The following is an 898,954-nucleotide window of genomic DNA, read 5'->3' as shown; positions in this document are numbered from 1 at the left end:
GGTTGATAGGCCAGATGTGGAAGCCTCGTAAGGGGTGAAGCTGACTGGTACTAATAGGCCGAGGGCTTGTCCTCAGTTGCTCGCGTCCACTGTGTTGGTTCTGAAACCACGAACAACCGTTGTAGCCATGCCACGGCTCCGGTTTGACAGTTTCATAGTGTTTCGGTGGTCATAGCGTGAGGGAAACGCCCGGTTACATTCCGAACCCGGAAGCTAAGCCTCATAGCGCCGATGGTACTGCAGGGGGGACCCTGTGGGAGAGTAGGACGCCGCCGAACTAAACGTAGAGCTCCGGCTCTTGGGCACCAAACCCAAGAGCCGGAGCTTTTTTGTTTTCTGGCGTCGGCTCCACCCCTCCGCACAGCAGGATGTGTGCTGCGGGTAAGGTCAGGGGGCATCGTTGGCTCGTTTCCCACAGGAGGCCCCCGGGTGGAGGTCCAGGAGACCCGCGTCCAGACAGACCGGGTCCTCACCATCCCGAACATCCTCAGCATGGCTCGCCTCGTCGGCGTGCCCGTGTTCCTGTGGCTGATTCTCTGGCCCGAGTTCGGCGGCCCCAAGAGCGATGGATGGGCACTGCTGGTGCTCATGCTGAGCGGCATCAGTGACTATCTGGACGGGAAGCTCGCCCGTCGCTGGAACCAGATCAGCAACCTCGGCCGGCTGCTCGACCCCGCGGCCGACCGGCTCTACATTCTGTCCACCCTTGTGGGCCTCACCTGGCGCGAGATTCTCCCGCTGTGGTTGACCGCCGTACTACTGGCACGTGAGCTGGTCCTGCTGGTGATGGTGGGCATCCTCAGGCGCCACGACTATCCGCCGCCCCAGGTGAACTTCCTGGGGAAGGCAGCTACCTTCAACCTGATGTACGCCTTCCCGTTGTTGCTGCTCAGTGACGCAAGTGGGTGGATCGCGTCACTCGGTGCTATTTTCGGATGGGCGTTCGCTGGATGGGGTACAACCCTGTACTGGTGGGCAGGAGTCCTCTATGTGGTTCAGGTCCGCCGCCTAGTCAGGGCGGATGCCACGACCGATTGAGCTCGCCCATTACGTGGCTGTAGCGGCTCGCTGGCCCGCGGATGAGATGTGCGGGACAATTTGGACGGGTGAAGTCGGTTAGACCGTCGTCTCTTCAAGGAGGACGCTTCCGACATGAAGGCCGTCGTGATGGCCGGAGGCGAAGGCACGCGCCTTCGCCCAATGACCTCAAGCATGCCCAAGCCGCTCCTGCCGGTGGCCAACCGGCCGATCATGGAGCACGTGCTACGGCTGCTCAAAAGGCATGGGCTCAACGAGACCGTCGTTACTGTTCAGTTCTTGGCCTCCCTCGTCAAGAACTACTTCGGTGACGGCGAGGAGCTCGGCATGGAGCTCACTTATGCCAATGAGGAGAAGCCACTCGGTACTGCCGGGAGTGTCAAGAACGCCGAGGAGGCGTTGAAGGACGACACCTTCCTCGTGATCTCCGGTGATGCCCTGACCGACTTCGACCTCACCGATCTCATCAATTTCCACAAGGAGAAGGGCGGACTCGTCACCGTCTGCCTGACACGCGTACCGAACCCCCTGGAATTCGGCATCACCATCGTCGACGAAGAGGGCAAGGTCGAGCGCTTCCTGGAGAAGCCGACCTGGGGCCAGGTCTTCTCCGACACGGTGAACACCGGTATTTACGTCATGGAGCCCGAGGTCTTCGACTATGTCGACGCCGACGTCTCCGTCGACTGGTCCGGTGACGTCTTTCCTCAGCTGATGAAGGAAGGCAAGCCCATCTACGGCTATATCGCCGAGGGCTACTGGGAGGACGTCGGCACTCACGAGAGCTATGTGAAGGCGCAGGCGGACGTTCTGGAGGGCAAGGTCGACGTCGAACTCGACGGCTTCGAGATCTCGCCGGGCGTATGGGTCGCCGAGGGTGCCGAAGTGCACCCCGACGCCGTACTGCGCGGTCCGCTCTACATCGGTGACTACGCCAAGGTCGAGGCGGACGCCGAGATCCGCGAGCACACCGTCATCGGATCCAACGTCGTCGTCAAGACGGGCGCCTTCCTGCACCGGGCCGTCGTGCACGACAACGTGTACATCGGCCAGCACAGCAATCTGCGCGGGTGCGTGATCGGTAAGAACACCGACATCATGCGTGCCTCGCGCATCGAGGACGGCGCCGTCATCGGCGACGAGTGTCTCGTCGGCGAAGAATCGATCATTCAGGGAAACGTACGGGTCTACCCGTTCAAGACCATCGAGGCCGGCGCGTTCGTCAACACGTCGGTGATCTGGGAGTCCCGGGGTCAGGCGCATCTGTTCGGCGCTCGCGGAGTGTCCGGGATCCTGAACGTGGAGATCACTCCCGAACTCGCCGTACGGCTCGCGGGAGCGTACGCGACGACGCTCAAGAAGGGCTCCACCGTCACGACGGCGCGTGACCACTCCCGAGGCGCCCGTGCGCTGAAGCGGGCGGTCATCTCGGCGCTGCAGGCCAGCGCCATCGACGTACGAGACCTGGAGAACGTACCGCTGCCGGTTGCCAGGCAGCAGACGGCCAGAGGCAGCGCGGGCGGGATCATGATCCGGACGACGCCCGGTGTGCCGGACTCGGTCGACATCATGTTCTTCGACGGGCAGGGTGCGGATCTGTCGCAGGCGAGTCAGCGGAAGCTGGACCGGGTGTTCGCGCGGCAGGAGTACCGGCGTGCGTTCCCCGGCGAGATCGGGGACCTGCATTTCCCGGCCAGCGTGTTCGACTCGTACACCGGGTCTCTGCTGCGGAACGTGGACACGACCGGGATCGCCGAGTCGGGGCTCAAGGTCGTCGTGGACGCCTCGAACGGAAGCGCGGGTCTCGTGCTTCCCAGCCTGCTCGGCAAGCTCGGAGTCGACTCGCTGGTCATCAACCCCGGCCTGGACGAGTCCAGGCCGACGGAGACCGCGGATGCACGGCGGTCCGGGCTTGTGCGGCTCGGCGAGATCGTGGCGTCCGCGCGGGCGGCGTTCGGGGTGCGATTCGACCCTGTCGGTGAGCGGCTCTCGCTCGTCGACGAGAAGGGGCGGATCATCGAGGACGACCGGGCTCTGCTGGTGATGCTCGACCTGGTCGCCGCTGACCGGCGCAGTGGTCGGGTGGCGCTTCCGGTGACCACCACGCGGATCGCCGAGCAGGTGGCGGCGTACCACGGCACCCAGGTGGACTGGACGACGACCTCTCCGGACGACCTGACGCGGGTCGGGCGCGAGGACTCGACGATCTTCGGTGGCGACGGGCGGGGTGGGTTCATCATCCCGGAGTTCAGCGGCGTCTTCGACGGTGCGGCGGCGTTCGTGCGCCTCATCGGGCTGGTGGCGCGGACGCAGCTCACGCTCAGCCAGATCGACGCCCGGATTCCGCGGGCGCATGTCCTCAAGCGGGACCTCGCCACTCCCTGGGCCGTCAAGGGACTCGTCATGCGGCGGGTCGTGGAGGAGGCCGGTGACCGGTTCGTGGACACGACCGACGGCGTTCGGGTCGTGGAGACCGACGGGCGCTGGGTGATGGTTCTGCCGGATCCCGCCGAGGCGGTCACGCATCTGTGGGCAGAAGGGCCCGACGACGCCTCCGCGGAGGCGCTGCTCGACGAGTGGGCGGCGGTCGTGGACAGCGCCGGCCGCTGAAACGCACAACACGCGCGCGTGCCGGACAAGAGCCCCCAAGGGGGCCTGTCCGGCACGCCGGTGGGGCCATTCGGAGGTAGGGCCCGCGACGTGCGACGATGTGCGGCATGCCGCAGCAGCCCCCCGTTCGGAGCAGTCCTACGCGCCCTTCGCGCCCGGACGCCTCCATGTCGCTGCTCACCAATGTCATGGACCACAGCCTCGACGACGGGTACGCGGAGGCGACCGCCCGTAAGCAGGCAGAGGGCACCAGCGGTATGCCGAAGACGGTGCGGGCGAAGCTCGGGCTCGCGGTCGGGCTGGTTCTCGCCGCACTGGTGGTGACCCTGGGAGCGGCGAACGCGCGGATCTCGGCACCTGTCATCGCCAAGGAGCGCCAGGAACTGATCGACCGTATCGAGGGCGAGACCACCTCCGCCGACAAGCTCGAGGACGACGTCGACACCCTGCGAGCCGATGTGAGCGCGCGGCAGCGTGAGGCGCTGAAGGCCGACGGGGGCAGCGAACAGGCCGATCTGGTGGGCCTCCTGTCCGGTGCGACCGCCGTGCACGGCCCCGGCGTGAAACTCGTCGTCGACGACGCCGAGGAAGCGAGTCAGGGCGGCGACGGTGATCCGCGGGAGACCTCCGGGTTCTCCGACACCGGACGGGTCCGCGACCGTGACATGCAGCGGGTCGTCAACGGGATGTGGGAATCGGGCGCCGAGGCCATCTCCGTCAACGGCCAGCGGCTGACCGCCCTGTCGGCGATCCGGGCCGCGGGTGACGCGATACTGGTCGACAACAAACCGCTCGTGCCGCCGTACACGGTGCTCGCCGTGGGGGACGGCAAGCAGCTCAGCACCAGGTTCCAGAACAGTGCCGACGGGCTGTATCTGCATGCCCTCCAGGAGAACTACGGCGTCCGGACCAGCATCTCCGTCCAGGACGACGTCCGGTTGGCCGCCGCACCGAGCGTGATCGTACGTACAGCACAGCCGAGCACAGAGAAGGGCACATCGTGATCGCCGTACTGGGCCTCGTCGTGGGAGTCGTGGCCGGACTGCTGGTCCGGCCCGAGGTTCCGGCAGTCGTCGAGCCTTATCTCCCGATCGCCGTCGTGGCGGCACTCGACGCCGTCTTCGGAGGCTTCCGCGCGATGCTCGACGGCATCTTCGACGACAAGGTCTTCGTGGTGTCGTTCCTGTCCAACGTGGTCGTGGCCGCGCTGATCGTCTTCCTGGGCGACAAGCTGGGTGTGGGCGCCCAGCTCTCCACCGGTGTGGTGGTCGTCCTCGGCATCCGTATCTTCTCCAACGCCGCGGCGATCCGTCGGCACGTCTTCAGGGCGTGAGGCCGATGAGCAACGACCACGAGTCGTCGACGGGTTCCGGCAGTCCGGATCATCGGCTGCGCAAGGAACTTCCCCAAGAGGTCCCGGCGGCGCCCCCTGCGGCACCGCGGCCCGAGGAGCGGGAAGAAAGCGCCGAGCCGACGCTGTCCGGCCGTCAGAGGCTGGCTCAGGGGCTGTGGCCACCGCGTGTGTCCCGCGCGCAACTCATCGTCGCGCTGCTGCTGTTCGGCCTCGGATTCGGTCTCGCCGTCCAGGTGGCGTCCAACAGCGACAGCGGAAGTGCCCTGCGCGGCGCACGTCAGGAAGATCTCGTACGCATCCTCGATGAACTGGACAGCCGTACAAAGCGTCTTGAAGACGAGAAACAGGGTCTCGAAGACCAGCGCACCGAGTTGGAGAACAGCTCGGACCAGGCCGAGGAGGCTCGTAAGCAGACCGTCGAGAAGGAGAAGCAACTCGGCATTCTGGCGGGCACGGTGGCCGCGCAGGGGCCCGGTATCACTCTGACGGTCGACGACGTGAAGGGAACGGTCGAGGCGGACATGCTGCTGGACGCGATCCAGGAGCTCCGCGCGGCTGGTGCGGAGGCGATCCAGGTGAACGGTGTGCGGGTCGTGGCCAGCACGTATCTGACGGATTCGGACAACGGGGTGAGCGTGGACGGGAACAAGATCACCCAGCCCTACCGTTTCAAGGTCATCGGCAGGTCGCAGGACCTGGAGCCGGCGCTCAACATCCCCGGAGGCGTGGTGCAGACACTCGAGAAGGAGCAGGCCATCGTCACGGTGGAGTCCTCGACGAAGATCGTCGTGGACGCCTTGCGACCGGCGAAGCAGCCTGACTACGCTCGGTCGTCCCAGTGAGGCGGGGCCGCATGAGGGGTGCCCGGCCAGGGCAGGAGGTTGCGGGGGGTCGACGCACCGAATGGGTGGTGCGTGGTGGAAACTGTCAGGTGGATACGGACGTTGTGAGGATGTCCGGGTCGACCGGTGTGTTCAATCAGGGTTCGTCCTGCCCCACGGGCGGGTCTGTTTCGGTCAAGGGGAATCGCCCGTGAAGTTGTTTGCGAAGTTGTTCGGCAAGAGCGCACGAGGAGAGGGCGGCGACAACGCCACCGCCCGGCACCGTGCACCACGCCATGGAGACGCGGAGGAGCAGAGTGGCGAGCGCCCGCTGTTCCGGGACCAGCTCGGTGGTCCGGGCGGCGACATTCCCGGTGGTCAGGGCGCGCCGTCTGTTGACCCTGCCCAGTCCGGCCGCATAGGTTTCGGGGACCCGTCGACCTCAAGCGCGGGTGGAGGGTTCGCCCCCGACCCGTACGCTTCCCATGCCCCTGGAGGGCAGCCGCGGCAGGAGGATCCGTCCATGTCGGCCCTGGTGTGCACGAGGTGCGGTAACCGCAACGCGGAAAACAGCCGTTTCTGCTCGAACTGCGGTGCGCCGTTGCGAGCCGGAGCGACCCCGGAGCGTCCGTCCGAGACGACGTCCACGATCTCCATTTCGGGCCTTGAGGCCTACGACGCCGAGGTGACGGGCCAGACGGCCTCGCCGGCGCTCTCCCCGGAGGCGCAGGCGGCCGTCGACGCGCTGCCGCTCGGCTCGGCGCTCCTGGTGGTGCGCCGCGGTCCGAACTCGGGCAGCCGCTTCCTGCTGGACGGCGACCTGACCACGGCCGGGCGTCACCCGCAGAGCGACATCTTCCTGGACGACGTGACCGTGTCACGCCGCCATGTGGAGTTCCGTCGCGTCGGGGACGGCTCGTTCACCGTGGCGGACGTCGGCAGCCTCAACGGCACGTACGTCAACCGGGAGCGGATCGACTCGGTCGCCCTGTCGAACGGTGACGAGGTGCAGATCGGCAAGTACCGGCTGGTCTTCTACGCGAGCCAGCGGGGCATCTGACCCTCCCTCGGACGGCGTCCGGGGAGACCCTCAGGAAGGTCCATGCTTCGAACACCGAGCGGCGGTGCCGGCAACGGCACCGCCGCCGCGGACAGCGGGCTGATGAGCATCGGCTCGGTGCTGAACGCTCTGCGCGACGAGTTCCCCGAAGTGACGATCTCCAAGATCAGGTTCCTGGAGTCGGAGGGGCTCATCGAGCCGCGGCGGACCCCCTCGGGTTACCGCAAGTTCAGCGCCGACGACGTCGAGCGCCTCGGGCATGTGCTGAGGATGCAGCGGGACCACTATCTGCCGCTCAAGGTCATCCGTGAGTATCTGGACGCCTTGGAGCGCGGTGAGCCGGTGCGGTTGCCGACCGTGGGGCGCCAGCGCGACTCGGCCGAGGGAGAGCTGTTCGCCGAACCGGAGGTGCACAGCGCCGCCCGGGTCGGCCGCGCCGAGTTGCTGGCCGCCGCCGAGATCGGTGAGCGGGAACTCCAGGAGTGGGAGTCGTACGGCCTCATCGCGCCCTTGCAGGACGGGGCGTACGACGCCGAAGCGGTGACCGTCGCCGCGCTCGTCGTCGAGCTGGGCCGGTTCGGGATCGAGCCGCGCCATCTGCGGGCGATGAAGGCGGCGGCGGAGCGGGACGCGGGCCTGGTCGATCAGGTGGTGGCCCCGCTGCGGCGGCACCGCAATCCGCAGACCAGGGCGCACGCCGAGGCGCGGACGAAGGAGCTGGCGGGGCTCACGGTGAAGCTGCACGCCGCGCTGGTGCAGACGGCGCTCGGTGTGCGACTGCCCTGACCCCGGGACCTCACCGGATGTCGGATAGCCCACCCGTTCCGTGCCCGACTACCCAAACGTCCCGGGCACGGCCTAGGGTTGCTGTGTGAACGAGCTCGATGTCGTAGGTGTCCGGGTCGAAATGCCCTCCAACCAACCGATCGTGCTTCTGCGTGAAGTGGGAGGCGATCGCTACCTCCCCATCTGGATCGGACCGGGGGAGGCGACGGCGATCGCCTTCGCCCAGCAGGGCATGGCCCCGGCACGACCGCTGACCCACGACCTGTTCAAGGACGTGCTGGAGGCCGTCGGCCAGGAGCTCACCGAAGTGCGCATCACGGACCTCCGCGAGGGCGTCTTCTACGCGGAACTGGTGTTCGCCAGCGGGATCGAGGTGAGCGCCAGGCCGTCCGACGCCATAGCGCTGGCCCTGCGCACCGGGACGCCGATCTACGGCAGCGACGGTGTGCTCGACGACGCCGGCATCGCGATCCCGGACGAGCAGGAGGACGAGGTGGAGAAGTTCCGCGAGTTCCTCGACCAGATCTCGCCCGAGGACTTCGGCACCAACAGCCAGTGAGGGCGCCGGGCCACGGAGAGCTCCGGGCGGCAATTGCCAGCGGCCAGTGTGGTGTGCCGCGGCCCGCTCAGAGAGCATTCGGCTAGCCTTTCCCCGCGGTGGGGCACGGGAAACCACTCCTAGGGTGATTATCACTCGGCGTGCCGAGTGTGGCGATCGTTGACGCACCCCTGGTGACTGCCTACCGTCGAGAAGGCAGGTCAAGGACGGAGGTCGGCGTGAGAAGCAGCGGCGACGGTACGGCTGGGGGTGCCCCCGGACGCGGTCTGGGGGAGAGCGGCCCGTACCCTCCCCCAGGCTCTCGGCAACGCTCGAGCGGGGGGTATCCCCAACACGGCAACACGGCCGATCACGTTCCGCGGCGGCCGACGGCGGTGCCTGGTGAGGGAGACGGTGAGGCGGTTGCCGACGAGGTCGGCTACCGCGGTCCCACGGCGTGCGCGGCCGCGGGCATCACCTATCGGCAACTGGACTACTGGGCGAGGACCGGGCTGGTCGAGCCCAGCGTGCGGCCCGCCTACGGATCGGGGACACAGCGGCTCTACAGCTTCAGGGACGTCGTCGTCCTCAAGATCGTCAAGCGTTTCCTCGACACCGGGGTGTCGCTCCAGAACATCCGCACCACGGTCCAGCACCTCAGGGAGCGCGGTTTCAGGGATCTGGAGCGGATGACGCTGATGAGCGACGGCGCCACGGTCTACGAGTGCACCTCTCCCGACGAGGTCCACGCCCTGCTCCAGGGCGGTCAGGGGATCTTCGGGATCGCCGTGGGTGTGGTGTGGCGGGATGTGGAGGGCGCGCTCTCGCAGCTGCACGGGGAGCGCGTGGACACGGGCGAGACGCTCGTCGGGAACAACCCCACCGACGAGCTGGCGCGACGGCGTAATCGCGCGGTCTGACAAGCGCCGCGACGAGCGGATCGAACGGACAATGCCCCGGCTTGCCGGGGCATTGTCAGTGGCGTAGGGCAGCATCGGAGTCGTGAGAACCGCGCCCACGATCCTGCATCTCGACATGGATGCCTTCTTCGCCTCGGCGGAGCAGGCGGCCAAGCCGAGCCTGCGCGGGAAAGCGGTCGTGGTGGGCGGTCTCGGGCCGCGGGGAGTCGTCGCGACCTGTTCGTACGAGGCGCGGGTATTCGGGGTGCACTCGGCGATGCCCATGGCCCAGGCCCGCCGCCTCGCGCCGAACGCCGCGTATCTCGTGCCGCGCTTCGGGATCTACCGAGAGGTCAGCGAGCAGGTGATGGGGCTCCTGCGGGCCCTGTCGCCGCTGGTGGAGCCGCTGAGCCTGGACGAGGCGTTCGTCGACCTGGAGGTCGCCGGAGCGGCCTGGGACGAGGCCTCGGCGCGGCTGACCGGGGCGAAGCTGCGCGCGGACATCCGGGCCGTCACGGGGCTCACGGGATCGGTGGGTCTCGCCGCGTCCAAGATGCTGGCGAAGATCGCCTCGGAGCAGGCCAAGCCCGACGGTCTCGTGGTGATAGAGCCGGGGACCGAGCGCGCGCTGCTGGGGCCGATGTCGGTGCGGACCCTGCCGGGTGTCGGGCCCGCGACCGGGGACCATCTGCGGCGGGCCGGGATCACCACCGTCGAGGAGCTCGCCGAAGCGGGTGAGGACGAGCTCGTGCGGCTGGTCGGGAAGGCGCACGGGCACTCCCTGTACGCGATGGCGCTGGCGCACGACGACCGGCCCGTGGTGGCCGAGCGGGAGACGAAGTCGGTGTCCGTGGAGGACACCTACGACGTGGACATCCATGACCGGACGCGAGTCGGCCTGGAGGTGCAGCGGCTCGCCGACCGGTGTGTGCAGCGGTTGCGCGGAGCCGGGCTGTCGGGGCGGACCATCGTGCTGAAGGTCCGCAGGTACGACTTCTCGACGCTGACCCGCTCCGAGACGCTGCGGGGGCCCACGGACGATCCCGCGGTCGTGCGGGAGGCGGCCGCGCGGCTCCTGGAGGGGGTGGACACGACCGGTGGCGTACGACTGCTCGGTGTGGGTGTCACCGGGCTGGCCGACTACACGCAGGAGGACCTCTTCGCGCAGGCGCGGGCCGCTGCGGGGGAGCTCGCGGCGCTGGAGCACACCGAGGAGGAACCGGCGGAGGAGTCCTCCGAGGAGAAGGTGCCGCCGGCGGAGCGGCGGTGGCCCGCGGGGCACGATGTGCGGCACGCCGAGTTCGGGCACGGATGGGTGCAGGGCAGCGGGCTCGGGCGGGTGACCGTTCGGTTCGAGACGCCGTACTCCGGGCCCGGCCGGGTGCGGACGTTCCGTACCGACGATCCGGAGCTGGAGCCTGCGGAGCCGCTGCCGTTGGTGGCCGAGATCTTGAGCCAGGGCAGTGAGGGGTGAGGTCGGTTCGCCGCCGTGGTTCTTTGTGGGGAAGGGCTAGGGGGGTCAGTACGCGTACGGCGCCCCGCCCTTTGGATGGTTGGTCGTGGGCTCGGTTCAGGCCTCGTCCGTGCCCGCCAGGCGGCCGAAGTCGCGGTCGGGCGGGGGAGCGGGGGAGGCGATGTCGAGTCCGTAGTGGTGGTAGAGCTGGATTTCCTGTTCGGGTGAGAGGTGGCGGCCGACGCCGAAGTCGGGCGCGTCCTTGATCAGCGCCCGCTCGAAGGGGATGCGCAGGGTGCCTTCGACGAGTTCGCTGGGCTCCAGGGGCACGAAGGCGTCCCTGCTGAACAGACCCGTGCGTATGGCCGCCCACTCCGGGACCCCGGTCGCGTCGTCGAGGTAGATCTCGTCGATCGTGCCGATCTTGGCGCCGTTGCGGTCGAATGCCTTGCGGCCGATCAGGTTGCGCGGATCGAGGTCGGTCTGCACGGTGCCCTCCATTTGGTCGCAACTCATCCGTAAGCACTACAAAAGAGCAGTTTGAGGAAGGTGGCCACTCGAAGGCCCTGGTGTTGTCCTCGCTGGTAGGCTGGCGAACGGCTGCTGACCCTGTGCGGGAGAGTCCTCCGGGCAACACCGGAGGCGCCGAAGGAGCAAATCCTCCCCGGAATCTCTCAGGCCCACGTACCGCACGGACGAGGTCACTCTGGAAAGCAGGGCGGGTGCCGAAGGCGGCTCCCGCTCTCACCGACGGTGAAAGTCGGGTCGCAGCGGGCGGGCGGGCCGGTGAAGCTCTCAGGTTGAGATGACAGAGGGGGAGGCCGTCGGGGTACCCGTGCCGGGGTACCCCTCGAAGGTCGCGTCAGACCAGGAGGCCTCCGCCATGACCGCCCCTCGCATTCCGCTCTCCGAGCTCGAACAGGGAATCCCCTTCGAGCAACGCCATATAGGGCCCGACACCGAGGCACGGGCCAAGATGCTCGCGCAGGTCGGGTACGGCTCGCTGGACGAGCTCACCGCCACCGCCGTACCGGACGTGATCAAGAACGCCGAGGCGCTGGAGCTGCCGGAAGCGCGTACCGAGGCCGAGGTGCTGGCCGAGCTGCGTACTCTCGCGGACCGCAACCAGGTGCTCGACTCGATGATCGGGCTCGGCTACTACGGGACCTTCACTCCGCCGGTGATCCTGCGGAACGTCATGGAGAGCCCGGCCTGGTACACGGCGTACACGCCCTATCAGCCGGAGATCTCGCAGGGCCGGCTGGAGGCGCTGCTGAACTTCCAGACCGTCGTCGCCGAGCTGACCGGCCTGCCGACGTCCGGCGCCTCGCTGCTCGACGAGAGCACCGCCGCCGCCGAGGCGATGGCGCTGTCCCGGCGCATGGGCAAGAACAAGAAGGGCCTCTTCCTGGTCGACGCGGACGTGCTGCCGCAGACCGTCGCCGTCGTCGAGACCCGCGCCGAGCCGACCGGCGTCGAGGTCGTCGTCGCCGACCTGAGCGAGGGCATCCCGGCCGGGATCGCCGAGCGCGAGATCAACGGCGTGCTGATCCAGTACCCGGGCGCCTCCGGTGCCGTACGCGACATCAAGCCGCTCGTCGACCAGGCGCACGAGCTGGGAGCGGTCGTCACCGTCGCCGCCGACCTGCTCGCCCTGACCCTGCTGACCTCGCCGGGTGAGCTCGGCGCGGACATCGCGGTCGGTACGACGCAGCGGTTCGGGGTGCCGATGGCCTTCGGCGGGCCGCACGCCGGGTACATGGCGGTGCGCGAGAAGTTCGCGCGCAGCCTGCCGGGGCGGCTGGTGGGGGTGTCCGTCGACGCGGACGGGCACAAGGCGTACCGCCTCGCCCTGCAGACGCGGGAGCAGCACATCCGCCGTGAGAAGGCGACGAGCAACATCTGTACGGCGCAGGTGCTGCTCGCCGTGATGGCCGGCATGTACGCCGTCTACCACGGCCCCGAGGGGCTGCGGACGATCGCACGGCGTACCCACCGGTACGCGACGATCCTCGCCGAAGGGCTGAGGGCGGGCGGCGTCGACGTCGTGCACGGCGCGTACTTCGACACGCTGACCGTACGGGTCCCGGGCCGGGCCGCCGAGATGGTGGCGGGCGCGCGTGACCGCGGCGTCAACCTGTACCTCGTCGATGCCGACCTCGTGTCGATGTCCTGCGACGAGACGACCACGCGCGGGCAATTGGCCGCCGTATGGGACGCGTTCGGTGTCGGCGGCGACGTCGCCGCGCTGGACTCGACCGCCGAGGACACGCTGCCGGCGGCGCTGCTGCGCGACGACGAGTACCTCGCGCACCCGGTGTTCCACCAGTACCGCTCCGAGACGGCGATGCTGCGCTACCTGCGCAGGCTCTCCGACCGTGACTACGCGCTCGACCGCGGCATGATCCCGCTGGGCTCCTGCACGATGAAGCTCAACGCGACGACGGAGATGGAGCCGGTCACCTGGCCCGAGTTCGGGCAGCTGCACCCCTTCGCGCCCGCCGAGCAGGCGCAGGGCTACCTCACGCTCATCCGTGAGCTGGAGGAGCGGCTCGCCGAGGTCACCGGGTACGACAAGGTGTCGCTCCAGCCCAACGCCGGTTCGCAGGGTGAGCTGGCCGGTCTGCTCGCCGTACGGGGATACCACCGCGCGAACGGCGACGAGCAGCGGACCGTGTGTCTGATCCCGTCCTCCGCGCACGGCACGAACGCGGCGAGCGCCGTGATGGCCGGTATGAAGGTCGTCGTCGTGAAGACGGCGGACGACGGCGAGATCGACGTCGAGGACCTGCGGGCCAAGATCGAGCAGCACCGCGACGAACTGTCGGTGCTGATGATCACGTACCCCTCGACGCACGGTGTCTTCGAGGAGCACGTCGCCGACATCTGCGCCCAGGTGCACGAGGCGGGCGGCCAGGTGTACGTGGACGGTGCCAACCTGAACGCCCTGGTGGGACTTGCCAAGCCGGGGCATTTCGGGGGCGACGTCTCGCACCTGAACCTGCACAAGACGTTCTGCATCCCGCACGGCGGCGGTGGCCCCGGCGTCGGTCCGGTCGGGGTGCGCGCGCACCTGGCGCCGTACCTGCCGAACCACCCCTTGCAGCCGGCGGCCGGTCCCGAGACCGGTGTCGGCCCGATCTCGGCGGCTCCGTGGGGCTCCGCGGGCATCCTGCCGATCTCGTGGGCGTACGTCCGGCTCATGGGCGGTGAGGGGCTGAAGCGCGCCACGCAGGTGGCCGTGCTGTCCGCCAACTACATCGCCAAGCGCCTTGAGCCGCACTTCCCGGTGCTCTACACCGGTCCCGGCGGCCTCGTCGCGCACGAGTGCATCATCGACCTGCGGCCGCTGACCAAGGCGACCGGTGTGAGTGTCGACGACATCGCCAAGCGGCTCATCGACTACGGGTTCCACGCGCCGACGATGTCGTTCCCGGTGGCCGGCACGCTGATGATCGAGCCGACGGAGTCCGAGGACCTGATCGAACTCGACCGGTTCTGCGAGGCGATGATCGCCATTCGCGCGGAGATCGAGAAGGTCGGCTCGGGGGAGTGGGCGGCGGACGACAACCCGCTGCGCAACGCTCCGCACACCGCCGCCGCGCTCGGCGGGGAGTGGGAGCACGCCTACAGCCGGGACGAGGCCGTCTTCCCGGCCGGTGTCTCGGTCGCCGACAAGTACTGGCCGCCGGTGCGCCGGATCGACCAGGCGTACGGCGACCGGAACCTGGTCTGTTCCTGCCCGCCGCTGGACGCGTACGAGGACTGAGCAGCGCTCGGGACCTGGACGGCTACGGGGAGTGACCGCCCCCGGACGCGGGTCGGGGCCGGTTCGGAGATCACGTCTCCGGGCCGGCCCCTCTGGTGTCTGGGCGGCTCTGCCTGATCCGCCCGGTGTCGCGGTTCAGGCGGCCGTCATCACGTGCTCGCCGCCGAGCGGGCGGTGCGGGGCGATGATCTGGCCGTTCGGCAGGAGCTCACCGGTGTCCTCGAAAAGCAGAACGCCGTTGCACAGCAGGCTCCATCCCTGCTCCGGGTGGTGCGCCGCGAGGCGGGCGGACTCCCGGTCGGCGGATTCGGCTGACGGACACGACGGCTTGTGCTGGCACATGGGTGGGATCTTTCGCTGGGTGGTGCTGTGAGTGATGGTTGTGGTCTCTGTCTTGCGGCTTGATGTGCTCATGGCCGCCCCCCGTTGATGTGTGGTCTAAACCCAGTGTTGCCCTACGGGCGTGAATCCGCAGGGATTTGACGGCAGCACTCCTCACAGGTTGATGACGCATCACCCGTGCGGACGGTTCATCCCAACTCGGCTGTCTTTTCGGGTGGTTCGCAGTGGCCGAATGGGGCTAGTCCGGTCGGGCGCGGAAGGTGTTCTCCCTCGTACGAGCGCTGCGGGGCCCGAACGAGCGGCGCTCGCGTCGCTGTCGTGCGGGCGCTGCACACACGCGACGACGGCCACGGCGACGTGCCCCGCGACCGTGTGTACGGCGGCGGGGCACGGAGAGACGCGAGCGGGTGGCGCGGAGTTACGCGGGTGAGCTGAGCAGAGGCGTCGGGGTGAGCCGGTGGGTGAGGAGTGGCAGGAGTTCGGCGACGCGGTGCGGCCGGTGCGCGGCGATCCCCGGCGGGGCGGGTGCCAGCGGGACGAGGATGTCCGTGGCGGCGGGGTGTCCGTCGGCGCCGTCCGCGGTGGTGTCGCCGTGCAGCCAGAGCGTGAGCATGTACAGCTCCGGCACGGAGAGCAGTCTGGCCTGGTGCGACTGCTTCATGGTCTCGGCCTGGCGCAGGGCGCGTTCGGTGGCGGCGATGTACGGGCCCTCGAAGAAGCGCGAGAAGGCCCAGCCGTCGGGGGTCAGCATGGTGTCGGCGGCGGCGATGGCGCGGTCCCCGCAGTGGATCAGGAAGCGCCACCCGGTGAGGCGGGTCGCGGACGTGCCGGCGGGGGTGATCCGGTCCAGGACGTGCACGGGAAGCGGGAGTTCGGGAGTGACCGGTCCCTGGGCCAGGCGGAGGGACGGCGTGCGCGCCTCTCGGACGGCGGTGGGGGAACCGAGTGCCGTGAGGACGGAGCGCAGGGCGGGCGCGGGAGCCGGGGGCAGGTGCAGCGGCATGATGGGTCGCCTCTCGTTCGACAGGCACGGGGGCACGAGGCAGGGGGCGGACGGCGCTGTCAGCTCTCGGGGCCGAAGGGGCGAGGGATCTGGATCCGCCGACAGTTCGTCGCCTGCCGTACGTCATCTGGATGACAGGACCTAGGACCGCGAGCGCCAACTCTCTGCCTCGTTCGCGGAGTTTATACGAGGCGTGTTCGCGCAGTGTTTCCGCTAGCCGCGCCGAATATGAAAGGCAAGTCACTATTCGGTCAGGGAAAAGGGGGATTCATCCTGATTCTGCGCGAAAGAGCTGCGATGACCTCGGAATGCCCGCCCGGAGCGGTCGGCCGATTCTCGTCGGCGTTTTTCACGAGATCCCGGCGGGGCGAAACTGCGCTTCGCGTCATGCCTGGTGAATGTGCCTGTGGGTACTCGGGTCCAGAGTAGCGGGGGTGGCGTCGTTCCAGGACGTTATCGATCGCGTTGCCTGGGCATCATCCCACGTGACCCGGGACGTCAGGGGCCGGAGCTTCGGCCCGCCCATCCAAGGGAAGGACACTTCGATGGGAGAGAAGGTCGCCGCAGGGCCCTTCGGCCTGTCCGATCGCCACCAGTACCGCGACAAACTGCGGCAGTGTCTGGCGGGGCTGGCGCGGTTGCTGGAGGAGGAGCGGTTCGACCGCCCGAAGAACCTCATGGGCCTGGAGATCGAGCTGAATCTCGCGGGCACCGACGGCACGCCCAGAATGATGAATGCGCAAGTACTCGAAAGGATTGCGAGCCGGGACTTCCAAACAGAACTCGCCATGTTCAACCTGGAAGTCAACATAGCTCCACACCGACTTGGCGGCCGGGTATTCGACCAGCTCGCCGAGGAGCTGCGCATCTCCCTCGCGTACGCCCACCGGAAAGCGAAGGAAGTCGACGCCGGAATCGTGATGATCGGCATTCTGCCGACCCTCGGCCAGGAAGACCTGGTCTCCTCGAACCTGTCGGACGTCGACCGTTACACCCTGCTCAACGACCAGATCGTCGCCGCCCGCGGGGAGGACTTCGCGCTCGACATCGACGGGGTCGAGCGGCTGGTCTGCACGTCGAAGTCCATCGCGCCCGAAGCGGCTTGCACCTCCGTGCAGTTGCATCTCCAGGTCACGCCGGGGCGGTTCGCCGACGTGTGGAACGCCGCGCAGGCGGTCGCCGCGGCCCAGGTCGCGGTCGGTGCCAACTCGCCCTTCCTCTTCGGGCACGAGCTGTGGAGCGAGTCGCGGCCCCCGCTGTTCCAGCAGTCCACCGACACCCGGCCGCCGGAGTTGCAGGCGCAGGGGGTGCGGCCGCGCACGTGGTTCGGGGAACAGTGGATCTCGTCCGCGTACGACCTCTTCGAGGAGAACCTGCGCTTCTACCCGCCGCTCCTGCCGATCTGCGACGAGGAGGACCCGTTGGGTGTCCTCGACGCCGGCGGCGTCCCCAAGCTCGCCGAACTCGTGCTGCACAACGGCACGGTGTACCGCTGGAACCGGCCCGTGTACGGCGTCGCCGACGGCGTACCGCACCTGCGGGTCGAGAACCGCGTGCTGCCCGCCGGCCCCACCGTCACCGACGTCATCGCCAACGCGGCCTTCTACTACGGCCTCGTCCGCGCGCTCGCCGAGGAGCCGCGGCCCGTGTGGACGCGGCTGGCCTTCTCGTCCGCCGCCGCCAACTTCGACGCCGCGTGCCGCCACGGCATCGACGCGCGCCTGGAGTGGCCGAGGCGCGGCCGGTACGGCGGGACGCACGAGGTGGACGCCGTCACCCTCGTCCTGGACGAGCTGCTGCCGCTCGCCGCGGCGGGACTGGACGCGTGGGGGGTCGAGCCCGTCGACCGGGACCTCTACCTCGGAGTGATCGAGGAGCGGTGCCGGCTGCGCGTCAACGGGGCGAGCTGGCAGGCGGCGACGTTCCACCGCGCGCTGGACAAGGGACTCGACCGGGAGACCGCGCTCGCCGCCACCACGCGCCGCTATGGCGAACTGATGCATCTGGGGGAGCCCGTGCACACCTGGCCGGTGGAGTTCCCCGACCCGGTCTCCCTGAGGTGAGAGTTCCCGGAGGCGGGGAGGGGGGCGTCAGCCCTGGCTGCCCGCCTCCACGATCGCCTTGAGGATCACCGCGTGGATCTGCGAGGGGTCGTTGACCTGGTGGCCGGAGCCGCCGGTCGCCTTGGCGATCTCCTCGACCTCGTCCCTGTCGGCGTCCGGGCCGACGGCGATCGCGATCAGCAGCACCGGGCGCTCGGGGGTGGTGAGCTCCTGGAGCTTGGCGACCAGGGCCGAGCGGGAGATGCTTCCCGGGTCCTGGTTGACGCCGTCGGTCAGCAGGACCAGCGCGTTGAACTTCTCCTCCTCGTAGGAGGACGTCGCCGCCTGGTACGCGGCCAGCGTGGTGTCGTACAGGCCGGTCGCTCCGCCCGGGACGGGTTGCAGGCCGCTGAACGCCGCCGACAGTCTGTCCCGCTGGGTGCCGTTGCCCTTGGTGTCCCCGAGCCGTTCCGTCGGCACGACCACCCGGTAGTCACGGGGGCCGTCGAGACGGGTGGAGAACTTCCACAGTCCGATCTCGTCCTCCGGGGTGAAGGTGGCCAGGGCCTGGAGGAGAGACGCCTTGGTGACGTCCATACGGGACTGGTCGGTGCCGGGCACCGGCTCGGTCATGGACGCCGAGGCGTCGACGACCGTGGTGATCCGGGCGCTCTGCACCGTGATCGTCCACATGCCGAGGGCTTCCTGGAGCGCCTTCTCCGAGGCGGGCTCGTCGGCCGCGCGCGCGTAAGGCTGCGGGGTGCGTCCGCCCGCCTCGGAGACCAGCGCGGCCGAGGGCTGCTCGTCGTCGGTGCGGAAGCCGTGCTTCTCCAGGATCTTCTGGACCTCGGGAGCGCCGAGCAGCGCCATGAAGCGGAGGGCCGCACGGCTCTCGTCCGTGCTCAGCCGCACCTCGTCCACCAGCGTGAACGGGTAGTCGAGCCGCGGCGATCCGTCCTTAGGATAGAAGAGGTCGAGGCTCTCCGTGCTGTCCGCCGAGGAGTTGTGGGCGAAGGCCGCCTGCTCGGAGAGGATCAGCGCCTGGTTCCGCTTCGGGTTGCCCTGCTCGGTGCCGGAGGAGTCGCGGGGGAGGGTGTCCAGGACCTGGCTGTCGCTGTCCGAGGTGCGCTGTGAGAGAGCCTTCGCCATGGCGGCGGCCTGGGTGTCGCCGCCCGCGGTCTGCCCGGCCGTGGTACTCAACTGCGTCAGCGCGAGCAGGCCGGTCGCGCTGCGCGTCGGGTCGGCGGCGCCGAGCTTCAGCCGGTCGCTCGTCATCGCGGCGCCTGCCAGCTCCGTCCAGGTGTACGTCTTCTTCGGCCACCCCAGCGACTTGGCGGCGGTCGGGACCATGGCCACGCCGACCGGGGACGACGCGACGTTGCCGACGTCGCTCACCTGGGTCGCGTCGTTCTCCCCGGCGACCCGCTGGACCCACAGGTTCGAGTCGGGCACCCATGCCTGGACGTCGGACTCCTTGCCGGTCAGCAGGGCGTCCGCGACCTTGTACGACTCACGCGCGGTCACGCTGACGTCGAGGCACCGGCCGTCGGAGGTGATGTCGCGCTCACGGGCGTAGTCCGCCGCCTCGGTGAGAGCGGGGGCCAGGTCGGGTGAAGCGGCGATCCTCACGCGCACCGCGTTCTCCTGGCAGGAGGAGCCGAAGGAGAGAAGGCCACCGTTGACCGCGGCCGCTGTGCCTCCCGCCACCGTGAGTACGAGCGCCGTCGCGATGGCCACAGTGCGACGGCGCGCCCGTGGTCGGGGGTCGGCGGTGCCCGCCCCGTATCCGTCGGGCAAGCTGTGACGTCCCATGAGGGTGGTGCCTCCCTGTTGAGCCCTGTGCCGTGATCCGGTCACAGGGCAGACAAAAAAGGGGGAGGCACGCCCCGACGGCGTCCGTCCCCCAAACGGCCTGTCGCGCAGGATCTTCGCAACTTCTTTCGAGACCCTAGCGGGACGGGGATGGGGATGAGGCGCGATTACTCAACTGGAGGCGGGAGTGCAGGTGGAGGCGGGGTCGGTGGCCGATTCCCATCCGACGAAGGGGCAGAACCGGCGGATTCTCCGGGACGAGACGCTGCTCGTCCTAGGACTCTCGCTCGGCGCGAGCGGGGTCTCCGCGCTGATCAGCTTTGTCGGTTCGGTCACCAGACCAGGAGGGCTCAAGGACCAGGCGGCCACCCTCAACGCCTCGGCCGCGCCCGGGCGTCCCTGGCTTGATCTGGCCTGGCAGCTCTTCGGTATCGCGTCGGCGCTGGTGCCGGTCGCGCTCGTCGCGCACTTCCTGATGAGGGAGCGCGAGGGGCTGCGGGTGATCGGGTTCGACCGCACGCGCCCCTGGCCGGACCTCGGGCGCGGTGCCGTGATCGCCGCGGTCATCGGCAGTACGGGCATCGCCTTCTATCTGGCCGCCCGCGGGTTCGGCGCCAACCTCACGGTGGTGCCCGAGGCGCTGCCCGACGTGTGGTGGAAGTACCCCGTCCTGATCATGTCCGCGATCCAGAACGCGGTCCTCGAAGAGGTGATCGTCGTGGGGTATCTGCTGCGCCGCCTCGGCCAGTTGGGCTGGACCCCGGTCACCGCGTTGGCGGCGAGCGCGGTGCTCCGCGGCTCGTACCACCTCTACCAGGGCATCGGCGGGTTCGTCGGCAACATGGCGATGGGTGTGGTCTTCGTCTATCTCTACCGGCGCTGGGGGCGCGTCGGACCCCTGGTGGTCGCGCACTCGCTCCTCGACATCGGGGCGTTCGTCGGGTACGCGCTGCTGGCCGGGAAGGTGGGCTGGCTGCCCACGGCTTGAGCGGGCACAGAGAGGGCGCACGGGGTTCCCGTACGCCCTCTCAGTTGTGTCAGGCGAGCAGCTCGCCCTCGATGACCGTCACCGCGTTGCCCGTGAGGTGTGTGCGGGCGCCGCGCAGTTCGGTGCGGACGAGTCCGGAGCGTGCGGAGGCCTGGAGACCGGTGAGGGCGGGGCGGCCGAGGCGCTCCGACCAGAAGGGCGCGAGGGCCGTGTGGGCGCTGCCGGTGACCGGGTCCTCGTCGATGCCGATGTTCGGGAAGAAGCAGCGGGACACGAAGTCGTAGCCCCGGGAGGGATCCTCGGCGCGGGCGGTCGCGATGATCCCGCGCTCGGAGTACCGCGCGAGAGCCCCGTGATCGGGGGTGAGGCCGCGGACCGTCTTCTCGTCGGCGACCTCGATGATCAGGTCGCCGACGTTCGGGCCGGTGTCGAGGACGGCGAGCGGCTCGGCGCCGAGGGCTTCGGCGACACCGTCCGGGACCTCGACCGCGGTGAGCGGCGCCGTGGGAAAGTCGAGCGTGAGGGAACCGTCCTCGTGGGGCGTGGCGATGAGGACGCCGCTGCGGGTGGCGAACCGTACGGGTCCCTCGTGCGCGCCGGTGGTGTGCAGCACGTGGGCGGTCGCCAGCGTCGCGTGCCCGCACATCGCGACCTCGGCGACGGGGGTGAACCAGCGCAGCGCCCAGTCGGCCTCGCCGCCGGCCGGGAGGCGGTGCGCGAAGGCGGTCTCGGCGTGGTTGACCTCCAGCGCCACGTTCTGGAGCCAGGTGTCGTCCGGGAAGGACGGGGGCGACGTGGGCGGGGTGGAGGGGCCGAGGAGGAGGACCCCGGCCGGGTTGCCCGCGAAGGGGCGGTCGGTGAAGGCGTCGACGATTCGAATCCGCATGGTGCCGACGCTAGCCGCCCGGCGAAACGGCCGGCCAAGGCCAATTCGGGGGGACTGGACCGGTTGCGGGGTGGGGTCTGGCTGGGGTTGGAGGGGGGTGGGGCCTGGTTCGGGCCTGGGTCCCGGTTCGGGTCCGGGGCTGGCCTGTGTCCGCGTCCGGGCCTGGGTCCGGTTCCGGTTCCGACGGGTGGTGGAAGGCCGGTGTTCAGTGGTTGCCGGGCTGCTCGGTGGTCGTGTGAACGGTGCTTCACGCTTCGGCGTACGCCGGGTGACTCACCCATGGTGGGGGAGGCCAGGCGCGGCTCGGGGCGGCGAAGGTGGCAGGTGCGGGCGTACCTGCCCGGGTCTCGGTCCGGGTCTGGCCTGTGTCCGCGTCCGGTTCCAGGTCCGACGGGTGGTGGAAGGCCGGTGTTCAGTGGTTGCCGGGCTGTTCGGGGGTCGCGTGAACGGTGTTTCACGCCTTGGCGTGCGCCGGGTGACTCACCCGTGGTGGGGGAGGTCAGGCGCGGCTCGGGGCGGCGAAGGTGGCAGGTGCGGGGCGTACCGACCCCGGAACGCCTGGGATGTCCGGGCCGGAAGGGAGTACCGAGATGCGAGGCTATCCCCCGATCGCGGACCATGGGCTGATCGGCGACCTCCAGACCGCCGCGCTGGTCTCCTCGGACGGCACGGTCGACTGGATGTGCGCGCCCAGGTTCGACTCGCCCAGTGTGTTCGCCGCGCTCCTGGACCACGAACGCGGCGGACACCTCTCCGTGTCCGCCGACACCCAACGCCCGCCGGTACAGCTGTACTTGCAGGACACCGCCGTCCTGGTGACCCGCTTCCTCGGCGAGGCGGGGGTGGGTGAGGTGGTCGACTTCATGCCGGTGGACCGTCCGGAACGCCCGGCGGCCCGGCACCGGTTGGTCAGGATCCTGCGGGTGACCCGCGGCCGGGTGCGCTTCACCCTGGAGTGCCGGCCCCGCTTCGACTACGGTCGCGCCGCGCACGGCGTCGACGTGGGTGAGCACATGGTCCGGTTCGACGGCCCCGGCGCGCAGGGGTTCCTCCAGGGGCTCGGTCCGATCACCTGGACCCGGGACGGTGACGACGTACGGAGCGAACTGACCCTCGGTGAGGGCGAGTTCGCCGCCGTCGTGTTCACGGTGGGCGACGCGGACGACGCACCCGTACCACCGCTGACCGCCGCGGACGTCAGGACGCTGTTCGAGGGGACCCGGGACTTCTGGCACAGGTGGGTGCGCCGCAGCAGCTATCACGGACGCTGGCAGGACATGGTGAACCGGGCGGCCATCACCCTGAAACTGCTCACCTACGCGCCGACCGGAGCGCCCGTCGCGGCGCCCACCATGGGACTGCCCGAGCAGATCGGCGGCACCCGCAACTGGGACTACCGCTACACCTGGGTGCGTGACGGCTCGTTGTCGGTCGGCGCCCTGCTGGGACTCGGCTACATCGAGGAGGCCCACGCGTTCCGCAGCTGGCTCGGTGACCGGGTCCGGGCGGGCCGCACCGTGAGCGGCGAGCCCCTGCAGATCATGTACCGCGTCGACGGTGATCCGGAGCTGCCGGAGGAGATCCTCGACCACTTCGAGGGCTACCGCGGATCGGCGCCGGTCCGGGTGGGCAACGGGGCCGCCGGACAGCTCCAGCTCGACATCTACGGAGAGGTGGCGCTCGCACTGGCACAGGCCGTGGAGGATGCCGGTGAGGTGCCTCCGTACGACGGCTGGCAGGCCCTCTCCGGAGTGCTCGACTGGCTGGTGAAGGCCTGGGACCGGCCCGACGAGGGGATCTGGGAGACTCGGGGCGGCCAGAAGGACTTCACCTACAGCCGCGTCATGTGCTGGGCGGCCTTCGACCGGGGCATCCGGATGGCCCGGGACTTCTCCCGGCCGGCCGACACCGCCGCATGGGGCTCGGCGCGGGACGACATCATGCGCCAGGTCATGGAGCGTGGATGGGACCCGGCACGCCGGGCGTTCGTGCAGCAGTACGGGGACACCACTCTCGACGCCTCCCTGCTGCTCATGCCCTCCGTCGGATTCATCTCGCCGAAAGACCCGCGCTGGCTGTCCACACTGAAGGCGATGGAACAGGAACTGGTCTCCGACAGCCTGGTCCACCGGTACAACCCCCAGGCGTCCCCGGACGGGCTGCGCGGCAGCGAGGGCACCTTCTCCCTGTGCAGCTTCCTGTACGTCGACGCGCTCGCCCGGGCGGGGCAGCTCGGCCAGGCCCGGTACGCCTTCGACAAGATGCTCACCTACGCCAACCACGCGGGCCTGTTCGCCGAGGAGATCGGCCCGACGGGGGAGCAACTCGGGAACTTCCCGCAGGCCTTCACCCACCTGGCGCTGATCACGGCAGCCCTCTCGCTGGACCACCACATGGACGCCGCCCGCTGACGACGTACGGCTCTGAGCAGGCAAAAGGGCGTGCACCCGGGCCCCCGCGCGCGCGGGGACCCGGGCTCGGCGCGCACATGCGCGGGAACGCTGGGATGCTGAAATGAGCTTGCCCATCTCCTGACGAACAGCGGCGGTGAGCGTCATGAATGGGCTCGAAGCGAGCGGTCCCGCGACGGCCGCTCCGCACGCCGATCCCGACGGGGACCCCTTTCTGCGCACGCGGTTCGCCATTCCGACGCCTCCCGTGACGTTCCTGCGGCGGGAGCGGCTGGTCCACCATCTCGACCAGGCACTTCTGACTCCGCTGACCATGGTCAACGGCGCGGCGGGCGCGGGGAAGACCCTGCTGGTCGCCGACTGGACCGAGACACGTGAGGAGCCCGTCGCCTGGCTCACCGCCGAGGCGGACCAGGGCTGTGGCATGTTCTGGGCGTACCTGCTCCAGTCCCTGCGCGCCGCCGGTGTGCCGCTGTCCGCCGCGGTCGGGTTCCCCGCGGGCGCGAGCCTTGTGGACCGCACACTGCTGGCGCGGCTCGCCGCCGAGCTGAGCGAACGGGACCGGCCCGTCGTCGTGGTGCTCGACGAGTACGACCGGGTGACCGGTCCGGAGATCGCGGAACAGCTGGAGTTCGTCCTGCACCACTCGGGACGAGGCATGCGGCTGCTCCTCGTCACCCGCACCGAGCCGTTGCTGCCCCTGCACCGCTATCGGGCGGCCGGCGCCATGACGGAGATCAGGTGCGCGGAGCTGGCCTTCACCCCCGAGGAAGCCCACACGCTGCTGGCGGCGCACGGGCTGCACCTGCCCGTGCACACGGCACGCTCGCTCGTGGAGCGCACCCGCGGATGGGCCGCCGGTCTGCGACTGTGCGCGCTGGCCGCGCAGGGCAGCCCGGATCCAGAGACGTATCTGAAGGAGTTCGAGGCCGACCGCACGACAGTCGCCGACTTCCTGCTGGCGGAGGTGCTCAAACGGCAGAGCCCCGAGACACAGGACCTGCTCCTGCGGGTCAGCGTCCTGGAGCGTTTCTGCCCCGAACTCGCGGACGCGCTGACGGCGAGCGGCGACGCGGCCTCGATCCTCGCCGCCCTGCACCGCGAGAACGCGTTCGTCGAGGACCTCGGGCACGCCTGGTACCGCCTCCATCCGCTGTTCGGAGAGATCCTCCATGCCCACCTGCGGGTGTGGTCCCCCGGACTGGAGCCTGAGCTCCACCGGCGGGCCGCGGCATGGCTGCGGCGCTCCGGGTCCCTCGCGGAGTCCCTCGCTCACGGCGCCGCCGCGGGCGACTGGGAGTTCACCGCCGGCGCCCTCGTCGAGGAGCTCGCCATCGGCCGGCTCTTCACCGGCCCGCGCCGCGACGACCTGGCAGACCTGTTCGCACGGATGGGTCCCGAGGCCACGGGCCCCGCCACGGACCTCGTACGCGCGGCCCGCGACCTGTCCCGGGGCGATCTCGAACGCGGACAGACCCACCTGCGGCGCGCCGAACGGAGCCTGGCGGAGGAGCGGCCGCCGACAGAGGGCGCCGCACCCGGCCAGGTGGCCGCCCGGCTGAGCTGTGCCCTGCTGGAGACCCTGGCGGCCCGGCTGACCGGTTCGCCGGAGCGGGCGGAAAGGGCCGCGGAGGCGGCCGGGGAACTCCAGGAGCGGATGCCGGCCCGCCTGCTGGACGAGCATCCCGAACTCACCGTGCTTCTGATGACCCATCTCGGCTCGGCCCGACTGTGGGCCGGACGCTTCGACGACGCGCGTGCCGCCCTGGCCGTGGTGGCCGGCTGCCCCGGCGAAGCCTCGACGGCACTTCCGCGCGGGGAGTCCCTGGAGCATCTGGCGTTGATCGACTACCTGAACGGCTGGCTGAGCAGGGCGGAACGCAAGGCCCTGGCGGCGCAGAACACGGCGGAGCGCTTCGGGCTGTCTCCCGGGGCCGGTTCCGGCCTCGGGCCGCTGGTACTGGCCGCCGTCGCGGTCGAGCGGAACGAACTGGAGCGGGCCAGGTCCCTCCTCGACGCGGCGGCCGGCCCGCACCGTGCGACGCGTGATCCGGTGACCGAGGCAGGCCGGTCCATCGCCACCGCACGGCTGCGCCTGGCCGGCGGGCACCCGCGAGCCGCGCTCGCGGCGGCGGAACCCACGGTCGCCGCCGACATTGCCTCTCCCTGGGCGGCCGGGCACACCGCGCTGGTCGCCTCGGCCGTACACCTGGCGCAAGGCAGGCCGGAGGAGGCCGCCGAGCTGTTGCGAGCGGTGCCAACCGGGCAGGTGGCGTGCACCGTGGCCGCCGCGCGGGCGCAGCTCGCCGCGGGCAGGCCCGCCGCGGCGATCGATCTGCTCGACGGTCTGCGACCGCTGGGCCGCATCGGTCCCGCGATGACCGTCCGGGCCTCGCTGGTGAGGGCGGAGGCCGCCTTTACGGCGGGGGACCTCACCGCCTCGCGCAGGCTCGTCCTCCAGGCCCTCCACACGGCACGGCGCGAACGGTTGCGGCTTCCCTTCGTCGAGGCCGGACCGTGGATCAGGCCCCTGCTGGGCCTCGTACCCCTGCGCGGGGCGGCCGCGGGCTGGCTCATGCCCGGCCCGTCACCGTACGAGGCCTCGCCCCGGCCCCCCAACCGGTCGGCGGAGCCTCTGGTGGAGGAGCTGAGCGGACGCGAGCTCGACGTGCTGCGACGGCTGGCGCGGATGATGTCGACGGAGGAGATCGCCGCCGATCTGTACGTCTCGGTGAACACGGTCAAGACCCACCTCAAGAGCGTGTACCGGAAGCTGGCGGTGAGCCGGCGCCACGACGCGGTACGCCGGGCGCGCGAGCTGCGGCTGTTGTGACCTCGCGGGCAAGGTACGGGTCGCCCGGCTCGCCCGTGGCGGGTGACGCGCCGGGCGGTTCGGTCGGCTGCGATGGGAGGTGGCGGCTGGGAACGGACCCCGCCGCCACCCGGTCGACTCCGCCGGAGTCCCGAACCGAATCGGCGAGGTGGACACCGTGACGCGATGGCGGGCACTGATCGTCCTGGGTACCGCCCAGTTCCTGATGGTCCTCGACACGTCCGTCATGAACGTGTCGATCAGCCAGCTCGTCGAGGACTTCGACACCGAGGTCACCGCCATCCAGGCCGTCATCACGCTGTACGCGCTGGTCATGGCGGCATTCATGATCATCGGCGGCAGGCTCGGGGACATCTTCGGACGCCGCCGCCTGTTCCTGCTGGGCCTCGTCGTCTACGGCACGGGGTCCGCCCTGACCGCCGTGGCCCCGAACCTGTGGGTCCTCACGCTGGGCTGGTCGGTGATCGAGGGACTCGGTGCCGCGCTGGTGCTGCCCGCCATGGCGGCCCTCGTGGCCGAGTCCTACCGGGGCCGGGACCGGGCCGTCGCCTACGGCGTCATCGGCGGACTCGCCGGGGCCGGAATCGCGGTCGGCCCGCTGCTCGGCGGCTGGGTGACGACGTACCTCACCTGGCGGCTGGTGTTCGCGGGCGAGGCCGTGGTCGTCATCGCCGTCCTGTGCTTCCACGGGGCGATCAAGGAAACACCCCGGGCCGGTCCGCCGCCCCGGCTGGACGGCGTCGGCGCCGCGCTCTCGGCGGCCGGGCTGGCGCTGGGCGTGCTCGGTGTCCTGCAGAGCGGCACCTGGGGATGGGTGCGGCCCCAACCCGCCCTTCACCGTCCTGGGCTTCTCGCCGACCCTGTTCGTCATCGCCGCCGGGGTCGTCGTGCTGGCCGTCTTCCTGCACTGGGAGAGGTGGCGGGAGGCCCGCGGTGCCGAGCCCCTGGTGCATCTGCCTCTGCTGCGCAAGCCCGCGCTGCGTTCCGGCCTGATGTCGCTGCTGAGCCAGAACCTCATCCTGCTGGGACTGTTCTTCACCATCCCGCTGTACCTCCAGGTCGTTCAGGGGTTCGACGCCTTCCAGACCGGCCTGCGGCTGTTGCCGGTGTCCGTGACGATGCTCGCGGCCTCCATGTGCGCCGCCCGGCTGGGGCGGGTGGCCGGACCGCGCACGGTCGTCCGGCTGGCCCTGTCGACCCTGGCCGCCGCCATCGTGTGGCTGCTCGCCACCATCGACCCGGTCATCGACGACGCGCAATTCGCCGGCGCCATGGCCCTGCTGGGCGTGGGCATGGGCCTGCTCGCCTCGCAGCTGGGCAACGTCGTCCAGTCGAGCGTGGGCGAGGAGGAACGCAGCGAGGCCGGCGGGCTCCAGTTCACCGCCCAGAACCTGGGCTCCGCGCTGGGCACCGCCCTCATCGGCTCGCTGCTCATCGGCGCTCTGGCCCACGCGTTCACCTCGCAGGTGGAGGGCCATCCCGCGCTGTCGGAGGAGGCCCGTCAGCAGACGGGAGTCGCCCTCGAAGCGGGGATCACCTTCGTGCCGACCGACCAGGTGCGTTCGGCGGCCGAACGGGCCGGGTTGCCGCCGTCCGAGGTCGAGGCCGTAGCGGACTCCTACGCGTCGGCGCAGCTCGACGGTCTGAAGGCGGCGATCCTTGCCACCGGGGGAATCACCCTCGTCAGTTTCCTGGTCACACCGCATCTGCCGACGCGGCGGGCCGACCGTCCGAAGCCATCCGACACCGGTGGAACGGCCGGCGCGACCGGCCCGGCCCGCTGACTTCGAGAGAGGCCGCGATGTCCAAGACGGAGCACGCGAGGGACGGGGCGTCCGGCGCCGACGAACGGCGGGCCCAGGCCGATTACACCGGCGGCGTCTACGGTTCCATGCTTGCCGCCTCGGTGGTGGTCGGCGTCGGCAGTCTGGGCGACTTCCCGCGGCTGGAACTGGTGTTGCTGCTGTTGCTCACCGGCGTGGTGTTCTGGATCGCGCACGTGCACGCCCAGCTGTTCGGGGCGTGCCTGGTGGCGCACAGCCTGAACCGCCGGATCGTGTTCGACGTGTGCCGTGACGAGTGGCCGATCGTCAAGGCGGCCGTCCCGCCGGCCCTCGCCGTGGCAGTCAGTCCTGTTCTCGGCCTCGACGTGTCCGGAGCCCTCTGGCTCGCGCTCTCCGTCGCCGTGGCGGGCATGGTGGGCTGGTCGGCGGCGGCGGCACGGCGGGCCGGCGCCTCATGGCGCCTGGTGGCCGTCGCCGCCTCGGTGAATCTGCTGCTGGGCCTGCTGATCATCTCGTTCAAGATCTTCCTCAAGCACTGATCGCTCCGAGGCGTTCGCGCAGGTGGAACGGCATGCCTGGCGGCCACTCACCTCTGAGGGGTGAGGCCGGGCGGCGCCCCGCGCCGGACGATCGAGGGGAGAGTCGCGGCCCACCTGTCCCAGGCCACCCCCGGGAAGAGCAGCTCATGCGCTACGAGATCCGGATCGACGGACACATGTCGGAGACGTTGACCAGAGACTTTCCCGAACTCGACCACGTGGTCATGTCCGGTCAGACCGTCCTGTTCGGGCATGTCATCGATGAGGCGCACCTGTACGGACTGCTGGCCCGCTGCCAGTCGCTGGGGCTACGGGTCCTGGAGATGCGCCAGTTGCCGGAATGAGGCGGTCTGCGGGTACCGGGCATCGGGCACCGTTCGTACGGTGCTCCGTGGGAGACGTTCGTACGGTGGTCCGCGCGGGCACGGTGTCGCGCGTGCGTCTCAGAGGCTCTCGGTGCTGATCCGCCCGGACCTGGCCGCGGCGCCCAGTTCCTCGAAGTCCCGCTCGTTCCGGGCGGCGTAGGCCTGTGCGAAGTCGGTCAGCGCGCGGTCGAAGCGGTCGCTGCCGCCCAGGTAGGCGCCGATGGCCACGGGGTCGCCGGAGCGGGCGTGCGCCCGTGCAAGCGAGTTCCCGCACAGCCGCGCGAACATGCGCAGCATGCCGGGGTCCATGGTGTCCGGCCGCGCGATGCCCTTCCAGTCCCGGAGCTGGCGGACGTAGAAATCCCGGCCCTGTCCGTCGAGGCCCACGACGTGGGTCCAGCCCAGGAAGATGTCACTGGTCGTCTGGATCAGCCGCTGTCCCGTCACGACGCGGCGGCCCTGGTTGTCGTAGCGGTCGCCCTCCGTGTGGGCGGCGAGCACCGACTCCTGCGCCTCCTTCGCCTGGAGCAGCAGCGGGTCGCCGTCGTCCCTGCCCAGCAGGAGCAGGATCCAGCAGCGGGTTCCGACGCTGCCGACGCCCACCACCTTCCGGGCCATGTCGACCAGGCGGTAGTGGCGCAGCAGATGCCGGCGCTCGGAGGACAGGGTCCGCGCGTACCCGTCCACCACGGCCAGGAGTTCCTTCTCCTCCGCGTCCTGGGAGGAGTCCGTGAGGAGATCCCCGAGCGGGGTGATCAACGGCGGGTCCGGTGCGATGCGCCGTCCCTCCGCCGTGACCCGGGTGAGTTTCGCGAAGGCCTGGAGGTGCGTGCGGGTGCGGGCTCGCGAGGTCGCCTCGGCCGTACGGCGCCTGGTCTCCTTGTCCATCGAAGAGGCCAGCAGTTCGCGCATCCGGTCGGCGTCGTCCTGCGCGTACCAGATGTCAAGGGTGCGCATACCGGCGAACTCCCGCATGCGCTGCCGGTACGCCTGTACGCAGGCCCGCACGACGCCGTTCTGCTCGCGGGCCGGGAAGCCGTTGGCCCGGCCCGCGATGGCGAAGCTGGCCGCCAGCCGTTTGACGTCCCACTCGAACGGACCGGCCAGGGTCTCGTCGAAGTCGTTGATGTCGAAGACCAGATGGCGCTCGGGCGAGGCCAGCAGCCGGAAGTTGAGCAGATGGGCGTCTCCGCAGAGCTGCACCGTCAGGCCGGTGTTCGGGACGGATCCGAGGTCCATGGCCATGATCGAGGCCGCGCCACGGTAGAAGCGGAACGGGGATTCGAGCATGCGGCCATAGCGGATCGGCACCAACTCGGTAAGACGTGACTGGGACTGACGGTCTATCACCTCGACGGGGTCGGGCCGGTTCTCGTCGGCCTCGAAGTGGCCGTGGCACGAACGCGGGGCGCGCCCACGCGCGTTCCTGCCGTACGCCGCCCTCTCGGCCGGTGACCTGGAAGCCGTGAACGCGTTCGGGACAGCCATGGCTGGAACCTCCTGGACCGCTTTCCCACCGTGCGGTGCCGCTCCGGCGTCCGGCCTCGGCCGCGCCCCCGCGACCGCACCCGGACCGCCTCACGAGCGCCCTGGGGGTGAGCTCCGGGGGCAGCCCGCCCGCGATCCGACGCGCCGCGCGGCCCTCCGTACTCACCTCATCCTCACCTCATCGCTCCGGGGGTGGCCGCGGATCACCCTTCGAGGGTGACCCGGCGGCCGACGGAGGGAGGGACGCTTGCCGCGTGTGATCCCCGCGCACCGCCCCCTCGGCGGTCCGGGAGCGAATCGCCCGATCGCGTGAGGAGGAGCCATGACCGAGTCGCGTGCTCCGGCACCGCCCACCGGACCGGAACAACCCCGCGGGGTCGGCCCAGCGGCGGCGGCCGATCCCGCGGACGTGCTGTCCAGGCTCGGGCGCTCCTGGGAATGGATCCTGGGTTCGGCCGTCGCCACGCTCGTGCCGGGCGTACTGGTGCTGGTCTGGCCCGACGAGACCCTGCATGTCCTGGCGGTGCTGATCGGCCTGTACCTGCTGGTGACCGGGGCGTTCCGGTTCGTCGCGGCCTTCGCCCGGGACGGGCAGGGGGAGCGGCTGCCCGGACTGCTCCTGGCGGTGCTTTTCGTCCTGGCCGGGGTGCTGTGCCTGCGGAACCCCTTGCAGACCATCGCGGCGCTCTCGCTGATCGTCGGGATCGTCTGGCTGGTGTCCGGCATGCTCACCCTCTACACGGCCCTCGCCACCAAGGATCTGCCGCACCGCGGCTTCGTCGTCGGCGCCGCGGTGATCGCCATCCTCGCGGGGGTGGTGGTGCTGGCCCTGCCCACCGAGTCGGCCCGAGCCCTGACCCGGCTGCTGGGCCTGTGGCTCGTCCTCCTCGGCCTGGTGGAACTGGCCCTCGCCTTCGCCTGGCGAGCGGCACTTCGCCGGTCCGGTGTCACGGCGGGACCTAAGGGTTCCGATGAGCGGGTCTGACACCCGCACCGACCCGGGGTACGGGCGGCGGCGCGGTGTGGCCCAGAGGTTCCGGGCAGCCCAGCGGTGACGTACGCCGTCGGTGAGCGTGGCGACGGGAGGCTCGGCGTCCGCGACGGGGCGGGCCGCCGAAAGCTCGTACGAGATCCGTCCGCCAGAAGGCCGTGGGCGGACGGCGGGTCGGTGGGCGGGCCGACCGGCGGGTCGGTGGGCGATTCGGTCGGCCGACCCGGGCCGAGCGTGGAACGGACTCGGCCCGTCCGCTCACCCGTCTCGGGTGAGGCCACGGGGATCTCGCCGTGCGCAGGCTGGAAGTGGCAGAAATCGGCTGCCGGGCGGACGCCCGGGACGGAGGCAGGACATGAGTGGACAGATGTACCTGGCGTACGACTATCCGCTGCTGAGCGTCTTCTGGTCCATGCTGTGGTTCTTCCTGTGGATCATGTGGTTCATCCTGGTCTTCCGGATCGTCGTCGACATCTTCCGCGACGACGGCCTGAGCGGCTGGGCCAAGGCCGGCTGGCTGGTGTTCGTCCTCGTCCTGCCGTTCCTGGGAGTGCTGATCTACGTGATCGCCCGCGGTAAGAACATGGGCGGCCGGGAGGTGGCGCAGGCACGCGAACAGCAGGAGGCCTTCAGGAGTTACGTCCGGGAGACCGCCAGGGGAGCCGAGGGCCGGCCCAGCAGCGCCGACGAACTGGCCAAGCTGTCCGAGATCCGCGCCCGCGGCGACATCACGGACGAGGAGTTCCGCCGGGCGAAGGAACTGGTCCTCAGCGACCACCGCTCCACGGAACGTGCGGGCGCGGGCTCGTCCGCCTCCGCTCAGTAGAGGCACCGCGCGACACCGAAGTAAGGACACCGCGCGACACCGAAACGAGGTAGCACCATGACCGCGACACACACCGCGCACGTACAGAGGACCGAGCGGCCATGGGCCGAAGGCCTCACGGTCTTCGCGGCGGTCATGCTCATGATCGCCGGCATACTCGACATCTGCCGGGGCGTCATGGGGATCGCCGAGGACGACGTCTTCGTCTCGACACGCAACTACGTCTTCGAGTTCGACCTCACCAGCTGGGGCTGGATCCACCTCGTTCTCGGTGTCGTCGCCGTGATCGTCAGTCTCGGACTCTTCCAGAAGGCGCTGTGGGCGCGGGTCGCCGGAGTGGGCGTCGCCGGACTCGTCATCATCGCCAACTTCCTCTCCCTGCCGTACTCCCCTGTCTGGTCCATCGTGATGATCGCCTTCTCCGCGTTCATCATCTGGGCCCTGTGCGTGGTCCGGCCGGACGACTCCGCCGAGGTGTGAACGAGGTTCGTGCGGGCAGTGCCGGACCGGCTCGTCCGGCACTGCCCGCCCTTGCGTCGAGTGTGCTGGTCCCGTTCGTGTACGCGGGTCCGCGGAGCGTGTTCCGGGCGCTGGTCGGTGTCGCGGGGCTCGCTCTGGCCGCTGTCGGGGTCTGGTGGACGCTCGGGATGCTGTGCGTGCGGGTCGACAACGCCGCGCAGGCCGCGGGGGCTGTGCGCGGCTCCCGGTCCACGGGCTTCCTGCGGTTCACCGCGGCGGAGGCCGGCGTGGAGGCGGACACGGACTCGGTCCCGGTCGGCATCGACGGGGAACACGTGCTGCTGCCCGTGCCCGTGGTGTGCCGAAGCGCTCCCGGGGCGCTCCGGATCCGCGTGCCGCGTGACCGCCCGGGTGCGCGACCGAACAGGCCGGGGGCCGACTGGCGGCGCGTCACGCGGCTCGCGCTGAGGCGCCCTCCGCCCGGAGACCGGTTCGCCCCGTGACGCGGCGGGTCCGGCATCACGGCACCTACCGGTCGCGTACCAGTCGCATATCCGCCGCGCACCCGTCGTGGACCCGGCTCTTCGCCCGACCTGTCGGAAGGGGGTTGTCAGACGAGTGCTTCCGATATATCGTTGACGCATCGCGACCGATCAACGATGGAATGGAGTGATTGCGATGCGTTCCCACGGACAGGAATTCGGATACGAGCGTGGACAGGGACAAGGCGGGTCCGGCCATCGGGGTCGGGGCGGCTTCGAAGGGCGACGCGGGGCTTTCGGGCCCTTCGGGCCGGGTGGTCCCGGTGGCCCAGGTTTTGGTGGACCGGGCTTCGGCCCTGGCCCCTGGGGTGGACGTGGCGGCCGGGGTGGACCGAGGGGGAGGGCGAGGCGCGGTGACGTACGCGCGTCGATCCTGGCCCTGCTCAAGGACCGGCCCATGCATGGCTACGAGATGATCCAGGAGATCGCCGAGCGCAGCGGCGGGGCGTGGAAGCCCAGCCCGGGTTCGGTGTACCCGACCCTTCAGCTGCTGGAGGACGAGGGCCTGATCATCAGCGAGGCCGAGGGTGGCAAGAAGCTGTTCTCGCTCACCGACGACGGCCGCACCGCGGCCGACGACGGTCCCGACGCACCCTGGGAAGAGGCCGGGCGCGGGGTCGACTGGGAGACGCTGCACGAGATCCGCCAGGCCGGCTTCGGCCTCATGGAGGCCTTCGGCCAGGTCTGGAAGACCGGCAGCAAGGACCAGCGCGACAAGGCGCTGGCGGTCATCAACGAAACCCGCAAGAAGCTGTACCTGATCCTCGCTGACGAGGACTGAGCAAGGGTGACGGCGGCGTACCGCCGCCGTGCCCGAAGGCGCCCCGCGGACATGGTTCCGCGGGGCGCTTCTCCGTGTGCCGCGCTCAGGTCACCAGCCCGGCCAGCTTGCGCAGCGACTCGTCGAGGGCGGCCGTCGCCGAGTCCTTGAGCTTTCCCGCCATCAGGGAGACGGCGGCGCCGGTGAACGTTCCGTCGATCCGCACCTTCGTGGCGTCGCCGTCGGGGGTCAGGGTGTAGCGGGTGGTGACGTTCACCGCCATCGGGCCCTTGCCGTGGATGGCCAGGGTGCGGGCGGGTTCCAGCTCGTCGACGGTCCACTCGACCTCGGCCGGGAAGCCCATGAGCTTCATGTTCTCCGTGAAGGTGGCGCCGACTTCGAGTGAACTGGGGCCGCCCTTCGGGAAGTTGGTGTGGGTCGAGTTCCACTCGCCGTACGAGGAGAAGTCCGTGAGCTGCGCCCAGACCTTCTCGGCAGGCGCCTCGATACGTGCTTCCGCGCTGACTTCGGCCATGCGGCCACCCCTTTGTCTCGGGCGCTGCGCCCGGCGCAGCTACGGTGTCGCGGAACGTAGCCGCAGGCCCCTCAACATTCAATACTGATGAACCGTCAGAAGTAGTCGGGGAGTCGCCTTCTCGGCAGGGATCGTCGTCGGGCTGTCGCCGGCAATGGCTGTCGCGACGCGTCAGCCCACCCGCCGTATCACCGCGGCGTCGAACAGGTCGCACGCGCGCGGGAAGGGGCCTTCGTCGTGGCAGTGCCACGCCTCCCAGAACAGGTCGGCCGGCAGTGCGTCCTCGGGGGCGTACACCCGGTACACGTACTGCCTGCCGTCGACCGCAGGCAGGGCCACCAGCCAGCACCTGCTCTCCATGTCCCTGAGGGACGAGCGCCGGAGCATCGTGGTTTCCTGCGGGGCGTGCGGCAAGGCGGCGCGCGCCCCGGAGGACGAAACGGCGCGATGTCATCCGCAAGGAGGAGAACTCCCGTAGGTATGCCCACCTTGTGTCGGACGCGGAAATGGTGCCCTCCGGGGATGACCCGGTTCGCCGGGGCTGATGGGGTAGGGGTTGTGCCATCCCGTACCCCGCGACAGCCCGCCGCCGAGAGCGGCCCGGACCATGCCGACATCGATGCCGGGCTCAGTGACGAGCTGGCGGCGGTGGTCTCCGGTGCCCGCAGGAGAGCGCTGCGGGACGGGGACAGACAGATCGACACGGCCCATCTGCTGCACTCGCTGCTGGAGTCCGACCCCGAGGTGCGCGCGGCCTTCGACAGCGACCCGCAGGTCGCGCGGCTGCTCGGCTACCTCGTGCAGCGCAGCATCGGCTACGGACTGCGCTGGCAGGGCACCGTCGAGGACTCCAGGGCCGTAGCGCGGGTCGCCGAGGAGGGGTGGTCCCCGGCGGCGGCCGACGCCATGGAGGAGGCGGGCGAGCGGGCCGTTCTACGCGGTGACGCGCGGGCCCGCGGTGCCGATCTGCTCGCGGCGGTCGTCGCCGATCCCCGGTCACGGGCGTTCGAGGTGCTCGGGCGCGCGGGGGTGGACGCCGGAGCGCTGCTCGTCCGCATCGAGAACGGTGTCGAGACCGCTCTGGAGGCTCGTGCCGAGATCGGTGTCGATGTCGGCGTCGAGGACTACGTCAGCGGGGGCGGACCGGGGGACTGAGTGTTTGGGTCCGGGACGATTCGCCTCGGCTCGGCCATGCCTGCCTGATCAGTGCGGCAACACCCGCGTCGGCACCGCGCGCCTGCGTCCAGTCGTTGAGACAGGTGTCATCGGGGATGACGCTCATGTCGCCGCCTGTCATCATGTGCCCGTGCATACGTCTCAGGGGAGTCAGGGCAACCGCGGCAGGGGCGTCGGCCTCGGCCTCGCGCTGGCGTCGGCGGTCGCCTTCGGGGGATCCGGTGTCGCGGCGAAGCCGTTGATCGAGGCGGGTCTTGATCCGCTCCACGTGGTGTGGCTGCGGGTCGCCGGCGCCGCGCTGGTCATGCTGCCGCTGGCCGTACGCCACCGGAACCTGCTGCGCAGCCGCCCACTGCTGCTCGCCGGGTTCGGCCTGCTCGCGGTGGCCGGTGTGCAGGCCTGCTACTTCGCCGCGATCTCGCGGATCCCCGTCGGGGTCGCGCTGCTCGTCGAGTACCTCGCGCCGGCGCTCGTGCTCGGCTGGGTGCGGTTCGTGCAGCGGCGGCCCGTCACACGCGCCGCCGCCCTCGGGGTCGTCCTCGCGGCCGGCGGACTCGCCTGCGTGGTGGAGGTCTGGTCGGGGCTGAGTTTCGACGCCGTCGGCCTGCTGCTCGCACTGGGCGCCGCCTGCTGCCAGGTCGGCTACTTCGTCCTGTCCGACCAGGGCAGCGACGCGGGCGACGACGCTCCCGACCCGCTCGGTGTCATCGCGTACGGGCTGCTCATCGGCGCCCTCGTGCTGACCGTCGTCTCCCGCCCCTGGAACATGGACTGGTCCGTGCTCGGGGGCACCGCGGACATGGACGGCACCGCCGTCGCCGCCTCCCTGCTCCTCAGCTGGATCGTGCTGATCGCGACCGTCGTCGCCTACGTCACCGGCGTGCTCTCCGTACGCAGGCTGTCGCCGCAGGTCGCGGGCGTCGTGGCCTGCCTCGAAGCGGTCATCGCGACCGTTCTCGCCTGGGTGCTGCTCGGCGAGCACCTCTCGGCTCCGCAGATCGTCGGCGGCGCGGTGGTTCTGGTCGGCGCGTTCATCGCCCAGTCGTCGGCGCCGGCCAAGGCCTCGGCGGGCGCGGTCACCGGCGGTTCCCGAGAGGACGGTCCGGATGGCTCCGGAGGCCGGAAAGGCTCCGGAGAGGACGGGCCGGGCGGCTCCGAAAGGGAGTTGTCGGCCAGGGGAAGCGCCGTCTAGGGTGTCGATCATGCATTCGGACGCTCTCGTTCTTCCGCCTCCGGCCGCCTGAGGCGGGCTTTCCGGAATCCACGCCCCGCGTAGCCGCCGGGCGGAGCGGTGCTGCCCGCAGACGAAGTCCTGGGACCCTCACGTACGCCTGTGCCCTCGTGCACGGGCCGTGACGTGGTCCCTTCCCGAACTTCTGCACAGCTGCGGAGAGAACACGTGTCGAACGCTGCTTCCGGCCTGCCCATCGGGCGAGGCCTCCTCTATCTGACCGTCGCCGGTGCCGCCTGGGGCACCGCGGGTGCGGCGGCCTCGCTGGTCTACCGGGCCGGCGACATGGGGCCGATCGCCCTTTCCTTCTGGCGCTGCGCGGGCGGACTGCTCCTGCTGCTCGCCGTCCGCCTGCCGCGCCGCCGGGTCAGGCCCGCCGCGGGAGAGCCGGTCCGCCGCAAGCTCCTGCGGATCGGCGTCACGGGCCTGGGGCTCGCCGTCTTCCAGACCGCCTACTTCGCCGCCGTCGAGGCGACCGGCCTCGCCGTGGCGACCGTTGTCACGCTGGGCGCCGGGCCCGTACTCATCGCGCTCGGCGCGCGGCTGACCATGGGCGAGCGGCTCGGCGCCGGCGGGACGGCCGCTGTCGCCGGGGCGCTGGGCGGGCTCGCGGTGCTGGTGCTCGGCAGCGGGGGTGCGACGGTGCGCCCCTGGGGTGTGGCGCTCGCGCTGGTGTCCGCGGCCGGGTACTCCGTGATGACCCTGCTCACGCGCTGGTGGGGCCGGGACGGCGGGGCCGACGCGTCCAGTACGACCGTCTGGACTTTCGCGGTGACCACCGCCTGCCTGCTGCCCTTCGGCCTGGCGGAGGGACTGGTCCCGCACACCGCCCAACCCGCGTACGTACTGGCCCTGTTGGCGTACATCGCCGCCGTCCCCACCGCGCTGGCGTACGCCCTGTACTTCGCCGGCGCCGCGGTGGTGCGGTCCGCGACCGTCTCGGTGGTCATGCTCCTGGAGCCGGTGAGTGCGGCCGTGCTGGCTGTCGCGGTGCTCGGCGAGCGGCTCACCGCGGCAACGCTCGCGGGCACCCTGCTGATGCTCGGCTCGGTCGGCGGCCTCGCGGTCGCGGAGGCTCGCGGCGCGGCGGCCGAACGGCGTGAGCTGGAAGGGAGGTTGCGGGAGAAGGCGCTGATCTGACCTCGGCGGCCCTCGCCCCGCTCCCATCAGGGATCACTGTCACAGTGACGCGAGGTAGTCCGGAAGCTCGATGCCGGAGGCGAGGTCCGCGGCGGGGACGGGGGCGCCGTATCCCTTGGTCAGGGGGAGGACTCCGGTCCAGTACGGGAGGGAGAGGTCCTCGGGCTCGTCGTTCGGGCCGCCGGTGCGGAGCTTCGCGGAGACCTCGTCCAGGTCGAGGCGGATGACGGCGGTGGCCGCGAGTTCCTTGGTGTTGGCGGGGCGCGAGTCCGCGGAGCGGCCCGGGACGACGTGGTCGACCAGCGCGTCCAGAGCCGTCCGCCGCTCCTCGGGGTCCGTCACCTGGCGGGCGACGCCGTGCACCACCACCGAGCGGTAGTTGATCGAGTGGTGGAAGGCGGACCGGGCCAGCACCAGGCCGTCCACGTGCGTGACGGTCAGGCAGACCGCGAGCCCCGGGTCAGCCTGACCGGTCATCCGCAGAGGTCGCGAGCCGGTCGAACCGTGCACGTAAAGACGCTCGCCGACGCGGCCGTAGAGGGTCGGGAGCACGACCGGCGCGCCGTCGCGGACGAAGCCGAGGTGGCAGACGTAACCCTCGTCGAGGATCGAGTGCACCGTCTCCCGGTCGTACGCGGCGCGGTTCGCCGAGCGGGTGGGGACGGTGCGGTCGGTCGAGGTGTAGGCGGCGGGGTGCGGTATCCCGGGCTGAAGGCTGGTCTCCGGCATTGCGTCCTCCATTGCACTAGTGCATAATCTTGTTTGTGCTAGGAGAATATCGGATCGAAGGGCGTCGCGCAGCCGAGATCGCCGCGAGCGTCGAGCGTGCCGTGGGCTCGGGAGAGCTGGAGCCCGGCCGACTGCTGCCGCCCATGCGGGAGTTGGCGGCACAGCTCGGCGTGAATCCCAACACGGTCGCGGCCGCCTACCGCACCCTGCGCGAGCGCGGGGTGATCGAGACCGCCGGGCGCCGGGGCAGCCGTATCCGCTTCAAGCCGGCCACCACGGGCCGCGACTACATCCGGGTCGAGGTGCCGGACGGCGTACGGAACCTGGCCGATGGGAATCCCGATCGCGCCCTGCTGCCCGGCCTCGCCGAGGCGTTCGCCGCGGCGGCGCAGCGGTCGGACAGGGAGCCCGTGATGTACGGGGAGGCGGCTGTCGAGCCGGAGTTGGCGCGGCTCGCCCGCGTCGAGCTCGACGCCGACGCGGTGCCCGACGGCCCCGTCGTCGTCACCTCCGGATCGCTCGACGCGATCGAACGCGTGCTGGTGGCCCACCTCAAGCCCGGGGACGCGGTCGCCGTCGAGGACCCCGGCTGGGGCGGTCTGCTGGACCTCGTGCCGGCGCTCGGGCTGCGGGTCGTCGCCGTGGGTGTGGACGAGGAGGGCCCGGTCCCCGAGGACGTACGACGGGCCCTGGACGCCGGTGCGCGGGCGCTGGTCGTCACGGACCGCGCCCAGAACCCGACAGGGGCCGCCGTGAGCGCCACGCGCGCGCGTGCCCTGCGCGCCGTGCTCGGCGAGTACCCGGAGACCCTCCTTGTCGAGGACGACCACGGGCACCGGATCGTCGACCTGCCGCTGCATCCGCTGGCCGGTACGACCCGCCACTGGGCGCTGGTCCGTTCCGTCGCCAAGGCGTACGGGCCCGATCTGCGGCTCGCGGTGCTGACCGGCGATCCCGTCACCGTCGACCGTGTGCACGGGCGGCAGCGGCTGGGACCCGGCTGGGTCAGCCATCTGCTGCAGCGCACGGTCGTACACCTGTGGACCAGCGGCGCGGTGGACGTACCGGCCGTGGCGGCGTCCTACGAACGGCGCCGTGCCGCGCTGATCGGCACCCTCGGGGAACGGGGCATCGCGGCTCAGGGGCGCAGCGGGATGAACGTGTGGGTTCCGGTGCCGGACGAGACCGGGGCGGTCGCGCGGCTGCTGCACGCGGGCTGGGCGGTGGCGCCCGGAGCCCGCTTCCGGGTGAGCGCGCCGCCCGGCCTGCGGATCACCGTCTCCACGCTCACGCCGGGCGACATCGAGCCGTTGGCCGACGCGGTCGCCGCCGCCGTCGCACCGGCATCCGCGGCCCGCGACTACGTCTGAGCCCGACCGGGCGCGGCGTGTGCGCGAGATGCGTCACCGGCGTGCCCCGGCCTGGGTGAGCGCGGCGCCCAGCAGGACGACGACCGCGCCGACCGGTGTCGACCAGGTCAGTGACTCGCCGAGGATCGCGACGCCGGCCGCGGTGGCGATGACCGGGATGAAGTACGTGACCATCTGGGCCGTCGTCGGGCCGACCTCGGCGACCAGGCCGTACTGGATGAGGACGGCGAGGCCCGTGCCGAGCGTGCCCAGGGCGGCGACGGCGAGCAGCGGGACGAGCGGGAACCGGCTCGGCACGCTGGTGAACAGCGGTGTGACAAAAGCCAGTTGGACGGTCGCCAGCAGCAACTGGGCGCCGGTCATCGACAGATGCGAGTGGCCGGAGCCGGCCAGCGTGCGGCGGACGTAGATCCAGCCGATCGGGTAGCTCAGTGAGGCCAGCAGGGCCATCGCGGTGCCCGTGGCGTCCAGGCCGTGGAAGCCCTGCCAGGCGCCGAGGACCGTCAGCACGCCCAGGAAACCGAGGCCGAGGCCCGCGACCCTGCGCCGGGTCGGCCGGTCCTCGGAGAGGGCGACCAGGGAAAGGGCCATGCCCCACAGCGGCGAGGTCGCGTTGCAGATGCCCGCGAGCGTGGAGGGGATGGTCAGCTCGGAGTAGGCGAAGAGGGAGAACGGCAGCGCGTTGAGCAGCAGGGCCGCGACCGTGAGATGCCCCCAGGTCCGCGCGCCGCGCGGCAGCCGCTCCCGCTTCACCGCCATCGCCACCGCGAGGACCGCCGTCCCGAACACCAGCCGCCCCAGCGTGACTTGGAACGGCGCGTAGCCCTCCGTGCCGACCTTGATCAGCAGGAAGCTGAAGCCCCAGATCAGGGAGAGGACGCCGAAGCGGATCCGCCAGTCGAGGGCGGTGCGGCGGCGAGGACTCGGGTCGGTCGGCGTGAGGGTGCGAGAAGGGGTGACGGCGCTCATGGATCCCACGGTGAGGGAGATGGATCTCTTAGCACAAGCGAGATTTTCCGGCAGGTATCTCGTAGCATCCCTAACATGTTGAACCTTGAGCGCCTGCGTACCCTCGACGCCCTCGCCCGGCACGGCTCGGTGAGCGGCGCGGCGGACGGGCTGCACGTCACCACGTCGGCGGTCTCCCAGCAGATGGCCAAGCTGGAGCGCGAGGTGGGGCAGCGGCTGCTCGCCAAGAACGGGCGCGGGGTGCGCCTCACCGACGCCGGGCGGCTGCTCGCCGAGCATGCCGCGCGGATCCTGTCCCAGGTCGAGCTCGCGCGGTCCGATCTGGAGGCGCAGCGCGGGCAGGTGGTGGGCGAGCTGCGGATGTCCGCGTTCCCGACGGCCGCGCGCGGGCTGTTTCCCGCCGTGCTCGGCGCACTGCGGGCCGAGCACCCGGGGCTGCGGGTGCGCTCACGGGAGCTGGAACCCGAGCAGGGCGTCAGCGGTCTGATCCGCGGCGACCTCGACCTCGCCGTCGTGCTCGACTGGTACAACAAGCCGCTGCCCGTGCCGGAGGGGCTGGTCAAGGCCACGCTCCTCGACGACCCCGCGGACGTCGCGATGCCCGAGAAGCACCCGCTCGCCGACCGGGACGCCGTCGACCTGGAGGACTTCGCGGACGACGAGTGGATCTCCTGGCCCGAGGGGGAGTTCTGCCACGAGTGGCTGGTCTACACGCTGCGCGCGAAGGGGATCGAACCCCGGATCTCCCATCTCGCCGGTGAGCATCACACGCAACTCGCCCTGGTCGCCGCCGGGTTGGGTGTGTGCGTGGCGCCGCGCCTCGGCCGCGATCCGATGCCGGAGGGAGTGCGGGCCGTGCCGGTACGGCATCGCGTGCACCGGTACGTGCACGCGCTGTGGCGCGAGGACGCCGACCGGCGGCCCTCGATCAGGGCAGCGGTGGAGGCGCTGCGCGGGGCGGCGGAGGTTGTGGTGTGAGGTGGTCGATCGAGGGGCGGCGGAGGGGGTGGCCTGGGCTGGTCGACCGCGGGGCGGCGGAGGTCGTGGTCTGGGCTGGTCGACCGCGGGGCGGCGGAGGTGGTGGCCTGGGCTGGTCGACCGGGAGGCGGCGGCGGAGCGTGGTGGGGTGTGCGGGGGAGTCGGTGGGGGTTCGCGTGGTCGCACGCGAACGCGAACGCGAACGCGAACGCGAACGCGAACGCGAACGCGAACGCGAACGCGAACGCGAACGCGCACGCGCACGGGTCGGGCCGGCGGTCCTCGCGGAAGCCGGTCCGGCTCTACAGCCCGGCGAGTTTGCGGAAGTCCCAGGAGGCGACCGCGTCCGGCGTCAGCCGCATCCACGCGTGTCTGCCGTCGTGCGGCATCTCGTCGATGCCGAAGTTCTTGCGGGCGAACATCCGCTCCACCGTGCTGAGTTCGGGGAAATCCTCGCCGGTACGAGGCACCTCGCCGACGAACTCGACGGTGCCGGACAGTTCCGCGCCGCGCAGTTCGCCGTACTCCTCGCCGGTGTCGACGACCACGGCGACGCGCGGGTCACGGCGCAGGTCGGCCCAGCGCTTGCTGCGGGTGATCGAGTACAGCCAGAGCGAGGTGCCGTCCCAGACGAACCAGAGCGTGCTCGCGTGCGGGGCGCCCGTCGCGGAGACGGTCGCGACACGGCAGGTGCGCTGACCGCCCAGGAACTCGTCGAGCTCGTCCGGCGTCATCATGATCTTCCGGCCCCGGCGCTGAGTGTCGGCCATGCGGTCCCCTTCTCTGCCGCGCACCCGGAGCACATCTCCGGGACACCCGGCGGGATTTCGTGCCCGGACGTATCTGACGGTACGTCAGGAAAGCATGGGCTCTCTTCCGTCCTGGCGCAATGGTCGTTAGTCTCGCCCGCTCCACCGCCCGTGACCAGGGGGAGCCATGCCGTCGTTCGAACAGCTCAGTGAACTCCTCGACCCGGCCACAACGGTACTGCTCACCGTCGAGTGCCAGCAGGGTGTGGTGGGCCAGGACAGCGCGCTGCCCGAACTCGCCAAGGAGGCACGGTCGTCGGGGGCCCTGGTGAACGTCGCGAGGCTGGTCGCCGCCGCGCACGAGAGCGGGGTCCAGGTCATCCACGCGATAGCCGAACGCCGCCCGGACGGCCGGGGCGCGAACCGCAACGCCAGGCTGTTCCGCGCCGCCGAGCGGCTCCCCGTACAGCAGTTGACGGGGACCACGGCGGTACGGGTCGCGCCGCCCATCGAGGTCACCGAGGAGGACCTCGTGGTACGGCGGTTGCACGGGCTGTCGCCGATCGAGGGCACGGACGTCGACGCGCTGCTGCGCAACCTCGGCTGCCGCACCCTGATCGTGACCGGCGTCTCGGCCAACGTCGCCATTCCCAACGCCGTGTTCGACGCCGTGAACCGCGGCTACACGGCTGTGGTGCCCGCCGACGCCATCGCCGGGGTGCCCGCCGACTACACCCCCGCGATGGTCCGCAACACCCTCGCCCTGGTCGCCGTGATCACCTCGACCGACGACGTGCTGGCCTGCTTCAAGCGACCGCGCCGGGTCCCGCGGACCTGACGGCGGCCCCGGTTCACGCCAGCGTGATCGAGTCCCCGTCCACCGTGATCTCCGCGGCGGCCAGCGGCTGGGTCGCCGGGCCCTTCTGCACACTGCCGTCGGCGGCGGAGAACTGGCTGTTGTGGCACGGACAGGTGATGACGTTGTTCGCGATGCCCTTCACGGCACAGCCCTGGTGGGTGCACTTGGACGAGAACGCCTTGTACGTGCCCGCCTCCGGCTGGGTCACCACCACGCCCTGCGCCGCGAAGACCTTGCCGCCGCCCTCGGGAATGTCCGAGGTCTTCGCGAGAACGGTGCCCGCGTCCGCGGATTCGGAGGAGGGCTCGTCCTCCGACCCGCACGCGGTCAGCGCGACGGCGATGCCCGCCACGCCCACCGCCGCCACGACGGTGCGGCGGGACGGGGCCGAGATGGGCTGAAGCGATTCGCTGGTCATGCTGACTTCCCCTTCACCGTATGCAATGTTGATCCGTATAGGAGTACGGCCCCGCCGCGGGCACTGTTCACGGTGAGCGTCCAACTTGACGCGATCGAGATCCGGAGAGTCCGGCCTACAGCCTGTAGCCGCCCGACACCTCGATGTTCTGGGCCGTGACCCAGGCGCTCTCCTCGGACAACAGGTTGGCGATCAGCATGCCGATGTCGTCGGGCTCACCGAGCCGGCCGAAGGCGGTCTTCGCGGCGATGTCCGGGATGACCTCGGGGAAGCGGTCGAAGGCGTCGTCGGCGATCCGGGTACGGGTCGAGCCCGGCGAGACAGCGTTGACGCGGATGCCGCGGGTGCTGAACTCCTTCGCCATGTAGCGGGTCAGCACGTTCAGACCGCCTTTCATCGTCGCGTAGGCCGAGTAGCCGGGCTCCAGGCCGTATCCGGTCGAGTTGCTGCTCGTGTTGACGATGGCCCCGCCGTCCGCGATCAGCGGCAGCAGCCGCTGGGTGAGGAAGTACGGCCCCTTGAGCAGGACCCGCATCAACCGGTCGAAGTCCTCCTCGGTCGTCTCCTCGATCATCGACATGTGTCCGAAACCGGCGTTGTTGACCAGGTAGTCGAACGTGTCGCGCCGCCAGTTGTCGCGGAGCGCGGCGGCCACGGACTCCCGGAAGGCCGGGAAGGCGTCGCTGTCCCCGACGTCCAACGGCAGCGCGACGGCCGTGCTGCCCTCCTTCTCGATCGCGGCGGCTGTCTCCAGACCTCCTCGCGCGTTGTTGCCGTAGGTCAGGATGACGCCAGTTCCGCGCCTGCCGGTCTGAATCGCCGCGCTCCGCCCAATGCCGGAGCTGGCGCCGGTGATGACTGCGACCTTCATGATGTTCCTCCTGAGGGGTGATTCGTTGTACGAGTTGCAGGGTGCGGGAATGCTGGGTTGCGGGTTGCGGGTTGCGGGTTGCGGGTTGCCGGGGGGCGCCGCGTGCGCAACGTGGGTGCCGGGTGACGTGTACTGATCGTCGGCCGCGGAGCGCCGGGTTACGACCGACGTGTCCCGCCCAGGGCCAAGGGGCCAGGCGCGACCGGCGACGGAGAACCGTCCCGCCGACAGGCGGGACTCAGAACGTGGCCTCGCCGCGAACCGGTACGTGGTCCGTGTACTCGGACTCCTTGGCCAGCATCCCCGCGATCCGCGCCACGATCGCCTGGGCGGCCTCTCCGGCGAAGAGCCGGTGGTGGTCCTCCTCGCTGGTCCAGCCTTCAGTGATGGAGATGACGTCGGGGTCGGAGGCCGAACGGCAGACGAGGTAGACGACGCAGTGCTCGCTCGCGCCGGGGTTTCCCTCGTCCAGGCCCGTCAGCAGCAGGTCGACGAGCTCATCGCCCATGCCCGGCTTGGCGGTGAGGGTGGCGTTGAAACCGTGGTCGACGATCATGACTACCTTCTTCTGCGGGCGACGACAGCGAATGTGCGGTGGTTCCATTCAACTGCTCTGACCTGCGTAAACGGTAGAACGATGCTCGCTGAGCCTTGCACGATCCTCTTCGGTGCGGGAGTCGGGGACCGGTGGCATGCTGCAATGGGGGCATGTACCTGGACGAGCTGCGCACTCTGCTGGCCCGGCACGCGCGACCGGACTGGACGACCGCCATCGACGGCGTACTCATCTCGAAGGTCGAGCGGCCCCATCCGCCGGCGCCGTCGATGTCCGGCACGGTGCTGGCCGTCATCGCGCAGGGCGCCAAACACCTCGCGCTCGGCGAGAGGGTGTTCGAGTATCGCGCCGGGCAGTACCTCGTCGCGTCGGTGGACCTCCCGGTCACCGGCCACTTCACCGAGGCCAGTACCGAGCGCCCCGCGCTGGGCTTCGGACTCACGCTGGAACCGTCCGCCGTCGCGGAACTGCTCCTGCGGGCGGGGCCGGGAGACACACCCGCCGCCGGCAGGAGCGCGCCGTCCGGTATCGCGGTCAGCGACGCTCCGGTTCCGCTGCTCGACGCCGTCGTCCGGCTGCTGCGGCTGCTCGACGAGCCACGCGACCGGACGGTGCTCGCCCCGTTGGTGAAACGCGAGATCCTGTGGCGGCTGATCACCGGTGAACAGGGCGACAACGTCCGGCAGTTGGGCCTGGCCGACAGCGGGCTCAGCCACATCGCGCGAGCGGTGCGGTGGATCCGCGAGCACTACGCGCAGCCGTTCCGGGTCGAGGACGTGGCGAAGTTGTCCGGTATGAGCGTCTCCGCGTTCTACCGCAACTTCCAGTCGGTGACCGCGATGAGCCCCATCCAGTTCCAGAAGCAGATCCGGTTGCAGGAGGCCCGGTTGCTGCTGGCCACCCACCCCGGTGACATCACCGGAATCGGCCACCGCGTCGGCTACGACAGCCCGTCACAGTTCAGCCGTGAGTACCGCCGCCAGTTCGGGGCGCCGCCCAGCCAGGACGCCGCCGGTCTGCGCCACACCGCCCAGGTAACTGCCGTCGCCCTCCCGTGAGGTGACGTAGCGTCAGTCGGGTTGCCCCGCGTGCCCCTGGACCGCCTCCGGGACGATCGTCTCCGGAGCGCCTTCCGCGCCGGCCACCGTGATCGGCAGCGGCGCGGGCGGGTTGCGGCGCCCGGTGAACCAGGTGGCGACCGGCTCGGTGTAGCGGGCGGTGAGCGGGCCGACGACGACCAGGATCAGGACGTACGCCGTGGCCAGTGGGCCGAGGGAGGGTTCGATGCCGGCGGTGACGGCGAGCCCGGCGATGACGATGGAGAACTCGCCGCGGGCCACCAGCGTGCCGCCCGCCCGCCAGCGGCCCTTGACGGAGATCCCGGCGCGCCCGGCGGCCCAGTAGCCGGTGGCGATCTTCGTGCCGGCGGTGACGACCGCCAGGGCGAGGGCGGGCAGCAACACGGGCGGGATGCTCGCGGGATCGGTGTGCAGTCCGAAGAAGACGAAGAACACCGCGGCGAACAGGTCGCGCAGGGGGGAGAGCAGCCCGTGGGCGCCTTCGGCCGCCTCGCCGGACAGTGCGATGCCGACCAGGAACGCGCCCACCGCCGCCGAGACCTGGAGCTGCTGGGCCAGCCCGGCGACCAGCAGGGTCAGCCCGAGGACGACCAGCAACAGCTTCTCCGGGTCGTCGCTGGAGACGAACCGGGAGATGATCCGGCCGTAGCGGACCGCGACGAACAGCACGAGTCCGGCGACCGCCAGGGCCACGGCCAGGGTGACGCTGCCCGCCGCCAGCCCCGTACCGGCCAGCAGGGCGGTGACGATCGGCAGGTAGACGGCCATCGACAGGTCCTCCAGGACCAGGATGCTCAGGATGACCGGGGTCTCGCGGTTGCCGATCCGGCCCAGGTCGCCGAGGACCTTGGCGATGACGCCGGAGGAGGAGATCCAGGTGACACCGGCCAGCACCACGGCGGCCACCGGGCCCCAGCCGAGCAGCAGGGCCAGCGCGGCACCCGGCAGGGCGTTGAGGGCGGCGTCCACCAGGCCGGCCTTGTACTGCGTCTTGAGGTTGGAGACCAGGTCGGTCGCCGTGTACTCCAGGCCGAGCATGAGCAGCAGCAGGATGACGCCGATCTCGGCGCCGATCGCCACGAACTCCTCGCTGGTGCCCAGTGGCAGCAGACCGCCCTCGCCGAAGGCCAGCCCGGCCAGCAGGTACAGCGGGATGGGCGAGAACTGGAAGCGGCCGGCGAACCGGCCGAGCAGTCCCAGGCCCAGGATGATGGCGCCGAACTCGATCAGGAACATCGCGGAGGAGTGCACCGGGATCACTCCAGCCCGAGGATCGTCGCCGCGGCCTCGACGCCCTCACGGGTGCCGATCACGATGAGGGTGTCGCCGCCGGCCAGCCGGAAGTCCGGTGCCGGGGACGGGATGGCCTCCGCGCGGCGCAGCGCCGCGACGATCGAGGCGCCGGTCTCGGTCCGCATCCGGGTCTCGCCCAGCAGCCGGCCGTTCCAGTGCGAGACCGACGGCAGCTTGATCCGCTCGGCCACCAGTCCCAGTTCGGTGGTGGACAGCAGGTTCGGGCTCTTGTGGGCGGGCGACAGCGCGTTGATCAGCGAGGTCGTCTCCGGCTCCGTCAGGTGCATCGACTGGGCGCAGGCGTCGGGGTCGTCGGAGCGGTAGACGTTCACCGTCCGGGCGCCGTCCCGGTGGGCGATCACCGACAGGTGGCGGTGCTCCCGCGTGGTGAGGTCGTACTGGACGCCGATCCCCGGCAGGGGGGTGGCGCTCATCCGCGGAGCAGGCACGACCCCTCCCTCCATGTTCGTTGTGGTGGTGGTGCGGCGGGGCACCGGACCGAGCCGGTGACCAGGTACCGCGAAGGTTCATGTTGCCAGCCTCGAAAGGGCCGGGGATATGGGTGCCGGCACGGATGGACACGGCGTGCCCGCGGGGGTGAGAGTGGTGCGGGGTCGTGGGTCCCGCCGCAGGCCAGAGCCCTGAACGCGGTGGATCGGCGGCGACAGGAGACAGTGGAGGTGAGGACCGCCGGGAAAGGAGCACACCATCATGTCGCTGTACTGGAGGATCCTCCTCCTCAACGCGGCCGTGCTCGTGGTCGCGGTCCTGCTGCTCCTGGGCCCGGTCACGGTCTCCACCCCGGTGCTGTTCGGCGAGGCCCTGGTCCTGATCGCCGGGCTCGTGGTGATGCTGATCGCGAACGCCGTGCTGCTGCGGATCGGGCTCGCGCCGCTGGGCCGCCTGACCCGTGCCATGGCCGCCGTCGACCTCCTCAAGCCGGGCGGCCGCGCCCCCGTCACCGGACCCGGCGAGATCGCCGGACTGACCTCGACGTTCAACGCCATGCTCGCCCGTCTCGAAGCCGAACGTGCCACCAGCTCCGGCCGGGCACTGTCCGCGCAGGAAGCCGAACGGCAGCGCCTGGCCCGGGAGCTCCACGACGAGGTCGGCCAGACCCTCACCGCCGTCCTGCTCCAGCTGAAACACGCGGCCGACCGCGCTCCCCGGTCCGTACGGGAGGACCTTCGCCACGCGCAGGAAACCACCCGTGGCGGGCTGGAGGAGATCCGCCGCATCGCGCGTCGGCTGCGCCCCGGGGTCCTGGAGGAACTCGGCCTGCACAGCGCCCTGCGCGCCCTGACCGGGGAGTTCACCACCTCCCGGCTCAGCGCGACCGCGCACATCACCCCCGGCCTGTCCCGGCTCGCCCCGGCGACCGAGCTGGTTCTCTACCGCATCGCCCAGGAGGGGCTCACCAACACCGCGCGTCACGCCGGCGCCACCCGGGTCGAGGTCCACCTGCGCCCGCTGTCCGACGGCCGGGTGGGACTGCTGGTCCGCGACGACGGGCACGGCATCGGGGCCGTGCCCGAAGGCGCCGGGATCAGCGGGATGCGTGAACGTGCCCTTCTCATCGGCGCCGACCTCCACATCGGCACCGGGCCCCTCGGCGGAGCCGAGATTCGTCTGAACGTCGCCGGCGGCACAGCCGGTGCCCGCAGCCAGGAGAACGCGCGATGACCCGACCGGCCCGCATCCTGCTCGCCGACGACCACGCCCTCGTACGCCAGGGCGTCCGCCTCATCCTGGACGCCGAGCCGGACCTGACCGTCGTGGCCGAGGCCTCCGACGGCGCCGAGGCCATCGACCGGGCCCACGGCCAGGACGTCGACCTGGCGATCCTCGACATCGCCATGCCCCGCAGGACCGGACTACAGGCGGCCCGCGAACTCTCCCGCCTGCACCCCGGCCTGCGCACTCTGATGCTGACGATGTACGACAACGAGCAGTACTTCTTCGAGGCCCTGAAGGCCGGCGCCTCGGGCTACGTCCCGAAGTCCGTCGCCGACCGCGACCTGGTCGAGGCCTGCCGTGCCGCGCTGCGCGACGAACCCTTCATCTACCCCGGCGCCGAGACCACCGTCATCCGCGCCTACCTCGACCGCGCCAGCACCGGCGACAGGCTGTCCGCCCGTGTGATCACCGACCGCGAGGAGGAGATCCTCAAGCTCGTCGCCGAGGGCCACACCTCCAAGGAGATCGCCCGCCTCCTGGTCATCAGCGCCAAGACCGTCGAACGCCACCGCGCCAACCTCCTCCAGAAACTCGGCCTGCGCGACCGTCTGGAACTCACCCGCTACGCCATTCGCGTCGGCCTCATCGAGCCCTAGGGTCCCGGAACCGTCGCTCCGGGACCGTGTCGCGTCACGACCCCCAGGCGTCGGAGGCCGTCGTCGGAGGCAGGAAGGCCACCCGGGTCAGGAAGTCCCTGAGGAGGATGCGCCACACGTACCACTCGTGGCCGCCGTCGATGAAGTCGGTCTGGACGTGCACACCGGCCGCGGTGAGATCGCGCACGGCGCGGAAGGGGCCTCGGTGCAGTGTCGAGAAACCGACATTGATGGGGTCCTGCCATCCACAGCCGACGAAGACCGACACCTTTCTCATGGCGGTCGCCTGCTCGTTGGTGAGCGTGGTGCCGGTCGGCAGGCCGGCGCTCATCAGGCCGTAGTAGCCGAACTGCTCGGGGTTGTTGAGCAGCAGATAGGACGTGCGCATCCCGCCGGCCGACAGCCCGGAGTAGGCCCTGTCGGCGGCCGAGGCGGAGACGTTGTAGTGCTCCTCGACCCAGGGGATGATCCGCTCGATGAGGTCGGTGCGGTGCAACTGGTCGTACGTCGAGGCCGCGTAGCCCGTCGCGTTGGGCATGACGACGACCGTCGGCTGGATCTCACCGTCGTTGATGAGGTTGTCCATGATGTTCGCCAGGTCGCCCTGGGTGCTCCAGCCCATCTCGTTCTCGCCTCCGCCGTGGCTGAGGTAGAGGGTCGGATAGGGCTTGGCCCGCTTCGCGTTGTAACCGGGCGGTGTATACAGCACCAGGTAGTTCTTGCCGGCGGGCGTCACATGTCCGGGGGAGTCGTAGGTGACGTGGCGCAGCTTCCCGCGTTCGCGGCGGGCGGGGCCCTGCCAGGAGACGTCGACCGTGTCGAAGTCCGGGTCGGAGGGGACGTAGACCTGGCTCCTGTCGACGGCCGTCCCGTGCACCACCCCGTCCACGACGTTCCAGGCCGGGTTGCCGGGTTGCCGGGATCGGGCAACTGCCCTGCCGTCGTCGCGTCGTCGGCCTGCGCGTCGACGAAGAAGCCGTAGGTGTACGTGCCCCCGGGCAGTGGGGTGCTGTAGGTCCACAGGCCGTCGTGGCCCTTGGTCATGTCGGCGACGGGCCAGAGGGGACTCGTCGAGTTCGGGTGGGCGATCGGCACGTCGCCCGGCTTCCACTGACGCGGCAGCAGCCCAGGGGTCTCCACCAGCCCGTCCGGGCCGGTGAGACGTGACGCGAGGGCGCTGGGCCGCTCCAGATACCACTCGCCCTTGATCTGGACACGCGTGGCGGCGGGGTGTGTGTCCCTGTCGACCGGGTGCAGCGGTGAATTCGTCAAGGACCTGAAACGCAATCAATGAATTCACGGTGTGACGGGTGAACTCCGTTCCACGGGCGGCACGGTCTCCCGGCGCCCGTGCCCCCGGCGAAGCTCCTCGTCGGCTGTCACGCTCGGTTACTATGCCCAGGGCCGGTCAGGGCCGGTTCTCCGGTGCACGCGTTCTTGGAGTTGGTTGTGGATTGCAAGGTCGAAGAGTCGGGTGACCCGGGAAAATGCTGAACGAGGTCGTCGCCACCCGCTACATCACCCCGCTGCGCGAGGGTGGTTCGCTGCCGGGACTCGTCGAGGCCGATGATCTCGGCACGTACGTTATGAAGTTCAGCGGTGCCGGCCAGGGGCGCAAGACGCTGGTCGCGGAGGTCGTGTGCGGTGAACTCGCCCGGCGACTGGGCCTGCGGGTGCCCGGGCTGGTGACGATCGCCCTCGATCCGGTCCTGGGCCTCGGCGAACCGGACCAGGAGGTACAGGGACTGCTGAAGTCGAGCGGCGGCCTCAACCTCGGGATGGAGTTCCTCTCCCGCGCGATCGGCTTCGACTCGCTCGCCCACCGGGTGAGCCCCGAGGAGGCCGGGCGGATCGTCTGGTTCGACGCTCTGGTCAACAACGTCGACCGCTCCTGGCGCAACCCGAACATGCTGGTGTGGCACGGCGACCTGTGGCTCATCGACCACGGCGCCACGATGATCTGGCACCACAACTGGCCCGGCGCCCAGGCCTCCGCCGCCAAACCGTACGACGCCACCGATCACGCGCTCGCGCCCTTCGGCCCTGACCTCGCCTCCGCGGCGGCGGAACTGGCGCCGCTGGTCACCCCGGAGCTGCTCGCCGAGGCGACCGCTGCGATCCCGGACGAGTGGCTGGAGGGGGAGCCCGGTTTCGACACGACGGACGCCCTGAGGCGCGCGTACGCCGAACCGCTGCTCGCCCGCGCCGCCTCCGTCCACGAGCGGATCAAGGGCCTCGACGACACGGCACACCTCAAGGGCATCCAGGGCATCCAGGGCATCAAGGGGAGCAAGTGAGCGAGCGGGACGTCTTCGAGTACGCGCTGCTGCGTGTGGTCCCCCGGATCGAGCGCGGTGAGTGCTTCAACGCGGGCGTGCTGGTGTACTGCCGCGCCAAGTCCTTCGTCGCGGCCCGCACGCACCTGGACGAGGCGAAGCTGCGGGCACTGGATCCGGCGGCGGACGCGGCGGGCGTACGGGCCGCGCTGCGCGCTGTCGAGGGGGTCTGCGCCGGCGGGGAAGCGGCAGGTCAGGCAGCGCACGACGATGCCGGACGGCGTTTTCGCTGGCTGATCGCGCCGCGCTCCACGGTCGTCCAGCCCGGACCCGTGCACACGGGCCTCACCGTGGATCCGGAAGCCGAGGCGGAGCGGCTGCTCGCGCTGCTGGTCAGGTAATGGATCACACGGGCGCGGTGTGCCGTTGACACCGGGTGCCAGGGCTTCTAGCGTCACGTCTGCTGAAGGTACTAAGCGGTCGCTCACCGGACGGGCGTACCGTGTGAGCCGCAGGGCATGTCAGGCCGCAGGGCTTTTCAAGGGCGAGGAGAACCAGCAATGTCCACCACTGAGCAGCGCGTCGCCGTAGTCACCGGTGCCGCGCGCGGCATCGGTGCCGCGACCGCCGTACGACTGGCCGCCGAGGGCCGCGCCGTCGCGGTGATCGACCTCGACGAGGCCGCGTGCAAGGACACCGTCGAGAAGATCACCGCCGCGGGTGGCAAGGCCATCGCCGTCGGCTGCGACGTCTCCGACGAGGCCCAGGTCGAAGCCGCGGTCACGCGGATCGCCGAGGAGCTCGGTGCGCCGACGATCCTGGTGAACAACGCGGGTGTGCTCCGCGACAACCTGCTCTTCAAGATGAGCACGTCCGACTGGGACACGGTCATGAACGTGCACCTGCGCGGTGCGTTCCTGATGTCCAAGGCCGTCCAGAAGCACATGGTGGACGCGAAGTTCGGCCGGATCGTCAACCTGTCCTCGTCGTCCGCGCTCGGCAACCGCGGCCAGGCCAACTACGCCGCGGCCAAGGCCGGTCTCCAGGGCTTCACCAAGACGCTCGCCTTCGAGCTCGGCAAGTTCGGCGTCACCGCGAACGCCGTCGCCCCCGGCTTCATCGTCACCGACATGACCGCCGCGACAGCCGCCCGCATCGGCATGGGCTTCGAGGACTTCCAGGCCGCCGCGGCGACCCAGATCCCCGTGCAGCGCGTCGGCAACCCGGACGACATCGCCAACGCGATCGCCTTCTTCACCGGCGAGGCGGCCGGATTCGTCTCCGGCCAGGTGCTGTACGTCGCCGGCGGACCGCTCAACTGACCGCGGGAGACACGGACATGACCACACCTCCCGAACTCTCGGGCAAGGTCGCGCTCATCACGGGCGCGAGCCGCGGCATCGGCTACGGAGTCGCCGAGGCCCTGATCGCCCGCGGTGACCGCGTCTGCATCACCGGCCGCAACGAGGACACCCTCAAGGAAGCCGTCGAGGCACTGGGTGCCGACCGTGTCATCGGCGTCGCGGGCAAGGCGCACGACGAGGCCCACCAGGCCGTCGCCGTCGAGCGCACCATGCAGGCCTTCGGCCGCGTCGACTACCTGGTCAACAACGCCGGTACGAACCCGGTGTTCGGCCCCATCGCCGACCTCGACCTCAACGTGGCCCGCAAGGTCTTCGAGACCAACGTCGTCTCGGCGCTCGGCTTCGCCCAGCGGACCTGGCACGCCTGGCAGAAGGACAACGGCGGCGCGATCGTCAACATCGCCTCCCTCGCCGGTGTCTCCGCCTCGCCGTTCATCGGCGCGTACGGCATCAGCAAGGCCGCCATGGTCAACCTGACCCTGCAACTGGCCCACGAGTTCGCGCCCGGCGTACGGGTCAACTCGATCGCGCCCGCAGTCGTCAAGACCAAGTTCGCGCAGGCTCTCTACGAGGGCCGCGAGGAGGAGGTTGTCGCCTCCTACCCGCTCGGCAGGCTCGGCGTCCCCTCGGACATCGGCGGCGCCGCCGCGTTCCTCACCTCGCAGCAGTCGGACTGGATCACCGGCCAGACCCTGGTGATCGACGGCGGCATCTTCCTCAACGCCGGAGTGGGATGACATGAGTGCCGGGGGCGCCTCCCGCCGACACGGGCGACGCGTGTGTCGACGTACGAGTCGCCCCCGCGCCGGCGTACGCGATCACCCCCTCGCGCCGACACGCAAGTAGACAGAAATCGCCTCCGTGTCCAGCCGTGTTGGACGCACAGGCGCATGACAACGTAGTCACATACATGCTGATCAAGTGCCCTGCCGGGAACGCGCTTCCACCGGTGGGGCACTGCGGTATGGTCTGCCGTCCCTTGGTACGGCAGATCGAGGAGCGAGCGCGTGTCCAACCGGATCCGGAACCGATTTCTGCGGCAGTTGGCGGCGATCACGTCGATATCCATGGTGGCCGGCTGTGGCGTCCTCTCCTCGGGCTCGTCCGAGGACGAGGGGCCGATCGTCGTGGGCACCACCAGCGCTCCGAGCACGCTCGATCCGGCCGCCTCCTGGGACGGCTCCTGGGAGTTGTTCCGCAACATCTACCAAACGCTGCTGAGTTATCCCCACGGCGCGGTCGAACCCGGGCCCGACGCCGCCGAGAGCTGCGGGTTCACGGACTCCTCGAACCGCACCTACCGTTGCCTGCTGCGCGCGGACATGAGGTTCTCCGACGGGGATCCGCTCGACGCGCAGGCCGTGAAGCACTCGATCGACCGGATCAGGAAGATCGGTGTCGTCGGCGGTCCCGCCGGACTGCTGGGCAGTCTCGAACGGGTCCAGGCGCTGGGCGACCGCGAGATCGTCTTCCGGCTCAACAAGTCCGACGCGACCTTCCCCTTCGTACTGGCCACTCCCGCCATGTCGATCGTCGACCCCGACGACTACCCCGCCGACGCGCTGCGCAAGGACAGCAAGGTGTCCGGTTCCGGGCCCTACACGCTGCGCTCCTACGAGGAGGGCAAGCGGGCCGAACTCGTCAGGAACGACCGCTACAAGGGCTTCGCCGAACGCAGGAACGACGCGGTGACCATCCGCTACTTCCCGGACTCCGCCCAGATGGTCGGCGCCCTGCGCGACAAGGAGATCGACGTCACCTTCCGCGGCCTCGCCGCCTCGGACATCGTCTCCCTCCAGGGGCAGGACCCGGACGAGGGCATCCAGCTCCTCGAAGGCGCGGGCACCGAGATCAGCTATCTGGTGTTCAACCCGAAGGACCCGTGGGCGGCCAAGTCGGCCGTACGCAAGGCCGTCGCCCAGATCGTGGACCGGCCGGCGATCGCCCACAAGATCTACAAGGGCACCGTCGAGCCGCTGTACTCCATGGTCCCCAAGGGGCTGACCGGACACACGGTGGGCTTCTTCGACGACTACGGGTCCCCCAGTTCGTCCAAGGCTCGGAAACTCCTCCTGGAGGCGGGGATCACCGAGCGCGTGCCCCTCACCTTCTGGTACACGACCGACCGCTACGGCTCCGAGACCGCCCCCGAATTCCGCGAGCTCAAGAGCCAGTTGGAGGACTCGGGGCTGTTCAAGGTGACCCTCAGGAGCCGCCCCTGGAAGACCTACGAGGCGGGCTACCGCAAGGGTGAGTACCCGGTGTTCGGACGCGGCTGGTTCGCCGACTTCCCGGACGCCGAGAACTTCATCGCGCCCTTCGTGGGCGAGGAGAACGCGCTCGGTACGCCGTACGCGTCGCCGTACATCACCAACAACCTGCTTCCCGAGTCGCGCCGTGAGTCCGACCGGGGCGCGGTGGTCAAGCAGTTCGAGGAGGCCCAGCAGATCCTCGTGGACGATGCCCGGCTGCTGCCGTTGTGGCAGGGCAAGCAGTACGTGGCGGCGAGCGAGGACATCTCGGGCGGCGAGGCCGCGCTCGACCCGTCGACGATCATGACGATGTGGGAGCTGTACCGGAAGACGAGCTGGTAGCGCGGACTCCGGAGCCGGTTGTCAGTGGGCGGCGGTAGGTTCAGTGCTCCGGAAGTGACCGCACATCGGAGGAAGTTGACGTGACCGATATCGCCATGCTGCCCGAGTCCTGGCGCGACGTCCTGGGCGACGAGCTGCAGCAGCCCTACTTCAAGGAACTCACGGAGTTCGTCGAGGAGGAGCGTGCGAATGGCCCCGTCTATCCTCCGCGCGAGGAGGTCTTCGCCGCGCTCGACGCGACGCCGTACGAGCGGGTGAAGGTGCTGATCCTCGGCCAGGACCCCTACCACGGCGAAGGCCAGGGGCACGGCCTGTGCTTCTCCGTCCGCCCGGGTGTGAGGACCCCGCCCTCGCTGCGGAACATCTACAAGGAGATGAAGGAGGAGCTCGGCACCCCGATCCCGGACAACGGCTATCTGATGCCATGGGCCGAGCAGGGCGTGCTGCTGCTCAACGCGGTGCTGACCGTCCGCTCCGGCGAGGCCAACTCCCACAAGGGCAAGGGCTGGGAGAGGTTCACCGACGCGGTCATCCGGGCCGTCGCCGACCGGCCGGACCCGGCCGTCTTCGTCCTGTGGGGCAACTACGCGCAGAAGAAGCTCCCCCTGATCGACGAGGAGCGGCATGTGGTGGTGAAGGGGGCGCACCCCTCGCCGCTGTCCGCGAAGAAGTTCTTCGGCTCGCGCCCCTTCACCCAGATCGACGAGGCCGTGGCCCGGCAGGGCCACGAGGCCATCGACTGGCGGATTCCGGATCTGGGCTGACCCTGGGCTGCCGGGTCGGGCCGGGCCGGGCTGGGACGGGGTGGGGCTCGCGGGAGCGTGTCCGGTTCACCCGTCACCGGCCCGGTCGTCGGCCCGGTCGTCACCGGCCTGGCCCAGCGGGGTACGGAGGCGCCTGAGCGCGATTGTGAGTGGCTGCCGTTAGCGTCGTTGACGTCGTGAGGATCAGTGACGAGCCTTGGAGGACGCGGTGGCGGAGCAACAGGAGCAGGCGGCGCCGGACGCCATGATGACCCGGATCGGACAGGCCATCATGTTGCACCACGGCGGTGACCGCGAGGAGGCCCGGGACCGCTTCCTGGGCCTGTGGGCGGAGATCGGCGAGGACGGCGACGCCCTGCACCGCTGCACGCTGGCCCACTACATGGCCGACACCCAGGACGACCCCTCCGACGAACTCGCCTGGGACCTCAGGGCGTTGTCCGCCGCGGAGGAGCTCACCGACGGAAGGATCGCCGAGCACCACGAGTCGCTCGCGGTGCGCGCGTTCTACCCTTCGTTGCATCTGAACCTCGCCGCCGACTACGTGAAGCTCGGCCGCACCAGCGCCGCCCGCACCCATCTGCGCAGGGCGCGCGGAGCGGTCGGCTCCCTCGGGGACGACAGCTACGGGAACGGGATCCGGGCGGCGATCGGCCGGCTGGAGTTGCGGCTCGACGGCGAAGGGGACGGGACGCCGGGGTCAGGTGAGGGGCCCGGCTCATTGGGCGGCCCCGGTTCCTCGGGCGGACCCGGAGGAGAGACGCTGGGACCACCTCGACGGCGGTCTTGAGGCGGAGGAAGGGTTTGAGCAGGCTTCGTGGGGGCGGCTGCTGACCGGATGCCTGGCGGGGCTCGGCGGGGGTGTTGGACGGCCGCCGGGAGGCGTCGAGGGGTGTGGGTTTGGGCACCGGATGCCGGGTGCGTCCGCCCGGGGCGCCACGGGTGTCCACCGCACAGAGTGTTCGCGTGTGCGCGCGGTGACGCGAGGATCCCGGGTGCCCGGCTGAACGGAGTGACAACCGTACGGCCCGGCAGGGCGCGCTCGGCGCGATGCGCCCCGGCCACGGCGGAAGAAGCACGTGGCCGCTCGTCCGGCGCCCACATCGCGGCCCGGCGGGCGCCGACAGGCCGCCCCGGCTCCCGGCGGCCCCCGACAGGTTCCTGCCATCTCCGGCCGACGGCGACAGGTTCCGGCCCCCTCCGGCCAGCGGCGAGGGGATCCTGCCCCTCTCCGACCGGCGGTGATGGGATCCGGACCCTCCGTCCGCCCGCTCGGGCCCGACCCCCGTCCGCGCTCGCCCCGCTCGGGCTGACACCCCGCTTCCGCAGACACCGGGGACGTCCGCAGGCCGGGCGGGACGGGCGGTGATTGCGTCAGCGGGCGGCACGGCGGTAGCGGGCGGCGCCGTCAGCGGCCGTACGCCCCCTCGCAGATGACCGCCTCCGGGCTGTCCGAGGACCAGCCCCCGTACTTCCTGCCGAGGGCGCACAGGTCCGCGGCCGTCGGGATCTCCGGGACGGCGGGCGGGACGGAGACGCGTGGGGCGGGGCGTGGTCGCTCGGCACGCGGAACGGGGCGCGGGCGACGGGGGGCAGCCGGTGCGGCCGTGGCCGGCGGCGGGGGAGTCGCCCGGCCCGGTGCGGGCGCGTCGGCGGCGGGCTTCCGGGAGGGGCCGATCAGCGTCAGCGCCTCCCGTGCTGGTGCCTGCACGATCCGCGGCTCGGCCTCGCTGTCCGGACGTGGCACGGAGGGCCCGGACGGCACGGGCGGCAGGCCGGAGGCAGGGGGCCGCTGGACGCTCACACAACCGGAGAGGGCGGTGAGAGCCACGGTGACCATGAGCGTCGCGGTCGTGGTTGATCGATGCACGCGTGCAACTCTGCTGTGCCCGGCCCTCTTTGGGGAGCGGACAAGCGCAGGATGCCCCGCAGGGGTGATCCTTCCGCCCCTCCGGAGGGCTCCGGAGCCCCTGAGCTGACTCCGCCGACGCTTCCCCGACCTCCCGCGGATCGGGTGCGCCGTCGCGGCCCCGTCCCCGAGCCCGTCGGCGGCCGGTCGTATGCTTAATTGCGAGGTCAACACTCCGGAACGTGCCTCACCACCCGCGACGCACCCCATGAGGAGACCCACGTGAAGGTCGGCTGCATCGGACTCGGTGACATCGCGCGGAAGGCGTATCTGCCGGTACTGAGCGTGCGGCCGGGTGTCGAGCTGCATCTCCAGACGCGCACCGCGGCGACCCTCGCCGAGGAGGCCGACAGGCTCCACCTCCCCCCGGGACAGCGCCACACCGACCTGGGGGAGCTGCTGGCCCAGGATCTCGACGCGGCGTTCGTGCACGCGGCCACCGTGGCGCACCCCGAGATCGTCACGCGCCTGCTGGAGGCGGGTGTACCGACGTACGTCGACAAGCCCCTCGCGTACGAACTCGCCGACTCCGAGCGGCTGGTGCGGCTCGCGGAGGAGCGGAACGTCACTCTGGCGGTGGGGTTCAACCGGCGTCACGCGCCCGGGTACGCGCAGTGCGCCGACCATCCGCGGGAGCTGATCCTGATGCAGAAGAACCGCATCGGGCTGCCCGAGGCGCCGCGCACCATGATCCTCGACGACTTCATCCATGTCGTCGACACCCTGCGGTTCCTGGCGCCGGGCCCCATTGACGACGTGACCGTACGTGCCCGGGTGGAGAGCGGGCTGCTGCACCATGTGGTGCTCCAGCTCGCCGGTGACGGCTTCACCGCGCTCGGCGTGATGAACCGGCTGAGCGGTTCGGCGGAGGAGATCCTCGAGGTCTCGGGTCAGGACACCAAGCGGCAGGTGCTCAACCTCGCCGAGGTGATCGACCACAAGGGACAGCCGACCGTGCGGCGCCGCGGGGACTGGGTGCCGGTGGCCAGGCAGCGCGGTATCGAACAGGTGGTGCTCGGCTTCCTGGACTCCGTGCGCGCGGGCAAGGTGCTCAGCGCCCGGGACGCGCTGGCGACTCACGAACTGTGCGAGCGGGTGGTACGCGCGGTGGAGGAACAGTCCGCCGCGGCCTGAATACCCGGGTGCCCTCGACCGCGCCCAGGGCCGCCAGTATCAGCAGCGCCGCGTGCACCGGCCAGTCGCCGAACCGGACGTAGGGCGTGACACCCCGTGCCAGTGGCACCTCGTACACCATGGTCGTGCTCGCGTCGGTGCCGAGCCAGGAGCCGACGCGCTCGCCGCCGGGTCCGTAGACGCCCGAGACGCCGGTCAGTGTCGCGTGCACCATCGAGCGGCCGGTCTCGGCGGCCCGCAGCGCGGCGAGCGAGGCGTGCTGCTCGGGTGCCCAGCTCCGCTGGAAGCTGGAGGTGGAGGACTGCGCGAGGAGCACCTCGGCGCCGTCCTGGGCGAGGTGGCGGCTCATGTCGGGGAAGGCGGACTCGAAGCAGACCATCGGGCCGATCCGGAGTCCGTGCCCCACGTTCATCACGACCTGCTCGGTGCCCTGTCGGCGGTCCTCGCCCGCGGCCTTGCCGACGGATGTCGCCCAGCCGAGGACGCCGCGCGCGGGTATGTACTCGCCGAAGGGGACCAGCCGCATCTTGTCGTACCGGTCGCCGGTGGGGCCCTGGGGGCCGACCAGGACCGAGCTCTTGTAGATGCCGGGCCGGTCGGAGCGGCGCGCGTCGACGTTGACCAGGACGTCGGCGCCCGTGAGCCGTGACAGCGCGGCGATCCGGTTCGCGAGGTCGGGGCGGCTCGCGAGGTCGAACCCGACGCTGCTCTCGCCCCAGACGATCAGGTCGGGGTCCTGCCCGGCGAGCGTCCGGGTGAGCGCCTCCTCGCGCGCGAAGCGCTCGTCGATGCTGTCCGCGCCGTCTATGACGCCGGGCTGTACGACGGCGATCCGGACCCTGCCGTCCACGTCCGGGCGCGGCGACCAGGCCCAGGCCGCCGAGGTCGCGGCCGCGGTGGCCACCAGGCCGGCCACGGCGGGTATTCGGGCCTGGCGCACCGCGACGAGTACCGCGACGGCGACGTTCACCGCCACCACCAGGAAGCTGAGCAGCCACACCCCGCCCACCGAGGCGAGCCGAAGAGCGGGCTCCACCTGCCACTGGCTCGACCCGAGCAGACCCCACGGTCCGCCCAACCCCTGCCAGGACCGTACGAGTTCGACCATCAGCCAGCCGGACGGCAGCACCATGAGCGACGCCGTGACCTGCCCCGGCGAGGGCAGACCGCCGAGGAACCGCCGTACGAGCCAGCCCCAGGGCGCCCACAACGCGCCGAGGAGAGCCGCTATGACCAACGTGAACACGTGCAGGCTGGGCAGCAGCCAGTGATGCACCGCCAGCATGAAACCGAGCCCGCCGAGCCAGCCGTCGTACGCGGCCCGCTTCGCCGTTGGGGCCGAGCGGATCAGCAGTATCCAGGGCACGAGGGCGGCGTACGCGAACCACCACAGCGAGGGTGCGGGGAAGGCGAACACCGGCAGCGCGCCGGCCGCCACGGCGAGGACGCCCCGCCACCAGGGGGAGACGAGCCGTTGCTCGAACCTGTTCATACGGCGTCTCCCTCCTCTGCGCTTGCCTCCAGTGTGCGGGCTGCGGACGATCTCCGACAGGGGGTAAGGGATCAGGAGAGGGTTGTTCGCGGCCGGGTGCGTGGGCGGCGGCCGTCAGCAGGTGTCCCGGGTCGGGGCGTTCAGGTGGTCGCGGGCTCCTGGCGGGTCTGCGAGGTGCGGCGCCACTTCTCCTGGACGACCACTTCGCGCAGCCGCCAGCCGTCCTGCGTACGAAGCAGTCCGAAGGCGTAACGGCCGCCGCACACGAAGTCGGGGGAGGTGGAATCGTCTTCGGGCCCCGCGAACCTCATCGGGTTGATGTAGTCCGCCTGGATCCGGGCCGTGTCACCGGTGTCGTGCTCCAGCAGCCCGAACCGTACGCGCCGGTTGACGATCAGGTGCTGCCGCATCGAGAACAGCTCCAGGCTCTGGGAAAGCCACCCGGCGACCTCGCCGGCGTCTCCCTCGATCCCACCGGCCGAGCGGTAGTCCGCGCGTCCGTCCGGCGAGAACAGCTCGCGGTACCCCTCCCAGTCGCCGTCGTCCACCGCCACCGCGTATTCGGTGACTAGTCCATCCACGGCGAACCGGTCCATCACGGTCGCGAGCTCCACACGCTGCGTCATTGGATCAGTGTTCGCCATGGGGGGTCCCACGCCAAGGGGCTAAGCGGTGATATTCAGCGCGGTCGGACGCGAACAACCCGCTCGGCACCGGCCCCGGGCGTTCGCTACGCTTCCCGATCATGTCCACCCTCCCCAGCCTGCACAGCGCGACGATCGACGCGATGGTCGACAACGCCGGCCGCGCGACGCTTCCTTTCCAGCGAGCCAACCGGGAGGAGCACCATGCGACCGCGTTCTGGTTCAACGAACTCGTGGAGTCCACCGGCGAGGAAGAGGTCATCCGGCAGTACCTCGTGACTGCCGGCGAGTCGACGGAGATCAAGCTCGCCGAGTTCACCCTCCGCGCGGACCTGTGCGCACCCGTGATGAGCGCGGAGAAGCTGGTGATGGCCGACTTCGCCGAAGGGTGGACCCACCTCGACGATCTGGGCGTCGCCGTCATGCCCACCGCCGGGCTGCACGCGCACGCCGTCCGCAAGGGGTGGAGCTGGACGACCGACGAGATCACCGACGGTCTCGCGGCCACGGATGAGGACATCGCCGCCTTGGGGGAGAGCCCCGTCCCGGCCTACCTGCTGGGCCATGTCCTGGACACCGGAACCGGTGAGCGCGAGCAGGCCGTCGTGGTCGGCGAGGTCTCGCGGACCGGCGACGGCGGCGTCCGCTGGGCCGGAGAGCTTCCACAAGGGTGCGTCGGCGCACCGGTGTTCGTGGGCGCCCGGCTCGGCGGGGACCGGTTCAAGCTGGTCTGCGTGGGGGTGGCCCTTTCCGGCGAAGGTCATCATCCGATCGCGACTTTCGACCGCATCCGCACGTCCCTGCGCGCCCTCGCCGCCCACTCCGACTCCGACTCCGCCTTCGCGGAGGACTCCCGGTCGGTCGGGCCGGATCGTCGCGGGTGGCATTGGCGCGAATGGCGCCGGCGCGGGTGATGCGGGTGCGCGGGTGATGCGGGCGCGCCGGTGATGCCGGGCAGCGTCTTCGGGTGGACCTCGGGTGAACCGGACCCGGGAGGTTCGAGGTCGGGTGGACCCGAGGGTTTCGACCTCGCGTGGTTCTACTCGACCACTATGCCGAAGTCCTGTACGAGTTCTTCCAGGCCGCCGGGGTAGCCCTTGCCGCCGAGGACGAAGTCCCAGTCGCCGTTGGACCGTCGGCGGAAGGAGCCGAGGACCAGGGCGATTTCCCCTGGGCGGCCGTCGGAGACCTCCAGACGGCCCTGCTCGGTCATCGCGGGGTCGAGCAGCCGGATGCGGGCGTCGGTGAATCCGGAGAGGTCGGCGTCCGCGTCGGCCTCGGGGTCTACGGCGGCGACCAGGACGAACCGGTCGGCCTCCGAGGGCAACCCGTCGAAGGAGACACAGATCGCGGCCTTGTCGGGCGCGGTGGCCGGAAGGGCTCGCACGGAGCCGTCCGGGGTCCGGGAGTTGTTGTAGAAGACGAAGTGGTCGTCACTGAGGACCCGGTTGCCGTGGCAGACCAGGGCGCAGACGTCCAGGGCGACGTTTCCGGTCCACGACAGGCCCAGAACGTTGTAGTCGTCGGGCAGCCGGGTGTCCACGAGGGTGGGGGTCGGCTGTGCCGTGACCGTACGGCCGCCCTCGCCCAGCCGCCCGCGCAGCCCGTGGCGGTGCAGCAGGTCGACCAGCTCGGCGCCGGACACGAGTTCGAGCGGCTTGCCGTTGGCGAAGGTGTACGAGCCCGGCCCGAACCCTGAAGTCGTCACCAGGACGCCCTTGTTGGCGCCGGCGTCCTGCACGGTGCCGTAGAGGTCACGGACGGCGGTGGGCGGCACGGTGTTGCGGTAGCGCTTCACCTGCACGACGATCTTGCCGCCGCGGATGGGCGTCGGATCGAGCGCGTCGACGTCCACCCCGCCGTCGTTCGAACGCTGGGTCGTCACCGCCTGCATCCCCATGGCCCGGAAGAGTTCGGCGACGACGTTCTCGAACGCGACCGGATCCATCTCGTACAGGTCCGGGTCCTCGTCACTGCCGTGGGCGACCACCCGGTTCCCCACGTCCTGGGGCCGTCGGTCCGGCCGTACGGCAGTGAGCTGGTCGGGGCGCGCCGACAACCGCCCGCGCAGTCCGTCGGTAAGGCAGCTTCCCGCGTCCACCTGCGCCAGGTGGAGCTCACGGAACGCGGAGCGCCGTGCCGTGACCGTGGCGAGGAAGACGTGGGCCGGCCGGCCCGTCGCGGGGTCGTGTCCGTCCACGAAGCCGTTCAGGGACACGGACTCCAGCGCGCCCAACTCGTCGGCGGCGAACAGCTCGTGGAGTACGAGCAGCACGCACTGCGCGACGACCTCCGCGTACAGGGCCCGGCGCTGGCCGACCGGGCGCGGCGTCTCCTTGTCCTGCCCGGACCCGACCATGTACCGGACGGACTTGACCTCGGGGACGATGGAGAGCGCGGGCAACTCCCAGTCCAGTACGAGCTGTTGCGCGGCCGGGTCGTAGGCCGCCGCGACCTGGCGCGGGAAGCCCTCGGGCCATGCCGTGGACGCGTACAGAGCCGCGGAGAAGTACTCGACCACCGAATCGGGATCCCGGCGGCGCACCCCCTCGACCGTCGCGACGACCCCGGCGTTGTGACCGCGCACCTCGGCCAGCTGGGCATCGGCCCACTGCTGGTACTCCCGCTGGTACGAGGCGAGTTGCCGCTGGCGGTGGGCTTCCGCGGCCTGCGCGGCCTGCCAGTCCCGCTCGAAGCGCATCCGTGCTTCGGCCTGTGCCTGCGCCCGGCGACTCGCGGTCCAACCGGTCTGCGTCTGGTAATGGTGGAAATCCGGCATGGGCACGGGCTGCGCCAACGGGCCCGGCGCGAAGGGCTGGATGTCCTCCCGGCGGAACAGCGAGGAAGCCCGGAAAGGCGGGGCCTGACAACCCGAGGCGAGAAGGCCCCGCAACGACGCGACCTGGGCGTCCAGTTCCTCCGTGCGCTGCAGCGCCTCCGCCTGCCGGTACTCCCGCTGGTTCTGGGCGGTTCGTCGCTGATAGGCCCGCGCCTGCTGAGCCTCTTGTCTCCGCTGTCTGGATTCGGCTTCCAACTGGCGCTGCTGCTGCCGTTGCACCTCAGCCCATACGCCGACAAAACCAGTAGAGCGACGACTCATGTGCTGCAGGCCCTCCCCAGGACGTTGGCAGCCGAAAGGCAACTTGGCCGTCCCCACGACCAGATGTACGGAACCGACTCTATCCAGCAATCGACGTCTCGCACATCCGCTCGGCACGGGCAGCCGACGCGGGACATCGGAGCAGGTCAAGTGAGTGGGAGTCAGCCGAGGCCCGGACGCGGGCGCGGTGGTGCGTCTGCGATCGTAGGGTGTTCTCGTCGTGCCGCTAGGAGGCTCTCATGTCACGTCCTGTCACGGTTGTCACCGGCGGCAGCCGGGGAATCGGCGCCGCGACCTGTACCCGCCTCGCGGCGGACGGGCACGACATCGCGCTCGGATACGTCAGTGACGGCGCCGCCGCGGAATGGACCGCCTCCGCCGTCCGGGCCGCCGGGGCGCGTTGTGTCACGGTCCGCGGTGACACCTCCGACGAGGCCGACGTCGAGCGGCTGTTCGACACGGCGGTGGACCGGCTGGGACCGGTGACGGGCCTGGTGAACAACGCGGGGGTGACCGGGCCGCTCGGCAGGCTCGCGGACACGGACCCCGCCGACCTGCGGCGGGTGGTGGAGGTCAATCTGCTGGGCACACTGCTGTGTTCGCGTCGGGCGGCCCGCTCGATGGCGGCCTGGGGCAGCGGAGTCATCGTGAACGTCTCCTCGGCGGCGGCGACGCTCGGCAGTCCGGGGGAGTTCGTCCACTACGCGGCCAGCAAGGCGGCCGTCGACGCCCTGACGATCGGCCTGGCCAAGGAGCTCGGGCCCGACGGCATCCGTGTCAACGCGGTCGCGCCGGGAATGATCGACACCGAGATGCACGCGACGATGGGTGATCCGGGCCGGGCCGAGCGCGCCGCCTCCGGAATTCCGCTCCGCCGGGTCGGCCGGGCCGAGGAAGTCGCCGCGGCCATCGCCTGGTTGATGTCACCGGACGCCTCGTACGCGACGGGAACCGTGCTGCGGGTGTCGGGAGGGCGGTGAGGTTCCGCCGGGTGGGGTTCCGCCAGCGGCGGCTCAACCGTGGGAGCACCGGGGGCGGCCACGTCATCGTTGGCGTACGGCCGACCACATACAGGCGAGCTGGAATCTCGGAAGAGACGCTCGCCGGCCCGGCCCGCTCAGGTCTGTGATCTCACGCGGCCTCGATGATCTCGCCGCGTATCGCCTTGGCCCACTCCACGACCAACAGCTCGTACTCCGCGCGTTCCTGCGCCGAGAGGGAGCCGCCCGCGCGCATCCACAGCGCGCGGATCTGTTCGTTCACCGCGGCGGCAGACCGCACGGAACCAGAGGGCACGAAATCGGGGAACATGGAAGCAAGCCTAGGGGCAAGGACTGACAGTCCGCTACCAGACGGCTACTCAGACCGTATGTATTGGGTCACGGCCGCGGTGATCACCGGGGCTCGGCCCAGGTGCGGGACCAGTCGGTCAGCGGGCCCATCGCGCTGACCAAGTCGGCGCTGAGTGGGGTGAGTTGCCAGGTGGAGTCGGCCGTCGCCGCCGCGATGCCCGCCGCGATGCCCGCCTCGCGGCAACGCCGCTGGAGGTCGCGGAAGCCGATCGAGGCACCCTGCGAGCCCGACGTCGAACTCATGTACGAGTGAGGCGTCTACATGGCGGTGTTCGCCGAGGCGGCCGGTTTTGGCCAGGAACAGGCCACCCTCACCGCGGTCGGCGACCCCGGCCACCCCGCCTGCACCGCACGCCGGACCCGAACGGCACTGCTGCGTGCCGTGGACGAACTCCACGCCTCCGCACGGCTGAGCGGCGAGGCGCGGAGCGGACTGCGGGAGTATCTCGACGAAGACGAACAGGAGGCCCCGGAGCGGCTCGTCCTCGCGGGCTGGTACCGGTCGATCGCCTACGTCGCCTACGTCGCCTACGCCGCCAACGACGCGCGGATCGAGCCGGAACCCTGGGCGCTCGCCCTGCCGGAGAGTTGAGGCGAGCTCGGCGTCAACTCCCGTGCGGGCAGAGTCGTCAGCCCGCCGACTCCGCCGCGTGCGGGCTCAGCACACCCATCGTGACCAGCGCGATGATGACGATGCCGAGCGCGATGCGGTAGTAGACGAACGGCATGAAGCTCTTGTGTGAGATGAACTTCATGAACCATGCGATGACGGCGTACCCGACCAGGAACGCGATGACCGTCGCGAAGGCGGTGGGGCCCCAGGAGACATGACCGCCCTCGCTCGCGTCCTTGAGCTCGAAGAGTCCGGAGGCGAGTACCGCGGGCATGGCGAGAAGGAAGGAGTAACGGGCCGCCGCCTCACGGGTGTAGCCCATGAACAGGCCGCCGCTGATGGTCGCGCCGGACCGGGAGACGCCGGGGACCAGGGCCAACGCCTGGCAGAGGCCGTAGAGCAGGCCGTCCTTGGTGTTCAGGTCCTGAAGTGTCTTGCGTTCCCTGGCGGCCCGGTGCTTTCCGCCGGTCTCGTCACGGGCCGCGAGCCGGTCGGCGATACCGATCACGATGCCCATCACGATCAGCATCGTCGCGGTGATCCGCAGATCACGGAACGGCCCCTCGATCTGGTCCTTCAGCGTCACCCCGAGCACGCCGATCGGAATCGAGCCGACGATCACCAGCCAGCCCATCTGCGCGTCGTGGTCGCTGCGCATCGCCTTGTTGGTGAGCGAGCGGAACCACGCGGAGAGAATCCGCGCGACATCCTTGCGGAAGTAGATCAGTACCGCGGCCTCGGTGCCGAGCTGGGTGATCGCCGTGAAGGCCGCCCCCGGGTCCTCCCAGCCCGCGAACGCCGCCGTCAGACGCAGATGCGCGCTGGAGGACACGGGAAGGAACTCGGTCAGCCCCTGGACGAGTCCGAGGATGAGGGATTCAAACCAAGACATGAAGTTACGTGGTCCCAGTACTGATCGTGGAGGGGCGACGGGCGCACCGCGCCGAGGATCGAATTGATCACGGGAGGTGTTGGGGGCAGCGTAGCGTCCCCGTCCGACAGCCCCGCCACAGGGGTTTCGTAGACCGGCGCCGCGAGGGTGCGTGCGGAGTCCCGTGCGGGTGCCGAGTGACCACGTTCTCGGTGTTGACCTGCGGCTGGGCCGCCGCTTACGTTTCAGCGGAAGGGAAAGCGCTTGCTGTATCCGGAGATCATCCGGGTGCCGTCAGGCGTTGGCCAACGTCTGACGACCGCGTCCGATGGAGTGCTGATCACGCCCATGCCCACACCCCGCAACGCCACCAGCGCCGCGACCTCCACGAACCGCCTCCCCGCCCCGCCGGTCGGCCGACGCGTCAGGGCGGCCGTCATCGGTACGGGTGCCATCGCCCGCGGGAGCCATGTCCCCGCGCTCGCCCGCCTCGCCGAGGAGGGGGAGACGGAGATCGTCGCCGCGGTCGACATCGCGGAGGACGTCGTACGTGAGTTCTGTGCGGAGGCAGGCATTCCGCACGCGTACACCGATCTCGACCGCATGCTGGAGGAGCAGCGACCGGATCTGGTCGTCATCTGCACGCCGCCGACCCTGCACCGCGAGCAGACCGTCGCCGCGCTGCGCGCCGGTGCCTGGGTGTGGTGCGAGAAGCCGCCGGTCCCGACGCTCGCCGACTTCGACGCGGTGGAAGCGGAGGAAGGGCTCGACGGGGGGCCGTACGCCGCGATCGTGTTCCAGCACCGCTTCGGCTCGGGCGCGCGCCATGTGAAGCGCCTGATCGCCGAGGAGGCCATGGGCCGTCCGCTCGTGGCGCACTGCCAGACCACCTGGTACCGCAACGCCGACTACTACGCCGTGCCTTGGCGCGGGCGCTGGGAGACCGAGGGCGGCGGCCCCGCGATGGGGCACGGCATCCACCAGATGGATCTGCTGCTCGACCTGATGGGCCCGTGGAGCGAGGTGCGCGCCATGGCCGGACGCCTCGTGCATGACGTCGAAACGGAGGACGTGTCAACCGCCCTCGTCCGCTTCCGGAACGGCGCGCTGGCGACCGTCGTCAACAGCGTCCTGAGCCCGGACGAGGTCAGCCGCATCCGCGTCGACTGCGAACGCGCCACCGTCGAACTCACCCACCTCTACGGGCACAGCAACGACAACTGGCGCGTCACCCCGGTGCCGGGAACTCCGGAAGCGGATGTGGCGGCCTGGGAGGACTTCGGCGCGGACGTGCCGAGTTCGCACCTGGCGCAGCTACGGGACCTGGTCGCGAGCATGCGCGCGGGTGAACGGCCGCGCAGCAGCGGGGCCGACGGGCGGACCAGCCTGGAACTGATCACGGCGCTCTACAAGTCGGCGTTCACGGACACGACGGTCCGTGCCGGGGAGATCGGTCCGGGGGATCCGTACTACACGGCTCTGCACGGAGGTGCGGCCGGCTGGGCACCGCGAGTGTCCGAAGTGACCGAGGTGCCGGTAGTGCCCGAGGTGCCCGTGGTCCAGGGGGTGGAGGCGTGACCACGTCCGCGGAGAGCGGTCTGCGGATCGTCCACGCGCACGGCGAGCGCGTGACCGTCAACGAAGTCGGCACCGGCGTGGAGCTGTTGAGCTACGTCTACGGTCCCGAGGCGGCGTGGGAGGCACCGAAGCCGTATCTGCATCCGCTCAGGACGCTGGCGAACGACGTCGTCACCGACTACCGGCCCAATGACCACCGCTGGCACAAGGGCCTCCAGATGACGGCCTCCCATCTCTCCGGGCAGAACCTTTGGGGCGGCAACACGTACGTGCACGGCGAGGGATATCTCGAACTCCCCGAGCGCGTCGGGTCGATGGCCCACGTCGCCTTCGACCGGGTGGAGTCGGACGGCAGCGGCGCGGTCATCGTGGAACGGCTCACCTGGCACCCGTACGACGGTGAGTTGTGGGCGGAGGAGGAGCGCAGGATCGAGGTGCACGACGTCGATCCCGAGGCGGGTTCCTGGGCGCTGACCTGGACCACCGCGGTCACCAACCGGCGTGCGGAGCCGCTGCGTTTCGGCAGCCCGACCACCGCCGGCCGCGAAATGGCGGGCTACACCGGCCTGTTCTGGCGCGGGCCGCGGGGCTTCCGGGACGGGCGGATCCTCGGCCCCGACTCCGTAGGGCCCGGCCTGATGGGGCAGCAGGCGCCCTGGCTGGCGTACTCGGCGGAACACGACGGTTCCGACGGACACGCGACGCTCGTCTTCGCGCACGCTCCCGAGAACGACCACTCCGGGGAAGCGGGAGCCCACCCGGCCCACTGGTTCGTACGCAACGAACCCTTCGCCGCCGTCGCCCCCTCGCTCGCCTTCTTCGACGAACTGGAACTGGCACCCGGCGACACCCTCACCCGCCGTTACCGGGTCGTCGTGGCCGACGGGGCGTGGGAGCGCGAGCAGATCGCGAAGTACCTGGAGGAGCACCCGTGGTGAGCGTGCCGGTGCCCGGCGAGGCGGGTGCGGCGGCTGTGACGGGTGCGGCGGCCGAGGCGGGTGACCCTCCCGGACTCCAAAGTGGCTCCGCCGGACCCCAGGGTGGCTCAGATGGACCCGAGGGTGGTTCCGGCGAACCCGAGGGTGGTTCCGCCGGACCCCAGGATGGTTCCGCTGGACCCCAGGGTGGCTCAGATGGACCCGAGGGTGGTTCCGCCGGGCTTCAAGTCGGCTTCGCCGCGCTCCAGGCCGGCTTCGCCGGGCTACCGGGAGGCGTCGCCGTCTCGCACCTGCGGGTGTACGACTGGCCCGCGGCCGACGGCGGCTGCGGCGGAACTCCCCATATGCACCTGACCTGTTCGGAGGCGTACATCGTCACCGGGGGGCGGGGCGCGGTGCAGACGCTGACGGCGTCCGGGTACGAGGTGACGCCGCTGTCGCCCGGCACCGTCGCCTGGTTCACGCCGGGCACCATCCACCGGCTGGTCAACGAGGACGACCTGCGCATCACCGTCCTCATGCAGAACAGCGGTCTGCCGGAGGCGGGCGACGCCGTCCTCACCCTGCCGCCGTGCCACCTGACCGACCCCGAGACGTACGCCATCGCGACAGCCATCCCTGCCGACGCGCCCGAGGCGGAGCGGGAGCGGATCGCCCGAGCCCGGCGTGACCTCGCGGTCGAGGGCTACCGGGCGCTGCGCGACGCGGACGGACCCGAGCCGCTCGCCGAGTTCCACCGGGCCGCCGCCGCGCTGGTGCGCCCCCGCCTCGCCGAGTGGCGCGAGCGGTGGCGACGGGGCGCGCAGGCTGCCGCCGCGGCCACGGGCGAGCAGCTCGACCGGCTGGAGCGGGGTGACGCCTCCCATCTCCGCGAGGCGCAGGTGCGTGCGAAGCAGCCGTCCGCGCACGGGCGGTTCGGGATGTGCGGGCGGCTCGACGTCTATGACGTCGGCGAGGTGAATCCCTAGGTTGGCGTGGGCCCAGGTATGGGCGTCGGCGTCCGCGTGGCCAGAGCCAGAGCCAGAGCCGTGGCCAGAGCGGCGGCCGTCACCGCGCCCGGCGTCTCGCGGTAGCTCGCGATAGCCGTCCGTCACGCCAAGTCGCGCCAAGTCACGCCACCGCGGGACCGGTGACCGTCCAGCCCGGGTCCTGCGGGTGCGCCGTGAGGTCGGCGTGCTCGACTTCCTTGCCGCACTCCCGGCAGACGACCTGCGGAACCAGCTCACTGCCGCAGGTGTGCTCCAGCACCATGGGCCGGTAGCTGTCCTCCTGGAGGTGCCGGTCGCCCCACGCCATCAGCGTGAGCAGGACGGACTCCAGCTCCAGGCCGGCCTGGGTGGGCCGGTACTCGTACCGCTTGGGGCGGTCGTTGTACTGGACCTTCTCCAGCACGCCGGCGTCGACGAGCCGTTTCAGCCGGGCGGTCAGTACGTCGCGCGGGGCGCCGATGTTACGTACCAGCTGGTCGAAGCGCGTGGCGCCGAGCGACACCTCGCGCAGCACCAGCAGGGAGTACTTCTCGCCGACCAGGGCGAGTGTCGCGGCGATGGAACAGGGGCGGGCGTCCTTCATGGGACCAGTCTACGGGGGTGGGTTGGATGTTCCAACTCGCTGGGTTACTCTGGAGTCACTTGGTGGGTTGGAAAAGCAAACTCTATGAGTTTGGAGATCGGACATGCGTGACGCCGTGATCGTCGAAGCCGTACGCACCCCCGTCGGGAAGGGCAAGCCGACCGGCTCGCTCGCCCACGTCCACCCGGTGGAACTTCTCGCCCACACCCTGCGCACCCTCGTGGAGCGCACCGGAGTGGACCCGGCGCTGATCGACGACGTCATCGGCGGGACCGTCGACCAGGTCGGCGAGCAGGCCATGAACACCACGCGCTATGCCGTGCTCTCGGCGGGCTTCCCCGACACCGTGCCCGCGACCACGGTGGACCGCCAGTGCGGCTCGTCGCAGCAGGCCGCGCACTTCGCCGCGCAGGGCGTCATGTCGGGCGCCTACGACCTGGTCGTCGCCTGCGGTGTGGAGTCGATGAGCCGGGTCCCGATGTGGTCGAACGTGCCGGCGGGCAAGGATCCCTTCGGGCCCGGGGTCGCGGAGTGCTACCCGGAGGGGCTGGTGCCGCAGGGCATCAGCGCCGAACTCATCGCCGCCAAGTGGGGCATCTCGCGCGAGCGGATGGACGCGTTCTCGGTCGGCTCGCACCAGAAGGCGGCCGCGGCCTGGGACGGCGGGCTGTTCGACGCCGAGGTCGCGCCCCTTGAGGGGGCGGCCCGCGACGAGTGCGTGCGGCCCGCCAGCACCACGGAGATACTCGCCGGTCTGAAGCCCGCCTACTACGACCCCGGCTTCGGCGAGCGCTTCCCACAGATCGACTGGTCGGTCACCGCAGGCAACGCGAGCCCCGTCAACGACGGCGCCTCGGCCGTGCTCATCACGTCGAGCGAGACCGCCGCCCGCCTCGGTCTGCGCCCGATCGCCCGGCTGCACAGCTTCGCCGTCACCGGCTCCGACCCGCTGCTGATGCTCACCGGCGTCGTCCCGGCCACCGAGAAGGTGCTCCGCAGGGCGGGCCTGACCCTCGGCGACATCGACCTCTTCGAGGTGAACGAAGCCTTCGCCGCCGTCGTCCTCGCCTGGCAGCAGGAGACGGGAGCCGACCTGGCCAAGGTCAACGTGCACGGCGGAGCGATCGCGATCGGCCATCCCCTCGGCGCGAGCGGGACGCGCCTGACGACCACCCTCGTCCACGCCATGCGTGCCCGGGGAGCCCGCTACGCCCTCCAGACGATGTGCGAGGCGGGCGGACTGGCCAACGCGATGGTCCTGGAGTCGGTCTGACCCGGCCCCGCCGGCGACAGAAGTTCCGGCCCCGCTGGAGGTAGAAGTTCCGACCCCGGCTGGAGACGGTAGTTCCGGCCCCGGCTGGAGACCGAAGTCAACGAGTCCCGCGCAGATGGTGCCGCTTGCGCCAGGCGACCACGACGCCGACGAGGGCCGGTACGGCGATGAAGGCCATCGCGATGAGGAAGGCGGGCGAGGTCGGCGCCGAGGCCTGGGCACCGGCGACGACGTACGCGGCGGTGTTCGGGATCGTGCCGAGCCCCGTCGCGAGGAGGAACGGCAGCCAGCCCATCCGGGAGACGGCCGCGCAGTAGTTGGCGGCCCAGAACGGGATACCGGGGAACAGCCGGGCCGCCATCATCGAGCGGAAGCCGTGTCGGCTCAACTGCCCGTCAGCCGCCTTCAGCCAACGGCCCCGCAACAGCGGACGCAGCGCGTCCTGGCCGAGGAGCCGGCCGAGACCGAAGGACAGCGCACCGCCCAGCACCGTGCCTCCGATGGCGGCGGCGAGACCCAGTTGGGAACCGAAGAGGGCGCCCGCCGCGAGGCTGAGCAGCGGCCGGGGCACGAACGCGACCGTGACCAGCCCGTACGCCGCCGCGAAGGCGACGACCGCCGCCGCGCCGTTGAGCTGTGGTGGCCAGCCGTCGGAGAGGAGCCGCTGCGGTTCGAAGAGCAGCACGCTCGACGCGGCCCCGGCGAGCAGCACCAGCAGCAGGGAGAGCCGCGACCAGGGAGAGAGCAGTGCTCTCGTGCAGCGGGCGGCCAGGCCGGTGGGCGCGACGGTGAGGCCTGTCGGAGTGGCGACGGCGATCTCCGCGGCGAGAGCGAGTTCCTTCGCGGCGGCGAACTCCGTGCCGGCGGCCGGGGGAGTGGCCGTGGCGGTGCCCCCAGAACGGGTGGTGGCATCGAGCATCCGGTGACACTAACCGACCGGAGTGTGTGATCGCCGTATGGTTCGTCTCATGGGCGTCACAGCTTCGGGAACGTCAGGTGCGCGGCCGGAGGTGCCGAACAGCGTTCTGGCGGACACCCTGTTGGCACGGCTGACGGCCGCGTACGCCGCGGCGGCCGATCCTCAACGGGCAGCGTCGATGCGCGCGTACATGAAGGACGTCGCGCCCTTTCTCGGCCTGACCACCCCTGATCGCCGCGCCTTGTCCCGGACGGTCCTCCTGGACACACCGCCTCCGAAAGAGACGGACTGCACGGCGGTCGCGCTTCGCTGCTGGGCGCTGCCGGAGCGCGAGTACCGCTACTTCGCCGTCGACCACCTGCAACGTCACGTGAGGCAACTCACCTCCGGTTTCCTGCCGGTGGCGCGGTATCTCGTCTCCGACGTCCCCTGGTGGGACACCGTCGACGCACTCGCCGCCCACGTGGTGGGAGGCCTGGTGGCCGCCGACCCGAAGCTGAAGGCCGACATGGACGCGTGGATCGAGGACGACGACCTGTGGGTCGCGCGTACGGCCCTGCTCCACCAGCTCCGCCGCAAGGACGCCACTGACACCGAACGCCTCTTCGGATACTGCGTCCGGCAGGCCGGGCACCCGGACTTCTTCATCCGCAAGGCGATCGGGTGGTGCCTGCGCGAGTACGCGAAGACCGACCCGGAGGCGGTACGGGAGTTCGTGGCCCGGGAACGAACGCGCCTCTCGCCGCTCTCCGTGCGCGAGGCCCTGAAGAACATCGGTCCCTGAGAGTCGGTCCCTGAGAGTCGGCTCCTGGGAGTCGGCTCCTGGGAGTCGGGCCCCAAAGCCCCCCGGCACAACAGCGGACACATCCGACTCCACGGTGCGAAAAACCATTCGACGCGGGCGGAGGCGTCGGCGAAGATCTCCTCATGTTCCGGTACGCCTTCCTCCTCGCAGCAGCCGCAGTCGCGGATGCGCCGAAGGCTGCCGTCCCGATCATCGCGGCCGCATTCGACGGCGCCCGAAGCTGACCCTTCCCGGACAGTCCGGCGGACCCCGCAGGGGGAGGGTCGGCAAGTCCTCGGGGTCCCCGTCCCGGCCCGTTCGCGCCGGGGCCATCACTCAGCTCCGCTGACTCTGAAGAGGCTTCGAGGTACAGCCATGCCCAAGACGGCTTACGTGCGGACCAAGCCGCACCTGAACATCGGCACCATGGGGCACGTCGACCACGGCAAGACCACCCTGACCGCCGCCATCACCAAGGTTCTCGCCGACCGCGGCTCCGGAACCTTCGTCCCGTTCGACCGGATCGACCGGGCCCCGGAGGAGGCCGCGCGCGGTATCACCATCAACATCGCGCACGTCGAGTACGAGACCGACACCCGGCACTACGCGCACGTCGACATGCCCGGCCACGCCGACTACATCAAGAACATGGTCACGGGCGCGGCCCAGCTCGACGGGGCGATCCTCGTCGTCTCCGCGCTCGACGGGATCATGCCGCAGACCGCCGAACACGTGCTGCTCGCCCGGCAGGTGGGCGTCGACCACATCGTCGTCGCCCTTAACAAGGCCGACGCCCTCGACGACGGCGAGGACGCCGTGCTCATCGACCTGGTGGAGCTGGAGGTCCGCGAACTGCTCATCGCGCACGGGTACGGGGGCGACGCCGTACCGGTCGTACGGGTGTCCGGTCTCAAGGCCCTTGAGGGGGACCCGCGTTGGACGGCGGCGATCGGCGCGCTGCTCGACGCGGTGGACACCTATGTGCCCATTCCGGAGCGGTACCTGGACGCGCCGTTCCTGTTGCCGGTCGAGAACGTGCTCACGATCACCGGGCGCGGGACCGTCGTTACCGGAGCGGTCGAGCGCGGCACGATCCGGGTCGGGGACCGCGTCGAGGTGCTCGGCGCGGCCCTCGACACGGTCGTCACCGGCCTGGAGACCTTCGGAAAGCCCATGACGGAGGCGCAGGCCGGGGACAACGTGGCCCTGCTGCTGCGCGGTGTGCCACGCGACGCGGTCCGACGCGGGCACATCGTCGCGGCGCCCGACAGCGTCGTACCCGGCCGTCGGTTCTCGGCGCGGGTGTACGTCCTGTCGGCGCGTGAGGGCGGCCGTACGACGCCTGTGTCCACCGGGTACCGGCCGCAGTTCTACATCCGCACCGCGGACGTGGTCGGCGACGTCGACCTCGGGGAGACGGCCGTCGCCCGCCCCGGTGACACCGTCACGATGACGGTGGAACTGGGTCGGGACGTCCCCCTGGAGCCCGGCCTGGGCTTCGCCATCCGCGAGGGCGGCCGGACGGTCGGCGCGGGAACGGTGACGTCGGTCGGCTGACCGGCACCGGGACGCGGGTGCCCGCCCGTGACGGGGGGCACCCGCGTCGCGGGGGTTGTCGGTCCGCCGAGGGTCGTGCGTCCCGGCACCGCCGGCGTTGTTGGTCTGCAGGGGGCGGGGGCGCCTGCGTCGCTTGGGTTGTCGGTTTGCCGGGGGTGTCGGCCCCCGCGCCGCCGGGGGTGTCAGCCCATCGCGGCGTCGGCGCCCGCACCGCCGGGGCGTCGGCCCAGCGCGGTGTCGGCCCCCGCACCGCCGCGGCCGTCGGTCCGCAGGGCGCGTCGGCTCCCAACCACCGGGGGCGTCAGCCCACCGAGGCGTCGGCACCCGGGGTCACCGAGGGCGTCGGTCCGCCGGAGGCGTGGGCGCCCGCACCTCACCGGGGCCGTCCGCCACCCGGACGATCCGTCCGGGCGCCGGACGGAGCGGAGTCCGGCCGCACAATGGGACGGTGGACGAACCGATACCCGTGACACGTGATGTGGATCATGGGACCGCAAAACTGATGCCGGACGTCGACCGTGAGCGGGCGTGGCTGCTGACGGTCGACGGGGCACCGCAGTCGTACGTCGACCTGGACTCGCCGACGCACCTGGAGTTCGAGTACGCGCGCCGGCTCGGGCACGTGGTGGACACGGTCGCGGAACCGGGGCTGCCGCTGGACGTGCTGCACCTCGGCGGGGGCGCGCTCACCCTGCCCCGCTATGTCGCGGCGACCCGGGCGGGCTCGCGGCAGGACGTGGTGGAGGCCGACCGGGGCCTGCTCGCGCTCGTCGTCGAGCACCTGCCCGTTCCCGACGAGGGCATCGCGCTGCACGGCGCGGACGCCCGCGCCTGGATCGAGGCCGCCGCGCCCGACTCCGCCGACATCGTGATCGCGGACGTCTTCGGCGGCTCGCGGGTCCCGGCGCATCTGACCTCCGTGGCGTACGCGCGGGCGGCCGAACGGGTGCTCCGTACCGAGGGCGTCTACCTGGCGAACCTCGCCGACGCCGCGCCGTTCGCCTTCCTGCGGTCCCAACTCGCGACGTTCGCCGCCGTGTTCGAGGAGCTGGCGCTGATCGCCGAACCCGGCGTCCTGCGCGGGCGCCGCTTCGGCAACGCGGTGCTCGTGGCCTCCCACGGCCCCCTCGACACCGCCGCCCTGGCCCGCCGTACCGCCTCCGACGCCTTTCCGGCGCGGGTCGAACACGGCGCCGCGCTGCGGGAGTTCATCGGCGCCGCGCGGCCCGTACGCGACGAGGACGCGGTCCCCTCACCCGAGCCGCCCGACGGCGCCTTCAGCATCGGCTGAGCCCTGAGAGCTGAGCCGCGTTCGCGGTTCTGGGCCTGAGCCCGCGCGGGAATTCGTTCCGCGCGGGCCCTCCGAATTCACCCCGTCGGCTCGCCGCGCAGCCGTACCGTGCTGAGGATCTTCTGCACGGTGGCGTCCGAGACCTCGTCGGACACGCCCTTGGCTCCGTAGAAGGTCCAGGACACGAAGTCGCCCGCCGAGTTCTTGAAGGCGAAGGTGGTCGCCTTGCCGTCGGAGTCGCACTTGTCCTTCTTGGGGACGCCGGACGAGAACGTCGTCGCGACGCTGCCCGTGACGCCCGAAGTCGTCGTGTACGCCTTCGGCTTGCCGATGGTGAGCAGCTTCTTCGAGGCGTCCTTCTGGTCCGTGTAGCCGCCGAAGACCCACCAGGCCGAGTCGTTGGTCGCGACGTCGTCGGTGTTCTTGGCGCCGCTCTGCCCCTTGGTGCCCACGGCAGCCAGCGCCGACTCGTCCTCGTAGCCGTCCTTGTCGGCGTCGGACGTGCACCACTTCTCCTGGAGGAAGGCGGGAGCGGACATGCCGATCAGTACGGAGCCGTCGCCCTTCTGATCGTCCTCGAAGCCGATGAACGTACCCGGAGTCCGGACGTCCCAGTCCGCCGGTACGTCGAAGGCCGTGCCCCACTTGGGGTTCACGACGACCTTCCAGCCCGCGATCGTCGCCTTCTCGGTATCGCCGCCGCGCGGGTTGTCGTCACCGGTGCTCGCGCTCGGCGACGCGGACACGGACGCGGATGCGGATGCGGACGGCTTGGCGGACTTGGACGGCTCATCCGCCTGGTCGTCCTTGTCGCCGCCGAGGACGAGGAAGCCGGTGACACCGGCGGCGATCACGACGACCGTCGCCGCGACGATCGCCGTGAGCCTGGTCCTGTTCCCACCGCCGCCAGGACCGCCGGGCGCCTGTGGCGCCCCCAGCGGCACCGTCGGTGCGCCCCACGCCGGCTGTCCCGGCTGCTGCCCGTACGGATTGGGCTGCGGAGGGCCCGGCTGCTGATGTCCGGGCTGTTGGTACGGATTCGGCTGCTGGTACCCCGGCTGCTGGTACGGGTTCTGGTCCTGCGGGTTCTGCTCGCCCCCGGGCGGCTGCTGTCCTGGCCACATGGGCAGTCACCTTAGTGCTGCCTGTGACACGTTGAGGTCACCGCGGCTCGTCAACCGTGTACCGGATCGGACATCGGGCGGGACGTCGTGATAGCGGACGGTGATGAGGCTGCTTCCTACGGTCACATCTGAGGCGAAACGTTACTGCGGCGGCTGCGAGTTGCTGGTCCAGAACTGCTACTCGTGGGTAACATGTCGAACATGAGCGCAGACCAGATGTCGATAGGCGAGATGCTCGCCGCCACCGTGCCGATGGCCCGGACCCTGAACCTCCAGTTCGTGGAGACCACGCCGGAGAAGGCCGTTGTGGCCCTGCCGGACCAGAGCGACTACCACAACCACGTCGGCGGCCCGCACGCCGGAGCGATGTTCACGCTGGGGGAGTCGGCGAGCGGGGCGATCGTCCTTGCCGCGTTCGGGGACCAGCTGTCGCGCGCCGTGCCGCTCGCCGTCAGTGCCGAGATCGCCTACAAGAAGCTCGCGATGGGCCCGGTCACGGCCACCGCGACCCTCGGCCGCCCCGCCGTCGACGTCGTCGCCGAACTCGACGCCGGCAAGCGTCCCGAGTTCCCCGTCGCCATCGCCATCCAGCGTGAGGACGGCGCGGTGACCGGCGAGATGACGGTCGTCTGGACCCTGCGCCCGAACAGCTGAGCCGAGCCGCACGCTCGGGACCCTGGCCCGCCGGTGGCGCCCCCACCCGGGCCTCGGTCACGGCTCCACCCCGCGCTCGGCCGCATTGCCCCCGCTCTCGGTGACGGCGCCGCCCGCCCTCGGTCGCACTGTCGCCGCGCCCTCGGCCACGGCGCCGCCCGCTCTCGGTCGCAGCGCCGCCCCACCCCTCGGGCGCAGCGCGGCCCGCCCCCGGCCGGATCCCGCGCTCCTTCCACCCCCGGTTCCTCTCGCCCGACCCACCCCTTCGGTCCCTTTCCGTCCACTTCACTGACACGAGTCACCTCCAGTCATAGTTTTCGCGCCGTGTCCGTGGTGCCTGACGGCGTGTCAAGTCGGCTCTGACGCATAGTGCGTTCAAGGGCCGAACGTGGCTGTCGTTGGCACGTGTACACGCGGTCCACCATGACGTGCCCGTGTCCCGAAGGAGTGACGGCTCATGTCCCACGCCTTTCCCCGGCGGTCGGCGCTGCGGCTGCTGGGCGGCGCCGTCGCGGTCGCCGCGGCGGCCACCGGCGCCCGTCCCGTCTCCGTCGCCCATGCCGAGTCCAGAACCGGTGCGGGCACCCGCATCGAGGGTTTGATCGGCAAACTCACCATCGACGAGAAGGTCTCCCTGCTGCACGGGGCCACCGACCCCGCCCCACTCGGTCAGGCCGGACACGTGCCCGGAGTCCCCCGCCTGGGCATCCCGCCGCTCCGTCTCGCCGACGGCCCGGCCGGTGTCCGGGTGGCCCGGCACGCGACGGCGCTGCCGGCGCCCGTCCTGCTCGCCTCCGCCTTCGACCCCTCACTGGCCCACCGCTACGGCCAGGTCATCGGGCGTGAGGGCCGCGCCCTCGGCCAGGACGTGCTGCTCTCCCCGATGGTCAACCTCATCCGCACCCCCTACGCGGGCCGCAACTTCGAGACGTTCAGCGAGGACCCGCTGCTCTCCGCCGACCTGGTCGCGGCCGAGATCCGCGGCATCCAGGGCGAGGGGCTCATCGCCACCGTCAAGCACTTCGCGCTGAACAACCAGGAGAAGGACCGCATGTCCGTCGACGTGCGGGTCGACGAACAGACCATGCACGAGGTCGAACTGCGCGGCTTCGAGGCGGCCGTCGGCGCCGGCTCGGGCGCGGTCATGGGCGCCTACAACAAGGTCAACGGCACCTTCGTCTGTGAGAACGAGGCGCTGCTCACCGACATCCTGCGCGACCGGTGGGGCTTCGAGGGCTGGGTGATGACCGACTGGTCCGCCGCCCACAGCACGGTGGCCGCGCTCACCGCGGGCCTCGACATGGAGATGCCGGACGGCACGTATTTCGGGGACGCGCTGACGAAGGCCGTACGCGACGGAGCCGTCCCCGAGGCCCATGTCGACCGGGCCGTACGCCGTGTCCTTGCGGTGATGGACCGCTTCGGGCTGCTCGACCGCAGTGCGCCGGCCCGCCCTGCCCGTGACCCGGAGGCCGGCGCGGCCGTCGCCCTGGAGGTCGCCAAGGCGGGGGCGACGCTGCTGCGCAACGAGCGTCGCACCCTGCCCCTGACGGCGGGCGGCGGCATCGCGGTGATCGGGCCCACCGGCTCCCTGCCGTTCGTCAGCGGCGGCGGCAGCGCCCATGTCGTCCCCGACCGCGCCGACAGTCCCCTCGACGCCGTCAAGTCCCGTGCGGGGCGCGGCGCGCAGGTGTCGTACGCACTCGGCGAGGATGTCTTCGGCAAGGTGATTCCCCGCGGCGTGCTCTCCGCGGGGATCGACGCCGAGGCGCAGGGCGTGGCCGCCGGGCGGACGTGGACGTACGACGGCACGCTCACCGTCGCGGACGTCGACGAGTGGACCCTCGTCATCCACTACTCGGGCGAGCGCCCCAGAGTCTTCCTCGACGGGGAGGACCTCTACCCCGTGGTGCCCGGCTACGGCGAGTACTTCCAGGGCGGGCTGGTCACCGCCGCCCCCGACGGTCTGACCGTGCGCCGCAGGACGCTGAACCTGGCCAAGGGCGCGCACAGGCTTGAGATCACCGCGAAGGGCGGCGCCGACGGACAGCTGTTCCGGCTGCGGCGCGGCACCGGGACCACCCGGGCGCAGGACGTCGCCGAGGCGGTCAGGGCCGCGGGTGCCGCACGGAGCGTCGTCCTCTTCGCCTACGAGGACGCCACCGAGGGCCAGGACCGCACGACCCTCGCGCTCCCGGGCCACCAGGCCGAGCTGATCGAGGCGGTGACGGCGGCGAACCGCCGTACGACCGTGGTCCTCAACACCTCCTCCTCGACCTCCATGCCCTGGCTGGCGGGCACGGGCGCCGTGCTCCAGATGTACTACCCGGGCCAGCAGGGCGCGGCGGCCACCACCGCCGTCCTGTTCGGCGACTGCGATCCCGGCGGTCGCCTCACGCAGTCCTTCCCGGTCGACGACGACCACCATCCGGTCGCCGGCGACCCGCGCCGCTATCCGGGTGCCGACGGCACGGAGGAGTACTCGGAGGGCATCCACGCCGGCTACCGCTGGTACGACGCGGAGGGCGCGCGCCCGCTGTTCCCCTTCGGGCACGGACTCTCGTACACCTCCTTCGCGTACGACGATCCGCGCGCCCGCCCGTCCCCGCAGGGTGTCGAGGTGAGTTTCACCGTGCGCAACACCGGCCGACGCGACGGGGTGGAGGTCGCGCAGGTCTATGTCGGTCCTTCGCCGGATCTGCGACTGGAGCAAGCGGTAAGGGTGTTGGGCGGTTACCGCAGGCTGACGCTGGGGGCCGGGGAGTCGCGCCGGGTCACCGTGGTCGTCGAGCGGCGCACGCTCTCCTCGTGGGACGCGGAGAGGCACGACTGGGTGCTCGGTACCGGGCGCCGCGACTTCTGGGTCGGGGCCTCGTCGCGGGACCTGCGGCTGCGGACGGCCGCGCGGATCGGCAGGTGAGGCACCTCTCCTCGCCGGGCCGCGCATCGGGAACTCCCGGTGCGCGGCCGCCCGTCAGGACCACCGGTACGACCCGTCGGGCACGGCCCTGCTCCGCCGACCGGTAGGCTTCCCGGGGTGCGCTCCCAGGGAGCTGGTAGCGGCGGAGCGCACGCCGGAGAAGCAGCCACGCGAAACGGGAGGACCCGCGTTGCACGTCCAGGAATGGCTCGAGACGGTGCCCGCGGTCGCCATCTACGCGTTGGTGGGGCTGGTCATCGGCCTGGAGAGCCTGGGTATCCCGCTGCCCGGCGAGATCATCCTGGTCTCCGCGGCGCTGCTCTCCTCGCAGCACGGCGGGATCAACCCGGTCATCCTCGGCGCCTGCGCCACCGCGGGCGCGATCATCGGCGACTCGATCGGCTACGCCATCGGCCGCAAGGGCGGACGGCCCCTGCTCGCCTGGCTGGGCGCCAAGTTCCCCAGACACTTCGGTGAGGCGCACATCGCGACCGCCGAGCGGTCCTTCGAGAAGTGGGGCATGTGGGCCGTCTTCTTCGGCCGTTTCGTCGCCCTGCTGCGGATCTTCGCGGGTCCCCTCGCGGGCGTGCTGAAGATGCCGTACTGGAAGTTCCTGATCGCCAACGTCCTCGGCGGGATCATCTGGGCCGGTGGCACCACCGCCGTCATCTACTACGTGGGTGTCGTCGCCGAGGACTGGCTCAAGCGCTTCTCCTACCTCGGCCTGGTCGCCGCGGTGCTCATCGGGCTCACCTCGCTGCTGGTCGTGCGCCGCAAGGCGAAGAAGGCGGCGGCCGAGCATGAGGCGGCCGAACTCGCGACGGCTGGACTCGCGACGGCCGGACTCACGGGGGCCGACGTGCAGCCCGTCCCGGCGCCCGCCACCGACTGACCCACTTCGCCCGGCCCTGACGCACCGCCGCGAATCGGCGCGGCTGGACGCGTCGGACCGGGCGCGGATCACTCCGTCTCGTGCACCGCGCGGTGTGCCTTCGCCAGTTCGACGTACAGCGTGCCGTTCAGAGTGATGCCCTCGCGCTCCTCGTCGGTCAGCTCCCGCCTGACCTTGGCCGGTACGCCGGCGACCAGTGAGCCCGGGGGCACGCGCATCCCCTGCGGCACCAGCGCCTGAGCGGCCACCAGTGAACCGGCCCCGATCACCGCGCCGTTGAGCACCGTCGCGCCCATTCCGATCAGGCAGTCGTCCTCGACGGTGGCGCCGTGGATCACCGCGTTGTGCCCGACGGAGACGCGCTCGCCGATCGTGAGGGGGAAGCCAGGGTCGACGTGCAGCGTGCAGTTGTCCTGGACGTTGCTGTCCGCGCCGACGACGATCGGACCGACCTCGGCGCGCAGCACCGCGCCGTACCAGACGCTCGCCCCCGCGTGCAGGGTCACCTCGCCGATCACCACGGACATCGGCGCCGCGAACGCCTCCGGGTCCACCTTCGGATCCTTGCCGCCGATCCCCGCGATCAGCGCCCGCTGAGTCATCACCGTCTCCTTCTCGTCGGTCCACCGGCACCGTATGCCATCGGTGTGCGCCGGGGTGGGGCGAAGATCACAGGCGTACGGCCTCATCGGCGCACCGCGCGCTGAGTACCGTGAGCGGGTGCCCACGAGCAAGAACACGTTCTCATCATGGCGGCGCCGCCTCGCGCAGCGCGTCGTCCACGCGGGCTGGGCCTGGGTGCAGCGCACGGGCGCCGTCACCGCCGAACACCCCGGGCGGTTCCGCTTCGGCGCGATGGGAACAGGTACCAGACTGGCCTTCCCGCTGGGCACCGTGTTCGGCGAGCCCTGGATCCACCTCGGCTCCCACTGCATCGTCGGCGAACAGGTCACGCTGACGGCCGGGTTGATGCCCGACCTCGACCTCGGACCCGACCCGATCCTGCGCGTCGGCGACGGCGTCGTGCTCGGCCGCGGCAGCCATGTCATCGCGGACACGACGGTCACCATCGGCAGCGACTGCTACTTCGGCCCGTACGTCTACGTCACGTCCACCAACCACTCCTACGACGACCCGACGGTGCCCATCGGGAAGCAGTGGCCGCGGATGGAACCGGTGGAGATCGGCTCCGGCTGCTGGATCGGGACCGGGGCGGTGATCCTGCCGGGGGCGCGGATCGGGCGGAACGTGGTGGTGGCGGCCCACGCGGTGGTACGAGGTGAGGTGCCGGACCATGCCGTGGTGGCGGGGGCGCCCGCGCGGGTCGTACGGCGCTGGGACGCGGTGAGCGGGTGGCAGCCGCCGCTGCGGACGCCGGCACCGGTGCCGATCCCCGACGGAGTGACCTCGGAGCAGCTGTCCGCGCTGTCGGGGCTCGACGAGGAGTCGGCGGCGCGTCTGGCGGAGCTGGACGAGGAGGCCGAGGCGGCGGGCTTGGCGGAGCTGGACAAGGCGTCCGCGGCGGGTCTGGCGGAGCTGGGCCTGGAGACGCGGGGCGCGGCCGGGGACGTACGCGCCGAAAGCTGACTCAGCCTGTCGCGAGCAGGACCGTGCCGATCAGGGCGAGGCCCGCGCCCGCCGCCTGGATGCCGCGGAGCTGTTCGCTGAGCATGCCGCGCGCGGCCAGGGCCGTGACCACCGGATACAGCGAGGCGAGGACGGCGGCGACGGTGACCGGGCCGTGCTGGGCGGCGAGGGAGTACGTGCCGTTCGCGGCGACGTCGGCGAGGCCGACGAAGGCCAGTGCGGGGAGCAGACCCCAGGTGAATCCGCCCGCGGGGAGGGCTCTGGCGCCGTGCCTCACCGAGAGGCGGAGCGCCGTGCCGCCCGCCACCACGTTGGTGACACGCTGGACGAAGAGGGCGAGGAAGAGGCCGGTGAGGTTCGTCGAGGCCTCGGCGATCAGCGACATGACCGCGCCGAAGCCGAAGGCGGCGAGGAGGGTGAGCAGGACCGCCTGACGCTGGACGGCGGCCCCCTTGAACTGCGGCCCGCCCGCGAGAACCACCCCGATGACGGCGACCGCGATGCCCGCGAACTGGACCAGCCCCGGACGCTCTCCCAGCACGACGCCCACACCGACCGGAACGGCCACGCCCAGCGAACCGAGCGGCGAGACGACCCCCATCGGGCCGAGCGCCAGCGCCTTGTAGAAGGAGAGCATCGCTACCGGACCGACCAGGCCCGCCGCCACCGCGAACCACAGCCGCGGGCCGGCCTCGGTCCATGCGCCGGTGGCGAGCACGACCGTGCCCAGGACGGTGGCGGCGATGGTCTGCGAGGCGACGACCACCACGAGGGCGGACATACGCCGGGTCAGCAGGCCTCCGCCGAAGTCGGCCAGGCCCCACAGGAGGCTCGTGGCCAGGGCGAAGAGTGCTGTCATGAGACGCCTCGCAGTACAGTTTGGTGAACGATTTGGTGCACCACACCATAGTTCAGTGAATTGAACTCTGTCATTCAAAATATTGGACGGAATGTGTCGGACCTCGACCTGCTGACCCAGTCCCTGGCGCGCAACGTCAAGCGCTGGCGCACCGAGCGCGGCTTCACCCTGGACACGCTCGCCGCCCGCGCCGGGGTCAGCCGCGGCATGCTCATCCAGATCGAGCAGGCCAGGACCAACCCCAGCCTCGGCACGGTCGTCAAGATCGGTGACGCGCTCGGCATCAGCATCACGACCCTCCTCGACTACGAGCAGGGCCCCACGGTCCGGATCGTCCCGGCCGACCAGGCCGTCCGGCTCTGGCACACCGACGCGGGCAGCTACAACCGGCTGCTCGCCGGTACGGAGGCGCCGGGACCGCTGGAGATGTGGGACTGGCGGCTGATGCCCGGCGAGGGCAGCCCTTCCGACCCGCACCCCACCGGCACGGTCGAACTCATCCACGTCACCGCCGGTGAGCTGACCCTGACGGTCGACGGCGCCGAACACGTCGTGCCGGCCGGCGCCAGCGCCTCCTTCGAGGCCAACACCCCGCACACGTACGGGAACGACGGTGACGTGCCGGTAGAGATGATCATGACCGTGTCGGTGCCGGGTGTGCACCGGGACGCCTGACCGGAGGCTCACGCGCGGCTGTTAGCGTGCGGTCATGCGCGCACCCATCGGAGACTTCGACCACGCCACGCCCGCTCCCGAGTGCCTCGGCGACCTCACCGGCCCGGTCGCCGACGCCGTACGCGACTGGAGCGGTGACTACCCCGTCGACCGGATCGTCTACGTCGACACCGACCCCGAGTGGGCCGACACCGCGACCTTCGTCGAGCACTACGGCAAGGAACTGCTCGACCAGTCCGCCAACTGCGTGGTCGTCGCGGGCAAGCGCGGCGGCGAGACCACGCTCGCCGCCTGTGTGGTCCTCTCCGCGACCCGTGTCGACGTCAACGGCGCGGTCCGCCGCCAACTCGGCTCCCGCAAGGCCTCGTTCGCGCCGACGGACATCGCCACCGGCGAGACCGGAATGGAGTACGGCGGCATCACGCCCATCGGACTCCCCGCCGACTGGCCGGTGTTGGTGGACCCCGCTGTCGTCGCCCTGCCCTACGTCCTGGTGGGAAGCGGCCGTCGCCGCGGGAAACTGCTGGTACCGGGTGAGTTGTTCGCCGAACTGCCGAACGCGGTGGTGCTGGAGGGACTCGGGCTCGCCTGACGGCGTTCCGGCGGGGCGGGGTCGGGCCGCCGGTCAGGCTCGAGGGCTCGTGCGTTTCGTGGTCGGTTGACCGGGCGGGCTCCAAGCTGGTGGCGGCTCTCGCGGTCGGATTGGCGGTGGTCGGGCGACGGGCTTGTGCGTCGCGTGGCTGGTTCCGCCTGACGGCGTTCGGGCGCCGGGGTACGCGGCCGGTTCGCCGGGGAGGGTTCGGGGGCTGGTGGTCGGTTGGTCGGGCAGACCCCAAGTTCGGTGCTTTCGGGGCCGGTTGGCGGCAGTCAGGCGCCGGGGTTGTGCCTGCCAGGTCCGCGCGGTGCGTCACGCGGCCGTGTGATGGGCCAGGGCCACGTGGGCATCCGTCTCGCCCGGTGCCGGAGTCGGATCGGCGTGGACCAGGGCCGCGGTGAGCCTGGGAACGGCGTGCAGCAGAGCGTGTTCGGCCTCGACGGCGATGTCGTGGGCCCTGCGCACGCTCACCTCGCCGTCGACCACGACCGCCACCTCGGCGCGCAGCCGGTGCCCGATCCAGCGCAGCCGCAGCTCACCCACCCCGCGCACCCCCGGAACCCGCCGCAGCGCCTCCTCGGCCCGGTCGACCATCGCCGGGTCCACCGCGTCCATCACACGCCGGAACACCTCGCGCGCGGCGTCGCGCAGCACCAGCAGGATCGCCGCGGTGATCGCCAACCCCACCAGCGGGTCCGCGAGTTGCCAACCGAGGGCCGCGCCACCCGCTCCCACCAGTACGGCGAGTGAGGTGAATCCGTCCGTACGGGCATGGAGTCCGTCCGCGACCAGCGCGGCGGAGCCGATCTCGCGGCCGACCCGGATGCGGTGACGGGCGACCCACTCGTTGCCGAGGAAGCCGATGACCGCGGCGACGGCGACGACCGGGATGTGGTGCAGCGGGCGGGGGTTGAGCAGCCGGTCGAACGCCGTCCAGGCCGTGAAGGCGGCGGACGCGGCGATCGTCAGCACGATCACGATGCCCGCGAGGTCCTCCGCCCGGCCGTAGCCGTAGGTGAAGCGCCGGGTCGCCGCGCGGCGGCCCAGCACGAAGGCGATCCCGAGCGGCACGGCGGTGAGCGCGTCGGCCGCGTTGTGCACCGTGTCGCCGAGCAGCGCGACCGACCCCGAGAGCACGACGACGACCGCCTGTGCCAGGGCGGTGGCTCCGAGGACGAGGAGAGAGATCCACAGCGCGCGCATGCCCTTGGCCGACGACTCCAGAGCCGGGTCGAGCTTGTCGGCGGTCTCGTGCGAGTGCGGGGTGAGGAGATGACGCAGTCGGTGGGAGGGGGTCGGGGCGCGATCGAGGGCGTGATCATGACCACCCGGTTCCTCGGGCCCGTACGTCTGCTCATGACCGTGATCCACGCCGTGCGGCCGGTCGTGACCATGGCCGTGCGGCCCGTCGTGCCCCCGACTGTGTGGCCCGTCGTAACTCTTGCCATGCGGCCGGTCGTAACCCTGACCATGCGGGTGACCGTGACCGTGACCGTGACCGTGACCGTGACCGTGATCGTGATCGTGATCGTGATCGTGGCCGTGGGGGCGGCCGTGGTCGGGGGAGTGCTCGTCGCTCACGTGGGTCCCTCTCCGGTGCGCGGAGTGGACGCGGCACCGTCCACTCGGCCATTATGTGCGTATGAGCGCACGCATGCACCTGTCACCTGCGCATGATGCGCACCCGCACACCCCTGACGAGGAACAGTTCGCACTCGCGGCGGAACTCCTCGCCCTGCTGGGAGATCGCACGCGCCTCGCTCTACTGCACGCCCTGAGCGGCGGAGAAGCCGACGTCAGCACGCTCACGGAGGCGTGCGGGGCCGCCCGCCCGGCGGTCAGCCAGCACCTGGCCCGGCTCCGGCTGGCCGGTCTCGTGAGCACCCGGAAAGAGGGACGCCGAGTGATCTACTCACTCGGCGACGGCCATCTGCGCCGGGTGGTCGACGAGGCACTGAACCTCGCCGACCACCGGCTCAACGACCGGCCGGCGCACGACTGAGCGCGCGGCGGCCGCTCGGCACGCGGGTCAGAACACGTGGGCCGTGTCGTCCTCGCCCTCCTCCAGGAGGTTCGCTGCCGCGCCCACGACGCTCGGGTCCGGGCTGCCGACGACCTCCTCGTCCTTGCCGGTGTAGTCGAAACGGGCGAGGACACTGCGCATCGCCTCGACGCGGGCCCGCTTCTTGTCGTTGCTCTTCACCACGGTCCAGGGCGCCTGCTCGGTGTCCGTCTCGCGGAACACGGCGACCTTGGCGGCGGTGTAGTCGTCCCAGCGGTCCAGCGACGCCAGGTCCATGGGGCTCAGCTTCCACTGCCGTACGGGATCGACCTGGCGGATGGTGAAACGGGTGCGCTGTTCGCCCTGCGAGACCGAGAACCAGAACTTGATCAGGTCCACGCCGTCGTCCACGAGCATCCGCTCGAACGCGGGCGCCTGCCGCATGAAGCGCCGGTACTCGTCGTCACTGCAGAAGCCCATGACCCGCTCGACCCCGGCGCGGTTGTACCAGGACCGGTCGAACAGCACTATCTCGCCCGCGGTCGGCAGATGCTCCACGTAACGCTGGAAGTACCACTGTCCGCGCTCGCGCTCGGTCGGCTTCTCCAGGGCCACGACGCGGGCACCCCGCGGGTTGAGATGCTCGGTGAACCGTTTGATCGTGCCGCCCTTGCCGGCCGCGTCGCGTCCCTCGAAGACGACCACGAGCCGGCGTCCGGTCTCCTTTATCCAGCTCTGCAGCTTCAGCAGTTCTATCTGCTGGAGGCGCTTGTGCCAGTCGTACTCCTTGCGCTCCATACGCTGCGGGTACGGATAGTTCTCCCGCCAGGTGTCGACCGGGGTACCGTCAGGGCGGATCAGCACGGGGTCGTCGTGGTCGCTGTAGTCGACCCGCATCCCCGCCATCAGTGGCGTCATGTCAGCCTTCCCTTCTCCCGGTGCGTCGTCAGTGATCGGTATCGGTATCGGTATCGGTATCGGTGCAGATTCCGGCGCCCAGCTCTCAGTGTCGTGCCTCAGTGGAACTGCGGCACGATCAGATAGATTCCGTACGCCACCACGGCCGCGCAGGCCAGGAAACAGAGCCCGGCCTGGGCGAACCCCAGGGTGTCCGTGCCGCCGCCAGCTTCGCGCGCGGACTCGACCCTGGCGAGGCCCAGCACGCCGAGGGCGAAGACGACGACCACGCCGACGGTGACGCCGGTGCTCACCGCGGCGACCTCGCCGAGTGCGCTCCAGTCGAGATTCATGTCCAGAACTCCCCGTGGTTAGGCGGCGGCGCCGACATCGTTCGGCGTCGTGCCGCGGATGGTGACCTCGTGGCCGTCGTTGACGTTGTGGGCGCTCACCGGATTGCGGCGCGAGGCGATCACGATGACCGTGGCGACGGCCAGGGCGACGAGCGCGATCACCACGGTGCCGAAGGTGCCGCCGTGGGTCACCACGCTCGCGGAGACCCCGCCGACCAGCGCGGCGGCGGGCAGCGTGACCAGCCAGGCGATCACCATCCGGCCTGCGGTGCCCCAGCGGACCTCAGCCAGCCGCCTGCCCAGTCCGGCGCCGAGGATGCCGCCCGAGCAGACCTGGGTGGTGGAGAGCGCGAAACCGAGGTGGGCGGAGGTGAGGATCACGGTCGTGGAGGCCGCCTCGGCCGCGAAGCCCTGGGGCGACTGGATGTCGGTCAGGCCCTTGCCCATGGTGCGGATGATCCGCCAGCCGCCCAGGTAGGTGCCGAGCCCGATGGCGAGCCCGGCCGACGCGATCACCCACACCGGGGGGCCGGCGTCGTGGCCGAGGGCCCCCGCCGAGATCAGGGTCAGCGTGATCACGCCCATCGTCTTCTGGGCGTCGTTGGTGCCGTGGGCCAGCGAGACAAGGGAGGCCGAGGCGATCTGACCGAGCCGGAAGCCCTTGGTCACCGACTTCTCGCGGGACCGGGCCGTGATCCTGTAGGCGAGGTAGGTGGCCATCAGCGCGGCGATGCCCGCCACCAGGGGCGAGGCCACGGCCGGGATGAGGATCTTCTCGACGACCATGTCGAAGTGCACGCCGTGCTCGCCCGCACCGACCCACACCGCTCCGATCAGTCCGCCGAACAGGGCGTGCGAGGAACTGGAGGGAAGCCCGACGAGCCAGGTCATCAGGTTCCACAGGATCGCCCCGACCAGCCCGGCGAAGATCATCCCTGGTGTGACCAGCGAGTCGTCGACGATGCCGCCCGAGATGGTCTTGGCGACCTCGGTGGACAGGAAGGCCCCGACGACGTTCAGTACTCCGCTGATGAGGACCGCTGTTCTCGGTGCGAGCGCTCCGGTGGCGATGGACGTCGCCATCGCGTTCGCGGTGTCATGGAAGCCGTTGGTGAAATCGAATGCCAGCGCCGTGACGATGACGACCGCCACGAGGAACGTGATGTGGTCCATTCCTCGATGGAAGCAATCGCTCCTGTACACGCGGATAACCGAGGGTAAAGGCCGTGCAAGGGCGAGTAAAGCTGAACGTTTGTCCGCTGCCTGCTCCCTGCCCCCTGCTCTCTGCTGTCCGCGTCGGCCGGGCCGGTCAGCCCAGGCGCGGGATCTCGATCGCGGGGCAGCGGTCCATGACCATGTCGAGGCCCGCGGCGCGCGTCCGGTCGTACGCCGCCTCGTCGATGACGTCCAGCTGGAACCAGACCCCCTTGGCGCCGATGCGGACGGCTGCGTCGGCGACGGCGCCCGCGAGGTCGCTGTTGACGAACACGTCGACGACGTCGACCTCGAAGGGGATGTCCTCCAGGGAGGCGTACCCCTGTTCGCCGTGGACCGTCTCGGCCTTGGGGTGCACGGGCACGACGCGCTTCCCGAAGCGCTGGAGCACCTCCGCGACCCCGTAGGCGGCGCGCCGCCGGTTCGACGACAGGCCCACGACCGCCCAGGTGTCGCCGAGTTCGGTGAGGATCTTGTTGATCGATGCTGAGTCGCCGTACACGCTCGGCCTCCTGGAGATGGGTGTGAGGGCTACCGTCAGACAGATGTGAGGGCTGCCGTCAGACAGGTGTGAGGGCTGTCGTCTCTGACAACAGCGGGCACAGGGAGCCGATTCCCCGCGTCCGCCGCTCGGCCGCCGGCCTTTCCGGCCGGTGATCAGCGTACGGGCGCACGGCTTTCGCGGGGTTTCTTGCTCTTCCGGCCCGGTTTTTCGATGAGGGTCCGTCGTGGGGGTACTCGCGGCGGCATGACTGTCTATGGATTGCACGCCTCGCACGAGCAGATCCCGCCCGCGGATCTGCTCGACGCCGTGGTCCAGGCCGAACACGCCGGATTCACCGCCGCCATGTGCTCCGACCACTTCTCTCCGTGGAGCGTCCGTCAGGGGGAGTCCGGATTCGCCTGGTCGTGGCTCGGCGCCGCGCTCCAGGCCACCGAGCGGATGCCGTTCGGCGTGGTGAACGCGCCGGGCCAGCGCTATCACCCCGCGGTCATCGCCCAGGCGGTCGGCAGCCTGGCGTCCATGTATCCGGGCAGGTTCTGGGTGGCGCTCGGCAGCGGCGAGGCCTCCAACGAGCACATCACGGGGGCGCGTTGGCCCCGCAAGGACATCCGCAACGCACGCCTGCGGGAATGCGTCGACGTCATCCGCGCGCTGCTGGCCGGGGAGGAGGTCAGCCACGACGGGCTGGTCACCGTGGACCGGGCCCGGCTGTGGACCCTGCCGCCCGCCACACCGCCGCTCATCGGGGCCGCCTGCAGCACGGCCACCGCGGCCTGGTGCGCCGAGTGGGCCGACGGCTTGATCACGGTCAACGCCCCGCTGGAACGACTGCGTGAGATCGCCGACGCGTACCGCGACGCGGGCGGCCGTGGGCCGCTGCACCTCCAGGTGCACCTGAGCTGGGCACCCGACGAGGACCAGGCCCTCGCCCTGGCACACGACCAGTGGCGCACCAACGTGCACTCGCCGCCGGTCAGTTGGGACCTGGACACCGCCGAACTGTTCGACATCGTCAGCGAGCACGTCACGCCCGAACAGGTGGCGGGCACGGTCAACGTCTCCTCCGACCTCGGCCGGCACGCCGCCTGGCTGCAGGAGTACGCCGACCTCGGTTTCGACTCGGTGATGCTCCATCACGTGGGCCGTGAACAAGCCTCGTTCATCGACACGTTCGGCGCCGAGGTGCTGCCCCGGCTCGATGTCACCACCCCGCTTCCCGCCACGGCCAAGGAGTACCGATGCGTCTGACCCGTACGTCCGACCTGTGGTGGAAGAACGCGGTGGTGTACTGCCTGGACGTCGAGACGTACCAGGACGGGAACGGTGACGGGATCGGCGACTTCAAGGGGCTCACCCAGCGCATCGACCATCTGGTGCGGCTCGGCGTGACATGCGTGTGGCTGATGCCCTTCTATCCGACGCGCGAACGCGACGACGGATACGACATCACCGACTTCTACGGTGTCGACCCCCGCCTCGGCACCCTCGGCGACTTCACCGAGTTCGTCCGCACCGCCAAGGACCGCGGCATCCGCGTGATCGCCGACCTCGTCGTCAACCACACCTCCGAGGAACACCCCTGGTTCCGCGACGCCCGCTCCAGCCGGGACTCCACCTACCGCGACTGGTACGTCTGGCAGGACGAGCCCCCCAAGGACGGTCCCGAGGGCGTGGTCTTCCCCGACGTGGAGGACAGCCTGTGGGAGTACGACGAGGGCAGCGGCCAGTACTACCTGCACCGGTTCTACAAGCAGCAGCCCGACCTGAACGTCGCCAACCCGGAGGTGCGCGACGAGATAGCCCGCGTCATGGGCTTCTGGACGGAGCTCGGGCTGTCGGGTTTCCGGGTCGACGCCGTGCCCTTCCTGCTGGAGACGGACGGGCAGGACGACGCCGGCGGTCTGCCGGACCCGCACGACTACCTCGCCGACCTGCGTGCCTTCCTGGGCCGCCGCAACGGCGAGTCGGTGCTGCTCGGCGAGGTCAACCTGCCCTACGGAGACCTCGCCCGCTTCTTCGGCGACCCCGGCTCGGACCGCGGTGACGAGCTCACCATGTGCTTCGACTTCGTCGGAATGCAGCAGATGTACCTGTCGATGGCGCGCGAGGACGCGGGACCGCTGGCCGCCGCGCTGCGGGAGCGCCCGGCCGCTCCCCGGGACGCCCACTGGGCCACCTTCGTGCGCAACCACGACGAACTCACCCTCGACAAACTGAGCGAGGACGAACGCGCCGAGGTCTTCGCGTCCTTCGGACCGGACAAGGAGATGCAGCTGTACGACCGTGGGCTGCGCCGCAGGCTGCCCCCGATGGTCGGCGGCGACCGGCGCCGCGTCGAGCTCGCCTACAGCCTGCTCTTCACCCTGCCGGGCACCCCCGTGCTGTTCTACGGCGAGGAGATCGGCATGGGCGAGAACCTGGCCGCCGAGGGCAGGCAGGCCGTACGTACGCCCATGCAGTGGACCCCGGAGGAGGGCGCGGGGTTCTCCACCGCCGATCCGACGGCCTTCCCCAACCCGATGGTTGAAGGGGCGTTCGGGCCCCGGAAGGTCAACGTGTACGAGCAGAGCCGCGATCCCGCTTCGCTGCTGAGCCGCATCCGGCTGTTCGTCGAGCGCTACCGGGAGGCGCCCGAACTGGCTTGGGGCGAATACCACTTGGCGGACACGGGGGAGCGCTCCGTGCTGGCCCACGTCAGCCGCACCGGCGACGGGGCGGTGCTGGCCCTGCACAACTTCTCGGGAAGGCAGGTCACCGCACGGCTGCGGCTGCCCGAGGCGGGCCCCGGCGGCAAGCTGACGGATCTCCTCGACGACGGCCACGCCGGACTGACGGTGCCCGACGACGGTCTGCTCCCCGTCGAACTCCCCGCCTACGGATACCGGTGGCTGCGCGTCGGCACCACCGCGGACGACCCGGAAAGGGTGGCTACCGGCTGACAACACCTTCACCGCCGGACGGGCCGACGGCACGGCGAACCTCGGGAGCCGTCGGCCCGACTACGGGTGTCGGGTCGAGCACGGGCGTCGAACCGATCACGGGCGTCGAACCGATCACGGGCGTCGAACCGATCACCGGCGTCGAACCGACCACCGGCGTCGGGTCGATCACGGGCGTCGAACCGATCACCGGCGTCGAACCGATCACCGGCGTCGAACCGACCACCGGCGTCGGGTCGATCACGGGCGTCGAACCGATCACCGTGGTCGGCCCGATCACCCGCGTCGAACCCCTCACCGCCGTCGAACCGACCACCGCCGTCGGACCGACCACCGCCGTCGGACCCACCACCGATGCCGGACCGACCACCACTACCACCGCCGTCGAGTGCGACTCGGCGGCGGTGGAGTGCGTGGCCGGGTCCGGGAAAAGGCAGAGGTCGAGGCCGCCCGGTCGTCGGCTTCGCGCCCCGTGATAGCTTGCCGAGGCCAGTCGAACCCATGTACGTGGGTCAGGGAATCCGGTGCGAATCCGGAACTGACGCGCAGCGGTGAGGGTGACGGGCGGGGCATCGGCCACTGGACCGCGTGAGGTCCGGGAAGGCGCCTCGTCCGGGTGATCCCGAGTCCGAAGACCTGCTGGCGGCCTCCGCGGTCCTCAGAGCGCGGGGGAACTCCGTACGACCGGGCTCCGCGCTTGAGCCCTCGACGCCAAGGGATCGCCTTCCGTGCCTTTCGCACGCCTTGCCCGCCATGCCGCCCTGCTGTCCTCGGGGGCGCTGCTCCTGACCGGCTGCGGATCCGGTTCGTCCGCCACGACGGAAGCCGGTTCCGCCGTCACCCTCGACAACTGCGGGCAGGCGGTACGCGTCGACGCGCCGCCGCGGCGCGCGGTCTCCCTCAACCAGGGGACCACCGAGATCATGCTCTCGCTCGGACTCGCCGACCGGATGGTGGGGACCGCCACCTGGACCGACCCCGTGCTGAAGGGGCTGGAGAAGCAGAACGCCGAGGTCGAGCGGATCTCCGACAACAACCCCTCCTTCGAACGCGTCCTGGACGCCGAACCCGACTTCGTCGCCGCCTCCTTCGTCTCCACGCTCGGCAAGGGCGGGGTGGCGACACGCGAGCAGTTCGAGAAGCTCGGCGTACCGACGTACGTCTCGCCCTCCGACTGCGCCGGCAAGGACAACTCCGGTGACGGGGACGGCTCACGGAAACAGCCGCTCACGATGGACACCGTCTACGGCGAAGTGCGCGACCTCGCCCGGGTGTTCGGGGTGCGAGAGCGCGGTGAGAAGCTCGTCACCTCGCTCAAGAAGCGGGTGAAGACCGCCACGGCCGGGATCGACGCCTCCGACGTCACCCTCCTGTACTGGTTCGCCAACGCCGAGTCGCCCTACATGGCGGGCTGTTGCGGCGCCCCCGGCGCCATCACCCGCACCCTCGGCGCGCACAACGTCTTCGACGACACCCACGACGAATGGCCCCAGATCAACTGGGAGACCGTCGCCGACCGTGACCCCGACGTCCTCGTGATCGGCGATCTGACGCGCAAGTCGCAGACCGCCGAGTCCGCCGCGAAGAAGATCGAGTTCCTGGAGTCCGACCCGGTCACCAGGAACATGTCCGCCGTCAGGCACAAGCGGTACGTCCTGCTCAGCGGACAGGCCATGAACCCGACCATCCGCACCGTCGAGGGCGTGGAACAGGTCGCCGCGGGCCTGCGGGAGTTCGGGCTCGCCGGGTGAGCGTCAGAGGACTGCTGCTCGGGACCGCCGGAGCCGCCGCGCTCTGCGTCTCCGTCGCCGTCGCGATCACCATCGGGCCCGCCGAGATACGGGTCGGCGACGTCTGGGCGACGGTCGGAGCCCATCTCGGCTGGGGGAGTACGGGGCTCTCACCGATCAGGGACGGGATCGTGTGGCAGCTCAGGCTGCCGCGCACGCTGCTCGCCGCCGTCTGCGGGGCCGGACTCGCCGTCTGCGGCGTGGTGATGCAGTCGCTGCTGCGCAATCCGCTCGCCGATCCGTTCGTGCTGGGGGTGTCCTCCGGGGCGTCGACTGGCGCGGTCGCCGTGGTCGTGCTGGGAGTCGGCGGCGGCGTCGTGTCGGTGTCCGCCGGCGCCTTCGTGGGCGCCGTCCTGTCCTTCGCGCTCGTACTCCTGCTCAGCCACACGCTCGGCGGCACGACCGACCGCGTGGTCCTCGCGGGCGTCGCCGCCATGCAGCTCTTCTCCGCGCTCACCTCCTTCGTCGTGATGACGGCGGCCGACGCCGAGACGACCCGCGGCGTGCTGTTCTGGCTGCTCGGCTCGCTCAGCGGCGCCGACTGGACGGACGTGTGGGTCGGCTTCGGGGTTCTCGTCCTCGCGCTCGTGGTCTGTCTGGGGTACGCCCGGACGCTCGACGCCTTCGCCTTCGGGCAGGACGCGGCGGCCTCCCTCGGGGTCTCCGTCGCGCGCACCCGGCTGGTGCTGCTGAGCGTCACGGCGCTGCTCACCGCCGCGCTGGTCAGCTCCTCGGGCGCGATCGGCTTCGTCGGCCTGGTCCTGCCGCACGCGGCCCGCGCGCTGGTGGGACCGGGCCACGCCCGGCTGCTGCCGGTGTCCGCGCTCGCCGGAGCGGTGTTCCTGGTGTGGGTGGACACACTCGCCCGTACCGTTCTCGACCCGCAGGAGGTGCCGGTGGGCGTCGTGACCTCGCTCATCGGCGTACCGGTGTTCGTGCTGGTGCTCTACCGGTCGAAGACCACCTCGGGGAGGGCGGCCGGATGACCGGCAGAGGGACGACCGGCAGCCAGACGACCGGCAAAGGGACGCCTGGGACGGCCGTTAAAGGGCAGACCGGGACGCCCGGCGAGGGCATGCCCGGCAATGAGACGACCGGCGAAGGCATGCCCGGCAACGAGACGACCGCCGAGGCCATCACCGGTGACGTGACGGCCGACGGGCGGCAGGGCCACGAGGGACTGTGCGCCGACCGCGTCACCCGCGCGGCCGGCGGCCGGCTCATCCTCGACGGCGTCAGCCTGACCCCGGAGCCCGGATCCACCGTCGGACTCCTCGGCCCCAACGGCTCCGGCAAGTCCACCCTCCTGCGCCTGCTCTCCGGCGTGCTCACCCCGGCCTCGGGCGTCGTCACCCTCGACGGCGAACCCCTCGCCGGACTGCACCGCCGGGACCTCGCCCAACGCGTGGCTGTGGTCGAGCAACAGAGCGACACCCAGGTCGAGTTGACGGTCCTCGACGTCGTACGGCTCGGCCGCACCCCGCACCGCCGCGCCTGGACCCCCGCCTCGGCGGACGACGAGGCCGCCGTGCGCGCGGCCCTGGAACGTACGGGGCTGGCCGATCGCGCCCACCAGTCCTGGCACACCCTGTCGGGCGGCGAACGCCAGCGGGTGCAGATAGCCCGCGCGCTGGCCCAGGAACCGCGCGAACTCCTCCTGGACGAGCCGACCAACCACCTCGACATCCAGCACCAACTCGACCTGCTCACCCTGATCACCGGCCTCCCGGTCACCACCGTGGTCGCCCTGCACGACCTCAACCTCGCCGCGATGTACTGCGACCGGCTCGTCGTCCTGCGCGAGGGCCGCGTCGTGGCGTGCGGCGACCCGCGCGAGGTACTCACCGAGGAGCTGATCGCCGAGGTGTACGGGGTGCGGGCCGCCGTGACCGGCTCCGGGCCCGAAGGACGGCCGCACGTGCGGTACTTGGGGACGGTCGGTTGAAGGTGTTGCGCGCCGCCGGATGCCCCGGTGCTGTCCGGATCGGGCCCACCACCCTGCGCCCGGCCGCCCACCCGCCTACGCTCACCCCGTGCTGCGTATCACCGATGTCCGAACAGGCGAGTCCACCGACGCCGTCCGCGCCCGACGCGGCCCGGTCCGCGTCCAGGCCCATCCGGCGGGGGCCGACACCTCCGCACTGCGGGTGCTGCTGGTCGCCGACGTCCTGGCCCGGGCCCTGGAACTCGGCGGGACCCCCGCCCTCACCGCGGCCGACCCACCCGCCGACCTGCGGGCGCGCGCCGACGCGCTCGGCATCCGCCGCGCCGACGCGGGGACGGCGGGCCCGGGACCGGCCCTCCACGTCCTCGCGCCGGGCGACACCGTCACGGAGGGCATCCGGGTCGAGGTCGCCCCGGTCACCGGCACGGCCGATCCGGCACTGCTGCGTCTGCTCCTGCTCGCGACCCCGCGCCACGAACCCGTCGACCTCGACGCCGCCGACCTCGACGGCGCCCGCGAGACCCTCGCACGCTGGCGGACGGCGGTCGCCACCTGGGCCACCCGTCCGTCCAAGCCCGTCCCCGAAGCCGTGAAGCAGGAACTGCGGGCCGCGTGGGAGGACGACCTCGACGTGCCCGCCGTACTCGACGTGCTGCGACGTCTGGAGAGCGACGAGGAGGTGCCGTACGGCGCCCGCTTCGAGACGTACGCCTACGCGGACCGCCTCCTCGGGCTCGAACTCACCCGTGAGATCGGGTCGGTGCTGTGATCGCGCGCGCCGAAGCCGGCCCGGCGCGCAGGCTCGTCGTCCTGCGGCACGCCAAGTCCGCCTGGCCCCTCGGCGTGGCCGACCACGAACGGCCCCTGGCGCCCCGCGGGCTCCGCGACGCCCCGGCCGCCGGACGCGCCCTCGCCGAGGCCCGCTGTCTGCCGGACCTGACGCTGTGCTCCACCGCTGTACGGGCCCGGCGGACAGGGGGGTTGGCCGCCGCGCAGTGGGACACCGCGCCGCCGTTGCGACTGGACGGGCGGCTGTACGGGGCCGACGTGCCGGAGCTGCTGGCGGTCGTACGTGAAGTCCCGGAGGCGGTACGGACGTTGCTGCTGATCGGGCACAACCCCGGCCTGGAGGAGCTGGTGCTCGAACTGGCCGGGGACGGCCTCGGGGACGCGCTGGACGACGTACGGACGAAGTTCCCGACCTCGGCCGTCGCGATCCTCGACTGGTACGGCGCCGACTGGGGTGAACTCACTCCCGGCGCAGCGCTGTTGACCGACATGCTGGTGCCGAGGGGCAGGGTGCCGGACTAGCCGACGTGGACCCGGGGCCTGCGCTCCGGATCCGGTTCGGCGCGGCGGAGTACCTCGCGGGTGACCGGGGCGACCTCACCGTCGCCGAAGACGAGGAACCGTACGAGATGGCTCAGGGGGTTGCCCTCGGTCCAGTTGAAGTACGCGTCGGGAACCGAGCCGGTGCGCTCGCGCAACTGCATCAGGACGGCCGCGATGGTGTTGGGCACCGTCGCTCCCCGCACGCGGAGCCTGCGTACACCGTGCTTCTCCTCGCCGTGCACGGCCAGTTCGGTGGTGAAGTCCGAGGAGTCGGTGACGAAGACCTCCAGGAAGAGCACCGGGTGGCCGTCGGGGATGCGGGTGTGCTCGCGCTGACTCTGTTCCTTGGCGCGGTACTCCCGCGAACTGTGTTCCTGCGGCTCGTTGGCGATCAGCTGGAGGCGTCCGCTCGCCGCGGCCTCGTCGATGAGGCGGGCGGCCGTGTCGTCGAACGTGACGGCGGCGGCGCGGAGTTCGAAGGCGCGGTGCACCCGGGAGGCGAACGAGGTGAGCAGGATGGCCAGGATGAAGATCCCCGCGATCTTGATGCCGTCGGGCCGCTCGATCACATTGGTGACCAGGGTGTACGCGAACACCGCGGTGATCGCGCCGAAGCCCGCCGTCGCCCCCCGGTGACCCCGCTTGTGCACGGCGACCGTGGACGCGAAGGACGCGGACAGCATCAGGACCAGCACACCGGTCGCGTAGGCCCCGCTCTGGTCGTCGACGCTCGCGTTGAACCACAGCGTGATGAAGACCGCGGTCGCCATGAAGACAAGCACCAGCGGGCGCACGGCGCGGGTCCACTCGGGGGCCATGCCGTAGCGCGGCAGATAACGCGGGACGAGGTTGAGCAGCCCGGCGAGCGCGGAGGCGCCGGCGAACCAGAGGATCGCGATGGTCGCGACGTCGTAGACCGTCCCGAAGGCCTCGCCGAGATGTTCGTGCGCGAGATACGCCAGGGCACGGCCGTTCGCCGACCCGCCGCTCTCGAACTCCTTCTGCGGGATCAGGATCGTCGTGGCCAGGCTGGACAGCAGCAGGAAGCCGCTCATGATGACGGCGGCCGTGGTGAGCAGCTTCCGGGTGTCGCGGATCCGGCCCGCCGGCTTCTCGAACGTGTCCGACTCATCGCCCCTGACCTGCGGCATCACCGCCACGCCGGTCTCGAAGCCGGACATGCCGAGGGCCAGCTTCGGGAAGACGAGCAGCGCCACGCCGACCATCGCGAGCGGTGAGGAGTGCTCGGCCGTCATCGCGTCCGTCCAGTCGCCGACCTTGACCGGGTGGCTCAGCACCTCCCAGGCGGACGTGGCCAGCACGACGACGTTGAGCGCCAGATACGCCCCCACCAGCACCACGGCGATGCCGATGGCCTCCTTTGAAGCCCTTCAGGAAGACCGCGCCCAGCGCGGCGACCAGGACGAGCGTGATCCAGACGTTCCCGCCGTGCATCCAGTGCGGAGCGAAAGGATTCTCCACCACGTGCGCGGAGGCGTCCGCCGCCGACAGCGTGATGGTGATCATGAAGTCGGTGGCGGCGAACCCGAGCAGCACGAGGACGAAGATCTTCCCCGACCACCAGGGCAGCAGCCGCTCCAGCATCGCGATCGACCCCTCGCCGTGCGGACTCTCGTGCGCCACCCGGCGGTACACCGGCAGCGCGCCGAGCAGGGTCAGCGCGATGAGTACGAGCGTCGCGAGCGGCGAGAGCAGCCCGGCCGCGAGAGCGGCGATCCCGGGCTGGTAGCCGAGCGTGGAGAAGTAGTCGACGCCGGTCAGGCACATCACGCGCCACCATCGGTGGCCCTTCTGTTCGGCGTCCGGCGTGGCATGCGGGCCCGGGTGCCGTGCGGAGCGCTCGCTCAGGCCCTCCAGGAGCCACGCCCGCCAGCGGGGTGCCGCCGAGGGATGCCCGGAACGGCCGGGCGCGTCCGCGTCGGGGCTGTCCACCTGAGTGCCGGTCATGCTGCGATCTCCCTGCGATCGGTCGGGCCGGCGATCCGGCGTCGGTCGAGCTGTTCCCCCCGCCCGCCCCTCTCGGGCGCGACGACGAGCGAGTATCCACCACCTACTTGTGCACACGTTCGCCGGGGGCGGTCGCGCACGGGCACCGGAGTGCTCCATGTGGCCGCGGGGCACCTACGCTGGCCCGATGCAGGACAAGTACCGCACAGTGGCCCGCACGGGCGTGCACGAGACCGAGGTCAACCGCTCCCGATTCCTGTGCGCCCTCGCCCCGGCCGCGACCGAGCGGGAGGCCCAGGACTTCATCGCCACTGTCCGCAAGGAGCACGCCGACGCCAGCCACAACTGCTTCGCGTACGTCATCGGAGCCGACGCCGCCGTCCAGCGCGCGAGCGACGACGGTGAACCGGGCGGCACGGCGGGCGTTCCCATGCTCCAGATGCTGCTGCGCCGCGACATGCGGTACGTCGTCGCCGTCGTCACCCGCTACTACGGCGGGGTCAAGCTCGGCGCGGGCGGGCTGATCCGGGCGTACGGCGGCTCGGTGGGCGAGGCGCTGGACGCGCTGGGGACCCTCACCCGACGGAGGTTCCGGCTGGCCACGGTGACGGTCGACCACCAGCGCGCAGGCAAGGTGCAGAACGAACTGCGCTCGACGGGACGCGAGGTGCGCGCCGTCCACTACGGCGAGGCGGTCACGATCGAGATCGGGCTGCCCGACGCCGACGTCGAGTCGTTCCGGTCGTGGCTGGCCGACACCACCGCCGGGACGGCCGGACTGGAACTCGGCGGGGAGGCGTACGGGGAAGCGTGACCGGCGTGTTCGGCATCACTGGCCCCAATCCGGACATCCGGGGAAATTCAGTGCCGGATGCGGGTGGCATGCGGGCATCCGTGGTGGTTCAGGTGCTGACAGCGGCTAGCGTGGTCGGTGCTGACAGCGGGGCCCGTGCTGTTCAGCGCCGGGTCCAGGGGCGCACCAAGGGGGAACCATGCAGGTCGGAGCGGCTTCTTGAAACTGCTGCACACCTCCGACTGGCATCTCGGCCGGGCGTTCCACCGGGTGAACATGCTCGAAGCCCAGTCCGAGTTCATCGGCCACCTCGTTTCGACCGTGCGGGAGCGCGGGGTGGACGCGGTGGTCGTGTCGGGGGACGTGTACGACCGGGCGGTGCCCCCGCTGGCCGCGGTCGAACTCTTCGACGACGTCCTGCACCGGCTGGCCGACCTCGGCGTGCCGACGGTGATGATCTCCGGTAACCACGACTCCGCTCGCCGGCTCGGGGTCGGCGCCGGGCTCATCGGACGGGCCGGCATCCACCTGCGGACCGAGGCCTCGGCCTGCGGCATCCCGGTGGTGCTCCCCGACGCGCACGGCGACGTGGCCTTCTACGGGCTGCCCTACCTCGAACCGGCCCTGGTGAAGGACCAGTTCAGGGTGGAGAAGGCGGCCCACGAGACGGTGCTCGCCGCCGCCATGGACCGGGTCCGCGCCGACCTCGCCACCCGCCTGCCCGGCACCCGTTCCGTGGTCCTGGCGCACGCCTTCGTCACCGGCGGCCTGGCCAGCGACAGCGAGCGGGACATCACCGTCGGCGGGGTCTCCGCCGTGCCCGCCGGGGTCTTCGACGGTGTCGACTACACCGCGCTCGGACATGTGCACGGCAGCCAGACCATCACCGAGCACGTCCGCTACTCGGGCTCCCCGCTGGCGTACTCCTTCTCGGAGGCCGACCACCGCAAGAGCATGTGGCTCGTGGAGCTCGGACCCGAGGGCCTGCTCGGAGCGGAACGCGTCGACTGTCCCGTCCCCAGGGCACTCGCCCGCATCCGGGGCCGACTTGAGGATCTGCTCGCCGATCCCGGCCTCGCACGCCACGAGGATGCGTGGGTCGAGGCGACGCTCATCGACCCGGTGCGCCCGGCCGACCCGATGGCCCGGCTGGCCGAACGCTTCCCGCACACCATCAGCCTCGTCTTCGACCCGGAGCGGGCACCGGAGGACCCGGACCTCTCCTACGCCCGCCGCCTCGCCGGCCGCGGCGAACAGCAGATCGCGGAGGACTTCGTCGCCCACGTGCGCGGCGCAGGACCCGACCCACGTGAACAGGCCGTACTGCGCGACGCGTTCGACGCCGTCCGCGCCGACGAGTCCGTACGGGAGGGGGCACGGTGACGACACATCGCCCGGGGGTGTTGGGTTCTTCGGGTCCGGCTTTTGGGGTGGGTTCGGCAGGGGTGCGTCTGACGGTGACGCGTGTGCCGGGTCCGGCTTGTGGGGTGGGTTCGTACGGGGATCGCCCGAGGGCGACGCGTATCCCGGGAGCGGACTCCTCAGCGGGTGCGCACGGGGGCCGTCCGACGACCGCGCGTCCCGCCGCCCGTGCAGGAGCCGCCCGATGAGGCTGCACCGTTTGGACATCACCGCGTTCGGGCCGTTCGGGGGTGCGCAGCGGGTCGACTTCGACGAACTGTCGGCGGCCGGGCTCTTCCTGCTGCACGGTCCGACCGGCGCGGGCAAGACGTCCGTGCTCGACGCGGTCTGCTTTGCGCTGTACGGGGCGGTGCCGGGCGCCCGGCAGGGCGGTTCGCTGCGCAGCGACCACGCGACACCTGCGACCCGCACCGAGGTGACCCTCGAACTGACCGTCTCCGGGCGCCGGTTGGAGATCACCCGGCAGCCGCCCTTCGAGCGGGCCAAGAGGCGCGGCGTGGGCACCACGACGGAGAAGGCGCAGAGCTGGCTGCGCGAGTACGACGCGTCGGCCGGCTCCTGGAAGGACCTCAGCCGCACCCACCAGGAGATCGGCGAGGAGATCACCCAGCTGCTCGGAATGAGCCGCGAGCAGTTCTGCCAGGTCGTGCTGCTGCCCCAGGGCGACTTCGCACGTTTCCTGCGGGCGGACGCGGAGGCGCGCGGCAAGCTGCTCGGACGCCTCTTCGACACCCACCGGTTCGCCGAGGTGGAGAAGCGGCTCACCGAACGGCGACGCGCGGCCGAGGCCGAAGTGCGCGACGGGGACACGGAGTTGCTCGCCGACGCGCACCGCATGCAGCAGGCGGCGGGCGACACCATGGAGCTTCCCGACCTCGCGCCCGGAGACCCCGGTCTCGCCGACGCCATCCTGGGCGCGGCGGCCGTCGCCCGCAGCACCGCCCGCGAACGGCTCACCATCGCCCACTGCGCCCGTACGGCCGCGGAGTCGGCGCAGGCCACGGCGGACCGGGAACTGTCCGAGGTCCGGGAAGTGGCCCGGCTGCAGCGCCGGTTCGCCGAGGCGCGCGAGCGGGCCGAGCGCCTGGAGGAGCGGGCCGGCGCCCACCGGGAGGCCCAGGCCCGGATGGAACGCGGGCGCAAGGCCGAGGCGGTTGCTCCCGCCCTCGACCTGCGCGACGACGCCGAGGCCGAGCACCGGCGCGCGAGCAGCGACGAGGTACGCGCGCGTGCCGCTCTGCCGGAGACCTTCGCCGGAGCGGGCGTCGCCGGACTCGGGTCCGCCGCGCGCAGGTCGGCCGAGGAACTCGGTGGCCTGGAGTCGGCGCGTCGAGCCGAGCGCCGGCTGACCGAACTCGCCGCCGAACGCGCCGATCTGGACCGGCAGGAGCGCGCCGACGAGGACGTACTCCAGGACGCCGAGAGCTGGCTCGCCGACTGGGAGACGACCCGCGCCGCCTTCGAGGCACGCGTCGAGTCGGCGCAGGAGGCCGCGACCCGCGCCGAACAGCTCGCGGTGCAGCGCGACCCGGCACGGAACCGGCTCAACGCCGCCCGCCAGCGAGACACGTTCGCCCGCGACACGGACGACGCCCAGCAACAGGCCCTGGCCTGCCGCGAACGTGCGACGGACGCCCGCGCCCACTGGCTCGACCTGAAGGAACAGCGGCTCAGGGGCATCGCCGCGGAACTCGCCGCCGGCCTGGTCGACGGGGAACCCTGCGCCGTCTGCGGGGGCACCGAACACCCGGCCCCCGCACGGAAGGTCGCCGGCCACGTCGACCGGGAGGCCGAGGAACAGGCCCTCGCCGCCTACCAGTCGGCGGACGACCAGCGCACCGAGGCCGAACGACGGCTCGGCGTGGTCCGGGAGGCACTGGCCGCCGCGAGCGCGGAGGCGGGAGACGCGTCGACCGAGCAACTCGCCGAGCTGGCCGAGGAGTTGGAGCGGGAACACGCCGAGGCGCACCGCACCGCATCCGGGCTGCACACCGCACGTGAGCGCCTCGCGCAGGCCGGACTTGAACACGAACGACGGGTGGCCGCCCGGCAGCAGGCCGAACTCCGCGCGGCGGCCCGGGTGTCGTACCGCGACCGGAACGAGAAGGAAAAGGCCTCCCTGGAGGAGGAGTTGGACCGGGCCAGGGGCACCGCGAGCAGCGTGTCCGTGCGAGCCGCGCAGCTGGAGCGGCAGGTCGCGCTGCTCACCGAGGCCGCCGACGCGGTGCGCGCGGCCGAGGACACCGCGCAGCGGCTCAAGGACGCCGACGCGAGACTCGCCGACGCCGCCTTCCGTGCCGGGTTCGACACGCCGACGGCCGCCGCCGACGCGTTGCTGGACGCCGAGGCGCACCGCGAGCTCCAACGACGGCTCGACGCCTGGCAGTCGGAGGAGGCGGCGGTACGGGCCGTACTCGCCGAGACCGACACCGTGGCCGCCGCCCGGCAGCCGGCCGCCGACCTGGAGCGCGCCGAACGGGCCGCCGAGTCCGCCGACCTCAGGCTGCGGGACGCCGCTTCCGCGCAGGACGCGGCGGCCCGCAGCTGCGGAGAGCTCGACCGGCTGTCCGCGCGCGCGACCTCTTCCGCCCGTCGGCTCGCGCCGCTGCGCGAGGTGTACGACCGGGTGGCCCGCATGGCGGGTCTCGCGGCCGGCACCTCGGCGGACAACGAGCGCAAGATGCGTCTGGAGGCCTACGTTCTGGCCGCCCGCCTGGAACAGGTCGCCGCGGCGGCGACCGTACGGCTGCGGCGTATGTCCTCCGGGCGGTACACCCTCGTCCACTCCGACGACCGCGCCGGACGTGGCCGCAGCGGGCTGGGACTGCATGTCGTGGACGCCTGGACCGGCCGTGAGCGCGACACGGCGACACTGTCGGGCGGTGAGACGTTCTTCGCCTCCCTCGCGCTCGCCCTGGGCCTCGCCGACGTCGTCACGGACGAGGCGGGCGGAGTGCGGCTCGACACGCTCTTCATCGACGAGGGCTTCGGCAGCCTCGACGACCAGACCCTCGACGAGGTCCTCGACGTACTCGACTCCCTGCGCGAGCGTGACCGCAGCGTCGGCATCGTCAGCCATGTCGCGGACCTGCGGCGTCGCATCCACGCCCAGCTGGAGGTCGTGAAGGGGCGCACGGGTTCGGTCGTACGGCAGCGGGGCGACCAGGACTGAACCGACCACTCGCTCAGTGGCCCAGCGGGCGCCGGGGGAGTGGCGAGGAGTAGACGACGCTGGTGGTCACGGAACCCAGGGTGCCGATCTTGCCCGCCACCTCCTCCAGGTGGCTCATCGAGCGCGCGGCGACCTTGATGACGAAGCAGTCGTCGCCCGTGACGTGATGCGCCTCCAGAATCTCCGGCGTCGCCCCGACCAGGTCGTGGAAGGGCTTGTAGTTGCCGTTCGGATACCTGAGCCGTACGAACGCGAGGATCGGCAGGCCCAGGTTTTCCGGGGCGACGACGGCCGCGTACCCCTGGATGACACCGGCCTCCTCCAGCCGCCGGACCCGCTCGGTGACCGCGCTCGCGGACATGGAGACGGCACGGGCCAGCTCGGCGAAACTGGCCCGGCCCTCACGCTGGAGGACATCGAGGATGCGCCAGTCGGTGGCGTCCGGGGAATAAGCGGTCATGTGTGAGAGATACCAGGGAAATCCCCGGTAGATCAAGACCGAGGCCGTGGATCGCTACTTCAGGGCGGGGAGTGCCGGACGTAGATTTCTGGTCAGGAAGTCCCGAACGCCCGCTGCGGACAGCATCGGACCGGCGGGACCGGGAGGCAGGGCAGGACCATGACTGTGACCGCTGTGACCAGTACTTCGACCGCTGTGACGAGTACCTCTACCGCCGGGAACGCCGCTGTGAAGAGTACTACCGCAGGGAACGCCGTTCTGCGCGTCGCACCGGCGACTCCGGCCGCGGCAGCCGCCTACTTCGGCGCGAGTCTCGCCTTCCACGCCGACGTCTCCGATGTCGCCGCCGCTCTCGCCGCCGACGGCGACCCCGGGTTCGTCGTCCTCGACTCCCGCTCGACCGAGTCCTGGGACCAGGGCCACGTCCCCGGCGCGATCCACCTGCCGACCGCTCTCATCCCCGAGCAGGCCGGCGAACTCCTGGACAGGGCGGTTCCGGTCGTCACCTACTGCTGGGGCCCTGGCTGCAACGGCGCCACCCGCGCGGCCCTCGCCCTCGCCGAACTCGGCTTCCAGGTCAAGGAGATGCTGGGCGGCTTCGAGTACTGGGCCCGCGAGGGCTTCGAGTTCGAGACCTGGGAGGGGACCGGGCGGCGCGCCGTGGACCCGCTGACCGCTCCGGTGGACGCGGAGGACTGCGGCTGCTAACCCTGTAAGGGAGTTCGGGCGCGCAGGGTGCCGAGGGTGCCGAGGTGCCGAGGGTGCTGTTTCGGCCAGCGGAGGGGACGGCGAACTCCCCCTGGATCAACGCCGTGTAGCTTCTGCGCATGGCGAGAATCGACGACTTGGGCGCGGTCGAGTGGGTGGAGTCGGGCGGCGGCCCGCTCATAGCGATCCCGGAGATCGTGCTGCCGTTCTGGTCGGGTGCGGACGGCGACGAGATGTACTCCGACTACGACCGGGCATGCGACGTGGACGGCTCCATCGGCCTCGTTCCCGTCGGTGACACCCGGGCCCTGGTCCTCGGCGACGAACCGGCCTCGACCTCCTTCCTGCCCGAACACGGCACCTTCGTACGGTGGTGCGCGGCCGACTCCGAGGACGAACTGCTCAAGGGCGTTCCGGCGGCACTCGAAACGGCGGTCTGGGAGCCGGAGGTGCACTGGAACGTGCCCGGCCCCGTGATCCTCTTCGACGCCGCCTGGCCCGGGACCGCCTCGACCCGCACCGAGCACCTCAGGGTCGCGCTGGAGCCGGGCCGGTACGCGGTGCGCGCGACGTACGCCGAGCCGGGACCCGAGACGTGGATGGGCCTCGTACAACTGCTGCGGCTGCCTGCCTGAAGCGGGCCTCTCACAGCTTCGTCGGGAGCCCGGTTCCTCCTCGCACCAGGAGGAACCGGGCTCCCGGCGTGTTCAGAGCCGGGACAGCTCGTCCACCAGGTCGTCCAGGCCGAGCGAGCCCTGTGACAGGGCGGCCATGTGCCAGGCCTTGGCGTCGAAGGCGTCGCCGTGGCGCTTCCGCGCGTTCTCGCGGCCCAGCAGCCAGGCGCGTTCGCCGAGCTTGTAGCCGATGGCCTGACCCGGAATGGTCAGGTAACGGGTCAGCTCGCTCTCCACGAAGTCGGCGGGGCGGCTGCTGTGCGCGCCGAAGAACTCCTGCGCCAGTGCGGGAGTCCAGCGCTCACCCGGGTGGAAGGGCGAGTCCGCCGGGATCTCCAGTTCCAGGTGCATGCCGATGTCGACGATGACCCGCGTCGCGCGCATCATCTGCGCGTCCAGGTAGCCCAGGCGCTGCTCCGCGTCGGTGAGGAAGCCGAGTTCGTCCATCAGCCGCTCCGCGTACAGCGCCCAGCCCTCGGCGTTGGCGCTCACTCCGCCGACGGTTGCCTGGTAGCGGGAGAGGTCCGCCGCGACGTGCACCCACTGCGCGAGCTGGAGGTGGTGGCCGGGCACACCCTCGTGGTACCAGGTGGAGACCAGGTCGTACACGGGGAACCGGGTCTGGCCCATCGTCGGGAGCCAGGTGCGGCCGGGGCGCGAGAAGTCCTCCGACGGCGCGGTGTAGTAGGGGGCCGCGGCGCTGCCGGGCGGCGCGATGCGCGACTCCACCTTCCTCACCCGCTCGGCGAGTTCGAAGTGTGTCCCGTCCAGCGCCTCGATCGCCTGGTCCATCAGGTTCTGGAGCCAGGCCTGGACCTCGTCGACGCCCTCGATGTGCGTGCCGTGCTCGTCCAGGTGCGCGAGCGCCGCCCAGGGGGTCTCGGCGCCGGGCAGGACCTTTTCCGCCTCCTGCTTCATCTCGGTGAGCAGACGGTGGTATTCGGCCCAGCCGTACGCGTACGCCTCGTCGAGGTCGAGATCCGTGCCGTTGAAGTAGCGCGACCAACGGGCGTACCGCTCACGGCCGACCGTGTCCGGCGCGCCCTCGATGGCCGGCGCGTACACGTCGCGCATCCAGTCCCGGAAGGTCACCATGGCCTCGGTCGCCGTACGGGCGGCGGTGTCCAGCTCCGCGCGCAGCGCCTGCGGGCCCGGCGCCACGAAGTCCTCGTACCAGCCGCGGCCCTGCCCGTCGGAGTCGGTCCACTCGCCGAGCTGCCCGATGAACGTCGCGGTCGGGCGCGGGCTGCCGTACAGCTTGCGCTCCAGACCGAGGGCGAGGGACTCGCGGTAGCCCGCCAACGCGGCCGGCACCGCGCGCAGCCGCTCAGCGACCGCCGCCCAGTCCTCGTCCGTCGCGGTGGGCGTGATGGTGAAGACCTCGCGCACCGCGTGGGCGGGCGTGTGCATGTTGCCGACCAGGCGCAGGTTGTCGTCGGCGTCGTGGACGGCGAGTTCGGCGGTGAGGCGCTCGCGCAGCAGACGTCCGCAGCGCCGCTCGACGTCGCTGTCGGCCCCCGGCTGTCGTTCCGCCTCGTCGAGCCGCTCCAGCGTCCTGCGTGCCAGACCGGCCAGGGCGGCCTGGCCCGCGGGCGAGAAGTCCGGCAGCCTGCCGGAACTCGCCGTGTCGCCGAGATAGGTACCGGTGACCGGGTCGAGGGCGATGAGGTCGTCGACATACGCGTCGGCGACCTCGCGGGGCAGCGGGCTCTTCGTCTCTGACATGCGGCCATCCTCGTACGAGGAGACGGTTCGCGTCACCAGGGATTCGCCCTGGGCGTGGCCCTTCGGTCAGCCCTCGCGGCGCGGCGGCAGCAGGGGGCCGCAGTCCCACTGCTGGAAGATCAGCCGGGTCTCGACGCGGGCCACCTCACGCCGGGAGGTGAACTCGTCCAGCACCAGACGCTGCAGATCGGTCATGTCGGCGACCGCGACATGCACCAAGTAGTCGTCGGGCCCGGTGAGATGGAAGACGGTACGCGACCCGGGCAGCGCCCTGATCCGGTCGACGAACGGACCGACCAACTCCCGCCGGTGCGGCCTGACCTGCACGGACAACAGGGCCTCCAGGCCCCGTCCCAGCTTCGCCGGATCCAGCCGCAGCTGATGGCCGAGAATGACTCCCGCACGGCGCAGCCTGGTCACCCGGTCCAGGCACGTCGAGGGCGCGACACCGACCTGCGCGGCGAGATCGCGGTACGTCGTCCGGGCGTCGTTCTGCAACAGCCGCAGCAGGTGGAGATCCACCGGATCGAGTACGACGGAATCGGCCATGCGGCGAACGTAGCACGGGATCTACCGCCGTCTCCCCGGTGTCTGTTCAGGCTCAGGCCATGGACTCCGTCAGCTACGACACACGCGACCCGAGACCGACGACGACACGCTCCTCCCGTCACGGCGGCCGTGTCCGCGCGCTCGCCACCGAGGCCGTGCACGCCGGCCGCGAGGACCTCGCCGGGCAGGGCCTGCACGCGGCACCGATCGATCTCTCCACGACCTACCCGTCGTACGACAGCCGTGGCGAGGCCGCCCGGATCGACGCGTTCGCCACGGACGGCGCCGAACCGCAGGGCCCGCCCGTCTACGGCCGGCTCGGGAATCCGACCGTCGCGCGCTTCGAGACCGCCCTGGCCCGTCTCGAAGGCACCGAGAGCGCGGTCGCGTTCGCCAGTGGCATGGCTGCGCTGAGCGCCGTACTGCTGGTACGGAACGCGCTGGGCCTGCGCCATGTCGTCGCCGTACGGCCCCTGTACGGGTGCAGCGACCACCTGCTCACCGCCGGGCTGCTGGGCTCGGAGGTGACCTGGGTCGACCCGGCGGGCATAGCGGACGCGCTGCGCCCCGACACGGGGCTGGTGATGGTGGAGTCCCCGGCGAACCCGACGCTCGCCGAACTCGACCTGAGGGCCGTCGCGCACGCCTGCGGGTCCGTTCCCCTGCTCGCCGACAACACCTTCGCCACGCCGGTGCTGCAACGCCCCGTCGAGCAGGGGGCGCGGCTGGTGCTGCACAGTGCCACGAAGTACCTGGGCGGGCACGGCGACGTGATGGCCGGGGTGGTGGCCTGCGACGAGGAGTTCGCCGGGCGGCTGAGGCAGGTGCGGTTCGCCACGGGCGGCGTCCTGCATCCGCTGGCCGGCTATCTGCTGCTGCGCGGCCTGTCGACCCTGCCCGTTCGCGTACGGGCCGCGTCCTCGAACGCCGCGGAACTGGCCCGCCGCCTCACCGCCGACCCGCGGGTGGCCCGCGTCGCCTATCCGCGCGTCGGCGGCGCCATGATCGCCTTCGAGGTCCACGGCGACCCGCACGCCGTCATCGCCGGAGTCCGGCTGATCACCCCCGCCGTGAGCCTCGGCAGCGTCGACAGCCTCATCCAGCATCCGGCGTCCATCAGCCACCGGGTCGTCGACCCGGCCGACCGCCGCGACGCGGGGGTCAGCGACCGGCTGCTGCGGCTGTCGGTGGGCCTGGAGGACGTGGACGACCTGTGGGCCGACCTGGACGGGGCGCTGGGAGCGCCCGCGACTCGGGGCTGACCGTCCCGGGTCATCGGGCGCGCCGGCGACTCGGACCCGACCGGGGTGAGCCGGCTGGCCAGCGGCAACTCGGCGGTGTCGGCTCGCCGTCGAGTTCGCGGCCGTCGAGACAGCACAGGTCGGGGTCGTGGAGACAGCACAGGTGGGGGTCGTTGGCGGCCCAGCGCTTCAGATGCGGGAGAGATCGTCCCGGATGACGTCGAGCGTCAGCTTCCCGGCAGCTCGCTCCGCGGGGGTCCCCGGTCGCCGGAAGACCAGCTGTGCGCCGCACGGCCGGGTTTCCGGCCTGGCCAACTGCCCGTCCGTGAACTGAGCGTGGGCCTCGGCGGGTGGCCGGTGCGCCAGCACCCCGTGCGGGGTGCGCTCCAGGTCGAGCGCACCGCGCACGGGGTCGGTGGTGATGGGCGCGGGGGTCCGGTCGGGCTGATGGTTCCTGGTTCAGCGCGTCAAGGGGACAGCTGGTCCACGGTCCGCGAATGAACACCGCTGCGGCCGACGGCGATCTCCGGTGATCGTCGCGTGCCCTTGCCGTCGGCCCCGCTCCGGCTCGGGGTGACGGAAGACGGGCCCGGGACAGTGGGACTAGTCCCGTACGGCCCGTTCTCCGCGCTGCTCCTCGTCGTGCGGCAGCCCAGAGGTTACCGGAGTCGTGTCCAGGCGGGCCGTGATGACGAGGGTGCCCTCCTCGATCTGGTAGTCGAGGGGGAGGCCGAGACCGCGCATCGCGGCGACCATGCCGGTGTTGGAGGCCTGCGTGACGGCGTACACGCTCTCGCAGCCCGCCTCGACCGCCATGGCCACCAGCCGGCCGAGCAGTTCGGCGCCGATGCCGCGGCGCTGCCAGTCGTCCTCGACGAGGAGGGCGATCTCCGTCTCGTCGCCGTCCCACAGGAGGTGACCGAGTCCGACGACGCGCCCGGAGGCGGTCTGTACGGCGAGGGTGCGGCCGAAGCGCGGGCTGAGCAGGTGGTTGAGGTAGCGGTCCGCGTCGCCGACGGGACCGTGGTAGCGCATGCTCAGGGTGCGGGGCGAGCAGCGCTCGTGCATCGCCTTGGCGGCCTCGACGTCGGCGGCGTCCGCGCGCCGCACGCTGATGGCGTTGCCCTCCGGCAGCGTCAGTACGTCCTGGTTGCGCGGGATCCGCGGGCCCAGCCGCGCGTCCAGCTCGACCAGTGCCCGAGCCCGTGCGAACTCCGTCGGCGTGAACGGCAGATACGGCCGCTCCACCGTGATCACCCCGCCTTCCGGCGCCCGCAGGCGCATCACCGTGTCCTCAAGTGCCCCCTCCACGGGCGTGCCCTCCTCGGCGCGACCGGATCCCGGGGACCTGGCGGGCAGCGAACGGATGGTGCACCTGCCGAGCAACTGCCGCAGTGCGAGGGGGAGTTCGGCCGCGTCGAGGGCCGTACGGGTGGCCAGGCCAAGGACCCGTGTCGGCGCGTCCACCAGGTCGTGGGCGTCGGCCCGCTCGATCCAGGTCTCCGTGCCGCCCGCCAGCGAGACGGCGCGTGTCATGTCGGCCGCCGCCAGTTCACCAGGCGCGCGCAGCAGGAACTCGTCCACGGTGCCTTCCGCCAGCGGATGCGTCTGGAGGCTCAGGATGTCGACCTGGTGCTCGGCCAGTGCCGCGCACAGCACGGCCAGCGAGCCCGGCGCGTCCTGCACCGTCGTCCGCATCCGCCACAGGGTGGTCACCCCGGCGATCGCTTCCGGATGCGCCGTGGAGTCCTCGGACGGCCCGGCCCCGCGCCCGTCCGGCAACGGCCGGGCGCCGGTATGGTCCGCCGGGGGCGCGTGACCGTGGTGTCGTGCCCACCATGTGTGGAAGGCGGCGGTGGCGACCAGGACGACGGCCGAGATCATCAACAGGGCCGTGCCGTCGGGTCCGTGCCCGATCAGGTTGGCGACGCCGTCCGCGACCGCGACGGCCGTGAACAGGGCGGCGAGTTCCACGAGGTCCCGTCGCCAGTGGTGAACGGGGCGTCCGTGTCTGGTGCGCGTCACGTCAGTCATGTCTGGAGTCATACAGCCACTGTGAAGGAACCGTGTTGCGTGATCACGAACGGTCTGTGACTGATCGGTAAAGTGTCCTTCTGTACCTTTTGTTGTTCTTTTAACGACTTCCGTGCCTCAATGGGAGTGGTCGGGCCTCAGATCTCGAACAGGACCGCGCACGAGACCTCCCGTACCCTCGAACCGCCGACCGCGCACCGGAGTCATCCCCCGGTGCGCGGTCCCGTCCGAGCGGCTACTGCCCCACGCGCCCCGGCTGGAGCACCTGCGTGAACAGCGCGCTCCCGTCCTGCTCGCGCAACCGCACCGTCAGTTCGCCGCTGTGGCCGTCGATGTCGACCTCGCCGAAGAACTGGTAGCCGCCCGCGGGCGACACGTTCGAGGCGGTCGGCGCCTTCACGAACACCCGCTCCGGACCGAAGGTGTTGTCCAGCGCGCTCGCCGGGAAGGCCCCGGCGTTGAGCGGTCCCGAGACGAACTCCCAGAACGGCTCGAAGTCCTTGAAGGCGGCCCGCGAGGGCTGGTAGTGCTGCGCCGAGGTGTGGTGCACGTCGGCCGTCAGCCATACCGTGCCCGTGATCCGCCGGTGCTTGACGTACCGCAGCAGCTCCGCGATCTGCAGCTCGCGCCCGAGCGGCGCACCCGGGTCGCCCTGGGCGACGGCCTCGATGTTCGGCTGCCCCTCGGTGGTGTCCGGCACGACCAGGCCGATCGGCATGTCCGCGGCGATCACCTTCCACACCGCTCGCGACCGCGACAACTCCCGCTTCAGCCAGGCGAGTTGCTCGGCGCCGAGGATGCCCTGCGGGTCGGTGGTCTGGGTGCCGGGGGAGTTGGCGTTGCGGTAGGTCCGCATGTCCAGCACGAAGACGTCCAGGAGCGGCCCTTGGCGCAGGACCCGGTACACGCGGCCGTCCTGGTTGTCCGGCCGCAGCGTCGAGAGGGGGAAGTACTCGCTGAACGCGCGGCGTCCACGGGCGGCCAGGACGTCGACGCTCTTCTCGGTGTAGCGGGTGTCGGAGGCCGCGATCACCTCACCGGGGTACCAGTTGTTGCGCACCTCGTGGTCGTCCCACTGGATGATCGACGGAACCTGGGCGTTGAAGCGCTTGAGGTTCTCGTCCAGCAGGTTGTAGCGGAAGTTGCCGCGGAACTCGGCCAGCGTCTCGGCGACCTTGGACTTCTCCTCGGTGGTGATGTTGCGCCAGGTGCTGCCGTCCGGAAGCGCCGCCGTCGCCGTGATCGGGCCGTCGGCGTAGATGTTGTCGCCGCTGCACAGGAAGAAGTCCGGGTCGAGCTTGGCCATGGCGTCGTAGATCCGGTAGCCGCCGATGTCCGGGTTGATGCCCCAGCCCTGGCCCGCGAGGTCGCCCGACCACAGGAAACGTACCCCGCCGCGCCGCCCGGCCGGGGCCGTCCGGAAGGTGCCGGTCACCGGTTCGCCGGTGCGACGCGGGTCGTCGGGGTCCGAGAGCAGCACGCGGTAGTGGATCTGTTCGCCCGCGGGCAGCCCGCGCAGCCGGGTCGTTCCCGTGAAGTCGGTTCCCGCGCCGAGCAGCGGCCCCTGCCACCTGCGGGTGTGGCGGAACGACTCGGTCGCGGACGTCTCGACGATCATCCGGGCCGGCCGGTCGGACCGGACCCAGACCAGCCCGGAGTCGGCGGTCACCTCTCCGGTCTGGACGCCCCAGCCCGCTTTGGGACGCCCGGACAGGGCGAACGCCGGTGCCGCGCCGAGTGTGGTGGGCAGGGCCAGCGCGGCGGAGGCGGCGAGGGAGCCGCGCAGAACACCTCGGCGACCGGGGAACGGACTCTGCGGACGGTGTGACATGGAACGCGCCTCCAGGGACGGATTCGGCCATTGGGCAATGCCACAACTACTGGTGCGCCGCAGCGCGCACGGAAACCACGAGTGAACACCTGACCGTCGAAAGAGCGGATCCGGTGTGCGACCTGGCCGTCAGGGGGCGGATCCGGTGCGCGGCCTCCCCGTCAGAGGGGCGGATCCCGGCTGCGACATGGCCGGCGGCGGAAGAGTGGATCCGGGCTGCGACCTGGCCGACGGCGTAAGACTGGATCCGGTCTGCGACCTGGCCGGCGGAAGGGCGGATCCGGTAGGCGGCCTGACGTCAGCGGGACGGATCCGTTGGGCGGCCTGGTCGGCCGTATGCCCGGCGGAATCCGGTGTGCGACCGGGTCGGCCGTAAGATCGGCGGATCCGGTGTGCGACCTGGCCGGCCGTGTGAACGGCGCATCCGGTCCGCGACCTGACCGCAGAATGCCGGACCCGGTGCGCCCGGCGCTCAGGGAGTCGGTTCTCGGAGTCGGACGGCCTCCGCCATCAACCGCACCCCGTCGCGGATCCGCGCGGGGGCCAACTGCGCGTACCCCAGCACCAGCCGAACACGGCCGTCCGCCTCCCTGCCACCATCAGCCTCCCCGTCACCGTCCCCCTCCCCGCCCCCGTCCGACACCCGCCCCCGGCCCACCTCCTCCCCGGAGTCCACCGCCTCCCCACCGCTCACCGCCTCCCTGCCGCCCGCCATCCCCCCGTAGTGCGCCAGCGGACGGACGGCCACCCCCGCCGCCGCGGCCCGTTCCAGGAAGCGGTCCGTGGGTCCGTACCGCGCGGGCAGTACGGCGATCACGTGCAGGCCCGCCGCGATCCCGGACACCTCCGTGCCCGGAAAGTGCTCCCCCAGGGCGGACACGAGGGTGTCGCGCCGCTCCCGGTAGGCGCGCTGGCAGCGGCGCAACTGCCGGTCGTAGTCGCCCCGTTCGACGAAGCGGGCCAGCAGCGCCTGGTCGACCACGGGGTTCCCGAGATCCATGGTGCGCTTGCGCTCGACGACCTCCTCGGCCAGCGACTCCGGCACGAGCAGCCAGCCGAGCCGCAGCCCCGGCGCGAGGGACTTACTGACCGACCCCGTGTAGGCGACGCGCTCCGGGTCGAGCCCCTGGAGCGAGCCCACCGGGGCACGGTCGTAACGGAAGTCCCCGTCGTAGTCGTCCTCGACCACCAGACCGTCCGACGCCCGCGCCCAGTCCAGCAGTTCGGCCCGGCGCCGAGCCGAGTACGCGATCCCGGAGGGGAACTGGTGGGCGGGCGTCGTCACCACCGCCCCTACACCCGACGCCTCCAGCGGCCCGAGGGCCAGCCCTTCCCCGTCCAGCGGCAGCGGTACGGTGCCGACGCCGGCCGAGGCGAACAGCGCGCCGTGCTCGGGGCTGCCCGGGTCCTCCACGCCGACCTCGCGCACCCCGCGCGCGTGGAGCACGAATCCGAGCAGTGTCATCGCCTGCGCGACCCCGGAGACCACGACGATCCGCTCCGGTTCGGCGACGACACCACGGCGTCGCGCGAGGAGTTCGGCGAGGGCGGTACGCAGCCGGGGCAGCCCGCGCGGATCCGGGTAACCCAAGGCGTGGTGCGGGAGTTCGGCGAGCACCCCGCGCTGCGCGGCCGCCCACGCGGCGCGCGGGAACAGCGACAGGTCCGGCGTACCGGGAACGAAGTCGGCCCGCGCGTCGGAGGGTCGCGGAGCGAGGTCACGCGCGCGTGGACGGGCGGCCCGCGCGGCCTCACCGACCCAGGTCCCCGCGCCCCGGCCACTGCGCAGGTAGCCCTCCGCGGTCAACTGCTCGTACGCCTCCGTGACCAGTCCCCGGGAAACCGCCAGATCGGCCGCGAGTTCACGGCTCGACGGCAGCCGGGTGCCCGGCGCGAGCCGCCCCGAACGGACCGACTCGCGCAGCGCCTCCTGGAGCGTGCGCCCACGCGCGCGTGCCGGGGCCGACGCGGCGGGCAGGAGCAGCTCCCAGGCCGCGGCCCAGGGCGTCGGCGCCGACGCCTCCGGCCCGAGCGGCGGGCTGTCCCCCGCATTGGTCCCCGATGACGTCATGGAAGTGGACCTTAAACCGGACCGCGTCCGCTCATAGCGTCGCTGCCATGAACGTCACCCCCGTCCGGGGCGCCCTGCTCGCGGCCCTCGCCTGTGTCCTCGTCGGAGCCTCCTTCACCGCCAACAGCGTGCTGGGCCAATACCCGTACGCGGGCGGCCAGTTCCTGCGCTACGGCCTCGCCTGCGCGCTCCTGCTGCCACTGGTCGGCCGAGGCGGCGCGGCGCCGTTGCGCGGGCTCGTACCGCGCCAGTGGGGCCGCCTGGCGCTGCTCGCGGCGGTCGGCATGGTCGGCTTCAACCTCGCGGTGATCGCCGCCGAACGGACGGCGGAGCCCGCGGTTCCCGGCGTCTTCGTGGGCTGCGCCCCGGTGGTCGTGGCCGTCGTCATCCCCCTTCGCGACGGCCGCCGTCCCCGACGGCCGGTACTCGTGGGGGCGTTGACCGTGGCGGTGGGCGCCTTCGCCGTCCAGGGATGGGGCCGTACGGACGCCGCGGGGATCGCGTACTCCGTGGGCGCGCTCGTCGGAGAGGTGGGCTTCGCGGTCCTGGCCGTGCCCGTACTGCGGCCGTTGGGGCCGCGGTTGCTGTCCGCCACCGTGTGCGGGATCGCCGCGATCGAGTCGGCGGTCGCAGGCGTACTCGCCGACGGTGGGGCCTGGTTGCGGCGGCCGGACGCGACCGAGACCGCCGCGCTGCTGTGGCAGGCGGTGGTGGTCACGGTCGTCGGCTTCGTGTGCTGGTACACGGGCATGCGGCGGATCGGCGCCGAACGCGCCACGCTCTTCTCCGGGCTCATTCCCGTCGCGGCGGCCGCCACCGCGCCACTCGTCGGCACGGGTTCCTACGGCGCCGCGCAGGCCGTCGGGAGCGCGCTGGTCGGCGCGGGAGTCGCCCTGGGTTCGGGTGTGTTGACGCGCGCGGGACGCCGGTCAGCGGCTGCCGTCGAGGATGACGCGGGCGACGAGTGCCGGATCGTCGTTCATCGGGACGTGTCCGCAGCCGGGCAGCCTGACCAGCCGGGCGCGCGGAATGATCTGCTTCGCGCGGATCCCCTGGCGGCGCACCAGCAGCCGGTCCCTGGTGCCCCAGGCCACGGTGACCGGAAGCCCGGGGAGATCGTCGGTGAACTGGACGGAAGTGCCCGCCCTGAGCGTCGGGGTGAACCCCTCGGCGCGGGCCAGCGCGAGGGTCTCCGCGACGACGGCCTCGGGTGAACGGCGCGCCGGGCGGGCGTAGATGGTGCTCGTCAGCACCGCCCGCCCCGCCGCCGTACGCGAGAGCCGCTCGACCATCGGGACGGGCATACCCCGTGCGGCCTGCCGCATCGCGAGCAGCACGCCGAAGGCGTAACGCCGCTCGGCCTGCGACCAGAACCCGGCGGGCGAGAACGCCGTCACGGACCGTACGAGCTTCTCGCGGCCCAACTCCAGCGCCAGTAGGCCGCCCAGGGAGTTGCCGGCCACGTGCGGCCGCTCGATCCCCAGCGCCTCGCACAGCCCCGCGAGCGCGGGCACCATCGTCTCCAGGTCGTGCGAGAGCCCCTCGGGCAGCGCCGGTGACTCGCCGAAGCCGGGCAGGTCGACGGCTATGACATCGCGCTCGGACGCCAGCAGGTGGACGACCGGGTCCCAGGCCTGCCGGTGGTGGCCGATGCCGTGCAGCAGAAGCAGCGGCTCGCCGGTGCCCACGCGCGCGTAGGACAGGGTCACGGTCCGGGGGCCGCGCGGAGAGGGGAGGCTGAAGGAGGCCGTGGCGGACATGATGCTGCTCCTTGTCTGGGACACTGACGGGCCATCTCCTAGACAGCTTGTCAGCAACTGCTACCGGCGGGTAGCCCCCCGTCGTCACGAACCACGCACGCGTACGTCCGTCGGCCGTCCGTCGGCCTGTTCCGCCTGGACACGGGCATGGCGCGTCGGATGGGATGGAGCCGTGGCCAACGACACCGACACCGCGACCGACGTCTTCGAAGAGCACCGTTCCGTTCTGATGGGCGTCGCCTATCGCATGCTCGGCCGGGTGGCCGACGCGGAGGACGTGGTCCAGGAAGCCTGGCTGCGGTGGTCCGGCACCGACCGGTCCGAGGTGCGCGAACCTCGCGGCTATCTGGTGCGGGTCGCCACCAGGCTGGCCATCGACCGGCTGCGTCAGGTGCGGTCCCGGAAGGAGGCGTACGTGGGCCCGTGGCTCCCCGAGCCGTACGCCACCGACTTCGGCGACACCGTCCCCGACACCGCGGAGCGGGCCGTGCTCGCCGACTCCGTCTCCCTCGCCGTCCTCGTCGTCCTGGAGTCCCTCTCACCCCTGGAACGCGCGGTGTTCGTCCTCCGGGAGGCCTTCGGGTTCCCGTACGCGGAGATCGCCGCCATCCTCGAACGCGGCGAGCCCGCCGTACGCCAACTCGCCGGGAGAGCCCGCCGGCACGTCGACGAGGGACGTCCGCGCTACGAGGTCGACCCGGTCGAACGCCGCGAGCTCACCGAACGGTTCCTCGCCGCGGCGGCCGAGGGCGACCTGGCGGGTCTCATGTCCCTGCTGGCCCCCGACGTGCGCCTGATCGGCGACAGCGGCGGACTGTCCAAGGCGCCGTCGCGGGTCATCGAGTCCGCCGACAAGGTGGGCCGGTTCCTCAACGGGGTGGCCCGCAAGGGCGTCACCGACGTGTCGTTCCGCTTCCTGGAGCTCAACGGCGGCCCCGCGATCCTCATCCTCTCCGCAGGCAGGCCCGACAGCGTCTTCCAGCTGGACGTCGTGGACGGCCGGATCCAGCGTGTATACGTGATGCGCAACCCGGAGAAGCTGCTGTCGCTGGCAGGTGAGTGAACCGGTAGCAGGTCAGCGACGTTCCGGGAGCGGACTCCTGGCCCCCGCGGTCATGAAAGCCCCCGTCCCGGCGACGGGGGCTTTACGGCGTTGTGTCGGGAACATCGCCTCGCACGAACGCCCTGTGAACGCTCCGCGGCAACCCCTCTGTGCGTTCCGTAAGGGAATGAGGATTGGTCTTGACCAAGGGTGGGGGCGGACATATGGTCGCAGGGATAGTGCAGGAACCTTTAATAAACAAGGGCGCTAAAACGCCGCCGGGACACGGCGATTGCGGAGGACAGGGTGGGGACCCAGCAGCTGGAATCGGTGCCGGAACCGAAGTACTGGCATCTGAAGACCGTGCTCAGTGAGGCATTGGACTCCGAGTTCTCGGTGGGCGAGATCCTGCCGAACGAGCGTGACCTGGCGGCCCGGTTCGGGGTCGCCCGCGCCACGCTCAGGCAGGCTCTCGAACAGCTCGAACTGGAAGGCAGGCTGCAGCGCCGTCGCGGGGTGGGCACCACGGTCGCCCCGCCGCGCGTGGGCGTGGCCGTCGGATCCGAGCAGCACGCGTGGCCGGGCGCGGTCGGGGACGCCTGGCAGCCCGCCGACTGCACGGTGGCGGTGCCGCCGACAGCCGTCGTCGGCATCCTGGAGTCGGGGGAGTCCGAGCAGGTGCACACGGTGCGCCGCTCCCGGGTGACGCACGGTCAGCCGGTCGCCGCCGAACTGCTCTACATCCCGGCGGCCTCGGTGCCGGACCTGTCCGCCATCGACGCGCCCTCGGGCACCGCACGCGCGCGTGCGGTGCTGCGCGAGCTCCAGCGCCTGGACCTGGACGGTCAGGACAGCGCCGTGGAGCTCGGCTCCGCCCGCGCGGACGACGCCAAGGAACTCGACCGGCTTCCCGGCGCGCCCGTACTCGTCGTCACGACCCGCTTCTTCGCCGGAGGACGCACCGCGGCGGTCTCCGTGGCCACGTACCGCGCGGACACCTGCCGGCTGACCTTCGGCGACTCGGGCGGCGTGGAGATACACCACGACCCGGAGCGCAAGGCCTCCTGAGCCGCCGGCGACGCGGTCGCGACCCTCGTACGTCAACGTCCCGCCCCGGAGTCTCCGGGGCGGGACGTTCGCGTGAGCGGACAGGCGGGTCGTGCTCAGCGGCGCGCGGTCACGGTGCCCTCCACCGCGAACAACTGCTCCTCCACATGGTCCAGGGCCAGTCTCAGCGCGCCCGTCGCCACGGCGGCCTCGCCGAGGAGCGAGAGCGCCACCCTCGGCGGACGCAGGCAGTAACGCGCCAACTCGCGCCGCAACGGCTCCAGTACACCGTCGAGACCGGCTGCCCAGCCCCCGATGACGACGAGTTCGGGATCGAGCGCCAGCACCAGCGCCGCGACGTCGTGCACCAGACGCTGGATGAAGCGCTCGACCGCCGCCATGGCCCGCTGGTCGCCGCTCCTGGCGTACGCGAACACCTCGGCGACGGCCTGCTCGTCGAGTGGGTGCAACGGTTCGTCGGTGGTGGACAGGAGCGTCTCCGGCGTCACCTCGCGGCCCAGCAGATGCAGCGCGCCGATCTCGCCCGCCGCACCCCCGTAACCCCGGTGCAGCCTGCCGCCGATCAGTGAACCGGCGCCCGGACTCAGGCCGGCCAGCACGAACACGACGTCGTCCGACTCGGTGGCCGCGCCCTTCCAGTGCTCGGCGACCGCCGCCGTGTTGGCGTCGTTCTCGACCAGCACCGGGCACTTGAAGGAGCGGCTCAGCCGCTCGCCGAGGCGCAGGCCCGTCCACTCCGGCAGCGCGGTGCCCAGCCGTACGGTCCCGTCCGCCTCGACGATCCCCGGGCTGCCCACACCGACCGCGCGCAGCGAGCTGCGGGCGACACCGGCCCGGCGCAGCAGGTCGGCGACCGCCGTACGCAGCCGCTCCAGCCGCTCGTCGGCCGACGCCGTCTCCTCCACGTCCTTGGACATGGCGCCCAGCACCCGGCCGTCCAGATCCGCGAGGAGCGCGGAGACCCGGTGCGGGCCGATCTCCAGGCCCAGCAGGTGCCCCGCCTCGGCCCGGAAGCGGAACCTCCGCGCGGGCCGGCCCTGGCGCCGCGCGGCGCCCTCCTCGGCCGCCTTCTCGACGACGAGTCCGGCCTCCATCAGCCCCTCGACGACTCCCTCGACGGTGGGCCGGGACAGCCCGGTCACCCGGGTGATCTCGGTGAGGGTCGCGCAGTCCGTGCTGCGCAACGCGTGCAGCACCACCGCGGAATTGATCCTTCGCAGCAGAGAGGGGTCCCCGCCGGTCAACTGCCCCAACGTCCGTCCTCCCAGCTCGTGCGCGTGTTGGCCGGATCGTACTCGTCCGTGGCGGACCCCGGCGAGTGCCGGGGGCCTGTTGGTTACCGACGGGTCGGAATCATCCGGGCGCCACGAACCCCGACTCGTACGCCGCGATGACCGCCTGCGTACGGTCCCGGGCCCCCAGCTTGGTCAGTACGGCGCTGACATGGGACTTGACGGTCTCGCCCCCGACGACCAGCCGCACGGCGATCTCCGCGTTCGACAGCCCCCGGGCCATCAGCCGCAGCACCTCCGCCTCCCGCTCGGTCAGGGCGGCCCGCTCCATGACGGCACGCGCCGCCGGATTCCCGGCGCTGTCTCCGTACTCGGCGGCCAACTGCCTCACGGAGGCAGGGAACAGCAGCGACTCACCCTCCGCGACGAGCCGCACCGCGTGCACGATCTCGGCGGGCCGCGCCCGCTTCAGCAGAAACCCGTCGGCTCCCGCGCGCAGCGCCTCGTAGACGTACTCGTCGTTCTCGAACGTCGTCACCACCAGGATCTTCGGCGGATCGTCCACCGTCCGCAGCACCGCGCGGGTGGCCTCGATGCCGTCCATCAGCGGCATCCGTACGTCCATGGCGACCACGTCGGGCCGCAACCGCCGCACCAGGGGGATCACCGCGGCACCGTCGGCCGCCTCCCCGACGACCTCGATGTCGGGCTGCGCCTCCAGCACGGCACGCAGACCGGCCCGTACGAGGGGTTCGTCGTCGACGAGCAGAACGGTGACCGGCATCCGGCCAGCGTAGATCAACCCAGCGGCAGCTCTACATGCACCTGCCAGTCACCCTCCGCCGGACCAGTCCGAGCCCGCCCGCCGAGCAGCGCCGCCCGCTCCCGTATGCCCCGCAGCCCACTGCCACGGCCGGGCCCCGAAATACCGGCCGTGAGCGGATTGCGGACCTCCAGTACGAGGCTGTCGTCCCGGACCTCGATACGGACCCGGGCCGGAACGCTCCCGGCATGTCTCAGCACGTTCGTGAGCGACTCCTGGAGGATGCGGTACCCCTCGCGGGACACCGGTCCCGGCACGGTCTCCACCGGGCCCGTCACCTCAGCCTCGACCTTGGCGCCCGAGGAGCGGGCCGACTCCAGGAGCCGGTCCGCCTCCGCCAGCGTGGGACGGCCGCTCACCGGCCGCTCCGCCTCCCGCAGCACGCCGAGCACCCGCTCCAGGTCCTCCAGCGCGGCCCGTCCGGTGTCCTCGATGGCGGCCAGCGCACGGTCGGTGAACGCCGGGTCCCCGGCCGTCCTGGCCGCGCCCGCCTGCACCACCGCCACGGTCAGCGCGTGACCTATGGAGTCGTGGAGCTCGCGTGCGATCCGGGTGCGCTCAAGGAGCTGCTCGGTGCGCTCCTCAAGGGCGGCGAGCCGCTCGCCCGCGGAGGGGCCCAGCAGACGGCGCGCTGTCGCCGTGATCAGCTCGCCGAGGCCCACCACCGCGCCGTACAGGGCGAGCACCGGCAGCGGGAAGAGCAGGGCGTAGGCCCAGTGGGGGTGCGAGACCGGCACGAAGGGGTTGTCGGTCGCCGGATGGCCGGTTGCCACGTTGATCAGCTCGCCGGCGATCACCGGCAGCCAGACGGTGACCCCGCAGGCCACCCACCCGCACACCAGCCGGACCTCCAGCCAGAGGACGGTCCGCCACCGGTCCCGCCAGGTGGCCGAAGGCGCGACCGAGAAGGCCGCTTCCCCGCCACCGCGCGCCAGCATGAACTGCGCCTGTACACCCTCGCCCCGCCGCACGGCCGGAATCAGCCCCAGCGGAATCAGCAGCACCGCGGGCACCCAGGGCTTCGACATGTCGATGAACATCCACACGCTGACGAACAGCATCGGCACCCACAGGTGCAGCAGACGCGTGTACGTCGTCCCCCGGAGCAGCGGGCGCAGAAATCGGGCCATCGCGCCATCGTGACAGGCCCCACCGACAACGGGCTTCCCCCGGGCGGGGGAGACGGTTTCCACCCGCGGGGGAGGTGACGGCCCCTCACGAGCGGCCACGCTGAGGCCATGACCAGCATCGACGTCCAAGACCTCACCAAGGAGTACGGCCGCGAGCGTGCCGTGGACGGGCTCACCTTCAGCGTGCTCCCCGGCCGCGTCACCGGATTCCTCGGTCCCAACGGCGCAGGCAAGTCCACCACCATGCGGCTCGTGCTGGGCCTTGACCGGCCCACCTCCGGCACCGCCACCGTCGGCGGCCACGCCTACGCCACCCTTCGGGAACCCCTGCGCCACGTCGGCGCCCTGCTCGACGCGCAGGCCCCGCACGGGTCCAGGACCGCCCGGGACCATCTACGGGCACTGGCCGCGAGCAACCGCGTCCCGGAGCGCCGCGTGGACACGGTGCTGGAGGAGGTGGGGCTCGCCTCCGTCGCGCGGCGCCGGGTGAGGACGTACTCCCTGGGGATGCGTCAGCGGCTGGGCGTCGCCGGCGCGCTCCTCGGGGACCCGCCCGTGGTGCTGCTCGACGAGCCGGCGAACGGGCTGGACCCCGAAGGAATCATCTGGATGCGGGAGTTGATGCGCACCCTGGCCCGCGAGGGCCGCACCGTGTTCGTCTCCAGCCACCTCATGAACGAGACCGCGTCCTACGCCGACCACCTCGTCGTCCTGGGCCGGGGCCGGCTGCTCGTCGACACGCCCATGCGGGGCTTCATCGACACCCGTGTGCAGCCCCGCGTACGGGTGCGCACCACCGACGACGGAGCGCTGCGCCGCCTGTTCGCGGACCGCGGCATCGAGGCGGTCGAGGCGGTCGAGGCGGCCGGGGCGGTCGAGGGTGAGGGCGGACGCTGGACCGTCCTCCACGCGCGCGTGGAGGACATCGGGCGCCTCATGTCGGCCGCGGGACTGCCCGTACTCGAACTCGCAGCGGAGGAGGGCACCTTGGAGCAGGCCTATCTCGATCTGACGGCCGCCGAGACCGAGTTCGCCGGCACGCCGTCCCCGACGCAGCCTCAGGAGGCCTGACCATGACGTTCCTGCCCGCGCTCCACTCGGAGTCGATCAAGATCCGGACACTGCGGTCGCAGGTCGGAGGACTGTGCGGCGTCCTTCTCGCCACCGCGTTCTTCTCGGCGCTCGCCGGACTCGACAGCGAAGGCGAGGAGTTCGACCCGCTGTTCTCGGCGTTCTTCGGAGTCAGCTTCGGACAGATCGCCGCGATCACCTTCGGCGCGCAGGCCGTCTCCGCCGAGTTCCAGGGCGGTGCGCTGCGGGTGTCACTGGCCGCGGTGCCCGACCGGACGCGGTGGTTCGCGGCCAAGGCCGTGGCGATCGCGGTTCCCGTACTGCCCGTGGGCCTGCTCACGGGCGCAGTGAGCCTGGCCGTGGGGAGAGCGACCCTCGGGTCGAAGGCCGACGGGCTGACCTGGGGCGAGGGGCTGCGCGGCGTGCTCGGCTGCGGCATCTACCTGACGCTCATGGCCCTGTTCGCGGCGGGCCTCACGGCCGTCCTGCGCAGCGGCGTCGCCACGCTGAGCATCCTGATCCCGTTCCTCCTGATCGTCTCCTTCGTCGTCGGCAGCGCGTCGGCGGGCGTGGCCGACTTCCTGCCCGACAAGGCGGGCCAGGTCGTCTTCCACCAGACATGGGAGGGCCCCCTCGGAGCCTGGACGGGCCTCGCCGTGACCGCGGCCTGGTCGGCGACAGCCCTGGCGGCCGGCGCGTGGAGCATCCGCCGCCGCGACGCCTGACCTGCCGGGGGTGAGTCGATCGCCCCCGGGGCCGGGGTGACCGCCTCGCTCGTCCCGCGAGAGGCCCGCCCCGCTACCCCTCGGCGGCAGCCGCTCTCAGCCGCCCGTACTCCTGTGCCATCGTCGCAGCTGTCCAATGGGCGTTGAGGCCACTGGGGTTGGGCAGCACCCACACCCTGCTGGTGCCGATGAGCCGGTCCTGGGGGCCGATGACGGCCTTGCGGTCGTCGAAGGCCGCCCGGTACGCGGTCACCCCCACGACGGCCAGCCAACGGGGGCGCAGCAGTTCGACCTTGGCGGTCAGCAGCCGTCCGCCCTCGCGGTACTCCTCGGCGGTGAGTTCGTCGGCGCGGGCGGTGGCCCGGGCGACGACGTTCGTGATGCCGAGCCCGTACGACGGCAACTCGCCCTGCTCCGACGGCTTCAGCAGCCGTGGCGTGAACCCGGAGAGGTGCAGGACCGGCCAGAACCGGTTGCCGGGACGCGCGAAGTGGTGGCCCGTGGCCGCGGTCATCAAGCCCGGGTTGATGCCGCAGAAAAGAACGTGGAGGCCGTCCGCGACGACGTCCGGCACCAGCCGGTCGCGGGCGGCCTCCAGGTCCGCGGGGGTGAACCGCGTCAGAGGATCGCCCCCGGCGTGTATCCCGCGGCCTCCGGGTGCTGCTTCACGATCTCCTCGATCCGGCCGAGGACGACGGCGACCTGGTCGGCGGCGGCACCCGTGAAGGACAGCTTGTCGGCCATCAGCTCGTCGAGCCCGGCGCGGTCGAGCGGGATGCGCTCGTCGGCGGCGAGCCTGTCGAGGAGTTCGTTGCGCTCGGCGCCCTGCTCGCGCATGGCGAGGGCGGAGGCGACCGCGTGCTCCTTGATGGCCTCGTGCGCGACCTCCCGGCCGACCCCGGCACGGACCGCGGCCATCAGGACCTTGGTCGTCGCCAGGAACGGCAGGTAGCGGTCCAGCTCACGCGCCACGACGGCCGGGAACGCGCCGAACTCGTCGAGGACGGTCAGGAAGGTCTCCAGCAGACCGTCCAGCGCGAAGAACGCGTCGGGCAGCGCGACCCGGCGTACCACCGAGCACGACACGTCGCCCTCGTTCCACTGGTCGCCCGCCAGCTCCCCGGTCATCGACGCGTAGCCGCGCAGGATCACCATCAGGCCGTTGACGCGCTCGCAGGAACGGGTGTTCATCTTGTGCGGCATCGCGGAGGAGCCGACCTGGCCCGGCTTGAAGCCCTCGGTCACCAGCTCGTGTCCTGCCATCAGCCGGATCGTCTTGGCGGTGGAGGACGGGGCGGCCGCGAGCTGCACCAGCGCCGTCACCACCTCGTAGTCGAGCGAGCGCGGGTAGACCTGGCCGACGGAGGTGAACGCCTGCGAGAAGCCGAGGTGCGCCGCGATCCGCTGCTCCAGGTCCGCCAGCTTCGCCGCGTCACCGCCGAGCAGGTCCAGCATGTCCTGAGCTGTACCGACGGGGCCCTTGATACCGCGCAGCGGGTAACGGCCGAGCAGCTCCTCGACCCTGCCGTACGCCACCAGCAGCTCGTCGGCGGCGGTCGCGAAGCGCTTGCCGAGGGTGGTGGCCTGCGCGGCCACGTTGTGCGAACGGCCGGCGACGACCAGCTCGCCGTACTCACCCGCGAGCTTGCCCAGCCGCGCCAGCACGGCGACGGCCCGGTCGCGCACCAGCTCCAGCGAGAGCCGGATCTGCAACTGCTCGACGTTCTCCGTGAGGTCCCGGGACGTCATGCCCTTGTGGACCTGCTCGTGCCCGGCGAGGTCGTTGAACTCCTCGATCCGCGCCTTGACGTCGTGCCGGGTGACCTTCTCGCGCTCGGCGATCGACGCCAGGTCGACCTGGTCGAGAACCCGCTCGTAGTCGGCGATCGCGGTGTCCGGCACCTCGATCCCGAGGTCCTTCTGGGCCCGCAGCACGGCGACCCAGAGCTGACGCTCCAGCCTCACCTTCTGCTCGGGGGACCAGAGCGTGGCGAGCTCGGCGGAGGCGTAACGTCCGGCGAGGACGTTGGGGATACGGGGCTTTGCGGGCGCGGCAGTCACGTGTACGGATTCTACTGTCGATTCACGCAGGCCAGCGCCGCGGGTGGATTCGTCGGAACCTACGAGAGGGGGCCGGGGCCGGCCTCGCCGTGGACCTACGCCGGCGGATTCTCGTACGGATAGAGGTCGGGGCGCTTCGGCGGCAGACCGTCGCCCGAGGAGCGCCCCGTCAGACGGCGGCCGATCCACGGCAGTAGGTGCTGCCTGGCGAAGCGGACGTCGGCGGTGCGGCGGGAGATCCAGCCGGGTGGATCCGTGGGCGGCATCGGGGTGTGCCAGTCCGCGTCCTCCGGGTCGTAGCCGAGCACCTGCCAGACGGCCTCGGCGACGCGGCGGTGCCCCTCGCCCGTCAGGTGCAGCCGGTCCACGTCCCACATCCGGGGGTCGCCGAGCGAGGGCGCCCCGTACAGGTCGACCACGAGCGCGCCGTGCCGCTTCGCGAGGTCGTCGATGTGGGTGAAGAGCTCCTCCACGCGGGGCCGGAACCGTTCGAAGACCGGCCCGGTGCGGCCCGGGCTGCGCATCAGGACCAGTTGCTCGCAGGCGGGGGCGAGGCGCTCGACCGCCTCCTCCAGGAGCCCGCGGACGCGTCCCATGTCGACCTTGGGGCGCAGGGTGTCGTTGAGTCCGCCGACCAGCGTGATCACGTCGGGCGACATCGCCGCCGCCACGTCGACCTGCTCCTCGACGATCTGTCCGATCAGCTTCCCGCGGACCGCGAGGTTGGCGTACCGGAAGCCGGGCGTTCGTGCGGCCATCCGGCCCGCGAGGAGATCGGCCCAGCCGCGGTAGGTGCCGTCGGGCAGCATGTCCGACATGCCCTCGGTGAAGGAGTCGCCGACCGCGACAAGACTGGTGTAGTTGGCATTCATCTGCATGGCGAAAAAGATGTTAACCCGCTCGCGCGCCCGCCAGCAGGCCGGACCACAGCGTCGCCGCCGTACCCGGGCCTCGGCCTTCCGCGGCCCGGATGGACTCCTGCCGCCGCCCGCCGCGGCACTGCATGCCGCACGCCTCGACGCGGGGCGCCGCACGCCGGCCGGGGCGCCGCACGCCGGGGCGCCCCGCACACCGCCCGCCCGCCGCCCCGCGACGGACGGGCGGCCCTCACACCGGCTGTCCGAACAGCTCCTGGAGCACGTCCTCCATCGTCACCAGGCCCGCCAGCCGACCGTCGCTGCCCAGCACGGCGGCGAGATGCGTACGGCTGCGCCGCATCGCGGTGAGCACGTCGTCCAGCGGCGTGCTCTCACGGACGCTGGCGATGGACCGCATCTCCCGCACCTCGAACGGACGGTCGCGCGGCGTCGCGTCCAGGGCGTCCTTGACGTGCAGATAGCCGACGATGCGGCGCCCCTCGTCCACGACGGGGAAGCGCGAGAAACCGGACTGGGCGGACAGCCGCTCCAGCTCTTCCGGGGTGACGCCCACGCGCGCGTAGACCACGCTTTCCAGCGGCAGTACGACATCGCGGACGGGCCGCCTGCCCAGCTCCAGGGCGTCGTGCAGGCGCTCCTGCGCGCGGTCGTCGATGAGCCCCGCGGCGCTGGAGTCCTTGACGAGGCGGGCCAGCTCGTCGTCCGTGAAGGTCGCGGAGACCTCGTCCTTCACCTCGACCCTGAGCAGCTTCAGCAGCGCGTTGGCGAAGGCGTTGATGGTGAAGATCACCGGGCGCAGTGCCCGGGCGAGCCACACCAGCGGCGGTCCCAGCAGCAGGGCGGTGCGCACCGGCTCGGCCAGGGCGACGTTCTTGGGCACCATCTCGCCGAGCAGCATGTGCAGATAGGTCGCCACGGTGAGCGCGATCACGAACGAGACCGCGTGGCCCGCGCCGTCCGGGACCCCGACGGCGTGGAACAGCGGCTCCAGGAGGTGCGCGATCGCGGGTTCGGCGACGATGCCCAGGACCAGGGTGCACAGGGTGATGCCCAGCTGCGCCGCCGCCAGCAGCGCGGACACGTGTTCCAGCCCCCACACGACGCTGCGCGCCCGCCGGTCGCCGCTCTCGGCGTACGGCTCGATCTGGCTGCGGCGCACCGAGATCAGCGCGAACTCGGCGCCCACGAAGAAGGCGTTCACGACGAGCGTCGCGAGGCCGATCAGCAGTTGTACGACGGTCATCGTTCCCCCTCCTCCTTCTCGCCGAGCGGTGCGTGCAGCAGCAGGCGCGCGGCGCGCCGGCCGGAGGCGTCCACCACGTCGAGCCGCCAGCCGGCGACCTCGACGCTGTCCCCGACCGCCGGGATACGGCCGAGCTCGGTCGCGACCAGGCCCGCCAGCGTCTCGTACGGCCCGTCCGGCACCCTGAGTCCGACCCGCGCCAGCTGGTCGGTGCGGACGGATCCGTCGGCCGAGTACAGCGCCCGTCCGTCGTCGTCCGTGCCGGCCGGGGCCAGGTCGGACAGCTCGTGCGGGTCGTGCTCGTCGCGCACCTCGCCGACGACCTCCTCGACGATGTCCTCCAGGGTGGCGACCCCGGCGGTGCCGCCGTACTCGTCGATGACCACGGCCATCGTGCGCTTGCCGGACAGCCGGTCGAGCAGCCGGTCCACGGTCAGCGAGCCCGGTACGAACAGCGGTTCCCGCATGATCTGGGAGACGACGGTGCGGGCGCGGCGCTCGGCCGGCACGGCCAGCACGTCCTTGATGTGCACGACGCCGACGACCGAGTCGAGACCGCCGCGGTGGACGGGGAACCGGGACAGGCCCGTCGCCCGGGTCGCGTTCGCCACGTCCTCGCAGGTCGCCTGCGCTTCCAGCGCGATGACCTGGACGCGCGGCGTCATCACGTTCTCCGCGGTGAGGTCGGCGAGGTTCAGCGTCCGGACGAACAGCTCGGCGGTGTCCGCCTCAAGGGCGCCCTGCTTCGCGGAGTGCCGGGCGAGGGCCACCAGCTCCTGCGGCCCGCGCGCGGAGGCCAGCTCCTCGGCGGGTTCGAGGCCGAAGAGCCGTACGACCCGGTTCGCCGTGTTGTTGAGATGGGTGATGAACGGGCGGAACGCGGCGCTGAACCAGCGTTGCGGCGTGGCCACCCGTTTGGCCACCGCCACCGGTGAGGAGATGGCCCAGTTCTTGGGCACCAGCTCGCCGACGACCATCAGGAAGACCGTCGACAGCGCCGTACCGATGACCAGTGCCACCGAGTGCGACGCGGCGGCGGAGACACCGGCCGACTCCAGCGGGCCCGCGATCAGCTTCGCGATGGACGCCTCGGAGAGCATGCCGACGACCAGGTTGGTGACGGTGATGCCGAGCTGGGCGCCGGAGAGCTGGAAGGTCAGGTTGCGTACGGCTTTCAGGGCGCCGGAGGCGCCGACCTCGCCGCGCTCGACGGCCCGCTCCAGCTCGCTGCGCTCGACCGTGGTCAGCGAGAACTCCGCCGCGACGAACGCGCCGCAGGCCAGGGAGAGCAGGACCGCCACCAGAAGGAGGAGCAGTTCGGTCATCGGGTCACCTCCGTCCCATGATCGGCCAGGGTCGGGGGGACCGCGCGACGTCGGCCGGCGGCGCGCGGAGCACGGCGTCGGCGGTTGGGAGGCTCGCCCATGGGCGGACGCTCACGCACCTTTCAGAGGGCCGACTGGTCGGCCGATGGTAAAGGGTCGGTAAAGTCGGCTCAGGTGCCGAGGGGTTTCACCCAACGGCGCCACTGCTCCTGGGGCGCATACCCCGCCGCCCGCCACGCATGTTGGGCGCTCTCGTTGCGTTGGAGCACCATCGCGTCCGCGCGCCGCCCCCCGAGGGCGGCGAACCGCTCCTCGGCGGCGGCGAGCAGCGCCGAGCCGATCCCCAGCCGGCGCCGATCGGGATGCACCGCGAGCCGGTACAGATGGCAGCGCCAGCCGTCGAAACCCGCGATCACCGTGCCCACCACCTCGCCGTCGCGCTCGGCCAGGATCAGCGCCTCGGGGTCACGGGCGACGAGCCGCTCCACGCCGTCGCGGTCGTCGCTGATGCTCGTACCCTCGGCGGCCACCTTCCAGAAAGCCAGCACGATGTCCAGGTCGTCGGGCGTCGCGGCCCGTATCCGCAGCTCAGTCATGCCGTGATCCCATCACGCGCGGCGGCGGAGCACGCGGAATTCCGGCATCCGGACCGCGGGTTCACCGCCCGCGCAGCGCCTGGACCACCGTCCCGAACGCCTCCATGTACGGCTCCAGGACGGTCAGATACGAGAACCCGTACCGCTCACGCTGTGCCAGCACCTGCGTGACGATCCGCTCAGGCGCGCCGACCAGCAGGATGGGAAGGTCCAGAACCTGTTCCACCGTCAGATGAGGTAGGCGGGGAAGCAGTTCGCGTACGGCGGCCTCCCGGTCGTCGGTGGGGACGACGAGTTGGACGAGCAGGTTCAGCTCCGCGGGTTCCGCGCGGCCCGCCGCCAGTCGCCGGTACGCCGCCACCCGCTCGTCCAGCTCCTCCGCCGTGAGCGGCGCCAGTGAACCCGTCGTACTGCCCGGCACCGACCGCGCCCCCGTGAACCCCACGATGTCGGCGTGCTCGGCGGCAAGCCGCAGCAGGCGGTCGCCATTGGCGCCGATCAGCAACGGCACCCGCGTCGGCCGCTCGGCCGAGCGCAGCAGCCGGTCCACCTCCTCCACCGTGTACCGGAGATGGTCCACCCGCTCACGGGCCGAGCCGAACGGCAGTCCAGCCGTGTCGTGTTCCGACTGTACGTAGCCGGTGCCGAGACCGAGTTCGAGCCGGCCGCCGGTCAGCGCGTCCGTGGTGGCGACCTCGCGGGCCAGCAGGGTGGGGTTCCAGAAGCCCGCGTTGAGCACGAAGGTGCCGACCCGGGGCCGGCTCGTCGCCTCGGCGGCGGCCACCAGCGCGGGGAACGGCGCGGGCATGCCGAGATGGTCGGGGACCAGGATCACGTCGTAGCCGAGCTGTTCGGCCCGACGGCACTTCTTCCGCCACTCGTCGGCGGGCGCGGGATTCATCAGACTGACGCCGAAACGGAAGGGGCGCGGCATGAACTCTCCTCAGTCCTGATCGACTTGACCCGCGTGCCTGACCGGCGTGCCTGACCCGCCGGGTGGGACTCACTCGTGCGCGATCGCCGTCAGCACGTTCATCCGGGACGCGCGCAGCGCGGGCAGCAGGGCCGCCACGATGCCCACGACCGCCGAACCGACCACCACCGCGATGATCGTCGACCACGGAACGGCGAACGCCGTCATGCCCTGAAGCGCGAGCACCTGCTGTACGCAGACGCCCCAGATCAGCCCGAGCGCCAGGCCGAGGACCGCGCCGAACACGGCGATCACCACCGACTCCAGCCGGATCATCCGGCGCAGCTGACGCCGGGAGAGCCCGATCGCGCGGAGCAGACCGATCTCGCGGGTGCGCTCCACGACCGACAGGGCAAGGGTGTTGACCACGCCGAGCACCGCGATGACGATCGCCAGCCCGAGCAGCGCGTACACGAGGTAGAGCAGCACGGCGATCTGGTCGTGGACCAGTTCCTTGTAGTCGGCCAGGTCGCGCACCTGCACCTGCGGGTACGGGTCGAGCGCCGCGTCGAGGTTCGCGCGCAGCTCGTCCTCGCTCGTGCCGGAGGCCGCGTTCACGTACAGCACGGAGTCCTGGCCGCTCGGCACGTACTTCTCGATCGTGGCGAAGCCGAAGAAGAGGCCGCCCTGCGTGCCGAATCCGTCGGCGGACTCCAGGTCGGTGAGCGCGGCCACCGTCAGTTCGGTCTTGCGGCCGGCCGGGAACTCGACGGGGATCCTGTTGCCGAGGCGTACGCCGTGGTCCTTCGCGAAGTCCGCGTCCATGGCGATGTTTCCGTCGCCGAGCGCCGCCGCGGTGTTCCCCTGGGCGTAGGTGACGCGGGCGACGTCGTCGAGCCGCGGCTCGTAACCCGTGGCGGTCGTCTCGATCCGCTTGCCGTCCGGCAGCCGCACCGCGACAGCCGAGAAGCGCTGGCGGACCACGAGCCCGGCGCCCTCCGTGCCGCGCACCTTGTCGGTGACCTCCTGCGAGAACGGTACGAAGTTGCTGTTCTGGATCACGAAGTCGGCGCCCAGCGTCTTGTCGATCTGCTCGTCGAACGACTTGGACATGGACGCGCTGGCCACCGACATCCCGCCGACCAGGGCGAGGCCCACCATCAGGGCGGCGGCGGTGGCGCCCGTGCGGCGCGGATTGCGCAGGGCGTTGCGCTGGCTCATCCGGCCGACCGAGCCGAACAGCGCGGGGAAGGCCCCGCCGAGGACCCGGATGACCGGCCGCACCAGCAGTGGACCCGCGATCACCGTGGCGATCAGTGTCAGGACGACACCAAGTCCCAGCAGGGAGGCGGACGTCGAGGTGCTCGACGAGGCGACGCATCCCGCGAGCGCGGCGGCGCCGACGGCTCCGACCACCGCCCCGACCACCGCGCGCACCCGCAACGGCCGTCCCACACCGGCGACTTCGACGTCCGCGAGGGCCGCCATGGGGGAGACGCCCGAGGCCCGCCTGGCCGGGAGGAAAGCCGCGACGAAGGTGACGCCGACTCCGACGACGTACGCCGAGACGGGAGTCGCCACCCCGATCACCATCTCGGTGGAGTCGAGGTTCATGCCGAACGCGGCCATGAGCTCGATCAGTCCGGCCGCCAGCCCGATTCCCGCGGCGAGACCGAGCGTGGAGCCCACCAGGCCGAGGAGCAGGGCCTCGGTCAGCACCGACCGGCGCACCTGACGGCGGTCCGCGCCCAGGGCGCGCAACAGGCCCAGTTCGCGCGTGCGTTGGGCGATCAGCATCGAGAAGGTGTTGACGATCAGGAAGACGCCCACGAGCACGGCGATTCCGGCGAAGCCGAGCATGACGTACTTGATGACGTCCAGGAATCCGCCGAGCTGGGCGGCGGCGTCCTCGGCCTGCTCGTCCGCTGTCTTCAATTCGTATGCGCCCGAGCCGAGTTCGGCGGCGATGCGCTGCTTCAGCACGGCGTCGGTGACGCCGGGGGACGCGTCCACCGAGATGCTGGTGGCGGCGTCCGGGCTTCCGAGGAGCTGGTCGGGAGCGGTCGCGCTGTCCAGGAACACCAGCGCGGCGCCGGGGTTGGTGGTGGTGAAGGTGGCGATGCCGACGATCTCGACCTTGAAGGTGCCGGGCTGTGCCAGCACCGTCAGGTTGTCGCCGATTTCGACGTCCTTGCTCTCGGCGGTGTCCGCGTCGAGCAGCGCCTCGCTGGCACCCTTCGGCGCACGGCCGGAGGTCAGCTCCAGCGGGCTGCGGTCGGTGAGGTACCAGTCGGTGGCGACGGTGGGCGCGCCGGTGGTCGGCCCGACCGACTCGTTCCCGCTGTCGACGACCGTGATGTTCTCCACCGACACGTCCGCGTGGGAGGCCGCCACGCCGTCGAGTTCCGCGATGCGGGCGGCCAGGGCGGCCGGCACCGTCTCGGCGGCGCCGGAGGGTATCTGGGAGTTCAGATCGTCCTTCGGGCCCACCGTCACATCGGCGGAGGTGGAGGCGAAGAGCCGGTCGAAGGTGCGGGTGACCGTGTCCGAGAAGATGAGGCTGCCCGCGACGAAGGCCACGGACAGCACGACCGCGAGCGCCGAGAGGAGCAGCCGCCCCTTGTGCGCGAGAAAGCTCCGCAGTGTCGCCTTGAGCACGACCGCCCCCTCAGTCCTTGTCGGGGGTTACGTCGCGGGAGTCGCCTTCGGTGGATCCTGGGCCGGTGCCGGTGCCGGTGCCGGTGCCGGTGCCGGTGCCGGTGCCGGTGCCGGTGCCTGTGCTGGTTTCCCTGCCCGCGGCAGTGCCGGTGCCGGGGCCCGTGCCGGGTTGCCCGCCCGCGGCAGTGTCAATGTCCGCGCCGTCGGCGGAGCCGTCCCGCGTCGCGGCACCGGCGACGCCCTCGGCGGCGCGGGCCGCCGGGATCGGGCCGGACTCGGGGTTCTGCTGGTGCCCGGGTCGCCCGGTGGAGCGCCGTAACCGCTCAAGGACCGCGTCCGCCGTGGGCCGCTCGATCTCGTCCACGATCCGGCCGTCCCCGAGGAAGAGCACCAGGTCGGAGTGGGCGGCGGCGCTCGGGTCGTGGGTGACCATGACGACGGTCTGGCCCAGTTCGTCGACCGCCTCACCCAGGAAGCCGAGGACCTCGAGACCGGCGCGGGAGTCGAGGTTGCCGGTCGGCTCGTCCGCGAAGATCAGCTCGGGGCGGGAGGCGAGCGCGCGGGCGCAGGCCACGCGCTGCTGCTGGCCGCCGGAGAGCTGGGACGGCCGGTGCTTGAGCCGGTCCCGCAGGCCGAGCGTGTCGATCACCTGGTCCAGCCACTTCTGGTCGGGCTTCTGGCCCGCGATGTCCATGGGCAGCGTGATGTTCTCGACCGCGTTCAGCGTCGGGATCAGGTTGAACGACTGGAACATGAAGCCGATCCGGTCGCGCCGCAGCCGGGTCAGCTCGCGGTCCTTCAGACCGGTGATCTCGGTGTCCCCGAGCCACACCTGTCCGGCCGAGACGGTGTCGAGCCCGGCCAGGCAGTGCATGAGGGTGGACTTCCCTGAGCCCGAGGGCCCCATGACCGCGGTGAAACGGCCACGCGCGATGTCGACGTCGACCGCGTCGAGCGCGAGCACGGTGGTCTCGCCCGAGCCGTACGCCTTGGTCAGGCCGCGGGCGCGAGCGGCGGAACCCTCGGCCTCCGCCCGGCCGAGAACGTGCTCCGCAGCAGGTGTGGACAAGGCCGCCTCCTCAGTGATGGACGTCCCGACTCCCTTGTCGCGGCAGAGCCTAGTGTGATCCCGGGCACACCCGGTATCCCCCCGAGGTGCCGGGCCCTCTCCGCCCCAGGTCGTGCCCCTGATACCCGTGTAAGGGGCAATCTCCACCTTGAGGACCCCTCGCACGCGTGCACGCCCCCTTGCCGGTGCTAGCAATTCAGCGCTAGCTTCGAGGTATGGCGAAGACTCAGCTGAACGTACGGGTGGACGAGGGCACGGCCCGAGCCGCCCGAGAACGAGCCCTGGCACGCGGGATGAGCGTGAACCGCTACATCGAGGAGCTGGTCAGACAGGACACCGGGGAGGTGGGCCACACCTTCGTCGACGCCGCCGCCGACTTCATGAAGCAGTACGAGTCCGTCTTCGCCGAGGAGTTCGGCACGGACCGCGAGGGCGGCCGGGAGGGCGGCCGGGAGGCCGGGCCGGTGGGCGTCCGGACGGACAGTTTCGAAAGCGCGCGCGAAGGTCGTCGTTGATCCCTTGAGCAGTCTCAGAGTCGACCTTGCCTGGCTCCTCATGATCGCCGAACGGAAAACGCCCGGAGACCCCCAGGTCACCGACTGGGGAGCCCTCGTCGCCGCGGTCAGCCGGCACGAGGCGGAGATATTCGGCATTCCCGTCTACGACAGCCCGCACGCCCGCGCCGCCGCGCTGCTCCAGCTCCTCCTGCACGTACCGGCGCTCGAACGCTCCAACGCGATGTTCGCCTCGGCCGTCGCCTACGGCTATCTCGTCGCCAGCGGCCTCAAGGTCGTCACCTCTCCCGAGCAGGTGCGTGAGCTCGCCCGCCTGGTGAAGGGCGGCGACGCGAGCGTGCACGACATCGCCCAGGAACTCCGGCAGTGGAGCCTATGAAGCCTCGGCCGGGGCGTGGTCCCCTTCGGCTCCGGGGCGGCGGGCGGTGCCCAGCACGCAGTACGAGGTGGGCAGCCGGGGCCCCTTCTCGGGCATCAACAGCCGCCTGTACGGGCCCAGTTCGAACCCCGCGACCCGCAGCGCGGCGATCGGGTCGCGCGCCAGATGGCAGCCGCCGCTGATCCGCGGCCACAGCGTGCGGTCCAGCCCGCGCTGGGTGTACGACATCGCACGCCCGCCGCCCACGCCGTGCTCGAAGAACCGCAGGGTGCCCCCGGGCCGCAGCACGCGCCGCAGCTCGGCGAGGGTGCGCGGCACATCGCGCACGCTGCACAGCACCAGCGAGACCACGGCCCCGTCGAAGGCCTCGCTCTTGACCGGCAGCGCCTCCGCCGAGCCCGGCACCACGTCCACCGGCACCTCGGCGCGCAGGGCCGCCTCGACCGCCAACTGCCGCAGCAGCCGCTCGGGTTCGATGGCGACGACCTCAGAGACGGTGCTCGGATAGCGCCCGAAGTTCAGGCCGTTGCCCGCGCCGATCTCGATGACCCGCCCCGACAGTCCGGCGAGCAGCCGGTCTCGTACGCCCGCCATCCCCATCCGGGTCTCGGCCGCCACGCTGACACGGGCGTAGTAGCGGGCGAACACGGGATGGTGCACGGCGTCCCGTGACGTTCTGCCTGAGCTGCTGGACCGGAGCGGCATGACGGACCTCCAGGGAGGACGGGTCTTACCGCGATTGTCCCGCAAACAGGTCCGTCGCACCCCCGCCGCGCGGTCCCGTTCAGGCGGGGACCGGCACGGGCGGAGGTGCGACGGCGCTCGGGTGTGTCAGGCGATCTCGGGTGCGTCAGGCGATGAAGTCGCGCACCTGTGTGTATATGCCGGGATCGTTGTTCATGTCGGTGTGCGAGACGCAGCTGACCCCCACGTTCGTGGCCCCGTTCAGCAGCGCGGTGCTGTCCGGGTTGAGGTAGTCGTCGCAGTTCGACCAGTAGGCGGCGTAGGACACGCTGCCCGGCGTCTCGTCACCCGAGTTCAGCGCGGTGAGGAAGGAGCTGCCGGTGTACATCTCGGCGCAGGACGTGTAGAGCCAGGCGCACAGCCCGGCGACGCTCGTCCCGTGGTTCGTTCCGCCGATCGAGACGAAATCGTCCACGTACGCCGTGCCGCCGAGGTTCTTCAGGTAGTAGCGGCCGCTCATCGGGCCCATGGAGTGGGTGACCAGGTCGACCTTGGAGGCGCCGGTCTGCGCGAGCACGCTCTGGACCTTGGCGGAGAGCTGCTGGGCCGTCGTCACGTTCGACTGGCCCCAGCTGTACGACCACGCGTACAGCTCGGAATCGGTGTAGCCGTCCGCCTTGAAGTCGGCGATCCAGTCGTCCCAGCTGCTCGACGAACTGCTCAGGCCGTGGACGAAGATCACGGGGTTGTGGGTCGCCGCCTGTGCGGGCGCGGAGAGGGAGAGCGACAGAAGGAGCGCTGCGGCCACGGTCGAGAAGAACGCGGCGACGCGACGCATGCGGGGTTGCATGGTGCCTCCTGGGGCGGGTGGGGGTAGTCAGGAGTGTCAACCGGCGTCTACGCGCGCCGCATCGGTGAACTCGCCGGTCTTTACTTGTCAGTTAACTCACCAGTAACGTGATACTCGTGGTGACTCCGGTGAACCCCCCACCTCTCCCGCGCACTTCGCCACCACCGCTCACACCCGTGAGGCAGCACCCCGAACCGGCGCAGCCCCGGTTCACCTCGCGGTCCGGGCTCGGCGCCTCCCTCTCCGAAGGTGTGCGGGTACGGCTGTTGCGCGCCGCGCACGGTGACCGGCGTGCCGCCGCGGAGCTCGTCTCGGTGCTGACCGAGCGCCAGTTGACCGGCCTCGACCCGCTCCCGGCGCACCCGCCCGCGCTGCTGCGCGCGTACCGCCAGGAGGTCCGTGCCCTGCCGGACAGCACCCGCTTCCTCCTGCTCCTCGCGGCGGCCGACCAGCACCCGGTGACCACCCACGCCTACCTGCGCGCCGTCACCGCGGCCGGGCTCGACACCCGTTCCCTGGACGCCGCCGAGGCGGCCGGGCTGGCTCACGCAACCGCCGACGGGATCGCCTTCCGCGACCCGTGGACCCGGATCGCCGCGTACGAGACGGTCCGTCCGTCGGACCGGCGCGAGGTCCACCGACTGCTGGCCCGCGTCCTGCGCGGCGAGGGCGAGGAGCCGCGCCGCGCCTGGCACCACGGCGCCGCCGCGCTCGGCCCCAGCCGGCGACTGGCCGCGCGGCTCCGGGTGGCCGCCGACCTGGCCCGTGCCGCGCGCGAACACGCCCTGGCCTGTGCCCTCGTGGAACGCGCCGCCGCGCTGGCGACCGACCCGCGTGACCGGGCCGCCCTGCTCGCCCGCGCCGCCACCGACGCCTGGCACTCCGGCGACACCGACCGCGCTCGCCGCCTCACCGCGTCCACCGAAGCCGACGCGCTCAGCGGCCTGTTGGCCCTGCGGGCGGGTAACGCGACCGACGCGTTCGACGTGTTGCTTACGGCGGCGGCCCACGCGAGTGGAACGGGGGGTGGTTCCGGTGCCGCCACCAGCTCCGGTTCCGGCATCGGCTCCGGCTCCGGCGCCGACATGGGCACCGGCACCGACACGGGCTCCGGCGCCGACACGGGCACCGGCACCGGGACGAACGCCGACACGGACACCTGCGCCGACACGGGCACCGGCACCGGCCCCAGTGCCGACCGGCCCGCCGCAGCGGACCGTCCCGGCCCCCGTACCGCCCTCGACCTGCTCGCACGCGTCACCGAAGCCGCCATCTACACCGGAGACCTGCGCCGGTGCCGGGAGGCGGCAGGCGTCGCCGAGCGGCTTGGGATCGTGCCGCCCGGCACGCTGAGCGGGTTGGCCGCCGCGATCGAGGGGCGGTACGAGGACGCGCGGGACCTGCTCGAAGGGGCGGCCGCGCGGTGCGGGCCCGGCGGAGACCCCACTCTGCTCATCCACGCCGGGATCGCGGCGTTACTCCTCGGCGACCACACGCGAGCCGCCTCCGCCACCGCGCGGGCCGCCGCCTCGGCCCGCGCCAGGGGCGAGACGATGACCGTTCCGCAGGCGATGGAGTTCCGGGCGTACGCCGAATTCTGGACCGGCCGTTCCCGCTCCGCGGAGGCCGACACGCTCGACGCGCTGCGTCAGGCGTACGCCACCGGACAGGACAACGGGGCCTGCCATCTCCAGGCCGCCCTGGCCATGTTCGCCGCCCTCACCGGTGACGAGGAGGTGTGCCGGGCGCGCGCCGAGGCGGCCCGTTCATACGCCCTGGCCCGTGGGCTGGGGCTGCCCGCCGCGCTGGCCATGTTCGCCCTCGCCTTCCTGGACCTCGGTGCCGGCCGGTTCGCCGCCTCCGCGGCCCGGCTGCGAGCCCTCGCCGGATTCGGACCGGGGCACGGACACCGCGCCATCCGCCACATCGCGACCCCGCTCTACGTCGAGGCGGCCGTCCGCAGCGGTGACACCCGCGTCGCCCGGGTCGCTCACGCCGACTACGACCGCTGGGCCCGCACCATCCGCAGCCCCGACGACCTGGCCCTCAGCGCCCGCTGCCACGCCCTCCTCGCCTCCGGACCCGAAGCCGTCGATCACTACCGCGCCGCCCTCGACCTGCACGCCGTCGGCACCCGGGACTTCGAACGCGCCCGCACGGAGCTGCTGTTCGGCAGTGCGTTACGGCGGCTGAGGCACCGTACGGAGGCACGCGACCGGCTGCACAGCGCCCTGGCGGCGTTCGAGCACTTCGGGTCGCCGCAGTGCGCGACGCAGGCCCGCGCCGAACTCCGCGCCCTGGGGGAGGCGGCCACCCTCGCAGGCGGTGGGGCGGACCCCGCGTCCCGGCTGACCGCCCAGCAACTCGTGGTCGCCCGCATGGCCGCGGAGGGAGCCACGAACCGCGAGATCGGCGCCCGCCTCGCCCTCAGCCCACGGACGATCGACCACCATCTCCGCGGAGTCTTCACCCGGTTGGGAATCCGGTCACGGATCGAGCTGGTACGGGCCCTGGGCGACGACTGACGGGGCGGCCACGGCGGGAGGCGGAGCCGTCGACGTTACGGCTCCGGGCCCCGGAGTCCAGGCCGCACCGCTCACGACCCCGCACCCCTCACAGAGCGCACCCCTCACAAAGCGCACCCCGCGCTGAACGCCTCCGCGTCCCAGCTCCCGCCGAGGCCGGGTGCAAGCCAACTCGGCGCGGCCGCGCGGAAGTCGACCGGTGTACGCGACCCCGCGCCGGCCGGTACCGCCCCGAGCAGGGCGGTCGCCGCGACCACCGGCAGATCCGCGACGTTGCAACGGGACGCCAGGTCCGGATCGTCGGGCCAGCTGCCGATGACCAGACCGGCGAAGTCCAGCCCCCGGTGGCGTAGTTCACGTGCCGTCAGTTCCGTCGTGTTGAGGGTGCCGAGTCCCGCCGAGGCGACGACCAGCACCGGCGCCTCCAGCAGCCGGGCGGCGTCCGCCAGCGTGCCGCCCTCGTCGTCGAACCGTACGAGGAGCCCGCCCGCCCCCTCCACCAGCACCAGGTCGTGGTCGGTGGCCAGTTTGGCCGCCGCCTCCGCGACCTCGTGGGGCCGCACGGGCGCGAGACCCGCCCGCCGCGCGGCCGTCGCGGGCGCCAACGGCTCGGGGTACCGGGCGAGTTCGAGGGTGGTCACGGCACCCGCGAGCCGGGCCACTTCGTCGGCGTCGCCGCGCTCGTCCGGAGTCACGCCGGTCTGCGCGGGCTTGAGCACGGCCACGGACCGCCCGGCCGTGAGCGCCGTGGCGGCGACCGCGGCCGTGGTGATCGTCTTGCCGACCTCCGTGCCCGTCCCCGTGATGACCAGGATCGTCATGTCACCCCTCCCGTGCCGCCGCGCACACCGCGCGGGTGATCCGTGCCAGGTCCGCGTCGTCCGTGACGTACGGCGGCATCGTGTAGACGAGGTCGCGGAACGGCCGCAGCCAGACGCCCTCGCGGACGGCGGCCCGGGTGGCCGCCCCCATGTCCACTTCGTGGTCGAGCTGGACGACGCCGATCGCGCCCAGGACACGTACATCCCAAACACCCGGCAGTTCGAGCGCGGGGGCGAGCCCCTCCCGCAGCCCCGCCTCGATCCGCTTCACCTCGGTCCGCCAGTCCTGTTCGAGCAGCAGGTCGATCGAGGCGCAGGCCACGGCGGCGGCCAGCGGATTGCCCATGAAGGTGGGGCCGTGAGCCAGCACCGGGACCTCGCCGCGCGAGATCCCGTCGGCGACCCGCGCCGTGCACAACGTCGCCGCCATCGTCAGATAACCGCCGGTCAGCGCCTTGCCGACGCACATCACGTCGGGTGTCACACCCGCGTGCTCCGCCGCGAACAACTTGCCCGTACGGCCGAACCCGGTCGCGATCTCGTCGAAGACGAGCAGCACGTCGTGCGCGTCGCACGCCTCGCGCAGCACCTGGAGATAAGCGGGGGAGTGGAACCGCATCCCGCCCGCGCCCTGCACCACGGGCTCGACGATCACCGCGGCCAGTTCGTCGGCGTGCCGCTCGACGAGAGAGCGCAGCTGATCGGCGTACGACTCCTCGTAGGCGTCCGGCGGCGCGTCGGCGAAGACCTGCCGGGGCAGCACGCCCTGCCACAGTTCGTGCATCCCGCCCTCGGGATCGCACACGGACATCGGCTGCCAGGTGTCCCCGTGGTACCCACCGCGCCAGGTCAGCAGGCGTTGCTTGGCCGGGCGGCCCAGCGAGCGCCAGTGCTGGAGGCACATCTTGACGGCGACCTCGACCGAGACCGAACCGGAGTCGGCGAGGAAGACGTGCTCAAGCCCTTCCGGCGTGATGTCGACAAGTCGCTTCGCCAGCCGTACGGCGGGCTCGTGCGTGAGCCCGCCGAACATGACATGGCTCATCCGCTCCAACTGGCCGCGCGCCGCGTCGTTGAGCACCGGGTGGTTGTAGCCGTGGATGGCCGACCACCAGGACGACATGCCGTCGACCAGCTCGCCCGAGCCGTCCGCCATACGCAGCCGCACCCCGCTCGCCGACTCCACGACGAGCGGTTCCTGCCGTCCGGGCATCGGCCCGTACGGGTGCCACACATGCCGCCGGTCGAGGTCGAGCAGCTCGCGCACGGGCAGGTCAGGCATTCGGTGCGAGATCCGTTCCGGCACCCCGGCGGCGAACGGCGACCAGGTCCGTACGGGCCCCGGTCACCGGCTTACTCGAAGCCGACGTGGAAGCCGGAGCCGAAGCCGAAGCGGCCACGGGTGTGGACGTGGACGTGGGCGTAGACGCGCTGTCGGACTCGGCAGGGGACCCGCAAGCCCTGGCACCCCCGTGCGACCCGCACACCCCGCCGCCCTCGTGCGAGCCGCAAGCCCCGCCCGCCTCGTGCGAACCACAGGCGCCACCACCCTCGTGCGAACCGCAGCCCCCGCCACCCCCGTGTGAGCCACAGGCCCCGCCTTCGGCGGCCCGGTGCTCCGGCAGCGTCACCTCTCCCGCGCCCTCCACCTCGAAACCGGCGTCCGCGATCATGTCGAGGTCGGCCTTGCCTGCCTGGCCCTCGCTGGTGAGGTAGTCGCCGAGGAAGATCGAGTTGGCGAGGTGCAGGGCCAGCGGCTGCATCGTGCGGAGGTGGACCTCGCGGCCACCGGCGATACGGACCTCGACGTCCGGGCAGACGAACCGGACCATCGCCAGGATCCGCAGACACCGCTGCGGCGTCAGGTTCCACTCCTCGGCGAGCGGCGTCCCCTCGAACGGAATCAGGAAGTTCACCGGAACGGAGTCAGGGTCGAGCTCGCGCAGCGCGTAGACGACGTCGATCAGGTCCTCGTCGCTCTCGCCCATGCCCGCGATCAGACCGGAGCAGGCGGACAGACCGGCCGCGTGCGCCTTCTGGACGGTGTCCACCCGGTCCGCGTACGTGTGGGTGGTCGTGATGTCCCCGTACGTCGCCTCGGACGTGTTCAGGTTGTGGTTGTAGGCGTCCGCGCCCGCCGCGCGGAGCCGCTCGGCCTGGCCGTCGTTCAGCAGGCCGAGGCAGGCGCACACCTCGACGTTCTCGTTCTCGTCCTTGATCGCCTTGATCGTGTCGGAGACCCGGTCCACGTCACGGTCGGTCGGACCGCGTCCGCTGGCCACCAGGCAGACCCGCTTGGCGCCGCCGGCCAGGCCCGCCGCCGCGGCCCTGGACGCCTCGTCCGGCTTGAGCCAGGTGTACTTGAGGATCTCGGCCTTCGACCCCAGCCGCTGCGAGCAGTACGAGCAGTCCTCGGGGCACAGGCCCGACTTGAGGTTGACCAGGTAGTTGAGTTTCACCCGTCGGCCGAACCAGTGCCTGCGCACCTTCCCGGCCGCGGCCACCACGTCGAGCACGTCGTCGTCGGAGGTGGCCAGTACGGCCAGAGCTTCGTCCCGGGTCGGCAGCTCGCGCCGAAGCCCCTTGTCCACCAGCGTGTTCAGCAGGTCCATGAGGTCCGATCCTGGCGTATGCGACCGCTCACGGCCAAGGAGAGTTCACACAAGACGGAGGGTTCGACGTGTGGGTATCGCCACATCCTGGGCGGCTGGGCCGACGGTTAGGGTCTGTGCACTGCCTACAAAAACCACGGCCACGCGGGCACCGGGGCCGATCAGCGCACCGGCGGCACAACTCCCGTCCCTCCGGTCCGGAGGAGGACCCATGGCGTTCGGCTGGATCGACGAGCAGGCCCGCGCGCGGCGCGGCGCCGGACTGGTCCGCACGCTGCGTCCGCGCCCCGCCGAGTCGCCGCTGCTGGATCTCGCGAGCAACGACTACCTCGGACTGGCCCGCCATCCGGAGATCACCGAGGCCGCCGCCGCGGCGGCGCGGACGTGGGGCGGCGGGGCCACCGGTTCCCGGCTCGTCACCGGCAGCACCGAACTCCACGCCGAACTCGAAAGCGAACTGGCCGACTTCTGCGGCTTCGAGTCCGCGCTCGTCTTCTCCTCCGGCTACGCGGCCAACCTCGCCGCCCTCACCGCGCTCGCCCCGCACGGCTCCCTCGTCGTCTCGGACACGGGCAACCACGCCAGTCTGATCGACGGCTGCCGACTGGCCCGTGGCACCACACAGGTGGTGGCGCACACCGACGCGGACGCCGTTCGCAAGGCGCTCGGCACCCACGGGGGACCGGCCGTCGCGGTCTCGGACACGGTGTTCTCGGTGGACGGGGACGCGGCGCCGCTGGCAGAACTCGCAGCCGCCTGCCGTGAGTTCGGGGCCGGGCTGATCGTCGACGACGCGCACGGGCTCGGCGTACTGGGCGACGGCGGCCGGGGCGCTCCGCATGCGGCGGGCCTCGCGGGCGCCCCGGACGTCGTCGTGACACTCACGCTGTCCAAGTCGCTCGGCAGTCAGGGCGGCGCCGTCCTCGGCCCCGCCCCCGTCATCGACCATCTGGTCAACGCGGCGCGCACCTTCATCTTCGACACCGGACTCGCGCCCGCGGCCGCGGGCGCGGCTCTGGCGGCGCTGCGGCTGCTGCGACGGGAGCCGGAGCGCGCCGCACGGGCCCGCGCGGTGGCGACAGCACTGCACAGCGGCCTGACGGCGGAGGGTCTGGAAGCGGTACGACCGGACGCCGCGGTCGTCTCCGTACGCGCGCCGTCCCCCGAAGGTGCCGTGCGGTGGGCCGCCGACTGCCGTGAGGCGGGACTCGTGGTCGGCTGCTTCCGGCCCCCGTCGGTGCCCGACGGCATCTCCCGGCTGAGGCTGACCGCACGCGCGGACCTCACCGACGCACAGATCGAGCACGCCGTGCGGGTGATCAGCGCGACCCGATGATGCTCAGTCGGTGCTGCACAGGTCGGTGATGCCCGCTTGGTGATGCCCAGCTCGGTGGTGCTCAGATCGGTGGTGCTCAGCTCAGCGCGGTGATGAATCCCTCCCAGGCGGCAGGGGCGAACAGGAGGGCGGGGCCCGCCGTGTTCTTGGAGTCGCGGACGGCCACGAGTCCCGACCAGGTTCCCGGTCCGGGCCGCGCCGTCTCCACGCAGTTGTTCATTCCCGTACTACGGCTGCTGCGCAGCCAGCGCACACCGTGCAGCGAAGTACTGGAAGGTACGTACCGAGGCAGTGCAGACATTGGTGCCTCCTTACACGCCGTCACCTATCCCGGCGATGTAATCCATTGAGTCCTCGGGCGAAAGGGCTTGGATCTGAAGGGCGTTGAAGGCCTCGGTGTAGGCCTGAAGGTCTTCTTTCCGTTCGAGATAGAGGCTACTCGTCAAATGGTCGAGAACAACCACATCCAGATCAGATGTGTTCGGAAATGAGAAGATAACGAAAGGCCCGGTGACACCGATGTGTGCCCCGGCGGCGAACGGCAGTACCTGAAGCCGCACTTGGGGGAGGGTGGCGGCCTCTCGCAGCCGCTGTAACTGGCGTGCCATGAGCTCCGGGCCGCCGACGTCCCGGCGCAGGACCGCCTCGTCCAGAACCGCGCACAGTTTCAGCGGCGGATTCGAACGCAGCACGTCCTGCCGGGCCAGCCGCACCTCGACGAGCGCGTCGAGTTTGCCGTCCTCAAGTCCCCCCACGGCGGCCTGCGTCACCGCACGGGCGTACTCGGGAGTCTGAAGCAGGCCCGGTACGACGGACGTCTCCAGCGTGCGCATGCCGCTGGCCTGGGACTCCAGGCTGATGAAGTCGCGGTACGTCGGCGGCAGGACGCCTCGGTAGGCGTGCCACCAGTGGTGCCGCCCGTTGCCTTCCGAGCCCGCCAGGACGACCAGGAGGTCCCGTAACTCCGGTTCCTCGACGGCGTACGCGTCCAGTAGCCGTTCCACGTCGGCGGGTTTGACCCCGCTGGTGCCGGTCTCGATGCGGCTCACCTTCGACTGGTGCCAGCCGAGAAGGCGGGCCGCCTCCCCGCTCGTGAGAGCGGCGCCGAGCCGCAGGGCGCGCAGTTCGGCACCGAGTTTGCGGCGGCGCACCGCGGGACCGTACTCCATGGGCGTACTCCCTACTCCTTCCGAGCCACCCAAATACGGTCCTCCGTCGCAGAGTTCACCGCTTCGAGCGACAGATATATGCATATCTCGGTGGATCGCACCCGTGACCGGCCTGGTAATGGCAGTCTGGCGCGAAGCACCAGTCCGGGACCGTACTCGAACCATCCGCTCCGTGTCGGGCCCCGGTCCCGTGGGAAAGGGACGACCGCGCCATGGCAGACCATCAGGAAGCATCCGTCACTCTGCCGAGCGATCCAGCCTCGGTCTCCACGGCCCGGAATTTCGTCGCCGAAGTGCTGGCGGAATGGGGCGTGCCGGGGGACTCCGAAGTCGCCGACACCGTACGCCTGATCGTGTCCGAGCTGGCCACCAACGCCGTACAGCACACGTTCGGGCAGTCCCCCACCTTCCGAGTGGACGTCCGCCTCGAACGGGACGAACACCTGCGCCTCGGCGTCACGGACAGCCACCCGCGTTTCCCCAAACGACTGCCCGCGGCCGTCCAGCAGGACAACGGCCGCGGGATGGTGATCATCCGCTGGCTGACCGCCGAGTGCGGCGGCAGGCTCACCGTCCGGCCCACCCGTGAAGGCGGCAAGACGATCTCCGTGGAACTGCCCTGGACGGCACTGGTCGAGCCGGTGTCCGCCGGGGGGCCGCAGGAGTCCTGAGGCGTCGTCCGGCGGCGGCGGGAGTTCCGGGACGCGTCTCGGACGGGCCGCGCGGGGGGCCACGGCACTGGGCCTGGCTCACTCTCCGAGGGCTGTGAGGGCTGTGAGGGCGGGACGGGCCGCAGACGGCCGGTGTGCCCGCACCCTGATGAGGACGGCCGCCAGGAGCACGCGGGGGAGTGTGGCGACGTAGAGGGCGTGCTGTGCCGTGTGAAGAGGCTTCCCGTGGGGCGGCGGCGGCACAGCGCGCCGCCGCCGCCCCACGGACAGGTCAGCTGACCCGGCCGTACCAGACGCTCCTCGTCCAGATCTTCTGGAGCTTCACAACCTCCCCCGACTTCGGGGAGTGCCAGATCTTCCCTTTCCCGGCGTAGATGCCGACGTGGTACACGCTCCGGCCCGAGTGGAAGAAGACGAGGTCTCCGGCCTTGCGCTTCGACGCGGAGACATGGTGCGTCTTGTTGTACTGGGCCGCGGCCGTACGAGGCAGCTTCTTGCCCGCCTTCTTGAACGAGTAGAGCGTGAGCCCGGAGCAGTCGAAGCGGCGCGGGCCGGCGGCTCCGTACTTGTACGGGGCGCCCTTCTTGGAAGCCGCGACCTGAAGTGCCTTCGTCGCCGGGGTGGCCGCCGCGGCGTCGGAAGCGACACCGGGGACCACGAGGCTGCCGCCCACGGCGGCGATGGTGAGAGCCGAGGCCGTCCCGGCCCTCGTCCACAGCGACGGGACACGATTGAGCGCAGTCATGCGCAACCCTTCGTCAGCCGCCTGTGAAGGATGACCTGTCGGATTCGGGCTGGCGAAGTAGCCCGGCCGCGTACTGCGGCTTCACCCCAAGGACCGCCCGGATCGCTCCGGCGGACCGTCGTGCTGGGTCCTCCACTCCTGCCGATGCACATCTGTCGACCGGTCATCCGGGCGGCGGCAGGACTCGGCGTCCGCCCGGACCGCCCCGCCGCTGCGGCGGGGGCTTGTCGTCGGAAGGGATCTTCACGCATGGATGTCTGAAAATCCGAGCGGAAGCGGTGGTTTGTGGGCTTACTCACCACTCACCCGTTCGGGTGGACACCCGCCGTTCGAGCGAGTGTCCAGGGGCTCGACGACGCCCGTACCAGCGACGGAGGGCTCAAGTCGCCATCCGCGCTACGCGCGTTGCGCAACTTCTCCGGGTCGTCGGAAGGACCCGCGTCTACGCCAACCGGGGGTACGTCATCTGGTCCGTTTGAACCGCCGGGCGGACGTTTCGCGAGGGCGTCGAAACCGGGCGCTCAGGTGCCGGGGTGTCAGCGTTCCAGGTGCCGCCGGGCGATGGTCCAGCGGTCGGCAGGGCAACGGTCCACGTGCCGAGGTGTCAAGGGTCTCGGCGCGGGCGTGTCAGTCCTCGGAGCCCGGCGGCAGGGCGACCCGGGCCGCCCGCCGTTCGCCGTCGAGGACGCGCAGGGCCTGTGCCAGGGTCCGGGCGTGCACCTCGCTCTCGCCCCGCTGGTGCATCACCGTGAGGGCGTCCCGGAGTGCCGTCGCCTTGACCACCAGCGCCTGGGCGGCCCGCAGGCCCCGGTAGGTGTCCCCGGCGCGGGCCGGGTTGATGCGGCCGAGCAGGTCGACCACGTCCAGGTAACGGTCGATCAGCTCCGCTTCCGCGCGCGTCAGCGCGGGCAGCGGAGGGAGTTCGGGTGGGATCACCGGCCGCTCACCTCGCGCCGGGTGCGGGCCGGCGAGCCTTGCGGCTCGGGATGATCCCGTCGACCAGTCCGTACGCCAGCGCCGCCGGCGCGTCCAGCATCTTGTCCCGCTCGATGTCCGCGGCGACCCGCTCCGGGATCTGACCTGTGTGCCGCACGAGCATCTCCTCCAGCATCCTCCGAGTACGCGTCAACTCCTCGGCCCGGATGGCCAGATCAGAAGCCTGCCCGTGGATCGGCTCGGGAAACGAGGGCTGGTGGACCAGCACGCGGGCACCCGGCAGCGCGAACCGCTTGCCCGGGGTGCCTGCCGGCAGCACCGCCGCGGCCGACGCGGCCTGCCCCAGGCAGACCGTCTCCACCTCGCAACTGACGAAGCGCATCGTGTTCCTCGGGACGCCGATCGAGGACATCCCGGCGAACGACGTGATGGCGCAGGACCCTGGAGCGGAGGGGCTCCGCTCGCTCCGGGAGGCGTGTCCGGAGCCCGGTCTAAGCTGGATGGCATGGCCTACGAGATTCCGGTGACGCAAGCCAGGGCTGAGCTCGCCGATCTGATCAACCGCGTGGTGTACGGCGGCGAGCGCGTCGTCGTGACACGGCACGGAAAGCCTCTCGTCGCCCTGGTCTCCGCCGCCGACCTGGATCGCCTGGAGCAACTCCAGGACCCCGCCGAGGAGCAGGTGATCAGCTCCCTCTCCAAGGTCCGCGAGGCGGCCCCCGCCCCGCGCGAGCGCCAGAGGTTCGGCATCGCGGCCGAGCACCGGGGGCCCAACGCGTCGTAGCGGCGGAGTGGTTCGGGCGTGCTGCCAACGCCGCTCCCCGCGGCCGGGGTTGCGGCGACGAGTCTTCCGCGGCGGAAACAGCGGCCAGGAGATCCGCTACTCGTGGGCGAGCCCACCGTGAGGTGGCGCGCTTGCCATGGCGGGCTCAACCGTCAGGAGGCCCGCTTCTCGTGGGCGTGCCTGACCTGAGGCGACGCGCTGCCCGTGGCCGACCCGACCGCCAGGCAACCCGCTTCTCGTGGCGGCGCAACCGCTCCCCGACCCGCCTCAGTTCACCATCGCAGGCTCCCGCTCGACGACCCTCTCGCCGGGGGTCGCCGCGCGTCGGCGCAGCGTGGCGCCCAGCAGAACCGCACCAAGACCGAGCACCGCCCACCAGGTCAGGGTCAGCACGGGCCCGGTCGCGGCGGCGCCGTCGAAGAACGACACCGAGCGCAGCAGAGACGTACCCGCACCCGGCGGCAGCCACTGACCGATGACGCCGACCGGCTCGGGCAGCATCTCCGGCGCGGAGGACGCGCCGGAGAAAGAGTTGCCGAGCAGGACGACCAGGAGCGCGCCGACCCCGATACCGGGCGTGCCGACGAGCGCCGCGAGCCCCGCGACGGCGCCGCTCACCGCCAGCGTCGACAGGCTGAGCGCGCCGGCTTCGGCCCACCAGTCGCCCGACAGGATGCCCAGCCAGTTGTGCGTGAGCGCGGCGGCCACCACTCCGACGAACAGGGCCGCGCCCACCAGTGCGCCGACCGCGCGGAGGCCGCGCAGCCCGAGCAGCGTGACGACGGATCCCGCCGCCACCCCGGCAAGACCCATGGGAAGCACGCTCGACGTCAGGGCGGCGCCTCGCGGATCCTCGGCGGGGGCGGGAACGACGTCGACCGTCGTGACGCTCGTCCCCTCCGGTGCCTGGCCCGCCATCGACTGCTGGAGCGACTGGGCGACGAGCGGACTCGCCGCGGACGCGGTCAGCAGCTTCGGGCCCTGGGCGGTGGCGACGATCGCGCCGTATACGGTCCGGTCCTCGATGGCGTCACGGGCGGCGGCCTCGTCGGCGTACCGGTGGATCTCGAAAGCGCCGTCCTGCTGGGCCAGTCGTTGCTCGATCGGCGCGGTCGCGGACGCGGAACCCGCCACGCCCAGCGGTAGATCGCGGGGCGCGGTCCGCGCGGCGGGCCAGGCGAAGGCCCAGAGCGCGAGCGCCACCAGTACGGGGATCAGCAGGACCACGGCGGCCATGTCGCGGCGGTGCCGCGCGGGCGGCGAGGCGGTGTCGGACGGGGGAGCGGAGGAGAGGGAGGAGGACATGAGCGGTCTCCTTGGTGCGGATGTGGTGTGCGTGCGAGCCCTTGACGCCAAAAAGAAGGATCGTTCGTTTTAGCGGCGCCCCTACCGTCCTGCTCGACTGCCGTCTTGTCAAGAAGGAATGTTCGTTCTACGTTGAGCGCATGGCCCGTGTATCCCAGGAGCACCTCGACGCCCGCCGCCGTCAGATCCTCGACGGCGCGACCCGTTGTTTCGCGCGCAACGGGTTCCATGCCACGTCGATGCAGGACGTGCTGAAGGAGGTCGACCTCTCCGCCGGGGCCGTATACCGCTACTTCAGCGGCAAGGAGGAGCTGATCGGGGCCATCGTCACCGAGGTGCTCGACGAGGTCCGCGACGCGTTCGAGGAGGGCGCCCGGCAGAGCCCGCCGCCACCGCCGGACGTGCTCGTGGGATGGGTCATGAACAAGATGCTGAACCTGAAGCCGGAGCTGACCCCCGAGGGCGTGTCGATCCATCCCCGGCTGATCATCCAGGTGTGGGGCGAGACCCTGCGCAACCCGGAGCTCGCGGCCGTCATCAACGAGGGATACGCCAAGGTCAGCGGGGTGTGGGAGAAGGTCGTCGAGGCCTATCAGGAGGCGGGCATGATGCGCGACGACGTGTCGCCCGAGAGTCTCGCGCGCACCATGATCGCCCTGACCCAGGGGTTCCTGGCGCAGATGGCGCTGTTCGGCCCCATTCCCGTCGAGACGCTCCAGGACGGGCTGCGGGGGCTGATGAGCATGGGCGAGCCCGGCACGCGGTCGTGAGGGGGTCACTCATGGTTACGGCAGGGCTCGCGCGGTCATGAGTTGATCAAAGGCTGGTTAACGTCGTTGAAACTCCGTCCAACTAGCCTGCGCATCCACGCCACCAGGGGTTTTGGTGGCTACGGCCACCGGACCCCGCACGGTCCGGAGCGAGGACTGTGAGGTGGGACGCCGTGCAACTGACCCCGCACGAGCAAGAGAGGCTGCTGATTCACGTGGCCGCGGACGTGGCCGAGAAGCGCCGGGCGCGCGGGCTGAAACTGAACCATCCCGAGTCCGTCGCGCTCATCACGTCGCACATCCTCGAAGGCGCGCGAGACGGCCGTACGGTCGCCGAGCTGATGTCCTCCGGACGCAAGATCCTCACCCGGGACGACGTCATGGACGGTATCCCCGAGATGATCCACGACGTCCAGGTCGAGGCCACCTTCCCGGACGGCACCAAGCTCGTCACCGTCCACGATCCGATCGTCTGACGGGGGAGCGAGCGTCATGATTCCCGGAGAGATCCTGTTCGCCGACGGGCCCGTCGCCTTCAACGAAGGCCGTGAGGTCACCCGGATGACCGTCCTGAACGCCGCCGACCGGCCCGTGCAGGTCGGCTCCCACTACCACTTCGCCGAGGCCAACCCGGGCCTGGAGTTCGACCGCGCCGCCGCGCGCGGCAAGCGGCTGAACGTCGCCGCCGGCACCGCCGTGCGCTTCGAGCCCGGAATCCCCGTCGACGTCGAACTCGTTCCGCTCGCCGGTGCCCGTGTGGTGCCCGGCCTGCGCGGCGAGACCGGAGGTGCCCTCGATGCCTGAGATCTCGCGTGCCGCGTACGCCGATCTGTTCGGCCCGACCACCGGTGACCGTATCCGGCTCGCCGACACCGACCTGCTGATCGAGATCGAGGAGGACCGCAGCGGCGGTCCCGGACTCGCCGGTGACGAGGCGGTGTTCGGCGGCGGCAAGGTCATCCGCGAGTCCATGGGCCAGTCCCGCGCTACGCGCGCAGACGGCACCCCGGACACGGTCATCACCGGCGTGGTGATCGTCGACCACTGGGGGATCGTCAAGGCCGACCTCGGCATGCGCGACGGCCGGATCACCGGCATCGGCAAGGCGGGCAACCCGGACACCATGGACGGCGTGCACCCCGACCTGGTCATCGGCCCGGAGACCGAGATCATCGCGGGCAACGGGCGGATCCTGACGGCCGGTGCCATCGACGCGCACGTCCACCTGATCTGTCCGCAGATCGCCGACGAGGCGCTGGCCTCCGGCATCACGACCCTGGTCGGCGGCGGCACCGGTCCCGCCGAGGGGTCGAAGGCGACCACGGTCACCCCGGGCCCTTGGCATCTGGCGCGGATGCTGGAGGCGATGGAGGGGTATCCGCTCAACTTCGGTCTGCTGGGCAAGGGAAACACCGTCTCGCGGGACGCGATGATGTCGCAGATCCGCGGCGGAGCGCTCGGCCTCAAGATCCACGAGGACTGGGGTTCGACACCGGCCGCCATCGACGCGGCGCTGACCGTCGCGGACCGGACCGGCATCCAGGTCGCCATCCACACGGACACACTGAACGAGTCCGGCTTCGTCGGGGACACCCTCGCCGCCATCGCCGGACGCGGCATTCACGCCTACCACACCGAGGGCGCGGGCGGCGGGCACGCTCCCGACATCATGACCGTGGTCTCCGAGCCGCACGTGCTGCCCAGTTCCACCAACCCGACCCGGCCCTACACCGTCAACACCGCCGAGGAACACCTCGACATGCTGATGGTCTGCCACCACCTGAACGCGGCGGTGCCCGAGGACCTGGCCTTCGCCGAGTCCCGGATTCGGCCGTCGACGATCGGGGCCGAGGACATCCTGCACGACCTCGGCGCCATCTCGATCATCTCCTCGGACGCCCAGGCCATGGGCAGGGTCGGCGAGGTCATCATGCGGACCTGGCAGACCGCGCACGTGATGAAGCGCCGCCGCGGTGCCCTCCCCGGCGACGGCCAGGCGGACAACCACCGGGTGCGTCGCTATGTCGCCAAATACACGATCAACCCGGCGCTCGCGCAGGGCCTCGCCCGGGAGATCGGCTCCGTGGAGACCGGCAAGCTCGCCGACCTCGTGCTGTGGGAACCCGCCTTCTTCGGGGTGAAGCCGCACCTCGTCATCAAGGGCGGGCAGATCGCGTACGCGCAGATGGGCGACGCCAACGCCTCGATCCCCACCCCGCAGCCGATCCTGCCGCGGCCGATGTTCGGGGCGATCGGACGGGCGCCGGCGTCCAACTCGTTCAACTTCGTCGCCCCGCTCGCCATCGAGGACGGGCTGCCGGAGCGGCTCGACCTCGGCAAGCGCTTCGTCGCCATCGAGTCGACCCGGGGTGTCACCAAGGCCGACATGCGCGAGAACGACGCCAGGCCGGATGTGCGGATCGACCCGGACAGCTTCGCCGTGCACATCGACGGGGAACTGGTCGAGGCGACTCCGGCCGCCGAACTGCCCATGGCCCAGCGCTACTTCCTCTTCTGATGTCCAGGGCAGCGCTTCTCGTCCTGGCCGACGGCCGCTTTCCCGCCGGAGGGCACGCGCACTCCGGCGGGGCCGAGGCGGCCGTCAAGGCCGGGCGGATCACGGACGCGGCGAGCCTGGAGGACTTCTGCCGGGGGCGGCTGCACACCGCGGGACTCGTCGCGGCCTCACTGGCGGCGGCCGCCGCGATCGGCGTCGACCCGTCGGTGCTGGACGCGGCGGCGGACGCCCGTACGCCGTCGCCCGCCCTGCGTTCCGTCGCGCGTCGGCTCGGACGGCAACTGATGCGGGCCGCTCGGGCGACCTGGCCGTCCGCCGAACTCGACGCTCTGGCAAGGGAGTTCCCCAAGGGGGCGCATCAGCCGGTGGTGCTCGGGCTGGCGGCGCGGGCCGCCGGGCTCGGCCTGGAGGACGCCGCGTACTGCTCCGTGTACGAGGCGGTCAGTGGTCCGGCGTCGGCGGCGGTGCGGTTGCTGAGTCTGGACCCGTTCGACGCGACCGGGGCGCTGGCCCGGCTGGCGCCGGAGCTGGATCTGGTGGCCGGGCAGGCGGGTGACGCGGCTCGCCGGGTTCTCGCCGAGGGAGTGGACGCGTTGCCCGCGGCGTCGGCTCCGCTGCTGGAGATCGGTGCGGAGGTGCACGCCGGGTGGGCTGTGCGGCTCTTCGCTTCGTAGGGGGTGTTCATTCGCCCCCTCCGCCCCTTCCCGTCCCGTTTCCGGGGGCTGCGCCCCCAGACCCCCGCTTTCGCGCTTCGCGCTCGTCCTCAAACGCCGGACGGGCTGATTTTTCCCAACTACTGGAGCCGTAGTTATGCATCTTGACCACAGCCAGGACGGGCCCGCCGCCGTAAGTGCCGACGCCCACCGTCCCGACGGTGCTCGCCGGGCCCTCCGGATCGGGCTCGGTGGGCCCGTGGGGTCGGGGAAGACCGCGACCGTCGCCGCGCTCTGCCGGGAGTTGCGCGAGGAGTTGTCGCTCGCCGTCGTCACGAACGACATCTATACGCGGGAGGACGCCGAGTTCCTGTTGCGGGAGGCCGTGCTGCCGCCCGAGCGGATCACCGCCGTGGAGACCGGGGCCTGCCCGCACACCGCCATCCGGGACGACATCTCCGCCAACCTCGAAGCGGTCGAGGACCTGGAGGACGAGGTCGGGCCGCTGGACCTGATCCTCGTCGAGTCCGGGGGCGACAACCTCACCGCGACCTTCTCCAAGGGCCTGGTCGACGCGCAGATCTTCGTGATCGACGTGGCGGGCGGGGACGACATCCCGCGCAAGGGCGGACCCGGGGTCACCACCGCCGACCTGCTGGTCGTCAACAAGACCGACCTCGCGCCGTACGTCGGGTCCGACCTGGCGCGGATGGCGGCTGACGCCAAGGCGCAGCGGGCCGAACTGCCCGTGGTGTTCCAGTCGTTGCGGGCCGGCAGCGGAGTCACCGACGTGGCCGCCTGGGTGCGTGAGCGGCTCGCCGCGTGGACGGCATGACGGTGGGAGTGCGGGCCCACGCCCGGATCGCGGCACGGGACGACGGCCGGGGCGGTACCTCGCTGCCGGTGCTGGAGGGCGACGGGCCGCTCGCCCTGCGGCGCACCAGGGGGCTCGGATCCGAGGCGCGGGTCATGCTCGTCGGCGCGATGAGCGGCCCGCTCGGCGGTGACCACTTCACCGTGGAGGCGGCGGCGGGCGAGGGCGCCAGGCTGCACGTCGGATCCGCGGCCGCCACCATCGCCCTGCCGGGACAGGCCAAGGGCGAGTCGCGCTACGACGTACGCCTGACGGTGGCCGACGGCGCGGAACTGCACTGGCTGCCCGAGCAGTTGATCTCCGCCAACGGAAGCGACCTGTACGTCACCTCGCGCATCGACCTGGCGGCGGGCGCCCGTCTGGTCTTCCGGGAGGAGCAGGTGCTCGGTCGCGCGGGTGAGGAACCGGGGCGGCTCAGCAGCCGTCTCGCCGTGCGGCTCGACGGCAGGCCGTTGCTGGACCAGGAAGTGACCTGCGGACCGGGCGCCCCCGGCGGCTGGGACGGTCCCGCCGTCCTGTCGGGGCATCGCGCCCTGGGGCAACTCCTCGTCGTACGGCCTGAGTTCGTGAGCGAGCCGGTCCAGGCGCGGCTGCTGGGGGAGTGCGCCTCGCTCACCCCGCTCGCCGGGCCCGCCGCGCTCGTGACCGCGCTGGCGTCGGACGCACTGCGGCTTCGGCGGGTGCTGGACGAGGCACTGGACTCGCTCTGTCCCGGCAGATGATGTCGCTGTCTCCGCTCAACGGAACAACTCTCACCGGTTATCGGATTAGTAAAGAAACCGCCGCCGCATCTGTTCTCAGGTGCCTCACAGCCGAAAGGATCCCCGTACCAATCGAAACGATGTACGGGGAGGTCCCACTTGAGGGGCATCAGACCGACGAAACGGGTGACAGCGCTCGCTTCGGCCGGAGCGCTCGTCACGGCGACCCTGATAGCCGGAGCCATGGCGGCGCCGTCGGCTACCGCCGACACGGGCCGTGGCCAGGACCGTGAGGCGCGCGGCGCGGCCATCGCCGCCGCCAAGGCGGCCAAGGCCGGGATCGACTGGCAGGACTGCCCTGCCGACTGGGCCATCGCGAAGCCGATCCAGTGCGGCTGGGTCACCGTTCCGCTCGACTACGCCCGCCCGAACGGCAAGCAGATCAAGCTCGCCGTCGACCGCATCGGGAACACCGGCACGAAGGCGGAGCGCCAGGGCGCCCTCGTCTACAACCCGGGCGGTCCCGGCGGCTCCGGGCTGCGCTTCCCGACGCGGGTCACCAACAAGAACCCGATCTGGGCGAACACGGCCAAGGCGTACGACTTCGTGGGCTTCGACCCGCGCGGTGTCGGGCACTCGGCGCCCATCTCCTGCATCGACCCGCAGGAGTTCGTGAAGGCGCCCAAGGCCGATCCCGTACCGGACTCCGAGGCTGACAAGCGCGCCCAGCGCAAGCTCGCCGCCGAGTACGCGGACGGCTGTGCCGAGCGCAGCGGCGAGATGCTGCCGCAGATGACCACGCCGAACACCGTGCGCGACCTGGACGTCATCCGGGCGGCGCTCGGCGAGCGGAAGCTCAACTTCCTGGGTGTCTCCTACGGCACCTACATCGGCGCCGTCTACGGCACGATGTATCCGGGGCACGTCCGGCGCATGGTCGTCGACAGCGTGGTCAACCCGTCGCGCGAGAAGATCTGGTACGAGGCCAACCTCGACCAGGACATCGCCTTCGAGGGCCGCTGGAAGGACTGGGAGGACTGGGTCGCCAAGAACGACGCGACCTTCCACCTCGGCGACACCCGGGCCGAGGTGCAGGACCAGTGGCTGAAGCTGCGGGCCACCGCCAAGGCGAACCCGATCGGCGGGGTCGTCGGTCCGGCCGAGCTGATCGGCTTCTTCCAGAGCGCCCCGTACTACGACTCCTCGTGGGTGCCGGTCGCGACGGTCTTCAGCAAGTACGTCGCCGGTGACACCCAGGCGATCGTCGACGCCACCGCGCCCGACCTGTCGGACACCGCGGGCAACGCCTCCGCGGAGAACGGCAACGCCGTCTACACGGCCGTCGAGTGCACCGACGCCAAGTGGCCCACCAGTTGGCGGAAGTGGGACCGGGACAACACCCGGCTCCACAAGAACTACCCGTTCATGACCTGGGCCAACGCCTGGCTGAACCTGCCGTGCGCGACCTGGCCGGCCAAGCAGCAGACCCCGGTGAACGTCAGGACCGGCAAGGGTCTGCCCGCCGTCCTGATCGTGCAGTCCACCAATGACGCCGCCACCCCGTACGAGGGCGCCGTCGAGCTGCACAAGCGTTTCAAGGGCTCCCGCCTGATCACCGAGAAGGACGCGGGCTCGCACGGTGTGACCGGCCTGGTCAACCCGTGCGTCAACGAGCGGGTGGACACCTACCTGCTCACCGGGAAGACGGACGCGGCCGATGTGACGTGCGCGCCGCACGCCACACCCAAGCCGTAACCACGGATGAAGGAGGGGCGGCCGGTTCCCCCGGCCGCCCCTCGCTCATGACGCCGACCAGGCGTCCTCCGCCGCGTAGTCGAAGAGGTCCCCGTACGCCCTAAACATCTTGGGGTAGGCCTCCCGCCAGTCCCGTCCGGCCAGTCGGCGTTCGATCGAGGTGACCGTCTCGGGCAGCGACTCGGCGTACCGCACGACCGGGCGGTAGCCCAACTCCCGCTCGGCCGCCGACATGTCGCACACCACCGGCGCCGGGACGGTCCAGGGAGTGTCGCCCACGGTCGGAGCCGGCGGCGGGCCGTCCACCAGGACGCTCCGGGTCTGCACGCCCATCACGGCGTCGATGGCCGCGCAGATCTCCGCCACGGTGGGCGCCTGGGCATCGCAGGCATTGAGGACGCGCGACGCCGGCCGCCGCGCGGCCAGCCGGATCAGCTCGGCGAGGTTGTGGACGCTCACCGGATGAAAGCGGCTCGCGCCGCCGAAGGCGAGGATCCGCGCGGGCCGGCCGTCGAGGTTGCGCTTGACGACGTACAGCTCGCGAGGCGTGCGGCTGTACGGCCCGTGGACCGCGCCCGCGCGGAGCAGAGTGGTCGGCAACAGGCCCCCGGCGGCGAGGAGTTCGCGTTCCAGCGCGGCCTTGCGGCTGCTGTACGTGTCGTCGCCCGGCGCTACGGTGCGCAGGCTCTCCGGGATCGGCACCGGGTACTGGGGAAACCCGTCCGGCTCGGACTGGGTGTCGAAGCCGCGCCCCCGGTCGTCCTCGTACACCGACACGCTGGAGATCACCACGGCCGAGCCGACGCGGTCGGCCAGGCCCGTCAACTGCCGTGCGTGTGCGGCCCCGAAGGCGACCATGTCGACCAGTACGTCGCAGCCGTCCCCGACCACCGCGGCGAGCGCCGAGTCGTCCTCACGGTCGAGCCGCGCGGACCGCACCTCCTCGGGCCAGCCCTCGTCCCGGCCGCCGCCGCGTGAAGCGGCGGTCACCTCCCAGCCGTCCCGTGCGAGCGCTCCCACGGCCGCCCGCCCGATCTGCCCCGTCGCTCCGATCACCACAGCACGTCTCATACGTAAAAAATGTACAGGACGTACTGAGTGTGCGGCTCGTCTTTCAACTCAGCGGCAGCCGGGGGAACTTGCGGGCGTTCGCCGCGTGCTCGGCGGCCTCCTCGGCCTTGACGACGGCCGCGTACCGGTCGACGTACTCCTGTTCGGAGAGGGTGAGGATGGCGTACATGATCTCGTCGGTGATGGCGCGCAGGACGGCCTTCTCGTTCTCCATGCCCTCGTAGCGCGAGAAGTCGAGGGGCTTGCCGAAGCGGATGGAGACGGGGCGGATCCTGGGGAGCTTGCGGCCCGGGGGCTGCGCCTCGAAGGTGCCGATCATGGCGCAGGGGATGACGGGCGCCTGGGCCTTCAGGGCCATCACCGCGACGCCGACCTTGCCCTTGTAGAGGCGGCCGTCGTGGGAGCGGGTGCCCTCGGGGTAGATGCCGAGCAGTTCGTCCTTGCTCAGGACGCCGAGGCCTTCGCGGATCGCGGCCTGGCCCGCGTCCTTGCCGGAGCGGTCCACCGGGATCTGCCCGGCGCTGCGGAAGAAGAAGGCGATCAGGCGGCCCCTGACGCCGGGGCCGGTGAAGTACTCGGCCTTCGCGAGGAAGGTGATGCGGCGCTTGAGGATCGCGGGCATCAGGAAGTGGTCGGAGAACGACAGATGATTGCCCGCGATGATCGCCGCGCCCGACGACGGAATGTGCTCAAGACCCTCGATCCGGGGCCGGAAGGCCAGTCTCAACAGCGGACCCAGAAGGACGTATTTGAGCACGTAGTAGAACATCGGGGCGCTCCTCACTCCGGCGGATCGGCTCAACCGCGCCGTGTTCTAGCAGGTCAGCAGGCGTGCAGTGAGGTGTCAGTGTATGGGCATCCGCGGTCCTGTGGCACGGTGTCCGACGCGCTCCGCCGTAGCGATGTCCGACCGGACCTCCCGCGAGGCCCGGCCGCATTCCTGACGGTGTGTCACACCGGTCGGAGTGGGGCCGGTGAGGCGGGCGCACCGCACGCGCCCGGAGGGTGGGAGCGGCGCCAGAAGCTGTTGACCCAACCGTCCGGCGCCTTCGCTCGCAGGCCTGCTGAACGCTCTTGACGGGTGACCCGGAGACCGGGAGCCAAACGCTCTCCTGGCGGGTCGCCGGCCCGGCGCGGGACCGACCGTCGCGACGGTCACGCCCCGCACCGGGGCGGCCACTCTCAGACGCCCTGCCCGAGCACCTTCTCCAGCGATCCCAGGGCCGACCGCAGCTCCTCGCCGGTGATGGTCAGCGGCGGGGCGAGCCGGATCGTCGAACCGTGGGTGTCCTTGACCAGGACGCCTTCCCGCATCAGACCCTCGCTGATCTCACGGCCCGTGCCGATGGCGGGGTCGATGTCCACGCCCGCCCACAGCCCCCGCGCGCGGAAACCCTCGACACCCCGGCCCACCAGCGCGGCGAGGCCGTCCCGCAGGACCACGCCCAGCTCGGCCGCCCTGCGCTGGAACTCACCCGTCCCCAACAGCTCGACCACGGCCGATCCCACCGCCGCGGCCAGCGGATTGCCGCCGAACGTCGAGCCGTGCTCACCGGGGCGCAGCACGCCGAGCACGTCCCGCCGGCCGACCACCGCGGAGACCGGCACGATGCCGCCGCCGAGGGCCTTGCCGAGCAGGAGAAGGTCCGGGACGACGCCCTCGTGGTCGACGGCCAGGGTGGTGCCGGTCCGGCCCAGGCCCGACTGGATCTCGTCCGCGATGAACAGGCAGCCGTTGCGCCGGGTCAGCTCGCGGACCCCGGTGAGATAGCCGTCGTCCGGGATGACCACGCCCGCCTCGCCCTGGATGGGCTCGATCAGCACGGCCGCCGTCGTCTCGTCGACGGCCGCTTCGAGCGCGGCGAGGTCGTTGTACGGGACGATCCGGAAACCCGGCGTGAACGGACCGAAGCCGGCGCGGGCCGTCTCGTCGGTGGAGAAGCTGACGATGGTGGTCGTACGGCCGTGGAAGTTCTCGGCGGCCACGACGATCGTCGCCCGGTCCGGTGCGACGCCCTTCACCTCGTACGCCCACTTGCGGGCCACCTTGACGGCGCTCTCCACCGCCTCCGCGCCCGTGTTCATGGGCAGCACCATCTCCAGACCGGTCAACTCGGCCAGGGACCCGGCGAATTCGGCGAGGCGGTCGTTGTGGAAGGCGCGCGAGGTGAGCGTCAGCCGGTCGAGCTGACGGTGGGCCGCCTCGATCAACACCGGGTTGCGGTGGCCGAAGTTGAGGGCGGAGTAGCCCGCCAGCATGTCGAGATAGCGGCGGCCCTCGACGTCCTCGACCCAGGTGCCCTCCGCGCGGGCGACGACCACGGGAAGCGGGTGGTAGTTGTGCGCGAGGACGGGCCCCTCGGCGCGGATCAGTTCCTCGGACGTGTGCGCGAGCGCGGGAGCGGTCATGAACGGATCTCCTGAGTGCAGCACTTGATGCCGCCGCCGGCCTTGTGGAACTCCGAGAGGTCGACGGGGACGGGGATGTAGCCGTGGCCCGCGAGCCGTCCGGCGAGCGCCTCGGCCTGCGGCGAGACGAAGACGTGACGGCCGTCGGAGACGGAGTTGAGTCCGAAGGCCATGGCGTCGTCCCGGGTGGCGAGCACCGCGTCGGGGAAGAGCCGCGCGAGCACCTCGCGGCTGCCGGGAGTGAACGCCTCGGGGAAGTAGCAGATGTTGTCGTCGTCCAGGACGAACAGCGCGGTGTCCAGGTGGTAGAAGCGCGGGTCCACCAACTGGAGGCTGATCACCGGGACACCGAAGAACTCCTGCACCTCGTGATGGGCCTCGCGGGTCGTACGGAATCCGGTGCCGGCCAGGACGTACCGGCCCACGGGGATCAGGTCGCCCTCGCCCTCGCACACCGACTCGGGGCGGTAGACGTCGAAACCGGCCGCCTTGAACCAGGTCTCGTACGCGCTGGACTCGGGGCGCCGCTGCGGCGCGTGGAAGAACGAGCCGAAGACCCGGCCCGCCAGGACGAGCGCGGAGTTCGCCGCGAACACCATGTCCGGGAGATCCGCCACCGGCTCGACGGCGTCGACGGTGTGACCGTGGGTGCGATACGCGTGGATCAGCGCCTGCCATTGGTCACGGGCGAGATCCACGTCCACCGGGGTGTCCGGGTGCATCCAGGGGTTGATCGCGTACTGCACGGCGAAGTGTCTGGGTTCGCAGACGAGAAAGCGCCGAAGGCGCGGCACACGGTTGTCAGGCACAGAGAGGTTCCTCCGCTTCCCGCGGTGTGGGCTGGGGGTGCCTCCACGGTAGAAAACGGGAGATACGCGCGACAAGCGACGAGAGCTGCGTGTTGGCGCACGAATGCTGCGTGTTCATGCCCTTCAGTGCGTGTTCGTTGCGTCACCCGGCGCGGGATGCGTCGCCCCCGCCTCCGGAGCCTCCGGCAGCAGGTGGGACAGCACCATGTAACTGATCGTCTTCCGGATGAACGGCTCGGCCCGGATCCGCTCCAGCACCTCCTCGAAGTGCTCCACATCGGTCGCCCGCACATGCAGCAGCGCGTCCGCGCCACCGGTCACCGTCATGGCCGCGGCGATCTCGGGGTAGTCGCGCACCACCTCGGCGATCCGCCGGGGCGGGGCCGCGCCCTCGCAGTACACCTCGACGTACGCCTCGGTACGCCAGCCGAGCGCCGCCGGCTTCACCGTGGCCGTGAACCCGGTGATCACTCCGGTGTCGCGCAGCCGGTCGACCCGGCGCTTGACCGCCGTGGCCGACAGTCCGATCGCCGCTCCGATCTCCGCGAAACTGGTCCGCGCGTTCGCCATCAGTGCGGTGATGATCTTGCGGTCGAGATCGTCGAACGCCGCGGGCTTGCTGCTCATGGCCCGCACTGTATCCAGCGACACCCTCCGGGCCGGTGCGGCGGCGGTGACCACGCCCGGCCGACGAAAGCTCCTCGTCCCCGACATGTCCAGACGTGGGAATTCCTCCTACAATCCACCTTCATGCTGCGTGCCCTCGCCGTCGACGACGAGCAACCGTCCCTCGAGGAACTCCTGTATCTGCTGAACGCTGATGCCCGAGTCTCCAGCGCCGAGGGCGCGAGCGACGCGACCGAGGCACTGCGCCGGATCAACCGGGCGCTGGAGTCCGGCCCAGACGGTCCGGAGGCCATCGACGTCGTCTTCCTCGACATCCACATGCCCGGCCTCGACGGCCTCGACCTGGCCCGGCTGCTCACCGGGTTCGCACAGCCGCCGCTGGTCGTGTTCGTCACCGCCCACGAGGGCTTCGCCGTCCAGGCCTTCGACCTCAAGGCCGTCGACTACATCCTGAAGCCGGTACGCCGCGAGCGCCTCGCCGAAGCCGTACGCCGGGCCGCGCAGCTCATGGACGCCGCCCCGCTCATCCCGGTGCACGAACCCGACCCGGACCACATATCCGTCGAACTCGGCGGCGTGACCCGCTTCGTGGCCGTCGAGGACATCACCCACGTCGAGGCGCACGGCGACTACGCACGCCTGCACACCGCCCAGGGCACCCACCTCGTCCGCATCCCACTGTCCACCCTTGAGGAACGCTGGCGCTCCCGGGGCTTCGTCCGCATCCACCGCCGCCATCTCGTCGCCCTGCGCCACATCGGCGAACTCCGCCTGGACGCCGGCACGGTGAGCGTCCTGGTGGACTCCGTCGAACTCCAGGTCAGCCGTCGGCACGCCCGCGAACTGCGCGACCTGCTGCTGCGCCGGACCACGAGCTGAGGGGCCCGAGTGCCACAGGATCCGACCGAACGCCGTGTCACCGTCACCGGGGTGCCCCGGCGTACCCGCAGGACGTCCGGCTACTACCGGCCCAGAACCGAGATAGACGAGCAGACCACCCTCGGCCACACCTACGTACGCTCCCTGATGCGCAGTCAACTACGGGTGGCACTCGTGGTGTTCGCTGTCCTGGTGCTGCTCGTCGGGCCCCTGCCCCTGGTCTTCGCCGCGATGCCGGACGGCGCCGGCGTCGAGTGGGCCGTACTCGGATTCGGCATCTACCCCCCGCTCGTACTGCTCGCCCGCTGGTACGTACGGCGCGCCGAACGCAACGAGAGGGACTTCGTGCGCCTGGTCGAGGACCGCTGAACGTGGACCAGAACTACGCCGTCCCCGCGGTCGCCCTCGTGGTCGTGGCGACCGTCCTGGTGGGCGCGTTCGGCCTGCGCATCTCCCGGACCACCTCCGACTTCTACGTCGCCTCGCGCACCGTCGGACCACGGCTCAACGCCGCCGCGATCAGCGGTGAGTACCTCTCCGCGGCCTCCTTCCTGGGCATCGCGGGCCTGGTGCTCGTCCAGGGCCCGGACATGCTCTGGTACCCCGTCGGCTACACCGCCGGCTATCTCGTCCTGCTGCTCTTCGTCGCCGCCCCGCTGCGCCGCTCAGGCGCGTACACCCTGCCCGACTTCGCCGAGGCCCGGCTCGGCTCACAGGCCGTGCGACGCCTGGCGGGAGCCTTCGTCGTCGGCGTCGGCTGGCTGTATCTGCTGCCCCAGCTCCAGGGCGCGGGGCTGACCCTGGCGGTGCTGACGGACGCGCCCGACTGGTTCGGCGGCGTGCTCGTCGCGGTCGTCGTGGTCGCCACCGTCGCCGCCGGGGGCATGCGCAGCATCACCTTCGTCCAGGCCTTCCAGTACTGGCTGAAGCTCACCGCGCTGCTGGTCCCCGCGCTCTTCCTCGTCCTCGCCTGGCAGAGCGACGGCGCCCCGCGCGAGGCCTTCGACGAGCCGACGTCCTTCCGCGAGCGGAGCGTCGTCCGCGTCGACGACAGCCTCGACCTGAAGCTCTCCCGGCCCCTGGGCGTCACCGCGACCGGTACCGTCGACGGACGCCGCTACGACGACGAGCGCGTCGAACTCCCCGTGGGCGTCCACCACATCCAGCGCGGCACGAAGCTCACCTTCAGCGAGGGCGACCCGGTGCCGAAGGCCGACCGCGTCAGCAACGGCGGCATGTCGACCTCGCTGGCCTCGGGCCGCGAGGAACGCCCGCTGTACGCGACGTACGGACTGATCCTCGCCACCTTCCTCGGCACGATGGGACTGCCGCACGTGGTCGTCCGCTTCTACACCAGTCCGCACGGCGTCGCCGCCCGCCGCACCACCGTCGTCGTGCTCGGCCTGATCGGCGCCTTCTACCTCCTCCCGCCCGTCTACGGCGCGCTCGGCAGGCTGTACGCCCCCGAACTCACCCTCACCGGCGACGCGGACGCCGCCGTCCTGCTGCTGCCCGACCGGGTGATCGGGGGAGTTGGCGGCGACCTGCTCGGCGCGCTGGTCGCGGGCGGGGCCTTCGCGGCGTTCCTGTCGACGGCCTCGGGGCTGACCATGGCCGTGGCAGGCGTGCTCACCCAGGACGTGCTGCCCTCGCGCGGCGTGCGGCACTTCAGGCTCGGCACGGTGTTCGCCATGGCGGTGCCGGCCGCGGCCAGCATGCTGGTCGGCGGCCTGCCGGTCGCCGACGCCGTCGGGCTCGCCTTCGCCGTGTCCGCGTCCTCGTTCTGCCCGCTGCTCGTCCTCGGCATCTGGTGGCGGCGGCTGACCCCGCCGGGCGCGGCGGCCGGGATGCTCGTCGGTGGCGGCTCCGCGCTCGTCGCCGTCGGCGCGACCATGGCGGGCTATCCGGGCACGGGCTCCCTGCACGCCCTCCTCGCCTGGCCCGCCCTGTGGTCGGTGCCGCTGGGCTTCGTGACGATGGTGCTGGTGTCCCTCGCCACGCCGGGACGGGTCCCGGCGGGCACGGCCGCGATCCTGGCCCGCTTCCACCTGCCGGAGGAACTGGCGGAGGACCACGTGCGAGCGGAGGCCAAGGTATGACAGGCGCGTGGGCACGAGAGCGCGAGTGTGGCGCGTGGGCGCGAGCGTGCGAGTGCGCGGAGGCGAGCCCGTGAGCGGCTTCATCGCCGGGCTCTGTGTCGCGGTACTCCCGCTGCTCGCGGCCGGGTTCTGGCTCGGGAGACGGACGGCGCGGCCCGAGAGCCTCGGCGACCTCGGCACCCCCGTCGAGCACGCCACCTTCCAGACCCTGCACACCGCCTCGCTCGCGGCGCCCCCGCTGCGCGCGGGCCTCACCGAGGAGACGGCCGGCCGGTCCGCCCGCCGTCTGCGTACGCTCCTCGGCACCGACGCGCTCTGTCTGACCGACCAGGAGACCGTGCTCGCCTGGGACGGCGTGGGCGAGCACCACCGCACCGAGATCATGGCGCGGCTCGCGGGACCGCTGGAGACCGGCCGCGGCGAGGCCTTCCGGCTCACCTGCGAGGAGCCCGACTGCCCACTGCGCTGGGCCGTCGTCGCCCCCCTCACCGTCGACAAACGGGTGCACGGAGCGCTCGTGGCCTGCGCGCCCCGCGAGTCCGCGGTCCTGGTACGAGCCGCGGGCGAGGTGGCCCGCTGGGTCTCGGTGCAACTGGAACTCGCCGACCTCGACCAGTCCCGAACCCGGCTGATCGAGGCCGAGATCAAGGCACTTCGGGCTCAGATATCCCCGCACTTCATCTTCAACTCGCTCGCGGTGATCGCGTCCTTCGTCCGCACCGACCCCGAACGCGCCCGCGAACTGCTGCTGGAATTCGCCGACTTCACCCGCTACTCCTTCCGCAGGCACGGCGACTTCACCACCCTCGCCGACGAACTGCACGCCATCGACCACTACTTGGCGCTGGTCCGGGCCCGGTTCGGGGACCGCCTCTCGGTCACCCTCCAGATCGCGCCCGAGGTGCTGCCGGTGGCGCTGCCCTTCCTCTGCCTCCAGCCGCTCGTGGAGAACGCCGTCAAGCACGGACTGGAGGGCAAGACCGACAAGAGCCACATCAGCATCACCGCGCAGGACGCGGGCGCCGAGGCACTTGTCGTCATCGAGGACAACGGCACCGGAATGGACCCCGACCGGCTGCGCCGCATCCTGGCCGGTGAGGTCAGCCCCTCGGGCGGCATCGGGCTGTCCAACGTCGACGACCGGCTGCGCCAGGTGTACGGGGACGACTACGGCCTCGTCATCGAGACCGCGGTGGGAGCGGGCATGAAGATCACCGCCCGGCTGCCGAAATACCAGCCCGGGGTGCACTCCGCCGCCCGCCTGCCCAGGCAGTGAGCGTCAGGTGGCGCGCGAGGCGACCATCCCCAGCGTGATCAGGCCGAGCACGACCCAGCCGAACCACAGCCAGCCGTTGCTGCCGAGCGCCACCGTGTAGGCCGTCACCACGACGAGTCCGCCCACGGTGAGCACCCCCATCGCCTTCGTCGAACCAGGTGTCGAACCGGGCATCTGAGCACCCTCCTTCGGGCGGGGCGGCGACGTACGCCGTGACCTTGGCCCATTTTCACCCGACAGCGCTCGATTCGCCAGGGCCGGGCGGCCTACTCGCGTCCGCGCATCCGCTTCCTGTCCAGGCGCTCGATGCCGCAGACCACCAGGTAGTACTTCTTCTTCCACAGCCCGGTGCTGCGCAGACCGTGACTCCAGTGGGTCTCGGAGCTGTATCCGAACTCCTCGGGCCGGGCGTCCTTCGCGCACCGCGCGTCCGCCGCCCTGTCGGCGTCCTGGCCGGACGACGCTGCCCCGAGGTGGGTGATCTGCACGACCCGCACGGTGTGTTCCTTGTCGCAGGCGACCAGCTCGTAGTGCGTGCTCGCCCGCGCGTCCCCGTCGACGTGGCCGAGGCAGTCCCCCCGCTGTATCTGGGTGGCGTCCTGGAAGGTCATCCCGTACGGGCGGAGCTCGCCGAGCGGGCCGTACACCGGGCCGTGTCTCCCGACCAGCAGACAGGCGACCTCGCCGCCGGCCGCGTCGAAGCCCTCGCGGGTCGGCACCACCGCCATGCTCCGCACGTGCCACGCCAGTTTCCCCGCGGTCCTCTCCGTCAGCTCCGCGCAACGGGCCGCTCCCCGGCTCGTCGCCTCCTCGAACGAGGAAGCCCTGAACAGCGCCATGACCTGCCCGTCCGGGACCAGGTCCCCGCAACTCGGGTCCAGCGTGAGCGGCGGGACTCCGGCCACTTCGGCGGGAGGTGGATCGCCACGGACGCAGTCGCCCTTGCGGAGCGGTTCGGAGAGCCCGACCGTGGAGCCGTACGGCGTCACCGACCTGTTCGCCATGGCGTACCAGACCCCGCCCGTGGCGAGACACAGCGCGAGAAACAGCGCCGCCAGCCCCTGGAGCAGGACGGGACGTTTGCGGCGCCGCCTGCCCGAGGGGCCGAACGCCGGGGCGGGCGGGCCTCCGTACCAGGGCGGGCCGTAACCCTGGCCGGGCGCCGGGGTGTGGGCGGGCGGGGCGTAGGGGGAGGGGGTGCCCAGGGCGGTCGGCGTGTAGGTGCCGGGTGCCGCGAGACCCTGATCCTGGGCCGGACCGAAGGAGCCCTGACCGGGTGGTGTCCGTCCCGGGGCGCCGAGGCCCGCCGGGGTGCCGTCGGCGGTGACGAGCCCCGCCCAGGGTGGCTGCGATCCGCCGTCGACCTGGGTACGGGGATGAGGCTCGGGCGTGATGATCCGGGCCAGGGCCGCCGCCGTGTCCTCCGCGGAGATCCGCAGCGCGGGATCCTTGGCCAGCAGCGCCTCGATGACCGGACGCAGGGCTCCGGCCCGCTGCGGGGGCGGCGGCTCCTCCAGGACCACGGCGGTGACAGCGGCGAGATCGGTGTCGCGGTCGAACGGACCGAAACCCTCCACGCCGAAGTACAGGGTGCAGCCCAGTGAGAACAGATCGGCCGCCGCGGTCGGCGGCCCGCCCGTGGCGCGTTCCGGCGCCAGGTAACCGGCCGTGCCGACCAGGATGGACGTCAGGGTCCAGCGGGTCTCGGCGGAGTCCGGCTGGACCGAGATGCCGTAGTCGGTGAGCACGACCCTGGACCCCGGTACGCCGCTGCGGTCCGGAGCGAGCAGGATGTTGGCGGGCTTGACGTCCCGGTGCATGATGCCGCGCTCATGGCCCGCGGTCAGCGCGTCCAGGACCGCGAGGCCGACACGGGCACACTCGGCGGGGGCCAGCGGGCCGCGCCGGGCCAGCCGGTCACGCAGGTCCTCCGCGCCGGCCACGTACTCCATCACGATCCACGGCAGGCCCTCGTGCTCCAGGACGTCGTGCACGGTCACCACATGCGGATGCCCGCGCAGCACCGCCGCGTGCCGTGCCTCGGCGCGGGCCCGCGCGACCCGGGACTCATGCTCCTCACCCGTACCGGGCGCCGAGCGGAACCTGATCTCCTTGAGCGCGACGTGACAGTCGAGCCGCCTGTCGTGGGCGAGCCAGACCTGGCCCATCCCGCCGGAGCCCACCTGGTCCACGAGCTCGTACCGGCCGGCGATGATCCGGCCCACTCCCGACTGCGGTGATCCCTGTGCCATCCGGTCACTCCCGGGTTCTGCGCTGGTTCGGTACGCGGGTCAGGACGCGGCGCCGGACGCCGGCGGTGCGTCGCTCGGTACGGGCGCGGTCGATGTCGGGCCGGTCGATACCGGCCCGTCCGATGTCGGCCCGTCCGACGTCGGTCCGGCCGGAAGGGACTGCGTCTTCGTGGGACCGGCCGACTCGCTGGTCGGGGTGGTGGGTACAGGCGTACTCGGCGGAGGCGGGTTAGGTGGAGGCGTGTTCGGCGTCGGGCTCCGCTCCGGGGGCGAGGAGTCCGTGCCGCCGCCCGGAGCGGAGGTCCCCGAGGACCCGGTGGACGGCGGCGACTGTGATGGCGTACCGGGAGCGGTGCTGAGCTCGCCGGTGCCTGTACTGGACTCTCCTGTGCCGGTATCGGGTCCCCCAGGACCGCTACCGGACTCTCCGGGCGCGCTGCTCGATCCGCCAGGCCCCGTGCCCGCCCCGCCGGAGTCCGGGTCCGGGGGAGTGGTCAGCCCGCCCCCACCGTCCTCGGCCGGGCCCTCCACGAACAGGGTCACCGCCGCGCCCCACTCCAGCGTGCTGCCGGCGGTGGGCTGGGACGCGGTGACGAGGGAGTCGTCGGCCGGAGGGGTGTCGCCGTCGTAGGACGTCACGAGACCCGCGTCGGCCAGCCGCTGTGCCGCCGCGGCGAACGTCGTCCGCGTGACGGCCGGAACCCTGAGTTCCGTGTGCGTGTCGAAGGACTTGTCGTCCTCGCCCGCGGTGCCGATCGGACGGTTGATGCCGCGATCGGGGTCATGGACGTCGACGAGCTGGAGCCGCTCGACGCGGTGCGCCCCGGGTGGCGGTTCGACGACCACGATCCGGTCCTGCCGATAGCCGGACCACTGTTTGTTCCCGCCGGTGAACCGCACCGACGTCTTCCCGGCGTCCCCCTTGTAGGGAAGCAGCGGATTACCGCAGGAGCACTTCACCGCCGGAAGTCCCTGCGGGTCGACCAGAATCGCGATTCCCGCCTGTAGTAGAGCATCGAAAGGTACGGCCTTGCCATCCTCGTACTCGTGATTCGTCACGAGGGTGTCGTGGCGCAGAACAACGGGTGTGAGTCGATCGATATGCCCCGGGATCTCGCCGGTGCCGATATTCCGCACCCGTGCCCATTCCGCGGCCTTCGCGGAGTTCTTGTCGTCGGTGAGGAAGTCCTTGAGCTTGGCCATGTCACAGGTGCCGGGTTTCGTCGAGCCGCCGAACTCACCGGTGGCCCCACCGTCATCGCCCTGCCCCGAGGAGCCCTCGTCCCCGCCCGTGGCGCCGCCGTACAGCCCCGGACTGTTGCTGGCCTGCACGCCGCCGCTGGGCCGCGCCTCCGGGAGGCGCATGTCCTTGCCGAGGCGGCCGTCCTCCTCGAAAAAGGGATTGGCCTGCGAAATCCCCGCGGCCACGGCCCGAACCACGGACATCTGTTCGGACTTGCTGCATCCGCCGGCAATCAGCACGGCGACGAGTACCAAAGCGATCCTGCGGGCCGCTTTTAATCCCACCCTTTGCATGGACATGCGAATTGTCATGACCGCTCCCCCTGCGGTTTCCCCCTGGACCCCGCGTGCCGGACAAGAGAACGGACGCGAGGCTTCGCACCCATGCTACTGAATGGAAATGCCTTTCACGCAAGCGGAATAGAGAAGGTAATTCAGCGACCGCGTGCGTCGAGTGAGGCCAGATAGGCGTTGTACGCCTCGAGTTCCTTGTCCCCGTCGCGGTCCGCTGCCCGGTCAGCGCGGCGGGCCTGCCGGCTCTCGGAGGCGTGCCACTGGAAGAGCAGCGCGATCAGCACGAGGACGGAGGGGATCTCGCTGAACGCCCAGGCGATGCCGCCCGCCGCGGTCTGGTCCGCGAGCGCGTCGATGCCGAGCGACGCGGGCGGGTTCTCGTACGTCTCCACCATCGGCCCGGACGCCATCATCAGCGCGATGCCGAAGAACGCGTGGAACGGCATCCCCGCGAACAGTTCCAGCATCCGCATCAGATAGCCCGGCCGGTGCGGCCCCGGGTCCACGCCCATGATCGGCCAGAAGAACACCAGGCCGACGGCGAGGAAGTGACACATCATCGCGGTGTGCCCGACCTTGGAGCCCATCAGGAAGTCGAAGATCGGCGAGAAGTACAGCCCGTAGAGGCTCGCGATGAACAGCGGGATGGTGAACGCGGGGTGCGTGACGATCCGCATGAACCGGCTGTGCAGGAACATCAGCAGCAGTTCACGCGGGCCCTTGCCGCCCCGCCTGGACGCGACCGGCAGTGCCCGCAGCGCCAGCGTGATCGGCGCGCCCAGCAGGATCAGGATCGGCGACAGCATGCTGATCACCATGTGCTGAACCATGTGCACGCTGAACATGACCATGCCGTAGTCGTTGAGCCTGGTGCACATCACGAGCATCACGGTCAGCACGCCGACGACGAAGGAGGCCGTGCGGCCCACCGACCACTTGTCCCCGCGCCGGGCCAGCCGTACGACACCCCACCCGTACAGCCCGATGCCCGCCAGGCAGGCGATGAGGAAGAACGGGTCCGCCGACCACTCGAGCCCTCGCCCCAGCGTGAACGGCGGCAGATCCATGGTCATGCCGTGCCCGCTGTGATCCATCCGCCGGCTCCTGATTCGTACTGGTTGCGCGCTGTCTGTCCGCACCAGACTAGAACCGCCCCCGGTCGTCGCTGCGACCGGGGGCGGTTCTCGCTGTCTGTCTCACCTACGGCTCAGAGCACGCACTCCGCCTCGGCGTACCGCTCGTCCGGAACCGTCTTGAGCGTCTCGACGGCCTCCGCGAGGGACACCATCACGATGTCCGTACCGCGCAGCGCCGTCATCTTGCCGAAGTCACCGCGGTGCGCGGCCTCCACGGCGTGCCAGCCGAACCGGGTGGCGAGCACCCGGTCGTACGCCGTCGGGGTTCCGCCGCGCTGGACGTGCCCGAGGATCACCGGACGGGCCTCCTTGCCGAGGCGCTCCTCCAGCTCGATGGAGAGCTGGCGGGCTATCCCGGCGAACCGCTCGTGCCCGTAGACGTCCTTGCCGCCCTCGTCGTACTCCATCGAGCCCTCGCGGGGCTTGGCGCCCTCGGCGGCGACGACGATGGCGAACCGCTTGCCCGCGTCGAAGCGTTCGCCGACCTTGGCCGCCAACTCCTCGATGTCGAAGGGGCGTTCCGGTACGACGATGGCGTGCGCGCCCGCCGCCATGCCGGAGTGCAGCGCGATCCAGCCGGTGTGGCGGCCCATGACCTCCACGATCAGCACCCGCTGGTGGGACTCGGCGGTGGTCTTCAGCCGGTCCAGTGCCTCGGTCGCGACTCCGACGGCTGTGTCGAAGCCGAAGGTCACGTCCGTGACGGCGATGTCGTTGTCGATGGTCTTCGGTACGCCGACGATCGGCAGGCCGCTGTCCGACAGGAGGCGGGCCGCCTTGAGGGTGCCCTCGCCGCCGATCGGGATGATCGCGTCGAGTCCGAGCTCCTCGACATGGCCCCTGGCCCGCTCCACACCGTCACGCAGATGGGCGGGCTGGACGCGGGAGGAGCCGAGCATGGTGCCGCCGCGAGCCAGGATGCCGCTCACCGCGTCGAGGTCGAGTTTGAGGTAGTCGCACTCCAGGAGGCCTTTCCAGCCGTCGCGGAAGCCGATGACCTCGTCGCCGTGGTCGACGACGGCACGGTGCACCACGGACCGGATGACGGCGTTCAGACCGGGGCAGTCGCCGCCGGACGTGAGGACACCAATGCGCATAGCCCGAAATACCTTCTCAACGTGGGCCGGGTCCGGACCACGCTGTCCGGCTCGATCCCCGCCACCCTACCGGCGGGAGGGGGCGGGGACACACGGGGCGTCCGCCTGCTGGACGACCCCGCACACGTGAGCGGAGGCCCTGTCAGACGGGCTGCGCGGCGGTGCCCGGAAGGGCTTGTGCGGTTGTGCTCAGGCGGGCTGCGTCGCGGCCGTGATGCGCTCGCCCCGCAGCGCCTCGTACCACCGGTCGTCGACCGGCGGCAGTGCGTTCACGTCGAGCGCCAGCTTCAGCAGCAGGTCCGCGATCTGCGGGTTGCGGGCGAGGACGGGCCCGTGCATGTACGTACCGAAGACGGTGTCGTTGTACGCGCCCTCGGTGCCGTCGCCGGTGCCGTTGCCCTTGCCGAGCCGCACGTTCGCGAAGGGGCGTGCGGTGGGGCCGAGATGGGTGACGCCCTGGTGGTTCTCGAAGCCGGTGAGCTGCGGGAGACCGAGGCGCGGGTCGATGTCCGCGAGCACGTCACCGACGCACCGCTCGCCCTCGCCGCGCACGGACGTCACGTCGAGCAGGCCGAGGCCCGGCTCGCGCTGCCCGAGGTCGTTGATGAACTCGTGGCCGAGGATCTGGTAGCCGGCGCACACCGAGAAGACGATCGCGCCGTTGCCGACCGCGCGGTGCAGACCGCCGTCGCGGCGCAGCCGCTCCGCCGCGAGCCGCTGCGGCCGGTCCTCGCCTCCGCCGATCAGGTAGATGTCGCCGGAGGTCGGGATCGGCTGGTCGCTGCGTACGTCGAGACGGGCCACGTCGAGGCCGCGCTGACGGGCCCGGCGCTCCACGACCAGGGCGTTGCCCTGGTCGCCGTAGGTGCTCAGCAGGTCCGGGTAGATCCACACGAGACGCAGGCTGTTGTCACTCATCTTCTTCGTCCTTCGTGGCTCAGTTGCCGACACGACGCCTCAAGTCCTGGAAAGCGGTGTAGTTCGCGACGACCTCGATGCGTCCGGGCGGGGCCAGCTGTACGGCCTGGTCGAGGTTCTCGCAGACCTGGAACTGCTGGTTCGCCACCTCCAGACGTACGGCGAGGTCCAGCTTGCGATCGCCGAGAACGAAGATCGGGTGACCGGTGAGCTGTGTGTAGTCGACGTCCCACAGCCAGGACGTGTCGGTGCCGTCGGCGCCGCGCGCGTTCACCGAGAGGATGACCGGGGTCGGCGGCGGGTCGATCAGGGAGAACGTCTCCAGCCAGCCCGCGGGGTTCTTGGCGAGCAGCAGCCGCAGGTCGCGCTGCATGAACTGCACCACGTCGTAGCGGCCGGCCACCGCCTGCACCTGGTACATGCGCTCCAGGGCGACCTGCGGGGGCACGCCGAAGACGGCGGCGACGGCGGCCGAGGAGGCGGCGTTCGCCTTGTTGGCGCGGCCCGGCAGCTGGAGGTGGATCGGCCAGGCGGAGCCGTGCGGGTCCAGCACGTGGTCGCCGGTGAGCGCCCAGCTCGGGGTCGGACGGCGGAAGCCGCACTCGCCGCAGAACCAGTCGTCGCCGGGGCGCTGCATCACACCGCCGCAGGACGGGCAGGACCAGGCGTCGTCCTTCCACATCTGACCGGCCGCGACCCACACCACGTTGGGCGAGGAGGACGCGGCCCACACGACGAGCGGGTCGTCGGCGTTGGCGATCACGACGGCCTTGGAGCCGGCCAGGCCCTCGCGCCAGTGCTCGGCCATCATCCGGGTCTCCGCGGCCCGGTCGAGCTGGTCGCGCGAGAGGTTGAGCAGCGCGATGCACTTGGGGTCGGTGTCACGGGCGACACCGGAGAGGTACTTCTCGTCGACCTCGATGACCGCGTACCTGGCGTCCGAACCGCCGGCGAGCGCCGAGGTGATACCGGCCGGCATGTTCGCGCCGAGCGCGTTGGACACGACCGGGCCCGCGGCGCGCAGCGCCTCGGCGATCAGCCGGGTCGTGGTGGTCTTGCCGTTGGTGGCCGACACCAGGATGACGTCCAGGTGTGTGGCGAGCCGCGCGAGCAGGTCGGGGTCGAGTTTGAGTGCCACCCGGCCGCCGATCACCGATCCGCTGCCGCGTCCGGCGGCCCGCGAGACGGCCGCTGCCGCCTTGCCCGCCGTCACGGCCAGCTTGGCCCGCGGTGTCAGCGGGTCCGAGTTGCCTGACATCGTGTCCGATCCTCCTTGCGTACGCGCCGCGCCTCTGCCCCCGGCATCGTGTGGCCCTCAGCCTATCGAGATCCACTCACGTGCCCGAATCGCGGCACCGTGCCGGTGCCCGCGCGACATTCGCGCGCCTTCCAGGACCGTACCCTTGCGGCCATGCGACACGGCTTCATCCCGGGCTCCCGAGGGCGCGTCCGGCCCATCACCCTGCTCGGCGACCCCGTCCTGCACGCACCGTGCGCGGAGGTCACCGACTTCGGTCCCCAACTGGCCCGGCTGGTCGAGGACATGTTCGCGACGATGTACGCCGCTCAGGGCGTCGGCCTCGCCGCGAACCAGGTCGGCGAGTCCCTGCGGGTGTTCGTATACGACTGTCCCGACGGCGAGGACGTCCGTCACGTCGGTCATGTGGTGAACCCCCGTCTCGTCGAGGCGGACGGTGTCGTCCTGCGCGGTCCTGAGGGCTGTCTGTCCCTGCCGGGTCTGGAGGCGGGGACGGAGCGGTACGACCACGCGGTGGTCGAGGGGTTCACGGTGACCGGCGAGCCGGTGCGGGTGCACGGCACCGGCTGGTTCGCCCGCTGCCTCCAGCACGAGTGCGACCACCTCGACGGCAAGCTGTACGTGGACCGGCTCACCGGTTGGCGCCACCGCCGGGTGATGAGACAGGCGGCACGGGCGAACTGGCGCCGCTGAGCTGCGGGGGAGTGGCGCCACTCGGCGGTGACGACGCCGAAACCCCGGTGGGCGGTGCGGGCGGAGTCGTCGGGAACCGTGCGGGGCGAACCGCCGCTGCGGCCCGCCGTCAGAACCCCGGTCCGCCGACCTTGTCGCCCGCGGCGGCGAGCCGGCCCCAGAGGAGGTCGGCCAGGCTCCGTACCAACTCGGCGCGGGAGCAGGGTCGTTCGCCCATCCACCAGTCGCCGGCCGCGTGCATCATGCCGACGATGCCGTGCCCCCACACCCGGGCGAGCTGCTGGCTGCCGGGTCCGAGGTCCACCCGCTCCTCGATGACCTCGGCGAGTTCCTCGCCCATGCGGCGCAGCAGCGGAGCGGAGTGCCTGCCCACGTCGAACCCCGGGTCGCCCGGCTGGACGCCCTCGGTGGGATGCATCAGGAACCGGTAGACCTGAGGGTGCGCCTCGATGGCCGCCAAGTACGTGTCCAGCGTGGCCTCGACGCGTTCGCGGCGCCCGGCCGGCGCGTCGAGCGCGGCGCGCAGCGAACCGAGGAGGGCGTCCGTGTGCCGCTTGGCGAGGGCGGCGTAGAGTCCGCCCTTGTCGCCGAAGTGGCGATAGAGGATCGGCTTGGTGATCCCGGCCTCGGCGGCGATGGCGTTCATCGAGGCCCCTGGGCCGTCACGGAGCACCACTCTGTCGGCGGCCTCCAGCAGTTCCCGCCGACGGCGGTCGGCCGAGCTCTGCTGATCGGTCCGCTGTGTGGTGTCCATGGTTTCTCCCCACCCGTGCTGATTCGGTGACGCCTGCGCAAACTAACACCCACTGGCGCATGTGTATCGAACGGGCTGCCGAGCAGGGCTCGGGAGTTGACTTTTCCTACTGGTGAGTAACAGACTCCAGTTACCGCAAGTAACACTTTAGTGCACTGCTGGAGGGGTCATGGCCGAGTTCACGATGGAGCTCAACGACGATCAGAAGGAGGTGCGGGACTGGATCCACGGGTTCGCCGCGGATGTGATCCGCCCCGCGGCCGCCGAATGGGACGAGCGTGAAGAGACGCCGTGGCCGGTCATCCAGGAGGCCGCGAAGGTCGGCATCTACTCCCTGGACTTCTACGCGCAGCAGTACTTCGACCCCACCGGGCTCGGCATACCGATGGCCATGGAGGAACTGTTCTGGGGCGACGCGGGCATAGCCCTGTCGATCGTCGGCACCGGCCTCGCCGCCGTGGGCGTCCTCGCCAACGGCACCGAGGAGCAGATCGGCACCTGGATCCCCCAGATGTACGGCGATGCCAACGATGTCAAGGTCGCGGCCTTCTGCTCCTCCGAACCCGACGCCGGCTCCGACGTGGCCTCCATGCGTACCCGTGCCGTCTATGACGAGGCGAAGGACGAGTGGGTCCTCAACGGCACCAAGACCTGGGCGACCAACGGCGGCATAGCCAACGTCCACGTCGTGGTCGCGGTCGTGGACTCCGAGCTCGGCTCCAAGGGGCACGCCTCCTTCATCGTCCCGGCCGGCACCCCGGGTCTGTCCCAGGGACAGAAGTTCAAGAAGCACGGCATCCGCGCCTCGCACACCGCCGAGGTCGTCCTGGAGAACGCCCGCGTGCCCGGTTCCTGCCTGCTCGGCGGCAAGGAGAAGCTGGACGAGCGTCTGGCCCGCGCCCGTGAGCGCGCCAAGTCAGGCGGCGAGCGGGTGAAGAACGCGGCGATGGCCACGTTCGAGGCGTCCCGCCCGGCGGTCGGCGCCATGGCGGTGGGCACCGCGCGGGCCGCGTACGAGGTCGCCCTCGAATACGCCACCACGCGCGAGCAGTTCGGCCGCCCGATCATCGACAACCAGGGCGTCGCCTTCCAGCTCGCCGACATGCGTACGGCGATCGACGCGTCGCGTCTGCTGGTGTGGCGCGCGTCCTGGATGGCGGTCAACGGCAAGCCGTTCACCGCCGCCGAGGGCTCCATGTCGAAGCTGTTCGCCAGCGAGACCGCGAAGAAGGTCACCGGACAGGCCATCCAGATCCTCGGCGGCAACGGCTACACCCGGGAGTACCCGGTCGAGCGCATGCACCGCGACGCCGCGATCTACACGATCTTCGAGGGCACCAGCGAGATCCAGCGCCTGGTGATCGCCCGCACCCTGTCGGGGGTGCCGATCCGCTAGCGGACCCCCTCAGCGGTGCTTCAGCGGTGTCAGCTGCTCGATGTCGTACCTCGCCCGGAGTTCCTCGATCGCCGTGCGGTCCGGTGGGCCGCCGGCGCCGAGGATCTCCAGCAGCTCCTCGAAGTACCGCTCGTGGTCCGGCGGCGGAGACGCCTGGAAGAACATCTTCGCGGGCGTCTCGGTGGGGTTGGCGAACGCGTGCGGGCATCCCGGAGGTACGACGATGACCGTACCCGGGGTCGCCCGCACCACGCGGGTGCCCGAACTCGACTCCCACCGCTGCCAGTTGTCGGGTGTACGGATCCGCGGCTCGAAGGCGAGGACGTCCAGCTCGCCTTCGAGGACGTAGAACAACTCCTCGCTGCGCGTGTGCACATGAGCGCCCACGTCGAAGCCCGGAGGAACCACCACCTCGAAGGTGGACGCCATCCGCGAGTGCGAGCCCGTGACCTTGAACGTCACGTGCTGAGCGGGTGTCTGCACGACCCGACCGTGACCCGGCGGCACGAGCAGGCCCTCGGGCGCCGTCATCCGCCGTTCACCACGTCACGGGCAGGGCCTCGGGACCACGGATCAGCGCGCCCTTCCTGAAGGGAACCTGTTCCGGCGGCACCGCGAGCCGCAGCCCCGGCACCCGGTCGAGCAGCGCGTCGACGATCAGCTCGGACTCCAGCCTGGCGAGCATCCCGCCGGGGCAGTAGTGCGGGCCGAAGCCGAACGACACGTGCGGGTTCGGGTTGCGCGAGAAGTCGATCGTGTCCGGGTCCGGGAAGACCTTCGGGTCACGGTTGGCGGCCAGGTACGACACGTACACCGCGTCGCCCTCCCGGATCCGTACGCCCTTGATGTCGACGTCCTCCAGGGCGATCCGGGAGAGGCCGACGGCGCTGCGGTGCGGGATGTAGCGGAGCAGCTCGTCGATGGCCTGCGAGCGGATCGCCGGATCGGCACGGAGCTGTTCGGCAAGCTGGGGGCGGGTCAGCAGGATGTAGAGCATCTGCCCGCTGTTGTTGGTGACCGCCTCGCCGCCGATCTGGAGGAGCACCGCGAGGCCGACGGCCTCGTCCAGAGTGATCTCGTTCCGGCCCACGGCCGCGCCGAGCAGCGAACCGACGTCCTCGCCGGTGCTGCCGGCGCGCTCGCCGACGAGTTCCGCGAAGTACGCGCCCATCTCGTTCTTGGCCTTCTCGCTGACGTCGGCGCCGTGCGAGGAGGACAGGATCAGCTGGGTCCAGGTGTGCATGAGGTGCCGGTCGGCGGCCGGGACACCCATCAGCTCGCAGATGACGGCGATGGGGAACGGGCCCAGGACCGTCTCGGTCAGGTCGGCCGGCGGACCGGTTTCGAGCATCTCGTCGACGAGTTCGTCGAGCATCCGCCGGGCGCTGTCGCGCAGCCGCTCAACCCCGCGTGCCGTGAAGGCGGCGGCCACCGAGCGGCGCAACCGCGTGTGGTCGGGCGGGTCGAGGAATCCCACCGCTCCCGGGGAGGGGATGAAGTGCGGGGCGAGCCGGGTGACCTGCCGCCCCATGACCGCCTCACGGCTGAAGCGGGCGTCGTTCGTCACCATCCGGACGTCGTCGTACCGCGTCACCAGCCACGCCCAGCCGTCACCGTTGGGCAGCTGGATGCGGGTGACCGGGCCCTCGCGCATCAGCTCGGTCAGGACCGGGTCGAAGTCCACCCCGGTCAGGTTGAGCGCCGGCCAGTGCCGGACGGGAGGCAGGGCCTCGGTGATCACCTTCTCGGTCATCCAGGTCACGTCGTCTCGTTGGTTGCGTTGGTCCAGCGGCCCAGCGACATCTCGGCGGTGATACCGGGGCCGAAGCCCGCCAGCATTCCGCGAGCGGACTCCTCCGCGCCGCCCTCGTCGAACAGCCGGCGCAGCGCGTCCAGGACGACGGCACTGGCGATGTTCCCGTACTCGGTGAGGGTGGCCCGGCTGAAGCGGAAGGCCTCCGGCGGGACCTCCAGGTACTTGGTGAGGTCGTCCAGAATCCTGGGGCCGCCCGCGTGGATGATGTAGAAGTCCAGGTCGGAGGCGTTCCAGCCGTGCTGCCGTGCGAGGTTGTGGAGCGCGGGAGCGAGCGGCTCCATGGTGCCCGGCACCCGCTTGTCCAGCAGGAAGTGGAAGCCGGTGGCACGGACGTCGTACATGATCCAGTCCTCGGTCTTCGGGACCAGGTACGAGGCGTTGCGCTCAAGCCTGAGGCCGGTGCCGCCCTTGCCGCGGACGACCGCGGCGGCGATACCGTCGCCGAACAGTCCGTTGCAGAGCAGCGAGCCGACACCGAGGTCGGTGGGCTGGTAGCAGAGCGAGCAGAACTCGCAGGCGACGATCAGCGCGTTGGCCTCGGGGTAGGCCGTGCAGAAGTCGTGCGCCCGGTTGACCGCGGCGCCGCCGGCCGCGCAGCCCAGCTGGGCTATGGGTATCTGCCGGGTGTCGCTGCTGAAGTCCATCGCGTTGATCAGCCAGGCCGTCAGCGAGGGCATCATGAACCCGGTGCATGACACGTAGATGATCACGTCGATGTCGGTGGTGAGGAGCTCGGCGTCGTCCAGCGCCCGCTGCACGACAGCGGGGACCCTGGCCTTCGCCTCGTTGCCGTAGACCCTGTTGCGGTCCTCGAAGCCCGGGTGCTTCAGAGTCTCCTCGATGGGCTGCACGATGTGCCGGGTGAGCACGCCGGTGTTCTCGATCAGCCTGAGGGCGAGCGGGAGTTGAGGGTGGTCGGCGTGACGGGAGCGTGCCAGCTCCAGCGTCTCCTCCATTGTGATCACGTACTCGGGGACCGACACCGCGGGTCTGCACAAAGTCGCCATGAGGAAGCGCCTACTTTCGCCTTCCGGGAAACCGATCGTCGCCCGGCGCAAGGGTGGTTCACCCACGATCACCCGGGGGTGCGCGGATATCTCGTCGGATTACTCCAGATCGGGGACCCGCCCCTGAGCGAGTGCCCCTGGTCAGAGGCGCCCGGAGGCCGCGGAACCGAAGGGGCGCCCGGCTAACCGGACGGCCGCCGACCTGTGGAGAACGCGACGGGCTCGCGTCCGGCTCAGGGCCGTCGGGCGCCGCCCGCCGAGCGGCGCCCCCGCGCCGGCCGTCGTCCTCGCGGCAGCCGCGGAGGGTGTGGTGCCCGTGCCGGGCACCTACGGGGCTGGAAGGGCCGACGAGACTCGGGAGGCCGGGCATGAGTCGGACCGTCGGGCCCGGCCGGTTAGCAACGGCTCATCGCCCGACTCCGCGCTCGCACGGGTCGTCAACTTGACTGTGTGGCGCGGCTGTTGGGCGATGACAGCGGAGGCCGCGTGCCGCCCCTCGGCGCTTCGACGACAGGGCTCGCGGGTGTCATGGACCCCCTCGCGCGGAGCCGCGCCGCCGCGGACCGCCGCCCTCAGGCACCGACGGGGGAGTGCGGGCAGGGCCGGGCGCCGGACAGGTCGACGAGGTCGGGGCGCTCGGCGGGGCCGTCTGTCGCACGGCCGCGAGGTGAAGGTCCGGCACGCCCGGTGGGAGGCAGGCCGACGGCCCGGCCGGCCCCGCCGGCCGGGGGCTGGTCAGTCGGACGTCGTCCCGCTGCTGTGCGCGATGCAGGCCACGTCGATGCGGTCGGCGAGCTTGGCGAGTTCGATCGTGAGGGCCGCCACCGTGTCCTCGTCGAGCCCGTCCTGGCCGGCCTCCACCAGATGCAGCCACCGGCCGCCCACCGTGCGCAGCAGTTTGCTGACGTCGGCGGCCGCCACCTGCAACGTGCCGCGGTCGTCGACGATCAGAGGCAGGGTCACTTCGCGGTTCACAGGGGGGATCGTAACCGCGGAACGCTCACGCTCCGTGCCATACGGTGGTGATGTTGCAGAACTCGCGGATTCCGTGCCCCGACAGTTCACGCCCGTAGCCGGACCGCTTCACCCCGCCGAACGGGAAGGCGGGGTTCGACGCCGTCATCCCGTTGAAGAACACGCCGCCCGCCTCCAGGTCCCGTACGAACCGGTCCACCTCGGCCTCGTCACGCGTCCACACGTTCGAACTCAGTCCGAACGGCGTGTCGTTGGCGAGGGCCACCGCCTCGTCGAGGTCGGCCACCCGGTAGAGGGTGGCCACGGGGCCGAAGGCCTCCTCCTGGTGGATGCGCATCTCGGGAGTGATGTCCGCGAGGATCGTCGGCGCGTAGTACCAGCCGGGCCCCTCCGGACGCTCCCCGCCGCACAGGACCGTCGCGCCGGCCTCGACCGCGTCGTCGACCAGTTCCTCCAGGTCGTCGCGGCCCTGCTCGGTGGAGAGCGGCCCGACGTCCGTGGTCTCCTCCAGCGGGTCGCCGACCTTCAGGGCCTTCATGCCCGCGGTGAACCGCTCGGCGAAGGCGTCGAACACGTCCGTGTGCACGATGAACCGCTTGGCGGCGATGCACGACTGCCCGTTGTTCTGCACACGGGCCGTGACCGCGGTCTCGGCGGCCCGCTCGACGTCGGCGGACGACATGACGACGAACGGGTCGCTGCCGCCGAGCTCCAGCACCGTCTTCTTGATCTCGTCCCCGGCGACGGAGGCCACCGCCCGGCCCGCCGGTTCACTCCCCGTGAGGGTGGCCGCCTTGACCCGCGGGTCGCGCAGGATGTCCTCGACGGCGCCGGAACCGACGAGCAGCGTCTGGAAGCAGCCCTCGGGGTAGCCCGCGCGACGGAAGAGGTCCTCCAGGTAGAGGGCGGTCTGCGGCACGTTCGAGGCGTGCTTGAGCAGGCCCACGTTGCCGGCCATCAGGGCGGGCGCGGCGAACCGGATGACCTGCCAGAGCGGGAAGTTCCACGGCATGACGGCCAGCACCGGGCCCAGCGGGCGGTAGCGCACCAGCACCCGGGAGGCGCCGGAGTCCTTGGCGTCGGACGCGGCGGGCTCCTCGTCGGCGAGGAGCTCCTCGGCGTGGTCGGCGTACCAGTGCATCGTCTTCGCGCACTTCGCCGCCTCCGCGCGGGCCTGCCTGACCGGCTTGCCCATCTCGACGGTCATCACCCGGCCGATCTCGTCCTGATCCGCGTCCAGGAGGTCGGCGGCCCGGTGCAGGAGCCGCGCCCGCTCGGCGAAGGACGTGGTGCGATGGGTGTTGAACGCGGCCTCGGCGGTCGCGAGCCTGCGCTCGATCTCCTCGGCGCCGAGTGCGTCGTACGTCTTGAGCGTCTCGCCGTTCGCCGGGTTCACCGTGGCGATGGGCATGCCGACCTCCTGAAGCTCGCTGTTCCTCGACCCTCCCGCGCGGCGGGGTGCGGCGCAACGCGGAGGGTTCGCTCAAGAGCCGTCGCGGTCGGCGGCTCTCATCCCGTGTGCTCCGCCAGCCGGTCCAGAAACTCCGCCTGCGCCTTCACGATCAGCTCCCGTGCCCGGTCCGGTGCCAGCCACTCCACCCGGTCCAGCTCGGGGAACTCCTGTCTGCGGCCCGACTTCGGCGGCCACTCCATCTCGAAGGTGCCCGGGACCACGGTCGCCGGGTCGAGGTCCGCCTCCACCGCCCAGGCGGTGACGATCTTGCCGTTCGTCTGCCTGACCTCGCCCAGCGGCAGTGCCTCGCCGTCGGGCGGCGCGAGACCCAGCTCCTCCTGGAACTCGCGCCGCGCGGCGTCCCAGGCCGCCTCACCGGCCTCGTACTCACCCTTGGGCACGGTCCAGGCGCCGGCCTCGCGACGCGCGAAGAAGGGCCCGCCCATATGGCCGAGCAGCACCTCGAAACCCTCGTCCGTGCGCCGGAACAACAGCAGACCCGCGCTGCGCCTGGCGGTCGTCACGGTGTCACCTCGGGATGCGCGGCGAGCAGGGTCCCGACCGTGTCGGCCTCGGCCGGGGTCTTGTCCTCGCGGTAGCGCAGGACGCGGGCGAAGCGGAGGGTGACGCCGGCCGGGTAGCGGGTGGACCTCTGGAGACCGTCGTAGGCGATCTCGACGACGAGTTCGGGCCGTACGGTCACCACGTGCCCGTCGTCCTGAACGGCCAGCTCCCTCAGGTGCTCGGTCTGCCAGGTCAGCATGGCGTCCGTCATGCCCTTGAACGTCTTGCCCAGCATGACGAAGGACCCGTCCTCGGTCCGCGCGCCCAGATGCAGGTTGGACAGCTTCCCGGTGCGCCGCCCGTGCCCCCACTCGGCGGCGAGCACCACCAGGTCCAGGGTGTGTACGGGTTTGACCTTGAGCCAGGACGCGCCGCGCCGGCCGGCGCTGTAGGGAGCGTCCAGGGCCTTGCAGACGACGCCCTCGTGGCCGCGCGCGAGGGTGTCCGCGAGGAAACCCTCCGCCGCGGCGAGATCCTCGGGGCCCGCCACGAGCGTGCGCCGCACCCGCATCGGCTCGGGCACCAGCCTCGCCAGCTCCTCGTGCCGCTCGGTGAACGGCAGGTCCAGCAGGTCCCGCCCGTCGATGGACAGCGCGTCGAAGAAGACGGGGGAGACGGGCACGGCGGCGGCGGCCGTGGCCACGTCCACGCGTGAGCCCACCCGACCGGCGGTCTCCTGGAAGGAGCGTGGCCGCCCCTCCGCGTCCAGGGCGATGACCTCGCCGTCCAGGACGAACTCCGTCGGCTTCAACTCCAGTGCGGCGGCGGTCAGTTCCGGCAGCCGGTCGGTGATGTCGTCGAGGGTGCGGGTGTAGATCCGCACCTCGTCACCGTCGCGGTGGACCTGTACCCGGATGCCGTCGAGCTTCTCCTCGACCACGCAGGCGCCGAGCTTGCCGACCGCCTCGGAGACCGACGCGGCGCTGTGCGCCAGCATCGGCAGCACCGGGCGGCCGACGGTGAGCCGGAAGCCGTCCAGCGCCGCCGGACCTTCGGCGAGCAGCGCCCGCGCCACCGTCTGCAGCGACCCGGCGAGCATCACCGCCCGTCGTACGTCCGCCGCGGGCGCGTCGGTCGCCTGGGCGAGCCCCTCGGCCGCGACCGCGTCCAGCGCGCCCTGCCGCACCTCGCCGGTGAGGAGCCCGAACAGGAAGCGCTGCTCGTCCTCGGTGGCCGCCGCCATCAACTCGCTCACCAGGCGCGCTCGTTCGGCCTGCGACCCGGCGCCGGACACACCGCCGATCTCGGTGAGCCGGGCATCCACCTCGCGGACGGTCAGCGTCGGCTCCTCGGCGGGGGAGACGGGCGTACTGAGGATCTTCCAGCCGATGCCGAGGCGCCCCTGTGGGAGGCGGCCCGCCAGATACGGGATCACGATCGGCACGTCGTCCGGCCCGGCGTCCCGGAAGAGCCCGGCGAGCAGGGCGGTCTTCCGGGACCGCGCCGAGGTGGCGGCGACCTCCTGGGACACTTGGGCGAGCCGGCTCAACAGCATGCAGCCATGGTGCTACGGAGTCGGGCGCTCTACACCTGCGCGGGTGCGCGGCCTGCGTCCGTACGGCTCTGTCCGTGTTCGCCCCGGCGGGTGTCCTACGTCCGCGTGGCCGCGTCGAGGTCCGTGAAGAGCAGGTCCGCGTTGATCGTGGCGCCCGCCCGGTATCCGCCGCCGGCAGCGTTGATCACCTGCTCCGCGAACCCCATCGCGTTGCCGGCCGCCCAGACGCCGGGCACGGTCGTCTGCCCGGTCTCGTCGACCACGGGATACGCGCCGAAGGGGGTCTCCTTCAGCTCGGCTCCCAGGCGCTCCAGCAGACCGTTGCGCGGCACCGCGCGGGGCGCGACGAAGACCACGGCACGCTCGTGGACCGTGCCGTCCACGAGCCGCACCCCCGTGAGCCGGTCGTCCTGGACGACGAGCTCCGCGACCTCGCCGGGTACGACGGCGACCCCGGCCGTGGCGAGCCGGCGCAGGTCGTCATCGGTCAGCTCGGACTCGGCGACCGTGTGCAGGAACAGCGTCACGTCCTTCGACCACTGGCTGACGATCAGCGCCTGGTGCACGCTCAGGGGGGTCGTGGCCAGCACGCCGAACGTCTGGTCGCGCACCTCCCAGCCGTGGCAGTACGGGCAGTGCACGACATCCCGGCCGAACCGCTCGGCGACGCCGGGAACCGACGGCAGCTCGTCCGCCAGACCGGTGGCGAGGACCAGCCGCCGCGCGTGCGCGGTGCGCCCCCCGGCCAGGGTCACGTCGAACTCCCCGGCACCGTCGCGGACCACGTCCACCGCGCGGTCCCGGACCAGCTCCACGCCGTAGGCCTCGATCTCCCGCCGTCCCTCGGCGAGGAACTCCACGGGTGACATGCCGTCCCGGGTCAGATAGCCCTGCATGTGCGCGGCGGGCGCGTTGCGCGGCTCGCCCGCGTCGACGACCAGGGTGGAGCGCCGGGCGCGCCCCAGGACCAGCGCGGCCGACAGCCCTGCCGCGCCGCCGCCGATGACGATCGCTTCGTACCTCTCGGTCATGGTGACCACCTCCATGGAGAAGGTCCCTCGGAGAGGGCAGGATTGACAATTGGCTTTGCCGATTCTGCAATATGAGGATGAGCGATACCGATGCGAGCGACGGTGATGTGGGTGACGGCAACGTGAGCGGTGGCGATTCGAGCGGGGCGGAGGCGGGCGGCGACTCGGCGACGGACGAGGTGCTGGCCGAGGTCGGGCCGCGGCTGCGGCGGATCCGCAAGGAGCGGGGGGCGACGCTCGCCGGCCTGTCCGAGGTGACCGGTATCTCGGTGAGTACGCTGTCGCGCCTGGAGTCGGGGCTGCGCAGGCCCAGTCTGGAGCTGCTGCTGCCCATCGCCCGCGCCCACCAGGTGGCGCTGGACGAGCTGGTCGGAGCGCCGCCCGTCGACGACCCGCGGGTACGGGCGAAGCCGATCTCCATGCACGGCCGTACGTACTGGCCGCTCACCCGGCAGCCCGGCGGGCTCCAGGCCTACAAGGTGCTCGAACCCGTGCGCCGGATGGAGCCCGAACCGCGGACCCACGAAGGTTACGAATGGCTGTACGTGCTGGCCGGGCGGCTGCGGTTGGTTCTCGGCGAGCACGACGTGGTGCTGGGCCCGGGGGAGGCCGCGGAGTTCGACACCCGGGTTCCGCACTGGTTCGGGTCTACGGGCGAGGGGCCCGCGGAGTTCCTGAGCCTGTTCGGTCCGCAGGGCGAGCGGATGCACGTCAGGGCGCGGCCCACCCGGTCGTGACACGCGTGACTGTTCCCTGATCGGCAAGCGACCGCTTAGTATGCGATGGAGCCCGGTCAGACGAAGCAGTCCCGTGGAGGCCCCGCATGCAGGCATGGCAAGTGCACCAGAACGGTGAGCCGGGTGAGGTGATGCGCCTCGACGACCTGGAGCGGCCGGTGCCCGGCGAGGGGCAGGTCCTGCTCAGGGTGCGCGCGGCGAACATCAACTTCCCGGACGCGCTGATGTGCCGCGGTCTCTACCAGGTGAAGCCGCCGCTGCCGTTCACGCCCGGTGCGGAGATCTGCGGTGAGACGCAGGACGGCAGGCGCGTGCTCGCCAACCCCGCGCTGCCGTACGGCGGTTTCGCCGAGTACGCCGTCGCGGACGCCGGAGCCCTGCTGGCCGCGCCCGACTCCCTCGACGACGCCGAGGCGGCGGCCCTGCACATCGGCTACCAGACGGGCTGGTTCGCCCTGCACCGGCGCGCGGGCATCGAGGCGGGCGAGACCCTCCTCGTGCACGCGGCGGCCGGAGGTGTCGGCAGCGCCGCCGTGCAGCTCGGCAAGGCCGCGGGCGCCACGGTCATCGGCGTCGTGGGCGGCGCCGACAAGGCCGCCGTCGCCCGCGAGCTGGGCTGTGACGTCGTCGTCGACCGGCGGACGGAGAACGTCATCGGGGCCGTGAAGGAGGCGACCGGTGGCCGGGGCGCCGACGTGATCTACGACCCGGTGGGCGGTGACGCGTACACCCAGTCGACCAAGGTCGTCGCCTTCGAGGGCCGGATCGTCGTCGTGGGCTTCGCGAGCGGGACCATCCCCAGCGCGGCCCTGAACCACGCCCTCGTGAAGAACTACTCGATCCTCGGCCTCCATTGGGGCCTCTACAACACCAAGAACCCCAAGCTGGTCCAGCACTGCCACGAGCAGCTCACCGACCTGGCCGCGCGAGGCGCGATCAAGCCTCTGGTCAGCGAGCGCGTGCCGCTCGAAGGTGCCGCGGCGGCCGTGCAGCGGGTCGCCGACGGTGTCACGACGGGCCGCGTCGTCGTGGTCCCCACGCCCGGGAACGGAGCATCGGCATGACGGACGCCACCGAACTGCGCCGCCTCACACAGGAGTTGCTGGCCGCGCACCCGCCCCGCACGACGGACCGGACGGACTTCCTGAAGGCCCGCTTCGACGCCGGACTCGCCTGGGTGCACTACCCCGAGGGGCTCGGCGGACTCGGCGCCCCGCGCACCCTCCAGGCCGTGGTGGACGCCGAGTTGGAGGCCGCGGGCGCGCCCGACAACGACCCCCGCCGCATCGGTATCGGCCTCGGCATGGCCGCCCCGACGATCCTCGGGTTCGGCACGGAGGAGCAGAAGAGGCGGTTCCTGCGCCCGCTCTGGGTGGGGGAGGAGGTCTGGTGCCAGCTCTTCAGTGAGCCCGGCGCCGGGTCCGACCTCGCCGCGCTCGGCACCCGCGCCGTACGCGACGGCGACACCTGGGTGGTCAACGGGCAGAAGGTGTGGACGTCCAGCGCCCACGTGGCCCGCTGGGCGATCCTCATCGCCCGCACCGACCCGGACGCGCCCAAGCACCGCGGCATCACGTACTTCGTCTGTGACATGACCGACCCCGGCGTCGAGGTGCGGCCCCTGCGCCAGATCACCGGCGAGGCCGAGTTCAACGAGGTCTTCCTCACCGACGTGCGCATCCCCGACGCGCACCGCCTCGGCGAGATCGGCGACGGCTGGCGGGTCGCGCAGACCACGCTGATGAACGAGCGGGTCTCCATCGGCGGCATGCGCATCCCGCGCGAGGGCGGCATGATCGGCCCGGTCTCCAGGACCTGGCGCGAGCGCCCCGAACTGCGCACCCACGACCTCCACCAGCGGCTGCTGAAGCTGTGGGTCGAGGCCGAGGTCGCCCGGCTCACCGGCGAGCGGGTGCGCCAGCAGCTCGTCGCGGGCCAGCCGGGCCCCGAGGGTTCCGGACTGAAGCTCGCCTTCGCCCGCCTCAACCAGGAGATCAGCGGCCTGGAGGTCGAACTCCTCGGTGAGGAGGGCCTGTTGTACGACGACTGGACGATGCGCAGGCCGGAGCTGGTCGACTTCACGGGCCGTGACGCCGGATACCGCTACCTCCGTTCCAAGGGCAACAGCATCGAGGGCGGAACCAGCGAGGTCCTGCTGAACATCGTGGCCGAACGCGTACTCGGCCTGCCCTCCGAACCGCGCACCGACAAGGACGTCGCATGGAAGGATCTGGCGCGATGAGCGACCTGCTGTACTCGGAGGAGGAAGAGGCGCTGCGGTCCGCCCTCCGCGACCTGCTCGCCGACCACTGCGACGCGGCGGGCGTCATCGTGCGCACCGAGTCGGACGCGCCGCACGACCGCGAACTGTGGAAGGCGCTCTCCGAGGGCATGGGCCTCGCCGGTCTCCTGGTACCCGAGTCGCAGGGCGGCCAGGGTGCCACACACCGCGAAGTCGCCGTGGTCCTGGAGGAGTTGGGCCGAGCGGTCGCCCCGGTGCCCTATCTGACGAGCGCCGTCGTCGCCACGGAGGCACTGCTCGCCTGCGAGGGCGAGGAGGCCGCGAAGCTGCTGAGCGCACTGGCGTCCGGACGGACGGTGGGCGCGCTCACCGTCGCCCTGTCCGTGGCACCGGGCGGCGCCTACAAGTCCGTACGGTACGAAGACGGCGCCCTGCACGGAGAGTTGACCGGTGTCGCCGACGCGTCGGCGGCGGATGTCCTGCTGGTTCCGGCGACGGACGGGGAGCTGTACGCGGTGGACGCCGACGCGGTCACCGTCACGCCCCAGGTCTCCCTGGATCTCACCAGGCCGGTCGCCACGGTCGTCTTCGACGGGGCGCCGGCCCGCCGACTGGGCGCCGCAGGGCCGGCCGTACGACGGGGCCTGCGGGCCGGCGCCGGCCTCCTCGCCTCCGAGCAACTCGGGCTGGCCGACTGGTGCTTGACCGAGACGGTCCGCTACCTCAAGGACCGCAAGCAGTTCAACCGGCCCGTCGGCGGCTTCCAGGCGCTCAAGCACCGGCTCGCCCAGCTGTGGCTGGAAGTCGTGCACACCCGCGCCGCCGCCCGAAACGCCGCCGACGCGCTGGCAACCGGCAGCGAGGACGCCGACGTGGCGGTCGCCCTCGCGGCCTCGTACGCCGCGCCGGTCGCCGTCCACGCCGCCGAGGAGACCGTCCAACTGCACGGCGGTATCGGTATGACCTGGGAGCACCCCGCCCACCTGTACCTCAAACGCGCCAAGGCGGACTCCCTCGCCTACGGCACGGCGGGAGCCCACCGCGAGGCGCTGGCCGAACTGGTGAACCTCCAGGCCCCCTGACCCGAGCGTCGACTCCGAGCAGGCCCGCCCCCGGGAAGTCACTTCCCGGGGGCGGGCCTTCGCGCTGTCCTGCCCCGACACGCCCGTGCCCGTCGTGCGTCGCCCACCTGAACGCAGGGCCGACGAGGTGAACGAACGGCGGCAGTCCAGCCAACTCCCTTAACGGGACCGCCTCTTGGGTGCCGGAGGATCGCATACTCTCCCCAGTCCGACTTCGCTCGACCAGGGGACCTCGTGGTCCTTACGCCACTTCCAGGGAGGCAGACATGGCCCTCACCACCCGCCGCAGAGCCCTCACCACCCTTGGCGCCGCCCTCGCGGGCACCGTCGCGCTGCCCGCCACCTCCGCGTTCGCGGGCGACCGGAAACACCGTCCGCGCCCACTGTGGCGCGCACACGCGCACAACGACTACGACCACCCGCGCCCCCTCCTCGACGCCCTCGACCACCGCTTCGGCAGCGTCGAGGTCGACATCTACCTCGTCGGGGACCAACTCCTCGTCGCCCACGACCCCGTGGATTTCGACCCGTCCCGCACCATCGAGTCCCTCTACCTCGATCCCCTCGCCGCCCGTGTGAAGGCCAACCACGGCTCGGTGTACCGGGGTCACCACACGCCTCTGCAACTGCTGATCGACATCAAGACCGAGGGCTCCTCGACGTACCTCGAACTCGACCGCCACCTGCGCCGCTACAAGCACCTCTTCACCACCTACGCGCACGGCCGCGTGCGCCCCGGCGCGGTCACGGCCGTGATCTCCGGTGACCGTGCCGCCCGCGTCCCCATGGAGGCCCAGAGCGTGCGGCGCGCCTTCTATGACGGCCGGCTCGCCGACCTCGGCAGCGCGGCGCCCGCCTCCTTCGTGCCGCTGATCAGCGACAACTGGACGCTCAACTTCACCTGGCTGGGCAACGGCCCCTTCCCGGCCGCCGAGCGCGAGAAGCTGCGCGCGATCATCGCCGCCGCGCACTCCCGTCGGCAGAAGGTGCGGTTCTGGGCGACGCCCGATCTGGCGGGCCCGGCCCGTGACGCCCTGTGGAGCGAACTCCTCGCCGCCGACGTCGACTACTTCAACACCGACGACCTCGCGGGTCTCCAGGCGTTCCTCGACGCCCACTAGCCGACGGCGGCACCCGCACGAACGTCCGCTGAGCCGATCGCGGACACCACACGTTCGGAGTACACGTCAGCCGCACGGACGAACCCTCCGCTACGCGACACTTGCGCCCGAAAGCCGCGGTGTCGACGTGGCGGAGGAGGTTGACGATGGCCATTTCCATCTCTGTGGTGGTACTGCTCCTGATCCTCGCGGTGGTCTTCGTGCGCAACGGCGCGCTGAAGCTCTCGCACGCCGTGGTCTGTGTGCTGCTCGGGTTCTATCTGGCGAGCTCGAACGTGGCGCCCACCATTCACGAGGGGGTTACGGCGACGGCGAACGTCGTGAGCAGCCTCAAGCCCTGAGGGCGCCCAACGCGCCCTCACCGCCGGTGGGTCACGGGGCCGAGAAGACTCCGATGCCGTTCGGTACCGGGCGTTCGGCGCCGCCGCTGGGGTGGTTCACGACACCGACGGCGCTGGTCCCGGGCCGCTCGGCGACCATGGTGGTGGAGCCGCCGCCGTCCAGGCTGAAGGCGTCCTCGGAGCCCAACTGCTGCATCGTGGAGGCGACTTCGGCGATGGTGAGGCCGGTTCGGTACTGGGGGGCGCCGTCCAGGGCGAGGAGCAGCAGACGCCGCCCGCCGTCCGCGACGCCCACGGCGGTCCGTACGGCCGAGGTCCTGTTGTCGAGACCCGGCAGCGGCAGGCCGTCGTCGAGCACCGGATAACCGCCGACCGCGAAACGGTAGGGAACCCCGGAGGACCTCGCCACCAGACGGTGCCCCACCCGGACCGGCAGTCTCTCCGACAGCTTCCGCAACTGCTGGGCGCCCGCCTCGCGGCCCACCAGGACGGTCGTGCCGGCGGCGATCGGCCCGCTGCCGGGGGTGTCGGACCTCGACACGACCCGCCCCTTGCTGACCGCCACCTCGTAGGTGTCCGTGCTGCAGGGCGCGGCCCGGTCGGTGTCCGTACCGCAGGTGGCGCGGAGCCGGGAGACGCTGCCCCAGTCCGAGGTGAACGCGCCGATCGAACCCACCGGCAGCGCGTACTGGTTGAGCCCGCCGAGCGGCCACTTCCCCTCGTGGCTGCGGACGTAGCCGTCCAGCGCCAGGCCGTCCAGCCGGGCCCTGCGGTCGACGCCCACGCCCAGTACGTCCTGGGTGCTCGTCCCCGGCGGCAGCGCCGGTCCGAATCGCTGGCCGTCGGGTACCGCGGCCTTCAAGGTGTGCCCGCTCGCGATCGCCGGCCCCACACTGGCGCCGGTCGCCGCGACCCCGGGGTGCTGCTCCTCCGTGATGTTGAAGAAGTCGCCGTTCACGCCCGCGACGGCGCCCCGGGCGCCGGCCAACTGTGAGACGGGGGCCCGGGACGCGACGGCTCCGGGGTGGAGGAGGTCGACCCGCACCTTGGGGTCGCGCAGGTCGACGGTCAGCACATGCGCGTGCGCCGTACCGCTCGCGGCCGGGATGTCCAGCTCCGTGTACCGGACGCCGGCCGCGATCCGGACGCCCGCGGGCGCACCGCTCGCCGGTGCCGCCCCCACCAGGGCGGTCCCGGCCAGCGCGCCGCATGCCGCGGCCACCGTCAGTACAGCTCTGAAACGTCCGTTACGACGTGTCACCGTGCCCCCTGATGTCTCGTCAACTGTCGGAGAACCTCAGGGGAGTTCATCAGACAGCAGGTGGCCGGGGCAGTGGATGTCCGCCGACCACTCGGGAACGGATCAGAAAACGCACTCCTTCGGGTGCTTCCCCGAGCGGGAGCCGACGCCCGCGCAACGCGCCCTTCGGGCAACCGCTTACAGAGTGACGTAGGTCACTCTCGGCTCTTGTTGGTGCGTGGCCCCGCCTGTGTCACGCTTTGCCCAAGTCACTCCTGCCCGAAAATGCAGCAAGGCAGTAGAGAACTTCCGTCGAAGCTTGAGTCGACTCCGAGCCCCGGCCGACCAGGAGTCAGGGCTCGTCCCCCGATCCGGCCGGCGCATCCCACCGCCGTCGCCACGCGGCACTCCGAACTCCGCGGCGACAAAAGCCTGCTGACAGCCCTGTACATGCCGCGCGGCCATGATCGTCTCCGGCGGACGTACACGGTTCCGGCGCGTCCGGACGTGTCCGGCGCGGCCGTCCCAACTCGTCGGAACGCCAGGGTCGCCATCCGCGGACAGCGCTTGCCCACGACCCGTCCTCAGCCCGTATTCGAGCCGGACCACACCGGTCCCGGCCCCGATGCGGGCTTTTCGCGCGTCATCCCGACTCCTCTCACCGAGAAGCGCTTCGACGCGCGCGGAACACAGCACCAGCCAGGCCCGGAGAGTCGTGGACGCCTCGCGTCGCGCGATCCGGGCCCCTTCGAGGTCCCCCGAAGTACAGGAGGAACAGCATGACGAGCGAACAGCCGGCTCCGGACGGCGTACTACGGTTGATCAACGGTTACTGGGCCACCGGTGTCGTCGGCGCCGCGGCCAGTCACTCACTCTTCACCCATCTGGAGAACGGGGTGGGGACCGCCGCTGAGCTGGCCGAGCGCGCCGGGATCGCGGAGCGGGGCGCGCAGACACTTCTGGACGGCCTCCTCAGCGTGGGACTGGTCGCGCTGCACGAAGGCCGATACCGCAACACCCCCGAGGCGTCCCTCTACCTGGTCGACGACAGACCCGCCTCCCTCGGCCGCTTCGCCATCCTGAAGCTGAAGCACATGGCCGGCCTGTCCGCCCTGCCGGACGTGGTCCGGGCCGGGGGACCGGTGCGCGACGCGGCGAGCGAACTGGCCGACAACCCGCACTGGGAGGAGATCGTTCCGGCCATCGCCGCGCAGTCCGTCTCCGCCGCCGAGACGGCCGCCGAGGTGCTCGGACTGGCCGAGGCCGGTGCCGTGTCCATCCTCGACGTGGGCGGTGGTTCGGGTGTCTACTCCGGCATCTGGCTGGCGGCCAACCCGCAGGCCCGCGCGACCCAGCTCGACTGGGAGCCCATCAACGTGATCGCCCGCCGCCTGCTGGCGGAGCGCGGGGTGGCCGACCGGTTCACCACCATCGCCGGGGACTTCCACACCACCGACTTCGGCAAGGCGAAGTACGACATCGCCTTGTACTCCCACATCGCCCACCAGGAGTCGCCGGAGGAGAACGTCGCGGTCTTCGCCCGCTTCCGCGAGGCACTCAAGCCCGGCGGCGCCCTCGTGGTCTGCGACTACGTCGTCGACGACGACCGCGGTGGTCCCCCTCTCCCGCTCCTCTTCGCCGCGGAGATGCTGCTCAAGAGCAAGCAGGGGGGCACCTGGCGGCGGTCCGACTACCACGACTGGCTCGTCAAGGGCGGCTTCACGACCGTCTCGTTCCACGCCGCGCCGCCCGCCACCGTCATGATCGCCCGGTGAGCGGGCGATCATCGGCCGCGTAGCGGACAGCGGGACGAACGACGGGGTGAACGAACCTGCCCCGTACGGCACTTCGCCGAGTACGAGGATCCGCGCAACGCTCCGGCGAGCCTGAGGACACGGCCGCCGCTGTCGACCTTCCGGTCCTACGCCGACGTCGACGCATCCCCTCGGCGCCCTTTCGGGTGTCCGTCGAGTCCGCCGTGCGAGAGCCGGATGTGAGCAAAGCCCACCGGAACCAATCCACTGGAGCAGCCCATGCCGGGTACAACCGATGTCGCCGTCGATGTGGCGAGTGTCTACTCAGCCATCGAGAGATCGGCCGATCTGCTGGACGTGACCGCTTCACGCGAGGCCGTCTGGCCCGTCCTCACCGCTTTCGAGGAGGCGCTTCCGCAGGCGGTCATCGCCTTCAGGGTGGCCACCAACGCGCGGCACGAAGGAGATTTCGACGCTCGTTTCACTCTTCCCAAGGAGATCGACCCGTACGCCGTGGCCCTGTCCGAGGGCCTGATCGCGAAGACGGACCACCCCGTCGGCAGTCTGCTCGCGGACATCCAGGGGCTCTGTTCCATCGACAGCTACGGCGTCGACCTCGGAGTCCTCTCCGGATTCAAGAAGATCTGGCTGTATTTTCCGGCGGGGCAGCAGGAGAGCCTGTCGCGGCTGACGAGTCTGAAGTCGATGCCGCCGAGCCTGGCCGGGAACGGCGAGTTCTTCACCCGCTACGGCCTGGCCGAGAAAGCGGACGTGATCGGGATCGACTACCGCAGCCGAACGATGAACGTGTACTTCGCGGCGCCCGCGAAGTGCTTCGAGCGGGAAACCGTCCTGGCGATGCACCGCGACATCGGACTGCCGGAACCGAGCGAGGAGATGTTCAACTTCTGCGAGAACTCGTTCGGGATCTACACCACCCTGAACTGGGACTCCATGGAGATCGAGCGAATCTCCTACGGCGTTAAGACGGACGACCCGATGGACTTCTTCGCCCGGCTGGGAACCAAGGTCGAGCACTTCGTAAAGAACGTTCAGTACGGCGTCGGCGAGCCCAAGATGGTGTACGCCGCCGTGACGTCCAGCGGCGAGGAGTACTACAAACTCCAGTCCTACTACCGCTGGCGCTCCCGCAGCCGGTTGAACGCCGCTTACATCGCAGCTCGTGACAAGGAGTCGATGTAATGAATCGTGTCAATCCGGCAGCCGCACATTCGGGAGATCCGGACACACGGGACATTCCCGAGTTCCGGTTCAGTCGGATGGAGGACCTCTTACGCGGCCGTGCGCTTCGCCACCTGATGGTGGACGGCGTCGACGCGGTCTTCGTCCGGGACCCGGTCCTGGTACGCGCCATCCTGGTGAGCGAGAGCAAGAACTACGGAAAAGGTGAGCTCTTCCGGAAGGCCAGGACCCTCAGCAGGGTCGGCCTCTTCTCCGAGGACGAGATCATGCACCGGCACTACCGGCGCCTGGCGAATCCCTATGTGCGGTCGACACAGGTGGCCGAATACGTTCCGGACATGCGGGAAATCTCCAACGGCTTCACATCGGCGTGGCGCGCCGGTCAATCCGTGGACATCCAGTCCGAGATGTGCCGGATAACCTGCTCGATCGTCGTGCAGACACTCATGACCGGTCTGCCGTCGCAGACGTCGGAAGCGCTGAGCGAGAGCCTCTCCCGGCTGGCCTGGGAGATGATCAGGAAGCCGCTCTACGGGAAGGCGGCGGCCCGAGCGGCGCGGCCGGGCGGCGGAAAACGCCTGTCACAGGCGCGCAGGGAATTCGCGGATCTGCTCACGGTGTGCATCGCCGAGCTTCTGGATTCCCCCGAAACGAGGGCCGGGTACCTCTCGACACTCCTCTCGGACTCCGACGCCCAGGGAAACTCCCTCCTGACGGCACAGGAAGTGTGCGAAGAGGCCGTCATGATGCTGACCGCTGCCACGGTCACCACGGCTTCCGTCATGTCGTGGGCGCTGTACCTGGTCTCCACGGATCCGCTGGTGGAGAAACTGCTCGCCAATGACATGGCGCGGGGACTCAGTGGAAGCGCCGTGGACGACCATGACGCGTCCGGTTACACCCGGCGCTTCCTGATGGAGGTCCTGCGGCTCTATCCGCCGATATGGATCTCGTGTCGCCAGGCACTCTCGGATGTCGTGCTCGGCGACCACGCGCTCCCCGCGGGAACGAACCTGGTGTTCAGTTCGTATCTGCTGCACCGGGACCCCGAGCGTTTTGCGGATCCGAGCAGATTCGATCCCGACCGGTGGCTCTCCATCACTCTCGGCAATGTCGACGCCTCCTACATTCCCTTCGGCATCGGATCGAAGGGATGCATCGGGGAGACGTTCGCCTGGCGGCAGCTCGAGGTGATCCTGGAGTCGGTGATGCAGAAGTGGACTCTGGAGACCGACCCCGACCGCAAGGTCCGCACGGCGCCGGAGACCACGCTGCACCCTCGCCGGCTTCTCATGACTCCCCAGCCGCGGTAACCGGAGTTCACCCGCTTCGCGCGTCGCGCGCGGAACGTCCATTCAAGGGGAAACCTGTGTCCAATTCCGAAGCCGTACTCGCCCGGATGCGCGAGTACATGGTGGGACCCACGAGATTCATGAATCTCCATGCCTGCTTCGAACTCGGCATCGTCGACGCACTGCGCAAGGAAGCGGGCCTGACCGCGACCGAGCTCGGCGCGCTCGTCGGCGCGAAACCCGACGCGGTGGAGCAGTTGCTGTACCTGCTGGTGAAGGAGGGCTTCGTCGCACTCGATGAGGAGAGCGGCGGCTACACCCTCGACGCGCTCGCGGACGTCGCCGAGGCTGACCTCCAGCGTGCGCTGACCTTCATGGGCATGATCAAGACAGGCATGCTGCGGCAGTTGTACTACCTACCCGAGAGCGTGTCGACCGGCAAGGTGGTCGGTCTGAAGGAGTTCTACGGTTTCGACGGCACGATGTTCGAGGCCGCGGCCGCGGTGCCGGAGGTGCGCGCGGCGTGGGGGCCGCTGGCCCAGAACGAGACCGCCAGCGTCTACCCCTGGTTCTTCCGCAGCTTCGACATCCCGGACGGCGCACGGGTCCTCGACGTGCTGGGCGGTACCGGGCTCGGCGCGATCATGACGTGTCAGCTGAAGGGATCGCCCGGTCTACGGGTGACGACCTTCGACAAACCCGCCCTGGAAGCCGAGTGTGTGAAGAACTTCGAGGCGCGCGGAGTGGCGGAGCAGTGCTCGTTCGTCGGGGGCCAGGTCCTGGAGTCCCTCCCGGAGGGCTTCGACGTCCTGCTCCTCAAGCACTTCGTGGACATGTACGACAAGGACGACGTCCTCACCATCCTCAGGAACGCCCACCGGGCGCTGGAGCCCGGCGGGCAGATCGTCGTCCTCGCCGCCGTGTACCCGGAGGACATCGGGGACGCCGACGACTACCAGGTCGACTTCTTCCCGTCGTACATCCTCGGCTGCGTCATGGGACGCGGCGGCCTCCAGAAGGTTTCCACCTACCGCGGTTGGCTGGAGGAATGCGGGTTCGAGGTCACGAAGGTGAGCGCCAAGGAACCCGCCGACATCCCGCCCGACGCCATCATCAACCGGGTCGTCATCAGCGCGACGAAGCCGAACTGAGCTGTCCGGAGCATCGGTTGGGGCCGGCACCGGTGTTCGTCGCCAGACTGTGCCGGTGCGCCGGCCGGGCGCGGGTCAACCAGCCCTCCAGGGCCGGAGTTTGTCGGGGTTGAGGACCGCCCAGATCCGCCTGACGCGGTTGTCCTCGACGTCGAAGGCCAGCACCGACACGGATACTCCGTCCAGTTGGGCGACCAGGCCCGGCCGGCCGTTCACCGTGCTCTCCAGGAGCGTCATCTCGGGCACGGCGTCCATTCGGCCCGCGAAGAAGTGAGCGACCGGCTCGGCACCCTCGACCGGGTGGAGCGCGGCCGGTACGAGTCCGCCGCCGTCGCCGGTGGCTGTGGCGTCGGGGGCGAGCAGGCCGATGAGCGCGTTGATGTCCTTCGCCTCCCAGGCCCGCTTGAAAGACCTGACGACGTCGGCGTGCCGGGCGGCCGGGGCGTCGGCGGACTGCGAGGCCCGTAAGCGGCGACGGGCCGATGACGCCAGTTGCCGGCATGCCGTCGGCGTCCGGCCGAGGATCGGGGCCACCTCGTTGAAGGAGTAGCGGAAGACGTCGTGCAGGATGAACGCCACGCGCTCGGCCGGGGTCATCAGATCCAGCACGACGAGGAAGGCCATGTTGACCGACTCGTCGAGGGTCACGCGGTCGGCCGGGTCGGACGGGATGCTGCCGCCCCACCGTCCGCTGATCCACTCCGTGGCCGCGGGCAGGGGCTCCGGTACCCAGGAGCCCACGTAGCGCTCCCGCCTGACCTGTGCCGAGCCGAGCAGGTCGAGGCAGATGCGGCTCGCGACGGTCGTCAGCCAGCCGCCGGGGGAGTCGACGGCCTCCCGCCGCTGCGCCGACATGGCGTACCAGCGGGTGTAGGTCTCCTGTACGACGTCCTCGGCCTCGGTCAGCGAGCCGAGGAGGCGGTACGTGAGATTGATCAGCCGTTTCCGCTCGCTCATGATCACGCTCAGGCTCGGGTCGGGCCGGTCGTTCTCGGGCCCGGTCGCGTCGGTCATGATCCCGCAGACTCCCTAGGTCGCTGTGTCCCTGCCGGGCCCGACGAGACATCGCGGTGAATCGTGAGGCCGGGTCGGCACCTCACATTTCGTGGGGCTGCGTCGTCATACCTCATGAACAGAACACTATCCACGTGATCCACATGATCAACGTACTCAGGGAAGAGGTCCGATGTCGGAATCAGTGAACGTCTCGATCATCTACTACAGCGCGACAGGCACCGTGCATGCCTTGGCCCAGGCGGCAGTTGAGGGCGCCGAGAAGACCGGCGCGCAGGTGCGACTGCGCAAGGTGGCGGAAACGGTCCCGCAGGAGGTGATCAACACCAGGGAGGAATGGGCTCAGCACGTACGGGACACGGCTGATGTCGCCCTGGCGACCCTCGACGACGTGGACTGGGCCGACGTGGTGCTGTTCGGTACCCCCACCCGGTTCGGCAACCCGGCGAGCCAGCTGCGGGCGTTCGTGGAGACCACCGGACCCCTGTGGTTCCAGGGCAAGTTGGTGGACAAGGTGTACTCCGCCTTCACCTCCTCCAGCACCCCGCACGGTGGCCAGGAATCCACCATCCTGGCGCTGGCGAACACGTTTTACCACTGGGGCGGCATCATCGTGCCGCCCGGCTACACCGACCCGGTCAAGGAGCAGCAGGGCAACCCCTACGGCACCTCCCACGTGGCCGGTACCGGTGCGCCGGGTGAGACCGCTCTGGGCGCGGCCCGCCACCAGGCGCGCCGCGCCGTCGAGATCGCCGCCGCGCTCAAGGCCGGTCGCGGCGCCTGATTCGGTCACACCGGCACAGCCCGCCTCGCCGCCGTCGATCACCATCGGCGGCGGCGAGTTCGGGGGCCGGCCGCTGTCCGGGACGCCGTAACTGGCCCAGCTGCTGGGGGAGTTCGACTGGCGTCCCGCGACGGCTGAGTGCGCGTCACCCCCCTCTTTCGCAACTCTTCTGCCGTGCGGAGAAAGTCCGTTGGCGGAGCGCCGGGGTCGCACAGGGTCTTGCCCGGGCGCATGGAGGCGCGCGACCGGAGCGCGATGTGCGCCCTGTCGGCGTACGACTGTATGCCGGTACAATCAACGGGTGCTTTGAGTGCTGAGGTGATCCTTCAGAGCGGATGTCGGAGCGGCCCGGGGGAGGGCTTCCGGCCGCTCGACGGCAGCAGAAGCGGAGCGGCGGCGCCGTTCCGGTGGGAGGGGTCCCTGATGCTCACCGATCGATCGCACAGACGTCTGTGGCGGAGGGTCCGCACCCTCTCGGAGGGGCTCGAACTGCCCGATCCCTTCGACGCCGAGACCTTCCTCGCCCTCCTGGCCGAACGTCGAGGCCGCCCGATCGAGATCCTGCCGGTCGCGGTGGACGCCGGGGTCCCCTGCGGTCTGCTGGTGACGACCGACCACGCCGACTACATCCTGTGCACCCCGGGGACCAGCGCACTGCACCGGCAGCACATCCTCGTCCACGAGGCGGCCCACCTGCTCTGCGGGCACGACCGGTCGCCCGCCCCCGAGACACCGGGCGTACGGGCACTGCTGCCCGGACTCTCCCCCGACCTGGTGCGCCGGGTCCTGGGCCGCACCGTGTACGCCGAGCCCGCCGAGCAGGAGGCGGAACTGCTCGCCTCGCTCATCCTGCACCGCGTATTGAGGGAGAGCCCCGTGCCGGGACGGGACGACGGAAGGGCCGGAACCCTCGTCGGGGCACCCTCCCGCCGCTCCGAGCGGCCACGTGTCTGACCTGCTCGCGTACCTCCCGGCCGTCGCCGCGCTGTGGCTGGGCTGCTACGAACTGCGTCTGCTGCGCACCGGAAGCGACTCGCCCTTCGCCGTGCGCTGCCTGTGCCGCTTCGGATTCTGCATGGCCGCGGCGATGACCCTGCTGGCCGCTCCGACGACGTACCTGGAGGGGGTGTGGCCGGGGTTCCCGCGGCTGACCCATCTCCTGGGCCGCGAGATGGAGATGGCCGCCCTCGCCTTTCTCCCGCTGGCCGTCATCGAGATCGGCCTTCCCCGGCCCCGACTGCTGACCGGACGGCTGCACATCGGCGTCACCCTCTCGGCCATCGCGCTGTGCGCGGTGCTGTTCCTCTCCTCCGGCGTACGCACCCGACACGGTTCCCTTCTCGCGGACGGGACCGGAGCCGTGCTCCTCGCCTCCTGCGACACGGTCTTCACCGGCTACAGCCTGTGGTGCCTGGCCGTGTTCCTGGTCCCGGTGCACCGGTTCGCCCGGGGACTGGTCCCGGGCGCGCTGCGCACGGGCCTGCGGCTGATCACGGCCAGTCTCACGGTGGGCCTCGTCTGGGCTCTGTGGGGTGTCTCGTCGATCGTCACGATGGCCGTGGACCACCGGCAGGGCGCCGGGCTCGACCCGGTGGGCCGGGTGCTCGGGCTCTGCTGTCTGGTGCTGGGCGTCCTGGGCGGCACCGCCGCGAGCTGGCTGTCCGTCACCACCACGGCCGGGCGGCGGTTACGGGCGTACCGGACCTACCGTGCGCTGGAGCCGCTGTGGTCGGCGCTGCGTGCCGTATCACCCGGGACGGCCCTGGACCTGGGCTGGCCGTCGGTGCGCCTGTTCTCCCTGCACCGCTCCGAGTTCGCCCTCTACCGCCGGGTGATCGAGATCCGGGACGGCTATCTGGAACTCCGCTCCTTCGTTCCGCCCGACGCCCGCGCGCTGTCAGCAGCGGCGCTGGACCGGTTCCCCGTGCCGCCCGCGGGCCGCGCGGCGATGGCCGAGGCCGCCGTCATCGCCGCCGCGCTGGAGTCCGCCAGGCTCGGTTCCGGTGGCTCGGGCGCTCCACGTGACGCGGGTGGTCCCGGTGTCGCGGGTGGCTCTGGTGACGCCGGTGACGCCGGTGATCAGGATGTCGTGCTCGCGTACCCGGCCGACTGCTCGGTCGAGGAGGAGGCGGCGTGGCTGGTCCAGGTGGCCGAGGCCTTCACCGTGGCCGGGCTGGTGGAGCACATGCGGCACCGGGTGACGCGCTAGGCGTATTGCCCGGTCGGGACGGTGAGGCCGGACCCGTGAGGTCGGACCCGTGAGGTCGGACCCGTGAGGTCGGACCCGTGAGGCCGGGATCGGTCTAGGACGGGATGAGTGTCGGCCCGGACAGGGTGGAGGCGGACGGGGGAAGGGCCGTGCGGAGGAACAGGGGCTGGTCCGGTGACGGGCGCAGGCCGGAGTGGTGCATCCAGCCCGCTATCTCCACACGGGAGGAACAGCCCAGCTTCTTCATCGTGTCCCGGATGTGGTTGACCACGGTCCACTCCGAGATCGCCAGGCGGTGGGCGATCTGACGGTTGCTCAGGCCGGCCGCCACCAGGCGCGAGACTTCGGTCTGTCGCGGCGTCAGCGGCCCGATACGGGTACGGGTGTCCGGGGGCAACGGCTCCGCGGGCGTGGCGACGGGAACGGCGTGTGCCGGGACGAGGGAGGCCAGGAGGTCCGGCAGCGATGCCCTGCTGCCCTCGACCAGGGCACGGGCGAAGACTGCCTCGCCCAGTAACTCCCGTACCGGCTCCTCCAGTCGGGCCATGGCGAAGTCGGGCGTGCCCGCGTCCTCCGGGAACGCGCCGCGCCAGGTGTGGAAGGCCCCCAGGCCGCGGGCGGTGCCGATGGCGCGTTCGACGACGTCGGGCAGGGCGGGGCTGCCCAGCGTGGTGGCGATGGCGCCGAGGACGGCCGTCGGGCCCAGGGCGCGCAGGGCCGACAGGGCCCGCTCGCAGTAGTGCGCCGTGGCCTGCGCGCGTCCCTCCGCGGCCGCGAAGACGGCCAGGTGGAGCAGGGCGGCACCGGCGACGAGCGTGTCGCGCCCCTGCTGGGCCGCGGCCAGCACCTCAAGCGCGGTGGCCGCCGCGGCCACCGTGTCGCCGAGACGGAACTTTGCGAGTGCGGCCTCCAGCGACACGTAACGGGCCTCGTGGCGGTCGCCGTCGGACCGGTGCCGGCCGGCCGCCCCGACGAGCAGGGCGGCGCCGCGGCCGGGGTCGGCGGCAAGGACGCACAGCGCCCGCAGCCGCGTCACCCGCGCGGACAGCCCGGCGGCCTGGGCGGCATCCGCCGTGATCCGGTCCAGCAGGTCCGTGGCGGCCTCGGGTTGGCCCGCCAGGATGCCGGCTTCGGCGAGCAGCAGGTCGGTGCGGATCCGGTCGCGGTGGCCGGCCGGATTCCACGACGGGTCCGGGAGAGGGCGCCCCTCGGCCCAGGTGCTCCAGCCGCCCGTGACCCGCCAGTAGACCCGGATGCCGTCGACGAGGTCGAGCGCCTCGCCGGTACGCCCGTGGCGGAGCAGCGTCTCCAGTGCCGTACGGAGGTTGCGTTCCTCGCTCCAGAAGGCGATCAGGCCCGAACGCTGGTGCCCCGAGACGATCCGGTCGGCGGCGGCACGGGCCAGGTCCGCGTAGTAGCGGGCGTGCGCCAGCCGGGCCGCGGTGTCCTCGGGCGGCGGGAGACGGCGCGCGGGTCCGTCCGGAGGCAGCCGCAGCCGGAACCTGGCCGTGCCGTCCAGGCGGCCGGACGGCAGGGTGGAGGCGGTGAGCAGATGGCCGCGCAGCAGGGTCTCCAGCGCCGAGGAGAACTCCTCCGGCCCGGTGGCCGTGATGTGGCGCAGCGCCTCCGGGCCGAAGCCGCCGCTGAACACCTGGCAGTGCGTCAGCAGCCTGGTCGGGGCCTCGTCGGTGGTCCAGGGATGGGCGTCGCGCGGATCGCCGCCCGGTGCCGCGGAGGGGGTGCCGTCCTCGGCGGGGGCCGAGTGCGGAACCGCGTGCGGGACCGGGTGCGGGACGGTCCGGTCGCCCAGCGAGGCCCACGCCACCTCGGGGCTCTCCAGCGCGGCGACCCGCGCGGTGCGGCAAAGCGCGCCCGGGTTGCCGCCCACCTCGACGCAGGTCCGGGCGATGACCTGCTGATTGTGCAGTTGGAGGGAGAAGGCGGGGTTGATCGTGCGCAGGCAGGCGAGGTACAGCTGCACCGAGGGAACGCGCGCCAGTGCGCCGAGATCCAGCGCCGAGCAGTCGAGCGGCACGGGCAACGGGTCCACCGGAAAGGGGACGAGGCCGTGGGCCGCGGGGGCCTGGCGGGCCGTACCGAGGACCACGACGGACGCGACCGCGCAGGCCCGCAGCAGCGAGTAGTGGTCCGAGCGGTCGAGATCGTCGACGAGCAGGAGCGGCCGGACTCCTCCCGCGTTCCCGTCGGCGGTGAGGAGGGCGAGCGCGCTGTCTGTGCCGTTCGAACTGTCTGTGCTGTTCGTGCTGTTCGTGGAGGGTTCGGCCGAGGCCTCCACCCGCACGGCGGTGGCGCCGGTCGACGCGCAGTACGCGGCGGCGGTCTCGGCCGCTAGCCGCGATTTGCCCGCGCCGGGGACGCCGGTCAGCAGTACTCCGGGGACGGACGGATCCGCCAACAGCGCCGACAGCGCGGCGACTTCGCCGTCCCGTCCGACCATGTCGGCGGGGAACGCGATGGGCGGGCGTGGAGCGGACGGGCGGGAGTTCTTCACAGGTGAGGGCACGGGGATCGTCAAGGACGGCTCCGGGGGGTGGACCCAGGCGGGAGGGGGCAGCCAGGCGGTTCAGCTGAGATGAACGACCATTTCGCGGTTTTCATATCCGTTGACAGCCTCAGCATGGCTGCCGATTCCAGGGGTGTCAACTACGATGAAAATCAACGGACTTGCTTTCACCTGTGCGGGTAGGCGTACTGGAGGGCGGCGACAGAAGGAGGTAGGCGGTGGCCGACACGGAACCCACGCCATCGTCACTGAGCCGGAAGATCGACGGACTCCTCCGGCTCGCCCGCAGGCCCGACGGTCTGCCGTTCAGCAACGAGGAGGTCGCCGCGGCGTGCCGGGAGGCCACCGGGGTGTCCTTCTCGACCACGTACCTGTGGCAGTTGCGTACGGGGCGCAGGAACAACCCGACCAAGCGCCATCTGGAAGCCCTGGCCGACTACTTCGAGGTCCCCGTCGCCTACTTCTTCGACGACGAGCACGGTGCGAAGATCGCCGCGGAGATCGAACTCCTCGGCGCCCTGCGGGATGCCGGGGTGCGCAGCGTGGCACTGCGCGCCGTGGGACTCTCCTCCGAGGCGCTCGGCACCGTCAGCGACCTCATCGACGTGATCGCCGTCCGTGAGGCGGCCGCCCGGCGCGCCCGGGAGGCGCCCGAGGCCCCGCCCGCGCCGGCTGACCTGCCCGCTCCGGATGACCTGCCTACGGCGGATGACCTGCCCACGGCCGAACCCGGCGACGACCGGGCCTGAGGGGCGACCGGGCCTTAGGGACGGTCGTACGCGCGGTCAGTGCGGCCGCTCGGCGGGTCGACGCAGGAAGAAGCCCGCGACGGAGCCCCGGACGCGGTCCCCGGCATGCGGCTCCACCTTCTTGATCATGTGCGGTACGCCCGAGCGCAGGACGACCAGCCGGTTGGGGCGCGGGGCCACGAAGTGTCCGACCCGCGAGGTGAGGTGGTCGTTCTGGTCGGCGGGCCGCGCCCCGGGCGTCCCGCCGGAGACGAGCAGTTCGGCGCCCCAGGACGCCTGCCACTCGGGGTGCGCGTACAGCACGAACGAGGCGGCCCGGTCGCCGGAGTCGTCGTGCCAGGCGAGTCCGGAGCCCTGCGGATAGAGGAACGAGCGGCAGGTGAAGGCGTGCCAGTCCGTTCCGAACCGCCCGGTCCACGGCTCGATGCGGGTTGCCTCCTCGGTCAGTTGCTTCACCACGGCGTCGGTGGCCCCGCCGGACGGGTGCAGGGCATGGTCGGCGAAGCGTCCCGTGAAGTGCCCTTCCGGGTCGTTCAGCGTGCCGGGCCCGCTGAGGGGGCTGCCGTCCAGCAGTCCGTAGACCTTGTTCCACGACCCGTCCCGGCGGCCGTGCACGAAGTGGTAGTCCTCGGTGCGCAGTTGCTCCCACAGCGAGGCCGCGGCCCCGGGGGCGAGGAAGTCGTCGAAGACGGCGAAGTCGTCCGTGCTCCAGGTGAGTTCCATGGTGTCCTCCGTGGATGGGGAAGGCGGTACGTCAGGGAGGGGCGGGGTACGAAGGCGGGGCGGGCCCGGTCAGGCGGTGGCGGTCTGGAGACCCCCGGCGCCCACCGGGGCGGATGGCTCGCTGCCCGGGGGGACGGGTCGCTCGCTCCCCACCGAAGCGAGTGACTCGCCGGCCTCCGGCGCGAGTGGCTGGCTGCCCACCGGCGCGAGTGGCTGGCTGCCCACCGGGGCGGGTGGCCGGGTGCCCGCTTCCTGGAGCAGCCGCCGCGTCATGCCCGCCGCCCGTCTGTCGCCCGAGTCCAGCACCAGCCGCAGCATCTCGGCGGCGGGCCCTGAACGCCCGTTCGCGAGATGCACGGTGGCCACGTTGAGGGGGCGCAGCCAGTCCGGCTGCCGGGCCTCCTTCACCGGCCCCTCGTCGATGAAGGTCACTCCGGGGCAGTCGGACAGGCGGTCGGCGAGGTAGGCCGCCAGCTCCCGGGGCGGCATGGGCTCGCAGTACACCAGCGGGGTCAGCAGGTCGGCCGCGGGGACCGTGCGGGGTCCGTCGGCGCCGGTCTTGGCGAGCGGCCCGCCGGCCCGGTACAGGTGCCGGGGGTCCAGGGGTGTGCGGGCCAGCGGGGTGTGCGGGTAGACCCGCAGCCCGCAGGAGTAGCCCACGGACACGCCCCGGTCGGCGAGGCGGCGGATGTGACGGATCGCGTTCTCCAGGGTTTCCGCCGTCTCGCCGGGCTGGCCGAACAACACTCCGATCTGCACGTCCATCCACTCCGGCCGACGGCGCAGCAGCAGACCGAAGGTGTCCTCGACGTCGGACATCCGGTAGTTCTTGCGGTGCCCGCGCAGCATCCGGTCGTCGAAGGCGTCCACCGAGAAACTCGGACGCACGCAGCGGGACCGGATCAAGGCGTCCATCAGCCGCCCGGAGAACGGCCTGACGTTGAAGTAGCCGTGCCAGCTGATCTTTTCGCCGTGACGGCTCCCGGCCAGTGCCTCGCACACCTCGGTCAGCGCCCCTTCGTAGGGCAGGTTGACCTCCGGGGCGGCCAGGTGGAAGTGGGTCAGCCCGTACCTCTCGACGTAGTGCTCCGCCTCGGCGGCGACCGCGTGGGCGGGGCGCGCGTCCACCTTGCCGACGTTCAGCGGATCGACGCAGTACGAGCAGCGCAGCGGGCAGCCGGCGTGACTGCGCAGCGCGGTGGGGATGCCACGGGCCTTGGCGAACAGCACGTACTCCGGTGCGATCCGCGGCAGCGCGGTGGTGGGCCGGGACACCACGTCGGGCCGCGGTCGCCGGCCGGGTCCCAGGACCCCGTCGGCGGTGCGAACCAGCCCGCCGGGGAGCGTGGACAACGTCTCGGCGACCACTCGCCGTACGCCCCGGGCGCCGCCGTCCGCGACCACGCGCGCCAGCAGGGCCGTGAACGCGGCCTCACCGGGACCGGCGAGGCCGAGGTCCAGGCCGAGCCGGTCCATCACCTCCACCGGGCAGGAGGTGAACGCCGCGCCGCCCGCCACCACCGGCAGCCCCGGGTCCCAGGCGCGCAGCGTCGTGGTCAACTCGGCGATCGGCGCCAGGTAGTCGACCACGTCGATCCACCGTCCGTCCGCGCCGGGCGCCGTGTCGCAGGCGACCACGGCGTTGTCGATGTTGCGGATCGACATGGCGACGAGGTCGGGCCGAGTCCGGTCGAGCACCTCGGTCAACAGCCCCGTGTGGTCCAGCGATTCAAGAAACGGGTTGCACACGAACACCTCGACCGGCAGTCCGCTCTCAGCGACCGCGGCCCGCAGGATCTCCAGGCCGTACGGCCCGACCGGCAGAACCTGATGAGGGTTGGCGTAGAGCAGGAGAACACGCACAGGGCGGCTGCTTTCTCGGAGTTCGCTCACGGGGTGACAAGTCGTTTGGTGGGGCCAGGAGTTCACTCACGGAGGACGGTCATCCGGGTGGGGCGGCGGTGCGTACGACTAGCGGGTTGCTGGAGGATCGCCGCGGGTGATCGAGTGGCGCCGGTGCGTGCTCTCGGCTTGCCCGGGCGCAGATCTCCGTACGGGACGGCCTGGGGTCTGTGTTCGGTGCGGCGAGTGGGGGTGCCCTGGCCGGGGGTCGGGGTGGGGAAGCGCTGGGTCTCGCGGCGTCCGCTGATCTGTGTGCGGGTGGGACCTGGGGTCTGCGCTCGGTGCGGCGAGGGGTTGCGCGGTCGGAGGCTGGGGTGGGGAGGCGTCGGGTGTCGCGGCGTCCGTTGATCTGTGTGCGGGTGGGACCTGGGGTCTGCGCTCGGTGCGGCGAGGGGTTGCGCGGTCGGAGGCTGGGGTGGGGAGGCGTCGGGTGTCGGGGCGTTCGCTGATCTGCGTACGGGACGGATCCGGGTCTGTGGGCTCAGCGGTGAGGGGGTTGCCCCGCACTGAGGCTGGGGCGGGGGAGTCCCCGGTGTCGCGGCGTCGCGGGGGTCCATCGGAAGCACCTAGGTCTGCGGGGCGCGCACGCCCCGGTCCTGTTTGGCTTCGATCGCGCGGCGCAGCGCGGTCAGCGCTCGCTCGGCCACCGGGAGGCCGGTACGGCGGGCGAGGACGGCGCTGCAGAGCAGCGGGGTGATCACCGCGCCGCTGCCGCGCACCGCGCCGAGGTGACGGACCACGGCGTCCAGGTGCGTCGCGGCCAGCTCCGGATCGTCGGCGCGCAACGCCCGTACGGCGCGGGCCTGCACGGCGACGGTGTACTCCGCCCAGGCCTCGGAAGGCGGAAGGGTCACCTCGTCGAGCGCCGACCGGCCCCCCGCGCCGCCGGACCGCCCTTCTCCCGACGCCTCGCGGGCCAACTCCGCCTGAAGGCCGGACAGCGATGCCTGGCGGGCCATGCCGAGGGCGGCGCAGCGGACGCCCTGGGCCGTCCACATGTCGGCGGCGGTACCCCAGTCGCCGGACCGGGCCGCCAGGACGGCACGCCAGCCCGTGATGGTCGCGGCCCCGGTGCCCTGCCCCAGATCGCGCAGTACCCCCTCCGCCTCGTCCATCGCGGAATCGGCCGCCGCCCGGTCGCCGGACATGTGGCGCACCAGCGCCAGCGCGACGCCGGTGGCCGAGCCCAGCAGCCGGGAACCGGACACCTCCTGGTGCAGCCGCTCACAGTCGGCGAGTGCGGCGGGGACCGGGGTGTCGCCGTTGACGAGGGCCATCGCCAGGTTGGCGTAGACCTCGGTGAGGCCAAGGCAGGTCGCGGCACCGTCGGCCGACCGCAGCGCGGAACGCAACGCCCGCTCGGCGGCGGGGTGGTCGCCCGCCCGCAGGGACTGGAGCCCGGCGTACAGATGCGCCCCGACGCGGGCCTCGGGCGCCGGGGAGGCGACCGCGGCGAGGTAGTGCGGATCGTCCGGTACGGCGGGCACGTCGCCGGTCAGATAGGTGCGGGAGTACAGCGAGTTGAGGCGGGCGTGGATGCGGGCGGCCGGGGCGGCGCTGCCCGGGTCGGACAGCACGCGCTCGACGCGTTCGAGAGCGGCCTGCGGCATTCCCTGGCTGCCGAGGGCGTAGGCCTCCAGGACGTCCAGGTCGTGGCCCTGCGCGCGGTCCGCCTCCGCCAGTGCGCGGGCGCGTGCGGTGAGCGTCAGGACCAGTTCGGGCCGCCCGCGGGAGAGGGCGAAGCGGGCGGCGACGCCGAACGCGGTCACGGCGGACTCGGCGGCCCGGACCGTCCGGTCGGAGCCGGGCTCCACCCCACGCAACGCGGTGTGCGCCGTCTCCCAGTGGCCGGCCAGCAACTCGGCGACCGCGGGGCGCCGTTCGGCCACCGGTTCCAGGGAGCGCGCGAGCCTGCCGTGCACGTCGGCGGTCTCGGAGAGCGTCAGCCGCCGCAGCGCGACCTCGGCCACCACCGGGAAGGCGGGGGCCAGACGTCCCTTGTGGGCGTCGGCGGACTCCACCAGCCCGGCTGCCAGGAGGTCGGCCGCGGCCACGGCGACCCTCTCGGGCGCCATCAGAGTGCCCAGGTCCTCCAGGGACAGGTCACGGCCGGCGGCGGCGAGCAGCACCAGGAGTTCCCGCGAGTCGGTGTCCAGCCGGTCCAGGCGGGCACCGAGCGCGGCGTGCGCGCTGGGCGGCGCCCAGTCGTCGCCGGGCTGCGCGAAGCGCCGCAGGACGACCATCTGTTCGATGTAGCGGGGGATGCCGCCGGCCCGCAGGGCGATCTCCTCGGCGGCGGAGTCGGGGGCGAGCGGGGCGGGCGAGGCCGGATCGAGCCCACGGGCTTCCGTACCGGTGGGCCGGGGCCCGGAGTGGTCGGTGGCGGAGGGGTCGAGCTGCGCGGTCAGCAGCCGGTGGGCCAGCCGCCGCGCGTCGGGCCGTCCGAGCGGCGGCACGGTGAGCCGGTGGTCACCCCGGTCGGCCAGCGTCTCGGGGGCGGAGACCCCGACCAGGAGCACCACGACGGGCCGCCCCGGTGCGGCGGTCAGTTCGTCGAGCAGGTCGGCCAGTGCCCCGGGGGTCCACTCGCTGTGCTCGACGACGAGAAGCAGTGGCCGCGGCCCCCGCAGCCGGTCCAGCGCCGCGGTGAGTTCGCGGCCCAGCTCGCGGCGATCCTGGGCCGGGGCCTGCTCGGCGCGGGTGGAGGCGCCGGTCAGCTCCACCGTCACGTCGACCCTGTCGTGGCTCTGCCGTGCGGCGTTTTCGATCTCCTCCAGGAACAGGTAGCAGGCCAGCAGGCCGAGTCCGGTTCCCGCGGGCGGGCAGCGCAGGACGGCGGTGGCCAGGCCGGTGCACTGGTCGAGCGCCTCGGCGACCAGCCGCGACTTGCCCACCCCGGAGGGGCCCCCGACCAGGATCAGGGTCGGGCCGGCGGCCGTGGCCGCCACCTTGATACTGGCGGCCAGTTCGCCGACCAGGCCGGTCCGTCCGACGGTGCCGGTCCCGGGCGCCGGGGCGCCGGCCGGACCGACGATCCAGGCCGGGACGGACTGGGCGAAGCCCTTGGCGGTGACCGGTTCGATCGCCCGCAGCGGGAAGTGGTCCTGCAGTTGGAGCCGGGTGGCCAGGTCCACGATCACCCCGTCGTCCGGAGCGTGGCTCTGGAGCCGGGCGGCCCGGTTGAGGACCGAGCCGATGACGAAGCTCGACGTCCGCCCGCTGACCGCGACATGGCCGGAGGCGACCGCGCACCGCACCGGGAAGTCGCCCTGCAGGAGGTCGCCCAGGCTTCGCGCGTACTCGCCGGTGCGGTGCGCGATGGCGGTGGCGGCGGAGACGGCGGTGGCGGCGGCCGACTCGCCGTGCCCCTCGACCCCGAACACGGCGACGACCGCGTCGCCGATGAACTTCTCCACCTTCCCGCCGTAACTCTCCACCAGCGAGCCGACCAGGGAGAAGTAGCCGTCCAGGACGGCCGCCCAGCGGTCGGGTTCGAGGGAGGTGGCCAGGGTGGTGGAGCCGACCACGTCGCAGAAGATGACGGAGACGAAGCGAAGTCCGCTGGCGGGAACGGACGTCGGACCGATCTCGGCTCCGCAGGCCATGCAGAAGCGGGCCGCCGACGGGTTGTCGACACCGCAGCCGGTGCACAGACTCGCAGTGGTTACGATGGGACCGGTGGGCTTGTTCATACTGTCCTCCCCGTTCACTGAGCGGCAACCGGGTGGTTCACGACGCTTGCCCCGTCGTGAACCACCCGGTCTGTGCTACGGCGCAGCCGTCACCGGTCCGGGTGGGTGACCCGGCCCGGGGCCGATCCCCGGACGAGGGCCGGAACTACCAGAGGTAGCCGCCGCTGGGGTCGGAGACCGAGTGACCCTCCACGTCCGAACCCGCGGCCTCGACCCGGGACTTGACGCTCAGCAGGACGTTGACCTCGTCCTCGGTGAGGGACTTGAGGACCGCCTGCTGGGCGTCGTTGGCGTCGGTCAGGGAGAAACCGGCCTCGGCCAGCTTGTCGATCTTGTCTGCCATGGTGATCTCCTCGGTTGACGAGCCCGCGCGTTTCACGCATGTGGCTCTGGTTTCCCGGTGCGGCGCACCGGAGTTCAGGGGGGCCGGGTCGGGCGTCGGCCCGTCGGTCCGGCCGGCACCGTCGTCCGCGCCGGACGGCGGTGCGGTGTGCGGGACGCCGCCGAGCCGGACGGCGACCACGAGAGCGGTGAGCAGCAGGGCGGCGCCCGCCAGCAGCAGCAGGCTGCCGAGCCCGACCCACACGACCAGGGCCGCGGCCAGCGCGGGGGCCAGTACGTTCAGTACGGCCGGCGCGGAATTCATGAGCGCCCATACCCGGCCGGTCAGCTCGACCGGGGTCTCGGAATGCACGACGCTGGGAAAAGTGACAAGGATTCCGGCACTTGCGATTCCCAGAAGGAAAATAACACACAGCCATACGGCGGAGTCAATACGTACTTCCCGGACAATGGCGAATCCGATACCGACGATGATGCAGCCGATCACCAGGACCGAAACCGCCATGGTGAGGAAAGGGTGCAGTCTCGCCGCGAAACGGCCCATGAGCAGCGAACCCACGACCCCGCCCAGTCCGACGGCGGACACCATGTATCCGATGTAGGACGTGCCCATTCCGAGTGCCGGCACGATCAGGGCGGCCATCGAATCGTAAAGGAAGACGACGAACATCAGGCTGCACATGACGAACAGCAGGGAACGCAGAAGGCGCGATCCGAAAACGTGCTGGAATCCCTCTCCCAGCTCTTTGAAATAGTGCAGATCTGTATTCCGGGAAGGTGAGGACGTGGTGCGCAGGGCGCTCGCGGCGACCACCCCGACGAGAAACGTGCACGCGTTGGCCGCGAACACGGCCCGGGGCGACATGAGGGCGATCAGCAGACCACCGAGCGCGGGCCCGAGGATCTTGACCGACTGCATCGCGGTCTGAAGCAGCACGGTGGCGGCCTGGACCTTGTCGGGCGGCACCGAGACCCGTAGCTGGATCTGGCCCGCGAGCCCGCCGACCGAGCCCAGCGCCGAACGGACCAGCACCAGCCCGGCCGCCCAGTACACGCCGGGGGCGACGACCAGGCCCAGGGTGAGCCCAGCCTGCACGAGGTCGGTGAGGATCAGTACCCGGCGCGACTGCCGGCGGTCCACCAGCACCGCCAGGAACGGGGTCGCCAGCAACGGCAGCATGCTCGCGGCCACCACCAGCGCCAGGTCGCCCGCGCCGCCGTGCCAGACCGTGATGACCAGCACCAGCAGCGCCACCTGGTCCAGCCAGTCGCCCAGGCCGGAGACCACCGTGCTGGTGTACAGCAGCCGGAAGTCGCGGCCTGCGAGCGGGCCCGGAACCCGCGTGCGGCTCATCCGGCCAGGGCGACCGGGGAGCGCCGCTGGACCCGGCCCAGGACGTCCTCCATCACCTCGATCAGCCCCCTCAGGGAGTGCAGCGCGCTCACACCGAGCAGCTCCTCCTGTGCCGGGTCGAGCGGCAGCCTGTCGATCAGCCGGTGCACGTCGTCGCGGTGCTGGATGTCCAGCTGGGCGTGCCGGGCGATGGTGCGGAACGAGTCGTCCGGCAGTCCTGTCCTGGCCGCCAGGTCGGCGGCCAGCCCGGGACCGGGCGGGTTGCCCTCCAGCACGGCGATGTGTCCCACGAGCGCCACCGGATGCACATGGCGCAGCCAGTAGTACTGCGAGCCGACCAGCGAGGCGATGGCCGCCCCCGGCAGCGTCGTACGCAGCGCCTCGGGATCACCCCCCGCCACCACGAAGTCGTCGGCCACCCACTGGTCGTGCCCGTACTCCTCACGGATGTGCTTGGCCAGATAGCGGCCCACCAGGTCCGCCACCGGGTCGCCCTGACGGACCGTGCACTGCTCGACGGCCGCCAGCATCAGCGGAACCGTGGCCCGGATCGTCCCGTGCAGCGCCTTGAGCCACTCCAGGTACACCTGGTCGCTGCGCGGATGGGTCCACATCTGCCGGGACGCGGCGTCCACCGCCGGCATCAGCAGCCCGATCTTGTGGCGCAGCGCCCGCGACCTCGTCTGCTCCTCCACCGTCAACCGCCTTCCCTCAGGGCCACGCCCAGTGCTGTCACGGAGTCCGCGGCACGCCCCGGGCGGGCCGCGATGTCGTACGCCTTCCAGCAGCCGCCGCAGACGTTCTCGAAACGTTCCTCGCGCAGGGCCTCGAAGCCGGGCAGGTCGGCTGCCGCTCCTGGCCCGAGCTGCCCCATCACCCGCAGCAGCGGGTCGTCCCGGAACCCCGTCAGCGCGCGTGCCACGTCCTCGGGCCGCCGGGTCGGGGCGCGCAGCGCGGAGGGGCCGTGACCGGTGATCAGCCCCTCGTTGCAGCAGGGGATCACCACGCCGTCGTAGCGGACCGTCGGCGAGCCGAGCAGGGTGCACGCCGCCAGTGCCCCCACCTCGTGCCGGCTCTGGAGGGCGAAGACCCCCGAGCCCCGCCCGTACCGCAGGGGAGTGATCAGCTTGGTCTCCGCCCCGTCGGCCCACCGCGGGCCAAGCGCTTCGAGCAGCAGTTCCTCGGCCACCCGCGCGCCGTCGCCCGTGTCCAGTTCCTGGACGACGATGCGGCAGCCCGCCTCGTGCGCCGCCCGCAGCGCGCCGACGAACCGGTGGTTCGACACGCCGCCCTGGTGGAAACCGTCGGTACTCAGGAAGAGCGTGGAGATCCGCGGCAGCAGCCGCCGCACCCAGCCGGGCGCTGAGCCGTTCTCGCGTGCCCAGTAACCGCTGGTGAAGACGATGGTCTCCAGACCGGCGTCGGCGAACGCCCCGATCGCGTACGGCAACGCCCGCTGTTCGGCGAAGGGTTCGCCGCCGGAGACTGCCACCGAGCGCAGGCCGGGCAGCGCGACGATGCCCGCGACGACGTCGTGGAACGCCTCCCAGTCGGTGACCCTGTCGCTGTCCGCGCGGGCGTCCACCGAGCAGTGGGCACACCCGACCGGGCACTGGTCGGTGATGTACAGCAGGACCGACTCACCGCGACGGCGGCGCATCGCCTCGGTGTCGGCGAGTGTGGGGCGGGTGCGTACCGCTTTGGTGCCGCGTTCCGCTTTGGCGCCGCGCACTGCCTCGGTGCGGCGTACCGGCTCGGCGCGGCGTACCGGCTCGGTGTCCCGTGCGGGTTCGGTGCGGCGTACGGGCTCGGTGTCCCGTGCGGGCTCGGTACTGCGTGCGGGCTCGGTGCCGCGTACGGGTTCGGTGCCGCGTACGGGCTCCGCGCCCCGCCCCGGGTCGACGCTCCGTACCGGCTCGGTGTCAGTGGGTGAGGGACGGCTGTTCACGGCCCGCCTCCCAACCCAGGGACACCAGGCCCCCGTAGCGGCCGGAACGGCGGTCCGAGAACGCGGTCCCGTCCACCTGCTCGACCATGCGGCGGGCGGCGGCCTCCACCCGCTGCCCGGAGTCGGTGCGCAGGTACTCCGTCACCCGCCGCTCGGCCGCGGTGTCGCCGGACAGCGCGACGCAGTTGCCGCACATGCCCTTGTCGCAGGGTCCGTCCGAGAACCGGCTCGCCACGAAGCTGGGGCCGAGCACGCGCAGCGCCCGGTACAGCTCCCGGCGCAGGAACTCCTCCCGCAGCTCGGGCCACGACTGCCGGGACGCGTGGCCGAGGATCAGGTGCTCCGGCATGCGCCGCTCCACCAGGTCCTGGTTGCAGCAGGCGTAGACGGTGCCGTCGTAGGTGACCAGCGGCCAGGTGATCCGGTCGCACGGGTCGACGGGCGCGACCGGGACGCCGGAGGTGGGCGTGGCGGTCAGCTCGCCGAGCTGGCGGCCGCGGCCGATCGGGCTCAAGGTGCCCACCAGGATGGGTACTTCGTCGTCGAACTCCCGGCGCACGTCGTCGACGAGACCCTGGAGATAGGGATCGTCGTCCCCGCGCCCGGTGAGCTGGAAGCTGACCTGCGGCACCAGCCGGCGTATGCGGTGCATCGCCCGGAAGACGTCGGCCCGGCTCACCTCGCGTTCGTGGAACTCGTCGAGGCTGGCCGCGAAGTGGTCCACCTCGCGGACCGCCGCGGACACCGGCGCCGGCAGCCGCCGGTTCTCCCGGGCGAACCACATGCCCGACAGCACGTACGACCGGGTGCCCGCGGACCGGGCGGTGCGCGCCAGGTCGGCGACGAGCGCGGCCCGTAGCAGCGCCTCGCCGCCGGACATCAGCAGCAGGTCCGGGCGGGTCTCGCGGTCGAAGGACTCCACGAGCCGGCGGAACGGCGTCTCGGGATGCTGTTCGCTGGTACTGGACGAGTCGGTGGAGCAGTGGGCGCACGACAGCGGGCAGCGGCGGGTCAGGGCCAGATAGAGGCCGGCGGCGGGCTTGTTGCGAATGGCGCCGATTTCCAGCAGATGCACGGGATCACCCCCTTCTCGATGACAGGGCGCTGGCGATCTCCTCCAGCGAGGCGAGCGTCCGCGCGGCGTTCGGGTCGTCGGTGCTGGCCAGGTCGGCCACCAGGGTGGTCAGCCGTTCGGCGGCCGTCGTGTGCCGTCCGGCGGGGCCGGGCGGCGGGCCCGCGAGCACGAGGGCCGCCGCGCACTGGCGCGCCAGCTCCGAGACCAGCTCCAGGCCGGAGGTCGCGCTGCGCGCGCCCAGTACCGGGTCGAGCACCTCCAGAACGCCGAAGACGGATCCGCCGGTGTCCAGCGGCGCGGCGATGATGGCCTTCGGTATCCGGCCGGTCGAGGCCGCGAAGTCCCGGTTGAACTGCGCGTGGTTGTCGAGGTCGTCGGCGATCACCGCCTCCCCGCTCTGGAAGACCCACCCGGCGATGCCGCTGTAGTCGGGGATGGCCCAGCCCACCAGGCTGTCCTCCCGGGTCTCGGAGATCGCCTCCAGGACGAGTGTTTCGCCCGCCGCGTCGTGCAGGAAGACCGACGAGGCGGGAGCGCTGAAGATCAGACGGGCCAGCCGTACGGTCGAGCGCAACACCTCGTCGCGCCGGGACAACGCAGGCCCGCTGAGAGGGGCGTCATGCGCCGGATTCGTCATGGCCGGCTCCTTCGGCAGATGGGGTGGATGTGGCGAGTGAGACGGGTGCGGCCGGTACGTCGGACAGGGCGGGTTCATCGGGCGGGTGCGGTGCGACGGAGGCGGGAGCAGGAACGAAGGCAGGGGAGGGGGCAGGGGAGGGGACGCGGGGCGCTTCGGACGCCTCGGACGCTTCGGACACGTCGGCGAAGTTGTCCGCGAGGGAGGCGAGAACGTGCTTGACCTCGCTCACCGGAAGATGCGGATGCTTTCCGAGGATGCGGGCCACGAATCCGGTGACATGCGGGGTCGCGAAACTGTTCCCGGAGAGGAACGAACGGCCGCCGCCCACCCAGGGGACCTCGATCCCGACACCGGCCGCGAAGAATTCGACCGGGGGCTGCGGACTGACCTCGATGCGCTCCGCGTCGGCGACCTCGTGCGACCCGACGGAAATCACCGAGGGGAAGATCCAGGGAAAGCTGAGGACCGGGCTGTTGTGCGCGGAGGCCACGATCGCCACCCGGTTGAAGTACGCCTCGTCCGCGATGTCGTGCAGCGAGGCCTTGAAGTCGCCCTTGCGTGAGGAGAGGCTGAGGTTGACGACATGGAAGCGTTCCGCCACCGCCCAGCGCAGGGCCGCCAGCAGCGCGTTGCCGTCGCCCGCGAGCCGCGGCCCCAGGATCCGTACGCTGGTCAGGCTCGCGTCCGGCGCGATCCGCCGGATGATCGCCGCGCACGCGGTGCCGTGACCGGCGGCGTCGCCCTCGTCGTCCGGGACGATCCGGTAGCTCGGCCGGCCGTCGCCCGCGGCGTCCTCCTCGACGCGTTCCACCGCGTACGACCCTTCCAGGGGGCCGATCTCGGGATGGTCCGGCGTGACTCCGCTGTCGATGACACAGACCCGGACCTCCGCACCGCGCGACCCGCCCCAGGCCCATTCCCGGTCCACCGGCGTGGCGGCCGCGACGAACGACCGGTCGACGAGTTCCCCGGCGTTCATGTGGGCGAATCGGATCGTTGCTCGGCGAAACGCTGTAGTGGTCAATGGGAGCCTTCCGGTCACTGGTGGCTCTCTCGGACGGCTCGACACCGAACCGTCGGACGCGCGGACCGCCCCGCAGTCGAACAGCTGAGCGGCGCCCGCGGACCGATTCTGTACGAGCTCCCCGGCCTTCGGACATCCCAGTTGTCTGGGGTGCTTTCCGGCCGTTCCTGCCCCTCACGGCACGGAAACTGACAGTTCTCTGCGCCGTCGGCCGGCTCGCGTCCGCCATGCGCCTCGCGGGCGTTCGGGCACTCTGCCGAGAGCTGGCGTACAGGCAGGGCTCGGCGCCGAAAGCGGTCTCGCTGTACGGGGTGTTCACCGAGGGCGGTACGACGACCAACTGGGCCGCGGCGACCGGCTCCTATGCCCGGCTGGGCCGCGGCGACCGTCTTCCAGGCACGGCTGGGCCGATCGGCCGATGCCCTGCGTGCAAGATCATTTATCTTCTACGTCGTACTCGGACAGTCGGTCCAGCAGGCCGGGCAGGGCGCTGAGTTGGGCCTGTTCGGCCGGGCTCAGGAGCGCCTCCATCGCCTGTGCGACCCAGTCGCGCCGGGATCTGCGGTCCGCGTCCAGGGCTGCGCGACCCTGCTCGGTGAGGGTGATCAAAAATCCCCGCCGGTCATGAGGATCCTCTCCTCGGGCGATGTAGCCCAGGGTCTCCAGGTCCTTCACGGTGCGGCTCTGGCTCTGGTGGCGCACGCCGCGTCGTTGGGCCAGGGCGGCGATCGATGCGTCGCCTTCACGGTCGAGCAGGCCCATGGTCGTAGCCAGGGGCGGCGGAAGGGCGTCGCTGTGCGAGCGCGTCGCACGCACGAACCTGCCGATGGAGGTTCGCAGCCGCTCCGCCAGATGATCTTGATCAACCATGGGGCGACTCTACAGTCCGACCCACCGTATAAATACAGCAAGGCTGTACACTTTCCCTGTGTAATCGAGTCCAGCCCGACCATGAACGGAACGCCATGAAGCTGACGAAGTACGCCCACGCCTGTGTCGCCCTGGAGAAGGACGGAAGCAGGATCGTGCTGGACCCCGGTACGTTCACCCCCGACGCGAAGGACGCCGTCATCGGTGCCGCGGCCGTGCTGATCACCCACGAGCACTTCGACCACTTCGACGACGCCCTACTTGCGGCAGCCCTGGACGACGATTCCGAACTGCGCGTCTTTGGACCTCGAGCGGTACTCGACAAGCTCGGCGATCACGACGGGCGGGTACGTGTCCTGGCGGCCGAGGACACCTTCAGCGTCGCCGACTTCACCGTCGCGGTCCACGGCGGACGCCACGCCATGATCCATGCGGACATCTCCTGTGTGGACAACCTCGGCTACCTGATCGACGAGACGCTGTTCCACCCCGGCGACTCCTACTTCGTGCCCGAGGTGTCCGTCGACACCCTGCTGCTGCCCACCAGCGGGCCCTGGACCAAACTGGGCGAGGCCGCCGAATACTTGCGCGAGGTCAAGCCCCGGCAGGTGCTCCAGATCCACGAACTTATGCTCAGCGACCTGGGCCAGGCCTCGACCCGAACCATCCTGGCCGGCCTGACCGGCATCGAAATCACGCTCCTCGCCCCCGGCCAGAGCATCGACCTGTGAGCTCTCGTGACCGGCGCGAGGAGGTGAACTGAGCATGCGTTTCGCCACGATCAGGCACGGTGGCACCCTCACCGGCGCACGAGTTGAGGGTGATCGGGTCGTCCTGGTCGATGCCGACAACGCGGTCGACGCCTTACTGCGGCAGGACCGACTGCGCGACACCGGTGAGGTCGACGCGGCCACCGCCCACTACGCTCGCGTCTCCCCCGACCCCGCGCACATCCTGTGCGTAGGGCTGAACTACCGCAGCCACATCCAGCAACTGGGCCGACCCGCACCGCGGTTTCCGACGTTCTTCGCCAAGTTCCCCTCGACCCTGACCGGCCCCCGTGACCGCATCGTGCTGCCCGCCGTCAGCGACCGCGTCGAAGGCGAGGTGGAACTCGCCGTCGTCATCGGCCAGCCACTCCACCGCGCCACGCCCACCGAGGCCGCGGCTGCCATGGCCGGCTTCACCGTGACCAACGACCTGTCCCTGCGCGACTGGCAGCACCGTACGACCGAAGCCCTGCAAGGCAAGGTCTTCGACCGTTCCACTCCCTTGGGGCCGGTGCTGGTGACCCCCGACGAGGTGGACGACGCGCGCGACCTGGCGCTTTCGTTCAGCGTCGACGGGGTGCCCTGGCAGCGGGGGTCGACCAGCGACCTGCTGTTCTCCCCGGCCGAACTGGTCGCCTACTGCAGCACCTTCCTGACCCTGCGGCCCGGCGACGTGATCCTCACCGGAACCCCCGGGGTCACCGCCGAGGCCGCGAGCATGGTCCCAGGCCAGACCATGACCACCTTCATCGAAGGCATCGGCACCGCTGTCAACCCGACCGACCGCGACCCATTTCCTGACACCCGCCACGACACCCGCCACACCTGGGAAGAGGGCCGCCCGGGGTGAGCGCGGACACCCGCCTCGACCTCGGTCGTCGGCCGCGAGCCACTCCCGACGTCGTGGTTGCCGGTCGCGGCATCCTGAGCCAGTGGGCTGGTCGTGGCCGCGTACCCACCTGCACGGGTCCGCCGTCAGCGATGTTCCCGGGGAGCCGAGAACGCGCAGCGAGGGCAGGTCGAACCTCGTACGGCTTCGATCCCGGCCTGCGTGCGTCGGCGGGCTGCCTTCCGCTGTACGGGCGGCCGCGGATCACGCGTTCAGTTCGGCGCCGGTCATCAGGGCGAGCAAGCTGTGGGGCGCGTGGTCGTCGATCATGATCGTGTAGAAGGCGTCGTCGTCCGCTTCCACGGCGGCGGCGCGGGCGAACATGGCCTGTTCGTGCGCGGCGAGCGCGGTCTCCGCATCGCCTAGGTGCGCGGCGAGGGCTCGGCCGAGTTCGGCGCCGTCCTGCATGGCCAGGTTGGCGCCTTCACCGTTGGGTGCCCGGAGGTGGGCGGCGTCGCCGAGCAGGGTCACCCCGGGCACGCGCTCCCAGCGGTGCCCGACCGGCAGCGTGAAGATGGGCCGCAGGACCGGCGGGGTGTCGCTGTCGGTGATCAGGGCGGTGAGTGCGGGAGCCCACCCGTCGAACTCCCTCGCAACCCGTGAGGTCAGGGCTGCGGCATCGGTGGTGCCGAGGTCGGTGAACCAGCCCCGGGGCTTCTTCAACTGCGCGTACGTGTGCAGGGTTCCGCCGCCTTCACGGTGGGCCAGCAGCCCCCTGCCCGGTGCGAGCGCGAACAGCGAGCCGGCTCCGACCGCCTCCGCGGAAGCGCGGTGGAGGGTTTCCGCGTCGAAGAGGAACGTCTCCACGCTGCAGACGCCGAAGTACTCCGGAACGGCCTTCGAGAGCAGCGGTCGTACGCGCGACCAGGCTCCGTCGGCGCCTATGAGCAGGTCCGCGACGGCGGTGGTGCCGTCGGCGAAGTCGACCTGGTGGCGGCCATCGCCGAGGGTCCGCATGGTGGTGACCTTGCGGCCCCAACGGACGGTGCCGTCGGGCAGGGAGTCGATGAGCATCCGCCGCAGTTCGCCGCGCGGTGCCTCCGGGCGTTCGCCCGTTCCGTCGTCAGGCAGGTCGAGCAGGACGTTCCCCGCCTGGTCCATGACCCGGTACGCCTCGCGGCCCGGGAGGATCAGCTTGCGGAACTCCTCGATCAGCCTGGCCGCTTCCAGGGCGGCCTGCCCGCTGTGGGGGTGCAGGTCGAGCAGGCCGCCCTGGCGGCGGGCGTCCGGCGCGGGCTCCGCCTCGTAGACCGTGGCAGGGATGCCGTGCACGTGCAGTACGCGGGCGAGCGTCAGGCCGCCCAGACCTGCTCCGATGATCGCCACAGGTGTCGTGATGGTGTCCTCCCAGCCCCATACGGGGTGCCGTGACGCCCACTTTGGATCGCCACTCCAATGACGCTAACACGGCTTTGGATCGACGCTCCATTCATGCGATGCTGGGGTCATGGCGAAGAGAACGGCGAAGGGATCCGCGCGGGCCCCGCGGCGGACGGACAGTCTGTCGAGGGAGCTGATCATCCAGACCGCGATCGAGATGCTGGACAGCGGCGGCGAGAAGGCGCTGACGCTGCGCGCCCTCACCGTGCGCCTGAGCACCGGCTACGGGGCGATCTATTACCACGTTGCCGATAAGGGTGATCTGCTCGCGACGGCCGCTGACGAGGTCATCGCCGGCGTGATGTCGGGCGCGGTCGCCGACGCGGATCCGCGCACCGCTCTGCGCGCCCTCGCCCTCGGTCTGTTCGACGCGATTGACGCCCACCCGTGGGTCGGTGTGGAATTCTCCCGCCAGCCGTGGCGGCCGGCGCTGCTGGACTTCTACGAGGGCGTAGGCCGCCTGCTGGACGCCCTCGGAGTTCCGGAGAAGGCACGCTTCGACGCGGCCGGCACGCTCGTGAACTACGTCCTGGGCGTCGCCGCACAGAACGCCGCGAACGCACGGCTCCGCACGGGCGGCGAGGACCGAGAGACCTTCCTGGAGAACGCCGCCACGCAGTGGGCGCAGATCGACCCGGCCCAGTACCCGTTCGTGCAAGCGGCGGCGACCCAGTTGGGGCAGCACGACGATCGCGACCAGTTCCTCGCCGGGGTGAACATCTTTCTCACCGGTATCGCAGCCCTGCGCTAGACGTCGCCGACACTCGCTGCCCCCGCGGCTGCGCCCTGCCGACGTGCATCTTTACGTCACGGTGCGATTTTCCGTCGCCGTACGCCGGTGCTACGCCAAGCAGGTCGACACCGTTCGGCATCTGTTGGGCGACGACGACGCCGTACGGCGCTGGTTCGGCGCCGGAATGCTCGACAACGTGGTCGCCGTGCTGGGTCTGGCAGTTCGGCGACGAGGGGCCCGAGTCTTCCTGGCCGATCTGCCTGCCGCCAGCCACCGCGAACATCACGTCGGTGTGGCCTGGAAGACCGACTCTCGCCCGTTCAACCGGAAAGTCCTTCCTCAGCAAGATCCTCCATCAGCAAGTCTCCTTGCAGGTCACCGATGGTAGGAAAACGGTGACCGTGGCGGTGCCCGCGCGCTGGCGCAAAAGGCTTTGGTGGCAGAGTGGAGCGACTTGTTCCACCCTGTGGAGGTAATCCCGTATGCGCCTGCTGCTCGTACGCCATGGCCAGACTCCGTCCAACCTCAAGCACCTGTTGGACACCGAGGCGCCGGGGCCGGCGCTGACACCGCTGGGACAGGAGCAGGCCGCCGCGCTGCCGCAGGCTCTGGCGGCGGAGCGGATCGATGCCCTGTACGCCTCGACACTGGTGCGCACCCAGTTGACCGCAGGTCCCCTGGCTGCCGCGACGCGACTGGAGATCCAGGTCCGGGACGGGATCAGGGAACTGGCTGCCGGAGACCTGGAGATGCGTGGCGATGGCGACTCTGCCGCCCTCTATCTCTCCACCGCCTTCGCCTGGGCCGAAGGGGACGCCGACCGCAGGATGCCCGGCGGCGAGAACGGCGTGGAGGCCCTGGGCCGTTTCGACGCGGTCGTCGCCGACGCGGTGGAATCAGGCGCGGAGACCGTGGTCATGGTCAGTCACGGTGCGATGATCCGGACGTGGGTGGCGGCCCGAGCGGCGAACGTCGACGTGGCGTACGCGTCCAGCCACCCACTGGGCAACACCGGTGTAGTCGTCCTCTCCGGCTCACCCGACCAGGGCTGGCAGGCCCTCCTGTGGGAGGAACACCCGCTGGGCCCGGAAGGAAACTTCCCCGAGGGCACTGGCCCGGCCGGCGAGGCCGCTCCCAGTCGCTGAAGGGCAACTGCCGCCGGAGGCAGCGGGTTTGGCGACCGCCTCGGCGACCGTGGCCGCGCCCGTTGGTCTCGCCGTCGCGCCGTAGTCGCAGCTCTACTGGATCGGATGCGGGACGCCTTGCGCCTCCCGCATCCCGTAATCTTCACCGTCGTCCTGGCCCACCCCGACGGCGACCAACGGCCGGATCCGCGGACCTGCACCGGTCCCGCCGAGACCGAGGCCCTGGTCTCAACGATCAGGGAAGTGTCCGCGGCCGTACGTGCCGCCCTGGCCGACGGCGTCGAAACTGCCCGTGCGGGTGCCCGCGCTGGGCGGCACGTACCCCGGTGGCTACGTGCTCAGCATGATGGCGGCCGAGGTCGTGGTGCACGTTGCACAGCGACCGGTTGACGGTCAGGTAGGGCGACGTAGCCGTCCATGACGAATCGGCCTTCCCGCTCCGTCAGCGTCAGCGCATGCGAGCCCGGGTTCGGTGGCCGCGGCGGGGTGACCAGCCGGCGCTCACTGGTCCGCGATGTCGAGGGTGACCTTCGACAGGGGGCAGCTCACGCACGTAAGGACATAGCCGTCGGCTTGCTGCTGTGGCGTGAGGCAGTTCGGCTCGTTCTGCGTGACTTCTCCGCTGCGGAGTCGCACCGTGCAGTCGCCGCAGTTCCCGACGGTGCAGGAGTACGGCATCGGCAGCCCCGCGGCGAGTCCCGCGTCAAGCAGTGTCTGGCCGGGCTCGACGACCACCGTGCCGACGGTGTGCCCGTCCTCCTCGACGGTCATCTCCCGCGGCACCGTCACCGCGGTCCCGGTGTCCGTTCCACTGGCGAAGCGCTCCTGGTGAACGAGCTCGACCGGGACTCCCAGCCCGGTCACGACGTCCTGGACGGCGTCCATCAGCGGTTCGGGACCGCAGGTGTAGTAGTGAGCGTCCTTGGCCGGGACCAGGCCGGTGATCCAGCGGCGTATGCCGTCCGCGTCGAGCCGTCCGTCGCGGCGGGTCAGGACGTGCGTGACCGAGAGGCGGTCGGGATGGTCCTTCGCCAGCCGGGTCAGCTCGTCGGCGAAGATGATCTCGTCCGTGCTGCGGCTGCTGTAGAGCAGGGCGATCCGGTCGCGGCCCGCTCGGTCGGCGAGCCGGGTGCGGATCATGCTCATCATCGGTGTCACGCCACTGCCCGCCGCGACGAGCACGATCTCGTTCGGAGGCTGTGGCTCGGCGTGGAAGGACCCCGACGGGCCGCGCACCGCGACGCGGTCCCCGGCCCGGAGGCTCCGGTGCACGTGGGTGGAGAACCGGCCTCCGTCGACGTGCTTGACGGTGACCTCCAGCCGGGACGCCCCGGGTGCCGACGAGGCCGAATAGGCCCGTCGCACCGGGCGTCCGTCGATGTCGGCGACAAGGGTGAAGAACTGGCCGGGCCGGAAGTCGAACGACCCCGGGTTCCGGCCGGCGTCCTCAAGCACGAGGGTGACCGATGTCGGGGTCTCTCCGCGCACCTCGGTGACGCGCACCTCCCGCAGCGGGTTCTCCGTCCCCGCGTCCTTCGTCCTGCCGTCGTCGTCAGGACGTCGGCGCGGGAAGCCACGGCGCCGTATTTCCCTGCCGGGCTCGACGACCACCGTGCCGACGGTGTGCCCGTCCTCCTCGTAGCCCTCCTTCCGCAGCCCGGAGCGGTAAAGACGGTTCGTCGCCAGCCGTAGCAGCCGGGTCATTCCCGGGATCGCCCCGACGAGCTTCAGCAGGAAGGCAGGTGGACCGCCCTCGGCGTTGGCCGCACCGACGGCGAGGTGTTCTCCCGCGAGCGCAAGCAAATCCGGCGCCGTGCTCCGGTCGAGCTGCGCGCCGGGCGTCCACAGCCGTGAGCGGGCCACGGCGTCGTTACCGGTCACCTCGGCGTGCTCGACATCGATGAGCAGCGCCAGGTGCGGGGGCATCCCGCGCAGCGCCATCGTCTCCAACAGCGCGGGATCGTCGGTGATCGCGCCGCGACCACGGACATGCAGCACACCACTGCGGCCCGGTACGAGCGCGGCGAACGAGAGCCTGTCGTCCTGCAGCAGGTTGTGGAGCGTGTCGGCGCGTCTGTTGCCCTTCCGGTCCGGGATGACGAGCGTGCGGTTGTCCAGGATCCGTGCCGCCGTCCGCCGGTCCCCGCGGGGACTCGTGTCGCTCCCACCGGACGAGTCCCACGTGGACAACGCGAAGAACGGTGCCGCGGCCAGGAACTCGACAACGCCGGGTTGGCACAGGGGGCCGTCCCCCGCGATCTCGGTGGCCGGCTCGGCCGGGGCGGGCGGCTGCCACAGGCGGGACCGGAGGACGGCCTGGGCGCAGTGGACGTACGCCGCCTCGATGTCGACGGTCGTCTCCGCGCCCTTCCGTGCGGCCACCGAACCGTTGACGCGCAGGATCTCCCCGATGCCCGGCAGGAGGAAGAAGAACGAGACCGGACCGTGCGGGTCGCCGGCCTCGGCCAGGGAGAACGAGATCCGTGTGGGGGAGTGGACGTGTGCGAACCCCGGTCTGCCGCCGATGAAGGTCGTTCTGCTGGTGCCGTCCGCGTCCCGGTAGCCGAGGGCCGCGATCGGGCACAGGGAGAGGACGGTCCGGCAGCCCTCGTCGAGGGCACCGATCTGCTTGAGCATGACCGCCGACGCCGGGCGGCCGACAGTGGCCTCGACCTCGTCCACCGTCGTCAGCCGACCCAGGGTGCTCAACCGGTTTTCCTGCTGCACAAGGATTCCTCTCAGCCGGGGGTGGACCGGCCCAGGCGCCAGTAGCCGACGAACGAGATGTCTTGCTTGGGCACGCCACGGTCGTTGACCAGGTGCCGTCGCACTGTCGTGGCCAGCCGGGACTCGCCCGCGACCCATGTGTAGAAGCGGCCGGACGGCAGTGGCGCGCGGCGCACCGCGTCCAGGGCGCAGGTGCCGGGCCGCAGGTCTTCGTCGTCGCGGCTGAACCAGTGGATGCGGACGCCGGCGGGTGCCTCGACGGACCGGATGTCGGCCGCGGCCGCCACTTCCAGGTAGACCTCCGTGGTCAACGAGGGCGGTGTTCCGTCGAGGATCGACAGGATGGCGGGCAGCGCGGTCTCGTCGCCGACCAGCAGTTGCCCCTCCGCGTACTCCGGCAGCCGGTACATGGTGCCGATGTCGAAGATCCCCGCCGGGGCGCCCGGCTCGGCCCGGCGCACCCAGGACGACATGGGCGAGTCACCGTGCACGGCGAACTCGATGTCGATCTCGTCGTCCGCGGGCCGCGCGCGCCGGATCGTCAGGTTGCGCACCAACGGCCGTACCGATTTCGGCAGCAGCATCAGCTGGGCGATCCACGCCTCGTTCGAGAGGGTCGGCATCCGCAGCGCGGTCTGTCCCTCACGAGGGAAGAACAGGCGGACCGCCTGGTCGTTGCCGGCGACGACCAGATCCCGTACGGCCGGGCCGCCCAGGGTGACGCTCGCGAAGCCGGGCGTGAGGAACTCACGGCGACGCACCTCCAGCGTGATCATCGTGCGTGACTCGGGCAGGTACACCTTGGGGATCACGGCCTGCCCCTCACACCGGGCATGACCTTGTTTTCGCAGCTCATGGCACTATTGTGAGTAATAGCTCAGCTCTTTGGCTACTCGCTTTTCGCGCCTTGAGGAGGCCCCCGGATGCCGTCAGCCGACCGCCGTCTCCAGCCACGTCGCAAGCCCCGCCAGGTGCGGGCGGAACTCACTCGCGACCGCGTCCTCACCGCGGCTGCTCACGTTTTCGCCGAGTACGGCTACGCCGCGGGCACCACCAACCGCATCGCCGAGCGCGCCCGAATCTCCATCGGCTCGCTGTATCAGTACTTCCCGAACAAGGACGCCATCCTCGCCGAGCTGCTGGTGCGGCACATCGACCGCGGCAGGTGGACGCAGGCCGACCAACTCGATCTGTCCGCCGGGGGTTTGGAGGCGACGGTTCGAGCGCTGGTCCGCGATGCGATCGACAACCATCGAGATGATCCGCAGCTGCTGCGGATCATGTTCGAGGAGGCGCCGGTCTCGAAGGAACTGCTCGACACGATCACCCGGCATGAAAGGAAGCGTGTCGACCAGGTGCGCGACCTCCTCACCCGCCACCCCGACGTCCACGTACAAGACCCCGACGTCGCAGCTGAGTTGATCGTGTTCACCGTGGAGACGAACACGCACAAGCTCATGGCCTACCCGAGGACCACCCCGGTCGAGACGTTCGAGAACGAACTGGTGGCCATGGTCACTCGCTATCTGCGCGGCGATCAGTAGACGAGGTCTAGGGGAGAGCCAGGGCGGTCCCGGCAACAAGCAGATGTCGTCGGGACCTCGCGCTCTTGGATGAGCATCCTCAGCGCGACGCGGGTGATCTCAGGCCTGTGCCTGCGGGCCGTGTGTCCGGCGGCTTGCCTGAAGCGGCGGGCCGAAGGGGGTCGGCCTCGGCGGACGGATTCCCTGGCGGGCGGAGGCCGGTCCAGGGGGCGAGTCGGGGCGCGGGCGTTTTTACGGGGGCCGCCTGGCACCTGTCGGTAGGCAGGCGGTGTACTCACCCGTATGGCATCTATCCCAGCCCTTGTCGTTCCGGACTGGCCGTTCTGTGGTGACGGCGTCACCGGCGGGGACCGTGCCGGCTGCACCGGACGCTCTGTCGACCCGCACCCGTCCTGCCTGGCACACCTCTCCAGCGTCGACCGCGACACCCATCTCGCGAGCCTGAACGCCGGCGACGACATCGACCACCGGGGCACCAGCTTCACCGGCCAACTGCTTGAACAACTGCTCAACGCCCTCAACGATCCGACCACAGACCACCCACGTCTCGGCGACGCCCTCTTCGAGTCCGCCACCTTCACCGACAACGCCAATTTCGAGTCGACCACCTTCACCGGCGACGCCCGGTTCCACAAGGCCACCTTCGTCGGCCACGCCTGGTTCGAGTCGGCCAACTTCGACCGCGAAGCCCAGTTCGAGTCGGTCACCTTCACCGGCACCGCAGGGTTCGAATCGGCCACCTTCACCGGCACCGCCCGATTCCACTCGGCGACCTTCACCGGCGAAGCCTGGTTCCTCTTCGCCGCCTTCACCGGCACTGCCGGGTTCGAATCGGCGACCTTCACCGACGCCATGTTCCGGGCGGCCGCGTTCACCGGCGACGCCTGGTTCCACCAGACCGCCTTCACCGGCGACGCCCGGTTTGCGGCGGCCACGTTCACCGGCACCGCCCAGTTCCGGTCGGCCACCTTCACCGGCGACGCCAGTTTCGGGTCGGCGACCTTCACCGGCGACGCCCGGTTCCGCTCGGCGACCTTCGCAGGCGCTGCCGGCTTCGAGTCGGCCGCCTTCAACGCCATTGCCGACTTCAGGTCTGCCGGCTTCAACGGCATCGCCGATTTCCAGGCGGCCGGCTTCACCGAAGACGTCGACTTCGGTGCGGCGGTGTTCGAGCGAGCGGGGGAGCTGGGACCGCTGGTCTGCGGGAAGAGAGTGTTCCTGTCGGAGGCGAGGTTCAGCGGGCCGGTGACGCTGTCGATCGCGGCCCGGGGCCTGGAGTGTCACCGGACGCGCTGGGCATCAACCGCCACGCTGCGACTGCGCCATACCGACGTCGACTTCGCGCACGCCGACTTCGAATACCCGCTGAGCATCGCCGCCGAGCAAGCCCCTTTTCCCAACTCCCGCGGAACTCGCGGTGCCGTCATCCCGGAGGATCGCTTCACCGACACAGCCGGCTCCGGGGTGCGGATCACCTCCCTGCGCGGGGTGGACGCCGCCCACTTGGTGCTCGCCGACATCGACCTGACGCGTTGCCTGTTCACCAGGACCGTCCACCTCGACCAGATCCGCCTGGAAGGCAACTGCACCTTCGCCGGCGTCCCGGCCCGCACGCAATGGCGTCGGCTCCTCCCTCGGCGGTTCACCCAGCGCCGAACCCTCGCCGAGGAACACCACTGGCGCTCCCGCCAACCCACCGCCGTTCCAGGCTGGCAGCAGGCCAGCCCCGACACCGGGCATACAGAACACGTGGGGCCCGCGCAGCTCGCCCCGGTCTACCGGGCGCTACGCAAGGCATTCGAGGACAGCAAGAACGAGCCGGACGCGGCAGACTTCTACTACGGCGAGATGGAGATGCGCCGCCACGATCGCGACCGGCCGCGCGCCGAACGGGCTCTCCTGGTCGCGTACTGGGCGCTCTCGGGATACGGACTGCGCGCCACCCGCGCCGCGGTGTGGCTGCTGCTCGCGATGACCGGCACACTGCTTGCGATGATGCTCTGGGGTCTGCCCGCCGACAACTGGAGGCCGGAGACCGTCGGCAGCGTGACCGGCCTGCAGGTACGGCTGCCCACCCAGAAGCCCGACCCGGCCAACCCCACCAACGCCCTCCACGAGCGCCTCTCCACCAAGCGTTTCGAGAAAAGTCTGCGAGTGGTGGTCAACTCGGTGATCTTCCGGTCTTCCGACCAGGACCTCACCACTGCCGGCACCTACACCGAAATGGCCTCCCGCCTGACCGAACCCGTCCTGCTCGGCCTCGCTGCCCTGGCCATCCGCGGACGCATCAAGCGATAGGAACCGACAAGCCAAGACGGCCCTCGAGGAGGTCGGCTTCGGAACGGGCGACGAGCTCGCCCCCGGAGTGGACGCCCTCACGCCAGAGGCAGTTGTAGGAGCGGACGGTGGGTTCCAGCTCCTCGATAGGCATCACCAGGTCGGCGGCGAGGACGGTCGGCGTCCATCCGGGACGGGCCCATGCCGATGCCCTCGGCGTCGATGTTCAGCTCACGCGCGACTCCTCATCGCGGTGGCCCGCAACAGCGGAGGATAGAACCAGACCCTGGCAAGAAGGTCCCGAGGTTGAAGAACAAGCTGAGCCAGATCAGGAAGTGTGTGTGGCGCCGACCGTACGAACTGGATCCTGGACCTGCGCCGCAATGGCCATCGGTCTGTTGGCGCTGCCGATCAGCCAGACGTCCACAGCCTTGCCGGTACGTCAGCCGGCCTGTGCCTGAACGACGCTGGTGCTGGTGAACTGCTGGTTTCTGCTGCCCTGTGAGTGGACGAGCAGGCGCAGGGGCCGCGGCTGATCCCGGGGGAGGTCGGCGGGCGCGGTGACCAGCCAGTGTGTGCGCATTGTCCTGCCTGCCGCGAGGGCAGAGGGCCGGGTTTTCCGCGTGGGTACGGCTTTCCAGCCGTCGGGGACGAGTAGTTCCGGAGTGACGACCGCGGTGGCCCGCGCCGTGACAGTGGTGGTGAGACGTGTGGGCGTGCCCGGTTCTATGAGGACGGGACCATCCGATGGTGTTCCGATGGAGAGGGTGAGCCGGGGGTCCTGCATCCGCCATGACTGCCAAGCGGTAACTCCCACGGCACCGCCCGAAGTGCGGGTGGCGGTCAGCCTGAGCGCGCTGGTCGTGACGGCCGACCGCAGCAGAATCCGGTTGAGGGTTCCCTTGCCCGGAGTCTGTGGGGTGCGTTCCTGCCCGGGTAGGAAGTGCCATCCGCCGAGCTCATCGAGGTACTCGAGTTCGAAGGTGTCAGGCGTGCGGACACCACCGCCGTCGTCGTAGAAGGCGATCCGCAGGTCGGACACAGGCGTGGGGACACCGAAGTCCACAGCCAGCCAGTCGCCGGCGTTGGGACTGCCGTAGTTGGTCCACCGCGAAGACGGAGTGTCGATGTGAAGGTCTTGTCCGTCGATGGCCTTGGCCGGGCTGTCGAGGGGGAAGGTGTAGGAGGCGCGTGCGAGGGGGTAGCCCGTCTGCTCGACGTTCGCCAGGTCGTCGACCTCATGGGCAAGGGTGTGCGGCACGGTCTCGCCGATGCTGAGCGTAACCGGCTCCAGGCCTCCCTGACGGTGTATCTGCCGGCCGTCGAGCCATACGGACAGACCGCTCCCGTGTCCGTAGTAGTGGCCGCTGCTGTCGAAGAGCACGCTGAGGTTGTGCCCGTGGTAGGGAAGGTTCTCCACGGCGAAGTGGTCCCATTCCCGCGGTACCAGCGGCGCGATGGTGACGGTGGCGTCGGGCTGGGAACGGACGCCGAGCAGCCCGGAGAGGACCAGATCGTTGAAGGTGGAGTGGTTGTAGTCCTCACTGTGCCCACGGCTGTCGTAGATCCAGCGGTCCTCGTCAGGATGGTGCGCCTCGGCGACGTAGGGCTTGCCGTCTTTACGGTGGGACAGGGCATAGGCGCGGAGCACGGCGTAGTAGCCGGCGCGGTCGACGTGGGACTGAACGGGGTAGTCGATGAGAAGGTTGGCCAGGGCGGTGAGGGTCTGGCTGGTGGCGTACGGCCAACTCGGGCCGTTCCAGCGGCAGCAGCCTTCCAGGGCCTGGTACATGAACCACTTGCTGCGCCGTTCGACCGTGGTGGGGCCGAAAGGCGCCATAAACCCGCCAGGATCAAGGAGTTGTCCCCATGCTGCCGAGTTCTCCTGCGGCGCCATGTGGAAGTACCAGGGCAGGAAGCCGATTTGCTCGCGGTCGGCGATTTTCTGCCGTTGGGGATTGTTGTCCCGCATGACGTGCTTGTAGAACTGATCCCCCGCGTCCCACAACCAGCGCTCCTGATTTGCCTGGAGGGCACGGGCGCGGTCGTCGTAGCGGTCTGCCTTCACGGCATCACCTCGTTGGCCGCGACGCCGCAGGAGCGCGGCAATCGCCCTGGCATCGCCGTACTGGTAGGCATTGAGAGTGGGTCGAAACCCGTCCCCTCCGTGGTAAGGGTCGTCGCTCTGGTGAGAGCTCGCGGTGTACTCCATCGCGTCCCACACCGGTGTCTGCCAGTAGAGACCGACGGCGTCGTCGAACTGCGGCGCCCATCTCTCCCATTGACGTTCCAGTACGTCCAGCAGGCCCAGGGCGTGATCCCATCGCCCGTCCGTCGACGCCCGGGCTACGACGGCGTCCGCGATCCAGAAGGAGTACTGGTGCGCCCAGTCGGTGGTGTTTTTGTTGAGGAAGTCCACAGCCGGTTTGGGGCCTGAGCCACTGCCACGCAGCCAGTAGCCGATGTAGTCGTCGAGGTAGCGATAGTCGCGCAGCCAGCGTGCCTCGCGGATGTGATGGGCGGCAGCGGCGACGATCCCCCCGTGCGGCGCGGAGTAGCCGACCGGACCCAGGAACTCCGAGAGGATCCACCCCTCCTGAGGTCCGGTGTACTTCAGTGCGTGCTTGGTCACGCGCCAGCGGTAGTAGTAGGTGTCCCGTACAGCGGCGTCAGGCAGGTCGACGAAGGGGATGTTCGCCTCGTACCACTCTGCCTCCGGCAGGTCCCCGAGCAGCGCCCTGTGGTCGAGGAAGGCCGTTCCCGGACCCACCTCCGGATATACCGCAGGAGTGAACGACCGCCTGCCGACCGCGTGCGTCATTTCCGAACGGCTGCTCGCCGCCCCCGCCCGGGGCGGCACCGCCCCGCTCAGGACCACCGCGCCGAGGGCCGCGGCGCCGCTGTGGAGAAGTCGCCGACGATCGAGATCCATGCGCGTACTCCTTCTGCGAGAACGAGTGGACAGAGTCGTCCGGGCGCCTGACGGACCGTGCCGGACAGCTCTGTCTGACGGAGGCTCGTGCTCAGACTGCCATGGGCCGACCCGCAGTTGAAGGGTCTGTGCAACGTTGGAAAGATGTCCCGAATCCGGTTGTCGGTGGCGGTCCGCTCTGGTCGCCAGGCGGGGAGGTCCAGTTACTGCAAGTATCTAGTTGTATGAGGCCATGACGTTGGTGGTGCGCCGGTCGACCGCGGCTGCGGGCGGCTTGCCGCCCGCAGCGCCGTGGGGCCGGTGGTGGTTGTCGTGCACGTTCGACCTGGCCGTTGCTCGGGCTTTGCCGGAGTCACGGCCGTGGGCGCGCCGGCCGCCGCGTCCGGGATGCGCCCGGCCTTCTTCACATCGACGTGGACCATGTGGCCGGGACGATTCGCCACGACCGTTCTCGGCTTGTGGTTCGTATCGCCGTCGGGGTCGATGAACCTGCGCCGGATCAGGCCGAGGTGTGCGAGCAACCCGGTGACGGTGCGGCAACTGACCATCACGCCGCTGTCGTTGGGTTCGAATGCGATCCCTGGCGCCGGCCACTTGTACTCCCGTCGCATCGCCTCGATTCGCTGCACGATGTCGGCGCTGGTCGCGCTGGACTGATGGTGCGGCGTCGAGGACCGGTCGAGCGGCCCGATGTCGCCGTGCTCACGGCAGCGGTTCACCCAGTTGGGCGCGCATGCGCGGGAGATGCCCATCTCCTCGACGACGTGCGCAGTCGGACGCGTCTTACCGCGTTCGATCAACCGGCGGCGGCCTTCCGCGGGGAGAGGCGCGTCGGCGTGGGTCATAGCTTGCCCACGAAGAAGCTGGTGCTGGCGACTGCGAGTAGCAGGTAGCCGCCCGGGAAGGCGATGTTGTGGAAGACACGTGCGTGGACGTGAGCCAGGACCGCGCCGATGAAGAACGCGGTCAAGCCGATTCCTGCCGCCAGGCCCAGCCAGTGGACCCCGAGAAGTCCCACGAGAAGGCCGACAGCGCCCGCGAGTTTGAGGGTCGCCAGGTACGGCACCGCAGCTGGTGGGAGTCGAACTTCCGCGGAGTTCGCCAGCACGAAAGGTACCCGCGCGTAGTCCGCGATCGCAATGAACGCGTTCGCGACGACGCACCCAACAGTGGCGATGACCAGTACGGAGTTCATGAGTGGTACGACCCCGCGACGGTGACGGCGACGGCGACGGTGAACGGTTCTGGTGGAACCGGCGCTCCCACTGCTCGGCTGATCGGGTCTCGCCGCTGAGCGGCTTGCGGCAGTCCCGCCAACGGATTCTCTGCTGCCTTGAGTTGCAACCGGACCTCGGCAGCCGTGCCGCTGTCGGTGCGGAACCGCACCATCTGTAGGCTCATGGCGTTGTCATCTCCTCGGGATGCGAACAGGAATGGGTTCAACCGACCGTCCTGACGTTCGCCGGCCCGAAAAGGTGACACCCATGCCGATCACGGTCGAAGAATTCGAGACCGCACGACCGCATCTGCTGTCGGCTGCCCACCGCATGCTCGGCTCAGCTCATGACGCCCAAGATGCCGTCCAAACGGCATGGTTGCGGGCCATGACCGCCCCACCCTCACCATCGATTGACGACCCGTCAGCCTGGCTCACGACTGTCACCGCCAGGGTCTGCCTGGACGAGTTGCGTGCCCGACGCCGCCGCAACGAAGCGCCGCTGCTCGCGGACGCCATCCCGGCCGCGGAACTGGCCGCGGACGAAGCAATCCTCCGCACAGAGGACGTTTCCCGGGCGGTCATCGTTTTGTTGAACCAGTTGACCCCGCCTCAACGGGTCGCATACGTCCTGCATGACCTGTTCTCTGTGCCGTTCGACCAAATTGCGCACGTGCTTGGCGGGACAGTATCGAGTGCCAAGAAGCACGCCAGCAGGGCCCGACAACGCCTCGACAGCGCTCAGCGCACCTCGGAACAGAACAGCCGACCGCACGAGCAGATCGTCGAAGCCTTCCTGGCAGCAGCCCGAACCGGGGATACGCGCACGATGATCCAGCTGCTCGCGCCCGACTGCGTCCGCGACGCAGACGCGGCACTCCTGCCTGGCGGAGCCCGCACCGCCGTCACGGGTGCCGTCGACATCGCCTCCGAGACCGTGCACTTCCGTCATCGCATCCAGGCGGCTTGCAGACTCATCGTCAACAACAAACCGGTGTACCTCATCGCCCCAGGAGGACATCCCCTCGCCACGATCGAGATCAGCACGGCCAACCAGAAGGTCACGAGAATCACGCTGCGATTGGCCCAAGCCGACGACCATTTCGCGGCCGCCCTACCGTAAAGATCCTGACCCGCGACAACTGGCGCTTCCGGTATACGGCGAACTCAACCGCCAAGAACTGATGGTCACAGCCGACCCCGCGGTCGAGCACCTTGGCAAGGGACTGCCTGAGCCTGGAGTGGTGGTCCTCGACGATACCGCCGGGAAGGGCGCCTGACGGGTGAAATACCTTCTCAGGCGCCCTTCCTAGACGTCTAGAAGAAGCCGAGCTTCTTCGGCGAATACGACACCAGGAGGTTCTTCGTCTGCTGGTGGTACAGGCGGTACAGCCTTCTGAGCAGCGAGGATGTCGGTCCGACGGGTTCAATGTGGGGAGTTGGCCCGCGTATGGTCCGGATCTTGACTGATGCCGATCTTGGGGCGGCAGGTCTGTTGGAGTGGCCGCATCCGCCTGCCCCGCGTTGACGGTCCCACCTGGCGCAGGTTGTATAGACCGTCCACGGGCGTCCAGCCACTCCAGCGCGGGCACGAAACCACAGGTCAGGGCCTCCTGGTCCGGTAGGGTCCGCCTAGTTCGTGATACCTGAGTGATAGCGGGTGATAAGGCGAAGCCCCGCCAGGAACCACCCTGACGGAATCTCTGCGCTGAGCCGTGGTCTGTGCTCTCGTGCTGGTCCTCATCGGCGACACCGCTACCGGCCGTACGGACTCCGGTGTCATCTCCCGTGCCGGTCTCGTCGCGCATCTCGTGTAGCAGCCCGCGGTCGCCTCCGACGCGGTCCGCTTTGCGTCTGCAGGTCATGGCGGAGCCACGGTGACGATGAAGTCGATAGTGCCATCGACATCCTCGGAGCCGGGGGAGTGGATGCAGGATGCAGCCGAGGAGGCCAGCCAGGCCGTGGCGTGCCCGTGGCCGGGTGAACCGTTCGAGCCAGTGGGGAAGCTGTCGGTGGAAGCGTGGTGGCGGGCGGTGTCGCAGCCGATTGCGCACCCCTGGCGGCGTGACCGGAGTACTGAGGGTGCGGCCGAGACGAGCAAGGGGGATCTCGGCCTCGCTGGTGAGCGGTGACGTCGGGCGGGGATCTCTGGGAAATCGGCACCACTCTCGGCGCCCTCGGTGCAACCGGAGAGGCTCTATCGTCGCCCCGGAAAGGCCATACCACCAACGTCGACATTCGCATCGACCTGGTGCAGTTGCCACGTTGGGCTGCCCGGCGAAACTCGTGTCGCCGGACCGACGGGGACAAGCCGATCTACACAGCGCGTGGACCGGGACAGCGCCCGCCAGGCCCTCGGCGGCGTCCACACCGCGGCGGTGAATGTGCAGCGGCCGTAGGGTGCCCGGCGGCCGTCCATGCCTCAGCCCTCGAGGAGATCACCCTGGGAGAGGATTCCCGGCATGTAGCCTCTGGCAGGGGACAGATCCCGCCAGTCGAGGTCCCCCTCCTCCACGGACACCACTCGCCAGTCGTCCTCCTCGTTCATGCTGCGGAACGCCTCGTGCAGGAAGTCGGGGAGCACCTCGCTGTCCCGACGGCCCGGGCGGCGCCGGTCCTCAGGAACCGTCCAGTCTGCCGCGAAAAGAGTGCCGTCGATGTAGAGCGTGCGCTCCTGGCGAGGCCGGTGGCGGGCGAGCAGGCCCAGGATGTCGTCGCGAAGACCCGCGATTTCGTTGCGTCGAGCCGCCCGTTCCACACGCTGCAGCACCGGAACCAAGACCCCGAGCGTCACGCCGAGCGCCGCGAAGCCAGCCACAACGTAGTCGCCCAGAATGAGTGGTTCCTGATGGGCGAAGGCGTCCAGGAACGGCGTGTAGTAGGCCAGCACATGTAGGTCCGGGTCGACGGGAAGGTCTACGGCGCGAGGGTCGGCTGTGTCCGGGTCGATCGCCGTCAGACGCATGGGGCTAAGAGGGGAGGAGAAGTGCACCGCGCTCGCGTATGCGATCTTCGGCACTACGCCCTTGATGGTCTTGACTGTCCTCTTCTGTTCCTCCATGGCTTCGCGCAGCTTCTTCGTCAGCGGGCCTGAGCGGCCCTTGGCTTCCGCGACGACATAACCGCCGACGGTCCGCTCTCCGAAGAAGTCCGCCCGGCTCTGGCCGGGGGCGAAGGTGAGGTTGTAGGCGGAGGCGTAGCGGGCGACGTGCATGAAGAACCGGACGAATAGCTGCCTCTCGGCGAAGATCTGGCACATGGCCTGCCCCAGGGTGTAGGACAGCATGCCCTTCTCGGAGGGGTCGAGTTCGCGGGCGAGGTCGGTACGTGTGATGCGGCGGACCGGATCATCGCTCCAGCTGAGATAGGCGGGCAGTACCGCCACCCTGTGGCACCACTCGTACGCCGATGACCTCCCGTGCTTGGTTTGGTCGTACGGGGCCCTGCCCGTGATGAACAACGCGCGCGCCAAGTCTTGCGGCAGGACTGGCAGATCCTGCTCGACGGGGACTCCGGTACTGGCCGGGAAGAGCGTGGCATCGGTGCGCACGTGGGCGGGGCCATTGAAGAACATCGTCGCCGCTTTCCGGGTTCAGGGCCGTCATACACAGACCGTGAGGATCGTCGTACCGGCATCTCTCTATCACCCCGGTCCGCAGTCCGCCCCGGGATCAGCGGAGACGGAAGCGAATGCCCGGGAACCCTGGCTCGCCGCATGGCTCCGGCCACGCAAGGCGCCTGTGTCCGCGTGCCGTCCTGATGGCGACGGGCGCGTCGGACCGCGCCGTCCGTCAGTCACCGAAGGGCCCCACGACAGCCGGATGTTGCTGGAAAGTGAGCGTCGGTGTGGGCCACCACATCATCCGGATCTGTGAGCGACAAGGCGTCCCTGTCCTCGACGACCGCGCCTATACCGGCGCCGGCCCCCCACGTCGCCGCCGGCCTCAAACGACCACCCGGGGGTGAACTCACCCGACCTTGCGCTACCGCGGTCCTCCAGCGAAGACGGCGGTGTCCGAGTCCCGATCCGCGAACCGGAGGCCAGTTGTAGGCTCCCGCCATGCCGATCTTTGAATACCGGGGCGAAGCCGCGAACTTGAAGGTGCTAGCACGGGAAATAGAAGCGGATCAGCACCTCGCCGGAAAGTGCTCCCTCGCCCTCACACCCCTGCAGCAGAACAGGCGCGACTCCCTACGCCACGCCCACTGGGCGGAGATCTCCATCTCCGTCGCCGCCGGACTGGCCACGAACACCCTGTATGACGCCTTGAAGGCATTGGTCGAGCGGGCGCGTGACCGGGGGCCCGTCGAGGAGGCGCCTCCTCGATCGGAAGACGACGACCAGGGTGCGGACGGCTCGGAAGGGGTGAACCGGTGACCGTCCACTCTCCACGTCTGCGGAACTCGAGCGGCGCCGAGTTGAATCTGCGCAGCCAGATCCTCTTCCAGGATCAGACCCGCACGCGCACCAGCGATCTTGTGACGGCGGTCGGCTCCTGGCATAAGACCTACGTCCACGAGAGCAGCCACTGGGCCCGATATCACGGATCCACTGTCGGCATTCTTCTGAGCCTGCTGCGGCGCACGAGGGACCAGTTGGCCGCGTACACGATCTCTCACCTGCCCCGGCAAGACGTGGAGCGCCTTCGCGAGGACCGGAGCAGCGGGCTCCCCTTTTTCTCCTTCGAGCGCTACCCCAAGCACGCCCAAGGAGAACTGAAGTACAGCGAACTGGATTGGCTCAACCTCTACTTCGCTTACTACCTCCTCTTGGACCCGGAGGGACTGACGGAGTTTGACACCGTCACCTGGGACATGCGGGCGGCAATGGAGCACTCCTTCGAAGACATGTGGCGCCAGAGTGCGGGCGCCGAGATGGTCGAGTGTCCCGATGACGTACGCGTCGGCATCGACGGGCCCCTGAAGCTCGTGCACACCTCCGAGGGCCCGCTCACCACTCGCGTCCTATTCGAGTGCGCGGCGGTGCTCGACGAACTCTTCCAGTTCGAGGGCGCCTTCATGCGGAAGACCGACCCGGCGCTGCGTGAGTTCCTTCTCGAGGTGCTGAACGGCGAATACGGGATCCCGTGTCGCCTGGCACGTGCTCTCTCGGGGCGCATCCTCGGCGGAAGTGCCGTCCTGGCTCTCATCGACTTCGCACTGAACCCTGTGGTCCCGGGCTTGAACTCCGACGACCCGTCCGTCGACTGGAAAGAGCTCTACCCTCCCTACCGCTTCGTGACGGCGGCCAGGGCGATGACGGGCTGGGAGACGGGCCTGGAGTTCCAGTATCCGAGCCACGAGGCGGCGGTCCACTTCCAGCACATGCTGGCCAAGCGCAGTGGGCTCCGGATGGGAAGCGTGGCTTCCCGTCTGTCCGACCTCTCGACCCTCCGAGAAGCCGCGACGACCCCCATGCACCTGTCCGCGCGGACGCCTGCCGTGTCCCTCATGTGCGCTTCACGCCTGTTCGCCCTGCGGGAAAGAGACGTCTGTTCGATCTCGCACTATGGCGTCAATTTCCTGGGCGAGAGAGCGACCAGGTTCATCAAGCCCGACCGGGATATGCAGTGGCTGTTCCCGGTGTTCCAGGTGAGTCAGGGTGAGTACCGGTGGCCGGCGGAGCACGTGGGCCTCGATGAGGCGACGGACCTACTGATAGGTGCCGCCGTGGCGTCGGCGTACGACGACGTCCTGCACGGCGTCGGCCCTCTCGCTCACGACCACCTTCCCCGCAGCCTCTTCGACGACGCCGGAGAGGTCGAAGCGCTGAACCAGGTCCTCAAGGACTCGACGGGACTGGACATGGGCTGGCATCGGCCCTGACGCCGGGCCCCTTCGCCGCTCCTAGCGGAACGCCTGCCCTGACACCAGTCACGCTGTACGCCTCCTACATGGCCATCCCTCACCCGGTCCGTCGGTCTGTGAGGTGGTTGCCGTATGGGTGCCGTATCTCAAACATTCGGGAGTGAATTCAGATCGATAGGTGACCGAAACTGAATCAAATGCGACCGTTGTGCATTTAGAGAATTATGGTGACAAGATGCGGCCCCAGATCCTGAGGGGGTGACGGCATCTCATGGGGCTTGTGGCTCCTTTTGCTGTGCTCCCCCTCCAAGACGTCCCAGGGTGTGTACGAGCGCAGCAAGGAGCCGCGATGACCCAGCCCAGTGAGCCGCGTGCCATCCCGAGCCCGCGAGACGGCTCCGCCGAACTACGCGGGACCGTAGTTCCGGTGCCGCCCCGGCTCACCAAGGCGGTCATCCGCAACTTCCGGCTGCTCCGCAGAACCGAGCTCTCCTTCACCGACAAGGTGACGCTGTGCGTCGGCCGCAACAACACGGGAAAGACCTCGCTGGCGAAGCTCTTCGAATTCTTCGTGGCGAGGAAGAAGGCCGCGCTGCGCATCGAGGACTTCTCCGCCGACTGCTACGAGGAGTTCCTCGCCGCCCATCGCCTCTTCGCCTCGGGCGAGGCGGAGCAGGCGCGCGACACCGTTCCGGCAGTCACCCTCACCCTCCACATCTCCTACGACAAGGACTGCGGTCAGTACGGACCCTTGGCCCCCTTCGTGGTGGACCTCGACCCCGACTGCTCCGAGGTGGTGATCAGGTTCGCCTTCGCGTTGGGGGACGGTGCCCTGAAGGAGTTCTTCGGCGGCGTGCCGGTGGGGCCGGATGCCTCGGCTACGCTTGAGCAGCTGGGCAGAGGCATCCCGAAGCACTTCGAGATGTCGGTGATGGCGGTCGACCCGACCGATGAGGCGAACGTCCGACCGGTCGACCTCGCGGACGTGCGCACCCTGGTGAGGGTGGACTTCGTAGAAGCGCAGCGAGGGCTGGACGACGAGAGCGACGGGCATGCCGCACCAATCGGAGCGGTCTTCGAGCAACTGCTGACCGCGGCGGAGAAGAGCCAGAACGCGACGTGGCTGGAGGAGCTCGCCGCGAGCATCGACACGACGCTCGTGGACACCTCCGGCAGTCTCGACAGCAGCCTCCAGAAGGTCCGCGAACGGGTGGCGCCGACGTTGAAGGCTTTCGGCTATCCGGGCCTGGGTAACCAGGAGTTCGTCACGGCAGCCCGGCTGGACTCCAAGAGGCTGCTCAGGAACTTCGCGCGCATTCACTATCCGGGAGTGGCTGGCGTGCGGTTCCCGGAGTCGTACAACGGCCTCGGTACGCGGAACCTGGTGATGATCCTGCTCAGGCTCTTCACCTGCTACCGCGACCACACGGCGACGTCCCCGGAGTCGGGGATCCATCTCGTCTTCCTGGAGGAACCGGAGGCCCATCTGCATCCGCAGATGCAGGAGGCGTTCATCCAGCGACTCACGTACTCCGTCAATCTGTTCCCCCGGATCGACGCGCAGATGAGAGCGACGATGCCCGGGCAAAAGGGAGCGGTCGAGGAGAGCAGCACCGCAATCGACAGTAGCCCCCGGTGGAACGCTCAGTTCGTGGTGACCACCCACTCCGCACACGTGGCCAACCGGGGACACTTCTCCGACATCCGGTACTTCCGGAAGGAGGAGGACACCGTGGAGAGCGGAAGCGAGCCGGGGCCGGCCCGCACCGTCATCAAGGACCTGTCCCAGGTGACCGGCGACGAGAGGTTCCTCCGCAAGTACCTGACCCTCACCCGGGCTGACCTCTACTTCGCGGACAAGGCCATCCTCGTCGAAGGCGCCAGCGAGCGTATCTTCGTCCCGGCTGCGGAGGAGAAGCTGGCGGCGAGGAGGCCCGGAGAGACGCCCCAGCACCAGTACGTGACCTTGATGGAGGTCGGCGGGGCGCATGCTCACAGGTTCTATCCGCTGCTGAAGGTCCTCGGGATCCCCGCCCTGATCATCACGGATCTTGATCCCGTCGACGACAGGGAGCCCAAGATCCGCAAATGCCTGGTGTCCGAATCCGGACGCACGTCCAACCAGTCCATCAGGGCGTGGTCCCCCGAGATGGCCGACATCACGGTGGCCGAGCTGCTGCAGCGGGCCGAGATGGACCCGCCGATCGTCGGCGGCAGCATGTGCCTCGCCTATCAGGTGCCGGAGGAGCCCGGCGGTCCGTGCGGCCGCACTTTCGAGGACGCCTTCGCGTTGGCCAACCGGGCCCTGTTCGGTATCCCCACGGGTGCCGCTCCCGCCGAGGAACTGGAGCAACAGGCCCGTAGCAGCGTGGAGACCAGGCGCAGCAAGGTCGACTTCGCCCTCGACCACGTCCTCGGAGACCACGACTGGCAGGTCCCGAAGTACATCAGGCGCGGCCTCGAGTGGCTCATGGCACAGGACGGGACGGCGACGAAGGCGGACGTCCAGTGACGACCGAGGCGGAAGACGTCACGCACACGATTCTGACGGCTCTCCAGACGGGCCGTCACTTCAAGGTGGAGGCCGGTGCCGGTGCGGGCAAGACCAGCTCACTGATCGAGGCGCTCCAGAGCATCCTGGCTGACCGCCCCCGCTACCTCCCGCGGCCCCACCAGCGCATCGCCTGCGTCACCTACACCAATGTTGCCCGAGACGAGATCATCAGCCGTACCGACCGCAGCCCGTACGTGTTCGCCGAAACTATCCATGGTTTCCTTTGGCAGCTACTCTTCCCTTTCCGCAAGCACCTGTTGCGCCAGATCGTCGAGCTGGACCTCATGCTGTCGAAGATGGAGGGCCACACCTCACTGGACGGCTACACCGTCGAGTACAGCGCCGGCTTCCAGAAAGTGGACCACGACAGCCGTCGCGTGCAGCTGGGTCACAACGATCTGCCCATCCTCGCGAGGGCGTTTTTCGCCCTTCCCAAGTTCCGGGCCCTCGCCGCCGACCGGTTCCCGATCGTCTTCGTGGACGAGTACCAGGACACCCCCGCCGGTCTGGCGGAGGCCATGCTGGGTACGCCGGGCGATGAGGCCGCCGCGCGCGGCCCCCTCTGCGGCTTCTTCGGGGACCATTGGCAGCAGATCTACGACAACGCGTGCGGGGCACTCGAGGACGCCCGCCCGACACCGGTCTTCAGACGGCGCAATCGGCGCTCGCAGCGCGCCGTCGTGAACCTCCTGAACACGATGCGTCCCGAACTGACGCAGACCACGGCGTCAGGAGTTGGCGAGGGCACCGTCGCCGTCTATCACACCAACGAATGGGCCGGGACGAGGCTCACCCACCACCGGAAGGGTCAGCTCGGCTGGGACGCGGCCCACGCGGCCCGGAAATGGGTACTGGACGACGTCCGCGACCGGTTTTGGAGCACCGGGGCATCCGGTCACGATGCCCAGGCGCGGGCGGAGGAGCCCAGCACGAAGATCCTCATGCTCACGCACGAGACGATCGCCGGCGAACTGGGATATCAGAAGCTCCACGGGGCCTTTCGGCGCAACGATTCCTACGTGAGGAAGGAGGACCACGCCATGGCCTTCTTCATGGACACGCTGGAACCGGCCCTGCTCCACTACCGGAACAAGCGCTACGGCGCGATGTTCGACGCACTCGACCCCCGTGGCCGCCCACCCATCAACTCGTCGGCCGACAAGCAGGAATGGATGGCGTTCCTGACGAAACTGGGGGAGGCCCGCAAGACGGGCACGGTCGGCGACGTCCTCGACCTCTGTCTTGAGCAGCAGCTCTTCGACGGCCTGGGGAAGGTGCGCGAGCGTCACCGGAAGGCCGTGTCACCATCCGGCGCCGACCCGCAGGCTGTGAGTGACGACAAGGCCGAAGCCCGGGCGGTGGCGCGGTCGAAGGAGTACCAACAACTGCGCCAGGTGCCGTACGCGGAGTTGCTGGCGTTGAACGAGCACCTCGGCGGCGGCACGCCCTTCGCCACACAACACGGAGTCAAGGGACTGGAGTTCAACCGGGTCCTCGCCGTGGTCAGCAAGGGACACTCCCGATTCCAGATCCCCGAGATGCTGGCTAACTTCTCCCGGCGTGACGAACTGATGGACAAGGAACTGGAGGCGTTTATCAGGGCGCGCAACCTGTTCTACGTGGCATGCTCACGGGCCAGAGAGCATCTGGCCATCCTCTTCACCACGAAACTTGAGCCCGCTGCACTGGACACCCTTCGGGAGTGGGTCGGCGAGTCGCGAATCACGTCGCTGCGGTTCGACGGGGATACGGTGGTGGGTGGCGAATGAGGGACGAGGCAGGCCGGACGGATCCCCGGGCCAACCCCGACAAGGGATGCCCTGGGTTGCTGGTCGCCCGGATGCGATCGCCTCATGACGACCTCGGGCAGCTCCCGGCCGCCCAAGACCACGGAGGAGATGGGCGAAGGTCGGAGCGCCGGTCAATCACCGGATCGCCTCGCAGGCCGTGGTCATCCGCACCGACGCACGGCTCACCGAAACACCGCTCGCCCCCACCAGGACCTCACGCTTCACCCGCATCTGACCCGACTAGCACCGAATTCGCCAACGGTGTCCTTCAAGGGACGCCACCGGCGTACCGTCAGGGTGAGGGCTCCTTCCTCTGGCGTTGCAGGCTGGGGAAACGCCGGATGAGTTCTTGCGCTTCGGCTGCGGCCGGTCCGTCAGACGCCGCAGCACGATGCACGAGGGGGGCGATCTCGCGTTTGCGGTCCTTCTTTCTGAGCTCGGATGCCCAGGCCGTGACAGCGTCCGCGGGCAGCTGGCGCAGCACTTCGTCCACGAGACCGGGAGCGTGCTTGTCGCTGGCGCGGATCCACGCCGAGAGGCTTCCGAACGGATCCGTGGACTTCGAGGAGAGCCCGGCGATGAAGCCGGGGCGATTGGCCTCGGCGAGTTCGGACGCGGTATGCGGATCGTGCGCGGCGATGCTGGTACGAGAAGAAGCAGTTCAAGCTCGCCCTGGGCCGGCTCACCCGGTTGATCACGGGGGCGCTCGACCCGCACCTGGCCCGCGACCCGGGCGACGAATGGGCCCAGGTCGCAGTCGCCCAGCTCACCGGTGTCCGCGCCACCCTCGCTCAACTCGCCAAAGTCTGAGACTTCCCGATGTCACTGACCGTCCGCCGGCGACGCTGTCACGCGGCGTGACTCGCATCGTCGAGCACCTGTGGCGACTCGAACTGGGTGCTTCCCCGGGCTTCTGCGAGAGAACAGGGGAAACCGGCCCTGGGTGCGGTAGCACGGCCCGACAGGCGCAGGTGAGCAGGAAGTGACCATTGAATGATCTGGTCCTGCCAGCGCTCCTTACGAAGACTGGTGTCGATAGCGACTGTTGACACGGTCGGCCGCTCAGAGGCCGACCTCCGGCTTCGTACAAGGAATCCGCATGCGCACCCCGAACACCTCTTCTTTGCCCGCCGACCGCCCGTTGGGCGTGGCAGAGCGCTTCATGTGGCTGATGAGCCGCCGGTTCGATAATCACGCGACGCTGACAGCCAGGGTTCTGGGTACGACGGAGGTGGACCGGTGGCGATCTGCCCTGGACGCCCTGGTGCGCAGGCATCCGCTGCTCACCGCCCGTGTCGAGGATACCCGTACCGGGCCTCACATCCGCTTCGGCGCGCATCGCGCCGTACCACTGCGGGTCCGGGAGTTGTCGCAGAGCAGCTGGCAGGACCAGCTCTCCGTCGAGATGCATACGCCCCTTGACGGCGCTGAAGGCCCGTTGCTCCGGGTGACGCTGCTGCACGGTCCGGACAGCTGCGTCGTCATCCTCGCCGGCCACCACGCTGTGGTCGACGGGCTCTCGTTCGTCCACCTGACACGTGACCTGCTGACCCTGGTCTCCGGGGGCACCCCGTCCGGCACACCGGCGTCCGACCCGGTCGACCCGTTCATACAGGAGGGTGTCATGGCGGCCGCGGCACTCCTGCCCCCGGAGCCGGACATCGTCCCGAGTGATCTGCCCGGCACGTTCCGCGACGGACCCGGGAAGCAGCTCCTGGTGTCCGCCGCCGAGCTGACCGCCGGGGAGACCGCTGCGCTGCGCCGATGGGCACGCGAGGAAAAGACGACGGTCAACGGAGCGGTCGCCGCCGCGGTACTGGCCAGTGGTGCTGCGCTCGTACCGGGTTGGGAGACCAGGACACTCCGTGTGCACACCCCGATCCAGCTCCGGCAGTTCTTGCCGTCGCGGGCCGAGGGAGCCGAGGGGGTCGGCAACATACTCGCCCCGGCCACCACAGGGCAGCCGGGCACGGAGCGGGACCTGGGGACGGCGGCCCGCTCCTTCACCGACGGTCTGGCCCCGTTCCGGGAGACGGCCGCGGTGATGGGCTCGTTCGCGCTGTGGGGGACCGTCCTGGGGCAGGGCATCGGTCCCGCGCAGATGTGCGACATGCTCGCGGCCGTCGCGCCGCACGACGTACTCCTGACCAACCTGGGTGCCCTCGACCTCCCGGTCCGCTACGGCGAGTTGACGCTCGACGCACTGTGGGGGCCGTCGGTGTTCTTCGGCTTCGAGGGCGAACACACTGTCGGCGTGAACACCCTGGACGGCGTACTGCGTCTGCTGCACACCAGTTGGTCGCCTGGGCCCGCTCTCGCCGACGCGGTCCGCGACCGGCTGCTGGAGGCCATCGCCCGATGACCTGCTGGCCGTGAGACGCCGACGGCCGAGAGAAGCAGGGTGCTTCGTCGAGATTCCTCCCGGGCAGAAGGCTATGGTGCCGTGCCCGGCTCGAAGGTCGCCGCCGCGTCCCGGTTGTTGATACGCAGGGCCAGTGCTGTGCCGAGGAGGGCAAGGGCCGCCGCTCCCAGGAAGGCGGTGTGATAGCCGCCGAGGGCGGGGCGGAGGCCGTCGTGGGAGGGGGTTGCGGTGGCGATCAGCGTGGAGGCGAAAGCGATGCCGGCAGCGCCCCCCAGCTGGCGGGAGGAGATGAACAGCGCCGACGCGCGACTGAGGTCGGCGTGCTCGATCTGCGCGACGGTGGCGGCCTGGGTGGCGACCATGACATGCGCCACGAAGTAGCCAGTGGCGAACATCGCCCCTTGCAGCAGCCACAACTGTCCCGGCGTACGGACGAAAGCGGCCGCGACGCAGGACGCGGCTACCCCGGACAGGCCGATCGCAGCCAGCGGGCCGGGGCCGAGACGCTGGTAGAGCCATCGGCTGGCCACCTGTGCCCCGACGACCACGCCCACTGCCTGCGGAAGCGTGGCCAGGCCGCTGGTCCAGGCAGAGCCGCCGAGGCCCTCCTGGACGAGGAGCGCGATCGTGAGCAGGACACCCTGGAGGACCGCGGTGTACAGAAAGACCAGTGAACTGCCGAGCCGGAAGAGGGAGTTGCGGTAGAGGGTGAGGCGCAGTGCCGGCTCGCGCCGGTGCAGCTGATGCACGATCAGGATGCCGACCAGCACCACGCCGGACACCAGGGTGGCGAGGGTCATGGGATCTGTCCAGCCCTGCTGGGGTCCGCGGCCGACGCCGTGGACGAGGGCGGCGAAGCCCGTGGCGGCGAGCAACAGGCCGACCGCGTCGAATGAGCCGGCTTCTTCCTTCGTGGCGGGGCCCCGCAGGAAGAGTCCGCCGTAGAGCACCACAGCCGCGCATACCGGCACGTTGATGAGAAAGATCCACCGCCAGGAGACATGGGTCACGAGTGCGCCGCCGAAAAGGGGGCCGACCGCGGCGGCCACGGACGGTGGTAGGAGCAGGATCCGTGCCAGGCGGGCGCGTTGGTCAGGCGGGAAGGTGCGGTAGAGCAGAGTGGTACCGGTGGGCATCATCATGCCGCCGCCGATCCCCTGCAGGACCCGGGCGAGGGCCAGTTGGGGGAAGTCCTGGGCGACGGCACACAACAGTGAGCCGAGCCCGAACGTGGCGATGGCGAGCAGCATGACGCGCCGCTGGCCGAAGCGGTCGCCGACCCAGCCCGCGGTGGGGATGATGACGGCGAGGGTGACCAGGTAGACGGTGGTGGTGGCGCTGACGGCGGTGGGTGCCACGTCGAGGTCGCGGGCGATGGAAGGCAGGGCGACGTTGACTATCGAGCCGTCCATGACGCTGAGGAACGTCGCGGAGACGAACACGGCGGTCACGACTGTCCGCTGCGTCGTGGCCCGGCGGGCGGCCGCCCGGCCGCCCGGGAGCGGCTCGTTCTCGGGCGGCGGGTCCGGGCGGCGGGTGGGGTGCATGGTGCTCCAGAGTGTCCCGAGGGCGGTTCAGTGACCGGTGTTGTGGGTGGCGGCGAGGTAGCGTCCGCCGTGGTAGAGGAGGGGTGGTTTGCTGCTGCCGTCGGCCAGTTCGAGGACCTCGCCGACGACGATGGTGTGGTCACCGCCGTCGTACTCGCGCCACAGCCGGCAGTGGATCCAGGCGAGTGCACCGTCCAGTGCGGGCGCCCCGTGCTGTCCGGCCTGCCAGCTCACGCCGGCGAACTTGTCACCGCCCGACCGCGCGAAGGCGTTGCTGAGTTCCTGCTGGTCGTGAGCGAGGACGTTGATGCAGAAGTGGCCGGACTCACGGATCCGCGGCCACGTGGTCGAGGAGCGCCCGGGGCTGAGGCTGATCAGTGGCGGATCGAGGGACAGCGACGCGAAGGACTGGCAGGTCATCCCCACGGGCCCGCCGTCGGTCGTGGCGGTCACGATGACGATTCCGGTCCCGAACTGTCCCAGGACTCGGCGCATGGCGATGTCATCAGGTGGGGGCGGTGGAGCGAGGTGTTCCTGCTGAGGGGGGAAGGCACCAGTGGGCATGGTGGTCCCTTTCGGACGAGACGGACGGAGTGACACGAGGGCTGTGCGGTGCTTACGCCTCCGTGGCGGCGGCACGAAGGCGTGCCGCCTGTCCATGGAGCGGTTTGCCGACGGACGCGGAGCTGCTAGGTATGAGGGAGCGGTCAGCGCCGGGCGGCGGCCAGGCGTCCGCCCCATAGGTGGGACTCGTTCCAGCGGACCGGTGACCAGGTGGTGTCGTCGATCTCGACACCCCCGTGGCCGTACTCGATCATCCAGCCGGACGGTGTGGTGACATAGAACGAGACCATCTGGTCGTTGGTGTGCTTGCCCAGGTGGGCGAAGAGTTCGGCCTCGCCTTTCAGACACGCGTCGAGGGTGTGCCCCACCGCGTCGATGCTGTCGACCTGGAGCATCAGGTGGGAGATCTTCGACAGCTCGCCCGGCTGAGGGATGACCGCCATCGAGTGGTGGCGGCGGTTGCAGTGCAGGAAGGCCGCGGTCGAGCCGTTCTCCTCGACGTAGTCGCTGAGCTTGAAGCCGAGGACGTCGGTGTAGAGGCGCTGGTGCTCCTCCCGGTCCGGCACCCATTCGGCCACGTGGCCGAGGCCGAGCGTGCCGGTGACGTAGGTGTGCCCGAGGTGCGAGCGGAAGGGCCGGTCCTGGCGGGTCTGGCCGTAGAAGATCTCGACGGTCATGCCCGCGCTGTCGGTGAAACTGATCAGCCCGGAGACCTGGCGGTCTCTGGTCTCCTTGTCGTCGGCGCGGTGGACGGTGCGGCCGTCGTCGGCCAGCCGCTGGGCGATGACGTCGAGGTCTGCGTGGCCGGCGGCTTCCCAGCCGATGGTGTCGATGCGGTCGCGGGTCCCCTTGCGGACCTCTATCCGCCAGGCGCGCTCGTCGAGCCGCAGCCGCAGGCGCTCCGGGGTCCGCTCGACTACCTGCGCGCCGAGGATGTTCTCCGCGAAGGCGGGCCACTGCTCCAGATCGGTGGCCTCCGCGGAGATGTAGCCGAGGCCGATGACGGACGACATGTTGCCTCCAGAATCAGGGGATGGGGTGGGTCGGTGGTCCGGGACGCGGGGGAGTGGAGGTGTGAGGAAGGAGGGTCGGGAAGCGGTCACGCCGCCGGTCCGGCCTCGACGAGCCGGCTCGCGGGCCGGCGGGTGGACACGCCCGCCCGCCGCGCGGTCGCTTGACTGATCACACCGTCGCGGAAGAACTCCAGGAAGACCTGGTTGAACAGCTCGGGCTGGTCGGTTTGACCCTGGTGGCCGGTGTTCTCCGGGTAGAAGAACTGGATGTCGGGCAGCGCGTCTTCCAGCAGGTAGGCGCCGGCGACGTGCAGTGAGACGTCTTCCTTGCCGTGCAGGTAGATCGCCGGGATGGTGAGCTGGTCCAGCCGGTCCTTGGTGCGCAGCCGGGCCCTCTCGTCGGGATTGCTGCCGCCGGAGTGCGGGGCCCGCCAGCGGGCGAAGAACTCCTGGTTCCTGCCGTCGTGACGGATCGCGGCGGCGGTGCGCATCGCGACCAGTTCGTCGGTGACGGTCTCTGGCGACAGGACGACACCTTCCAGGATCGCTCGCATTGTCTCCGGACGGCCGTCCCATGGCCTGGGCTTGGGACGGTCTTCCGGCGAGCGGGGGTCGGCGGCCGTCATGTCCTCGCGGGGCACGATGTCGCCGAGCCCGCCGGCGATCAGTGCGAGGCTGTCAACCCGTTCGGGGTGCGCGAGCGCGTAGTTGGCGGAGTTGGTACAGCCCAGCGAGTTCCCGCCGAGGTGGAAGGTGTCCAAGGCGAGCGCGTTGGCGAAGTCGTGCACGAAGTCGACGGAGCCGCCCTGGCCGTGGGCGTAGGCGCCGTACGGGTCCTCGGTGTGGCCGAAGGTCGGCTGGTCGGGGGCGAAGACCCGGAAACCCTGGGAGCCCAGGAAGGGTGCCATGAGGCGGAAGCCCGCGGTGCCGGAGGAACCGGGCAGGCCGCCGTGCAGCAGGATCACGTTGGGGCCGTGCTCGCCGGAGGTCACGTAGTGGACCTTTGCGCCGGTGCTGAGACGGACCGAGCGGCTGAGGAGTCCGGGGACGAGGGGGTCCTGGTCGGTGGTCATGGGTTCTCCTGGATCGTGATGTCTCTTGGCTGTGCTTCCGGCCGTTCGCGCGTGCTGCGGCGGAGGTGGCCGGGAAGGACCAGGCAGGACGGGGACGGGTTCAGGCGAGGAAGTCCAGCAGGAGCTTCACGAAGACCTCGGGGAGGTCGCCCTTCACGTCGTGGGCGGCGGCGGGCAGCAGCACCGTGCGGCCGCGCGGCGGCAGTTCGTACCAATGTTTGAAGACGCCGGGCGGGACCATGCGGTCCTCCGCGCCGAACACGCTGAGCACCGGTACGTCGATCTCCCGCATACGGGCGGCGAGTTCGGGGTCGTCCTCACCGGCCGGGGCGAGACTCATCATGAACTCCATGACACGCGGATCAAAGACGCGGGTCCGCCGCTTGCCGGGTTGGTGGTTGAAGTCGGCTGGTCCTGGCAGCCCTTCGAAGGGTGGTCCGCCGGCGCGGAAGGCGGCCGGCGACTCCAGCACGATGTGTGACGTGGCGATCAACCCGCTGAAGTAGGCCCATAGGACCACGGGAGCGCCGATGGAGGTGCCCATCAGACGGACTGGGCCGGGGCGGGGGTGCAGTGCGGCGACCGTCTCGGCGACGGTCTGCCCCATGTCCCGCAGGTCGCGGGTGCGGGTGTTGGGCTCTGTTCCCCAACCGGGCATCTCGATCTGGAGGACGCGGTAGTGGCGCGCCAATTCGAAGGTGGCTTCTTCGGCCGGGTTGATGCCGTCGCCGCCGTGGACGAGAACGAGAGGTTCGCCCTGGCCCGCGGTCAGGGTGTGGATGTGGAAGTCGCCTACGGTGACGGTCTCCGGGGAGAAGGCGATCGCGCCGGAGTTGTTGGTTGCAGCCATGGTTCCGGGGTCTCTCTGTGCGGTCGGCCGGGCCTGGGGTTCACGCTCCGATGTGCTTGATCCGCGGGAGGACCTTCGCCGCGAACAGACGCATCTGGTCGGCCGTCTCCTCGTACGTGAACTGACCGAAGTTGAAGCTGAGGTCGAGTACGCCGACGCCGGTGGTCTCGTGGAAGGCCGTGATCTGTTCGACCAGCGTGTCCGGGTCGCCCTGGAACTGGAGCAGCCCGAAGGCGAAGCCGGCGTCCCGGGCATTGGTCGGCAGCCACTCCTCGTCACCGGTGTGCGAACCGTCAAAGCGCCGGGCGAGGTCCTGGGCGTGGCGCTCGTCCTGACCGACGACGCAGAAGGCCCGGAAGAGCATCTGGTCGGCACGCGGTGTCCAGCCGTGTTTGGCGCACTCCTGGCGGTACAGCTCCATCAGCTCGGCCACGCGCAGCGGGCCGAAGTACGAGCAGGCCGCGCCGAAGCCGTGCTCGGCGGCGAAGACGGCGGAGTCGGGACTGTTGGCCGAGCCGAACAGCGGTGGGTGCGGCAGCTGTGTGGGTCCGGGCCAGACAGAGACGATCGGGAAGTCGAAGTACTCGCCCTTCCAGGCGAAGGGCCTGGGCTCGGTCAGCGCCTTCTTGATCAGCAGCATCGCCTCACGGGTGCGGCCGGTGGTCTCCTCTTCGGGGACGTTGTAGAAGGGGAACTCGTTCGGGGTGCCGCGCAGGGGCATCGCCGTGAGTCGCCCACCGGAGAACTGGTCGATCATCGCGAACTCCTCGGCCAGCCGGACCGGATTGTTCAAGGAGGCCAGCGGCCCGAACAGTCCGATACCGGCCCGCTTCACCACCTGGGTGAGGGCTGCGGCCGTCACTGCGGGGTTGGGGTTGGTCATCGTCCCGGTGTAGTGGTGCTCGGAGACAGAGACGAAGTCGAAGCCGAGTTCGTCGCTCAGGGCGGCGAGCCGGAGGGCCTCGTCGATGGATCGCAGGCCGACCGTGGGATCCCAGGCCTCTCTCTCCAGATAGTTCTCGGCGAGGGCCCGGCGCATGACCGCGGGATCGGCGTACGAGTTCATACAGGTGACGGATACCTTCACGTTCGACCTCCACGTTGAGATGCCAACACGGTGACGCTAACACATCACTGACAAGAATTGATATATCAGTGTCGAAATTGTGTAACCTCAGCGACCTGCGGGCCGCTTAAGATGGACCCATGCCTCACACGACCGCCACGACGTTGCTCCTCGGGGACGACGGGGCCGACGCCGCGCCTTCTCTCGCCGATCAGGCCTACAACTGCCTGCGGCGACGGATCATCACGTGTGAGCTGCGGCCGGGAACGACGGTGGCCGCACGCACGCTCCAGCAGGATCTGGGTCTCGGTGCCTCCCCGGTCCGCGACGCGTTGGTTCGCCTGACTGCCGAAGGCCTGGTCATCACCCTCCCCCGGTCCGGCTACCGCATCATGCCCGTGACGCTGGCCTCCATGGAGGAGCTCTTCGACGCCTGGCGGCTCATCGAGCCCATGATTGCCCGGCGTGCCGCGGAACGGATCAGCCCCGGTGAGCTGCAGCGACTGCGCGTCTTGGTCGAGTCGAGCGCCGTGGAGGACGGCGGCGCCGCAGACATCGCGTTGGCCGGACTGGAGAACGCCCAGGCCCAGTGGGAGATCATCTCCCGTGCCGCCCGCAACGAACACCTGTGGCACATGTACTGCCGGCTCGGAGCCCAGCAGGTCCGGCTCTGGTACCTCATGGGGATGCACGAGAAGTCCCTGCGCCTCCCCATCGCCAGGGGCGACTCGCTCGCCCTTTACCGCGCACTGGAACAGCGGGCGGCGGACCAGGCCGAGAAGCTGGTACTGGACTTCATCGACCGCTCCCGCCAGGTGATTCTGCGGGCGGCGACCCGCCTGCCGAGCCTGATGGCGGCCGAGATCACGGCGTCCTGACCGGTCAGGTCAGTGAGCCATGACCAGGGCGCCTTCTTCCGACTGCTGCTGCCGTACCACGTCGGCGTCGATGAAGAGCGCTGCGACGATCGCCGAGAGCGTCAAGATTCCCGCACCCCACATCAGTGCTCTGCCGTACCCCTCGATCAGCCCGTGGAACACGATGGCCTGGCTGTGAGGTTCGGCGTGCGTGTGCAGAAAACCTGCGGTCGCGGACGCCGCGATGGTGTTGAGCAGGGCGGTACCGACTGCGCCACCGATCTGCTGCGAGGTGTTGACCATGGCCGATGCCGCTCCGGCGTCCTCGGGCAGCACCCCCTGCGTGGCCACGTTCATCGCCGGGGAGAACGCAGTCCCCAGGCCGAGGCCCATCACGAACTGTCCGGGCAGGATGACAGCCGCATACGACGTGTCGAGGTCGACGGAGGAGAGGAGGAGGAGGCCGGCCGCGGCGGTCAGGAACCCGCCGGCCATCAGAAGCCTCGGCCGGACGCTGGTCATCAGGCGCCCACCGATCTGCGTGTTGCCGAGGACCATGCCGACGATGATCGGCACGAAGGCCAGACCCGCGGAGACGGGGGAGTATCCACGTACGACCTGCAGGTAGTAGGTGAGGAAAAGGAAGACCGCGAAGACTCCGGCCAGGGACATGCCGAGCGAGAGGTACGCTCCGCCCCGATTGCGGTCCAGGGGCACGCGCAGCGGTAGCAGCGGGTGTCGGATCTTCTTCTGAAGGATGACGAACGCCGCGAGCAGCACCACGGCCGCGCCGAAGGATCCCAGCGTCACCGGGCTCTGCCAGCCGCTGGTCTCCGCACTGGTGAAGCCGTAGACCAGGAACCCGATGCCCAGGACGGACAGAAGCGCACCGGGCACGTCAAGTGGGGTGCGATTGCGCTGACTTGGAATCTCCCGGATGACCAGGACGGCGCCGGCCACGGCGACGGCGGCGAAGGGGATGTTCACGAAGAACGTCCAGCGCCAGTTGAGATACTGGGTGAGGACACCGCCGAGGATGAGGCCGACGGCGCCGCCACCGCCAGCGATGGCGCCGAATATCCCGAAGGCTTTCGCCCGCTCGCGCGGGTCGGTGAATGTGACCGACAACAGTCCCAGGGCGGCGGGTGCCAGAAGTGCGCCGAACAGGCCTTGCAGGGCACGCGCGCTCAGGAGCATGGCCTCGTTCGTGGCCGCTCCACCGAGCGCGGACGCCAGGGCGAAGCCCACCAGGCCGATGTGAAACGTCCTGCGCAGACCCCAGATCGAGGAGATCCGGCCACCCAGCAGAAGGAGCCCCCCGAAAGCAAGCGCATAGGCCGTGATGACCCACTGGCGGTTGCTGTCGCTGAGGCCGAGATCGTTCTGGGCGGAAGGCAGGGCGATATTGACGATGGTGGCATCCAGGACGACCATCAGCTGGGCCATGGCGATGAAGAACAACGCCTTCCAGCGAGAGGCGTGTATCGCCGCTTCGACTCGGTTCGCGAGGGAGGCGGTCATGAGCTGCTCCAGACGTGCAGAGTGAGTGGCCGAGTGGTCGGGGCGGCGGACGGGTGCCGCAACGAGGATCGGCGGAGCTGTCCGCCGCCCCAGGGACGCGATCAGCTGCGGAAGAAGCGGTCCAGCCGGGCCGAGTACCAGACCGGGTTGTCCTCGCCCAGAGTGTGTCCGCTGTCGGGCGCGATGTCCTGCTCGAACTGGAAGTCCTCGGCCACCCGCCGGACGCTCGCGGCGGTCTGAGCAGGAGGGATGCCGTGATCGCCGTTCACGGTCAGCACCGGCATCGGGAGCTTCTTACCGCCCAGGAGCGCGCGGGACTCCTGTACGTCCTTGAGTAGCGTGCCGTAGTGCTGGAAGCCCCCGCGCATGGCCCCCGGCGCCTTGTAGGCGGCCAGTAGTTCCTGGGTCCAGGACTTGTCCTCGCTGACCGACATCAGGTCCCAGAGCGGGAGGAGGTACTCGGCCTCCTTGCCCTCGGTCAGCATGGTGGCCAGATCGACCTGCATATGAAGGGCGAAGTGCGAGTAGCCGCCGTTCGCCGGGTCCATGTGGTCTTCGAGCCCGTAACCGGGGATCAGTGCCTCGTTCAGGACGACCTTCTTCACCAGCTCGGGCTGGGAGGCGGCAAGGGCGAAGGCGACCATCATTCCGATGTCCTGGCCGACGAGGTTGATCTCGGCCAGACCGAGCTGCTCCACCAGCTGGCGGATGTCCTCGGCGACATTGGTCTTCGTGTACCCGCTGTCGGGCTTCTCCGAGTCACCGGAACCCCGCAGGTCCGGGGCGATGACGCGGTAGCCGGCCTCGGCCAGCAGTTTCATGGTGCTGCGGTACTCCAGCCAGGTGAAGGGCCAGCCATGGAGCAGGACGACCGGATCACCGCTGCCTCCGGCCACGTAGTGCAGCCGGATCCCGTTGACCTCGGCGTAGTGGTGGGCGAATCCCGGCAGGCCCCGCACCGCCTGGCCGTCGACAGCAGGTTCGTGAGTATGCGGCTGGTTGGTCACGGTCCACCTCTTCGAAGCGGGGCATCCGGTTGCCTCACCGGGCGCCACCGTCAAATGATTATTGCTTAGGCAAGAACCAGTATGCGACAGGTTTCTTGCCTAAGCAAATAAAGTGGGATCGTGTGCTCCGTAGACGGCGTGGCTGGCAGCTTCGTGCGCCGGTCCTGTCGGCTCTGCGGCCGGACGGGGCCCATCCGGTGAGCGCTTCCCTTCGCACGGGCGCTCACCCCGACCCGCTTTGCGGCACCCTCCGCCTACGGACTGCCGCACCTTCAGTCGATACGGATCACATGCTTGCCCCTGCTGCCACCACTTTCCATCGCACGGTGGGCTTTGGCGATGTCGGCAAGCGGATACACGTCGTGGATGACGGGCCGCAGCAGGCCGTCCTGGACACAGCGGGCGAGATCGGTGAAGAGGTGCTGGTCCGGGTTCCCGCTGAAGAACTGGATGGGGCGGCGCCCGCCGACCCTGGAGCCCAGGATGTAGGCAAGGGACTGGACGATTCGCCGTGGGTCGACGGTGATGGAGATCATCCGGCCGCGTGGTGCGAGGAGCCCACGGTAGCGGCTCAGTTCTGTGCCCACCGTGTCGAGAACAACGTCGAACGGCCCGAGGCCCTCCGCGTCTGTCGCCCGGTGATCAAAGGCTGCGTGAGCGCCGAGGTCGCTGACCAGGTCCAGGTTGTGGGCGCCGGCGAGAGCCGTGACGTGCGCGCCGTAGGCATTCCCGAGCTGGATGGCGGCACTGCCGACCCCTCCGCCGGCGCCTCGTACCAGAAGGCGCTCACCCGGCTCAAGGCGCGCCTTGTCCCGCAGGGCGGTGATCGCGGTGGTACCCACGGTCGGCAGTGCCGCGGCCTGGACGAGGTCCAGTCCCTCGGGTGCGAGCGAGAGCTTCCGGACAGGCACCGCCACGTACTCGGCGACGCTCCCCGAGGCGCCGCGCGGCAGCAGCCCCCACACGTGGTCCCCTACGCCGAGGCCGGAGACGGCCCGGCCGAAGTCGGCCACCTCGCCGGTGAAGTCGATCCCGGTGCCCCGAGGGAAGGGGCCCCGGGTCGTCAGACGCAGTTTGCCCGACCTGGTCATGAGGTCCGCACCGTTGACGCCGGCGGCACGAACCCGGACCAGCACTTCGTCCGGCCCGATCGTGGGTGTCGGCACCGTCGCTTGGTACAGGACCTCAGGCCCCCCGTACGCGTCGTACAGAGCAGTGCGCATTTCAGTCATCTCGCCTCGTTCCGGAACGTTCCCACTCATGCGATGTCGAGGACGGCTTTGCCGTGCAGCCTGCGCTCCAGCAAGGCGCTCACGGCCTCGGCTGCTTTGTCCCAGCCGCCACGCCACGAGATCTGAGGGTCGAGCACCCCGGCAGCCACCTGATTTGCCAGCCAGGTGAAGTCCGGAGCCAGGCCGGGGCAGTCCGCCAGGAAGAAGGTCGCGATGGTGCGGTTGTGCCTGCCGCCGTCCCCGTTGAAGGCGTGCAGTGGAAAGCTCTCCGGCTGCCTGGCCGAGTGGCCGACCGCAATCAGCGTGCCGTCCGCCGACAGCTTCTCGAACGACTCGACGAGCTGTGGTCCACCTACGACGTCGACGACACCGTTTACCGGAAGGGTGAGCTCGCGGGGTCCGGTGACCACTTCGTGTGCTCCCAGCGCGCGCAGTCCTGCGCCGTGGGTCGCCGGGTCCGAGGTGGACGCCAGGACGTATGCGCCACCCAGCCGGGCAAGTTGCACGGCATAGCGCCCCACCCCGCCGGTGGCGCCCGTGACCAGGATGCGCTTGCCGAGCAGCGGACCGATGCGGTGCAGAGCCCGGAGGGCGCTGCCGGCGGCGACGGGGATCGTGCTGATCGCCCCCAGGTCGCTGTCCGGAGGGGCAGTGCCCAGCCGGGCCGAGTCCACGGCCCGAAGCTCGGCCCAAGCGCCGTTCGCTCCCACGCTGACCACGGGCGTTCCCTTTGCAGGCCCGCTGCCGTCGGCCGCCGCGCGTACGACGACACCGGCGGCGTCCCAGCCCGGCACCGTCCCATTCGGCGCGTAGGCGATCGCGTCCTTGACCTCCCCGAAGTTCAGCGAGGTGGCCCTCACCTTGATGAGCGCCTCGTGAGGGGCGGGGACGGGGTCCTCCGTCTCCCCGAGGCGGAGGCCGGAGGATTCGGCATGGTCGACCAGTAGGGCACGCATGGATGGATCCCTTCTCGAATGACAACGAGAAGAGTTTGCCACTGAGTGGCGAAAAACTTCAAGTGGCGTTCGCCTCCCTAGTAGGATGGCCGGCATGACCTCACCCTCTCCAGCCACGGGAACGCAGCAGCCGACCTCACTGCGCGAGCGGAAGAAGCGGCGGACTCGGCAGGGGCTGATCGACACAGCCCTGGAGCAGTTCACTCAGAACGGCTTCGACGACGTCACCCTGGACACGCTGTGCGATCTGGTAGAGGTGTCGAAGCGAACGTTCTTCCGGAACTTCTCCAGCAAGGAAGACGTCGCGATGGCTCCCTTCAGGGACTTCTGGGAACGCTTCCTCCAGGAACTGGACGCCATCGACGTGACCGGTCAGCCACTCGTGGAGCTCCTGCGTGACGCGGTGCTGGCCGCGTTGCGGGACCTGGGTGACGCCGAGTGGGCCCGCCGCGTCCTGCTCGGTTACCGGCTGAGCGAGCAGAACGCGGCGGTCAGTGCGCACAACCTGCAGTTCTGCTCGGACACCACTGAGCAGGCGCTAGAGATCCTGCACCGTAGGCTCACATTGGGAGACGCGGACGATCCCCGTCCCCGGCTCGCCGGAGACATGACGATCGCCGCCTTCCACTACGCGCTGGCGGGCTGGGAGACCGAGATGCGGGCGGCGGAGGACGGCAGCACGGTGGCGGCCCCGGACCACGAGAGGCTGTCCGACCGCTTCCGGGCGGCGGTCGCGGCACTCCCCGGCAGCCTTACGGTCGAAGCCCGCATCAAGTCGTCGGCTCCTGCGTAGCAAACCGGCCGAACGCCGAGGTCAGAAACTATTCTGACCTCGGCGTGTTTGCGTGCTCCTCGCGCGCGGCGTCCTGGGGGAGTGTCAGATGCCGTTGACCGTCCGCGGGGCGATGAGGAATTTCACCCGGACCTCGTCCCTCCCTCCGAACCACGGATAGGGGCCGCCGAGGTACTTCTGGGCCAACTGTTCGATGTGGTCGGCGGCGCCCTTGTGCGTGATGTCCACGACCTCGCCGCGTACCTGGAAGTATCGGGACGGCTCGTCGGGTGCGGACACGGTGACGGCTACGCGCGGGTCGCGGCGAATGTTGCGTGTCTTCACGTGGCTCTCCACGCTGTTGATGACGATGTGCTTGCCGTCGGTGTCCACCCAGGTCTGGGTGAGCTGCGGCGAGCCGTCCGGCATCGACGTGGCGAGATAGCAGGTGCTCGGGCGGCGCAGGAGCGCTGCGACTTCATCGGGAAGGTGCACGGATGCTCTCTTGTCTGTGGGGTGGCGCGGTCTGGTGTGCGGACTCCGCCTTGCACACCGCGGGCCGTGCGAGGCACGCCCTACACGGTGCGGGCCTGCCGGGGTGAGGGTGGGCGGTCTGCTCAGCCGGCCGGCCGGGCCCGGTCCCACGCGGCGTAGTAGGTGAGGGTGTCTTCCAGGATTCCGGGATGGCGGGGGCTCCATCCGAGCAGCTTCTGTGCCTTCTCGCTGGTGACGAGTTCGTCGCGGTCCGCGCAGCTCTCCAGCATGCCCCCGCTCTGGGCGCTCTGGAAGGTGATGTCCCCGGTGTACCCGGCAACACGGAGGCAGGCCTGCTGGACGCTGAGGAGCTTGGGCTGGTGCTCGTCGCCGAACATGAAGATGTTGCCGTCGGCCACCTCTGGCCGCTCAAGAATGGCCACGTACGCGGCGGCGAGGTCGTCGACGTGGACCCAGGAATACCGTTTGGTGACGTCACCGTAGAAGGCCGAGTGGCCGTTCCTGGCGTCGGTGAACCACTGGGCACTCTTCGAACTGCGGGCGCTGCCCCCGTAGATGAACGACGGCCGCACGATCGTGTGAGGCATGCCACTGGCAGCCAGGTCCTGCTCCGCCTGGGCCCGGACGTACAGAGGGTTGTCCGGAGCGGGTGGGGTCGTCTCGTCCCACACCTCACGGGTGGTGGTCAGAAACGTGATGCCCGTGGTGAAGACCAGGTGGCGACTACGGCCGGTGTGCTGTTCTGCCTCACGCAGCGTCTGGAAGAGCTTACGGTCGCTGCCGAGGGGGTCGTCCATATCGAGGGCGGCGCAGACGACCGCGTCGGCCTCTTCCAGGGCGGTGCGGTAGCTGTCCGGGTCGGACAGCCGTCCCTCGACGGGGTGGATCTCCTCGACGACGAGCTCCTGGGCCCGCGTGCCAGCGGCGTCGCGAGTCAGGCCGAGCACGGTGTGTCCTTCCTGTCGGAGGGCTCGGGCCACGTGGAAGCCAGCGTAGCCGGTGGCGCCGAGAACCAAGACCTTCATGAGACTCCTTGCTGAGCGGTGGGGGAAAGGAATCCAACGTCGACCAACATAACTTGCCTAAGCAAGTTTATGGCAAGCTGGAGTCATGGGAGACGCCGAGGCGAACGAGCAGGTGTTGTCGGCGGAGGGATCTGCGGAGGAGTGGTCTGGCGCGAGCTGCGGCGCCCGGTGCACGCCCTTGTGCGCCGCCCGGAGGAGGAGACGCCTCAGAAGGCGACCCTCACGCTCACGGAGTTCCCTGTTGACGGCGTCTTGAGCAAGGCGCCCGGTCATCGCAACGGTGCCGATGGACGCGGCGATGTCGCTGTCCTCACCGGCCGCGGACTGACGGAGCCGAGACAGTCCCGCCCGGGACACCTCGTCGCCACGGCCCCGCGAACCGCTGCAGTCCGCGGCTGGGGGACTCGACACGACCCGCCACTGTGGCCACGGCCGGTCCCCGGCGAGAGCTCCGTATGGGTGGGCGCTCTGCATGCCGGGTGAAATTGTCGATGCCGTGCTTGGGGCCCGTGCAGCGGAAATCGAGCAGAGGACTGGACGAGAGGCCGTCTGGGTCCCGACACGGGGCGAAGGCATCCCTCACGGCCGCGGCCGCCATGCTTCGCGAAACGGCGTCCTCCGGCCCTTCCGGATCCGTGTACGCAGCCCCTTCCGACGGGCTGCTGTCTCGTACCAGGCGGTTCTCGACGGTACAGCTGCGGACATCCGCGGGCTCTGTGCGCCAGTCGTGGAAGAACCCGGTGTAGGTACGCCGGTTGGCCGAATCACGCATGGCTGCGGGCCGTGCCTGAAGTCCGAGGAGGCTGAAGACGCGGGAGCGTTCTCCCGGATCCATGCGAGAGCCGCCTCGACCAGGGGATCGCGGAGAGCGTCCGCGAGTAGTTTGGGCGGTAGTGAAGCGTCATGAAACCGGCCACGCCACCGGCGCACCGGTGGTGTTCCGCCGGTTCGAAACCCGCCCCGCTCACTCTTCTCCGTCATCGCGACTCTGCCGTCGGCCTGCTGGTCGTACAGGAGAGCGAGGCGGTGTACATAGGCCGGTGAATCATGGACGCCGACCACTACCAGAACACGGCCAGTCCCGCCTCCGTCCTCGCGTCCAGTACGTACACGCAGAAGTGGAGGACCGCGACACGACTGGCGGTCAGTATCGTCTTCGTGGCGGACAGGAGCGGATGGGAACCCGCTTGATGGGCTGGATCGGCACGTATCGACCTGAACTTGCTCATGCAAGGACATGGCAAACTGGTGGGTATGAAGAAGGCCACAGAAGCGGGGGACCAGGTTCTGCCACCGCACGAAGCGGAGATCTGGCGCGAGCTGGGGCGTCTGGTCCATGCGCTGCCTCGTCTGCTGGAGGAGGACATGCTGCAGGCGACCTGCGTCACGCTGACCGAGTTCTCTGTTCTGAGCGTTCTCAGTGAGGCACCGGGACGCAGGCTGCGTATGACGGAGATAGCGACGCGGACGGGGCTGACTCCCAGCCGGATCACCCGGCTCGTCTCCGCACTGACGGCCAAGTCGCTGGTGGCCAAGGAGCGGGACACCTCCGACGGGCGCGGCAATGTCACCGCCCTCACCGACGAGGGTCTGGCGGAACTGGAGAGTGCCTGGCCAACGCACCGGGCCAGCGCGCGTCGGCACTTCCTCGATCATCTGCCCGAAGGCTCCGCTCCAACGCTGGCAGCCGCTCTGCGGTCCGTGACGGCCTCGCTCATCCCCGACCGTTCCCGCTCGGCCGACTAGGCTGTCTTCTTCTGATCGTTGGTTGATGCCGCGTCGAGCAGGGCTTACACGCTGCTGCCTTGGCGCAGCACACGTGACAGCCCGAGAGCGGCCGTGCGTACGGCCGGGGCCAGCGTGGCGGGGTGGAAACGGGCCCGGGGTACAGCCACGGACAGGGCGGCCACCGCTGTCGGTCCGTCAAAGACGGGCGAGGCGATGCAGCTCACGCCGAGGGCCGCTTCCTGCTCCTCGTAGGCGAGCCCGGAGACCTGGATCTTCTCCAGGGCGGTACGCAGCCGCGCCGGATCGGTGACTGTGTACGGGGTCAGCCGGGGCAGCTGCTGTGCCAGCACCTCGTGCGTCAGGTCGGCTCCGGAGAACGCCAGCAGGGCCTTGCCGACGCCCGTGCAGGTCAGAGGGAGCCGGCCGCCGATCCGCGAGGGCAGCGAAAGCGCCTGGTGGCCGTGGATGCGCTCGACGTAGACCACCTCATGGCCCTCCCGAACTCCGAGGTGCACGGTCTCGTGCGTCGCCTCGAAGAGATCCTGCAGGAAGGGCAGGGCCGTCTCGCGCAGATCGTGACGACGCGGCACCAGCGAACCCAGTTCGAAGAGCTTGCCCCCGAGCCGGTAGACGTCGGCCTCACGCTCCAGCAGCTCCAGCCGCACGAGATCCGCGCACAGCCGGAACGCGGTCGTCTTGGACAGACCCGTCCGCGCGGTGATTTCTGTCAGACGGAACGCGCCGCCGTCCGGGCGATAGCAGTCGAGCACGGCCGCGGCCTTATCGAGCATGTTCCCCAGAGTGTTGTTCCGTGTCATGGAACATATTTTGCCTCGGTTCGGACCGTCCTCCTATACCTGTCATGCGACGGCGTGCCGATCGCCGCCACCTCTCACCGCCCTCGTCCTCTGCCCGGAGGTAAGTCCCATGGCTGTCCTGCACCGCTGTGCCATCGCGTCCGGAGAACCGGTATGAGCGTCCATGAGCCCTCCAGAGCCGTGAGCGAGGTGGCCGCTGTCCTGGCGGAGGCCGCCCGCACAGGAGTGCCCTGCTCTCCGGTGCGTCGGCTCCTGCCCGAGCAGGACGTAGAGGCCGCGTACGCGGTACAGCGGCTGTACGTGGAACGGGGGGTGGCCGCGGGACGGCGGCTGGTGGGCCGAAAGATCGGGCTGACCTCGCCCGCCGTCCAGCGGCAGCTCGGCGTCGACCAGCCGGACTTCGGTGCTCTGTTCGCCGACATGGCGGTACCGGAGGGGCAGCCGATCGCCTCCGGTCGGCTGCTGCAGCCGAAGGTGGAGGCGGAGGTGGCCCTGGTGCTCGGCGCGGATGTGCCGCATGCGGCACCGACGGTCGCAGACCTGCTGCGCGCCACGGAGTTCGCGCTGCCCGCGCTGGAGATCGTCGACAGCCGCATCGCCGGATGGGACATCACCATCGTCGACACCGTCGCGGACAACGCCTCCTGCGGTCTCTTCGTCCTCGGCGGCGTCCCCGTACCGCTGGACCGCGTAGACCTGCGGACCGTCGCGATGACCCTCACCAAGAACGGCGAGACCGTGTCACACGGGACGGGCGCCGACTGCCTGGGCAGTCCGCTCACCGCTGCCCTCTGGCTCGCTTCGACGCTGGCCGGGCTGGGGGACCCCTTGCAGGCCGGCGACATCATCCTGACCGGAGCGCTGGGTCCCATGGCGGCGGCCGCCGCGGGGGACGAGTTCACCGCGCACATCGAAGGACTCGGCACGGTCGGTGCCACGTTCGCTCCCTCTGCCGCGAAAGGAATCTGAGTATGACCACCAAGGTCGCCGTCATCGGATCGGGCAACATAGGCACCGATCTGATGATCAAAACGCTACGGCTCTCCGAATCCCTGGAGATCGCCGCCATGGCCGGCATCGACCCGGACTCCGACGGCCTGGCCCGTGCCCGCCGCCTCAAGGTCACCACCACCCACGAAGGTGTGGACGGACTGGTGAAGCTGGACGAGTTCGCCGACGTCTCGATCGTTTTTGACGCCACCTCCGCGGGCGCCCACCGACGTCACGACGAGGTACTGCGCGGCCTCGGCCGCACGGTTGTCGACCTGACCCCGGCCGCCCTCGGCCCGTACGTCGTTCCGCCGGTCAACGGCAACGCCCATCTGGGCGCTCCGAATGTCAACATGGTGACCTGCGGTGGCCAGGCCACCATCCCGATCGTGGCTGCCGTCGCCGCCGTGACCCCCGTCCACTACGGGGAGATTGTCGCCTCCATCTCCTCCCGCTCCGCCGGTCCCGGTACCCGCGCGAACATCGACGAGTTCACCGAGACCACCTCGTCGGCCGTCGAGAAGGTCGGCGGAGCGGCCCGTGGCAAGGCAATCATCATCCTCAATCCCGCAGAACCGCCGCTGATCATGCGGGACACCGTGCACTGTCTGATCAGTGACGGCGACGACGCCGAGGTCGTCGCCTCGGTGGAGGAGATGGTCGCCCGCGTGCAGACCTACGTCCCCGGCTACCGCCTCAAGCAGAAGGTGCAGTTCGACCGCGTGGACGCCGACGACCCGCTGAGATCGCTGCTACCCGAGGCCGCACGTGCCGGGCAGGCCGCGAAGGTGTCGGTGTTCCTGGAGGTGGAGGGCGCTGCCCATTACCTGCCTGCCTACGCCGGCAATCTCGACATCATGACCTCGGCCGCTCTGCGTACGGCCGAGCGCATGGCCGCCTTCCCCCACTCTCGGCTTCGCTCAAGCGGGGAGACCCCCATCGCCCCGGAGGTGCTGTCCCGATGACTTCGCTCTTCGTCCAGGACGTGACGCTGCGTGATGGAATGCACGCCGTCCGGCACCGCTACACCGTCGACCAGGCCCGGACCATCGCCGGCGTCCTCGACTCCGCAGGGGTCGGCGCGATCGAGATCGCACATGGCGACGGTCTGTCCGGTTCGAGCATCACCTACGGCATCGGAGCCCACACCGACTGGGAGTGGATCGAGGCCGTCTGCGACGTCGTCACCCGGGCGATCCCCACCACGCTCCTCCTGCCGGGCATCGGCACCCTGCACGACCTGCGTCAGGCCCACGCCCTTGGTATCCGCTCGGTGCGGGTGGCCACCCATTGCACCGAAGCCGACATCGCAGCCCAGCACATCGCCGCCGCCCGCGACCTCGGCATGGACGTGGCCGGATTCCTGATGATGTCCCACATGGCCGAGCCCGCCCAGCTGGCCCAGCAGGCCAGGCTGATGGAGTCCTACGGAGCCCGGTGCGTGTACGTGACGGACTCCGGTGGCCGCCTGACCATGGACGGCGTACGTGACCGTGTCCGCGCCTACCGCGACGCCCTCGACACCGAGACCGGAATCGGCATCCACGCCCACCATAACCTGGGACTGAGCGTGGCCAACTCCGTCGTCGCCGTCGAGAACGGCGTCACCCGCGTCGACGCGTCCCTCGCCGGTCAGGGCGCCGGTGCGGGAAACTGCCCCCTCGAAGCCTTCGTCGCCGTCGCCGACCTCATGGGCTGGGACCACGGCTGCGACCTCTTCCCACTCATGGACGCCGCCGACGACATCGTGCGCCCGCTCCAGGACCGTGAGGTGCGCGTCGACCGGGAGACACTCACCCTCGGCTACGCAGGCGTGTACTCCAGCTTCCTGCGTCACGCCGAAGCGGCATCGCACCGCTACGGCGTCGACACACGGGCGCTTTTGGTGGAAGCGGGGCGACGCGGAATGGTAGGCGGTCAGGAAGACATGATCACCGACATCGCACTGGACCTGACGGCGGACCACGCCGCCGCGTGAACCATGCGCCGCTCCACGGGGAGCCGGGCAGAGCCGCGCCCGGCGGACCGGTCTCGCGTCCGGAGGCAGCGACGCGGCGCCGCGCCGGCCGCGAGGCACAGGTTTCGACACTCGGTCGTGCGGCCCGTCGGCCAGGCCCTTTGAATGATCGGAGGCCGTGTGCAGCGTGAACGCGCTGGAGCCCATGATCAGGACCGTGAAGGCGATGACCGCGCGGGTCTAGGGGCGGGCCCGGCGTTCGCTACCCAAGTCACGACTCCCGGGCCCGGCGGCGTGCTGCGGGGCACAAGAATCGACGCGTCGAAGAAAAAAATCTGCGATGTGTATAGTTTCTGGAGAGGAAGCAGTCGAGCTCATCCCGAATCCCCTTGGAGAGACATGCAGCAGCGGAATTGGCTCATCACAGGAGTTAGCACAGGTCTTGGACGCGCCTTCGCCCAAGCCGCCCTGACCGCCGGGCACACGGTCGTCGGTACCGTCCGTTCCGAAAAGGACCTGCAGGCTTTCGAAGCGCTCCACCCCGGATCCGCTCACGGGCGCATCCTGGATGTGACGGACGACGCCGCGGTTGCGCGCGTGGTCGCGGAGGTGGAGCGGAGCGTCGGTGCCCTGGATGTCGTGATCGCCAACGCGGGCTACGGCTTGGAGGGGACGTTCGAGGAGACGCCGCTGGCCGAGGTGCGGCGGCAGTTCGAGGTGAACGTGTTCGGGGCGGTGGCCACCCTCCAGGCCGCGCTGCCCTACATGCGTCAGCGCCGCCGCGGACATCTGATGGCCGTCACCTCCATGGGTGGACTCATGGCCGTGCCCGGCATGTCTGCGTACTGCGGCAGCAAGTTCGCCCTGGAAGGCATCCTTGAGGCGCTGGGCAAGGAGGTCGCGCAGTTCGGGATCCATGTGACGGCGATCGAGCCCGGCTCCTTCCGCACCGACTGGGCCGGGCGGTCCATGACGCGAGCCACGCGGTCCGTCGACGACTACGACGACCTGTTCACGCCCATCCGTGAAGGGCGGCAGAAGGCCAGCGGAAACCAGCTGGGCAACCCGGCCAAAGCCGGGGAAGCCGTGCTGCACGTCACGACGGTCGATCAGCCGCCTACCCACCTCGTGCTGGGCTCGGACGCCCTGCGCCTGATCACTGCTGCGCGCGCAGCCGCGGACGAGGACATCCGCACATGGGAGGACCTCTCCCGTACGACCGACTTCGCCGAGGGTGCTCAGCTCTGATGCCCGGCAACCAGCCGCCGCGAAGCCGGCGCGCCACCGAACGAAAGGGCGACATCCGGGAGCGGGCAATCCTCGATACCTGCGAAACCCTGCTGGAGCACAAGGGCTATGACGCCATGACCGTCGGCGACATCGCCCAGGGCGCCGGCATCACACGCGGCGCCCTCTACTTCTACTTCGGTTCCAAACAGGAAGTGGTCACGGCACTCGTGGCCCGGACCGTCGAGCACCTGTGGGAGCGGTCCCGGGCCACCGCGCAGGCCGACGAGCCACGCCAGGCCATCACGGCGGCCATGCGGCGCACGGTCGAGCTGTGGGACGAACACGGCCTGGTCATGCGTACGGCGATCGACCTCTCGTTGACCGTCCCGGAGATCGGCGAACTGTGGAACCACACGGCCGACCTGTTCATCGCAGCCATCGCCACCGTCCTGGAACGAGCCGGTGTCGAGGGCGGCACCGAACCAGAACAGGCGTCGGCGATGGCACGCGCCCTGTGCTGGATGATCGAGCGCACCTTCTACCACGCCTCGCAGGAGTCCCGCGAGGCATTGCAGGAGGCATCGTCGACGTGCCGACACATCTGGCTGACCGCCGCAGGCTTGACCTCCTGACGCGACAGAGGACGCGATCCGACACTGACTGCCCGAAGCGATACTGAGTGCCCGAGGCGAGCATGTCATGTGCTGAGCCGCTGGAGAGTTGCCGCCCTCGGACTCCCCGATCCGCGCGAAGGTCTCCCTGACCTGCGCGGAGGTCAGCACGGTGGGTGATAGATGCCCTCGCGGCGCTTCCCGACGACGGCCAGGTAGCCGGGGAAGTACTCGCGCAGATGGGAGGTCAGCTTGTTGCCGACTTGGGTTCGGTCCCAGACGGCGCCCTCGGTGCGGCCCGAGCTCCACCGAAGCCATGATCCACCTCGCCGTGACGGACCTCACCGCCCGTCCTCTCACCGGCGAAACCGTCATCTCCTGGCGCGACCCAGCACGGCAGACCAAACATCAGATTCGACCTCTCAGGCGGTGACCCCGGTCTTTTCCGACCTGGCCGTCAAACCTGCTGCGACAACAGCAGAGAACGGGGCGAAGAGCAGGAGGGCCGGACCTCCAAACATGTCGCCGAGCGCGGCCCCGCCGAAGGAGCCCACGGCAAACCCGATCGTGGTCATGCTGTTGGCCCAGCCCTGGACCTCACGGTCGGCCCCGGGCGGAGTCACTGAACCTAGAATGGTGAAAAAGCGGGCGAAGACGGAACCGATCGCAAAGCCTGCCGGGACACAGACAAGGCCCACAGTAACCGGATGAAACATCATAGCGGCGCCGATCGCGCACATTCCGGCAGCGAGCAGCAAGAGAAGGAGGGGGAGCCGGGTGAACGCACAGCCGTGCAGTCCTCCGAGAGCCAGCGCACCGACGATGCTGCCGACGGAGAGTCCAGCCAGCAGCCAGCCGCTGGCGAAGGCCGCCTGGTGCTGCTGCGCGTAAACGGGGAGGGACACCTCAGTAGCGGCCAGGGCTGCGCAGAAGAGGAACTGCGCCCCGAGCAGCGAGACCAGCGGTGTGCGCAGGACGCCGCAAGCATTTCCCGGACCCGATGAGGGAGCGGCCATCCGGTCGGGCAGGTGGTCCAGCAGAACGACCGCGACCGCCATCAGTACGCCGATGAGGGCGAGCGGGAGCACAGGGGCGAAGGAGGCGCTGAGCCAGCTGGCTACGATGGGGCCGGTGACCAGTGACAGGTCCATCAGCGCGGACTCCAGGGCGTTGGCAGAGGTCTGCCCCCGGACGCGGTCCTGTGCCGTCCAGTGAGAGCGCAGCAGGGTGCTCGCAGGCGGAAAGAACATGCCCATCAGCAGCGCTGCGGCCAGGATGATCGGGAGGGGTGCGGCGCATGCCGCACCCACACTGATCCCGGTGACACCGACCAGGTAACCGGCCAAGCAGGTCCGCAGAACCGTGCGTGCTCCGCGTCGCACCGTCTGCAGGCCACGGATCGGACTGGTGACCCCGTTGGCGAGCAGCATTACGGCGACGACAGTCCCGGCTTGGGTGTACGAGTAGTGCCGCGATACGAGCAGCAGCGCGCTGACCGGGAACATGCTGATCGGCCATTTGGACATGAGGCTGGCAAGGGCCAGCCTTGGGGCGCCGGGCGCGGCCAGCACGTCCCGGTAGGGTCCGAGGAAGTCCTTGTGGGAGCGAGGCTGCGGACGGCCAGTCGCCAGCTGGCCACCGGATTCCGGTTCGGGCATATCAGGACGCTGCCGCAGGAGTGACGGCGTTGTCCGCGGCCGAAGCCGGCCGGGTTTCCACCCGTACCAGGGACCTGATAGAGGCCAGGGTCGCCAGGACAGTGTCGTGATCGGCTGCGTGGACCGCAGCGCTGAAGGGGATGCTGACGTTGTCGTGGGTGGCCGGGACGTGCTCGCCGGGTGCGTAACCGAGTTCCACGCTGTCCACTCCGGGGAGGCCGGCGACTTCCCCGGCTCCGTGTATGGCGACGAGTATGCCTGGGCCCTGCTCGTTGTGTACCACGGCCGAGCCGAAGCAGACCGGGAAGTCGACGGGCCGGTCGATCAGAGCCGGGCGCTGGCCGAGATAGCAAGCGATGGTGTCGTGAAAGGGGCGCAGCCCTCCGTGGGCCGTCCACAGATCGACGGCGGGGCCACCGGAGAGCCGGGCCCCCACCTCAATCAGGTATACGCCGTCGTCCGTGCACTTGACCTCGGTGTGGCTGGGACCCCGACGGATACCGAAGGCGCTCAGGACCTCGCGCGTGTAGTCCGCCACGCGCGTGAGGTCGGGGTGGTCCAAGCCAACCTGCACGATGTCCCAGAGCGGGAAGTCGTAGTCGGAGTCATCGGGGCGCAGGTACTCCCACATATCGACGAATCGGTGATCACCGTCCGCGCTGAAGAAGTTGACGGCGAACTCGCGGCCACGGATGTAGCGTTCGACGAGCCATTCCCGCACCGGCTCGCGATACACATCGTGCGTGACCGGCGGCCCCTGCCCTGCCATGTCGGCAGCGGTTGAGTAGACGCGTACGCCTTGCGAGCCGGCGCCCAGCGTGGGTTTGACGATGACCGGGAACCCCAATTCGTGAGCCGCGGCCGCGATGTCGTCGGCCGAGTGGACCAGCCGGAACTCCGGTATCCGAACGCCGGCCCGCATGGCTTGTGCCCGCATCGCCGCCTTGTTGCGCCGGGCCATGGCCAGGGTGTGGTCGTTGCCTGGCAGCTCGAGCCGGTGGGCCAGTACGTCGGTGAGGTGCACCCCGGCCTCAAGACAGGGGACCACCGCCTTGGCGTCGACGCCCGCGTCGGTGATGAGGCGCTCGGCCTCGTGCGGATCGGCGGTGTAGAAGGACAGGTCGTCGCCTGCGGCGTGCCGGTCCAGGGAGGCGAGATAACTGTGGGTGTACACGGAGACGACGGAGAAACCGAGTTCACGGACAGCGTCCTTGAAAGGGCGCCCTTGCCGCACCGGGTCCACCAGGATGATCGCAGGTGTGCTGGTGCTCATGGGCTGTCTCTCCTCGCTGTATGGCCGACCGACCCTGCCATGGGCCGCCTCGCTCAACGCAATTGTCCCGAGTCGACGAAGGGCAGGACATGTACCCGCAGACCGTTCCGGCGTCCGGCGCGACGGACCGACGGGGCAGTGTCTGCCCGGCCGTCGGCAGGCGGGATCCGTGGTCACTTCATATGTTGCAAAAGAAGAGGGGAGGGGATGTCCGGTGAGCGGTCGGCGTCGCTCCGCTGTGTGGGGTCCGCACGTCCACTCGTGCACCGACGAGGTGTCAGGTTCCGCCAACACGCTTACATGGGATGGCGGGGGTGAAGGGGCGGTGGGAAGCCCTGCGCCGGGGAGGTTCACGGTGCGCGTGGACGACGACGGATAGCGATCACTGCACTCGCGGATGTCGTCTTCCGGTGCCGGATCAGGTTTCCGTGTCGGCGTGAGGCAAGGCGTCCGGTCGCACGGTCCTCGTGGGCGTGCGCCGTGTTCGGTCGTACGGCCGGGAAGTGCGCAGGGCCGGACGGCGGGCCCTTCTGCGCGTGGCCGGGTCCCGCAAGCATGGTTTCTTCCGGAACCGGACGATCGAGAGAGACGGGCAGGCCATGTCACAGCATCAGGAGTTCTATTCCGAGGTCGCCACGAAGTTCGGTGGGTACTCCAGCGGGGCACAGCGCACTACCTCCTACCCGCAGGGAGACCCGGAGGAGCACTTCGACACCCTGGTACGCGCCGTCGGCTCACCGGACGCCCGCTTGCTGGACGTCGGGTGCGCCGACGGCCGCAATCTCCTGGCGATCGCCCCCGAGTTCGGCCGGGTGGATGCCTTGGACCTGTCGGTAGAGATGCTGGCGTCGGCCGAACGCCACCGGGTCGAGTCCGGGCTCACTCATGTCGAGTTCACTGTGGGCGACGCCTCCGAAACCGGGTTCCCGGACGAGACGTTCGACGTGGTGACCTCGCGGCGCGGCCCGTTGTTCCCGCAGGAGTTCCACCGGTTGCTGCGGTCTGGTGGCTCGGTGGTCTTCATGGGCATCGGGGAGCGGGACGTGCAGGCGTTGAAGGAGACCTTCGGCCGGGGACAGTTGTACGGGCGGTGGACGGGTGTGCCGGTGGTGCAGGAAGAACGCCGTCGGCTGGAAGAGGCCGGCTTCACTGTGGACGACGAGCGCGAGTTCTCCTACGACGAGTACTTCCACACGGCTGAGGACCTGGACCGGTTCCTGCAGATGGTGCCTATTTTCGAGGACTACGACTCTGTTCGTGACCTCAACGCCTTCGAGCGTTACGCGGCACGGGCCGCAACGCCAGAGGGCATACATCTGCCGAGGCACTGGTTCGTTCTGCGGGCTCGCCGCACCTCGCGGGGGTAGCCTGCGCACACCCATGGGAAGGGCCTGGCTCCGGGTACGGAGCCAGGCCCTTCCCATGTCCTGCCGGGCGTTCCGCCGCTCACCGTGCACCCCGCCCGGAGTTCCTCAGCCCGATGGCGGGTCCGTCGGGCCGTCGGGGTCGGTCCGTCCGCACGTGATCACTGCACGAGCGGACGACCCGACGACTCCGGTCTTCCGTACCACCGGACGTATTCGTCGCCCCCGCCCCACCGCAGGATGGATCACGGCGCCGACGAGGCCAAGCAGCCAGCTCTCCCCAGGTAACCGACGAAGCGAGGACGGCGAGTGTCGAAGATCATTGCGGTGGTGTCCGGAGGAATCGATTCCGTCACCATGGCGTACCACCTTCGGGCCCAGGGCCACGATCTGCACCTGCTCGGCATCGACTACGGTCAGCGGCACCGACGCGAACTCGCCTGTGCGCGGCTGGCGGCCCGGCGACTCGACGCTCCGTACGAGGAGAGCGACCTCTCCGGGGCCCGCGGGGTACTGCGCGGTTCCTCCCTCACCGACCCGACGCTCGACGTCCCGGTCGAGGGTCATGGAAGCGCTCCGATGACCGGTGACGGCGTCGCGGTACCGGGCCGCCCCAACATCGTTCCCAACCGCAACGCTCTCCTGCTCTCGGCGGCCTTCGCGCTGGCCGTCGTGCAGCGGGCCGAGGCAGTCGCCTTCGGGATCATGGCGGAGGACATCGGTCCCTCAGACACCTCGGTGGAGTTCCTGGACGCCTTCCTCGCCATGGAGCGCATCGCGACACGCGGCCACGCCCACCCCGATCTGGATCTCGTCGCTCCCCTGGCCCACCTGTCCAAACGGGAGGTCATCACGCTCGGCGATCAGCTCTCCGTACCGTTCGAAGACACCTGGACCTGCTTCCGCGGTGAGGAACTGCACTGCGGGCGATGCGCCTCCTGCGTCGAGCGCCGCGAGGCGTTCGCCGCCGCCGGCGTCCACGACCCCACCACCTATGCCGCCGAAGCGGTCACCGTGGAAGAGGCCTGAGATGAGTGTGTTCGAGGAGCTGGAATCCGAGGTTCGCAGCTACAGCCGGGCCTGGCCCGTGGTCTTCGACCAGGCCAGAGGAAGCTGGCTCCACGACGAGGACGGCCACCGCTACCTTGATTTCTTCACCGGTGCCGGGGCGTTGAACTACGGGCACAACCCACCCGTCCTGAAGCGAGCGCTGATGGACTACCTGAACCGGGACGGGGTCGCGCATTCACTGGACATGTTCACCGTTGCCCGGCGGCACTTCCTGACGGCGTTGAAGGAAACGATCCTTGCGCCCCGGAACCTCGACTACCGGGTCGTCTTCCCAGGCCCGGGAGGCGCGAACGCCGTCGAAGCCGCACTGAAACTGGCTCGCCGCGTCACCTGCCGCACCACCGTGATCAGTTTCACCAACTCCTTCCACGGCATGACTCTCGGTGCTCTGGCGGTCAGTGGCAACGCCGCCAAACGGGCCGCGGCCGGGGTTCCACTCACCCATTCCGTCTCGTTGCCGTACGACGGCTACGAGGGCGGCTCCCCTGAACTGCTGGACCACCTGATCGGCGATCCGGGGAGCGGACTGGACAGGCCCGCCGCCGTGATCGTCGAGACTGTGCAGGGCGAAGGCGGGGTGCAGGTGGCCTCGGACCACTGGCTGCGTGCTCTCGCCGATGTCTGCCGTCGGCATGAGGTGCTGCTCATCGTGGACGACGTACAGATGGGATGTGGCCGCACGGGACCGTTCTTCAGCTTCGAGGACGCCGGGATCGTCCCGGACATCGTGTGCCTGTCGAAATCCATAAGCGGTTACGGCCTGCCACTGGCTCTGACGCTGATCCGACCCGAACTCGATGTCTGGCAGCCCGGGGAGCACAACGGCACGTTCCGCGGCGTCGGTCCAGCTTTCGTCACGGGGGCAGCGGCACTGAAGGCGTACTGGTCGGGCAACGACCTGGAGAAGGCCGTACGGCGCTGCGGCGAGCGACTGGCAGCCGCTCTCGATGAGATTGCCGGCACACACAACCACGCCGCTCTCACCGTCACCGGACGAGGTCTCGTGGCAGGGCTCGGGTTCCGGAGAGTTTCGGGTGTCGCGGGTGGCGAACTGGCCGCCCGTACATCGGCTTTGGCCTTCCGGCGGGGGCTGCTCGTCGAGACGTCCGGCGCGGACGGCTCCGTCGTCAAACTTCTTCCCCCGCTCACTGTCACGGAGAACGAACTGGACCAGGGCATCGACATCCTCGCCGGAGCGGTCGCCGCTGCGTTGCGCCCGTTGCGCCCCTGATCCCTACGCACCACATGAAAGGAGCCACCCATGGACAGCGCCATACCCGTTGTCGACCTGAAGGCCTGGCACGAGGCATCTCCCGAGGGGCGGAGCGTCATTGCCACGGACCTGGACCGGGGCCTGCGCGAGACCGGCGCGTTCCTCCTCGAAGGACACGGTGTGCCGCGCGCGGTGATGAACGGCCTACGCGCCCGGGGGCGGGAGTTCTTTGCCCTTCCCCGCGACGCAAAGACGCCATACGCGATCGTCGCGCCGTATGAGAGCGGCTGGCTGGAGATGCATCCCGGCGGCGGTGTCGGGGTGCCCCGCGAGGAAAGTGATCCGGCGGCGGCACCCGACCTTCACGAATCCTTTTACTCCGGCCCCGCACACCGGTCGGGCGACGAAGAGACCGACCGATACTGTTACCCGCCCAACCGCTGGCCCGACCCGGTGCTCCCGGGGCTGCGCCGCGCCGTCGAGACCTACACCGCTCACATGCAACGCGTGGCGCTCTCCCTGAACGAGCTCTTCGCTCAGGTGCTGGGCCTGCCCGAGGACTTCTTCACCCGCCGGGCCACTCACGCCACCTGGACCCAGAACGTCAGTTGGTACCCGTCGCTCGCCTCGGTGGGTGCGGTGGCGAAGGGGCAGATGCGCAACGGTCCGCACACCGATCTCGGCGCATTCACCATCCTCAGCCGGCAGCAGGGGGTAGGCGGTCTGCAGGTGTGGAACGAGTCCGGCGGCTGGTTCGCGCCGCCTTACCGCCCCGACGCGCTGGTGGTGAACCTCGGGGACCTGATGGAGCAGTGGACCGACCGGCGCTGGCGGGCGTTGAGGCACCGGGTGCTCGCTCCCAGCCCCAGTGCTCCCGACGAGGAACTCATGTCGCTCGTGTTCTTCTTCGAAACGAACCCAGACACGCTCATCGAGCCCCTGGCCCCGCCCATCGGCGGCGGCGCCGGCCTGGAGCCCGTCGTCTCGCGTCGTTCGGTTCTGGAAAAGCTCGGCGTGCACACGGACGCCGTCTTCATCACGTGAACCGTGCTCACCCGTCCCATCCTCTGTCACCACCACAGGAAGGTTCATCCGCATCATGTCCCTGAGCATCACCAAGCGCTTCGACTTCTCCGCCAGCCACCGGCTCGAAGGCCTGCCCGAGAGCCATCAGTGCGCACGTCTGCACGGCCACAACTACGCGGTGGAACTCGAGCTGAGTGCGGAACGCACCGCGCTGACGGCCACCGGCTTCGTCCGCGACTACGGCGACCTCTCGGTTTTCAAGAAGTGGCTCGACGAAACTCTCGACCACCGGCACCTCAACGACGTGGTGTCTGCCAACCCGACCGCGGAAAACCTCGCCCTCTGGATGTTCGAGCAGTGGAGGAAGGACTTCCCCGAACTGTCGGCGATCCGCGTCTCGGAGACACCCAAGACGTGGGCGGAGTACCGGCCCTGATGAGCGGGGCTCGTTTCCGCACCTACCGATGAGACATATCACCCACGCAATGAGGAGGTGGTGCCCCGTGGAACCGGAACTCGTGGTCAACGAGATCTTCGGCCCCACTTGAGGCCGTCCAGGGAGAGGGACGGTCGATGGGCCGCAGGTGCGGTTTCCTGCGGCTCGGTGGCTGCAACCTGTCCTGTCGCTGGTGCGACACGCCGTACACCTGGGACTGGCAGGGCATAAGTGACAGCGGTATCCGCTACGACCCGAAGACCGAGCTGCACCGGCAGTCTGTCTCCTCGGTCGCCGAAGAACTGCTGGCACTCGGCGTCGACCTCGTCGTGATCTCCGGAGGGGAACCGCTCAGTCAGCAGGCGCGCCTGCTGCCGCTGATCGACATCCTGCGGGACGCGGACGTCGAGGTGGAGTTCGAAACCAACGGAACACGCGTTCCGGACCGTCGTCTGGTGCGGCACGGGGTGCGTTTCAACGTCTCGCCGAAACTGTCGCACTCCGGCGACCCGATGGAGCGGCGCATCGTTCCGCAGGCGCTGAGGCGATTCGCCGTCACACCCGGCACGACGTTCAAGTTCGTCTGCCGCACCACTGCGGATCTGGACGAGGTGGCCGAGCTCGCCGCCGGCTTCGGCATCGACGACGTGTGGATCATGCCCGAGGGCCAGAGCGCCGACGCCATCGACAAACACATGCAGGAACTTGTCTCCTCGGTCATCGATCGGGGATGGAACGTGACCACCCGGCTGCACACGCTGGTCTGGGGTCACAGGAGAGGAGTCTGAAGTGACTGTGAGCACCGTCGGACCACAGAGTGGAGCAGAGAAGGCCGGAGCCGACCCCTTGGTCGATCTCGCGCAGCGCCTGCTCAAGGAGATTGGTGAGGATCCCAACCGGGACGGTCTGCGCCAGACACCTGAACGGTTCGCACGCTGGTGGCGTGAGTTCATCGACTACGACCCCGGAACCATCGACACTCTCTTCGAGACGACTACCACCAGCCAGATGGTGGTGGTCTCGGACATCCGGGTGTGGTCGCTGTGCGAGCACCATCTCCTGCCGTTCAACTGCTCGGTCGACATCGCCTATCGCCCCACCCGACAGCTTCTGGGACTGTCGAAGTTCGCTCGGATCGCGCACAGTCACGCCCACAGGCTCCAGGTGCAGGAACGGCTGGTGGCCGGCATCGCACAGGAGGTGGCGGACATTACCGGCGCCGAGGACGTCGCGGTGATCGCCAAGGGCGAGCATCTGTGCATGACGATGCGCGGTATCAAGGCGAGTGCCGAGATGGCCTCGACCTCGTTCCTCGGAGCCTTCGGCAACGACAGTTCGTTGCGCGGCGAGTTGCTCGCGTTGCTGCGGCACTGAGGCGGACGCGTTCCACCGACCGGCGGCGGCCTGCACCGAACCTCTCTAGGCGCAGGCCGCCGCCGGTTCCAGGCGTCACATGTAGCCTTCACGGATCGCATACGCCACTGCGTGTGCGCGATTGCGCAGATGAAGGCGGGTCATGGCGTCGTGCAGGATCCCCTTGATGGTGCGCTCGGAGTAGCTGAGCTTTTCAGCGATCTCCTTAGTGCCGAGTCCATGGGCGACCAGTTCCAGGACGTTCAATTCCTTGCTGGTGGGGCTTCCGCTCGCGATGGTACTCAACACTGTTCCCTGCGCCTGGCGTTCGAGATGGGCGAGGATCCTGCGCAGCAGGTCGCCGGGCATGTCGCCCTCGTTCCGGGCGGTGGCTCGGATTGCTTTCACCAGCCGTGCGGGGGTGGCCTGATGACGCCATACGACCGAAGAAACCCCGGCCTCGATCACCATGCTCAGATGACGCTCTTCCAGTTCGCTGACCACCAATATCACGCGTTTGCCGTGGTCCAGGCCCAGCTTGCGCAAGGTGGTGATCGACTTGGGGTCCAGTTGGTCATCCAGCATCAGGGCCACCTCTCCTGCGTCGGCTTCGCCCTCTCGTGTGGAACTTTCAACCGGACGATCCCTGGCCGGACGCAGGGCTATGTCGGGTTGATGACCTAAGTGCGCCGCTACACCCGCGCGGGTAAGGGGATCCCCTCCATACACGATGACGGAGATGGAAGGTGTTGAAAAGTATTTCGTGAGCTCCATAAACTCTTCCTGTATTGTGCGCATTGATGCACGACTGGGGCAGGGGTGGAATCTTTGTTTTCCTCAAGGCGGAGAAATTCCTTGCCGCAACCGTAATTCGTGAGAATTAGATCGTGTTCTGCATGGCCAGTTGGCGGTTGTGCTGAGTATGGGGAGTGGACGGTGGGGATGGATCGTTCCGGACGGATTGTGAAGGGCATCGCTGCCGCCGGTCCGGGTTCGTCCGCGAGGTGGCGGGGTTGCGAACATCGATGATGAGGCGGTGTTTGCCGTGATCATCTACGTCCTGGTGACCGGCTGTGCATGGCGGGCGCTGCCGCCGTGGTTTGGGGCGTCGAAGTCGACCGTGCGCCGTCCTTCGTTTTCGGTCGCATGCTGGGGTCTGGGGTCGGCTGCACCAGAAGGTTCTCAATTCACGGACGACCGAGACCTGATCGACCTGTCCCGTGCAGTCCTGGAATCGGCTCACGTCCGCTCTGGAAACGGGTCCGAATGCTTTTGATCGGGGCAAGTACGGCTCCAAGATCCACTTGGTCTCCGAGCGGACCGGGCTGCTGATCTGGGTGGGGATCTCGGGCTCCAACTTGCACGACAGCCGGGCGCTCGCGCCGATGGTGCGGGGCATATCATCCATCCGTTCTCGCCGCGGTCTCTGCTGGTGCAAACCCGCTGAACTCCATGCCGACAAGGTTTACGACAACCGTCACCTGCGGCGATGGCTCAGATACCGACACATCACACCCTGCGTCGCGCGCAAGGGCATCGAGTCTTCCCAGCGGCTGGGGCGCCATTGCCGGACCATCGAACGCCATGGCCTGGCTCGCCGGATGCCAGCGCCTGCATTCTCATCTGCTGCCGCAGACTCACTGAATGAGACGATCTCTCAATGTCGGCACACCGAGCTTGCCTATAAGCCAGCTATCAACGACGACATGTGCTTCGAGACCTGCGACAGCTGAATCCCCCGCCACCATGAGACCGGGACGACGAGCTTCGTCGCGGACACGCCTTTCTTGAGCTGTTGTAGTGCCTTCTCTGGGAGGGCGGTCAGTCCGTGGCCGGCGATACGGGCTTTGGGCGCGGCCTGGTAGGTGCCGGCGGTGAGTGCGGCCGGGAGGAAGTCCGCGGAGATCGTCGGTTCGACCTCATTGTCCTTGAGTGTGCCGCCCCAGATTGCGCTCACTGTGACTCCTGGGCGCGGTGCCCGTCGGGACTGGAGGCGAACGAACAGGCTGGGCGAGGCGGAGGGGATGTGTTTGCTGCCCATGGTGCGGGCGGCGATCGCGATGATTGGTTTGAGCGATCCGTTGCCGACGGTCAGGGTGCCGGCCAGCGGGCTGTCGCCGATCCGCTCCACGATGTTGTCGACGACTGTGGGACTGTCACGGTCAACGGATTCGGCTGCGCCCAGCGAGCGGAGGTAGTCGAAGTTGTGCGGGGACGCGATTCCGCGATTTTGTAGCCCGCATGGCGGGCGAGCTGGATCGCGTTGGAGCCGACGCATGTCGACCCGCCCCGCACCAGGACCGTCTCCGACCGGTCGGCGGCATCGACACTGGGCAGCGTCAGCGCGAGGTGGTCCTGCTGGGACATGCCCGTTGCTGCGGTCGACAGCGCCAAGGGCAGTACGGCAGCCTGGTCAAAGGCCAATGTGTCGGGAAGGGGGGGACAGCATGTGCTGCATCAACACGACGTAGTGCTGAGAGGTGCCCTCTGCAGCTCGGTTTCGTGACTTCTCCGCGATGGGTGCGTGCCCCAGGGCACGATCGCCCCGTTTGAGGCGTGTAACTCCTGGGCCGACCTCGACGACCTCCCCGGCCATGTCTGTACCGACGACAGCTGGGAACGTGAGCCAGGGCAGGATCAGCCGGTAGACGAGTCCCGGAATCGCGTCCACCAGGTTGACCGCGATGGCCCGGACTCGCACGACGACTTCGTCGCGGGCCGCAGGCGTGTAGGGGGTGGGTGCCCTCGTCGCTCAGGGTGGGGACCCACGACTCCAGGTCCACGTCGTCCATGGGGAGTCCCAGAGGGTCGGAAAAGCTGTACTTCACGTCGTGTCCGTTCATGTGCATAGGTCCGGCACGAAGCATTCTGGAGGTGACCACCGGGCGTCCAATAGGGCAAACGCTGCTCATCTAGTGTCCATCGATGTTCAGCTTGCTGAGAAGATCGACGTTCGATCGTCGTGCAATGGGCGAGAGTGAGAAGGAGGAGAGCGGGTGTCGCAGGACCAGCCCACGCCGTGGGGGCGCTCGGCGACCGGATGCGTGAACTGTGCAGACGCTCGTTCGTCGGCCGGGACCACGAGGTCACGCTCTTCCGCACGGCCCTGGGTTCGCCCGGTGTCCTGTTCCTGCACGGCACGGGGGCATCGGCAAGAGCATGCTGGTGGACGTCCTGAGCGGCATCTCTCGCGACGAGGGCTTCGGCGTGCTTCGGCTGGACGGCCGGTACCTCCCCGTTGTGCCCGCCTGCCCCGCCCGGCGGGTACCGGTCCCACCGTCCTGTTCATCGACACCTACTAGCAACTTGCGCCGCTCGACGACTGGATCCGCGAGTAGTACCTACCCTCGTTGCCTGCCGACACCCTGGTCGTGATCGCCAGCCAGCAGACTCCGGGCCTCGTTGGGTGGCCGATCCGGCCTGGCGGCAGTTGGTGACGGTGGTTGCCGTACCCCACCTGCTTCCCGACGAGGGACGCACCTACCTACGGCTCCCAGTGGCTGGCGGGGCACCTGCGCGAGCGGCTCGCGAGCATCAGCCACGGCCATCCTCTGACCCTGTCGATGCTGGCGGACGCCGTACGCCGGGGGGCCGAACCGCGCACCCTGGCCGATCTGCCCGACCTCGTCGGGCCGCTGCTGAGCCAGACGGTCGAGGCGGCCCCGAGCCCGCGCCAGCAGATGGCCCTGAAGGTCTGCGCGCACGACGACATCACCACCGAGGAGTAGTTGCGGGCGGTGCTCGGCGACGATGACGATACTGATGAGCTGTTCGCCTGGCTGCGCTCCCTGCTGATCGTCGTCGAGGGCCCGCTGGGGCGCTAAAGGGTGTTGCACAAGGCTGCGAACTGGGCATTTCCTCGGTATGGCTGGGGTGTTGGGCGCTGAACGGGTGTGGGTGGAGAACTTCACGGGGCTGCGGGTGACGCGGTTTTCGAGGTTGCTCAAGGTGGTGCGGGAGCGCGGTGGCAACGGCACGATGCAGGGCCGGCCGTGGAGTCTGCCGCTGGCCGAGCTGGTGCTTGTGGTCGCGGTGTACTACCGGACGAACCTGACCATGCGGCAACTGGGACCGCTGTTCGGGGTGTCCTCGTCCACCGTGTGCCGGGTGATCCAGCGGCTCGGGCCGCTGGTGGCGCTCGAACCCGTCTCGCGTCCGGCCGACGCCGCGGACCGGTTGTGGATCGTGGACGGCACGCTGGTCCCGGCGCGTGACCGTAAGGTCGGCGCGTCCAGCCGCAACTACCGCTTCTCCGCGAACGTGCAGGTCATCGTCGACGCCGACACCCGCCTGGTGATCGCAGCGGCCCGGCCGGCACCGGGCACCACCGCCGACGTCCACGCCTGGCGGGCCTCCGGCCTGGCCGAGCACTGCCAGGGCGTGACCGTCCTGGGCGACGGCGCCTACCTCAACTGCCAGATGGTCGTGCCACACCGTAAACGCCCTCGCCGGCCCCTGCTGGCCGGCGAGGAAGCCGACAATGCCGCCCACCGCAAAGTGCGTGCCCGGGTGGAGCATGTGAGCGGCCGGATGAAGAACTACAAGGTCCTCCGCGACTGCCGGCAGCACGGCGACGGCCTCCATCACGCCGTCCAAGCCGTCGCTCACATGCACAACCTGGCCCTCGCATCATGACCAGAAGACTGCGATCGAAGGCCTTGACCTGTCCAAACGCAGCCTTGTGCAACACCCTGCAGCCGCAGGACCTCGTCCGTGAGGTGCTGGACGATGATCTGCGCTACCGGGGTCCGGGGCGCTACGCCGAGTTGCACCGCACACTGCGTGGCTGGCCGGCCGGGCGCCTGCGGGCACTCGGAGACGAGCGCGAGCAGTTGCGGCTACTGACCGAGACCATCGTCGTGGTCCGGCCCCGGCATCCGGTCCCGAGGGAGACCCGGCCCCGGCCCCGGCTCTGGTCGGACGGTACGTGGACCGGCTGGACCCGGACGACCGGGCCGAGGTGCTGGCGATGACCACGACCTGGCAGGGCGCCGAGCAGGGCGCGCTGGTTGCGCACTGGACGGACCGCGATCCCGCGGCGTTCCGGGTCTTCCGCAGAACCACCGGGAGACCCGAGGGATACGCGGCCTGCCTGACCCTCACCGAGGACGACCTGGGGGCGGATCCCGGCGCCGACACCATGTTCGGCTACGCACAACGGCACGGCCCGTTGCGCCCGGGGGGAACACATCGGCGCCTTGCGCTTCTTCCTCGATCAGGAGGTCGGGCCGGGGCCGTCCGCGTCCCTGGCCCTGATGTCGGGCCTGTCAAGTCCTGGACAACCCCGTCCGTCCCGACACGGATCGGCACGCAGACCGGATGGTGCCGGCCCCTCACCCTCTTGTTGACCCCAGGCCACTACGGCGATGGTCCCCAACTCGAGCTTGTGCTGCACTTAAATAGCGGTGCCTCGCGCCGGCACCGGGCGGCCGCGTTCCCGACCGGACCACGTCATGGCCGACAAGGCCTACACATTATTGATGCTCGGTGTGTCCAGCACACAGGCGCTCGACTCGGCAGCCTGGTCTGCGGCTTCGCGTACCAGGCGCCGCAGTAGTTCGTTGAGCCGGTCGAAGACACCCTCCTTCTGCCAGGCGGCGAAAGAGGCCGTACACCGTTGCCTACGGCGCGAAGTCATGCGGCAGGTACCGCCAGGGGGTCTTGGTGCGGTCGACGTACGAGATGGCGTCCATGATGCGGCGCAGGTCGTACTGGGTGGGCGGCCGATGCCCGTCCGGGTGCACGGCCGTGACCCTGCCCGAGCTCGGCCCAGATCAGCGGACCGCTGGGTTGCCCAGTGCTCAGCTCATCGTCTCCGCGGCGAGCAGACCGACCAGAACGGGCCCGAGTAGGCCACTCCACTTGCGGTAACCCGACGCGGACAAATGCAGTCCGTCCGTTGTCAGTTCGGACCGCAGGCCGTCGCGGCCGTCCTCGAAATGCGGCCAGAGATCGAGGAAGGAGACTCCGAGCCTGTCCGCGACCTCCCGATAGTCGTCGTTCAGGGCCCGTAGCACCTGCCCATGGCGGGGCTCTCGGGGCAGCAACGACTGAACGAGCACCGGGGCGACAGTCGAGGCCGCCGCCGTGATGCGTTCGAGGTTGTGCACCACCTCACGCGGCGGCACGTCCGCGTGCCCGACGTCGTTCGTGCCGATGAGCACGGTGACGAGATCCGGCGCCGACTGGAGAGGCGGCTCGACCCGTTCCCACAACTGCTGCGAGGTGTTGCCGCTCACCCCGAAGTTCAGCACGTCGTGGTCGGGCAGCAGAGCCGGCCAGTTCCCGAAGTGAGTGAGACTGTCTCCGAGCATCACGATCCGTGACACGCGGTGACCCGATCGGTCGTCGGCGTGGCTCATGGCGTGGGCCCCCTCCCTGTCAGATACCGGCGACCTGGACGTCGGCTCCCCAGGGGTGCTCCCAGTCGTAGGTGCGCCGCCCCTCGGCCGTCTGCCACAGCCGCGGTGCGGTGGTGCTCTGCCAGTCCAGCGGCTCAGCACCCCCAGGCAGCCCGCCGCCCAACGCGACAGCGGCGGCCCGCCGGAGATCGGCCGCCACCTCCGGAGTCAGTGTGCGGGGGTCCACCGAGACGAACAGCGCGTTGCCGGTGGCGGCCACCAGGTCGAGGAACTGACGGTTCTTCTCCCATGGTGTGGCGGGGGTGGAAGCGACGCAGTCGGGGTCGTTGACATAGAAGCGCCGGTGCTGCGCCAGCCGGAAGGCCAGAGTGTTGACACCCATCCGCCGAGTCCTTTCCCACTGGCGTCCCGAGGTGTCATCCCCGGTACGGTGCACATGTTCGAAGCCGGCGGCGAGGTGTCCGACCGTGTTGCAGCCGAGGACCAGCGCCGGCGAGGCCTGGGCGATGGTCCGGTAGAACTCGACGAGGACCTCTGCCGTCGTACGGGTCCGGTCCGCGAAGCTCCATCGTGGTGCGCCGCTGTCCACGTCCGCGTGCGAAAGGAACCGGCCGAACACGTCGTAGGTCGAGAAGTCGTGCTTGACGAGGTCGAAACCCCACTCCGTGAACCGTCGCAGATCGCGGGTCACCTGTTCGAGGACCTCGGGACGGCTGGGATCCAGAGGCCACGAGCCGTCCAGTCGGTCCCGCCGCGTCCCGACGACCGGCTCGCGCGACAGCAGCGGGCGGTACCACAGACCGGGACGGGCTCCGGCGGCGGTGATCCGCGAAGCCACCTTCGCCATGTCGGAGAACGACCCGTGGCCCTGGTCCCAAGGGCCTCCGGGCGCGGTGCCGCCCTCGCTCCAGCCGGCGTCGACGACGCAATAGGGCCGGACCGGGTGCCCGTTCGCGGCATGGATGACGACGTCCGCGTCGCGCAGCACCGCGTCGGCATCGAAATTCTCGCCGTAGGCGTAGTACCAGTTGTTGCTTCCGAAGACCGGCGTCGAGGGAAGCGAAGGATCCGGGCACAGTGCCGCGCACAGTTCCCGCAGCGCGGCGAACGCGTCCACGTCGGTGGCTTCCCACTCCACGACGGTCGCCGCGTGCAGTTCGCGGTCGGTCGGCAGCAGGGCTTCCGCCCCGGAGCGTACGTCGAGCCAGAGTGTGGTGCCGGAGGTGTCGGCGGTCCACGAGCACAGTGCCGACGGCCGCACCTGGACGCCTGCCCCACGCGTCCGACCGGAAGGCCCGGTCGCCATCCAGTACCACGGCAGTACGCGATCGGGGCGCGGCGGTTCCCAGCGCAGATCCCCGTACGAACGCTCCCAGTGATCGCCGAGAACCAGCGACTGCCCCGGCAGACCACGGCTCCAGCGCAGGGCGATTTTGGAGAGTGGGGCCGAGGACCTGACCCGGACGTCGAGGCCGCCTGCCACGGGCACCGTGCGGACGACGGCTCCGCCGGCCTCCCAGAGGCCCTCCGACCGGTGTGCGGTGTGCGGTTCCTCCGTCTGGCCCGACCAGACGAAAACGGCGTCGGGCGGTGTGGGAACAGTGATCACTTCTCACTCCTGGTGATGCGGAAGGTACGCAGGCGGAACGGGGTGAACACCAGGTCGGCCAGGTCGACCGGACCGTTCTCGGGTCCGACGGCCGACGGGCGCTCCATGAGATCCACCTCGGTGACGGAGGCGACAGGGAAGCCGAACGACAGCGTGGTGCGGTGCCTTGTCCCATGGGCTTCGAAGATCCTGACGATCACATCTCCTGAGCGGTCGTCGGCCATTTTCACCGTGTCGATCAGGATCCCTTCCTCGGAACTGCTGACCAGGGGCCGTACGGACTCCCCGGCGCGAACCGGCCGGGCTGCGTCGGTGACGGCATAGCCCTCGCGGACCGCGTCCGCGACGTCCGCGCCCGGTACCACGGCGTAGTGGAACCGGTGGCGGCCCTGGTCCGCGTGCGGGTCGGGGTAGCGTGGGCTGCGCAGCAGGGAGAGACGGACGGTGGTGCTGACCGTGCCGGAGTCACCGTCGCCGCCACGGGTGACGTCGTGTCCGTAGGTGTGCTCGTTGACGACCGCTACCCCGAAGTTCGGTTCCCGTACCAGCACCCACCGATGGGCGCACGCCTCGAACTGGGCCGCCTCCCAGCTCGTGTTGGTGTGCGTCGGACGCCAGAGATATCCGAACTGTGTCTCCGCCGCCCACCGATCGGTGGCCGTCGTGGTGGGGAAGGCCACCTTGAGCAGGCGTTCCGATTCGTGCCAGTCGACCTCGGTGGCGAAGTCGACGCGAGCGGAACCCGGCCGCAGCGTGGTCGTCTGCCGGGCCGTGGAACGGCCGAAGGCACGTTCCACGGTCACCGAGACCGAGCCGTCGCCGGCCTCGGAGACCTGGGCGGGCCCGGTGGTGGAGGTGATGACGACGCCGCTGCCGGGATGGGCGTCGAGGTCCCAGGCATCCCAGTTGGGCGGCGCGTCCGGGTGTAGCTGCAACTGGTTCATCCGCTGACCGTCCGGGACCGCCTCGCGTCCGGTCGCCGCGTCCACCAGCGAGTTCACCGTGCCGTCCGGGCCGACGACGACCCTCAGCCGTCCGTTGGCCAGTGCGAAGTGGCCGTCCTCCAGCCTCTCCACCGTCACCGAGTCGTGCGCGGCGCGCGGCACGCCGATACCGTGTGGCGCGATCCCGTCGCGAGACACCGGGCTGGCGTTGGCCACGAGTGCGCCCTGCGCGGAGGGCTCGCCGCCGCCGAGTGCGTCGAGAGCGGTGCGGATGTACTCCTCCAGACGTGTCGCCACGTGCGCGAGACGGCTCTCCGCCTCCTCGTGGACCCAGGCGATCGAGGTGCCCGGCAGTACGTCGTGGAACTGCATGAGCAGCAGCTCCCGCCAGAGCTGCTCCAGTTCCTCGTAGGGGTAGGCGGAACCGGTCAGGACTGCGGCGGTGCTCAACCACAGTTCCGCCTCACGGAAGAGACGTTCGGCCCGACGGTTGCCCTGCTTGGTACGGGCCTGCGAGGTGAGAGTGCCTCGGTGGAACTCCAAGTACATTTCGCCGAGCCATACGGGTGCGTCGGGGTATTCGCGCTGGGACGCTTCGAAGAAGGCGTCCGGTGTCTCGATGGCCACCCTCGGGGACCCCTCCAGATCGGCCGCCAGCCGGGCCCGGTCGAGCATCTCGCGGGTGGGCCCCCCGCCGCCGTCTCCGTAACCGAACGGAATGAGGGAGCGGTCGAGCCTGCCCCGGTCTGCGAAGTTGACGGCGGCATGGTGCAGTTCCGGTCCCGTCAACGCGGAGTTGTACATGTCGGCGGACGGGAAGTGGGCGAAGACACGACTGCCGTCGATGCCTTCCCACCAGAACGTGTGATGAGGGAAACGGTTGGTCTCGTTCCAGGAGATCTTCTGGGTGAGGAAGCGCCGCGCCCCGATGGAACGGATGAGCTGGGGCAGCGCCGCCGAGTATCCGAAGGAGTCCGGCAGCCACGCAATCGTGGTGGGAACGCCGAACTCGCTCTCGAAGTACCGTGTGCCGTGGGTGAACTGGCGCACCAGGGCCTCACCGCTGGGCATGTTCACATCGGACTCCACCCACATGCCGCCCACGGGGAGGAAGCGGCCCTGCGCCACCCGCTCCCGCAGCCGCTCGAACAGTTTCGGGTGGTCCTCCTGGAGCCACGCGTACTGTTGGGCGGAGGACATGGCGAAGATCAGATCAGGGTCCTCGGCCATGCGTTCCAGCACGTTGGCGACGGTACGCGCCACTTTCCGGCGAGTCTCCCGGAACGGCCACACCCACGCCGAGTCGATGTGCGCGTGACCCACCGCGCTGAGGCGGTGTGCCGACTGTTCGGCGGGCGATGCGAGCACCGCTTTGAGTTCCGCCCGGGCCGCGGTGGCGGTGCCCGCGATGTCCTGGCTGTCCAGAGCGGTGAGCGCCCGATCGAGACCGCGCAGAATTCCCGCTCGGCGCGGGGAGCGCTCGGGCAACTGTGCGGCGAGTTCACCGAGGAGGCGCAGTTCGAGAACCAGCGCGGCGACCGTCTCGTCACGCACGACCAGCGCGGACCGTCCCAGCACGTACTGCGGGCCGCCGTCTCTCGCGCCGGCCTCGCCCAAGGGCGTGGGCGAGAAGTCGAACCGATCGCCGTCGTGATGGAGGACGACCGGATTCGACGCCGCCTCCACGTAGATCGTCGACTCGTCCACGTCGGGCACCGGCACCCAACGGCTGGCCGGGTGGACGCCTTTGACAGGCGCACCGTGCGCGTCATACGCGAGGCCTTCGGCCTGGAAGCCCGTCTGCTCGTCACTGAAACCGAGTTCGACCCGCAGCTCGAAGCGCCGGCCGCGCCATTCGGCGGGACGTCGCAGGTCGAAACGGAGCCAGGTGGTGTCCCACGGCCGCCCCCATGGTGTCCCCGCGGGCAGCGGGCTGTACTGCTGTTTCACTGCACGTTCGAACGGCACCGGTTCGCCGGACACTGTCCAGGCGGAGACGTCGACGGGTATGGCCGCCGATTCGACGGCTCGTGGGAGCCGATGACGAAGGTAACGTTCGAGGCGCTCGACGATGGCGTGGTCGTCGCGGTGCACGGCTGTCCTATCGTAGGGGGTTGGTTCTGCTGCCTTGCCGGAGCCGTGTCAGCCGTTGTAGACGTTCACGACGGCCGGCAAGGTGATCGTCTGTGGCGGGGTGCTGAGGCCGTTCATTCGCTCGAACAGCAAGGTCGTGGCCTGTCGCCCCAGTTCGACGGCGTCATGGGTGACGAGCAGTAACGGCGTACGTACGAGCGAGGCGAGCTCGACGTCGTCGAACCCGGCGACCTCGACGGTTTGGCCGCTCTTCTCCAGGGCGTGCAGTACGCCCACGGACATCCGGTTGTTGTCACTGAAGATCGCCGTGGGCGGACGTTCGGACACCAGAAGTTCCTGTACGGCGTCGGCCGCCTGCTCCGCGCTGTGCAGGTTGGAGCGGATCAGTTCAGGTCGCTCGGTCAGTCCGGCGTCGCAGAGCGCACGGCGGTAGCCGCCTAGGCGGCCCGCCCCTGAGCGGACGTCGGGGTGCCCGCCGAGGTAGGCAATGCGGGTGTGACCCCGGCCCAACAACCAGCCGACCGCCTCGCGGGCGCCGCTCTCGTTGGGCAGGACCACCGAGTCCGCCTCGATGCCGTCGGGCACTCGGTCCAGGTACACCACGGGCGTCGACTGGGCGATGTCCAGCTCGGTGTGGTCGTGCGGGGCCGGGACGATGAGGAGGCCGTCGACGCTGCGCCGCACCATCTCGGTGACCAGATCCCGCTCGGTCTTCCAGTCGCGTCGCGTCGCGCTGACAATGACAAGGTGCTGGTGGCGGCGGGCGACTTCCTCAGCCCCGTGGGCGACGGCCGAGTAGAACGGGTTGGAGACGTCCTCGATGATGAGGGCGATGGTCGCGGTGCGCTGTCCCGGGCGCAGTGCCCGCGCTGTCGCGTTGGGCTGGAAACCGAGTTCCTTGATGGCGGCGTGAACCCTCCGGCGGCGTTCCTCGGTCACGCGCTGGTCACCGTTGACGACTCGCGAGACGGTCATCACGCCGACGTTGGCCGCTGCGGCGACGTCCCGCATCGTTGCCTTGCGCTTCACCGGTTTTCGGCCTCTCCTTCAGGTCCTTGGTGGCGTGGCCGGCGGGCAGGGGCGTTCCCCCGCCCGGTCGGCCACGCCGGCGCGACAGCTACTTGTACAGAGCGTTGATCTTGTCGTTCGCTGAATCCAGTGCGCTCACACCGGACTTGAAGCCGATGATGGAGTCCATCACGGGCTGCATGATGGCGACAACCTGCGACCAGTGGTCCGCCACGGGTGCGAGGTGCGCGGTCCCGTCGGTCAGATAGTTGCTGAACGGTGTGACGTCGACACCCTTCGCCTTCTGCTGCTTCACGGCGAGATCGGACGAGGACTTCAGCGCCGGGTAGACCGTGCCGGCTTTGGCGATGACATCCTGACAGGCTGGCGACTCCAAGTAAGCTATGAGCTTGGCGGCCTTCTCCGGGTTCTTGGTGCCTGCCCACGCGGAGTATGCGTTGGAGTTGAGCTGCGTCCCGCGCTTGCCGGACGGGCCGATCGGCGAGGGGGCGATACCCGTCTTGACGCCCTTGAAGCTCTGGTAGATCTGCGTGTTGAAGCTTCCCTCGGACACGATGGCGTACTTGCCCGCGGCGTAGGGCTGCTGGGTGCTGACCGCCGAGAGAGCCTGGGCCAGGGTCGGGCTGTAACCCTTGGTGATCATGCTGCGCCACCACTCGATGGTCGACTTGAATGCCGGGTCGGAGTAGTTGAACTTCGTACCCCAGGGATTCTTGTCGGAGTAGTCCCAGCCGTTGCTCAGCACATACGGTGACCACTCGACCTGGCCCAGCGCGCCGCCGGAGTCGAGCAGTCCGAGCCCGTAGACCTTGACATGCTTCTTGTCGAATCCCGGCTCGTCGCCGCGCACCCCGTTGCGGTCCACGGTCAGGTGGGCGACGGTCTTCTCGAAGGTGCCGCCGTCCTCGGTGTTCCAGGCCAGCTTCTGCATGTCGCTGTCGCCGATCCCGGCCTTCTTCGCCAGATCCTTGTTGTAGAAGAGGCCCTGCGTGGACCACTCCTTCGGCAGGGCGTATGTTCCCTTGCCTTCCGGGTCGGTCCAACTGCGCCCCAGACCGCCGACGAAGTCGCCCAGGCCGATCTTCTTGGTGGCGGCCGTCTTGGACAGGTCGAGCAGCTGGTGCTGCTGCTGGTACTGGGGGAAATACACCGACGACATGGTGATGACATCCGGAGCGTCACCGGCGGCCATGTGCGTGGTGAGGTTGTTCCAGTAGTCGCCCCACCCGTACTGCTCGATCTTCACCTTGGTACCGGGGTTCTTGGCCTCGAAGCCGTCGACACACTTCTGCTGTTCGGCCTTCTCCGGCGGGTTCCACAACCACATGGTGAGGTTGGCGCCACCCGAGCCGGCGGACGATCCGCTTCCGCAGCCCGTCAGACACGCTGCCGAGATGAGTGCGGTGGCCGCGAGTGTGGAAATGCTTCGTCGCATTTCTTTTCCTTTCGATGGTGCGGTGACTCCGTACGGGCCCGTCGGTTCCTTCGGCTACTTGACGCCGCTGAAGCCGAGGGAGTCGACGATGCGCCTGCCGAGGAAGGCGAACAGGATGAGCACGGGGACGGCAGCGATCAACGTTGCCGCCATCAGTCCCGGCCAGTCAGGAGAACCTGACGGGGTCTGCGACTGGAAGACCCCGATGGCCACGGTCAGGGTGCGTACACGGTCGTCCGATCCGACGATCAATGGCCAGAGGTAATCGTTCCAGGCGGTGATGTACGTCAGGAAAGCCAGCGTCGCGAGGGGCGACATGCTCATGGGAACGATGATGCGGGTGAAGATACGGAACCGTCCCGCGCCGTCGATGAGTGCGGCTTCCTCCACTTCGCGCGGCAACCCGATGAAGAACTGACGCAGGAAGAACAGTGCGAACGGAGTCATGAACAGCGACGGCGCCACGATTCCGAGGTACGAGTTCAGCAGACCCAGGTTCCGGATCAGTACGAAGTTGGGAAGGAGGGTGAAAATGCCCGGCACCATGAGCGCGGTGAGGAGGATGTTGAAAAGGGTGTCCCGGCCGCGCCACTTCAGCCGGGAGAAGCCATAGGCGGCCAGCGCGCTGAAGCTGACCTGGCACACCGTGATGATGACCGAGACGATGACGGAGTTCAGCAGGTACTGCCAGAACTGCAGCGAGGTGCCGGCGCCGCCCTGCGCGATCGCCTCCTCCGGGCTCTCGATGCCCAGCACCCGTTCGAAGGCGCCCACCGTGGTCTGCACGGGCAGCAGTGAGTCAGGGGCTGTCGCGAGTGCTCGGCCGTTGGAGAGCGCCGTTCGCAGCATCCAGTAGAACGGGAAGATCGTGATGAGCACGACCAGGGCCAGCACCACCCAGGCCAGGACCCTGCCCGGAGACGGACGGCCACGTCGCCGACCGGACGGGAGCGGCGCGGCCTGGGGCGGTTTTGTTGTGATGACCGTTGCCATGATGTTGCCTCTCGTGCCTAGGCCAGATCCGACTGGTTCGCGCGCATCAGCCGTAGCTGGACGAAGGAGACGATCGCCAACACCACGAAGAGCACGACCGAGATTGCGGAGGCATAGCCGAACTGAGACTGCGTGAAGGCGAGTTGATAGATGTAGTACGAGATGACCCGGGTAGCGTCCACCGGTCCGCCCTTCGTGGTCACGGCGATGATGTCGAAGACCTGGAAGGAGCCGATGACCGTGAGCACCAGGACCATCGCCACGACGGGCCTGAGCAGTGGCAGCGTGATGGAACGGAACGTCCGCAGCCCTGATGCCCCGTCGAGCGCCGAGGCCTCGTACACCTGGGGTGGAATCGTCAGTAGTCCGGCGAACAGCAGCAACGCCGTGTAGCCCATGCCGCGCCACACCGAGACGAAGGCGACCGTGAGCAGGGCCGTGCCTGTGTCCCCGAAGAAGGGCGTGCCGTTCGCGCCGAGGTGGCGCAGTAGTTCGTTGGCGATGCCGATCTGGTAGTCGGCGATCCAGAACCAGGCGAGCGCGACGACCACGCCGGAGATGAGGAAGGGAAAGAGGATCACACCGCGGATCAGCAGTGAGTTCGTCAACCGATGCATCAGCATCGCGATCCCCATGGACACGACGGTCTGCAGGACGACCGTAAGGACCACGAACTCCACCGTGACGACGAGCGACTTCCAGAACACGTCGTCGTGCACCATGTGCGTGTAGTTCTCCAGGCCCACCCACGTCGGGGGCGACAACACGGAGTACTCCGTGAAGCTGTAGTAGATGCCCCGCACCGTGGGCCACAGGTAGAAGACCGCGAAGCCGATACAGGCCGGCAACACGAAGAGCAGACCCTGCAAGGACTCCTTCCTCATGCGCCGACGGCGGGGTGGACCGGTGTCGGCGGCCGTCTTGCTGACGGTTCTGCCCGTTCGCGACCGAGTCATGGACACGTCGGCGCCATCTCCTTCGACTGCGCAGCGTGCTCGCCCTGATGACTCCTGCATGGAGTGTGGAGCACAACGAGTTCTTGGTAACGTTCCCTTGGTAACGTTCCCTCGGATGCTAGCCCCACCTTTCGCCAGCGACAAGAGGTCGGAGGGAGCAATTACAGGCAGTCGGACGGCGCCGCCCGCTGGGGTGCGAATCGCGCGCCGTGCCGCATTCACGCACGGCAGGCACTGCGCCGACGCCCACCGGACACGACCGGTGTGGCGCGAGCCGCGTCCGGCCGACGCGGTGATCACATACGTACGGTGGCGGGGTCGGCAGGGGAGTGACTCGGTCACGGACACCCTTCAGCGGTCGCCATCCGGAACCGGGCAGCGCCTCGGCACCACGCCTGCCGGCACCCGGCCGGGGGAGCCGGCGCCCGCTCTCGCCCCGGCCCCTTAAAGCAGCATTCCGAATCGGCCGGCGGTCCGTGTGCCGGAGGGTGCGTCCGGCTCGCCGCATGACCGGCGGCGAGCCCTGTCCGGCAACGGCGTGTTCGTCGAGGAGGCCGACCGGCGCGCACGAGATCACGTAGTGCGGCGGGGGGCGGTGACGAACGGGCGATCTCGTCCTCTGGGTCCGCACGTCGGTTCGGACTCGGAAGGCGGGTGCCGATGCACACGAATCCGTCAGCGGATGGCCGCGACCAGGGCGTCGATGGCGCTGTGCTGACGGGCGGCGTCCGCCCTGTCGAAAGGACCACTCCAGTGGTAGCCGTAGAAGTCGCCGTTGCGGTCAAGGGTGTTCAGGGAGTCGGCCTGCTTGTCGATGAAGGCGCTGTACGGGTGGTTGGGCAGGGCGCGGTCGAGCGTGCCGAGGTTGCGCATGAAGGCACCCTTGAAGGAAGGCTGATCACCGTCGGGGTCCGCGTCGTGGTCGTGGGGTTCCGACAGGATGCCGCCGGACGCGAGCACGGGAGACGTGACCACGGCGTCGGCGATGGTGCGGGCCCGCTTCAGGAAGGCGGGGTCGCCGGTGGCTCGGTGCAGTTCGGCCAGGCCGCCCAGGATGACGCCCTGGTTGTACGTCCAGGTCGTCGTCAGCCCCGTGTTGACGCAGGAGGTGTTGAGGCCGTCGTTGACGAGGTTGTCGCTGTTGATGAGCTTCTTGTCCTCGAACCAGTGCCAGACGTTCAGGGCGCGTCGGAGGTGGGTGGTATCGCCGGCCAGCCTGTTGTGGATGCCCGCGGACAGAGCGATGAACAGCTCATTGGTGATGGTGTTCTTGAACTGACGGGGGTAGTTCCACCAGATGCCGCCGCCGCAGATGTCGTCGTGATAGCTCCACATGTGGTTGGCGTCCGCGATGGCTGTCTGCAGATAGCGGCGGTCCTTGGTGAGGTCGTAAGCGCGCAGCCAGGCCAGGCCCCACCATCCGGTGTCGTCGAGGTAGTCGTTGCGGAACTGACCGTCGTACCTGTCGACGTTCTTCTCGTAGATGTCGGCGGCCAGCTCCTTGAAGTTGTGGCCTCCGGTGTCCCCCGGAGCCTGCCAGTAGTCGAGCACCGCTTGGAGGTCGTTGGCGTTGGTCCACCAGCCGGTGGTATCGAACTGCCCTGTGCCGATGTTGTACCAGCTCAGCAGGCCGTTGACAGCGGCGGTCGCGTCGGCGTGCCGTTGGCCCTCATGACTGTCGGCCGCGGACGGCGCGGAGGCGGGCTGCGCGGAGGCGGGCTGTACGGACAGGAGACACAGGCTCAGGGCGGCTGTCACTGCCAGGAGCGGAAACGAGCGGACACGCATCAGGTGAGTTCCTTTCGTACGGAGTGAGGGGGAAACACCGTGTGCCGGTAGCCGGTGCGATCGCCACACCGGGCCGGTGGTCACGCGGACAGTTGGGCGGTGCCCCGGGACTGCGACCCGTCGTAGGTCAGTCCTCGCCCTGGCGGGTGTGCCAGTGGCGCGGCGCCGTTCTCGACTGCCGGTCGAGGGTTTCTGCGCCGCCCGGGGTGCCGCCGTCGAGTGCGGGGCGGACGGCCGCCGCGAGGTCGGCGTCGGCGCGGTCGGTGCGTGCAGCGGGATCGACGCGGCCGAAGAGAGCCGTTCCGCAGCGGGCGGCGACCGGTGTCCGGACCGAGTAGGGGTCGAGCCCCTCGACGGCGGCGCCCTCAGCGGTGCAGGCGAAACCCTCCGCCTGGAATCCGGCTGAGGAACGGTCGAAGCCAGGATCGGCGTGCGTCCCGACGTGCCGCCCTGCCCACCCGCGGGGCACGCTACCGCGCGGCCGGAACCAGGTGGTGGACCGGAGCAGCCCCGGGGATCGTCCACCTGGTCGACGTGCGGGCGGCGCCGAGAGCCAGGTGGTGGACCAGGACGAGCCCCGGGCCTCGCCCACCGGTCGGTGCGCGGGCGGCGCCGAGGGTCTCGGTGAGGGGGACGGGCCCGCCGGCGGCCTCCCACACGGCGACGTCGGGCGGCAGCCTCAGCGGGTGCACGGCAGGACGGGCGCGCTCACGCAGGGTACGGCTCGGACGAGCTTTCGTGGCGGCCCGGCGGTCATGCATGGTCATGACTCCCGAAATGCGTGAGGGACGTGGGCAGGGTGACGCGACGGGGTTTCGCGGGGTCGCCCGCGATCCGGTCCAGCAGGAGGGCGGCGGCCCTCCGGCCGAGCTCGACGGCGTCGTACGTGACGAGGGTGAGGGGCAGGGACAGCAGCTCAGCCATTTCCACCTCGTCGAAGCCGGTGATCTCGACGGGCCGACCGGAGCGGTGGACGGCGGTGGCAGCGCCGAGGGTCATGCGGTTGTTGTCCGCGAACAGCGCGGTCGGCGGCTCGGACCCGGCAAGGAGCGAGGCGGCCGCCTCCTGGGCCGAGGCCACGTCGTGGTTGTCCAGGCGCACCAGGGACGGGTCCGGTTCGAGGCCGTTGTCACGCAGGGCCTGGCGGTATCCCGCGAGGCGTTGTGCGCCGGTGGTGACACTCGACGCTCCGCCGAGGTAGCCGATCCGGCTGTGGCCGCGGGTGACGAGGTCCGCGGTGGCGCGGCGCGCGCCACCGCGGTTGTCGAGGACGACGGCATCCGCCTTGACGCCGCGTGGTACGCGGTCGAGGAAGACCATGGGGGCCCACCGGGAGATCTCGGCGTGCAGGTGCGCGTGGTTCTCGGGTCGGGGAACGACAAGGATGCCGTCGACGCGGCGGCGCACCATCTCCTGCAGGACGTCGCGTTCGCGTGTGAAGTCGCGCTTGGTGGAGCCGAGCAGCACGAGGTGGTCGCGGGCCCTGGCGACCTCGTCCACCCCGTCGGCGATGGCGGCGGAGAACGGGTTGGACAGATCTTCGACGACCAGGGCGAGGGTTGAGGAGGCCTGGCCGGGGCGCAGGTTGCGGGCGAGCGCGTTGGGCTGGAAGCCCATCCGAGCGACCGCTTCGGTCACCCGTTCCCGGGTGGCGCGCCCCACGTACTTCTCACCGTTGATGACGCGGGAGACGGTGCTGACACTGACCTGCGCTGCGCGGGCCACGTCCCGCATGGTGGGCTCGTCCCCCACGGTTCCTCCTCGTGCGTCGCTGCGGACCTCGTCCCGCCCCCTTGCGGCCTTGCCGCCGGTGTCAAGGGTTGACGGAAGATTTCCTCCTGGTTACGTTGCCTGCAAACGTTATCAGAAAACGCTTTCTGAGAACGATGTCAGCCTCAATGGAGAGGGGAAGTCCTGTGCCCCAACTGTCAAGGCGTGCGCTGCTGTTGACCACCGGTGGGGTGGTGGTGGGGGCGGGGGTCACGCTGAGCGGATGCAGTGTGCCGGGCGGTGGCGGGGGCGACAGGTCGCGCACCCTGGCCCTGTCCAACCGCAACTCAAGCATGGTGCGCAACTTCAACATCTACTCACCGGCCAGCACGATCGGCTCGCTCGCCAACTTCGTGTACGAACCACCGCTGTGGATCGTCGAGATGTCAGGCGGTGAGGCCCGCCCCTGGCTGATGAAGTCCTTCACCTGGCAGGACGGCGGCCGTGCTCTGGAACTGACCCTGCGCGACGGAGTCCGGTTCTCGGACGGGCATCCCCTGACTGTCGAAGACGCCCTGTACAGCTTCCAGTTGCCGCTGAAGCATCCGGAGACCAACATCGCCGGCGTGACCTACCACAAGGCCGAGCGCTCGGGCCCGGACCGCGTGCGGCTGCTCTGGGACCACCCGGCCTACCAGGAGATCGCTCCGCTGGGCACGCTGAAGATTGTGCCGAAACGCCTGTGGGAGCAGCACCCGGTGACCACATGGGCCAACCCGGAACCGGTCGGCACCGGCCCGTGCGTCCTCGACACCTTCTCCACCGCGCAGGTCGTGATGCGAGTCCGCGACGACTACTGGGGTGGACCGATGGGGCCACAGCGCGTCAGCTTCACCACGGTCGGCGAGGACAACGCCAAGTTGCGCATCCTCGCGCACGAGCTGGACTTCGTAGACATCTCCTGGGCCGGCGGCACCAAGTACTTCGACCGCCGCGACCCGAAACGCAATGCCTACATCCCTTCCCCGAACGGCTCGTTCGCCGCGATCCTGTTCAACCACGCGAAGCAGCCGTGGAGCGACGTGCACGTGCGCAGGGCCCTGAGCCTCGCGCTGGACCGCACGACGGTCTCCGAGCTCGTCGACTCCGGTCAAGGGCCCGCCAACGCCGCCGGGCTCGCGCCCAACGTCTTCGGCTCCCTGCTGCTGCCCCGCTACGCCAGAGTGCCGAAGCCGCAGGCCGGCGCCGCGCGGGCCGAGCTGGCCAAGGGAGGCTGGTCGGTGCGCGGGGGCGCTCTGGTCCATCCGGAGAAGGGCACCCATACCGTCAAACTCGCCTGCTTCTCCGGCATCCCTACCCAGAGCATCCTCGGCGCGGCTCTCGCCGACCAGTGGCGGCGCCATCTGGGCGTCGAGGTGCGGCTGTCGGCGGTCAACGTCCCCACCCTGGTCGACCGGGTCAACAAGGGTGACTTCGACGTCCATCTCAGCACCCAGGGCGGCGGCTCCGTCTACAACCACTTCCACCTGCTGATGGACTCCAACACCGTCACCCCGATCGGGAAGCCCACCACGTTCAACATGATCCGGTGGAAGGACGAGGAGACGGCGGTCCTCCTCAAAAAGCTCGCCGCCACGAACGAGCAGGCCGAGATCGAGAGCGCCGTGCACGGGCTCCAGCGGATCCTGGCCGAACAGCTGCCCCTGATCCCGCTCGTCTGGTCCTGCAACTGGGCGGCACGCACCTCGGCCTTCTGGACGCACTGGCCGGCCAACAAGGACGACGGCAGTGTGCTCGGGGTCAACTCGGCCCCGGCCGCCGCCACCCTGCTTCGCTCACTGAAGGAGGTCCAGGCATGACGACCCTCACCGTGCCCGCACCCGCGGCGGGGCCGGCCACCCGCGGCCGGCGGGGCACCGCCCGCTTCAGGGAACTGGGCAAACGGCTCGGCTTCTATCTCATCGCAGCCTGGTCGGCGGTCACGCTCAACTTCCTGCTGCCCCGCTTGATGACGGGCGACGCGACCGGCGCCATCGTCCAGCAGATGCAGCAGAAGAACGGCGGAACCGTACCGCCGGAGACCGTCGCGGCCATCAGCAAACTGTTCGGCGAAAAGGACTCCGGCCTCCTGGTCCAGTACGGTCACTATCTCTCCGAACTCGCCCACGGCAACCTCGGCCTCTCCCTCACCAACTTCCCGACACCCGTCTCCCAGCTCATCGGTTCGGCGCTGCCCTGGACCCTGCTCCTCGTCGGCGCCTCCACGGTGCTGGCCTTCCTCTTCGGCACCCTGCTCGGCGCTCTGTGCGGCTGGCGCTCGGGAAGCAGGATGGACAGTGTCCTGAGCCCGCTGAGCACCTTCTTCAGCTCCGTCCCGTACTTCTGGGTGGCGCTCTTCGCGCTCTGGTACTTCGCCTTCCGGCTGGGCTGGTTCCCGCTGTCGGGGGGCGCCGACCCGAACACCGCCCCAGGCTCGCCGGCATACTGGCTGTCGACGCTGCACTACGGGCTGCTGCCGGCCCTGACCATGGTCTTCTCCGGCTTCGGCGGTTGGCTGCTGGGGATGCGCAACATGACGCTCACCACCACCAGCGAGGACTACGTGCTCCTGGGGCGTGCCAAGGGTCTGTCCAGGTCCCGGGTGCTGTTCCGGTACTCGGCACGTAACGCCCTGCTGCCGACCTTCACCAGTTTCGCCCTCGCCATCGGCTCGGTGATCGGCGGCGCGGTGGTCACCGAGACAGTCTTCGGCTATCCCGGCATGGGCAGTCTGCTGGCCGGCGCTGTCGGCAACCGCGACCTGCCACTGATGCAGGGAATCCTGCTGTTCACCACGCTCGCCGTGCTGATCGCGAACTTCGTCGCCGACAGCGTGTACGTCCTGCTCGACCCGCGCACCCGCGGCCAGGGCTGATCGGGCCGAGGAGAAGAGAGACACCCATGCGCTCCCGTACGAGAATGCTCCGCAACCGCAAGGTCCAGGTCGGCCTGGTCGTCTTCGCCCTCTGTGTGCTCGCCGCGCTGTTCGGACCGTGGTTCAACGACGCGGTGCTCGGGCGAAGCCCCACCACCCTCAACTACCTGGCCGTCAGCAGACCGCCGAGCGGTGCCCATCCGCTGGGCACCACCGCGTCCGGTGAGGACGTGCTCGCCCAGGTCATCGCGGGCGCCCGGGGTTCCCTGCTGGTGGGGCTGGTCTCCGCGGTCATCGGCACCGCGCTGGCGATCGTCTTCGGCGTCACCGCGGGGTTCTTCGGGGGCTGGACCGACACCGTGCTCAACTTCGTCACCAATCTCTTCATCGTCATGCCCGTCTTCGCGCTCACTCTGGTGGTGGCCGGCTACGTCGAGAACATCAGTGCCCTCAGCATCGCCGTGATCATCGGTGTCTTCGGCTGGGCGGGCGGTGCGCGGACCCTGCGGGCCCAGACGATGAGCCTGCGTAACCGCGACTTCACCCAGGCGGCCCGGATGCTGGGCGAAAGCAGACTGCGCCTGGTCTTCGGCGAGGTCTTCCCGCTGCTCTCCGGCTGGGTCTTCGCGATGTTCCTGCACGCGATCATCGGTGGTGTCCTGGCCGAGGCGGGTCTCGCCTTCCTCGGGGTCTCGGACGCGGGCAATCCCTCGTGGGGCACGATGATCCAGAAGGCGCAGGAACAGAACGCGATCCTCAACGGGCAGTGGTGGTGGTTCCTGCCGCCCGGTTTCTGCATCGCCGCCCTGGGGACCGCGACCGGGCTCGTCAATTTCGGCATCGACGAGATCGCCAACCCACGGCTCGCCACCGGCAGGCGCACCTCCCGCCGGGCCGCCTCCCGGGTCCCCGCCTCGACCGCGGCGAGCGTGTGAAAACGACCGCCTCGGGTGTGAAGGAGTTCCAGTCATGACCGCAACCATCGATCACCTGCCGTCTCCGGCGCCCGGCCCCTCGGCCGGCGAACCCCTCCTCGACATCCGTGGGCTGTGCGTCGACTATCTGGGCCCCGGCGGCCCCGAGACGGATGTCCGAGCCTGTGCGGACATCGACTTCACGCTGGGGCGGGGCGAGATCTTCGGGATCGCGGGTGAGTCCGGGTCCGGCAAGTCCACCCTGATCACCGCCCTCGCCAGGCTCCAGCGCCCACCCGCCGCGACCACGGCCGGCCGGATGGTGCTGCACGGCGCCGACGGCTCCACCGTCGACCTGCTGTCCCTGTCCGAATGGGAACTGCGGCGGCTGCGCTGGAACGACATCGCCGTCGTCCTCCAGTCCGCGATGGACGCGCTCAACCCCGTGATGCGCCTCCACGCGCAGTTCGCGGACGTCCTGCGCGAGCACCGCAAGGGCATCGGGCGGGACGAACTGGACACCCGGATCACCGAACTGCTCGGCATGGTCGGCATCACCCCCGACCGGGCCCGCGCCTATCCGCACGAGCTGTCCGGCGGGATGCGCCAGCGCGCCTCCATCGCTCTGGCCCTCGCCTGCGAGCCGTCCCTCGTCATCATGGACGAGCCGACCACAGCCGTGGACGTCGTGATGCAGCGTCAGATCATGGGTCAGATACTGCGCCTGCGGGACCGGATCGGCTTCGCCGTGGTCCTCGTGACCCATGACCTGTCGCTGCTGCTGGAGGTCGCCGACCGTATCGCCATCATGTACGCCGGGCGCATCGTCGAGACGGGAAAGGCCACGAGCCTCTACCTCAGCCCGGAACACCCCTACACCCAGGGACTGCGCGACTCCTTCCCTCCCCTGCACGCCCCCCTTCAGGTGCTGCACGGGATTCCCGGTACACCACCGGATCTCGGACGGCTCCCGGTCGGCTGCGCCTTCGCACCACGCTGCGCCCACGCCTTCGACCGCTGCCGCACCGAGCGCCCGCTGCCCGTCCTGCGCGGCAGCCGCGTCACGGCCTGTCACCTTCCCGAAGCAGAGGACACGACGCAACCGGGGCAGGAGCAGCCGTCCCCCGGCCAGGCAGCCGAGGAGAACAAGCGATGAGTACGGAACAGACAGCGCCACAGGAGACTCCCGTCCTGCAGGCCGTCGAAGTGACGAAGCATTTCGAGATGCCGGGCGGCGCGCGCGTGCACGCCGTCGAGCACGCGAACGTCACCCTGCACCCCGGCCGGATCGTCGCTCTGGTCGGAGAGTCGGGCTCGGGGAAGACGACCGTAGCCCGACTGCTGGCAAGGATGTACGCGACCACGTCCGGCACGATCGAACTGAACGGCGAGCCGGTCACCACCCGGCGCGCACCGGGCCGCGACTACCACCGGCAGGTCCAGCTCATCTTCCAGGACCCCTTCGCCTCCCTGCACCCGGGCCACACGATCGGCTACACGCTCCAGCGGCCGCTGCTCATCCACCGGCACGCCAGAACCAAGGCGCAGGCCCGTTCGCTCGCGGCGGAGTTGTTGGAACAGGTGGGTCTCAGCCCGGCGCAGGACTACCTGTCCAAGCTCCCGCACTCCCTGTCGGGCGGTCAGCGCCAGCGCGTGGTCATCGCCCGCGCGCTCGCCGTGCGGCCCTCGGTGCTGCTGGGCGACGAGCCCATCTCCATGCTCGACGTGTCGATCCGCCTGGACATGCTCAACCTCCTCGGCAAGCTCCGTGACGAACGGGGCCTCGCCCTGCTGTACATCACGCACGACATCGCCTCCGCCCGTTACCTGTGCGACGAAGTGCAGGTCATGTACGCGGGGCAGATGGTCGAGGGCGGGCCTAAGGAGGAGGTGATCAACACACCACGGCACCCCTACACCCGGATGCTGGTCGAGGCGTCCCCCGATCCGGCGCGACGCATCGTCGTGGACCGGGCCACCGCCTTCGACGAGGGCGAGACGGCGGGCGAGCCTCCGAACCTGACGGACCCGCCCGCCGGTTGCCGTTTCCATCCACGCTGCCCCTTCGCGATGGACGAGTGCCGCACCTCGTTCCCGCCGCGCACCGACCTCGGCGACGGCCACTGGGCGCACTGCTGGCTGCACGACAAGGGCCGCGGCGCGGAACTGGCCGCGCCGCTCAAGGGCATGGAAGTGGACCCGGCGTCGGTCGCGACCGGCTGACGAACGGCCGCAAGCCGCCGGGCACCACGGATCACGTGGTGCCCGGCGGCTTCCGGCCGTCGAGGACGGGGGCAGCGAGGGCTCAGGCTCCCGGCAGGTCGTAGGTGTCCAGCCGGCCGCACATGCCGTACTTGCCGTGCACGGCGGGGATCCGTGCGTGCACGGCGGCCTCGGTGAGATGGCTCACATCACCCGCGGCCAGGCGGTCGAGCTGTGCGCCCGTCGCCCTGGCGGCCCGCAGCGCGCCGCGTTCCCAGCGCTCGCGCCAGTCCTCCAGCCGCGGGAGGACCAGGGCGGCCGCGGCCTCGAGGAAGGTGCGCAACGGACCTGGCTCACCCGCCTCGGTGGCGGCCCGCAGGACGGCGAAACCCTCGACAGCCAGGTCACGCCGGCGCCGCGCGGCCGCCTCCGTGTCCTCGGCGGGCAGGGAGACGGCCGCCGCGTACGTGCGCGGGTCGGTGAGGTGGGCGGGCGGCAGGGTGAGGACCGCGTCGCCTGCCTCCGGAAGACCGTTGTTCTGCATCAGGACCGTGATGCGCAGCGCGTCCTCGTCGACGAGCCGATGGATCGTGCCCGGCGTGAACCACACCACGGACCCGGGTGCCAGCGGCGTCGACGTGAAACCCCGGCTCGTGAGCGTCTGCACGGCGCCCCGGCCCGACTCCACCACGTATCCCTCGGTGCAGGTCAGATGCAGGTGGGGACTACCGCCGCAGTGACCGTCCGCCGCTTCCCAGTCGTAGACGGAGAGATGGGAGACGCCGACGGCGCCCGGCAGGCCGTCGAAGCTCACCACGGCTGCTCCGCGAGATAGGTGGCGATGTCCCCGCGCTCCCAGCGGCCGTCCGCGACGACGACACGGTAGCGCCGGATGAGGGTGTCGCCGGGAGCGAGGACCAGTTCGTCGTAGAAGGCCCAGGAGGGGGCGACGGCCGCGAAGGGCTCGTTGCGGACGAACCAGTGCGCGGGATGAGTGCCGCGCTCACCGGTGTGATCGTTCTCGGGGGCGTGGGCGAAGACGACGGTCGCGTGCCCGTCAACGCCGTCGAACTCGCCGCTGAGCGCGAGCCACTGCGACTGGGTGCCCATGACTTCGGGACCTTCCGCGTCGGCGGTCAGGATCCGGCCCCCGCGGAAGGCGCGCGGTCCGCGCCAGAACAGGCCCGTGTACCCGGCGAGTTCGCGGCCCTCGGTGGTCGGACTGCCGAAGCGCAGCGGCTCCTCGCGGAGGTTGGTGACGGAGGTGGAGAGGGTAAGGTGCCAGGCGCCCGGGTCCCGTCGCGGGACGGCTGTCTCGACGCGGCGTCGCTCGTCGGCCCACGCGGAGCCGTCGTGTGCGCGCCAGGTCAGGCGCTCGGCGAGGACCGCGAGGCCGTCCTGCGCACGTACCTCGTCGAAGCCCTCGTGGGTCATCGAGCCGACCCGCTCGGGCAGTTCGAGGTATCCCTCGCCGTGCACGTAGGAGTTACCGCCCCACAGGTTCTGTCCGGAGAGGTGGGAGGCCGTCAGCTGGATGCCCTTGTGCCACCGGTGGTCGTTGGGCCGGTAGTCGGTGACGACACCGCCGGAGAGCGTGGCGAGGGGATGCAGGTACGGCTTGGGTGCCTCGAAAGCGGCTTCCGGCGCGTAGACGTAGGAGAGCAGGCGGACGCCGCCGTGCGCCACATCGACCCGTTCGCCGTGAAGGTGGGTGAGTTTCACGCGGTGCCCTCCAGGTCCTTCGTGGGTGCCCAGCCCGGGGTGCCTCCGTGCAGGGCCGAATAGAAGTCGTCGCCCGGCCCGATCTCACCCGCGTGGACCGTGCTGTCGGTGAAGGCCGACTTGTAGAGGGCCGAGACAAGTTCGAGTGTGGTCCTGCCGCCGGCCCCGCTCGTGCCGGGACGCCTGCCCAGGCGCAGGTCGTGGACGAAGGAACGCACCTGTGCCAGGTGCGAGCTGGGCTCGTCCGCGCCGAAGTCCCGCCACGCGGCAGCCGTCTCTTCGTGGACCCCGGGAGCGGGGGTGATGTGCCAGTCGGCATTAGAGTGGCCGTACAGGTGGGTGACTTCCACCGTCGCGTGTTCACAGTCGATCCGGATGCGGCTGACCTCGTCGGGGCTCAGGACGCTGTTCACGACGGTGCCGAGCGCCCCGTTCCGGAAGCGGACGAGAGCGGTCGAGACGTCTTCGGTTCGTACGTCGTGGATCAGCCGGCCCGCCATGGCCTTGACTTCGGCCCAGGGGCCGAGCAGATCGAGGAGCAGGTCCATCTGATGGATGCCGTGCCCCATCGTGGGCCCGCCCCCCTCGGTCTCCCACTGGCCGCGCCAGGGCGCGGCGAAGTACGCGGCGTCGCGGTACCAGGTGGTCTGGCAGTGCGCCACCAGCGGGCGTCCCAGCACCCCGTCCCGCAGAAGGCGCCGCACGTGGCGTGGCCCGGAACCCAACCGGTGCTGGAACACGAAGGCCGCGTAGGGACCGTCGTCGCCCTCCTCGGCGAGCATCTCGTCGAAGCTCTCCAGAGAAGGGCAGGGCGGCTTCTCGCACAGCACCCACGCGCCGGCCCGCAGGGCGGCGACCGTCTGCTCCCGGTGTGTGGCGGGTGGAGTGCAGAGCACCACGAGGTCGGGCTTCTGTTCCGCGAGCATGAGGTCGAGCCTCGTATAGGGGTGCGGGATGCCGCCCTCCGCGCAGAAGGAGCGGACGGACTCCTCGGAGACATCCACGGCGGCGACGACGTCCACCCCGGGGGCGAGGGACCGCAGAGCGGGCAGATGGGCTCCCCTCGCGATCGAGCCCGTGCCCACGACGGCGGTGCGCAGCGTGCGGTCGGAGCGCGGCGAATCGGTTGCGGCTTCTGTGCGTCCTGAGAAGCGGGACAGAGCGAACACCCCCACGGTGCATTACGTTAGCAAGCGCTTTCCCGTGAACCTACGAGCCGTATGAGAACGTTGTCAACCTTGGCACCGCCCCAGTCTGGGAACGTTTTCAGAATGCGCAAGCCGGAGGTCGGCAGAGCCCTGCCCCGGGCTGAGGTGAGTGCCGGGTCGTTCGGAACGATGCCTTTGGCGACGGTTGGCTCGACGTAGCGGGCGTACAGCTCGACGTCGGGTCGGCAGCTCCGAGCGGGCCGGGGCTCCGCGGGCCGGAGCGAGGAGCCGGTCGAAGGCCAGAACCCAAGCGGGAGCTGTCAGACGAAGAAGGCGTTCATACCGGGCACGTCGGAGGGACAGGTCTCGGTACTCGCGATCCTTCCGTCGCAGAGTCGGCTGACCAAGGCCAGGAATTCGCCCAGCACAGCGTCCTTCCAGTGCGCGGTGTCGTGCAGGGACGGCGCCATGTTCTCGCTGCTGACCAGGAGACGCAGCAGCTCGAAGTCGAGCCCGTACGAGGCGATCCGCTGAGCGCGCTCCACCACTGCTCCGGCGCCTTCGGCTGTGCCGGAGATGGTGTCGTCTCCGGGCAGGTCCAGGTGGCGTCGTCGTGCGGCAGGGCCCGTACGCCGTCCCAGTCGCCCGAGACAAGTGCCTGGTGGAAGGTGCGCCCGAGGATGAGGGAGGCTTCGTCGGCGGACATGACATTCCCATCACAGCACTAACGAGTTGGTGCGTGACAGCAGGTGGGGCGTGTGTGTTCTGCGCACGGCGTCCGTCAGGTGGTGACGCTGCGATCGGACACCAGGGTGGCGATGGCCTGGCATGTGTCGGGGAGTCGGCCGCGGCGGTGGGTCCAGCGCGTCGGTTGTTTCGAGCGTTTGCGGCCGGCGAGGGCGTGTTCGACCACGATCCGTTGCGAGATGTGCTCGTGCCGTTGGCATTCGTTGTGATCGAGGAAGGGGAGTGTCGCGCCTGGCCGTAGCTTGCGGGGCTGGGCCGGAGCCTTGCCCCGATGGTCTTTGCTCAGGCCGAGACAGCCGTCGTCGAGGAGGAGCCGGACCCGGTCGAAGGTATGGAAGCATCTGCTGATACCGGCCGGACGGGCGGCAGTGGCGTCGCTAATTGGCCCGGGCCGTAGGGCGTCGGTCCACGAGGTGCGACCCTGATGATCGGCGATGACGGTGGCCTTCATGGTGTGCTGCTTCTTCTTGTCCGATATGAAGGCCCGCCGGCCGCCGCGGCCTGTGGACGGGGGGCGGGCCTGGACCTCGGTGGCGTCCAGCCGCCGCCGGACACTTTCGGCCTTAGGTGTAGGCGAACACATCCTCCAGCGTCCGCAGCCGCACACCGGGTCGTCCCGGAGCCGCACACCGGGCCGTTTCGGGACGGCGAAGCCCCGCCCGGCCGGCAGTCGGCGCACCTCACCCACCGCCCTGGTCACGGTGGAGCGGTCCACCTCGTACAGCAGGGCCGGCATGGCGTGCGGCAGGTGGATGAGTGTGGCTACCAGCCGGTCCACGAACACCAGCTGATGCCGGGCACCGGCGCCCGGCGCCCGCTTCCTCGCCCCGCCCCGCCCCGGTCTTGGTACCGGCGCCCTCATCCTGACCACCCACGGCCTGGCCAACTCCGCCGCCTTCTTCGAAGGCGGCACATGGCAACCTCCGCAGCCGGTGGTGGTGGGGTCAGCCGATGCTGACCCCACTGGCAACTGTGCCGAGGTTCCCCCAATTTCCGTGACCGTCGCCGCCCTGCCAGGTGTAGACCGTCGCGGAGTTCGTGGTGTTGTCTCCGAAGACGTAGTCGGCATTTCCGTCGGCGTCGAAGTCCGCGAAGGAGACCCGGCTCGGATCGCTGGTCATGCCGGACGCGACGTGGCCGCGGCCGAGCCAGCCACCCCGGCCGTCGCCACCACGGTTGAGGTAGGCAGAAACCCCACCGTCCGAGCCGATCCAGACGTAGTCCGCCCGGCGGTCGCCGTCGAGGTCCGTCCACCGGACGGTGTCAGCACGGCCTGTCTGGCCGGTGGCCACCTGGCCCAGCGGGGACCAGCCGCCCCGGCCGTCACCGCCGCGGTTGAGCCATACCGACACCGCCCCGGAAGCGCCGGTGAGCAGGTAGTCGGCGCGTCCGTCACCGTCGAAGTCGGCAAAGCGCACCCGCGTGGCATCCGATGTCTGGCCGGTGGCCACCTGGCCCAGCGGGGACCAGCCGCCCCGGCCGTCACCACCGCGGTTGAGGTAGGCATCGACCCGGCCGTTCGACGCCACCGTGAGGTAGTCGGTCATGCCGTCGCCGTCGAAGTCACCCCAGCGCACCTTCCCTGTCGTACCGGACTCGTTGCCTGCCTCCGGGCTTCGAGAACCAGTGGCCCAGCCGGCCTCGACCGCCTCGTCGAGGCCGGCGTAGAAGGAGTTGGCCATGCTCTGATAGCCCGCGTCGTTGGGGTGGAGCCGGTCGGCGAACTGCGCGGAGGTCAGCGCGGGCGGATGGAGGTAGAGGAACTTGTGACCGGCCGCCTGTTCCTTGGCCTGCACCTTTTTCACGGCAGCGTTGAAGGTGGCGACTTTCGCCTCCAAGCCGGACGTTGTCGGTATGAGCCCGAGGGCGATGACGCTGACCCCGGGGCGGTTGGCGAAGATGCGGTCGACGAGGCCGGTGAAGCGGGCCGGCGCGTTGGCGATGTCGACGTTGCGATCAAGGTCGTTGATCCCGATGTGCAGCAGAACCACATCAGTCGGCGTTGCCGCCATATACGCGTCGATCTCGTCGCGCAGCTGGGAAATGACCCAGCCGCTGTGCCCCTCGTTGGCCTGGTCCGGAAGGGTTCCAGAACCTTGCGATCCAACAAACTGCACGGTGTATGGCGCTTGTGCCGACACCAGGCGGTACAGCGGGGCACGGTAGGACGAAGTACTTGGGCTGCCCACGCCCCACGTGATGGAGTCACCGAGCGGCATGACTCGCAACTGAGGCTTGGCTGTGGCGGCGTGTGCGGGTGCGCCAGGGATGAGACAGAGCAGAAGGGCCGTCAGGACGGCGGCCATCACCGCTCCGCCACGGCCCGAGACGCCTCGTGCGCCGATCCGGAGGCGCCGTCTCAAGGTGGTTTTGACAGACATCTTGTTCCTCACGCAGTACCTGTTGCACACGGCTGCTGTGGTGCTGTTCCCCACCGGCCCAGCGGGCGTGGATAACGTTGTCAAGAGCGTGTCGAGAATAAGTATGCGGACTGGTCTGGCGTGCACACATGCATCTCCTGTCGTCGTGGGGTACGACCGTCGCAGTGCATCAGTGTTGAGATTGGTCCAGACCATAATGACGAGGCGGGTGCACGTCAATACCGGCCCGCGCTAATGGCGGGCCGATCTCACGGTCCCGCCTTGAGGTCCTTCGGCCGTGAACGAGCTGCGCGCGGAACCCCCGATGCGGTCAGCGGCAGGAAGCGCCGAAGCCGCCGGACGCCCAATCCTTTATAGGTCAGTGACAAGGGCGTCACCGGTGCCACATGTGCAGCGGCCCCGACGGGTTTCAGCCGTGATTTCGAGCCTGGCGCATCACTTCACACATGTCGTCGGCTGATGAGGACGGTCCCGTCGTCCCGGCATATGACGGTTCGGCGGACGGCACGTTCCTCGGATGCTTGCGCGGCCTGCCGAACGGAGCAATGATGCGCCGTTCTTGTATCAACTGCCCAATGTCATGACTAGCCTTCTGCTCGACCCGACCTCTCGGTGGGACCGCTGAAAGTTAACTGGCCGCCCTCATGGCTCGCTTGCCTGCTCCCCTCGGGCACCCGATCGACATGCATATTGTGCAGCGCATGGGCCGTGCATCACATGGTCACCGGCTGTCCAGCATTTGCCCACCTGTGCCCAACAGGAAAGGTTGCGCGGCCCCGTACACGCCACTCGCCATGGCCATGGCGCCATCACGAAGGCCGTTCTGACGGTCACTCCGCCACCACCCGAATGGACTCGCGCCCTTTGGTCGCAGCCACCTCCCCGACCGGCGTCGCGACCGCGGCGGGCCTTGTCGGAGGCCGCTTCCCACTGCGTCCAGTCGAAATCTCCCGGGCCCACCTCTCCACCGTGTCCTGCAGTGCGTCGGTGACCGGTTCTGCTGCCGGGGGTGCGCCGGGTGTGTCGAGCCAAACGGTGGTGTCCGGTGCGGGGAACAGTGCTCGGAACTCCTCGGACCTCCTCAGCCGGGCGCCGTCGCGACTGCCTCCACCTCGACGACGAGTTCCGGCATTCCGAGGGCAGCCACCACCGCCAGCGTCTGAGCCGGCCAGTTCCCGTCGGGATACCAGTCGGCGAACCGTTTCTGGCGGGCCTGACATTCGACGAGCGCTTCGATGACGGCTTGCAACCATAGTCGATGGGATCCGCTGGCAGTTGGCTTCTCGTGAACCGGGCGGGGTCTGTTGGGTGACGACACCGCATCCGCGTGCCTGCGAGTACCTCCGGCGCACGCGGGCCACCTCAAAGCATCGCCAGGCCGGGGTCGTGCAGAAAGGCCGCCAGGTCGGCCAGCAGTTGAGAGCCCTGCTGGCCGTCGACGAGCCGGTGGTCGAAGGAGAGCGCCAGCTGAGTGACCCACCGGGGCTCGATCGTCTCGGTCCCCGACGCGTCGGTGACGACCCAGGGCGTTCGGCGAATGGCGCCCATGGCGAGGATGGCCGCCTCACCCGGGTTCAGGATGGGCGTTCCTGTGTCTACGCCGAATACGCCGACGTTCGTGATGGTGATGGTACCGCCGGTCATGGACTGGGGCGTTGTCTTGCCCTCGCGGGCCGTGCTGGTGAGCGTGGCAAGCGCTTGGGCGAGTTCCCGCAGTGGCATCTGGTCGGCGTTCTTGATGTTGGGGACGACGAGCCCTCGTCCGGTCGCGGCGGCGATGCCCAGGTTGACGTAGTGCTTGAGGACGATTTCCTGCGTCGGCTCGTCCCAACTAGCGTTCGCTTCAGGGGTGTTACCCAAGGCCAGTAGGAGTGCGCGGGCCACGAACAGCAGCGGTGTGACACGCAGCTCTCGGAACTCGCGGCGGACGGCCACCGTGTCGCGGAGTCGCATGGTCGCCGTGATGTCGACTGTCATGAACTCGGTGACGTGTGGTGCCGTGAACGCGGAAGAAACCATGGCGGCAGCGGTGTGCTTGCGGACACCTCTAATCGGGATGCGGGTCTCGGCCGCGGGGGCCGGGATCCTCGGCTCCGGGGCTTTTGTCGCTGTCGGTCCGGCCTGCACCGCCCTGCGCACATCGTCGCGGGTGACGGCACCTCCAGGGCCTGTGGGTGTGACGGTGGTGATGTCGACGCCCAGGTCCTTGGCGAGTTTGCGGACGGGGGGCTTGGCTGCAGTCCGCTCCGTGGCCGCTACCTGGACGGGGGACGGGGCTGTTGGCTGGTCCGCGGACGGTGAGGGCAAACTCCTGGGCCGGCGCCGCCGACGGCGATCCCTGCCTTCCTGCGGGCCGTACCCCACCAGCAGTGCTTCCCTGTCGGGAGCCGCTGCGGAGTCCGCTGCGGCGGTGGGATCCGTCCCAGGGGTAGTGCCGTTGGTCTCGCCGAGGATGGTGATGAGAGGTTTGCCCACGGGCAGGGTTTGCCCTGCCGGAGCGTGGAGCGTGCCGACCACTCCTGCGTACGGCGAGGGGAGTTCGACGGCGGCCTTGGCTGTTTCCACCTCGACGAGTACCTGGTTGATCTCCACGGAGTCGCCTACCTGGACGGCCCATTGGAGGATCTCGGCCTCGGTGAGGCCCTCGCCGACATCAGGTAGCAGGAAGATGTGCTCGTTCGACACGATGACCCGCTCCTCCTTCAAAAGCTCATGCTGTGGTCGAGGGCGTCGAGGATGCGGTCGACCCCCGGAAGCCAGTCCGACTCAAGGCGGCTGGGCGGATAGGGCGTGTCGTATCCGGTGATCCGCAGGACGGGCGCTTCGAGGAAGTGGAACTCCTCCTGCTGGATGCGCGCGGCCAGCTCCGCCCCGAATCCATGGGAGAGGGGAGCCTCATGAGTGACCAGGGCTCGTCCGGTGCGGTGGACGGACTGCCGTACGGTGTCCAGGTCCAGTGGTGAAAGGCTGCGCAGGTCGATGACCTCGACGCTGCGCCCTTCTTCGGCAGCGGCATCGGCGGCTTCGAGAGCTGCCGGAACCATGGGGCCGTACGCGATGAGGGTGGCGTCGGTGCCGGGGCGTATCACCCGGGCCCGGGTATACGGCGTCGGTGTTTCGTCGGTGACCTCTCCCTTGGTCCAGTAGTGCCGCTTGGGTTCTAGGAAGATCACCGGGTCGTCGTCGTCCACGGCCTGGCGGATCATGTCATACGCGTCCTGCGGGTTGGAGCAGGTGACGACCTTGAGACCGGCGGTGTGGGCGAAGTAGGCCTCGGGCGATTCGGAGTGGTGCTCGATGGAGCCGATGCCGCCGCCGTAGGGGATACGGATGACCACGGGCAAGGTGATCACACCGCCAGAGCGGTGCCGGAGCTTCGCGAGCTGGCTGATGATCTGGTTGAGGGCTGGGTAGACGAAGCCGTCGAACTGGATCTCGCATACCGGCCGATAGCCGCGCAGGGCGAGACCGATCGCGGAACCGACAATGCCTGCTTCGCCGAGGGGGGTGTCGATGACTCTCAGGCTTCCGAATTCCTTCTGCAGACCATCGGTGACGCGGAACACCCCGCCCAGCCGCCCGATGTCCTCGCCCATCAGTAGGACTTTGGGGTCGTCCGTCAGGGATGTGCGAAGTCCGTTGTTGAGGGCCTTGACCATGGAGATGCTCATCGGGGGGATCCGCTCTGCTGGTCGGAGGCGATGTACTCCTCGTGCTCGGCGAGCTGGCGTCTGAGCTCGGCTGTCATGTCGGTATAGGTGTTCTCGAAGGACGACGCGTTATCCGGCGCAGGCAGTGACCGGCAGCCGGTCCTGAGGTGCTCTGCGAGTTCTTGTTCTCGTCGTGCAATATCGGCGAAGTACTTCTCGTCGGCCGCGCCGCTGGCTGTTATGTGCAGACGCAGTCGCTCCAGCGGATCTTTGGCCGTCCACGCCTTGGTTTCGGCGGATGGCCGGTAGCGGCTGGCGTCGTCGGCGGTGGTGTGGGCGTTGATCCTGTAAGTCACCGCTTCGATCAGGGTCGGCCCGCCGGCGGAACGCGCACGGGCCAGTGCTTCGCCGGTCGCCGCGAGGCAAGCCACCACGTCGTTGCCGTCGATCCGTACACCGGGAAAACCGAAGCCGGCCGCACGCTGAGCGACGGGGACCCGGCTCTGCACGCTGTAGGGAGCGGAGATGGCCCACTGGTTGTTCTGGCAGAAGAAGACCACGGGCAGGTTCTGGGCCGCGGCCCAGAGGAACGCTTCGTTGGTTTCACCCTCGCTCAGGGCTCCGTCGCCGAGGAAGACCAGTACCGCAGTGTCTCGTGAGTTGTCCCCGGATCCGATCACGTCGTCCCGGACCAGGCCCATGGCGTAGCCGACCGCATGGAGGGTCTGTGCGCCGATGACCAGGGTGTAGAGATTGAAGCGACGTTCGTACGGGTTCCAGCCGCCCAGTGTTGACCCGCGGAAGAGGCCAAGGAGCGACACCGGGTTGAGTCCGCGGCACCAGGCCACTCCGTGTTCACGGTAAGTGGGGAACACCATGTCCTGCTCGGCCAGCGCGTGGGCGGCACCGACCTGAGCCGCCTCTTGGCCGCGCAGAGAAGGCCACAGACCCAGTTCCCCCTGACGCTGAAGTGCGATCGCTTCGGAATCCATGCGGCGTACCAGCGTCATGTCCCGATGGAGCGCGAGGAGATCAATGGCGGGAGGGAGTTGAAGTCTGCTGTCAGGCTTCAGGACGCCCTCGGGCGAGAGGAACTGAATCGGACCGTCAGCCGGATCGGCGCCCCTGGTCGGCTTGGCTTGCTTGCGTGGCATCGTGAGTCTCGTTTCCGGTGCGGGGTTGGGCGCGGACGGATGTTTGGGATATGGGGCGCTGTGTACCAGCGCGGTGCCAAAGGGAGCGCTCCGTCGAGGCGGACGACGCTGCTGTTGACTATGGAGTTGTCGACGCTGTGCTCGACCGGCGCGGCGTACTCGTCCGGTACACCCCACCGGGAGGGACGAGACACGGAGACCTCCAGCCCTGCACGCGCCCTCTCCGGCACTCCTGCCATGAGAGGCGTGTCGAACAGGCTGGATACGGCCGTGACGTCGGCCGCCACGAAGTGTGTGGGCCGTGGACGGTCGGCCACCTCACGGCCCGCTCTGATAGGCAGGTCCAGCACCCGACGCTGGCATCCTGCCCATGTAATTTTCTGGCCGGCGACGCGTCCGAGGCCGGACGCGCCGCCGGAGACGACAGTTGCGGCATCGCGAAACTGCAGGGCAGATTTCCTCATGTGCGCGAATGAAGGGGTCACGGAGGTGGTCAGCGTGCAGGGTCGGCGAGTTGACGGCTGATCACCAGGCGCTGGATCTGGTTGGTGCCTTCAAAGATCTGCGTGACCTTCGCTTCCCGCATGAACCGTTCCACCGGGTGGTCGAGCACGTATCCGGCGCCACCGAGGACCTGCACCGCATCTGTAGTGACCGCCATGGCCGTGTCGGTCGCGATCAGCTTGGCCACACTGGCCTGCCGGGTATACGGCTGGCCGTTGTCCTTGCGGCGTGCGGCAGCCACGTAGGTGGCCCGGGCGGCTTCGGTCTTCGCGGCCATGTCGGCGAGCAGAAACCCGACGCCCTGGTGTTCGATGATCGCCCGCCCGAACGTCTGCCTTTCCCGCGCATAGGCGAGCGCGTAGCTCAGGGCGGCCTGCGCTATCCCGACGGCGACCGCGGCGATCCCGAGCCGGCCTGCGTCGAGTGCCGACAGAGCGATCTGCAGCCCCTGGCCAGGAGCGCCAACGAGCCTGTCTCGAGGGATGAGAGCATTCTCGAAACGCATCTCGGCGGTGCTCGAGCTTCGCAGACCCATCTTGCGTTCCGGTGTTCCCGCGACAAGCCCCGCGGTGTCGGCCTCTACGTGGAAGCACGAGACACCCCGACGTGCGTCAGAAGACGTCCGCAGGAAAACGGTGTAGAAGTCGGCCTGACCACCGTGAGTGACCCAGGCCTTCGTGCCCCGCGCGGTCCAGCCCTGCGGTGTTTGCGCCGCGGAGGCACGCAACGCCCCGGGATCAGATCCCGCATGGGTTTCAGACAGGGAGTACGCACCCAGAGCCTCGCCGCCCAGCATCCGCGGCAGAAGTTCGGCCCGCTGCGCCTCAGTACCGAACCCGGCCACCGGGTGGCAGGACAGCGTGTGCACACTCATCCCGACCGCCACCGCGGCCCAGCGCGCGGCGATCTCTTCCAGCACCTGCAGGTACACCGTATAGGGCTGACCCCCGCCGCCGACATCCTCACCGAACGGCAGCGTCAGCAGCCCGACCTCGCCCAGAAGACGGAAGACCTGGCGGGGGAAACGGCCCCTTTCCTCGAACTCGGCGGCTCGTGGCCCCAGTTCCTTGTCCGCAATGTCCGTGACCATGTCCAGCAGGTCATGGGCCTCGCGGGTCGGCAAATCGCGCTCCACTTTCACTGCTGCGCCCTCTCCTGTGGTCTCGTCCCCGTGGGGGACCACAGTTGACAGCCTTCCGCTCTGATGCAATTAACCTGCCGAGATATTGTTGTACGCGCAAAAATTATGAAGTTTGATCAGCATCCCGCGCACAAAACCTGCTCACAAGTGAGGTCGGCCCATGCCGGGTACCGAACATGTCGACAGCGTCGACAGCGTGATCATCAACCTGCTGGCGCAGGACGGCCGACGGCCGGTCACCGAGATCGCCGAGCACGTCCGCCTATCCCCCTCCGCCGTGAAGCGGCGCATCGACCGCCTCGAACGGGTCGGAGTGATCGCGGGCTACACGGTCATCCTGGACCACGGCAAACTCGGGTCCAGCTTCGAAGCCTTCGTCGAACTACGATTCGCCGGCGACGTGAAGGTCGAGATGATCACCATGGCAGCTACCAGCGTCACGGAGGTCCTGGAGGTCTTCACGGTCGCCGGAGACCCCGACGCGCTGGTCCGGGTACGGGTGTCCGGCGTCCAGCACTTGCGCGAGGTCATCGACCGACTGCGGCGCGCCGGGCCGGTGATCGGGACGAAAACTCTGATGGTGCTGGGCACCTGGCGACGCGACGCCCGAGCCGGGTCCGACAGCTCGGGTGGGCAACCGTAGGCACCCTCGCCCTCGCAAGTCCTTGGAGGCGGTGGAAGCGCGGACCTGGATTTGCCCGAGAGGCGCAATAATTTGCCTACGAGGTTGACTTCCCTGGATGGCCGGGCGCAGGCTGAAGAATGCCCAGCAGCATCGAAGAAGGAGGCCTGAGCACCATGTCCGTGTCGACTGAGAGCGCCGGCGCAGAGAGTCTGGACAGCGTCGGCGAGCTCGACATACCCCAGCTACCCGACGCGAAGGAGTCACTCAAGGCCGAACGCCGACACCGCAAGGAACAGCTTGCGATCGCCTTCCGGGTCTTCGCCCGGTACGGCTTCGACGAAGGCATCGCGGGACACATCACGGCACGCGACCCGGAGTTCCCCAACCGCTTCTGGGTCAACCCTTACGCTGTGCACTTCTCGAAGATTCGGGTGAGCGATCTGCTCCTCATCGACGAGCAGGGACAGGTGGTCGAGGGCGAGCGTCGCACCAACAAGGCCGCTTTCTGGATCCACTCCTCGATTCACCATGCGCGCCCCGAAGCAGTCGCTGTCGCGCACGCTCACACGATTCACGGCCGAGCGTTCGCCTCGCTGAACAAACTTCTCGACCCGATCGTCCAGGAGTCCTGCGCCTTCGCCGGAGACCATGTGCTCTTCGACGAGTACAAAGGCCTCGTACTGGAGAAGGAGGAGGGCGAGCGCATCGCCGAGCGGCTCGGAGGCAGCAGAGCGGCGATCCTGCGTCATCACGGGCTGCTCACCCTGGGCCGGTCCGTAGAAGAGGCGGCATGGTGGTTCATCACGATGGACCGGGCCTGCCAGATGCAGCTCCTGGCCGACGCGGCAGGGACGCCGCGCGTTATGAGTGACGAGGAAGTCACCCTGGCGCACCGACAGTTCAGCAACGCCAACATGGCCCGGCACAACTTCAACCTCCTCGCCGGACTTGTGGTGGAGGAGGATCCCGATGTCCTGCGGTGACGCACGGATCTGACCGTGGTCGCGGTGGCGCTCGACCGCCCCTTCCGCAGCCGTCTTGGGGCGTCGGCATGTGTGCCGAGCCTGACATCAGACTGGAGACGCAATGTCGATCCAACGAATGAACCCGGTCACCCTCGCGGCCCCGATCCAGGGCCTCTACACTCACGCGGCGATCGGCACGGGAAGCCGCTTCATCGCGATCGCCGGGCAAATCGCCCTGGACAAGGACGGCAACCTCATCGGAGTCGGCGACCACGAAGCGCAGGCCGAACAGGCCTTCCGAAACTTCCGGGCTGCCCTGGAGGCCGCCGGCGCCACTCCGGACGATCTGATCAAGAACACCATTCACGTCGTCGGCCACAGACCCGAGTTGATCGGCCCCATCTTCGCCGCGGGCCAACGCGCCTTCGACGGCACGTGGCCGGTATCGGCGAGCACCTTCCTCGGCGTGCAGACGCTCGGCCTGCCCGACTGGCTCATCGAGGTCGATGGGTTCGCCGTTCTGCAGTGAGACCGCCAAGCGGCCTCACCCACTCAGACAGGCAGCCCACTCGATCTGTGCTTCCATGACAAAGGAGTCCTGATGCCGCTTGTTCCTGGCGTACAGCGCCTCATCGACAAGACCTCGGACGGACCATCGTTGGCGGACATTCCCCTCCAGCAGGCCCGGCTCCAGCTCGACACGTTGTCCGCGAGCTTCGGCGTGGGCGACAGGGTCGGTTCCACTTCCGTAGTCGACATCCCGACACCGTCAGGAGCCGTCTCGGCACGGGTGTACCGCCCGGAAGGCGTTTGCGGCCTGCCGCCTCTGCTGTACTTCCACGGTGGCGGATGGTCGGTCGGCGGTCTCGACACCTCCGACGCCCTGTGCCGCAAACTCACCGCGCGCAGCGGAGGCGTTGTGGTGAACGTCGACTACCGGCTGGCGCCGGAGAACCCCTACCCCGCCGCCGTGGAGGACGCGCTCGCCGCGGCCGCATGGCTCAGTCAAAACGCTGGCGACCTCCATGCCGGAGGGCCGGACATCCTCGTCGGCGGTGACAGCGCCGGGGGCAATCTCGCCGCAGTGGTTGCACAGGCCTCGCGGTCCGCCAATGAGTTCACGGTACGAGCCCAACTGCTCATCTGTGCGGCAGTGCACCTGGACCGTCGCCGCGGATCCTACGTGGAGTTCGCCGAGGGCTACTTCGCGTCAACGAGCGAATTCGAATACTGGATCAGCCTCTACGCCCCGGATCAGGATCTGTCGGACCCGCGGCTGTCCCCTGCCGCCGCCGCCGACCTGGCGGGCACACCCGCGGCCTTGGTCGTCACCGCCGAGTACGATCCGCTCCGCGATGCTGCGGAAGAATACGCTCGTGCGCTGCGGGCGGCAGGCGTCGACGTGGATCTGTTCCGCGTTGCCGGACAGATCCATGACTTCCCCGTGCTGGGCGATCTCATCCCCGAAGGGGACGCAGCAGTCGACGGCATCGTCGACCGCTGGCGTGCGCTGCTCGCAGGAGGTTCCGAGGCGAAGCCCGTCTGATTACGGCAGGGCGGCCATCGCGAGTTCCCTCCGAGGCCGCCGCGTCGTGCTTGGCGTTACCTCTACGCAGCCGAGCGGCTGCGTGCCTTCGGCGCATCAGGGACTCCACCGGGGCCTTGCGGCGCCAGGAACGGCCGAAGCGGGAACGCAGCCGCGCCTGGTAGACGAGACGTTCCTGCTCCAGCTTGATGACCTGCTCGTAGGAGTGCACCTCCCACAGCTTCATCCTGCGCCACAGCAGGAACGTGGGGAGCGGGGAGAGCAGCCAGCGGGTGGGGCGTACGCCCTCCATGTGTTTGTCGGCGGTGATGTCGGCGATCCGGCCGATCGCGTGCCGGGCCGCCTCCACGGAGACCACGAACAGGATCGGGATGACCGCGTGCATGCCCACGCCGAGCGGGTCGGGCCAGGCGGCGGCGCCGTTGAAGGCGATCGTCGCGGCCGTCAGCAGCCATGCCGTCTGCCGCAGCAGCGGGAACGGAATCCTGATCCAGGTGAGGAGCAGGTCGAGCGAGAACGGGACGCATATGCCCGCGTCGATGCCGATCACTGCGATGACGACCGCTCCGAAGATGATGATGACAATGAGCATGAGCTGGACGTGGTTGGTCCGCACCGTGCGGCGGGCGCTGTGGCCGCGTGGGCGTGGTAGACGGAGACACTCCACATCTGGTCTTTTTGCTCAAGCAAGCTTAATATTGCTTAGGCAAGTATGTCGCTCGTCTGTGAGCCTTATGATCACTCTTCACTGTGTCGCTCGCTTGCGGCCGTACTCTCCGCGGGAGAACGATCATGATCGAAACCAACTGGCTCGTCGGTTTTCGCTATCTCGCCGACGATCGTATAGTCCACTGTTTCTACGTCGTACGCGATGTCGCTGATCGATACAGCGCGCAGTGCCTGGCGGCCGCAGAGGCGGCTTCCCCGCACGATTTCGCTGCTCGCGGGGGTCGTCCGCTTGATCAGAGCTGGATGCAGGTGGAGTGCCTCCACTCCACTCCTCTCGGTGACTTGATCCTTTCCCCGGCGTAGATCTCGTCTCAGGTGGTCCTCCACCTAACGCATCGAACACCGCGGCCGGCCTCCTGCGGCGGTGTTGCGCTTCTGTAGGTCTCTCGGTCGAAGGCTGGGGGCCTGCCGCCCTGGCTGCCGCGACGCAGTCGGTAACCCTGCTGGTCCGCAAAGAATGGGGATCACTGCCCCGATGCCGCGCTCCCGCAGATGCTCTGCAACTTAAATGCGAATGCATCGATCACCTCGCGATGATCCCGCCACCGGCCACCCCTCCCCAGGGTCCGGTCCGTGAGCAACGGCGAACTCGCAGCCCTGGCCGCGGAGACGAACGGCTTCGCGGTCAGCGCAGCGGCGACATCGGATCACCCCGCTCATCGGGTTCCACCAGCGCCAGCAGTGCGGACCGAAGTCCTGGATCAAGATCCGCGGATCTCTTGCGGCCACCACCGGGCCTGCGTACCCGGCCCAGAGCTTCCTCGCCGGCTTCCAGTTCGTCCACGCCTTTGCGGACCGTCGTCTCGCTGACCTGGGCCGCCCGCGAGACCACCCGGATACCGTCATGGCCCGGGATCCGGGCCTCGGCCCTCATCATCTACCGCCGCTGCCGTTCGTCAAGGTAGCGGGAACAACACTTGGAACCTCGCAGTGAGTTGACCGCGAACCGCATCGGAGACGCTCACGTCACAGCGACGAGCCGCATCACGAGAAGCAACGCCTTGACTCCCGCGAGCCTTACGCGCAGCAAAAAGCAGCAGGGGCCAGGTAGACAGCGACGGTGCGCAGCGTTTTCTCAAGGAGGGAAATGCCGGGGGCCAACATCACGGGCAACATGTCCCATGGCCCGATGAAGATCATCGCTTTGGTGGCTTGCCTGCCCTTGGCGTGCGCCACCCGGCGGCGGCTTTGAGGGCCGTCGCATTCCATGCCGTCGGCCAAGCGGCGATGGCGCGGCTCACCGCCGGGCAGAATTCGCCTAGTAGGCAAATGATATCGCCTATCAGGTTGACCGCATGTTCTGCTCGGCCTGATCCTGTAGGTATCGCAGCGGCCGACGCGCAGGAGGAAGAGCACGATGTCGACGTTCGTACTGATTCATGGTTCCTGGGGTGGCGGCTGGGTCTGGGACCGCATGCGTCCCGTTCTGGAAGAGGCCGGCCACCGTGTGCTGACTCCCACGCTCACCGGGCTCGGTGAGAAACATGACCTGTCCCGGCCGGATGTAGGGCTTTCCACCCACGTTGGGGAGATCGCCGACCTGCTCACCGCCGAGGAGGTCGACAACCTGATCCTCGTCGGCCACAGCTACGGCGGCATGGTCATCACGGGGGTGGTGGCCCTGGTCCCGCATCGCATTAGCCAGGTCGTGTATGTCGATGCATTCGCCCCTGTCACCGGCGAGTCGGCGTTCACAGTGCTGCCGTGGCTGGAAGACGCCTTCACGGCTCCCGAAGGAGGCCCGGACTGGGAGGTCGCCCCGCTGGACCCGCGCGCACTCGGCGCGGACGAAGACGGGGCCGCTTGGATGGAGAACCGCATGACCCCGATGCCGCTTCTGACCCACGCCGAACCGCTCGGCCCGGGCAGTGAGGACGGCCTTGAGGGTAAATCGGTGACCTACATTCATTGCGCGGCCCAGGAGTTCTTCAACGACACCGCTGCCGCCGCAGCAAGGCGTGGATTTCGGCTAGTCACCCTCACCGAAGTCACTCACGTCGAGGTGTTGGTGCAACCACAGGTTCTAGCCCGCGAACTGCTCCTGCTTCCCTGAATGCTCGGTGAAGGGTCAGCGTTGGCGTTTCGCCGGTGGCACAGGATGATGCATCGGCATCGTCGCGGCGGTCGAGGCGATCAGCACGATGGCGGGCGCTCTGCTCGTGTTGGTCAGGCGGTGAATCTTCGACGAGTCGAAGTGAAGGGAGTCGCCGGAGTTCAGAGAAATTTCCCTGTCGGCCATGCGGAAAATGACCTCTCCTGACAGGATGTGCAGCCACTCTTCGCCCACATGCTTGGCGTCCTTGGTCGACTTTCCGGGCTCCACCACGACCCGGATGGCCGCAATCGTCGACCCCGGGCCGCTCAGGACGCTGTAGTACCCGTCCTGCCCGGGATGCTCGACCACATCGTCGGCGCGTACGAGGTGATAGTCCTCCGGCTCCTGCTCCTGGATCAGCTCACTCAGCGAGATCCCGTACACCCGGGCGATCTGGAGGAGACTGCCGATGGACGGCTGCCGGTGCCCCTTCTCCAGACGGGAAAGATGTGTGACGGAGATGCCGGTCTGCTCGGACAAAGCCACCAGCGTGATGCCGCGTTCGCTGCGTAGGTCTTTGAGCCGATGGCCTACCCAGGCGTCTATCCCATTCTCGTGCGCCATGGTCGTAACATACACACCTCACAGGCAACGCAAGTTGCTGGATGGGTCAAGGCCCGTCGGTGATCTCGCCCTCCACGGCAGCTTCGTAGCCGCTTGGTCAGCCGTTGCAGCAACCCGCCTTCGCCGGTCGGCTGCAGACCCACAACTCAGGCCCGGTGCACCAGCTCGTCGATCAACTGGTCGTCCACGGCCTTCGCCGACACCCCGTTCCTAGTTTCGTCACAGCCCCGGCCCCCCAGTTCGCGGCGATGGTGACGGGAGTGGCGATCGCCATCGCCGGGCTGGCCACCCTGCCGAGATCACTGGGCCACGACCGCCCGGACGAGGACCGACCACTGCCGTGGCGGCACACCCGCACCTGCTCACCGCCGCGAGAACCACCGTCATCTACGGACAAGCCACCACATCAACGCAGCCCAACCAGGCCGACCCCCCGAACAGCAGCCCCCGCCACACCCTTGACGCGGCCAGCACGCCCCCGAAGAATGACGGCGACCATCTGACAACGTTGTCTAGGGAATGAAAAGGTCACGCCGCATGTCGCAGCAAGCCACTGGGCCCACCCGTCGACACCTCCTGCAGATCGCCGGTCTGACCGGCCTCCTGGCAGCCTCCCCGCTCGTCGTGGGGCCGGAGCGCGCCTTGGCCGCGGTGCCCGGGGCCTGCCCGCAGGCGGACCCTGTCGCCGACACGTATCATCGCGTCCTCCTCTCCCACACCCGCTGGTCCGAGGAGCAGTGGGACGCGGCCCAGGGCCACTACACCGACAAGGACTTCGGCTTCGCGGTCGTGCTCGGCAACGCCGTCCTGCTGACCCGGGGCCCGTACGACGCCGAGCGCGCGGGCGTCGACAAGGACACCCTGCGCACCCGCACCCTTGCCACCCTGAAGCACTTCGCGGCGTCCAACCGACTGACCGGCGGCACCCAGTGGGGCCGGAAGCTCTTCTTCGACACCACCTTCCAGTCCTACTTCGTTCTGGCGGCCCGGCTGCTGTGGGACGACCTGGACGAGGTGACACGTCGCAACGTCGACACCATCGCCCGCGAACAGGCCCGGTACACCGCGGGGCTGGCCACCGGCGACGACCCCCTGTCCGGAGACTGGTCCCCGCACGGGCTCGACGGCGGTTTCCGAGGCGACACCAAACTGGAGGAGATGGGGGTCTACGCCCAGTCGCTCGCCCCCGGTCTCGCCTGGGCCGCCGACGACGATCCGCAGTACGACGCCTGGCGCGCCGCCTTCGGCCGGTGGAGCCGCAACGAGGCGGGGCTGCCGGCGGCCGACCTCGCCAACCCGGCCCGCGTGGACGGTGTCGCCGTCAGCGAGAACACCGCGCAGAACCTGTACGACACGTTCGTCGTCGAGAACCACGGCTCGTTCGGCCCGCACTACCAGGAGGAAGTCTGGCGGACCTCCGGACGCAACGCCGCCCACTTCCTCACCGCGGGCCGCGACCTCCCGGAGGTGCTCACCGCGCAGCCCAACGCCGGACCGCTGTGGCGCACCCTGCTCGGGGTGATGAGCGACGCGGGCGAGCCGCTGATGCCGATGGTTGCTGACCGCGAACACCTCTACGGCCGCGACGTCATCCCGCTCGCCTTCCTCGCTCAGGTAACCGGGGACCGCGCCGCGGCCCGCTGCGAACTCGCCCTCGCCGAACGGCTGGAGGCCTACCAGGCGTACCCGCCGCAGTACCGCCTCGCGAAGTTCTCGGGCGAGCCCAAGTACGAGCCCGAGGCGCGCGCCGAGCTGGCCATCAGCTATCTGCTCCACGAGTGGCGGGCCCGTTCGGGGCACGCACCGGTACGGCCCCTGTCCCAGGGCGAGTTCTTCGAGCGGGCGAGCGGCGTCACCGACTACGGTCCGGGCCCTGGCCTCGTCTCCCACCAGTCGCCCGGCGCCTGGGCCGGAGCGGTCGACAAGGCCGGGTTCGTGAAGTTCGCCTGGCAACCGGCGCACGACGACTGGCTGTTCGCACTGAGCGGCACGACGCCGATGTTCCTGCCGAGCACCACGGCCCAGGTCACCGGTCGGTCGTCACGTACTCCCGGCTGCGGGACGGCTTCAACGGCAGCGCGAGCCTTTTCACGCTGGACACCGGCCACGCGGGCTTCACCACACTCCCGTCGGGGGCCGTCGTGTACGCGACCTCCGGTACGGCCGCTGGTGAGGGGCGTCTGGAGCTGCACAACCTGGACATGCCCGGGATGCCGGGGCTGGACGGCAGCCGCACCTACCGGGCGGCCGAGGGCGGTACGACGGTCACCGCGCAGACCGGCGCCTCCAATCCCGCCGGTTCCCGGGTCGACGAACTGACCTTTACCCGCGGCCGGTTCCGTCACCTGCGGATGCTCGGCACCCGTCCCGACCCCACGTACGGTTATTCGCTGTACGCCTTCGAGATACGCGACGGAGCCCCGGGGGCCGACCATGCTCGCGCCGCCGGGGCCACGGCCTCCGCGTCCTCCTTCGAACCGGGCAAGGAGCCCGCGCTCGCGGTCGACGGCGACGGGGCGACCCGCTGGGCGGTGTCCCGCGCCGACCGCCCTCGCGCGGAGAGCTGGATCGCCGTCGATCTGGGCGAGGCCCTGGACGTCGACCGGGTGACCCTGCGCTGGGAGGCCGCAGCGGGCCGCGCGTACCGGTTGCAGGGTTCGGCCGACGGACGGACGTGGACCGACCTGGCCGACTGGCCGCGGCCCGATCTGACCAGCCGTGGCAGCTGGCTGGACGTGGACGGCCGCGCCGGTTTCGTCGTGCGCGGCGGCACCAACCCGGTCTCGGTGTACGGCAACACGGTCGTCCTCTCCGACGGGCCGGCCGAGGGACTGCTTGTCGAGGGGCTGCCGGGCGCGACGCCGGAGCGACTGCGCGCCGCGACCGCCCACCGGAGCCCCTCGGCGCGGTCCCCGCGGGTGAAGGCCGCTCTCACCGACCACTTCCTGAGCCTGTTCAACCTCTCCCCGGAACCGGTGACCACCACGGTGACGGTCCCCGGCTCGCGCTCCGGGGGACTCCGCCTGTATGCGGGTGTCCAGAGTGTGACGGAGTCGGGCACCGATCTCCGGGTTGAACTAGGCGCCGCCTCCGCCGTGCTGGAGCCTGCCCGCTTCGTCCTGTCCGGGCGGGACGTGCCCGTCGGTCTGCGCGCCGAGGTGGCCGACGGGCGCACGGTGCGGCTCGGAGGACCCTCCTGCCGCGTCACCGTCTCCGCACAGGGCCACACCCTCGACGTCAGGGTCCGCGCGGGCCGTACGACCACGGTCACCGTGCCGCGGGCCACGGCGTACCCCCTCACCGATCTGGCGCTCGGCCGCCCGACGTTCCCGACCGCGCCGCTGCCGCCCGGCATGACGGACCCGGGGGCCGCGGTCGACGGGGACCAGGACACCGCGTGGACCACCGCCCGGGGCGGTCGCATGGTTGTCGACCTCGGCGCCGAGCGGCACATCACGGAGATCAGCACCCGGTGGCGGGGCCGCGTCCCTGTGGCGGAGGTCGAGTTCAGCACGGACGGCCGTACGTACACGCGCGCGGCACGGCTCTCGGCGCGGGGAACCCTGCGCACGGACAGCACGGCCCGCTATGTAGCACTACGGGTGACCGGCCCGGCCACAGGACGCAGCGCGCTCATGGCCCTCACCGTCACCTCGTGACCCGGAAGACACTTTCGGAGAGGGAGAATTCCTCGTGGCGCCACCGCCACACGCGGCGGAGCGCCGGCCGAGTTCCTGCCCGGGCTCCGCGGTCCGAAGCCGCGGGCTGCCGTTGACCCCCGGCGGAAGCCACAGCCGTACGTGGCAGCGCGTGTGGGGGATGCGCCGTCACGCCGCTCGGACGTGGCTCTCATCCGGTTCCTGCACGGCGCCCGCCGCGTACGGTGCGAGGGGGCGCACGGTCGACGTGTCTGCGCTGCGTGGACGAAGCAGACGCGGAGGCAGGCGGGGGCGTCGCGCAAGGGGGACGCTCACCGTGCTCTCGGGGGCCGTGCTGCCCTTTTCGGGGGCGCCGGTCAGGGCGATGGCGTGGCCGAGCCGGACCACAGCCTGCGGCTGCGGCCCGTCGCTGATGCGGGGCCCGGCACCCAGGGCAGACCGCCGGGCCACAGCTACGGACTGCCCAGCGGATCCGCGGTACCTGTGGCAGCTCACTGAACCAGCTGCTCGTCAGCCAGGTCGGCGACCGTGACGGCGTGACGAACGTGGTCCGAGAACAGGCTGTGTTCTCGCAGTGCGGGCGGCGCACGGACACGACGATTGTCGCCGGTCTGCCGCTGATCGCCTCGTCGGCGACGCACCGGACATGTCGACTGTGTTTGCAGCCCGAGTTCTGCCCATGGCCTGGACGTCGCGCCGTCACTCCGGCAGCGGTCCGCACCGTGATCCTGAACAGAGCCGATCAACGTCTACGAAGAGCTTCGTTTTTGACAGACCCGATTGAAGTCCTTGGCGATCTGACTGAACGAGAGGTCACCATGTCGGCGCAGCTCGACGATGTCGGCTTTGAACGAACGACGAAGGTGAAGGTCTTTCCCATGCTCCCTGATGGACCTCCTCCGGGAGCGGACCCCTGATCCCGGATGTCCGTCAAAGCGGACCGAGCCCAAAAGTGAGCGCGGGAAGGCGGCGGTGACGGCTGCGGTTGCAGACGGTCGCGATACCTCCCCGCCCGCTGACACTCCGACAGCTGCCTCACCAGGACCGGCCTGGACATCACCGCACACCGGAAGCCGACACGAGAAAGTCAGTCCCTGGTGTTGCGCCGAGCCTGCGCACGGGCTGAGCGCGGTGGATCCTGCCGCAGCCGGTCGCGCACCGGCTCCAGGACGTTCCGCAGGGCCTGTACATCAGCGTCCGGCATGGCTTCGAAAACGAGCATCCTGACCAGCTCGACGTGACCGGGCCGGACTCTTCGCAGCAGGTCACGGCCTTCTGCGGTGAGGCTGAGCAGGGTACTGCGCTCGTCGTCGGCGGCTGGGGCCCGCGTGATGAGCCCGCGTTGCTCCAGCTTGCCGGCCTGATAGCTGAACCCGCTACGGCTGTAGACGATGCGGTCGGCGATGTCGGTCATCCGCAACCCGTCCTCGGACGTGTCGCCGAGTACCGCCAGAATCTGGGCCTGGACCGGGCTGAGGTCGCCGTCCTCGCGAAGATGCTGGGCCACGGCCTGCTCCAGCAGGCTGCCTACTTCCATCAGCGTGTAGTACGCGGCGAGCTGATCGGCTCCCAGCCCTTGCCTTTCGTCGGCGCTCATGGCGCACCATCCTACTTGCTTCGAATTCGAAGTCCACGTACGGTTCTGACTACTACGAATTCGAAGCACCTGTGATGTGGAGTGAACCATGAGGTGCGCTGTTACGCACTCGGCGACGCAGGCGCCCTGCGGTATGAAGACACCGAGCGCCCCGCACCCGGTCCGGGGCAGGCGCTCGTCCGGGCGGCAGCCAACCCTTCCGGTCCCGCCGACCTCACCCGCGCGGGCGGGGCTCGGGAGATGTCTCTCTTCGAACTGCCGCACATCTCTGGTGCCGACCTGGGTGGAGCGGACGCCTCCTGACCGGGATGGCGCGTGCACACGTCGACGCGCGGACGGGCGAGATCCGCGAACAGGTCGGCCTGCAGCCGTAACCGCCTTGGTCGGGCGCCCCCGAGGGCCGGGATGTCGACTGCTGCCATCCACAGGAGCGGTCGATACATCACGACCAGACCATATATGACGGGCCGTCACGGAACTCCGGACAGAACGGCCTGTGAAGAAACCGAAGAGTAAGGAAAGTGCCATTATGAGCGTTACCGCATCCGCACGTGCCGCGTTCGAGGGCTTCCTCGACGCACTGCACCGCTCGGACGTCACAGCAGCCGCCGAATCCCTGGCCGAGGACGCCACTTTGGAGAGCCCGATCCTGGCGGACGCGCTGTCGGGCAAGGCGAAGGCGGCCGGTGTGCTCCAGACGATCATCGACACGACCGACGCGTTCGACGTGAAGGAGGTTCTGGCCGGTGACACGCACTTCGCGGCCTTCTTCGCGCTGCGTGTCGGCGAGACCGAGCTGGACGGCGTCAACTACGCCGAAGTGAACGACGACGACAAGATTGTCTCCCTCAAAGTGCTGTGGCGTCCCCTGCCCGCGATCGTCGCGGTACAGAACAAGATCGCTCCAGTACTCGGCGCTCCCGCGCTCCAGCTCGTCCCACGCGACTGACGCCGGTTTCACGCGCACAGAGGGAAAGGACGCCACCTCGTGAATCTCCTGCGTATCGCCGCAGCGGTGATACTCACCACGGCGGTTACCGCCAGCACCACCGAGTCGGCACGGGCCACCGGCCGATACGCGCACGCTCACCTGCGAGTGGAACTGCTAGCGCGTTTCGACCAAGCGGCGAACCAGCCGGCCGAGGGCCTGGCCAGGACGCCGGACGGCAGCCTCTACGTGTCGTTCAAGCCCTTGCAACAGGTCGTCCAGGTCCACCCTGACGGCAGTCACACGGTCGTGGCGACCCTGCCGGGTCATGCGACCGGCATGGGCGGACTCGTGGGTCTGACCGCGACGCCGGACGGCCGCATCCTGGGCGCGCTGGCAAATGGCGACCCTCGTTACAACGGCATCTGGGCGGTCCGGCCGGGAGGCAAGGCGCACCGGCTGGCCGCCCTGCCAGCCGACGCGGTGCCGAACGACCTTGTCCTTGCCCCGGACGGCCAGAGTGTCCTGGTCAGTGAGTCGGGCGGCGGCACGATCTACCGGATCAGCCTTTCCGACGGCCGGATGACCACCTGGCTTCACGATCCGCTGCTCCAGCCACCGATCGGCGCGGCCATACCGATCGGCGTCAATGGCATCACCTTCCGTTCGCCGACGGAGCTGGTCGCCGTCAACTCGGCCGCCGGCTCGGTGATCAGCGTCCCGATCCGCCGTGACGGCAGCGCGGGGACACCCGGGAAGATCGGGGAGGCCGACTTCCCGGACGGCGTGCGCGCCCTGCGGGGCCGGCTGTACATCACCCAGCCTGTGGACAACAGGGTGATCCGGATCTCTCCGTCCGGCCGTACCACCGTATTGGCCAACGGAGAAGCAGGCCTCGACGCGCCGGTGAGCATCCTGCTGGGTCGGCATCGCCGCGGTGTGACCGAGGTGATCGTCACCGACAGTTCGGTCACTGACACCGGTGACCGTCCCGGTGTCACTTCCCTCACCCTGCGCTGAGAGTGAGAGAGGGGTCGGGAACCCCCAGCCGCGTACGGAGACCGAGTTTGCTGGTTTCCGCACGCGGCCGGGGTCTTTCAGTTCAACGGGTCCGAAGTCAGGTATGCCTGTTGGGGGTTGCTGTGGTGAACGGGTGATCCGGAATCGCCGACGTCGTCGAAGGCGAAGGCACAGACCTTGCCAACGACCATCCGCGCATGGACTCACGGGTCGTGGTCGGTCACCACGTCCCTGCAGAAGTCCGCAGTGTCCGTCTCCTCGGACTGGGGAGATTTCCCAAAGGTCCGGTTTCTAGGTGGAGTTGGCGCGGCAATCTGATCGTGGTGGCTCGGACTCCCGTAGCCGCACACACCGTGCAGTCGGTAAGCGTTGCAGAAGCCGGTGATCCAGCTCGCGGATCCGCTTGTTCTTCTCCGCCGCCTCTCGCCGCAGCCGCTCCGACTCGGCCCGCTCGGCTTTGCGCAGCCGCCCGCCCGGTGCAGACTCGGCAGGCCGACCGAATGACGCCGATCCGTCGCGCCGCTACCGCGACACAGCTGTAAAGCATGCCGGCATGCGCACCGAGTTCCTCGGCGGACTCCGGGAAGGGACGACCTCCGTCAGCACGAACATGAGGAGGGCGAGTCCCGGGAGAATCAGTGCTGCCGTCCGGATGGGCGATGTATCCCTGTCCGCCATCAGGCGAGTCTGCATTGAGCGTACGGGCGCAGTGCGAGGTGATCCTTGGCTCGTCGTGGGGTCGTGTGCTCTAGAGGAGCGGAGGCTCCGCCTGCTGAGTGGCCTGGTCCGGTCCGTGCGTCTCCCGCTGCCAGATGAGATCGGTGGCCCGTGCGAGGGCTCGTGACAGTCGCCGGCGGTAGGTGCTGAATGACATGCCCAACTGGCTGGCCGCAGCTTGTTGGCTCCTCTCCCGCGAGAGGTAGGTGGTGTGCAATACGGAGGCGAGTTCCTGGTCGGGTGATTCCGCCATATGACGCACGGTCGACTGGAGGAGCTCCCGCAGATCGTCGATGCCGTGCTCGGGACCGGTGCAGCGGAAACCGAGCAGGGGACTGGTCGAGAGGCCCGCTGGGTCCCGGAACGAGACAAAAGCATCCTTCACCGCCTCCGCGGTGATGCTTCGTGAGACAGCGGGTTCCGGCGCCTCCGGATCCGTGAACGGGTCGGCCTCCGGACGACTGCTGCCTCGTACCAGACGGTTCTCGATGGCACGGTTGCGGGCATCCGCCGGCTCCGTGCGCCAGTCGTGGAAGAACCCGGTGTAGGTACGCCGGTTGGCCAAATCACGCATGGGTGTGGGCAGTGTCTGATGTCCGAGGAGGTTGAAGACGGGTTGCCACCCGTTCCTGTTCGCCATGAAGACGATACTGACCGCCAGTCGTGTCGCGGTTCTCCACTTCTGTGTGTACGTACTGGATGCGAGGACGGAGGCGGGGCTGGCCGTATCCTGGTAGTGATCGGCGTCCATGATCCACCGACCTATGTAGACTGTCTCGCTCTCCTGCACGGGAGCGTTCTCCCGGATCCAGGCGAGGGCCGCCTCGACCAGGGGATCGCGGGGAGCGTCCGCGGGCAGTTCGGGCGGTAGCGTCAGCAGCGTCATGAACCCGGCCACCCCTGCCGCAGCCGTCCGGAAGGAGATGAAGGCCGAGGGCTGGTACACCCACCACGCCTCCGCCAGGTCGACGGTCTGGTCTCCTTCCCACCGTCGTACCAGATCCATGATCGCGTCGTGCTCGTCCGGCCGGGCGCGCGACGCACTCATCGAGGAATGGGCTTCCCAGTTGTAGAAGTCGCGTATGACCTCGTGACGTCGGCCCAGATACCACAGATCCAGAGCGGCGTCGGCGCTGGTGTCACGCGACTGCGCGAGTCTCTGCGAGGTGTGGCGATAAGCGCGCCGGAAGATGTTGTCGTACCTGTCCTGGTCGCGCCACCGCAGATAGGTGTCGAAGGCTTCCCGGGCGGTCTGATGCGGAACCAGACCGTCCTCGGTCGCTTCGACGAACGACAGATCCTGCAGCCACCCGAACAGGTCGAGATCCTGCGCGGCCGGGACGCAACCCGTCAGGAGTCCGTCCGTTGTCACACGAGCCAGCGTCGCGACGGCCAGGGCGTCGCGATGATGAGGAGTGGGCACATCACTCACCAGGTGACGGACCAGGGTGGTCACCACGTCAGGGGTGGTCGGGGCTTCCCACTTCCTGCCGGAATCCCCGCGTTGGGCGAGTACGTCGGCCACAAGAACCAGAGCGAGAGGATGACCGTGGGCGAACCGCAGGATGCCGGGGACCTCGTGTGCCGGTACGTTCCGGTGCCGAAGCAGCGCGGCGGCGTCCCGCGCCGACAGATCGCGGAGTGGAGCCGCGTGGCACCGTCGCCACCAGGCGGGGTCGGTCACCCATTCCGTGGCGGGTTTGTCTCTGCCCGCTGTCACGACCAAGGCACCCTCGGGCGCCGAGGGCAGGAGAACCTCGCGCAGCCATCCTTCGACGGGTCCGAGCAGTTCGGCGGTGTCCACGAAGAGAACGCGAAGGCCCTCGGGCCAGGACGGGCCGCCCAGAGCGTGTTCGTACGCGGACCGGTTGCGGTCCAGACGGCGGGCGTCCAACGAGAGCGACGACAGACCGAGTGCGTCCGCCTCGGCGGCCAGCCGGCGCAGAAGAGCACTCTTGCCCACCCCACCGGGGCCGTGGAACCACAGAACCGAGTGTGGGGGTCCTTGGGGCGCGAGCACGGAGCGGAAGAGCGCGATCTCCTCGTCGCGTCCGAGGAAGGCGCGGTCGCGATCGGTGCTCAGCCGGGCACCGACCGCGCCCTGTGGTTGGTGACTTGGAGGTATGTGCATGTCTGCGGAACGTCCTGTCGGGCAGGCGTCAGTAGGCGAGGGCTCCGCCGTCGACGGCGAGTGTGGTGCCGGTGACGAAACTTGCCTGGTCGGACAGCAACCATGCTGCGGCGGGCGGGATTTCGGCGGGGTCGGCCATCCGGTCCATCGGACTCCAGGTGGTGAAACGCCTGACGATGTCCTCGGAGGTGCGTTTCACCCCCTCGACGAGCATCTCCGTCGCTGTGGAACCGGGAGCTATGGCGTTGACCCTGATGTGCTCGTGCGCGTATTCGAAGGCAGCGGCCTTGGTCAGTCCGATCACGCCGTGCTTGGCCGCGATGTAGGGCGCGATGCCGTAGTTCCCGACGAACCCGCTGACGCTTGCGGTGTTGACGATGGCGCCGCCACCGCTGTCGAGCATGGCGCGGATCTGATGTTGCATGGCGATGAAGACACCTTTGAGGTTGACGGCCAGTATGTCGTCGTAGTCACGCTCGGAGTGCTCGTGGAAGCGTGCCGCAGCGTTGTAGCCAGCGTTGTTGAAGGCCGCGTCCATGCGACCGTACGCCGTCACCGTGGCGGCGACGGCGTCCGCGACCTCGGCCGGGTCGGTCACGTCGGCTCGTACAGCGACGACTTCGTGTCCCTGGGCGCGCAATCTGTCACGGAGTGCCTCGACTGCGGACAGTGTGCGCGCACCGATGACCAGGCGGGCGCCCTGCTCGGCGAAGTGCTGGGCGGCTGCGGCGCCGATGCCGCGGCTGGCCCCCAGGATGAGTGTGGCCTTGCCGTCCAGGATGCCGGTGACGGGAGAACGGGGTGGGGCGGAGGTCATGGTCAGCTCTCTGTCGCAGGAGAAGGACGGGTCTTATACGGTCATGCGGTGCGGGTCATGGATCGCCGGGTCCGCGGATCCGGTCTCGGCGCGCGGAGGGGGAGTCCGCAGCCGGGACTGCGGCAGGCACGTGAAGGTCAGCCCGCCCAGTATCAGGACGCAGCCTGCCAGCGCGGAGGCGGAGAGGTGCTCGTTCAGCACCAGTACGCCGAGCAGCGCCGCCGCCAAAGGCTCGGCGAGGCTCAGAGTGCCCACCGTCGACGCGCTGACCCGGGACAAGCCGACGGTGAACAGCCAGTAGGCGAGCGCGGTGGTGGCCAGACCCAGCCAGGCGATGAGACCCAGGCTCCGTACATCGAGAAGACTGGCACTGTCGGTGATCACCCACGGCAGCAGCACCATGGCCCCGACGGTCAGTGAGAGTGCCGAGACCGTCGGCAGGTGGAGCGTGGGATCGTCGTCCGCGAGCCGCTTGGTGAAGACCGTGTACATGCCGTAGCAGACACCGGCCGCCACACCCAGCACCAGACCGAGCGGGTCGACCCCGTCACCGCCGGGGGCCAGCAGCAGGGCGCACCCGGCGATGGCGGCGACGGTACTCACCAGCCAGGTGAAGCTCACGCGTTCCCCTGTGACCCACCGGGCGCAGGCGCCGATGGCCGCAGGGGCCGTCCCGAGGGCTACCACGGTCGCCAGGGCGGCACCGGTCCGGGACACGGAGTACAGGAATGTCGCCTGGTAGAGAGCGGTCGACAGCGCGCAGACGAGCAGCGGGCGCAGTTTCGCGGGCGCTGCCAGAGCGCGCAGTCCGGTCGGATTCCGAGCCGTGAACACCCACAACGCCAGGCCTCCGACGAGTAGGCGCCACCCGCCCAGGGCCACCGGACTCAGGGAACTGGCCGCCAGGACCTGAGCAGGACCCACGGTGCCCCACAGCAACACCGAGCCGAGTACCAATCCCGTCCCCACGGGGTTTTCATTCTTTCGTGCGTTCATGTCCGCGTATGCTAGGCATACATCAAGATCGAATAGCTGCGGGGCACACTTAATTCGGGAGGACGCAGATTTTATGGAATTTGATTCGACGGATCTCGTTCTGCTGCGGGAGCTGCAGAACGATGCACGGCAGACCAATCGCGATCTGGCAGCCAAGGCGGGGGTCTCTCCCTCCACGTCGTTGGAACGCGTCAGGTTGCTGCGCGAGCAAGGAGTCATCACCGGATATCACGCGGCTCTCGATCTTGAGGCTGCCGGACGCCCCGTTCAGGCCCTCATCTCCGTGCGGATCAGGCCACCGGCACGTCCTGTCATCAACGGCTTCCGCGAGTGGGCGGCACAACTTCCGGAGACCATCGGCCTGTTCGTCATCTCCGGCGCCCACGACTTCCTCATCCACATCGCCGTACCGAGTGTCAACGACGTCTACGCCTTCGTCATCGACCGCCTGACGGAACGGCGAGAGGTCGCGGACGTGCAGACCACGATGGTGTACGAGCATGTCCGGTCGCATCGCATCGAGCCGGCCGGAGCCGGACGTCCGGGCGGCGTCGCGTCCCCCGGGCGTGATCAAGCGCGCTGAGCCCGAAGGCGTGGAGGTCGCACCGCGTGCGAGCGGCACCGGCGCGTGCGGTGGTGACCGCCGGGCGCGATGTACCGTGCCCATCGCGCAGCTCGTGGTTCTCGTGCACGGAGGGCCGATCGACATCGTCAGCCGTGTTGGGGAAGCTGGTGCTGATCGGCGTGGCCGTAGTCGGGTAGGACCAGTCCGGTGTTCGCGGCGCGGCCTTCGGCCCCGGTCAGGGCGGCAGGATCGCGCAAGGCTTCGTTGCGCGCGTCGAGTATCGCCTGGGTGCGGGGGACCACGACGTTGCCTCCCGTAACGGCCAGCGCTTGGTTCTTCTCCACGAATGCGCGCAGCGTCCGCTCGTACACGGTGAACGCGGCGGTGTGGTCGGTGTGCCCGGCCAGCTCCCCGGCCAGGACGTAGGCGCCGACGAGGGAGACGCTGGAGCCCTGGCCGGACATGAACGACGTCGCGTGGGCGGCGTCGCCCGCGAGAGCGACGCGTCCGGTGGACCAGGTGGGCATGTGGATCTGGCTGACGATGTCGAAGAACAGGTCGTCCGCGGTGCGCATGGCGCTCACCAGCTGAGGTAGGTGCCAGGTCTGCTCGGGGAACTTCGAAGCGACGAGGTCCCGTTGTGCCTCAGGGTTCCGAAAAGCGTCGAAGGGGGGCTCGTCCTGGGCGAAGGTGAGGAAGCCGTGCAAGGGCGCGTCGGGCTCGTGGGCGGACAGCACGGCGGCTCGCCCGGGAGAGTTCCAGGTCACCGCCTCATGCGCGAACCCCAGGTCGTTGGACAGGGTGAAGCCCGCGAAGGTGAAGCCTAGGTAGCGGTGGAACCCCGCTTCTTCGCCGAAGGCCAGGCCGCGTGTGTGCGAATGCAGTCCGTCGGCGCCGATCACCAGGTCGAAGGTGCGCCGGCTGCCGCTGTCGAAAGTGATGTCCACGCGGTCTCCGCGGTCCGCGAGAGTGGCGATGGAGTCGCTGAACAGGAATTCAACCCTGTCGTGGATCTCCGAGTGGAGTGCGTCCGCCAGGTCGCCGCGGCGCACCTCCAGGTCCAGTCCCTCCTGCCCTCCGGTGACGGCTTCGGGGCGGACGGCCGCGATCGGGACGCCCTCCGGGTCCACGAAAGTGACCGTCCGGGTGTCGACGTGGGCACTGCGCAGACGCGTGAGGAGGCCCATACGGTCCACGACCTCGCGGGCCGTGCCCCGGATGTCGATGGCGTATCCGCCACCGCGGATCGCGCGTGCCTTTTCGACGATCGTGACCTGGAAGCCGTAACGGTCCAGCCAGTAGGCCAGGGCGGGGCCGGCGATGCTGGCGCCTGAGATGAGTACTGTGCGAGGAGGGTGGTGCATGAGTCCCTTTCCGGGAGACCGGCTCGGATAAGGATGCGTACCTTAGGTACCATTTACGGGGCAGGGGTATGCCTTCGCATCCACCGTCCACGACGGTATATCTACCTAAGGTAGGTATGCAAATGGAGTCGAGATGAACGCAGAGTCACCGAAGGCGGCGGAACAGATGCCATCGCCGTCCGAGGCCGACGGGCTGGCTGTCATGCCGCGGCTGTTCCAGTTGAGCAACGCCGTCAGCCGCGGCCGACTGACTGAGCGGGCGATCGCTGCCGCTGGGCTCACCATCGAACGGCCGGCCGTAGGTGTACTCATGACGCTGCGCACGGCCGACAGGCCGCTGAGGATCGGTGAGATCGCCGAGCGGATGCAGGTGGTCGGCCCGCACGTCACCCGGCAAGTGCAGGAACTGGAGCGCCGCGGTCTGGTGGATCGCGTCGGTGACCCGAGTGACCGGCGCTCCAGTCTGATCAAGCCGACCGACCAGGGCGCGGCGGCGGCCGACCGCTACGCGCACTCCGTCATCGGCTGGTTCACCGAGGCCACCTCCGCCTGGTCCGCACAGGACCGCAGGGACCTGGGTCGCCTGCTGGGGCGTCTGGCCGACGATGTCACCGCCCACCTGAACCGCTTGGACGACGGGGCCGCAGGCACGACGACTTCCCGCTGAGTAGGTGCGCGCACGAGGTCGGAGGGAGCGAGGTGGTGAGGCTTTCCCGACCGCATGACCTCGCGTCACGAGGTTGGCTTGGCGCAAGGGTTCCGTGATCCACGACGAGTCCCGCGATGTCCGGTGGTCGGCGTCCCGCGCGCATACCGCCGAGCCTGACCTATGCAGCCGGGCACTGGTCGGTTCTGCCGGGCTGCCCTGGTCGGCGTCGACTCCGGTCATGTCCTGGATGGGTCGAACTGTGCTGTCTGGTTGTGGGTGGCGTAGTTGTCCACCACCAGGTGGACCTGCAGGCCGGCCGGCACCTCTCGGTCGAGTTTGGCCAGGAACTTCTTGAACCTCACGGTGCGGTGGCGGCGGTGAAGTGACCCGATCACTTTTCCTGTGGGGACCTCAAGAGCGGCGAACAAGGTGGTGGTGCCGGCGCGGACGTAGTCATGAGTGACGCGCTGCGCAAGGCCGGGCATCATCGGCAGTACCGGCTGGGTTCGGTTCAGTGCCTGGATCTGCGACTTCTCGTCCACGCAGAACACCAGCGCCCGCTCGGGCGGGTCCAGATACAGGCCGACCACGTCGTGCACCTTGTCGATACGGGTCTGTGGACAGTTTGAACGTCTCGGTGCGGTGCGGCTGCAGACCGAAAGCCCGCCAGATCCGCGACACCGTCGACTGCGACAGCCCCGTATGTGTCGCCATCGCCCGCGTCGACCAGTGCGTTGCGTTCTTCGGTCTGCTCTCCAGCGTCCGCTTCACCACCGCGGCAACCTGCTCGTCACTCACCGACCGTGGACCGCCCGGACGGGGCAGATCACCCAGCCCTGCCATGCGCTCACGCACGAAGCGTGCCCGCCACTTGCCGACCGTGTGCTCCTCGGCCCCGACCTGACGCGCCACCTCCCGATTGGCCGCACCCGCCGCGCAGGCCAAGACAATGCGGCAGCTCAGAGCCAACGCCTGCGGCGTAGTCCTGCGCCGGACCAACTCCTCCAGCGCTTCCCGTTCTTGATCAGTCAGCACCAACTCGGCCTTGGGCCGTCCCGTACGAGCCACAGACCAACTCTACTAATGAACCGAATTTCAGACTCAGAAGACTAGAATCCAAGCTCACAGACGGGGCAAGTACCCACTGTAGAGCCACCCTCCCGGCTGGCCGAGTGGCTGGATCAGACATGACGCGGTAGCACCCCGCGCAGTCCCGGCCGACCGCCGATCCTGACAGCTGTGTTCAAACGCCTGGTTGCGATCCCAACCGCCTGGGCCCCTGCCAGCGCACCGGCAGCAGCCCCGCGGCCTGCACGCAGGAGCGGCCCACGGGGTGTCGCAGTGTCGCAGTACAGTTTGTTTCACCGACGCGAACGGGCGTGTGGGTGCGGGGTGTTCACCGTGCCCAGGCCCCGGTCACGGCACGCCCTGCACCTGTTGAGCTGAAGGACGCTAGGTAGTGACGGAATCTGTACTGGCCGGGTGTGTGCCCCGGGATCACTTCGGCATCACGTGTGTTCGTGGGCCTTCGCCCGACGAGGTGCTGTCGCGTTTGGGTGTCGCCGATCAGGCACCGTATCCGCTGTGTACCCCCGAGGAGGCGTTGCAGTACTGCGGGTGGGACGAGCAGACACCGGCGGTGCGGGTGTGCCGCAGCGGGGAGTGGATCTTTCTTCTCGATGTTGATGCGCACGGCAGGTTGCTGCAGCCGTCGGTGCTCTCCGGCTTGTCCATGGGGACCGAGGCAGTGTCGGTGTGGTACCAGATGGCGGGTACAACCCGCATCGTGCACGCGCGGGACGGCGAGGTCATGGCCGACTTCGATGCCTGGGCGGTTCATCTGACAACGGGCGCGGATACCTCTCGCATCCGTAGCGCTCTGGCTGACGTCGGTTTCTTCCCCGAGGACGAAGACGACTTCGACGACGATTGGTCCCCGTCTGCGATGGCGTTGGTGGCGCTGGAGCGTGCCTTTGGACTGACGCTCTCCCCGGGGGTGGCCGGGGGTGCCCTTCCGACGGTCAGCCTCCAGCACTTGCGAGGCTGACCGCCCCGGCCATCGGTGGGGATTGTGTCAGAAAATTACAAGGTGACTCTTATCCAGAACGGGTCGTCGTCTGCGAGCAGTACTTCCTTGATGAACACGCCGTAGGCCCCGCCCAGGTCGGTGTTCAAACTCCTGGGGATGTGACCGCGCACGCATTTTTCGCTGCCTGAGGCCATCCCGGCCGTCGTCACGATGGGCCAGTCCAGAGCCAGGTCGTTCGTGGTTCCGGCACGGACTGCGGTGACCTGGGCGCAGTCCTTGCCATGGTCAACGCCGTTGAGTGCACCGCTTTCGTAGGTGCCGGCGAAGGGGAATTCGTCGCAGGAGTCGTCCTGGATGGCCGGGTCAGCGGTGAATTTCGTCGTTCCGCAGATCGCGCGTCGGTTGCTGTCCTGCTGCGAGGAGCTTTGGAGGCGGTGGAGCGGCTCGCCGGTTCCGCGCAGGCCCCAGTGCCCGGAGAGGTTGTTCTGGGCCCACTCGATCATGTCCGCGGACGAGCCGTACTGCGCCCGCGAGACGCGCAGTGTTGGGGTGTACCAGGGAACCACGCAGCCGGCCTTGTCAAGAACGGAGAGCTTGTTGTCACAGCGGACTTCGGCACCGCCCCATGTGATCGGCGGCAGCAGGTCGATGGCGTCGGGTGAGCCGATGGAGAGTTGGTAGTCGAGGTCGATGTAGTCGTAGACGGTGGACGGCACGTCCCTGAGGGTGTAGGTCGTTTTGAGGTTCTGTCCGTCACGGATGGGGGTCTGCACCCAGGGCTTGGTGCTCCTGGGGGTGCAGGTGGCGGAGCAGTTGGTCGTCCACGACACACCCAGGTTGGCGGGCAGCGTCCCGGTGGAGGACAGCATGGTGATCTGGTCGGTCTCGGTCCACTGCAGACTGTTGGTGGCCACGTCCAGTTGCTGCGCGGTGGCGAACAGAGCGGTGCCGAGCACCGTGCCGTCGCTGTCCCGGTAGGTGTATTTCACGTTCGGATCGATCTGGCATTGCATGGTCCGGGTGGACCACCAGGAGCCGTCCTCGTCACCGGTGCAGTCGTTCACCGGCAGCGGAGCGACGAGCGCTGCAGATGCAGATATGCGTCCGGCCGTTGCGCTCGACACACGAGCAGCTTTGCCCTCGGCGGGCGTGAGCTGGGTCAGGCAGCTGTACGAGCTAGGTGCGGTGGCGGTGCGTGCCGCTCGTTCTGCGGCCTCTGTGCAGTCTTCCTCACTGGGGCCGGACCGGGTGGCGCTTCCGTTCAGGCGCTCTTTGTCCGATGCGGGGGGAACCTGACTGGTGGGGGAAGCCGAGCGCCGGTCGGCGGTGTCTGCGACAGAAGCCGTTGATTGAACTGTCGCTCCCACGAGGAGCGTGGAGGTGACCAAGGCAGGCAGGAGGATGCGTCTTAACACGGACTACCTTTCAGTAGCGCCGCAGGGCCGTCGGAAGGTCCGTGGCTCTCAGGGGCGGGAATCGCAGACATGATCGCAGCGGCGTTTTGCATGGACAAGACAACCCGTCAGGCGAAAAGGAACGTGGTCCTGACTGCCCGAACGCCCGTACAAAGCTGCGGGCATGCCGTTTCCCGTCTCCGATGCTGTGTGTTTCGATGTCCGTACGCACATGTCAATGCAAACTTCAGCCGCCGACTAAAAAAGTGAACCTCATGATCTCACTCACAATGCGAGCCGAGGACAGCGCTTCCAGAACATTTCTCCCCACTCGCCACATACAGCCTGCTGGTGACGATGTGCCCAGTACCGGCAACGGCTTCAGCAGACCATGAGCGGTTCCGGTCCCGGTGATCCCTTAGGTCGCCGACTGCCCGGCGCGACTGACGGTCGAACTCATCGCCGACAAGTGGACGGCAGTCGTGCTCTACGGCCTCAGCAAGGGCCCGGTGCGTCAGGTCGAGCTGATCGAGTTGATCGGCGGCATCTCCCGCAAGATGCTCACCCATCGCGGAAGCCGCCTGAACGCGGGAACTCACACGAGTCCGGCAGCCTGCCGAAGGTTCGCTCGATCGCCAGGACGGGGCAGATCCTCCGCCAACATCGCCACTACGCTCGCGTTCTCCGCGAACATAGCCCGGCACTGTTCACGCTCGGGATGATCGCTGTCACTGCTTAACAAGCGGACCATAGCTTCGTTGCGTCCACCGATCGGCTCGGAGAATCCAGCGATCGAAACCAGTAGATGCAGCAGGCCGGACTGCACAGGAACCTGCGGGTTGCTTGCAAGACGGAACAGGAACGGCAGCACTGTCGGCACAGCCAGGTTCATCTCCCTGACGCTGTTGCCAACTGCCCCGGCGAGAAACTCGGTCGGCCATCAACGGGATACAGATGAACGAAGTCCTCGTCGGCGAACACCACATCCTGCCGGTCCCGCATCAGCATCACCGGCGTCCCCCTCGGACACGCCGCCCGCGCCGTCCGGACTGTCATCGGGAGAATCCGCTGGAAACTTGCCGGACGCATCGACGCCGTCCACCGCCTCAAAGCCGAGGCCGCCCCGCCACAGACCAGCCAACCACCACCAGCGACTGCCGTCACCACCCCGACAAGATCACCAACAGAGTCACGGCATTGGGCCTAGACCGCCTACCGCGACCTGCTCATCACCGCCCACACCCAACTCGGCGGACCGATCGCGCTCGACCGGTGCAATGTGAACGTCCATCTCACCTGCGGGATGAGGCAGTTCAACGCCCGACAGGACTGGCAGACCGTCTACCAGCTGCCTCGTACGCACCCGGCCTCAACCCGGTCGAGGGCATCTGGTCCCTGCTACGGCGCGGCCGGCTCTCCAGCACCGCCTTCACCGCCCCCGAGCAACCTCATCCAGACCATCCGCCACGGCATGAGGAAATCCAGTATCGCCCCCACATCATCGACGGATGCCATCGCCGCGTCGCCGGATCGCCCGAATACGCCCAGCACGACGACAGTCCTCCGCCTTGCGGCCCGCTGCACCCATGGGGATCAAAGGACATCCCTCAAGCTGCGCCGAGGATGCGCCGGACGCCGTCTTCGAAGCGCGCGGCGAAGGTGTCCTCGGACAGGACGGCCAGGGACTCGCGCAGGCTGGGATAGGGGCCTGATTCGGCCGCTTCCCGGAAGCGGGCCTCGTCGAAGTCCGTCATGGCTTGTTCTTCCTGGGTGAGGCCGAGGGTGAAGTACGCGAGGGCGTAAAGGGTGCGGCCCGATGTTTCGGTGGTGCTCTCGTGCTTCGCGAGAGACGCGAGCAGGGCGTCGGCGAAGCGCAGAGTGTGCGGCTCAGCCGCGTATGTCCCGGTTACAAGGGCGGCGCCGTCCCGACGAGAGAGCAGGGACTGCCGGTAGCGGCGCATCAGTTCCTTCACTTGCTCGCCCGCCTCATCGGGCAGGTTGTCGTACGTGATGGTGGCGGCGACGGCGTCGGCCATCAGTTCCAGCAGTCGCCTTTTGGTCTTGACGTGCCACAGGACGGTGTTCATCCGCACCCCGAGCCGGGCCGCGACGGCGCGCATGGTCACCGACTCCAGCCCTTCCTCGTCGAGGAGGCACAAGGCCGCGTCCACGACGGTGCCGGGAGTGAGACGGGTGCGGGTCGGTGAACCGACTTGCTTTTTGGTCACCGACCTAGTCTAGTCGTATCTAGTAATTGGTCAACGACCAAGGAGTACGTTGTGGAAGAGATCGTGATCGTCGGGGCGGGACCCACGGGCCTGTGGTTGGCGGCGGAACTGAGACTGCAGGGAACGTCGGTGACCGTCCTGGAAGCTCAAGAGGAGCGCAGCCCGCACTCCAAGGCACTCACCGTCCATCCCCGGACCGTGGAGATCCTGGGTATGCGCGGACTCGCGGATGATTTCGTCAGCGCGGGCATTCCTCTGCCCACGGGGCATTTCGGGGGGCTGGAGGCCCGGATGGACTTCCGCGGTCTGGAGACGCCCTACCCCTTCACCCTGTTCCTCCCTCAGGCACGCACCGAGGAACTCCTGGAGGAGCACGCACACACGCGGGGTGCGCACATCCGCCGAGGGCACCGTGTGACGAACCTGGAGCAGGCAGCGCAGGCCGTCCGCGTCGAGGTGGAAGGTCCCGAGGGCCCGTACATAATGGAAGCGCGCTATGTCGTGGGGTGCGACGGCACCCGCAGCCAGGTCCGGGAGGCTTCGGGCATCAGCTTCCCCGGCACCGGCACGACGATCTGGGGGTGGCTGGCCGATGTCGCCCTCGACCAGCCACCTGCCGGCCCCATCAGTACCTTCGGCGCAGAGGGCGGCGTGATGGCCGTACCCATGCCCGGTGGCCTCACGCGCTTCGTGGGCATAGCACCGGAAGACCACCACGCAGACCACCCCGGCAAGCTGACCCTCCAGGAGGTACGGACGAAGACGATACGCGTCCTGGGCACTGATTTCGGTATGCGTGACCCGAGTTGGCTCTCCCGCTTCGGCAACGCGACCCGCCAGGCCTCCGCCTACCGCGAAGGCCGCGTCCTCCTCGCTGGCGACGCCGCACACATGCACTTCCCCACCGGGGGCGTGGGACTGAACGTCGGCTTCCAGGATGCCACCAACCTCGGGTGGAAGCTCGCCGCCACCGTCCATGGCACGGCCGCTCCGGGCCTGCTGGACACCTACCACACCGAGCGCCACCCCGTCGGTGCACGCCTGTTGGACTCCACCCGGGCGCAGACCGCCCTCATGACCGCGTACTCCGGCGAAGGTCAGGCCCTGCGCGCCTTCTTGGCCGACATGGTCCGCGAACTGCCTGACTTCTCCCGCACACTGGCCGAACGCCTCGGCGGTCTGGACGTCCGTTACCCGTCGGCCGATCCGGCCACCGCACACCCACTGACAGGAACACGTGTGCCTGACCTAGCCTTCGCGGACGGCACCAGCCTGTTCCCCTTGTTGAACGGAGGAAGGCACCTCCTGCTCGATCTCACCGACACCGTGCACGCACCGCCGGAGGGCTTCACCCTTCCGCACGGAAGTCACCGTCACGCCGCACGTCTGGCTCGCCCGCAAGGGCAGTGGGCTACCACAGGCGCCGTTCTGGTCCGTCCTGACGGTCATATCGCCTGGGCCCTCGACGACGGCGCATGGGTCACATCGGCCTCTGGGAGCCGAACTTCGGTGTGACCACCAGCAGGTCCCGAGTGCTCAAGGGACCGGGCTCCCCTCGCCTGTCGCCTTAGTGATTCCGGGCGTTCGACGGCCGACGCTTCGAACAGGACGTGCTGTCGCAGTAGCGGGAAGCCCGCATGTCCCGCCGTCTGGCTCTTGGCCCGTTCCGGGTCCGTGACTCCGCCCTTCCGCCCGTCCGGTCAGGCAGGTGCCGGACGCCGGATGCCGTCCAACCGGTCCATGACCTTGGCGAACTCCTGCGGCAAGCGGCGGTGTCGACGAACTCCTGGCTCTGCTCCATGAGTTGGCTGAGCCGGAGCGGCTCCTTGGTCGCCAAGTCGCCAGCGTGATGTGTGAACCAGGTGGCGGCCTGACGCACGGCCGGCGCTTCGGGCAGCATGTCCAGTGGTGAACGCGTTCCGTGCCGAGGCTTCGGCTGGCGCCGCACGCCGGGAGTGCTGTCGGGGTGATCGGCGCCGTCCAACGACGTGTGCCTCTCGGTGGAGAGTTCGTCCCGCCAGTCGGCGAGCGACAACCGCATGACCCTCACCGGTGCGGCATCGTTCGCGCCGAAACGAACACGAGGCCCGGCTGCGGTCTCATCGATGCGCGCGGTGAGCAGCGGATTCCGGCGGGCCAGGACGGTAGGGACGGACCGCTACCGCGCCACCTCCGTCACGCTCGTGATCTCGGCGCTCAGGGTCGCGTGGTTGTCGAACCGGCGGCTCATCAGTGATATGAGTTCTACGCCATGTCCAGCAGACGGTCGTCGGGCAGGGCAGGAATGCTGTCGGAAGTGCACATACTGATCCTCGTGCGAGGTGCGTCATGAAACGGATACGGGAATGGGACCGTCAGGCCCGGGACCGGTTCCCGGGCCGGCAGCCACGGCAGGGGCTGCCGTCGGCGCCAATCTCGGTACGGCGCACCGCCGTGACCAGATCATCGATTGATCGCTTCCAGCTCATTTCGCATGAGGCATGAGGGAGGGGCGTCGCTCCCGCGCCGCTTCCACGCATGGCCCGTCCTCAGCTCTCCCGCACGCCGACGCTGTACGGGTCTCCCAGTTCGAGTCGCCACAGGTACGTCACCACCCGCTGCAGGCCACGTGAAAGATGTCGGCGATACGTGCTGAACGGCAGCTCCAGCCGCTGCGCCGCGGCCTCCTGAGAGGACGTGTCGTCGAAGAACGTGGCGGTCAGCGCCCGGTGGTACTTCACTTCGCGAGGGTCGACACGCAGGCTGTCCACCGCCTCCGCCAGCGCATCGCGCAGGGCCGGCACTGGGTCCGTACCGCCGCGGTCACGGACCAGCCGGCTGTGCACCAGCGGACTGCCGACGAGCGCCGCGGACCGGTGCCACCGCTTGAGCGCCTCCCGGACGGCTTTGTCGAACTCCTCACCAGACAGCACCGCGGTCTCCGCCTCGGCAGGCAGGGACAGTGCGGCTGGGCCGAACAGCTCCTCCTCGCCCGTGAACGCCAGCCATTCCGCCATCGGCATCACCCGCCAGTCGTGCGCGAAGAGCGTCCACGACCGATCGTCCGCCCGCACCGGGGCGGCGACCTCGTGATGGGCCGAGTAACTCATCAGCGGTTCCCAAAACTGCGGATCGCTCCACACCACGAAGGTCCAGGCCTGTCCCCCGTCATCGATGAACCCGGCCAGCACGCGGTGCATCATCAGGTCCATGGAGGCCGAGGGCCGCTGGTGACACGCGGGATACACCATGAACCGTGCCAGCGCGATGTGTTCGCCCTCCCGCACCGGGCCGTGCCGTTCGCTGTGCCGCCAGGCTGCCGCCACGACAGGATCGGCCGCCGTCTCCTCGGCATCGGGACGGGGAAGGCGCAGCCAAGCGATGAACCCCACGGGCCTCCCGGTCTCGCTGTCGCGGTGCACACGGAACGCCTGCGGGCAACGGGCGAGCCAGAAGGCGGCGGCCTTCGCGCTGTGCGGTCCTTCGGCCTGTTCGGCCATCTCCAGTACTGCTTCATGGTCGGAGGGGCGGCAAAGATCCTCGTACACCGAGCCGTTGCCGTCGAGCACGAAGTAGCGTGGTGTCACCGCGCCGCCGCGGTGCAGATACTTGACCGCGTCCATGGCAGGCAGCACCGCCCGGCCCCGTGCGGTGCGCGCCCGCTCCAGCAGATGAGCGCGCAACCGGTGGTGCAGGGCCTCATATCCTTCGGGGTCGCGCCAGCGCAGGTCGGCGTCGAGGCACGCCCGGACGGCGTCGTGCGGCACCAGGCCGTACGGACCCGCTTCGATGTACGGCTGCAGCCGAAGCCACTCGAAGAGGGCGTGACTGTCCTCACCTGGCAGGGCCGCGCGCAACAACTCCTGCGTGGTGCAGCGGGCGTGGGCGCAGGCCTCCAGCGCCCGGCGGTGGATGTCGGACGGGGCTTCGTCCACCAGGGCCGGCAGAAGTTCCGCGACGACCTCGTGCGGCGGCCGCCAGCCGGGGCCGGCCGACTCGGACGCACTGGAGTCGGAAGCGGTGGTGGTCTGTCCCGCCAGGGTCAGGGCAAGCGGATGACCGCCGGCGAACTCGCGCAGCGGCGGTCGTCGCTGCGGCGCGACCCCAAGGGCGGCGAGCAGTTCGTCCGACCCCTGCGGACCAAGGTTGCGTAGCGGCAGGACGCGCAGTGCTTCACGCCAGCCCGGATCGGTCCGCCAGCTAAGGCTGAGAGGAGTACGGCCAGCAAGCACTAGCAGGGCGCCATCGGCCGTCCGAGGCAGGAACGAGCGCCGCAGCCAGCCCTCCAAACCCTGACAGCGTTCGAATGTGTCCACCAGCAACACGGCCCCGGCGTCGTGCAGCGCGGCGCCGGCCCGCTCCTCGAACTCCTCCGGCACGGGGTCCAGGGCATGACCGTCGAAACGCACCACGCGGCGGCCGACGGCCGATGCCAGGTGCGCGAAATGGTCGAGCAGGGTCGACTTCCCGATCCCGCCGGGCCCCTGCAGGTGCAGTACGGACCAAGCGGCGGGCGCCGGGCCGAGTGCCGACTGGAAGACCGCCGTTTCCCGCGCGCGTCCGCACAAGGTGCGCGTACGAGTTCTCGCCATCCGTGCCTGCAGGCCTCCGGCGGGCTGAGTGAAAGCGTCGTCCATGGGAGCCGATACTAAAGCGAAGCGTTACAGGATCTCGCGCTCGTCGGCCTTCGCACCGGTGAGCGTGAACACGCCCGACCGGGCGCGGGCGCCGCCCGGAGGTATGGCCAAGCAGCGCCGGCATGACCGAGAGAGTGATCAGCTCGGTATCACCAGGTGCGATCCCGATCGCAGGGTGCCACCGGGTCAGCCATCGTGAAGCCTTCGACTACTGGTCTATTCGGGGTGTTGTCGGAGGGGCTGACGGGTGGTGATCCCTGCGGTAGGCCGGTGGTAGGAGGTATGCGCAGGGCGGCGGACTGACCGCCGAGCGGCGGCAGTTCAGGAAACAGATCCGGTTCGAGGCCAGGGAACGGTTTGAGCAGGGCGAGAGAAATGTGGCCATCGCGAAGGACCTGCGGGTGAGCGAGCGGTCGGTGGAGCGCTGGCGGCGGGCCTGGCGTGAGGGTGGCAGGGCCGCGCTTGAGTCTGCGGGAGCGCCCAAACTGCCCAAGCTCAGTGCTGACCGGTTCACCGAACTCGAGAAAGAGCTGGCCCGGGGCCCGGCCGAGCATGGCTGGAAGGACCAGCGCTGGACCCTGGCACGAATCCGGGCACTGATCTCATGGCGGTTCCAGCTGGAGGTCTCGTCGGCGGCGGTGTGGCGGTTGATGCACCGGCACGGCTGGTCCTGGCAGTCGCCCACCCGCCGGGCTCTGGAACGGGACGAGGACGCTGTCGGGCTGTGGAAGAAGGACGTGTGGCCGCAGGCGGAATGAATGCGGCGGCGCTGGGGGCGTTCCTCGTCTTCGAGGACGAGGCCGGGTTCGGGATGACTGCGGCACGGGCTCGGACCTGGGGCCGACGCGGGCAGACACCGCTGGTGCGGGCGCGCGGCCGGTCCTGGCGCCGCTACTCGATCGCCGCCCTGTGCTGCTACAAACCCGGCGAGTCCTCCCGGCTGATCTACCGGCCGCGCCGCCACCCCACAGCGGGCGGTTGTGCGAGTGCGGTTGGGTCAGCGTCTGCGGCCGGCTGCGGGGCTGGCTGCCGTTGGCGGGATAGTCGGCTCGGTGGTGCTGGAGCTCTTGCGGTGTTCGGTGAGGGTGGTTCGTTTCTGGCGGGTGCCGGTGCCGGTGCCGTGGGCGAGGTCCTCGGTGAGGGCGGCCAGGAGCGGGGCGGGGGCGTAGCGGGAGGCGTGGATGGCCCAGGTGGGGCGGTTGATGTCGGGGCCGGCCCAGAGGGTCCAGGCGGCGAGGTGGATGCGGGAGTCCTGGGCGGCGAAGACATCGAACTGCACGCCTGCGTCGCCCTGGGCGCTCTGCCAGCGGATGTGGCGTCCGTCGATGGTGTGCGTCCAGCTGGCGTCGGTGAGAGGCCGCGTGGCGGCGGAAACAGTCTGCTCGATGGCAGGGCTGCCCAGCGCGGTGTCCCAGGCGTCGCCGTGGGCGAGGCTGATCAGGAGGGACTGGAGCAGTGGATCCGGAGTGGCGTCGGTGAGGGTGAGGTGCCACATGCGGTCGGACACGGAGGTCTCGTAGGCGGCGAAGGTCCAGGCAGCCTCGCGAGGATCGGGGTCGTGGACGAGTTCGGCCCGCAGGGTCTGTGACTCGTGCACGAGGTGCGTGGTGTTGTCGGACCAGGTGCGCCACTTCGCCCAGTCGCCGTGTTTGTTGACGAACGCGTCCAGGGCGGCGTCGTGGTCGGCGGGGTCGGCGGGGTCGGCGGCATAGGCCGGCACCGTCTCAGTGCGAGGGAGGGGCGGCTCGACCCCCACGGGCACGGCGGTGCGGAGGCTGCAGCGAGCTTCGTCGGCCTGGCGCTCGACGTCGGTAGGCGCAGCGGGGCCGGAGCGCACCGCGTCGTCGTGGACGCGGTCGAATGCGACGAGGGCCTCGGTGGCGGTACGCAAGGAAGTCTCGACGGTGCGCAGGTGATTCTCGCCGTGCAGGACGACGCTGCTGCCGTCCCGGTAGCTGGCGACGGCTTTCGTGGTATGGCCGTCGTGGGCGTGAGCATGGATGATGAGTCGGCCGTGGCGGATGTCGTCGTGGACCTTCTGGGCCTCGTTGGAGACCTCACGGATCTCGCTGCGCGTGCACCACGACATCGGGTAGTCGGGCCACGTCCACTCCTCGTTGATGGCCCCGCGCAGCTTGGGCGTGATCTCTACGGTGATGCGCTCGGCGGTGAGCGCATCAGCGGTCCTTTCCGCCCAGTACGGCTCCTCGCGGTCGATGCGGGCCATGACCAGCGTGTCGGCGGCAACGGACTCGAAGCCGCGCACACTCAGGTGTGCTTGGGCGATGTGCCGGGCGGTGCCGGTGACGGTGGCGACGACGGCGCTGGGGTGGTGGGGGTGGGTGTCGAGTCGGACGTGCGCGTCGATGGAGGGCGTGGTGCTCACGGAGGCGTGGTCTCCTGTCCTGGGGGGGGCGTGCTAAGCCGTGTCAGCGGGGTGTGTGGGTGGCGTGTGCGGCCGTGGTGGTCGGTGGGCCGGCGCGGGTGGCAGTGAGTGCGGGGCGTGGTCGCTGCGGCGGGACTGTTCCGGTGGCGTGCTGCCAGCGGGTGTGGATGGCGCTGAGGTCGGCCAGCGCCCGGCGGGACCCGACGACGAGCTGGAACGGTGTGTTCGCCGGGTCGTCGGCATAGGCCCCGATGCGGCGGGCGGCATGTGCGGCGCTGGCCAGCAGGGACCGGCGCAGGACACGTTCGCCCCAGTGCTCCAGGGAAGGGGTTGGCTGGGCCAGCAGGCGCAAGATCTCGCCCGGCTCGCAGTCGTCCAGCAGGCCGTACTGCTGGGCCTCCCACAAGACGGTGACGGGGTCGACGGGCTCGTGGCGGCGATCGAGGGCGACAAGGCACTGCCACAGTCCCGCGTGCAGGGGCTGGGTGAAGTCCCCGGGCAGCAGCCATCGCGCCGAGCGAATGTCCGCGGGGCGGGCGGCAGCCGTTGCGAGCAGCGCCTGTTCCTCCTCCGCGGCTTCACCGTGGTCGGGTGCGGGGCCGGGCGGGGGCAGTGGGGTGCGGGGTAGGAGGCCGGCGCGCGGCGGGAAGCGGGTCGCGATGTCGTCCACGGTCGCGGTGAGGGTGTCGGCGTCGGCGAGCACCGTGTGGACGGGGTCGGGGAGGGAGGTGTCGTGGACGCTTTGCAGGAGGTGTCCGGCGCCGGTGCGCAGACGGCGTCGGGCGTGTTCGGCCTCGACCATCCGTGCATAGGCTGGCGCGTGCTGTGGCTGGGGGCAGACCTGGATGAGGGTGTGCAGGTAGGACACGGTGAGCGCGCGGGCCCGTTCGCGGGCGGTGGCGAGAACCTGGTTGAGCCACGTCAGGTTCGTGGCATGGCTGCCTGGGGCGGGCAGCGTGGTGAGGGCGGCGAACACGGCAGTGTGCTCGGCGGTGGAGAACGAGCCGGCGGTGACGTTGGCGAGGGCGGCGCGATGATGCGGTGCGAAAAGAAGGGCGCCCAGGAGGGCCTGCTCGGCGTGGAAGACCGCTCGCGGTGCGCGGACGGTATCTGAGACGCTGGCGTAACAGGGATCGTTCCTGACGGCAAAAATGCAGGTCACAGAGTTAGTGCCCCGGAGTGATCCGGGGCTCTTGCTTTACCCGTGCTGGCTGCGTGCTGACCTGTAGACACCTGTGATCACCGCAGGGAACCTGTCCCGTGCTGGGCTGGTGCTGATCTCCTTGCACATTCCTAATTCGGGCGTGGTTTTGCCCTGGCGGTCGACCACTGCGTCTGTGTGTAGCGGAGCGGCATCGCAGACGCACCACCGTAACGCGCGGCCGATGTCGGGTGAGGTGGTGCCGGTTCATGGGTGCAAGGCCGCGCCAACCGCGGTGCTCCTTCGTGGCCCGGACATGACTGTTCACATCATCTTCACGCGATCGCAGCCACTACCGGAAACAATCCCGCCCTTCCCTGATGTTCTCGATCTTCGAGTCGAGGAGGGGAAGGTGTCGGGCCTGAAGCTGTTCCGCACGGACACGACGAATAGCGGCATGACCGAGGTCGTGCCGCGTCTTGCTGAGATCGAGGCCGATGTCCAGGGCCTTGTCGAGGCGCACATGGAGACGCTGCTGGGCGTCCGTTTCCTGGCGAGCGAGTACGGCACCGGACCGGTGCACGGGGGCCGGATCGACTCGCTCGGGCTGGACGAGAACGGCTCGCCGGTCATCGTCGAGTGCAAGCGCGGCACGGATGCTGGCGTGATCAATCAGGGCCTGTTCTATCTGGCCTGGTTGATGGACCACCGTGCTGAGTTCGAGCACCTGGTCCGCGACCGGCTCGGGGTGACGGCCGCGTCCCAGGTCCTGTGGAGCGGCCCGCGCCTCATCTGCATCGCTGGCGACTTCACCCGCTACGACGTGCATGCCGTACGCGAGCACCGGCGCTCGATCGACCTGGTCCGCTACCGACTCTTCGGCAGCGACCTGCTCGGCCTTGAGACCGTGGCCTCCGTGAGCGGCGGCATGCAGGCGACCCGCCGGGAACGGCGCCAGCCGGTCGCCCGGGCGGCGGCCGACGTCCAGGGAGCGGCGATGCGTGAGTTGGCAGGCGCGGTCGACGAGGTCCTGCTCGGGCTCGGGGACGGTGTGAACCGGGTGGAGCGCAAGACCTACCGGGCGTATCAGCGGCTGCGGAACTTCGCCTGCCTGTGTCCGCCGCAGCGCAGCAAGCTGCTGGTCTACCTGAAGGTCGACCCGAAGGACGTCGACCTCGTTCCGGGATTCACCCGGGACGTGTCCGGTCTCGGTCACCACGGGACGGGTGATCTGGAGGTCCAGCTCCGTAGCCCACGGGACGTGGAGCGAGCGCAGGATCTGTTCCGGGCGGGCTACGCGGCGGCGTGATCGCCTGCAGTGGTCAGCCGCGTGGCGGGCTGCGCTACGTGTCGCGTCTGCGGTCGTGGGAGGGACCTCTCGACGTGCGGGCAGGGCGTGGCGGTGGACTATCTATGGTGCGCGGGATCGCCGGTTTGGCCAACCGGCGATCCCGCGCTATGTTGCCCCGCTCGCGGCGGTAGGACGATCAGCGTGAACGGCTGGCTGGTCGGCCGGCCGTGACCGCCGGAGATGCCGACACGCTGGCGGCTAGGCGGGTCCTGTGTTCACGGCCCGGCTGCGTCTGGCGCGTGCCGGTCTCGTGGGCGAGGGTTTCGGAGAGGTCGGCCAGCAGGGGACTCGGGGTGCGCGGGGACGCGGTGATGGCCCAGGTGGGCTGGTCCGGGTCAGAGCCTGCCCAGATGGTCCAGGTGGCTGGGTTCTGAGGGTGCTGCGCGGTCAGTGGGTCAAACCTGACGCCTGCCTGCCCGTCGGGGGATGTCCACCGAATCCCGTGCCCTGTCAGGGTGTGCTTCCACCCGGCCTCAGTGAGCGGCTGCGTGGCTGTGGTGACCGTCCTCTCGTCCACGGGGGTCCCGATGACTGTGTCCCAGCCATCGCCGTCGGCAAGGTGGATGAGCAGGGTTTGCAGCACCGGGACGGGGGTGGCGCCGGTCGCGGTGAGGTGCCACATGCGGTCGGAGACGGGTGTCTCGTATGCGGCTATGGTCCATGCGGTCTCGTGGGCGGGGGTTTCGTGGACGCGCTCGATGCGCAGGGTCTGCGACTCGTGGATGGCGTGTGTTGTGTCATCCGACCAGGTCCGCCACTTCTGGAACTCGCCGTGCTCGTCGAGGAACGGGTCCAGGAGTGCGTCGTGGTCGCCGGTATCGGCCAGGTAGACGGGGACGGTCACCAGCTTCGGGCGGTACGGTTCGGGCTTGGCTGTGGTGACGTCGAAGACCAAGCGGGCTTCGATGGCGGCGCGTTCGGTGTCGGTCAGGGGCGCGGGGCCGGGGCGCATCTCGGCCGCGTGGACCTTCTCGAAGGCCACCAGCGCCTCCGCGGGTGAGTCGAACGTATCGGCGATCTGACGCAGATGATCCTCGCCGTGCAGGTAGACGGACTTGCCGCCCCGGTGGAGGTATGTGCCGACCGCGACGGTGGTGTGGCCGTCGCGGGCGTGGGCGTGAATCAGGAGGTGACCGTTGCGGATGTCGTCGTGGATCTTCTGCGCCTCATTGGAGACCTCACGGATTTCGCTGCGGGTGCACCAGGGCATCGGGTAGTTCGGCCAGGTCCATTCCTCGGCGATGGCTTCCTGGAGCCGTGGGGTGATCTCGACGGTGATGCCTTCGGCGGTCAGGTGCTGGGCGGCGTCGGCGGCCCAGTAGGGCTCCTCGTGATCGATGCGGGCCAGGACCAGGACGCCTGTGGCGGCGACGCTCCAGTCGGCGGCCTCCAGAGCCGCGGAGGCGACGTGGGCCTGGCTGCCGGTGAGGTGGGCCTGTACGGCGCTCGGGTGGGTGGGGTGGGTGTCGAGGCGGACGTGGGCGTCGATGGCGGGGGTCACGTGGGGGTCTCATCTGTTCTGCCGGTGCCCTGGGCCCTGCGGGTCCGGACACCGGCGTATTCGGGGGTTATCGGGTTGCTCGTGTGGGTCGGGCGGCGTGTGCGGCCGTGGTGGTCGGCGGGCCGGCGCGGGTGGCGGGCGCCACTCGCCGCTGCTGGGGCGGGGTGGCTCCGGTGGCGTGCTGCCAGCGGGTGCGGACGGCGGCGATGTCAGCGAGGGCGCGGCGGGCGCCGACGACGAGTTGGAAGGGGGTGTTCGCCGGGTCGTCGGCGTACGCCTCGATGCGCCGGCCGGTGTGATCGGCCGTGGCCAGGAGGGAGCGCTGCAGGGTGCGTTCGCCCAAGTATCCGACGGATCCGGCCGGTTCGGACAGCATGCGCAGGACCTCGCCCGGTTCACGGCCGTCGTCGAGCAGGCCGCGCTGCTGGGCTTCCCACAGGACCGTGACGGGGTCGACGGGCTCGTTGCGGCGGGCGAGGGTGGTCAGGCACTGCCACAGGCCGGCGTGCAGGGGCAGGGTGAGGTCGTCGGGGATGAGCCACCGGACGGCGTCGATGTCGTCAGGGCGGGCGGTGGCGGTGGCGAGCAGCAGCTGCTCCTCCTCGACTGCCTCGGTGTAGTCGGGGGCGGCGGCAGGAGGAGGTGCAGGGGTGCGGGGAAGGACACCGGACCGCGGGGGGAAGCGGTTCGCGATGTCGTCCACGACCGCGGCAAGCGCATCCGCCTCGGCGAGCACTGTCTGGACGGGGTGCGGGAGGGAGGCGTCGTGGACGTTGCGGACGAGGCGTTCGGCGGCCCTCAGCAGGCGACGGCGGGCGTGCTCCGCCTCGACTATCCGGGCGTACGCGGGGGCGTGGCGCGGCCAGGGGCAGACCTGGACGAGCACGTGCAGGTAGGAGGCGGTCAGCCCGCGCGCCTCCTCCACTGCGGTGGCGAGCACGCGGTCGAGCCACTTGGCGTTCTTCGCGTGCTCGGCGGGATCGGGCCGCGGCAGGGTGCTGATCGTGGCATACAGGGCGGCGTGCGCAGCGGTGGAGAACGAGTCGGCGGCAATGCCGTTCACGTCGTCCAGACGGTGCGGGTCGAGGAGGAGAGCGCCTAGGAGGGCCTGCTCGACGTGGAACACCGGATGGGACGGTGCGATGGCGTCGAGGTCGTCTTCATCGGGTTCGGGGGAGTGGAGCATCAGGCAGCGAGAGTGAAGTCGTCGGGGTCCAAGGTGACGCCGAGGTGCGGGGCGAGGAGGTGGCCGGCGAGCAGCGGGGGCACCGCGTTGCCGATCTGGGAGAACTGCTGGCTCTTGTTGCCGGCCCAGGGGTAGTCGGCGGGGAAGGTCTGCAGGAGGCCCGCCTCGCGGGCGGTGATCCGGATCGGCTCGGGAACGGCCGGCGCATCGGCTTCTTCGGCCGGGGGTGTGGCGGGTTCGGCGACCCAGGTGCACTCGTTCGCGCGGTGCCCGAAGAACAGCGTGCCGGCCGGCTCGGACAGCGGGCGGACGGTGGCGTTGGCCTGGTTGTTGCTGCGCAGGGACCAGGACCAGCGGTGGGTCTCGGCGGTGAACGGGGGCGCCGGAGCGTCGGCGGTCCGGTTGTCGCGGGTGCCGTGCCGGGCCGCCCACCCCGCGCCTTCCCGGCGGGAGGGCAGGACCACTCCGTCCGGCCGGGGCATCCAGGTGCCGCGCTCCCGGGCGTCGGACAGCGTCTTGCGGGAGCCCGAAGGGAACGGTTCGGGGCCGCCTCCGGGCCCACCTCCTGCGCAGACGGTGGGGACGGGCCGGTCAGTCGCACCCCACCCCAGGGCTTCGGCCATGCTGACCCAGCGGGCGCGGCCCGGACCGAAGAGGGATTCCGGCTCGGCGAGCTGGGCGTGGGTGGGCGTGGGCGGCTGCGCGGTGCGGACGCGGGAGGCCAGGAGGATCGCTCGCTTCCTGGTCTGCGGGATACCGAAGTCAGCGGCGTTGAGGATCCCATACCAGACGGAGAACCCCCACCCCCGCAGGACAGCCGCGTACTGCTTCCACAAGGGCAGCACGTCCGGTACTTCCTCCATGGCGACCCAGTCGGGCTCGCCGACCGTGTTCAGCGCGTACAGGTAGCGCATCGGCTCGGCGGCGAGCAGGGAGCGCTCGTCACGGCAGGCGGCGAGGAGGCGCTCGCGGGTGTCCCGGCCGGCGGCCAGGTCCTCGACCGCCGCGTGCACCAGCGGCTGGTCGAGCAGCCCGAGGCGCTTGCCGGCCATGCTCCACGCCTGACACGGCGGCGAAGCGATCACCCCGCGGGTGCGGCCGATGAACGGCCAGGTCGGATACCTCGCCACGTCACACCGGATGGTCAACTGACCGGCCGCAGCCCGGGTCCTGCACGCCCACAGGTCCCATTCCAGCCCGATGTCGCGCACGCCCAGGACGTGCAGTGCCCTGCTCCAGCCGCCCGGCCCCGCGAAGAGGTCGAGTATCACGTGGCCAGCCCGAAGTCGTCCCGTGTCAGCGCGTCGGCGTCGCCGCGGCACGCCCAGGGCGAGCAGCCGTCCTCGACACCGTTCTCCAGGACGTCGGCCTCGTCCGCGCTGATTCGCAGGGCGGCTCGCTCGGCTGCGGTGACGTGGTCGATCGGCGCCTGGCTCAGTGGGACGCGGGAGCGGTGCAGGAACGCCTCGCCGAGCAGCCTGTTGCCGGTAGCGTTGGCGCGGGCATTGCCCTGCCGGATCGCTGCGTCGAATTCGACGACGTCCGCCCACTCGGACGGGGAGGTGTCCCTGATGTGCCGCCACTGCGCATTTCCGTGGAACGGGCATCCCAGGCAGCTCGACTTCGGGGTATTTGCGAGTCCGAGCGAAGTCAGGTAGCGCACGCAGTCGGCCCTGCTCCAGGACATGTCCAGAAGCGGATGCCGGTTGCGCATGTACTTGACGTCCGCGTCCTTCGCGCGGTGGAATTCATCCGTGGAAATTCCTACCCACTGCTCGACGAAAACGCCCTTCGGAATGCGGGCCGGATAGGGGTAGCCGAGCAGTTCGCGCACCTTCTGCTTGATCGGCTTCACCTTATATTCGCCGGTGCACTGCCGCCGGGTCATCCCAGGTCGCCCGTCCTTGTTGAGGATGTGGAGCGGCATGGAGGCGAACCGGTGATCCGGATTCAGAGCGTCGTTGCGGATATTCCCGGCCGATACGCGCAGTACGGGTATCCCGGCGGGCGCGGCTATCTCTTCTTCCAGGCGGTCAAGGTGTGCATAGACCGCTTTTGGTTCCCACCCGGTGTCCGCGAAAATCGCGTAGTCGACCCTGGGGAGAATGCCCTCGGCTGACAGGGCGAGGAGAGTGCTGGATTGAACTCCCGCGCCGAGGGAGAGGGCGCGGAATCGGGGCTGATCTGAAATGGTCTGTCCTGGGTTTAGGGAAAAAGGGGAGGTGCTCGCATCGCGGCTGTCGCGTCAGTGGCAAGGCGATTCCGGCAGGCTGCGGGATACGGCGTCGCACAGGGCGTGGCGCAGCAAGGAGGTGTCGGACGCGATGCGAACCAGGGCCGGATCCAGGTTGGTGGGCTCAGGCACGGGTCTCCGTGGTGGCGTACTGGTTGAGGGCTTGGGCGAACTTGGTGGTGAGTGCCGGGGCCTGCTCGGGGGCGGTCATCAGGGCGCGGACGACGGGGCTTCCGATAACGACGGCGTCCACCAGTGGCGCGACGCGTTCCGCGAGGGCCGGGGTGGAGATCCCCACGCCCGACACGACGGGCAGGGGGCTCGCGGCGCGCAGGCGTGTCGTGAAGTCGGCGAGCGCGGGGACGTTGAGCGGGCCGCGGTAGCCGGTGGGGGCGGTGCTGGCGGGTGCGTAGAGCCATCCAGACGCGCCAGCGGCCACGGTGGCGAGGCCGGTGTCCGTGAGGTGGCGCGGGACCAGGCGTGGGGTGGAGAGGTTCGCGTCCATCGCTGCGGCCTGCCAGCGCTCTGCTTGCTCGTCGGGCAGGTCGACGACCATCGCCCCGGCGGCACCCGCGTCGGTGAGCAGCCGGGCCAGGAGTTCGGGGCCGTGCCGGCTGACGGGATCCCAGTAGGTCATGACGACGGTCGGCCGAAGGCCAGCGGCGTGCTCGACCGCGCGCAGGGCGCGGGTGAGGACGTTTCCGCCGCTCAGGGCGCGGCGGTAGGCCGCTTGGATGATGGGCCCGTCGAGGCCGGCGTCATGGTGGGCGAGGCCGATCTCGAACAGATCAGCGCCAGCTTGTGCGATCTGGTCGAGCTGACGGCGCTCGGCGCGGGCCGGATGCAGTCCGGCAGGAACGAACACGCCAAGCGAGCAACGGGGTTGGCCTAGGAGGGCCTGGAGCGAGTCGGTGGTGGCCAGGAGATGCCTTTCTCGGAGGGCGGACTGTCGCGGCAGGTCAGCGGTGGTGCGTGGCCGGCTTGGGGACGGGCTTCGGCGACGCTCGAGTCAGCGGCGGTGTACGGCGCGGCCGAGCTGGGCGCCGGCGTGGTGGACGTGTGGGTTCACGGCGGCTCGGTGCACGGGAGTGATGAGCGCGTCGTCCAGGTTCTGTACGAGGTAAGGGACGTCACTGAAGGTGCGCTCGACCGGTGTGGTCGTCGCGAGGTGGGTGAAGAACTGGGCGACGAGCCGCTCGGGGGTGTCCCGGGTGAAGGAGGCGTCCCAGTGGGTGTCGAAGCCGTCGTACACGTGGTGCCGGAAGCGCCACGGGATCTCTTCCGCCGGGGTGCGCTGCAGGTGGCAGTGGCCGTCGGGCGAGGTGAACGTGTTGTCCTCGCGGTGCCAGTGGTTCAGGTCGGCGATGTGCGCGAGGGGGGTAGTGGTGAGCGGAATCCGGTCGATGTGCCAGTCGTCGCCGAGCAGCTGGGGCAGAGCCTGGGTGACGGCAGCGATGGCCTCGATCGGGGTCTGCCGGGTGAAGCGGGCTTCCCAGTACGGCTCGTGCTGCGCGATGGACCACCAGCGGCCCTGGGGTTGCTGGGGGTTGAAGGTCACGAACAGGGTGCCGTCGGGGCTGTTGGCCAAGATGTGTCCGCTCGCGCGATCGTGCTCGCTCGGCCAGCCGAAGAGGTGGATCAGCGGGCCGATTGCGTCGGCGAGCCGTTCGGTGCCTGCTCCCGCCAGATGACGCGGGGAGACAAGGACCCTGTCCTGGGGATCGAAGGGCCTCACCGCCGAGCTCCTTGTACCGCAGGAGGCAGTGGGGCAAGGATGATCTGGTGCAGCGCGTCGACGCTCGGTGTGTAGGAGACGTCTGGGACGCGTGCGGGCAGGTCCTCGAATCCGTCGACTAGGTCGCGGGATCGATCCGGGGGTTCTGCGGTGTTGTGCGGGGTTATGGGCATGCTGTGGGGTTCCGGTGGATCAGTTAACGGCTGCGGGCGGTCGTCTTCGCAGCGGTGGGTGCGGGCGCGAGAGTCGTGCCGGGAGCCGCTCTGCGGGTGGGCGGGCTGCTGATAGCCATGGCCAGGGCGGTGGTGCCGGAGGGGGTGAGGCGGACTCGGTCCTGGAGCGGGCCGCCCGCATAGGCGACGGGCGCGGTATCTGGGACGCGCTCCGCGAGCCCTTTCGCCTCCAACGCCCGCAGTGTGCCCATGAGCACACGCTCGTCGCGGCAGTGGACGTACTGCCGTCCCAGGGAGCTGGTGGCCACCACGTTTCCGCAGGCGATCTCCCACAGGGCACTGTGGTGCGCGGCGGTCAGGCTCTGGTCCGGACTATCCCTTGCAGTCCACTGGCGGTGTCGGATCGCGTGGGCGAGGGTGTCGGCGCAGCCCATCGCCACTTCGTGTGCCAAGGCGGTCAGAGTGCGTGCCATGGGTAGCTGCTGGTCCGCGGAGGCACTGCTCAGGAAGGCGAGCTGCTCAAGGCGGACCGCTGCGTCCGACAGATCGGGACTGCGAGAGAGGCGTTCGTCAGTGACCGCCTTGAGGGCGGTGCGGGCAGCGGAAGCGAGTCGCTGGGCGGAGGCGGCGTGGGCATCGGGCTCGGATGGCGAACTGGCCCGCAGGAGACGGTCGAGCAAGTCGTTGTGCTGCACGTACTGGTCTGCGAGCAGCAGCAGCCGCTCAACCGGCGTCGGCGGGGCCGCCACCTCGAACAGGAAGCCCTCGGGCGGTCTCGTCACACGCGGCGCCGGGCAGCGGGCGCGGGCGGCGTGGAGGGCGCCTTCTGCGGGCTGGACCCTTGCGCCTCGGCGATGAGGTGCCGGTCCTCAGCGCGCTCCGAGAATGAGGCGAGGCGGCGGGAGAGCCGTCGCGCCACGGTGCGATAGGTGGTGGCCGCACGCTGCATCTCGACACCGGCACGGCGAAGTTGATCGCGGCTGGTCGCGGGGGTGGCGCCGGCGTCCTCGTACAGCAGGATCTCGGTGCGGTGATGGACGGCGAGGTTGCACAGTGTGGCGGCCAGTGAGATCTGGGCGCAGGCGCCGGCCAAATGGGCCAGGTTGTCGGCCCCGTCCTTCATCGCGGGGTACTGGCTGACCGACAGGTCGTGAACCTGCCGCGTGCACTGCATCGCCAGCTCGTGCACCCGCAAGCTCAGGGGTGCGATCTCTCGGACGGGCTTGGCGATCTCACCCTTCCGGATGCGTGCCGCCTCCGCGGACAGTTTCTCCAGGGCGGGGGCCACCTCGCCGAGAAGGCGAGTGTGTTCGGTCAGATCGACGGTGTGCAGGACAACTCCGGGAGGGCGCGGGGCGATACGGGGCAAGGTGAGGATGGTGGGTCCGTTGCGGCGTAGAAATGGGCTCGGTCAGAGGGCTTCCCACAGCAGGCGGGTGATGTGGTCGTTGCCGTGGCCGGCTCGTGGGCGGGACGGGGTGTGCCATCCGGCGCGGGGCGGCCGACTGGCGATGACGCGCCAGCCGGCGCCGCGCAGTGATGCGCCGCTCTCGCCGTCCTGCGTGTAGGTGACCAGTCGTCGGTAGCCGAGGGCCTTCGCCGCCCGCCACGCGGCCCCGTAGAGCAAGGAGTTGGCGTTGCAGGCGCCGTCGCTGGCGGTCCGGGTGACTTCGAGGGTGGCGCCGTCGTCCAGGTGGCGGGCCACCGGGCGGCCGACGATGGCCACGGCGCGCAGCGTGCCGGTCTCGTCGGCGGCGCCGACCGAGAAGATCTGTCCTGCGGGCGGCGGGTGATGACGGTGCCAGGCGCGCACGAAGTCCTTCGCCTCACGGGAGCGGACCGGCACCAGGTGCAGCGGGGCGTCACTCACGCGGCCGTCCCGAAGTCGGACTGTGTCGGCGCGTGCTTCGCGACGGCGCGAGCCGTGATCGCCTTCGACGCGCGGGCGGACGCCGCGGACAACTCCTCCGCTCCTGGCTCCCGATACCACGGCCGCAGGTCGAGCATCGCGGCCCGCATGCCGGTGGCGAAGCACAGCGCGGTGCCCTTGGGCAGGGCGCGGATCGCGTCGGCGGGCAGGATCCGCTCCTGGCGCATGCTGACCGAGGTCGACTTACCGGACTCCGAGTGCGAGGTGGACGTGGTCTCCACGTCGTGGTCGCCGATCAAGCGGCTGAGCTTGTCCGCGAAGTCAGGGTCGTCGATGCCGGAGCCGATGACCTTGACTGTCGAGGCGGACCACATGGCGTCCATGCCCGCGTCTCCCCAGACCTTCTGGCCCTGGCGGTAGGACTGGAGGATGGTGATCGGGATGATTCCGCGGGAGCCGAGGTGGGAGTACAGGTCCGGCAGGTCGCTGATCTTGCACACGTTGGCGGCCTCATCGAGGATCGCCAGCATGGGCGGGTCCAGGCGTCCGCCGGCGCGTTCGGCCTGGGCGGTCGCCGCGCGCATCACGGAGTCCGCGCACGCGGCGATCAGCGCCGAGGCCCCGCCTCCGCCGTCCTTGCTCAGCAGGAACAGCGTGTCGGTGGAAGTGACGAACTCCGAGGGGCGGAACTCGGGAACGTCCTTCTGCGGGGTGACCCAGGCGGCGATCTCGTTGTTCAGCAGTGCGGCGGCGTACTGGCGGGCGGTCTCGTAGATGCCGTCGCGCGTCTCCGGGGGACCCTCGACGGTGCCCTTGAGCTGGGCTGCGACGGCGGCGAAGTCGTGGTCGCGGAGGATGTCGAGCGGGGTGCGGTCGGCGGGGAAGGCGAGCCACTGCATGATGTCGGTGATCGGCCGCTCGTCGAGCGCTGCGGCCAGCAGCAGTTGGGACAGGATGTTGCTGCCGGCCTTGGACCAGAAGTCGCCCTGCTGGGAGGCGTCCACCGAGGCAGCGAGGAAGTGTCCGGCGAGCCGGTTCGCCCCGTCCAGGGTTGTCGCGCTGGCGAGGGGGTTCCACCACATCTCGCGTGCGGCGTGCGCGATCTGCTGTGGGTCCATAGTCCACACCTGCCCGACGCGGGAGCGGGCCTCGTATGTGGCGGTGAACGCGTCGCCTGCGGCCTTGTTCGAGGTCAGCAGGACGGGCCCGGGCGCGGCAAGCATCGAGGGGATGGCGAGCGAGGTGGTCTTGCCCGAGCGGGGCGCCATGATGGCGACGGCCACATCCTCATAGCCCATGCGCACCTCGTGCCGGGTGTTCTGCAGGTTGCCCAGGAGGATGCCGGTGTCTCGGGCTTCGATGTGCTTGGCGTCTTTCAGGCTCGGACGCAGCGAGCGGGCCTTGTCGGTGATCGCCTTGGCCATCAAGGGCTCGATGTCCCGTGCCTTGGCCATGCCGATGATCTTCTTCCGGCCGCCGCCGCGGTTCTTGTGCCGGATCCACAGGGCGACCGCCGTCACCCCGAGAGCCAGGAGGAGCAGAACGGGAACGATGCGTGCCCCGATGAGCAGGGCGTTCTCCCCGGCCTCTGGCCAGACCTGCTCGGGGTGGAGCAAGGCGGTGGTCGGCTGGTAGGGGGCCCAGGTGCCTCCGGTGAGGGAGGCGGTGACGTTTCCGCACAGCCAGGCCAGGTGGGACAGGGGGACGACGACGGCGAGCACGCCGAGCAGGAGGCGCAGGACGAGGTCGTATCCGTCGGTGTTGCTGCTGGAGGAGGAGGAGGAGGAGGGGGGCAAGGGTTAGGTGCTTCCAGGCGGGGACGGAGGGATCAGCGCTGGCGGTGGCGCTCAGCCTGCGGCCGTTGCGGAGGACGCGATCTCGTCGCCGGCGGGCCGGATCGGCGTGCGGCGAGGGAGCGGACGCGTTCTTCCACGGCACCAGCGACCTGCGTGGCCGGTACTTCCCGGTGCGAGCGGGTGATGAGGTCCGGGTTGCGAGTCGGGAGGCTGGAGGGGCCTGCGGTGCGCGGCACCGGTCGGGGGTCGGTGAGCGCGGCGGTGAACGCGGTGATCAGGTGCGGTGGGGTGTGCTCGCTGAAGTGCGCTTGCCACAGGAGAGCCCGGAAGTCGCGGAGGGCGGTGTCGACCCACCAGGCCCCGGTTGTCTCGTCGGCCTCGACGCGGACGGTGCCGTTGGGTGAGGCGAGCCGACGGTGGCCGTAGGACGGAGACCAGCCCGCTTTCAGAAGCGGCTCCTGCGGATCCCCGTTGTCTGCTCGATCGGCAGTTGGGTCGGTCAGCGCATCGGTGAACGCAGCGATCATTTCTACAGGGGTGCGGGCATCGAAGCAGGCGAACCAGGCAGGCCAGTCCGGCGCGGGGGCGTGCTGCAGAGTCCACCACCGCCCGTCGGGGTCGGGCTCCAGCCGCAGGAGGGCCATCTGGTCGGGGCTGGAAAGCAGGACGCGGGGCATCAGGGCGTCGTGACCGTAGCTCCAGCCGCAGGCACGGTGGAGGGGGACGGTGATCCAGGCTGGATCGCCGCCGCCGGCCAGGTGGCGCGGGGCGATGTAGTCGATGTCGACGTTGGCGGGGCCGTCGGCCATGATCACCGTCCCCTCGCGCCGTGTCCGCTGCGCGGGGACGTCAGGGCGGGGAGGTGCGGGCGCTTCGGCCGGGACGGTGCTCGGCCTGCGGCGGCCTGGATGCCGAGGATGGCGCGGCCGTGGCAGGCCCAGTCGTCCAGGTGGCTCCAGCACTCTGCGTGGTGCGCGTCCAGCGCGTCGACGTACACCTCGCTGCCCGGTCCGGCGCCCTCGGGGAGCTGGGCCCGAGTCTGGCGCCATTGAGTGTCCAGGGCGTCGAGGTGGCTCAGTGCCTCCTCCAGGATGGTCAGTTGCCCAGGCCAGCTGTCCCGCGTGAGGTGCGCGGGCAGGTGCTGGAGCTGGAGGCGGGCGGTGGCCAGCAACTGGCGGGCGCCAGGACGGATGCCAGCGAAGGCTGCGGCGGTGTCTGCGTCACGGACGGCGGCCCGGCGGCCGTAGGCGTCCTCGTCAAAGGGCCAGCCGTCCAGGTCCGTGTTGAACTCAGTGAAGGCGTCCCAGGACGCCAGGATCCGTTCACTGTGGCGCAGGTAGCGGTTGAGGCGCCGCAGTGAGGCGCGGCGGCCGTGGTTCATGGTGCGGGAGATGAGAGCATCCTTCAGGTCAGCGGCGGGCAGCCGACTGGACGGCGGTAGCGGGCGCGGGAGGCGTCGCGGGGGCGGTCTGCTGACGGCGCACGGCGCGGGCCTGTGCGCGGATCGTCTTCACCCGGGCGGTGTGCGCGTCGACTACCTGCTGCGGGCTCAGCGGACTGGGTTCCCGGACGGCACGGTGGTGAGCGGTGCGGTCGAACATGCCGCGCTGCAGGGCGCGCAGGTCGGACAGGGCACCGAGGAAGGCGCCGGCCAGGTGATCGGGCACGTGCTCGTCGAGTAAGGCATGCCAGATCCGCGGGCCCGGGAAAGATTCGTCGCTGCCTTTCCTGACCTCGATGTGCCAGGACGGCCGTTCATGGAACTCACTCATGGGGCGGTGTTCGATGCGGCACAGCGCGTCCGGAGAGAGCGCTCTTCCGGCATCGTCGTACTGCCAGCCTGCGCTGGTCACCGGCTGCCAGGGGTCCGGCTGCGGTGAGGGCGGTGCGATGAGGGCGTCGGTGAAGCCAGTGAGGACCTCGGCCGGCACGAGTCCACCGAACTCGGCGTACCAGCCGTGTTCGTTGTCGCCGGGGGCGGCCCGCAGCCGCCACCAAGCGGAGGTGGCGGACTGCGGGTCGAACTGCAGGCGGTAGCGGTGATCGGGGCTGGCCATCACGATCTCGGCGCTGAGCGGGTCGGAGACCGTGGCCCATCCGGCCGCGGCCAGGCCGTGGGTGACGTGGCGGGCGTCGCCCGGGCCGGCGAGGTGGCGAGGGCTGGTGTCGAAGGGGATCTGCCCGGCGTGTTTGTCGGCGAAGGCGTCGAGCTGGCGCTCACTCAACGGCACCGGCTGCACCCCTGCTCGCTCTCGGCGTCGTCGTACAGCGCGCGCAGCTCGTCGAGGACGTAGTGGAGGCTGTGCTGGTCGGTCTGCTCCCAGGCGGCGGAGCGCAGCTCGGCGATCAGGAGGTTGACGTGCGCGGAGCGCGGGATGGCCTGGTGTTCCTGGACGGTGCGGGCGAGGGCACGCAGGGTATCGGCGAGCTGGACGGGCAGGCCCGTGTACTCGTCGAGGAGCGGCTCGACCAGGGCGAGGGCTTCGGCAGGGTCGGGATATTCGCGCAGGTACTCGGTGACGTCCGACAGCGATTCGGTCAGGGTGCGCAGGGTGTCCGGGGTGGGGGCAGGCATCGGGCTCCTTGAGATGGGGATGGAGGTCAGCGGCGGGTCCGGGCGCCGCCGGCCGGGGTGTAGGGGCGGGCGGTGGTGCGTGGCCGGGCGCTTCGGGCGCTGGCGCGGGCCCAGGTGGCGGCGCGGGCGGCTGTGATCCGGGCCTGTTGCCACGCGCTGAGCTGGGAGGGCTTGACGGAGACCGACCAGGTACGGATCTGGGCGCTGTGCGGGACACGTCCACGTGGGCGCATCACGGGGTCCGGGCCGGCAAGTTCGGCTGAGAAGGCTTGGACCAGGTGCATCGGCGTGTTCGGCGTGAAGTTGGCAGTCCAGCCGTTGCCCTGCTTGTCCTGCGCTCCGGTCCACCACATCGCCGAGCCATCGACGCCCTGGTGGTACTGCATCCACGCGGTGCCGTCGGGGCTGGTCGCCGTATAGTCCTGGCCCTCGAACCGCGTGTGCCAGTTCTGCTCCTGCAGAGGTGCCCAGACGTTGGAGGCGTGTGCGGAGCGGGGGCGGGTGAGGGCGTCGGTCAGACCGGCGACGATCTCCACCGGCGTCTGCCGGCCCAGGTGCGCAGACCATTCCCCGGTCGCGCCGCCTGCCCGGCCGTGGATGGTCCATCCGCCCGGCAGGATGTAGGGGCCGTAGGCGACGCGGACGGTGCGGTCCGGGCTCTCCATGAGCAGCGGGCCGTCCTTCTTGGACTTATCCCGCCAGCCCGAGGCGCGCAGGAACTCCGAGACGTGCCGGACGTCACCGCCGCCTGCCAGAGCACGGGGCTGGACGAGGTAGTGCTGCTCGGCCTGCTCGCCCGGCCCCCAGCCCTGCCACTGCTTCTTCTTCACCGGCGCCGCCGTACGACGAGCGGGGCAGGAGCCGGAGGCTTCGCCGCCCTGGTGGCCGGTCGGGTGCCGAGGTCCTGGAGCAGGTCCCTGTGCTCGTCCAGGTCCAGGCTGATGTCGTGCAGTTCGTTGGCGGCACGGCCCAAGGCGAGCCATACCTCCGCTGGCAGGGCGCCTCGTTCCGCCTCGCTCTTGGCGAAGTGGCTGCCGGTGATGACGAGGTGAGTGACGCCGCCGAGGACTCCGTTGTCCGGGTCGAGGACGCGGGCGATGACCTGCGCGGCCTGGGGCGGGGGAAGCTGAGAGAGGTGGTCGGAGAGCTGGCTGAGCTGGCGGGTGATCTCGTCAGCCAGTCTCACCGGATAGGGGCCGGGGCGGGACATGCTCCTCCGGGTGCGTGGACGGTCAGTGATGTTGGTGCTGCCCGACGCGTTGCGCTTCGGTGGGGACGGCTTCCGGGCGGGCGCCGGCCAGTGGGGAGGCGCGGTCGGGACCGGCCGTGATGCAGGCGCGTAGATAGCGGCGGAACAGGGCTGATGCGAGCCGGGGTATGAGCCCATGGCTGATCGGTGCAGGTGTGCGTTCTGCTACGGGTTTCTCCGTGGAATCGGGCGGCGGGGAGGTGGGCGGCCCCGGCGCGGTGCCGGGGCCGCTCGGGCTTACGGGGTGCGGCGGGCCGGTGCGGGGCGCGAGGGGGAACTGGCGGGCACCGGTTGCTGCGGGGCGGGGCGGGCTGCGGGCGCCCGGAGACGGCGCACGGCCTGCTGGTAGAGGGCCTCGTCGAAGACCTCGGGGTCGCAGTTGACCGTGTATCCGGCTAGGAGCAGGGCGGGGATGGCGCGGTTCGCCAGGCGTTTCTGCTCCTCGGCACCGAAGTGGTCGGGCACGGTGTGCCAGATGTAGAGCGGCTTGCCTGCGGGGTATTCGTGGCGTTCGAGGCCGAGCTGTTCCAGCAAGTCGTGGAGGCTAGAGGGGGCGCCGGTGGGAGTGTCGGCGTGGATGGTGGTCGTCAGGGCCTTGATGTGGATCTCGACGTCGGTGCCGTACTCGTCGGCCAGATTGACCATACGTTTCCTCTCCCGGGTCAGCGGCGGCGGGAAACCGGGGACGGTGCACGGCCCGCTGCCGGGGCCGGTGTGGTCGCCGGCGGCTGCGTCCGGCGGGCGGCGTGGTTGCGGGCGTGCAAGACGACGCGGGCGGCTTCGCTCAAGGAGCTGGCCGTGCTACCGAGTCGTGCGATGGGCTCGGGTTCCTCGCCGGGCGCGGCGCCTTGGACATCACTGGCGGCGATCCAGGCGCGGACGATCACTTCTCTGGTCAGGGGCAGCAGCCCGTGCACGGGCGCAGCGACCTCGGTCAGGACCTCGGCCACCGCGCTGCTGGTCTCGGCGGCCGAGACCCGCTCGGCGAGTTGGGTGAGGTAGCGCAGGGCTGCGTCACGGTCGCCGTCGGGGGCGGCCAGCATGTTCAGGGTGGGGTCGAGGTGGACGCTGTGGCCGGCGGCGAGCAGGGCGTGCGAGGCGGCGGTCGCCTTCAGGCGCTGCTGCTCGATGGGCAGGCCGTGCGGAAGACGGTGGTAGTCACCGCGAGGCCCGGGAGAAGTGAGGAAGCCGCCGGTCCGCTGGAGGATGTCCGCTGCCTGCTCGGTGCCGCCGATGGCCACGACCAAGCCGGTGCGGGGGTCCTTGGTGATGGTGACGTACTCCAGGACCCAGAAGTCGGGCTCCGTCTGACTCATCGCGTCCTGGCGGTGGGTGTGCGGGCGCCGGCGGGGGCCGGCGGCATGGAGGCCGGGGCGGAAGTGGGCGCGTGACGTCCGGCGGGGTGCTGGAGGGCGGTGCCGATGCCGAGCGCTTCGAGCTGCGGGCCGATCTCGCGCAACGCGCGGGCCTGAGCCTGGGTGTCGTCGCCCCCCAAGCGGTATATGCCGCTGTGCGGGTCCTGGGTGAAACCGTGGGCGGCGAGGACGGTGCCGGCCCGGTCGTGGGCGGGGGCGGTGGCAACGCTGCCGTCGGGCTGCCAGGTCAGGACGATCCGGTCCGGCTGGGAGGGCTGTATGCCGTCCAGGGCGTTGTGCCGAACCTGGGCAAGCGCACGGTCGTAGCGGACGAGCAGATCATTTGCGACCTGCTCGGCGCCGAGGAACGGGTCGTCGGTCAGGACGATGCCGTTGGGCTCGGGGACGGCGCCGTACGCCCCGTCCGGCAGGGCGTGCGGGGCGACGGCGGCGAGGAGGAAGCCGTCGCGTTCGTCGTGCCGGTCGATCAGGACGAGCTGGGCGCCGTCAGAGCGGCTGAGGACGGCTGCCTGCTGCAGGGGGTGTTCGGCCAGGGAGGCGGCGACCAGGTCCAGGTCCCAGATTTGGTCGGTGAGTTCGGCGAGGTCGTCCTTGTCGTCGGTCGTCAGGTGCGTACTGGTCCAGGTGTCGGGGAGTTCGCCGGCGAGGACGTCGGCATAGGAGGCGAGGCGCTCGGAGGCGCTGTGGTCGTGCATGGTGTCCTTGGGCAGTTGCAGGGGCTCAGCGGCGCGAGCGGGCGGCACCGACGGGTGGCGGTGCCATGGCTGGCAGTGCACGCGACGGGGGCGGGCAGGCGCACACCGCGGAGCGTTCGGGCTCGTGGTCGGGAACCTGCTCTGTGTAGGCGCGGCGGCCGGGGTGAGGGGCGTACCGGTCGGCCAGCCGTTCGCGGGTGTGCGCGAGGTCGGAGTGGATGACGCGGACGTGTTCGTCGGCGAGGTAGCGCAGGCGCCCGGCGGTGTACGGATCGCTCGCGTCGCCTAGGCCGTCGAAGAACTCCGCCAGGGCGCCGAGGGTTTCCTCGAACCCGGCGAGGATGCCGTCGTGGGGCGCGGTGAGTTCGGCGAGTATGTCGGCTGCCTCGGCGGTGTCGGTGGCCTCGCGGAGGCGTTCGGCGAGGTGGGAGACCGAGGCGCCGAGCGTGGGGTAGGCCGCAGGGCGGGCGTCGGTGTCGAAGCGCTCGTCGCAGTCGACGTGGTACCCGACGGCCCGCAGGCGCCCTACGGCATCGGTGGCGAGACGGGACTCGTCGTCCTCGGTCAGGCCGGCGGGAACGCGGTGGTAGCTCTCGTGGAGGCGGACGATAGCGACGAATCCCGCGCGCTGGAGAATGCTGTGTGCCTCAGCGTCGCCCCCGCGGGCGAGGAGTTCGCCGGAGTGCGGGTCACGGCGGATGTCCAGGAAGCGGCCGGTGGTGCAGGGCAAAGAGACGTTTCTCCTACGGAGATGGGTGGGCGGTGCGCCGGGCTGCGGCCGGTGCGGCGGCGGCCCGGGGCTGGGCCAGATGGGCCGCAGTGGCGTCCAAGTCCTGCTGAATCGCGTGGAGGCGGCGGGCGAGCAGCTCCAGACGGTGCGCCGTGCCCGTGCCGGCAGCCCCCGGCTGGCGGGCGATCCGGTTAGCGGTGTGCTCGACCAGTCCGCGGACCGTGGCCAGCGGGCCGGCCTGTTCGTCGGCGAGCTGCGTGAGGACGCCGGCGAGCTGCGCCGATGCGGTCGGGACCGTACGGGCAGCGGACCACTGCGTGGTGCCGGTGCGGACGGGGATCAGGTTCAGGTCCTGCTCGATGCGGCGCGCTTCGTCCGCAAGCCGTCGGAGGATGTCGGCGGGAGGGGTGCGCCACGTGCCGTCGAGGTGGATCAGGTTGGCGATCAGATCCAGACGCCCGGGCTGGCCCTGGACAGCGATCCACCGCCAACCGTGCTCTGCGGTGCCGGGTACCTCTATACCGGCGGCCCGTGCGAACCGGTGAGCGGTTTCGGCCCACTCGGGGCCGGTCAGCTCCCGGTCGTCCGGGTGGAGCCGGACGTCGAAATGGAGGATCGCGTGCCGGTCGTCGTCCGGGCTGGCAGCGAACGGATGCTCCGGGTATGGATCTTCGAGGTGCTCGGCCCACTCAACGGACGTCCAGGTCCTCTGCTCGTCGTCCGGGGTGTAGTAGTCCAGGCCCGGCCGGTGGGCGACCACGGTGTACTCCGTCAGGCCCTCGTTCGGGGAAAGGGGCCGCCCGAGCGCCTCGGCCAGCGGTTCGCGCGGCGAGTGGGCCCTTGCGTGCAGTCGGGGGATCATGACGGCACCCCGCTCGACGTGCGGGTGGGTGACCGGTGCTGTTGAAGGTCGCGGGCTGCACAGAGCAGCGAGCGCTCGCGGACCAGGTCGGCGTGAACCGAGATGTCTCCCGGCGGAAGACAGTTGATCGCCCTGGCGATGGCGCTCAGCCCCTCGTCGTACCGGCCCAGCCGGCGCAGGGCACCCGCCACGCGGAAGAGGACGATCGGGTCGGTGCCGGTGGCGAGGGCGGGCCGGGAGCTGAGGGCCAGGAGACGCTCCGCACCCTCGTCCAGGTCCTGGCCGAGCCACAGCCCGTGCAGCAGGACGTGCAGCGTTTTGGGGTGCTCCTCGGCCGTGGCGAGGACCTCGTCCATGACCGTCAGGCCCTCGGGGCGGGACTGGCCCAGCAGCGCGAAGGCGTACAGGGCACGGGTGTAGCAGTCCAGCGGCTGACGCGCGGTCTGCGCGAGCTGTTCAACGAGGCGCTGGAGAGTGGGGTAGCGGAAGTCGAACCGTAGGGCGCTCAGGTACAGATGCGCCAAGGTGCGGGTGGTGATCGAATCACGGTCCGTTGCGAGGACATCCCCCGGGGACAGCAGGCCCAAGACGCTGCGGCCGGCTGACTGTGCCGCCCAGGCGGCGTCCGCGCACACTTCGGCTGAGGTTTTCCAGTCGGCCCGGATGCCGTGGAGGTCTTCGGCCAGGTGCAGCGGCCAGGAAGGATCGTCCGGAGTTGCGGTGGCTCGGGCCCTGGCCTTGTGGAGTGCAGCGGTACGGTCGGTGCGGTTCGTGGGGGGAGTCACCGGCCGCCCCTGGTGTCTGCGGTGTGCACGAGCTGGCCCAGGGCGGTGGTGGTGTACCAGCCGCAGTCGATCAGCTCGTCGCGGTCGGCGAACCGTGCGAGGAGGGCGTCTTCCATGGCCCGGAGGTAGATCAGGCAGTCCGGGCAGCGGCGTGAGAGGTGCACGAGGTAGCGGGGGTGGGCGGTGACGTAGGACTGGGCACCGCCGGTGGGATCACGCAGTCGCCATCCGTCCTCGTCGGTGGGGGTGTGCCAGGAGGGGGCGACGATGCGCATGGAGTCTCCCCACAGTTCTCCGCCGGCCACCCCCTTGAGGACGACGACGGTGTCTCCGGCCTGAAAGTGGGCGTGGGTGATATCTCGGGTGGGAGTTAGCGGGTCGGGGGCGCGGGCGGTGACGGGGGTGGGTTGATGGTCCCAGGGCGGAGGGAGCACGCGGTTCCTTCCACGTGGTTGCTGTCGGGGTGGGAGCATCAATAGTCCGGAGGAACGCCGGTTTGGCTAACCGGCGTTTCCCGGCTATGTTGCCCCGCCGTCAGCGGAACGGGTTCTCCGTCCCGCGGTCCGCCTCGGTGGCTGCGTCGAGGAGTTCGAGCAGGTCAGTGCCTTCTGCGTCGCGCTGGTCGATCCACCATCCGGCCCGGGTGATCGAACGGGCCTTCTCCTCCAGCTCGGCCCAGTCCGCCTCGTCCCAACTGCCCTCGATAACCAGGGCGGTGTGCGCGGCCGTCATCAGCTGATGGCGGGAGCGCTCACCCCAGTCCAGGGCCTTCTCCGGGCCCTCCAGCTGCGGCATGTCGAACTGCTTGGCCCAGGTGGCGGCTGCCTCCTGCTCATCGGCGCGCTTCTCCGCGAGCCACTTTTCCTTGGACTCGGAGTCGGCGTCGCGCGCCGCCTTCCAGCAGTCGGTGCAGTCCTTCGACACGAGCCAACGGGCGAAGCCGGCCCGCTTGTCGGCGGGGCGGTTGGACAGGTCGTGATCTACCCGGTGGGAGCAGGCGTGCTCCACCGTCCAGTGCGTACTCACCCCCGGGGAATTCCGTTTGATGGGCGTTACGTTCGAGGTCGGGCTGCTGGTCTGGGGCTTCAAATCGAGTGCCTTTCGTTGGCGGTCGGGGTGGTGGCCTGCGTCGTTGCGGAGGGTCGTGCATCAGATGCACGATTCATGCGGCGGACGGAGGTGGTCTGGAGCGCTTGGCGGTGGTCTCGGGGACGCTTCCGCCTTCTGCGTCGTCTCAGCGTGTCCTGCGGATGGCGTCTGTGGCCGCTGTGGCGATGGCGACGGGAGCGCTGGAGGGCTGGGGCAGGTGCAGCAAGGTGGTCCCCGGCAGGTGGTGGGACTCCGCGGTGAGGGTGAGCTGGAGTACGGCGCAGCCGGCGGTCGTGAGCTGCTTGACGCGGGCGACGGCTTTAGCGGTTTCGTCGCTGTCGTACCGGGCGTCGGTGACGATCACGAGGAGGCGGCCGGCGCCGGGGCGGCTGAGTTCGAGGCCATGGTCGAGTGCGTCGATGGCGTCGCCGAGGTTGTGGTGGCCGCCGGTGGCATCGAACGTCGTCACGCGCTCTGGTGCTCGGTGGGTGGGTCGGGTCAATGCGGTCAGGTGCTGGTCGTAGGCGATGGTGGCGGTAAGGGAGTCGGGGTCGGTCAGGGCTGCTGCGCGTGCCACGATCCAGGCAGCGGACGCGATGGGCGCGCAGGCTGCACGCATGGAGCCGGAGACGTCGACGGCGATACCCACACGCAGCGGTGGGGTGGGGGAGTTCCGGCGGCGGGTGTGGGTGAACGGTTCCGCAGTGGGGACCGATCCGGCCGCGCGCTGAGCGTCGCGGGCGAGGGCCGCGCGCATGTTGAGGCGGCCGGGCGGGGTGGGGCTGGTGGTCCGCTCCTCGGTCCGCTCGCGGTAGGCGGCGGCACGCAGGGCGCGGCTCAGGCGCGCGGCGGCACTCTGCTCGGCGGCGGTGGGCCTGCGGGTGCCGGTGACCGGGTTGCCGTAGGGCGCCGGTGTGCCGTCGGGGGTGACGGTGGTGCCCCGGGCGTTGAAGACCGACTTGGCGGTGGCGGCGGCTTTGCGTCGCTGGCCGGCCCGCTGGGCGCGGTCCTGTGCCTGTGCCTTGGACTGCGCGGCCAGGGCGTTGGTCGCTGCGGCCTGTGCCGCGAGGTCGGCGGCGTCGGTGGCTGCCGTGCTGTCCATGACGACCTCCACCGCGCCGGACAGCAGATCGGTGAGGTTCTCCGGCACGGGCAGGGCGGGGGCTGCGGTGTCCAGAGCGGCGCACCATTTTTGAGCGTGCGCGAGCATGGTCGTGGCGTCGTGGTCGGCGCACTGGTGGGCTGCGGTCCAGATGCGGGTGAGTGTGGCCAGCAGGTCTGCGCCCAGCACCTGTTCGCACAGATCGGCGACGGCCCGGGTCTCGCCGGCGTCCAGGATGCCGACGTCACGGCGGCCGAGGACCAGGGCCGCCACGGCGGCGGCGTGCTCGATGCCCTGGAGGGTGGGGTGGGCGATGTCGGGCATGACCAGGGTTCGGGCACTGGTGCGCAGGTACGTGCGGTCCGTGGGCCGCGTGATCAGGTGTGCGCCTTCGACACGGCTCTCCTCCAGCAGGAGCGCGGCCTCGACGACACGGGGGTCCGCTCCGGCAGGCTGTGTCCAGACGGAGTGGGCCGCGTGCGCGGCCTCGTGGATGAACACCCCCCAGGCGGCGGGATACCGCTCCTCGTCGCCCACGATCCGCGGATGGATCTCGTGGGGCTGGAGCGGCGCGAACAAACGGGCGTCGAACTCGACCTCGCCCAGAGTGGGGAAGAACGCGGCCGGTGCGCCGCTGCGCGTGCCGGGGCGGCAGGTGACGAGGAGGTCCTGGCGGCCGGAGAGGGCGACCAGCCGGTCGCCGAGTTCGGCTCCCACGCGCAGCCACGCGGCCGGGGAGGAACGGGGCTGCGCGGGCGGGGCGCCGTCGTCGTCCCAGCGCGCGAGGTCGGTGTCGTCGTCCGGCGGTGTGGCAGGGGACTGGACGTGGTGGTGGACGCTCATCGCGAGCGGCCACGGTGCGCGGAGCCGGTGCTGCCCGGGGGCTGCCGGACGGCCGAGGCGGAGAGCTGCTTGCCGAGGGTGAGGGGCGCGACCTCCTTGACGCCGGCAGCCTTGATGACGGCGGCGGCGACGGCGTCGCGATCCTCCATAGGAGCGATGCCGACCAGGTTCGCGAGCGCGGCCTTGGTGCCGAGGACGGCTTCGGTCTTCTGGTAGCTGAGCAGCTCCCGCAGTTGAGGGGCCCAGCCCAGCTCGCCGAGTTCGACCTGGTGGGCGAGGTGTCGGGCGACCCGGACCACCCGGGCGTCGATCCTCAGCGCCAGGGCGAGGTCATAGTCCGTGCCGATCTGGATCTGCACGCTGAACCGGCTCGCGAGCGCCTCCGTCAACACCGCCCCGTGGACGCCGGGATTGTGGCCCGCCACCACGTAGAAGCCCGGCTCGGCCTTGATGGTCTCGCCCTTGTGGGCCTTGACCTGGATCTGCCTGCGCCCGTCCATCGCGGGATACAGCGCGGCCAGGACCTTCGGTGAGATCAAGGTGGCATCGTCGATCAGCAGGGCGCGGCCCTCGGTCATCGCGGTGACCAGCGGACCGTACTGGAAGACGTAGCCTCCCGCGTCATCCTGCGTGTACTCGCCGATCAAATCGCCGACCGTGGTGTCGCCGTCACCGGCGACGGTGAGCAGGTCCGGGAACGCCGCCTCCACCAGCGACGTCTTACCGGTGCCCGGAGGACCGTAGAGCAGCACCGGCACGTCGGCGTCGCGCAAGCGATTCAACGCCTCGACATCGGGCAGATCGGCCAGCTCCCGGGGGTGGTAGACCTGGCCGCCCGCGCGGCGGATCGGGCCGGTCGGCCTGGGCGTGGCTGCTGTGATAGTGGTCGTGCGGGCCGTGGCCGCCTGGGCGCGGGGAGAGTGGGTGCCCGGTGGGCTGATCACCGCGGTCTGCGCGGCTGCGGCGGTTCTCGCGTTCGCGCGGAACTCCGGTTGTCCGGTCCCGCCTTGGTCGGCCTCGCCGCGTCGCACCAGGGTGAGGGCGGCGTTGCGGACGGCGCCGTGGGAGTGGCCCAGCTGCCTGGCCATGTCCCCGATGGTGAGCGTGTCTGCCGGCCGGTCGGCCAGCAGTCGGGCCACCTTGGCCCGTAGTTCGCCGCCCTTGGTGCGCGCTGGACTGGTAGGCGTTCCGGGCGTGTTCAAAACGAGGCCCCTTCAACGGGTGCGGGTGCGGGCGGGGTTGGCGATGCGTTGGAGAGGCTGGCCGCTCTCGGGGCGGATCACGGACTGTGCCGACATCGGCGACCGGGGCGTACCGTCGGCGCTCACCGGCCGACCGAGGGCTCGGTCCAGGTGCAGGGGATGGTCGGCGACGAGCAGCTCGCTGGCTGCCGAGTAGGCCCGTGCGTCCGCTCCGTACCGGGTTCCGTCGCTCGGCAGGCGCAGCCTGGCGTCTCTTCGAAGCCGGCCTGGAGCAGGATCCGCCGGGCGGCGGCGTTGTAGCCGGTGGTGGTGATCTCGCCGGTGATGGTGTGCCGGATCGTCATGAACGGCTCTGCTGGTGTTTCGGGCAAGGCGGATCTCCTATCGGTGGTGGCGGGAAAGCGGTGGGATGTTGGGCGAAGGCGAGGCGGGCCCGGAGCTTCCAGCACATCAACGGTGCGTGGCTGGACCACGAACGATGGCAATGACTGCCGACATGCCGCAGGGCGGCCTCACCGCCCCGCAGCTACCTGACTCGCCTTTCCGCACGTTCTGATCGCTGGGTGTACCAACAACGGCCACAAATGGATCTCCTCAAAAGGGTGGGAAAGTAGGGGGGTTGCGCCCTGATCAGGGAGTCTTGTGCCGGCCGCGCGACGGTGTCTGGTAGAGCCGAGACACCGGCGCGCGGTGAGAAGGACGGTGAGAGCGAAGGCCGCGCCGGCGGCGGGGAGCGCTGCGCTGGCGAGGTCTGCTCAGCGACGTGTCCGTCGAGGGCGGTGCCGGCGGACTGCCTGGCGCCGACCGCGCCGATCAGCCACGCGTACGCCTCGCTGGAACGGCCCGCGGGGGTGAGGACGTCGGTAATGGCGTAGGCGCAGGCGACCACGACAGTCAGGAACGCACCGGCGCTTAGCGGTGACGGGCGGTCACGCTGGCGCGAGCCAGCGGCGTGGGTGGCGCGGTGTCCACGGCGGGGCGCGGGCGGATGCGCAGCACGGGGGTGCGGTGCGGCGGCAGGACGGCGACGGTCGCGCCGAGGTCCTCGGCCGCCTCCTCGACTTCATGGGTGAGGAACTCGATCTGCCGACCCAGCGCCGAGAGACGTGCGGCGATCTGGCGGCCCTGAACGGTCTCCAGCGCGCTGGCGAACCGGCTGCTGGTCTCCAGGAGTTCCTGGAGACGGACCATCGGGCCCGGGATGTAGCCGCGCTGGACGGCGCCGAGGAGAGCTTCGGAGGCGTCTCCTGCGGTCCGGCCTTCGACGACGTCGCGGATGAGTTCCTGCAGCGACACCCCCGGGACCGGCACTGGGCGGTTGAACCGGGAGACGTCCGCGCTCAGCACGCCAGGAGGGACTGGGACGGGCAGTACCTTCCCTGCCTCGTATTCGTGGGCGTAGTGCCCGATCACCTGCCAGCTCGGTGCGTCCGGGTCACCTCGCAGCGCAACCAGCGTCGAGTCGTCGTCTTCGATGAGGTGGGCGAGGGTGATCAGCTGGCCGTCGGCGGCGTACCACGACTCGGTCCGCTCCAACTCGCCTCGCTGCTGCGCGGCCTGGGCCCTCTGCGTCCACGTCTGCTGTTCCTCGTCGGTCAGCGGGGCCTTGTGGCGGTGGTGCTTGTTCTGGTCGGCGAGGTCGATGGCGATGAAGCTGTGATCCGCCCAGGCGGCGAGGTGCGGCCACAGGGCCGAGTGCTGCGCGTGTTCGGCCGGGGAGCCGGGGTCGGCCGGCCGGTCGAGAGCCCGGCGGATCTCAGTGGCGGAGGCGGCCAGGCCATCCAGCACGGCCCGCCACCCGGCCAGGTGCCGGGCGGGGTGCAGCTCGTCGAGCGCACGGCGGGCGGCATCAAGGAGAGCATCGGCGTGCGGGGCGAGATGCGTGGTGTACGCCTCCACCGCCGCCCTGTTGCGGTGGGCTCGTGCGGCTGCTGCGGCGCCTGTGTGGACAGTGCGACCGTAGCGGTCGCATGTCATGTCGAACGCGACCTCGCTCTCGCGGTCGATGACCGTCATCCGCAGCCGGAAGTCGCGTGCACCGTCCGTGAGTTCCGCTATCACCGGCAGAGAGCCGTCGGGGGTTGGATCGCTCGTGGGTGTCATCGGGACCGTCCACCGCCCGAGGCCGTGACGGCCGGTGCGTAGCTGGGCTTCGGCGGGACTGGCCGAGTCGATGCCAGGGAGGTGGTGGGCGGTGTGGCGCGCTGCGTCGTTCGGCCGGCGGCGGCCTGGGCGAGACGGCTGCAGTGTTCCTGGAGTCCGTTCGGCCGAAGCGGGCGTGGTGGGCCGGCGGAGAGGGGCGAGTCGAGGTGAATGTCGGCCTGCACGGTGTAGTCCTGGCGGCGCAGATCGTGGACGGTCTGGCGGGTGCGGCGGGGGCCGTCGCGCTCGGGCTCGCTGAGCCGGTACAGCCCGGGTTCTGCGGGAACGGGCTCGAACTGCTCGCGTTCCAGGTACCAGTGGGCGAGGTGCGCGGGCATGGAGGCGGTGAAGGAGGCGACGATGCCGTGCGCGTCGTGGTCACCGAAGACGAAGTGGGTGCCGGGTTGCAAGGGGGCGGAATTCTCCTCACGTTGTCGGGGGGAGCTGTCAGTGGCTGCGGTGCGCGGGGCGGGCTGCGGGGAGGGGGCGGACGGGCGCGGCGACGGGGAGGGCCGGTCGGCGGTGGGGTGCGCTCACGCGGGCTTGGCGCAAGAAGATCTCGCCGTCGGTGAGCCAGGTCTCGATGGCCGGCCACCCCCGGGTAGGGCGCTCCTGCGGCGTAAGTGGGCTGCCCTGGACGACGTCGTCCAACAGGGTCTCGGCATCAATCACGGCATCGGCCAGGTGGGACAGCGTCGCGGCGTCGTCGGGCCACGGGCTGCTGGCGGGGTGGCACCGGTCGATCAGTGTCGGGGCGTGGTCGACGACGGTGAGGAAGCGGCGCCACGCGTAGTCGAGGAATTCCTCGGTCGCGGCGCCGAGGGCTGCGGCGCGCAGCGGAGTGGCGTCGCTGTTGCGGCCGGAGGCGACCATGGACTGCCAGGTGTCGTGCTCGGAGCGGATGCCCCCGAGTGCGGCGGCGATGGCCGCGGTCCGGCGGGCGTGGACGGCCTGCTCGTAGGAGGGCAGGTACCGGTCGGTGACGGCCTGGGCCGCCCGTCCGGCGAAAGGCGGCAGGACGATACTGCGCGGAGCGTGCGGATCGCCGTAGCCCTCTTCGAGTCCGTCCGGGGCGAAGGCGCCGACCAGGTAGTCGAGTTGGCGACCAGGGCGCTCGACGAGCAGCAGCGTGGTGCCGTGCACCGTGTCGGTGAGCGTGGCAGCGTATGGAATCCGCTCGCTCTGGAGGGCGCGGCCGAGTTCGCCGCTGTCCCAGATCCAGGGCACCAGGTCTTCCTGCCAGGCGGGGTGGGAGTAGATCTCGACCGAGGTGTGCCACTGGCCGGGCAGTTGGCGCGCTAGGTCCCGGGCGACATCGCCGATGAAGCGTCGGCTGCTCGTATGCACGCTGGTGCGGTGCCGTTTCGCGCACTTGACCAGGTCGACCACGGTGGTGCCGTTGCCATCTGCTGGCAGGTGGTAGACGCCCTCGTCGTCCCGCCGGAAGCCGCTTTCGGCGAGGGCGGTGTGCGCCCACGGGTACTGCTCGCCCGAGGCGATGGCGACGATGCCCGTTTCCCGGCAGCGCGACAGGACGATCTGCGCCTCAGCCATGGACCCGGTCCTCTGTAGGTTCCGCAATTTCGTGAGCACCGGCCTTCCGGCTACCTGGGGTGCTGACCGCGGTGAGCATTCTCAGGCTCGGGGCTCGTCGCGCGATCATGAGCAATTGCCTCTGCGGCTGATGCTCGGATGGCGACTGCGGGTAACAGACGGCCGCCACATGTGGGTTGGCCCGGGGTCCTGGTGGTGAGATGGGCTTGCTCCTTGTAGGTCGGCTTCTCGGACATGCGCGTGCCGGCTCGGTGGGATTCGCGGTTGGAGGGGAGCTTCAAGTGTCTTGACGATCGCCGGTTGGGGTAACCGGCGATCATCGGCTATGTTGCGCCGTGACTGCGGCCTGGCATCCGCGGAGGCTGGGCAGACATTCGATTCCGCCCGGCGGTCATGAATGGGAGAATCGGTTCATGCCGGATCTCTTGCCTTCAGACGACTCGGACGCCGGGACCTCCGCCCTCGACACCAGCGTCATCCCGCTCGGTGAGCGTGCCCTACGGGGCGTTCTTGGGCACGTAGTCGCTGTCGGCGACGAGGCCGAGGCGACCTACCTCGAGGTCAAGAGCTCACTCGACATGAACAGCAAGGCGACCGCGGCCAAGATCGCAAAGTTCCTCCTGGGCGCAGCGAACCGGCGTCCGGGGGAGGCGGCCCGATACTTCCACGGCTACGCGGTCCTGGTCATCGGCGCACAGAAGAACAGCGCTCCCGGAGTACCGCGCGGAACCGAGGCCCACGAGCTCGAGGACCGGCTCCGCCCCTACCTCGGGCCCCAGTTCCCGGCCTTCGAGTTCGGCCGGATCGGCATCGACTCCGACCACGAGGTCCTGTTCGTCATCGCCCAGCCGCCGGAGGATGGCCAGACGATCTTCCCGTGTCACAAGAGCTATCAGAGTGACGACCGCCGCGACAGCCTTGAAGACGGCGCGATCTATGTTCGAGGCACCAGCAACACGCGGCCCGCACGCTCCGGAGAGGTCCTCGCCCTCGTCGAGCGCGTCCGCCGGGGCGGGAGGCCACCGATCGACCTTGAGGTACAAGTACTCGGTCCGATCTGCAGGGTCGACCGTGTGGACGAGATCCTGAAGAGCCTGCGCCGCTACGAAGAAGAGCAGTTCACCAAGCAGCCGACACCGGCTGAAGACGCCTTCGCCTCGACGTCGTTCAGATTGGCGTCGAGCGTCTTCGGCAACCCGAAGCCGCTGTCGACGGAGGACCGGGAGCAGGCGCTCGCCGCATGGCAGAGCAAGGAGGCCGAGCACATCGCCGAGGCGCGGGAGCACTTCCTAGGCGTCGGGATGTCGGGTGCCGGCGTCCAGGTGGTCAGCCGCGGTCGTTTCGTCTCCAAGCCGCACCTGATTGTGACGTTCCACAACTGCGAAGTGCTGGATTACCTCGACCCGGACGACGCAGCCTTCGAGAAGGCCGTCGAACCAGTGCTGGGGCCGCACGAGCCGTTCCTGCCGAACTTCGACCACTCCGCTATCCGACCCCTCCCACGGGGCTATCCCGTGACCTGGAGCACCCATGGCGAGGACGCCGTAGTTGTGCTCACTCCGGAGTCGTTCCGTCCGAACGTGCCTTGGACGAGCGACCAAGACGACTACGTCATCATCGCGAAGGACCCTGAGGCCAGTTCGGTGGAGGTCTCGTGGGAACTGACCGAGGACGGCAACGACGCGGTGACCAGTGGTGAGCTCCGGGTGCCCACCGAGCCCCTCGTCGACGCGGCCGACCTGTTCAAGTCGGTCTTCCTCAGTACGGACGAGGACCTCTGATGATGTTTTGTGGCGGGTCGTGGTGACCTAACGGCAGTGGCAAGGGAACGCCCAACGCCCCTGCTGCCAAGGGCTGATAGTCGCAGGCGGCCTAATCAGGCGACACCTGAGAACTACCGAGCGCTGCCACTGCCCGCGATCACGCGGAAGTGAGGGGTTTCAGCACGTTCACTCGCCTACCGGGAGCGAAGCAGTCCTTTCGGAGTTTTCGCGGAGAGCACCCTCCCACTCGTCTTCGAGGATCTTCTCCACTTCCGCCATACGCGCAAGCACACGGGTGTCCCGCGCGACATAACTCGGGAGTGACGTCCGGCTAGTCACCTTCGCCACCAGCACTTGTTCCACTGCCAGCCCGTAGGCGTTCGCCATGTCTGCACCGTCGATGTAGGCATCGGTGAGATCCGCATCTTCTATCCGGGTTCCGTTGCAGTTCGTCCGATACATCTCAGCCCCTGTCAGGTTCGCCCCCTCCAGGCTGGCACCTTGCAGGTATGCCCGAGTCATTCGGGCCCCGCTCAAATCGGCACCGTCCAACCGGACTCCACACAGGTCCGCGCGGTGGAAGTTGACTCCGGCGAGGTTCAAGTCACCGAGATCGATCTTCCTGCCCGAATCCACGTGCTCGGAGCCCCCGTTCCACTCCCAGATGCTGTCGTCCGGGTGCCCGCCCGGCTGGGTCGGTGGTCCGATAAGTGCGGTCAACGCCTGCTGTACGTCTGCATCGGGCCTTGCTCGTACGGAGGCGGCGGGGATGCTGGCTACCCCGCCTCTGCGGCGAGCGGCCCGACGTGCCTCGGCAATGCGCATGGATCGGGCAACTGGAGGTGATGGGGCGGCAGCGCGAGCGGCCCGGTCCCGTACGAAGGCTTTCAGTACCTGCGTCGCGTGCTCTGCCTGGCCAGGAGCATCTTGTACGATCTGCTCTAGGGCCAGGAGACCTCCGATTCGTACGTACATCTCTGCCGAGCCGAGGCGTTCCAATGCCTTAGTGAAGCGCTCTGTGACCTGGCCTCGCTGGGTGAGCCGGTAGTTGAATGCGGTGAACAGAAGGGCGATGCCCGCCCCGAAGAGGGCGAACAGCTGCACGACCGAGGTCCGAAAGCCAGTGACCAGTGCGGCCGAACCGGCGCGCAGTTCCTTGTCACTGAGGTACTCGCCGTCAGCCCACCAGGGCCCGCGCCATACAAGCAGCACCGCACCGATAGCAGCCATAGCTATCGCTACGCCTCCCAGAATCACAAATCCCCGTTGTTTGCGCACGACTCATCTCACCGCACGAGTCCCCGCAGAGGCAACGTATTGAGGGGCGGGCTTCCTGAGCGGAACTCCTTAATCAAGGCGGTGCGGGGAAGGGACGATCGGCAGGACGTGAGTCCGTTGCGGCTTTCGCGTCAACCAGGGAGTCCTGAATGGGTCTTCGCCCTCAGACACGCTGGACTTGACTGGGAACCGTCCCATTTGCGATATCTGTACACGGGGACCGGCAGCAGGATTCCGGGCGCGAGAGCGGTCACGCCGAGGGCCGCGCGGTAGTCCTCGCCCTGGACGAGGCCGCCCGTCGGCGCGGCGCGCACGAGGTCGGTGCGGGCGAGGATCGTGGTCGGCCCGATGGGGATGGTGTCCGCCGGGGACTCCAGAACGTCCACACGTCGCCGGCCTCGTGCTGGCCGGGCGAGGTCGGGCAGCGCCACAGGGTGGTCGAACCGTCGGTTTTCCGGCTGGGGCGAGGGCTGTTCGGGATGCTCGCCGAGCCAGTGACTGCGAGCGCCACGTACTCGTTTGCCGACTGCGGCCGTGATGTTCGCCATGTCGGTAAACTGGTCGGCTCGGAGGAACTGTGGTGCGGAAGCTGTCGGTTGTGCCCCCTTGTAACGATGTGGTGGCCTCGTTGTGACACGGCCACCGCAGGGGTTAGGCGCTGGCTGAGTCCTGGCTGCGGGTGTGGGCGACGAGGGCGTGGGCGGCTGTGGGGTGGGCGGGCAGCAGGGTGCTGAGGCCGGTGAGTTCCAGCAGCCGCTCAAGGCGGGCAGGGACGGCGGCCAGGACCAGTGTGCCGTTGGCGGTCTTGGCGCAGCGGTAGATACCGACCAGGGCGTTGAAGCCGGAGGAGTCGCAGAAGGTGACGGCTTCGAGGTCGAGGATCAGGTGGTGGTGGCCTTGTTCGATCAGGGCCAGTGCCTGGGCGCGCAGTTCGGGGGCGGTGGCTACGTCGAGTTCCCCGGCGACGTGGGCCAGGGCGAGGTCACCGTCGGTGTGTTGTGCGGTGAGGCGGAAGGCGGTCACGGGCGGCTCTCCGGCATCTCGCCGACGGGGGCGATGGTGTGGGCGGTGGCGCTGGCGGTGAGGCCGTCCACGGCATCTGCGAGGGGAACGGACAGAGTCAGCAGGGCGACGTCGTCACCGGCTCCGTGAGGCGTGGCGTCGAGGAGGGCGACGGTGTCCTCAACGATTGCCGCCGCACTCACCGGTGCGGTACGCGCGGCAAGGAAGGCGGCCAGGCCCTGTTCGCCGAGCATGCCCCCACCCAGGATGCGGGCCTCGGTCAGCCCGTCGGTGTACAGCAATAGTCCTTCGCCCGCGGCGAGGTGGATGCTGTGGGAGGCGAATCGCGCCTCGGCGAGGGCGCCGATGAGCATGCCTCCCTTGGGCTGCACCGTCTCCACCGCTCCCTGCCCGCGCAGGTGGTAGGCCGGGGGGTGTCCGCCGGTGGCCACTGTGACGGTGAACCCTTGCTTCTTGTGCGGTTCGAGGATGCCGAAGATGGCGGTGCAGAACCGGGTGCCGACGGCCGGATCGAGCAGCAGCGCCTTGTTCAGTGCGGTGAGGACCCTTTCGGGGTCCGGGTTGATCTGCGCGGCGGCGCGCAGCGTGTAGCGGGTCAGGGAGGTAACGGCGGCGGCTTCGGGACCTTTGCCGCACACGTCTCCGAGGAAGAACGCCCACCTCGTGTCGTCCAGGGGGAAGACGTCGTAGAAGTCGCCTCCCACGTCCTGCGGGGAGGCGGTGGCGTAGTGGCAGGCCAGTTCCAGCCCCGGTACCACCGGCAGCGCCGGCGGGAGCAGGGTGCGCTGGAGGGTGGAGGCGAACGCCTGGATGGCTGTCATGTCGCGTTCTGCGCGCTCTCGAGCCTCCTCCTGCTCGACGCGCCGATCCTGCTCTGCGCGCAGGGCGTTCAAGGCCGCCAGCCGCATCTCCAGCTCATCCAGCACGATCGCTGCCAGGTCCGCGAGGGTGGCGGTGTCGTCCTGGGTGATCAGACGGGGCTTGGTGTCGAGGATATTGACGGTGCCCAGCCGGTGCCCGTCGCCGGTGATGATCGGGGCGGCGGCGTAGAAGCGCACTGCCATCGGTCCAGTGACCAGGCCGTTGTCGCAGGCGACGGGGTCAGTGAGAGTGTCCGGGATCACCAGGGTCTCGTCGGCGAGGATCGCCGAGCCGCACAGGCCCGGCTCCCGGCCGATCTCGCTCACGCCTTCCAGGCCGTGGGCGGCCTTGAACCAGATCCGGTCCTCGTCGACGATCGTCACACTCGCCACCGGCACCTGAAACAGCCGGGCCGCCATCGCCGCGACGCGGGTGAACGCACCGTCCGGCGGGGTGTCGAGGATGTTGTAACGGCGCACTGCGTCCATCCGGGCCGCTTCTTGCACCGCATTGAGCGTTCGCCGGCCTGGCGGGCCCGCTGGGCCGCTCGCATATCCCGCTTGCGGCATCGTCTGTCCCTCCTTGGCATGCCGGCCTCTTGGCCGAAGACGGAGGCAGCCTAGACCAGCCTCCCGGCGCCAAGAAACCCAGCCGCCCTCAGGCCATCGACCGGAAGATCGCAGTCAACCGACAACTGGTCAGTGCGGCCACGAGCGTGGGCGGGGCATCGTTGTGGAGGTCGATGCCCAGCTCGTGCCAGCCGACGGCGACGTCGTCGATGAGGTGACGGGAGATGGCCTCCACGTCGCGTCCGAACTTGTGCTGGTAGGCGGCCAGGAGCAGAGGCAGGTGGTGGCTGGTACACCGTCGAGCTGGACGTGAATGCCTCTGTACCCCGTGCCGGTGGTGGGGCGGGCGATGAAGGAACGTGTGGACAGGGGGGATCTCCAGATTGAGCAAGGAATCGGGGGAGGTTGGGCGGCCGTCAAGGTGTCGTGCGGCGCGCGTCAGGGTGGTGCGTCTACGCGTGGTCCGACCAGGAGGCAACCGGGGGGCCGGAGGCGGCGGTGCGGGCGCAGGTGTAGCCGATCAGTCGGGACGGTTCGGCCTTCGCGGGGACGGTGGCGGCGTCGTTGCACACGAACGTGTACGTGATGGACGTGCGGGGCACGTCGTGGAGCCAGGCCCGGTCGTCCTTGCCGGGGTTGATCTGCAGACCGGAGTGCGCGACGGCGTCGGTCTGGGTGTGCGTGTGAGAGAAGAGAATCAGCGCGCCGCCGTCGGTGGTCTTGAGGGCGTAGGCGTCCGTGTAGCGGTTGGCGGCGCCGGCGAAGACAGTGGTGCCCTGGTTCCCGTAGCGGGTGCCGGTCTTGTCATGGACATCGATCTGCCGCTTGCTCGCCTTGGTCGGGGCGAAGACCTTCGTCCCGGTGTTCGCGCCTCCGGTGGCGAAGTTGTCGAGCACGGCTGTGCGTAGGAGGTCGGCGCCCGCTGCCAGCCGCTTGTTGCTGTCGGCGGCGACGGCCGTCGCGTACCCGTCCCGGTCGAGGGCGATGTTTGGCAGTTTTTGGTTGTCGAGGTCGACGACGGAGACCATCTCCCAGCGCTTGTGCTGGGGGCGTTCGGCGAACACTGCCAGACGCGAGGGGGCCTTGCCCTTCTGGTCCGAGAGCGCGGCGGCGAACCAGCGGTCCTGTCCGGCTCCCAGGCGCGGGATGTACAGCTTGGCCATGGCCGAGTCGTAGGACCACGGCTTGTACGGCTTGCGGTCCGACGAGGGGAGCCCCTCGGTCTCGGTGTAGTCCGAGACGGACATCGCGTACAGCGGGCCGTCCTCGATCGTGTCGAGCCGGGCGCGGTTCCGGTCGGCGTTGGCCTGATTGTTGATCTTGGAGTAGTGGGCGATCTGGGCGAGGGCCTCCTGCTTCGTCAGCGCCGGCTCGGCGGTCGGCGTGCGGGTGGCCGTGGCCGTGGCTGTGGTGTCGGCGTCCGGGCTGCCGGAGGTGGCGCAGGCGGACGCGGTCAGCGCGACGGATACGGCGGTGAGCAGGAGGGCGGTGCGGCGGGCGGAGGTGTGCAGGGGAATCAGAGGGCTCCGGGGAAATAGCGGGTTAGCGGGTACGGGATGCGGTGGTGGATGCTGCTGGCGGGGACGGCGCGGTCACGGCCGGTGTCGCCCGGGTGTCGGCGGCGGCACGCAGTTGCTTCGCGGCGCGGGCGAGGCAGGTGCGGCTCTCACCGAGCCGGTCCACGAGACCCTGGTGCGCGGAGGCGATCGCCCGGGTGTGGGCGGGACCAGGGGCTTGGTAGGTGAGGTCGGCGAGGAGGCCGAGGTGGTGGTCGGCGCCGGGCCAGTAGCGGCCCTTGCCGTCGCTGCCGAACTTGGAATTGTCACAGGCATACAGCGCGCCCTGGGGGATCCGACTGCCTTGCGCGGGGGTGGTCGTGCAGCCGATGCGTCCGGCGCTCATCGCGGCCCGAATCTCAGGCCCCGAGGGAGTGCCTAGGTAGCGCAGTCTGCACCCCTCCAGTGGCGACGCGGACCGTCATCCGGGCCCCCGCGCCAGACGGGAGCTCACAAAGTCGGGCCCGCGGCTCGTGAACCTCACAATCCGGGAAGGCGACACGTTCCAGGTCTTCGAGTCAGACGACTGCGCAGTGAGTGTCGGGCGTGCCTGGTTCACCGGGTGCGACCCGGAGGGCGGATCTTCGCGGTCGGAGGCCCCGGGCTCGGGCCCGGAGGGAGGGCAGCGCTGGTGGTCTGGCGCGCGGGGGCCAGAGCACGCATGCGGTCGACAGCGGTGTGCAGGTCCTCACCGAGACTGCGCAAGTTGGCCGCGGCGTCCCCAAGGTCGTAGTGGAGGTCGAATCCGTCGTCCTGCTCGGCCTCCTTGGCTTTCTCCCCGGCTGCTTCGAAGAACTCGCCGAGCCGCTCCAGCAGGCCGCTGGTTGGGTCCAGGACCTGGTGCAGCAGAGCGGCGGCGTCCGCGTGCGACTCGGTTGCGTTGAGCCGGTCGGTGAGAGCGAGGAGCGCGTCGCCGTAGGCGGAGGTGCGATCCGTGTTGTCGCAGACGGCCGGGGTCTTGGGCGCGTGGAGCGTCGGCGTGGCTGCGGACATGTGCGCGCCTGCGGTGGACGAGGAGACAGCGGGCAGCAGCCCGAGTTGGATGAGCCGCTGGTCGATCGCCTCGATCAGGTGCGTGGCATTGCCGCCGTGGCGGGCTTCGGGCCGCTCAGGGGCACCAGTGTCGGCGGAGGGGGGCGAGTCGTAGATCACTTCGAACAGCGTCTTTTCGTCGGGATGCTGGCGGGTCACGATCCACCCCTCCGGGTCCCCCACCTGACGGTCGCAGGACGGTTCGTGCGGCGGCCCGATGATCAGATAACTGTCGTCGGGGAGTGATACGCGCACGATGTACGTGCTGAGGCCGAACTCGATGTCGCACTCCAGCCCGCGCTGCCGCAGCGGCGTGGTGATGTGCGCGTGGCGGCGCCACAGCTCCTGCCACCAGGCGGTGTCCACGTTGCGGTGGTCGGGGAGCGGCGCGAGCGCAGACGCGTCGACGGACGTGCGGTGGGCGTCGGCGTGGGAGGCGGTCGGGGTGTTGTTGTCCTCAGCGACCACGGCTTCTCCCGCGCGAGGGTGCGTGGCGCAGCGGCCAGGTCCGGCGAGTGGGACTGGGCTTTGGCTCCGCAAGAGGGAAGAAGTCGAATTCGTACTCGTCGTGAGCGTTGATCAAGCCGTGTTCCAACTGGGCTTCGCGCTCGGCGACCTGCGCCATGAGGTCGTCGTGCTCGGCCTGGCACTGCTGGTACTCGGCCCAGTCGGCGTCGCTGAAGTGAGCGGGGCGGTTCAGGGGACTCCTTGAGAGGGTTATGCCGACGTGGATGCTTCGGTGCGGGCTACCGGTGGCGTGCGCGTTCGGCCTGGGCGGCGGGGGCGCCGCCCTTTCCCGCCGGGAAGGCGTGCGGAAGAAGCGGTGGAAGTCGAGGTGCGCGTCGAGTTCCTTGACCGCGTCGCGGAGCGATTCCGACCCGCGCCGCAGATAGGCGCGAGCCGTGGCGTGGTCGATGATCATGCGGTTTTCCCGGTAGTACCGGTCGGTCGGTCGGTCGGGCTGGCGGACCGGGACAGGGAAAGAGCGGTCTCCGCGGCCTCGGCGAAGTGCGGGGCTGCGTGGCTCGACGTGGTGGCCGCCGTAGCGAGGTGGGTGCGTACGGCGCTGCCGGCGCGGTTCGTGCTGTGGACGGTCCGGGCGAATTCGGCAGTCATGCGGACGACGTCGCGGCAGAGGGCCTGCGCGTCGGCAGCATGCTGGAGCAGATCGGCGCATGACGGCGTGGCCGGCACATGACCGGTCTCGTCCAGCACCTGCCACTGCTCGGCGGCGTCGAGGAGTTTGGCCTTCATGTCGTCGAGCGCGCCGACAAGGTGGAGGGTGGCGTCGCGAGGCATCAGTTTGCGCTGGGCAGCGGAATTCATGAGCCTCTTGCCTTTGTCTGTCTGTAAGCCGCCGTGTTCGTTCAGGTTCGGCTCGGTGGGAGTGGGCTGCAGGCCAGGTGGCATGGGGTGCCCAGGGCGGGCGGAGAAGTTTGACGATTCGTCGGAAATCCTGAAGCTCTGCCAGTAATCTCGACTCAGCCGTTGTCTCGCTGAACCGAGCAGCCCATGACCCTGGCAGTAGTTCGGAACATCTCCTCGGCTCGTGCGCTGCCGACGCAGCGCGACGTCGAGGACTTCGAGCAAGAGATCGTTGATCAGTTCGCGCTGTCCATGGCCGCGGCCAACCTGACCGACAGTCACATCGGCAATGCCCGGGCGACGATCTTCGAGTTCGCGCGAAGCCTCGACGGTCCGCTGTGGACTGCGTCGTGCGACGACGCCGACCGGTTCCTGACCGGTCTGCGGCTGGAGGGCCGAGCCCACAGCACGCGGGCGGCCAAGGCCGGGATGCTGGCCTACTTCTACGACTTCGTGATCAGCCGGTACCAGGGCGATATCCATGCCTTGACAGGCTCGGTGGTCCAGCAGCCGATCGACGAGTACAACCGCCCCAGCAGTCCGGTCTTCGCCAACGTACGGATCCCGCCCTCCGACGCCGAGGTCGAGCAGCTCTTCGGCCAGTGGCGGACGTCGGTCGCCGGGGCACGCAAGTACCTCCCGGCCGCCCGGAACTACTTCGTGGCCTCGCTGTGGCGCCGCTTGGGTCTGCGGATCAACGAGTCGCGCATGCTCGACATCCGCGACTGGCGCCCTGAACTGGGCACGTTCGGCAAGCTCCACGTCCGCCACGGCAAGGGCAGCCGCGGCCGAGGACCCAAGCCACGGCTGGTCCCGGCGATCAACGGCGCTGACCGTCTGATCGACTGGTGGCTCACCGACGTACGCCACCAGTTCGGGCCCGACTGGTCGCATCCCGACGCCCCGCTGCTGCCCAGTGAACGGCACGACGAACTCACCGGGCACTGCACGCGGATCAACCACAGCTCCCTGCGTGCCGGCCTGGCGAGTGCCACCAAGCTGTGGCTGCCGGCCTGGGAGGGAAGGCTCACGCCTCACGTCCTGCGGCACTACTGCGCCTCCTCGCTCTACGGAGAGGGGATGGATCTGAAGGCCCTGCAAGAACTCTTGGGACACGAATGGCTGTCCACGACCACCCGCTACATCCACGTCCACAGCGATCACGTCGAGCGAGCCTGGATGAGTGCGAACGAGCGGCTCGAAGCACGCTTCGGAGAGGTGTGAACCCATGCAGTGGAACCTGCGGCTGAAGGCCGCCGAGCGCGGTATCTGGAAGTCCACCGAGATGCGCCGGCTCCTGGCCGAGGCCGGACTGGAGATCAGCGCAGGCAAGATGTCGGCGCTGTGGACCGGAACACCGACCTCGATCCGCCTGGACGACCTGGACGTGATCTGCGCGGTCCTGGACTGCGACCCGACCGCGTTGCTGATCCGAGAACCGGAGAAGGTCGCCGCCCGCAGGCCGTCCGAACGGGGGACCGGCACGGCCTCCCATGACGGCCCGGCCGTCACCCCACGGTTCGACCGTCCGCGCTCGCAGCCGCCGCTATGAGCTCCCCACCGCCCGGCAAATGCGCGGTGTGCCAGGTCAGCCGGGTCGCGTGGACCAAGCCGCGGATGGACTTCTGCTACAACTGCCTGCCCGGCGGCCCGTTTACCCCTCCGCCATGCCGGGCCTGCGGCGGCATGGACTACTTCAGCCAGGCACTGTGCACCCGCTGCCATCCCGGAGCCCCGCTCCATGTCGGCTCCTGCCGGGGCTGCCTGGCCTGGGGCGTCTACCGGTCCAACAGCTGGCAGTGCTGGAGCTGCCGCTGGTGGTTCACCCACTACCCCGTCGACTCTTGCGAGTTCTGCGGACGCGAAAGCCGGATCAACGGACAGGGCGCCTGCCGACTGTGCTGGGAGAACGCCCGCCTTCATCAACAGCCCGGAAGAGCACCCAACCTGGAGACCGCTAACCAGCACGGACAGCAGCTCTTCCTCGCCAATTTCCAGTCCGACAAGACCGGAGCCGCCCGACGTCGTGCCGCCAGCGCCCGTGAACTGCAGCGGAAGCAGCCACCGGCGCTTCCCACGACCATTGCCGCTACGCGCCAGCTGATGCTGTTCCGCATGCCACCCGGGCACGGCGCCATCAAGGGCCGTGCCCTGACGGGCGATTCGCGGCTCCTGCGCTACTGTGCGCCGGTCTTGCGCGAGCATGCCGAGCGACACGCATGGACGCGGCGCCAGACCAACAGTGTTGTCCACACACTCAAACTGCTGGACGCCCTGCAGGACTGGCCGGGCGCGAAGATTCTGGTCAGCGACGTCGCCGCCAGCATCCGATACGGCGGCACCCAGACCTCGACGCTGGAGATCCTCGCCGCCGCTGGCCTCCTGGTCGACGACCGGACCACAGCCGTCGAGCAGTACTTCGAGAAAAAGACCACCGGTCTGCCGCAAGAGATGGCCGGGCAACTGCAGCTGTGGTTCGACGTCATGCTCAAGGGCAGCGCTAACGTCCCGCGGCGACATCCACGCCACGAGCAGACCATCCACCTGCACATACAGGGCATGGCCCCGATCTGGCGACGATGGGCCGAGCAGGGACACACTTCGCTCGCCGAGATCAGCAGGCACGATTTCGTCGAGGCACTGCCGACGGAAGGGGCCAACCGGCTCTTCGCCGATCAGGGACTGCGCTCGGTCTTCGCCATCCTCAAGTCCCGCAAGAAGGTCTTCACCAACCCCACCAGAGGCGTCCCCGTCGCCCGGAGCAACACCACCGTCCCCATGCCCCTCGACACGGCCAAGATCCGCGATGCGCTCAACTCGCCCGACCCCACCGTGGCCCTGGCCGTCGCGCTGGTGGCCTTCCACGGACTGACCGGCCCGCAACTCGCCGCGATCCAGCTCACCGACATCAGCGACGGCAAACTCACCCTCGGCGAGAAGACCGTCCCGCTCGCCAGGCCGGTCCTGACCCGCCTCACCGCCTACCTCGACTACCGAGCGCGGAACTGGCCCAGCACCTTGAACCCCCACCTGATCGTCAACCGCAAGACCGCCCCGCGCACCACACCGACCAGCAAGCTCTACGCCTGGAGGAACCTCGGCGTGACGCCCCAGGCACTGAGGGAGGACCGCATCCTCCAGGAGATCCTCGCCACCGGCGGAGACGTACGACGCATCTGCGACTTCTTCGGCATCGGAATCGACGCGGCCATGCGCTACACCCTGGTCCTCGCACAGACCGACCCCGACGGCGACCACGCGCAGTAGCCGACTCGCTCGGTAGACGAGATCGGGCAGCAGTTGTTCATCCTCTCGGGAGACGGTTGGATCACGCAGGGGCCGTTGTGCATGCGAACGGGAGGCACCCACGTTCCCGGGCGTGTTCCAGGAGTTGTGGTCTTTGAGGGGGTTGTAGTGGAGTGGTCGACGGCCTTCCTCGGATTCGTGGTCGGCCTGCTCATATCGCTGGTCACGGCGCCTGTGGGCGTCTCCGGAGCCGTCTTCCTGCTGCCCGTGCAGGTCAGCATCCTGGGTGTGCCGAGTCCAGCGGTGACACCGACCAACCTTCTCTACAACGTCGTCGCCGGTCCCGGTGCGCTGCTGCGCCACCATCGGGCGGGAAGCCTGCGAGGGCCGCTCACCCGCCTGTTGATCACGGGCACCGTCCCAGGTGTGGTCATCGGCGCGGTGGTCCGCGTCTTCGCCGTTCCTGGCCCGCGCGTCTTCCGGCTCCTCGTCGCTTTCCTGCTGCTGCCCCTCGGAGTATGGCTGCTGGCACGGACACTGCGCCCAGCGGCTGTCCGCCCGACTCGGCCGCCCTCGCCCCGAGCAACGACGGCGCTGGCCATGACCGTCGGAGTGGCCGGCGGCATCTACGGCATCGGGGGCGGCTCCTTGCTCGGCCCGATCCTCGTCGGCCGCGGGATACCGGTCGCTGCGGTGGCACCCGCAGCCCTGGCTTCCACCTTCATCACCTCGATCATCGGGTCGTCCACCTACGCATTGCTCTCCCTGGCCGTTGCAGGCGACGTCGCCCCCGACTGGCTCCTGGGCTTGTCGTGCGGAGCCGGTGGCCTGGTAGGCGGATACCTCGGTGCCCGGCTCCAGCCACATCTGCCCGAGACCGGTCTTCGGCTCCTCCTCGGCACTCTCGCCGCAGGCATCGGCGCTCTCTACGCCGTACAGATCGCAAGTTGATGACCGGGACTCAGTTTCCGGCCGTGGACTGCTGTCGGAACGGGTGACGCACAGGGTCAGCCGACGGGAACTCAGGACCGCACCTACACTCATCACTGCACCTCACGGAGTCGGAGAGGCAGCAAGGGCGCTTCAGTTTTCGTGAACTCGGCGCTTTTTCAGTGCATGCGGGCGTCGGTGTCGAAGAGCGCCAGCTCATGCGCGTGCAGGAGGTGCTGCACGATGAAAGATCGTCCGGCGACTTTCCACAGGCCACGCCCTCGGTTGAGGTGGGCGATGGCGTCCATTTCGACGGACGTCAGGCCGAGCAGTGAGGCTGCGGCATGGAGTTGGTCGGTCTCCTGGCGGTAAATGATGCGGGTGGAGCAGTCCGCGAGGAGTCCTTCGGCCAGAGCCCGGCCTTGTGATCCGGCGTCGCCGGCGGTGAGCAAGTCGCTGAGCCGGTGGATCACCATGACGTTCGCGATGCCGAGGCCGCGGCTCAGCTTCCACTGGGCCTGCATGCGCTGCAGCAGACCGACATGTCTCATCAATCGCCACGCCTCGTCATACACGATCCAGCGCCGTCCGCCGGACGGATCGGAGAGGGCGGATTCCATCCAGGCGGAGGCGCATGTCATCGCCAGGACGAGGGCGGTGTCGTCGCCGGAGCCGCCGAGCCGGGAGAGGTCGATGGTGAGCATCGGCGCGTTCGGGTCGAAGGCGACGGTGGAGGGGGCGTCGAACATGCCGGCCAGGTCACCGTGGACGAGGCGTCGCATGGCGTGGGCCAGGTCGCGGGCGGCGTCGCCGAGTTGGCCCGACATCATCCCGGCGGCCTCGTCGAGCGCACCCGGGTTGTTGAGGGTGGCGGCGACATCGCCGAGCAGCGGGGTGCGGCCCGTGTCGACGGCGCGGGTGACAACGGCGTCCAGGGCCACGTCCAGGGCGGTGTGCTCCATGGGCATCAGGTCCCGGCCCAGGACCGTCCGGGCCAGCGAACCGAGCAGGAGCAGACGCCGTTTGCGGATCTCGCCGACCCAGTCGGCCTCGCAGACGCTCTCCGGGGGCGGGACCGCGTCCAGGGGGTTCAGCCGGCCGGGCAGTCCTGGGCCGAGCGCTACGGCCCGGCCGCCGAGGGCCTCCGCCACCGGCGTCCACTCGCCCTTCGGGTCACACGGCACGTAGACGCGGTATCCGAAGGCCACCGAACGCAGCGCGAAGCTCTTGGCGAGTGCACTCTTGCCCTGGCCGATCACTCCGGCGAGCAAGAGGTTCGGGTTGGTGAATCCCTCGACTCTGCCGTAAAGGGCGAACGGATCGAAGACGAAGGACGCTTCCGCGTGGACGTCGCGCCCGACGTAGATGCCCTCGGCGCCGAGTCCGCCTTCGGCCAGGAAGGGGTACGCGCCGGCGGCCACGGCCGTCGTCATGCGGTGGGCGGGCAGCTTCAGCCGGTTATTGCGCGCGGAGGCGGGTCCGGGACGTCCGCTCGGTGGGTAGAGCGCGGCGGGCATCTCGTGCTCGGCGGATGTGCTCTCGGTCTGGTGGGCGCTGGCTTCCGCGCGGGCCTTGACGGTGGCCTCGGCGAGTTGGCGACGGGCGGCCTTGCGGCTGGCGCGGTCGGTGCCGTGGGGGGTGAAGAGCGGGCTGGCGGACGCGCGGCGTGCGCGACGGGCGGGCCGGTGGCTCATCGGTGGCCCTCGTTTCTACGGGTGGTGCTCATCGCACGCAGGCCGTGGTGTGCGGGCGGAGGTCGGTGGGGGTGGTCTTGCGGCGGATGATGTGTCCGGCGGCGAGGTGGCGCTGGCAGATCGTGAGCACGGGCGGTCCTTCGGGCAGCCGCTCTGGATGGCATGCGCTCGACTCGGCCTCTGCTGCTGTGTTGTTGGGCAGCAGGTGGAAGGCGGAGTGGACCTCACTGGTGGCCTGCCAGAGGCGGGTGTGCGCGGTGGCGAGGTGGCGGCCGGCGGCGGGGTGTGGCGGACGGGTGGTTTCGGCGAGGCGGTCCAGGAGTTGGTGCAGGGCGGTGAGGTGGGCGTGGAGCACGTCAAGGTGCAGGCGGTCCGCCGGCCGGGGAGGGGTCACGTCCGACGAGGCAAGGGCCCGGGTGTGGTGGCGGACTCCGGCGCTCGCGGCGCGGAGGTAGGGGTGCGCGTCGTCCGGAGGTGTGCGAGAGGTCAAAGGTGGTGGTCCTTCCTGCCGGGGGGCAGGGTCGGCGACGGGTGATCCGCCGCAGGTGAGCGAACAGCAGCGGGCCGGGTGCTGGCCGGCGGGGCCGGCTCACGGGGCTGTCCGGGCGAGCGGGAGCGCGGTGAGGGTGAAGGCGTCCGGCTGCTGGTAGTTGAGCCTGCGGAGGTCGACACCCGAGGTGACAGCGTGGGTCTCGATCTGCGCGCAGGCGGCGTCCAGGAGGGCGTCGGTCTCGGCGGTGACGGTGACCAGGCCGGTCAGGGCCACGTCCGCGTGCCCGGCGATGAGCTGGCGCTCACGCTGCTTGACGTCGGCGTACTCGACGGAGTCTTCCTCGCTGTCGACCTGCCCCCGGCGGGCCCGTTCGTTGGCGTCGGCGATGATCGCCGCCTTCTTCCTCTGGACGTCCCGCAGTGCGGACTCGAGCCCCTGCGGCGCGTAGATGAGGGAGAGGCTGCGCCGCACGCCGGCCGTGAACATGATCCCGTGCAAGAACCCGGCTCCCATTTCTGTGCGCGGCCAGTTCTCTACCCAGTACGTCGCGTGCCGTGCGCTGTCGGTGGCGAGGCGGTCGTACTCCTCGAACTGGACGACGGGCCCGGCGGCGGCGGGGTCAGCCTCGGCGCGGCCGGTCTCGGACCACTGCTGGAGGGCCGCGAGGGCCTTGGGGTCATAGGCGGTGCGGATGACGGCGGCGATCTCCCGCGCGCTCAGCCACCCGGTGACCAGGAGTCCCGCGTTGCGTGCGGCCTGGGCGATGGAGGCGGTGGTCTGCTGCATGACGGTGAACGCCCCGGGCAAGCCTCCGCCAGCCTGGCTGATCAGGCGCCGGGCGGCCTTGAGGTCGAGGGAGATGGCGAGGTAGGTCTCGTGCGGTGCTGCGGCAGGGCCGGCCGAGGAGACCAGTTCGGAGTAGATCTGTCCGGCTACGGGAGTCTGGGGCTGCCCGTACTGGGCCCAGTGGCGGGTGAGGGTATCGCCGCTGTCGGGGACGGTGCGCTCCAGCACCTGCACGGTCGCGATATGACCGGTGCGGGCGATGCCTGCGAGCGCGCGTCCCCAGCTGCTCACGTTGTGGTTCTGACTGGCGGGGTCGAGGAGAGCGAAGGCGCGGCTACTGACGCGGGCGACGGCGGTCAGGGTCTGCTGGTGCGGGTCGTGGACGGCCGCGGCGCCGTTGGCGGAGTCGCCGGGGGTGACCACCTTGAGGGAGGCGGTGGTGCCGGGCAGGTGGAGGACGCCGTCCTGCCGGGGCCGGGTCACGGGCCGGGCGAGCCAGAGGGTCTGGCCGGTCCGGCGCCGGTGTGCGTAACGGGTGACGATCGGTGCCCAGTCGATGAGGGAGCGGCCGTGTCGGCGGATCGCGACGAGAGCACCGGAAGCTGCCCACAGTGGGGTCAGCGCGACGGCGCCGAGGATTCCGGTGGAGATCACCGTCATCAGCAGCACCGCCAACGTGCAGGAAACAAGGATAAGTTGGGGCAGCGAGAGGCCGAGGAGGATGCCACGGCGGGACCGGTGCGGGAACTTCACCGTGACCGGGGCGACGGAGAGATCAGTCAAGTGGCGGGTCCTGGAGACGCGGGTGGAACCCGGGGGCAGGAGGTGCGGTGCACGCCCCGCCCCCGGTAGGCGGGCAGGGGATCAGAGGCCGGTCGGAGGCGGCGGCGGTGACGCCGACCCGCTCGACGTGGCGTTGTGTGAGCCGGAGGACAGGGGTGCGCCCTGCGGCGGCGGAGTCGTGGTCGGCGGAGCGGACTGCCATCCGCCGCCCCGGCCGGACGCGGCATTCGCGCCAGATCCCCCCGGCCCCGGGCTGCCGCCCACCTGGCTGCTGGTGTCGTCGGACACGCTCATCGGCGCGGGCTGGACGGCCTTCTCCAGACTGGACTTGACGACATCGGCACCAGGCGAGACGCCCATTCCACCGCTTTGCGAACCTCCGTTGCCCTCTCCGCCGCCGGTCGGGTGGGCGGCGACGTCGCCGGGGAAGCCGCCCCCGCTGGCGTCGGGGCCTTGCGGCGCAGCGCCTGCTCCGGCGGCAGCGCCACCGGTTCCGGCGGTGGCTGCAGCTGCGGCGGCCTTGCGGGCGGCCTTTTCGGCATGCGCCTTGGCGATCTGCGCTCCCGCGCCGCCGGCGCGGTGGATGGACTCGCCGTCGGTGCCGTCGGCTGCCCAGTGGACGAACTTGAAGACGGCGTACGGGCAGAGCAACACCAAGACCATGATCACGATGCCGGACATGACGTCAGCCAGAGCGGCGATGCCGTCCTTGGCCTCGGTTCTGCCCATGGCGGCGATCCCGAGCACGAAGATCACGGTCATCAGCAACTTGGAGACCACGAGGGTGGCGGTGGCTTCGATCCAGCCCTTGCGCCAGCGCCGGGCGACCTCCCAGCCGCCGCCGGCACTGGCGAAGATTGCCAGTGTGACCATGACGAGGATGCCGACCTTGCGGACCATCATCACGCACCAATAGAGGAAGGCGCCGCTGGCTGCGCCGAGGCCGGCGACGACTGGCACGAGCCAGCCCAGGCTGGACAGGCCGCCGATCTGGTTGACCTTCACGATGCGGCGCACGGCCGACTCGATGTTCAGGTGCGCGGTCTTGAACAGGCCGTCGCTGACGGCGTCGACCACTTCGACGGCGACTGTGGTGAAGGCGATGGCTCCGAAGGCGAACAGGACGCCGCTCATGGTGCCGGTGAATGCCTGTGTCAGCGCTTGTCCGTCGCGTCGGATGGCGGCCCGGACCAGCTGCGCGCAGAATGTCGCGACCAGCAGGACCAGGCCCAGTGGCAGCAACATCTCGTAGTTGTCGATGAACCATCCGGCGTTCAGGTCCACCTTCGTGGTGGTGTTGACGGCCTCGGCGGCCAGATCGGCTGCGGCGGCTGCCAGTTCACCGGCGGACTTCGCCATCCAGTCACCGATGGCCTTGCCGGGGTCCGAGGCGAAATCCACGGCGTCGCCGACGGTGCACAGTTTGTCTGCCAAGGGAAAATCACAGAAGCCCACGAGGAGTTACTCCCCTTTTCTTGTCTCAGGCGCGGGTCACTGCGTGACGCTCGGTGCGATCGCGGCCAGGGTGCAGTCGTGGTCCGGGTGGCACTGCACAGCGAGGGTCACGGCGCGTTCTTCGGCTCCGCTGCCGCCCTTCTTCCAGGCGATCTGCTGCTTGCCGTTGACGGTGACGACGTAGATGTACGCCTCGGTGATCGCGGAGGGATCCTCGGCCAGGGCCTGTTTGAACGCGCTCGGGTAGTGGCCCTCGGTGACGCTGGCGGTGGCGTGCTGGTCCTGGTCGGCCATCCGCGACCACAGCACCGGATCGGGAACCTGGACGGAGACCGAGGCCCAGTCGGCGTACTTGGACTCCGTGGTCATCCAGGCGCGCATGCCGGCCAGTTGCTGGTCGCGGCTGGTGTCGCGGGTGTCGTAGGACCACAGCATCTGGGCCGCCGCCTTCGCGTAGGCGACCGGATCGGCGATCTGCGGCTTGGGCACTGACCCCGATCCGGCGGTGGGTCCGGGCGCGGCCTCGGAGGAGAAGGGGCTGTGCGCTGGGGCCGGCGCGGCGCTGTCCGCGGCCTGGTGACTGCTTCCGCCGCCGGACAGCCAGGCGACGGCCCCGGCGATGGCGAGCAGGACGGCGACGACCAGAGCGATGATCGCGATGCGCTGGTTGGCCGGCCAGCCCAGGCCGTACGAGGACAGCGAGAGGGAGGGGAGTCGTTTCTGCATCAGTGGACCTGCGATCCCAGGGCGGAGAAGAAGGCGACAATGCCGTTGGCGGCGCCGAGTCCGAGCGCGGCGCCCGCGGCGACTACGGCGCCCTTCTTCCCGTTGGCCTCCGATTGGTGGCCGCCGGTGTGGTGGCCCCAGGCCCACACGCCGAGCGAGACGGCGAGGGCGCCGACGACGGCGATGATCCCGAACATGTTGATGGTGTTGACGACGTTCTTCAGCACGCTCAGGCCGGGCAGGCCGCCGCCCTTGGGCGAGATTCCTGGGTCGTAGGCGAACTGGATGACGCGGTCTGCGAGAGGGACGGACATAGGTGTGGCGGGGCTCCTTGCATACGCGGGCCAGGCGAGGGCCGGCGGGAAGGGGAAAGCGGAGGGGGAGATGTGCTCGGGGTGCGGAGCCGCGTCGGCGGCCCGCCCGGCGCGGTGCCAGGCGGGGGAGGGCGGCGTCAGAGGACGCGGCGGGCGGCGAGAATCGTCCAGTCCTTGATCGGGGTAATCCGGACCGGCTTGGTGGTGCGCGGCGCCTCGATCACGAGGCCCTCGCCCATGTACATGCCGACGTGCTCGGGCCGGGCGGCGGTGCCGCGGCTGAAGACCAGGTCACCGGGCTTGAGTTGGGTGGGCGAGACCGCCTTGCCTTCGTTGATCTGCGTGTACGTGGTGCGGGGGAGCGTGATGCCGGCATGCGCGTACGCCTGCTGCATCAGGCTGGAGCAGTCGCAGCGGCCCATGGGGTCGGAGCCGTGCGAGTTGGTGCAGGAGCCGCCCCACTGGTAGAGCGTGCCGAGCTGGTGCATCGCCCATTCGATGGCTTTGCGCGCCGTCGGATCGGTGTCCTTTGGGATCGCGTAGCCCTTGGGGACGCTCCCTTCGGGGATGCGGCCGAAGCCGGAACCGTCCTGGCCCGGCGCGCAGCCGGTCGTACTGGTCGACGGCTCCTTGCCCTGGTCCGCATCGTTGCCGCCGCCGGGGAAAGTTTTGGCGATGGCGTCCTGCAGTGCGGCGGCTAGGTTCTCCCACTGCGCGTACGCGTCCGGCAGGCCGGACCTCTGCACGGCTTGGGCGGCCTGGGTGACGGTCATCTGTTGCCAGCCGTCGACCTTGATCAAGTGCTTGTAGAACTGCTCGGAGGCGTAGACCGGGTCGCGGATCTGCTGGGCGCTGCCCCAGCCCTGGAGGGGACGCTGCTGAAACAGGCCGAGTGAGTCACGGTCGCCGTAGTTGAGGTTGCGCAGCCGGCTCTCCTGCATTGCCGTGGCGAGCGCGACGATCTGTCCCTTCTTTGGGACGTCGAGCGAGAGGCCGGCGGCCACGATCGTCGCCGCGTTGGGGACCTGCTCGGCCGGCAGGTCCAGGCCCTCGATGTGGACGTTCTTGCCGGGCGCTCCGTCGAGGATCTTGGTGACCTGTTCGGCGACCTTGTCGGTGTCTAGGTTGGTCAGGCAGTTGCTGAAGGAGCCGCTGCTCTGCACGGCGTCGGCGGAGGTGGCCAGTATCATGCCGGTGCCGGCGATCAGGATCGGGGAGAGGAAGACGACGCCGATGCCGGCGGCGAGCCACTTCAACCGGAGCGGACCGCTCGCGGGTCAGCGTTTTCGGGCATGGGTGGGTAGCGGGACGTCATGAGCGTGTCCTTTGGGGTGCGATGTCCGGGCTGCCGCGTGCGCGAGGCGTGGTGGAAGGGCGCGGCGGCCGGGGTGGGCGATCAGGGCGGGCCGGTGCGGGCGAGTTGCCGCTCGCACCGTGTGGCCGGGCCGTGAGCTAGGTGTGCCGGGGCAGGGGGAACCTCCATGAGGAGTGGGGGCAAGTAGCCAGCGGCGGTGTGCGCCGGGCAGTTCAAATACAGTAGGCGCGGATCGGCGGTTGACCAAAAAGTTGGCGTGAGGTGCCGGAATCCAGTACCTCAGCAACGCACTTCTTGGTCGTCGGCGGATTCGCCTCTACAGTTTTCTGGACTCCCCCTCGCCTTCCTCGGTCTGCGGCTCTGGGCTCCTGCATGCCCACTTCCGGCCCGCGAGGATTCCTGCGCGAGGCGGTTAGTTCCCTCCGCGATTCCCCACCCGAATAGGGGTTCCTCTTTGCCTTTTTCCCTGCACCAGGGCGACGCCCTCAGCGTTCTCGCCGGCCTTCCGGACGACTGCATCGACTCCGTCATTACCGATCCGCCGTACAACTCGGGCGGTAGGACCGCGAAGGAGCGCACCACCCGCTCCGCGAAGCAGAAATACACCTCCGCCGACGCCCAGCACACCCTGCCGGACTTCACCGGCGAGAACATGGACCAGCGCAGCTACGGGTTCTGGCTGACGCAGATCATGACCGAAGCCCACCGCCTCACCCGCAGCGGCGGCACCGCGCTGCTGTTCACCGACTGGCGTCAGCTTCCCGTCACGACGGACGCGATCCAGGCGGCCGGCTGGCTGTGGCGTGGGGTACTGGCCTGGCACAAGCCGCAGGCCAGGCCCCAGCGCGGGAGGTTCACGCAAAACTGCGAGTTCATCGTCTGGGCCAGCAAGGGGCCGATCGACGGCTCCCGGAACCCGGTCTATCTACCGGGCATGTACTCCGCGTCGCAGCCCTCGGGGGCGAAGCGCCAGCACATCACGCAGAAGCCCGTCGAGGTGATGCGCGAGCTGGTCAAGATCAGCCCCGACGCGGGCACGGTGCTCGACTTCTGTGCCGGCTCCGGCTCCACGGGCGTGGCAGCCCTGCTGGAAGGCCGGGACTTCATCGGCGTGGAGAAGACCGAGCACTACGCGTCAATCGCGGCCGACCGGCTCACCAAAACGATCCGCGAGACCCTCACGCAAGACGACGTGATTCTCACCGTCTGAGCCGCGAGCGCGATTCCCGTCAAGGCGACCGGTGCCCAAGTCAGCAATGCCGGAGCCGACTTGTAACTCGCTGGCTGCTCCGCGTGTCGCCGCTTTCGCCCCTCTCATTCTGCGTCTCGTAGGAGGCCAACCTTTTCATGCCCGAATCCATAGAACCGTTTGACGATGGGGAGTTGGAGCCGGTACGCATTCCCGATCCGCAGCTGCAGGGAATCGAGGCGAGCGTCCGACGGCTCATGGAGCAGTCGGCGCAGCAGGCGCAGCAACTCGACCACCTCGCGTCTGCCCCGGAGCCGAGCGGATCGCCGTTCGCCGCGTTCGGCATGCCGGGGCTCGGCGGCCCGCCAGCCGCCGCCCCGCCAGAGCCCCGCCCGATCCTGGAACTCGACGGGGAGGAAAGGGAGGACGAACTCGACGCCTTGTCGGACTGGGTCGACGACTTCTTCCTCCCGGTCTACGGGTCTGAGGTCACCACCGCGGCGCCCTGGTGCCTGCAGTGGCAGGAACACGACGACGTCGTCGCTTGGCTCCACGCCCTGTGGCTCGCCTACCAGCAACACAAGGACCCGGAAGCCGGATTGAGCGGCCTTTTCGTGTGGCACCGGGACTTCCTCACCCACGCAGTCGCGGCGATCCGCGCACCGGGCGGACCGCTGTCGGCCTGCATGGCCTCCCCCGACCGGCCCGCGCACCGTCTTCTGCCCGGTCCGCCGCCGTCCGTACGCACGGAGACGGCGGCCACGGCGGAAGCCGCCGGGCCCACCGAGCCGGACGAGCCGACGTCATGACCGGGGGACAGGGGCAGCCCGCCTTCGGACTGAGCTTCGACCCCCGCGCCCTGACCGACCTGCTCCAGGCCCCCAGCAATATCCGCGACCTCACTCTCGCCTACCTGCAGGAAGTCGTGAACGCGCAGCGCTTCGGGCTACGCCTCGACGGTGACCTGAAGGGCTACCGCAAGTTGTTCGTGGACTCGCGCAAGGACTGGCGCGTCGTCTACGGCGTCCGAATGGCGCCCGCGGAGTCCGCGCACCAGAAGGAGATCCACGTCGTCGCGGTCCGGCCGCGTGCGGGCAACGACGTCTATGACGAGGTCGGCCGCCGCCTGGGGATGACCCGCCGGCCGCTGAGCGCCCGCACCCACGCAGCACGCTCCCGCTCCCCGCAGCTGACCAACGTCACTCCCATGCCCCGGCCCGGTCCGCCGCCCACCGCACTGTCGGGCCTGCCCCGTCCCGCACACAACCCCGCGCACCATCACACCCGTTGAACGCACGGAGCCCCGCCTATGCCCCCTGAGCCCGCGCCGACGCCAACCCGGCGTGCGGTCTCCCCGCTCGACCATCGCATCGAAGCCGTCACCGGCCACGACATCGACACCCTGTGGGCCTGCAGTGACCGCGGCGTCCTCGACGAGCCGCACGCCCACCTGGTCGACCTGCACCGGGAGTTGGCCAAGTCCCAGACCGGCGTCATCTTCTACCTCCGCCTCCTCAAACGCCTTTCCAGCGGCGAGTTCGACGTTGATGACGCCCTGTTCGCGCGTATCGACCGCACCGTGGACCAGCTGGAGGAGGCTACCGACGCGCGGGACGCCGCTGCCCGGCAGGTGCTTGCCGCTCTGGAGTCCATCGAGGCCGCCGCCGCGGCCCTGGCGCCCGACGCGCAGCAGCTCTCGACGGACGACCAGGCTGCGCTGCTCGCCATCGCCGCCGGCGCCAAGCTCTACGAACACCTGCTGACCGGCCGGATGTCCGTCACAGCCGCCTCCGGCACCCGCATCCCTTACACAAAGCTGCAGCGGCTGGAGGACGCCGGCCTGGTTGTCCGGGATACCGACCACCCCGTGCACGCCGGCCAGCCGGTCGCCCTCACCGACGCCGGACGCGCCGCGCTGTTCGCCGCCCGATGGAAGCCCACGACCCAGGCGCCGCAGGTCCCGGCACGCCCCGGCACATCGCCGGCCACCCCGACGCAGCGTCGCTGAACTCCATCGAAAGGCCACTGTTGTCAGCCACCGAACCGGCGTCGGCTCGGAAGTCCATCCCCCAAGTCGACTTCGCATTGGACGACTTCGATGCCGACGAGGAGATGTCCCTCGACTTCTACCGCCAGGTCGCCGTCAGTGAGGACATGCTCGTCCCCCTCGCCGAACACCACACTCCCAACGGCGCGCACAGCTACTACGTCCTCTTCGACCGCACCGCCACCTACGGGCACCCAGGCATGCCTCAGTACGTCGCCGTTCACCTGAAGCGGGACCAGGAGAAGGAGACGTTCGACTTCGAGCAGGCCATGCTGCCGCTACCCGCGATGGCGCAGTCCTGGCTCATCCACCGCGGCTGCCCGCACGACGCCATCGGTCTCCACCCGGAGCTGGGCCCACCGCCGGCGGACGAGGCGACTCGTGCGCTGGAGCGACGCCTCGCGGGCGACGGCGACCACTACGCCATGGGCTGCTCCTACACCTGCGACGACCCGGACGACATGGTCACCGTCGTGGCACTGCGCGCCCTGGACGAGCGAGCCCCCAGCCCGTTCCGCGTCGTGGTCGAGGAGGTCGACACCAACGCGTGGACGCACACCTTGCGCGAGGGCGGCTTCGACACGCTGGGCGAGGCCCTGCAGTGGTGCGACGACCGGCTTACCGGAGAAGCTGGCCCTCTCCCACCGGTCCGCCCGGCACCCGCAGCCAGCCGCCCGGCCGGTGTGCCGATGGCCCCTGCTCCGCGCCCGCCCGGCCGGCCGCGCTGAGCGCCAAGGCCGACGCGGGCTGCGGAACATAGCCGACGATCGCCGGTTAGCCAAACCGGCGATTCTCCGGACTCTTATACAGCCGCCGGGACAACTCCCGCGGCGCCATTCCGCGCAATCCCTCTGCCTTCACGGAGGTTTCTTCCGCATGCGCTCCACCCGAATGGCCATATCCGCGGCGATGCTCGGCGCACTCGCTCTGCCGATGCTGTCCACTACGCCCGCGAGTGCGGCCCCCGCTGCTGCCGCGTCGACGGCCACGAGCATTGTTACGCCCTGCCCGGACCTCCCGCCGCTGCCGTACAAAGTCCACCCGTCGGCAGTGACCATCCGGTCCAAGACCACCACGAAGTCCACCGCGGTCGGAGTGCTCTACAAGAGCCACTAGTTCACCGTCCACAAGAAGAGCGGCAACTGGCTCTACATCACGGACAAGTCGGCCGGCGTCAAGGGCCGGGTCTCCGGCACGCACGTCTACCGCGACACCCGCATGTGCCTGGACTGACAGGCATTCAGCAGGTGCCCGTAAACGGCTGAGCCGCCGGGTACGGCCGCCCCTCACATTCCCCCAGGCACCGGTCTTTCCAGAACAGGAGTTTCTCTTTGCCCGACGGCATATCCGATGACGCCGAGGACGTCGTGGGCGTGCTCACCGAACGGATTGAAGCGCGCTTCGCCATGGACATGGACCAGTTGAAGGCCGCGGTCGCCGCCGCGCCGACCGCGAACCCCGACGCCACCGACGTCGTCAAGTGGCACGGCCTTCTCGTCCAGGTCCAGTCCGAGCTCGACCGCGCGCAGGACGACCTCCTCGCCGCGCTGGAAACCCAGCCCAGCGAGGTCGACGACCCAACGATGGGCCTCGCCCACCGCGTGAACGCGGCCGTCACCGCACGCGACGGCCGGGCCATGGTCGTGCGGTGGCTCCTGGACCCGGACGCTCCGGGCAAGAAAGACCTCGCCGCCGAACGGCTCGCCCGCCTTCGCCCCCGAACCGAACCCGCGGTGCAGACCAGCGCTCCGCACAGACCCGCGGGTACACCCGCGCCGGCGTCGGCGTGGCGGGCGGGAAGGCCCGTCCGTTGAGCCGGGTCAAGGCCAGCACCATGGACGGCGACCTGCAGAAGGTCTTCGGGAACCCGATTCCCGAGCTGTACGAGGCGGCTGTCGGCCACGATGCCTCGCCCGCGCTCGCCCGTGCCCTGGAACTGCGGTCCTTCCTGGCTCTGACCGAGGAGCAGGTCGTCCGCGTCCGCGACCGCGTGCGCGCGGACATGGATTCGGACCGCGACATGGGCGAGTTGTCGGCGGACAAGCTCCGTTTCGACGCGCAGTGGCTGGAGGCGGCGCTGGACGCCCGCGACGGCTACCGCGCCGCCCTCGGCGAACTGCTGCGCAGCATGCCCGCGCCCGACCAGAAGCCCCGTCCCGTTCGTACAACGCAGCTCCGGGCCACCGCAACCCTGCCCCCGTCCGCCGCCCCGGCACCCCCGCGTGCCGGGGCGGCCCAGGCCCGCCGACCGTGAAAGCCCCCGCTTGCCCCACCTCACGTCCACCGAGATAGCCGGACGGATCGAGGACCTGTACGGCGCACCGCTCACCGACCTCGAAGCCCACGCCAAGAACCAGCCGCCCGGCATGGTCTCCGCCCTCCTCGGCATGCACGACGCCCTCGCTCTGGCCGAGCGCAGCATCAACTTCCACCGCGACCACCTCGCCCGTCTCATCCAGTCCGAGCGGCAGATCGGCCGGCACGAGGTCTCCCATCTCCTCGACGGATCCCGCCGGCTCGCTGAGGCAGTCGCAGTCCGCGACGCCCAAGCCAAGTCGGTCACCGCCGTTTTGCAGAGCCTGGCCCGCGTCCCGGCCCCAGCACTGTCCCCGCCGACTCCCTCACCGCCCGTTCCGGCTCCGCCCCTTCCGGCCCAGAGCACGGCGCACAGCCGCTGACCCGCAAACGATCCCCCTTCATTCACCCAGGAGTCCCTCCCTTGGCCATCACCGCTCTGCCACCCGATGCCGACGCCGACATCGCACGGGTCACCGAGGCCCTCGCCATGATCACCCCGCGCTGGAACGTGAGGATCCTGCTGGCACTCTCCGGCCCGCCCGTGCGTTACAGCGAGCTGGCGGCCAAGGTGTCCTGGCTGCAGAACGGCCAGCTCCATCCCAAGCTCAAGTCGCTGTGCGACGCCGGCCTTGTCGAGCGCACCGAACACACCGCGCGGCATGTGAACTACGGCCACACCGAGCGTGGGGCCGGCTTGCTGCCGGTCCTGCCGATGATCGTCACCTGGGCCGAGGAACATCTGGAGAAGGCGGACAGCCCGCTGCCCGCGATCGAGCAGATCGAGGACAGCCTCACCCTGCTCACCCGGCGCCACGCCGCCGCCATCCTGTGGGTGCTGAAAGCCCGCCAGGAGGTCAGCGGGAGGGCCCTGGCTCGGATCGTGATGCCCAGCAGCGACTGGACCAACGTGTACCCGCCGCTGCGGCAGCTCGTCGCCGACGGCCTGGTCGACACCGAGGGCATCGGCCAGCCCTACCGGCTGTCCGCGGCGGGCGACGGCCTGGGCCCCGTTCTCGGCACCCTGTCCGCGTGGTCCGCTGGGCAGCCCCTCAACCAGGCTGCCCAGCACCCGGTCTGGGGGCATCCGCAGGCGAAGCCCGCGCCGAGGCCGTGGGTCAGCAGCCAGTCCCGGCCGGCCCCCGCAGCGCTCCCGCAGACCCGGACGGGTGAGTCCTCTCCCGCGTGGCACAACCGCGATCTCTTCTCCCATGCCACGGCCGCCCGGCCGAAGGCGGCCGTCCCGGCGGGAGGTCCGCGCCGATGACCACCCTCTTCACCCCTGCCGAAGTACGCAACGCTGTCGAGCTGCTGGCTTCGCGTTCCTTGATCCGCTTGGTCACCGAGATCGACGACAACGGGGCGATACCCCCGCGGCGGCTGGCCGGTACCCTTCCCGACCTCTCCTTGCACCAGCTGCGCCGCGCTACTGAGACGGCCCGCGCCCACGGTCTCGTCCGGGACGCCCCCGGCGCCGGTCTGGAACTCACCGATTCCGGTTCGGATTTGGCCGACCTGTACGACGCGGCTGCGCGCTGGGCTCGACGCCACGCCTTCCCGGCACCGGTCTGCGAGTTCAGCAGCCGCATCCGCCACGCCCTCGACCTCCTGGCGCCCTCGCTCGCGACCGAGCGCGCCGACGGTCTCCCGCGGCCGTCCGCCGCGCGGCTGCCCAGCGACGAGGCCGAGGTGGACCTTGCCAGTCCCCGCGCTCTCCTGAACCAGTGGCTGGCCGGCAACCCCCAGGTCACCCGCGTGTCCGAGCCCGAGCCCGAGCCGGTCGCGTGAGCGCTGCTGTCACGCCCCGGCATGCACGCCACACCGCCGGGCTGATGCGCAGCATCTACCTGCCGCGCACGGCGGACGCACTCACGCTCGCGATGTCCACCTACGGCATCCCGCTGCTGGTCCTGGCCACCACCCGCTCCGCCGCACTGACGGGCGCCGCGTTCGCCCTGGAATGGATCCCACGTCTGGCGGCGTTCGGGTGGGCCGGATCGATCGTCGACCGGCGCGGGGCGGCCGTCGTCTTCCACCTCGCCTCCCTGGGGCGCGCGCTGGCCCTCGCCACCGGCGCGGTCCTTCTCTACCTCCACCCGTCCGGCACAGTGGCGAGCGCAACGGTGATGGTGCTTGCGGCTACGACCGGCGTGCTCACGGAGTTCAGTTACATCGCGGCCGAGACCGCGGGCGCTGCCGCCGGCCGCCGAGCCGGAGCGCGGGCCCACCGCGTCCAGGCCGCCCTGCTCGGCATCGACCAGACCGCGACCCTGGCCGGCCCGGCGCTCGCCGGCGTGCTGCTCCTCGCAGGCCCGCCGTCGATGCTCGCGGTGGCCACCGTGCTCTCGCTGCTCGCCGCGCTGCTCGCCCTGCGCACACCGCCCTCGCCTGTTGCCCCGGCCCGCGCGCCGAAGGGGCAGCCCGGCGCCGGGCTCACCACCGGGTGGCGCACCATCCGCTCCCTTCCCGCGCTCGGCTGGCTTGTGACCGGGCTGACCCTGTCCAACCTGGCCACCGGTCTGCTCCAAGCTGCCGGTCCCGTGATCGTCGTCCAGCACTTCAGGCAGTCCACCACGGCAGTCGGCCTGGTGTGGTCCGCCGCAGCGGCGGCCACCCTCGTGGCCGTCACCATCTGCCGGTTCGCGTTGGACCGCCTGGGCCTGTGGCCAGTGGGAGCAGCCTGCTCCGTCATCGCTTCGCTCGCCTGTCTCGCCGCCGCCCTGGCCCCCGACTACCTGTCCTACCTGGTCATGGTCGCAGTCCTGATGGCTGCCGACGGCGGCCTGGCGGTCGTCCTGCGCACCCTGCGCTCCCGCCTGATCCCTCCGGAGACGTTCGGCAGCACCCTGTCGGCAACCATCCTCATCCTCCTGCTGCCCTTCCCCGTCGCCGGTGTGCTCACCGCGCTCACCGCGCCCGACGCCCTGGGCCACGTCATCACCGCGTGCGCCGCCCTGCAAACGCTCGGCCTGTTCTGCGCCTTCGCCCGCCTGCGCACCGACCCAGCCCTGCGCACCTGAGCCAGCTGTCCCCAACCCGTGGAGAACCTTCATGACCATCGCCGCCCTCGGGTCGCACCGAGCGACCGGCCGCACCATCACCGAGCAGTTTCACGCCTTCGACGCCCGCAACCCGCATGTGTACCGCGCTCTGAAACGCAGGGCCGCCCGCCGCCTGGCCGGCGGCGCCACCCGGGCCAGCCTCAAGGACCTCTTCGAAGACCTTCGCCGCCAACTCCCGTACGGCGTCGCCGGACTGAACAACAACTTCACCGCCCTCTACGCCCGCCGACTGATCGACGACCACCCCCACTGGGCAGGCGCGTTCGAACTGCGCCGCCGCCGCGCCGCCTGAGACACCCCCTTCCGTCCTACCGCCCCCCCCGATACGGAGAACCCCTCTTGTCCCCTCGCCCCCTTGTACTTGTCGTCTCTCCGGGCGATGAGGCGGATCGCGGCTACTGCCTTGAGCAGGTCGCCGCCGCGTACGACATCGTCCTGCTGACCGACGCCGAGCCATCGTGGGAGAAGCCGCACATCGCCGACCACGCCGTCGCCGATCTGAACGACACCACTGCACTGCTCTCCGCCGGCCGGGCTCTGGCAGAACGACACGACCTTGCCGGCGTCGTCACCTGGGATGAATGGAATCTCATCCCCACCGCCCGCGTCGCCCGCGCGCTCGGTCTGGCCGCGAACTCCGTCGAGGTGATGCGGGCCTGCCGCAACAAGGCCACCGCCCGGGCGCTGTTCGCCCGCCACGGAGTGCCGTCGGCCGCGTCGATGAGGGCCCGGACCCTGCGGGAGGCTGACCTGGCGACGAGGACCCTCGGCTTCCCCGCCGTCATCAAGCCTGCCGCAGCGGCCGGCAGCATCGGCGTGATCCGCGTCGACCGGCCCGAAGAGCTGCCCGCAGCCTTCGAGTTCGCCTCTGTCGGCGCAAACCGGAGCCGCGAGGACACGGGCGTCCTGGTCGAGGAGTACCTCGACGGCCCCGAAGTCTCCGTCGAATGCGTCACCCACCGCGGCACCACCACCGCCGTCGCCGTGACCCGCAAGAACCTGGGCCCCGCACCCTACTTCGACGAGACCTACCACAGTCTCGAAGCGGCCGATCCGCTCCTCGCAAAGGTCGCACCGACCGCCGCTGCTGCCATCAAGGCCCTGGGAATCACCGACGGCGTGCAGCACGTCGAGATGCGCCTGGTCGGCGGCCGGCCCCGGCTGATCGAGGTCAACGCCCGCCTGGGCGGCGACATGATCGGCCACCTCGTCCACCTGGCCACCGGCGTCGACCTCGCCCGGGCCGCCGCCGACACCGCCTGCGGACGCACCCCCGACCTGACACCCACCCGCCACCAGGCCGCGGCGATCCGCCTCGTCTACCCCGCCTACTCCGGCACCCTCACCGCCCGCCGTCTGAAGGAGCATGTCGGGGGAGTGGAGCGCGTGCACTTCCAACGACAGGCCGGCGACCAGCTCGTCCTGCCACAGGACGGCGGCAATCTGTACACCGCCCGTATCGGATTCCTGATCACCACCGGGCCGAGCGCCGCCGTCGCCGAAGCTCGCGCCCAGGAGGCGTACCGCAACCTCGAGATCCAGGTGGCCCCGCTCTCGCCGGCGGCCCGGACTACCGGGGAGCACGCCGCGTGAGGCAGACCGCAGCGCCCGAGCTGGTGCGCAGCCGCCGCCTTCTGACCGGGTACTTCGCCGGCCTGGGTGTGGTGATGGCCGTCTGGGGTGCACGCATGCCCGCCGTTCAGAACGCCGCCGAGGTGAGTACCGCCGGGCTTGCCCTGGTCCTGCTGGCCGCAGCTCTCGGCATGGTCGCCGGACTTCAGGCGGGCGGACGCCTCGCCCGCCCGGCCCGTCTACCCGGGCTGCTGACCGGCGGTGCCATTGCCCTCGCCGCCTGTCTTGCCGTCCTCGGGATCTGCCGCAGTCTGGAGAGCCTCCTGGCTGCGGCGTTCACCTTCGGGGCCGCGCACGGCGTCCTTGACGTCGCGGCCAATTCCGCGGCGGTCCGCTGCCAGGACGCCCACGGCCACCCCATCATGGGTCGGCTGCACGCCAGTTACAGCCTCGGCGCTCTCACCGGTGCCGCGCTGGCCGCGGTCACCGCTCACACCTCACACGCCATTCTGTTCGCCGCGGTGGCAGCTTGCGCCGCTCTATCGGCAGGCACGGCCACGCGGCTCACCCGCACCGTCGCCAGCCCTGTGCTCGCGCCCGTCCACCACGGTGCCGCACCGGGCTCGGACGGGCAGAAGGGGTTGTCCCGGCGCCGATTGTGGCTGCTGGGGATGCTTGCTGCTGCCACGCTGCTGGGCGAAGGAACTGCTGCCGACTGGGCGGCTGTCCACCTGCATGACCTCGGCGCGACGGCCGCGACCAGCGCCGCGGCGTACGGCTTCTACAGCGCCGCCATGGCCGCCGGCCGTCTCGCCGGAGACCGGCTCACCGCCCGCTTCGGTGCGGACGCCGTCGTCCGCACCGGTGCCGCGCTGGCCGCGCTCGGCCTCGCCACCGGACTGGCCGGCTCCACCATCGCCTTCGCCCTCCTCGGCTGGACGGCCTTCGGCCTGGGCCTGTCCGTCACCATCCCCAGCCTGATCACCGCCGCCGGCACCGGCGGCCCCCGCGCGGTCGCCACCGTCGCGGTCACCGGCTACGTCGGCCTGCTCGTCGGCCCCGCCCTCATCGGCGCCCTCGCCACCCTCACGGCACTGCCGCACGCGCTGCTGCTGCCCGCCCTCCTCGCCGCAGCAGTCGCCGCCCTCGCCCCCAAAGCCCTGGAGAAACCCACTCCTTGAACCACACCTCCGCCTCCCCGACCGGCCTGGACGCCGTGATCCTCGACTACAACGGGGTCCTCGGCCTGCAATCCAGCACCCCGATGTGGACCCGTCTCGCCGACCTCGCCGAGTGGCCCGACCGGCACCTCCCCTCGTTCCAGGACGCCTTCTGGGCTCCCCGCAACGCCTACGACGCCGGGGAGCTGAGCGATCTCGCGTACTGGGCCAAGGTGCTCGGACACCACCCCGGCCCGCGGTGGCTGCGCACCCTGCGCGATGCCGACACCGCCATGTGGACCCGTACCGACCCGCGCGTCCTCGACATCCTGTACCGCTCCCGGGCCGCAAGGCGGCTGCCGATGGTGCTGCTCTCCAACGCCCCGGCCCACCTCAGCAACGTCCTGGACGCCACCGATTGGCGGCGCGAGCTGATGGACGACGCCCTGTACTCCGCCCGCATGGGCCGGTGCAAGCCCGACCCGACCACGTACGAACACGCCCTGGCTGCCACCGGCGTTGCCGACCCAGCACGTGTGCTGTTCGTCGACGACCGCGAAGACAACTGCCGGGCCGCCGCGGAGCTGGGCCTGCGCACCCTGCACTACACCGGCCAACCCACACATCTGGAACAGCAGTTGCTGCCCGCCCTGGCCAACAACCCTGAGTCCTGAACCGTACGCCGCCCCACCACCACCTCGACCCCAGGACATTCGTGCCCGACACCAAAGAGATCGACGGCGACGTCTACGTCTCCCCCCGCCATCTCGCCTCCGCCACCTACACCGGCGACCCCGCCCTCGCCCCGCTGCTCGACCTCGGCTGGGACCTCCAGCACGACGACCTCGGTAACGTGTACCTGAGCGCTCCCGACCGGCGAGTTCGCCTGGGCTACCTGCCCGAGGGTGAGGACGACGGGCTGTGGCGTATCAACGCCTACAAGGACTCGTTCGGCCCGCCGACGTGGGGCGTCTGTTTTAACGACCGCGTCCCCACCGAGTTCGTCCAGGCGTTCACCACCGTCCTCGCCACGGCGTACGAGCAGGGTCCGGACACCTACCTCGCCCGGCCGATCTCCGGCACCGACGAGCACGACCCCTTCCTCGCCGTGGTCCCGCTCCTGAAACAGGGCTGGGAGATCGACCGTCCGCGCTGGGGCGTCTTCGCGGTCCAGGCCTCGGACGGATACGCCGGCATGGAGTTCACCACCGGCGACCTCGATCCGGAAGCCGAACTGACCACGCGGGACGCCCGCTGGCAGCTGTGGGCAGGCAAGTCAATCGACCGGCCCGTCTGGTACGCGACAGCCAGCACCGACACTCCCGTCGCTCTGCTCACCGCCGTCACCCAGAGCATTGCCGACCCGGCTCCACTGCCGCGGTGGCGCGAGGAGACCTTCAGCTACATCAAGAGCATGGCCCAGCTCACCCCGATCCTTCCGTCCGGACCGTCGGCCCCCACCCCGCTCGACGTGCAGCGGGCCGTCTCCTCCCGCCGCCCGGCCGCGCTCCCCGCGGCGAGCATTCCGCGCTGGAGCACCACCAGCCGACCGGCTCTTCCCGGTCCACGCCGGTAGGACCAGTCCGTCCCCCTACCGGAGACCCCTCTTGTCCCTGCAGGCCCCTGAGTTCTTCGCGGAGCTGTGCCTCCCCTTCCACGACAGCACCGTCGTGGGCAACACCTACTTCGCCGCCCCCGTCCCCGGCGTACCGCTGCGGCTGCGCATCGAGTTCACCCACACCATCCACGCGGACACCTACGGCGGATTGCGAGCGGCGATCGTCCACCCGGAAGGCGGTGAGATCGACGCGGTGGCGCTCAGCTTCGTGGATCACGGAACTTTCCACCGCCGCGACGAAGCCACCAATACCCGGCCGAACACCAAGCAGTACAGCACCTTCGACAAGTACCACCGCCCCGGCCGACCTCCGTGGGACGGGGCCGTGACCACCGGGCTGCGCGACGCAATCGAGCAGTACACCGCCGTCTGGTTTCCCGGCGCTTGGACCGCGTCCGAGCCGAGCCGCGGCGCGGGCCGGACCGGGCGCACGGCTCCCGCCATGCCGGTCACCCGCAGCGGCACCCGTGCCCGATGAGCCGGGCCTACACCGCCAGCTTGGCGTGTTCCGCCCTTTCCCACATCTGTTGCCCCGCCGCCTCCCGCCCCGGTTTCAGGCCAAACCCGGTGACCTTTCCCGCAACCTGATCTAGGGAATCCTCCACCTCGTGCACGCACCTTTCGTCCTATCCGCCGCCGTCGCCATCGCGGTGACTGGCACCCTCAACTGGACGCCGGCCGCGAGCGCCCAGCCCTCCGACCCGACCCACACGCCCTCCGCCGCCCCCGCCGCGACACCGGCTCCGGACGCGGGCAGCGTCGAGATCACCACCAAGGATACGGCCGGCGACGCGCTCCCCGGCTCCGCGTTCCTGCTGCTCGACTCCGACGGAGAAGAAGCCGGACGCGGAAGGACCGACGCACAGGGGAAGCTGACCTTCGCCGACCTCGCGTCAGGCGTCTACCGGCTAAAGGAGACGGCGTCCGGCAGTCCGCTCCACGAGGTCATCGCCGACCAGGACGTCATCGTCACCCCGGCCGCGACCACACGACTGACGGTCATCGACCCGTTCAAGGCCGCCAAGGTCCTCCTACAGGCCAAGGACGACAAGACCGGCAAGCTCCTGCCAGGGGCGACGGTGAACATCGGCACCGGCACCTCGACGCTGCTCACCCTGACCACCGGAGCGAAGGGCACGGCCTCCGGAGAACTGCCGGTGACGAGCCGGAAGACGCAGTTCTGGGTCAAGGAGATCAAGGCCCCCGCCGGGTACGACCTCTACCAGCCGTCCAAGACGTTCACCGCGGCCCCCGGCGCCCCGGTGACCGTGACCGTCACCAACGCCACGACCGCGACCGACCCGAAGCCCGACCCCTCGGATAAGCCCACCCACGCCCCGTCCGCCCCGGGCAAGCCGAGTAGCGATACCGGCCGGGCAACGCCCTCCCCGCCGGGCACCGGCACACCGGATGCCAACTCTTCGTCCACCGCCGCCGTGACCCCGGCTGGTGACTCCACGCCGAATGCACCGACGGGCTCCCTGGCCCACACCGGCGCCGACGCCACCCCGTGGCTGATCGGCGGCGCCGGAGCCCTGATCACTGCTGGCGGAGGCGCCCTCTTCGCGGCCCGTCGCCGACGCGCGGACAACTCCACCGACGCCGGCTCCACCACGAGCTGACCTCACCCGCTTAACTCGCGAAGCCCCCGGAATCGGATCATTCGATTCCGGGGGCTTCGTCGTGGGCGCACGTCGTCGGCTGGACCATGGACTGTCTCCCCATCTCGCAGATACACACGGTGCAGTGGCTGGAGCGGGCATCATGCTCGCGGTCACCGCCGCAGTCGTCACCTTCATCATCTGGGGACGCAAGCGACTGCTGTGACGTAAGCGCTGTGACGTACCGGCAGGAAGAAGTCGTCAGGGCTCCGGCTCGCAGGAGCAGCCGGCCCCATCGCGCGGCCGGTTCTTACCGGTGGCGCTCAGCGGGAATAGTCCGCGAGCGTGAGGAGCAGGTGGGCCGACTCCGCGCGCACGTGGTCCGAGTGGGCTCCCGCCGGGTTGAGACGACGTCCGCGGACGTACACGTCGGAGGCGTCGACGTTCACGAAGCGATGGTCGAGTGAGGAGACCGGGTACCGCTCGTGGGGCGGCAGCAGCCGCGTCGAGAACATGGGTGCCGGGGCGGGGCCGACCCCCGAGTGTCCGATGCCGGACTGTTGCTCGGCGCGCAGATGCCAGAATCCGGTCGCCCGGTCGTGGCGGGAGTAAGTGGCCACCACCGGGCCACTCAGAGGAGCGCCGTCGTGCGCCTCGCTCGGCAGGACATAGGGAAAGAGCGAGAGGAACGCGTCGCGCCGTGCGGCCATCTGGAACAGCAGCATGCTGTCCGCGGTGAAGGGGCGGTTGGTCGGGTGGACCGTCGTGCTCCAGCCGAGAGTGTCGTCGAGCCGGGCGTCGGCTGCCCACTGCACCGCCTCGCACAGGAACCGGCAGCCGAAGGAGTGCCCGATCAGGTGGAGGAACTGGCCGTCGCGGTTAGCCAGTACGGGCGAGGCCGCGGGATCGGCGCGCTCTGCATCCAGGTAGCCCAGGAACCGGCCCAGGATCTGTGCGGCGTGTCCGTTTCCGTCGCGGGCCCCCATCGCGTGTGCCCGGTCCCGGATCCGGCGATAGCCGGCAGGGGTGACCCGGCTGGAGGACGGCCAGCGCACCACGACACACCACGGGTCGTAGCCCGCGGCCGTCAGGGCCGGGTACCGGTCCGGCGCCGCTGCGAGGTTGCCCCGCGCCAGGGTCAACAGTCGTGTGGCAGCGCGCACGGCGGAGGCGGGGGACGTCTGCCACCCATGCACGTAGACGAAGATGTCCGTCGCCCACGCGGGCGGGGCCAGGCTCTCCGCGAAGTGTGCGCGCAGCCTGTGGCTGGGCACTGGAACACCCGAGCCACCGTCGAGCAGCCAGCCGGTCTCGTCCAGGTCGAGGGTCTCGACCGCAGGGGGGTGGATCATGCCTCGCCTTCCGTTGCCCGGTCGAGACGAGCGTCCATGCCGCTGTGCAGCCCGTACGCGAAACCCAGGGGGTTGCGGTACCGGGTAGCGAAGTGCCGGGCCAGTTCGTTCGTGATGCTGCCTGCGGTTGCCCCGCCGCGCAGGTACCGGATGACGAACTCCAGGGCGTACTCGGCGGCGAACGCCTGCGGCATGGCGATCTGAGGTCCCAGCACCCCTTCCGCGCCGTGGTCGATGAGCATCCGTCCCAGGAACGCACCGTCCTCGTTCGCCCTGATGATGCCGGCATGGCAGGCATTGAGCAGTACGAGCGGCCGGAAACGGCTGTTGCGGTGAGCTGCACGCAGCTCACGGACGCTGTGCCCGTCGAAGGGGACGCCGTCCTCAAGTCTGATCACCAGCACGGGCGGTTCAGGCTCGTTGCTGAGGAACTCACCGTGGCACCAGAAGTACGTCAACTGCTCGTCCAGGCCCGCGTCCCCGAAGTCGCGCACGAGCTCGTCGTACGTCGTACGGATGGTGCACGTGGCGTTCGCGGCCAGCGCCTTGGCGACGTCGTCCGCCCGGGTCGTACGGCCCACCCGGGGGTCGTGGTTCAGACTGACGACGGGCCGGAGCAGCGGGGGACGGGGCGGCCCGAGCCAGGCATAGGCGGCTCCGGTGTGCTCAATCTGGTGCCGGTGGCCGAGGAAGCGTGCAAACAAGGCGTCCAGGTCCGCCGCGGGCTCGCGGGAGTCGCCGGAGGTGCAGAGCATGGGCCAGGGCAGGTGCAGGTCGGAATCGAACCGCACCCGAAGCCCGTCTCGGGACAGCGCAGAGCGCAGGTAGGAGCGGAAGGTCTCGGTCTGGACGTCGTCTCCGCGCAGCAGGGTGTCGAAGAGCAGGGACTCGCCGCTTCGGGCCAGATCGGTCACCGTCCGGCGCAGATGGGCCTCCGGTTCAGCGCTAAGGTCGGCGGACGATGCGTACGGGCGATGCCGGCCCCGCAGCACCCGGTCTTGTTCGTCGACTGGCTGGAAGTCGACGAACCTATCCTTCCAGCGTGCGCACAGCCGGGCCCCCGCCGCGTGGACCTCGTCAGGCCGCGCGCTCAGATCGGCCTTGTGCTCGGTCCCCTGGAGCGCCGGTACAGAGGTGCCCGACATGCGGGCCCGAATCCTCCCGCCACCGAGGACGTCGAAACTCACCCGGAGGTCGGGAGGTTCCGTCTCCAGGTGCGGCAGAAAACGGAAGCCGTCACTGGGGTCCTGGACGACACGCGTGGTCAATGTACGTGGCATCCGGTCAGGACCTCCCCTGTCCCGCCCGGGTGGGCTCGGGCTCTGTGACATCCACGTGCGCTTCCACCTGCTGCAGTACGACGCCGGTGTCGTGGTGCACGAACGTGAACCGGATCCGGTGCCGGCCGGGCTCCGCGGCCGTGAGGCTGAACTGCGCGGAACCCGCGTCCCCGGGGTCGTACGACGCCGTGGCGGGAGCGACGTCCGCCCGGCTCAGCGGCACGGCCACGATGTCCAGCAGAGGCCGGGCGTCCGGGCGTGCCCAGGGATGCGCGGACTCCGCCGCCAGCTCCACAGTCAGGCGTACCGGGGTCCCGGTACGGGGATCGTCGTCGACGAGCGTCACGTGGGCCCGAGCGCGCGCGGCCGCCGGCTCTGCGGGCGGCTCCGGGTTCCAGCTGCGGGGCGGGGCCACAGCTGCGGGGGGTCTGGAACCTGCTTCCGGCGGCCGCGCGGCACTTGCCGACGGGCCTGTACCGCGCGGCCAAGAGGCGTCAGCAACTGCGTCGGCCGAATCGCCCATCGGCCCGCTCAGACGCCGCCGTTGGGCGACGCCAGCACCGGCGGGCGGGTAGACCGCCGCGTACCTCATGTACTGCTGGGCGGCCGCTTCGGCGACTTGCGGCAGTAACTGCGCGAAGGCTTCGAAACTGGGCACGCCTTTGACGGCGGCCCGCACGGCGTCGGGGCGCAACTGCATCGTGGACGGCATGGTCGTCGCCAGCTGCTCGCTGAGCGCCTCCTCCACGGCCCAGCTCTGTTGGTCGTGGGGGTTCCACGGAACGAGGACGCTCACCCAGGGCTGATCGGTCCCGATGGCGGCGAGCCGGGCGCGCCGGGCGGGGTCCTTTAGGGCCCATCGGTCCACCAAGAGCACCTCAGGCCGGGACGGCGGCTGCTTGTAGCTCCCGTACGGTGCCTCCTCGTCGAGGGAGGAAACCGTGACCTGGTAGTTCAGCGAGCGCCCGATGTCCTCGGCGACGAAAGCCAACGGCCGTGCGGTGGACGGGTGATAGGGGTTCCAGTCGAGGGAGCTGTTGCCGTAGTAGGAGGGGTCCCGGCCCTCCGGCAAGTCGTGCAGGGTCGGCGCGACCACCGTGACGTGCAGCGGTCGGGGGCCCAGTCCCCTCCCAAAGGCGCTGGGCGCCACGCGGTAGTCGACGGGGCTCCCCGGCGCGATCTGGGTGGCATCGGCGATGCTGACGATGCGCTTGGCGAGTTCGTAGACCGCGCGCTCGTACTCCTCCGCGAAGACGCGGAGTTTGATCAGCCCGTAGAGCCCGTCCGTGACGTAGCGGTCCCCGAAGTCACGGTGATTGAACTGCAACCGCTCTGCGGGACCGGGGAGTTGGTGCGGCGGGACCGGAACCCACAGGGCTGGGACGATTGCTTCGGCAGGCTGAGCCGTGAACGCGCGGTAGTGGATGGCGCGCTGTTCGAAGGCATGCCATTCCTTTCCGCACATCTCGCTGTCGAAGTAACGCGGCGAGAACAACGGCACGAACACCCGGCAGGTGGCCAGGACTTCACCCAGCCGTTCGGACCAGCCCTCACCGGAGGGTATTTGCCGGTCCATGAACCCGGCGGCCGCGCCCGCCGGCAGGTCGGTCATCGCCATCACGTGATGGCAGAGATCGTCGTAGAGCCGCTCCACCCACATATCCGGGTCCGGTCCTCCGGTCCCGTGCTTCGGTGTGTGCGCATAGCTCAGATAGAAGTACGGCCGGTGATCGGCCGTGCGCAGCTGCGCTGTTGGTGGCACACGACCCCCGGATGTCCCTCTGCCGTTCCAGCTGAGAGCCCAGCATAGGGCGGCCACAACGACTTGGCCTCTCTCGCCCACTGACACGGCTGAACCGGAAGGTGGTCCTCGAACCCCCGTCTCCGCACGTTCCAGCGACGAACACCGCCGAAACGCCCGAGTACACCTCCACACACGCCTCGACATACAGCACGGCACTGTTTGCCCCAGTCGGTGCCGAAATACTGCACCCAGCGTCCTCTCCCCCTCGCGACTAGATCCACTGTCAGGGAAGCGGAAGCGACTGGGTTCGCTGTCAAGCGCCTGGATTCGATGACGAAGGACACAGTTCGCCGGGGGCAGACAGGGAAGATCGCGGAAAGACTGGCCAACGTGAGTGAGGACATGTCAACGTAGACCACCTTGCAAGAAACCCCAGGTCAGAGAGGTGATTGCCCGTGACCGTAGCGCCCGTGGGCTCCGGTTTCGCTACCACCGTTGAAGCCCTGCGGCTGCGTGAGTGGCAGCTTGGACCCGGCCAGCCCACGCTCGTGATGGACCAGTTCTCCGCAGAGGACTTCCACCTGATTGTGGACGACCGTGCGGACGTGCACGTCAGCTCGAAGGACGGCCGCTTTTACCTCGGTTGGTTCCCGCTCGGCCGTCCCGGCACGGACGGCGAGGGATGGAAGATCGCTGTGTCCGGCACGGCCAAGGTGCGTGGTTACCACCTGTCGTTCGACATCGAGACGCCGGCCGACATCGTCGCCGCCGCCGTGGCGCGCGTGCTGGAGACCTCACGTCGTGTAGGCCAGCCAAGCGCCCACGAGTAGTTCTCGCTCGGGCGGCCGGTCAGCTGTCGGGCCCCGCCCTTTCCACCCCTCACTGTTTCCGCTCACCCCAGGAGGCTGTTCGTGACGACCCCGGAGATGACCGTCGGTGATGTCATCGACCTGCTGTCCGCCTGCGACCGGGATGCTCCGGTCCGCCAGGCCATGAACCCCTTCTTTCCGATGGCGCACCGCCTGGCGCAGGTCGTGCAGTCCGTGGACGAGACGGGTCGGACCGTCGTCTACCTCGCCGAGGGGCGGGGCGAGGACGCGCAGCTCTGCCATCTGCCGCCCGAGGTTGCCATCGCCCTGACCTGGCAGGGCCCCGTCCAGGCACCCCCGCGCCGCCCCCGCCGCAGTGCCGGCGGCAACTAGAACCGCACCGACCCCTTGGAGGCGCCCCTGTACCCCGACTTCCCGCCCGAGCCGTCCATTCCGCCCGGCGGCCAGCCCGCGTTCTGGGTGGGCCCCCGGCATCTGGCCGGTGACGACGGGCGCCTCTACGACGGCGTTGCCGACACGCTCTCCGGTCTGGGCTGGACGAGCCTCACGATCGTCCGCGGACGTCGTGTACCGGACGAGGCACCGGAGGACCGCCAGGTCCTGCGCAGCACCGTTCTGCACATCAGCTCCGACACCCTTCGATGGGCGCAGTGGAGCCTGGCGGACGAGCCATTCCACCTGGGAGACCTGCCGATCGCCTGGCAGATCTCCGCCCGCGCGGACACCAACTGCCCGCTCGCGTCGTGGTCGTGCTACTTCACTACCGACGTCCCCGGCGAGGCGGTGGCCGACTTCCTCGTCGCGCTTGATGTCCGCGATCAGCCCGTCGTGCCGTTCGCCGGCCCCGATCTGGTCCTAGACGCCGTCGCCGCCCACGGCTGGCTCCGCGACATTGACCAGCCCAACGCGGCAGCGGCGGACCCGACGTTCACCTCGCACGTCAGCCTCGGCGAGATACCGCCCCTCATCCAGGACGCCGACCCGCGCGCCCTGACGACCGAGGCCGACGAGCCGGGACCGGCCGGTTGGCAGGCATGGGCCGAGCCCGCGCTCGGCGCCCCCTGCCTGTGGGCGGCCTCCTTTGGGGCCAGCGCCCCGCACGACCTCGTGGCAGCTTTCGCTACCTCCCTCAGCTCGACCGCACCGGTCCTGCGCCGAGTGTTGCCCGAGGCCACCCGGGAGCGACTGCTGCGGGCGCCGGCCTAGCGATCGACGGCGCCCCTCAGCGAGGCGGAAGAAGCCCGGTCCCCGAACAGGGGCCGGGCTTCTGGTATTTCCCTCCCAGGCTGGGGCGAGCCATCGAGTCGGAGGACGGCGACCGGGGCGACGAGTACAAGGTGTCGGGCCTGCCCTCACCTGTGATCGCCTCCGGCCCCTAGGCAGGGAAGTGGGGTGAAGTGGGGTCTGCTCGGTGTACTGAAGCTGATCGGGTCATGTCGGTTGATTGCCTGACAGGTAGTGACCGGGTCCGATAGATGTGTGCACATGGACGACTCCACGCCCGGTGAACCCACTCCCGCACATGGCGAGCCCGCGCCCTCCGACGAGAAGTCGAAGAGCTGGTACGCGAAGCACAAGCCGAAGATCCGCGTCATCGGCGGCGTGACTCTGGTCGTAGGTCTGGCCGTGGTCGCTTACCTCGTAAGGCAGGGCTCCGAGAGGCATGAGGTCAAGGACATCGCGGATGACGAACCGGCCCCCGACGATGAAGCTACGGAGCAGCCTCGCCAGTCCTCCCCGGCCCCTGACCGCGACCCCTTCCTTCGAAGGCTTCCTCCCGGTCAGCACGCCAGCGAAGAGGCCAAAGCGAGGTATAGGGAGTTGACGGGGAACGAGCTTCCCGACGGTTACACCGTGGTTCGCCGCTGGATGTACGGAACCGCAGCCTGACCACCACACCGATGGTGTCCGTCAAAGCGCAACAAGCCCAGCACAGCACTGCTGCCCCCGACTGTCCTGGCCGGGGACAGCAGTTGTCGGGGCCGGTCAGCTGGCTACCGTGGCCTTGGTGAGGGCCTTGTCGAGGTGGCGGTCGACGAGGGCCGGGGAGCCGGAGACGATCAGCAGCAGGCTGCCGTCGCGGATCGCGGTCTGCTTGACCACGGTGCTCTGCCCTCCGGCGGAAAACGTCAGAAGCTGGCTCCACTGCTCCTCACCGAGGCCGAGGGGCGCGGGCAGCTTCTGCGAGGCCATGTCCATCGGGGTGCCGCCCGCGACGACCTGATAGGTAGGGCATCCGGTCATGGCAGCGAAGATCCGGCCGATGCCGTCGGACAGCTGTTCGCGCTGTCGCTGTAGAGCTCCTCCGAGAGCTCGGAGGAGCTGCCGCCGTAGGTGAAGGTGGCCTTCGCCCTGTGCGGGAAGGTGAGCGTGCCGCCGGTCGCCGCGTCACCGCCCAGTTCGCTCAGAGCCGGGCAGCCGATGACGGTGACGTCATCGTGCTGGGTGAGGCGCTCCGACTTGCGCAGGTAGCTGCTGCCGAGGTCGCTCTGGTCGAGCAGGCGCGTCTCCAGCGCGGCCGACGTGAGCGGAACAGCCTGCTGGGCTGCGTCGGCCGGCGACCCGGTACGGGCGGTGGCGGCGGTGGCGTGCTTGGTGTCGGTGGAGCAGGCGGACACGGCAAGGAGGGCGGCGGCGATGCCGAGGACGGTGCTGGCGACGCGAACGCGCATGACGGAACTGACCCCTTGGTGCTGGGCGACGGGTGGTCAGTGCGGGCCCGCGGGCCCGGTGGGTCGTAGGAGTGGGGTCAGTGCCCGAGGTGGCGCAGGCATTCCTCGAACGTGGCGTGCGTCGCATCCGTCGGCCCGCGGTTCCGGTTGAACCAAGCCGTGTCGAGGCGGGTTTCCTGCTGCTGGTGGCCGACCCGGCAACGCAGCCAGATCCGGCCGCGGGTGCAGAGGATGAGCCAGTCCCGGTACGCGGCGCACTCGGAGCAGGCGACCATCTCGCCGTTGAGGACGAGCGGCTGCTTCCACGGCATCATGGTGCCGTCGACCTGGTCGTGACTGGGTATCCGCAGCTCCGGCGGAAGGAATTCGTCCACCACCGCGGTCGGCCCGATGTGTTCCTGCTCGGCCGGCGGCACCCCGATCCCGGGCGGGACCTGGTTCTGCAGCCGCGCCGACAGCTCGAAGAATCGGCGCTGTTCCTCGCTGGGCTCCTTGGCCCGGCGGCGTATTCGGTGAAACACCTTGGCGTCCTCCTGTGCCTCGTCCTGCTCGCTTCATGATCGTGCGTTACGCCCCTGGCGGTTTCAACTCACAAAGTCCACAGTCGCCTTCGGGCAGGTCATCAGGCGCTTTCCGCCTCCTGGGGCGCGGATGACGAGTGGGCACGGCGCGTGTCTCCGAGCGGATGAGTGATGTCCCTTCGGCGTGCCCGAATACGCCACGTCGCCTTCGACCGCCCAACTTCGCGTCACCTACGGGCTCGAGTCGCCGCACCTGCGACCCTGCGTTCCTCCTGCGTGTGCGCAACGCCCGTGATCACACCGCGGGCCTGAACGCCGCCGGGGTCCGCTGTGGGTCGCGAGCGGGGCGGTGGCGGTACGCCTGCTCCTGGTCGCGCGCTGAGGCTGCCTCCCGGCCAGGCAGGACTCACCGGGTCTTGCCCGATGTCTCCTCCCCGCTGCGGCGGCAGCCGGGCGCGGAAGTCTGGGAGGCCGTCCTGCGGGTTGCGGACTGGACTCCAGCGGTGCCGCTCTCGGACAGGGGCGAGGCGTCGGCGGGCAGATCGGCCGTCCGCCGCATCCGCCACACCAGCACGTCGCTCACCGACTCCGCGGTGTCGAGTTCATGGCGCCCGACCGCGGTGAACAGAAGGGCGGCAGGATCGTGGCCGGCGGCTTCGGCTTCCGCGATGGTCGCGGCCAGGGCGTACCAGCCGGGCTCGGTGAGGATCTGCTCGGCGAGTTGGGGCAGCGTTTCGCGCAGCAGCGCGGTCTGCCGCTGGAGCACCGGCCGGCTCAGACGTCGGCCTCGCTGGTAGAGCACGCCGAGCGGCTGGGCGGCGGCTTGGTAGGCGGTTCGCAGGTGCTCGGCGGCCTGGGCGGCGGCTTCTGCCTGCTGGGCATGGCCCTTTCTCGCGTGCCAGTGGGCGGCGGCGGTGATGAGGAAGAACAGCATGTCGATCGCCATCGCGGTGGTGGCACCGTCCTCACCGCGGCCGAGGGCGGGCCCTCCGTGGACGAGGTCGCGGGCGGCCTGCCGCAGCGCGCGGTCGTGCCCGCGTACGGCGCGTACGTGTGAGCGGGAGGCCCGCTCGAACGCTGTGGCGGCGTCTCGCAGTTCGCTGCGGGTGTGTGCGGCGGAGGTCTTCGCGAGCGCGTCCAGGACCTCACCGGCGGCGGTGATGTGGGCGGCGACGACCGCGTCGTCGCCATGCTCGACGATGAGCACGGCCTGCCACGCGGCCGATGCCGTCCTGCGGCGGGCGGAGGCCGGGGTGCCGGGCCCCGCACGGACCGTGTCCTCCTGCCGTGGAGTAGTCGGATCGGTCCCGGTGTCGCCGGACCAGCGCTCCCGGATGCGGGGCAGCGACAGGTCAGGGGCCAGGCGCGCGCCGGGGTAGAACACAGGCACGCCGTCCTTGTTCAGGTCGTCGGGCAGAGCGACCTTGTATCCGAGGAGGTCTCCGGAGGGCGCGGCGCGCTTACGGATCAGGAGGCCAGCGGCGGCGAGCCGGTCGAAGAACTCCTCGTCACTCCTCGCACCGGACACCGCGCGCCGTACCGTCTCGCGCAGCTCCTCGCGGGCGGTGCGCTCGCGACCCTGGCGTTCGGCCTTGTGCCGTTCGGCACTGGTGGGCCGCTGTGCGGCGGTGCCGTCGCCGGGGGCCACCTGCCGGAGCCTGAGTTCCTTCTCGATGAGACGGGCTTCGGCCTGCGCCCGTTTGCCGGATCGGTGGTGGTCGGGGCGTCGGCCGTCTTCGCGCACGAGGGTGGCAACGATGTGGATGTGGTCGTCAGCGTGCCGCACGGCGGCCCAGCGGCAGCCCGCGCCGTCGCGCGGGTCGATCCCTGTGGCGGCGACGATGCGACGCGCAATGTCCGCCCACTGGTCGTCGGTCAGGATCGGGTCGTCGGGCGCAGCACGCACCGAGCAGTGCCACACGTGCTTGTCGGGGCGTTGATCCGCGGCAAGGAGATGGAGGGGCTGGTCGAGCAGCTGCCCGAGATCCTTCTTGGTAGCTGTCGCATCGCGTCCGGGGTCAGGCGACATGCCGTCGAAGGAGGCGACGAGATGTGGATCGACGTGTTCCTCGTGGGTTCCCTTGCCGTAGAGGTAGTACAGCAGGCCCAGGGTGTGGCTGCCCTGCTTGTGGATCTGTGGAATCAAGGTGCCTCGTCTGCCTGCCGGTTGGCTACCCTGTCGGCAGCCATCCGCACCGCGTCGGCCGCTCGGCGGACGTCGGCTATCACCTGGGTTATCTGGGGAACGTCACCGCCGGAGTTGAGGATCTTGGCGGCTTGATTGAGGTTGCTGCCGGCCCAGCCGAGCTGCCGCCTCATCGCGAACAGTTCGGTGAGCACGTCGCGTTCGGTGGCGATGGCGACGGCGGTACGGGACTGGTCGCGGGCCATGGCTAGCCCGGCGTAGGCGAGGAACCCCGCCACGCTCATACCGGCGGCGTCTGCTCCGGCCTGGATGAAAGCGAGTTCGGACGGGTTGAGGCGGACGCTGTGCGCGCGACGCTGCTTCTTGTCGCGCGGACGCGCTCGCCCCCTCGCCCGCCCCTTGTGGGCGGTTTCTGGCTGCCATCCGCCCTCGGTCGCAGCCTTCCCGACTGGCGCCCCCTGGTGCCAGTCGGGCCCCGCCACCCCAGGGGCGGGGACAGGTTCGGACACTGCCCCCTCGGGGGAGTGTCCGAACCTCCATCTTGCTCGCCCTGAGATCGAGTTGGTGTCGAGAACAGGTTGCAGTGTCCCGCCGCCATTGTTGGTATTCGTCATCGGGATTCGAGCCTCATGGAGCGGGTGCGGTGCTGGAAGGTGGCGGTCTGCAAGGGCATTGGCCGGTCCCGTGAGATACGGACGGGGTCCGTTGTGGTGCTCCTGGACGAGCCACGGGCCGGTCGGCGTGAGGACGGCGGCGCGCAGAAGTCGCCAACGGAGCAGGACGTCCACCCAGGCGCCTGCCTCAGAGGGTGTGGGCTGAGATGAAGAGCAGGACTCGGAATCACGGCCAACCTCCGTAAGCGGGGCGGTGGCCAGGCGCAGGGCCGGGCCACCTGTTGCGAATAGGGGTGTTGAGCTGGCGGCTTGCCGGTCAACCGCACTCGGGGCAGCGCCCGACGTGGCTGGACAGAGCCCGGGCCATCCGCTGCTTCGTCGAGGCAGCCTGCTTTGCGCTGGCTTTTGCTGCTGGTCTGCCCTCGTGCCGGTGAGAGTGGGCGAGCAGGAAGCCGATCTCCCGCTCGTACTCTCCGCGGACGGTGTCGAACTGGTGGCAGGTTTTCATCACGGCTTCCTCGTCGTGCGGGGCAGGTGCGCGAGCGCCGGGTCTGCGTACAGCTGAGCCTGGAGCTTGCGGAAGCCCTCGTTGCTGATGCTGATGTTGTTGCGCCGAAGGTGAGGTCGTAGGACTCGGCGGGTCATACGACCCGCTTCGAGTGCGGCTTGGCGCGCGACCTCGACCTTCACTTCCCACGGGACCTCGTCGTTCTGGTCCGCCGACTTGGGCCGCGGCGCGTGTGACGTTCCGTGGCCCGTGGTCCGCGCCCCCTGCGGTCCGCCCGACGGGCCGTCCTCGTTGTGGTCTCCCGGACGGTCAGCGGGCTGGTCCGTGTAATCCGGGGCGTCGCGGTTCGCAGGGGCATTTTCGGCGGACCGGTCCGCAGACCGAGGGCGCTCGTGGACCGCACCCGCCGGATCGAGGGACGGTCCACTCGCATGGTCCGCTCGGTCGTGTTTCGCCGGCCTATGAGAGCGCCGGGCCTCTTGACCTGTGGTCTTCCTGGTCTGCCCACCGTTTTCGATGCCCTGCGGGCCAACGCCGGTCTGCTGGTCCGCGCCAGTCGTGTCGAGAGTCGCGGTCTGGTCCGGGGTGGGGTTGGTCCGGTGGCCGGTGGCTGGGGCTTCGTGGTCCGCCGGGACGGTTTCGGTGGTTTGGTCGGCGGTCCGCTGGTGGCTCCGGCCTGTCGCGTCGCTGTAGTCCACGCTCTCTGGACCGGCCTGCGATGTCGGTCCGTGTCCGCGGTCCGAGGTGTCGTCCGGGCGGTCCGCGGGTCGGGTCTGGTCCGGTGAGGGAGCGCGAGCGGCGTGTTCGTGGTCCGCGGTCCGCTTCCCGGACACCTTCTTCTCCTGGTCCGGCGCGTGCCCGGCGCCCGGGTGGTGGCGGGTGATGAGGATGTAGAGGTGGACCGCGCCGGCCAGAGCCAGAGGGGCCAGAGTGGAGAGGATTGCGACGACCGTGTCGCCGAGGCGCAGACCGGAGTGAGTGGTCTGCTGGTTGAGGCGGACCGCGTGCAGGGAGTTGGCCCAGATGCTCGCGGCGGTGGCGGTACCGAAGAGCACCCAAACGTAGAGCCGGGCACGCAGCGGGGCCTCGGAAAGGACCAGCAGTGCGCGTACGCCATAGGCGATGAAGCCGTCGATCACGAGGGGGAAGAGGTAGGTGAGGAAGCCGCGGATGTGGATGGCGACGGCCATCTGCTGCAGGGCGTCGTAGCTGAGGGCGCATCCGGCGAGGCCGAGGACCACGATGGCGAGGCGGTCCCAGAACCCGACGGGCGTGACGGCGGGGTGTGCAGCGGTGGGGGACATGCGGCCTTTCCAGGAGGGTTGGACGCCGTGGCCATCGGGGTCGCGGGACGTGTTGTGGGCTTGGTTGGTGCGGGGGCGCCCGTGCCCGGGGGTGTCTTCGTCCGCTTCTTCAGGGGCCTGGGAACGCCGTAGGTGCGGTCGCGGTCGAACACCTTGTTGGCGGCCTGGCGGAGCAGGTCGCGGGCATGCTTGTGGCTGATCTGCAGGACGGCGGCGAGCCGGTCGGGCCGCCAGCCGCGCACGTAGGCGTGGTCGATGACAACCTGTCGCTCAGGCTCGGTCAGGTGCACGTCACGTCCTTGGAAGAAGGCCGTCACGCGCCGGTAGTCGAGGCGCTGGTGCAGGCCGTCGTGCCAAGGACGGCGCTCGGCCTCGGTGAGTCCGCCCCAGATGCCCTCCTTGAGGACGTTCTCCAGGGCGAAGTCGAGACAGTCGCGGCGTACCGGACACCAGCCGCACAATTCCTTCGCCTCGGCGATGGCCTCGTGGTCCCGGGGGAGCGGGAAGAAGACTGCGTCGGCGTCCTCGACGTCCATGCCGTGGCACGCTCCATGCGCGTGCCAGCTGGTGTCCCCGATGCCGCGCAGGCCAGTGGCCGGCGCGTCGTGGGTGGTGATGTGGCGCAAGGGAGGTCTCCGATGTGCTGCCGCGTCGGCCGACGGATGTGCCGCTCGGCGGGGGCGGCGTCGGGTGCCGGATGCGGCGCGAGGGCATGCGCCGCCGGGGTGGGACGGTGGTGTTGCACCGGAAGGGATCCGCGGACCGGATGCGCCTGTCAGGCCATGGAGGGCTGCTCCGCCTCGTCGTCCCGCGGGGTCCGCCGGGCGGCGGCAAGGTCGAGGCGGCCGGGGTGCGGGGTGCCGCGCGGGGTGGCTGCGCGCACCCCGTCGTCAGGGCCGAGCCGACGGCGGCGACAGGGCTCCCCGGGCTGGGCCTTGCACCAATCGCAGCGCACGCTCAGGGCGTCAGGCTCTCCCAGAATGACGGCCATTTCGCGGGCTGCCCGGGCGGGCCGATAGGGCGCTAGGGCGACACGGGCGGCGGGCGGGATGCAGGAGTCGACCTCCCGCACCATCGCCTCCAGCCCCGGGTCGATCCCCTCGCGACCGCTGGAGATCGCACGGGCCTGTGCGGGCTGCGCGGTGCCCGCGGCGACGGCGCGGCGGGTGCCGACCAGCTCTGCGGTCCAGGCCCGTTGGTCGTCCGGATCGGCTGACGGCGTGGGGTCGCAGTGCCGGGCCAGGCGGTCGCGCCGGTAGCTGTCCCAAGGACGGGACACGTCCGCAGGTAGGATCTGGTACGGGGAGGTGCGAATGTGCTGGCGGGCGACGACACGGGCGTCCCAGCCGTGCGGCGTTGCCATCGGCACGTCACCGAGCAGCTCGTGCCACTGGGCGAGTTGGTCGCGGGCCTCGCCCTGGTCGGTGCGGATGGTGCGGGGGTCGAGCCGGCCGATGTAGGCCAGCAGGGCGGCGATTTCGCGGCGGTCCACGGTCAGCCCTCCGTTCCGGTCGGCTCGTCGAGGGCAGCCAGCAGTGCGGCAGTGTGGGCCTCGACCCGCGTCATGCCGCCCGGCGCGGCCGGCCCCTTGCCGGGCACGGCGTAGAGGTTCGGACGGCTGGGGGCGTGCTCCCGGACAACCCAGGAGCGCCAGTCGGCAGCCCAGGCATCCGCCAGCCTCGGCTTGTGGCCGGCTCGGTGGGCCCGCCACTTCGCGTCGGCAGCCCGCAGACCTTCCTCGCCGAGGCGGTCGAGGTGTCCCTGACGGCGGGTCCAGGCGTGGGTGGCAGGGTCGATCTGCCACTCGGCAGCCGTCAGGACGGCAGCACCACCACTGCTGTACCTCCGGTTCAAATCAGGTTCACTACGGTTCTGTGTGCCGGTTTCCGGTACACCGCTGTGCCGGTTTCCGGTAGGTCGAGGTGCCGCTTTCCGCCTCGACCTACCGGTTTCCGGCACTGCCGGTTTCCGGACCTTCGCGGGGGACTGCGGCACCTCACGAGGGCGGATTCCGCACCGGCGCAGGGACGAGATCCGAAGTCCTGGGGCGGTCCCGGACACCTGCTCGGCGTCCTCCTCGACCTCCGCGGTCGCTGCCATGGCCTTGGCAGCGAGGGGGAGGCGGTAGACCGTGCTGCGCTGCGGGCCGGTGAGGACGTCGAGCTGCTCCAGCTCACCGGCGTCTACCAGGCGGTCGATGGCCTCGCGCACGGTGGAGACGGAGGCGTTCGTGCGGATGGCCAGGCTGGAGAGTGAGGCCCAGGAGACGCACTGCTCGTCGGCCACTCGGTCGGCGATCGACAGCAGGACCAGGCGCGCTGTTCCCCGGCTGGAGCTGTGCTCCCACACCCACTCACGGGCGTCACTGCTCATCGGCCACCCTCGATCAGGAGATGAGAGCGGCGAGCTGCCGGAGCCCCGGTCAGGGTGGGTTCCACCAGGAGGCGGAGAGCCGCGGAGGCGGAGGTAGCTGCCGCGCAGGCCGGGCGGTCGGCCTTTTTGCGCAGGGCAGGAGGCATGCAAGAATCCCCTTTGTAGTACTGCCACGCTGACGTACCCGGTCCAATGGGATCAGCGAGGTGATGGTGGGCATCTCTGCAGTGGCCGCTGGCCGTGAAGGAGATGCCGTTGCGTGTTCGGCGTTCGGGAGTTACCGCTCCCGGACGCCGCCGCTGTATGGAGAGCGGTGCGGGGTGGGTGGCTAGGTGACGTGCTCCTCGGGGTGCTGTGCTGGACGGGGCGCCCAGGGGACGACGAACATACGCACGGACCCGCTTCAAGATCCAGAGTTGGTTCTCAAACGCTGTAGTAGTCGCAGATTGTGATGCGGGTAAAGTTTTCCGTAATCGCCGACTGGAGTCGGCGACGGCACAGCCCCTGCATGATGGTGCGGCCTGGTGAGTATTCGCGAATCACCGCTGGTCTGACTCCTCGGCCACGTGCGCAGCCGACTTCCGAGGGCAGCCCGTCGAAATTCGGAGGCCAAGGCGTGTGCCTTGCGGCGGCAGTGATGTGGGACTGCCGGGCGTCGCAGCGGGGACGGGTGCCTCGTGTCGTTTCTGACGGTCGACGAGTACGGCGAAGCTCCGAGCGACGAGAGTCTGCTCGCCGTCGTGCCCCAGGATCTGCCCGCGCCGACCGGGAACCGCACGACGGCGCAGGCGCCGGTCTGTGCGGTCAGTGCCCCATGGAGATGCCGCCGTCGACCGGTATCACGGCGCCGGTGATGTAGGAGGCTTCCTCGCTGGCGAGGAAAGCGATGGCCGAGGCGATCTCCTCCGCATTGCCGATCCGGCCCAGCGGAACATCATCGATGATCTTCTGGACGCGCTCTTCGGGCAACGCCGCAGCCATGGCGGTGTTGGTCAGACCCGGGGCCACGATGTTCACCGTGATCCCGCGCGAGCCGATCTCCCGAGCGAGCGAGCGGCCGAAACCAATCAGGCCCGCCTTCGAAGCCGCGTAGTTGGTCTGCCCGGCCTCGCCCCTGAGGGCGACAGCCGACGATACCAGAATGATCCGGCCGCCGCGCTTAGCCTTCAGCATGCTGCGGGTGGCCCGCTTGGCCAGCCGGTAGGACGCCGTGAGATTCGTGTCAAGGACGGCGGCAAAGTCCTCTTCGGGCATGCGCAGCAGGAGGTTGTCGCGGGTAATGCCGGCGTTGGCTACCAGGACCTCGACCGGGCCTTGGTCGACCTCGGCCTCCTTGAAGGCGCTCTCGACCTGTTCTGGGTCCGTGACGTCGCAGTACAGGGGCAGCGCACCGTCGTGGACGAGATCGAATGAGGCGCTCTCGGTGCGGTGGGTGAAAGCGACGCGGTCGCCGCGGCCGATGAAGGCACGAACCGTAGCGTGCCCGATGCCACGGTTTCCGCCGGTGATCAAAACAGAGCGAGGCATAAAAATCCCTTACACGAGTCAGCTGGTTTAGTCCGCCGTCGCGGAGGTGGCCTCGCTGCGGCGGTTGCAGTGACAGTAGGGCGTAGCTGTGTGGTTCAAAGGGGCGCAAAGGTTGTGCTTATCCTGGGGATGGAAACTGACACTTTCCATTGCCTGGCGATGGCGCTTTGCGTCCCGAATGCTGGATTAGCTGGACGACGTCAACTCCCTTGCCTGCAAGCCGTGATGCATCCAATCGACGGCAAGGGGTGGAGGTGGCGACCATGCGGGAATGTGACCTGGGTCTCAATGGTCGTTGTTATGTGAACGTTATTGAAGGAGTGGTATGGGGAGCCTGATCACCACGCGCATTCTGAAGCAAGCGCGGGCGCGTCGTAACGCATCGGACATCCCAGGCTTTGAGGCAGCTTTCGGGACGCGCGGGGCCCCAGGAATCACGCAGAGCCAGGCGGCCCAGCTCGCCGGCGTCAGCCGCTACTGGTACGGCAGTTTGGAGGCCGGGCGCCCCGGCAACTACAGCGACGCCTTCCTTCACGCGGTGCGGCGCGTCCTCGCTCTGAGTGACGAAGAGTGGGACATCGTGTACCGCGTCACCCGCGGCCGGGCACCCGAAAAGGCGCCTGTCAGCCACCTCAGCGCTTTGCTCCCCGAGACGTTTCGTGCCTTCGTCGAGGAGAGCCGTACGTGGGCTGTCTACCTCAACGACAAGCGCTGGGACGTGCTGGCCTACAACGCGAAGACCTTGGAGTACTTCCCGTGGATGCAGTATGGCCTCAACGTCATGGAATGGGCCCTTACCTGGCCTGAAGCACGCAGACAGCTCGTCAACTGGGAGGAGGAGTGGGCGATGCCCATGATGGCCCAGTTGCGCGTGCACGCTGACGAGTGGCGCACCGACGAGCGTATGCAGGCAGTGACCGCGACCGTCCGGGCAGACCCAGTCGCCCGCAAGCTCTGGGATTCACCTGATCTGCCCGCGATGACCCACCCGTCGTCGGAACGGCCGCGCCGTCTCTACCTGGCGGGGCAGGGAGGGCAGGAGTTCGCGGTTCGGTTCATGGCGGGGGCTCCTCTGGAACTTCCCTCGTACCGCGTCATGGTTGTCATGCCCGCAGTGCCTGTATCGAGCGACTGAACGCCCCTTCAGTAGTTGAGTTTTCTTGATTGATTCGCTTGCGGGAGCCGGGGTGTAGTAGTCCATGAATACCTTAGGCTGTGCAACTCGCCATGCAGGGATCGAATCTGACGTCTAGCTAACGTTTCGCTGGCGTGGCCCTGATTGAAAGTCACGCCTGCTGCCGGGAAGTGACGGATGGTCAGGATGTTCGGGGGGTATGCCGGTTGGCTTCGCCGCGGGGAGTATCGATCCTTGTCTCGAACTCCCGGCGTTTTCGAATTTTTCAGCGTCGTCGCCGTCCAAGCTGCTTGCCTCAGAAGCCTTATGTGAATGCGGAGCACAGCCACGCGGCTCGAAGTCCGTCTTCTCCGGCATTTCTCGGCGCCCGGCGAGCGGGTTCGCCGCTTCGTTCACGGGTCCTCCGGGCAAGTCGGTGATCTCCGTGTTACGGAGGTAAGACCCGCGCGGTGTCCGTCCGGGCCCCGTTCCCCCGCGTGCGTGAGGGGACAGGCGGTCTCGTTGAGGACGGCGGTGATCCACTCGGGACCATCCCCGCCTGCGTGGGGAGCAGTCCTCGGCCGTGAAGGTGATGCGGCGGCCGTCGGGACCATCCCCGCGTGCGTGGGGAGCAGGCCGAGCTGCCGATCGCGGGCGCCTCGTACTCGGGACCATCCCCGCGTGCGTGGGGAGCAGTCCACCACATCCGGCTGCACACCTCCCGTGCTGGGACCATCCCCGCGTGCGTGAGGAGCAGAGGTCGACGGACTCCCACGCGCTGCCCGCCGCGGGACCATCCCCGCGTGCGTGGGGAGCAGGACCGGATGCCCGACCACAGGCCCTCGACGACGGGGCCATCCCCGCGTGCGTGGGGAGCAGGGCCCCCTGATCGCCACGACGTAATACGAGACGGGGCCATCCCCGCGTGCGTGGGGAGCAGTCCACCACATCCGGCTGCACACCTCCCGTGCTGGGACCATCCCCGCGTGCGTGGGGAGCAGTTGTCCGGCGGCGAGGCCATCATGCGGCCGGAGGGACCATCCCCGCGTGCGTGGGGAGCAGACGGTGCCGCTCGACGACGGCATCATCCACGAGGGACCATCCCAGCGTGCGTGGGGAGCAGGCGCGCGTCTCGTACACGGTGACCCTGCCGAAGGGACCATCCCCGCGTGCGTGGGGAGCAGGCTTCCTGCTCCTCGCCCCACCGCTCGGCGACGGGACCATCCCCGCGTGCGTGGGGAGCAGTGGAGTCGCTTTTCGGCGAAGCGGGCGCTGGTGGGACCATCCCCGCGTGCGTGGGGAGCAGGGGTGGGCCGTCAAGGTCGACGGCTCCGCGGAGGGACCATCCCCGCGTGCGTGGGGAGCAGGCGAGGGGGCCGCCGTTCTCGTCGTGCAGAGCGGGACCATCCCCGCGTGCGTGGGGAGCAGCTGAAAGGAGGGCCGTCGTTGACAGGCTCGAGGGGACCATCCCCGCGTGCGTGGGGAGCAGAGGTCCCCGTCCGGGTCGTAGATCCCCACCCGGGGACCATCCCCGCGTGCGTGGGGAGCAGAACTGGCCCGAAGATTCGACGTAGATGAGGGTGGGACCATCCCCGCGTGCGTGGGGAGCAGTACTGGCGGTGACGTCGGATGAAGGCCTGGACGGGACCATCCCCGCGTGCGTGGGGAGCAGGTCGGTCTGTGGGCGGCGACGCAGCGGCCGGCGGGACCATCCCCGCGTGCGTGGGGAGCAGTCCGAGCGCCGCATCATGGCGCGCGTCCCGAAGGGACCATCCCCGCGTGCGTGGGGAGCAGGGCCCGTAGACCGTCATCCCCTCCATGTAGGCGGGACCATCCCCGCGTGCGTGGGGAGCAGCTCGACCATCTCGGCAACGGCGACCTCGGAGAGGGGACCATCCCCGCGTGCGTGGGGAGCAGACTGCGCGACCTGCGAGTTCGTGGCGGGAGTGCTTGGTTTTCGTAGGGTTTCATCGAAACCGTCAAACCTGACATAACGGAAATCTGGAAGGATCTGATGCTGGTTGGCAATAGAGGCTGCGGCCTGCTTACTACATGCCTCGTGGTTCGGGCTTGAGTTTGCTGAGACAGTGGGTAATTTTCTGCAGAGGCCTGCGCGGTCGTGGGGTTTGCCTGTAGTCATCGGGCCATGACAGTTGATGGGGACGGCTGTTCAGGGGTGGGTGGCCGGCTGGTGGGTGCGGTGCGGACGGTGTGGGCCAAGCATGACCGTGACACTGACGGGTGGCTGCCGTTGTGGCGGCATATGGACGACAGTGCCGCTGTGGCGGGGCTGCTGTGGGACAACTGGTTGCCGGATAGTCTGCGCGCTTTGATCGCCGATTCCGTGTCGGGGAGCGAGGCGGATGCGCGTTGCCTGGTGGTTTGGCTCGCGGGGATTCACGACATCGGGAAGGCGACGCCGGCCTTTGCCTGTCAGGTCGATGGCCTTGCTGACCGGATGCGGGCGGAGGGTCTGGAGATGCGGACGGTGCGGGCGTTCGGGCCGGACCGCAGGATGGCGCCACACGGGTTGGCCGGTCAGTTGCTGCTCGGCGAGTGGCTCGAGTCGCAGGGCTGGACGGGGCGGCAGTGGGGGCAGTTCACGGTTGTAGTGGGCGGCCATCATGGGGTGCCGCCGGACCATGGTCAGATCAAGGCGCTTGATGATCGGTCCTACCTGCTGCGCACGCCGGGGCCGAGTCGTGCCGTGTGGCGGCGGGTGCAGGGTGAGTTGCTAGATGCGTGTGCTGATGCGTTCGGTGTGCGCAGGCGGTTGGAGACGTGGCGGACTGCGAGGCTGTCGCAGCCGGTGCAGGTGCTGCTCACCGCGGTGGTGATCATTGCGGACTGGATCGCCAGTAACCCGGAGCTGTTCCCGTACTTCCCGCAGGAGTCGCCGCGCAGCGGGGAGGAGCGTGTCGCTGCGGCGTGGCGAGGGCTGCGGCTTCCGGCGCCGTGGCGGCCTGTAGTTCCGAGCGGGGGTGTGGAGGAGCTTTTCGCCTCGCGTTTTGCTCTGCCGGTGGGGGCGAAGGCGCGGCCGGTGCAGGAGGCGGCGGTCCGGCTTGCGCGGGAGATGCCTGTGCCGGGGCTGTTGCTGGTGGAGGCTCCGATGGGTGAGGGCAAGACGGAGGCCGCTCTTGCTGTTGCTGAGATCTTCGCGGCGCGCGCGGGTGCGGGAGGGGTGTTCTTCGCGCTGCCGACGATGGCGACCGGCAATGCGATGTTCCCTCGTCTTCTGGACTGGCTGGAGAGGCTGCCTGCCGAGGACGGCGTACGTGTCTCGGTGCTGCTGGCGCACTCCAAGGCCGCGCTGAACGAGGAGTACGCGGATCTGATCCGTGCAAGCCGTCAGCCGATCACGGCTGTTGATGTGGACTCCGTGATCGAGGAATGGCGGCCTTCGCAGGCGACCCGAGCTGCTGCGGCGGAACTTGTGGCGCATGAGTGGCTTCGGGGCCGTAAGAAGGCCATGCTGTCGTCGTTCGTGGCGGGAACCGTGGACCAGTTGCTGTTCGCGGGGCTCAAGTCGCGGCATCTGGTGCTGCGCCATCTCGCGGTGGCCGGCAAGGTCATCGTGATCGACGAGGCACACGCCTACGACACCTATATGAGCGTGTACTTGGACCGGGTGCTGTCGTGGCTGGGTGAGTACCGGGTGCCGGTCGTGGTGTTGTCGGCGACGCTGCCCGCTGCCAGGCGTCGGGAACTTGCCGAGGCCTATGCGGGGGCTGGTGAAGGAGACCCGGCCTTCGAGCGGGTGGGGCGGACGGCGGCGTATCCGTTGCTGACGGCGGTGGCGCCCGGGTGTGATCCGGTGATCGAGGAGCCTGCGGTCTCTGGGCGCGGTGGGGACATCCAGGTAGAGCGGCTCGATGACGATCTGGGTGCTCTGACCGATCGACTGGCTGGGGAACTTGACGGCGGTGGCTGTGTCCTGGTGGTCCGCAATACGGTCAGGCGAGTTCTGGAGGCGGCCCGGGTTTTGCGTGAGCGGTTCGGTGACGAGCACGTGACGGTGGCGCACTCGTGTTTCGTCGATGTCGACCGGGCTGCCAAGGACGCCGATCTCCTGCGGCGTTTCGGCCCGCCGGGGAAGGCTGGTGGGCGGCCCGGGATGCACATCGTGGTGGCCAGTCAGGTCGCCGAGCAGTCCCTCGACGTCGATTTCGATCTGCTGGTCACGGATCTGTGCCCGGTGGACCTTCTGCTGCAGCGAGTGGGGCGCCTTCACCGGCATCAGCACAGCGAGCGTCCGGAGCGTCTGCGTATGGCGCGCTGCCTGGTGACCGGTGTCGACTGGAACCCCGAGGTGCCCACGCCGGTACGGGGATCGGTCGCGGTCTACGGGGCCCACCTGCTGCTCCGGTCTGCCGCGGTCCTGCTGCCCTGTCTGGACGTGCAGGACAGGCCCCTCCGGCTTCCGCAGGACATCAGTCCACTGGTGCAAAGCGCCTACGCAGATGCGGCAGTGGGGCCCGCCGGGTGGGCTGAAGCCATGGCGAAGGCGCACGAGGCCCACGAAAGACATCGCGCGGACCAGGCGAGACGGGCGGACACGTTCCTCCTGGCTCCGGCAGGGCGTCCCGGGCGGCCGTTGATCGGCTGGGTCGCCGCGGGCGCCGGGGATGCGGACGACAGCCGGGCCGGGCGCGCCCAGGTACGTGACAGCAGGGAGACCCTGGAAGTCGTCGTCGTCCAGCGCCGGGGGGACGGCTCCCTGGCCACGCTGCCGTGGCTCGCGGACGGCAAAGGGGGCCTGGAGCTGCCCCTGGACCGAGTGCCGTCGCCGAAGGCGGCGCGGGCCGCGGCCTCTTGTGGCCTGCGGCTGCCGATCCAGTTCTGCGCCGCGGAGGTAATGGACAAGGCGATCGCGGAGCTGGAGGAACTCTACGTTCCTGCATGGCAGGCGAAAGACAGTCACTGGCTCGCCGGCCAGCTGGTTCTCGCACTCGATGCCGATTGTCAGACCCTCCTGGCAGGGTTTCAGCTCCGCTACAGCGAACGTGACGGTCTTGAGGTGACCCGTGCCTGAACCAAGCGATGACACTGATGCGTTGGCGTTCGACCTCACCAGCCGGCCCTGGATTGGGGTCCTGCGGCGCGATGGCCGTCAGGATGAACTGTCCCTGCGTGCCGTGTTCGAGCAGGCGCATGAGTTACGACGAATCGTGGGGGATCTGCCGTCGCAGGAGTTCGCGCTGTTGCGGCTGCTGCTCGCGGTGGCGCACGACGCCCTTGACGGGCCGCAGGATATTGAGCAGTGGGCCGATCTGTGGGCTGACGATGCGTGCTTCGATGCGGTCGGCCCGTATCTGGACCGGCATCGTGACCGGTTCGACCTGCTGCACCCGCAGGCGCCGTTCTACCAGGTGGCCGGTCTTCGCACGGCGAAGGACGAGGTTTCTTCTCTCAACCGGATCGTCGCTGATGTCCCCAACGGTGACCCCTTCTTCAGCTCGCGTCTGCCGGGCGTGAGCCGGCTCGGTTTTGCCGAGGCGGCCCGCTGGGTCGTTCACGCTCACGCCTATGACACCTCGGGTATCAAGTCTGGCGCGGTGGGCGATGACCGTGCCAAGGGCGGCAAGGTGTATCCCCTCGGTGTCGGGTGGGCCGGGGCGCTCGGCGGGGTGTTCGCGGAAGGTGACAGCCTGCGGGAGACCCTGCTGCTGAATCTGGTGGCCGCCGACACTGACGGTCTGAGGTTTGGCCGTGAGGATCGGCCGGCCTGGCGGCGTGAACCGTGCACGGCCGCGGCGGCTGGGGGGCGGCGTCCGGCGGGGCTGCGGGATCTGTACACGTGGCAGTCACGCCGGGTGCGGCTGCATGTCGATGCCGAACAGGTCACCGGAGTCGTTCTCGGCTACGGTGACCCGCTTGCCGCCTACAACATGCACACGCACGAGCCGATGTCCGTGTGGCGGCGCAGCCCGGCGCAGGAGAAGAAGCAGGGCAAGCCGCTGATCTATCTGCCCCGTGAGCATGACCCCGCACGGTCGGCGTGGCGCGGCCTGGCCTCGCTGATCGTCGACCGTGTCCAGAGTGGCCGGGGAGCTGATGCTGCCCCGTTTTTGCGGCCGGGTGTCCTGGAGTGGATCGCCCGTCTGGTCACCGAAGGAGGGCTGCCTCGCGGCTTTCTGATCCGCGCTCGCGTGGTCGGATCTGTCTATGGCACCCAGCAGTCGGTGATCGATGAGATCGTCGATGACCACGTCGCCATGGGCGTCGTGCTGTTGCACCGAAGTGATCGGGAGCATGCTCAGCAGGCCATCGACGCGGTCGCCGAAGCAGAGGCAGCCGTTATCGCTCTGGGTGATCTGGCCACGGATCTGGCCCGGTCGGCCGGCGCGGACGGTGACGGTCCGCGGGCTGCGGCGCGGGAAGCCGGCTTCGCAGCCCTGGATGGCCCTTATCGCGCCTGGCTGACGGCTCTGTCGGGTGCGGACGATCCCTATGCGCGGCGTGCGGTGTGGCAGCGGGATGTGTATCGGCGGCTGATCACGCTCGGCGACAGGCTTCAGGCGTCCGCGGGGGATCCCGCGTGGCAGGGCCGCGTTGTGCCCTCCAGGACCGGGTCGGTGTGGCTCAACTCGGCGCTCGCCGACCGGTGGTTCCGCTCCCGCCTCAGCAAGGCCCTGAGCCACCCCTTCGCCCAGGACAGGCCGCCCGCAGACGCGGGTCCGGACTGCGATCCCGACTCCTCTTCGAGGGTGCCCGCATGACTACCACAACCGGCATTTCCACGGCCCGGGACCGGGCCGCAACGGTCGCCGGCAGCCTCATCACCGGGCTGCAGAACGGCTACCTCGCCGACCGGCCGCACGCCGTGGCTGTCCTGGCCCGGCTGCGGCGTGGCGCCGGCAAGGAATTTGCCCAGGTCCCCGACCTGTGGGGCCTGCTCGACACCGGGGCCCTGCACGATGCGTCCGCAGATGCCGGCCGTCTAGTGGACGAGGCGGAGCTGACACGCGCCGAGGACGCCGTCCATGTGGCGACCACCCTGTGGGCACTGCACCAGCAGTCCAAGTCCACGGGTATGCACCAGAGAGGCCATCGGGACAAGCCCCGGGGGCTCGGGGCCGCCGTGCGCCGTCTGATGCCGCCGGACGACATCGCCGAACCCGTCCTCAAACGCTTCGTCCGCGCAGGCAATGCACCAGACCTGCCGGCGCTCTCCGCACGCTTGCGGGACATCGTCATCCTGCTGCGGGGCGCGGACATCGAACTCGACTACGCCCTGCTGGCCCAAGAGCTGTGCCAATGGCAGGAGCCGGGCGGCCGCGACTCCGTACGCCGGTCATGGGGACGGTCCTTCCACGCCTACCGAGCCCCTGCTTCAGGGGCGGCCCCACGCCAGACTCCCTCTCCCGACGGCACCATCGACACCCTCAAGGACCCTTCGTGAAGCGGATCTTCCTCGACGTGCACGCGCTGCAGACCGTGCCGCCCAGCAACCTCAACCGCGACGACACCGGGGCGCCGAAGTCCGCGGTCTACGGAGGGGTGCCCCGGGCCCGTGTCTCCAGCCAGGCATGGAAGCGCGCCACTCGCACCTACTTCACCGACGAGCACCTTCTGGATCCCAGTGAACTGGGCGTGCGGACCAAGAAGGTCGCCGAAGTCCTCGCTGAGCGCATCACCGGCCTGGACCCCGCCATCGAGGAAGGTCTGGCGCTGTCGCTGGCCGCGGAGGTGATCGAGGCCGCGACAGGCTCCAAGATCGAGGTGCCCAAGCGCAAGGCAGGCTCGGCCAAGGACGGCGAGACGCAGGCGCCGCCACAGTCGAAGTACCTGATGTTCCTCAGCGCCCGGCAGCTCGACGGCCTGGCCCGATTCGCCGTCGACGGCGCGGCCGACATCAAAGCCCATCTGAAGGACAACAAGGCGAAGGCCAAGGCGATCGCCGACACCCGCCATTCCGTCGACATCGCTCTGTTCGGCCGTATGGTCGCCGACTCCGCGGACATCAACGTGGACGCCGCCGTCCAGGTCGCCCACGCCATCAGCGTGCACCGGGTGGACAACGAGTCCGACTACTACACCGCCGTAGATGACAGGAACACGGACGCCGAACCCGGCGCCGGGATGATCGGCACTGTCGACTTCAACTCCGCCACGCTCTACCGCTACGCCACCGTCGCCGTCCACCAACTCCGCGACAACCTCGGCCAGGGCCTGCGCGAGGACGAGCCCATCACTGACCCTGTGCGCCGCGCCGTGGAAGCATTCGTCCACGGCTTCGCCGCCTCCCTGCCCACCGGCAAGATCAACACGTTCGGGCACCACACCCTCCCCGACGCGATCATCGTCAAGCTCCGCACCACCCGCCCCATCAGCTTCGTCGCAGCCTTCGAAGAACCGGTAGCCAGTGAACGGGGAGGCGGGCATGTGCGGCAGGCCGCCGGGCGGCTGGCCGAATACATCCCCGACATCGAACGGGCCTACGGAGACGACACCTCGACCCGCACCTGGGTCCTGCGCGTCGGCCCCAACACCGAAAAACTCACCGGGCTCGGCGAAGAGGCAGCCAACCTGACCGCACTCCTGGCCTCCGTCGGCGCCGCTGTCGAGGGCCACATGGAGAAGCCCGCATGAGGAGCGTGCTCACCCTGCGGCTCGCAGGCCCCCTGCAATCCTGGGGGGCGTCCGCCCGCTTCACCCGCCGCACCACCGAAGCGGCCCCCACCAAAAGCGGCGTCATCGGCGTCCTGGCCGCCGCCCAGGGCATTCAGCGCGGCGACGACACCGCACTGGCCCGCCTCGGCGCGCTGCGCTTCGGTGTCCGCATCGACCAGCCCGGCACCCGCCTGCGGGACTTCCAGACCGCCCATCACGCCGACACCGGCAAGTCGATGCCGCTCTCCGAACGCTTCTACCTCGCCGACGCCGTCTTCGTCGCCGCGGTCGAAGGAGACGGCACCCTGCTGCGCGAACTCCACGACGCGCTGCGTAACCCGGTCTACCCCCCCTACCTCGGCCGGCGGTCGTGCCCGCCTTCCCTCCCTCTGGAACTGGGCCTCCACGAGGGCGGCGAACTCGAGCAGGTCCTCCGCGAGGAGCCCTGGCAGGCCGCCCGCTGGTATCGCAAGGAGCAAAGACGCCAGGCCAGTGTCCCCGTGTCGATCCTGCGCGAAGCCCGCCCCGGCGAACAGCATGCGGACGTCCTGCGCGACCAGCCCCTCAGCTTCGCGGCAGAGCACCGGCACCACGCCCTGCGCGGCGTCGTGCGCACCGCCGTGGACGTTCCCCACTCCCAGGCCGCCACCCCGGCACGGCCTGTGCCTGCGCACGACCCGTTCGCCGCTCTTCAGGAGGAGAGCAACTGATGCATCTCACCCGGTTCCGCGTAAACACCGCACGCCCTGGCGCCCGCCGCCTGCTCTCCTCGCCGCAGATACTCCACGCAGCCGTGATGTCCTCCTTCCCCGGCCTGCTTCCCACAGCCCAAGGGGAAAGCGGCGCCCCACGCGTGCTGTGGCGCCTTGACCACCAAGCGCGGGCCGAAGTCTTCCTGTACATCGTCAGCCCCGCCCAGCCTGACCTCACCCACCTCGTCGAACAGGCCGGATGGCCGGCAGCAGCAGCCGACCCGCAGACACCCGGCTGGCAGACCCGGCCCTACGCCCCGCTCCTGGACCGTCTCACCGAGGGCGGCACCTGGGCCTTCAGGCTCACCGCGAATCCCGTCCACCACATCCGCCGAAAAGAAGGCGAGCCCACGAAACGGACCGCCCACCTCACCCCCGTCCACCAGAAGAAATGGCTCCTCGAACGCCAGGAACGAGCCGGATTCCGCATCATCGAAAAACCTGACACCAGCCGGCTCCTGCCCGGCGGCATCACCCACCAGGGGCACGAACACCACGGCGACCGCTACGAACTGACCGTCCGCGACCAGCACCCCCTGTCCTTCACCAAATCCGGCGGCCCCACCCAGTCCCCTCGCGGCCCCGTGAGCCTGGTGACCGTCACCTTCGACGGGCGCCTCCAGGTCACCGACCCCCAGGCACTGCGCCGCACCCTCACCCAGGGACTCGGCAAAGCCAAGGCCTACGGCTGCGGGCTGATGACGCTCGCCCCGCCCGCCCCCGACACCAAAGGGTGAGCAGGTGACGACAGCCGGCAAGCGCCCCGCGCTCACGCCACGGCACCTCACACGAACCAGCGACCGCGTCTCCTTCATCTACCTGGAACGCTGCACCATCCACCGCGACGCCAACGCGATCACGGCTGAGGACGCCGAAGGCACCACCCACATCCCCTCCGCCACTATCGGAACCCTCCTCCTGGGGCCCGGCACCCGCATCACCCACCAGGCCATGAGCGTCCTGGGCGAGACCGGCGCGGCCGTGGCCTGGGTCGGCGAACACAGCGTGCGCTACTACGCATCCGGACGGGCCCTGACCCGTTCCGCAGCCCTCGCAGAAGCCCAGGCCGAACAGTGGGCCAACGTCCGCAACCGCCTCGCCGTCGCCCGCGCCATGTACCAGCTGCGCTTCCCCGGCGAAGACCCTGCCGGCCTCACCCGCCACCAACTCCTCGGGCGAGAGGGACGACGAGTCAAAGACTGCTACCGCATCGAGGCGGCACGCACCGGTTTCCCCTGGCGCGGCCGCGAGTTCACCCCAGGTGACTTCTCCAGCGGCGACGCCGCAAACCAGGCCATCACCGCCGCTGCCCAGTGCATGTACGGCATCGCTCACGCTGTCGTCACTTCACTCGGATGCAGTCCCGCGCTCGGCTTCATCCACTCAGGACATGAACTGTCCTTCGTCCTGGACATCGCCGACCTCTACAAGACCGAGATCGGAATCCCGCTGGCCTTCGACGTCGCAGTGGAAGGAGACGAAGACGTCGGTCCACGCACCCGACGTGCCCTGCGCGATCGCATCAACGAGCTCTCCCTGCTGGACCGCTGCGTCGCCGACATCCAACAGCTCCTCAAACCGAACGCAGGCAGCCCTGGCGAGGCCAGCAGCACGGCCGACGCCGTCACCTTGCAGAGCGACGGCGGGCGCACGGTGCCTTCCGGCCGCAACTACGACGAAGGTTCGGTGAGCTGGTGACCGTCATCGTCCTCACCAACTGCCCAGCCGGACTCCGAGGATTCCTGACCCGATGGCTTCTGGAGATCTCCGCAGGTGTCTTCATCGGTAACCCCTCGGCGAAAGTACGCGACGTCCTCTGGGACGAGGTACAGCAGTACGCACACCAAGGACGAGCCCTGCTCGCCCACACCACGAACAACGAACAGGGCTACACATTCCGCACCCACGACCACAGTTGGCACCCCGTCGACCACGAAGGCCTCACCTTGATCCGCCGCCCAAGCAGCGGAACGCCCCCCGCAACTAGTGCCCCCGGAAGCGGCTGGAGCAAGGCCTCCAAACGCCGCCGATTCGGCAGGAGCTAATCCCGAGGAATGCTAGATATGGCCGCTTTGGGCGATTCAGTGAAACTGCTCAAAAATGGGCGGTGCTCACGCTAAACGTGCAGGTCACTCAGTCTGCTCCCCGCACGCGCGGGGATGGTCCCCTCGTCATCGGTGGCTCGGACGTTGTCGTGCTCTGCTCCCCGCACGCGCGGGGATGGTCCCGTTCGAGAACCTCCACGACATCGACGACCACCCTGCTCCCCGCACGCGCGGGGATGGTCCCGACAAGATGTTCACGTCCTGGTACGGGTTCAACTGCTCCCCGCACGCGCGGGGATGGTCCCACGCATGTCCGAACACGGACACCACAGACCGCCTGCTCCCCGCACGCGCGGGGATGGTCCCCCGGCGCTGGGGATCCGGATCCGGGTGCAGGCCTGCTCCCCGCACGCGCGGGGATGGTCCCGGGGCGATCGCGGCGCGCTGGTCGGGGCGCAACTGCTCCCCGCACGCGCGGGGATGGTCCCGACGGCAGGGTGCGCCACCCCGTCTTCGGTAACTGCTCCCCGCACGCGCGGGGATGGTCCCGGGGAGATGGCGCGGGCGTAGGCGCGCATGAACTGCTCCCCGCACGCGCGGGGATGGTCCCGAAGTTCTGCGAGCGGATGTCGCTTCTCACCACTGCTCCCCGCACGCGCGGGGATGGTCCCGGGTCCAGTCGCTCGCCGCACACGGACTGATCCTGCTCCCCGCACGCGCGGGGATGGTCCCCAGGCCAACGAGGTCTACGGGGGCGATGAGGCCTGCTCCCCGCACGCGCGGGGATGGTCCCGTCACCCTTCGGGTAACGAAGTTACCCTCTGTCTGCTCCCCGCACGCGCGGGGATGGTCCCCCGCCAGGACACCCGCGAACAACGTGGAACAACTGCTCCCCGCACGCGCGGGGATGGTCCTGAGCCACAACGACACCACCGGACCCGGCGGAACTGCTCCCCGCACGCGCGGGGATGGTCCCGGCAAGGCGGCTGGCGATGCTTGACCACGACCCTGCTCCCCGCACGCGCGGGGATGGTCCCGAAATCCTCGCCGTCCTCCTGGCCGCCGGATACTGCTCCCCGCACGCGCGGGGATGGTCCCTCCGGGTGCGGGCCCGAGATCCCCGACAGCGACTGCTCCCCGCACGCGCGGGGATGGTCCCGATCCCGAGGCTGTGGGCGGGGCGGTCGCCCGCTGCTCCCCGCACGCGCGGGGATGGTCCCGTCTCCCAGGCCACCGTCCGCCGCGTGTCGACCTGCTCCCCGCACGCGCGGGGATGGTCCCGCTGGTGGCCAACTCCCCGGTGGGGAACCAGACTGCTCCCCGCACGCGCGGGGATGGTCCCTACGTGACGTTCGGCGGCGTGACCGTCGGCCTCTGCTCCCCGCACGCGCGGGGATGGTCCCACGGCCATCTTGGCCTGCCAGAGCTGTCGGAAGACTGCCGTAGTCCACCAGCACTGGGGGCCGGATCTGCCCAAGGGCGACGACCACGATGCCTTTGCCACGGCCCTCAGGGAGAAGGCATCCAAGCCTCGGCTCCTCCTCCTGGTGCATCCTCGGCGGTCAGCACAGACTCTTGATCCAACCGCCCCACAGGAAGTCCGCGACCTTTAGCGAAGGCACCAGATGCCAGGAAGCCGGCGCGCTGCGGGCCGCAGCGGCGATGTACCGAGCGGCTGTCGAAGAGCTCTGTAAAGATCGCGGTGCCACCGGTCGGAATCTCAAGGACAAGATTGCCGACCTGTCCAGCAGAGGTGTACCCGCTGACGTCGTCCGTGACCTCGATGAGGCCCGGACCCTAGGCAACTGGAGTCTTCACGACGGGTTGGCCTTCTCCTACGAGGAGGTAGACGATGTGGCTTCGCTGATTCAGGAAGCCGTATTCGTCGTCTACGTCCAACCCGAACAGCGTGCCGCCTTCCGTGCAACGCGTCAGCAACGTCGCGATCAGGCACGCACTGGAGCATAAAGCTGACAGCCACGAGACCTCGGATTCCGGGAAGCGCGGGGTCTCGTGGTGCGGTGCGGGGGAGCGGCGGGCGGCTGTTTCAGTAGTGGTGCCGCACCAGCGGCTCGGCATACTGCGGCAACGACCTTCCCGGCAGGTGGCACGATCAGTGGCATGGACGCCTCCCGGAACCCCGAGTACCTCCGCAAGACCGCTGAAGCCGTGACTGAGTTCAAAGCGGCCTTCAAGGCATTCATGGAGCTCCATACAGAGACGAAGGACGCAGGTTTCGGGCGGGGGCTCCTGCCTGCCGCAGTCGCCCGGGAGGGTGTGTTGCCCGAAGTGCTCCAGGCTGCTGCAGACCGGGTGGCGCGCGCAGCTGGCCGTGCGTCGGCGGCCCCCGGCCTGACCCGGATGTACGTAGGTGTCGTCGGCTTCCCCGAGCCCGTGGATCCGATCGCGGCCTGGAAGACTGTCATCACCCCGAAGCCGTTGCTCGAACCGAGCGACGTGCTGGACTCCGCAGAGCAGATCTTGGGCCGCCTAGAGGCGCTGACGGACAAGGCGGAGGCTGAACTCCCTCCGACCACCGGAGTGGAGGCGATGCACCCGACGATCTGGGGAGCCGCCCGAAAGCTCTGGCTCGACGGCCACTTCCGCCTCGCCATCCAAAGCGCCGCCGAAACCCTCACCTCTCAGCTAAAGACCCGCACAGGGCTGGCCAACATGGACGCCACCAACCTCTACGAGAAGGTCTTCAACGCCAAGAGTCCGATGCTGACCTGGCCTGGAGACCCGAACGACCGCACAGTCAGCTCCATGCAGAACGGTCTGTCCAAGTACGCGCCAGGACTCAACATGACCGTCCGTAACACTGCCACCCACGTGGCCTCCGACGAAATGACAGCCCAGCAGGCACTGGAACGCCTTGCAGCCCTAAGCCTCCTCGCGCACTGGATCGACGAGTGCGAAGGACCGTGACACCGATCGGGGCCAGCGAGTATCTGACTGCAGCGCCCGCTGGCCCTCCATCCGTTTCTACGCCCACTGCATGCCCAATGCGGCGAGGGCGGCGAGCTGTTCCGCGGTGAGCTTGTCGCGCCTCGACTTGGTGTTCGAGAGCCACACCCCCAGCTTCACCGACACCGGCTCCGCCTCGCCGTCGACCGTGATCTCCACGACCGTGCTGCGCGGGACGGGCCGCTGCCCTTCCTGCTCCACCCACTGCGCCAGGGCGGCCAGCTCCCGCTGGAACGCCGCCTCCGCCTTGCTCCCGGCCTTCTTCGGGCCCTTGGCCGCGTCGGCCGGCGCCGCAGGGAGCTCCGCCGGGGTGGTGGCCGTCAGGGGGAGGGTGGCGCCGCGGATGCCCAGTGCGGTCAGCCGCTCGCGCTGCTCGGGCAGGAGCTGCGCCCAGGTGCCCGGTTCCTGCTGCCGCCACCTCCAGGTGCCGATGTCGTCGCCGTCGTAGACGACGCCCGGCGCGATGTAGGGCAGGACGCCGTCGGCGTCGACCAGGTCGGCGAGCACCCGGTAGTGGCGCTGCCAGTTCAGCGGCCACGGGCAGTCCCAGTCCGGGTCGATCTCCGTCAGCTGCGCCGCGCGCACGGCGGCCCGCTGCGGGTCCTTGCCCAGGCCGCCCTTCCGGCGCAGGTTGGCCATGTGCTGACCGACCGGGACCATCGCCTCGCCTTCGCCCCACACCGCGTCCTGACGCGGCGCGAGGTGCCCGGTCGCCCGCCGGTAGGACCGCAGGGCGGCGAGCTTGCTCTCCCACGCCTCCTCGCCGGGCTCCCAGACCATCCCGGCCTCGGGTGCGTCCAGCAGCGTCTTGCGCCGTTCCTCCAGCTCCCCGGCCCGCAGCGCCTTTCTCTGCTGATGCACCCAGCGGCCAAGCGGAAACGACTTCGTGACCCCCACTTCGACCTCGACGTCGTAGGGCACGGCGTGCACGCCGGTGATCTCGTTCTCCGCCCGCCAGCGGATCAGGGCCTGGAGTCCTTCCAGCCACACCAGGGACTCCGGCCGGTAGACCCGGGTGCGCAGGAACGCCGCGATCGTCGCGGCGTCGCGTGGGCTGGAGAAGTGGAGCAGGGCGGTTTCGGCGGCGGCCTGGGTGTCGTCGTCCTCCTGGTCCTCGCCGTCGCCCTCGCCGCCGGCCCCGACGATCTGCCCGTCCTCGTCACGCCGGACGTGGACCTTGCGCTTGCCGCTCGTGAGCGCGCGGGAAGCGAGCTGCTCAACAAGTCGATCATCATGAGAGCGCAGGCCCTGGAGGACCGCTACAAGAGGGCGGAAACTGGCGCTGGCGACCATGTCGGTCGGGTCCTCGTTCGGCTCCAGGAACACCGGCACGATGATCCTGGCGACCTTGGTGGAGCCGTCCTTGTTGAGGCGGAGCGCCCGGCCGATGTTCTGCACGATCTCCACCTGCGAGCCGCGGGTGTCCGCGAAGCAGATCGAGTCGACTCCCCGCTCGCCGGTGATGTCCACGCCCTCACCGAGCACGCGAACGCTGGCGAGGAACGCCCGGTGCACCCGGCGCCCGGCCGCGTCGATGCCGTTGGCGAACTGCCGCAGGACCTCGCGCCGCTCGGACACGAGGTGGTCGCCGCACAGCCACGCCGACCACACCCGGTCCGGCGGGACGTGGCGGCCGGCCTCCAGCTCGTAGAACTCCGCGTCGATGGATGACGCGGGGAGCTTGTCGGCGGCGACCAGATCGGCGTCGGAGGCGTCGTTCAGGTACAGCGCGGCAGCCGTCTCGGGCAGCTTGTCCGCGAACGCGCGGGCCTCTTCGACCTTCTGGTGGAACGTCATGACCGTACGCAGGTTGTACGCGGCGGCGTGCTCCAGGAGCGCGGTCTGCAGCAGGGCCAGGCGCCGGCCCCGCTGCGCCTCCTCCGACTCCCCGAGGACGGGGGAGGGGTCACGGATCTCCAGGACGTCGATCTCGAATCCGGCGAGGATTTCGCGCTCGATGGCCTCGCTCAGACCGAGCTCTGCAAGCCACGCGCCGTAGGTTCCCTCCGGGTCGTCCGACATGGTCGCGATGTCGTCCGACATGGTCGCGATCTCCGCCTCCTGGCCGTCCGCGCCCTTCTGCGGGCGGGCCGCGGCGAGGATGCGCGGAGTCGCGGTCAGGTAGAGCCGGAAGTCCGCCGGGATCCGCTGACAGTCGTGGATCGCTGCCCACGGACGACTAAGATCACCGGCGGTCCCATGTGCCTCATCCACGATGGCGAGGTCGAACCGGGCCATCTGCTGGCCGTAGAGGCGCTCTCCGCCCGCCAGAGCGGCCTCCAGCGGCCCACGAACCTTCCGCTGGCCCACGGGGGCGTCGATGTCCTTGCGGTCCACGAGAGAGGCGTACGTGGCGAACACGATGACCGGCCCGTGCCCGGCCCACAGGGCGAGCTGGATCGGGTTGGTGGTGGTGCGTGTGAGTGGGCGTGTTGGTGGCAGGGGTTGTGCGTCAGCGGTGTTCGGTTGTTGATTGCCTGGTCATGTGCTGCGGGCGTGTGCTGGCCTGCTGTCATGAGGTGACCAGATGGCTGCCGTTGAGTAGCTGGGGCGGGGCGGGTTCGCTGTCGTGGGGGTGGCTGTTTATATCGGGGGTTTTCATGGGCCGGTGTTGTCGGCATACCGGGACGGAGATCTTTCCAGGCGCTCGGGGGTGAAGCCGAGGGCGGCAGAAGGCGCACAAGCCTGTACTGCTTCAGGTAGTAGTGCGGACGCGGGGAGCGGCTGCGCCGCGCGGGGGTACGGAGGGGCGTCATCGGATGAGGCCGGGGCGGCGGGTGTGCCGGGCCAGCGGGAGACCGCGGGGAAACTGACGCGGCAGCAGGCGGCGGCGGTGCGCTCGGTGGAGGCGCTGCTGCTGCCGCCGCTGCTGATCGAGCGGTTACCGTACGGGCACATCCCGACCCGCAACCGCCGGGTCGTCCTGGAGGCCCTGGAGGCCCGCAGCATCGACCAGCTCCGGGAGCGCATCGCCCGCCGGTGGGAGCGCGACGAGTACGAGCCGGTCATCCACGACAGCGCGCTGCGCTCCGCTGTCGGCGCGGCCGTGGCGCTGATCGGCCCGACCCCGGGATGCCCGGACCTTGGGTGCGAGGACGGCGTCATGCTCGACACCGGCCAGGAGTGCCGGGCGTGTGTCGAGCGCAAGGCGCGCCGCCGCGCCGACCGCCTCGCGGGGAGCCCGCGGCCGGCCGGAGGCGCACCGCGCCCAAGGCGGTGTGCGCGGAGTGCGCGGAGTGCGAGAAGCCGTTCCCCGGCACCGTCCCGCCCGGTGGCGTGTGCAAGAGCTGCCAGGAGGCGCCCGCGGCCGCCCTCGCCGCACAGTGGGAGCGCGAGGACCGCGAGCGCCAGGAGGCCGAGGCACTGGAGCAGGAGGCGCAGCGGCGCCGCGCCCGCCGCGCCGCCGAAGCCGCCGCCGCTGCGGCCCCGCTCATCGAGGACGTCGGCCCGGACGCGGCGGCGGAGGATGCCCGGCTGCGCGCCGAGCTGCTGGCGGCGAATCCGTGGATGGCCGACTACGCCCCCGACCCCGTCCCCGCAAGCCGGAGGCCCGCACCGTTCTGACCCGGTGACGAGGGCGGCCCGCGAACTGCCCCCCCGTCACGCCGCTCAGCGCCCCGCAGGAGGGCCGTACGCCCCTCCTGCGGGAAGAGGGCGCGCGGCCCGCCCGGAGGCCCTCAGCGGCCCCCACAGACGATCAAGGAAGGTGGTGTTCCGATGGGACTCACCGGCGACGGCCTCGAACGGGCCGTGCAGCAGGCGTTCACCCGCCCGATCCCCAAGACCGCCTCCGCGCAAATGCGCTACCTCGTACGGCAGTTGAAAGGCACCCGCGCCGCCGCGCAAGCCCTCGGCATCCTGTGAAATCCATGTCGGGAGCCGCACTCGCGGTTAAGCCGAGTTTGCTAGCGGGCATGCCGGGTCGACTTTGCGTTTCTGTATTTGGTGAACTTCGAGTCTGGGCGGCTCTACTATGCTTTCCCCTTTGTAGAGTAGCCGCAGCTCCCGGAGATTGTGACGCTCTTCTCGGTGAGGCATACCTGAATTTCGACGTCGGAACCTTCGGGCAGGTTGTAATTGTATACGCAATAATTACCCGCGCTTGCATTGCAAACCTTGGTGCGGATGGAATCGTAGTCCCAAATCCTCAATTCCACACCGTGGCCGTCCGCTATATTGTCATAGACATAATACTCATCGCCGTACGACGCGAACGACGCCTGTCCGGCGCCAGCGCCGTAGGTGTTTATGCCACCGTTGCTGGCGAATGCGTCGGTTCCGGCGTATGCTGAACTCGAGTTGAAGAGTGTGATTGCTGTTGCGAATGTGATGGATGCTGCGAGGCTTGCGCGTCTGAATTTCATGGAGTGGACTCTTTTCTCGGGTGATGGTCGCAGTTGCTCACGGCTGCGACCTTTCGGGATCATGGTTCGTTAGTGCACCCCTGTCAAGGCGGATCCCGGGCGGGGGATCTCGCGAAGGTGCGGTAGGTAGATACATGTGCTGTAAGTCCGTAAGGTTCTGTGCTGCCATCGGCCCATCGCCCACTCCCTCTTCCCGGCGCTGCATCGCGCCGCCTACGCCGCACTGGGGCTCAGGAACTGAGACGTACGACCGGTTCGAGGTGGACGAGGCCGCTCTGCCGGGATTTCTCGCGGAATTTGGCCCGGAGTGGGCAGGGTTGTCGTTGAGCTTGTCTTTTAACCAATTCGGCGTGGTTTTGTGCCGACCTTGTGGTGGGTGGGGCGGCTGAACGCCTCGCCGGTGGCGAGGACTCTGCCCACGTCGTGGCGGGTTGGCTGGGCGGCGGTTCTTCGAGCCCGGCGGTCTGCCGGGGCCGGGACTGGACGGTTTCGGTGCACCGGCGGGTGAACCAGCCTTCGTGCACAGGTTCCTGAACGTGCGAAACCCCGGGCCCTGACATCGGGCCCGGGGTCCGGTCAGACCTGGACGACGCTCGTGCGCTGATCGCGGGCAGGTGTTCCGCAGCTTCAGGACTGCCGTAGATGGCGAAGACAGCATCCACGTTCTGAGTGGTGAGTTCTAGGAGGGCAAGACGCTGACCGGAACGCTGGACCAGGTACATGGGCAGGGACTCTGCCCATCTGGCACCCACCTTCCACTAGCTCGTCTTGGGCAGGCATGATCGGCGGCATGAGGATTTTGGTGTTGGGCGGAACCTGGTTCTTGGGCAAGTCCATCGCAGAGCACGCGTTGGCGAGAGGCTGGAATGTCACTACGTTCAACAGGGGTCGTTCCAGTCAGGACGTGGCTGGAGTACAGCCGATCCATGGAGACCGAACAGTCCAGGCGGATCTTTTGGAGCTTGCCCGACGCGGTCCCTGGGATGCCGTGATCGACACCTCCAGTTCTGACCTGGCACCGCGCGATGTACTCCTGGCGACTGCTGCCCTTCGCGACCAGGTCCGGCGGTGGGTGCACATCTCCACGGTGTCAGTGTACGAGGGCTGGCCCAATCGGCCTGTGACCGACGACTCTCCGTTGTTGGAGTGCCCACCCGACGCAGACGAGACGTACGGGTACACCGGTGAGGACGGAACTCCTACCAAATACGGATTCCAGAAGGCGGGCGGCGAGCACGCGGTCACTGAGATGTTCGGGGACTCGGCTGTCTTCCTGCGGCCGGGAGTGATTCTAGGACCCGGCGAGTACGTGGGGCGTCTCCCATGGTGGTTGGAACGGGCGAAGCGCGGGGGCCGCATCCTCGCCCCCGCTCCGGCCAGTCAGCGTATCCAGCCCGTCGACGTCCGCGACGTCGCTCAGTTCGCTCTGGGCCAGGCGGTGAGCACGACGAGCGGGGGATACAACGTCACTCACCCCGACGGGGCTAGCTTCGGGGAGTTTCTCAGCGGATGCCTGGCCGCCACTGACAGCGCGGGAATCCCGGTCTGGGTGGAGCCAGCTGTCCTCAAGAGGCACGGTGTAGCGCAGTGGACCGAAATCCCGCTCTGGCGTACCCACGCCGGAGTGTGGGCAGTCGACTCCAGCCGTGCTGTGGCCGCAGGCTTGAACTGCCGGCCAATCATCGAGACCGTCCGCGACACGTGGCGATGGTGGGCGGCAGACGGGCGCCCCGTGGACCACCCGAGATGGGCGGAACACGGGATTGCTGAGGAGAAGGAGGCACAGGTCCTCGCCTCCCTGTGATCAGGCCTCGATCGAGATAAGGGCCACGGGCGGCCCCAGCCGGTACGGCGGGGACACTCGGGTGAACTCCTCGATCCGCTCTCGCAGTTCCTTCGGCAGTTGCGCACCGTGGTAATGCGGCCGGGCCAGGTGCCTGGCGATGCGGGCAGTCCGCACGACGATGCCGGTATTGCGCTGGTCGGCTGGCACCTCCCAGATCGGTGTGAGGGCATGGGCTGCACCGTCGACGTTGTTGGTCAGCAGACGGGCGTACGCCAGATCGGCTGCTGCCCCCGCTCGGACATGACTGGACTGTTCGTCATGTGCCTTGCGGCCCAGGAGCAAGAGCGCGCGGCTGGACTCCGTCTCGGCCCGCTCGGTGTCGCCCATGAGGAGCGCGGTCGTGCTGTTGGACATGGCCAACCGCTCAGCAGAGAACCCGAACTCGCCGCCTACGGCATCGTGCAACTCGTCGCGAAGGTCCCGGCCGCCCTCCTCGGAGAGCCGGATGGCGCGCTGGGCCGATGCCACGTCGCCGAGGTGGGCGTACGCGCGGGCCGTGATCGCGTGGAGGCGACGCTGTGCGATGTCACCAAGTCCCCCGTACGCCAAGGCACGCTGGGCCTTCGCCAGAGCCTCGTCCGGCTCCCCCGAGTGGTAGGCGATGTACGCCAGGGTCCCGTCGGCGTAGGCCTGTAGCGGTGTGAAGCGCGTGCTCTCGCCGTACACGGCGGCAGCGCGGGCTAGGGTTCGAGCACTGGGAAAGTAGCCCAGGTCGAACGCGGCGACTGCGAGGAGCGCCGCTGTCTGTCCGTTGAGGACCATGAGGCTCTGTTGCTGGACCGGCATCTGCGTCCGGTCGCGCTGCCGCTCGACCTCCAAGCGGAGTCTGTCGGCCTCCTCGTACGCTTTCGCTGCTGGCATGCCGTGGTACCGCCGGGCAAGTCTCACCACCTGGTCGCGCAGATCGTCGATGGTGTTGTCAGAGATGGACGCCGCGGCGGTCGCATCGGCGCCGTCGTGGGCTTCACGTGCGGTCATCTGAACTCGCTCTTCAAGGTCGAACGCGGGTGCCTGGGGATCGTCCACAGGCGGCGCCCGGAACAATTGCTCCGCTGTGATTCCTGGCCACATCGCTTCAAGAATCTGGCAGGTTTCCGGTCCGGGGAGCCCGGCGAGCTTTCCGCCGGTCCATCGCCGGAACTGTGTCTCGCCGCATGTCGGGTTGTTGGGGCTGTGTCCGAAGAGGCGGACCCCGGTTTGATTGAACCGTTCGTCGAACCGGCGGTAAGTGAGGCTGTCTTGATCGCACAGCTTCGCAAGAAGTGTCCTCGGTTCGCTTCTCATTCCGCCCCCAAGTTGGCGACGCCGCGCGGGGCGGCACGGATCGATCCCTTCATTCGAAGGGGAACCGTCTTCCCGCTTCGCAGCAACACATCCTGAACAGAAGCCACTTCAAAGCTACCCCGAGGCCATGAGCGGCACCCGTAAGTGCTGCAGAGGCCATGGGGCAGGTCGTGGCAAGGCCACGTACTCAGGGTGAACGCTGATCGACAACCCCCGCTGAGAGTGCACACCCGAGCACAATCCTGAACTTGGGAGCCCCCTGTGAAACCGCCGAATCAGCCCACCTCCGCATGCAGAAGCGAGGGGGTCATGTCCGTGATCGAGGCATCGGCCGACGAGAGGCCGTCGCAAGCCGCGGTGACGCTGCTCCCTCTGGAGACGAAGGAGAAGCCAGCGTTTGAGTGGAGTACGACGTTGCTGGCCAATAGAGGGGCGGGCCCCAATGCGCGGCTTCGGGCTCGTCCCTGGCTCACGATCGGGCGCTGGCCTGGCGACGTGGACCTCGCCGTCCGCGTCGCCGACAAGCTGGTGGACAACGCCGTACGGCACGGCAGGCCTTTTGCTGACGGGTGTATCTCACTGCACCTGATCGTGGCCGCGGACACTCACGAGCTGCTCATCGAGGTGGACGATGCCTCTCCGGAGTTCCCGGGATTCGGAGATGTGGCGATCCAGAACAGCGAAGTCCGCGAAACGACGACCGGCCTGGGGTGGGTGGCTCACCACGGGGGGCGCTTGTCTTGGGACGTGAAAAGGAGCGTCGACGACGTGATCGTGGGCAAAACCGTGCAGGCCATTCTCCCGGTCACCTGACGTGCCCGCCTGCTGTTTCCTATTCGGCTCGGACTCTTGAGGAACCTTCATGTCTGACCGTGTGCCACTTGCTCGGCCGGTCACCCATCGCCGCGGACGGGGCCGGCGTATCCGGACAGACCGCTATCTCCTGGATGAGGTCACCGGCGTTCTCGTCGCCCCGCTGTTGTGCATCGCCGTGTTGAGCGGCATAACGGTGCTCGCTGCGTGGGTGTACGAGTTGAGCACGTCCCTGCTCGCGATCTGTCTCGGCGGCAGTGTGTTCGTCACGGCGCTGGTCGGCGCCCTCCGGGTGCAGGCCGCGGCGGCTTCGCTTCAGCGGCATCGTGACGCTGAGCTTCGCCAGATCGTGGAGGCCTCGAGCGCCGCCGAGAAGACCCTTGTATGGACGGCGGGCGAGCTGTGCCGGGGTGTGCGGCCGATGCTTCCGCCCGATCCGCCGCGGGCAGGAAGCGACCTGCTGGAGAAGGTCTTTGAGGTGATCGGCGACGTGCGGGTGCAGGGCGTCGCCAGCCTGCTGCGGGTGCACGACGAGTCGCAGGCTGCGGTAGTCGTGGCGATGCATCAGACGCTGACACGCCGTCAGCACAGCCTGATCGACGAGATGCTGGGACACCTGACCAGTCTCCAGCGCGCGACCGAGGACCCGGAACTGCTGGACCAGAGCTTCAAGATCGATCACCTTGCCACGCGGCTGCGCCGCATGGTGGAGAGCGTTTCCGTTGTTCTGGGCGGCACGTCCCTGCGCGAGACCCGGACACCCGTTCCGGTGGCCACCGTGCTGCGCGGAGCGAAGTCGGAAGTGGTGAAGTACACCCGCGTTCAGACTGCTGCCGGCGAGGTCGGTTCGGCGTTCGCACTGCCCGCCCATGTGCATCCCGACGTGGCGCACCTGCTCGCGGAGTTGATCGACAACGGCGTGGAGAACTCGGACCCGGCATCGAAGGTGGTCGTCCGTGCTCAGAAGGTGGCGCGGGGGCTGCTGATCGAGGTGGAGGACCGGGCCGTGCTCCAGATGGACCCTGACAAGCGGGACGTGCTGAATCATCTCCTGGAGAACCCCGGTCAGGCCGATGTCTCCGGTCAGGTCCGGGCCGGATGTCTCGGCCTGATCACTACGGCGAAGATCGCCGCGCGGCACGGTCTCAGAGTCTGGCTCGCGGTCAATCCGACGGGCGGCACCACGGCCAGCGTGGTCGTGCCGGACCGGTATCTCGTTTCCACGGCCCCTGCCATCGGGACTGTCACGGTTTCCGCCGAGCCGCCGTCGGCCACCCCTCGGTCAGCGCAGGCGGGAACGGCGCTGCAGCGTACGGCGAGCGTGCGGAGCGCGGCCATTCCCGCCCAGAGGGCCGACGTCGGCGATACGCCTGGTTTGCCACGGCGGAAGCGAGTGGCCAGGCCCATGCCGACCGGTCCGGCCGCGGGTCCTGCCGGACCGCCCCAGGCAGCGAATCCCCAGGCTGCCGCCGACTGGCGGTCGGGCCTGAACGCCGGGCTGCAGAGCGATTCAGCCGCCGGCACCACACCACACCCCCGGTCCTGATCCTCACTACCTCCCATGGAGCCTCTCAACATGGCCTACGACCCGAACGGCGCAGCAGCCCCTGTGATCTCTCCCGGCGAAGCCAAAGGGCAGATGACGCGCCTGCTGGATGAGTTCGTCAAAGACACTCCGGGTGTCACGCACACGCTGCTGGCCTCCACCGACGGCATGAAGCAAGTGTTCTGCTCGCACATGGATCCCGACTGGACCGACAAGCTCGCGGCGGCGTTCGCGGGCCTGGCCGGTCTGGCCAAGGGCCTCACGGGTCCGACGGACAAGTCCATGTCGGCCCGGCAGGTGCTGATCGAGCGGGACGACACCCTGTTCCTGGTCACCCACGCCGGGACGGGCAGCGCCTTCAACACCTCTGGGGACACCGTCGCGACCGTCCTGGTTGTTCTGGTCCACACGGAGGCGAACATCGGAACTGTCGCGTTCAGCGCTGGGCGCCTGGTGCAGCGGTTCGCCCCGTTCATGACCACCCCCGTTCGCGCGCACGATGGCCAGGACAACGGTGGCCAATGACTTCTCGACCCGGCCCGAACGCGTCAGCGCCCACAGCTCCGGACGAGCGGGACAGCATCGTGCGGATGTACGCCGTGACCGACGGCCGCACCCGCGCACGTCACCGCCTCAGTCTTCACACGGTTGTGGGTCCCGGCCGCCGCTCTCCGCGTGAGCTGGCGGAGGAGAGTTCCCGGATCGTGGGCCTGTGCCGGCAGCGACGGCGCCCGCTCGTCGAGCTGGCCGGCACGCTCGGCCTGCACGTCACCGCGGTCACGGTCCTGGTCTCCGACCTCATCGACGCCGGAGCCCTGACCGTCCCGGTTCCCGACGCCTGCAGTGGCGGCAGCGATCTGCAGAAACTTCAGGCCCTCAGCGCCGGCCTGAAACGCCGCTGGCCCAACGCGAAGGCGGGGTGACGCAGTGAAGCAGTCCCCTCAGCCTGCCGAGCGGAACGCCCTCAAGCTGGTCATCGCCGGTGGCTTCGGTGTCGGCAAGACCACCTTGATCGGCTCCATCAGCGACATCGCCCCCTTGAAAACGGAGGAGCGCCTCACCACTCAGAGCGCGGCGACCGACAGCCTGCAGGGCATCGAGGTCAAGACGACGACCACGGTGGCCTTCGACTTCGGCCGGGTCGGCTGGGATGTCCCCGATCCTCTGGAGCTGTATCTCTTCGGCGCACCAGGACAACCCCGGTTCTGGGACTTCTGGCACACCCTGACCGAAGGCGCCTTCGGCGCCGTCGTCCTGGCCGACACCCGGCGCCTGGCCTCCAGCTTTCCCGCGGCCGACTTTTTCGAACAGCTCGGCATGCCCTTCGTCATCGCGATCAACCGGTTCACCGGCGCCGCCCCGCGCACCCTTGCCGAGATCCGCGACGCGTTCGACGTCGACACCGACGTACCGCTGATGTTCTGCGACGCCCGCAACGCGGACTCCGTGGCCTCGGTCCTACTCACCCTCGTCCAGCACGCAGTCGCATCCGCACCCGCCAACTCCGCACGATTGGACGCCTGATGGCCCTACCCCAGAGTCCGCAAGCCCTCAACCTGCCTCTCCCATCATTTCATCCCGTGGAGCACCGGATCCAGACCTTCACGGACGACCCTGCCCAAGAACTGTCGCAGATGGCCGCCCGCCTCACCCGGTTCAGCGAACTCGGCATCGACATGCAAGGTCAGGAAATCCTCGACGACCTCGCGACCGACATGGCCGAACGCGCCGGCTTCCTCTACGGCATGGTCAACGCCTTCGGGGACCAGCAGACCTTCCTCGGCCTGCACAACCCCCCGCAGGAAGCCGGGTATCCCGTCGTCGAGCGAACGATGAGCCGTGGTCACGGATACTGCCCCGAAGTCATCCAGCGCGGACGCGGCCTGCCCCTGCCCGATGTGGCCGCCTCCCCCCGCTTCCAGAGCAATCACGTCGTCGACGCCATCGGCATCCAGTCCTACTTCGGCAGCCCGATCATCGACAACGTCACCGGCCTTGCCCTGCTCACCGTCTGCGTCATCGACCCCGAAAAGCGCACACTCGCCGACGCCAGACGGATACAGGCGATCGTCAAGGACACCACGCACACAGCCGCCGACATCCTCAAGATCCCCATGCCGCCAACTCCCTGACGAACGAGCTCCCCGCCAAGCGCCCCATCGCGCATCCGACCGTAGCCGTCATGTGAGCCCCTTCCGGGAGAGGGATCGCCCATGTCCATACCCGCCACGCCGGTCACGCTCGACCGGTTCCTCACATCCGCCCACCAGGCACTCTGGCTGGCCGTCGACGACTTCGCCGCTCAGGAGATCCAGCCCAGGGTGGAACGTATGGAGGGTGCACCGAATCGGGTGGACCGCAAGATCGCCCGGCTGCTGGGCGGCCGCGGCTGGTTCGGCGTCACCGTCCCCGCAGCCTTCGGCGGCCTGCAGGCCGGACACGTGGCCAAGACGATCCTTGTCCACCGACTCGCCCACGTCTCCGGCGCGGCCGCAGCTATCCTTCAGGCTGGCCTGATCCCGGTCGCCGCGCTGCTCCATTACGGCACCGACCAGCAGCACAGCACGCTGATGCCGCAGGTGGCGGCTGGTGGAGTGCTGATGTCGATCGCTGTGACCGAGCCGGATCAGGGCGGCCATATCGGCGGGATGATGACCCGTGCTGAGTGGGACGGCTCGGCCTGGGTTCTCACCGGTGCGAAGGCCCACGTCGGCAACAGCCACATCGCCAGCCTGCACGTCGTCGTCGCCCGCACTGCCCCGCCCGGCACGCGTACCTCGAAAGCGTTGACCGCGTTTCTCGTCGAGGCGGATCAGCGGGGAGTGGCGCTCATGCGGCACACCGGCAAGCTCGGCCTGCGAGGCTTCAGTTTCGGGCAGATCAGTTTTGACGGGGTTCGTATTCTCCCGCGCAACGTGCTCGGTGAAGTCGGCCAGGGCTTCGATGTTGCCCAGTCCAGCAGCGTCCTCTACGGGCGGCCCAACCTCGCCGCCGTCTCCCTCGGCCTGCACGAGAGAGCCGTCTCTCTCACCGCGCGCTACGTCAGCGACAGACCCCGCTACAACGGCAAACTCGCCGACGTCGGCGTCGTACGTGACCGCCTCGGCCGAATGTCCGCCCGGCTGATCATGGCCCGGATCCTGGCCTACCACGCCGTCGACATGCTCGACCGCGGTCTGTCCTGCGACGACGAACTCATCGCAGCCAAAGGCCTCGGTCACGACCTGGCCGCTGAATCCGGCAACGACGCCATGCACCTGCACGCCGCGAACGGCCTCGATGCCGAGTACCCCGTCCAACGGATCTGGCGCGACATGCAGACCACCTACGCACCCGCCGGCACCGGCGAAGTCCAGCACCTCCGCCTCGCAGAAGCAGTACTGCAGGACGAGTCCGGCGACAGCAACCGGACCCCGTGGTCCGTCGTCCACGCCGACCGCGTACACCACCCCGCGTCCCCACCACCAATCACCGTGTGAGAGGCCGTGCGTTCTGGCCGTGAATCCGCATGGGCCGTGTAGAAGCCCCGCACCCCCACAGCCGCTATTCCGCCCCGTCACGAGGAACCGTATGAAAATCACTGTCCGCCACGAGGCAGACCCCGCCTTCGCCCCGTTAGTACCGCGACTCGTAGCAGTAGCCGCCACAACGGTCCCTCTCGTCGATTCCATCACCGGACTGGCCCTGCCCGACGAGGTCGTCATCCGCACGATGACGGTCGACCACTGGATACGTGCGCACGAGAACCGCTTCGTGGAGCGGCTGCACGAGGAAGTCCAGCAGCTCGGCATCCCCCGTCGCAGCACGCTGATGCCCCGGATCAAGCGGAGGGCCGCGATCATCGGCATGCGCACGCTCTGGCCGTTGATGATGGGCCAGGCTGTGGAATTCGCGGCAGGGCAGCCCGAGTTGGTGATCCTGCCCGACGCCCTCAAGCATGCAGGCGTCTTCGACGACGACCGTCTTCTGCACAAACTCCTGGCGCACGAGACGACACACCTGGCGCAGTACGCAGCCAGCGACGGCGAGGTGTGGGCCATGCAGGAAACCGAGTTCCCGAGACTGCGCGACACCGCGGACCGGGCTTACGGGGCTCTGCTGGAAGGGCACGCGTACTGGGCGGACCGTGAGATCACCACGAAGATCTTCGGTGAGCCGGTCACGACCAACGAGATCAGCCCGCTCGCGTCCGAGAAGTACCGCAAGTTGATCGCCGGTCGTGCGATCAAGCGCGTCAACGGCGCTTTTGTCCAGGGCACTGCCGAGGTGACACAGATCATCGCCGAGTTGGGCCTCTCCGCGTTCAACTGCGTCTGGACGCGGCCCGACCTTGTGCCCCTCAAGCCAGAGATCGGCAATCCGGGGCTCTGGCCACAGCGTTTCACCCTCTCCTACTAGCCCGCCCTGCCGACCACTGCCCCAGAGGCCGGCTCTGAACGTCCCACGCCAGGTACCCCTCGTTGCCAGGCGCGGGACCCGGCCCGGCGAGGGGACGCCGGACCGATGTGCTCCCCCCTATGAGGACGTCGAACCGCCCCCGCGCCGGGCCACACCACCCTCCACCATGCACGCCTCAGCCGTAGGAGACCGTAGTGAGCAGAGCGCACAGCACTCACCGCGAACCCGTGATCACCGTGATCACCTTCAACCTCGAACGCGACGGCGGCCCCGACGAAATCGGCCGGCCCCCCGCACGGTGGCGCTACGCCCACCAACTGCTCAAGACACATCGGCCCGACGTGCTGCTGCGCCAGGAGATGACCTACAGCCGAGCTAACGGCCAACGACGGCTCCACGATGCTGAACGCCTCCTGGGCATGCGGGGCTTCAACGGCGCGCCCGGGTCAGGCAACAACCCGACCGGACTCTTCGTGCGGCCCGACGCGTTCGATGTCCACCAGCAGGTCGACAACGCCCCGCTATGGCGAACCCCGCCCACCCACATCGTGGCCAGCCTGCGGGAAGTCCCCGACGTCCCGATCGTGATGATGAGCTGGCACCTCGCCTTCAACTCACCCCGCGGCCGGGAACACGAGACCGACGAGATCCTCGCCGCCGCCGACAAGACCAGCCAAGGGATGGCCTTCCTCGGGGGAGGCGACATGAACGAGTACCCGCACCCCGCAGGTGAACGGGTCCCGCCGATCGACTGGACAGACGACGGCATCACCGACCGGATGCACGTGATGCACCGCACGAACCGCAGCCCGGACGGCGCACGGATCAGCTGCACCTACGCCGACGAGACCCTGCTGGGCGCCGGCCTGCACGACCCCGCCCGGTACGCCGCGCACACGCTTGATCAACCCGATGCGCTCTGTGCCACCGCCGGACAGAACAAGCCTTCCCAAGGCGGACCACGACGCATCGACCGCGTCTACAACGACCCCTGGCTCATCACCGCCGTCCTTGAGGTCAGTGTCATCGACACCCCTTACAGCGACCACGACGGCCTGAAGGTCGTCTACTCCCGCGCCGGAATGGCCGAAGCACTGCGCCGCAAGAGGGCCCCCCAAGCCGCGTACAACCTCGCCTTCTGACCCGCCACAGGCCTTCCCGAGACACAGATTAAGGACAACAACAGTGCGGCCCGACCACCCTGCCTTCCTCTCTCCTGACGCAGCAAAGAACCAGTCCCCGCACGCCCCGGTCCGGACTGAGGTCCGGCAAATGAAGACCACCAGTGTGTTCATGTGGTTTGTCATGAGCCGCCCGCTCTGCGCGGCACTCTCTTGGATCGAGCGCCGACTAGAAAAGGCAGTCTCCACCACCCTTTTCCAATCCCCGCACCAGCCGACCGTCCTCGTCTGTGCCGCTCCCCAACCGGCGGACCACACGGACTCCGTGAGCATCCGATGACCCTGCCCCCGGTGCCCCGCATGGGGTGGCCAGCACCGGGGCCGGGTCCGCTCCTGGCGTGGAGGGCCAGGAGGCCTCCGAATCCCCTCGGATGGCATGGCAGCTTTCCACGCCAGGTGTTCACGGCACAGCGCGATCAATCAGCTTCATCGACGAACAGCAGGGACACATCTCTCCCTCCGTCCCCCCAGCAGTCGCCGCTCCCATTCCGGTCCCGGCGGCAAGTCCTCAGGGACCCATTGGAGGCCTAGTCATGCACGACCGCGCACCGCTCACCGAGAACGCCGTCGACTACACCGCTCTGACGAACTTCGCTGCCCTGCGTGGGCAGCTACGTGTCTCTTTCACTCCACGCTGCAATATCGCCTGCTGGTTCTGCCACAACGAGGGGGACGTGCCGCCGCCGCTCACGCGCATCGACCCGTCCGAGCAGCCTCGCCCGCGTGTCCTGGAGCCGGACGACTACATCACGATCATCGGGTCACTGATGGATGCCGGCCTCAAACGGGTGTACTTCACCGGAGGCGAACCGCTGCTTTCACCGCTGGCCCGTCCTGTCCTGGAGCGGCTTCCCGATCCCGGTCCTGACGCCGGGTACACCCTGATCACCAACGGCACCAGAGTCCGTACCCACCAGGCGTGGCTGGCGACAACCCCTCTCGACAAGGTCAAAGTGAGCCTGCACTACTTCTCTGACGCCACGTTGGAGGCGATCGCCGGTACGCCCGTCGGCATCGCCACAGTGCTCGATGGCATTGAGGCCGCCCGGGAGGTTTTCCAGCGTGTCGAGCTGAACACCCTGCTTCAGCGCGAGAACGCGCACGAGATCCCCCGCATCCTCGATTTCGCCCTGGAGCGGCGCCTGCCGGTGCAGTTCATCGAGCTGGTCGCCACCGACTTCAACGAGGCCCGTGCCTCCTCCGCTGTCCCGGCCGACGCGGTTGTGGCCTATCTGCGCACGCTCACCAGCGATGAGCACACCGAGATCACAGGAGTGGGTCAAGGCCGCCGAGTGTTCCGTATCGACGGCATCGAGATCGATGTCATTCACCGCGACCTGGGCCGTCACCACGTCGGCCAGTGCGGCACCTGTCCCCGGCGCGCGGGCTGCGTAGAGGGCTTCTGGGCACTGCGTGTCGACCACGCCGGTGGCGTCCAGCCCTGCCTCCTGCGCGACGACCTGCGCTTGGACATCGCCCCGTTCCTGACCGACCCGCATCATCTCGCAGACCGCGTGGCCGGCCATGTGACCGCCTTCACGGAAGGAACCCTGTGACCCCCCAGCTGCCTCCCGCCTACCAGCCCCTCCACCTGGAGGGCACCGAAGGACCGTTCATCGTCCTTGAGGGCGTCTCCGGTATCGGGAAGTCCACCCTGGCCCGACTGCTCACCAAGCGGCTGGATGCCACCAGCGTGCACACACTCCCCGGCCCCCACGGCGACTGGTCATCTATGGTGAACGCCCGGTTGCGCTCACTGCCGCAGTTCGCGTTCTACCTGTCCGGCGTCCTGCACGGCTCGGACTGCATACGCAACGCACGCACCCTGGGCCCGGTGGTCGCGGACCGGTACGTGTCCTCAGTCATCGCCTGCCACGCAGCCGCGCACGGCGTGGACATCGACACCGTCATGCGGCTGCTGGAGCCCTACCGCTCCTATCTGGTCCAGCCCACCCACACGTTCTACCTGACCGCCTCGGAGAACGCGCTGCGCTCGCGACTGGCGGGCAAACCGGATGTGAAACGTGACGACATGGACCTGCTCGGCATCCAGGGCCGACTTGCAGGCCTGGTGGCGAACTTCGCCGCGGTGGCCGAGCAAGACCCCACCAGCGTGCGCCTCGACACCGACGACAAGACGGCCGAGGACCTCGCCGACTGGATCACCGACCATCTGGAGCAGGACCGTGCTTAACCCCATCGACACCGCCGCCGTCATCCGTGACGGCGGTGCCGTCGGCCGGTACCCCGGCCAGCTCCACGAGTCCGTGGCCTGGTGGCTGGGCGCCTGCCTCGTCGTCACCCAGCAAGCACGGAGCATCGTCGTCGCCCACAACGGGCACCCGGTCATCACCGAGTTCGCCAGCCGCCTGTGCCGCGGAGCCATCAACGCACTGCACTACGCCTGCAACGTGCGCCACATGGGCCACCAGACCGAGGAACGGTTCCTCACAACGCTCCAGCACCTCCAAGGAGCACCAGGAGCGTGGCTATCTGCCGCGGGCGACAACGGCGCCACCACGGTGCAGATCCAGCTCTACAACGCGGAAGGGACCCTGCTGGACGAGACCAATGGCCTCGCCGAGATCCGACGCCTGATCGCAGAAGACCGGGTACCGATCCCGGTCAACGACCAAGCCAAAGGCACCATCGACGTCTGGCCCTCTGCACCAGCCACCGGAAGCCGCTCATGATCAACGCAGCCGAGATCGTTCAGTCCGGAAGCAGCATCCTGTTCATCACCTTCGACTCCCTGCGCTACGACGTCGCGCGCGACGCCCTCGACGCCGGGCGTACGCCCCACCTGGCCAGGGCGCTGCCGGGGAGGGCGTGGGAACGGCGACACACCCAGGGCACTTTCACGCTCCCCGCCCACATGGCGTTCTTCTCCGGCTTCCTGCCCAAGCTGCCCCAGCCCCGACAACCAGTCCGTCTGTGGGAATGCCGCCCGCCGGCCTTCAAGACGGTGCCGCCCCAGACATTCGTGTTCGACGCCCCCAACCTCCTGCACGGCCTGGCCCAGCATGGCTACCGCACGGTATGCATCGGCGGCGTCACCTACTTCTCCCGGGAGACACCACTCGGTTCAGTGCTGCCCGCCCTGTTCCACGAAGACCACTGGAGGCCCGAGTTCTGCTCACCCGAGATCGACTCCACCCGTCACCAGATCGACCAGGCACTGGAACTCGTCGACCAGTACAACGGGCACCAACCGCTGTTCCTGTTCGTCAACATCTCCGCCACCCATGTCCCCCACGGCCACTACCTCGACAGCAGCAACGACACCACGGCTTCCCAGGCCGCGGCCCTCGCCTACGCCGACCCTCACATCGGACGTCTCCTCGCAGCAATGACCAGCAAGGGAAGGTGTCTGGTCATCATGTGCGCCGACCACGGGGACGCCTATGGAGACGACGGTTACCACGGCCGGGGCATCGCCCATCCCGCCGTGCTCAACGTGCCCTATGCGGCCTGGGTGCACTCATGACCGCTACGCTCACGCCGCATGAGGAACGATGCACTGCGTGATGCCTCCGTGGTTGTAGCGCGCGACGAGAACGGCCTGGTCGCCTTGCTGAGTGCCTACTTCGCCAACCACGGAAGCGAATACCTCTTCCTCCCCGGCGGCCGACGCGAACCCGGCGAAGATCCCGAGGAGTGCGCACGCCGCGAACTACAGGAAGAAGCCGGAATCCACGCTGAGCACTGCCACCCCCTCGGCTCCTACGCGATCACCCTCACCTCCACCGCACACGTACACCTCTACGAAGCCTCCGGACTCACCTGCGGCCCCCAGCAACTGACCCCCACCGAAAAGGATTTCAAGCTCTCCTGGTGGCCCATGAACGACGCCCTCAACGCCGCTGCAGAAGGCCGCTTCCTCCTGCCCGCCGGCCCCCTGGCCCTCATGCTCGCCGCCCACCGAGCAAGTCAAGTACAAACCGACTGAACCCGGCCCGGTGTGGCGCTCCGCAAGAGCGCACCTTCGCGCTTGCTCAGCCTCCAGGCCCTCGCCACAGCGGCGATGGCCCAAGTTCGTGACGGAGAGGTTCAGCGACTCGGATCTGTTGCGCCCTCGTGCACCGCGCACCTTGGGTTGTCCCGGCGCGCTTACGACACCCAGGGCCACCGACGTGTCGACGCTGCGATTTATCTCCGCCCCATGCGTAATGAACCGCGTCGGGATCGGCGGAGCCTTATGCGTTGGTTCCAACCGTCGGTTTGGGCTGGTGGTGAGCGTAGTAGCTGGTCTCGTGCTCGTATGGCGGGATGTCTCCGATCGCGGTGTGAAGGCGCTGGTTGTTGAAACAGTCGACCCATTCCGCAGTGCCCAGTTCCACGTCGGCGAGGCCGCGCCAGGGCCGACGGGGCTTGATCTGCGCCGTCTACTGAGATGTCTGCAGCACAGCCAGTGACTCCCGCGCCCGCCTCGTTTTCGGAGGTTATCGCTCGGCAGGGCTGGTCGCTGGCACCGTGCGCATCGGCATCACGGCGAGACCGAGGCAGGTGAAGGAGGAGCACGCTCTGCCCTTTTTCTCCGACGGGAACACTCCTGCGTTTTTCGGTTGGCTTTCCCGCGGCGCAGTATTCGCCCACGGCAGACGAGAAACAGCCCCGACGGACTGGAACCTCCTCTGGGAATATGTCAACGTACAACGTCCCGGAAAATACCAGGTCAGTGGCGGGATCCAGGATTCCAGGCCAGCCTGTACGTCGGCCATAGCGGCGTCTGGCACCTCGCGCTGCTCGGCCTCATCGCAGAGGCCCCTATCCAAGGAGCACCCCTGTCGAATGCCGCTTTCCGACTGGGGCGATTCAACGCCCCTACCAGCTCGGCGCTTGGCGTCCTGAACGTCTGGACTACATCGAGTCGAGAGGGCTGTGTCGCTCCTCCACGTGCTGTGCCTCTGTGTTTGTGTGACCGAGTTGGTCGCCGAGGGCTTGCTGCAATGTACGGGATCGAGTGGTTCTCGCGCGCATCGCGACGCACCTTGAGTCCCGCGCCAAGCACATGATCCGAGCCGTGGCTGCTCCGCGTGTGTGTTGCACGCGATCTGGACCGGCCCGTTGACAACGGAATCGGGTGTTCGGGACGGGCGGCGCGGCCTCTTTCTCCGATCGCGCCGGCTGGTTCCCCTTCGTCTCCTCCGTTGCAATCGTCTGTGAGTTCCCCTGTGGGGGCGCAACATAGACCACGATCGCCGGTTAGCCAAACCGGCGATCGTGACGACCATTGAGGTGTTCTCAACGGCTGTGCTTGGCGGTGGAGCCGTTCGGACACCATGGTCCCTATGTCGGTGCCCAGCAGTCCCCGCAACTGACGGCGTGTACCCATCACCTGTGGCGGAGTGGGTGCAAGTCGCGCGCTGGGGCGGCCGACATATCTGGAATACCCGAGGAAACATCAATGGCCCGTCCACCTGCGCTCAAGCTTGCCGAGGTCCTAGCGGAAATACGAATGAGTCCGTCTGCTTTCTACCGCCTGCGCGCTCGCGGTCAGGCACCCCGAATGATCAAGCTGCCCAACGGTGAACTGCGCTGCCGCCGCGCCGATTTGGATGCGTGGTGGGAAGCGTGTGAAAGGGATACGCCTGGATGGCCATGAGTTATAACGTCCGCTTCTGGGATATACGCGAGCGCCTCGACCGGCGCAAGCCTTTCCAGATTCGGTGGACGGTTAACGGGCGAGAAAAGTCTGAGTCCTTCATCACGTTCGCGCTTGCTGAAAGCCGACGTGCGCAGCTGATGACAGCTGCGCGCGAGGGTGAGCCGTTTGATGAGTACACAGGTCTGCCAGCATCCGAGTTGCGGGTCATCAAGCAGCGCACTACGTGGTACGACCTCGCGCACGAATACATCGAGCAAAGATGGGAGCGCACTCCCGGGAACACGCGCCGCACCCTGGCAGATGCCTTCGCCACGGTCACGCCCGCCCTGGTACGCCCCGGTGCAGCGTATTCCGATCCGCGGGTACTGCGGCGTGCCCTGTACTCGTGGGCATTCAACAAGAAGGCCTGGCAGCGCGAGCCGACTGAGGAATGGATCCACGCGCTGGACTGGATGAAGCGGAACTCGCTGCCGGTCAGCACCCTTGCGGAAGCCGACGTGCTGAGGCGGGCCCTCGATGCGATGTGCCGCAAGCTGGACGGCAAGGCGGCTGCGGCTAAAACAGCCCGTCGCAAGAGGGCTGCGTTCAACGACGCTCTCAACACTGCGGTGGAGAAGGGGTACTTCGCAGAGAACCCCCTCAAGGGGCTCCGGTGGCAAGCTCCAGCAGTCAATGAGGAGGTGGATCCGGCCGCCGTTCCCAATCCGGCCCAGGTGCTTCGGCTGCTCGAAGCCGTTGCTCGCCAGCGGGGGCGGGGTCCTCATCTTGAAGCATTCTTCGGTTGCATGTACTTCGCGGCTATGCGGCCAGCTGAGGTCATCCACCTTCGGATCGATCAATGCCACTTGCCGAAGACGGGATGGGGGATGCTGAACCTCTCGGGCGGGGTTGTCACGTCTGGCAAGGAGTGGACCGACGACGGTGAGGTGCACGAGGTGCACTCGCTCAAGCGTCGCGCGGCAAGCGCGACGCGCCCTGTACCCATCCCACCGCAGTTCGTACGCATGCTGCGGGCCCATGTGAATCGGTTCGACGTGGCACCTGACGGTCGACTTTTCCGGAATCAGGCCGGCAACTACGTGGACGCTGCTGCCTACGGCATCACCTGGTCGCGGGCCCGGGAATACGCCCTAACTCGTACTGAGCGCACTTCTCGCCTGGCCAAGCGGCCATACGATCTCCGGCACGCCGGGATCTCGTTCTGGCTCTACTCCGGAGTGGACCCGGCCGAGTGCGCCCGCCGCGCCGGCCAGAGCATCGAGGTTCTCTTTCGCCACTACGCCAAGTTCCTCGACGGCCTTCGCGAGCAGGCGAACCGTCTCATCGAGCAGTCCATGAATGAGTGGCAGCGCGTCAGTCAAGATGACGTACCCGAGGGATGAACCGGGGGTTTGGTCCGTGACTGGTCCGGAGGTACTGGTCAGGAGGGGTGCAGTCGTGGGAGGAATTGGGAGTTAGCGCGCAAGCCGGGCTCGGTCGGGAGCGGGTTGAACGAAAGGCGCCAGACGGGTGAAAACCCAGGTCAGGCGCCTTTTCGCACGTGTCTAGAAGAAGCCGAGCTTCTTCGGCGAGTACGACACCAGCAGATTCTTCGTCTGCTGGTAGTGGTCCAGCATCATCTTGTGGTTCTCGCGGCCGATGCCCGACTGCTTGTAGCCGCCGAACGCCGCGTGCGCGGGGTAGGCGTGGTAGCAGTTCGTCCAGACGCGGCCCGCCTGGATGGAACGGCCCGCGCGGTAGGCGGTGTTGATGTCCCTCGTCCACACGCCGGCCCCGAGCCCGTACAGCGTGTCGTTTGCGATCTTGACGGCGTCGTCGAAGTCGTCGAAGGACGCGACCGAGACGACCGGGCCGAAGATCTCCTCCTGGAAGATCCGCAGCCGGTTGTTGCCTTCGAAGATCGTCGGCTGGACGTAGTAACCGCCCTTCAACTCCCCGTCGTGCTCGATGCGCTCACCGCCGGTGAGAACCTTGGCCCCCTCCTGACGGCCGATGTCGAGGTAGGAGAGGATCTTCTCCATCTGCTCGTTGGAGGCCTGCGCGCCGATCATCGTCTCGGTGTCGAGCGGGTGCCCCGGCTTGATGAGTTCGGTGCGGACGACCGCCGCCTCCATGAACTCCCCGTACGTTCCGCTCTGGACCAGCGCCCGGGACGGACACGTGCACACCTCGCCCTGGTTGAGCGCGAACATCGTGAAGCCCTCAAGGGCCTTGTCGCGGAAGTCGTCGTCCTTGGACCAGACGTCGTCGAAGAATATGTTCGGCGACTTGCCGCCCAGCTCAAGCGTGACCGGTACAAGGTTCTCCGAGGCGTACTGCATGATCAGCCGCCCCGTGGCCGTCTCGCCGGTGAACGCGACCTTCGCCACCCGCGGACTGGACGCGAGCGGCTTGCCCGCCTCCTCACCGAAACCGTTGATGATGTTCACCACGCCCGGCGGCAGCAGATCCGAGATGAGGCTCATCCAGTAGTGGATGGAGGCCGGGGTCTGCTCGGCGGGCTTGATGACGACCGCGTTGCCCGCCGCGAGGGCAGGAGCGAGCTTCCAGACCGCCATCAGGATCGGGAAGTTCCACGGGATGATCTGCGCGACGACGCCGAGCGGCTCCAGGAAGTGGTACGCCACGGTGTCGTCGTCCACCTGGCTGAGCGAACCCTCCTGTGCGCGGATCGCTCCCGCGAAGTAGCGGAAGTGGTCGATGGCGAGCGGGATGTCGGCGGCCAGGGTCTCGCGCACCGGCTTGCCGTTCTCCCAGCTCTCGGCGACCGCCAGCTTCTCCAGGTTGGCCTCCATCCGGTCGGCGATCTTCAGCAGGATGTCACCGCGCTCTCCCGCTGAGGTGCGCCCCCAGGCAGGCGCGGCCGCGTGCGCCGCGTCGAGTGCGCGCTCCACGTCCTCGGCCGTGCCACGCGCGATCTCCGCGAACGGCTGCCCGTTCACCGGACTCGGGTTCTCGAAGTACTGCCCACGCGCCGGCGGAACGTACTCCCCGCCGATGAAGTGGTCGTAACGCGCCTGGTAGGAGACGATTGCGCCATCGGTGCCCGGCGCCGTGTAACGGGTCATGGGTCTGCCTCCCGGAGAAGCGCTGCCCGCCGTTGGGCAGCTCTCGCCGCCGAGGCTAGGAGCGGCGACGTTGCGAGGACGTTGCGGAGGCTTTCGGATCACTCTGGCGAACCGGTCGCGCCCAAGCCGGGTGTGCCGAGCGCGGTAGCCCGGTTGACAGCTCCGCCGGCAGCCCTGCCGACAGCTCCGCCTCCAACTCGTTCACGCGCGCCCGTACGGCCGCTGTCGGGCGTACGGCGGCCAGCGCCCGCCAGACGTCGAGGTCCTCCTCGCCCCACGGCGCGTGCGCCCAGTCGGCCAACAGGTCGGGATCCCGCCGGGCGATGAGCGCCATGCGCAACCCGTCTGCGAGCCTGCGCCGCAACCGCACCACCGCCGGTGCTTGCGAACCGGGCAGCAACGGCCCCGCGTACGCCGACGCCGCGGCCATCACCGCGCCCGTGCCGAGCCGCCGCTCGACGACCCCGACATCGGACTCGACCAGTGCCGTGAGCCGGTAGGGGCGCGAGGCGAGCAGGCCAGGGCCGAGCAGCCTGCGCAGCCGGGTGAGTTCGGCGCGGAGCGTCACCGGGGTCACCGACTCGTCCTCGTACAGCGCGCACAGCAACTCGTCACCCGTCAGCCCTTCCGGGTGTCGTGCCAGCAACACCAGGATCTCGCTGTGCCGACGACTGAGCCTGACCTTCCGGCCGAGCGCGACCAGTTGGGCCTCGTCGCGGCCCAGCGCGGACAGCTCGACACTGTCGGAGGACGCCCGCGGCGGTGCGAGCAGGGCCAACTGGGACTCCGCGGCCCGCGCCACCGCCTGGACGAAACCGAGACTGTGCGGATGCGCGAGCCCGTCCCCGCCGGTGATGTCGACCGCGCCGAGGAGCCGGCCGGTGCGCGGATCGTGCACCGGCGCCGCCGCGCACGTCCAGGGCTGGACGCGGTGGAAGAAGTGCTCGGCCGCGAACACCTGCACCGGCCGGTCCACCGCGACCGCCGTACCCGGCGCGTTCGTACCGACCGAGGTCTCCGACCAGCGCGCCCCCGGAACGAAGTTCATCCGTCCCGCTTGCCGCCGTGTCGCAGGATGGCCCTCGACCCACAGCAGTCTGCCCTGGGCGTCACATACCGCCAGGAGGTGCTCCCCGTCCGCCGCGAACGTCCCCATGAGTTCCCGGAACAACGGCATCACCCGGGCCAGCGGATGCTCCGCCCGGTAGGCACCGAGATCCCCGTCCATGAGTTCCACGCGCGCGGTGCCGTCCGGTACGACGCCGGCCCGCGCCGAACGCCGCCACGACTCGGCCACTACCGAGCGGACCGGCCGCGGCACCGTGCCCGCCTCGGTGAACGCCTTGTGGGCGCTGCGCAGGATCCGAACCCGCTCGACGGGATCGGCGCCCGGTTCCAGGGCCACCCATGGATCGGTCAACTCGGCCTCCCGGAAGGCTGTGCGGCTACCGGCCATCGTCACGCCCGGTGGAGGCCCGGACAAGCTCTGTGACCACTCCTTCGGCCGGGCTGCCGTCCGCACCGCCGAAGGACCGGCGGCTCAGGCGAAGTTGACGAGTCTGATGAAGCGAGTCCAGTCCCAGTTCGGCCCCGGGTCGGTGTGGTCGGAACCCGGTACCTGGTAGTGGCCGAGGATGTGTGCGCGGTCCTTGGGGATCGCGTATCTGTCGCAAATGGCGGTGGTGAGCTTGGCCGACTCCTCGTACAGGGCGTTGGTGAAGTAGGCGGGCTTGTCCACCCAGCCCTCGTGCTCGATGCCGATGCTGCGGGTGTTGTAGTCCCAGTTCCCCGCCTGCCAGGCGATGTCGCGCTCTCTCACGCACTGCGCGACATGCCCGTCGGCCGATCGCACGAGGTAGTGGGCGGACACCTTCTTCTGCGGGTTTTGGAAGATGGACAGCGTGTCCGAGTAGTTCTCCTGGGTCACGTGGATGATCACGTAGTCGAGCCGATGGCTGGTCGGCCGGTTGGCAGCCGTGTAGTTGGACGTGCTCGCCGGAACCCATTCGGCGGTCGGGTAGTCGACGGCCTCGGCGTGCGCCGTGGCCCGCGCTTCGGGGAGTAACGCGTAGGGGAGGGCTGCCAGGGCGGCGCCCTTCAGGACGCGTCGTCGGCTGGGGGAGGATCGGGTTCGTTCCAAGGGAGATCCGCCTTTCGGTCGTGACGGGCGATGCGGTGCGGCGGCGCAGGGGAGTCGCCGGATCGGCTCGGCACCGTGAGCCGTGACCTCAGCTGCGCCTCGCGTGAATCACGGTACGGTGCTCGCGGGTTGAGCAGAGGAGTCGGACACGAAACGGTGGACAGGCCCCGGCCTGTGGACAACTCGGCCACTCGAAAGGAGGAATCCATGAAGGCTTCGCAGAGAGAATCTCTGAGCGATGACCGGCCGGTGCCGGTGCCGGTGCCGGTGCCGGTGATGGGCCAGCGGTGTTGGGCGGCCACCGGTGACCAGCGGCCGGTGACCAGTAACTGGCTATCGATGGGCGATGGGCGATCGCTGGTGGGCGAAGAACCGCCCCGCACTCCCGCAAAGGCAGCCCACAAGCCCTAAGGCGGCCCGCAAGCCCTAAGGCGGCCCGCAACCCTCTAAGGCCGCCCCGCCACCCCCACCGGATCGTCGAGCACAGCCCGCACCACGGAGTGCGCCGCGCCCAGCAGCGGGCCCTCCGGCCCCAACCGCGACACGGACACGGCACAGGCGGGCCCCGCCGTGCGCCGCGCCAACTCACGTTCCAGCGAGGGCAGCAACCAGGGCGCGAGCCCGGACAGGGCTCCGCCCAGCACGACGGTCTCCGGGTCCAGCAGATTGACCGCTCCGGTCAGGGCGATGCCGAGCGCGGTGCCGGCTCCGCGCAGCGCCCGTCGTACGTCCGCGTCACCCTGGGCCGCGCGCTCGGCGAGCAGTCCCACCCGGTCCGCGCCCGGTTCCAGCCCGGCGGCACGCAGGACAGCCTCCTCGCCGGCGTACTGCTCCAGGCAGCCGCGCCCACCGCACGGGCACGGCGGCCCCTCCGGCCGGACCGGCACATGCCCCAACTCGCCCGCGAAGCCGCGCGTGCCGCGCAACAGCCGACCGTCCACGAGCACGGCCGCACCGATGCCGATCTCCGCCGACACATGCAGGAAGTCGCGCGGGGTTCCCTCACCGAGCCAGAGTTCCGCGAGGCCGCCGAAGTTGGCCTCGTTGTCCACGGTCAGCGGCAACTCGCCCGGCAGCAGCGCACCGAGGTCCGTGTCATGCCATTCGAGGTTGGGGGCGCGAACCACGGTGCGGGCGTCCCGGGCCACCAAGCCGGGCACGGCGACCGCGAGGCCCGCGGGCCACAGCCCCTCCCGTTCCGCCTCGGCGATGACATGACGGACCAGCGAGGTCAGCTCGGCGATCACGGGACCGGGCTCCCGGCCGCGGTTCGTGCCATGACGTACTGCCCGAGCCCGCACGTCGCCGCGCAGGTCGACCGCGCACACCGCGAGATGGTCGACGCCGACCTCCGCGCCGATCCCCGCCGGCCCGTGTCCGCTGACGGCGAGCGCCGACCCGGGCCGCCCCACCCGGCCAGGCCGCTCCGGCCCCAGCTCCTGGAGAAGTCCCGAACGGATCAGCTCGTCCACCAGCGTTGAGACGGCCGCCCGGGTCAGACCGATGCGCGACGCGACGGCGGCGCGTGACAGCGGCCCCTCGGCGTTGACGGTGTGCATGACCCGGGAGAGGTTGCGGCGGCGCATGCCCTGCTGGGTGTCGGGCAGGCGGCGGCCGGAACCGGTCGGATGTGCCTCGTGCAGCGGTGCGGTCATGCCTCCCTCAGTCCTTGTCCGGCCCGTCCGTTCGGGGTGTCCGCGTCAGTTCCCGTTCGAATCGCGTTCCAGCAGCGGGGCCGCGTCGGAGAGTACCCCGGAGATCCTCGCCAGCGTCTCCTCGTCCCGTGCCACGGCATCGAGAACGGGCCCGCGGGCCGTGTCCCAGCGTCGGGCGACCGCGGCCGGGTCCTCGCCGGTCAGCAGGCCCGCGGCCTGCGCGGCGGCGCCCAGCGCGACCAGTTCCCTGGCCTCCGGAACCTGGACGGGCCGTCCCGAAAGGCGACGTACGGTCTGCTGCCAGGCCGCTCCCTGCGCGCCCCCTCCGATGAGCAGCAGCGGAGCGGAGCGGTCGGCGTCCGGGTCGAGCACCAGGTCGAGGGCGCCCAGCAGGGAGTGGACGGCACCGTCGTACGCCGCCTGGAGCAGCTGGCCGCCGGTCGAGTCGTGCCGAAGGCCGTGCAGCAGCCCCGAGGCGTGCGGCAGGTTCGGGGTGCGCTCACCGTCCAGGTAGGGGAGGAGCGTCACGCCCTTGCTGGGCTCGACGGCCTCGCGGTCCAGGCCCAGCAGCGCCGCCACGCGGTCGACGGCGAGCGTGCAGTTCAGCGTGCAGGCCAGCGGCAGCCAGTCGCCACGCGCATCGGCGAAGCCCGCCACGGTGCCGGTCGGGTCGGCGGAGCGACGGGTCGAGACGGCGTACACCGTGCCCGAGGTGCCCAGGCTCAGCACCGGAGTCCCGGGGCGCAGGCCGAGTCCGAGCGCTGCGGCCGCGTTGTCACCCATGCCGGCGGCGACGAGCGTGCCCTTGGAGAAGGGCAGCTCACCGGCGGAATGCACGGTTCCGGCCACCTCGCCGGGCCTGACCACGCGAGGCAGCAGGGCCGGGTCGAGCCCGATGTGCGCGAGCACCTCGTCGTCGTACGCCTCGGTACCCGACGTCCACCAGCCGGTTCCGGAGGCGTCCGAGCGGTCGGTGGTGCCCTGTCCCGTGAGCCGTTCGGTGAGGTAGTCGTGGGGGAGGCGCACGGACGCGGTCGCGCGAACGGCGTCGGGGTCGTTGTCGGCCAGCCACGCCCACTTCGTGACGGTGAAGGAGGTGGCCGGCACGCTGCCGGTGCGCTCGGCCCAGGATTTCGCGCCGCCCAGTTCCTCCACCAGCCGACGGGTCTGCGGCGCCGACCGCACGTCGTTCCAGAGCAGGGCGGGGCGTACGGGTTCGCCCTGGGCGTCGAGCGTCACGAGACCGTGCTGCTGGCCGCCGATCGACACCGCCGCGGCCTCGCGCGCCGCGTCGCCGCACTGGTGCAGCGCCTCGCGGAGCGCGTCCCACCACTGCCTCGGGTCGCTCTCGCGGCCCGCTCCGGAGGTGACGGTGTGCGGCGCCTGGCCGCTCGCCACGACCTGTCCGGTCGACACGTCGACGACCAGGGCCTTGGTGGACTGGGTGGACGAGTCCACCCCGACGACGAGCGGACCCTCGGCTGCTGACATCGGTTCTCCCTCTTCCGCGGCTCCGCGGGATCGGCCTGTTTCCTGGTGCTGCGGACCACTGTGGCCCGGGTCTCGCGACCTGTCCCGGTCTCGGGACACGTTGTCTCTTCCCAGGGATGCCTTCGCATACTAATTTGTTAAGCGCCATGACGAAATAGTCGGAGCAATGCAAGGAGCCGCGACATGAACTACCAGCCCACCCCCGAGGACAGGTTCACCTTCGGCCTGTGGACCGTCGGCTGGCAGGGGAGGGACCCGTTCGGCGACGCCACCCGGCGTGCCCTGGACCCGGTCGAGTCGGTGCAGCGCCTGGCCGAGCTCGGCGCCCACGGAGTCACCTTCCACGACGACGACCTGATCCCCTTCGGGTCCTCGGACAGCGAGCGCGAGTCCCACATCAAGCGGTTCAGGCAGGCCCTCGACGCGACCGGCATGAAGGTGCCGATGGCCACGACGAACCTGTTCACGCACCCCGTCTTCAAGGACGGCGCGTTCACCGCCAACGACCGTGACGTACGTCGCTACGCGCTCCGCAAGACGATCCGCAACGTCGATCTCGCGGCCGAGCTGGGCGCCCGTACGTACGTCGCCTGGGGCGGCCGGGAGGGCGCCGAGTCCGGCGCCGCCAAGGACATCCGCGTCGCCCTGGACCGCATGAAGGAGGCCTTCGACCTCCTCGGCGAGTACGTGACCTCGCAGGGCTACGACCTGAAGTTCGCGATCGAGCCGAAGCCGAACGAGCCGCGCGGCGACATCCTGCTGCCCACCGTCGGACACGCCCTGGCGTTCATCGAGCGGCTCGAACGCCCCGAGCTGTACGGCGTCAACCCCGAGGTGGGCCACGAGCAGATGGCCGGGCTGAACTTCACGCACGGCATCGCGCAGGCGCTGTGGGCGGGCAAGCTGTTCCACATCGACCTCAACGGCCAGTCCGGCATCAAGTACGACCAGGACCTGCGTTTCGGGGCGGGAGATCTGCGTTCCGCGTTCTGGCTGGTCGACCTGCTGGAGAGCGCCGGTTACGAAGGGCCGAGGCACTTCGACTTCAAGCCGCCGAGGACCGAGGATCTCGACGGCGTCTGGGCCTCGGCGGCGGGCTGCATGCGCAACTACCTGATCCTGCGCGACCGTGCGGCGGCCTTCCGTGCCGATTCCGAGGTCCAGGACGCACTGCGGGCCTCGCGCCTGGACGAGCTGGCGCAGCCGACCGCCGCGGACGGCCTCAAGGGGTTGCTCGCGGACCGTGCGTCCTCCGAGGACTTCGACGTGGAAGCGGCCGCCGCGCGCGGGATGGCCTTCGAGCGGCTGGACCAGCTCGCCATGGACCACCTCCTGGGTGCGCGAGGCTGATTCGACCCGGGGAGGGGGTACGGGGCCGGCTCTCGCGAAGTGCGGCGCCCGTACTCCCTCTCGGCCCGCCCGCGTCGATCCTTGCGCCGAATTCACCGGAATCGTGCCGTCCATGGCATGGGTCCGTATCAACTTCGGCGCGGGGGTCGCGTGGTGACCGGTTCGAGGCGACTCTTGACGGTATGGCCATGCCGCCCTTACCGCCTCAGCCTCCTCGGCCGCCAGGAGGACCACCGCCTTCCGGAGGCGGTGGTTTCGGTCCACCGTCCTCGGGAGGCTACGGGCCTCCCCCCGAGGGGTCCGGCGGCTATGGCCCGCCTCCCGGCGGTTTCGGCGGCTACGATCCGCCGACCCAGGGCGGCGGCGGGCCACCCGGGCAGGGCGGAGGAGGCTGGCAGCCTCCATCCTCGCCCGGTCCACCGGGTGGGCCCGGCGGTCATCGGGGAGGGCATCGACGCAACAGGTTGTTCCTCGTGCTCGCCGTCCTCGTGGGCCTCGGGGTCATCGTCGCCGTGGCGCTTGCGGTGACCGGCGGCGACGGAGACCAGGACAACAAGTCACCCACGGAGAGCGGCGGGAGCACGCGTTCACCCTCCCCGTCGTTCAGCATCCCGACCGAGCTGCCCAGCGAACTGCCTTCCGGACTGCCCAGTGAACTGCCGTCGCTGCCCTCGGAGCTGCCGAGCGAGGTGCCGTCCCTGCCCTCGGAGCTGCCGAGCGGCCTGGAATCCCTCTTCCCGACGCTGGCGGACGACGAAGTGCCGTTCTACCTGTTGAGGGCGGGCGATTGTTTCAACACGAACGACAGCCTGCCCGGGCAGGCCGCCAAGCGTTCGTGCGGCACACCGCATGACGCCGAGGTCGTGAAGGTGGCCGAACTCAACGGCAGTTACTCGACCGACGCCGCCCTCAAGAAGGCGGCTTCGGCCCTGTGCGAAGCGCCTCTGGAACGCAAGGCCGCCCAGCAGCCCGCGGGCACCGTGCGCGGCACTCTCGTGCAGTATCCGGACCCCCGGGGCTACGACGTCGGCATAGACAACGTCGCCTGCAGCCTCGCCGCCGACGTCGGCAGCGGCAGTCACAAGCTCACCGCGCCGCTGGCGTGAACGGCCACACGCGCGTGGCCGTTGTTCACGGCTCACGCGCGCGTGCCCCGCAGATACGGCCCACGCGCGCATGCCCTGAGAATGAGCCCCCGGGGGGTGCAATCGGGCCCCCCGGGGGTGTGAGGGTCAGATGCCGTGCGGCAGCCGTACGTACGTGACGGTCGTCTCGATGCCGCTGTCCACCAGGCGGCCCTGGGCGTCGAACGCGCCCGTCCCGTCGGTCATCCCGAAGTCGTTGTCGTTGATGAGCGCGAGAGTCCTGTCGTTCACGAGCGCGACGCCCTCGATCTTGCCGGGTACCCCGTCCACCGTGCCCAGGTCCACGACGAGGCGCTTGCGCAGTACCGGGACTCCGGACGCCGCCGGGTCGTCGAGCTGCTCGAGGGAGGGGGACGTCGTGTCCTTGTCCCACCGGCTGCCGAGGATGTTCGCGCTGCTGGTGAGCTTGACCGTCTGGAGGCGAGCCGCCTTGTCGGTGCGCTCCTCCACGAGCAGCTTGTCTCGGCCGACGGCCACCACGGAGGAGATCTTCAGTTCGGAGGTGTCGTCCTCGCTCGGGTCGACCACGTTCACCGGGTCGAAGCGGTACGCGTACTCGGCGGTCACGGCCCGCTTCTTCGTCGAGAAGCGCAGCAGCCGTGTGGTGAGCGAGGCCTCTCCCGCGTCGCCGTCGGGGAGGGAGAGCGGGCTCTGCACGGCGACCACCAGGTCACCACCGGGGAGGAGGGCGAGTCCTTCGAAGCCGCGGTTGATCTTCCGGTGCAGCAGGACCGAGGGCAGTGCCTCGACCACCGGGTAGTCCGCGCCCTTCAGGTTCAGCCCCTTGGGCACGTAGCGCGTGAGCACCTTCCCGCGCGCGGAGACGTGGAGCAGCGACGGACCGTACTCGTCGACCAGCCAGAACGTGCCGTCAGCGGCGCGCACGATGCCCTCGGTGTCGACCCCGTTCGGGTTGTACGAGAGCGGGGTCTGCGCGTCGTAGGTGTACGGCGCCTCGTCGCGTTCCGCCTGGTTGGAGAGCCCGGTGACGGCCTTTCCGTGCGACGTGGTGATCGGGATCGAGTCGAGCACCTCCACGGTGTCACCGGACACCCGGATTTTCACGATCGCCGGGTCGAAACCGGGCACCGGGAACGTGCGGCGCTTCGTGCCGTCCACCTTGATCTGGCCGTTCGGACCGCGGTCGGTGACGGTCCAGAACTCGCCCTTGCGCCCCGCCGGGTAGATGTCGCTGCCGATCCCGCCGAGGTCCACACCTCGGTCGTCGGCCACGGTGCCGGGCAGCAGCGCGTTGCTGAACGTGCCCAGCGGAATGTCGCCGAGCGTCGCGGTGGCCGTCACCCGCGCCTGCGAGTGGTGACCCTCCGCGCTCGCCGTACCGGTCACCACGAGGGCGGCGACCACGGCGAGTGGCAGGCCCGCGGCGACGGATCGGCGGACGCGGCGCCTACTGACGGCGTGCGGGGACATCTGGCCTCCTGGGGCACAAGTTCGTTGACAGCGGCCAGAGTTCGCCCCGGTGCCTAACGTGGTGTGGCTCCGAGGTGAACGTGGTGCGTCAACCACTCGTCGGGTCGCCGCTCGTGTCCCCCTCAGCCATGGCCAGAGCCGTCGCGGGATCCCCCACCGCCGGCCCCGCCGGGCTCCAACGAACGCCCTCCTTGCGATACGGCCACCACCGGCCGTCGCGCCCCAACCGCAGCTGGGTCGACGCGCCGATCGCGGTCCAGCGGTTGTGTGCGGCACGCAACCGAGGGCGCTCGTCCCCGTCCCAGGCCGACTGAAGCGCCGCACGCGCGCGTGCCAGTGATTCTCCCTCGACCGTCCACTCCTCTTCGAGGACGGTCAGCGCGGCCACACCTCCGTACCGCCAGGCCCGGACGGCGAGTTCCAGCTCTTCCCGCCCGCGCCCCGAACCCTCGGCGAGCCGCCGCGTCATCGCCTCCTCCGGCCGACCCGCCGCCATCCGGACCGCATCCTGTACGAGCGTCAGTTCCTCCTCGACCGCCTGCTGCCCGTGTCCGGCACCGAGCGCCTCGGCGAGCAGCCGGTAGGCCTCGCTCGCGGTCACAGCCGCCACGTACTCCAGGGCGGCGGGGTCGACGCCGGATGCCGGAGCGGTCTCCATGTCCAGGGAGGGCGGCTGCCCCGGCCCCGCGGGCAGCGCGGGGAGGGCCGGCAACGCCGGAAGGATGTCCCCAGCCGCGTAGGCCTCGGAGGCGTCCACGCCCGCCGGACCGGGGTTCGGCGCCGCCGCCTCACGCGTGGGTGCGCTGCTACGCGCCTGAAGCTCGTCCAGGAGTGTGCGTTCGTCCCGCCCCCGCATCAGCAGCAGTACGAACGCGTCCTGGTCCAGCAGCCATGCCACCTGGTAGCAGAGCGCGGCCGTGTGCCCGCAGTGGTCCCAGGCGCCGCAGTCGCACTCCGCCTCCAGATCGCCGAGTCCCGGCAGGAGTTCGACTCCGGCGGCTGCCGCGTCCTCGACCAGGTGTGGCGGCATGTCGCGGTCGAGGAGTGCGGCGACGTGCCCGGCGCGTTCGACCGCCATGTCCAGGAAGCGGTCCCACTGACTCTCGGACAGCTCCTGGAGCAGTACGTCCGCCCGGTGCGTGCTGCCATCGCTGTCCCGCACGACGGCCGTGATCCGCCCCGGACGCACCGAGACGGCGCCCACCGCTCCCGCGCGGGCGAGTCTGCGGCCCGACTTGATCTGCTCCGAGTCCAACGCGGCGTCCTCCAGGGCCCGCAGCCAGGCCCGGCCCCACCAGGTCTGGGCGAAACTCCGTCCCGGCGCGGGCGGCTGGGCGGCGAACGTGCGCTCCTTGTCGTGCTCCGTCATCGTGCGCTCCCTCGCAGCTCCACCAGGTCGGCCAGTTCGGCGTCGGTCAGTTCCGTGAGCGCCGCCTCACCCGCGCCGAGCACCGCGTCCGCCAGCCGCTGCTTGCGCCGCAGCATGTCGGCGATCCGGTCCTCGATGGTCCCCTCCGTGATGAACCGGTGCACCTGCACGGGCCGGCTCTGGCCGATGCGGTACGCGCGGTCCGTGGCCTGTGCCTCGACGGCGGGGTTCCACCAGCGGTCGTAGTGCACGACATGCTCGGCACGCGTCAGGTTCAGCCCCGTGCCGGCCGCTTTCAACGACAGCAGGAAGACGGGGACCGCACCTTCCTGGAAGCGGTCCACCATCGCCTCGCGCTCGCCGATGGGCGTCCCTCCGTGCAGGAACTGCGTCGGCACGCCGCGCGCCGCGAGGTGACTCTCCATGAGGCGCGCCATCCGCACGTACTGCGTGAAGACCAGAACGCTCGCTCCCTCGGAAAGGATGGTGTCGAGCAGTTCGTCCAGCAACTCCAACTTCCCGGACCTGCCCGGGATCTTCGGCCGCTCCTCCTTGAGGAACTGCGCCGGGTGGTTGCAGATCTGCTTCAGCCCGGTCAGCAGCTTCACGATGAGGCCGCGCCGCGCCATGCTGTCCGCCCCCGAGATCTCGGCGAGGGTCTCGCGCACCACGGCTTCGTACAGACCCGCCTGTTCCCTGGTGAGCGACACCGCGCGGTCGGTCTCGGTCTTCGGCGGCAGTTCGGGCGCGATACCCGGGTCCGACTTGCGGCGGCGCAGCAGGAACGGCCGTACGAGCTTGGCGAGCCTCTCCGCGGCCGCGGGGTCCTGACCGGCCTCGACGGCCGCCGCGTACCGCGTGCGGAACGTGCCGAGCCTGCCGAGCAGTCCGGGAGTCGTCCAGTCGAGGATCGCCCACAGTTCCGACAGGTTGTTCTCCACCGGGGTGCCGGTGAGCGCCACGCGCGCGCGTGCGCCGATCGTGCGCAGAGCCCGTGCCGTCGCCGAGTAGGGGTTCTTGATGTGCTGCGCCTCGTCCGCGACGACCATGCCCCAGCTCACCTCGGCGAGTCGCGGCGCGTCCAGCCGCATCGTGCCGTACGTCGTGAGCACGAACTCCCCGTCGGCCAGGCTCTCCAGACTGCGCCGGGAGCCGTGGAAGCGCCGCACGGGGACGCCGGGGGCGAACTTCTCGATCTCGCGCTGCCAGTTGCCCATCAGGGAGGCCGGACAGACAACGAGCGAGGGGCCCGCGGCCGACTCGTCAGTCTGCCGGTGGAGATGCAGTGCGATCAGGGTGATCGTCTTGCCCAGACCCATGTCGTCGGCGAGGCAGCCGCCCAGTCCCAGAGAGGTCATCCGGGCGAGCCAGCTGAGCCCGCGCAACTGGTAGTCCCGCAGCGTCGCGGCGAGCGGAGCGGGCTGCCCGACCGGCTCCTGCGCCTCGGGGTCCGCCAGTCGCTCTCGCAGCGTCGCCAGCCACCCCGTGGGCCGCACATCGACCCGGAGGCCGTCGACCTCTGTGGAGCCCGTCAGAGCGGCACTCAGCGCGTCGATCGGCGTGACCTTGCGATCCTGCTGCGCCTGCGCGCGGCGTACCTCTCGCGGATCGACCAGCACCCACTGGTCGCGCAGCCGCACCACGGGCCGGTTCGCTTCGGCGAGCCGGTCCAGTTCCCGCCGGGTGAGCTGTTGGTCGCCCAGCGCGAACCGCCAGTTGAAGGCGAGGAGCGCGTCAGCGGACAGGAAGGAGGGCGCGTCCGACGACGCCTTGGCCGGGCCTCCCTCGTCGTCCGGCGGACCGATTACCGCGCGCGCGGACAGTTTCCGCGCCAGTTCCTTCGGCCAGTGCACGTCGATGCCGGCGACCGCCAGCGCGCGGGCGCCCTCGCCGAGGAGCTCGGTGACATCCTCGTCGGCGAGTTCGACGGCGTCCGGTACGGATGCCGACAGCAGCGGAGTCAGCGGGGCCCAGGCCCGGACGGCACGGCGCAGTACCAGCAGGACGTCCATCCGCGCGCGGGGGCCGAACGGCGAGGTTCCGGCCCAGACCGTGGAGGCGTCCGCGACGAGGCTCGGATCGCTCTCACTGTGCACCTGGAGCACCACGTGGAACGGCAGTCGTGTCTCCTCCGACACCGCCGACGCGAGCCCCGGTACCTCGACGCGCAACGAGATCCGTACGTCCGCGTCGTGCGTCGCGGCGACGTCCGCGGCCCAGGGGCGCTGCTCGGGGACGTGCTGCGGCTCCCGCGCCGCGAAGGCCGGGCCGCCCGCCGCGAGCGCCGCCGCCGGTGAGCGGGGCAGCGCGTCGGCGACCGCGTCGAGGAACGCCCGCAGCAGGCGCTCCGGGTCGGGCAGCCGCAGCGGTCCGTCGCCTTCCAGCGGCACCGCGTGTGCGTGGGGCGGCATCGAGGCGGCCAGCTCACGGATCCGTTCCCGGTCCTCGGGCCGTAGCGGGCCCGCGCGCCAGGTGTCGTGATCGTCGTCGGTCAGTCCGGGCAGCAGCAGCCCTCGCGCGGCGAACTGGAGGGCGAGCACCGCGGCCGCGCCCCAGAACGACGTCGACCGGTGTGCCTGCGCGGCGGCACGCGCGCGCGTGAGGACCGGCAGAGCGGCTCGCACGGGGAGGGAGACGGCGGGGACGGTGACGAGGCCGACACCCCCTTCCTCGTCCGAGGGCAGGACGACGGCCAGATCCTCGGGGGAGCCGGACGCCACCACGGGAGGGGCGTCGCCGTCCGGGTGCCAGAAGGCGACCCTGCCGCTGCCTGGCGGTCCGGCGGATACGAACACGGCACTGCATCGGGCCAGTTCAGCGATCTCGGCGGGAGTTGCCGCAGGAATCCTCTGCACAGCGATGACGCATTCCTCAAACTTGACTACTGGGGGGCGGGTCGCCGAGGGTACAGCACTCCGGGCGGTGGGCGAGAACGGCGGAACACGGTTCGCGGCTCCCGATGCGCGCGTACTGCCGAGAGTTGGGTATCCCCTACGCGAACAGCGGGCCCGCCGACCACCGCGGACGGGTTCTGTGCCACGGGCGTGAGGGCAGGGGCCTCTCAGGGTTGGCTAGGGGTCGGGCCTCAGGGTCCTATCAGGGTCTCGGTTCGGAACCGTGGGAGGCGCGGGCCCGTTCTCAGGACAGAGTGCGGCAGCAGCCGCGGAGGAGGCGACACATGTCGAAGAAAGCGAAGATCGCCGCAGGGGGTGTGGCGGTCGGGCTGATCCTGCTGATCTGGCTGCCCTGGTGGGCCGCCTTCCTGATCGTGCTGGGAGTCCCGGCCGCCGCGTACCTGGCGCTGGACCCCTCGCAGCGGCGCAGGCTGCGCCGTGTCACACGTAAGGAGATCGGCCGCTGACGGGCCATTGACGGGGTGTCCCACCGTTACGTCCCTACGTCCTCGTTCAGCGCGCCGGAGTCGGCCGCATCGTCGCTCGCGGGCCTCGTCGCAACGTCATGGCGGAGTCCGGGAGCGGGGTTGCGTGCCGGGCTGCCGATGCCGGGCACGCGCAGGCTCCCCGGGGCTAGCCGCGCTCCCGTCCCATGGTGGGCTGCGTCGCTGTCCCGTGGTGAGTCGTGCCCTCGTTCCACGGCGAGCCGCACGGCTGTCCCGTGTGGAGCCGCGGGGTGGTCCGGTGCGCGCGGCGGACCGGAAGCAAGGCGCGTCGGTTCATGATGTGCGAGTCACGGGATATCGCGTGGCGCGACCGCTCAACTGGGGCGTACCGCGATCTTGTCGAGGGCTTCCAGAAGGCCGGGGAGTTCCGGACCACGGCCGACGGGCAGGACTTCTCCGGGCTCCTCGTCGAGAAGGACGAAGGCGATGTCGTCGGTCCTGGCGACCAGGGACCAGCCGGGACCGTCGGCGCGTAGGGTCCGTGCGTCGTTCGTGGCGAATGACGAGCGGACGCGGCCGAGCGGAGGTGGCGCGTTCACGTAGGAGCGTGCCTCCGCCATCACCCGTCGGATGCCGGTGAGTTCCTCGGCGTCGGCACCGGTGTCGGCGTTCTCGGTCGTGTGCACTTCCGTCCGGTCCGCCTCGGTCCGCGCCACCTTCGTCCCCGCCTCGGCCGGGGCCGCGTCGGTCGAGGTCGCGTCGGTTCGGTCCGCCTCGTTCCCCTGCGCGGGATCCCGAGAGGCCTCCGCGTCCGTGGGTGCCTCGCCGTCGGGCATCACGAAGTCCGAGTCGTCGATCTGTTCCCGCCAGGTCGCCCACTGAAGGGCGATCTCGTCGGCGCCGAGGCGCCGCTGAGCCGGACCCCAGACGGTGGTGTCCGGCGGGCACAGCGGTGGCCGATCAGTGAGCTCGGGCCCGGGGTCGTGCGGGGCCGGCACCCCCGGGGCCGCGACGGCCACGGCAAGCGGCCAGCCGGGCAGCGCGGAAACGACCGTGCGCTCGTCCGGCGACAGCTCGTGCTCCATGCCGCAGTCCCAGGAAGCGATGGCGACGGCGACCAGCGAGACGTCGTCGATGACGACCGTCCACCGTGCGCCTTCGCCGTCCTGGCCGATCACGAGGCCGTATCCGTCGGCCAGGGGCGCCAGGTCGAGCTCCGCGCAGGCCGCCGGATAGTCGTCCCCCAGCACGCTGGGGAACTTCGCCGGTGTCAGCAGCACTGCCGTCAGCACGAACAGCGCGTCGTCGTCCCCGGCGGCGATGGAGTCATCGTCCGTCCCGGCCATCCCAGCCTCCCCATCGCTTCGTCCGTCGGCGCACCCTAATGCGACGGTGAGCCGCTTGTCACGACTCCCCATCGCACCCGGGCGCGCGCGGAGCTGCGGCTATCCGGCCGGACAGGGGCGAAATGGCTGCCCCGGGCACACGTTCGTCACATGGCGGGCAGCCCGAGCAGGGTTCGTGCCACCGCCTGCGGGGACTCGTCACGCTCCCGCGCCAGGGCGATGACGGCCCGGCAGGCCAGTTCGGTCACGCCGAACGACAGCGCCTCCGGTGACACCCAGGTCGCGGCCTCGTCGATCTGGTCCTGGTCGTCCTCCGCGCACGCCGACACGTACGCCGCGGCCGCCTCGAACAGGTTGTGTCTCGGCTTTTCCGGCCGTCGGGTCGAGGGCTGTCCCTCGGTGGACCGTCCGGACGTCTTCGGCGCCCATATTCTGCGGAGTCTGCCGAACATACTGGACATGCGGTCGCCTTCCCCCATGCGACGTCCGAGCAGGCCGTCGCTCACCGGTCAACCAATGCTACTCAACGTAGAGTTGGAGCCTTGCGGCAAAAGGGGGTCAGCTCGGTGAAAAGGGGCTCCTGGACGGCTGTCGCGCCCCCGGGCCGGGCAGGCACGGAGGCTGCCGGGGGCAGGGTGGGTGTCGTCCCCGGCGCCGGGCGCACCATCGGGTTCGACAGCCCCGACGCTTTGGTGGCTGGGAGATCGCCCGGCGGGCCTAAGTGCCGTCAGCCGCGGTGTAAGGCCAGTGCGAGGAAGCGGGCGTCCTCGTCCACGTAGGACGTCATGTCCCAGCCGGAGCCGGCCAGCAGTGGGCGCAGGTTGGCCTCGTCGCGCTGGTCGTCCGGGGTGATCCGCCGGCCCTGGCGGGCCGCAAGCGCCGCCCGGCCGATCGGGTGGAAGAGCGCCAGGGTGCCGCCGGGCCGGACGACCCGTGCCAACTCCCGCAGGTTCTCGGCGGGGTTCGACAGATGGGCGATGAGTCCCGCCGCGAACACGGCGTCCAGCGAATCCGTACGCAGGGGCAACCGGGCGACATCGGCCAGTAGCAGTTGCCCCTCGCGGTCCCGGCCGGCCTCCGTGGCGGCCTTCAGCATGGCCGGGGTCAGATCGGCCCCGAGGACCACTCCGGACGGGCCCACGGCCGCTCGCAGCGGCGGCAGAGCCCGTCCGGTGCCACAGCCCGCGTCCAGCACACGGCCGCCCTCGCGGAGCCCCAACTCGGCTACCGCCGCCGCGTACGCGGGTGCGTCGTCGGGAAACCGGGAGTCCCAGTCGGCCGCGCGTGCGCCGAAGAACTTCTGGACGTGTGTGTGGTCGTCGCTCATGTTCCGCATGATCCCTCACCGACACGAAGTACGACCCGGCGCACACGTTCGAGCGGTCCGCGATCGTTCAGTTGCACCTCTCCGTCATATTTCAACACCTTTCGAAACGCGCCCTCTTTGTGCGCCCCTCTCCGGACTAGCGTCCCTGAGCCATGGGACACCTGGACCACGCCGCCTTCGGCTGGCTGACCCCCGTGCTGTCGTACGCGATGGCCTGCATCGGCGCCGCCCTGGGGCTGCGCTGCACCGTCCGCGCGCTCGGCGCCACCGGTCGGTCTCGCCGCAACTGGCTCCTCACCGCGGCCTCGGCCATCGGCACCGGCATCTGGACGATGCACTTCGTGGCGATGCTGGGGTTCGGCGTCAGCGGTACGGAGATGCGCTACAACGTGCCGTTGACCATCCTCAGCCTGCTCGTCGCCATGGCCGTCGTCGGCGCGGGCGTCTTCGCCGTCGGTTACGGCCGGGACAGGGGCCGGGCCCTCGTCCTCGGCGGCCTCACCACAGGGCTGGGCGTCGCGAGCATGCACTACCTGGGCATGGCGGCGCTGCGGCTGCACGGCGACGTGCGCTACGACCCGGTGCTCGTCGGACTCTCCGTCGTGATCGCCGTGGTGGCCGCGACCGCGGCCCTGTGGGCGGCACTCAACATCAGGTCCCCGGTGGCGGTCGCTCTCGCCTCCCTCGTCATGGGAGGGGCCGTGAGCAGCATGCACTACACCGGAATGATCGCGGTGAGTGTGCGTGTCAGCCCTTCCGGTGACGCACTGCCCGGGGCCACGGCGATGCAGTTCATCTTCCCCCTCGCTGTCGGCCTCGGGTCCTATCTCTTCCTGACATCGGCGTTCGTCGCGCTGTCACCGACGGCCGGTGAGCGCGAGGCGTCCGCCTCGGCCCAACGGCCGGTCGAGAGCCTCGCCCGCTGAGGGCGGAGCCGGCGCCATGAGTGCCGCCGGGCACGACCCGAACCGTCCGAGAGCACCCGAACCGATCCGAGCGAGGAGGCCATGCGTACACCCCGTAGCACCCCCACAGCCGGCGCCGAGCCGCCGCCCCAGCCCCCGGCGCGAGGCCGACGCGCGCACGCGGGCCCACCGGCCGACGAGCGCGTGGATGCCGACGAGACCGTCACCGGGACGCCGCCGATGACGCCGCCGCGCGCGGGTACGTGGGGAATCCGCCCCCGTACCGTGCGGGCCAAGATCGTCTGCCTCCTGATGGTGCCGGTCGTCTCGCTGCTCGCCCTGTGGGCGTACGCCACGGTGACGACCGCCCAGGAGGTGGCACGGCTGAGGCTGTTGCAGAGTGTGGACGCGACGGTCCGAGGCCCGGTCGGCACGGCTGTCGCCGCTCTGCAGAGCGAACGCGGGGCGGCTGTCCGGTACGCGACCGCCCCCGCCGCCGAGCGGGAGGCCGACCTGAAGGAACTGTCCGGGCGCACCGACCGAGCGGTGGCGAAGCTACGACTCGGCGAGCACAACACCGTCGCCGACGGCGCGGACCTGCCCGCGGGAGTGGCCACCCGCCTCGGCGCCTTCGTCACCGAGGCCGAGACCCTGCGGTCCGTACGCGCTGCCGTACTGGACGGCCGTACGGGCTGGGGCGAGACGTACAGGACATACACCCGGACGATCTCGACCGCTTACGCCGTGGGCGGCGCGCTCACCGGTATCCAGGACGCCGACCTGGGCTCCGACGCGCGCGTGCTGCTCGAGTTCTCACGGGCCGGGGAGGCGCTCGCCCAGGAGGACGCGGTGCTTTCCAGCGCCCGGCTCGCCAAGACGCTCGACGGCGACCGGCTGCGGCTGTTCACCGGGGCCGCCGACACCCGCCGTACCCTGACCGACGCGGCCGTGGCGGACCTCGGCGGGCCCGAGCGGGCCGCCTGGGACGACCTCGTGGAGGGGAGCGCGTACGGCGACGTGCGTGCCGTCGAGGAGAAGGTGCTGGCGGCCCGACCTGGAGGCAGTGCCATCGCCGCGGCGCCGGAAGCGGACTGGAACACCGCCCACGCGCGCGTGCAGGACGGAATGCGCACGATCGAGGAGAACGCGGCCCGGGGTGTCGCGGACCGGGCCGACCCGTTCACCCGGGGGGTGCTCACACCGGCCGGCGCCGCGGTCCTGTTCGGACTCGCCGCCGTCGCCGCGTCGCTGGTGATCTCGGTACGCATCGGCCGCGGGCTCGTCATCGAGTTGGTGAGCCTGCGCAACAGCGCCCTGGAGATCGCGCGCCGCAAACTCCCGCAGGCGATGCGCAGACTGCGCGCGGGTGAGGAGATCGACGTCCGGGTCGAGGCACCGCCTGGGCCACCCGCCGAGGACGAGGCAGGACAGGTCGCGGAAGCCCTGGGCACCGTGCACCGGGCCGCCCTGCGCGCCGCCGTCGAACGCGCGGAACTCGCCAGCGGGATCTCCGGGGTCTTCGTCAATCTGGCCCGCCGCAGTCAGGTCCTCGTGCACCGGCAACTGAACCTGCTGGACAGCATGGAGCGCAGGTCCGACGACCCGAACGAGCTGAGTGACCTCTTCCGGCTCGACCACCTCACCACCCGGATGCGCCGCCATGCGGAAAGCCTGATCATCCTCTCCGGAGCCGCACCTGGCCGCGCCTGGCGGAAGCCGGTCTCGCTGACGAACGTGGTCCGCGCGGCCGTCTCCGAAGTCGAGGACTACGCGCGCGTGGAGGTACGTCAACTCCCCGAAGCGTCGGTGGCGGGCGGCGCGGTCGCCGACCTCACCCACCTTCTGGCGGAGATCGTTGAGAACGCCGCCCAGTTCTCGCCGCCGCACACCCGGGTCCGGGTCAGTGGCGAACACGTCGGCAACGGCTACGTCGTGGAGGTCGAGGACCGCGGGCTCGGCATGGGCAAGGAGACGCTCGCCGAGGCCAACCGCAGGATCGAGCAGTCCGAGACGCTCGACCTCTTCGACAGCGACAGGCTCGGCCTGTTCGTGGTCAGCAGGCTCGCGGCGAGGCACGGCATCAAGGTGCACCTGCGGACCTCGCCGTACGGCGGTACCACCGCGGTCGTTCTGTTGCCGACGCCCCTGCTGCACGGTGGCGCGGCGGAACGTTCCGCCAGGCGCGCCGCTCCCGCAGGGCTGCCCGCGGAACGCGAGTACGCGCGCGTGCATGCCGCCCCGGAACAGGACTCTGTCCAAGCCGTCACCGAGAGGCCCGCACTGGTGCCCCCCATACGGGCCGCCGCCGAAACGCCGCTGAACGGTTCACCCGAGAAATCGCCCCCCGGAGTCACCACTTTGCGGTTGCATCGGCCTCCCGCGGCCCCCGAGGAGTCCGACGACCTCCCCCGGCGGGTACGGCAGGCGAATCTGGCGCCCCAACTGCGAGCACAGCTCTCCGAGGAGCCGGTGGCGACACCCGATGACCAAACGGACGACCCACGAACCCCCGAACTCGTACGGGACCGCATGTCGGCCTACCGGGACGGCTGGGCGCGCGGCGGTGGCAGGTCACCCGGCCGCCGTGGCACACCCACCCCCGAAACGGGCGGAGACAGCAGCGAAGGAGACCCCGCATGATCCAGGATCCGAGCATGAGGGCCGCCCAGCAGTCCGGCGAACTCGACTGGCTGCTGGACGACCTGGTGCTTCGTGTGGCCGAGGTTCGGCACGCGGTGGTGCTGTCGAACGACGGCCTCGCCGTGGGGGCGTCGACCGATCTGCGGCGTGAGGACGCCGAGCACCTCGCGGCCGTCGCCTCCGGCTTCCACAGCCTGGCCAAGGGCGCCGGACGCCACTTCGGAGCAGGCGGCGTACGGCAGACCCTGGTGGAGATGGACGACGGTTTCCTGTTCGTGGCGGCCGCGGGCGACGGGTCGTGCCTCGCCGTTCTCACGGCCGTGACAGCCGACATCGGCCTGGTGGCGTACGAGATGGCGCTCCTGGTCAAACGGGTCGGAGAGCACCTCTACGCGCCGGCGCGCGTCGGGGCACAGCCGCCCGCGGCCGGATGACCGAGGACGGTCGGTGCAGATGACGGAGGACATGCCGCGCGCCCTTCGGCAGGAGGGCAGCCAGTGGTACGACAACGAGGCCGGACCCCTCGTCCGCCCCTACGCGATGACAGGCGGCCGTACCAGATCGGGCCCCTCTGGCGTGCGCTTCGACCTGATCGCCCTTGTCACACTCGACGGCGCCGCCCCTGGTGCCGACGACGACACCTCGCTGGGACCGGAGCACCGGGCCCTTATCGAGCTGTGCCGTACCGAGACACAGTCGGTCGCCGAACTCTCCGCCGACGCCGACCTTCCGTTGGGCGTCGTCAGGGTGCTCCTGGGGGATCTCCTGGAACTGGGCTGCGTCACGGTCAGCCGCCCGGTGCCGCCGGCTCAACTGCCGGACGAGCGGATCCTCCGCGAGGTGATCGATGGACTGAGGGCGCTCTAGATGAACCAAGTCGACCTGACGCACACCCGTTTGCCGACAGATTTGGACACCGGATGGGCACGAGTGAGCCGCAACGGACAACTAGTGGTTCATTGCCTCGTAGGGGAGACGAAGTTGCCATGATGCTGACTTCGCGCATCCGCCCGGGCACTCCGCGCGCTGACACAGACGCACCGGCCCGGTCCCCGAACGGACGCACAACGGCCCCGAACGGACGTACAGACGTCGACCGTTGCCGGCACTCCCGAGAGAAGTGATCGATGGTCTCCGAGAACTCCGACGCCTCGGACGGTGACATGACCGCCATGGCGTTGAAGATACTGGTCGCCGGTGGATTCGGCGTGGGCAAGACCACCCTGGTCGGCGCGGTCAGTGAGATCAGGCCGCTGCGCACCGAGGAACTGCTGAGCGAGGCGGGACAGGTGGTGGACGACACCGAGGGAGTGGACCAGAAGGTCACGACGACCGTCGCCATGGACTTCGGCCGCATCACCATCAGGTCGGGTCTCTCGCTCTACCTCTTCGGAACCCCGGGCCAGGACAGGTTCTGGTTCCTGTGGGACGAACTCTCACAGGGAGCCCTCGGCGCCGTCGTCCTCGCGGACACCCGGCGACTGGCGGACTGTTTCCCCGCGGTGGACTACTTCGAGCACCGGCACATCCCGTTCCTGGTGGCCGTCAACTGCTTCGCGGGCGCCCGCTCCTACGGTGCTCAGGACGTGTCCCGTGCCCTCGATCTCGACCAGGGCACGCCCGTGGTGCTCTGTGACGCCCGCGACCGCGACTCGGGGAAGGAAGTGCTGATCCGTCTCGTCGAACACGCCGGGCGGGTCCACACCGCCCGGCTGCTCGACTCCGTCGGCTGAGACGCCTCACGGCGGTCCGTCGGCGCGACGGACCGCGCACGGATAGGGGCTCTCAGTCGGCCACCGCGGCGTAGGCCAGCACTTTGCTGATCCGCACGCGTACGAGGAGTTCGCCGGGGACGCCGTTGCGCTCGCCGAACTCCGCGGCGCGCTCCTCGCCCATGTACCGGGCGCCGATCCGAGCGGCCCAGTGCCGCAGCTCGTCCAGATCCTCCGACAGCTCGGCACGTCCTTCCAGCACGACGAAGTCGAAGGGCGGCCGATCGTCGTCCACACACAACGCGACCCGTCCGTCCCGGGCCAGGTTCCTTCCCTTGACGCTCTCCTTCGCGGTGTTGAAGACCAGGTCCTCACCGTCCAGCAGAAACCAGATCGGCGTCACGTGCGGACCTCCGTCGGCCCGGACGGTCGACAGTTTTCCGGTGCGGGTTCCGTTCGAGACGAACGCCCGCCATTGCTCATCGGTCATCTTCTGTGCCATGCCCCCATCCTCCTTGCCCGGGCAGCGGCTGTGGTGAAGGCTGGCTGGTCAGATCCTCCGGCCAGGGGGAGGCAGACCACGGGGGGACGGGACCATGGCGCAGACGGGACTCGGCTGGTTGCTGGACGACCTCACAGAGCGCGTCGAACACGTACGGCATGTCTTAGTGCTGTCCAACGACGGGCTGGTGAGGGGCGCGAGTACGGGACTTCGGCGGGAGGACGCCGAACATCTCGCGGCCGTCGCGTCGGGACTGCACAGCCTGGCCAAGGGCTCGGGCCGGCACTTCGGCGCGGGCCAGGTGCGCCAGACGATGATCGAGTTCGACGCCGCGGTACTTTTCGTCACCGCGGCGGGCGACGGAAGCTGCCTGTGTGTACTCAGCGCCGCGGAGGCCGACATCGGCCAGGTCGCGTACGAGATGACCCTGCTCGTCAACCGAGTCGGAGAGCACCTCGGCGTGGACGCGCGGCATCCGAAGAGCCCACCCCGCGAAGGCTTCTGACCTGCGGATACGTCGGCTCGGTCAAAGTTATCCACAGGCTCGGCGCAAGATCCGCCGAACCGGCTACGGTTTTTCCGAAGCGAGCGCACGCCAGCGTGAGCAACTCGTACGACGGGGGAGAACCGCCATGTCGGGCCACACCATCACCGCCATCTCGCAAGCCACCAAGGCCGCCGCCGACCTCTCGGCGCCCGCCACTCCTGCCACCGTCCCAGCAGGAGCAGGAGCAGGAGCAGGAGCAGGAGCAGGAGCAGGAGCAGGAACAGGAACAGGAACAGGAACAGGTGGGACGAAGGCAGGCACAGCAACAGGCGCAGGCGCCCGCCGACCGGACCTCGCACTCAGCCGTGCCGCACGTGAACTCGGCCTCAAGCGAGGCGAGTTCGACCTGGCTGTGCAGCTGGGATGCGTCCGTACCGGCCCCGACGAAGGGGGAGGAGGACGCCGGGTGTCCCGCACGGAGATCGACCGGGTGCGTTCCGAGCGCGGCTATCCCGAGGCTCTGCGGGATCGCGTCAAGGCTGTCGGCACGACGGAGGGAGCCGAACTCCTGGACGTGACGACCGCCAGGTTCACCCGCCTCGCCCGACTGGGCCTGGTGGTGCCGGTGAGGTTCTACCTCAACCGGTACCGGGCGGTGGTGTGGCTGTATCTGGTTGAAGAGCTACGGCAGTTCGCGGCGGGCAAGGACAACTCCCCGCTGCTGAGTGGCCGTACACCCGAAGGGCTCCGTGCCCAGTTGGACGAGGGACTGGACCTCCGGCCCCGCAACTGGCGGGGGCGCCACCTGGGCTTCCTGCTGCGACAGGCGGAGGACCCGTGGGAGCGGGCCGCAGTCGTGGCATCCCTGCTCGCCCCGGTCCAGGTCGCCGAGACCGTCAGGGATCCCTACGAGCGGGCGTATGTGAACCGCCTCGGACCCGAGCGCGGCTCCCAGGGCGCACCCGACTCACCCGCCGCGCGCACCGCCTCGCGGATCATGACGGCGGGCGACCCCGACGAGATCAGCTGGCTGCGGGCCGACTTGGGTCAGCTCCTCGCCGAAGCCCGCGCACTGCGGCCCGCTCCACGCCCGGTGCCACGGGCCTCACAGCCGACTGATTCTCATCCGACGGCAGCACGTCGGGCTCGTGCGGATTCAACGGCATCGCATCCGGCTGGTTCCCGTTCGACGGGATCTCGGCCGGCCGATTCTCGCTCGACGACATGGCGCCCGACTGGCTCAAAGCCGCCCGCCGCCCCGTCACCCGCCGCCCAGCCGCCTGCCGCCCAGCAGCCCGCGGCACCCTTGTCCGCCACACGGGCGACCGCCACGCGGATGTCTACCGCCTCACGGATGTCTGCCGCACGGAAGTCCGCCACACGGCCGTCGGCCTCCCGACCCGGACCGGAGGGCCCACCGCGACGGCCGGCGACCGGTGAGCCCGAGCGGCCACGGAAACTGCTCGGCTGGCTGCGTCGCAAGAACTGTCGCGAGAACTCCTGACGGCCCGAGCGACTCGACCAACTACAGCGCCCAACTACAGCGCCCGGAAAAGGCCCTCCTGGACGACCGAGACGAGCAGCCGGCCCTCCAGATCGTAGATACGCCCGCGGGCCAGTCCACGTCCGCCCGTCGCGATCGGGGACTCCTGGTCGTACAGGAACCACTCGTCCGCACGGAACGGCCGGTGGAACCACATGGCGTGATCCAGCGAGGCCATGTCGAAACCTCGCGGACCCCACAACGGCTCCACCGGAATGCGGACGGCGTCCAAGAGGGTCATGTCACTCGCGTACGTCAGCGCGCAGGTGTGCACGAGCGGGTCGTCGCCCAGCGGCCCGACGGCACGCATCCACACCGCGCTGCGCGGCTCGGCGTCCTTGATCTCCTCGGGGGTCCAGCGGAGCCGGTCCACGTAACGGATGTCGAAGGGCTGACGCCGGGCCATGCGCTCCAACGCTTCGGGGAGCGCGCCCAGATGGGCCTTGATCTCCTGCGCCAGCGTCGGCAGGGATTCCGGATCGGGGACCTCGCGGGCCGGCGGCAGCTGGTGCTCGAAGCTCCCTTCCTCAGGCTTGTGAAAGGAGGCGGTCAGATTGAAGATCGTGCGGCCCTGCTGCACGGCGGTGACCCGCCGGGTGGTGAACGACCGCCCGTCCCGGACCCGCTCGACCTGGTACACGATCGGAACGCCCGGGATTCCCGGGCGCAGGAAGTACGCGTGCAGCGAGTGCACCGGCCGGTCGCGTTCCGTGGTGCGCCCGGCGGCGACCAACGCCTGGCCGGCCACCTGGCCGCCGAACACCCGCTGCAGGGACTCCTGCGGGCTCCGGCCACGGAAGATGTTGACCTCGATCTGCTCCAGGTCGAGCAGGTCGACGAGGCTCTCGGCTGGATTCGTCATGTGTGGGTTTCTCCTGTGCTCACAACTGGCCGACGTCGGTGACCCTGACGACCGCGCGACTCTCGGCATCGGACGCCGTGAGGTCGATCTCCGCGCTGATGCCCCAGTCGTGATCGCCGTTCGGGTCGGCGAAGGTCTGCCGCACGCGCCACAGGCGGTTCTCCGGCTCCTCCACGATCGACAGCAGTTTGGGACCGCGGGCGTCGGGTCCGGTGCCCAGGTCCTCGTACTCGTCCCAGTACTTGTCCATCGCCTCGCCCCAGGCGTCGGCGTCCCAGCCGGATTCGGCATCCATCTCGCCGAGCTCGTTCACATGGTCGAGGGCGGCGAGTTCGACGCGGCGGAACATGGAGTTGCGGACCAGGACACGGAAGGCACGGGCGTTCGCGGTGACGGGCTTGACCTCGTCGGCCTTCTCCTGGGCCTCCTCGGCCGTCATCACCTCGGGGTTGGCGAGTTGCTCCCACTCGTCCAGGAGGCTGGAGTCGACCTGGCGCACCATCTCGCCCAGCCAGGCGATCAGGTCTTCAAGGTCCTCGGACTTGAGATCGTCCGGGACGGTGTGCTCGAGCGCCTTGTAGGCGCTGGCCAGGTAGCGCAGCACGATGCCCTCGGTGCGGGCGAGTTCGTAGAAGGAGACGAACTCGGTGAAGGTCATCGCCCGTTCGTACATGTCACGGATGACCGACTTCGGCGACAGCGGATGGTCCCCGACCCACGGGTGGCTCTTGCGGTAGACGTTGTAGGCGTGGAAGAGCAGCTCCTCCATCGGCTTGGGGTACGTCACCTCCTGGAGCCGCTCCATACGGTCCTCGTACTCGACGCCGTCCGCCTTCATCGCCGCCACGGCCTCACCGCGCGCCTTGTTCTGCTGGGCCGCGAGGATCTGCCGCGGATCGTCCAGCGTGGACTCGACGACGGAGACCATGTCCAGGGCGTAGGAGGGGGATTCGGGCTCCAGGAGCTCGAACGAGGCGAGGGCGAAGGTCGACAGCGGCTGGTTGAGCGCGAAGTCCTGCTGGAGATCGACGGTGAGGCGCACGATGCGGCCCTCGGCGTCCGGTGTGTCGAGCTTCTCCACGACGCCGCCGTCGAGGAGCGAGCGGTAGATGGCGATAGCCCGCCGGATGTGGCGCAACTGCTGCTTGCGCGGCTCGTGGTTGTCCTCCAGCAGATGCCGCATCGCCTCGAAGGCGTTTCCGGGGCGGGCGATCACCGAGAGGAGCATGGTGTGCGTGACCCTGAAACGGGAGGTCAGCGGCTCGGGATCGGAGGTGATGAGCTTCTCGAAGGTGTTGTCCGTCCACCCGACGAAGCCCTCGGGAGCCTTCTTGCGCACCACCTTGCGGCGCTTCTTCGGATCGTCGCCGGCCTTGGCGAGCGACTTCTCGTTCTCGATGACGTGCTCGGGCGCCTGGGCTACGACGAAGCCCGCGGTGTCGAAGCCGGCGCGGCCGGCGCGGCCGGCGATCTGGTGGAACTCGCGGGCGCGAAGGGTCCGGACCCGGGTGCCGTCGTACTTCGTCAGAGCTGTGAACAGCACCGTGCGGATAGGGACGTTGACGCCGACGCCGAGGGTGTCCGTACCGCAGATGACCTTGAGAAGACCCGCCTGGGCCAGTTTCTCCACGAGACGCCGGTACTTGGGCAGCATGCCGGCGTGGTGCACGCCGATCCCGTGGCGCACGTAACGGGAGAGGTTCTGGCCGAACTTGGTGGTGAAGCGGAAATTGCCGATCAGATCGGCGATCTTGTCCTTCTCCTCACGCGTGCACATGTTGATGCTCATCAGCGCCTGCGCCCGCTCCACGGCCTGGGCCTGCGTGAAATGCACGATGTAGACGGGCGCCTGCTTGGTCGCCAGCAGCTCGGTGAGTGTCTCCGTCAGCGGGGTCAGCACGTATTCGTAGGACAGCGGCACCGGGCGCGTCGCCGAGCGGACCACCGACGTGGGGCGGCCGGTGCGCCGGGTGAGGTCCTTCTCGAACATCGAGACGTCGCCGAGCGTCGCCGACATCAGGATGAACTGAGCCTGAGGGAGTTCCAGGATCGGGATCTGCCAGGCCCAGCCGCGGTCGGCCTCCGCGTAGAAGTGGAACTCGTCCATCACGACCTGGCCGACATCGGCGTGCTTTCCGTCGCGCAGCGCGATGGACGCCAGCACCTCAGCGGTGCAGCAGATGATGGGCGCGTCGGCGTTCACGGAGGCGTCGCCGGTCAGCATGCCGACGTTCTCGGTGCCGAACATCTTGCACAGCTCGAAGAACTTCTCGGAGACCAGCGCCTTGATCGGCGCCGTGTAGAAGGTGACCTCGTCGCGGGCGAGCGCCGCGAAGTGCGCACCCGCGGCGATCATGCTCTTGCCCGACCCCGTGGGTGTCGAGACGATCACGTTCGCACCCGAGACCACCTCGATCAGCGCCTCCTCCTGGTGGGGATAGAGGGTGAGACCGCGTTCCTCGACCCACGACTCGAAGGCTTCGTAGAGGGCGTCGGGGTCTGCGGTCTGCGGCAACTGATCGATAAGGGTCACGACCCCATCTTGCCTGTGAACCCGCGTGAGGGGGGAATCGGATGCGCGTCCGAAGATCGCGAACGCTACGCTGTGGCGCCGACGAGGCGTCAGCACACGCGGACAACTGGACAGCGGCACAAGAGGAATGGGGCGTCGAACGGCCATGATGGGACCAGCACACTCACTCTCGGGAGCCGCGGCCTGGCTCGGTGTCGGAGCGGCGGCGGCCGCCACCGGCCATGCCATGCCCTGGCCGGTCCTCCTGGTCGGCGCGCTGATCTGCGCGGGCGCCGCGCTCGCCCCCGACCTGGACCACAAGTCGGCCACCATCTCGCGGTCCTTCGGACCTCTGTCCAAGTGGGTGTGCGAGGTCGTCGACAAGCTCTCGTACGCCGTCTACAAGGGGACGCGCAAGGCGGGCGACCCCCGGCGCTCCGGCGGGCACCGCACGTTGACGCACACCTGGCTGTGGGCGGTGCTGCTCGGTGCGGGCGGCTCGGTCGCCGCGATCACCGGAGGGCGCTGGGCGGTCCTGGGCCTGCTCTTCGTGCACCTGGTGCTCGCCATCGAGGGCCTGCTGTGGCGGGCGACCCGTGGTTCCAGCGCCGACGTCCTGGTCTGGCTGCTGGCCGCGACCAGTGCCTGGATCCTGGCGGGAACCCTGGACAAGCCGGGCAACGGCGCGGACTGGCTGTTCACGGCCCCGGGCCAGGAGTACCTGTGGCTGGGACTGCCGATCGTCCTGGGCGCCCTGGTGCACGACATCGGGGACGCGCTGACGGTCTCCGGCTGCCCGATCCTGTGGCCCATCCCGGTCGGCCGCAAGCGCTGGTATCCGATCGGGCCGCCCAAGGCGATTCGCTTCCGGGCCGGCAGCTGGGTGGAGCTGAAGGTGCTGATGCCGGCGTTCATACTCCTGGGCGGCGTGGGCTGCGCGGCGGCGCTCAACTTCATCTGACCGAGCGGGTCACGCGATCACGCCGTACCGGCCTCGCCGCCGCCCTGGCCGCCACTCCCGTACCGCTTCTCGAACTGGGCGATCCGTCCCTCCGTGTCCACCGTCCGGGCCTTCCCGGTGTAGAAGGGGTGGCTTTCCGAGGAGATCTCGACGTCCACGACGGGGTAGGTCTCGCCGTCGTCCCAGTCGATGGTCCGGTCGCTCGTGGCGGTGGAGCGGGTGAGGAAGGCGTAGCCGGCGGCGCGGTCGCGGAAGACGACGGGGTGGTAGTCGGGCTGCTTGTCCTGCTGCATGTGTGCTCCTCGGGTGGAAGGGACGGGGCGGGCAGGGCCCGGTCAGCCGTACGGGGAGTCCTCGTCGACGATGTGCATCGCCGCCTCCTCGGCGGAGGCCGCGGCGCCGTCGATACCGACGTCCGTGGCGAAGAGCTCTTTGTCCTCGTCCTCGTGTGCCCCCTCGTCGGGGGCCACGAGACGGCCGGAGCGGAGCGCGCCCACCTCGTTGTCCAGGGGTTCGCCGTCGCTGGTCTCCCAGTCGCCGATGCCGTCCCCGCGGAGGGCGGTGATGTCAGGGAGCTCTTCCGCGAGACGCTGGTCCAGAGTCTCGCCCTGCCGGGCCTCCTCGGCGGTCACTCCGGCGTGCTCCACCGCCCACGGCCGTTCCGGTGGGGACCAGCCCCGGTCGAGGGGATCGTCGACGCCGTCGGAGTCGAGGGTGTCCTCGGCGTCGAGCAGCCCCGCGTCGTCCTGTACCTCGGACCCGTCGGGCTGGTAGACGTCGTCTCCCCATCCGTCGGCGCTGTCCACGGAGACCTCCAGGTGATGCGGGCCGGGCCCTGTTCCGAAGCGCTCGAGGGCGGGCGCGCGGGCCGCTGGACACAGCCGTCGCCCGGTGTGAACCAGGTGGTTCCCGGAGGTTCCCGGGGCCGGTGTCCACATCCAGCCTTCCACCCCCCTTCGGCAGCGCGCAACGCCACACGGTCCGGGCATGTGCGCTCCTGGGCGTCCAGGAGCGCACACGGCCCGGCTCGGCCGGCCCGCTCACCCGTGCCAGGACCGCCAGAGCGCCGCGTACGCGCCGTCGGCCGCGACCAGCTCGTCGTGGCTCCCGAGCTCGCTGATGCGGCCGTTCTCGACGACGGCGATGACGTCCGCGTCGTGAGCGGTGTGCAACCGGTGGGCGATGGCCACCACCGTGCGGCCGTCCAGGACGCGGGCGAGGGAGCGTTCCAGGTGACGGGCCGCGCGCGGGTCGAGGAGCGAGGTCGCCTCGTCCAGGACCAGCGTGTGAGGGTCGGCGAGTACCAGTCGGCCCAGCGCGATCTGCTGGGCCTGGGCCGGAGTCAGCGCCAGCCCGCCCGAGCCGACCTCGGTGTCCAGGCCGTCGTCCAGGGCCCGTGCCCAGCCGTCCGCGTCGACCGCGCCGAGCGCCGCCCACAGCTCGGCGTCGTCGGCTCCCGTCCTGGCGAGGAGCAGGTTGTCGCGCAGCGAGCCCACGAAGACGTGGTGCTCCTGGTTGACCAGGGCCACATGGGAGCGCACCTCCTCGGCGGGCATCCGCGACAGCTCGGCGCCGCCGAGGGTGACCCGCCCGTTCCGTGGGGCGTAGATCCCGGCGAGCAGTCGGCCCAGCGTGGACTTGCCCGCGCCGGAGGGGCCGACCAGGGCGAGCCGGGTGCCGGGGGCGACCGCCAGGGAGACTTCCCGCAGGACGTCCACTCCCGCGCGGTAGCCGAAGTGCACCTGGTCCGCGTGCAGGTCGCGTCCGTCCGGGGCCACGTCGGGGTCGCCCGCGGCGGGCTCGATGTCCCGGACACCGACCAGCCGGGCCAGCGAGACCTGGGCGACCTGCAACTCGTCGTACCAGCGCAGGATCAGTCCCACCGGGTCGACGAGCATCTGCGCGATGAGCGCGCCTGTCGTCAGCTGGCCCACGTCGATCCAGCCCTGGAGGACGAAGACGCCGCCGATCATCAGGACCGAGCAGAGGACGGTGAGGTGGGTGACGTTGATGACAGGGAAGAGCACCGAGCGCAGGAACAGCGTGTAGCGCTCCCAGGAGGTCCACTCCTTAACCCGGCGGTCCGACAGGCTGATGCGGCGTTCGCCCAGGCGGTGGGCCTCGATGGTGCGCCCGGCGTCCACGGTCTCGGCGAGGACACTCGCGACGGCGGCGTAGCCGGCGGCCTCGGAGCGGTAGGCGGACGGTGCGCGCTTGAAGTACCAGCGGCAGCCGACGACCAGCACCGGTACGGCGAGCAGTACGGCGGGGGCGAGCGGCGGCGCCGTCACCGCGAGTCCGCCCAGCAGCAGTGCGGCCCACACGACGCCGATGGCCAGCTGCGGCACGGCCTCGCGCATCGCGTTGGCGAGCCGGTCGATGTCCGTGGTGATACGGGACAGCAGGTCGCCCGTCCCGGCCCGCTCCAGTACGCCGGGGGGCAGTCCCACCGACCGGACGAGGAAGTCCTCGCGCAGGTCGGCCAGCATCCGTTCGCCGAGCATGGCGCCGCGCAACTGCACCTGCCGTACGAAAACGGCCTGGACGACGAGAGCGACGGCGAACAGCGCGATCGTGCGCTCCAGGTGGAGTTCGCGCGCGTGGTCCGAGACCCGCTCGACGACGGAGCCCAGCAGGTAGGGGCCGGCCATCGAGGCCACGACGGACACCGTGTTGACGGTCAGGAGCAGCAGGAAGGCACGGCGATGCCGTTGGAAGAGTTCGGCCACGTAGGCGCGTACGGTCGCGGGGGCGCCGACGGGCAGCGTGTTCGCCGTCGTCGGGGCCGCCGGGTCGTACGCCGGTGGCGCCAGGCCGATCATGCGGTCTCCTCGATTTCTTCCAGTACGTCGTCCAGTTCGTCCTTGCCGAGCTCGTCCAGGACGGCTTCTTCTTCCAGTACGGCCGCGAGGGCGCTGCCCGCCGAGGCCTCCTCGTCGGTCTCCCGGGTCACCACGGCCCGGTACAGAGGCTCGCTGCGCAGCAGCTCGCGGTGTGCGCCGACCGCCGCCACCTCGCCCTCGTGCACGAGCACGACCCGGTCCGCGTGGTCCAGGAGCAGCGGCGAGGAGGTGAAGACCACCGTGGTGCGGCCGGCGCGCAGGGAGCGGACTCCGTCGGCGATCCGTGCCTCGGTGTGCGAGTCGACGGCGGACGTCGGTTCGTCGAGGACGAGCACCTCGGGGTCGGTGATCAGCGACCGGGCCAGCGCGAGCCGCTGGCGCTGGCCGCCGGACAGGGAGCGACCGCGTTCGGTGACATGGGCGTCCATCGGGTCCTCGGTGTCCAGCGACCCCTCACGGAGCGCGTCCAGCACGTCGCCGCACTGGGCCGCCGCCAGCGCGGCGGCGGCACTCACCGCGCCCGAGGAGGGCACATCGAGCAACTCGTGCAGCGACCCCGACAGCAGGACGGGGTCCTTGTCCTGGACGAGGACGGCGGTACGGGCGGAGTCGAGGGGCAGTTCGTCCAGCGGCACGCCACCGAGGAGCGCCGAGGTGCCCTCGACGCCGGGGTGTCCCCCCAGCCGCTCGGCGAGCAGTCCGGCCACGTCCGGGTCACCGCACACCACGGCGGTGAGCTGCCCGGTAGGAGCGAGCAGCCCGGTCGCGGGGTCGTACAGATCGCCCGCCGGTGCCTGTGCCGACAGTGATCCGTCGCTGTCCATGGCGCGTTCGAGGGACAGGACCCGGGCCGCGCGCTTGGCGGAGGGGCGTGAGAACGAGTAGGCCATGGCGATCTCTTCGAAGTGACGCAGGGGGTAGGCGAGCAGCATGACCGCGCTGTACACGGTGACCAGTTCACCGACGGTGATCCGGCCGTCGCGGGCCAGACCCACGCCGTGCCAGATGACGACGATCATCATCAGACCCGGCAGCAGCACCTGGACCGCGGAGATCAGCGACCACATCCGGGCGCTGCGTACGGCCGCGTGGCGGACTTCCTGGGAGGCGCGGCGGTAGCGGTCGAGGAAGAGTTCCTCGCCGCCGATGCCGCGCAGCACCCGCAGGCCCGCGACGGTGTCGGAGGCAAGCTCGGTGGCGCGCCCGGCCTTCTCGCGCTGAAAGTCGGCGCGCCGGGTGGCGCGGGGCAGCAGCGGGAGCACCGCGAGCGCCAGGACGGGCACGCCCACGGCGACGACCACTCCGAGGTCCGGCTGGTAGACGACCAGGCCGACACAGACGAGCACGACGGTGAGCGCCGCCGCCGTGAACCGGGACACCGCCTCCACGAACCAGCCGATCTTCTCGACATCGCCGGTGGAGACGGCGACGATCTCGCCGGCCGCGACCCGGCGGGTCAGCGCGGAGCCGAGCTGGGCGGTCTTGCGGGCCAGCAGCTGCTGGACGCGCGCCGCGGCCAGGATCCAGTTGGTGACCGCGACGCGGTGCAGCATGGTGTCGCCCAGCGCGATGCCGACGCCGCACAGCACCATGAGCCCGCCGGTCCAGGCCAGCCGTGTGCCGGAGCGGTCGACGACGGCCTGGACGGAGAGGCCCACACAGAACGGCAGCCCGGCGACCGACACGAAGTGCAGCAGTCCCCAGGCGAGGGCCTTGAACTGCCCACCGAGCTGATTCCGGCCGAGCCACCACAGGAATCGGGGACCCGAGCGCGCGTCGGGCACTCCCGGGTCGGGATACGGAAGGTCTTGAATCTGCATGACGTCCCAGTGGCTCGTGTCAGGGGGCGGAGGAATCCGTGGAATCCGCGGGGATCCCCGCGGAGGTCGGCAACGGTCGGCAGTCCTTGGCGACCGTCGGCAACAAACCGTGAAAGGTTCGCGTCACAGCGTGGTCGAAAGCAAACCATTTTTCGCCTCAGCGCAAAGAACCGGCCTCGGTCTCCCACCCGTGCACGGGAACGCGGACTGTGCGGGGAATGCGGACTGTGGCCGGGATGCGGACCGCGCACGGAGACGTGGACGAGAGGTGCGTCCGGATGTCGTCGGCTGTTCCCTGTCGGCCTGTGTGGGATAGAAAGAGGGAAGGTGCCATTGCGGCCGGAGCGAACTCCCCGTAGAACACCGCCCATGAGAAGACGGATCATCATGTCCATGCTCGCCGGAGTGACCCTCGCGGCGAGCACCCTCCTCGGGGCGGGCCCGGCGTCCGCCGCGGAATCCGCCGACCCGCCCGCCGAGTTCGGCACCGACTGGCACGACCCGCTGACCGCGGCGCCGCCCGTCGTCGCGCCCGATACGCGGTCGTGCGAAGTCACCGTCGCGCAGGCGCAGTTCAGGGACTTCACGCCGTACGAGGGCGGTTACGCGCCGCCCGAGGGCTGTGGTGACCGCTGGAGCAAAGTGGTGCTGAGGCTCGACGGCGACGTCAAGGGCAGGCAGTACGACCGTCTCGGTTACCTCCACATCGGTGGCGTCGAGGTCTTCCGTACGTCCACTCCGCAGCCCTCGCCGGACGGCATCGAGTGGTCCGTCGAGAAGGACGTCACGCGCTACAGCGACACGCTGCGTGCCCGACAGCCCGTCGAGATGCTCATCGGCAACGTTGTCGACGACACGTACACCGGCGTCATCGACGTCAAGGTCACGCTGACGTTCTACGCGGCCGAGGGCGTCGGCAAGCCAGCTGCGGCCGCGACGCCCGACCGTGTCCTCACCCTCCAGGACGGCGCCCTGACCACACCGCGCAACAGCGAGCGCATCGTCGCGGAGGTGTACGCGACGGGCTCGGGTGGCGGTTGTGAGGAGTACTGGTATCTGACGGTGCCCGACCCGGCGCCGTACTCCTGCCGGGCCGACAACGGTCCCTACCGGGAGGTGCAGATCAGGGTCGACGGCCAACTCGCGGGCATCGCCGAACCGTTCCCGACCGTGTGGACCGGCGGCTGGTCCAACCCCTTCCTCTGGTACGTGGTTCCGGGCCCGCGCGCCTTCGACATCAAGCCCGTCGAGTACGACCTGACGCCGTTCGCGGGGCTCCTCAACGACGGTCGCCCGCACCGGATCGACGTTTCCGTCGTGGGTGTTCCCGAGGGTCAGACCGGCTGGAGCACTCCGGTCAACGTTCTGGTCTGGCAGGACGCCAAGCGCGCGCGGGTCAGCGGTGCGCTGACCCGGGTCGAGGCGGGCACTCTCGCCAACTCATCGACGTACACGCCTGGTTCGGAACACCGTCTGGACACCGAAGGCAGCCATCGGCTGACGGTCGCCGGATACGTGGACACCTCGCACGGCCGGGTGAGGACCACGGTGAGCCGCGAACTGGCGAACACCTCCGTGCACCGCTGGACCGACGGCGAGAACACGGACGGGCTCAAGGCCACCTGGACCGACGACGAGACGGTCACCGTCGACGGACGGGGACCGGCCACGGTGACCCGCACACAACGCACGTACACGATGGACGGGACGACGACCCTCGGCGCGGGCGACCGGCTGCGCACCGTCCTCAGTCTCGGCGACCGGGCCGCGGTGGACGAGATCCGGAGCGGGCGACGCGTGGCCTGGTCACGGCTCGACGACACCTACGCGGGCGACGCGACGTACACGGCGAACGTGCCGCGCGACCAGCGCCACGCGGTCGCCACGACGCGTGAGCGCTACCGGCTGCACGGCTCGGCCGGGTGCCACGACCGCACGCTGGTCACCGTGCAGGGCGTCCTGACGCAGGACCGCGACGGCTGCTGAGGCGCACGACGGCCCGGCTGCGACGGCACGGGCTGCGGCGGCACGGGGGTGCGGGGCACGGCGGTGCGGCGGCGCAGGAATGCGGGACGCGCAGGCTTGGCGACCCAACGCGGCACGGGGCACGGCGGCAGCGAAGAAAGGCGCCGTGCCCCGTCCCGGCCGGGGCGTGACCTCAGCAGCCGTGCTCGCGCCAGGGCATGCCGTCCACCAGTGTGTTCAGCAGTCCGCCGAGTACCTCGCGCTGCTCGTCGGTCAGGGGGGCGAGGATCTCGTCCGCGGCCGACCGGCGTGCGGCGCGCAGTTCGCCGAGGGCCTTGCGTCCCTCGTCCGTGACCTCGATGCGGATCACCCGCCGGTTGGTGGGATCGGGGACCCGGCGTACCTTCCCGCTCGTCTCCAGACCGTCGACCAGGGTGGTCACGGCGCGGGGCACCACCTCCAGGCGCTCGGCCAGGTCAGTCATCCGAGGCGGTGAGCTGTAGTGCGCGAGCGTGCGCAACAGCCGGGACTGAGCCGGTGTGATGCCCAGCTCACGACGCTCCAGGTGTCGCTTCTGGATGCGGTGTACTCGGCGGGTGAGCCGCAGCAGTTGCTCGGCGAGCACGCCGTCGGCATCGGGGGTGGTCATGCGGGAACAATATCAGGACCTTGTGCATTGTGAGTATAGGTAACAATGAGCTATGCTCTGTTCGTCATCGAGAGCCATCGCTCATGACCGACAGCCGCAGCGGCGGCCATGGCTGTCACGCGCACCACCGGCCATGTTCGTCCCGGCTCACCGCAAGCCGTCGTCGTCCCACCTCCCGTAGGAGTCCATTGCGTCCCGAACGACTCTCCTGGAACCCACCACCTGCCGAGAAGGAACAGCCGCGGCAGGTGCGTCGCATCCTGAAGCTCTTCCGCCCCTATCGGGGCCGTCTCGCGATCGTCGGCCTGCTGGTCGGCGCCGCGTCCCTCGTCTCCGTCGCCACGCCCTTCCTGCTGAAGGAGATCCTGGACGTCGCGATCCCGCAGGGCCGCACGGGCCTGCTGAGCCTGCTCGCGCTCGGCATGATCCTCAGCGCGGTCGTCACCAGCGTCTTCGGCGTGCTCCAGACCCTGATCTCCACGACCGTCGGTCAGCGCGTCATGCACGACCTGCGCACCGCCGTCTACGGCCGCCTTCAGCAGATGTCGCTCGCCTTCTTCACCCGGACCCGCACCGGCGAGGTCCAGTCGCGCATCGCCAACGACATCGGCGGGATGCAGGCGACCGTCACCTCCACCGCCACCTCGCTCGTCTCCAACCTCACCAGCGTCGTCGCCACGATCGTGGCGATGCTCGCGCTGGACTGGCGACTGACCGTCGTCTCCCTCCTCCTGCTGCCGGTCTTCGTCTGGATAAGCCGCCGGGTCGGCCGTGAGCGCAAGAAGATCGCCACGGAGCGCCAGAAGCAGATGGCCGCGATGGCAGCCACCGTCACCGAGTCGCTCTCCGTCAGCGGCATCCTGCTCGGCCGCACCATGGGCCGTGCCGACTCGCTCACGAAGTCCTTCGGCGACGAGTCCGAGAGCCTCGTCGACCTCGAAGTGCGGTCGAACATGGCGGGCCGCTGGCGCATGGCCGTCATCACCGTCGTCATGGCCGCGATGCCCGCCGTCATCTACTGGACCGCCGGCGTCGCCTTCCAGCTCGGCGGCCCGACCGTCTCGATCGGTACCCTCGTCGCCTTCGTCTCGCTCCAGCAGGGACTGTTCCGGCCGACGGTCAGCCTGCTCTCCACCGGCGTGCAGATACAGACCTCGCTCGCGCTCTTCCAGCGCATCTTCGAGTACCTCGACCTCCCCATAGACATCACCGAGCCGGAAAACCCCGTCCACCTCGACCGGGTCAAGGGCGAGATCCGCTTCGAGGACGTCGAGTTCCGCTACGACGACAGGGGCGGCCCGGTCCTCGACGGCATCGACATCACCGTCCCCGCGGGCGGCAGCCTGGCCGTCGTCGGTCCGACCGGTTCGGGAAAGTCCACCCTGAGCTATCTGGTGCCGCGGCTGTACGACGTCACGGGCGGACGAGTCACCCTCGACGGGGTGGATGTCCGCGACCTCGACTTCGACACCCTCGCGCGCGCGGTCGGTGTCGTCTCCCAGGAGACGTACCTCTTCCACGCCTCCGTCGCCGAGAACCTCCGCTTCGCCAAGCCGGACGCCACCGACGAGGAGCTGCGGACGGCGGCGCGGGCAGCCCAGATCCACGACCACATCGCGTCGCTGCCCGACGGCTACGACACGGTCGTGGGCGAGCGCGGCCACCGGTTCTCCGGCGGTGAGAAGCAGCGCCTCGCCATCGCCCGCACCATCCTGCGCGACCCGCCTGTGCTCATCCTCGACGAGGCGACCAGCGCCCTGGACACCCGGACGGAGCAAGCCGTCCAGGAGGCCATCGACGCGCTTTCGGCCGACCGGACCACGCTCACCATCGCGCACCGGCTGTCCACCATTCGTGGCGCCGACCAGATCATGGTCCTCGACGCCGGTCACGCGGTCGAAAGGGGAACGCACGAGGAGCTGTTGGAGCTGGGCGGGCGGTACGCCGCCCTCGTCCACCGGGACGCCCAATTGGAGCCGACCAGATGAAGATATGTCGGGTTTATAGCCATTAGCGGGTTACCGTGCCCGCATGCAGATGAACACTCCGCCACGGAGCACGATTCGACTGACGCGCCGGGGCCGGGGCGCCCTCATCGCGACCGGAGCCGTCGTGGCGGCCACCGCCGTGGCGGTGCCGCTGCTGAGCATGGGGGGCGAGGAAGCGCCGCCCCCGGCCCTCGTGATCCCGGAAGGCTGGCGCGCCGGCCAGATCTACGACGCCGTGGACAAGATCCTCGCGGTGCCTCCGGGTACCGCCAAGAAGTCCCTGGGCAAGGCCAACCTGAAGTTGCCGAACGACGCGGAGGGCAACCCGGAGGGCTACCTCTTCCCGGCGACGTATCCGATCGACAAGAAGGCGACTCCGGAGTCACTGCTGTCCTTCATGGTCAGCACCGCGAACCAGAAGTTCAACAAGGCTCCCGTCGCGGCCGGGGCGCAGCGTAACGCGATGAACGTCTACCAGGCCGTCACCATCGCGAGCATCGTGCAGGCCGAGGCGGCGACCAAGGAGGACATGGGGAAGGTCGCCCGGGTCGTCTTCAACCGGCTGGAGCGGGGGATGCCGCTCCAGATGGACTCGACCATCAACTACGCGCTGAACCGTTCCACCCTCGACACGAGCCAGAACGACACGAAGATCAACAGCCCCTACAACTCGTACCAGCGGATGGGCCTGCCGCCCACGCCGATCGCCAACCCCGGCGAGGAGGCGATGCGTGCGGCGATCTCCCCGACTCCGGGTGACTGGCTGTACTTCGTCACGGTCAAGCCCGGCGACACCCGCTTCACGGTCAGCTACGAGGAGCACCTGAAGAACGTCGCTGAGTTCAACCAGAACCGGAAGGCCGCGTCCGCGAGTCCCAAGCGTTGAGTCGCCGTGCCTGAGGGCATCACGCGGCGACCGGGGCCTCTGCCAGCAGCCGTCTGATGTCCCGGACCGCGGCGCGGCCGGCCCGGTTGGCGCCGATGGTGCTGGCGGAGGGGCCGTACCCGACGAGATGGACGCGCGGGTCGGCGACCGCACGCGTCCCCTCGACACGGATGCCGCCGCCCGCCTCGCGCAGACGCAGGGGTGCCAGATGGTCGATGGCGGCCCGGAAACCGGTCGCCCAGAGGATGACGTCGGCGTCCACGTGACGCCCGTCCTCCCACGCGACGCCGTCCGGTGTGATCCGGTCGAACATCGGCTGCCGGTCCAGGACTCCGTCGCGCAGTGCCTGCTGGATCGCGTCGTTCAGCGGCAGTCCGGTCACCGAGACGACGCTCTTCGGCGGCAGTCCCTGACGGACCCGCTCCTCGACCAGTGCCACGGCCTCACGGCCGAACTCCTCGTTGAAGGGCCCCTCGCGGAAGACGGGCGGCCGGCGCGTCACCCAGGTGGTGTCCGCCGCGTACGGGGCGATCTCCATCAGGTGCTGGGTGGCGGACGCGCCGCCGCCCACCACGACGACCCGCAGTCCGGCGAACTCCTGGGGGCCGGGGTACTGGGCCGTGTGCAACTGCCGCCCGCGGAAGGTCTCCTGGCCGCGGTAACGCGGCCAGAACGGCCGGTCCCAGGTACCCGTGGCGTTGATCAGCGCGCGCGTCGCCCAGCTCCCGGCCGAGCTCTCCACGAGCAGCCGACCCGACGGGCCCTCGCGCACCGCACGCACGTCGACCGGCCGGCTCACCCGCAGCTCGAACTCCCGCTCGTAGGCGTCGAAGTACTCCGCGATGACCTCGGACGAGGGGCGCGCCGGGTCCGCGTCCGTCAGTTCCATGCCGGGCAGGGAGTGCATCCCGTGCACCTTGCCGTACGTCAGCGACGGCCAGCGGAACTGCCAGGCGCCGCCGGGACGCGGCGCGTGGTCGAGGACGACGAAGTCACGCCCGGGCTCGAAGCCGGTGCGCCGCAGGTGGTAGGCGCTGGACAGGCCTGCCTGACCCGCTCCTATCACCACTACGTCGACGTCGACATCGGCGGCCTCGGCCGTGCCGACTTCGCGCTCTTGTACCCCGGTGTCGTTCACGCTTCTACCAACCGGACCGGGGTCCCGGATCTTCCCGGACGCCCGATCGTGGCCGTGCCTCTCCGGATGGGCGAGGATTGCGGTATGCCCGATGCCTTCACCACCCGTGTCCTGAACGTCGCCACCGGTTCCTCGGAGAGGATCTTCGACCTCACCCGTGACTGCGAGGCCTTTCTGCGGGAGGCGGCGGCCGGCCGCGACGGTCTCCTGAACGTCTTCGTGCCCCACGCGACCGCCGGCATCGCGATCATCGAGACCGGCGCGGGCAGCGACGACGACCTGCTCGCGGCCCTGCACACCCTGCTCCCCGCGGACGACCGCTGGCAGCACCGGCACGGGAGCCCCGGCCACGGCCGGGACCACGTGCTCCCCGCCCTCGTTCCGCCCCACGCGACACTGCCGGTGCTGGCCGGGCGGCTGGAGCTGGGGACCTGGCAGTCGGTGTGTCTGGTGGACACCAACGTCTCCAATACCGACCGTCACGTGCGACTGAGCTTCCTGGGCTGATCGAGCTCGGCCTGGGGGCGATCACCTGGGAGACCAGATGCAGCCTGGGACGGCTGCCGTGTCGCCGGGCGGACGCGACCCACTCGGCGAAGTCGATTGCCGGGGGCAGGCAGGCGGGCGCCAGGTCGTGGCGAGGGTCTTGGTGACGCGCTCAGGGACTTCCGCGGCACCCAGAGGGCGGGGGAACGCACCGGCCACGACGCCGATCTCGACCGCGGGTTCCCCGCCCGACGCAGGTGCGGGGTCCGCGCCCGACGCCGGGGCCGTCCCCGCGTCGAGGTCGCTCAGCCGGCGTCGGGCGGGGTATGGCGGGGTGGTCATGCCCCGCCCCGCGGCATGCATCGGGCAGCCGCGGGGAGTGGCCGGGTCAGCTCGCGGCGAGCGCGGTGCGGAGGGTGTTGACGGCCAGGTCGATGGCCGCCTGCGCCCCGTGGGTCTCGCGCAGGGCGTTGAGCATCACGAAGTCGTGGATGACGCCCTGGTACCGGACGGCGGTGACGGGGACGCCCGCCTCGCGGAGCTTGGCGGCGTAGGCCTCGCCCTCGTCGCGCAGGACGTCGGCCTCGCCGGTGATGACGAGGGCCGGGGGCAGGCCGGTGAGCTGCTCGGTGGTGGCGCGGAGCGGCGACGCGGTGATCTCGGCGCGCTGGGCCTGGTCGGTCGTGTACTGGTCCCAGAACCACTGCATGCCGTCGCGGCGCAGGAAGTAGCCGGTGGCGAACTGGTGGTAGGACGCCGTGTCGAACGCGGCGTCGGTGACCGGGTAGAACAGCACCTGCTGGACCAGCGGGACATCGCCCCGCTCCTTGGCCATCAGGGTCAGCGCGGCGGACATGTTGCCGCCGACCGAGTCACCGACCACGGCCAGCCGGCCGCCGTCCAGCTCCTTGGACGCACCCTGCTCGACGATCCACTTGGCGACCGCGTAGTTCTGCTCGATGGCCACCGGGTAGCGGGCCTCGGGGGAGAGGTCGTACTCCGGGAAGACCACGGCGGCGCCCGCACCGACGGCGAGCTCGCGCACCAGCCGGTCGTGGGTGTGGGCGTTGCCGAACACCCAGCCCGCCCCGTGGATGTAGAGGATCACCGGCAACGGCCCCTCGGCGCCCGCGGGCCGGACGATCCGCACGCGGACACTGCCCGTGGGACCTCCGGAAACGGTGATCCACTCCTCGTCCACCGCCGGCTTGTCGATCTCGCCGGACTGCACCTCGTCGACCGCCTTGCGGCCCTCGGCGGGCGCCAGGTCGAAGAGGTACGGCGGGTTCGCGGTCGCCTCGGCGAAGGCGGCTGCCGCCGGCTCGAGAACGGGTACCACGGGTTCCACGGCATTGGACATCTGCATCTCCTGGGTATCTCACACAATCGTTCCGCCGTCGGATCCTCCGGCGGGCGTACCGGGCCGCTGCGCTGAGCCCGCTCGGTCCTGGTTCCACGCTAGGAGCGCCGACGGCGGAGAGTTGTCCGTCGGCGCACCGGCTCTGACCTCGCAGCGCACGGGTCGGGGGCGGGCGCTCCGTGACCCCGGTATTCGTGGCGCGGAAAGCTGCTCCGTGCACGGGGAGAACCGTTCGCGTGCACCGGGAGAACAGCACCGGACGCACCGCACGCCTACCGTGAGCGACACATCGGGACCGACCACGCGACAGACCAGGCGACAGATCCCGCGACCGACCCCGCGTCCTGCGAGCGTCGGGCTGGAGAGCCTCCGGCACGGAACAGCGCGTCTCGGGGTGCGAACGCTCAGGCGCCGCGGAGTCCGTCGAGCCGTTCGCGTGCCTCCGTGACCGCTCGCGGGTCGGCGTCGGTGCCCAGGGTCAGCACGCGGGAGTAGACGCCGCGGGCTTCGGCGGGCCGCCCGGCGTCGAGCAGCACGGTGCCGAGGTCGAGCAGCCGACGGCTCTCCAGCGAGGTGTTGCCCGTGTCGTGACACATGTGCACCGCCGTCCACATGTGTTCGAGAGCCTGGTCCCACTGCTTCAACTGGGCATACGTCATCCCCATGGTGCAGTGCATTTCGAGGCGGATGATGGCGGCGGCGTGCGGGTCGATACGGTCCCCGACCTCCTCAAGGAAGGCGTAGGCACGCCGATAGGACTCCAGGGCCTCCTCGGAGCGGCCCTGCGCCATCAGGCTCAGGGCGTGACTGTGTTTGCACTGGAGACTGCCGTGCACGTCCCCCGCGGCTTCGAAGAGTTCGGCGGCCCGGACGACGTCATCGCCGGACGCCTCGTGGTCGCCGAGCTCACGAGACGCCCAGGCGCGGTACTGGTGTGCCCAGGCCTCCTGCGGAAGATCGCCCGCGCGTCGCGCCGCGGTGAGTGCCTGGCCGGCCCGAGCGACGCTGTCGTGAGGCCGCCCCTCGCACACCAGGAGCGCCCAGGCATGGTAGTTGAGCTGGGTCGCCTCAAGCAGCGGATCTCCCAGCGCGTGCGCGCTCTCCGCGGCGGTATTGAAGACCTCGGGCCAGTGCACCCAGGAGACCCACTGGTCGGAGAACCAGTGCAGCGCCTCGGCCACGTCCACCACCCTGGCGTGCTCGCCGGCCGTGGCGGCCCTGCGGAACGCCGCGAGCCAGTCGGCGCTTTCCGCCTTCAGCCAGCGGCGGGCGAGGTCGGCCGAGGACAGGTCGACCGTCCCCCGCCAGCCCGCCGGGAGAGCGCCGTGGTCGGGCTCGAACCAGCGGCCGGCCACGATCGTGGTCTCCAGCAGCCAGTCGTCCAGAGCTGCCGCCGCCCGGCCGACGGCCTCGGCACTCTCGTCGGCCGCGAGCCGGGTACGCGCGAACAGGCACAGCAGGTCGTGCAGCCGATAGCGTTCTCCGTCCGAGCCCAGCAGCCCAGCCTCGACCAGCTCTTCCAGAGTGTCCTCGGTGTCGAACATCTCCTGTCCGGTCAGCTGGGCGGCGCTGGCGGTCCCGGTGTCCGGGCCCGCCAGCAGCGCGAGCCGCCGGAACATCCGGGCGGCCGTGGGAGTGAGCTGCCGGTAGGAGAGGTCGATGGCGGCCGAGACCTCGATGTCCCCGGAGGACAGCGTGGCGAGCCGCCGGTCCTCCAACGCCAGACGATCGGCGAGCCTGCGCACCGGCCAGCCCGTGCGGGTGGCCAGCCAGTTGCCCGCCACCCGTAGGGCGAGCGGCAGGTGTCCGCAGAGCCGGGCGACCTCCGCGAGCGCGGCGGGGTCCGCCGCCGCTCGCTCGACTCCGACCAGTCCGGTCAGGAAGGCCGCGGCCTCCGCCGGCGTCAGCTCGCCCAACGGGAGCCGGTACACGCTCTCCAGGCCCGTCAGCATGCGCCGGCTGGTCACCACCACCATTCCCGCACCGGTGCCGGGCAGCAGCGGGCGGACCTGCCCCTCGTCGCGGGCATTGTCCAGCACGAGCAGGCAGCGTCGTTCGGCCAGCAGTTGTCTGTACAGCCCGGGGTGACCCTGTGGCCCCGCCTGCGCCAGATCGCGGTCCGCCACCTGGAGAGCCCTGAGCACCGTGAGCATCAGCTCGGCAGCTCCCGGCGGGTCGACGTCCATCCCGCGCAGGTCGACCACGAACTGCCCGTCCGGGAAACGGTCCGCCAGCTCACGCGCGGCGTGCAGTGCGAGGGTGGTCTTGCCCGTTCCGGGCGGCCCCGAGACCGCTACGGTCACCTGGCCCGCGTCCCCTTCGGTGCTGCGGCGGGCCGTCTCCGCGAATCCGGCGAGCGACGCCAGTTCCCGGGTACGGCCCACGAAGTCAGCGATGTCGCGCGGCACGGCCCGTACTCCCGAAGGGCTGTAACCCCTGCCGCGCCCGGCTCTGGCCGTCGCCAGCAGCCGCTCCCGGTCGGCTTCGGCCAGCCCCAGTCCATCCGCGAGCGCCGCGACCGTACGCCGTTGCGGCGCGGCCCGCAGGCCCCGCTCCAGGTCCCCAATGCCCCGAACGCTGACCCCGGAGGCTTCGGCGAGCCCCTCCAGGGTCAGTGAGGCGGCAACCCGCAACTCCCGCAGCAAGGCTCCGAACGCTCCATGATCATCGCTCACGCCGTGCTCCCGTTCACCGTGCTTCCGTCACTACTCCGAGCGCGGTCACCAGGAGTCTAGACAGTGCGGGTCCGCAGGTCACAGCCGGTTCGGCGGCTACATGCGGCGGGCTTCCCGGCGCGGCTACATGCGGCGGGCTCCCCGGCGCGCTGTGGCCTGCCTGCCCCAACTGCCGTTGCCCACGACCAGCTGACCGTCCGCGCGGGACACGCGGTGGGTCGAGGGGAGGGCTGGGCCGAGGGGAGGGCTCCGAGAGGCGCGCATCGCGCATCGCGCCTTGCGCCGCGCACCGTGCTTCCGGCCGCCGTCCTCGGCGCCGCGTTTCTGCCTCCCTTCTGCCTGGAGTGTCGGGCTCCGAGTTGCTTGGCTGGTCGTAGCGGGGAACCGGGTGGCACCGCCGCCGCCCGGACCCGTCGCAGGAGGCTTCTCCCGCGACGGGACATCCGCACTTGCCCGGGCACGGCCGCCGCCTCTTCGAGGCGCCGAGCGTCCGCCAGGTCCGTGCGGGCACGGGTGTCCGAGGGCTCCGCCGGTATTGCACGGATGAGAGGAGAGCCGGATGAGCCCGGTGCTGACGACCGCCTCGGTGCCCGACGAACACAGACTCGCCTACTGGCGCCGGGCAGTGGAACAGGCGCTGGTGCCCGTGACCATCGCCCTGCGCGGCGACCGCCCTTTCGAAGGACGCATCGTCTCCCACCGGGTCGGAGCCCTGCGGGTCTCCTCCGTCGACGCCGACGGGTACCGCGTCAGCCGGACGCCGGTCCACATCACGCGCTCGCCGGAGCCGCTCGTGGCCGTCGCCCTGCAGATGTCGGGTACGGCGGTGCTCACCCAGGACGGCCGACAGGTCGTCGCGAACCCCGGGGACCTCTTCGTGTGGGACACGACGCGTCCGTACTCCCTGGACTTCCCCGAGCGCTTCTCGACCCGGGTCGTACACATGCCGCGGCACATGCTCGGACTGCCGGACGAGGATCTGCGCCATGTCACCGGCGCCGTGTTCAGCACGGACCGGGGATGCGCCGCGGTCCTCATGCCGTTGCTCGACACGGTCGTCGCCTCGGCGGACGCGTTCTCCCCGGCTGCCGCGAGCGGCCTGGCCAACGGCCTCACCGACGTTTTCGCCGCACTGGTCGCCGAATGCGCCGAGGACACGGTCACGGAGGTCCGGAACGCCGGCAATCAGCTGGTGCGACGGGTCCGCGACCACATCGACGAGAACCTGGGCGATCCCGCGCTGTCACCGGAATCCGTCGCGAAGGCGAACCACATATCGGTGCGGTACCTTCACCGGCTCTTCGAGAGCGAGGGCATCACCGTCAGTCGGCTCATCCAGCGGCGCAGGCTGGAGGAGTGCGCGCGTGAACTGTCCCGCGGCGGCCGGACCGCGCTCACCGTCTCGTCCATCGCCCAGCGCTGGGGATTCGTCAACCCCACCCATTTCAGCCGCGTCTTCAGGGGCGCCTACGGCCTCCCGCCCCGCGAGTGGCGCAGCATGCGCATGGCTACGGGGGACACGGACGCCGAGGTCCCCCGTACCGTCGTCAGGCGCCCGCCTCGACTTGTCGGGACGCCCGCGCGACCGGCCGCCGCGAGCCGCTCGCTCGGCCGGTCCCTGGTGAGCGGGAGCGGCTTCGGGACACTCGCGGAACTCGACTCCGTCGGCGCGGACGCGTCCCGGCTCGGCGGCGACGCCGACGGCCTCGAACGCGGGCCGCAGGGACGCGACGCAGGGTGACGATGCCGCTTCCGATGCGCGCGCTGGAGCCGTGCTCGCGGGAACCGGCCGCACCGTCTTCCCCCACCGTTCGGACGACGGGGTAAAACGGCGCGGAACCACGCATGGGCGGGTGGCGGCGCGGACCCACTCGGCCGTACCCGAAGGCGGGCGCCGTGTCGCTGTGCCGCCTGTTTTCGGACGGCTCCGCCGAATCGTCAGCGAGCGGATCGAACCGCGCGGGCCGCCCGGAGGATCAGCTCGCTCACCGCGTCAGGGTCGCTCACCGCGGCGGCGTGGGGCGCGTGGGGCGCTGACCGTGCGGGCTTTGGCGCGGGCGGCCATCCACCGCTGTGCCGCCGGTGGAATGTTCCGGTCCTCGGTGGCGATCAGGCATCAGTTCGGCGGCTTCTTCCACGCGGCCGCGGTGGCACGCCCCTGGAGCGCGGCCAGGGCGATCGGACGCTGTCCACCGCCATCGTCCGATCGGCTTTCCGCGGATACGGTCCGCCGCCGCACGCACCCTCACGGGAGCCGCCGGAGCAGTGCTCCGGCGGCTGTGCGAGCGGCGTGAGGACCGGTCGGGGACTACTTGACGGTGGCCTTGACGGCTTCCTCGATGAAGGCGACGACCTTCTTGGGGTGGGCCAGCATGACCAGGTGCGAGGAGTCGACCTCGATGGTGGTCATGCCCGCGCGCTGGTAGCCGAAGCGCTCGACGTCGGGGTTGATGGTGTGGTCTGAGGAGGACACCAGGCCGAAGGACGGCTTGGTCTTCCAGGCGGCGGCCGGAGCGGCGTCGGCGAAGGCCTGGGCCGCGAGCGGACGCTGGGAGACGGCGAGTACGGCCGCGACCTCGGGGTCGACGTCGGCGGCGAAGATGGCGGGGAACTTGTCGACCTCCACCGACACATCGGTGCCCGGCGTGTCTGATCCCTCGATGGGGAACGGGGTGTAGACGAGCGCGGCGGCCAGGTCGGAGTCGGGGAAGCGGCCCTGGAGTTCGCCGAGGCTCTCACCCTCCTCAAGGGCGTAGCCGGACAGGTAGACCAGCGCCTGCACGTTCTCCTCCACACCCGCGACGGTGATCACGGCGCCGCCGTAGGAGTGGCCGACGAGGACGACCGGACCGTCGATCTGACGGACGACCGAGGCGACGTAGGCGGAGTCGCCGATCAGGCTGCGGTTGGGGACCGCGGGGGCGACGACCTTCAGGCCGCGATCGAGCAGGGCGGGAATGACGCTGCTGAAGCTGGAGGCGTCGGCGAACGCACCGTGCACCAGTACGACGGTCGGGGCAGGGGAGTGCGGCATGAGTGGACTCGTTTTCTGTGATGCGGTGAAAAGCAGGGCTTTATCCCGGTGGTACATCGGCAAACCTAGAGGCCGTCCGGGGTTCCCGCTTTACTCTCTGCGCCCGGCCTTGGTCCGTGAGCGCACTGGTCAGGACGGCGCCGTGGTGGCAGCGGGATCCGGGTCCCACACGGCCCGCCTGAAGGCCGCTGCCTACCTGTCGATGTCCCACGGCTGGGGCAATGCCCACCCGCCCACCGTCCCCGTCGTCCTTGGCTTCCACCCGACCGCGCCTGCGTCCGCGCGCGCCGGACACACCCTCGCCGCCCTGGGAGCCGCGCGATGACCGACCCACACACCACCGGCCACACCGCGCCCGGCCTGGCCGCAGTCCTCGGCCCGCACCTACACCGGGTCCTTGCCGCGTGCCGCCCTCACAATGGACGCCCCACCCGGGTCGATGCGTGCACCGGGAGCAACGACGATGTCGCAGTCAACGTTGAGGCTGCCCGGGCGGCTGGCATGCAGGCGCATCTGTTCGAGGACAACACCCAGAAGATCACACGCATCGCAGCTCATCTGAACGCCGGGCCCCGCGTTCCAGGGCCTGTCCCGCTCGGATGATGCCGGCCTGGCCGCACGTCGATGACGAGCAGCCCTGGTTCGGACAGGTGCGTTTCCTGGATCGGATCCACGTCTGTCACCACGTGCCCGTGCACGACGGGGTTCCTCACCGACGACCGGTCCACCCGACCGGAGGAACTGTCAGAGGCGACGGCTACCGTCCCGAGCTGATCAGATCGCCGAACTCTTGCACCAACTTCGCCGACGCCGTGACCCAGCACCTCCTGATCGACAAGATCCAACGGCTGCTCGGACGGGCTGATCTCCGGGGCCTTCCGGCTTCGGCTCCCGTCCGCCAGTAACGCGTCGGGGCCAAGGTGCGAGGATGCCCGGTATCGAGGGCCCTTCGCAGTGATGATCTCGGCCATTGGGATGTTGGGACGCGGCTGTGTGGGCGGCCTACGTTGGTGGGAATTGCCTTATGTGTACGAGGCTGTTGCGGATATTTTCTTGTTCAGTTCCGTGACGCGGACGTCCAGGGTGAGGGCTCTGTACAGCGTCCGTGCGTTGGTCCAGTGTTCTCGTGCACCCACGATGTCGTGCAGGGCGCGCAGGGTGTCCCCCCAGGAGTCTTCGGCTGCGGCTTCAAGGTGCTGGTATCCGATGCGCCGACCGAGGTCGACGGAACGTTCCGCGGTGGTGAGTGCGTCGCGGAGGTGTCCGAGGTCGCGCTGGCACATGCCGATGCGGACCAGGGTGGCGGCTTGGAGGAACTGCTGGTCGTTGGGCCCCAGGAGCTCCAGAGTGCGCTGATGAGCGTGGAGGGCGTCCTTCACGTTGTCTTGCAGGCGCAGTACTTGTCCGTAGCGGTAGTAGGCCTGTGCTTCGCCGTGGCGGTCGGCGAGTTCTCGGGTCAGGGAAATGTTTTTGTGCGTGTCGTCGATGACGCTCGTATCGCAGATTCCCTCGATGAGGCGGTGCTGGATCCAGTTGCCGAGGAGCATGGCTTCGGTGGAAGGGTTGCCGTCTTGCCGGGCGGCGTCCAGTCCTCGATGCACTGCGTCAGCCATGGCGTCCAGGGGGTTCTCTTGTCCTTGCAAGGCGAAGGCGCGCACGTTGTATGCCATCGCGAGTACGGCCAGGTCTTCGACGCGGTCGGCTAGGGCGATGGCCAGGAGGGCGTCTGTGGTGGCTTCGCCGAAGGCGTCTTTCTGGGCGCGGGCTCCGGCGAGCATGTAGCGGGCGCGTGCCTCGGCTGCGGGCAGGGATGCCTTGCTGGCCGCCTCGGCGAGGGCTAGGGCGACGGGTTCGGCCTCCTTCCACCGGTGGCCGTGCTCCAGGACAGGGTCCAGTGCGAGCAGTAGGTCCGCGGCGAGGCTGGTGTGGGTGCGTGCGGTCTGGGCGAGCAGGGTGAGGAGGGAGCCGACTTCCAAGCGTCCCCATGCGGAGATGCTGTCCAGGGTGTTGGCGCCTGTTGGCAGGGCGAGGGCGTGGGTCGCCAGCAGGGTGGAGGGCAGGGTGTGACCGGGACGGATGACCCTGTAGGCCATCAGCGCCGTGCTGATGTGGTGTTGTAGAAGCCGGCGGAGCGCTTCGTGCCGATCAGCGGCAGTATCTTCCGCCGCGGATCGGTGGCGGGCGAAGATGCGCACCAGGTCATGGAAGCGGTAGCGCTCGAACGCCGGCGTCTGGAGCATGCCGGCATCGACAAGGTCATCGAGGGTGCGCGTGATTTCGTCGAGGGGTCGGTCGAGGGTAGCGGCTGCTTCGGCGGGCTGGATGAGGGATGTTTCCGGTACGGCGAGCAGGCGGAAGGCGCGTTGCTGGTGGGGGTCGAGCTTGTGGTAGCCCAGGGACAACACGGAGCTGACGGCGGTGTCGATGCCGGATGCTGCTACCGAAGTGGATATATCCGGGGAGGCTTTGCGCTCCTTGGCAAGCTGGAGGAGAAGGTCGGCTATAGGAGTGGCGCCGACGGCGTTGAGCCGGGTGAGGTGGGCGGCGGCGATGCGCAGGGCGAGGGGCAGGCCGCCGCACTGGCGGACCAGTTCGGTTGCTGCCTGGCGTTCGTTCGGCGTCAGAGTCGTGCCGAGGTTTCGGTGCAGCAGTTGCAGCCCCTCAATCTCGCTGAACTCCGCGATGGGGGCGCGGACGAGGGCTGCGAGGGAGGTCAGTGGGTGCCTGCTGGTGACGATCACCGCGGTGGGTGGCGTGCTGGGCAGCAGGTGGCGCAGCTGCTCGCTGTCAGCTGCGTTGTCCAGCACGAGCAGGATGCGACGGCTGGACAGCACGCTTCGCAGGAGGGCGCTTCGCTCGGCGAGTTCTGCGGGGATTTGCTCGTCCGGCACGTCGAGCTGGCGCAGGAAAGAGGCGGCCACGTGAGCGGGATCCGCAGGCGAGGTGCCGGCGCCCCGCAGATCCGCATACAGGCGGCCGTCGGGGAACGCAGCAGTCAACTGATGGACGAGATGGAGGGCAAGAGTCGTCTTGCCGATTCCTCCCATACCGGTCAGAACGACCACGCGCACAGCGGTGGCTGTCGCGCAGTCCTGCGGTGAACCAAGCAGGGCCGTGAGAGCGTCCACTTCCTGCTCTCGGCCGGTGAAGTCTTTGATGGTGTCGGGGAACGGCCCTGCCGTGTGGCGTTGCTCGGGATCCGGGCCCGTGGTGTTACGAATCTCCGCGGCCGCATCGTTCAGGACCGGTCCGGGCAGTGTTCCCAGCTCGTCCAGACTCTTCTCCGCGCGGTGCAGTGCCCGGTGCGCATCGGCGGTGTGGCCGCCGCGGTGCAGTGCGGTGATAAGGAGGGCGTGCAGCACCTCCTGGTGCGGGTGCGCAGTCGTTTCCAGCGTCAACTGGTCGATCACGTCCTGGTAGCGCCCAAGCGCCACCGCCGCTTGGGCTGTTCTGACAACGAGCGCCAGACGCTGTTCTTGCAAGCTGCCTCGCTGGGCCGCGGCGTAGGGCCCGGGTATCTGGGACAGCGCTTCGCCGCGCCAGTGGGCCAGTGCCGTCCGCCCCCAGGACACGACAGCCTCGTGGTCGGCTGCGGTCGCGGCGTGGCCGAGTCGGGTTGTCGCGGTGGAAACGTCGTCCAGGTCCAGCGCGGCGTATTGCTGGGGGATCCGGTATCCGCCGACTGCGGACTCCAGCACCAGGTGGCCCGGGCGGGCTGAAGCGGCGGTCCCCTGCAGTCCGCTACCGGCGGCGACGAGTTGGTCGACGATGGTGCGCAACCGGGACGCGTAAGTGCGGATGATGCCGACGGCACGTGTGGGAGCGGTTTCTCCCCAGATGGCGGTGACGATCTCCTGCACGGGCACTGTCTGGCCACGGTGCAGTAGCAGTACCGCAAGCAGTGCCTGCTGCTGGGGGGACCCCGGTACGAAGCTGCGGCCGCGGTGGGTGACCTGCATCGGCCCCAGGAGGGTGAATCGCAGGCGCAGGCGCCCGTCGGCCGTCGTGCTGCTGTTGTCGTGGGGGCGGTTCACGTGACCTGGACCTTTTCGGAAGTTGCCGCGTAGAGGCGTAGAAGGGGGTGCATGCCATACCGGTGCGGGGCCAGTGGGTGGAGCAGACAGGCGGCGGCCAGCGCTTCGCAGTGTCTGCTCGCCCTGGCGACCGTCATCTTCAATGAGGCCGCGGCTTCCTGCGTGGTGAAGGCTGGTTGGGGTATGCCCGCCAGGATGCGCAGTGTGCGACGGTGCTCCGCGGAGACCGCTAGTTCGCTGTCGGCCAGGATGGCGTGCAGGGAGTGGTGCTCGGTGCGCAGGCCCCGCAGCAGCCCCGTGCCGCCCTTCAGCCTTCCGGCGAGAGCGGCAGGCGACCACTGGGGGCGTGTGGCCAGAGTCACTGCCACCATCTGCAAGGCTTGCGGGAGTCCCGCGCACAGGCTGATCAGCTGCGCGGTCGCGGCGGGATCTTCTTCGATCCGGTGCGCCCCGACGATTGCGGTCAGCAGGTTGTGCGCTGCCTGCGTCGTCAGGCTGTTCAGAAGGTGGCGCTCGGCGGTCCAGCCAGGAAGGGTGGTGCGGCCGGCGACCAACAGCCGGCATGCTTCGGCCAGTGGTAGGAGCGGGACGACCCAGTCCGCGTGATCGGCGTTATCGAGCAGCAGTAGTGCCTCCCGCTGCGCCAGGTGTTCGTGCAGTGCCCGCAGGCTGGCGCCGGGGTGAGAAGGCTTCGGATGGCCCAAGGCGCGCAGCAGGCGGCCGGCAAGCTCGCCAAGGGTCAGGTTCGGACGGGGCGTCTGACGGAGGTCGGCGTAGTAGATGCCGCCCGGAAAGTGTCGTTTTAGCTGGTGGGCGGTGTTGAGGGCCGCAGTTGAGGTGCCCATTCCTGCCATGCCGGCGACCAGGGTCACGGTGGTCCTGGACAAGGGGCTGGTGAGCGCGGTTTCGAGGCGTTCGGTGTCCAGCTGGCGGTCGACGAAGTAGGCCACGGCGGGTGGAAGGTGCACGGGAGCGGTCCCCGAAGAGGCGGCGGGTCGTGCGGACGCGGTTGCCGTCGGCACGTCGAGGCTGCTCGTGGCCCGGACGCGGGGCCGGGCCAGAAGGCGCGTGTACAAGCTCTGCAGTTGATGTTGTGCGGCGTCCCCACGGAATTTCGCGGTGGTCCGGGCGTAGAGGGTGAGCGCCTCGGCGAGTCGACCGCAGGCGTTCAGGGCTTCGAGGAGCAACAGCTGAGCGCGCAGCCGGTCAGGGTGGGTGTGTGCGATGGCCGTGAGGTCGGGGATGGCATCGTGATGTTGTTCGAGACGGATTCTGGCTTCCAGCTGGTGCTCGCGAAGGACGAGGTGCTGCTCTTCGAGGCGGCTGCGCACGGCGGCCGCGGCTGGTCCGGGTACTCGCGTCAGCGGTGTTCCCTGCCAGTGGGCGAGCGCCTGGCTGCTCTCGTGGAGAACAGCGTCCCAGGACCGGGTGTTGCACAGTCCTTCGACGCGGGCTCCGGCATGTTCGAACTGCCATCCGTCGCTGACCATCTCGGGCCTACCCGTGGGTGTGGTCACGTGCAGCACATAGCTGCCGTTCACGGCGTCGATCGCTACCGCAGCCTGCTGGGTGGAAACGCTGCGAAACGCTGTGCGCAGATGCGAGAGATAGGTGCGCAGGGTGCCCTGTGAACCCAGCGGGGGATGCGGGCCCCAGACGTCACGGACGAGGTCCGGTGCGGGAAGGCGTCGTCCCTCGCTCAGGGCCAGGCTGGCGAAAACAGCCTGCTGCCGAGGCGGACCAAGATCAACACTGCGCTCCTCGAGCCAGGCGCCAAGCGGTCCGAGGACGTGGACGCGCAAGGAGGCGCTGTCATCGGACATAAGCCACTCCTCACAGCGTTCTCCCAGGTGAGCGTTGGTTTTCCCTCCGCAGGATAGACCGGATATATCGCACGACGGGGCCGGTGTCCGCCTCTTGGGCAACCAGGTGAGGTGTCCGAAGTCAGGAGCAGGCGATCCTGCACCATCGAGGGTGCGAGGGTTGTGGCCGTCGCTGGTGGTTGACGCTTGACGTGCGACGTCAATCGTTTACCAACATCGGCGGCAGCGGTGTCAGCCACGATCGTGCCCAGCAGGGCTGGTGTCCCTGTACAGCACCCTTGAGGAGGGACGCCGATGGATCATGCCGAATTGGGCGCGTTCTTGAAGTCGCGCCGAGCCCGCGTACAGCCTGCAGATGTCGGTCTTCCGGCCGGGTCGCGTCGCCGCGTACCCGGGCTGCGACGCAATGAGGTGGCGCGACTGGCGGACATGTCGGTCGACTACTACATCGAATTGGAGCAGGGCCGGGCCCAGGTCCCGTCCGCACAGATTCTGGCGTCGGTCGCGCGGGCGCTGCGGCTGGACTCCGACGAATCCGCACATCTTTTTCATCTGGCGGGACGCCGGCACCCGCTTCGTACGGAGCCGCCGGGGAGGCAGCGCGCCATGGCGCAGCTGCTGCACCTGTTGCGCGACACCCCGGCGATGGTGATGACGGACCTGCACGAGATTCTTCTGCAGAACCCCCTGTGCGAGGTGTTGATCGGAGCGCATGCCGGGCCGCCCGGCCCCGAGGCGAGCTTTGTACTGCACTGGTTCACTCGTCCCGGGGCACGAGCCCTGTATCCGAGCGGAGAGCACGCCTACCATTCGCGGTTGCTGGTATCCGACCTGCAGGCCGCTGCGGCCCGCCGCCAGGGGGACTCCTGTGCCCGTGCGCTGGTGACACGTCTGCGTCAGCAGAGCGCGGAGTTCACCGAATTGTGGGACCGCCACGACGTCTCCGTACGCCATGAGGGCACCAGGCGCATCGTCAACCCGGCGCTGGGGCAGATCGAAGTGTCCTGCAACAGCTTCTCCACTGCGGATGCCGCATTGCGGGTGCTGTGGATGGCTCCGGTCGACGACGACGATCTGCGCGGTCTCCAAGCGCTTACTGTCCAAGAGGTCTGGGGTGAGTCAGTCGTCCGCGACGCTACGACAGCTGCCGCCGCTGCGTCCTGATGAGCCTCCGCAGCGTGAGCTGCACCGCCGCGCTGCCAGGACGGACATGCCGTCAGGGCGCGAAAGCCCGCTCAACGGTGCGTGCGAGCGCCGTGCGGCGAGCGTCGTGGGCGGCTTCGGGCTCGTCCTTATGGGCGGTGTACATGGGGCTAGCGGGCGACCAGGTCATCGACATGGCGGTGACGAGGGCAAGTACCTCGCCCGGCGCGATACCGGGGTCGACGATGCCCTTCGCCTGGGCGTCGGTGATGGACCGCAGCTTCTCGGCGTCATGGCCGGGCATGAAGTGGTACAGGTCGCCGGTAGGAGTGCGCTCCAGGCGGGCCCAGGTGGCCAAGCGGACCAGCTCGGGACGAACGAGATAGGCGTCGTAGAGCCGCACGGCGTAGCCGGGCAGGTCGTCGCCGGTGACCGGGACGGTCTCGACGATCATGCTCAGGTGTTCGGTGAAGACGGCGTCGAAGAGTTCGTCCTTGCTGCGGTAATACTTGTAGATCTGCGCCTTGTTGACGTTGGCGTTGGCGGAGATCCGGTCGATGCGTGCGCCCGCGATGCCGTAGGCGGCGAATTCGACCGTTGCAGCGTCGAGCAGGCGCCGACGTGACGCTTCGCCGGCACTGGTGATCTGTCCCGTCTTCATGGCTACATCCTAAACAAACCAGTTCGTTTTCGCCGGGCTGGGGGCCGGCCGCCCCCGTCTCGGTGCTGACCGGGGAGGATCGGGGTGGCCGGAGGGGTGCGGGCGGCGTGGGGGCTCATGGGCGCTGGGCGCTCATGTCGAGGACGAAGCGGTAGCGGACGTCGTTGCGGGCGAGGCGTTCCAGGGCCTCGTTGATCTGGTCGGGGCGCATGATCTCGATCTCTGCGGTGATGCCGTGCGTGGCGCAGAAGTCGAGCATGTCCTGGGTCTCGGCGGTGCCTCCGCTTCCGGCGCCGGCGAGGTTCTTCGCGCCCTGGATCAGGCTGAGCGCCTTCACCTCGATGGCGCTCTCGGGGATGCCGACCACGCAGAGTGTTCCGTCCATGGCCAGCGCGCTCATGTAGGGCTCGATGGAGTGCGGCGCTCCGACGGTGTCGAGGATGAAGTCGAACCGGCCGGCCTGGGCAGCCATTTGCTGATCATCGGTGGACAGCACCACGTCGTCGGCGCCCAGGGCGTGGGCTTCGTCGACCTTGTCCAGGGTCCGGGTGAACTGCACGACCTCGGCGCCGAGCGCGTGGGCGAGTTGAAGCGCGATGTGCCCGAGCCCTCCCATGCCGACGACGCCGACGGTCTTGCCAGGGCCGACACCCCAACGCTTCATGGGCGCGTATGTGGTGATTCCCGCGCACATCAGCGGCGCGGCACCGGCGGGGTCGAGCCCTTCGGGCAGGTGGTAGGTGAACTTCGCGGGCAGGACGTACTCCGAGCAGTAGCCGCCCCGGGTAGGCAGGCCGTCCTTCGGGTCGGTGTTTCCGTAGGTCAGGGTCGGGAACCGCCGGCACCAGTTTTCGCGGCCCGCCAGGCAGGGTGGGCATGTCCCGCAGGAGTCGATGATGTTGCCCACGGCCACCTTGTCGCCGGCCTTGAACCGTGTCACTGCGCTGCCGACGGCGGTGATTTCCCCGGTCATCTCGTGGCCCGGTACCAGGGGGTAGATGGTGCCGTGGCGGATGGCGGCGATGTCGCTGGCGCACACTCCGCAGTAGTCGACCCGTACGGCGACGTCGTCGGCGAGCAGGTCTCGGCGGGTGAAGTCCCACGGCTTGAGCGCGCTGCCTTGGTGATGTGCGGCCCAGCCGCTGACGTTTCTCATGATGGGGATTCCTTCTCGTCGAAGTGCGGAGCGCGGGAGTGTGATCGTTCCCGGCGAGGAGTGGGCGGGGCGGTTTGTTGCGGTGGTGGTGGGCGCGCCGCGCTCAAGGCCGCTGGTGGCGGGCTCGGTCAGTCGTCGAAGGTGATTTCGGCGAGGCGGCTGCCGGCCATCCAGTCCTCGACGGAGGTGGGCTGGGCGATGCGGCCCGGATTGTGGGGCTGGTTGAGGTCGGCGACGAAGTGGGTGAAGATGCGCCGCCGCTCACGGTCGTCGGTGATCGGGATGGCGGTGGCCGGCAGATCGGCTCGCACACCGTGCTTGAGGTGGAAGGTCAGGCGGGGGTTGGTGAGGATGTTGGCGTACCAGCTGGGGCGGGAGGGCAGGCCACTGAGATAGATCTTGCCGTCGGCGCGGTAGAACCAGATCTCGATCCGCCGCGCCTTGCCGGTCTTGGCGCCGATGGTGGTGATGTCGATCGTGCGGTCTCGAGCGGGTGATGCCGGGGTGATCGCCAGGGCCCGGCGTACGGCCTCGTCCATGGGGAGTCTTCCTTCCTTTACGGGTGGGCCTTCGACGTGCAAGGCCTGGTGGTGGCGGGACCGCCGCGGGCGGCATTGAAGAGGAGGTCGCCGGGATGTGCTTGGTGGGCCGGGGGCTGTGTCAGAGCTGGACCATGACGGTCTTGGTTTCGGTGAAGGCGTCCAGGACGTCGGTGCCGTGTTCGCGCCCGATGCCGGACTGCTTGAAGCCGCCGAAGGGAACGGTGCCGGCCGTCATCTGCCCGTAAGTGTTGATCCACACGGTGCCGGCCTGAAGGCCGGCGGCGATGCGGTGGGCACGGCTGAGGTCGGAGGTCCACACGGCGGAGGCAAGGCCGTAGTCGGTGTCGTTGGCCAGTTGCAGCAGTTCGGCCTCGTCGGTGAATGACATCAAGGTGGCGACGGGGCCGAAGATCTCCTCTTGGGCGACGCGCATGTCGTTGGTGACGTCGTCGATGACGGTCGGGGGAACGAACAGACCGGGGCTGTCAGCGAGTTCACCGCCGTGGCGCAGGTGGGCGCCTTCGCTGAGGGCGATGCCGAAGTAGGAGGTGACCCGCTCGAAGTGGCCCCGTGAGGCCAGCGGGCCCATGCGGGTGTCCGGGTGGAAGGGGTCGCCCATGGTGTAGGTGGCGAGCTCCTCAGCCAGCAGCCGGCCGAATTCGCCACGCACGGACTCCTCGACGAAGATGCGGGTCCCCGCGACGCATCCCTGGCCGGTGCCGGCACAGAAGCCGGCGGCGGCCCCGACGGCGGCGGCCTTCAGATCGGCGTCGGCGAAGATGATGTCCGGGGACTTGCCGCCGAGCTCGAGAGTGACGCGCTTGAGGTTGCCGGTGGAGGCTTCCAGGATGTGCTTGCCGACGCTGGTCGACCCGGTGAAGGTGACCTTGTCCACGTCGGGGTGATTGATGATCGCTTCGCCGGCGATCCGCCCGTCACCGGTGATGACGTTCACCACGCCTGCGGGCAGGTCGGTGCTGTGCAGGAGCTCGCCCAGGCGCAGGGCGGTCAGCGGCGACTGTTGTGCGGGCTTGAGGATGACGGTGTTCCCGGTGGCCAGAGCCGGCCCGATCTTCCAGGCGGCCTGGAGCAGCGGGCCGTTCCAGGCCGTGATGGCGGCGACGACGCCCAGCGGCTGACGCAGGGTGTAGTGGAACTGGTCCGGGCCCGAGGGCGCGGTCTGCCCGTAGATCTTGGTGGGCCAGCCCGCGTAGTGCCGGATGACCTCGACGGAGTGAGAGACGAACCAGCGGCTCAGGAACAGCGGGGCGCCCATGTCGAGGGATTCCAGTGTGGCGAGCTCCTCGGCATTGTCCTCGATCACCTCCGCGATCTGCAGCAGGATCTGGCTGCGCCGGTAGGGGGTGATGGCTGCCCAGGCGGGGTCGTTGAATGCCTTGCGGGCGGCGGTTACGGCGGCCTCGACGTCCTCGGCGCCGGCCGCAGCGATCGAGGCGAGGATCTCCTCAGTGGTCGGGTCGATCGTGTCGATGGTCCTGCCGGAGCGAGCCGGAACCCAGTCGCCACCGATCAGCAGCTTCTTCGGCTCTCCCTTCAGGAAGGCGGGCGAGGGGCGGTCGGACGGGGCGAGCATGAGCGGAGTGGACAAGGGAGCCTCCGGAACCGAGAAAACAAACTGGTTTGTTTGTTGTTGGTAAACCTACCCCTGCGGCGCCGCAACGTCAAACTAACTAGTTTGTTTTGTGCTGGCGGCCACTGAACCGTGGGCCACCACGCGTGGGCGCGTCCGGCAGCGCCCACCGCGACGAAATAGCACTGTGCCGCGCACTGTCGTGGCACGAGCCGCGTTCGTGAGGGGTGCTATCCGCCCCTGGTTGCGGCCATGGCAGCAGGACAGACTCGCACCATGAACCTTCGGCAGCTAGGAGAAATCCTCAAAGCGCACCGTGACAGGATTCCGCCGGGAAGCGTGGGTTTCCCCCCGGAAGCGGGATCCGACCGCCGGCGGGTCAGCGGTCTGCGGCGTGATGAGGTGGCTCGGCTGGCCGGAATCTCGCTCGAGTACTACAGCAGCCTGGAACAGGGCCGCGGCTCACGGCCGTCGCCGGCCACGCTGGCAGGTCTCTGCCGCGCGCTGCGCCTGGAATGGAGCCAGCGAGCTCAGCTGTTCGAGCTTGCCGGGCGCCCGCTGCCCGGCGGCGGCAGCCTGCAGCACGTGGAGCCGGGAGTGCTGTTCTTGCTGGACCGCATGGACGGGTGGCCCGCCTTGGTACTTGACGAGGTGGGCGAGGTGCTGGTGCAGAACGAGCTGGCGATGGCGCTCCTGGGAGACCTCGTCTCCGAGCGCGGCGCCAGGGGCGGCATCGTGGAGCGCTTCTTCACGGACCCCGCCTTCCGCTCCCGGTTCGCACGAGCCGGCCGTGAAGCCATTGCCAAGGTCCTGACCACCATGGTCCGCAGCGCACACCGTTACTGGCCGGCTGACGGTCCGGCCGCCCGCGCCATTGCCCGGTTGGCTGCAGCGAACACGGAATTCGCGGACCTGTGGGTAGCAACCGAACGCTTAGAACACGTCAGTCCGGCAAGCGTCGAATTCGCGCACCCCACACTGGGCGTGATCACGCTCAGCTGCTCCTGCATGCACGCTCCCCGGACGCGGCAGCGGCTCGTGTGGTGCACCGCGGCGCCAGGCAGCGCCGCCGCCGATCAGCTTGCTCTGCTCGGGGTGCTGGGAGCACAGGCCATGCCCGCGACGGAACCGGACGACGCCTGACGGTCGTGCAGACATGTTGCGGTGGCCGCGGCCATGCGGGGCCGGCCAGCACTGGCCACGTGCCCAGCCACACCGCGCGCGTCGGCTGCGGGCACTTGCCCGCGCGGAGCTTGCCGGATTGGCGGCGGGACGGCAGCGACCGGCCTCCAGCGTTCGCGCCCCCCACCACATCGGGGACGCATCATGCCGGTGGCCTGCAGCAGTTCAGCCGCGCATGCTGTCGGTGGGCGAGGTGGGCGAGGTGAGCGCGAGAGGCGAGGCGCCGTCGAAGCGCGGCCCCGGAGTGTGACCGCCCGATTCGCTACGACCTCGGCAACCTGCAACCCATCGAGCAGAAGGTAGGACGGTCAACCCTAGGGAGCCCAGCCTTCTTTCTCCCCCGCGCCGTGGCTGCAAATGTTGGGTGCAACAGAGGAACGCCGTGGTCAACGGCCATCCCTCGTACCACCTCACCTGCCTGGAGACCCACGATGCGCGCTGCGTTGGCTACTGCTGTGAACGCCCCCTTGTCCCTGATCGACCGTGAGACGCCCGAGCCGAAGGCCGGTGAGGTGCTCATCAAGGTCATCGCGTGCGGCGTGTGCTTCTCGGACTTGAACCTGATCCGTGGCCACTACCCCTTCGCTCGCTTCCCGGTCATTCCCGGCCACGAGATCACCGGCACCATCGCCGCGGTCGGCGAGGGCGTCACCGGGCTGGCGGTCGGTGACGCCGTGGGCGCCCAGTTCCTGTACGACTCGTGCGGCCACTGCGACTACTGCGTGGCCGGCGAGCAGATCCTGTGCCCGAAGAAGCGGATCACCGGCATCGTCGCCGACGGCGGGTACGCCGAGTACGCCGTGTTCAAGGCCGGCTACGTCACCCCGCTGCCGGCCGGCATGGACCCGGTCGCCGCCGCCCCGCTGATGTGCGCGGGCATCACCGCCTTCAACGGCCTGCGCAAGGGCGGCGCGAAGGCCGGCTCCCGTGTCGCCGTCATCGGCGCCGGCGGTATCGGCGCCCTGGCCATCCGCTACGCCGTCGCCATGGGCACGCGGGTCGCGGTCATCGGCCGCTCCCGCCGCGGCGAGGACCAGGCCAAGTCCCTGGGCGCGGAGCTGTTCATCCCCAGCGCCGACACCGACCCGGCGGTCGCGCTCAAGGCGTGGGACGGCGGCGCCAACCTGGTGCTCAACGCCGCGCCCTCCACCGCCGCCGCGGCCGCCACGCTCGGTGGCCTGGCCCCCGACGGCACGCTGCTGCTGTGCGGCTACGGCTCCGACCCGCTGACCCTGCCCACCCAGCCGATGGTCCTCAACCGGCTGCGTGTCATGGCCTCCCCCTCTGGCTCCCCCCACGACCTGCGCGACACCCTCGCCTTCTCCGCCGCGCACGACATCCTCCCCTCCGTCACGCCGATCAGCCTGGACCAGGCCCCCGACGCCCTGGACGCCCTGGGCTCCGGCGCCGGCGGCGGCCGCTCCGTCATCACCTTCGCCTGAGCCCATCACACCCCGCTCCACCACTGCCTTCCCGTCACATACCGCAATCAGGAGACATCCCATGAGCACCATCATCATCACTGGCGCCGGTTCTGGTTTCGGCGCGCTGGCCGCCCGTGCCCTGGCCGATGCCGGCCACACCGTCTACGCCGCGATGCGCAACACCACCACCCGCAACGCCGAGCGGGTCACCGACGCGAAGAACTACGCCACCGAGCACAACGTCGACCTGCGCACCGTCGAACTCGACGTCCTCTCGCAGGAATCCGCGGACGCCGCCATCGCGACCGTCGTCAGCGAGGCCGGCGGCCTGGACGTGATCGTCCACAACGCCGGACACATGGTGACCGGCCCCACCGAGGCGTTCACGCCGGACGAGATGATCGCGGTCTACGACACCAACGTGCTGGGCACCCAGCGCGTGAACCGTGCCGCCCTGCCCCACCTGCGCAAGCAGCGCAACGGCCTGGTGCTGTGGGTGGGTTCCACCTCGACCAAGGGCGGCACCCCGCCCTACCTCGCCCCGTACTTCGCGGCCAAGGCCGCCATGGACGCGCTCGCCGTCTCCTACGCCGCCGAGCTGGCCCGCTTCAACGTCGAGACCTCGATCATCGTCCCGGGCTCCTTCACCCGCGGCACCAACCACTTCGCCACCGGCGGCCGCCCCAGCGACCAGAGCGTCGTGCCCGACTACGAGGCGCACTACGCCGGCCTCATGGACCAGGTCGGCCAGCGCCTGGCCGACCTCGCCCCGGCCGACGCGGACGTCTCGCAGGTCGCCGACGCCATCGTCGAGGTGGTGGGCACCGAGCACGGCAAGCGGCCCTTCCGCGTGCACATCGACCCGGCCAACGACGGTTCCGAGACCGTCAGCGCCGTCGCCGACCACATCCGCGCCGAGTTCCTCACCCGCATCGGCCTGGAAGACCTCCTGCGCCCGCACAACTGAAGCCCTCCTGCACGGCCCCGACGGACCGAACGGGGCTGCCCACACGTCTGGATGGCCGGTGCGTCGCGAAACCCCGCAGCGCCGCACCGGCCCCTCGCCCAGCCCCTTTTCGCCCCTTGGAGTGCCACCATGCCCACAAGTCCCACTGCCGCCGCCCGCGGCCTGCTGATCGGCGGCAAGGAGATACCCGCTGTCTCCGGCCGTACCACCGACGACCTCGACCCCCGCACCGGTGAGGTGTTCGTACGGGTGCCCGCCGCCGGCCCCCAGGACGTCACCCTCGCCGTCGACGCCGCCGAGGCCGCCTTCGCCTCCTGGGCCGCCACCGCGCCCACCGCCCGCCGCGAACTCCTGCACAAGGCCGCCGACCTGCTGGAACAGCGGTCCGATGAGTTCACCGAGATCATGCTCGCCGAGACCGGTGGCACCCGGACCTGGGCCGGCTTCAACATCCACATGTCGGCCACCCTCATCCGACAGGCCGCCACCATGGCGACCGGCCCCGCCGGCAAGCTGCTGGCCAGCGATGTCACCGGCGAATGGTCCATGGCCGTACGGGAACCGGCCGGTGTGGTCGCCGCCTTCGTGCCGTGGAACGGGCCGCTGATCCTCTGCGCCCGCGCCGTCGCCGTCGCGCTGGCCACCGGCAACCCGGTCATCATCCGCCCCAGCGAGGACGGCCCCATCACTTCGGGATACTTCCTCGCCGACATCCTCGCCGAGGCCGGTTTGCCGTCCGGCGTCGTCAACATCGTCACCAACGACCGCGCCGACGCCCCCGCCGTCGTCGAAGCTCTCATCGCCGATACCCGCGTGCGCCGCGTCAACTTCACCGGCTCCACCCCGGTGGGCCGCATCGTCGGCCGACTGGCGGGCGAGCACCTGACCCCCGTCATCCTGGAACTGGGCGGCAAGAACCCGATCGTCGTCCTGGACGACGCCGACCTCGACTACGCCGCAGCCGGTGTCACGGTCGCCAAGTTCATGAACGCCGGCCAGATCTGCATGTGCGTCGACCGCGTCATCATCCAGGACAGCGTCTACGACGCCTTCACCGACGCCTTCCTCGCCAAGGTGAACACCCTGGGCCAGGGCAACCCCGAAGACCCGCTCACCCTGGTGGGCCCCCTCATCAACGCACGGGCCGCCGAACGCGTCGCCGGCCTGGTCGCCGACGCCGTCACCAAGGGAGCCACCGTCCTGGCCGGCGGCGGGGATGCCGACGGCGCCTTCTACCCCGCCACCGTCCTCGCCGACGTCACCCCCGACATGCGGATCTACCACGAGGAAGTCTTCGGCCCCGTCGCCACCCTCTTCCGCGTCACCAGCGCCGAGGACGCCGTCACCCTCGCCAACGACACCCCCTACGGCCTGTCCAGCGCCGTCTACACCGAGAACGCCACCCGCGGCCTCGCCGTCGCTCGCGCCCTGCGCCACGGCGCCGTCCACGTCAACGACCACTCCGTCTCCGACGAGCCCCAGGCACCCGTCGGCGGCGTCAAGGACAGCGGCTTCGGCCACTTCGGCAGCGAATGGGGAGCGGAGTTCTTCACCGAGACCCGCTGGATCACCCTCGCCGACCAGCACAGCACCTACCCGGTCTAACCCCCACCGGATGCGGTGCCGGGCTCACCCGAACCCGGCACCTTCCGGCCGAGCCACGCATACCGAGTCAACACGCCGTGAGGAACCACCGTGCCCGAAGGCGCACTGCTGGCCGAGCAGATCATCGACGCCGCCGAACAGGCGCTGCGCCGCTTCGGCCCCGCAAAGCCACCGTCATGGACACCGCCCGCGTCCTGGGCGTCTCCCACGGCAGCATCTACCGGCACTTCCCCGACCGCGACGCACTACGCGAAGCGGTCATCGAGCGCCGGCTCACCCGGCTGCGCGACACCCTCCCGGCCGGCCAGGACCACCATCCAGCCGCCTGGCTGGACGCCCTGTACGCCACTCACCGGGACGCCGCGCGCACCGATCCGGAACTGCACGCTGTCTACGCCCACCTTCCCGCATACAGCACGGTGGTCTCCCGCCACCACCAGGCCCTGGCCACCACGTTGACCCGTCTGCTGGAGACCGGGCCGGCGCCGTCCTGGGCGCACGACCACCTGCATGCCGCCACGACCGCGCTCACCGCGCTCACCGCGTTCCTCGACCCCCGCCTCAGCCCTGCGGCCGGCTCGCGAGCCCTTCACCGCCGCGCGCGGCCTCGTCACAACCGGCCTGACCGCCAACTGACCCGTCCCCCGGGACAGGAGAGGGAGATCCGTGCCTGTCCCGGCCAGCAGCCCGCTGCACCTTGAGCCCAACACGGCCCGCCTCCGGGTGGGGGTCCGCGCCGCCGTATGCACGGCGCTGCCGGTGGCCATCGGCAGCGCCACCGGTCACACCGTCACCGGCCTGATCGCCAGCACAGGATCCCTGGCTGCGCTCTACAGCGCTGATGACACTCCACGCCGCGAAGCCTTCACCGTAGGCTCCGCTGCCGCCGTGCTGGTCCTCTCCCTTGCCTGCGGAACACTCGCGGCCCACCACCCGTGGCCGGCCGTCGCCGTAACAACGGTATGGACCGCCCTGGTCAGTTACGCCTGTACCGCACTCGCCGCACGCCCACCAGGCATGATGATGTTCGTCCTGGTGTGCGCCCTGGGGACGGTCCTGCCCGGCAGCATCCTCCTGCTGGCGCCCGCCACCGCCGCCACCGGCGCCGCAGCCACCCTGCTGTCCGTCCTCGACCAGGCGTGGCGCACCCGCCGAGAGCAGCCTGAACCCGTACGCAAAAACCGAGCAACCAGGGCGCGAACGAAAGCCCGCCTCGCCGTGGCCCTCAACCCCGCCGGCTCACCCTTCGCTCTCATGGCGCTGCGCAGCGCCGGCGCTGTCGCCACCGCCGGCACCGTCTCCCTCCTCATGGGACTTGAGCGGCCCTACTGGGCCATGGCCACCGCCGCCGCGGTCCTCAGCCGCGGCAACCAGACCTCCACCGCGGCGAACAGAGCCCTGCAACGGCTCCTGGGCACGCTGGCCGGCTGCCTGCTCGCCGCACTCCTGCTGCCGGCACACCCCCGCGCCTGGGCCGCCGCGCTGGCCCTGGCAGCCCTCACCTTCGCCACCGAACTCTTCGTCTCCCGCAACTACGCCCTGGCCATGGTCTTCGTCACGCCGATGGCGCTGCTGCTCGTCGACGCAGCCGGACCGGCCCAGCCAGTGGGAGCGCTGCTCATCTCCCGTGCCGTGGAGACCTTCCTGGGCTGCGCCGCGGCCCTGGCCGCCTCCTACGCCGTCACCCGGCAGTGGGCCCGCCGCCACCAGAAGCACGCACTCGTACTCGTCCTGCACACGAGCGCCGACGTCCTCGCGGCCGGTGAAACGGCCGGCAGACAGCGGCGGCTGGGCCGACTGGCCGCCGCCGTACACCAGCTGGAACTGGTCAGCGAGCGCACCCGCGGCGAACGCGCGGGCGTCTCCGCCGCCACCGCACCCCTGCAGGAGGCAACCCGCCAGGCAGTGGACCGAGCCACGCGACTGCTGAAGAACAGCGGACCAACCGAGCCCGACCCCCACACTGCCCGGGCACTGCGCGCCACAGCTCACCAACTCACGACACAGCCTCTGGTCCGAGGTGCCGCATGAACCGGATCCGGCTGCCCCCCACGGTCCCCGGCCTCAACCGGGCAGGGCTGGCGGCCCTGCTCATCCTGACCTTCCTGCTCACGTGGAGCGTCCACAGCCTGCAGGCTCCACCCGCCACCGACGGCGACAGCTCGACCACCACTGCCTTTCCGACCGCGAAGGACACCACCATGACCACCACCCCGCTGCCTCCCATCGTCGCGACCGCCCTCGACGCCGCGAACGCTCACGACACCGACTCATGGCTGGCCACCTTCAGCCCCAACGGCGCAGTCAACGACTGGGGCCGCGGGTTCACCGGCCATCAAGCCATCCGTGCGTGGAGTGACGCCGAATTCATCGGCGTCGACGTCACCCTGCACGTCACCCAAGCGCACACCACCGGCGACATCACCACGGTGCTCGCCCAGGTCGGCGGCAACGGCTTCAACGGCCCCTCACACTTCACCTTCACCGTGCGAGGCGACCAGGTCCTCCTCATGCGGATCACCGCCTGAGGCAGCCCCCGCCAGCTGCGCCACCGCCCGCCCTCACGCAGGCGAACTGTCTCGATGCGCCATATCCCCCTTCTGCGCCCTCTCCCGCGGAGTACCTTCATGCGTTCCATCCGCTTGGTCCTGGCCGGTGTCCCGCTGAGCGGTGCCGCCTTTCTTCTCTGCGCACTCCTGGCCCAACCTCCCCACCGGGTGACCGGCGTGGTCGCGGCAGCAATCTTCTGCCCGCTGTGGTTCGCGCTCTGCGCCGCCAACGCCCTGGGCGGGATTGCCGACGGCCACAGAGCCCGCCTCGAAGCAGGCCTGGCAGGGGTGATCTTCACCGGACCGGCTGCCGTCTCGCTTCTGCTGTGGTGGGCCAGCCGCACCTGGTGGGACGGCGGCCCCCTCATCACGGCGTCGCGCACCGTATGGGTCCTGACCGCCGGCATCCTGCTGTGGGCCGGAACAGCACAGCTCACAGCAGTCTGGCGGACACCAGGCTCACCCGTACGGGCCATGAGCGCGGCCGCTGCCGTCTTCAGCCCCCTGTGGGCAGCCGTCATGGTCGTGAACCTGCTGCTCGGCCTCAGCGTCGGCTACTCGCTGACAGAAGAGATCCCTGTCCTTCTCATCAATCTCGCAGTCCCAGTCGGCATTGCCCTGATCGCCCGCATCCTGCCGGAGCAGGACCGGACCTGAAAGTGACGGGCATGAACCGTCGCCACTTGACCTGCTCCACCTCGCTCGACGCGTAGTGGTGCGACAGGCAATGGCTGCTCTTGCTCAACTCGACGGCTGGATCCGGCCATGGTTCAAGCCGCCGTACATCGCTCCGTGCCCACGACGGTGCTCGGGCAACAGCGTCAAGTCCACTGACGACTTCACCACACCGTCCGCACACAGCATCGCGTCAGCCAGCTCGAACAACTCGTCGCGTCGAGCGGTCCGACACTCGTAGAACTCGCCCCGGAAGCGTGACGCTTCCGCGAACGCTTCTCTTGGTACAGCATCAGGCAGCAGACTCACCTCACGGCCTTCGTCGTGATCACGTGCACCTTGGTCGGAGCACATGATCAGACGAAGGCCGCCTCAACGTCCGGCGAATCCCCAGGTGAGCGACCCAGTTCGAGACGGCATTCGAGGCCGGAAGATAAAGGACCTAAGGGGTCGTTTCCATCTTGAGTGGTCTCTATGTGTTTGCGCCTGTCTCATTTCAGGACGCCCGGGTCTGTTCCGTGCTTCGACGAGGCGGGATGCACGCATGGGCGCGCGCCCCCAGCCGGCGATACACCCAGGGCGTGACGGAACGCCGCGCGTATCCAAGTGACCTCTCCGATGCCCGCTGGGAGCTGATCGAGCCGGTCCTGACCGCCTGGCGCTTCGAACGCCGCGGCCGGGCCCTGGACTTCGGCCGCCCGCCCCGGCATGACCTGCGCGAGATCATGAACGCGATCCTGTACATCGACCGCACCGGCTGCCAATGGGCCTACCTCCCGCACGACTTCCCGCCGCATCAGAGTGTCTACGGCTACTTCGCCAGATGGCAGACCGACGGAATCTTCGCCCAGCTCAACGGGCTGCTGCGGGAGTTGGTACGCCAGCAGGAAGGCAAGCTCCGCCACCCTTCGGCTTGCGTGATCGACGCCCGGAGCGTGAAGACCTCCACCAGTGTCCCCGCGGGGAGTCAGGGCATCGACGCGGGCAAAAAATCGTGGGACGCAAGCGCAGCATCATCACCGACACCCTCGGCCTGCTGCCGGCCGTGCTGGTCACCGCGGCCAGCGTCCAGGACTCCACGGTCGGCCGCACCCTCCTGGAGCAGGCTGCCGCCCCACCCCGGCCTGCGTGAAGTCTGGGTCGACGGCGGCTACCGCAAACACTTCGTCGAACACGCCGCTGCCCTCGGCGTCGACCTCGAAATCGTCCAACGCGCCTCCGGGACCAGGGGATTCACCCCGACCCCGAAACGGTGGGCGGTAGAGCGGACCTTGTGCGCCACGAGGCGCTCTGTTTGTATCCCCGGCTCAGCCGGGAGGAACTCGAAAGAACCAGTGACCGGGCTCAGTTGTCAGGGACGGTGCGCTGGGCGGCCCACGCGATATGGCGACGGCTGGATTGTTTGAAGCCCAATCTTCAGAAGACGCAAGCTCCCATCCGCCGGAAAGACAGCTGGAACCGGCGCCGTGCTCTGCCCTGGACTCGAAGGTTGTCCGGTGCACTTCCGGAGCCCGGAGCGATGTCCAGCGAGGACATTCAAGGAGATGAGTGGGACGCCTACGTCGCGCTAGAACGTACAGACAGGGACGAACGTGGGATCGCCTCGGGGCAGCGAGGTTTCTCGGCTACGAGATCATGACCCAGCACAACGACACGAAAAAGACCGGCCCCTACCGTCGGGTCAACGGTCAGATCGCTCTCCGTGTCCCACGGGATGTGATCCAAGCCAAGTGCGCCCCCTGTCTCGCCCGCGGAGAACCCGCGAGGAATACGGCGACCGCGCCCGGCGGCGTTCGCACGCATGCCCTCTTTCGCCCGATGCTGGCACGTGGTGCCGTCTTTGACATCATCCCTGCGCGGGCCTACATCGGTAACTAGGTGCGCTATGTTGGGGGAGGGGCGGAGCGCGTCCCGGCGACCACGGGAGGACACCATGCCCACAACATCCGCGTCAGAACCTGTCGTTCAGGTGCGGCCGGGGCTATGGAGTGTGGAGCTTCCGCTGCCGATGGCGCCGCACGTGGTGATCGTCTACGTCCTGGAGACCGAGGCGGGGCCGTACCTGATCGACGCCGGGTGGGACACCAACGAGTCGCTGCACGCGCTCCGGGCGAGGCTCGCCCGCATCGGCACGCGTGTGGAGGACATACGCGGCGTCCTCGTCACCCACGCCCACCTCGACCACTACGGCCTGGCCCCGCGTATCCGCGAGATCTCCGGCGCCTGGGTGTCCCTGCACTCTCTCGACGCCGCTGAGCTGACCTCCTACCGGCGGGACCCCGCCGACCGCCTCGTCGACGTGCTGCGGGCCGCCGGTGCCCCGGACGCGGCGATCAGCGCGGCGGCGGCCGGCCGGGGGCGGTCCCCCGGACACACCGGCGTGGGCGCCGGGCCGGACGTGCTCATGGAGGACGGCGACCGGCCCAAGGTCCCCGGCTGGGACCTCACCGCTCTGTGGACGCCCGGCCATACCCCCGGGCACCTGTGCTTCTGGTCCCCGCGGTACGAGGTGCTGCTCGTCGGCGACCATGTGCTGCCCCGCACCGTCGTGGCCGTCCACGAGCCGCACGGCCCCCGCGACGACCCGCTCGGCGCGTACCTGACCTCGCTCGACCGGCTGGAGGCGCTCGCGCCGGGCGAGATCCTGCCGGCGCACGAGTACCGGTTCACCGATCTGTCCGGCCGTCTCACCGAGGTCCGGGGACGGCACCGGGCGCTGGTCGCCTCGGCGCTGCGCATCCTGGGCGACGGGCCCGCGACGGCCTGGCAGGTCGCCGAGCGGCTCGCCCGCCGGGGCACCCTCGAAGGGCTGAGCGGCTTTCCCCTGCACGCCGTGGTCACCCGCGCGCTCATGCTGCTGGGACGTCTGCGCCATCTGGGGCTCGCCGAGGAGGTCCCGGGCTCGCCGCCGCACTGGCGACGCGCGCCGTTGGCCGGACCGGGCCCCGGCACCTGAGCCGTGCCGCGGCTCCTTCGGCCCGTTCCCGCCCGCGTTCCGCGCGTCCGGGCTCTTCAGTTGTCCGTTCATCGTGACGTGGAGGTGGCACATGGCAGCCCGCGCTCGCCTGGCCGAACTGCTCGACAACGTCCCCGCGGGCGCGCCCGCCGTGGAATTCGACGAGGCGTGGTGGACCTGGGGTGACCTGAAGGACGTGGCCAGGCGGCTCGCAGGGGTCTGGACCGAGGCCGGCACCGCGCCGGCCGCCCGGATCGGGATCGTTCTGGAGAACCGCCCCGAACACCTCGCCGCCACTGTGTCGTTGCTGGCACAGGGACACTGCCTGGTCACGCTCAGCCCGCTCCAGCCCCCGGAGCGCCTCGCGGCCGACATCCTGCGCAGCGAGGCGAGTGCGGTGATCTGCTCGCCCCGGGTGCTGGCCCATGACGCGGTACGGGAAGCCGTACTGCGCTCGGGACTCGCCGTCCGGCTGGCCGAGGACGGGACCGTGGAAGCGGCGGGCGTCGGCGGCGCGGCCGTGTCCGCCCCCGGTGTCACCATCGAGATGCTGACCTCCGGCACCACAGGCCCGCCCAAGCGGGTCCGGCTGGGCGACCGGCAGTTCGACGCGGCCCTGGTCTCCAGTGGACAGGTGCCCAAGCCGGGCACCCTGCTGCGCAGCGGCACCGTCATCGTGGCCACGCCCATGGTGCACATCGGCGGCCTGTGGGGAGCCGTCTCCGCGCTGTACGCCGGCCGGCGGCTGGCCCTGCTGCCCAGGTTCGACCTGGACCCGTGGGTGAGTGCCGTCGAGCGGCACCGGCCGTCCGCCGCCGGGCTCGTACCGGCCGCGCTGCGCACCGTCCTGGACGCGAGAGTCCCCCCGGAGAAGCTGTCCAGTCTGCGTGTCGTCACCTGCGGCACCTCGCCGTGCCCGGCGGAGCTGGCCGACGCGTTCTTCCGTACCTACGGCGCCCGGGTCCTGATGACCTACGGGGCCACCGAGTTCGCCGGCGCCGTCACCGCCTGGACCCTCCCGCTGCACGAGAAGTGGTGGAGCACCAAGGCAGGCAGCGCCGGGCGGCCCGTACCCGGTGTGCGGATCCGCGTCGTGGACCCGGCGGAGGGCACTGAAAGGGCGCCCGGGGAGACGGGCGTGCTGGAGGTGCGCACGTCCCAGGCGCCCCGGGGCGAGGATGCCTGGACCCGTACCAGCGACCTCGGGCGGGTCGACGAGGACGGCTTCGTCTGGATCGAGGGCCGGGCCGACGACGCCATCGTCCGCGGCGGCTTCAAGGTGCAGCCCGAGCAGGTGCGGGCCGCACTCGAACGCCACCCCGCCGTGCGCGAGGCGGCGGTCGCCGGATTGGCGGACGAACGGCTGGGCCACGTGCCGGTGGCGGCCGTCGAGGTGCGGCCGGGGCACCCGGTACCCGGCACGGACGAGCTGACCGCCTGCTGCCGGGAGATCCTCACCCCGTACGAGGTGCCGGTGCACATCGCCGTGGTCGACGCACTGCCCCGCACCCCGTCGTCGAAGGTCAGCCGCGTCGAACTCCTGGAGCTGATCGGGAAGTCCATGGCCGCGGCGCGCGCGGCCTGACCGGGGTCTTCCTCCAAGCGGGGGGCGCCGTCCGTCGTCGTGACGGACGGCGCCCCCTTCGCTCACCCGGCGGTGGCGCGCTCCGCGACGAGCAGGGCACAGAGCCGGTCCTCGTGGAACGCGGCGTCCCCGTGCAGCACCTGGTCGGCCTTGGCCCGGCGCAGATACAGATGGAGGTCGTGCTCCCAGGTGAACCCGATGCCGCCGTGCAGTTGCAGCGCCTCGCCCGCCACCCGGCTCACGCCGTCCGGGACGAACGCCTTGGCGGCGCTCGCGGCCCGTGCCGCGTCGGGGGCGTCCGCGTCCAGGGCCATCGCCGCGTACGACACGGCCGCCCGTGAGCCGCGCAGCGTCATCAGCATGTCGGCGCACTTGTGCTTGACCGCCTGGAAACCGCCGATGGCCCGGCCGAACTGCCGGCGCACCGTGACGTACTCGACGGTCATCTCCAGCAGCCGCTCGCCGGCCCCCAGTGCGTCGGCGGCAGTGAGAACGGCCGCCGCGTCCGCGATCCACCGTCGCTGATCCGCCCCGAGCGGCAGCAGTTGTCCGGCCGGCACCCGCACCCCGTCGAGAACCACCTCGTGGAAAGCGCGGCTCAGGTCCACCGTGCGCTGCCGGCGCACGGCGAGCCCCGGCAGGTCCCCGGACACCAGGAACAGGGCCGGTCCGTCCGGGGTGCGCGCCGAGACGAGCAGCCAGGAAGTCCGGCCGGCGTCCTGGACCAGGGTCTTGCGGCCGTCCAGCCGGTACCCGCCGTCGTCGAGGGGCGTCGCGAGGGTGGTGGAGCCGGTGGTGTCGGCCGCCGCCCAGGTCGCGGCGGCGGTGCCGGCGGCGAGCGCGGCGGGAACCGCACCCGAACCGGCGGACGCCTTCGCGCGGGTCAGGGCGAGGCCGACCAGCGCGGTGGTCGCGAAGGGACCGGGTGCGGCGGAGCGGCCCAGTTCCTCCGCGACCAGGCACAGCTCGGTCAGCCCCTGCGCGCTTCCGCCGTGCTCCTCCGGGGCGGCCAGCCCGGTCCAGCCGAGCCCGGTGCCCAGCTTCCACAGGCCGGCGTCCTGCGCGAAGGCGTCGCCGGCCCAGGCCCGCACCTGGTCCGGGGTGCAGTGGCTCCGGAGCGCGTCGCGGGAGACATCCCGCAACATGACCTGTTCCTCGCTGAGCTCGAAGTCCATGTGCCCCGCCTTTCGCTCCGCCCGGAGTCCGCCCGCCGGGCCCGGTCCCGCACTGCGGCCTCCGCAGGATGCCCCATGCTATAACCTAGGTAACTCAGATACCTAACTCGTACGTAACTCGTCGAGGGACCTGGAGGACGCCGTGCGACTGGAGAGTTCCCCGGAGCTGGAAGCCTTCCGCGAGCGGGTCCGCGCCTTCGTCGCCGAGCGGGCCCCCGGGGTGAAACCGCACGCGGGTGTCCGAGCCCCCGATCCCGAGCTGATCCCCGCGATCCGGGCCTGGACGGCGGCCCTGTTCGAGGCCGGCTACCTCGGTTCGGAATGGCCGGCGGAGTACGGCGGCCGGGACACGCGGGCGGATCTCCGTGAGGCCTTTGTGGTGGCGGAGGAGATCGCCCGCGCCCGTACCTGGGAGCCCATCGGCGCGGGCACTCTGGCCGCCGCCGCGCTGATCGAGTTCGGTACGCCGGACCAGCGGGCGTACCACCTGCCCCGCATCCGCCGGGCCGAGGACATCTGGTGCCAGTTGTTCAGCGAACCCGGCGCGGGCAGCGACCTGGCCTCCCTCGCCACCCGCGCCCGCCGGGATGGAGACGAGTACGTCATTGACGGCCAGAAGGTGTGGACCACCAACGGCCAGCACGCCGACGTGGGATACCTGCTGGCCCGTACCGATCCGGACGTCCCCAAGCACCAGGGCATCACGGCCTTCGCCCTCGACATGCGCACCCCGGGCATCGACATCCGGCCGCTGCGGGAGATCACCGGCAGCTGTGACTTCAACGAGGTCTTCCTGGACTCCGTACGCGTGCCCGCGAGCAGGGTGATCGGCAGCCCGGGGGAGGGCTGGAAGGTGGCCAACTCCAGCCTCGCCCACGAACGCGGTGGGGTCGCGGCGCGCGGCGTGGAACTGCGCGGCCAGCTCGACGACATCCTGGCCCTCGCCGGGGAACGGGACGCGAGCGGCGGACCCGGCATCGAGGACAGCGCCGTGCGCCGGAGCATCGGCAATCTCGCCGCCCGGGTCCACGTGGCCGACCTGATGAGCAAGGCGGCCCAGTCGAGGATGGCGCACGGCACGGACGACGTCGCCGACGCGCCCCTGGTGAAGGTCTTCTTCAGCGAGGCCAACCACGCCGCCGCCGAACTCGCCCTGGCTCTGCAAGGCACGGACGGACTGCTGACCGAGGGAGAGCCGGGAGCGGTCGCCGACGGCTGGTGGCAGGACGCCTTCCTGTACGCCAGGGCCTACACGATCGCGGGCGGAGCCAACGAGGTCCTGCGCACCGTCGTCGCGGAGCGTGCGTTGGGGCTGCCCCGCGAGCCCCGCTGATCGCCACCGCCCCGCACCTTCGAACGCCGCCGAACGGGAGTGACCGCCATGACCGCCAGCCCATCCGCAGCACCCCAGTCGCAGGAGACCCTCGGCGTCCTCACCGACGCCGCCCTGGAACGTTCCCGCGCCCGGCTGGGCGTACCGCAGCCGCAGCACAACCCGCCGCACAACTACGAGGTGAGCCGGGACGCGTCCCGCCACTTCGCCTACGGGTACGGGGACGACAACCCGCTCTACTGCGACCCCGAGTACGGGCGCGCCGGCCGCTGGGACACCCTGATCGCCCCGCCTGCCTTCCTCTACACGATGGGGGAGGACGCCGCGCCGAAGCCCGTCGCCGAGACCAAGTCTCTACTCAAGGGCGATCCCTTCGCCGGCCTGGGCTCGTACCAGGCGGTGATGGAGTTCGAGTGGTGGCGTCCGCTGCGTCTCGGGGACCGCTGCCGCATGCTCCAGGCGCAGGTGGGCGTCCAGGAGAAGAAGAGCAGCTTCGGGGGTCGCACCGCGCACATCACCCACGACTTCCTGTACGAGAACGGCGACGGGCAGATGCACGCCGTACGCCGTGGCACCTGGATCAACGCCGAACGGCACACGTCGAGGGAGAGGTCCAAGGAGGTGCTGCGCCAGGAGCCGTACACCCCGGGGCAGCTCGAAGAGATCGACGCGGCCTACGCCGCCGAGACGCGCCGCGGTGCCGAGCCGCGCTTCTGGGAGGACGTGCGCGTCGGTGACGAGATACAGCCGAGGGTCAAGGGCCCGCTCACCACCACGGACGTGGTCGTGTGGCACATGGGCTGGGGGATGCAGCTCACTCCGCCGGGGAGCTTCCGCCTCGCGCACCGGGTGCGGGCCAAGGCGCCAGGGCTGTACCCGCCCAACGCGCTGAACGTGCCCGACACCGTCCAGCGCCTGCACTGGGAGCCGCAGCGGGCCCAGGAGCTGGGGCTGCCGTCGTCGTACGACTACGGAGCCATGCGCGAGACCTGGCTCACCCACGCACTGACCGACTGGATGGGCGACGACGGGTGGCTGTGGAAGCTGCGCTGCGAGCACCGCCGGTTCAACTACCTCGGTGACACCACATGGGTGCGCGGCAAGGTGACCGGCAAACAGGAGCACCAGGGCCGGCACGAGGTGCACCTCGAAGTGTGGTGCGAGAACCAGCGGGGCGAGCGGACCACCCCGGGTACCGCCGTCGTCCTGTTGCCGACCCGGCGCCGCCCGCGTGTCGATCTGCCGGCGCCGCCCGCGTCCTCCATGAGCGGCATGGTGGAACACGAACTGGAGCGCTACCGGCTCAAGGACCCGAAGTGAGGGACATGCTGCTCGGAGAACCCACCACGACCGCCCCGCCGTGGCCGGTGCACAGCACCTCCTGGGTGCCCACGCTTCCCGTACTGCTGAAGGACGCGGCCCAGCGCCGCCCGGCCGTCCGGTTCTCCTTTCGGGGCGCGGGCGGGATCGCCGGCTTCACCCTCTCCGAGATCTTCGGCCACGCTCTGCGGGTCGCCGCCGGACTCACCGCGCTGGGGGTCGGACGGGGCGTGGTCGCCGTGCAACTGCCGCACCGGGTCGAGGCGGTGGTCACCCAGTGCGCCGCCCTCCACGCCGGGGCCGTGGTGCTGCCGCTGTCCTCGTCCGCCGGCCCGGCGGCCGTGCGGTCGGCGCTGGAGGAGGCGCGGGCGACCGCGTTCGTGACGACCGCCTGGCACGCCCACGAGGTACTGCGCTCACCCGGCGCGGTCCGCGGTCCGCGTCCGGTCGGGCAGGTGATCGCGGTGTCCGGGACCTGGCCCGCCGCCGCGATCCCGGCGGACGCGGTCGACTGGGCGATGCTGGAGGCGTTCCGTCCGACGGCGGCACCCAGCGGGGCGACGCCCGACGACTGCCTGCTGCTGTCCGTGCCCGGCACGGGAAGCCGGCCGCCGCACCTGGTCCGCCGTACCCCGCGCGCCCTGCTGCCCGACCTGCTCGCCTTCGACCGGCAGCAGGCCGCGCGGCGGGGCCGTACACATCTCTGCCTGGTGCCGCCCGACCATGGGTGGCCTGGCCCACGGTGTTCCGACCGTCTTCACCGAGCGCTGGGACGCCAAGGCGGTCTTCGGTCTCGTCCGGCGGCGGCACCTCCTGTCGGCCGTGCTGCTGCCGTCGCAGCCGACGGGCATCCTCGATGTCATCGACCGGGGTGTCGACCGGGTGCCGACGCCGGAGGGCTGCCTACCGGCCGGCCCCGAGCCGGGGCGGACGCTGAGCGAACGCGCCGATGAGGCGGGCATCCGTGTCTACCGCGGATACTGCTCCCCTGCTTCCGTACGCGTCACGGTGGGCACACCCGACGATCCGCTGGAGCGGCGGGCGACGGCCCGCGGCCTGCCGGTGCCCGGTTGCGAGATCCGCGTCATGGCGCCCGACGGTGCGCCCCTGCCCACCGGCGACATGGGAACGGTCCAGGTCCGGACGTCCTTCGACCGGGGACACCACCCCGCCCCCGAGCTGGGTCCGAGGTCCGGCGACGGCTGGTGGAGCACCGGGGACCTCGGACGCCTGGACCAGGACGGGCGGCTGACGGTCCTGCCGGGCGCCGGTCCTTCCGCCGAGGCCGAGGAGCAGGCCGACGAACGAACCGTCCCGGAGGACGGGGAGGAATGTCCGGTCGGCATCCTGGGCGGCACCGGTGCGCAGGGCAGGGGGCTGGCAGCGCGCTTCGCGTCCGCCGGGCTGCGGGTGCTCCTCGGCTCCCGGGACGCGCACCGCGCCCGCGAGACGGCCGAGGAGATCTCCGAGGTGTCCGGTCTGCGGGGGATCGAGGGAGCGGACAACGAGGAGTGCGCCCGGCGCGCCGGTATCGTGCTCGTCGCCGTGCCGTACGTCGGGCACGCGGAGTTGCCGGAGCGGCTGCGCGAGGAGCTGGCCGGCAAGGTCGTCGTCGATTGTGTCAACCCGCTGGGCTTCGGGCGCCGTGGCCCGCACCCCCTCACCGTGCCCGAGGACGGCGCGGCCGAGCAGGCGCGGGACCTGCCGCCGCGGTCGATCGTGACGGCGGCGTTCCACCACCTGTCCGCCGTCGTGCTCGGCGACCTCACCAGGTCCGTGGACAGCGATGTGCTGGTCCTCGGGGACTGCCCGGAAGCGGTCGCGTCGGTGAGCCGACTGGCCGAACTCATCCCGGGGGTCCGCGCGGTGTCCGGCGGCGGGACGTACAACGCCGCTCAGGTCGAGGCGTTCACGGCCAATCTCATCTCAGTGAGCCGTCGCTACCGGACCCACGCGGGTCTGCGCGTAACAGGTCTCTCCCCTACATAGTTCACTAAGTAATCCACCTTGGGTATGGTGGGGCCCACTCGCCATCCACCCGCACTCGCAGGGGAGCACACGCCATGCGCATAGAGGGAATCTCCGCCGTGGTCACGGGCGGTGCGTCCGGGCTGGGCCTGGGAGCCGTCCAGCGGCTCGTCGCGGGCGGCGCCCGCGTCGTCATCGCCGATCTGCCCGGCTCGCCCGGCAAGGCCGTCGCCGACGAACTCGGCGCCGCCGTCCGCTTCGTACCCGCTGACGTCACCGAACCGGACCAGCTCGGCGCCGCGATAACCGCCGCCCAGCAGAACGGCCCACTGCGCGCCGTGGTGCACTGCGCCGGCATCGGCAACGCCATCCGGGTCGTGGACCGCGACGGGAACCCCGGTGAGCTGGAGGGCTTCGAGAAGGTCGTCCGGGTCAACCTCATCGGCTCGTACAACGCGCTGCGCCTGGGCGCCGCGGCGATCGCCGCCACCGACCCCGCCGACGGCTCCGACGGCGAACGCGGCGCCGTCGTCATGACCGCCTCGGTCGCCGCGTACGAAGGGCAGATCGGCCAGATCGCCTACAGCGCCTCCAAGGGCGGCGTCGTCGCCATGACCATCTGCGCCGCGCGGGACCTCGCCGGCCGCGGGGTCCGGGTCAACACCATCGCCCCGGGCCTGATGGACACGCCGCTCCTGGGCACGCTGCGCGAAGACATCCGCGCCTCCCTCGCGGCGACGGTGCCGCACCCCAGGCGTCTCGGGTCGGCGCAGGAGTACGGGAACACCGCCCGGTTCATCCTGGAGAACTCCTATGTCAACGGCGAGACCATCCGCCTCGACGGAGCCATCCGCATGGCCCCGCGCTGACCCGCCATCCCGTCCCGCCCACCAGGAGAGGCAGCCTGTGTCCGACGAAGTCCTGCTGCGACACGCCGACGGTGTCACCGTCATCACCATCAACCGGCCGCAGGCGCGCAACGCGGTGAACCGCGCGGTGTCCGAGGGGATCGCCGCCGCCCTCGACGAGTTCGAGTCCCGTCGCGACCTCACGGTCGCCGTCGTCACCGGCGCGGGCGGTACCTTCTGCTCCGGCATGGACCTCAAGGCGTTCCTCGCCGGGGAGGACGTGTCGGTCGCCGAGGGGGGCTTCGCCGGGATCACCCGGCGCCCACCCCGCAAGCCGGTCATCGCCGCGGTCGAGGGGTACGCCCTCGCCGGCGGCTGCGAAGTGGCCCTGGCCTGCGACCTGATCGTCGCGGCCGAGAACGCCCGCTTCGGTCTGCCCGAGGTCAAACGAGGTCTGGTGGCAGGTGCCGGCGGACTCCTCCGGCTGCCCCGGCGGATCCCGTACGCCCTCGCCATGGAACTCGCCCTCACCGGCGACTTCCTGGACGCCCCCGACGCCCACCGCCACGGGCTCGTCAACCGGCTCACCGCGCCTGGCGAAGCACTCGCCGGCGCCCAGGAACTGGCCGCCCGTATCGCGGCCAACGGCCCGCCAGCCGTCGCCGTCACCAAGGACATCATCGTCTCCGCCGCGGACTGGAGCGCCGCGGAGGCGTTCGACCGGCAGGACCAGGTGATGGCCCCCGTCTTCACCTCCGCCGACGCCCGTGAGGGCGCCGCGGCCTTCGCCGAGAAGCGCGCGCCCCAGTGGCGCGGCGAGTGAACGCCCCGCCCTTCCCGGTGTGCGCGAACATCCCGTCCCATGCCCGTCCAGGAGGAACCCATGCGTGACGCTGTGATCGTCGAGGCCGTCCGGACCCCGGTGGGCCGGCGCAACGGTGCCCTGTCCGGTGTGCATCCGGTGGACCTGTCGGCACACGTACTGCGATCACTCGCCGACCGCACGGGCATCGACCCGGCCGAGGTCGACGACGTGATCTGGGGCTGTGTCGGGCAGGTCGCCGAGCAGGCCCTGAACATCGGGCGCAACGCGGTCCTGTCCGCCGACTGGCCCGAGTCCGTCCCCGGCACCAGCGTGGACCGCCAGTGCGGCTCCTCGCAGCAGGCCGTTCACTTCGCCGCCGCCGGTCTGGTCAGCGGCCAGTACGACGTCGTGGTAGCCGGCGGCGTCGAGTCCATGTCCCGGGTGCCGATGGGCAGTTCGGCGGGCGAGTTGGACGCGATGGGTCCCGGCTTCCTGAAGCGTTACGGCATACCGGTCGCGGGCCAGGGCGTCGGCGCCGAGATGATCGCGGAGCGCTGGGGGCTGTCGCGGACCGTGCTCGACGAGTTCGCGCTCGCCTCGCACGCGAAGGCGGCGGCAGCCGCGGACGCGGGACGCTTCCGTGGGCAGATCGCGCCGGTGACCCTGCCCGACGGCACGGTCGTGGACGCCGACGAGGGTATCCGCAGGGGCGGGACGGTGCAGACCCTGGCTCAGCTCAAGCCCGCCTTCAAGGCGGACGGTGTCATCCACGCGGGCAACAGCTCGCAGATCAGCGACGGCAGCGCCGCCCTGCTGATGACGACCTCCGAGAAGGCCCGCGCCCTGGGTCTCACACCCATCGCCCGCGTCCACACCGCCGTTCTCGCAGGGGACGATCCGGTGATCATGCTGACCGCGCCGATCCCGGCCACCGCCAAGGCCCTCAAGCGCTCCGGCCTCACCCCGGACCAGATCGGTGCCTACGAGGTGAACGAGGCGTTCGCGCCCGTCCCGCTGGCCTGGCTTCAGGAGACCGGCGCCGACGAGAAGAATCTCAATCCGCTCGGCGGGGCCATCGCCCTCGGCCACCCGCTCGGCGGCTCGGGAGCTCGCATCATGACCACGCTGGTGCACCACATGCGCGACAACGGCATCCGCTACGGCCTGCAGACGATGTGCGAAGGCGGCGGCATGGCCAACGCGACCATTCTCGAACTGCTCTGACCCCGTTCCCCACAAGGAGCAGCCATCATGGAACGCGAGATATTCGAGGCGGAGCACGATCAGTTCCGCGAGATCGTGAAAGAGTTCCTCGCCCGGAAGATCACCCCGCACCACGCTCAGTGGGAGAAGGACGGAATCGTCCCCCGTGAGACGTTCCGGGCGGCGGCCAAGCAGGGCGTGATCGGATTCCAGGTGCCGCCGGAGTTCGGCGGCGGCGGGGTCCGGGACTTCCGCCTCAACGCCGTGGTCACCGAGGAGTTCGCGGCGGCCGCCGCCTCCGGGCCCGGCTTCGTTCTGCACAACGACGTCATAGCGCCGTATCTGTTGAACCTCGCGGACGACGGGCAGCGCGCCCGCTGGCTGTCCGGCTTCGCCTCGGGCGAGGAGATCTGGGCGATCGGTATGACCGAGCCGGGCACCGGCAGCGACCTCGCGGGCATCCGCACCAGCGCCCGCAAGGACGGTGACCACTGGGTCGTCACCGGCGCCAAGACGTTCATCTCCAACGGCATCAACGCCGACCGGGTCATCGTCGTCGCCCGTACCGATCCGTCACCGGACGCCGGGCACAAGGCGTTCAGCCTCCTCATCGTGGAACGGGGCATGGACGGCTTCACCCGGGGCCGCAACCTCGACAAGATCGGGCTGAAGGCGCAGGACACCGCCGAACTCCACTTCTACGAGGTCCGGGTGCCCGCCGCCAACCTCCTCGGGGAGGAGAACCGCGGTTTCTACCACCTCATGCACAATCTCCCCGAAGAGCGGATGTCCATCGCGATCGGTTCCATCGCCGGCGCCCGTGCCGTCTTCGACCGGACCCTGGAGTACACCAAGAGCCGAACCGCCTTCGGGCAGCCCGTGGCGTCCTTCCAGCACAGCCGGTTCGTGCTCGCCGAGATGGACACCGAACTCGACATCGCGCAGGTGTTCCTCGACCGCTGCCTCGCGGCGCTGGTGAAGGGCGAACTGACGGCCGTCCAGGCCGCGAAGGCGAAGTGGTGGACGAGCGAGCTGCAACAGCGCGTCGTCACCGCTTGCCTGCAACTGCACGGCGGATACGGTTACATGACGGAATACCCGGTCGGCAGGGCCTTCACCGACGCCCGCATCCAGACGATCTACGGCGGCACGACCGAGATCATGAAAGAGATCGTGGGACGCGACCTCGGCGTCTGAGCACCGCCCGGAGCCGGTGGCGGCCGCGCCGGCCACCCGGACGTGCCGAGGCGTGTGGTCAACCGATGCGGTAGCCGCCGTCCAGGGCGATCTCGTCGCCGGTGTGGAAGCGCGAGGCATCGGCGGCCAGATAGACGGCGATGCCGCCGATGTCCTCGGGAGTTCCGTAGCGTTTGAGCGGCGTGCGCCCCTTGGTGCGGCGCGCGAACTTCTCCCAGGCCAGCAGATCGTCGGCCATCGGGGTCTCGACCCAGCCGGGGATCAGGGTGTTGGCCCGCACCCCGTGGCGGCCCAGTTCCACGGCGATGGAGCGGACCATGCCGAGCACACCCGACTTCGACGCCGCGTACGCCTGGGTGGTCGGGTACCCGCCGGTGGGACCGATCAGGCTGGACACGGCGACCAGGCTGCCGCCCTTGCCGCGCTCCACCATGTGCCGGCCCGCTGCCTGGAGGGTCAGGAAGACACCGTCCAGGTCGACCCGGGTGACCCTGCGCCACTCCTCGTAGGACTGGTCGAGGAAGGGTGCCCCGCTGCCGCCGATGCCGGCGTTGGCGAAACAGGCGTCGACCCGTCCGAAGGCTCCGAGCGTCGCGGCGAACGCCTCCGTCACCTGCCGCGGGTCGCCGACGTCGCAGCGGAACGCCGCCGCCTTGATCCCGAGGGACAGTAGTTCGTCCGCGGCGGCGGCGTTCCGCGTCTCATCGGTGCCCCACACCGCAAGGTCGGCGCCCGCCCGGGCCAGCGCCCGGGCCATGCCGAGGCCGATGCCGCTGTTGCCGCCGGTGACGAGCGCGACCCTGCCGCTCAGATCGAAGGGTCCGGAGCCGTTCATACGGAGGGCCTTTCCACGGGGTCCATGGGGGCGGGAGCGGGCCTCAGCCGGGCCCGCAGGTCGTGCTTGCGGATCTTGCCGGCGGGTGTGCGCGGCATCTCGGGCAGGAGGATCAGACGCTCTGGGGTTTTCTGCCGGGCCACCCCGGCCCGCGCGAAGTGCGCGGCCACCTCGTCCGGGGTCAGTTCCCGTCCGTCGCGTACGACGACGAAGGCGCAGACCCGTTCGCCGTAGCGGGTGTCGGGTTCGGCGACGACGGCTGCCTCGGCCACCGACGGGTGTGTGGCGAGGATGTCCTCCACCTCCTTGGACGCGATCTTCTCGCCGCCGCGCACGATGAGGTCCTTGAGCCGGTCGGTGATGGTCAGACAGCCGTTGTCGTCCAGGTGGCCGATGTCCCCGGTGTGCAGCCAGCCGTCGGGGGTCAGCACCCCTTCGTTCAGCGCCGGGTCGGTGTAGCCGGCGAACAGCTCCGGGCCCCGGGAGAGGATCTCGCCGTCCTGGCCGGGTGCCACGTCCGTGCCGTCGAATCCCACGACGCGGATCTCGCACCCCGGCTGGGGACGGCCGTCGGTGTGGGCGCGCCACCGCAAAGGGTCCTCGGGGCGGCCGGAGGTGATGGTCGGGTGCTCGCTGGAACCGTACGACCGGTACGCGGCGATCCCGGCCTGGGCCGCTCGCCGCACCAGGACCGGTGCCACGTTCGCCGCACCCACCAGGTAGTCCCGCAGCGGACCGGTGCCGCGCCCCGAGCGCTGGGCGGCATCGAGCAGACCGGCGAGGTGGAAGGGCACGCCGCCGGAACTGCGGACGTCGTACGTGTGGATGAGGTCCAGGGCCGCGTCGCCGTCCCACTTCTGCAGGAAGACGGCGGAGATCCCGCGGATCATGGTGCGCAGCAGGACGCCGAGGGAGGCGATGTGTCCGGGCGGGAAGGGATTGAGGTAGGCCCCGGCCACGGGGGTGTTGGGCATTGTGGCGACCTCGGCGAGCAGCGACCGGTGGGTGTGCCGCACGCCCTTGGGTTCGCCGGTGGTGCCGGAGGTGTACACGAGTGCGGCCAGGTCGTCCGGACTGCCCGGCGGCACCGAAGCGGCCTGCGGGCCCAGGGCGGCGGCGGGGTTCTCGACCGCTTCCCAAGGGACAGCCCCCTGCGGGTGGTCCGGTCCGACGGAGACCACATGCCGCAGGTCGGCGGAGAGTTCTTTGTTCAGTGCGCGGGCGGCTCGTCCGGCGACCGCGATCAGGGCGACCGCCTTGGACTGCCGGAGGATGAAGCCCAGTTCACGGTTGCCGTAGATGGCGATGACGGGCAGCAGCACGGCGCCGCGCAGCAGGACGGCGGCGTGCGCGACCAGGCTCTCGGGGCTGTTCGTCAGCTGGACCGCCACGACCTCGCCCGGACGCACCCCCAGCCGGCCCAGTCCCTCGGCCACCCGCAGCGCCCGCTGGTGGACCGTGGCGAGATCCGTCTCGACCAGCGCGGCGGGGGAGTGGAAGACCAGCCGGGCAGCGGCGTGTGCGGCGGCTCCCCGGCGCAGGGCGCCGTCCAGGGTGAGCGGGGGCGCCGGGGAGGCCGATGCCATCACAGCCACCCCCGGACCTTCTCGACCAGCGCGACCGCGTCGCTGCCCGGGGCCGGTTCCACGTTCAGCATGGTGACGCCCGACTCGCGGTAGGCCGCGACGCGTTCGCGGACGTACCCCTCGGGGCCGAGGAGGTTGACGCGGTCTATCAGATCGTCGGGGACCGCCGCCTCCGCCTCGCGCTTGCGGCCGGCGAGGTAGAGGTCCTGGATGGTCTCGGCCTCCTTCTCGTAGCCGTAGTGGCTGACGAGCCGGTGGTAGAAGTTCTTGCCTCGCGCCCCCATGCCCCCGATGTACAGGGCCAGTTGCGGACGGGCCAGGTCGCGTAGCGCGGCCCGGTCCTCGCCGAGGGCGAGGATGCCGCCGGCGACGACCTGGAGGCCGCCGAGGTCAGCCGCGCGTTCGGCGCGTCCTTCGGCGAGTGCGCCGCCCCATACGTCCTTCGCCCGCTCGGGAAGGTAGAGGAAGGTCAACCAGCCCTGCGCGATCTCCGCGGTGAGCCGGACGTTGCGGTTGCCGAGCGCCGCCAGGAAGACGGGGATGTCCGTCCGTACGGGACGGGTGAGCATCTTCAGTGGTTTGCCGAGCCCCGTACCGCGCTCCGGCGGCAGCGGCACGGCGACCGTCCGTCCCTCGTAAGCGAGGACCTCGCGGCGCAGGACGGCGCGGACGACCGCGACGCTTTCCCGGGTGCGGGCGAGGGGTTTGTCGTACGGCAGGCCGTGCCAGCCCTCCACGACCTGGGGGCCCGAGACACCCAGGCCCAGCAGGGCACGTCCCTCGGAGAGCGCGTCGATTCCCGCCGCCGTCTGGGCCAGCAGGGCCGGGGTTCGGGAGTAGACGTTGATGATGCCGCTGCCGATGAGCAGGCGCTCGGTGCGGGCGGCGAGAAAGCCCATCAGAGTCGGTGCGTCGAAGCCGTAGGCCTCGGCGACCCAGGCGGCGTCCAGGCCGGCCCGTTCCATCGCGACGGCCTGGGCGGCGGTGGCCCGGGGCTCACGGGCGTACTGCAAGGTGGTGCTGAGCTGCATCGGGAACCGACTCCTTTGTCAGTCAGTACGAGCGTCAGTCAGGACGAGCGAGTACGAGTGCGGGGCAGGTCGTTCGGCAGGCAGCGGGCTCACTGCGCGGCGCGGCGGCGGGCGGCGTCCACCAGCAGCCCGGCGGCCTGGTCGCGCAGCCGGTCGGGCAGGGCCACCAGCGCCTCGTCGGCCTTGGCCCTGCGCAGATAGCTGTGCGCCGCGTGCTCCCAGGTGAAGCCCATGCCGCCGTGCACCTGTACACAGCCCTGCGCGGCGGCGACGGCCGCGTCCAGCGCGGACGAGGCGGCGAGGGCGGCCGCGATGTCGAGGCCGGTCCCCGAGGCGGTGGCGGCGGACTCCGCCGGGTCGTGCTCGTCCAGCGCGTCGGCGGCGGCCCGGACCAGCGCGCGGGCCGTCTCCACGCCCAGGAACATGTCCGCGAGCCGGTGCGAGACCGCCTGGAAGGAGCCGATGGGCCGCTCGAACTGCCGCCGTTCCTTGGCGTACTCGACCGCCAGGCCGGTCGCGGCGGCGGCCACCCCCACGGCGTCGGCGGCGAGCGCGATCAGCGCGGTGCGGCGGGCCGCAGCCAGGATCCGGCCGAAGTCACCGGCCGGCGCCAGCGGCTCGGCGGGCACCGCGTCGAAGGCGACGGCCGACAGCGGACGGGTGGGGTCGAGCGCGTCCAGCGGCCGCACCCGGACGCCCTCCGTCCGCGCCACGCCGAACCACTGCGGCCCATCGGGGCCACGGGCCGCCACCAGCAACAGCCCCGCGCCGGCCGCCTCCGCCACCACGGGCACCTCACCGGTCAGCGACCATCCCCCGCCGGCGTCCTGCTCCGCGCCGACCGAGTCGGCCACTCCCCACCCGTCCACGCCGCGTCCCACGACCACCGTCACCGGGACCTCGCCGGAGGTCACCGCGGGCAGTCGTTCCAGCGCCGCCGTGCCGCCCGCGGCCAGCAGCAGGGCCTGCCCGGTCAGCGACGACCACACCGGAACCGGGGCGAGACGTCGGCCCAGTTCTTCCTGGACCGCGCAGGCCAGGGCCATGCCCCCGCCCTCGCCGCCCACGTCGGCCGGCGTGGCCAGCCCCACCACGCCCATCCCGGCCAGCTCACGCCAGAGCCCGGTGTCCCAGCAGGGATCCCGCTCCGCCAGCCGGCGCACGGCTACGAGCCCGCACCGGGTGTCCAGCAGGCCACCCACCGCCTCCCGCAGTTCGTGCTCCACCTCTCCCACGTTCAGGGCGGTCATGTCACCTCACCTCGAACCCGCTGTTGTCGACCGCCGACCGGTCGATCTGCGCCATGCCCAGCGGGTTGCCGAGCTGGGTGTAGGACAGGGCGGTGGCCAGCGCCTGGGAGCGAGTGGCGTCGAGGGACTCCCAGATCGCCCTGACCGTGCCCTGCACGGCGGCCGGCGGCTTCGCCGCGATCCGGGCGGCCAGGTGCTGGGCCCGGTCCCACAGCGCCGCGCGGTGCACCACCTCGCTGACGAAGCCGATCTCGCGGGCCCGTGCCGCCGACATCCGCTCGTCGTTGCCCAGCAGCGCCATGCGCAGCACCTCGCCGAGCGGGATGCGGCGGGCCAGCCCGATGGGCTCAAGAGCGGACGTCATCCCGTAGGTGACATGCGGGTCGAAGAAGGTCGCCTCCTCGGAGGCGATGATGATGTCCGCCTCGTTCAGCCAGTACAGCGCGCCGCCCGCGGCCATGCCGTGGACCGCGCAGACCAGGGGCTTCCAGCAGCGGTTGTGCTTGGGCCCCAGATACGTCCCGGGGTCGCGCTCGCTGAACGGGTCGGGGTGGCGGTCGATGCCCTCGACGACGTCGACCCCGGTGCAGAACGCCCGGTCGCCCTCGGCGCGCAGCACCACCGCGTGCACGTCCGGCCGGACACCGGCCCACTCCCACAGGGCGCGGAACTCCTCCAGCATCGTCTGGTTGAAGGCGTTGAGCCGCTCGGGACGGGCGAGCGTGAGGGTCAGGACGTGGTCGTCGGCGAGGTGCGCGGTGACCGTCGTCGTCTTCGGGGGCTCGGCCGGCGGGTGCGGGCGGGGCGCCCCTGGGGCCGTATCGGCCATGCTCAGGACTCCTTGGGCAGGCCGAGCACACGCTCGGCGATGGTGTTGCGCTGGATCTCCGCGGTGCCGGCGCCGATGGTGGAGGCGCGGCTCATCAGGTACCCGTAGGTCCAGCGGCCCTTCTCGGGCGCGGTGGGCTCGCGGCTGCCGAGGACGGCGTCGGGCCCGAGCACGCGCAGCGCCAGGCTGTGCAGGCTCTGGTCGAACTCGGCCCGGATCAGCCGGTTCACCGAGGCGGCGGGCCCCGGATCGCGGCCGGCCAGTACGGTGTCGAGGGCCCGCCTGCTGTTGGCCGCCACAGCGCGGACGCCCGCCTCGGTACGGGCGATCTCCTGGCGTACGACGGGGTCGGCGGCGGCGCCGGTCCGCACGGCGAGGTCGGTCAGCTCGTCGACGACCCGCCGGTAGCGGAACTCGTCGGCGAGGAAGGCGGTGGCCCGTTCGTGCCCGAGGCTGGTGCGCGCGATGGCCCAGCCGCCGTTCTCCGCACCGACCCGATTCGCGACGGGGACCCGTACCTCGTCGAGGAACACCTCGGCGAAGTGCGCCCCGCCGGAGAGGTCCCGCAGCGGGCGCACGGTGACGCCGGGCGAGTCCATGGGAATCAGCAGATAGCTGATGCCGTCCCCGCGGGAATCCGGCGCCCCGGTCCGCACCAGGGCGAACATCCAGTCCGACTGCTGCGCCTGGCTCGTCCACACCTTCTGCCCGGTCACCACGTACGTGCCGGGGTCGGCCGGGTCGGGTACGGCGCGGGTGGTCAGCGCGGGCAGGTCGCTGCCGGCGTCGGGCTCGGAGAATCCCTGGCACCACAGTTCGTCGGCGCGCAGCATCGGCCGCAGGAAGCGCTGCTTCTGCTCGGCGGTGCCGTGCCGGATGAGGGTCGGCGCGACGATGCCCATGAGACCGCAGGGATGCTTCGGGGCCCGCAGCCGGCTCATCTCGCGGTGGTAGGCGATCTGGTCGGGCAGGGAGAGGTCCATGCCGCCTGCGTCGGCTGGCCAGCCGGGCGCGGCGAGCCCGGCGTCCGTCAGGGCCGCGTGCCAGGCACGGGCCCAGGAGAGACGCTCGGCTCTGTCCCGCGGCGGCCGGGTTGGATGGTCGCGGACGAAGTCGCGGAGCCGGCCGAGGAAGGCGGCCCCCGCGGTCGGCTCGCCGTCGTCCTCGGTCGAGAGGGTGGACATGGCACCTCCTGGCCGCGCCCTCGGCGATGGGGACGCATCGACGCAACGGACAAGTCATCGCCCGGTTGGGCTTCCCTGCACGTTACATCGCTTACTAGGTTAGCGACCATAGATGGGCAGTAGCGAGAGGACGACCAATGCGAAATGTCATGGAATGGGGACTCCCCTGGCCCGGCCCGGACGTGGCGGCGCGGGCCGAGAAGGCGGGCGCCGCGGCCTTCTGCTCCGGTGAGTTCGCCGACGTCAACGCCTACCTGGCGGCCGGCGAGATGGTCGCCGCGACCGAACGCGCGATGGTGGGACCGGGCATCGCCTATGCCTTCGCCCGGTCGCCCTTCGTGCACGCCTCGGCCCTGCGGCACCTGTCCAAGCGGGCCCCGGGACGGCTGTTCCTGGGCCTCGGCTCGGGCACCCACCGGATGAACCTGGACTGGTTCGCGGCCGAGGCGGACAAGCCGGTACGGCGCATGGCCGACCTGGTGGGCGCGATCCGCGCCTATCTCACGGCGGAGAACGGGGAACGGGTCGTCCACGAGGGCGAGTACTACCCGGTGACCGCCGACATCAAGGCACCGGTCCTGGGCCGGCTCGACATCCCCGTGCTCATCGGTGCCTTCAACAAGCTCATGCTCCGCACGGCCGGCTCCGTCGCCGACGGCGTCCTCGGACACGGCCTGTTCACCGACCGCTGGTGGACCGAGACGGTGGACCACGAACTCGCCGAAGGCGCCCGGCGCGCCGGACGCGAGGACTTCGCGCCCAAGCGCTGGGGCTGGCTGATCACCGCCGTGAACGACGACGACCCGGCCCGGGCCCGGCGCGACGCGCGCCTCCAGATCGCCTTCTACCTCACGGTCCGGACGTACGACACCCTCGTCGACCTGCACGGCTGGCAGGACGAGACGGACCGTGTCCGGGCGGCCTTCCGCACCGGAGACCTGGACACCATGGCCGGCTCGGTCACCGACGAGATGCTCGACGCCATCGCCCTGTGCGGCACCACCGAGGAGGCCCGGCAGCGGCTCGCCGCCCGGCGGGCCCTGCCCGACCTCGCCTTCCTGTCGACGCCCGCCTTCATGGTGGGGGACCGGCGCCGCGAGCACTACGCCGCCGCCGCCGTGGACCTCATGGCCGGCCTGCGCGGGGAGGACGTGTGACCGAAACCGCCCACGGGCCGCTGCACGGGGTCCGCGTCGTCGAACTGGCCGCCATCGGCCCCGTCCCCCTGGCGGGACTCCTGCTCGCCGAGCTCGGTGCCGACGTCGTCCGGGTCGACCGGCCCGCGCCCGGACCGCTGGCCGACCGCCTGACCAGGGGCAAGCGGAACGTCACCGTGGACCTCAAGCAGCCGGAGGGCGCCGAGGAGGTCCTGCGGCTCGCGGCGAGCGCCGACATCCTGCTGGAGGGACTGCGGCCCGGAGTCACCGAGCGCCTCGGCGTGGGGCCCGATCAGGCGCACGCGCGCAACCCGGCCCTCGTGTACGGACGGATGACGGGCTGGGGTCAGCACGGCCCCCGCGCCCGCACGGCCGGCCACGACATCAACTACCTCTCCGTCACCGGTGCCCTGGCCGCCATCGGACGGGCCGGTGGCCCGCCGCAGATTCCGCTCAACCTCCTGGGCGACTTCGGCGGCGGGTCGCTCTACCTGGTCACCGGGGTACTCGCCGCCCTCCACCACGCCCGGGCCACGGGGGAGGGGCAGGTCGTCGACGCGGCCATCGTCGACGGAGTCACCCACCTCTGCGCGAGCGTCTGGGCTGAGCGTGCCGCAGGCGGCTGGCGGGACGAGCGCGGCACCAATCTGCTCGACGGCGGAACCCCCTTCTACGACGTGTACCGGACCGCCGACGGCGGCTGGTACGCGGTCGGCGCCCTGGAGCCCAAGTTCTACCGGTGCCTCGTGGAGCTCCTGGGACTGCCGGGGTGGGCCGGTCGGCAGCAGGACCGGGCGGCGTGGCCCGAGATGCGCGAGGATTTCGCCAAGGCCTTCGCCACACGGACCAGAGCCGAGTGGGACACCGTCTTCGACGGCACGGACGCCTGTGCCTCACCCGTCCTGAACTGGACCGACGCCGTACGGGAACCCCACTTGCGGGCACGCGCCGCGCACCGGGACCACGACGGGCACCCGGCCCCGGCCCCCGCGCCGCGCTTCACCCGCGCCGCGAGACGGGTCTCCGGTACGTAGGTCACCTGACTATCCTCGATAACTCAGTGGAGACAGCTTCGCGTGGAGGGAACGCCATGGCACAGCCGGAGACGGCGAGAAGAAGGACACCGGCTCTTGGGGACGTTCCCCGCGAGGTCCGTCCGCCGAAGACCGGTGAGCTGGTGGCACGCCGACTGCGGCGCATGATCGTCGAGGGCGAGCTGGGAGAAGGCGACTCACTGCCCAACGAGGCAGCCCTCATCGAGCACTTCGGTGTCTCCCGGCCGACCCTGCGCGAGGCTGTGCGGGTGTTGGAGTCGGAGGGCCTCGTCGAACTGCGGCGCGGTTCGCGCACGGGCGCGAGGGTCACCATTCCGGGCCCCGAGGCGGTGGCGCGGCCGGCCGGCCTCCAGCTCCAGCTGGGCGGGGCGACGCTCGCCGACGTCTATGTCGCCCGCGGGGCCATCGAACCCCTCGCCGCCCGGCTGCTCGCGGAAGCCGGGGACGAGGAGGCGTGCGCCGCGCTGGAGGAGTCCCTGGAACAGGCCCGCGCCGTGGTCGACGACGCCGACCGCTTCGCCGCCTGCTCAGCCCACTTCCACCTGCAACTGGCCCAGCTGTGCGGCAACCGTACGCTCGGCCTGATGGCAGGCATGGTGCACGAGATCATCCTGCGCCAGACGCAGACGGCCGTCCGGGCCAACGCCCGCCCCGTGGCCGATCCGACGGTGCAGGAGTCGTACGGGAAGGCTCTGCGCGCCTACGTCAAGCTCGTCAAGCTACTGCGTGCCGGAAAGGGGGACGCCGCCGAGACCTTCTGGCGGCGCCACCTGGAGGTCTCCGACCAACTGGTTCTCGCGGGGCACGAGGCGATGCGGGTGCTCGACGTATTGGAGTGAGGGCCGGCCGTCAGTCCCAGTCCGGCGATCCGGGAGTCGAGGAAGCCGTCCCGACCGGGTCGCGGCGCACCAGCACGTCGCGACCCGGTCGTCGGTCGTGACCATGAAGCGGTTGGCCAGGCGGTGACAGGGGCAGGGAAGGGGCCGGGTTGATGTCGAGGACGGCCACGTTGTTCATGACGAGGTCGACGCAGCCGAACCCGGCCAGCGTCGTCGCGCGGCATCGGGAACGTGTCTGCCGCGCCGACGTCCGCTCCGACCGGCACGGCGCGCCCACCGCTCGCCGCGATCGGTGAGGCGTCCGCGTCGGCCGCCGCCTCGTCCCGGTCCGCCACCGCGAGGTGCGCCTGCCGGGCGGCCCGCGCGAGCGTGGTGGCCGAGGCCGCGGCCACCACCGGCGATGACCGCGGTGCGTCCCTCCAGGGTGTCCCTGGAGCTGGGTTTCCTTGCTTGTTTAGGGTGTCTCGCAACGGTGGTCGGACGGGGAGTGGGCATGGCTGGCGGGAACGGCGCGGCCGAGGCCGGGCAGGCGCAGGAAAAGGCCCGGCGGGCGCGTGCGGGACGGCCCCCGCTCACTGAGCGGCGCAAGGAGGCTGCCCGTCTGGAGATCGCCCGGGCGGCGGTGGAACTCTTCACGGAGCGGGGCGTGGAGGGCGTCTCCGCCGCACAGATCGCGGCGGCGGCAGGCATCTCCAGCCGTACGCTCTGGCGCTACTTCCCGTCCAAGGAGGAGTGCGTCGCACCGCTGCTCGCGCTCGGCGTGCGGCGTCTCACCCGGCAACTTCGGGAGCAGAACGCCGACGCGTCGCTGCTGGAGGCCGTGCGACGGGAACACTGGCTCACGGACGAGGGCCCGGACACGACCCGGCTGGTCCTCGACCTGATGCGGCTGACCCGGACGGAGCCGGTTCTGCAGGCGGTGTGGTTGCGCCAGACGTTCGAGGCTCATCCGGCGGTGGCGACGGTGTTCGCCGAGCGGGCCGGGCGTGCGAAGCCCGGCCTGGAGGACGACGTGCAGGCGGCCATGCTGCTGTCCGCCCTGCATGTGGCGGTGCGGGACTTCGCCTGGCGGGAGCCCGGTGAGGAGGGCGGGACGCTGGCGGCCGCCCTGGAACACGCGACCGCGGTGGCCGCGCGGGGCCTGCCGCTCTGACAGGGCGGCCGCGGGCTTCCCGCGAGTGGCGTAAGGGTGTCACTGGGCGGTGGGCGGAGTCACCGGCGGCTGCCGGGCAGGGGCGCGAAGGACGGACTCCGCTCTCGGTCCGGGCTGCCATGGCCTCCCTGAGATCCGGACCGTCGAACGTGGCGTCCATCAGCAGCAGGGCACGCAGCGCCGCCGTGTCGGCGTCGCGATCCAGATCCCCCCACACCTGCTCCTTCACCGCTGCCATCGAGGCCGGTGAGCAGTGCGCGGCGAGCTGCCCGGCATGGTCGACGGCGTCGTCCAGGAGCCGGCCGGGTTCCGTGACCCGGTGCACCAGGCCCAGCGCCGCGGCCTCCCGCGCGTCGAAGGTGCGCCCGCTCAGCAGCAGCTCCATGGCCGGTCCGGTGCCGATGAGACGGGGCAGCAGCCGTGACAGTCCGTACTCGGCGACCAGCCCGAGCCGCGCGAACGTGGTGCTCATCGTCGCCGTGCGGGGGCGAAACGCACATCGCTGCCCAGCATGTAGGCGAACCGCACCCCGGCCACCGGACGGTTGACCGCCGCGAGGACGGGCGTGCGCAGCCGCAGCACCAGCAGGGGCAGGTCTTCCGCCGCGGGCGCGAAGGCCCGTACGGCCTCCGCGCCTTCCCGAAGTGTGCCGAGATCGGCCCCCGCGCAGAAACCGCGTCCGGCCCCGGTGACGACGATGGCGGGCACGGCGGGATCCTCGTCGAGACCGCGCAGGGCACAGGCGTATTCGGCCTGCATGGGGCCCGTCATCGCGTTGAGCTTCTCCGGGCGGTTGAGGGTGGCGACGGCGACCGCCCCGTGCGCCCGGACGAGGACGGATGCCGGTTCCCGGTCTTCCTGGCCTGCGATGCCCACGAGTAACCTTTCCGAGTCGACGGACGAGGGGCCCCGACGGAGACACGCACCGATGCTGGGCGGGTCCGTTCGCAACGTAACGCACGTAGTAAACTACGTTACCTTCCGGTGGTGCGGCGAGCGGCGCCCACGGCCTCAGACGGGAGCCCCCGCGTGTGTCGCGCGATGCGGCAGCACGAAGTCCTTGCGCTGCGTGCTGCCCTGCTGCGGGAAGAGCGAGGTGGTCGCCGGCAGGCGTCCGGGAGCGGACAGGATGAGCACCAGGAACTCCTCCGGCAGCCCGGTGAGCCCGTAGCCGCCCCGCTCGTCCGTACGCGTACGGGCCACCTGCTTGCCCTGCGTGTCCGTGACGGTCACGCGCGCGTGGATGATGGGTTCACCCGTTTCCTCGGCGACCGTGCCATACAGCTCCGGAGCCCCGATGGACCAGCCGCCCGGCGAGGCGGATGTGCCGTGCGGGGCGGGGGCCTCGATCGATGGATCCTCCACGACGGTTTCCATGAACTCCTCGGCTTCCCCGGCGGACGCGGCGGCGCGGCGCATCCGCCGCTCGCGCAGCACACCTACGCCGACCAGGGCGGCCCCGGCGATCAGCCACGCGCTCAGCACCAGCGTCGGCCGCAGCAGGCCCTTGTTGTCGAAGTAGAAGATGCCGTGCAGGGCGTCGACCAGGTTGCCCAGCGGCATCACCGGGTGCAGCCAGCGGAAGAATCCGGGCACCATCTGGTACGGGATCGCGCCACCACTGGACGGGATGTTCAGCAGGACGAAGAGGCCGATGGCCACGCCCGGGATGAACTGGCGGACGAACGGCACCAGGCCGTAGGTGACCCAGGCCACGAGCTGTGTCACCACGAACGCGTACAGCATGGCCAGCGGCTCGTTCGGGATGACGTCGATCGCGAGTCCTATGACATACCCGACGACGCTCGTGAACAGGCCGACACCGGCGAAGGTCAGCAGCTTGGCCCGGCGCCCCAGGGTCACGATGCGGAGCATCATCATCACGGACACGTACGGGATGATCGTCCAGACCATCGTGAGGTAGAAGAGCGAGGTGCCCGTGACGTCCCCCGGCGCGGTGGGGGCGACCTCCTTGGTGGTCAGTTCGTCACCGTTGGCCGTCGCGACCTGGGTGAATGTCTGGGTGAGCGTGGTCTCCAGCATCGTGCCGTTGGCCTTGGCGACGTACAGCGTGGAGCCGTCGGAGCCGACGGAGAAGGCCGCCACGGCGTCCCGGTCGAGTACCGCCCGCTCGGCGGTCTTCGCGTCCGCGACGGGCGAGATGTCGAACGCCCCCTCCGCCTTGGTGTCCAGCGCGCTCTGCAACTGGCCGGCGACCGCCGGAGTGGAGACGGCGACCTTGACGTCGTGCGGGGTGGGGGAGTGGAACGGGATCATGTAGCAGAGCAGGAACCCGAAGAAGAAGAGCGCCGGAAACCACAGACCTCCCGCCAACGTGGGCAGGAGCCCGGATTTCTTCTGTTCCTCGGACATATGACCCCTTTCGGCCGACCGGTGGGCGGCGCACTAGTTATTACTTAACTTAGGTAATGATAGCGCGATGGGTCGGTACGCGGAGCCCGAGGGGTGCGAGAAGATGGGGTGGTGTCCGACCAGCAGGAATCCGCGGTTACCGACCTGATGCGGGCGCTCATGACGTTCGCCTACGCCATGACCCGCTCGCAGGTGCACTCGGCGCTCGCCGCCACGCTCGACGTCAAGGTCGAGCGGGCCGGGGTGTCGCTGCTGCGTGCGCTGCGCAAGGCGGAGGAACCCCTGCGAGTGGGGGACATCGCCGACCGGCTGCTGGTCAGGGCGCCGCACGTGACCCGCCAGGCTGCACTGCTGGAGCGGGAGGGGCTGGTGGAGCGGGTGCGGGACCCGGGGGACGCGCGAGTCCAGCTGGTACGGCTCACCGCGCGGGGGCGCGAGGTCATCGATCACATGGACGCGGCGATCCTCGAACAGATCCGCGGGGTGCTGAAGGACGAGGACCTGGCCGACATCCGCACCACCGCACGCCTGCTCGGCAGACTCTCGGACGACGCCGGCGGTGAGGGCGGTGCCCGTGGCTGAGGCCGGCGGCGGCTGAAAGTGCGAGGGCATACGGCGAGCGCGGGGCGTCAGAGGGGCGACCGCGGGCGGAGCAGGAGGCGGTATGGCGGGGCAGGTCCGGCGCGGACGGCCGGCGGGTGTGGACGGGGAACAGACGCGGCGCCGGATCATGGCCGTCGCGTTGGAGCATGTGTCCGCGACCGGCTACGGCAACGCGACCATGAAGTCCATCGCCGAGCGCGCCGGGCTCACGGGCGCGGCCATCTACCGTTACTTTCCTTCCAAGCAGGCGCTGGTGAGCGCCGTGCTGGGGGAGGCGGTCGACGACATCATGCGCCGCCTCGACGAGGCGACCAGGATCCAGGGCTCGCTGCGGGAGCGGTTCGTGGCCTTCATGGAGGAGGCGATCGCCAGCGCGCGGGACCATCCGTCCGTGCTGCGGCTGCATGAAGTCATCCAGTTGGAGGCCGGGCGCCACCCGGAGTTCCTGGAGGTCGTGCAGGCGAGGCAGGTGGCGGAGGAGAAGCTGTACGGCCGGCTCATCGAGGACGCGGTGAGCGCGGGCGAGTTGCCCGCGGGTGTCGACCACCGGGCCATCACCGACATGCTGCTCGCGATCGTCTGGGGCCTGACGCATCTGGCGGCCGTGGCACCCCCGGACCGGCATGCCGCGGCGGTCCGGCAGGTGGAACAACTCCTCGCCACGGGATCGCTGCTGCCTCGGGGTGAGTGAGTTCCGTCCCGGAGACGTCGGCCTGACGGATGGGCCGCGGCAGTGCGGCCCTTCGGGCGTGCCGACACCTAGGCGAGCAGTTCCAATTGTGGGGTTCTCAGGCGAGGGGGAGGGTGTCCAGCGGGTTGTGACGACCGATCGAGACACCCTCTTGACGGCACTGCACGTGTATGTAGATGACCGTTCGAAGACCCCGCGATGGCCTGGGCGGCCGCCTCGGCTGACCGACGTGGAACTGGTGACACTGGCCGTGGCCCAGGCGATCCTGGGCTTTCACTGTGAAGCCCGCTGGCTACGCTTCGCCCACGCGCATCTGCACGGAGTGTTCCCGTACCTGCCCCAGCGCCCGGCCTGCAACAAGCGACTGCGAGCCGCTCTGCCCCTGGTCAAACGGGCCATCCGGTCCCTGGCCGCGGACACCGACCTGTGGCTCGACCCCCTGTGGATCGTGGACTCCACACCGGTCGAGTGCGTCCGCTCCCGCGAGACCGTGCGCCGTTCTGAGCTCGCCGGCTGGGCGAACTACGGCTACTGCCACTCCCACTCACGTTTCTACCGGGGCCCGAAACTGCACCTGGTGTGCACCCCGGCACGCCTGCCCGTCACCTGGGCCCTCGCCGACCCGAAGATCGACGAACGGCAGGTCCTGGCCGCGCTCATCGACGACGAGCCCAACCTCACCCATCACCAGGTCACTGATCGCCTACGACCACTGAGCCACAACGGAACTACTCGTCTAGGTCAACAAGGCGGGCATCGGCTCGGTGGCGCGCGTCACCGAACTGTCGCCCGATGAGGGGTACAAGGCCCTGCGGGTGGACCTCGACAGCGTCTTCTATGCCTCCCGTACCGCCGCCCGCACCCGCCCCGGACCGGTCCTCAGCAAGCCGGGCACCGTGCTCGACACTCCCCAGGATGCGGGCCGAGTTCGCGGGAAATGTCGGCAGTGCTGCCTTTGGCCACGTACGGAACCTAGCGCACGTAGTTAGTTATGTTCTAGCCTCGGTGGCAGGCGGAGTGCGGTTGGCCGGAGTGCCGGTGGTGGTCCGGGTGCTGTCTGCGGAGTATCTCTCGCTCGCCTATTGACCCCATCGGTGCGCCTTCGTAAGTTAATAATCGTTCATTTACTTACGTTGCGCCAAAGGAGGCGACGACGTGGCATCCACCGCTGCACCGCGTGAAAACGCCGTGCCGTTCGAAATCACCGACCCCAAGAGGGTCCCCGCCCAGCGCTACTACTCCCGGGCGTTCCACGAGTCGGAGAAGGAGAAGCTCTGGTCCCGGGTCTGGCAGGTGGCCGCCCGTCTGGAGGAGATCCCCCGGGTCGGCGACTTCACCGAGTACACGATCAACGACCAGTCTCTGCTGATCGTCCGCGAGGCCGACGGCAATGAGGGCGTCAAGGCGTACTTCAACGCCTGCCGGCACCGCGCGACGGCGCTCGGTACCGGCACCGGCACGTTCCACGGCAAGCAGATCGTGTGTCCGTACCACGGCTGGCGCTGGAACCTCGACGGCAGCAACTCCTACGTCTACGCCGAACGCGGCTTCACCCCGGCCTGTCTGGACAAGGACTTCCTGCGGCTGCGCGAGGCGAAGACCGGGGTGTGGGGTCACATGGTCTTCGTCAACCTCGACCCCGAGTGCGAGTCCTTCGAGGACTTCATCGGCTCGATCGCCAAGATCCTGGAACCCATCGGCTTCGACCGTATGCGGGTGCGCTGGTGGAAGCACGTCATCCTGCCGGGCAACTGGAAGATGGCGCAGGAGGCCTTCCTGGAGGCCTACCACGTCATGCAGGCTCACCCCAGCCTGAGCATGGGTGCCGCCGACGAGGACTACGACCTCGACCTCCAGGGCGGGCCGTTCGAGTGCCTGCCGCAGGGACACTCCCACGCGACGCCGGCGCCGGTCTCCGAAGGCGGGGAGTCCCCCGTCAAGGGCATGTCGATGGCGGACTACTTCATCCAGTTCAACAACGCCCTGTACTTCGGCACCGACTCGTACACCACCGAACGCGAGATGTTCGTGCAGCAGGGGTTGCTGGAGAAGGACATTCCGCAGGAGGAGTTCATCCCGGCGTTCTTCAAGGCCCTGTACGAGTACGCGCAGGGCGCCGGCATCGACCTGCCTGCCCCGGCCACCGAGACCACCGGCTACGGGCACATCTTCCCCAACCTCACCTTCCTGCCAGCCTACGGGAACTCGATCATCTACCGGACACGCCCCTACGAGGACGACCCCGAGAAGTGCGTCTTCGAGGTCTGGGCGGTGCAGATACCGACCGCCGACGCGGGAGATCCCGAGCGGCCCGAACTGGAGGGACCGGTCCCCGTCGAGGAGTGGCCGCAGATCTTCAAGGAGGACTACCGCAACATCATCGCCCAGCAGCGCGGTATCCACACCGAGGGCTTCGACGAGATGGTCATGTCGGAGCCGTACGAGGCGATGATCATCAACAGCCATGCGGTGATCGACACGTACCTGAGGCGGCCCTGAACGGCATGGCGCGGGTACGGATCGAGCCGGCCGGCGCCGAACTCGACGTACGGGCCGGCGAGACGGTCTTCGAAGCCGCGCTGCGCGCGGGCCTGACCTGGCCCACCATCTGCTTCGGACAGGTCAGGTGTACGGCGTGTGTGCTCAAGGTGCTCGAAGGACATGCCAACACCGACCCCGCTCAGGCCGAGGAGCAGGGCGTGCTGCGGCAGTTGGCACAACGCCGCCGGGGGTCCCAGCGGGACACCAGGCTGGCCTGCAGGCTCACGGTGACCGGTGCGGTCACCGTCGAGAAGAAGGGGGCCAAGCCCGCGGACGACACCGCGGCGTGAGGCCCACCGACCACCGGCGCTCGCGGCGCCGGAGGAGAACCGAGGAACACCCATGGCACAGAAACACGGAACACGTGCGTCCGAGGGCGACACCTATGACGTCGTCGTCGTCGGATTCGGCGGCGCGGGGGCGGCCGCCGCGATAGCGGCGGCGGATGCGGGCGCCTCCGTGCTGGTCCTGGAACGCCACTACGGCGGCGGCTCCACCGCGCACTCCGGGGGAGTGGTCTACGCGGGCGGCGGCACCGACGTGCAGAAGGCCGCCGGCGTCGAGGACACCCCCGAGGCGATGTTCGCGTACCTCAAGCAGGAGACCCAGGGGGTCGTGTCCGACGACACGCTGCGGACCTTCGTGGACGGCAGCCCCGGGATGATCGACTGGCTGCGCGCACAGGGCCTCGAATTCGAGGGCAGCCTGTGCGACTACAAGACGTCGTACCCCACCAACCGCCACTACCTCTACTACTCGGGCAACGAACTGGCCGCCGGATACGCCGATGCCGCCGCCCCCGCGCCCCGTGGCCACCGGGCCCACGCCAAGAACTTCACCGGTGCCGTCTTCTACGCGAGGCTCCGGGAGTCGGCCCTCGCCAAGGGTGTCGTGTTCCGGCCGCTCGCCGACGTGAAGCGGCTGGTGATCGAGGAGGGCAAGGTCGTCGGCGTCGAGTTCGAGGCGCCGGAGCCGGGTCGCGCGCCCGGTCACTGGCACGAGAAGTTCGACAAGATCGCCGGGAAGATGGTGATCTACTACCGGCCGGTCGGGACCAGGATGAACCAGGTCGCCGCCGGGGTGCGCCGCCGGCGCAGCCGCACCTGGCGGGTCCGGGCCCGCGGCGGAGTCGTCATCGCCACCGGCGGTTTCGGTTTCGACAAGGAACTGGTACGCAAGTACGCGCCGACCTACATCGACATGGGGGCCCTCGGCCCCGGCGGCGAGGACGGCTCCGCGGTGCGGCTGGGACGGCAGGCGGACGCCGCGTTCGACCGGATGGACTCGATCTCCGCCTGGCGGTTCATCTCCCCGTGCTCGGCCTTCATGGAGGGCGTCGTCGTCGACAGCGCCGGGCAGCGCTTCGCCAACGAGTTCCTCTACGGCGCCACCATGAGCAAGCCGCTGATGGAGGAGCGCGGCGGCCGGGGCTGGGTGGTGATGGACGCCGCCACCTGGCACAAGGCACGCCGTCAAGTGCGTACCCAGGCCGCCTTCTTCCACGTTCCGCAGCTCTCGTTCCTCTTCAGCCCCGCCGGGCACACCAAGGCCGACACGCTGGAGCAGCTCGGCCGGCGCCTCGGCATCGACCCGGTCGGACTGATCCGCACCGCCGCCGAGCACGACGCCGCCATCGCCGCGGGCGAGCCGGACGCGTACGGGAAGAAGGACGAGTACCGGCACGCCCTCGGCCACGGCCCCTTCTACGCCTACGACATCTCGCCCGACTCCTCGCGGATGTTCTATCCGATGGCTTTCATCACCCTCGGCGGCATCGTCGTGAACGAGGAGACCGGACAGGCCAGGAAGCAGGACGGAAGCGACATCCGGGGCCTCTACGCGGCCGGCCGCTCCGCGGTCGGGATCTGCTCCAACAGCTATGTGTCCGGCCTCTCGCTGGCCGATGCGGTCTTCTCCGGCCGCCGGGCCGGCGAGCACGCCGCCCGCACCACCCGCTCGCCCGTCACCGCGCGGCCGTCCGCCTCCCACGGCAAGGAATCCCGATGACGCCTCACCTCGCAGAACCCGACGCCAAGGTGCTGCTGGAACTGTTCACCGACGCCACCCGGATCAAGCTCTTCGACGAGAAGTACCGGGCCCTGATGAAGGCCGGCCACATCGGCGGCATGTACTACTCGCCCAGGGGCCAGGAGTTCGCGGCCGTCTCGGTGGCGCAGCATCTGCGCCGGGACGACTACGTGGTCACGATCTACCGGGGTCTTCACGACCAGATCGCCAAGGGGGTGCCGCTGCGCGAGCTGTGGGCCGAATACCTCGGCAAGGCGGCCGGCACCTGCAAGGGCAAGGGCGGCCCCATGCACGTCACCGCCCCGGACCACGGCCTCATGGTCACCACCGGCGTGGTCGGGTCGGGTCTGCCGATCGCCACCGGACTCGCCCTCTCCGCACAACTGCGCGGGACCGACCAGGTCACCGTCTGCAACTTCGGGGACGGCGCCTCCAACATCGGCGCCTTCCACGAGTCGCTCAACCTCGCCTCGGTCTGGCACCTCCCCGTGGTCTTCGTGTGTCAGAACAACCAGTTCGCCGAGTACACGCCGCTGCTGGAGGGCACCTCGGTGGCGCACATCGCGGACCGGGCCGCCGGATACTCCATGCCGGGCGTCACCGTGGACGGCGAGGACCCGGTCGCGGTGTGGCACTCGGCGGGTGAGGCGATCGACCGGGCCCGGCGCGGGGACGGGCCGACGCTCCTGGAGGTGGACACCTTCCGCTACCACGGGCACGTCATGGGCGACACGCAGAAGTACATGCCCAAGGAACTGCTGGCGGCCAAGGTGGCCGCCGACCCGGTGCCGCGCTTCCGTGCCCGGCTCCTCGCCGACGGTGTCGCCGGCGAGGCCGAACTCCGGGCCATCGAGGACGGGGCCCAGGCTGAGGTCGACGACGCCGCCGACTTCGCCCTCAAGGCCGAGCTGCCGGACGTCTCCGAGCTCACGACCGATGTGTATGCCCCGGAGGTGGCGGTCCGATGACCACGGCAGCGACACGCGAGAGCGAGAAGAAGCAGGCCGGGCCGCGGAGGATGGGCATGGCCCAGGCCATCGGCGACGCCCTCGACGTCGCGCTCGGCCTGGACGATTCCGTCTTCCAGCTCGGCGAGGACATCCAGGACCCGTCCGGTGGCGGCTGGGGCATCCACACGGGCCTCAGCACCAAGTACGGCGCTGCCCGGGTCCGGCACACGCCCATCTCGGAGCAGGCCATCATGGGCGCGGCCATCGGTTCCGCGATCTCCGGGATGCGCCCCGTCGCCGAGATCATGCTGATGAACTTCGTGCACGTCTGCGCGGACCAGCTGATCAACCACGCGGCCAAACTGCGCTACATGTCCGGTGGCCGCACTCCGGTCCCGCTGACCGTCCGTACGACGACGGGCACCGGCGGCGGCTTCGGCGCCCAGCACTCGGACATGCTGGAAGGACCACTCGTCCACGCGGCCGGCCTGAAGGTCGTCGTCCCGAGCAACCCGGCCGACGCGAAAGGTCTGCTGCTCTCCGCGATCTTCGATGACGACCCGGTCGTCTTCGTCGAGATGAGCGGCCTGTACTACTCGGGCAAGGCGGAAGTGCCGGACGGGGACCACCGTGTCCCGTTGGGCAAGGCCCGGGTGGCGCGCGCGGGCGCCGACGTCACAGTGCTCACCTACGGGCGGCAGGTGGTCGACTCGCTCGCCGTCGCCGAGCGGCTCGCCGGTGAGGGCGTCGACGTCGAGGTGATCGACCTGCGCACACTCAACCCGCTCGACACGGACACCGTTCTCGGGTCCGTGGCGCGTACCAAACGCGCGGTCGTCGTGCACGAGGCGGTGCGGCGGGCCGGCTTCGGCGCGGAGCTGGCCGCGACGCTGCACGAGGAACTGTTCGGGGAACTCGCCGCTCCGGTACGGCGGGTGACGGCGCCGGACATCCCGGTTCCGTACGCCAAGACACTCGAAGACGCCTTCCTGCCCGGTCCCGCCCGCATCGAGGCCGCCGTCCGCGATGTCGTCGGGCTCGGTGGCAAGTAGGCACGAGGGAAAGAGAGTCAGCTCGACATGAGCCACGAACTGCGTGTCCCCCAGCTCGGTGTGACCATGACCGAGGGCGAGATCACCGAATGGGTGGTCGAGAACGGTGAGACCGTCACCGAGGGCCAGGTGCTGTACGTCCTCGCGACCGACAAGACGGAGACCGAGATCGAGTCGCCCGCGGCCGGTGTCGTCGAGGTCCTGGGCAAGGAAGGGGAGACGTACCAGGTCGGCACGGTGATCGGCCGTATCGGCTGAGGACGCGACGCCACCAGGACGGCGCGGGGCCGCGTCCGTCGGCAGGCCCCGCAGGGGGAGGGCCTCCGGGTCACTCCCGTGCGGGGCCCGCTGTCACGAGTGCCCTGGTGAGTTCGTCGATGAAGGTGTGCACGTCGCCGAGCGACCACAGTGCGCCGACGGACCGGTGGAGGAGGACACGACCGTGGACGGAGGACCACACGGACACCGCGGCGGTCTCCGGGTCCTGCGAAAGCCGCAGACCGGTCTCGGCCAGCCCGGACACAGCGGTGCGCCAGCGCGCCGCGACCTGCTCCACCCCGGTTTCGTTCGGTGCTCCGTCGGAGAACATGACGGAGAACCAGCCGGGGTGCTCCTGGGCGAAGCCGGCGTAGGCGTGGGCCAGCGCGGCCAGACGATGTTCCGGCGCCCGGTCGCGGTGGGCCTCCTCCGCGTGATCGAGTGTCTCCAGCAACTGGCTGAAGAACCGGTCTATCACCGCCTGGGTGAGGCTCTCCTTGTCCGCGAAATGGCGGTAGATCGCGGGGGCGGTGACGCCGGCCTCGCGGGCCACCTCCCTCATCGACAGCGGCACCGGCCGCATCCGGTCCTCGTCGGCCACCAGACGGCTCATGGCGTCGAGGATCTCGGTGCGCAGGCGGTCGCCGGATCCCCGGGCGTTGCGGGCTCTGCGACCGCCGGCCTGGGCGGTGCTCACGTGCTGGGACATGACTCCAGCCTGACACAGCTGGTCGACCGACCGTGTCGTGTGTCAACTCACATCTTGATCCAGCAAGTTGGAGCTGGAAAAATAAGTAAACGAACGTAAATTGATAACCGTTCATTTACTCACGCGGCGCTCCGCCCCCGGACACCGCCCGCCGACAAGGGGAACCCTCATGAAGATCGTCATCCACGAGGAGAAGTGCTGCGGCGCGGGACAGTGTGTCCTGGTCGCCCCCGAGGCCTTCGACCAGCGCGACGAGGACGGTGTCGTCGTCCTGCTCGACGCCGCGCCGGCCGACGACCAGCTGGAGACCGTCCGCAACGCCGCCGCCGTGTGCCCCGCCGCCGCGATCGAGGTCGAGGCGTGAGCACACCGGACCAAGTCGTGGTCGTCGGCGCCGGTTCGGCCGGGCTCGCCGCAGCCGAGGGACTGCGCCGGGGAGGGTTCACCGGCCGGCTGACCCTCATCGGCGACGAGCCGCACCTGCCCTACGACCGCCCGCCACTGTCCAAACAGTTCCTGTCCGGTGAGTGGGACGTGGACCGGCTCAGGCTGCGGCAGCCCGGGGTCTACCCGGCCTTGGACGTGCACCTGCGCACCGGCGTGACGGCCACCGCGCTCGACACCGGCAACCGGGAAGTGGTCTTCACGGACGGAAGCCGCGAGAGCTACGACGAGGTCGTCGTCGCCACCGGTGTGCGCGCCCGGGCGCTGCCGGGCACCGACCACATGCCGGGGGTCCATCTGCTGCGTACCCTGGACGACGCCGTCGCGCTGAAGTCCGCCCTGGCGGCCAGGCCGCGGCTGGTGATCGTCGGCGGCGGCTTCATCGGGGCGGAGGCGGCGTACGTCGCCCGGGCTCTCGGCTGCGAGGTCACGATGGTCACCGACCAGCCCGTGCCGCTCGCCGACGCCGTGGGCGCCGACATCGGGGCGATGCTGACGAGGCTGCACCGGGAGAACGGCGTACGGATCGAGACGGGTGTCCTGGTGGAAGGCGTTGTCACGGACGGCTTCCGGGCCACCGGGGTGTGCCTCGCCGGCGGCCGCACCCTACCCGCCGACGCCGTGATCGTCGGCATCGGCGCCCGGCCCAACGTCGAATGGCTCTCGGGCAGCGGCGTCCCGGTCGGCGACGGTGTCGAGTGCGACGAGCGCCTGTACGCCGGGAACGGGGTGTGGGCCGCCGGAGACGTGGCCTCGTGGCCCGACCCGGACACCGGGGAGCGGCTGCGGATCGAGCACCGCACCAACGCCGGCGAACAAGGACTCGCCGTCGCCCGCAACATCCTGGCCGGACCCGGCGCGGCGGTCCCCTTCCGCACGGTCCCGTACGTCTGGTCCGACCAGTACGACCTGAAGATCCAGATACACGGACGCACCCGCGGCGCCGACGAGGTGCGCATCGTCGACGGCAGCCTGGAGCAGCGGCAGTTCACCGCCTTGTACCGGAGCAAAGGCCGGGTCACCGCGGCCCTGGGCGTGAACATGATGCGCCCGCTGCGCGCCCTGCGCCCCCTCGTCGCCGAACACGCCGACTGGGACACCGCGCTGGCGGGCCTTGTCACGCCCGCGGCCTGAACCACACCCACTCCCCCCAGGAGTCTCACATGACCACAGTGACCGAATCCGCGAACGCCGCGGAAGCACCCGCCTTCCCACTGCACCGCGGCTGCCCCTTCGCCCCGCCGGAGCAGGCCACCGCCTACCGCGAGGCCGGCGCCCCGCACCGGGTCACCATCTGGAACGGCGACCAGCCCTGGCTGATCACCCGGCACGACCAGATCCGGCAGGTGCTGAGCGCGACCGACCGGTTCGGCGCCGACGTCACCGCGCCCGGCTTCCCCAACACCAGCAGTGCGCAGCCCGCCGTCGAAGGCGACATCTTCTTCCGCAAGGACGGCGCGGAACACCTGCCCATACGCCGCATCCTGAACCCGGACTTCACCGCCAAGCGCTCCGAGTCGCTGCGGCCGCGCATCGTCGAACTCACCGACCAACTGATCGACGACCTCCTCACCCGGACCGAGCGTCCCGCCGACCTGATCGACGCCTTCGCCCTGGCCCTGCCCACCGTCGTCATCTGCGAGGTCCTCGGCGTGCCCTACGAGGAGCGGCACACCGTGCACGAGTCCTCGAAGAAGTTCGTGGAACTCGACGCCCCGCACGAGGAGAAGCTGGCGGCCATGGCGGCGCTGCACGCCAACCTCACCCAGCACATGGAGCGCAAGCGCACCACCCCCGACGACGCACTGCTGTCCCGCCTGGTCAACACCCATGTGGACGAGCGCGGCGACTTCACCTTCGAAGAAGCCGTGCGCCTGGGCATGCTCGTGATCGGCGCGGGTCACGAGACCACGGCCAACATGATCGGCCTGGGCGTCCTGGCCTTCCTGCGCGAGCCCGAGCAGCTGCGCATCCTGCTGTCCGACCCCGCCAAGTACGCCCCCACGGCGGTCGAGGAGATGATGCGCTACTGGAGCATGGTGCAGACCGAACCCCGCCGTGTCTGCCTCCAGGACACCGAGGTCGGCGGCGTGCTGATCAAGGCCGGCGAGGGCGTCATCTGCAACCTGCCCGCGGCCAACCGGGACCCCGAGGTCTTCGCCGATCCCGAGGTCCTGGACATCACCCGCACCGAACGCATGCACATCGGTTTCGGTTTCGGCGTCCACCAGTGCCTCGGACAGAACCTCTCCCGCGTGGAGATGCAGGTCGCCTGGCCGCGCCTGTTCGAGCGCGTGCCCTCGCTCCGTCTCGCCGTCGACGAGAGCGAACTGCACTTTCACAACGACGCCCTCACCTACGGGCTCGACACGCTGCCGGTGACCTGGTGAGCGAGGCCGGAGCGAAGGACAACTTCGCTCACCTGGAGGAGGTCGGCACGGCCACCCAGGCGGAGGTCATGGCCTACCCGCCGCCGGAGCGGCTGCGGGAGCAGCTGAAGGCGCTCGGCATCTCGGAGGAGTCCCTCACCCCGGCGACCGGCTCCCTCGCGGACCTCGCCAACAAGGTCGTCTTCGGCGACATCTGGAACCGCCCGGGCCTCAGCCGCCGCGAGCGCCGCATCGTGACCCTCACCGCGCTGGCCATGCACGGCCAGATGGCGGCGCACGGCACGCTGCACGTGAAGGCGGCCCTGGACAGCGGCGACCTTACCGCCGAGGAACTGCGGGAGATCGGTGTGCAGCTGGCGCCGTACGCGGGGTGGCCGCTGGCCACCGGCTTCTCCTGGGTGGTCGACGAGGAGGACGCCAAGCGTGGGACCGGCTCGGACGGCCCGGCAACGAGCGGCTCGGACACGACAGAGGAGAATCAGGCATGACACAGAGATTGGCCGGCCGGACAGCGGTCGTCGTGGGCGGCGGCCAGACCCCGGGTGAGACCATCGGCAACGGCCGCGCGGCGGCCCTGACGTACGCCCGCGAGGGTGCCGACGTCCTGGTCGTCGACCGCGACCTGGACTCGGCCGAGGAGACCGCCGAGCTGATCCGCAAGGAGGACGGCACCGCGCTGGCCCACCGGGCGGACATCACCGTCGAGGCGGACTGCGAGAGCATCGCCCGCGCCGCGCTCGACGCCTACGGGCGGATCGACATCCTCCACAACAACGTGGGTGTGGTGCCGGCCGGCCGAACCGAGGACCTCTCGGCCGGGGCATGGCGCAGGGGCTTCGAGATCAACCTCACCGGCATGTGGCTCACCTGCAAGGCCGTGCTGCCGCACATGCGGGAACGCGGCAGCGGTGCCATCGTCAACATCTCCTCGATGGCCGGGCTGCTCGCGGGCGGCGAGACCATCGCGTACAACACCTCGAAGGCGGCGGTCCACTCGCTCACCCGCAGCCTCGCCATCGAGTACGCCCCGCACGGCGTGCGGGTGAACTGCGTCGCTCCCGGCATGATGGACACCCCCATGGGCGTCGACGCCAACGCCCGCGCGGGCGGTGTCTCGCGCGAGGAGGTGGCGGCGAAGCGGGCGGCCATGGTCCCGATGCGCCGCCAGGGCAACGGCTGGGACGTGGCGCAGGCGGCCCTGTTCCTCGCCTCGGACGAAGCGGCGTTCATCACCGGTGTCGTGCTCACGGTGGACGGCGGGTTCTCGCTCAGGGCGGGCATCCAGTAGCGGCACGGGACCGCGGACGGGCGGGTCGTACACATGCAGTGCACGACCCGCCTTTTCCGTGTCGCTACGGTCGGACCAGAACCTTGACGTGCGCGGCCGCGTTGTCGACCAGCTCCTGGTACCCCTTCTCCGGCGCCTCCTCCAGCACGATGCGGTCGGAGACGAGAGGCGACGGGTCGAGCCGTCCTTCGCTGATCGCCGTGATCACTGCGGGGAAGTCCGGGCCGTTGTAGCCGAAACTGCCGGTGAAGTTGATCTCGGCCATCATCAGCCGGTTCGGGTCGAACTCGGCGGGCCGCCCGGCGGCCACGGTGACGGCGGTGCCGCCTTTGCGCAGTACGCCGATGAGCGCGTCGACCGCCGGCTTCCCGGCTCCGGAGGCCTCGAAGGAGGCATCGACCCCGCCGGGTACCGCCTCGTGGACGCGTGCGACCACGTCTTCGACGGTGGGGTCGAGAACGAGGTCCGCCCCGAGTGCGCGCGCGATCTCCTTCCGGGCCGGGCTGACCTCGCTCACGGCGACGAATCCGGCTCCCTGGGCCTTGGCGGCCAGCAGCAGTCCGAGACCGATGGGTCCACCACCCACGACGACGGCCGTGCCGCCGACGCCGAGACCGCTGCGGCGCACGGCATGCCAGGAGACCGTCAACGGTTCGACCAGGGCGGCTGTCTCAGGGGTGATGCCGGCGGGCACGATATGAGCCTTCTCGGCCGGGATCACCACGTACTCGGACATGCCGCCGCCACCACCCATCACGCCGATGAAGCCGAAGGCGTCACAGAGGTTGTACTCGCCGCGCAGACACGCCGCGCAGGTTCCGTCGGACACCAGGGGTTCAGCCGCGATCAGTGTGCCTTCCTCGAGTCCGAGCGCCGCGGGGACGTCGTCGGCGATCTCGACGACACGTCCCGAGAACTCGTGGCCGAGGACGAACGGCTTCGGATCCGCGAGCGTGGGGTTCACGTAGTCCTCGGGCAGCGCGTCGTGCAGATAGCTGTGGAGGTCCGTCCCGCAGATTCCCGCCCACTCGACCTTGACCTTGACGGTGCCGGGACGCAGTAGGGGTTCGGGAACGTCGTCGAGGCGGACGTCGCGGGGGCCGTGGAGACGCAATGCACGCATGGGGATGTCCTTTCCAGCCGTATGCCGGACGCACCGACATTTATGGCACGCTGCGACCTTAACATTTACGGCGTGAAGTGTCATTAACTCTGGGCCGGTCGAATGTGATCTCCCTGCATTGACTTACTTACGAGTCGGTCGGTACGTTGCTCGCACTGCGGCGGCACCGGTAATGGCTGCCGGTTGCGAAACGTCGGACGCTGACCGAGCGCAGGAGTCGTCATGTTCATATCCGTCTTCATGGGACCGGCCTCCCGGACCCCGGCCGAAGACCTTCCTCTGATCGACCTCTGTCTGGAGCAGGCGGTGGCTGCCGCACAGGCGGGGTGCTGCATGGTCACCTTCGGCGAACAGCACTTCAACAACTACGAGCCCTACGCGAATCCGTTCATGATGGCCGCGCGGCTGGCTCCCGACCTGGGCGGCACCTGGTTCGGGACCACGATCGTCCCGCTTGTGCTGAACCATCCGCTGCGCGTGGCCGAGAACGCGGCCGTCGCCGATGTGCTCACTCGCGGCCGCTTCCTCATGGGTCTGTCGGCGGGACGGGTCGGCTTCTCCCCGGACTTCGCCAACTTCGGCATCGACCCCGCCCGGCGCGACGCCGTCTTCGACGCCAAGCTGGACATCCTGCTGCGCGCCCGGGCCCACCGGGAGGAGGACGGTCCGCTCTCCTTCGAGACGCCCTGGGACACCTGCGCAATCAGCGGCCGTCTGATGCCAATGTCCTACCGCTCGGGCGGACCGCAACTGGCCATCGGCACGAACACCGACGCCACCATCGAGCGCTTCGCCGAGCTGGGCTGGCCGCTCTTCCTCGGCCCCTGTCACCCCCGAATGGCGGCCCGCAAGCTCAAGTTGCACCGGGACACGATGGCCGAGGCGGGGCTGCCGCGGTCGGTCGTCGACGACGCGACCTCGAAATCCTTCGTCACGCGGCACGTCATCGTCGGCACGACCGAGGACGAGGCGTGGGAGCGGGCGGAGTTGATGGCGGGCCGGGCCCCCATGATGGACCGCAGCGCGGATCCACGATCGCTGCGCGAACTCGCCCGGGCTCCGTTCGACCCGACAGCGATGCACGATCCGCGCAACCGCAACGCGGCGCACGTCCAGTCCTGGATCATCGCGGGCACGCCCGACCAGGTCACCGAGCAGATACTCGACTACGAGAAATCCGGCATCCCGCACCTCAACACCCGCTTCACGGTGGGCACGTACAACCCGGACGCGATCCGTGACTCGTTCGGACTCTTCTCCCGCGAGGTTGTGCCCATGCTGTCCCCGCAGCTCTTCGCGGACCTGGAGCCGGCCGAGGTCAGCGCCGAGTACCGCACCGGCACGGTGGGGGAGGGGCGGTCATGAGGATCGACGTCCACGCGCACTACTTCCCGCGGTCCTTCGCCGACCTCCTCGCCGCGAACGGGCGGCCCGACCTGCGGTTCATCGGCCAGTCCGACGACCTCGGCGAGCGAGTTCGGGAACTCGACGTGGCCGAGATCGACATCCAGATCCTCAGCGCCGTCGGCCCCAGCCTCGTGGTCCCCGAGCCGGACGCCGCGCTGCGCGCGGCCCGCCACCTGAACGACGCCTACGCCGCAACCGTCGACCGGCACGGTGGACGGTTCCAGGCATTCGGCCATGTGCCGCTCAACCACCTGGAACACGCCGTCTCGGAGACGGACCGCTGCCTCGGCGAACTCGGCTTCGCCGGAATCGCACTGCCCTGCTCGGTGGACGGGGTCGCCATCGACGATCCGCGTTTCGAGCCGTTCTGGGCGAACGCCGCCCGCCACCGGGCAGTCGTGTACGTCCACCCTGTCGGCAGCGACTCCGCCTGCCACCCGGGACTGGACGACTGGCAACTGCACACCGCGTTCGGCAGTCCCACGCAGATCGCCGCGGCTCCCGTACGGGTCGTGTACTCCGGACTCGCCCGCCGCCACCCCGCCCTGCGTTTCGTGTTCGCGATGGGAGCGGGCACCCTGCCCTTCCTCTGGCCGAGGATCGAGGTCAACCTCCGGCGCGGTCTGACCCTCAGCGCCACCAAGGCGGTCGGCGCGGGCTACTTCGCCTGGATCGACGACCTGGGGCTGGATTCGGACGACCCGATGGGGCCCCTGCGGAACTTCTGGTACGACACGGCCGTCCAGGACATCCCGGCCGCACTCCTCGTGGCCAAGGAGACCGTCGGCACCGATCGGCTGCTCCTCGGCAGTGACGCGATCTTCGCCTCCGCCGTCAAGGCCGTCACCTACATCGAGAACTCCGCGTACCTCACCGAGGAGGAGAAGACCTCGATCCTCGACACCAACGCCCTGTCCCTCTTCGACTTCGCGCAGACGGTGCGATGAGCACGGTGGTGCCGGACGTCCTGGCCTTCAAGGAGACGCTGTCCACCTTCTGTTCCGGGGTCGTCGTCGTCACGGGTCTCGACGGCGCCGAACCGGTCGGCATGACCTGCCAGTCCTTCACCTCGCTGTCGCTCGATCCGCCCCTGGTGTCGTTCGCCGCGGCGAGGACCTCCACCAGCTGGCCACGCATCCGACGGGGCGGCGCCTTCGCCGTCAGCATCCTGGCCGCCGACCAGGCAGCGGTCAGCGCCTCCTTCGCGGCCTCCGGGGCCGACAAGTTCGCGCGCCATCCGTGGCACCCGGGCGCCACCGGGCCGCCCCTGATCGACGGCGCGCTCGCCCACGTCGAGTGCGCACTCACCGTCGTCCACGACGCGGGCGACCACCAACTGGTCGTGGGACGTGTCCTCGCCCTGAGCACCCGCAAGGACGCGACCGACCCGCTTCTGTTCTTCCGGAGCTCGTACCGATACCTGCGCTGAGAGGTCCGCCTTGTCCACCGACGCCCCGGACGGCACCGCCGCCCCGGCCGCGGCGAAACCGGTGGTGCCACCGGAATCCCACCGCGTACCCGCCCGTTTCCTCGCCCCCTACGCCGCCGCCACGCTCGGCATGTGGATGGCGATCCTCACCCCCGTCATCCTGACCCTGGCGGTCAAGGTCGAACGCATCGCGCCCGACGGCAAGGAGACGGCGCTCTCCGCCGTCCTCGGTGCCGGGGCCGTGCTCGGCCTGCTCTGCAATCCGATCTTCGGACAGCTGAGCGACCGCACGACCTCCCGCTGGGGCAGGAGACGCCCCTGGCTCGTCGGAAGCGTGGTGACCGGCACCGGCGGGCTCGTCGTGACAGGCACTGCCACCAGCCTGCCGGTCCTCCTGCTCGGCTGGTGCGTGACGCAGGCCGCGTTCAACGCCATGCTCGCCACGATGTTGGCGCTGCTGCCGGACCACGTACCGGCTCCCCGCCGGGGCCTGGTCTCCGGCGTCCTGGGTGTCTGCCAGGCACTGGCGGCCGTCAGCGGCGCGGCCCTCGCCCAGATCACCGGCCCGCACTCCGCGATGGCCTTCGTGATCCCCGGCCTGGTCGCCTGCGCGACCTGCGGATGGCTCGTGGCCGTGCTCCCCGACCGGCGGCTGAAGGGGCCCGCCCGCTCGCCGTTCTCCTGGCGCGAGCTGCTGCACAGCTTCTGGGTGGACCCGCGCCGCCACCCGGACTTCGCCTGGGCCTGGCTCAGCCGCTTCATGATCTTCATGGCGATCTCTTCGGTCCTCAACTACCAGGTGTACTACCTCACCGACCAGCTCGGACTCAGCAAGGACGAGAGCACCCGCATGGTCGCCGTCGGGATCGCCGTACAGACCGGTGTGGTGGTGGTCGGGAGCTACCTCTTCGGCTGGCTGTCGGACCGTCTGGCGCGACGTAAACCGTTCGTCGTGACGGCCGCGGCGATCGGCGCGGCGGGTCTGCTCACCCTCGCCCTCGGGCAGTCCGTCACCTGGTTCCTGTGCGCCATGGCACTCGTCGGTCTGGGGCAGGGCGTCTACTTCGCCGTCGACCTCGCCCTTGTCACCGACGTCCTGCCCGACAGCCGCACGCGTGCGGCCAAGGACCTGGGAGTCATCAACATCGCCAACATCCTGCCCCAGTCGATCGCACCCGCCTTCGCGCCCGTGTTCATCGGACTGGGCGGTGGTGACAACTACACCGCGCTCTTCCTCGCCGGCACCGCCTTCGCGGTCGCCAGCGCCGTGACCATCGTCCCGGTACGTGGCGTACGCTGATCACATGTCAGAACAGACTGACGAGTCGGTAGCCTCGTCGAGTACGCCGAGGGAAGCCGGCCGGCCCCGCAACCGCTCCGCCCGCCAGCTTGAGGAGAGCGCACGGCACAAGGCCCGCATCGTCCAGGAGGCGATGATCGTCTTCGCCGAGGCCGGCTTCGCGCAGACGACCCTGGCCGACATCGGCAAGCGCGTGGGGCTCAGCCGCCAGGGCATCCTGCACCACTTTCCCTCCAAGGACGCCCTGTTCGAGGCCGTCATCGAGGAACTGCACGCCTGGGGCAGGGCGCAGGTGGAGCGGCACCTCACGGGCGACGGTCTGCCCGCCATGCGGGAACTGGCCGCCTTCCTCGGCCGCTCTCCCGCGTCGCGCGTCCCGTTGCGGCTCATCCACGTGCTGGAAGGCGAGGCCGCGGCCGGCAACCCGGCCGCCCTCGCCTACACCGCACGCCGGTCCCAGCTGGTACGCGCGGAGGTGAGGGTGCGACTGGAGCGCAGCGTCGCGGACGGCGAGATCGCCCCCGGCACCGACGTGGAGGCTGTCAGTACGCTCGTCGCGGCGGCCATCAACGGGCTGCAGACCCAGTGGCTGCTGGAGCCGGACATCGACACGATCGCGGCGTTCGACGTCCTCCTGACGACGCTGACGGCCCAACTGGCGCCGAGGAAGGTCTGACGCCGGCCCGTTTCACCGCACACCCCGGACCCGCAGGATCGTCAGCCCGGCGCCCACCGCGAACAGCACCCCGACCAGGAAGAGCGCCGTGTAGTTCTGCCCGGCACGGTCGGTGAGGGAGAACAGCGGCACGGCCAGGAAGAGAGGGGCGAAGGCGGGAGCGACGGACTGCGGGATGAGGTTGGCCATGCCGAGGACGCCGAGGTCCTTCGCGGCGTCCTGGTCCTTGTTCGGCAGCACGTCGGCGACGAGTGCGAGATCGATCGCGAAGTAGGTGCCCTGGCCCAGCCCGAGGAGCGCCATCGCCAGAAGGAAGAGTGGCACCGAGGCGGGGTCGGGCGGTGCGAACGCGACGATGGCCAGGCCGGCGCTCGCGACCAGGGCGGACGCGAGGACGAACACCTTGCGTCGGCGCAGCCGGTCGGAGAGCGGTCCGACGGTCATGCTGACCAGGACGACCACGACCGTCTGGATGCCGATGGCCGCCGGTACGAGGTCCGTCGCCTCCGCTTCGGTCAGGCCGAGGTGGGAGGTCAGGTAGAAGATCTGGTAGTTCAGCACGAACGATATTGCCATGAACATGGCAAATCGACTGATCCATGCCCAGCCGAAGTCGGGAAACCTGCGGGGGTCCACCCAGAAGCTGCCCGCGAACTCGCGGAGGCTGAACGCGGGCCGCTCCGCTCTCGTCAACCGCCTGTCGGGCAGGACGACGGCGGCGATGGTGACGAGTACGAGCGCGATCGTGGTCGGGACGATGATCGCCAGCATGAGCGAGACCTGCGAGAGGCCGCCGACGAGGGCGACCCCGAGTACGGCGGCGACGGCCTGGGTGACGCCGAACAGTCCCGATATCCGGCCGCGGTGCTCGGCGGGGACCTGGTCGGGCATGGTCGCCAGCAGGACCGCCATGGTCGCGTTGACGCCGATCTGGTTGATGGACCATCCGACGGTGGCGAGGCCGACGTCCGAGGAGAGGCCGAGCACGACCGCACCGGCCAGTGACAGGAGTGCCCCGATCACGAGCCACGGCCTGCGCATGCCGACGCGCCAGGTCGTGCGGTCGGAGATGCGCCCGAAGACCGGGTTCGCGAGGATCCCGAACACCGCTCCGACGCCGAGCACCACGGACAGAGTGGTCCCCTGCGAACTGCGGTCGGGGTTGATCTCGGCCACCTTGAGGGGCAGCGACACGATCACGGGCGTGAGTGTCGCGATCCACAGCCCGAGGCTCGCCAGGGCGAAGGTGACGACGAACCCGCGTCCCGGCCGGCCCTGCGGAGGGGACTTCGACGCATCGTGGCTGAGCAGGGGTTGGTCCGTGGTCATCGTCGGCTCCTCGACATTGAGGGGAACGGTCGGCCCCGCGGATGTGCCAGCCGTGGCCGTCAGCCGGGCAGTGGGATCCGGGCGCGCAGGAAGTCGGTGACCGCGCCGGACAGCATGTGGATGAACGACTCCCAGTCGCGCTCGGTGTGTTCGGAGAAGGTGACGCGGGGGCGGGCCTTGAGCACGAGCATCGAGAAGACGATCTCCATCGCGAACTCCAGGTGCGCCCGTCCCGTCCGGCCGGTCCCGGTCCCGGTGACGGGTTCGAGGACGGACCGGAACTCCTCACTGAGCCGGTTCATCGCCGTCGCGCCGGCCCCCTTCTCCGCCTCGTTCTCCTCCTCCTGCCGGTCCAGTCGCAGCAGGGCCGGGCCGTGCCGTCGGAAGACGTGGGCGATGGCCTCCACGGCGACGAGAACGGCCTCGTCGAGGGTTCGCGCGCCCGCCGCCCGGGCCCTCTCGAAGGCCGCGTCCTGGTCCTCGCCGACGGTCGCGACGAGGCGTCGGCGGGTGTAGTCGAGCAGGGCCTCACGATGGGGGAAGCGCAGGTAGAACGCTCCGCGGCTGACACCTGAGCGCCGCTCCACGCTCCCGACGGTGACGGCGTCCCAGCCGCCCTCGACGAGCAGCTCGACGCTCACCTCGTAGATGCGTTCGAGCTTGTCGCGGCTCCGGTCCTGTTGCGGTGCACGGAGTGCGTCGGCCATGGGGTGTCTCCTCGGAAAGCGCGTGCCGGTGTGGGTCGGGCCGCGCCGGGTGGTCGGCGGTGGAGGAATCTTGACAGACCAAACTGAACCAGTCCAGTCTGGTTTCTCGATCGGGGCAGACGTGAAAAGCCGTCAGGACCGCTGACGGCCGATCACAGGGCCGTCGGGACCGTAAGCCGCAGAACCGTCAGAACTGCCGAGGACCGTCGCAGGCCGTGGAGGCAACACTTGGTCACCGTCGATGTGCACGCCCATCACCTGCCGACCGTGCTGGGTGAACGTTTCACCGCCTTGAGCGGACGTCCGTACCCGCTTCGGCACTCCGAGGACCAGTCCCGCCGTATCGCCGATCTCGACCAAGCAGGCGTGGACCGGCAGGTGCTGGGGCTCGGCGCGGTCCAGCCGTACTGGTCCGACCGCCGGGCCGCCGTCGAGGGCGCGCGGTTCGCCAACGACCTGTACGCCCGCACGGTCGCCGACCACGACGACCGGCTCCGTGCCTTCGCCGCCGTGCCGCTGCCGCACCCGGACGACGCGATCGCCGAGGCGGTCCGCTGCCTCGACGACCTGCGCTTCGACGGGATCGGCCTGGGCTGTTCGGCCGACGGAGTCCCGCTCGACGATCCACGATTCGATCCGCTCTGGGCCGAGCTGGACGCCCGGTCCGCCGTCGTCCACCTCCATCCGGGAGTCGCGAACGGTCTCGGAGTGGGTGTGGCGGACCATCCGATGCTGCTCGGCCCAGTGTTCGGATCACCCGCCGAGACGGCGATCGCGGTCACGCGGCTCGCGCTCGCCGGGGTCATGACGCGCTTCCCGCACGTCCGGCTGCTGGTCGGCGCCATGGGCGGGACCCTCCTCGTGGCCCGGGCGAAACTCGCCGAGAGCCTCGAGCGCGGGTCCCAGCACGGCAACGGCTTCGACGCGCCCGGGGTGCTCGCGGCGCTGGACGGCCTGTGGTTCGACACGTCGTCCATCGACCCGGTGCTGACCCTGGCCGCCCGGGAGGCCGACGCGGTCGGCCGGCTCGTGTTCGGGTCGGACACCCCGTGGGGCAGCGCCACCCGGGTCACGAACGAACTCCGGAGCCGGCTGACCCCGTCCGAGGTGGACGCGGTGCTCGCTCGCGGAGCGGACCTCCTCGGAAAGAAGGTGCTCTGATGTACATCGGTTGCTTCCTGGGGCCCACCGGCCGCGGAGCGGCGGACGACCTGCCGCTGATCGACTTCTGCCACGACATGGCGCTTGCCGCCGACAAGGCGGGCTTCGCGCTGGTCAACGTCGGCGAGCAGCACTTCACCGGCTACGAGCCCTACAGTTCGCCGTTCATGATGGGCGCGCAGCTGGCCCGCCACCTCGAACGGGCCTGGTTCGGCACCACCGTGGTCAACCTCGCCTACCACAACCCGATCGCGCTGGCCGAGCAGGCCAACCTCATCGACCTGCTCACCCGCGGCAAGTGCTTCCTCGGCCTGTCCACCGGCCACCTGCCCTTCATCGCGTCGCAGTGGGGGGTCCCCGCGTCCTACGGCAAGGAGGTGGCGCTGCAACGGATCGAGGTGGCCCTGCGGGCGTGGGCGAAGGAGCCCGGCGACGAACCGCTGGAATGGCGGACCGACCTGGAGGAGGGCGTCCTCGCGCTGCGGGTCATGCCGGTCGGGTACCGCAGACAGCACCCGGTCATCGGATTCGCCACCAACACGGACGCCACCATCGTGCGCGCCGGTACGCAGGGCTGGCCCGTCGCGCTGGGGCGCTACAACCTGGCCGAGGCCGCCCGCAAGATGAAGATCTACCGCGACGCGCTCGACGCCGCCGCGCACCCGGACGACGTACGCACGGAGTGCCTCGCGCTGTCGAGCGTGACGAAGGCGATCGTCATCGCCGACACCGACGAGGAGGCGTGGCGGATCGCGGAGCGGCAGTTGCGGGGCTTCATGAACTTCACCTACTCCGTGGCCACCCGGCGCAAGCTGGCGGACACCCGGTCCATGAAGGAGCTGTGGGACGACACCGTCGAAGGGCCGGTCGACATCGCCAACAGCACGTTCACCGCACCCGAGTGGATCCAGGCCTCCGCCGTCGTCGGCAGCCCCGAGACCGTGGCCCGCCAACTGCTCGAGTACGCCGACGCGGGCGTCGCCGGCATCAACGCCCGCTTCGTCTACGGCGACTTCGACGCGGCCGAGGCCTGGCGCGGGTTCAACCTCTTCGCCGAGCAGGTCATGCCCCTGGTCGGCGCCCGGCAGATTCCCGGACCGGCGCGCGAGCGCATCCGTCCCGAGCACCTCGGCACCGGTGCCGCGACCGCCGAGCTGGCGCACCTGTTCCGGTGAGGCCCGCGCGCTGCCGGACGACCTGAACGGAGCACCATGTACTTCTCCCTGTTCCTCGGCCCGGGCGTGCGTGGCCCGCACGAGGACCGGCTCGCCATCACCCTCGGCATCGAGCAGGCGGTCGCGGCCGACGCGGCCGGCTTCACCGCGGTCTACGTCGGTGAACAGCATTTCAACAACTACGAACCGTACGCCGACGGCCTGACCATGGCCGCGTTCCTGGCGGGACGCCTGCGGCGGGCCTACCTGGGGACCAGCGTCGTACCCCTGGTCCTGCACCATCCGCTGTTCATGGTCGAGCGGGCCAATCTGCTGGACCAGCTCACCGGTGGCCGTTTCATCCTGGGCATGTCGGGCGGGCGACCACGAGAGGGCAAGGTCTGGCACAAGCACGACCTGGCGCCGGAACAGCGCGCCAGGCTGTTCGACCAGAAGCTGGCGGTGATGCTCAGGGCCTGGGCGCACCAGGTGGAGGACGGGCCCCTGGAGTTCGCCACCGACGACGAGCACGGCGTCATGGAGGGCCGCATCATGCCGGCCCCGTACCGGCTGCCGCATCCGCTGTACGCCATCGGCACGAACACCCCGGCGAAGATCGTCGAGGCGGGCCGACAGGGGCAGAAGGTCCACCTCGGGCCCTTCGATCCCGGTGGCGCCGCCCGGTTGGCGGCGCTCTACCGTACGAGCATGGAGGAGGCCGGGCATCCGGCCGGTCTGGTCGAGGAGAACCTGCGCTGGCTCATCCACACCAAGATCGTCCTTGTCGGCGAGACGGACGACGAGGCATGGAAGGCGGCTGAGCACCTGCTCACCGGCCCCATGGTCATGGCGCCGTGGGTCCGGCGCGATCCCGCCCAGGAGGGCTGGCCGCTGCGCAGGATCTACCGGTCGGACCCCGGCCCGTTCGCCCCCGCGATGGGGGTCCCGGAGAGCCAGGCGGCTTTTCTGCGCCGCACCGTCGTCGTCGGCAGCCCGGAGACGGTCGCCGCCGAACTGGCCGGCTACCGGGCGGCCGGCCTGCCGCACGTGCACCTGCGCTTCGTTTTCGGCTCGCTCGACGATCCCGACGTCTTCCGCCGCTCGTTCCAACTGTTCACCGAGGAGGTCATGCCCCGCCTGGGAGTCGACACGATCGCCGCCCCGGGTGGAGAAGAAATACGAACCGTCTGACCGGCGGTCCGGTGGTCGGCTCCGGCCGAGCAGCCGGCCTCGCCCGGGGCGCCGACGTGTTCCCCGGTCGGCCACGGCGTCTGCCCGCCTCGGCCAACTCGCCGCGCGTATCACCGAAGTGCGGGGACGGGCCGAGGCCGAGCAGGGGCCGGACGCCGGCCTCGACTTCCAGGTCCAGACCCCGGCGAGCGGCTACATGGCAGCGGGCGGCTCCGACGAGGAACACCGTGACTACCTGGGCCGGCTCCAGGACGCCGGAGTCACCTCGTTCGTGGTGGCCACCGGGCGACAGCGTCGAGGTGGTTGGGGCGGCGCTGCATACGTACGCGGACGCCTTCCTCGGCAAGGCCGCCCAGGTGCGGTGACGGGCGGCCGCCGGTACCTCACCGGAGGGGAGCATCCTCCGGGCCGCGATCGGGTCACGGGCTCGAAGGCCGCGTGCCGTACCGCATGCGCAAGGCGTCCACGACAGTCCGCAGCCCCGGTACGCGGCTCTCGGCCTTCGGCCGCCACGCGATGCCGGCCCGCAGTACCAGCGCCGGTTCGTCGAGTGGAACGACGGTGAAGTGCGGAGGGGCGAAGATGCGTGCCGCAGGGGTGTCGGCACTCATGGTCGTGAGGGAGAGTACCCCCGTGCGCAGCACATGGGCGGCCATCTGCACGACGTCGTTGTGCGGCAGTGGGACATGACGGGTGACACCTGCCTCCAGCAGAGCGGTCCGCGTCTCGCCCATCACCTGTGGGTGCACCTTGGGCGAAGTCACCAGGACCTGTCGTTGCCTCAGATCACGTAGCCTGAGCGAGCTGTGGCCGGCGAGGGCGTCATCGGACCGCATCGCGACGCCGTAGGGCGCGCGTGACAGCAACAGGCTCTCCACCCCCTCCGTGTCCACGGGCAGGTGCACCACCGCGAGGTCGACACGGTCCGCGGACAACATGACCAGCGTCTCCGCCGAAGGCGCGAGGGTCACCGGCAGATCGGCGTCCGGCAGTACCCGGTGGTACGTCTCAAGCACCCGGTCCAGCACCACCGCCGGTGCCAGCGGCGCCGCCCCGATCCGGCACCGGGGCACATCCACATGCTCGTCCGGAAGCCCGCGCAGCGTGTCGAAGACATTCACCGCGTCCTGTGCGCGCTCTCTGAACAGCTCGCCGAACTGCGTCAACTCGACGTGGTGGTGCTCCCGGACGAAGAGATCGCGCCGCAACTCCTGCTCCAGCTCGCGGATCCTGCGGCTGAGCGGGGAGGCCGTGATGTGGAGCCGTTCCGCCGCATGGCCGAAATGAAGTTCGTCCGCCACCGCCAGGAAGTACCGGAGCTGCTGGATGTCCACCGGCTCAGTAGAACACCAACCCCGGCCACCACTGACGCAGGCCCCCGGCCACGTTGCGGCTTCGCACACGAGCACGTCACTGAATCGGACATGTACATGTGTCCTGACCGGGGGCCACGCTGAAGGCGTAACGCGGTGTTCATACGAAGCACACGCGTGGCATGCGTACGAAACGGTACGGGCGACGTCCCTGCCACCCGTACGCCCCTCACACGCAGGTACGTCAACGGCTCGGTCGAGCCGTCAGGACGCCATGCCTGGCAGGCTCTGGAGGAGCGGATGACGCGAACAGCGGACGACGGCGCGCGGCGGGGACCGCTGCGCGGTCTGACCGTGGTGGACACCACGGACGGCCGGGGTGAGACAGCCGGGCGCTTCCTCGCCGACCTGGGCGCGGATGTCATCCTGGTGGAACCCCCGGGCGGAGCGGCGGCACGCCGGCGCGCACCCCTGCACGACGGGACGAGCCTCTACTTCGCCACCCACAACGCCAACAAGCGCGGCCTGACGCTCGACACGGAGACCGACGAGGGCCGCGCCGCCCTGCTGCGGCTCCTGGACAGGGCCGATATCTGGATCGAGTCGGACCGGGCCCGGGGCGAAGGCCTCGATCACGCGTCCCTGGCCCGCCGCAACCCCGCGATCGTCCTGCTCACCATCACGGACTTCGGGCTAACCGGCCCGTACCGCGACCACGTGGCGACGGACGCCGTGCACGCCGCACTCGGCGGGGCGCTGTGCCGCTCCGGGCTGCCCGGCCGCCCGCCCCTGCCTCCGCCGGGTTCCCTGGGCGCCGAATCGGCGTGCCTCCAGGCCGCGTACGTCGCGCTCCTCGCCCACTTCTCCGCCCTCACCACAGGCCTGGGCGACCACATCGACTTCTCCCTGCACGAGGGCATCGCCCAGGTCATCGACCCCGGGTTCGGTATCGGCGGTTCCGCCACGGGCGGGCTGCGTGCCGTTGACCTGCCCCGGGGCAGGCCCTCCGCCGGACACATGTACCCGATCTTTCCCTGCGCGGACGGATCGGTGCGGATCTGCGTGCTCAGCCCGCGCCAGTGGCGTGGAATGCGCGCCTGGATGGGAGAGCCGGAGGAGTTCGCCGACCCGCGCTACGAACAGCTGGGAGTGCGGTTCAAGGAGGCGGACCGCATCCACGCCCGTATCGGCGAACTTTTCCGAGACCGCACCCGCGACGACCTGGCGGCCGAGGGACAGCGCCACGGTGTTCCGATCGCCGGCCTGCTCGACGCCGGTGAGGTCCTGCGCGCCGACCACTATCTGGCGCGGGGTGCGCTGCAGGACGTGGAGGTGGCGCCGGGCCTGGACGGCCGCATGCCCACCGGTTTCCTGGAGGTCGACGGCCACCGGGCAGGCCTGCGCCACCGCGCGCCCCTGCCGGGGGAGCACAACGAGGAGATACTCGGCGCCCCCGCGACCGAACCGCGCGCGCCCGGCAACTGGGGCAGCACCGCCGCCATCGGCGCCGGTGCCACCGGGCGGCGGCACCCGCTGGCCGGCCTGCGCGTCCTGGATCTCGGTGTCATCGTCGCCGGAGCCGAACTGGGCAGGCTGCTCGCCGACCACGGCGCCGACGTCATCAAGGTCGAGAACAAGGCGTTCCCCGACGGCGGCCGGCAGTCGCGCACCGGTGAGGTCATCACCGCCTCCAGCTCCTGGGGCCACCGCAACAAGCGCAGCCTCGGGCTGAACCTGCGTTCCCCCGACGGCGTCGAGCTGTTCAAGCGGCTGGTCGCGGAGAGCGATGTGGTGCTGTCCAACTTCAAGCCCGGCACCCTGGAGTCCCTCGGCCTCGGCTACGAGACCCTCCGCGAGATCAACCCCCGCCTGGTGATGGCCGACAGCAGCGCCCTCGGTTCCAGCGGCCCCTGGAGCAAGCGCATGGGCTACGGTCCGCTGGTGCGGGCGGCGACCGGTCTCAGCGACCTGTGGCGGTACCCCGACTCACCCGGCCAGGGCCACAGCGACGCGGTCACCATCTACCCGGACCATGTGGTCGGCCGCGTCGGTGCCGCCGCCGTGCTCGCCCAGCTGATCAGGCTGCACCGGACCGGCACGGGAGGCACGGTCAGCATCTCCCAGGCCGAGATCATCCTCGGTGCCCTGGCGGACCGGCTGCTCGGCGAGTGGCTGAGCCCCGGCTCCCTTGCTGCCGGGCAACTCGGCTCCGACGCGCCCGACGGGGTCTTCCCGTGTGCAGGCGACGACGAGTGGTGCGTGGTGTCCGTACGGGACGACGCGGACTGGCGGCGGCTCTGCGCGGCCATCGGCAGGCAGGACCTGGCGGCGGACCCGGCCCTGGCCGACGCGGCCGGCCGCGTCGCCCACCGGGACCGTATCGCCGAGGCCGTGGCAGAGTGGACGCGCTCGCGCGCCCCGCGCGACGTCATGGATCTCCTGCAGAGCGCCGGAGTCCCGGCCGGGGCCATGCTGAGGGTCGGTGAACTGCTCACCGACCCGCACCTCGCCGAACGTGGCTTCTTCGCCCGGCTGCGCCAGCCCACCCTGAGCGAGGCGCTGCCGACCGAGGCCCGCCCCGCGCACTCGCTGCGGCTGGCCGATCCGCCGCTTCGGCCCGCGCCCCTCCAGGGCCAGCACACCCGCGAGCTGAGCGGAGAACTGCTGGGCCTCAGCGAGGAGCGGACCGACGAACTCATCGCCGACGGAGTGCTTGAGGTGATGGCGGACCGGGAGCGGGAGGAACTGCTCGAAGCCACGCGGCGGGCGGTCCTCGTCGAGGACCGAGGGCACGTCCGGGTCGTCACCCTCAACCGGCCCGAAGCCCGCAACGCCGTCGACCAGGAACTCTCCCTGCTCCTCGGCACCGCCCTGGAGGAGGCCGAAGCCGACCCCGTCGTACGCGCCGTCGTGGTGACCGGCGCCGGGGACAAGGCGTTCTGCGCCGGCGCGGACCTCAAGGCGGTGGCCCGCGGCGAGACCATCATCCCGCCGGGCCGCGAGGCCTGGGGATTCGCCGGATACGTCGACCACCCCATCGGCAAACCGGTCATCGCGGCGGTCAACGGCTTCGCCCTGGGCGGCGGTACGGAGATCGCGCTCGCCAGCGACCTGGTGGTCGCCGCCGACACCGCAGCCTTCGGACTGCCCGAGGTACGGCGCGGCATCATCGCCGCGGCCGGCGGCGCCTTCCGCCTGGTCGCGCAGCTGCCGCCCAAGGTGGCCATGGAACTGCTCCTGACCGGCGACACGCTGAGCGCCGCCGAGGCGAAGGACCTGGGACTCGTCAACCGCGTCGTACCGCAGGACCGCGTGCTGGCGGAGGCCGTGGCCCTCGCGGAGCGCATAGCCGCCAACGCGCCTCTCGCGGTCCAGGCCAGCAAACGTATCGCCAAGGGCATCTCGGACGGCTCTGTCGCCGCGGAGGAGGACCGCTGGTCCCACTCCCACGCCGAGGCCCGCGCGGTGATGCGGTCCGCCGACGCGAAGGAAGGGCCCCGCGCCTTTGCTGAGAAGCGGGCCCCCGTCTGGCAGGCCCGCTGAACCCCCGTACCTTCCTCCGTCCCATGCAGAAGGCCCGCTCCCCGGGCCGGGAAAGGCAGTTGCATCCCCGTGACCGTCACACACAACGCCGGCCGTGGACCGGCCATCGCCGGCCTGGGCATCACCGAGATGGGAAAGGTGTACGGGCGCGGCGCCGCCGACTTCGCGGCCGACGCCGTACGACGCGCGGCACAGGACGCCGGGCTCGCCCTCAGCGACATCGACGGGCTGCTCACCAGCCAGGGCGTCGGAGGAGGTGTCGGACTGGGCCTCCAGCGCGATCTCGGCCTGCGCGACCTGCGCATGCTCTCCGAGGTGCAGGCGTACGGCTCGACCGCCGGCGCCATGGTGCAGTACGCGTCCATGGCCGTGCGGTCGGGCATGGCGGAGGTCGTGGCGTGCGTCTTCGCCGACGCGCCGTTGAAGGAGAAGCGGTCGGCGGGCGCGGCCTACTCCGGCGCAGGCCGCACGGCCTCCGGCTGGCGCGGGCTGAACGCCGCGGCGGGCATCGCGGGCGCCAACCCGCTCTACGCCATGGCCGCCCGCCGTCACATGGACACCTACGGGACGACGAGCGAGCAGCTGGCCCACATCGCCGTCGCCCAGCGCGAGTGGGCCGGCAAGAACCCCCTCGCGCAGCTGCGTACGCAAATCACCGTCGAGGACCACCAGACCTCGCGGCCCATCGCGGACCCCTTCCGCCTGCTCGACTGCTGCCTGGTCAGCAACGGCGGCATCGCCGTGATCGTCACGACCGCCGAACGTGCGGCGACGCTGCGCAGGCCGCCGGTGCACGTCCTCGGCTGGGGCCAGTCTCACCCGGGGTATCCGATGCGCCGCGGAAGCGACTTCGGACTGGTGAGCGGCGCGGCCACGTCGGGTCCCGCGGCCCTGAAGATGGCGGGCGTCTCCATCGGCGACATCGACGTCGTCGAGCTGTACGACTGCTACACCTACACGGTCCTCATCACCCTGGAGGACTACGGGTTCTGCGAGAAGGGACAGGGCGGTGCGTTCGTCTCAAGCGGCGCGCTCGGCCCGGCCGGGACACTGCCGCTGAACACCGGCGGCGGCCAGCTCTCCTCGTACTACATGTGGGGCATGACACCGCTGTCCGAGGCGATCGTCCAGGCCCGGGGCGAGGCGGGCGAACGCCAGGTGCCGCGCCACGACACCGTGCTGGTCAGCGGCAACGGCGGAATTCTGGACCACCACTCGACGCTGGTGCTCAGCCCCCACGCCCACGCGTGACACCGCCCCCTCTTCGCCGGCCGACCGCGCCGGCCGCACAGAAAGGCCCGCCATGCCCCCCGTTCCCACCGTCCTGCGGGATGCCGACACGGCAACGTTCTTCGACGGCACGGCCCGCGGTGAATTGCTGATCCGCCACTGCGCCTCCTGCGGGGAGTACGGGGCCCCGCAGGAACGCTCCTGCCCGTCGTGCGGCTCCGGGGAACTGACTTGGACCCCCGCCCGGGGCACCGGCACCCTGATCTCCTGGACCGCCGTGCACGGAAGGCCCCCCAAGGACGGCGGCCCGGCCTCCCGCACCACTGTCGGCCTCGTCGAACTGGCCGAGGGCCCCTGGCTGCACGCACGAGTCGTCGACGCCGGGCAGACCGCCCCGACCACGGGGGCGGCCGTCACCGTGGCCTTCGAACGCCCGACGCCCGACGCGGAGGCCGTACCCGTCTTCCGGCTGGGCGACGGCACATAGGCCAGGAAGCCCTTGTCCACCGGCACCGGCACATCGGTCGGCACAGCAGTCGACACAGCGATCGGCACTTCAGTCAGAGGCCCGGTCATGTCACCGGAACAGCCGCCCGACCGGCGGCGGCTCGCACTGCTCGCCGTCGCCTCCGTAGCCGAGACCGCCTCTGCCCTCCTCGTCTTCCGCGCCATGGTCTGAGCCGGAGGTCGCTGACGTCCGGCACCGGCGGTGACCGCGCCACGGACGGGCGGGACACCGGTGTGCACCTGTCGCACACCATGGCCGACCCGGCCTCCGCGACCGGTTTGGTGTTCTGGACGCTGCTCGTGGTGCTGTGTGCCGCCGACGCGCTGTTCGTCTTGAACGGACTTGCCCCGAGCGGCAGTTGGGCACGGGCCGTGTCACGGCGGGCGACCTTCGCCCTGACCGCGGTCGCCTTCGGAGCGATCGCAGGCGTCCTCGCGCTGCTGCCGGCCGTCAGGGCGGCCGCCGCCGCCTCGCATCTCGTCATGATGGAACAGGGGATGCTCCTGATGGTCGCGGCTCCGCCCCTCGTAGTGGCAGCCCTGCTGTTTCTGGGACGGCGGACCCTGCCCGTCGGCGTGGTCAGGGCACTGCTGCCGTCGGCAGCGCTCCTGTTCGCGGCGGCACTGTTCGCCGACTGTGACCCGAAGGCGCACACGGCGTTCACGGGGACGGGGGGCGGAAGGCCTGTTCTCGGGCCTCCTCCTCTTCTTCTGTACCGGTGCGCTGTTCTGGGGCCTGGTCCTCGGCGACCCCCGGCAGAGCCTGGCCGCGCCGCGCTCCGTGGCGGTACTGATCGCAGGAGTGGTCTCGGGCCTCATCGGCCTGGCACTCGTCCTCGGGGACACGCCCGTCTCTCTCATGGCGCGGGCCCGCGGCCGTTCGCCGTCGGCCCGCTCGCCGACCAGCGACTGAGCGGTGTTTTCATGATGCTCGTCGACAGCGTCTTCGTACTGCCGGACTTCGGCCGCCTTCGTCTGTCGGTGCGCCGCAACAAATACTGCCCCACAGAAAAACCAACTTGCCAAACAGCAGCGGTCGGGCCGACATGCCCGACCACCGTAGCCACGTGCTCGTCAGAGCGGCCACCGCGAGTACGGCGAAAGCCGGCAGCCTGGTGGACGACTGAATCAGCGGCGCCACGTGGTACAAGGCCATGCGGTGGGTGGGGCTCACCCTTGGCAGGCCGCTCCAGCGCCTCGCGGAACGCGAGTGGTACGCGAGCCGCTGAGCCGGAACCGCCCGAAACACAGCAGGGCCCGCGGGAGAACCCGCGGGCCCCGAAGTGCGTCCCGGTGTGTCAGTCCGACTCGCCCAGCCGCTTCCTGACGTCGGCGAGGTTCCGCGCGACCGCTCCCCGCAGCTGCGCCAGGCGCTCGTCGGTGTACGGCGGCATCGCCGAGGGAGCCACGCCGACCGGCAGCAAGCTCTGCGTGATCGTGCGCTGGTGGCTGAAGGTGTCGAAGCCGACCTTGCCGTGGTACGCGCCCGAACCGCTCTGCCCGACGCCGCCGAACGGGGCGCCCTCGATCCCGTAGTGCAGCGCCATGTCGTTGCGGGTCAGGCCACCGGAAGTGGTGCGGTGCACGAACTCGCGGAAGTCCGCGGTGTCCTCGCCGTACCAGTACGCGGCCAGCGGATGGGGGCGCGCGGTGACGTACTCGACGGCGTCATGCACGGTGTCGTAGGGGAGGACGGCGATCACCGGACCGAACACCTCCTCGTGGGCGATGGTCATCTCGTCGGTGACACCCAGCACCAGCGTCGGCGGCATCCGCCGGGACGCGGCGTCCGGGAGAGAGGCGAGTTCGTCGTCGGGAACCAGCGTGATGATCTCCGCGCCCTTGGACCGGGCGTCCTCGACCAGGCCGTCGACACGGGCGAAGTTGCGGTCGTCGACCAGCGTGACCACGTCGGGATTCTCGCGGAAGGCGGGGAAGTAGCCGCTCATCGCCGTCCGGTACGCGCCGACGAACTCCTCGACCTTCTCCGTCGGCACGAGGACGTAGTCGGGGCACAGGCACAGCTGCCCGCCGTTCATCATGCGGGCCGCGGAGACCCGCTCCGCCGCGACGCGCACATCGGCGTCGTGGCCGACCACCACCGGGTTCTTGCCGCCCAGCTCCAGGGTGACGGGCGTGAGATTGCGCCCCGCCGCCGCCGCCACATGCCGTCCCACAGAGGGGGAGCCGGTGAAAAAGAGGTGATCGAAGGGGAGTTCGGAGAACGCGACGGAGGTCTCGGTACCGCCGCGTACCACCACGGCCTCGTCGGGAGAGAACCGGCCGGCCACCGCGCGTGCGAAGACCTCGGCGGTACGCGACGGAACCTCCGAGAACTTGATCATGACGCGGTTGCCCGCGGCGAACGCCTCGACGGCCGGCTGGAACACCAGCGAGACCGGGAAGTTCCACGGCCCCACGATGCCGACGACACCCTTGGGCCTGCTCTGTACGAAGGTGGGAAGCCCGTTGTCGGCCGCGGCCGGTATCTCGGTGTCCGCCATCCACGCTTCGAGTTCGGCGCGGACGAGCGCCACGTCGCCCATCGAACCGAGCACGTCACTGCTGAGGGAGTTCACCTCGGGCCGGTTGCCGAAGTCGGCGGCGAGTGCGGCCGTCAGCTCGTCGGCGTGCTCCAGAAGGGCCGCCGTCAGCCGGTCGATCCGGTTGCGCCGTACCTCCGCGCTCGGCGGCCCCTCCGCGAGGAAGGCACGCTGCTGGGCGGCCAGCAGCTCGCGGAGCCCGGCGGCTGAAATGCCCTCCGGCGGAACGGGGGAGGCGGGGGTGGTGTCAGAACTGGCCAACATCAGGCTTCTTTCATGAACGTCGAGCAGGGCGAGCAGGGCGAGCAGGGCGAGCGAGGGGGGCTGGGCGGCCGTCTGTCGTGCCGCATCGCGGGACAGGACATGGCGACGGCTGCGCGCTGGTCGCCTCAGCTCTCCGGGGGCTCGTCGAACACGAGCACCGGCTTGATCGCGGCACCGGAGACGGCGTCGGCGATCGCGGCGTTGATGTCCGCGAACGGATAGGGCCGGACCACGTCGTCGACCGGGAGCCTGCCCGCTGCCTGCAGGCGGAGCAGCCGCGGGATGAAGGACTGCGGATCCGCGTCGCCCTCGATGCAGCCGCGGATCGTCTTCCCGTTGCTGATCAGGTCCATTGCGTCGAAGGTCACCTCCGGTGCGCCGAGGCCCAGCAGGACCAGCGTGCCGAGCGGTGCCAGCGACGCGACGGCCGAGCGGATCACGGCAGGGACGGCGGTGGTGTCCACGGCGTGCGTCGCACCGCCCGCGGTGATCTCCGCCAACTGCTCCGCGAGGTCGGCGGACCGGCCGTCGAAGGCGGCGGTGGCGCCGACGGCCAGCGCCGTCCTGCGGCGTTCCTCGGACAGGTCGACGGCGACGACCGTCCCGACTCCCAGAGCCCGGGCAGCCATGACGGCCGCGATGCCGACACCCCCGACGCCGTAGACGACCAGCCGTGCATCGGCGCCCGGATCGAGCACGTTGAGGACGGCGCCGGCACCGGTCTGGAAGCCGCAGGCGAACGGGGCCGCGGCCACCAGATCGGTCGACGGATCGACGACGACCACGTTGTCCCGGGTGGCCACCGCGTACGTGGCGAAGCTGGACTGGCCGAAGAAGGGGGCGCGCAGCGGCTCCCCGTCCTGGCTCAGTGTCGAGGTCCCGTCCGGCCGGGCGCCGGAGGAGTTGAGCGAGACGAAGGACACGCAGTAGGAAGGGCGCCCTTGCGTACAGGGGAGGCATCGGCCACAGCTGCGGAAGGTGAGCAGGACCTTGTCACCGACGCTCACCCCTTCTACCCGTGAGCCGGTCTCCTCCACGATCCCGGCGCCTTCGTGACCGAACACCGCGGCGGGCGCCGCCGGCACACCGGCCTTCGACACGAGGTCGGTGTGGCAGATGCCGGCGGCGACCATTCGCACCCGCACCTCGTCCGCGCGCAACGGACCAAGCGTGACCTCTTCCAGACTGAACGGCGACTCGGGGCCCCGGGAAAGGGCTGCGGTGATCTGCATGGAACGTGTACTCCTTTGTACGCTGCGGCGAGACGCGCTCTGTCGCGCGCGGAAGCGGGGCATCGTGACGTGCCCGTGGACGCGGGAGGGGTGGGTGACGGGGAACGGCTCGTCCCCGTACGTGTGACGTCCCCGTGTCAGCCGCGTGAACCTCTGTTCACGTCGATGCTGGCACCGGGAACCGCGGTTGACCATTGCCGATTCCCTCATGTGCATGTGTCCGTACGCGTCACCCGACCGGTTTGCCGGCGGGCGGCGGGTCAGCGCGGAAGACCCAGACCGCGGGCGATGATGCCGCGCTGGATGTCGTTGGTGCCGCCGCCGACGACGTACATGACGGACAGGCGCAGCCCGTACTCGAAGGCACCGCCGCCGGGCACGCCCGAAACCGACGCGGACAGCGCGGCGTCGGGGCCGAGTATCTCCAGGACCGTCTGGCCGAACCGCTCGGCGAGTTCGCCGCCCAGGACACCGGCCATGGGGGCCGCCAGCCGCGCGCCGGTGTCACCCGAGGTCGCCCGGAGCGCGGCGGCCACCAGCGCGCGGGTGGCCTGAACGCCGACGGCCAGTTCCCTCAGCAGGGCGCGGGAGTGGGAGCCGCGCGGGCCCGTCCGGCCCGCCGGGTCCTCACGGACGAAAGCCAGCAGATCGTCGAGCTGGCGGTGCAGGGCGGCGGCGATGTTGCCCATGCTGATGCGCTCACCGGCCAGCGCGTCGGTGATGACCTTCCAGCCGCCGTTCACCTCGCCGACGCGCATGCTGTCGGGCACCCGCACGTCGTCGTAGAAGACGGTGCAGGAGATCTCGCCGGACAGTGCCCGGTGCTGCTGCACGGTGATGCCGGGGGTGTCCATCGGGACGAGGAACATGGTGATGCCCGCGTGCCGGGGGGAGGCGTCGGGGTCGGTACGGACCGCGAGCCACACCCAGTCGGACTCGTGGCCCCCGGTGGTCCACAGCTTCTGCCCGTTGATCACCCAGTTCTCGCCGTCGCGGACCGCGCGCGTGCGCAGCGAGGCCAGGTCGGAACCGGCCTCCGGTTCGCTGTAGCCCAGGCAGAAGGCAAGGCGGCCGCGCCGGATGAGGGGCAGGAAGGTGTCCCGCTGCTCCTGGGTGCCGTGCTTGCGGATGGAGTTGCCCAGCAGCAGGACCGCGCCCAGCGCCTTGCTGACCGGAGCCCGCCGGTAGGCGCTCTCCTCGCTCAGGACGACCTGCTCGGCCAGGGAGGCACCTCGGCCGCCGTCCTCCTCGGGCCAGGCGAATCCGAGCCAGCCGCGCTCCGCGACCGCGTTCGTCAGCTCAGGGTCCTGCTTCAGGCCGACGCCGCCGATCCGGTCGGCGTACTCCTCGAACAGCGCGCGCACTTCGGTGCGGAACGCCTCGGCCGTCTCGCCGAGTTCGCGTGCCGGGAGCGATCCGCTGCCTTCGACGAGGATGTCGGCCAGGTCGCCGGTGGCGCGCGGCAGGGTCTGCAGCCGGGTGATGTCGCCGTGGACGCGGCGGAACAGCCACGGGGCGTCGTGTTCCTCGAAGTAGCCGATGGCCGCAAGGGTGTGGTGTGCGCCGAGCTGGACGCGGGGGGCCGCGGCGCGAGCGTGCTCGACGGCGAACTCGGCGGAGAGCAGTCGGTCGGGCAGTCCCTGCTCAAGGGCGCGTACGGCGTCGTCGATCAGCAGGTTTCCCGCGCTGACGTCGATCTGGCAGGTGGCCGTGCGCTGCTGTACCGCGCCGAAGGCGCCGATGACCTTGCCGAACTGGACGCGCTGCTTGGCATGTTCGACGGCCATCTCATGCGCCCGTTCGGCGGCGGCGAGGGCCCGGACGCCGAGCTGGAGGCGGAGCAGCACCACGGCTTCGTCGGCGGCGTCCGCGTCCACCTCGGCCGAGGCTTTCGGGGCACCCGGCGTCGCCGTGGACCAGGCCGGAACTGCGAGGCCCGCCGTGTCCTCCGTCCGCCCGATGGGGCGCAGCACCGCGGTGCCGCCGCCCGGGGGGAGGATGAGCAGGTGGGTGGCCCACTGCGCCGCGTCCAGGTGGCGGAGCTGCGACTCGGTGCCGTCACCGACACATGCGACGACCCGTATATCGCCCCGGCCGATGCCGTCGAGCAGTCCCTTGTCGTGGGCGAGCAGGCGGGCGGCGACGAAGGAGTCCATCACGGGCAGCGGACAGGCGACGCGCCCGAGTTCGCGCACCGCGGTGACCGTCGCGCCGAGGGCCCCTTCGGCACCGAGTTCGAGCCAGCCGTTGTCGGCGGCCGTCTGCCACAGCTTCGCGAGGTCGGTCGCGGCGGCGGCGGTGGATCCGGCCCAGTGCCGCTTCAGACCGCCTCGCACGCTTTCGGCGAAGGCAGAGATCTCGTCGTGGTCCATGGGCGTGAAGGGTGCGGTGGACATGCGGGTCCTCACTGAGTCGGCCGACGCGATGGCCGGGCGTTAACTGAACGGAAACCGTCAGTAACTCCGACTGTAAAACGGACGGGATGCGTTCAGCAATAGGTGTGGGGGCGGTCGTGTAGGAAAATGGCGCCATGACTACATCGAGGGCCATGCCGGGAAGGCCGCGCGACGACCAGGTGGACCGCCGGATCGCGGACGCCGCCGTCGAGCTGTTCGGGCAGCACGGCTGGTCGTCCTTCAGCGTCGAGGCGGTGGCCCGCCGGGCGGGCGTCGGCAAGGCTTCCGTCTATCTGCGCTGGCGCAACAAGGAGGACCTGCTCATCCAGGCCCTCTCCCAGCGCCTGGAGCGGGTGTCCGACGTCGACACGGGTACGGTCCGCGGCGACCTGGTCCAGCTCGTCCGGCAGCAATTGGAGCTCTACGCGGGTGAGTGCGGTCCGGCCGCCCTGCGGCTCGGGTTCGAAGCGCGGGGAAACCCGGAGCTCGCCAAGCGCCACGAGGAGCTGGCGCAAGCGCAAATCACCGCGGCCCGTGCCATGGTCCGGCGGGGCATCCGCAGTGGGGAACTTCCGAAGGGCACGTCAGTCACCTTCCTCCTCGACGCGCTGGCCGGTGGAGCGATGAATCACGCGATGGCCCTCCCGGCGGCGCTGCGCCCCCTCTCGCCGGAGGACGTCATGGACTATGCCGAGCGGTTCGTGGACTTCGTCCTGACGTCGGTGCTGGCGGACACGTAGGCGTGTGTTCCGGTGCCGGGTGAGGGTGGTGGGTAAGTCGCAGACCGGCAGCCGGCGTCGCTGGTCACCCGCATGCCGTACGCCTGGGAGCACCGAGTGGACGCGACGGGAAGGCGAGGCCGGTGGCCGCCCGTCGGCGGCGATCTCCAGGTGCGCGCGGTGGAAGGGGCCGCGGTCGACCGCGAAGGTGCCGGCCGGCCCGAGACCGCCGGGGTCTTGGTGAACAGGGTGCGGGCGGCGTCGTGCGGTGCGCCGGCCGGTCGGCGGGTGTGGGGTCGTAGCGGCCCTTGGACGAGAAATTGATGTCTGTGGCCGAGGACATGGCGTCAGCGGACGCGGGGGGCACACCGCGCACCCGTGCGGGACGATTCGTGCGGCACCTGACGGCGTTGGTGCGTCGTCCTGCCCTGGGTCGTGGGGGGGGGGGGGCCCCCCGGGCCCCCCCCCCCGGGGGGGGGGGGGCCCCCCCCCCCCCCCCACGACCGCCTGGACACAGTGGCCTTCGGAGACGCCGCTTCGGAGAAGGCGCGCGGTGCTCTACGTCAACGGAGAGCGGACCACCTACCGTGACGGCGGAGACCGCGAGGCGATCAACACCGGCACGGGCAAGGGGCTGCAAGACCGGTTCTTCTGCGCCACCGCCATGCCGGCGTTGTTCACCAGCCCGTGCACCTGCCCGTAGGACGCCTTCAGCTCGGCCGCGAGTTCGGCCCACTCCTTCTCGTCGGTGACGTCGAGGCGGCGGCAGCCGGGTGCCTCGGTGACGTCGGTGGCGATGACGCGGGCGCCTTCCCTGGTACCACCGCGATCGCCGGGGCTGCGGCGGACAGGGGCAGACTCGCCTCGGGACGGCTCTCGCAGACGAGTACGGCCCAGGCGTGATAGTCGAGCTGAGTCGCTTCCACGACCGGGTCGCCCAGGGCCTTGGCGCTGAGCGCGGCCATGCCGAACACCTCGGGCCAGTGTCCCCAGAAGATCCACTGGTCGGAGAACCAGTGGAGGGACTCGGCCACCTCCACCACCAGAGCATGATCCCCTTCTTCCGCGGCGGCGCGCAGCGCGGTCAGCCAGTTCACCCCCTGCGTCCGCAGCCAGTCGCGAGCCATGGCGGCCGAGGAGAGATCCACCAGCCCTCCCCAGTCCGCGGGGGGCGCGCCGTGGTCCGGCTCGAACCAGCGGCCGGCGACGACGGTGGTCTCCAGCAGCCAGCGGTACAGATCGGCCCGGACCTTCTCCGCCTCTCCCGCCTCCTCGTCGGCGTCGAGACGGACGTGTGCGTAGAGGCGGAGCAGGTCATGCAGCTTGAAACGGTTCCCGTGCGTACCGAGCAGGCCCGTCTCGACCAGTTCCTCCAGCGTGTCCTCCGCGGCGGACAGGTCCTTCCCGATCAGCTGCGCGGCACAGGCCGACCCCGCGTCGGGGCCGGGTACCAGAGCGAGACGTCTGAACAGGCGAGCGGCGTCGGGCGTGAGCTGACGGTAGGAAAGGTCGAACGCGGCCGCCACCCCCCTGTCGCCGGCGACCAGGGCGTCCAGACGGCGCTCTTCCCCGGCGAGCCTGTCGGCCAGCCTGCGCACCGTCCAGCCGGTCCGGGTGGCCAGCCAGCTCCCCGCCACCCGCAGGGCGAGGGGGAGATACGCGCACTGCCGCGCCACGTCCTCGACCGCGGACGGCTCGGTGGACGCGCGTCGCGTCCCGATCATGGCGGTGAGGAACGCGATCGCCTCGCCGGAAGACAGTTCGCCGAGGACCAGCCGGTGCGCACCGTCCAGGCCGGTGAGCATGCGTCGGCTGGTCACCATCACCACTGCCGTGCCGTGCGCCGGAAGCAGCTCCCGCACCTGGGCCTCGTCCCGAGCGTTGTCCAGGACCAGCAGGCAGCGCTTCTTGGAGAGGAGGTCCTGGTAGAGCGCGGCGTGTCCCTGGGGGCCGGCCGTCGCGAGTTCCTGGTCCACCACGCGGAAGGCCTTGCAGACGCTCAGCATGAGCTCGGCCGTCGAGGCCGGGGTGTCGTCCATACCGCGCAGGTCCAGGACCATCCGGCCGTCGGGGAAACGATCCGCCAACTCCTGTGCCGCGTGCAGGGTGAGGGTCGTCTTTCCCGCGCCCGGCGGACCCGACACCGTCACCACCACGGGCCGGTGATCCGCACCGCCCGTGTCGTCCCTCTGCTCCGACGCCCGCGCCTGGAGCCATGCCAGCTCCTGGTCGCGGCCGACGAAATCGTTGATACCGCGGGGAAAGGTGCGGACGGCGACGGATCCGTCCGGGGCGGCGGCGCCTCTCCGCGCGGCCACCAGGAGTTCATCGCTTCGGCCCTCGTCCAGCCCGAGGCCGACGGCGAGAGCGGCCACCGTCCGCCGCTGCGGCGCCGCGCGCCTTCCCCGTTCCAGATCACCGATGCCTCTGACGCTCACACCCGAGGCCTCGGACAGATCCTTCATGGTCATGTACGCATTCAGCCGGAGCTGTCGCAGGAGCGCGCCGAACTCCGGTTCCCGCTCGTTCACCGGCGACCCCTTCACCTCGCTCCGTGGCCGACCCGTCCTCGCGCCCACGCATGCTGCCCCTCAGCGGCACATTCTTGCCTCTCCCGGCACAAAGACCGTAATCGAGCACCCTGAGTGCCGATTTCGGGTACAGCGCGTATCCACAGGAGATCCTGTCGGTCACACCGTCCGGCTCGTCGGGATCAGGGGCAGGAGAGGCCGGTCCGGCAGCGCACGCGGCACGCGTTCCAGGATGCCGCCGGCGAAGACGTCGTACAGCGGAAGCGTCTCCAGGTGCACGTAACCGATGTGACAGTCGCACTCGGTCAGGGGGCAGGGGCGAGGGGCGAGGGCGGTCCGGTAGGAACCGTCGTACAGGTTGCCCAGTTCACTCCGGACGAAGTGACAGCGGCGCACCGTTCCGTCGCCGTCCACCGAGATGACGGACTCTCCGGTGCGGCAGGGCAGGCCGGCCGATCGGTGCGGGTGGCGGCTGAAGGGGAAGAGCGGGTCGAGCGCGGTCCACTCGGCGGCCTGCTCGTCCGTGTAGGTGTGTCCCTCCGCGGCGTTCACCCACAGGTACACCTGCTCGGGGAGCTGGTCGCGCAGTCTCAGCGCGGGCTCCCTGTGCTCGGGCAGGCCGACGACGCCGACGCTGAAGCGGACGCCCAGGGAGGTGAGTTGGCGCGTCTTGTCCAGGAAGCGGTCGTGCGGTGTCTGCCCGGGGTGGTACGTGCACCACAGTGCCACCGTGTCCCGGTCGGCCTCCCGGAGCCAGTCTGTGCGGCAGCTCAGGTTCGTCTGGATCGCGACGCGCTGGATGTGCGGCCGGTGGGAGAGCTCCACGAGGGCGCGGCGGTACCAGGAGCGGACCAGTCCCTCACCCCAGGGGGTGAAGAGGACGGAGAGCCGGTCCTCGTGCTGTTCGCCCGCCCACGTGGTGAACCGTTCCAGCGCCACGCGGTCGGCGCGCAGTCGGTCTGTGGTGTCGCGGCGCTTGGCGAACGGGCAGTAGGGACAGTCGTAGTCGCAGGAGGCGAGCGGGCCGCGGTACAGGATCGTCAGGTCCACGGCGGTCTCACTTCAGCTCGTAGGCGGCCATGGCGTCCCGCACGGCCGGGGAGAAGAACTCGGGGCCGATCGCGTCCGAGTGGGCGAGCCCTTCGGGGGAGAGGGACAGCCGGTCGTCGCCCCGCGTGAGCCATCCCCGGGCGGTGAGTACGTCCAGTTCGCGGCGGAAGTCGTCCCATGGGGCGGAGCCGAAGCGCAGCCGGTAGTCCGCGACGGGCAGGCCCTCCGCCTGGAGCAGGGACTGCAGCAGGTGTCGGCGTCGTGCCTCGTCCTCGTCGACGTGGCGGCCGTGCGGGACCTGGGAGAAGTCCTCGGTGGCGGTGTAGTCGTCGATGATGCCGCGGATCTCCCGCATCGACACGGCGTAGTCGAAGGAGTAGTGCAGCGTCGAGGTGTACGAACGGGCGCCGCAGCCGAGGCCGATCATGCCGTCGGTCTGGCAGGCGTAGTCGTCCGGTCCCTGGGGCGGCGCGTCCGCGCGGCGGAACATGCGCATCGACACCTGCTCGTAGCCGTGGGCCAGCAGGTGGTCCCGGCCCTCGCGGTAACGGCGCAGGCGCTCCTCGTCCCAGTCACGGTCGGCCGTGTGCGGATCGGTGTGCCGGCCGAGACCGGTGAGAGGCCGGATGTAGAGGGGATAGAGGTAGATCTCCTCGGGCCGCCAGGCCAGGGCCGCGTCCAGGGAGTGGCGCCAACTTGCCGCCGTCTGACCGTCGATGCCGTAGATCAAGTCGATGTTGAGGACGGGGACGCCCGCCTCACGGATCCGTCCCAGTGCCGCTTCGACGTCCGAGCGGCGCTGTGGCCGGACGGCGGCGCGGGACTCCTCCTCGACGAAGGTCTGCACTCCCAGGCTGAGACGGGTGGTGCCACGTGCGACCAGTACGGCCAGCCGGTCTGCCGTGGCGGTGGCGGGCGAGGCCTCGACGGACAGCGGGATCGCGCGGAGGTCGGCTCCCATCTCCTGCTCAGTGATGTCGCACAGCCGTTCCAGTTCGCCGGCCTCCAGGAACGTGGGTGTGCCCCCGCCGAACGCGGCGTTGGCGAACCGCGGGGTCTCCTCGTCGCCCAGCGCCTTGCGCACCGCGACGGCCTGGCGGCGCACCGCGTCCAGGTAACGTCCCGTCAGGTCGTCGGGCGCGCCGATCCGCGTGAACAGGTTGCAGAACCCGCAGCGGATCTCGCAGAACGGTATGTGCACGTACAGGGAGAGCGATCGCCGTGACTCGCCCGCCCACAGGTCCCGCAACCCGGGGCGCGGGGTGAGCGGCCGGTAGGCGGTCTTGTGCGGGTAGGCGTAGGTGTAGCTCTGGTAGGGGCGCGGGGTGTCGGTCGGGGCGGCCACCTGGGTGACGGTCATGCGGGCGGCTCCAGGAAGAAATGGCTGTAGGGCACGGTCCAGACGCAGTCGTGGCCGAGGCGGTGGCCGGTGTAACCGTCGTCCCCGTAGGCGGTGCCGTGGTCGGAGCAGACGATGGCGAAACACCGGCGCCGCGAACTCATGGCGGCGAACAGCCGCCCGACATGGCGGTCGATGTATTCCAGGGCCGCGGCGTGGGTCTCCCGGCTGTCGCCCGTCTCCCGGGTGGCCCCGGGCAGGTGGAACCAGTTCGGCTGGTGGAGCGCCGAGGCATTGACGAACAGGAACAGCCGCTGCCGCGCCGGAAGTTCGGCCACCGTCTTCTCCGCCCGCGTGACCTGGGCCTCGAACGAGGTGGGAGACGCCACCGAGAACTCCGGCTCCCAGTGGCTCTCCTGGAACATCCCGGGGAGTACGTCGCCCAGCGCGCCCTGCTTGTTGAAGAAGCCGACGCCGCCGACGCACACCGTGCGGTAGCCGCGGGCGGCGAGACCGGACACCAGATCCGGGGTGTCGAAGACGAACGTGCGCTCGGCCGTCGTCTCGCTGCCCGCGAACCGTGCCGCGAACAGCCGCGGATGCGGTCCCGGCGATGCCGGGGTGGGGAGGAATCCGGCGAACATCGCCTGGTGCGAGGCATAGGTGAAGTTGCCCGGCGCGTGCCGCCGCTCCCAGGTGCCGCCGGGCAGGTGCGCGGCGAGGTTCGGAAGGCGGCCTGCCGCGGTGAGTTCGACGGCGATGTCGTAGCGCAGGGTGTCGAGCGTGAGCAGGAGCAGGTCGTCGCGGCCCACCACCTCGTTCATGTTCGGTGTGCCGGCCGGACCGGGGGCGGAAGTGGCGGGGTCAGGCGGGGGCATGAGCTGTCCTCGGTGGCGCGTCGAGCGGGGGAGCGGGGCGGACGCCGGGCGGGGGAGCGGGGCATTCGGCGAGCCGGTCGGCGGACAGGGACCGGACCGCCGCGACCTGCGCCGCGTACGTGTCCAGCCCCTCGGCGCCACTGCCCGGCAGACCGGTCAGGCGGGGAAGCAGGTCACCGAAGGCGTTGACCTCCCCGACGGCGAACCGGCGCCAGCCGACGGCGGGCAGCAGGTCGACGCCCACGCACAGGGTGCCGGGGAAGCACGCCGCGGCCTCTTCGCTGATGGTGAGCGCCTGTGCCCACCGGTCACCGGCCAGCGCGCGCACGGCCGAGAGATCGCCGCGTGCCCCGCCCAGATGCAGGTTGGTCAGGGGAGAGCGGCTCGTCCGGACCACGGCGTGGGTCGCGCGCCCGGCCACGACCACGACACGCAGGTCGGCGGACCTGTCGCCGAGGGAGGCCTTCGGCAGCCAGCGCTCGATGTGCAGCCCGTCCGGCGCGAGCCTGTCCACGATCGCGGCGATCTCCGACTCGTCCGTGTAGCTGCGGACCCGCAGGGAGTTGTGGAGGCCGCCGTCCGCCGTGCGCTCCACCGAAGTGGTGGCCCGGACCCGCCCGCCGGTGGCCGTCTCCACGGCGAGCACCCCCGACGCGGACGAACCGTGCGCGAGCTTGACGAAGGCACGCCGCAGCCCGGCTTCCTCCATCAGACGCCGCACGTCGCTCCAGCCCTCCACCGGCCGCACGCCACCCGAGGTGGGAGACGGAGGCACCGGCACGCCCGCGGCGTCGAGACGAGCGTGACACAGCCGCTTGTCGAAGAGCACGGCCAGATCCGCCGGATCGTCGAGGCGCCGGCCGCCGCGCAGCGAACGCACGCCGTCCAGGAAGCGCGCGTACCAGCGGGCGGAACCCTCCACCCGGGTCGGCTCGGCGGTGCCGCGCAGCAGGCGGTCGACTTCCGCGTTCTCGCCGGGGGAGTCCAGCCGGACCACCTCGTCGTCGGCGAAGTCGTGGCCGCCGTCCCGCAGTACGTGACGCCACTCGACGACACGAGGCGTGCCGCAGCCCGCCTCCTCGGCCGCCGCCGCGAACAGGTGCACCCGACGGTTCTCCCCGTTGGCCACGACAGCCCACTTCACCGGCGCGCCCCGCTGCTCCATCTCGCTCGTCCCCCTCCGTGTCCCCCGTCGTCCCGGTCGGTACTACTCACCCACCGCCACGAAACGCCAGACGGTCCCGTCCTCCTCCTCGTCGGACTCCGCGTCGTCCTGGTCGGCGTCGACCTGCACGCCCGCGGGTTCCAGCGTCTCCAGCAGGCGCGTACGCAGGCCCGAGCTGAGGTAGTTGTGGTGCAGGTCGAGCTTCTTGAGGTGCGTCAGCGGCTGCCCCGACAGGAGGGAGGTCGCGCCGTCGTCCGTGAGCACGCCCATGGAGACGTCGAGGACCTCCAGGCGTGCCACGACGGGGGCCGAGGCCAGGGATCTGCACACGTCGTCCTGCATCTCGCTGTTGCGCAGGCCCAGCCGGACCAGGCTGGGCAGCCGGTCACCGGCGAAGAACGGCTCCAGGTCGGAGACCTCGGCGTCGCCCCCGTACTCGGAGGTGCCGAGCCACAGGTCGAGGGAGACCAGCGCGGGCAGGTCGCTGCCCGCGATACCGCGCACCGCCTCGACGGGCAGCCCGCCGGTCTCGACGGTCAGGCTGCGCAGTCGCTCGTGCCGTACGGCGGGGAAGACCAGCTGGTTGCCACCCCGGACGCCGAACTCCTCCAGGGCCGGGAAGGCTTGCAGGAGCGGCGACACGTCGCCCTGGACGATCCAGGAGATCTCGCACTCCTCCATCACGATGTCGCCCAGGAACAGGCCGCGCAGTGACGGCAGTTGGTCCCGCGCGGCCACCAACGCCGCGATCACCGCGTCCGGGGCGGTCTCGTACACATCGCTCCACGCGCCGACGATCAGCGCCCGCACCTTCTGGGTGTCCACGGCCGCCAGGAAGCGCGCGAACGCGTCCTGCCACTCCTCCTGGCTGTCGTAGGAGTCCACGGCGATGCGCCAGGCCACGGTCTCGGGCGAGGGAAGCGCCTCGGCCCCGGGCGCCGTGTCCCCCGCGTCCGGGAAAGTGAAGGCCGGCAGGCCGTGGAACTCCTTGAGGTGGCTCCCGATGGTCATGCGCGCCCGCTCCTTCGTACCGCTGCCGTTTGGTCGACGATCGTGATGGGTCCGCCCCGCGGACCGCATCCAGGTAGAGGAGTTCTACCAAGCCCCACTGACATCGCGGCGGACAGGGTCGCCAGTTGGGCACGACGGGACGGAGCCCTCGGTGGGTGCGACGCCCGGCCCGGTGGGTTCGGCACACGACCCGGTGGGTGCGGCACGCGGCTCGGAAGTCGATTGTCAGTGGTCGCCTCTACCGTTTTTCCCACGGCACACACCGTGCCGTGACGGGAGGGAGACCCATGTTCCGCCAAGGAGACGTGCTGATCGTGCCGTTGGACGAGAAGGCGGTGCCGGACCACGCCTTGGACGCGCTGTCCGAGCCGCGGGACGGACGCGGCCGGCTGGTGCTGGCCCTCGGTGAAGTCACCGGCCACGCCCACGCCGTGGTCGGTCCGGGACGGCTGATCCGGGAAGCCGGAGTGTTCGGCCCGATGCTGCTGCACGTCCCCGACGGCGCGCGGGTCGTCCACGAGGAGCACGGGGCGATCTCGCTGCACAAGGGCTGGTACCGGGTGATCCGGCAGCGGGAGTACGTGCCGGGCTCGGTTCGGATCGTCGCCGACTGACACGTCCGGCGGTGTTCCACGCCGCTGCGGCGGGGCGGCTCGCGAGAGAGCGTGAACAGCATCCTCGCCCGGTGGGGGCGAGGAGTACCGGTGGGGTCTGCCGGCCGGGCACAGGGGATTTCGGAGAGGAACGGTGTGATGGAGCAGAGCAGTTGGCGGGCCACGGCGACGAGGACCGGGGCGGGCGACCGCGCGGCGGCCGAGGAGGGCGTCCGGCGCGCCTACCGGCAGGCAGGACTCGACGAACCCGCCCGCATCGTCTGGGCGCGTTCGCCCCACGAGGCCGTGCGCATGCTGATGGACGCCACGCCCGGCGACACGGCGGGACCCGGGGCTACGGGGGAGCTTGGGGCCACGGCGGGACCCGGGGCCACGGCGGGACTCGGGGCTACGGGGGAGCTGGGGGACATGGCGGGATCCGGGGACACGGCGGGACTCGGGGCCACGGGGGAACTCGGGGCCACGGCGGGAATCGGGGACACCGGCCCCTGCGTCCGCGAGGCCGTCGTGAGCAGGATCTGGGCGGCGGAGCGCGATCGCGCGCACGAACGGCTCGGACCCGCCGGATGGAGCGGCCACTGGAGAGCCACGGGGGAGGCCCTCTGGGAGTCGACCCGCATGCTGACCGAGCGGGTGCGGGCGGGGATGGTCGAGAGCCTCGCCTCCGACCGGCACCAGGAGAGCCGGATCCGGCTGCTGCTCCTGGACGCGACGCTGGGCCAGCACGACGCGGCGTGGCTGAGCGCGTTCGACCCTGACGACACGAGTCCCCTGGCCGGAATCGCCGAGGTCGCCCGCAACGCGGGCTGGTGGTGGCCCTACGAGAAGGTGGCGGTCATCAGCGAACGCCCACTGAGCCTGCATCGCGACGAGGCCGGCCGCCTGGACAGGGGAGACGGCCCGGCACTGCGCTACGCGGACGGTTTCGAGCTCTACGCGTGGCGCGGGATGCCCGTCCCGAGCACCTTCCTCGCCGAACTCGCCGCGCTGACACCGGAGCGGATCCGCGGCGAGGAGAACGCCGAACTGCGCCGAGTGATGCTGGAGTTCTACGGCTACGACCGCTATCTGGAGGAGTCCAACGCGATTCCGGTGCACCGCGACGAGACCGGCGTGCTGTGGCGGGTCGAACTGGTCGGTGACGAGGACGTGGTGATGGTGGAGGTCGTCAACTCCACACCGGAGCCCGACGGCACGAGCCGCACCTACTGGCTGCGTGTCCCGCCCACGACCCGCACGGCCCGCGAGGGAGTGGCGTGGACGTTCGGACTCGCCGCCGAGACGTACGAGCCCGCTCAGCAGACGTGAGGACGCGGCGCGGGTGAAGTGCCCATGAAGTGCCATGCACTGAAACGGACTTGACCGGCGTGCTTCGAGATGGCGGCGCCCGGTCACACGAGGACCTTGCCGCCGAGGTCCTCTCCGGCGGGGGTGGCGGGGCGGCACGCATGGAGCGGCGTCCGCACCCGCGCTGGACGGGACCTTCGATCGCGTTGCCGCGCCCCACGAATTCATCAACCAGCGTTCATTCACCGACCACACGCGCGACTGCCCGGGAACGCCCTTTCAGCGCCGCGCCGTCGCTCTCGCGGGACCCCCGCTGGAGAGCACGTGCAATGTGCATATGACGCCAAAGATACTGATTCATCTTTACCAATGAGTATCTGATGACAAAGCCCTCTTCCGTCACTAACGTGACGCTCGCGCTCGCCCCGGGTGTGTGACCACGTCTCACTTCACACTCCACGCGACCGCCGTCGATCTTCGCCGCGCCGAGAAAGGGACGCGCGGAATTCGGCACCCTCGACAAATCCGCATGCCTCGTCGGCCGAGGCATGCCGTCGGGATCTCAATTCTGGGACTGGCACGCAAGAACTTGCATAGCCATCGAACAGGAACGTTTCTGCAAAATGTCGCCCCCGGGGCGGCATGGGGGGCTCAGTGAACGGCACGGTAAGTCAGTTCGGGTTCGGGATGATTACTCCTGTCACGGCATTTCTGATGGCCTGTTTCGGCTCGGCGCTGGGGCTGCGCTGTACCACCAGGTCGCTGCGCCGCACGTACCACCGTGGGCGGTGGCTGGCGCTGGGGTCCATCTCCATCGGAACCGGAATATGGACAATGCACTTCATCGCCATGATCGGCTTCAGTATCCGGGGCGCGTCCATCACCTACGACACGAGGCTGACGTTTCTCAGTCTCGGAGTCGCCGTGGCTGTGGTGGCGGTCGGCGTATTCACCGTCGGCTACCGGGGCGTCTCGCGCTCCACACTCGCGGCGGCGGGGATTTTCACCGGTGTCGGTGTCGCGGCCATGCACTACCTCGGGATGAGCAGTATGCATGTGGACGGAGATTTCTCTTTCGACCCGGTGACTGTCGCCGTATCCGTGATCATCGCGATCGTGGCGGCCACGGCGGCGCTGTGGGCCGCCGTGTCGCTGCACGCTTTGTGGACCTCCGTCGCCGCGAGTGCCGTCATGGGGCTCGCGGTAACCGGAATGCACTACACCGGAATGGCCGCGGTGTCCGTCCACCTCAACGAGCACGGGTCCGCTGTGTCGTCCGACCCCTCGGTGGCCCTTTTCACCTTCCTGCTGCCGGTCGTCGCGGGACCGGTCGCCGTCCTCATCATCGCCGCGAGCATCGTGATGTTCGACCCCGACATGCTGGTCGGCCAGAACGACGACAGCCACGATCGACCGGCCGTTCACGCACCGATCCCGGCCGGCCGGCAGCTACCGGCGCACAACAACCGGCACGCGCCATAACCTCACGACGGAGAGGGTCTTGAGGGTCAGCCGCTCAGTCGGGCCAGTCGTTTCGCCGCGGCCGTGTCACCCGCGTCGGCGCGGGCCCGCAACTCCGTGAGGGCGGCCTCGTCGCCCCGCTGAGCCAGCAGTTCGGCCAACTCCTCCGCCTCCATGAAGGCCCAGTCCTCGGGATCGTCCTCGCACTCCAGACGGTCCAGGGCATCCAGCGTGTCCAGGTACTCCGCCTGGAGACCGGCCGGGTTCTGCCACACGACGTCCGAGAACTGCCACACGCGCACGGCGCCCGCCAAGTCGCCGTCCCCGGCGAACAGTTCGGCCAGCCGCTTCGTGGTGGGCGAGTCGTCACCATAGGTTCGGGCCCACAGTCTCAGGGCGCCTTCCAGATCACCGGCCTTGGCCAGCAACTCTCCCAACCGTCCTGCCGCGTTCCGGTCTCCGGCCTCGGCCCGAGCCCGCAGTTCCGCGGTCTGATCCTGGGTCGGCCCATCACCGCCTGATCGAATGTCCGCCACCGGTCACACCTCCACCCCATCCTCATTCGCGAGCCAAAGGAGCGCCTGCGAGAGCGCAGCCGTTCTCATGAGCGTAGACACCCTTCGGCGCCAGGACGAGCCTCCGGACGGAACGTCAATGCCCTTGGCAACACTGCCGAGTTGGCCACCCGTACGAGTGGCACCTGGCAGCATCCGCAACCCCGCGGCCCACACAGGTGTCGTACCCCTCGCATCCACACCTGAGCCTCTGGGGGACCCGTGAACACCCGTACCGCCGTCGCACTCGGCTGCACCGCACTCCTCGCGCTCTCGGCATGCGCGGCCGAGGACACCGGCACCCGGACGCAGGCACCGGCGACCAGCCAGGAAAGCGCCCCTGTCCAGGAGGCCGCGCCCGCCCCCAGCGCCCCCGTCGCCGCCACGCCGAGGGCCGACGAGGAGACCCTCGGCGCGGAACCGGAGACCGCGACGCTCCCCGACATGACGGGCAAGGTCCTCCAGACCGCACAGGACGAGGCCCAGGCCCTCGGCTTTTACGGCCTCACCTCGTCCGATGCCACCGGCGCGGGCCGGTTCCAGGTACTCGACCGCAACTGGCGGGTCTGCTCCCAGACCCCGGAGCCGGGCGTGCACCCCGTCGAGACGACCATCGACTTCGCCACGGTCAAACTGACCGAGTCCTGCTGAGCAGTGAGATGCAAGGTCACCTCGGGGCACCGAGTCCAGGATCTCCGCTCGGATGCCTGAGAGGCCGCCCTCAGAAGGCGTACCTGACGCGCAGCCACGGTGTGTGTTCTGCCAGGAGTTGTCTCAGCCGCGTCAGGGAGCGCTGCTTGGTCTCGAGGTCGTAGCGGACGTTGAGGGCTCCGTTCTGGGAGCGCTTGGTCTCCTGGACGGCGGGTTGCCACAGCACGTCCTCGGCGCGGGGATGCCAGCCCAGGTTGACTTCGTGGAGCTGCTGATTGTGGGTCAGCATGATGATCTCGGCCGCCGCCTGTTCCTTCACCCGGGCGGGCAGGACGTCGTCGAGGTGGGTGAGGAGATCGGCCCAGTCCCGCTGCCACCCCGGGCGCAGTACGACGGGGGAGAGGTTGAAGTGGACCTCGTACCCGGCGTCGAGGAAGTCGGCGGCCGCCGCGATCCGCTCGCCGACCGGGCTGGTGCGGATGTCCAGCAGCCGGGCGTCGGCCTCAGGCATGACGGAGAAGCGCACTCGGGTTCGCCCCCGCGGGTCGAGCGCGAGCAGGTCGGGATTGACGAACTTGGTCGCGAAGGAGGCCTTCGCTGTCGGGAGGCCGCGGAACGCCGCGATGAGATCCGCCGTGTTGTCGCAGACCAGGGCGTCGACGGAGCAGTCGCCGTTCTCGCCGATGTCGTAGACCCATGCCGTCGGATCACACTGGTTGGGTTCGGTCTTGGGACCCTGGGCCCGTACGTGACGCCGGACATGGGCCACGATCGCTTCGATGTTGGTGAACAGCGTGATGGGGTTGGCGTAGCCCTTGCGGCGGGGGACGTAGCAGTAGGCGCAGGCCATCGCGCAGCCGTTGGAGGGGCCCGGGGCGATCCAGTCGGCCGACCTGCCGTTGGGGCGCGTCGTGAGCGTGTGCTTGACCCCCAGGACGAGCGTCTCGGTCTTGACGCGGACCCACCGGGCGATGTTGCCGTCGTTGCCGTGGAGGGAGGGGATGCGCCAGTGGCTGGCGACCTCGGTCACGCGCACGCCCGGCAGCCGGGCCATGATCTCCTGCCCGCGCGGGGAGTCGAGGGCCGCCGGCTCCGCGTAGACCTCCCGCACGTCGAGCATCCGACGTGCCTGTGGGCTGTCCCGGAACGCTCCGCCCGGGACGTGCGCCGGTGCGGTGTCCGACCACTCGAAGAGCGCCTGCTGCTCGGGCTCTCCCGGGGCAGATCCTCCCGCCGCCTCGTCCACGCGCCGTTCCTTGTCCTCACCGCGGGGCTGGGTCCCCGCCGTCGTCGTTGTCAGAAGGAGTCAGTGCTGACTCCGGTGTCGTGACAACAGACTAGGACCGGCACCGGTGAAGTCATCCGACATCCAGGTGGGAGTCGGACAGGTCCCGACGCTCGCCGTTCGGTGCCCACGGGCACCGGAGAGTGGGAGCGAAGGCGGGGTCTGGGATGCTGGCGCGGTGACGACCACACCGCGGATACCCGAGCCCGTCACCCCGGACCCGCCGATGGTCCTGAAGTGGCCATTGCTCACGCAGCAGTGGCTGGACCTCGCCTTCGTCCACTGGGCGGTCGACCCGGGTGACGTCGCCGGCCTGCTGCCGGACGGCACGGTCCCCGACACGCTCGACGGGGTGAGCTACGTGGGCCTGGTCGCCTTCCGGATGCACCGGGTGGGCTGGCTGGGGTCGCCGGGGGTGCCGTATCTGGGGACGTTCCCGGAGACGAACGTGCGCCTGTACTCGGTGGACGCCCATGGTCGGCGCGGCGTGGTCTTCCGGTCGATGGACGCCTCCAGGCTCGTGCCCGTACTGATGGGACGGGCCGGCTTCCGATTGCCGTACGTGTGGTCCCGGATGGCCGTCCGTACCGACGGCGACCTCGTCAGCTACACCAGCTCCAGGCGCTGGCCGGGGTCCCGCGGCGCCTACAGCCGTGTCGTCCTGCGCAAAGGTGAACGCCTGGTGGAGCCGACCCGGCTGGAGCACTTCCTCACGGCGCGCTGGGGGATGCACAACGCGTTCCTCGGCGACGTCGGATTCCTTCCCAACCACCATCCGCGCTGGCCACTGCACCGCGCCGAGCTGATCACCTGCGAGGAGAACCTCGTCGCGGCCGCCGGGATACCGGCCCCGCTGGGCGAGCCGGTCAGCGTCCTGTACTCACCGGGCGTACCGGTCCGGCTGGGCCGCCCCGCCCGGCCTGGCGGCATCCCGACCCCCTGAACCTCGGCGGAAGGTGCGGCTGAGCCGGACCGGTCAGGATTCGAGAAGCGCCGGTCAGCGTGCCGGAGCTAGCGTGAATGCCATGGCCGGCGAAGCCTGACCATCCCGCCGGGTCGACGCGACCCACGGCTTCAGGAGAGACCATGACCAGTTCTTCCACGCAGGGGATCAAGACCGTGCTGCACCCCGTGTCCGACCTCGGAAAGGCCAAGGCGGTGTACGCCGCCCTGCTCGGTGTCGAGCCGACGGCCGACGAGTCGTACTACGTCGGGTTCGACACCGGGGGCCAGCACATCGGGCTGGTGCCGAAGGGCGGACCGCAGGACATGACCTCACCCGTGGCCTACTGGCACGTGCCGGACATCGAGGCGAAGCTCGCCGAGGTCACGGCCGCGGGTGCCACCGTGAAGGAGGCCGCGCACGACGTCGGTGGCGGCCGCCTGGTGGCCTCCGTCGTCGACCTCGACGGGAACGTCCTCGGGCTGCTCCAGGACCAGTGAGCGTCGGCTCCGCTCACGTGTCCGTCCGGTGTCGTCGTGGCGCCGGGTCTCGGGGCGGCGTGATGCGTACACTCGTTCGACCTGGGTGGGTCGGTGCGGGTGCGGGTGCGGGTGCCGGTGTCTGCCTTGACCGGCGCGGCGGCGCCCCCTCCGCCAACCGCAACGCCGACGACGCCACTGATCGAATGGGCGGCGGACCATTGCCGCGACCGCACCCATAAATGTAGAACCAGACGTACCTCTCGAACCCGATCAGGCAGATGATCAGGCCGTCGGCCGGACAGCCGGACAGCCAGCCGGTCAGGTGATCGGCCGGACAGCCGGACAGCCAGCCGGTCAGGTGATCGGCCGGACAGCCGGTCAGGCACGAGCCAGGCGACGCCGACGGGGACCGCGCAGGCGGCCCGCCCGACAGATGGAGACACGACGAACCATGGCCACGAGGACGGACGCGCAGTCGCCTGCGCAGCACACCGCTGCCGACAGCCACGACCTGATCCGCGTGCACGGCGCGCGCGAGAACAATCTCAAGGACGTCAGCATCGAGATCCCGAAGCGCAGGCTGACGGTGTTCACCGGTGTCTCCGGCTCGGGCAAGAGCTCGCTGGTCTTCAACACGATCGCGGCGGAGTCGCAGCGGCTGATCAACGAGACGTACAGCACGTTCGTGCAGGGGTTCATGCCGACACTCGCGCGGCCCGAGGTCGACGTCCTCGACGGGCTGACGACCGTGATCACCGTCGACCAGCAGCGGATGGGCGCCGACCCCCGCTCCACCGTGGGCACCGCCACCGACGCCAACGCGATGCTGCGCATCCTCTTCAGCCGGCTCGGCGAGCCGAGCATCGGTCCCCCCAGCGCGTACTCCTTCAACACGGCCTCGGTCCGGGCGAGCGGCGCGATCACCGTCGAGCGCGGCAACAAGACCAAGGCGCAGAAGGCGACCTTCCAGCGCACCGGCGGCATGTGCACGCGCTGCGAGGGCCGCGGTTCGGTCTCCGACATCGACCTCACCCAGCTCTACGACGACTCCAAGTCGCTGGCCGAGGGCGCGTTCACCATCCCCGGCTGGAAGTCGGACAGCCAGTGGACCGTGCAGGTGTACGCCCAGTCCGGCTTCGTCGACCCGGACAAGCCGATCCGCGAGTACACCAAGAAGGAGCTTCAGGACTTCCTCTACGGGGAGCCGGTCAAGGTCAAGGTCAACGGCGTCAACCTCACCTACGAGGGACTGATCCCGAAGATCCAGAAGTCGTTCTTGTCCAAGGACAAGGAGGCGCTGCAGCCGCACATCAGGGCGTTCGTGGAGCGGGCGGTCACCTTCACCACCTGCCCCGACTGCGAGGGGACGCGGCTCAGCGAGGGGGCGCGCTCCTCGAAGATCAAGCGGATCTCCATCGCCGACGCCTGCGCGATGGAGATCAGGGACCTGGCCGAATGGGTCCGCGGACTCAGGGAGCCCTCGGTGGCGCCGCTGCTCACCGCGCTCCAGCAGACCCTCGACTCGTTCGTGGAGATCGGCCTCGGCTACCTCGCGCTCGACCGGCCCTCGGGCACGCTGTCGGGCGGTGAGGCGCAGCGCGTCAAGATGATCCGGCACCTCGGTTCCGCGCTCACCGACATCACCTACGTCTTCGACGAGCCCACCATCGGGCTCCACCCGCACGACATCCAGCGGATGAACGACCTGCTGCTGCGGCTCCGGGACAAGGGCAACACGGTGCTCGTCGTCGAGCACAAGCCGGAGACCATCGTGATCGCCGACCACGTTGTCGACCTGGGCCCCGGCGCCGGCACGGCGGGCGGCACCGTCTGCTTCGAGGGCACCGTGGAGGGGCTGCGGACCGGCGGCACCATCACCGGCCGCCATTTCGACGACCGGGCCGCCGTCAAGGAGGACGTACGCAAGCCCACCGGGGTCCTGGAGATCCGGGGCGCGTCGACGCACAACCTCAAGAGCGTCGATGTCGATGTCCCGCTCGGAGTGCTGACGGTCGTCACGGGCGTGGCCGGATCCGGCAAGAGCTCGCTGGTGCACGGGTCTATCCCGGCCGGGGAGAACGTGGTGTCGGTCGACCAGGGGGCGATCCGCGGCTCCCGGCGGAGCAACCCGGCCACGTACACCGGGCTGCTCGAACCGATCCGCAAGGCGTTCGCCAAGGCCAACGGCGTCAAGCCGGCCCTGTTCAGCGCGAACTCCGAGGGCGCGTGCCCCACCTGCAACGGCGCCGGAGTGATCTACACCGACCTGGCGATCATGGCCGGCGTGGCCACCACCTGCGAGGACTGCGAGGGGAAGCGGTTCGACGCCTCGGTCCTCGAATACCACCTCGGCGGCAAGGACATCAGCGAAGTGCTGGCGATGTCGGTCACCGAGGCGGAGGAGTTCTTCGGCACCGGTGACGCGCGCACCCCGGCCGCGCACACCATCCTCGGCCGGCTCGCCGACGTCGGGCTCGGCTACCTCAGCCTCGGGCAGCCCCTCACCACGCTTTCCGGCGGCGAGCGGCAGCGGCTCAAGCTGGCGACCCACATGGCGGAGAAGGGCGGCATCTACGTCCTGGACGAACCGACGGCGGGGCTCCACCTCGCCGACGTCGAGCAACTCCTCGGCCTGCTCGACCGGCTCGTCGACTCCGGCAAGTCGGTCATCGTCGTCGAGCACCACCAGGCGGTCATGGCGCACGCCGACTGGATCATCGACCTCGGCCCGGGAGCGGGTCACGACGGCGGCGAGATCGTCTTCGAGGGCACCCCGGCCGACCTCGTCGCCGCCCGCTCCACGCTCACCGGCGAGCACCTCGCGGCGTACGTCGGCTCCTGACCCGTCCCGCGTACGGAGCGGTTGTTAGCCTTGGCTGTGATCGGTTACCCCCTTCCCGGCCAAGGCTCGGCATGAGCGACCTCGATACCTTCCCGCTCGGCGCCGCGACCTCGCTGGCCGAGCTCGCGCAGGACCCGCATCGGCGACTGGCGCTGCTTCGTGAGCACGAACCCGTCTCCTGGCTGCCCGAGTTGGACGGCTGGCTGGTGACCCGCCGCGATCTCGCGCTCGGCGTGATGCGGGACGCCGCGACGTTCACCGTCGACGACCCCCGGTTCTCCACCGCCCAGGTCGTCGGCCCGAGCATGCTCTCCCTGGACGGCGCCGAACACGCCCGCCACCGTGAGCCCTTCACCGCTCCGTTCCGCCCCCGGGAGGTGCGTGAGGGCTTCGCCACGTTCATCGAGCGGGAGACGGACCGGCTCATCGCCGCGCTGGAACCGGCGGGCGCCGTCGAACTGCGGCGCGCCTTCGCGGGCCCGCTCGCGGTCGCCGTCGTGACCGAGGCGCTCGGGCTGGTCGGCACGACGCCGGTCACGGTCCTCGCCTGGTACGACTCGATCGTGCGCGCGGTCTCGGACATCACCGCGGGACACGAGGCGGGATCCGCCGGCGCCGCCGCGTACGCGGAACTGCGCGCGGCCGTGGAGGTCACCGTCGCGGAACGGGGTACGTCGTCGCTCCTCGGCTCGGCCGCCGGGCTACTGGCGGTGCCCGAGGTGGCGTCCAATGCCGCGGTGCTGATGTTCGGCGGCATCGAGACGACCGAGGCGATGATCACCAACGCGCTGCTGCATCTGCTGCCGCGCCCGGACCAACTCGCACTGGTCAGAGCCGACTTCGATCTGTTGGACGGCGCGATAGAGGAGTCCCTGCGTCTGGAGCCCGGGGCGGCGGTCGTGGACCGCTATGCCACCCGTGACACCGTGCTCGGCCCGGCCACGATCCGCCGCGGTGATCTGGTGACCGTCTCCCTGACGGGCGCCAACCGCGACCCCGCGGTCTTCCCCGACCCCGACCGCTTCGACGTCCGCCGCGAGAACGCCCGCCTCCAACTGGCCTTCGCACACGGCCCGCACTACTGCCTGGCCGCGCACCTCGCCCGCCTGGAGACCCGCATCGCCCTCCAGCGTCTGCTGGAACGGCTCCCGGGCCTGCGTCTGGACCCTGACCGTCCCACCGCTCCGCACGGGCTGGTCTTCCGCAAGCCCGCCGCGCTGCACGTGCTCTGGGACCGCTGAGGGGTTCGATCTCCCGGGCCCGCTTTTGGTCCCGGGAGCCGGTTCAGGCGGCCCCGGCCCGACGGGTTCGCCGCCTGCGTGCGGGCCCGGCCGGTTCCGCGATGTCGAGCGGGTACGGGTCCGAACCGGTCACCGTTCCCGGATGACCCACGGTGCCGAGGCCGAGGAGCACATGACGCCGGGCGACCTCCTCGGCGGTGAGCGGGCCGTCCGCCCGGAACCAGTTGGCGACGCCCTGACACATGATCAGGACCGCCCGGACGGCATCGGCGGGCAGCGGGGTGGTGAACACCCCCTGCGCGATGCCCGACTTCACGGTGTCGAGGAGCATGTGCTCCAGGTAGTCGCGCAGGGCCACGTAGCGTGCGCGGTTGCCGGGGTCCAGGCTGCGGATTTCGGTGTCCAGGAACGCGAGTCCCTTGCGGTGGGTCATGTACAGCACGATCGACTCGACCATGGCGCAGTAGCGCGGCAGCGGATCGTCGCCCGCCTCGGCGGCCGCGGCCCGGCAGCGGTCGAGGACGTCCTTCATGGACGTCTCCAGCAGGGTCGCGAGGAGCGCCTGCTTGTTCTCGTAGTGGTAGTAGAGGGCGGGCACCGTCACGCCCACCCGGCCCGCGATGTCCCGCACCGAAGTTCCGTGGTAGCCGTGCTCGTTGAACGCCTCGACGGTGTGCATCAGGATCGGGTGCAGGTCGAGCGGCCCGTACACGCGCCAGCTCCCGGCGGAAGCGGTCTCCTGGGGCGGCTGCGTGCTCAACAGGGCTCCTCCGATGCGTGGTCGGCGAGGTGCATTGTATGTCCGCCGATCCACCTGACTGTCGGGTGCCGAGTCGAGTCCGATCCGCAGGGCCCCGGCATCCGTGATGCCGGTTCGCCGCGATCGTCGGCGTAAGTGGTGCCGCTGGGGCGGGAGTTGAGCCCTGTTGTCAGAGGGAGCCGCTAGCGTCTGGGACGACCGCCCGGCCGCTCGACCGCTGACGGTCCGCGCAACGACCCTGAGGAGAACCGCAGATGGACCCTGTTCTTGTCGATTTCGCCACTCGTCCCGCCGAGTTGGCGAACGCCGTCGTCCGCCATCACCGCTGCGTGATCGACTCCTCGTACGTCGTGGTGGCGTCCGGCGGCCATCTCAAGGTCGACTTCGCGGTGGAGGGCGGGAAGGACATCGCGGAGACCGTGCTGAGCGTCACGGTGCTCGGCGCGGCTGTCCCCATGGACGTCACGCTGAACGACGAGATGGTGTTGGACGGGCTCTCGCTGTCCGACGACGAGGATCCGGGCGGTGTGCGGGAGTACCTGGTGAGCGTGCCCGGCAAGATCCTTCAGCAGGGCGTGAACGTCCTTCGCATACGCAATACCGCCGACGCCGACGCCGATGACAGTCTGCTCCGGGTGCGCGCGATCACGGTGAACCCCGCCGAGGACGCCGGTCGCGCGGAGCGGGACCTCAGGGTGAGGACGGGCGGACGGTCCGTCTGGACCTTCGCCACCGAGCGGCGCACCCTCGACGCGCCCACCTGGCAGCCGGGGCCGCGCCTGCTGTTCCACCTCGACCGGGGGGAAGGGGAATCCGCCGCACGACTGTCGTGGCGTGGGACCGACGGCGCGGAGTCGGCCATCGCGTTCCGCAGCGATCTGTCCGGCTTCCACGGCCACTTCCGGGCCGCCGACGGCGTCATCGGTGAACTGCGGGGCACGTTCACCGAGCGCCGCGCGGTCGCGGACGCCGCCGCCGACGACCTCGGGAGGTACTTCGCCACCGAGGAGGAGCGCGACGGTGTGTGGCGTCCCGTCGGCCGACTGCGGCTGCTGCTCGACGACGGCGGCGCGCCGGTGGAGCGCGTGACGTGGAGCGACCGCAAGGGCGACGCGACCTCGCTCACCCTGCGGACCGCCGTCACCGGGATCTCCGGCCCGTCGGCGACCGGCGAGCGACGCGACGTCACCGGCAAGGTGTCCAGGGTGGAGGCCAGCGAGGAGTTCGACGACTGGGGCGAGGTCGCGGCCAATCTCCTGCACAAGGCGAGCAGCAAGTGGCTGGCCCACGAGGACTCCGCCGACCTGGAGTTCACTTTCGACAGCCCTGTCACCGTCAACGCCTACAGCTTGACCTCCGCCAACGACTGCCCGGACCGCGACCCGTCGGACTGGCTGCTGGAGGGCTCCCACGACGGCAGGTCCTGGGCACGACTGGACACGCGGGAGAACGAGCGGTTCGGCGGGCGCTTCGACACCAGGGAGTTCCCGTTTCCCAACACCGTGGGCTACCGCCACTATCGCCTGCGCATCACCGCCAACTCCGGTGGTACCGAGACCCAGTTGTCCCGAGTGCAGTTCTTCGACGTCGACGGCGGCGACACACCCCCGCAGCCCGGCGTCTCCGACTTCGTCGGCTATCTGCACCTCGTCGGCACGGAACCCGTGGGGTATCGAGGCACGAGCGTCCCCGCTCCCGTATCCGTTGAGGAGGACGGCACGGGCGCGGAGCAACTGCTCGCCGGCGACTTCTCCGATACCGCCCGGAGCCTCCAGGACGCCGCCCACCTGCTCGACCGGCTGACCCAGTACCTGCGCCCCTGACCTCGGCGCCGGACGACCCATCTCCTGTGCCCCGTCGCGCGAAATGACCATGGCGACGGGGGACGGGCGACGGGGGACGGGCGATGGCGACGGGCAGGGGAGGCAGTGACGGTGACGGTCAAGGGATCACCCGCAGCAGTGGTCCTCGGCCGCCGCCGTGGGAACCGGCGCGTGGCAGGAGACGGGCGCCGGTACGTCCAGGGCCGGATTGCGGTCGAAGAACCCGTCGGGCTCCAGCCGCAGCCGCGCCCTGGCCACCGGCATCACCGGCCACTCCTCGGGGCGGGGGAAGTGGTGCGAGCCGACCGTCGCCCACAGCACCAGTTCGGTACCGTCCAACGACCGGTTCTCCTCCTGCCACTTGTGTACGCCGTCCGCGCCGGGCTCGGCCTGGTCGGGGTACTCGCCGGCCGCGCTCCGCGGCGATGCTCTTGAGCCGGCGGATGGTTCCACCGTCCGCGCGGGATCGACCCCGATGGACGCGCCGATGGCCCGCTCGTGCTCGATGTTCTCGGTCAGGTCGGCCGCGTCTAAGGCGAACACGAACCCGCCGCCGTCCGCGAGGTCCACCACGAAACTCTGGTGTCCCGGGGTGTGCCCCGCGGTCAGTACGGCGGTCACCCCGGGGGCGATCTCCCTGTCACCGTCGGCCTGTTGCCAGTCGAGACGGGGATCGTCGAAGTCGACCCGGAAGATCGAGTTGCGCTCCACCTCCGGCTGCCCGGAGAGCCCGTACGCCAACTCCGCGCGCCGCACGTGCACGGGCACCCGGCCCGCGAAGTGCTTCAGTCCGCCCGCGTGATCGGCGTGCAGGTGGCTGACGGCCACCGCGTGGATCGCGTCCAGCGGGATGCTGGCCGCGTCGAGGGCTTCCTCCAGCGGCTCGCCCGGCCCTGGCAGAACGGGCTGGTACGCGGGGGAGCCGTAGAAGCGGCGGCGCAGGGCGGGGTCCCGGATCAGCGCCGTGTCAAGAGGGGTCCGGGTGGGGTCGCTGCATGGGCCTGTGCTCCTTGGCGAGAGGGGGGACCGAGTACGGGAGGACTCGTCCTTCAGGATCCACAATCTAGGCATATGGATCCCAAAGTGGGTGGCCGCCAGGCAAAACGTGCTTCCCGGTCGCGACTCCGCGAACGATTCCGCGAACGCCTCCGTGCCCGCCGGGGGAGCGGCGGGCACAGAAGCGGGCGGCGCGGAGGCGCCCGTCTCAGCCCTGGCCGGTCACGTCGGCGATCCTCCACCGTTGGTTGGACCCGGAGTTGGGGGTCCATGTCGTGACGGCGGATCCGTCGGCGGTGGCCTGACCGCCCACCTCCAGGACCCCGCCGGTCGCGGCGTTGACCAGGGTCCAGGTGCCGTCACCGGTGGTCGACCCGATCCACTGGACGGCCCTGTCACGCCGGCCGGTGTCCGCTTCCAGTACCGGGGAGCCGTCCCGGACGGCCAGACGCCTGCCCTCCGCCGGGCTGGTGACCAGGTAACGCTGCCGGTTGCCGGTGCCGTCGCCGGTCGGACGAAGCTGCCAGCGCCGGCCGGCGCCGGTCGTGTCGGCTGCCGCGGTCCTGATGACGAGCCTGGTGCCGTCGTCCGCCACGGTGAGGGCCTTGCCGCTCTGTACGCCGGTCAGTTCGTAGGTGTGGCCCTTCTTCAGGAGCGCGGCGTCCTTCGCCACGCCCGACACGCCCTTGACGAGGAAGGACGTCACGGACTGGGCGGGCACGGTGAGGGTGGCCTGCCGTCCGTCGACGGCGACGGGTGCCTGTCGTTCGAGCTTGCCGTCGGCGCTCGTCACGACGGGCGTCACGGTCGCGTTGCGGGCGACGTGCCCGAACTTGGACAGGTCGATGGTGACCGCGCGGGCCTCGGTGGCGCTGTTGACGTGGACGACCGTCGCCGCGTCGCCCTTCTTGGCCACGGCGGCGGCACTCGACGTGTCGTCGGTCCCGATCAGCCGGTCACCGGGCTTGATGTAGTGCGTGAAGTTGCGGGCGGTGTCGAACTTCGTGTTCGTGTACACCGGGCAGGTGGCCAGGGTGTCCGCGGAGGTGCAGCTGAAGGGGAGCTGGATGCTTCCCCAGTTGCCGCCCTTGGCGGACTCACCGCCGGGCTTCATGTTGTCGTAGTCCTCGACCGGCTGCCAGAACACCCAGGCGCTGGGCTCCAGTTCGCGCAGGTCGTCGACCATCTGCTGGGCGAGCCCGAGGCCGGGCCGCATGTCGGTGAAGCTCTGGCCGTCGCCCCAGTCGCCCTCCACCTCGCTCATCCACAGCGGCTTGTCGGCCGCCTTCGCCAGGTCGCGCGCGCTGGTGCGGCCGCCCGTTCCGTAGGTGTGGACGTTCAACTGGCTGACCAGGTCGCGCACTTCCTGCGGGTAGGTGTTCCAGTTCCGTGCGAAGAGGCTGGGGTTGGTCTCGTCCATCGCGGAGATCTCGGTGCCGGTCCTCGAACTCTTCAGGGCGGGGGCCAGGGCGTCGATCACCTTCTGCTGGAGTTCGGGGCCGATGTGCGCCCCTTCCTGACGGCCGCCCACAGGCTGGCCGTCGGCGCCCAACCGCGTGCTCCAGTAACCCGTGTTGGGCTCGTTGAACGGGTCGAGGGTGTCGACCTTGATGCCGTGCGCCTTCTCCAGCCGCTTGGTCGCGCCCGCCAGATAGGCGGCGAAGTCGTCGACGGAGTCGGCCTTGAGCTGGTCGGCATTGGCGTCGAACCCACCCGACACGTAACCGCTGTTGGTCATGAACCAGGGCGGTGAGTTGCTGAACGTCTCCCAGTGGGTGATGTCCTTCTTGATCCGGTCCACCCACCAGCGCTGCGTGGCGTCGGCCTTCGGGTTCCAGTCGGCCGCGTCTTCGGCGCTCCACCAGTCGGTGTCCTCGCGGGTGGTGCCCGCGGGGGCCTTCCACCAGCCCTCGACCGCCCCGCCGGCGCGCAGGTAGTCCGGGACGTCGGGGGCGTTGCCGCCGCCTATGTTGTAGCGGGCGAGGTTGAGGGCGAGACCGTCGTCACCGAACAGGAGTTGGGCCAGTTTCTCCCGGATCTCCTTCGGGTAGTCGCCGGTCGCGTTGGCGAACCACACCAGGCTGGTGCCCCAGCCCTCGAAACTGTCCGCCTTGTACGAGGGATCCGGCCGGACGGTGACGGCGGCGGCCGTCACCGTCTCCGCACTTGTCGGTGGAGCGGTGACCAGGGCTGCCCCGGTGGCCAGGGCGGTGACTCCGATGGTTCCCAGAAGCCGTCTTGTGCGGGTACGCCGTGCCAAGGTGTGCTCCCAACTCGTAGGTGGTCGCTTCGCTTCAACGGACCGCCGTACCCCGCGAACAGGGCACGGCGGTGTGCCCCTCGGATCAGGGGGTCAGTGGGCGGGCTGTCGCAGTACGACGACCTCCCGCGGCGGCAGGACGAGTTCGCCGTCGGCGTCCGCCGGGCCGACCAGGACGTCCCCGGCGAGGCCGGGCACCGGCACCGGCTCGTCGGTCCGGTTGACCAGGAAGAGGAAACGGCTGTCGCCGTCGCGCCGTACGACCAGCTCGACCCGGCCCCGCGCCGAGTCGGGCAGTTCGCTGGCTATGCCGGCGTGGCTGAGCAGTTCCGGCAGCAGACCGGTGAGGCCGTCCGTCCCCAGCCGGGTGGAGACGTACGCGGCCGAACCGCCGCCCACCGTACGGCGGGTGATCGCCGGCCGGCCGGCGTAGGTGCCCCCGCTGTAGTGGGCCAGCACCTGCGTGTCCGGGTCGGTGACGCTGATCCGGTCGGTCCACAGGGTGCCCGTGGCGCCGTTGTCGAGGCCGGCGCTCTCGCCGGCGAGCAGCGGGCCGAACTCCTCGACCCGGATGCCGAGCAACTCGCGCAGGGCTCCCGGGTAACCGCCCAGCCAGACGTGGTCGTTCTCGTCGACGACACCGGAGAAGTACGTGGTGACCAGGTGGCCGCCGTGCTCGACGTACCGCGTGAGCTCCTTGGACAGGGCCGCGGGGACCATGTGCAGCACGGGGGTGATCAGGAGTTCGTAGCGGGCGAGGTCGGACTGCGCGGTGACGATGTCGGCGCGGATGCCGAGGGCGAGGAGGGCGGAGTACCAGTCGAGGCCCTCCGCGCGGTAGTCGAGGAGGGCGGTGGGGTGCGAGTCCTGCTCGCTCGCCCACCACGACTCCCAGTCGAAGACGATTCCGACGCGGGCGGGCTCGCGCTCGGTCCCGGCGACCGGGGCCAGCGTCCGCAGGGTCTGCCCGAGGCCGGTCACCGCGCGGAAGACCTCGCTGTCCGGACCGGCGTGCGGGACCATCGCCGAGTGGTACTTCTCGGCGCCGGCCGCCGACTGGCGCCACTGGAAGAAGCAGACGGCGTCCGCGCCGTGCGCGACGTGCAGCAGCGAGTCACGGGCCAGTTCGCCCGGCCGCTTCGCGACGTTGACGGGCTGCCAGTTGACGGCGCTGGTGGAGTGCTCCATGAGGAACCACGGGCGGCCGCCGGAGATCCCGCTGACCAGGTTGGCCGAGAAGGACAGTTCGTCCCTGGCCTGCGGACCGGGCACGACGTAGTGGTCGTTGGAGACGAAGTCGATCTCGCCCGCCCAGTCCGCGTAGTTCATCCCCTTGGTGCCGCCCATCACCATGAAGTTGGTGGTGACCGGTACCGCGGGCGTGAGTTCGCGCAACAGGTCCCGCTCGGCGCGCAGATACTCCTTCAGCGCGTCGGAGGAGAACCGCTTGAAGTCGAGCTGCTGCGTGGGGTTCGGGTGGGAGGCCGCGAGCCGGGGCGGCAGGATCTGGTCCCAGTCGCTGTACTTCTGGGACCAGAACGCCGTGCCCCAGGCGTGGTTGAGCCCGTCGAGCGTGCTGTAGCGGGCGCGCAGCCAGTCGCGGAAGGCACGGGCCGCGTCGTCGGAGTGGTCGTACACGTTGTGGCAGCCCAGCTCGTTGGAGACGTGCCAGGCGACCAGCGCGGGGTGGTTCGCGTACCGCTCGGCCATCTTCCGTACCAGGTGCAGCGCGTGGTCGCGGAAGACGGGCGAGGTCGGTCGCCAGTGCTGCCGCGCTCCCGGCCACAGCGTCTCACCGGCGGCGGTCACCGGAAGGATCTCCGGGTGCGCCGTGGTGAGCCAGGGCGGCGGGGAGGCGGTGGCGGTGGCCAGGTCGACCCCGATGCCGCCCGCGTGCAACAGATCCATGATCTCGTCGAGCCAGGAGAAGTCCCACTCGTCCCGGGCCGGCTGGATGCGGGCCCAGGAGAAGATCCCCACGGAGACGATGTTGACGCCGGCCTCGCGCATCAGCCGTACGTCTTCCTCCCACACCTCGCGCGGCCACTGCTCGGGGTTGTAGTCGGCGCCGTACACGAGGCGTGGGGTGGGGTCACCGTCCGGCCCGTGCAGCTGGGACAGGAGGGTGGAGATCATGGTGGTCCTTCCGGTGAGTCGCACGGGGCGGCGGGGTTGGGTACGGCTCGGCTACTCGACGGTGAAGCCCTGTTCCTTGCCGTACTTGACGGAGGCGTCCTGCCAGGACTTCAGGCCCTCGGAGAGCGAGGTGCCCGAGACGTAGGCCTTGCCGACGGTGTCGTTGAAGATCGAGTTGGCGTACTGCTGGAAGGGCAGGTACGACCAGTCGTCGGCGACCTCGGCCGCGGAGGCGGCGAAGATCTCGTTGGCCTTCTGGCCGCCGAAGTACTCGAACTCCTTGTTCTGGAACGAGGAGGCCTGGAGCTCTGCCTTGGTCGCGGGGAAGGCGCCCTCGTCGATGCGGGTCTTGACGCCGTCACCGGAGTTCGCGTACTCGACGAAGGCGTAGGCGAGTTCCTTGTTCTTGCCGAGCGTGGGCAGCGTCAGGGAGCTGCCGCCGTTCTCCGCGCTCGCCTTGTCGCCCTTGGTCCACTGCGGCATCGGGGCCGCCCGCCAGTCACCGGAGGCGTTCGGCACGCCGGAGACGAAGTTGGCGGGCATCCAGGCGCCGGTGGTCAGGGTGGCGATGGTGCCGTCGCCGAGCCCCTTGTACCAGTCGTCGGTCCAGCCGTTGATCGGGGAGACGAGCTTCTCGTCGATCAGCTTCTGCCAGGTGTCGGTGTACTTCTTGGCGCCCGCGTCGTCGAAGTTGACCGACACCTTGGTGCCGTCGACCTTGTAGGGACGCGAACCGGCCTGCCACAGCATGCTGGTGGTGAAGCCGGCGTCACCGGCGTCGTTGGCGATGTATACCTTCGGGTCGGCCTTGTGCAGCTTGCGGGCCGCCTCGACGTACTCGTCCCAGGTGGTCGGGACGGCGATCTTGTACTTGTCGAAGATCTTCTTGTTGTAGAACATCGCCATGGGCCCGGAGTCCATCGGCAGGCCGTATACCTTGTCGCCGTCGTTCACGGCGTTCCACGGACCCGGGGTGTACTTGTCGGCGAGCTTGTCGGCGCCGTAGGGGGCGAGGTCGCTCAGGCCCTTGGTGAGGGAGTACTGCCCCAGCGCGAAGTACTCGACCTGCGCGACGTCGGGAACACCCTTCCCGGCCGAGATGGCGTTCGACAGCGCGGTGTAGTGCTTGTCGCCCGACCGCTCGCTGACCAGGTTGATCTTGACCTTGGGGTACTTCTTCTCGAAGTCGGCGGCGACCGTCTTGAGCGTGGGCTCCCAGGCCCAGACCGTGACCGAGCCGCCCTTCTCCAGGGCCGCCTGGATGTCCGTGGCGGAGACAGGCTTCGAGCCGGAGCTGTCGTCGTCGGAGCCGCCGCAGGCGGTCGCTCCCAGGGCGAGGACGGAGAGGAGGGTGATACCGCGCATCAGGCGGCTTGTCGTTCTGCGCATCGAGATGCTTCCACTTCTTCGTGGGCGGGACAGACGAGGGTTGTAGAGGTGAGGCTCAGGGGGGTGGGCTGGAGGGAGGGCTACTCCTTGACGCTTCCGGCGGCCAGGCCGGACTGCCAGTACTTCTGGAGGAACAGGAAGGCGGCGATCAGCGGCACGATGGTGAGCAGCGAGCCGGTGATCACCAGGTTGAAGATCACGTCGCCGCCGATCGTCTGGGCCTGGTTGTTCCAGGAGTCCAGGCCCAGGGTCAGGGGGTACCAGTTGGGGTCCTTGAGCATGATCAGCGGCAGGAAGTAGTTGTTCCAGGTGGCGACCGTGGTGAAGAGCAGCACGGTCACGGTGCCGGGGGCGAGCAGCGGAAGGGCGACCTGGAAGAAGGTGCGCACCTCGCCCGCCCCGTCGATACGAGCCGCTTCGAGGAGTTCGACGGGGATGGCCTCGGAGGCGAAGACCCACATCAGGTACAGGCCGAAGGGCGAGACCAGCGAGGGGATGATCACCGCCCACGGGGTGTCGGTCAGCCCCATCTTGCTGAACATCAGGAAGGTGGGCACCGCGAGGGCGGTTCCCGGGACGGCGACGGCACCGATGACCACGGCGAACACCGCGCGCTTCCCGGGGAAGTCGAACTTGGCCAGCGCGTAACCGCCCAGGATCGCCAGGAGGGTCGCGCCGCCGGCGCCGAGGACGACGTACAACAGCGTGTTCAGCAGCCAGCGGACGAAGATGCCGTCGTGGTAGGTGAACGTCTGGCTGATGTTGTCCCAGAGAGCGAAATCGTCGCTGAACCAGAGCCCCGAGGAGTTGGCCAGCCCCTCCTGGGTCTTGGTGGCGCTGATGACCAGCCACACCAGGGGTACCACGGTGTAGAGCAGGATCAGGCCGGTGAGTACGGTCAGCAGAACGCTGCGCTTGCGCTTGGGGCCCCCGGCGACGCCCTTGCGGGCCGTACGCAGCCGAGGTGTTGACCGGCCCTCGGCCTGAGCGGGAGCGGACACGGTGGTGGCGGGGCTGCTGGTGCTGCTCATCGGTCAGGCTCCCTTGCGCATGCCGCGAAGCTGTACGACATAGGCGATGACCATGGTGATCAGCCCCATGATGATGGCGACCGCCGCGGAGTAGTTGTGCTGCTGGCCGTTGAAGGACAGCGAGTACGTGTAGAAGTTCGGGGTGAAGTCGGTCGTGATGGCGTTGCGCGCCAGCGGCCGCAGGATGCTCGGCTCGTTGAACAGCTGGAAGCTGCCGATGATCGAGAAGATCGTCGCGATCACGAGGGCGCCGCGGATCGCCGGGAGCTTGATGGCGGTGATGATGCGGAGCTGCCCGGCGCCGTCGATCTCCGCGGCCTCGTACAGCGACTGCGGGATGACCCGCAGCGCGGAGTAGAAGATCAGCATGTTGTAGCCGACGAACTCCCAGGTGACGATGTTGCCGATCGACGCCAGGACCAGGTCGCTGGAGAGCGGGTCGGGCAGGGTGACGTCGAACGCGCTGTTGATGTCACCCACCAGCCCGTACTTGGTGCCGTACATGAAGCCCCACATCAGGGTGGCCACCACGGCGGGCACGGCGTACGGCAGGAAGATCGTGATGCGGAAGAAGTCCGTGCCGTACAGACGGCCGCTGTCCAGAGCGAGGGCCACCAGCAGTCCGATACCGAGCATGATCGGCACCTGTACGGCCAGGAAGAGTGACACCCGCACCAGGGATGCCCAGAACTGGTCGTCCTGCAAGGCCTGTTGGTAGTTGTCCAGACCGACGAAGCTGGTGCCGCCGATCAGTTGGTCCCTGAAGAGGCTGAGGTAGATCGAGTAACCGATCGGCGCCAGGAAGACGAGGGCGAAGACGACCACGAAGGGGCCGATGAACCCCCACCCCGTCCAGGAGCGGCGGTCCCGTTTCGCCGGAGGCCGGTCCGGCTGCCGTGTTACCGCCGCAGGGGGCTGAAGCGTCGTCATGTCGTTCCTCGCTCGTCCATCTCGGAACCGGCGTCACACGCCGCCGCGATGTTTGCGTAAACATCCAGGTCCGAAAGGAGCCGCGGGCTGTTATGTTTACGTAAACATCTGATGGCGGCATGTCTACACCGCCCCAATGTCGGTGGTCAAGAGTCACCTTGTATAACAAAACGGCAACTGGGACCTGAGGAACAGGGGAGACAGGTGGACACCGCGGACGGCGCCTCGGCGAGCAGGGATCGGGTACGCACGGAGCAACGGACCGGGCGTCGTGGGCAGAGCGTGTCCATGGCGGATGTCGCCCAACTGGCCGGTGTCTCCTCGCAGACCGTGTCCCGGGTGTCCAACGGCTACGCGGGCGTCAACGAGGAGACCCGGCGACATGTGCTCGCCGCCATGAAGGAGCTGGGTTACCGGCCCAACAGCGCCGCCCGTGCCCTCAAGCGCGGCGAGTTCCGCACCATAGGTGTCATCACCTTCAACCTCTCCACCACGGGCAACATGCGGACCCTGGAGGCGATCGCGACGTCCGCGGCGCAGGAGGGTTACGCCGTCACGCTGCTGCCCGTCGCCGTGCCGACCCACGACGAGGTGCGGGGCGCCTTCTCCCGGCTGGGGGAACTCGCCGTCGACGCCGTCATCGCCATCATGGAGGTGCACCTCCTCGACGCCGCGACGATCTCCCTGCCGCCGCACGTCCAGGTCGTGGTGGCCGACTCGGACGCCGGCGACCGCTACAGCGTGGTCGACACCGACCAGGCCATGGGCGCCCGCGCGGCCGTACGGCATCTGCTGGACCTGGGGCATCGCACGGTCTGGCATCTCGCCGGACCCGAGGAGTCCTTCGCGGCCCAGCGCCGGGAGGACGCCTGGCGCGCCGGACTCACCGAGGCGGGCCGCGTCCCGCCGCCCCTGGTAAGGGGCGACTGGTCGGCGGAGTCCGGCTACCGGGCCGGTCTGAGACTCGCCGACGAGGAGGCCTGTACGGCGGTGTTCGCCGCGAACGACCAGATGGCACTGGGGCTGCTGCGGGCCCTGCACGAACGCGGCCGGAGGATCCCCGAGGACGTCAGTGTCATCGGCTTCGACGACATCCCCGAGGCCGGTTCCTTCCTGCCTCCGCTGACCACCGTCCACCAGGACTTCGCCGAGGTGGGGCGCCTGTGCGTCGAGGGTGTGCTCCGTCGGATGCGCCATGAGGGAGCGGAGCACGGGACGACGCTCGTTCCCACGAGGCTGGTGGTGCGTGACAGTACTGCGGCGGCTCCCTAGCGCGGGCCGCCTACCGGGCTCGGGGCGGGTGTTTGCCCCAGGTCAGGGCTGTCCGCCTCGCTCCAGCGGAATCCGCTCGCCCGCTTCGACCGCGACCGGCAGCCGGTTCTCGGCGGGCGGGAGCGGGCAGGTCGCCAGGTCCGTGTAGGCGCAGGGGAGGTTGCCCGCGCGGTTGAAGTCGACCGTCACCCTGCCCTCGGCGTCGGGAGAACCGATCTGGAGGGAGCGGTTCGCGGCGTACGTGGTCACGCCGGACGTCCCGTCCGTGAACAGCACCATCAGGCTGCCGGGGGTCCTGCCGTTGAACGCCGTGAGCCGGTACGGCGTGCCGTCGAGGTCGAACTCGACCTGGCCGGGGGAGTCGTAGACGTGCTCCAGTCCCTCGACGGCGGCACCGACGGTCACCGGGCGGGGTTCGCCGAACGACAGGAAACGCCCGGTGCGGACCCAGTGGGGCTCGGGGGCGTAGGCAGGGGTGTGCGAGAAGGCCCTGCGGAGCGCGCTGTCGGGGTGGCGGGGCCGCACGATGTCGTGACCGCCGCGTTTGGCGACCTCGATCACCGCGTCGTCCCAGCCCGCGTTCACACTGGCTCGCTCGGCGATGACGCCGAAGTCGTGACGGCCGCGTACGGTCACGCCCTCGACGGTCAGTTCCTCTCCCTCCTCCAACTCGACCACCACCCCGTCGGGCGTGCTCGACCAGGCTCCCGGGGCGTCCTCGAACCGGGCCGGCTCCGCACTCAGCCAGCGCAGACTCGTGATCGCGAGAAACCCGTGCGGGCCGGAGAGCACCTCCTCCTTCGCGCTGTGCCACTGCTCCCAATCCCGCACGAAACTCACCAGGTCGACGTCCTGGACCGTCATGTCCGCTCCTCCGCATGGCAGTTGCGGAGGCAGGCACAGCAGCACCCACCACCGCACTCGGCTGCTTGCTGCAACTGCGTTGCGCCGTGGGCCATTCCGGCTGCGGTGGGATTCGGGTCGTGAGGCCGTCCCGGGGGTCGGTCCGCGATACGGCTCGCGGGAGCCTGCCTGCGGCACCGCTTGTGCAAGCCTGCCTGCCGCGCTGCTTGCGGGGATCGGGTCGCGGTAACGCAAGTGGGGGCCTGCTTGCGGTGCTGCTCGGGGGTATCGGGCCGTGGGGCCGTCTCGGGGGTTGGTTCGTGATGGCGCTCGCGGGGGCTTGTCTGTGGCATCTTGCGGGAGTTGGGCCGCGGTAACGCGAGTGGGGTCTGCTTGCGGTGCCGCTCGGGGGAACCAGGCCGTGGCACCGTTCGCGGGAATCAGCCCGCGGCATCGGGTGGGGGCCAATCCGGCATATCGCCGCGAGAGTTGGCTCGCCGCGGCATCGCCGGGACGGTGGCTCGCGGCACTCTTCGGAAGGTTGGTGGGTGATCCGCTCGGCGGGTCTGCTCGCCGTGCCGGCCGAGGGTTCAGTCGGCGATCGCCTCGATCAGCTCGGCGAGAGCCGTGAGGTTGTGGCCGCTGATGAACCTGTCGCAGTGCGGGAGGGCGGCGGCCATGCCGCCCGTGCGGGGGGTGTAACTAGGCGCAGCCTTGCGGGGGTTGACCCATATGACGCGGTGGGCGAGCCGTGCCAGGCGGGCCATCTCGCGCGCGACGGCGCCGGGGTCCTCGCCCTCCCAGCCGTCGGAGAAGATCACCACCACGGCGCCGCGTGCCATGCCCCGGCGCCCGAACCGGTTGTTGAACTCGGCCAGCGCATGGCCGATCCGTGTGCCACCCGACCAGTCGGACGCGGCGGCCCCCGCCCGTCGCAGCGCGCCGTCCACGCCGGACGGGCCGGTGTGCCGCAGCACCGGTGTGAGCCGCGTGAGCCTGGTGGCGAAGACGAACGCCTCGGCCGCCGCCCCCGCCGCCGCTCGCGGAAAGAGACGCAGGTAAGCGCGGGTGTACGGCTCCATGGACCGGGAGATGTCGCACAGCAGTACCAGCCGTCGCCGCCGCGGCCGGTTGCGGCTGAGCGACAGCGGCACCGCCTCGCCGCCCGTGCGTTGCGCGGTGCGCAGCGTACGGCGCAGGTCGACGCGCCGCCCATGGCGGTCGGCCTCCCTTCGGCGGCCGCGCCGCAGCGGCACCCGCACCACCAACAGGGCCAGCAGCCGGTTCAGTTCGGCCAGCTCGCCTGGTTCGATCGCGGCGAAGTCCTTGTGCGCGAGGACCTCGGCCGCACTGCCCGCAGTGCGTAGCCCCGCCGTTCGCGTACGGTCCCGGCCGGCCACCGCCGACACGGAGAGGGCGCCGTGCGGCAGAGGCGCGCTGCCGCTGCCGACCGCCCCGGTTCCGGTGGGCGCCGGGGCCCGTTCCGGATCGGGTTCGGCTCCGGGTGACGGCCCGGGAACGCGGCGCACTGTCACCGCCCGCGGCACGCCCCCGAACACCGCGTCGAAGACCCGGTCGAACGGCTCGACCTGCTCGCGCCCCGTCACGAAGGCCAGCCGTGCCGCCCAGTACAACGCCGTACGGTCCACCGGCGGCAGCAGACGCAACGCCTCCAGGAACCGTACGGACCCCTGCGGCGTCACCGGCACCCCGGCGCGCCACAGCTCCTCGCCCAGTCGGCCGCCGAACTCGGCCCGCTCGAACAGCGGAACCGCGCCGGGCGAGGCAGCGGGCGGGGGACGGGACGAGGGCGAGTGCGCGGTCACGGCTGCCCGCCCGCCACCAGCCAGTCCAGGCCGCGGTCCCGTGCCAGCTCCTGGTCGTCCCGGTACTTGAGCAGGGAGCCGAGGGTGCTCCCGGTGATGTCGGCGTCCAGACGCGGCACGCCGAGCAGGCGCAGCGCGGAGATCCAGTCGATGGTCTCGGCGATACCCGGAGCCTTCTGCAACTCCAGGGTCCGCAGCCGTCGTACGGCGCCCGCGACCGAGACCGCCAGCTCCCTCGACGTTCCAGGCACACGTCCGCGCACGATCTCGACGAGCCGCTCGGTGTCCGGATAGTCGATCCAGTGGTACAGGCAACGGCGTTTGAGCGCGTCGTGCAGATCACGGGTGCGGTTGGAGGTGAGCAGCACGACGGGCGGCACGGTGGCCCGGACGGTGCCGATCTCGGGAATGGTCACGGCGGCCTCGGCCAGCACCTCCAGGAGGAAGGCCTCGAAGTCGTCGTCGGCACGGTCGATCTCGTCGATGAGCAGAACGGCGGGCGCGGGCCCGGGATGGGTGAGGGCCGCGAGCACGGGGCGACGGAGCAGGTAGTCCTCGCTGAACAGATCGGCCTCGGTGAGCTGTTCGTGCCGGCTCTCGGCCAGCCGGATACCGAGCAACTGGCGCGGATAGTTCCACTCGTACAACGCCTCGGCCGCGTCCAGACCGTCGTAGCACTGGAGCCGGATGAGGGGGCTGCCCAGCACGGCGGCCACCGCCTTGGCCGCCTCCGTCTTGCCGACGCCCGCCTCGCCCTCCAGAAGCAGCGGCTGGGGGAGTCGCAGGGCGAGGAAGAGAGCGGTGAGCAGGCCGTCGTCGGCGAGATAGCCGAGTGCTCCGAGCCCGGCGCGCAGACTGTTCACGTCCGGCAGACACCGCTCGACGTGTTCGCTCACGAGACGTCGGTTTCCCGGTAGCGGGCGGGGTCCTTCTCGTACGCGGTCCGGCAACCGGTACGGCAGAACCAGCGACGACCACCGTCACCCGCGTCCGAGTACGGCGTGCCGTCCACGACGGCGACCGTCATACCGCACACGGGGTCCGTGGCGGTGGTCGGGCGCGGCGAGTGGGTCGTCGTGCCGCCCGCGAAGTCGGTGACCGTCGCGAGGTCCGGGAGCGTTGAGGGGTCCGAGACCGTCCCGAAGTCCGGGATCGTCGAGGGGTCCGAGACCGTCCCGAAGTCCCGGACCGTCCCGAAGTCCGCGATCGTCGAGGAGTCCGGGACCGCCATGGACCCAGCCGCAGCCACCGGCGCTGCCGCTATCACCGGCGCTGCCGTAGCCACCGGCCCTCCCGGCGCGGCATCGCCCCCCACCACCCGAATGATCTCCGCCAGGATCGACACCGCGATCTCGCCCGGCGTGCGGGCGCCGATCCACAGTCCTGCCGGGGTGTGGATCCGCGCGAGCCGCTCCTCGTCGAGGTCGAGCCCGGCCAGCACCGCCGCTCCGCGTCTGGGTCCGGCGACGAGTCCGACGTAGGGCACACCGGCCCGCGCCGCTGAGACCAGTACCGTCTCCTCGTCCCGGCCGTGCGAGGCGATCACCACCGCCTGGACACCGGCCAGCGCCTCCGGTGTGGTCCGGTCGGCGGCGGCCGTCGTGATCTCGTAGCCGAGCGCCGGTCCGAAGGCGGACAGCGCGCGGGCGATGGGCGAGTCACCCGTCACGACCACTCGCGGCGGCGGCCGCAACGGCTCAAGGAAGATCTCCAACTCGCCGCCGGACAGGCAGGGGTTGGCGACACGCATGGCGCCGTCCTCGGCGACGGGCTCTCCGCCGCCGCCCGCCGTGACGTCCGGCGAGATGCGCAGCAGCAGCGACTCACCGCTGAGCAGGGTCCGCAGCGCCTGGACCCGTACGGTCGCCTCCGCGCAGACACCGCCGATGAAACCCTCGATACGGCCGTCCGCGAGGATCAGCGCGGTGTCGCCGGGCCGCGCGCTCGCCGGACGGCGGGCGCGCACCACGGTGGCTTTGACGAACGGCTCGTGACGCCCGGTCAGTTCGGCGATGCGTGCCTCAAGCAGGGCCGCGGGACGACTCATTGAGGTGCCTCCACCTCGCCGTGACGCATCGCCGCCCACACCCGGCCGGGCGTCAGCGGCATGTCGGCGTGACGTACGCCGATGGCGTCGAGGACCGCGTTGACCACGGCCGGCGGTGAACCCACCGTCGCGGACTCGCCGATGCCCTTCGCTCCGATCGGATGGTGCGGGGAGGGGGTGACGGTGTGGTCGAGTTCCCAGGCGGGGACCTCCAGTGCGGTCGGCAGCAGATAGTCCATGAACGAGCCGCACAGACAGTTGCCGTCCTCGTCGAAGCTGATGATCTCCATCAGCGCCATGCCGACGCCGTCGGCCAGACCGCCGTGCACCTGCCCCTCGATGATCATGGGGTTGATACGGGTGCCGCAGTCGTCCACGGCGATGAAACGCCGCACCTTCACCGCGCCCGTGCCGGGATCGACGTCGACCACGCAGACGTACGCGCCGAACGGGTAGGTCATCTCGGGCGGGTTGTAGACGGTCGTCGCCTCCAGGTGGCCCTCCACACCGTCGGGCAGTTCCAGCGAACCGTGCGCGGCCAGCGCGATCTCCTGGATCGTCCTCGTCATCGCCGGGTCGCCCGCGACCGACCAACGGCCCTTCGTCCACTCCAGATCGTCCGGGTGGACCTCCAGCATGGCGCCCGCGATGATCCGCGCCTTGTCCCGCACCTTGCGCGCGACGACGGCCGCGGCGGCTCCGGACACCGGGGTGGAGCGGCTGCCGTAGGTGCCGAGTCCGAAGGGGGTCTGGTCGGTGTCGCCGTGCACGACGTCGATGTCCTCGGGCGGGATGCCCAGTTCCTCGGCGACGATCTGCGCGAACGTCGTCTCATGGCCCTGCCCCTGCGTCTGCACGCTCAGCCGGACCACGGCCTTGCCCGTCGGATGGACGCGCAGTTCGCAGCCGTCGGCCATGCCGAGGCCCAGGATGTCCATGTGCTTGCGCGGCCCGGCACCGACCGTCTCGGTGAAGAACGACAGCCCGATGCCCATGAGTTCACCCCTGGCCCGCTTCTCGCTCTGCTCCTTGCGCAGCTCCTCGTACCCTGCGAGATCAAGGGCCTTGCGCAGACAGACGGGGTAGTCCCCGGAGTCGTACGTCCAGCCGGTCCTGTTCTCGTAGGGGAACTGTTCCGGGCGGATCAGGTTCCGCATCCTCAACTCGGCCGGATCGGCGCCGAGTTCTGATGCCAGGCAGTCCACCAGCCGCTCGATCAGGTAGACGGCCTCGGTCACGCGGAAGGAGCAGGCGTAGGCCACACCGCCCGGGGCCTTGTTGGTGTAGACGCCGGTGACCTGGCAGTGCGCGGCCTCGATGTCGTACGAGCCGGTGAAGATGTGGAAGAAGCCGGCCGGGTACTTGGTGGGCTGCGCCGTGGAGTTGGAGGCGCCGTGGTCGGCGAGGACCTTGACGCGTACGCCGAGGATCTTCCCGTCCCGGGTCGCGGCTATCTCGCCGGCCATGTGGTAATCGCGGGCGAAGGAGGTGCTCATCAGGTTCTCGGAGCGGTCCTCCATCCACTTCACGGGCCGCCCGGTGACGATCGAGCCGACGACCGCGCAGACGTATCCCGGGTAGATGCCCACCTTGTTGCCGAAGCCACCGCCGATGTCGGGCGAGACGACCCGGATCTTGTGCTCGGGGATGCCGGCCACCATCGCGTACAGGGTGCGGTGGGCGTGCGGGGCCTGGGTGGTGGAGTAGAGGGTGAGCTTGCCGTCGACCGGGTCCATGGCGGCGACCGCGCCGCAGGTCTCCAACGGGGCGGGGTGGACGCGCGGGTAGAGCATCCGCTGCTCGACCACGACGTCGGCCCGCGCGAACACGTCGTCCGTGGCGGCCTTGTCGCCCGCCTCCCAGTCGAAGATGTGGTTGTCGACGCGGCCTTCGAGGTCGTCACGGATGACCGGGGCGTCCGGATCGAGTGCGCGGCGGGCGTTGACCACCGGGTCCAGGGGCTCGTACTCGACGTCGATCAGCTCGATCGCGTCGCGCGCCGCGTAGTGGTCCTCGGCGACGACGAACGCGACCTCCTGGCCCTGGAAGCGCACCTTGTCGGTGGCGAGCACGGCCTGTGTGTCCAGTGACAGGGTCGGCATCCAGGCGAGGCCGAGGCCCGCCAGCGTCTCGCCGGTGATCACCGCCCTGACCTTGGGATGGGCCTCGGCGGCGGAGGTGTCGATGGAGACGATCCGGGCGTGCGCGAACGGGCTGCGCAGGACGGCGCCGTGCAGCATGCCGGGCAGATGGATGTCGTCCACGTAGCGGCCCTTGCCGCGGACGAACCGGGGGTCCTCCTTGCGCTTCATCCGGCCGTAGCCGATGGGCCGTTCCTCGGTGGCTGTCATGTCCGGCTCCCCGCGGCGTCGGTGGACCCTGCCTGGTTCCGCGCCGCCCACTGGATGGACCTGACGATGTTCAGATAGCCGGTGCACCGGCACAACTGGCCGGCGATGGCCTCGCGGATCTCCTGGTCGGACGGGTCCGGGTTGCGGTCCAGGAGCGCCCGGCCGGTCAGCATCATTCCCGGGGTGCAGAACCCGCACTGGAGGCCGTGCTGTTCGATGAAGCCCTGCTGGACCGGGTCGAGCCGGTCGCCGTCCGCCAGGTCCTCGACCGTACGGATCTCGTGACCGGCCGCCATGGCGGCCAGCACCGTACAGCTCTTGACTGGCTCCCCGTCCATCAGCACCACGCACGTACCGCAGTTGCTGGTGTCGCAGCCCCAGTGGGTGCCGGTCAGTTCCAGGTCGTCGCGGAGGAAGCGCACGAGCAGATGGCGGGCCTCCACCTCCCGGGTGTGGTCCTCGCCGTTGACGTTGACGGTGATCCGCATACGGTTCACGCCTCCCTTGCCGTGGACCCGGCGGCGCGGGCGACGGCCCGTCGCAGTGCCCGCCTGGTGAGTTCGCCCGCCAGATGCCGCTTGTACTCCGCGCTGCCCCGGCCGTCGGTGACCGGCGAGCAGTTGTCGGACGCCAGCCGCCCCGCCTCCTGGTACAGCGCCTCGGACGGCTCGCTGCCGTTCAGCAGGGTCTGGACCGCGTGCAGGTTCAGCGCTCCGGCACCGACGGCGGCCAGGCCCACGCCCGCGTCCGCGATCAGCCCTTCCCGCAGGGTCAGCGCGACACCCGCGGCGGCGACGGCCCAGTCACCGGCCTTGCGCTCGACCTTCTCGTACGCGCTGCCGGCCCCCCGTCAGAACCGGGAACCGCACCTCGACCAGCATCTCGCCGACGCCCACCGCCGTCTCGTACGGACCCTGGTGGAAGTCGGCCATGGCGACGGTCCGTTCACCGTCGGTCCCGCGGATCACGGCCCTCGCGTGCAGGGCGGCGCACACCGCCGACAGGTCCTCGGACGGGTCGGCCTGGCACAGGGAGCCGCCGATGGTGCCGCGGTTGCGGACCGGCGGATCGGCGATCACCCGCTCGGCGTCGTGGACGATGGGGAAGTACCGGCCGACCGGCTCCGATTCCAGCAGCGCGCGGTGCCTGGTGAGCGCGCCGATGCGCAACTCGCCGCCGACCAGGTCGATATGGTCGAGTTCGTGCAGGTCGTTGATGTCGATGAGGACCTCGGGGCTTGCCAGGCGCAGCTTCATCATGGGCAGCAGGCTGTGGCCGCCTGCCACCACCCGCGCCTCCTCGCCGTAGCGCCGCAGCAACTCCAGCGCCTCGTCCACGCTTTCGGCACGCTGGTAGTCGAACGAAGCGGGTACCTGCACGGCACGCTCCCTCCCGGACCGAGCCTCCCGGTCGGCCCGGGCGGGAACTCCGGGCCGCACGCGGGGAACCGTCCGTCGATTGAGGACCGAACCGGTGTCCGGGGGGCCCGGGGGAACTTTCGCGCCACCGGGTGCGGCGGTCAACGGCGACTGAAGCGAATGCTTAAGAGACCCCCGCAGGGAAGGGTCCAGCCGCTCGAACAGCGGCTGTAATGGCGTTCATGACGCTGACTCAGCTCCGCGCGTTCGTCACGGTGGCCCGCCTCGGCTCGGTCAAGGCGGCCGCCGCCTCGCTCGGCGTCACGGAGGCCGCGGTCTCCGGTGCGGTCGGCGTCCTGCGGCGCGAACTCGGCGACGTGCTGTTCATCCGGGCCGCGGGCGGGATCAGCCTCACGCCGGGCGGCCGTCGCCTGGCGGCGGGCGCCGCGGAGATCGTCGGCCTCGCCGAGGAGACCAGGCACCGCGTACGGCAGGCGAGTTCGGGAACCGTGCACCTGCGGGTGGCGTCCACCGAGGCCGGCGCCGAGCAGGTGCTCCCCTCGCTGCTCGCGGCGTTCGGCCGGCGCCAGCCCGACCTGGACGCCGACACCCTCGCCGTACCGGCGTCGGGTTTCGGCGACCTGCTCCGCGACCGCCGGGCCGATGTCACGATCGGCCCGGCGCCGCGACGGGAACCGGCCATCGAGTCTATACCGTTCCTGCGTTTCCAACTGGTCGTCGTGGCCGCCCCGGACCACCCACTGCGGCACCGGCAGCGGCCGGCGCCCGCCCAACTGGCCCACGAGACCTGGCTGCTGGGCCCGGCGGGAATGGATCCGGACACCGTCTCCGGCGCCTTCCTCACCCACATCGGCGTCGAGGCGAGCAGGGCGAAGGCCTTCCCCAGCGTCACGGCCGCACTGAACGCGGTGGCCGGCGGGGCGGGGCTGTCCATCGCGTTCCTGCACGTGGTGCGCGACGAACTGCGGCGCGGGTCGCTCGCGGTGCTCGACCTCCCCGGTGCCCGGCTCGGCGGCATGCTGTACGCGAGCGCCCTCGCCGGCGAACGGAGGTCGACGACAGCCGCCGCGCTCTGCCGGTTCGTCACGACGCCGGCCGCGACGCAGGCGGTGCTGACCCGGTCCAAGGGTGTTCCCATGAACGAGTTCCGGCCGCCGGTCCATGTCACGATCTGGAGCTGACGGTCTCTCATGTCCGGCGCCGGCACTGTCCTGAGCTGACGTCGGCACTGTCTTAAGCAAACCCTGAAGAGCGCATTGACGCCCCGGTGGGGTGTGCCCATCGTGTGTCCGTCATGGACTTCACCAACGAGTTCCGAGTGAATCTGCCGGCCGAACGGGCCTGGGCGCTGCTGACGGACGTGGAGCGGATCGCTCCCTGCATGCCCGGCGCGCAGCTCACCGGCGTGGACGGGGAAACCTACAAGGGGGTCGTCAAGATCAAGGTCGGTCCCGTGACCGTCCAGTACCGGGGCACCGTCTCCTTCGAGGAGAAGGACAGCGCGGCGCGCACAGCGGTCCTCCACGCCCGCGGCCGTGACACCCGCGGGCAGGGCAACGCCGACGCCCGCGTCACCGCCCGGCTGGTTCCGGACGGCGACGGCACGCGCGTGACGGTGGTCACCCGGCTCACCATCACCGGCAAGATCGCGCAGTTCGGCAAAGGGATGATCGAGGAGGTCAGCGCGAAGCTGCTCACCCAGTTCGTCGCCAACCTGGAGGCGCAGCTCGCGACCGAGAAGCGGCAGGAGAGCCAGGAGAGTCAGGAAAGCCGGGAGAGCCAGGAGCACGGCGTGGTGACGCCTGTCCCTGTTCCACCTGTTCCACCTGTTTCACCTGTTCCGGAGCAGCGGACGGCGACGCCGGTGCGACCGCAAACCGTGTCTCCCGTAGGGGAAGCGGTGACTCCGGCGCGGGACCCCCAGGCGGAGCCCGAGAAGCGACCCGTGGCCGGTTCGGCGCCCCCGGCGCCGGAACCCCTCGACCTGATGAGCGTCGCCCGCGGCGCCGTCCTCAAGCGCGCCCTCCCGGCCGTGATCGCACTGGCCGTGGTCGTCGTCGTGCTCGTGATCTGGCTGGTCTGACGCGAAGGAGGGCCAGAAGGGCAGGAGAACCGGCGTACAGAAGGCGTTTTTATAGGGCGAACCGTGTCATAAGTCGGGCTTATGAGGTCATAGATCGAACCCGGCTACTGACTTAGGCTTGCCTTAGTTTAGGCTTCCCCGCGAGTCCTCGTGTCATCGCTCGAAGGGAACCTGATCATGCCTCGCCCTCTGCGGGTAGCCATTGTCGGAGCCGGCCCCGCCGGGATCTACGCTGCCGACGCGCTGCTGAAGTCCGCAGTGGCAGCCGATCCCGGTGTCTCCATCGACCTCTTCGAGCGGATGCCGGCCCCCTTCGGTCTGATCCGCTACGGCGTCGCCCCCGACCACCCGCGGATCAAGGGCATCGTCAAGGCGCTGAACCAGGTGCTCGACAAGCCCCAGGTCCGGCTCTTCGGCAACGTCGACTACCCGGGCGACATCAACCTCGACGACCTGCGTGCCTTCTACGACGCGGTCGTGTTCTCCACCGGCGCCACGGCCGACCGGGCCCTCGACATACCGGGCATCGACCTCGACGGCTCGTACGGCGCGGCGGACTTCGTCTCCTGGTACGACGGGCACCCGGACGTGCCGCGCACCTGGCCGCTCGACGCGGAGAAGGTCGCCGTCCTGGGCGTCGGCAACGTCGCTCTCGACGTGGCGCGCATCCTCGCCAAGACCGCCGACGAACTGCTGCCCACCGAGATCCCGCCGAACGTCTACGAGGGCCTCAAGGCCAACAAGGCCCTGGAGGTCCACGTCTTCGGCCGCCGCGGCCCGGCGCAGGCGAAGTTCAGCCCGATGGAGCTGCGGGAGCTGGACCACTCGCCGAACATCGAGGTCATCGTCGACCCCGAGGACATCGACTACGACGAGGGCTCGATCGCCGCCCGGCGCGGTGAGAAGCAGACCGACATGGTCGCCAAGACCCTGGAGAACTGGGCCATCCGCGACGTCGGCGACCGGCGGCACAAGCTGTTCCTGCACTTCTTCGAGTCGCCGACCGAGATCCTCGGCGAGGACGGCAAGGTCGTCGGCCTGCGCACCGAGCGCACCGCCCTCGACGGCACCGGCAACGTGAAGGGCACCGGCCAGTTCAAGGACTGGGACCTCGGTGCCGTCTACCGCGCGGTCGGCTACCTCTCCGACAAGCTCCCCAAGCTCCCCTGGGACGTCGACTCGGGCACGGTGCCGGACAAGGGCGGCCGGGTGATCGAGGAGACCGGCGAGCACCTCGCGTCGACGTACGTCACCGGCTGGATCCGGCGCGGCCCCGTCGGCCTGATCGGCCACACCAAGGGCGACGCCAACGAGACCGTCGCCAGCCTGATCGACGACCACGTCAACGGCCGCCTGCACACGCCCAGCGAGCCCGCCCCCGAGGCCGTGGACGCGTTCCTGGCCGGACGCGACGTGCGTTACACCACGTGGGAGGGCTGGTACCGGCTGGACGCGGCGGAGAAGGCGCTCGGTGAACCGCAGGGCCGCGAGCGCGTGAAGCTCGTCGAGCGCCACGAGATGCTGGACGCCAGCGGCGCCTGAGTCCTGTCGCCGTCAGGGGCCCAGGACAGGTCCTCCCACCTCGGTGTACCGTCGCCGACCGGCAGCCCGTAGGGTGCCCCGGTCAGGCGGACGGAACGGCGAGGAGTGTGCGCGGCATGGGGGCCAGACGGTCACTGGGACGCAAGTTCGGGTGGCTGTGGGTGGCGTACGCGGTCAGCACGTTCGGTACGTGGCTCGCCTTCGACGCGTTCGCCCTGATCGCGATCCTGGTGCTGGACGCCGGGCCCACGGCGGTGTCGCTGCTGGCCGCGGCGGGCCTGGCGGTCGGGGCGGCGGTGGCGCTGCCGCTCGGACCGTGGGTGGAGTTCCGCCGCAAGCGGCCGGTGATGGTCGCGATGGACCTGGCGCGTTTCGCGGCGCTGCTGAGCATCCCCGCCGCATACGCGTTCGGCCTGCTCGGCTTCGTCCAGCTCCTGGTGGTGTCGGTCGTCGTCGCTGCGGCCGACATCGCCTTCACCGCGGCGAGCGGCGCGTATCTGAAGTCACTGGTGCCGCCGGAGGATCTGCTGGTCGCGAACGGCCGGTTCGAGGGCACCAACTGGACCGCCGCGATGCTGGGACCGCCGCTCGGCACGGCCGCCATCGGGCTGCTGGGCCCGGTGATGAGCGTGGTTGCGAACGCCGTCAGCTTTCTGCTCTCGGCCATGGGAATCCGGGCGATCGGCGGCGAGGACGAGCCGGTACCCGTCCGCACCGGCGAACCGGTTCGGCTGCGCGCAGGCGACCTGCTCGACGGATGGCGGTACATCCTGCGCGACCCGGCGCTGCGCCCGCTGTTCTTCAACTCGGTGCTGTTCAACAGCCTGATCATGGCGACCACGCCGCTGCTCGCCGTCCTCATGATCGGCCACCTCGGATTCGCGCCCTGGCAGTACGGCCTCGCCTTCGCGGTGCCCTGCGTCGGCGGCCTGGTCGGCTCCCGGCTCGCCCGCCGCCTGGTCACGCGCTTCGGCCGGCACCGGGTCCTGCTCGTCTCGGGTGTGCTGCGCGCGTGCTGGTCGCTGCCTCTGGCCTTCATCGGCCCCGGCACCGCCGGCCTCCTGTTCGTCATGGCCGTCGAACTCGGTCTCATCACCTGCTGCGCCGTGTTCAACCCGGTGTTCGCCACCCACCGGCTCGACCGCACCCCGCCCGACCGGGTCGTCCGCACACTGTCCGCCTGGTCGGTCACCGGCAAGGCGACCGTCGCCGCCGTCACCGCGCTGTGGGGCCTGCTCGCCGGTGTCACCGGCACCCGTACGGCCATCGCGGTCGCCGGACTCCTCGTAGTGGCCACTCCGTTGCTGCTCCCGCGCCACGACCGGGCACCGCTGCCCGAGAAGGAGCCGGCCGCGAACGTGTCCTGACCAGGAACGCGGCTCCCGCTAAACCCGCCTGCCCCGACCGTCCCGAGTCGCCTATCGTCAGGCGGGGTTCCTGGCGGATCCCCGGACCGGCCCGGCCGGGACGAGGACCAAGACGTGGAGGTTGACGGTGCGCTATCGCGAACTGGGACGCAGTGGACTGTCCGTGTCCGAGATCGGTTACGGCGCGTGGGGGATCGGCGAGTCCGCCTGGGTCGGCGCCACCGAGGCTGAGTCCGTACGCGCCCTGCACCGGGCCATCGACCTCGGTGTGAACCTCATCGACACCGCCCGGGGCTACGGCGAGAGCGAGCGGATCGTCGGCAGGGTCGTGCGGGAACGGTCCGGCGACGAGGTGCGCGTCGCGACCAAGGTGCCCCCGAAGAACCGTGCGTGGCCCGCGCCCGAAGGGCTGGACCCGGTGGAGACGTTCCCCGGGGAGCACATCCGCGCCAGCCTGGAGGCCAGTCTGCGCGCGAGCGGCCTGGACCACTTCGACGTACTCCAGTTCCATGTCTGGAGCGACGACTGGCTCGGCCGTGGCGACTGGCTGGAGACGATCGCCGAGCTGAAGCGGGAGGGCAAGATCCGCCTGTTCGGCGTGTCCGTCAACGACCACCAGCCCGACAGCGCACTCGCACTCGTCCGCAGCGGTGCCGTGGACAGCGTGCAGGTCATCTACAACGTCTTCGACCAGGCGCCCGCCGACGAGCTCCTCCCCGCCTGCGCGGAGCACGGCGTCGGTGTCATCGTGCGGGTGGCCCTCGACGAGGGCGGTCTCACCGGGGCGATCACCGCCGGATCGACGTTCCCCGAGGGCGACTTCCGCGCCCGCTACTTCCGCGGCGACCGCCCGGCACAGGTCGAACAGCGGGCCGCCGCGATCACCGCCGATCTCGGGATCGCCCCCGACGAACTCGCCGAGTACGCTCTGCGGTTCGTCCTGAGCTCGCCGGCAGTCTCCACCGTCATTCCCGGTATGCGCTCCGTGCGCAACGTCGAGCGCAACACGGCCCTGAGCGACGGACGCCCGCTCACCCCCGACCAGCTCACCGTCCTCGCCCGGCACCGGTGGCAGCGCAACTTCTACGCTTGATCCGCACCGATCCGAGAATTCGTCGCCGCCGGCTGTCGATCCCGGTGTTCCCCGTTCGACGCACAGGTGAGAGCGGGAACGACGAACACGGAACCAGGGAGTACGACCATGCCGAAACTGCGTGTGCACAACCTCACGATCTCGCTGGACGGCTTCGCCGCCGGTCCGCACCAGCGGCTGGAGTACCCGCTCGGCGAAGGCTTCGCGGGCATGCACGATTGGATGTTCGCCGCGATGCGTGAGTTGGCCGAGGGCGGCACGGGGATCGACGTCGACCGGTGCCGGCGCGCCGAGGAGAACATCGGGGCCACCATCATGGGGCGCAACATGTTCGGGCCCCGGCGTGGACCGTGGGCGGACGAGTCCTGGCAGGGCTGGTGGGGCGACAACCCGCCCTACCACAACGACGTGTTCGTGCACACGCACCACCTGCGGCCCTCGTTGGCGATGGAGGGCGGGACCACGTTCCACTTCACCGACGAGAGCGTGGAGACGGTGCTGGAACGGGCCTTCAAGGCGGCGGACGGCAGGGACGTGCGGCTCGGCGGCGGCGCGTCCACCGTCCAGCAGTACCTGCGCGCCGGCCTGGTCGACGAGCTGCACCTGGCCATCGTCCCCGCCCTCCTCGGGAAGGGGGAGCGCCTCCTCGACAACCTGGACGACGGCATCGACGGCTACCGGGTGGCCGAGCTGGTCAGCTCACCGGCCGCCACGCACGCCCTGCTGGTCCGCCGCTGACCCGCCGCCGCCCGGCTAGTCGCGGGGGACCGCCTTAGTCGCCGCCGGCACGGCCGGAGGCGCCGCCCGCCCGTGAACCGAGGCGCCGCCCGCCCATGGACCGAGGCGGCGCCGCCCGTGGACCGGGGCCCCGGCGCACCCGGTCACCCGTGACCCGGTGGGGATCAGGGCCTCGGCGCGCCCGCGCGCAGGCCGTCCATGACCAGGTCCAGCAGGCGGCGGGCGCGCGGCTGCCAGTCCCCGTGCGGGTCGATCTGCCAGAGACCGGCGATGGCGAGCACGAAGTCGTCGGAGGTCACCCCCGGCCGGATGGTGCCCGCCTCCTCGTTCGCCCGCAGCAGCAGGTCGACGGCGGAGGACACCGGACCGTACCCCAGCTTGGCCAGGGCGCCGGGCTGCGGGTTGGTGGCCTTGCGCAGCGCGTCGGCCAGACCGGCCTTGGCCATGGCGTACTGGGCGAGACGGTCCATCCACTCCCGCAGGGCCTGGTCGGGAGCGCGGGTCTCCAGCAGCGTGGCCGCCGTCTCGGCGACCTGCTGCACCTCGTAGCGGTAGACCTCAAGCACGAGCGCCTCGCGGTTGGGGAAGTTCCGGTAGAACGTCCCCTGCCCGACGCCCGCCTTCTTCGCGATCGCGCTCAGCGGGGCGTCCGCCGAGCGCGTCAGCTCCGTCAGTGCCACCGCGAGGATGCGCTCGCGGTTGCGCTGCGCGTCCGAGCGCAGCGAAGCGTCCTTGCCGTCGTCGGGGCGCACGCGTCCTCCCGGGTTTCGGGTCTTGCTAAGCGGACAGCTGTCCGTTAGGTTCGGTCCACCGGACAGTTGTCCACTTAGAGTCCACTGTAGCGGTAGATCAGGCCAGCGCGGCCGATTCTCGTCTCTCTCGACTCCTTCACCCGCAGTGCTACGCGAAAGAAGGCCGATCATGGCCCCCTCGACGTCGAGCGCCATCACCCTCAACATCAACGGGGAGAAATACACGCTGCCCATCGACCACCGCACCACCCTGCTCGACGCGCTGCGCGAGCGTCTTGATCTCACCGGCACCAAGAAGGGCTGCGACCAAGGCCAGTGTGGCGCCTGCACGGTACTCCTGGACGGGCGTCGGGCCCTCTCGTGTCTCCAGCTCGCCGTCGCCGCCGAGGGGCGCGAGGTCACCACCATCGAAGGGGTGGCGGACGGCGAGCGACTGCACCCCGTCCAGCAGGCATTTCTCGACCTCGACGGCTATCAGTGCGGGTACTGCACGCCGGGCCAGATCTGTTCGGCCCTCGCGGTGATCGAGGAACACGCGGCGGGCTGGCCGAGCGCCGCGACCGCCGACGTCCGGCCCGAGGCGGGGATCCCGGAGCTGACCCCCGAGGAGATCCGCGAGCGGATGAGCGGCAACCTGTGCCGCTGCGGCGCGTACGTCTCGATCGTGCGGGCCGTCGAACAGGCCGCGCGGGCGCGGTCGGCCGAGAACGAGGGAGCGGCCGCATGAGGGAGTTCGACTACCAGCGGGCGTTCGACGTCTCCGGCGCGGTCGCCCTCCTAGACGCGGATCCCGAGGCGCGCTTCCTCGGCGGTGGCACCAACCTCGTCGACCTGATGAAGGCCGGTGTGGAGCGGCCCGCCCGACTTGTCGACGTGCGCGAACTCCCGCTCGACCGGATCGAGTTCACGCCGCAGGACGGGCTGCGCGTCGGCGCGACGGTCACCAACAGCGACCTGGCCGCACACCCCGAAGTCCGCCGCCACTACCCGGCGTTGACCCAGGCCGTCCTGGCGGGCGCCTCCGGTCAGCTACGCAACATGGCCACGGTCGGCGGGAACCTGCTCCAGCGCACCCGCTGCGGCTACTTCACCGACCTGGCCAAGCCGTGCAACAAGCGCTCTCCCGGCAGCGGTTGCTCCGCGATCGAGGGCGAGCACCACAACCACGCCGTCCTCGGCGCCTCCGAGCACTGCGTGGCCACCCACCCCTCGGACATGGCGGTCGCCCTCGCCGCGTTCGACGCCGTCGTCTCGTACGAAACGGCGCACGGACCGGGCGAGTTGCCGCTCGCGGAGCTCTATCTCCCCGTCGGCGACACCCCGCACCTGGAGACGGCCCTGCCGCCCGGCGCGCTGATCACCGGCGTCACCCTGCCGCCGGCCCGGGTGGCCGCCAACTCCCGCTATCGCAAGGTGCGCGAACGGGCCTCCTACGCCTTCGCCATCGGCTCGGTCGCCGCCGCTCTCGACGTCCAGGGAGATGTCGTACGCGAAGTGCGGCTGGCCTTCGGAGCGGTGGCGTCCCGGCCGTGGCGGGCCTCGGAGGCCGAGCGGGTGCTGACCGGGGGACCGGCGACCGCCGAGGCCTTCGCCGCCGCGGCCGACGCCGAACTGGCCGCCGCCGAGACGCTGCCGCACAACGGATACAAAGTGACGCTGATGCGCAACCTCGTCGTGGCCGTGCTGACCGAACTCGCCGAGGAGGCCGCCCGATGACCACCACGACCAACAAGGCGGCCGTGAACCGGGCCGTCGGCACCGCCCACACCCGCGTGGAGGGCAAGGCCAAGGTCACCGGAGAGGCCCGCTACGCCGGAGAGGTCCCCTTCGCCGAACTCGCGCACGGCTGGCTGGTGTTGTCGACCGTGGCCCGCGGACGCGTCCGCTCGGTGGAGGGCGCGCCGGTGCTCGCGATGCCCGGCGTCCTCACCGTCCTGCACCACGGGAACGCGCCGCGGGTCGACGGGAGTTACCTGAGCCCGTTCGGCCTGCCCGACCCCGTCCTCCAGCTCTTCCAGCACGACCGCATTCCCTACGTCGGCTGGCCGGTGGCGATGGTCGTCGCCGAGACGGCCGAACAGGCCCGAGAGGCCGCCGAGTCGTTGGTGGTCCGGTACGACGAGGAGACGCACGACGTCGCGTTCTCCGCCGGACGCCCGGGGACGTACACGCCCGAGGGCTCGGAGACGGCGAAGGGCGACCTGGAGTCCGAACTCGCCGCGTCCGCCGTCCTCGTGGACGCCGAGTACACCACGCCGGAGGAACACCACAGCCCCATGGAGCCGCACGCGGCGATGGCGCGCTGGGACAACGGCCGGCTGGAGGTCGTCGACTCCAACCAGGGCAGCGCCTTCGTGGCGGACGAACTCGCCAAGCTGTTCTCGCTCGACCCCGGCTCCGTGCGGGTGCGGTCCGAGCACGTCGGCGGCGGCTTCGGAGCCAAGGCCACCCGTCCGCACTCGGTCCTCGCCGTGATGGCGGCGACCGTCCTGCACCGCCCGGTCCGGGTCGTACTGACCCGCCGTCAGATGTTCTCGCTGGTCGGCTACCGCAGCCCCACCGCACAGCGCGTACGGCTCGGCGCCGACCCCGACGGGCGGCTCCGCGCGTTCGACCACCAGGCGTACAGCCAGACCTCGACCGTCCACGAGTTCGTCGAGAGCAGCGCCAACTTCGGGCACGCCATGTACGCCGCCGACGCGCATCACACCGTGAACCGGGTCGTACGGCTCGATGTGCCGACGCCGAGCTGGATGCGCGCCCCCGGCGAGGCACCGGGCTCGTTCGCGGTGGAATCGGCCCTCGACGAACTCGCCGAGAAGTGCGGCATCGACCCGATCGCGCTGCGCGTACGCAACGAACCGGCGGCGGGTCCGGTCTCCGGGCTGCCCTTCAGCAGCCGCAACATCCTCGCCTGCTACCGCGAGGGCGCCCGCCGGTTCGGCTGGGCGGACCGGGACCCGCGCCCCGGCGTCCGCCGCGAAGGACGCTGGCTGCTGGGCACGGGTATGGCGGCGTCCGCGTTCCCGACGATCTCCTCGCCCTCGACGGCGGCCATCACGGCGCACGCGGACGGTACCTTCGTCGTGCGGATCACCGCGTCGGACATCGGAACCGGGGCACGTACGGCGCTGACCCAGATCGCCGCGGACGCGCTGGAGGTGGCACCGCAGCGGGTGCGGGTACGGATCGCCGACAGCGACTTCGGTCCCGCCAGCATCGCCGGCGGCTCGATGGGCACCCGCTCCTGGGCCTGGGCGATCACGGTCGCGGCCGGTGAGCTGCGCGAGCGACTCGCCCTGGGCGACGGCGTTCCGCCCGAGGGGATCACCGTACGGTCCGACACCTCCCAGGCCGTCGGCGCGCTGGACGCGAAGGAACGGAACGCGTTCGGGGCGCAGTTCGCCGAGGTGGCCGTCGACAGGGCCAGCGGTGAGGTGCGCGTACGCAGGCTGCTCGGTATCTTCGCCGCCGGCCGGATCGTCAACCCCCTGACGGCGCGCGGCCAGTTCATGGGCGGCATGGTCTGGGGACTCTCCATGGCGCTGCATGAGGAGGCCCACAGGGACCAGGCCTCGGGCGGCCACGTCGGCGCCGACCTCGCGGGCTACCACTTCGCCGCCCACGCCGACATCCCGCCCATCGAGGCCGACTGGGTGGACGACCCGGACCCCGACGACCCCGTCGGTATCAAGGGCATCGGGGAGATCGGTGTCGTGGGCACGGCCGCGGCGATCGCCAACGCGGTCTGGCACGCGACCGGCGTACGCCACCGGAACCTGCCGATCCGGCCCGACCGTGTGCTGACGGCGACTGCGGGCGGACATGCTTGACCTCGCCGACGAGTTGAACCGGTGGGCCGAGGAGGGCCGGGACTTCGCCGTCGCCACGGTGGTCTCCGTCGGCGGCAGCGCGCCGCGCGGTCCCGGCGCCGCGCTCGCTGTCGACGGCGGTGGCACGGTGATCGGCTCGGTCTCCGGCGGCTGCGTCGAGGGTGCGGTGTACGACCTGTGCGTCCAGGCGCTCCAGGACGGTGACACGGTGCTCGAACGGTTCGGCTACAGCGACGAGGACGCCTTCGCGGTGGGCCTCACCTGCGGTGGAACCATCGAGGTCCTGGTCACACCGGTCCGCGCGGGCACTCCGGAGGCAGCGGGCACTCCGGAGGCGAAGGTGCTCACGGCGGCTCTGTCGGCCGCCGCGCGCGGGGAGACGGTCGCGGTCGCCCGGGTGGCCCGGGGCCCGGCCGCCCTGCTCGGCAGGGCACTGTCGGTCCACGCCGACGGGACGCACGACGGGAACCTCGACAGCTCGCGCCAGGACGGTGCCGGGGCGGGCGACGGAGACCGCCTCCCGGCTCTGGACCGTACGGCGGTGGCGGAAGCCCGCGGGATGCTGGACGCCGGTCGCACCGGCGCGGTCGAGATCTCGGAGGACGGATCGCGCTGCCCCGGCGGAGTGACGCTGTTCGTCGAGACGAGGGTGCCGCCGCCCCGCATGATCGTGTTCGGTGCCGTGGACTTCGCCGCGGCGCTGGTCCGGACGGGCAGGTTCCTCGGCTATCACGTGACCGTGTGCGACGCGCGCCCCGTCTTCGCCACGCCCTCGCGCTTCCCCGAGGCCGACGAGGTCGTGGTCGACTGGCCGCACCGCTATCTCCGGAACACCACGACCGACGGCCGTACGGTGCTGTGCGTGCTCACGCACGACGCCAAGTTCGACATTCCGCTGCTGGAGACGGCACTGCGGCTGCCGGTCGCGTTCGTCGGTGCGATGGGTTCGCGGCGCACCCATGAGGACCGCGACCGCCGACTGCGCGAAGTCGGGCTCACCGAGGGCGAGTTGGCCCGCCTCCGGTCCCCGATCGGGCTCGACCTCGGAGCCCGTACGCCCGAGGAGACCGCCCTGTCGATCGGGGCGGAGATCGTCGCGGCCCGGCGGGGCGGGACGGGCGTCCCGCTGACCGGCTCTGGCACGCCGATCCACCACGACGTGGACAGGAGGGAGACGGGCGCGGAGGCGGACGCCGAGGCGGCCGCGTGACCCGGTGACGGCCGGCCGAGGCGAACGGGCCCTCAGGCCGAGGGCGTACGGGTCAGGTGGCCAGAGGCGTACGCGTCAAGTGACCGAAGGCGTACGCCTCAGGTGGCCGGGCCCACGAGCCAGCCGTACGCCGCCCGTGCCGTGAACTCGGCCTGGCCGCCGCGAAACAGCAGCCCCGCCGTGCCGAACCGGGGATCGTCGGCCTGGTCGGCTACGTACGGGACGGCCAGGCAGCGCATCCCGGCGGCGTGCGCGGCGGCCACGCCGGGGGCGGCGTCCTCCAGGACCACGCAGTCCGACGGGGCCGCCCCCAGGCGGCGCGCCGCCTCCAGGAAGACATCGGGCGCGGGCTTGCCGTGCGCGACCTCGTCGGACGAGACGACGGTCGGCAGGAGGACGGCCAGGCCCGTGCCCGTCAGGATCGCCTCGATGGCCTCCCGCGAGGATCCCGAGGCCACGGCCATCGGAACGCCCGCGTCGGCCAGCAGTTCCACGAACTTGCGCATCTCCGGGTACTCACGCGTGGAGGCGCGGGCCAGCTCCAGATAGCGCTGGTTCAGATCGGCGAGGAGTGCGTCGAGCGGGACCGTCAGTCCGTAGCGCTCCTTCCAGAGCGCCAGCGTCTCCTGGGTGCTGATGCCGACGTAACTCTCGTGGTCGGCCCAGCCGAAGTCGGTGACGCCGTGCTCGGCCAGCGTGCGCCGGCCCGCCTCGAAGTAGTTCGGCTCGCTGTCCACGAGCGTTCCGTCCAGGTCGAAGATGACCGCGGTGCCGCCGAGAGTGCTCATGGGTTCCAGGATGCCAAGGATCAGTGGCCTGCGGAGTCCCGGGCTGCCGGTACCGCCCGAGCCGCCCGCGCCGCCGGTACCGCCCAGGCCGCCGGTACCGCGGCTACCGGCCGTCGTCGGAACCTCTCGCCGCGCGGCCCACCGACTCCACCAGCGGAAGCACCCGCTGCGGGACGCGCTCGCGCAGCGCCACCTCCGTGCGGGTGCGTACGACGCCCGGCAGGCTGATCAGCGCCTGGATGACGTCCTCCAGGTGCGCGTTGTCGCGCGCCACGACCCGGGTCAGCAGATCACCGCCGCCGGTGATCGAGAACGCCTCGATGATCTCCGGTACGGCGGCCAACGCGTCGCCCACGTCGTCGAGATGGCCCTGCGTGACCTCGATGTGCACGAAGGCGAGGACCGGGTGTCCGAGCGCCGCGGGGGACAGGGCCGGGCTGGTACCGGTGATCACGCCGTCCCGCTCCAGCCGGTCGAGACGGGCCTGGAGGGTGCCGCGGGCGATGCCGAGCATGCGGGCGTACTCGCGCACGCTGGTGCGCGGCTGCTCCAGCAGCAGTCGCAGGATGCGCGTGTCGAGCTCGTCCACGGCCATGGTCCCTCGCCCTCCTGCCGCCTCGGATGATCATTCCGACTGTACCAACGGCTCGGTTCCGGGGGTGTCCGCCGGACTGGTGCCGGACTGCCCGCCGATCCGTGTCCTACGGGGTTTGGGGCGGCCTTACGTGGTCAGCCGTAGAGAGGGAACCTCCGCCGAACCTGAGCGGACGAGCTGAAAGACGACGGGGTCACGAGAAAAGGTCACACGACGAGACCGACGACACTGAGGAGCGCAGGATGTGCGGGGAACACCGAACGCCTCGGACGCCCTCCACCGGCACGGCGGCCGCCCTGGACCGGCCGCAGGCGGGGCCACGCAGTCCGGCCGAGGCGCGCCAGGCGGTCAGGCAGGCACTCCAGGGGCGATTCCCTGGCCACGGCAGGCCTGGTGAAGAGGACGGGGTCGGCGACGCGCTGCTCGTGGTCTCCGAGCTCACCACCAACGCGATTCTGCACGGAGGCGGTGTCACGGATTTCGAGGTGACGCTCGCGGACCGCGAGGTATGCGTGTCGGTCAGTGACGGCAGCGACGAACTGCCCCTGAACTCGCGCCGGTTCGAAGACGCGGAAGAGCTGCGGGTGGGAGGCCACGGCTGGCCGATCGTCTGCCGGCTGGCGCGCGATGTCGTCGTCTCGGCTCTGCGCGCGGGAGGAAAGCGCATCACGGCTGTGGTGCCCCTCTCGCCCTGCTGACGGCTCACCGGGCTCCGGCGGGAGTTCACACGAGAGCACCAGGATTTCCGAGCTCGGAACCATGACGGTCAAGCCCGCCGTCCGCGACGACAAGCCTGCCGACCAAGACGGACACGCCCGCCTCCGCGAGAGACAAGCTCACGCGGAGGCGGGCACCCGCGTGTTCACGTGCCCTTTGGCGAAGAGGCCGGCTCCGACGCGGGTGTCACGGAAGAAGCGGCGCGGTGTCACGGAAGAAGTGAACGCGCCTGTTTGGCCCGAGTAATGCCGGGCAACTGGATTCCGTGCTTCGGACCGGAGGCGCGCCGGCGGGAGTGGTATGCCGTTCGGCCGCCGTCCGGCGGGCCGATGGCGCCGCGGCCCGCGGTCATCCCCAGACGAACCGTGGAGGAGCAACTCAACATGCTCACTGACGTATCCGCAGGCCTTTCCCCCGGCAACACCGCCAACGGGTCCACCGTCGCCACCGAGTCCACCACCGCCAACGGGTCCGCCGACACCACCGGTTCCGCAGCCAAGCGGCCCTACGACGACGCACCGGACAGCGCGTCGGCCTTCGCCCGGCTGGTAGGTCTGAGCGACGGGCCCGAGCGCGACCTCATCCGCGACGAACTGGTCGAGTCCTGGCTGCCGATGGCCCATCGCATCGCCGGCCGCTTCCGGGACCGCGGTGAGTCGATCGAGGACCTTCGGCAGGTCGCCGCGCTCGGCCTGGTGAAGGCCGTCGACCGCTTCGACCCCGAGCGCGGAGCGTTCGAGAGCTACGCCGTACCGACCATCACCGGTGAGATCAAGCGTCACTTCCGTGACCGCATGTGGGCGCTGCGGGTTCCGCGGCGGGTGCAGGAACTCAGGAACAAGGTGCGCGTCGCACGGCGCGAGCTCACCGACCTTCCCGGTTCCCCCGAGCCCTCGACCGCCGAGATCGCCGCCCGGACCGGTCTCTCGGAGGAGGAGGTCAACGACGGGATGGAGGCGATGGAGAGCTTCAGCACGCTGTCCCTGGACGCCGAACTGTCCTCCAGCGACGACGGCTACAGCCTCGCCGACACGCTCGGCACGTCCGACTCCTCCTTCGTCACCGTGGAGAACCGGGAAGCCGCCAAGCGGGGACTGAGCCGCCTGCCCGAGCGTGAACGCGCCATCCTCTACATGCGGTTCTTCGAGGACATGACCCAGAACCGGATCGCCGACCAGCTCGGCATCTCCCAGATGCACGTCTCCCGGCTCATCAGCAGCAGCTGTGCCCGGGTGCGCGCCGAGGCGCTGGGCGAGGACTCCCGCCGCCAGAGCCCGGGAGAGCCGACGCAGACCGACTGACAGCTCTGACACCACTGACAGCTCTGACAGCACTGACTACCCAGTTCCCCCCCGCTTGTTCTTGCTTGCTCTCACCTCACCAAGGAGTACGGACATGCTCATGCCCCACCCCGAGACGCTGCGCAAACTCGTGGCGGAGTACGAGGAACTCGCCGCCCAGGAAGCCGTGGACAACTCGGTGAGACCGGGCAGGCGGGCGCAGGACGTGGCGTACACGCTCTGCGTCTCGACCGGTACCCGCGATGTGCGCCAGGCGCTTGCGGCTGCCCGTCGTCAACTCGCCGACGCGACGGCCCCGATACCCGCGATGAGTGACTGACCCGGGTCTCGCATGCGCCGCACCTCGACCGAACCATACGCAGCAGGAGGAAAGTTGACGGTCTCGAAAGACCAAGTGGGCGGCGAACCAGGTCGCGACGAGACCGAGGAAGAGGGAGCCGACCGCAGATGGGGTGAGCTCATCCAGGAGATCCGGGTGGCCCAGACGGGCGTGCAGATCCTGTTCGGCTTCCTGCTCACGGTCGTGTTCACCCCGCGGTACACGCAGCTCGCGCAGACGGACAAGGGCATCTACATCGTCACGGTCGTCCTCGGAGCCGCCGCCACGGGTGCGCTGATAGGACCCGTGGCCCTGCACCGGATCGTCGCCGGGCGGCGGGTCAAGGCCCAGGCGGTCAGGTGGGCCGCCCGGCTGACGTTCGTCGGGCTCGTCCTGCTCCTCGCGACCATGACCGCCTCGCTCCTGCTGATCCTTCGGGTGGCCACGCACGACGCGTACGTGCCCTGGCTGGTCGCCGGGGTGGTCGCCTGGTATCTGTTCAGCTGGCTGGTCCTGCCCCTGTGGGTGCGTTACCGCTACACCAGCGACTGAGCCGGTGACCCCGCCGCACGACCGGACCAGCCGCACGACCGGACCCGCTGAAGGACCGAACCCGCCGCACCACCGAACCGACCTGCCGGCCGAGCCGGCCCCGCCACCTGGAGCACCTGTGCACGAGTCACTGTGGAACTACACGCCCACCAGCGGTCACACGCCGGACGACGACCTGACCGGCTACGCCGTCGAGGCAACCGACGGTCACATCGGCACCGTCGACAAGCACTCCGGCGACGTGGTCGACCAGTACATCGTGGTGGACACCGGGGTGTGGATCTTCGGCAGGCAGGTCATGCTGCCCGCCGGCACCGTCGTGGGCATCGACCACGAGGCCAGGAAGGTCCACGTGTCCCGCAGCAAGGCCGAGATCAAGGCGTCACCCGAGTTCGACAAGGACAAGCACCTGGGCGACCCCGCCTACCGTGACCAGCTCGGCGGCCACTACGGATCCGGTCACTGAGGCCGGCCGGACCGGGCCGCAGTGCCGGCCCGGTCCACTCTGTACGTGAGACTTCGTACGCTCTGTACGCGAGATTTCGTACGCGATGCTCACCATGGCAGGAACGTGTGCACGTCCTTGCCGTCGGGCCGTACCACCACACTCACCTGATCGCACAGTGTGTGGATGAGGTGCCAGCCGATCCCGCCCCCGCCGTGCTGCGGATGGAAGGGGCGGGGGGCGGGCGGGGTGGTGCTGCTGTCCCGCACCGTCACATGGACGCCGTCGAACGTGCGGCGCATATGCAGCTCGAAGGGGCCGGGCGCGTACTGGATCGAGTTGGCGACCAGTTCGGTGACCACCAGCAGGATGTCGTCCCAGTGCTCGACCGCGGTGGGCGGTGACGCCCGCGCGAGCGTGCTGAGATATCCCTCCGCCGTCAGGCGCGCATCGGTCACATTGCGCAACTGGCCGGCGAATGCTCTGGTGAGCGTCTCGACACCATCCTGCGACGGCTTCCTGTCCTCACTCGGTTCGCTTGCCATTTCGCCTTCCCGTGCGGGCTCCCCCACGGTGTTCCCCCGCGTGGTGCTTTTCAGCCCTCTCGGGGGCCGTTCACGCCGTGGTGTTCCGGGACCGCCGGGAGGCGCGCCGCAGGAGCGCACGCCGCTCGTTCTCACTTGTACCACCCCAGACCCCGAGGCTCTGCCCCGTCTCGAGCGCCCACTCCAGGCACTGCTCACGGACCGGGCAGCCCTGGCACACGGCCTTCGCCTCGTTGATCTGGAAAAGCGCGGGACCTGTGCTGCCGATCGGGAAGAACAGGTCGGGGTCGACGGAGCGGCATGCCGCGGATTCGCGCCAGTTGGACATGGGGGCCTCCTGGGCTCGCAGTCGTGTCATCGGTGCGTTGGCGTTCGGTATTCGGGTCACCGCCATGGCACAGGTGAAACAGAAATGTCCCGCTGACCCGAATGTCCTGCCGAAACATGACCCGAATGTCCGACTCGTACCTGAGTGAATGCCCTCCGGGCCCGGATCGTCCGCCGATGGCACCGGAATCTCCTGCCGATATCCGCCTGCTTGAACATTGAGCAACCAGGGAAAACGGATGCGGAGCCAGGCGGACGACGTGCCGGCGCCGGGAGCGTGGCAGTCGCGTCAGTTGCTGTTCTTCGACGAGTGGAGGAGGTGGGTAATGCCCGACGAACCCGATGAACCCGATGGATCCGATGGATCCGATGAATCCGTCGAACCCGACGACATCTGGGGGCAGTTCGCCGTCAGCCTGGCGGAGATGGCACGGGACCTGCTGGCCCAGGACTCCGTCCAGGCCACCCTGGACCGGATAGTGGAGCACGCGTCCGTTCTGATCGGGGGATGCGACGACGCGGGCATCCTCACCGTGCGTCGCGGGGAGGTGTACTCCCTGTGTGCGACGAGCGACCTCGTACGCGCCGCCGACCGGATCCAGCAGGAGCTGCGGGAAGGGCCCTGCTTCGACGCCGTCGTCGACCGCCACCAGGTCTACGCGATCGACGACCTGCGCGAGCCCCACGAACGCTGGTCACGCTTCGCTCCCGAGCTGAGCAGGTTCGGAATGGGGAGCACGATGGGCTTCCTGCTGTTCACCGAGGACGACGAGCTGGGCGCGCTGAACCTCTACTCCCGCAGGCCGCACGCCTTCGACGACATGGCACGGCGTGCCGGCTGGGTGCTCGCCTCCCACGCGGCCGTGGCCTTCTCCGCGGCCCGCACGCACCAGCAGCTCAGCCACGCCCTGGAGACGCGGCACGAGATCGGTGAGGCGATGGGCATTCTCATGGAGCGGCACGGCCTGAGCGAGGAGACCGCCTTCAAGGCCCTCAAGAAGGCCTCCCAGGACCGCAACGTCAAGCTCCGCGAGATCGCCCGCCAGGTCTGCGGAACCGGCGAGAGACCCGACTGAGCGCCCCGACGGGGTACCGCTACGACGTCGGCGTATCGGGTACCGCTACGACGTCGGCCTGTCGCTAGGACACCCTTATCCCGACAATGCAGGTGTCGTCGTCCGTGTCCGACCTGCTGTACGTGAGAAGCCGGTCCAACTGGTGGTCCAGGGTGGTCAGGGCCGTCCGCGCGGTGGTCAGCAGCTGGGCCATCGACTCCTCCACCGAGCTGTCCCGGCGCTCCACCAGGCCGTCCGTGTACATCAACAAGGTGTCCTCGACGGCGAGTTGAACCTCGCCCTCCTCGTACCTGGCCTCGGGCACGGCACCGAGCAGGATCCCCTTCAGGAGGGGAAGCGGGGTCGCCTCCGTGTCACGGACCAGAACGGGCGGCAGGTGACCGGCCCTGGCCCACCGCAGGGTGCGCCGGGCCGGGTCGTACAGCCCGCAGACCGCTGTCGCGGTGATGGAGCCCGTCAGATGGTGCGCCACGATGTTGAGCCACGACAGCAGCTGGCCGGGGCCCGCGCCCGTCACGGCGAGGCCGCGCAGCGCGTTGCGCAGGACGACCATGCTGGTCGCCGCCTCGATCCCGTGACCGGCCACGTCGCCCACGCACAGGAGGACCAGCCTGGAGGGCAGGACCACCGCGTCGTACCAGTCACCGCCCACGAGCCGCTCGGTCTCCGCCGGGCGGTAGCGGACGGCCACCTGGAGGCCGGGCGCCTGGAGCGGGGCCTGCGACGGAGGCATGATCGCGTGTTGCAGCTGGAGCGTCAGCCGGTTGCGCTCGTCCGACTGCTGCTTGGTGTGGGCCAGTTGGTCACGCGTCGCCGCGAGCGCGACCTCCGTCCAGTGCTGGGCCGAGATGTCCTGGCAGGCACCGCGTACGACGAACAGCCGGTTGTCGGCGTCGACCACCGGCTCGGCCACCACCCGCAGATGCCGGGTCACTCCGTCGGGCCGCTGGAGCCGGAACGCCGCCGTGGCCGGCCGGCGGTGGTGCAGGAGGGTGCGCAGGAACCGGCCGATCGAGACGGCGTCGTCCGGGTGCGCGTGCGCGGGCAGGTCCTCCAGCGGCACGGGAGTCTCGGTGGCGGAGCGCCCGTACAGGCTGAAGAGCGTGCCGTTCCAGGTGATCTCGCCGGTGAGCAGGTTCTCCTCGAAGCCGCCGATCCTGCCGAGCCGCTGGGCGTGCTGGAGCAGGCTCGCGAGCCGCGCGTTCTCGTCCTCGACGCGCCACAGGAGCAGCACGCTGTCGCCGTGCCGGCTGAGGCTGATGTCGGCCACGCTGGACAGCGGCACCTGGTCGACCAGCGCCGTGAGGTCCATCCGGTGGTCCCGGAACGGCTCGCCCGTCGCGTAGACCCGCTCGATGTGCTGGAACAGGTCGCTCTCGCCGGCGGCCAGTGGATACGCCTCCATCAGGAACGCGCCGTTGATGAGCCCGGGTGGCCGGCCCGCCGGGTCGAGGAACCGGCTGTTCACATGGCGGATCCGGAAGTCCGCGAGCTGTCCGCTCTTGTCGAGGTGCGGTTCCAGGACCAGCGCGGGATCGTGCAGCCCGTCGACCAGGTCGATGAGTTCCGCGACCCCCGGCGTGATCAGCGTGCCGGTGGTGTGCCCGCGGTCGCCCAGCAGCGGGCGGCTCTCCAGGGTGTGCGCGCACAGCTCGGCCAGCGCCTCGACCTGCCGGGCGACCTGCGGCGACTGCGGCTCCAGCGGGGAGGGCCAGGCGATCTCCAGGACGCCGTGGATACGGCCGGCGACACCGGCCGGCGCCGCGACCCGCCCGCCGCGCGGGTGGTGGGTACGGCCGATGGTCGGCGGCCCGGCCTCGGCGAGTGACTCGGTCCACTGCGTCGTACGGGCGGACAGCGCCCGGCGTGCCACCGTCGCCACGCCGGGCGGCACGTAGCGCCAGCGTCCGGCCTCCGCCGCGGAGAACCCCGCGCTGCCCGCCAGGGTGAGAGAGCCGTCGGCGCCGACCGCCCAGATGGCCACGGCCACCGCTCCGAGCGGGGTCAGCGCGTGCTGGAGCAGCGAGTCCGCCACCGACTGGGTGTCGTCGGCGGCCAGCGCACCGCTCTCCGCCTCCCGCAGCCGTACGGCCGAGGAGGCGTCGTCGGTGTCGTCCGTACCGGCCGTGGCGGCGAGGAAACCGCTGGTCACCTCGGACAGCCGGTCCCGGGCCGCCTGGTTGATGACGTCGACGGCGAGTTCGAGCATTCCCACGTTGCCCTGCTCGGTCAGCTCGGTGAGCTGCCGCGCGGCCTGCGCGGGGCCGCAGCCGAGCCGTTCGACCAGGATGCCCTTCGCCAGCTCGATCAGGGCGCGTCCGTCGGCTTCGGCCTGGGCGGCCTGCACCTCGCGCCGCAGCCGGTCCACCGTGGCGGCCAGTCTGCCCACCATGGACGTCGAGGCGACATCGGGCGGCGTGCACGCCGACTCGGTCGTCCCGGTGTCCGGTGGCTGTTCGGGGGTGCTCACGTGCGGTTGCTCCTCGGTTGTGACGGGCCGCGTACGCGGGGGAGAGGAAGAGGTGCGGCGAGGGCGCCCGCCCGGACCGGCGGGCGCCCTCCGGCGTCACCTGCTCAGCCAGCGCCGGACGCAGGCGATGAGGTCATCGGTGTCGACCGGCTTGGTCACGTAGTCACTCGCGCCCGACAGCAAACTCTTCTCCCGGTCGCCGGGCATCGCCTTCGCGGTGACCGCGATGATCGGCAGGTCGGCGTACTGCGGCATCTTGCGGATCTCCGCCGTGGCCGTGTAGCCGTCCATCTCCGGCATCATCACGTCCATCAGGACCACCGCGACGTCGGGACGGCTGAGCAGGGTCTCGATGCCCTTCCTGCCGTTCTCGGCGTGCAGCACCTGGAAACCGTGGAGTTCCAGGACCCCGCTGAGGGCGAAGAGGTTACGGGCGTCGTCGTCGACCACGAGCACGGTGGTGCCGTGCGACGCGTCGCCGCCGAGCCGCGGGAGCTGGGGCTGCGGCTCCTCGGCGCGGACCAGAGGGAGCACGTCACCCGGCTCCTCGGCGGACAGGTGCAGGGCGATGCGCTCACGCAACTCGTCGAGGCTGGAGAGGAATTCCAGTGTCCGGGGGCCGGACCGGGACTGGAGGGCCTGTTCCTGGGCGAGGTCCACCCGGCTGCCGTTGTGGACGAGCACGGGGACGTTCGCCAGCGCCGAGTCGCCTTCCACGGCCTCCAGGAAACTGGCCGCCTCGCCGTCCGCCATGCCGAGTTCGAGGACGACGCAGTGGCACGCCCCGGCGGCCAGCGCGCTCGCCGCCTCCTGCGCACCCACCACGGTGATCACGTCGACGCTCTCCCGGGTGGCGCTGTCGTCACGGCTGCGGGTGAGGTCCCCGACAGCGCTCTCCGCGACGAGTGTGAGCAGACCGCGCGGCCGCTCCTCGACGACCAGCAGCCGACGCCGGCCCTGTCGGGGCGGGCCGACCGGACCCGGCGCGGGAAGGGCCGGCACCAGGTCGGTGGTGTCCTCGCGCGGCGCGGACTCGGACGGTCGGCTGCCGCTGAGCAGTTCCTCGAAGTCCGGCCGGTCCATGGGCAGGAAGAGGGTGAAGGCACTGCCCTGGCCGGGCGTGCTGTCGACGGTGACCGCGCCTCCGAGCAGGTGGGCGATCTCCCGGGTGATGGACAGCCCGAGGCCGGTACCGCCGTACTTGCGGCTCGTGGTGCCGTCGGCCTGCTGGAAGGCCCCGAAGATCGTCTCCAGCTGCTGTTCCGGGATACCGATGCCGGTGTCCTTCACCCGGAAGGCGATGACGGTGCCGGCCCGCAGCACCCCGTCGGGGACCTCGTGTCCGGTCGCCGGTTCGATACGCAGTTCGACGCGCCCCTGCTCGGTGAACTTGACCGCGTTCGACAGCAGGTTGCGCAGGACCTGACGCAACCGGGAGTCGTCGGTGAGCAGTTCGTCCGGCGCGCCGGGCGCGGTGCTGATCGTGAAATCCAGGTTCTTCTGCGAGGTCATCGGCCGGAAGGTGGCCTCGACGTACTCCAGCAGGCGGCGCATGGGGACCCGCTCGGGGGAGAGGTCCATCTTGCCCGCCTCGACCTTCGACAGGTCGAGGATGTCGTTGATCAGCTGCAGCAGGTCGGAGCCCGCGGAGTGGATGATGCCCGCGTACTCGACCTGCTTCGGCGTGAGGTTGCGTGAGGGATTCTGGGCCAGCAACTGGGCGAGGATCAGCAGGCTGTTGAGCGGGGTCCGCAGCTCGTGGCTCATGTTGGCGAGGAACTCGGACTTGTACTTCGAGGCCAGCGAGAGCTGCTGGGCACGGGCTTCGAGTTCCTGCCGGGCCTGCTCGATCTGGAGGTTCTTGGCCTCGATGTCCCTGTTCTGGGTGGCCAGGAGCGAGGCCTTGTCCTCCAGCTCGGCGTTGGAGCGCTGGAGTTCGTCCTGCTGGACCTGCAACTCCTCGGAGCGGGCCTGGAGTTCGGCGGTAAGGCGCTGCGACTCGCCCAGGAGCTCATCGGTACGGGCGTTGGCCACGATGGTGCTGACGTTGACGCCGATGGTCTCCATCAGCTGTTCCAGGAAGGTCTGGTGGACCGGTGTGTAGCGGGTGACCGAGGCCAGCTCGATCACGCCGAGCACCTGCTCCTCGACCACGATGGGCAGCACCACCAGCGCCGTCGGTACCGTACTGCCGAGTCCCGAGGAGATGGTCACGTATCCCGGCGGCAGCTCCTCCACCGTGATGGCCCGGCGGCTGCGGGCGGCCTGGCCGACCAGCGAGCGGCCCATCGGGATCCGGGAGGGCCGGTCCGTGTCGTCCGGGTAGCCGTAGGACCCGACGAGCCGGAGCTCCGTCCCGTGGGCCGTCTCCTCGGCGAGGTAGAAGGCGCCGAACTGGGCGGCGACCAGCGGGGTGAGCTCGTCCATGATCAGCTCGGCGACCACGTCCAGGTCGCGGTACCCCTGCATCAGGCCCGAGACGCGGGCCAGGTTGGTCTTCAGCCAGTCCTGCTCGTGGTTGGCCCGCGTGGTCTCGCGCAGCGACTCCACCATGGAGTTGATGTTGTCCTTGAGCTCCGAGACCTCGCCGGACGCCTCGACGGTGATCGAGCGGGTCAGGTCGCCCTCGGCCACGGCGCTGGCCACCTCGGCGATCGCCCGCACCTGCCGGGTGAGGTTGCCCGCCAGTTCGTTCACGTTCTCCGTCAGGCGCTTCCACGTACCGGAAACGCCTTCCACCTCGGCCTGTCCGCCGAGCCGGCCCTCGCTGCCGACCTCCCGGGCCACCCGGGTGACCTCGGCGGCGAAGGCGGAGAGCTGGTCGACCATCGTGTTGATGGTCGTCTTGAGCTCCAGGATCTCGCCGCGGGCGTCCACGTCGATCTTCTTGGAGAGGTCGCCCTTGGCCACCGCGGTGGTCACCAGGGCGATGTTCCGGACCTGGCCGGTGAGGTTGTTGGCCATCGAGTTGACGTTGTCGGTGAGGTCCTTCCAGGTGCCCGCCACGTTCGGCACGTGCGCCTGTCCGCCGAGCCGTCCCTCGGTGCCGACCTCGCGGGCCACCCGGGTCACCTCGTCGGCGAACGCGGACAGCGTGTCGACCATCGTGTTGATGACGTCCGCCAGCGCCGCGACCTCGCCCTTGGCCTCGACGGTGATCTTCTGGGACAGGTCTCCCTTGGCGACGGCGGCGGCCACCTGCGCGATCGAGCGGACCTGGCCGGTCAGGTTCGACGCCATCACGTTGACGTTGTCGGTGAGGTCCTTCCAGGTTCCGGAGACACCTCGCACGGTGGCCTGGCCGCCCAGGTTGCCGGCGGTGCCGACCTCGCGGGCGACGCGGGTGACCTCGTCGGCGAAGGCGGAGAGCTGGTCGACCATCGTGTTGATGGTGTCCTTGAGTTCGAGGATCTCGCCGCGGGCGTCGACGGTGATCTTCTGCGAGAGGTCGCCCTTGGCGACGGCGGTCGCCACCTGGGCGATGGAGCGGACCTGGGCGGTGAGGTTGCCCGCCATGAAGTTCACCGAGTCGGTGAGGTCACGCCAGGTGCCCTTGACGCCCTTCACGTCGGCCTGTCCGCCGAGCCGCCCGTCGGTGCCGACCTCGCGGGCGACGCGGGTGACCTCGTCGGCGAACGCCGAGAGCTGTCCCACCATCGTGTTGATGGTGTTCTTCAGTTCGAGGATCTCGCCGCGGGCGTCGACGGTGATCTTCTGCGAGAGGTCGCCCTTGGCGACGGCTGTGGTCACCTGCGCCACGTTGCGGACCTGGGCGGTGAGGTTGCCCGCCATCAGGTTCACGGAGTCGGTCAGGTCCCGCCAGACGCCGCCGACGCCGGGCACCTGGGCCTGTCCGCCGAGGCGTCCCTCGCTGCCGACCTCGCGGGCGACGCGGGTGACCTCGTCGGCGAAGGCGGAGAGCTGGTCGACCATCGTGTTGACGGTCTCTTTGAGCTGGAGGATCTCGCCGCGGGCGGGCACGTCGATCTTCTGGGAGAGGTCGCCCTTGGCCACCGCCGTGGCCACCTGCGCGATGTCACGGACCTGCGTGGTGAGGTTGCCGGCCATGGCGTTGACCGAGTCGGTCAGGTCGGCCCAGGTTCCGGAGACCCCGGGGACCTCCGCCTGGCCGCCGAGGGTGCCCTCGGTGCCGACCTCGCGTGCCACCCGGGTCACCTCGGAGGTGAACACCGACAACTGGTCGACCATCCCGTTGAACACGGTCGCGATGTCGCCGAGGAGGCCACCGGCGTCGTCCGGCAGACGTGTGCCGAAGTCCCCGTCGCGCACGGCGGTCAGCCCCGCGAGCAGTTGACGTAGCTCCTGCTCGCCCGGCGTTCGGCTCGAAGGCCCGGTCGCTGTGACGGTCATGCGTACCCTCGTTCCGCTCCCCAGGAGTCCCGGGACGGGACTCGGACCCACGCCGGACCCACGCACGATCGATGTGTGCGGTTCCGCGGCATTCCCGCAAATCACGGATGCGCCCGCTGAGAAAATACGCCGCAGGCTAACCCAGAAATCATGGGATGAACAAAGTGGTGTCCGGAATCCGGAGGCGGCCCGAAAAGTTTCGGAAAAAGAGGCATGACCACGCGAGACGGGGATACACAGGACCCTCTCGGCCCGCCCGGACCCGCCCGCTCCAGAGATGGCGGCGGCGCGGTGTGGGGGGCACTACGCCGAGATCCCGCCGCGCCGGGTCACCGGGTGGGGGGTGACGGCCGGAACGGCGGGATCGGATCCCTCGGAGGGTTGCTCAGGCGACGGCCGGGTCCATCAGCCCTGTGCGAAGTCGCTTGATGATGCGGGTGATCAACCGGGACACGTGCATCTGGGAGATGCCGAGCTCCTCGCCGATCTGAGCCTGGGTGCGCTCTTCGACGAAGCGCAGGTGGACGATCAGACGAGAACGGTCGTCGAGTTCGGCGAGCAGCGGAGCCAGCGAGTGGAAGTCCTCGACGAGCTGGAGCGCCGGGTCCTCCTCACCGATGAAGTCGGCGAGGACGCCCTCGCCGTCCGCCGAGCCGTTGCTCGTGAGGGCGGCGTCGAGCGAGGTCGAGGTGTAGGCGTTGGAGGCCTTGCGGGCCTCGATGACGTCTTCCTCGGACAGCGACATGAGCTCGGCCAGCTCACGGGTCGTGGGCATCCGGTCCAGCCGGGTCTGCAGCTCCTCGGTGGCCTTCGCGAGCTCGACGCGGGCCTCCTGGAGACGGCGGGGGACGTGCACCGTCCAACTGGTGTCGCGGAAGAAGCGCTTGATCTCGCCGACGATGTAGGGGATCGCGAAGGAGGTGAACTCGACCTCGCGGGTGAGCTCGAAACGGTCGATGGCCTTGATCAGACCGATGGTGCCGACCTGGACGATGTCCTCCATGGAGTCGCCGCGGCTGCGGAAGCGCGAGGCGGCGTACCGGACCAGGGAGAGGTTCATCTCGATCAGGGTGTTGCGGGCGTACTGGTATTCGTGCGTGCCCTCTTCGAGGACGGCGAGCCGGTCGAAGAACTGGCGCGAGAGGTCGCGTGCGTCCTTCGGCTTGACCTTGGAGGGATCGTCGATGAAGGGAAGCTCCGACTCCTCGTCGGCCCCCGCCACTTCGGACGTCCGTGGTGCCGTGGCCGTTGTCCCCAGCGTCGTCACGGCTGCCATGCCGTCCACCCCAAATCCTCGAAAAAACCTCGAAGGCATTCCTGACACCGCTCGTGTGCCCCGGTTGCCGGAGATCACACCACACATGTCGCGGAAATCTTTCAGGACGTCCGTGGCGGCGACGTCCGGGCTTCGGGAGCCCGGTCGTGGTCCGGGGCGTCCGGGTACCCTGGGACCCCAGAGCCGGGGCCGGGAAGGCGTACGGCGGGGTTCCGGGAAGCGGGGGCGGCATGGCGTACGGCGACGGCGGGCCGGCGGCGGACGCCGCCTCGGCAGACCGCGGCGGGGCCGGTCTGCGGCTCTACTCGCTCGCGGAGCGTCCCGGCATCCGGCTGGTCGGCGAGATCAGCCCGTCCACGCGGCCCGTCTGGCGGCAGGCCCTGGCACAGCTGTCCGGCCGGCGCGATCACGTCTGCTTCCTCGAACTGTCCGCCATCACGTTCGTCGATGTCGCTGGCGCGTCGGAACTCGCGCGCACCGCGCAGGCGTTGACCGAGAGACGGCGACTGGTCCTGGAACGGCCGCCGCCCGAGTTGCCGAGGATCCTTGACATGTTCTGGCCCGAACTCCGGACGATCGAGGTAGCGGCATGACCGACTCCGCCACCCTCGCAGAACCGTTTATTCACCCCGCGCTGTTCTACCGCGGCGATCAGGAGTACGTGGACGGCACGGTGCCGTTCCTCCTGGAGGGCATGGCCGCCGCGGAACCCGTCGCGGTGGCCGCGCCCGTCGAGCGCCTCGACCTGATCCGCGCGGAACTCGGCCCGGCCGCCGCGGACGTGCACTACGTCGACATGACTCGGGCCGGCCGGAATCCCGGCCGCATCATCCCGTCGGTCCTGCGCTCGTTCGCCGACTCCCGCACCCACAGCCGCGTCCGGATCATCGGGGAGCCGATCTGGCCCGGCCGCACCCCTGCGGAGTACCCGGCCTGCGTCCAGCACGAGGCCCTGATCAACGTCGCCTTCCAGGGGCGCGAGGTGACGATCCTCTGTCCCTACGACGCACGCGCCCTCTCCGCCGACGTCCTCGCCGACGCGCACGCCACGCACCCCGTGGTCATCGACGGGGGCCGGGAGCGGTCCAGTGCCGACTACGGCCTCGACCGGGCCCTCACGCGCTGCAACGAGGCCCTGCGGCACCCGCCGGGCGCGGCGACGGTCCACTTCGACGCCGACGCCCTGCCGACCTCTCGCGACTTCGCGCTGGACGAGGCCCGGGAGCGCGGGATGAGCCCCGTCCGCGTGCAGGATCTGGCCCTGATCGTGGCGGAGCTGACGACCAACAGCGTGGTGCACGGGGGCGGCTCGGGAACGCTGCGGATCTGGGCCGAGAGCGAGCAGATCGTCTGCGAGGTCCAGGACGACGGACAGCTGGCCGACCCGCTCGCCGGCCGGCACCCGGTACGCCCCGACCAGCTCGGTGGCCGCGGCCTGTTCCTCGTCCACTACCTCTCCGACCTCGTCCGCGTACACACCGGCGAGAAGGGGACGACGTTCCGCAGTTACGTCGCTCGTACCTGATCCGGTACGGCGCTCGCGTGATCCGGTGGGGATTTCGCACCGCTGCCGGACACCGCTGCCTGACACTCGGGAACGCACGCACGAAGGCCCGGCCCCGTACAGGGGTCCGGGCCTCTGCCGCCGGTCGGCTAGCGCTTGGAGCCCGCCTTGGCGGCCTTCGCCGCCTGGCGCTCGGTGCGGGAGTCGGCCGTGGCCAGCGTCCCGCCGGAGCTCTCCAGGTGCGCGCGCACGAACCACTGGAACTGCTCCAGAGCGCGAAGCTGTTCGATGAGGAGATCCTCCGTCACCGGGTCGCTCTTGCCGATCTCGTCCATCGCGGACCGGTGGGCCTCGATGATCCCCGTGTAGACGAGGTCGACCGCGCCGAGGTGGGCGATGGCGTCGGCCCGTGCGACGCCGTAGTCGTCCCAGGTCCGCTCGGCCACGAGGACACCCGGGGTGCCCTCGGGCACCCCGCCGAGGGCGGAGATGCGCTCGGCGGTGTCGTCGGCCATCTCACGCACCCGGTCCACCTGGGGATCGAGCATTTCGTGGACCGCGATGAAATGCGGACCGACGACATTCCAGTGCACGTGCTTCAACGTGAGGGAAAGGTCGTTCAGCGCGTGCAGGCGCATCCGCAGCAGGTCAATGATCACTCCGCCGTCGTGCGTACTGAGCCCGGGGACCGTGTACTTGGGAGATGCGGATTTCGACATCATTCTGCTCCGTCCCGAAGAAATCTTTCGAACCGGCTGCCGTTCCCACCCGCGAATGAACCGGAAGAACCGGAAGTGCGGGGCGAGTGGAAATCATCGGTATCAGCCTCCGACACCACAGGTGCCCCCCTTCTTCCGGCCTACACACCGAAGAACCTCGGACGTCATCGCTCCGGCGGTGGTCCGTTGGCCGACTGCCTGACCACGCCGACCTCGCCGGAGTGTGCCAATGGTCCAGTGATCAGGTGACGAGTTGAGCCGTTGGGCCCGCGGATGCTTTCCTGGGCGGTATCCATGCACAAACGGCGCCGCGCAGCGCCGGACGGCGACGAGGCCGTACCGGACCGCGGCGCTTCGTCGTGTCCGCGAGTTCCGCCACCCCGGGCGCCCGCGTTCACGGCACGAGGCAGTCGAGGGGGGCGGCGGACCGCCGTGAAGGGGATGTTCGTGGCTCCGGATCCGGGGCGTGTCAGGCTGCGGAACTCATGCCGCGCCGTCGTGGGCATCGGGCTCGCTGTTGCCCTGGCGGAACTCGCCGGGCTGTCCCTGACGGCCGCCATCACAGGTGGACTGGCGGCGCTGCTCGCTCTCTTCACCGTCGCCGACGGGACGGTGCGCGCCCAACGGGCGACCACCGCGCTGCTCCCGGTCGCCGGATTCCCCGTACTGGCCCTGGCGACCCTGCTGCACGGTGTGGCTCCCGCCCGCGACGCGGCCTTCCTGTTGGTGGTCTTCGGCGGGGTGTACGCCCGCCGCTGGGGACCTCGCGGACACGCGCTCGGGATCTTCGCGTTCATGAACTTCTTCATCACCCAGTTCCTGCACGCCGTCCCGAAGCAGCTGCCCGAGCTGTACGCCGCCGTGGGCCTGGCCCTGGGCGCCGCCGCTCTCGTACGGTTCGTCCTCTGGCCCCTGGAACGCGGCGCGGCTCCGCCCGTCGCGCCTCGGCCACTGCCCGGCACCGGCCTGGCCCGCCCCACCACCCGGCAGGCCTTCCAGGCCACGGTGGCCTGCGCCTTCGCCCTGGTCCTCGGCCAGGCTCTGTCCGAGGACCGCTGGTACTGGGCCGTCGGCACCGTCTGGTGGGTCTTCGTCAACACGGTCTCGCGCGGTGAGACGCTCGTCCGCGGCTTCCGCCGGGTGCTGGGCACGGTCGTCGGCATCGCCGTCGGCGTGCTGATCGCGATCCCGCTGCACGGGGCACCGGTACCGACCGGGGTCCTCGTCGCGGTCTGCGTCTTCGGGATCTTCTACACGGCCGCGGTCTCGTACAGCTGGATGGTGCTGTCGGTGACGGTGATGGCGGGCCTGCTGTACGGCCTGCTGGGCGTTCTGGACCTCGGCCTGCTGGTGCTGCGCCTTCAGGAGACGGCCCTCGGGGCGGTGGGAGCGGCGCTGGCCGTGGTCCTCGTGCTGCCGGTCACCACCCATGCCACGAACGAGGCGTGGATCCAGCGCGCGCTGCGCTGCGTCCACGCGGCGACCGCCGAGGCCGCCGCCCGCCTCGCGGGCTCGCCGACAGCAGATCCGGCACCACACACGGCCGAACTGGAAGTGCTGCTGGCCCGGGTCCGGACGGCGCTCGCCCCCTTGGTGCACCCGCTCAACCCGTTCCTGGCCCGCAAGGCGCGAGCCGCCCAGGTCATCAGCCTGCTGGACGGCTGTGCCCGCGAAGTGCGCGGTCTGGTGGCCGTCGCGGCGGACCCGGACGCCGGCCACGACGCCCGCCTCGCCGCGGCCTGCGGCCGGGTCAGGACGGCCGTGGAAGCTCTGACGGCCGGCGAGCGGGGACGGCACGAGCACGCCCGAGCCGCCGACATCCTGCCCCACCACGCCGTCGCGGGACCCGCGCTCGCCCACCTGCACAGCCTGGAACGGGCGCTCGCCGAACTGGAGGCGCCGCTGCGCACCTCCAGGTACGCGCCCCTGCTCGGCGCCTGAACCATGGCCCTCCACGCCCTTCCCGGCGGGCCGCCGAGCCCCGCGCGGACGAATCGGTACCCCGGCGCAAGTCTGGTCTAGACCGCAGGTGACCGACTGCTACCGTCGCCCCCGACAACGTGGGAGCGAGAGGGGATCTCAGTGGCAGACGGCGGCAGGCGGCGACAGCGGGCGTTCATCGGCTCGTTCACGGCGGCGGGAGGCCTCGGTGTCGTCACCGCGGCCGTGGACCCGGTCAGCGGCGCGCTGACCGTCCTGAGCGCGGTGGACGGCGTCCCCGACCCCTCGTACCTCGCCCTGTCACCCACCCTGGAGACGCTGTACGCGGTCAGCGAGACGGCCGAGGGCGCGGTGGCCGCGTACCGCGTGACCGGCGACAAGCCCGAGCTGACCGGGGACCTCGTGCCGGTCGGCGGCAGCGGCCCCACGCACCTGAGCGTCTTCGCCGGACACGTCCTCACCGCCAACTACGGCTCCGGCAGCGTCAGCGCCGTCCCCCTCCGCGCCGACGGAGCGCTCGCGGGCACCGTCTCCAGCGTGCTCCAGCACACCGGCTCGGGTCCGCACACCCCGCGCCAGCACGGCCCGCACGCCCACCAGGTGCAGCCCGACCCGAGCGGTCGCTGGGCGGTCAGCATCGACCTCGGCACGGACTCCGTGCGGGTGTGCGCGCTGGACGGCGGAACGCTCACCGTGCACCGCGAGATCGCGCTGCGCCCCGGCTCTGGCCCCCGCCACCTGGCCTTCCACCCGGGCGGCGAACACGCCTACGTGGTCAACGAACTCGCGCCCACCGTCACCGTCTGCCGCTGGGACGCCGTCGAAGGGGCCCTGCGGCCCGTCGGCGAGGTCCCGGTGCTGACCGGCGTACCGGACGGTGACGCCTACCCGTCGGGCATCGTCGTCTCGCCCGACGGCCGCTTCGTGTGGATCGCCACACGCGGCCAGGACGCCGTCTCCGTCCTCACGCCCGACGCAATGGGCGAGGGGCTGCGGCTGGTCGCCACGGTGCCCTGCGGCGGCACCTGGCCGCGCGCGCTGGCACTCGACCCCTCGGGCCGCTTCCTGTACTGCGCCAACGAGCGCTCCGGCGACGTGACCTGGTTCGCGATCGACCCCGACACGGGCGTACCGAGGCGGGGCGGCTCGGTCGACGCCCCCGCGGCGTCCTGCGTGGTCTTCGGCTGACCTGTCTTCGGCTGACCTCGTCGCGGTACACGCGCGAAGGGCCCGCTCCCGGACAGGAGTGGGCCCTTTCGCGTTCTCGGTGGTGCCGCGCTCAGTGCGTCGGCGCCCCCTGCGGCTGCTGCGGGGCGATGCCCAGCGCCGCCGTGTACTTGGCCAGCGCCAGCTTGCCGATCGCGGGGTACGGGCCGAGCGCCTCGGCCGCGGCGCAGCCGGCCTCCTTGGCCGCCGCGTCGAGCAGACCCGCGTCGAGCTCGGGACCGATCAGGTACGGCGCGAGGGCCAGATTCTGGGATCCGGAGTTGCGCAGCTGCTCGGCGGTGGCCGCGATGGCGCCCTCCTCGTCGAGCGCCGCCGCCATCACCGGCACCGCGAGCCGCGCGGCCAGCAGCATCCCGGTGATCCCGGCCGCCTGCACCGCCTCCTCGCCGCCCACGGAGGCGAGGATGATGCCGTCCGCGGCGGTCGTCACGGTGAACAGCCGGGCACGGTCGGCGCGCGCCAGACCCGCCTCGGACAGGCGTACGTGCAGCCCCTCGGCGAGCAGCGGGTGCGGGCCGAGCACATCGCCCAGGTCGGCCGCGACACGGCTGTCCATGACGGCCTGGCGGATCCGGCGCAGCAGCGCGTTGTCCGGCCCGGCGAGCAGGGGCACCACGACGGCCACGGGCCCGTCGGGCTCGGCCACGTCCGAACCGGCGGCACGGGACTGCTCGAAGCGGGCGGTGCGCTCCTCGGACGCGCGGACCAGCACGGACTGAAGTGTGGGGAACTCGGCGTCGTCCCCGTCGAGGTACCCGATCCGCGCGTCGAGACCGGGGAGCTCGGAGCGCGCGATGCTCACGACCTCCTCGGTGAGGCTGCGGACGGCGGCGCTGGGGGTGCCCGGCACCGCGAGGACGAGCGCGGGCGCGCCCTCGGGAGCCACCAGGGCTTCCGGGCGGCGGTGCCGCCCGGGCTGGCGGGGTCGCGGCATTCGTACTGGCAGGCCGGACGCGGGCCCAGTGGGGGAGCTCATGGCGCCGCATGTTACTGGTTTCTTGGGTTCCCCTGTTCGGGGAGGGTGCAGGTGAGCGGTATCCGTCCGCTTTTGTCTGATGAGTTACGTACAGATCAGAAGTGATCAGTATGACGAAAGTGTCCCCGCGCCTCTTTCGTCACCACCTGCAACATCCGTTCGTCCCCAGGGATGGTGATTTCGTCCCTCGCCAGGTCGACGGCGAGCCGCACGGCGCCATGCAGCGGATCACCCTCGGCCGGTACCTCCCGGGCGTGCGGCAGTTGCTCCGCCAGTTCCTTCCGCAGCGGTACGAGGAGCGCGGCGCCCATCTTGAACAGGCCGCCGGTGAGGGCGACTTCGGGCTCTCCCGAGGCCGGGCACACGGCGGCCGCCGACTCGGCGATGCAGCGCGCCGCCGCACCCAGGATGTCCGCCGCGACCTGGTCGCTCGCGGCGCAGCGGGCCACTTCGGGCGCGAAGGAGGCGAGCACGGCGGCCCGGTCGGTGCGCGGATACAGCACGCCCGGCCAGCCCGGCACCGGCCCGAACATCTCCTCGGCGCGTGCTCTCAGCTCTGCCGATCCGCCCCGGCGCCCGTCGTGGTCCCGGACGGCCGCTTCGAGTCCGGCGCGGCCGATCCAGGCCCCGCCGCCGCAGTCGCCCAGCAGATGACCCCAGCCGTCCGCCCGCCGCCAGCTCTCCAGGTCCATGCCCACCGCGATCATGCCGGTGCCCGCGGCGACGACCGCGCCCGGCCGTCCGCCGAGCGCGCCCAGGTACGCGGTCACCGCGTCTGCGGCCAGCGCGAGCCGCGTCACGCCGAGTTCACGCTCCAGGGCCGACGGCAGCTCGGCACGCAGGTCGTCCCCGAGGGTGGTCAGGCCCGCGGCACCGACGGCCACCGCCGCGAGGCCGTCGACGCCCGCGTCGGCCATCAGCTCCCGGGCCATCGGCAGCAGTTGCTCCAGCAGATGACCGGCGTCGATGCCGCGCGGACCGGTGCGCGCCGGCTCCTTCGACGCCAGGTGAACCCCGTGGGCCCGCCCGCGCACGGCGAGCGTCACGCGCAGCCCCGAACCTCCCGAGTCCACCGCCAGCACGGTGGGCGCCGGTCCTTGAGCAGCGGCATGGCCTGCCGCGTCCGGATGCAACAGGCTCCCCTCCTTCTCGATGCCCGGCCGGGTGATCCGGCGGACCGGCCCGAAGACCTCGATGAGGAGGAAGGGTAGTGCCGGGGGCGGCGCCCGTGTGCGAGGGCTTCCCTGTTTGTGTGGGCGCCCGTGTGTGCCAGTAGGGTGACGCGCTGTGGCACCACGACCCTTGAATGAACTTGTCGAAGCGGGCTGGGCGAAGGCTCTTGAACCTGCGGCCGAACGCATCGCCGCGATGGGGGACTTCCTCCGGGCCGAGATAGCGGCGGGCCGGACGTACCTTCCGTCCGGGGCGAATGTCCTGCGCGCCTTCCAGCAGCCCTTCGACGATGTCCGGGTCCTGATCGTCGGTCAGGACCCCTATCCCACGCCGGGTATGGCGATCGGGCTGAGCTTCGCGGTGGCGCCCGAGGTGCGTTCGTTGCCGGGCAGTCTGGAGAACATCTTCCGGGAGATGAACTCCGACCTGGGGCTCCCCAGGCCGTCCAACGGCGACCTCACGCCCTGGACGGAGCAGGGGGTGCTGCTGCTGAACAGGGCGCTCACCACCGCACCGCGCAGCCCCGCGGCACACCGCGGCAAGGGCTGGGAGGAAGTCACCGAGCAGGCGATCCGTGCGCTGGCGGCACGTGGGAAGCCGCTGGTGTCCGTCCTGTGGGGCCGCGACGCGCGCAACCTGCGGCCGCTGCTGGGCGATCTTCCGGCGATCGAGTCGGCCCACCCGTCTCCCATGTCGGCGGACCGCGGGTTCTTCGGCTCCCGACCGTTCAGCCGGGTCAACGAACTGCTCGTACAGCAGGGTGCCCAGCAGGTGGACTGGCGACTGCCTTAGGCCGATGCGCGCGTCGCAGCGTGGTGCGGTGGGGTGCGGTGCGGGCGCACAGGGCGGCGGGGCGGGGGTTGTCCCGCCGGGACAGGGGCGCTCCCTCCACGTTGTCGTACCCCGCCCCTAAGCTCCACGCCATGACAGCCCAACACCCCGTCTCCGCCGACGCGTCCGGCGTCCACCCCGTGGTCGGCGAACTGCGCGGCGTGCTGGCCGCCGCCACCCCCGCACGGGCGCGCAAGGCGATACGTGAACTGCTCACGGTTCACGACGACGGGGCCGCCCTCGACCTCGCCGCCCGTTTCGCGCCCACCGCCGCCTACTCCGGTGACCTCCTGCTGCGTGAACTGCCTCGTGCCGCCGACCCGGACCGCTTCTGCGAACTCCTGCTCGCACCCGCTTTCGCCCGCGAGGGCCGTACGGAGCTGCGGTTGCGCCGGATCAAGTCGTTGCGCGGCCTGCGCCACCTGACTACGCTCCGCACACTCCACCTGGACCGGTGCAAGGACGTCACCGACCTCGGCGACCTCGGCGCGCTCACCGGCCTCACCGACCTCGACCTCAACGGCTGCGCCGGGATATCCGACCTGGCCCCGCTGAGCACTCTCACCGCGCTCACCCGGCTCAATCTGCACCGCTGCCGCCAGGTCACCGACATCCGTCCACTGTTCACCCTGAGGGGTATGCGTGAACTGGACCTCAGCATGACCAGGGTGCGCGATGTCACCGGGCTGCCCGCGGCCCTTCCGGACCTGCGCACGCTCACCATGCGCGGCTGCCGTTCCTTCCGCGAGGCCCGGCAGCTCGCGGGACTTACCCGCCTGACCAGGCTGGACCTCGGCTGGACGGGGCTCCGCGACCTTCGGGGCCTCGCGAAGTTGCCCGCCCTCACCGAACTCGACCTCAGCAGCTGCGCCTCGGTGACCACCCTGGACGGGATCGCCGCGCTGACCGGCCTGGCCGAGCTCCGGATCACCGATTGCCGCAAATTGGCCACCCTCACCGGCCTGGGATCCCATCCGGGCATGGCCGAACTGACGCTGGACGGCTGCTCCGCCCTGCGCGACCTCCGCGGCCTGGGGGCTCTGACCGGCCTCACCTATGTCTGCGTCAAGGACTGCGCGCATCTCACGACCCTCGAAGGGCTCCAGGGCTCGCCCGTAAACCGGTTCCGCGCGGAGAGCTGCCCGGCCCTGGCCGACTTCTCCGCCCTGGAGCACCTCCCCAGGCTCCGCGACCTCGACATGCTCAAGCTGGACTCGCTCACCGACCTCTCGCAGCTGCCCGCCATGCCGCTGATGAACCACATGAGGTTCATCGAGTGCCCGTCGCTCCGGGCCCTGGACGGCATACGGGCCTACCCCCTGCTGCGGAGGCTGATGGTCTGGCGCTGCCATGCCCTGAAGTCGGTTCACGGCATCGGCCACCTGCCCGCACTGGACGAACTGGAACTGTGGGAAGTGCCCCTGGTCACGACGCTGGGAGAGCGGGGCGGGCTGCCGGACGCCGACCAGCTGGAAATACGCGACTTTCCGTTGCTGACCGACATCGACGCTCTAGCCGGATCACACATCGCCGGGCTCGAACTGATGAACCTGCCCCTGCTGCGGAGTCTGGCGGCCCTGGAGGCGAAGCCCGAGCTGAAGAGGCTGAGGCTGTACCGCTGCCCCCAGGTGACGGATCTGCCCGCCCAGGTCACCCACCTGGAGGCGGGCGGACTCCCATGGTCGGACCTCTCCCCTCTGAAGCGCCTGACCGCCCTGTCCACGATGGACCTGCGGCACGACGACCTGACCGACATCAGCGGGATCGGCGCCTTCCCGGAACTGGAGCGGCTCAGCCTCTCCGGCTGCGACCGGGTGCAGGACTGGACACCCCTCCTGGAGATGCCCCGGCTGCGGGAACTCCAACTGACCCAGGACCACGGATACGAACGGCCCTTCACCCCCGTACTCCAACGCCTACTGGCGAACGGAGTGACCCGAACCCCCTGGCACGTGCACTGGTGAGTTCCGGGCCCCAACGCCCACGCGTCCGCCGCCGCATGTGCCCCGGACACCCTCGGGTGTCACCGCGTGCTGCTCTGCCAGGGGCAGAACACAGGCGGACCGGGTTCGACGATTACTACAGTCCGGTCTCATGACGACGATTACGACACGTACCGTCGAGTACCCGGCCGACGGTTTGACGATGATCGGGCATCTCGCGCTCCCGGGCGGTGTCGACCGCCGGCCCGCGGTGCTGGTCGGACCGGAGGGCATGGGGCTCAGCGACGTCGAGCGCCGCAGGGCCGATGCTCTCGCCGAGCTGGGTTACGTGGCGCTGGCCTTCGACCTTCACGGCGGGCGCTATTTGAGCGACCCCGAGGAGATGCTGGCCCGTTGCCTGCCGCTGCTCGCCGATCCCGACCGGATGCGGAGCATCGGCCATGCGGCGCTCGACGTGTTGCGCACCGAACCGCGGACCGACCCCGACCGGACAGCCGCCGTCGGCTACGGCACCGGCGGCGCTGTCGGGCTGGAGCTGGGGCGCGACGGCATCGACCTGCGCGCGATCGGCACGGTCAACGCACTGACCACGGGCCGGCCGGGCGAGGCGGCGCGCATTCGCTGCCCGGTGTGGGCCGGGGTCGGGTCGGAAGACCCGATCATGCCGCCCGCGCAACGGAACGCGTTCACCGATGAGATGCAGGCCGCGGGCGTCGACTGGCGCCTCGCGGTCTACGGCGGCGCCTTGCACGCCTTCCACCATCCGCCGGTAGATCACCCGACGGTCCCCGGCGTCGGCTACCACCCGCAGCACGCGCGGCGAGCCTGGCGCGACGTCGTCGACCTGCTCGCCGAGTGCCTGCCCGTGACGGAGGATCCGGGGGCATGACCCAGGCGACCATGGTGGCCCCGGGCTTGGTCGGCATCATTGATCGCCGCCAAGACCTGGTGCGTACTCATGGCCACCCCGCGGCACCACTGGGCAGCCGATTCGCGGACTCCGGGCGTGCGGGGTGCCCGGTCCCCGTCTCTCAGTCGACGACCGCCGCGCGTACGCACAGCACGTCCGGCAGGTGTGAGGCCAGTTGCTGCCAGCTGTCTCCGTCGTCCGCCGAGGCGTACACCTCGCCGTTGCGGTTGCCGAAGTACACGCCCGCCGGGTCCGCGCCGTCCGTGCACAGGCCGTCGCGGAGGACTGTTCCGTAGTGGTCTCCCTCCGGGAGTCCGGCCGTCAGCGGTTCCCAGGACTTGCCCGCGTCGGACGTACGGAAGACACGGCAGCGGCGCTCCGCGGGGACGCGGTCGGCGTCGGCGTTGATCGGGAAGACATAGGCCGTGTCACCGCGGCGCGGATGCGTGGCCACGGCGAACCCGAAGGTGGAGGGCAGGCCGGCGCCGATGTCGGTCCACCGGCCGCCGGCGTCGTCGCTGCGGTACACACCCCAGTGGTTCTGGAGATACAGGCGGTCCGGCGTCACCGCATCCCTGGCGACCTTGTGCACGCACTGGCCGAACTCCGGGTCAGGATCGGGCAGGAACACCGCGGAGACACCGGAGTTGGCCGGCTCCCAGCTCGCGCCGCCGTCGGCCGTGCGGAACACCCCGGCCGTGGAGACGGCGACGGTCACGGCGCGCGGGTCGCGGTCGTCGGTGAGGATGGTGTGCAGCCCCTCCCCGCCGCCGCCGGGCACCCAGCGCGACCGCGTCGGGTGCTCCCACAGTGGACGCACGAGCTCGAAGGACTCGCCCCGGTCCTCCGACCGGTACAGCGCGGCAGGCTCCGTGCCCGCGTACACCACGTCCGGCTCCGCCGCGGCCGGGTGCAACTGCCACACCCGCTCCAGCGAGGCCCCGGTGTCCTTGGGGAATTTGACCGCGGGCTGCGCCGGCTCCGCCCAGCTGCGTCCCAGGTCGTCGGAGTGGAAGACGGAAGGGCCCCAGTGGGCGCTGTCCCCGCCGGCCAGCAGCCGTGGAGTCTCACCCCGGGTGTCGATCGCGACCGAGTACACGGCCTGCGCGTTGAAGTACGGACTCTCGTCGAAAGTCCAGGCGCCGCCGCGCCTCCGGCCGATGAAGAGCCCCTTGCGGGTACCCACGGTGAGCATTACGTCGGCCATGCCGACCACCTCCGCGACGTCGTTGTCTCAGGTACGGGCCAGTCTGCACCCCGGCACTGACAGTCACCTCTGGATCCGACGTCCGCGCAGGTCAGCGCAGAGTTTCTGCCAGGTCGGCCGGGTTTGCGGGCGGCTCTCGCCGGGCGGGGACGGGAAGTGGGGGAGATCCTGGTCAGACGAGTCGACGGAGTCGGCGTGAGTATCGCGGGGACCGGTCGCGTATTGGGAGGGGGGTGTGGCCCGTCCGTGCGGTCGTGAGGAGGATGCCAGTCATGGCGGCATTCCGTGTTCCGAAGGGGTTGCTGTGGCGCTGGCGGCGCAATCCGCTGCGACGGCGTAGCGACGCCCTGGAGACCTGGATCATGCTCGTCGCCTGGGTGCTCACCGTGTGCGGCGGAATCCTCGTCGGCCTGGCGGCGGCCCAGTCCGTGGAGCGTGGTCTCGCCCAGCAGCGCGCCGAGTGGCACTCCGTCCCGGCGTGGCTCACCCAGGACGCGGCGGGGCCGACTCCCACGGAGGACGACGCGGACCGGGTCTGGGCGAAGGTGCGCTGGATCGCGCCGGACGGCTCCGTCCACGCGGGCCAGGCTCGGGTGCTCGCCGGCACCGCCGAGGGCGCCGCCGTCACCGTCTGGACAGACTCCGACGGCCGCCACGTCACCAGACCCGCCACCGCCTCCGAGGCCCGGCTCCGGGCCTCCCTGGTGGGGACCCTGGTCGGAGTGAGCGCCGCGGTCGTCCCCTTCGTCTGCGGGCAGCTCCTACGCGGTCGGCTGGAACGGCGACGCCTGGACCAGTGGGACGAGGAGTGGGAGCGGTTCGGGCCCCTCTGGGGGCGCAAAACCAGCTGACCCCGCCCAACCGGCGCCGTACGACCGGGCGCCGGGGTGGCGCTGATGTGGACTCCCGCCGGGTTCCCGGACGTTGATGTGTCCTGGATCACCTGTTCGGTGATGAGGACGGAACGGGGGTGATTCCCGTACCTCTCCATGACGCACGAGCCCCGGATGCAAGGATGAGCCCCGTCATGGCTGCTGGGTGGTGTTCTCGCACGGTACGGGCCGCGGTGTTCGCGGCCGTCTGTGTGCTGCTCGCCGCCCTGGGGCACGTGCTCATGTCCGGTTCTCCGGTGCCCTGGTGGGCGATGGTCGCCGCGGTCGTGGCGACGGCCGGACTGGGCTGGTGCCTGTCCCTCCGTGAACGCGGACTGCCGCTGATCACGACCGTCGTGGTGGTCACTCAGGGCGTACTCCACTCGGCGTTCGCCCTCGCGCAGTCGGCTGGGGGAGTGGCGGCGCCGGGGACGCCGGGTAACGGCTCAAACCAGGTCGGCGCGGACGCCATGGGGCACGACATGGGCAGCATGTCCATGGGATCCATGAACTCCCCGGGGTCCATGGCCTCCATGCACATGGACTCACCGCACATGGATCACCTGCATCACATGGACATGGGCGACCTGGTCGCCTCTCCCGCGGCGCACCTGAGCCATGACATGAGCGGCATGTCCTCGTCCGGCATGCTCGCAGCCCACCTGCTGGCCGCGCTGTTGTGCGGCCTCTGGCTCGGCTGTGGCGAACGTGCCGCGTTCCGGATCCTGCGCGCCCTGGCCGGCCGGCTCGCCGCACCGCTGCGTCTCCTGCGCGCGCTGCCCACACCACCGCACCGGCCCCGCGTACGTGCGGGCCGCGCCTCCTCGGACCGGGCGCCCGCCCGTCTGCTTCTCGTGCACGCGATCACCTCTCGGGGCCCGCCCACGGGGACCGCTGTCGTCTGAGACAGCCGGTTCCCCGAGGCGGCCCCGTCGTGCGCCTCGGGTCTCGGCCGTACCCCTCTCGGTGTACGGCCGCACCTCACACCGGACCGCCGCGCCCGCGCGCCGGTCCGGATCGCGGATGACCCGAGAAGGACACCTGGTGATCACTTCTGCTCTGCCCATTCCGCTCGACGAGACGGCGTCGGCCGACGAGTCGATAACCGCCTGGGCACTGGCCGCCCGCGGCGGTGACCCGGACGCCGTCGAGCGTTTCGTAGGCGCGTTGCACCGTGACGTCGTGCGCTACGTCGCCCATCTCAGTTCGGATCCCCAGGCCGCCGACGATCTGGCCCAGGACACGTTCCTGCGGGCGCTCGGCAGCCTGCACCGGTTCGAGGGGCGGTCCTCGGCCCGCGCCTGGCTGCTGTCGATCGCGCGCCGTGCCGTCATCGACAGTTTCCGGCACGCCGCCGTCCGGCCCAGGCTGAGCGGCACCCGTGACTGGCAACTGGCGATCGAGTTCGCCCAGCCGCGCGGCCTGCCCGGCTTCGACGAGGGCATCGCCCTCCTCGACCTGCTGGCGGTCCTGCCCGACGAGCGTCGCGACGCGTTCGTCCTCACCCAACTGATGGGCCTGCCCTACGCGGAGGCCGCCCAGCTCAGCGAGTGCCCGATCGGCACGGTCCGTTCCCGTGTGGCGCGTGCGCGAACCACCCTGCTCGCGCTGCTCGCGGAGGCCGACGATCCGACGGGAGAGTCGGCCACTCCACCACGCACGGAGCAGGTCGCGATGGTGGCGTGACGGTGTGACGGCGTGAGCATGACCGAACGGATGCCGGTGACTGTCGAACAGGCCGCGCACCGGCACCCGTTCGGGCCTTCGGGCTCGACTCCAGCCCCTTCAGCCCCGGCGAGGAAGGAGTCGACCCCGGACGGCGAGCGATAACCCCTTAATACATATGATGTGCAGGTGCGTGATTACTGCATAAAGACAGCGACACCCGAAGACCTGGACGGCGTACGGGCCGTGATGCTCGACACCGTCTACCGCGACTTCGGCACGGGGTACGTCCCGCGGTGGCACCGCGACATCGTCGACCTCCACGGCGCTTACCTGGCCCCCGAACGGCACACCCTGCTGGTCGTGTCCGACGAGCGAGACGACACGATCGTCGCCACCGCCGCCCTGGACTCCCGGGGCCCGGCACACCCGCCCAACCCGAGCGACCTCGCCGCGCGGTACCCGTCCGGGGAGACCGCGCAGTTGCGCCGCGTGTACGTGCGCCCCGAACACCGGCGGCGCGGACTGGCCCGCCGCCTGGTCGCCGAACTGCTGGACTTCGCGGCGGCGAAAGGCGGCTACCGCGCGGTGTATCTGCACACGGATCCGGCGGTGCCCGGCGCCTAGGCATCGGCCTGTTGGTCGCCCCCCTGCTCGTCGGCTGCTTCGCGTCCGGCGGCGACACCTCGTCCGAGGGGTCCGCGGACGGCGCCCGGCTGCGGGTCGCGCTGGCCTTCCCGCCCACCGAGAGCTTCTCCCCGTACGGCGCCGACGCCACCCTCCTCAGCAGGCTCGGCGTGACGGAGGGGCTGACCGGCCTGGACGCCAACGGCACCGCCGTACCCGCGCTCGCCGAGTCCTGGACCCGTGAGAACGACCGCGGTTGGCTGTTCACCCTGCGCGAGGCGACGTTCCAGGACGGCACGAAGGTCACCGCGTCCGCCGTCGCCGCCGCCCTCACCCACGCCACCGAAGCCAAGGTCATTCCGGCCGCGCTGTCGGGAGTCGACCTCACCGCGAAGGCCGAGGGGGCCGACCGGGTCCGGATCACCACCGCCGACCCCGATCCCGTACTGCCGCTGCGCCTGTCCAGTCCCGGTCTGGCCGTGCTGTCGGCCAGGGCGTACGGCGGGGCGGGCGCCGTCAGCCCCGTTGGCACCGCGACCGGCCCCTTCGAACTCACCGCGACCACCGGCACCACCTCCGCGACGCTCGACCGCTTCGACGACTACTGGGGAGGCCGCGCCCAGGCCTCCGGCATCGACGCGAAGTTCGTCGCCGACGGCACGGCCCGCACCAACGCCCTGCGCACCGGCGAGACCGACCTCGCCGAGGCGGTCCCGGTCTCCCAGGCCGCTTCGCTGGACAAGGGCACCGCGCACGAGACGGCCACGACCCGCACCACGAGCCTCTTCCTCAACGCCGGGTCCGGTCCGTTCAAGGACGCGGGGACGCGGGCCGCCGCACGCGAGGCGGTCGACACCTCCGCGCTGGCGGAGGGCGTGTACGAAGGGCACGCCGACGCGGGCGCCGGGATCTACGGGCCCGCCGTGAACTGGGCCGAGGGCAAGCGCGTCGCACCCGTCGGCCGCGCGAGGGCGACGGACCCCGACGGCACCTCGGTCACCCTCGCCACCTACGACAACCGGCCCGAACTGCCCGAGGTCGCCCAGGTGCTCAAGCAGCAACTGGAGAAGGCCGGTTTCGAGGTGAAGCTGGAGGTACGGGAGTACGCGCGCCTCGAAAGCGACGTGCTGGCAGGGAAGTTCGACGCGTTCGTCTCCGCTCGCAACGCCATGCTCGACACCGGTGACCCCGTCTCGGTCCTCGCCAGCGACTACACCTGCGACGGCGGCTACAACCTGGCCCTCCTGTGCGACAAGCGGGTCGACCGGGCCGTCGACGCGGCCCGGGGAGTGAGCGACATCGAGCTACGCCGGGACAGGGCGATGGAGGCGGAGGCCGAGATCCTCGGCACCGACGCGGTCGTGCCGCTCGTCCACCAGCGCATCATCACCGGCGTCGCCTCCGCCGTCAGCGGCGTGCTCTTCGACCCGTACGAACGGGCCCTCGTGGGCACCGGCACCCGCCGCTGACGATCCTGTGCGGACAGGGATGTCGCGAGTACGGGAGCCGCGGACGGAGGAGTCGCGGATACGGGGTTCCCGGACAAGGGAGTTGAGGGCGGGCAGGCCGCGGGGAGGGGCGTCGCGGACACGGCCGTCGCGGACACGGCCGTCACGGACACGGCCGTCATGGACACGGCCGTCACGGACGGTGGAAGGGCTGCGCGGCGGCGGACCGGTGCTGCTCTGGCGCGCCGCCCTCACCGCGCTCCTGCTCTGCGCCATCGGCCTGTTGCCCTGGTTGTCGCGCACCGACCCGGCGCTCACCGTGCTCAGGGCGCGGTCGGCGGAACGTACGCCCGACCCCGAGGTGCTGGCGGCCGTACAGGACGAACTGGGCCTCGACGACGGGCCGTTGCGGCTGCTGGGGGAGTGGCTGGGCGGGCTGACGCGCGGCGACGCGGGCCGCTCGTGGATCTCCGGCGCCGACGTACTGCCCGCCGTCACCGAGGCACTCGGCGTCTCCCTGCTCCTGATGGCCGGAGCCCTCGCGGTCGCCGCCGTCACCGCGGGGGCGGTGTGCGCCCGCACCCTGTGGCGCGGAGCACGCGACGGACACAGCGCCGGTCCCACCAGTGGCGGAGGCGCCGCTCTTCTCGCCGCACTGCCAGAGTTCCTGACCGCGTCGGTGCTGGCCACCGTCGTGGGCGTACAACTCGGCTGGCTGCCCGCCCTCGGCTGGTACGGGCCGCGGTGGATGGTGCTGCCCGCGCTCTCGCTCGGGCTGCCCGCCGGGGCGGTCCTCGGGCGTCTCCTCGCCGACCTGCTGCCGGGCGCCTTCGCCGAACCGTGGGCGCTGGCCGCCGCCGCGCGCGGGGTACCGGGCCGGAGCATCGCACGAAGGGCGCTGCGGCGTTGTGTGCCGGGACTGCTCCCGAACCTGGGGCTGTTCGTCGTCGGCCTGACCGGCGGCGCGGTCGCCGTGGAGCGGATCTTCGACATCCCCGGACTCGGCCGCACCACGCTCCAGGCCGCCCTGGCCCAGGACCTGCCCGTCCTCCAGGCCGGCACCCTGGCCCTCATCCTGCTCGCCGCCACCGCCGGACTGCTCGCGCGCCTCGCGGTCCGGCTCCTGACCGGCCCGGCGCTACGGGACGGCGCCCTGCCGTCCCCGCACGGCCGGACGGCGACCACATCCACCCGACGGCCGCTTCTCCACGCTGCCGCGTTGCTCGGTGTGATCGGACTCGGGCTGCCCCGCGACCCGTTGGCCCTGGACACCACCGCGCGCCTTCAACGCCCGTCCTGGGCGCACCCGTTCGGGACCGACGCCCTGGGCCGTGACGTGCTCGCCCGAGTCGCCCACGGCGCGCTCGACACCCTCGGGCTCGCGCTCGCGATCAGTGCCGCCGCGCTGCTGACCGGCGTGGTGCTCGGCCTGCTGCCGCGCTTGTCGGGCCCGCTCGTCGACACGGTCAACGCCCTGCCGCCCGTGCTTGTGGCACTGCTGGTGACGGCGGTCGCCGGCAGCGGCCCGGCGACACCCGCGCTCGCCGTGGCCACCGTCGCCTGGGCCCCGCTCGCCGCCCACACCACGGCCCTGCTCCGCCAGGAACGCGCCACGACCCACCTGCTGGCCACCCGCGCCCTCGGCGCGAGCCCGTTCCAACTCCTCGGCAGCGAACTCCTCCCCGCCGTCCTGCCGCCCGTCACCCGGCACGCCCTGCTCCGCCTCCCCGGCGTCGCCCTGGCCCTGGCAGCGCTGGGCTTCCTCGGCCTTGGCGCCCAGCCGCCGTCCCCCGAATGGGGTCTGCTGCTCGCCGAGAACCAGCCGTACGCCGAACGCGCCCCCTGGGCCGTCCTGGCACCGGCCGCCGCACTCGCGCTGCTGGGCGCGCTCGCGGTGACGGTCACGGACGGTGTGCGACTGCGGCGCGACCGGGCCGTTCCGCGTTTTCGGCACCGGTCGCGCGCCGCCCTTCCGCCCCAGGGGTGAGAGGACGGGCCGCGCGTCAGACGGAACGGTGGTACTGGTCCGGCACGTGCACGTCGGCGCCGAGCGTACGCGCGGCAAGCCGGGCGAAGGACGGGTTGCGGAGCAGCTCGCGGCCCAACAGGACGGCGTCCGCCTCGCCGTTGGCCACGATCTTCTCGGCCTGCTCGACATCGGTGATGAGGCCGACGGCGGCGACCGGCAGCGGCGTCTCGGCCTTCACCCGGGCGGCGAAGGGGACTTGGTAGCCGGGCCCGACCGGAATACGTACACCCGAGGCGTTGCCGCCCGTCGAGACGTCCAGCAGGTCCACACCGTGCTCCTTGAGCTGCCCGGCGAACCGGACGGTGTCGTCCGCCGTCCAGCCGTCCTCCTCCAGCCAGTCGGTGGCGGAGATGCGGAAGAAGAGCGGCTTGTCCTCGGGCCACAACTCCCTTACGGCGTCCACGACTTCGAGGGCGAACCGGGTGCGGTTCTCGTACGAGCCGCCGTAGGAGTCGGTGCGGTGGTTGGAGTGCGGGGAGAGGAACTCGTTGATCAGGTACCCGTGGGCGCCGTGGATCTCGGCGACCTCGAAGCCTGCGTCCAGCGCACGGCGGGCCGCGTCGACGAACTGCCCGACGATCTCCTGGATCTCGGCGACGGTCAGTTCGGCCGGCACCGGATGGTCGGCGGCGAAGGGAAGCGGGCTCGGGCCGAGCGGCTGCCAGCCGTACGCGTCCGGGCCGACGGGCGCGCCGCCCTTCCAGGGACGCTCGGTCGACGCCTTGCGGCCGGCGTGCGCGAGCTGGATGCCGGGAACGGTGCCCTGGCTCGTCAGGAAACGGGTGATGCGCCGGAACGCCTCGACCTGGGTGTCGTTCCAGATGCCGAGGTCGTACGGGCTGATGCGGCCCTCGGGGGAGACCGCGCTGGCCTCGACGATGATCAGGCCGGTTCCGCCGGCGGAGCGGGCCGCGTAGTGGGCGAAGTGCCAGTCGTTCGGGGCGCCCGCCGACGGTCCGTCCGGTGCGGCCGAGTACTGGCACATCGGGGGCATCCACACCCGGTTGGGGATGGTCACGTCGCGCAGGGTGAAGGGCTGGAAGAGCGCGCTCACGGCGGACTCCGTTTCGTCGTGGGGCCGGGGACGTCTACTACGATAGGCATCGTAGTACGGTAGATGTCAAACTACGAAGGGTCTCGTACAATGGCAATCCCCGACGACGTTTTCCCGACGGCGTTTCCGGGACGATGTTCCCGGACGCCGTTCCCCGACGATGTGGAGTCGCCGTGACGACCGCAGTCCCCGCCACCGGCAGTCGCGATCTGCCGCACCCCGAGCGCGCGGAGATCCGGCTGGAAGCCGTGCTGCACGCGTTCTCCGACCCCATGCGGCTCCGGGTCGTGCGAGAGCTCGCCGCCGACGGCGACGAGCTCTCCTGTTCGGACATCGTCCTGCCGGTCACCAAGTCCACGACCACGCACCACTTCCGGGTGCTCCGCGAGAGCGGGGTGATCCGGCAGGTCTACCGGGGCACGGCCAAGATGAACGGCCTGCGGCGGGAGGACCTAGACGACCTCTTCCCGGGGCTTCTCGACAGCGTCCTCGCCGCTGCCGCCGGCCAGGCCCTTCGTCTCGGGAGCGGCTGAACCGCCCCTGGACGGAAGGTGGTTGAAGAGCAGGTTGAGTACGATCGCCGTCAGGCAGCCCGCGCTGATCCCGCTGTTCATCACCGTCTGGAACCAGTCGGGGAACTGCTCGTACACCGCCGGCACACCGACCGGCAGCACTCCGACGGCCACCGAGACGGCCACGACGGTCAGGTTGTGGTTGTCCTCGAAGTCGACCCGGGCCAGCGTCCGCAGCCCGCTCGCGGCGACCGTCCCGAACATCACCAGGCCCGCGCCGCCGAGCACCGGCGCCGGTATCGCCGCGACCACCGCGCCCAGCTTGGGCAGCAGGCCGAGCAGTACGAGGATGCCGCCCGCGGCGGCGACGACCCAGCGGCTGCGGACGCGGGTCATCCCGACGAGGCCGACGTTCTGCGCGTACGCCGTGTAGGGGAAGGTGTTGAACACCCCGCCGAGGACCGTCGAGAGTCCGTCGGCCCGCAGACCGTCGGAGAGCGTCCGCGGCTCGATCCTCCGGTCGGTCATCTCGCCGACCGCGATGAGGTCACCCGTCGTCTCGGTCATCGTCACCAGCGCCACGACCAGCATCGAGATGATCGCGGAGGCGTGGAAGGTGGGCGCGCCGAAGTGGAACGGCGTGCTGATCCCGAGCCAGTCGGAGTCGCCGACCCCGCCGAAGTCCGTGAACCCGAAGGGCACCGCGACGGCGAGGCCCACCGCGATCCCGATGAGCACCGCGATCCGGCTCAGGAAGGGCGGCGCGAACCGCTGCACACCCAGCACCACGGCAAGCACGAAGCCCGCGAGCGCCAGGTTCTTCGGCTCGCCGAAGTCCGCCGCGCCCGCGCCGCCGGCCGCCCAGTTGCCCGCCACCGGCAGCAGTGAGATGCCGATGATCAGGATCACCGTGCCGGTGACGAGCGGCGGGAAGAAGCGGAGCAGCCTCCCGAAGACCGGTGCGAGCAGCACGATCGCGAGACCCGCGACGATCACCGAGCCGTAGATCGCGGGCAGTCCGCCGCCCGTCGTCCCGATGAGCACCATCGGCGAGACCGCCGCGAACGTGCAGCCCTGCATGATCGGCAGCCGCACTCCGAAGCGCCAGAAGCCCACGCACTGGATCAGGGTGGCGATACCGCAGATCAGCAGGTCCGCGGTGATCAGATACGCCAGGTCCGCGGGCGACAGCTTCATCGCCCCGCCCACGATCAGCGGAACCGCCACCGCCCCCGCGTACATCGCGAGCACGTGCTGGAGCCCGAAGGCGGCCAACTGGCGTACGGGTGGGACCTCGTCGACGGGATGCACGGGTGTGGTGGTTGCCATGGGCACTCCAGGGGCGGCGCGGAATCGGAGATTCGGGGGCAGCACCAGACCGTAGGGGCCTTGAACAGTTTGTTGATTTCTGGCCTGTTGCCGACGTGTGTCATGGCCACGGAGTTGGTCCCGGGTCCGGTTCCGTGCGCAAGCCCAGGGGTCTGCCGCCACGCCCCGCCGCCCGCCCGCGACCGGCACGCGCCGGCCGCCTCGACGCGGCTACGAACCCGAGGTCCGCGCCACCGCGGCCCGCAGCGCCGCCCAGTCCGGAAGCTTGACGACACCCCGCCCGAGCGAGGCGCCCAGCTCCGCCTCGGCCCGCTCGATCGCCTGCCATCCGGCCCACTCGACCGGCGTCAGCCCCGCCGCCCGCAGTGCGTCGAGCGGATCCGCGGGCAGTTCCCGGCGTACGAGCACGGGGGCGTCCTCGATCAGCGAGGTCACCGTCTCCTTGGCGCACGGCCGGTTGGTGCCGATGACACCGGTCGGGCCGCGCTTGATCCAGCCCGCCACGTACTCGCCCGGGGCGGTCGCGCCGTCCCGTACGACCCGTCCGGCGACGTGCGGCACCGTGCCGAGGCCGGCGTCGAACGGCAGGCCGTCCAGCGGCACTCCGCGATAGCCCACCGAGCGCAGCACCAACTGCGCCCCGATGTCCTCGTACCGGCCGGTGCCGGTGACGCCGCCGCGCCCGTCGGGCACCGTCCGCTCGAAGCGCACCGCGCCCACGCGGTCGCCGACGCCCTGCTGGTCCATGAGAAGGCCGCCCTCCTGGTCCGCCAGCAGGGCGACGGGGCGCAGGAAGAAGCGCAGCCGGATCGTGCGCGAGGCGTCACCCCGCGGTGGCACGGAGGCCCAGCTCCGCAGCACCTCCACGTTCCGGCGACCGGCGGCGGGCAGGCCCGAGGGGTCGGCGTATGCCGGATCGAGCTCCAACTCCCTTGGATCCACGATCACTTCGGTGTCCGGCAGGGCGCCGAGCTCGCGCAGCTCCTTGGTGGTGAAGCGGGCCTGGGAGGGGCCGCGCCGTCCCACCATGCTGATCTCCGTCACCCGGCTCGCGGCCAGTGCGGCGAGTGCCGCCTGCGGGATGTCGGTGGGGCTCAGCTCGGCCGCGCCGCGGGCCAGGATGCGGGTCACGTCGACGGCCACGTTCCCGACGCCGATGACCACGGCGGAGCGGGCGCCGAGCACGAACGCGTCGGCCGCGCTGTCGGGGTGCGCGCTGTACCAGGACACGAACTCGGTCGCCGACCAACTGCCGGGCAGATCCTCGCCCGGCACGCCGAGCCGACGGTCGGTGGCGGCGCCGACGCAGTAGACGACCGCGTGATAGAGCTCGCGGAGCCGGGCCGCCGGGAGCGCGTCCGGGCCGATCCGTACGCCGCCCAGGAATCGCACCCGCTCGTCCTCCAGGACCGCGCGCAGGCTGTTCTGGAGGGACTTGATCTTCTCGTGGTCGGGCGCCACGCCGTAGCGCACCAGACCGTACGGGCAGGGCAGCCGGTCCAGTACGTCCACCCGCACCCCGGGGACCTGGCTCTGCTGAACGAGTCCCTGGGCGGTGTAGACCCCGCTGGGACCGGATCCGACGACGGCGACACGCAGCACGCGGAACTCCTTGTCCGAAACCTGAACAGTCCGAGGAGATCGCTGATGGCTCCAGGATCGCACCACTGGTGCTCCGCTGACAGGGTCGGCGCACAGCTCGTGCGCGCGTGTCCGTTCGTATGGAATGTGATCATGCGGTTACGTTCCGTATGTGCTAGAAGCATCCTCTCTTAATCTGTCCGACCGACTGGACGTCTGTGACCGCGGCAGTGCCGACGGCGCCGTGTCGGTGTGGCCCGCCTGGGAAGTGCGTGAGCGCGATGGGGTGACCTCCTGGTTCGACGTCCGGCTGGCCTTCGCGGACGGTGCCCGGGTCGATCTGCTCGCCGTGGTGTGCGACGGGGACGTGTCGATCGAGGACGTCCGGGCCCAGCCCCCGCTGTCCTTCGGTGACCTCGACCTGCTCGCCGAGTGGATCGAGGAACCGCTCTTCGAGGCGTGCGGCGTGCGGGCCGCGCCTTCGCCCGAGGAGGAGCCGCCGCAGGAATCGGACGGCGAAGGGCCGTCCAGGCGCGCCCGGTCCGGGTGGCCGCGCGGCATCGAGGGCCGCAGGCTCGTTGCCGAGGAGTACCTCGCGGCCCAGGGCGAGGGCCGCGACGCCGTCCTCGCCGTGATGAGCGCCACCGGCCACAGCCGCCGCCGGTCCCTCAAACTGATCGCCGGAGCCCGCGACGCCGGCTTCCTGACACCGCGGCATGTACGGCGGTAGCCGGTAGTGGGGCGTTACGGGGGCGCCATGGCGGGCGGCCGGGCGGCCGGGTGGTGGGTCGGTCCGGCGGTCCAGCGGTCCAGCGGTCCAGCGGTCCAGCGTACGAGGGGGCGGTTTGGGGCGGGGGTTCGGCGGCGCTCGGACGCGCGTCCTGGATGCGGGGGTCCGGCGCGACGGCGACCGAGTCTCCCGCGCCCGGCGCGACGACCACCATCGAGTCGCCCGTATCCGGCGCGGCGCATCCCGCGTCCCGCACCAGACGTGCGGACACTGCCCGTCCGGCATCGGGCGCGGCGTACCCTGCGCGTCAGGCATCCGGCGTGCGGACACTGCCCGTCCGGCATCCGGCGCGGTGAACCCCGCGCCTCCGGCCCTCGACGTGCGGACACCGCCCGTCTGGCATCGGGTGCGGCGTACCCTGCGCGTCTGGCATCCGACGTGCGGACCCCGCCCGTCCGGCATCCGGCGCGGTGAACCCCGCGCCTCCGGTCCCCGACGTGCGGACATTGCCCGTCCGGCATCGGGCGCGGCGTACCCTGCGCGTCAGGCATCGACGTGCGGGCACTGCCCGTCCGACATGACGTGCGGACACCGCCCGCCCCGCACCCGGCCCGGCGCCCCCCGCCTGTCCCGCAGTCCGCCTCCGCGGACACCCCGTGTCCGCACCTCCCGCCCGGCTGAGACGCGCTCAGCGACCCCCGGGCGCGGCCACGCCCGGGAGGCGGGTGCCGCGACGCGTGGTTCCGGGCGGCGCTACGACATGTCCCGCATCCGGCCGATCTCGCTCGTCTGCTGGGCGATCACGTCGTCGGCCATTTCCTCGATCTGGATGTTGTTGCCCTGGGCCTTCACGTCCGTCGCCATGGTGATGGCGCCGTTGTGGTGGGTGATCATCAGCGTCAGGAAGAGCTGGTCGAACGCCTTGCCCTCGGCGGCCCGGAGATTCTTGAGCTGGGTCTCCGTCGCCATGCCGGGCATCGCCTCGTGCGTGTGCCCGGTGGCGGTCTTCTCCCCGTCGTTCGCCTTGAGCCAGCCCTCCATGGCCTTGATCTCCGGACCCTGGGCCGCGGCGATCCGCTCGGCGAGCGCCTTCACCGAGCTCGACTCCGCCCGCTTCGCGGCCAGTTCGGTCATCACCAGCGCCTGCGTGTGATGCTCGATCATCATCCGGGCGTACGAGAGGTCCGCCGAGTTGGGGGTGTCGTCGTCGATCCGCTGTTTCGCCGCGTCCTCGGCGGAGAGGGTCTCCGCCGCCTCGCCGGGCTTGCCGGGCACGATCACCGAAGGCCCGCCCGTTCCCGCGGACTTGGGCTCGGATCCGGAGTCACAGCCGCCCAGCGCGAGCACGATGATCGCCAGCGACGCTGTGACCAGGGGCGCGTGGGACGGACGGCGGAAGAGCACTGCGACCTCCTGCGGCACACGAATGGGCGAACACCTCAAGGGTGTTGATGACCGTCCTAGCACGCGGCTGAACCTGAATGATCAGAAACTTTCATTACGACTGCGTTGCTGTCTGTTGATCTGTGCATGGTGAAGACGATACTGCGGGGTGTGCGTGAACCGTTCAACTGCGAACGGCTACAAGGGAGGACGCAGTGAACCTGTTGAAAGACCCCCGAACGCGGCACAGACGTCTGGGAGTCGCCGCTGCCGCGGCCGGACTCCTGGCCGCGCTGCTCACGGCAGGCCCGGCGGCCGCCACCCCCGACCCCGGGGACAGTCCCGCCGCGCAGAAGAAGATCTCCCAGAGCGACGAGGCCATCGCCGAGGCGGCCATAGCGAGCGGTGAGATACCCGGACAGGACGAGATCGTCCACTCGGACAACATCGAGCACCTCGCGAACATCCCGAAGGAGGCGCTGCCGAACTTCAACTCGGACCTCGCCTTCCAGGGCAACTACGCCTTCGCGGGCAACTACGACGGCTTCCGCATCTTCGACATCCGGAACCCGAAGGCCCCCAAGACGGTCGCGCAGGTGCTCTGCCCCGGCTCGCAGAACGACATCTCCGTCTCGGGCGACCTGCTCTTCCTGTCCACCGACTCCTCGCGCAGCGACAACTCGTGTGCGAGCACCTCGCAGCCCGCGACCGAGAAGTCGTCGTGGGAGGGCATGAAGATCTTCGACATCAGTGACAAGGCGAACCCGAAGTACGTCGCCGCTGTCGAGACCGCCTGCGGCTCGCACACCCACACGCTGGTGCCGGAGCGCAAGGACGTCTACCTGTACGTCTCCTCGTACTCGCCGAGCGCCACCTTCCCCGACTGCCAGCCGCCGCACGACGGCATCTCGGTCATCAAGGTGCCTCGCAAGTCCCCGGAGAAGGCCGCGGTCGTGGGCTTCCCCGTCCTCTTCCCCGGTGAGGGAACCGACGGCGGCGGCAACCCGGGCTCGCCCACCAACCCGGGCGTCTCCAAGACCACCGGCTGCCACGACATCACGGTTCTTCCGTCGAAGGACCTGGCCGCGGGCGCCTGCATGGGTGACGGCATCCTCTTCTCCATCAAGGACCCGGCGAACCCGAAGGTCATCGACAGGGTCCAGGACAACGTGAACTTCGCGTTCTGGCACTCGGCGACCTTCAACCAGGACGCCGACAAGGTGGTGTTCACCGACGAGCTGGGCGGCGGTGGCGCGGCCACGTGCAGCGCGGCCATCGGTCCCAACCGCGGCGCCGACGGCATCTACGACATCGTCGGCAAGGGTGACAAGCGCAAGCTCGTCTTCAAGAGCTACTACAAGATCCCCCGTTACCAGGCGGACACCGAGAACTGCGTGGCCCACAACGGCTCGATCATCCCGGTCAAGGGCAAGGACCTCATGGTCCAGGCCTGGTACCAGGGCGGTATCTCCGTGTGGGACTTCACCAACTCGGCCAAGCCGAAGGAGATCGCGTACTTCGAGCGCGGCCCGCTGACCACCGACGCGCTGTCGGTCGGCGGTTCGTGGTCGGCGTACTACTACAACGGCTACATCTACTCGAACGACATCATCAAGGGCTTCGACGTGCTGAAGCTCAACGACCGGCGCACCGACCCGGCGAAGCGAGTCAAGCTGCGTGAGCTCAACGTCCAGACGCAGCCGGACTACTTCGACTGACCGTTGAGCCGATCGGTCCCGTCCTCGGACTCATGACCGGGCCGGGGACCGGACTCACAGCCGGAGGGACCGGACGGCAGCTGCCGTCCGGTCGCGAAGAACCGTGACAGGTCCGTGTCGTACGTCCCGCCGGGCACCTCGGTGTCCGGCGGGACGCCCGACTCCCAGTCGAGGCCGTAGCGTTCGAAGAGCTCGGCCCGCAGCATCGGGACCGGCATCGGGACGCCCGGCACCACGGCCGCGTACACCGCGCCCATGAGCAACGCGCGCAGCATCGGATAGTCGGCGGCGGTGTCCGCCGAGCCGAAGCGGGCGACGGTCTCACTCAGCAACTGCGCCAGCCGCTGCTGGTCGGGGCACTGCACGAACCCCTCGGGCTGGAGGATCCCGGCCATGTGCTGGCGCATCAGCACCGGTTGGTCCCGGGCGAGCCCCAGCACCGCGTCGATGGCCCGCGCCATCCGCTCCCGGCCGTTTCCGGGTTCCGGTTCGCGCTCCAGCGCTTCTTCCAGCGTGCGGTGCATCAGCCTGTGCACGGCGGACTGCACGAGCTGGCGCTTGCCGGGGAAGTAGTACGACACCAGTCCGCGCGCCGATCCCGCGCGATCCGCGATGTCCCCGAGCGTCGTCGCTTCGTACCCCCGCTCGCTGACCAGTTCCACCGCGGCCTGGAGAAGTCGCTCCCGGGAACGCCGCCGTAACTCTTCATTGACGGATCGGCTGCGCGGGGACATCCTGAAACTCCTGCGTTGACTGGTTGTCAGCCAACTATACTCAGCGCGTCCGGACCGAGACCCTCCGTGGGTCGGCTCCGGGCTGCGTCCGCCTCGGGTGACGCGGGGGATCATCCGAGGCGGACGTGCGGGACCTCAGCCGACCAGGCCGAGCACCGGCCGCAGCCCGTCGGGGCGCTCGGCCGCCGGCAGATGGTCCACGAAGTGCACGGCACAGCCCAGCGCCGCCGCACCCCCGTCCGCGGGCCGGTTGTCGCCCACCATCAGCGTGTCCTCGGGCGCGACCCCCAGAGCCTCGCACGCGGTGGTGAACAGCCGCGGATGCGGCTTCTGGACGCCGTGTTCGTAAGACAGTACGTACGCGCCGATATGCCGGTCGAGCCCGTGCGCCCGGAAGACGGGCCGCGGATCCCAGCCGATGTTGCTGACCACGGCGACGGCGATCCCGCGCTCGCGCAGCCCGCCCAGCACCTCGTCCGCGTCCGGGTAGGGCGCCCAGGCCTCCGGGACCATGTGCCGCTCGTAGAGCGCGTCGTGGAGCCGGGGATCGGGCAGCGCCACCCGGCGGGAGAGCCCGGTGTAGGCGGCCCGGTGCGAGCCGGCGTCCTCGTCGCGGACCGCCCACACGTCGGTCAGCTCGTCCGGGAGCGGCCCCGCGGGAGCCGCACCGCCGGGGAGCGCGCCCGCGGACTCCAGTTCCTCGGCGAAGCGGACCAACTCCCGTTCGGGCAGGGCGGTTCCGGTCTCCGCGAGCGCCGCGCGCAGCCAGGACTCGGTCGACTCGACGCGGAAGAGCGTTCCGGAGAAGTCGAACAGCACACCTTTGATCGTCATGAGGCTGATCCTTCGCGGCACATCGCGGACCGGTCAAGGCTGTCTCGGCGCGGCCCATCGCTCGTACGAGGCCACCGCCAGCACGACCAGCAGCGCCCCGAGGAGCCAGCCGCCGACCACGTCCGACGGCCAGTGGACGCCGAGCCAGACCCGGGTCAGACCGACGCCGACGACGGAGACCACGGCAACCGCGAGTGCCGTACGCCGCAGGGTGCGTCCGGCGCCGTACACGTCCAGCAGCCACAGCAGTAGCCCGCACACCACCATGGCCGTCATGGCGTGCCCGGAGGGGAAGGCCGCGTAGTGGGCCGAGTCGACGGGGTCGGGCCAGGTGGGGCGCTCGCGGCCGATCAGCCACTTCAGCCCCTGTTGCAGCACGCTCCCCAGCGCGCAGGTGGCCGCCACCCAGAGGGCGGGCGCCCACGCGCGGTGTCTCCACACCAGCCACAGTACGACGGCCGCGCAGAGCGCGCGCATGGCCCAGGGGTCCCACACCCAGTCCGTCAGGATGCGGAACGCGTGGGTGAGGCCGGGTTCGTCGACCGCCCAGGGGTGTGTGGTGCGGGCGATGTGGTAGTCGAGGTCGAGCAGCGGGGGCCAGGAGAACGCCACCAGCAGGAGGAGCAGCACGGCGGGCACGGCCAGCGCCGTGGCGGTGCGTGCCGTGCTGTGCGGGCCCGGCGTGCGCGGAGGTGAGTCGACAGGCGGGGGGTGCATGGAACGATCCTCGCCGACGCGCGGGGTCCGATGCCAACCCCGTGCCGCTCGGGGGGTCGGCATGGCCCCTGGGCTCGGTGTCGGCAGGCCCGGCCAGCTCAGCGTCGGGCAGGCCCAACCAACTCGGCGTCGGGCAGGCCCGTCAGCTCAGTGCCCGCAGCCCCGGTACGAACGTCACCAGCACCGGGATCACCGGCACCAGCGCGGCCGTCGCGGTCAGCCGCAGGCGCCGTGCCGCCGTGAGCCGGTCCGGGGGAGTGAGCAGCCGGTGGACCCGGTGCGGGACGTGGGCGTGCGGGGCGGCACCGGGGCCGAACACGCCCCGGTCCTCGTTGAGTTCGACCAGGGCCAGGGCGGTGGTCAGACGGCCGAAGCGGCGCGAGGCCATGTCGTCGGCGGAGAGTTCGACCAGGCGGTGCATCTCGTCGCGGAAAGCGGCGAAGACCGGAACCTGCGGAAATCCGTTGGCCAGCGCGCCCGAGCAGTGCAGCAGCCAGTCGTGCCGTGCCCGCGCGTGGCCCTGCTCATGGGCGAGCACGGCATCCAGCCGACGGCCCTTGAGGCGGCGCAACGCGCCTGTGGTGACGACCAGTTGGGGCGCCGCGCCGGGCAGCCACCAGGCGTCAGGGCGCTCCCCCTCCAGGACCACCAGCCGGTCGGCGGCCGGTTCCTCGCCGGGCAACAGCGGTGCGCGCAGCCGGAGTTCGGTCCTGCTCTGCCGACGGCGGGCGCGGGCCCGGGCGATCTCGCGGACCAGCATCGCCGCGGTCCACACACCACCGCACGCGAGTGCCACGGCGGTCGTCGCGGCCCAGGGGCCGCCGGTGCTCAACGCGTAGGCCTCCACGACCGAGTGCGGCGCCGGACCGAACACATGGCCCCGTACCACCACCCAGGCGGCGGCCGCGCTGAGCGTCATGGACAGTGCACAGCACAGCAGAACGGCGGCCACCACGCACTGCCACACCCACAGCGCCACCACCGGTTCGCGGTCCACCCAGTCCGCCCTCGAGAGCAGTCGCGGAGCGACCAGGGCGGCAAGGGCGCCGAGCAGCAACAGTGCCGCGGGGACCATCATGGCTGAAGCCTATGAGGGGGCGTCGCCGGAGGATACGGGCCGCGACGGCAAGTGACGTACGCCACGACCTCCCGGCCGCGGCTAGCGGTGGTCCGCCGGGCGCCGGTGTCAGAGCGTGACCAGCATGGCGAGCATCGCGATCCCCATGGACAGTCGGCAGGCCTGTGACAGTTCCGGGCGGTCGGCCCAGCCGACGGTTCCGGTGCCGCCCGCCACGGAGGCCACCGGCAGCAGGCGCAGGCCCGCGCGCAGGACGTATCCGGTGAAGTACAGGAGGAGCGCCCCGGTCAGCAACGGCACGCCGGAACCGCCGTGTCCGTGTTGGCCCGGTGAGGCGGCCATCGCCCCCGCCATGTAGACCATCGCGCAGACACCCACCAGATGGTGCGCGTGGGGCGGGCTCGTACGGGCCACCCACAGTCCGCGGAGGGCTGCCATGCCGAACACCGCGGCGTAGGCGAGCCATGCCCAGCGCGGTGGCACGGCCACCGCCGCGGGCACGGCCATCGCGGCCATGCCGAAACCCATGAGCGCCTCACCGCCCGCGGTGCGGCGCTGCTCCTCGACGGCGCTGCGCATCCGCAGGAGGCAGTACGCCCCCGTCGCGGCGCACAGCGCGACCAGCAGCCAGCCGGGTGATGCCGGTCCGTGCATCGCGCACCTCCCGCTCGACGGCGTCGGACTTCGGACACGGTCAGGGCATGCCCCGCGTGGCCGGAGCGCAAGCGAGCGCAAGGGAGTACGCGAGGGAGCGTTCCGGGCGCATCGCCGGTGAGGCGGGGAACGTGGCGGCAACCTACCAGCGGAGAACGGTATAGTTCACGAGTAAAACACCTGTTAATCTTGTCGTCATGAGCAGTGCGACCCCCTCAAGCCCTCCACGTCTCCCGCGCCTCCCGCGCCTCCCGCTGGCGGGAGTCCTGCGTGTGAACCGCCCTTCCGACATCTGGTACAAGCCCGCGCTGAGCGTCGTGGCCTCGGTCGGCCCGGTGAACCTGCCGCTCGTGGCCCTCGGCCGGCTCGACCTCGCGATGTACACGATGGCCGGGTCGCTCTGCGCGCTCTACGCCCACCACCGGCCCTACGCCGCCAGGGCCCGCGCCCTCGCCTGGGTGGTGCTCGCCATGCTCGGCGGCACGGCCGTCGCCCTCGTCACCGCCTCGCTGACCACCGACGCCGTCGTGCTGGTCGCCGTCGGCGCGCTGCTCGCCGCCGTCCAGAAGACCCTGTGCGATGCCACACGCGTCGGCCCGCCCGGCCACCTGATCCTCACCTTCATCAGCTCCGCGTCCCTCTTCGCCCCGCAGACCCTCGGCCAGGTCCCGGGCCATCTCGCCCTGACCGCCGGAGCGGGCGTCTGGGCCTGGATCGTCGCCATGGCCCCGGGGCTGGTCCGTCCGCACGGCCCGGAGCGCCGCGCCACCGCGCACGCGCTGAACGCCGCCGCGGCCCACGCACAGACCCGGGGGAGCGGCGAGGACGCCGCCCGCACCCGCGCCGCCGCGGTCGCCGCCGTGCACGGAGCCTGGCAGTCGCTGCTCTCCACCGGCGCCCGCTCCGCTCCCCGGCGCGCCCTCGAACGGCTCGTCGTCCGCGCCGAGGTCGCCGTCGCCGCACCCGCGGGCACCGACCCCGAGCTGCTGCGCGCCCTGGCCCGCGGCCTGCGCGGCTCCGGGCCGGTGCCACGACCGGACGACCTCGCCGGGACCGCGGACGACATCCTCGGGGTCGAGGCCGAACTCGCCTTCGGGCAGCGCCCGTTGCTGCGCCGCCTCGGCCCGCTCGGGCCCATCGCGCTGCGCACCGCGCTCGGCTGCGCCCTCGCCGGATACGCCTCACTGGCACTCGGGGTCGGCCGCCCCTACTGGGCGCTGGTCACCGCCGCCTCCCTCTACCAGGCCAACGTCACCCTGACCTGGAGCCGGGGCGTGCAGCGCGTCGTCGGCAACCTGGTGGGGGTGCTGGTCTTCGCGGCGCTCGTCCCGCTCGCCCACCTCGGCGAGGCGGTCCTCGTACTCTGCGTCCTCGCCTGCGCCTTCGGGGCCGAAGCGCTCATCAGCCGCAACTACTGGCTCGGCAGCCTCTGCGTGACCCCCATGGCGCTGCTGATCACCGAGTTCGCACGCACCCAGGAACCCGGCCGGCTGATCACCGACCGGGTCGTGGACACCCTCGTCGGCGCGCTGGTCGGGTTCGCCGCCGCTGTCGCCGTCACCAACCGGCGGGCCGGTGACAGCGTCGAGCACGCCCTGCGGGCGGTGGAACGCGCCCGCGAGCACGCGGCGCGGGTCCTCGCCCTCGACCACCCCGGGCCCGGCGCGCTGGAGTCCGCCCGCCGCGACCTCGCCGCCACCCTGGTCGATCTCCGCGTCACCGTCGACACGGCATCCGGCGAATGGTGGCAGCGCGCCCTGCCCGAGGACCGCGTGATGCCGGTCGAACACGTCGCACACCGTACGCTCGCGGCGACGGTACGAAGGCAAGGACTGCACTCCTTGGAGGGCGCACAGGCATGACGGCAGCGAACGGGCGGGCGACGGACGGGGACGCCCAGGCGGGGCGGAGGGAGAGCGCGGGCACCGGCCCGGCACGGGGTGCCGGCACCGGCTCGGCAAGGATTGCTGACACCGGCTCGGGGCGGGGCGGGGACACCGGCTCGGGACGGGGGACAGGACCCGGCGACACCATGGCCGCGGTCGTGCGGCAGTGGCACGCGGTGCGGCCTGACCTCGACACCGGGCCCATGGAGGTCATCGGCCGGATCAACCGCTGTGCCGCCCTGCTCCAGCAGGCGGAGGACGCCCCGCTGCGCCGCGCCGGGCTGACCCGCCCCGAGTTCGACGTCCTCGGCACCCTGCGGCGCACCGGCCACGAGCTGACCCCCAGCGAACTCGCCCGCGAGACCTTCTCCTCCGGCGCCGCCGTCACCAAGCGCCTGAAGCAGCTGACCGAACGAGGCCTGGTGGAGCGGCGCGGAGACACCCGCGACCGCCGGGTCGCCCACGTCCGGCTGACCGACGAGGGCCGCGACCTCGTGGACGGCATCCTCCCCGAACAGCTCTCCTACGAGACGACGGTCCTGTCGGGGACCGACCTCGGCCGACAGCGCGAACTGGCCGACCTGCTGGCCGAGTTGCTGGGCCAGCTGGAGGGCCGGCTCGGCATGCCGCGCGCCTGATTCCCTCGGACGCGCGGGCCGGGCGGCCCGGTGCCGCGGCGAATCCGGCGAACGCGCAGGCGATCACACCCGATGGCGCGGATCAGGGCCGGTAACGCAGCGGATGGTCCGCCGGGGTCTCCACGAGCGCGACTTCGGTGCCGTCCGGGTCCGCGATCCACATCTCGATCAGCCCCCACGGCTCCTTCACGGGCGGGCGCAGGACGTCGACACCGGCGGCGACCAGTTCCTCGTGTGCCGCCTTCGCGTCCGCGACCTGGAGCCACAGCTTGAGCGCCGGCGAGGGCGTGGTCTCGGAACGCCCCGAGACCTCCAGGAACCCGCCGCCGAGGAAGTAGACGGTGCCGCGTTCGGGGCCCGTACCGAACTCGCGGTACACGGCGAGGCCCAGCTTCTCGCCGTAGAAGGCCCGGGAACGCTCGGGGTCGGTGGGGCGCAGGAGGATGCGGCTGCTCAGTACATGCACCATGAGACCGGAGCCTAGGGGAGAGTTAGGCTCGGCGGTGCTCGGCCCGCCTGCGAACGGAGAGACCGCTTCATGGACACCGCATCCTCCACCGGACTGACCTTCCGCGACGCCGCCGACAGCGATGTCGACGCGCTGGTCGCGCTCGTCGAGTCGGCCTACCGCGGGGACTCCAGCAGGACCGGCTGGACCACCGAGGCGGACATCCTCGAAGGCCAACGAACCGATCCCGAGGGCGTGCTCGCGGTGATCAAGGCGCCCGACAGCCGGCTGCTGACCGTCGAGCGGGACGGCGCCGTCGTGGCCTGCTGCCACCTCGAACACCGCGGCGACCACGCCTACTTCGGCATGTTCGCGGTCAGCCCCGCCCTCCAGGGCGCCGGGCTCGGCAAGGTGATCATCGCCGAGGCGGAGCGGCACGCGCGCGAGACCTGGGGCGCCGAGGAGATGCACATGACGGTGATCTCCGCACGGGAGGACCTCATCGCCTGGTACGAGCGCCGCGGCTACCGCCGTACGGGAAAGATGACTCCCTTCCCGTACGGCGACGAGCGCTTCGGCATTCCGCAGCGCGACGACCTCCAGTTCGAGCTGCTGGTCAAGCCGCTCGCATAATCGTTACGCCGACCGTTGTTCCGCAGGCATGGCTACGCGGTGAAGCGGCCGGTGCGCTTGATCTCGGGATAGTCGGTGGTCGCCCCGTCCAGTCCCAGGGCGCGCACCAGCCGCAGCTGGTCCTGTGTGTTCACCACCCAGCCGATGATCCGCAGGTCGGCCTTGCGGGCGTGCTCGACGACCTCCAGGGTCAGCCGCCGGATGTTGAGACAGACGGTCGCGGCGCCGACGTCCACGGCGCGGTCCACGACGTCGGTGCCGTACCGGCTCGCGATCAGCGCGGTGCGCACGCCCGGCACGAGCCGGGTGATCTCGTCGACCGCCTCGTCGTGGAACGAGGACACCTCGACCTGCCCGACCAGGTCCCGCCGGTGCATGACCTCGGCCAGCGCGCGCGCCGCCGCCACGTCCTTGACCTCGGCCTGGAGCGGCGTCGTGATGGCGTCCAGCACCTCCTCGAAGACGGGGATCCGCTCGCCGCGCCCCGCGTCCAGCGCGCGCAGCTCACCGAGCGTCTTCTCGGCGATCGCCCCCGACCCGTCGGTCGTACGGTCCACTTCGGCGTCGTGCATGACGACGAGAGCGCCGTCCTTGCTCAGATGCAGATCGAGTTCGATCAGGTCGAGGCCCGCGTGCTGGGCGGCGAGGAAGGAACGGAGGGTGTTCTCGGGTTCGACACCCATGATTCCGCGGTGACCGATGGTGAGGAAGTTCAAGACGTGACTCGCTTCCGTCGACGGCGGCTCGGCTCGCGCGTGGTTCCGACGGCGGCGCCCACGCGGCAGGGCCGCAGCCTAATGGCCCTGCTCCGCGATGTACCCGCTCCTACGCGGGCCAATGACCCCGCCGGTCAGCGAGGACGCGCCTCGGACCGTGGGCCGGGGTCACTCCGCGGTGGGCGCGTCACGGCGACGGTTGACCCCGGGCGATCCGCATGCCGCCCTTCCCCGTGGGTAATAGCAACAGTCGCATACATGGTTGACGGCAGGAAAAACAGCGGTGAAGGAGTGGGTGCGCAGGATAATGTCCCGAGATCCCACTTGTCGGAAGGATCTCCGAACGCATACGGTGTTCTTACGCGAGGTTCTCCTGTGGAGGGTGGGACATGACGGAAATTCTTGTGCAGGTGGGTGCGGAGGAGCGGGTCCCGCCCGTGGCCAGGGTGGTGGAGCACCCGGCATGGCCCGTGCTCAAGGGTGCCGTCGAGGCGATCCGCCCGTGGCAGGCGAAGGACGGTTCGATCGACCTCGCCGCGGAGGGCGCGCCCGACGCCTCCGAGGCGGAGCTTGCGGTACGCCGGGCCGTCGACGCGATCGAGCGGCTCGCCCCGCTGCTGCCGCACGACGCCGCCTACCACGAGGCACTCGTCAAGGACCTGCGGCGCTGGGCCGACGGCGGCTTCCAGGTGCCGGACTTCCTCGACTCGCTGCTGGCCTTCCAGCCCGCCGCACACCGCGAGGACGGCCTCCAGCACCTGGTCGTGTTCCCGATGTACACGCAGAACGGCAACCCGGACCGCAACCTCGAAGCGGTCGTCCTGCGCATGGTGTGGCCCGACTGGCTGGCCGAGCTGGAGCGCACCCGCTACGACAACCCGCTGTTCTGCGGCATCACCTTCGAGGACTTCACCTCCGGGTACGACACCAACTCCGCCGTGCTCTTCCCGGAGACCATCGCGGTCCGCCAGGCGCCCGAGCGCTTCTCCTGGGGCGGCATCTTCTGTGACCGCGAGGCGGCCCGCTTCCGCGCCGTCACCGACGCCGCCGTGGACATCCTGGGCCTGGAGCTGCCCGAGGACATCGCCGCGATGGTCGACGACCAGGAGCGCTGCGAGCAGGCCTTCGTGCTCTGGGACATGGTCCACGACCGCACCCACAGCCACGGCGACCTGCCCTTCGACCCGTTCATGATCAAGCAGCGCCAGCCGTTCTGGATGTACGGCCTGGAGGAGCTGCGCTGCGACCTCACCGCCTTCAAGGAGGCCGTGAAGCTGGAGGCCGACGGCTTCCCGCAGGGCCGCGACGTGCAGTACGCGGTGCTCTTCGACCGGATGTTCCGCTTCCCCGTCACCGGCGAGCGTGTCCGCAACTACGACGGTCTCGGCGGCCAGCTGCTCTTCGCCTACCTGCACAAGCACGACGTCGTCCGCTGGACCGACAACAAGCTGCACATCGACTGGCAGCGCGCCCCGCAGGTCACCAACGACCTCTGCGCGGAGATCGAGGACCTCTACCGCGCGGGCATCGACCGCCCCAAGCTCGTCCACTGGTTCAAGGCGTACGAGCTGGTCGCGACCTATCTCGCCCCGCACCCGGGCTCCCGCTGGGCCAAGGGCCCGGACGCCCTGGACCTGTCCCTGCCGCCGCGGAAGCTCGTGGACGACGTGCTTCCGGACGAGTTTCCCCTGAGCATGTTCTATGAGGCGCTCGCCAAGAAGCTCAAGCACGTGATCGCCTCCACCAAGGGCATCACCGCGGCGAGCGCCGAGCGGGCCGCCGCGTGAGCGCCCGTGCCGAGGACGTATCGGAGGCGAAGGCGATGTCCAACGGAAACGGCGACGGAGCACTCAGCGGAACGGTGATCGCGGTCGCGGGCGCCGGCGGACCGGCGGGCCGCGCGACACTCCTGCGGCTCGCCGAGGCGGGCGCCACCGTCGTCGGCTCGGACAACGATCCCGAACGGCTCGCGGAGGCCGTGGACGCGGCCAGCTACGCGCACGGCGGCGCCACCGTCGTCGGTGACACGGTCGACCTGCTCGACCTGCGGTCGACCCGTGACTGGGCCGCGCGAGTCGAGAAGGAGTTCGGCCGCGTCGACGGCCTGGTGCACCTCGTCGGCGGCTGGCGGGGCAGCGAGACCTTCACCAAGACGGTTCTCGACGACTGGGACCTGCTCGAACTGCTGCTCATCCGCACCGTGCAGCACACCTCCCTCGCCTTCCACGAGGCCCTCCAGCGCAGCGACCGCGGCCGATACGTCCTGATCAGCGCCGCGGGCGCGAGCAGGCCGACCGCGGGCAACGCCGCCTACTCCGCCGCCAAGGCCGCCGCCGAGGCGTGGACGCTGGCCATGGCCGACTACTTCCGCAAGGCCGGGGGCGAGCAGGGGCCGACCTCGGCGGCTGCCATCCTGGTCGTCAAGGCACTGGTGCACGACGCGATGCGCGCCGAGCGCCCGAACGCGAAGTTCGCGGGTTTCACGGACGTCAAGGAGCTGGGCGAGTCCATCGCCGGCGTCTGGGACATGCCCGCCGGTGAAGTGAACGGAAAACGTCTGTGGCTGACCGAGAAGCCGTGAACCCTCCCAGGACCGACGCCCGGCGTCACCACGACCCGGCGGTCAGGGGCTTCGCCAGCGACAACTACGCGGGAGCCCACCCCGAGGTGCTCGCGGCCCTGGCCCTGGCCAACGGCGGCCACCAGGTCGCCTACGGCGAGGACGACTACACCGCCAACCTCCAGAGCATCGTCCGCAGCCACTTCGGAGCCACCGCGGAGGCCTTCCCGGTCTTCAACGGCACCGGCGCGAACGTGGTCGCCCTCCAGGCGGTCACCAACCGTTGGGGCGCGGTGATCTGTGCCGAGAGCGCCCACATCAATGTCGACGAGGGCGGCGCCCCCGAACGCATGGGCGACCTCAAGCTGCTCACCGTGCCCACCCCCGACGGCAAGCTCACGCCCGAGCTGATCGACCGGCAGGCGTACGGCTGGGACGACGAGCACCGTGCGATGCCGCAGGTCGTCTCCATCACCCAGAGCACCGAACTGGGCACGCTCTACACACCCGGGGAGATCCGCGCGATCTGCGACCACGCCCACGCGCACGGCATGAAGGTGCACCTGGACGGGTCCCGGATATCCAACGCGGCCGCCTCGCTGGACGTCCCGATGCGGACGTTCACCAACGCTGTCGGCGTCGACATCCTCTCCCTGGGCGGGACGAAGAACGGCGCGCTGTTCGGCGAGGCCGTCGTCGTCATCGACCAGGACGCCGTCAGCCACATGAAGCACCTGCGCAAGCTGTCGATGCAGCTGGCCTCCAAGATGCGCTTCGTCTCCGTCCAGTTGGAGGCGCTGCTCGCCAAGGACCTGTGGCTGCGCAACGCCCGTCATGCCAACGAGATGGCCCAGCGGCTCGCCGAGGGCGTGCGCGCGGTGCACGGCGTGGAGATCCTCTACCCGGTGCAGGCCAACGCGGTCTTCGCCCGCCTTCCGCACGACGTGAGCGAACGCCTCCAGAAGCGCTACCGCTTCTACTTCTGGGACGAGGTCGCGGGTGACGTCCGCTGGATGTGCGCCTTCGACACCACCGAGGACGACGTCGACGGTTTCGTGGCGGCGCTGAAGGAGGAGATGGCGCACCCGTAACCCCGGGATCTGATGCATAGATATGCGGTCACCTGAAAAGTCATTGACTCGTGGGTGATCGCGTTCCTATGCTCTGCGGGCGTGGAGCTGATCCAGAACACCGCAGACCTGTCCGCTTACTTGGCCGCCGACGAGGTCATCGATCATCACCATCCGCTGGTGCGCGAGACGGCCGCACGGCTCGCCAGGGAGTCCGTCGACTCGTATGCCTATGCGCGCTCCGCGTTCGAGTTCGTCCGCGATGAGATCCCGCACTCGCAGGACTCCGGTGACCTGCGTGTCACCTGGCGCGCGTCCGATGTGCTGGAGCAGCGCACCGGGATCTGCTACGCCAAGGCCCACGCCCTGGCCGCGCTGCTGCGCGCCGAGGACATCCCGACGGCGCTGTGCTACCAGAAGTTCGACGAGGTGCACGGGCTCGTCGCCGTGCGGTTCAACGGCGCCTGGCATCGGCAGGACCCTCGTGGCAACAAGCCGGGAGTGTCCGCCCGGTTCTCCCTGGACGGCGAACGGCTGGCCTTCACTCCCGACCCGGAGTTCAATGAGGTGGACTATCCAGTGCTATACGCTGAACCTCACCCGGTTGTGCTGAGTGCCCTCAAGGCCGCCCCCGACCGGCCGCACCTCTGGCAGACGCTCCCCACCGCACTCTGAGGCAGGCCATGACTCCCACGCTCACCGTCTCCGACGAGGTACGCGCCCTCGCGCCCGGCTTCACCCACGTCGCCGTCGAGGCGTCCGGACTCGTCAACGGGCCCAGCACCGAAGCGACTTCGGCGCTGCTCGACGACGCGGCCCGCCGTCTGGCCGTACGCCTGGACGGTCGCGCTCCGCACGAGGACCCGCACATGGCGGCCTGGCGCGAGACCTACACGGCGTTCGGCTCCAAGCCCTCGCGGACCCGCAACTCCGCGGAAGCGCTGGCCAAACGGGCGTTGTCTGATGCCGGCCTGCCCCGGATCAACGTGCTCGTGGACGTCTACAACGCCGTCAGCGTCGCCCACTTGATCCCCGTCGGGGGTGAGGACGCCGACCGCATCAAGGGCGGCATGCGGCTGGTGCGTGCCGTGGGCGACGAGGAGTTCGTCACCGTCGCGGGCGGCGAGGAGAGCGTCGAACACCCCGACGCGGGCGAGGTGGTGTGGCGGGACGACGCGGGGGTGACCTGCCGCCGCTGGAACTGGCGCCAGGGACCGCGCACACGGCTCACCGAGGAGTCCGTATCGGCGGTCTTCCTGCTGGAGAGTCTGGCGCCGATGCCGGTGGCCGACGTCGTGCGGGCAGGAGCCGAACTCGCCGAACTGCTGGAGAAGTTCAGCCCCGGGGCGCGGATCACGGTCCACGCCCCGGAGTGACGATTCAGCGTGCCTCGGCCGCTTTGACCTCTTCCGGGGTCGGCGCGGTGCCGCCGAGATGCGCGGGCATCCACCAGGTGTCGTCCGGACCCTTGGGCCGCACGGGGTAGGCGCGCTGCGCGGCTTCGAGGAGCTCCTGCACCCGGTCACGCAGCCGCCGGGTGATCGCACCCGCGTACTGGTCCTTCGGGGCCTCGAACGGCTCCCCGACCCGGATGGTGATCGGGATGTGGCTGCGCTTGAAGTTGCGCGGACGGCCCTTGGTCCACAGGCGCTGGGTGCCCCATACGGCCATCGGGATCAGCGGGACGCCGGCCTCCTGGGCCAGCCGGGCGGCGCCCGACTTGAAGCTCTTCAGGGTGAACGACTGCGAGATGGTGGCCTCGGGGAAGACACCGATGATCTCGCCGGAGCGCAGGGACTCCAGGGCGTGGGTGTACGCCGCCTCGCCCTGCTTGCGGTCCACGGGGATGTGCTTCATGTTCCGCATGAGCGGGCCGGAGATCCGGTGCCGGAAGACCGACTCCTTCGCCATGAAGCGCACAAGGCGCTTCTGCGGCAGGGCGGCCAGACCGTCGAAGACGAAGTCCATGTAGCCGATGTGGTTGCTGACCAGTACGGCGCCGCCCGAGCGCGGGATGTTCTCCGATTCCTTGCAGTCGATCTTGAGGTCCCAGGCCTTGAACAACGTTTGGGCGAGACCGACGACGGGACGGTAGACAAGCTCTGCCATGGACGGGGTGGACCCTTCTCTCTGCCTGGGAAGGGGTCTCCCGGCGGGAAAGTTACGCAGCCGTAGGTTTACGGCATTGCGCAGATCGTGCCCCAAGAACGGACGAGTGGCCAGCCTTAGTGCCGGTAGTGGGCGAGATCCTCGTCACGTCACCCCTTGATCCACCTCGTGCTTTTAACTGCCCTTTACTCCGTGCGTACGGTGACTCTGCGCACCAGCAGGTACATCTCGCACCCCAGGCAGTACCCGAACGCGGCGTTGAGGAACGCGGCCGCGAGCGCGCACGCGGTGGCCGCGAGACCCAGCCATTGAGGCCCCACCGCATAACCCAGGAGCCCGACCACCGCGAAGCCGAGTCCGACCGCCTGCGCGAACCGGGGCGGCTCGGGCGCCTCGAACCGCGTGGGCGGCCCGATCCGCGGACGTACGGCCCTGCGGAACAGCCAGCCGTACGGGGAGCGCCCGACACCGCCCGCCGCGCCCAGCGCGAACGCCAGCGTCTGCCAGGCCAGCAGCCAGACGCTGCCGGTGACCAGTACGACCGCCAGCACGACGGCCGTCAGGGCCGCACCGAACCGCGGCCCTCTCACATCGATGTCCATGAACCAAGCATTCCGTATCGGGCGGGATTCCCGAAGGGGGGAATCTTTGCGGTCTCGTGAACGCTTGAGGAGCTGATGACCGGACTCATGGTGTGCGTGGCGGTGCTCGTGGCGGCGAGCGCCTATGGAGTGCTGCACCGGCGGCGGAGCGGGAGGGTGAGAGTGCGCGGGCGTGACGGCGGAAAACTGCTCGGCGCGGCGGAGTTGGGGGAGGGGCTCGGCGAGCGGGCCACGCTCGTCCAGTTCTCCAGCGCCTTCTGCGCCCCGTGCAGGGCGACCAGACGGGTACTCACCGAGGTGGCCGAACTGGTCCCTGGCGTCTCCCACGTGGAGATCGACGCGGAGGACCACCTCGACCTGGTGCGCCGACTCGACATCCTCAAGACCCCGACCGTGCTCGTGCTCGACGCCGACGGCCGGATCGTACGGCGGGCGACGGGGCAGCCGCGCAAGGCGGATGTCATCGCCGCCCTCGGGGAGGCCGTCTGACCTGTGGTGATCAAGGTGAGGCATCTCCCAGATACCGGAACACGCTTGACTGTAACCACCACCTATCGTCAACCTGACCGTATGCCCCCGGAACTCCTTCTTTTCGAGCGCGTCCACGTGGACCTGGCCCGCACCGCGAGTGCGCGCTGTCCGGCCTGTTGAGCAGCCACGGATCATCCCCGGCTCTCGGCTCCGCCCGGGCTGGGGACCTCCCACGTCCCCTCTCGCAGAAGGACAGTTCCATGACGGCCAGGCCCGACCTCGGCACGCCCCAGCTCGCCTCCCCCGATCTGCTGCGCTCCGTGTTCAGGCGGCACGCGGCCGGTGTCGCCGTGATCACGGCCGCCGACGGCGAGCGTCCCGTCGGCTTCACCGCCACCTCGCTCACCTCCGTCTCCGCCGAACCGCCGGTCGTCTCCTTCGGGATCGGCGTCGGCGCGTCGAGCTGGCCCGCGGTCTCCCGGTCCGACCATGTCGGCGTGCACATACTCGGGGAGCACCAGCGGGAACTCGCCGGCACCTTCGCCACGACCGGCGCCGACCGGTTCGGCGCGCCCACCCGTTGGCGTAACGGCCCCGAGGGTGTTCCCGTGCTCGACGACGTCCTCGCCTGGCTGGTGTGCCGCGTCGTGGCGCGGGTGCCCGCGGGGGACCACCGCATCGTGCTTGCCGAGGTCGTCCTCGGTGACCCGTCGGGCGCCGGCAGTCCGCTGCTCTACCACCAGGGGCGCTTCAACGGCCTGCGCGACTGAGCCCCGTAGGCCCCGGACCGCGCACCGGCCCAACTCGCCGGTACCGCACGCCAGTCCTGTGCGCCGGTTACGCAGCGTTGCGAACGTCACAGTTCAAAGCGCTTGCTTAGTGGGCACACACTGGATGTACTGACGAGTAATATTCCGGTCGGAGCGCGGGCCGCCCCGACCGGGATCGGCCGCTTCAGGCGCCTATGCTGCCGATAGAAGGCAGCCAAAAAATGACGATGCAGTAGGAGAGCCGGCGTGAGCTTGAGGATCGTTGTCACTGTTAAGTACGTGCCCGACGCCACCGGCGACCGGCACTTCGCCGATGACCTGACCGTCGACCGTGACGACGTGGACGGTCTTCTCTCGGAGCTCGACGAATACGCGGTCGAACAGGCGCTGCAGATCGCCGGCGAAGCCGATGACGCCGAGATCACCGTGCTGACCGTCGGCCCCGAGGACGCGAAGGACGCGCTGCGCAAGGCGCTGTCGATGGGCGCCGACAAGGCCATCCACGTCGAGGACGACGACCTGCACGGTACCGACGTGATCGGTACGTCGCTGGTGCTGGCGAAGGCCATCGAGAAGGCCGGCTACGACCTGGTCATCTCCGGCATGGCGTCCACCGACGGCACCGCCGGTGTCGTCCCGGCCCTCCTCGCCGAGCGTCTGGGCGTCCCGCAGGTCACCCTGCTCTCCGAGGTCTCCGTCGAGGACGGTGTGGTCAAGGGCCGCCGCGACGGCGACTCCGCCTCCGAGCAGCTGGAGGCATCCCTCCCGGCGGTCGTGTCGGTCACCGACCAGTCGGGCGAGGCCCGTTACCCCTCCTTCAAGGGCATCATGGCCGCCAAGAAGAAGCCGGTGGAGTCCTGGGATCTGGAGGACCTGGAGCTGGAGGCGGGCGATGTAGGCCTCGAGGGTTCCTGGACCAAGGTCGACTCCGCGGTCGAGCGACCCGCGCGCACCGCGGGCACGATCGTCAAGGACGAGGGCGAGGGCGGCAAGCAGCTCGCCGAGTTCCTCGCGGGCCAGAAGTTCATCTAGCGGCCCGGGGTTCCCGCCCCGGCCGGATGTCCCTCCCGGTCCAACTCGCCGACCGCCCATCGTCTTTTTTCGCAAGCAGGAGAGAAGAAGTCCCATGGCTGAAGTTCTCGTCTACGTCGACCACGTGGACGGCGCCGTCCGCAAGCCCACCCTGGAACTGCTGACGCTGGCCCGCCGCCTCGGCGAGCCCGTCGCCGTCGCTCTCGGCGCCGGTGCCGAGGCCACCGCCCCCGCGCTCGCCGAGCACGGCGCGGTCAAGGTCCTCACCGCCGACGCCCCCGAGCTCACCGACTACCTCGTCGTCCCCAAGGTCGACGCGCTCCAGGCCGCCTACGACGCCGTGTCCCCGGCCGCCGTACTCGTGCCGTCCTCCGCCGAGGGCAAGGAGATCGCCGCCCGCCTCGCGCTGCGCATCGGCGGCGGCATCATCACCGACGCCGTCGACCTCGAAGCCGGTGACGAGGGCCCGGTGGCCACGCAGTCCGCGTTCGCCGCCTCCTTCTCCACCAAGTCCCGCGTCTCCAAGGGCACCCCGGTCATCACGGTCAAGCCGAACTCGACCGCCGTGGAGACCGCCCCGGCCGCGGGCACCGTCGAGGCGCTCACCGTCTCCTTCTCCGCGCAGGCCACCGGCACCAAGGTCACCGCGCGCACCCCGCGCGAGTCCACCGGCCGCCCCGAGCTGACCGAGGCCGCGATCGTGGTCTCCGGCGGCCGCGGCGTCAACGGCGCCGAGAACTTCTCCGTCATCGAGGGCCTCGCCGACTCCCTCGGCGCGGCCGTGGGCGCCTCCCGCGCCGCGGTCGACGCCGGCTGGTACCCGCACTCCAACCAGGTCGGCCAGACCGGCAAGAGCGTCTCCCCGCAGCTCTACATCGCCTCCGGCATCTCCGGCGCGATCCAGCACCGGGCCGGCATGCAGACGTCCAAGACCATCGTCGCCATCAACAAGGACGCCGAGGCCCCGATCTTCGACCTCGTCGACTACGGCGTCGTCGGTGACCTCTTCGAGGTCGTCCCCCAGCTTACCGAGGAGATCAAGACCCGCAAGGGCTGAGCCTCCGCGGCACCGGCTGCACGAGGCCCTCGCGACCGTCTTCGACGCGGTCGCGGGGGCCTCTGCTCATGCGTCGTGGGGCGGCGGGCCGTCCAGCGGGCGGCGGAGACGGACGCGGCGCTTCCGTCACCCAAGAGGGTGTTGACCGGCGGGAAGGTCCCCGGATAACTTCGTTCTACGGATTGTTGATTCCGTACTGCGGAAAACAGGAGGGCGTGGAATGGGTCAGGGTCAGCAGGAGAAGGTGGCGACCAGCCTCGCGGGCACCGTCAGCGAGGAGATCAGCGCCTCCCTCGCCCCGGTGGACGCCGACCTGGAGCGCCGCTACCCCGGGGACCCGGGCACCCGCCAGCCCGTCCACACCGTGTACGTACCGGGCGACGCGTTCGCCGCCGACACCATCCGCTCCTGGGGCGACCGGGCCCTCGCGGCCCTGGACGAGCACGCCCCCGACGCGGCCTCCCTCGCCGCCGTCCTCGGCCTCGCCGACGACCTCGCGCAGCCCGTGTACGACCGCGTCAGGGCCAAGCTGGAGCGCGAACCCGTCGAGGACCTGCGGGTCGACTTCGAGGACGGCTACGGGCCCCGCCCGGACGCCGAGGAGGACGAGGCGGCGGCGCGCGCCGCCCGGCTGATCTCCCAGGCGTACGAGAACGGTACGGCGGCCCCGTACATGGGCATCCGCATGAAGTGCATGGAGGCCCCGGTCCGCGACCGCGGCATCCGCACCCTCGACATCTTCCTCACCGGCCTGCTGGAGGCCGGCGGTCTGCCCGAGGGACTCGTCCTGACCCTGCCGAAGGTGACGTACGCCGAACAGGTCACCGCGATGGTCCGGCTCCTTGAGGCGTTCGAGAAGGCGCGCGGTCTGGAGCCCGGCCGGATCGGCTTCGAGATCCAGATCGAGACCAGCCAGTCCATCCTCGCCGCCGACGGCACCGCGACCGTGGCCCGCATGATCCAGGCCGCCGACGGCCGCGCCACGGGCCTGCACTACGGCACCTTCGACTACAGCGCCTGCCTCGGGGTCAGCGCCGCCTACCAGGCCAGTGACCACCCCGCGGCCGACCATGCCAAGGCGATCATGCAGGTCGCCGCCGCGGGCACCGGCGTACGCGTCTGCGACGGCTCCACCAACGTCCTGCCGGTCGGACCGACCGAGAAGGTCCACGACGCCTGGCGGCTGCACTACGGCCTCACCCGGCGCGCCCTGGCCCGCGCCTACTACCAGGGCTGGGACATGCACCCCGGCCACATCCCGACCCGTTACGCGGCCGTCTTCGCCTTCTACCGCGAGGGCTTCGAGCAGGCCGCGGGCCGCCTCTCCCGTTACGCCAACCAGGCGGGCGGCGACGTCATGGACGAGCCCGCGACCGCCAAGGCCCTGAGCGGCTACCTGTTGCGCGGCCTGGACTGCGGCGCCCTCGACATCGCCGAGGTGGCGCGGCTGACGGGGCTGACGCGGGCCGACCTGGAGGGGTTCGCGACGCCGAGGCGGGCGGACCTGACCATCTCCGCGAAGTAGAACGAACGCGCCGTGGCAGGGCGGTAGTTGTGCGATGCGCGCGCGCCCGTCGCGGCGTCCCCTGTCGGTCCCCGCCGTCCCACCCGCCCCGTACTGTGTAGCCCACGCATGGAGGGCTCACAGAACGGGGCGGACGTGTCATCGGGGGAGAACCGACAGGCGGACGGAGTCGGCCGGTTGCTGGCCGGGCGCTACCGTGTGCTGGCGCAACTGGGCCGCGGCGGCATGGGTGTCGTCTGGCGCGCCCACGACGAGATCCTGCGCCGCGAGGTCGCCGTCAAGGAGTTGCGCACCTTCACGGACGCCGCCGCCCCCGAACTCGCCGACCTGAGCCGCCGGATGCGGCGCGAGGCCCGAGCGGCGGCCCGTGTGCGCCATCCCGGAGTCGTGGCCGTGCACGACGTGGCGGAGGCCGACGGACGCCCTCTCATCGTCATGGAACTGGTCGACGGCCCCTCCCTGGACGACGTCCTGCGCGACCGCGGCATCCTGGAGCCCCGCGAGGCCGCCTCCATCGGCGCCAAGGTCATGGACGCCCTGGCCGCGGCCCACCGTGCGGGTGTCCTGCACCGCGACGTGAAGCCCGGCAACATCCTCCTCGACCGCTCGGGCCGCGTCGTCCTCACCGACTTCGGCATCGCCACCATGGAGGACCCCGGCGACGGCTCGGCCACCCACCTGACCCGAAGCGGCGAACTCGTCGGCTCCCTCGACTACTTGGCGCCCGAGCGCGCCCAGGGCAACGAACCGGGCCCCGCCTCGGATGTCTGGGCGCTCGGTGCGACGTTGTACGCGGCCGTGGAGGGAGGCTCCCCCTTCCGCCGTACGTCGACGTGGTCCACGCTCACCGCGATAGTGGCCGAGCCGCTGCCGGAACCCGTGCGCGCCGGGCCGCTGGGCCCCGTACTGCGGGAGCTCATGCACAAGAACCCGGAGGCACGCCCGGACGCGGACCGGGCGTGCGCCCTCCTGGAGGCGGTCGCCGGCGGCCCCGAGGCGGACTCCGTGACCAGGGGCCTGAGGCTGCCGGAGCCGCAGCCACGGCCGCGTGAGACGACGGTGCTGAGCGTCCCCTCGGTACCACCGGGGTTCGGACCGCCCGAACCGGTTTCTTCGGCGTCAGTGGGGTTCGGACCGCCGGAACCGGTTTCTTCGGCGTCAGTGGGGTTCGGACCGCCGGAAGCGGTTCCTTCGGCATCAACTGGGTTCGGACCGCCCGGATCCGTCGGCCGGCAGGCGTCCGCCGGGGCCGCCGCGCCGCCGCCCGCATCCCGACGCCGAGGCCGAGTTCTTCTCGCCGCCGCGGCCGTCACCGTCGTCCTCGTGGCGACGGGCGTCACCGTCGCCCTGCTGAACAGCCCTGACAAGGCCGACGCCGCGGCCGGGGCGCCGCCGTCCCGCGGCACCGCCGGTGCGAACCCCTCCGCCGGAGCCGGCCTCGGCGAGGTCGACCTCTCCGACGACGCCAAGCCGAGCGAACAGGGCGACAAGGAGTCCACGGCCCCGGAGCAGGAACCCCCTCCCACCGGTGGGACCACCGAGCGGCCCTCGAAGTCACCCGTCAACGGCGCCGGCACGGGCGGGACTTCGGGCGACGGCACGGGAGGCTCCACCGACGGCGGGACGACGGGGGGCGGTTCGAGCACCGCTCCCACCTCCGAGGCGCCCGTCGCGCCGGTCTGCGACGCCATCGGCGGCGGGAAGTACAACTGCCAGGTCTGGCGCACCGCCAAGTCCTACACCGCCTCCGGCACCGAGGCCGGTGTCCTCAACGCGGGCACCAACTACTTCTACTGCCAGCAGAACCTGGGCCGCCGGGAGACCTACGGCGAGTGGACCAACGTCTGGTGGGCCAGGACCGACGACGACAGCGGCAACGCGGACGTCTTCGTCAGCGACGTCTACATCCAGGGCGGCGACAACGACTCACCGGTACCGGGACTCCCCGTCTGCTGAGACCGTACGTACGACTCCAGGCCGGAAGGCATCACCCGGCCCTCCTCGGCGAACAGCCGGGTGCCCCGCGCGCACAGCGCCGCGTCGAGGCGCGCGCGGGCGCAGAACTCCCGCGGACTGTCCCCGAACAGCTCGCGCAGGCGCGGTGAGCCGGCGAGGAGCGAGGTGAGCAGCGCGAGTTCGCCCGGATGTCCCAGCGGCGTCCCGGAGCCGTCATGGAGAACACCCCGGCGGTTGACGTAGACGTAGGCGCCGGGGAGGCGTTCGCCGGACTCCAGCTCGATCCGGAAGTCGTCCGAGGGCAGCAGAGCGCGGTCGTAGGCGCCGTCCGGTGCGGGCACTCCCTCGCTGGCGTCGACCACCGCGAGCTGGGCCGCGTCGAGCCAGGTGACGAACAACTCGCTGACGGTTCCCGGCGCTCGGAAGGGCGACGCGGACACGTATCCCATCAGGCTCACGTGGCCCGAGACGCCCACGCCCATGCCGGTGACCCTCGCCCTCACCAGCGGGATGGGGGAGGACACCGCGTGCTCCGCCATCTTGTGCCGGAGTTGGGCGGGGCAGGCGTTGGAGCCGACGGCCACGACGGGGACGCGGTCCTCGTGCACCAGCCGCTCCAGGGGCAACAGGCGGTCCCCGTCCAGGAGTCCGGACTCCCGGGGCCACTTTCCCGGGTAGCTCAGCGGATGGTCGCGTGGCGCCTCGGCGAGCCCGAGTGCTTCGAGCGTACGACGGTCGGGGCGGCCCATCGCTCAGTCCGCGGGCGGCAGTTCCCCCGAGCCGCGGGTGATCAGCCGGGTCGGGAGCTCGATCCGTTCCGGGCTGAGAAGGCTGCCGTCGAGCTGGCGGAAGAGGCGTTCGGCGGCGGTGCGGCCGAGGGTGGCGGCGTCCTGGGCGACGACGGTGACGCCGGGCTGGAGCAGGTCGGCGAGTTCGATGTCGTCGAAGCCGACCAGGGCGACGGGGCGGCCGCGTTCGGCGATGACGCGGACCACCGTGACGGTCACGCGGTTGTTGCCGGCGAAGACCGCGGTGACGGGGGAGTCGCCGGAGAGCATGTCCTCGGCGGCCTTGCGGACCCGCTGCGGGTCGGTGACGCCCAGGGACATCCACGCGTCCTCGACCGTGATGCCCGCGTCCTCCATCGCGGCGCGGTAGCCGCGCAGTCGCTCGGCGGCCGTGTGGATGCGGGGCATGTCACCGATGAAACCGATCCGGCGGTGGCCATGGGCGATGAGGTGCGCGACGCCGCCCCGGGCCCCGCCGAAGCTGTCGGAGAGGACGACGTCGGCGTCGATCTGTCCGGCCGGGCGGTCCACGAACACCGTGGCGACGCCCGCCTTTATCTCGGGCTCCAGATAGCGGTGGTCGTCACCGGCCGGGATCACGACGAGTCCGTCCACGCGACGCGCGCACAGCGCGAGCACCAGCTCCTGCTCGCGGTCGGGGTCCTCGGCGCTGGAACCGTTGATCAGCAGCGCGCCGTGGGCGCGGGCGACCTCTTCGACCGCGCGGCTCAGCGGCCCGTAGAAGGGGTCCGCGAGGTCCTCCAGGACGAGTCCGATGCTCGCCGTGCTGCCCTTGCGCAGCACCCGCGCGCTGTCGTTGCGACGGAAGCCCAGCGCGTCGATGGCCTCCTGAACGCGGCGCTCGGTGTCCGGGGTGACCCCCGGCTCGCCGTTGACCACGCGCGAGACCGTCTTCAGACCGACCCCCGCACGCGCGGCGACGTCCTTCATGGTGGGACGATTGCCGTAGCGGTTCTCGGATCGACGAGCGGGCTCTGCCACGATGCGCTGTCCTGTCCTGTCGGCCATGTGATGTGTCGGTCCATGAGAATGGTCCATGGGGATGCACAGGTCCATGGGGTTGTATGAGGATGTGGCGTCGAGCATAGAGCCTGGACAACGTTGTCAGATGCGGGAGACACTGTCCACCGCATTCTCCGGCCTGCGTCTTCCCCCAGAGGCGTCCCGTTCCGCCGTGTTTCCGGCCGGAGACCCGGACCCGCAGCGCGGCGGGTCCGTTTCCACACCGCCTTGGGAGATCTGACACTGATGCACACCGACCTCGTGGCCGCGCTCGACATCGGCGGCACCAAGATCGCCGGAGCGCTGGTGGACGGCCACGGCCGGATTCTCCTGCGCGCGCAGCGTGCGACGCCCGCGCAGGAGGACGGCGACACCGTGATGGGTGCCGTGGAGGACGTGATCGGCGAGCTGACACTCTCCCCGCTGTGGGGCAGGGCGGGCGCCGTCGGCATTGGCAGCGCGGGGCCCGTGGACGCCTCCGAGGGCACGGTGAGCCCGGTGAACGTGCCCGGCTGGCGTGGCTACCCCCTGGTCGAGCGGGTACGCAGGGCCACCGCGGGGCTGCCCGTCGAGCTGATCGGCGACGGTGTGGCCATCACGGCGGCCGAGCACTGGCAGGGTGCGGCCCGCGGTCACGACAACGCGCTCTGCATGGTCGTGTCGACGGGGGTCGGCGGTGGCCTGGTCCTGGGGGGCAAACTGCACCCCGGGCCCACCGGTAACTCGGGCCACATCGGTCACATCAGTGTGGATCTCGACGGCGACCTCTGCCCCTGCGGATCCCGCGGCTGCGTCGAGCGCATCGCGAGTGGCCCGAACATCGCGCGCCGGGCGCTGGAGGGCGGCTGGCAGCCCGGTCCGGACGGTGACACCTCGGCCGCCGCGGTCGCCGCCGCCGCCCGCGCGGGCGACCCGGTCGCCACCGCCTCCTTCGAGCGCGCGGCGCAGGCCCTCGCGGCCGGCATCGCCGCGACCGCGACCCTCGTCGAGATCGACATCGCCGTCGTCGGCGGCGGCGTGGGCAAGGCGGGCGACGTCCTGTTCACACCGCTGCGCAAGGCTCTGGCCGACTACGCGACGCTCTCCTTCGTCCAGCGCCTGACCGTGGCGCCCGCGCTGATGGGCACGGACGCCGGTCTGGTCGGCGCGGCGGCGGCGGCGCTCACCCGCAGGGCGAACACGACCGCCGCCGGCGTGGTCGGCTGAGCCGGTGCCGGGCGGGCGGCGCGTCAGCAGGTCAGACGCGCGTCCGCCCAGTCACCGTGGTCCGAGGTGATCCCGTCGCCGCCGTCCGTGACGACCAGCCGCACCGCACGGGCGCCGCTCACGTCGGCGGAAATCGGCTGCGCGGCATCGGAGTTGGTGAGTACGCCCGTGGACGCCACCTTCGTACCGTCGGCCCACACCTCGAAGGCGACAGAGCCGTCGGCGCCCTCCTCGTCGTCCACACCCACCTGCGCGGTGACGGCCTCGCACGCCTCCCCGGTGTAGTACTCGACGGTGCTCTCCGCGTGTACGCCCAGCCCCTTGGCATACACGACACCACCGACGGTCAGCGGATTCCCGTCGCCCGCCTCGTTCTCACCGTTGCTCCTGTCGCGCTCGACGGGCCCCCAGCCGTTGGTCGTCGACAGCCACGGCAGGTCGCCGAGAGAGGAGACGCCCGAGGGCGGTGCCACGACCACGGAGGCGGTCAGCGGCAGTGCGTTCTCGGCGCGTACGCCGGTGGGGGAGCGGTAGTTCACCCTTAGTCTCAGATCGTACGAGCCCGCGGCCGTGCCCTCGGGAGCGGTGACCTTCCAGGACGTACGCAGGGAGCGGCCCGTCGGCAGACTGTTCGCGGTCGCCGGTGAAGTCGCCCTGACCGCCCAGCCATTGGGCCCGTCCAGCCGCACGGAAACCTGCCTGGCCGCCGTACGGCCGAGGTCGGTGACCGTGGAGGTCAGTGTGGCCTTCTTGCCTGCCTCGACCAACAGGCTGCCTTCCAGGCCGAGTTCGACGGCGGGCGGGTTCTCGGCCCACCTGGTGTCGGCGGCGACGCGCACCAGCACCGTGCCGTGCGCGGGGACGGTGGCCGAGATGGCGCCCGCGGTGTTGTAGCTCCGGTGCTGCCACAGGTCACGCAGGGTGTAGGCGGCCGCGTCGGGCAGCCCCACGGCTCGTGCGGTGGTGGCGACGTGCTGCGCGCTGCCGGTCTCGTTGAACAGCGCCACCGTCCGGCTGCCGTCCCGCATCTCCTTGGCGACGACCCAGCGCCCGCCCTCGGAGGAGAGGACCTTGCCCTGCCTGCCGAGCGGGTCCTGGTCGACCGCGATGACCTCCTTGTTGCCCAGGATGTCGAAGGTCGCCTCGGAGGCATGGCGCAGGTCCGAGCCGATGAGGAGAGGGGCGGCCATGACCGACCACATGGAGAAGTGGGATCGGTACTCGGTGTCCGTCATGCCGCCGTTGCCGACCTCCAGCATGTCCGGGTCGTTCCAGTGCCCGGGACCGGCGTACTCGTCAAGTGGCAGGTTCTGCTTGAGGATCGACAGCATCGAGCCCCAGTTGTCACTGATGTCGCCGGTCGTACGCCACAGATGCCCGACGTCCGACGCCCACTCCCACGGCTTGTTCTCGCCCCACTCGCAGATGCTGTAGACGATCGGACGGCCCGTGGTCCGGGAGGCGGCCCGGAGAGCGTCGCGCATGGTCGTGTAGCGCGAGATGGCGTCCACACCCTGGTTGTTGCAGTTGTCGTACTTGAGGTAGTCGACACCCCAGTCCGCGAACTGCTGGGCGTCGCTGTACTCGTGGCCCAACGCGCCCGGGAAACCCGCGTCGTTGCACGTCTTCGTGCCGGCGCTGGTGTAGATCCCGAGCTTCAGCCCCTTGGAGTGGACGTAGTCGGCTACGGCGCTGATCCCGTTGGGGAATCGGGCCGGGTCGGGCACCAACTTGCCGTTCGCGTCACGGGACGGCAGGGCCCAGCAGTCGTCCAGGTTGACGTACTGGTACCCGGCCTCCTTGAGCCCCTTCTCGACGAAGATGTCGGCGATCCCCTTGACCATGTCCTCGTCGAACTCGGGGCGGCAGTGCGTGGAGTTCCAGTTGTTGAAGCCCATCGGCGGGGTGAGGGCGAGGCCGTCGTCCACGGCCTGGGAGAGGTCCCCTGCGACGACGGGATTCTCCCCGGGGGCGGCCAGGGCCGGTGCGGCGAGGCCGACCGTGCACAGCATTCCTGCGGCGAGTGCGCCGACCACTCTTCGGCGGGCTGTGCGGGTGTGAAGGTGACGCATCGTTACGTTCCTCCGAGCGCGCGAAAGGTGGGATGACGGCATGTTCGCGTCATCTCTGTGTGATTACGGTAGGACGTGTCGGACTGTGTTGGAAGAGCTGCGTCGGGACCGGCTTCCGGTGGCGCGGTCTGTTCGATACTTCGTCAGAAGCTCTTCAAGTGCCTGGAAAATGCCCTGAATCGGGCGTGACATCGAGCAGTGCGTTTGGTTGTGTTGCTTGATCTGTCGATCAAGGGAACGCTGTAGTCGCGGTCGGGGCACTTTGCGGTGACCCGGTACGCAAAGGGAACATCGGATGTTCTGGCGGGCTGAGGCGCTGTCCCGAGAGGGCTGCCCGGCCACCTGGCCGCCCGTCCGCCGTTCGTCGAGCCGGGGCTCACACCCGGCTCGACGAAGACCTGACCCCCTGTCACTCAGATGTCACTCGCAGCCGACGCCGTCCCCGTCGCGGTCGAGGTGGCCCCCGTAGCCGGGGTCGCCCGCGTGTACGGGCGCGGCTCCCGCGGCACGGGCGGCGGTGCAGTTCTGGTAGTACACGTCGCCACCTCCGCCTCCGCCGCCGGTGTCGTCGCTCCCGGCATCCCCGCCGCCGCTGGAGTCGTCGGCCGCGACGGGCTGCGCGGTGACGGTCGTCCGCACGGTCGTCGTCGCGCGGACCGTCACGGTGGCGGCCGGTTCCGCCTCGGCGGTCTCCGTCGCGGTCGCGGTGGCGGTCGCCGTGGCGGTGACGGTTGCCGCCGGGCCGGTTTTGGCCTGCACCGGCTCCTTGGTGTCTCCGTCGCTGCCCGCCCCCATACCGATGAGGAACGCGAACGCGAGCGCGGGCAGGACGAAACGTTTGCGCGCCCAGCGCGGCGCGGTGCGGACCGGCCCGGTGGGTGGCGGTGTGAATGGTGGAGTCGGTGGTGGTGTGGGTTGTGGTGTGTACGGGTTGGTCATCTCATCCCCCCTGGGACGTTTCGAGGGGGATGACGGTAGTGCTGGAGATGTGCCGGATGGTGTGGGGATGGCGTTGTGTGACCCACCCGTTACTCGTGGGCGCCTTGGCAGTTGAGCCGGGCATGAAGAAGCGAAGCATGCTTGCCATTGCCTCCCTGGCCACCGGGTTCGTCGTCGCGGCGGTCACGCCGTCCCATGCCGACACGGACGTACTCGACAACCTGGACGTCCACGACACGCTCAGCACCCTCGACCACACCGTCAGCAGCGACAGCCTGGCCATGGACGAGGGCTCGTCGGGCCATCAGAGCTGAGCGGTTCGACCCGTGGCGCCGGTGTCCCTGGGCGGGGGCACCGGCGCCTTGCTGTCGGCTCCCTCATCAGGGGCTGGTTTCCGTGGCAGGGTGAAGCGGGCAAGCCTCAGGGGGCCAACAGAAGAGGGGGAACCGTGATCGTCTGGATCAACGGCGCGTGCGGTGCGGGGAAGACCACCACCGCACGGGAACTGATCGAGCTGATCCCGAACAGCACGCTCTTCGACCCCGAGGTCATCGGTGGCACGCTCCCGCAGCTGCTTCCGCCCAAACGCCTCGCCGAGGTCGGCGACTTCCAGGACCTGCCGATCTGGCGCCGTCTCGTGGTCGACACCGCGGCCGCGTTGCTCGCCGAACTCGGCGGAGTCCTCGTGGTCCCGATGACCCTGCTGCGCCAGGAGTACCGCGACGAGATCTTCGGTGGCCTCGCCGCGCGCCGCATCCCCGTACGGCATGTGCTTCTCGCCCCGGCGGAAACGATCCTGCGCGAGCGAATATCCGGGCGCGAGGTGCCCCCCGACCTGCCGGACGGCGAGATGCGGGTGCGCCAGTGGGCCTTCGACCACATCGAGCCCTACCGCGCCGCGTTCGCCTCCTGGCTCGCCGCCGACGCTCACCCGGTGGACACCAGCGCGCTCACTCCGTACGAGGCCGCTCTGCGCATCGCCGAGGCCGTACGCACCGGGGACGCGCCCGTGTGCGAGATCGTGCAGACCCCGGAACCCACCGCCGAGACCGTCGCTGCGGGGGTACTCCTCTTCGACGAGCAGGGCCGTGTGCTGCTCGTCGACCCGACGTACAAGGCGGGCTGGGAATTCCCCGGTGGCGTCGTCGAGCCCGGCGAGGCACCGGCGCGAGCCGGCATCCGCGAGGTCGCCGAGGAGACCGGGCTGTGCCTGGAGGAGGTGCCCGCCCTCCTCGTCGTCGACTGGGAGCCGCCCGCGCCGCCTGGCTTCGGCGGCCTGCGCCTCCTCTTCGACGGCGGCCGACTCGACACGGCCGACGTCCACCGCCTGCTGCTGCCGGGCCCGGAACTGCGCGACTGGCGTTTCGTCAGCGAACAGGAAGCGGCGGATCTCCTCCCACCCGTGCGCTACGAGCGCCTGCGGTGGGCCCTGCGTGCGCGTGAGCGCGGGGCGGCCCTGTACCTGGAGGCTGGGGTTCCGGTCGGTTGACCTTGCCGGTGTGGGGTGACGGCACGTGTCATCTCATCCGTGCGCGGGCTGGACACCAGGGCCGCTGGATTTTCGTGGAGCCGGTGGGCCCTCACCGCTGGTGAGGGCCCGGAGCCGGGCTCGGCGGAGGTGACGACAGGCGACTGGCGATCAAGCGGGGCCGGGTGGATGCCCTTGCTCAGCCGGTCGCCCTCCGTTCAGCAGGTCACCGCCCGCTCGATCGGTCGCCGCCCCTGTACAGCGGGTCCGCGCGTGCTCAACTCGCCGCGTAGTTGCGCAGGAAGAGCGCCTCCGCGACGGAGAGGCGTTCCAACTCGTCCGGGGAGACGCCCTCGTTCGCCGCGTGGATCTGTGCCTCCGGCTCGCTCAGGCCGATGAGGAGGATCTCGGTCCGCGGGTACAGCGAGGCGAGGGTGTCGCAGAGCGGGATGGAACCGCCCAGGCCCGCGTACTGCATCTCCTTGCCGTCGTAGGCGTCGGACATCGCCTCGGACATCGCGGCGTACGCCGGGCTCGAGGTGTCGGCGCGGAACGGCTGGCCCCCGCCGATCTGCTCGGTGCTCACCCGCGCGCCCCACGGCGTGTGCGCCTCCAGGTGGGCCTGGAGCAGCTTGGTCGCCTCGTCTGTGTCCGCGCCCGGAGCCACCCGCAGGCTGACCAGCGCCCGGGCACCCGCGTGCACGGAGGCGCTCGCACCGACGACGGGCGGCACGTCGATGCCGAGGACGGTGACGGCCGGACGCGCCCAGATACGGTCGGCGACCGTGCCGGTGCCGATGAGTTCCACGCCGTCGAGCACCTTGGCGTCCTGGCGGAACAACTCCTCGTCGTACTGGAGACCGTCCCACGAGGCGTCACCGGAAAGACCGTCGACCGTCGTCGAACCGTCCTCGGCCCGCAGCGAGTCCAGTACGCGGATCAGCGCGGCGAGCGCGTCCGGGGCCGCGCCACCGAACTGTCCCGAGTGCAGGTTCCCTTCGAGGGTGTCGACCTGGACACGTACGAGGGTCATACCGCGCAGCGTCGAGGTGACCGTCGGCAGACCGGCCCGGAAGTTGCCGGCGTCGCCGATCACGATGGTGTCGGCGGTCAGCAGCTCGGGGTGCTCCTCGGCGTACCGCTGGAGACCGCCCGTGCCCTGCTCCTCCGATCCCTCGACTATGACCTTGACGTGCACGGGTACGCCGCCGTTCGCCTTCAGCGCGCGCAGGGCGAGGAGATGCATCACGACCCCGCCCTTGCAGTCCGCGCTGCCCCGCCCGTACCAACGGCCGTCGCGTTCGGTGAGCTCGAACGGCGGCGACACCCAGGCGGCCTCGTCCAGCGGCGGCTGCACGTCGTAGTGCGCGTACAGCAGGACGGTCTTCGCACCCTGGGGACCGGGCAGGTAGCCGTACACCGACTGCGTGCCGTCAGGGGTGTCGAGCAGTGCCACGTCCTGGAAACCCTCGGCGCGCAGAGCGTCGGCGATCCAGTTCGCGGCGCCCTCGCTCTCGCTCTTCGGGTACTGGTCGAAATCCGCCACCGACTTGAAGGCCACCAGCTCGGTGAGCTCCGTCTTCGCCCTGGGCATCAGGGCTGCGACGGTCTCGGCGACCGAATTCGACGACATGGGCACGCTCCTTGTGGGTGCGACGTTGTGCTTGTGTACGGGTGATCGTGCGGTGTGTAAGCGTCTCCTGATGCGGAGAGCGCCTACGCCGCCGATCCTCCCACAGTGGCCTGCGGCGATGGCCACCGTAGGATGCGGGTGACACGTGCGGCAGACGGCTGGACTGGGAGCAATAGACCATCGTGAGCAGCGAGAACTCTTCGGCGGACGACGGGCAGCGGGTGTGGGACGTCGTCGTGGTGGGCGCGGGGCCCGCGGGCGCCTCGGCCGCCTATGCGGCAGCGGTCGCGGGACGCAGCGTCCTGCTGCTGGAGAAGGCGGAGCTGCCGCGTTACAAAACGTGCGGCGGCGGCATCATCGGCCCCTCGCGCGACTCCCTGCCGCCCGGCTTCGAACTGCCGCTCCAGGACCGGGTGCACGCGGTCACGTTCTCGCTCGACGGGAAGTTCACGCGCACCAGGCGCTCCAAGCAGATGCTGTTCGGGCTGATCAACCGTCCCGAGTTCGACCACCAACTGGTCGAGTTCGCGCAGAAGGCGGGCGCCGAACTGCGCACGGGGGCCACGGTCTCGCGCGTCGAGCAGCACGGATCGGCCGTCCCGGACCGGCGTACCGTCGCCGTCGTCCTCCAGGGCGGTGAGGCCGTCCTGGCGCGGGCGGTCGTCGGCGCGGACGGCAGCGCCAGTCGCATAGGAGCGCATGTCGGGGTGAAGGTCGACCAGGTCGACCTCGGCCTGGAGGCGGAGATCCCGGTGCCGGAGACGGTCGCCGAGGACTGGGCCGGACGCGTCCTCATCGACTGGGGACCCATGCCCGGCAGTTACGGCTGGGTGTTCCCCAAGGGCGACACGCTCACCGTCGGGGTGATCTCGGCGCGTGGCGAAGGCGCCGCCACCAAGCGTTACCTGGAGGACTTCATCGCCCGGCTGGGGCTCGCCGGATTCGAACCGAGCATTTCCTCCGGCCACTTGACGCGCTGCCGCGCCGACGACTCGCCGCTGTCGCGCGGCCGGGTGCTGGTGTGCGGGGACGCGGCGGGGCTCCTCGAACCCTGGACCCGTGAGGGCATCTCCTTCGCGCTGCGCTCCGGACGCCTCGCGGGGGATTGGGCGGTCCGGATCGCCGAGGCGCACGACGCCGTCGACACCCGGCGCCAGGCCCTGAACTACGCCTTCGCCATCAAGGCGGGTCTCGGCGTCGAGATGAGCGTCGGCAAGCGCATGCTCGCCGCCTTCGAACGCCGTCCGGGTGTGCTCCACGCCGTGATCACGGGCTTCCGGCCCGCGTGGAACGCCTTCGCCGGCATCACCCGCGGCTCGACCTCCCTCGGTGAGGTCGTCCGCTCCCGCCCGATCATCGGACGCGCACTGAACGCGCTCGACCGGTAGGGGCGGGATCGGGGCCTGGGCCCAGGAGGAGCGGCTGGGCACGGCTCGACGGTGACGCCGGGGCGGATGGTCGTGGCTTGACCGTGCGCGGACCAACTGGGCGACGGTGTGGGCCTGGCGTTTCCTCAGTGGCGGTGGCGGTGGCGGGGGCTGTGGCCGTGACCGGTGCGACGGGCAGGGGCCCACGCGGCTCCCGGGACTGACGGAGCGGCTCCGCGGGTCGGCGCGTCCCGGAGGTGGTTCGGCACGCGTGTCGCCGCGGCGGTACTCCCTGGGGAGTACGAGTGATCACCTCGCCCGGCTGACGCCCTGGGCGGTCAGGCGCGTCTAGCGTGACCGTCATGGAAGAGCAGCGCACTCCCCGGTCCCCGGCGTGGGGCGGCCCGCCCCCGTGGTGGCGGCACGGGCCGTCGGGGTGGCACGGGCCGCGGGGGTGGCAGGGGCCTCCCGGTTGGCCCGGAGGGGATGACCGGGAGCGGCGCGCCCGTTGGCCGTGGCGTTCCACGCTGCTGCTGACCGTCTTCGTGCTCGTCGGCTCCAACTTCGCGGCCCACGAGCAGGCGGGCGAGCGGGCGTCACTGGACGCCTTCGCCAGGGTGTTGCTGCTCGTGGGGTGCGGGATGCTGCTGTGGCGGCAGCGGTTCCCGGTGCCGGTCGCCTTCGGCACCGCCGCGGCGGCCATGCTCTACCTGGGCGCCGGATATCCGTACGGACCCGTCTTCCTCACCGTCGCCCTGGGCTGCTTCAGCGCGATCGTCACCGGGCACCGCAGGGCCGCCTGGGCTGCCGTGGGGATGCTCTGGGCCGGGCATGTGCTGGTGGCGCACTGGCTGTACCGCTGGCTTCCGCCGTCGGGGGACGCGCCCGCGGCCTGGGGGCAGGAGGTGGTCGTCGCCACCTGGATCGTGGCGATCGTGGCGCTGTCCGAGCTCGTCCGGGTACGCCGTGAGCAGTGGGCCCGTGACCGTGCCGAGCGGGCCCAGGCCGCCAAGCGGCGTGCCGACGAGGAGCGGCTGCGGATGGCGCGCGAGCTGCACGACGTCCTGGCGCACAGCATCTCGGTGATCAACGTGCAGGCGGGGGTGGGCCTCGCGCTCCTGGACTCGGACCCGGAACAGGCCCGCACAGCGCTCACCACCATCAAGGCGGCGAGCAAGGAGGCGCTCGGCGAGGTCCGTCAGGTCCTCGACACGCTGCGTGCGCCGGGGGAGGCGCCCCGCGCCCCGGCGCCCGGACTCGACCGGCTCCCCGAACTCGTCGAACAGGCGGCGGGCGCGGGCCTCACCGTCGAGATCCAGGGTGCGGCCCCCAAGCTCCCGCCGGGCACCGATCTGGCCGCCTTCCGCATCGTCCAGGAGGCGCTCACCAATGTCGTACGGCATTCGGGATCGCGGCACGCGCGGGTGCTGGTCGAGCGGGCCGAGGGTGTGCTCAGGCTGCGTGTCGACGACGACGGGCCCGCGACCGGCGCGGACGCGGGCGGCAGCGGCAACGGCCTGGCCGGTATGCGGGAGCGCGCCGCCGCGCTGGGTGGCACGATCGAGGCGGGCCCGCGGGACGACGGCGGGTTCCGGGTGCTGGCCGTGCTGCCGCTGAGGGTCAAGGAGGACCGGTGATCCGCGTACTTCTCGCCGACGACCAGTTGTTGGTCAGGGCCGGCTTCAAGGCGCTTCTCGACGCGCAGCCGGACATCGAGGTGGCCGGTGAGGCGGCCGACGGCGAGGAGGCGCTGCGGCAAGTGCGTGAACTGCGCCCCGACGTCGTCCTGATGGACATCCGCATGCCCCGCCTCGACGGCCTCGCCGCGACCCGCCGTGTCACGGACGACGCGGACCTCGCGGACGTCAAGGTGGTCATGCTCACCACCTTCGAGCTGGACGAGTACGTCTTCGAGGCGATCCGTTCCGGTGCCTCGGGGTTCCTGGTCAAGGACACCGAGCCGGAGGAACTCCTGCGCGCGGTACGGGCTGTGGTCGAGGGCGACGCTCTGCTCTCGCCCGGTGTGACCCGTCGGCTGATCTCCGAGTTCGCGGCCCGTTCGAAGGAGCCCTCGGCGGTCGCCTCCCTCGCCGAACTCACCGAGCGGGAAAGGGAGGTGATGGCTCTGGTCGGCATCGGGCTGTCGAACGACGAGATCGCACGGCGACTTGTCGTCAGTCCCCTCACGGCCAAGACCCATGTCAGCCGCACGATGGTCAAGCTGGGCGCCCGTGACCGCGCCCAACTGGTCGTGCTGGCCTACGAGTCGGGGTTGGTGCGCCCCGGCTGGCTCGGCTGACTCCCGCTCCCGCGGCCGAAGCGGACCAGCACGCTGACCGTGCGTACGACGAACAGGACGGTGGCCAGCAGGGTTCCGGAGGCGAGCAGTGTCCTGTGGACCGGGTCGGGGAGGTCGAACAGCAGCGCGGGGCCGGACACGGCTCCGAACACCACGGCCGACGCGAACGCCGCGCTGAACAAGGCGTATCCGATCTCGACGGTGATCGCGTCGCGCTCGGCCCCGCTCCGCCGTCCCCCGGTGGACTCCATGCGTCGAGTCAAACAGGCGTGGGCCCGGAGGGGCAAGAAGCCCTCCGGGCCGACGCGTTGAGGCGTCCCCTCAGTCGCGGACCGCCACGCGGTCCGCGCCCGCCTCCTCCTGGGTGGACTGTGCCGGAACGGCCGCGCCCTGAACGGACTTGACGACCACGATGGACTGCGGCGCACGCCTGGTCCGCAGCCCCGGCAGGGCGATCAGCAGACCCACGAAGGCGATCGCGGTCACCACCACCAGGCCCGGCCGGTAGCTGTCCAGGACGGCCTGAGGGGTGGAACCTCCGGAGGAGTTCGCGGCCACGACCGCCGTCACGACGGCCAGGAAGATCGCGCCGCCCACCTGCACGGAGGTGTTGAGCAGACCCGAGACCATGCCCTGCTCGTGGTCGTCCACACCGTTGGTGGCCTGGATGTTGAGCGAGGGGAAGATCAGCGCGAAGGCCCCTCCGATCAGGACCATCGACGGGAGGATCATCGTCGCGTATCCGGGGTCGAGGCTGACGCGCAGGAACAGCGCGTATCCGGCGATCATCAGCACGAAGCCCGCGGCGATCAGTCGCTGGGTGCCGAAGCGGTCGACGATCGCCCCCATCTTCGTCGCGGACAGGGCGACGATCGCGCCCGCGGGCAGGAAGGCGAGCGCGGTGTGCAGCGCCGACCAGCCGAGCAGGGTCTGCATGTAGAGCGTCACCAGGAACTGGAATCCGACGTACGACCCGAAGAGCGCCATCGCGCCGAGCTGGGCCCTGAGTTGGGTGCCGGACCGCAGGACGCCGAGCCGGATCAGCGGGCCGGCCGAGCGCTGTTCGATCCGTACGAAGACCGTCAGCAGGACGGCCACGGCGAGGAAGGACAGCAGCGTACGGGCCGATGCCCAGCCGGTCTCCGGCGCTTCCACGACTGTGAAGACGAGCAGCAGCATCGACGCGGTGCCGATGACGGCACCGGGGACGTCGTAGCCGTTGTGGTCCTTCTCGCGCTCACTGCGCGGGAGGAGCTTGAGTCCGGCGAACAGGGCGATCAGGGCGATGGGAGCGGGGAGCAGCATGGTGAGGCGCCAGCTGGCCTCGGTGAGCAGCCCGGACAGGACCAGGCCCATCGAGAAGCCGGTGGCGGCGCAGGTGGTGTAGATCGAGAGGGCGCGGTTGCGCAGCGGGCCCTCGGCGAAGGTCGTGGTGATGATCGACAGGCCCGCGGGTGCGGTGAACGCCGCGCTCAGGCCCTTGATGAAGCGGCTGGCGATGAGCAGCGGGCCGGAGTCGACGAGCCCGCCGAGCAGCGAGGCGAGCGCGAAGACTGCCAGGGCCACGAGGAACACCTGGCGGCGGCCCAGGAGGTCGGCGGTGCGTCCGCCGAGGAGGAGCAGGCCGCCGTATCCCAGGATGTAGCCGCTGACGATCCATTGCAGCGTCGAGGTGGAGAGGTCGAGTTCGGAACCGATGGACGGCAGCGCGACGCCGACCATCGACACGTCCAGCGCGTCCAGGAACATCGCGGCGCAGAGCACGAGCAGGGTGCCCCACAGGCGAGGGGTCCAGCGTCCCTCGGTCGCGGAGGTGGTGAGCGGAGAGGTCATGCCGGAGACAGTACATGCACATGCATTGAATGCAAACGCATTTAATTCCGACGCAACAAATGGCGATGTTTGCTACGGTGCGACCATGGCGGCGAAGAAGGCCGAGCAAGGGCTCGTGGACCAGTGGCGCGACATCCTCGCGGTGCATGCGCGCACCCTCTGCGAGCTGGACCGCGAACTGCACCGGCACGGTCTCGGGGCCAGCGACTTCGAGGTGCTCGACGTGCTGGCCGAGGGTGCGGCGACGGACGGCGGCGCCTCGTACCGCGTGCAGGAGATCGCCGACCACGTCCACCTGAGCCAGAGCGCGCTGTCCCGGCTGGTCGCCCGTCTGGAGCGGGACGGTCTCGTGACCCGCGGGATGTGCGCGGAGGACCGGCGCGGTGTGCGTGTCTGCCTCACACCGAAGGGCCGCGACCTGCACGGCGAGGTGCTGCCGGTGCAGCGCGCGGTGCTGACGCGGATGCTGGCGGATCAGGCGCGGGGCCGGGGCGAGGGTCAGGGTCAGGAACAGGACCCGGGTCAGGGGCAGGGCCGGGGCTAGGGTCGGGCCACGACTGGAGCCAGGGCGGGGCAGGGCAAGGCGGGCCAGGTCAGGTCACGGCGGTTCAGGATGGAACTCGGGCGGCTGAGTGCCGGTGGGCAGGACCGCGCCGCCCGTACGACGGCCGCCGAGCCTCAGTCGATGGCGGCGCGGCGCGTTGTGAACCCGATCAGGGCGGCCACCGCCGCGAGGGCCGCCACGCTGGTGAGCGCCGTCGGCAACGAGTACCAGTCGGCCATGAAGCCGATCGCGGGCGGCCCGAGGAGCATGCCTCCGTAGCCGAGGGTGGACGCGGTCGCGACTCCGCTCGGTCCGGCGAGCGCCCCGGCGCGTTCGATGGCCACCGGGAAGATGTTGGCGAGCCCGAGCCCGAGCCCGGTGACGGCGAAGCCGAGCAGCGCCGCCCACACCGACGGGGCGAGTGCGGCGAGCAGCATGCCGAGCGCCGCCGTCGTACCGCCGGCCACCAACGTGCGGGTCCTGCCCAGGCGTTCGAGCAGTGTCGTTCCGCTCAGCCGCCCGATGGTCATCGCGAGGGCGAAGCAGGAGTAGCCCGCCGCCGCGATCCCGGGGTGCGCGTCCAGGTCCTCCTTCAGGTGCAGCGCTCCCCAGTCCGCGAGAGCGCCCTCGCCGTACGCCGTGCACAGCGCGATCAGGCCGAAGACGACGACCAGCCCACGGGTACGGCCTTCGAGTCGCCGTTTCGCACTCTTCTCGGTACGCGTACGTTCCGGCGGCGCGAGAGGCTCGTACCGCAGCAGGCGGCGACCGGCGACGGCGGTCACCAGCAGGCCGGTCACCGTGAGGCCGAGCAGGTGGCGGGTGGGGGACAACTGCCCGGCGACCAGACCGCCGAGCCCCGCCCCGACCATGCCGCCCAGGCTGAACGCCGCGTGGAAACTCGGCATCACCGGTCGCCGCAGGGCGGCCACGAGGTCGACGGCCGCGCTGTTCATGGCGACGTTGATGCCGCCGTATCCCACACCCAGGACGAACAGGGCGGCGCCGAGCGCGAGTGCCGAGTGGGCGAGCGGGGGCAGGGCGACGCTGAGGGAGAGCAGGACGGCGCAGGCGACGGTGACCCGGTGGCTGCCGTAGCGCTGACAGAGTCGTCCGGTGATCATCATCGTCAGGACCGCGCCGACCGAGACTCCCAGAAGTGCCAGGCCCAGGGTGCCGGCGGTGCTGTTGGTCTGCTCCTTGATGGCGGGAATGCGGACGACCCACCCGGCGAAGAGGAAGCCGTCGAGGGCGAAGAAGGCGGTGAGGATGACCCGGAGCCCGGTGAGGGTGTTGTCGTCGCTGTCGGCTGTGGTGCTGATCGTCGAGGGTTTGTTTATTTGCGGCACAAAGTCAGGCTAGGTCGGGGCGGAGGTGAGGGCAAGGGGGTGGGCGACGGCGACGCCGACGGCAGCGTCAGTGGTGGTACGGCGCGGGCGGTGCCGCCGGGGTGGCTGAAGGTCGACGGCGGGTTCTCGTCGGCGGGGCGGACGTATGGGTGAGGTCGCATGGAGCCCTATGTGTGAGGTCGCGTGGAGCCCTTGGCCGGAGGAGCTCATTCGGCCGGAGTCGGCTTATCGCGGCCGGAGTTGGCCTACCCCGGCCGGGCGCCGCCGGGGACAATGAGGCGTCGGTCGGCCGACGCCGGGCCCCGCGGGTCACGTGCGGTCGTGGCGTGCCGTCGTACGCGTGCCGTCACGTGCTCCCGGAGGGGTGTCCGGACACGGACGCGATCTTCGCAACCGTTCACGCACCAGCAGCGCAGCACGGCATGGAAACACGGCACGTCCGGTGACCGATCGGGCGGGGCCGAACCTGACCGACCGTCGTCCTTCGGGGGAGATCCGGTGATGAGAGCACGCCGTACCACCATGACCCGTTCCCGGCTGATCGCCTCGGTGCTGAGCCCGCTCGTCGTGGCCGCCCTGGCACTGTCGGGCACCAGCGCGACCGCGGCACCCACCGCAGCCCTGCCGTCGGCCGCCGCACAGCCGTCCGCCGCCTCCGTGTCCGGCGCGACCTCGGCTCTCGATTCCCTGCGGATCGCCGGGACCAGCTGGGCGGTCGACGAGAGCACCGGGAGACTGCGAGTTCTCGCCGACTCCACGGTCGGGGAAGCGGATCTGGCCGGACTCCGCCGGGTCCAGGGCCGCTTCGCCGGCGCCGTGACCGTCGAGCGGGTCGACGGTCGACTGCGCACCCTCCTTTCGGGCGGCGACGCCATCTACGCCGGCGGCTCGCGCTGCTCGGCGGGTGTCAACGTCCAGAGCGGCTCCACCTACTACATCGTCACCGCCGGTCACTGCACCGCGGGCCGGTCCACCTGGTACACCAGCTCCGCCATGACGACGGCGATCGGCCCGACCATCGGCACCAGTTACCCGAGCAACGACTTCGGTGTCATCCGGTACGCCAACCCGGCCGTGCCGCGCCCCGGCACGATAGGGGGCGTGGAGATCACGGGAACCGCCACCGCCTATGTCGGCCAGAGTGTCTGCCGCCGTGGATCGACCACCGGCGTCCGGTGCGGTGTGGTCACCGGACTGAACGCGACGGTCAACTACGCGAGCGGAGACATCGTCTACGGGCTGATCCGGACCAACGTCTGCGCCGAGCCGGGGGACAGTGGCGGCCCGCTCTACTCGGGCGACAAGGTCATCGGCATCCTCTCCGGTGGCTCGGGGAACTGCACCTCAGGCGGCACCACTTACTACCAGCCGATCCAGGAAGTGCTGAGCACCTACGGTCTGTCCGTCTACTGACGAGACGTCAGGCCCACACCTCGCCGACGCGCACGCGCCCCGCGTAGTCACACACCCGCATCCGCACTCGCACTCGCACTCGCATCCGCATCCGCACTCGCGCACCTCGTTGCAGTGACCGATTCCCGGCACCCTCCCTGCCGGTGAGGCCGCGGTCAAGGCCCCTACGGCGGCCCGGTTTTCGGTGACGCCGTGGAGTACCGACCAGGGAGGAAGACCGCGGTCGCCTTAGGGCGGCCGCGTTCTGCTGTCAACGCCTATCACCCCAGGCCTGGTTGGCCCGCGCTCTGCCGTGCCACACCGCACCTTGCCGCACCGCACCGCACCGCGCCCCACCGGTGCCCCAGCCGCGAACGCCCCCGCCACCCCCGGTGACGATCACCCGCCCCGGTTCTCCCGGCGGCCCCGGCGCAACCCATGACGTGCCGTCGTGCTCATGCCATTGACAAACCGAAGTGAAGCCAGAAATCTGTCCTTCGAGAGCAAAGTTCCGATCGAATCACGCAAATTACCGACGGCATGACGGTAATCCCCGGCAGGCGGGCTGTGGCCCACCCCTGTCACCTCGCGTACCTTCGCGCTTCACCGTTGCCCTCCCGGCCCCAGCCGGCACCTCTTCACCTCTCGCAGCACGCGCCCCCCGTTGTCCCCCTGCCTTGGAACGAGGACGCCATGAGACGGAAGCGATTCGGCCTACGGGCCACCGTTGGCCTGCTCTTCGCCAGCCTGGTCACCGTCGGTCTGCAACCCGGCGCCGCGGCCGCCGGAACGGCCGCTGAACCAGCCGCTGTCCGCGGACCCAACCTTGCGCTCGGCAAGGGTGCCACCACCAGCGGGTCCCAGAGCGGCTATCCCGCCACGAACGTCACCGACGGCAGTCAGCAGAGCTACTGGGAAGGCCCGGCCGGGTCGTTCCCGCAGTGGATACGCGTCGACCTCGGCGGCACCGTCGAGGCCAACCAGGTCGTCCTGAAACTGCCCACCACCTGGGAGGCCAGGACCGAGACCCTGTCCGTCGAGGGCAGCACCGACGGCTCCGCCTTCACCTCACTGTCCGGCTCGGCCACCCGCCGCTTCGACCCGGCCGGCGCCAACACGGTCACCGTGGACTTCACCGCACGCAGCGTGCGCCACGTCCGCGTGCAGGTGACCGCCAACACCGGCTGGGCAGCGGCCCAGTTGTCCGAGGTCGAGGTCTACGGCACCGACGGAGGGGGCGGCCCGGAGGAGCCGCCTGTCGACGGGACCAACCTCTCCCTCAACAAGCCGATCCAAGCGTCCTCGTCCGTGCAGTCGTTCATCGCGACGAACGCCAACGACGGCCAGGTGGGCACCTATTGGGAGTCCAACGGCCAGCCCGCGACGCTGACGACCCAACTGGGCGCGAACGCGGACCTCAGTGGCGTCAAACTGAAGCTCAACCCCGATGCCGCCTGGGCGACCAGGACACAGAACATCGAGGTCCTCGCGCGTGAGCAGTCCGCGAGTGCCTTCACCTCGGTCAAGGCGGCGGCCGACTACACCTTCAACCCGGCCGCGAACGCCAACACGGTCACGATTCCGGTCACCGGCCGGTACGCCGAGGTGCGGTTGCGGTTCACCCGCAACTCGAGCGGATTCGGCGCGCAGGTCGCGGAGTTCGAGGTCATCGGAGCATCGGCTCCGAACCCCGACCTCGTCCTCACCGACCTGACCTGGACGCCGACGGCACCCACCGAGTCGGACACCGTCACGGTCCGGGCGACGGTACGCAACTCCGGTACCGCCCCCTCACCCGCCACCACGGTGAACGTCAGCCTGGACGGCACCGTCGCGGGCAGCGCCCCCGTCGGCGCACTCGCGGCCGGCGCCTCCGAAACGGTCTCCGTGGCCGTGGGCAAGCGGGCCACCGGCAGCTACACGGTCTCCGCCGTGGTCGACCCGACGGACACTGTGCCCGAGACCGACAGCACCAACAACAGCCGTACCGCCGCGACCAAGTTGACCGTCGCGCAGAGCCCCGGACCCGACCTGGAGGTCAGTGGCATCGCGACCAACCCCGCCAGCCCCGCGGCGGGCGCGGCCGTGTCCTTCACCGTCTCGGTGCGCAACCGCGGCACCTCGGCAGCGGCCGCCGGTTCCGTGGCACGCGTCCAGGCCGGGAGCACGACACTCAACGGCACGGCGGGCGCGATCGCCGCGGGTGCCACCGCCAACGTCACCATCAGCGGGACCTGGACCGCAACCAGCGGTGCGAGCGTGCTCACCGCCACGGCGGACGCCACGAACACCGTCACCGAGACCAACGAGAGCAACAACATCTTCTCCCGCTCGATCGTGGTCGGCCGGGGTGCCGCCGTGCCGTACATCGAGTACGAGGCCGAGGAAGGGACCTACCAGGGAACGCTTCTGACGGCTGATCAGCAGCGGACCTTCGGTCACACCAACTTCGCGACCGAGTCCTCGGGCCGTGCCTCGGTGCGCCTGAACTCCACCGGCCAGTACGTCCAGTTCACCTCCACGAGCCCGGCCAACTCGATCGTCGTACGCAACTCGATCCCGGACGCCGCGGGTGGCGGGGGCACCGAGGCCACCCTGAGTCTCTACGCGAACGGCACCTTCGTACGGAAACTCAACCTGAGCTCCAAGCACAGCTGGCTGTACGGGAACACCGACCAGCCCGAGGGGCTCAGCAACACTCCGCAGGCCGACGCGCGCAGGCTCTTCGACGAGTCGAACGCACTGCTCGCGCAGAGCTACCCGGCGGGAACCACCTTCCGGTTGCAGCGCGACGCGGGTGACACCGCGTCCTTCTACATCATCGACCTGGTCGACCTGGAGCAGGTGGCTCCGCCCACCGCCCAGCCGGCCGGCTGTGTCTCGATCACGCAGTACGGCGCCGTGCCGAACGACGGTATCGACGACACGGACGCCATCCAGCGTGCGGTGACCGCCGACCAGAACGGGCAGATCGACTGCGTGTGGATCCCGTCGGGCCAGTGGCGGCAGGAGCAGAAGATCCTCACCGACGACCCGCTCAACCGCGGTGAGTACAACCAGGTGGGTATCAGCGACGTCACCATCCGCGGTGCGGGCATGTGGCACTCGCAGCTCTACACGCTCACCCCGCCCCACCAGGCGGGCGGCATCAACCACCCGCACGAGGGCAACTTCGGGTTCGACATCGACGACAACACCAAGATCTCGGACATCGCCATCTTCGGCTCGGGCACCATCCGGGGCGGTGACGGCAACGCCGAGGGCGGCGTCGGTCTCAACGGCCGGTTCGGCCAGGACACGAAGATCAGCAACGTCTGGATCGAGCACGCCAACGTCGGGGTCTGGGTGGGCCGCGACTACAGCAACATCCCCGAGCTGTGGGGGCCCGGTGACCGGCTCTCCTTCACCGGAATGCGGGTCCGCAACACCTACGCCGACGGCATCAACTTCGCCAACGGCACCCGCAACTCCACGGTGGAGAACTCCTCGTTCCGCAACAACGGCGACGACTCGCTCGCCGTGTGGGCGAGCAAGTACGTCAAGGACCAGGCGGTCGACGTCGGCCACGACAACCACTTCCGCAACAACACGATCCAGCTGCCCTGGCGGGCCAACGGCATCGCCGTGTACGGCGGTTACGGCAACACCATCGAGAACAACCTGATCTACGACACTATGAACTACCCGGGCATCATGCTGGCGACCGACCACGACCCGCTGCCCTTCTCCGGGCAGACGCTGATCGCCAACAACGGGCTGTACCGCACCGGCGGGGCCTTCTGGAACGAGGACCAGGAGTTCGGGGCCATCACCCTGTTCGCCCAGGGCCAGAACATCCCGGGTGTCGTCATCCGGGACACGGAAATCCGTGACTCCACCTACGACGGCATCCAGTTCAAGACCGGTGGCGGCTCGATGCCCAACGTCCAGATCACCAACGTCACCATCGACAAGTCCAACAACGGCTCGGGCATCCTCGCCATGAGCGGCGCCCGCGGCAACGCCACGCTCAGCAACGTCACCATCACCAACTCGCGCGACGGCGACATCCTCGTCGAACCCGGCTCGCAGTTCGTGATCAGTCAGGGGGCCGCCCGAGTGAGCCCCCAGAACCGGCAGCCGTAAGGCATCGCTGATCGCGGAGAGCAGTAATTGGTTGACGGGCCCGCTCCGGAGACGGGGCGGGCCCGCCGACGTGACACCGGGATCGGGACCGCCACCGCGTCCCGGACACTGCCGGTACTCGGCCTGCGTGCCCCGGCCGCCCAGGCACGTGGCTGCGCCGAGTTTCGCCGGCTTCGCGGCGAAGCCGCATCCCGCCGTACGCCTGCTCGACGAGGGTGGCTCCTCGCTCGGCCGCCGACGGCACCCTCCCCTGACAGCCGAATGGCCCAGGAGTACGAGCAGACGTGTCCTGCGGGCGGAAGGTGCTGGTCAGCGCCGTACCGGTGAAGCGCGGGGACGGACGGGAGGCGCGTGATCGGTTGCGGGGAGGAGCGGGGGTTCTCACCGTGGCCCCAAGAGCTGCTCTCGAAAGGACTGTGCATGTCTTCCCTTGTTTCCCGCGGACTCCTCCTGTCGCCACTGGTCTGCGGAGCTCTGGTCTTCGGCCCGCTCGGCACCGCCGCTGCCGCCGTCGACGTATCCCGGCCGTCTTCCGGTGCTGCTGTCGCGGCATGGTCCTCCGCCGACACCCAGGCGGTATCAGAACGTATCGACGTCCTCGACAGGGCGAACCACCACGACGAACTCACCCCCCTGCTGGACGTGCTGTCCAGCGTCGCCGAGCGCGAGGCCGGGCCGCTCGGCGCGGGCGAGGCGGCCGGTCTCGCCAGGGCGGTGGAGACGGCGAACGGCTCCCTCCAGGAGCGGCTGAAGGAGCCGGCCGGCGCCTCTGGGGACCGGGCCGCGGCTGCCGCCGACCCGGTCTCCGACCTGCTGGACAAGCTCCAGTCGGCGATCGACGAGCTGGTCAAGTCGCTGACCTCGCTCGACCTCGGCGGCGTCCTGGGCTCGGTGACGGGCCTGCTTACGCCGGTGCTCGACCTGGTCACGGGGCTCCTGGGCGGCGCGACCTCAGCGGTTCCGGCTGCTCCGGCGGCCCCCCAACTGCCGGCGCTGCCCGCCTCCGGCAGCGCGGCGGACGTCTCGTAGCGGCCGGCGCGCGTGAGCGGCGGGGCGCGGAGGAATCACCTCCGCGCCCCGCCGCTTGCCGTGCGCGCGTGAACTTGCCCGAGTCGGCGGTCGGTTCGCGTTCCGGCCGAGTGGTACAGCCGAAAATAGTGGGTCGGTAGGGGTGTGAAGGCACCCCGGCGATGGCGATCATCTTGACATGAACCTGCTGTCCGATGGGCGGACCGCAGCCTCATGGAGGTGTGGGATGCACCGCAGAGTCGCCGCCGGCCTGGCCGCCTCAACCCTGGCCCTGATCACCGTAGTCGGTACCGCCACCGCGGCCGACGCGGCTCCCGCCGACAAGCCGCAGGTCCTGTCGAACTGGACCCAGACCAGCGCGTCGAGCTACAACACCTGGAACGCCGCCAGGACGAACCAGGGCGCCTGGGCCGCGTACGCCTTCGACTGGTCCACCGACTACTGCTCCTCCTCGCCGGACAACCCGTTCGGCTTCCCCTTCTCAACGTCCTGCGCCCGCCACGACTTCGGCTACCGCAACTACAAGGCCGCGGGCACCTTCAGCGCCAACAAGTCCCGTCTCGACAGCGCCTTCTACGAAGACCTCAAGCGCGTCTGCCTCAACTACAGCGGCGCGACCCTGACTTCCTGCAACGGCACGGCGTGGACGTACTACCAGGCGGTCAAGCTGTTCGGCTGAGACCGTCGCCGCGGAGAACCGGGACGCCGCTCACGCGGCGTCCCGCACCCGTCGACGGTCAGCCGGCCACCGTCTCACCGGCCGCTTCCCGGAGGGCCGTTCGGGATTGTGGCCGGCTGATGCCGGACAGGTCGTGCACGGTCACACTGTTGCGGTCGGCGACCGAGCGCCCCAGGGCATGGTGCGGCCACAGCCCCGCCGCGACCCGGCGGCTGCGCTCACCCCATTCGCGGGCCGGCGCGCTGCTGGACTTGTAGTGATTGAGGGCGAATCCGCCGGAGTGGATCCGGAGCAGACAGAACCCACCGGGATAGTCCTTGACCGCGCTGACCTCCTGCAACGTCACATGAGGGGCCTGCGGCAGGACGGTCCGCTTGTTGCGGTGGGTGTGGCCCGCGTGGTGGAGGAAGACACCGGGGGCGCCCGCGTAGGCGTCGAGGACGGCACGGGCGTGGCGGCGGCCGAGCTGTTGCCCCCTGGTCACGGGGAAGACGGAATCCCGTACGGTCAGCGGATGGTGGCCGAACACCACGGTGGGCTGGTCCGACTGTTCACTCAACCGGCCTCGGAACCAGGACAGTTGCTCCGCACCGAGGCCGCCCGCGTCCGCGCCGTGCCCTTCCTTCACGTACGTGTCGAGCCCGATGATCCGCAGCCCGCCCAGGTCGTGGTCGAAGTACGAGGGCGCCTCGTCGCCGAGGAATCCGGTGCGGAAGGCGTCCGTGTCCGTGTGGCCGGGCCGGGGGCGGTCGTGGTTCCCCCGTACGACGAAGTAGTCCCGTCCGTGCGCGCCGAACCCGTCCAGAATGCGTTTCGCCTCGGCCAGGTCCCGCGGCGCGCCCCCCGCCGAGATGTCCCCGGCGGCCAGCAGCACGTCCGCGCCGCGCCGCCGGGCCTCCTCCACCACCGCCCGGCTCATGATCTCCGGGTACGGCGCGAGCCCCGCCTCCTGCGACACCCCGCGCATCAGCGGCACTCCGCCGACGAGACCGGCGGTGGTCTCCCCGACGTGCAGGTCGTTGCAGAGGGCGAGCGTCAGCAGGTGCCGTCCGGGCGGGGGCTGCGGGGTGGTGAAGGAGTACGGGCCTCCGCGCGTCCCGAGCCCGTAGCGGTTGGTGCCGACGGCGTTGCCGCGGATGAGGTGCAGCGAAGTGGGAGTGGCGGCCACGCCCCGCGAGCGTGCCTGGTAGTAGTACGTCTGCCCCGGCTCCAGGCCCGTGAGCTCCACCTGGTGGTGCGCGGTGGGCCGGACCTCCGAGGCGACGCGGTGCAACCGGGTCGGGTGGGTGCCGAACGCGACCTCGCCCTCGGTGACCGCGGGGAGCATGTGACCCGTCCCGTCGTCGGTGCCCGGTATCCCGGTGTGCCAGGTGATCACGGCGTGGTCCTCGGCCAGGGTGCCCAGTTCCAGGTGTACGGCGGCCAGGAGGTCGGGGGGATGGCGGCGGCTCTGGAGCGCCTGGCCGTGCAGGGTGGCCCTCAGCAGGGCGGGGGCGAGGAGGGCGCCGGAGCGCAGGACTTCGGAGGGAGTGGGCAGGGCGGCGAGGGCGGACAGGGCGGCGAGGGGTGCGGAGAGGCAGCAGCGCATGTCCGGTCCGTGCCCGCGTGCGGTGAACAGCGGCAGTGTTGACGACGGCGGCACCAGGTATGGCACGCGACATCTCCGTCCGGGCGCGGCTCGGCGTGATGGATCCGGCCCGGTCGGGGCCGGCGGTCAGCTCGTCGACAGCGTCCTGCTGAACGGAGTGACGGGGCGCTCCAGGCGCCTGCCATCCACCGTAATGTCCACCGCCTCGTTGTAGAAAGCGATGAGTCCTGTGACAGCGGCCACGGCGGGGAGCGGATCCGGGTAGCTCCACACGAGGTTCGCCGGTACGTCGGCGTCGCCCCGCCACGACCAGTACTCGGCGGTCCCCTTGTAAGGGCAGCCGGTGCTGAGGTCGGTGGGGACGAGGAGTTCGAGGCGGACGTCCTCGCGCGGCAGGTAGTACCGCACCGGCAGTCCGGTCTCGAAGAGCAGCACGGGACGCCGGCTGTCGGCGACGACCGTGCCGTCGATCTCGACCCGCACATGGCGGCTGCTCGGCAGGGCGTCCACCCGTTTGTGCGGGTCACGGGGGTGGATGAAGATCTCTTCCTCCTCCTCGTACCAGTGGTCGAGCCCTCGGCCGACGCGCCGGAACCACTCGAAGGCGATGTGCCCGGCGAGGTCGTCGGCGGGGAACGTCCAGGCCGCGTTCGCCATCACCTCTCCGGCGACTTCGAGGTCGTAGAAGATCCGTGAGCCCGTGTGCGTGCCCGTCCGGGGGTTCTTCGCGGGCCGGAGCAGGTCCTCGCGCACCTCCTCGCGGGGGAAGGCGTACATGGGGACGGGCAGGTCGGGCTCCCACACCAGGACGGGATGCCGGCTGTCGACGACGGTGACGTCGCCCTTGCGGCCGCGCACCCATCGTTCGCTGGGCTCCCACAGGAGGCCCTCCGGGGTGGTCCGTACCGATCGCGCGGTGGGGAAGGCACTCATCGTCCGGTCTCCTTCGGTCGGTTGGGACCCTCGGGTGTCCGGGCGGTACGGCCCGACACCTCCAAAAGCAGTCTCCCGACCCGCGCCACCTGCCGCGAGCCGGCCCTGCCGCCGCGAGCCGGGCCGCCGACAGCGCCGTACGTCGGCTCAGACGGCGACGACGCCGATCCCCGCCTCCTCGAACGCCCGCACGGTCTCCTCGGTCACCGCCGTGTCCGTCACCAGGGTGTTCACCGACTCGGCGGCGCAGATCCTGGCGAAGGCGCGTCGGCCCAGCTTGCTGGAGTCGGCGGCGACGATCACGCGCTCGGCCCGGTCGCAGAGCAGCCGGTTGATCGCGGCCTCCGCCTCGTCGTTGGCCGCCGCGCCGTGCGCGACGTCGAAGGCGACCACGCCGAGCACGGCCACGTCGACGGTGATCTGGCCGAGCACGCCGTCGGCGAGGGGACCGACCAGCTCGTACGACTGCGGACGTGCGACCCCGCCGGTCACCACGATCTTGAACTGAGGGCGCACGGCAAGCTCGTTGGCGATGTTGAGGGCGTTGGTGACGACGGTCAGCGCGGGCGAGCCGTCCGCCAGATCGGGGCGCACCGCCAGGGCGCGCGCCACCTCGGTGGTGGTCGTGCCGCCGGTCAGCCCCACCGCCTCGCCCGCCGTGACGAGGGCGGCCACCGCCTTCGCGATCCGCTGCTTCTCGGAGGCGCGGCGTGCGCTCTTGTAGCGCAACGGCAGTTCGTAGGAGACCCCGTGCACCACGGCGCCGCCGCGGGTGCGGACGAGCATCTGCTGCTCGGCGAGCTGGTCGAGGTCGCGCCGGATGGTCGCGGCCGAGACCGCCAGCTCGACGGCGGCCTCCTCGACGTCCAGCCGGCCCCGCTCGACGAGCAGTTCCAGCAGCGCCTTCCAGCGGGCGTCGCGCGACATCCGCACTCTCCGTTCCTCGATCTTCCGCGACCCTAGCGCACACTTCCTCCGACGGAATGCTTGATTGTGCTCGAAAGGCCGCTATATCTTGCAAGAAAGAGCATCCGTGGGAGGGGTAAGGCATGACATACGTCGAGGACGAGCTCAGGAGTCAGCCCGAGTGCTGGATCCGAGCCGCCGAACAGGCCGCGGCGCACGACGGCGTCCTTCCGGCGGCGGGGGAGCGGGTCGCGATCGTGGGGTGCGGGACCTCGTACTTCATGGCGCAGGCCGTCGCCGCACTGCGGGAACTCTCCGGGCAGGGCGAGACGGACGCCTTCGCCGCCTCGGAGTTCCCGGCCGCCCGCTCCTACGACCGGGTGATCGCCCTCACCCGGTCCGGCACCACCTCCGAGGTGCTCGGACTCCTCGCGAGCCTGCGGGGGCGTACGCGGACGACGGCGATCACCGCCGACCCGCACACGCCCGTGACGGAGTCCGCGGACGAGATCGTGGTGCTCGACTTCGCGGACGAACGGTCCGTAGTGCAGACCCGGTTCGCGACCACCGCGCTCACCCTGCTCCGCGCCCACCTCGGTCTGCACACGGACGCCGTCGTCGCCGACGCGCGGACCGCGCTCGCGGACCCGCTGCCCGAAGGACTCGTCGGCTGCTCGCAGTTCACCTTCCTCGGCCACGGCTGGACCGTCGGGCTCGCCAACGAGGCCGGACTCAAGATGCGCGAGGCCGCGCTCGCCTGGACCGAGGCCTACCCGGCGATGGAGTACCGGCACGGCCCCATCAGCGTCACCACGCACGGCACCGCCACCTGGATGCTCGGCGAGGCACCCGAGGGACTTGCCGACCAGGTGCGGGCCACCGGCGCCCTGTGGGTGTCCGGGGGCCTCGACCCGCTCGCCGAACTCGTCCGCGCCCAGCGGCTCGCGGTCGCGGTCGCCGCGGCTCGCGGGCTCGACCCGGACCGGCCGCGGCACCTCACCCGCTCGGTGATCCTTCCCGGCGCGCCCCGATGAGCCGGCCCGACCACGCACCGGGAAGGGGGAGTCGTGCCACTCGCCCCAACCGGTGAACTGGTCCTGGCGGCCGCCGAAGCACGGACCGCGGTCGCCGCGTTCAACGTCATCACCCTGGAGCACGTCGAGGCGGTCGTCGCGGGCGCCGAGTCCGTGGACGCGCCGGTGATCCTGCAAGTCAGCGAGAACGCGGTCAGGTTCCGGTACGGGCGGCTGCTCCCGCTGGCCCGCGCCGCGTCCGCCGCGGCCGAACGCGCCGCCGTTCCCGTCGCGTTGCACCTCGACCACGTCCAGAGCGACGAACTGCTGCGACAGGCGGCCGACGCCGGGTTCAGCTCGGTGATGTACGACGCCGCCCACCTGCCGTACGAGGAGAACCTCGCCGCCACCCGGGCCGCCGCCGACTGGGCGCACGCCCAAGGGCTCTGGATCGAGGCCGAGTTGGGTCAGATCGGCGGCAAGAGCGACGAGCCCGCCCTCGACGCCCACGCGCCCGGCGCCCGTACCGACCCCGCCGAAGCCCGTACCTTCGTCGCCGACTCCGGCGTGGACGGCCTCGCCGTCGCCATCGGCAGCGCGCACGCCATGACCAGCCGCACCGCCGCCCTCGACCACGCCCTGCTCAAGAGACTGACCGCGGCACTGGACGTGCCGCTCGTCCTGCACGGCTCCTCCGGAGTCCTGGACGACGAACTGTCCGCGGCCGTCGAGGGCGGCATCGCCAAGGTCAACATCGGAACGGCGCTGAACCTCGCGATGACCACCGCCATAAGGGAGTTCCTCGCCGCCCACCCCGAAGCGGTGGACTCACGCAAGTACCTCGGCGTGGGCCGGGAGGCGATGACACGGGCGGTGGCGCGGCTCATCGGCATCCTGCGCTGATGACCTCAGGAAGCCTCCGCCTCGACCAGCTTCTCGAAGAGGAACTCGTGCTTGAGGAAGGACACGTCGTACTCACGGCCCGGATACGGCGGGATCAACTGCGCCGCCTGGAACAGCCGCCAGCCGTCCTCCAGGGCGTGCACCCCGGAGGTGTACGGCGGTTCGTCACCGTCCCCGGTCGTGGGTGAGGTGCGGCCGGTCCCGTCGTAGACGGACCAGCCCACCACCTCCGCGTCCAGGGCCGAGGTGGCCAGATAGAGCACGAGTACCTGCTGACGGACGGTCATGCGACGTCTCCCCGCGGGCGATTGGTGACCCTGGTCACCCAGTGGTCCAGGTCGAAGGAGTCGTCCCCGGTGAGCGAACGCCACCACAGGACCCTGTTGTAGATCTCCAGACGTCCCGTGGCGGGCTCGTACCACGGGAACGTCGTGGCGAGTTCCTCGGAGACCCGCGGATCCCCGAGGTCCGAGGTGTCCCACAGCCGCCGCTGCCGCACCGTCGGATTGAAGCGGATCTTGAACATGAGGCGCGCCACGTCACTGTCGTTGCGCCGTCCGCCGTGCCACAGCCCATGGTGCAGAAACACCACGGTGCCCGCCGGGCAGACGAGACGGCTCTGCCCGCGCAGGTTCTGGTAGCGGCCGGTGTCCGACTCGTTCGTGCGCCGCAGATGGCTGCCCGGCACGCTGAGGGTGCCGCCCATGTCGAGCGTCACCTCCTGCGGGTAGTACATCAACTGCACGTCGAAGGCGTCGGGCCGCACATCGATGATCGCGTCACCGTGCAGCGGCTGCGCCCGGCCCTCGTGCGGCTCACGGATGTGCACGGCATGGTGGTCGACGGTCGGTCCGGGCCCCACGAGGCTGTGCAACGCACCGGCCACAGCGGGGAGTTCCACCAGTCTGCGGACGAAGGAACTCACCGGATACGCGTCCGGAACCCTGCTGCCGTAGGGCACGTCGGGCACACCCCCGCGCAGCACCTCGATCCCCTCGGCGTTCATCTCCGCCGGCACCACCGCGTCCAGCCGCAGTGAGCCGTGGGCCACGAACCGCGCCATCCGTACCGAACTCAGGAGCTTGGTGTCGGTCATGCGCTCCACGGTAGGGAGGGCGACCTCGCGGGCGCGTTGGCCCCGCTCACCACTGCTGGTAATTTCTCACCATGCGGGAGACAGTGGTCCACCTCGGCGAACCGCCCGACGTCGTCAACGTGGGCGTCGGAGTGCACGGCGTCGCGAGCCCCACGGACGTCTTCCGGCTGCCCGAGCTGTGGCAACTGCACCTCTACCAGTACGAGGCCGAGCTGACCGTCGACGGCACGGCCCACGCGATCCGGCCCGGCCGCGTGAGCCTCGTCCCGCCCGGCACCACGGTCCGCTACCGCTACCAGGGCCGCTCCGAGCACCTCTACGCCCACCTGTGCATCGCCCAGGCGGGCCCGTCGCGCACCGTCCCCGTCATGCAGGACGCCGGCCCCGAACTCCCGCTGCTCGCCGGGCTTCTGCTGCACGCGATGACCGCGGCCCCGGAGAACCCCGAGCACACCAGGGCCGAGATCTGGACCGCGCTGTGGCGCGTCGCCCAGCTGACCCCGGCCACCACCACGAGCTCAGGCCCGCATCCCGCGGTGAGCGCGGCGATCGCCCACATCGAGGCGCGACTTGCCGCTCCGCTGACCATCCCCGAGATCGCCCGCGCCGCCGGGGTCTCGCACAACCACCTCACCCGGCTCTTCCGCACCGAGACGGGCACCACCGTGGTCGCCTACATCCGCCGGCGCAGACTGGAGCGCGCCCACCACCTGCTGCGCGCCTCGACGCTCTCCATCCCGGCGGTGGCCGCGTCCGTCGGCATCCCGGACCTCCAGGCCTTCAACAAGGCCTGCCGCAGGGAGCTCGGGGCATCCCCCCGCGGCCTGCGCGGAGCTACTTCCTGACGGCCCGGAGAACCACGAACTTCGCGTCGCTCGCCATGAGTTCACTGTTGCCGAACAGGCGGCGCAGCTTCAGGTGATAGCCGAGGTGGCGGTTGCCGATCACCCACAGCTCGCCGCCCGGCCGCAGTGCCCGGCGCGCTTCGGTGAACATCCGCCAGGCCGAGGCGTCCGTCGTCGCCTGGTGCGAGTGGAACGGCGGATTGTTGAGCACGAGGTCGACGCTCCCGTCGGCGACACCCGCCAGCCCGTCACCGGTCAGGAACTCCGCCTTCCCGTCCTCGACGTTCGCCGCGTACGTCGCCCGCGCGGAGGCCACCGCCTGGTACGACTCGTCCGCGAACAGCACCTCGGCCTCGGGGTTGGCCAGCGCGACCGCCGTACCGACCACGCCGTTGCCACAGCCCAGGTCCGCGACCCGCTCGGGACCGCGGCTGCGCGGCAGGTGCTGGAGGAGGAAGCGGGTGCCGACGTCGAGACGGTCGGCGCAGAAGACCCCCGCGTGGTTGACGACGGTGTGGCCGGAGACCGTACCGACGCCGTCGGGCAGTTCGTAGCTGTACGGCCACGGGTTGGAGTTCCTGGCGATCCCCGGGAACGGCGTGCAGAAGATCAGCCGGGCCTTCTTCTCGGCCAGCGACGTACGGGTCGGTCCGAGGATCCGCTCGAAGAGGTGCAGCGTCGAGGTGTGGATCTCCTTGACCATCCCGGTGCCGATGACGACCGTGCCCTCGTGCACGCCGGGCGCGAGGCGGTGCAGCTGGTCCTCCAGGAGCCCGAGGCTCTTCGGCACCCTGACGATCAGCACGTCGATGCGGTCGGGAGGCGTGTCCCGGGTGGTGAGAAGCCGCTCCGCGGACTCCTCGACACCGGCCCGAGCCAGGTTGGCCCGGGTCGCCTCCCGGGCCAGGAACGAGTCGGTGATCTGCGTCGGCCGGTGCGCCGACAGCGCCGTGGCGAGCGCGCCCCACCGGTCACCGACCACCACGACCGACCCCGACAGCGGGGTGCCGCTCTCCGCGAGATGCCGCAGCAGATACGTGTCGGCGGCGTCCCAGGCGCGTAGCTGGTCTCGGGCGTCCTCGGGGAACCGGGCGAGTGCGTACTCGCCCCAGGGTGTGGTCATAGAGTCGGTCATCGTGCGTCAAGGCTAACGGAGCCGCAGCTCAGCAAGGTGGGGAGGACAGGGAGATGTCGATGTTGTTCCCCCGAGACCGGACGGAGATCGCTCCTGACGCCGTCCACGTGCCCGACTGGCTGGATCCCGGCCGCCAGCTGAAGCTCCTGGAGTCGTGCCGCGAGTGGGCCCGCCCGCCATCAGGTCTGCGCACCGTACGCACCCCGGGCGGCGGCACGATGACCGCCCGGCAAGTCTGCCTGGGCTGGCACTGGTACCCCTACGGCTACGCCCGCACCGTCGTCGACGGCGACGGAGGACCCGTGAAACCGTTCCCCGGGTGGCTGGACGAGCTGGGACGGGACGCGGTCACGGAGGCCCTCGGAGGCGGGGCCGCGACAGCCGCGTACGACATCGCACTGATCAACTTCTACGACGCCGACGCCCGTATGGGCATGCACCGCGACAGCGACGAGCGGTCGGAGGCGCCGGTGGTGTCGCTGAGCCTGGGCGACACCTGCGTCTTCCGGTTCGGGAACCCCGAGACGCGGACCCGGCCGTACACCGATGTCGAGCTGCGCAGCGGTGACCTGTTCGTGTTCGGGGGAGCCTCCCGGCTCGCCCATCACGGGGTGCCCAGGGTGCTCGCGGGTACGGCGCCGCCCGAGTTGGGACTGACCGGGCGGCTGAACGTCACCCTGCGGGTGAGCGGCTTCCGGGCGGCATGAGGGGCCACCGCACGAGCGGATCATGGGACACTCGCCCTCATGAACGGCAAGGCGGGCCCCCGGGTGGCGGGGGAAGGGAACACACGGACGCGGCTGGACCGGGGGCGCGGGGCACTCGGCCCCGCGCTGGAGCTCGTGCACACCGGGCGTGCGCCGACGCGAGCCGTGCTCACCGCCGAACTGGGGGTCACCCGGGCCACCGCGGGCGCGGTCGCCGCCGAGCTGGAGGCGCTCGGGCTGATCAGGGTCGACGCGCGGCCCGGAGCGGCGGCGGGCTCGCAGGGCCGGCCCTCGCACCGCCTTGAGGTCGCCGAGGACGGCCCCGTCGTGCTCGCCGCGCAGGTGCACGCCGACGGGTTCCGCGCCGCGCTGATCGGTCTCGGCGGGCGTCTCGTCGCGACCGCGCCCGGCTGCGAGACGGTCGAGGCGGACCCGGCGAAGGTGCTCGGCTCCGTCGTCGAGGCCGGCGCCGACCTGCTCCGCGAGACCGGGCTGCGCTGCGTGGGCGCCGGACTCGCCGTGCCGTCCGCCGTCGCCGAACCCGAGGGGCTCGCCCTCAACCCGCTGCACCTGGCCTGGCCCGCGGGGTCCCCGGTGCGCCGGATCTTCGCCGAGAAGGTGCGCGCGGCCGGCATCCAGGGGCCCGCGTTCGCGGCCAACGACGTGAACCTCGCCGCCCTCGCCGAACACCGCCACGGCGCGGGGCGCGGCGCCCGCGACCTGCTGTGCGTGGCCACCGGACACCGGGGCGTCGGCGGGGCGCTCGTGCTCGACGGCCGCCTGCACACGGGCAGTTCGGGGCTCGCCCTCGAAGTCGGCCACCTCACCGTCAACCCCGAGGGCCGCCCCTGTCACTGCGGAAGCCGCGGCTGTCTCGACGTCGAGGCCGACCCGTTGGCCTTCCTCACCGCGGCCGGCCTGGAACCCGGCCCCGAGGTCTCACTCCTCCAGCAGGCCAACGACCTGATCCAGCACCGGTACGACGACCCGGCCGTCCGGCTGGCCACCGAGGCGCTGATCGACCGGCTCGGCCTCGGACTCGCCGGCCTGGTCAACATCCTCAACCCGGACCGCATCATCCTCGGCGGACTGCACCGCAGCCTGCTGGACGCCGACCCGCACCGCCTGCGCGCCGTCGTGGCCGACCGCAGCCTGTGGGGCCAGAGCGGCGGAGTCCCGATCCTCGCCTGCACCCTGGACCACAACAGCCTGGTCGGAGCGGCTGAGTTGGCGTGGCAGCCGGTGCTCGACGATCCGCTGACGGCGCTGGTCTCCTGAGTCCGGCGGGGTCGGTGACGTCGTCGCTCACCGCCAGTCGACACCGACACCGACACCGACACCGGGACGCCATCGACGCCGGGACATCATCGCCTATCGCCTATCGCCTATCGCCTATCGCCTATCGCGGGTCGCCGGTCGACTCCGACGCCGGCACGTTGTCGCCTACCGCCAATCGACACCGAAGGCCCGGCCGGGATTCACGGTGAGCATCAGCTCCACCAGCCTTTCGCCGAGGGCCAGTTCGAGCCTCGGACGCACTCTGCGCAGCAGATAGGGCATCCCCGGACCGCCGTCGACCGAGCGGGCCCCGGCGGTCGTCGTGTCCCCGCCGAGGAGCAGCCGCTCGCCGAAACCCGCGTCGGCGAGGGCGGACACGGCGTCGGGCATGCGCCAGTCGGTGGCGTGGTTGGTCCGGGAGGGGCCGTCGAAGGCGAGGTAGGCCCCCGACCCGGCCGCCTGACGCTGCGTCACCAGGTCGGGCGAGCGGTTGAGATGGCCGAGGATCACCCGGTGCGGGGGCACCTCCAACTCGCCGCACAACAGGTCCAGTACGTCGAGTGCCCCGGTGCCCAGCTCCAGGTGGACGGCGATCGGCGCGCCCGTCGCGTGGTGGGCCTCGGCCGCGGCGGTCATCGTCCAGCGGGTGTGCGCGTCCAGGGCGTGGAAGCCGCCCGCGACCTTGACCAGTCCGGCCCGGACCCCCGAGGTGCCGATGCCCGTGGTCAGCTCGGAGACGAAGAGCTCGGCGAGCCCGCCGCGCCGCGGCTCGGCCAGCGACTCGGGCGTGTAGTGCGCCGCCTGGTGCAGCCCGGTCGCCGCGACCACCTGGACTCCGGTCGCACGCGAGAGCAGTGGCAGATCGGCGGCGCGACGGCCCATGCCGTACGGCGTCCACTGCACGACACTGCCGCCGCCCGCCGCACGGAACGCGGCGAGTTCGGCACGCGCGGCGGAGGCGTCGTTGAGTTCCTGGCCGGCGAGCAGAGGGCTGCTGAGGAACAGGTGGTCGTGCGCGTCGCACACCCCCAACTCCTCGGGGAGCACGTCCCCGAGGACGGTCCGCACCACGGTCACCACTGCCGGCCGCCCGGCAGCCGGTCGCGCTCCGGCGTGTTCAGGTACAGCACGCGGAACATCTCACCCGGCGCCTTCGGCGTGTCGTGTTCCCAGAGCGAGAAGTGCACGAGCTCCCACGCTCCCGGATCCACGACGGCGACCGCGCAGAGGGCACCGTCCAGCGCGGCCAGCCGCTCCGTCTCCCGTACGGCCTCCGCCGTCACCTCGGACAGGCGCGCGCCCTCGGGCACGCTCCGCCGCCCACGCACCGCGACCGCGGCAGGGGAACCGGCGGCGACTCCCTCCTCGTACGCCAGGCACGCCCAGTGCCGCACCCGGGGCCGCCCGAAGTCGTCGGCCAGGCCCTGGAATCCGGGCCCCCAGAGGAAGGAGTTCATGCCTTCGGGGGTGTTCCACAGATAGAACGGCGCGTACTGGTTGACCGGCGATCCGTCGACCCCGCGCTCGCGCGCCAGGTAGGCCTTCAGCCCGAGGCCGGGGAAGTCGTCGAGCAGTGGCCCCTTGCCCGTCGCCCGTGCGCGGACGATGTCCATGTCGTAGTCGGCGGGCAGGGTGACCTCGTACTGCATGGCGTGCATCAGGTGCCTCCTGGCTCGGGTCGTGCGGGTGACGCGGCCCTCGTCACCGGACGGGGGCGAGCAGGGAGAGCAGTCCGCGGACTCCCGTGTCGAAGGCGGCCGGTGAACCGGAGGCGCGCGCCAGCACATAGCCGCCCTGCACGGTCGCCACGATCGTCGCGGCGATCTCCTCCGCGTCGAGCGAGGCGGCGAACTGGCCCCGTTCCTTGCCCTCTTCGACGATTCCGGCCAGCCGCTCACGCAGCCAGTCGATCGTCTCGTCGACCGGGGCGCGCAGTTCGTCGTTCGCGATCACGTCCGGGTCCATCGTCAGCCGCCCGACGGGACAGCCGCGCAGGACTTCACGCTCGCGGCGCAGGTATGCCTCGACACGTTCGTACGGTGAGCCGGGCGCGCTCAGCGCCTTCTCGGCGGTGGCGCGCAGCTCGTCGGCGGTGCGGCGGATCGCGGCGAGGGCCAGGTCGGGCTTGCCCTTGAAGTGGTGGTACATGATGTAATTCTGACCACCTCTCTACCTGCGGTTCTTTCGAGCCACTCCGATTGGCTCGAACCAGCATTCTAGGCGCCCGCAGATTGGGCGCCTTTCTCATGCCTGCGGATTATGCCGCGGCGTCATCCATCAGAGAGGCACAGCAATGATCGACCAGACCCCCAACAAGCCGGCCGGTGGACTCAAGGCGGTCCGCGACTTCTTCGGCTTCAAGCTCGCCGACATGAAGGCGGAGTGGACGAACGGCGGGCTCACCGACGAGGACAAGCAGCAGCTTCTCGCGGGGCTCACCGACGGCACCCTGACGTACTGATCCACCCCGCCGCGAGCCGACTTTCTGTCATACAAAAAATCATCCCGCACGGCCTTGACGAGTCATGATCCCAGCGGGATATTTGTATTACAGAAAGTCGGCGCGGCAGGGGAGACGGCATGAAGGCCTACAAGGTCAAAGGCACGACGAACGACGTCACCACCTGCGACCAGTGCTCACGTGTCGAGCTCAAGGGCACGGTCGTCATGGCCGCGCTGGACGCCGACGGCAACGAAGAAGAGATCCTCTACTTCGGCACCTCGTGCGCCGCCAGGGCGTCCGGCTGGACGCAGCGCGAGATCAAGGCTCGCGCCAAGACGGCGGACACCGAGAAGCGTGAGGCCGCACGCCGTATCCGTGATGAAGAGTCCCGCCGCTACTGCGCCGCCCGTGACGCGTACTTCCTGAACAAGTACGGGACCAAGAGCCACTTCGACGTGGCGTGGGAACTGGGCGTCAAGGCACACACGCTGCTCATGGAATTCGACGCGCAGTACAAGGCGACGTCATGAAGACCACCGTCGCTGAGTATCTCGCCAGCCGGGGCCTCCCTGCCGACTGGCGGTACGCCTCCCCGTTTGGTCGCCTCGCCGCTGAGACGTACCGGGCGCATTACCACCGCGAGCCGCGCCGCGCATTCCGCTTCATCAACGGCCGCTTCCGCCGCGTCATGGCGTACCGCCCGAGTGAGGTGCACGTCATGGCCACGGCATGGGACCGCTACCCGCGCACCAACCCGGCTGCCGTTCCGGCGCCGCGCCGCACTCTCGCCCGTATCGATCGGGAGCTGAGTGCGTACGTGAGCGGTGACGCGATGCGGTGGCAGCCCGGATCCGAGCCGATCTCCAACCACCCGTAGGGGGAGTCATGGGCGGCATCAGGGAACTGATCATCGAATGGCAAACGACTCGCACGGTTGTTGCCGAGGTCGAGCGTGCTGAGCATCCGGACATCGTCGACCGCCACGGCCGCACCTGGACATGGGTGAGCAAAGACCTGTACCGCCATTGCGGTAACGCAGCCCCTGTCTGGATGATCAACGACTTCGGACTCCCCACGCAGGCGGCACTCGACAACCCGAATTACGACCTGTGCGAGATCTGCCTGAACGGACGGATACGCAACGTGCCGGACTGCAAACCGGAATGGAACTGCTCGCACACGATGCATCAGCGTGAGTCGGGCGGCGGCGCGTGACGATCGGCCTCCCGGTCACTTCCTGGTCGGGCTTCGGTACCTGACCACCCACAGACAGGCGCCCCCGCCGAACTCCCCCCGAGGCGGGGGCGCCGTTCCAGTCGAGACCCCTGAAAGGGGCGCACGATGGCAACAGCAGTCCACAGGCCCCTGACTCAGGCGACGAGCCTGATCACCTTCGCTGAAGAGCACGGCTGGACGGTGCTCGAACAGTGGACACCGCCGAAGTTCAAGGGCGCCCCGGTCCTGCGCGTGCTCATCGGACGGCGCGTCTCCAAGACCGAGTCGTACCTGTTCCGGCTGGAGTTCCGCACCGACGGCAGCAAGTCGCACCGCGGCGGCTGGCAGGCGCGCACCCCCCGGATCCCGGCGTGGCACAAGGCGCCCCCGGCCGCAGCGATCCGCAACATCATCGCGGCGAACCCGGTACGGAAAGCGGGCGAGTCATGACACTGCACTGGAGTGTCATTCCTCCCGCCCACTGCGGGCCCGAATCCGCCGTCCTGGAATACCGCGCCGCGCAGTACGAGCGCGAGCAGGCCGAGCGGGATTTCATGAAGACCGACCGCGGAACGCTTGAAGCGTGGAGCGCATCCAACTACATGGAGTCCGCGTTCCAGGCTGAGGGTTCCCTGTACTGGCCGGCTGCCGAGAGGTACGGCCAATAGCTCCCCTGCCCGTCTGGTGTCGGACCGGCCGGACAGGGACTTCGCGTCCGAGCGATGGCGCGAAGAGAGAGAACGCTCCGGGGGCTGTGTCCCCGTCCGGCTCCCGGAGCGTTCTCGGAAAGCCCCCGTAGCTCAATGGATAGAGCACCTGATTACGGATCAGGGTGTTGCAGGTTCGAATCCTGCCGGGGGTACCAACACCGCCAGTCCATACCCGGACTGACCCCAGGGTATTGGGGAGTTGCTGAACACCCGACGCATTGCGGTCACTGCGTCGGCATGAGTGGGATAGGAGAGAAGCCATATGTCCAGTACCGAAGCCAGTGCCGCGTACCGGCAGTTCGTTGCCGACGGCATCGACGCGGAACACGCGCTCGCCCTGACGGTCGCGCTCATTCACCGGTCGCAGCCGACCGGCTGAGACGACCCGCTCAACAACTGAATAGCAGAGGCGGGCGTCTTCGTCGTCCACGGTTGCCCGCCTCTGTCGGTCCCTCGTAGCTCAATCGGCAGAGCGGCGGATTGTTAATCCGTAGGTTCCTGGTTCGAGTCCAGGTGAGGGAGCGGGGCGCGGTGTGGCCCAATTACCGGCGGAGAACCCAACCCAGGGCCGTGACAGGTGAACCCCGCAGGCAGTTGACAACTAAATAGCGGGACCGGGGTCATAGGCTTCTGACCGGTGTAACCGGTCCCGCCCTGCAAGCTTCGGGAAACGTCCCTTGGGGGGACCCGTCGCGCCCGCGAGAGGGGCGCACTCCTTAACCTGCATTACCGCCCTGAGGGGGGCGTCATGTCCGAAGCGACACCCGATGAACTCGTTGCGCAGCTGGACGAATTCGATCCTATCGAGCACGCCTTTCAGGCGCTCGTCATCCTGTACCCCGAGCATGTCGCGGAAGCCGCCGACCAGGTAGTGGGCGGTGCGTCGTGACTGCCTTCATCGAGCACACGACCAGGGTGGACGTTACGTTCGCGCTTGGGGACGTCGATGATTTGCCGCACGTGCTTGGAGATCGCGTCGTCATCCCGGAGCGAGTTGCCTTGCGGCTGAGGCGCGAGGAGACCCCAGCGGGAATGCGAGAGTGGGCGATAGTAGGCGTCTACGGCCCGCGCCGCTTGAAGTCCGGCAAGCCAGGACAGGAGATCTCCATTCACGGCTGGGACAAAGCCGTCAATGACTGGGGACATGTCTCCACGCGCCGCCCGGACTGGCTGACGGAGCGGCTCGCGGAACACCTGCCCGACGGCTGGTCGCCCGCCCTGTTGGAACTGCCGTCATGACCCGGCAGCGGATCCAGAAGCAGAAGACGGTACAGCGCCGCGAGCGGGGCGACGACGGCGACGGTGGCACCGACGACCGGGCGCGCGGCGAGCGGGCTTCCACGCGGGCGCAGGGCGTGACCGAGGCGGCGCGCCGCTTCCTGGCGCGGGTGCCGCGGCCGTGAGCGCGGTCAGAGCACAGATGGCTCGGGACGATGAGGCCTGGTGCCTGTACGTGGCCGTCGCCCCGGGACGTGCTGCGGAGTGGCCGCGGTACGTCTGGCCGAAGGGTCACCGCAACACGCCGACCGTGGGCGAGCGGGACAGGGCTCTCGCCCGCCTCGGCTTCCGGCGCGGCGCTGAATTCTGGGACTGGCGCGAGCGCGAACTGAGCAACCACCGGGTGGACTTGTTCGCTGCGATCGAGGTGCTTCCCGAGTGAGGCTCCGCATGCGCAGGCGGTGCGCGCATCTCGTGCTACCGCAGTGCGGCTACTGCCGCGCGGTCGTCAGGTGGACGTACCTGGCCACCTCGGACACACATCCCCTGCCAGCCGGCACCACAGCCCTGCTGTGCCTGGAGTGCTGGCAGGAACTGAGACGAGAGGACGCCGAACAGTGAGCAAGGTCGAAGTCGGCGACGACATTGCGAAGTTGTACGAAGAGGTGAAGGCCGCGTCCGCGGCGCGCCTGAAGTGGGAGACCTACGAGAAGAAGATGAAGGCGGATCTCCTGAAGGCGCTGGGCTACGACCCCGACGACGACAAGCCGAAGTCGGCGAGTGTGGTTGACGCGGCCGGCGCCCCGCTGTTCGAGGTCGACGTGACGTTCCGGAAGGGCTTCGACAAGTCGCGTCTCGCGACGCACTACCCCGCGGCGTTCGCGGACTGCGAGACGAAGACCCCGGTCAAGACCATCCGGCCCGCCGCGGCGGATGGGTGACATCCGCGAGTGGACGTTCAGCCACCACGCGCTGAGCCGCGCCGTGGATATGGCGCTGGACCCGGACGAAATAAAGGCCGCGTTGGAAAACCCGACGCGGCCTTTGCCGTCGAAGAATTACGAAGGCTGCCATGTCATTCACACGGAGCGGTTGACATTCGCTGTGGATCTCAGGCGGAAGCTCGTCATCACCATCGGGTGGAACACGTTCGACGGTAAGCGCGCGTACCGGTACAGCCGGGACAGCGACATCGAATTCATTCGGGATCCCAAAAAGCCCTAGGGGGAGCGTTGCCGCTCGAAGAAAGAATGGCGCTGTACGAACTGTTCGCCCGGCTCGGCATCATCACCTGGCTGGACGGCTTCTGCGGCGGCGGCGGATCGTCCATTGGAATCCATCAGATCCCGGGTCAGCGCGTCCGCATCGCCATCAACCACTGGCGTCCGGCGATCAACATCCATGAGGCCAACCACCAGGACACGGACCATGACTGCGCGGACATGTCGCAGGTGGATCCGTACCGGTACCCGACAACCGACTGTGCCTGGTTCTCGCCGTCGTGCACGAAGCACAGCGTGGCGCAGGGCAAGAAGCGGCCCGTCCGCCAGGACGACGCGGGCGAGCGGTCGCGCGCCACGATGTGGGACGTGCAGCGTTTCGCGGAGGTGCACCGGTACCGGTTCATCATCGTCGAGAACGTCGTTGAGGTGCGGAACTGGTGGGCGTTCCGGGCGTGGAAGCTCGCGCTCTCGGATACGGGCTACTGCCTGCACGAGGTGTTCCTCAATGCCGCGCACGCGGGTGCCCTGGGCCGGACGGCGAACCAGTCGCGCGACCGCTGGTTCTGCCTCATGCACCCGCACGGCACCCGCTGCCCGGACACCGACCGCTGGATCTCGCCGCGGGCGCAGTGCGCGAACTGCGGCACGGTCCAGGGACGTCAGGCGTGGGGCGTCGACAAGAAGACGGGCCTGTCCAAGGAGGCGGGCAAGTACCGGCAGCAGTACCGGTACGCGTGCCGCACCTGCGGCGACGTGGTGCGCCCGTTCATCCGGCCGGCTCGTGACCTGATCGACTGGTCGTTGCCGATTCCCGCCATCAGCGCGCGCCCGAAGACGGCCGAGAAGCCCGAGGGTCTCGCAGAGAAGACGATGGAGCGGATCCGGTACGGGCTGCGCACGTACGGCCATGCCCTGGTGCCGTGCGAAGGCCGCGACGGGAAGCGTCCGTTCCCTCTCGATGCACCGCACCGCACGGTGACGACCCGCAACGAGACAGGCCTCCTGGTCCCGTACTACTCGAACGGCCACGCCCGCACGACCAGCGAGCCGGCGATGACGGTGACGGGCGTCGACACTGCGGGGCTTCTTGTTCCGGCGGGCGGTACGTGGAATGACACGGCGTACCCGGTCGACCAAGTCTCCCGCACCGTCATGACGCGGGAGACGACGGCGCTCTGTGTGCCGCCGTTCATGACGGAGCTGCGGGGCGGCGGCTCGAAGGCGCGCCGCCTGTCGGAGCCGTTGTCGTCGGTGTGTGCGTCGGGCAACCATCACGGCTGCACGGTGCCGCCCGCCGGTGAAGTGCCCGACGATCTGTACTCGCCGGCCGGACGGGAGTACGTCCAGGCGTGCGGCTTCCGCATGTTGGAGCCGCACGAGTACGCGGCGTTCCAGGCCTTCCCTGACACCTACGACTGGGCTCCGGACAGCTTTCCCCGCCCGCTCAGCAAACGGCACCGCGTCCGCATGATCGGCAACGCGGTGCCGCCGAACATGGCGCGGGACCTGGTCGGCTGCGCCCTCGAATCCATGGCGGCTTGAGCGAGCCATGTGCCGGGGGGATCTGCTGCAAGGGCACCTCTGGAACTCCCTCATCGGGGTGCCCTCGAAGGTCATTGAATGCGACTGGTGCACGCAATGCGGCACACCGCGCCCCGGCTTCATCGATCCCGCTGAGAAATGGAAGAAGGCGGAAGGTGAAAGCAAGGAAGTGCAAGGACTGCCCGCCGACCGGAAAGAGGGCGGCGCCGCACCCCGGACCGAGATGCGCAACGCATCACCGGGAAGAGAAGAAGCGGCGTAAGGCGGCGGCGCACGAGGCGCGGGCGCAAGCGGTGTACGGGTTGGGGCCTGGCGACTACGGCCGGTTGTACGAGCTGCAAGGCGGGCGCTGCGCGATATGCCGCCGCGCGACGGGGGCGACGCGGCGCCTGTCCATCGATCACGACCACGCGACGGGAGATGTCCGCGGTCTTCTCTGCCGCCCGTGCAACACACTGCTCGGTCACGCCCGCGACGAACTCGACTTCTTCAAGCGTGCCTATCGGTACCTGAAATTCCCACCCGCCCGAAAGCTAGAGGAACCGTGAATGGCCGCAGACCGATACCGCTGTAAGGAATGCCTCAAGAACGTCACGGCAACCGGCCGTTCTCCGAGCCCGCTCCGCTATCGCAAGCACGACAAAGCGAGCGACGAAGAGTGCCCGATGTCCCGCACCATTATCCCGGGATGGATCGTCCGGCGCGGGCCGGAAGCTGAGGACGACGACCGCCCCATCGTGGGCCGCGACTACGCGGAGTGCCCCGGCTGCGGGCGGTCGCCGCTGCTGGACGCCGACGGGAAGTACGCCCTGCACATCAAGGTGCCCGGCGTCCCCAGTCCGGACCGAGTCAACTGCCCGATGTCGGGCCGGCCTTACGCCCCGGAGGGGGAGGAATGCGCGACGGAGTCCCCTACATCGGGCGAGAGCCCGAGTGCAGCTACTGCCCCCCAGAGTCCTGCCACGGATGCCCGCCCGGCTGCGAGCCCTGCGCGCGGAAGCGAGGAGCCGACGGAAGCCGAGGAGATGCTCAGCAGTTGGGCAACGACGATTCGGCAGATCGAGGACCGGAACCTTCCGGAGACGGATCAATCCCCGGAGTCGACGCCTACGCGGCCGGCCTTGCCGCCGCGGCCCGACGCTCCCGCGGCGCCGCCTTCGGCTGTGGCGAGTGCCCCGGCGGATACGGCTCCGGGGGCTGCGACTTCACCTGTGACGGGCAGTTCGCCCCCGCCGGGCGAGACGCTCTCCCCGCGGAGTGCCCGCACCCCGGCGAGCACCAGCACGGACAGTGCAGCCCCGGCACCTGTGGATGTCCTGGCGGCAGCGACGCGGGAAGTTCAGAAGGTGATGCCGGGGGCGGTAGTCGAGTACGACGCGACGCCGATCCCGCTCCTGAAGGACGCTGCCCTCACGCCGACACCGGATGCGGAACCTTCGACGGCTGCAACGCCGACGACCCGGGCGGATGCGCCGCCTTCGAGTAGCCCTTTCGCGCGGCCCGGCAGCCCGTTCAGCCAACCGGACACGGCGCCCGCGGCCGTGACGCCCGCCATCCCAATGAGCGTGCTTGGTGAGCAAGTCGTGGCACGCATGAAAGAGGTTTTCTATGCGTACACGAACCGCATGGATCGCAGCGTTCAGGAAACGTTGGGTCCGTCGGAAATCGGTACACCCTGTGACCGGCGAATTGCCATGTCCCTCCTGCGGATTCCTCCTGTCAATCCGGGCGGAGACAACTGGGCATCATTCAAGGGAACTTGTGTTCACGCAGGTCTGGCCGAGGTGTTCGTGTGGGCCGACGCGAATCAAGGTCGGTTTGCTGTCGAGGTCCCGCTGACTTTTCCCAACGAGCACGTACCGAAAGGCACGTCGGATCTGCTTGACCGCATGGTCTTCATGGTCGACGACCACAAAGTCATGGGTCGCTGGTCGCTGGAGAAGTTGATCACAGAGGGGATGCCGCTCAAGTACCGCGTCCAACTGCATGTGTACGGATTTGGACAGCGTCTCAAGGGCGAGCAGATTGATTACGTCTGCCTTCTCGCGTGGCCCATCGAAGATTCCAATCTCGACAGCATGTACGCCATCGTCGAGCCGTACGACCCGCAGATAGCGCGCGACGCGCTCGAACGAGTCGACCGTATCGCCGAAGAAGTGAAGGCCCACCAGACCGAGCGCTCCACGTGGGCCGGAATCGATATCGCCGCGCACGAGCTGGGTATCGCCCGGGAATTCCACGTCGCCGACGATTGCAAGTACTGCCCGTTCTTCGCTCCCGGGGATCCGAATATGGAGCGCGGGTGTCCAGGCCGTGAGTAACCCGAAGACGCGTAAGGAGGTGGCCCTATTGGAATCGGAAATGAATGAGCCCCTGCTGACGCCGGGAGAAGTCGCGTCAATGTTCCGCGTCAATTCGCGGACAGTGGCCCGGTGGGCAAAGGCCGGAAAGCTTTCCACCGTCCTGACGGTGGGCGGCATGCGCCGCTACAGCGAGCGGGAAGTGCGTGCGCTTCTCGAAGACTCGCGGACGGAGCGCATCGCGTGACGTTGCTGCTTGCGCTGTTGCACGGCGCTTTCCCGAAGCTGCACCGGTGGGCGGAGATGACCCGTGGTCCGCTGCGCTGGACGTGCGCGGGCTGCGGCGCCCGCAGAACGGAGATGCCGTGACGCGACGACTCATCGCGTGGGCGTTCTTCTTCATCAGCCTTGGCGTCATCGCGTTCGTGGCCTGCGGCACCGACGCGAACGCCCCTGACCCCTGCCCTTCCATCCGATACCCGTGTCACGAATAGAGGATCAATGACCCGCAACAGGAAGTTGGCCATGGCGGGGCTCGCAGCCGGCGTGTTCGCGCTCGCCGGCTGCGCGTCCGCCGGTGAGCCGTACAACGACGCACCGATCGACCACAAGGTTGACCGCCCCGCCGTCGTGTACGCCGCGCCGGACGGCTTCGCCAACTACATGGAGTCGTGCGACGACTTCGGCAATCTCGTGCTGACCACGCGAGACGGACAGGGCGGCGGCAAGACGGTCACCGTCGTGAAGGACGAAGAGGCGTGCGCCCCGTTCGACAAGGGCGTGGGCGGCTGGAAGAAGGCGCGCCCGTGATGCACGACGCCGCGCACCCCAATGCCGGGCGGACGGTCACGGTCGACATGGGCGACGGGCCTGTGCCGTACGACATCGAGGACTGGTGGGACCGGATCTCCGGCGGCTCATGGATGTTCGCCGAGGGTAATCCCGCCGCGCTCAAGTACGCCGTGCGGAGCGCATTCGCAAACCTCCCGACGGACGACGAAGTTGTGTACGGAAAGGTCGGCCACCTCGGTCACATCGTGCACGTGTCAGAGATAAAGGAAGAGGGCAAGTGAGCACACCGCAGAACCCCTTCGCGCAGCCTGACAAGGGCGACCGGTTCACGCCGCGCGACCACCCCGAATGGCTCGGCAGACTGTTCCTGATCTACCCGGACAGCGTCAGCCAGCAGATGGGCACGAACGGCCAGGGGCAGCCCGAGCCGTACGAGGTCGTCGAAGCGGACGTTGTCATCGTCGACCTGGTCAACCCGGAGACCGGGCAGCCCACCGTGCTGACCAACGCGCGCATAGGCGGCAAGGCGATCGTGCCGCAGATCAAGAAGCACACCGGCGGCGGCATGGTGCTGGGCCGGCTCGCACAGACTGCGGCGCAGGGCCAGAAGTCCGGCGCCTTCTACCTCGCGGACTACAGCGACGCCGACGTGCAGACCGCGACGCAGTACATCAACGCGCACCCGCGCAACCAATTCACGCAGCCGACGGCGCAGCAGGCCCCGGCGGCTCCGCCTCAGCAGTGGGGCCAGGCGCCGTACGGCGCGCCCCCGGCGGGCGGGCAGGCGCAGCCTCAGTACGCCTCGCAGGCGTTGCCGTACGACCCGTGGCAGGGCACGCAGACGGCCCCTGCTCCGCAGGCTCAGGCGGCTCCCGCGGGCCCTCCTCCGGGGCAGTGGCAGGCTCCCCCTCAGCAGCAGTGGCAGGCGCCTGCCGGTTCAGCGCCGGGAGCCCCTGTCCCGGGCGGCCCTGCCTCTCCGTCTGCGCCGTGGGGCCAGCCTGCCGGGAACGCCCCGGCGCCCGCTGCTGTTCCGGCTGCGGCTCCTCAGCAGAGTGCTACTGGTGAGCCGCAGAACCCCGCCCTGGTGCAGTTCCTTCAGTCGAAGGGTGTGCCGGTCACGCCGGACATGACCAACGGTCAGATGCAGATGATCGCGGCGACGTACCAGGCGCAGTAGCCCGCCACCTCACCCCACCGCCGGACGCACCCGCCCCGGGTTGCGTCCTTTTTATGTCCTGATCCAGGAGAGAAGTCCGTGAGCGAAGAGCAGTACGACTACGACGAAGAGCCCGAGTGGGATGCCGAGCAGGATGGTGCAGTTCCCGAGGCCGAGTCGGCGCCGAAGGCGAAGAGGGGCCGCAAGCCGCTGACCTTCGCCAAGGCGGCGGGAGACTTCGAGCGCGCCAAGATCAAGTTCGACAAGGCGCAGAAGGCGTCGGACACCCACGCCGAGCGGCTCGAAGCGGCGCGAGTCAAGTACGAAGCCGTCAAGGGCGAGGGCGACAACCTCGGGCCGGCGCTCGAAGAGGCAGGCGCGGCGCTGGACGCCGCGCGCGCTGCGTTCGAAGAGGCGCACGCCGCGCTGAACAGCTGACACACCCCGTGGGCGCGGTCCTTGTGGCCGCGCCCTTTGTCATGCGGACAGGGGCGCGTCGTTGCGTGCTCACCCATTGATCCGCCCCTGTCCGCTTGATGATGAAGGGAATGCCTTGACGGACTACCAGGAGTTTCTCGCCTCGAAGCGCAGACGAGAGATGCCGACCGGGCGCGTGGTCGACCCGGGGGAGGTACACCCGCGGCTGTACGACTGGCAGCGTGAGTTCGTCGTGTGGGCGGTACGCACCGGCCGCGCCGCGCTGTGGTGGGATACAGGACTCGGCAAGACCGCGGCACAGATCGAGTGGGCGCGGCTGTCCGGCCGGCGCACGTTGATCGTGGCACCGCTCGCGGTCTGCCATCAGACGATCGAGGAAGCCGCGGAGCTGGACGTCAAGGCGACGTACGTCCGCGGCAGCGACCAGGCGCAGGGCCCCGGTTTGTGGATCACGAACTATGAGATGGTCGGGCACTTCGACCCCTCGGACCTTGACGCCGTCGTGCTGGACGAAGCGTCGATCCTGAAGAACCACACAGGCAAGACGCGCAACGCCCTGATCCAGCACTTCGCGAAGGTGCCGTACCGTCTCGCGTGCACCGCTACCCCGGCGCCCAACGATCCCGCGGAGCTGACAAGTCAAGCCGAGTTCCTCGGGGTGATGCGGCGCCCGGAGATGCTCGCGACGTACTTCATCAACGACGGCAAGGAGTGGCGGCTCAAGCACCACGGACGCGCATCGATGTTCCATTGGATGGCGACGTGGGCGGCGGCGCTCCGCTCGCCGGCCGACGTGGGCTATCCGGCGGGGCGGTACAACCTGCCACCGCTGAAGATCCGCACGCACCTGGTGGAGACGCACGGGCTGTACGCCCTCGGGGGCGTGACCGGGCGAGCGGAGATGCGCGCCGCGACGGTCGACGACCGTGTTGCCCGCGCCGTGAGGCTGGTTGAAGCCGAGCCTCAAGAGCCGTGGCTTCTGTGGTGTGGCCGGAACGACGAAGCGGCAGCGCTCGCGGCAGACATCCCCGGCGCAGTCAATGTGCATGGGTCGATGTCTCCTGAGGAGAAGGCGGAACACCTTCTCGCGTTCGCGCACGGCGAGATCAAGCACTTGGTGACTAAGCCGTCCATCGCAGGTTTCGGCATGAACTGGCAGCACTGCGCACGAACTGCATTCGTCGGCCTGTCGGATTCCTGGGAGCAGTATTACCAGGCGATACGGCGATGCTGGCGCTACGGCCAGACCCGTCCGGTACACGCGCACATCGTGCTGTCCGATATTGAATCAGGCATAGCAGAGAACGTCAGCCGGAAAGATCGCGAAGCTTCGCGCATGGTCACTGAAATGGTGGCCGCGATGAATCACATACGGAACGGAGGCGCGGGGATATGACGACCGAATATCAGACGGATACTGCGACCGGCGACGGATGGGCCCTGCACCTTGGCGACAGCTGCGAAGTCTTGCGAGGCCTTGCCGACAAGTCCGTTGACCTCACGTGCTACTCGCCCCCGTTTGCCTCGCTCTATACCTACTCTGACAGCCTGCGGGACATGGGGAATTCGAAGAGCCGTCGGGAATTCTTCGACCACTACTCGTTCGTCATACGCGAGTTGTTCCGTGTGACGAAGCCGGGGCGAATCTCGGCAGTCCACGTATCGGACGTTGCGCTGAGCAAGGCCGTCCAGGGATACATGGGCCTGTACGACTTCCCGGGCGACGTGATCCGCGCGCACAAGCGGGCGGGCTGGATCTTCTACGGGCGCGCCTTGGTTGACAAGAACCCACAGGCGCAGGCGATACGGACGAAGTCGCACGCCCTCATGTTCGTGACGAAGAACCGCGACTCCAGTGCGACGCGGCCCGCTATCGGTGACCACCTCCTGGTCTTCAAGAAGCCGGGTACTAACGCCGTGCGGATCAAGACGGATGTCACGAATGACGAGTGGATCGAGTGGGCGCGCCCCATCTGGAAGGGCTTGTCCGACGAAGAGACCGTGGCGGCGATGGAACGTGAAGGCCTAGTGCCCGCGCCTGGCTGGTACGGCGTCAACGAGACGCGCACTCTGAACCACCGATCAGCGCGCGGCGAGCGGGACGAGAAGCACATCTGCCCGCTTCAGCTCGACTTCATCGAGCGGTGCGTACGGCTGTGGTCCAACAAGGGCGAGACGGTTCTGTCGCCTTTCGCGGGCGTCGGCTCCGAGGTCTACACCGCCGTGAAGCTGGGACGTCGCGGCATCGGCATCGAGCTGAAGCCGTCGTACTTCCGGACGGCAATCGAGAACGTGAAGGGGGTGACAAAGTCGCCATGAAAGAGATGACGTTCGACGGTGAGGCGGGCGTGTTCCTCACCGCGGAGGAGCACGCGAGCCTCCGGAAGAACACGCCGATCCAGCGCGGCCAGGTATGGCGCCGAAAGATGCTGCCCGGTAACGATCCGCACTACATCTACCTGCTCGCCGTGGATGATGCAGCTCAAGTCGTTGTGGACCAGATCATCAAATCGCCAAACGACCCCGCACCCAAGTACGAGGGCAGCGGCGGCGGCGTCGGCTACGCCCGCACATTCCGAGACGTCCGACTGAAGTACGAGTTCGTCGGCGCGGCGCCGTGAACCTGATCGGGTACGCCCTCGGAGCGCAGCAGCGGGGGTTCCACATCTTCCCGTGTAACGAAGCCGGGACGCGGTGCCCGCAGTCCGGCGACATCATCGACAAGCAGCCGCACCTTCTCACCCCGGTCAAGCCGTACAAGATCCGCTGGGGCGAAGAGGCGACGAACGATCTTGACCGGGTCATCAAGGTCTGGTCGTGGTCGCCGGCCGCGAACATCGGCGTCGCATGCAAGCCGTCCGGCCTGCTGGTCGTTGACTGCGACATCGCGAAGACGCCGGGGCAGTTGAAGGGCACCGCGTATGCGGAGCTCCACGACACGCTCGGGCCGATGGCGGACGGGCACGACGTCCTCAAGGCAGTGTGCGAGCGGCACGGCGGGGACTGGGAAGAGCTCAACGACACGTACCGCGTGTGCACCGGATCGATGGGGCTGCACCTGTACTTCGCGTGGCCGGACGGCGTACGCGCCTCACAGGCGTCGCTCGTCAAGGGCGTGCTCGACATCCGGTGCAACGGCGGGGAGCGGGGCGGCTACGTCCTCGGGGCGGGCTCGATCACGTCGAAGGGTTCGTACATCGCTGAGAACGCGAGCCCCATCCGGCCCGCCCCGCGGTGGCTGGTCGAACTGTGCCGCGAGCCGGCCGCACCGCCAAAGCCGCTCTTCGCTCAGCCGCGCCGGACGGGCGGCATCTCTGGCTTGGTCGACACCGTGCTGACGGCCCCCGACGGCAACCTGTCGAACGCCCTGTACTGGGCGGCCCGTGCGGCGTGCTCCGACGGGATCCCGGTGGACGACGCCATCGACCAGTTGGGCGGGGCGTACGTCACCGCCAACGGCCGCGGAGGACACCGCCAGGCAGAATCCTCAGTCCGGTCCGCGTACCGCAACCAGCAACGGAAGGAGGGGCTGTGAGCAGTCCCATGCAGCCACTCGGGCGCGGCTGGTTCTATGCCGGGAAGGGCTTCACTCACCGCGGCGTGTGGCGGTGGACCGGGCGCCGCAACATCCGGGTGATCCCGCTCAACAGGTTCCGCGAGTGGCTCGGGCCGAAGGGGTGGGAAGGATGAGGACCGCCGCCTACTGCCTGGCGTGCGGCGCCGTGGCTACGCTCGCCGGCACGCTCGCGTCGCTGCCCTTCGACGGCACCGCTGCTGTCGTCGCGTGGGCGGGCGTGGGTTCCGTCGTGGCATTCTGCCTCGGACTCGACAGGGGCACGCGGTGACCACTATTCCCGAGCCCGTCACCATCGATCGGTCGACGCGCCCCGACATTGCCCATCTGCGCTGCCTGCTCTGCTTCCCGACGTGGATACCAGACGGCACGTTTGCCGTGTGCGGCTACCTGTTCAAGACCGACGGCGCAGAAGAGGCGCTTCCGGAAAAACGCTGCGTCGTCTGCGTCGACATGGAAGACCGTCACTTCGTCTTGCACTATATGCGCGGCGAGATGCCCGGGTCATGAGCGAGTGCGCCCACTGCGTCCGCCTCTGCTGTGAATGCGGATGGGCGGGATACCGGCTGAAGTCCGATGACCGCCCGTGCCCTTGGTGCTGGAGGCGAGAACACTTCGTTTCTGCAGCGGTCAAACATCGCATCTGGAGCAGTAAGCATTGGAAGGCGCAATGACCAAGTGCACGTGCCCTGATCAATGGTTCGAACTCATCGGGGCTGACATATGCGCCAACGAGGAATGCCCCGCCTATTCGCGGTGCGCCGGCCAGACCATGGACGGTCCGCCATGCGGCGGCTGCGATGACTGCGTACTCGCGCAAGTCCTCTACGCGGACGATGGCACCATGGCGCAGGCGCTCGCGGCCTATCACCTGTGGGTGCAAGGGCAGGTGGCGAATGCCTGAGCGCGTGACAGAAGACTGGTGCTTTTCTCACGGCCGCGTCGAGCCGGATGACGAGAACACCTACCGCGTCTGCCTGGAATGCAGCCACGTATTCCAGACCGAGGCGGATCTGATCCGCGACCACAACGCGGAGCTTGCCGAGGTGCGCGTCAGGCAGCCCGGCGCCCCCGTCCTGCCTGACGCCACGTCCGGCGAAGAGATCTGGACGTGCCCGCACTGCATCCACGACTTCTGACGTGGCGCACCATGGCGAATAACCGAACACCCTTGCGGCGCACCGCCGTTGGGCGTATACGGATAAACAGCCCCGTTGCAGCGGGGCGTTAACCAGCGGGCCCCGGCGGCGGTTGCAGCCGCACGCCGGGACCACTTGACCAAGGAGAAGCATCCTCCGTGGCCCGGAAGAAGACTAAGTCCGTACCCCCTGCGGTGATCAAGACCCGTGAAGGGGGAACACCCTGGAATCTGACCGCATCACTGGTCGGATTCGCCGTCATTCTCATCGCCCTCGCAGCCGTCGCCATCGTCGGCATGCGCGTCTCGTGGGTGCCGCTGCGCGATACCGCGGACACCATCGGGCTCCGCGAAGTCCGGCAGTTCTACCCGCTCGTCATCGACCTGCTCGCCGGGCTCGCCGTCGTCGCGTCGATCGCGCTATACGGATCGAGCGGTTACCGGTGGGCGATCGGGACCGTCATCGGACTCACCGCCATTTCGCTCACGCTGAACGTTGCGCACGGCAGTGCAGCCGCGGGCGTCGATGCGTCCAGCGATGCGCCGACGTGGGGCCACGTGATCCTTGCGTCCGCCGCACCGGTCATCTGCATCGGCTTCGGCACGCACCTTGCATCGCTCGTATGGGGCCGCGTTGCGGAGTCGTACAAGGCGTCGCACGGCGCAACGCCCCCCGTTGCAGCGACATCCGCCGTGCGCTCCTTCCGGTGGGCGGACGCAGTCCCGCAGGGGGTGCAGCTGCTGCCCGTCGTGGCGGCTGCAACGGTGCCCGCGCAGAGGGGCGGCGGAACGCTGACGACCGCTGAGGTCGCGGCGCTCAAGGGCGTGACGGCGGAGACGGTCCGGTCATGGAAGCACCGGGGGTTGCTGACGCCCGTTGCAACTGATCCGTCGAACGGCTCGAACCTGTTCGACGCAGCGGATGTGGCGGCACTCCAGCCATGACCATTCCCACCGGCAGTCACGGTGCGCTGATCAACGGCACCGAACAGCCCGTCAAGTTCAACAAGATCAAAGAGGATGCCGGGAGCGAGACGTACGCGCTCGAACCCGAGGCGCCGCCCGAGCCCGTCGACACCCCCGAAGTAGCGGCGGACTCGGGATCGTGGATCGGGCAGCGCCGCGCCTACCTGGACAGCGCGCCGCCGGTGCTGCCGTCATGGCTGCGCCACGGCGCGGAGTTCGCCGACAACGTCCGGTGGGCGGTCCTGTTCTACGCCCACTTCTGCACCTTCCACGCCGTCCGTACGCCGGTCTACCTGGTGCGGCTGATCCTGCTCGCGCCGCGGGGCGCCGGCCGTCTCATCGTCCGGTGGGGGCGGTGGGTGGCCGACACCGAAGCGCGGCCGGTGGAAGCGAAAGCCGCGGGCACGGCGGACATCGAGGCGTGGCTCGCCCTGTCGCGGGAGAAGTCACGCCGCGTGCGGCCTCGCCGGATCATGTCGCTGACCCTCGCTCTCCTGTCGCTGGTCACCGTTCTGGTGGCGAGCCTGCTCGCGCCCGTGCCGACTGTGGCGGCAGCCGTTGCAGCCGTTGCACTCATCGGCGCGCACGGACGGAGGGTGGACAAGCCGATCATCACGAGGTACCTCTCGATCCATCTCCAGCGCCCCCTCGATTCCGAGGAACTGGCGCGCGCGCTCGAAGAGATCGGCATCAAGGGCGCGGTCCGGTTCGTCGCGCCCATCGCCATCGACGGCCCCGGCTGGCTGGCGCAGGTCGACCTGCCGGGCGGAACGCTCGCTGACGTCCTGCTCGACAAGCGCAAGGAACTGGCCGGTGCGATGCGCCGTCCGCTGCAATGCGTGTGGCCTTCGGTCGGCAGCGAGCATCCGTCGCGGTCCAACATCTGGGTCGCGAAGAAGGATCCACGGAACATCAAACGCCCGTGGCCGCTACTCAGCGGCGGGACCGTCGACATGTACGGCGAGTTCCCCTACGGCGTGACCCCCAAGGGCGACGTCGTCCTACTGGCGCTGATCGGTACGAACGTGCTGATCGGCGGGGTGATGGGATCCGGCAAGACGTCCGCCGTGATGGTCATCGCTCTGGCCGGCGCCCTCGACGCGACGTGCGAGCTGTGGATCTTCGAGCTCAAGGGTTCGGGCGACGCGGAGTCCGTGAAGCCGATCTGTCACCGCTACGTCCAGGGTGACGATGACGAGCACTGCGAGGCGGCGCTCGAAGGTGCGTACGCCCTCGAAGCGGAGATGAAGCGGCGCAAGAAGATCGTTGCCGGTCTGCCGATAGAGGACGTTCCCACCGGCCGCAAGGTGACGCGCAAAATCGCCGCGAAGTACCCGCACCTGAGGCTGCATCCGGTTCTTGCGATCTTCGACGAGGTGCACACGCTCTTCGAGCACCCCGTGTACGGCAAGGAAGCCGAGGCGGTGTTCGCCCGGCTGATCCGCAAGGCCAGGGCGTACGGGATCATTCTCGTTCTGACCACACAGCGGCCCGACGCGAAGTCGATCCCGAAGAAGGTCAGCGACAACGCGATCGTGCGGTTCTGCCTCGCGATCACCGGGCACGTCGCCAACGATCTGGTGCTCGGCACCGGGATGTACCGGCGCGGCGTCCGGGCGAACATCTTCGAGCCGGCCGAAGGCGACGACCCGAAGGACAGCGGCACCGGCTGGCTCGCCCGGTCCGCGAACAGCGCGAAGATCGTGCGGGCGTACTTCATCCCGCAGGCGGACGCGCGCGACGTCGGCAAGCGCGGCTACGCGCTGCGCCTCGCGGCAGGAACCCTGTCCGGTGAAGCGGCGGGCGAAGAGGTCGCACGCGTCGACCGCACCACCATCACGGACCACGTCCACGCCATCTGGCCGGACGCCGCGGAGACGGTGCACTCACACCGCCTGGTCGAATCCCTGGCGCACTTCATGCCCGAGCTGTACGGGGCGTGGCTGGACACCGAGAAGCCGATGGGCGACATGACCCCGGATGAAGTCCGCGAGGTCCGCACCGCCCGATCCACCACGCTCAGCGCCGCACTGAAGGTGCACAAAGTCCCGACTCGTCAGATCACTATCCGGGAGTGCTGCGGCGGCGCGAAGGGCGTGCGATTCGCCGACCTGCCAGCGCCGCGGGAAATCGACGAAGACGACGACTGACCCGGTTTCGGGGAGGGGTGCTGGTTTCACTCCGACCCGAAACCGGTTTCGGCCGCGACATCGTTGTGATCATGCGGTCGACCTGCGCTGGTTTCGAGTTTCGGCCCCTGCGGTCGGCCTCCGGAAAAGCGCCGTATCCCCATCCCGACACACCCGTGAGGAAGACCCGTGCCGTACACCATCGGCGAGAAGCTGCGCATCGGCTGGCTCATCGCCAAGAACGCGAAGCAGGCAGCGCCGCACCGCGGCGACCCGGACGCCTGGACGCCGGACCCGCGCATCGACCGCGAGTTGAGCCGCATGGAGCGGCGCAAGGAGGAGCGCGAGCGCGCCGACGAGCAGGCGATGCAGACCGTCCTCGGCAGGGCGCGGCACGACGTCGCCGCCGCGAAGGCCAACATCCGCACCGCGCGAGGGTTCGCGGAGAAGCGGACCGCCCGCGATGAAGAGCGGGAAGCGGCCCGCGAACTGCGCCGCGTGGAAGGTGCTGCGCGCCGTGCGGGATACCGGATCTGAGACGCCGATCGGCATCGACGGTAACGGCCGGCCCATCTACGCCTGGCCGCAGCCGCCCGCCGTTGCACCGCAACAACCCATCGTGGCGCGCCCGTGGGGGACCTACCTCGCGGGCGGCTGCGGCGCGGTGTTCGCGGTCGCCATCCTCGGGGCCGTTGCGATCGCCTTCATGATCGGCCTCGCCGTCGTTGCGGTGTGCCTCGCGCTCGCCGCGGTCGCCCTGACGATCTGCGTCGTCATCCTGCGCGACGTGTGGAGGCAGTCCCGTCAGTGACCGCCCCGCAACACCCACCGTTGCGCGCTGCAACGGGCAGCCCCCAGCCAACCGGTTGGGGGCTTCTTCATGCGCTGAAAGGGATCAAGCATGTCCCGCACGAAGATCCGGTGGCGGCTGGCCGCGCTCTGCGACTGGGGGTGCGTGTACCCCGGCTGCGGCGCCTGGTTCGGCACGTACGCCGAAATGCAGCAGCACTTGTCCGGGCACTACCGCTGATGGCCATTCACCCGCTGGTCATTGCCGAGTTGAAGATCCGCGCCGCACAGATGGATCTCAAGTGCCTTGAGCTGAACATCACTTATCCGGGCGAGGCGGTCGGCATTGCATCGCGCCGCCACCGCAGCCGCAAGCGGGCGATGGAAATCGCCGACAGCTACCGGCGCCTGGCCGAACTCGCAGAAAGCGACGGCGAGTAATGGGCGACAAGATGACGTGCCCCGGCTGCAACTCGCACGGCTCGGACGTCCTCAACGACTTCATGGATGACCGCCCGTGCCGACAGTGCGGACTATCGGCGTCAGCCGCCTTCGAGATTCAGACGGTTCGTACCTCCCGCGCCGATGACGCACTGAAGCAGCGCGTCGAAGAACTGGTCAAGGAAGTCGACCTGTGGAAGCGGCGGGCGAATATCGCAGAAGCCTTCAAGGCTGATGTCCGTTTCGCCATGGACCGGTACAACGAAGAGCGGGAGCGGCTTCCATGAATAAGCCCGAGTGCACGTCCATTGATGGGGTCGACCACAAGGGACACGCCATCGAGACGTGCTACAAGTGCGGCACCGATTGGCCGTGCAAGACGTGGCGGCGCTGGACGAAGTCGAAGGACTACCGCATAGCGGAGCTTGAGGCGGCTGTGAAACGGCTCGCTGACCAGACGACCAGGGATGGCGAGAAGCTGCGAGAGCTGGAAAGGGCCGTCCGCGACGACTCCAACATCCTGCGCAACGGCGTCTTCCGCGCGATGACGGATCTCGGCAAGAGCGGGCGCATGGGAAACCTAGATCTCAGCTGGGCGCAAGACATCCAGGACTTCACGATGATGGGCACCAGTCACATCACGCGAGTCGCCGGGCGGTCCGAACTCACCGTCACATACGAAGACGTCAGTGGTTACACCTGGACGAATGGCGTCGTGACCGAGCGGACCCGTGGCTAAAGGGAAGCGCGTATCCGCCAACGAGATCAGTGACGAATTGGTCGCGAAGATCCGGGCGGACATAGCGGAGTGGTCAGCGGGCTTGTGGGCGCAGCAAGTTGCCCCCAAGCCCGCTTGCGTATGCGGTCTCACCGACCGCTACATAGAAGGCAACCGAGGCTATTCGAAGCACGGGGTGCCGACCAAGGAATGCCAGCGACACAGGGAAGCGTGATGCCACTCATTGACACCACGCCGGACGTTACGCGGCCCCGGTACTACTGCCCCGCCTGCGGAATGGTCCGCCCGGAACAGGCCGTGCGGATGACCGACGGCGTCCGAGTGAAGTGGCATTACATATCGCGCCCCGGCCCGTGGTGGGACAAGTGGATGAATATCGGTGAGTCCCTGACTCGCGAAACGTGCCCCGGCGGCGAGATCGATCTAGTGAAGGACAGAGCTCCGTGAAATGCAATGCGACGCTGACGGACTCGCGCAAAGGCGTGACATACACCTGCGAGTTGGGCGCCACGCACTACGACAGGGATATCCAGCCCGACTTCGATGCACCTCTTGAGAGCCGCAACCCTGGCGGCTGGCACAAGCGCGGCACAGAGGTATGGGCGGACCATGCCCATGGCGCGACGCCGCACGAGCCGGAAGCCGTGTCCGCCGACGTACTGCCGGGCTACAAAGCGAGCATCCGCTTCGGCTCGCAATCCGGACCCAACCTCGACTGGGAATCTCCGTACGAAATCACGATCGTCGGCCCTGCCGCATTCGTGGCGCGCGTCGTCGCGAGTGTGGCAGACGCATTCGAAGAGGACGCCCAGCGATGAACGTATGGCACTGCCAGAAGGGCTTCGCCCCGGAAGGCGCGATGTGCTCGCACCTCGAATGCAAGCCGAAGCCGGAAGAGCGCGGCTCGACGCTCGCTCACGGAATGCGGTCAAAAGAAAAGCCGTACGCCACGCTGGGTGAGGCGCAGGACTCGCTGATTCACGCGCTCGAAGTTATGCGCACCATTCACGAAGACATCGCCTCGCGCCGCCAGAAGATCGCGGAGCAGGAAGAACTGATCCGCGAGCGGGAAGACGAACTGCGCCAGTGGAGCGCTGTAGCGAAAGAGGCACTCGCCCCGGTCGCGATGGGATTCCACATGACAGTGAAGGACGACAATGGGTAAGCACGCCAAGGCAAAACAACGATCACTATGGGCGGGAGTATTCGCCACCGCAGGGGCCGTCATCATGGCGGCCCTTTCTCTTGCCCCCGGGGCGGGCGCGGCAGCTGTATCGCCGGACGCCATGCCGAAGGGCGACCTCCCGGGGTGGCGGCAGGTGTACGCCGACGACTTCAACGGCTACACCGTGCCGAAGGGGGCGTTCACCGACTGCAACCACAACACCGACACGCCTCAGGCGTACTGCGGCGGGCTGAAGAAGTACCCGACGGCGTACGCCAACTACTGGGCGTATCCGTGGGGCTGGGACGACACCGCGAAGTCCGGTGCCGACGGCAACACCGGCGCCCCGTTCGGCGGGCGCTACGACCCGGCGACGACGGTCTCGATCGGCAAGGCCACCGCGAAGAGCACCGACGGCTACCTGAGCGTGAAGCAGTACCGGCCCAAGGCCGGCGGGGACAACCGCGTCGCGGCCGTCGTGCCGCGCAAGTGCATGGGCCACGCGTACGGGAAGTACAGCGAGCGCTTCAAGGTCGTCAACGGCTCGGACCCCGGCTTCAAGTCGGCGCACCTCTTCTACCAGGGCGGCGAAGAGATCGACTACCCGGAGGGCGACTGGGTCAGGCCGGACCGGAGCACCGGCAGCTTCTCCGGGTTCGTCCACCCCAACCAGACGTACATCGACGCGCGCGGGCAGTGGATGACGCGCTGGAACACGACGTCCATTGAGTGGACTCCCGGGAAGATCTCCTTCTTCCTGAACGGGAAGCTCGTCAGGACGGTGAACCGCAGCATCAGCAAGCCGCAGGCCTGGATCTGGCAGAACGAGTCCAGCATCGAAGGTCCGTACGCCAAGCCCGGCGCGAGCGCGGAGATCCGCACCACGTGGGCGACCTGCTACGTGAGGAAGTAACGGCCATGCCAGCACTCGGGCACTTCAAGATCACTGTCCAGCCGTTCGGGTCCGACCCTGCCAGCTGGGGTTGGACGCTGGGTTATACCGACCCGGACGGCAGTGACAAGGTCATCAGGAGCGGCGCCCCCTACGTCTCCGCAACCGCGGCCAAGCGCGCAGCAGAGGAGCAGGCGGACGCCATCGCGTCCGCTCTCGCAACCGCCGAGACGTACACCTACACGCCGTCCGTCGTGGGCAGGGGCGGCACGTCATGACCCTCGGGGAACTGATCGAGACGCTCGCGGGAAAGGACCCGGGACACGTCCTGCCGCTGGGCTTCAACAACCCGCACTCGTACCGCGGGTCCTACACGGACCTTGCCTTCGAGCCGGCCCGCAACATCAGCGTCGACGCTGTGCTCGCCTCGGCACGCAGTGCCCTCGGCAAGGCGTTCCAGGGCTACAAGGGCGGCACGTACGTCATGGGCGAGGACACCGACGTGTGGCTGTCGCCGTACGGCGAAGCGTCGGGGGAGAGCATCGGCCCCACCCTGCTGCGCCTCATGCTGGCGAGCACGTCGACTCGCGACGTGCAGGGACACTGCCCCGGCTGCGGCGGCACTTCGCTGTATGTCGGCAGCCGCGGACTTCTCCACTGTCCGCTTGGGGGCTGCCCGCGGTCCGACGCGGCGCACGTGATCCTCGCCGACGGAGAGACGGAGCACGTCGTGAAGCTGAACGCAGACGGCTGGATCGTTCGTCACCCGCTGCGCGAGCGGATCGGCGACGCCCTCATGACGTGCACGCTCAACACGTACTTGTGGGAGGTCGACCAGCCTGAGGAACTGGGCACCTTCCGCGCGCGCCGCGAGGACAACGGCGGCGGCGAAGTCTGGAGTTGGGAGCGGGTGACGTGACGTTCCAGCGCCCCGACGCCCCTGAGTCGCCACCGGTGACCGGGGGCGTCCGCCGTTTCATCGCCGCCTACGACTCGGACTGCGAGTGCGGCGAGCAGATCGGCCCCGGCGATGACGCCGGCTACATCGACGACGACAGCACCGCGTCATGCGCGGACTGCTGCGACGAAGCGGAGGAATCGTGATCTTCTTCGCGCTGCGCCGCGGGCCCGTTGACGTCTGCCCGTTCTGCCTTCGGGTCCGGTGCATCTGCTGATGGACACCATCGTCTTCGGACCGCTGATCATTCTCCGGTACTCCGTGTTCTTCGCCACTTCATGCGCCAAGTGCTTGAAGGAGATCCTGCCGGGCGAGCGTCACGGCATTTTCCACAACCAAGACGTCTGCGATCCCTGCGCCGACCGCCTCGAAGCCGATGAATGACGTCGTGCAGATCGTCGTCATGAGCGTGGGCGGCGGCGTCTTCGGCGCGCTCTTCTCGCACCTGACACGGCCGCGTCCGCGCCGCCACCGGGGCGAGCACCGCCCGATCTGGCGGCGCGGTCCGCGCGTCGACCCCTACACCCCGACCGACGCTCCGATACAGGAGCTCAGTCTCGACGGCGCCACGCGGGAGATGCGCGGCGCCGTCACTACTCCTGAGGGGGAGCAGTGATAACCCTACCGATCGACCTCGAACTGATCCTCGAACGCGGACACGTGCGCCCGCTGGGCGCCTGCGATCTGATCTACGACCCGCAGGATCCGTACGCCGTGCTCCTGCTCATCGTCGACGACCTGCACGGCACGGAGGTCGCCTGGCTCATGGCGCGTGAGCTGTTCGCCAACGGGCTCGGATCGCAGACGGAGCCGCGCGCCGGCGACGTCCGGATCTGGCGGTGCAACGAGCTTGAGATGCACATCGCGCTGGAGAGCCCGGAAGGCCGCGCGGAGCTGCACGCCCCGGCGGAAGACATCGCTCACTTCCTCGAACTCACCTACCAGGCGGTTCCGCCGGGGCACGAGATGGACGGCGTCGACATAGGCGCCGAACTCGCCGCGATGTTCGGGGAGGCGGCGTAATGGTCCGCTTCGAAGACCCGCCAGCGCCGAGGCGCGGCGTCCCCCGCGCCGACCACAAGGCAGCCGCGGAAGAGCTCCGGGGGCTGCCCGGCATGTGGGGCTTCGTCACCGCGTATCAGGCGCAGTCCGCCGCCGCGCAGGCCGCGAGCAACATCCGCAACGGGGACGCGCAGGCCTACCAGCCGAAGGGCGCCTTCGACGCGACGTCGCGCACGGTCAATGGCGAGTACCGGCTGTACGTGAAGTTCATCGGAGAGGAGACCAGCGGCGATGCCGGATGAACGGACGCTCGCCACGACCGCAGTGAACATGATCAACGGCGTCACTGCCGACGTCATGCAGCCACGCGACATGTCCGCCGACCAGCTGATCGCGGCGTGCGCAGTGCGCGCTCGACTCGCTGTGGCAACCGCGCTGCTGGACGTCGCCGCCGCGATCCGCAGCGACGGCACGGGAGCCTCTGTCGAGCGGTCCATGGGACGGCTGACCGCGGCCGTCCAGAGCCTGGGGGGACCGTGACTGACGCCCGCAAGAAGATCGCTGACCTGCTGTGGTGGGTCGTGCCGAGTCAGGACACCGCCGACGCCAAGGCGAAGGCCGGGCAGATGCTCGACGCCTACCGCGATGAGGTCGCGCTCGACCTGGGGCGCGACCTTTTGCGTGACGGGCTGGACGCCTTCCTGCGGCGCCTCATTGGTCCCGCGAACGCGGCGCGGATCGCCGCAGAGTCGCGCGCTGCGGGGCTTCGAGGTGCCGCAGATGTCCTGACCATGGACTGGGGCGGGCCCGATCACGAAGCCGGTATGGACGAAGCGCGCAAGCAACTGCGCCAGTTGGCCGAGCCATCACACCCCGGAGAAGCCCATGACTGAGCAGACCGCCCGCATCCTCACCGAGGCCGCTGACAGCGTCGAGCGGAACGTGCGCTGCCAGACCCACACCGAGGCCAACGGCAAGAGCAACGCGGTCGAGCACCTGCGCCGTCTGGCTGCCGAGGCGCGCCCCGTCACCGGCAACCCCTCCGTCGTCACCGACCGCGTGCTGTCCGAAGTCCTCGCCGAACGCATCCGGCAGGACGCCCGGTGGGGCGAGCAGAACCATCCCGACGGGACGGGCAGCTTCGATCAGAAGGCGGCTGCCGTACGCGCCCGCGCCGACTGCCAGTTGTCGGCGGCGGACGGCAAGGTGACGTGGGCGCACATCGCCCGTGAAGAGGACTGCGAGGCGCTCGCAGAGTCCGACCCGGTGCGCCTGCGAGAAGAGCTGATCCAAGCCGCCGCGGTGAAGGTGGCGTGGATCGAGGCTCTCGACAGGCGGGCGCTCGCCGCCCGTTGTCAGCGCTGCTACGGGCAGAAGGTCGTGCCCGACCTGTCGGCGCCGCCCGTCCCGTGGTGCGAGCCGCCGCCGAAGCCATGCCCCAACTGCCAGGGGAGCGAGGGCGGATGAGCTTCCTGCCGCGGTTCCTGCACCGCTGGTTCGCCGCGGCGGCGGGTTACGGCTGGCTGCCGCCCCCGCTGTCGTGTAGCCGCCCCACGCCCACGAAGGAGCAACGAATGCAGCTGAGCCGAATGCCCCGCCTGACCCCCGAAGGGCTCGACGACATCCTCGCCACCGAACCGAAGGCCAGGGCCGTGCTCGACGGGAACGACCGCCCGATCGGCGTCGAGGTGCCGCTGCCGGACGGGATGACCGACACGACCGGCGGCACCAACAGCCAGACCAGGACCGCGATGTTCGGCGACCGGGTAGGCCAGGACCGCTACGGCAACTGGCTCGTCGTCTCCGCCGCCCCGTGACCCGTACAGACCGGCCGCCCGCGTTGATGCCGCGGGCGGCCGGCACCCCGATTCTCACCCACACCAAGGAGGTACACGGCGTGAAGGAGTACTTCAGCGTCGCGTTCTGGCGCTCCGTCCGGTGGTACCTCCGACATCCCGACCGCCCGCCCCTGTCCGGCTATGACCGAGCCATCTGCCCCCGCTGCACACGCGCGGGGCGGGGCTGGGAAGACGGCAGCGCGGTCAACAACCCCGGCGTCGTGACCTTCGACCCGGAAGGGAGTGAGCGGACGTGACCATACGCGGCCTGCTGCGGCACGTCGGCGTCAAGGTCGGACCGGTGATCAAGGTGGCGGGCAGGGTCGTTGACCACGAGTACCTGTCGACCGGCTGCCTGCACGGTGAGCACGACTACTGCAAGGCCACGGCAGGCAAGGCAGGAGCGAAGCAGCCGGCGCAGTGCAAGTTCTGCGGTGCTCCGTGCATCTGCGAGTGCCACCAGGCTGACACGGCCCCGCCCGTCACCTGCCCCGAGTGCGGCGAGCCGTACCGAGAGGTGCCGGGAGGGCACTCCTGCACGCACGCGATGGACTGCCAGTACACGTTCCGGAACCGCACGCCGGGCGTAGAGCCGTGCCTCCGCTGCGAGCATGACGAGCGGACGCGCGGCGTCATTCAGCTGTCGACGATGGAGCTGTACCCGCCTGACCATGCGCCGACATGCGTCGTGAGCCAGGGCCACTACGGTGACAGCGGCAACGGGATCAGCGGGTGGCACACGGGCCGCGTCGAAGACTGCACCGGCCCCGGCTGCGGACCGCAGGAGTGCGGAGCGATGGCGACCACAGCGGGCGCGTCCTTCGGGCCGTGCATCAAGCGCGAGCGGCACAAGGACTGGCACGAGGACGCGAACGGGACGCGATGGACGACCCGCTGCCAGGCGTGCGGGCGCACGGAGCGCGAGCAGTGCAACTGCCCGCCCGACGACGCTGTGAGCGTCCCCAGGGACGCGCTGCGGGGCCTCGTAGAGGTGGCGCGACAGGTCAGTGAGCGCTGGCCGCACGGGGGCTTCATGGCCCCGGACAAGCCGCACCCCAACCACGGCACCGCCAGCGACGCGCTCAGAGCGCTGGACGACGCGGGGCTACTCGATCAGTTCAGGGAGGACGGCACCGATGGCTGACGAGAAGCTGGTACGCGACCTCATCCCGGCCATCGCACCGGGGCGCGACTACCGCACCGCCGACGCCGACGAGATGCCACGGCTGCTGAACGCGAAGCTGCTCGAAGAGGCGCAGGAAGTAGCTGACGCGCGCACGGCGAAGGAGTGGGCCGCAGAGCTGGCCGACGTCCTCGAAGTCGTGCACGCCCTGGCGGCCCGGTACGGCCTGACTCCCGAGCAGTTGGAGGGCATGCGCCGCGACAAGGCGATAGCGCGCGGCGGCTTCGCGCTGCGCGTCGTGCTGCTCGAAGGGGAGGACAGCGATGGATGACACGTACCGCCCCGCGGCGCGGTTGCGGGAGGGCTGGTTCGTCGCGAGAGACGACGGGTCGTTCCAGGAGATCGTCAGTCTCGTACAGATCGTCGCCCCTGTCGGCTTGGCCATGGTCGAACTGGCCGACGGCTTCAAAGCCGCTATCCCGCACACGCGCGAAGTCAACTGCCGCACCGCTGCCGAGATGGCGAGCAATGCCTGACGACTGGTGCCCTTGCGGCCATCTGGTCGGCAGCGAGTCGACGCGGTGCATCGAAGGCCGCGTCTACGGACCATGCAGCTCCGAGGACTGCGGCGGCGTCTGCGAGTTCGAACAACGATGCCCGTCACCCGACTGCCGGTGCAGAGAAGAGGATCAATGAGCTATGACGTCGCGCTGCGCCTGTATGTCGACGCGGGCGGACAGGAGCCGTTCACCGCCTGGCCCGCCGACATCGGCAACTACACGTCGAACGTCAGCGGCATGTGGACGAAGGCGCTCGGCTACGACCTGTGCGAGCTGGACAACAAGACGGCCGGCGACTGCCTCGCGGACCTACAGCGTGCCGTCGGCGCCATGGAAGGTGACCCGGCGACGTACGAAGCGATGAATCCGCGCAACGGGTGGGGCACCTACGAAGGCGCGTCGGACTACCTGCGGCGCCTGCGCGACGCGTGCGCGGCATACCCGAAGGCCACCATCCGGATCAGCTGCTGAGAGGGACGATGAAGGAGAGGAACGGTGGCTGAGATCACGCTGAAGGAGTGCACCGACTACAACTGGTTCGAGCGGCGCATCCTCGGCTGGCATTGGTGGTGGTCGGCGTACATCCCGTACGGCGACTCCTGCGCGGGCTTCGCCCGCACCCGCGACAAGGCACGAGCCAGGGCGGAGAAGGCGGCGCGGCGCCTCGCCTGGCTGGAGAGCACGCCCTACGAGCGCTACCAGTACGAGGTGAAGCCCGGTGACTGACGAAGAGACTGCTCGTCTGCTCTGGCAGCGCTTCGCCGAAGCGCTTAGCGCCCGCGGCTGGCACCTGTCCGTCGGCTGCGGCAACGTCCAGATCTGCATCCCGGGCGACGGCGGGCCGTCGACAGACCGGTACGTGGAGGTGGTGTCGTGAGGCAGTGGCACGACATCGAGCCGGCGGACGCGACGGAACTTGATCTGTCGACGGACCTCACGATCACAGCGCCGCGCAACGAGACGGGGGAGCGGTGCCCTTGGCCGTGGTTCTCGGAGGGGGTAGCTCGTGACCTGGAGTACGTTCGCTGCTTCTTCTGCGATGCCAGGATCCTGGCCGGGGTGCCGCACCTGGACTACGCGCAGCACTGGCGTGCCATCGCGCCTGCCGACTGGTCAAGGGCCGCTGCTTGGCTCAAGGAAGGCTTCACGCCTTCGTCGGTCGCTGCCGCCCTGGCCTGCGAGAGCGAGAGCCTGCTGCACGCGGCCGTCTGCAATGCCGAGCGCGTGCTGTACGTCGCAGACGCAGACGAACTGCGCAGCACGCTCGACCAGTTGGCCGCGCTGTACGACGGCGACCCCAAGCCGTTCAAGGTGTACCGCGCGAACGGTGACGAGCGGATCGAGTTCCGCTACGGAGTCACGATCTTCGTCAAGACGATCCGGAGGGAGAGCAGGCATGCCCCGCAAGACGATCAAGGAGCCTGAGGAAGGCGCGTGCCCTCGCTGCCGCAAGCTGATCGCCCTCACGCCGAAGCGTGGGGGCGAGCTCGTTCTGCGGACTCATCACGTCGTGGTCGCTGAGGAGCACTACAGCGGGCACGGCGTCGTCGAGTGCGAGGGCTCGGGCAGTGCGCCGGCCGCGGACATCGACGACTCGAAGGACTGGGCGTGGATCGGCAGGGCGCCTGCGAAGCCCTTCGCGGACGGAGGGCTGCCGGGTACCACACCGCTGGGTCAGGCGATCCGCGAAGTCACAGACCAGATCAGGGGGGCAAACCAACAGGCCAGCGGCGCCATTGGGGAAGCGATCGGACGGCTGTCCGGCTCCATGCAGATCCATCGCGAAGAGTTCGCGGCGGCGCGTGATCAGATCGCGGACGCCCCGGACGTACCGCGCGACATGATCACCCCTGCGCCGTCGACGTCCATGGGAGACCGGCGGCGGGCGGCACGGAGCGCAGCGCGGCGGCTGCGCGAGGCACTCACACCCGTCTTTGCGGAGTACGTCGCGGAGCCTCAGATCCTGTCCGTGACTCCGTCGCCCGACGGTTACGACTGCGTGATCCTTCAAGGGCGGGCCGAGCCTGCCGGGATCCAGTTCCGCCACCGGGTCAGCTACGGCCTGCTCACGGACACAGTGGCCATGAACATCATGATCGATCGGGCAGTGGCAGAAACGCGGAGGCAGCTTGAGCGGCGCTTCCGGCCGTCGCAGCTCACACCGACCAGCGTGGAACTGAACGGCGTCGACATCACCGGCATGATCACAGGCCCTGTCGAGATCACCTACGAGCCTGAATCAGTGACCCTGCCGGACGTCGACCTTGCGGAAGCCGTGCGGTCCGTGGAGGTCCCCGAGACGCCGGACTTCTTGGCCACCGTCCTCGTGGCGATACGCCAGGCGTACGTCGACGAGACGGGGGAGCCGCCGACCGACGCGCATGTGTCCCTGAGCGCCCCTGACCAACCCGACATGTTCATCCGGGACATGCAGGTGATGCGGATCGTCCTTGAGCCGCGCAGGCTGCGCGTGGACATCCCCATCTACGGCAACGCGCCCGACATCCCGGGCTTCGCGGCAGGCGTCGCGAGAGACGCCGCGGCGACCGTCCGGCAGAAGTTGCGGCGCAGGCCGCTGTGCAACGAGCGGGCGCTCCCGCACGCGTGCGGCGAACTAGCCGGCGAGGAACCCCACACACACCGCTGCCGCCTCGGATGGTGCGGCTTCGAATGGTGAAGGTAAGGAGATGAGCCATGAGCCGACCGCGGCAGGCGTACTGCGCGCGGGGCCTGCACCTGCTGGACGATCCGCGCAACGTCGCGTTCAAGCAGAGCCGCGATCGTCCGCCGCGCCGCTACTGTCTGCCGTGCTACGCGGCGACGAAGAGGTCCGGACGCCTGCCGCGGCTCGCCCTGGCGCCCTCCCCGCGGCAGTTGGAAGTACTCCAGGACCGTGCCAACGGCCTGAGCGATGAAGAGATCGCAGAGCGCGACGACGTCACGGTCAGCACCGTGCGGCACGCCTCGCTGCGCGCCCGGCTGACCCTCAGGGTCACCCCCACCACCGCCGCGGCCGTGGCGGTGTGCCTGGCGTACGAACTCATCAAGCCGGACAACTCGGGGCCGCTGCCGCCCCGGGACGCCAGGACCGCGCCGTACGCGGCCTCCGTGCTGGCCCTGGTGCAAGGGCAGCGCGAGCCGCTGAAGCCGAAGGACGTCCAGCGAGCCAGGCTCCTGGACGCCCTGTACGCCTGGAGTGAGCCGCACGCCGTCAGCGTCCTGTGGGCGGCGAAGACGATCTCAGCCAGGGACGTAGCCCCCCTGTTTGCGAGAGGAAAGAGGTAGCAATGCGAGAACAGCCCGCCTGTTGTGAAGCGCGATGACACCGGCAACAGGACGAAAGGCACACGGCCGTGACGGAGACAGCAGGCCAAGTGCCTTCACCGGAAAGGGCCCGGGAAGCGGTCCTGGGGGCGCTGAGCCCCTCCCTGGCGAACGCATATCTGAGTGCTGACCCGGAGCTTCGGGAACTCGTCTGGAAGCTCCTGGGGGGTGAATCGTCAGGGCTTCCTTTCGTCGGTGTCGAACACGTCGCCGCCATTGAAGAGATCAACCGCGAGCGGGATTACCTGGAACGGCTGACTCAGAGCTCGCTCGCCAAACGCAAGGCCGACGCCGCGTCGAAACGGATTCTCGAAGCAGAGCGGGCCGGCGACGTCACCGCGCGGCTCAGGGCGAGCCTGTACACCGCCGCACAGCTCGACAGCATTCCCCCTGTCGAATATCTCGCCCCGTCACTTCTCGCGAAGGATTCCCTGGCATGGCTGTACGGCGACCCCGGCTGTTACAAGAGCTTCGCAGCACTGGATCTCGCCGCATGCGTCGCGCTCGGCTGCGGCATCTCGTGGGCAGGCATCCCGACGGTGGCGGCGCCAGTCCTCTACGTGGCCGCGGAGGGCTCCGCGGGCATCCGCAAGCGCGTACGGGCGTGGGAGGCGATGACCGGCCTGCCGCTTGGCGACCGCATCACCTATCTGACGATGGCGCCGAACCTGGTGGAAGAGCCGTACCTGAACGCCGTGCTGGAGATCTGCAAGGAAGTCAGACCCGGCCTGGTGATCATCGACACGCAGTCCAGGGTCACACCGGGACTCGAAGAGAACGGCTCCGTCATGGGGCTGTACGTCGAAGCCGTCGACCGGATCAGGCAGGAGACGGCCGCGTGCGTCCTGACGCTGCACCACACCACGAAGGGCACGGAGGTGTTGCGCGGGCACGGCTCGCTGTTCGGCGCCGCGGACACGGTCCTGTACATGTCGCGGACCGCCACGGAGGAACGGTTCGCCAAGATTCAGATCAAGAAGCAGAAGGACGACGACGACTCCCTGTTCTGGAACGTGGGACTGCGCGTCCAGCACTTCTGCGGATTGCCGCACGACCAGGAGCACGACGGCCGCGAGTGCAGCTCACTCGTGATCAATGCGGCGCACTGGTCCGACGTGATCGATGCGCAGACGACCAGCTTCGAGAAGGTCCGGCTCATGGTGCTGAATCTGGAGCCGGACAAGGTCGTGACGAAGAAGGTCGTCATGGACCTCACGGGGGTCCCCGACTCGACCGTGAAGCGCTGTCTCCGGACGCTCTGCGAAGAGCGGATCCTCACGAAAACCGGCGTCGGGAACGACGTCGCATATTTCCGTCCGTCGCAGACCCTCGACGACGCCGCAGGTCAGGCTGCGGCTCACTCTGCGGCTCATGATCGCGAAAAGTGAGCCGCTGGATAGTACACGTATCTCATCTTCGCAGGTCAGGAAGCGGCTCACTGCGGCTCATGATCCTTTACGTGCGGCTCACGGAGTCGCCATTTTTCCCGGTCCCGAATCAGGTGCGGCTCACTTGCAAAAAATCATGAGCCGCACATGCACCAGCTTTGACCAGCGCTTATAGATAGATGCCCTATGTAGCGGCTCACTGCGGCTCACTCTCTGAGCCGCTCGGAGCCTCCCCGCGGCTCGCAGCTCACCCCCCTTATAGGGGTGAGTGAGCCGGGGCTTGAGCCGCAAAAGGAAGGAAGGAAGAAATAAACGATCATCTGCTCGACACCGCGATAAAGATCGCGACATGCAACAGGTGCGGCGCCGTCGTGCTGGCCGCATCCGTCTCCGGACTCGCGACGGCAGCAGACCCCCAGCCGCTGGACGTCGATGCGTACCGGGCGGCGCTGATCGCCGGACTGACGACCTACGACGTGATCACACAGTCGGGGCGCCCGTGGAAGCTCCGCGCCCGCACCGCCGCAGTGGCGGGGTCGAAGCACCAGATCGTTGCGGCGCATCCCTGCGGCGCAGCCGGCCAGGATGCCGCGGCAGTCTCGGAGCTGGTCGCGGACCCTCCCCGAGCCCGTGTGAGCGCCACTGGGCACCAGGGCCTGCACTCTGCCTTCGCCCAGCCTCAGGCGGGCTACGACCTCCGGAATCCTGCGAGCGCTGCGACAAGCCGCCGTTCTGACCCCAGCGACTGGGCGCACCGCTGCGCGGCCTGCCGTCAGCGGATCCAGCCTGGAGAGCCCTACTGGGCGATAGATCACGAACAGCTGCACTGGGCGCAGCACGACACCTGCCCGTAGTTACCGGTCGGTTAACTCCCTGACGCTCCGGACCCCCCTGTCGGGTCCCTGGCGCCGCCCGAGCCCTGCGCGTCGCCGTGGCGCGCCAGGAACTTGCGGGACGGGGCCATTCCCAGTCCGGCCCAACCTCCCCTGAGAGGCATGCCATGAATGTCCATCAGAGACTCGCCGAGAGCCTGCACCGCGAGGTGCACCCGATGGGGCCGCGCCTCGCCCGCTGCCCGTTCCACGACGGCCCGACCTTCACCGAGCGTGCCCGACGCCTGCTGATCTGGATCGCGAGTGCGGCGCGTTCATGACCGACGCCGAATTCATCGCCTCCCTTGTCGGCCAACTCGCCGCCGGCTGGGAAGAGCGCATCGAATACCAGGTGCCCATCAAGAGACACGCGAAGCTGTGTTCCGTCATGCAGGCTGCCATGGCGCCTGCACGGCGGAAGCATTACCAATGCGAATGCCCCGAGCAGTTCGAAGCGCGGGCGCGGACGGTCCAGTTGCCATCCCTTATCGACCAATTGCAAGAGGCCATTGCCGAACCTGTTTCCATGCATGGCGGTGACGGAGCGTCAGGCGCGAAGCCACATTCCAATCCGCCCGGCAATCAAGAGGCGCTGGACTTGCTACTCAGCGTGAAAAGCGATGCTTACGAAAGCTATCTGGTGCTCAGGAGAGCGCTTTATCCGACCCATGCCGCACAAGGGCATCCTCCCGTCGTCAGCGCGCTGCGGGCGCTGCCCGACTGGTGCGCCATGGCGAGTGAGGACGGGCATGGAGAGCTCGTTTGCGAAGTGAAGGAACGTTTGCGCAAACGGGTCCGCTCAGCCCGGATCGTCCTCGGCTACGACACCCCGCAGCGGATGCTCGCGGACTCGCTCTGCGGCGAATGCGGCGGCGCGCTGATCGTCGCTGACGACGCGTCCACCGACGTACGGTGCATCGGCACGCCCGACGCGGCGCCGTGCGGCACCCGTTACTACCGGTGGCAGTGGATTGAACTCTTGGAAGGGGAGGGTGCGTGAGCGATCTTGTTGCGTTCCTGCGGGCGCGGATCATGGAAGATCAGGAGATCGCGGCTGATGCTGCGGTTGCGGGCTGGGACAGCGAGGCCGCAGACGAGGGGAATGCGACGGCTCGTCACGTGATCCGGCACGGGCCCGTGCGTGTGCTGGCGGACGCTCCGGCCAGGCAGAGGCTCGTTGACACGGTCTTTGCGTATGAGGCGAAGATCGATGGGGAATGGGGCTGCGGTCACAGTCCGGATGCCATTGAGGCAGGGATGTGCCCGGAGACGGACCCGGATGCGATCGAGGCGCTGAAGCTGCTCGCCGTGGCGTATGACGGGCATCCCGACTACCGCGAGGAGTGGCGGCCGTGAGTGCGTGGCGCAACTACTGGCAGGCGTACGGCGTCGGATACGGGCTGTTCCAGGCGTTCATGGTCACCATGTGGGTTGCCAGCGGGCTCGGCCTGTTCGGCACCCTGGCGTGGATGGTGTGGGAGTCGCTGTCGTGAGGCTCGCCGACACTGAGGCCGCCTGTCTCTACTGGGGCTGTTCGCGCCGTGTCCTGTTCAAGTGGGCCGGTGAGGGTCGGCTGCACCGCTACGGCACGCGAGCGCGGCGTCTCTGGGACCTGGACGCCATGGATGCGCGTGCTCCTGGAGAGCCGCTCCCCGAACCACCTCGAAAGGGGGTGATTGACGTGTAACGGGACCTAGTGCACTATCGAGTCGTACCAGGCGTGCCCGTAGAGGCCGCCTGACGTGACTTCAGGGCCCGCCGCGAGCGGGCCTTTTTGCTGTGACGCGTCGCTCCCGATGAGCGACAGCGCCGGATCTGAGCCGCCCCTGCGAGGGCGGCTTTTCTTATGCCCGCAGATAGCGGGTGGTCTGTGGGGGAGCGGACCCAACACCCATCGGAGATCTCTCACATGGGGCACAGCCGCAACACACACAGGAAGCCGAAGCATGCTGCTGCAAAGCGCGTGCTGGCATCCACCGCCGTTACCGGCATTGTCGGTACGAGTCTCACCGTCGCCACGGCAGGCACGGCGGATGGGGCGTCGGTGAGCGTGTGGGACCGAGTTGCCGAATGCGAATCCGGCAACAACTGGAAGATCAACACCGGCAATGGGTACTACGGGGGCTTGCAGTTCAGCGCAAGCACCTGGAGTGCCTACGGCGGCGGCGCGTACGCCACGACCGCCGATCTCGCCACGAAGACTCAGCAGATCCTCATAGCTGAGAAGGTGCTCGCCGCACAGGGTCCCGGAGCGTGGCCTACGTGCAGCGTCAAGGCAGGTCTCACCAGAGGCGGCGGCGCACCCTTCAGCGCCAAGATGGCGCCCAAGGCGGTACCTGTCGCGCCCAAGAGTGCGCCGGCCAAGCCGAAGGCGGGCACCGCGACGAGGGCGGTGTCCTTCGCCAGGTCAAAGATCGGCAGTCCGTACCTGTGGGGCGGCAACGGGCCACGCGCGTACGACTGTTCAGGGCTCACCTCCGCAGCATGGCGGGCCGCGGGCATCAACATCCCGCGCACCGCTGACGCGCAGTGGAAGAACCTGCCGCGCGTCTCCATGCACAGCCTCAAGCCCGGCGACCTGGTGGCGTTCGGCTACAGCCACAGCTATGCCGACCACATCGGGATGTACGTGGGCGGCGGCATGCTCATTGACACTGCCTCGCGGAACCCCGGTGGCGGTGTCGGTATCGGCAAGCTCAGCTCCCGCACGGGGGGCGGCTCGTGGCATGCCCTGGGCGCGGTACGGCCGCAGGGTTCGACGCAAGGGGCTGCCGTCAAGAAGGCGCCCCCTGTCGTGACGAATGAGGGCGTGCCCGACAAGCCCAATGCGGCGCCCAAGTCGAAGCCGGCTGCCGGGACCAAGGCGGCGCCCCGCACCAAGAGGGCGCCGACAACGTGGGGCGGCAAGGCGTACAAGGTGCGTGCGGGTGACTACCTGCACCGCATCGCCGTAGCCCACAACGTCAAGGGTGGATGGCAGGCGCTGTACGCGGCCAACCGCAGTGTCGTTGGCGGTAACCCGCATCTGATCTTCCCGGATCAGGTGCTGACCATCCCGCAGTAGATATCTCGCTTGTGCTGCCTGAGTCGGCACGCTGTGCCCCCATGTCCGGAGGTGCAGCGTGTCGACAGCCAAGACCGCAGGACGCAGCGGTGCGCGGTGGCGCGCTGCGGTCGCGTTCCTCAAGCGCGAGGCGCCGTCGATCTGTCATCGCTGCGGTGAAGCAATCGATCAGTCGTTGCACTACCTGCACCCGCACGCCTGGCAGGCAGACCATGTGCCGCCGCTGCCGGTACTCGTGGCTCGCGGCGACGATCCCGATGACGTCCAGTGGCTGAAGCCGGCGCATCGCCGGTGCAACATCATCGCGGGCAACAAACGATCACCCTCGCCCGTGATCGCTTCGCGGCGATGGTGATCACGATGGCGGCGAGGATCATGCGCATAATTATGTGATCGTTATGCATGCATAAATGATGTATGGATATACCGAATAAGCGATCTCGAATTCCTGCATTAAAACACTCCCGGGGAGTTCAGGGGAATAGCGAAAGTGCAGGTCAGGGCTTGATCGCTGAGTGTAGGGGGGTGGGTATGCACCCTAAGATCCACTTCCCTGGCGACCCGGAGCCCTTATGGCCCGGTTAACCCTCTACCGAAAATGCCTGCATAATCGCAGGTCAGAGGCCTGATCCTTTATGCAGCGCCTATGCATGGATCGGGCCGCATAGATCCAGAAGCGGATATGCAGCCGTTTATGCAGTCCGCATGAATATCCAGCGCATAAAGGCGGACGGGGGTATTCGCTGTGGCTACCGACTGGCTCAAGGATCCGGACGCCGTTCTCGACTGGGTTTGGGACTGGTCGGACTGGCTTGCCCCCGGCGAGACGATCACGACTTCCGACTTCACCGTGTCCGCGGGGCTCGATCTCGACAGCGACAGCAATACCCTGTCGAGCGCGACGGCTTGGCTTTCCGGCGGCGAGCCCGGCACTCCCTATCTGGTCGCGAACCGCATCACGACTTCCGCGGGCCGGACCGACGAACGCTCGATCACGATCCGCGTCAAGAACCGCTGATGCTCGTTGTCGTCATCGGTCCGCCTTGCGGCGGCAAGTCGAGCTGGGTTCGCGAACATGCCGAGCGCGGCGACATCGTCATCGATTACGACCGCATCGCCAACGCCCTTGCCGCAGAGGGGCCCTTTGAGTGGGGCTTCAGGCGGCCCTTCGCCAAGGTCGCCTACGAGGCGCGCCAGGCTGCAATCAACGAGGCACTGCGGCACATCGCGACGCTCGACGTCTACGTCATCCACTCGGTCCCCCGGCCGGCGGTCATGGACCGCTACCGGAAATGCGGCGCCAAGGTGGTCGTCGTCGACCCCGGCCGCGAAGTCGTTGAAGCGCGCTGCCGCGAAGAGCGGCCCGCGGACTCCATGGACGCAGTGAAGCGCTGGTACAGCTCTGGCCTGAGGCCGCGGCCGGTGGCGCGCACTGAAGTTGCGCCGGCGACGGCAAGGTCCCGCAAATGGTGAAAGGAATGTAATGGCTGTTCAGCTAGCTACCGCAACCGTCAACGCCATGGCTGACGCAGCCGTGGACCTGGTCGACGGCGGCGCGGGCGCCGGGACCATCAAGATCTACACTGCGACGCAGCCCGCGAACGCGAACACGGCGGTGTCTGCTCAGACGCTGCTGGCGACCTTCACTCTGGACGACCCCGCATTTGGCGCCGCGAGCGCGGGAGTTGCCACGCTGGCCGCGGTTCCGCTGACGACTACGGGATTGGCTGCCGGTACCGCCGCGTGGTTCCGCTGCGCGAGTAGCACGCCGGGCACGGTCTTCGACGGCAGCGTCACCGCCACGGGCGGCGGCGGGCAGTTGCAGCTCAATACGACGACGATCAGCGTCGGTGTCAACGTGGAGATCACGAGCGGCACCTTCACGATGCCCGCTTCCTGATGCCCATCGCATTCCAGAGCGCCACCACGGCCACCGGAAACAACGGCGGGAACAACGCGGCAACCGTCACGATCAACGTCCCGGCGGGCACCGTCAATGGCGACATGCTGATCCTGGGCGTAGTCGTCTCCGAGGCCGCGGGCGTCGCGCCGACATGCGCGGGCTGGACGCAGAAGGCTACGCATAACGGCGTCCAGGACGGCGCCGGCCCGCCGCCGTATGACGCGGACCTCACGACGACTCTGTTCTACCGGCGGGCATCCTCGGAGCCCGCTTCGTACAACGTTCTGACGGACGGTACGTACGGCAACTACGCGGCTCTCGCGATGCTCCGGTACACCGGCGTGATTTCGGCAGGGGACCCGTTCCGCACGTCGGCAACGGTGTCCCGGACCAACGCGAACCCCTTCTCGGCAAGCCAGACGTCAGCCACGCTCAGCGGCGTGCAGGCCACGGACATGGCGCTGCACCTCTCCGGGACCGCCATGGGCGGCTGGAACACGAACGCGTACGACTTGGCTGGGCCGGGCGGCGGCTGGACTGAGCGCGGCGAGGTCTACATGACCACGAACAGCACCGGAAAGCCCGCGGTTCTTTTCCTCGAACAGCTGGGCACCGGCACGGCGCCCGTCATTACCGGCACCGGCACGGCTGTCACTGCAAGCAATGTCTATTGGGTATTCGCCGCAGGCGCCCTGATGGCAGAGCCAGTCGCGGCGGCAAAGAATGCGCGAGTTACTACAACGGCTGTGCGCCGTGCTTCTACTTGGTGAGGTGGGCAAATGGCTGCTCTTGACCCGAACCGGTATCCGTTGATGTGGATGAATGGCGAGTCAGACCGCGTCGCTCTGTATGCCCTGCGGGATGTCAGCGCGACGGACACCGTCGATGTCATTCAGCAGTTCACTATCATCAAGCGTGCTGTGATCATGGGTACGACTGTCGCTGCGGCGGTCGGCGCTTCGATCTCCGGTACCACGGTGACCGTTCCCGCGGGCGCGAACCGGGATGGGGCATACCTGCTGGTCTACGGCGTGGCCGGTGTGGCGTGAGTCTCTACATCGCCTACAACTGCGCGATCGACGCGACCACTGGCGTGATGGCAGGCACGAGCTACGCCGCGAACGCGAAGGTCGCGATCCAGCTCGCCACCCCGTCGACGACCAGCATTCGGATCGTCGAATGGGGAGTCTCCTTCAGCGGCACCGCCGCGGGAGCGCCCGCGATTTGCACGCTCGCTCAAGCCAGCGCTGCAACAACTTCGATGACCGCGCACAGCACTTCGACCGTGATGCCCATTGGTGACAGCTCGAAAGCCAGCAGCCTCACGATGGGCACGGGGTCCACGGCGTACGGCGCCGTGGCTATCACGACGAACACCACTGAGCGGCAGTTCGGTGGTGCGCTGGTCAGCCCGATGACGCAATACGAGAAGCAGTGGCCTTTGGGGCGCGAGCCCGTCGTCAGTCCGTCGAAGTACTGCCAACTCCGCATCAACACCGCCGCCACGTATACGGCCATCGCGTACATCGTCTTCGAGGAGTGCTGACCCGGAGGCGGTGACGTATGGCCCGTCTCGGTCGCGGACATCCCGCAGGTGCCTACGTCACGACGATCCGTCAGCAGACAGCCGCCGTTGATGTCGACGGCGACCTTGCTGCTACCGCTCCTTCGGTCACCGTTACCGCAGCCGGCTCGCTCGAAGTCTCGGGCACGCTTCCGACGTCAGCGCCCTCTGCGGTCGTCGACGTGGCGGGCGCGGCTGAGACTTCCGGAACCCTGCCGGTGGCGGCCCCGGCTGCTGTCGTTGCCGTAGCGGGCGAAGTCACGGCCGCGGGCGCCCTGTCCGTTACCGCCCCATCAGTGACGGTTGCAGTCGCTGGCGCCGTGGAAGCCGCCGGCGTTCTGACCGCGCCGGCACCTTCCGCCACGGTCGCTACCGCTGGCGCCGTGGAGGCCACGGCCACGCTGGACGCAGTCGCGCCGCTGCCCGTAGTCAACCTGCTGGGGCAGTCGCCGTACGCGCTGCGCGTCGTCGCCCCGTCACCGCACTTCTTCGCGGTCGGCGGCACTACGGACCTGGTGGACGTCACGGCGCCTGCCGTGACGGTTGCGATGCACGGCGTCGCTGCTGTTACCGGCGAGAGCGACACCGCGGCACCTTCCGCCACGGTCGCTACCGCTGGCGCCGTGGAGGCCGCGGCCACGCTCCCCGTCGCGGCGCCGTCCGCAACCGTCAGTGTCGCTGGACTTTCGACAGCCGAGGGCGCGTCGTCGACCGTCGCCCCGGTGCCCGTCGTATCGCTGAACGGCGAAGCCGCGGTAGCCGGTACAGCGGGCGTCACGGCGCCGATCGCACAGTCCGCGGCTGTCGGCGGCGCGTTCCTTGACGGCGCGCTCGCGGCGGCGGCTCCGCTGCCCACCGTGGCCGTTCCGACCGTGGTGAGGACCCGCGGCCCGTTGGCCGCTCAGGCGCCGTCAGCGGCGCTGTCCGGGGCTGGCGCGGTTGCGGCGCCCGGCGTGCTGTCGACGGTCGCGCCGCGCGCGCAGGCGAGCGTCCAGGGCGTTGTGTCGTTCTCTGGCGCGCTCGCCGTGACTGCTCCTGCCGCGGCGTTCACCGGCTTCGTAGAGACACGCGTCACCGGCCCCCGCGTTGTGGTCGTGGACGGGGAGCCGCGGACGCTCGAAGTTCCCGCAGAGCGGCGCGCGGTCGCCGTAGTCGATGAGCCCCGCGCCCTGGTGGTGCCCTCCGAAGAACGCATGGTTCTGGTTGCCGCCGAGCCCCGAGCGCTGGAACTGGCAGGTGACTTCGGATGAGTGACGTTCCGTTCGCTGACGCCATCGCCGACGGCACCAAGCGGCAGCAGCTCGAAGCGATCCGCGACCGGCTCGCTATGGAGATGTCCGGCGACATCGAGTGCTGTGAGTGCGGCAAGATGCGCCGCTCTTCGGGATCGGAGACGGCGGCACTCGCGCTGCGCTTGGTCAAAGTCCTGGAGTCGCTCGAAAGCATCCCGGACGCAACCGCTGTGTCGCGGGTCGATGAGCTGATGGCGCGCCGTACGGGCGGCGCCCCGAGCGCGGCACGGCGCCAGGGCGGCAGGCGTAGGGGCAGGACGACGTGACCGGCGTCGTCATACCGGGGCGCGGTTCGCAGACGCCCCGGATCCTCAGCGTGCCCCCGCAGGTGTCGAGCGCTGGCGCCGACGTCGCGGAGCTTGCTGAGATCGCAGGTCTCCCCATGGACCCGTGGCAGCGCTTTGTCCTGGACAAGGCCTTGGGGCAGCGCGCCGACGGCACTTGGTCCGCCTTCGAGGTGGGGCTCATCGTCGGACGTCAGAACGGCAAGGGTGCCGTCCTGGAAGCCATTGAGCTGGGCTCCCTGTTCCTCTTCGACGAAGAGCTGTGTATTCACTCCGCGCACCTCTTCGACACATCGCTCGAAGCCTTCAAGCGGATCTTGGGTCTGATCGAGAACACTCCGGACCTGGACCGCATGGTCAAGCGGGTATCCCGCTCACACGGCGAAGAGGGCATCGAGGTCTTCCGTGACGGCGCGCTGCGCCGGCTCCGCTTCCGTTCTCGGACCGCGGGGGGTGGGCGCGGCTTCACGTGTGACCGCCTGGTCCTGGACGAAGCCATGGTCCTCACTGACCGCGCGGTCGGGTCGATCCTGCCGACGCTGTCTGCCGTGCCGGATCCGCAGGTCTGGTACACGGGATCGTCCGGCAACAAGGAGTCGTCGGCGCTCGGGCGCGTACGGACGCGGGGGCTCAAGGGTGACGATCCTCGCTTGTGCTACCTGGAGTGGTCCATCGACCCGTGCGGGCAGTTCTGCCCGCCGGGCTGCGAAGAGCACGATGCAGAAACGTTCAAGCTTGATCCGCGGTGGGACCAGGCGGAGGCAGACCGTCAGCTGTCCCGGCTGTATGCGAGCTACCCGAAGGCCAACCCCGGCTTCGGAATCCGCATCGGCGGCGTGTACTCGCCGGAACGCTCCATCGAGCACATCGAAGCAGAGCGCCGCTCGATGTCCGCGGAGGAGTTCGGCCGCGAGCGGCTGGGCATCGGTGACTGGCCCGTCGAAGGTGAGTCGTGGCGGGTCATCGGTGAGTCGTACTGGAAGGCGTGTGTCGACCAACTGTCATCTCCCGTAGGGGAGTTGGCGTTCGGGATCGACCTGTCACCGGACCGCAAGATGGGATGCATCGTCGTCGCGGGACTGACCCCCGACGGACTGACGCATGTCGAGATCACTTCGTCCGACGTGCTCGACCACCGTCCCGGCGATCGCTGGATTGTGCCGCGCGTAGTCGAGCTCGTTGAGCGCTGGAAGCCGAAGGCGATCGTCATCAACAAGGCGAGCCAGGCGGGCGCCCTGATCGCGGCTATCGAGAACCAGGGCGTTGAGGTCGTCTCGCCCACTGTGCGCGAGTACGCGCAGGCCTGTGGCTCGTTCGGCAGTGCGGTCGTTCCGATCCGCGGCAATCACCCGACGCTGGTCCACATCGATCAGGTGCCGCTGACTACCGCCGTGGCGGGGGCTGACAAGCGCGTGACGGCCGGCCTGTGGGCCTGGGACCAGTCGGGGGCTGCCATCGATATCACGCCCTTGCAGGCGGCGACGCTGGCGATGTGGGGACTCCAGCAGAAAGCCAATAAGCCAGTCATCGAAGCCGGTTGCGCATGGGGGTAGCGATGGCGTGGTGGAAAAGGCTCATTCCCTGGGGCAGGCAGAAGGGCTTTACGCAGCCGGATTTTTGGAGTCTCGATGCAGCTCCGTTCGTCACGGGAAGCACTGCGGAGAAGGAGCGGATAGAGACCGATTTCGAAGGCTACGTTGAAGGCGCCTTCAAGAGGAACGGTCCGGTCTTCTCGTGCGTGGTCGCGAGGCAGATGGTTTTCTCTGAAGCCCGGTTCCAGTGGCGGCAGTACAGGAACGGCCGGCCGGGCGATCTCTTCGGCAACGCGGAGCTCGCACTTCTGGAGAACCCCTGGCCATCCGGAACGACCAGCGAGCTTCTGGCGCGCATGGAGCAAGATGCGTCGCTGGCAGGCAATTCGTTCTGGACGAAGACTGACGATCAGGGGCGCTTCGGCAATTCAGCTGCTGGCCCCGGTCTGCGCCTTGCGCGACTTCGTCCGGACTGGGTGTCGATGATCATTGGTTCGCAGAGCGGCGACTACTACGCAGCAGACGCAAAGGTGATCGGATTTCTGTACGAGCCGCGAATGTTCGGCGTCATGGCGTCGGGCACACCTCTCGCCGGCTCGGTCCTGCTGTTGCCGAACGAGGTCGCCCACTACTCGCCGATTCCCGATCCCACGGCGAGATTTCGCGGCATGTCGTGGATGACTCCCGTGCTCAAGGAGATTGAGGCGGACACGGCCTCAACGATCCACAAGAAGACGTTCTTCGACCACGCGGCCGTGCCCAACATGGTCGTGCGCTTCGACAAGGAAGTTTCGCCTGAGTCGTTCGACGGCTTCGTCAAGAAGTTCAAGGCCGGGCATCAGGGCGCCTGGAACGCGTACAAGACGCTGTTTCTCCAGGGCGGCGCTGATGTCACCCCGCTGACGCACGACTTCCGGCAGATGGACTTTTCGGCAACGGTCGGAAAGGGCGAAGCTCGGGTAGCGTCCGCTGCCGGGGTGCCGCCTTCGTGGGTCGGATTCTCGGAGGGGCTTCAGGGTTCCGCACTTAATGCGAGCAACTTCGCTGCGAACAGGCGCCGCTTCGCCGATGGGACAATTCGCTACCTGTGGCGGACCGCTGCTGCGAGTCTTCAGAATCTTGTGACCGTTCCGGCGGGCGCCTCCCTCTGGTTCGATACTCGCGATATCGCATTCCTTCGCGAGGACTCGAAGGACCGTGCAGAGATCACGCGCGTCCAGGCCAACACGATTGACTCTTTGATCAAAGCGGGCTTTGAGCCGGATGCTGCTGTGGCCGCTGTTCTGAACGAAGACATCGGCCTACTGATCGGCCATCACACCGGGCTCGTCTCCGTGCAGATGCAGCCGCCCCTTGAAGCGCAGCCCAAACCGCCTGCCCTTCCCGCCGGGCAGTCAGATTCCCCACCAGATGATGAATCCGGTCAGCCGGAAGGACTCGACAATGGAACATAAGAGCCTGCCCGGCGGGCTGGAAATCAAGGACGCGGACAAGGGCATCGTCACGGCGGTCTTTTCCACCATGAATGTGCGCGACCTCGACGGGGATTATACCCGCGAGGGCGCATTCACTGATGGCGCGAAAGTGGCTATCAGTGCGTACGGGCACAAGAGCTGGGACGGCGCGCTGCCGGTCGGCAAGGGCGTTGTTCGCGTCAAGGGCAAGAAGGCCGTGCTGGAAGGCCAGTTCTTCATGAACACGCAGCACGGCAAGGACACCTTCGAGACCGTCAAGGCGCTGGCAGAGGAAGGCCTTGGTGAGTGGTCCTACGGCTTCGACATCGAAGAGCACTCCTACGGCAAGGAAGGCGACCAGCGCGTTCGCTACCTGGACCGCCTGACGGTTCATGAGGTGTCGCCCGTCCTGCGAGGCGCCGGCGTCAATACGCGCACGCTGTCGACGAAGGGCCGCACCGTGACCGACGACGATGAGCCGAAGACAGGCACCGCGGTCCGCGGTCCGATTCCCTACGCCGAGACCGAGATCCTGACGCGAGCATGGGACGGAGCCGGGACCGTCAAGGGTCTCGCCGACGACTCGCGGCCCTCCCAGCTCCGCAGCGTCTTCGCATGGGTCGACCCCGACGGGGACCCGGAGCTGAAGTCCTCCTACCGGTTCGCGCACCACCACGGCGTGGACGGGCCGGCCAACCTCCGCGCGTGCCTTCAGGGCATCGCGGAACTCAACGGCGCACACGGAGACTCCGGCATTCCGGAGAAGGACCGCGACGCCGTTTACAAGCATCTGTCGGCGCACCTGCTCGACGCCGACAGGGAGCCCCCGGAGCTGCGTTCAGCCGCCGGTGGCGTGAAGGGCAAGCAGAGGTTCGCCGACCAGGCCATAGACGTCATGGCCAACGTGTCGAGCCTGATCGATCGTGCGACGGGGGTCATGGCTTTCCGGGCGCAAAAGGGCAAGGGCATGTCGCAGGGTTCCGCAGATCTCCTTAGCTGGATCACGGATGACCTGAAGCGACTCGATGCCCTGCTGACAAATCCCGTTGACGATGCCGAGCCGGATGAGCCGAGCGCCGAAGAGAAGGCCTCGCTGTTCGTGCAGTCGCTCGCGCTGCTCAACGACTTCTAAAAGAAACGTTCCCTCAAAGCCTCTGTGAACCGGGGGCTTTTTTCATGCCCGAAAACGGAGAGCCATGTACAACGACTCTGATCGGATTGTCGAATTTCCGGCACTGAAGCAGGCACAGGAGAAGCTCGACGAGAAGCGCAAGGGCCTCGCCGGCATCCTCTCCGAGGCCGGCCCTGAGTACGACATGTCGAAGGTCAAGTCTCTTTCGGGGGACACGACCGCGAAGGTCGAAGAGATCCGCAAGATGAACGCGGAGATCATCGACTGCAAGGCGAAGGTGGACGAACTCCTTGTCGTCGGTCGTGCCGCGGCAGCCGCGCAGGACACCGGTGACGGCGCGGAGGGCGGCGACGGCGCCAAGGGCAAGGGACGCGAGCCCGAGCGCAAGGGCGGTCGCGGTTTCATCGACCTGGGCCGCGAGTTCGCCGACTCGACCGCCTTCAAGAACTACCAGCGCGGTAGCGGTATGGGTCCTCAGGCCACGCTCGACATCAGCCTGAAGACGCTGATGGAAACCCCGGCGGGCTGGGACTCGGAAGACGTGCGGACCGGCCGCGTCGAGCTCATGGCCACCAGGCCTTCGGTCCACGTCGCGGCGTACTTCCCGCACACCACGACCGGCATGTCTGCGGTGGTCTACATGGAAGAGACCACCTACACGAACAACGCGGCGGAGACGGCGGAGGCGAACCAGGCGGACAACCAGGGCGCCTACCCCGAGTCGGCGCTCGCGCTCACCGAGCGCCAGGAGCCGGTGCGCAAAGTTGCGACCTTCCTGCCCGTCACGGACGAGCAGTTCGAGGACGAGCCGCGCGCGCAGGGCTACGTGAACAACCGCCTGCCGTACATGATTCAGCAGCGGCTCGACTCCCAGCTTCTCGTGGGCAACGGCACTGCACCGAACCTGCGCGGCACCGAGAACGTCGTGGGCATCCAGACTCAGGCGCTTGGCGCCGACTCGGTCCCGGATGCCATCTACAAGTGCGCGCGGAAGATCCGCGACAACGGCTTTGCTGAGCCGTCCGTCGTCTTCATCGCCCCGTCGAAGTGGGAAGGCGTGCGGCTTCTCAAGACCGCCGACGGACAGTACGTCTGGGGCCACCCGTCGATGGTCGGCCCCTTCACCATCTGGGGAATCCCGGTGGTGGAAACGACTGCCGTCACATCCACGAAGGCAGTCCTGGGCGACTACGCGAACTTCTCGGAACTCGCCATGCGTCGCGGTATCGACGTGCAGGTTTCGAACTCGCACAGCGACTACTTCGTCAAGGGCAAGCTCGCCATTCGCGCGGACATGCGCGCCGCGGCCATCCACTTCCGGCCGAAGGCATTCGGCACGGTCACCGGCCTCTAGGTCTGAATAGCCGGGAGGGTCGCAAATTCGGCCCTCCCGGTGCCCAACTGAAAGGAAAGATTGATGGGCAATATTCAGCCCGGTACTGGAAAGATTGGATCCGGAAATCACGTGGGCCGCGCCAAGTACGCCCGCGCGTACTACGACTTCGCGGTCGACGCTGGCGCCGTCGGCACCATCACCATGCGCGGCGACACCATCCCGAGCGGCGCCATCCTGCTGGACGCCTTCGTCGAGGTCACGACCGCCTTCACCCCCACGACCACCACCACCGTGGCCTTGACGGTGCAGTCTGCCGGCGACCTGCGCGCGGCGGCCCTGACGAACGCCTCGCCTGCCGTCATCTCGACAACCGGCGTGAAGCGACTGCTCGTTGACGCATCGGACGCCGACCTGATCAAGGCCACGGCAGACCGGGCGATCAGTCTCGTCATCGCCGCCGGCGCCGTCACGGCAGGTGTCTGCTCGGTCGTCGTCGGTTACGTGGAGATGGCCTGATGTCCGGCGGCGAGTGGGTCACCATCGACCAGCACTGGTGCCTTGTCGAAGACGGCAGCCGCGTTGTCCCGGAGACGGACCCGGAGGCGCGATGGCTGCACTGGTCGCCCGGCACCGTGGTCCTGCGCGAAGAGGCTGAACGCCTCGGGGCTGTGAAGCCCGCGGCCAAGCCTGCGCCCGCCGAGGCGAAGAAGGCGCCGCCTGCTGCGAACAAGCAGGCGCGCCCCGCGCAGAACAAGGGGCGGTAGGCCGTGGCTGTCGTGGGCGCCGTTGTCGCCGTGGCGACTTCCGCAACGCTTCTCACGGCTGCGGACACCGACAGCGTCTCGGGCCAGTCGATCTATGTGACCAACGCCGGATCGAACCCGATCTTTCTCGGGGGTTCCGGCGTGACCACCGGCACGGGCTATTCGCTCGCGGCCGGTGCAAGTCTCCCGTGGCCCCTGGTCCTGGGAATCGGTGAGGCGCTGTACGGGATCGTCGCCGCGTCCACCGAGAACGCGAAGGTGTTGCGGACGGGGGTCTGAGCTATGGCTCTTGGCGACCCGTACGCGACGCTCGTGCAACTCAAGGCGTACATGAAAGGGAGTCTCGACGACGTCACGATGTACGACGCCGTCCTGACTGATGCTCTCGATTCCGTAAGCCGCGAGATAGAGAAGCACTGCCATCGCCAATTCAACAAGGCGGACTTGGCAACTGTTCGCGACTTCGAGCCGGATGACATCTTCACTATCGCGGATAGTGAGACGTTCGAGCACTGGGTAGCTGTCGATGATTTCTGGGATTCGACAGGTCTGGTTGTTTCATCTGGCGGCGCTCTGTGGTCAGCCTCGGATTTCAAGTTGCGACCCCGGAACGGAATTGTCGACGGTCAGCCCGGTTGGCCGTACAACGAGATCCACGCCGCGAGCAGGCAAATGCGCTTCGCCGCATCCTCGGACGTAACGGTTACCGCAAAGTGGGGGTGGCCTTCCGTTCCGGCGCCAGTGAGGCAAGCCTGCCTGATTCTGACTTCCGAAACGTTCCAGATCAAGGACGCGCCATTCGGTGTCGCCGGGCTTGATCAGTTCGGTGTCATTCGTGTCCGTGAAAACCGAATGGCGGCGGCGAAGTTGGCGCCCTATGTCAGGGATCCCCTGCAAGTGAGGTAAGTAAATGGCGTCACTCACGGCGATTCGCGCTGCCCTGAAGGAAACCTTCAAGGCCAACATTTCCAATCTGAACGTCTACTCCGAAGTATCGGATGTCACTCAGGTTCCGGCCATCGTCGTCATGCCTTCGCGACCGGCCGTCGGTGGTCTGGTCTGCGATTTCAACGGCGCATTCGGCCGCGGCCTTGATACCTGGCATCTGGAGCTTTTCATTCTCGTGGCGCGTACCGAGGCGACGCTTGCGCAGAAAGCTCTAGACCAGTTCGTCACCGGCGGTGGCCCGAAGAGCATTCGCCGAATTATCTACGAAAACCCGACCCTTGGTCTCAGCGACGGCACAGACGCGCACGCCGAGGGTGTGAGCGCCTACGACGGGTCCTTTGACACGGCAGGGGTTTCCCACGTGGGCGCAGTTGTGCGGCTGACCGTGCGCACGTCCAGTACCTAAGCGAGGAAGCGATGTCCCTCAGGACAACTCAAGTCATTGTGCCTGCGGGCACTGCGCCTACGTTCAGCGCCGCCACTGCATCGGACACGATGGAGATCGGCGAGCGCATCTGGGTCGAATACCGCAGCACCCATTCCGCCACCACGACGGTGACCGTGCTGGGCAAGGGTGTTCTCGACAACGGCGACACCGTACCGAACAAGGTCTACACGCTCGCCATCGGCAACGTCACCATGTCGGAACTCCGCATTCCCCTGTACCGGTCCTATCAGGACTCCGTCACCGGCCTTGCCACCATCACGACGTCTCAGCAGACGGCCGTGACCATGGCTGTCGTGAGGCGCTGATGGCCAGGGGGCAAAGCCGCCCGGATCCTCTCCCCATTCAAGACCGCCCGGCAGATGTGCCGAGGCGGTCTTTGCGTTCCCAGCGGGAAGAGCCGACCGAGCGCACTTACGAGGTCATCGGACCCAAGCCGGTAGGCGGCAAGAGGCGCGGCGAAATCGTGACTCTCTCCCTCACCGATGCCGCAGAGAAAGCCCTGATCGATGCCGGCCATGTGAAGCCGGCTACGGAATCTGCACGGCCATCGCTGGCCGCGAATGAGGAAGGTAGTTAGCGATGGCCAAGCTGGTATTGCGGGATTGCTCGATTGTGGTCAATTCCGTTGACTTCTCCGACCATGTGTCGTCTGTCGAGATCACTCTCGTGAAGGACGAAATCGAGACGACCAACTTCAGCGGCCAGGGTCGCGAGCGGGTCGCCGGCCTCAAGGACGACTCGATAGTCGTCAGCTTCCAGCAGGACTTCGCAGCCGGCGAGGTCGACGCCACTCTCTACCCGCTATGGAACAACGAGACAGAGTTCACCGTCGTGGTGAAGCCCACGGCGGCGGCAGTCTCTGCGACGAACCCCAGCTACACGGCGACCTGCATCCTGCTGGAGTACCAGCCCCTCTCCGGTGACGTCGGCGACCTCTCCGAGACCGAGGTGACGTTCCCGACGCAGCGCACGGGCGTGACCCGCGCAACCGCGTAATGCCCCGGCAGCCAGCGACCTTCCGCATCGACCCCGGCAGCGAGTTCAGCCGAGTCGCCGCGGCACTGCGGGAGATCGACGAAGACCTTCCCGGACAGTTGCGCGATGAGCTGCGGGATGCGGTCAAGCCGCTCGTACGGGAGGCGCAGCGCAAGGCGCAGCAGATCCCTGCACATGGCCGCGCGCACACGGGACTGCGTACGCGCGTTGCGAAGGGCGTGCGCGCGCACGTATTCGTGGGCCGGAAGCCGGGCGTTGAGATCGTCTCTACGATGCCGGACAAGTCGGAGCGGAACCTTCCCGCCTACCTGGACAACCCCGGCGCGGGTTGGCGACACCCGGTATTCGGCAACCGGCACGAATGGGTGTCGCAGCATACGGGAGCCCCCTGGTTCCGCGAGACATTCGCGCAGGGTGACGACGATATCGAGGGGCGCCTCGACTACGTCATGAACCGTGCTGCCGAGACGATCGCCGCGGCTGGCCGCGGTTGATCGGGCGGACTGGCCGGGGTCCGCGGGTACTCCGGTCAGTCCGCGCATAGCGAAGCCCCCGGCGTTCCTGCCGGGGGCTTTCTCGTTGGTCAGTGGGCGGCTTCGTAGGCTTCGCGGATCGAGGCGGGTACACGGCCGCGCGCGCTGACCTCGAAGCCGTTCTCAGCGGCCCATGCCCGCATGCCTTCGGCGCTGGGGCCGTCCGCCTTGCGCGCCTTGGACGCACCCTTCACCCGCCCAGTCTTCCGGCCCTTCTCGATGAACGGGCCGAGCGCTTCCAAAAGCTGATCGTAGCTTTCCGGGGCGAGATCGATTTCGTAGCTCACGCCTTCGAGCGTGAATGACCGCGTCTGGACCTCTTCGGACTCCTTGTCCGTCAGGTCATCCGTATAGATCGTCACAATTTTCTGAGCCATAAACGGGATCGTACCCCAATTCCCTGGGGTGTCTACCCCGAGTTTCAATTACCCGTGATCGAAAGGTATCTGTGATGCTGCTTTCCCGCGAAGCGATCCTTGCGGCTGACGACCTCGCAACCGAGGACGTCCCTGTTCCCGAGTGGGCGCCCGCCGGCGCGAAGAACCCCGATGAGTACGAAGTGCGCCTTCGCACTCTCACGGGAACCGAGCGCGACAGGTTCGAGCAGTTCATGGCGGAGGGGCAGAACGGTAAGCGCAAGCAGAACCTCGACAACTTCCGTGCCCGGATGATCACTCTTTGCGCGGTGGACGAGCAGGGGCAGCGGATCTTCAACTCCGCAGACATCAAAGCTCTCGGCACGAAGTCCAGCGCCGCTCTGGCGCGCCTGTTCAACAAGTGCCAGGAGATGAACGGCTTCACTGAGAAGGACGTGGAGGAGCTCACGGAGGATTTCGACGACGCCCCGGAAGAGCCTTCTACTTCCGACTAGCCCTCGCCCTGGGGATGACGGTCCGCGAGCTGCTTGCCCGGATCGACTCCCACGAGCTGGCTGAGTGGGCGGCATACGAGCGCTTCGCCGGCCCCGTCGGCAACCAGTGGCGTGACGAAGTGTTCGCGAGCCTGCACGAGCAGGGGCAGGCGCTCAACCGCATGACGGGCGCCGCCCACTTCACGGACAAGAAGCACCGGAAGAACCCGGCCCCTGAGCCGAAGCACTATCCGCGCCCGCACGAAGTGCATAAGCGCTCTGCCAATGAAGAGGCGGAGAGCGAAAACTAAATAGGGGGCGCGTGATGGCAACGATCACTTCTCTGTCGTTTGCCATCACGTCTACCTACAGCGGGCGTGGAATGCGCGAGGCGCGCCGCGATATTCAAGGCCTGGACGATGGCCTTGTCGGTATGAGCAAGGCTGCATCGAATATCGGCGGGCTGTTGACGTCAGTGACGAATGCGGCTCTGCTGCTTGGTCCTGCGCTAATCCCTATCGCCACTGTTTCGGCGGGAGTAGCAGGGGGCTTGATCGCTTCGGCTGCTGCGGCCGGTCTCGCCGCCGGAATCTTCGGAGGCGCGCTGGCTGGCGCCATTACGAGAACGACGAAGGCCACGGAGGGTGCGAAGAATGCTCTCCAAAAGCAAGAGGACATTCTTGCCACGATCCAGCCTGGCACGAAGGCCTATACCGAGCAGGTGAAAAAGGTTCGCGAGGCAGAGGAGACTCTGACCGCGACACTGAACGACCTCAACCCGGCGCAGCGACGCTACTCGGATTCGGTCGACACCATGGCTGGGGCTTGGTCCAAGTTTCTGGATGCCACCGAGAAGGACACTCTGACGCCGACATCCATTGCGATGGACGCGGTTTCCCGGAATCTCGGCAAGTTCGTGCCGGTCATCAAGGAAGTCAGCCCGGTCGTCAACGGTCTGGCCAAGAGCTTTGCGGCATGGATGGACGGCAACGGCCTGAAGCGGTTCATCAACGTTCTCATCGTGTCGGGCGTGCCAGCCCTAGCGAACTTCATTGACATGGGCCGAAGCATGCTCGGGGTCTTTGGGAAGGGCATGAGGGCTTTCCTTCCCTACGGAAACAAGATGGTCTTCTTCCTGGCGGCGGGAGCGAGGCACCTCAAAGAGTGGGCCGACGGCGGCGGTTTCCAGAGGTTTATGGCCAAGGTGACGGAAGCCGCTCCGAGCGTCAAGGAATTTCTTTATGCCCTCATTGAGGCATTGAAGAATATCGCCAAGGCGGCGGCGGATCTCAGTGGTTCGTCACTCACTGTTTTCACGGTCATTCTTGAGACCCTCGCCCTGCTTCCCCCTGAGCTGCTGGCGAATCTGGTCAGGGCGTGGCTCGCCTGGAACGCGGCGTTGATAGTTTACAACGTCGTGATGGGCATTGCCGCCGTGGTGACGGCTGCTATGTCTATCGCGGCGTCTCCCTTCTTCCTGATGATTGCAGGCGCGGCGCTGACGGTCGGCGCCGTGGTGCTTGCGCTTATCGCGCTAGGTGTTGGTATCTATTTCCTGATCAAGTACTGGGATCAGGTGTCGGCCTTCTTCGTGAAGGTCTGGGATGCCACCTGGAACTGGATCAAAGACACGGCCCTTACGGTCTGGGATTTCCTCACTCACGGGTGGGGACAGTTCGTTCTTCTCCTGCTCGGGCCTATCGGTCTGCTCGTCTTTCTGGGTACCCACTGGCGGCAGATTTGGGACGGCATCAAGACCGCCGCCTTTGTCGTATGGGACGCACTGAAGGTGGGATGGTCCGCGTTCAGTGGCTGGATATCCGACAAGTGGAATTCAGTATGGGGTGGTCTGCTTACCGCTTGGCGCGGGTTCATTGACCCCATCGTCGAGTCCTGGCACAAGGTGTGGCCCGAGCTCAAGCTTGCTGCCGAAAACATTTGGAACTTCCTCCGCTTCAACTGGGAAATCCTGTGGGGCTCGGCTACCGCAATATGGGAAGCGTTCTGGGGGATGTTTGGCCCCACCTTCAAGGCGGCGTGGCAGGGGGCTTCGAATACGGCGAAGGCCGCGTGGGATCTGCTGACAGCCGGCTGGGAATTCGTCTGGGCGGTACTGTCCGGAGTCTTCAAGACTGCGTGGGCCGCTCTGTCCGGTGCCTGGGATATCGGTTGGGCGCTCTTGACGGGAAGCGCGAAGGTTGCGTGGTCGATCCTCACGGGCGCCTGGTCGGTTGTCTGGACCGTGGTGACCGGCGTCTGGGATGCCTGGGTCTCCACCTTCGGGGCAATTTTCTCCGGTGCCTGGGATGTGATAGCGACCTTCGCCACCGGTGTCTGGAATGTCATCAAGGCTGCCTGGGAAGCCCTGTGGAAAGTCATCACAGCAATCTTCCTTATCTTCACGGCGGTATTCACCGGGCATTGGGATAAGGCCTGGACGGCGGTCAGTGACGCTGTCGATGCCATTTGGAAAGTCATACGCACGGCGTGGCAGGGATTTCTCAACACGGTTGTATCGGTGTTCGACGCGTTCGTTGGCGTACTGTCCGCGGCCTGGCGTTCCTTCTGGAATCTGGTGCAGTCCGTAGCCCTAGCCGCCTGGAATGCTTTCAGGAATACCTTCGACACGTTCCTTGCGTCGGTCAAGAATCTCTGGATCACCGCATGGAATGCCATCCGCAACTATTTCCAGACGCTGATCAACGCAGTTGCGGGGGTAGCTCAGGCGGCGTGGAATCTGATACGCGCCGGTGTTAGCGCCTTTCTTACGGCGATCCAATCGATCTGGAATACCACGTGGTCCACGGTCCGCAGTCTTTTCCAGACGGCGACCAACGCCATCATCTCGGCAGCCACTTCTTTCTGGACGTCGATACGCGGAGCGTTCTCCGCAGGCTCGTCCTGGCTCCGTGAAACCTTCTGGAACCCTGTCAACAACCTGTTCACGAAGACGATACCGAACGCATTCGAAGCGGGAGCCAAGGCGCTGGGAAAGGCCTGGGCTACTATTCGAAAGCTGGTTCGTGATCCTATTCAAGCGGTTGTCTCCGTCGTCTATAACGGCGGAATTGTCAAACTCTGGAATGCCGTTGCTGGAGTGTTCGGCGCGGACAAGCTGTCGAACTTCACGCTCCCTGCATTCGCCAAGGGCGGCCCGACGGGTCGCGGTTCGTCCAGCGGGTTCCCCGCACTGCTGCACCCCAACGAGCACGTGTGGACCAAGGACGAAGTGAAGGGCGCCGGCGGGCACCGTGCGGTTGCGGCCCTGCGCAGCCAGGCCATGGGCGGCGCACCGGTCCGCCTCGCCGGCCAGCCGGGCGGCGCCTTCGAGGACGGGGGCGGGCTCTTCGGTACGGGCCTCGGTCCTTCCGTCGGCCCCGACCTGGTCCCCGACGGCATCGTGAAGGACGCATTCGGCAAGCTCAAGGATCTCGCCCTGGGCGCCATCAGCGGCCCGTTCGGTGCGGCCGTGGACGGCGTCGCCAAGCTCGGCAAATCCGCGGTGCGAGCGGCCGTTCCCGGCAGTGACAGCGCGATGGAACAGCTCGGGGTCGGCATGGTCAGCAAGATCGCTGACACGGTGAAGTCCTGGGTCAAGGATCATGACATCGCCCCGACGGTGGCCGGCGGCAGTGTGGAATCCGCGCTGGCGTGGGTCCGGTCCCAGGTCGGCAAGCCGTACCAGTGGGGCGGCGTTGGCCCTGCCGGATACGACTGCTCGGGTCTCATGTCCGCGATCCAGAACGTGATCATGGGCGACAAGCCGAACCGGCGTCTCTGGGCTACGGGTGCGTTCAGCGGCGGCACCGCGCCGTCCGGCTGGAAGCGCAGCGAGAAGGCACCCTTCATGGTCGGCATCACAAATTCCGGCGTCGGCCATACAGCCGGAACGCTGAACGGCGTCAATGTGGAATCCGCAGGTGGTGTCGGTGTTCGCGTCGGCGCGAGTGCGCGCGGCTACAACAACGGCATGTTCACCGATTGGTATGGATTCCTTCCGTCGAAGAACGCGGGCGGCGCCACCTCGGGTAATGCACAGGCTACGGCCAAGGCAATGCTGAAGACCTACGGATGGGGCACCGACCAGTGGTCGGGACTTCAAGCCCTGTGGCAGCGAGAGTCCGGATGGAACTACCGGGCTACCAATCCGAGCAGCGGTGCGTACGGAATTCCGCAAGCCCTGCCCGCCAACAAGATGGCGAGTGCGGGTAGCGACTGGAAGACCAACGCCGCAACGCAAATTGAATGGGGCCTCGGGTACATCCGGTCGCGCTACGGATCGCCGAACAAGGCGAACGCTTTCCAGAAGGCGAACAACTGGTATGCCGAGGGAACCTATTCGGCGTTCCCTGGTTGGGGTGTAGTCGGCGATGGCGGCGGACCCGAGGTCATGCGGATGCGCGGCGGCGAGGAAATCAAACCGCTGGGTGATCTCGTGGGCGGCGGCGGCGCGACGAGCGTTGAGGTCACCGTGCCCGTCACCATTCACGGCAATGCAACACCGGGCACCGTCGACAAGCTGCAACGGGAATTGATTCCGAAGCTGACGATGGCCATCAAGCAGGGAGTCGGGAGGCGCGACTAATGACCGGACTGTCCCACCTGTGCATTGATGATTTCAGAAATGAAGGCTGGACACTGGTGGGGTCCGGAGTCTTGAAGTTGTTCCAGGCCTGGAACAACGACGACGACAGCAAGTACTGCCGCAACCCTCCCCACAAGGGGAGGGCTTGCGTCAGGTTTCCCGTCGACATCAACACGGTTCCCGAAGGCGCCGTAGTTACGTCGGTGACCATCTTCATTCGCGTCGCGAAGGTGGGATCAGGCTCGCGCTCCATCACGGTGAACGTCTGCTGCCTGGACGACACGAGCCGCTTCACCAGCCGAACCATTTACCCGACGACGACGCCGACCACCTACGAAATCGGCACCTACCAGAGGGACCCCCTAGGGCTTCTCTGGGACATCCATCGCATAAACAAACTGCTGTGCCAGTGCTTCAGTTACAGCAGCGTTTTCGATTGCATTCGCGTCTACAAGCTGTGGGTGCAGATCAACTACCGGGTCCGTCCCACGGTCACAGTGGAAGCGCCGACCGGGACAGTCCTCACGCCGTCTCCGGTCATCAGCTGGACGTACGCGCAGGCGGACGGTGACCCGCAGGCGAAGGCCGAATACAGGATCTTCACCGGCATTCAGGTTGCAGAGAGCACTTTCGACCCCAACACCACGCCGCCCGTGTACGCCGCGACAGTCGACGGCGACATCACGTCGCAGACGCTGCCGACCAGCCTGAACCCCGACACCTACTCCGTGTACGTGCGGGTGTACTCCAGCTTCGGCGCCAAGTCCGTCTGGGTCGGGCGCAGCTTCGGCGTACAGGGTCCGAGCCCCGGCGTCCCCGGCGACGACAACACGGTGTCCGGCACCCCGGGTATCGGCGTTGTCTCCGTGGTTCCGGACAGCTACGCGTCCGCGGTCGCGCTCACCCTGCGGGACAGCTCGAACCTGCTGTCCGTCCAGAGCGCCGACTTCGAGACGCTGACGGACGCTCCCGAGTACACGACCACGAATTGCACCGCGGCGCAGGACACGGGCGTGTACTTCGCGGGTGTCGCGTCGCTGAAGATGACCGCGTCCAGCGCGGCGACGATGGCTGTGCACGGCCCCTTCGTCGAGGTCGCACCCGACGCTCCTGTCACGGTCCGGGCGCAACTCCGCGCCGCGGTGACCGCACGGACCTGCAACGTCAGGGTCAAGTTCTACGACGAGACGTTCACTCTGATCGCGGGCACCGTCACGAACAGCGGCACGGACTCCGCGGCGACCTGGACCGAGGTGGTCGCCACGGGACCATCGCCGGCCACGGCCGCGTACGCAGTCGTGGAAGTCGAGGTGGTGAGCCCTGCCAACGCGGAGGTGCACAACGTCGATCACGTCGGGCTGATGTACGGCGCCGCGGCGCCGTGGTCCGACGGCGGGCACACGTCGCGCAACATCCTGAGCGCCTTCTCTGCCACGGGCGATGACCCGGTGGGGGACAACTGGGTCGCTGGCACGGGGTCGTCGATCAGTCGCGTGTCGGTGACGGGTACGGGCTCTCACGGATCGCAGACGAAGCGCCTGACGTACACCGGCATCACGCCGTCGCTGGCGTTCCGCGCGACCGGTACCGCCTTCACGTCCCCGACATCCGGCACGGACTTCACGCTGAACAAGCCGGCCGGTGTGACGACCGGGGATCTGATGGTCGCCTTCGTCAGCTCGAACCAGCACGGCACGATCACGCCCCCAGCGGGATGGACCACGGTCAACACGGCGTCGGTGGACGACGGCACGACGGACACGGCCTTGTTCGTCCTGAAGCGCACCGCGGGGGGCAGCGAGCCGAGCACCTGGACGGATGGCACCCTCGGGACCGCGAGTACCCGGCGGTACGCGGTCGTCGTCGCCTACTCCGGAGCGGCGGACGCGGCGGATCAGTTCATCGCGGAGGGCGTGCTCACCCGGGCGACGGGCGCACCGCTGTACCTGACCTCTGCGACGATCAACAACTCGGACGTCAACGCCTGGCGGCTCAGCGCTTTCGCGGTGAGCGACAATGTCACGGGCGGTTCGATGGTCGCCAACATCGCGCCGCCTACGAGCTCCGCGGACATCGCGTACGTCGGCAAGGGCACCGCATGGGCGGCGTACAGCAACACCACGTCGTACACGATCAACCGCCCGTCAGGTGTGGTGTCGGGTGATCTGATGATCGCGACCATTGCGATCAGTGATCCGGTCGGCGCCACCATCACCGCCCCGTCCGGCTGGACAATGGTCCGTCAGATAGCGGAGTCGGACCTTCAGGCGAGCGTGCGATTCGCCGTCCTCAAGCGCACGGCGGGCGGCTCTGAGCCGTCGTCCTGGACGGGGACACTGAGCGCCACCGTCAAGCCGATCGTCACGCAGTGCACTGCCTACCGGAATGCTGACACCGCGGCGAACCAGTTCATCGCTGAGAACACGTCGCAGTCCAGTTCGGGGAACACGGTCACCACGGCGACGGTGACGAACACCGACAGCCGGGCTTGGAGGATCAGCGCGTTCGGTTCTTCCAGCGACTACTACACCTTGTGGGGCAGCACGTCAGAGGTATCGGTTCGCGCCAACGACGGTGCCGAGTACCAGATCAACGCCTGGCAGTACCGGGCGGCAGAGCTCATGATGGCCGACTCGAACGGCCCTGTCGGTACGGGCTCCCACAGCCGGACCGGATCGTTGAACCGCAGCTACTACGCGGGCGCGTCCTGGATCGGCATCATCAAGCCCCTGCCGTCGGCGCCGGCGCCGGGCGCCAACGAGACTGAGCGCTCGGACGTCACGGTCGGCAGCTCTGACCCGTGGCTGACGACGGGGGTGTACGACTCGAACGGTCCGGTACCGATCGGTGCGACCAGCGTCACCGCAGCGTTCACGCCGGGCTCGGGCTCAGATCTGAATTCGGCTGCGTCCTGGGTCGGTCTCGTCAAGCCGGCCGTGCCGCTGGTATCGGGCAAGACCCTCGCGACGATGCCCGACGCGATCGATATTTCGTCCATCGATCCTCGCATCATGGCGCTCGCCAAGAATCAGGTGACGTTCACCAGTTCATTCCTTGGGTCAACCAGCGGTACGCCGTATCTGACGCTGTACTTCTACCGGGCGAACCAACTCATCAGTTCGCAGGTAATCCAGGGTGCATCCTTCGGCACGGCGGTCTGGAAGAAGGCTGCTGGAACGTTCAGCATTCCTGACGGCACAACACGCATCAAGGGCGAAGTCAGCGTGACCGACCGGGCCGTGAGCGACCTGGTCTATTTCGACCGAGTGGGAATCATGCTCGGCTCATCTCCGGTATGGCGCAATGGAACCGGCCGCGCCACGCACGCCGTGTGGCACGCACCGGTAATTCAGTACGCCGATGATGACGGCGCGGGTTACGGCGACTGGCAGACCCTTCCCGGCCTGGACGTCAAACCGCCGACCTACGACCCCGTCTCGGGCGTCGCCACCTACACCGACAACACGGTGATCCCTCTGGTGAACCGGCGCTACCGGGCACGGACGGTTTCCTACGGACTGGCGGGAGATCAGTTTGTTTCCGGGTTCGGGCCGCCGAGTGACGAAGTGTCACTGACGGCCCTGAACTGGTGGCTCAAGGACATCACCGCCCCGGAAAACAATGTGGCGCTGCGGGTGAAAGCCGAACCGCTGCAAGTCGGAACGACTGGTACGAGCGTCATGTACCAGCCGCTCGGGGAGGACCGCCCGGTCGTCCTGTCCGAGGGATACAAGGGCGACGCCATTGAACTCACGCTGATAGTCAGGCGTGAGGAATACGCCCCCTTGCGGCGGTTACTCAAGTCGGGCCGGACGCTTTTCCTTCAGACCAACGTCGATCACGCCTGGTGGGTCCGCCCTATCGGTGACGTCCAGTCAGAAGTGCAGGTGTCCGGTCAGCGGTTCGTCGACCCCATCCGATTCGTACGGGTGACCTTCGTGGAGGTTGCCCCCGAATCCTGATGCGAGAAGGCGGGGGCCGGTGACTGTTCAGCGTGCATCGGCCCGCCTGCTCGCGGAGATCAGCAGGAGCCACGAGGTCTACTCCTACGTGGACGTGATCTCCCCGACGCAGGAGCGGCGGCGCCTGCCCGCGACAGGGGGCGAGGTCGGCGTTGACCGCACCGCGGCGATCCGGCGGACCTGCAAGGCCACGTGCATAGATCCTTTGGGGGTTCTGGTCCCGAGCGGCACGGACTCGCTCCTGACGCCGTACGGGACGGAGCTGCGCCCGTACCGAGGCGTTCGCTACGCACCCACCCCCGAGCACCCCGAGGGTGAAACCGAGGTCGTACCGCTCGGGGTGTTCCGCCTGTCCAAGGTCACCATTCAGGACACCACGGGCGGGAGTCCCGACATCCAGCTTGAGGCTTACGACCTGAGCCGCACGGTGGCGCGCGACAAGTTCACCTCGCCATACGTGATTGCCACCGGAACGAACATCATCGACGCCATCAAGGCGATCCTGGAGCGGACGTTCCCGGACCTGTCGTACGACTCGATCAGCACCACCAGGACGACGACGGCGCCCCGGCTGTACGACGTCGGCGATGACCCGTGGGAAGCCGTCACGGTCCTCGCGCAGACCCTCGGCTGTGATGTGTATTTCGACGTCGAAGGATGGGTGGTCATCGCCCCTCCCGTCGACATCGACGCGCTGCCCGCCCCGGAGTTCACATACATCGAGGGCGAGCGCTGCACGATGCTCGATCTGAGCAGGGTCTTCACGGACGAGCCGGGGCACAACGGGATCGTCCTGACGGGGGAGTCCCCGGGGGATGAGCTCCCCGCCGTGCGCGCGGTGGCGTGGGACGAAGAGCCGACGTCGGCGACGTACCACCTCGGACCATACGGCGAGGTGCCGCAGTTCATCACGGACCAACTGATCAAGACTCAGGAAGAGGCGCAGGCGACCGCCGATCAGCTACTTCAGAACCTGCTCGGGTTCTCCTCTCAGCTCTCCATCTCCAGCATTGTCAACCCCGCCTTCGAGGCCGGCCACGTCGTTGAAGTCGTGCGCGCCCGCAGCCACGTCAGCGGCTTGTACGCGGTCGACGCCTTCAACGTCCCGCTGTCCGCGAAGGGGACACAGAGTCTGACGCTCCGTCAGAAGCGAACGGTGGGCGGCGAATGAGTACCCCATCGGATCCTCTGGAGTCGCTGCCCCCGGTGCCGCCGGTCGTACCCGAAGAGGCCGCGGCGCAGGGCCAGGCGGCAGAACAGCAGGCGGCGGAAGCCGCGCAGCTCGACGCCATACGCGAGCTCGCCACGGAGATAGCCAAGCAAGCCGTCCTGGACTTCGATCCGGCGACGATCCGCAAGGGCAACGTCACCGGGATCGCCGACACGTCGGCGCCGCCCACGCTGAGCGTGCAGATCTCCGGGGACGCAACGACCACCATCGACGGGGTCCGCTACGTCGACAGCTACGTGCCGGCCGTCGGTGACGTCGCGCTCATCATCAAGCAGGGCACGGACCTGATCGCTCTGGGTCGCGTCGCCGCGGCCTACTCCGCTACCGCCTGGACGACCGTCGCACTTGGGGCCGGCTGGTCGCACAACGGCAACAGCAACGGCAACGTCCGCTACCGCAAGGTGTGGGACAATGGCTCACCCAAGATGCAGTGGCGCGGCGCCGCAGCCCGGTCGAGCGGAACGGTCGCTGTGAGTACGCCACTCGCTTCCGGCTTCCGGCCGCAGAGTCTTGTATCAGTCGTTGTCGCCCGTGCGGCGGCCGGCGGCAGCAACAGCGTGAAGCTCGACTTCCGGACTGACGGCACGGTCGAGATGGTCGGCGGCACGACGTCCCCGGACGCGGGTACCACGGGCGGCACTACGCCGAACGAGATCACTCACACGCATGGGCAGCACAGTCACGACATCGAGGTCTCTGCCCACACGCACGGCAGCCACGAGCATGGGATCACGGCGACAAATTCCGGACTCAGCAGCCATTCACACGGTGGCGCAGTTCCCAATGTGGATCACTTCCACCCGACACATAACCACACGGGAACGACCAACGTAGAAACCCCCAATGAGTCGACCCACTTTCACGGGGGATCGACGGGGCCCCGGACACCGGACGGAAGCGTGCACACCCACGGATCGCACGACCACTCTTTCGATCCGACGGTAAGTGACCCGTCGTGGGTGTCGTTCAACGATATCGAATACTTCATTGATTAAGCGGGGGAGCAATGGACCCGGCTACAGGGGTTCTTGTCCAGTATGGCGCAGTCGGAGTGGTGGCGCTGCTTGCTCTCGCCGCAGTACGCGTTCTGTACGTGCGGCTGGGTGCCACGATTGATCGGGAGACCGAGCGGGGCGACCGCCTCGAAGAAGAGCTGCGCAAGCTGAACGAAACGGTGCGAGTTGAGTATGTCAACACCATCACTATCGCTGCGCGTGCCATCTCTGAGGCGACCCGCGCAATCGAGGATGCCAGGGCTGCGGCCCGACGGAGTTGATTCCATGGCAGGGGATAGCCGCATTGACCGCCTGCTTGCCGAATCGGAGAAACTGCGTGAGGACTTGATGAGAATGGCGGCACGCCTTATGTCGTTCTCCGAGAATCTCACGACGGAAACGCAGGCGTTGCGGGTGGAAGTGGGGAACGATGAGCAAGGAACCGGAACCCATCGGAGACCGCCTGACGCAACTCATTGAAGTTGCGCGTGAACTCCTTGAGGAAATCACTGAGCTGAAAGAAGAAGGCGGCGAGCACTTCGTCACGCTCACCAAGCGTGCCCGCCTGGATCGCCGAATGATCTGGGGCCTTGTCGTCAGCCTCACTCTTTCCGTCACCCTGACGGCCGCGTTCGGATTCGGACTGAACCGCGTCGACAGCAATACAGACGGCATCGGCGAACTGACGCAACGCATGGATGTTGCCCAGACCGATACGCGACGGCGTGCCTGGTGCCCCCTGTATTCGCTGCTGCTGGGATCGAAAACGCCGCAGGGGCGGGCGGCTGCCGAGGATCCGCGGGCGTACGACCGGGCGTTCGAGGTCATCGACGACGGATACCGCGCACTGAACTGCAGTGAATTCACCGACGATACGTCGCCGTTCAACGAGAGCCCGAAGGAGTAGCGATGGCACCGCCGATGAGTGCGGGCAAGTTCCTGGAGATCCTGCGCGATGAGGGTCTGGTTGTTGTCGAGGTAGGCAACTGGCGCACCCACAACCGGAACAGCAAGGGCCCGTGGGGTCCGGTGCACGGCGTGATGATCCATCACACGGTGACGTCCGGCAGCGCAAAGACGGTGAGCATCTGCCGAACCGGATATGAAGGACTGCCGGGGCCGCTGTGCCACGGCGTCATCACGAAGGACGGGCGCGTGCACTTGGTCGGCTTCGGTCGCGCCAATCACGCAGGGCTCGGCGACGACGACGTGTTGACCGCGGTGAAGAACGAGACGGCGCTGCCGCCCGACAACGAGTCGAACACCGACGGCAACCGGCATTTCTACGGCTTCGAGTGCGAGAACCTCGGCGACGGCCGCGATCCCTGGCCAGAGAAGCAACTGCTCGCCATCGAGAAGGTGAGCGCGGCGATCTGTCGCTATCACGAATGGAGCGAGCGCTCCGTCATCGGCCATCTCGAATGGCAGCCGGGCAAGTCGGACCCGCGTGGTTTCACGATGGGCGGCATGCGCGCGCGGATCGGTAAGCGGCTGCGTCCGGCGCAGACCTACGCCGTGAAGCCCGGCGACACGCTGTCGAGCATCGGCGCTCTGCTCGATGTTCCGTGGCTCGACATCGCGAAGGCCAACAGCCTCAAGACCCCTTACCAGATCTTCCCTGGTCAGGTTCTCAAGATCCCGCGAAAGAAGTGAGGAAGCACATGAAGCTCTTCGGCAGAGAGCCTGCGTTGATCGTGAATTCGGTCGGCGCGATTCTGTCCCTGGTCGTGGCCTTCAACATCGGACTCTCCAGCACGGAAGCCGGCTGGCTGGTCGCCTCGGTCAGCGCCGTCTTCGCGGCGATAGCCGCCGCGCTCACCCGCCCCATCGCGCCGGCTGCTTTCACCGGTCTGGTTGCTGTCGTCGCGTCGACTGTCGCCGCGTTCGGCTTCCACGTCTCGGACGGCATCGTCGCCTCGGTGAACGGCGTCGTCGTCGCGGGCCTCATGTTCCTGACCCGCGGCCAGGTCTCCCCCCTCCCGAAGATCGACCCCCGGGTCGTCGCCCTGAAGTGAGCACCACGCGAGAAGCCCCCTCTGCCGTTGCGGTGGAGGGGGCTTTCTTGCGTTGCGGCTCAGCGGTAGTCGTAGGGCTTGGTGAGGTTGAGTTCCGGGCGCGTCCGGGAGCCGGGATAGGTGCTGAGCCAACTCAACGCGGACTCGTACGTGTTGAAGAAGGTCCAGTTATCGGGGTTGCTGCCGAGCTTCACGACGTACATCATCTTCGGATCCTCGCGTCGTCCATTTCTGTATTACAAGAATCCCGCGAGGGGTTGCGCCCGTCAAGGCGTGGCGCCATGATTTCTTGTATGACAGAAAACAGCGGCGGGAAGAAGCGTGGCCGGCCCGCGACGGGACACGGCGAAGTAGCTTCCGTGCGCCCGAAGGTCAAGGGCCTGACGGCGGCGTTCGATGCCGCCGCCGCGGAGGCCGGCTCGAACCGCTCGGAGATGACGGCGATCCTGTGGGCTTGGTTCGCGCGGGTCCCCGGCGCCACGCTGCCGACCCGTCCCGAGCGGCTGCCGGGCGCCACGTCCGTGGAGAAGCCGCCGCGGCCGGCGGCTACTTGAGCGTGCCGTTCTTGCGGTATTGCTTGGCGAGTTGCCGCGCGGACAGGTTCTTCTTCAGCCGGCCCACGTTCTCCGTCGTCGTGACCGTGCGGCGCTGCGCCTTGCGCATGCGACTCCGGTAGAACGGCGTCAGCAGCTGTCGCAGGAATGGATGCTTCGCGTCGCGGCTCCTCGGGATGTCGCCCATGACGTCCCCCTCTCTCCCGTTCCGGAGAGTAGCGCTACCTCGAACTCAGCGCCCGCCGTGCGGCGTTGATCGTGTTGTGGGCGTCGGCGCCGTAGACCGCGGATTCGCTGAGCGATTCCCACGCACGTACGTATGTGGCGACGCTGCCCGGATCGTCGACCCACAGTTCAGCGTGCCAGGTTTCCGTGACGGCGAGCTCGTCATCGTAGATCCAGAACCCGACGCCGGGCGGTTGCTTCAGTGAGGCGGTGAGCGGCACGATGCCGAGCTCGACCGTGTCCATCCCGACGATTCCCGTCAGTCGGTCGAGCTGGACGGCGAGCACTGATGGCGGGCAGACCAGAGCGCGGAGTACCGCCTCCCACAGGATGATGCGGTACTGCCTGCCGCCGCTGTAGAGGAGCTCCTGCCGCTTCATGCGGGACCGCACGGCGTCTTCGATGTCGCGCGGCGACCGGTGCAGTTCGGCGGACCGGGTGAGCACCGAGCGCGCGTAGTCGGGGGTCTGGAGTACGCCGACGATCCAGGACGACTCCCATGCGCGCAGTACCTTCGCGTTCGCCTGAGCGGCGTTGTGCGCGTCCTGCACCGGCTTGTGTCCGTCGGTGAGTTGCCGCCGCCATGAGCGGATGTGCGACTCGAATCCGGCGAGCCTGGTCCGGAGTTCCTCGTATGCCTTGGGCTGGCCCGTCGCGTCTGCCCACTGTCGCAGGTCATCAGGTGTCGCGGTCTGCCTGCCCAGTTCCAGCTTTGAGATCTTAGAGTTGGGCCAGCCGAGCTTGTTCGCCAGTGCCGTGCCGGTGAGCCGGCCACCAGGGGCCGTGAGCCGCAGTTCCCGCAGGCGCAGTCCGAGCGCCTCGCGTGCTTGCTGGTAGTCCGTGCTCACCGGTACGCACCTGCTTCTACTCCCTGGCGGCTACCAGAGCCGCGAACTGTTCGTACGGAACGGCATAGTGCCGCGCGATGTCGGCGGTCCGGTTGTACTGGTTGACGAGTGCGGGCTCAGTGATCAGCTCGGCGCCCGTCATGTTGTCGTCGCTGTCGAAGATGCAGATGGCGACGATGTGAGAGTCGAAGATCCAGAAATCTTCGTCGGGAAGGTTCGCCTGCCGGGCGTCCGTCCGCCATATGCTGCGGACGTCCTCACCGAGCGCGGCGTTCTTCTGAGCGTGCGCGAGCAGGTACAGCTGCCCCGCGGTGGGCGGTGTGTCGACGATCCGTACCCGTCCGACCGTCGCGCCGTCGGTGACCTTCGCCCGGATGGTCCGGCTCCACGGGGTGTCGAGATCCCAGGCTGGCGCCTCGCCTCGCGCGAACTGTGCGTAGGTGTCGGTAGCTTCGTCGACCGCGTACCGGCCGCGGGTTTCCAGGTGCCACGCGCTGTGCTCGAAGTTCTCGAAGAGCCGGGCGAACTGTTCGGGGGTGAACAGCCTCGGTTCCATGTCGCGACCCTTCGGGCCGAAGTCGATCAGCGTGTTCCGCGGGATGACGATCGGCACTTCGTCGTCGTCGATGTGCTGGAGCTGGGCGAGGTCTTCGGGGTCGGTGAGCCGCGGGCCGTGCACGATGATGTCGCCGGTCTCCAGGTCTTCGTGAACTGCCGGGCAGCTGCCCTCACCGGAGCCTGTGCCGTTGAAGCGCAGTCGTCGCGCCATGACCTTTCCCTTCGTCGGGGGACTGATCCGTTAAGCATCAACGAGCCGTGCTCCCGGCGGTACAAGCTGCTGACACCTTCGCGAGAAATTTCCAGGTAAGCAAGAGGGGCTGCAAGAAAAAACGAGAAATACCCCTCGCCGTGCCCAACACCGTGTCTCTACCGTCCTGGGCATGGCCAAGAACCAGACGCAAGACGTCGACCCGTACACGGCAATGGAGTCCCTGCGTGAGGCGCTCAGCGAGGCGGGCATCGTGTTCCCGTCCCTCTCGGTCGACCACTCATCGCCGGATCTGAGGCTGGTTGAACTCGGGCGCGTCCGTGCCGATGTGGCCCTACGACTGGCAGAGGCGCTTCGAGGGGACCGAGAGCAATGACGCAGCGGACAGACAAGCGACCTCTCGACATGGAGACCATGCGCGCCAGTGCGCGCCGGCTGCTCGCGGCGGATGCCGAACTCCCCGCCTTCGAGGAACTGGAGACGCTGACGCTCGGGATCCGCGGGCACATGATGCTGCTCATCCCGGAGGTGCTCACCGTTGCGGAGCGTCAGCCGAAGGACGATATCCCCCGGTACTGCGCTCTCGCCTGCGTCGGCGAGGCGCGGGCGAAGCTGAATCTCCAGGCGAAGCCGGGGCTGCCCGCGGGCATCGCCCACGCGATGCGCCTCTCGCGCTGTCTGAACGCGCTGTGCGATCACTACGAAAACCTGAGCGCGCGATGAGCGAGATCTGCCGATGGTGTAACAGGTCGACGGACAAGCCCGTGAAGGTCGGCATCGAGCACGTCGCGTCGACCGGCGGGCACACCGTCTTCGCGTGCCCGCCGTGCCGCCTTCTCTGGGGGATCCTCCCGCTCGACGAACACCCCGAGGGCAGCGACGGCCGCGTCCTGTACGACGCCAACGATCTGCCCTTCTCCTGACCCGGGTAGCGGCAGGGGGACGGCGAACCCCAGGCTCCACCGCTACCCGGCCCCGAACCCCCGCGTGAACGTGGCGGGGGTTCGGTCATGCCCGCCTTCTGTCCTCGCGATGCCGAGGCAGGGGGCGGGCTTTCTGGCGTACGCGCCCTAGTACTTCACACCCCGTGTGAACTGCACGCTGCATATATCTATGCGGGCTCGGTTGGCAGGTTCGTACGGCCGCGCAACAGTGTCATATGCACGCGATTGCGCAGCGTGAGCGGCTGAGGGTCTGTCAGTGCCACTGCGCATCAGGGGTACGGGGAGGCCATGTTCATGACGCTGCGTCAGATAAATCTGCTGCTGGACATCGCGGCACATGTTGACACAGCGCAGACATGGGTGTGTATTAAGTCGCCTCACCGCCACTTGATGGGCAAGCCCCCCAGGTTGGCGGCGGGTAAGCCGACTGTTCCCGTGTCCGCGAGGCGTGAGGGGGCTGAGGCAGTGATCTTAAGGACCCGGACCAGAACGCTGCGGCGGTTTCCGGGAGGGCATGTCGGTACCTCTGACGCCGAGCCCTACGCCCCCTGTAAAGACCGGTGTGTGGGGGGGCCTGCGAAAGCGTCAAACTACGCGAGATCAAAAGTCAGGTAGCACAAGCGAGAGAACGAAACGTACCGGCGCGCGCCGGCTGCCCGGGTCGCCCGTCCCATACAAACGGTGTTGGCAGTCAGTGCGCGCCGGATTCGTTTCAGCCCCGGCAATCTTTCATCGGATACCAGGGTACGAGGGGGAGCGCGTACAGGTGACGCGCGTTCCTTTGCGCAAAGAGACCTTGTCGTCTCGGTAATAACTCACGACGCACCCCCAATGCGTAGCTCCGTTAGGGGAAGCGGTGCAAGAGCAAGATGAACAGCAAGGCGAAGATGACTACGAGCAAAGACTGAGCGGGATGCTCGCACTCTTCCCGCCCATGTCGTTAGAAAGAAGGCGCAGACTCGTTGAGATATACGAGTCGATCGGTACTACTCCTCACCAGGAGTCGGCCTAGGAGCCGGCTTCATGCGATCCAGTACATCGGTGTCGAGTGAGGAACCCGGTATGACGTAGATGAGGCGATCGCCGAATGCCTGGCGGAACATGTCACGTCGTTCGCCAGGCTCGGCAGCCTCCCACCGCGCCCGCACCACTTCGCGGGATTCCGCGTCGGGTACCGTGCCGAGCGCCTCGCCGATCAGGTCAAGCTTCGCCCGCTCACCTTTGATCCGCTGGTTCAGGTCGGCGGTCAGGGTGCTGTGCCGGTCGATGGTCATTCCGTCGGCGCCCGAGTTGAGCTGAGCGTCCCAGTGGCTTCGGATCTTTTCGAGTCTCAGAATCTCGGTCTCGTGCGGTTCCCGCAGGACGTTCCGCTGATCGCGAAGCCGCTTCAGCTCCATCGCGGATTCCACGCTGGACAGTTCGCGGATGACGGCGTCCCGTACTGTGCTGTCGAGAACCTTCCGGTCTGCGATGGTTTTTCCGCAGCCGCCCTCAGTCTTGTCGCACAGATAGTGGCGCTTGATCTCGTTCGTCCCCGGGTACTTCGTGCCGTGGGAACTCTGGCGCTGAGTAAGGACTGAGCTGCAATTCCAGCAGCGTATAGGGACTTGGCCCGTACAGAGAAAGATCTGTTCCGGGGGACGGCCCCGGCGCGAGGCAATCAAGGTGCACAACTCCTGCCAGTCGGCCGGATCAAGAATCGGTTCGCCCGGAAGTCGGCCCACAAGTTCCTTGCCGAGCCGGGCGTACCCTGCCATGCGAGGGTTCTGCATGGCTTGCTGAAGCGAGCGTTCTTGCCACGGCCGGCCGGTGCACGTGCAGGAGTACTTCCGCAGCTGGTATGGAGTGAGCGGTTCCCGCAGCTCGACACACTCCGGTGTGTGCTGAATCGCGGTGCTCATCACGCCGTGCCGAGTCAGATATTCGACGGCATCGCCCCATCGCTTTCGCTCGACACGGATCAGCTGGTCGACGTAGCGGATGTGCTCACGTTCCGACTCGCGCACCGTAGTGGAGTCGTCCTCGAATCCGAACGCGCGGTAACGCCCGCGCTTACCTTCGCCGTTGACGGCTCGGGTCCGGTTACCGCGGGACACCTTGTCGGACAGGCGAGAGCTGTAGGTCTCCGCTGCGATCGCCTGTTTGTAGAAGGCATCCCGGCCGCTGGTCGTCGTGAGATCGAACTCCATGTCGGAGTCAAAAATCTTGAAGCCCATCTTGGCCAGGTCGACGATGCGCACAGCGTCCGCAACCTGGCGGATGAACCGCTCAAGGTCGAAGATCACAACGCCGTCCGACTCGCCAGACGTCAGCCGTGCTATGAGGCGGTTCCAGTCCTCGCGCCTGACGTCGGGATTCCAAGCGGATTTACCTTGGTCGTCCAGGCGTTCACCTAGATCGGCCCCAAGGTCCGTGATGCGTTGCCCATTCGACGCGTGTTGTCCCGTAACGGACAATCGGCGTTTATCGCCGCGTCGGCTTTCCCTGGCGTAGCTGTCCAGGATCAGACGCCGTGTCATGCCAAAGGAGACTACTCTTCGGAGCCAAGTACCGGGGGAAAATTGGGAACTTAATTACATCAAGTTCTGGTACATGCTGCCCTGCCCCGCGCCCGCGTGCTCCTGGATCGCCCGAGGGCTGGTCCCCACGTAACCGCGCTCCCACAGCAGGTCGCGCGTGGACTCGATCAGTCGCTCCGGAGTGCTCATGACGGCACTGTACATACTAGTAGGTACAGGAGTCGAGGGTGCGGGGAAGCAGCCGGACGGGGCGCGCGTACTTCCGTGGAGGTACACACACGGCCGCTGGCCGTACGACGACCCGGACCCCCTCCCGGAGCGAGGCTCAAGGCATCGGAACAGAACCCGCAGCGGATCGGAGACGGTCCCGCAGAGGAGATGACCTGAGATGCAGACCCTGGCGAACTGGGACGGCGGACCCGGCCCGTGGATCCTGTTCTTCCCGCTCATCTGGGCCGCCGTCGTGATCGGCGTGGTGACCCTCCTGCGCCGCACCGTCGGGCGCGGCCGGCGCGGCCCGTGGCGCGCGACGGCCGACACCCGTCCGACGGGCGACTCGCCGATCGCGGTGCTCGGCCGCCGCTTCGCCTCCGGCGAGATCGACGAGGACGAGTACTGGCGGCGGCTCTCCGTCCTGGACGAGCAGTTCGGCCGTACCGGCAAGGGCGGTGCGGCATGACCACCGTGACCGCCACCCGGGAGGCGGCCCGCGTCACCGACGCCGTCAAGGTGTACGGCGTCGGGGACACCGCCGTACGGGCCCTGGACGGGGTGAGCGTCGGCTTTCCGGCCGGCCGCTTCACCGCGATCATGGGGCCCTCGGGTTCGGGCAAGTCCACGCTGATGCACTGCGCGGCAGGCCTGGACACCCTCACCGCCGGAGCCGCCTTCATCGGCGACACCGAGCTCGGCACGCTCGACGACCGCCGCCTCACCCTCCTGCGCCGCGACCGCGTCGGCTTCGTCTTCCAGGCCTTCAACCTCATTCCGACGCTGACCGTCGCGGAGAACATCACCCTGCCCATGGACCTCGCCGGGACGAAGGGCGACCGCGAGTGGATCGACGCGCTGATCGACGTGGTCGGCCTGCGCGACCGGCTCCGCCACCGGCCCGGCGAACTGTCCGGCGGACAGCAGCAACGCGTCGCCGTGGCAAGGGCGTTCGCCGGGCAGCCCGACATCGTCTTCGCCGACGAACCGACCGGCAACCTCGACTCGCGCTCCGGCGGAGAAGTGCTCGGCCTCCTGCGCCGGGCGGTCCGCCACATGGACCGTACGGTCGTCATGGTCACGCACGACCCGGTGGCCGCCGCGCACGCCGACGAGGTCGTCTTCCTCGCCGACGGGCGACTCGTGGACCGGATGGAATCCCCGACGGCGGACAGGGTCCTCGACCGCCTGAAGGCCTTCGACGGCAAAGGGGCGCCGTCATGAGCGCCGCGCTGCGCCTCAGCGTCTCCTCCCTGCGCGCCCACAAGCGCCGCTTCGCCGGTACGTTCCTCGCGGTGCTCCTCGGTGTCTCCTTCCTGGCCGGGACACTGGTCATGGGCGACACCCTGCGCGCCGGCTTCGACACCATGTTCGGCGACGCGACCAGCGGCACCGACGCCGTCGTCCGCGGCGCCGACGCCATCACCACACCCGGTGAGAGCGAAGGCGTACGCCGGCCCGTCGCCACCGACCTGGTGCGGACGATCGAGAAGACCCCGCAAGTGGCGGCAGCCGTCCCCGACATCCAGGGCGCGGGCCAGCTCGTCGGCGCGAACGGCGAGCCCATCGGCGGCCAGGGCCCGCCCACCCTCGCCGGCAACTGGATCGACGATCCGGAGCTCAACGCCTACCGACTCGCCGAAGGCCGCGCGCCGTCCAGGTCCGGCGAGGTCGTCGTCAACCGCGGCACCGCCGACAGGGGCGACCTGAGGATCGGCGACACCACCACGCTGCGCACCCCCGACCCCGTCCAGGTCACGATCGTGGGCCTGGCGACCTTCGGCGGCGAGGACGGCATGGCCCAGGTGACCTTCACCGGCATGACCCAGGCCGACGCCGAGAAGTACCTCACCGCCAGGCCCGGCGAGGCCGCCGGCATCCGCGTGCGGGCAGGTCCGGGGATCAGTCAGGAGGAACTCGTCTCCGCCCTGACGCCCGCACTGCCGAAGGGGGTCGAGGCGATCACCGGCCAGGAGTCGGCCCAGGAGAACACCGACATGATCTCCAGCCAGTTCCTCACCCTCTTCACCTCCTTCCTCCTGGTGTTCTCCGGCATCGCGCTGCTCGTGGCGACCTTCTCCATCCACAACACCTTCGCCATCGTCGTCGCCCAACGCACCCGCGAGAACGCCCTGTTGCGTGCCCTCGGTGCCTCCCGCCGCCAGGTCGCAGCCGCCACGCTCATCGAGGCGAGCGTCGTCGCCGTGACCGCGTCGGCCGCCGGTCTCCTCGCCGGCGTCGGCATCGCGGCCGGACTGCGAGCGCTGTTCCCGGCCATCGGATTCCCGTTCCCCGAGGCCGACTTGGTGATCAGCGGCCTGGCCATGTGGCTGCCGCTCGCGGTCGGCGTCGTCGTCTGTCTCGGCTCCGCGCTCCTGCCCGCCGTACGGGCCGGACGTACCGCACCGCTGGCCGCGCTCCGGGAGACGGCCGTCGACCGGTCCGGGGCCTCGCGCACCCGCGCCGTGACCGGCGGAGCTCTGGCCGCGCTCGCGATCGGCCTCACCCTGTTCGGCGTCCTGGCGAGCCCTTCCCTGTGGCTCGCGGGCCTGGGCGCCGTCCTGGCCCTCGCCGCCTTCGTGGTCCTCGGCCCCGTCGCGTCCTCGACAGCCGTACGCGTTCTCGGCGTTCCCCTCGACAGGCTGCGCGGTGTCACGGGCCGACTCGCCTGGCGCAACGCCCTGCGCAGCCCGAAGCGGACCGCCGCCACCGCGAGCGCCCTGATGATCGGCGTCGCCGTCGTCTCCCTGTTCACGGTCTTCGGTGCCTCGCTCAAGGCCACCATGGACCAGACCGTCTCCCGCTCCTTCGCCGGCGACGTGGCCGTCAGCACGCCGTCGTTCGGCGCCGGAGGAAGCGGCCTGAGTCCGGGACTGGCACCCGCGATCGCCGGACAGCCCACGGTCGACGACGCCGTCGGTCTGGGCCGCGGCGTCGCCGAAGTCAACGGCGAGGGACGCGCGTTGACCGTCACCGACCCGGTCGCCCTCGCCAGGGTCCTCGACCTCGGCGAGGTGCACGGCTCGCTCGGGGACCTGGGCGCCGACGGCATCGGGATCACCGGGAAGGAGGCCGACCGGCGGCACCTGACGGTCGGCGACACCACCCGGCTCGCCTTCACCGACGGGCAGAGGAGGACGTTCACCGTGCGCGCGGTCTACGGACAGTCGGAACTGGCGGGCGACTACGTCATCACCCGCGCCGCCTGGAACCCGCACCGCACCCAGGACTCCGACACACTCGTCGCCGTCTCCTTCGAGGACGGCGTGAGCGCGGCCGAGGGCAAGGCCGCCGTACAGCGGGTCGCGGACCGGTACGGCAGTCCCGAGGTGCAGACCCGCGACGAGTACGCGCGGTCCTCGGCCGGCGGCATCGACATGATGCTGACGCTGGTCTACGCGCTGCTCGCCCTCGCGGTGCTCATCGCACTGCTCGGCATCGCCAACACGCTGACCCTCGCGATCCACGAGCGCACCCGCGAACTCGGCCTGCTGCGCGCCGTCGGACAGACCCGGGCGCAGTTGCGCGCCATGGTCCGCTGGGAGTCCGTCCTGGTCGCCGCGTTCGGCACGGCGGGCGGACTCGCCCTCGGTGCCTACCTCGGCTGGGTGCTCGTCGAGGCCTCGGACGGCGCGAGCGACAGTGCCTTCGCCTTCGCGATGCCGCCCGTGCGCCTGGCCGTGGTGGCTCTGGTCGGCCTGGCCGCCGGAGCCCTCGCGGGCCTGCGTCCGGCACGTCGGGCGGCACGCCTGGACGTGTTGCGTGCCATCGCCACCGAATGACGTACGAGGAGGCTGTCACCGCCCGGTCAGCCGGCAACGGCGGACCGGGCGGGAGCGTGTTCGGGCCTGCGGCCGTCCACCGGGTGCAGATGCGTGGTGTCGATGACCGTCTCGTACAGCGGGTGGACGGGCACCGCGGCGGCGGGCACCGCGGCGGCGGGCGCCGTGGCCGGCAGGGTGAACCACACGACCTTGCCCGACTCGCCGTCGGGGCGCACCCCCCAGCTCTCGCTGACAGCGGCGACCATCGCGAGGCCGCGACCGCAGGTGGCGGTGGCGTCCGCGTCCCGGACGTCGGGAAGGCGGGGATCGTGGTCGTGCACCGAAACCGTGAGCCGGTCGAGCAGCAGCTCGATCTCCACGGTGCACAGTTTGTCGGGCTGGGCGTGCAGATGGACGTTGGTCAGCAGCTCGGTCACCCCGAGCGCGGCCGGGTCTATCAACGGGTCCAGATGCCAGTAGCGCAACTGCGCAGATACGATTCTGCGGACCTGGCCGATCCGCGACGGCAGGGCTTGGAGCTCCACCGTGCAATGCCTGCTTGGCTGGCTGATCACGGCTGCGACTCCCCGAATTGAGGTCCGGAAGAAGACGGAATCGGATCCAGCACAACGGCTTAGTGGGACAGCCGCCTGCTGATGTGACCGGCGGGCTGGTTCGCAGCGTTATCGCCGGTAAACCCAGAGTAGTGATGTGGGAACAGCGTGACCCAGCGGATGACGTCCCGCAACTCGCGGCGCTTTCCGCCCCCGCCGTCACCGCCGCCGCGACGTCAGTGCCCGCGCCCCGCGGCCTTGCGTACGGCCTCGATGAACCGGCGGGCCGACGGCGGCCCCGGCTTGCCGGGAGCGGGGTCGTGCTCGCCGAGCGTCAGGGAGTACCGCGTGCCGTTGACGTCGGCCAACGCCCGGTCCTCGGGCGCGAACCACGGCCGCGACGCCCGCACCGCCTGCACGGGCGCGCTGTCGATCTCGCTCCCGTAGCTGTTGAGCAACTCCAGCCTGCCGTCGCTGATCCGGACCCTTCCGGCCCGGGTGAGCGAACGCAGCCTCTTCCCGATCCGCACGCCTGTGGCCGTGAACTCCGGCTCGGCCATGATGTCCCGCCCCCTTCTGCGCTACGGCTGTGCTGTGCCGTGATCCAGTGTGCGCCACGCCGCGCGAGGCCGGCTCGCCCCTCGGCGAACGCCCTTGTGCCGGACCCGTGTTCCGCGGTGCAGTCTGCCCGCACCCGGCGGCCCGCACCAGTGCGCATGAGGAGGTCGCCGCCGGGACGGAAGCACTTGTCCGGATGCGCCCCCACCCCTCCGCGGTCGCTGGTCCAGGGGCGCCTTTGGGGTGCTCAAAGGTATGTTTATGCAGGTGAGAAGCGTGAGGAAGGTGCCTATGATCGAAGGTGTCCGACCTCGCGATCCGGCGTCGGCGCGATCCGAAGGAGCCCCTCCGTGAGCACCCCTCAGCAGATCCGGACCGGCGAGACCCTCGACGTCGATCACAGCGACGCGGGGTACCGTGCCTGGCTCAAAGAAGCCGTCCGTAAGGTCCAGGCCGACGCCAACCGCTCGGCCGACACGCATCTGCTGCGCTTCCCGCTCCCCGAGCACTGGGGCATCGACCTGTACCTGAAGGACGAGTCGACGCACCCCACCGGCAGCCTGAAACACCGGCTCGCCCGCTCCCTGTTCCTCTACGGACTGTGCAATGGCTGGATCCGGCCCGGCCGTCCGGTCATCGAGGCGTCCAGTGGCTCGACGGCCGTCTCCGAGGCCTACTTCGCCGGGCTCATCGGCGTGCCCTTCATCGCGGTCATGCCCCGCACGACGAGCGCCGAGAAGTGCCGCCTCATCGAGTTCCACGGCGGGCGGTGCCACTTCGTGGACGACTCCCGCAAAATGTACGAGGAGTCAGCCGCCCTCGCGGTCGAGACGGGCGGCCACTACATGGACCAGTTCACCTACGCGGAACGGGCCACGGACTGGCGCGGCAACAACAACATCGCCGAATCCACCTTCCGCCAACTGGAGTTGGAGCGGTTCCCGGAGCCCGCGTGGATCGTCGCCACGGCCGGTACCGGCGGCACCTCGGCGACCCTCGCGCGCTACGTCCACTACATGCAGTACGACACCCGCATCTGCGTCGCCGACCCGGAGAACTCCTGTTTCTTCGAGGGCTGGACCACCGGCGATCCGGACGTCACCTGCGACTGCGGCTCGCGCATCGAGGGCATCGGCAGACCCCGGATGGAACCGAGCTTCGTGCCCGGCGCCATCGACCGGATGATGAAGGTTCCGGACGCCGCCAGCGTCGCCGCCGTACGGGCCCTGGAACAGGCCATCGGCCGCAAGGCGGGCGGCTCGACAGGCACCGGTCTGTGGAGCGCGCTGAAGATCGTCGCGGAGATGGTGGCCCAGGGGCGCACGGGGAGCGTGGTGACCCTGCTCTGCGACCCGGGTGACCGCTATCTCGACAAGTACTACTCGGACGCCTGGCTGGCCGAACAGGAGCTGGACATCGCCCCGTACACGACGGCGATCGCGTCGCTGCTGGAGACGGGCGTGTGGCCGGACTGACGTGGTGTGGGTGGGGGTGCCGGGTGTGGGCTCGCGGAGGTGTCGGTCGCGGGCCGGCGTGGGTGCCAGGTGTCAGGTGGCGAGTGGCGGTTGCCCGGAGGCGGGCGCCGGGCAGCGGAGTCGCAGGCTGCCGGCAGATACACCGCCGTCCCTACGCGCCGTCGGTCAGACGTTCGTCGGCGCCAGACGCCGGTCGAGCGAGGTGACCGCGTCGCGGAACGTCCGTCCCAGCCCGGTCCGACCCAGCTTCAGTGCCAGCAGGAAGGGCGCCGTGCCGTCCGCGGCGAAGGTCCACCGCACCCGGGTGCCCGTCCCGTCGGGGGTGAGCCGCCATTCCTCGGCCAGGGCGCGGACTCCCGGCGCGTTCGTCTCGTCCACCCGGTACGCGTAGGCCTCGGGAGCCGTGGCCACCAGAACCGTCTCCCGGAAACGGATGCCGCCCCGGAGCCGGACCTCGCGCCCGGCGCCGTTCTCGGCCGGGCGGGCGAGTGTCACCGCCGAGAACCACTCGCTCCAGCCGGGAACGTCCTCGGCGAGCGCGCGGAAGACCGCCTCCGGGGGCGCCGTCACCACTCTGGCGAACACCAGACGCAGCGGGGCGGTATCGATGAACTCCGGTCCTACCGGGCGCAGTCGGCGTGCCATGTGCGGAACCCCCTGGCGGGACGCGGTACAGGGCGATGACGGAGCGCGCCCCCGCCGCGCGTCGCGCCGAGGGGCAGCGTCACCATAACTGGCGCTCCGTCAGATGTCTGTACCGTCTGCGTCCGTACCGTCCCCGGGCTCACCGGCCACCATCAGGCGCCTGAGGTGTTCGGAGATCTCCTCGCGGGCATCGGCAGGCAGCCCCGCGTCGGTGACGAGCGTGTCGACCTGCTCCAGCTCGGCGAACGAACTCAGGCCCACCGTGCCCCACTTGGTGTGGTCGGCGACCACGACGACCCGCCGTGCGGAGTGCACCAGGCGCCGGTTGGTCTCGGCCTCCGCGAGGTTCGGCGTCGACAGTCCCGCCTCGACCGATATCCCGTGCACGCCCAGGAACAGCACGTCGAAGTGGAGCGCGCCGATGGCCTGGTCGGCCACGGGACCGACCAGCGAGTCGGACGGCGTACGCACCCCGCCCGTCAGGACGACCGTGGCGGCGCCCTGCCGCTGACCGGAGACGCGCTGCGCCGAGTGGAACACGTCGGCGACCCGTACCGAGTTGGTGACCACGGTCAGGTCGGGGACGTCCAGGAGCCGTTGGGCCAGCGCGTACGTCGTCGTACCGCCCGAGAGCGCGATCGCCGTGCCCGGCGCGACCAACTCGGCGGCGGTGCGCGCGATGTCCTCCTTGGCGGTGAGCTCCAGACCCGACTTGGCCTCGAAGCCCGGCTCGTGGGTGCTCGCCTCGACGACCGGCACCGCGCCGCCGTGCACCTTCTCCAGCACGCCCTGCCGGGCGAGGGCGTCGAGGTCCCGACGGACCGTCATGTCGGAGACGCCGAGCTTGCGCGTCAGTTCGTTCACCCGGACGCCGCCGCGGCGGCGGACCTCGTCGAGGATCAGAGCGCGGCGCTGCTCCGCGAGGAGGTTCTGATTCTCACTCACGTCCGCTCCGGTCCTTTCGTCCAAGGCTGCCCGATACTCCGTCCGAACCCGCTCCCACGTGGACATTCTCCCCGTCCGAGGCCTTCAGGAGGCCTCATCCTCGCACGGGACCGGGACAGTCGCGCCACTGCCCGTACAGACTCCGGTCGCGATGGTGTCACCCGTATCGGGGAGATTCCGTGACTACGGGTGTGCATACGGTCCGCGGGCGAGATCCTTGTGCCTGCACATGACACACGGGATACACGCGGCACGGGGGAAGTGCGAAGCAGTGGAAGGCGCGCGGGAGAACGGTTCGGCGGGGGAGAGCGAAAGCAGCACACAGCGGCCCGGAGCCGCCGTGCCGGCCCTCGAACTCCTGGTTCACGGAGTCGGCGGCGCCTCACCCGAGGAGATGCTCGGCGACCCACGGACGGTCCGCGTCACCGGCGACGAGACGGCGGCCGTCTTCAGGCGTGTCACCGATGTGGACGCCGAGGAGCATCCCGAGTCCCAGGGGGACCGGCCGGTTCCCGAGGCCTACGTGTGGTGCAACCTCACTTCCGGGAACGGCTCCCGCGCGCTGTGGCTGTTGCTGCTGCCCTTCATGGTGGTCAACCTCGCGCACTGGATGCGCCCCACCACCCGGGGCCGCAAGCGCACCGTTCGCCTCTACGGCCTGCTTGTCCGGCTGGCCGGACTCACCCTCACCGTGCTCCTGGTGGCCGCCGCCTGCGAGGTCGCCCTCGACCTCGCGGCCTGGCAGTGCGCGGGCACGCGTGCGTGCGCGGAGGAGCACTCCTGGCTCGAATTCCTCTCCCCGGCCGTGTCCGACAACGGCTGGTGGAGCCAGCCCGGTCGCCGCCTCGCCCTGGCGAGCCTGGTGCCCGCCGCGCTGACCGGCCTGCTCTGGTATCTCTCCCACCGCACCTGGAGCGCGTACGAGTCGCAGCAGCCGATGTCCCGCAAGGCCGAGCCCGACGAGGAGACCGGACGGTCCGGGCTCGGGCGGCCGGGTTTCTGGTACGGGCGCAGGCTCGTGGCCCGGCTGCGCGCCGCGCACACCGCCGCGGCCCTGCTGACCGTCGCCACGACGGTCGGCACGTCCGCGGAGCGCTACGACCGGGCGTCGGACGGTCCCGCCGCCCTCGCGGCCCTGGGCCTGGTCCTGGACGCGGCCCTCGTCGTGGGCTTCGGCGTGGTGCTCTGGGTGGTCTGCCGCAGGGGCCGCACCGAGAACCGCCTCGACGAGGAACTGGACCGGCCCCTGGTGCGCCGGCTCCCCGCGGGCTCGGTCGTTCTGCTGGCCCTGACCCTGCTCTACGCCGGCTGGTCGCGCCCCGGCTGGCGGTCACAGGGGCGGCTGCCCGGAGACCTGACGTTCGGCGGCATCGCCCTCCTCCAGGGGCTGCTCGTCATCGTGCTCGGCGTGGTGGCCCACATCCTGTTCCGGGGCCGCCCCGACACGCGCACTGCGATGCGCGGACTGGCCGGCCCCGCCGTCGCGATGCTCGCCTGCGCGCTGGGCGGCGTGATGTCGGGCGGGGTGTCACAGCGCGTCGCCGACTGGCTGGACGGCACCCGGGGCTCGATCCCGGGCCCGCCGGTCCTGCTGACCTGGCAGGCCTCCACGATCCCCGCATTGCTCGTGGTGCTCGCCCTCCTCATCGGCTGGCTGGCCCGGCGCACCCTGCGGCTGCGGAAGCGGGAGACGGCCGCGGTGGAGCGCGAGTACGAGGGGGAGGGGCAGGACCCCGCACGCACGCGCCGCATCGCGAGCACCCGCGCGATGTCCGTCCTGACCGACCGGGCGCCCCTCATGGTCGCCGTGGTCTCCTCCGCCACCTGGCTGCTCGGCGCCGGGGCCGTCGCGGGCGCGCTGGCCACCGAGGACACTCCGAGCGAGGCCGCGGAAGGGACGTACGCCTTCGTGCGGGGCGCCGCGGAGACCGCGCAGGCCCTCGGATCCTGGCTGATCGGCCTCGGCTTCATACTGTTCGTCACCTGGGGCCGCCGCGCCTACAAGGACCCCGCGGCCCGCCGCACCATCGGCATCCTCTGGGACGTCGGCACCTTCTGGCCGCGCGCGGCACACCCCTTCGCGCCGCCCTGCTACGCCGAGCGTGCCGTGCCCGACCTGACCTGGCGCATGGCCGGCTGGACCCGCGCGACCGGCGGGCGGCTCGTCATCTCCGGACATTCGCAGGGCAGTGTGCTGGCAGCCGCGGCGGCCTGGCAGCTGAAGCCGTCCGTACGCGGGCGGGTCGCGCTCCTCACCTACGGCTCGCCCCTGGAGCGGCTGTACGGACGCTGGTTCCCGGCACACTTCGGGCCGGCCGCGCTCAGCTCCCTGCACCGTGACGTCGCCTGCTGGCGCAATCTGTACCGGCCGACCGACCCCATCGGCGGAGGCGTGCACGTGGCGGGCGAAAGCGGTGCCCGGGTCGACCGCGAGCCCCTCAAGGACCCGCTCGCCTACGGACGGACCGCCCTGCACCCGCTGCCCGCGCCGATCCTCGGCCACTCCGACTACCAGGCGGACCCCGCCTTCGCGGAGGAGCGGGAGGAACTGCTCGCGCGGCTGACACCGGACGTGCCGGTCCCGCGCGCACCGGGGGACGACGGCGGCGAGGCGGCCCGTCCAGGGACTCAGGGCAGCTCCGGCAGGTCCTCCGGGTAGAGCAGGGTGAGGTCGTCCGTGCTGGGCTCCGTCAGCTGGGCGACCCGACCCGCGTGCCGCTCGACCATCGCCTCGAACGTCTGGCGCGCGGTGCGGCCGTTGCCGAAGGCCGGTCCCTTGGGGATCGCCGTGAAGTACTCCTTCAGCGCCTCGGGCGCACCCGGGGCGAGGCTGTACTCGTGGTCCTCGGCCTGCTGCTCCACGATCCGGAGCAGTTCCTCGGCGTCATAGTCGCCGAAGGTGATGGTCCGTGAGAAGCGGGACGCCACACCGGGGTTGACGCTGAGGAACCGCTCCATCTCGGCCGTGTAGCCCGCCACGATGACCACCACCGCCTCCCGGTGGTCCTCCATCAGCTTCACCAGCGTGTCGATGGCCTCGCGTCCGAAGTCGCGGCCCGAGTCCTCCGGAGACAGCGCGTACGCCTCGTCGATGAACAGGACCCCGCCGCGCGCCTTGTCGAACGCCTCCTGCGTACGGATCGCCGTGGAGCCGATGTGCTCGCCGACCAGGTCGACACGGGACACCTCGACGAGATGCCCCTTCTCCAGGACACCGAGCGAGGCGAGGATCTCGCCGTACAGCCGGGCGACGGTGGTCTTGCCGGTGCCGGGTGAGCCGGTGAAGACCAGATGGCGCCTGGCGGAGGCCGCCTTGAGGCCCGCGAGCTGGCGGCGCCGCCCCACCTCGATCATGTCGGTGAGGGCGCGCACCTCGCGCTTGACGCTCTCCAGGCCCACCAGGGCGTCGAGTTCACCGAGCACGTCCTTCGGCGAGCGCGTCGGCTGCTCGGGCTCCTGTGGCTCCACGAGGGGCTCCCGCTCGGTGGTGCGCTGGCCGGGGATGGCGCCCAGCAGGTTCGTCGTCGCGCTCGACGTCTGTACGGCGGTCTCGTGCGCCGGGGACCGCAGGGAGGCGCTCTCGTCACTCGTGCAGTCCTCCACGACCGGCCCACCGCCTCCGCCGGGTGCGGAGTTGGCGTCGGCGAACTCGTAACCCCCGCGCGCGCAGCGCTCCGTGCGGCACTTCGTCAGTGTCGCGCGGCAGCCGTCGATCACGTGGAAGCCGTAACCTCCGCTGTCCGTCACCCGGCAGTTGAGGAAGCTGCCGCGCCCACCCGCCGACACGTAGAAGCCCGCCTCGGCGGGCGAGGTGACCGTGCAGCGCTCGATGGTGGGATCGGCGCCCTTGGTGACGATCACGCCGGTCTGTGTGCCGTCCACGGTGCAGCCCGACAGGGTGCCGCCACTGCCGTGGTCACGGAACCAGGCGCCCGTCGCGGCGTCCCGGATACGGCAGTCGTCGAGTTGTGCGGTGGCACCGTCGCTGACCGAGACGGCCGTGTTGCGGACCTGCGAGAGGTCGCTGTCTACGACGTCCGCACGGGAACCGCGGTCGAGGACGAACAGGGCGTCCGGCACGTCGTGGACCCGGCACGAGTCGAGCACCGCGGTGGCGCCGTCGCTGATCCACACCGCGGGGTAGTCGCCCGTGCTGTCGAAGATCTCGCACTGGTTGGCGTCCACGCGGGTGCCCGGGTCCCAGACCGACAGGCCGTTGCGCCCGAACTTGCGCACGGTGGTGCGCGTCAGCGTGAGAACCGAGCGGGAGCGCAGGTCGACCGCGTTCTCCGGGATGTCGTGGATGCGGCAGTCGGCGAGCGTGAGCACGGCGTCCGTGTCGAGGGTGATGCCGTCGCCGGTCGTACGGTGCACATCGCAGTCGGTGAGGTGGGCCGTGCCCCGGCCGGTGACCTGCACCCCGGAGCCCTTGACCTCGTACACCTCGCAGCCGACGGCCTCCAGCGAGGAGCCCTCGCCGGTCACCGACAGGCCGGCTCCGGAGGCGTGGTGGATCCGGCAGCGCTCCAGCCGCGGGCGGCCACCCGCACGGACCGAGACGCCCGACTGGCCCGCCGCGACGACCTCGCACTCCTCGAACACCCCGCCGCCGCCGTCCAGTACGGCGATGCCGATGCCTGCCGGATTGTCGACCGTGCAGCGGCGCACGGTCGGACGGGCGCCGCCGCGCACCTCGATGCCGGCGGCGGACCGGGTGACGATCCGCAGGTCGAGGAGTTCGGGGGTGCCCTCCTCGACGAGCAGCGCGGGCGCGGCCGAGTCCTGGCCCTCCACGTGCAGGTCCTGGACCACAGCCGAGGCGCGCACCGTGAGCGGCACCCCGTCCACCGGCGCGATGCGCACGGAGCCGTGCGAGCCCTCGGGGCCGCGCAGCGTCACCGCGCGCTGGACCACCAGATTCTCGCGGTAGGTGCCCGGAGCGACGGTGAGGACGTCTCCGTCGCTCGCCGCCTCCAGAGCGGCGGCCAGCGAAGCGTACTCACCCGTGCGGCGCCGCCACCGCGAGGTGCCGGTGTGCGTCACCTGGACCGTGCCCTGTGCCATGGCGCTGTTCTGCCCCCACCTCGTCATACGCGGGTCCCGCGAGGCCGAACCGATACCCCGTCGCAACGACGGCAAGCCTCTCACGACGGTGCCGAAGACCTCGGCCGGTCCACCGTAGCGTGCGCGGGGACGCGGAGTTGACCGGAGTGGGAAGGCTGTCAGCTGCCCGCGCCGGTCCTGCCCCAGTCGGGGCCCGCCCTGTCCCAGGCGCGGTCCCAACGGGCGTACCGGCGAAGGACCATGCGCCAGACGATCAGCCGCCTGGCGCCCTCGACGAGTCCGACGGCCAGCACCGTCGCGCCGAACCCGGCCAGGACGGCGTGTGTGGTGGCGGTGGCACCGTCCAGCGGGCGGGGGACCGTTCGGCCCCGCTGGTCGGTCCAGATCGTGAAGTGGTCCCCGGCGGCGGGGGACTTGATGCCGGCTGTCACCGCGCCCTGCCGCACGGTGCCGTCCGGGGCCGTCCAGTTGGCCATGACGCGGCTGTGGGTGCCCCGTCCCGAGGCTGTCTCGGGGTCGGGGTCGAGCGGGCTGCGGGACAGCTTCCTGACGACGGTGGCCGCCACCAGGTGGCGGGCCGCTCGCTGGTCGCGGACGGACTCCTGGAGGGCGCCCTGGGCGGCGGCTCCGACAGCGGCTCCGACCAGGGGCGCGACGGCGAGGATCAGTACGACGGCCGCGAGGGCGAGCCATGCCTCGGCCAGGTCGGTCCCGCGCCGCAGCGGGTTGTGCCGCCAACGCCAGAGTCCGCCGATCGCTCGCATCGGTCCGCACCCCCTTCCGCTTCCGTGATAACCCACCACGGAGCCGTTCGCCCGTCGGGCTGGGGGAAGAGAGAGCGAAATCACGCTGCCCCGGGTCTCTCAGGGACTTCTCACGAAGCCTCAACGACCGTGCCCGGGACCCGGGTTCCCCGTGTGCGTGGCCTATTCACGGAATTTTCCCGGCGGTTATCCGAGGACCGTGACGGCATCGCCGATCCGCACGGTGCCGAGGGTCTCGGGCACCAGGTCCTGTCCGAAGATCAGCCGGTCGCCGATGCGGCGGTGGCGTCCGAGCGTCCGCAGGGGTTCTCTGCCGCGCTCGGCGGTGTCCTGGTCGGTGGTGGTGACTACGCACCGGCCGCACATCTTGGCTACCCGGAAGGTGACTTCGCCGATGGAGATCCGGGACCAGTCGTCCTCGGCCCAGGCCGCCGTGCCCGCCACGACCACGTTGGGCCGGAAACGGTTCATGGGCAGGGGAGCCTCGCCGGGGTGGTCGCCCTGGGCGATGAGGGAGTTGAGGGCGTCCAGCGAGGCCGACGTGGCGAGCAGCAGCGGGAAGCGGTCGGCCAGGCTGACCATCTCGCCGGCGCGGGAATGCGGGGGATCGCCGATGGGGCGGCGCGTGGCGGGGTCGTCCAGGTGCACGAGGCGTACGTCGATGCCCAGATGGACGCTGCACCAGGCGTGCGCCGCGTCGTCCGCGAGGACCGCCTCCACCTTGGTCCCGAAGAAGTTCATCGGCGTCGTGTCCGTCGGTTCCGGCACGGCGACGGTCACCGGCTCGCGGCCGGCCGCCGACAGACGGACGCCGCCGCCGGGCACGAGCGCGGCGGCGGCGAGAGCCAGGCGTGGCTGCTGGCGTTGAGTGACGACCTTCCCCTCGGCGTCGATCAGTGCCCAGCGCCGGTCTCCGGCCAGCCCCCAGGGCTCCACCAGGGCCTCCCGGGGCGCCTGGCCCCTGAACGCCTTGACCGGATGGACATGAATCGAGTGCAGCTCCGCGTTCCCCATGACGCCATCGTGCCAGCAGGCACCGACATTCCGGTGCGAATTACTCGGTGCCCGCCCGCTCAGTACCCGCGGTACTGCTGGCCGTTGTAGGGCTGCTCCTGGTAAGGGGCGGGAGCGGGGCGGGGAGCCGCGGGGCGCATGGCCTCGTAGCCCGTGCCGGGTGCCATCGGGCGCTGCTGCTGGGGCTGGGCGCCCGGGTAGCCGCGCGGGGCGCCGGTCTGCTGCGGGATGTAGGGCGCCGGGGCCTGCTGCAGTGGCTGGGGCTGCTGCGCCTGCGGGTAGCCGTACATCGGGGCCTGCTGGGAGGGTCCGGCGGGAAGGGCCGGGAGTGCCGACGGAAGCGCGGGCAGGTGGCTGACCGACTCGTAGGCGGAGGGAACGCGGATCGGGGCGATCTGGGGGGTGCCCCGCTCGGCGACGAGCGAGTCGTAGATCGGGGTGTCCGGGAAGGACGGCGCGGAGTAGTAACCGCCGCCATAGGTGGAGCGGGGGGAGGTCATGGCACATAAGTTAAGCCCACGATGTGCTGGTTGGGGAGACCGATAAGAGGGTTGTTTTCCGCGTCGGCAGTGCCTTGGGATCCCCAATGCGAGCGAACTCGGCAAAAAAGGGCATCAAAGCGCGTTGAGATCGTGTAAAGGCCGAGTACCTGGCAGGTTACCGGCGGTTGGCCACTGAACTTCGGGACCCGATCGTGGGAGTTCGCCGCGTGGGGGATTAGGTTTGGCGGGAGCGGAGCCGGCGGACTGCCCGAGGCGACCTTCGGCGCGGAGATGACGTGATGGGGGCCGTACATGTCAATGCCTAAGGGATCCAACGTTCCCGTGCCGACGACCGCGCTGCGCGTCGAGATGGGCTGGCGTTCAGCACCGGGCGTGCCCGACGCGGACGCCTCCGCGTTGTTGCTGGTCTCCGGAAGGGTCAGATCGGACAGCGACTTCGTCTTCTACAACCAGCCGGCGCACTCCTCGGGCGCCGTGCGGTACGAGGGCAAGGGGAGCCAGGGCGGCCAGGTCACGGACACACTGCTCGTCGACCTCGCGCGCGTGGAGCCCGCCATCGAGACCGTGGTGGTGGCCGCCTCCTCGGACGGCGGCTCCTTCGGGCAGGTGCCCGGACTGTACATCCGGGTGCTCGACGGGCAGCGGGGCACCGAGATCGCCCGCTACGACAGCGCCGACGCGACCGTCGAGACCGCCTTCGTGCTCGGCGAGTTCTACCGGCGCCAGGGCGCCTGGAAGTTCCGCGCCATCGGACAGGGATACAGCAGCGGCCTGGAAGGACTGGCCACGGACTACGGCATCACGGTGGACGAGCCGCAGCGGGCGGCGGCGCCGGTGGCCCCGCCGGTGACCGCCCGGCAGCCGGTCGCCCCGCCCGTCACCGCGCGCCCGCCCGCCCCGCCGGCGATGCCTCCCGCCCCGCCCGCCGCTCCGCCGGCCCCGGTGCGTCTGACCAAGGTCACGCTCACCAAGGAGACCCCGTCGGTCTCGCTGAGCAAGCAGGGCGGCGTCTCCGGCGCCATGCGCGTGAACCTCAACTGGGAGGTGCGCAAGCAGTTCTCGGGCTGGGGCAGCAAGCTGGGCCGGGCCGTAGCGATGCACGCGGACCTCGATCTCGACCTCTGCGCCCTCTACGAGCTGTCCGACGGCCGCAAGGGGGTCGTCCAGGCACTCGGCAACGCCTACGGAGCTCTCCACCAGCCTCCGTTCATCCATCTCGACGGCGACGACCGCACCGGCGCCGTGGCGAGCGGCGAGAACCTGTCCATCAACCTCGACCACAAGCAGAGCTTCCGGCGCATCCTCATCTTCGTGACCATCTACGAAGGAGCGCGTTCCTTCGCCGACCTGCACGCCACGGTCACCCTCCAGCCGCTGAACGGCGCGCCGATCGACTTCTCGCTCGACGAGTGCACGGTGCCCTCGACCGTCTGCGCCCTCGCCCTCATCACCGGCAACGCCGGCGATCTGATCGTCCAGCGCGAGGCCCGGTACCTGGTCCCGGAGCGCGGGGTCAGCCCTCAGCGCACCGTCGACTACGCCTACGGGTGGGGCATGGACTGGACCCCCGGCAGGAAGTGAGCGGTCAGCTCTCGTCCAGGGCGGCGTCGGGACGCGTGTAGGTGCGGCCCTTCCAGGCCGCGCCCCGCCCCCTGTAGTGCTGCACCGCGGAGTCGACCGTCATGAGCAGATACAGGAACGCCGTGAACGGCAGCAGCGGCGCGAGCCACCGGGGCTGCCGGTAGTAGCGCAGCATCGGCACGTACGTCGCCGTCATCAGCGCCCACGCCAGCCCCCCGGCGCTCGCCGCCCCCGCACTTCCCCGGGCCAGGCCCGCGAACAGCGCGACCGGCGGCACCAGATACACGACCGCGAGCCCGATCACCGTTCCGGCCAGCAGCACCGGACTGTGCCGAAGCTGGGCGTACGCGCTGCGCGAGACCATCCGCCACAGGTCGTGCAGCCGCGGATACGGGCGCACGCTGTCCACGCCCTCCGCGAGCCCCAGCCAGATGTGGCCCCCGATCCCCTTGACCGCCCTGGCGAGTGCGACGTCGTCGATGACGGCGTGCCGGATGGCGTCCGGAATCCGCGCCCGCTCGGCGGTGTCCGCGCGCAGCAGGACGCAGCCGCCAGCCGCGGCGGCCGTGCGGGAGCCCCACTTCGCGATCCGACGGAAGGGATAGAGCTGGGCGAAGAAGTAGACGAAGGCGGGGACGACGAGCCGCTCCCACACGCTCTCCACCCGCAGCCGCGCCATCTGCGAGACCAGGTCGAAGCCACCGGTGCGCGCGGCGGCCACCAACTTCCGCAAACTGTCCGGCGCGTGGGCGATGTCGGCGTCCGTGAGCAGCAGGTACTCGGGTGCACGCGCGCGTGCCAGGCCGATGCCGTGGCGTACGGCCCAGAGCTTGCCCGTCCAGCCCTCCGGCGGCTCCCCCGGAGAGCCGACGGTGAGCGGCAGCCCGCCGTGCCGCGCCGCGAGCTCGCGGGCCAGGTCCCCGGTGCCGTCCGAGCTGCCGTCGTCGACCAGGAAGACCTCGGCCCGCCCCGGATAGTCCTGGGCGAGGAGCGAGGGCAGGCTCTCGGGCAGTACGGCGGCCTCGTCGCGCGCCGGTACGACGACACAGACGGAGGGCCAGTCGTCCGGCTCCCCGTGGTGCGGAGGCAGCCTCATGTCCGTACGCCAGAAGAAGCCCTGACCGAGCAGCAGCCAGAGCCAGGCGGCCAGTGATCCAACGGCGGTCCACACGACGGCGTTCACGCGGCGAAGTCTGCCCCACCCGGGGGCGCGGAGGCGGATCGTCTAAGGTGACCGGGTGAAGATCGCGCTCATGGACTCCGGTATGGGACTGCTTGCCGCCTCCGCCGCGGTACGCCGGCTGAGGCCCGACGCCGATCTCGTCCTCTCCTCGGATCCCGGCAGCATGCCCTGGGGGCCGCGCACCCCCGAAGACGTGACCGTACGGGCGCTCGCCGTCGCCGAGGCCGCCGCCCGGCTGCGCCCCGACGCGCTGATCGTCGCCTGCAACACCGCCTCGGTGCACGCCCTGCCCGCGCTGCGTGCCCGGCTCGAACCCGCGGTGCCCGTCATCGGCACCGTGCCGGCGATCAAACCGGCCGCGGCGGGGGGCGGACCGGTCGCGATCTGGGCCACGCCCGCCACCACGGGCAGCTCCTATCAGCGCGGTCTCATCCGTGACTTCGCACACGGCGTGCACGTCACCGAAGTGGCCTGCCCGGGTCTCGCGGAAGCCGTGGAGCACGCGGACCAGGCCGCGATCGACGTGGCGATCGCCGCGGCCGCCGCGCGTACTCCCGACGACGTCACCGCCGTCGTCCTCGGCTGCACCCACTACGAGCTGGTCGCCGACCGTATCCGCGCCGCCGTGCAGCGGCCCGGCCGGCCGCCGCTCGTCCTGCACGCCTCGGCCGGGGCGGTCGCCGCCCAGGCTCTGCGCAGGACGGGTCAGGTCGCGGCCCCGGAAGCCGCCGCGACCGGCACGGTCACGGTGCTGCTCAGCGGCCGGGAGGGCGCGCTTCCCGTCCCCGCCCTGGCCTACGAGGAAGGCCGCCTGCTGTCCGCGGTCAGCCCCGCGCGCTGACCGTCGTGACTCTCGGTCACGCGATGGACGCGGCATCGGCGAGGAGCCTCCACCCGGAGCAGTAACGCTCCGCGACCCGGTGCCCGCGCTGCGGAACCTGAGTACTCTCATGGACATGAGGGACCACCCCCACGGCGAGGACGCCTCGCACCCCGAGATCTGGACCGGTCGCGCGACCAACCGCGTCCAGTGGCTGCCCGCGCTCGGCGGCGCCGCCTGTATCGCGCTCGGTATCGAGCTTGCGGTCGACTCCGCGTGGACGTCCGGCAGCGCGCCGCTCGTCATGTCCGTCGTCGGATGCATCGCGGCGGGACTGCTCATCCTGTTCGGCACGCTCGCGTTCGTGCACGTCGCCGTGAAGGTGGACAAGGACCACCTGGAGGTGCGCTGCGGCCACATAGGGCTGCCCCGTCGGCGCATCCCCCTCTCCAACGTCGTGGGAGCCGACTTCGCGCCCTCGGTCACCCCCCGCCAGTGGGGCGGCTGGGGCTACCGCTGGCGGCCCGAGATGGGGACCGCCGTCATCGTCAGACGTGGCGAGGGCGTGGTCCTTCTCCTCGGGGACGGACACACGTTCACGATCACGGTGGACAACGCGGAGGCGGCCGTACGGATCATCCGCGACCACCTGCGCGCGACCAGGGCCGGCACGGCGCTCTGACCTCACGGGCCTTTGCGAGGCCTCCTGCTCTCGGCCGTCCGTGGTCAGGCTTCCGGCCGGCCACCCGTGCTCTCCGTGAGATGTTCCGGTGCCTCCTCGGACAGGGGCCGTGCGGTGGCGAGGCCGGCCAGCAGGCCCGCGCCGGCCGTCACCGTGGTGAAGCTCAGGGCGTTGCCGACCGACGCGACGACGGCGAGTGCGGTGAGGGCGGCGCCCGCCGTGAGAGCGATCGGTGTGGAACGCCGGGTGCGCCACAGCGCGTAGAGGACCCAGCAGAACACCGCCGCGAGCAGCAGCGCACCGATCACGCCCTGCTCGGCCGCCTGCTGCAAGGGGGCGGAGTGGGGTTTGCCGTCGGGCAGCAGGGACTCGGCGACCGTCGGGCTGAGTTCGCCGTAGCGCCCGGGTCCGGCGCCCAGGACCGGGTACTCACGGGCGAGGTTCAGCGCGTCGTGCCAGAGCAGGATCCGGTGCTGGGTGAGCGGGCCTTCCAGGGCGTCCGTCAGGCCGTCGGGCAGCGCGTGCTCGGTCATCGCCCAGGACATTCCCGTCATCAGCGTCGCGGCGAGGCCGAGACCCGCGAGCCCCAGCGCTCGGCGCCGCATACGGGCGGCGGCGAGGGAGCACAGCAGGACCCCCGAGCACAGGACGAAGCCGGTGGTCGACCCCAGCAGCGCCGCGGTCACCGTGATCCCTGCCGCCAGCAGCCGCAGTGCCAGGCGCAGCGCCGGCGGGTGTGCCGCCCAGGCCGCGCAGCACGCGGCTCCGGCGGAGAGGGCGAGCAGCGCGGTCGTGGCGCCGCTGTGCCCGAGGGGCGAGGTGATCCCCGCGACGGGAGCCGGGTGCGGGGCGGTGATCGCGAGGCCGAGTCCGGCGAGCGCTCCCGCGCAGGGGGCGGCGACGGGCAGGAGTGCCCCGAGGATCCGTCCGGAGGCGTAGCCGGCCGCCACGGCGAGGACCGCCAGGAGTACGCCCTCGGGCCGGCCGTCGTGCGCGCCCGCCGTGATCAGGGACCAGGCCGCGCAGGCCGCGAGCACCAGCACACCCGTGACGTCGGAAGCGTTGCGTCTCTCGCCCGCGGCCGTGGTATCGGCCGCAGACGTCATCCCCGTGGACCCCACCCCGTCGCCCCCCACCGTGACGGGCCCCGGCCCGTCGCGGACGCTTCCGGCCGCACGTCAGAGGCTCGGGCACACCGTAACGGGTGATGCACAGGTTTGTGGACAAGTTGCGCAGGAACGTTGCGGCAGATGTACGGGGCGCGCGGTGGCGGGGACCACCGGGCGCCGGTCCGCCGCCGCTCGGGGCCGGGCGGACCACGCTGTCGGCGCCCAGGTCACGCGCCGTACACTCCCGGAGTGACCGCCACCGCGACATCCGTAGACGAGCCGGAACAGCTCGAACCCCAGGCCGCGCCCGTATCGCGTGTGGCCCGACTGGCCCGTCGTCTCGTCCCGGCCGCTTCCGCGGTGCTCTCCGGTGTGCTGCTGTACGTCAGCTTCCCGCCACGGACGCTGTGGTGGCTGGCGCTTCCGGCGTTCGCGGTCTTCGGCTGGACACTGCGCGGCCGCACCTGGAAGGCGGGGCTCGGGCTCGGCTACCTGTTCGGGCTCGGATTCCTGCTGCCGCTCCTGGTGTGGACCGGTGTGGAGGTCGGTCCCGGGCCGTGGATCGCTCTCGTCCTGGCGGAGTCGGCGTTCGTCGCCCTCGTCGGCGCCGGCATCACCGCGGTCTCGCGGCTGCCGGGCCGGCCGCTGTGGGCTGCGACGCTGTGGATCGCGGGCGAGGCGGCACGCGCGCGCGTGCCGTTCGGCGGGTTCCCCTGGGGCAAGATCGCCTTCGGGCAGGCGGACGGCGTCTTCCTCCCGCTCGCCGCGCTGGGCGGCACACCGGTGCTCGGCTTCGCGGTCGTGCTCTGCGGATTCGGGCTCTGTGAGGCCGTACGCCTGGCCGTGGAGGGCCGCCGCACCCGGGTCGTGCGGCGCGGGGCCGCCGCGGTCGCCCTGCTGAGTGTCGCCGTCCCCGTGGTGGGGGCGCTCGCGGCCAGGTCGCTGGTCAGCGACAAGGCCGAGGACGGTACGGCGACCGTCGCGGTCATCCAGGGCAACGTGCCGCGCGCCGGGCTGGAGTTCAACGCCCAGCGGCGGGCCGTGCTCGACTACCACGCGCGGGAGACCGAGCGGCTGGCCGCCGAGGTCAGGGCGGGCAAGGTCGCGCGGCCCGACTTCGTGCTGTGGCCGGAGAACTCCTCCGACATCGACCCCTTCACCAACCCCGACGCCCGCGCCGTGATCGACCGCGCGGCCAAGGCGATCGGCGCGCCCATCTCGGTCGGCGGGGTCGTCGAGCGGGGCGGCAAGCTCTACAACGAGCAGATCCTGTGGGACCCGGAGAAGGGCTCGGTCGACACCTACGACAAGCGGCAGATCCAGCCGTTCGGTGAGTACCTCCCGCTGCGTTCGCTGATCGGGGCCATCAACAGCGACTGGACGTCGATGGTGAGCCAGGACTTCAGCCGCGGTACCCAGGCGGGCGTCTTCACCATGGACGGCACCAAGGTCGGCCTGGCCACCTGTTATGAGGCCGCCTTCGACTGGGCCGTGCGCGACACCGTCACCGACGGCGCCCAGATGATCTCGGTGCCCAGCAACAACGCGACCTTCGACCGCAGCGAGATGACCTACCAGCAGCTCGCCATGTCCCGCGTCCGCGCCGTGGAACACAGCCGGACCGTCACCGTGCCGGTGACCAGCGGCGTCAGCGCCGTCATCATGCCGGACGGGCGGATCACCCAGAAGACCGGGATGTTCGTGGCGGACTCGCTGGTGCAGGAGGTGCCGCTGCGGTCCTCGCAGACACCCGCCACGCGTCTCGGGATCCTGCCCGAGATGGTTCTGGTGCTGGTCGCGGCGGGCGGCCTCGGCCGGGCGGTGGCGACGACCGTGCGCGGACGACGCGGCGGCGGCGTTCAGACCGGCGTTCCCGGACGGTAACTGAGTGGTGGAAACAGGCGGTTAGGGTCGGAACATGGCTACTCCCGATTTCATCCGCACCATCCGGGCCACCGCCGGGCACCAACTGCTCTGGCTCCCCGGTGTCACCGCCATCGTCTTCGACGACGAGGGCAGGGTCCTGCTCGGGCGCCGTTCCGACACCGGCGAGTGGTCGGTGATCGGTGGCATCCCGGACCCCGGGGAGCAGCCCGCGGCCGGTGCGGTGCGGGAGGTCTTCGAGGAGACGGCCGTGCGCTGCGTCGTCGACCGCGTCGTGCTCGTCCAGGCCCTCGCCCCGGTCATCTACGAGAACGGCGACCACTGCCAGTACATGGACATCACGTTCCGGTGCCGGGCGGTCGGCGGCGAGGCGCGGGTCAACGACGACGAGTCGCTGGAGGTCGGCTGGTTCGACGTGGACGCGCTGCCGGCACTGAGCGAGTTCAGTCTGCTCCGCATCAAGCAGGCGCTGTCCGACGAGCCCACCTGGTTCGATCCCACCACCGGAGTGTGAGGCGGCCCCATCCCGTGACGGACAGGGACCTCCGTCGGATGGCGTAGTACGGGATGAAGGGCTGCCGGTTACTCCCCGTGACCATCGCGAGGGGAGCATCCTGGGCGGGCGGCACCGAGCGCCGCGGTGGTGCGCATACGGGGGTATGCGGGGAGTGAAGGGCACGGGGGCCTCATGAACGAGCCGACGATGACAGCTGGGCTGCGCGAACACCCGGTCACGGACGACGACTACGGGGAACGGGTACCGGTCGGGCGCGACCGGGAGTGCGCACTGCTGGACGGACTGCTGGAGTCGCTGCCCGAGCGGGGAGCGGCACTGCTGCTGAGGGGCGACCCCGGCATAGGGAAGACCCGCCTGCTCGACCACCTCGCCGAACGTGCGCGGGACGGTGTGCCGGTGGCGGGGAGCCCGCGGAAAGCGCCGGTACGGGTTCTGCGGGCACGCGGGATCGAGTCGGAGGCGGTGCTGCCGTACACGGTCCTCGCCGACCTGCTGCTCCCGCTGCGGTCGCACTTCGCCGGCCTGCCGTCGAGCCGTCGCCGAGCGCTGGAGACGTGCTTCGCACTCCTGGACGCCGACGAGCCGAATCCGTACGCCGTGTGCGCCGGGACGCTCGGTGTGCTGGCCGCCGCCGGAGAAGCCGGGCCGCTGCTGGTGCTCGTGGACGACCTGCACTGGGCGGACCCCGAGTCGCGGCGGGCCCTCCAGTTCGTCGCACGCCGCCTCGCCCGCGAGCGCGTGGCCCTGGTGATGGCCGCCCGCCCGGCGGCCGACGACGAGACCACCTGGGAGGACGTGCCCCGGCTGACCGTCGCGCCCCTGGCGGAGGACGACAGCCGGCGACTGCTGGAGCGCCACGGGGTCGACCCCGCGGAGCCCGCCGTCACCCGCCTGGTCACGCTGAGTTCGGGAAATCCGCTCGTCCTGGTGGAGTACGCGGCGGCGCTCGTGGACGCGAGGAAACACGGGGGCGAACTGGCCGACACCGCCTGGGAGATGCCGGGACCGCTGGTCGAACGGGCCTGGTGGGGACGGATACGGGCGCTCCCGTACGGCACGCGCACGGCCCTCGTGTACGTCGCCGCCTGCCGGACACCCGAACTCGCCCTGCTGGAAAAGGCGTTGTCCGTCAACGGCCTGTCGCTCGGCGTCCTGGAGGAGGCCGAGGAGAGCGGACTGATCCGCGCTCTGGACGACGGCTACGAGCTACGGCATCCGGTGCTCCGGCCGCTGGTGTTCGGCCACTGCTCACTGGCCCAACGGCTGCGCGCGTACCGGACGTTGGCGGACCTCTCGGCCGGGGACGAACGGACCTGGTACCTCGCCTCCGCCGCGGCCGGACCGGACGAGACGGTGGCCGCGGCACTCGCGGAGGCGGCCGGACGTTCCCGCCGCCGTGGCGCGCTCACCGCTGCCGCGCACGCCTGGCACCGCTCCGCCGAGTTGTCGCCCTCGGCCGCCGACCGGGCTCAGCGGTTGCTCGACGCCGCACGGGACGCCTTCTGGGGCGGAGCCTCCCGCGATGCCGTCGACTGGTGCGAACAGGCCCTGCGCTGGAGCGAGGACGTCCGGCTCACCGCCGACATCGAGCTGCTGCGCGGCCAGATCCGCGGCCGGCTCGGCGACCCGGGCCGCGCCCACCGCTCGCTGGTGGCGGCGGCCGAGGCGGTGCGACCGGTGGACCGCTTCCGCGCCTGCGCCCTGTACGGGGCGGCTGTCCTGCCCGCGGCGACGGACGGCCGGATCGGCTGGGCGGTCGACGCCTCGGCACGATCCGTGGCCATGGCCGACCTCGTCGAGAGGGAAACGGGCGCGGGGCCGGCCGCGCTCACCTCCCGGCACCTCGCCGACGTGATGCGCGGTTGCGCGCAGGCACTCGCCGGAGAAGTGGCCGAGGGCCGCGCCCTGCTCCTCGCCGGACGTGCGGCGCCGCAGCGTGACCGGCCGTCTGAGGAACCGCAGTTGGCGGTGCAGCTCGGCCGGGCGCTCTCCTGGGTGGACGAGCGGGAAGCTGCGACGGCGGTGCTGGACGCGGTCGTCGACGGGGCCAGGCGCGACGGGGTCCGCGCCCTGCTGCCCGCCGCGCTGGTCGGCCGGTGCGAGGTGGCGTCGTGGAGCCGCTGGCCGACGGCCGTCGCCGCGGGGACCGAAGCGCTGCGCCGGGCCGAGGAGCTCGGGCACCGGGCTGTGGCCGGGTACGCGCAGCTCCTGCTGGCGCGACTCGACGGGCTGCGCGGTGACCGGGCGGGCTGCGAGGACCGGGTCGCCGCCTACGAGCGGCACTGCGGCAAGGTGCGCGGGCTGGAGATCTTCGCGCAGTCGGCGCTGGGTTCGGCGGCGCTCACCGCGGGAGACCCACGGGCCGCCGCCGGGCACCTCGAACGCGCCCTGTCCCTCGCGCGGGAGACAGGGCTCGGCAACCCCAACCTGATGCCGTTCCTCACCGACCTCGCCGAGGCGTACGTCCGCACCGGCGAGCGGGACAGCGCCGCCCGGCTCGCCGACTGGACCGAGGGGCTCGCCCGGTCCACGGGACTCGCCTGGCCGGCCGCCGCTTACGCGCACTGCCGCGTCATGCTCGCGGAGTCCGCCGAAGAGGCACAGGAGTGGCTGAGGGTCGCCGAACGCGTCCACGCACGCGAGGAGATGACCTTCGAGCTCGCGCGGACCCAGCTGGCGTGCGGTGAGCTGCTGCGCCGCTTCCGGCGGCCCACGGCGGCTCGCGGGCTGCTTCTCGCCGCCCAGTTGGCGTTCGCCGGACTCGGCGCGGCCTCCTGGCGGTCCCGGGCGGCCGTTGAACTCGCCGCGGCCGGACACCGGGTCCGCGACGCAGGGGACCCGGCACCGCGGACCGACCGGCTCACCGCCCAGGAACTCCAGGTGGCGCTGGCCATCGGGGACGGACTGAGCAACGGCGAGGCCGCCACCGCCCTGTTCGTGTCCCGCAAGACGGTGGAGGCCCACCTGACGCGCGTGTACCGCAAGCTCGGGGTGCGGTCGCGGTCCGAACTCACCCGCTATCTGGTGCACGCCGAAGCGGTGCGCTGACGGGGGCGCGCCGACAGAGGGCGACGGCAGGGTGCGCTGACAGGGCGCGCCGACAGGGCCGGCGCCCGGGTGAGGCACCGGCCCCGCGGGGTCAGGGGAACAGCCCGAGCGCCACGGTCCGGGCGACATCGGGATGCGCCAGGTACTCGTGGACGGCGTGCGCCTGCTCGCGCGCGTTCGTGACGACGGACTCGTGGAGGTCGTCGCCCCACCGGGGGCGCAGCGGGCAGCCGATCGTGACCGGGTCGGCCGGGCACCAGATGTTCTCCCAGCGCCCCACCCGCTCCGGGCGCCGCAGTGCCGGGGCGAGCAGCCGCTCGTACACGGCGTCGAGACCGAGCGGACTGCCGGCCGTGACCAGGAGCCGTACGTCGACCGCGGCGTCCAGCTGGGTCAGCAGATCCATGGCCACGACGGTCCCGAGACTGTGCGCCACGATGGTCAGTGGGCCCGAGTCCGGCACGCTCTCGCGCACGGCGTCCAGCACGGCCTGCCGGGCCTCCCCGTCGTCGAGGTATCGGGCCACGTCGCCCAGCACGGCCGACACGAACAAGGCGTCCAGATCCGTACGGGCGGCCAGCCAGGCCAGCGAGCGGCGCAGCGCGCCGGACGCACCGCCGGGCAGGCCGAAGGCCTCCTCAGCGGTGAGCAGTTCCTCCGGCATACCGGCCTTGACGGCGGCCTCCCGGACGATCCGCTCGTAGAGCACCCGGGTGCTGGGGTCGCTGGGCGGGGCCGCCGGGGCGAACCCGAGTGCCGACTCCTCGCCGAGCAGGGACTCGCGGCCCGGCGTACCGGCCGCGCGGTTGCCGTAGAACGGGAGCCACACGTCGACCGGATCCACCGTCGGCAGTCCGGCGAGGGTGAGTCCCCGGTTGAGCCCCGACGTCCAGGAGCGCCGCATGTGCTCCGGGTCCGCCTTCTCCTGGCCTCGGCCGTGCAGGAACAGCAGGTGGCCACGGCCGGCGAAGGCGCCCGTACGTCCCCGCAGTCCACGGCGCCGTGGAGCGGCCTCGGGGGCGCGCGCCGACAGCCCTTCGGCGGCGGGCACGGCCGTGGGGGCGGTCACGGGCAGCAGACCGAGGTCCCCGAGGACGTTCTCCCTTGCCGTCCCGGCCAGCGAGGTCCGCAGGCGTGCCACGATGCGGCTGACCCGGGCGCCCTCGTTGGCGGCCCAGTCCACCAGGTCGTCCGGGTCGCCGGGCTGTACGGGTGTGCCGTCGCGCCGCAGCTGCCTGCCCTGGGCGTCCTTGCGGGCGACACCGGCGTGGTGCAGGGCCACCACTTCCCACTGGTCGTTGAAGACGGGAGAGCCGGAGTTCCCGGGTTCGGTGTCCGTGTCGTAGTGCAGGAAGTCATCGAGCTGGACGCGCAGTTCGTTGCGGCGGATGGCGATCTCCTTGAGCCGGCCGCTGGGATGCCCCACGACGTTGACGGACTCGCCGATCACCAGCTTGCCCTGGGCCCCGATGAGCCGGTTCCAGCCGAACAGCGCCCCGGGCGGGCGTCCGTCGGCCCCCGCCTCGACGCGTACGAGGGAGAAGTCGAGGTCCTCGTCGACAACGGGGACGAAGTCCGCCCGCAGCCGGTACACGACCGACTGCGCCGGGGTGTTGTCGATGCCGGTCTCGGCGGCGAACTCCACGATCACCCGCGCGGCCATGTCGGCGTCCGGAAGTACATGGTGATTGGTCATCAGCAGATCCGGTGAGACGAGGAACGCCGTCCCCAGCGGCAGCACCCGGCCGTTCTCCAGCAGCGAGACACGGCTCACGGTCGCGGCGGCGCGTGAGCCCCTGGAGAGGAAGTTGACCGCCTGGAGGTCCTTGGAGGCACCGATGATGCGCTCCAGCAGCCGTCGCCCCGGCTTCTCCTGCGAGACGAGCGACATCACCGTCTCCATGGGCAGCGCGCCCCCGCTGATCAGGTGTTCCGCGCGGGCCTGGAGCTGACTGTCGGTGTCCGGCAGGGACACGCCCTGGCCGCACAGGCGCTCGACCTCCTCGCGTTGGGGGAGTGCCGCGACGTACCTTTCGGCCGCCGCTTCCTCGTGGTGCCGCCGGGCGGCCCGCACTCGTTCGTACGTGTCCGCGGTGAGAACGTGGGTGTCCATGCGCACCATCCCGATGGCGAGGCCGAGGAGGAAAACGGGCTGTCTCCCTGCTTAGGCGGGTCCGCCGGGGTGCCGCATCGGGGAACTCCCCATGGAACTTCCCGAGGAACGGCTGGTTGGCGCTCTCAGCTGCTGGAGAGGCCGCCGCGGAGACGGGAGTTCAGTTGTTCCAGCTCTCGTCGTAGGGGTCGCGCGGGGCCGCGACCGGCCTGGCCTCGCCGACCTCGATGAAGGGGATGACACCGTCGTTGACGGGATCCTTGGTCCGCTTGTCCGTGTAGGTACCGGTGACTTCGAGCCAGGAGTCGGGGCGCAGGACCGGGGGAATCCGTCCGGTCAGGCCGATCTTGACGGGCTGGGCGTCCGCGGCACAGCAGTTGAGAGCCATGCGGACGAGGTACGGAGTGCCGTCGTGGTCCAGCGCGACGAAGCCGGTGACCCTGACGCGCCGGTCGCCGAGGGTGTGTCCGTGGTCGTAGGCGGCGCGGCCCGCGTAGTCGACCAGGCTGAGCGGAATCGGGTCGCCGGAGGGCAACTCGGCGTATCCGAAAGGGGGTTGCAGGGCCGTGCCGGTGCGCATCGCGCTGTAGGAGCCCAGCGCGGGCGGGGCGACCAGGATGAGGGCGAGCAGCGGGAGGACCAACAGCCAGGCTATTCGGGGCTCGCGGTGGACGTGACCTTCGTGCACCTCGCCCTCCTCGGTCGCCTTCCCGCGTCGCAGCTCGTACCAGACGGTGGCGACGGCCGTGACGATCAGGACGACACCGGCGCCCAGCAGCAACGGGCGCAACCCGGCCTTGACGTACCGCAGATAGAGGTCGCTGGAGCCGGCCTTGAGGATCGCCGCGCCGACGAGGAACAGGACGGCCGCCTGTGCCTGCCGGTTCACAGGAGCACCGCCCCGACGAGGACCGAACCGAGGATCGCGAGAACGAAGGTGGCGGGGGCGAACCGCAGCGCGAACCCGCGGCCGAACGTGCCGACCTGCATGGCGAACAGCTTCAGGTCGATCATCGGCCCGACGACGAGGAACGCCAGCCGGGCGGTCAGCGAGAACTGCGTCAGCGACGCGACCACGAACGCGTCGGCCTCCGAGCAGATCGACAGCAGCACCGCGAGGACGGCCAGGGCGAGCACCGACACCACGAAGTTGCCCGCCGCGGCCTGCAGCCAGCTCTCCGGCACGACCGCCTTAAGCGTGGCCGCGGCCATCGCGCCGACGACGAGGAAGCCGCCCGCGTGCATGACGTCGTGCCGTACGGAGCCCCAGAACGCCGCGCCCCTGCCGAGGCCGTCGTGGGCCGGGCGGGCCGGCGGGCGAAGCCAGTCCGCGCGCCCCGCCCGCTGCCAGAGCCAGCCCATCGAGCAGGCCACGAGCAGGCTCGCCACGAACCGGGCGAGGACCATCTCCGGATCGCGCGGGAAGGCGACCGCCGTGGCGGTCAGCACGATCGGGTTGATCGCCGGTGCGGACAGCAGGAACGCCAGTGCCGCCGCGGGTGTGACACCCCGTCGCACCAGCGCCCCGGCCACCGGGACGGAGGCGCACTCGCAGCCGGGCAGCACCGCCCCGGCCATCCCGGCGACCGGAACCGCCAGCGCGGGCCTGCTCGGCAGGGCGCGGGCGAAGAACGAGGGCGGGACGAAGACCGCGATCACCGCCGACAGGAGCACGCCGAGGACCAGGAAGGGCAGGGCCTGGATGATCACCGCGACGAACACGGTCATCCAGCTCTGCATCACCGGCGCGGACAGCGCCTGCCGGATCGAACCCTGCGAGGTGACCAGCAGGAGCAGAACCATGGTCAGGACGAGGGGGGAGCTGACGCGCCGGTCCCGCCGGCCCTGTCGGTCGCCCGGGTCGCGGCGCTCGACAGGGGGCGGGGCCGCCTTGCTGATGGTCACGGGTGAGGTACCTCCGGTAAGGAAGGGCTCGGTGGCTCGGTCGCCCCTCCACCTTCAGTACGCCGGTCGAGGCACAGCTTCTCATCGTGGTGAGCAACGTCCGCGAGCCGGACGCCGGTTCACCCCTCCCGCATGGTTCTTCGAGTGGCTCTTCGAGCCGCTCCGTCAGTCGCGCCCGGTGCCCCGGTAGAGGTCCAGCTCCCCGTCGAGTTCGACGGCCAGCACGGTGGCGTACTCGTCGAGGTCCGCCGGGGCGGGCGCGTCGATCCAGGTCACGCCGGGCACCGCGTCCAGTCCTCCGGTGACGTGGTGGCCCAGTTCGGTGCCCGTGCCCAGGACGGACACTCGGCGCACCGCGTTGCGCAGGCCGCGGACGGACACCGCCTCGCGCGGCGCGTCGAAACAGGTCAGGTAGAGCGTGCGCCGGTCGGTGGAGAGGGTGCTCGGGCCGTAGTGGTGCCCGGCCGGCAGTCCGGCGACCGTCCCGTACACGGCGGGGGAGTGCCTGGCGATCCACGCGCCGAGGCCCTCCAGGCGTTCGACCTGTTCCGCGGGGATCGTCCCGTCCTCCATGGGGCCGACGTCGAGCAGCAGGTTGCCGCCCATGCCGATCGTCTCGGTGAAGTAGCGCACCAGCTGGCCCACGGACTTGTGGTCGCGGTCGGCCGGCCGGTAGCTCCACGAGTCGTTGATCGTCAGACAGAGTTCCCAGGGGCCGTCCGGGGCCTGGAGCGGCACGCCCTGTTCGGGGGTCGCGTAGTCGCCGTAGCTCAGCATCCGGGCGTTGAGCACGGTGTCCGGGGCGCCCGCGAGGATCAGCTCGGCGAGTTCGCGCATCCGCCACTGCTCCTCGGTGCGTTCCCACTCGCCGTCGAACCAGAGCAGGTCGGGGCGGAAGCGGTCGACGAGCTCGCCGACCTGGCCGTCGCGGTAGGCGAGGTAGCGACGCCAGGCCGCCGGGTCCTCCTTGCCGGGCTCGGCGTGGGAGAACGGGCTGGGGCGCTCGCCCGGCCGCACGTGCCGGACGCTCGGGTAGTCGGGGTGGTTCCAGTCGGAGTGCGAGTAGTAGAGGCCCACCTTGAGATCCCGTTCGCGCAAAGCGTCGACGAAACCGGTGACGAGGTCCCGGCCCGCCGGGGTGTCCCGGACCACGTCCAGATTCCGGTGGTCGGTCCCGGTGTCCCACAGGGCCACGCCGTCGTGGTGCTTGGTGGTCAGCACCGCGTATCCGGCGCCGGCCCGGGAGAACAGGTCGGCCCAGGCGGCAGGGTCGTAACGCGAGGCGGTGAAGCGGCCGAGCTGGTCCATGTACCGCTCGTGCGTGACCTCACCCGTGTAGAAGGACCAGGACTCGGCCCAGCCGTCCACGGCGTAGACGCCGTAGTGGATGAAGATGCCCAGCTTGGCGTCGGCGAACCAGGGTTGCATCGGCATGCGCCCACGCTAGGGGCGGGCGTGCGGGCCGCGCGTGGGCGCCGGTCACCACTACTGGTCGATTCTCACCTCGCATCCTGCGGGCCCGGTGAGCGGTGGCCCGGTGGCGGAGTCGCACGAGCAAATTCTCCGTCGCGAAGTATGAGCGACGGCCGTGATGAATGCCCCGGTGCTCGGCGGGTACGCGACGGAAGTGTGCCCGGGGCGGATCCCGTCCCGGGCGGCCCGTCCGATCTACCCCGGGATTCGCCATGGACACCCCTTCGAACGACCACATCACGCCCACGACGCCGGCCCAGGAAGCCTTGGACGTCCTCGCCCGGAACACCGAGGACGCGGTGGCCCTCGACACGCTCGCGGGCAGTGAAGTACTGGTCCCCGTGCCCGACGACGTCAGCGAGGAGGACGTGGCCGATCCGACGGCCGTCGCGCTGCCCGTGCTGGAGGCGCCCGGCGGTGAGCAGGTCGTGCCGGTCTTCACCTCCGAGCTGGAGATGGCCGAGCTGCTCCCGTCCGTCTCCCGCTACCGCATGGTGCCGCTCGGCGCGCTCGCCTCCCAGTGGCCGACCAGTGATCTGGCGCTCACGATCGACGCGAGTTCCGCGCACGGTCTGACCCTCACCTCCGAGGGCGTACGCACCCTGCTGGCCCGCCCGCAGGTCTAGGCCGCCGCTCACGGGCTCTGCCCGCGAGCGTGTCGAGTCGCCCGCACCCCCGTGCCCGCCCGCCGCGGTGCCGCTCCGGACCTTCACGCGTCCAGCGGTCACCGGTGGCGGGGGACGGGGGCGCGACCGGTTCTAGGCCTCGTCGTCCAACATGCGGGCCAGCGCCGCGCGTTGCAGCGGGCGTACCTCGGTGTGCAGGTCGTGGCCCTTCGTGGTGAGTACGACCCAGACGCCCCGGCGGTCGTCCTCACAGAGGCTGCGCTCCACCAGGCCGTCCCGCTCCAGCCGTCCGATGAGGCGGGACAGGGCGCTCTGGCTCAGATGGACACGGTCGGCGATGTTCTGCACCCGGCACTGCGCGCCGGGCTGGGCGGCAGTGCCGGAGGCGAGGATGTCGAGCACCTCGAAGTCGCTGGCGCCGAGACCGTACGGATGCAGCTCGCGGTCGATCTCGCACATCGTGCGCGCGTGCACCGAGAGGATGTTCCGCCACTGGTCCTCCAGCCGGGCGTCCGGATTCATGGCTGCCATAACTGAACGGTAACAGAGATCAGGCCAGTCATTGAGTGTGCAACTAGTGCAGCTGCATCCAGTCGACCGCGCGGTGTCCGAGCGCACGCCCCCGGCACCGTCTACGTCGACTCCCGCCGCACCAGCTCCGTCGGAAGGATCACCGCTGCCGGATCCTCCCCGCCGATCTGGGCGAGCAGCACCCGCACCATCTCGGCGCTGATGCGGTCCCACGGCTGCCGGATGGTGGTCAGCGCCGGGGTGGACGCGGTGGCGGCGGGGGAGTCGTCGAAGCCGCCGACGGCCACGTCCTCGGGGACCCGGCGCCCGGCCCGGTGCAGCACGGCAAGTACGCCCTGTGCCATCAGGTCGGAGGCGACGAACACGGCGTCCATGTCGGGTACCCGGGCCAGCAGCCGCTCGGCGCCCGCCTCGCCGCTCGCCCGGCTGTAGTCCCCGGAGACGACCAGGCGGTCGTCCGCCTCGATGCCCGCCTCGGCGAGCACCTCCCGGTAGCCCGCGAGCCGCTCCACACCGCCGGGGGTGTCGAGCGGACCCGTGACCATGCCGATCCGGCGGCGGCCCAGGGACAGCAGGTGCTTGACCATGTCGCGGGCGCCGTCCCGGTCGTCGGCGGCGACGTAACTCACCTTGGACCCCATGCCGATGGGCTTGCCGCACGCGACCAGCGGCACGCCCGCCTCACGCAGTTCCTCGGCCACCGGGTCGCCGGAGTGGCTGGAGACCAGCAGCACGCCGTCGACATGGCCCGCGGTGATGTACCGCGTGATACGCCGCCGTTCGTCCTTCGTGCCGGCGAGCATCAACAGGAGGGGAACGTCGTGCGCGGCCAGCGCCTGTGTACAGCCGCGCAGCAGGACATTGAAGTTCGGGTCCTCGAAGAACCTCTCCTGGGGCTCGGTCAGCAGGAAGCCGATCGAGTCCGAACGCCCGGTGATCAGTGAGCGGGCGTGCCGGTTCACGACGTAACCCGTCCTGCGGATGGCGGCGTTGACCGCCTCCTGGGCCGCGGGGCTGACGTAGTGGCCGCCGTTGAGCACGCGCGACACCGTGCCCCTGGACACACCCGCCTCGCGCGCGACGTCGTGAATCGTCGGCGGTCTGCGCCGGCCCCCCGCGTTGGTCATGGTCACGACTTTACGGCTCCCGACAGGAGATCGAGACTCCAGAAACGCTGGATGACCAGGAACAGCGCGACCAGCGGGATGATCGCGAGGAGTGCGCCGGTGATCACCAGTGTGTACAACGCCGGGGTGTTGGAGCCCTGTTCGAGGAGCGTGAACAGTCCGAGCGTGATCGGGAACTTCTCGTCGTCGCTGAGCATGATGTACGGCAGCAGGAAGTTGTTCCACACCGCGACGAACTGGAACAGGAAGACGGTCACCAGGCCGGGCACCATCATCGGCAGCGCGACCCGGGTGAAGATCCGCCACTCGCTCGCACCGTCCATCCGCCCGGCCTCGACCACGTCGGCGGGCACGGCCGCGGCGGCGTAGATGCGGGCGAGGTAGACGCCGTACGGGGAGAGGACCAGGGGCAGCAGCACGGACGCGTACGAGTCGGTCAGGTCCGCCTTCGCCAGCAGCAGGTACTGGGGGATCGCCAGGATCACCGGCGGCATCAGCACCCCCGCCATCAGGACGCCGAAGATGGTCTCGCGCCCCCGGAAGCGGTACATCGCGAGCGCGTAGCCGCTGACCGCCGAGACGGCCGTCGACAGGAGGGCGCCGAGACCGGCGTACAGGGCCGAATTGCCCATCCACTTCCAGTAGATGCCCTCGCGGTAGGCATTGAGATCCCGCACGTTCTCGGTGAAACCGGTGCCGGGCAGGAAGGTGAACGTGGAGAACAGCTCGCTGCCCGACTTGGTGGCCGCGATCACCACCCAGGCGACGGGCAGCAGACAGTAGAGGGCGCCGAGCAGCAGGGTCAGCGTCGGTACGAGGGCGATCCGGCGGCGCAGCGGCGGCCCCTGGGCGGTCCCGGGGGTGGTGCCCGCGGCGGGCGCGGCCTTGCGCAGGGCAAGAGAACTCATCGTGCTTCCTCCTGCTTGTTACGGGAGTTCGCGGCGCGCAGGAAGCCGAAGGACAGGAGGAGCGTGACCACGGCGATGAGCGCGGCCTCCGCGGCGGCGGAGTAGATGTCACCCTTGCCGAAGGCGTCCTGGTACACCTTCATCAGCGGACTCCAGGTCGTGGAGACGGAGTTGGTGAGCGGTTTGAGGGTGGTCGGTTCGCTGAACACCTGGAGCGTCGCGATGATCGAGAAGAAGAAGGTGAGCACCAGCGAGGGCGCCACCATCGGGATCTTGATCCGCAACGCGACCTGGAGCGGTGTGGCGCCGTCCAGCTTCGCCGCCTCGTACACCTCGGCCGGGATGGCCCGCAGCGAGGTGTAGATGACGATCATGTTGAAGCCGGTGCCGCCCCAGACCGCGATGTTGGACAGCGCGATGTACAGCGGGCCGCCGTCGAGCAGGTCCGGCTGCGGCATCCCCAGCTTGTCGAGGATGAAGTAGAAGGGGCTGACGTCCGGGAGGTACAGGAAGCCCCAGAGCAGCGCGGCGACGACGCCGGGAATGGCGTACGGCAGGAAGATCGCGAGCCGGGTGAAGGGGGCCAGACGCACCCTGTCGGTGTCGAGCATCAGGGCGAAGAGCAGCGCGAGGCCGAGCATCACCGGGATCACGATGGCGCCGTAGCCCACCACGCGCAGCGCGCCGCTGAGCAGTTCGGAGTCGGTGAGCGCGTCGGTGTAGTTGCCCAGGCCCGCCCAGACCTCCTTGCGGGCACCGGCGCCGAGGCCAAGCCCCGAGACCTGGACCTTGTGCAGGCTCAGCCAGAGCGCGTACCCGATGGGCAGGGCGAAGAAGAGGGCGAAGAGGACGGTCGCGGGGAGGAGGAAGGCGTACGGGGCCCCCTTGACCCCGTACGACCTCCGGCGTGCCTTGGTCACTCCGCGACCCCGAAGCCCTGCTTCTCCAGGTCGGCGACGGTGTCGTCCTGCATGCTGCTCAGGGCCGTGCCGAAGTCCGACTTGTTCTTGGCGGCGGCGCCGAACGCGTCCCTGAAGGTCGTGTAGGCGACGTTGACGTTCGGGCCCCAGGCGGAGGGCGCGGTGGTCTTCGCGATCTCGGCGGCCTTGGTGTAGAAGTCGGCCTGGTTGGCGAAGAAGGCCGGCGGCTGGGCGAACGCGCCGCCGGTCTGCGCGCTGGTGGCGGCCGGGTAGATGCCGCCCTCCTTCGCCATCGCGGCGACCGCCGTCGGGTCGGTGTTCAGCCAGGCGGCGAACTTCGCGGCGGCCGGCTTGTTCTTGGAGTCGGTGGTGACCGCGGTGGACGAACCGCCCCAGCTGCCGGTGACGTTGTCGGAGGCCGACCACTGCGGCAGCGGGGCCATCGCCCACTTGCCCTCGGTGTCGGGGGCCGCGGTGGTCAGGGTGCCCGGCGCCCAGACGGCGCTGACCCAGGCGATCTGCTTGCCGGTGTTCAGCGCCTTGTTCCAGGACGGCGTGTACATCGGCTGGTTGTCGATCGCGCCCTCCTTGACGAGGCCGCCCCAGAAGTCGGCGACCTTCTGCGTCGCCGCGTCGTCGATGCCGACCTTCCACTTCTCGCCCTCGGTCGTCCACCACTTGGCGCCGGCCTGCTGCGCGAGACCGGCGAACAGGCCGGAGTCGTTGGCGGAGAACGTGGTGAGGTCCTTGTCCGGGGCCTTCTCCTTGAGCGCGCGGGCCGTCTCCGCGAACTCCTCCCAGGTGGTGGGGACCGTCAGGTCGTAACTCTTGAAGAGGTCCTCGCGGTAGTAGAACATCATCGGCCCGATGTCCTGCGGGACCGCGTACACCGCGTCCGAGCCCAGCGTGGTCTGCTGCCAGACGCCCTCGGCGAACTTGTCCTTCGCGCCGCCCACGTCACCGGATATGTCGGCGAGCGCGTCATTGCTGACCAGCGTCGGCAGCGCCTGGTACTCGGCCTGCACCAGGTCGGGCGCCTTGTTCGCCTTGTGCGCGGTGAGGATCTTGGTGACCAGCGTGTCGCCGGACGCCTGCTTCTTCACCGTCACGGTGATCTGCTGCTCCTTGCCCGGCCCCTTGTTCCACAGGTCCACGACCTTGTCCATGCCCGGGGCCCAGGTCCAGTACGTCAGGGACGCGGGACCGGACTGGGCGTCGCTCGTGTCGTCGTCGGACGACCCGCACGCGGCGAGCGAGGTGGCACCGAGCGCGACGGCGATGGTGGTGACGCCCCACTGACGGAACCGGCTGTGCTTCGTGATGGGCATGGATAGTTCTCCCCTGACCTGGGTCTCCGCCTGCTGCGGGCGACCTGCCATGCTTCTGTGAGCGTTCACAGTAGAGAAACATCCCGGACACTTGTCAATGGTTGTTGCTGTGCGGTTATGTTGGGCTCTCGCCAACAGCGATGTGTGTGCACGTTCCCAAATGATCGATTAAACGGGAGAGATCCATGCCGGAGACCACCCCCAAGGGCCTCACCGGGCTCGCCTTCGGTGGGGACTACAACCCCGAGCAGTGGCCGGAGCACGTCTGGGAGGAGGACGTCCGCCTGATGCGCGAGGCGGGCGTCACGATGGTGAGCGTCGGGATCTTCTCCTGGGCGCTCCTCGAACCGGCGCCCGGCGCCTACGACTTCGCCTGGCTGGACCGCGTCCTCGACCTGCTCCACGCGGGCGGCATCCGGGTCGACCTCGGGACGCCGACCGTGGCACCGCCCGCCTGGTTCTACCGCGCCCACCCCGACGCCCTGCCCGTGACGGCGGACGGCACCCGCTACGAGTTCGGCTCCCGCGGCGCCATCTGCCACAGCAACGACCACTACCGGGCCGCCGCCGCGAACATCACCACCCAGCTCGCCAACCGGTACGCCGACCACCCCGCGCTCGCCATGTGGCACGTCCACAACGAGTACGGCGTGCCCGTCTCGGCCTGCTACTGCGAGTCCTGCGCCGCGCACTTCCGGCGCTGGCTCACCCGGGCGTACGGCACCGTCGACGCCCTCAACGAGGCCTGGGGCACCGCCTTCTGGGGTCAGCGCTACGCCGGCTTCGACCAGGTCAACCCGCCACGGACGACGCCGACCGTCGGCAACCCGGCCCAGGCGTTGGACTACAAGCGGTTCGCCGACGCCACCCTGCGCGAGAACTTCGTGGCCGAGCGCGACATCCTGCACCGTCTCTCACCGGGCGTTCCGGTCACCACCAACTTCATGACCGCGCTCAGCCAGTGTGACTCCATCGACTACTGGGCCTGGGGCCGCGAGGTCGACCTCGTCACCAACGACCACTACCTGATCACCGACGGCCGCCGCACCCACGTCAACCTCGCGATGGCCGCCGACCTCACCCGCTCGGTCGGCGGCGGCGCTCCCTGGCTGCTCCTCGAACACTCCACGTCCGGCGTCAACTGGCAGCCCCGCAACCCCGCGAAGGCGCCGGGGCAGATGGCCCGCAACTCCCTCGCACACGTCGCTCGCGGCTCCGAGGGAGCCATGTTCTTCCAGTGGCGGCAGTCCCGGCGCGGCGCGGAGAAGTTCCACTCGTCGATGCTGCCGCACGCCGGCACGGACTCCCGCGTGTGGCGCGAGGTAGTCCAACTCGGCGCGTCCGTCGACTCGTTGACGCCTGTACGGGGCACCCGGACCGTCGCCGACGTCGCCGTGCTCTGGGACTGGCATTCCTGGTGGGCACAGAACCTCCAGTGGCGCCCCAGCGAGGACCACGACCCGCGCGAGCGCGCCGACGCCTTCTACGAAGCGCTCTACGACCGCCACCTCACGGTCGACTTCGCCTACCCGGAAGCCGACTTGTCGGCGTATCCCCTTGTCGTCGTACCCGCGCTCTACCTGATGACCGAGGCCGCCGGAAACAACCTCAGGGAGTACGTCGCGAACGGCGGCACCCTCCTCGTCTCGTATTTCTCCGGCATCGTCGATGAGCACGACGCCGTGCACGAGGGCGCCTGTCCGGGCGCGCTGCGTGACGTACTCGGCCTGACCGTCGAGGAGTTCTCGCCCCTCCTCCAGGGCGACCGGGTCCGCATCACCGGCCCCGACGGCTCCGAGCTCACCGGCGACGTGTGGACCGAGTTCGTGGTCCCGGGCAGCGCCGAGACCGTGTGGACGTACACCGACGGGCTCACCGCCGGCCACCCGGCCGTCACCCGCAACCGCCTCGGCGAGGGCTCGGCCTGGTACGTCTCCACCCGCCTCGGCGCCCAGGGCCTGGACGCCCTGATCGGCTGGGCGGCCGACGACGCGGGGATCGCGCCGCGCGCCGACCTGCCCCGCGACGTCGAAGTGGTCCGCCGCACCGGCGAGTCCGGGATCTACGTCTTCGTCATCAACCACACCGCTTCCGACGCCAAGGTGCCGCTGGAGGCACCCGGCACCGAACTGCTCACGGGCGACCGGGCCGCGGGCCGGCTCGGGGTGCCCGCGGGCGCGGTCCGGGTCGTACGGCTCGACGGCTGAGCCGCACGCTCCGCGAGTCCGTCCCATCCCACAGACCCCGGCCGGATTCCGGGGAGACATCCGGCCGGTCCTGACGGCGCCGTGCGCACGCCCTTCGGCGCGGCGCCGCCAACCACCCCCAGTCTCCCCGCCTTCGTCGAAGGGACGACGATGTTCCACGCGAGACGAGCTCTACGGACCCTGCTGATACCGCTCTTCGCGGGTCTGGCTCTCACCACCCTGCCCGCCACCTCGGCGCAGGCCGCCGCCACCGTCACCAACGGCGGCTTCGAGTCGAACGGCGCGGGCACCGCGACCCCGGCCGGCTGGACGACGTACTCGGCGGCCGGACAGACCGCCGCGTCGTACACCGAGTCCGGTGGCCACGGCGGGAGTTACCGCCTCACCCACTGGTCGGCCTCGGCCTACAAGGTGGAGACCTACCAGCACCTCTCCGGGCTGACCAACGGGAACTACACCCTCACCGCGTGGGTCCGCTCGGGCGGCGGCCAGAACTCCGCCCACCTCGCCCTGAAGAACTGCGGCAGCGCGGAACAGCGCACCGACCTGCCGGTCTCCGCCAGCGGCTGGCTGCGGATCGTCACCTCCATCGCCGTGACCAACAACCAGTGCACGATCAGCGTCAACTCCGACGCGAACGCGGGCAACTGGCTCAACGTCGACGACGTGACGTTCGCGGCCGGCTCGACACGCCTCGCCATCAAGGGATCCGACGTCTCCTCACTCCCCAAGAGCGAGGCCTACGGCGGCGTCTACCGGACCAGCTCCGGCACGAGCGGCGACGCGCTCGCCATCCTCAAATCGGCCGGACAGAACTACGCCCGCCTCAAGGTGTGGGTGAACCCCGCCGACGGCTACAACAACAAGGCACGCGTGCTGGCCGTCGCCAAACGGGTCAAGGCGCAGGGCATGAAGCTGCTCGTCGACTTCCACTACTCGGACACCTGGGCCGACCCCGGCGCCCAGGGCAAGCCGGCCGCCTGGGCCGGACACTCGTACAGCCAGCTCAGGACCGACGTCTACAACCACACCTACGACGTCCTCAACGCCCTGAAGGCGCAGGGCACCACGGCCGACATGGTGCAGGTCGGCAACGAGATCAACGGCGGCATGCTGTGGTCCGACGGCTCGACCGACAACTGGCCGCAGCTCGCCGGACTGCTCAACTCCGGCTACAGCGCGGTCAAGGCGGTCAGTTCCTCCACCACCGTGGCGCTGCACCTCGCCAAGGGCGGCGACCTCGCGGGCACCCGCTGGTGGTTCGACAGCGCCGTCGCCAACGGCGTGAAGTTCGACGTCATCGGCCTGTCCTACTACGGCTACTGGCACGGTACGCTCACCGACTTCCAGACCACCCTGGACGACGCTGCGGCCCGCTACGGCAAGCCGGTGTACCTGGCCGAGACGGCGTACCCCTTCCGGCTGGACACCGAGGACCCGACCGAGAACATCATCGACCTCGCCAGCGAACTGGTCCCCGGCTACCCGGCCTCGACCGCCGGGCAGACGAAGTGGATGAAGGACGTGGCGAGCATCGTGGAGGCCGTCCCCAACGGCCGCGGACTCGGCATCTTCTACTGGGAGTCCACCTGGACGGCCGTCACCGGCAACGGCTGGGACCCGACGGACCCCGCGTCCGGCAACGGCTGGGAGAACCAGGCCCTGTTCGGCTACGACGACAGGGCCCTGCCCGCCATGGCGTGGTTCAGCCACCGCTGACCACCTGAGGAGTACCTGGGAGACCGAGGGCCCGGCCGCCGCGGCCGGGCCCTCGGGTTCCTCCGTGTGCGCCCGGTCCCGGCCGACGTCGCCGAAGCCCGTGCGTGTCGCCCCGGGCTGCGGCACAGTGGCGGGAGACCACCGTGACGGAGGGGGACGAGATGCTGAAGGTTCCCGTCAGTGGACAACGCATGGACATCCTGGAGTGGCTGCGGGACCCCGTCGCGCACTTCCCCCGGCAACGGCACGGCGACCTCGTCGAGGACGGCGTCACCCCGGCGACCCTCGCCGCGAAGCTCGGCGTGCCCCGCGCCGTGGCCCGCGCCCACCTCGAACTCCTCACCGGGATCGGGCTGCTGCGCACCAAGAGGGTCAGACGGCGCACCTACTACCGCCGCGACGAGTACCGCATCGCCGAGGTCAGCCACTTCTTCGAGAAGGGCTGGTAGGAGCCGCCCCGCGGATCGCGCCGGGTGTGCGGGGCCGCTGCCGACGGCGTTACGCTGATCCCCAGCCGCGATCATGTCGCGCGGCGCGGCGGTGGGGCCCGCCGTACCCGAACCGCGGTGCCAGTGCCGCCGACGGTCCCTACTTGCGATCGAGCGTGCTCGGACGACCGGGCCCCGGCGAGTAGGAGACGTACGCACATGACAGTCCCACGACCGGAGCGAGCCGGCCGGGCCGGAGTTCCCACGCGGCCGGCGTCCCCGTGGCAGGGCCAGGGACCGGTCGTCGCGACGGTCGCGCTGGGCGGCGCGACCGGTGCCTCGGCCCGCTACGGAGCCTCGCTCCTGTGGCCCGCCGCGCCGGGCGGATTCCCCTGGACCACGTTCTGGGTGAATGTCGTCGGCTGCGCGGTGATCGGCGTCTTCATGGTGGTCAGCGCCGAGGTGTGGGCGGACCGCCGGCTGGTCCGGCCGTTCTTCGGCACCGGCGTGCTCGGCGGGTTCACCACGTTCTCGACGTACGCCGTGGACGTGCGGAAACTGGTCGACGAGGGCCACCCCGGCGCCGGGTTCCTCTACCTCGCCGCGACCCTGTTCGCGGCGCTCGCCGCGGTGTGGCTCGCGGCGAGCGCGGCACGGCGCGCCCTGGAGCACCTCGGCGGCGGCGAGTCCGTCGGCGAGCGCGCCGGACAGCGGCAGGAACCGGGCGAAACGGACGAGGAAGGTAAGAAGGGGTTGTGAACTGGCTGCTGGTGGTGAGCGGCGCCGCGGTCGGGGCGCCGCTGCGTTATCTGACGGACCGCCTGCTGCGGTTCCGGCACGACACGGTCTTCCCCTGGGGCACCTTCGCGGTCAACGTCACCGGCTGTCTCGTCCTCGGCCTCCTGACCGGCGCGGCCGGGGCGGGCCATGCATCCTCCCACCTGCAACTGCTGATCGGCACCGGCCTGTGCGGGGCGCTGACCACGTACTCCACGTTCTCCTACGAGACGTTGCGGCTGACGGAGACCGGCGCCGGGTTCCAGGCCGCCGCGTACGTGGTCGCGAGCGTCGTCTTGGGTCTCGGCGCGGCGTTCGGCGGGGTGTCCCTGGCCCAGTCCGTGTGGTCGTAGGCGTCGGGCTCTTTCCCGCGCGTAGTAGGACTGGCGGCAGCACTGTCGCCGCGCAGAACTGGATCCCATGAGCGTCATCAACGTCGGTCAGGCCGTCATCCTCGGAGCCGTCGAGGGGGTCACCGAGTTCCTCCCCGTGTCGTCCACCGGCCACCTCAAGATCACCGAAGGGTTGATGGGCATCCCCGTCGACGACGACGCTGTGGTCGGGTTCTCCGCGGTCATCCAGGTCGGCGCGATCGCCGCCGTGCTCGTGTTCTTCTTCAAGGACATCGTGCGGATCGTCGCCGCCTGGGGCCGTGGCCTGCGCGACCCCAGGGAGCGCTACCACCACGACTACAAGTTCGCCTGGTGGGTCATCTGCGCGACCGTCCCGATCGTGATCGTGGGGCTGGTGGCGAAACCGCTCATCGAGGGACCACTCGCCTCGCTCTGGGTCGTCGCCGCCTCGCTGATCGTCGGCAGCGGCGTGATGTGGGCGGCGGACCAGATGGGCAGGCACAAACGCGGCGAGGACGACACCTCGTTCAAGGACGCGATGCTGGTCGGCGGCTCCCAGATCCTGGCCCTGCTCCTCCCGGGTTTCTCGCGCTCCGGCGCCACCATGTCCACGGCGCTCGTCCTGGACCTCGACCGCGTGGCCGCCACCCGGCTCTCCTTCTTCCTCGGCATCCCCGCCCTGACCGGTGCCGGGCTGTACGAGCTGAAGGACGCCCTGGGCGCGGGGGTCGGCGCCGCTCCGCTCGCCGTCGGCACGCTGGTGTCGTTCGTCGTGGCGTACGGCTCCATCGCCTGGCTGCTGAGGTTCGTCGCCAAGCACTCCTTCAACGCCTTCGTGATCTACCGGCTGGTGATCGGCGCGGCGCTGTTCGGGCTGCTCGGGGCGGGTGTCCTCGGCTGAATCCGCGCCCGGGGGCTCTGGCCGGCAGTTGACAGCCGCCTCCCGTGCCCCGCAGGATCACCCCGTGAACCTGTCAGACAGCCAGACAGGTGGGTCGGTACCGAGGCGGGTCAGCGCCATGGAAGCGGTGCTCGTCCACCTCCGCGGCGCCATCGAGCGCGGCGAGTACGCCATCGGCGACAAGCTCCCCTCGGAGGCGGAGCTGTGCCGCCGCCTGGAGGTCAGCCGCCCGGTGCTCCGCGAGGCCTTGCGGGCCCTCCAGGTCATGGGCCTGACCGTGTCCCGCACCGGCAAGGGCACCTTCGTCCTCGCCAACGCCGTCGAGGACCCCACCTTCGGCGACTACGCGGCCGGCGATCTGCTGGAGGTCCGCCGCCACGTCGAGATCCCGGCCGCCGGGTACGCGGCGGTGCGCCGCACCCCGGAGAACCTCGACCACCTCACCCATCTCCTGGAACGGATGGAGCGGGAGACCGACACCACCGCCTGGGTGGCGATGGACACGGTCTTCCACATCGGCGTCGCCGAAGCCGCACAGAACCCGGTCTTCCGCAAGGTCATCGAGGAGATCCGGGACGCGCTGGCCCGCCAGTCGGCCTTCCTGAACGAACTCGGCGGCCGTCGTGAGCAGTCCAACCGCGAACACCGCGAGATCGTCGAGGCGCTGATCGACGGCAGCGAACACGACGCGGCCCAGGCCATGTCCCACCACCTCGACCGCGTCGAGACCACCCTGAGCTCCATCGTGCACCCCCAGCGCGTGAACACCCCCCATGAAAGGCGGACTTGAGGCGTGAGCGAGCAGCCCCTGACGCGGGACACCCGGCCGGCGGGCGGCGTCGGCGCCGGGCCCCGCACCCGAGCGGAGCGCCAGGACACCCGTATCCACCCCGGAGCGGACGCGTGAACCGGCCCAGTACGTACGGCAGTTCGCTCGCCGCGGCTCCCGTGATCCGCGAGCCCCTGCACGCACCCGTCGCCCATCTCGTACGCGGCGGTGTCATCGAGGGCATCCACTACGGCTCGGTGGCCGTGCTCGCCGCCGACGGGACGGTGCAGCTCCAGATCGGCGACATCGAGGCCGCCTTCTATCCGCGCTCGGCGGTCAAACCCCTCCAGGCCGCGGCGATGCTGCGGGCCGGCCTGCCGCTCGACGGCGAGCTGCTCTCGCTGGCCGCGGCCAGCCACTCCGGCGAGGAACGGCACCTGGCCGGGACCCGGCGGATCCTGGAACTGGCAGGCGTGTCCGAGGACCGACTGCGCAACGTCCCGGACCTGCCGTACGACCCGGCCGTACGCGAGGTCTGGGTGCGCGAGGGCCGCCCGCCCTCACGGCTCGCGCAGAACTGCTCGGGCAAGCACGCCGCCATGCTCTACACGGCCAGGCTCAACGGCTGGTCCCTCGACGACTATCTGGACCCGGCGCACCCGCTCCAGCAGGCCATCGCGGAGATCGTCGAGGACCTCACCGGACAGGCGATCGCCCGGGTGACCGTCGACGGCTGCGGCGCGCCACTGTTCTCCGTCTCGCTGCACGGCCTGGCGCGCGCGGCGGCCAGGATCACCACCGCCGCCCCGGGCACCCCCGAGGCACGGGTCGCCGACGCGATGCGCGACCACGCCGAGATGGCGTCGGGATCGGGGCGCGATGTCGCCGCGCTGATGCGGGCCGTTCCCGGGCTGCTCAGCAAGGACGGTTTCGAGGGCGTGCAGTTCGCGGCTCTGCCGGACGGCAGAGCCGTCGCCGTGAAGATCTCCGACGGCGCCGACCGGGCCCGGATCCCGGTGACCGCCGCCGCCCTCGCACGCAGCGGGGTCGACCCGGCCGCGCTCACCGGCTTCGCAGGTGTCCCGCTCCTCGGGGGCGGCGCCGTGGTCGGCAGCGTCCGGCCCACCCGCGCGCTCGACCCGCTCACGCCGACGGGCGGTGCGTGAAGCACGTACGGACTCGCGAGCCGGGAGCCCCGGCGCGTGAATCGCGTACGCCAGGACCGTCCTCGGCCCCGACGCCGTGGGGCCGAACCTCCCGGGCCCCGCGTCGAGTCGTACCGGGGGAGTGGCCGCGATCGGGACCGGTGAGCACGAGGGCCGGCCGGGCGGCACACTGGTGATCATGTCACCGTCGCTGACCTTCCAGCCGGTCCTGGAACGCATCGCCACCGAGATCGCGCAGACCCCCGGGCGCGGGCGGCCCGCCGACTACATCCCGGCGCTCGCCGCCTGCGACCCCCGCCGCTTCGGCATGGCCGTCGCCGAGCTCGACGGCACCGTGTACGGCGTGGGGGACTGGCGCCAGCCCTTCTCCACGCAGTCCATCACCAAGGTGTTCACCCTCGCCCTCGACCTGGCCCGCGAGGGCGACGAATTGTGGGAGCACGTCGGCCGCGAGCCGTCCGGCAACCCCTTCAACTCCCTGGTGCAGCTGGAGTACGAGAACGGCATCCCGCGCAACCCGTTCATCAACGCGGGGGCCCTGGTCGTCACCGACCGGCTCCAGACGCAGACCCAGGACGCGGCCGGAGCCCTGCTCGCCTTCCTGCGTACGGAGAGCGGCAACGAGGGCCTCACCTTCGACAAGGACGTCGCCGCCTCCGAGGCCCTGCACGGGGACCGCAACGCCGCTCTCGGCCACTTTATGGCGTCGTACGGCAACATCGACAACCCCGTGCCGGTCCTCCTCGACCAGTACTTCCGGCAGTGCTCGATCGAGGCGTCCTGTGCCGACCTGGCGCTGGCCACCGGGTTTCTGGCCAGGCACGGCATCCGCGCCGACGGCTCCCGGCTGCTCACCCAGAGCCAGGCCAAGCAGGTCAACGCGGTGATGCTCACCTGCGGCACCTACGACGCGGCGGGCGAGTTCGCGTACCGGGTCGGGCTGCCCGGCAAGAGCGGTGTCGGCGGCGGGATCATCGCGGTCGTGCCGGGCCGCTGCACGCTGTGCGTGTGGAGCCCGGGCCTCGACCAGCGGGGCAACTCGGTCGCGGGCGTCGCGGCTCTCGACCGTTTCACGACTCTCACAGGGGTCTCCGTCTTCTGATCCGTCGCATCGGCGGAGCCCTCCGTGATCGCGACCGGGACCCGTCGCGGGGGTCTCACACGGAGGTCACGCGCAGGCCGCCGTACGGAGGGAAGTACGTCGCTCTACGGCCACCCGGCGTTGACACGCTTTCCGAGTGTTGGCCATGGCATTTCCCGTCGATCTCCGCCGCTGTCAGGTTCTCGGTCTGGCCGGCTCTGCCTTTCTCGCTCTGGGCGGTGAGACGGCCGGAGCCCTGCCCGCGCGGGAGTTCCTGGCACCCGAGTCCGCCCAGGCCGTACTCGGCCTGGTCGGCGTGTACTTCGGCGTGGTCCTGCTGATTGCGGCGTGGGCGCTGCTCGGCACCGTCGTGCGCGGCCCCGAACCGCCGACTCCGCGCTCCCTGCTGCTGGTTCTGGCGGTCTGGGCCGCGCCGTTGCTGCTCGCGCCGCCGCTGTTCAGCCGGGACGTGTACAGCTATCTCGCGCAGGGCGCGATGGTCGACGCGCACATCGACGTGTACGCGCACGGGCCCGCCCAGCTCGGCGGCCCGCTCGCCGACGAGGTGGCGCCGGTGTGGCAGCAGACCGCGACGCCGTACGGCCCGGTCTTCCTCGCCGTCGCCTCCACGCTCTCCGGATTCACCCGCGGGGAGATCCCGGCCGGACTGATCGGCATGCGCGTGGTCGCCCTGCTCGGCGTCGCGCTGATGGCGGCGGCGCTGCCCCGTCTCGCCCGGCACAGCGGCGCCGATCCGGCCGCCGCGCTGTGGCTGGGCGCCCTGAACCCCCTGGTCCTGCTGCACCTGGTGGCCGGCGCGCACAACGACGCCATCATGCTCGGACTGCTCGGCGTCGGCCTGGTGGCCGCCCGTGGCCGGTGGCCCGTCGTCGGCGTCGTGCTCATCACGCTCGCGGCGCTGGTCAAGGCACCCGCCGCGCTCGGTCTGCTGGCGGTGATCGCGCTGCGCGGACGGCGGGGACTGGTGCGGTCCATCCTGACCACCACGGTCGCCGCTCTCGGCACCACGGCCGTGGTGACCGCCGTCACCGGTACCGGCTACGGCTGGATCGCCGCTCTGCGGACCCCGGTCTCACCGCACAACTGGTCGCTCACCAGCCTCCTCGGTCGTGCCACCGCCACCGTGCTCGAAAAGCTCGACAGCGGCCTGGCACCGCTGGCCCTGCCGCTCTGGCACACGGCCGGACTCGTACTGACCGTGATCATCGTCCTGTTCATATGGCTGCGCCTGCGGCCGGGGCCCATCTACGCGCTGGGCCTGAGCCTCGCCACCGTGGCCGTGTTCGGCCCGGCGATCAGGCCCTGGTACGCGCTGTGGGGACTGTTCCTCATCGCCGCCGCGGCGCCCAGCGGTTCCGTGCGGCACCGGGTCGCCGCCGTGAGCGGAGTGCTCGCCCTCGCCGTACTGCCGAGCGGATACGCGCCGGACGCCCAACAGGTGGTCCTCGCGGTCTCCGGCGGACTGCTCGCCCTCGTCGTGCTCTGGCAGGCACACCAAGCGGCGCAGGCGCCGGTTCTGGAGCGCACCGCATGAGACGCCCCCGCACGTTTCCCGCACTTTCCGATCTCTCGGCCCGGCTTCCCTGCACGGACCGCGGCCGGCTGCTCCTGATCCTCGGACTCGCCGTCGCCGTAACCGTGTTCACCGCCACCGTGCCGCTCCTGCGCGACTGGTTCGACCTGCGCGTCTACTACGGGACGATCGACGCCTGGGCCCACGGGGACGGCCGGATCTACGACTACCTCGTGCCCGGGACGACCTACGGCTTCACCTATCCGCCGTTCGCCGCCCTCAGCATGCTGCCCATGTCGCTGGTCGGACTGCACACCGCGATCGCCATCGGACTGCTGCTCAACTGCGCCGCGCTGGCCGCCGTGGTGTGGATCCTGGTCGGGCCCGCGCTGCGCCGGTACGGCTGGTTCGGCTTCGCCCTGGCCGCCTGTCTGCTGGCCCTGTTCGAACCGGTCCGGGACACCTTCAGCTTCGGCCAGGTGAACCTGCTGCTGCTGGCCCTGGTGCTGAGCGACGCCTGGCTGCTGACCACCGGGCGGGGCCGCCGGGCGGGCGTCGGCATCGGCCTCGCCGCCGCCGTCAAGCTCACCCCGGCCATCTTCATCGGCATGCTGCTGCTCGCCCGTCGCTGGCGAGCGGCAGCGGTGGCGACTGCCGTGGCCGGTGCGGCCACCGCACTGGCGGCCTGGGTGGCACCGGAAGCCTCGCGCTTCTACTGGACCCACGCCCTGTGGGACACGGACCGCATCGGTCGCCTCGGCTATGTCTCCAACCAGTCCCTTCAGGGTGTGCTGGCCCGGTTGGTGGCCCCGGAGGAACCCAGCAGGGCTCTCTGGGCGGCGGCCGCCCTGGTGGTGCTCTGCGTCTGGGCCCGGCGGACCTCGCGGGCCGCGGCCGACGGGGACTGGACGGCCGCGTTCGCCCTCACCGGGCTCGCCGCCTGCCTCGTCAGCCCGATCACCTGGGTGCACCACCTCGTCTGGCTGCTGCCGTCCTTCGCCATCCTGCTGCGCCGGCGTCACCTGCGGACCGCGGCCGTTCTGTACGCGATCCTGTGCACCAGCGTGGTGTGGCTGTGGTTCGACGACGCGTCGGGTCTGGACGGCTTCGTCGGCGGCAACGCGTACACGTGGATCACGCTCGGGCTGCTGCTGTGGCTGCCGGCCGGTCAGCCGCGCGTCGGCCGGCCTGCCCTGATCCGCAGGGCCAGGGCCACACCGCCCGCGCCCAGAGCGGCCGCGCCGGCGATCGCGGCCGCCGCGGGCCAGCCCGGTCCGCCCGTCGCGGGCAGCGCGGCCGGCCGGACGGCGGGTCCGGCGGCAGGCATGGGTCGCGTCTCGAGGAGCGAGCCGACGGGGGTGACCCGTCCGGACGCCCCGAAGCCCCAGTCGAGCAGTGAGCGGGCCTCCTCGTAGACCGCGAAACGGCCGCCCTCCTGAGGGTTCATCACCGTGACGACCAGGGTGCGTCCGTCCCGGCGCGCGGCGGCCACCAGGGTGCTGCCCGCGTTGCTGGTGGAGCCGTTCTTGACGCCGATCAGGCCCGGGTAGGGCTCCACCCCGTCGGCGCCGGTCAGCAGCCGGTTGGTGTTCTTGATCCCGAACGACCAGCCGCCTCCGCCTGGGAACCTGGCCTCGACGGTGGCGCAGTACCGCGCGAAGTCGGCGTTGCGCAGCCCGGCCCGCCCGAACACCGCGAGGTCGAACGCGGAGGAGACCTGTCCCGGCGTGTCGTATCCGTCGGGCGACAGGACCCGCGTGTCGAGGGCGCCCAGAGCCTGGGCCTTGGCCTGCATCTGGGCGGCCGTGGTGCGCCAGCCGCCGTTCATCGCGGCCAGCACATGGACGGCGTCGTTGCCGGAGTTGAGGAAGACACCGCGCCACAGGTCGGCCACGCGGTAGGTGCGCCCTCCGGCCACGCCCACCAGGCTGCTGCCCTCGCCGATTCCCAGCAGTTCCCGGTCGTCGACGGTGTGCCGGATGCGGCCGGGCAGCACCGGGATCAGCGTGAGGGCGAAGAGAGCCTTGAGGGTGCTGGCGGGCGGCAGTCTGCGGTGCGCGTCGTGCGCGGCGAGCACCTTGCCGGTGCCGGCGTCGGCGACCAGCCACGACAGCGCGGAGACGTCGGCGGGGAGCTTGGGGGCGCCCCGCCCCGGCCGGACCTGCGTGCCGGTCCCGTACAGCGGCGACGGCGAGGCCGAGGCATTCGGCGTTCTCGGGTCCGTGCCCGCTTGGGCGGCGACCGCACTCGGCGCGAGGGCCAGGGCTCCTGCCGCGCAGAGGGCGGAGCAGCGGACGACGGCGCGGGAAGAGAATCCGATGGTCATTTCGCAAAAGTAGGAACGGACACGCTCTGTGCCGGGCTGCCGGGCCCGAACAGCGGGATCGAACACCCGGATGCCGCACGTGGGAGGGTCAGGAGGGCAGGGAGGAGTCAGGAGGGCAGCGTCGGCTGGACCTGGCGGAGGAAGGCCGCGTTGTCCGGGGTGGCGCGCATCCGCTCCAGGAGCGTCTCGAGGCCGCCCTGGCCGTCACGGCTCTGGAGCGCCCGGCGCAGTCCTCGGACGGTGGTCAACTCGGCGGCGGGCTGGAGGAGTTCCTCGCGCCGGGTGCCGGATCCGGTGATGTCGAGGGCCGGGAACACCCGCTTGGAGGCCAGGGTGCGGTCGAGGCGGAGCTCCATGTTGCCGGTGCTCTTGAGCTCCTCGAAGAAGTAGTCGTCGGCCCGGGAGCCGGTCTCCACCAGGGCGGTGGCCAGGATGGTCAGCGAGCCGCCCTCCTCGGCGAGGCGTGCGGCGCCGAAGAACCGCTTCGGCCCCTGGAGCGCGGCGGAGTCGACACCGCCGCTGAGCGTGCGGCCACCGGAGGCGGCCACGTTGTTGTGCGCCCGGCACAGCCGGGTGAGGGAGTCCAGCAGGATGACGACGTCCTGGCCCATCTCGACGAGCCGCTTGGCGCGCTCGATGACGAGTTCGGCGAGGGCGATGTGCTGCTTGGGCGCCTGGTCGAAGGTCGAGGCGAAGACCTCGCCCCGCACGGAGCGCCGCATGTCGGTCACTTCCTCCGGCCGCTCGTCGAGCAGCACCACCATCAGGTGGCATTCGGGGTGGTTGCCCGCGACGGCCGCGGCGATCTGCTGGAGCAGTACCGTCTTGCCGGTCTTCGGCGGGGCGACCAGCAGTCCGCGCTGACCCTTGCCGACCGGTGCGAGCAGGTCCATGAGGCGGCCGGCCGCTCCGCTCGCCGGGTGTTCCAGCCGGAGCCGGTCACGCGGGTGCAGCGGGGTGAGGTCACGGAAGTGCGGGCGGCGGCGCAGCTCTTCGGGCGTTCGCCCGTTGATCCGCTCCACCTCGGCGAGGGCACGGGGGCCGCCGCGTACGCCTTCGACGGTGTCGCCCTTGCGCAGGCCGTGCCTGCGGATCAGCGCGGCGGACACCTGGGTGTCGGCCGACGTGGGCAGGCAGCTCGCGGCGGGGCGCAGGTACCCCTGCCCGTTGTGGGTGATGTCGAGGACACCGCTCACCCGTGTCGGGGGCTGCTGCTGTCGTACTGGGGGGTGTTCGAGTGTGGTGGTCATGAGAGTGGTCCTTTCGAGGACGGGTTCACGAGGTCATGAAGAAGGGAGGGGGAGGTGCCGGGAGAGGCGGCGTGCTCACGCCTCCGTGCGGCGGGGAGACATCACCTGGGGTACGCCGGACGGCGGGAACTGCCTGTGGCGGTACTCAGGAGGTGATGCCGGGAAGCTGGTGCGCCGGTCGCGGAGCGAGGGGCGGGTCAGCGAGAAGAAGTGGAACAAGCACCGGCGCCCGAGACGGGGCGTACACAAGTGCTGTGTGCAATGTAGCACCGGATCGCCGACTTCGGCTGTGATGTGCGTCTCAGCTCGGGCTCGGCGGGTCCGCGACCCCGGCGCCCCTGCCGCCCGCGGCGCGGCTCGGCGTAACGGCCGGTCGAGGGTGCGTCGGGAAACGCGCGGGCCGCCCCCGCCCGAGAGGGCGGAGGCGGCCGGTGTGCGGAGAAGGGCAGGTCAGGCCTTGGTCGCGGACACCTCGGGAGCGGGATCCGGGGTGACGACGGTTTCCGGCTGCGCGAGGGCCGCGCGGACGGGGATGAAGAAGGCGAGGATCGACGCCCCGAGGCCCATACCGCAGCCGATCAGCATGGCGACGCGGAAGCCGTTCTCGGAGGGCAGCGCGAAGCCGCCGAAGTCCGTGGTCATCTGCGCCAGGACCACGCCGATCACGGCGGCGGAGACCGAGCTGCCGATCGAGCGCATCAGCGTGTTGAAGCTGTTCGCCGAGGCGGTCTCCGACTGCGGGACCGCGCCCATGATGAGGGCCGGCATGGCGCCGTAGGCGAACCCGACACCGGTGTTGCAGACGATGGTCACCACGAGCAGGCCCCAGGTGGAGCCGGTGCTCATCAGCGGCAGCGAGATGCCGTAGCCGATGGCGATGATCAGGCTTCCGAAGGACAGGGTGATCTTCGGGCCCTTTACGGCGGAGAGCTTGGCGCCGAGGGGTGACATCACCATCATCATCAGGCCCGCCGGGGCCATCCACAGGCCCATGGCCAGCATCGACTGGCCGAGGCCGTAACCGGTGGCCTTGGGGATCTGGAGCAGCTGGGGGATCACCAGCGACTGGGCGTACATCGCGAAACCGACCAGGATCGAGGCCGCGTTGGTCATCAGGACCTGCGGGCGGGCGGTCACGCGCAGGTCGACGAGGGGTTCGCCGGTCCGCAGCTCCCAGCGGCCCCAGGCCAGCAGCAGGACGACCGCCGCGGCCAGCAGGCCGAGGGTGGTGGCGCTTCCCCAGCCCCAGTCGGCGCCCTTGGAGACGCCGAGGAGCAGACAGATCAGCGCGGCGCCGAGACCGATCGCGCCGAGGACGTCGAAGCCGCCCGAGGCGGACTTCTCGCGGCCCGCGGGGACGAAGAACCAGATCACCGTGCCGACCGCGACAGCCAGCGCGGCGACGACCCAGAACAGCACGCGCCAGCTCGCGTTCTCGGCGATCGCCGCGGCGAACGGCAGGCCGAGCGCGCCGCCCACGCCCATGGAAGCGCTCATGATCGCGATGGACGAGCCCAGCTTCTCCGCCGGCACCACGTCACGCAGGAGGCTGATGCCCAGGGGCACCACGCCCATGCCCAGGCCCTGGAGGCCGCGTCCGGCGATCATCGGGACCACCGAGGAGGACAGGGCGCAGACCACCGAGCCGAGGATCAGCGGGACCAGCGAGACGAGCAGCATGCGCCGCTTGCCGTACATGTCTCCGAGCCGTCCGGCGACGGGCGTCGCCACCGCGGCCGCCAGGAGGGTGGCGGTGATCACCCAGGAGGCGTTCGACGCGCTGGTGTCGAACATGGTCGGCAGTTCCCCGATGAGGGGGACCACCAGGGTCTGGGTGAGCGCCGCCACGATGCCCGCGAAGGCAAGGATGCCGACAACACCGCCGGAGCGGGCTGCGGGCTTGGGACTGTCCACGGGGTTACTCCCTCTGGGTCTTCCTGGCCATGGCTGCATGCACCTTGCATATGATGTGTATGATGCATGTCGAGTGCATCATACACATCCTGCGTGGTATACCTGGTCGGAAGGTGGCCTTCCCGGTGGAGGGCGAGCCGGGAGCCAAAGGAAGCGTCGCGTGGACAAGCCCCTAGATCTGATCGAGTTCGAGACCATGCTGCTCGGGCGCTATCTGACCCTGCTGACTCCGCGTGCGCGGGGCCTGGAGGGGCGCCTCGACCGGAGTGCCTATCTGCTGCTCAGCCGCATCCAGGTCGAGGGGCCGATGTCCATCGGGCAGCTCAGCGAGGCGTTCGGGCTGGACACCTCCACCCTCAACCGGCAGACCGCGGCCATGCTGCGGGCCGGGGTCGTGGAGCGGATGCCCGACCCCGACGGAGGCATGGCCCGCAAGTTCGCCATCACCGACGAGGGCGCGCGCCGGCTCGCGGCCGACCGAGCCCAGAACGTCAGCGGCCTGGACAAGGTCATGGTCGACTGGTCGCCCGAGGAGGTGGCCGAGTTCGCCGCCTACCTCAGCCGCCTCAACAGCGACGTCGAGCGCCTCGACGGCCGTCCCTGGCCGCGCGGCTGAGGCAACCGCCCTCGGTGGCCCGTCAGTTCACGTCGCCGAGGTCGAAGATCCCGTACCCGAACCCTCGCGCGGTGATCGTCGCCCCGTCGACGCGGACGCCGGAAACCTCCAGCGCCGTGGCGGCCCGGGCTTCGCCCACCTCGTAACCCGCCTCGTTCAGCTGCGGGTTGACGACCACCAGATACCGCCCTCCCCGCACGTACACGAACGGATATCCGGCGTTCAGCACCTCCACCGAGCCGTCCGAACCCAGCTCCGGGGAACTCGTGCGGAGCGCGATGAGACGTCGTACGAGGTGGAGGAGCGAGGTGTCGTCGGCGAGTTGGGCGGCGACGTTCGGGCGGTCCGGGGACGGGTCGACAGGGAGGTAGAGCCGGTCCGCGGGAGCGGTGGAGAAGCCCGCGTTCGGGCCCTCGTCCCACTGCATCGGAGTGCGGGAACCCGCTCGGTTGTAGCGGGGGCCCAGCACGCTGCCCTCCTTCTCGGGGAGGCCCGGGACATAGCGCATGCCGATCTCGTCGCCGTAGTAGATCGCCGGAAGCGTCGGCCAGGTGAGCTGGAAGGCGAAGGCGGCGGGGAGCTGCTCGGCGCTGCGGGGGCCGCAGTTGAGGCGCGAGAAGTCGTGGTTGGCGGTGGGCAGGGAGACGAAACCGCGGCCCGCCACGGCTGCCGACGCCTCGCGCCAGGCCTCGACGAACGGGTGCGGCGATCCCTTGCCGCTCGCGTCGAAGAAGCAGTCCAGCGGGTCCCAGGCCTCGTTGACCGTGCCCTCCGCGTTGCTCCACAGCGAACGCAGGGCGCGGCCGTCGGTGGGTCCGCCGAACTGGAGGAAGAAGTCGGTGTGGAAGCCGGCCGGAACGGACACTTCGGGCTCACCCCACTCCGAGAGCAGCACCGCGTCCGGATGCGCCTCGTCCAGCCAGTGGCGCAGTTCCGTCCAGATCCGCGCCGTCTCCACCCTGTCCGGGTCGTCCTTGACGAGCGACGCGGCCATGTCGACGCGGAAGCCGGACAGGCCCTTGCCGAGCCAGTGATCCATGATCGAGCGGAGCGCCGCGCGGTTGGCGCGCGGACCGTCCGCGTCGACCGGCTGCCGCCACGGCTCGGCCGGATTCTGCCGCGCGTAACCGAAGTTGAGAGCGGGCTGGAAGGCGAAGAAGTTCGGCAGGTAGCCGCCGGGGCGGGTGCCGGGGGAGGCGACGAAGCCCGCCCGATCGGCCTCGGGCGTCCAGATGTACCGGTCGTCACCGGGGTCGTTCGCGGACGCCCTGAACCACGGGTGCTCGTCGGAGGTGTGACCGGCCACGAGGTCCAGCAGTACGCGAATGCCGCGACGGCCCGCTTCCTCGACCAGCTCGACGAGGGCGTCGTTCGAGCCGTAACGCGGCGCGGTGTTGTAGTAGTCGGAGACGTCGTACCCGGCGTCCCGGAACGGTGAGACGAAACAGGGGTTGAGCCAGACGGTGTTGACGCCAAGCCACGTGAGGTGGTCGAGGCGCTCGGCGATTCCGGCGAAGTCGCCGATGCCGTCGCCGTTCGAGTCGGCGAACGACTGCGGGTAGATCTGGTAGAAGACGGCGTCGGCCAGCCAGGCGGGTGCGGGGCGGAACGAAGTCATGAAGTGGACCATAAGGCAGCGCACGGCGCTCACGCTGCCCCTAAGCTGATCGCGATGTTCACCCCGCAAGGTCCCACCTTCCGCGAACTGGCCGTGCAGGCCCTTTCGTCCATCGAGCACGGCTACGACCTGCTCGCGCCGAAGTTCGACCACACACCGTTCCGGACCCCGGACTCGATCCTCGACGCCGTGTCGTCGGCCCTGGAGCGGATCGGGCCCTTCGACCACGGCCTCGACCTGTGCTGCGGAACCGGCGCGGGGATGCGGGTGCTGAGTGACCTGTGCCGGGAGCGAGTCACCGGGGTCGACATCAGCGCCGGGATGCTGGCTGTCGGCCGGGAGCGCGCGGATGCCGCCGGTGCGCGTCCAGGGCGTGCGCCTCGGGTCGCCCGGGAGCGTGAGCCGCAGGTAGCCCGGGAGCGTGCGCCGCGGGTCGCCTGGGTGCGCGGTGACGCGCGTGCCCTGCCCTTCGCGTCCGCGTTCGACCTGGTGGTGAGCTTCGGTGCGTTCGGCCACTTCCTGCCGCGTGAGCTGCCGGGGCTGTTCGCCCAGGTCCACTCGGTGCTGAGGCCCGGCGGGCGCTTCGCGTTCCCGATCGCGGCTCCGCCCCGGCCGAGCTCGCCCTTCTACTGGGCCCTGCTGGGCTTCGACGCGGCGATGCGGGTGCGCAACGCCCTCTGGCGGCCGACGTTCGTCATGTACTACCGGGCCTTCCGGCTCGACGAGGTCCGCCGGGAGCTGGCCCTGGCCGGATTCGAGGTCGAACTGCTCGCGCTGCCCGAGTTCGGTACGCGTCCGGACGGCAGCCCGCGGTGCCGCATGGTCGTGGCCACGCGCTCGGACGGTCCGCCACCCGCGTAGGGATCTCCAGGCGTCGTCGGCGTCCCTGGGCGTCTTTGGTTTCCCCGGCTCCCTAGGCATCCGCAGGCGTTTCTCTCAGGTCCACCTGCCATGGTGGAGGCCTGCCCAGGGGGGCGTTTGTTTTTCAAACTCGCAGGACTATAGTGAGTCTACTTTTCCAACTTACTCACTGAGGCCAGGCAGGCGCGCGTGATCCAGGACGAGCGGCGCCCACTCGCCTCACCCCCATACCGGAGAACCCATGAACATCACCGGAGCCCTCACTACCGGCGTCACCCGCCAGGTCGAGGCAGTACTGACGGAGGGCCCGCGCCATGGCAACTGAGCTCCGCGAGAAGACCGGTCCGCTCGTCGCCGACAGCCGCAGTCGCCCGCTGCCGGTCCTGGTCGCCGCCTGCCTCGGCCTGTTCACCGTCTTCCTCCAGACCACCCAGACGATCAGCACCCTCAGCGCCGTCCAGGACGACCTGCACATCGCCTCGGCGGACCTGGTGTGGGTGGCCAGCATGTACACCCTGGTGGTCGCCTCCTGCGTGCTGGGTGCGGGCGGGCTCGCCGACCGGTGGGGGAGGCGGCGGATCTTCCTCGCCGGAGCCGCCGCGATGGCGGTGGGCGGGCTGATCCTGGTCTTCGCCACGAGCGTGGCCGTCGTTCTCGTCGGGCAGGCGGTCGCGGGGCTCGGCGGCGCGCTGATCACGCCCAGTTCCCTCGCGCTCATCACGCACGCCGTGCCCGACCCCCGGCGTCGCGCCGGAGCGATCGCCGCCTGGGCCGCGACCTCCGGACTCGGCCTCGCCATCGGCCCCGTCACCGCGGGCCTCGCGCTGCGCTGGTGGAGTTGGCACACCGCGTTCTGGCTCAACCTCCTCGTCGCCGCGTTCGCGGCGGCCGTCGCACTCCGCTACGTGGAGGAGTCCCGGAACCCGGGGCAACGCTTCGACTGGGCCGGACAGTTGACGTCCATGGGCGGCCTAGCCCTGATGGTCTACTGGCTGATCGACGGCGGCCACCACGGCTACGTCTCCGGCCGGGCTCTCACAGCCGCCGTCGGCGCGGTCGTGCTCCTCGCCGCCTTCGTGGCGGTCGAACTCCGCCGCACAGCCCCGATGATCGACCTGCGCCTGCTGCGCGACCCCTCCTACGCCGGTTCACTGCTGCTCGCCGCGACCGTCCTGTTCGCCTTCGTCGGCCTCGCCGTCCTGGAGGTCCTGTGGCTGCAACGGGTGCGGGGGCTGAGCGCGCTTCAGGTGGGCACCCAACTCCTCGCCGAATTCGGCACGTTCATCGCCGCCTCGGTACTGGCGGGAGTACTGCTGCGCCGACTCGGGCCGCGCACGCTGATCAGCGCCGGGCTGCTGATCGCGGCCGGCGGCGCCACGCTCTTCGCACGCGTGGACGCGGGCACGACGTTCAGCGGATACGCTCCCGCCCTCGCCCTCTTCGGCCTCGGCTGCGGTCTGGTGAACGCGCCGTCCACCGCGCTCGCCGTCAGCCATGTCCCGCGCGGTCGCGAGGGTGAGGCGGGCGGCACGGTGAACGCCGCCCGGCAGATCGGCGCCGTCCTGGGCACCAGCATCCTCGGGACGCTGATGACCTCGCGCTTCGACGACCGCGTCACCCAGGTCAGCGATCCGCGGGAGGCCTTCAGCTACGCCGTCGGTTACGCGTCGTGGGTCGTGGTGGCGGTACTGCTGGCCGGTGCCGCGCTGTCGCTCGGACTGTCCGGGTGGGCCCGGCGCACCGCCACGGCACGGCCGGCCGGGCAGCACTGACAACCGGGGCGGTCCCGGCTGCTCCGCCCCTTTCACCGGTCTGGCGCGGATCGGCCTCCGGTCTGCCGTTGGCTGTCCCCGGGCCGCTCCCGGTCTGAAGTTGGCTGTCCCCGGGCCGCTCCCGGTCCGCCGCTGGTCTGTCCCCAGTCCGCTCCCGGTCCGCTCCCGGTCTGCCCACGGCCGGGGGCAGACCGGTCGAACCGTCGCGACGCGCAGCGCGCCGCAGCACTGTGAGCCGTGCGATCAGCCTCGGATGAAGTCGAGAAGGTAGCCGTTGAAGGCCTGCTCGTACGCGCCCACGATGCCGTGCGACCCGCCCGGATAGACCTTCAGTGTCGCGTCCTTGACGAGTTCGGCCGTCTTGAGGGCCGCCGCGGCGATCGGCACGATCTGGTCGTCGTCGGCGTGCACGACCAGCGTCGGTACGTCGATCCGGGCCAGATCCTCGGTGAAGTCGGTCTCCGAGAACTGCTTGACGCAGTCGTACGCGGCCTTCAGCCCGGCCTGCATGCCCTGGAGCCAGAACTCGTCACGCTTGCCCTGCGAGACCGTGGAACCCTCGCGGTTGGCGCCGAAGAACGGCGAGCTCAGGTCCTGGTAGAACTGCGAACGGTCCGCCGCCACCCCGGCGCGGATCTCGTCGAACGCCTTGATGGGCGTGCCCTCCGGGTTGCCGTCCGTCTTCAGCATCAGCGGCGGGACGGCTCCCACCAGCACCGCCTTGGCGACCCGTGCGGAGCCGTGCCGGCCGATGTAGCGGGCCACCTCGCCGCCGCCGGTGGAATGCCCCACCAGGACCGCGTCGTGGAGGTCGAGCGACTCGATGAGTTCGGCCAGGTCGTCGGCGTACTGGTCCATGTTGTTGCCCTGCCACGGCTGCGCCGAGCGGCCGTGACCCCGGCGGTCGTGCGCCACCGCGCGGAAGCCGTTGTCGGCGACCAGCTTCAACTGCCCGTCCCACGCGTCCGCGTCGAGCGGCCAGCCGTGGCTGAAGACGACGGGCTGACCGGTGCCCCAGTCCTTGTAGTAGAGGTCGGTGCCGTCGGAAGTGGTGAACGTGCTCATGAGCCTTGCCTTTCGAGAGTTCGACGTCGCCGCCCGGAACAGCGGGGCACCCGGCGCGCCCGCGAGACGGCCGACCGTGCGATCAGCCACCGGCCACGCGATCGATCACCGGCCGTGGACGGAGACGGCAGGAAGGCGGCCGGTGGCGTCGGCCTGCGCGATCCGCCGGCCGCTTTCGCAGGTCACACCGCGACGCCCACCGGACGAGGTGCTGCTGGAACCATCCGATGGGCCGCATCGCTGTCTCGCACATTTATGCGCCTATGTCATAGTCCCCAGGAATCCCGGAGTGTGCAACGCGTCCCGCCGCCGTCCGGCGACTGATGCCGTTGGACGGGAAGATCCAGTTCGGGTGGGCACCCGTGGCGGGCCGTGGCGCCCCCGGCATCCGGCGCCGGAGCACTCAGCCCGCCGCGGGCAGAGTGAACTCATAGACCAGCGCGTCCTGTTGGGCGTCCGCGACGAGGTCGGTGATCTCCAGCGGCCGGTCGTACTGGTCGTGCACGCGCCGGGTGACCCGCACCGACTGCGGGAGCCGGGTGATGGAATCCCGGTGGTGCAGGGCCAGCCCGGCCTTGCGCATCCAGTCGTAGGCGCGGCGCAGTTGCGCCGAGGCGGTGCCGTCGGCCCGGTCGCGGTAGCGGGCCAGCTCCTCGACCTCGGCCACCGCGACGGCGGAGAAGGACGTCACGGCCGTACGCTGCCCGCTCCCGTCCGCCGCGGCCGACTCGTAGCGGTGCACCAGCGTCGGCCGTCGCGGGGCGAGCCCCAGGGCGTGCGCGTGTTCCGGCGGCGGAGTCTCCCAGGTCACGGTGGTCCGGTGAACGGTGCCCGGTTCGGCAGCCTGCGCTCCCAGCGGGAAGTCCAGTGACGGGACGTGCTCGGCGGTGCTGCTCGGCAGGGTCGCGTGACTGCCGCGCCGGTCGGTGGAGACCAGACCGCCGCGCCGCAGCATCTGTAACGCCTGCCGTACGGTCTCGCGGCTCACGCCGAACCGGCTGGCCAACTCCCTCTCTCCCGGCAGTCGTTCGCCAGGCGGAATGGTCCCGTCGCGCAGATCGCCGAGCAACTGCGCGGCGATCAGCGAATAGCGGGGCTCGTGGTCGGATGGGTGGGCGGTGCGGGCCATGTCCGCGCCCCTCCTGCGTGGTGAAGAGACATACCTGTGGTGACAACACCGGTGTGGTGACGAAACGTAGCCGTGCGGGCTCGTTGCGCGACCAGATCTAAGCATTGGTCTAAACCACCTGGGAAGGGTAGTCGGGCAGTTCGGCCGGTTTCGGTCCGCGGGCCCGCCCCGGCGTGCACCGCGGGGGTGCCTTCGGAGTGCGCTGTGAAGGGCGCCCACGAGAGCCGTCTTCCTTGGGGTGTCGGCGATGTGCGGGCCCATGCGGTTCATGACGTGTCCCAGCGAGACCCCGCCTCCGGGTCCGCGAGACCGCAGGAGCCGCCGAAGCCGCCGAAGCCGTCATGTCCGAAAGCTCTCGGGGTCCCCGGACCGTATTCGTCATCGCGTGATCTCCCGCAGGCCACCCAACACCCGTACTGTGCCGGTGAGTTGACCGATGAGACGCAGGAGGCATGGGGACAATGCGGAGACACGTGCAGTTGATGGCCCGTACCGGACTCACGGTGGCGACGGCGAGCGTGCTGGCCCTCGCCACGAGCCCTCAGGCGACGGCCGCCGACCTGTCGTACTCGTCCAGCACCTCCGTGGGCGTCCACAACGCCTACGAGAAGGCGAAGTACCCCTACTTCGCCGACGCCCTCGACTCCGGCGCCGGGATGCTCGAACTCGACGTGTGGACCAACGTGTTCGGCGCCTCCTGGCGGGTCTCGCACAGCAACCCGCTCGGCAACGACAACAACTGCGTGAACGCGGCCAACGCCTCCGAGCTGCGTACCAAGGCCACCAACCGCGGCCTCGGCGGCTGCCTCGCCGACATCAAGGCCTGGCACGACGCCAACCCCGGCCACCGGCCGATCCAGCTGAAGATAGAGATGAAGGACGGTTTCCTGGGCACCAGCAACCGCGGTCCCGCCCAGTTGGACGCCCTGCTCACCTCGAAGCTCGGTGACGCGCTGCTCCGCCCCGCCGACATCACCGGCACGCACGCCGACCTCGACACCGCGGTCCGCGCCGACGGCTGGCCCGCGCGCTCGGCGCTGGCCGGCAAGTTCATCGTCGAACTGATCCCGGGCACCGTCGAGGAGAGCAACCCCTTCGACACGCTCTGGACGGACCGCGAGTACGCCACCCACCTGCGCGACCTGGCCGCCGCCGGACGTCTGCGCGAGGCGGCCGCCTTCCCCGCCGTGCACAAGGCGGCCACCGGTGATCCCCGCACCCGCTACGCCGACACCACGATCCGCCCGTGGCTCGTCGTGTTCGACGGCGACGCGGCCACCTACGCGAACGGCACCATCGACACCGCCTGGTACGACGACCGGCACTACCTCGTGGTCATGACCGACGCCCACAATGTGGCGCCGGCCATCGACGGGACCAACCCCACCCAGCAGCAGGCGCTCGACCGCGTTGCCCTCCTCGCCGGGCAGCACGCCAGTGTCGTCTCCGCCGACTGGTACCCGCTGCCCGCCGTCCTGTCCACGGTCGTCCCGCGCGGATAGCCGGACCCGGACGTCCCCGGACGCGGGAGCGTCCGCACGTCCTCAGAGGCGGGAGGAGAGCCAGCTCAGTTTGGCCGCCTCCTGGTAGGTGCCGCCGCCCTCGTGGTCGTTGAAGTCGTACACCTCGATCGCCTTGTCCCTGGACGCCCACGCGTTGAAGGCGGCGAACACCGTGGACGGCGGGCAGGTCTGGTCCTCCAGGGCGACCGAGAAGAGGGCCGGCGCCCGGCCGCGCGCGGCGAAGTGCACGCCGTCGAAGTAGGAGAGCGTGCGCAGCACTTCGTCCGTGCGGCCCCGGTACGTCTTTAGGTAGCTGCCGATCTCCCGGTAGGGCTGACGGTCCGTCAGCGTGGTCGCCCGGGGGAAGTCGCACAGGAACGGCACGTCCGGTGCGATCGCCGCCAGGTCGGGGACCAGGCCGCCCACCGCGATGGTGATGCCGCCGCCCTGGCTGCCGCCGACGGCCGCCGTGCGCGCCGCGTCGACCAGGTCGTGCGAGCGGGCCGCCTCCACCGCGCGCACGGCGTCCGTGAACACCCGCCGGTAGTAGTAGTTCTCGGGAGCGTCCAGGCCCCGGGTCATGTATCCCGGATACGCGGGCGCGCTCCCCACCGGATCCGGCGTCTCGCCGCCGCCCCAGGCGCTGCCCTGCCCGCGTGTGTCCATCACGAAGTGCGCGTAGCCCGCCGAGGCCCACAGCAGGTGGGTGTGCGCGAGGCCGCGTCCGCCGCCGTACCCGACGAACTCGACGACCGCGGGCAGGGGCGAGGTCGCCCCGGCCGGCAGGGTCAGCCAGCCCTTGACCGGGTGCCCGCCGAACCCGGCGAACGTCACGTCGTGGACCTCGACCGTCTTCAGATGCGTCTCAACCGGCTCGAAGCGGGCGTCGAGGTCGTGTTCGCGCGCCTCCTGAAGGGTCTTGGCCCAGAAGGTGTCGAAGCCCTCGGGCTCCACGGACGCGCTGCGGTAGCCGCGGAGTTCGTCGAGAGGGAGGTCGAACAGGGCCATGAAGGACCACCTTTGGCGTCGGGCCCTGGCAGCGGGCTCTGGCAGCGGGCACTGGCACCCGGGTGCGGATGATCACACCGTACGTGGGCCGCCGACCGAGCCGCCAGACATTCCGGCTCGCGCCCCCTGCCCAGCGTCTCCTGCCCCTTCGCCCCCTGCTCCGAGGCCCGCCCCGAGGGCCGGTACGCGGCGCCGCCGGTGCGCCTCCCGCACCGGTGCGCAGGGATTCCGCCCCCGAACGACTGATCGGCGCCCGTCGTGGAACCCGACCGACACCGGCAGGACCTGGCAGGCGCCCCTTCGCGTCGGCTGTCCCGATGTCCCCGGTTCCCGGTTCCCGACACCCGAAAGGCACGCGTCATGAATCCCGGCACCCGCACCATCACCGTAGGCATCGACGGTTCGCGGGCGAGCCTGGACGCCGCGGACTGGGCCGCCCGCGAGGCTCAGCGCCGCCGACTCCCGCTGCGTCTGCTGCACGCGATGCCAGGGCAGGCCGGGCCGTCCCGGATCCCGGACCCCGGGACCGACCACACCCGAACGGCACTCGACCGGGCGGCGATCCAACTCTCCTACGCCCACCCGGCATTGGACATCATCGCGCGCGACACCGACACGCCCGCCGTACCGGCGCTGCTCGCGGCGGCGGAGGAGGCCGAGACCCTGGTCCTCGGCTCGCGCGGTTCGACCGGGTTCACGGGCTTCGTGGTCGGCTCGGTCGCCCTCGCCGTCACGGCGCGCGCCGAACGACCGGTCGTCGTCGTGCGCGCGGGTGAACTCCCCGAGGACGAACGGATGCCCGTGGCCGACGGCACACCGTCGAGCGCGGCTCCCTATCTGCCGGTCGTCCTCGGCCTCGACCTGAGCCACCCGGCCGACGACCTCATCGGGTACGCCTTCGACAGGGCCGCGGTCCGCTCCGCGCCCCTGCACGTCGTACACACCTGGACCGTTCCGCCGCCGCGCGGCCACGTGCCCGTCGTACCGCGGGAGGGAGCCGCGACCGAGCGCGGGGAGGGCACCTGGCAGGTGCTGACGAGCACCCTTCAGCCGTGGCGCCGCAGGTTCCCGGAGACGGCCGTCTCCGAGCAGGTGATCTACGGCCATCCCGGGCACCATCTGCTGATGGCCTCCACCCAGGCGGGTCTGCTGGTCACCGGGCGCAGGTCGGGCGAGAACCTGGGCCGTTCCGCGCACTCGCTCATCCACCACGCGATGTGCCCGGTCGCGGTCGTGCCGCACGGCTGAGGACCGGTCAGCGGCGCGAGCGGATCATCCCCGGGAGCGGGTCACGCCCGGCTGCCTCAGCCGAATCGCTCGATACGGATCCGGTCCACCGGCTGGCCCGCCGCCACCAACAGCCGCGACGCGTGCTCGGCGAACCCGTTGGAGCCGCACACGTAGGCCTCCCAGCCACCCGGTGGCTGTTTCGCCAGGAGCGGCGCCAACCGCTCCGCCGTCAGCCGCCCGACCGGCACACCGTCGGGCGCGCTCCGGGTGAAGACGGTCGTGGTCTCCTCGCCGTACTCCCGTGCGTAGATGAGCTCTTCGGGACTCCGGGCCGAGACAAGCAGCCGCAGGGGCACGTCCAGGCCGCGCGCCCGGTGGTGCCGCAGCATCGACATCAGCGGTACGACACCGGAGCCGGCCCCGATGAGCAGCGCGGGCCGGTCGCCGGGCCAGGCGAAGAAGCCGCTGAGCGGGCCCCGCACCTCCACCTCGTCCCCGACCTCGGCCACGCCGTGGAACCAGCCGGAGACCTCGCCACCCTCGACATGGTCAAGAGTCAGTTCGACGTGGCCCTCGTCGTCGGGCGGAGAGGCGATGGAGTAGTGGCGCTGCGCCGCGTAACCGTCCCCCGCCGTGAGCCGCAGCATCAGATGCTGGCCGGGCAGATGCCCCGCCCACCGGGGCACCGCGAAGCGGAACGTGGTGGCGTGCGGGGTCTCCCGGCGGATCTCGGTGAGCGTCGCCGTCTGCCAGGTGGCCGCCGCCCGGTTGCTCACGGCGATCCGCCCGGGCACGGCGAAACCGGTACGCGGCACGAAGGCCCCGGCGGTCGTCCCGCTCGTCATCCCGGTCGTCGTCCCGGCAGTGGTCCGGGTCGTCGTCCCGGTCGTGGTCTCAGTCATCGGTCGTCGTCTTCTCAGTCACCGGAGTAGCGCTGCTCTTCCCAGGGGTTGCCGCGTGCGTGGTAGCCGTTCTGTTCCCAGAAGCCCGGCTCGTCGTGGTCCAGGAGCCGCAGGCCCGCCACCCACTTGGCGCTCTTCCAGAAGTACAGATGCGGCACGATCAGCCGCGCCGGGCCGCCGTGTTCGGCGGACAGCGGCTTCCCGTCGTACTCCCACACGATCCAGGCACGGCCACCGGTCAGGTCGGCGAGCGGGAGGTTGGTGGTGTACCCGGTGTGCGAGTAGGCCACCGCGTGCGTGGCGGTCGCCGCCGGGCCCACCGCGTCGAGGAACGTGTCCAGGGAGACGCCCCCGAAGCGCACGCCGAACTTCGACCAGCTCGTCACGCAGTGGATGTCGCCCTCGTACGCCGACGCGGGCAGCGTGTGCGCCTCGTCCCAGTCCCAGGTGCGCGGCGCGGCCACCAGACCGTCGATCCGGAAGGTCCAGTCGGAGGGCGCCAGATCGGGGGTGACCTCGGCGGACAGCACGGGCCAGTCGTCGCCGGCATCGTACTGGCCGGGCGGCAGTCCGGCGTTGTGGGTGCGCGGGCGCCCGGTGAAACCTCGGGTGACGTTCATAGGGGTGGTGCCTCCAGACCGCCGGGAGCGGGAGTCCGCCGGTCGAGCGTGATCAGTGCTTACGCATTCAACCGTACGTGCCCTTGAGCGGTGCCCGCGCCCCCGTGGGGGCCCCGATCATTGCGGACATATGAACACTCCGAAGGCCGGGGAATAGCCGTGCCGTGATCGTCCTTGCCGCTAGAGCCGAACTTGGTGGCAGCTACAGACACCGCAGGTGGAAGTGGTCCCGGTACCCGGTGACAGCGAAGGAGAGTGAGGGAGCACATGCCCAAGGCGTACGTCTTCACGCGGTACGGCGGCCCGGAGACCGAGGCACTGGTGGAGCTGGACCGGCCGACACCGGGCCCCGGCCAGGTACTCGTCGCGGTGCGCGCGGCGGGCGTCAACCCCGTCGACTGGAAGCAGCGGACGGGGTACACGCGTCCGGGCGGCCCCGGTCGCGACCTGCCCGCCGTGTTCGGCAACGAGGTCGCGGGGGTCATCGAGGAGACCGGCGCCGACGTGACCGGCTTCGCCGCCGGGGACGAGGTCTTCGGCAACCCGGTGGCCGGCGGATACGCCGAGTACGCCCTGCTCCCCGTGAACGTGACCGCGCGCAAGCCCGCCGGGCTGTCCTACCAGGACGCCGCGGCCCTGCCCGTCGCCGCGGCGACCGCGTACGACGGGATCCACCAGCTCGCCCTGCCCTCCGGCGCGACCGTACTGATCACGGGTGCGGGCGGCGGCGTGGGCGTCGCGGCCACGCAGATCGCGCGGGCCCTGGGGCTCCGGGTCGTCGGGGTCGCGAGCGACGGCAAGAAGGACCTCGTCGAGTCGCTCGGCGCCGTGCACGTCCCCTCCGGACCGGAGCTGGCGGAGCGCGTCCACGCGGCGGCGCCCGACGGTGTCGACGCCGTCTTCGACCTGGTCGGCGGCGAGGTGCTGGAGGCCGCGGCGACCCTGCTCACCGACCCGGGGAAGCTGATCACCGGCGCCGACCGGGAGACCGTCGCGCGGCTCGGCGGCGCACCCGTCGAACGGGCCCGCACCTCCGCCGTGCTCGACAAGGTCGCCGCGCTCGCCGTCACCGGCACACTGCGGCCGTTCGTGACGCGGACCTTCCCGCTGGACCGGGCGGGCGAGGCGCTGCGCACGGTGGAGGACGGGCACGCGCGCGGCAAGATCGTGATCGAGGTCTCCGCATGAGCGCGCATCCCCTGGACAATCCGGCGCTGGGCGCGCTGACAGGACCGCACGCCCACTTCGCCGAACGCCGTGGCCGCGTCCTGCGCTACCCCCGTGACGTGTCGCCGTGGCTCGCGCTCCCCGACGACCCGGACGCCGACGACTGGGCGGACCTCGCCGCCCTGGTCGGACCGGGCGGCGACGCCCCACTGGCCGGTTACACCGGGCCCACCCCGGAGGGCTGGGAGGTGACGCTCAGCATCGAGGGCGTCCAACTGGTCGACGACGGGATCGCCGCCGCGCCGGACCCCGAGGCGGTACGGCTCGGCGCCGCCGACGTACCCGAGATGCTGGACCTGGTCGAGCGGACCCGGCCCGGCCCCTTCCTGCCGCGCACCGTGGAACTCGGCACCTACCTGGGGATACGCAGGAACGGCGCCCTGATCGCCATGGCGGGGGAGCGGCTGCACCCGCCGGGCTGGACCGAGATCAGCGCGGTCTGCACCGACCCGGACTTCCGTGGCGAGGGCCTGGCCACCCGGCTGATCCTGGCCGTCGCGCACGGCATCCGCGAACGCGGCGAGACCCCGTTCCTGCACACCGCCGCGACCAACACGAACGCCATCCGCCTCTACGAGTCCCTGGGCTTCAGGCTCCGCCGCGACACCCTCTTCTCGGCGGCACGCGTGCCCGAGCACGCCGAGGCGTTCGCCGACAGGAGCTAGGAGCTAGGAGCCAGGAGCCAGGAGCTAGGGGCGGGGGAGCCGGGCCGGGAGGAGCCGGCCGGGTGCCAGGGCCTAGTGAGCTGGTTCGGAGATGCGTGAGCAGTAGCGGCAGATGCGGTCGAGGATCTGGTCGGCGGTCTTGGTCCATTTGAAGGGCCTGGCCTG

General features: G+C 70.0%; 852 protein-coding genes, 2 tRNA genes, 1 rRNA gene, 34 pseudogenes, 2 CRISPR repeat arrays and 3 riboswitches. Of the genes and pseudogenes, 506 read left to right on the top strand and 383 right to left on the bottom strand.

Annotation, left to right across the window (positions count from 1 at the left end):
• Nucleotides 1-161 precede the first annotated feature (161 nt).
• From rrf to ACIP79_RS04395, 11 genes are all read left to right on the top strand, one after another.
• A 5S ribosomal RNA gene (gene rrf / locus ACIP79_RS04445) occupies nt 162-278 on the top strand.
• A gap of 151 nt (nt 279-429) precedes the next feature.
• Entirely contained in the window at nt 430-1,038 is a 609-nt protein-coding gene (locus tag ACIP79_RS04440) for a CDP-alcohol phosphatidyltransferase family protein (protein ID WP_401219134.1), read from the top strand.
• A 114-nt stretch (nt 1,039-1,152) separates the two neighbouring features.
• Nucleotides 1,153-3,648, top strand: coding sequence for a sugar phosphate nucleotidyltransferase (locus ACIP79_RS04435; RefSeq protein ID WP_401219132.1), 2,496 nt, complete (start codon nt 1,153-1,155; stop codon nt 3,646-3,648).
• 107 nt (nt 3,649-3,755) lie between these two features.
• Nucleotides 3,756-4,652, top strand: a complete 897-nt coding sequence (locus ACIP79_RS04430) for a DUF881 domain-containing protein (RefSeq protein ID WP_383688886.1) — start codon at nt 3,756-3,758, stop codon at nt 4,650-4,652.
• Nucleotides 4,649-4,981 carry a small basic family protein gene (locus tag ACIP79_RS04425; protein WP_344015444.1) on the top strand — a complete coding sequence of 111 codons (333 nt, stop codon included), beginning with the start codon at nt 4,649-4,651 and terminating at the stop codon, nt 4,979-4,981. The genes ACIP79_RS04430 and ACIP79_RS04425 overlap by 4 nt, the downstream gene beginning before the upstream one ends.
• Nucleotides 4,982-4,986: 5 nt before the next feature.
• Nucleotides 4,987-5,844: a DUF881 domain-containing protein gene (locus ACIP79_RS04420; RefSeq protein WP_401219128.1), complete on the top strand. Its 858-nt coding sequence runs from the start codon at nt 4,987-4,989 to the stop codon at nt 5,842-5,844.
• Between the two features lie 61 nt (nt 5,845-5,905).
• Entirely contained in the window at nt 5,906-6,883 is a 978-nt protein-coding gene (locus tag ACIP79_RS04415) for an FHA domain-containing protein (protein WP_383688884.1), read from the top strand.
• A 42-nt stretch (nt 6,884-6,925) separates the two neighbouring features.
• Nucleotides 6,926-7,669, top strand: coding sequence for a MerR family transcriptional regulator (locus tag ACIP79_RS04410; protein WP_401219125.1), 744 nt, complete (start codon nt 6,926-6,928; stop codon nt 7,667-7,669).
• Nucleotides 7,670-7,754: 85 nt separating this feature from the next.
• Nucleotides 7,755-8,228, top strand: a complete 474-nt coding sequence (locus tag ACIP79_RS04405) for a bifunctional nuclease family protein (protein WP_153291781.1) — start codon at nt 7,755-7,757, stop codon at nt 8,226-8,228.
• Nucleotides 8,229-8,446: 218 nt separating this feature from the next.
• Nucleotides 8,447-9,127 carry a MerR family transcriptional regulator gene (locus ACIP79_RS04400; RefSeq protein WP_383684479.1) on the top strand — a complete coding sequence of 227 codons (681 nt, stop codon included), beginning with the start codon at nt 8,447-8,449 and terminating at the stop codon, nt 9,125-9,127.
• Between the two features lie 82 nt (nt 9,128-9,209).
• Nucleotides 9,210-10,580 carry a DNA polymerase IV gene (locus tag ACIP79_RS04395; RefSeq protein WP_401219122.1) on the top strand — a complete coding sequence of 457 codons (1,371 nt, stop codon included), beginning with the start codon at nt 9,210-9,212 and terminating at the stop codon, nt 10,578-10,580.
• A gap of 96 nt (nt 10,581-10,676) precedes the next feature.
• Here ACIP79_RS04395 and ACIP79_RS04390 read toward each other — a convergent pair whose 3' ends face one another.
• Nucleotides 10,677-11,048 carry a PRC-barrel domain-containing protein gene (locus ACIP79_RS04390; protein WP_401219120.1) on the bottom strand — a complete coding sequence of 124 codons (372 nt, stop codon included), beginning with the start codon at nt 11,046-11,048 and terminating at the stop codon, nt 10,677-10,679.
• Between the two features lie 115 nt (nt 11,049-11,163).
• Nucleotides 11,164-11,259: riboswitch (glycine riboswitch) on the top strand.
• A 183-nt stretch (nt 11,260-11,442) separates the two neighbouring features.
• Between ACIP79_RS04390 and gcvP the strand changes: the two genes are divergently transcribed.
• Nucleotides 11,443-14,328, top strand: a complete 2,886-nt coding sequence (gene gcvP, locus ACIP79_RS04385) for an aminomethyl-transferring glycine dehydrogenase (RefSeq protein WP_401219117.1) — start codon at nt 11,443-11,445, stop codon at nt 14,326-14,328.
• A gap of 135 nt (nt 14,329-14,463) precedes the next feature.
• Here gcvP and ACIP79_RS04380 read toward each other — a convergent pair whose 3' ends face one another.
• Nucleotides 14,464-14,670 (bottom strand): DUF5999 family protein, encoded by a 207-nt coding sequence (locus ACIP79_RS04380; RefSeq protein WP_383684471.1) that lies wholly within the window; start codon nt 14,668-14,670, stop codon nt 14,464-14,466.
• Between the two features lie 418 nt (nt 14,671-15,088).
• On the bottom strand, nt 15,089-15,673 hold the full coding sequence (locus ACIP79_RS04375) for a hypothetical protein (protein ID WP_401219114.1): 585 nt from the start codon (nt 15,671-15,673) through the stop codon (nt 15,089-15,091).
• A gap of 545 nt (nt 15,674-16,218) precedes the next feature.
• Here ACIP79_RS04375 and ACIP79_RS04370 point away from each other — a divergent pair.
• Complete coding sequence (locus ACIP79_RS04370; RefSeq protein WP_401219111.1) at nt 16,219-17,736, top strand: glutamate--cysteine ligase; 1,518 nt, start codon at nt 16,219-16,221, stop codon at nt 17,734-17,736.
• A gap of 27 nt (nt 17,737-17,763) precedes the next feature.
• Here ACIP79_RS04370 and ACIP79_RS04365 read toward each other — a convergent pair whose 3' ends face one another.
• On the bottom strand, nt 17,764-19,527 hold the full coding sequence (locus ACIP79_RS04365; RefSeq protein ID WP_401219108.1) for a substrate-binding and VWA domain-containing protein: 1,764 nt from the start codon (nt 19,525-19,527) through the stop codon (nt 17,764-17,766).
• Between the two features lie 187 nt (nt 19,528-19,714).
• Between ACIP79_RS04365 and ACIP79_RS04360 the strand changes: the two genes are divergently transcribed.
• A complete protein-coding gene (locus ACIP79_RS04360; RefSeq protein WP_401219105.1) occupies nt 19,715-20,515 on the top strand; it encodes a CPBP family intramembrane glutamic endopeptidase in 801 nt (266 codons plus the stop codon).
• Between the two features lie 49 nt (nt 20,516-20,564).
• Here ACIP79_RS04360 and ACIP79_RS04355 read toward each other — a convergent pair whose 3' ends face one another.
• The gene (locus ACIP79_RS04355; RefSeq protein ID WP_401219103.1) at nt 20,565-21,401 is read right to left on the bottom strand and encodes a PhzF family phenazine biosynthesis protein; all 837 of its coding nucleotides are present in this window, start codon (nt 21,399-21,401) and stop codon (nt 20,565-20,567) included.
• Nucleotides 21,402-21,991: 590 nt separating this feature from the next.
• On the opposite strand from ACIP79_RS04355, the gene ACIP79_RS04350 reads away from it, so the two are divergent.
• From ACIP79_RS04350 to ACIP79_RS04330, 5 genes and pseudogenes are all read left to right on the top strand, one after another.
• A complete protein-coding gene (locus tag ACIP79_RS04350; protein ID WP_401219100.1) occupies nt 21,992-23,812 on the top strand; it encodes a glycoside hydrolase family 15 protein in 1,821 nt (606 codons plus the stop codon).
• A gap of 145 nt (nt 23,813-23,957) precedes the next feature.
• Nucleotides 23,958-26,645: a LuxR C-terminal-related transcriptional regulator gene (locus tag ACIP79_RS04345; protein WP_401219097.1), complete on the top strand. Its 2,688-nt coding sequence runs from the start codon at nt 23,958-23,960 to the stop codon at nt 26,643-26,645.
• A 157-nt stretch (nt 26,646-26,802) separates the two neighbouring features.
• Nucleotides 26,803-28,429, top strand: a pseudogene (locus tag ACIP79_RS04340) (MFS transporter).
• 17 nt (nt 28,430-28,446) lie between these two features.
• Nucleotides 28,447-28,968 (top strand): hypothetical protein, encoded by a 522-nt coding sequence (locus tag ACIP79_RS04335; protein ID WP_401219094.1) that lies wholly within the window; start codon nt 28,447-28,449, stop codon nt 28,966-28,968.
• Nucleotides 28,969-29,114: 146 nt separating this feature from the next.
• A complete protein-coding gene (locus ACIP79_RS04330) occupies nt 29,115-29,312 on the top strand; it encodes a hypothetical protein (RefSeq protein ID WP_383684451.1) in 198 nt (65 codons plus the stop codon).
• Between the two features lie 99 nt (nt 29,313-29,411).
• Here ACIP79_RS04330 and ACIP79_RS04325 read toward each other — a convergent pair whose 3' ends face one another.
• Nucleotides 29,412-30,821 (bottom strand): DUF2252 domain-containing protein, encoded by a 1,410-nt coding sequence (locus ACIP79_RS04325; RefSeq protein WP_401219091.1) that lies wholly within the window; start codon nt 30,819-30,821, stop codon nt 29,412-29,414.
• Nucleotides 30,822-31,143: 322 nt separating this feature from the next.
• On the opposite strand from ACIP79_RS04325, the gene ACIP79_RS04320 reads away from it, so the two are divergent.
• From ACIP79_RS04320 to ACIP79_RS04300, 5 genes are all read left to right on the top strand, one after another.
• A complete protein-coding gene (locus tag ACIP79_RS04320; RefSeq protein WP_401219088.1) occupies nt 31,144-31,806 on the top strand; it encodes an HdeD family acid-resistance protein in 663 nt (220 codons plus the stop codon).
• Nucleotides 31,807-32,167: 361 nt separating this feature from the next.
• The gene (locus ACIP79_RS04315; protein WP_401219085.1) at nt 32,168-32,638 is read left to right on the top strand and encodes an SHOCT domain-containing protein; all 471 of its coding nucleotides are present in this window, start codon (nt 32,168-32,170) and stop codon (nt 32,636-32,638) included.
• A 57-nt stretch (nt 32,639-32,695) separates the two neighbouring features.
• Nucleotides 32,696-33,118 (top strand): hypothetical protein, encoded by a 423-nt coding sequence (locus ACIP79_RS04310; RefSeq protein ID WP_401219082.1) that lies wholly within the window; start codon nt 32,696-32,698, stop codon nt 33,116-33,118.
• Nucleotides 33,115-33,600, top strand: coding sequence for a hypothetical protein (locus ACIP79_RS04305; protein WP_401219077.1), 486 nt, complete (start codon nt 33,115-33,117; stop codon nt 33,598-33,600). The genes ACIP79_RS04310 and ACIP79_RS04305 overlap by 4 nt, the downstream gene beginning before the upstream one ends.
• Before the next feature lie 175 nt (nt 33,601-33,775).
• Nucleotides 33,776-34,420, top strand: a complete 645-nt coding sequence (locus ACIP79_RS04300; protein ID WP_401219074.1) for a PadR family transcriptional regulator — start codon at nt 33,776-33,778, stop codon at nt 34,418-34,420.
• 85 nt (nt 34,421-34,505) lie between these two features.
• Here ACIP79_RS04300 and ACIP79_RS04295 read toward each other — a convergent pair whose 3' ends face one another.
• On the bottom strand, nt 34,506-34,934 hold the full coding sequence (locus ACIP79_RS04295; RefSeq protein WP_383686532.1) for an SRPBCC domain-containing protein: 429 nt from the start codon (nt 34,932-34,934) through the stop codon (nt 34,506-34,508).
• A 171-nt stretch (nt 34,935-35,105) separates the two neighbouring features.
• Complete coding sequence (locus tag ACIP79_RS04290; protein ID WP_401219247.1) at nt 35,106-35,294, bottom strand: hypothetical protein; 189 nt, start codon at nt 35,292-35,294, stop codon at nt 35,106-35,108.
• 198 nt (nt 35,295-35,492) lie between these two features.
• Here ACIP79_RS04290 and ACIP79_RS04285 point away from each other — a divergent pair, with 198 nt between their 5' ends.
• The 3 genes from ACIP79_RS04285 (at nt 35,493) to ACIP79_RS04275 (ending at nt 38,481) form a co-directional block, all read left to right on the top strand.
• A complete protein-coding gene (locus ACIP79_RS04285) occupies nt 35,493-36,089 on the top strand; it encodes a Clp protease N-terminal domain-containing protein (RefSeq protein WP_401219069.1) in 597 nt (198 codons plus the stop codon).
• Nucleotides 36,090-36,234: 145 nt separating this feature from the next.
• Entirely contained in the window at nt 36,235-37,302 is a 1,068-nt protein-coding gene (locus tag ACIP79_RS04280) for an EamA family transporter (protein WP_401219067.1), read from the top strand.
• Nucleotides 37,303-37,509: 207 nt separating this feature from the next.
• Nucleotides 37,510-38,481 (top strand): DMT family transporter, encoded by a 972-nt coding sequence (locus ACIP79_RS04275; RefSeq protein WP_401219064.1) that lies wholly within the window; start codon nt 37,510-37,512, stop codon nt 38,479-38,481.
• 39 nt (nt 38,482-38,520) lie between these two features.
• Here the strand turns inward: ACIP79_RS04275 and ACIP79_RS04270 are convergent, their stop codons facing one another.
• A complete protein-coding gene (locus ACIP79_RS04270; protein ID WP_401219061.1) occupies nt 38,521-39,210 on the bottom strand; it encodes a pyridoxamine 5'-phosphate oxidase family protein in 690 nt (229 codons plus the stop codon).
• Nucleotides 39,211-39,245: 35 nt separating this feature from the next.
• Here ACIP79_RS04270 and ACIP79_RS04265 point away from each other — a divergent pair, with 35 nt between their 5' ends.
• Nucleotides 39,246-40,580: an aminotransferase class I/II-fold pyridoxal phosphate-dependent enzyme gene (locus tag ACIP79_RS04265; RefSeq protein ID WP_401219059.1), complete on the top strand. Its 1,335-nt coding sequence runs from the start codon at nt 39,246-39,248 to the stop codon at nt 40,578-40,580.
• A 33-nt stretch (nt 40,581-40,613) separates the two neighbouring features.
• Here ACIP79_RS04265 and ACIP79_RS04260 read toward each other — a convergent pair whose 3' ends face one another.
• Nucleotides 40,614-41,549: a DMT family transporter gene (locus ACIP79_RS04260; RefSeq protein ID WP_401219056.1), complete on the bottom strand. Its 936-nt coding sequence runs from the start codon at nt 41,547-41,549 to the stop codon at nt 40,614-40,616.
• A 75-nt stretch (nt 41,550-41,624) separates the two neighbouring features.
• Here ACIP79_RS04260 and ACIP79_RS04255 point away from each other — a divergent pair, with 75 nt between their 5' ends.
• On the top strand, nt 41,625-42,527 hold the full coding sequence (locus ACIP79_RS04255) for a LysR family transcriptional regulator (protein WP_387182428.1): 903 nt from the start codon (nt 41,625-41,627) through the stop codon (nt 42,525-42,527).
• A 302-nt stretch (nt 42,528-42,829) separates the two neighbouring features.
• Here the strand turns inward: ACIP79_RS04255 and ACIP79_RS04250 are convergent, their stop codons facing one another.
• Entirely contained in the window at nt 42,830-43,297 is a 468-nt protein-coding gene (locus ACIP79_RS04250) for a pyridoxamine 5'-phosphate oxidase family protein (RefSeq protein ID WP_401219053.1), read from the bottom strand.
• A 166-nt stretch (nt 43,298-43,463) separates the two neighbouring features.
• On the opposite strand from ACIP79_RS04250, the gene ACIP79_RS04245 reads away from it, so the two are divergent.
• Nucleotides 43,464-44,114, top strand: a complete 651-nt coding sequence (locus tag ACIP79_RS04245; RefSeq protein ID WP_401219050.1) for a cysteine hydrolase — start codon at nt 43,464-43,466, stop codon at nt 44,112-44,114.
• Nucleotides 44,115-44,127: 13 nt separating this feature from the next.
• Here ACIP79_RS04245 and ACIP79_RS04240 read toward each other — a convergent pair whose 3' ends face one another.
• From ACIP79_RS04240 to ACIP79_RS04230, 3 genes are all read right to left on the bottom strand, one after another.
• Nucleotides 44,128-44,553, bottom strand: a complete 426-nt coding sequence (locus ACIP79_RS04240) for a Rieske (2Fe-2S) protein (RefSeq protein ID WP_401219048.1) — start codon at nt 44,551-44,553, stop codon at nt 44,128-44,130.
• Between the two features lie 115 nt (nt 44,554-44,668).
• Nucleotides 44,669-45,424, bottom strand: coding sequence for an SDR family NAD(P)-dependent oxidoreductase (locus ACIP79_RS04235; protein ID WP_401219045.1), 756 nt, complete (start codon nt 45,422-45,424; stop codon nt 44,669-44,671).
• A gap of 238 nt (nt 45,425-45,662) precedes the next feature.
• On the bottom strand, nt 45,663-45,980 hold the full coding sequence (locus ACIP79_RS04230) for a putative quinol monooxygenase (protein WP_401219042.1): 318 nt from the start codon (nt 45,978-45,980) through the stop codon (nt 45,663-45,665).
• A 152-nt stretch (nt 45,981-46,132) separates the two neighbouring features.
• Between ACIP79_RS04230 and ACIP79_RS04225 the strand changes: the two genes are divergently transcribed.
• Nucleotides 46,133-47,038, top strand: a complete 906-nt coding sequence (locus ACIP79_RS04225; protein WP_401219040.1) for an AraC family transcriptional regulator N-terminal domain-containing protein — start codon at nt 46,133-46,135, stop codon at nt 47,036-47,038.
• Between the two features lie 12 nt (nt 47,039-47,050).
• Here ACIP79_RS04225 and ACIP79_RS04220 read toward each other — a convergent pair whose 3' ends face one another.
• Together ACIP79_RS04220 and ACIP79_RS04215 are read right to left on the bottom strand one after the other, a co-directional pair.
• On the bottom strand, nt 47,051-48,310 hold the full coding sequence (locus ACIP79_RS04220; RefSeq protein WP_401219037.1) for a cation:proton antiporter: 1,260 nt from the start codon (nt 48,308-48,310) through the stop codon (nt 47,051-47,053).
• Between the two features lie 5 nt (nt 48,311-48,315).
• Complete coding sequence (locus ACIP79_RS04215) at nt 48,316-48,786, bottom strand: cation:proton antiporter regulatory subunit (RefSeq protein ID WP_401219034.1); 471 nt, start codon at nt 48,784-48,786, stop codon at nt 48,316-48,318.
• Between the two features lie 277 nt (nt 48,787-49,063).
• Here ACIP79_RS04215 and ACIP79_RS04210 point away from each other — a divergent pair, with 277 nt between their 5' ends.
• Entirely contained in the window at nt 49,064-50,035 is a 972-nt protein-coding gene (locus ACIP79_RS04210) for a HAMP domain-containing sensor histidine kinase (RefSeq protein ID WP_401219031.1), read from the top strand.
• On the top strand, nt 50,032-50,685 hold the full coding sequence (locus ACIP79_RS04205) for a response regulator (RefSeq protein WP_401219029.1): 654 nt from the start codon (nt 50,032-50,034) through the stop codon (nt 50,683-50,685). The genes ACIP79_RS04210 and ACIP79_RS04205 overlap by 4 nt, the downstream gene beginning before the upstream one ends.
• Before the next feature lie 34 nt (nt 50,686-50,719).
• On the opposite strand, the gene ACIP79_RS04200 is transcribed toward ACIP79_RS04205, so the two are convergent.
• Nucleotides 50,720-51,574, bottom strand: a complete 855-nt coding sequence (locus ACIP79_RS04200; RefSeq protein ID WP_401219026.1) for an alpha/beta hydrolase — start codon at nt 51,572-51,574, stop codon at nt 50,720-50,722.
• Between the two features lie 598 nt (nt 51,575-52,172).
• Between ACIP79_RS04200 and ACIP79_RS04195 the strand changes: the two genes are divergently transcribed.
• The 7 genes from ACIP79_RS04195 to ACIP79_RS04165 all read left to right on the top strand — a co-directional run bounded on the left by ACIP79_RS04195 (nt 52,173) and on the right by ACIP79_RS04165 (nt 58,473).
• Entirely contained in the window at nt 52,173-52,982 is an 810-nt protein-coding gene (locus ACIP79_RS04195) for a HipA family kinase (protein ID WP_401219023.1), read from the top strand.
• The gene (locus ACIP79_RS04190; RefSeq protein ID WP_401219021.1) at nt 52,979-53,362 is read left to right on the top strand and encodes a DUF3037 domain-containing protein; all 384 of its coding nucleotides are present in this window, start codon (nt 52,979-52,981) and stop codon (nt 53,360-53,362) included. Before ACIP79_RS04195 ends, ACIP79_RS04190 begins: the two co-directional genes overlap by 4 nt.
• 159 nt (nt 53,363-53,521) lie before the next feature.
• A complete protein-coding gene (fabG, locus tag ACIP79_RS04185; RefSeq protein WP_383686454.1) occupies nt 53,522-54,283 on the top strand; it encodes a 3-oxoacyl-ACP reductase FabG in 762 nt (253 codons plus the stop codon).
• Nucleotides 54,284-54,300: 17 nt separating this feature from the next.
• On the top strand, nt 54,301-55,062 hold the full coding sequence (locus tag ACIP79_RS04180) for an SDR family oxidoreductase (protein WP_401219017.1): 762 nt from the start codon (nt 54,301-54,303) through the stop codon (nt 55,060-55,062).
• A 330-nt stretch (nt 55,063-55,392) separates the two neighbouring features.
• The gene (locus ACIP79_RS04175; protein WP_401219244.1) at nt 55,393-56,919 is read left to right on the top strand and encodes an ABC transporter substrate-binding protein; all 1,527 of its coding nucleotides are present in this window, start codon (nt 55,393-55,395) and stop codon (nt 56,917-56,919) included.
• An 80-nt stretch (nt 56,920-56,999) separates the two neighbouring features.
• On the top strand, nt 57,000-57,683 hold the full coding sequence (gene ung, locus ACIP79_RS04170; protein ID WP_401219015.1) for a uracil-DNA glycosylase: 684 nt from the start codon (nt 57,000-57,002) through the stop codon (nt 57,681-57,683).
• A gap of 208 nt (nt 57,684-57,891) precedes the next feature.
• Complete coding sequence (locus tag ACIP79_RS04165; protein ID WP_401219012.1) at nt 57,892-58,473, top strand: hypothetical protein; 582 nt, start codon at nt 57,892-57,894, stop codon at nt 58,471-58,473.
• A gap of 618 nt (nt 58,474-59,091) precedes the next feature.
• Here the strand turns inward: ACIP79_RS04165 and ACIP79_RS04160 are convergent.
• Nucleotides 59,092-59,553, bottom strand: a complete 462-nt coding sequence (locus ACIP79_RS04160; RefSeq protein ID WP_401219009.1) for a hypothetical protein — start codon at nt 59,551-59,553, stop codon at nt 59,092-59,094.
• A 261-nt stretch (nt 59,554-59,814) separates the two neighbouring features.
• Here ACIP79_RS04160 and ACIP79_RS04155 point away from each other — a divergent pair, with 261 nt between their 5' ends.
• Entirely contained in the window at nt 59,815-60,726 is a 912-nt protein-coding gene (locus ACIP79_RS04155) for a Gfo/Idh/MocA family protein (protein ID WP_401219006.1), read from the top strand.
• On the opposite strand, the gene lnt (ACIP79_RS04150) is transcribed toward ACIP79_RS04155, so the two are convergent.
• The gene (gene lnt, locus ACIP79_RS04150) at nt 60,644-62,218 is read right to left on the bottom strand and encodes an apolipoprotein N-acyltransferase (protein ID WP_401219003.1); all 1,575 of its coding nucleotides are present in this window, start codon (nt 62,216-62,218) and stop codon (nt 60,644-60,646) included. The genes ACIP79_RS04155 and lnt (ACIP79_RS04150) overlap by 83 nt on opposite strands.
• 140 nt (nt 62,219-62,358) lie before the next feature.
• Nucleotides 62,359-62,844 carry a nuclear transport factor 2 family protein gene (locus ACIP79_RS04145; RefSeq protein ID WP_401219001.1) on the bottom strand — a complete coding sequence of 162 codons (486 nt, stop codon included), beginning with the start codon at nt 62,842-62,844 and terminating at the stop codon, nt 62,359-62,361.
• Nucleotides 62,845-62,963: 119 nt separating this feature from the next.
• Between ACIP79_RS04145 and ACIP79_RS04140 the strand changes: the two genes are divergently transcribed.
• Nucleotides 62,964-63,776: a hypothetical protein gene (locus ACIP79_RS04140; protein ID WP_401218998.1), complete on the top strand. Its 813-nt coding sequence runs from the start codon at nt 62,964-62,966 to the stop codon at nt 63,774-63,776.
• Between the two features lie 125 nt (nt 63,777-63,901).
• Here ACIP79_RS04140 and ACIP79_RS04135 read toward each other — a convergent pair whose 3' ends face one another.
• Entirely contained in the window at nt 63,902-65,962 is a 2,061-nt protein-coding gene (locus tag ACIP79_RS04135) for a restriction endonuclease (protein ID WP_401218995.1), read from the bottom strand.
• Between the two features lie 239 nt (nt 65,963-66,201).
• On the opposite strand from ACIP79_RS04135, the gene ACIP79_RS04130 reads away from it, so the two are divergent.
• The gene (locus ACIP79_RS04130) at nt 66,202-66,942 is read left to right on the top strand and encodes an SDR family NAD(P)-dependent oxidoreductase (RefSeq protein ID WP_387182381.1); all 741 of its coding nucleotides are present in this window, start codon (nt 66,202-66,204) and stop codon (nt 66,940-66,942) included.
• A 151-nt stretch (nt 66,943-67,093) separates the two neighbouring features.
• On the opposite strand, the gene ACIP79_RS04125 is transcribed toward ACIP79_RS04130, so the two are convergent.
• A complete protein-coding gene (locus ACIP79_RS04125) occupies nt 67,094-67,273 on the bottom strand; it encodes a hypothetical protein (protein WP_383685333.1) in 180 nt (59 codons plus the stop codon).
• An 83-nt stretch (nt 67,274-67,356) separates the two neighbouring features.
• Nucleotides 67,357-67,557: a hypothetical protein gene (locus ACIP79_RS04120; RefSeq protein WP_401218990.1), complete on the bottom strand. Its 201-nt coding sequence runs from the start codon at nt 67,555-67,557 to the stop codon at nt 67,357-67,359.
• Between the two features lie 19 nt (nt 67,558-67,576).
• Here ACIP79_RS04120 and ACIP79_RS04115 point away from each other — a divergent pair, with 19 nt between their 5' ends.
• Nucleotides 67,577-67,906, top strand: coding sequence for a hypothetical protein (locus tag ACIP79_RS04115; protein ID WP_401218987.1), 330 nt, complete (start codon nt 67,577-67,579; stop codon nt 67,904-67,906).
• Nucleotides 67,907-67,943: 37 nt separating this feature from the next.
• On the opposite strand, the gene ACIP79_RS04110 is transcribed toward ACIP79_RS04115, so the two are convergent.
• Nucleotides 67,944-68,819, bottom strand: a complete 876-nt coding sequence (locus ACIP79_RS04110; RefSeq protein ID WP_401218984.1) for an undecaprenyl-diphosphate phosphatase — start codon at nt 68,817-68,819, stop codon at nt 67,944-67,946.
• A 327-nt stretch (nt 68,820-69,146) separates the two neighbouring features.
• Between ACIP79_RS04110 and ACIP79_RS04105 the strand changes: the two genes are divergently transcribed.
• The 3 genes from ACIP79_RS04105 (at nt 69,147) to ACIP79_RS04095 (ending at nt 72,282) form a co-directional block, all read left to right on the top strand.
• Nucleotides 69,147-70,376, top strand: coding sequence for a Gfo/Idh/MocA family protein (locus ACIP79_RS04105; protein ID WP_401218981.1), 1,230 nt, complete (start codon nt 69,147-69,149; stop codon nt 70,374-70,376).
• Nucleotides 70,373-71,314: a PmoA family protein gene (locus ACIP79_RS04100; RefSeq protein ID WP_401218978.1), complete on the top strand. Its 942-nt coding sequence runs from the start codon at nt 70,373-70,375 to the stop codon at nt 71,312-71,314. Before ACIP79_RS04105 ends, ACIP79_RS04100 begins: the two co-directional genes overlap by 4 nt.
• Nucleotides 71,315-71,658: 344 nt before the next feature.
• Nucleotides 71,659-72,282: a cupin domain-containing protein gene (locus tag ACIP79_RS04095; protein ID WP_401218975.1), complete on the top strand. Its 624-nt coding sequence runs from the start codon at nt 71,659-71,661 to the stop codon at nt 72,280-72,282.
• Between the two features lie 142 nt (nt 72,283-72,424).
• Here ACIP79_RS04095 and ACIP79_RS04090 read toward each other — a convergent pair whose 3' ends face one another.
• Nucleotides 72,425-72,886, bottom strand: a complete 462-nt coding sequence (locus tag ACIP79_RS04090; RefSeq protein WP_401218973.1) for a winged helix-turn-helix transcriptional regulator — start codon at nt 72,884-72,886, stop codon at nt 72,425-72,427.
• 103 nt (nt 72,887-72,989) lie between these two features.
• Between ACIP79_RS04090 and ACIP79_RS04085 the strand changes: the two genes are divergently transcribed.
• Nucleotides 72,990-74,159 carry a thiolase family protein gene (locus ACIP79_RS04085; RefSeq protein WP_401218970.1) on the top strand — a complete coding sequence of 390 codons (1,170 nt, stop codon included), beginning with the start codon at nt 72,990-72,992 and terminating at the stop codon, nt 74,157-74,159.
• A gap of 97 nt (nt 74,160-74,256) precedes the next feature.
• Here the strand turns inward: ACIP79_RS04085 and ACIP79_RS04080 are convergent, their stop codons facing one another.
• The gene (locus ACIP79_RS04080; RefSeq protein WP_401218967.1) at nt 74,257-75,078 is read right to left on the bottom strand and encodes a TVP38/TMEM64 family protein; all 822 of its coding nucleotides are present in this window, start codon (nt 75,076-75,078) and stop codon (nt 74,257-74,259) included.
• Nucleotides 75,079-75,127: 49 nt separating this feature from the next.
• Between ACIP79_RS04080 and ACIP79_RS04075 the strand changes: the two genes are divergently transcribed.
• From ACIP79_RS04075 to ACIP79_RS04065, 3 genes are all read left to right on the top strand, one after another.
• On the top strand, nt 75,128-75,862 hold the full coding sequence (locus ACIP79_RS04075) for a DNA alkylation repair protein (protein WP_401218964.1): 735 nt from the start codon (nt 75,128-75,130) through the stop codon (nt 75,860-75,862).
• A gap of 375 nt (nt 75,863-76,237) precedes the next feature.
• Nucleotides 76,238-77,419, top strand: a complete 1,182-nt coding sequence (gene tuf, locus ACIP79_RS04070) for an elongation factor Tu (protein ID WP_401218961.1) — start codon at nt 76,238-76,240, stop codon at nt 77,417-77,419.
• 448 nt (nt 77,420-77,867) lie between these two features.
• Nucleotides 77,868-78,710, top strand: a complete 843-nt coding sequence (locus ACIP79_RS04065) for a spermidine synthase (protein WP_401218958.1) — start codon at nt 77,868-77,870, stop codon at nt 78,708-78,710.
• Nucleotides 78,711-78,787: 77 nt separating this feature from the next.
• Here the strand turns inward: ACIP79_RS04065 and ACIP79_RS04060 are convergent, their stop codons facing one another.
• Nucleotides 78,788-79,834: a hypothetical protein gene (locus ACIP79_RS04060; protein ID WP_401218955.1), complete on the bottom strand. Its 1,047-nt coding sequence runs from the start codon at nt 79,832-79,834 to the stop codon at nt 78,788-78,790.
• A gap of 216 nt (nt 79,835-80,050) precedes the next feature.
• On the opposite strand from ACIP79_RS04060, the gene ACIP79_RS04055 reads away from it, so the two are divergent.
• The 3 genes from ACIP79_RS04055 (at nt 80,051) to ACIP79_RS04045 (ending at nt 84,300) form a co-directional block, all read left to right on the top strand.
• Entirely contained in the window at nt 80,051-80,488 is a 438-nt protein-coding gene (locus tag ACIP79_RS04055) for a DUF4442 domain-containing protein (protein ID WP_383685338.1), read from the top strand.
• A gap of 457 nt (nt 80,489-80,945) precedes the next feature.
• Nucleotides 80,946-83,408, top strand: a complete 2,463-nt coding sequence (locus ACIP79_RS04050) for a beta-glucosidase (RefSeq protein ID WP_401218952.1) — start codon at nt 80,946-80,948, stop codon at nt 83,406-83,408.
• A gap of 190 nt (nt 83,409-83,598) precedes the next feature.
• Nucleotides 83,599-84,300 carry a DedA family protein gene (locus tag ACIP79_RS04045; protein WP_401218949.1) on the top strand — a complete coding sequence of 234 codons (702 nt, stop codon included), beginning with the start codon at nt 83,599-83,601 and terminating at the stop codon, nt 84,298-84,300.
• 68 nt (nt 84,301-84,368) lie between these two features.
• Here the strand turns inward: ACIP79_RS04045 and ACIP79_RS04040 are convergent, their stop codons facing one another.
• On the bottom strand, nt 84,369-84,902 hold the full coding sequence (locus tag ACIP79_RS04040; protein ID WP_401218947.1) for a gamma carbonic anhydrase family protein: 534 nt from the start codon (nt 84,900-84,902) through the stop codon (nt 84,369-84,371).
• Nucleotides 84,903-85,020: 118 nt separating this feature from the next.
• On the opposite strand from ACIP79_RS04040, the gene ACIP79_RS04035 reads away from it, so the two are divergent.
• Nucleotides 85,021-85,887: an acyltransferase gene (locus ACIP79_RS04035; protein ID WP_401218944.1), complete on the top strand. Its 867-nt coding sequence runs from the start codon at nt 85,021-85,023 to the stop codon at nt 85,885-85,887.
• Nucleotide 85,888: 1 nt separating this feature from the next.
• Here the strand turns inward: ACIP79_RS04035 and ACIP79_RS04030 are convergent, their stop codons facing one another.
• Nucleotides 85,889-86,746 (bottom strand): EamA family transporter, encoded by an 858-nt coding sequence (locus ACIP79_RS04030; RefSeq protein ID WP_401218941.1) that lies wholly within the window; start codon nt 86,744-86,746, stop codon nt 85,889-85,891.
• A gap of 93 nt (nt 86,747-86,839) precedes the next feature.
• Here ACIP79_RS04030 and ACIP79_RS04025 point away from each other — a divergent pair, with 93 nt between their 5' ends.
• Both ACIP79_RS04025 and ACIP79_RS04020 read left to right on the top strand, forming a co-directional pair.
• Complete coding sequence (locus ACIP79_RS04025) at nt 86,840-87,421, top strand: helix-turn-helix domain-containing protein (RefSeq protein ID WP_383688710.1); 582 nt, start codon at nt 86,840-86,842, stop codon at nt 87,419-87,421.
• Nucleotides 87,422-87,455: 34 nt separating this feature from the next.
• Entirely contained in the window at nt 87,456-88,013 is a 558-nt protein-coding gene (locus ACIP79_RS04020) for a YbaK/EbsC family protein (RefSeq protein WP_401218938.1), read from the top strand.
• A 315-nt stretch (nt 88,014-88,328) separates the two neighbouring features.
• Here ACIP79_RS04020 and ACIP79_RS04015 read toward each other — a convergent pair whose 3' ends face one another.
• Nucleotides 88,329-89,387, bottom strand: a complete 1,059-nt coding sequence (locus ACIP79_RS04015) for a cation diffusion facilitator family transporter (RefSeq protein ID WP_401218935.1) — start codon at nt 89,385-89,387, stop codon at nt 88,329-88,331.
• Nucleotides 89,388-89,658: 271 nt separating this feature from the next.
• Here ACIP79_RS04015 and ACIP79_RS04010 point away from each other — a divergent pair, with 271 nt between their 5' ends.
• Nucleotides 89,659-90,018 carry an ArsR/SmtB family transcription factor gene (locus ACIP79_RS04010; RefSeq protein ID WP_401218932.1) on the top strand — a complete coding sequence of 120 codons (360 nt, stop codon included), beginning with the start codon at nt 89,659-89,661 and terminating at the stop codon, nt 90,016-90,018.
• A 27-nt stretch (nt 90,019-90,045) separates the two neighbouring features.
• On the opposite strand, the gene ppk2 is transcribed toward ACIP79_RS04010, so the two are convergent.
• From ppk2 to ACIP79_RS03990, 4 genes are all read right to left on the bottom strand, one after another.
• Nucleotides 90,046-90,936, bottom strand: coding sequence for a polyphosphate kinase 2 (gene ppk2 / locus ACIP79_RS04005; protein WP_401218929.1), 891 nt, complete (start codon nt 90,934-90,936; stop codon nt 90,046-90,048).
• A gap of 98 nt (nt 90,937-91,034) precedes the next feature.
• Nucleotides 91,035-91,268: a hypothetical protein gene (locus ACIP79_RS04000; RefSeq protein ID WP_383688363.1), complete on the bottom strand. Its 234-nt coding sequence runs from the start codon at nt 91,266-91,268 to the stop codon at nt 91,035-91,037.
• A gap of 18 nt (nt 91,269-91,286) precedes the next feature.
• Complete coding sequence (locus tag ACIP79_RS03995; protein WP_401218925.1) at nt 91,287-92,441, bottom strand: anion permease; 1,155 nt, start codon at nt 92,439-92,441, stop codon at nt 91,287-91,289.
• 136 nt (nt 92,442-92,577) lie between these two features.
• On the bottom strand, nt 92,578-92,985 hold the full coding sequence (locus tag ACIP79_RS03990) for a CoA-binding protein (protein ID WP_401218923.1): 408 nt from the start codon (nt 92,983-92,985) through the stop codon (nt 92,578-92,580).
• A 246-nt stretch (nt 92,986-93,231) separates the two neighbouring features.
• On the opposite strand from ACIP79_RS03990, the gene ACIP79_RS03985 reads away from it, so the two are divergent.
• Nucleotides 93,232-94,236: a TIGR03885 family FMN-dependent LLM class oxidoreductase gene (locus ACIP79_RS03985; protein ID WP_401218920.1), complete on the top strand. Its 1,005-nt coding sequence runs from the start codon at nt 93,232-93,234 to the stop codon at nt 94,234-94,236.
• Nucleotides 94,227-95,927: an alpha-amylase family protein gene (locus ACIP79_RS03980; RefSeq protein ID WP_401218917.1), complete on the top strand. Its 1,701-nt coding sequence runs from the start codon at nt 94,227-94,229 to the stop codon at nt 95,925-95,927. The genes ACIP79_RS03985 and ACIP79_RS03980 overlap by 10 nt, the downstream gene beginning before the upstream one ends.
• On the opposite strand, the gene ACIP79_RS03975 is transcribed toward ACIP79_RS03980, so the two are convergent.
• Nucleotides 95,917-96,297 carry a hypothetical protein gene (locus tag ACIP79_RS03975; RefSeq protein ID WP_401218915.1) on the bottom strand — a complete coding sequence of 127 codons (381 nt, stop codon included), beginning with the start codon at nt 96,295-96,297 and terminating at the stop codon, nt 95,917-95,919. The two genes, ACIP79_RS03980 and ACIP79_RS03975, sit on opposite strands and share 11 nt — an antisense overlap.
• A 103-nt stretch (nt 96,298-96,400) precedes the next feature.
• Nucleotides 96,401-96,586: riboswitch (cobalamin riboswitch) on the top strand.
• Between the two features lie 69 nt (nt 96,587-96,655).
• On the opposite strand from ACIP79_RS03975, the gene ACIP79_RS03970 reads away from it, so the two are divergent.
• From ACIP79_RS03970 to ACIP79_RS03950, 5 genes are all read left to right on the top strand, one after another.
• On the top strand, nt 96,656-97,678 hold the full coding sequence (locus ACIP79_RS03970) for an ABC transporter substrate-binding protein (protein ID WP_401218912.1): 1,023 nt from the start codon (nt 96,656-96,658) through the stop codon (nt 97,676-97,678).
• Complete coding sequence (locus tag ACIP79_RS03965) at nt 97,675-98,703, top strand: FecCD family ABC transporter permease (RefSeq protein WP_401218909.1); 1,029 nt, start codon at nt 97,675-97,677, stop codon at nt 98,701-98,703. Before ACIP79_RS03970 ends, ACIP79_RS03965 begins: the two co-directional genes overlap by 4 nt.
• Nucleotides 98,704-98,792: 89 nt before the next feature.
• Complete coding sequence (locus tag ACIP79_RS03960; protein ID WP_401218906.1) at nt 98,793-99,662, top strand: ABC transporter ATP-binding protein; 870 nt, start codon at nt 98,793-98,795, stop codon at nt 99,660-99,662.
• A gap of 88 nt (nt 99,663-99,750) precedes the next feature.
• Nucleotides 99,751-100,431 (top strand): hypothetical protein, encoded by a 681-nt coding sequence (locus ACIP79_RS03955; protein WP_401218904.1) that lies wholly within the window; start codon nt 99,751-99,753, stop codon nt 100,429-100,431.
• Nucleotides 100,428-100,973, top strand: coding sequence for a SixA phosphatase family protein (locus ACIP79_RS03950; RefSeq protein ID WP_401218901.1), 546 nt, complete (start codon nt 100,428-100,430; stop codon nt 100,971-100,973). The genes ACIP79_RS03955 and ACIP79_RS03950 overlap by 4 nt, the downstream gene beginning before the upstream one ends.
• Here the strand turns inward: ACIP79_RS03950 and ACIP79_RS03945 are convergent.
• A pseudogene (locus ACIP79_RS03945) lies at nt 100,970-102,962 on the bottom strand (amino acid transporter). The gene ACIP79_RS03950 and the pseudogene ACIP79_RS03945 overlap by 4 nt on opposite strands.
• Nucleotides 102,963-103,149: 187 nt before the next feature.
• Between ACIP79_RS03945 and ACIP79_RS03940 the strand changes: the two are divergent.
• From ACIP79_RS03940 to ACIP79_RS03930, 3 genes are all read left to right on the top strand, one after another.
• Nucleotides 103,150-103,776, top strand: coding sequence for a YigZ family protein (locus ACIP79_RS03940; RefSeq protein WP_401218898.1), 627 nt, complete (start codon nt 103,150-103,152; stop codon nt 103,774-103,776).
• Nucleotides 103,777-103,974: 198 nt separating this feature from the next.
• Nucleotides 103,975-105,138, top strand: coding sequence for an exonuclease SbcCD subunit D (locus ACIP79_RS03935; protein WP_401218895.1), 1,164 nt, complete (start codon nt 103,975-103,977; stop codon nt 105,136-105,138).
• Between the two features lie 223 nt (nt 105,139-105,361).
• Entirely contained in the window at nt 105,362-108,349 is a 2,988-nt protein-coding gene (locus tag ACIP79_RS03930; protein WP_401218892.1) for an AAA family ATPase, read from the top strand.
• A 13-nt stretch (nt 108,350-108,362) separates the two neighbouring features.
• Here ACIP79_RS03930 and ACIP79_RS03925 read toward each other — a convergent pair whose 3' ends face one another.
• The gene (locus tag ACIP79_RS03925; RefSeq protein ID WP_383686310.1) at nt 108,363-108,809 is read right to left on the bottom strand and encodes an Lrp/AsnC family transcriptional regulator; all 447 of its coding nucleotides are present in this window, start codon (nt 108,807-108,809) and stop codon (nt 108,363-108,365) included.
• Between the two features lie 159 nt (nt 108,810-108,968).
• Between ACIP79_RS03925 and ACIP79_RS03920 the strand changes: the two genes are divergently transcribed.
• Both ACIP79_RS03920 and ACIP79_RS03915 read left to right on the top strand, forming a co-directional pair.
• On the top strand, nt 108,969-109,517 hold the full coding sequence (locus ACIP79_RS03920) for a rhodanese-like domain-containing protein (RefSeq protein ID WP_401218888.1): 549 nt from the start codon (nt 108,969-108,971) through the stop codon (nt 109,515-109,517).
• Between the two features lie 119 nt (nt 109,518-109,636).
• Nucleotides 109,637-110,152 carry an immunity 21 family protein gene (locus ACIP79_RS03915; RefSeq protein ID WP_401218886.1) on the top strand — a complete coding sequence of 172 codons (516 nt, stop codon included), beginning with the start codon at nt 109,637-109,639 and terminating at the stop codon, nt 110,150-110,152.
• Between the two features lie 72 nt (nt 110,153-110,224).
• Here ACIP79_RS03915 and ACIP79_RS03910 read toward each other — a convergent pair whose 3' ends face one another.
• On the bottom strand, nt 110,225-111,916 hold the full coding sequence (locus ACIP79_RS03910; RefSeq protein ID WP_401218883.1) for a DUF885 domain-containing protein: 1,692 nt from the start codon (nt 111,914-111,916) through the stop codon (nt 110,225-110,227).
• A gap of 66 nt (nt 111,917-111,982) precedes the next feature.
• Nucleotides 111,983-112,465: an Lrp/AsnC family transcriptional regulator gene (locus tag ACIP79_RS03905; protein ID WP_401218881.1), complete on the bottom strand. Its 483-nt coding sequence runs from the start codon at nt 112,463-112,465 to the stop codon at nt 111,983-111,985.
• A gap of 59 nt (nt 112,466-112,524) precedes the next feature.
• Here ACIP79_RS03905 and ACIP79_RS03900 point away from each other — a divergent pair, with 59 nt between their 5' ends.
• Nucleotides 112,525-113,727 carry a trans-sulfuration enzyme family protein gene (locus ACIP79_RS03900; protein WP_401218879.1) on the top strand — a complete coding sequence of 401 codons (1,203 nt, stop codon included), beginning with the start codon at nt 112,525-112,527 and terminating at the stop codon, nt 113,725-113,727.
• Between the two features lie 168 nt (nt 113,728-113,895).
• On the opposite strand, the gene ACIP79_RS03895 is transcribed toward ACIP79_RS03900, so the two are convergent.
• From ACIP79_RS03895 to ACIP79_RS03880, 4 genes are all read right to left on the bottom strand, one after another.
• Nucleotides 113,896-114,114: a hypothetical protein gene (locus ACIP79_RS03895; protein WP_401218876.1), complete on the bottom strand. Its 219-nt coding sequence runs from the start codon at nt 114,112-114,114 to the stop codon at nt 113,896-113,898.
• A 195-nt stretch (nt 114,115-114,309) separates the two neighbouring features.
• On the bottom strand, nt 114,310-115,740 hold the full coding sequence (locus ACIP79_RS03890; protein WP_401218874.1) for a GNAT family N-acetyltransferase: 1,431 nt from the start codon (nt 115,738-115,740) through the stop codon (nt 114,310-114,312).
• Nucleotides 115,741-115,975: 235 nt separating this feature from the next.
• Entirely contained in the window at nt 115,976-117,571 is a 1,596-nt protein-coding gene (locus ACIP79_RS03885; RefSeq protein ID WP_401218871.1) for an alkaline phosphatase D family protein, read from the bottom strand.
• Between the two features lie 472 nt (nt 117,572-118,043).
• The gene (locus tag ACIP79_RS03880) at nt 118,044-119,642 is read right to left on the bottom strand and encodes a PLP-dependent aminotransferase family protein (RefSeq protein WP_401218869.1); all 1,599 of its coding nucleotides are present in this window, start codon (nt 119,640-119,642) and stop codon (nt 118,044-118,046) included.
• Between ACIP79_RS03880 and ACIP79_RS03875 the strand changes: the two are divergent.
• A pseudogene (locus tag ACIP79_RS03875) lies at nt 119,633-120,478 on the top strand (DMT family transporter); the annotation flags it as partial. The gene ACIP79_RS03880 and the pseudogene ACIP79_RS03875 overlap by 10 nt on opposite strands.
• Nucleotides 120,479-120,571: 93 nt before the next feature.
• On the opposite strand, the gene ACIP79_RS03870 reads toward ACIP79_RS03875, so the two are convergent.
• A complete protein-coding gene (locus ACIP79_RS03870) occupies nt 120,572-121,402 on the bottom strand; it encodes an alpha/beta fold hydrolase (protein ID WP_401218866.1) in 831 nt (276 codons plus the stop codon).
• A gap of 172 nt (nt 121,403-121,574) precedes the next feature.
• Here ACIP79_RS03870 and ACIP79_RS03865 point away from each other — a divergent pair, with 172 nt between their 5' ends.
• Nucleotides 121,575-122,465: an RNA polymerase sigma-70 factor gene (locus tag ACIP79_RS03865; protein ID WP_401218863.1), complete on the top strand. Its 891-nt coding sequence runs from the start codon at nt 121,575-121,577 to the stop codon at nt 122,463-122,465.
• Between the two features lie 285 nt (nt 122,466-122,750).
• Nucleotides 122,751-123,512, top strand: a complete 762-nt coding sequence (locus tag ACIP79_RS03860) for a GntR family transcriptional regulator (protein ID WP_401218860.1) — start codon at nt 122,751-122,753, stop codon at nt 123,510-123,512.
• 95 nt (nt 123,513-123,607) lie between these two features.
• Here ACIP79_RS03860 and ACIP79_RS03855 read toward each other — a convergent pair whose 3' ends face one another.
• The 3 genes from ACIP79_RS03855 to ACIP79_RS03845 all read right to left on the bottom strand — a co-directional run bounded on the left by ACIP79_RS03855 (nt 123,608) and on the right by ACIP79_RS03845 (nt 126,697).
• Nucleotides 123,608-124,765 (bottom strand): ROK family transcriptional regulator, encoded by a 1,158-nt coding sequence (locus tag ACIP79_RS03855; RefSeq protein WP_383685485.1) that lies wholly within the window; start codon nt 124,763-124,765, stop codon nt 123,608-123,610.
• 100 nt (nt 124,766-124,865) lie between these two features.
• Nucleotides 124,866-125,528 (bottom strand): response regulator, encoded by a 663-nt coding sequence (locus ACIP79_RS03850; protein ID WP_401218857.1) that lies wholly within the window; start codon nt 125,526-125,528, stop codon nt 124,866-124,868.
• Between the two features lie 14 nt (nt 125,529-125,542).
• Complete coding sequence (locus ACIP79_RS03845) at nt 125,543-126,697, bottom strand: sensor histidine kinase (protein ID WP_401218855.1); 1,155 nt, start codon at nt 126,695-126,697, stop codon at nt 125,543-125,545.
• A 108-nt stretch (nt 126,698-126,805) separates the two neighbouring features.
• On the opposite strand from ACIP79_RS03845, the gene ACIP79_RS03840 reads away from it, so the two are divergent.
• Together ACIP79_RS03840 and ACIP79_RS03835 are read left to right on the top strand one after the other, a co-directional pair.
• Entirely contained in the window at nt 126,806-127,768 is a 963-nt protein-coding gene (locus tag ACIP79_RS03840) for an ATP-binding cassette domain-containing protein (RefSeq protein WP_401218853.1), read from the top strand.
• 2 nt (nt 127,769-127,770) lie between these two features.
• On the top strand, nt 127,771-128,493 hold the full coding sequence (locus tag ACIP79_RS03835) for an ABC transporter permease subunit (protein ID WP_401218850.1): 723 nt from the start codon (nt 127,771-127,773) through the stop codon (nt 128,491-128,493).
• 73 nt (nt 128,494-128,566) lie between these two features.
• Here the strand turns inward: ACIP79_RS03835 and mug are convergent, their stop codons facing one another.
• From mug to ACIP79_RS03790, 9 genes are all read right to left on the bottom strand, one after another.
• Nucleotides 128,567-129,115, bottom strand: a complete 549-nt coding sequence (gene mug / locus ACIP79_RS03830) for a G/U mismatch-specific DNA glycosylase (RefSeq protein ID WP_401219241.1) — start codon at nt 129,113-129,115, stop codon at nt 128,567-128,569.
• A complete protein-coding gene (purB, locus tag ACIP79_RS03825) occupies nt 129,112-130,554 on the bottom strand; it encodes an adenylosuccinate lyase (RefSeq protein WP_401218848.1) in 1,443 nt (480 codons plus the stop codon). Before purB ends, mug begins: the two co-directional genes overlap by 4 nt.
• Before the next feature lie 95 nt (nt 130,555-130,649).
• Nucleotides 130,650-131,432 carry an SGNH/GDSL hydrolase family protein gene (locus tag ACIP79_RS03820; protein ID WP_401218845.1) on the bottom strand — a complete coding sequence of 261 codons (783 nt, stop codon included), beginning with the start codon at nt 131,430-131,432 and terminating at the stop codon, nt 130,650-130,652.
• A gap of 229 nt (nt 131,433-131,661) precedes the next feature.
• Nucleotides 131,662-132,675 (bottom strand): hemolysin family protein, encoded by a 1,014-nt coding sequence (locus ACIP79_RS03815; protein ID WP_383687516.1) that lies wholly within the window; start codon nt 132,673-132,675, stop codon nt 131,662-131,664.
• Complete coding sequence (locus ACIP79_RS03810) at nt 132,672-134,000, bottom strand: hemolysin family protein (RefSeq protein WP_401218841.1); 1,329 nt, start codon at nt 133,998-134,000, stop codon at nt 132,672-132,674. Before ACIP79_RS03810 ends, ACIP79_RS03815 begins: the two co-directional genes overlap by 4 nt.
• Nucleotides 134,001-134,170: 170 nt before the next feature.
• On the bottom strand, nt 134,171-134,596 hold the full coding sequence (locus ACIP79_RS03805) for a GNAT family N-acetyltransferase (protein WP_401218838.1): 426 nt from the start codon (nt 134,594-134,596) through the stop codon (nt 134,171-134,173).
• A gap of 61 nt (nt 134,597-134,657) precedes the next feature.
• Nucleotides 134,658-135,530 (bottom strand): LLM class F420-dependent oxidoreductase, encoded by an 873-nt coding sequence (locus tag ACIP79_RS03800; RefSeq protein ID WP_401218836.1) that lies wholly within the window; start codon nt 135,528-135,530, stop codon nt 134,658-134,660.
• A 69-nt stretch (nt 135,531-135,599) separates the two neighbouring features.
• Complete coding sequence (locus ACIP79_RS03795) at nt 135,600-138,167, bottom strand: ABC transporter permease (RefSeq protein WP_401218833.1); 2,568 nt, start codon at nt 138,165-138,167, stop codon at nt 135,600-135,602.
• A 10-nt stretch (nt 138,168-138,177) separates the two neighbouring features.
• Entirely contained in the window at nt 138,178-139,236 is a 1,059-nt protein-coding gene (locus tag ACIP79_RS03790) for an ABC transporter ATP-binding protein (RefSeq protein ID WP_401218830.1), read from the bottom strand.
• A gap of 215 nt (nt 139,237-139,451) precedes the next feature.
• Here ACIP79_RS03790 and ACIP79_RS03785 point away from each other — a divergent pair, with 215 nt between their 5' ends.
• The gene (locus ACIP79_RS03785; protein WP_401218827.1) at nt 139,452-139,751 is read left to right on the top strand and encodes a toxin-antitoxin system HicB family antitoxin; all 300 of its coding nucleotides are present in this window, start codon (nt 139,452-139,454) and stop codon (nt 139,749-139,751) included.
• Nucleotides 139,752-139,755: 4 nt separating this feature from the next.
• Nucleotides 139,756-140,130, top strand: coding sequence for a fic family toxin-antitoxin system, toxin component (locus ACIP79_RS03780; RefSeq protein WP_383690307.1), 375 nt, complete (start codon nt 139,756-139,758; stop codon nt 140,128-140,130).
• Here the strand turns inward: ACIP79_RS03780 and ACIP79_RS03775 are convergent.
• Nucleotides 140,125-140,835, bottom strand: a complete 711-nt coding sequence (locus tag ACIP79_RS03775) for a class I SAM-dependent methyltransferase (protein WP_401218823.1) — start codon at nt 140,833-140,835, stop codon at nt 140,125-140,127. The two genes, ACIP79_RS03780 and ACIP79_RS03775, sit on opposite strands and share 6 nt — an antisense overlap.
• Before the next feature lie 145 nt (nt 140,836-140,980).
• Complete coding sequence (locus ACIP79_RS03770) at nt 140,981-141,664, bottom strand: esterase/lipase family protein (protein ID WP_401218821.1); 684 nt, start codon at nt 141,662-141,664, stop codon at nt 140,981-140,983.
• Nucleotides 141,665-141,840: 176 nt separating this feature from the next.
• Here ACIP79_RS03770 and ACIP79_RS03765 point away from each other — a divergent pair, with 176 nt between their 5' ends.
• Entirely contained in the window at nt 141,841-144,189 is a 2,349-nt protein-coding gene (locus tag ACIP79_RS03765) for a LuxR C-terminal-related transcriptional regulator (protein ID WP_401218819.1), read from the top strand.
• Nucleotides 144,190-144,293: 104 nt separating this feature from the next.
• Here ACIP79_RS03765 and bioD read toward each other — a convergent pair whose 3' ends face one another.
• Genes bioD through bioB form a run of 3 tightly spaced genes read right to left on the bottom strand, consistent with a single transcriptional unit; the run spans nt 144,294 to nt 147,622 of the window.
• A complete protein-coding gene (bioD, locus tag ACIP79_RS03760; protein WP_401218815.1) occupies nt 144,294-145,010 on the bottom strand; it encodes a dethiobiotin synthase in 717 nt (238 codons plus the stop codon).
• A 1-nt stretch (nt 145,011) separates the two neighbouring features.
• Nucleotides 145,012-146,292: an adenosylmethionine--8-amino-7-oxononanoate transaminase gene (locus ACIP79_RS03755; protein ID WP_401218812.1), complete on the bottom strand. Its 1,281-nt coding sequence runs from the start codon at nt 146,290-146,292 to the stop codon at nt 145,012-145,014.
• Nucleotides 146,285-147,622, bottom strand: a complete 1,338-nt coding sequence (gene bioB / locus ACIP79_RS03750) for a biotin synthase BioB (protein WP_401218810.1) — start codon at nt 147,620-147,622, stop codon at nt 146,285-146,287. The genes ACIP79_RS03755 and bioB overlap by 8 nt, the downstream gene beginning before the upstream one ends.
• A gap of 211 nt (nt 147,623-147,833) precedes the next feature.
• Here bioB and ACIP79_RS03745 point away from each other — a divergent pair, with 211 nt between their 5' ends.
• Complete coding sequence (locus ACIP79_RS03745) at nt 147,834-148,958, top strand: 8-amino-7-oxononanoate synthase (protein ID WP_401218807.1); 1,125 nt, start codon at nt 147,834-147,836, stop codon at nt 148,956-148,958.
• Nucleotides 148,959-149,034: 76 nt separating this feature from the next.
• On the opposite strand, the gene ACIP79_RS03740 is transcribed toward ACIP79_RS03745, so the two are convergent.
• Both ACIP79_RS03740 and ACIP79_RS03735 read right to left on the bottom strand, forming a co-directional pair.
• Nucleotides 149,035-149,259, bottom strand: coding sequence for a DUF397 domain-containing protein (locus tag ACIP79_RS03740; RefSeq protein ID WP_401218804.1), 225 nt, complete (start codon nt 149,257-149,259; stop codon nt 149,035-149,037).
• Between the two features lie 10 nt (nt 149,260-149,269).
• Nucleotides 149,270-150,127, bottom strand: coding sequence for a helix-turn-helix domain-containing protein (locus ACIP79_RS03735; protein WP_401218801.1), 858 nt, complete (start codon nt 150,125-150,127; stop codon nt 149,270-149,272).
• A 212-nt stretch (nt 150,128-150,339) separates the two neighbouring features.
• Between ACIP79_RS03735 and ACIP79_RS03730 the strand changes: the two genes are divergently transcribed.
• Nucleotides 150,340-150,798 carry an ATP-binding protein gene (locus ACIP79_RS03730; protein WP_401218798.1) on the top strand — a complete coding sequence of 153 codons (459 nt, stop codon included), beginning with the start codon at nt 150,340-150,342 and terminating at the stop codon, nt 150,796-150,798.
• Between the two features lie 271 nt (nt 150,799-151,069).
• Here ACIP79_RS03730 and ACIP79_RS03725 read toward each other — a convergent pair whose 3' ends face one another.
• The 3 genes and pseudogenes from ACIP79_RS03725 to ACIP79_RS03715 all read right to left on the bottom strand — a co-directional run.
• Nucleotides 151,070-151,543 carry a C40 family peptidase gene (locus ACIP79_RS03725; RefSeq protein ID WP_383689045.1) on the bottom strand — a complete coding sequence of 158 codons (474 nt, stop codon included), beginning with the start codon at nt 151,541-151,543 and terminating at the stop codon, nt 151,070-151,072.
• A 2-nt stretch (nt 151,544-151,545) separates the two neighbouring features.
• Nucleotides 151,546-151,711, bottom strand: a riboswitch (cyclic di-AMP (ydaO/yuaA leader).
• Between the two features lie 459 nt (nt 151,712-152,170).
• Entirely contained in the window at nt 152,171-152,479 is a 309-nt protein-coding gene (locus ACIP79_RS03720; protein WP_383689044.1) for a hypothetical protein, read from the bottom strand.
• A gap of 7 nt (nt 152,480-152,486) precedes the next feature.
• Nucleotides 152,487-152,903: pseudogene (locus ACIP79_RS03715) on the bottom strand (ATP-dependent Clp protease proteolytic subunit); the annotation flags it as partial.
• An 81-nt stretch (nt 152,904-152,984) separates the two neighbouring features.
• On the opposite strand from ACIP79_RS03715, the gene ACIP79_RS03710 reads away from it, so the two are divergent.
• Nucleotides 152,985-153,263, top strand: coding sequence for a type II toxin-antitoxin system Phd/YefM family antitoxin (locus tag ACIP79_RS03710; protein ID WP_401218795.1), 279 nt, complete (start codon nt 152,985-152,987; stop codon nt 153,261-153,263).
• Nucleotides 153,264-153,530: 267 nt separating this feature from the next.
• Here the strand turns inward: ACIP79_RS03710 and ACIP79_RS03705 are convergent, their stop codons facing one another.
• Complete coding sequence (locus ACIP79_RS03705) at nt 153,531-154,568, bottom strand: ABC transporter permease (protein ID WP_401218792.1); 1,038 nt, start codon at nt 154,566-154,568, stop codon at nt 153,531-153,533.
• A gap of 140 nt (nt 154,569-154,708) precedes the next feature.
• Between ACIP79_RS03705 and ACIP79_RS03700 the strand changes: the two genes are divergently transcribed.
• From ACIP79_RS03700 to ACIP79_RS03665, 8 genes are all read left to right on the top strand, one after another.
• Nucleotides 154,709-155,338 carry a TetR/AcrR family transcriptional regulator gene (locus tag ACIP79_RS03700; protein ID WP_401218789.1) on the top strand — a complete coding sequence of 210 codons (630 nt, stop codon included), beginning with the start codon at nt 154,709-154,711 and terminating at the stop codon, nt 155,336-155,338.
• 173 nt (nt 155,339-155,511) lie between these two features.
• Nucleotides 155,512-155,814: an urease subunit gamma gene (locus ACIP79_RS03695; protein ID WP_383688526.1), complete on the top strand. Its 303-nt coding sequence runs from the start codon at nt 155,512-155,514 to the stop codon at nt 155,812-155,814.
• A 16-nt stretch (nt 155,815-155,830) separates the two neighbouring features.
• Complete coding sequence (locus ACIP79_RS03690) at nt 155,831-156,142, top strand: urease subunit beta (RefSeq protein ID WP_387182234.1); 312 nt, start codon at nt 155,831-155,833, stop codon at nt 156,140-156,142.
• The gene (locus ACIP79_RS03685) at nt 156,135-157,856 is read left to right on the top strand and encodes an urease subunit alpha (RefSeq protein WP_401218784.1); all 1,722 of its coding nucleotides are present in this window, start codon (nt 156,135-156,137) and stop codon (nt 157,854-157,856) included. The genes ACIP79_RS03690 and ACIP79_RS03685 overlap by 8 nt, the downstream gene beginning before the upstream one ends.
• A complete protein-coding gene (locus tag ACIP79_RS03680) occupies nt 157,856-158,530 on the top strand; it encodes an urease accessory protein UreF (RefSeq protein ID WP_401218781.1) in 675 nt (224 codons plus the stop codon). Before ACIP79_RS03685 ends, ACIP79_RS03680 begins: the two co-directional genes overlap by 1 nt.
• 136 nt (nt 158,531-158,666) lie before the next feature.
• Entirely contained in the window at nt 158,667-159,344 is a 678-nt protein-coding gene (ureG, locus tag ACIP79_RS03675) for an urease accessory protein UreG (RefSeq protein ID WP_401218778.1), read from the top strand.
• The gene (locus ACIP79_RS03670) at nt 159,341-160,105 is read left to right on the top strand and encodes an urease accessory protein UreD (RefSeq protein WP_401218775.1); all 765 of its coding nucleotides are present in this window, start codon (nt 159,341-159,343) and stop codon (nt 160,103-160,105) included. Before ureG ends, ACIP79_RS03670 begins: the two co-directional genes overlap by 4 nt.
• A gap of 138 nt (nt 160,106-160,243) precedes the next feature.
• On the top strand, nt 160,244-161,839 hold the full coding sequence (locus ACIP79_RS03665) for an alpha/beta hydrolase (protein ID WP_401218772.1): 1,596 nt from the start codon (nt 160,244-160,246) through the stop codon (nt 161,837-161,839).
• Nucleotides 161,840-161,884: 45 nt separating this feature from the next.
• Here the strand turns inward: ACIP79_RS03665 and ACIP79_RS03660 are convergent, their stop codons facing one another.
• From ACIP79_RS03660 to ACIP79_RS03640, 5 genes are all read right to left on the bottom strand, one after another.
• Nucleotides 161,885-162,898, bottom strand: a complete 1,014-nt coding sequence (locus tag ACIP79_RS03660; protein WP_401219238.1) for an NAD-dependent epimerase/dehydratase family protein — start codon at nt 162,896-162,898, stop codon at nt 161,885-161,887.
• A gap of 55 nt (nt 162,899-162,953) precedes the next feature.
• Nucleotides 162,954-163,679 (bottom strand): lysophospholipid acyltransferase family protein, encoded by a 726-nt coding sequence (locus ACIP79_RS03655; protein ID WP_401218769.1) that lies wholly within the window; start codon nt 163,677-163,679, stop codon nt 162,954-162,956.
• Between the two features lie 413 nt (nt 163,680-164,092).
• On the bottom strand, nt 164,093-165,319 hold the full coding sequence (gene rocD, locus ACIP79_RS03650) for an ornithine--oxo-acid transaminase (protein WP_401218766.1): 1,227 nt from the start codon (nt 165,317-165,319) through the stop codon (nt 164,093-164,095).
• On the bottom strand, nt 165,316-166,128 hold the full coding sequence (ddaH, locus tag ACIP79_RS03645; protein ID WP_401218764.1) for a dimethylargininase: 813 nt from the start codon (nt 166,126-166,128) through the stop codon (nt 165,316-165,318). Before ddaH ends, rocD begins: the two co-directional genes overlap by 4 nt.
• 123 nt (nt 166,129-166,251) lie before the next feature.
• Complete coding sequence (locus tag ACIP79_RS03640; protein ID WP_401218761.1) at nt 166,252-166,755, bottom strand: Lrp/AsnC family transcriptional regulator; 504 nt, start codon at nt 166,753-166,755, stop codon at nt 166,252-166,254.
• A gap of 123 nt (nt 166,756-166,878) precedes the next feature.
• Here ACIP79_RS03640 and ACIP79_RS03635 point away from each other — a divergent pair, with 123 nt between their 5' ends.
• The 4 genes from ACIP79_RS03635 (at nt 166,879) to ACIP79_RS03620 (ending at nt 171,009) form a co-directional block, all read left to right on the top strand.
• Nucleotides 166,879-167,634 carry a LytR/AlgR family response regulator transcription factor gene (locus tag ACIP79_RS03635; RefSeq protein WP_383685070.1) on the top strand — a complete coding sequence of 252 codons (756 nt, stop codon included), beginning with the start codon at nt 166,879-166,881 and terminating at the stop codon, nt 167,632-167,634.
• 9 nt (nt 167,635-167,643) lie between these two features.
• Nucleotides 167,644-168,003: a hypothetical protein gene (locus tag ACIP79_RS03630; RefSeq protein WP_401218758.1), complete on the top strand. Its 360-nt coding sequence runs from the start codon at nt 167,644-167,646 to the stop codon at nt 168,001-168,003.
• 2 nt (nt 168,004-168,005) lie between these two features.
• A complete protein-coding gene (locus tag ACIP79_RS03625) occupies nt 168,006-169,733 on the top strand; it encodes a cation acetate symporter (RefSeq protein ID WP_383685068.1) in 1,728 nt (575 codons plus the stop codon).
• A gap of 70 nt (nt 169,734-169,803) precedes the next feature.
• The gene (locus ACIP79_RS03620; RefSeq protein WP_401218754.1) at nt 169,804-171,009 is read left to right on the top strand and encodes a sensor histidine kinase; all 1,206 of its coding nucleotides are present in this window, start codon (nt 169,804-169,806) and stop codon (nt 171,007-171,009) included.
• Between the two features lie 3 nt (nt 171,010-171,012).
• Here ACIP79_RS03620 and ACIP79_RS03615 read toward each other — a convergent pair whose 3' ends face one another.
• The 7 genes from ACIP79_RS03615 to ACIP79_RS03585 all read right to left on the bottom strand — a co-directional run bounded on the left by ACIP79_RS03615 (nt 171,013) and on the right by ACIP79_RS03585 (nt 179,206).
• Nucleotides 171,013-171,183, bottom strand: coding sequence for a hypothetical protein (locus ACIP79_RS03615; RefSeq protein ID WP_383685064.1), 171 nt, complete (start codon nt 171,181-171,183; stop codon nt 171,013-171,015).
• Nucleotides 171,184-171,275: 92 nt separating this feature from the next.
• Entirely contained in the window at nt 171,276-173,261 is a 1,986-nt protein-coding gene (locus ACIP79_RS03610) for a protein kinase (protein WP_401218750.1), read from the bottom strand.
• 39 nt (nt 173,262-173,300) lie between these two features.
• Entirely contained in the window at nt 173,301-174,815 is a 1,515-nt protein-coding gene (locus ACIP79_RS03605) for a DUF6777 domain-containing protein (RefSeq protein ID WP_401218747.1), read from the bottom strand.
• 122 nt (nt 174,816-174,937) lie between these two features.
• Nucleotides 174,938-175,891: a cytochrome c oxidase assembly protein gene (locus ACIP79_RS03600; RefSeq protein WP_401218744.1), complete on the bottom strand. Its 954-nt coding sequence runs from the start codon at nt 175,889-175,891 to the stop codon at nt 174,938-174,940.
• Nucleotides 175,892-176,004: 113 nt separating this feature from the next.
• Nucleotides 176,005-177,030: a 6-phosphofructokinase gene (locus ACIP79_RS03595; RefSeq protein WP_383685057.1), complete on the bottom strand. Its 1,026-nt coding sequence runs from the start codon at nt 177,028-177,030 to the stop codon at nt 176,005-176,007.
• Nucleotides 177,031-177,219: 189 nt separating this feature from the next.
• Nucleotides 177,220-177,948 (bottom strand): type 1 glutamine amidotransferase, encoded by a 729-nt coding sequence (locus ACIP79_RS03590; protein ID WP_387177698.1) that lies wholly within the window; start codon nt 177,946-177,948, stop codon nt 177,220-177,222.
• Nucleotides 177,949-177,967: 19 nt separating this feature from the next.
• A complete protein-coding gene (locus ACIP79_RS03585) occupies nt 177,968-179,206 on the bottom strand; it encodes a MurT ligase domain-containing protein (RefSeq protein ID WP_387177696.1) in 1,239 nt (412 codons plus the stop codon).
• Between the two features lie 153 nt (nt 179,207-179,359).
• Between ACIP79_RS03585 and def the strand changes: the two genes are divergently transcribed.
• On the top strand, nt 179,360-179,899 hold the full coding sequence (gene def, locus ACIP79_RS03580) for a peptide deformylase (protein ID WP_401218739.1): 540 nt from the start codon (nt 179,360-179,362) through the stop codon (nt 179,897-179,899).
• A 109-nt stretch (nt 179,900-180,008) separates the two neighbouring features.
• Here the strand turns inward: def and ACIP79_RS03575 are convergent, their stop codons facing one another.
• A complete protein-coding gene (locus tag ACIP79_RS03575; protein WP_383689591.1) occupies nt 180,009-180,653 on the bottom strand; it encodes a TetR family transcriptional regulator in 645 nt (214 codons plus the stop codon).
• A gap of 169 nt (nt 180,654-180,822) precedes the next feature.
• On the opposite strand from ACIP79_RS03575, the gene ACIP79_RS03570 reads away from it, so the two are divergent.
• Entirely contained in the window at nt 180,823-182,049 is a 1,227-nt protein-coding gene (locus tag ACIP79_RS03570; RefSeq protein ID WP_401218736.1) for an acyl-CoA dehydrogenase family protein, read from the top strand.
• A gap of 9 nt (nt 182,050-182,058) precedes the next feature.
• Here the strand turns inward: ACIP79_RS03570 and ACIP79_RS03565 are convergent, their stop codons facing one another.
• The 8 genes from ACIP79_RS03565 to ACIP79_RS03530 all read right to left on the bottom strand — a co-directional run bounded on the left by ACIP79_RS03565 (nt 182,059) and on the right by ACIP79_RS03530 (nt 190,390).
• Nucleotides 182,059-182,580 carry a cupin domain-containing protein gene (locus ACIP79_RS03565; RefSeq protein ID WP_401218733.1) on the bottom strand — a complete coding sequence of 174 codons (522 nt, stop codon included), beginning with the start codon at nt 182,578-182,580 and terminating at the stop codon, nt 182,059-182,061.
• Between the two features lie 7 nt (nt 182,581-182,587).
• Nucleotides 182,588-183,802, bottom strand: coding sequence for a cytochrome P450 (locus ACIP79_RS03560; protein WP_401219234.1), 1,215 nt, complete (start codon nt 183,800-183,802; stop codon nt 182,588-182,590).
• 5 nt (nt 183,803-183,807) lie between these two features.
• On the bottom strand, nt 183,808-184,872 hold the full coding sequence (locus tag ACIP79_RS03555; protein WP_401218731.1) for a type III polyketide synthase: 1,065 nt from the start codon (nt 184,870-184,872) through the stop codon (nt 183,808-183,810).
• 735 nt (nt 184,873-185,607) lie between these two features.
• Nucleotides 185,608-185,847 (bottom strand): DUF6213 family protein, encoded by a 240-nt coding sequence (locus tag ACIP79_RS03550; RefSeq protein WP_266468554.1) that lies wholly within the window; start codon nt 185,845-185,847, stop codon nt 185,608-185,610.
• Between the two features lie 25 nt (nt 185,848-185,872).
• On the bottom strand, nt 185,873-187,258 hold the full coding sequence (locus tag ACIP79_RS03545) for an NADP-dependent succinic semialdehyde dehydrogenase (RefSeq protein WP_401218727.1): 1,386 nt from the start codon (nt 187,256-187,258) through the stop codon (nt 185,873-185,875).
• Nucleotides 187,259-187,356: 98 nt separating this feature from the next.
• A complete protein-coding gene (locus tag ACIP79_RS03540; protein ID WP_401218724.1) occupies nt 187,357-187,824 on the bottom strand; it encodes an NUDIX domain-containing protein in 468 nt (155 codons plus the stop codon).
• On the bottom strand, nt 187,821-189,359 hold the full coding sequence (locus ACIP79_RS03535; RefSeq protein ID WP_401218721.1) for an ATP-dependent DNA ligase: 1,539 nt from the start codon (nt 189,357-189,359) through the stop codon (nt 187,821-187,823). Before ACIP79_RS03535 ends, ACIP79_RS03540 begins: the two co-directional genes overlap by 4 nt.
• 95 nt (nt 189,360-189,454) lie before the next feature.
• Complete coding sequence (locus tag ACIP79_RS03530; protein WP_401218719.1) at nt 189,455-190,390, bottom strand: NAD(P)/FAD-dependent oxidoreductase; 936 nt, start codon at nt 190,388-190,390, stop codon at nt 189,455-189,457.
• A gap of 77 nt (nt 190,391-190,467) precedes the next feature.
• Here ACIP79_RS03530 and ACIP79_RS03525 point away from each other — a divergent pair, with 77 nt between their 5' ends.
• From ACIP79_RS03525 to ACIP79_RS03500, 6 genes are all read left to right on the top strand, one after another.
• Nucleotides 190,468-191,127, top strand: a complete 660-nt coding sequence (locus ACIP79_RS03525; RefSeq protein WP_401218716.1) for a helix-turn-helix domain-containing protein — start codon at nt 190,468-190,470, stop codon at nt 191,125-191,127.
• 86 nt (nt 191,128-191,213) lie between these two features.
• Entirely contained in the window at nt 191,214-192,191 is a 978-nt protein-coding gene (locus tag ACIP79_RS03520) for an NADPH:quinone oxidoreductase family protein (protein WP_401218713.1), read from the top strand.
• Entirely contained in the window at nt 192,188-193,369 is a 1,182-nt protein-coding gene (locus ACIP79_RS03515) for an acyl-CoA dehydrogenase family protein (protein WP_401218711.1), read from the top strand. Before ACIP79_RS03520 ends, ACIP79_RS03515 begins: the two co-directional genes overlap by 4 nt.
• Nucleotides 193,366-194,451: an acyl-CoA dehydrogenase family protein gene (locus ACIP79_RS03510; RefSeq protein WP_401218709.1), complete on the top strand. Its 1,086-nt coding sequence runs from the start codon at nt 193,366-193,368 to the stop codon at nt 194,449-194,451. Before ACIP79_RS03515 ends, ACIP79_RS03510 begins: the two co-directional genes overlap by 4 nt.
• A gap of 266 nt (nt 194,452-194,717) precedes the next feature.
• Entirely contained in the window at nt 194,718-195,572 is an 855-nt protein-coding gene (locus ACIP79_RS03505; RefSeq protein WP_401218706.1) for a phosphatidylinositol-specific phospholipase C/glycerophosphodiester phosphodiesterase family protein, read from the top strand.
• A gap of 146 nt (nt 195,573-195,718) precedes the next feature.
• Nucleotides 195,719-195,913 (top strand): hypothetical protein, encoded by a 195-nt coding sequence (locus ACIP79_RS03500; RefSeq protein WP_383686961.1) that lies wholly within the window; start codon nt 195,719-195,721, stop codon nt 195,911-195,913.
• Nucleotides 195,914-195,944: 31 nt separating this feature from the next.
• On the opposite strand, the gene ACIP79_RS03495 is transcribed toward ACIP79_RS03500, so the two are convergent.
• Nucleotides 195,945-197,174 (bottom strand): phosphodiester glycosidase family protein, encoded by a 1,230-nt coding sequence (locus ACIP79_RS03495; RefSeq protein WP_401218702.1) that lies wholly within the window; start codon nt 197,172-197,174, stop codon nt 195,945-195,947.
• 758 nt (nt 197,175-197,932) lie between these two features.
• Here ACIP79_RS03495 and ACIP79_RS03490 point away from each other — a divergent pair.
• The 4 genes from ACIP79_RS03490 (at nt 197,933) to ACIP79_RS03475 (ending at nt 202,553) form a co-directional block, all read left to right on the top strand.
• Nucleotides 197,933-198,928 carry a class I SAM-dependent methyltransferase gene (locus ACIP79_RS03490; RefSeq protein ID WP_401218699.1) on the top strand — a complete coding sequence of 332 codons (996 nt, stop codon included), beginning with the start codon at nt 197,933-197,935 and terminating at the stop codon, nt 198,926-198,928.
• Nucleotides 198,929-199,186: 258 nt separating this feature from the next.
• Entirely contained in the window at nt 199,187-200,110 is a 924-nt protein-coding gene (locus ACIP79_RS03485) for an aromatic prenyltransferase (RefSeq protein ID WP_383685296.1), read from the top strand.
• A 77-nt stretch (nt 200,111-200,187) separates the two neighbouring features.
• Nucleotides 200,188-201,423 (top strand): cytochrome P450, encoded by a 1,236-nt coding sequence (locus tag ACIP79_RS03480; protein WP_401218694.1) that lies wholly within the window; start codon nt 200,188-200,190, stop codon nt 201,421-201,423.
• Nucleotides 201,424-201,479: 56 nt separating this feature from the next.
• A complete protein-coding gene (locus ACIP79_RS03475) occupies nt 201,480-202,553 on the top strand; it encodes a methyltransferase (protein ID WP_401218691.1) in 1,074 nt (357 codons plus the stop codon).
• Nucleotides 202,554-202,628: 75 nt separating this feature from the next.
• Here ACIP79_RS03475 and sigJ read toward each other — a convergent pair whose 3' ends face one another.
• A complete protein-coding gene (gene sigJ, locus ACIP79_RS03470) occupies nt 202,629-203,567 on the bottom strand; it encodes an RNA polymerase sigma factor SigJ (protein WP_401218688.1) in 939 nt (312 codons plus the stop codon).
• A gap of 172 nt (nt 203,568-203,739) precedes the next feature.
• Between sigJ and wrbA the strand changes: the two genes are divergently transcribed.
• The 3 genes from wrbA to ACIP79_RS03455 all read left to right on the top strand — a co-directional run bounded on the left by wrbA (nt 203,740) and on the right by ACIP79_RS03455 (nt 206,560).
• Entirely contained in the window at nt 203,740-204,351 is a 612-nt protein-coding gene (wrbA, locus tag ACIP79_RS03465; RefSeq protein WP_383685302.1) for an NAD(P)H:quinone oxidoreductase, read from the top strand.
• Nucleotides 204,352-204,774: 423 nt separating this feature from the next.
• On the top strand, nt 204,775-205,305 hold the full coding sequence (locus tag ACIP79_RS03460; protein ID WP_401218683.1) for a ParH-like protein: 531 nt from the start codon (nt 204,775-204,777) through the stop codon (nt 205,303-205,305).
• Nucleotides 205,298-206,560, top strand: a complete 1,263-nt coding sequence (locus tag ACIP79_RS03455; protein ID WP_401218680.1) for an MAB_1171c family putative transporter — start codon at nt 205,298-205,300, stop codon at nt 206,558-206,560. The genes ACIP79_RS03460 and ACIP79_RS03455 overlap by 8 nt, the downstream gene beginning before the upstream one ends.
• Before the next feature lie 94 nt (nt 206,561-206,654).
• Here the strand turns inward: ACIP79_RS03455 and ACIP79_RS03450 are convergent, their stop codons facing one another.
• Complete coding sequence (locus tag ACIP79_RS03450; protein ID WP_401218677.1) at nt 206,655-209,096, bottom strand: LuxR C-terminal-related transcriptional regulator; 2,442 nt, start codon at nt 209,094-209,096, stop codon at nt 206,655-206,657.
• 206 nt (nt 209,097-209,302) lie between these two features.
• On the opposite strand from ACIP79_RS03450, the gene ACIP79_RS03445 reads away from it, so the two are divergent.
• Nucleotides 209,303-209,833: a helix-turn-helix domain-containing protein gene (locus ACIP79_RS03445; protein ID WP_401218674.1), complete on the top strand. Its 531-nt coding sequence runs from the start codon at nt 209,303-209,305 to the stop codon at nt 209,831-209,833.
• A gap of 36 nt (nt 209,834-209,869) precedes the next feature.
• Here the strand turns inward: ACIP79_RS03445 and ACIP79_RS03440 are convergent, their stop codons facing one another.
• The 10 genes from ACIP79_RS03440 to ACIP79_RS03395 form a co-directional block, all read right to left on the bottom strand.
• A complete protein-coding gene (locus ACIP79_RS03440) occupies nt 209,870-210,556 on the bottom strand; it encodes a 2OG-Fe(II) oxygenase (protein WP_383685308.1) in 687 nt (228 codons plus the stop codon).
• 69 nt (nt 210,557-210,625) lie between these two features.
• The gene (locus tag ACIP79_RS03435; RefSeq protein WP_401218670.1) at nt 210,626-212,419 is read right to left on the bottom strand and encodes a B12-binding domain-containing radical SAM protein; all 1,794 of its coding nucleotides are present in this window, start codon (nt 212,417-212,419) and stop codon (nt 210,626-210,628) included.
• A 605-nt stretch (nt 212,420-213,024) separates the two neighbouring features.
• The gene (locus ACIP79_RS03430; protein WP_401218667.1) at nt 213,025-216,150 is read right to left on the bottom strand and encodes an AAA family ATPase; all 3,126 of its coding nucleotides are present in this window, start codon (nt 216,148-216,150) and stop codon (nt 213,025-213,027) included.
• A 145-nt stretch (nt 216,151-216,295) separates the two neighbouring features.
• Complete coding sequence (locus tag ACIP79_RS03425; RefSeq protein WP_401218664.1) at nt 216,296-217,846, bottom strand: MFS transporter; 1,551 nt, start codon at nt 217,844-217,846, stop codon at nt 216,296-216,298.
• The gene (locus tag ACIP79_RS03420) at nt 217,843-218,541 is read right to left on the bottom strand and encodes an iron-containing redox enzyme family protein (RefSeq protein WP_383689378.1); all 699 of its coding nucleotides are present in this window, start codon (nt 218,539-218,541) and stop codon (nt 217,843-217,845) included. Before ACIP79_RS03420 ends, ACIP79_RS03425 begins: the two co-directional genes overlap by 4 nt.
• 2 nt (nt 218,542-218,543) lie before the next feature.
• The gene (locus ACIP79_RS03415) at nt 218,544-219,794 is read right to left on the bottom strand and encodes a hypothetical protein (RefSeq protein ID WP_401218660.1); all 1,251 of its coding nucleotides are present in this window, start codon (nt 219,792-219,794) and stop codon (nt 218,544-218,546) included.
• Nucleotides 219,769-220,869, bottom strand: coding sequence for a radical SAM protein (locus ACIP79_RS03410; protein ID WP_401218657.1), 1,101 nt, complete (start codon nt 220,867-220,869; stop codon nt 219,769-219,771). Before ACIP79_RS03410 ends, ACIP79_RS03415 begins: the two co-directional genes overlap by 26 nt.
• A gap of 4 nt (nt 220,870-220,873) precedes the next feature.
• Entirely contained in the window at nt 220,874-221,506 is a 633-nt protein-coding gene (locus ACIP79_RS03405; RefSeq protein WP_401218654.1) for a GAF domain-containing protein, read from the bottom strand.
• Nucleotides 221,487-222,488 (bottom strand): S8 family serine peptidase, encoded by a 1,002-nt coding sequence (locus ACIP79_RS03400; protein WP_401218651.1) that lies wholly within the window; start codon nt 222,486-222,488, stop codon nt 221,487-221,489. Before ACIP79_RS03400 ends, ACIP79_RS03405 begins: the two co-directional genes overlap by 20 nt.
• A 480-nt stretch (nt 222,489-222,968) precedes the next feature.
• Nucleotides 222,969-223,403 carry a MarR family winged helix-turn-helix transcriptional regulator gene (locus ACIP79_RS03395; protein ID WP_401218648.1) on the bottom strand — a complete coding sequence of 145 codons (435 nt, stop codon included), beginning with the start codon at nt 223,401-223,403 and terminating at the stop codon, nt 222,969-222,971.
• Between the two features lie 95 nt (nt 223,404-223,498).
• Between ACIP79_RS03395 and ACIP79_RS03390 the strand changes: the two genes are divergently transcribed.
• Both ACIP79_RS03390 and ACIP79_RS03385 read left to right on the top strand, forming a co-directional pair.
• The gene (locus tag ACIP79_RS03390) at nt 223,499-224,134 is read left to right on the top strand and encodes an MBL fold metallo-hydrolase (protein ID WP_401218645.1); all 636 of its coding nucleotides are present in this window, start codon (nt 223,499-223,501) and stop codon (nt 224,132-224,134) included.
• A 34-nt stretch (nt 224,135-224,168) separates the two neighbouring features.
• Nucleotides 224,169-225,023: a fumarylacetoacetate hydrolase family protein gene (locus tag ACIP79_RS03385; protein WP_401218642.1), complete on the top strand. Its 855-nt coding sequence runs from the start codon at nt 224,169-224,171 to the stop codon at nt 225,021-225,023.
• A 243-nt stretch (nt 225,024-225,266) separates the two neighbouring features.
• Here ACIP79_RS03385 and ACIP79_RS03380 read toward each other — a convergent pair whose 3' ends face one another.
• Entirely contained in the window at nt 225,267-226,400 is a 1,134-nt protein-coding gene (locus ACIP79_RS03380; protein ID WP_401219232.1) for an FAD-dependent oxidoreductase, read from the bottom strand.
• 109 nt (nt 226,401-226,509) lie between these two features.
• On the opposite strand from ACIP79_RS03380, the gene ACIP79_RS03375 reads away from it, so the two are divergent.
• The 3 genes from ACIP79_RS03375 (at nt 226,510) to ACIP79_RS03365 (ending at nt 228,320) form a co-directional block, all read left to right on the top strand.
• A complete protein-coding gene (locus tag ACIP79_RS03375; protein ID WP_401218639.1) occupies nt 226,510-227,193 on the top strand; it encodes a TetR/AcrR family transcriptional regulator in 684 nt (227 codons plus the stop codon).
• Between the two features lie 43 nt (nt 227,194-227,236).
• The gene (locus ACIP79_RS03370) at nt 227,237-227,563 is read left to right on the top strand and encodes a hypothetical protein (RefSeq protein WP_401218637.1); all 327 of its coding nucleotides are present in this window, start codon (nt 227,237-227,239) and stop codon (nt 227,561-227,563) included.
• A 94-nt stretch (nt 227,564-227,657) separates the two neighbouring features.
• Nucleotides 227,658-228,320: a histidine phosphatase family protein gene (locus tag ACIP79_RS03365; RefSeq protein ID WP_401218634.1), complete on the top strand. Its 663-nt coding sequence runs from the start codon at nt 227,658-227,660 to the stop codon at nt 228,318-228,320.
• A 501-nt stretch (nt 228,321-228,821) separates the two neighbouring features.
• Here ACIP79_RS03365 and ACIP79_RS03360 read toward each other — a convergent pair.
• The gene (locus tag ACIP79_RS03360) at nt 228,822-231,029 is read right to left on the bottom strand and encodes a 2Fe-2S iron-sulfur cluster-binding protein (RefSeq protein ID WP_401218631.1); all 2,208 of its coding nucleotides are present in this window, start codon (nt 231,027-231,029) and stop codon (nt 228,822-228,824) included.
• A 29-nt stretch (nt 231,030-231,058) separates the two neighbouring features.
• The gene (locus ACIP79_RS03355) at nt 231,059-231,859 is read right to left on the bottom strand and encodes a siderophore-interacting protein (RefSeq protein ID WP_401218628.1); all 801 of its coding nucleotides are present in this window, start codon (nt 231,857-231,859) and stop codon (nt 231,059-231,061) included.
• A 111-nt stretch (nt 231,860-231,970) separates the two neighbouring features.
• Here ACIP79_RS03355 and ACIP79_RS03350 point away from each other — a divergent pair, with 111 nt between their 5' ends.
• Together ACIP79_RS03350 and ACIP79_RS03345 are read left to right on the top strand one after the other, a co-directional pair.
• Nucleotides 231,971-232,591, top strand: coding sequence for a TetR/AcrR family transcriptional regulator (locus ACIP79_RS03350; protein ID WP_401218626.1), 621 nt, complete (start codon nt 231,971-231,973; stop codon nt 232,589-232,591).
• 282 nt (nt 232,592-232,873) lie between these two features.
• Nucleotides 232,874-234,889, top strand: a complete 2,016-nt coding sequence (locus tag ACIP79_RS03345) for a pentapeptide repeat-containing protein (RefSeq protein WP_401218623.1) — start codon at nt 232,874-232,876, stop codon at nt 234,887-234,889.
• A 16-nt stretch (nt 234,890-234,905) separates the two neighbouring features.
• Here ACIP79_RS03345 and ACIP79_RS03340 read toward each other — a convergent pair.
• The 4 genes and pseudogenes from ACIP79_RS03340 to ACIP79_RS03325 form a co-directional block, all read right to left on the bottom strand.
• Nucleotides 234,906-235,113: pseudogene (locus tag ACIP79_RS03340) on the bottom strand (DNA-directed RNA polymerase subunit alpha C-terminal domain-containing protein); the annotation flags it as partial.
• A 197-nt stretch (nt 235,114-235,310) separates the two neighbouring features.
• Nucleotides 235,311-237,800: an MGH1-like glycoside hydrolase domain-containing protein gene (locus tag ACIP79_RS03335; RefSeq protein WP_401218620.1), complete on the bottom strand. Its 2,490-nt coding sequence runs from the start codon at nt 237,798-237,800 to the stop codon at nt 235,311-235,313.
• A 203-nt stretch (nt 237,801-238,003) separates the two neighbouring features.
• Nucleotides 238,004-238,645 carry a hypothetical protein gene (locus tag ACIP79_RS03330; RefSeq protein WP_401218617.1) on the bottom strand — a complete coding sequence of 214 codons (642 nt, stop codon included), beginning with the start codon at nt 238,643-238,645 and terminating at the stop codon, nt 238,004-238,006.
• Nucleotides 238,642-238,995: a DoxX family protein gene (locus ACIP79_RS03325; RefSeq protein WP_401218610.1), complete on the bottom strand. Its 354-nt coding sequence runs from the start codon at nt 238,993-238,995 to the stop codon at nt 238,642-238,644. The genes ACIP79_RS03330 and ACIP79_RS03325 overlap by 4 nt, the downstream gene beginning before the upstream one ends.
• Before the next feature lie 289 nt (nt 238,996-239,284).
• On the opposite strand from ACIP79_RS03325, the gene ACIP79_RS03320 reads away from it, so the two are divergent.
• Nucleotides 239,285-240,139: a sigma-70 family RNA polymerase sigma factor gene (locus ACIP79_RS03320; protein ID WP_401218607.1), complete on the top strand. Its 855-nt coding sequence runs from the start codon at nt 239,285-239,287 to the stop codon at nt 240,137-240,139.
• A 784-nt stretch (nt 240,140-240,923) separates the two neighbouring features.
• Nucleotides 240,924-241,148, top strand: a pseudogene (locus ACIP79_RS03315) (MBL fold metallo-hydrolase); the annotation flags it as partial.
• A 290-nt stretch (nt 241,149-241,438) separates the two neighbouring features.
• On the opposite strand, the gene ACIP79_RS03310 reads toward ACIP79_RS03315, so the two are convergent.
• Nucleotides 241,439-242,401, bottom strand: coding sequence for a hypothetical protein (locus ACIP79_RS03310; protein WP_401218604.1), 963 nt, complete (start codon nt 242,399-242,401; stop codon nt 241,439-241,441).
• A 467-nt stretch (nt 242,402-242,868) separates the two neighbouring features.
• On the opposite strand from ACIP79_RS03310, the pseudogene ACIP79_RS03305 reads away from it, so the two are divergent.
• The 5 genes and pseudogenes from ACIP79_RS03305 to ACIP79_RS03285 all read left to right on the top strand — a co-directional run.
• Nucleotides 242,869-242,989 (top strand): annotated as a pseudogene (locus ACIP79_RS03305) (IS5/IS1182 family transposase); the annotation flags it as partial.
• An 87-nt stretch (nt 242,990-243,076) separates the two neighbouring features.
• Nucleotides 243,077-243,394, top strand: coding sequence for a hypothetical protein (locus ACIP79_RS03300; RefSeq protein ID WP_401218601.1), 318 nt, complete (start codon nt 243,077-243,079; stop codon nt 243,392-243,394).
• A 101-nt stretch (nt 243,395-243,495) separates the two neighbouring features.
• Nucleotides 243,496-244,842 carry a hypothetical protein gene (locus tag ACIP79_RS03295; RefSeq protein ID WP_401218598.1) on the top strand — a complete coding sequence of 449 codons (1,347 nt, stop codon included), beginning with the start codon at nt 243,496-243,498 and terminating at the stop codon, nt 244,840-244,842.
• A 331-nt stretch (nt 244,843-245,173) separates the two neighbouring features.
• A complete protein-coding gene (locus tag ACIP79_RS03290; RefSeq protein ID WP_401218596.1) occupies nt 245,174-247,336 on the top strand; it encodes an ATP-dependent nuclease in 2,163 nt (720 codons plus the stop codon).
• Nucleotides 247,288-249,147 carry a UvrD-helicase domain-containing protein gene (locus ACIP79_RS03285; RefSeq protein ID WP_401218593.1) on the top strand — a complete coding sequence of 620 codons (1,860 nt, stop codon included), beginning with the start codon at nt 247,288-247,290 and terminating at the stop codon, nt 249,145-249,147. The genes ACIP79_RS03290 and ACIP79_RS03285 overlap by 49 nt, the downstream gene beginning before the upstream one ends.
• A 313-nt stretch (nt 249,148-249,460) precedes the next feature.
• Here ACIP79_RS03285 and ACIP79_RS03280 read toward each other — a convergent pair whose 3' ends face one another.
• Nucleotides 249,461-249,661 (bottom strand): hypothetical protein, encoded by a 201-nt coding sequence (locus ACIP79_RS03280; RefSeq protein WP_401218590.1) that lies wholly within the window; start codon nt 249,659-249,661, stop codon nt 249,461-249,463.
• Nucleotides 249,662-250,267: 606 nt separating this feature from the next.
• Between ACIP79_RS03280 and ACIP79_RS03275 the strand changes: the two genes are divergently transcribed.
• Complete coding sequence (locus ACIP79_RS03275; protein WP_401218588.1) at nt 250,268-251,530, top strand: condensation domain-containing protein; 1,263 nt, start codon at nt 250,268-250,270, stop codon at nt 251,528-251,530.
• A 71-nt stretch (nt 251,531-251,601) separates the two neighbouring features.
• Here the strand turns inward: ACIP79_RS03275 and ACIP79_RS03270 are convergent, their stop codons facing one another.
• The 6 genes from ACIP79_RS03270 to ACIP79_RS03245 form a co-directional block, all read right to left on the bottom strand.
• Nucleotides 251,602-253,077: a DHA2 family efflux MFS transporter permease subunit gene (locus ACIP79_RS03270; protein ID WP_401218586.1), complete on the bottom strand. Its 1,476-nt coding sequence runs from the start codon at nt 253,075-253,077 to the stop codon at nt 251,602-251,604.
• A gap of 27 nt (nt 253,078-253,104) precedes the next feature.
• Nucleotides 253,105-253,572, bottom strand: a complete 468-nt coding sequence (locus ACIP79_RS03265) for a flavin reductase family protein (RefSeq protein ID WP_401218583.1) — start codon at nt 253,570-253,572, stop codon at nt 253,105-253,107.
• Between the two features lie 212 nt (nt 253,573-253,784).
• On the bottom strand, nt 253,785-254,654 hold the full coding sequence (locus ACIP79_RS03260; protein WP_401218580.1) for a VOC family protein: 870 nt from the start codon (nt 254,652-254,654) through the stop codon (nt 253,785-253,787).
• Between the two features lie 86 nt (nt 254,655-254,740).
• The gene (locus tag ACIP79_RS03255) at nt 254,741-255,727 is read right to left on the bottom strand and encodes an alpha/beta fold hydrolase (RefSeq protein WP_401218578.1); all 987 of its coding nucleotides are present in this window, start codon (nt 255,725-255,727) and stop codon (nt 254,741-254,743) included.
• Nucleotides 255,728-255,827: 100 nt separating this feature from the next.
• Nucleotides 255,828-256,577, bottom strand: a complete 750-nt coding sequence (locus ACIP79_RS03250; protein WP_401218576.1) for an alpha/beta fold hydrolase — start codon at nt 256,575-256,577, stop codon at nt 255,828-255,830.
• Nucleotides 256,578-256,617: 40 nt separating this feature from the next.
• A complete protein-coding gene (locus tag ACIP79_RS03245) occupies nt 256,618-257,664 on the bottom strand; it encodes an LLM class flavin-dependent oxidoreductase (protein WP_401218573.1) in 1,047 nt (348 codons plus the stop codon).
• Between the two features lie 119 nt (nt 257,665-257,783).
• On the opposite strand from ACIP79_RS03245, the gene ACIP79_RS03240 reads away from it, so the two are divergent.
• A complete protein-coding gene (locus ACIP79_RS03240; protein ID WP_401218570.1) occupies nt 257,784-258,521 on the top strand; it encodes a GntR family transcriptional regulator in 738 nt (245 codons plus the stop codon).
• A gap of 9 nt (nt 258,522-258,530) precedes the next feature.
• Here the strand turns inward: ACIP79_RS03240 and ACIP79_RS03235 are convergent, their stop codons facing one another.
• From ACIP79_RS03235 to ACIP79_RS03220, 4 genes are all read right to left on the bottom strand, one after another.
• On the bottom strand, nt 258,531-260,021 hold the full coding sequence (locus ACIP79_RS03235) for an MFS transporter (RefSeq protein WP_401218568.1): 1,491 nt from the start codon (nt 260,019-260,021) through the stop codon (nt 258,531-258,533).
• 101 nt (nt 260,022-260,122) lie between these two features.
• Nucleotides 260,123-261,028: an alpha/beta fold hydrolase gene (locus tag ACIP79_RS03230; RefSeq protein WP_401218565.1), complete on the bottom strand. Its 906-nt coding sequence runs from the start codon at nt 261,026-261,028 to the stop codon at nt 260,123-260,125.
• A gap of 272 nt (nt 261,029-261,300) precedes the next feature.
• Nucleotides 261,301-262,251, bottom strand: coding sequence for an NAD(P)-dependent alcohol dehydrogenase (locus tag ACIP79_RS03225; RefSeq protein ID WP_401218562.1), 951 nt, complete (start codon nt 262,249-262,251; stop codon nt 261,301-261,303).
• A gap of 35 nt (nt 262,252-262,286) precedes the next feature.
• Nucleotides 262,287-263,216, bottom strand: coding sequence for a zinc-binding dehydrogenase (locus ACIP79_RS03220; protein WP_401218559.1), 930 nt, complete (start codon nt 263,214-263,216; stop codon nt 262,287-262,289).
• Nucleotides 263,217-263,310: 94 nt separating this feature from the next.
• On the opposite strand from ACIP79_RS03220, the gene ACIP79_RS03215 reads away from it, so the two are divergent.
• Nucleotides 263,311-264,009, top strand: a complete 699-nt coding sequence (locus tag ACIP79_RS03215; RefSeq protein WP_401218556.1) for a TetR/AcrR family transcriptional regulator — start codon at nt 263,311-263,313, stop codon at nt 264,007-264,009.
• A gap of 84 nt (nt 264,010-264,093) precedes the next feature.
• Here ACIP79_RS03215 and ACIP79_RS03210 read toward each other — a convergent pair whose 3' ends face one another.
• The 3 genes from ACIP79_RS03210 to ACIP79_RS03200 all read right to left on the bottom strand — a co-directional run bounded on the left by ACIP79_RS03210 (nt 264,094) and on the right by ACIP79_RS03200 (nt 266,737).
• Nucleotides 264,094-264,483 (bottom strand): PPOX class F420-dependent oxidoreductase, encoded by a 390-nt coding sequence (locus ACIP79_RS03210; protein ID WP_401218554.1) that lies wholly within the window; start codon nt 264,481-264,483, stop codon nt 264,094-264,096.
• A 122-nt stretch (nt 264,484-264,605) separates the two neighbouring features.
• Nucleotides 264,606-265,508, bottom strand: coding sequence for an NAD-dependent epimerase/dehydratase family protein (locus ACIP79_RS03205; protein ID WP_401218551.1), 903 nt, complete (start codon nt 265,506-265,508; stop codon nt 264,606-264,608).
• Nucleotides 265,509-266,569: 1,061 nt separating this feature from the next.
• Nucleotides 266,570-266,737: a hypothetical protein gene (locus tag ACIP79_RS03200; RefSeq protein ID WP_401218549.1), complete on the bottom strand. Its 168-nt coding sequence runs from the start codon at nt 266,735-266,737 to the stop codon at nt 266,570-266,572.
• 25 nt (nt 266,738-266,762) lie between these two features.
• On the opposite strand from ACIP79_RS03200, the gene ACIP79_RS03195 reads away from it, so the two are divergent.
• Nucleotides 266,763-267,254, top strand: coding sequence for a MarR family winged helix-turn-helix transcriptional regulator (locus ACIP79_RS03195; protein WP_401218545.1), 492 nt, complete (start codon nt 266,763-266,765; stop codon nt 267,252-267,254).
• A 44-nt stretch (nt 267,255-267,298) separates the two neighbouring features.
• Here the strand turns inward: ACIP79_RS03195 and ACIP79_RS03190 are convergent, their stop codons facing one another.
• Nucleotides 267,299-268,027: an IclR family transcriptional regulator gene (locus ACIP79_RS03190; protein ID WP_401219229.1), complete on the bottom strand. Its 729-nt coding sequence runs from the start codon at nt 268,025-268,027 to the stop codon at nt 267,299-267,301.
• 180 nt (nt 268,028-268,207) lie between these two features.
• On the opposite strand from ACIP79_RS03190, the gene mhpD reads away from it, so the two are divergent.
• The 5 genes from mhpD (at nt 268,208) to ACIP79_RS03165 (ending at nt 272,863) form a co-directional block, all read left to right on the top strand.
• Nucleotides 268,208-269,023 (top strand): 2-keto-4-pentenoate hydratase, encoded by an 816-nt coding sequence (mhpD, locus tag ACIP79_RS03185; protein WP_401218542.1) that lies wholly within the window; start codon nt 268,208-268,210, stop codon nt 269,021-269,023.
• A 2-nt stretch (nt 269,024-269,025) separates the two neighbouring features.
• Entirely contained in the window at nt 269,026-270,009 is a 984-nt protein-coding gene (locus ACIP79_RS03180; protein ID WP_401218539.1) for an acetaldehyde dehydrogenase (acetylating), read from the top strand.
• Nucleotides 270,006-271,022, top strand: a complete 1,017-nt coding sequence (gene dmpG, locus ACIP79_RS03175; protein ID WP_401218537.1) for a 4-hydroxy-2-oxovalerate aldolase — start codon at nt 270,006-270,008, stop codon at nt 271,020-271,022. Before ACIP79_RS03180 ends, dmpG begins: the two co-directional genes overlap by 4 nt.
• A 378-nt stretch (nt 271,023-271,400) precedes the next feature.
• Nucleotides 271,401-272,249 carry an oxidoreductase gene (locus ACIP79_RS03170; RefSeq protein WP_401218534.1) on the top strand — a complete coding sequence of 283 codons (849 nt, stop codon included), beginning with the start codon at nt 271,401-271,403 and terminating at the stop codon, nt 272,247-272,249.
• On the top strand, nt 272,249-272,863 hold the full coding sequence (locus ACIP79_RS03165) for a TetR/AcrR family transcriptional regulator (protein WP_401218531.1): 615 nt from the start codon (nt 272,249-272,251) through the stop codon (nt 272,861-272,863). Before ACIP79_RS03170 ends, ACIP79_RS03165 begins: the two co-directional genes overlap by 1 nt.
• Nucleotides 272,864-273,264: 401 nt before the next feature.
• Here ACIP79_RS03165 and ACIP79_RS03160 read toward each other — a convergent pair whose 3' ends face one another.
• Both ACIP79_RS03160 and ACIP79_RS03155 read right to left on the bottom strand, forming a co-directional pair.
• On the bottom strand, nt 273,265-274,500 hold the full coding sequence (locus ACIP79_RS03160) for an MFS transporter (protein ID WP_401218528.1): 1,236 nt from the start codon (nt 274,498-274,500) through the stop codon (nt 273,265-273,267).
• 1 nt (nt 274,501) lies between these two features.
• Nucleotides 274,502-275,773 (bottom strand): ATP-grasp domain-containing protein, encoded by a 1,272-nt coding sequence (locus ACIP79_RS03155; RefSeq protein WP_401218525.1) that lies wholly within the window; start codon nt 275,771-275,773, stop codon nt 274,502-274,504.
• 599 nt (nt 275,774-276,372) lie between these two features.
• Between ACIP79_RS03155 and ACIP79_RS03150 the strand changes: the two genes are divergently transcribed.
• The 7 genes from ACIP79_RS03150 (at nt 276,373) to folE (ending at nt 282,257) form a co-directional block, all read left to right on the top strand.
• Nucleotides 276,373-277,140 (top strand): class I SAM-dependent methyltransferase, encoded by a 768-nt coding sequence (locus ACIP79_RS03150; RefSeq protein WP_401218524.1) that lies wholly within the window; start codon nt 276,373-276,375, stop codon nt 277,138-277,140.
• 306 nt (nt 277,141-277,446) lie between these two features.
• Complete coding sequence (locus ACIP79_RS03145; protein WP_401218521.1) at nt 277,447-278,166, top strand: 7-cyano-7-deazaguanine synthase; 720 nt, start codon at nt 277,447-277,449, stop codon at nt 278,164-278,166.
• A gap of 1 nt (nt 278,167) precedes the next feature.
• Nucleotides 278,168-279,439 (top strand): diaminobutyrate--2-oxoglutarate transaminase, encoded by a 1,272-nt coding sequence (gene ectB, locus ACIP79_RS03140; RefSeq protein WP_401218519.1) that lies wholly within the window; start codon nt 278,168-278,170, stop codon nt 279,437-279,439.
• A gap of 30 nt (nt 279,440-279,469) precedes the next feature.
• Nucleotides 279,470-280,465: an isopenicillin N synthase family dioxygenase gene (locus tag ACIP79_RS03135; RefSeq protein WP_401218516.1), complete on the top strand. Its 996-nt coding sequence runs from the start codon at nt 279,470-279,472 to the stop codon at nt 280,463-280,465.
• 55 nt (nt 280,466-280,520) lie between these two features.
• Complete coding sequence (queD, locus tag ACIP79_RS03130) at nt 280,521-280,883, top strand: 6-carboxytetrahydropterin synthase QueD (RefSeq protein WP_401218513.1); 363 nt, start codon at nt 280,521-280,523, stop codon at nt 280,881-280,883.
• 137 nt (nt 280,884-281,020) lie between these two features.
• Nucleotides 281,021-281,671, top strand: a complete 651-nt coding sequence (locus ACIP79_RS03125; RefSeq protein WP_401218510.1) for a 7-carboxy-7-deazaguanine synthase QueE — start codon at nt 281,021-281,023, stop codon at nt 281,669-281,671.
• A 7-nt stretch (nt 281,672-281,678) separates the two neighbouring features.
• A complete protein-coding gene (gene folE / locus ACIP79_RS03120; protein WP_401218507.1) occupies nt 281,679-282,257 on the top strand; it encodes a GTP cyclohydrolase I in 579 nt (192 codons plus the stop codon).
• A gap of 75 nt (nt 282,258-282,332) precedes the next feature.
• On the opposite strand, the gene ACIP79_RS03115 is transcribed toward folE, so the two are convergent.
• Nucleotides 282,333-283,010, bottom strand: coding sequence for a LuxR C-terminal-related transcriptional regulator (locus ACIP79_RS03115; protein WP_401218504.1), 678 nt, complete (start codon nt 283,008-283,010; stop codon nt 282,333-282,335).
• Nucleotides 283,011-283,212: 202 nt separating this feature from the next.
• Between ACIP79_RS03115 and ACIP79_RS03110 the strand changes: the two genes are divergently transcribed.
• Complete coding sequence (locus tag ACIP79_RS03110) at nt 283,213-283,512, top strand: transposase (RefSeq protein WP_401219227.1); 300 nt, start codon at nt 283,213-283,215, stop codon at nt 283,510-283,512.
• Nucleotides 283,457-283,969 (top strand): transposase, encoded by a 513-nt coding sequence (locus ACIP79_RS03105; protein WP_401218502.1) that lies wholly within the window; start codon nt 283,457-283,459, stop codon nt 283,967-283,969. The genes ACIP79_RS03110 and ACIP79_RS03105 overlap by 56 nt, the downstream gene beginning before the upstream one ends.
• Here ACIP79_RS03105 and ACIP79_RS03100 read toward each other — a convergent pair.
• The gene (locus tag ACIP79_RS03100) at nt 283,918-284,367 is read right to left on the bottom strand and encodes a hypothetical protein (RefSeq protein WP_401218499.1); all 450 of its coding nucleotides are present in this window, start codon (nt 284,365-284,367) and stop codon (nt 283,918-283,920) included. The two genes, ACIP79_RS03105 and ACIP79_RS03100, sit on opposite strands and share 52 nt — an antisense overlap.
• A gap of 282 nt (nt 284,368-284,649) precedes the next feature.
• Nucleotides 284,650-284,940: pseudogene (locus ACIP79_RS03095) on the bottom strand (alcohol dehydrogenase catalytic domain-containing protein); the annotation flags it as partial.
• A gap of 739 nt (nt 284,941-285,679) precedes the next feature.
• Between ACIP79_RS03095 and ACIP79_RS03090 the strand changes: the two are divergent.
• The 3 genes from ACIP79_RS03090 to ACIP79_RS03080 all read left to right on the top strand — a co-directional run bounded on the left by ACIP79_RS03090 (nt 285,680) and on the right by ACIP79_RS03080 (nt 287,209).
• Nucleotides 285,680-285,964: a hypothetical protein gene (locus ACIP79_RS03090; RefSeq protein ID WP_401218496.1), complete on the top strand. Its 285-nt coding sequence runs from the start codon at nt 285,680-285,682 to the stop codon at nt 285,962-285,964.
• A 136-nt stretch (nt 285,965-286,100) separates the two neighbouring features.
• Nucleotides 286,101-286,871 (top strand): transposase family protein, encoded by a 771-nt coding sequence (locus ACIP79_RS03085; RefSeq protein WP_401218493.1) that lies wholly within the window; start codon nt 286,101-286,103, stop codon nt 286,869-286,871.
• Between the two features lie 44 nt (nt 286,872-286,915).
• Nucleotides 286,916-287,209, top strand: a complete 294-nt coding sequence (locus ACIP79_RS03080; protein ID WP_401218490.1) for a hypothetical protein — start codon at nt 286,916-286,918, stop codon at nt 287,207-287,209.
• 506 nt (nt 287,210-287,715) lie between these two features.
• On the opposite strand, the pseudogene ACIP79_RS03075 reads toward ACIP79_RS03080, so the two are convergent.
• From ACIP79_RS03075 to ACIP79_RS03020, 12 genes and pseudogenes are all read right to left on the bottom strand, one after another.
• Nucleotides 287,716-287,962, bottom strand: a pseudogene (locus ACIP79_RS03075) (transposase); the annotation flags it as partial.
• Nucleotides 287,963-288,037: 75 nt separating this feature from the next.
• The gene (locus tag ACIP79_RS03070; RefSeq protein ID WP_401218488.1) at nt 288,038-288,598 is read right to left on the bottom strand and encodes a GDSL-type esterase/lipase family protein; all 561 of its coding nucleotides are present in this window, start codon (nt 288,596-288,598) and stop codon (nt 288,038-288,040) included.
• Nucleotides 288,599-288,617: 19 nt separating this feature from the next.
• The gene (locus ACIP79_RS03065; protein ID WP_401218486.1) at nt 288,618-290,207 is read right to left on the bottom strand and encodes a hypothetical protein; all 1,590 of its coding nucleotides are present in this window, start codon (nt 290,205-290,207) and stop codon (nt 288,618-288,620) included.
• Nucleotides 290,204-293,245, bottom strand: coding sequence for an alpha-mannosidase (locus ACIP79_RS03060; RefSeq protein ID WP_401218484.1), 3,042 nt, complete (start codon nt 293,243-293,245; stop codon nt 290,204-290,206). The genes ACIP79_RS03065 and ACIP79_RS03060 overlap by 4 nt, the downstream gene beginning before the upstream one ends.
• 48 nt (nt 293,246-293,293) lie before the next feature.
• Nucleotides 293,294-294,274, bottom strand: a complete 981-nt coding sequence (locus tag ACIP79_RS03055; RefSeq protein ID WP_401218481.1) for a LacI family DNA-binding transcriptional regulator — start codon at nt 294,272-294,274, stop codon at nt 293,294-293,296.
• A gap of 88 nt (nt 294,275-294,362) precedes the next feature.
• Entirely contained in the window at nt 294,363-295,709 is a 1,347-nt protein-coding gene (locus tag ACIP79_RS03050; RefSeq protein WP_401218478.1) for an ABC transporter substrate-binding protein, read from the bottom strand.
• 54 nt (nt 295,710-295,763) lie between these two features.
• Nucleotides 295,764-296,702, bottom strand: a complete 939-nt coding sequence (locus tag ACIP79_RS03045) for a carbohydrate ABC transporter permease (RefSeq protein WP_401218475.1) — start codon at nt 296,700-296,702, stop codon at nt 295,764-295,766.
• 17 nt (nt 296,703-296,719) lie between these two features.
• A complete protein-coding gene (locus ACIP79_RS03040; protein ID WP_401218472.1) occupies nt 296,720-297,586 on the bottom strand; it encodes a carbohydrate ABC transporter permease in 867 nt (288 codons plus the stop codon).
• Nucleotides 297,587-298,333: 747 nt separating this feature from the next.
• The gene (locus ACIP79_RS03035; protein WP_401218469.1) at nt 298,334-299,446 is read right to left on the bottom strand and encodes a glycoside hydrolase family 76 protein; all 1,113 of its coding nucleotides are present in this window, start codon (nt 299,444-299,446) and stop codon (nt 298,334-298,336) included.
• 127 nt (nt 299,447-299,573) lie between these two features.
• On the bottom strand, nt 299,574-299,915 hold the full coding sequence (locus ACIP79_RS03030; protein WP_401218466.1) for a hypothetical protein: 342 nt from the start codon (nt 299,913-299,915) through the stop codon (nt 299,574-299,576).
• A 1-nt stretch (nt 299,916) separates the two neighbouring features.
• Nucleotides 299,917-300,213 carry a hypothetical protein gene (locus ACIP79_RS03025; protein ID WP_401218463.1) on the bottom strand — a complete coding sequence of 99 codons (297 nt, stop codon included), beginning with the start codon at nt 300,211-300,213 and terminating at the stop codon, nt 299,917-299,919.
• On the bottom strand, nt 300,200-301,198 hold the full coding sequence (locus ACIP79_RS03020; RefSeq protein ID WP_401218461.1) for a LacI family DNA-binding transcriptional regulator: 999 nt from the start codon (nt 301,196-301,198) through the stop codon (nt 300,200-300,202). The genes ACIP79_RS03025 and ACIP79_RS03020 overlap by 14 nt, the downstream gene beginning before the upstream one ends.
• A gap of 164 nt (nt 301,199-301,362) precedes the next feature.
• On the opposite strand from ACIP79_RS03020, the gene ACIP79_RS03015 reads away from it, so the two are divergent.
• Genes ACIP79_RS03015 through ACIP79_RS02995 form a run of 5 tightly spaced genes read left to right on the top strand, consistent with a single transcriptional unit; the run spans nt 301,363 to nt 307,207 of the window.
• Complete coding sequence (locus tag ACIP79_RS03015) at nt 301,363-303,015, top strand: ABC transporter substrate-binding protein (protein WP_401218458.1); 1,653 nt, start codon at nt 301,363-301,365, stop codon at nt 303,013-303,015.
• A complete protein-coding gene (locus ACIP79_RS03010; protein ID WP_401218456.1) occupies nt 303,012-304,070 on the top strand; it encodes an ABC transporter permease in 1,059 nt (352 codons plus the stop codon). The genes ACIP79_RS03015 and ACIP79_RS03010 overlap by 4 nt, the downstream gene beginning before the upstream one ends.
• A gap of 26 nt (nt 304,071-304,096) precedes the next feature.
• Entirely contained in the window at nt 304,097-305,005 is a 909-nt protein-coding gene (locus ACIP79_RS03005) for an ABC transporter permease (RefSeq protein WP_401218453.1), read from the top strand.
• Between the two features lie 34 nt (nt 305,006-305,039).
• Complete coding sequence (locus ACIP79_RS03000) at nt 305,040-306,140, top strand: ABC transporter ATP-binding protein (protein ID WP_401218451.1); 1,101 nt, start codon at nt 305,040-305,042, stop codon at nt 306,138-306,140.
• Entirely contained in the window at nt 306,137-307,207 is a 1,071-nt protein-coding gene (locus tag ACIP79_RS02995) for an ABC transporter ATP-binding protein (protein WP_401218448.1), read from the top strand. The genes ACIP79_RS03000 and ACIP79_RS02995 overlap by 4 nt, the downstream gene beginning before the upstream one ends.
• An 82-nt stretch (nt 307,208-307,289) precedes the next feature.
• Here the strand turns inward: ACIP79_RS02995 and ACIP79_RS02990 are convergent, their stop codons facing one another.
• From ACIP79_RS02990 to ACIP79_RS02940, 11 genes and pseudogenes are all read right to left on the bottom strand, one after another.
• Complete coding sequence (locus ACIP79_RS02990; protein WP_401218446.1) at nt 307,290-308,003, bottom strand: cupin domain-containing protein; 714 nt, start codon at nt 308,001-308,003, stop codon at nt 307,290-307,292.
• Nucleotides 307,997-308,941: a PmoA family protein gene (locus ACIP79_RS02985; RefSeq protein WP_401219224.1), complete on the bottom strand. Its 945-nt coding sequence runs from the start codon at nt 308,939-308,941 to the stop codon at nt 307,997-307,999. The genes ACIP79_RS02990 and ACIP79_RS02985 overlap by 7 nt, the downstream gene beginning before the upstream one ends.
• Nucleotides 308,905-310,008 (bottom strand): Gfo/Idh/MocA family protein, encoded by a 1,104-nt coding sequence (locus tag ACIP79_RS02980; RefSeq protein ID WP_401219221.1) that lies wholly within the window; start codon nt 310,006-310,008, stop codon nt 308,905-308,907. Before ACIP79_RS02980 ends, ACIP79_RS02985 begins: the two co-directional genes overlap by 37 nt.
• Nucleotides 310,009-310,376: 368 nt before the next feature.
• Nucleotides 310,377-310,604, bottom strand: coding sequence for a hypothetical protein (locus ACIP79_RS02975; protein WP_401218443.1), 228 nt, complete (start codon nt 310,602-310,604; stop codon nt 310,377-310,379).
• A gap of 233 nt (nt 310,605-310,837) precedes the next feature.
• A pseudogene (locus tag ACIP79_RS02970) lies at nt 310,838-311,716 on the bottom strand (transposase family protein).
• 31 nt (nt 311,717-311,747) lie between these two features.
• Complete coding sequence (locus tag ACIP79_RS02965) at nt 311,748-313,109, bottom strand: FG-GAP-like repeat-containing protein (protein WP_401218440.1); 1,362 nt, start codon at nt 313,107-313,109, stop codon at nt 311,748-311,750.
• A gap of 1,156 nt (nt 313,110-314,265) precedes the next feature.
• On the bottom strand, nt 314,266-314,433 hold the full coding sequence (locus tag ACIP79_RS02960) for a hypothetical protein (protein WP_401218437.1): 168 nt from the start codon (nt 314,431-314,433) through the stop codon (nt 314,266-314,268).
• Nucleotides 314,434-314,546: 113 nt separating this feature from the next.
• Nucleotides 314,547-315,869, bottom strand: a complete 1,323-nt coding sequence (locus tag ACIP79_RS02955) for a dihydrolipoamide acetyltransferase family protein (RefSeq protein WP_401218434.1) — start codon at nt 315,867-315,869, stop codon at nt 314,547-314,549.
• Nucleotides 315,870-315,886: 17 nt separating this feature from the next.
• Nucleotides 315,887-316,864, bottom strand: a complete 978-nt coding sequence (locus ACIP79_RS02950) for an alpha-ketoacid dehydrogenase subunit beta (protein ID WP_401219219.1) — start codon at nt 316,862-316,864, stop codon at nt 315,887-315,889.
• Nucleotides 316,852-317,988: a thiamine pyrophosphate-dependent dehydrogenase E1 component subunit alpha gene (locus tag ACIP79_RS02945; RefSeq protein WP_401218431.1), complete on the bottom strand. Its 1,137-nt coding sequence runs from the start codon at nt 317,986-317,988 to the stop codon at nt 316,852-316,854. Before ACIP79_RS02945 ends, ACIP79_RS02950 begins: the two co-directional genes overlap by 13 nt.
• A gap of 493 nt (nt 317,989-318,481) precedes the next feature.
• Complete coding sequence (locus ACIP79_RS02940; RefSeq protein ID WP_401218428.1) at nt 318,482-319,633, bottom strand: acyl-CoA dehydrogenase family protein; 1,152 nt, start codon at nt 319,631-319,633, stop codon at nt 318,482-318,484.
• Nucleotides 319,634-319,793: 160 nt separating this feature from the next.
• On the opposite strand from ACIP79_RS02940, the gene ACIP79_RS02935 reads away from it, so the two are divergent.
• The 4 genes from ACIP79_RS02935 (at nt 319,794) to ACIP79_RS02920 (ending at nt 322,769) form a co-directional block, all read left to right on the top strand.
• Nucleotides 319,794-320,276: an Lrp/AsnC family transcriptional regulator gene (locus ACIP79_RS02935; protein WP_401218425.1), complete on the top strand. Its 483-nt coding sequence runs from the start codon at nt 319,794-319,796 to the stop codon at nt 320,274-320,276.
• A 155-nt stretch (nt 320,277-320,431) separates the two neighbouring features.
• Complete coding sequence (locus ACIP79_RS02930) at nt 320,432-321,241, top strand: class II aldolase/adducin family protein (protein ID WP_401218422.1); 810 nt, start codon at nt 320,432-320,434, stop codon at nt 321,239-321,241.
• A 118-nt stretch (nt 321,242-321,359) separates the two neighbouring features.
• On the top strand, nt 321,360-321,752 hold the full coding sequence (locus ACIP79_RS02925) for a RidA family protein (RefSeq protein WP_401218419.1): 393 nt from the start codon (nt 321,360-321,362) through the stop codon (nt 321,750-321,752).
• A gap of 72 nt (nt 321,753-321,824) precedes the next feature.
• Nucleotides 321,825-322,769 (top strand): alpha/beta hydrolase, encoded by a 945-nt coding sequence (locus ACIP79_RS02920; RefSeq protein WP_401218416.1) that lies wholly within the window; start codon nt 321,825-321,827, stop codon nt 322,767-322,769.
• 79 nt (nt 322,770-322,848) lie between these two features.
• Here ACIP79_RS02920 and ACIP79_RS02915 read toward each other — a convergent pair.
• The 5 genes and pseudogenes from ACIP79_RS02915 to ACIP79_RS02895 form a co-directional block, all read right to left on the bottom strand.
• Nucleotides 322,849-323,361, bottom strand: a pseudogene (locus ACIP79_RS02915) (DUF2637 domain-containing protein); the annotation flags it as partial.
• Nucleotides 323,362-323,507: 146 nt separating this feature from the next.
• Nucleotides 323,508-323,762, bottom strand: coding sequence for a hypothetical protein (locus tag ACIP79_RS02910; protein WP_401218413.1), 255 nt, complete (start codon nt 323,760-323,762; stop codon nt 323,508-323,510).
• 107 nt (nt 323,763-323,869) lie between these two features.
• A pseudogene (locus tag ACIP79_RS02905) lies at nt 323,870-323,990 on the bottom strand (IS5/IS1182 family transposase); the annotation flags it as partial.
• A gap of 136 nt (nt 323,991-324,126) precedes the next feature.
• Nucleotides 324,127-324,463: pseudogene (locus ACIP79_RS02900) on the bottom strand (ISAzo13 family transposase); the annotation flags it as partial.
• A 52-nt stretch (nt 324,464-324,515) separates the two neighbouring features.
• Nucleotides 324,516-324,719 (bottom strand): hypothetical protein, encoded by a 204-nt coding sequence (locus ACIP79_RS02895; RefSeq protein ID WP_401218411.1) that lies wholly within the window; start codon nt 324,717-324,719, stop codon nt 324,516-324,518.
• Nucleotides 324,720-324,855: 136 nt separating this feature from the next.
• Between ACIP79_RS02895 and ACIP79_RS02890 the strand changes: the two genes are divergently transcribed.
• Nucleotides 324,856-325,551 (top strand): alpha/beta fold hydrolase, encoded by a 696-nt coding sequence (locus tag ACIP79_RS02890; protein WP_401218408.1) that lies wholly within the window; start codon nt 324,856-324,858, stop codon nt 325,549-325,551.
• A gap of 15 nt (nt 325,552-325,566) precedes the next feature.
• Here ACIP79_RS02890 and ACIP79_RS02885 read toward each other — a convergent pair whose 3' ends face one another.
• A complete protein-coding gene (locus ACIP79_RS02885; protein ID WP_401218405.1) occupies nt 325,567-326,157 on the bottom strand; it encodes a helix-turn-helix domain-containing protein in 591 nt (196 codons plus the stop codon).
• 537 nt (nt 326,158-326,694) lie between these two features.
• On the opposite strand from ACIP79_RS02885, the pseudogene ACIP79_RS02880 reads away from it, so the two are divergent.
• Both ACIP79_RS02880 and ACIP79_RS02875 read left to right on the top strand, forming a co-directional pair.
• Nucleotides 326,695-329,816: pseudogene (locus ACIP79_RS02880) on the top strand (discoidin domain-containing protein).
• Between the two features lie 536 nt (nt 329,817-330,352).
• Entirely contained in the window at nt 330,353-330,733 is a 381-nt protein-coding gene (locus tag ACIP79_RS02875) for a hypothetical protein (RefSeq protein WP_401218402.1), read from the top strand.
• A 170-nt stretch (nt 330,734-330,903) separates the two neighbouring features.
• Here the strand turns inward: ACIP79_RS02875 and ACIP79_RS02870 are convergent, their stop codons facing one another.
• On the bottom strand, nt 330,904-331,413 hold the full coding sequence (locus tag ACIP79_RS02870) for a MarR family winged helix-turn-helix transcriptional regulator (RefSeq protein WP_401218399.1): 510 nt from the start codon (nt 331,411-331,413) through the stop codon (nt 330,904-330,906).
• A 93-nt stretch (nt 331,414-331,506) separates the two neighbouring features.
• Between ACIP79_RS02870 and ACIP79_RS02865 the strand changes: the two genes are divergently transcribed.
• The 3 genes from ACIP79_RS02865 to ACIP79_RS02855 all read left to right on the top strand — a co-directional run bounded on the left by ACIP79_RS02865 (nt 331,507) and on the right by ACIP79_RS02855 (nt 333,361).
• The gene (locus ACIP79_RS02865) at nt 331,507-331,716 is read left to right on the top strand and encodes a hypothetical protein (RefSeq protein ID WP_401218396.1); all 210 of its coding nucleotides are present in this window, start codon (nt 331,507-331,509) and stop codon (nt 331,714-331,716) included.
• Between the two features lie 226 nt (nt 331,717-331,942).
• Nucleotides 331,943-332,362 (top strand): nuclear transport factor 2 family protein, encoded by a 420-nt coding sequence (locus ACIP79_RS02860; RefSeq protein ID WP_401218394.1) that lies wholly within the window; start codon nt 331,943-331,945, stop codon nt 332,360-332,362.
• Between the two features lie 39 nt (nt 332,363-332,401).
• A complete protein-coding gene (locus ACIP79_RS02855) occupies nt 332,402-333,361 on the top strand; it encodes an SMP-30/gluconolactonase/LRE family protein (RefSeq protein WP_401218391.1) in 960 nt (319 codons plus the stop codon).
• 748 nt (nt 333,362-334,109) lie between these two features.
• Here the strand turns inward: ACIP79_RS02855 and ACIP79_RS02850 are convergent.
• Genes ACIP79_RS02850 through ACIP79_RS02840 form a run of 3 tightly spaced genes read right to left on the bottom strand, consistent with a single transcriptional unit; the run spans nt 334,110 to nt 337,995 of the window.
• On the bottom strand, nt 334,110-336,209 hold the full coding sequence (locus ACIP79_RS02850) for a hypothetical protein (protein WP_401218388.1): 2,100 nt from the start codon (nt 336,207-336,209) through the stop codon (nt 334,110-334,112).
• Between the two features lie 28 nt (nt 336,210-336,237).
• Nucleotides 336,238-337,026 (bottom strand): SDR family NAD(P)-dependent oxidoreductase, encoded by a 789-nt coding sequence (locus tag ACIP79_RS02845; protein ID WP_401218385.1) that lies wholly within the window; start codon nt 337,024-337,026, stop codon nt 336,238-336,240.
• Between the two features lie 33 nt (nt 337,027-337,059).
• A complete protein-coding gene (locus tag ACIP79_RS02840) occupies nt 337,060-337,995 on the bottom strand; it encodes a DMT family transporter (protein WP_401218382.1) in 936 nt (311 codons plus the stop codon).
• A gap of 100 nt (nt 337,996-338,095) precedes the next feature.
• On the opposite strand from ACIP79_RS02840, the gene ACIP79_RS02835 reads away from it, so the two are divergent.
• Nucleotides 338,096-338,605 carry an Lrp/AsnC family transcriptional regulator gene (locus ACIP79_RS02835; protein ID WP_401218379.1) on the top strand — a complete coding sequence of 170 codons (510 nt, stop codon included), beginning with the start codon at nt 338,096-338,098 and terminating at the stop codon, nt 338,603-338,605.
• A 128-nt stretch (nt 338,606-338,733) separates the two neighbouring features.
• On the opposite strand, the gene ACIP79_RS02830 is transcribed toward ACIP79_RS02835, so the two are convergent.
• Complete coding sequence (locus tag ACIP79_RS02830; protein WP_401218376.1) at nt 338,734-339,951, bottom strand: FAD-dependent monooxygenase; 1,218 nt, start codon at nt 339,949-339,951, stop codon at nt 338,734-338,736.
• Nucleotides 339,952-340,084: 133 nt separating this feature from the next.
• On the opposite strand from ACIP79_RS02830, the gene ACIP79_RS02825 reads away from it, so the two are divergent.
• On the top strand, nt 340,085-340,618 hold the full coding sequence (locus ACIP79_RS02825; RefSeq protein WP_401218373.1) for a MarR family winged helix-turn-helix transcriptional regulator: 534 nt from the start codon (nt 340,085-340,087) through the stop codon (nt 340,616-340,618).
• A 242-nt stretch (nt 340,619-340,860) separates the two neighbouring features.
• On the opposite strand, the pseudogene ACIP79_RS02820 reads toward ACIP79_RS02825, so the two are convergent.
• Nucleotides 340,861-341,668, bottom strand: a pseudogene (locus tag ACIP79_RS02820) (IS630 family transposase); the annotation flags it as partial.
• 391 nt (nt 341,669-342,059) lie between these two features.
• Between ACIP79_RS02820 and ACIP79_RS02815 the strand changes: the two are divergent.
• Nucleotides 342,060-342,647 (top strand): DUF6461 domain-containing protein, encoded by a 588-nt coding sequence (locus ACIP79_RS02815; RefSeq protein ID WP_401218370.1) that lies wholly within the window; start codon nt 342,060-342,062, stop codon nt 342,645-342,647.
• A 35-nt stretch (nt 342,648-342,682) separates the two neighbouring features.
• Here ACIP79_RS02815 and ACIP79_RS02810 read toward each other — a convergent pair whose 3' ends face one another.
• Nucleotides 342,683-344,044 (bottom strand): hypothetical protein, encoded by a 1,362-nt coding sequence (locus ACIP79_RS02810; RefSeq protein ID WP_401218367.1) that lies wholly within the window; start codon nt 344,042-344,044, stop codon nt 342,683-342,685.
• Nucleotides 344,045-344,414: 370 nt separating this feature from the next.
• Here ACIP79_RS02810 and ACIP79_RS02805 point away from each other — a divergent pair.
• Nucleotides 344,415-344,613, top strand: a pseudogene (locus ACIP79_RS02805) (winged helix-turn-helix transcriptional regulator); the annotation flags it as partial.
• Between the two features lie 5 nt (nt 344,614-344,618).
• Here the strand turns inward: ACIP79_RS02805 and ACIP79_RS02800 are convergent.
• Nucleotides 344,619-344,915 carry a hypothetical protein gene (locus ACIP79_RS02800; protein ID WP_401219255.1) on the bottom strand — a complete coding sequence of 99 codons (297 nt, stop codon included), beginning with the start codon at nt 344,913-344,915 and terminating at the stop codon, nt 344,619-344,621.
• A gap of 321 nt (nt 344,916-345,236) precedes the next feature.
• Between ACIP79_RS02800 and ACIP79_RS02795 the strand changes: the two are divergent.
• Nucleotides 345,237-345,535: pseudogene (locus ACIP79_RS02795) on the top strand (IS630 family transposase); the annotation flags it as partial.
• 95 nt (nt 345,536-345,630) lie between these two features.
• On the opposite strand, the gene ACIP79_RS02790 reads toward ACIP79_RS02795, so the two are convergent.
• Complete coding sequence (locus ACIP79_RS02790) at nt 345,631-346,251, bottom strand: TetR/AcrR family transcriptional regulator C-terminal domain-containing protein (RefSeq protein ID WP_401218364.1); 621 nt, start codon at nt 346,249-346,251, stop codon at nt 345,631-345,633.
• A gap of 51 nt (nt 346,252-346,302) precedes the next feature.
• Between ACIP79_RS02790 and ACIP79_RS02785 the strand changes: the two genes are divergently transcribed.
• Nucleotides 346,303-347,766, top strand: a complete 1,464-nt coding sequence (locus ACIP79_RS02785) for an FAD-dependent monooxygenase (protein WP_401218361.1) — start codon at nt 346,303-346,305, stop codon at nt 347,764-347,766.
• A gap of 1,013 nt (nt 347,767-348,779) precedes the next feature.
• On the opposite strand, the gene ACIP79_RS02780 is transcribed toward ACIP79_RS02785, so the two are convergent.
• Nucleotides 348,780-350,867, bottom strand: a complete 2,088-nt coding sequence (locus ACIP79_RS02780) for an ATP-binding protein (RefSeq protein ID WP_401218358.1) — start codon at nt 350,865-350,867, stop codon at nt 348,780-348,782.
• 299 nt (nt 350,868-351,166) lie between these two features.
• Here ACIP79_RS02780 and ACIP79_RS02775 point away from each other — a divergent pair, with 299 nt between their 5' ends.
• Together ACIP79_RS02775 and ACIP79_RS02770 are read left to right on the top strand one after the other, a co-directional pair.
• Complete coding sequence (locus ACIP79_RS02775; protein WP_401219216.1) at nt 351,167-351,625, top strand: winged helix-turn-helix domain-containing protein; 459 nt, start codon at nt 351,167-351,169, stop codon at nt 351,623-351,625.
• 53 nt (nt 351,626-351,678) lie between these two features.
• Nucleotides 351,679-351,828: pseudogene (locus ACIP79_RS02770) on the top strand (DDE endonuclease); the annotation flags it as partial.
• Nucleotides 351,829-351,864: 36 nt separating this feature from the next.
• Here ACIP79_RS02770 and ACIP79_RS02765 read toward each other — a convergent pair.
• The gene (locus ACIP79_RS02765) at nt 351,865-353,253 is read right to left on the bottom strand and encodes a DUF317 domain-containing protein (protein WP_401218355.1); all 1,389 of its coding nucleotides are present in this window, start codon (nt 353,251-353,253) and stop codon (nt 351,865-351,867) included.
• Nucleotides 353,254-353,296: 43 nt separating this feature from the next.
• Nucleotides 353,297-354,406 (bottom strand): DnaB-like helicase N-terminal domain-containing protein, encoded by a 1,110-nt coding sequence (locus tag ACIP79_RS02760; protein ID WP_401219214.1) that lies wholly within the window; start codon nt 354,404-354,406, stop codon nt 353,297-353,299.
• 400 nt (nt 354,407-354,806) lie between these two features.
• Between ACIP79_RS02760 and ACIP79_RS02755 the strand changes: the two genes are divergently transcribed.
• Nucleotides 354,807-355,703: a DUF5655 domain-containing protein gene (locus ACIP79_RS02755; RefSeq protein WP_401218352.1), complete on the top strand. Its 897-nt coding sequence runs from the start codon at nt 354,807-354,809 to the stop codon at nt 355,701-355,703.
• A 178-nt stretch (nt 355,704-355,881) separates the two neighbouring features.
• On the opposite strand, the gene ACIP79_RS02750 is transcribed toward ACIP79_RS02755, so the two are convergent.
• The 30 genes from ACIP79_RS02750 to ACIP79_RS02605 all read right to left on the bottom strand — a co-directional run bounded on the left by ACIP79_RS02750 (nt 355,882) and on the right by ACIP79_RS02605 (nt 382,443).
• Complete coding sequence (locus ACIP79_RS02750) at nt 355,882-357,246, bottom strand: DUF317 domain-containing protein (protein ID WP_401218349.1); 1,365 nt, start codon at nt 357,244-357,246, stop codon at nt 355,882-355,884.
• Between the two features lie 67 nt (nt 357,247-357,313).
• Complete coding sequence (locus ACIP79_RS02745) at nt 357,314-358,432, bottom strand: DnaB-like helicase N-terminal domain-containing protein (RefSeq protein WP_401218347.1); 1,119 nt, start codon at nt 358,430-358,432, stop codon at nt 357,314-357,316.
• Nucleotides 358,432-359,703 (bottom strand): DNA cytosine methyltransferase, encoded by a 1,272-nt coding sequence (locus tag ACIP79_RS02740; RefSeq protein ID WP_401218344.1) that lies wholly within the window; start codon nt 359,701-359,703, stop codon nt 358,432-358,434. Before ACIP79_RS02740 ends, ACIP79_RS02745 begins: the two co-directional genes overlap by 1 nt.
• Nucleotides 359,700-360,623 carry a hypothetical protein gene (locus tag ACIP79_RS02735; RefSeq protein ID WP_401219211.1) on the bottom strand — a complete coding sequence of 308 codons (924 nt, stop codon included), beginning with the start codon at nt 360,621-360,623 and terminating at the stop codon, nt 359,700-359,702. The genes ACIP79_RS02740 and ACIP79_RS02735 overlap by 4 nt, the downstream gene beginning before the upstream one ends.
• Nucleotides 360,624-360,789: 166 nt before the next feature.
• Nucleotides 360,790-361,530: a tryptophan synthase subunit alpha gene (gene trpA / locus ACIP79_RS02730; RefSeq protein WP_401218341.1), complete on the bottom strand. Its 741-nt coding sequence runs from the start codon at nt 361,528-361,530 to the stop codon at nt 360,790-360,792.
• Between the two features lie 144 nt (nt 361,531-361,674).
• On the bottom strand, nt 361,675-362,400 hold the full coding sequence (locus ACIP79_RS02725; RefSeq protein ID WP_401218338.1) for a DUF317 domain-containing protein: 726 nt from the start codon (nt 362,398-362,400) through the stop codon (nt 361,675-361,677).
• Nucleotides 362,401-362,596: 196 nt separating this feature from the next.
• A complete protein-coding gene (locus ACIP79_RS02720; protein WP_401218335.1) occupies nt 362,597-363,355 on the bottom strand; it encodes a hypothetical protein in 759 nt (252 codons plus the stop codon).
• Nucleotides 363,352-363,942, bottom strand: a complete 591-nt coding sequence (locus tag ACIP79_RS02715) for a hypothetical protein (protein ID WP_401218333.1) — start codon at nt 363,940-363,942, stop codon at nt 363,352-363,354. Before ACIP79_RS02715 ends, ACIP79_RS02720 begins: the two co-directional genes overlap by 4 nt.
• Nucleotides 363,943-363,984: 42 nt before the next feature.
• Nucleotides 363,985-364,443, bottom strand: coding sequence for an XF1762 family protein (locus tag ACIP79_RS02710; protein ID WP_401218331.1), 459 nt, complete (start codon nt 364,441-364,443; stop codon nt 363,985-363,987).
• Nucleotides 364,440-366,239: a type IV secretory system conjugative DNA transfer family protein gene (locus ACIP79_RS02705; protein ID WP_401218328.1), complete on the bottom strand. Its 1,800-nt coding sequence runs from the start codon at nt 366,237-366,239 to the stop codon at nt 364,440-364,442. The genes ACIP79_RS02710 and ACIP79_RS02705 overlap by 4 nt, the downstream gene beginning before the upstream one ends.
• Before the next feature lie 32 nt (nt 366,240-366,271).
• The gene (locus tag ACIP79_RS02700; RefSeq protein ID WP_401218325.1) at nt 366,272-367,048 is read right to left on the bottom strand and encodes a DUF317 domain-containing protein; all 777 of its coding nucleotides are present in this window, start codon (nt 367,046-367,048) and stop codon (nt 366,272-366,274) included.
• Nucleotides 367,049-367,050: 2 nt separating this feature from the next.
• Complete coding sequence (locus ACIP79_RS02695) at nt 367,051-367,620, bottom strand: hypothetical protein (RefSeq protein ID WP_401218322.1); 570 nt, start codon at nt 367,618-367,620, stop codon at nt 367,051-367,053.
• 28 nt (nt 367,621-367,648) lie between these two features.
• Nucleotides 367,649-368,470 (bottom strand): DUF317 domain-containing protein, encoded by an 822-nt coding sequence (locus ACIP79_RS02690; protein WP_401218319.1) that lies wholly within the window; start codon nt 368,468-368,470, stop codon nt 367,649-367,651.
• Complete coding sequence (locus ACIP79_RS02685) at nt 368,461-368,814, bottom strand: hypothetical protein (RefSeq protein ID WP_401218316.1); 354 nt, start codon at nt 368,812-368,814, stop codon at nt 368,461-368,463. Before ACIP79_RS02685 ends, ACIP79_RS02690 begins: the two co-directional genes overlap by 10 nt.
• A gap of 26 nt (nt 368,815-368,840) precedes the next feature.
• Nucleotides 368,841-369,644 (bottom strand): DUF317 domain-containing protein, encoded by an 804-nt coding sequence (locus ACIP79_RS02680; protein WP_401218314.1) that lies wholly within the window; start codon nt 369,642-369,644, stop codon nt 368,841-368,843.
• Nucleotides 369,641-370,024 (bottom strand): hypothetical protein, encoded by a 384-nt coding sequence (locus ACIP79_RS02675; RefSeq protein ID WP_401218311.1) that lies wholly within the window; start codon nt 370,022-370,024, stop codon nt 369,641-369,643. Before ACIP79_RS02675 ends, ACIP79_RS02680 begins: the two co-directional genes overlap by 4 nt.
• A gap of 276 nt (nt 370,025-370,300) precedes the next feature.
• Entirely contained in the window at nt 370,301-370,708 is a 408-nt protein-coding gene (locus ACIP79_RS02670; protein WP_401218308.1) for a hypothetical protein, read from the bottom strand.
• 17 nt (nt 370,709-370,725) lie between these two features.
• The gene (locus ACIP79_RS02665; RefSeq protein WP_401218305.1) at nt 370,726-371,379 is read right to left on the bottom strand and encodes a hypothetical protein; all 654 of its coding nucleotides are present in this window, start codon (nt 371,377-371,379) and stop codon (nt 370,726-370,728) included.
• Nucleotides 371,376-372,134, bottom strand: coding sequence for a hypothetical protein (locus ACIP79_RS02660; protein WP_401218302.1), 759 nt, complete (start codon nt 372,132-372,134; stop codon nt 371,376-371,378). Before ACIP79_RS02660 ends, ACIP79_RS02665 begins: the two co-directional genes overlap by 4 nt.
• 25 nt (nt 372,135-372,159) lie before the next feature.
• Entirely contained in the window at nt 372,160-372,864 is a 705-nt protein-coding gene (locus ACIP79_RS02655) for a hypothetical protein (protein WP_401218299.1), read from the bottom strand.
• A gap of 13 nt (nt 372,865-372,877) precedes the next feature.
• Nucleotides 372,878-373,726 carry a relaxase/mobilization nuclease gene (locus ACIP79_RS02650; protein ID WP_401218296.1) on the bottom strand — a complete coding sequence of 283 codons (849 nt, stop codon included), beginning with the start codon at nt 373,724-373,726 and terminating at the stop codon, nt 372,878-372,880.
• The gene (locus ACIP79_RS02645; RefSeq protein ID WP_401218293.1) at nt 373,723-374,511 is read right to left on the bottom strand and encodes a hypothetical protein; all 789 of its coding nucleotides are present in this window, start codon (nt 374,509-374,511) and stop codon (nt 373,723-373,725) included. The genes ACIP79_RS02650 and ACIP79_RS02645 overlap by 4 nt, the downstream gene beginning before the upstream one ends.
• Complete coding sequence (locus ACIP79_RS02640) at nt 374,508-374,945, bottom strand: hypothetical protein (protein ID WP_401218290.1); 438 nt, start codon at nt 374,943-374,945, stop codon at nt 374,508-374,510. The genes ACIP79_RS02645 and ACIP79_RS02640 overlap by 4 nt, the downstream gene beginning before the upstream one ends.
• Before the next feature lie 100 nt (nt 374,946-375,045).
• Nucleotides 375,046-375,537, bottom strand: a complete 492-nt coding sequence (locus ACIP79_RS02635) for a hypothetical protein (protein ID WP_401218287.1) — start codon at nt 375,535-375,537, stop codon at nt 375,046-375,048.
• Nucleotides 375,538-375,745: 208 nt separating this feature from the next.
• Nucleotides 375,746-377,545 (bottom strand): hypothetical protein, encoded by a 1,800-nt coding sequence (locus ACIP79_RS02630; protein WP_401218284.1) that lies wholly within the window; start codon nt 377,543-377,545, stop codon nt 375,746-375,748.
• A complete protein-coding gene (locus ACIP79_RS02625) occupies nt 377,542-378,684 on the bottom strand; it encodes an AAA family ATPase (RefSeq protein ID WP_401219209.1) in 1,143 nt (380 codons plus the stop codon). The genes ACIP79_RS02630 and ACIP79_RS02625 overlap by 4 nt, the downstream gene beginning before the upstream one ends.
• A gap of 185 nt (nt 378,685-378,869) precedes the next feature.
• Nucleotides 378,870-379,091, bottom strand: coding sequence for a hypothetical protein (locus ACIP79_RS02620; RefSeq protein WP_401219206.1), 222 nt, complete (start codon nt 379,089-379,091; stop codon nt 378,870-378,872).
• Between the two features lie 568 nt (nt 379,092-379,659).
• Complete coding sequence (locus tag ACIP79_RS02615; protein ID WP_401218281.1) at nt 379,660-380,850, bottom strand: hypothetical protein; 1,191 nt, start codon at nt 380,848-380,850, stop codon at nt 379,660-379,662.
• Complete coding sequence (locus ACIP79_RS02610) at nt 380,847-381,299, bottom strand: hypothetical protein (protein ID WP_401218278.1); 453 nt, start codon at nt 381,297-381,299, stop codon at nt 380,847-380,849. Before ACIP79_RS02610 ends, ACIP79_RS02615 begins: the two co-directional genes overlap by 4 nt.
• Before the next feature lie 37 nt (nt 381,300-381,336).
• Entirely contained in the window at nt 381,337-382,443 is a 1,107-nt protein-coding gene (locus tag ACIP79_RS02605) for a hypothetical protein (RefSeq protein ID WP_401218275.1), read from the bottom strand.
• A gap of 335 nt (nt 382,444-382,778) precedes the next feature.
• Between ACIP79_RS02605 and ACIP79_RS02600 the strand changes: the two genes are divergently transcribed.
• Nucleotides 382,779-384,224: a hypothetical protein gene (locus ACIP79_RS02600; protein ID WP_401218272.1), complete on the top strand. Its 1,446-nt coding sequence runs from the start codon at nt 382,779-382,781 to the stop codon at nt 384,222-384,224.
• Nucleotides 384,225-384,392: 168 nt separating this feature from the next.
• On the opposite strand, the gene ACIP79_RS02595 is transcribed toward ACIP79_RS02600, so the two are convergent.
• From ACIP79_RS02595 to ACIP79_RS02550, 10 genes and pseudogenes are all read right to left on the bottom strand, one after another.
• Complete coding sequence (locus tag ACIP79_RS02595) at nt 384,393-385,436, bottom strand: pentapeptide repeat-containing protein (RefSeq protein ID WP_401218269.1); 1,044 nt, start codon at nt 385,434-385,436, stop codon at nt 384,393-384,395.
• Between the two features lie 224 nt (nt 385,437-385,660).
• Nucleotides 385,661-385,932 (bottom strand): annotated as a pseudogene (locus ACIP79_RS02590) (glycosyltransferase); the annotation flags it as partial.
• 203 nt (nt 385,933-386,135) lie between these two features.
• A complete protein-coding gene (locus ACIP79_RS02585) occupies nt 386,136-386,507 on the bottom strand; it encodes an STAS domain-containing protein (protein WP_401218266.1) in 372 nt (123 codons plus the stop codon).
• A complete protein-coding gene (locus ACIP79_RS02580) occupies nt 386,504-387,856 on the bottom strand; it encodes a PP2C family protein-serine/threonine phosphatase (RefSeq protein ID WP_401218263.1) in 1,353 nt (450 codons plus the stop codon). Before ACIP79_RS02580 ends, ACIP79_RS02585 begins: the two co-directional genes overlap by 4 nt.
• Before the next feature lie 169 nt (nt 387,857-388,025).
• Entirely contained in the window at nt 388,026-388,172 is a 147-nt protein-coding gene (locus ACIP79_RS02575; protein ID WP_401218261.1) for a hypothetical protein, read from the bottom strand.
• Nucleotides 388,173-388,389: 217 nt separating this feature from the next.
• Entirely contained in the window at nt 388,390-389,184 is a 795-nt protein-coding gene (locus ACIP79_RS02570) for a hypothetical protein (protein ID WP_401218258.1), read from the bottom strand.
• A 295-nt stretch (nt 389,185-389,479) separates the two neighbouring features.
• Nucleotides 389,480-389,839 carry a hypothetical protein gene (locus ACIP79_RS02565; RefSeq protein ID WP_401219252.1) on the bottom strand — a complete coding sequence of 120 codons (360 nt, stop codon included), beginning with the start codon at nt 389,837-389,839 and terminating at the stop codon, nt 389,480-389,482.
• Nucleotides 389,840-390,048: 209 nt separating this feature from the next.
• The gene (locus ACIP79_RS02560) at nt 390,049-390,993 is read right to left on the bottom strand and encodes a hypothetical protein (RefSeq protein ID WP_401218255.1); all 945 of its coding nucleotides are present in this window, start codon (nt 390,991-390,993) and stop codon (nt 390,049-390,051) included.
• Complete coding sequence (locus ACIP79_RS02555; protein WP_401218253.1) at nt 390,983-391,447, bottom strand: hypothetical protein; 465 nt, start codon at nt 391,445-391,447, stop codon at nt 390,983-390,985. Before ACIP79_RS02555 ends, ACIP79_RS02560 begins: the two co-directional genes overlap by 11 nt.
• Complete coding sequence (locus ACIP79_RS02550; RefSeq protein ID WP_401218250.1) at nt 391,444-391,851, bottom strand: hypothetical protein; 408 nt, start codon at nt 391,849-391,851, stop codon at nt 391,444-391,446. The genes ACIP79_RS02555 and ACIP79_RS02550 overlap by 4 nt, the downstream gene beginning before the upstream one ends.
• A gap of 186 nt (nt 391,852-392,037) precedes the next feature.
• On the opposite strand from ACIP79_RS02550, the gene ACIP79_RS02545 reads away from it, so the two are divergent.
• The 4 genes from ACIP79_RS02545 to ACIP79_RS02530 all read left to right on the top strand — a co-directional run bounded on the left by ACIP79_RS02545 (nt 392,038) and on the right by ACIP79_RS02530 (nt 396,087).
• On the top strand, nt 392,038-393,114 hold the full coding sequence (locus tag ACIP79_RS02545) for a tyrosine-type recombinase/integrase (RefSeq protein ID WP_401218247.1): 1,077 nt from the start codon (nt 392,038-392,040) through the stop codon (nt 393,112-393,114).
• A 4-nt stretch (nt 393,115-393,118) separates the two neighbouring features.
• Nucleotides 393,119-393,442 (top strand): helix-turn-helix domain-containing protein, encoded by a 324-nt coding sequence (locus ACIP79_RS02540; protein ID WP_401218244.1) that lies wholly within the window; start codon nt 393,119-393,121, stop codon nt 393,440-393,442.
• Nucleotides 393,439-395,157 (top strand): hypothetical protein, encoded by a 1,719-nt coding sequence (locus tag ACIP79_RS02535; protein WP_401218241.1) that lies wholly within the window; start codon nt 393,439-393,441, stop codon nt 395,155-395,157. The genes ACIP79_RS02540 and ACIP79_RS02535 overlap by 4 nt, the downstream gene beginning before the upstream one ends.
• Before the next feature lie 147 nt (nt 395,158-395,304).
• Nucleotides 395,305-396,087, top strand: a complete 783-nt coding sequence (locus ACIP79_RS02530; RefSeq protein WP_401218239.1) for a sulfite exporter TauE/SafE family protein — start codon at nt 395,305-395,307, stop codon at nt 396,085-396,087.
• A gap of 158 nt (nt 396,088-396,245) precedes the next feature.
• On the opposite strand, the gene ACIP79_RS02525 is transcribed toward ACIP79_RS02530, so the two are convergent.
• The 7 genes from ACIP79_RS02525 to ACIP79_RS02495 form a co-directional block, all read right to left on the bottom strand.
• Nucleotides 396,246-397,760 carry a VirB4 family type IV secretion system protein gene (locus tag ACIP79_RS02525; protein WP_401218236.1) on the bottom strand — a complete coding sequence of 505 codons (1,515 nt, stop codon included), beginning with the start codon at nt 397,758-397,760 and terminating at the stop codon, nt 396,246-396,248.
• A gap of 28 nt (nt 397,761-397,788) precedes the next feature.
• On the bottom strand, nt 397,789-398,250 hold the full coding sequence (locus ACIP79_RS02520) for a DUF6238 family protein (RefSeq protein ID WP_401218234.1): 462 nt from the start codon (nt 398,248-398,250) through the stop codon (nt 397,789-397,791).
• A gap of 99 nt (nt 398,251-398,349) precedes the next feature.
• Nucleotides 398,350-399,822, bottom strand: a complete 1,473-nt coding sequence (locus tag ACIP79_RS02515; protein WP_401218231.1) for an SCO6880 family protein — start codon at nt 399,820-399,822, stop codon at nt 398,350-398,352.
• Nucleotides 399,823-399,903: 81 nt separating this feature from the next.
• The gene (locus tag ACIP79_RS02510) at nt 399,904-401,277 is read right to left on the bottom strand and encodes an ATP-binding protein (protein ID WP_401218229.1); all 1,374 of its coding nucleotides are present in this window, start codon (nt 401,275-401,277) and stop codon (nt 399,904-399,906) included.
• Nucleotides 401,278-401,313: 36 nt separating this feature from the next.
• A complete protein-coding gene (locus tag ACIP79_RS02505; RefSeq protein WP_401218226.1) occupies nt 401,314-402,003 on the bottom strand; it encodes a hypothetical protein in 690 nt (229 codons plus the stop codon).
• Complete coding sequence (locus tag ACIP79_RS02500) at nt 402,003-402,317, bottom strand: DUF6112 family protein (protein ID WP_401218223.1); 315 nt, start codon at nt 402,315-402,317, stop codon at nt 402,003-402,005. The genes ACIP79_RS02505 and ACIP79_RS02500 overlap by 1 nt, the downstream gene beginning before the upstream one ends.
• 137 nt (nt 402,318-402,454) lie before the next feature.
• Nucleotides 402,455-403,573, bottom strand: a complete 1,119-nt coding sequence (locus ACIP79_RS02495; protein WP_401218220.1) for a C40 family peptidase — start codon at nt 403,571-403,573, stop codon at nt 402,455-402,457.
• A gap of 513 nt (nt 403,574-404,086) precedes the next feature.
• Here ACIP79_RS02495 and ACIP79_RS02490 point away from each other — a divergent pair.
• The 19 genes and pseudogenes from ACIP79_RS02490 (at nt 404,087) to ACIP79_RS02400 (ending at nt 418,197) form a co-directional block, all read left to right on the top strand.
• Nucleotides 404,087-404,842 (top strand): DNA-methyltransferase, encoded by a 756-nt coding sequence (locus ACIP79_RS02490; RefSeq protein WP_401218217.1) that lies wholly within the window; start codon nt 404,087-404,089, stop codon nt 404,840-404,842.
• Between the two features lie 236 nt (nt 404,843-405,078).
• The gene (locus ACIP79_RS02485) at nt 405,079-405,630 is read left to right on the top strand and encodes a DUF4913 domain-containing protein (protein ID WP_401219203.1); all 552 of its coding nucleotides are present in this window, start codon (nt 405,079-405,081) and stop codon (nt 405,628-405,630) included.
• Nucleotides 405,627-406,112 carry a hypothetical protein gene (locus tag ACIP79_RS02480; RefSeq protein WP_401218215.1) on the top strand — a complete coding sequence of 162 codons (486 nt, stop codon included), beginning with the start codon at nt 405,627-405,629 and terminating at the stop codon, nt 406,110-406,112. Before ACIP79_RS02485 ends, ACIP79_RS02480 begins: the two co-directional genes overlap by 4 nt.
• Before the next feature lie 18 nt (nt 406,113-406,130).
• Nucleotides 406,131-406,829 carry a hypothetical protein gene (locus ACIP79_RS02475; RefSeq protein WP_401218212.1) on the top strand — a complete coding sequence of 233 codons (699 nt, stop codon included), beginning with the start codon at nt 406,131-406,133 and terminating at the stop codon, nt 406,827-406,829.
• Nucleotides 406,830-406,846: 17 nt separating this feature from the next.
• The gene (locus ACIP79_RS02470; RefSeq protein WP_401219200.1) at nt 406,847-407,596 is read left to right on the top strand and encodes a hypothetical protein; all 750 of its coding nucleotides are present in this window, start codon (nt 406,847-406,849) and stop codon (nt 407,594-407,596) included.
• A 181-nt stretch (nt 407,597-407,777) separates the two neighbouring features.
• Nucleotides 407,778-408,101 (top strand): annotated as a pseudogene (locus ACIP79_RS02465) (SH3 domain-containing protein).
• A 98-nt stretch (nt 408,102-408,199) separates the two neighbouring features.
• Nucleotides 408,200-408,682, top strand: a complete 483-nt coding sequence (locus ACIP79_RS02460; protein WP_401218209.1) for a hypothetical protein — start codon at nt 408,200-408,202, stop codon at nt 408,680-408,682.
• Nucleotides 408,679-409,122, top strand: a complete 444-nt coding sequence (locus tag ACIP79_RS02455) for a hypothetical protein (protein WP_401218206.1) — start codon at nt 408,679-408,681, stop codon at nt 409,120-409,122. The genes ACIP79_RS02460 and ACIP79_RS02455 overlap by 4 nt, the downstream gene beginning before the upstream one ends.
• Before the next feature lie 10 nt (nt 409,123-409,132).
• Nucleotides 409,133-409,546: a hypothetical protein gene (locus tag ACIP79_RS02450; RefSeq protein WP_401218203.1), complete on the top strand. Its 414-nt coding sequence runs from the start codon at nt 409,133-409,135 to the stop codon at nt 409,544-409,546.
• Nucleotides 409,547-409,587: 41 nt separating this feature from the next.
• The gene (locus ACIP79_RS02445) at nt 409,588-410,430 is read left to right on the top strand and encodes a winged helix-turn-helix transcriptional regulator (RefSeq protein ID WP_401218200.1); all 843 of its coding nucleotides are present in this window, start codon (nt 409,588-409,590) and stop codon (nt 410,428-410,430) included.
• Nucleotides 410,427-410,951, top strand: a complete 525-nt coding sequence (locus tag ACIP79_RS02440; RefSeq protein ID WP_401218197.1) for a regulator — start codon at nt 410,427-410,429, stop codon at nt 410,949-410,951. Before ACIP79_RS02445 ends, ACIP79_RS02440 begins: the two co-directional genes overlap by 4 nt.
• Entirely contained in the window at nt 410,948-412,183 is a 1,236-nt protein-coding gene (locus ACIP79_RS02435) for an MFS transporter (RefSeq protein WP_401218194.1), read from the top strand. The genes ACIP79_RS02440 and ACIP79_RS02435 overlap by 4 nt, the downstream gene beginning before the upstream one ends.
• 31 nt (nt 412,184-412,214) lie before the next feature.
• Complete coding sequence (locus ACIP79_RS02430; RefSeq protein WP_401218191.1) at nt 412,215-412,517, top strand: hypothetical protein; 303 nt, start codon at nt 412,215-412,217, stop codon at nt 412,515-412,517.
• Nucleotides 412,518-412,564: 47 nt separating this feature from the next.
• The gene (locus ACIP79_RS02425; protein WP_401218188.1) at nt 412,565-413,818 is read left to right on the top strand and encodes an ATP-grasp domain-containing protein; all 1,254 of its coding nucleotides are present in this window, start codon (nt 412,565-412,567) and stop codon (nt 413,816-413,818) included.
• Nucleotides 413,815-414,978, top strand: coding sequence for an MFS transporter (locus ACIP79_RS02420; RefSeq protein ID WP_401218185.1), 1,164 nt, complete (start codon nt 413,815-413,817; stop codon nt 414,976-414,978). The genes ACIP79_RS02425 and ACIP79_RS02420 overlap by 4 nt, the downstream gene beginning before the upstream one ends.
• Nucleotides 414,975-415,631, top strand: a complete 657-nt coding sequence (locus ACIP79_RS02415) for an HAD family hydrolase (RefSeq protein WP_401218182.1) — start codon at nt 414,975-414,977, stop codon at nt 415,629-415,631. The genes ACIP79_RS02420 and ACIP79_RS02415 overlap by 4 nt, the downstream gene beginning before the upstream one ends.
• Before the next feature lie 41 nt (nt 415,632-415,672).
• Nucleotides 415,673-416,533, top strand: a complete 861-nt coding sequence (locus ACIP79_RS02410; RefSeq protein ID WP_401218179.1) for a DUF317 domain-containing protein — start codon at nt 415,673-415,675, stop codon at nt 416,531-416,533.
• Nucleotides 416,534-416,564: 31 nt separating this feature from the next.
• Nucleotides 416,565-417,053: a hypothetical protein gene (locus ACIP79_RS02405; RefSeq protein WP_401218177.1), complete on the top strand. Its 489-nt coding sequence runs from the start codon at nt 416,565-416,567 to the stop codon at nt 417,051-417,053.
• 130 nt (nt 417,054-417,183) lie between these two features.
• The gene (locus ACIP79_RS02400) at nt 417,184-418,197 is read left to right on the top strand and encodes a SpaA isopeptide-forming pilin-related protein (RefSeq protein ID WP_401218175.1); all 1,014 of its coding nucleotides are present in this window, start codon (nt 417,184-417,186) and stop codon (nt 418,195-418,197) included.
• Between the two features lie 302 nt (nt 418,198-418,499).
• Here ACIP79_RS02400 and ACIP79_RS02395 read toward each other — a convergent pair whose 3' ends face one another.
• The 3 genes from ACIP79_RS02395 to ACIP79_RS02385 form a co-directional block, all read right to left on the bottom strand.
• On the bottom strand, nt 418,500-419,528 hold the full coding sequence (locus tag ACIP79_RS02395) for a hypothetical protein (protein WP_401218172.1): 1,029 nt from the start codon (nt 419,526-419,528) through the stop codon (nt 418,500-418,502).
• On the bottom strand, nt 419,525-420,673 hold the full coding sequence (locus tag ACIP79_RS02390) for a CHAT domain-containing protein (RefSeq protein WP_401218170.1): 1,149 nt from the start codon (nt 420,671-420,673) through the stop codon (nt 419,525-419,527). The genes ACIP79_RS02395 and ACIP79_RS02390 overlap by 4 nt, the downstream gene beginning before the upstream one ends.
• Nucleotides 420,674-420,812: 139 nt before the next feature.
• Nucleotides 420,813-422,570, bottom strand: coding sequence for a TIR-like protein FxsC (locus ACIP79_RS02385; protein WP_401218167.1), 1,758 nt, complete (start codon nt 422,568-422,570; stop codon nt 420,813-420,815).
• Nucleotides 422,571-423,007: 437 nt separating this feature from the next.
• Between ACIP79_RS02385 and ACIP79_RS02380 the strand changes: the two genes are divergently transcribed.
• From ACIP79_RS02380 to ACIP79_RS02365, 4 genes are all read left to right on the top strand, one after another.
• Complete coding sequence (locus tag ACIP79_RS02380; protein ID WP_401218164.1) at nt 423,008-423,382, top strand: DUF317 domain-containing protein; 375 nt, start codon at nt 423,008-423,010, stop codon at nt 423,380-423,382.
• An 81-nt stretch (nt 423,383-423,463) separates the two neighbouring features.
• Nucleotides 423,464-423,754 (top strand): hypothetical protein, encoded by a 291-nt coding sequence (locus ACIP79_RS02375; RefSeq protein WP_401218161.1) that lies wholly within the window; start codon nt 423,464-423,466, stop codon nt 423,752-423,754.
• 15 nt (nt 423,755-423,769) lie between these two features.
• Nucleotides 423,770-424,588 carry a DUF317 domain-containing protein gene (locus tag ACIP79_RS02370; protein ID WP_401218158.1) on the top strand — a complete coding sequence of 273 codons (819 nt, stop codon included), beginning with the start codon at nt 423,770-423,772 and terminating at the stop codon, nt 424,586-424,588.
• Nucleotides 424,589-424,867: 279 nt separating this feature from the next.
• Nucleotides 424,868-425,272, top strand: a complete 405-nt coding sequence (locus tag ACIP79_RS02365) for a hypothetical protein (protein WP_401218156.1) — start codon at nt 424,868-424,870, stop codon at nt 425,270-425,272.
• Nucleotides 425,273-425,368: 96 nt separating this feature from the next.
• Here the strand turns inward: ACIP79_RS02365 and ACIP79_RS02360 are convergent.
• The 10 genes and pseudogenes from ACIP79_RS02360 to fabG (ACIP79_RS02315) all read right to left on the bottom strand — a co-directional run bounded on the left by ACIP79_RS02360 (nt 425,369) and on the right by fabG (ACIP79_RS02315) (nt 435,047).
• A pseudogene (locus ACIP79_RS02360) lies at nt 425,369-426,054 on the bottom strand (hypothetical protein).
• A gap of 77 nt (nt 426,055-426,131) precedes the next feature.
• The gene (locus tag ACIP79_RS02355; protein WP_401218153.1) at nt 426,132-426,575 is read right to left on the bottom strand and encodes a hypothetical protein; all 444 of its coding nucleotides are present in this window, start codon (nt 426,573-426,575) and stop codon (nt 426,132-426,134) included.
• Between the two features lie 406 nt (nt 426,576-426,981).
• Nucleotides 426,982-428,721 carry a relaxase/mobilization nuclease domain-containing protein gene (locus tag ACIP79_RS02350; protein WP_401218150.1) on the bottom strand — a complete coding sequence of 580 codons (1,740 nt, stop codon included), beginning with the start codon at nt 428,719-428,721 and terminating at the stop codon, nt 426,982-426,984.
• A complete protein-coding gene (locus tag ACIP79_RS02345; protein WP_401218147.1) occupies nt 428,718-429,335 on the bottom strand; it encodes a plasmid mobilization protein in 618 nt (205 codons plus the stop codon). Before ACIP79_RS02345 ends, ACIP79_RS02350 begins: the two co-directional genes overlap by 4 nt.
• A gap of 316 nt (nt 429,336-429,651) precedes the next feature.
• Entirely contained in the window at nt 429,652-429,843 is a 192-nt protein-coding gene (locus ACIP79_RS02340) for a hypothetical protein (protein WP_401218145.1), read from the bottom strand.
• A complete protein-coding gene (locus ACIP79_RS02335; protein WP_401218142.1) occupies nt 429,843-431,147 on the bottom strand; it encodes a DUF2637 domain-containing protein in 1,305 nt (434 codons plus the stop codon). Before ACIP79_RS02335 ends, ACIP79_RS02340 begins: the two co-directional genes overlap by 1 nt.
• A pseudogene (locus ACIP79_RS02330) lies at nt 431,147-431,773 on the bottom strand (WhiB family transcriptional regulator); the annotation flags it as partial. The gene ACIP79_RS02335 and the pseudogene ACIP79_RS02330, both read right to left, overlap by 1 nt.
• A 149-nt stretch (nt 431,774-431,922) precedes the next feature.
• On the bottom strand, nt 431,923-432,639 hold the full coding sequence (locus ACIP79_RS02325; RefSeq protein WP_401218139.1) for a hypothetical protein: 717 nt from the start codon (nt 432,637-432,639) through the stop codon (nt 431,923-431,925).
• Between the two features lie 2 nt (nt 432,640-432,641).
• A complete protein-coding gene (locus tag ACIP79_RS02320) occupies nt 432,642-433,520 on the bottom strand; it encodes a helix-turn-helix domain-containing protein (protein ID WP_401218136.1) in 879 nt (292 codons plus the stop codon).
• Between the two features lie 804 nt (nt 433,521-434,324).
• Entirely contained in the window at nt 434,325-435,047 is a 723-nt protein-coding gene (fabG, locus tag ACIP79_RS02315) for a 3-oxoacyl-ACP reductase FabG (protein WP_401218134.1), read from the bottom strand.
• Nucleotides 435,048-435,372: 325 nt separating this feature from the next.
• Between fabG (ACIP79_RS02315) and ACIP79_RS02310 the strand changes: the two genes are divergently transcribed.
• From ACIP79_RS02310 to ACIP79_RS02260, 11 genes are all read left to right on the top strand, one after another.
• On the top strand, nt 435,373-436,182 hold the full coding sequence (locus ACIP79_RS02310) for a helix-turn-helix domain-containing protein (protein ID WP_401218131.1): 810 nt from the start codon (nt 435,373-435,375) through the stop codon (nt 436,180-436,182).
• A 524-nt stretch (nt 436,183-436,706) separates the two neighbouring features.
• Nucleotides 436,707-438,078: direct repeats of the CRISPR family, unit length 29 nt; unit sequence GGGACCATCCCCGCGTGCGTGGGGAGCAG.
• Nucleotides 438,079-438,307: 229 nt separating this feature from the next.
• Nucleotides 438,308-441,193 (top strand): CRISPR-associated helicase Cas3', encoded by a 2,886-nt coding sequence (gene cas3, locus ACIP79_RS02305; protein WP_401218129.1) that lies wholly within the window; start codon nt 438,308-438,310, stop codon nt 441,191-441,193.
• Nucleotides 441,194-441,215: 22 nt separating this feature from the next.
• Nucleotides 441,216-442,880: a type I-E CRISPR-associated protein Cse1/CasA gene (casA, locus tag ACIP79_RS02300; RefSeq protein ID WP_401218126.1), complete on the top strand. Its 1,665-nt coding sequence runs from the start codon at nt 441,216-441,218 to the stop codon at nt 442,878-442,880.
• Entirely contained in the window at nt 442,877-443,563 is a 687-nt protein-coding gene (casB, locus tag ACIP79_RS02295) for a type I-E CRISPR-associated protein Cse2/CasB (protein ID WP_401218123.1), read from the top strand. The genes casA and casB overlap by 4 nt, the downstream gene beginning before the upstream one ends.
• Entirely contained in the window at nt 443,560-444,753 is a 1,194-nt protein-coding gene (gene cas7e / locus ACIP79_RS02290) for a type I-E CRISPR-associated protein Cas7/Cse4/CasC (RefSeq protein WP_401218120.1), read from the top strand. Before casB ends, cas7e begins: the two co-directional genes overlap by 4 nt.
• A complete protein-coding gene (cas5e, locus tag ACIP79_RS02285) occupies nt 444,750-445,484 on the top strand; it encodes a type I-E CRISPR-associated protein Cas5/CasD (RefSeq protein WP_401218118.1) in 735 nt (244 codons plus the stop codon). The genes cas7e and cas5e overlap by 4 nt, the downstream gene beginning before the upstream one ends.
• Nucleotides 445,484-446,263, top strand: a complete 780-nt coding sequence (gene cas6e / locus ACIP79_RS02280) for a type I-E CRISPR-associated protein Cas6/Cse3/CasE (RefSeq protein WP_401218115.1) — start codon at nt 445,484-445,486, stop codon at nt 446,261-446,263. The genes cas5e and cas6e overlap by 1 nt, the downstream gene beginning before the upstream one ends.
• A 4-nt stretch (nt 446,264-446,267) precedes the next feature.
• Complete coding sequence (cas1e, locus tag ACIP79_RS02275; protein WP_401218113.1) at nt 446,268-447,224, top strand: type I-E CRISPR-associated endonuclease Cas1e; 957 nt, start codon at nt 446,268-446,270, stop codon at nt 447,222-447,224.
• The gene (gene cas2e, locus ACIP79_RS02270; protein ID WP_401218110.1) at nt 447,221-447,571 is read left to right on the top strand and encodes a type I-E CRISPR-associated endoribonuclease Cas2e; all 351 of its coding nucleotides are present in this window, start codon (nt 447,221-447,223) and stop codon (nt 447,569-447,571) included. The genes cas1e and cas2e overlap by 4 nt, the downstream gene beginning before the upstream one ends.
• A 93-nt stretch (nt 447,572-447,664) precedes the next feature.
• Nucleotides 447,665-448,974: direct repeats of the CRISPR family, unit length 29 nt; unit sequence CTGCTCCCCGCACGCGCGGGGATGGTCCC.
• An 88-nt stretch (nt 448,975-449,062) separates the two neighbouring features.
• Nucleotides 449,063-449,539 (top strand): DUF4145 domain-containing protein, encoded by a 477-nt coding sequence (locus ACIP79_RS02265; protein WP_401218108.1) that lies wholly within the window; start codon nt 449,063-449,065, stop codon nt 449,537-449,539.
• 153 nt (nt 449,540-449,692) lie between these two features.
• Complete coding sequence (locus ACIP79_RS02260; protein ID WP_401218105.1) at nt 449,693-450,499, top strand: TIGR02391 family protein; 807 nt, start codon at nt 449,693-449,695, stop codon at nt 450,497-450,499.
• A gap of 57 nt (nt 450,500-450,556) precedes the next feature.
• On the opposite strand, the gene ACIP79_RS02255 is transcribed toward ACIP79_RS02260, so the two are convergent.
• Nucleotides 450,557-452,980, bottom strand: a complete 2,424-nt coding sequence (locus ACIP79_RS02255; RefSeq protein ID WP_401219197.1) for a Helicase associated domain protein — start codon at nt 452,978-452,980, stop codon at nt 450,557-450,559.
• A gap of 690 nt (nt 452,981-453,670) precedes the next feature.
• Here ACIP79_RS02255 and ACIP79_RS02250 point away from each other — a divergent pair.
• Nucleotides 453,671-454,102 (top strand): hypothetical protein, encoded by a 432-nt coding sequence (locus tag ACIP79_RS02250; RefSeq protein ID WP_401218103.1) that lies wholly within the window; start codon nt 453,671-453,673, stop codon nt 454,100-454,102.
• Nucleotides 454,103-454,255: 153 nt separating this feature from the next.
• Nucleotides 454,256-454,396, top strand: a pseudogene (locus ACIP79_RS02245) (XRE family transcriptional regulator); the annotation flags it as partial.
• A 113-nt stretch (nt 454,397-454,509) separates the two neighbouring features.
• Here ACIP79_RS02245 and ACIP79_RS02240 read toward each other — a convergent pair.
• Nucleotides 454,510-454,902 carry a hypothetical protein gene (locus ACIP79_RS02240; RefSeq protein ID WP_401218100.1) on the bottom strand — a complete coding sequence of 131 codons (393 nt, stop codon included), beginning with the start codon at nt 454,900-454,902 and terminating at the stop codon, nt 454,510-454,512.
• A gap of 157 nt (nt 454,903-455,059) precedes the next feature.
• On the opposite strand from ACIP79_RS02240, the pseudogene ACIP79_RS02235 reads away from it, so the two are divergent.
• Nucleotides 455,060-455,234 (top strand): annotated as a pseudogene (locus tag ACIP79_RS02235) (shikimate dehydrogenase); the annotation flags it as partial.
• A 458-nt stretch (nt 455,235-455,692) separates the two neighbouring features.
• A complete protein-coding gene (locus ACIP79_RS02230) occupies nt 455,693-456,706 on the top strand; it encodes an NAD-dependent epimerase/dehydratase family protein (RefSeq protein WP_401218097.1) in 1,014 nt (337 codons plus the stop codon).
• On the opposite strand, the gene ACIP79_RS02225 is transcribed toward ACIP79_RS02230, so the two are convergent.
• Complete coding sequence (locus ACIP79_RS02225) at nt 456,707-458,032, bottom strand: DNA-binding protein (protein WP_401218094.1); 1,326 nt, start codon at nt 458,030-458,032, stop codon at nt 456,707-456,709.
• Between the two features lie 309 nt (nt 458,033-458,341).
• Between ACIP79_RS02225 and ACIP79_RS02220 the strand changes: the two genes are divergently transcribed.
• The 14 genes from ACIP79_RS02220 (at nt 458,342) to ACIP79_RS02155 (ending at nt 469,919) form a co-directional block, all read left to right on the top strand.
• Nucleotides 458,342-458,845, top strand: a complete 504-nt coding sequence (locus ACIP79_RS02220) for a hypothetical protein (protein ID WP_401218092.1) — start codon at nt 458,342-458,344, stop codon at nt 458,843-458,845.
• 49 nt (nt 458,846-458,894) lie between these two features.
• Nucleotides 458,895-460,391 (top strand): ATP-binding protein, encoded by a 1,497-nt coding sequence (locus ACIP79_RS02215; RefSeq protein WP_401218089.1) that lies wholly within the window; start codon nt 458,895-458,897, stop codon nt 460,389-460,391.
• 30 nt (nt 460,392-460,421) lie between these two features.
• Complete coding sequence (locus tag ACIP79_RS02210) at nt 460,422-460,916, top strand: roadblock/LC7 domain-containing protein (RefSeq protein ID WP_401218086.1); 495 nt, start codon at nt 460,422-460,424, stop codon at nt 460,914-460,916.
• Nucleotides 460,913-461,314 carry a DUF742 domain-containing protein gene (locus ACIP79_RS02205; RefSeq protein ID WP_401218083.1) on the top strand — a complete coding sequence of 134 codons (402 nt, stop codon included), beginning with the start codon at nt 460,913-460,915 and terminating at the stop codon, nt 461,312-461,314. The genes ACIP79_RS02210 and ACIP79_RS02205 overlap by 4 nt, the downstream gene beginning before the upstream one ends.
• A 4-nt stretch (nt 461,315-461,318) precedes the next feature.
• Entirely contained in the window at nt 461,319-461,915 is a 597-nt protein-coding gene (locus tag ACIP79_RS02200; RefSeq protein ID WP_401218081.1) for a GTP-binding protein, read from the top strand.
• Nucleotides 461,916-461,971: 56 nt separating this feature from the next.
• Nucleotides 461,972-462,523, top strand: a complete 552-nt coding sequence (locus tag ACIP79_RS02195) for a GAF domain-containing protein (RefSeq protein ID WP_401218078.1) — start codon at nt 461,972-461,974, stop codon at nt 462,521-462,523.
• A gap of 81 nt (nt 462,524-462,604) precedes the next feature.
• A complete protein-coding gene (locus tag ACIP79_RS02190) occupies nt 462,605-463,870 on the top strand; it encodes an acyl-CoA dehydrogenase family protein (protein ID WP_401218075.1) in 1,266 nt (421 codons plus the stop codon).
• Between the two features lie 91 nt (nt 463,871-463,961).
• Nucleotides 463,962-464,789 carry a hypothetical protein gene (locus ACIP79_RS02185; RefSeq protein ID WP_401218073.1) on the top strand — a complete coding sequence of 276 codons (828 nt, stop codon included), beginning with the start codon at nt 463,962-463,964 and terminating at the stop codon, nt 464,787-464,789.
• Between the two features lie 194 nt (nt 464,790-464,983).
• Nucleotides 464,984-465,931: an endonuclease/exonuclease/phosphatase family protein gene (locus ACIP79_RS02180; RefSeq protein WP_401218070.1), complete on the top strand. Its 948-nt coding sequence runs from the start codon at nt 464,984-464,986 to the stop codon at nt 465,929-465,931.
• 572 nt (nt 465,932-466,503) lie between these two features.
• Nucleotides 466,504-467,526 carry a radical SAM protein gene (locus tag ACIP79_RS02175; RefSeq protein ID WP_401218067.1) on the top strand — a complete coding sequence of 341 codons (1,023 nt, stop codon included), beginning with the start codon at nt 466,504-466,506 and terminating at the stop codon, nt 467,524-467,526.
• A complete protein-coding gene (locus ACIP79_RS02170; RefSeq protein WP_401218065.1) occupies nt 467,523-468,164 on the top strand; it encodes a dTMP kinase in 642 nt (213 codons plus the stop codon). The genes ACIP79_RS02175 and ACIP79_RS02170 overlap by 4 nt, the downstream gene beginning before the upstream one ends.
• Entirely contained in the window at nt 468,157-468,663 is a 507-nt protein-coding gene (locus tag ACIP79_RS02165) for a hypothetical protein (protein ID WP_401218062.1), read from the top strand. Before ACIP79_RS02170 ends, ACIP79_RS02165 begins: the two co-directional genes overlap by 8 nt.
• The gene (locus ACIP79_RS02160; RefSeq protein ID WP_401218059.1) at nt 468,660-469,457 is read left to right on the top strand and encodes an STM4013/SEN3800 family hydrolase; all 798 of its coding nucleotides are present in this window, start codon (nt 468,660-468,662) and stop codon (nt 469,455-469,457) included. The genes ACIP79_RS02165 and ACIP79_RS02160 overlap by 4 nt, the downstream gene beginning before the upstream one ends.
• Before the next feature lie 18 nt (nt 469,458-469,475).
• Nucleotides 469,476-469,919 (top strand): NUDIX hydrolase, encoded by a 444-nt coding sequence (locus ACIP79_RS02155; RefSeq protein WP_401218057.1) that lies wholly within the window; start codon nt 469,476-469,478, stop codon nt 469,917-469,919.
• 247 nt (nt 469,920-470,166) lie between these two features.
• On the opposite strand, the gene ACIP79_RS02150 is transcribed toward ACIP79_RS02155, so the two are convergent.
• A complete protein-coding gene (locus ACIP79_RS02150) occupies nt 470,167-470,346 on the bottom strand; it encodes an integrase core domain-containing protein (protein WP_401219193.1) in 180 nt (59 codons plus the stop codon).
• Nucleotides 470,347-471,377: 1,031 nt separating this feature from the next.
• Between ACIP79_RS02150 and ACIP79_RS02145 the strand changes: the two genes are divergently transcribed.
• A complete protein-coding gene (locus ACIP79_RS02145; protein ID WP_401218054.1) occupies nt 471,378-471,575 on the top strand; it encodes a helix-turn-helix transcriptional regulator in 198 nt (65 codons plus the stop codon).
• Nucleotides 471,566-472,960 carry a tyrosine-type recombinase/integrase gene (locus ACIP79_RS02140; protein WP_401218051.1) on the top strand — a complete coding sequence of 465 codons (1,395 nt, stop codon included), beginning with the start codon at nt 471,566-471,568 and terminating at the stop codon, nt 472,958-472,960. The genes ACIP79_RS02145 and ACIP79_RS02140 overlap by 10 nt, the downstream gene beginning before the upstream one ends.
• 162 nt (nt 472,961-473,122) lie before the next feature.
• Here ACIP79_RS02140 and adh read toward each other — a convergent pair whose 3' ends face one another.
• The 5 genes from adh to xylB form a co-directional block, all read right to left on the bottom strand.
• On the bottom strand, nt 473,123-474,646 hold the full coding sequence (gene adh / locus ACIP79_RS02135) for an aldehyde dehydrogenase (RefSeq protein ID WP_387177600.1): 1,524 nt from the start codon (nt 474,644-474,646) through the stop codon (nt 473,123-473,125).
• A gap of 55 nt (nt 474,647-474,701) precedes the next feature.
• Nucleotides 474,702-476,066 carry a GAF domain-containing protein gene (locus tag ACIP79_RS02130; RefSeq protein WP_401219190.1) on the bottom strand — a complete coding sequence of 455 codons (1,365 nt, stop codon included), beginning with the start codon at nt 476,064-476,066 and terminating at the stop codon, nt 474,702-474,704.
• A 120-nt stretch (nt 476,067-476,186) separates the two neighbouring features.
• Entirely contained in the window at nt 476,187-476,786 is a 600-nt protein-coding gene (locus ACIP79_RS02125) for an N-acetylmuramoyl-L-alanine amidase (protein WP_401218047.1), read from the bottom strand.
• Nucleotides 476,787-477,232: 446 nt separating this feature from the next.
• Nucleotides 477,233-478,441 (bottom strand): ROK family protein, encoded by a 1,209-nt coding sequence (locus tag ACIP79_RS02120; protein ID WP_401218044.1) that lies wholly within the window; start codon nt 478,439-478,441, stop codon nt 477,233-477,235.
• A gap of 45 nt (nt 478,442-478,486) precedes the next feature.
• Complete coding sequence (gene xylB, locus ACIP79_RS02115) at nt 478,487-479,932, bottom strand: xylulokinase (protein ID WP_401218042.1); 1,446 nt, start codon at nt 479,930-479,932, stop codon at nt 478,487-478,489.
• 183 nt (nt 479,933-480,115) lie between these two features.
• On the opposite strand from xylB, the gene xylA reads away from it, so the two are divergent.
• Both xylA and ACIP79_RS02105 read left to right on the top strand, forming a co-directional pair.
• Nucleotides 480,116-481,282, top strand: coding sequence for a xylose isomerase (xylA, locus tag ACIP79_RS02110; RefSeq protein WP_401218039.1), 1,167 nt, complete (start codon nt 480,116-480,118; stop codon nt 481,280-481,282).
• Between the two features lie 473 nt (nt 481,283-481,755).
• Nucleotides 481,756-482,388 carry a hypothetical protein gene (locus tag ACIP79_RS02105; protein ID WP_401218036.1) on the top strand — a complete coding sequence of 211 codons (633 nt, stop codon included), beginning with the start codon at nt 481,756-481,758 and terminating at the stop codon, nt 482,386-482,388.
• 126 nt (nt 482,389-482,514) lie between these two features.
• On the opposite strand, the gene ACIP79_RS02100 is transcribed toward ACIP79_RS02105, so the two are convergent.
• From ACIP79_RS02100 to ACIP79_RS02090, 3 genes are all read right to left on the bottom strand, one after another.
• Entirely contained in the window at nt 482,515-483,858 is a 1,344-nt protein-coding gene (locus tag ACIP79_RS02100) for an esterase-like activity of phytase family protein (protein ID WP_401218033.1), read from the bottom strand.
• An 88-nt stretch (nt 483,859-483,946) separates the two neighbouring features.
• Nucleotides 483,947-485,227, bottom strand: coding sequence for an SWF or SNF family helicase (locus tag ACIP79_RS02095; protein ID WP_401218030.1), 1,281 nt, complete (start codon nt 485,225-485,227; stop codon nt 483,947-483,949).
• Complete coding sequence (locus tag ACIP79_RS02090) at nt 485,224-488,082, bottom strand: DEAD/DEAH box helicase (protein ID WP_401218028.1); 2,859 nt, start codon at nt 488,080-488,082, stop codon at nt 485,224-485,226. The genes ACIP79_RS02095 and ACIP79_RS02090 overlap by 4 nt, the downstream gene beginning before the upstream one ends.
• Before the next feature lie 323 nt (nt 488,083-488,405).
• On the opposite strand from ACIP79_RS02090, the gene ACIP79_RS02085 reads away from it, so the two are divergent.
• Nucleotides 488,406-488,588 carry a hypothetical protein gene (locus ACIP79_RS02085; RefSeq protein ID WP_365440234.1) on the top strand — a complete coding sequence of 61 codons (183 nt, stop codon included), beginning with the start codon at nt 488,406-488,408 and terminating at the stop codon, nt 488,586-488,588.
• A gap of 353 nt (nt 488,589-488,941) precedes the next feature.
• On the opposite strand, the gene ACIP79_RS02080 is transcribed toward ACIP79_RS02085, so the two are convergent.
• The 3 genes from ACIP79_RS02080 to ACIP79_RS02070 all read right to left on the bottom strand — a co-directional run bounded on the left by ACIP79_RS02080 (nt 488,942) and on the right by ACIP79_RS02070 (nt 491,240).
• Nucleotides 488,942-489,913 (bottom strand): hypothetical protein, encoded by a 972-nt coding sequence (locus ACIP79_RS02080; protein WP_401218026.1) that lies wholly within the window; start codon nt 489,911-489,913, stop codon nt 488,942-488,944.
• Between the two features lie 146 nt (nt 489,914-490,059).
• The gene (locus ACIP79_RS02075) at nt 490,060-490,374 is read right to left on the bottom strand and encodes a hypothetical protein (RefSeq protein ID WP_401218023.1); all 315 of its coding nucleotides are present in this window, start codon (nt 490,372-490,374) and stop codon (nt 490,060-490,062) included.
• 266 nt (nt 490,375-490,640) lie between these two features.
• Nucleotides 490,641-491,240: a class I SAM-dependent methyltransferase gene (locus tag ACIP79_RS02070; RefSeq protein ID WP_401218020.1), complete on the bottom strand. Its 600-nt coding sequence runs from the start codon at nt 491,238-491,240 to the stop codon at nt 490,641-490,643.
• Between the two features lie 152 nt (nt 491,241-491,392).
• Here ACIP79_RS02070 and ACIP79_RS02065 point away from each other — a divergent pair, with 152 nt between their 5' ends.
• The 5 genes from ACIP79_RS02065 to ACIP79_RS02045 all read left to right on the top strand — a co-directional run bounded on the left by ACIP79_RS02065 (nt 491,393) and on the right by ACIP79_RS02045 (nt 496,518).
• Nucleotides 491,393-492,166, top strand: coding sequence for an MHYT domain-containing protein (locus ACIP79_RS02065; protein WP_401218018.1), 774 nt, complete (start codon nt 491,393-491,395; stop codon nt 492,164-492,166).
• Between the two features lie 81 nt (nt 492,167-492,247).
• On the top strand, nt 492,248-494,785 hold the full coding sequence (locus tag ACIP79_RS02060) for a nitrate- and nitrite sensing domain-containing protein (protein WP_401218016.1): 2,538 nt from the start codon (nt 492,248-492,250) through the stop codon (nt 494,783-494,785).
• The gene (locus tag ACIP79_RS02055) at nt 494,782-495,219 is read left to right on the top strand and encodes a roadblock/LC7 domain-containing protein (protein ID WP_401218013.1); all 438 of its coding nucleotides are present in this window, start codon (nt 494,782-494,784) and stop codon (nt 495,217-495,219) included. Before ACIP79_RS02060 ends, ACIP79_RS02055 begins: the two co-directional genes overlap by 4 nt.
• 19 nt (nt 495,220-495,238) lie before the next feature.
• Nucleotides 495,239-495,652: a DUF742 domain-containing protein gene (locus tag ACIP79_RS02050; RefSeq protein ID WP_401218011.1), complete on the top strand. Its 414-nt coding sequence runs from the start codon at nt 495,239-495,241 to the stop codon at nt 495,650-495,652.
• A 260-nt stretch (nt 495,653-495,912) separates the two neighbouring features.
• Nucleotides 495,913-496,518, top strand: a complete 606-nt coding sequence (locus ACIP79_RS02045) for an ATP/GTP-binding protein (RefSeq protein WP_383684863.1) — start codon at nt 495,913-495,915, stop codon at nt 496,516-496,518.
• A 52-nt stretch (nt 496,519-496,570) separates the two neighbouring features.
• On the opposite strand, the gene ACIP79_RS02040 is transcribed toward ACIP79_RS02045, so the two are convergent.
• Nucleotides 496,571-496,999: a PPOX class F420-dependent oxidoreductase gene (locus tag ACIP79_RS02040; protein ID WP_401218007.1), complete on the bottom strand. Its 429-nt coding sequence runs from the start codon at nt 496,997-496,999 to the stop codon at nt 496,571-496,573.
• A gap of 94 nt (nt 497,000-497,093) precedes the next feature.
• Here ACIP79_RS02040 and ACIP79_RS02035 point away from each other — a divergent pair, with 94 nt between their 5' ends.
• Together ACIP79_RS02035 and ACIP79_RS02030 are read left to right on the top strand one after the other, a co-directional pair.
• Nucleotides 497,094-497,504 (top strand): roadblock/LC7 domain-containing protein, encoded by a 411-nt coding sequence (locus ACIP79_RS02035; protein ID WP_383684859.1) that lies wholly within the window; start codon nt 497,094-497,096, stop codon nt 497,502-497,504.
• A gap of 127 nt (nt 497,505-497,631) precedes the next feature.
• A pseudogene (locus ACIP79_RS02030) lies at nt 497,632-498,681 on the top strand (DUF6397 family protein); the annotation flags it as partial.
• A 343-nt stretch (nt 498,682-499,024) separates the two neighbouring features.
• Here the strand turns inward: ACIP79_RS02030 and ACIP79_RS02025 are convergent.
• Nucleotides 499,025-499,891, bottom strand: coding sequence for an acyl-CoA thioesterase (locus ACIP79_RS02025; RefSeq protein WP_401218005.1), 867 nt, complete (start codon nt 499,889-499,891; stop codon nt 499,025-499,027).
• Nucleotides 499,892-499,910: 19 nt separating this feature from the next.
• Complete coding sequence (locus ACIP79_RS02020) at nt 499,911-502,424, bottom strand: DEAD/DEAH box helicase (RefSeq protein WP_401218002.1); 2,514 nt, start codon at nt 502,422-502,424, stop codon at nt 499,911-499,913.
• A gap of 145 nt (nt 502,425-502,569) precedes the next feature.
• On the opposite strand from ACIP79_RS02020, the gene ACIP79_RS02015 reads away from it, so the two are divergent.
• Nucleotides 502,570-503,364 (top strand): metal-dependent hydrolase, encoded by a 795-nt coding sequence (locus tag ACIP79_RS02015; RefSeq protein ID WP_401217999.1) that lies wholly within the window; start codon nt 502,570-502,572, stop codon nt 503,362-503,364.
• A gap of 17 nt (nt 503,365-503,381) precedes the next feature.
• On the opposite strand, the gene ACIP79_RS02010 is transcribed toward ACIP79_RS02015, so the two are convergent.
• The 4 genes from ACIP79_RS02010 to ACIP79_RS01995 form a co-directional block, all read right to left on the bottom strand.
• Entirely contained in the window at nt 503,382-503,657 is a 276-nt protein-coding gene (locus tag ACIP79_RS02010) for a type B 50S ribosomal protein L31 (protein WP_383684851.1), read from the bottom strand.
• Nucleotides 503,658-503,699: 42 nt separating this feature from the next.
• Nucleotides 503,700-504,170, bottom strand: coding sequence for a DUF5709 domain-containing protein (locus ACIP79_RS02005; RefSeq protein ID WP_383684850.1), 471 nt, complete (start codon nt 504,168-504,170; stop codon nt 503,700-503,702).
• Between the two features lie 234 nt (nt 504,171-504,404).
• Entirely contained in the window at nt 504,405-506,186 is a 1,782-nt protein-coding gene (locus ACIP79_RS02000; RefSeq protein ID WP_401217995.1) for an ABC transporter ATP-binding protein, read from the bottom strand.
• Nucleotides 506,183-508,027 carry an ABC transporter transmembrane domain-containing protein gene (locus ACIP79_RS01995; protein WP_401217992.1) on the bottom strand — a complete coding sequence of 615 codons (1,845 nt, stop codon included), beginning with the start codon at nt 508,025-508,027 and terminating at the stop codon, nt 506,183-506,185. The genes ACIP79_RS02000 and ACIP79_RS01995 overlap by 4 nt, the downstream gene beginning before the upstream one ends.
• Nucleotides 508,028-508,396: 369 nt before the next feature.
• Between ACIP79_RS01995 and ACIP79_RS01990 the strand changes: the two genes are divergently transcribed.
• Nucleotides 508,397-510,013 carry a peptide-N4-asparagine amidase gene (locus tag ACIP79_RS01990; protein WP_401217990.1) on the top strand — a complete coding sequence of 539 codons (1,617 nt, stop codon included), beginning with the start codon at nt 508,397-508,399 and terminating at the stop codon, nt 510,011-510,013.
• Between the two features lie 172 nt (nt 510,014-510,185).
• Here ACIP79_RS01990 and ACIP79_RS01985 read toward each other — a convergent pair whose 3' ends face one another.
• Nucleotides 510,186-510,641 carry a MarR family winged helix-turn-helix transcriptional regulator gene (locus ACIP79_RS01985; RefSeq protein WP_401217987.1) on the bottom strand — a complete coding sequence of 152 codons (456 nt, stop codon included), beginning with the start codon at nt 510,639-510,641 and terminating at the stop codon, nt 510,186-510,188.
• Between the two features lie 188 nt (nt 510,642-510,829).
• Between ACIP79_RS01985 and ACIP79_RS01980 the strand changes: the two genes are divergently transcribed.
• Complete coding sequence (locus ACIP79_RS01980; RefSeq protein ID WP_401217984.1) at nt 510,830-512,629, top strand: ABC transporter ATP-binding protein; 1,800 nt, start codon at nt 510,830-510,832, stop codon at nt 512,627-512,629.
• Between the two features lie 43 nt (nt 512,630-512,672).
• A complete protein-coding gene (gene mltG / locus ACIP79_RS01975) occupies nt 512,673-513,515 on the top strand; it encodes an endolytic transglycosylase MltG (protein ID WP_401217982.1) in 843 nt (280 codons plus the stop codon).
• A 19-nt stretch (nt 513,516-513,534) separates the two neighbouring features.
• On the opposite strand, the gene ACIP79_RS01970 is transcribed toward mltG, so the two are convergent.
• A complete protein-coding gene (locus ACIP79_RS01970) occupies nt 513,535-514,653 on the bottom strand; it encodes an NAD(P)-binding domain-containing protein (protein ID WP_401217980.1) in 1,119 nt (372 codons plus the stop codon).
• Nucleotides 514,654-514,737: 84 nt separating this feature from the next.
• Between ACIP79_RS01970 and ACIP79_RS01965 the strand changes: the two genes are divergently transcribed.
• Nucleotides 514,738-515,160, top strand: a complete 423-nt coding sequence (locus ACIP79_RS01965; RefSeq protein ID WP_383684839.1) for a secondary thiamine-phosphate synthase enzyme YjbQ — start codon at nt 514,738-514,740, stop codon at nt 515,158-515,160.
• 367 nt (nt 515,161-515,527) lie between these two features.
• Here the strand turns inward: ACIP79_RS01965 and ACIP79_RS01960 are convergent, their stop codons facing one another.
• Nucleotides 515,528-516,499 (bottom strand): alpha/beta hydrolase, encoded by a 972-nt coding sequence (locus ACIP79_RS01960; RefSeq protein WP_401217977.1) that lies wholly within the window; start codon nt 516,497-516,499, stop codon nt 515,528-515,530.
• Nucleotides 516,500-516,903: 404 nt separating this feature from the next.
• Nucleotides 516,904-519,174 (bottom strand): ATP-binding protein, encoded by a 2,271-nt coding sequence (locus ACIP79_RS01955; RefSeq protein WP_401217974.1) that lies wholly within the window; start codon nt 519,172-519,174, stop codon nt 516,904-516,906.
• 559 nt (nt 519,175-519,733) lie between these two features.
• Between ACIP79_RS01955 and ACIP79_RS01950 the strand changes: the two genes are divergently transcribed.
• Entirely contained in the window at nt 519,734-520,915 is a 1,182-nt protein-coding gene (locus tag ACIP79_RS01950; RefSeq protein WP_401217972.1) for a helix-turn-helix domain-containing protein, read from the top strand.
• A gap of 567 nt (nt 520,916-521,482) precedes the next feature.
• Here ACIP79_RS01950 and ACIP79_RS01945 read toward each other — a convergent pair.
• Complete coding sequence (locus ACIP79_RS01945; RefSeq protein ID WP_401217969.1) at nt 521,483-522,208, bottom strand: alpha/beta fold hydrolase; 726 nt, start codon at nt 522,206-522,208, stop codon at nt 521,483-521,485.
• A gap of 142 nt (nt 522,209-522,350) precedes the next feature.
• Between ACIP79_RS01945 and ACIP79_RS01940 the strand changes: the two genes are divergently transcribed.
• A complete protein-coding gene (locus ACIP79_RS01940; protein ID WP_401217966.1) occupies nt 522,351-522,533 on the top strand; it encodes a hypothetical protein in 183 nt (60 codons plus the stop codon).
• A gap of 697 nt (nt 522,534-523,230) precedes the next feature.
• Here ACIP79_RS01940 and ACIP79_RS01935 read toward each other — a convergent pair.
• Both ACIP79_RS01935 and ACIP79_RS01930 read right to left on the bottom strand, forming a co-directional pair.
• A complete protein-coding gene (locus ACIP79_RS01935; RefSeq protein WP_401217963.1) occupies nt 523,231-526,242 on the bottom strand; it encodes a BTAD domain-containing putative transcriptional regulator in 3,012 nt (1,003 codons plus the stop codon).
• Entirely contained in the window at nt 526,239-528,065 is a 1,827-nt protein-coding gene (locus tag ACIP79_RS01930) for a BTAD domain-containing putative transcriptional regulator (RefSeq protein ID WP_401217960.1), read from the bottom strand. Before ACIP79_RS01930 ends, ACIP79_RS01935 begins: the two co-directional genes overlap by 4 nt.
• Nucleotides 528,066-528,359: 294 nt before the next feature.
• Here ACIP79_RS01930 and ACIP79_RS01925 point away from each other — a divergent pair, with 294 nt between their 5' ends.
• Nucleotides 528,360-529,229 (top strand): helix-turn-helix transcriptional regulator, encoded by an 870-nt coding sequence (locus tag ACIP79_RS01925; protein WP_401217958.1) that lies wholly within the window; start codon nt 528,360-528,362, stop codon nt 529,227-529,229.
• 52 nt (nt 529,230-529,281) lie between these two features.
• Here the strand turns inward: ACIP79_RS01925 and ACIP79_RS01920 are convergent, their stop codons facing one another.
• The 4 genes from ACIP79_RS01920 to ACIP79_RS01905 form a co-directional block, all read right to left on the bottom strand.
• Nucleotides 529,282-529,869: a TetR family transcriptional regulator gene (locus ACIP79_RS01920; RefSeq protein ID WP_401217955.1), complete on the bottom strand. Its 588-nt coding sequence runs from the start codon at nt 529,867-529,869 to the stop codon at nt 529,282-529,284.
• A gap of 115 nt (nt 529,870-529,984) precedes the next feature.
• Complete coding sequence (locus ACIP79_RS01915) at nt 529,985-531,025, bottom strand: NAD(P)-dependent alcohol dehydrogenase (protein WP_401217952.1); 1,041 nt, start codon at nt 531,023-531,025, stop codon at nt 529,985-529,987.
• Nucleotides 531,026-531,153: 128 nt separating this feature from the next.
• A complete protein-coding gene (locus ACIP79_RS01910; protein ID WP_401217949.1) occupies nt 531,154-531,564 on the bottom strand; it encodes a nitroreductase/quinone reductase family protein in 411 nt (136 codons plus the stop codon).
• A 121-nt stretch (nt 531,565-531,685) separates the two neighbouring features.
• On the bottom strand, nt 531,686-533,176 hold the full coding sequence (locus ACIP79_RS01905) for an aldehyde dehydrogenase family protein (protein ID WP_401217947.1): 1,491 nt from the start codon (nt 533,174-533,176) through the stop codon (nt 531,686-531,688).
• A gap of 258 nt (nt 533,177-533,434) precedes the next feature.
• Here ACIP79_RS01905 and ACIP79_RS01900 point away from each other — a divergent pair, with 258 nt between their 5' ends.
• The 8 genes from ACIP79_RS01900 (at nt 533,435) to ACIP79_RS01865 (ending at nt 541,542) form a co-directional block, all read left to right on the top strand.
• Nucleotides 533,435-534,301 (top strand): helix-turn-helix domain-containing protein, encoded by an 867-nt coding sequence (locus ACIP79_RS01900; protein WP_401217944.1) that lies wholly within the window; start codon nt 533,435-533,437, stop codon nt 534,299-534,301.
• A gap of 482 nt (nt 534,302-534,783) precedes the next feature.
• On the top strand, nt 534,784-535,782 hold the full coding sequence (locus tag ACIP79_RS01895) for an alcohol dehydrogenase catalytic domain-containing protein (RefSeq protein WP_401217941.1): 999 nt from the start codon (nt 534,784-534,786) through the stop codon (nt 535,780-535,782).
• Between the two features lie 61 nt (nt 535,783-535,843).
• Entirely contained in the window at nt 535,844-536,731 is an 888-nt protein-coding gene (locus ACIP79_RS01890) for an SDR family NAD(P)-dependent oxidoreductase (RefSeq protein ID WP_401217938.1), read from the top strand.
• Nucleotides 536,732-536,860: 129 nt separating this feature from the next.
• The gene (locus ACIP79_RS01885) at nt 536,861-538,336 is read left to right on the top strand and encodes an aldehyde dehydrogenase family protein (protein WP_401217935.1); all 1,476 of its coding nucleotides are present in this window, start codon (nt 536,861-536,863) and stop codon (nt 538,334-538,336) included.
• 176 nt (nt 538,337-538,512) lie between these two features.
• On the top strand, nt 538,513-539,037 hold the full coding sequence (locus ACIP79_RS01880) for a TetR/AcrR family transcriptional regulator (protein WP_401217932.1): 525 nt from the start codon (nt 538,513-538,515) through the stop codon (nt 539,035-539,037).
• On the top strand, nt 539,003-540,367 hold the full coding sequence (locus ACIP79_RS01875) for an FUSC family protein (RefSeq protein WP_401217929.1): 1,365 nt from the start codon (nt 539,003-539,005) through the stop codon (nt 540,365-540,367). The genes ACIP79_RS01880 and ACIP79_RS01875 overlap by 35 nt, the downstream gene beginning before the upstream one ends.
• A complete protein-coding gene (locus tag ACIP79_RS01870) occupies nt 540,364-540,864 on the top strand; it encodes a hypothetical protein (protein WP_401217926.1) in 501 nt (166 codons plus the stop codon). Before ACIP79_RS01875 ends, ACIP79_RS01870 begins: the two co-directional genes overlap by 4 nt.
• Before the next feature lie 99 nt (nt 540,865-540,963).
• Nucleotides 540,964-541,542: a hypothetical protein gene (locus ACIP79_RS01865; RefSeq protein WP_401217923.1), complete on the top strand. Its 579-nt coding sequence runs from the start codon at nt 540,964-540,966 to the stop codon at nt 541,540-541,542.
• Nucleotides 541,543-541,641: 99 nt separating this feature from the next.
• Here the strand turns inward: ACIP79_RS01865 and ACIP79_RS01860 are convergent.
• Nucleotides 541,642-541,869: pseudogene (locus ACIP79_RS01860) on the bottom strand (transposase); the annotation flags it as partial.
• 272 nt (nt 541,870-542,141) lie between these two features.
• Here ACIP79_RS01860 and ACIP79_RS01855 point away from each other — a divergent pair.
• The 3 genes and pseudogenes from ACIP79_RS01855 to ACIP79_RS01845 form a co-directional block, all read left to right on the top strand.
• Nucleotides 542,142-542,831: pseudogene (locus ACIP79_RS01855) on the top strand (IS5 family transposase); the annotation flags it as partial.
• A gap of 662 nt (nt 542,832-543,493) precedes the next feature.
• Nucleotides 543,494-544,516 carry an MBL fold metallo-hydrolase gene (locus tag ACIP79_RS01850; RefSeq protein ID WP_401217920.1) on the top strand — a complete coding sequence of 341 codons (1,023 nt, stop codon included), beginning with the start codon at nt 543,494-543,496 and terminating at the stop codon, nt 544,514-544,516.
• Between the two features lie 91 nt (nt 544,517-544,607).
• Complete coding sequence (locus ACIP79_RS01845) at nt 544,608-546,101, top strand: class I adenylate-forming enzyme family protein (RefSeq protein ID WP_401217917.1); 1,494 nt, start codon at nt 544,608-544,610, stop codon at nt 546,099-546,101.
• Nucleotides 546,102-546,163: 62 nt separating this feature from the next.
• Here the strand turns inward: ACIP79_RS01845 and ACIP79_RS01840 are convergent, their stop codons facing one another.
• Nucleotides 546,164-547,276 (bottom strand): acyl-CoA dehydrogenase family protein, encoded by a 1,113-nt coding sequence (locus tag ACIP79_RS01840; RefSeq protein ID WP_401217914.1) that lies wholly within the window; start codon nt 547,274-547,276, stop codon nt 546,164-546,166.
• A 142-nt stretch (nt 547,277-547,418) separates the two neighbouring features.
• Here ACIP79_RS01840 and ACIP79_RS01835 point away from each other — a divergent pair, with 142 nt between their 5' ends.
• From ACIP79_RS01835 to ACIP79_RS01800, 8 genes are all read left to right on the top strand, one after another.
• Nucleotides 547,419-548,609: an acyl-CoA dehydrogenase family protein gene (locus tag ACIP79_RS01835; RefSeq protein ID WP_401217911.1), complete on the top strand. Its 1,191-nt coding sequence runs from the start codon at nt 547,419-547,421 to the stop codon at nt 548,607-548,609.
• A 48-nt stretch (nt 548,610-548,657) separates the two neighbouring features.
• A complete protein-coding gene (locus ACIP79_RS01830) occupies nt 548,658-549,929 on the top strand; it encodes a MaoC family dehydratase N-terminal domain-containing protein (RefSeq protein ID WP_401217908.1) in 1,272 nt (423 codons plus the stop codon).
• Between the two features lie 5 nt (nt 549,930-549,934).
• Nucleotides 549,935-550,882 carry an AMP-binding protein gene (locus tag ACIP79_RS01825; protein WP_401219188.1) on the top strand — a complete coding sequence of 316 codons (948 nt, stop codon included), beginning with the start codon at nt 549,935-549,937 and terminating at the stop codon, nt 550,880-550,882.
• 295 nt (nt 550,883-551,177) lie between these two features.
• Entirely contained in the window at nt 551,178-551,918 is a 741-nt protein-coding gene (gene npdG / locus ACIP79_RS01820) for an NADPH-dependent F420 reductase (protein WP_401219186.1), read from the top strand.
• A gap of 74 nt (nt 551,919-551,992) precedes the next feature.
• Nucleotides 551,993-552,766, top strand: coding sequence for an SDR family NAD(P)-dependent oxidoreductase (locus ACIP79_RS01815; protein WP_401217905.1), 774 nt, complete (start codon nt 551,993-551,995; stop codon nt 552,764-552,766).
• Between the two features lie 37 nt (nt 552,767-552,803).
• A complete protein-coding gene (locus tag ACIP79_RS01810) occupies nt 552,804-553,568 on the top strand; it encodes a crotonase/enoyl-CoA hydratase family protein (protein ID WP_401217902.1) in 765 nt (254 codons plus the stop codon).
• Between the two features lie 60 nt (nt 553,569-553,628).
• The gene (locus ACIP79_RS01805; RefSeq protein ID WP_401217899.1) at nt 553,629-554,774 is read left to right on the top strand and encodes a thiolase family protein; all 1,146 of its coding nucleotides are present in this window, start codon (nt 553,629-553,631) and stop codon (nt 554,772-554,774) included.
• A gap of 27 nt (nt 554,775-554,801) precedes the next feature.
• On the top strand, nt 554,802-555,950 hold the full coding sequence (locus tag ACIP79_RS01800) for an acyl-CoA dehydrogenase family protein (RefSeq protein WP_401217896.1): 1,149 nt from the start codon (nt 554,802-554,804) through the stop codon (nt 555,948-555,950).
• Nucleotides 555,951-556,008: 58 nt separating this feature from the next.
• On the opposite strand, the gene ACIP79_RS01795 is transcribed toward ACIP79_RS01800, so the two are convergent.
• The 6 genes from ACIP79_RS01795 to ACIP79_RS01770 all read right to left on the bottom strand — a co-directional run bounded on the left by ACIP79_RS01795 (nt 556,009) and on the right by ACIP79_RS01770 (nt 562,665).
• Entirely contained in the window at nt 556,009-556,785 is a 777-nt protein-coding gene (locus ACIP79_RS01795) for an SDR family NAD(P)-dependent oxidoreductase (RefSeq protein ID WP_401217893.1), read from the bottom strand.
• The gene (locus ACIP79_RS01790) at nt 556,782-558,371 is read right to left on the bottom strand and encodes a class I adenylate-forming enzyme family protein (protein WP_401219183.1); all 1,590 of its coding nucleotides are present in this window, start codon (nt 558,369-558,371) and stop codon (nt 556,782-556,784) included. Before ACIP79_RS01790 ends, ACIP79_RS01795 begins: the two co-directional genes overlap by 4 nt.
• Nucleotides 558,371-559,402 (bottom strand): LLM class F420-dependent oxidoreductase, encoded by a 1,032-nt coding sequence (locus tag ACIP79_RS01785; RefSeq protein ID WP_401217890.1) that lies wholly within the window; start codon nt 559,400-559,402, stop codon nt 558,371-558,373. Before ACIP79_RS01785 ends, ACIP79_RS01790 begins: the two co-directional genes overlap by 1 nt.
• Before the next feature lie 89 nt (nt 559,403-559,491).
• The gene (locus ACIP79_RS01780) at nt 559,492-560,652 is read right to left on the bottom strand and encodes an acyl-CoA dehydrogenase family protein (RefSeq protein ID WP_401217887.1); all 1,161 of its coding nucleotides are present in this window, start codon (nt 560,650-560,652) and stop codon (nt 559,492-559,494) included.
• Between the two features lies 1 nt (nt 560,653).
• Nucleotides 560,654-561,481: an enoyl-CoA hydratase/isomerase family protein gene (locus ACIP79_RS01775; RefSeq protein ID WP_401217884.1), complete on the bottom strand. Its 828-nt coding sequence runs from the start codon at nt 561,479-561,481 to the stop codon at nt 560,654-560,656.
• A 2-nt stretch (nt 561,482-561,483) separates the two neighbouring features.
• The gene (locus ACIP79_RS01770; RefSeq protein WP_401217881.1) at nt 561,484-562,665 is read right to left on the bottom strand and encodes an acyl-CoA dehydrogenase family protein; all 1,182 of its coding nucleotides are present in this window, start codon (nt 562,663-562,665) and stop codon (nt 561,484-561,486) included.
• Between the two features lie 137 nt (nt 562,666-562,802).
• Here ACIP79_RS01770 and ACIP79_RS01765 point away from each other — a divergent pair, with 137 nt between their 5' ends.
• The 4 genes from ACIP79_RS01765 (at nt 562,803) to ACIP79_RS01750 (ending at nt 566,869) form a co-directional block, all read left to right on the top strand.
• Entirely contained in the window at nt 562,803-563,822 is a 1,020-nt protein-coding gene (locus tag ACIP79_RS01765; protein WP_401217878.1) for an LLM class flavin-dependent oxidoreductase, read from the top strand.
• Nucleotides 563,819-564,856: a CaiB/BaiF CoA transferase family protein gene (locus ACIP79_RS01760; protein WP_401217875.1), complete on the top strand. Its 1,038-nt coding sequence runs from the start codon at nt 563,819-563,821 to the stop codon at nt 564,854-564,856. Before ACIP79_RS01765 ends, ACIP79_RS01760 begins: the two co-directional genes overlap by 4 nt.
• 56 nt (nt 564,857-564,912) lie before the next feature.
• On the top strand, nt 564,913-565,716 hold the full coding sequence (locus ACIP79_RS01755; RefSeq protein ID WP_401217872.1) for a FadR/GntR family transcriptional regulator: 804 nt from the start codon (nt 564,913-564,915) through the stop codon (nt 565,714-565,716).
• A 493-nt stretch (nt 565,717-566,209) separates the two neighbouring features.
• Nucleotides 566,210-566,869, top strand: coding sequence for a TetR/AcrR family transcriptional regulator (locus tag ACIP79_RS01750; protein ID WP_401217869.1), 660 nt, complete (start codon nt 566,210-566,212; stop codon nt 566,867-566,869).
• 172 nt (nt 566,870-567,041) lie between these two features.
• Here ACIP79_RS01750 and ACIP79_RS01745 read toward each other — a convergent pair.
• The 3 genes and pseudogenes from ACIP79_RS01745 to ACIP79_RS01735 form a co-directional block, all read right to left on the bottom strand.
• Nucleotides 567,042-567,341, bottom strand: a pseudogene (locus tag ACIP79_RS01745) (enoyl-CoA hydratase-related protein); the annotation flags it as partial.
• Nucleotides 567,338-567,745, bottom strand: coding sequence for an enoyl-CoA hydratase/isomerase family protein (locus ACIP79_RS01740; protein WP_401217866.1), 408 nt, complete (start codon nt 567,743-567,745; stop codon nt 567,338-567,340). The pseudogene ACIP79_RS01745 and the gene ACIP79_RS01740, both read right to left, overlap by 4 nt.
• Nucleotides 567,746-567,880: 135 nt before the next feature.
• Nucleotides 567,881-569,242 (bottom strand): carboxypeptidase regulatory-like domain-containing protein, encoded by a 1,362-nt coding sequence (locus ACIP79_RS01735; RefSeq protein ID WP_401217863.1) that lies wholly within the window; start codon nt 569,240-569,242, stop codon nt 567,881-567,883.
• 111 nt (nt 569,243-569,353) lie between these two features.
• Between ACIP79_RS01735 and ACIP79_RS01730 the strand changes: the two genes are divergently transcribed.
• From ACIP79_RS01730 to ACIP79_RS01690, 9 genes are all read left to right on the top strand, one after another.
• Nucleotides 569,354-569,824 (top strand): MarR family winged helix-turn-helix transcriptional regulator, encoded by a 471-nt coding sequence (locus tag ACIP79_RS01730; RefSeq protein ID WP_401217860.1) that lies wholly within the window; start codon nt 569,354-569,356, stop codon nt 569,822-569,824.
• A gap of 82 nt (nt 569,825-569,906) precedes the next feature.
• Nucleotides 569,907-570,536, top strand: coding sequence for a TetR/AcrR family transcriptional regulator (locus tag ACIP79_RS01725; protein ID WP_401217858.1), 630 nt, complete (start codon nt 569,907-569,909; stop codon nt 570,534-570,536).
• A gap of 229 nt (nt 570,537-570,765) precedes the next feature.
• On the top strand, nt 570,766-571,332 hold the full coding sequence (locus tag ACIP79_RS01720; protein ID WP_401217855.1) for a hypothetical protein: 567 nt from the start codon (nt 570,766-570,768) through the stop codon (nt 571,330-571,332).
• 359 nt (nt 571,333-571,691) lie between these two features.
• Nucleotides 571,692-573,035, top strand: a complete 1,344-nt coding sequence (locus ACIP79_RS01715) for an SRPBCC family protein (protein ID WP_401217852.1) — start codon at nt 571,692-571,694, stop codon at nt 573,033-573,035.
• A gap of 5 nt (nt 573,036-573,040) precedes the next feature.
• Complete coding sequence (locus ACIP79_RS01710) at nt 573,041-573,367, top strand: 2Fe-2S iron-sulfur cluster-binding protein (RefSeq protein WP_401217849.1); 327 nt, start codon at nt 573,041-573,043, stop codon at nt 573,365-573,367.
• A gap of 52 nt (nt 573,368-573,419) precedes the next feature.
• Nucleotides 573,420-575,084 carry an FAD-binding protein gene (locus ACIP79_RS01705; protein ID WP_401217847.1) on the top strand — a complete coding sequence of 555 codons (1,665 nt, stop codon included), beginning with the start codon at nt 573,420-573,422 and terminating at the stop codon, nt 575,082-575,084.
• The gene (locus ACIP79_RS01700; RefSeq protein ID WP_401217844.1) at nt 575,081-576,073 is read left to right on the top strand and encodes a thiamine pyrophosphate-dependent dehydrogenase E1 component subunit alpha; all 993 of its coding nucleotides are present in this window, start codon (nt 575,081-575,083) and stop codon (nt 576,071-576,073) included. Before ACIP79_RS01705 ends, ACIP79_RS01700 begins: the two co-directional genes overlap by 4 nt.
• Nucleotides 576,070-577,107 (top strand): alpha-ketoacid dehydrogenase subunit beta, encoded by a 1,038-nt coding sequence (locus ACIP79_RS01695; protein WP_401217842.1) that lies wholly within the window; start codon nt 576,070-576,072, stop codon nt 577,105-577,107. The genes ACIP79_RS01700 and ACIP79_RS01695 overlap by 4 nt, the downstream gene beginning before the upstream one ends.
• 27 nt (nt 577,108-577,134) lie before the next feature.
• A complete protein-coding gene (locus ACIP79_RS01690) occupies nt 577,135-577,365 on the top strand; it encodes a biotin/lipoyl-containing protein (protein ID WP_401217839.1) in 231 nt (76 codons plus the stop codon).
• A gap of 70 nt (nt 577,366-577,435) precedes the next feature.
• On the opposite strand, the gene ACIP79_RS01685 is transcribed toward ACIP79_RS01690, so the two are convergent.
• Nucleotides 577,436-578,074, bottom strand: coding sequence for a TetR/AcrR family transcriptional regulator (locus tag ACIP79_RS01685; protein WP_401217837.1), 639 nt, complete (start codon nt 578,072-578,074; stop codon nt 577,436-577,438).
• A gap of 169 nt (nt 578,075-578,243) precedes the next feature.
• Here ACIP79_RS01685 and ACIP79_RS01680 point away from each other — a divergent pair, with 169 nt between their 5' ends.
• From ACIP79_RS01680 to ACIP79_RS01660, 5 genes are read left to right on the top strand one after another with little or no spacing between them, the layout of a single operon-like run.
• Nucleotides 578,244-578,438, top strand: coding sequence for a ferredoxin (locus ACIP79_RS01680; RefSeq protein WP_401217834.1), 195 nt, complete (start codon nt 578,244-578,246; stop codon nt 578,436-578,438).
• Nucleotides 578,435-579,652: an NAD(P)/FAD-dependent oxidoreductase gene (locus ACIP79_RS01675; RefSeq protein WP_401217831.1), complete on the top strand. Its 1,218-nt coding sequence runs from the start codon at nt 578,435-578,437 to the stop codon at nt 579,650-579,652. Before ACIP79_RS01680 ends, ACIP79_RS01675 begins: the two co-directional genes overlap by 4 nt.
• Nucleotides 579,653-579,681: 29 nt before the next feature.
• Complete coding sequence (locus ACIP79_RS01670; RefSeq protein ID WP_401217829.1) at nt 579,682-580,908, top strand: cytochrome P450; 1,227 nt, start codon at nt 579,682-579,684, stop codon at nt 580,906-580,908.
• Nucleotides 580,905-581,396, top strand: a complete 492-nt coding sequence (locus ACIP79_RS01665) for a carboxymuconolactone decarboxylase family protein (RefSeq protein ID WP_401217826.1) — start codon at nt 580,905-580,907, stop codon at nt 581,394-581,396. The genes ACIP79_RS01670 and ACIP79_RS01665 overlap by 4 nt, the downstream gene beginning before the upstream one ends.
• Nucleotides 581,393-582,196 carry an SDR family NAD(P)-dependent oxidoreductase gene (locus ACIP79_RS01660; protein WP_401217823.1) on the top strand — a complete coding sequence of 268 codons (804 nt, stop codon included), beginning with the start codon at nt 581,393-581,395 and terminating at the stop codon, nt 582,194-582,196. Before ACIP79_RS01665 ends, ACIP79_RS01660 begins: the two co-directional genes overlap by 4 nt.
• Before the next feature lie 64 nt (nt 582,197-582,260).
• Here ACIP79_RS01660 and ACIP79_RS01655 read toward each other — a convergent pair whose 3' ends face one another.
• Nucleotides 582,261-583,319 carry a zinc-binding dehydrogenase gene (locus tag ACIP79_RS01655; protein ID WP_401217820.1) on the bottom strand — a complete coding sequence of 353 codons (1,059 nt, stop codon included), beginning with the start codon at nt 583,317-583,319 and terminating at the stop codon, nt 582,261-582,263.
• A gap of 222 nt (nt 583,320-583,541) precedes the next feature.
• On the opposite strand from ACIP79_RS01655, the gene ACIP79_RS01650 reads away from it, so the two are divergent.
• Genes ACIP79_RS01650 through ACIP79_RS01630 form a run of 5 tightly spaced genes read left to right on the top strand, consistent with a single transcriptional unit; the run spans nt 583,542 to nt 588,131 of the window.
• Nucleotides 583,542-584,684 (top strand): LLM class flavin-dependent oxidoreductase, encoded by a 1,143-nt coding sequence (locus ACIP79_RS01650; RefSeq protein ID WP_401217817.1) that lies wholly within the window; start codon nt 583,542-583,544, stop codon nt 584,682-584,684.
• The gene (locus tag ACIP79_RS01645; protein ID WP_401217814.1) at nt 584,681-585,673 is read left to right on the top strand and encodes an amidohydrolase family protein; all 993 of its coding nucleotides are present in this window, start codon (nt 584,681-584,683) and stop codon (nt 585,671-585,673) included. The genes ACIP79_RS01650 and ACIP79_RS01645 overlap by 4 nt, the downstream gene beginning before the upstream one ends.
• The gene (locus ACIP79_RS01640) at nt 585,670-586,155 is read left to right on the top strand and encodes a flavin reductase family protein (RefSeq protein WP_401217811.1); all 486 of its coding nucleotides are present in this window, start codon (nt 585,670-585,672) and stop codon (nt 586,153-586,155) included. Before ACIP79_RS01645 ends, ACIP79_RS01640 begins: the two co-directional genes overlap by 4 nt.
• Before the next feature lie 10 nt (nt 586,156-586,165).
• A complete protein-coding gene (locus tag ACIP79_RS01635) occupies nt 586,166-587,455 on the top strand; it encodes an MFS transporter (RefSeq protein ID WP_401217809.1) in 1,290 nt (429 codons plus the stop codon).
• 4 nt (nt 587,456-587,459) lie between these two features.
• Nucleotides 587,460-588,131, top strand: a complete 672-nt coding sequence (locus tag ACIP79_RS01630; RefSeq protein WP_401217806.1) for a TetR/AcrR family transcriptional regulator — start codon at nt 587,460-587,462, stop codon at nt 588,129-588,131.
• A 12-nt stretch (nt 588,132-588,143) separates the two neighbouring features.
• Here ACIP79_RS01630 and ACIP79_RS01625 read toward each other — a convergent pair whose 3' ends face one another.
• The gene (locus tag ACIP79_RS01625; RefSeq protein ID WP_401217803.1) at nt 588,144-589,460 is read right to left on the bottom strand and encodes an MFS transporter; all 1,317 of its coding nucleotides are present in this window, start codon (nt 589,458-589,460) and stop codon (nt 588,144-588,146) included.
• A gap of 59 nt (nt 589,461-589,519) precedes the next feature.
• Nucleotides 589,520-590,167, bottom strand: coding sequence for a TetR/AcrR family transcriptional regulator (locus ACIP79_RS01620; protein WP_401217800.1), 648 nt, complete (start codon nt 590,165-590,167; stop codon nt 589,520-589,522).
• A 228-nt stretch (nt 590,168-590,395) separates the two neighbouring features.
• On the opposite strand from ACIP79_RS01620, the gene ACIP79_RS01615 reads away from it, so the two are divergent.
• From ACIP79_RS01615 to ACIP79_RS01600, 4 genes are all read left to right on the top strand, one after another.
• Nucleotides 590,396-591,328, top strand: a complete 933-nt coding sequence (locus ACIP79_RS01615; RefSeq protein ID WP_401217797.1) for an amidohydrolase family protein — start codon at nt 590,396-590,398, stop codon at nt 591,326-591,328.
• Nucleotides 591,328-592,503, top strand: a complete 1,176-nt coding sequence (locus ACIP79_RS01610) for an LLM class flavin-dependent oxidoreductase (RefSeq protein WP_401217794.1) — start codon at nt 591,328-591,330, stop codon at nt 592,501-592,503. Before ACIP79_RS01615 ends, ACIP79_RS01610 begins: the two co-directional genes overlap by 1 nt.
• A 36-nt stretch (nt 592,504-592,539) precedes the next feature.
• Nucleotides 592,540-593,673 (top strand): LLM class flavin-dependent oxidoreductase, encoded by a 1,134-nt coding sequence (locus ACIP79_RS01605; RefSeq protein ID WP_401217791.1) that lies wholly within the window; start codon nt 592,540-592,542, stop codon nt 593,671-593,673.
• 227 nt (nt 593,674-593,900) lie between these two features.
• Nucleotides 593,901-594,038: a hypothetical protein gene (locus ACIP79_RS01600; RefSeq protein ID WP_401217788.1), complete on the top strand. Its 138-nt coding sequence runs from the start codon at nt 593,901-593,903 to the stop codon at nt 594,036-594,038.
• 54 nt (nt 594,039-594,092) lie between these two features.
• On the opposite strand, the gene ACIP79_RS01595 is transcribed toward ACIP79_RS01600, so the two are convergent.
• Nucleotides 594,093-595,007: a LysR family transcriptional regulator gene (locus ACIP79_RS01595; protein WP_401217785.1), complete on the bottom strand. Its 915-nt coding sequence runs from the start codon at nt 595,005-595,007 to the stop codon at nt 594,093-594,095.
• Between the two features lie 279 nt (nt 595,008-595,286).
• On the opposite strand from ACIP79_RS01595, the gene ACIP79_RS01590 reads away from it, so the two are divergent.
• The 4 genes from ACIP79_RS01590 to ACIP79_RS01575 all read left to right on the top strand — a co-directional run bounded on the left by ACIP79_RS01590 (nt 595,287) and on the right by ACIP79_RS01575 (nt 601,179).
• Nucleotides 595,287-598,529, top strand: a complete 3,243-nt coding sequence (locus tag ACIP79_RS01590; RefSeq protein WP_401217782.1) for a crotonase/enoyl-CoA hydratase family protein — start codon at nt 595,287-595,289, stop codon at nt 598,527-598,529.
• 69 nt (nt 598,530-598,598) lie between these two features.
• Nucleotides 598,599-599,780 carry a thiolase family protein gene (locus ACIP79_RS01585; protein WP_401217779.1) on the top strand — a complete coding sequence of 394 codons (1,182 nt, stop codon included), beginning with the start codon at nt 598,599-598,601 and terminating at the stop codon, nt 599,778-599,780.
• Between the two features lie 52 nt (nt 599,781-599,832).
• On the top strand, nt 599,833-600,246 hold the full coding sequence (locus ACIP79_RS01580) for a Zn-ribbon domain-containing OB-fold protein (RefSeq protein WP_401217776.1): 414 nt from the start codon (nt 599,833-599,835) through the stop codon (nt 600,244-600,246).
• Nucleotides 600,247-600,903: 657 nt separating this feature from the next.
• Entirely contained in the window at nt 600,904-601,179 is a 276-nt protein-coding gene (locus ACIP79_RS01575) for a hypothetical protein (protein WP_401217774.1), read from the top strand.
• A gap of 385 nt (nt 601,180-601,564) precedes the next feature.
• Here ACIP79_RS01575 and ACIP79_RS01570 read toward each other — a convergent pair whose 3' ends face one another.
• The 3 genes from ACIP79_RS01570 to ACIP79_RS01560 all read right to left on the bottom strand — a co-directional run bounded on the left by ACIP79_RS01570 (nt 601,565) and on the right by ACIP79_RS01560 (nt 606,701).
• Nucleotides 601,565-603,073: an aldehyde dehydrogenase family protein gene (locus ACIP79_RS01570; RefSeq protein ID WP_401217771.1), complete on the bottom strand. Its 1,509-nt coding sequence runs from the start codon at nt 603,071-603,073 to the stop codon at nt 601,565-601,567.
• Between the two features lie 125 nt (nt 603,074-603,198).
• The gene (locus ACIP79_RS01565; protein WP_401217768.1) at nt 603,199-604,305 is read right to left on the bottom strand and encodes an NAD(P)-dependent alcohol dehydrogenase; all 1,107 of its coding nucleotides are present in this window, start codon (nt 604,303-604,305) and stop codon (nt 603,199-603,201) included.
• Nucleotides 604,306-604,565: 260 nt separating this feature from the next.
• Nucleotides 604,566-606,701: an acyl-CoA dehydrogenase family protein gene (locus tag ACIP79_RS01560; RefSeq protein ID WP_401217765.1), complete on the bottom strand. Its 2,136-nt coding sequence runs from the start codon at nt 606,699-606,701 to the stop codon at nt 604,566-604,568.
• Between the two features lie 134 nt (nt 606,702-606,835).
• Between ACIP79_RS01560 and ACIP79_RS01555 the strand changes: the two genes are divergently transcribed.
• Nucleotides 606,836-607,441, top strand: coding sequence for a TetR/AcrR family transcriptional regulator (locus tag ACIP79_RS01555; RefSeq protein ID WP_401217762.1), 606 nt, complete (start codon nt 606,836-606,838; stop codon nt 607,439-607,441).
• 561 nt (nt 607,442-608,002) lie between these two features.
• Here the strand turns inward: ACIP79_RS01555 and ACIP79_RS01550 are convergent.
• From ACIP79_RS01550 to ACIP79_RS01520, 7 genes are all read right to left on the bottom strand, one after another.
• Complete coding sequence (locus ACIP79_RS01550) at nt 608,003-608,218, bottom strand: SDR family oxidoreductase (RefSeq protein WP_401219180.1); 216 nt, start codon at nt 608,216-608,218, stop codon at nt 608,003-608,005.
• On the bottom strand, nt 608,131-609,951 hold the full coding sequence (locus ACIP79_RS01545) for a helix-turn-helix domain-containing protein (RefSeq protein ID WP_401217759.1): 1,821 nt from the start codon (nt 609,949-609,951) through the stop codon (nt 608,131-608,133). The genes ACIP79_RS01550 and ACIP79_RS01545 overlap by 88 nt, the downstream gene beginning before the upstream one ends.
• Before the next feature lie 159 nt (nt 609,952-610,110).
• Nucleotides 610,111-611,001, bottom strand: coding sequence for an STM4011 family radical SAM protein (locus ACIP79_RS01540; RefSeq protein ID WP_401217756.1), 891 nt, complete (start codon nt 610,999-611,001; stop codon nt 610,111-610,113).
• A gap of 7 nt (nt 611,002-611,008) precedes the next feature.
• Entirely contained in the window at nt 611,009-612,361 is a 1,353-nt protein-coding gene (locus tag ACIP79_RS01535; RefSeq protein ID WP_401217753.1) for an STM4012 family radical SAM protein, read from the bottom strand.
• Nucleotides 612,358-613,164 (bottom strand): STM4013/SEN3800 family hydrolase, encoded by an 807-nt coding sequence (locus ACIP79_RS01530; RefSeq protein WP_401219177.1) that lies wholly within the window; start codon nt 613,162-613,164, stop codon nt 612,358-612,360. Before ACIP79_RS01530 ends, ACIP79_RS01535 begins: the two co-directional genes overlap by 4 nt.
• Before the next feature lie 40 nt (nt 613,165-613,204).
• Nucleotides 613,205-614,383 (bottom strand): STM4014 family protein, encoded by a 1,179-nt coding sequence (locus tag ACIP79_RS01525; RefSeq protein WP_401217750.1) that lies wholly within the window; start codon nt 614,381-614,383, stop codon nt 613,205-613,207.
• Nucleotides 614,384-614,425: 42 nt separating this feature from the next.
• Nucleotides 614,426-615,394: an STM4015 family protein gene (locus ACIP79_RS01520; RefSeq protein ID WP_401217748.1), complete on the bottom strand. Its 969-nt coding sequence runs from the start codon at nt 615,392-615,394 to the stop codon at nt 614,426-614,428.
• Between the two features lie 287 nt (nt 615,395-615,681).
• Between ACIP79_RS01520 and ACIP79_RS01515 the strand changes: the two genes are divergently transcribed.
• The 3 genes from ACIP79_RS01515 to ACIP79_RS01505 all read left to right on the top strand — a co-directional run bounded on the left by ACIP79_RS01515 (nt 615,682) and on the right by ACIP79_RS01505 (nt 618,777).
• Entirely contained in the window at nt 615,682-616,008 is a 327-nt protein-coding gene (locus ACIP79_RS01515) for a hypothetical protein (RefSeq protein ID WP_401217746.1), read from the top strand.
• Between the two features lie 135 nt (nt 616,009-616,143).
• Nucleotides 616,144-617,316, top strand: a complete 1,173-nt coding sequence (locus tag ACIP79_RS01510; RefSeq protein WP_401217743.1) for a DUF6745 domain-containing protein — start codon at nt 616,144-616,146, stop codon at nt 617,314-617,316.
• A gap of 633 nt (nt 617,317-617,949) precedes the next feature.
• The gene (locus ACIP79_RS01505) at nt 617,950-618,777 is read left to right on the top strand and encodes an MHYT domain-containing protein (protein WP_401217740.1); all 828 of its coding nucleotides are present in this window, start codon (nt 617,950-617,952) and stop codon (nt 618,775-618,777) included.
• Between the two features lie 26 nt (nt 618,778-618,803).
• Here the strand turns inward: ACIP79_RS01505 and ACIP79_RS01500 are convergent, their stop codons facing one another.
• Nucleotides 618,804-619,292: a hypothetical protein gene (locus ACIP79_RS01500; protein ID WP_401217738.1), complete on the bottom strand. Its 489-nt coding sequence runs from the start codon at nt 619,290-619,292 to the stop codon at nt 618,804-618,806.
• A 240-nt stretch (nt 619,293-619,532) separates the two neighbouring features.
• Between ACIP79_RS01500 and ACIP79_RS01495 the strand changes: the two genes are divergently transcribed.
• Nucleotides 619,533-619,961, top strand: coding sequence for a PASTA domain-containing protein (locus tag ACIP79_RS01495; protein ID WP_401217735.1), 429 nt, complete (start codon nt 619,533-619,535; stop codon nt 619,959-619,961).
• Between the two features lie 70 nt (nt 619,962-620,031).
• Here the strand turns inward: ACIP79_RS01495 and ACIP79_RS01490 are convergent, their stop codons facing one another.
• Nucleotides 620,032-621,207, bottom strand: coding sequence for a spore photoproduct lyase family protein (locus ACIP79_RS01490; protein ID WP_401217732.1), 1,176 nt, complete (start codon nt 621,205-621,207; stop codon nt 620,032-620,034).
• A 265-nt stretch (nt 621,208-621,472) separates the two neighbouring features.
• Here ACIP79_RS01490 and ACIP79_RS01485 point away from each other — a divergent pair, with 265 nt between their 5' ends.
• From ACIP79_RS01485 to ACIP79_RS01470, 4 genes are all read left to right on the top strand, one after another.
• Nucleotides 621,473-622,189 (top strand): YqjF family protein, encoded by a 717-nt coding sequence (locus ACIP79_RS01485; RefSeq protein WP_401219174.1) that lies wholly within the window; start codon nt 621,473-621,475, stop codon nt 622,187-622,189.
• Nucleotides 622,190-622,332: 143 nt separating this feature from the next.
• Nucleotides 622,333-622,689 (top strand): VOC family protein, encoded by a 357-nt coding sequence (locus ACIP79_RS01480; protein ID WP_383690061.1) that lies wholly within the window; start codon nt 622,333-622,335, stop codon nt 622,687-622,689.
• Nucleotides 622,690-623,122: 433 nt separating this feature from the next.
• Entirely contained in the window at nt 623,123-625,513 is a 2,391-nt protein-coding gene (locus ACIP79_RS01475) for an ATP-binding cassette domain-containing protein (RefSeq protein WP_401217728.1), read from the top strand.
• Nucleotides 625,514-625,584: 71 nt separating this feature from the next.
• On the top strand, nt 625,585-626,754 hold the full coding sequence (locus ACIP79_RS01470; protein WP_401217725.1) for a cytochrome P450: 1,170 nt from the start codon (nt 625,585-625,587) through the stop codon (nt 626,752-626,754).
• A 43-nt stretch (nt 626,755-626,797) separates the two neighbouring features.
• Here the strand turns inward: ACIP79_RS01470 and ACIP79_RS01465 are convergent, their stop codons facing one another.
• A complete protein-coding gene (locus tag ACIP79_RS01465; protein ID WP_401217722.1) occupies nt 626,798-627,514 on the bottom strand; it encodes a TetR/AcrR family transcriptional regulator in 717 nt (238 codons plus the stop codon).
• Between the two features lie 254 nt (nt 627,515-627,768).
• Between ACIP79_RS01465 and ACIP79_RS01460 the strand changes: the two genes are divergently transcribed.
• On the top strand, nt 627,769-629,337 hold the full coding sequence (locus tag ACIP79_RS01460; RefSeq protein ID WP_401217720.1) for a discoidin domain-containing protein: 1,569 nt from the start codon (nt 627,769-627,771) through the stop codon (nt 629,335-629,337).
• 126 nt (nt 629,338-629,463) lie between these two features.
• Here the strand turns inward: ACIP79_RS01460 and ACIP79_RS01455 are convergent, their stop codons facing one another.
• The 6 genes from ACIP79_RS01455 to ACIP79_RS01430 all read right to left on the bottom strand — a co-directional run bounded on the left by ACIP79_RS01455 (nt 629,464) and on the right by ACIP79_RS01430 (nt 638,079).
• Nucleotides 629,464-630,408: an MBL fold metallo-hydrolase gene (locus ACIP79_RS01455; RefSeq protein WP_401217718.1), complete on the bottom strand. Its 945-nt coding sequence runs from the start codon at nt 630,406-630,408 to the stop codon at nt 629,464-629,466.
• Between the two features lie 133 nt (nt 630,409-630,541).
• A complete protein-coding gene (locus ACIP79_RS01450; RefSeq protein WP_401217716.1) occupies nt 630,542-632,593 on the bottom strand; it encodes a glycoside hydrolase in 2,052 nt (683 codons plus the stop codon).
• A 93-nt stretch (nt 632,594-632,686) separates the two neighbouring features.
• Nucleotides 632,687-634,729 (bottom strand): beta-galactosidase, encoded by a 2,043-nt coding sequence (locus ACIP79_RS01445; RefSeq protein WP_401217713.1) that lies wholly within the window; start codon nt 634,727-634,729, stop codon nt 632,687-632,689.
• Nucleotides 634,730-634,780: 51 nt separating this feature from the next.
• Nucleotides 634,781-636,118, bottom strand: a complete 1,338-nt coding sequence (locus tag ACIP79_RS01440; protein ID WP_383688965.1) for an ABC transporter substrate-binding protein — start codon at nt 636,116-636,118, stop codon at nt 634,781-634,783.
• Nucleotides 636,119-636,198: 80 nt separating this feature from the next.
• Nucleotides 636,199-637,149 carry a carbohydrate ABC transporter permease gene (locus ACIP79_RS01435; RefSeq protein WP_401217708.1) on the bottom strand — a complete coding sequence of 317 codons (951 nt, stop codon included), beginning with the start codon at nt 637,147-637,149 and terminating at the stop codon, nt 636,199-636,201.
• 3 nt (nt 637,150-637,152) lie between these two features.
• Nucleotides 637,153-638,079 (bottom strand): carbohydrate ABC transporter permease, encoded by a 927-nt coding sequence (locus ACIP79_RS01430; RefSeq protein WP_387177489.1) that lies wholly within the window; start codon nt 638,077-638,079, stop codon nt 637,153-637,155.
• 288 nt (nt 638,080-638,367) lie between these two features.
• Here ACIP79_RS01430 and ACIP79_RS01425 point away from each other — a divergent pair, with 288 nt between their 5' ends.
• The gene (locus ACIP79_RS01425) at nt 638,368-639,351 is read left to right on the top strand and encodes a LacI family DNA-binding transcriptional regulator (RefSeq protein WP_383688235.1); all 984 of its coding nucleotides are present in this window, start codon (nt 638,368-638,370) and stop codon (nt 639,349-639,351) included.
• A 42-nt stretch (nt 639,352-639,393) separates the two neighbouring features.
• Here ACIP79_RS01425 and ACIP79_RS01420 read toward each other — a convergent pair whose 3' ends face one another.
• The 8 genes from ACIP79_RS01420 to ACIP79_RS01385 form a co-directional block, all read right to left on the bottom strand.
• Complete coding sequence (locus tag ACIP79_RS01420; protein WP_401217705.1) at nt 639,394-640,215, bottom strand: DUF1684 domain-containing protein; 822 nt, start codon at nt 640,213-640,215, stop codon at nt 639,394-639,396.
• 569 nt (nt 640,216-640,784) lie between these two features.
• Entirely contained in the window at nt 640,785-642,020 is a 1,236-nt protein-coding gene (locus tag ACIP79_RS01415; RefSeq protein ID WP_401217702.1) for a VWA domain-containing protein, read from the bottom strand.
• Nucleotides 642,017-642,916 (bottom strand): AAA family ATPase, encoded by a 900-nt coding sequence (locus ACIP79_RS01410; protein ID WP_401217699.1) that lies wholly within the window; start codon nt 642,914-642,916, stop codon nt 642,017-642,019. Before ACIP79_RS01410 ends, ACIP79_RS01415 begins: the two co-directional genes overlap by 4 nt.
• A complete protein-coding gene (locus ACIP79_RS01405) occupies nt 642,913-644,067 on the bottom strand; it encodes an XdhC family protein (protein WP_401217697.1) in 1,155 nt (384 codons plus the stop codon). The genes ACIP79_RS01410 and ACIP79_RS01405 overlap by 4 nt, the downstream gene beginning before the upstream one ends.
• Nucleotides 644,064-646,418: an aerobic carbon-monoxide dehydrogenase large subunit gene (locus ACIP79_RS01400; protein WP_401217695.1), complete on the bottom strand. Its 2,355-nt coding sequence runs from the start codon at nt 646,416-646,418 to the stop codon at nt 644,064-644,066. Before ACIP79_RS01400 ends, ACIP79_RS01405 begins: the two co-directional genes overlap by 4 nt.
• Nucleotides 646,415-646,906 (bottom strand): (2Fe-2S)-binding protein, encoded by a 492-nt coding sequence (locus ACIP79_RS01395; protein WP_401219172.1) that lies wholly within the window; start codon nt 646,904-646,906, stop codon nt 646,415-646,417. Before ACIP79_RS01395 ends, ACIP79_RS01400 begins: the two co-directional genes overlap by 4 nt.
• Before the next feature lie 5 nt (nt 646,907-646,911).
• Complete coding sequence (locus tag ACIP79_RS01390; protein WP_401219170.1) at nt 646,912-647,193, bottom strand: hypothetical protein; 282 nt, start codon at nt 647,191-647,193, stop codon at nt 646,912-646,914.
• Nucleotides 647,194-647,221: 28 nt separating this feature from the next.
• On the bottom strand, nt 647,222-647,797 hold the full coding sequence (locus tag ACIP79_RS01385) for an FAD binding domain-containing protein (RefSeq protein ID WP_401217692.1): 576 nt from the start codon (nt 647,795-647,797) through the stop codon (nt 647,222-647,224).
• A 221-nt stretch (nt 647,798-648,018) separates the two neighbouring features.
• On the opposite strand from ACIP79_RS01385, the gene ACIP79_RS01380 reads away from it, so the two are divergent.
• From ACIP79_RS01380 to ACIP79_RS01355, 6 genes are all read left to right on the top strand, one after another.
• Nucleotides 648,019-648,978 carry a LysR family transcriptional regulator gene (locus ACIP79_RS01380; protein WP_401217690.1) on the top strand — a complete coding sequence of 320 codons (960 nt, stop codon included), beginning with the start codon at nt 648,019-648,021 and terminating at the stop codon, nt 648,976-648,978.
• A 113-nt stretch (nt 648,979-649,091) separates the two neighbouring features.
• On the top strand, nt 649,092-649,880 hold the full coding sequence (locus ACIP79_RS01375; RefSeq protein WP_401217687.1) for an SRPBCC family protein: 789 nt from the start codon (nt 649,092-649,094) through the stop codon (nt 649,878-649,880).
• A 177-nt stretch (nt 649,881-650,057) separates the two neighbouring features.
• Nucleotides 650,058-651,422 carry an FAD-dependent oxidoreductase gene (locus tag ACIP79_RS01370; RefSeq protein ID WP_401217684.1) on the top strand — a complete coding sequence of 455 codons (1,365 nt, stop codon included), beginning with the start codon at nt 650,058-650,060 and terminating at the stop codon, nt 651,420-651,422.
• A gap of 116 nt (nt 651,423-651,538) precedes the next feature.
• Nucleotides 651,539-652,789: an MFS transporter gene (locus ACIP79_RS01365; protein ID WP_401217681.1), complete on the top strand. Its 1,251-nt coding sequence runs from the start codon at nt 651,539-651,541 to the stop codon at nt 652,787-652,789.
• A gap of 127 nt (nt 652,790-652,916) precedes the next feature.
• Nucleotides 652,917-653,882, top strand: coding sequence for an aldo/keto reductase (locus ACIP79_RS01360; protein ID WP_401217679.1), 966 nt, complete (start codon nt 652,917-652,919; stop codon nt 653,880-653,882).
• 108 nt (nt 653,883-653,990) lie between these two features.
• Complete coding sequence (locus ACIP79_RS01355) at nt 653,991-654,620, top strand: dihydrofolate reductase family protein (RefSeq protein WP_401217676.1); 630 nt, start codon at nt 653,991-653,993, stop codon at nt 654,618-654,620.
• Nucleotides 654,621-654,784: 164 nt separating this feature from the next.
• Here ACIP79_RS01355 and ACIP79_RS01350 read toward each other — a convergent pair whose 3' ends face one another.
• Nucleotides 654,785-655,372, bottom strand: coding sequence for a TetR/AcrR family transcriptional regulator (locus ACIP79_RS01350; protein WP_401217673.1), 588 nt, complete (start codon nt 655,370-655,372; stop codon nt 654,785-654,787).
• A 169-nt stretch (nt 655,373-655,541) separates the two neighbouring features.
• On the opposite strand from ACIP79_RS01350, the gene ACIP79_RS01345 reads away from it, so the two are divergent.
• The 4 genes from ACIP79_RS01345 to ACIP79_RS01330 are packed head-to-tail and all read left to right on the top strand — an operon-like array spanning nt 655,542 to nt 660,415.
• The gene (locus ACIP79_RS01345) at nt 655,542-656,099 is read left to right on the top strand and encodes a (2Fe-2S)-binding protein (protein WP_387177463.1); all 558 of its coding nucleotides are present in this window, start codon (nt 655,542-655,544) and stop codon (nt 656,097-656,099) included.
• Nucleotides 656,096-657,088 carry an FAD binding domain-containing protein gene (locus tag ACIP79_RS01340; protein WP_401217669.1) on the top strand — a complete coding sequence of 331 codons (993 nt, stop codon included), beginning with the start codon at nt 656,096-656,098 and terminating at the stop codon, nt 657,086-657,088. Before ACIP79_RS01345 ends, ACIP79_RS01340 begins: the two co-directional genes overlap by 4 nt.
• The gene (locus ACIP79_RS01335; protein ID WP_401217666.1) at nt 657,085-659,205 is read left to right on the top strand and encodes a xanthine dehydrogenase family protein molybdopterin-binding subunit; all 2,121 of its coding nucleotides are present in this window, start codon (nt 657,085-657,087) and stop codon (nt 659,203-659,205) included. Before ACIP79_RS01340 ends, ACIP79_RS01335 begins: the two co-directional genes overlap by 4 nt.
• A complete protein-coding gene (locus tag ACIP79_RS01330) occupies nt 659,198-660,415 on the top strand; it encodes an XdhC family protein (protein WP_401217663.1) in 1,218 nt (405 codons plus the stop codon). The genes ACIP79_RS01335 and ACIP79_RS01330 overlap by 8 nt, the downstream gene beginning before the upstream one ends.
• Before the next feature lie 98 nt (nt 660,416-660,513).
• Here ACIP79_RS01330 and ACIP79_RS01325 read toward each other — a convergent pair whose 3' ends face one another.
• Nucleotides 660,514-661,203 (bottom strand): HAD family hydrolase, encoded by a 690-nt coding sequence (locus ACIP79_RS01325; protein WP_401217660.1) that lies wholly within the window; start codon nt 661,201-661,203, stop codon nt 660,514-660,516.
• 103 nt (nt 661,204-661,306) lie between these two features.
• Nucleotides 661,307-661,798 (bottom strand): Lrp/AsnC family transcriptional regulator, encoded by a 492-nt coding sequence (locus ACIP79_RS01320; protein WP_401217656.1) that lies wholly within the window; start codon nt 661,796-661,798, stop codon nt 661,307-661,309.
• Between the two features lie 242 nt (nt 661,799-662,040).
• Here ACIP79_RS01320 and ACIP79_RS01315 point away from each other — a divergent pair, with 242 nt between their 5' ends.
• From ACIP79_RS01315 to ACIP79_RS01295, 5 genes are all read left to right on the top strand, one after another.
• A complete protein-coding gene (locus ACIP79_RS01315) occupies nt 662,041-662,496 on the top strand; it encodes an ATP-binding protein (RefSeq protein WP_401217653.1) in 456 nt (151 codons plus the stop codon).
• Nucleotides 662,497-662,898: 402 nt separating this feature from the next.
• Complete coding sequence (locus ACIP79_RS01310; RefSeq protein ID WP_401217650.1) at nt 662,899-663,816, top strand: SigB/SigF/SigG family RNA polymerase sigma factor; 918 nt, start codon at nt 662,899-662,901, stop codon at nt 663,814-663,816.
• A 94-nt stretch (nt 663,817-663,910) separates the two neighbouring features.
• On the top strand, nt 663,911-664,135 hold the full coding sequence (locus ACIP79_RS01305) for a DUF5133 domain-containing protein (protein WP_383687492.1): 225 nt from the start codon (nt 663,911-663,913) through the stop codon (nt 664,133-664,135).
• A gap of 54 nt (nt 664,136-664,189) precedes the next feature.
• Nucleotides 664,190-664,687: a DUF6328 family protein gene (locus ACIP79_RS01300; RefSeq protein WP_401217646.1), complete on the top strand. Its 498-nt coding sequence runs from the start codon at nt 664,190-664,192 to the stop codon at nt 664,685-664,687.
• Nucleotides 664,688-664,805: 118 nt separating this feature from the next.
• Entirely contained in the window at nt 664,806-665,153 is a 348-nt protein-coding gene (locus ACIP79_RS01295) for a PRC-barrel domain containing protein (protein WP_383687496.1), read from the top strand.
• A gap of 89 nt (nt 665,154-665,242) precedes the next feature.
• Here the strand turns inward: ACIP79_RS01295 and ACIP79_RS01290 are convergent, their stop codons facing one another.
• Entirely contained in the window at nt 665,243-665,677 is a 435-nt protein-coding gene (locus tag ACIP79_RS01290; protein ID WP_383687498.1) for an ATP-binding protein, read from the bottom strand.
• A gap of 70 nt (nt 665,678-665,747) precedes the next feature.
• Complete coding sequence (locus ACIP79_RS01285; protein ID WP_401217642.1) at nt 665,748-666,005, bottom strand: WhiB family transcriptional regulator; 258 nt, start codon at nt 666,003-666,005, stop codon at nt 665,748-665,750.
• A gap of 325 nt (nt 666,006-666,330) precedes the next feature.
• Here ACIP79_RS01285 and ACIP79_RS01280 point away from each other — a divergent pair, with 325 nt between their 5' ends.
• Nucleotides 666,331-667,080 carry a GAF and ANTAR domain-containing protein gene (locus ACIP79_RS01280; protein ID WP_401217639.1) on the top strand — a complete coding sequence of 250 codons (750 nt, stop codon included), beginning with the start codon at nt 666,331-666,333 and terminating at the stop codon, nt 667,078-667,080.
• A 64-nt stretch (nt 667,081-667,144) separates the two neighbouring features.
• Here the strand turns inward: ACIP79_RS01280 and ACIP79_RS01275 are convergent, their stop codons facing one another.
• The 3 genes from ACIP79_RS01275 to ACIP79_RS01265 form a co-directional block, all read right to left on the bottom strand.
• Nucleotides 667,145-669,550 (bottom strand): SpoIIE family protein phosphatase, encoded by a 2,406-nt coding sequence (locus tag ACIP79_RS01275; protein WP_401217636.1) that lies wholly within the window; start codon nt 669,548-669,550, stop codon nt 667,145-667,147.
• Nucleotides 669,551-669,646: 96 nt separating this feature from the next.
• Nucleotides 669,647-673,921 (bottom strand): HAMP domain-containing protein, encoded by a 4,275-nt coding sequence (locus tag ACIP79_RS01270; RefSeq protein WP_401217633.1) that lies wholly within the window; start codon nt 673,919-673,921, stop codon nt 669,647-669,649.
• A 385-nt stretch (nt 673,922-674,306) separates the two neighbouring features.
• Nucleotides 674,307-675,197 (bottom strand): RNA polymerase sigma factor SigF, encoded by an 891-nt coding sequence (locus ACIP79_RS01265; RefSeq protein ID WP_401217630.1) that lies wholly within the window; start codon nt 675,195-675,197, stop codon nt 674,307-674,309.
• A gap of 230 nt (nt 675,198-675,427) precedes the next feature.
• Here ACIP79_RS01265 and ACIP79_RS01260 point away from each other — a divergent pair, with 230 nt between their 5' ends.
• Complete coding sequence (locus ACIP79_RS01260) at nt 675,428-675,790, top strand: STAS domain-containing protein (protein ID WP_401217627.1); 363 nt, start codon at nt 675,428-675,430, stop codon at nt 675,788-675,790.
• The gene (locus tag ACIP79_RS01255; RefSeq protein ID WP_401217624.1) at nt 675,787-676,722 is read left to right on the top strand and encodes an anti-sigma factor RsbA family regulatory protein; all 936 of its coding nucleotides are present in this window, start codon (nt 675,787-675,789) and stop codon (nt 676,720-676,722) included. The genes ACIP79_RS01260 and ACIP79_RS01255 overlap by 4 nt, the downstream gene beginning before the upstream one ends.
• Before the next feature lie 128 nt (nt 676,723-676,850).
• Here ACIP79_RS01255 and ACIP79_RS01250 read toward each other — a convergent pair whose 3' ends face one another.
• Nucleotides 676,851-677,420, bottom strand: a complete 570-nt coding sequence (locus tag ACIP79_RS01250; RefSeq protein WP_401217622.1) for a Dps family protein — start codon at nt 677,418-677,420, stop codon at nt 676,851-676,853.
• Nucleotides 677,421-677,861: 441 nt separating this feature from the next.
• On the opposite strand from ACIP79_RS01250, the gene ACIP79_RS01245 reads away from it, so the two are divergent.
• Together ACIP79_RS01245 and ACIP79_RS01240 are read left to right on the top strand one after the other, a co-directional pair.
• Nucleotides 677,862-679,361 carry an FUSC family protein gene (locus ACIP79_RS01245; RefSeq protein ID WP_401217620.1) on the top strand — a complete coding sequence of 500 codons (1,500 nt, stop codon included), beginning with the start codon at nt 677,862-677,864 and terminating at the stop codon, nt 679,359-679,361.
• A 141-nt stretch (nt 679,362-679,502) separates the two neighbouring features.
• Nucleotides 679,503-680,549: a lactonase family protein gene (locus ACIP79_RS01240; protein ID WP_401217618.1), complete on the top strand. Its 1,047-nt coding sequence runs from the start codon at nt 679,503-679,505 to the stop codon at nt 680,547-680,549.
• A 91-nt stretch (nt 680,550-680,640) separates the two neighbouring features.
• Here ACIP79_RS01240 and ACIP79_RS01235 read toward each other — a convergent pair whose 3' ends face one another.
• Both ACIP79_RS01235 and ACIP79_RS01230 read right to left on the bottom strand, forming a co-directional pair.
• Nucleotides 680,641-681,564, bottom strand: coding sequence for a sirohydrochlorin chelatase (locus ACIP79_RS01235; protein ID WP_383688842.1), 924 nt, complete (start codon nt 681,562-681,564; stop codon nt 680,641-680,643).
• 95 nt (nt 681,565-681,659) lie between these two features.
• Nucleotides 681,660-682,697, bottom strand: a complete 1,038-nt coding sequence (locus ACIP79_RS01230) for an N-acetylglucosamine kinase (RefSeq protein ID WP_401217614.1) — start codon at nt 682,695-682,697, stop codon at nt 681,660-681,662.
• 154 nt (nt 682,698-682,851) lie between these two features.
• On the opposite strand from ACIP79_RS01230, the gene ACIP79_RS01225 reads away from it, so the two are divergent.
• The 3 genes from ACIP79_RS01225 (at nt 682,852) to ACIP79_RS01215 (ending at nt 686,400) form a co-directional block, all read left to right on the top strand.
• A complete protein-coding gene (locus tag ACIP79_RS01225) occupies nt 682,852-683,529 on the top strand; it encodes a uracil-DNA glycosylase (protein ID WP_401217611.1) in 678 nt (225 codons plus the stop codon).
• Between the two features lie 131 nt (nt 683,530-683,660).
• Nucleotides 683,661-685,532, top strand: coding sequence for a leucine-rich repeat domain-containing protein (locus ACIP79_RS01220; protein ID WP_401217608.1), 1,872 nt, complete (start codon nt 683,661-683,663; stop codon nt 685,530-685,532).
• Between the two features lie 130 nt (nt 685,533-685,662).
• Nucleotides 685,663-686,400, top strand: coding sequence for a dienelactone hydrolase family protein (locus ACIP79_RS01215; RefSeq protein WP_401217605.1), 738 nt, complete (start codon nt 685,663-685,665; stop codon nt 686,398-686,400).
• 142 nt (nt 686,401-686,542) lie between these two features.
• On the opposite strand, the gene ACIP79_RS01210 is transcribed toward ACIP79_RS01215, so the two are convergent.
• Complete coding sequence (locus tag ACIP79_RS01210; protein ID WP_401217602.1) at nt 686,543-687,628, bottom strand: WD40/YVTN/BNR-like repeat-containing protein; 1,086 nt, start codon at nt 687,626-687,628, stop codon at nt 686,543-686,545.
• 272 nt (nt 687,629-687,900) lie between these two features.
• Here ACIP79_RS01210 and ACIP79_RS01205 point away from each other — a divergent pair, with 272 nt between their 5' ends.
• The 6 genes and pseudogenes from ACIP79_RS01205 to ACIP79_RS01180 all read left to right on the top strand — a co-directional run bounded on the left by ACIP79_RS01205 (nt 687,901) and on the right by ACIP79_RS01180 (nt 694,227).
• Nucleotides 687,901-688,479: a hypothetical protein gene (locus tag ACIP79_RS01205; RefSeq protein ID WP_401217599.1), complete on the top strand. Its 579-nt coding sequence runs from the start codon at nt 687,901-687,903 to the stop codon at nt 688,477-688,479.
• A gap of 176 nt (nt 688,480-688,655) precedes the next feature.
• Nucleotides 688,656-689,405, top strand: coding sequence for a hypothetical protein (locus ACIP79_RS01200; RefSeq protein WP_401217597.1), 750 nt, complete (start codon nt 688,656-688,658; stop codon nt 689,403-689,405).
• Nucleotides 689,406-689,544: 139 nt separating this feature from the next.
• Nucleotides 689,545-690,186 carry a sigma-70 family RNA polymerase sigma factor gene (locus ACIP79_RS01195; protein WP_401217594.1) on the top strand — a complete coding sequence of 214 codons (642 nt, stop codon included), beginning with the start codon at nt 689,545-689,547 and terminating at the stop codon, nt 690,184-690,186.
• A 168-nt stretch (nt 690,187-690,354) separates the two neighbouring features.
• A pseudogene (locus ACIP79_RS01190) lies at nt 690,355-690,789 on the top strand (GNAT family N-acetyltransferase); the annotation flags it as partial.
• 11 nt (nt 690,790-690,800) lie between these two features.
• The gene (locus ACIP79_RS01185) at nt 690,801-692,261 is read left to right on the top strand and encodes an ABC transporter substrate-binding protein (RefSeq protein WP_401219167.1); all 1,461 of its coding nucleotides are present in this window, start codon (nt 690,801-690,803) and stop codon (nt 692,259-692,261) included.
• Nucleotides 692,262-692,451: 190 nt separating this feature from the next.
• Nucleotides 692,452-694,227 (top strand): ABC transporter permease subunit, encoded by a 1,776-nt coding sequence (locus ACIP79_RS01180; RefSeq protein ID WP_401219165.1) that lies wholly within the window; start codon nt 692,452-692,454, stop codon nt 694,225-694,227.
• 16 nt (nt 694,228-694,243) lie between these two features.
• On the opposite strand, the gene ACIP79_RS01175 is transcribed toward ACIP79_RS01180, so the two are convergent.
• Nucleotides 694,244-695,323, bottom strand: a complete 1,080-nt coding sequence (locus tag ACIP79_RS01175; protein ID WP_401217591.1) for an NADH:flavin oxidoreductase/NADH oxidase — start codon at nt 695,321-695,323, stop codon at nt 694,244-694,246.
• Between the two features lie 134 nt (nt 695,324-695,457).
• Here ACIP79_RS01175 and ACIP79_RS01170 point away from each other — a divergent pair, with 134 nt between their 5' ends.
• A complete protein-coding gene (locus tag ACIP79_RS01170; protein ID WP_401217588.1) occupies nt 695,458-695,856 on the top strand; it encodes an ArsR/SmtB family transcription factor in 399 nt (132 codons plus the stop codon).
• Here the strand turns inward: ACIP79_RS01170 and ACIP79_RS01165 are convergent.
• Together ACIP79_RS01165 and ACIP79_RS01160 are read right to left on the bottom strand one after the other, a co-directional pair.
• Nucleotides 695,776-697,164: a nucleobase:cation symporter-2 family protein gene (locus ACIP79_RS01165; protein ID WP_401217585.1), complete on the bottom strand. Its 1,389-nt coding sequence runs from the start codon at nt 697,162-697,164 to the stop codon at nt 695,776-695,778. The genes ACIP79_RS01170 and ACIP79_RS01165 overlap by 81 nt on opposite strands.
• A gap of 210 nt (nt 697,165-697,374) precedes the next feature.
• Entirely contained in the window at nt 697,375-698,766 is a 1,392-nt protein-coding gene (locus ACIP79_RS01160) for an FAD-dependent oxidoreductase (protein ID WP_401217582.1), read from the bottom strand.
• A gap of 223 nt (nt 698,767-698,989) precedes the next feature.
• Between ACIP79_RS01160 and ACIP79_RS01155 the strand changes: the two genes are divergently transcribed.
• Nucleotides 698,990-699,475, top strand: coding sequence for a DUF6214 family protein (locus ACIP79_RS01155; RefSeq protein WP_401219162.1), 486 nt, complete (start codon nt 698,990-698,992; stop codon nt 699,473-699,475).
• A gap of 753 nt (nt 699,476-700,228) precedes the next feature.
• Here the strand turns inward: ACIP79_RS01155 and ACIP79_RS01150 are convergent.
• Nucleotides 700,229-700,879: a DUF305 domain-containing protein gene (locus ACIP79_RS01150; RefSeq protein ID WP_401217579.1), complete on the bottom strand. Its 651-nt coding sequence runs from the start codon at nt 700,877-700,879 to the stop codon at nt 700,229-700,231.
• A 194-nt stretch (nt 700,880-701,073) separates the two neighbouring features.
• Between ACIP79_RS01150 and ACIP79_RS01145 the strand changes: the two genes are divergently transcribed.
• Nucleotides 701,074-702,576, top strand: a complete 1,503-nt coding sequence (locus tag ACIP79_RS01145; RefSeq protein WP_401217576.1) for an LVIVD repeat-containing protein — start codon at nt 701,074-701,076, stop codon at nt 702,574-702,576.
• On the opposite strand, the gene ACIP79_RS01140 is transcribed toward ACIP79_RS01145, so the two are convergent.
• The 5 genes from ACIP79_RS01140 to ACIP79_RS01120 form a co-directional block, all read right to left on the bottom strand.
• Nucleotides 702,564-703,310: a TetR/AcrR family transcriptional regulator gene (locus tag ACIP79_RS01140; protein ID WP_401217574.1), complete on the bottom strand. Its 747-nt coding sequence runs from the start codon at nt 703,308-703,310 to the stop codon at nt 702,564-702,566. The two genes, ACIP79_RS01145 and ACIP79_RS01140, sit on opposite strands and share 13 nt — an antisense overlap.
• A 135-nt stretch (nt 703,311-703,445) precedes the next feature.
• The gene (locus ACIP79_RS01135) at nt 703,446-704,144 is read right to left on the bottom strand and encodes an HAD family hydrolase (protein WP_401217572.1); all 699 of its coding nucleotides are present in this window, start codon (nt 704,142-704,144) and stop codon (nt 703,446-703,448) included.
• Nucleotides 704,145-704,177: 33 nt separating this feature from the next.
• A complete protein-coding gene (locus ACIP79_RS01130; protein WP_401217569.1) occupies nt 704,178-704,861 on the bottom strand; it encodes a phosphatase PAP2 family protein in 684 nt (227 codons plus the stop codon).
• Nucleotides 704,862-705,003: 142 nt separating this feature from the next.
• The gene (locus ACIP79_RS01125; RefSeq protein ID WP_401217566.1) at nt 705,004-705,939 is read right to left on the bottom strand and encodes a M56 family metallopeptidase; all 936 of its coding nucleotides are present in this window, start codon (nt 705,937-705,939) and stop codon (nt 705,004-705,006) included.
• 108 nt (nt 705,940-706,047) lie between these two features.
• Nucleotides 706,048-706,593, bottom strand: a complete 546-nt coding sequence (locus ACIP79_RS01120) for a DUF5134 domain-containing protein (RefSeq protein WP_401217563.1) — start codon at nt 706,591-706,593, stop codon at nt 706,048-706,050.
• Between the two features lie 197 nt (nt 706,594-706,790).
• Here ACIP79_RS01120 and ACIP79_RS01115 point away from each other — a divergent pair, with 197 nt between their 5' ends.
• The gene (locus ACIP79_RS01115; protein WP_401217561.1) at nt 706,791-708,455 is read left to right on the top strand and encodes an FUSC family protein; all 1,665 of its coding nucleotides are present in this window, start codon (nt 706,791-706,793) and stop codon (nt 708,453-708,455) included.
• Nucleotides 708,452-709,117 (top strand): MarR family winged helix-turn-helix transcriptional regulator, encoded by a 666-nt coding sequence (locus tag ACIP79_RS01110; RefSeq protein WP_401217558.1) that lies wholly within the window; start codon nt 708,452-708,454, stop codon nt 709,115-709,117. Before ACIP79_RS01115 ends, ACIP79_RS01110 begins: the two co-directional genes overlap by 4 nt.
• An 82-nt stretch (nt 709,118-709,199) precedes the next feature.
• Here the strand turns inward: ACIP79_RS01110 and ACIP79_RS01105 are convergent, their stop codons facing one another.
• Entirely contained in the window at nt 709,200-709,586 is a 387-nt protein-coding gene (locus tag ACIP79_RS01105; RefSeq protein WP_401217555.1) for a VOC family protein, read from the bottom strand.
• A gap of 69 nt (nt 709,587-709,655) precedes the next feature.
• Between ACIP79_RS01105 and ACIP79_RS01100 the strand changes: the two genes are divergently transcribed.
• The gene (locus tag ACIP79_RS01100; protein ID WP_401217553.1) at nt 709,656-710,198 is read left to right on the top strand and encodes a GNAT family N-acetyltransferase; all 543 of its coding nucleotides are present in this window, start codon (nt 709,656-709,658) and stop codon (nt 710,196-710,198) included.
• A 32-nt stretch (nt 710,199-710,230) separates the two neighbouring features.
• Here ACIP79_RS01100 and ACIP79_RS01095 read toward each other — a convergent pair whose 3' ends face one another.
• A complete protein-coding gene (locus tag ACIP79_RS01095) occupies nt 710,231-710,914 on the bottom strand; it encodes a glycerophosphodiester phosphodiesterase (protein ID WP_401217550.1) in 684 nt (227 codons plus the stop codon).
• Between the two features lie 389 nt (nt 710,915-711,303).
• Here ACIP79_RS01095 and ACIP79_RS01090 point away from each other — a divergent pair, with 389 nt between their 5' ends.
• From ACIP79_RS01090 to ACIP79_RS01070, 5 genes are all read left to right on the top strand, one after another.
• The gene (locus tag ACIP79_RS01090) at nt 711,304-712,701 is read left to right on the top strand and encodes a DUF6421 family protein (RefSeq protein ID WP_401217547.1); all 1,398 of its coding nucleotides are present in this window, start codon (nt 711,304-711,306) and stop codon (nt 712,699-712,701) included.
• Between the two features lie 35 nt (nt 712,702-712,736).
• Complete coding sequence (locus ACIP79_RS01085; RefSeq protein ID WP_401217544.1) at nt 712,737-713,495, top strand: SDR family NAD(P)-dependent oxidoreductase; 759 nt, start codon at nt 712,737-712,739, stop codon at nt 713,493-713,495.
• On the top strand, nt 713,492-714,565 hold the full coding sequence (locus tag ACIP79_RS01080) for a threonine aldolase family protein (protein ID WP_401217541.1): 1,074 nt from the start codon (nt 713,492-713,494) through the stop codon (nt 714,563-714,565). Before ACIP79_RS01085 ends, ACIP79_RS01080 begins: the two co-directional genes overlap by 4 nt.
• Nucleotides 714,566-714,646: 81 nt before the next feature.
• Nucleotides 714,647-715,219, top strand: a complete 573-nt coding sequence (locus ACIP79_RS01075) for a transglutaminase domain-containing protein (RefSeq protein ID WP_401217538.1) — start codon at nt 714,647-714,649, stop codon at nt 715,217-715,219.
• Between the two features lie 8 nt (nt 715,220-715,227).
• The gene (locus ACIP79_RS01070) at nt 715,228-715,920 is read left to right on the top strand and encodes a B3/4 domain-containing protein (RefSeq protein WP_401217535.1); all 693 of its coding nucleotides are present in this window, start codon (nt 715,228-715,230) and stop codon (nt 715,918-715,920) included.
• Between the two features lie 4 nt (nt 715,921-715,924).
• On the opposite strand, the gene ACIP79_RS01065 is transcribed toward ACIP79_RS01070, so the two are convergent.
• Nucleotides 715,925-716,653, bottom strand: coding sequence for a lysophospholipid acyltransferase family protein (locus tag ACIP79_RS01065; protein ID WP_401217532.1), 729 nt, complete (start codon nt 716,651-716,653; stop codon nt 715,925-715,927).
• Between the two features lie 185 nt (nt 716,654-716,838).
• Nucleotides 716,839-717,255, bottom strand: coding sequence for a DUF4395 domain-containing protein (locus ACIP79_RS01060; protein ID WP_401217529.1), 417 nt, complete (start codon nt 717,253-717,255; stop codon nt 716,839-716,841).
• Nucleotides 717,256-717,330: 75 nt separating this feature from the next.
• Between ACIP79_RS01060 and ACIP79_RS01055 the strand changes: the two genes are divergently transcribed.
• The 6 genes from ACIP79_RS01055 to ACIP79_RS01030 all read left to right on the top strand — a co-directional run bounded on the left by ACIP79_RS01055 (nt 717,331) and on the right by ACIP79_RS01030 (nt 724,066).
• On the top strand, nt 717,331-717,744 hold the full coding sequence (locus tag ACIP79_RS01055) for a TlpA family protein disulfide reductase (RefSeq protein ID WP_401217526.1): 414 nt from the start codon (nt 717,331-717,333) through the stop codon (nt 717,742-717,744).
• Between the two features lie 242 nt (nt 717,745-717,986).
• The gene (locus ACIP79_RS01050; RefSeq protein ID WP_401217523.1) at nt 717,987-718,496 is read left to right on the top strand and encodes a flavin reductase family protein; all 510 of its coding nucleotides are present in this window, start codon (nt 717,987-717,989) and stop codon (nt 718,494-718,496) included.
• Between the two features lie 246 nt (nt 718,497-718,742).
• Nucleotides 718,743-719,528 carry an electron transfer flavoprotein subunit beta/FixA family protein gene (locus ACIP79_RS01045; protein WP_401217520.1) on the top strand — a complete coding sequence of 262 codons (786 nt, stop codon included), beginning with the start codon at nt 718,743-718,745 and terminating at the stop codon, nt 719,526-719,528.
• Between the two features lie 94 nt (nt 719,529-719,622).
• Nucleotides 719,623-720,585, top strand: coding sequence for an electron transfer flavoprotein subunit alpha/FixB family protein (locus ACIP79_RS01040; protein ID WP_401217517.1), 963 nt, complete (start codon nt 719,623-719,625; stop codon nt 720,583-720,585).
• A 220-nt stretch (nt 720,586-720,805) separates the two neighbouring features.
• Nucleotides 720,806-722,110 carry a DUF6986 family protein gene (locus ACIP79_RS01035; RefSeq protein ID WP_401217514.1) on the top strand — a complete coding sequence of 435 codons (1,305 nt, stop codon included), beginning with the start codon at nt 720,806-720,808 and terminating at the stop codon, nt 722,108-722,110.
• 108 nt (nt 722,111-722,218) lie between these two features.
• Nucleotides 722,219-724,066: a protein kinase gene (locus ACIP79_RS01030; RefSeq protein WP_401217511.1), complete on the top strand. Its 1,848-nt coding sequence runs from the start codon at nt 722,219-722,221 to the stop codon at nt 724,064-724,066.
• Here the strand turns inward: ACIP79_RS01030 and ACIP79_RS01025 are convergent.
• Entirely contained in the window at nt 724,012-724,815 is an 804-nt protein-coding gene (locus ACIP79_RS01025) for a hypothetical protein (protein WP_401217508.1), read from the bottom strand. The two genes, ACIP79_RS01030 and ACIP79_RS01025, sit on opposite strands and share 55 nt — an antisense overlap.
• Nucleotides 724,816-724,818: 3 nt before the next feature.
• Complete coding sequence (locus ACIP79_RS01020) at nt 724,819-725,883, bottom strand: LacI family DNA-binding transcriptional regulator (RefSeq protein ID WP_401217506.1); 1,065 nt, start codon at nt 725,881-725,883, stop codon at nt 724,819-724,821.
• A 240-nt stretch (nt 725,884-726,123) separates the two neighbouring features.
• Between ACIP79_RS01020 and ACIP79_RS01015 the strand changes: the two genes are divergently transcribed.
• The gene (locus tag ACIP79_RS01015) at nt 726,124-727,083 is read left to right on the top strand and encodes an ROK family protein (RefSeq protein WP_401217503.1); all 960 of its coding nucleotides are present in this window, start codon (nt 726,124-726,126) and stop codon (nt 727,081-727,083) included.
• A gap of 23 nt (nt 727,084-727,106) precedes the next feature.
• On the opposite strand, the gene ACIP79_RS01010 is transcribed toward ACIP79_RS01015, so the two are convergent.
• Together ACIP79_RS01010 and ACIP79_RS01005 are read right to left on the bottom strand one after the other, a co-directional pair.
• Nucleotides 727,107-729,155: an NPCBM/NEW2 domain-containing protein gene (locus tag ACIP79_RS01010; RefSeq protein WP_401217500.1), complete on the bottom strand. Its 2,049-nt coding sequence runs from the start codon at nt 729,153-729,155 to the stop codon at nt 727,107-727,109.
• A 420-nt stretch (nt 729,156-729,575) separates the two neighbouring features.
• Complete coding sequence (locus ACIP79_RS01005) at nt 729,576-730,094, bottom strand: excalibur calcium-binding domain-containing protein (RefSeq protein ID WP_401217497.1); 519 nt, start codon at nt 730,092-730,094, stop codon at nt 729,576-729,578.
• A 122-nt stretch (nt 730,095-730,216) separates the two neighbouring features.
• On the opposite strand from ACIP79_RS01005, the gene ACIP79_RS01000 reads away from it, so the two are divergent.
• The gene (locus tag ACIP79_RS01000; RefSeq protein WP_387177365.1) at nt 730,217-730,408 is read left to right on the top strand and encodes a hypothetical protein; all 192 of its coding nucleotides are present in this window, start codon (nt 730,217-730,219) and stop codon (nt 730,406-730,408) included.
• A gap of 134 nt (nt 730,409-730,542) precedes the next feature.
• Entirely contained in the window at nt 730,543-731,583 is a 1,041-nt protein-coding gene (locus ACIP79_RS00995; RefSeq protein ID WP_383687763.1) for an NUDIX domain-containing protein, read from the top strand.
• Nucleotides 731,584-731,839: 256 nt separating this feature from the next.
• Here the strand turns inward: ACIP79_RS00995 and ACIP79_RS00990 are convergent, their stop codons facing one another.
• Nucleotides 731,840-733,195 carry a dipeptidase gene (locus tag ACIP79_RS00990; RefSeq protein ID WP_401217494.1) on the bottom strand — a complete coding sequence of 452 codons (1,356 nt, stop codon included), beginning with the start codon at nt 733,193-733,195 and terminating at the stop codon, nt 731,840-731,842.
• 182 nt (nt 733,196-733,377) lie between these two features.
• Between ACIP79_RS00990 and ACIP79_RS00985 the strand changes: the two genes are divergently transcribed.
• The 3 genes from ACIP79_RS00985 (at nt 733,378) to ACIP79_RS00975 (ending at nt 736,861) form a co-directional block, all read left to right on the top strand.
• Entirely contained in the window at nt 733,378-734,583 is a 1,206-nt protein-coding gene (locus tag ACIP79_RS00985) for a geranylgeranyl reductase family protein (protein WP_401217491.1), read from the top strand.
• A gap of 341 nt (nt 734,584-734,924) precedes the next feature.
• The gene (locus tag ACIP79_RS00980; protein WP_401217488.1) at nt 734,925-736,199 is read left to right on the top strand and encodes a sensor histidine kinase; all 1,275 of its coding nucleotides are present in this window, start codon (nt 734,925-734,927) and stop codon (nt 736,197-736,199) included.
• Entirely contained in the window at nt 736,196-736,861 is a 666-nt protein-coding gene (locus ACIP79_RS00975) for a response regulator (RefSeq protein ID WP_401217486.1), read from the top strand. Before ACIP79_RS00980 ends, ACIP79_RS00975 begins: the two co-directional genes overlap by 4 nt.
• Here the strand turns inward: ACIP79_RS00975 and ACIP79_RS00970 are convergent.
• Entirely contained in the window at nt 736,822-737,112 is a 291-nt protein-coding gene (locus ACIP79_RS00970; RefSeq protein ID WP_401217483.1) for a DUF6332 family protein, read from the bottom strand. The genes ACIP79_RS00975 and ACIP79_RS00970 overlap by 40 nt on opposite strands.
• Before the next feature lie 70 nt (nt 737,113-737,182).
• Nucleotides 737,183-738,694, bottom strand: coding sequence for an MFS transporter (locus ACIP79_RS00965; RefSeq protein ID WP_401217481.1), 1,512 nt, complete (start codon nt 738,692-738,694; stop codon nt 737,183-737,185).
• 85 nt (nt 738,695-738,779) lie between these two features.
• Between ACIP79_RS00965 and ACIP79_RS00960 the strand changes: the two genes are divergently transcribed.
• Nucleotides 738,780-739,238, top strand: a complete 459-nt coding sequence (locus ACIP79_RS00960) for a MarR family winged helix-turn-helix transcriptional regulator (RefSeq protein ID WP_401217478.1) — start codon at nt 738,780-738,782, stop codon at nt 739,236-739,238.
• 134 nt (nt 739,239-739,372) lie between these two features.
• Here ACIP79_RS00960 and ACIP79_RS00955 read toward each other — a convergent pair whose 3' ends face one another.
• Nucleotides 739,373-740,587: an MFS transporter gene (locus ACIP79_RS00955; RefSeq protein WP_401217475.1), complete on the bottom strand. Its 1,215-nt coding sequence runs from the start codon at nt 740,585-740,587 to the stop codon at nt 739,373-739,375.
• A 501-nt stretch (nt 740,588-741,088) separates the two neighbouring features.
• On the opposite strand from ACIP79_RS00955, the gene ACIP79_RS00950 reads away from it, so the two are divergent.
• The 4 genes from ACIP79_RS00950 to ACIP79_RS00935 all read left to right on the top strand — a co-directional run bounded on the left by ACIP79_RS00950 (nt 741,089) and on the right by ACIP79_RS00935 (nt 747,812).
• Nucleotides 741,089-742,000, top strand: a complete 912-nt coding sequence (locus ACIP79_RS00950) for a S1 family peptidase (protein ID WP_401217473.1) — start codon at nt 741,089-741,091, stop codon at nt 741,998-742,000.
• A gap of 672 nt (nt 742,001-742,672) precedes the next feature.
• The gene (locus ACIP79_RS00945) at nt 742,673-746,104 is read left to right on the top strand and encodes a CARDB domain-containing protein (protein WP_401217470.1); all 3,432 of its coding nucleotides are present in this window, start codon (nt 742,673-742,675) and stop codon (nt 746,102-746,104) included.
• A gap of 420 nt (nt 746,105-746,524) precedes the next feature.
• Nucleotides 746,525-747,133: a hypothetical protein gene (locus ACIP79_RS00940; protein ID WP_401217467.1), complete on the top strand. Its 609-nt coding sequence runs from the start codon at nt 746,525-746,527 to the stop codon at nt 747,131-747,133.
• Nucleotides 747,134-747,359: 226 nt separating this feature from the next.
• Entirely contained in the window at nt 747,360-747,812 is a 453-nt protein-coding gene (locus ACIP79_RS00935; protein ID WP_401217464.1) for a phospholipase, read from the top strand.
• A gap of 58 nt (nt 747,813-747,870) precedes the next feature.
• Here the strand turns inward: ACIP79_RS00935 and ACIP79_RS00930 are convergent, their stop codons facing one another.
• The 3 genes from ACIP79_RS00930 to ACIP79_RS00920 form a co-directional block, all read right to left on the bottom strand.
• Entirely contained in the window at nt 747,871-749,400 is a 1,530-nt protein-coding gene (locus ACIP79_RS00930; protein ID WP_401219159.1) for a metallophosphoesterase, read from the bottom strand.
• A 126-nt stretch (nt 749,401-749,526) separates the two neighbouring features.
• Nucleotides 749,527-750,333 (bottom strand): DUF427 domain-containing protein, encoded by an 807-nt coding sequence (locus tag ACIP79_RS00925; RefSeq protein WP_401217461.1) that lies wholly within the window; start codon nt 750,331-750,333, stop codon nt 749,527-749,529.
• Between the two features lie 147 nt (nt 750,334-750,480).
• Nucleotides 750,481-751,260: a DeoR/GlpR family DNA-binding transcription regulator gene (locus ACIP79_RS00920; RefSeq protein WP_401217458.1), complete on the bottom strand. Its 780-nt coding sequence runs from the start codon at nt 751,258-751,260 to the stop codon at nt 750,481-750,483.
• A 122-nt stretch (nt 751,261-751,382) separates the two neighbouring features.
• On the opposite strand from ACIP79_RS00920, the gene ACIP79_RS00915 reads away from it, so the two are divergent.
• Together ACIP79_RS00915 and ACIP79_RS00910 are read left to right on the top strand one after the other, a co-directional pair.
• Nucleotides 751,383-752,273 carry an SIS domain-containing protein gene (locus ACIP79_RS00915; protein ID WP_401217455.1) on the top strand — a complete coding sequence of 297 codons (891 nt, stop codon included), beginning with the start codon at nt 751,383-751,385 and terminating at the stop codon, nt 752,271-752,273.
• Nucleotides 752,274-752,306: 33 nt separating this feature from the next.
• Nucleotides 752,307-753,155 carry a ketose-bisphosphate aldolase gene (locus ACIP79_RS00910; protein WP_401217452.1) on the top strand — a complete coding sequence of 283 codons (849 nt, stop codon included), beginning with the start codon at nt 752,307-752,309 and terminating at the stop codon, nt 753,153-753,155.
• Nucleotides 753,156-753,160: 5 nt separating this feature from the next.
• Here the strand turns inward: ACIP79_RS00910 and ACIP79_RS00905 are convergent, their stop codons facing one another.
• Nucleotides 753,161-753,442, bottom strand: a complete 282-nt coding sequence (locus ACIP79_RS00905; protein WP_387177334.1) for a hypothetical protein — start codon at nt 753,440-753,442, stop codon at nt 753,161-753,163.
• On the bottom strand, nt 753,439-754,251 hold the full coding sequence (locus ACIP79_RS00900; protein WP_401217450.1) for a phytanoyl-CoA dioxygenase family protein: 813 nt from the start codon (nt 754,249-754,251) through the stop codon (nt 753,439-753,441). The genes ACIP79_RS00905 and ACIP79_RS00900 overlap by 4 nt, the downstream gene beginning before the upstream one ends.
• A gap of 71 nt (nt 754,252-754,322) precedes the next feature.
• On the opposite strand from ACIP79_RS00900, the gene ACIP79_RS00895 reads away from it, so the two are divergent.
• Complete coding sequence (locus tag ACIP79_RS00895) at nt 754,323-755,096, top strand: helix-turn-helix domain-containing protein (RefSeq protein WP_401217448.1); 774 nt, start codon at nt 754,323-754,325, stop codon at nt 755,094-755,096.
• Here the strand turns inward: ACIP79_RS00895 and ACIP79_RS00890 are convergent.
• Entirely contained in the window at nt 755,086-756,219 is a 1,134-nt protein-coding gene (locus ACIP79_RS00890) for a methyltransferase (RefSeq protein WP_383688961.1), read from the bottom strand. The two genes, ACIP79_RS00895 and ACIP79_RS00890, sit on opposite strands and share 11 nt — an antisense overlap.
• 65 nt (nt 756,220-756,284) lie before the next feature.
• Here ACIP79_RS00890 and ACIP79_RS00885 point away from each other — a divergent pair, with 65 nt between their 5' ends.
• Together ACIP79_RS00885 and ACIP79_RS00880 are read left to right on the top strand one after the other, a co-directional pair.
• Nucleotides 756,285-756,938, top strand: coding sequence for an alpha-ketoglutarate-dependent dioxygenase AlkB family protein (locus ACIP79_RS00885; RefSeq protein WP_401217445.1), 654 nt, complete (start codon nt 756,285-756,287; stop codon nt 756,936-756,938).
• A 39-nt stretch (nt 756,939-756,977) separates the two neighbouring features.
• The gene (locus tag ACIP79_RS00880; RefSeq protein WP_383688963.1) at nt 756,978-758,216 is read left to right on the top strand and encodes an ROK family protein; all 1,239 of its coding nucleotides are present in this window, start codon (nt 756,978-756,980) and stop codon (nt 758,214-758,216) included.
• Between the two features lie 165 nt (nt 758,217-758,381).
• On the opposite strand, the gene ACIP79_RS00875 is transcribed toward ACIP79_RS00880, so the two are convergent.
• The 3 genes and pseudogenes from ACIP79_RS00875 to ACIP79_RS00865 all read right to left on the bottom strand — a co-directional run.
• The gene (locus tag ACIP79_RS00875; RefSeq protein ID WP_401219156.1) at nt 758,382-759,293 is read right to left on the bottom strand and encodes a phosphotriesterase; all 912 of its coding nucleotides are present in this window, start codon (nt 759,291-759,293) and stop codon (nt 758,382-758,384) included.
• On the bottom strand, nt 759,290-759,874 hold the full coding sequence (locus ACIP79_RS00870; RefSeq protein ID WP_401217442.1) for a DUF4865 family protein: 585 nt from the start codon (nt 759,872-759,874) through the stop codon (nt 759,290-759,292). Before ACIP79_RS00870 ends, ACIP79_RS00875 begins: the two co-directional genes overlap by 4 nt.
• Nucleotides 759,875-759,917: 43 nt before the next feature.
• A pseudogene (locus ACIP79_RS00865) lies at nt 759,918-760,364 on the bottom strand (TetR/AcrR family transcriptional regulator); the annotation flags it as partial.
• A 145-nt stretch (nt 760,365-760,509) separates the two neighbouring features.
• Between ACIP79_RS00865 and ACIP79_RS00860 the strand changes: the two are divergent.
• From ACIP79_RS00860 to ACIP79_RS00405, 92 genes and pseudogenes are all read left to right on the top strand, one after another.
• The gene (locus ACIP79_RS00860) at nt 760,510-760,677 is read left to right on the top strand and encodes a hypothetical protein (RefSeq protein WP_401217439.1); all 168 of its coding nucleotides are present in this window, start codon (nt 760,510-760,512) and stop codon (nt 760,675-760,677) included.
• A gap of 119 nt (nt 760,678-760,796) precedes the next feature.
• A complete protein-coding gene (locus ACIP79_RS00855; protein WP_401217437.1) occupies nt 760,797-761,189 on the top strand; it encodes a hypothetical protein in 393 nt (130 codons plus the stop codon).
• Nucleotides 761,186-761,536, top strand: a complete 351-nt coding sequence (locus ACIP79_RS00850) for a hypothetical protein (protein ID WP_401217434.1) — start codon at nt 761,186-761,188, stop codon at nt 761,534-761,536. Before ACIP79_RS00855 ends, ACIP79_RS00850 begins: the two co-directional genes overlap by 4 nt.
• Nucleotides 761,537-761,544: 8 nt before the next feature.
• A complete protein-coding gene (locus tag ACIP79_RS00845) occupies nt 761,545-761,874 on the top strand; it encodes a hypothetical protein (protein WP_401217432.1) in 330 nt (109 codons plus the stop codon).
• Between the two features lie 126 nt (nt 761,875-762,000).
• Nucleotides 762,001-762,324: a hypothetical protein gene (locus ACIP79_RS00840; protein ID WP_401217429.1), complete on the top strand. Its 324-nt coding sequence runs from the start codon at nt 762,001-762,003 to the stop codon at nt 762,322-762,324.
• Nucleotides 762,321-762,542 carry a hypothetical protein gene (locus ACIP79_RS00835; protein ID WP_401217426.1) on the top strand — a complete coding sequence of 74 codons (222 nt, stop codon included), beginning with the start codon at nt 762,321-762,323 and terminating at the stop codon, nt 762,540-762,542. Before ACIP79_RS00840 ends, ACIP79_RS00835 begins: the two co-directional genes overlap by 4 nt.
• Nucleotides 762,543-762,663: 121 nt before the next feature.
• Nucleotides 762,664-762,739, top strand: a tRNA-Arg gene (locus ACIP79_RS00830).
• 294 nt (nt 762,740-763,033) lie between these two features.
• A tRNA-Asn gene (locus ACIP79_RS00825) sits at nt 763,034-763,106 on the top strand.
• Between the two features lie 226 nt (nt 763,107-763,332).
• Nucleotides 763,333-763,473, top strand: a complete 141-nt coding sequence (locus tag ACIP79_RS00820) for a hypothetical protein (protein WP_401217423.1) — start codon at nt 763,333-763,335, stop codon at nt 763,471-763,473.
• On the top strand, nt 763,470-763,823 hold the full coding sequence (locus ACIP79_RS00815; RefSeq protein ID WP_401217420.1) for a hypothetical protein: 354 nt from the start codon (nt 763,470-763,472) through the stop codon (nt 763,821-763,823). The genes ACIP79_RS00820 and ACIP79_RS00815 overlap by 4 nt, the downstream gene beginning before the upstream one ends.
• Nucleotides 763,820-763,987, top strand: coding sequence for a hypothetical protein (locus tag ACIP79_RS00810; RefSeq protein WP_401217417.1), 168 nt, complete (start codon nt 763,820-763,822; stop codon nt 763,985-763,987). The genes ACIP79_RS00815 and ACIP79_RS00810 overlap by 4 nt, the downstream gene beginning before the upstream one ends.
• Entirely contained in the window at nt 763,984-764,244 is a 261-nt protein-coding gene (locus tag ACIP79_RS00805) for a DUF6303 family protein (protein ID WP_401217414.1), read from the top strand. Before ACIP79_RS00810 ends, ACIP79_RS00805 begins: the two co-directional genes overlap by 4 nt.
• A 175-nt stretch (nt 764,245-764,419) precedes the next feature.
• Nucleotides 764,420-764,743, top strand: coding sequence for a hypothetical protein (locus ACIP79_RS00800; RefSeq protein WP_401217410.1), 324 nt, complete (start codon nt 764,420-764,422; stop codon nt 764,741-764,743).
• Nucleotides 764,736-765,026 carry a hypothetical protein gene (locus ACIP79_RS00795; protein WP_401217407.1) on the top strand — a complete coding sequence of 97 codons (291 nt, stop codon included), beginning with the start codon at nt 764,736-764,738 and terminating at the stop codon, nt 765,024-765,026. The genes ACIP79_RS00800 and ACIP79_RS00795 overlap by 8 nt, the downstream gene beginning before the upstream one ends.
• 26 nt (nt 765,027-765,052) lie before the next feature.
• A complete protein-coding gene (locus ACIP79_RS00790) occupies nt 765,053-766,567 on the top strand; it encodes a DNA cytosine methyltransferase (RefSeq protein WP_401217404.1) in 1,515 nt (504 codons plus the stop codon).
• A gap of 58 nt (nt 766,568-766,625) precedes the next feature.
• Nucleotides 766,626-766,829: a hypothetical protein gene (locus ACIP79_RS00785; protein ID WP_401219250.1), complete on the top strand. Its 204-nt coding sequence runs from the start codon at nt 766,626-766,628 to the stop codon at nt 766,827-766,829.
• Nucleotides 766,830-766,857: 28 nt separating this feature from the next.
• Nucleotides 766,858-767,115: pseudogene (locus tag ACIP79_RS00780) on the top strand (endonuclease VII domain-containing protein); the annotation flags it as partial.
• A 759-nt stretch (nt 767,116-767,874) separates the two neighbouring features.
• On the top strand, nt 767,875-768,888 hold the full coding sequence (locus ACIP79_RS00775) for a hypothetical protein (RefSeq protein ID WP_401217401.1): 1,014 nt from the start codon (nt 767,875-767,877) through the stop codon (nt 768,886-768,888).
• Between the two features lie 40 nt (nt 768,889-768,928).
• On the top strand, nt 768,929-769,114 hold the full coding sequence (locus tag ACIP79_RS00770) for a BldC family transcriptional regulator (protein WP_401219153.1): 186 nt from the start codon (nt 768,929-768,931) through the stop codon (nt 769,112-769,114).
• Complete coding sequence (locus tag ACIP79_RS00765) at nt 769,111-769,236, top strand: hypothetical protein (RefSeq protein WP_401217399.1); 126 nt, start codon at nt 769,111-769,113, stop codon at nt 769,234-769,236. Before ACIP79_RS00770 ends, ACIP79_RS00765 begins: the two co-directional genes overlap by 4 nt.
• A gap of 132 nt (nt 769,237-769,368) precedes the next feature.
• Nucleotides 769,369-769,677, top strand: a complete 309-nt coding sequence (locus tag ACIP79_RS00760) for a hypothetical protein (RefSeq protein ID WP_401217396.1) — start codon at nt 769,369-769,371, stop codon at nt 769,675-769,677.
• Nucleotides 769,674-769,940 (top strand): hypothetical protein, encoded by a 267-nt coding sequence (locus ACIP79_RS00755; RefSeq protein ID WP_401217393.1) that lies wholly within the window; start codon nt 769,674-769,676, stop codon nt 769,938-769,940. The genes ACIP79_RS00760 and ACIP79_RS00755 overlap by 4 nt, the downstream gene beginning before the upstream one ends.
• Nucleotides 769,937-770,836 (top strand): hypothetical protein, encoded by a 900-nt coding sequence (locus tag ACIP79_RS00750; RefSeq protein WP_401217390.1) that lies wholly within the window; start codon nt 769,937-769,939, stop codon nt 770,834-770,836. Before ACIP79_RS00755 ends, ACIP79_RS00750 begins: the two co-directional genes overlap by 4 nt.
• Nucleotides 770,837-770,914: 78 nt before the next feature.
• Nucleotides 770,915-771,253: a hypothetical protein gene (locus ACIP79_RS00745; RefSeq protein ID WP_401217388.1), complete on the top strand. Its 339-nt coding sequence runs from the start codon at nt 770,915-770,917 to the stop codon at nt 771,251-771,253.
• A gap of 115 nt (nt 771,254-771,368) precedes the next feature.
• Complete coding sequence (locus tag ACIP79_RS00740) at nt 771,369-772,649, top strand: helicase-related protein (RefSeq protein WP_401217385.1); 1,281 nt, start codon at nt 771,369-771,371, stop codon at nt 772,647-772,649.
• Complete coding sequence (locus tag ACIP79_RS00735; protein WP_401217383.1) at nt 772,646-773,572, top strand: DNA-methyltransferase; 927 nt, start codon at nt 772,646-772,648, stop codon at nt 773,570-773,572. The genes ACIP79_RS00740 and ACIP79_RS00735 overlap by 4 nt, the downstream gene beginning before the upstream one ends.
• The gene (locus ACIP79_RS00730) at nt 773,569-773,874 is read left to right on the top strand and encodes a hypothetical protein (protein ID WP_401217380.1); all 306 of its coding nucleotides are present in this window, start codon (nt 773,569-773,571) and stop codon (nt 773,872-773,874) included. Before ACIP79_RS00735 ends, ACIP79_RS00730 begins: the two co-directional genes overlap by 4 nt.
• Nucleotides 773,871-774,788, top strand: coding sequence for a bifunctional DNA primase/polymerase (locus ACIP79_RS00725; protein WP_401217377.1), 918 nt, complete (start codon nt 773,871-773,873; stop codon nt 774,786-774,788). Before ACIP79_RS00730 ends, ACIP79_RS00725 begins: the two co-directional genes overlap by 4 nt.
• On the top strand, nt 774,785-774,943 hold the full coding sequence (locus tag ACIP79_RS00720; RefSeq protein ID WP_401217374.1) for a hypothetical protein: 159 nt from the start codon (nt 774,785-774,787) through the stop codon (nt 774,941-774,943). Before ACIP79_RS00725 ends, ACIP79_RS00720 begins: the two co-directional genes overlap by 4 nt.
• A gap of 32 nt (nt 774,944-774,975) precedes the next feature.
• Nucleotides 774,976-775,098: a hypothetical protein gene (locus tag ACIP79_RS00715; protein ID WP_401217371.1), complete on the top strand. Its 123-nt coding sequence runs from the start codon at nt 774,976-774,978 to the stop codon at nt 775,096-775,098.
• Entirely contained in the window at nt 775,095-775,337 is a 243-nt protein-coding gene (locus tag ACIP79_RS00710) for a hypothetical protein (protein ID WP_401217368.1), read from the top strand. Before ACIP79_RS00715 ends, ACIP79_RS00710 begins: the two co-directional genes overlap by 4 nt.
• A 160-nt stretch (nt 775,338-775,497) precedes the next feature.
• Nucleotides 775,498-775,731, top strand: coding sequence for a hypothetical protein (locus ACIP79_RS00705; RefSeq protein WP_401217365.1), 234 nt, complete (start codon nt 775,498-775,500; stop codon nt 775,729-775,731).
• On the top strand, nt 775,724-775,966 hold the full coding sequence (locus ACIP79_RS00700; protein WP_401217363.1) for a hypothetical protein: 243 nt from the start codon (nt 775,724-775,726) through the stop codon (nt 775,964-775,966). The genes ACIP79_RS00705 and ACIP79_RS00700 overlap by 8 nt, the downstream gene beginning before the upstream one ends.
• A gap of 158 nt (nt 775,967-776,124) precedes the next feature.
• Complete coding sequence (locus ACIP79_RS00695; RefSeq protein WP_401217360.1) at nt 776,125-776,910, top strand: MerR family transcriptional regulator; 786 nt, start codon at nt 776,125-776,127, stop codon at nt 776,908-776,910.
• Nucleotides 776,907-779,081, top strand: a complete 2,175-nt coding sequence (locus tag ACIP79_RS00690; RefSeq protein ID WP_401217357.1) for an FtsK/SpoIIIE domain-containing protein — start codon at nt 776,907-776,909, stop codon at nt 779,079-779,081. The genes ACIP79_RS00695 and ACIP79_RS00690 overlap by 4 nt, the downstream gene beginning before the upstream one ends.
• 168 nt (nt 779,082-779,249) lie before the next feature.
• A complete protein-coding gene (locus ACIP79_RS00685; RefSeq protein ID WP_401217355.1) occupies nt 779,250-779,597 on the top strand; it encodes a hypothetical protein in 348 nt (115 codons plus the stop codon).
• Entirely contained in the window at nt 779,578-779,871 is a 294-nt protein-coding gene (locus ACIP79_RS00680) for a hypothetical protein (RefSeq protein ID WP_401217352.1), read from the top strand. Before ACIP79_RS00685 ends, ACIP79_RS00680 begins: the two co-directional genes overlap by 20 nt.
• A gap of 90 nt (nt 779,872-779,961) precedes the next feature.
• Nucleotides 779,962-780,090 (top strand): hypothetical protein, encoded by a 129-nt coding sequence (locus ACIP79_RS00675; RefSeq protein WP_401217349.1) that lies wholly within the window; start codon nt 779,962-779,964, stop codon nt 780,088-780,090.
• Complete coding sequence (locus ACIP79_RS00670) at nt 780,090-780,290, top strand: hypothetical protein (protein WP_401217347.1); 201 nt, start codon at nt 780,090-780,092, stop codon at nt 780,288-780,290. Before ACIP79_RS00675 ends, ACIP79_RS00670 begins: the two co-directional genes overlap by 1 nt.
• A complete protein-coding gene (locus ACIP79_RS00665; RefSeq protein WP_401217344.1) occupies nt 780,290-780,577 on the top strand; it encodes a hypothetical protein in 288 nt (95 codons plus the stop codon). Before ACIP79_RS00670 ends, ACIP79_RS00665 begins: the two co-directional genes overlap by 1 nt.
• Entirely contained in the window at nt 780,574-781,029 is a 456-nt protein-coding gene (locus tag ACIP79_RS00660; protein ID WP_401217341.1) for a hypothetical protein, read from the top strand. The genes ACIP79_RS00665 and ACIP79_RS00660 overlap by 4 nt, the downstream gene beginning before the upstream one ends.
• 443 nt (nt 781,030-781,472) lie before the next feature.
• The gene (locus ACIP79_RS00655) at nt 781,473-781,847 is read left to right on the top strand and encodes a hypothetical protein (RefSeq protein WP_401217338.1); all 375 of its coding nucleotides are present in this window, start codon (nt 781,473-781,475) and stop codon (nt 781,845-781,847) included.
• Nucleotides 781,844-782,194 carry a hypothetical protein gene (locus tag ACIP79_RS00650; RefSeq protein WP_401217334.1) on the top strand — a complete coding sequence of 117 codons (351 nt, stop codon included), beginning with the start codon at nt 781,844-781,846 and terminating at the stop codon, nt 782,192-782,194. The genes ACIP79_RS00655 and ACIP79_RS00650 overlap by 4 nt, the downstream gene beginning before the upstream one ends.
• Before the next feature lie 64 nt (nt 782,195-782,258).
• Nucleotides 782,259-783,107, top strand: a complete 849-nt coding sequence (locus ACIP79_RS00645; RefSeq protein WP_401217331.1) for a glycosyl hydrolase family 16 — start codon at nt 782,259-782,261, stop codon at nt 783,105-783,107.
• Nucleotides 783,108-783,112: 5 nt separating this feature from the next.
• Nucleotides 783,113-783,364, top strand: coding sequence for a hypothetical protein (locus ACIP79_RS00640; protein ID WP_401217329.1), 252 nt, complete (start codon nt 783,113-783,115; stop codon nt 783,362-783,364).
• Nucleotides 783,361-784,005, top strand: coding sequence for a DUF6085 family protein (locus tag ACIP79_RS00635; protein WP_401217326.1), 645 nt, complete (start codon nt 783,361-783,363; stop codon nt 784,003-784,005). Before ACIP79_RS00640 ends, ACIP79_RS00635 begins: the two co-directional genes overlap by 4 nt.
• Nucleotides 784,002-784,190, top strand: a complete 189-nt coding sequence (locus ACIP79_RS00630; protein WP_401217323.1) for a hypothetical protein — start codon at nt 784,002-784,004, stop codon at nt 784,188-784,190. Before ACIP79_RS00635 ends, ACIP79_RS00630 begins: the two co-directional genes overlap by 4 nt.
• A gap of 70 nt (nt 784,191-784,260) precedes the next feature.
• Nucleotides 784,261-784,428 (top strand): hypothetical protein, encoded by a 168-nt coding sequence (locus tag ACIP79_RS00625; protein WP_401217320.1) that lies wholly within the window; start codon nt 784,261-784,263, stop codon nt 784,426-784,428.
• A complete protein-coding gene (locus ACIP79_RS00620) occupies nt 784,421-784,660 on the top strand; it encodes a hypothetical protein (RefSeq protein ID WP_401217317.1) in 240 nt (79 codons plus the stop codon). The genes ACIP79_RS00625 and ACIP79_RS00620 overlap by 8 nt, the downstream gene beginning before the upstream one ends.
• A complete protein-coding gene (locus ACIP79_RS00615; RefSeq protein ID WP_401217314.1) occupies nt 784,657-785,067 on the top strand; it encodes an SsgA family sporulation/cell division regulator in 411 nt (136 codons plus the stop codon). Before ACIP79_RS00620 ends, ACIP79_RS00615 begins: the two co-directional genes overlap by 4 nt.
• Nucleotides 785,067-785,348 (top strand): hypothetical protein, encoded by a 282-nt coding sequence (locus tag ACIP79_RS00610; protein ID WP_401217311.1) that lies wholly within the window; start codon nt 785,067-785,069, stop codon nt 785,346-785,348. Before ACIP79_RS00615 ends, ACIP79_RS00610 begins: the two co-directional genes overlap by 1 nt.
• Entirely contained in the window at nt 785,338-785,586 is a 249-nt protein-coding gene (locus tag ACIP79_RS00605; RefSeq protein WP_401217308.1) for a hypothetical protein, read from the top strand. The genes ACIP79_RS00610 and ACIP79_RS00605 overlap by 11 nt, the downstream gene beginning before the upstream one ends.
• A complete protein-coding gene (locus tag ACIP79_RS00600; protein WP_401217305.1) occupies nt 785,583-785,939 on the top strand; it encodes a hypothetical protein in 357 nt (118 codons plus the stop codon). Before ACIP79_RS00605 ends, ACIP79_RS00600 begins: the two co-directional genes overlap by 4 nt.
• A complete protein-coding gene (locus ACIP79_RS00595; protein ID WP_401217302.1) occupies nt 785,932-786,513 on the top strand; it encodes a hypothetical protein in 582 nt (193 codons plus the stop codon). Before ACIP79_RS00600 ends, ACIP79_RS00595 begins: the two co-directional genes overlap by 8 nt.
• Nucleotides 786,510-786,863, top strand: coding sequence for a hypothetical protein (locus ACIP79_RS00590; RefSeq protein ID WP_401217299.1), 354 nt, complete (start codon nt 786,510-786,512; stop codon nt 786,861-786,863). Before ACIP79_RS00595 ends, ACIP79_RS00590 begins: the two co-directional genes overlap by 4 nt.
• Complete coding sequence (locus ACIP79_RS00585; protein ID WP_401217296.1) at nt 786,860-787,141, top strand: hypothetical protein; 282 nt, start codon at nt 786,860-786,862, stop codon at nt 787,139-787,141. Before ACIP79_RS00590 ends, ACIP79_RS00585 begins: the two co-directional genes overlap by 4 nt.
• Nucleotides 787,138-788,028, top strand: a complete 891-nt coding sequence (locus ACIP79_RS00580; protein WP_401217293.1) for a hypothetical protein — start codon at nt 787,138-787,140, stop codon at nt 788,026-788,028. The genes ACIP79_RS00585 and ACIP79_RS00580 overlap by 4 nt, the downstream gene beginning before the upstream one ends.
• On the top strand, nt 788,021-788,338 hold the full coding sequence (locus ACIP79_RS00575; RefSeq protein WP_401217290.1) for a hypothetical protein: 318 nt from the start codon (nt 788,021-788,023) through the stop codon (nt 788,336-788,338). Before ACIP79_RS00580 ends, ACIP79_RS00575 begins: the two co-directional genes overlap by 8 nt.
• Nucleotides 788,331-788,543, top strand: a complete 213-nt coding sequence (locus ACIP79_RS00570; RefSeq protein WP_401217287.1) for a hypothetical protein — start codon at nt 788,331-788,333, stop codon at nt 788,541-788,543. Before ACIP79_RS00575 ends, ACIP79_RS00570 begins: the two co-directional genes overlap by 8 nt.
• A 156-nt stretch (nt 788,544-788,699) precedes the next feature.
• Entirely contained in the window at nt 788,700-789,038 is a 339-nt protein-coding gene (locus tag ACIP79_RS00565; RefSeq protein WP_401217284.1) for a hypothetical protein, read from the top strand.
• A gap of 24 nt (nt 789,039-789,062) precedes the next feature.
• Nucleotides 789,063-789,293 (top strand): hypothetical protein, encoded by a 231-nt coding sequence (locus tag ACIP79_RS00560; protein ID WP_401217281.1) that lies wholly within the window; start codon nt 789,063-789,065, stop codon nt 789,291-789,293.
• Entirely contained in the window at nt 789,286-789,444 is a 159-nt protein-coding gene (locus ACIP79_RS00555) for a hypothetical protein (RefSeq protein ID WP_401217277.1), read from the top strand. The genes ACIP79_RS00560 and ACIP79_RS00555 overlap by 8 nt, the downstream gene beginning before the upstream one ends.
• Nucleotides 789,441-789,992 carry a hypothetical protein gene (locus tag ACIP79_RS00550; RefSeq protein ID WP_401217274.1) on the top strand — a complete coding sequence of 184 codons (552 nt, stop codon included), beginning with the start codon at nt 789,441-789,443 and terminating at the stop codon, nt 789,990-789,992. The genes ACIP79_RS00555 and ACIP79_RS00550 overlap by 4 nt, the downstream gene beginning before the upstream one ends.
• Complete coding sequence (locus tag ACIP79_RS00545; RefSeq protein ID WP_401217271.1) at nt 789,964-791,244, top strand: hypothetical protein; 1,281 nt, start codon at nt 789,964-789,966, stop codon at nt 791,242-791,244. The genes ACIP79_RS00550 and ACIP79_RS00545 overlap by 29 nt, the downstream gene beginning before the upstream one ends.
• A gap of 17 nt (nt 791,245-791,261) precedes the next feature.
• Complete coding sequence (locus tag ACIP79_RS00540) at nt 791,262-791,852, top strand: hypothetical protein (RefSeq protein ID WP_401217269.1); 591 nt, start codon at nt 791,262-791,264, stop codon at nt 791,850-791,852.
• A gap of 68 nt (nt 791,853-791,920) precedes the next feature.
• On the top strand, nt 791,921-793,279 hold the full coding sequence (locus ACIP79_RS00535; RefSeq protein ID WP_401217266.1) for an AAA family ATPase: 1,359 nt from the start codon (nt 791,921-791,923) through the stop codon (nt 793,277-793,279).
• 1,000 nt (nt 793,280-794,279) lie between these two features.
• Entirely contained in the window at nt 794,280-794,432 is a 153-nt protein-coding gene (locus ACIP79_RS00530; protein WP_401217263.1) for a hypothetical protein, read from the top strand.
• The gene (locus ACIP79_RS00525) at nt 794,429-795,151 is read left to right on the top strand and encodes a hypothetical protein (RefSeq protein WP_401217260.1); all 723 of its coding nucleotides are present in this window, start codon (nt 794,429-794,431) and stop codon (nt 795,149-795,151) included. Before ACIP79_RS00530 ends, ACIP79_RS00525 begins: the two co-directional genes overlap by 4 nt.
• Nucleotides 795,148-795,507, top strand: a complete 360-nt coding sequence (locus ACIP79_RS00520; RefSeq protein WP_401217257.1) for a DUF6221 family protein — start codon at nt 795,148-795,150, stop codon at nt 795,505-795,507. The genes ACIP79_RS00525 and ACIP79_RS00520 overlap by 4 nt, the downstream gene beginning before the upstream one ends.
• On the top strand, nt 795,504-795,644 hold the full coding sequence (locus ACIP79_RS00515) for a hypothetical protein (protein WP_401217254.1): 141 nt from the start codon (nt 795,504-795,506) through the stop codon (nt 795,642-795,644). Before ACIP79_RS00520 ends, ACIP79_RS00515 begins: the two co-directional genes overlap by 4 nt.
• A gap of 416 nt (nt 795,645-796,060) precedes the next feature.
• On the top strand, nt 796,061-797,215 hold the full coding sequence (locus tag ACIP79_RS00510; RefSeq protein WP_401217251.1) for a transglycosylase family protein: 1,155 nt from the start codon (nt 796,061-796,063) through the stop codon (nt 797,213-797,215).
• A 58-nt stretch (nt 797,216-797,273) separates the two neighbouring features.
• Entirely contained in the window at nt 797,274-797,570 is a 297-nt protein-coding gene (locus ACIP79_RS00505; protein WP_401217248.1) for a hypothetical protein, read from the top strand.
• A 390-nt stretch (nt 797,571-797,960) separates the two neighbouring features.
• The gene (locus ACIP79_RS00500; protein WP_401217245.1) at nt 797,961-798,233 is read left to right on the top strand and encodes a hypothetical protein; all 273 of its coding nucleotides are present in this window, start codon (nt 797,961-797,963) and stop codon (nt 798,231-798,233) included.
• On the top strand, nt 798,233-798,688 hold the full coding sequence (locus ACIP79_RS00495) for an AAA family ATPase (RefSeq protein ID WP_401217243.1): 456 nt from the start codon (nt 798,233-798,235) through the stop codon (nt 798,686-798,688). Before ACIP79_RS00500 ends, ACIP79_RS00495 begins: the two co-directional genes overlap by 1 nt.
• 46 nt (nt 798,689-798,734) lie before the next feature.
• The gene (locus ACIP79_RS00490) at nt 798,735-799,115 is read left to right on the top strand and encodes a hypothetical protein (RefSeq protein ID WP_401217241.1); all 381 of its coding nucleotides are present in this window, start codon (nt 798,735-798,737) and stop codon (nt 799,113-799,115) included.
• Nucleotides 799,115-799,888, top strand: a complete 774-nt coding sequence (locus tag ACIP79_RS00485) for a hypothetical protein (protein ID WP_401217238.1) — start codon at nt 799,115-799,117, stop codon at nt 799,886-799,888. The genes ACIP79_RS00490 and ACIP79_RS00485 overlap by 1 nt, the downstream gene beginning before the upstream one ends.
• A gap of 9 nt (nt 799,889-799,897) precedes the next feature.
• A complete protein-coding gene (locus ACIP79_RS00480; RefSeq protein WP_401217234.1) occupies nt 799,898-800,167 on the top strand; it encodes a hypothetical protein in 270 nt (89 codons plus the stop codon).
• The gene (locus tag ACIP79_RS00475) at nt 800,164-800,664 is read left to right on the top strand and encodes a hypothetical protein (RefSeq protein WP_401217231.1); all 501 of its coding nucleotides are present in this window, start codon (nt 800,164-800,166) and stop codon (nt 800,662-800,664) included. Before ACIP79_RS00480 ends, ACIP79_RS00475 begins: the two co-directional genes overlap by 4 nt.
• A 17-nt stretch (nt 800,665-800,681) precedes the next feature.
• Entirely contained in the window at nt 800,682-801,932 is a 1,251-nt protein-coding gene (locus ACIP79_RS00470; RefSeq protein ID WP_401217228.1) for a hypothetical protein, read from the top strand.
• Nucleotides 801,929-802,240: a hypothetical protein gene (locus ACIP79_RS00465; RefSeq protein ID WP_401217225.1), complete on the top strand. Its 312-nt coding sequence runs from the start codon at nt 801,929-801,931 to the stop codon at nt 802,238-802,240. Before ACIP79_RS00470 ends, ACIP79_RS00465 begins: the two co-directional genes overlap by 4 nt.
• The gene (locus ACIP79_RS00460) at nt 802,237-803,811 is read left to right on the top strand and encodes a terminase (RefSeq protein ID WP_401217222.1); all 1,575 of its coding nucleotides are present in this window, start codon (nt 802,237-802,239) and stop codon (nt 803,809-803,811) included. The genes ACIP79_RS00465 and ACIP79_RS00460 overlap by 4 nt, the downstream gene beginning before the upstream one ends.
• Before the next feature lie 2 nt (nt 803,812-803,813).
• Nucleotides 803,814-805,244 carry a phage portal protein gene (locus ACIP79_RS00455; RefSeq protein WP_401217219.1) on the top strand — a complete coding sequence of 477 codons (1,431 nt, stop codon included), beginning with the start codon at nt 803,814-803,816 and terminating at the stop codon, nt 805,242-805,244.
• On the top strand, nt 805,234-806,376 hold the full coding sequence (locus ACIP79_RS00450; RefSeq protein ID WP_401217216.1) for an HK97 family phage prohead protease: 1,143 nt from the start codon (nt 805,234-805,236) through the stop codon (nt 806,374-806,376). Before ACIP79_RS00455 ends, ACIP79_RS00450 begins: the two co-directional genes overlap by 11 nt.
• 64 nt (nt 806,377-806,440) lie before the next feature.
• A complete protein-coding gene (locus ACIP79_RS00445; RefSeq protein WP_401217213.1) occupies nt 806,441-807,730 on the top strand; it encodes a phage major capsid protein in 1,290 nt (429 codons plus the stop codon).
• Nucleotides 807,731-807,841: 111 nt separating this feature from the next.
• Nucleotides 807,842-808,228, top strand: coding sequence for a hypothetical protein (locus ACIP79_RS00440; protein ID WP_401217210.1), 387 nt, complete (start codon nt 807,842-807,844; stop codon nt 808,226-808,228).
• The gene (locus ACIP79_RS00435) at nt 808,228-808,476 is read left to right on the top strand and encodes a hypothetical protein (RefSeq protein ID WP_401217207.1); all 249 of its coding nucleotides are present in this window, start codon (nt 808,228-808,230) and stop codon (nt 808,474-808,476) included. Before ACIP79_RS00440 ends, ACIP79_RS00435 begins: the two co-directional genes overlap by 1 nt.
• A gap of 30 nt (nt 808,477-808,506) precedes the next feature.
• Nucleotides 808,507-808,755 carry a hypothetical protein gene (locus ACIP79_RS00430; protein WP_401217205.1) on the top strand — a complete coding sequence of 83 codons (249 nt, stop codon included), beginning with the start codon at nt 808,507-808,509 and terminating at the stop codon, nt 808,753-808,755.
• A 3-nt stretch (nt 808,756-808,758) separates the two neighbouring features.
• The gene (locus ACIP79_RS00425) at nt 808,759-809,382 is read left to right on the top strand and encodes a hypothetical protein (RefSeq protein ID WP_401217202.1); all 624 of its coding nucleotides are present in this window, start codon (nt 808,759-808,761) and stop codon (nt 809,380-809,382) included.
• A gap of 4 nt (nt 809,383-809,386) precedes the next feature.
• Nucleotides 809,387-809,830, top strand: a complete 444-nt coding sequence (locus ACIP79_RS00420; protein ID WP_401217199.1) for a hypothetical protein — start codon at nt 809,387-809,389, stop codon at nt 809,828-809,830.
• Nucleotides 809,831-809,919: 89 nt separating this feature from the next.
• Nucleotides 809,920-810,177, top strand: a complete 258-nt coding sequence (locus tag ACIP79_RS00415) for a hypothetical protein (protein ID WP_401217196.1) — start codon at nt 809,920-809,922, stop codon at nt 810,175-810,177.
• 274 nt (nt 810,178-810,451) lie between these two features.
• Nucleotides 810,452-810,868: a hypothetical protein gene (locus tag ACIP79_RS00410; RefSeq protein WP_401217193.1), complete on the top strand. Its 417-nt coding sequence runs from the start codon at nt 810,452-810,454 to the stop codon at nt 810,866-810,868.
• On the top strand, nt 810,868-811,362 hold the full coding sequence (locus ACIP79_RS00405; protein WP_401217190.1) for a hypothetical protein: 495 nt from the start codon (nt 810,868-810,870) through the stop codon (nt 811,360-811,362). Before ACIP79_RS00410 ends, ACIP79_RS00405 begins: the two co-directional genes overlap by 1 nt.
• Nucleotides 811,363-811,451: 89 nt before the next feature.
• On the opposite strand, the gene ACIP79_RS00400 is transcribed toward ACIP79_RS00405, so the two are convergent.
• Nucleotides 811,452-811,778, bottom strand: a complete 327-nt coding sequence (locus ACIP79_RS00400; protein WP_401217187.1) for an Lsr2 family protein — start codon at nt 811,776-811,778, stop codon at nt 811,452-811,454.
• Between the two features lie 74 nt (nt 811,779-811,852).
• On the opposite strand from ACIP79_RS00400, the gene ACIP79_RS00395 reads away from it, so the two are divergent.
• The 11 genes and pseudogenes from ACIP79_RS00395 (at nt 811,853) to ACIP79_RS00345 (ending at nt 825,039) form a co-directional block, all read left to right on the top strand.
• Complete coding sequence (locus ACIP79_RS00395; protein ID WP_401217184.1) at nt 811,853-812,272, top strand: hypothetical protein; 420 nt, start codon at nt 811,853-811,855, stop codon at nt 812,270-812,272.
• Between the two features lie 14 nt (nt 812,273-812,286).
• On the top strand, nt 812,287-812,562 hold the full coding sequence (locus ACIP79_RS00390; protein WP_401217182.1) for a hypothetical protein: 276 nt from the start codon (nt 812,287-812,289) through the stop codon (nt 812,560-812,562).
• Between the two features lie 14 nt (nt 812,563-812,576).
• Complete coding sequence (locus ACIP79_RS00385) at nt 812,577-816,836, top strand: hypothetical protein (RefSeq protein WP_401217179.1); 4,260 nt, start codon at nt 812,577-812,579, stop codon at nt 816,834-816,836.
• Nucleotides 816,836-820,798 (top strand): hypothetical protein, encoded by a 3,963-nt coding sequence (locus tag ACIP79_RS00380; RefSeq protein ID WP_401217176.1) that lies wholly within the window; start codon nt 816,836-816,838, stop codon nt 820,796-820,798. Before ACIP79_RS00385 ends, ACIP79_RS00380 begins: the two co-directional genes overlap by 1 nt.
• 19 nt (nt 820,799-820,817) lie before the next feature.
• The gene (locus ACIP79_RS00375) at nt 820,818-821,969 is read left to right on the top strand and encodes a DUF5047 domain-containing protein (RefSeq protein WP_401217173.1); all 1,152 of its coding nucleotides are present in this window, start codon (nt 820,818-820,820) and stop codon (nt 821,967-821,969) included.
• Entirely contained in the window at nt 821,966-823,024 is a 1,059-nt protein-coding gene (locus tag ACIP79_RS00370; RefSeq protein ID WP_401217171.1) for a hypothetical protein, read from the top strand. The genes ACIP79_RS00375 and ACIP79_RS00370 overlap by 4 nt, the downstream gene beginning before the upstream one ends.
• A gap of 59 nt (nt 823,025-823,083) precedes the next feature.
• Nucleotides 823,084-823,305: a hypothetical protein gene (locus ACIP79_RS00365; protein WP_401217168.1), complete on the top strand. Its 222-nt coding sequence runs from the start codon at nt 823,084-823,086 to the stop codon at nt 823,303-823,305.
• Between the two features lie 149 nt (nt 823,306-823,454).
• A complete protein-coding gene (locus ACIP79_RS00360) occupies nt 823,455-823,931 on the top strand; it encodes a hypothetical protein (protein ID WP_401217166.1) in 477 nt (158 codons plus the stop codon).
• A 2-nt stretch (nt 823,932-823,933) separates the two neighbouring features.
• Nucleotides 823,934-824,521 (top strand): annotated as a pseudogene (locus tag ACIP79_RS00355) (N-acetylmuramoyl-L-alanine amidase); the annotation flags it as partial.
• A gap of 18 nt (nt 824,522-824,539) precedes the next feature.
• Nucleotides 824,540-824,677 (top strand): LysM peptidoglycan-binding domain-containing protein, encoded by a 138-nt coding sequence (locus ACIP79_RS00350; protein ID WP_401219150.1) that lies wholly within the window; start codon nt 824,540-824,542, stop codon nt 824,675-824,677.
• A gap of 8 nt (nt 824,678-824,685) precedes the next feature.
• Nucleotides 824,686-825,039 carry a hypothetical protein gene (locus tag ACIP79_RS00345; RefSeq protein ID WP_401217163.1) on the top strand — a complete coding sequence of 118 codons (354 nt, stop codon included), beginning with the start codon at nt 824,686-824,688 and terminating at the stop codon, nt 825,037-825,039.
• A gap of 59 nt (nt 825,040-825,098) precedes the next feature.
• Here the strand turns inward: ACIP79_RS00345 and ACIP79_RS00340 are convergent, their stop codons facing one another.
• Nucleotides 825,099-825,245 (bottom strand): hypothetical protein, encoded by a 147-nt coding sequence (locus tag ACIP79_RS00340; RefSeq protein WP_401217160.1) that lies wholly within the window; start codon nt 825,243-825,245, stop codon nt 825,099-825,101.
• Between the two features lie 87 nt (nt 825,246-825,332).
• Here ACIP79_RS00340 and ACIP79_RS00335 point away from each other — a divergent pair, with 87 nt between their 5' ends.
• On the top strand, nt 825,333-825,593 hold the full coding sequence (locus ACIP79_RS00335) for a hypothetical protein (RefSeq protein WP_401217157.1): 261 nt from the start codon (nt 825,333-825,335) through the stop codon (nt 825,591-825,593).
• Here the strand turns inward: ACIP79_RS00335 and ACIP79_RS00330 are convergent.
• Genes ACIP79_RS00330 through ACIP79_RS00320 form a run of 3 tightly spaced genes read right to left on the bottom strand, consistent with a single transcriptional unit; the run spans nt 825,586 to nt 827,435 of the window.
• Nucleotides 825,586-825,780 (bottom strand): hypothetical protein, encoded by a 195-nt coding sequence (locus ACIP79_RS00330; protein WP_401217154.1) that lies wholly within the window; start codon nt 825,778-825,780, stop codon nt 825,586-825,588. The two genes, ACIP79_RS00335 and ACIP79_RS00330, sit on opposite strands and share 8 nt — an antisense overlap.
• 34 nt (nt 825,781-825,814) lie before the next feature.
• On the bottom strand, nt 825,815-826,666 hold the full coding sequence (locus ACIP79_RS00325) for a helix-turn-helix domain-containing protein (protein ID WP_401217151.1): 852 nt from the start codon (nt 826,664-826,666) through the stop codon (nt 825,815-825,817).
• A 16-nt stretch (nt 826,667-826,682) separates the two neighbouring features.
• The gene (locus ACIP79_RS00320; RefSeq protein ID WP_401217148.1) at nt 826,683-827,435 is read right to left on the bottom strand and encodes a DUF6879 family protein; all 753 of its coding nucleotides are present in this window, start codon (nt 827,433-827,435) and stop codon (nt 826,683-826,685) included.
• Between the two features lie 172 nt (nt 827,436-827,607).
• Here ACIP79_RS00320 and ACIP79_RS00315 point away from each other — a divergent pair, with 172 nt between their 5' ends.
• The 3 genes from ACIP79_RS00315 to ACIP79_RS00305 are packed head-to-tail and all read left to right on the top strand — an operon-like array spanning nt 827,608 to nt 828,358.
• A complete protein-coding gene (locus ACIP79_RS00315) occupies nt 827,608-827,811 on the top strand; it encodes a hypothetical protein (protein WP_401217145.1) in 204 nt (67 codons plus the stop codon).
• Nucleotides 827,808-828,158, top strand: a complete 351-nt coding sequence (locus ACIP79_RS00310; protein WP_401217142.1) for a DUF6415 family natural product biosynthesis protein — start codon at nt 827,808-827,810, stop codon at nt 828,156-828,158. The genes ACIP79_RS00315 and ACIP79_RS00310 overlap by 4 nt, the downstream gene beginning before the upstream one ends.
• Before the next feature lie 41 nt (nt 828,159-828,199).
• Nucleotides 828,200-828,358 carry a hypothetical protein gene (locus ACIP79_RS00305; RefSeq protein ID WP_401217140.1) on the top strand — a complete coding sequence of 53 codons (159 nt, stop codon included), beginning with the start codon at nt 828,200-828,202 and terminating at the stop codon, nt 828,356-828,358.
• Between the two features lie 1,007 nt (nt 828,359-829,365).
• Here ACIP79_RS00305 and ACIP79_RS00300 read toward each other — a convergent pair.
• Together ACIP79_RS00300 and ACIP79_RS00295 are read right to left on the bottom strand one after the other, a co-directional pair.
• On the bottom strand, nt 829,366-830,898 hold the full coding sequence (locus tag ACIP79_RS00300) for a recombinase family protein (protein WP_401217137.1): 1,533 nt from the start codon (nt 830,896-830,898) through the stop codon (nt 829,366-829,368).
• A 63-nt stretch (nt 830,899-830,961) separates the two neighbouring features.
• Nucleotides 830,962-831,102: pseudogene (locus ACIP79_RS00295) on the bottom strand (TetR/AcrR family transcriptional regulator); the annotation flags it as partial.
• A 184-nt stretch (nt 831,103-831,286) separates the two neighbouring features.
• Between ACIP79_RS00295 and ACIP79_RS00290 the strand changes: the two are divergent.
• The 3 genes from ACIP79_RS00290 to ACIP79_RS00280 are packed head-to-tail and all read left to right on the top strand — an operon-like array spanning nt 831,287 to nt 834,890.
• Complete coding sequence (locus ACIP79_RS00290) at nt 831,287-831,577, top strand: SHOCT domain-containing protein (RefSeq protein ID WP_401217134.1); 291 nt, start codon at nt 831,287-831,289, stop codon at nt 831,575-831,577.
• Nucleotides 831,574-832,332 carry an ABC transporter ATP-binding protein gene (locus ACIP79_RS00285; protein WP_401217131.1) on the top strand — a complete coding sequence of 253 codons (759 nt, stop codon included), beginning with the start codon at nt 831,574-831,576 and terminating at the stop codon, nt 832,330-832,332. The genes ACIP79_RS00290 and ACIP79_RS00285 overlap by 4 nt, the downstream gene beginning before the upstream one ends.
• On the top strand, nt 832,329-834,890 hold the full coding sequence (locus tag ACIP79_RS00280; RefSeq protein WP_401217128.1) for an ABC transporter permease: 2,562 nt from the start codon (nt 832,329-832,331) through the stop codon (nt 834,888-834,890). Before ACIP79_RS00285 ends, ACIP79_RS00280 begins: the two co-directional genes overlap by 4 nt.
• 26 nt (nt 834,891-834,916) lie before the next feature.
• On the opposite strand, the gene ACIP79_RS00275 is transcribed toward ACIP79_RS00280, so the two are convergent.
• A complete protein-coding gene (locus tag ACIP79_RS00275; protein ID WP_401217125.1) occupies nt 834,917-835,447 on the bottom strand; it encodes an ATP-binding protein in 531 nt (176 codons plus the stop codon).
• Nucleotides 835,448-835,662: 215 nt separating this feature from the next.
• Nucleotides 835,663-835,986: a hypothetical protein gene (locus tag ACIP79_RS00270; RefSeq protein ID WP_383689688.1), complete on the bottom strand. Its 324-nt coding sequence runs from the start codon at nt 835,984-835,986 to the stop codon at nt 835,663-835,665.
• A gap of 348 nt (nt 835,987-836,334) precedes the next feature.
• Here ACIP79_RS00270 and ACIP79_RS00265 point away from each other — a divergent pair, with 348 nt between their 5' ends.
• Complete coding sequence (locus ACIP79_RS00265; protein ID WP_401217121.1) at nt 836,335-837,459, top strand: PLP-dependent cysteine synthase family protein; 1,125 nt, start codon at nt 836,335-836,337, stop codon at nt 837,457-837,459.
• A 165-nt stretch (nt 837,460-837,624) separates the two neighbouring features.
• On the opposite strand, the gene ACIP79_RS00260 is transcribed toward ACIP79_RS00265, so the two are convergent.
• Both ACIP79_RS00260 and ACIP79_RS00255 read right to left on the bottom strand, forming a co-directional pair.
• Nucleotides 837,625-838,104: an SRPBCC family protein gene (locus ACIP79_RS00260; RefSeq protein ID WP_401217118.1), complete on the bottom strand. Its 480-nt coding sequence runs from the start codon at nt 838,102-838,104 to the stop codon at nt 837,625-837,627.
• Between the two features lie 99 nt (nt 838,105-838,203).
• Entirely contained in the window at nt 838,204-839,049 is an 846-nt protein-coding gene (locus ACIP79_RS00255) for a DeoR/GlpR family DNA-binding transcription regulator (RefSeq protein ID WP_383688888.1), read from the bottom strand.
• Between the two features lie 229 nt (nt 839,050-839,278).
• Here ACIP79_RS00255 and ACIP79_RS00250 point away from each other — a divergent pair, with 229 nt between their 5' ends.
• Nucleotides 839,279-841,708 (top strand): hypothetical protein, encoded by a 2,430-nt coding sequence (locus ACIP79_RS00250; RefSeq protein WP_401217114.1) that lies wholly within the window; start codon nt 839,279-839,281, stop codon nt 841,706-841,708.
• Here ACIP79_RS00250 and ACIP79_RS00245 read toward each other — a convergent pair.
• The 4 genes from ACIP79_RS00245 to ACIP79_RS00230 all read right to left on the bottom strand — a co-directional run bounded on the left by ACIP79_RS00245 (nt 841,678) and on the right by ACIP79_RS00230 (nt 846,391).
• Nucleotides 841,678-844,113 (bottom strand): right-handed parallel beta-helix repeat-containing protein, encoded by a 2,436-nt coding sequence (locus ACIP79_RS00245; protein ID WP_401219148.1) that lies wholly within the window; start codon nt 844,111-844,113, stop codon nt 841,678-841,680. The two genes, ACIP79_RS00250 and ACIP79_RS00245, sit on opposite strands and share 31 nt — an antisense overlap.
• Before the next feature lie 158 nt (nt 844,114-844,271).
• Nucleotides 844,272-844,877 (bottom strand): hypothetical protein, encoded by a 606-nt coding sequence (locus tag ACIP79_RS00240; RefSeq protein ID WP_401217111.1) that lies wholly within the window; start codon nt 844,875-844,877, stop codon nt 844,272-844,274.
• A 186-nt stretch (nt 844,878-845,063) separates the two neighbouring features.
• A complete protein-coding gene (locus tag ACIP79_RS00235) occupies nt 845,064-845,891 on the bottom strand; it encodes an MOSC domain-containing protein (RefSeq protein WP_401217109.1) in 828 nt (275 codons plus the stop codon).
• Nucleotides 845,892-845,950: 59 nt separating this feature from the next.
• Entirely contained in the window at nt 845,951-846,391 is a 441-nt protein-coding gene (locus ACIP79_RS00230) for a DUF6643 family protein (protein ID WP_401217106.1), read from the bottom strand.
• Nucleotides 846,392-846,691: 300 nt separating this feature from the next.
• Between ACIP79_RS00230 and ACIP79_RS00225 the strand changes: the two genes are divergently transcribed.
• On the top strand, nt 846,692-847,975 hold the full coding sequence (locus ACIP79_RS00225; protein WP_401219146.1) for a TerD family protein: 1,284 nt from the start codon (nt 846,692-846,694) through the stop codon (nt 847,973-847,975).
• 4 nt (nt 847,976-847,979) lie between these two features.
• On the opposite strand, the gene ACIP79_RS00220 is transcribed toward ACIP79_RS00225, so the two are convergent.
• Entirely contained in the window at nt 847,980-849,158 is a 1,179-nt protein-coding gene (locus ACIP79_RS00220; protein WP_401217103.1) for a glycosyltransferase, read from the bottom strand.
• A 55-nt stretch (nt 849,159-849,213) separates the two neighbouring features.
• On the opposite strand from ACIP79_RS00220, the gene ACIP79_RS00215 reads away from it, so the two are divergent.
• On the top strand, nt 849,214-849,999 hold the full coding sequence (locus ACIP79_RS00215; protein ID WP_401217100.1) for a glutamate racemase: 786 nt from the start codon (nt 849,214-849,216) through the stop codon (nt 849,997-849,999).
• Nucleotides 850,000-850,114: 115 nt separating this feature from the next.
• Nucleotides 850,115-850,660, top strand: a complete 546-nt coding sequence (locus ACIP79_RS00210; protein ID WP_401217097.1) for a hypothetical protein — start codon at nt 850,115-850,117, stop codon at nt 850,658-850,660.
• Between the two features lie 44 nt (nt 850,661-850,704).
• Here ACIP79_RS00210 and ACIP79_RS00205 read toward each other — a convergent pair whose 3' ends face one another.
• The gene (locus tag ACIP79_RS00205; RefSeq protein WP_401217095.1) at nt 850,705-851,766 is read right to left on the bottom strand and encodes an O-antigen ligase family protein; all 1,062 of its coding nucleotides are present in this window, start codon (nt 851,764-851,766) and stop codon (nt 850,705-850,707) included.
• 252 nt (nt 851,767-852,018) lie between these two features.
• On the opposite strand from ACIP79_RS00205, the gene lnt (ACIP79_RS00200) reads away from it, so the two are divergent.
• The 3 genes from lnt (ACIP79_RS00200) to ACIP79_RS00190 all read left to right on the top strand — a co-directional run bounded on the left by lnt (ACIP79_RS00200) (nt 852,019) and on the right by ACIP79_RS00190 (nt 857,218).
• The gene (lnt, locus tag ACIP79_RS00200) at nt 852,019-853,653 is read left to right on the top strand and encodes an apolipoprotein N-acyltransferase (protein WP_401217092.1); all 1,635 of its coding nucleotides are present in this window, start codon (nt 852,019-852,021) and stop codon (nt 853,651-853,653) included.
• 34 nt (nt 853,654-853,687) lie between these two features.
• Entirely contained in the window at nt 853,688-854,167 is a 480-nt protein-coding gene (locus tag ACIP79_RS00195; RefSeq protein ID WP_401217090.1) for an NUDIX hydrolase, read from the top strand.
• A gap of 174 nt (nt 854,168-854,341) precedes the next feature.
• Nucleotides 854,342-857,218 (top strand): AAA family ATPase, encoded by a 2,877-nt coding sequence (locus ACIP79_RS00190; protein ID WP_401217087.1) that lies wholly within the window; start codon nt 854,342-854,344, stop codon nt 857,216-857,218.
• A gap of 91 nt (nt 857,219-857,309) precedes the next feature.
• On the opposite strand, the gene ACIP79_RS00185 is transcribed toward ACIP79_RS00190, so the two are convergent.
• From ACIP79_RS00185 to ACIP79_RS00170, 4 genes are all read right to left on the bottom strand, one after another.
• A complete protein-coding gene (locus tag ACIP79_RS00185; RefSeq protein WP_401217085.1) occupies nt 857,310-859,331 on the bottom strand; it encodes a trypsin-like serine peptidase in 2,022 nt (673 codons plus the stop codon).
• A 160-nt stretch (nt 859,332-859,491) separates the two neighbouring features.
• A complete protein-coding gene (locus ACIP79_RS00180) occupies nt 859,492-860,220 on the bottom strand; it encodes a TIGR03943 family putative permease subunit (protein WP_401217082.1) in 729 nt (242 codons plus the stop codon).
• Nucleotides 860,217-861,236 carry a permease gene (locus ACIP79_RS00175; protein ID WP_401217079.1) on the bottom strand — a complete coding sequence of 340 codons (1,020 nt, stop codon included), beginning with the start codon at nt 861,234-861,236 and terminating at the stop codon, nt 860,217-860,219. Before ACIP79_RS00175 ends, ACIP79_RS00180 begins: the two co-directional genes overlap by 4 nt.
• 165 nt (nt 861,237-861,401) lie before the next feature.
• Entirely contained in the window at nt 861,402-862,670 is a 1,269-nt protein-coding gene (locus ACIP79_RS00170) for an alpha-L-fucosidase (RefSeq protein WP_401217076.1), read from the bottom strand.
• Between the two features lie 251 nt (nt 862,671-862,921).
• Here ACIP79_RS00170 and ACIP79_RS00165 point away from each other — a divergent pair, with 251 nt between their 5' ends.
• Complete coding sequence (locus ACIP79_RS00165) at nt 862,922-863,335, top strand: SseB family protein (RefSeq protein ID WP_401217073.1); 414 nt, start codon at nt 862,922-862,924, stop codon at nt 863,333-863,335.
• 132 nt (nt 863,336-863,467) lie between these two features.
• Here the strand turns inward: ACIP79_RS00165 and ACIP79_RS00160 are convergent, their stop codons facing one another.
• The 5 genes from ACIP79_RS00160 to ACIP79_RS00140 form a co-directional block, all read right to left on the bottom strand.
• Nucleotides 863,468-863,866, bottom strand: coding sequence for a MarR family winged helix-turn-helix transcriptional regulator (locus tag ACIP79_RS00160; RefSeq protein WP_401217071.1), 399 nt, complete (start codon nt 863,864-863,866; stop codon nt 863,468-863,470).
• Nucleotides 863,867-863,967: 101 nt separating this feature from the next.
• Nucleotides 863,968-864,999: a LacI family DNA-binding transcriptional regulator gene (locus tag ACIP79_RS00155; RefSeq protein ID WP_387177284.1), complete on the bottom strand. Its 1,032-nt coding sequence runs from the start codon at nt 864,997-864,999 to the stop codon at nt 863,968-863,970.
• The gene (locus tag ACIP79_RS00150) at nt 864,996-865,901 is read right to left on the bottom strand and encodes a carbohydrate ABC transporter permease (protein WP_383687256.1); all 906 of its coding nucleotides are present in this window, start codon (nt 865,899-865,901) and stop codon (nt 864,996-864,998) included. The genes ACIP79_RS00155 and ACIP79_RS00150 overlap by 4 nt, the downstream gene beginning before the upstream one ends.
• A complete protein-coding gene (locus ACIP79_RS00145; RefSeq protein ID WP_401217066.1) occupies nt 865,898-866,821 on the bottom strand; it encodes a carbohydrate ABC transporter permease in 924 nt (307 codons plus the stop codon). The genes ACIP79_RS00150 and ACIP79_RS00145 overlap by 4 nt, the downstream gene beginning before the upstream one ends.
• Nucleotides 866,818-868,149 carry an ABC transporter substrate-binding protein gene (locus tag ACIP79_RS00140; RefSeq protein ID WP_401217063.1) on the bottom strand — a complete coding sequence of 444 codons (1,332 nt, stop codon included), beginning with the start codon at nt 868,147-868,149 and terminating at the stop codon, nt 866,818-866,820. The genes ACIP79_RS00145 and ACIP79_RS00140 overlap by 4 nt, the downstream gene beginning before the upstream one ends.
• A 185-nt stretch (nt 868,150-868,334) precedes the next feature.
• Between ACIP79_RS00140 and ACIP79_RS00135 the strand changes: the two genes are divergently transcribed.
• From ACIP79_RS00135 to ACIP79_RS00085, 11 genes are all read left to right on the top strand, one after another.
• The gene (locus ACIP79_RS00135; protein WP_401217061.1) at nt 868,335-870,356 is read left to right on the top strand and encodes a beta-galactosidase; all 2,022 of its coding nucleotides are present in this window, start codon (nt 868,335-868,337) and stop codon (nt 870,354-870,356) included.
• 150 nt (nt 870,357-870,506) lie between these two features.
• Nucleotides 870,507-872,075, top strand: a complete 1,569-nt coding sequence (locus ACIP79_RS00130) for an arabinogalactan endo-beta-1,4-galactanase (protein ID WP_401217058.1) — start codon at nt 870,507-870,509, stop codon at nt 872,073-872,075.
• Between the two features lie 161 nt (nt 872,076-872,236).
• The gene (locus tag ACIP79_RS00125) at nt 872,237-872,524 is read left to right on the top strand and encodes an ArsR family transcriptional regulator (protein ID WP_401219143.1); all 288 of its coding nucleotides are present in this window, start codon (nt 872,237-872,239) and stop codon (nt 872,522-872,524) included.
• Between the two features lie 198 nt (nt 872,525-872,722).
• Nucleotides 872,723-873,262: a fluoride efflux transporter CrcB gene (gene crcB, locus ACIP79_RS00120; protein ID WP_401217056.1), complete on the top strand. Its 540-nt coding sequence runs from the start codon at nt 872,723-872,725 to the stop codon at nt 873,260-873,262.
• Nucleotides 873,259-873,633, top strand: a complete 375-nt coding sequence (crcB, locus tag ACIP79_RS00115) for a fluoride efflux transporter CrcB (RefSeq protein ID WP_401217053.1) — start codon at nt 873,259-873,261, stop codon at nt 873,631-873,633. The genes crcB (ACIP79_RS00120) and crcB (ACIP79_RS00115) overlap by 4 nt, the downstream gene beginning before the upstream one ends.
• Before the next feature lie 67 nt (nt 873,634-873,700).
• Nucleotides 873,701-874,534: an undecaprenyl-diphosphate phosphatase gene (locus tag ACIP79_RS00110; protein ID WP_401217049.1), complete on the top strand. Its 834-nt coding sequence runs from the start codon at nt 873,701-873,703 to the stop codon at nt 874,532-874,534.
• A 118-nt stretch (nt 874,535-874,652) separates the two neighbouring features.
• Entirely contained in the window at nt 874,653-875,324 is a 672-nt protein-coding gene (locus ACIP79_RS00105; RefSeq protein WP_401219140.1) for a FadR/GntR family transcriptional regulator, read from the top strand.
• 113 nt (nt 875,325-875,437) lie between these two features.
• On the top strand, nt 875,438-876,469 hold the full coding sequence (locus tag ACIP79_RS00100) for an asparaginase (protein ID WP_401217047.1): 1,032 nt from the start codon (nt 875,438-875,440) through the stop codon (nt 876,467-876,469).
• A gap of 178 nt (nt 876,470-876,647) precedes the next feature.
• A complete protein-coding gene (locus tag ACIP79_RS00095; protein WP_401217044.1) occupies nt 876,648-877,571 on the top strand; it encodes a glutaminase in 924 nt (307 codons plus the stop codon).
• Between the two features lie 145 nt (nt 877,572-877,716).
• A complete protein-coding gene (gene mptB / locus ACIP79_RS00090) occupies nt 877,717-879,105 on the top strand; it encodes a polyprenol phosphomannose-dependent alpha 1,6 mannosyltransferase MptB (protein WP_401217042.1) in 1,389 nt (462 codons plus the stop codon).
• Nucleotides 879,102-880,499 carry a glycosyltransferase 87 family protein gene (locus ACIP79_RS00085; RefSeq protein ID WP_401217039.1) on the top strand — a complete coding sequence of 466 codons (1,398 nt, stop codon included), beginning with the start codon at nt 879,102-879,104 and terminating at the stop codon, nt 880,497-880,499. Before mptB ends, ACIP79_RS00085 begins: the two co-directional genes overlap by 4 nt.
• A 35-nt stretch (nt 880,500-880,534) precedes the next feature.
• Here the strand turns inward: ACIP79_RS00085 and ACIP79_RS00080 are convergent.
• The 3 genes and pseudogenes from ACIP79_RS00080 to ACIP79_RS00070 all read right to left on the bottom strand — a co-directional run.
• A pseudogene (locus ACIP79_RS00080) lies at nt 880,535-881,410 on the bottom strand (D-alanyl-D-alanine carboxypeptidase family protein); the annotation flags it as partial.
• Between the two features lie 107 nt (nt 881,411-881,517).
• Nucleotides 881,518-882,660, bottom strand: a complete 1,143-nt coding sequence (rho, locus tag ACIP79_RS00075) for a transcription termination factor Rho (protein WP_401217036.1) — start codon at nt 882,658-882,660, stop codon at nt 881,518-881,520.
• Between the two features lie 450 nt (nt 882,661-883,110).
• A complete protein-coding gene (locus ACIP79_RS00070) occupies nt 883,111-884,613 on the bottom strand; it encodes an MFS transporter (protein ID WP_401217033.1) in 1,503 nt (500 codons plus the stop codon).
• Between the two features lie 121 nt (nt 884,614-884,734).
• Here ACIP79_RS00070 and ACIP79_RS00065 point away from each other — a divergent pair, with 121 nt between their 5' ends.
• The gene (locus tag ACIP79_RS00065) at nt 884,735-885,190 is read left to right on the top strand and encodes a MarR family winged helix-turn-helix transcriptional regulator (RefSeq protein ID WP_383688315.1); all 456 of its coding nucleotides are present in this window, start codon (nt 884,735-884,737) and stop codon (nt 885,188-885,190) included.
• A 22-nt stretch (nt 885,191-885,212) separates the two neighbouring features.
• On the opposite strand, the gene ACIP79_RS00060 is transcribed toward ACIP79_RS00065, so the two are convergent.
• The gene (locus ACIP79_RS00060) at nt 885,213-886,808 is read right to left on the bottom strand and encodes an alpha-amylase family glycosyl hydrolase (protein ID WP_401217029.1); all 1,596 of its coding nucleotides are present in this window, start codon (nt 886,806-886,808) and stop codon (nt 885,213-885,215) included.
• 54 nt (nt 886,809-886,862) lie between these two features.
• Here ACIP79_RS00060 and ACIP79_RS00055 point away from each other — a divergent pair, with 54 nt between their 5' ends.
• Nucleotides 886,863-887,669, top strand: a complete 807-nt coding sequence (locus ACIP79_RS00055) for a class I SAM-dependent methyltransferase (protein ID WP_401217026.1) — start codon at nt 886,863-886,865, stop codon at nt 887,667-887,669.
• A 314-nt stretch (nt 887,670-887,983) separates the two neighbouring features.
• Nucleotides 887,984-889,441 carry an MFS transporter gene (locus tag ACIP79_RS00050; protein ID WP_401217024.1) on the top strand — a complete coding sequence of 486 codons (1,458 nt, stop codon included), beginning with the start codon at nt 887,984-887,986 and terminating at the stop codon, nt 889,439-889,441.
• Nucleotides 889,442-889,684: 243 nt separating this feature from the next.
• On the opposite strand, the gene ACIP79_RS00045 is transcribed toward ACIP79_RS00050, so the two are convergent.
• Both ACIP79_RS00045 and ACIP79_RS00040 read right to left on the bottom strand, forming a co-directional pair.
• On the bottom strand, nt 889,685-890,506 hold the full coding sequence (locus ACIP79_RS00045; protein ID WP_401217021.1) for an alpha/beta fold hydrolase: 822 nt from the start codon (nt 890,504-890,506) through the stop codon (nt 889,685-889,687).
• Between the two features lie 403 nt (nt 890,507-890,909).
• Nucleotides 890,910-891,635 carry a GntR family transcriptional regulator gene (locus ACIP79_RS00040; RefSeq protein ID WP_401217018.1) on the bottom strand — a complete coding sequence of 242 codons (726 nt, stop codon included), beginning with the start codon at nt 891,633-891,635 and terminating at the stop codon, nt 890,910-890,912.
• 452 nt (nt 891,636-892,087) lie between these two features.
• On the opposite strand from ACIP79_RS00040, the gene ACIP79_RS00035 reads away from it, so the two are divergent.
• Nucleotides 892,088-893,137, top strand: coding sequence for a phosphatidylinositol-specific phospholipase C domain-containing protein (locus ACIP79_RS00035; protein ID WP_401217015.1), 1,050 nt, complete (start codon nt 892,088-892,090; stop codon nt 893,135-893,137).
• Between the two features lie 42 nt (nt 893,138-893,179).
• Here the strand turns inward: ACIP79_RS00035 and ACIP79_RS00030 are convergent, their stop codons facing one another.
• Nucleotides 893,180-894,145, bottom strand: coding sequence for an acetylxylan esterase (locus ACIP79_RS00030; RefSeq protein WP_401217012.1), 966 nt, complete (start codon nt 894,143-894,145; stop codon nt 893,180-893,182).
• Nucleotides 894,146-894,505: 360 nt separating this feature from the next.
• On the opposite strand from ACIP79_RS00030, the gene ACIP79_RS00025 reads away from it, so the two are divergent.
• On the top strand, nt 894,506-895,393 hold the full coding sequence (locus tag ACIP79_RS00025; RefSeq protein WP_401217009.1) for a universal stress protein: 888 nt from the start codon (nt 894,506-894,508) through the stop codon (nt 895,391-895,393).
• A 56-nt stretch (nt 895,394-895,449) separates the two neighbouring features.
• Here the strand turns inward: ACIP79_RS00025 and ACIP79_RS00020 are convergent, their stop codons facing one another.
• Both ACIP79_RS00020 and ACIP79_RS00015 read right to left on the bottom strand, forming a co-directional pair.
• Nucleotides 895,450-896,220 (bottom strand): ferredoxin reductase, encoded by a 771-nt coding sequence (locus tag ACIP79_RS00020; RefSeq protein WP_401219137.1) that lies wholly within the window; start codon nt 896,218-896,220, stop codon nt 895,450-895,452.
• 71 nt (nt 896,221-896,291) lie between these two features.
• Nucleotides 896,292-896,897, bottom strand: coding sequence for a sulfite oxidase-like oxidoreductase (locus ACIP79_RS00015; protein ID WP_401217006.1), 606 nt, complete (start codon nt 896,895-896,897; stop codon nt 896,292-896,294).
• Nucleotides 896,898-897,164: 267 nt separating this feature from the next.
• Between ACIP79_RS00015 and ACIP79_RS00010 the strand changes: the two genes are divergently transcribed.
• Nucleotides 897,165-898,085: an NADP-dependent oxidoreductase gene (locus ACIP79_RS00010; protein WP_401217003.1), complete on the top strand. Its 921-nt coding sequence runs from the start codon at nt 897,165-897,167 to the stop codon at nt 898,083-898,085.
• The gene (locus tag ACIP79_RS00005) at nt 898,082-898,789 is read left to right on the top strand and encodes a GNAT family N-acetyltransferase (protein WP_401217001.1); all 708 of its coding nucleotides are present in this window, start codon (nt 898,082-898,084) and stop codon (nt 898,787-898,789) included. Before ACIP79_RS00010 ends, ACIP79_RS00005 begins: the two co-directional genes overlap by 4 nt.
• Nucleotides 898,790-898,954 lie beyond the last annotated feature (165 nt).

Source organism: Streptomyces sp. NPDC088747 (assembly GCF_044751025.1).
Taxonomy (GTDB): Bacteria; Actinomycetota; Actinomycetes; order Streptomycetales; family Streptomycetaceae; genus Streptomyces.
This window is presented reverse-complemented; position numbering and strand designations above follow the sequence as displayed.

Excerpts from the sequence above, each read along its gene's own strand:
- ACIP79_RS01825 (WP_401219188.1), top strand. The coding sequence starts at position 549,935 with ATGCTGCTCGGAGAACCCACCACGACCGCCCCGCCGTGGCCGGTGCAC.
- ACIP79_RS04380 (WP_383684471.1), bottom strand. The coding sequence starts at position 14,670 with ATGTGCCAGCACAAGCCGTCGTGTCCGTCAGCCGAATCCGCCGACCGG.
- mptB (WP_401217042.1), top strand. The coding sequence starts at position 877,717 with ATGGCATTTCCCGTCGATCTCCGCCGCTGTCAGGTTCTCGGTCTGGCC.
- ACIP79_RS02070 (WP_401218020.1), bottom strand. The coding sequence starts at position 491,240 with ATGAGCGACGACCACACACACGTCCAGAAGTTCTTCGGCGCACGCGCG.
- ACIP79_RS02140 (WP_401218051.1), top strand. The coding sequence starts at position 471,566 with ATGGCCATGAGTTATAACGTCCGCTTCTGGGATATACGCGAGCGCCTC.
- ACIP79_RS01250 (WP_401217622.1), bottom strand. The coding sequence starts at position 677,420 with ATGTCGAAATCCGCATCTCCCAAGTACACGGTCCCCGGGCTCAGTACG.
- ACIP79_RS03670 (WP_401218775.1), top strand. The coding sequence starts at position 159,341 with ATGACGGTGGGAGTGCGGGCCCACGCCCGGATCGCGGCACGGGACGAC.
- ACIP79_RS01140 (WP_401217574.1), bottom strand. The coding sequence starts at position 703,310 with ATGTCCCCGCGCAGCCGATCCGTCAATGAAGAGTTACGGCGGCGTTCC.
- ACIP79_RS02240 (WP_401218100.1), bottom strand. The coding sequence starts at position 454,902 with ATGAAATTCAGACGCGCAAGCCTCGCAGCATCCATCACATTCGCAACA.
- ACIP79_RS01560 (WP_401217765.1), bottom strand. The coding sequence starts at position 606,701 with ATGTCCACCGCACCCTTCACGCCCATGGACCACGACGAGATCTCTGCC.
- ACIP79_RS00835 (WP_401217426.1), top strand. The coding sequence starts at position 762,321 with ATGACACTGCACTGGAGTGTCATTCCTCCCGCCCACTGCGGGCCCGAA.
- ACIP79_RS01435 (WP_401217708.1), bottom strand. The coding sequence starts at position 637,149 with ATGAGCAGCACCAGCAGCCCCGCCACCACCGTGTCCGCTCCCGCTCAG.
- ACIP79_RS03425 (WP_401218664.1), bottom strand. The coding sequence starts at position 217,846 with ATGAGCCGCACGCGGGTTCCGGGCCCGCTCGCAGGCCGCGACTTCCGG.
- ACIP79_RS02505 (WP_401218226.1), bottom strand. The coding sequence starts at position 402,003 with ATGCAGAAACGACTCCCCTCCCTCTCGCTGTCCTCGTACGGCCTGGGC.
- ACIP79_RS03800 (WP_401218836.1), bottom strand. The coding sequence starts at position 135,530 with ATGCCGCGCCCCTTCCGTTTCGGCGTCAGTCTGATGAATCCCGCGCCC.
- ACIP79_RS01785 (WP_401217890.1), bottom strand. The coding sequence starts at position 559,402 with ATGCAGCTCAGCACCACCTTGCAGTACGCCCGTGAGCCCCGGGCCACC.
- gcvP (WP_401219117.1), top strand. The coding sequence starts at position 11,443 with ATGACCGCCCCTCGCATTCCGCTCTCCGAGCTCGAACAGGGAATCCCC.
- ACIP79_RS01200 (WP_401217597.1), top strand. The coding sequence starts at position 688,656 with ATGGCTGCTGGGTGGTGTTCTCGCACGGTACGGGCCGCGGTGTTCGCG.
- ACIP79_RS00915 (WP_401217455.1), top strand. The coding sequence starts at position 751,383 with ATGACATACGTCGAGGACGAGCTCAGGAGTCAGCCCGAGTGCTGGATC.
- ACIP79_RS01090 (WP_401217547.1), top strand. The coding sequence starts at position 711,304 with ATGACGGAAATTCTTGTGCAGGTGGGTGCGGAGGAGCGGGTCCCGCCC.
- ACIP79_RS04175 (WP_401219244.1), top strand. The coding sequence starts at position 55,393 with ATGGTGGCCGGCTGTGGCGTCCTCTCCTCGGGCTCGTCCGAGGACGAG.
- ACIP79_RS03995 (WP_401218925.1), bottom strand. The coding sequence starts at position 92,441 with ATGGACCACATCACGTTCCTCGTGGCGGTCGTCATCGTCACGGCGCTG.
- ACIP79_RS03320 (WP_401218607.1), top strand. The coding sequence starts at position 239,285 with ATGCCGATCACGGTCGAAGAATTCGAGACCGCACGACCGCATCTGCTG.
- ACIP79_RS01370 (WP_401217684.1), top strand. The coding sequence starts at position 650,058 with ATGCCTCGCCCTCTGCGGGTAGCCATTGTCGGAGCCGGCCCCGCCGGG.
- ACIP79_RS03805 (WP_401218838.1), bottom strand. The coding sequence starts at position 134,596 with ATGACTGAGCTGCGGATACGGGCCGCGACGCCCGACGACCTGGACATC.
- ACIP79_RS01850 (WP_401217920.1), top strand. The coding sequence starts at position 543,494 with ATGCCCACAACATCCGCGTCAGAACCTGTCGTTCAGGTGCGGCCGGGG.
- ACIP79_RS01900 (WP_401217944.1), top strand. The coding sequence starts at position 533,435 with ATGAACCTTCGGCAGCTAGGAGAAATCCTCAAAGCGCACCGTGACAGG.
- ACIP79_RS03685 (WP_401218784.1), top strand. The coding sequence starts at position 156,135 with ATGCCTGAGATCTCGCGTGCCGCGTACGCCGATCTGTTCGGCCCGACC.
- ACIP79_RS03330 (WP_401218617.1), bottom strand. The coding sequence starts at position 238,645 with ATGACCCACGCCGACGCGCCTCTCCCCGCGGAAGGCCGCCGCCGGTTG.
- ACIP79_RS00045 (WP_401217021.1), bottom strand. The coding sequence starts at position 890,506 with ATGAGCACGTTCACCACTTCCGACGGCACCGACCTCTACTACAAGGAC.
- ACIP79_RS03335 (WP_401218620.1), bottom strand. The coding sequence starts at position 237,800 with ATGGATCTCGATCGTCGGCGACTTCTCCACAGCGGCGCCGCGGCCCTC.
- ACIP79_RS03870 (WP_401218866.1), bottom strand. The coding sequence starts at position 121,402 with ATGTCCGCCACGGCCTCCTTCAGCCTCCCCTCTCCGCGCGGCCCCCGG.
- ACIP79_RS03205 (WP_401218551.1), bottom strand. The coding sequence starts at position 265,508 with ATGAAGGTCTTGGTTCTCGGCGCCACCGGCTACGCTGGCTTCCACGTG.
- ACIP79_RS00025 (WP_401217009.1), top strand. The coding sequence starts at position 894,506 with ATGAATCCCGGCACCCGCACCATCACCGTAGGCATCGACGGTTCGCGG.
- ACIP79_RS00395 (WP_401217184.1), top strand. The coding sequence starts at position 811,853 with ATGCTGCTTTCCCGCGAAGCGATCCTTGCGGCTGACGACCTCGCAACC.
- ACIP79_RS02185 (WP_401218073.1), top strand. The coding sequence starts at position 463,962 with ATGAAAATCACTGTCCGCCACGAGGCAGACCCCGCCTTCGCCCCGTTA.
- ACIP79_RS04365 (WP_401219108.1), bottom strand. The coding sequence starts at position 19,527 with ATGGGACGTCACAGCTTGCCCGACGGATACGGGGCGGGCACCGCCGAC.
- ACIP79_RS04115 (WP_401218987.1), top strand. The coding sequence starts at position 67,577 with ATGGCGGTGTTCGCCGAGGCGGCCGGTTTTGGCCAGGAACAGGCCACC.
- ACIP79_RS01270 (WP_401217633.1), bottom strand. The coding sequence starts at position 673,921 with ATGACCGTCACAGCGACCGGGCCTTCGAGCCGAACGCCGGGCGAGCAG.
- ACIP79_RS00670 (WP_401217347.1), top strand. The coding sequence starts at position 780,090 with ATGGCCATTCACCCGCTGGTCATTGCCGAGTTGAAGATCCGCGCCGCA.
- ACIP79_RS03290 (WP_401218596.1), top strand. The coding sequence starts at position 245,174 with ATGACCCAGCCCAGTGAGCCGCGTGCCATCCCGAGCCCGCGAGACGGC.
- ACIP79_RS00300 (WP_401217137.1), bottom strand. The coding sequence starts at position 830,898 with ATGACACGGCGTCTGATCCTGGACAGCTACGCCAGGGAAAGCCGACGC.
- ACIP79_RS03235 (WP_401218568.1), bottom strand. The coding sequence starts at position 260,021 with ATGACCGCCTCCCTCGCGAACCGAGTCGAAGCGGCGATACACGCCTCT.
- ACIP79_RS01235 (WP_383688842.1), bottom strand. The coding sequence starts at position 681,564 with ATGAGCTCCCCCACTGGGCCCGCGTCCGGCCTGCCAGTACGAATGCCG.
- ACIP79_RS01805 (WP_401217899.1), top strand. The coding sequence starts at position 553,629 with ATGCGTGACGCTGTGATCGTCGAGGCCGTCCGGACCCCGGTGGGCCGG.
- ACIP79_RS04125 (WP_383685333.1), bottom strand. The coding sequence starts at position 67,273 with ATGTTCCCCGATTTCGTGCCCTCTGGTTCCGTGCGGTCTGCCGCCGCG.
- ACIP79_RS00380 (WP_401217176.1), top strand. The coding sequence starts at position 816,836 with ATGACCGGACTGTCCCACCTGTGCATTGATGATTTCAGAAATGAAGGC.
- ACIP79_RS02685 (WP_401218316.1), bottom strand. The coding sequence starts at position 368,814 with ATGCCTGCCCCCACCCCGGACACCCTGCGCACCCTGACCGAATCGCTG.
- ACIP79_RS01470 (WP_401217725.1), top strand. The coding sequence starts at position 625,585 with ATGAGCGACCTCGATACCTTCCCGCTCGGCGCCGCGACCTCGCTGGCC.
- ACIP79_RS00575 (WP_401217290.1), top strand. The coding sequence starts at position 788,021 with ATGGCTGACGAGAAGCTGGTACGCGACCTCATCCCGGCCATCGCACCG.
- ACIP79_RS01340 (WP_401217669.1), top strand. The coding sequence starts at position 656,096 with ATGAGGGAGTTCGACTACCAGCGGGCGTTCGACGTCTCCGGCGCGGTC.
- ACIP79_RS00425 (WP_401217202.1), top strand. The coding sequence starts at position 808,759 with ATGGCTCTTGGCGACCCGTACGCGACGCTCGTGCAACTCAAGGCGTAC.
- ACIP79_RS00405 (WP_401217190.1), top strand. The coding sequence starts at position 810,868 with ATGCCCCGGCAGCCAGCGACCTTCCGCATCGACCCCGGCAGCGAGTTC.
- ACIP79_RS01330 (WP_401217663.1), top strand. The coding sequence starts at position 659,198 with ATGCTTGACCTCGCCGACGAGTTGAACCGGTGGGCCGAGGAGGGCCGG.
- ACIP79_RS03525 (WP_401218716.1), top strand. The coding sequence starts at position 190,468 with ATGAGCGATACCGATGCGAGCGACGGTGATGTGGGTGACGGCAACGTG.
- ACIP79_RS04245 (WP_401219050.1), top strand. The coding sequence starts at position 43,464 with ATGCCGTCGTTCGAACAGCTCAGTGAACTCCTCGACCCGGCCACAACG.
- ACIP79_RS02025 (WP_401218005.1), bottom strand. The coding sequence starts at position 499,891 with ATGACGAATCCAGCCGAGAGCCTCGTCGACCTGCTCGACCTGGAGCAG.
- bioB (WP_401218810.1), bottom strand. The coding sequence starts at position 147,622 with ATGGACCTGCTGAACACGCTGGTGGACAAGGGGCTTCGGCGCGAGCTG.
- ACIP79_RS03430 (WP_401218667.1), bottom strand. The coding sequence starts at position 216,150 with ATGAACAAGCCCACCGGTCCCATCGTAACCACTGCGAGTCTGTGCACC.
- ACIP79_RS01770 (WP_401217881.1), bottom strand. The coding sequence starts at position 562,665 with ATGTCCACCCTCTCGACCGAGGACGACGGCGAGCCGACCGCGGGGGCC.
- ACIP79_RS02620 (WP_401219206.1), bottom strand. The coding sequence starts at position 379,091 with ATGACGATCCGGCACACCATCACCGGCGAGATCACCACCACCGGCTAC.
- ppk2 (WP_401218929.1), bottom strand. The coding sequence starts at position 90,936 with ATGACGCCACTGATGGCGGGGATGCGGGTCGACTACAGCGACCACGAC.
- ACIP79_RS03480 (WP_401218694.1), top strand. The coding sequence starts at position 200,188 with ATGGAGGACCTCTTACGCGGCCGTGCGCTTCGCCACCTGATGGTGGAC.
- crcB (WP_401217056.1), top strand. The coding sequence starts at position 872,723 with ATGACAGTCCCACGACCGGAGCGAGCCGGCCGGGCCGGAGTTCCCACG.
- ACIP79_RS01530 (WP_401219177.1), bottom strand. The coding sequence starts at position 613,164 with ATGAACGAGGTGGTGGGCCGCGACGACCTGCTCCTGCTCACGCTCGAC.
- ACIP79_RS02930 (WP_401218422.1), top strand. The coding sequence starts at position 320,432 with ATGTCCGTGTCGACTGAGAGCGCCGGCGCAGAGAGTCTGGACAGCGTC.
- ACIP79_RS02475 (WP_401218212.1), top strand. The coding sequence starts at position 406,131 with ATGCCCCCTGAGCCCGCGCCGACGCCAACCCGGCGTGCGGTCTCCCCG.
- ACIP79_RS04215 (WP_401219034.1), bottom strand. The coding sequence starts at position 48,786 with ATGAGCGCCACCCCCCTGCCGGGGATCGGCGTCCAGTACGACCTCACC.
- ACIP79_RS00890 (WP_383688961.1), bottom strand. The coding sequence starts at position 756,219 with ATGACCACACCCTGGGGCGAGTACGCACTCGCCCGGTTCCCCGAGGAC.
- ACIP79_RS02120 (WP_401218044.1), bottom strand. The coding sequence starts at position 478,441 with ATGACCGCACCGCTGCACGAGGCACATCCGACCGGTTCCGGCCGCCGC.
- ACIP79_RS02065 (WP_401218018.1), top strand. The coding sequence starts at position 491,393 with ATGGGACACCTGGACCACGCCGCCTTCGGCTGGCTGACCCCCGTGCTG.
- wrbA (WP_383685302.1), top strand. The coding sequence starts at position 203,740 with ATGTCGGAATCAGTGAACGTCTCGATCATCTACTACAGCGCGACAGGC.
- ACIP79_RS03810 (WP_401218841.1), bottom strand. The coding sequence starts at position 134,000 with ATGACCGAACTGCTCCTCCTTCTGGTGGCGGTCCTGCTCTCCCTGGCC.
- ACIP79_RS03270 (WP_401218586.1), bottom strand. The coding sequence starts at position 253,077 with ATGCACCCCACCCGCCGCCCGGACCCGCCGCCCGAGAACGAGCCGCTC.
- ACIP79_RS03740 (WP_401218804.1), bottom strand. The coding sequence starts at position 149,259 with ATGTCTGCACTGCCTCGGTACGTACCTTCCAGTACTTCGCTGCACGGT.
- ACIP79_RS03850 (WP_401218857.1), bottom strand. The coding sequence starts at position 125,528 with ATGCCGGTCACCGTTCTGCTCGTCGACGACGAACCCCTCGTACGGGCC.
- ACIP79_RS01420 (WP_401217705.1), bottom strand. The coding sequence starts at position 640,215 with ATGACGGTCCAGGACGTCGACCTGGTGAGTTTCGTGCGGGATTGGGAG.
- ACIP79_RS00990 (WP_401217494.1), bottom strand. The coding sequence starts at position 733,195 with ATGTCGTCGAATTCGGTCGCCGAGACCGTCGCAGCCCTGATGCCCAGG.
- ACIP79_RS01020 (WP_401217506.1), bottom strand. The coding sequence starts at position 725,883 with ATGGCCGACAGGACAGGACAGCGCATCGTGGCAGAGCCCGCTCGTCGA.
- ACIP79_RS02430 (WP_401218191.1), top strand. The coding sequence starts at position 412,215 with ATGACCATCGCCGCCCTCGGGTCGCACCGAGCGACCGGCCGCACCATC.
- ACIP79_RS00610 (WP_401217311.1), top strand. The coding sequence starts at position 785,067 with ATGGTCCGCTTCGAAGACCCGCCAGCGCCGAGGCGCGGCGTCCCCCGC.
- ACIP79_RS02050 (WP_401218011.1), top strand. The coding sequence starts at position 495,239 with ATGACGGAGGACATGCCGCGCGCCCTTCGGCAGGAGGGCAGCCAGTGG.
- ACIP79_RS00020 (WP_401219137.1), bottom strand. The coding sequence starts at position 896,220 with ATGACGAGCGGGACGACCGCCGGGGCCTTCGTGCCGCGTACCGGTTTC.
- ACIP79_RS04225 (WP_401219040.1), top strand. The coding sequence starts at position 46,133 with ATGTACCTGGACGAGCTGCGCACTCTGCTGGCCCGGCACGCGCGACCG.
- ACIP79_RS04250 (WP_401219053.1), bottom strand. The coding sequence starts at position 43,297 with ATGGCCGACACTCAGCGCCGGGGCCGGAAGATCATGATGACGCCGGAC.
- ACIP79_RS04330 (WP_383684451.1), top strand. The coding sequence starts at position 29,115 with ATGCGCTACGAGATCCGGATCGACGGACACATGTCGGAGACGTTGACC.
- ACIP79_RS03515 (WP_401218711.1), top strand. The coding sequence starts at position 192,188 with ATGACGGACGCCACCGAACTGCGCCGCCTCACACAGGAGTTGCTGGCC.
- ACIP79_RS00660 (WP_401217341.1), top strand. The coding sequence starts at position 780,574 with ATGAATAAGCCCGAGTGCACGTCCATTGATGGGGTCGACCACAAGGGA.
- ACIP79_RS03390 (WP_401218645.1), top strand. The coding sequence starts at position 223,499 with ATGAAGCTGACGAAGTACGCCCACGCCTGTGTCGCCCTGGAGAAGGAC.
- ACIP79_RS02210 (WP_401218086.1), top strand. The coding sequence starts at position 460,422 with ATGGCCTACGACCCGAACGGCGCAGCAGCCCCTGTGATCTCTCCCGGC.
- ACIP79_RS00260 (WP_401217118.1), bottom strand. The coding sequence starts at position 838,104 with ATGGCACGCCGACTGCGCCCGGTAGGACCGGAGTTCATCGATACCGCC.
- ACIP79_RS03690 (WP_387182234.1), top strand. The coding sequence starts at position 155,831 with ATGATTCCCGGAGAGATCCTGTTCGCCGACGGGCCCGTCGCCTTCAAC.
- ACIP79_RS01100 (WP_401217553.1), top strand. The coding sequence starts at position 709,656 with ATGGACACCGCATCCTCCACCGGACTGACCTTCCGCGACGCCGCCGAC.
- xylA (WP_401218039.1), top strand. The coding sequence starts at position 480,116 with ATGAACTACCAGCCCACCCCCGAGGACAGGTTCACCTTCGGCCTGTGG.
- ACIP79_RS03085 (WP_401218493.1), top strand. The coding sequence starts at position 286,101 with ATGGCTGGGGTGTTGGGCGCTGAACGGGTGTGGGTGGAGAACTTCACG.
- ACIP79_RS04315 (WP_401219085.1), top strand. The coding sequence starts at position 32,168 with ATGAGTGGACAGATGTACCTGGCGTACGACTATCCGCTGCTGAGCGTC.
- ACIP79_RS03920 (WP_401218888.1), top strand. The coding sequence starts at position 108,969 with ATGACTGTGACCGCTGTGACCAGTACTTCGACCGCTGTGACGAGTACC.
- ACIP79_RS03655 (WP_401218769.1), bottom strand. The coding sequence starts at position 163,679 with ATGTTCTACTACGTGCTCAAATACGTCCTTCTGGGTCCGCTGTTGAGA.
- ACIP79_RS01460 (WP_401217720.1), top strand. The coding sequence starts at position 627,769 with ATGGACCCTGTTCTTGTCGATTTCGCCACTCGTCCCGCCGAGTTGGCG.
- ACIP79_RS04325 (WP_401219091.1), bottom strand. The coding sequence starts at position 30,821 with ATGGCTGTCCCGAACGCGTTCACGGCTTCCAGGTCACCGGCCGAGAGG.
- ACIP79_RS00390 (WP_401217182.1), top strand. The coding sequence starts at position 812,287 with ATGACGGTCCGCGAGCTGCTTGCCCGGATCGACTCCCACGAGCTGGCT.
- rho (WP_401217036.1), bottom strand. The coding sequence starts at position 882,660 with ATGACCACCACACTCGAACACCCCCCAGTACGACAGCAGCAGCCCCCG.
- ACIP79_RS02190 (WP_401218075.1), top strand. The coding sequence starts at position 462,605 with ATGTCCATACCCGCCACGCCGGTCACGCTCGACCGGTTCCTCACATCC.
- ACIP79_RS02100 (WP_401218033.1), bottom strand. The coding sequence starts at position 483,858 with ATGTCCCCGCACGCCGTCAGTAGGCGCCGCGTCCGCCGATCCGTCGCC.
- ACIP79_RS01280 (WP_401217639.1), top strand. The coding sequence starts at position 666,331 with ATGCCCGACGAACCCGATGAACCCGATGGATCCGATGGATCCGATGAA.
- ACIP79_RS04130 (WP_387182381.1), top strand. The coding sequence starts at position 66,202 with ATGTCACGTCCTGTCACGGTTGTCACCGGCGGCAGCCGGGGAATCGGC.
- ACIP79_RS00455 (WP_401217219.1), top strand. The coding sequence starts at position 803,814 with ATGGCGTGGTGGAAAAGGCTCATTCCCTGGGGCAGGCAGAAGGGCTTT.
- ACIP79_RS04055 (WP_383685338.1), top strand. The coding sequence starts at position 80,051 with ATGTCGATAGGCGAGATGCTCGCCGCCACCGTGCCGATGGCCCGGACC.
- ACIP79_RS01590 (WP_401217782.1), top strand. The coding sequence starts at position 595,287 with ATGACGCGAACAGCGGACGACGGCGCGCGGCGGGGACCGCTGCGCGGT.
- ACIP79_RS01795 (WP_401217893.1), bottom strand. The coding sequence starts at position 556,785 with ATGAACGGCTCCGGACCCTTCGATCTGAGCGGCAGGGTCGCGCTCGTC.
- ACIP79_RS03940 (WP_401218898.1), top strand. The coding sequence starts at position 103,150 with ATGCAGGACAAGTACCGCACAGTGGCCCGCACGGGCGTGCACGAGACC.
- ACIP79_RS00530 (WP_401217263.1), top strand. The coding sequence starts at position 794,280 with ATGAATGTCCATCAGAGACTCGCCGAGAGCCTGCACCGCGAGGTGCAC.
- ACIP79_RS01135 (WP_401217572.1), bottom strand. The coding sequence starts at position 704,144 with ATGACGATCAAAGGTGTGCTGTTCGACTTCTCCGGAACGCTCTTCCGC.
- ACIP79_RS01890 (WP_401217938.1), top strand. The coding sequence starts at position 535,844 with ATGAGCACCATCATCATCACTGGCGCCGGTTCTGGTTTCGGCGCGCTG.
- ACIP79_RS01315 (WP_401217653.1), top strand. The coding sequence starts at position 662,041 with ATGTGCGGGGAACACCGAACGCCTCGGACGCCCTCCACCGGCACGGCG.
- ACIP79_RS01245 (WP_401217620.1), top strand. The coding sequence starts at position 677,862 with ATGTTCGTGGCTCCGGATCCGGGGCGTGTCAGGCTGCGGAACTCATGC.
- ACIP79_RS02220 (WP_401218092.1), top strand. The coding sequence starts at position 458,342 with ATGTCCGTGATCGAGGCATCGGCCGACGAGAGGCCGTCGCAAGCCGCG.
- ACIP79_RS01985 (WP_401217987.1), bottom strand. The coding sequence starts at position 510,641 with ATGACCACCCCCGATGCCGACGGCGTGCTCGCCGAGCAACTGCTGCGG.
- ACIP79_RS00420 (WP_401217199.1), top strand. The coding sequence starts at position 809,387 with ATGGCGTCACTCACGGCGATTCGCGCTGCCCTGAAGGAAACCTTCAAG.
- ACIP79_RS00035 (WP_401217015.1), top strand. The coding sequence starts at position 892,088 with ATGGGGACAATGCGGAGACACGTGCAGTTGATGGCCCGTACCGGACTC.
- ACIP79_RS04075 (WP_401218964.1), top strand. The coding sequence starts at position 75,128 with ATGGGCGTCACAGCTTCGGGAACGTCAGGTGCGCGGCCGGAGGTGCCG.
- ACIP79_RS01395 (WP_401219172.1), bottom strand. The coding sequence starts at position 646,906 with ATGCGGATCACCGTCAACGTCAACGGCGAGGACCACACCCGGGAGGTG.
- ACIP79_RS03115 (WP_401218504.1), bottom strand. The coding sequence starts at position 283,010 with ATGGAGCTCACGAAATACTTTTCAACACCTTCCATCTCCGTCATCGTG.
- ACIP79_RS01695 (WP_401217842.1), top strand. The coding sequence starts at position 576,070 with ATGACCACGGCAGCGACACGCGAGAGCGAGAAGAAGCAGGCCGGGCCG.
- ACIP79_RS00225 (WP_401219146.1), top strand. The coding sequence starts at position 846,692 with ATGCCTAAGGGATCCAACGTTCCCGTGCCGACGACCGCGCTGCGCGTC.
- ACIP79_RS01925 (WP_401217958.1), top strand. The coding sequence starts at position 528,360 with ATGGATCATGCCGAATTGGGCGCGTTCTTGAAGTCGCGCCGAGCCCGC.
- ACIP79_RS01535 (WP_401217753.1), bottom strand. The coding sequence starts at position 612,361 with ATGACCGTCACCCAGGTGGCCGCCCCGACCGACACCCCGCGCCCCTAC.
- ACIP79_RS00820 (WP_401217423.1), top strand. The coding sequence starts at position 763,333 with ATGTCCGAAGCGACACCCGATGAACTCGTTGCGCAGCTGGACGAATTC.
- ACIP79_RS00935 (WP_401217464.1), top strand. The coding sequence starts at position 747,360 with ATGCACCGCAGAGTCGCCGCCGGCCTGGCCGCCTCAACCCTGGCCCTG.
- ACIP79_RS01660 (WP_401217823.1), top strand. The coding sequence starts at position 581,393 with ATGACACAGAGATTGGCCGGCCGGACAGCGGTCGTCGTGGGCGGCGGC.
- ACIP79_RS01320 (WP_401217656.1), bottom strand. The coding sequence starts at position 661,798 with ATGGCCGTGGACGAGCTCGACACGCGCATCCTGCGACTGCTGCTGGAG.
- ACIP79_RS04090 (WP_401218973.1), bottom strand. The coding sequence starts at position 72,886 with ATGAAGGACGCCCGCCCCTGTTCCATCGCCGCGACACTCGCCCTGGTC.
- ACIP79_RS01570 (WP_401217771.1), bottom strand. The coding sequence starts at position 603,073 with ATGTTGGCCAGTTCTGACACCACCCCCGCCTCCCCCGTTCCGCCGGAG.
- ACIP79_RS01375 (WP_401217687.1), top strand. The coding sequence starts at position 649,092 with ATGGACTTCACCAACGAGTTCCGAGTGAATCTGCCGGCCGAACGGGCC.
- ACIP79_RS01680 (WP_401217834.1), top strand. The coding sequence starts at position 578,244 with ATGAAGATCGTCATCCACGAGGAGAAGTGCTGCGGCGCGGGACAGTGT.
- ACIP79_RS00445 (WP_401217213.1), top strand. The coding sequence starts at position 806,441 with ATGTACAACGACTCTGATCGGATTGTCGAATTTCCGGCACTGAAGCAG.
- ACIP79_RS00135 (WP_401217061.1), top strand. The coding sequence starts at position 868,335 with ATGCCGGAGACCACCCCCAAGGGCCTCACCGGGCTCGCCTTCGGTGGG.
- ACIP79_RS01455 (WP_401217718.1), bottom strand. The coding sequence starts at position 630,408 with ATGCCTAGATTGTGGATCCTGAAGGACGAGTCCTCCCGTACTCGGTCC.
- ACIP79_RS02365 (WP_401218156.1), top strand. The coding sequence starts at position 424,868 with ATGGACGACTCCACGCCCGGTGAACCCACTCCCGCACATGGCGAGCCC.
- ACIP79_RS03510 (WP_401218709.1), top strand. The coding sequence starts at position 193,366 with ATGAGCGACCTGCTGTACTCGGAGGAGGAAGAGGCGCTGCGGTCCGCC.
- ACIP79_RS01735 (WP_401217863.1), bottom strand. The coding sequence starts at position 569,242 with ATGTCCGAGGAACAGAAGAAATCCGGGCTCCTGCCCACGTTGGCGGGA.
- ACIP79_RS01055 (WP_401217526.1), top strand. The coding sequence starts at position 717,331 with ATGACCGGACTCATGGTGTGCGTGGCGGTGCTCGTGGCGGCGAGCGCC.
- ACIP79_RS00290 (WP_401217134.1), top strand. The coding sequence starts at position 831,287 with ATGCAGACCCTGGCGAACTGGGACGGCGGACCCGGCCCGTGGATCCTG.
- ACIP79_RS03785 (WP_401218827.1), top strand. The coding sequence starts at position 139,452 with ATGGCGAAGACTCAGCTGAACGTACGGGTGGACGAGGGCACGGCCCGA.
- ACIP79_RS03930 (WP_401218892.1), top strand. The coding sequence starts at position 105,362 with ATGAGGCTGCACCGTTTGGACATCACCGCGTTCGGGCCGTTCGGGGGT.
- ACIP79_RS03755 (WP_401218812.1), bottom strand. The coding sequence starts at position 146,292 with ATGCCTGACCTGCCCGTGCGCGAGCTGCTCGACCTCGACCGGCGGCAT.
- cas6e (WP_401218115.1), top strand. The coding sequence starts at position 445,484 with ATGCATCTCACCCGGTTCCGCGTAAACACCGCACGCCCTGGCGCCCGC.
- ACIP79_RS01685 (WP_401217837.1), bottom strand. The coding sequence starts at position 578,074 with ATGTCCCAGCACGTGAGCACCGCCCAGGCCGGCGGTCGCAGAGCCCGC.
- ACIP79_RS00160 (WP_401217071.1), bottom strand. The coding sequence starts at position 863,866 with ATGGCAGCCATGAATCCGGACGCCCGGCTGGAGGACCAGTGGCGGAAC.
- ACIP79_RS00105 (WP_401219140.1), top strand. The coding sequence starts at position 874,653 with ATGGAAGCGGTGCTCGTCCACCTCCGCGGCGCCATCGAGCGCGGCGAG.
- ACIP79_RS01605 (WP_401217791.1), top strand. The coding sequence starts at position 592,540 with ATGTACTTCTCCCTGTTCCTCGGCCCGGGCGTGCGTGGCCCGCACGAG.
- ACIP79_RS04260 (WP_401219056.1), bottom strand. The coding sequence starts at position 41,549 with ATGAGCGCCGTCACCCCTTCTCGCACCCTCACGCCGACCGACCCGAGT.
- ACIP79_RS04310 (WP_401219082.1), top strand. The coding sequence starts at position 32,696 with ATGACCGCGACACACACCGCGCACGTACAGAGGACCGAGCGGCCATGG.
- ACIP79_RS01050 (WP_401217523.1), top strand. The coding sequence starts at position 717,987 with ATGACGGCCAGGCCCGACCTCGGCACGCCCCAGCTCGCCTCCCCCGAT.
- ACIP79_RS02920 (WP_401218416.1), top strand. The coding sequence starts at position 321,825 with ATGCCGCTTGTTCCTGGCGTACAGCGCCTCATCGACAAGACCTCGGAC.
- ACIP79_RS04235 (WP_401219045.1), bottom strand. The coding sequence starts at position 45,424 with ATGAAGGTCGCAGTCATCACCGGCGCCAGCTCCGGCATTGGGCGGAGC.
- ACIP79_RS01405 (WP_401217697.1), bottom strand. The coding sequence starts at position 644,067 with ATGAGTCGTCCCGCGGCCCTGCTTGAGGCACGCATCGCCGAACTGACC.
- ACIP79_RS00285 (WP_401217131.1), top strand. The coding sequence starts at position 831,574 with ATGACCACCGTGACCGCCACCCGGGAGGCGGCCCGCGTCACCGACGCC.
- ACIP79_RS02160 (WP_401218059.1), top strand. The coding sequence starts at position 468,660 with ATGATCAACGCAGCCGAGATCGTTCAGTCCGGAAGCAGCATCCTGTTC.
- ACIP79_RS03545 (WP_401218727.1), bottom strand. The coding sequence starts at position 187,258 with ATGCCCATCGCCACGGTGAACCCGGCGAACGGCGAGACGCTCAAGACG.
- mltG (WP_401217982.1), top strand. The coding sequence starts at position 512,673 with ATGCAGATGAACACTCCGCCACGGAGCACGATTCGACTGACGCGCCGG.
- ACIP79_RS01565 (WP_401217768.1), bottom strand. The coding sequence starts at position 604,305 with ATGCAGATCACCGCAGCCCTTTCCCGGGGCCCCGAGTCGCCGTTCAGT.
- ACIP79_RS04435 (WP_401219132.1), top strand. The coding sequence starts at position 1,153 with ATGAAGGCCGTCGTGATGGCCGGAGGCGAAGGCACGCGCCTTCGCCCA.
- ACIP79_RS01170 (WP_401217588.1), top strand. The coding sequence starts at position 695,458 with ATGTTCCCGGACGCCGTTCCCCGACGATGTGGAGTCGCCGTGACGACC.
- ACIP79_RS03375 (WP_401218639.1), top strand. The coding sequence starts at position 226,510 with ATGGCGAAGAGAACGGCGAAGGGATCCGCGCGGGCCCCGCGGCGGACG.
- ACIP79_RS01040 (WP_401217517.1), top strand. The coding sequence starts at position 719,623 with ATGGCTGAAGTTCTCGTCTACGTCGACCACGTGGACGGCGCCGTCCGC.
- ACIP79_RS03835 (WP_401218850.1), top strand. The coding sequence starts at position 127,771 with ATGACGTTCCTGCCCGCGCTCCACTCGGAGTCGATCAAGATCCGGACA.
- ACIP79_RS03190 (WP_401219229.1), bottom strand. The coding sequence starts at position 268,027 with ATGCTCGATAAGGCCGCGGCCGTGCTCGACTGCTATCGCCCGGACGGC.
- ACIP79_RS04050 (WP_401218952.1), top strand. The coding sequence starts at position 80,946 with ATGTCCCACGCCTTTCCCCGGCGGTCGGCGCTGCGGCTGCTGGGCGGC.
- ACIP79_RS02225 (WP_401218094.1), bottom strand. The coding sequence starts at position 458,032 with ATGAGAAGCGAACCGAGGACACTTCTTGCGAAGCTGTGCGATCAAGAC.
- ACIP79_RS01670 (WP_401217829.1), top strand. The coding sequence starts at position 579,682 with ATGACCACAGTGACCGAATCCGCGAACGCCGCGGAAGCACCCGCCTTC.
- ACIP79_RS00030 (WP_401217012.1), bottom strand. The coding sequence starts at position 894,145 with ATGGCCCTGTTCGACCTCCCTCTCGACGAACTCCGCGGCTACCGCAGC.
- ACIP79_RS00085 (WP_401217039.1), top strand. The coding sequence starts at position 879,102 with ATGAGACGCCCCCGCACGTTTCCCGCACTTTCCGATCTCTCGGCCCGG.
- ACIP79_RS00310 (WP_401217142.1), top strand. The coding sequence starts at position 827,808 with ATGACGCAGCGGACAGACAAGCGACCTCTCGACATGGAGACCATGCGC.
- ACIP79_RS01880 (WP_401217932.1), top strand. The coding sequence starts at position 538,513 with ATGGACACCGCCCGCGTCCTGGGCGTCTCCCACGGCAGCATCTACCGG.
- ACIP79_RS03490 (WP_401218699.1), top strand. The coding sequence starts at position 197,933 with ATGACGAGCGAACAGCCGGCTCCGGACGGCGTACTACGGTTGATCAAC.
- ACIP79_RS01305 (WP_383687492.1), top strand. The coding sequence starts at position 663,911 with ATGCTCATGCCCCACCCCGAGACGCTGCGCAAACTCGTGGCGGAGTAC.
- ACIP79_RS02935 (WP_401218425.1), top strand. The coding sequence starts at position 319,794 with ATGCCGGGTACCGAACATGTCGACAGCGTCGACAGCGTGATCATCAAC.
- ACIP79_RS01345 (WP_387177463.1), top strand. The coding sequence starts at position 655,542 with ATGGCCCCCTCGACGTCGAGCGCCATCACCCTCAACATCAACGGGGAG.
- ACIP79_RS01000 (WP_387177365.1), top strand. The coding sequence starts at position 730,217 with ATGAAGAAGCGAAGCATGCTTGCCATTGCCTCCCTGGCCACCGGGTTC.
- ACIP79_RS01910 (WP_401217949.1), bottom strand. The coding sequence starts at position 531,564 with ATGGACGAGGCCGTACGCCGGGCCCTGGCGATCACCCCGGCATCACCC.
- ACIP79_RS00980 (WP_401217488.1), top strand. The coding sequence starts at position 734,925 with ATGGAAGAGCAGCGCACTCCCCGGTCCCCGGCGTGGGGCGGCCCGCCC.
- adh (WP_387177600.1), bottom strand. The coding sequence starts at position 474,646 with ATGACCCGTTACACGGCGCCGGGCACCGATGGCGCAATCGTCTCCTAC.
- ACIP79_RS04350 (WP_401219100.1), top strand. The coding sequence starts at position 21,992 with ATGCGAGGCTATCCCCCGATCGCGGACCATGGGCTGATCGGCGACCTC.
- ACIP79_RS00250 (WP_401217114.1), top strand. The coding sequence starts at position 839,279 with ATGACACACGGGATACACGCGGCACGGGGGAAGTGCGAAGCAGTGGAA.
- ACIP79_RS01285 (WP_401217642.1), bottom strand. The coding sequence starts at position 666,005 with ATGTCCAACTGGCGCGAATCCGCGGCATGCCGCTCCGTCGACCCCGAC.
- ACIP79_RS03985 (WP_401218920.1), top strand. The coding sequence starts at position 93,232 with ATGACTGTCTATGGATTGCACGCCTCGCACGAGCAGATCCCGCCCGCG.
- ACIP79_RS00920 (WP_401217458.1), bottom strand. The coding sequence starts at position 751,260 with ATGTCGCGCGACGCCCGCTGGAAGGCGCTGCTGGAACTGCTCGTCGAG.
- ACIP79_RS02395 (WP_401218172.1), bottom strand. The coding sequence starts at position 419,528 with ATGATCCACCCCCCTGCGGTCGAGACCCTCGACCTGGACGAGACCGGC.
- ACIP79_RS03555 (WP_401218731.1), bottom strand. The coding sequence starts at position 184,872 with ATGGCGACTTTGTGCAGACCCGCGGTGTCGGTCCCCGAGTACGTGATC.
- ACIP79_RS01255 (WP_401217624.1), top strand. The coding sequence starts at position 675,787 with ATGACCGACTCCGCCACCCTCGCAGAACCGTTTATTCACCCCGCGCTG.
- ACIP79_RS01290 (WP_383687498.1), bottom strand. The coding sequence starts at position 665,677 with ATGGCAAGCGAACCGAGTGAGGACAGGAAGCCGTCGCAGGATGGTGTC.
- ACIP79_RS01070 (WP_401217535.1), top strand. The coding sequence starts at position 715,228 with ATGACTCCCACGCTCACCGTCTCCGACGAGGTACGCGCCCTCGCGCCC.
- ACIP79_RS02780 (WP_401218358.1), bottom strand. The coding sequence starts at position 350,867 with ATGGACGACGCTTTCACTCAGCCCGCCGGAGGCCTGCAGGCACGGATG.
- ACIP79_RS03200 (WP_401218549.1), bottom strand. The coding sequence starts at position 266,737 with ATGAGCAAGTTCAGGTCGATACGTGCCGATCCAGCCCATCAAGCGGGT.
- ACIP79_RS00650 (WP_401217334.1), top strand. The coding sequence starts at position 781,844 with ATGAACGTATGGCACTGCCAGAAGGGCTTCGCCCCGGAAGGCGCGATG.
- ACIP79_RS03150 (WP_401218524.1), top strand. The coding sequence starts at position 276,373 with ATGTCACAGCATCAGGAGTTCTATTCCGAGGTCGCCACGAAGTTCGGT.
- ACIP79_RS04230 (WP_401219042.1), bottom strand. The coding sequence starts at position 45,980 with ATGATCGTCGACCACGGTTTCAACGCCACCCTCACCGCCAAGCCGGGC.
- ACIP79_RS02260 (WP_401218105.1), top strand. The coding sequence starts at position 449,693 with ATGGACGCCTCCCGGAACCCCGAGTACCTCCGCAAGACCGCTGAAGCC.
- ACIP79_RS01210 (WP_401217602.1), bottom strand. The coding sequence starts at position 687,628 with ATGGCCGACGTAATGCTCACCGTGGGTACCCGCAAGGGGCTCTTCATC.
- ACIP79_RS03520 (WP_401218713.1), top strand. The coding sequence starts at position 191,214 with ATGCAGGCATGGCAAGTGCACCAGAACGGTGAGCCGGGTGAGGTGATG.
- ACIP79_RS01355 (WP_401217676.1), top strand. The coding sequence starts at position 653,991 with ATGCCGAAACTGCGTGTGCACAACCTCACGATCTCGCTGGACGGCTTC.
- ACIP79_RS02650 (WP_401218296.1), bottom strand. The coding sequence starts at position 373,726 with ATGATCCCCCGACTGCACGCAAGGGCCCACTCGCCGCGCGAACCGCTG.
- ACIP79_RS01625 (WP_401217803.1), bottom strand. The coding sequence starts at position 589,460 with ATGACCACGGACCAACCCCTGCTCAGCCACGATGCGTCGAAGTCCCCT.
- ACIP79_RS02320 (WP_401218136.1), bottom strand. The coding sequence starts at position 433,520 with ATGAGCAGTGACGCCCGTGAGTGGGTGTGGGAGCACAGCTCCAGCCGG.
- ACIP79_RS00210 (WP_401217097.1), top strand. The coding sequence starts at position 850,115 with ATGAGGGACCACCCCCACGGCGAGGACGCCTCGCACCCCGAGATCTGG.
- ACIP79_RS04410 (WP_401219125.1), top strand. The coding sequence starts at position 6,926 with ATGCTTCGAACACCGAGCGGCGGTGCCGGCAACGGCACCGCCGCCGCG.
- ACIP79_RS02215 (WP_401218089.1), top strand. The coding sequence starts at position 458,895 with ATGTCTGACCGTGTGCCACTTGCTCGGCCGGTCACCCATCGCCGCGGA.
- ACIP79_RS01265 (WP_401217630.1), bottom strand. The coding sequence starts at position 675,197 with ATGGCAGCCGTGACGACGCTGGGGACAACGGCCACGGCACCACGGACG.
- ACIP79_RS02345 (WP_401218147.1), bottom strand. The coding sequence starts at position 429,335 with ATGACGAATACCAACAATGGCGGCGGGACACTGCAACCTGTTCTCGAC.
- ACIP79_RS03640 (WP_401218761.1), bottom strand. The coding sequence starts at position 166,755 with ATGAGCAGCAAGCCCGCGGCGTTCGACGATCTCGACCGCAAGATCATC.
- ACIP79_RS04120 (WP_401218990.1), bottom strand. The coding sequence starts at position 67,557 with ATGAGTTCGACGTCGGGCTCGCAGGGTGCCTCGATCGGCTTCCGCGAC.
- ACIP79_RS02665 (WP_401218305.1), bottom strand. The coding sequence starts at position 371,379 with ATGAGTCAGACGGAGCCCGACTTCTGGGTCCTGGAGTACGTCACCATC.
- ACIP79_RS02265 (WP_401218108.1), top strand. The coding sequence starts at position 449,063 with ATGCCTTTGCCACGGCCCTCAGGGAGAAGGCATCCAAGCCTCGGCTCC.
- ACIP79_RS02045 (WP_383684863.1), top strand. The coding sequence starts at position 495,913 with ATGGTCTCCGAGAACTCCGACGCCTCGGACGGTGACATGACCGCCATG.
- rocD (WP_401218766.1), bottom strand. The coding sequence starts at position 165,319 with ATGACCGCTCCCGCGCTCGCGCACACGTCCGAGGAACTGATCCGCGCC.
- ACIP79_RS00170 (WP_401217076.1), bottom strand. The coding sequence starts at position 862,670 with ATGCCGATGCAACCCTGGTTCGCCGACGCCAAGCTGGGCATCTTCATC.
- queD (WP_401218513.1), top strand. The coding sequence starts at position 280,521 with ATGTCCCTGAGCATCACCAAGCGCTTCGACTTCTCCGCCAGCCACCGG.
- ACIP79_RS00730 (WP_401217380.1), top strand. The coding sequence starts at position 773,569 with ATGAAAGAGATGACGTTCGACGGTGAGGCGGGCGTGTTCCTCACCGCG.
- ACIP79_RS00665 (WP_401217344.1), top strand. The coding sequence starts at position 780,290 with ATGGGCGACAAGATGACGTGCCCCGGCTGCAACTCGCACGGCTCGGAC.
- ACIP79_RS02890 (WP_401218408.1), top strand. The coding sequence starts at position 324,856 with ATGTCGACGTTCGTACTGATTCATGGTTCCTGGGGTGGCGGCTGGGTC.
- ACIP79_RS00870 (WP_401217442.1), bottom strand. The coding sequence starts at position 759,874 with ATGCACGCCATGCAGTACGAGGTCACCCTGCCCGCCGACTACGACATG.
- ACIP79_RS03730 (WP_401218798.1), top strand. The coding sequence starts at position 150,340 with ATGGCAGACCATCAGGAAGCATCCGTCACTCTGCCGAGCGATCCAGCC.
- ACIP79_RS02565 (WP_401219252.1), bottom strand. The coding sequence starts at position 389,839 with ATGAGCGCCGGACGCATCGGCTGCACGACCACCCCCGCGCAAGGCAGT.
- ACIP79_RS00905 (WP_387177334.1), bottom strand. The coding sequence starts at position 753,442 with ATGACCGTCCGTCAGCAGGTACTCGTGCTCTATCTGGCCACCTCGGCC.
- ACIP79_RS03605 (WP_401218747.1), bottom strand. The coding sequence starts at position 174,815 with ATGACAATTCGCATGTCCATGCAAAGGGTGGGATTAAAAGCGGCCCGC.
- casB (WP_401218123.1), top strand. The coding sequence starts at position 442,877 with ATGACTACCACAACCGGCATTTCCACGGCCCGGGACCGGGCCGCAACG.
- ACIP79_RS04195 (WP_401219023.1), top strand. The coding sequence starts at position 52,173 with ATGCTGAACGAGGTCGTCGCCACCCGCTACATCACCCCGCTGCGCGAG.
- ACIP79_RS02095 (WP_401218030.1), bottom strand. The coding sequence starts at position 485,227 with ATGACGGAGCACGACAAGGAGCGCACGTTCGCCGCCCAGCCGCCCGCG.
- ACIP79_RS03345 (WP_401218623.1), top strand. The coding sequence starts at position 232,874 with ATGGCATCTATCCCAGCCCTTGTCGTTCCGGACTGGCCGTTCTGTGGT.
- ACIP79_RS03680 (WP_401218781.1), top strand. The coding sequence starts at position 157,856 with ATGTCCAGGGCAGCGCTTCTCGTCCTGGCCGACGGCCGCTTTCCCGCC.
- ACIP79_RS03195 (WP_401218545.1), top strand. The coding sequence starts at position 266,763 with ATGAAGAAGGCCACAGAAGCGGGGGACCAGGTTCTGCCACCGCACGAA.
- ACIP79_RS04270 (WP_401219061.1), bottom strand. The coding sequence starts at position 39,210 with ATGCCGGAGACCAGCCTTCAGCCCGGGATACCGCACCCCGCCGCCTAC.
- ACIP79_RS01400 (WP_401217695.1), bottom strand. The coding sequence starts at position 646,418 with ATGACAGCCACCGAGGAACGGCCCATCGGCTACGGCCGGATGAAGCGC.
- ACIP79_RS01065 (WP_401217532.1), bottom strand. The coding sequence starts at position 716,653 with ATGGCAGAGCTTGTCTACCGTCCCGTCGTCGGTCTCGCCCAAACGTTG.
- ACIP79_RS03910 (WP_401218883.1), bottom strand. The coding sequence starts at position 111,916 with ATGTCAGAGACGAAGAGCCCGCTGCCCCGCGAGGTCGCCGACGCGTAT.
- ACIP79_RS00190 (WP_401217087.1), top strand. The coding sequence starts at position 854,342 with ATGAACGAGCCGACGATGACAGCTGGGCTGCGCGAACACCCGGTCACG.
- ACIP79_RS04375 (WP_401219114.1), bottom strand. The coding sequence starts at position 15,673 with ATGCCGCTGCACCTGCCCCCGGCTCCCGCGCCCGCCCTGCGCTCCGTC.
- tuf (WP_401218961.1), top strand. The coding sequence starts at position 76,238 with ATGCCCAAGACGGCTTACGTGCGGACCAAGCCGCACCTGAACATCGGC.
- ACIP79_RS00625 (WP_401217320.1), top strand. The coding sequence starts at position 784,261 with ATGGACACCATCGTCTTCGGACCGCTGATCATTCTCCGGTACTCCGTG.
- ACIP79_RS03440 (WP_383685308.1), bottom strand. The coding sequence starts at position 210,556 with ATGGAACTCACCTGGAGCACGGACGACTTCGCCGTCTTCGACGACTTC.
- ACIP79_RS04105 (WP_401218981.1), top strand. The coding sequence starts at position 69,147 with ATGCCCACACCCCGCAACGCCACCAGCGCCGCGACCTCCACGAACCGC.
- ACIP79_RS04290 (WP_401219247.1), bottom strand. The coding sequence starts at position 35,294 with ATGGAGAGCAGGTGCTGGCTGGTGGCCCTGCCTGCGGTCGACGGCAGG.
- ACIP79_RS03925 (WP_383686310.1), bottom strand. The coding sequence starts at position 108,809 with ATGACCGCTTATTCCCCGGACGCCACCGACTGGCGCATCCTCGATGTC.
- ACIP79_RS01325 (WP_401217660.1), bottom strand. The coding sequence starts at position 661,203 with ATGAGCACTCTCGGCGGCACCGCGGTCATCTTCGACCTGGACGGAACG.
- ACIP79_RS02570 (WP_401218258.1), bottom strand. The coding sequence starts at position 389,184 with ATGTCCGTCTCGGACTACACCGAGACCGAGGGGCTCCCCTCGTCGGAC.
- ACIP79_RS04095 (WP_401218975.1), top strand. The coding sequence starts at position 71,659 with ATGCACCTGACCTGTTCGGAGGCGTACATCGTCACCGGGGGGCGGGGC.
- ACIP79_RS04430 (WP_383688886.1), top strand. The coding sequence starts at position 3,756 with ATGCCGCAGCAGCCCCCCGTTCGGAGCAGTCCTACGCGCCCTTCGCGC.
- ACIP79_RS00270 (WP_383689688.1), bottom strand. The coding sequence starts at position 835,986 with ATGGCCGAGCCGGAGTTCACGGCCACAGGCGTGCGGATCGGGAAGAGG.
- ACIP79_RS00855 (WP_401217437.1), top strand. The coding sequence starts at position 760,797 with ATGAAGGCCTACAAGGTCAAAGGCACGACGAACGACGTCACCACCTGC.
- ACIP79_RS02085 (WP_365440234.1), top strand. The coding sequence starts at position 488,406 with ATGTCGAAGAAAGCGAAGATCGCCGCAGGGGGTGTGGCGGTCGGGCTG.
- ACIP79_RS03265 (WP_401218583.1), bottom strand. The coding sequence starts at position 253,572 with ATGCGCCGAGTCCTGGGACAGTTCGGGACCGGAATCGTCATCGTGACC.
- ACIP79_RS03350 (WP_401218626.1), top strand. The coding sequence starts at position 231,971 with ATGCCGTCAGCCGACCGCCGTCTCCAGCCACGTCGCAAGCCCCGCCAG.
- ACIP79_RS02010 (WP_383684851.1), bottom strand. The coding sequence starts at position 503,657 with ATGCAGCAGGACAAGCAGCCCGACTACCACCCCGTCGTCTTCCGCGAC.
- ACIP79_RS01725 (WP_401217858.1), top strand. The coding sequence starts at position 569,907 with ATGGCGGGGCAGGTCCGGCGCGGACGGCCGGCGGGTGTGGACGGGGAA.
- ACIP79_RS00110 (WP_401217049.1), top strand. The coding sequence starts at position 873,701 with ATGAGCGTCATCAACGTCGGTCAGGCCGTCATCCTCGGAGCCGTCGAG.
- ACIP79_RS02485 (WP_401219203.1), top strand. The coding sequence starts at position 405,079 with ATGGAGCAGTCGGCGCAGCAGGCGCAGCAACTCGACCACCTCGCGTCT.
- ACIP79_RS01750 (WP_401217869.1), top strand. The coding sequence starts at position 566,210 with ATGGCTGGCGGGAACGGCGCGGCCGAGGCCGGGCAGGCGCAGGAAAAG.
- ACIP79_RS02845 (WP_401218385.1), bottom strand. The coding sequence starts at position 337,026 with ATGACCTCCGCCCCACCCCGTTCTCCCGTCACCGGCATCCTGGACGGC.
- ACIP79_RS04080 (WP_401218967.1), bottom strand. The coding sequence starts at position 75,078 with ATGCTCGATGCCACCACCCGTTCTGGGGGCACCGCCACGGCCACTCCC.
- ACIP79_RS01005 (WP_401217497.1), bottom strand. The coding sequence starts at position 730,094 with ATGACCAACCCGTACACACCACAACCCACACCACCACCGACTCCACCA.
- ACIP79_RS00435 (WP_401217207.1), top strand. The coding sequence starts at position 808,228 with ATGTCCGGCGGCGAGTGGGTCACCATCGACCAGCACTGGTGCCTTGTC.
- ACIP79_RS01425 (WP_383688235.1), top strand. The coding sequence starts at position 638,368 with ATGGCGGATGTCGCCCAACTGGCCGGTGTCTCCTCGCAGACCGTGTCC.
- ACIP79_RS04140 (WP_401218998.1), top strand. The coding sequence starts at position 62,964 with ATGTCCACCCTCCCCAGCCTGCACAGCGCGACGATCGACGCGATGGTC.
- ACIP79_RS01015 (WP_401217503.1), top strand. The coding sequence starts at position 726,124 with ATGCACACCGACCTCGTGGCCGCGCTCGACATCGGCGGCACCAAGATC.
- ACIP79_RS03325 (WP_401218610.1), bottom strand. The coding sequence starts at position 238,995 with ATGAACTCCGTACTGGTCATCGCCACTGTTGGGTGCGTCGTCGCGAAC.
- ACIP79_RS03255 (WP_401218578.1), bottom strand. The coding sequence starts at position 255,727 with ATGACCACCGACCAGGACCCCCTCGTCCCCGGACTCCTCAGCCGCTCG.
- ACIP79_RS03905 (WP_401218881.1), bottom strand. The coding sequence starts at position 112,465 with ATGGCCGATTCCGTCGTACTCGATCCGGTGGATCTCCACCTGCTGCGG.
- ACIP79_RS01640 (WP_401217811.1), top strand. The coding sequence starts at position 585,670 with ATGAGCACGGTGGTGCCGGACGTCCTGGCCTTCAAGGAGACGCTGTCC.
- ACIP79_RS03180 (WP_401218539.1), top strand. The coding sequence starts at position 269,026 with ATGACCACCAAGGTCGCCGTCATCGGATCGGGCAACATAGGCACCGAT.
- ACIP79_RS02870 (WP_401218399.1), bottom strand. The coding sequence starts at position 331,413 with ATGAGCGCCGACGAAAGGCAAGGGCTGGGAGCCGATCAGCTCGCCGCG.
- ACIP79_RS03485 (WP_383685296.1), top strand. The coding sequence starts at position 199,187 with ATGCCGGGTACAACCGATGTCGCCGTCGATGTGGCGAGTGTCTACTCA.
- ACIP79_RS01115 (WP_401217561.1), top strand. The coding sequence starts at position 706,791 with ATGAGCAGTGCGACCCCCTCAAGCCCTCCACGTCTCCCGCGCCTCCCG.
- ACIP79_RS02745 (WP_401218347.1), bottom strand. The coding sequence starts at position 358,432 with ATGCTCCACTCCCCCGAACCCGATGAAGACGACCTCGACGCCATCGCA.
- ACIP79_RS01630 (WP_401217806.1), top strand. The coding sequence starts at position 587,460 with ATGTCAGAACAGACTGACGAGTCGGTAGCCTCGTCGAGTACGCCGAGG.
- ACIP79_RS02015 (WP_401217999.1), top strand. The coding sequence starts at position 502,570 with ATGATGGGACCAGCACACTCACTCTCGGGAGCCGCGGCCTGGCTCGGT.
- ACIP79_RS02040 (WP_401218007.1), bottom strand. The coding sequence starts at position 496,999 with ATGGCACAGAAGATGACCGATGAGCAATGGCGGGCGTTCGTCTCGAAC.
- ACIP79_RS04205 (WP_401219029.1), top strand. The coding sequence starts at position 50,032 with ATGACCCGACCGGCCCGCATCCTGCTCGCCGACGACCACGCCCTCGTA.
- ACIP79_RS00340 (WP_401217160.1), bottom strand. The coding sequence starts at position 825,245 with ATGATGTACGTCGTGAAGCTCGGCAGCAACCCCGATAACTGGACCTTC.
- ACIP79_RS04060 (WP_401218955.1), bottom strand. The coding sequence starts at position 79,834 with ATGTGGCCAGGACAGCAGCCGCCCGGGGGCGAGCAGAACCCGCAGGAC.
- ACIP79_RS03220 (WP_401218559.1), bottom strand. The coding sequence starts at position 263,216 with ATGCGTGCCCTACTGGTCGACCATGCCGAATCCTCCGGCCTCCGCCTC.
- ACIP79_RS03010 (WP_401218456.1), top strand. The coding sequence starts at position 303,012 with ATGACGACCCTCACCGTGCCCGCACCCGCGGCGGGGCCGGCCACCCGC.
- ACIP79_RS00230 (WP_401217106.1), bottom strand. The coding sequence starts at position 846,391 with ATGACCTCCCCCCGCTCCACCTATGGCGGCGGTTACTACTCCGCGCCG.
- ACIP79_RS03125 (WP_401218510.1), top strand. The coding sequence starts at position 281,021 with ATGGGCCGCAGGTGCGGTTTCCTGCGGCTCGGTGGCTGCAACCTGTCC.
- ACIP79_RS03885 (WP_401218871.1), bottom strand. The coding sequence starts at position 117,571 with ATGTCACACCGTCCGCAGAGTCCGTTCCCCGGTCGCCGAGGTGTTCTG.
- ACIP79_RS03165 (WP_401218531.1), top strand. The coding sequence starts at position 272,249 with ATGCCCGGCAACCAGCCGCCGCGAAGCCGGCGCGCCACCGAACGAAAG.
- ACIP79_RS02555 (WP_401218253.1), bottom strand. The coding sequence starts at position 391,447 with ATGATCATCGACCACGCCACGGCTCGCGCCTATCTGCGGCGCGGGTCG.
- ACIP79_RS04355 (WP_401219103.1), bottom strand. The coding sequence starts at position 21,401 with ATGCGGATTCGAATCGTCGACGCCTTCACCGACCGCCCCTTCGCGGGC.
- ACIP79_RS03275 (WP_401218588.1), top strand. The coding sequence starts at position 250,268 with ATGCGCACCCCGAACACCTCTTCTTTGCCCGCCGACCGCCCGTTGGGC.
- ACIP79_RS03385 (WP_401218642.1), top strand. The coding sequence starts at position 224,169 with ATGCGTTTCGCCACGATCAGGCACGGTGGCACCCTCACCGGCGCACGA.
- ACIP79_RS04040 (WP_401218947.1), bottom strand. The coding sequence starts at position 84,902 with ATGACTCAGCGGGCGCTGATCGCGGGGATCGGCGGCAAGGATCCGAAG.
- ACIP79_RS03135 (WP_401218516.1), top strand. The coding sequence starts at position 279,470 with ATGGACAGCGCCATACCCGTTGTCGACCTGAAGGCCTGGCACGAGGCA.
- ACIP79_RS00495 (WP_401217243.1), top strand. The coding sequence starts at position 798,233 with ATGCTCGTTGTCGTCATCGGTCCGCCTTGCGGCGGCAAGTCGAGCTGG.
- ACIP79_RS01430 (WP_387177489.1), bottom strand. The coding sequence starts at position 638,079 with ATGACGACGCTTCAGCCCCCTGCGGCGGTAACACGGCAGCCGGACCGG.
- ACIP79_RS00540 (WP_401217269.1), top strand. The coding sequence starts at position 791,262 with ATGAGCCGACCGCGGCAGGCGTACTGCGCGCGGGGCCTGCACCTGCTG.
- ACIP79_RS02835 (WP_401218379.1), top strand. The coding sequence starts at position 338,096 with ATGGAATTTGATTCGACGGATCTCGTTCTGCTGCGGGAGCTGCAGAAC.
- ACIP79_RS02550 (WP_401218250.1), bottom strand. The coding sequence starts at position 391,851 with ATGAATTCCGCTGCCCAGCGCAAACTGATGCCTCGCGACGCCACCCTC.
- ACIP79_RS01780 (WP_401217887.1), bottom strand. The coding sequence starts at position 560,652 with ATGACCGCCCTGAACGTGGGAGAGGTGGAGCACGAACTGCGGGAGGCG.
- ACIP79_RS03505 (WP_401218706.1), top strand. The coding sequence starts at position 194,718 with ATGGCCCTCACCACCCGCCGCAGAGCCCTCACCACCCTTGGCGCCGCC.
- ACIP79_RS00205 (WP_401217095.1), bottom strand. The coding sequence starts at position 851,766 with ATGACGTCTGCGGCCGATACCACGGCCGCGGGCGAGAGACGCAACGCT.
- ACIP79_RS02075 (WP_401218023.1), bottom strand. The coding sequence starts at position 490,374 with ATGTCCAGTATGTTCGGCAGACTCCGCAGAATATGGGCGCCGAAGACG.
- ACIP79_RS00510 (WP_401217251.1), top strand. The coding sequence starts at position 796,061 with ATGGGGCACAGCCGCAACACACACAGGAAGCCGAAGCATGCTGCTGCA.
- cas5e (WP_401218118.1), top strand. The coding sequence starts at position 444,750 with ATGAGGAGCGTGCTCACCCTGCGGCTCGCAGGCCCCCTGCAATCCTGG.
- ACIP79_RS01920 (WP_401217955.1), bottom strand. The coding sequence starts at position 529,869 with ATGAAGACGGGACAGATCACCAGTGCCGGCGAAGCGTCACGTCGGCGC.
- ACIP79_RS04335 (WP_401219094.1), top strand. The coding sequence starts at position 28,447 with ATGTCCAAGACGGAGCACGCGAGGGACGGGGCGTCCGGCGCCGACGAA.
- ACIP79_RS00640 (WP_401217329.1), top strand. The coding sequence starts at position 783,113 with ATGCCAGCACTCGGGCACTTCAAGATCACTGTCCAGCCGTTCGGGTCC.
- ACIP79_RS00140 (WP_401217063.1), bottom strand. The coding sequence starts at position 868,149 with ATGCCCATCACGAAGCACAGCCGGTTCCGTCAGTGGGGCGTCACCACC.
- ACIP79_RS01025 (WP_401217508.1), bottom strand. The coding sequence starts at position 724,815 with ATGGGCCGCCCCGACCGTCGTACGCTCGAAGCACTCGGGCTCGCCGAG.
- ACIP79_RS03530 (WP_401218719.1), bottom strand. The coding sequence starts at position 190,390 with ATGACCGAGAGGTACGAAGCGATCGTCATCGGCGGCGGCGCGGCAGGG.
- ACIP79_RS03980 (WP_401218917.1), top strand. The coding sequence starts at position 94,227 with ATGCGTCTGACCCGTACGTCCGACCTGTGGTGGAAGAACGCGGTGGTG.
- ACIP79_RS01950 (WP_401217972.1), top strand. The coding sequence starts at position 519,734 with ATGAGCCCGGTGCTGACGACCGCCTCGGTGCCCGACGAACACAGACTC.
- ACIP79_RS02800 (WP_401219255.1), bottom strand. The coding sequence starts at position 344,915 with ATGAACCTGGCTGTGCCGACAGTGCTGCCGTTCCTGTTCCGTCTTGCA.
- ACIP79_RS01260 (WP_401217627.1), top strand. The coding sequence starts at position 675,428 with ATGGCGTACGGCGACGGCGGGCCGGCGGCGGACGCCGCCTCGGCAGAC.
- ACIP79_RS01105 (WP_401217555.1), bottom strand. The coding sequence starts at position 709,586 with ATGGTGCATGTACTGAGCAGCCGCATCCTCCTGCGCCCCACCGACCCC.
- ACIP79_RS00195 (WP_401217090.1), top strand. The coding sequence starts at position 853,688 with ATGGCTACTCCCGATTTCATCCGCACCATCCGGGCCACCGCCGGGCAC.
- ACIP79_RS03845 (WP_401218855.1), bottom strand. The coding sequence starts at position 126,697 with ATGGCCCGATTTCTGCGCCCGCTGCTCCGGGGGACGACGTACACGCGT.
- ACIP79_RS02035 (WP_383684859.1), top strand. The coding sequence starts at position 497,094 with ATGGCGCAGACGGGACTCGGCTGGTTGCTGGACGACCTCACAGAGCGC.
- ACIP79_RS03600 (WP_401218744.1), bottom strand. The coding sequence starts at position 175,891 with ATGGATCACAGCGGGCACGGCATGACCATGGATCTGCCGCCGTTCACG.
- ACIP79_RS00770 (WP_401219153.1), top strand. The coding sequence starts at position 768,929 with ATGAATGAGCCCCTGCTGACGCCGGGAGAAGTCGCGTCAATGTTCCGC.
- ACIP79_RS00465 (WP_401217225.1), top strand. The coding sequence starts at position 801,929 with ATGAGTGACGTTCCGTTCGCTGACGCCATCGCCGACGGCACCAAGCGG.
- ACIP79_RS02695 (WP_401218322.1), bottom strand. The coding sequence starts at position 367,620 with ATGAACCACGGCCGCCGCGCCTCACTGCGGCGCCTCAACCGCTACCTG.
- ACIP79_RS03745 (WP_401218807.1), top strand. The coding sequence starts at position 147,834 with ATGGCGTTCGGCTGGATCGACGAGCAGGCCCGCGCGCGGCGCGGCGCC.
- ACIP79_RS00965 (WP_401217481.1), bottom strand. The coding sequence starts at position 738,694 with ATGACCTCTCCGCTCACCACCTCCGCGACCGAGGGACGCTGGACCCCT.
- ACIP79_RS01365 (WP_401217681.1), top strand. The coding sequence starts at position 651,539 with ATGGGGGCCAGACGGTCACTGGGACGCAAGTTCGGGTGGCTGTGGGTG.
- ACIP79_RS02535 (WP_401218241.1), top strand. The coding sequence starts at position 393,439 with ATGAGCTCCCCACCGCCCGGCAAATGCGCGGTGTGCCAGGTCAGCCGG.
- ACIP79_RS01815 (WP_401217905.1), top strand. The coding sequence starts at position 551,993 with ATGCGCATAGAGGGAATCTCCGCCGTGGTCACGGGCGGTGCGTCCGGG.
- cas3 (WP_401218129.1), top strand. The coding sequence starts at position 438,308 with ATGACAGTTGATGGGGACGGCTGTTCAGGGGTGGGTGGCCGGCTGGTG.
- ACIP79_RS02525 (WP_401218236.1), bottom strand. The coding sequence starts at position 397,760 with ATGAGCCACCGGCCCGCCCGTCGCGCACGCCGCGCGTCCGCCAGCCCG.
- ACIP79_RS01220 (WP_401217608.1), top strand. The coding sequence starts at position 683,661 with ATGACAGCCCAACACCCCGTCTCCGCCGACGCGTCCGGCGTCCACCCC.
- ACIP79_RS00700 (WP_401217363.1), top strand. The coding sequence starts at position 775,724 with ATGCCTGAGCGCGTGACAGAAGACTGGTGCTTTTCTCACGGCCGCGTC.
- ACIP79_RS03215 (WP_401218556.1), top strand. The coding sequence starts at position 263,311 with ATGACCTCACCCTCTCCAGCCACGGGAACGCAGCAGCCGACCTCACTG.
- ACIP79_RS00880 (WP_383688963.1), top strand. The coding sequence starts at position 756,978 with ATGAACGGCAAGGCGGGCCCCCGGGTGGCGGGGGAAGGGAACACACGG.
- ACIP79_RS00315 (WP_401217145.1), top strand. The coding sequence starts at position 827,608 with ATGGCCAAGAACCAGACGCAAGACGTCGACCCGTACACGGCAATGGAG.
- ACIP79_RS02230 (WP_401218097.1), top strand. The coding sequence starts at position 455,693 with ATGAGGATTTTGGTGTTGGGCGGAACCTGGTTCTTGGGCAAGTCCATC.
- ureG (WP_401218778.1), top strand. The coding sequence starts at position 158,667 with ATGCATCTTGACCACAGCCAGGACGGGCCCGCCGCCGTAAGTGCCGAC.
- ACIP79_RS00565 (WP_401217284.1), top strand. The coding sequence starts at position 788,700 with ATGAGCTATGACGTCGCGCTGCGCCTGTATGTCGACGCGGGCGGACAG.
- ACIP79_RS03770 (WP_401218821.1), bottom strand. The coding sequence starts at position 141,664 with ATGCAACCCCGCATGCGTCGCGTCGCCGCGTTCTTCTCGACCGTGGCC.
- ACIP79_RS01765 (WP_401217878.1), top strand. The coding sequence starts at position 562,803 with ATGCGAAATGTCATGGAATGGGGACTCCCCTGGCCCGGCCCGGACGTG.
- ACIP79_RS02440 (WP_401218197.1), top strand. The coding sequence starts at position 410,427 with ATGACCACCCTCTTCACCCCTGCCGAAGTACGCAACGCTGTCGAGCTG.
- bioD (WP_401218815.1), bottom strand. The coding sequence starts at position 145,010 with ATGACGATCCTGGTCATCACGGGGACGGGCACGGAGGTCGGCAAGACG.
- ACIP79_RS03705 (WP_401218792.1), bottom strand. The coding sequence starts at position 154,568 with ATGTCCTCCTCCCTCTCCTCCGCTCCCCCGTCCGACACCGCCTCGCCG.
- ACIP79_RS03405 (WP_401218654.1), bottom strand. The coding sequence starts at position 221,506 with ATGACGAATCCGGCGCATGACGCCCCTCTCAGCGGGCCTGCGTTGTCC.
- ACIP79_RS03240 (WP_401218570.1), top strand. The coding sequence starts at position 257,784 with ATGCCTCACACGACCGCCACGACGTTGCTCCTCGGGGACGACGGGGCC.
- ACIP79_RS04345 (WP_401219097.1), top strand. The coding sequence starts at position 23,958 with ATGAATGGGCTCGAAGCGAGCGGTCCCGCGACGGCCGCTCCGCACGCC.
- ACIP79_RS00525 (WP_401217260.1), top strand. The coding sequence starts at position 794,429 with ATGACCGACGCCGAATTCATCGCCTCCCTTGTCGGCCAACTCGCCGCC.
- ACIP79_RS03735 (WP_401218801.1), bottom strand. The coding sequence starts at position 150,127 with ATGGAGTACGGTCCCGCGGTGCGCCGCCGCAAACTCGGTGCCGAACTG.
- ACIP79_RS01610 (WP_401217794.1), top strand. The coding sequence starts at position 591,328 with ATGTACATCGGTTGCTTCCTGGGGCCCACCGGCCGCGGAGCGGCGGAC.
- ACIP79_RS00095 (WP_401217044.1), top strand. The coding sequence starts at position 876,648 with ATGTCACCGTCGCTGACCTTCCAGCCGGTCCTGGAACGCATCGCCACC.
- ACIP79_RS02860 (WP_401218394.1), top strand. The coding sequence starts at position 331,943 with ATGAGCGTTACCGCATCCGCACGTGCCGCGTTCGAGGGCTTCCTCGAC.
- ACIP79_RS01215 (WP_401217605.1), top strand. The coding sequence starts at position 685,663 with ATGACGACGATTACGACACGTACCGTCGAGTACCCGGCCGACGGTTTG.
- ACIP79_RS02060 (WP_401218016.1), top strand. The coding sequence starts at position 492,248 with ATGCGTACACCCCGTAGCACCCCCACAGCCGGCGCCGAGCCGCCGCCC.
- ACIP79_RS01380 (WP_401217690.1), top strand. The coding sequence starts at position 648,019 with ATGACGCTGACTCAGCTCCGCGCGTTCGTCACGGTGGCCCGCCTCGGC.
- ACIP79_RS00970 (WP_401217483.1), bottom strand. The coding sequence starts at position 737,112 with ATGGAGTCCACCGGGGGACGGCGGAGCGGGGCCGAGCGCGACGCGATC.
- ACIP79_RS00130 (WP_401217058.1), top strand. The coding sequence starts at position 870,507 with ATGTTCCACGCGAGACGAGCTCTACGGACCCTGCTGATACCGCTCTTC.
- ACIP79_RS00320 (WP_401217148.1), bottom strand. The coding sequence starts at position 827,435 with ATGGCGCGACGACTGCGCTTCAACGGCACAGGCTCCGGTGAGGGCAGC.
- ACIP79_RS00850 (WP_401217434.1), top strand. The coding sequence starts at position 761,186 with ATGAAGACCACCGTCGCTGAGTATCTCGCCAGCCGGGGCCTCCCTGCC.
- ACIP79_RS01830 (WP_401217908.1), top strand. The coding sequence starts at position 548,658 with ATGACCGCCAGCCCATCCGCAGCACCCCAGTCGCAGGAGACCCTCGGC.
- ACIP79_RS01475 (WP_401217728.1), top strand. The coding sequence starts at position 623,123 with ATGGCCACGAGGACGGACGCGCAGTCGCCTGCGCAGCACACCGCTGCC.
- ACIP79_RS00185 (WP_401217085.1), bottom strand. The coding sequence starts at position 859,331 with ATGGACACCCACGTTCTCACCGCGGACACGTACGAACGAGTGCGGGCC.
- ACIP79_RS00620 (WP_401217317.1), top strand. The coding sequence starts at position 784,421 with ATGAATGACGTCGTGCAGATCGTCGTCATGAGCGTGGGCGGCGGCGTC.
- ACIP79_RS02675 (WP_401218311.1), bottom strand. The coding sequence starts at position 370,024 with ATGTCCCGCCCCGGCCCCTATCCGGTGAGACTGGCTGACGAGATCACC.
- ACIP79_RS00245 (WP_401219148.1), bottom strand. The coding sequence starts at position 844,113 with ATGGCACAGGGCACGGTCCAGGTGACGCACACCGGCACCTCGCGGTGG.
- ACIP79_RS00335 (WP_401217157.1), top strand. The coding sequence starts at position 825,333 with ATGACAGAAAACAGCGGCGGGAAGAAGCGTGGCCGGCCCGCGACGGGA.
- ACIP79_RS01060 (WP_401217529.1), bottom strand. The coding sequence starts at position 717,255 with ATGGACATCGATGTGAGAGGGCCGCGGTTCGGTGCGGCCCTGACGGCC.
- ACIP79_RS00885 (WP_401217445.1), top strand. The coding sequence starts at position 756,285 with ATGTCGATGTTGTTCCCCCGAGACCGGACGGAGATCGCTCCTGACGCC.
- ACIP79_RS02175 (WP_401218067.1), top strand. The coding sequence starts at position 466,504 with ATGCACGACCGCGCACCGCTCACCGAGAACGCCGTCGACTACACCGCT.
- ACIP79_RS01555 (WP_401217762.1), top strand. The coding sequence starts at position 606,836 with ATGACTACATCGAGGGCCATGCCGGGAAGGCCGCGCGACGACCAGGTG.
- ACIP79_RS02540 (WP_401218244.1), top strand. The coding sequence starts at position 393,119 with ATGCAGTGGAACCTGCGGCTGAAGGCCGCCGAGCGCGGTATCTGGAAG.
- ACIP79_RS03070 (WP_401218488.1), bottom strand. The coding sequence starts at position 288,598 with ATGAGCCACGCCGACGACCGATCGGGTCACCGCGTGTCACGGATCGTG.
- ACIP79_RS03170 (WP_401218534.1), top strand. The coding sequence starts at position 271,401 with ATGCAGCAGCGGAATTGGCTCATCACAGGAGTTAGCACAGGTCTTGGA.
- ACIP79_RS04110 (WP_401218984.1), bottom strand. The coding sequence starts at position 68,819 with ATGTCTTGGTTTGAATCCCTCATCCTCGGACTCGTCCAGGGGCTGACC.
- ACIP79_RS02850 (WP_401218388.1), bottom strand. The coding sequence starts at position 336,209 with ATGCACATACCTCCAAGTCACCAACCACAGGGCGCGGTCGGTGCCCGG.
- ACIP79_RS00860 (WP_401217439.1), top strand. The coding sequence starts at position 760,510 with ATGATCGACCAGACCCCCAACAAGCCGGCCGGTGGACTCAAGGCGGTC.
- ACIP79_RS03610 (WP_401218750.1), bottom strand. The coding sequence starts at position 173,261 with ATGGCACAGGGATCACCGCAGTCGGGAGTGGGCCGGATCATCGCCGGC.
- ACIP79_RS01580 (WP_401217776.1), top strand. The coding sequence starts at position 599,833 with ATGCCCCCCGTTCCCACCGTCCTGCGGGATGCCGACACGGCAACGTTC.
- ACIP79_RS01110 (WP_401217558.1), top strand. The coding sequence starts at position 708,452 with ATGACGGCAGCGAACGGGCGGGCGACGGACGGGGACGCCCAGGCGGGG.
- ACIP79_RS04210 (WP_401219031.1), top strand. The coding sequence starts at position 49,064 with ATGTCGCTGTACTGGAGGATCCTCCTCCTCAACGCGGCCGTGCTCGTG.
- ACIP79_RS04020 (WP_401218938.1), top strand. The coding sequence starts at position 87,456 with ATGCGCGCACCCATCGGAGACTTCGACCACGCCACGCCCGCTCCCGAG.
- ACIP79_RS02830 (WP_401218376.1), bottom strand. The coding sequence starts at position 339,951 with ATGCACCACCCTCCTCGCACAGTACTCATCTCAGGCGCCAGCATCGCC.
- ACIP79_RS03590 (WP_387177698.1), bottom strand. The coding sequence starts at position 177,948 with ATGAGTGACAACAGCCTGCGTCTCGTGTGGATCTACCCGGACCTGCTG.
- ACIP79_RS02660 (WP_401218302.1), bottom strand. The coding sequence starts at position 372,134 with ATGCACGACCACAGCGCCTCCGAGCGCCTCGCCTCCTATGCCGACGTC.
- ACIP79_RS02000 (WP_401217995.1), bottom strand. The coding sequence starts at position 506,186 with ATGATCGGCCTGGCGCCACCGGCGTACGACCCGGCGGCCCCGACGACG.
- ACIP79_RS03900 (WP_401218879.1), top strand. The coding sequence starts at position 112,525 with ATGGACTCCGTCAGCTACGACACACGCGACCCGAGACCGACGACGACA.
- ACIP79_RS03500 (WP_383686961.1), top strand. The coding sequence starts at position 195,719 with ATGGCCATTTCCATCTCTGTGGTGGTACTGCTCCTGATCCTCGCGGTG.
- ACIP79_RS00400 (WP_401217187.1), bottom strand. The coding sequence starts at position 811,778 with ATGGCTCAGAAAATTGTGACGATCTATACGGATGACCTGACGGACAAG.
- ACIP79_RS02700 (WP_401218325.1), bottom strand. The coding sequence starts at position 367,048 with ATGGCCGACGGCCCCGCCAACGTCGACATCGACTACATCGCCCCGCGC.
- ACIP79_RS00925 (WP_401217461.1), bottom strand. The coding sequence starts at position 750,333 with ATGAGTGCCTTCCCCACCGCGCGATCGGTACGGACCACCCCGGAGGGC.
- ACIP79_RS01440 (WP_383688965.1), bottom strand. The coding sequence starts at position 636,118 with ATGCGCAGAACGACAAGCCGCCTGATGCGCGGTATCACCCTCCTCTCC.
- ACIP79_RS03565 (WP_401218733.1), bottom strand. The coding sequence starts at position 182,580 with ATGACGGCGCCCGAGGGCCTGCTCGTGCCGCCGGGTCACGGTCGGGTC.
- ACIP79_RS03890 (WP_401218874.1), bottom strand. The coding sequence starts at position 115,740 with ATGACTGACGTGACGCGCACCAGACACGGACGCCCCGTTCACCACTGG.
- ACIP79_RS02335 (WP_401218142.1), bottom strand. The coding sequence starts at position 431,147 with ATGTCCCCCACCGCTGCACACCCCGCCGTCACGCCCGTCGGGTTCTGG.
- ACIP79_RS03710 (WP_401218795.1), top strand. The coding sequence starts at position 152,985 with ATGGCCTACGAGATTCCGGTGACGCAAGCCAGGGCTGAGCTCGCCGAT.
- ACIP79_RS01990 (WP_401217990.1), top strand. The coding sequence starts at position 508,397 with ATGAGAAGACGGATCATCATGTCCATGCTCGCCGGAGTGACCCTCGCG.
- ACIP79_RS01870 (WP_401217926.1), top strand. The coding sequence starts at position 540,364 with ATGAACCGGATCCGGCTGCCCCCCACGGTCCCCGGCCTCAACCGGGCA.
- ACIP79_RS00795 (WP_401217407.1), top strand. The coding sequence starts at position 764,736 with ATGGGTGACATCCGCGAGTGGACGTTCAGCCACCACGCGCTGAGCCGC.
- ACIP79_RS01485 (WP_401219174.1), top strand. The coding sequence starts at position 621,473 with ATGGTCCTGAAGTGGCCATTGCTCACGCAGCAGTGGCTGGACCTCGCC.
- ACIP79_RS00485 (WP_401217238.1), top strand. The coding sequence starts at position 799,115 with ATGCCCATCGCATTCCAGAGCGCCACCACGGCCACCGGAAACAACGGC.
- ACIP79_RS00060 (WP_401217029.1), bottom strand. The coding sequence starts at position 886,808 with ATGACTTCGTTCCGCCCCGCACCCGCCTGGCTGGCCGACGCCGTCTTC.
- ACIP79_RS01445 (WP_401217713.1), bottom strand. The coding sequence starts at position 634,729 with ATGATCTCCACCCTCCTGTCCCAGCTGCACGGGCCGGACGGTGACCCC.
- ACIP79_RS04255 (WP_387182428.1), top strand. The coding sequence starts at position 41,625 with ATGTTGAACCTTGAGCGCCTGCGTACCCTCGACGCCCTCGCCCGGCAC.
- ACIP79_RS00735 (WP_401217383.1), top strand. The coding sequence starts at position 772,646 with ATGACGACCGAATATCAGACGGATACTGCGACCGGCGACGGATGGGCC.
- ACIP79_RS01700 (WP_401217844.1), top strand. The coding sequence starts at position 575,081 with ATGACGCCTCACCTCGCAGAACCCGACGCCAAGGTGCTGCTGGAACTG.
- ACIP79_RS04010 (WP_401218932.1), top strand. The coding sequence starts at position 89,659 with ATGAGCGCACGCATGCACCTGTCACCTGCGCATGATGCGCACCCGCAC.
- ACIP79_RS01655 (WP_401217820.1), bottom strand. The coding sequence starts at position 583,319 with ATGCGTGCATTGCGTCTCCACGGCCCCCGCGACGTCCGCCTCGACGAC.
- ACIP79_RS03815 (WP_383687516.1), bottom strand. The coding sequence starts at position 132,675 with ATGACCGTCGTACAACTGCTGATCGGCCTCGCGACGCTCGTCGTGAAC.
- ACIP79_RS00480 (WP_401217234.1), top strand. The coding sequence starts at position 799,898 with ATGGCTGCTCTTGACCCGAACCGGTATCCGTTGATGTGGATGAATGGC.
- dmpG (WP_401218537.1), top strand. The coding sequence starts at position 270,006 with ATGACTTCGCTCTTCGTCCAGGACGTGACGCTGCGTGATGGAATGCAC.
- ACIP79_RS00015 (WP_401217006.1), bottom strand. The coding sequence starts at position 896,897 with ATGAACGTCACCCGAGGTTTCACCGGGCGCCCGCGCACCCACAACGCC.
- ACIP79_RS01310 (WP_401217650.1), top strand. The coding sequence starts at position 662,899 with ATGCTCACTGACGTATCCGCAGGCCTTTCCCCCGGCAACACCGCCAAC.
- ACIP79_RS04135 (WP_401218995.1), bottom strand. The coding sequence starts at position 65,962 with ATGAGTCGTCGCTCTACTGGTTTTGTCGGCGTATGGGCTGAGGTGCAA.
- ACIP79_RS00590 (WP_401217299.1), top strand. The coding sequence starts at position 786,510 with ATGAGCTTCCTGCCGCGGTTCCTGCACCGCTGGTTCGCCGCGGCGGCG.
- ACIP79_RS03025 (WP_401218463.1), bottom strand. The coding sequence starts at position 300,213 with ATGACCATGCATGACCGCCGGGCCGCCACGAAAGCTCGTCCGAGCCGT.
- ACIP79_RS00960 (WP_401217478.1), top strand. The coding sequence starts at position 738,780 with ATGGCGGCGAAGAAGGCCGAGCAAGGGCTCGTGGACCAGTGGCGCGAC.
- ACIP79_RS03300 (WP_401218601.1), top strand. The coding sequence starts at position 243,077 with ATGCCGATCTTTGAATACCGGGGCGAAGCCGCGAACTTGAAGGTGCTA.
- ACIP79_RS02615 (WP_401218281.1), bottom strand. The coding sequence starts at position 380,850 with ATGACACCCACGAGCGATCCAACCCCCGACGGCTCTCTGCCGGTGATA.
- ACIP79_RS00675 (WP_401217349.1), top strand. The coding sequence starts at position 779,962 with ATGTCCCGCACGAAGATCCGGTGGCGGCTGGCCGCGCTCTGCGACTGG.
- ACIP79_RS01525 (WP_401217750.1), bottom strand. The coding sequence starts at position 614,383 with ATGGAGCAGCGGGGCGCGCCGGTGAAGTGGGCTGTCGTGGCCAACGGG.
- ACIP79_RS00895 (WP_401217448.1), top strand. The coding sequence starts at position 754,323 with ATGCGGGAGACAGTGGTCCACCTCGGCGAACCGCCCGACGTCGTCAAC.
- ACIP79_RS03155 (WP_401218525.1), bottom strand. The coding sequence starts at position 275,773 with ATGAGCACCAGCACACCTGCGATCATCCTGGTGGACCCGGTGCGGCAA.
- ACIP79_RS03045 (WP_401218475.1), bottom strand. The coding sequence starts at position 296,702 with ATGGCAACGGTCATCACAACAAAACCGCCCCAGGCCGCGCCGCTCCCG.
- ACIP79_RS00690 (WP_401217357.1), top strand. The coding sequence starts at position 776,907 with ATGACCATTCCCACCGGCAGTCACGGTGCGCTGATCAACGGCACCGAA.
- ACIP79_RS01620 (WP_401217800.1), bottom strand. The coding sequence starts at position 590,167 with ATGGCCGACGCACTCCGTGCACCGCAACAGGACCGGAGCCGCGACAAG.
- ACIP79_RS01130 (WP_401217569.1), bottom strand. The coding sequence starts at position 704,861 with ATGCACCCCCCGCCTGTCGACTCACCTCCGCGCACGCCGGGCCCGCAC.
- def (WP_401218739.1), top strand. The coding sequence starts at position 179,360 with ATGCGACACGGCTTCATCCCGGGCTCCCGAGGGCGCGTCCGGCCCATC.
- ACIP79_RS02945 (WP_401218431.1), bottom strand. The coding sequence starts at position 317,988 with ATGCCACGCAAGCAAGCCAAGCCGACCAGGGGCGCCGATCCGGCTGAC.
- ACIP79_RS01120 (WP_401217563.1), bottom strand. The coding sequence starts at position 706,593 with ATGCACGGACCGGCATCACCCGGCTGGCTGCTGGTCGCGCTGTGCGCC.
- ACIP79_RS03880 (WP_401218869.1), bottom strand. The coding sequence starts at position 119,642 with ATGACGTCATCGGGGACCAATGCGGGGGACAGCCCGCCGCTCGGGCCG.
- ACIP79_RS04295 (WP_383686532.1), bottom strand. The coding sequence starts at position 34,934 with ATGGCCGAAGTCAGCGCGGAAGCACGTATCGAGGCGCCTGCCGAGAAG.
- ACIP79_RS02885 (WP_401218405.1), bottom strand. The coding sequence starts at position 326,157 with ATGGCGCACGAGAATGGGATAGACGCCTGGGTAGGCCATCGGCTCAAA.
- ACIP79_RS00280 (WP_401217128.1), top strand. The coding sequence starts at position 832,329 with ATGAGCGCCGCGCTGCGCCTCAGCGTCTCCTCCCTGCGCGCCCACAAG.
- ACIP79_RS00385 (WP_401217179.1), top strand. The coding sequence starts at position 812,577 with ATGGCAACGATCACTTCTCTGTCGTTTGCCATCACGTCTACCTACAGC.
- ACIP79_RS03840 (WP_401218853.1), top strand. The coding sequence starts at position 126,806 with ATGACCAGCATCGACGTCCAAGACCTCACCAAGGAGTACGGCCGCGAG.
- ACIP79_RS04420 (WP_401219128.1), top strand. The coding sequence starts at position 4,987 with ATGAGCAACGACCACGAGTCGTCGACGGGTTCCGGCAGTCCGGATCAT.
- ACIP79_RS00790 (WP_401217404.1), top strand. The coding sequence starts at position 765,053 with ATGGCGCTGTACGAACTGTTCGCCCGGCTCGGCATCATCACCTGGCTG.
- ACIP79_RS02545 (WP_401218247.1), top strand. The coding sequence starts at position 392,038 with ATGACCCTGGCAGTAGTTCGGAACATCTCCTCGGCTCGTGCGCTGCCG.
- ACIP79_RS01035 (WP_401217514.1), top strand. The coding sequence starts at position 720,806 with ATGGGTCAGGGTCAGCAGGAGAAGGTGGCGACCAGCCTCGCGGGCACC.
- ACIP79_RS03700 (WP_401218789.1), top strand. The coding sequence starts at position 154,709 with ATGGCCCGTGTATCCCAGGAGCACCTCGACGCCCGCCGCCGTCAGATC.
- ACIP79_RS02310 (WP_401218131.1), top strand. The coding sequence starts at position 435,373 with ATGGGGAGCCTGATCACCACGCGCATTCTGAAGCAAGCGCGGGCGCGT.
- ACIP79_RS00940 (WP_401217467.1), top strand. The coding sequence starts at position 746,525 with ATGTCTTCCCTTGTTTCCCGCGGACTCCTCCTGTCGCCACTGGTCTGC.
- ACIP79_RS00950 (WP_401217473.1), top strand. The coding sequence starts at position 741,089 with ATGAGAGCACGCCGTACCACCATGACCCGTTCCCGGCTGATCGCCTCG.
- ACIP79_RS00410 (WP_401217193.1), top strand. The coding sequence starts at position 810,452 with ATGGCCAAGCTGGTATTGCGGGATTGCTCGATTGTGGTCAATTCCGTT.
- ACIP79_RS00050 (WP_401217024.1), top strand. The coding sequence starts at position 887,984 with ATGGCAACTGAGCTCCGCGAGAAGACCGGTCCGCTCGTCGCCGACAGC.
- ACIP79_RS00010 (WP_401217003.1), top strand. The coding sequence starts at position 897,165 with ATGCCCAAGGCGTACGTCTTCACGCGGTACGGCGGCCCGGAGACCGAG.
- ACIP79_RS00605 (WP_401217308.1), top strand. The coding sequence starts at position 785,338 with ATGCCGGATGAACGGACGCTCGCCACGACCGCAGTGAACATGATCAAC.
- ACIP79_RS00415 (WP_401217196.1), top strand. The coding sequence starts at position 809,920 with ATGGAGATCGGCGAGCGCATCTGGGTCGAATACCGCAGCACCCATTCC.
- ACIP79_RS03725 (WP_383689045.1), bottom strand. The coding sequence starts at position 151,543 with ATGACTGCGCTCAATCGTGTCCCGTCGCTGTGGACGAGGGCCGGGACG.
- ACIP79_RS01790 (WP_401219183.1), bottom strand. The coding sequence starts at position 558,371 with ATGGCATCGGCCTCCCCGGCGCCCCCGCTCACCCTGGACGGCGCCCTG.
- ACIP79_RS00070 (WP_401217033.1), bottom strand. The coding sequence starts at position 884,613 with ATGCAGCCATGGCCAGGAAGACCCAGAGGGAGTAACCCCGTGGACAGT.
- ACIP79_RS02605 (WP_401218275.1), bottom strand. The coding sequence starts at position 382,443 with ATGGCTGAGGCGCAGATCGTCCTGTCGCGCTGCCGGGAAACGGGCATC.
- ACIP79_RS03005 (WP_401218453.1), top strand. The coding sequence starts at position 304,097 with ATGCGCTCCCGTACGAGAATGCTCCGCAACCGCAAGGTCCAGGTCGGC.
- ACIP79_RS02480 (WP_401218215.1), top strand. The coding sequence starts at position 405,627 with ATGACCGGGGGACAGGGGCAGCCCGCCTTCGGACTGAGCTTCGACCCC.
- ACIP79_RS00705 (WP_401217365.1), top strand. The coding sequence starts at position 775,498 with ATGACCAAGTGCACGTGCCCTGATCAATGGTTCGAACTCATCGGGGCT.
- ACIP79_RS00635 (WP_401217326.1), top strand. The coding sequence starts at position 783,361 with ATGACCCTCGGGGAACTGATCGAGACGCTCGCGGGAAAGGACCCGGGA.
- ACIP79_RS01480 (WP_383690061.1), top strand. The coding sequence starts at position 622,333 with ATGACCAGTTCTTCCACGCAGGGGATCAAGACCGTGCTGCACCCCGTG.
- ACIP79_RS03585 (WP_387177696.1), bottom strand. The coding sequence starts at position 179,206 with ATGTCAGGCAACTCGGACCCGCTGACACCGCGGGCCAAGCTGGCCGTG.
- ACIP79_RS01515 (WP_401217746.1), top strand. The coding sequence starts at position 615,682 with ATGTTCCGCCAAGGAGACGTGCTGATCGTGCCGTTGGACGAGAAGGCG.
- ACIP79_RS02155 (WP_401218057.1), top strand. The coding sequence starts at position 469,476 with ATGAGGAACGATGCACTGCGTGATGCCTCCGTGGTTGTAGCGCGCGAC.
- ACIP79_RS01965 (WP_383684839.1), top strand. The coding sequence starts at position 514,738 with ATGCCCGATGCCTTCACCACCCGTGTCCTGAACGTCGCCACCGGTTCC.
- ACIP79_RS00810 (WP_401217417.1), top strand. The coding sequence starts at position 763,820 with ATGACCCGGCAGCGGATCCAGAAGCAGAAGACGGTACAGCGCCGCGAG.
- ACIP79_RS03250 (WP_401218576.1), bottom strand. The coding sequence starts at position 256,577 with ATGGCTGCAACCAACAACTCCGGCGCGATCGCCTTCTCCCCGGAGACC.
- ACIP79_RS03365 (WP_401218634.1), top strand. The coding sequence starts at position 227,658 with ATGCGCCTGCTGCTCGTACGCCATGGCCAGACTCCGTCCAACCTCAAG.
- ACIP79_RS03960 (WP_401218906.1), top strand. The coding sequence starts at position 98,793 with ATGCCCGGCAATGAGACGACCGGCGAAGGCATGCCCGGCAACGAGACG.
- ACIP79_RS00040 (WP_401217018.1), bottom strand. The coding sequence starts at position 891,635 with ATGGCCCGCACCGCCCACCCATCCGACCACGAGCCCCGCTATTCGCTG.
- ACIP79_RS01775 (WP_401217884.1), bottom strand. The coding sequence starts at position 561,481 with ATGGCCGATACGGCCCCAGGGGCGCCCCGCCCGCACCCGCCGGCCGAG.
- ACIP79_RS00900 (WP_401217450.1), bottom strand. The coding sequence starts at position 754,251 with ATGACCGACACCAAGCTCCTGAGTTCGGTACGGATGGCGCGGTTCGTG.
- ACIP79_RS00360 (WP_401217166.1), top strand. The coding sequence starts at position 823,455 with ATGAGCAAGGAACCGGAACCCATCGGAGACCGCCTGACGCAACTCATT.
- sigJ (WP_401218688.1), bottom strand. The coding sequence starts at position 203,567 with ATGACCGACGCGACCGGGCCCGAGAACGACCGGCCCGACCCGAGCCTG.
- ACIP79_RS03635 (WP_383685070.1), top strand. The coding sequence starts at position 166,879 with ATGCTGCGTGCCCTCGCCGTCGACGACGAGCAACCGTCCCTCGAGGAA.
- fabG (WP_383686454.1), top strand. The coding sequence starts at position 53,522 with ATGTCCACCACTGAGCAGCGCGTCGCCGTAGTCACCGGTGCCGCGCGC.
- ACIP79_RS01125 (WP_401217566.1), bottom strand. The coding sequence starts at position 705,939 with ATGATGGTCCCCGCGGCACTGTTGCTGCTCGGCGCCCTTGCCGCCCTG.
- ACIP79_RS00235 (WP_401217109.1), bottom strand. The coding sequence starts at position 845,891 with ATGGGGAACGCGGAGCTGCACTCGATTCATGTCCATCCGGTCAAGGCG.
- ACIP79_RS04030 (WP_401218941.1), bottom strand. The coding sequence starts at position 86,746 with ATGACAGCACTCTTCGCCCTGGCCACGAGCCTCCTGTGGGGCCTGGCC.
- ACIP79_RS00005 (WP_401217001.1), top strand. The coding sequence starts at position 898,082 with ATGAGCGCGCATCCCCTGGACAATCCGGCGCTGGGCGCGCTGACAGGA.
- fabG (WP_401218134.1), bottom strand. The coding sequence starts at position 435,047 with ATGCCTCGCTCTGTTTTGATCACCGGCGGAAACCGTGGCATCGGGCAC.
- ACIP79_RS02055 (WP_401218013.1), top strand. The coding sequence starts at position 494,782 with ATGATCCAGGATCCGAGCATGAGGGCCGCCCAGCAGTCCGGCGAACTC.
- ACIP79_RS01520 (WP_401217748.1), bottom strand. The coding sequence starts at position 615,394 with ATGACCATCGGGAGCCACCTCAAGGAGTTCCACGGCCTGCCGGCCTTC.
- ACIP79_RS02595 (WP_401218269.1), bottom strand. The coding sequence starts at position 385,436 with ATGGCTGCTATCGGTGCGGTGCTGCTTGTATGGCGCGGGCCCTGGTGG.
- ACIP79_RS02630 (WP_401218284.1), bottom strand. The coding sequence starts at position 377,545 with ATGAGCGTCCACCACCACGTCCAGTCCCCTGCCACACCGCCGGACGAC.
- ACIP79_RS01945 (WP_401217969.1), bottom strand. The coding sequence starts at position 522,208 with ATGCCGCACTCCCCTGCCCCGACCGTCGTACTGGTGCACGGTGCGTTC.
- ACIP79_RS01165 (WP_401217585.1), bottom strand. The coding sequence starts at position 697,164 with ATGGCAACCACCACACCCGTGCATCCCGTCGACGAGGTCCCACCCGTA.
- ACIP79_RS02500 (WP_401218223.1), bottom strand. The coding sequence starts at position 402,317 with ATGTCCGTCCCTCTCGCAGACCGCGTCATCCAGTTCGCCTACGACCCA.
- ACIP79_RS01710 (WP_401217849.1), top strand. The coding sequence starts at position 573,041 with ATGGCGCGGGTACGGATCGAGCCGGCCGGCGCCGAACTCGACGTACGG.
- ACIP79_RS00165 (WP_401217073.1), top strand. The coding sequence starts at position 862,922 with ATGGACACCCCTTCGAACGACCACATCACGCCCACGACGCCGGCCCAG.
- ACIP79_RS03395 (WP_401218648.1), bottom strand. The coding sequence starts at position 223,403 with ATGGTTGATCAAGATCATCTGGCGGAGCGGCTGCGAACCTCCATCGGC.
- ACIP79_RS01915 (WP_401217952.1), bottom strand. The coding sequence starts at position 531,025 with ATGAGAAACGTCAGCGGCTGGGCCGCACATCACCAAGGCAGCGCGCTC.
- ACIP79_RS03575 (WP_383689591.1), bottom strand. The coding sequence starts at position 180,653 with ATGGACACCACACAGCGGACCGATCAGCAGAGCTCGGCCGACCGCCGT.
- ACIP79_RS00240 (WP_401217111.1), bottom strand. The coding sequence starts at position 844,877 with ATGCGAGCGATCGGCGGACTCTGGCGTTGGCGGCACAACCCGCTGCGG.
- mhpD (WP_401218542.1), top strand. The coding sequence starts at position 268,208 with ATGAGCGTCCATGAGCCCTCCAGAGCCGTGAGCGAGGTGGCCGCTGTC.
- ACIP79_RS00945 (WP_401217470.1), top strand. The coding sequence starts at position 742,673 with ATGAGACGGAAGCGATTCGGCCTACGGGCCACCGTTGGCCTGCTCTTC.
- xylB (WP_401218042.1), bottom strand. The coding sequence starts at position 479,932 with ATGTCAGCAGCCGAGGGTCCGCTCGTCGTCGGGGTGGACTCGTCCACC.
- ACIP79_RS03460 (WP_401218683.1), top strand. The coding sequence starts at position 204,775 with ATGCTCACCGATCGATCGCACAGACGTCTGTGGCGGAGGGTCCGCACC.
- ACIP79_RS00545 (WP_401217271.1), top strand. The coding sequence starts at position 789,964 with ATGCCCCGCAAGACGATCAAGGAGCCTGAGGAAGGCGCGTGCCCTCGC.
- ACIP79_RS01030 (WP_401217511.1), top strand. The coding sequence starts at position 722,219 with ATGGAGGGCTCACAGAACGGGGCGGACGTGTCATCGGGGGAGAACCGA.
- ACIP79_RS04085 (WP_401218970.1), top strand. The coding sequence starts at position 72,990 with ATGCGTGACGCCGTGATCGTCGAAGCCGTACGCACCCCCGTCGGGAAG.
- ACIP79_RS02080 (WP_401218026.1), bottom strand. The coding sequence starts at position 489,913 with ATGGCCGGGACGGACGATGACTCCATCGCCGCCGGGGACGACGACGCG.
- ACIP79_RS03050 (WP_401218478.1), bottom strand. The coding sequence starts at position 295,709 with ATGCGACGAAGCATTTCCACACTCGCGGCCACCGCACTCATCTCGGCA.
- ACIP79_RS01645 (WP_401217814.1), top strand. The coding sequence starts at position 584,681 with ATGAGGATCGACGTCCACGCGCACTACTTCCCGCGGTCCTTCGCCGAC.
- ACIP79_RS01690 (WP_401217839.1), top strand. The coding sequence starts at position 577,135 with ATGAGCCACGAACTGCGTGTCCCCCAGCTCGGTGTGACCATGACCGAG.
- ACIP79_RS03535 (WP_401218721.1), bottom strand. The coding sequence starts at position 189,359 with ATGCTGTTGAGCCGGCTCGCCCAAGTGTCCCAGGAGGTCGCCGCCACC.
- ACIP79_RS03615 (WP_383685064.1), bottom strand. The coding sequence starts at position 171,183 with ATGCCCGGTTCGACACCTGGTTCGACGAAGGCGATGGGGGTGCTCACC.
- ACIP79_RS03160 (WP_401218528.1), bottom strand. The coding sequence starts at position 274,500 with ATGCCCGAACCGGAATCCGGTGGCCAGCTGGCGACTGGCCGTCCGCAG.
- ACIP79_RS01205 (WP_401217599.1), top strand. The coding sequence starts at position 687,901 with ATGGCGGCATTCCGTGTTCCGAAGGGGTTGCTGTGGCGCTGGCGGCGC.
- ACIP79_RS01085 (WP_401217544.1), top strand. The coding sequence starts at position 712,737 with ATGTCCAACGGAAACGGCGACGGAGCACTCAGCGGAACGGTGATCGCG.
- ACIP79_RS00760 (WP_401217396.1), top strand. The coding sequence starts at position 769,369 with ATGACCCGCAACAGGAAGTTGGCCATGGCGGGGCTCGCAGCCGGCGTG.
- ACIP79_RS02390 (WP_401218170.1), bottom strand. The coding sequence starts at position 420,673 with ATGTCGGGCACCTCTGTACCGGCGCTCCAGGGGACCGAGCACAAGGCC.
- ectB (WP_401218519.1), top strand. The coding sequence starts at position 278,168 with ATGAGTGTGTTCGAGGAGCTGGAATCCGAGGTTCGCAGCTACAGCCGG.
- ACIP79_RS04320 (WP_401219088.1), top strand. The coding sequence starts at position 31,144 with ATGACCGAGTCGCGTGCTCCGGCACCGCCCACCGGACCGGAACAACCC.
- ACIP79_RS03225 (WP_401218562.1), bottom strand. The coding sequence starts at position 262,251 with ATGCGCACTGCTCTGTACGACGCGTACGGGGGGCCTGAGGTCCTGTAC.
- ACIP79_RS03915 (WP_401218886.1), top strand. The coding sequence starts at position 109,637 with ATGGCGAGAATCGACGACTTGGGCGCGGTCGAGTGGGTGGAGTCGGGC.
- ACIP79_RS00470 (WP_401217228.1), top strand. The coding sequence starts at position 800,682 with ATGGCCCGTCTCGGTCGCGGACATCCCGCAGGTGCCTACGTCACGACG.
- ACIP79_RS03400 (WP_401218651.1), bottom strand. The coding sequence starts at position 222,488 with ATGAACGCCGGGGAACTCGTCGACCGGTCGTTCGTCGCGGCCGCCACG.
- ACIP79_RS02825 (WP_401218373.1), top strand. The coding sequence starts at position 340,085 with ATGAACGCAGAGTCACCGAAGGCGGCGGAACAGATGCCATCGCCGTCC.
- ACIP79_RS03035 (WP_401218469.1), bottom strand. The coding sequence starts at position 299,446 with ATGCGTGTCCGCTCGTTTCCGCTCCTGGCAGTGACAGCCGCCCTGAGC.
- ACIP79_RS03595 (WP_383685057.1), bottom strand. The coding sequence starts at position 177,030 with ATGCGCATTGGTGTCCTCACGTCCGGCGGCGACTGCCCCGGTCTGAAC.
- ACIP79_RS02145 (WP_401218054.1), top strand. The coding sequence starts at position 471,378 with ATGGCCCGTCCACCTGCGCTCAAGCTTGCCGAGGTCCTAGCGGAAATA.
- ACIP79_RS00840 (WP_401217429.1), top strand. The coding sequence starts at position 762,001 with ATGGCAACAGCAGTCCACAGGCCCCTGACTCAGGCGACGAGCCTGATC.
- lnt (WP_401219003.1), bottom strand. The coding sequence starts at position 62,218 with ATGAACAGGTTCGAGCAACGGCTCGTCTCCCCCTGGTGGCGGGGCGTC.
- ACIP79_RS00570 (WP_401217287.1), top strand. The coding sequence starts at position 788,331 with ATGGATGACACGTACCGCCCCGCGGCGCGGTTGCGGGAGGGCTGGTTC.
- ACIP79_RS01840 (WP_401217914.1), bottom strand. The coding sequence starts at position 547,276 with ATGGACTTCGAGCTCAGCGAGGAACAGGTCATGTTGCGGGATGTCTCC.
- ACIP79_RS04000 (WP_383688363.1), bottom strand. The coding sequence starts at position 91,268 with ATGAATCTCGACTGGAGCGCACTCGGCGAGGTCGCCGCGGTGAGCACC.
- ACIP79_RS00125 (WP_401219143.1), top strand. The coding sequence starts at position 872,237 with ATGCTGAAGGTTCCCGTCAGTGGACAACGCATGGACATCCTGGAGTGG.
- ACIP79_RS04370 (WP_401219111.1), top strand. The coding sequence starts at position 16,219 with ATGGGAGAGAAGGTCGCCGCAGGGCCCTTCGGCCTGTCCGATCGCCAC.
- ACIP79_RS01010 (WP_401217500.1), bottom strand. The coding sequence starts at position 729,155 with ATGCGTCACCTTCACACCCGCACAGCCCGCCGAAGAGTGGTCGGCGCA.
- ACIP79_RS00845 (WP_401217432.1), top strand. The coding sequence starts at position 761,545 with ATGGGCGGCATCAGGGAACTGATCATCGAATGGCAAACGACTCGCACG.
- ACIP79_RS03260 (WP_401218580.1), bottom strand. The coding sequence starts at position 254,654 with ATGTCGTCCGTCATCGGCCTCGGCTACATCTCCGCGGAGGCCACCGAT.
- ACIP79_RS01930 (WP_401217960.1), bottom strand. The coding sequence starts at position 528,065 with ATGTCCGATGACAGCGCCTCCTTGCGCGTCCACGTCCTCGGACCGCTT.
- ACIP79_RS03820 (WP_401218845.1), bottom strand. The coding sequence starts at position 131,432 with ATGCAGATGAATGCCAACTACACCAGTCTTGTCGCGGTCGGCGACTCC.
- ACIP79_RS03000 (WP_401218451.1), top strand. The coding sequence starts at position 305,040 with ATGACCGCAACCATCGATCACCTGCCGTCTCCGGCGCCCGGCCCCTCG.
- ACIP79_RS01650 (WP_401217817.1), top strand. The coding sequence starts at position 583,542 with ATGTTCATATCCGTCTTCATGGGACCGGCCTCCCGGACCCCGGCCGAA.
- ACIP79_RS01845 (WP_401217917.1), top strand. The coding sequence starts at position 544,608 with ATGGCAGCCCGCGCTCGCCTGGCCGAACTGCTCGACAACGTCCCCGCG.
- ACIP79_RS00370 (WP_401217171.1), top strand. The coding sequence starts at position 821,966 with ATGAGTACCCCATCGGATCCTCTGGAGTCGCTGCCCCCGGTGCCGCCG.
- ACIP79_RS00055 (WP_401217026.1), top strand. The coding sequence starts at position 886,863 with ATGTTCACCCCGCAAGGTCCCACCTTCCGCGAACTGGCCGTGCAGGCC.
- ACIP79_RS03775 (WP_401218823.1), bottom strand. The coding sequence starts at position 140,835 with ATGCCGCTCCGGTCCAGCAGCTCAGGCAGAACGTCACGGGACGCCGTG.
- ACIP79_RS03570 (WP_401218736.1), top strand. The coding sequence starts at position 180,823 with ATGGCCGAGTTCACGATGGAGCTCAACGACGATCAGAAGGAGGTGCGG.
- ACIP79_RS01335 (WP_401217666.1), top strand. The coding sequence starts at position 657,085 with ATGACCACCACGACCAACAAGGCGGCCGTGAACCGGGCCGTCGGCACC.
- ACIP79_RS04415 (WP_383688884.1), top strand. The coding sequence starts at position 5,906 with ATGGGTGGTGCGTGGTGGAAACTGTCAGGTGGATACGGACGTTGTGAG.
- ACIP79_RS01800 (WP_401217896.1), top strand. The coding sequence starts at position 554,802 with ATGGAACGCGAGATATTCGAGGCGGAGCACGATCAGTTCCGCGAGATC.
- ACIP79_RS00150 (WP_383687256.1), bottom strand. The coding sequence starts at position 865,901 with ATGAGTTCTCTTGCCCTGCGCAAGGCCGCGCCCGCCGCGGGCACCACC.
- ACIP79_RS01995 (WP_401217992.1), bottom strand. The coding sequence starts at position 508,027 with ATGCAGATTCAAGACCTTCCGTATCCCGACCCGGGAGTGCCCGACGCG.
- ACIP79_RS02925 (WP_401218419.1), top strand. The coding sequence starts at position 321,360 with ATGAACCCGGTCACCCTCGCGGCCCCGATCCAGGGCCTCTACACTCAC.
- ACIP79_RS02995 (WP_401218448.1), top strand. The coding sequence starts at position 306,137 with ATGAGTACGGAACAGACAGCGCCACAGGAGACTCCCGTCCTGCAGGCC.
- ACIP79_RS03040 (WP_401218472.1), bottom strand. The coding sequence starts at position 297,586 with ATGAGGAAGGAGTCCTTGCAGGGTCTGCTCTTCGTGTTGCCGGCCTGT.
- ACIP79_RS02670 (WP_401218308.1), bottom strand. The coding sequence starts at position 370,708 with ATGGTCAATCTGGCCGACGAGTACGGCACCGACGTCGAGATCCACATC.
- ACIP79_RS01885 (WP_401217935.1), top strand. The coding sequence starts at position 536,861 with ATGCCCACAAGTCCCACTGCCGCCGCCCGCGGCCTGCTGATCGGCGGC.
- ACIP79_RS04300 (WP_401219074.1), top strand. The coding sequence starts at position 33,776 with ATGCGTTCCCACGGACAGGAATTCGGATACGAGCGTGGACAGGGACAA.
- ACIP79_RS00645 (WP_401217331.1), top strand. The coding sequence starts at position 782,259 with ATGGCGGCCCTTTCTCTTGCCCCCGGGGCGGGCGCGGCAGCTGTATCG.
- ACIP79_RS00330 (WP_401217154.1), bottom strand. The coding sequence starts at position 825,780 with ATGGGCGACATCCCGAGGAGCCGCGACGCGAAGCATCCATTCCTGCGA.
- ACIP79_RS01705 (WP_401217847.1), top strand. The coding sequence starts at position 573,420 with ATGGCACAGAAACACGGAACACGTGCGTCCGAGGGCGACACCTATGAC.
- ACIP79_RS02580 (WP_401218263.1), bottom strand. The coding sequence starts at position 387,856 with ATGGACGCAGTGCGCCGTTACAACATCCTCGACACCCCGCCGGACGGT.
- ACIP79_RS02205 (WP_401218083.1), top strand. The coding sequence starts at position 460,913 with ATGACTTCTCGACCCGGCCCGAACGCGTCAGCGCCCACAGCTCCGGAC.
- ACIP79_RS01865 (WP_401217923.1), top strand. The coding sequence starts at position 540,964 with ATGCGTTCCATCCGCTTGGTCCTGGCCGGTGTCCCGCTGAGCGGTGCC.
- ACIP79_RS00490 (WP_401217241.1), top strand. The coding sequence starts at position 798,735 with ATGGCTGACGCAGCCGTGGACCTGGTCGACGGCGGCGCGGGCGCCGGG.
- ACIP79_RS01960 (WP_401217977.1), bottom strand. The coding sequence starts at position 516,499 with ATGTCCAATGCCGTGGAACCCGTGGTACCCGTTCTCGAGCCGGCGGCA.
- ACIP79_RS00345 (WP_401217163.1), top strand. The coding sequence starts at position 824,686 with ATGAAGCTCTTCGGCAGAGAGCCTGCGTTGATCGTGAATTCGGTCGGC.
- ACIP79_RS04180 (WP_401219017.1), top strand. The coding sequence starts at position 54,301 with ATGACCACACCTCCCGAACTCTCGGGCAAGGTCGCGCTCATCACGGGC.
- ACIP79_RS02965 (WP_401218440.1), bottom strand. The coding sequence starts at position 313,109 with ATGGCCGCCGTCCTGACGGCCCTTCTGCTCTGTCTCATCCCTGGCGCA.
- ACIP79_RS03560 (WP_401219234.1), bottom strand. The coding sequence starts at position 183,802 with ATGACCGAGAAGGTGATCACCGAGGCCCTGCCTCCCGTCCGGCACTGG.
- ACIP79_RS02340 (WP_401218145.1), bottom strand. The coding sequence starts at position 429,843 with ATGAAAACCTGCCACCAGTTCGACACCGTCCGCGGAGAGTACGAGCGG.
- ACIP79_RS00595 (WP_401217302.1), top strand. The coding sequence starts at position 785,932 with ATGACTGAGCAGACCGCCCGCATCCTCACCGAGGCCGCTGACAGCGTC.
- ACIP79_RS00450 (WP_401217216.1), top strand. The coding sequence starts at position 805,234 with ATGGAACATAAGAGCCTGCCCGGCGGGCTGGAAATCAAGGACGCGGAC.
- ACIP79_RS04145 (WP_401219001.1), bottom strand. The coding sequence starts at position 62,844 with ATGACGCAGCGTGTGGAGCTCGCGACCGTGATGGACCGGTTCGCCGTG.
- ACIP79_RS01755 (WP_401217872.1), top strand. The coding sequence starts at position 564,913 with ATGGCACAGCCGGAGACGGCGAGAAGAAGGACACCGGCTCTTGGGGAC.
- ACIP79_RS00930 (WP_401219159.1), bottom strand. The coding sequence starts at position 749,400 with ATGCGCTGCTGCCTCTCCGCACCCCTCGCCGCCCTGTCCGCCCTCGCC.
- ACIP79_RS04240 (WP_401219048.1), bottom strand. The coding sequence starts at position 44,553 with ATGACCAGCGAATCGCTTCAGCCCATCTCGGCCCCGTCCCGCCGCACC.